This is a genomic window from Bordetella genomosp. 1, from assembly GCF_002261335.1.
Lineage (GTDB): Bacteria > Pseudomonadota > Gammaproteobacteria > Burkholderiales > Burkholderiaceae_B > Bordetella.
Genome location: NZ_NEVL01000003.1, coordinates 894,604 through 1,801,772 on the forward strand (window position 1 = coordinate 894,604; position 907,169 = coordinate 1,801,772).

Annotated in this window: 820 protein-coding genes, 9 tRNA genes and 5 pseudogenes (2 of these 834 only partly in view); 340 read left to right on the forward strand and 494 right to left on the reverse strand. The window is 68.6% G+C overall.

All coding sequences use genetic code 11. The annotated features are described in order from the left end of the window. On the forward strand, positions 1-725 hold the 3' portion of the coding sequence (locus CEG14_RS12465; RefSeq protein WP_094826667.1) for a DMT family transporter. Its footprint begins 226 nt before the window's first position; only the last 725 of its 951 coding nucleotides appear in the window; its start codon lies beyond the left edge, outside the window; the stop codon is at positions 723-725. A gap of 6 nt (positions 726-731) precedes the next feature. On the opposite strand, the gene CEG14_RS12470 is transcribed toward CEG14_RS12465, so the two are convergent. Next, positions 732-1,403 (reverse strand): ABC transporter ATP-binding protein, encoded by a 672-nt coding sequence (locus CEG14_RS12470; protein ID WP_176461484.1) that lies wholly within the window; start codon positions 1,401-1,403, stop codon positions 732-734. On the opposite strand from CEG14_RS12470, the gene CEG14_RS12475 reads away from it, so the two are divergent. Continuing rightward, on the forward strand, positions 1,402-2,058 hold the full coding sequence (locus tag CEG14_RS12475; protein ID WP_176461485.1) for an arylesterase: 657 nt from the start codon (positions 1,402-1,404) through the stop codon (positions 2,056-2,058). The two genes, CEG14_RS12470 and CEG14_RS12475, sit on opposite strands and share 2 nt — an antisense overlap. An 80-nt stretch (positions 2,059-2,138) precedes the next feature. On the opposite strand, the gene CEG14_RS12480 is transcribed toward CEG14_RS12475, so the two are convergent. Beyond that, complete coding sequence (locus CEG14_RS12480; RefSeq protein WP_094826669.1) at positions 2,139-4,100, reverse strand: SurA N-terminal domain-containing protein; 1,962 nt, start codon at positions 4,098-4,100, stop codon at positions 2,139-2,141. A 454-nt stretch (positions 4,101-4,554) separates the two neighbouring features. Between CEG14_RS12480 and ugpQ the strand changes: the two genes are divergently transcribed. Then, entirely contained in the window at positions 4,555-5,313 is a 759-nt protein-coding gene (ugpQ, locus tag CEG14_RS12485; protein WP_094826670.1) for a glycerophosphodiester phosphodiesterase, read from the forward strand. A gap of 9 nt (positions 5,314-5,322) precedes the next feature. Next, entirely contained in the window at positions 5,323-6,183 is an 861-nt protein-coding gene (locus tag CEG14_RS12490) for a 23S rRNA (adenine(2030)-N(6))-methyltransferase RlmJ (protein WP_094826671.1), read from the forward strand. Positions 6,184-6,245: 62 nt separating this feature from the next. On the opposite strand, the gene CEG14_RS12495 is transcribed toward CEG14_RS12490, so the two are convergent. The 3 genes from CEG14_RS12495 to CEG14_RS12505 all read right to left on the reverse strand — a co-directional run bounded on the left by CEG14_RS12495 (position 6,246) and on the right by CEG14_RS12505 (position 8,850). Next, entirely contained in the window at positions 6,246-7,667 is a 1,422-nt protein-coding gene (locus CEG14_RS12495; protein WP_094826672.1) for a dihydrolipoyl dehydrogenase, read from the reverse strand. 126 nt (positions 7,668-7,793) lie between these two features. Next, entirely contained in the window at positions 7,794-8,522 is a 729-nt protein-coding gene (locus tag CEG14_RS12500) for a glutathione peroxidase (protein WP_094826673.1), read from the reverse strand. A 130-nt stretch (positions 8,523-8,652) separates the two neighbouring features. After that, on the reverse strand, positions 8,653-8,850 hold the full coding sequence (locus CEG14_RS12505; protein WP_094826674.1) for a heavy-metal-associated domain-containing protein: 198 nt from the start codon (positions 8,848-8,850) through the stop codon (positions 8,653-8,655). 322 nt (positions 8,851-9,172) lie between these two features. Between CEG14_RS12505 and cueR the strand changes: the two genes are divergently transcribed. From cueR to CEG14_RS12535, 6 genes are all read left to right on the forward strand, one after another. After that, positions 9,173-9,568, forward strand: a complete 396-nt coding sequence (gene cueR / locus CEG14_RS12510) for a Cu(I)-responsive transcriptional regulator (RefSeq protein ID WP_094826675.1) — start codon at positions 9,173-9,175, stop codon at positions 9,566-9,568. Positions 9,569-9,666: 98 nt separating this feature from the next. Continuing rightward, the gene (locus CEG14_RS12515; protein WP_094826676.1) at positions 9,667-10,599 is read left to right on the forward strand and encodes a LysR family transcriptional regulator; all 933 of its coding nucleotides are present in this window, start codon (positions 9,667-9,669) and stop codon (positions 10,597-10,599) included. A gap of 177 nt (positions 10,600-10,776) precedes the next feature. Then, on the forward strand, positions 10,777-12,855 hold the full coding sequence (locus CEG14_RS12520) for an FUSC family protein (protein WP_256985672.1): 2,079 nt from the start codon (positions 10,777-10,779) through the stop codon (positions 12,853-12,855). Then, complete coding sequence (locus tag CEG14_RS12525) at positions 12,845-13,039, forward strand: DUF1656 domain-containing protein (RefSeq protein WP_094826677.1); 195 nt, start codon at positions 12,845-12,847, stop codon at positions 13,037-13,039. Before CEG14_RS12520 ends, CEG14_RS12525 begins: the two co-directional genes overlap by 11 nt. Beyond that, positions 13,032-13,961, forward strand: coding sequence for an efflux RND transporter periplasmic adaptor subunit (locus tag CEG14_RS12530; protein WP_094826678.1), 930 nt, complete (start codon positions 13,032-13,034; stop codon positions 13,959-13,961). Before CEG14_RS12525 ends, CEG14_RS12530 begins: the two co-directional genes overlap by 8 nt. Before the next feature lie 10 nt (positions 13,962-13,971). Continuing rightward, complete coding sequence (locus tag CEG14_RS12535; RefSeq protein ID WP_094826679.1) at positions 13,972-15,471, forward strand: efflux transporter outer membrane subunit; 1,500 nt, start codon at positions 13,972-13,974, stop codon at positions 15,469-15,471. Between the two features lie 67 nt (positions 15,472-15,538). Here the strand turns inward: CEG14_RS12535 and rlmD are convergent, their stop codons facing one another. The 7 genes from rlmD to surE form a co-directional block, all read right to left on the reverse strand. After that, positions 15,539-16,948, reverse strand: a complete 1,410-nt coding sequence (gene rlmD / locus CEG14_RS12540) for a 23S rRNA (uracil(1939)-C(5))-methyltransferase RlmD (RefSeq protein ID WP_094827522.1) — start codon at positions 16,946-16,948, stop codon at positions 15,539-15,541. 128 nt (positions 16,949-17,076) lie between these two features. Next, on the reverse strand, positions 17,077-17,826 hold the full coding sequence (locus CEG14_RS12545; protein ID WP_094826680.1) for a TorF family putative porin: 750 nt from the start codon (positions 17,824-17,826) through the stop codon (positions 17,077-17,079). 426 nt (positions 17,827-18,252) lie between these two features. Further along, on the reverse strand, positions 18,253-18,837 hold the full coding sequence (locus tag CEG14_RS12550) for a hypothetical protein (RefSeq protein ID WP_094826681.1): 585 nt from the start codon (positions 18,835-18,837) through the stop codon (positions 18,253-18,255). A 162-nt stretch (positions 18,838-18,999) separates the two neighbouring features. Continuing rightward, positions 19,000-19,779, reverse strand: a complete 780-nt coding sequence (locus tag CEG14_RS12555) for a 3'-5' exonuclease (RefSeq protein WP_094826682.1) — start codon at positions 19,777-19,779, stop codon at positions 19,000-19,002. Continuing rightward, a complete protein-coding gene (locus CEG14_RS12560) occupies positions 19,776-20,663 on the reverse strand; it encodes a peptidoglycan DD-metalloendopeptidase family protein (protein ID WP_094826683.1) in 888 nt (295 codons plus the stop codon). The genes CEG14_RS12555 and CEG14_RS12560 overlap by 4 nt, the downstream gene beginning before the upstream one ends. Before the next feature lie 17 nt (positions 20,664-20,680). Further along, positions 20,681-21,505, reverse strand: coding sequence for a protein-L-isoaspartate(D-aspartate) O-methyltransferase (locus tag CEG14_RS12565; RefSeq protein WP_176461486.1), 825 nt, complete (start codon positions 21,503-21,505; stop codon positions 20,681-20,683). Continuing rightward, complete coding sequence (gene surE / locus CEG14_RS12570) at positions 21,490-22,248, reverse strand: 5'/3'-nucleotidase SurE (protein WP_094826684.1); 759 nt, start codon at positions 22,246-22,248, stop codon at positions 21,490-21,492. The genes CEG14_RS12565 and surE overlap by 16 nt, the downstream gene beginning before the upstream one ends. Before the next feature lie 215 nt (positions 22,249-22,463). Between surE and plsY the strand changes: the two genes are divergently transcribed. Further along, on the forward strand, positions 22,464-23,102 hold the full coding sequence (gene plsY / locus CEG14_RS12575; protein WP_094826685.1) for a glycerol-3-phosphate 1-O-acyltransferase PlsY: 639 nt from the start codon (positions 22,464-22,466) through the stop codon (positions 23,100-23,102). Between the two features lie 93 nt (positions 23,103-23,195). Here the strand turns inward: plsY and CEG14_RS12580 are convergent, their stop codons facing one another. From CEG14_RS12580 to CEG14_RS12595, 4 genes are read right to left on the reverse strand one after another with little or no spacing between them, the layout of a single operon-like run. Beyond that, positions 23,196-23,780, reverse strand: a complete 585-nt coding sequence (locus tag CEG14_RS12580) for a DUF4286 family protein (protein ID WP_094826686.1) — start codon at positions 23,778-23,780, stop codon at positions 23,196-23,198. A 22-nt stretch (positions 23,781-23,802) separates the two neighbouring features. Then, positions 23,803-24,336 carry a carboxymuconolactone decarboxylase family protein gene (locus tag CEG14_RS12585; protein ID WP_094826687.1) on the reverse strand — a complete coding sequence of 178 codons (534 nt, stop codon included), beginning with the start codon at positions 24,334-24,336 and terminating at the stop codon, positions 23,803-23,805. 3 nt (positions 24,337-24,339) lie between these two features. Beyond that, positions 24,340-25,308: a Bug family tripartite tricarboxylate transporter substrate binding protein gene (locus CEG14_RS12590; RefSeq protein WP_094826688.1), complete on the reverse strand. Its 969-nt coding sequence runs from the start codon at positions 25,306-25,308 to the stop codon at positions 24,340-24,342. Positions 25,309-25,361: 53 nt separating this feature from the next. After that, positions 25,362-26,240, reverse strand: a complete 879-nt coding sequence (locus CEG14_RS12595; RefSeq protein WP_094826689.1) for an amidohydrolase family protein — start codon at positions 26,238-26,240, stop codon at positions 25,362-25,364. A 100-nt stretch (positions 26,241-26,340) separates the two neighbouring features. Between CEG14_RS12595 and CEG14_RS12600 the strand changes: the two genes are divergently transcribed. Continuing rightward, positions 26,341-27,267 carry a LysR family transcriptional regulator gene (locus CEG14_RS12600; protein WP_094826690.1) on the forward strand — a complete coding sequence of 309 codons (927 nt, stop codon included), beginning with the start codon at positions 26,341-26,343 and terminating at the stop codon, positions 27,265-27,267. Positions 27,268-27,279: 12 nt separating this feature from the next. On the opposite strand, the gene tsaD is transcribed toward CEG14_RS12600, so the two are convergent. Beyond that, the gene (gene tsaD, locus CEG14_RS12605; RefSeq protein WP_094826691.1) at positions 27,280-28,317 is read right to left on the reverse strand and encodes a tRNA (adenosine(37)-N6)-threonylcarbamoyltransferase complex transferase subunit TsaD; all 1,038 of its coding nucleotides are present in this window, start codon (positions 28,315-28,317) and stop codon (positions 27,280-27,282) included. Positions 28,318-28,435: 118 nt separating this feature from the next. Between tsaD and CEG14_RS12610 the strand changes: the two genes are divergently transcribed. The 3 genes from CEG14_RS12610 to CEG14_RS12620 all read left to right on the forward strand — a co-directional run bounded on the left by CEG14_RS12610 (position 28,436) and on the right by CEG14_RS12620 (position 31,535). Then, positions 28,436-29,728: an NCS2 family permease gene (locus tag CEG14_RS12610; RefSeq protein WP_094826692.1), complete on the forward strand. Its 1,293-nt coding sequence runs from the start codon at positions 28,436-28,438 to the stop codon at positions 29,726-29,728. Positions 29,729-30,018: 290 nt separating this feature from the next. Next, positions 30,019-31,035 (forward strand): LLM class flavin-dependent oxidoreductase, encoded by a 1,017-nt coding sequence (locus tag CEG14_RS12615; RefSeq protein WP_094826693.1) that lies wholly within the window; start codon positions 30,019-30,021, stop codon positions 31,033-31,035. 119 nt (positions 31,036-31,154) lie between these two features. Continuing rightward, a complete protein-coding gene (locus tag CEG14_RS12620; protein ID WP_094826694.1) occupies positions 31,155-31,535 on the forward strand; it encodes a thioredoxin family protein in 381 nt (126 codons plus the stop codon). Positions 31,536-31,544: 9 nt separating this feature from the next. Here CEG14_RS12620 and CEG14_RS12625 read toward each other — a convergent pair whose 3' ends face one another. The 11 genes from CEG14_RS12625 to ggt form a co-directional block, all read right to left on the reverse strand. Next, positions 31,545-32,147 (reverse strand): IMPACT family protein, encoded by a 603-nt coding sequence (locus tag CEG14_RS12625; RefSeq protein WP_094826695.1) that lies wholly within the window; start codon positions 32,145-32,147, stop codon positions 31,545-31,547. A 34-nt stretch (positions 32,148-32,181) separates the two neighbouring features. Continuing rightward, complete coding sequence (locus tag CEG14_RS12630; RefSeq protein ID WP_094826696.1) at positions 32,182-33,021, reverse strand: transporter substrate-binding domain-containing protein; 840 nt, start codon at positions 33,019-33,021, stop codon at positions 32,182-32,184. Positions 33,022-33,028: 7 nt separating this feature from the next. Then, positions 33,029-33,802, reverse strand: coding sequence for an ABC transporter permease (locus CEG14_RS12635; protein WP_094826697.1), 774 nt, complete (start codon positions 33,800-33,802; stop codon positions 33,029-33,031). Next, positions 33,799-34,797 (reverse strand): ABC transporter substrate-binding protein, encoded by a 999-nt coding sequence (locus CEG14_RS12640; RefSeq protein WP_094826698.1) that lies wholly within the window; start codon positions 34,795-34,797, stop codon positions 33,799-33,801. The genes CEG14_RS12635 and CEG14_RS12640 overlap by 4 nt, the downstream gene beginning before the upstream one ends. 83 nt (positions 34,798-34,880) lie before the next feature. After that, positions 34,881-35,639 carry an ABC transporter ATP-binding protein gene (locus tag CEG14_RS12645; RefSeq protein WP_094826699.1) on the reverse strand — a complete coding sequence of 253 codons (759 nt, stop codon included), beginning with the start codon at positions 35,637-35,639 and terminating at the stop codon, positions 34,881-34,883. A gap of 168 nt (positions 35,640-35,807) precedes the next feature. Further along, positions 35,808-37,412 carry an ABC-F family ATPase gene (locus tag CEG14_RS12650; RefSeq protein ID WP_094826700.1) on the reverse strand — a complete coding sequence of 535 codons (1,605 nt, stop codon included), beginning with the start codon at positions 37,410-37,412 and terminating at the stop codon, positions 35,808-35,810. Positions 37,413-37,855: 443 nt separating this feature from the next. Further along, a complete protein-coding gene (locus tag CEG14_RS12655) occupies positions 37,856-39,709 on the reverse strand; it encodes a dipeptide ABC transporter ATP-binding protein (protein ID WP_094826701.1) in 1,854 nt (617 codons plus the stop codon). 14 nt (positions 39,710-39,723) lie between these two features. Further along, complete coding sequence (locus tag CEG14_RS12660) at positions 39,724-40,599, reverse strand: ABC transporter permease (RefSeq protein WP_094826702.1); 876 nt, start codon at positions 40,597-40,599, stop codon at positions 39,724-39,726. After that, positions 40,596-41,540 carry an ABC transporter permease gene (locus CEG14_RS12665; protein ID WP_094826703.1) on the reverse strand — a complete coding sequence of 315 codons (945 nt, stop codon included), beginning with the start codon at positions 41,538-41,540 and terminating at the stop codon, positions 40,596-40,598. Before CEG14_RS12665 ends, CEG14_RS12660 begins: the two co-directional genes overlap by 4 nt. Before the next feature lie 77 nt (positions 41,541-41,617). After that, positions 41,618-43,135, reverse strand: a complete 1,518-nt coding sequence (locus CEG14_RS12670) for an ABC transporter substrate-binding protein (RefSeq protein ID WP_094826704.1) — start codon at positions 43,133-43,135, stop codon at positions 41,618-41,620. 76 nt (positions 43,136-43,211) lie between these two features. Beyond that, positions 43,212-44,840: a gamma-glutamyltransferase gene (gene ggt, locus CEG14_RS12675; RefSeq protein ID WP_094826705.1), complete on the reverse strand. Its 1,629-nt coding sequence runs from the start codon at positions 44,838-44,840 to the stop codon at positions 43,212-43,214. A gap of 131 nt (positions 44,841-44,971) precedes the next feature. Here ggt and CEG14_RS12680 point away from each other — a divergent pair, with 131 nt between their 5' ends. Then, entirely contained in the window at positions 44,972-45,868 is an 897-nt protein-coding gene (locus CEG14_RS12680) for a LysR family transcriptional regulator (protein WP_094826706.1), read from the forward strand. Positions 45,869-45,973: 105 nt separating this feature from the next. Here the strand turns inward: CEG14_RS12680 and CEG14_RS12685 are convergent, their stop codons facing one another. The 3 genes from CEG14_RS12685 to CEG14_RS12695 form a co-directional block, all read right to left on the reverse strand. Further along, the gene (locus tag CEG14_RS12685; protein WP_094799283.1) at positions 45,974-46,312 is read right to left on the reverse strand and encodes a P-II family nitrogen regulator; all 339 of its coding nucleotides are present in this window, start codon (positions 46,310-46,312) and stop codon (positions 45,974-45,976) included. 34 nt (positions 46,313-46,346) lie between these two features. Further along, entirely contained in the window at positions 46,347-47,981 is a 1,635-nt protein-coding gene (locus CEG14_RS12690) for an NAD+ synthase (RefSeq protein ID WP_094826707.1), read from the reverse strand. Between the two features lie 214 nt (positions 47,982-48,195). Then, positions 48,196-49,491, reverse strand: a complete 1,296-nt coding sequence (locus CEG14_RS12695) for a mechanosensitive ion channel family protein (RefSeq protein ID WP_373454204.1) — start codon at positions 49,489-49,491, stop codon at positions 48,196-48,198. A 125-nt stretch (positions 49,492-49,616) separates the two neighbouring features. Here CEG14_RS12695 and argH point away from each other — a divergent pair, with 125 nt between their 5' ends. Beyond that, the gene (gene argH, locus CEG14_RS12700) at positions 49,617-51,038 is read left to right on the forward strand and encodes an argininosuccinate lyase (RefSeq protein ID WP_094826709.1); all 1,422 of its coding nucleotides are present in this window, start codon (positions 49,617-49,619) and stop codon (positions 51,036-51,038) included. Between the two features lie 119 nt (positions 51,039-51,157). Here argH and CEG14_RS12705 read toward each other — a convergent pair whose 3' ends face one another. After that, complete coding sequence (locus CEG14_RS12705) at positions 51,158-51,745, reverse strand: nitroreductase family protein (RefSeq protein WP_094826710.1); 588 nt, start codon at positions 51,743-51,745, stop codon at positions 51,158-51,160. Positions 51,746-51,843: 98 nt separating this feature from the next. Next, complete coding sequence (cadR, locus tag CEG14_RS12710) at positions 51,844-52,278, reverse strand: Cd(II)/Pb(II)-responsive transcriptional regulator (protein WP_094826711.1); 435 nt, start codon at positions 52,276-52,278, stop codon at positions 51,844-51,846. Between the two features lie 182 nt (positions 52,279-52,460). Between cadR and CEG14_RS12715 the strand changes: the two genes are divergently transcribed. The 8 genes from CEG14_RS12715 (at position 52,461) to CEG14_RS12750 (ending at position 62,744) form a co-directional block, all read left to right on the forward strand. Beyond that, positions 52,461-54,872, forward strand: a complete 2,412-nt coding sequence (locus tag CEG14_RS12715; RefSeq protein ID WP_094827524.1) for a heavy metal translocating P-type ATPase — start codon at positions 52,461-52,463, stop codon at positions 54,870-54,872. A 348-nt stretch (positions 54,873-55,220) separates the two neighbouring features. Further along, on the forward strand, positions 55,221-56,135 hold the full coding sequence (locus tag CEG14_RS12720; protein ID WP_094826712.1) for a LysR family transcriptional regulator: 915 nt from the start codon (positions 55,221-55,223) through the stop codon (positions 56,133-56,135). A 304-nt stretch (positions 56,136-56,439) separates the two neighbouring features. Beyond that, entirely contained in the window at positions 56,440-56,895 is a 456-nt protein-coding gene (locus CEG14_RS12725; protein ID WP_094826713.1) for a GNAT family N-acetyltransferase, read from the forward strand. A gap of 190 nt (positions 56,896-57,085) precedes the next feature. Beyond that, complete coding sequence (gene xth, locus CEG14_RS12730) at positions 57,086-57,865, forward strand: exodeoxyribonuclease III (RefSeq protein ID WP_094826714.1); 780 nt, start codon at positions 57,086-57,088, stop codon at positions 57,863-57,865. 64 nt (positions 57,866-57,929) lie between these two features. Next, positions 57,930-58,005 (forward strand) — tRNA-Ala (locus CEG14_RS12735). A gap of 147 nt (positions 58,006-58,152) precedes the next feature. Then, the gene (locus CEG14_RS25730) at positions 58,153-58,560 is read left to right on the forward strand and encodes a FitA-like ribbon-helix-helix domain-containing protein (protein ID WP_143277207.1); all 408 of its coding nucleotides are present in this window, start codon (positions 58,153-58,155) and stop codon (positions 58,558-58,560) included. After that, a complete protein-coding gene (locus CEG14_RS12745; RefSeq protein WP_094826716.1) occupies positions 58,557-58,979 on the forward strand; it encodes a type II toxin-antitoxin system VapC family toxin in 423 nt (140 codons plus the stop codon). Before CEG14_RS25730 ends, CEG14_RS12745 begins: the two co-directional genes overlap by 4 nt. Before the next feature lie 192 nt (positions 58,980-59,171). Beyond that, positions 59,172-62,744, forward strand: coding sequence for an autotransporter domain-containing protein (locus CEG14_RS12750; protein WP_094826717.1), 3,573 nt, complete (start codon positions 59,172-59,174; stop codon positions 62,742-62,744). 90 nt (positions 62,745-62,834) lie between these two features. On the opposite strand, the gene CEG14_RS12755 is transcribed toward CEG14_RS12750, so the two are convergent. After that, complete coding sequence (locus CEG14_RS12755; RefSeq protein ID WP_094826718.1) at positions 62,835-63,800, reverse strand: helix-turn-helix domain-containing protein; 966 nt, start codon at positions 63,798-63,800, stop codon at positions 62,835-62,837. A gap of 324 nt (positions 63,801-64,124) precedes the next feature. Here CEG14_RS12755 and CEG14_RS26365 point away from each other — a divergent pair, with 324 nt between their 5' ends. Continuing rightward, a complete protein-coding gene (locus tag CEG14_RS26365) occupies positions 64,125-64,274 on the forward strand; it encodes a hypothetical protein (RefSeq protein ID WP_179280590.1) in 150 nt (49 codons plus the stop codon). Further along, on the forward strand, positions 64,264-65,307 hold the full coding sequence (locus CEG14_RS12760; protein ID WP_179280591.1) for a class I SAM-dependent methyltransferase: 1,044 nt from the start codon (positions 64,264-64,266) through the stop codon (positions 65,305-65,307). The genes CEG14_RS26365 and CEG14_RS12760 overlap by 11 nt, the downstream gene beginning before the upstream one ends. 274 nt (positions 65,308-65,581) lie before the next feature. On the opposite strand, the gene CEG14_RS12765 is transcribed toward CEG14_RS12760, so the two are convergent. Further along, positions 65,582-65,923 carry a carboxymuconolactone decarboxylase family protein gene (locus CEG14_RS12765; protein WP_094826720.1) on the reverse strand — a complete coding sequence of 114 codons (342 nt, stop codon included), beginning with the start codon at positions 65,921-65,923 and terminating at the stop codon, positions 65,582-65,584. Between the two features lie 163 nt (positions 65,924-66,086). Between CEG14_RS12765 and CEG14_RS12770 the strand changes: the two genes are divergently transcribed. Together CEG14_RS12770 and CEG14_RS12775 are read left to right on the forward strand one after the other, a co-directional pair. Beyond that, on the forward strand, positions 66,087-67,031 hold the full coding sequence (locus CEG14_RS12770; protein WP_094826721.1) for an AraC family transcriptional regulator: 945 nt from the start codon (positions 66,087-66,089) through the stop codon (positions 67,029-67,031). Between the two features lie 321 nt (positions 67,032-67,352). Then, complete coding sequence (locus CEG14_RS12775; protein ID WP_094826722.1) at positions 67,353-68,927, forward strand: bifunctional aminoglycoside phosphotransferase/ATP-binding protein; 1,575 nt, start codon at positions 67,353-67,355, stop codon at positions 68,925-68,927. Between the two features lie 10 nt (positions 68,928-68,937). Here CEG14_RS12775 and CEG14_RS12780 read toward each other — a convergent pair whose 3' ends face one another. Next, positions 68,938-69,660 carry a hypothetical protein gene (locus CEG14_RS12780; RefSeq protein WP_141243336.1) on the reverse strand — a complete coding sequence of 241 codons (723 nt, stop codon included), beginning with the start codon at positions 69,658-69,660 and terminating at the stop codon, positions 68,938-68,940. Positions 69,661-70,001: 341 nt separating this feature from the next. Between CEG14_RS12780 and CEG14_RS12785 the strand changes: the two genes are divergently transcribed. Together CEG14_RS12785 and CEG14_RS12790 are read left to right on the forward strand one after the other, a co-directional pair. Then, the gene (locus CEG14_RS12785) at positions 70,002-70,772 is read left to right on the forward strand and encodes a M48 family metallopeptidase (RefSeq protein ID WP_094826724.1); all 771 of its coding nucleotides are present in this window, start codon (positions 70,002-70,004) and stop codon (positions 70,770-70,772) included. Between the two features lie 333 nt (positions 70,773-71,105). Beyond that, positions 71,106-71,438, forward strand: a complete 333-nt coding sequence (locus CEG14_RS12790; protein WP_094826725.1) for a YegP family protein — start codon at positions 71,106-71,108, stop codon at positions 71,436-71,438. Between the two features lie 71 nt (positions 71,439-71,509). On the opposite strand, the gene CEG14_RS12795 is transcribed toward CEG14_RS12790, so the two are convergent. Further along, positions 71,510-72,538 (reverse strand): Bug family tripartite tricarboxylate transporter substrate binding protein, encoded by a 1,029-nt coding sequence (locus CEG14_RS12795; RefSeq protein WP_094826726.1) that lies wholly within the window; start codon positions 72,536-72,538, stop codon positions 71,510-71,512. Between the two features lie 215 nt (positions 72,539-72,753). On the opposite strand from CEG14_RS12795, the gene CEG14_RS12800 reads away from it, so the two are divergent. Both CEG14_RS12800 and CEG14_RS12805 read left to right on the forward strand, forming a co-directional pair. Beyond that, positions 72,754-74,511, forward strand: a complete 1,758-nt coding sequence (locus tag CEG14_RS12800; RefSeq protein WP_094826727.1) for an IlvD/Edd family dehydratase — start codon at positions 72,754-72,756, stop codon at positions 74,509-74,511. A 10-nt stretch (positions 74,512-74,521) separates the two neighbouring features. Beyond that, positions 74,522-75,196, forward strand: a complete 675-nt coding sequence (locus tag CEG14_RS12805) for a GntR family transcriptional regulator (RefSeq protein ID WP_094826728.1) — start codon at positions 74,522-74,524, stop codon at positions 75,194-75,196. Here the strand turns inward: CEG14_RS12805 and CEG14_RS12810 are convergent. Beyond that, complete coding sequence (locus CEG14_RS12810) at positions 75,154-76,131, reverse strand: LysR family transcriptional regulator (protein WP_255032297.1); 978 nt, start codon at positions 76,129-76,131, stop codon at positions 75,154-75,156. The genes CEG14_RS12805 and CEG14_RS12810 overlap by 43 nt on opposite strands. A 112-nt stretch (positions 76,132-76,243) precedes the next feature. On the opposite strand from CEG14_RS12810, the gene CEG14_RS12815 reads away from it, so the two are divergent. Continuing rightward, positions 76,244-77,209 (forward strand): 3-hydroxyacyl-CoA dehydrogenase family protein, encoded by a 966-nt coding sequence (locus tag CEG14_RS12815; RefSeq protein WP_094826729.1) that lies wholly within the window; start codon positions 76,244-76,246, stop codon positions 77,207-77,209. Next, positions 77,206-78,057 carry a 3-keto-5-aminohexanoate cleavage protein gene (locus CEG14_RS12820; RefSeq protein ID WP_094826730.1) on the forward strand — a complete coding sequence of 284 codons (852 nt, stop codon included), beginning with the start codon at positions 77,206-77,208 and terminating at the stop codon, positions 78,055-78,057. The genes CEG14_RS12815 and CEG14_RS12820 overlap by 4 nt, the downstream gene beginning before the upstream one ends. Positions 78,058-78,073: 16 nt before the next feature. Here CEG14_RS12820 and CEG14_RS12825 read toward each other — a convergent pair whose 3' ends face one another. The 3 genes from CEG14_RS12825 to CEG14_RS12835 all read right to left on the reverse strand — a co-directional run bounded on the left by CEG14_RS12825 (position 78,074) and on the right by CEG14_RS12835 (position 81,166). Then, on the reverse strand, positions 78,074-78,622 hold the full coding sequence (locus CEG14_RS12825) for a DNA-deoxyinosine glycosylase (protein ID WP_373454194.1): 549 nt from the start codon (positions 78,620-78,622) through the stop codon (positions 78,074-78,076). Continuing rightward, a complete protein-coding gene (locus CEG14_RS12830) occupies positions 78,619-79,245 on the reverse strand; it encodes a class I SAM-dependent DNA methyltransferase (protein ID WP_094826732.1) in 627 nt (208 codons plus the stop codon). The genes CEG14_RS12825 and CEG14_RS12830 overlap by 4 nt, the downstream gene beginning before the upstream one ends. Positions 79,246-79,309: 64 nt before the next feature. After that, positions 79,310-81,166: a phosphoenolpyruvate carboxykinase (GTP) gene (locus tag CEG14_RS12835; protein WP_094826733.1), complete on the reverse strand. Its 1,857-nt coding sequence runs from the start codon at positions 81,164-81,166 to the stop codon at positions 79,310-79,312. Between the two features lie 338 nt (positions 81,167-81,504). Between CEG14_RS12835 and CEG14_RS12840 the strand changes: the two genes are divergently transcribed. From CEG14_RS12840 to CEG14_RS12850, 3 genes are all read left to right on the forward strand, one after another. Beyond that, positions 81,505-82,767, forward strand: coding sequence for a Zn-dependent hydrolase (locus tag CEG14_RS12840; protein ID WP_094826734.1), 1,263 nt, complete (start codon positions 81,505-81,507; stop codon positions 82,765-82,767). A gap of 76 nt (positions 82,768-82,843) precedes the next feature. Continuing rightward, entirely contained in the window at positions 82,844-83,179 is a 336-nt protein-coding gene (locus tag CEG14_RS12845) for a thioredoxin family protein (RefSeq protein ID WP_094826735.1), read from the forward strand. Positions 83,180-83,238: 59 nt separating this feature from the next. After that, positions 83,239-84,138 (forward strand): DMT family transporter, encoded by a 900-nt coding sequence (locus tag CEG14_RS12850; RefSeq protein WP_094827525.1) that lies wholly within the window; start codon positions 83,239-83,241, stop codon positions 84,136-84,138. A gap of 22 nt (positions 84,139-84,160) precedes the next feature. Here the strand turns inward: CEG14_RS12850 and CEG14_RS12855 are convergent, their stop codons facing one another. After that, positions 84,161-84,886, reverse strand: a complete 726-nt coding sequence (locus tag CEG14_RS12855; RefSeq protein WP_094826736.1) for a GNAT family N-acetyltransferase — start codon at positions 84,884-84,886, stop codon at positions 84,161-84,163. 183 nt (positions 84,887-85,069) lie between these two features. Between CEG14_RS12855 and pdxR (CEG14_RS12860) the strand changes: the two genes are divergently transcribed. Continuing rightward, on the forward strand, positions 85,070-86,521 hold the full coding sequence (gene pdxR / locus CEG14_RS12860) for a MocR-like pyridoxine biosynthesis transcription factor PdxR (RefSeq protein ID WP_256985791.1): 1,452 nt from the start codon (positions 85,070-85,072) through the stop codon (positions 86,519-86,521). Between the two features lie 25 nt (positions 86,522-86,546). Here pdxR (CEG14_RS12860) and CEG14_RS12865 read toward each other — a convergent pair whose 3' ends face one another. Both CEG14_RS12865 and CEG14_RS12870 read right to left on the reverse strand, forming a co-directional pair. Further along, complete coding sequence (locus CEG14_RS12865; RefSeq protein WP_094826738.1) at positions 86,547-86,936, reverse strand: DUF2784 domain-containing protein; 390 nt, start codon at positions 86,934-86,936, stop codon at positions 86,547-86,549. Positions 86,937-86,938: 2 nt separating this feature from the next. Further along, positions 86,939-87,235 (reverse strand): hypothetical protein, encoded by a 297-nt coding sequence (locus CEG14_RS12870; RefSeq protein ID WP_094826739.1) that lies wholly within the window; start codon positions 87,233-87,235, stop codon positions 86,939-86,941. A gap of 188 nt (positions 87,236-87,423) precedes the next feature. Here CEG14_RS12870 and gorA point away from each other — a divergent pair, with 188 nt between their 5' ends. Continuing rightward, positions 87,424-88,794, forward strand: a complete 1,371-nt coding sequence (gene gorA / locus CEG14_RS12875; RefSeq protein ID WP_094826740.1) for a glutathione-disulfide reductase — start codon at positions 87,424-87,426, stop codon at positions 88,792-88,794. 68 nt (positions 88,795-88,862) lie between these two features. Here gorA and CEG14_RS12880 read toward each other — a convergent pair whose 3' ends face one another. Continuing rightward, positions 88,863-89,690 carry a DUF72 domain-containing protein gene (locus tag CEG14_RS12880; protein ID WP_094826741.1) on the reverse strand — a complete coding sequence of 276 codons (828 nt, stop codon included), beginning with the start codon at positions 89,688-89,690 and terminating at the stop codon, positions 88,863-88,865. A gap of 172 nt (positions 89,691-89,862) precedes the next feature. Between CEG14_RS12880 and CEG14_RS12885 the strand changes: the two genes are divergently transcribed. The 6 genes from CEG14_RS12885 to CEG14_RS12910 all read left to right on the forward strand — a co-directional run bounded on the left by CEG14_RS12885 (position 89,863) and on the right by CEG14_RS12910 (position 94,949). After that, the gene (locus CEG14_RS12885; protein ID WP_094826742.1) at positions 89,863-90,495 is read left to right on the forward strand and encodes a LysE family translocator; all 633 of its coding nucleotides are present in this window, start codon (positions 89,863-89,865) and stop codon (positions 90,493-90,495) included. A 119-nt stretch (positions 90,496-90,614) separates the two neighbouring features. Next, the gene (locus tag CEG14_RS12890; protein ID WP_094826743.1) at positions 90,615-91,238 is read left to right on the forward strand and encodes a LysE family translocator; all 624 of its coding nucleotides are present in this window, start codon (positions 90,615-90,617) and stop codon (positions 91,236-91,238) included. A gap of 208 nt (positions 91,239-91,446) precedes the next feature. Beyond that, the gene (locus CEG14_RS12895; protein ID WP_094826744.1) at positions 91,447-92,571 is read left to right on the forward strand and encodes a 3-deoxy-7-phosphoheptulonate synthase; all 1,125 of its coding nucleotides are present in this window, start codon (positions 91,447-91,449) and stop codon (positions 92,569-92,571) included. Positions 92,572-93,190: 619 nt separating this feature from the next. Beyond that, on the forward strand, positions 93,191-93,544 hold the full coding sequence (locus tag CEG14_RS12900; RefSeq protein ID WP_094826745.1) for a VOC family protein: 354 nt from the start codon (positions 93,191-93,193) through the stop codon (positions 93,542-93,544). A 47-nt stretch (positions 93,545-93,591) separates the two neighbouring features. Further along, entirely contained in the window at positions 93,592-94,422 is an 831-nt protein-coding gene (locus tag CEG14_RS12905) for an NYN domain-containing protein (protein WP_094826746.1), read from the forward strand. 161 nt (positions 94,423-94,583) lie between these two features. After that, positions 94,584-94,949 carry an I78 family peptidase inhibitor gene (locus CEG14_RS12910; RefSeq protein ID WP_094826747.1) on the forward strand — a complete coding sequence of 122 codons (366 nt, stop codon included), beginning with the start codon at positions 94,584-94,586 and terminating at the stop codon, positions 94,947-94,949. 87 nt (positions 94,950-95,036) lie between these two features. Here CEG14_RS12910 and CEG14_RS12915 read toward each other — a convergent pair whose 3' ends face one another. Together CEG14_RS12915 and CEG14_RS12920 are read right to left on the reverse strand one after the other, a co-directional pair. Continuing rightward, positions 95,037-95,918 (reverse strand): hypothetical protein, encoded by an 882-nt coding sequence (locus tag CEG14_RS12915; RefSeq protein ID WP_094826748.1) that lies wholly within the window; start codon positions 95,916-95,918, stop codon positions 95,037-95,039. A 48-nt stretch (positions 95,919-95,966) separates the two neighbouring features. Continuing rightward, positions 95,967-96,572 carry an LON peptidase substrate-binding domain-containing protein gene (locus tag CEG14_RS12920; protein ID WP_094826749.1) on the reverse strand — a complete coding sequence of 202 codons (606 nt, stop codon included), beginning with the start codon at positions 96,570-96,572 and terminating at the stop codon, positions 95,967-95,969. A 206-nt stretch (positions 96,573-96,778) separates the two neighbouring features. On the opposite strand from CEG14_RS12920, the gene CEG14_RS12925 reads away from it, so the two are divergent. From CEG14_RS12925 to CEG14_RS12935, 3 genes are read left to right on the forward strand one after another with little or no spacing between them, the layout of a single operon-like run. Further along, positions 96,779-97,210 (forward strand): VOC family protein, encoded by a 432-nt coding sequence (locus CEG14_RS12925; RefSeq protein WP_094826750.1) that lies wholly within the window; start codon positions 96,779-96,781, stop codon positions 97,208-97,210. A gap of 4 nt (positions 97,211-97,214) precedes the next feature. Continuing rightward, a complete protein-coding gene (locus tag CEG14_RS12930; protein ID WP_373454195.1) occupies positions 97,215-98,654 on the forward strand; it encodes a DHA2 family efflux MFS transporter permease subunit in 1,440 nt (479 codons plus the stop codon). A 21-nt stretch (positions 98,655-98,675) separates the two neighbouring features. Beyond that, entirely contained in the window at positions 98,676-99,023 is a 348-nt protein-coding gene (locus tag CEG14_RS12935; RefSeq protein ID WP_094826751.1) for a GFA family protein, read from the forward strand. On the opposite strand, the gene CEG14_RS12940 is transcribed toward CEG14_RS12935, so the two are convergent. Continuing rightward, positions 99,020-99,928: a LysR family transcriptional regulator gene (locus tag CEG14_RS12940; protein ID WP_094826752.1), complete on the reverse strand. Its 909-nt coding sequence runs from the start codon at positions 99,926-99,928 to the stop codon at positions 99,020-99,022. The genes CEG14_RS12935 and CEG14_RS12940 overlap by 4 nt on opposite strands. A 137-nt stretch (positions 99,929-100,065) precedes the next feature. Here CEG14_RS12940 and CEG14_RS12945 point away from each other — a divergent pair, with 137 nt between their 5' ends. Both CEG14_RS12945 and CEG14_RS12950 read left to right on the forward strand, forming a co-directional pair. After that, positions 100,066-101,040 (forward strand): alpha/beta fold hydrolase, encoded by a 975-nt coding sequence (locus tag CEG14_RS12945; RefSeq protein WP_094826753.1) that lies wholly within the window; start codon positions 100,066-100,068, stop codon positions 101,038-101,040. Positions 101,041-101,068: 28 nt separating this feature from the next. After that, a complete protein-coding gene (locus CEG14_RS12950; RefSeq protein ID WP_094826754.1) occupies positions 101,069-102,055 on the forward strand; it encodes a Bug family tripartite tricarboxylate transporter substrate binding protein in 987 nt (328 codons plus the stop codon). Between the two features lie 296 nt (positions 102,056-102,351). Here CEG14_RS12950 and CEG14_RS12955 read toward each other — a convergent pair whose 3' ends face one another. Next, entirely contained in the window at positions 102,352-103,314 is a 963-nt protein-coding gene (locus tag CEG14_RS12955; protein WP_094826755.1) for a GlxA family transcriptional regulator, read from the reverse strand. Between the two features lie 135 nt (positions 103,315-103,449). Between CEG14_RS12955 and CEG14_RS12960 the strand changes: the two genes are divergently transcribed. Further along, positions 103,450-103,818, forward strand: coding sequence for a DUF1428 domain-containing protein (locus CEG14_RS12960; protein ID WP_094826756.1), 369 nt, complete (start codon positions 103,450-103,452; stop codon positions 103,816-103,818). A 10-nt stretch (positions 103,819-103,828) separates the two neighbouring features. Here CEG14_RS12960 and CEG14_RS12965 read toward each other — a convergent pair whose 3' ends face one another. From CEG14_RS12965 to CEG14_RS12980, 4 genes are all read right to left on the reverse strand, one after another. Beyond that, positions 103,829-104,263 carry an SRPBCC family protein gene (locus CEG14_RS12965; protein ID WP_094826757.1) on the reverse strand — a complete coding sequence of 145 codons (435 nt, stop codon included), beginning with the start codon at positions 104,261-104,263 and terminating at the stop codon, positions 103,829-103,831. Positions 104,264-104,365: 102 nt separating this feature from the next. Next, positions 104,366-105,484: a siderophore-interacting protein gene (locus tag CEG14_RS12970; protein ID WP_094826758.1), complete on the reverse strand. Its 1,119-nt coding sequence runs from the start codon at positions 105,482-105,484 to the stop codon at positions 104,366-104,368. A gap of 2 nt (positions 105,485-105,486) precedes the next feature. Beyond that, on the reverse strand, positions 105,487-106,620 hold the full coding sequence (locus tag CEG14_RS12975; RefSeq protein WP_094826759.1) for an ABC transporter substrate-binding protein: 1,134 nt from the start codon (positions 106,618-106,620) through the stop codon (positions 105,487-105,489). A 7-nt stretch (positions 106,621-106,627) separates the two neighbouring features. Then, positions 106,628-108,784, reverse strand: a complete 2,157-nt coding sequence (locus CEG14_RS12980) for a TonB-dependent siderophore receptor (protein ID WP_094826760.1) — start codon at positions 108,782-108,784, stop codon at positions 106,628-106,630. A gap of 208 nt (positions 108,785-108,992) precedes the next feature. Here CEG14_RS12980 and CEG14_RS12985 point away from each other — a divergent pair, with 208 nt between their 5' ends. Continuing rightward, positions 108,993-109,688 carry a TetR/AcrR family transcriptional regulator gene (locus tag CEG14_RS12985; protein ID WP_094826761.1) on the forward strand — a complete coding sequence of 232 codons (696 nt, stop codon included), beginning with the start codon at positions 108,993-108,995 and terminating at the stop codon, positions 109,686-109,688. 135 nt (positions 109,689-109,823) lie between these two features. On the opposite strand, the gene CEG14_RS12990 is transcribed toward CEG14_RS12985, so the two are convergent. After that, positions 109,824-110,795: a tripartite tricarboxylate transporter substrate-binding protein gene (locus CEG14_RS12990; RefSeq protein WP_094826762.1), complete on the reverse strand. Its 972-nt coding sequence runs from the start codon at positions 110,793-110,795 to the stop codon at positions 109,824-109,826. Between the two features lie 297 nt (positions 110,796-111,092). After that, the gene (locus CEG14_RS12995; RefSeq protein ID WP_094826763.1) at positions 111,093-111,578 is read right to left on the reverse strand and encodes a GNAT family N-acetyltransferase; all 486 of its coding nucleotides are present in this window, start codon (positions 111,576-111,578) and stop codon (positions 111,093-111,095) included. Positions 111,579-111,749: 171 nt separating this feature from the next. Between CEG14_RS12995 and CEG14_RS13000 the strand changes: the two genes are divergently transcribed. Beyond that, entirely contained in the window at positions 111,750-112,961 is a 1,212-nt protein-coding gene (locus CEG14_RS13000; RefSeq protein WP_094826764.1) for an MFS transporter, read from the forward strand. Positions 112,962-113,063: 102 nt separating this feature from the next. Further along, positions 113,064-113,726: a hypothetical protein gene (locus CEG14_RS13005; RefSeq protein ID WP_094826765.1), complete on the forward strand. Its 663-nt coding sequence runs from the start codon at positions 113,064-113,066 to the stop codon at positions 113,724-113,726. Positions 113,727-113,777: 51 nt separating this feature from the next. Here the strand turns inward: CEG14_RS13005 and CEG14_RS13010 are convergent, their stop codons facing one another. From CEG14_RS13010 to CEG14_RS13020, 3 genes are all read right to left on the reverse strand, one after another. After that, positions 113,778-114,707 carry a ZIP family metal transporter gene (locus CEG14_RS13010; RefSeq protein ID WP_094826766.1) on the reverse strand — a complete coding sequence of 310 codons (930 nt, stop codon included), beginning with the start codon at positions 114,705-114,707 and terminating at the stop codon, positions 113,778-113,780. A gap of 80 nt (positions 114,708-114,787) precedes the next feature. Further along, positions 114,788-115,090: a hypothetical protein gene (locus CEG14_RS13015; RefSeq protein WP_094826767.1), complete on the reverse strand. Its 303-nt coding sequence runs from the start codon at positions 115,088-115,090 to the stop codon at positions 114,788-114,790. Next, a complete protein-coding gene (locus tag CEG14_RS13020) occupies positions 115,087-115,782 on the reverse strand; it encodes a DJ-1/PfpI family protein (protein ID WP_256985679.1) in 696 nt (231 codons plus the stop codon). The genes CEG14_RS13015 and CEG14_RS13020 overlap by 4 nt, the downstream gene beginning before the upstream one ends. A 207-nt stretch (positions 115,783-115,989) precedes the next feature. Here CEG14_RS13020 and CEG14_RS13025 point away from each other — a divergent pair, with 207 nt between their 5' ends. From CEG14_RS13025 to CEG14_RS13035, 3 genes are all read left to right on the forward strand, one after another. Continuing rightward, positions 115,990-116,670, forward strand: coding sequence for a GntR family transcriptional regulator (locus tag CEG14_RS13025; protein ID WP_094826769.1), 681 nt, complete (start codon positions 115,990-115,992; stop codon positions 116,668-116,670). Positions 116,671-116,672: 2 nt separating this feature from the next. Further along, on the forward strand, positions 116,673-117,125 hold the full coding sequence (locus tag CEG14_RS13030; protein ID WP_094826770.1) for a GNAT family N-acetyltransferase: 453 nt from the start codon (positions 116,673-116,675) through the stop codon (positions 117,123-117,125). Positions 117,126-117,278: 153 nt separating this feature from the next. After that, entirely contained in the window at positions 117,279-117,473 is a 195-nt protein-coding gene (locus CEG14_RS13035; RefSeq protein WP_094826771.1) for a DUF3008 family protein, read from the forward strand. On the opposite strand, the gene CEG14_RS13040 is transcribed toward CEG14_RS13035, so the two are convergent. Next, positions 117,470-118,441, reverse strand: coding sequence for a LysR substrate-binding domain-containing protein (locus tag CEG14_RS13040; protein ID WP_094826772.1), 972 nt, complete (start codon positions 118,439-118,441; stop codon positions 117,470-117,472). The genes CEG14_RS13035 and CEG14_RS13040 overlap by 4 nt on opposite strands. 91 nt (positions 118,442-118,532) lie before the next feature. On the opposite strand from CEG14_RS13040, the gene CEG14_RS13045 reads away from it, so the two are divergent. Beyond that, positions 118,533-119,738 (forward strand): MFS transporter, encoded by a 1,206-nt coding sequence (locus CEG14_RS13045; RefSeq protein WP_094827527.1) that lies wholly within the window; start codon positions 118,533-118,535, stop codon positions 119,736-119,738. After that, positions 119,735-120,634 (forward strand): alpha/beta hydrolase family protein, encoded by a 900-nt coding sequence (locus CEG14_RS13050; protein ID WP_094826773.1) that lies wholly within the window; start codon positions 119,735-119,737, stop codon positions 120,632-120,634. The genes CEG14_RS13045 and CEG14_RS13050 overlap by 4 nt, the downstream gene beginning before the upstream one ends. Here the strand turns inward: CEG14_RS13050 and CEG14_RS13055 are convergent, their stop codons facing one another. Beyond that, positions 120,635-121,690: a LacI family DNA-binding transcriptional regulator gene (locus CEG14_RS13055; RefSeq protein WP_094826774.1), complete on the reverse strand. Its 1,056-nt coding sequence runs from the start codon at positions 121,688-121,690 to the stop codon at positions 120,635-120,637. A gap of 115 nt (positions 121,691-121,805) precedes the next feature. On the opposite strand from CEG14_RS13055, the gene CEG14_RS13060 reads away from it, so the two are divergent. The 6 genes from CEG14_RS13060 to CEG14_RS13085 are packed head-to-tail and all read left to right on the forward strand — an operon-like array spanning position 121,806 to position 128,542. After that, positions 121,806-122,825 carry a TRAP transporter substrate-binding protein gene (locus tag CEG14_RS13060; protein WP_094826775.1) on the forward strand — a complete coding sequence of 340 codons (1,020 nt, stop codon included), beginning with the start codon at positions 121,806-121,808 and terminating at the stop codon, positions 122,823-122,825. Positions 122,826-122,840: 15 nt separating this feature from the next. After that, the gene (locus CEG14_RS13065) at positions 122,841-124,742 is read left to right on the forward strand and encodes a TRAP transporter large permease (protein WP_094827528.1); all 1,902 of its coding nucleotides are present in this window, start codon (positions 122,841-122,843) and stop codon (positions 124,740-124,742) included. Positions 124,743-124,784: 42 nt separating this feature from the next. Continuing rightward, positions 124,785-125,324: a VOC family protein gene (locus CEG14_RS13070; protein WP_094826776.1), complete on the forward strand. Its 540-nt coding sequence runs from the start codon at positions 124,785-124,787 to the stop codon at positions 125,322-125,324. A gap of 10 nt (positions 125,325-125,334) precedes the next feature. Continuing rightward, entirely contained in the window at positions 125,335-126,612 is a 1,278-nt protein-coding gene (locus tag CEG14_RS13075) for a ribulose-bisphosphate carboxylase large subunit family protein (RefSeq protein ID WP_094826777.1), read from the forward strand. Then, complete coding sequence (locus CEG14_RS13080; RefSeq protein WP_094826778.1) at positions 126,609-127,967, forward strand: four-carbon acid sugar kinase family protein; 1,359 nt, start codon at positions 126,609-126,611, stop codon at positions 127,965-127,967. The genes CEG14_RS13075 and CEG14_RS13080 overlap by 4 nt, the downstream gene beginning before the upstream one ends. Before the next feature lie 38 nt (positions 127,968-128,005). After that, positions 128,006-128,542, forward strand: a complete 537-nt coding sequence (locus CEG14_RS13085; RefSeq protein WP_094826779.1) for a GNAT family N-acetyltransferase — start codon at positions 128,006-128,008, stop codon at positions 128,540-128,542. A gap of 24 nt (positions 128,543-128,566) precedes the next feature. On the opposite strand, the gene CEG14_RS26495 is transcribed toward CEG14_RS13085, so the two are convergent. Beyond that, entirely contained in the window at positions 128,567-128,851 is a 285-nt protein-coding gene (locus CEG14_RS26495) for a hypothetical protein (RefSeq protein ID WP_218831326.1), read from the reverse strand. Positions 128,852-128,906: 55 nt separating this feature from the next. On the opposite strand from CEG14_RS26495, the gene CEG14_RS13095 reads away from it, so the two are divergent. From CEG14_RS13095 to CEG14_RS13120, 6 genes are all read left to right on the forward strand, one after another. Further along, complete coding sequence (locus CEG14_RS13095; protein WP_094826780.1) at positions 128,907-130,127, forward strand: CaiB/BaiF CoA transferase family protein; 1,221 nt, start codon at positions 128,907-128,909, stop codon at positions 130,125-130,127. Positions 130,128-130,140: 13 nt separating this feature from the next. Continuing rightward, positions 130,141-130,938: an enoyl-CoA hydratase/isomerase family protein gene (locus tag CEG14_RS13100; protein ID WP_094826781.1), complete on the forward strand. Its 798-nt coding sequence runs from the start codon at positions 130,141-130,143 to the stop codon at positions 130,936-130,938. A 54-nt stretch (positions 130,939-130,992) separates the two neighbouring features. Then, complete coding sequence (locus tag CEG14_RS13105) at positions 130,993-132,216, forward strand: CaiB/BaiF CoA transferase family protein (protein ID WP_094826782.1); 1,224 nt, start codon at positions 130,993-130,995, stop codon at positions 132,214-132,216. A gap of 11 nt (positions 132,217-132,227) precedes the next feature. After that, positions 132,228-134,540 carry an acyl-CoA dehydrogenase gene (locus CEG14_RS13110; protein ID WP_094827529.1) on the forward strand — a complete coding sequence of 771 codons (2,313 nt, stop codon included), beginning with the start codon at positions 132,228-132,230 and terminating at the stop codon, positions 134,538-134,540. Between the two features lie 30 nt (positions 134,541-134,570). Continuing rightward, positions 134,571-135,533 (forward strand): Bug family tripartite tricarboxylate transporter substrate binding protein, encoded by a 963-nt coding sequence (locus CEG14_RS13115; protein ID WP_094826783.1) that lies wholly within the window; start codon positions 134,571-134,573, stop codon positions 135,531-135,533. A 68-nt stretch (positions 135,534-135,601) separates the two neighbouring features. After that, positions 135,602-136,564 carry a LysR family transcriptional regulator gene (locus tag CEG14_RS13120; RefSeq protein ID WP_094826784.1) on the forward strand — a complete coding sequence of 321 codons (963 nt, stop codon included), beginning with the start codon at positions 135,602-135,604 and terminating at the stop codon, positions 136,562-136,564. 19 nt (positions 136,565-136,583) lie between these two features. Here the strand turns inward: CEG14_RS13120 and CEG14_RS13125 are convergent, their stop codons facing one another. The 8 genes from CEG14_RS13125 to CEG14_RS13160 form a co-directional block, all read right to left on the reverse strand. Then, complete coding sequence (locus CEG14_RS13125; protein WP_094826785.1) at positions 136,584-137,471, reverse strand: amidohydrolase family protein; 888 nt, start codon at positions 137,469-137,471, stop codon at positions 136,584-136,586. Further along, positions 137,468-138,073, reverse strand: coding sequence for a carboxymuconolactone decarboxylase family protein (locus CEG14_RS13130; protein WP_094826786.1), 606 nt, complete (start codon positions 138,071-138,073; stop codon positions 137,468-137,470). The genes CEG14_RS13125 and CEG14_RS13130 overlap by 4 nt, the downstream gene beginning before the upstream one ends. 28 nt (positions 138,074-138,101) lie before the next feature. Beyond that, positions 138,102-138,719 carry a glutathione S-transferase family protein gene (locus CEG14_RS13135; RefSeq protein ID WP_094826787.1) on the reverse strand — a complete coding sequence of 206 codons (618 nt, stop codon included), beginning with the start codon at positions 138,717-138,719 and terminating at the stop codon, positions 138,102-138,104. A 19-nt stretch (positions 138,720-138,738) separates the two neighbouring features. Further along, a complete protein-coding gene (locus tag CEG14_RS13140) occupies positions 138,739-139,383 on the reverse strand; it encodes a flavin reductase family protein (RefSeq protein WP_094826788.1) in 645 nt (214 codons plus the stop codon). 16 nt (positions 139,384-139,399) lie between these two features. Then, on the reverse strand, positions 139,400-140,380 hold the full coding sequence (locus tag CEG14_RS13145; RefSeq protein WP_094827530.1) for a tripartite tricarboxylate transporter substrate binding protein: 981 nt from the start codon (positions 140,378-140,380) through the stop codon (positions 139,400-139,402). Positions 140,381-140,397: 17 nt separating this feature from the next. After that, on the reverse strand, positions 140,398-141,369 hold the full coding sequence (locus CEG14_RS13150) for a Bug family tripartite tricarboxylate transporter substrate binding protein (RefSeq protein ID WP_094826789.1): 972 nt from the start codon (positions 141,367-141,369) through the stop codon (positions 140,398-140,400). A gap of 128 nt (positions 141,370-141,497) precedes the next feature. Next, entirely contained in the window at positions 141,498-142,517 is a 1,020-nt protein-coding gene (locus CEG14_RS13155) for an aldo/keto reductase (protein ID WP_094826790.1), read from the reverse strand. Positions 142,518-142,532: 15 nt separating this feature from the next. Next, complete coding sequence (locus CEG14_RS13160; RefSeq protein WP_094826791.1) at positions 142,533-143,912, reverse strand: MFS transporter; 1,380 nt, start codon at positions 143,910-143,912, stop codon at positions 142,533-142,535. Positions 143,913-144,145: 233 nt separating this feature from the next. Between CEG14_RS13160 and CEG14_RS13165 the strand changes: the two genes are divergently transcribed. The 8 genes from CEG14_RS13165 (at position 144,146) to CEG14_RS13200 (ending at position 152,610) form a co-directional block, all read left to right on the forward strand. Then, the gene (locus CEG14_RS13165; protein ID WP_094826792.1) at positions 144,146-144,733 is read left to right on the forward strand and encodes a TetR/AcrR family transcriptional regulator; all 588 of its coding nucleotides are present in this window, start codon (positions 144,146-144,148) and stop codon (positions 144,731-144,733) included. Positions 144,734-144,804: 71 nt separating this feature from the next. Next, complete coding sequence (locus CEG14_RS13170) at positions 144,805-145,458, forward strand: DsbA family oxidoreductase (protein WP_179280593.1); 654 nt, start codon at positions 144,805-144,807, stop codon at positions 145,456-145,458. A gap of 532 nt (positions 145,459-145,990) precedes the next feature. Continuing rightward, the gene (locus tag CEG14_RS13175) at positions 145,991-146,998 is read left to right on the forward strand and encodes a methionine ABC transporter ATP-binding protein (protein WP_094826793.1); all 1,008 of its coding nucleotides are present in this window, start codon (positions 145,991-145,993) and stop codon (positions 146,996-146,998) included. Beyond that, positions 146,998-147,663 (forward strand): methionine ABC transporter permease, encoded by a 666-nt coding sequence (locus tag CEG14_RS13180; protein ID WP_094826794.1) that lies wholly within the window; start codon positions 146,998-147,000, stop codon positions 147,661-147,663. The genes CEG14_RS13175 and CEG14_RS13180 overlap by 1 nt, the downstream gene beginning before the upstream one ends. 32 nt (positions 147,664-147,695) lie before the next feature. Continuing rightward, positions 147,696-148,580, forward strand: coding sequence for a MetQ/NlpA family ABC transporter substrate-binding protein (locus CEG14_RS13185; RefSeq protein ID WP_094826795.1), 885 nt, complete (start codon positions 147,696-147,698; stop codon positions 148,578-148,580). Between the two features lie 32 nt (positions 148,581-148,612). Beyond that, on the forward strand, positions 148,613-149,935 hold the full coding sequence (locus tag CEG14_RS13190; protein ID WP_094826796.1) for an LLM class flavin-dependent oxidoreductase: 1,323 nt from the start codon (positions 148,613-148,615) through the stop codon (positions 149,933-149,935). A gap of 22 nt (positions 149,936-149,957) precedes the next feature. Then, complete coding sequence (locus tag CEG14_RS13195) at positions 149,958-151,277, forward strand: LLM class flavin-dependent oxidoreductase (protein ID WP_094826797.1); 1,320 nt, start codon at positions 149,958-149,960, stop codon at positions 151,275-151,277. 73 nt (positions 151,278-151,350) lie between these two features. Then, positions 151,351-152,610 (forward strand): acyl-CoA dehydrogenase family protein, encoded by a 1,260-nt coding sequence (locus tag CEG14_RS13200; protein ID WP_094826798.1) that lies wholly within the window; start codon positions 151,351-151,353, stop codon positions 152,608-152,610. A gap of 66 nt (positions 152,611-152,676) precedes the next feature. Here CEG14_RS13200 and CEG14_RS13205 read toward each other — a convergent pair whose 3' ends face one another. The 5 genes from CEG14_RS13205 to CEG14_RS13225 all read right to left on the reverse strand — a co-directional run bounded on the left by CEG14_RS13205 (position 152,677) and on the right by CEG14_RS13225 (position 158,209). Continuing rightward, entirely contained in the window at positions 152,677-153,645 is a 969-nt protein-coding gene (locus CEG14_RS13205) for a Bug family tripartite tricarboxylate transporter substrate binding protein (RefSeq protein ID WP_094826799.1), read from the reverse strand. Positions 153,646-153,710: 65 nt separating this feature from the next. Then, a complete protein-coding gene (locus CEG14_RS13210; RefSeq protein ID WP_094826800.1) occupies positions 153,711-155,057 on the reverse strand; it encodes an NAD(P)H-dependent oxidoreductase in 1,347 nt (448 codons plus the stop codon). 94 nt (positions 155,058-155,151) lie between these two features. After that, positions 155,152-156,063, reverse strand: coding sequence for an NAD(P)-dependent oxidoreductase (locus CEG14_RS13215; RefSeq protein ID WP_094826801.1), 912 nt, complete (start codon positions 156,061-156,063; stop codon positions 155,152-155,154). Then, positions 156,060-156,443: a VOC family protein gene (locus tag CEG14_RS13220; protein ID WP_094826802.1), complete on the reverse strand. Its 384-nt coding sequence runs from the start codon at positions 156,441-156,443 to the stop codon at positions 156,060-156,062. Before CEG14_RS13220 ends, CEG14_RS13215 begins: the two co-directional genes overlap by 4 nt. 209 nt (positions 156,444-156,652) lie before the next feature. Continuing rightward, positions 156,653-158,209 carry a carboxylesterase/lipase family protein gene (locus tag CEG14_RS13225; RefSeq protein ID WP_179280594.1) on the reverse strand — a complete coding sequence of 519 codons (1,557 nt, stop codon included), beginning with the start codon at positions 158,207-158,209 and terminating at the stop codon, positions 156,653-156,655. 210 nt (positions 158,210-158,419) lie between these two features. Between CEG14_RS13225 and CEG14_RS13230 the strand changes: the two genes are divergently transcribed. From CEG14_RS13230 to CEG14_RS13245, 4 genes are all read left to right on the forward strand, one after another. Beyond that, a complete protein-coding gene (locus CEG14_RS13230) occupies positions 158,420-159,325 on the forward strand; it encodes a LysR family transcriptional regulator (RefSeq protein ID WP_094826804.1) in 906 nt (301 codons plus the stop codon). 128 nt (positions 159,326-159,453) lie between these two features. Then, positions 159,454-160,197 carry an SDR family oxidoreductase gene (locus CEG14_RS13235; RefSeq protein WP_094826805.1) on the forward strand — a complete coding sequence of 248 codons (744 nt, stop codon included), beginning with the start codon at positions 159,454-159,456 and terminating at the stop codon, positions 160,195-160,197. 15 nt (positions 160,198-160,212) lie between these two features. Further along, positions 160,213-160,707: a DUF1097 domain-containing protein gene (locus CEG14_RS13240; RefSeq protein WP_094826806.1), complete on the forward strand. Its 495-nt coding sequence runs from the start codon at positions 160,213-160,215 to the stop codon at positions 160,705-160,707. A gap of 23 nt (positions 160,708-160,730) precedes the next feature. After that, positions 160,731-161,654 carry an SDR family oxidoreductase gene (locus CEG14_RS13245; protein ID WP_094826807.1) on the forward strand — a complete coding sequence of 308 codons (924 nt, stop codon included), beginning with the start codon at positions 160,731-160,733 and terminating at the stop codon, positions 161,652-161,654. A gap of 35 nt (positions 161,655-161,689) precedes the next feature. Here CEG14_RS13245 and CEG14_RS13250 read toward each other — a convergent pair whose 3' ends face one another. The 7 genes from CEG14_RS13250 to CEG14_RS13280 form a co-directional block, all read right to left on the reverse strand. Beyond that, positions 161,690-162,109, reverse strand: a complete 420-nt coding sequence (locus CEG14_RS13250) for a hypothetical protein (protein WP_094826808.1) — start codon at positions 162,107-162,109, stop codon at positions 161,690-161,692. A 105-nt stretch (positions 162,110-162,214) separates the two neighbouring features. Then, complete coding sequence (locus CEG14_RS13255; protein WP_094826809.1) at positions 162,215-162,709, reverse strand: hypothetical protein; 495 nt, start codon at positions 162,707-162,709, stop codon at positions 162,215-162,217. Next, the gene (gene pgaC, locus CEG14_RS13260) at positions 162,702-163,961 is read right to left on the reverse strand and encodes a poly-beta-1,6-N-acetyl-D-glucosamine synthase (protein WP_094826810.1); all 1,260 of its coding nucleotides are present in this window, start codon (positions 163,959-163,961) and stop codon (positions 162,702-162,704) included. The genes CEG14_RS13255 and pgaC (CEG14_RS13260) overlap by 8 nt, the downstream gene beginning before the upstream one ends. Next, positions 163,958-166,108, reverse strand: coding sequence for a poly-beta-1,6-N-acetyl-D-glucosamine N-deacetylase PgaB (gene pgaB / locus CEG14_RS13265; protein WP_094826811.1), 2,151 nt, complete (start codon positions 166,106-166,108; stop codon positions 163,958-163,960). Before pgaB (CEG14_RS13265) ends, pgaC (CEG14_RS13260) begins: the two co-directional genes overlap by 4 nt. Positions 166,109-166,120: 12 nt before the next feature. Then, positions 166,121-168,604, reverse strand: coding sequence for a poly-beta-1,6 N-acetyl-D-glucosamine export porin PgaA (gene pgaA / locus CEG14_RS13270; RefSeq protein WP_179280595.1), 2,484 nt, complete (start codon positions 168,602-168,604; stop codon positions 166,121-166,123). 492 nt (positions 168,605-169,096) lie between these two features. Then, positions 169,097-169,684, reverse strand: a complete 588-nt coding sequence (locus tag CEG14_RS13275) for a hypothetical protein (protein ID WP_143277208.1) — start codon at positions 169,682-169,684, stop codon at positions 169,097-169,099. 14 nt (positions 169,685-169,698) lie between these two features. Further along, a complete protein-coding gene (locus CEG14_RS13280; RefSeq protein ID WP_094826814.1) occupies positions 169,699-170,400 on the reverse strand; it encodes a hypothetical protein in 702 nt (233 codons plus the stop codon). Between the two features lie 91 nt (positions 170,401-170,491). Here CEG14_RS13280 and CEG14_RS13285 point away from each other — a divergent pair, with 91 nt between their 5' ends. Further along, positions 170,492-171,676 carry an HNH endonuclease gene (locus tag CEG14_RS13285; protein WP_094826815.1) on the forward strand — a complete coding sequence of 395 codons (1,185 nt, stop codon included), beginning with the start codon at positions 170,492-170,494 and terminating at the stop codon, positions 171,674-171,676. A 26-nt stretch (positions 171,677-171,702) separates the two neighbouring features. Here CEG14_RS13285 and CEG14_RS13290 read toward each other — a convergent pair whose 3' ends face one another. The 4 genes from CEG14_RS13290 to CEG14_RS13305 all read right to left on the reverse strand — a co-directional run bounded on the left by CEG14_RS13290 (position 171,703) and on the right by CEG14_RS13305 (position 175,640). Next, positions 171,703-172,389: an imm11 family protein gene (locus tag CEG14_RS13290; RefSeq protein ID WP_094826816.1), complete on the reverse strand. Its 687-nt coding sequence runs from the start codon at positions 172,387-172,389 to the stop codon at positions 171,703-171,705. Further along, the gene (locus CEG14_RS13295) at positions 172,389-173,579 is read right to left on the reverse strand and encodes a hypothetical protein (RefSeq protein WP_256985681.1); all 1,191 of its coding nucleotides are present in this window, start codon (positions 173,577-173,579) and stop codon (positions 172,389-172,391) included. The genes CEG14_RS13290 and CEG14_RS13295 overlap by 1 nt, the downstream gene beginning before the upstream one ends. A 215-nt stretch (positions 173,580-173,794) precedes the next feature. Next, entirely contained in the window at positions 173,795-174,562 is a 768-nt protein-coding gene (locus CEG14_RS13300) for an SDR family NAD(P)-dependent oxidoreductase (RefSeq protein ID WP_094826818.1), read from the reverse strand. A gap of 280 nt (positions 174,563-174,842) precedes the next feature. After that, positions 174,843-175,640, reverse strand: a complete 798-nt coding sequence (locus CEG14_RS13305; protein WP_094826819.1) for an NADPH-dependent F420 reductase — start codon at positions 175,638-175,640, stop codon at positions 174,843-174,845. Positions 175,641-175,805: 165 nt separating this feature from the next. On the opposite strand from CEG14_RS13305, the gene CEG14_RS13310 reads away from it, so the two are divergent. Next, a complete protein-coding gene (locus CEG14_RS13310) occupies positions 175,806-176,717 on the forward strand; it encodes a LysR family transcriptional regulator (protein WP_256985682.1) in 912 nt (303 codons plus the stop codon). A gap of 111 nt (positions 176,718-176,828) precedes the next feature. Here CEG14_RS13310 and CEG14_RS13315 read toward each other — a convergent pair whose 3' ends face one another. Further along, positions 176,829-177,479, reverse strand: coding sequence for a hydrolase (locus CEG14_RS13315; protein ID WP_094826820.1), 651 nt, complete (start codon positions 177,477-177,479; stop codon positions 176,829-176,831). A gap of 215 nt (positions 177,480-177,694) precedes the next feature. Between CEG14_RS13315 and CEG14_RS13320 the strand changes: the two genes are divergently transcribed. The 3 genes from CEG14_RS13320 to CEG14_RS13325 all read left to right on the forward strand — a co-directional run bounded on the left by CEG14_RS13320 (position 177,695) and on the right by CEG14_RS13325 (position 181,487). Beyond that, positions 177,695-178,600 carry a LysR family transcriptional regulator gene (locus tag CEG14_RS13320; protein WP_094826821.1) on the forward strand — a complete coding sequence of 302 codons (906 nt, stop codon included), beginning with the start codon at positions 177,695-177,697 and terminating at the stop codon, positions 178,598-178,600. Positions 178,601-178,989: 389 nt separating this feature from the next. Beyond that, positions 178,990-179,193, forward strand: coding sequence for a hypothetical protein (locus CEG14_RS25735; RefSeq protein WP_143277209.1), 204 nt, complete (start codon positions 178,990-178,992; stop codon positions 179,191-179,193). Between the two features lie 14 nt (positions 179,194-179,207). Then, entirely contained in the window at positions 179,208-181,487 is a 2,280-nt protein-coding gene (locus tag CEG14_RS13325; RefSeq protein WP_094826822.1) for a nitric-oxide reductase large subunit, read from the forward strand. Between the two features lie 147 nt (positions 181,488-181,634). On the opposite strand, the gene CEG14_RS13330 is transcribed toward CEG14_RS13325, so the two are convergent. Beyond that, entirely contained in the window at positions 181,635-181,853 is a 219-nt protein-coding gene (locus CEG14_RS13330) for a hypothetical protein (protein WP_094826823.1), read from the reverse strand. A 312-nt stretch (positions 181,854-182,165) separates the two neighbouring features. Here CEG14_RS13330 and CEG14_RS13335 point away from each other — a divergent pair, with 312 nt between their 5' ends. From CEG14_RS13335 to CEG14_RS13370, 7 genes are all read left to right on the forward strand, one after another. Further along, entirely contained in the window at positions 182,166-182,939 is a 774-nt protein-coding gene (locus CEG14_RS13335) for an ABC transporter substrate-binding protein (RefSeq protein ID WP_094826824.1), read from the forward strand. A gap of 53 nt (positions 182,940-182,992) precedes the next feature. After that, entirely contained in the window at positions 182,993-183,682 is a 690-nt protein-coding gene (locus CEG14_RS13340; RefSeq protein ID WP_094826825.1) for an ABC transporter permease, read from the forward strand. Next, positions 183,679-184,392 (forward strand): ABC transporter permease, encoded by a 714-nt coding sequence (locus CEG14_RS13345; protein ID WP_094826826.1) that lies wholly within the window; start codon positions 183,679-183,681, stop codon positions 184,390-184,392. Before CEG14_RS13340 ends, CEG14_RS13345 begins: the two co-directional genes overlap by 4 nt. Before the next feature lie 36 nt (positions 184,393-184,428). Beyond that, positions 184,429-185,196: an ABC transporter ATP-binding protein gene (locus tag CEG14_RS13350; protein WP_094826827.1), complete on the forward strand. Its 768-nt coding sequence runs from the start codon at positions 184,429-184,431 to the stop codon at positions 185,194-185,196. 429 nt (positions 185,197-185,625) lie between these two features. Next, the gene (gene copM, locus CEG14_RS13360) at positions 185,626-185,958 is read left to right on the forward strand and encodes a CopM family metallochaperone (RefSeq protein ID WP_094826829.1); all 333 of its coding nucleotides are present in this window, start codon (positions 185,626-185,628) and stop codon (positions 185,956-185,958) included. A 933-nt stretch (positions 185,959-186,891) separates the two neighbouring features. Next, positions 186,892-187,242, forward strand: coding sequence for a nucleotide pyrophosphohydrolase (locus CEG14_RS13365; RefSeq protein WP_094826830.1), 351 nt, complete (start codon positions 186,892-186,894; stop codon positions 187,240-187,242). A gap of 22 nt (positions 187,243-187,264) precedes the next feature. Next, entirely contained in the window at positions 187,265-189,667 is a 2,403-nt protein-coding gene (locus CEG14_RS13370) for a DNA/RNA helicase domain-containing protein (RefSeq protein WP_094826831.1), read from the forward strand. A 395-nt stretch (positions 189,668-190,062) separates the two neighbouring features. Here CEG14_RS13370 and guaA read toward each other — a convergent pair whose 3' ends face one another. Continuing rightward, complete coding sequence (guaA, locus tag CEG14_RS13375) at positions 190,063-191,655, reverse strand: glutamine-hydrolyzing GMP synthase (protein WP_094826832.1); 1,593 nt, start codon at positions 191,653-191,655, stop codon at positions 190,063-190,065. Between the two features lie 95 nt (positions 191,656-191,750). Then, positions 191,751-193,211: an IMP dehydrogenase gene (guaB, locus tag CEG14_RS13380; RefSeq protein WP_094826833.1), complete on the reverse strand. Its 1,461-nt coding sequence runs from the start codon at positions 193,209-193,211 to the stop codon at positions 191,751-191,753. Between the two features lie 249 nt (positions 193,212-193,460). On the opposite strand from guaB, the gene CEG14_RS13385 reads away from it, so the two are divergent. Next, on the forward strand, positions 193,461-194,069 hold the full coding sequence (locus CEG14_RS13385) for a DUF2239 family protein (RefSeq protein ID WP_094826834.1): 609 nt from the start codon (positions 193,461-193,463) through the stop codon (positions 194,067-194,069). Positions 194,070-194,137: 68 nt separating this feature from the next. On the opposite strand, the gene CEG14_RS13390 is transcribed toward CEG14_RS13385, so the two are convergent. The 5 genes from CEG14_RS13390 to CEG14_RS13410 form a co-directional block, all read right to left on the reverse strand. After that, positions 194,138-195,427, reverse strand: a complete 1,290-nt coding sequence (locus CEG14_RS13390) for a TRAP transporter large permease (protein WP_094826835.1) — start codon at positions 195,425-195,427, stop codon at positions 194,138-194,140. A 3-nt stretch (positions 195,428-195,430) separates the two neighbouring features. Then, entirely contained in the window at positions 195,431-196,039 is a 609-nt protein-coding gene (locus tag CEG14_RS13395) for a TRAP transporter small permease subunit (RefSeq protein ID WP_094826836.1), read from the reverse strand. Between the two features lie 22 nt (positions 196,040-196,061). Next, entirely contained in the window at positions 196,062-197,120 is a 1,059-nt protein-coding gene (locus CEG14_RS13400) for a TRAP transporter substrate-binding protein (protein ID WP_094826837.1), read from the reverse strand. 63 nt (positions 197,121-197,183) lie between these two features. Beyond that, the gene (locus CEG14_RS13405) at positions 197,184-198,566 is read right to left on the reverse strand and encodes an amidase (RefSeq protein WP_094826838.1); all 1,383 of its coding nucleotides are present in this window, start codon (positions 198,564-198,566) and stop codon (positions 197,184-197,186) included. Beyond that, entirely contained in the window at positions 198,563-199,246 is a 684-nt protein-coding gene (locus tag CEG14_RS13410) for an RraA family protein (RefSeq protein WP_094826839.1), read from the reverse strand. The genes CEG14_RS13405 and CEG14_RS13410 overlap by 4 nt, the downstream gene beginning before the upstream one ends. 114 nt (positions 199,247-199,360) lie before the next feature. Here CEG14_RS13410 and CEG14_RS13415 point away from each other — a divergent pair, with 114 nt between their 5' ends. Next, positions 199,361-200,293 (forward strand): LysR family transcriptional regulator, encoded by a 933-nt coding sequence (locus CEG14_RS13415; RefSeq protein WP_094826840.1) that lies wholly within the window; start codon positions 199,361-199,363, stop codon positions 200,291-200,293. 69 nt (positions 200,294-200,362) lie between these two features. Here CEG14_RS13415 and CEG14_RS13420 read toward each other — a convergent pair whose 3' ends face one another. The 3 genes from CEG14_RS13420 to CEG14_RS13430 all read right to left on the reverse strand — a co-directional run bounded on the left by CEG14_RS13420 (position 200,363) and on the right by CEG14_RS13430 (position 203,299). Further along, positions 200,363-201,352, reverse strand: a complete 990-nt coding sequence (locus CEG14_RS13420) for a Bug family tripartite tricarboxylate transporter substrate binding protein (protein ID WP_256985683.1) — start codon at positions 201,350-201,352, stop codon at positions 200,363-200,365. Positions 201,353-201,546: 194 nt separating this feature from the next. Next, entirely contained in the window at positions 201,547-202,584 is a 1,038-nt protein-coding gene (locus tag CEG14_RS13425) for an MBL fold metallo-hydrolase (protein WP_094827533.1), read from the reverse strand. A 145-nt stretch (positions 202,585-202,729) separates the two neighbouring features. Next, positions 202,730-203,299: a TetR/AcrR family transcriptional regulator gene (locus CEG14_RS13430; protein ID WP_094826842.1), complete on the reverse strand. Its 570-nt coding sequence runs from the start codon at positions 203,297-203,299 to the stop codon at positions 202,730-202,732. A gap of 238 nt (positions 203,300-203,537) precedes the next feature. Between CEG14_RS13430 and CEG14_RS13435 the strand changes: the two genes are divergently transcribed. The 11 genes from CEG14_RS13435 (at position 203,538) to CEG14_RS13490 (ending at position 215,112) form a co-directional block, all read left to right on the forward strand. Continuing rightward, a complete protein-coding gene (locus tag CEG14_RS13435; RefSeq protein ID WP_094826843.1) occupies positions 203,538-204,521 on the forward strand; it encodes a LysR family transcriptional regulator in 984 nt (327 codons plus the stop codon). Then, on the forward strand, positions 204,518-206,011 hold the full coding sequence (locus tag CEG14_RS13440) for a flavin-containing monooxygenase (RefSeq protein WP_094826844.1): 1,494 nt from the start codon (positions 204,518-204,520) through the stop codon (positions 206,009-206,011). The genes CEG14_RS13435 and CEG14_RS13440 overlap by 4 nt, the downstream gene beginning before the upstream one ends. Further along, a complete protein-coding gene (locus CEG14_RS13445) occupies positions 206,008-206,982 on the forward strand; it encodes an ABC transporter permease (protein WP_094826845.1) in 975 nt (324 codons plus the stop codon). The genes CEG14_RS13440 and CEG14_RS13445 overlap by 4 nt, the downstream gene beginning before the upstream one ends. Beyond that, complete coding sequence (locus CEG14_RS13450; protein ID WP_094826846.1) at positions 206,979-207,902, forward strand: ABC transporter permease; 924 nt, start codon at positions 206,979-206,981, stop codon at positions 207,900-207,902. Before CEG14_RS13445 ends, CEG14_RS13450 begins: the two co-directional genes overlap by 4 nt. Further along, positions 207,899-208,909 (forward strand): ABC transporter ATP-binding protein, encoded by a 1,011-nt coding sequence (locus tag CEG14_RS13455; RefSeq protein ID WP_094826847.1) that lies wholly within the window; start codon positions 207,899-207,901, stop codon positions 208,907-208,909. Before CEG14_RS13450 ends, CEG14_RS13455 begins: the two co-directional genes overlap by 4 nt. Continuing rightward, a complete protein-coding gene (locus CEG14_RS13460; protein ID WP_094826848.1) occupies positions 208,906-209,910 on the forward strand; it encodes an ABC transporter ATP-binding protein in 1,005 nt (334 codons plus the stop codon). Before CEG14_RS13455 ends, CEG14_RS13460 begins: the two co-directional genes overlap by 4 nt. 69 nt (positions 209,911-209,979) lie before the next feature. Then, positions 209,980-211,548 (forward strand): ABC transporter substrate-binding protein, encoded by a 1,569-nt coding sequence (locus CEG14_RS13465; protein ID WP_094826849.1) that lies wholly within the window; start codon positions 209,980-209,982, stop codon positions 211,546-211,548. Between the two features lie 3 nt (positions 211,549-211,551). Continuing rightward, on the forward strand, positions 211,552-212,859 hold the full coding sequence (locus CEG14_RS13470) for an acyl-CoA thioesterase/BAAT N-terminal domain-containing protein (protein WP_094826850.1): 1,308 nt from the start codon (positions 211,552-211,554) through the stop codon (positions 212,857-212,859). Further along, complete coding sequence (locus CEG14_RS13475) at positions 212,859-213,392, forward strand: CMD domain protein (RefSeq protein WP_094826851.1); 534 nt, start codon at positions 212,859-212,861, stop codon at positions 213,390-213,392. Before CEG14_RS13470 ends, CEG14_RS13475 begins: the two co-directional genes overlap by 1 nt. Next, positions 213,389-214,000, forward strand: a complete 612-nt coding sequence (locus CEG14_RS13480) for a peroxidase-related enzyme (RefSeq protein ID WP_256985686.1) — start codon at positions 213,389-213,391, stop codon at positions 213,998-214,000. The genes CEG14_RS13475 and CEG14_RS13480 overlap by 4 nt, the downstream gene beginning before the upstream one ends. A gap of 257 nt (positions 214,001-214,257) precedes the next feature. Continuing rightward, a complete protein-coding gene (locus tag CEG14_RS13490; protein WP_094826853.1) occupies positions 214,258-215,112 on the forward strand; it encodes a class I SAM-dependent methyltransferase in 855 nt (284 codons plus the stop codon). A gap of 7 nt (positions 215,113-215,119) precedes the next feature. On the opposite strand, the gene CEG14_RS13495 is transcribed toward CEG14_RS13490, so the two are convergent. From CEG14_RS13495 to CEG14_RS13505, 3 genes are all read right to left on the reverse strand, one after another. After that, positions 215,120-216,460 carry an acyl-CoA thioester hydrolase/BAAT C-terminal domain-containing protein gene (locus CEG14_RS13495; RefSeq protein ID WP_094826854.1) on the reverse strand — a complete coding sequence of 447 codons (1,341 nt, stop codon included), beginning with the start codon at positions 216,458-216,460 and terminating at the stop codon, positions 215,120-215,122. Positions 216,461-216,470: 10 nt separating this feature from the next. Then, complete coding sequence (locus CEG14_RS13500; protein WP_094826855.1) at positions 216,471-217,457, reverse strand: Bug family tripartite tricarboxylate transporter substrate binding protein; 987 nt, start codon at positions 217,455-217,457, stop codon at positions 216,471-216,473. Positions 217,458-218,203: 746 nt separating this feature from the next. After that, positions 218,204-219,166: a LysR substrate-binding domain-containing protein gene (locus CEG14_RS13505; protein ID WP_094826856.1), complete on the reverse strand. Its 963-nt coding sequence runs from the start codon at positions 219,164-219,166 to the stop codon at positions 218,204-218,206. A 176-nt stretch (positions 219,167-219,342) separates the two neighbouring features. On the opposite strand from CEG14_RS13505, the gene CEG14_RS13510 reads away from it, so the two are divergent. From CEG14_RS13510 to CEG14_RS13530, 5 genes are all read left to right on the forward strand, one after another. Continuing rightward, a complete protein-coding gene (locus tag CEG14_RS13510) occupies positions 219,343-220,254 on the forward strand; it encodes an amino acid ABC transporter substrate-binding protein (RefSeq protein ID WP_094826857.1) in 912 nt (303 codons plus the stop codon). Positions 220,255-220,357: 103 nt separating this feature from the next. Further along, on the forward strand, positions 220,358-221,104 hold the full coding sequence (locus CEG14_RS13515; protein ID WP_094826858.1) for an amino acid ABC transporter permease: 747 nt from the start codon (positions 220,358-220,360) through the stop codon (positions 221,102-221,104). A gap of 9 nt (positions 221,105-221,113) precedes the next feature. Beyond that, the gene (locus CEG14_RS13520; protein ID WP_094826859.1) at positions 221,114-221,803 is read left to right on the forward strand and encodes an amino acid ABC transporter permease; all 690 of its coding nucleotides are present in this window, start codon (positions 221,114-221,116) and stop codon (positions 221,801-221,803) included. A gap of 37 nt (positions 221,804-221,840) precedes the next feature. Beyond that, positions 221,841-222,575: an amino acid ABC transporter ATP-binding protein gene (locus CEG14_RS13525; RefSeq protein ID WP_094826860.1), complete on the forward strand. Its 735-nt coding sequence runs from the start codon at positions 221,841-221,843 to the stop codon at positions 222,573-222,575. 5 nt (positions 222,576-222,580) lie between these two features. Further along, positions 222,581-223,636: a threonine aldolase family protein gene (locus CEG14_RS13530; RefSeq protein ID WP_094826861.1), complete on the forward strand. Its 1,056-nt coding sequence runs from the start codon at positions 222,581-222,583 to the stop codon at positions 223,634-223,636. A gap of 365 nt (positions 223,637-224,001) precedes the next feature. Here the strand turns inward: CEG14_RS13530 and CEG14_RS13535 are convergent, their stop codons facing one another. Together CEG14_RS13535 and CEG14_RS13540 are read right to left on the reverse strand one after the other, a co-directional pair. Next, the gene (locus CEG14_RS13535; RefSeq protein WP_094826862.1) at positions 224,002-224,565 is read right to left on the reverse strand and encodes a DUF1415 domain-containing protein; all 564 of its coding nucleotides are present in this window, start codon (positions 224,563-224,565) and stop codon (positions 224,002-224,004) included. A gap of 376 nt (positions 224,566-224,941) precedes the next feature. After that, positions 224,942-226,414 (reverse strand): M20 family metallopeptidase, encoded by a 1,473-nt coding sequence (locus CEG14_RS13540; protein WP_094826863.1) that lies wholly within the window; start codon positions 226,412-226,414, stop codon positions 224,942-224,944. Positions 226,415-226,573: 159 nt separating this feature from the next. Between CEG14_RS13540 and CEG14_RS13545 the strand changes: the two genes are divergently transcribed. The 5 genes from CEG14_RS13545 to CEG14_RS13565 are packed head-to-tail and all read left to right on the forward strand — an operon-like array spanning position 226,574 to position 231,167. Beyond that, the gene (locus CEG14_RS13545; protein ID WP_094826864.1) at positions 226,574-227,206 is read left to right on the forward strand and encodes a GntR family transcriptional regulator; all 633 of its coding nucleotides are present in this window, start codon (positions 226,574-226,576) and stop codon (positions 227,204-227,206) included. A 24-nt stretch (positions 227,207-227,230) separates the two neighbouring features. Then, positions 227,231-228,205: a tripartite tricarboxylate transporter substrate binding protein gene (locus CEG14_RS13550; RefSeq protein ID WP_094826865.1), complete on the forward strand. Its 975-nt coding sequence runs from the start codon at positions 227,231-227,233 to the stop codon at positions 228,203-228,205. Positions 228,206-228,236: 31 nt separating this feature from the next. Then, entirely contained in the window at positions 228,237-229,226 is a 990-nt protein-coding gene (locus tag CEG14_RS13555; RefSeq protein WP_094826866.1) for a Bug family tripartite tricarboxylate transporter substrate binding protein, read from the forward strand. A gap of 31 nt (positions 229,227-229,257) precedes the next feature. Further along, positions 229,258-230,319 (forward strand): isocitrate/isopropylmalate dehydrogenase family protein, encoded by a 1,062-nt coding sequence (locus CEG14_RS13560; RefSeq protein WP_094826867.1) that lies wholly within the window; start codon positions 229,258-229,260, stop codon positions 230,317-230,319. Then, complete coding sequence (locus tag CEG14_RS13565) at positions 230,316-231,167, forward strand: amidohydrolase family protein (RefSeq protein WP_256985691.1); 852 nt, start codon at positions 230,316-230,318, stop codon at positions 231,165-231,167. The genes CEG14_RS13560 and CEG14_RS13565 overlap by 4 nt, the downstream gene beginning before the upstream one ends. A 105-nt stretch (positions 231,168-231,272) precedes the next feature. On the opposite strand, the gene purL is transcribed toward CEG14_RS13565, so the two are convergent. Further along, entirely contained in the window at positions 231,273-235,322 is a 4,050-nt protein-coding gene (gene purL / locus CEG14_RS13570) for a phosphoribosylformylglycinamidine synthase (protein ID WP_094826868.1), read from the reverse strand. A gap of 396 nt (positions 235,323-235,718) precedes the next feature. Between purL and CEG14_RS13575 the strand changes: the two genes are divergently transcribed. From CEG14_RS13575 to CEG14_RS13585, 3 genes are read left to right on the forward strand one after another with little or no spacing between them, the layout of a single operon-like run. Next, the gene (locus CEG14_RS13575) at positions 235,719-236,249 is read left to right on the forward strand and encodes a TRAP transporter small permease (protein ID WP_176461496.1); all 531 of its coding nucleotides are present in this window, start codon (positions 235,719-235,721) and stop codon (positions 236,247-236,249) included. Beyond that, positions 236,246-237,544, forward strand: a complete 1,299-nt coding sequence (locus CEG14_RS13580; RefSeq protein ID WP_094826870.1) for a TRAP transporter large permease — start codon at positions 236,246-236,248, stop codon at positions 237,542-237,544. Before CEG14_RS13575 ends, CEG14_RS13580 begins: the two co-directional genes overlap by 4 nt. A gap of 53 nt (positions 237,545-237,597) precedes the next feature. After that, positions 237,598-238,623 carry a DctP family TRAP transporter solute-binding subunit gene (locus CEG14_RS13585; RefSeq protein ID WP_094826871.1) on the forward strand — a complete coding sequence of 342 codons (1,026 nt, stop codon included), beginning with the start codon at positions 237,598-237,600 and terminating at the stop codon, positions 238,621-238,623. Positions 238,624-238,818: 195 nt separating this feature from the next. Here the strand turns inward: CEG14_RS13585 and greB are convergent, their stop codons facing one another. From greB to CEG14_RS13610, 5 genes are all read right to left on the reverse strand, one after another. Beyond that, positions 238,819-239,376: a transcription elongation factor GreB gene (greB, locus tag CEG14_RS13590; protein WP_094826872.1), complete on the reverse strand. Its 558-nt coding sequence runs from the start codon at positions 239,374-239,376 to the stop codon at positions 238,819-238,821. 79 nt (positions 239,377-239,455) lie between these two features. Further along, positions 239,456-240,301: a 3',5'-nucleoside bisphosphate phosphatase gene (locus CEG14_RS13595; protein ID WP_094826873.1), complete on the reverse strand. Its 846-nt coding sequence runs from the start codon at positions 240,299-240,301 to the stop codon at positions 239,456-239,458. Between the two features lie 66 nt (positions 240,302-240,367). After that, positions 240,368-241,303, reverse strand: coding sequence for an alpha/beta fold hydrolase (locus CEG14_RS13600; protein WP_094826874.1), 936 nt, complete (start codon positions 241,301-241,303; stop codon positions 240,368-240,370). Positions 241,304-241,873: 570 nt separating this feature from the next. Beyond that, entirely contained in the window at positions 241,874-242,854 is a 981-nt protein-coding gene (locus CEG14_RS13605; RefSeq protein ID WP_094826875.1) for a Bug family tripartite tricarboxylate transporter substrate binding protein, read from the reverse strand. Positions 242,855-242,896: 42 nt separating this feature from the next. Beyond that, a complete protein-coding gene (locus CEG14_RS13610) occupies positions 242,897-244,039 on the reverse strand; it encodes an NAD(P)/FAD-dependent oxidoreductase (protein ID WP_094826876.1) in 1,143 nt (380 codons plus the stop codon). 152 nt (positions 244,040-244,191) lie between these two features. Between CEG14_RS13610 and CEG14_RS13615 the strand changes: the two genes are divergently transcribed. After that, complete coding sequence (locus CEG14_RS13615) at positions 244,192-244,893, forward strand: helix-turn-helix domain-containing protein (protein WP_094826877.1); 702 nt, start codon at positions 244,192-244,194, stop codon at positions 244,891-244,893. Between the two features lie 22 nt (positions 244,894-244,915). On the opposite strand, the gene CEG14_RS13620 is transcribed toward CEG14_RS13615, so the two are convergent. After that, on the reverse strand, positions 244,916-245,278 hold the full coding sequence (locus CEG14_RS13620) for a cupin domain-containing protein (protein ID WP_094826878.1): 363 nt from the start codon (positions 245,276-245,278) through the stop codon (positions 244,916-244,918). A gap of 223 nt (positions 245,279-245,501) precedes the next feature. On the opposite strand from CEG14_RS13620, the gene ykgO reads away from it, so the two are divergent. Next, entirely contained in the window at positions 245,502-245,648 is a 147-nt protein-coding gene (ykgO, locus tag CEG14_RS13625; protein WP_094826879.1) for a type B 50S ribosomal protein L36, read from the forward strand. 22 nt (positions 245,649-245,670) lie between these two features. Here ykgO and CEG14_RS13630 read toward each other — a convergent pair whose 3' ends face one another. Continuing rightward, entirely contained in the window at positions 245,671-246,555 is an 885-nt protein-coding gene (locus tag CEG14_RS13630) for a lytic transglycosylase domain-containing protein (protein ID WP_179280596.1), read from the reverse strand. Positions 246,556-246,813: 258 nt separating this feature from the next. On the opposite strand from CEG14_RS13630, the gene CEG14_RS13635 reads away from it, so the two are divergent. The 22 genes from CEG14_RS13635 (at position 246,814) to CEG14_RS13740 (ending at position 278,964) form a co-directional block, all read left to right on the forward strand. Further along, complete coding sequence (locus CEG14_RS13635; RefSeq protein WP_094826881.1) at positions 246,814-247,482, forward strand: response regulator transcription factor; 669 nt, start codon at positions 246,814-246,816, stop codon at positions 247,480-247,482. Positions 247,483-247,492: 10 nt separating this feature from the next. Next, positions 247,493-249,034 carry a sensor histidine kinase gene (locus CEG14_RS13640; protein ID WP_094826882.1) on the forward strand — a complete coding sequence of 514 codons (1,542 nt, stop codon included), beginning with the start codon at positions 247,493-247,495 and terminating at the stop codon, positions 249,032-249,034. Positions 249,035-249,074: 40 nt separating this feature from the next. Next, on the forward strand, positions 249,075-249,365 hold the full coding sequence (locus CEG14_RS13645) for a Flp family type IVb pilin (RefSeq protein ID WP_256985693.1): 291 nt from the start codon (positions 249,075-249,077) through the stop codon (positions 249,363-249,365). 11 nt (positions 249,366-249,376) lie between these two features. Continuing rightward, on the forward strand, positions 249,377-249,910 hold the full coding sequence (locus tag CEG14_RS13650; RefSeq protein ID WP_094826884.1) for an A24 family peptidase: 534 nt from the start codon (positions 249,377-249,379) through the stop codon (positions 249,908-249,910). A gap of 82 nt (positions 249,911-249,992) precedes the next feature. After that, the gene (cpaB, locus tag CEG14_RS13655; protein ID WP_094826885.1) at positions 249,993-250,958 is read left to right on the forward strand and encodes a Flp pilus assembly protein CpaB; all 966 of its coding nucleotides are present in this window, start codon (positions 249,993-249,995) and stop codon (positions 250,956-250,958) included. Between the two features lie 71 nt (positions 250,959-251,029). Continuing rightward, entirely contained in the window at positions 251,030-252,532 is a 1,503-nt protein-coding gene (locus tag CEG14_RS13660) for a type II and III secretion system protein family protein (protein WP_094826886.1), read from the forward strand. A gap of 20 nt (positions 252,533-252,552) precedes the next feature. Then, positions 252,553-253,245 carry a CpaD family pilus assembly lipoprotein gene (locus CEG14_RS13665; RefSeq protein WP_094826887.1) on the forward strand — a complete coding sequence of 231 codons (693 nt, stop codon included), beginning with the start codon at positions 252,553-252,555 and terminating at the stop codon, positions 253,243-253,245. 5 nt (positions 253,246-253,250) lie between these two features. Further along, positions 253,251-254,522 carry an AAA family ATPase gene (locus CEG14_RS13670; protein WP_094826888.1) on the forward strand — a complete coding sequence of 424 codons (1,272 nt, stop codon included), beginning with the start codon at positions 253,251-253,253 and terminating at the stop codon, positions 254,520-254,522. Between the two features lie 24 nt (positions 254,523-254,546). After that, on the forward strand, positions 254,547-255,998 hold the full coding sequence (locus CEG14_RS13675) for a CpaF family protein (RefSeq protein ID WP_094826889.1): 1,452 nt from the start codon (positions 254,547-254,549) through the stop codon (positions 255,996-255,998). Between the two features lie 19 nt (positions 255,999-256,017). Continuing rightward, positions 256,018-256,998: a type II secretion system F family protein gene (locus CEG14_RS13680; RefSeq protein WP_094826890.1), complete on the forward strand. Its 981-nt coding sequence runs from the start codon at positions 256,018-256,020 to the stop codon at positions 256,996-256,998. Between the two features lie 8 nt (positions 256,999-257,006). Next, positions 257,007-257,945 (forward strand): type II secretion system F family protein, encoded by a 939-nt coding sequence (locus tag CEG14_RS13685; protein WP_094826891.1) that lies wholly within the window; start codon positions 257,007-257,009, stop codon positions 257,943-257,945. After that, a complete protein-coding gene (locus CEG14_RS13690; protein WP_094826892.1) occupies positions 257,942-258,904 on the forward strand; it encodes a tetratricopeptide repeat protein in 963 nt (320 codons plus the stop codon). Before CEG14_RS13685 ends, CEG14_RS13690 begins: the two co-directional genes overlap by 4 nt. Next, positions 258,897-259,415: a hypothetical protein gene (locus CEG14_RS13695; RefSeq protein WP_256985695.1), complete on the forward strand. Its 519-nt coding sequence runs from the start codon at positions 258,897-258,899 to the stop codon at positions 259,413-259,415. Before CEG14_RS13690 ends, CEG14_RS13695 begins: the two co-directional genes overlap by 8 nt. Continuing rightward, positions 259,412-260,011, forward strand: coding sequence for a TadE/TadG family type IV pilus assembly protein (locus tag CEG14_RS13700; protein ID WP_094826893.1), 600 nt, complete (start codon positions 259,412-259,414; stop codon positions 260,009-260,011). Before CEG14_RS13695 ends, CEG14_RS13700 begins: the two co-directional genes overlap by 4 nt. Then, positions 260,008-261,561: a hypothetical protein gene (locus tag CEG14_RS13705; protein ID WP_094826894.1), complete on the forward strand. Its 1,554-nt coding sequence runs from the start codon at positions 260,008-260,010 to the stop codon at positions 261,559-261,561. Before CEG14_RS13700 ends, CEG14_RS13705 begins: the two co-directional genes overlap by 4 nt. A 27-nt stretch (positions 261,562-261,588) precedes the next feature. Then, the gene (locus CEG14_RS13710) at positions 261,589-271,677 is read left to right on the forward strand and encodes a putative Ig domain-containing protein (protein ID WP_094826895.1); all 10,089 of its coding nucleotides are present in this window, start codon (positions 261,589-261,591) and stop codon (positions 271,675-271,677) included. Positions 271,678-271,685: 8 nt separating this feature from the next. Next, entirely contained in the window at positions 271,686-273,425 is a 1,740-nt protein-coding gene (locus tag CEG14_RS13715; RefSeq protein WP_094827537.1) for a TolC family protein, read from the forward strand. 11 nt (positions 273,426-273,436) lie between these two features. Beyond that, positions 273,437-274,207, forward strand: coding sequence for an efflux RND transporter periplasmic adaptor subunit (locus CEG14_RS13720; protein WP_094826896.1), 771 nt, complete (start codon positions 273,437-273,439; stop codon positions 274,205-274,207). Between the two features lie 19 nt (positions 274,208-274,226). After that, positions 274,227-275,597 (forward strand): efflux RND transporter periplasmic adaptor subunit, encoded by a 1,371-nt coding sequence (locus CEG14_RS13725; RefSeq protein ID WP_094826897.1) that lies wholly within the window; start codon positions 274,227-274,229, stop codon positions 275,595-275,597. Then, positions 275,594-277,819: an HlyD family efflux transporter periplasmic adaptor subunit gene (locus CEG14_RS13730; RefSeq protein ID WP_094826898.1), complete on the forward strand. Its 2,226-nt coding sequence runs from the start codon at positions 275,594-275,596 to the stop codon at positions 277,817-277,819. Before CEG14_RS13725 ends, CEG14_RS13730 begins: the two co-directional genes overlap by 4 nt. 111 nt (positions 277,820-277,930) lie before the next feature. Further along, positions 277,931-278,524, forward strand: a complete 594-nt coding sequence (locus CEG14_RS13735) for a biliverdin-producing heme oxygenase (RefSeq protein WP_094826899.1) — start codon at positions 277,931-277,933, stop codon at positions 278,522-278,524. Further along, positions 278,521-278,964 (forward strand): YbaN family protein, encoded by a 444-nt coding sequence (locus tag CEG14_RS13740; protein ID WP_094826900.1) that lies wholly within the window; start codon positions 278,521-278,523, stop codon positions 278,962-278,964. Before CEG14_RS13735 ends, CEG14_RS13740 begins: the two co-directional genes overlap by 4 nt. A 4-nt stretch (positions 278,965-278,968) precedes the next feature. Here the strand turns inward: CEG14_RS13740 and CEG14_RS13745 are convergent, their stop codons facing one another. After that, complete coding sequence (locus CEG14_RS13745; protein ID WP_094826901.1) at positions 278,969-279,631, reverse strand: hypothetical protein; 663 nt, start codon at positions 279,629-279,631, stop codon at positions 278,969-278,971. A gap of 175 nt (positions 279,632-279,806) precedes the next feature. Between CEG14_RS13745 and CEG14_RS13750 the strand changes: the two genes are divergently transcribed. From CEG14_RS13750 to CEG14_RS13795, 10 genes are all read left to right on the forward strand, one after another. Then, entirely contained in the window at positions 279,807-280,394 is a 588-nt protein-coding gene (locus CEG14_RS13750) for a hypothetical protein (protein WP_094826902.1), read from the forward strand. A gap of 324 nt (positions 280,395-280,718) precedes the next feature. Next, a complete protein-coding gene (locus tag CEG14_RS13755) occupies positions 280,719-281,960 on the forward strand; it encodes an urea ABC transporter substrate-binding protein (RefSeq protein ID WP_094826903.1) in 1,242 nt (413 codons plus the stop codon). A gap of 7 nt (positions 281,961-281,967) precedes the next feature. After that, on the forward strand, positions 281,968-282,837 hold the full coding sequence (locus CEG14_RS13760) for a branched-chain amino acid ABC transporter permease (RefSeq protein WP_094826904.1): 870 nt from the start codon (positions 281,968-281,970) through the stop codon (positions 282,835-282,837). Then, positions 282,837-283,829, forward strand: coding sequence for an ABC transporter permease subunit (locus tag CEG14_RS13765; RefSeq protein ID WP_094826905.1), 993 nt, complete (start codon positions 282,837-282,839; stop codon positions 283,827-283,829). Before CEG14_RS13760 ends, CEG14_RS13765 begins: the two co-directional genes overlap by 1 nt. Then, positions 283,826-284,560 carry an ATP-binding cassette domain-containing protein gene (locus CEG14_RS13770; protein ID WP_094826906.1) on the forward strand — a complete coding sequence of 245 codons (735 nt, stop codon included), beginning with the start codon at positions 283,826-283,828 and terminating at the stop codon, positions 284,558-284,560. The genes CEG14_RS13765 and CEG14_RS13770 overlap by 4 nt, the downstream gene beginning before the upstream one ends. Continuing rightward, positions 284,544-285,248 (forward strand): ABC transporter ATP-binding protein, encoded by a 705-nt coding sequence (locus tag CEG14_RS13775; RefSeq protein ID WP_094826907.1) that lies wholly within the window; start codon positions 284,544-284,546, stop codon positions 285,246-285,248. The genes CEG14_RS13770 and CEG14_RS13775 overlap by 17 nt, the downstream gene beginning before the upstream one ends. Before the next feature lie 13 nt (positions 285,249-285,261). Continuing rightward, positions 285,262-286,773, forward strand: a complete 1,512-nt coding sequence (locus tag CEG14_RS13780; protein WP_094826908.1) for an amidase — start codon at positions 285,262-285,264, stop codon at positions 286,771-286,773. Continuing rightward, on the forward strand, positions 286,770-287,909 hold the full coding sequence (locus CEG14_RS13785; RefSeq protein ID WP_094826909.1) for a transporter substrate-binding domain-containing protein: 1,140 nt from the start codon (positions 286,770-286,772) through the stop codon (positions 287,907-287,909). Before CEG14_RS13780 ends, CEG14_RS13785 begins: the two co-directional genes overlap by 4 nt. Beyond that, positions 287,906-288,514, forward strand: a complete 609-nt coding sequence (locus CEG14_RS13790) for an ANTAR domain-containing response regulator (RefSeq protein WP_094826910.1) — start codon at positions 287,906-287,908, stop codon at positions 288,512-288,514. Before CEG14_RS13785 ends, CEG14_RS13790 begins: the two co-directional genes overlap by 4 nt. A 4-nt stretch (positions 288,515-288,518) precedes the next feature. Further along, a complete protein-coding gene (locus CEG14_RS13795) occupies positions 288,519-289,673 on the forward strand; it encodes an iron-containing alcohol dehydrogenase (RefSeq protein ID WP_094826911.1) in 1,155 nt (384 codons plus the stop codon). A 133-nt stretch (positions 289,674-289,806) separates the two neighbouring features. Here the strand turns inward: CEG14_RS13795 and CEG14_RS13800 are convergent, their stop codons facing one another. From CEG14_RS13800 to CEG14_RS13815, 4 genes are all read right to left on the reverse strand, one after another. Beyond that, the gene (locus tag CEG14_RS13800; RefSeq protein ID WP_094826912.1) at positions 289,807-292,275 is read right to left on the reverse strand and encodes a DNA internalization-related competence protein ComEC/Rec2; all 2,469 of its coding nucleotides are present in this window, start codon (positions 292,273-292,275) and stop codon (positions 289,807-289,809) included. A 458-nt stretch (positions 292,276-292,733) separates the two neighbouring features. Next, positions 292,734-293,228, reverse strand: coding sequence for a RidA family protein (locus CEG14_RS13805; protein WP_094826913.1), 495 nt, complete (start codon positions 293,226-293,228; stop codon positions 292,734-292,736). Next, on the reverse strand, positions 293,216-294,097 hold the full coding sequence (locus CEG14_RS13810) for a PhzF family phenazine biosynthesis protein (RefSeq protein ID WP_256985697.1): 882 nt from the start codon (positions 294,095-294,097) through the stop codon (positions 293,216-293,218). The genes CEG14_RS13805 and CEG14_RS13810 overlap by 13 nt, the downstream gene beginning before the upstream one ends. After that, the gene (locus CEG14_RS13815) at positions 294,090-295,019 is read right to left on the reverse strand and encodes a Bug family tripartite tricarboxylate transporter substrate binding protein (protein ID WP_179280597.1); all 930 of its coding nucleotides are present in this window, start codon (positions 295,017-295,019) and stop codon (positions 294,090-294,092) included. The genes CEG14_RS13810 and CEG14_RS13815 overlap by 8 nt, the downstream gene beginning before the upstream one ends. 239 nt (positions 295,020-295,258) lie before the next feature. Here CEG14_RS13815 and CEG14_RS13820 point away from each other — a divergent pair, with 239 nt between their 5' ends. Continuing rightward, positions 295,259-296,080, forward strand: coding sequence for an AraC family transcriptional regulator (locus CEG14_RS13820; protein ID WP_094826915.1), 822 nt, complete (start codon positions 295,259-295,261; stop codon positions 296,078-296,080). 504 nt (positions 296,081-296,584) lie between these two features. On the opposite strand, the gene CEG14_RS13825 is transcribed toward CEG14_RS13820, so the two are convergent. Then, positions 296,585-297,028, reverse strand: coding sequence for a DUF695 domain-containing protein (locus tag CEG14_RS13825; protein WP_094826916.1), 444 nt, complete (start codon positions 297,026-297,028; stop codon positions 296,585-296,587). 666 nt (positions 297,029-297,694) lie between these two features. Next, the gene (locus CEG14_RS26745) at positions 297,695-299,323 is read right to left on the reverse strand and encodes a methyl-accepting chemotaxis protein (protein WP_094826917.1); all 1,629 of its coding nucleotides are present in this window, start codon (positions 299,321-299,323) and stop codon (positions 297,695-297,697) included. 288 nt (positions 299,324-299,611) lie between these two features. Here CEG14_RS26745 and CEG14_RS13835 point away from each other — a divergent pair, with 288 nt between their 5' ends. Next, positions 299,612-301,240, forward strand: coding sequence for an SLC13 family permease (locus CEG14_RS13835; RefSeq protein ID WP_218831327.1), 1,629 nt, complete (start codon positions 299,612-299,614; stop codon positions 301,238-301,240). Between the two features lie 280 nt (positions 301,241-301,520). On the opposite strand, the gene CEG14_RS13840 is transcribed toward CEG14_RS13835, so the two are convergent. Continuing rightward, positions 301,521-302,429, reverse strand: coding sequence for a LysR family transcriptional regulator (locus CEG14_RS13840; protein WP_094826919.1), 909 nt, complete (start codon positions 302,427-302,429; stop codon positions 301,521-301,523). A gap of 394 nt (positions 302,430-302,823) precedes the next feature. Here CEG14_RS13840 and CEG14_RS13845 point away from each other — a divergent pair, with 394 nt between their 5' ends. The 5 genes from CEG14_RS13845 (at position 302,824) to CEG14_RS13865 (ending at position 306,666) form a co-directional block, all read left to right on the forward strand. Then, on the forward strand, positions 302,824-303,417 hold the full coding sequence (locus tag CEG14_RS13845) for an amino acid synthesis family protein (RefSeq protein WP_094826920.1): 594 nt from the start codon (positions 302,824-302,826) through the stop codon (positions 303,415-303,417). Beyond that, on the forward strand, positions 303,414-304,202 hold the full coding sequence (locus CEG14_RS13850; protein WP_094826921.1) for an alpha/beta fold hydrolase: 789 nt from the start codon (positions 303,414-303,416) through the stop codon (positions 304,200-304,202). The genes CEG14_RS13845 and CEG14_RS13850 overlap by 4 nt, the downstream gene beginning before the upstream one ends. Before the next feature lie 44 nt (positions 304,203-304,246). Next, positions 304,247-305,218 carry a Bug family tripartite tricarboxylate transporter substrate binding protein gene (locus tag CEG14_RS13855; RefSeq protein ID WP_094826922.1) on the forward strand — a complete coding sequence of 324 codons (972 nt, stop codon included), beginning with the start codon at positions 304,247-304,249 and terminating at the stop codon, positions 305,216-305,218. Between the two features lie 259 nt (positions 305,219-305,477). Beyond that, complete coding sequence (locus CEG14_RS13860) at positions 305,478-305,909, forward strand: hypothetical protein (protein ID WP_094826923.1); 432 nt, start codon at positions 305,478-305,480, stop codon at positions 305,907-305,909. A gap of 145 nt (positions 305,910-306,054) precedes the next feature. Further along, a complete protein-coding gene (locus tag CEG14_RS13865) occupies positions 306,055-306,666 on the forward strand; it encodes a nucleotidyltransferase family protein (RefSeq protein ID WP_094826924.1) in 612 nt (203 codons plus the stop codon). Positions 306,667-306,709: 43 nt separating this feature from the next. Here CEG14_RS13865 and CEG14_RS13870 read toward each other — a convergent pair whose 3' ends face one another. Both CEG14_RS13870 and CEG14_RS13875 read right to left on the reverse strand, forming a co-directional pair. Beyond that, a complete protein-coding gene (locus CEG14_RS13870) occupies positions 306,710-307,489 on the reverse strand; it encodes a dihydrofolate reductase family protein (protein ID WP_094826925.1) in 780 nt (259 codons plus the stop codon). Between the two features lie 25 nt (positions 307,490-307,514). Next, complete coding sequence (locus CEG14_RS13875) at positions 307,515-308,708, reverse strand: arabinose transporter (protein WP_094826926.1); 1,194 nt, start codon at positions 308,706-308,708, stop codon at positions 307,515-307,517. A 171-nt stretch (positions 308,709-308,879) separates the two neighbouring features. Between CEG14_RS13875 and CEG14_RS13880 the strand changes: the two genes are divergently transcribed. Further along, positions 308,880-309,779: a LysR family transcriptional regulator gene (locus CEG14_RS13880; RefSeq protein WP_094826927.1), complete on the forward strand. Its 900-nt coding sequence runs from the start codon at positions 308,880-308,882 to the stop codon at positions 309,777-309,779. Positions 309,780-309,947: 168 nt separating this feature from the next. On the opposite strand, the gene CEG14_RS13885 is transcribed toward CEG14_RS13880, so the two are convergent. Together CEG14_RS13885 and CEG14_RS13890 are read right to left on the reverse strand one after the other, a co-directional pair. After that, positions 309,948-310,757 carry a carboxymuconolactone decarboxylase family protein gene (locus CEG14_RS13885; RefSeq protein WP_179280598.1) on the reverse strand — a complete coding sequence of 270 codons (810 nt, stop codon included), beginning with the start codon at positions 310,755-310,757 and terminating at the stop codon, positions 309,948-309,950. Between the two features lie 14 nt (positions 310,758-310,771). Next, entirely contained in the window at positions 310,772-311,239 is a 468-nt protein-coding gene (locus CEG14_RS13890) for a (R)-mandelonitrile lyase (protein ID WP_094826929.1), read from the reverse strand. Positions 311,240-311,524: 285 nt separating this feature from the next. Between CEG14_RS13890 and CEG14_RS13895 the strand changes: the two genes are divergently transcribed. Continuing rightward, entirely contained in the window at positions 311,525-312,262 is a 738-nt protein-coding gene (locus CEG14_RS13895; RefSeq protein WP_094826930.1) for an SDR family oxidoreductase, read from the forward strand. On the opposite strand, the gene CEG14_RS13900 is transcribed toward CEG14_RS13895, so the two are convergent. From CEG14_RS13900 to CEG14_RS13935, 8 genes are all read right to left on the reverse strand, one after another. Beyond that, positions 312,248-313,279 carry an XdhC family protein gene (locus CEG14_RS13900; RefSeq protein WP_094826931.1) on the reverse strand — a complete coding sequence of 344 codons (1,032 nt, stop codon included), beginning with the start codon at positions 313,277-313,279 and terminating at the stop codon, positions 312,248-312,250. The two genes, CEG14_RS13895 and CEG14_RS13900, sit on opposite strands and share 15 nt — an antisense overlap. A 27-nt stretch (positions 313,280-313,306) precedes the next feature. Then, positions 313,307-315,493: a xanthine dehydrogenase family protein molybdopterin-binding subunit gene (locus tag CEG14_RS13905; RefSeq protein ID WP_094826932.1), complete on the reverse strand. Its 2,187-nt coding sequence runs from the start codon at positions 315,491-315,493 to the stop codon at positions 313,307-313,309. 17 nt (positions 315,494-315,510) lie between these two features. After that, positions 315,511-316,503 (reverse strand): FAD binding domain-containing protein, encoded by a 993-nt coding sequence (locus CEG14_RS13910; protein ID WP_094826933.1) that lies wholly within the window; start codon positions 316,501-316,503, stop codon positions 315,511-315,513. Continuing rightward, positions 316,490-317,311 carry a 2Fe-2S iron-sulfur cluster-binding protein gene (locus CEG14_RS13915; protein WP_094826934.1) on the reverse strand — a complete coding sequence of 274 codons (822 nt, stop codon included), beginning with the start codon at positions 317,309-317,311 and terminating at the stop codon, positions 316,490-316,492. The genes CEG14_RS13910 and CEG14_RS13915 overlap by 14 nt, the downstream gene beginning before the upstream one ends. A 293-nt stretch (positions 317,312-317,604) precedes the next feature. After that, positions 317,605-318,564: a Bug family tripartite tricarboxylate transporter substrate binding protein gene (locus CEG14_RS13920; RefSeq protein WP_094826935.1), complete on the reverse strand. Its 960-nt coding sequence runs from the start codon at positions 318,562-318,564 to the stop codon at positions 317,605-317,607. Positions 318,565-318,614: 50 nt separating this feature from the next. Further along, positions 318,615-319,817 carry a CaiB/BaiF CoA transferase family protein gene (locus CEG14_RS13925; protein ID WP_094826936.1) on the reverse strand — a complete coding sequence of 401 codons (1,203 nt, stop codon included), beginning with the start codon at positions 319,815-319,817 and terminating at the stop codon, positions 318,615-318,617. 57 nt (positions 319,818-319,874) lie between these two features. After that, complete coding sequence (locus tag CEG14_RS13930) at positions 319,875-321,020, reverse strand: FAS1-like dehydratase domain-containing protein (protein WP_094826937.1); 1,146 nt, start codon at positions 321,018-321,020, stop codon at positions 319,875-319,877. A 22-nt stretch (positions 321,021-321,042) separates the two neighbouring features. Next, the gene (locus CEG14_RS13935; RefSeq protein WP_094826938.1) at positions 321,043-322,617 is read right to left on the reverse strand and encodes an acyl-CoA synthetase; all 1,575 of its coding nucleotides are present in this window, start codon (positions 322,615-322,617) and stop codon (positions 321,043-321,045) included. Between the two features lie 164 nt (positions 322,618-322,781). Between CEG14_RS13935 and CEG14_RS13940 the strand changes: the two genes are divergently transcribed. Together CEG14_RS13940 and CEG14_RS13945 are read left to right on the forward strand one after the other, a co-directional pair. Continuing rightward, positions 322,782-323,576 (forward strand): IclR family transcriptional regulator, encoded by a 795-nt coding sequence (locus CEG14_RS13940; protein ID WP_094826939.1) that lies wholly within the window; start codon positions 322,782-322,784, stop codon positions 323,574-323,576. Between the two features lies 1 nt (position 323,577). Then, positions 323,578-324,003: a PaaI family thioesterase gene (locus CEG14_RS13945; RefSeq protein WP_094826940.1), complete on the forward strand. Its 426-nt coding sequence runs from the start codon at positions 323,578-323,580 to the stop codon at positions 324,001-324,003. Positions 324,004-324,017: 14 nt separating this feature from the next. Here the strand turns inward: CEG14_RS13945 and CEG14_RS13950 are convergent, their stop codons facing one another. Beyond that, the gene (locus tag CEG14_RS13950) at positions 324,018-324,941 is read right to left on the reverse strand and encodes a LysR family transcriptional regulator (RefSeq protein WP_094826941.1); all 924 of its coding nucleotides are present in this window, start codon (positions 324,939-324,941) and stop codon (positions 324,018-324,020) included. Positions 324,942-325,064: 123 nt separating this feature from the next. On the opposite strand from CEG14_RS13950, the gene CEG14_RS13955 reads away from it, so the two are divergent. The 3 genes from CEG14_RS13955 to CEG14_RS13965 are packed head-to-tail and all read left to right on the forward strand — an operon-like array spanning position 325,065 to position 328,946. Continuing rightward, on the forward strand, positions 325,065-326,081 hold the full coding sequence (locus CEG14_RS13955) for a Bug family tripartite tricarboxylate transporter substrate binding protein (protein WP_256985698.1): 1,017 nt from the start codon (positions 325,065-325,067) through the stop codon (positions 326,079-326,081). 44 nt (positions 326,082-326,125) lie between these two features. Continuing rightward, positions 326,126-327,319: a serine hydrolase domain-containing protein gene (locus CEG14_RS13960; protein WP_094826942.1), complete on the forward strand. Its 1,194-nt coding sequence runs from the start codon at positions 326,126-326,128 to the stop codon at positions 327,317-327,319. Continuing rightward, positions 327,312-328,946, forward strand: a complete 1,635-nt coding sequence (locus tag CEG14_RS13965; RefSeq protein ID WP_256985699.1) for a gamma-glutamyltransferase family protein — start codon at positions 327,312-327,314, stop codon at positions 328,944-328,946. Before CEG14_RS13960 ends, CEG14_RS13965 begins: the two co-directional genes overlap by 8 nt. A 54-nt stretch (positions 328,947-329,000) precedes the next feature. Here CEG14_RS13965 and CEG14_RS13970 read toward each other — a convergent pair whose 3' ends face one another. Continuing rightward, the gene (locus tag CEG14_RS13970; protein ID WP_094826943.1) at positions 329,001-329,465 is read right to left on the reverse strand and encodes a DUF2269 family protein; all 465 of its coding nucleotides are present in this window, start codon (positions 329,463-329,465) and stop codon (positions 329,001-329,003) included. Positions 329,466-329,467: 2 nt separating this feature from the next. Further along, the gene (locus CEG14_RS13975; RefSeq protein WP_094826944.1) at positions 329,468-330,760 is read right to left on the reverse strand and encodes an SDR family oxidoreductase; all 1,293 of its coding nucleotides are present in this window, start codon (positions 330,758-330,760) and stop codon (positions 329,468-329,470) included. Between the two features lie 110 nt (positions 330,761-330,870). Here CEG14_RS13975 and CEG14_RS13980 point away from each other — a divergent pair, with 110 nt between their 5' ends. Together CEG14_RS13980 and CEG14_RS13985 are read left to right on the forward strand one after the other, a co-directional pair. Next, on the forward strand, positions 330,871-331,386 hold the full coding sequence (locus CEG14_RS13980; RefSeq protein WP_094826945.1) for a hypothetical protein: 516 nt from the start codon (positions 330,871-330,873) through the stop codon (positions 331,384-331,386). After that, a complete protein-coding gene (locus CEG14_RS13985) occupies positions 331,383-332,171 on the forward strand; it encodes a DUF2243 domain-containing protein (protein WP_094826946.1) in 789 nt (262 codons plus the stop codon). The genes CEG14_RS13980 and CEG14_RS13985 overlap by 4 nt, the downstream gene beginning before the upstream one ends. 54 nt (positions 332,172-332,225) lie before the next feature. Here the strand turns inward: CEG14_RS13985 and CEG14_RS13990 are convergent, their stop codons facing one another. Beyond that, positions 332,226-332,732 (reverse strand): YciE/YciF ferroxidase family protein, encoded by a 507-nt coding sequence (locus tag CEG14_RS13990; RefSeq protein WP_094826947.1) that lies wholly within the window; start codon positions 332,730-332,732, stop codon positions 332,226-332,228. A gap of 157 nt (positions 332,733-332,889) precedes the next feature. On the opposite strand from CEG14_RS13990, the gene CEG14_RS13995 reads away from it, so the two are divergent. The 3 genes from CEG14_RS13995 to CEG14_RS14005 all read left to right on the forward strand — a co-directional run bounded on the left by CEG14_RS13995 (position 332,890) and on the right by CEG14_RS14005 (position 334,412). After that, complete coding sequence (locus CEG14_RS13995; protein WP_094826948.1) at positions 332,890-333,078, forward strand: hypothetical protein; 189 nt, start codon at positions 332,890-332,892, stop codon at positions 333,076-333,078. 50 nt (positions 333,079-333,128) lie between these two features. Next, positions 333,129-333,704 (forward strand): DUF4142 domain-containing protein, encoded by a 576-nt coding sequence (locus CEG14_RS14000; RefSeq protein ID WP_094826949.1) that lies wholly within the window; start codon positions 333,129-333,131, stop codon positions 333,702-333,704. Between the two features lie 465 nt (positions 333,705-334,169). Then, positions 334,170-334,412: a hypothetical protein gene (locus CEG14_RS14005; protein ID WP_141243344.1), complete on the forward strand. Its 243-nt coding sequence runs from the start codon at positions 334,170-334,172 to the stop codon at positions 334,410-334,412. Positions 334,413-334,429: 17 nt separating this feature from the next. On the opposite strand, the gene CEG14_RS14010 is transcribed toward CEG14_RS14005, so the two are convergent. The 4 genes from CEG14_RS14010 to CEG14_RS14025 form a co-directional block, all read right to left on the reverse strand. Continuing rightward, complete coding sequence (locus CEG14_RS14010) at positions 334,430-334,834, reverse strand: hypothetical protein (RefSeq protein WP_094826951.1); 405 nt, start codon at positions 334,832-334,834, stop codon at positions 334,430-334,432. 93 nt (positions 334,835-334,927) lie between these two features. Continuing rightward, positions 334,928-335,509 (reverse strand): restriction endonuclease, encoded by a 582-nt coding sequence (locus tag CEG14_RS14015; RefSeq protein ID WP_094826952.1) that lies wholly within the window; start codon positions 335,507-335,509, stop codon positions 334,928-334,930. A gap of 30 nt (positions 335,510-335,539) precedes the next feature. Next, the gene (locus CEG14_RS14020) at positions 335,540-335,782 is read right to left on the reverse strand and encodes an RNA-binding S4 domain-containing protein (protein WP_094826953.1); all 243 of its coding nucleotides are present in this window, start codon (positions 335,780-335,782) and stop codon (positions 335,540-335,542) included. A 285-nt stretch (positions 335,783-336,067) separates the two neighbouring features. Then, complete coding sequence (locus CEG14_RS14025) at positions 336,068-338,563, reverse strand: autotransporter family protein (protein ID WP_256985700.1); 2,496 nt, start codon at positions 338,561-338,563, stop codon at positions 336,068-336,070. Between the two features lie 292 nt (positions 338,564-338,855). Between CEG14_RS14025 and CEG14_RS14030 the strand changes: the two genes are divergently transcribed. Further along, a complete protein-coding gene (locus tag CEG14_RS14030; RefSeq protein ID WP_094826954.1) occupies positions 338,856-341,282 on the forward strand; it encodes a TonB-dependent receptor in 2,427 nt (808 codons plus the stop codon). Between the two features lie 116 nt (positions 341,283-341,398). Here the strand turns inward: CEG14_RS14030 and CEG14_RS14035 are convergent, their stop codons facing one another. Beyond that, positions 341,399-342,382 carry a hypothetical protein gene (locus tag CEG14_RS14035; RefSeq protein WP_143277211.1) on the reverse strand — a complete coding sequence of 328 codons (984 nt, stop codon included), beginning with the start codon at positions 342,380-342,382 and terminating at the stop codon, positions 341,399-341,401. A gap of 687 nt (positions 342,383-343,069) precedes the next feature. On the opposite strand from CEG14_RS14035, the gene CEG14_RS14040 reads away from it, so the two are divergent. From CEG14_RS14040 to CEG14_RS14055, 4 genes are all read left to right on the forward strand, one after another. Next, positions 343,070-343,885: a response regulator transcription factor gene (locus CEG14_RS14040; protein ID WP_094826956.1), complete on the forward strand. Its 816-nt coding sequence runs from the start codon at positions 343,070-343,072 to the stop codon at positions 343,883-343,885. 3 nt (positions 343,886-343,888) lie between these two features. Next, positions 343,889-345,694: a sensor histidine kinase gene (locus CEG14_RS14045; protein ID WP_094826957.1), complete on the forward strand. Its 1,806-nt coding sequence runs from the start codon at positions 343,889-343,891 to the stop codon at positions 345,692-345,694. Between the two features lie 199 nt (positions 345,695-345,893). After that, positions 345,894-346,670, forward strand: a complete 777-nt coding sequence (locus CEG14_RS14050; protein WP_094826958.1) for a GGDEF domain-containing protein — start codon at positions 345,894-345,896, stop codon at positions 346,668-346,670. Between the two features lie 68 nt (positions 346,671-346,738). Next, positions 346,739-347,881 carry an AMP-binding protein gene (locus CEG14_RS14055; protein WP_094826959.1) on the forward strand — a complete coding sequence of 381 codons (1,143 nt, stop codon included), beginning with the start codon at positions 346,739-346,741 and terminating at the stop codon, positions 347,879-347,881. A gap of 102 nt (positions 347,882-347,983) precedes the next feature. Here CEG14_RS14055 and pgaD read toward each other — a convergent pair whose 3' ends face one another. From pgaD to pgaA (CEG14_RS14075), 4 genes are read right to left on the reverse strand one after another with little or no spacing between them, the layout of a single operon-like run. Then, on the reverse strand, positions 347,984-348,427 hold the full coding sequence (gene pgaD / locus CEG14_RS14060) for a poly-beta-1,6-N-acetyl-D-glucosamine biosynthesis protein PgaD (protein ID WP_094826960.1): 444 nt from the start codon (positions 348,425-348,427) through the stop codon (positions 347,984-347,986). Further along, positions 348,424-349,758 carry a poly-beta-1,6-N-acetyl-D-glucosamine synthase gene (gene pgaC / locus CEG14_RS14065; RefSeq protein ID WP_094826961.1) on the reverse strand — a complete coding sequence of 445 codons (1,335 nt, stop codon included), beginning with the start codon at positions 349,756-349,758 and terminating at the stop codon, positions 348,424-348,426. The genes pgaD and pgaC (CEG14_RS14065) overlap by 4 nt, the downstream gene beginning before the upstream one ends. Next, positions 349,755-351,770: a poly-beta-1,6-N-acetyl-D-glucosamine N-deacetylase PgaB gene (pgaB, locus tag CEG14_RS14070; RefSeq protein ID WP_094826962.1), complete on the reverse strand. Its 2,016-nt coding sequence runs from the start codon at positions 351,768-351,770 to the stop codon at positions 349,755-349,757. Before pgaB (CEG14_RS14070) ends, pgaC (CEG14_RS14065) begins: the two co-directional genes overlap by 4 nt. Before the next feature lie 9 nt (positions 351,771-351,779). Further along, a complete protein-coding gene (pgaA, locus tag CEG14_RS14075; protein WP_256985703.1) occupies positions 351,780-354,236 on the reverse strand; it encodes a poly-beta-1,6 N-acetyl-D-glucosamine export porin PgaA in 2,457 nt (818 codons plus the stop codon). 501 nt (positions 354,237-354,737) lie between these two features. Here pgaA (CEG14_RS14075) and azu point away from each other — a divergent pair. Beyond that, complete coding sequence (gene azu, locus CEG14_RS14080; RefSeq protein WP_094826963.1) at positions 354,738-355,190, forward strand: azurin; 453 nt, start codon at positions 354,738-354,740, stop codon at positions 355,188-355,190. A 69-nt stretch (positions 355,191-355,259) separates the two neighbouring features. Here the strand turns inward: azu and CEG14_RS14085 are convergent, their stop codons facing one another. From CEG14_RS14085 to CEG14_RS14120, 8 genes are all read right to left on the reverse strand, one after another. Continuing rightward, positions 355,260-356,441 carry an MFS transporter gene (locus CEG14_RS14085; RefSeq protein WP_094826964.1) on the reverse strand — a complete coding sequence of 394 codons (1,182 nt, stop codon included), beginning with the start codon at positions 356,439-356,441 and terminating at the stop codon, positions 355,260-355,262. Positions 356,442-356,590: 149 nt separating this feature from the next. Then, positions 356,591-357,373, reverse strand: a complete 783-nt coding sequence (locus tag CEG14_RS14090; protein WP_256985704.1) for an enoyl-CoA hydratase/isomerase family protein — start codon at positions 357,371-357,373, stop codon at positions 356,591-356,593. 29 nt (positions 357,374-357,402) lie between these two features. Continuing rightward, on the reverse strand, positions 357,403-358,395 hold the full coding sequence (locus CEG14_RS14095; RefSeq protein ID WP_094826966.1) for a Bug family tripartite tricarboxylate transporter substrate binding protein: 993 nt from the start codon (positions 358,393-358,395) through the stop codon (positions 357,403-357,405). 93 nt (positions 358,396-358,488) lie between these two features. Beyond that, a complete protein-coding gene (locus CEG14_RS14100; RefSeq protein WP_094826967.1) occupies positions 358,489-360,069 on the reverse strand; it encodes an AMP-binding protein in 1,581 nt (526 codons plus the stop codon). A gap of 39 nt (positions 360,070-360,108) precedes the next feature. After that, the gene (locus tag CEG14_RS14105) at positions 360,109-360,885 is read right to left on the reverse strand and encodes an enoyl-CoA hydratase/isomerase family protein (RefSeq protein WP_094826968.1); all 777 of its coding nucleotides are present in this window, start codon (positions 360,883-360,885) and stop codon (positions 360,109-360,111) included. Between the two features lie 186 nt (positions 360,886-361,071). After that, positions 361,072-361,890: an IclR family transcriptional regulator gene (locus tag CEG14_RS14110; protein ID WP_143277212.1), complete on the reverse strand. Its 819-nt coding sequence runs from the start codon at positions 361,888-361,890 to the stop codon at positions 361,072-361,074. 84 nt (positions 361,891-361,974) lie between these two features. Further along, a complete protein-coding gene (locus tag CEG14_RS14115; protein WP_094827543.1) occupies positions 361,975-363,603 on the reverse strand; it encodes an indolepyruvate oxidoreductase subunit beta family protein in 1,629 nt (542 codons plus the stop codon). Then, the gene (locus CEG14_RS14120) at positions 363,600-365,735 is read right to left on the reverse strand and encodes a thiamine pyrophosphate-dependent enzyme (RefSeq protein ID WP_094826970.1); all 2,136 of its coding nucleotides are present in this window, start codon (positions 365,733-365,735) and stop codon (positions 363,600-363,602) included. Before CEG14_RS14120 ends, CEG14_RS14115 begins: the two co-directional genes overlap by 4 nt. 174 nt (positions 365,736-365,909) lie before the next feature. Here CEG14_RS14120 and CEG14_RS14125 point away from each other — a divergent pair, with 174 nt between their 5' ends. The 6 genes from CEG14_RS14125 to CEG14_RS14150 all read left to right on the forward strand — a co-directional run bounded on the left by CEG14_RS14125 (position 365,910) and on the right by CEG14_RS14150 (position 371,190). Then, positions 365,910-366,845: a LysR family transcriptional regulator gene (locus CEG14_RS14125; RefSeq protein ID WP_179280599.1), complete on the forward strand. Its 936-nt coding sequence runs from the start codon at positions 365,910-365,912 to the stop codon at positions 366,843-366,845. 1 nt (position 366,846) lies between these two features. After that, complete coding sequence (locus CEG14_RS14130; RefSeq protein WP_094826972.1) at positions 366,847-367,755, forward strand: LysR family transcriptional regulator; 909 nt, start codon at positions 366,847-366,849, stop codon at positions 367,753-367,755. Between the two features lie 112 nt (positions 367,756-367,867). Continuing rightward, complete coding sequence (locus CEG14_RS14135) at positions 367,868-369,052, forward strand: mandelate racemase/muconate lactonizing enzyme family protein (protein ID WP_094827544.1); 1,185 nt, start codon at positions 367,868-367,870, stop codon at positions 369,050-369,052. A 43-nt stretch (positions 369,053-369,095) separates the two neighbouring features. Beyond that, positions 369,096-370,103 carry a Bug family tripartite tricarboxylate transporter substrate binding protein gene (locus tag CEG14_RS14140; protein WP_094826973.1) on the forward strand — a complete coding sequence of 336 codons (1,008 nt, stop codon included), beginning with the start codon at positions 369,096-369,098 and terminating at the stop codon, positions 370,101-370,103. Positions 370,104-370,153: 50 nt separating this feature from the next. Continuing rightward, positions 370,154-370,951, forward strand: a complete 798-nt coding sequence (locus tag CEG14_RS14145; RefSeq protein ID WP_094826974.1) for a hypothetical protein — start codon at positions 370,154-370,156, stop codon at positions 370,949-370,951. A 62-nt stretch (positions 370,952-371,013) separates the two neighbouring features. Then, positions 371,014-371,190: a DUF3606 domain-containing protein gene (locus CEG14_RS14150; RefSeq protein WP_094826975.1), complete on the forward strand. Its 177-nt coding sequence runs from the start codon at positions 371,014-371,016 to the stop codon at positions 371,188-371,190. A 54-nt stretch (positions 371,191-371,244) separates the two neighbouring features. Here the strand turns inward: CEG14_RS14150 and CEG14_RS14155 are convergent, their stop codons facing one another. Continuing rightward, positions 371,245-372,273 (reverse strand): hypothetical protein, encoded by a 1,029-nt coding sequence (locus tag CEG14_RS14155; RefSeq protein WP_094826976.1) that lies wholly within the window; start codon positions 372,271-372,273, stop codon positions 371,245-371,247. A 214-nt stretch (positions 372,274-372,487) separates the two neighbouring features. On the opposite strand from CEG14_RS14155, the gene CEG14_RS14160 reads away from it, so the two are divergent. Further along, positions 372,488-373,597: a porin gene (locus CEG14_RS14160; protein WP_094826977.1), complete on the forward strand. Its 1,110-nt coding sequence runs from the start codon at positions 372,488-372,490 to the stop codon at positions 373,595-373,597. 70 nt (positions 373,598-373,667) lie between these two features. Here CEG14_RS14160 and CEG14_RS14165 read toward each other — a convergent pair whose 3' ends face one another. The 7 genes from CEG14_RS14165 to CEG14_RS14195 form a co-directional block, all read right to left on the reverse strand. After that, complete coding sequence (locus CEG14_RS14165) at positions 373,668-374,987, reverse strand: MFS transporter (RefSeq protein ID WP_094826978.1); 1,320 nt, start codon at positions 374,985-374,987, stop codon at positions 373,668-373,670. Positions 374,988-375,049: 62 nt separating this feature from the next. Further along, a complete protein-coding gene (locus CEG14_RS14170) occupies positions 375,050-375,700 on the reverse strand; it encodes a DUF4286 family protein (RefSeq protein ID WP_094826979.1) in 651 nt (216 codons plus the stop codon). A 124-nt stretch (positions 375,701-375,824) separates the two neighbouring features. Continuing rightward, positions 375,825-376,736 carry a LysR family transcriptional regulator gene (locus CEG14_RS14175; RefSeq protein ID WP_094826980.1) on the reverse strand — a complete coding sequence of 304 codons (912 nt, stop codon included), beginning with the start codon at positions 376,734-376,736 and terminating at the stop codon, positions 375,825-375,827. Positions 376,737-376,754: 18 nt separating this feature from the next. Continuing rightward, positions 376,755-377,102 (reverse strand): hypothetical protein, encoded by a 348-nt coding sequence (locus CEG14_RS14180; protein WP_094826981.1) that lies wholly within the window; start codon positions 377,100-377,102, stop codon positions 376,755-376,757. Between the two features lie 90 nt (positions 377,103-377,192). Continuing rightward, positions 377,193-378,044: a TatD family hydrolase gene (locus CEG14_RS14185; protein ID WP_094826982.1), complete on the reverse strand. Its 852-nt coding sequence runs from the start codon at positions 378,042-378,044 to the stop codon at positions 377,193-377,195. Between the two features lie 42 nt (positions 378,045-378,086). Continuing rightward, a complete protein-coding gene (locus CEG14_RS14190) occupies positions 378,087-378,791 on the reverse strand; it encodes an ABC transporter ATP-binding protein (RefSeq protein WP_094826983.1) in 705 nt (234 codons plus the stop codon). Continuing rightward, entirely contained in the window at positions 378,784-380,016 is a 1,233-nt protein-coding gene (locus tag CEG14_RS14195) for a lipoprotein-releasing ABC transporter permease subunit (protein ID WP_256985792.1), read from the reverse strand. The genes CEG14_RS14190 and CEG14_RS14195 overlap by 8 nt, the downstream gene beginning before the upstream one ends. Positions 380,017-380,191: 175 nt before the next feature. Between CEG14_RS14195 and CEG14_RS14200 the strand changes: the two genes are divergently transcribed. The 6 genes from CEG14_RS14200 to CEG14_RS14225 all read left to right on the forward strand — a co-directional run bounded on the left by CEG14_RS14200 (position 380,192) and on the right by CEG14_RS14225 (position 386,795). Next, positions 380,192-381,133, forward strand: a complete 942-nt coding sequence (locus tag CEG14_RS14200) for a hypothetical protein (RefSeq protein WP_094827545.1) — start codon at positions 380,192-380,194, stop codon at positions 381,131-381,133. Continuing rightward, positions 381,115-382,815, forward strand: coding sequence for a single-stranded-DNA-specific exonuclease RecJ (gene recJ / locus CEG14_RS14205; RefSeq protein WP_094826985.1), 1,701 nt, complete (start codon positions 381,115-381,117; stop codon positions 382,813-382,815). The genes CEG14_RS14200 and recJ overlap by 19 nt, the downstream gene beginning before the upstream one ends. Before the next feature lie 152 nt (positions 382,816-382,967). Beyond that, a protein-coding gene (prfB, locus tag CEG14_RS14210) for a peptide chain release factor 2 (RefSeq protein ID WP_141243347.1) occupies positions 382,968-384,072 on the forward strand; the annotation gives its coding sequence in 2 pieces (ribosomal slippage) (positions 382,968-383,048 and positions 383,050-384,072; 1,104 coding nt in all). A 21-nt stretch (positions 384,073-384,093) separates the two neighbouring features. Further along, positions 384,094-384,843: an SDR family oxidoreductase gene (locus tag CEG14_RS14215; protein ID WP_094826986.1), complete on the forward strand. Its 750-nt coding sequence runs from the start codon at positions 384,094-384,096 to the stop codon at positions 384,841-384,843. Between the two features lie 6 nt (positions 384,844-384,849). Beyond that, entirely contained in the window at positions 384,850-386,367 is a 1,518-nt protein-coding gene (lysS, locus tag CEG14_RS14220) for a lysine--tRNA ligase (RefSeq protein ID WP_094826987.1), read from the forward strand. A 125-nt stretch (positions 386,368-386,492) separates the two neighbouring features. Next, positions 386,493-386,795, forward strand: a complete 303-nt coding sequence (locus CEG14_RS14225) for a hypothetical protein (protein WP_094826988.1) — start codon at positions 386,493-386,495, stop codon at positions 386,793-386,795. A gap of 74 nt (positions 386,796-386,869) precedes the next feature. On the opposite strand, the gene CEG14_RS14230 is transcribed toward CEG14_RS14225, so the two are convergent. The 15 genes from CEG14_RS14230 to uvrB form a co-directional block, all read right to left on the reverse strand. Continuing rightward, a complete protein-coding gene (locus tag CEG14_RS14230; RefSeq protein WP_143277213.1) occupies positions 386,870-387,679 on the reverse strand; it encodes a penicillin-binding protein activator LpoB in 810 nt (269 codons plus the stop codon). Positions 387,680-387,701: 22 nt separating this feature from the next. After that, the gene (lpoB, locus tag CEG14_RS14235; RefSeq protein ID WP_094826990.1) at positions 387,702-388,316 is read right to left on the reverse strand and encodes a penicillin-binding protein activator LpoB; all 615 of its coding nucleotides are present in this window, start codon (positions 388,314-388,316) and stop codon (positions 387,702-387,704) included. 37 nt (positions 388,317-388,353) lie between these two features. Continuing rightward, positions 388,354-388,758, reverse strand: a complete 405-nt coding sequence (locus CEG14_RS14240; protein ID WP_094826991.1) for a YcfL family protein — start codon at positions 388,756-388,758, stop codon at positions 388,354-388,356. A 60-nt stretch (positions 388,759-388,818) separates the two neighbouring features. Next, positions 388,819-390,201: a COG3014 family protein gene (locus CEG14_RS14245; RefSeq protein ID WP_141243349.1), complete on the reverse strand. Its 1,383-nt coding sequence runs from the start codon at positions 390,199-390,201 to the stop codon at positions 388,819-388,821. Between the two features lie 562 nt (positions 390,202-390,763). Continuing rightward, complete coding sequence (locus CEG14_RS14250) at positions 390,764-391,651, reverse strand: methylglyoxal synthase (protein ID WP_094826993.1); 888 nt, start codon at positions 391,649-391,651, stop codon at positions 390,764-390,766. 249 nt (positions 391,652-391,900) lie between these two features. Further along, positions 391,901-392,095 carry a Fe-S cluster assembly protein IscX gene (gene iscX, locus CEG14_RS14255; RefSeq protein WP_094826994.1) on the reverse strand — a complete coding sequence of 65 codons (195 nt, stop codon included), beginning with the start codon at positions 392,093-392,095 and terminating at the stop codon, positions 391,901-391,903. A gap of 1 nt (position 392,096) precedes the next feature. Beyond that, on the reverse strand, positions 392,097-392,438 hold the full coding sequence (gene fdx, locus CEG14_RS14260; protein ID WP_094826995.1) for an ISC system 2Fe-2S type ferredoxin: 342 nt from the start codon (positions 392,436-392,438) through the stop codon (positions 392,097-392,099). A 7-nt stretch (positions 392,439-392,445) separates the two neighbouring features. After that, on the reverse strand, positions 392,446-394,308 hold the full coding sequence (gene hscA / locus CEG14_RS14265) for a Fe-S protein assembly chaperone HscA (protein WP_094826996.1): 1,863 nt from the start codon (positions 394,306-394,308) through the stop codon (positions 392,446-392,448). Positions 394,309-394,382: 74 nt separating this feature from the next. Continuing rightward, positions 394,383-394,895, reverse strand: a complete 513-nt coding sequence (gene hscB, locus CEG14_RS14270) for a Fe-S protein assembly co-chaperone HscB (protein WP_094826997.1) — start codon at positions 394,893-394,895, stop codon at positions 394,383-394,385. Next, positions 394,895-395,218, reverse strand: coding sequence for an iron-sulfur cluster assembly protein IscA (iscA, locus tag CEG14_RS14275; protein ID WP_094826998.1), 324 nt, complete (start codon positions 395,216-395,218; stop codon positions 394,895-394,897). The genes hscB and iscA overlap by 1 nt, the downstream gene beginning before the upstream one ends. Before the next feature lies 1 nt (position 395,219). Then, entirely contained in the window at positions 395,220-395,624 is a 405-nt protein-coding gene (iscU, locus tag CEG14_RS14280) for a Fe-S cluster assembly scaffold IscU (protein WP_094826999.1), read from the reverse strand. 51 nt (positions 395,625-395,675) lie between these two features. Beyond that, positions 395,676-396,887 carry an IscS subfamily cysteine desulfurase gene (locus tag CEG14_RS14285; RefSeq protein WP_094827000.1) on the reverse strand — a complete coding sequence of 404 codons (1,212 nt, stop codon included), beginning with the start codon at positions 396,885-396,887 and terminating at the stop codon, positions 395,676-395,678. Positions 396,888-396,903: 16 nt separating this feature from the next. After that, positions 396,904-397,446 carry a Fe-S cluster assembly transcriptional regulator IscR gene (iscR, locus tag CEG14_RS14290; RefSeq protein WP_094827001.1) on the reverse strand — a complete coding sequence of 181 codons (543 nt, stop codon included), beginning with the start codon at positions 397,444-397,446 and terminating at the stop codon, positions 396,904-396,906. A gap of 204 nt (positions 397,447-397,650) precedes the next feature. Further along, the gene (locus CEG14_RS14295) at positions 397,651-398,142 is read right to left on the reverse strand and encodes a low molecular weight protein-tyrosine-phosphatase (protein WP_094827002.1); all 492 of its coding nucleotides are present in this window, start codon (positions 398,140-398,142) and stop codon (positions 397,651-397,653) included. Positions 398,143-398,519: 377 nt separating this feature from the next. Beyond that, positions 398,520-400,544 (reverse strand): excinuclease ABC subunit UvrB, encoded by a 2,025-nt coding sequence (gene uvrB / locus CEG14_RS14300; RefSeq protein WP_094827003.1) that lies wholly within the window; start codon positions 400,542-400,544, stop codon positions 398,520-398,522. A 78-nt stretch (positions 400,545-400,622) separates the two neighbouring features. Here uvrB and CEG14_RS14305 point away from each other — a divergent pair, with 78 nt between their 5' ends. After that, the gene (locus CEG14_RS14305) at positions 400,623-401,825 is read left to right on the forward strand and encodes an amino acid aminotransferase (protein WP_094827004.1); all 1,203 of its coding nucleotides are present in this window, start codon (positions 400,623-400,625) and stop codon (positions 401,823-401,825) included. 208 nt (positions 401,826-402,033) lie between these two features. Beyond that, the gene (lexA, locus tag CEG14_RS14310; protein WP_094827005.1) at positions 402,034-402,690 is read left to right on the forward strand and encodes a transcriptional repressor LexA; all 657 of its coding nucleotides are present in this window, start codon (positions 402,034-402,036) and stop codon (positions 402,688-402,690) included. 223 nt (positions 402,691-402,913) lie between these two features. On the opposite strand, the gene CEG14_RS14315 is transcribed toward lexA, so the two are convergent. The 6 genes from CEG14_RS14315 to tig all read right to left on the reverse strand — a co-directional run bounded on the left by CEG14_RS14315 (position 402,914) and on the right by tig (position 411,238). Then, a complete protein-coding gene (locus tag CEG14_RS14315; RefSeq protein ID WP_179280600.1) occupies positions 402,914-403,936 on the reverse strand; it encodes an NAD(P)-dependent oxidoreductase in 1,023 nt (340 codons plus the stop codon). Between the two features lie 19 nt (positions 403,937-403,955). Next, on the reverse strand, positions 403,956-405,020 hold the full coding sequence (locus CEG14_RS14320; protein ID WP_256985706.1) for a Bug family tripartite tricarboxylate transporter substrate binding protein: 1,065 nt from the start codon (positions 405,018-405,020) through the stop codon (positions 403,956-403,958). A gap of 197 nt (positions 405,021-405,217) precedes the next feature. Further along, a complete protein-coding gene (gene lon, locus CEG14_RS14325) occupies positions 405,218-407,656 on the reverse strand; it encodes an endopeptidase La (protein WP_094827008.1) in 2,439 nt (812 codons plus the stop codon). A 202-nt stretch (positions 407,657-407,858) separates the two neighbouring features. Next, positions 407,859-409,157 (reverse strand): ATP-dependent Clp protease ATP-binding subunit ClpX, encoded by a 1,299-nt coding sequence (gene clpX, locus CEG14_RS14330; protein WP_094827009.1) that lies wholly within the window; start codon positions 409,155-409,157, stop codon positions 407,859-407,861. Positions 409,158-409,271: 114 nt separating this feature from the next. Continuing rightward, positions 409,272-409,925 carry an ATP-dependent Clp endopeptidase proteolytic subunit ClpP gene (gene clpP, locus CEG14_RS14335; protein ID WP_094827010.1) on the reverse strand — a complete coding sequence of 218 codons (654 nt, stop codon included), beginning with the start codon at positions 409,923-409,925 and terminating at the stop codon, positions 409,272-409,274. A gap of 2 nt (positions 409,926-409,927) precedes the next feature. Beyond that, positions 409,928-411,238 carry a trigger factor gene (tig, locus tag CEG14_RS14340; RefSeq protein WP_094827011.1) on the reverse strand — a complete coding sequence of 437 codons (1,311 nt, stop codon included), beginning with the start codon at positions 411,236-411,238 and terminating at the stop codon, positions 409,928-409,930. 252 nt (positions 411,239-411,490) lie between these two features. Between tig and CEG14_RS14345 the strand changes: the two genes are divergently transcribed. Further along, positions 411,491-412,045, forward strand: coding sequence for a TIGR00645 family protein (locus CEG14_RS14345; protein ID WP_094827012.1), 555 nt, complete (start codon positions 411,491-411,493; stop codon positions 412,043-412,045). A 103-nt stretch (positions 412,046-412,148) separates the two neighbouring features. Here CEG14_RS14345 and CEG14_RS14350 read toward each other — a convergent pair whose 3' ends face one another. The 7 genes and pseudogenes from CEG14_RS14350 to CEG14_RS26755 form a co-directional block, all read right to left on the reverse strand. Next, a complete protein-coding gene (locus CEG14_RS14350; RefSeq protein WP_094827546.1) occupies positions 412,149-412,355 on the reverse strand; it encodes a cold-shock protein in 207 nt (68 codons plus the stop codon). 332 nt (positions 412,356-412,687) lie between these two features. Further along, positions 412,688-413,239, reverse strand: a complete 552-nt coding sequence (locus CEG14_RS14355; RefSeq protein WP_094827013.1) for a DUF924 family protein — start codon at positions 413,237-413,239, stop codon at positions 412,688-412,690. A gap of 133 nt (positions 413,240-413,372) precedes the next feature. Continuing rightward, entirely contained in the window at positions 413,373-413,576 is a 204-nt protein-coding gene (locus CEG14_RS14360; RefSeq protein WP_094799039.1) for a cold-shock protein, read from the reverse strand. A gap of 318 nt (positions 413,577-413,894) precedes the next feature. Beyond that, positions 413,895-414,212 carry a hypothetical protein gene (locus CEG14_RS14365; RefSeq protein WP_094827014.1) on the reverse strand — a complete coding sequence of 106 codons (318 nt, stop codon included), beginning with the start codon at positions 414,210-414,212 and terminating at the stop codon, positions 413,895-413,897. 49 nt (positions 414,213-414,261) lie between these two features. After that, positions 414,262-414,546: a hypothetical protein gene (locus tag CEG14_RS14370; RefSeq protein WP_094827015.1), complete on the reverse strand. Its 285-nt coding sequence runs from the start codon at positions 414,544-414,546 to the stop codon at positions 414,262-414,264. Positions 414,547-414,889: 343 nt separating this feature from the next. Then, a complete protein-coding gene (locus CEG14_RS26750; RefSeq protein WP_094827016.1) occupies positions 414,890-415,318 on the reverse strand; it encodes an autotransporter outer membrane beta-barrel domain-containing protein in 429 nt (142 codons plus the stop codon). A 77-nt stretch (positions 415,319-415,395) separates the two neighbouring features. After that, positions 415,396-415,881 (reverse strand): annotated as a pseudogene (locus tag CEG14_RS26755) (autotransporter outer membrane beta-barrel domain-containing protein); the annotation flags it as partial. 442 nt (positions 415,882-416,323) lie between these two features. Between CEG14_RS26755 and CEG14_RS14385 the strand changes: the two are divergent. Next, a complete protein-coding gene (locus CEG14_RS14385) occupies positions 416,324-416,965 on the forward strand; it encodes a hypothetical protein (RefSeq protein ID WP_094827018.1) in 642 nt (213 codons plus the stop codon). A gap of 307 nt (positions 416,966-417,272) precedes the next feature. Next, positions 417,273-417,605, forward strand: coding sequence for a DUF4148 domain-containing protein (locus CEG14_RS14390; RefSeq protein ID WP_094827019.1), 333 nt, complete (start codon positions 417,273-417,275; stop codon positions 417,603-417,605). Between the two features lie 130 nt (positions 417,606-417,735). Here CEG14_RS14390 and CEG14_RS14395 read toward each other — a convergent pair whose 3' ends face one another. The 4 genes from CEG14_RS14395 to CEG14_RS14405 form a co-directional block, all read right to left on the reverse strand. Then, complete coding sequence (locus CEG14_RS14395; RefSeq protein WP_094827020.1) at positions 417,736-417,942, reverse strand: hypothetical protein; 207 nt, start codon at positions 417,940-417,942, stop codon at positions 417,736-417,738. Between the two features lie 48 nt (positions 417,943-417,990). Next, on the reverse strand, positions 417,991-418,158 hold the full coding sequence (locus CEG14_RS26370; RefSeq protein WP_176461501.1) for a hypothetical protein: 168 nt from the start codon (positions 418,156-418,158) through the stop codon (positions 417,991-417,993). Between the two features lie 407 nt (positions 418,159-418,565). Next, positions 418,566-418,976 carry a hypothetical protein gene (locus CEG14_RS14400; protein ID WP_094827021.1) on the reverse strand — a complete coding sequence of 137 codons (411 nt, stop codon included), beginning with the start codon at positions 418,974-418,976 and terminating at the stop codon, positions 418,566-418,568. Between the two features lie 424 nt (positions 418,977-419,400). Further along, a tRNA-Leu gene (locus CEG14_RS14405) sits at positions 419,401-419,487 on the reverse strand. A 46-nt stretch (positions 419,488-419,533) separates the two neighbouring features. Here CEG14_RS14405 and dapC point away from each other — a divergent pair. The 9 genes from dapC to CEG14_RS14450 all read left to right on the forward strand — a co-directional run bounded on the left by dapC (position 419,534) and on the right by CEG14_RS14450 (position 431,175). Next, positions 419,534-420,730 carry a succinyldiaminopimelate transaminase gene (gene dapC / locus CEG14_RS14410; RefSeq protein ID WP_179280601.1) on the forward strand — a complete coding sequence of 399 codons (1,197 nt, stop codon included), beginning with the start codon at positions 419,534-419,536 and terminating at the stop codon, positions 420,728-420,730. A 32-nt stretch (positions 420,731-420,762) separates the two neighbouring features. Continuing rightward, positions 420,763-421,584, forward strand: coding sequence for a 2,3,4,5-tetrahydropyridine-2,6-dicarboxylate N-succinyltransferase (gene dapD, locus CEG14_RS14415; protein WP_094827023.1), 822 nt, complete (start codon positions 420,763-420,765; stop codon positions 421,582-421,584). Then, positions 421,581-422,720 carry a succinyl-diaminopimelate desuccinylase gene (gene dapE / locus CEG14_RS14420; protein ID WP_094827024.1) on the forward strand — a complete coding sequence of 380 codons (1,140 nt, stop codon included), beginning with the start codon at positions 421,581-421,583 and terminating at the stop codon, positions 422,718-422,720. Before dapD ends, dapE begins: the two co-directional genes overlap by 4 nt. A 7-nt stretch (positions 422,721-422,727) precedes the next feature. Continuing rightward, positions 422,728-423,624: a 50S ribosomal protein L3 N(5)-glutamine methyltransferase gene (gene prmB, locus CEG14_RS14425; protein WP_094827025.1), complete on the forward strand. Its 897-nt coding sequence runs from the start codon at positions 422,728-422,730 to the stop codon at positions 423,622-423,624. Then, entirely contained in the window at positions 423,621-425,552 is a 1,932-nt protein-coding gene (locus CEG14_RS14430; protein ID WP_094827026.1) for an ATP-binding cassette domain-containing protein, read from the forward strand. Before prmB ends, CEG14_RS14430 begins: the two co-directional genes overlap by 4 nt. 241 nt (positions 425,553-425,793) lie before the next feature. Then, a complete protein-coding gene (locus CEG14_RS14435; protein ID WP_094827027.1) occupies positions 425,794-426,282 on the forward strand; it encodes an RNA polymerase sigma factor in 489 nt (162 codons plus the stop codon). Beyond that, positions 426,279-427,223 (forward strand): FecR family protein, encoded by a 945-nt coding sequence (locus tag CEG14_RS14440; RefSeq protein WP_094827028.1) that lies wholly within the window; start codon positions 426,279-426,281, stop codon positions 427,221-427,223. The genes CEG14_RS14435 and CEG14_RS14440 overlap by 4 nt, the downstream gene beginning before the upstream one ends. A gap of 129 nt (positions 427,224-427,352) precedes the next feature. Then, complete coding sequence (locus CEG14_RS14445; protein WP_094827029.1) at positions 427,353-429,980, forward strand: TonB-dependent receptor; 2,628 nt, start codon at positions 427,353-427,355, stop codon at positions 429,978-429,980. Positions 429,981-429,990: 10 nt separating this feature from the next. After that, positions 429,991-431,175, forward strand: a complete 1,185-nt coding sequence (locus CEG14_RS14450) for a cytochrome-c peroxidase (protein WP_094827030.1) — start codon at positions 429,991-429,993, stop codon at positions 431,173-431,175. Positions 431,176-431,189: 14 nt separating this feature from the next. Here CEG14_RS14450 and CEG14_RS14455 read toward each other — a convergent pair whose 3' ends face one another. Further along, a complete protein-coding gene (locus CEG14_RS14455) occupies positions 431,190-431,777 on the reverse strand; it encodes a TetR/AcrR family transcriptional regulator (RefSeq protein WP_094827031.1) in 588 nt (195 codons plus the stop codon). Positions 431,778-431,912: 135 nt separating this feature from the next. Between CEG14_RS14455 and CEG14_RS14460 the strand changes: the two genes are divergently transcribed. Both CEG14_RS14460 and CEG14_RS14465 read left to right on the forward strand, forming a co-directional pair. Beyond that, positions 431,913-433,118, forward strand: a complete 1,206-nt coding sequence (locus CEG14_RS14460; protein ID WP_094827032.1) for an MFS transporter — start codon at positions 431,913-431,915, stop codon at positions 433,116-433,118. A gap of 27 nt (positions 433,119-433,145) precedes the next feature. After that, on the forward strand, positions 433,146-434,354 hold the full coding sequence (locus CEG14_RS14465; protein WP_094827033.1) for an MFS transporter: 1,209 nt from the start codon (positions 433,146-433,148) through the stop codon (positions 434,352-434,354). 99 nt (positions 434,355-434,453) lie between these two features. Here CEG14_RS14465 and CEG14_RS14470 read toward each other — a convergent pair whose 3' ends face one another. Both CEG14_RS14470 and CEG14_RS14475 read right to left on the reverse strand, forming a co-directional pair. Next, on the reverse strand, positions 434,454-436,772 hold the full coding sequence (locus tag CEG14_RS14470) for a UvrD-helicase domain-containing protein (RefSeq protein WP_094827034.1): 2,319 nt from the start codon (positions 436,770-436,772) through the stop codon (positions 434,454-434,456). Further along, entirely contained in the window at positions 436,769-437,977 is a 1,209-nt protein-coding gene (locus CEG14_RS14475) for a DesA family fatty acid desaturase (protein WP_094827035.1), read from the reverse strand. Before CEG14_RS14475 ends, CEG14_RS14470 begins: the two co-directional genes overlap by 4 nt. A 274-nt stretch (positions 437,978-438,251) precedes the next feature. Here CEG14_RS14475 and CEG14_RS14480 point away from each other — a divergent pair, with 274 nt between their 5' ends. Then, positions 438,252-438,665 carry a hypothetical protein gene (locus CEG14_RS14480; protein ID WP_256985707.1) on the forward strand — a complete coding sequence of 138 codons (414 nt, stop codon included), beginning with the start codon at positions 438,252-438,254 and terminating at the stop codon, positions 438,663-438,665. A gap of 148 nt (positions 438,666-438,813) precedes the next feature. On the opposite strand, the gene CEG14_RS14485 is transcribed toward CEG14_RS14480, so the two are convergent. Together CEG14_RS14485 and purN are read right to left on the reverse strand one after the other, a co-directional pair. After that, entirely contained in the window at positions 438,814-440,259 is a 1,446-nt protein-coding gene (locus tag CEG14_RS14485) for an RsmB/NOP family class I SAM-dependent RNA methyltransferase (protein WP_094827548.1), read from the reverse strand. Between the two features lie 769 nt (positions 440,260-441,028). After that, complete coding sequence (purN, locus tag CEG14_RS14490; protein WP_256985794.1) at positions 441,029-441,628, reverse strand: phosphoribosylglycinamide formyltransferase; 600 nt, start codon at positions 441,626-441,628, stop codon at positions 441,029-441,031. Positions 441,629-441,766: 138 nt separating this feature from the next. Here purN and CEG14_RS14495 point away from each other — a divergent pair, with 138 nt between their 5' ends. The 4 genes from CEG14_RS14495 to coaBC all read left to right on the forward strand — a co-directional run bounded on the left by CEG14_RS14495 (position 441,767) and on the right by coaBC (position 447,417). After that, entirely contained in the window at positions 441,767-442,732 is a 966-nt protein-coding gene (locus tag CEG14_RS14495) for a bifunctional riboflavin kinase/FAD synthetase (protein ID WP_094827549.1), read from the forward strand. Continuing rightward, positions 442,722-445,583: an isoleucine--tRNA ligase gene (ileS, locus tag CEG14_RS14500; RefSeq protein ID WP_094827036.1), complete on the forward strand. Its 2,862-nt coding sequence runs from the start codon at positions 442,722-442,724 to the stop codon at positions 445,581-445,583. The genes CEG14_RS14495 and ileS overlap by 11 nt, the downstream gene beginning before the upstream one ends. Positions 445,584-445,585: 2 nt before the next feature. Continuing rightward, positions 445,586-446,125, forward strand: a complete 540-nt coding sequence (gene lspA, locus CEG14_RS14505) for a signal peptidase II (protein ID WP_094827037.1) — start codon at positions 445,586-445,588, stop codon at positions 446,123-446,125. An 83-nt stretch (positions 446,126-446,208) separates the two neighbouring features. Continuing rightward, complete coding sequence (gene coaBC / locus CEG14_RS14510) at positions 446,209-447,417, forward strand: bifunctional phosphopantothenoylcysteine decarboxylase/phosphopantothenate--cysteine ligase CoaBC (protein ID WP_094827038.1); 1,209 nt, start codon at positions 446,209-446,211, stop codon at positions 447,415-447,417. A 47-nt stretch (positions 447,418-447,464) separates the two neighbouring features. On the opposite strand, the gene CEG14_RS14515 is transcribed toward coaBC, so the two are convergent. Next, the gene (locus CEG14_RS14515; RefSeq protein WP_255032335.1) at positions 447,465-448,379 is read right to left on the reverse strand and encodes a hypothetical protein; all 915 of its coding nucleotides are present in this window, start codon (positions 448,377-448,379) and stop codon (positions 447,465-447,467) included. Between the two features lie 176 nt (positions 448,380-448,555). Between CEG14_RS14515 and CEG14_RS14520 the strand changes: the two genes are divergently transcribed. Next, on the forward strand, positions 448,556-449,026 hold the full coding sequence (locus CEG14_RS14520) for an Lrp/AsnC family transcriptional regulator (RefSeq protein WP_094827039.1): 471 nt from the start codon (positions 448,556-448,558) through the stop codon (positions 449,024-449,026). 16 nt (positions 449,027-449,042) lie between these two features. Here CEG14_RS14520 and CEG14_RS14525 read toward each other — a convergent pair whose 3' ends face one another. Beyond that, positions 449,043-450,080, reverse strand: a complete 1,038-nt coding sequence (locus tag CEG14_RS14525) for a metal-dependent hydrolase (protein ID WP_094827040.1) — start codon at positions 450,078-450,080, stop codon at positions 449,043-449,045. Positions 450,081-450,176: 96 nt separating this feature from the next. Between CEG14_RS14525 and CEG14_RS14530 the strand changes: the two genes are divergently transcribed. From CEG14_RS14530 to CEG14_RS14540, 3 genes are all read left to right on the forward strand, one after another. Beyond that, positions 450,177-450,821 (forward strand): DedA family protein, encoded by a 645-nt coding sequence (locus CEG14_RS14530; RefSeq protein ID WP_094827041.1) that lies wholly within the window; start codon positions 450,177-450,179, stop codon positions 450,819-450,821. Positions 450,822-450,849: 28 nt separating this feature from the next. Continuing rightward, the gene (locus CEG14_RS14535) at positions 450,850-451,359 is read left to right on the forward strand and encodes a hypothetical protein (RefSeq protein WP_094827042.1); all 510 of its coding nucleotides are present in this window, start codon (positions 450,850-450,852) and stop codon (positions 451,357-451,359) included. Positions 451,360-451,492: 133 nt separating this feature from the next. Then, positions 451,493-452,149: a dUTP diphosphatase gene (locus CEG14_RS14540; RefSeq protein ID WP_094827043.1), complete on the forward strand. Its 657-nt coding sequence runs from the start codon at positions 451,493-451,495 to the stop codon at positions 452,147-452,149. A 42-nt stretch (positions 452,150-452,191) separates the two neighbouring features. Here the strand turns inward: CEG14_RS14540 and CEG14_RS14545 are convergent, their stop codons facing one another. From CEG14_RS14545 to CEG14_RS14575, 7 genes are all read right to left on the reverse strand, one after another. After that, on the reverse strand, positions 452,192-453,301 hold the full coding sequence (locus CEG14_RS14545; RefSeq protein WP_094827044.1) for an NADH:flavin oxidoreductase/NADH oxidase: 1,110 nt from the start codon (positions 453,299-453,301) through the stop codon (positions 452,192-452,194). 87 nt (positions 453,302-453,388) lie between these two features. Beyond that, positions 453,389-454,159: an ectoine/hydroxyectoine ABC transporter ATP-binding protein EhuA gene (ehuA, locus tag CEG14_RS14550; RefSeq protein ID WP_094827045.1), complete on the reverse strand. Its 771-nt coding sequence runs from the start codon at positions 454,157-454,159 to the stop codon at positions 453,389-453,391. After that, entirely contained in the window at positions 454,156-454,830 is a 675-nt protein-coding gene (gene ehuD, locus CEG14_RS14555; RefSeq protein ID WP_094827046.1) for an ectoine/hydroxyectoine ABC transporter permease subunit EhuD, read from the reverse strand. The genes ehuA and ehuD overlap by 4 nt, the downstream gene beginning before the upstream one ends. Further along, positions 454,827-455,468 carry an ectoine/hydroxyectoine ABC transporter permease subunit EhuC gene (gene ehuC, locus CEG14_RS14560; RefSeq protein WP_094827047.1) on the reverse strand — a complete coding sequence of 214 codons (642 nt, stop codon included), beginning with the start codon at positions 455,466-455,468 and terminating at the stop codon, positions 454,827-454,829. The genes ehuD and ehuC overlap by 4 nt, the downstream gene beginning before the upstream one ends. A gap of 12 nt (positions 455,469-455,480) precedes the next feature. Next, complete coding sequence (ehuB, locus tag CEG14_RS14565; RefSeq protein ID WP_094827552.1) at positions 455,481-456,410, reverse strand: ectoine/hydroxyectoine ABC transporter substrate-binding protein EhuB; 930 nt, start codon at positions 456,408-456,410, stop codon at positions 455,481-455,483. Positions 456,411-456,565: 155 nt separating this feature from the next. Then, a complete protein-coding gene (locus tag CEG14_RS14570) occupies positions 456,566-457,726 on the reverse strand; it encodes an ABC transporter substrate-binding protein (RefSeq protein ID WP_094827048.1) in 1,161 nt (386 codons plus the stop codon). Between the two features lie 396 nt (positions 457,727-458,122). Then, positions 458,123-461,899: a hypothetical protein gene (locus CEG14_RS14575; protein ID WP_094827049.1), complete on the reverse strand. Its 3,777-nt coding sequence runs from the start codon at positions 461,897-461,899 to the stop codon at positions 458,123-458,125. 185 nt (positions 461,900-462,084) lie between these two features. On the opposite strand from CEG14_RS14575, the gene CEG14_RS25760 reads away from it, so the two are divergent. The 6 genes from CEG14_RS25760 to CEG14_RS14600 all read left to right on the forward strand — a co-directional run bounded on the left by CEG14_RS25760 (position 462,085) and on the right by CEG14_RS14600 (position 468,524). After that, positions 462,085-462,483 (forward strand): hypothetical protein, encoded by a 399-nt coding sequence (locus CEG14_RS25760; RefSeq protein ID WP_143277216.1) that lies wholly within the window; start codon positions 462,085-462,087, stop codon positions 462,481-462,483. Between the two features lie 121 nt (positions 462,484-462,604). Further along, positions 462,605-463,396, forward strand: a complete 792-nt coding sequence (locus CEG14_RS14580) for a lysozyme inhibitor LprI family protein (protein WP_256985708.1) — start codon at positions 462,605-462,607, stop codon at positions 463,394-463,396. A 508-nt stretch (positions 463,397-463,904) separates the two neighbouring features. After that, positions 463,905-464,405, forward strand: a complete 501-nt coding sequence (locus tag CEG14_RS14585) for a sigma-70 family RNA polymerase sigma factor (protein WP_256985709.1) — start codon at positions 463,905-463,907, stop codon at positions 464,403-464,405. Then, complete coding sequence (locus CEG14_RS14590; protein ID WP_094827052.1) at positions 464,402-465,346, forward strand: FecR family protein; 945 nt, start codon at positions 464,402-464,404, stop codon at positions 465,344-465,346. Before CEG14_RS14585 ends, CEG14_RS14590 begins: the two co-directional genes overlap by 4 nt. Positions 465,347-465,428: 82 nt before the next feature. Next, positions 465,429-467,792, forward strand: coding sequence for a TonB-dependent siderophore receptor (locus CEG14_RS14595; protein ID WP_094827053.1), 2,364 nt, complete (start codon positions 465,429-465,431; stop codon positions 467,790-467,792). Positions 467,793-468,086: 294 nt separating this feature from the next. Continuing rightward, positions 468,087-468,524: an acetyltransferase gene (locus CEG14_RS14600; RefSeq protein WP_094827054.1), complete on the forward strand. Its 438-nt coding sequence runs from the start codon at positions 468,087-468,089 to the stop codon at positions 468,522-468,524. 376 nt (positions 468,525-468,900) lie between these two features. Here CEG14_RS14600 and CEG14_RS14610 read toward each other — a convergent pair whose 3' ends face one another. Next, complete coding sequence (locus CEG14_RS14610) at positions 468,901-469,827, reverse strand: alpha/beta hydrolase (RefSeq protein ID WP_094827055.1); 927 nt, start codon at positions 469,825-469,827, stop codon at positions 468,901-468,903. 165 nt (positions 469,828-469,992) lie between these two features. Beyond that, positions 469,993-470,928, reverse strand: a complete 936-nt coding sequence (locus CEG14_RS14615; RefSeq protein WP_094827056.1) for an ornithine cyclodeaminase family protein — start codon at positions 470,926-470,928, stop codon at positions 469,993-469,995. 225 nt (positions 470,929-471,153) lie between these two features. Between CEG14_RS14615 and CEG14_RS14620 the strand changes: the two genes are divergently transcribed. Together CEG14_RS14620 and CEG14_RS14625 are read left to right on the forward strand one after the other, a co-directional pair. Then, positions 471,154-471,579 (forward strand): OsmC family protein, encoded by a 426-nt coding sequence (locus CEG14_RS14620; RefSeq protein WP_094827057.1) that lies wholly within the window; start codon positions 471,154-471,156, stop codon positions 471,577-471,579. Between the two features lie 140 nt (positions 471,580-471,719). Next, positions 471,720-473,009, forward strand: a complete 1,290-nt coding sequence (locus CEG14_RS14625) for an Nramp family divalent metal transporter (RefSeq protein WP_094827058.1) — start codon at positions 471,720-471,722, stop codon at positions 473,007-473,009. A 96-nt stretch (positions 473,010-473,105) separates the two neighbouring features. On the opposite strand, the gene CEG14_RS25765 is transcribed toward CEG14_RS14625, so the two are convergent. From CEG14_RS25765 to thrS, 7 genes are all read right to left on the reverse strand, one after another. Continuing rightward, the gene (locus CEG14_RS25765) at positions 473,106-473,282 is read right to left on the reverse strand and encodes an XRE family transcriptional regulator (protein WP_141243350.1); all 177 of its coding nucleotides are present in this window, start codon (positions 473,280-473,282) and stop codon (positions 473,106-473,108) included. A 342-nt stretch (positions 473,283-473,624) separates the two neighbouring features. Further along, complete coding sequence (gene ptsP, locus CEG14_RS14630) at positions 473,625-475,319, reverse strand: phosphoenolpyruvate--protein phosphotransferase (protein ID WP_094827553.1); 1,695 nt, start codon at positions 475,317-475,319, stop codon at positions 473,625-473,627. Positions 475,320-475,437: 118 nt separating this feature from the next. Beyond that, entirely contained in the window at positions 475,438-475,707 is a 270-nt protein-coding gene (locus CEG14_RS14635) for an HPr family phosphocarrier protein (RefSeq protein WP_094827059.1), read from the reverse strand. A 98-nt stretch (positions 475,708-475,805) separates the two neighbouring features. Beyond that, the gene (locus tag CEG14_RS14640) at positions 475,806-476,204 is read right to left on the reverse strand and encodes a PTS sugar transporter subunit IIA (protein WP_094827060.1); all 399 of its coding nucleotides are present in this window, start codon (positions 476,202-476,204) and stop codon (positions 475,806-475,808) included. A gap of 9 nt (positions 476,205-476,213) precedes the next feature. Continuing rightward, the gene (gshB, locus tag CEG14_RS14645) at positions 476,214-477,170 is read right to left on the reverse strand and encodes a glutathione synthase (protein ID WP_094827061.1); all 957 of its coding nucleotides are present in this window, start codon (positions 477,168-477,170) and stop codon (positions 476,214-476,216) included. Positions 477,171-477,399: 229 nt separating this feature from the next. After that, positions 477,400-477,981 (reverse strand): translation initiation factor IF-3, encoded by a 582-nt coding sequence (gene infC / locus CEG14_RS14650; protein WP_255032356.1) that lies wholly within the window; start codon positions 477,979-477,981, stop codon positions 477,400-477,402. Continuing rightward, the gene (gene thrS, locus CEG14_RS14655; protein WP_094827063.1) at positions 477,974-479,926 is read right to left on the reverse strand and encodes a threonine--tRNA ligase; all 1,953 of its coding nucleotides are present in this window, start codon (positions 479,924-479,926) and stop codon (positions 477,974-477,976) included. Before thrS ends, infC begins: the two co-directional genes overlap by 8 nt. A gap of 539 nt (positions 479,927-480,465) precedes the next feature. Here thrS and CEG14_RS14660 point away from each other — a divergent pair. Beyond that, positions 480,466-481,191, forward strand: a complete 726-nt coding sequence (locus CEG14_RS14660; protein WP_094827064.1) for a response regulator transcription factor — start codon at positions 480,466-480,468, stop codon at positions 481,189-481,191. Positions 481,192-481,206: 15 nt separating this feature from the next. Here the strand turns inward: CEG14_RS14660 and hemN are convergent, their stop codons facing one another. Continuing rightward, positions 481,207-482,652 carry an oxygen-independent coproporphyrinogen III oxidase gene (gene hemN, locus CEG14_RS14665; RefSeq protein ID WP_094827554.1) on the reverse strand — a complete coding sequence of 482 codons (1,446 nt, stop codon included), beginning with the start codon at positions 482,650-482,652 and terminating at the stop codon, positions 481,207-481,209. A 133-nt stretch (positions 482,653-482,785) separates the two neighbouring features. Between hemN and CEG14_RS14670 the strand changes: the two genes are divergently transcribed. Then, entirely contained in the window at positions 482,786-483,043 is a 258-nt protein-coding gene (locus CEG14_RS14670; protein WP_094827065.1) for a hypothetical protein, read from the forward strand. 29 nt (positions 483,044-483,072) lie between these two features. On the opposite strand, the gene pdxR (CEG14_RS14675) is transcribed toward CEG14_RS14670, so the two are convergent. After that, positions 483,073-484,554: a MocR-like pyridoxine biosynthesis transcription factor PdxR gene (gene pdxR / locus CEG14_RS14675; protein WP_094827066.1), complete on the reverse strand. Its 1,482-nt coding sequence runs from the start codon at positions 484,552-484,554 to the stop codon at positions 483,073-483,075. 94 nt (positions 484,555-484,648) lie between these two features. On the opposite strand from pdxR (CEG14_RS14675), the gene CEG14_RS14680 reads away from it, so the two are divergent. Further along, positions 484,649-485,278 (forward strand): FMN-binding negative transcriptional regulator, encoded by a 630-nt coding sequence (locus CEG14_RS14680; RefSeq protein ID WP_094827067.1) that lies wholly within the window; start codon positions 484,649-484,651, stop codon positions 485,276-485,278. A gap of 12 nt (positions 485,279-485,290) precedes the next feature. On the opposite strand, the gene CEG14_RS14685 is transcribed toward CEG14_RS14680, so the two are convergent. The 4 genes from CEG14_RS14685 to CEG14_RS26635 form a co-directional block, all read right to left on the reverse strand. Next, a complete protein-coding gene (locus tag CEG14_RS14685) occupies positions 485,291-485,854 on the reverse strand; it encodes a M23 family metallopeptidase (RefSeq protein ID WP_176461504.1) in 564 nt (187 codons plus the stop codon). Positions 485,855-485,900: 46 nt separating this feature from the next. Then, positions 485,901-486,146 carry a hypothetical protein gene (locus tag CEG14_RS14690; protein ID WP_143277217.1) on the reverse strand — a complete coding sequence of 82 codons (246 nt, stop codon included), beginning with the start codon at positions 486,144-486,146 and terminating at the stop codon, positions 485,901-485,903. Between the two features lie 120 nt (positions 486,147-486,266). After that, positions 486,267-487,058 carry a type I methionyl aminopeptidase gene (gene map / locus CEG14_RS14695; RefSeq protein ID WP_094827069.1) on the reverse strand — a complete coding sequence of 264 codons (792 nt, stop codon included), beginning with the start codon at positions 487,056-487,058 and terminating at the stop codon, positions 486,267-486,269. Beyond that, the gene (locus CEG14_RS26635; RefSeq protein ID WP_094827070.1) at positions 487,058-487,291 is read right to left on the reverse strand and encodes a ParD-like family protein; all 234 of its coding nucleotides are present in this window, start codon (positions 487,289-487,291) and stop codon (positions 487,058-487,060) included. Before CEG14_RS26635 ends, map begins: the two co-directional genes overlap by 1 nt. 331 nt (positions 487,292-487,622) lie before the next feature. Between CEG14_RS26635 and CEG14_RS14705 the strand changes: the two genes are divergently transcribed. Then, positions 487,623-489,095 (forward strand): SulP family inorganic anion transporter, encoded by a 1,473-nt coding sequence (locus tag CEG14_RS14705; protein WP_094827556.1) that lies wholly within the window; start codon positions 487,623-487,625, stop codon positions 489,093-489,095. Between the two features lie 106 nt (positions 489,096-489,201). Here the strand turns inward: CEG14_RS14705 and CEG14_RS14710 are convergent, their stop codons facing one another. The 3 genes from CEG14_RS14710 to CEG14_RS14720 all read right to left on the reverse strand — a co-directional run bounded on the left by CEG14_RS14710 (position 489,202) and on the right by CEG14_RS14720 (position 491,416). Beyond that, positions 489,202-489,825, reverse strand: coding sequence for a DapH/DapD/GlmU-related protein (locus tag CEG14_RS14710; protein ID WP_094827557.1), 624 nt, complete (start codon positions 489,823-489,825; stop codon positions 489,202-489,204). A 162-nt stretch (positions 489,826-489,987) separates the two neighbouring features. Next, complete coding sequence (locus CEG14_RS14715; RefSeq protein WP_094827071.1) at positions 489,988-490,356, reverse strand: YkvA family protein; 369 nt, start codon at positions 490,354-490,356, stop codon at positions 489,988-489,990. A 79-nt stretch (positions 490,357-490,435) separates the two neighbouring features. Further along, positions 490,436-491,416 carry a nickel/cobalt efflux transporter gene (locus CEG14_RS14720; protein WP_094827072.1) on the reverse strand — a complete coding sequence of 327 codons (981 nt, stop codon included), beginning with the start codon at positions 491,414-491,416 and terminating at the stop codon, positions 490,436-490,438. A gap of 118 nt (positions 491,417-491,534) precedes the next feature. Between CEG14_RS14720 and CEG14_RS14725 the strand changes: the two genes are divergently transcribed. From CEG14_RS14725 to CEG14_RS14735, 3 genes are all read left to right on the forward strand, one after another. Next, entirely contained in the window at positions 491,535-491,807 is a 273-nt protein-coding gene (locus CEG14_RS14725) for a metal/formaldehyde-sensitive transcriptional repressor (RefSeq protein WP_094827073.1), read from the forward strand. Positions 491,808-491,933: 126 nt separating this feature from the next. Continuing rightward, positions 491,934-492,257, forward strand: a complete 324-nt coding sequence (locus CEG14_RS14730) for a hypothetical protein (protein ID WP_094827074.1) — start codon at positions 491,934-491,936, stop codon at positions 492,255-492,257. A 241-nt stretch (positions 492,258-492,498) separates the two neighbouring features. Continuing rightward, positions 492,499-495,066, forward strand: a complete 2,568-nt coding sequence (locus CEG14_RS14735) for an autotransporter family protein (RefSeq protein WP_441299864.1) — start codon at positions 492,499-492,501, stop codon at positions 495,064-495,066. A 90-nt stretch (positions 495,067-495,156) separates the two neighbouring features. On the opposite strand, the gene CEG14_RS26375 is transcribed toward CEG14_RS14735, so the two are convergent. The 5 genes from CEG14_RS26375 to CEG14_RS14760 all read right to left on the reverse strand — a co-directional run bounded on the left by CEG14_RS26375 (position 495,157) and on the right by CEG14_RS14760 (position 500,757). Next, positions 495,157-495,312 (reverse strand): hypothetical protein, encoded by a 156-nt coding sequence (locus tag CEG14_RS26375; RefSeq protein WP_094827076.1) that lies wholly within the window; start codon positions 495,310-495,312, stop codon positions 495,157-495,159. A gap of 399 nt (positions 495,313-495,711) precedes the next feature. Continuing rightward, on the reverse strand, positions 495,712-496,278 hold the full coding sequence (locus tag CEG14_RS14745; RefSeq protein WP_094827077.1) for a class I SAM-dependent methyltransferase: 567 nt from the start codon (positions 496,276-496,278) through the stop codon (positions 495,712-495,714). Continuing rightward, complete coding sequence (locus tag CEG14_RS14750; RefSeq protein WP_094827078.1) at positions 496,268-497,563, reverse strand: MFS transporter; 1,296 nt, start codon at positions 497,561-497,563, stop codon at positions 496,268-496,270. The genes CEG14_RS14745 and CEG14_RS14750 overlap by 11 nt, the downstream gene beginning before the upstream one ends. Beyond that, positions 497,560-499,254, reverse strand: a complete 1,695-nt coding sequence (locus tag CEG14_RS14755; protein WP_094827558.1) for a radical SAM protein — start codon at positions 499,252-499,254, stop codon at positions 497,560-497,562. Before CEG14_RS14755 ends, CEG14_RS14750 begins: the two co-directional genes overlap by 4 nt. Before the next feature lie 1,149 nt (positions 499,255-500,403). Next, the gene (locus CEG14_RS14760) at positions 500,404-500,757 is read right to left on the reverse strand and encodes a GrlR family regulatory protein (protein WP_179280602.1); all 354 of its coding nucleotides are present in this window, start codon (positions 500,755-500,757) and stop codon (positions 500,404-500,406) included. A 999-nt stretch (positions 500,758-501,756) separates the two neighbouring features. Between CEG14_RS14760 and CEG14_RS25770 the strand changes: the two genes are divergently transcribed. Genes CEG14_RS25770 through CEG14_RS14770 form a run of 3 tightly spaced genes read left to right on the forward strand, consistent with a single transcriptional unit; the run spans position 501,757 to position 502,623 of the window. Beyond that, a complete protein-coding gene (locus CEG14_RS25770) occupies positions 501,757-502,065 on the forward strand; it encodes a DUF3486 family protein (protein ID WP_179280603.1) in 309 nt (102 codons plus the stop codon). Between the two features lie 22 nt (positions 502,066-502,087). Then, the gene (locus tag CEG14_RS26380) at positions 502,088-502,246 is read left to right on the forward strand and encodes a hypothetical protein (protein WP_179280604.1); all 159 of its coding nucleotides are present in this window, start codon (positions 502,088-502,090) and stop codon (positions 502,244-502,246) included. Positions 502,247-502,284: 38 nt separating this feature from the next. Next, on the forward strand, positions 502,285-502,623 hold the full coding sequence (locus CEG14_RS14770) for a hypothetical protein (protein WP_256985715.1): 339 nt from the start codon (positions 502,285-502,287) through the stop codon (positions 502,621-502,623). Positions 502,624-503,819: 1,196 nt separating this feature from the next. On the opposite strand, the gene CEG14_RS14780 is transcribed toward CEG14_RS14770, so the two are convergent. The 24 genes from CEG14_RS14780 to CEG14_RS14895 form a co-directional block, all read right to left on the reverse strand. Then, positions 503,820-504,023: a hypothetical protein gene (locus CEG14_RS14780; protein WP_094827082.1), complete on the reverse strand. Its 204-nt coding sequence runs from the start codon at positions 504,021-504,023 to the stop codon at positions 503,820-503,822. Between the two features lie 165 nt (positions 504,024-504,188). Further along, positions 504,189-504,692: a hypothetical protein gene (locus CEG14_RS14785; protein WP_094827083.1), complete on the reverse strand. Its 504-nt coding sequence runs from the start codon at positions 504,690-504,692 to the stop codon at positions 504,189-504,191. Further along, positions 504,689-505,243 carry a lysozyme gene (locus tag CEG14_RS14790; RefSeq protein ID WP_094827084.1) on the reverse strand — a complete coding sequence of 185 codons (555 nt, stop codon included), beginning with the start codon at positions 505,241-505,243 and terminating at the stop codon, positions 504,689-504,691. The genes CEG14_RS14785 and CEG14_RS14790 overlap by 4 nt, the downstream gene beginning before the upstream one ends. Further along, on the reverse strand, positions 505,240-505,566 hold the full coding sequence (locus tag CEG14_RS14795) for a hypothetical protein (RefSeq protein ID WP_094827085.1): 327 nt from the start codon (positions 505,564-505,566) through the stop codon (positions 505,240-505,242). The genes CEG14_RS14790 and CEG14_RS14795 overlap by 4 nt, the downstream gene beginning before the upstream one ends. A gap of 89 nt (positions 505,567-505,655) precedes the next feature. Beyond that, complete coding sequence (locus CEG14_RS14800) at positions 505,656-506,039, reverse strand: hypothetical protein (RefSeq protein ID WP_094827086.1); 384 nt, start codon at positions 506,037-506,039, stop codon at positions 505,656-505,658. Beyond that, on the reverse strand, positions 506,036-507,568 hold the full coding sequence (locus CEG14_RS14805; protein WP_094827087.1) for a septum site-determining protein MinC: 1,533 nt from the start codon (positions 507,566-507,568) through the stop codon (positions 506,036-506,038). Before CEG14_RS14805 ends, CEG14_RS14800 begins: the two co-directional genes overlap by 4 nt. Position 507,569: 1 nt before the next feature. Next, a complete protein-coding gene (locus CEG14_RS14810; RefSeq protein WP_094827088.1) occupies positions 507,570-508,460 on the reverse strand; it encodes a hypothetical protein in 891 nt (296 codons plus the stop codon). After that, positions 508,457-514,063 carry a phage tail tape measure protein gene (locus CEG14_RS14815; protein WP_094827089.1) on the reverse strand — a complete coding sequence of 1,869 codons (5,607 nt, stop codon included), beginning with the start codon at positions 514,061-514,063 and terminating at the stop codon, positions 508,457-508,459. Before CEG14_RS14815 ends, CEG14_RS14810 begins: the two co-directional genes overlap by 4 nt. Positions 514,064-514,091: 28 nt before the next feature. Further along, entirely contained in the window at positions 514,092-514,403 is a 312-nt protein-coding gene (locus CEG14_RS14820; RefSeq protein ID WP_306437035.1) for a DUF1799 domain-containing protein, read from the reverse strand. Further along, positions 514,400-514,723: a phage tail assembly chaperone gene (locus CEG14_RS14825; RefSeq protein WP_094827091.1), complete on the reverse strand. Its 324-nt coding sequence runs from the start codon at positions 514,721-514,723 to the stop codon at positions 514,400-514,402. The genes CEG14_RS14820 and CEG14_RS14825 overlap by 4 nt, the downstream gene beginning before the upstream one ends. Positions 514,724-514,802: 79 nt before the next feature. Next, entirely contained in the window at positions 514,803-515,450 is a 648-nt protein-coding gene (locus CEG14_RS14830) for a phage tail protein (protein ID WP_094827092.1), read from the reverse strand. A gap of 82 nt (positions 515,451-515,532) precedes the next feature. Continuing rightward, positions 515,533-515,973, reverse strand: coding sequence for a hypothetical protein (locus tag CEG14_RS14835; RefSeq protein ID WP_094827093.1), 441 nt, complete (start codon positions 515,971-515,973; stop codon positions 515,533-515,535). Beyond that, positions 515,970-516,323 carry a DUF3168 domain-containing protein gene (locus CEG14_RS14840; protein ID WP_094827094.1) on the reverse strand — a complete coding sequence of 118 codons (354 nt, stop codon included), beginning with the start codon at positions 516,321-516,323 and terminating at the stop codon, positions 515,970-515,972. The genes CEG14_RS14835 and CEG14_RS14840 overlap by 4 nt, the downstream gene beginning before the upstream one ends. Then, positions 516,316-516,825 carry an HK97 gp10 family phage protein gene (locus CEG14_RS14845; protein ID WP_094827095.1) on the reverse strand — a complete coding sequence of 170 codons (510 nt, stop codon included), beginning with the start codon at positions 516,823-516,825 and terminating at the stop codon, positions 516,316-516,318. Before CEG14_RS14845 ends, CEG14_RS14840 begins: the two co-directional genes overlap by 8 nt. After that, positions 516,822-517,160: a phage head closure protein gene (locus CEG14_RS14850; RefSeq protein WP_094827096.1), complete on the reverse strand. Its 339-nt coding sequence runs from the start codon at positions 517,158-517,160 to the stop codon at positions 516,822-516,824. The genes CEG14_RS14845 and CEG14_RS14850 overlap by 4 nt, the downstream gene beginning before the upstream one ends. 1 nt (position 517,161) lies before the next feature. Next, on the reverse strand, positions 517,162-517,698 hold the full coding sequence (locus tag CEG14_RS14855) for a head-tail connector protein (protein WP_094827097.1): 537 nt from the start codon (positions 517,696-517,698) through the stop codon (positions 517,162-517,164). Positions 517,699-517,700: 2 nt separating this feature from the next. Continuing rightward, positions 517,701-517,922, reverse strand: coding sequence for a hypothetical protein (locus CEG14_RS14860; RefSeq protein WP_094827098.1), 222 nt, complete (start codon positions 517,920-517,922; stop codon positions 517,701-517,703). 59 nt (positions 517,923-517,981) lie between these two features. After that, positions 517,982-519,301 carry a phage major capsid protein gene (locus CEG14_RS14865; protein WP_094827099.1) on the reverse strand — a complete coding sequence of 440 codons (1,320 nt, stop codon included), beginning with the start codon at positions 519,299-519,301 and terminating at the stop codon, positions 517,982-517,984. 63 nt (positions 519,302-519,364) lie between these two features. Then, positions 519,365-520,315, reverse strand: a complete 951-nt coding sequence (locus tag CEG14_RS14870; RefSeq protein ID WP_094827100.1) for a S49 family peptidase — start codon at positions 520,313-520,315, stop codon at positions 519,365-519,367. Then, a complete protein-coding gene (locus CEG14_RS14875) occupies positions 520,312-521,565 on the reverse strand; it encodes a phage portal protein (RefSeq protein ID WP_256985718.1) in 1,254 nt (417 codons plus the stop codon). Before CEG14_RS14875 ends, CEG14_RS14870 begins: the two co-directional genes overlap by 4 nt. Positions 521,566-521,567: 2 nt before the next feature. Next, positions 521,568-521,762 carry a hypothetical protein gene (locus CEG14_RS14880; protein ID WP_094827102.1) on the reverse strand — a complete coding sequence of 65 codons (195 nt, stop codon included), beginning with the start codon at positions 521,760-521,762 and terminating at the stop codon, positions 521,568-521,570. Then, positions 521,759-523,474, reverse strand: coding sequence for a terminase large subunit (locus tag CEG14_RS14885; RefSeq protein WP_094827103.1), 1,716 nt, complete (start codon positions 523,472-523,474; stop codon positions 521,759-521,761). Before CEG14_RS14885 ends, CEG14_RS14880 begins: the two co-directional genes overlap by 4 nt. Positions 523,475-523,477: 3 nt before the next feature. Further along, the gene (locus tag CEG14_RS14890) at positions 523,478-523,936 is read right to left on the reverse strand and encodes a terminase small subunit (protein ID WP_094827104.1); all 459 of its coding nucleotides are present in this window, start codon (positions 523,934-523,936) and stop codon (positions 523,478-523,480) included. Between the two features lie 105 nt (positions 523,937-524,041). Then, a complete protein-coding gene (locus CEG14_RS14895; protein WP_306437028.1) occupies positions 524,042-524,458 on the reverse strand; it encodes an HNH endonuclease in 417 nt (138 codons plus the stop codon). On the opposite strand from CEG14_RS14895, the gene CEG14_RS25775 reads away from it, so the two are divergent. Further along, a complete protein-coding gene (locus CEG14_RS25775; RefSeq protein ID WP_179280563.1) occupies positions 524,358-525,416 on the forward strand; it encodes a hypothetical protein in 1,059 nt (352 codons plus the stop codon). The genes CEG14_RS14895 and CEG14_RS25775 overlap by 101 nt on opposite strands. 93 nt (positions 525,417-525,509) lie before the next feature. Here the strand turns inward: CEG14_RS25775 and CEG14_RS14905 are convergent, their stop codons facing one another. The 7 genes from CEG14_RS14905 to CEG14_RS14935 form a co-directional block, all read right to left on the reverse strand. Beyond that, positions 525,510-526,154: a hypothetical protein gene (locus tag CEG14_RS14905; protein WP_094827107.1), complete on the reverse strand. Its 645-nt coding sequence runs from the start codon at positions 526,152-526,154 to the stop codon at positions 525,510-525,512. Further along, the gene (locus CEG14_RS14910; protein ID WP_094827560.1) at positions 526,154-526,561 is read right to left on the reverse strand and encodes a putative PDDEXK endonuclease; all 408 of its coding nucleotides are present in this window, start codon (positions 526,559-526,561) and stop codon (positions 526,154-526,156) included. Before CEG14_RS14910 ends, CEG14_RS14905 begins: the two co-directional genes overlap by 1 nt. An 8-nt stretch (positions 526,562-526,569) precedes the next feature. Next, positions 526,570-527,322 (reverse strand): hypothetical protein, encoded by a 753-nt coding sequence (locus tag CEG14_RS14915; RefSeq protein WP_143277220.1) that lies wholly within the window; start codon positions 527,320-527,322, stop codon positions 526,570-526,572. Beyond that, the gene (locus tag CEG14_RS14920; RefSeq protein WP_094827109.1) at positions 527,294-528,136 is read right to left on the reverse strand and encodes a helix-turn-helix domain-containing protein; all 843 of its coding nucleotides are present in this window, start codon (positions 528,134-528,136) and stop codon (positions 527,294-527,296) included. The genes CEG14_RS14915 and CEG14_RS14920 overlap by 29 nt, the downstream gene beginning before the upstream one ends. Further along, the gene (locus tag CEG14_RS14925) at positions 528,133-528,567 is read right to left on the reverse strand and encodes a DUF1364 domain-containing protein (RefSeq protein ID WP_256985721.1); all 435 of its coding nucleotides are present in this window, start codon (positions 528,565-528,567) and stop codon (positions 528,133-528,135) included. Before CEG14_RS14925 ends, CEG14_RS14920 begins: the two co-directional genes overlap by 4 nt. An 11-nt stretch (positions 528,568-528,578) precedes the next feature. Continuing rightward, entirely contained in the window at positions 528,579-528,965 is a 387-nt protein-coding gene (locus CEG14_RS14930) for a hypothetical protein (RefSeq protein ID WP_143277221.1), read from the reverse strand. 185 nt (positions 528,966-529,150) lie between these two features. Next, positions 529,151-529,597, reverse strand: a complete 447-nt coding sequence (locus tag CEG14_RS14935; protein ID WP_094827112.1) for a phage regulatory CII family protein — start codon at positions 529,595-529,597, stop codon at positions 529,151-529,153. Between the two features lie 149 nt (positions 529,598-529,746). Here CEG14_RS14935 and CEG14_RS14940 point away from each other — a divergent pair, with 149 nt between their 5' ends. After that, entirely contained in the window at positions 529,747-530,229 is a 483-nt protein-coding gene (locus tag CEG14_RS14940) for a hypothetical protein (RefSeq protein WP_094827113.1), read from the forward strand. A gap of 8 nt (positions 530,230-530,237) precedes the next feature. On the opposite strand, the gene CEG14_RS14945 is transcribed toward CEG14_RS14940, so the two are convergent. Continuing rightward, the gene (locus tag CEG14_RS14945) at positions 530,238-530,492 is read right to left on the reverse strand and encodes a transcriptional regulator (RefSeq protein WP_094827114.1); all 255 of its coding nucleotides are present in this window, start codon (positions 530,490-530,492) and stop codon (positions 530,238-530,240) included. A gap of 63 nt (positions 530,493-530,555) precedes the next feature. Here CEG14_RS14945 and CEG14_RS14950 point away from each other — a divergent pair, with 63 nt between their 5' ends. Further along, complete coding sequence (locus tag CEG14_RS14950) at positions 530,556-531,563, forward strand: XRE family transcriptional regulator (RefSeq protein ID WP_094827115.1); 1,008 nt, start codon at positions 530,556-530,558, stop codon at positions 531,561-531,563. A 351-nt stretch (positions 531,564-531,914) separates the two neighbouring features. Here the strand turns inward: CEG14_RS14950 and CEG14_RS14955 are convergent, their stop codons facing one another. The 3 genes from CEG14_RS14955 to CEG14_RS14965 all read right to left on the reverse strand — a co-directional run bounded on the left by CEG14_RS14955 (position 531,915) and on the right by CEG14_RS14965 (position 534,902). Then, positions 531,915-533,561, reverse strand: coding sequence for an ATP-binding protein (locus tag CEG14_RS14955; RefSeq protein ID WP_094827116.1), 1,647 nt, complete (start codon positions 533,559-533,561; stop codon positions 531,915-531,917). 12 nt (positions 533,562-533,573) lie between these two features. Next, positions 533,574-534,086: a HEPN domain-containing protein gene (locus tag CEG14_RS14960; RefSeq protein ID WP_306437029.1), complete on the reverse strand. Its 513-nt coding sequence runs from the start codon at positions 534,084-534,086 to the stop codon at positions 533,574-533,576. Positions 534,087-534,221: 135 nt separating this feature from the next. After that, positions 534,222-534,902 carry a hypothetical protein gene (locus tag CEG14_RS14965; protein ID WP_094827118.1) on the reverse strand — a complete coding sequence of 227 codons (681 nt, stop codon included), beginning with the start codon at positions 534,900-534,902 and terminating at the stop codon, positions 534,222-534,224. 156 nt (positions 534,903-535,058) lie between these two features. Between CEG14_RS14965 and CEG14_RS14970 the strand changes: the two genes are divergently transcribed. Beyond that, positions 535,059-535,132: transfer RNA gene (locus CEG14_RS14970), tRNA-Gly, on the forward strand. A 39-nt stretch (positions 535,133-535,171) separates the two neighbouring features. Beyond that, the gene (locus CEG14_RS14975; RefSeq protein ID WP_094827119.1) at positions 535,172-535,453 is read left to right on the forward strand and encodes a hypothetical protein; all 282 of its coding nucleotides are present in this window, start codon (positions 535,172-535,174) and stop codon (positions 535,451-535,453) included. Positions 535,454-535,473: 20 nt separating this feature from the next. On the opposite strand, the gene CEG14_RS14980 is transcribed toward CEG14_RS14975, so the two are convergent. Next, positions 535,474-535,719, reverse strand: a complete 246-nt coding sequence (locus CEG14_RS14980) for a hypothetical protein (protein ID WP_094827120.1) — start codon at positions 535,717-535,719, stop codon at positions 535,474-535,476. 59 nt (positions 535,720-535,778) lie between these two features. On the opposite strand from CEG14_RS14980, the gene CEG14_RS14985 reads away from it, so the two are divergent. From CEG14_RS14985 to CEG14_RS15000, 4 genes are all read left to right on the forward strand, one after another. Further along, entirely contained in the window at positions 535,779-536,735 is a 957-nt protein-coding gene (locus CEG14_RS14985) for a ParB/RepB/Spo0J family partition protein (RefSeq protein WP_094827121.1), read from the forward strand. Further along, entirely contained in the window at positions 536,732-536,995 is a 264-nt protein-coding gene (locus tag CEG14_RS14990) for a hypothetical protein (RefSeq protein WP_094827122.1), read from the forward strand. The genes CEG14_RS14985 and CEG14_RS14990 overlap by 4 nt, the downstream gene beginning before the upstream one ends. 61 nt (positions 536,996-537,056) lie before the next feature. Beyond that, positions 537,057-537,320 carry a helix-turn-helix transcriptional regulator gene (locus tag CEG14_RS14995; RefSeq protein WP_256985722.1) on the forward strand — a complete coding sequence of 88 codons (264 nt, stop codon included), beginning with the start codon at positions 537,057-537,059 and terminating at the stop codon, positions 537,318-537,320. A gap of 13 nt (positions 537,321-537,333) precedes the next feature. Continuing rightward, a complete protein-coding gene (locus CEG14_RS15000) occupies positions 537,334-538,575 on the forward strand; it encodes a tyrosine-type recombinase/integrase (RefSeq protein ID WP_179280605.1) in 1,242 nt (413 codons plus the stop codon). A 154-nt stretch (positions 538,576-538,729) separates the two neighbouring features. Here the strand turns inward: CEG14_RS15000 and CEG14_RS15005 are convergent. The 11 genes from CEG14_RS15005 to leuC form a co-directional block, all read right to left on the reverse strand. After that, positions 538,730-538,806 (reverse strand) — tRNA-Val (locus CEG14_RS15005). Between the two features lie 101 nt (positions 538,807-538,907). Then, complete coding sequence (locus tag CEG14_RS15010; protein WP_094827124.1) at positions 538,908-539,558, reverse strand: phosphoribosylanthranilate isomerase; 651 nt, start codon at positions 539,556-539,558, stop codon at positions 538,908-538,910. A 23-nt stretch (positions 539,559-539,581) separates the two neighbouring features. After that, entirely contained in the window at positions 539,582-541,252 is a 1,671-nt protein-coding gene (locus CEG14_RS15015; protein ID WP_094827125.1) for a TRAP transporter large permease, read from the reverse strand. Between the two features lie 2 nt (positions 541,253-541,254). Beyond that, on the reverse strand, positions 541,255-541,878 hold the full coding sequence (locus CEG14_RS15020) for a TRAP transporter small permease subunit (RefSeq protein WP_094827126.1): 624 nt from the start codon (positions 541,876-541,878) through the stop codon (positions 541,255-541,257). Positions 541,879-542,084: 206 nt separating this feature from the next. After that, positions 542,085-543,176 carry a TRAP transporter substrate-binding protein gene (locus CEG14_RS15025; RefSeq protein ID WP_094827127.1) on the reverse strand — a complete coding sequence of 364 codons (1,092 nt, stop codon included), beginning with the start codon at positions 543,174-543,176 and terminating at the stop codon, positions 542,085-542,087. A gap of 153 nt (positions 543,177-543,329) precedes the next feature. Beyond that, a complete protein-coding gene (gene truA / locus CEG14_RS15030) occupies positions 543,330-544,136 on the reverse strand; it encodes a tRNA pseudouridine(38-40) synthase TruA (protein WP_094827128.1) in 807 nt (268 codons plus the stop codon). A 3-nt stretch (positions 544,137-544,139) separates the two neighbouring features. Then, complete coding sequence (locus CEG14_RS15035; RefSeq protein WP_094827129.1) at positions 544,140-546,053, reverse strand: FimV/HubP family polar landmark protein; 1,914 nt, start codon at positions 546,051-546,053, stop codon at positions 544,140-544,142. A gap of 236 nt (positions 546,054-546,289) precedes the next feature. Further along, entirely contained in the window at positions 546,290-547,420 is a 1,131-nt protein-coding gene (gene asd, locus CEG14_RS15040) for an aspartate-semialdehyde dehydrogenase (protein ID WP_094827130.1), read from the reverse strand. Between the two features lie 175 nt (positions 547,421-547,595). After that, positions 547,596-548,672 (reverse strand): 3-isopropylmalate dehydrogenase, encoded by a 1,077-nt coding sequence (leuB, locus tag CEG14_RS15045; RefSeq protein ID WP_094827131.1) that lies wholly within the window; start codon positions 548,670-548,672, stop codon positions 547,596-547,598. A gap of 85 nt (positions 548,673-548,757) precedes the next feature. Beyond that, entirely contained in the window at positions 548,758-549,408 is a 651-nt protein-coding gene (gene leuD, locus CEG14_RS15050; RefSeq protein WP_094827132.1) for a 3-isopropylmalate dehydratase small subunit, read from the reverse strand. A 13-nt stretch (positions 549,409-549,421) separates the two neighbouring features. After that, a complete protein-coding gene (gene leuC / locus CEG14_RS15055; protein ID WP_094827133.1) occupies positions 549,422-550,825 on the reverse strand; it encodes a 3-isopropylmalate dehydratase large subunit in 1,404 nt (467 codons plus the stop codon). A 699-nt stretch (positions 550,826-551,524) separates the two neighbouring features. Between leuC and CEG14_RS15060 the strand changes: the two genes are divergently transcribed. The 9 genes from CEG14_RS15060 to CEG14_RS15100 all read left to right on the forward strand — a co-directional run bounded on the left by CEG14_RS15060 (position 551,525) and on the right by CEG14_RS15100 (position 594,745). Beyond that, positions 551,525-553,054 carry a TolC family outer membrane protein gene (locus tag CEG14_RS15060; protein WP_373454196.1) on the forward strand — a complete coding sequence of 510 codons (1,530 nt, stop codon included), beginning with the start codon at positions 551,525-551,527 and terminating at the stop codon, positions 553,052-553,054. A gap of 19 nt (positions 553,055-553,073) precedes the next feature. Beyond that, on the forward strand, positions 553,074-553,298 hold the full coding sequence (locus CEG14_RS15065; protein WP_094827134.1) for a hypothetical protein: 225 nt from the start codon (positions 553,074-553,076) through the stop codon (positions 553,296-553,298). After that, entirely contained in the window at positions 553,282-555,459 is a 2,178-nt protein-coding gene (locus tag CEG14_RS15070) for a type I secretion system permease/ATPase (RefSeq protein WP_094827135.1), read from the forward strand. Before CEG14_RS15065 ends, CEG14_RS15070 begins: the two co-directional genes overlap by 17 nt. A 7-nt stretch (positions 555,460-555,466) precedes the next feature. Continuing rightward, positions 555,467-556,888, forward strand: coding sequence for an HlyD family type I secretion periplasmic adaptor subunit (locus CEG14_RS15075; RefSeq protein ID WP_094827136.1), 1,422 nt, complete (start codon positions 555,467-555,469; stop codon positions 556,886-556,888). A gap of 22 nt (positions 556,889-556,910) precedes the next feature. Beyond that, complete coding sequence (locus tag CEG14_RS15080; protein WP_094827137.1) at positions 556,911-557,549, forward strand: response regulator transcription factor; 639 nt, start codon at positions 556,911-556,913, stop codon at positions 557,547-557,549. A 98-nt stretch (positions 557,550-557,647) separates the two neighbouring features. After that, positions 557,648-591,121, forward strand: coding sequence for a VCBS domain-containing protein (locus CEG14_RS26385; protein ID WP_094827138.1), 33,474 nt, complete (start codon positions 557,648-557,650; stop codon positions 591,119-591,121). 92 nt (positions 591,122-591,213) lie between these two features. Beyond that, a complete protein-coding gene (locus CEG14_RS15090) occupies positions 591,214-591,897 on the forward strand; it encodes a transglutaminase-like cysteine peptidase (protein WP_094827563.1) in 684 nt (227 codons plus the stop codon). 20 nt (positions 591,898-591,917) lie between these two features. Then, the gene (locus CEG14_RS15095; RefSeq protein ID WP_094827139.1) at positions 591,918-593,960 is read left to right on the forward strand and encodes a bifunctional diguanylate cyclase/phosphodiesterase; all 2,043 of its coding nucleotides are present in this window, start codon (positions 591,918-591,920) and stop codon (positions 593,958-593,960) included. Positions 593,961-594,319: 359 nt separating this feature from the next. After that, positions 594,320-594,745, forward strand: a complete 426-nt coding sequence (locus CEG14_RS15100) for a polyhydroxyalkanoate granule-associated phasin (RefSeq protein ID WP_094827140.1) — start codon at positions 594,320-594,322, stop codon at positions 594,743-594,745. Positions 594,746-594,815: 70 nt separating this feature from the next. Here CEG14_RS15100 and CEG14_RS15105 read toward each other — a convergent pair whose 3' ends face one another. The 3 genes from CEG14_RS15105 to CEG14_RS15115 form a co-directional block, all read right to left on the reverse strand. Further along, on the reverse strand, positions 594,816-595,658 hold the full coding sequence (locus CEG14_RS15105; protein WP_255032412.1) for a M48 family metallopeptidase: 843 nt from the start codon (positions 595,656-595,658) through the stop codon (positions 594,816-594,818). Between the two features lie 72 nt (positions 595,659-595,730). Then, positions 595,731-596,789 carry a chorismate synthase gene (gene aroC / locus CEG14_RS15110; RefSeq protein WP_094827141.1) on the reverse strand — a complete coding sequence of 353 codons (1,059 nt, stop codon included), beginning with the start codon at positions 596,787-596,789 and terminating at the stop codon, positions 595,731-595,733. A gap of 38 nt (positions 596,790-596,827) precedes the next feature. After that, positions 596,828-598,201, reverse strand: coding sequence for a putative bifunctional diguanylate cyclase/phosphodiesterase (locus tag CEG14_RS15115; RefSeq protein ID WP_094827142.1), 1,374 nt, complete (start codon positions 598,199-598,201; stop codon positions 596,828-596,830). 277 nt (positions 598,202-598,478) lie between these two features. Between CEG14_RS15115 and CEG14_RS15120 the strand changes: the two genes are divergently transcribed. Next, the gene (locus CEG14_RS15120; protein ID WP_256985726.1) at positions 598,479-601,220 is read left to right on the forward strand and encodes an EAL domain-containing protein; all 2,742 of its coding nucleotides are present in this window, start codon (positions 598,479-598,481) and stop codon (positions 601,218-601,220) included. A 67-nt stretch (positions 601,221-601,287) separates the two neighbouring features. On the opposite strand, the gene CEG14_RS15125 is transcribed toward CEG14_RS15120, so the two are convergent. The 3 genes from CEG14_RS15125 to CEG14_RS15135 all read right to left on the reverse strand — a co-directional run bounded on the left by CEG14_RS15125 (position 601,288) and on the right by CEG14_RS15135 (position 604,052). Next, entirely contained in the window at positions 601,288-602,025 is a 738-nt protein-coding gene (locus tag CEG14_RS15125) for a response regulator transcription factor (RefSeq protein ID WP_094827144.1), read from the reverse strand. A gap of 159 nt (positions 602,026-602,184) precedes the next feature. Then, on the reverse strand, positions 602,185-603,684 hold the full coding sequence (locus CEG14_RS15130; protein WP_094827145.1) for a protein adenylyltransferase SelO: 1,500 nt from the start codon (positions 603,682-603,684) through the stop codon (positions 602,185-602,187). Beyond that, a complete protein-coding gene (locus CEG14_RS15135; protein WP_094827146.1) occupies positions 603,681-604,052 on the reverse strand; it encodes a DUF2069 domain-containing protein in 372 nt (123 codons plus the stop codon). The genes CEG14_RS15130 and CEG14_RS15135 overlap by 4 nt, the downstream gene beginning before the upstream one ends. A 17-nt stretch (positions 604,053-604,069) precedes the next feature. Here CEG14_RS15135 and CEG14_RS15140 point away from each other — a divergent pair, with 17 nt between their 5' ends. Together CEG14_RS15140 and CEG14_RS15145 are read left to right on the forward strand one after the other, a co-directional pair. Further along, entirely contained in the window at positions 604,070-605,452 is a 1,383-nt protein-coding gene (locus CEG14_RS15140; RefSeq protein WP_094827147.1) for a YihY family inner membrane protein, read from the forward strand. A 44-nt stretch (positions 605,453-605,496) separates the two neighbouring features. Continuing rightward, positions 605,497-605,964, forward strand: a complete 468-nt coding sequence (locus CEG14_RS15145; RefSeq protein WP_094827148.1) for a CBS domain-containing protein — start codon at positions 605,497-605,499, stop codon at positions 605,962-605,964. A gap of 166 nt (positions 605,965-606,130) precedes the next feature. On the opposite strand, the gene ftrA is transcribed toward CEG14_RS15145, so the two are convergent. Beyond that, positions 606,131-607,126 carry a transcriptional regulator FtrA gene (gene ftrA, locus CEG14_RS15150; protein ID WP_094827149.1) on the reverse strand — a complete coding sequence of 332 codons (996 nt, stop codon included), beginning with the start codon at positions 607,124-607,126 and terminating at the stop codon, positions 606,131-606,133. Between the two features lie 126 nt (positions 607,127-607,252). Here ftrA and CEG14_RS15155 point away from each other — a divergent pair, with 126 nt between their 5' ends. Further along, positions 607,253-607,702: a rhodanese-like domain-containing protein gene (locus CEG14_RS15155; protein ID WP_094827150.1), complete on the forward strand. Its 450-nt coding sequence runs from the start codon at positions 607,253-607,255 to the stop codon at positions 607,700-607,702. 173 nt (positions 607,703-607,875) lie between these two features. On the opposite strand, the gene dusA is transcribed toward CEG14_RS15155, so the two are convergent. After that, on the reverse strand, positions 607,876-608,889 hold the full coding sequence (gene dusA, locus CEG14_RS15160; RefSeq protein ID WP_094827151.1) for a tRNA dihydrouridine(20/20a) synthase DusA: 1,014 nt from the start codon (positions 608,887-608,889) through the stop codon (positions 607,876-607,878). 251 nt (positions 608,890-609,140) lie between these two features. Here dusA and CEG14_RS15165 point away from each other — a divergent pair, with 251 nt between their 5' ends. Next, positions 609,141-610,109 carry a homoserine kinase gene (locus CEG14_RS15165; protein WP_094827152.1) on the forward strand — a complete coding sequence of 323 codons (969 nt, stop codon included), beginning with the start codon at positions 609,141-609,143 and terminating at the stop codon, positions 610,107-610,109. Positions 610,110-610,173: 64 nt separating this feature from the next. Then, positions 610,174-610,977 carry a BPSS1780 family membrane protein gene (locus tag CEG14_RS26640; RefSeq protein ID WP_255032361.1) on the forward strand — a complete coding sequence of 268 codons (804 nt, stop codon included), beginning with the start codon at positions 610,174-610,176 and terminating at the stop codon, positions 610,975-610,977. Between the two features lie 6 nt (positions 610,978-610,983). Here the strand turns inward: CEG14_RS26640 and CEG14_RS26645 are convergent. The 25 genes and pseudogenes from CEG14_RS26645 to metE all read right to left on the reverse strand — a co-directional run. Then, positions 610,984-611,229 (reverse strand): annotated as a pseudogene (locus tag CEG14_RS26645) (DUF192 domain-containing protein); the annotation flags it as partial. Next, complete coding sequence (locus tag CEG14_RS15175) at positions 611,226-612,278, reverse strand: type II secretion system F family protein (RefSeq protein WP_256985728.1); 1,053 nt, start codon at positions 612,276-612,278, stop codon at positions 611,226-611,228. The gene CEG14_RS15175 and the pseudogene CEG14_RS26645, both read right to left, overlap by 4 nt. Positions 612,279-612,330: 52 nt before the next feature. Further along, the gene (locus tag CEG14_RS15180; protein WP_094827153.1) at positions 612,331-613,179 is read right to left on the reverse strand and encodes a type II secretion system F family protein; all 849 of its coding nucleotides are present in this window, start codon (positions 613,177-613,179) and stop codon (positions 612,331-612,333) included. 291 nt (positions 613,180-613,470) lie between these two features. Then, positions 613,471-614,916: pseudogene (locus tag CEG14_RS26790) on the reverse strand (CpaF family protein); the annotation flags it as partial. 399 nt (positions 614,917-615,315) lie between these two features. Next, positions 615,316-615,582, reverse strand: a pseudogene (locus CEG14_RS26795) (FHA domain-containing protein); the annotation flags it as partial. Then, entirely contained in the window at positions 615,567-617,207 is a 1,641-nt protein-coding gene (locus CEG14_RS15190) for a type II and III secretion system protein family protein (protein ID WP_256985729.1), read from the reverse strand. The gene CEG14_RS15190 and the pseudogene CEG14_RS26795, both read right to left, overlap by 16 nt. Next, positions 617,207-618,136 carry a Flp pilus assembly protein CpaB gene (gene cpaB / locus CEG14_RS15195; protein WP_094827155.1) on the reverse strand — a complete coding sequence of 310 codons (930 nt, stop codon included), beginning with the start codon at positions 618,134-618,136 and terminating at the stop codon, positions 617,207-617,209. The genes CEG14_RS15190 and cpaB (CEG14_RS15195) overlap by 1 nt, the downstream gene beginning before the upstream one ends. After that, positions 618,133-619,071 (reverse strand): hypothetical protein, encoded by a 939-nt coding sequence (locus CEG14_RS15200; RefSeq protein ID WP_143277222.1) that lies wholly within the window; start codon positions 619,069-619,071, stop codon positions 618,133-618,135. The genes cpaB (CEG14_RS15195) and CEG14_RS15200 overlap by 4 nt, the downstream gene beginning before the upstream one ends. Then, a complete protein-coding gene (locus CEG14_RS15205) occupies positions 619,068-619,802 on the reverse strand; it encodes a hypothetical protein (protein ID WP_094827157.1) in 735 nt (244 codons plus the stop codon). Before CEG14_RS15205 ends, CEG14_RS15200 begins: the two co-directional genes overlap by 4 nt. Then, complete coding sequence (locus CEG14_RS15210; protein WP_143277223.1) at positions 619,799-621,316, reverse strand: hypothetical protein; 1,518 nt, start codon at positions 621,314-621,316, stop codon at positions 619,799-619,801. Before CEG14_RS15210 ends, CEG14_RS15205 begins: the two co-directional genes overlap by 4 nt. After that, the gene (locus tag CEG14_RS15215) at positions 621,313-621,543 is read right to left on the reverse strand and encodes a hypothetical protein (RefSeq protein WP_094827568.1); all 231 of its coding nucleotides are present in this window, start codon (positions 621,541-621,543) and stop codon (positions 621,313-621,315) included. The genes CEG14_RS15210 and CEG14_RS15215 overlap by 4 nt, the downstream gene beginning before the upstream one ends. A 436-nt stretch (positions 621,544-621,979) precedes the next feature. Then, on the reverse strand, positions 621,980-622,111 hold the full coding sequence (locus tag CEG14_RS15220) for an entericidin A/B family lipoprotein (RefSeq protein ID WP_094827159.1): 132 nt from the start codon (positions 622,109-622,111) through the stop codon (positions 621,980-621,982). 23 nt (positions 622,112-622,134) lie between these two features. After that, the gene (locus CEG14_RS15225; protein ID WP_094827160.1) at positions 622,135-622,830 is read right to left on the reverse strand and encodes a fumarylacetoacetate hydrolase family protein; all 696 of its coding nucleotides are present in this window, start codon (positions 622,828-622,830) and stop codon (positions 622,135-622,137) included. A gap of 164 nt (positions 622,831-622,994) precedes the next feature. Beyond that, positions 622,995-623,531, reverse strand: coding sequence for an inorganic diphosphatase (ppa, locus tag CEG14_RS15230; RefSeq protein WP_094827161.1), 537 nt, complete (start codon positions 623,529-623,531; stop codon positions 622,995-622,997). Between the two features lie 36 nt (positions 623,532-623,567). Continuing rightward, a complete protein-coding gene (locus tag CEG14_RS15235; protein WP_094827162.1) occupies positions 623,568-625,157 on the reverse strand; it encodes a heme biosynthesis HemY N-terminal domain-containing protein in 1,590 nt (529 codons plus the stop codon). A 3-nt stretch (positions 625,158-625,160) separates the two neighbouring features. Next, positions 625,161-626,357, reverse strand: a complete 1,197-nt coding sequence (locus CEG14_RS15240; RefSeq protein ID WP_094827569.1) for a uroporphyrinogen-III C-methyltransferase — start codon at positions 626,355-626,357, stop codon at positions 625,161-625,163. 37 nt (positions 626,358-626,394) lie between these two features. Beyond that, positions 626,395-627,168, reverse strand: coding sequence for a uroporphyrinogen-III synthase (locus tag CEG14_RS15245; protein ID WP_094827163.1), 774 nt, complete (start codon positions 627,166-627,168; stop codon positions 626,395-626,397). Between the two features lie 53 nt (positions 627,169-627,221). After that, positions 627,222-628,172: a hydroxymethylbilane synthase gene (gene hemC, locus CEG14_RS15250; RefSeq protein ID WP_094827164.1), complete on the reverse strand. Its 951-nt coding sequence runs from the start codon at positions 628,170-628,172 to the stop codon at positions 627,222-627,224. 6 nt (positions 628,173-628,178) lie between these two features. Then, positions 628,179-628,301: a hypothetical protein gene (locus CEG14_RS26650; protein WP_255032365.1), complete on the reverse strand. Its 123-nt coding sequence runs from the start codon at positions 628,299-628,301 to the stop codon at positions 628,179-628,181. Further along, on the reverse strand, positions 628,288-629,007 hold the full coding sequence (locus tag CEG14_RS15255; RefSeq protein WP_094827165.1) for a TerC family protein: 720 nt from the start codon (positions 629,005-629,007) through the stop codon (positions 628,288-628,290). The genes CEG14_RS26650 and CEG14_RS15255 overlap by 14 nt, the downstream gene beginning before the upstream one ends. 172 nt (positions 629,008-629,179) lie before the next feature. Beyond that, the gene (locus tag CEG14_RS15260) at positions 629,180-629,878 is read right to left on the reverse strand and encodes a TerC family protein (protein ID WP_094827166.1); all 699 of its coding nucleotides are present in this window, start codon (positions 629,876-629,878) and stop codon (positions 629,180-629,182) included. A gap of 313 nt (positions 629,879-630,191) precedes the next feature. Further along, complete coding sequence (gene sucD, locus CEG14_RS15265) at positions 630,192-631,073, reverse strand: succinate--CoA ligase subunit alpha (RefSeq protein WP_094827167.1); 882 nt, start codon at positions 631,071-631,073, stop codon at positions 630,192-630,194. A gap of 21 nt (positions 631,074-631,094) precedes the next feature. After that, a complete protein-coding gene (gene sucC, locus CEG14_RS15270; RefSeq protein ID WP_094827168.1) occupies positions 631,095-632,255 on the reverse strand; it encodes an ADP-forming succinate--CoA ligase subunit beta in 1,161 nt (386 codons plus the stop codon). A 10-nt stretch (positions 632,256-632,265) separates the two neighbouring features. Continuing rightward, positions 632,266-632,874: a DUF2889 domain-containing protein gene (locus tag CEG14_RS15275; RefSeq protein WP_094827169.1), complete on the reverse strand. Its 609-nt coding sequence runs from the start codon at positions 632,872-632,874 to the stop codon at positions 632,266-632,268. Between the two features lie 236 nt (positions 632,875-633,110). Further along, complete coding sequence (gene metE, locus CEG14_RS15280) at positions 633,111-635,405, reverse strand: 5-methyltetrahydropteroyltriglutamate--homocysteine S-methyltransferase (protein ID WP_094827170.1); 2,295 nt, start codon at positions 635,403-635,405, stop codon at positions 633,111-633,113. 190 nt (positions 635,406-635,595) lie between these two features. Between metE and CEG14_RS15285 the strand changes: the two genes are divergently transcribed. Further along, positions 635,596-636,516 (forward strand): LysR family transcriptional regulator, encoded by a 921-nt coding sequence (locus tag CEG14_RS15285; protein WP_094827171.1) that lies wholly within the window; start codon positions 635,596-635,598, stop codon positions 636,514-636,516. Between the two features lie 171 nt (positions 636,517-636,687). On the opposite strand, the gene recX is transcribed toward CEG14_RS15285, so the two are convergent. Together recX and recA are read right to left on the reverse strand one after the other, a co-directional pair. Further along, positions 636,688-637,452, reverse strand: coding sequence for a recombination regulator RecX (gene recX / locus CEG14_RS15290; protein ID WP_094827172.1), 765 nt, complete (start codon positions 637,450-637,452; stop codon positions 636,688-636,690). 313 nt (positions 637,453-637,765) lie between these two features. Continuing rightward, complete coding sequence (gene recA, locus CEG14_RS15295; RefSeq protein ID WP_094827173.1) at positions 637,766-638,827, reverse strand: recombinase RecA; 1,062 nt, start codon at positions 638,825-638,827, stop codon at positions 637,766-637,768. Positions 638,828-639,152: 325 nt separating this feature from the next. Between recA and CEG14_RS15300 the strand changes: the two genes are divergently transcribed. From CEG14_RS15300 to CEG14_RS15310, 3 genes are all read left to right on the forward strand, one after another. Next, entirely contained in the window at positions 639,153-639,842 is a 690-nt protein-coding gene (locus CEG14_RS15300) for a response regulator transcription factor (RefSeq protein ID WP_094827174.1), read from the forward strand. Between the two features lie 115 nt (positions 639,843-639,957). Then, positions 639,958-641,340, forward strand: a complete 1,383-nt coding sequence (locus CEG14_RS15305; RefSeq protein ID WP_094827570.1) for a sensor histidine kinase — start codon at positions 639,958-639,960, stop codon at positions 641,338-641,340. 191 nt (positions 641,341-641,531) lie between these two features. Continuing rightward, the gene (locus CEG14_RS15310; RefSeq protein ID WP_094827175.1) at positions 641,532-643,205 is read left to right on the forward strand and encodes an MFS transporter; all 1,674 of its coding nucleotides are present in this window, start codon (positions 641,532-641,534) and stop codon (positions 643,203-643,205) included. A gap of 405 nt (positions 643,206-643,610) precedes the next feature. On the opposite strand, the gene CEG14_RS15315 is transcribed toward CEG14_RS15310, so the two are convergent. Further along, a complete protein-coding gene (locus CEG14_RS15315; RefSeq protein ID WP_094827176.1) occupies positions 643,611-643,829 on the reverse strand; it encodes a hypothetical protein in 219 nt (72 codons plus the stop codon). A 150-nt stretch (positions 643,830-643,979) separates the two neighbouring features. Between CEG14_RS15315 and CEG14_RS15320 the strand changes: the two genes are divergently transcribed. Then, a complete protein-coding gene (locus tag CEG14_RS15320; protein ID WP_094827177.1) occupies positions 643,980-644,879 on the forward strand; it encodes a recombination-associated protein RdgC in 900 nt (299 codons plus the stop codon). A gap of 91 nt (positions 644,880-644,970) precedes the next feature. On the opposite strand, the gene CEG14_RS15325 is transcribed toward CEG14_RS15320, so the two are convergent. From CEG14_RS15325 to CEG14_RS15340, 4 genes are all read right to left on the reverse strand, one after another. Beyond that, on the reverse strand, positions 644,971-646,266 hold the full coding sequence (locus tag CEG14_RS15325) for an aspartate carbamoyltransferase (protein ID WP_094827571.1): 1,296 nt from the start codon (positions 646,264-646,266) through the stop codon (positions 644,971-644,973). Between the two features lie 105 nt (positions 646,267-646,371). After that, positions 646,372-646,782, reverse strand: a complete 411-nt coding sequence (locus CEG14_RS15330; RefSeq protein WP_094827178.1) for a hypothetical protein — start codon at positions 646,780-646,782, stop codon at positions 646,372-646,374. A gap of 8 nt (positions 646,783-646,790) precedes the next feature. After that, positions 646,791-647,219 (reverse strand): BPTD_2524 family lipoprotein, encoded by a 429-nt coding sequence (locus tag CEG14_RS15335; RefSeq protein ID WP_094827179.1) that lies wholly within the window; start codon positions 647,217-647,219, stop codon positions 646,791-646,793. A gap of 139 nt (positions 647,220-647,358) precedes the next feature. Beyond that, positions 647,359-647,463, reverse strand: a complete 105-nt coding sequence (locus CEG14_RS15340; RefSeq protein ID WP_373454205.1) for an entericidin A/B family lipoprotein — start codon at positions 647,461-647,463, stop codon at positions 647,359-647,361. Between the two features lie 167 nt (positions 647,464-647,630). On the opposite strand from CEG14_RS15340, the gene CEG14_RS15345 reads away from it, so the two are divergent. Continuing rightward, positions 647,631-648,374: an endonuclease gene (locus tag CEG14_RS15345; protein ID WP_094827181.1), complete on the forward strand. Its 744-nt coding sequence runs from the start codon at positions 647,631-647,633 to the stop codon at positions 648,372-648,374. Positions 648,375-648,516: 142 nt separating this feature from the next. Here CEG14_RS15345 and CEG14_RS15350 read toward each other — a convergent pair whose 3' ends face one another. From CEG14_RS15350 to CEG14_RS15360, 3 genes are all read right to left on the reverse strand, one after another. Then, the gene (locus CEG14_RS15350) at positions 648,517-648,852 is read right to left on the reverse strand and encodes a hypothetical protein (protein ID WP_094827182.1); all 336 of its coding nucleotides are present in this window, start codon (positions 648,850-648,852) and stop codon (positions 648,517-648,519) included. Between the two features lie 177 nt (positions 648,853-649,029). Beyond that, positions 649,030-650,991 (reverse strand): DUF4396 domain-containing protein, encoded by a 1,962-nt coding sequence (locus CEG14_RS15355; protein WP_094827183.1) that lies wholly within the window; start codon positions 650,989-650,991, stop codon positions 649,030-649,032. Between the two features lie 115 nt (positions 650,992-651,106). Beyond that, the gene (locus CEG14_RS15360) at positions 651,107-651,310 is read right to left on the reverse strand and encodes a heavy-metal-associated domain-containing protein (protein WP_094827184.1); all 204 of its coding nucleotides are present in this window, start codon (positions 651,308-651,310) and stop codon (positions 651,107-651,109) included. A 184-nt stretch (positions 651,311-651,494) separates the two neighbouring features. On the opposite strand from CEG14_RS15360, the gene CEG14_RS15365 reads away from it, so the two are divergent. Then, a complete protein-coding gene (locus tag CEG14_RS15365; RefSeq protein WP_094827185.1) occupies positions 651,495-654,032 on the forward strand; it encodes a heavy metal translocating P-type ATPase in 2,538 nt (845 codons plus the stop codon). Between the two features lie 55 nt (positions 654,033-654,087). Continuing rightward, complete coding sequence (locus CEG14_RS15370; protein WP_094827186.1) at positions 654,088-654,336, forward strand: glutaredoxin family protein; 249 nt, start codon at positions 654,088-654,090, stop codon at positions 654,334-654,336. Positions 654,337-654,381: 45 nt separating this feature from the next. On the opposite strand, the gene CEG14_RS15375 is transcribed toward CEG14_RS15370, so the two are convergent. From CEG14_RS15375 to CEG14_RS15405, 7 genes are all read right to left on the reverse strand, one after another. After that, the gene (locus tag CEG14_RS15375; RefSeq protein ID WP_094827187.1) at positions 654,382-655,248 is read right to left on the reverse strand and encodes an alpha/beta fold hydrolase; all 867 of its coding nucleotides are present in this window, start codon (positions 655,246-655,248) and stop codon (positions 654,382-654,384) included. Further along, positions 655,245-655,643 (reverse strand): hypothetical protein, encoded by a 399-nt coding sequence (locus CEG14_RS15380; RefSeq protein WP_094827188.1) that lies wholly within the window; start codon positions 655,641-655,643, stop codon positions 655,245-655,247. The genes CEG14_RS15375 and CEG14_RS15380 overlap by 4 nt, the downstream gene beginning before the upstream one ends. Positions 655,644-655,645: 2 nt before the next feature. Then, complete coding sequence (locus CEG14_RS15385; protein ID WP_094827189.1) at positions 655,646-656,179, reverse strand: type II 3-dehydroquinate dehydratase; 534 nt, start codon at positions 656,177-656,179, stop codon at positions 655,646-655,648. A 55-nt stretch (positions 656,180-656,234) separates the two neighbouring features. After that, positions 656,235-657,593 (reverse strand): MFS transporter, encoded by a 1,359-nt coding sequence (locus CEG14_RS15390; protein WP_179280607.1) that lies wholly within the window; start codon positions 657,591-657,593, stop codon positions 656,235-656,237. Between the two features lie 531 nt (positions 657,594-658,124). After that, the gene (gene iaaH, locus CEG14_RS15395) at positions 658,125-659,510 is read right to left on the reverse strand and encodes an indoleacetamide hydrolase (protein WP_179280608.1); all 1,386 of its coding nucleotides are present in this window, start codon (positions 659,508-659,510) and stop codon (positions 658,125-658,127) included. A 63-nt stretch (positions 659,511-659,573) separates the two neighbouring features. Then, complete coding sequence (locus tag CEG14_RS15400; protein ID WP_218831330.1) at positions 659,574-660,329, reverse strand: helix-turn-helix transcriptional regulator; 756 nt, start codon at positions 660,327-660,329, stop codon at positions 659,574-659,576. Positions 660,330-660,740: 411 nt separating this feature from the next. Beyond that, positions 660,741-660,817: transfer RNA gene (locus CEG14_RS15405), tRNA-Met, on the reverse strand. A 519-nt stretch (positions 660,818-661,336) separates the two neighbouring features. Between CEG14_RS15405 and CEG14_RS15410 the strand changes: the two genes are divergently transcribed. Further along, positions 661,337-662,773 (forward strand): aminotransferase-like domain-containing protein, encoded by a 1,437-nt coding sequence (locus CEG14_RS15410; RefSeq protein WP_094827192.1) that lies wholly within the window; start codon positions 661,337-661,339, stop codon positions 662,771-662,773. Between the two features lie 179 nt (positions 662,774-662,952). Here CEG14_RS15410 and CEG14_RS15415 read toward each other — a convergent pair whose 3' ends face one another. Beyond that, positions 662,953-663,198 carry a hypothetical protein gene (locus tag CEG14_RS15415; RefSeq protein WP_094827193.1) on the reverse strand — a complete coding sequence of 82 codons (246 nt, stop codon included), beginning with the start codon at positions 663,196-663,198 and terminating at the stop codon, positions 662,953-662,955. Positions 663,199-663,322: 124 nt separating this feature from the next. Between CEG14_RS15415 and CEG14_RS15420 the strand changes: the two genes are divergently transcribed. Both CEG14_RS15420 and CEG14_RS15425 read left to right on the forward strand, forming a co-directional pair. After that, entirely contained in the window at positions 663,323-663,778 is a 456-nt protein-coding gene (locus tag CEG14_RS15420; RefSeq protein WP_176461516.1) for an Lrp/AsnC family transcriptional regulator, read from the forward strand. 85 nt (positions 663,779-663,863) lie between these two features. Next, positions 663,864-664,172 (forward strand): hypothetical protein, encoded by a 309-nt coding sequence (locus tag CEG14_RS15425; RefSeq protein ID WP_094827195.1) that lies wholly within the window; start codon positions 663,864-663,866, stop codon positions 664,170-664,172. 19 nt (positions 664,173-664,191) lie between these two features. Here CEG14_RS15425 and bla read toward each other — a convergent pair whose 3' ends face one another. Together bla and CEG14_RS15435 are read right to left on the reverse strand one after the other, a co-directional pair. Then, positions 664,192-665,112 carry a class A beta-lactamase gene (bla, locus tag CEG14_RS15430; protein WP_094827196.1) on the reverse strand — a complete coding sequence of 307 codons (921 nt, stop codon included), beginning with the start codon at positions 665,110-665,112 and terminating at the stop codon, positions 664,192-664,194. A gap of 57 nt (positions 665,113-665,169) precedes the next feature. After that, positions 665,170-666,072, reverse strand: a complete 903-nt coding sequence (locus CEG14_RS15435; RefSeq protein WP_094827197.1) for an aldose epimerase family protein — start codon at positions 666,070-666,072, stop codon at positions 665,170-665,172. Between the two features lie 128 nt (positions 666,073-666,200). Here CEG14_RS15435 and CEG14_RS15440 point away from each other — a divergent pair, with 128 nt between their 5' ends. From CEG14_RS15440 to CEG14_RS15455, 4 genes are all read left to right on the forward strand, one after another. After that, positions 666,201-666,599 carry a DUF1090 domain-containing protein gene (locus CEG14_RS15440; protein ID WP_256985732.1) on the forward strand — a complete coding sequence of 133 codons (399 nt, stop codon included), beginning with the start codon at positions 666,201-666,203 and terminating at the stop codon, positions 666,597-666,599. 168 nt (positions 666,600-666,767) lie between these two features. Then, complete coding sequence (locus CEG14_RS15445) at positions 666,768-667,487, forward strand: phosphatase PAP2 family protein (RefSeq protein ID WP_094827199.1); 720 nt, start codon at positions 666,768-666,770, stop codon at positions 667,485-667,487. Positions 667,488-668,026: 539 nt separating this feature from the next. Next, positions 668,027-669,388, forward strand: coding sequence for an MFS transporter (locus CEG14_RS15450; protein WP_094827200.1), 1,362 nt, complete (start codon positions 668,027-668,029; stop codon positions 669,386-669,388). Between the two features lie 296 nt (positions 669,389-669,684). Then, a complete protein-coding gene (locus tag CEG14_RS15455; protein WP_094827201.1) occupies positions 669,685-670,797 on the forward strand; it encodes a porin in 1,113 nt (370 codons plus the stop codon). Positions 670,798-670,857: 60 nt separating this feature from the next. Here CEG14_RS15455 and CEG14_RS15460 read toward each other — a convergent pair whose 3' ends face one another. Further along, positions 670,858-671,247, reverse strand: a complete 390-nt coding sequence (locus CEG14_RS15460; protein ID WP_094827202.1) for a ribosomal maturation YjgA family protein — start codon at positions 671,245-671,247, stop codon at positions 670,858-670,860. 66 nt (positions 671,248-671,313) lie between these two features. Then, positions 671,314-672,537 (reverse strand): MFS transporter, encoded by a 1,224-nt coding sequence (locus CEG14_RS15465; protein WP_094827203.1) that lies wholly within the window; start codon positions 672,535-672,537, stop codon positions 671,314-671,316. Positions 672,538-672,680: 143 nt separating this feature from the next. Between CEG14_RS15465 and CEG14_RS26040 the strand changes: the two genes are divergently transcribed. Then, a complete protein-coding gene (locus CEG14_RS26040) occupies positions 672,681-672,905 on the forward strand; it encodes a hypothetical protein (RefSeq protein WP_143277224.1) in 225 nt (74 codons plus the stop codon). A 96-nt stretch (positions 672,906-673,001) separates the two neighbouring features. After that, the gene (locus CEG14_RS15470; RefSeq protein WP_255032413.1) at positions 673,002-673,817 is read left to right on the forward strand and encodes a prohibitin family protein; all 816 of its coding nucleotides are present in this window, start codon (positions 673,002-673,004) and stop codon (positions 673,815-673,817) included. A 23-nt stretch (positions 673,818-673,840) separates the two neighbouring features. Here the strand turns inward: CEG14_RS15470 and CEG14_RS15475 are convergent, their stop codons facing one another. The 28 genes from CEG14_RS15475 to CEG14_RS15605 all read right to left on the reverse strand — a co-directional run bounded on the left by CEG14_RS15475 (position 673,841) and on the right by CEG14_RS15605 (position 693,876). Then, positions 673,841-674,308: a hypothetical protein gene (locus CEG14_RS15475; RefSeq protein ID WP_094827205.1), complete on the reverse strand. Its 468-nt coding sequence runs from the start codon at positions 674,306-674,308 to the stop codon at positions 673,841-673,843. Beyond that, a complete protein-coding gene (locus tag CEG14_RS15480; protein WP_094827206.1) occupies positions 674,305-674,856 on the reverse strand; it encodes a lysozyme in 552 nt (183 codons plus the stop codon). Before CEG14_RS15480 ends, CEG14_RS15475 begins: the two co-directional genes overlap by 4 nt. Continuing rightward, complete coding sequence (locus CEG14_RS15485) at positions 674,853-675,137, reverse strand: hypothetical protein (RefSeq protein WP_141243359.1); 285 nt, start codon at positions 675,135-675,137, stop codon at positions 674,853-674,855. Before CEG14_RS15485 ends, CEG14_RS15480 begins: the two co-directional genes overlap by 4 nt. Before the next feature lie 250 nt (positions 675,138-675,387). Then, positions 675,388-675,777 (reverse strand): tail fiber assembly protein, encoded by a 390-nt coding sequence (locus CEG14_RS15490; protein ID WP_094827208.1) that lies wholly within the window; start codon positions 675,775-675,777, stop codon positions 675,388-675,390. Between the two features lie 10 nt (positions 675,778-675,787). Further along, positions 675,788-676,459, reverse strand: coding sequence for a gp53-like domain-containing protein (locus CEG14_RS15495; protein ID WP_143277225.1), 672 nt, complete (start codon positions 676,457-676,459; stop codon positions 675,788-675,790). Positions 676,460-676,691: 232 nt separating this feature from the next. Continuing rightward, a complete protein-coding gene (locus CEG14_RS15500; protein WP_094827210.1) occupies positions 676,692-677,474 on the reverse strand; it encodes a gp53-like domain-containing protein in 783 nt (260 codons plus the stop codon). Between the two features lie 61 nt (positions 677,475-677,535). Next, a complete protein-coding gene (locus CEG14_RS15505) occupies positions 677,536-678,009 on the reverse strand; it encodes a hypothetical protein (protein ID WP_094827211.1) in 474 nt (157 codons plus the stop codon). A 4-nt stretch (positions 678,010-678,013) separates the two neighbouring features. Continuing rightward, complete coding sequence (locus tag CEG14_RS15510) at positions 678,014-678,808, reverse strand: gp53-like domain-containing protein (protein WP_094827212.1); 795 nt, start codon at positions 678,806-678,808, stop codon at positions 678,014-678,016. Positions 678,809-679,053: 245 nt separating this feature from the next. After that, entirely contained in the window at positions 679,054-679,527 is a 474-nt protein-coding gene (locus CEG14_RS26045; RefSeq protein WP_143277226.1) for a hypothetical protein, read from the reverse strand. A gap of 4 nt (positions 679,528-679,531) precedes the next feature. Beyond that, complete coding sequence (locus tag CEG14_RS15515) at positions 679,532-680,317, reverse strand: hypothetical protein (protein ID WP_094827213.1); 786 nt, start codon at positions 680,315-680,317, stop codon at positions 679,532-679,534. A 483-nt stretch (positions 680,318-680,800) separates the two neighbouring features. Further along, on the reverse strand, positions 680,801-681,466 hold the full coding sequence (locus CEG14_RS15520; protein ID WP_094827214.1) for a DUF2612 domain-containing protein: 666 nt from the start codon (positions 681,464-681,466) through the stop codon (positions 680,801-680,803). 1 nt (position 681,467) lies between these two features. Beyond that, on the reverse strand, positions 681,468-682,649 hold the full coding sequence (locus tag CEG14_RS15525; RefSeq protein WP_094827215.1) for a baseplate J/gp47 family protein: 1,182 nt from the start codon (positions 682,647-682,649) through the stop codon (positions 681,468-681,470). Positions 682,650-682,651: 2 nt separating this feature from the next. Further along, the gene (locus tag CEG14_RS15530) at positions 682,652-683,005 is read right to left on the reverse strand and encodes a hypothetical protein (RefSeq protein WP_094827216.1); all 354 of its coding nucleotides are present in this window, start codon (positions 683,003-683,005) and stop codon (positions 682,652-682,654) included. Between the two features lie 16 nt (positions 683,006-683,021). Continuing rightward, the gene (locus tag CEG14_RS15535) at positions 683,022-683,765 is read right to left on the reverse strand and encodes a Gp138 family membrane-puncturing spike protein (protein ID WP_094827217.1); all 744 of its coding nucleotides are present in this window, start codon (positions 683,763-683,765) and stop codon (positions 683,022-683,024) included. A gap of 79 nt (positions 683,766-683,844) precedes the next feature. Further along, positions 683,845-684,831 carry a phage protein gene (locus CEG14_RS15540; protein ID WP_094827218.1) on the reverse strand — a complete coding sequence of 329 codons (987 nt, stop codon included), beginning with the start codon at positions 684,829-684,831 and terminating at the stop codon, positions 683,845-683,847. 1 nt (position 684,832) lies between these two features. Continuing rightward, positions 684,833-685,138, reverse strand: coding sequence for a phage baseplate plug family protein (locus CEG14_RS15545; protein ID WP_094827219.1), 306 nt, complete (start codon positions 685,136-685,138; stop codon positions 684,833-684,835). Positions 685,139-685,152: 14 nt separating this feature from the next. Further along, complete coding sequence (locus CEG14_RS15550) at positions 685,153-685,755, reverse strand: phage baseplate protein (protein WP_094827220.1); 603 nt, start codon at positions 685,753-685,755, stop codon at positions 685,153-685,155. Continuing rightward, positions 685,752-687,311 (reverse strand): hypothetical protein, encoded by a 1,560-nt coding sequence (locus CEG14_RS15555; RefSeq protein ID WP_094827221.1) that lies wholly within the window; start codon positions 687,309-687,311, stop codon positions 685,752-685,754. Before CEG14_RS15555 ends, CEG14_RS15550 begins: the two co-directional genes overlap by 4 nt. Beyond that, positions 687,301-687,495, reverse strand: coding sequence for a DUF6889 family protein (locus tag CEG14_RS15560; RefSeq protein ID WP_094827222.1), 195 nt, complete (start codon positions 687,493-687,495; stop codon positions 687,301-687,303). The genes CEG14_RS15555 and CEG14_RS15560 overlap by 11 nt, the downstream gene beginning before the upstream one ends. After that, the gene (locus tag CEG14_RS15565) at positions 687,492-687,956 is read right to left on the reverse strand and encodes a phage tail assembly chaperone (protein ID WP_306437030.1); all 465 of its coding nucleotides are present in this window, start codon (positions 687,954-687,956) and stop codon (positions 687,492-687,494) included. The genes CEG14_RS15560 and CEG14_RS15565 overlap by 4 nt, the downstream gene beginning before the upstream one ends. Continuing rightward, complete coding sequence (locus tag CEG14_RS15570) at positions 687,956-688,396, reverse strand: phage structural protein (protein WP_094827223.1); 441 nt, start codon at positions 688,394-688,396, stop codon at positions 687,956-687,958. Before CEG14_RS15570 ends, CEG14_RS15565 begins: the two co-directional genes overlap by 1 nt. 12 nt (positions 688,397-688,408) lie before the next feature. Beyond that, the gene (locus CEG14_RS15575) at positions 688,409-689,884 is read right to left on the reverse strand and encodes a DUF3383 domain-containing protein (RefSeq protein ID WP_094827224.1); all 1,476 of its coding nucleotides are present in this window, start codon (positions 689,882-689,884) and stop codon (positions 688,409-688,411) included. 70 nt (positions 689,885-689,954) lie between these two features. Beyond that, the gene (locus CEG14_RS15580) at positions 689,955-690,521 is read right to left on the reverse strand and encodes a phage neck terminator protein (protein WP_094827225.1); all 567 of its coding nucleotides are present in this window, start codon (positions 690,519-690,521) and stop codon (positions 689,955-689,957) included. Between the two features lie 905 nt (positions 690,522-691,426). Next, complete coding sequence (locus CEG14_RS15585) at positions 691,427-691,726, reverse strand: hypothetical protein (RefSeq protein ID WP_141243360.1); 300 nt, start codon at positions 691,724-691,726, stop codon at positions 691,427-691,429. Next, entirely contained in the window at positions 691,723-692,088 is a 366-nt protein-coding gene (locus CEG14_RS15590; RefSeq protein ID WP_094827227.1) for a hypothetical protein, read from the reverse strand. Before CEG14_RS15590 ends, CEG14_RS15585 begins: the two co-directional genes overlap by 4 nt. Then, on the reverse strand, positions 692,088-692,282 hold the full coding sequence (locus CEG14_RS15595; RefSeq protein WP_094827228.1) for a hypothetical protein: 195 nt from the start codon (positions 692,280-692,282) through the stop codon (positions 692,088-692,090). The genes CEG14_RS15590 and CEG14_RS15595 overlap by 1 nt, the downstream gene beginning before the upstream one ends. 75 nt (positions 692,283-692,357) lie before the next feature. Next, a complete protein-coding gene (locus CEG14_RS15600; RefSeq protein WP_094827229.1) occupies positions 692,358-693,080 on the reverse strand; it encodes a hypothetical protein in 723 nt (240 codons plus the stop codon). Beyond that, positions 693,055-693,876, reverse strand: a complete 822-nt coding sequence (locus tag CEG14_RS15605; RefSeq protein WP_094827230.1) for a YdaU family protein — start codon at positions 693,874-693,876, stop codon at positions 693,055-693,057. The genes CEG14_RS15600 and CEG14_RS15605 overlap by 26 nt, the downstream gene beginning before the upstream one ends. 411 nt (positions 693,877-694,287) lie before the next feature. Between CEG14_RS15605 and CEG14_RS15610 the strand changes: the two genes are divergently transcribed. Then, on the forward strand, positions 694,288-695,241 hold the full coding sequence (locus CEG14_RS15610) for a helix-turn-helix domain-containing protein (protein ID WP_094827231.1): 954 nt from the start codon (positions 694,288-694,290) through the stop codon (positions 695,239-695,241). Continuing rightward, positions 695,242-695,799, forward strand: a complete 558-nt coding sequence (locus CEG14_RS15615; RefSeq protein WP_094827232.1) for a hypothetical protein — start codon at positions 695,242-695,244, stop codon at positions 695,797-695,799. Positions 695,800-695,866: 67 nt separating this feature from the next. Here CEG14_RS15615 and nhaA read toward each other — a convergent pair whose 3' ends face one another. Then, the gene (gene nhaA / locus CEG14_RS15620; RefSeq protein WP_094827233.1) at positions 695,867-697,216 is read right to left on the reverse strand and encodes a Na+/H+ antiporter NhaA; all 1,350 of its coding nucleotides are present in this window, start codon (positions 697,214-697,216) and stop codon (positions 695,867-695,869) included. A gap of 195 nt (positions 697,217-697,411) precedes the next feature. Here nhaA and CEG14_RS15625 point away from each other — a divergent pair, with 195 nt between their 5' ends. Next, positions 697,412-697,741, forward strand: a complete 330-nt coding sequence (locus CEG14_RS15625; protein WP_255032372.1) for a hypothetical protein — start codon at positions 697,412-697,414, stop codon at positions 697,739-697,741. 143 nt (positions 697,742-697,884) lie between these two features. Here CEG14_RS15625 and CEG14_RS15630 read toward each other — a convergent pair whose 3' ends face one another. After that, a complete protein-coding gene (locus tag CEG14_RS15630) occupies positions 697,885-699,315 on the reverse strand; it encodes an FG-GAP repeat domain-containing protein (protein WP_179280609.1) in 1,431 nt (476 codons plus the stop codon). Positions 699,316-699,741: 426 nt separating this feature from the next. Beyond that, a complete protein-coding gene (locus tag CEG14_RS15635) occupies positions 699,742-701,835 on the reverse strand; it encodes an acyltransferase family protein (RefSeq protein WP_094827235.1) in 2,094 nt (697 codons plus the stop codon). 379 nt (positions 701,836-702,214) lie between these two features. Between CEG14_RS15635 and CEG14_RS15640 the strand changes: the two genes are divergently transcribed. Further along, entirely contained in the window at positions 702,215-702,421 is a 207-nt protein-coding gene (locus tag CEG14_RS15640) for a hypothetical protein (RefSeq protein WP_094827236.1), read from the forward strand. A gap of 189 nt (positions 702,422-702,610) precedes the next feature. Here CEG14_RS15640 and CEG14_RS15645 read toward each other — a convergent pair. The 20 genes from CEG14_RS15645 to ndk all read right to left on the reverse strand — a co-directional run bounded on the left by CEG14_RS15645 (position 702,611) and on the right by ndk (position 724,809). Further along, positions 702,611-702,689 (reverse strand) — tRNA-Ile (locus CEG14_RS15645). 7 nt (positions 702,690-702,696) lie between these two features. Continuing rightward, positions 702,697-704,970, reverse strand: coding sequence for an RNA polymerase sigma factor RpoD (gene rpoD / locus CEG14_RS15650; RefSeq protein ID WP_094827237.1), 2,274 nt, complete (start codon positions 704,968-704,970; stop codon positions 702,697-702,699). A gap of 830 nt (positions 704,971-705,800) precedes the next feature. After that, entirely contained in the window at positions 705,801-707,909 is a 2,109-nt protein-coding gene (gene dnaG / locus CEG14_RS15655; RefSeq protein ID WP_094827238.1) for a DNA primase, read from the reverse strand. A gap of 19 nt (positions 707,910-707,928) precedes the next feature. Further along, positions 707,929-708,141, reverse strand: a complete 213-nt coding sequence (gene rpsU, locus CEG14_RS15660; protein WP_006218592.1) for a 30S ribosomal protein S21 — start codon at positions 708,139-708,141, stop codon at positions 707,929-707,931. 474 nt (positions 708,142-708,615) lie between these two features. Further along, complete coding sequence (locus CEG14_RS15665) at positions 708,616-709,155, reverse strand: phosphoribosyltransferase (RefSeq protein WP_094827239.1); 540 nt, start codon at positions 709,153-709,155, stop codon at positions 708,616-708,618. A gap of 131 nt (positions 709,156-709,286) precedes the next feature. Beyond that, complete coding sequence (locus CEG14_RS15670; RefSeq protein WP_176461517.1) at positions 709,287-710,582, reverse strand: adenylosuccinate synthase; 1,296 nt, start codon at positions 710,580-710,582, stop codon at positions 709,287-709,289. A gap of 77 nt (positions 710,583-710,659) precedes the next feature. Continuing rightward, positions 710,660-711,817: an ATP phosphoribosyltransferase regulatory subunit gene (locus tag CEG14_RS15675; protein WP_094827576.1), complete on the reverse strand. Its 1,158-nt coding sequence runs from the start codon at positions 711,815-711,817 to the stop codon at positions 710,660-710,662. A gap of 224 nt (positions 711,818-712,041) precedes the next feature. Beyond that, positions 712,042-712,929, reverse strand: a complete 888-nt coding sequence (hflC, locus tag CEG14_RS15680) for a protease modulator HflC (RefSeq protein WP_094827240.1) — start codon at positions 712,927-712,929, stop codon at positions 712,042-712,044. Positions 712,930-712,947: 18 nt separating this feature from the next. Next, on the reverse strand, positions 712,948-714,258 hold the full coding sequence (gene hflK / locus CEG14_RS15685) for an FtsH protease activity modulator HflK (RefSeq protein ID WP_094827241.1): 1,311 nt from the start codon (positions 714,256-714,258) through the stop codon (positions 712,948-712,950). Further along, positions 714,224-715,330, reverse strand: a complete 1,107-nt coding sequence (gene hflX / locus CEG14_RS15690) for a GTPase HflX (protein ID WP_094827242.1) — start codon at positions 715,328-715,330, stop codon at positions 714,224-714,226. Before hflX ends, hflK begins: the two co-directional genes overlap by 35 nt. Positions 715,331-715,420: 90 nt before the next feature. Beyond that, positions 715,421-715,657, reverse strand: coding sequence for an RNA chaperone Hfq (hfq, locus tag CEG14_RS15695; RefSeq protein WP_003810707.1), 237 nt, complete (start codon positions 715,655-715,657; stop codon positions 715,421-715,423). Between the two features lie 133 nt (positions 715,658-715,790). After that, positions 715,791-716,873 carry a histidinol-phosphate transaminase gene (gene hisC, locus CEG14_RS15700; protein WP_094827243.1) on the reverse strand — a complete coding sequence of 361 codons (1,083 nt, stop codon included), beginning with the start codon at positions 716,871-716,873 and terminating at the stop codon, positions 715,791-715,793. Then, positions 716,874-718,226 (reverse strand): ribosome biogenesis GTPase Der, encoded by a 1,353-nt coding sequence (der, locus tag CEG14_RS15705; RefSeq protein ID WP_094827244.1) that lies wholly within the window; start codon positions 718,224-718,226, stop codon positions 716,874-716,876. Between the two features lie 20 nt (positions 718,227-718,246). Next, complete coding sequence (bamB, locus tag CEG14_RS15710) at positions 718,247-719,410, reverse strand: outer membrane protein assembly factor BamB (protein WP_094827245.1); 1,164 nt, start codon at positions 719,408-719,410, stop codon at positions 718,247-718,249. A gap of 3 nt (positions 719,411-719,413) precedes the next feature. Further along, the gene (locus tag CEG14_RS15715; RefSeq protein WP_094827246.1) at positions 719,414-720,052 is read right to left on the reverse strand and encodes a YfgM family protein; all 639 of its coding nucleotides are present in this window, start codon (positions 720,050-720,052) and stop codon (positions 719,414-719,416) included. Position 720,053: 1 nt separating this feature from the next. Further along, a complete protein-coding gene (gene hisS / locus CEG14_RS15720; RefSeq protein WP_094827247.1) occupies positions 720,054-721,340 on the reverse strand; it encodes a histidine--tRNA ligase in 1,287 nt (428 codons plus the stop codon). A 55-nt stretch (positions 721,341-721,395) separates the two neighbouring features. Continuing rightward, positions 721,396-722,682 (reverse strand): flavodoxin-dependent (E)-4-hydroxy-3-methylbut-2-enyl-diphosphate synthase, encoded by a 1,287-nt coding sequence (ispG, locus tag CEG14_RS15725; RefSeq protein WP_094827248.1) that lies wholly within the window; start codon positions 722,680-722,682, stop codon positions 721,396-721,398. A 17-nt stretch (positions 722,683-722,699) separates the two neighbouring features. Next, positions 722,700-723,200, reverse strand: a complete 501-nt coding sequence (locus tag CEG14_RS15730; RefSeq protein ID WP_094827249.1) for a helix-turn-helix domain-containing protein — start codon at positions 723,198-723,200, stop codon at positions 722,700-722,702. Further along, positions 723,197-724,348, reverse strand: coding sequence for a 23S rRNA (adenine(2503)-C(2))-methyltransferase RlmN (gene rlmN / locus CEG14_RS15735; protein WP_094827250.1), 1,152 nt, complete (start codon positions 724,346-724,348; stop codon positions 723,197-723,199). The genes CEG14_RS15730 and rlmN overlap by 4 nt, the downstream gene beginning before the upstream one ends. A gap of 35 nt (positions 724,349-724,383) precedes the next feature. Further along, the gene (gene ndk, locus CEG14_RS15740; protein WP_094827251.1) at positions 724,384-724,809 is read right to left on the reverse strand and encodes a nucleoside-diphosphate kinase; all 426 of its coding nucleotides are present in this window, start codon (positions 724,807-724,809) and stop codon (positions 724,384-724,386) included. Positions 724,810-725,382: 573 nt separating this feature from the next. Here ndk and CEG14_RS15745 point away from each other — a divergent pair. Further along, entirely contained in the window at positions 725,383-728,271 is a 2,889-nt protein-coding gene (locus CEG14_RS15745; RefSeq protein ID WP_094827252.1) for a valine--tRNA ligase, read from the forward strand. Positions 728,272-728,343: 72 nt separating this feature from the next. Here CEG14_RS15745 and CEG14_RS15750 read toward each other — a convergent pair whose 3' ends face one another. From CEG14_RS15750 to CEG14_RS15785, 8 genes are all read right to left on the reverse strand, one after another. Continuing rightward, on the reverse strand, positions 728,344-729,633 hold the full coding sequence (locus tag CEG14_RS15750) for an NAD(P)/FAD-dependent oxidoreductase (protein WP_094827253.1): 1,290 nt from the start codon (positions 729,631-729,633) through the stop codon (positions 728,344-728,346). 9 nt (positions 729,634-729,642) lie between these two features. Next, the gene (locus CEG14_RS15755; RefSeq protein ID WP_094827254.1) at positions 729,643-730,374 is read right to left on the reverse strand and encodes an amino acid ABC transporter ATP-binding protein; all 732 of its coding nucleotides are present in this window, start codon (positions 730,372-730,374) and stop codon (positions 729,643-729,645) included. Further along, on the reverse strand, positions 730,371-731,024 hold the full coding sequence (locus CEG14_RS15760; protein WP_094827255.1) for an amino acid ABC transporter permease: 654 nt from the start codon (positions 731,022-731,024) through the stop codon (positions 730,371-730,373). Before CEG14_RS15760 ends, CEG14_RS15755 begins: the two co-directional genes overlap by 4 nt. Positions 731,025-731,138: 114 nt before the next feature. After that, a complete protein-coding gene (locus CEG14_RS15765; protein WP_094827256.1) occupies positions 731,139-731,894 on the reverse strand; it encodes an ABC transporter substrate-binding protein in 756 nt (251 codons plus the stop codon). Positions 731,895-732,000: 106 nt separating this feature from the next. Then, the gene (locus tag CEG14_RS15770) at positions 732,001-732,627 is read right to left on the reverse strand and encodes a cupin domain-containing protein (protein WP_094827577.1); all 627 of its coding nucleotides are present in this window, start codon (positions 732,625-732,627) and stop codon (positions 732,001-732,003) included. A 380-nt stretch (positions 732,628-733,007) separates the two neighbouring features. Beyond that, positions 733,008-733,466 carry a carboxymuconolactone decarboxylase family protein gene (locus tag CEG14_RS15775; protein ID WP_094827257.1) on the reverse strand — a complete coding sequence of 153 codons (459 nt, stop codon included), beginning with the start codon at positions 733,464-733,466 and terminating at the stop codon, positions 733,008-733,010. Positions 733,467-733,886: 420 nt separating this feature from the next. Further along, positions 733,887-734,546, reverse strand: a complete 660-nt coding sequence (locus CEG14_RS15780) for a hypothetical protein (RefSeq protein ID WP_094827258.1) — start codon at positions 734,544-734,546, stop codon at positions 733,887-733,889. A 55-nt stretch (positions 734,547-734,601) separates the two neighbouring features. Continuing rightward, positions 734,602-734,886, reverse strand: a complete 285-nt coding sequence (locus CEG14_RS15785) for a hypothetical protein (RefSeq protein ID WP_094827578.1) — start codon at positions 734,884-734,886, stop codon at positions 734,602-734,604. A gap of 453 nt (positions 734,887-735,339) precedes the next feature. Here CEG14_RS15785 and CEG14_RS15790 point away from each other — a divergent pair, with 453 nt between their 5' ends. Then, positions 735,340-735,729, forward strand: a complete 390-nt coding sequence (locus CEG14_RS15790) for a hypothetical protein (protein WP_255032380.1) — start codon at positions 735,340-735,342, stop codon at positions 735,727-735,729. A 147-nt stretch (positions 735,730-735,876) separates the two neighbouring features. On the opposite strand, the gene CEG14_RS15795 is transcribed toward CEG14_RS15790, so the two are convergent. The 5 genes from CEG14_RS15795 to rpsP all read right to left on the reverse strand — a co-directional run bounded on the left by CEG14_RS15795 (position 735,877) and on the right by rpsP (position 740,403). Beyond that, complete coding sequence (locus tag CEG14_RS15795; RefSeq protein ID WP_179280611.1) at positions 735,877-736,833, reverse strand: c-type cytochrome; 957 nt, start codon at positions 736,831-736,833, stop codon at positions 735,877-735,879. Between the two features lies 1 nt (position 736,834). Next, positions 736,835-738,193, reverse strand: coding sequence for a c-type cytochrome (locus tag CEG14_RS15800; protein ID WP_094827259.1), 1,359 nt, complete (start codon positions 738,191-738,193; stop codon positions 736,835-736,837). A gap of 290 nt (positions 738,194-738,483) precedes the next feature. Continuing rightward, positions 738,484-739,308: a tRNA (guanosine(37)-N1)-methyltransferase TrmD gene (trmD, locus tag CEG14_RS15805; protein ID WP_094827260.1), complete on the reverse strand. Its 825-nt coding sequence runs from the start codon at positions 739,306-739,308 to the stop codon at positions 738,484-738,486. Continuing rightward, entirely contained in the window at positions 739,308-739,934 is a 627-nt protein-coding gene (gene rimM / locus CEG14_RS15810; protein ID WP_094827261.1) for a ribosome maturation factor RimM, read from the reverse strand. Before rimM ends, trmD begins: the two co-directional genes overlap by 1 nt. 208 nt (positions 739,935-740,142) lie before the next feature. Beyond that, positions 740,143-740,403 (reverse strand): 30S ribosomal protein S16, encoded by a 261-nt coding sequence (rpsP, locus tag CEG14_RS15815; protein WP_094827262.1) that lies wholly within the window; start codon positions 740,401-740,403, stop codon positions 740,143-740,145. A 550-nt stretch (positions 740,404-740,953) separates the two neighbouring features. Here rpsP and CEG14_RS15820 point away from each other — a divergent pair. After that, positions 740,954-741,520: a hypothetical protein gene (locus CEG14_RS15820; RefSeq protein WP_094827263.1), complete on the forward strand. Its 567-nt coding sequence runs from the start codon at positions 740,954-740,956 to the stop codon at positions 741,518-741,520. Positions 741,521-741,722: 202 nt separating this feature from the next. On the opposite strand, the gene CEG14_RS15825 is transcribed toward CEG14_RS15820, so the two are convergent. The 14 genes from CEG14_RS15825 to panD all read right to left on the reverse strand — a co-directional run bounded on the left by CEG14_RS15825 (position 741,723) and on the right by panD (position 758,703). Continuing rightward, the gene (locus CEG14_RS15825; protein WP_255032383.1) at positions 741,723-741,983 is read right to left on the reverse strand and encodes a sulfurtransferase TusA family protein; all 261 of its coding nucleotides are present in this window, start codon (positions 741,981-741,983) and stop codon (positions 741,723-741,725) included. After that, positions 741,983-744,604, reverse strand: coding sequence for an alanine--tRNA ligase (alaS, locus tag CEG14_RS15830; RefSeq protein ID WP_094827264.1), 2,622 nt, complete (start codon positions 744,602-744,604; stop codon positions 741,983-741,985). The genes CEG14_RS15825 and alaS overlap by 1 nt, the downstream gene beginning before the upstream one ends. 138 nt (positions 744,605-744,742) lie before the next feature. Beyond that, complete coding sequence (locus tag CEG14_RS15835; protein ID WP_143277227.1) at positions 744,743-745,810, reverse strand: hypothetical protein; 1,068 nt, start codon at positions 745,808-745,810, stop codon at positions 744,743-744,745. Further along, the gene (locus CEG14_RS15840; protein WP_255032384.1) at positions 745,807-746,466 is read right to left on the reverse strand and encodes a pilus assembly FimT family protein; all 660 of its coding nucleotides are present in this window, start codon (positions 746,464-746,466) and stop codon (positions 745,807-745,809) included. Before CEG14_RS15840 ends, CEG14_RS15835 begins: the two co-directional genes overlap by 4 nt. A gap of 37 nt (positions 746,467-746,503) precedes the next feature. Beyond that, positions 746,504-747,649 (reverse strand): hypothetical protein, encoded by a 1,146-nt coding sequence (locus CEG14_RS15845; RefSeq protein WP_094827266.1) that lies wholly within the window; start codon positions 747,647-747,649, stop codon positions 746,504-746,506. After that, positions 747,646-749,418, reverse strand: a complete 1,773-nt coding sequence (locus CEG14_RS15850) for an ATPase, T2SS/T4P/T4SS family (protein ID WP_256985740.1) — start codon at positions 749,416-749,418, stop codon at positions 747,646-747,648. Before CEG14_RS15850 ends, CEG14_RS15845 begins: the two co-directional genes overlap by 4 nt. A gap of 3 nt (positions 749,419-749,421) precedes the next feature. Next, positions 749,422-750,075: a hypothetical protein gene (locus tag CEG14_RS26390; protein ID WP_179280612.1), complete on the reverse strand. Its 654-nt coding sequence runs from the start codon at positions 750,073-750,075 to the stop codon at positions 749,422-749,424. Continuing rightward, positions 750,065-751,393 carry a type 4b pilus protein PilO2 gene (locus CEG14_RS15860; RefSeq protein WP_094827267.1) on the reverse strand — a complete coding sequence of 443 codons (1,329 nt, stop codon included), beginning with the start codon at positions 751,391-751,393 and terminating at the stop codon, positions 750,065-750,067. The genes CEG14_RS26390 and CEG14_RS15860 overlap by 11 nt, the downstream gene beginning before the upstream one ends. Next, positions 751,386-752,954 (reverse strand): hypothetical protein, encoded by a 1,569-nt coding sequence (locus tag CEG14_RS15865; RefSeq protein WP_094827268.1) that lies wholly within the window; start codon positions 752,952-752,954, stop codon positions 751,386-751,388. The genes CEG14_RS15860 and CEG14_RS15865 overlap by 8 nt, the downstream gene beginning before the upstream one ends. Before the next feature lie 137 nt (positions 752,955-753,091). Continuing rightward, positions 753,092-754,012, reverse strand: coding sequence for a TcpQ domain-containing protein (locus tag CEG14_RS15870; RefSeq protein WP_256985741.1), 921 nt, complete (start codon positions 754,010-754,012; stop codon positions 753,092-753,094). Positions 754,013-754,328: 316 nt separating this feature from the next. Next, positions 754,329-755,654: an extracellular solute-binding protein gene (locus CEG14_RS15875; RefSeq protein WP_094827270.1), complete on the reverse strand. Its 1,326-nt coding sequence runs from the start codon at positions 755,652-755,654 to the stop codon at positions 754,329-754,331. 4 nt (positions 755,655-755,658) lie between these two features. Next, positions 755,659-756,915: a D-amino acid dehydrogenase gene (locus tag CEG14_RS15880; RefSeq protein WP_094827271.1), complete on the reverse strand. Its 1,257-nt coding sequence runs from the start codon at positions 756,913-756,915 to the stop codon at positions 755,659-755,661. A gap of 326 nt (positions 756,916-757,241) precedes the next feature. Further along, positions 757,242-758,282 carry a CDP-6-deoxy-delta-3,4-glucoseen reductase gene (locus CEG14_RS15885; RefSeq protein WP_094827272.1) on the reverse strand — a complete coding sequence of 347 codons (1,041 nt, stop codon included), beginning with the start codon at positions 758,280-758,282 and terminating at the stop codon, positions 757,242-757,244. Between the two features lie 52 nt (positions 758,283-758,334). Then, a complete protein-coding gene (gene panD / locus CEG14_RS15890; protein ID WP_094827273.1) occupies positions 758,335-758,703 on the reverse strand; it encodes an aspartate 1-decarboxylase in 369 nt (122 codons plus the stop codon). 411 nt (positions 758,704-759,114) lie between these two features. On the opposite strand from panD, the gene sugE reads away from it, so the two are divergent. Then, positions 759,115-759,432, forward strand: a complete 318-nt coding sequence (gene sugE, locus CEG14_RS15895; protein WP_094827274.1) for a quaternary ammonium compound efflux SMR transporter SugE — start codon at positions 759,115-759,117, stop codon at positions 759,430-759,432. A 29-nt stretch (positions 759,433-759,461) separates the two neighbouring features. On the opposite strand, the gene CEG14_RS15900 is transcribed toward sugE, so the two are convergent. From CEG14_RS15900 to CEG14_RS15925, 6 genes are all read right to left on the reverse strand, one after another. Beyond that, positions 759,462-760,337, reverse strand: coding sequence for an MOSC domain-containing protein (locus CEG14_RS15900; protein ID WP_094827275.1), 876 nt, complete (start codon positions 760,335-760,337; stop codon positions 759,462-759,464). Positions 760,338-760,511: 174 nt separating this feature from the next. Further along, on the reverse strand, positions 760,512-761,435 hold the full coding sequence (gene thpD / locus CEG14_RS15905) for an ectoine hydroxylase (protein WP_094827276.1): 924 nt from the start codon (positions 761,433-761,435) through the stop codon (positions 760,512-760,514). Positions 761,436-761,459: 24 nt separating this feature from the next. After that, a complete protein-coding gene (locus CEG14_RS15910; RefSeq protein ID WP_094827277.1) occupies positions 761,460-761,864 on the reverse strand; it encodes an ectoine synthase in 405 nt (134 codons plus the stop codon). Further along, the gene (gene ectB, locus CEG14_RS15915) at positions 761,861-763,168 is read right to left on the reverse strand and encodes a diaminobutyrate--2-oxoglutarate transaminase (protein WP_094827278.1); all 1,308 of its coding nucleotides are present in this window, start codon (positions 763,166-763,168) and stop codon (positions 761,861-761,863) included. The genes CEG14_RS15910 and ectB overlap by 4 nt, the downstream gene beginning before the upstream one ends. Before the next feature lie 114 nt (positions 763,169-763,282). After that, a complete protein-coding gene (ectA, locus tag CEG14_RS15920) occupies positions 763,283-763,849 on the reverse strand; it encodes a diaminobutyrate acetyltransferase (RefSeq protein WP_094827279.1) in 567 nt (188 codons plus the stop codon). Continuing rightward, positions 763,846-764,388: a MarR family winged helix-turn-helix transcriptional regulator gene (locus CEG14_RS15925; protein ID WP_094827280.1), complete on the reverse strand. Its 543-nt coding sequence runs from the start codon at positions 764,386-764,388 to the stop codon at positions 763,846-763,848. The genes ectA and CEG14_RS15925 overlap by 4 nt, the downstream gene beginning before the upstream one ends. A gap of 249 nt (positions 764,389-764,637) precedes the next feature. Between CEG14_RS15925 and CEG14_RS15930 the strand changes: the two genes are divergently transcribed. The 4 genes from CEG14_RS15930 to CEG14_RS15945 all read left to right on the forward strand — a co-directional run bounded on the left by CEG14_RS15930 (position 764,638) and on the right by CEG14_RS15945 (position 770,811). Continuing rightward, a complete protein-coding gene (locus CEG14_RS15930) occupies positions 764,638-765,582 on the forward strand; it encodes a MurR/RpiR family transcriptional regulator (protein ID WP_094827281.1) in 945 nt (314 codons plus the stop codon). A 20-nt stretch (positions 765,583-765,602) separates the two neighbouring features. After that, positions 765,603-766,943 carry an aspartate aminotransferase family protein gene (locus CEG14_RS15935; RefSeq protein WP_094827282.1) on the forward strand — a complete coding sequence of 447 codons (1,341 nt, stop codon included), beginning with the start codon at positions 765,603-765,605 and terminating at the stop codon, positions 766,941-766,943. Positions 766,944-767,077: 134 nt separating this feature from the next. Next, the gene (locus CEG14_RS15940) at positions 767,078-768,082 is read left to right on the forward strand and encodes a TAXI family TRAP transporter solute-binding subunit (protein WP_094827283.1); all 1,005 of its coding nucleotides are present in this window, start codon (positions 767,078-767,080) and stop codon (positions 768,080-768,082) included. Positions 768,083-768,189: 107 nt separating this feature from the next. Then, positions 768,190-770,811, forward strand: coding sequence for a TRAP transporter permease (locus CEG14_RS15945; protein ID WP_094827284.1), 2,622 nt, complete (start codon positions 768,190-768,192; stop codon positions 770,809-770,811). 43 nt (positions 770,812-770,854) lie between these two features. On the opposite strand, the gene CEG14_RS15950 is transcribed toward CEG14_RS15945, so the two are convergent. The 6 genes from CEG14_RS15950 to parE form a co-directional block, all read right to left on the reverse strand. Continuing rightward, a complete protein-coding gene (locus CEG14_RS15950; RefSeq protein WP_094827285.1) occupies positions 770,855-771,775 on the reverse strand; it encodes a BMP family ABC transporter substrate-binding protein in 921 nt (306 codons plus the stop codon). Further along, a complete protein-coding gene (locus CEG14_RS15955) occupies positions 771,772-772,752 on the reverse strand; it encodes a Bug family tripartite tricarboxylate transporter substrate binding protein (protein ID WP_094827286.1) in 981 nt (326 codons plus the stop codon). Before CEG14_RS15955 ends, CEG14_RS15950 begins: the two co-directional genes overlap by 4 nt. Before the next feature lie 103 nt (positions 772,753-772,855). Beyond that, the gene (locus CEG14_RS15960; RefSeq protein WP_094827287.1) at positions 772,856-774,061 is read right to left on the reverse strand and encodes a DUF418 domain-containing protein; all 1,206 of its coding nucleotides are present in this window, start codon (positions 774,059-774,061) and stop codon (positions 772,856-772,858) included. Positions 774,062-774,171: 110 nt separating this feature from the next. After that, complete coding sequence (parC, locus tag CEG14_RS15965; protein ID WP_094827288.1) at positions 774,172-776,487, reverse strand: DNA topoisomerase IV subunit A; 2,316 nt, start codon at positions 776,485-776,487, stop codon at positions 774,172-774,174. Positions 776,488-776,519: 32 nt separating this feature from the next. Beyond that, positions 776,520-777,110 (reverse strand): YcxB family protein, encoded by a 591-nt coding sequence (locus tag CEG14_RS15970; protein ID WP_094827289.1) that lies wholly within the window; start codon positions 777,108-777,110, stop codon positions 776,520-776,522. After that, positions 777,110-779,071 carry a DNA topoisomerase IV subunit B gene (gene parE / locus CEG14_RS15975; RefSeq protein WP_094827290.1) on the reverse strand — a complete coding sequence of 654 codons (1,962 nt, stop codon included), beginning with the start codon at positions 779,069-779,071 and terminating at the stop codon, positions 777,110-777,112. The genes CEG14_RS15970 and parE overlap by 1 nt, the downstream gene beginning before the upstream one ends. A gap of 332 nt (positions 779,072-779,403) precedes the next feature. Here parE and trxA point away from each other — a divergent pair, with 332 nt between their 5' ends. Next, entirely contained in the window at positions 779,404-779,730 is a 327-nt protein-coding gene (gene trxA / locus CEG14_RS15980) for a thioredoxin TrxA (RefSeq protein WP_094827291.1), read from the forward strand. A 132-nt stretch (positions 779,731-779,862) separates the two neighbouring features. Further along, a complete protein-coding gene (gene rho, locus CEG14_RS15985) occupies positions 779,863-781,119 on the forward strand; it encodes a transcription termination factor Rho (RefSeq protein WP_094827292.1) in 1,257 nt (418 codons plus the stop codon). 94 nt (positions 781,120-781,213) lie between these two features. On the opposite strand, the gene CEG14_RS15990 is transcribed toward rho, so the two are convergent. Beyond that, on the reverse strand, positions 781,214-784,786 hold the full coding sequence (locus CEG14_RS15990; protein ID WP_256985745.1) for a YhdP family protein: 3,573 nt from the start codon (positions 784,784-784,786) through the stop codon (positions 781,214-781,216). Between the two features lie 180 nt (positions 784,787-784,966). On the opposite strand from CEG14_RS15990, the gene glnE reads away from it, so the two are divergent. Next, positions 784,967-787,768: a bifunctional [glutamate--ammonia ligase]-adenylyl-L-tyrosine phosphorylase/[glutamate--ammonia-ligase] adenylyltransferase gene (glnE, locus tag CEG14_RS15995; protein WP_094827293.1), complete on the forward strand. Its 2,802-nt coding sequence runs from the start codon at positions 784,967-784,969 to the stop codon at positions 787,766-787,768. A gap of 64 nt (positions 787,769-787,832) precedes the next feature. Further along, a complete protein-coding gene (locus CEG14_RS16000) occupies positions 787,833-788,507 on the forward strand; it encodes an epoxyqueuosine reductase QueH (RefSeq protein WP_094827294.1) in 675 nt (224 codons plus the stop codon). Positions 788,508-788,545: 38 nt separating this feature from the next. On the opposite strand, the gene CEG14_RS16005 is transcribed toward CEG14_RS16000, so the two are convergent. Next, a complete protein-coding gene (locus tag CEG14_RS16005; protein WP_094827295.1) occupies positions 788,546-789,937 on the reverse strand; it encodes an L-serine ammonia-lyase in 1,392 nt (463 codons plus the stop codon). 257 nt (positions 789,938-790,194) lie between these two features. On the opposite strand from CEG14_RS16005, the gene CEG14_RS16010 reads away from it, so the two are divergent. Continuing rightward, positions 790,195-791,856: a Na/Pi cotransporter family protein gene (locus CEG14_RS16010; RefSeq protein ID WP_094827296.1), complete on the forward strand. Its 1,662-nt coding sequence runs from the start codon at positions 790,195-790,197 to the stop codon at positions 791,854-791,856. Positions 791,857-791,932: 76 nt separating this feature from the next. Next, positions 791,933-792,637, forward strand: coding sequence for an HAD family hydrolase (locus CEG14_RS16015; RefSeq protein ID WP_094827297.1), 705 nt, complete (start codon positions 791,933-791,935; stop codon positions 792,635-792,637). On the opposite strand, the gene CEG14_RS16020 is transcribed toward CEG14_RS16015, so the two are convergent. The 3 genes from CEG14_RS16020 to polA all read right to left on the reverse strand — a co-directional run bounded on the left by CEG14_RS16020 (position 792,625) and on the right by polA (position 797,421). Continuing rightward, positions 792,625-793,416, reverse strand: coding sequence for a dienelactone hydrolase family protein (locus CEG14_RS16020; protein WP_094827298.1), 792 nt, complete (start codon positions 793,414-793,416; stop codon positions 792,625-792,627). The genes CEG14_RS16015 and CEG14_RS16020 overlap by 13 nt on opposite strands. Before the next feature lie 50 nt (positions 793,417-793,466). Beyond that, positions 793,467-794,306: a ZIP family metal transporter gene (locus tag CEG14_RS16025; RefSeq protein WP_094827299.1), complete on the reverse strand. Its 840-nt coding sequence runs from the start codon at positions 794,304-794,306 to the stop codon at positions 793,467-793,469. A 394-nt stretch (positions 794,307-794,700) separates the two neighbouring features. Further along, positions 794,701-797,421, reverse strand: a complete 2,721-nt coding sequence (gene polA, locus CEG14_RS16030) for a DNA polymerase I (RefSeq protein WP_094827300.1) — start codon at positions 797,419-797,421, stop codon at positions 794,701-794,703. A gap of 52 nt (positions 797,422-797,473) precedes the next feature. Between polA and CEG14_RS16035 the strand changes: the two genes are divergently transcribed. Next, positions 797,474-798,103, forward strand: coding sequence for a TIGR00730 family Rossman fold protein (locus CEG14_RS16035; protein WP_094827301.1), 630 nt, complete (start codon positions 797,474-797,476; stop codon positions 798,101-798,103). Between the two features lie 7 nt (positions 798,104-798,110). Here the strand turns inward: CEG14_RS16035 and CEG14_RS16040 are convergent, their stop codons facing one another. Next, positions 798,111-798,983 carry a LysR family transcriptional regulator gene (locus CEG14_RS16040; protein ID WP_094827302.1) on the reverse strand — a complete coding sequence of 291 codons (873 nt, stop codon included), beginning with the start codon at positions 798,981-798,983 and terminating at the stop codon, positions 798,111-798,113. A gap of 139 nt (positions 798,984-799,122) precedes the next feature. Between CEG14_RS16040 and CEG14_RS16045 the strand changes: the two genes are divergently transcribed. After that, positions 799,123-799,521, forward strand: a complete 399-nt coding sequence (locus CEG14_RS16045; RefSeq protein ID WP_094827303.1) for a tautomerase family protein — start codon at positions 799,123-799,125, stop codon at positions 799,519-799,521. A gap of 70 nt (positions 799,522-799,591) precedes the next feature. Here CEG14_RS16045 and typA read toward each other — a convergent pair whose 3' ends face one another. From typA to scpB, 8 genes and pseudogenes are all read right to left on the reverse strand, one after another. Next, positions 799,592-801,412 (reverse strand): translational GTPase TypA, encoded by a 1,821-nt coding sequence (gene typA, locus CEG14_RS16050; RefSeq protein ID WP_094827304.1) that lies wholly within the window; start codon positions 801,410-801,412, stop codon positions 799,592-799,594. An 11-nt stretch (positions 801,413-801,423) separates the two neighbouring features. Further along, positions 801,424-802,164, reverse strand: a complete 741-nt coding sequence (gene truB, locus CEG14_RS16055) for a tRNA pseudouridine(55) synthase TruB (RefSeq protein ID WP_094827305.1) — start codon at positions 802,162-802,164, stop codon at positions 801,424-801,426. A 45-nt stretch (positions 802,165-802,209) separates the two neighbouring features. Beyond that, positions 802,210-802,608, reverse strand: coding sequence for a 30S ribosome-binding factor RbfA (gene rbfA, locus CEG14_RS16060; RefSeq protein ID WP_094827306.1), 399 nt, complete (start codon positions 802,606-802,608; stop codon positions 802,210-802,212). Between the two features lie 30 nt (positions 802,609-802,638). Next, the gene (gene infB / locus CEG14_RS16065) at positions 802,639-805,740 is read right to left on the reverse strand and encodes a translation initiation factor IF-2 (protein ID WP_094827307.1); all 3,102 of its coding nucleotides are present in this window, start codon (positions 805,738-805,740) and stop codon (positions 802,639-802,641) included. A gap of 76 nt (positions 805,741-805,816) precedes the next feature. Further along, positions 805,817-807,295 carry a transcription termination factor NusA gene (gene nusA, locus CEG14_RS16070; RefSeq protein ID WP_094827308.1) on the reverse strand — a complete coding sequence of 493 codons (1,479 nt, stop codon included), beginning with the start codon at positions 807,293-807,295 and terminating at the stop codon, positions 805,817-805,819. Then, on the reverse strand, positions 807,292-807,789 hold the full coding sequence (gene rimP, locus CEG14_RS16075; protein ID WP_094827309.1) for a ribosome maturation factor RimP: 498 nt from the start codon (positions 807,787-807,789) through the stop codon (positions 807,292-807,294). The genes nusA and rimP overlap by 4 nt, the downstream gene beginning before the upstream one ends. A 554-nt stretch (positions 807,790-808,343) precedes the next feature. Further along, positions 808,344-810,209: a pseudouridine synthase gene (locus CEG14_RS16080; RefSeq protein WP_094827310.1), complete on the reverse strand. Its 1,866-nt coding sequence runs from the start codon at positions 810,207-810,209 to the stop codon at positions 808,344-808,346. A gap of 829 nt (positions 810,210-811,038) precedes the next feature. Continuing rightward, positions 811,039-811,606: pseudogene (gene scpB, locus CEG14_RS26800) on the reverse strand (SMC-Scp complex subunit ScpB); the annotation flags it as partial. A 67-nt stretch (positions 811,607-811,673) separates the two neighbouring features. On the opposite strand from scpB, the gene CEG14_RS16090 reads away from it, so the two are divergent. Next, a tRNA-Met gene (locus CEG14_RS16090) sits at positions 811,674-811,750 on the forward strand. Here the strand turns inward: CEG14_RS16090 and CEG14_RS26050 are convergent. From CEG14_RS26050 to CEG14_RS16100, 3 genes are all read right to left on the reverse strand, one after another. Then, positions 811,729-812,118 (reverse strand): hypothetical protein, encoded by a 390-nt coding sequence (locus CEG14_RS26050; RefSeq protein ID WP_143277228.1) that lies wholly within the window; start codon positions 812,116-812,118, stop codon positions 811,729-811,731. The two genes, CEG14_RS16090 and CEG14_RS26050, sit on opposite strands and share 22 nt — an antisense overlap. A 617-nt stretch (positions 812,119-812,735) precedes the next feature. Beyond that, positions 812,736-813,644, reverse strand: coding sequence for a LysR family transcriptional regulator (locus CEG14_RS16095; RefSeq protein ID WP_094827312.1), 909 nt, complete (start codon positions 813,642-813,644; stop codon positions 812,736-812,738). 137 nt (positions 813,645-813,781) lie between these two features. Then, positions 813,782-814,807, reverse strand: a complete 1,026-nt coding sequence (locus CEG14_RS16100; RefSeq protein ID WP_094827313.1) for a CobW family GTP-binding protein — start codon at positions 814,805-814,807, stop codon at positions 813,782-813,784. A gap of 173 nt (positions 814,808-814,980) precedes the next feature. Between CEG14_RS16100 and CEG14_RS16105 the strand changes: the two genes are divergently transcribed. Beyond that, positions 814,981-815,349 carry a cupin domain-containing protein gene (locus CEG14_RS16105; RefSeq protein WP_094827314.1) on the forward strand — a complete coding sequence of 123 codons (369 nt, stop codon included), beginning with the start codon at positions 814,981-814,983 and terminating at the stop codon, positions 815,347-815,349. A gap of 115 nt (positions 815,350-815,464) precedes the next feature. Here CEG14_RS16105 and CEG14_RS16110 read toward each other — a convergent pair. Next, positions 815,465-815,540 (reverse strand) — tRNA-Asn (locus tag CEG14_RS16110). Between the two features lie 224 nt (positions 815,541-815,764). On the opposite strand from CEG14_RS16110, the gene CEG14_RS16115 reads away from it, so the two are divergent. Beyond that, positions 815,765-815,840 (forward strand) — tRNA-Thr (locus tag CEG14_RS16115). A 155-nt stretch (positions 815,841-815,995) separates the two neighbouring features. Here CEG14_RS16115 and maiA read toward each other — a convergent pair. Genes maiA through CEG14_RS16130 form a run of 3 tightly spaced genes read right to left on the reverse strand, consistent with a single transcriptional unit; the run spans position 815,996 to position 818,131 of the window. After that, entirely contained in the window at positions 815,996-816,640 is a 645-nt protein-coding gene (maiA, locus tag CEG14_RS16120) for a maleylacetoacetate isomerase (protein ID WP_094827315.1), read from the reverse strand. 58 nt (positions 816,641-816,698) lie between these two features. Continuing rightward, the gene (gene ispH / locus CEG14_RS16125; protein ID WP_094827316.1) at positions 816,699-817,676 is read right to left on the reverse strand and encodes a 4-hydroxy-3-methylbut-2-enyl diphosphate reductase; all 978 of its coding nucleotides are present in this window, start codon (positions 817,674-817,676) and stop codon (positions 816,699-816,701) included. Further along, positions 817,676-818,131, reverse strand: a complete 456-nt coding sequence (locus tag CEG14_RS16130) for an FKBP-type peptidyl-prolyl cis-trans isomerase (RefSeq protein ID WP_094827317.1) — start codon at positions 818,129-818,131, stop codon at positions 817,676-817,678. The genes ispH and CEG14_RS16130 overlap by 1 nt, the downstream gene beginning before the upstream one ends. A 72-nt stretch (positions 818,132-818,203) precedes the next feature. On the opposite strand from CEG14_RS16130, the gene radC reads away from it, so the two are divergent. The 6 genes from radC to CEG14_RS16160 all read left to right on the forward strand — a co-directional run bounded on the left by radC (position 818,204) and on the right by CEG14_RS16160 (position 824,506). Next, positions 818,204-818,881: a RadC family protein gene (radC, locus tag CEG14_RS16135; RefSeq protein WP_094827318.1), complete on the forward strand. Its 678-nt coding sequence runs from the start codon at positions 818,204-818,206 to the stop codon at positions 818,879-818,881. Positions 818,882-818,973: 92 nt separating this feature from the next. After that, positions 818,974-819,603: an arylformamidase gene (gene kynB, locus CEG14_RS16140; RefSeq protein WP_094827319.1), complete on the forward strand. Its 630-nt coding sequence runs from the start codon at positions 818,974-818,976 to the stop codon at positions 819,601-819,603. Between the two features lie 169 nt (positions 819,604-819,772). Beyond that, entirely contained in the window at positions 819,773-820,663 is an 891-nt protein-coding gene (gene kynA / locus CEG14_RS16145; protein WP_373454197.1) for a tryptophan 2,3-dioxygenase, read from the forward strand. Between the two features lie 244 nt (positions 820,664-820,907). Further along, positions 820,908-821,174 (forward strand): type B 50S ribosomal protein L31, encoded by a 267-nt coding sequence (locus CEG14_RS16150; protein WP_094827320.1) that lies wholly within the window; start codon positions 820,908-820,910, stop codon positions 821,172-821,174. Positions 821,175-821,351: 177 nt separating this feature from the next. Beyond that, a complete protein-coding gene (locus CEG14_RS16155; RefSeq protein ID WP_094827321.1) occupies positions 821,352-823,091 on the forward strand; it encodes an ArnT family glycosyltransferase in 1,740 nt (579 codons plus the stop codon). Next, positions 823,088-824,506 (forward strand): MATE family efflux transporter, encoded by a 1,419-nt coding sequence (locus tag CEG14_RS16160; protein ID WP_094827322.1) that lies wholly within the window; start codon positions 823,088-823,090, stop codon positions 824,504-824,506. Before CEG14_RS16155 ends, CEG14_RS16160 begins: the two co-directional genes overlap by 4 nt. A 96-nt stretch (positions 824,507-824,602) precedes the next feature. Here CEG14_RS16160 and CEG14_RS16165 read toward each other — a convergent pair whose 3' ends face one another. The 3 genes from CEG14_RS16165 to radA all read right to left on the reverse strand — a co-directional run bounded on the left by CEG14_RS16165 (position 824,603) and on the right by radA (position 827,228). After that, positions 824,603-824,821: a hypothetical protein gene (locus tag CEG14_RS16165; protein ID WP_094827323.1), complete on the reverse strand. Its 219-nt coding sequence runs from the start codon at positions 824,819-824,821 to the stop codon at positions 824,603-824,605. A 204-nt stretch (positions 824,822-825,025) separates the two neighbouring features. Then, entirely contained in the window at positions 825,026-825,796 is a 771-nt protein-coding gene (locus CEG14_RS16170; protein ID WP_094827324.1) for a sulfite exporter TauE/SafE family protein, read from the reverse strand. A gap of 67 nt (positions 825,797-825,863) precedes the next feature. Then, positions 825,864-827,228, reverse strand: coding sequence for a DNA repair protein RadA (gene radA / locus CEG14_RS16175; protein WP_094827325.1), 1,365 nt, complete (start codon positions 827,226-827,228; stop codon positions 825,864-825,866). A gap of 172 nt (positions 827,229-827,400) precedes the next feature. Between radA and CEG14_RS16180 the strand changes: the two genes are divergently transcribed. From CEG14_RS16180 to hpaI, 4 genes are read left to right on the forward strand one after another with little or no spacing between them, the layout of a single operon-like run. Beyond that, entirely contained in the window at positions 827,401-829,131 is a 1,731-nt protein-coding gene (locus tag CEG14_RS16180) for a vWA domain-containing protein (protein ID WP_094827326.1), read from the forward strand. A 16-nt stretch (positions 829,132-829,147) separates the two neighbouring features. Beyond that, positions 829,148-829,810, forward strand: coding sequence for an RNA polymerase sigma factor (locus CEG14_RS16185; RefSeq protein WP_256985747.1), 663 nt, complete (start codon positions 829,148-829,150; stop codon positions 829,808-829,810). Further along, positions 829,807-830,976 carry a hypothetical protein gene (locus CEG14_RS16190; RefSeq protein ID WP_143277229.1) on the forward strand — a complete coding sequence of 390 codons (1,170 nt, stop codon included), beginning with the start codon at positions 829,807-829,809 and terminating at the stop codon, positions 830,974-830,976. The genes CEG14_RS16185 and CEG14_RS16190 overlap by 4 nt, the downstream gene beginning before the upstream one ends. Positions 830,977-830,982: 6 nt before the next feature. Beyond that, entirely contained in the window at positions 830,983-831,783 is an 801-nt protein-coding gene (gene hpaI, locus CEG14_RS16195) for a 4-hydroxy-2-oxoheptanedioate aldolase (RefSeq protein ID WP_094827328.1), read from the forward strand. 292 nt (positions 831,784-832,075) lie between these two features. Here hpaI and CEG14_RS16200 read toward each other — a convergent pair whose 3' ends face one another. Continuing rightward, positions 832,076-832,792: an SDR family oxidoreductase gene (locus tag CEG14_RS16200; RefSeq protein ID WP_094827329.1), complete on the reverse strand. Its 717-nt coding sequence runs from the start codon at positions 832,790-832,792 to the stop codon at positions 832,076-832,078. Positions 832,793-832,993: 201 nt separating this feature from the next. Continuing rightward, entirely contained in the window at positions 832,994-834,118 is a 1,125-nt protein-coding gene (gene alr, locus CEG14_RS16205) for an alanine racemase (RefSeq protein WP_094827330.1), read from the reverse strand. Positions 834,119-834,244: 126 nt separating this feature from the next. On the opposite strand from alr, the gene hpnC reads away from it, so the two are divergent. Genes hpnC through hpnE form a run of 3 tightly spaced genes read left to right on the forward strand, consistent with a single transcriptional unit; the run spans position 834,245 to position 837,265 of the window. After that, on the forward strand, positions 834,245-835,072 hold the full coding sequence (hpnC, locus tag CEG14_RS16210) for a squalene synthase HpnC (protein WP_094827331.1): 828 nt from the start codon (positions 834,245-834,247) through the stop codon (positions 835,070-835,072). Between the two features lies 1 nt (position 835,073). After that, positions 835,074-835,952, forward strand: coding sequence for a presqualene diphosphate synthase HpnD (gene hpnD, locus CEG14_RS16215; protein WP_094827332.1), 879 nt, complete (start codon positions 835,074-835,076; stop codon positions 835,950-835,952). Further along, positions 835,949-837,265, forward strand: a complete 1,317-nt coding sequence (hpnE, locus tag CEG14_RS16220) for a hydroxysqualene dehydroxylase HpnE (RefSeq protein WP_094827333.1) — start codon at positions 835,949-835,951, stop codon at positions 837,263-837,265. Before hpnD ends, hpnE begins: the two co-directional genes overlap by 4 nt. Position 837,266: 1 nt before the next feature. Here hpnE and crcB read toward each other — a convergent pair whose 3' ends face one another. The 3 genes from crcB to CEG14_RS16235 form a co-directional block, all read right to left on the reverse strand. Beyond that, positions 837,267-837,644 (reverse strand): fluoride efflux transporter CrcB, encoded by a 378-nt coding sequence (gene crcB, locus CEG14_RS16225; RefSeq protein ID WP_094827334.1) that lies wholly within the window; start codon positions 837,642-837,644, stop codon positions 837,267-837,269. Positions 837,645-837,810: 166 nt separating this feature from the next. Beyond that, positions 837,811-838,776: a tripartite tricarboxylate transporter substrate binding protein BugE gene (locus tag CEG14_RS16230; protein ID WP_094827335.1), complete on the reverse strand. Its 966-nt coding sequence runs from the start codon at positions 838,774-838,776 to the stop codon at positions 837,811-837,813. A gap of 23 nt (positions 838,777-838,799) precedes the next feature. After that, a complete protein-coding gene (locus CEG14_RS16235; protein ID WP_094827336.1) occupies positions 838,800-840,266 on the reverse strand; it encodes an N-acyl-D-amino-acid deacylase family protein in 1,467 nt (488 codons plus the stop codon). Between the two features lie 93 nt (positions 840,267-840,359). Between CEG14_RS16235 and CEG14_RS16240 the strand changes: the two genes are divergently transcribed. After that, positions 840,360-841,322 carry a LysR family transcriptional regulator gene (locus CEG14_RS16240; protein ID WP_094827337.1) on the forward strand — a complete coding sequence of 321 codons (963 nt, stop codon included), beginning with the start codon at positions 840,360-840,362 and terminating at the stop codon, positions 841,320-841,322. A 68-nt stretch (positions 841,323-841,390) separates the two neighbouring features. On the opposite strand, the gene CEG14_RS16245 is transcribed toward CEG14_RS16240, so the two are convergent. Genes CEG14_RS16245 through CEG14_RS16255 form a run of 3 tightly spaced genes read right to left on the reverse strand, consistent with a single transcriptional unit; the run spans position 841,391 to position 843,977 of the window. Then, the gene (locus CEG14_RS16245) at positions 841,391-841,870 is read right to left on the reverse strand and encodes an SRPBCC family protein (protein WP_256985748.1); all 480 of its coding nucleotides are present in this window, start codon (positions 841,868-841,870) and stop codon (positions 841,391-841,393) included. A 47-nt stretch (positions 841,871-841,917) separates the two neighbouring features. Then, the gene (locus tag CEG14_RS16250; protein ID WP_094827338.1) at positions 841,918-842,748 is read right to left on the reverse strand and encodes a phosphoenolpyruvate hydrolase family protein; all 831 of its coding nucleotides are present in this window, start codon (positions 842,746-842,748) and stop codon (positions 841,918-841,920) included. Positions 842,749-842,762: 14 nt separating this feature from the next. Continuing rightward, complete coding sequence (locus CEG14_RS16255; RefSeq protein ID WP_094827339.1) at positions 842,763-843,977, reverse strand: Tm-1-like ATP-binding domain-containing protein; 1,215 nt, start codon at positions 843,975-843,977, stop codon at positions 842,763-842,765. 183 nt (positions 843,978-844,160) lie between these two features. Here CEG14_RS16255 and CEG14_RS16260 point away from each other — a divergent pair, with 183 nt between their 5' ends. After that, positions 844,161-844,820, forward strand: coding sequence for a TetR/AcrR family transcriptional regulator (locus tag CEG14_RS16260; protein WP_255032398.1), 660 nt, complete (start codon positions 844,161-844,163; stop codon positions 844,818-844,820). Positions 844,821-844,887: 67 nt separating this feature from the next. Here CEG14_RS16260 and clpB read toward each other — a convergent pair whose 3' ends face one another. Continuing rightward, the gene (gene clpB, locus CEG14_RS16265; protein WP_094827340.1) at positions 844,888-847,491 is read right to left on the reverse strand and encodes an ATP-dependent chaperone ClpB; all 2,604 of its coding nucleotides are present in this window, start codon (positions 847,489-847,491) and stop codon (positions 844,888-844,890) included. Positions 847,492-847,692: 201 nt separating this feature from the next. Between clpB and CEG14_RS16270 the strand changes: the two genes are divergently transcribed. The 3 genes from CEG14_RS16270 to CEG14_RS16280 all read left to right on the forward strand — a co-directional run bounded on the left by CEG14_RS16270 (position 847,693) and on the right by CEG14_RS16280 (position 850,144). Beyond that, complete coding sequence (locus tag CEG14_RS16270) at positions 847,693-848,115, forward strand: gamma-glutamylcyclotransferase family protein (RefSeq protein WP_094827341.1); 423 nt, start codon at positions 847,693-847,695, stop codon at positions 848,113-848,115. A 164-nt stretch (positions 848,116-848,279) separates the two neighbouring features. After that, positions 848,280-849,008 carry a fumarate/nitrate reduction transcriptional regulator Fnr gene (gene fnr / locus CEG14_RS16275; RefSeq protein ID WP_094827342.1) on the forward strand — a complete coding sequence of 243 codons (729 nt, stop codon included), beginning with the start codon at positions 848,280-848,282 and terminating at the stop codon, positions 849,006-849,008. Positions 849,009-849,013: 5 nt separating this feature from the next. After that, complete coding sequence (locus CEG14_RS16280; protein ID WP_256985749.1) at positions 849,014-850,144, forward strand: hypothetical protein; 1,131 nt, start codon at positions 849,014-849,016, stop codon at positions 850,142-850,144. 81 nt (positions 850,145-850,225) lie between these two features. Here CEG14_RS16280 and CEG14_RS16285 read toward each other — a convergent pair whose 3' ends face one another. The 4 genes from CEG14_RS16285 to CEG14_RS16300 form a co-directional block, all read right to left on the reverse strand. Further along, positions 850,226-850,591, reverse strand: a complete 366-nt coding sequence (locus CEG14_RS16285) for a 2Fe-2S iron-sulfur cluster-binding protein (protein ID WP_256985750.1) — start codon at positions 850,589-850,591, stop codon at positions 850,226-850,228. Continuing rightward, a complete protein-coding gene (locus tag CEG14_RS16290) occupies positions 850,576-851,160 on the reverse strand; it encodes an NUDIX domain-containing protein (protein WP_094827343.1) in 585 nt (194 codons plus the stop codon). The genes CEG14_RS16285 and CEG14_RS16290 overlap by 16 nt, the downstream gene beginning before the upstream one ends. A gap of 88 nt (positions 851,161-851,248) precedes the next feature. Continuing rightward, entirely contained in the window at positions 851,249-852,619 is a 1,371-nt protein-coding gene (locus CEG14_RS16295; protein WP_094827344.1) for an esterase-like activity of phytase family protein, read from the reverse strand. A gap of 80 nt (positions 852,620-852,699) precedes the next feature. Further along, positions 852,700-853,464 carry a sulfite exporter TauE/SafE family protein gene (locus tag CEG14_RS16300; RefSeq protein WP_094827345.1) on the reverse strand — a complete coding sequence of 255 codons (765 nt, stop codon included), beginning with the start codon at positions 853,462-853,464 and terminating at the stop codon, positions 852,700-852,702. 99 nt (positions 853,465-853,563) lie between these two features. Here CEG14_RS16300 and CEG14_RS16305 point away from each other — a divergent pair, with 99 nt between their 5' ends. Continuing rightward, positions 853,564-854,451: a LysR family transcriptional regulator gene (locus CEG14_RS16305; RefSeq protein ID WP_094827346.1), complete on the forward strand. Its 888-nt coding sequence runs from the start codon at positions 853,564-853,566 to the stop codon at positions 854,449-854,451. Here CEG14_RS16305 and CEG14_RS16310 read toward each other — a convergent pair. Further along, positions 854,448-854,687 (reverse strand): DUF3820 family protein, encoded by a 240-nt coding sequence (locus CEG14_RS16310; RefSeq protein WP_094827347.1) that lies wholly within the window; start codon positions 854,685-854,687, stop codon positions 854,448-854,450. The two genes, CEG14_RS16305 and CEG14_RS16310, sit on opposite strands and share 4 nt — an antisense overlap. 28 nt (positions 854,688-854,715) lie before the next feature. Next, complete coding sequence (locus CEG14_RS16315) at positions 854,716-855,708, reverse strand: GlxA family transcriptional regulator (protein ID WP_094827348.1); 993 nt, start codon at positions 855,706-855,708, stop codon at positions 854,716-854,718. 181 nt (positions 855,709-855,889) lie between these two features. Here CEG14_RS16315 and CEG14_RS16320 point away from each other — a divergent pair, with 181 nt between their 5' ends. Beyond that, positions 855,890-857,119 (forward strand): MFS transporter, encoded by a 1,230-nt coding sequence (locus CEG14_RS16320; protein ID WP_094827349.1) that lies wholly within the window; start codon positions 855,890-855,892, stop codon positions 857,117-857,119. Positions 857,120-857,179: 60 nt separating this feature from the next. On the opposite strand, the gene CEG14_RS16325 is transcribed toward CEG14_RS16320, so the two are convergent. Beyond that, complete coding sequence (locus CEG14_RS16325; protein ID WP_094827350.1) at positions 857,180-857,500, reverse strand: hypothetical protein; 321 nt, start codon at positions 857,498-857,500, stop codon at positions 857,180-857,182. Positions 857,501-857,795: 295 nt separating this feature from the next. Here CEG14_RS16325 and CEG14_RS16330 point away from each other — a divergent pair, with 295 nt between their 5' ends. Continuing rightward, positions 857,796-859,547, forward strand: a complete 1,752-nt coding sequence (locus CEG14_RS16330; protein ID WP_094827351.1) for a peptidase M14 — start codon at positions 857,796-857,798, stop codon at positions 859,545-859,547. 58 nt (positions 859,548-859,605) lie between these two features. Here CEG14_RS16330 and CEG14_RS16335 read toward each other — a convergent pair whose 3' ends face one another. Genes CEG14_RS16335 through CEG14_RS16350 form a run of 4 tightly spaced genes read right to left on the reverse strand, consistent with a single transcriptional unit; the run spans position 859,606 to position 863,798 of the window. Then, on the reverse strand, positions 859,606-860,541 hold the full coding sequence (locus CEG14_RS16335; protein WP_094827352.1) for a dihydrodipicolinate synthase family protein: 936 nt from the start codon (positions 860,539-860,541) through the stop codon (positions 859,606-859,608). A 5-nt stretch (positions 860,542-860,546) separates the two neighbouring features. Beyond that, positions 860,547-861,719 (reverse strand): L-rhamnonate dehydratase, encoded by a 1,173-nt coding sequence (locus tag CEG14_RS16340; protein WP_094827353.1) that lies wholly within the window; start codon positions 861,717-861,719, stop codon positions 860,547-860,549. A gap of 39 nt (positions 861,720-861,758) precedes the next feature. Beyond that, positions 861,759-862,805: a 4-hydroxythreonine-4-phosphate dehydrogenase PdxA gene (locus CEG14_RS16345; RefSeq protein WP_094827354.1), complete on the reverse strand. Its 1,047-nt coding sequence runs from the start codon at positions 862,803-862,805 to the stop codon at positions 861,759-861,761. Positions 862,806-862,835: 30 nt separating this feature from the next. After that, a complete protein-coding gene (locus CEG14_RS16350) occupies positions 862,836-863,798 on the reverse strand; it encodes a Bug family tripartite tricarboxylate transporter substrate binding protein (protein WP_094827355.1) in 963 nt (320 codons plus the stop codon). 115 nt (positions 863,799-863,913) lie between these two features. Between CEG14_RS16350 and CEG14_RS16355 the strand changes: the two genes are divergently transcribed. Further along, positions 863,914-864,882, forward strand: a complete 969-nt coding sequence (locus CEG14_RS16355; RefSeq protein WP_094827356.1) for a LysR family transcriptional regulator — start codon at positions 863,914-863,916, stop codon at positions 864,880-864,882. 70 nt (positions 864,883-864,952) lie between these two features. Continuing rightward, positions 864,953-865,450 carry a copper resistance protein NlpE gene (locus CEG14_RS16360; RefSeq protein WP_094827357.1) on the forward strand — a complete coding sequence of 166 codons (498 nt, stop codon included), beginning with the start codon at positions 864,953-864,955 and terminating at the stop codon, positions 865,448-865,450. A gap of 32 nt (positions 865,451-865,482) precedes the next feature. On the opposite strand, the gene CEG14_RS16365 is transcribed toward CEG14_RS16360, so the two are convergent. Further along, a complete protein-coding gene (locus CEG14_RS16365; protein WP_094827358.1) occupies positions 865,483-865,683 on the reverse strand; it encodes an oxidoreductase-like domain-containing protein in 201 nt (66 codons plus the stop codon). 195 nt (positions 865,684-865,878) lie between these two features. Here CEG14_RS16365 and CEG14_RS16370 point away from each other — a divergent pair, with 195 nt between their 5' ends. The 6 genes from CEG14_RS16370 (at position 865,879) to CEG14_RS16395 (ending at position 871,263) form a co-directional block, all read left to right on the forward strand. Then, a complete protein-coding gene (locus CEG14_RS16370; RefSeq protein WP_094827359.1) occupies positions 865,879-868,116 on the forward strand; it encodes an ATP-binding protein in 2,238 nt (745 codons plus the stop codon). Beyond that, complete coding sequence (locus CEG14_RS16375) at positions 868,113-868,475, forward strand: response regulator (RefSeq protein WP_094827360.1); 363 nt, start codon at positions 868,113-868,115, stop codon at positions 868,473-868,475. The genes CEG14_RS16370 and CEG14_RS16375 overlap by 4 nt, the downstream gene beginning before the upstream one ends. Positions 868,476-868,484: 9 nt before the next feature. Continuing rightward, on the forward strand, positions 868,485-869,144 hold the full coding sequence (locus CEG14_RS16380; protein ID WP_094827361.1) for a hypothetical protein: 660 nt from the start codon (positions 868,485-868,487) through the stop codon (positions 869,142-869,144). Next, the gene (locus CEG14_RS16385) at positions 869,141-869,725 is read left to right on the forward strand and encodes a biliverdin-producing heme oxygenase (RefSeq protein WP_094827362.1); all 585 of its coding nucleotides are present in this window, start codon (positions 869,141-869,143) and stop codon (positions 869,723-869,725) included. Before CEG14_RS16380 ends, CEG14_RS16385 begins: the two co-directional genes overlap by 4 nt. 11 nt (positions 869,726-869,736) lie before the next feature. Continuing rightward, positions 869,737-870,546: an AraC family transcriptional regulator gene (locus CEG14_RS16390; RefSeq protein ID WP_094827363.1), complete on the forward strand. Its 810-nt coding sequence runs from the start codon at positions 869,737-869,739 to the stop codon at positions 870,544-870,546. A 72-nt stretch (positions 870,547-870,618) separates the two neighbouring features. Further along, positions 870,619-871,263 (forward strand): LysE family translocator, encoded by a 645-nt coding sequence (locus CEG14_RS16395; RefSeq protein ID WP_094827364.1) that lies wholly within the window; start codon positions 870,619-870,621, stop codon positions 871,261-871,263. 13 nt (positions 871,264-871,276) lie between these two features. Here CEG14_RS16395 and CEG14_RS16400 read toward each other — a convergent pair whose 3' ends face one another. The 4 genes from CEG14_RS16400 to CEG14_RS16415 form a co-directional block, all read right to left on the reverse strand. Continuing rightward, positions 871,277-872,134: a hypothetical protein gene (locus CEG14_RS16400; RefSeq protein ID WP_094827365.1), complete on the reverse strand. Its 858-nt coding sequence runs from the start codon at positions 872,132-872,134 to the stop codon at positions 871,277-871,279. Between the two features lie 136 nt (positions 872,135-872,270). Next, on the reverse strand, positions 872,271-872,471 hold the full coding sequence (locus tag CEG14_RS16405) for a hypothetical protein (protein WP_094827366.1): 201 nt from the start codon (positions 872,469-872,471) through the stop codon (positions 872,271-872,273). 116 nt (positions 872,472-872,587) lie between these two features. Further along, positions 872,588-872,896, reverse strand: a complete 309-nt coding sequence (locus tag CEG14_RS16410) for a putative quinol monooxygenase (RefSeq protein WP_094827367.1) — start codon at positions 872,894-872,896, stop codon at positions 872,588-872,590. A gap of 116 nt (positions 872,897-873,012) precedes the next feature. After that, positions 873,013-873,249 carry a hypothetical protein gene (locus CEG14_RS16415; protein ID WP_094827368.1) on the reverse strand — a complete coding sequence of 79 codons (237 nt, stop codon included), beginning with the start codon at positions 873,247-873,249 and terminating at the stop codon, positions 873,013-873,015. A gap of 357 nt (positions 873,250-873,606) precedes the next feature. Between CEG14_RS16415 and CEG14_RS16420 the strand changes: the two genes are divergently transcribed. The 3 genes from CEG14_RS16420 to CEG14_RS16430 all read left to right on the forward strand — a co-directional run bounded on the left by CEG14_RS16420 (position 873,607) and on the right by CEG14_RS16430 (position 875,227). Next, the gene (locus tag CEG14_RS16420; protein ID WP_094827369.1) at positions 873,607-873,882 is read left to right on the forward strand and encodes a hypothetical protein; all 276 of its coding nucleotides are present in this window, start codon (positions 873,607-873,609) and stop codon (positions 873,880-873,882) included. A 116-nt stretch (positions 873,883-873,998) separates the two neighbouring features. Then, complete coding sequence (locus CEG14_RS16425; RefSeq protein ID WP_094827590.1) at positions 873,999-874,853, forward strand: DMT family transporter; 855 nt, start codon at positions 873,999-874,001, stop codon at positions 874,851-874,853. Positions 874,854-875,014: 161 nt separating this feature from the next. Continuing rightward, a complete protein-coding gene (locus CEG14_RS16430; protein WP_094827370.1) occupies positions 875,015-875,227 on the forward strand; it encodes a YdcH family protein in 213 nt (70 codons plus the stop codon). A gap of 6 nt (positions 875,228-875,233) precedes the next feature. Here the strand turns inward: CEG14_RS16430 and CEG14_RS16435 are convergent, their stop codons facing one another. The 4 genes from CEG14_RS16435 to CEG14_RS16450 form a co-directional block, all read right to left on the reverse strand. Next, complete coding sequence (locus CEG14_RS16435; RefSeq protein ID WP_094827371.1) at positions 875,234-876,391, reverse strand: GGDEF domain-containing protein; 1,158 nt, start codon at positions 876,389-876,391, stop codon at positions 875,234-875,236. A 139-nt stretch (positions 876,392-876,530) separates the two neighbouring features. Then, complete coding sequence (locus tag CEG14_RS16440; RefSeq protein WP_094827591.1) at positions 876,531-877,829, reverse strand: chloride channel protein; 1,299 nt, start codon at positions 877,827-877,829, stop codon at positions 876,531-876,533. A 128-nt stretch (positions 877,830-877,957) separates the two neighbouring features. Next, positions 877,958-878,941, reverse strand: coding sequence for a hypothetical protein (locus CEG14_RS16445; protein ID WP_141243363.1), 984 nt, complete (start codon positions 878,939-878,941; stop codon positions 877,958-877,960). 159 nt (positions 878,942-879,100) lie between these two features. Continuing rightward, entirely contained in the window at positions 879,101-880,387 is a 1,287-nt protein-coding gene (locus CEG14_RS16450) for an MFS transporter (protein ID WP_094827592.1), read from the reverse strand. A gap of 103 nt (positions 880,388-880,490) precedes the next feature. Between CEG14_RS16450 and CEG14_RS16455 the strand changes: the two genes are divergently transcribed. Beyond that, positions 880,491-881,426: a LysR substrate-binding domain-containing protein gene (locus CEG14_RS16455; protein WP_094827373.1), complete on the forward strand. Its 936-nt coding sequence runs from the start codon at positions 880,491-880,493 to the stop codon at positions 881,424-881,426. Positions 881,427-881,550: 124 nt separating this feature from the next. On the opposite strand, the gene CEG14_RS16460 is transcribed toward CEG14_RS16455, so the two are convergent. Both CEG14_RS16460 and CEG14_RS16465 read right to left on the reverse strand, forming a co-directional pair. Beyond that, on the reverse strand, positions 881,551-881,826 hold the full coding sequence (locus CEG14_RS16460) for a DUF5615 family PIN-like protein (RefSeq protein ID WP_256985753.1): 276 nt from the start codon (positions 881,824-881,826) through the stop codon (positions 881,551-881,553). Beyond that, positions 881,823-882,488, reverse strand: coding sequence for a DUF433 domain-containing protein (locus tag CEG14_RS16465; RefSeq protein WP_179280613.1), 666 nt, complete (start codon positions 882,486-882,488; stop codon positions 881,823-881,825). Before CEG14_RS16465 ends, CEG14_RS16460 begins: the two co-directional genes overlap by 4 nt. 443 nt (positions 882,489-882,931) lie before the next feature. Here CEG14_RS16465 and CEG14_RS16470 point away from each other — a divergent pair, with 443 nt between their 5' ends. Next, complete coding sequence (locus CEG14_RS16470) at positions 882,932-885,010, forward strand: putative bifunctional diguanylate cyclase/phosphodiesterase (protein WP_094827375.1); 2,079 nt, start codon at positions 882,932-882,934, stop codon at positions 885,008-885,010. 45 nt (positions 885,011-885,055) lie between these two features. On the opposite strand, the gene CEG14_RS16475 is transcribed toward CEG14_RS16470, so the two are convergent. Together CEG14_RS16475 and CEG14_RS16480 are read right to left on the reverse strand one after the other, a co-directional pair. Continuing rightward, positions 885,056-885,817, reverse strand: coding sequence for an ABC transporter permease (locus CEG14_RS16475; protein WP_094827376.1), 762 nt, complete (start codon positions 885,815-885,817; stop codon positions 885,056-885,058). After that, a complete protein-coding gene (locus tag CEG14_RS16480) occupies positions 885,814-886,746 on the reverse strand; it encodes an ABC transporter ATP-binding protein (protein WP_094827377.1) in 933 nt (310 codons plus the stop codon). Before CEG14_RS16480 ends, CEG14_RS16475 begins: the two co-directional genes overlap by 4 nt. Positions 886,747-886,914: 168 nt before the next feature. Between CEG14_RS16480 and CEG14_RS16485 the strand changes: the two genes are divergently transcribed. Then, complete coding sequence (locus CEG14_RS16485; protein ID WP_094827378.1) at positions 886,915-887,802, forward strand: GNAT family N-acetyltransferase; 888 nt, start codon at positions 886,915-886,917, stop codon at positions 887,800-887,802. A 69-nt stretch (positions 887,803-887,871) separates the two neighbouring features. On the opposite strand, the gene CEG14_RS16490 is transcribed toward CEG14_RS16485, so the two are convergent. From CEG14_RS16490 to CEG14_RS16550, 13 genes are all read right to left on the reverse strand, one after another. Next, positions 887,872-888,297: an organic hydroperoxide resistance protein gene (locus CEG14_RS16490; protein ID WP_094827379.1), complete on the reverse strand. Its 426-nt coding sequence runs from the start codon at positions 888,295-888,297 to the stop codon at positions 887,872-887,874. Between the two features lie 128 nt (positions 888,298-888,425). Beyond that, entirely contained in the window at positions 888,426-888,935 is a 510-nt protein-coding gene (locus CEG14_RS16495) for a MarR family winged helix-turn-helix transcriptional regulator (protein ID WP_256985754.1), read from the reverse strand. Between the two features lie 62 nt (positions 888,936-888,997). After that, positions 888,998-889,240 carry a hypothetical protein gene (locus tag CEG14_RS16500; RefSeq protein ID WP_094827593.1) on the reverse strand — a complete coding sequence of 81 codons (243 nt, stop codon included), beginning with the start codon at positions 889,238-889,240 and terminating at the stop codon, positions 888,998-889,000. A 19-nt stretch (positions 889,241-889,259) separates the two neighbouring features. After that, entirely contained in the window at positions 889,260-889,490 is a 231-nt protein-coding gene (locus tag CEG14_RS16505) for a hypothetical protein (RefSeq protein ID WP_094827381.1), read from the reverse strand. A 20-nt stretch (positions 889,491-889,510) separates the two neighbouring features. Beyond that, complete coding sequence (gene ccoG, locus CEG14_RS16510) at positions 889,511-891,067, reverse strand: cytochrome c oxidase accessory protein CcoG (RefSeq protein ID WP_094827382.1); 1,557 nt, start codon at positions 891,065-891,067, stop codon at positions 889,511-889,513. Next, positions 891,064-891,267 (reverse strand): hypothetical protein, encoded by a 204-nt coding sequence (locus tag CEG14_RS16515; RefSeq protein ID WP_143277230.1) that lies wholly within the window; start codon positions 891,265-891,267, stop codon positions 891,064-891,066. Before CEG14_RS16515 ends, ccoG begins: the two co-directional genes overlap by 4 nt. Beyond that, positions 891,264-892,214, reverse strand: coding sequence for a cytochrome-c oxidase, cbb3-type subunit III (ccoP, locus tag CEG14_RS16520; RefSeq protein ID WP_094827384.1), 951 nt, complete (start codon positions 892,212-892,214; stop codon positions 891,264-891,266). Before ccoP ends, CEG14_RS16515 begins: the two co-directional genes overlap by 4 nt. Beyond that, positions 892,211-892,393 (reverse strand): cbb3-type cytochrome oxidase subunit 3, encoded by a 183-nt coding sequence (locus CEG14_RS16525; protein ID WP_094827385.1) that lies wholly within the window; start codon positions 892,391-892,393, stop codon positions 892,211-892,213. Before CEG14_RS16525 ends, ccoP begins: the two co-directional genes overlap by 4 nt. Positions 892,394-892,397: 4 nt before the next feature. Next, on the reverse strand, positions 892,398-893,135 hold the full coding sequence (gene ccoO / locus CEG14_RS16530) for a cytochrome-c oxidase, cbb3-type subunit II (protein ID WP_094827386.1): 738 nt from the start codon (positions 893,133-893,135) through the stop codon (positions 892,398-892,400). 13 nt (positions 893,136-893,148) lie between these two features. Continuing rightward, positions 893,149-894,642 carry a cytochrome-c oxidase, cbb3-type subunit I gene (gene ccoN / locus CEG14_RS16535; protein WP_094827387.1) on the reverse strand — a complete coding sequence of 498 codons (1,494 nt, stop codon included), beginning with the start codon at positions 894,640-894,642 and terminating at the stop codon, positions 893,149-893,151. Positions 894,643-894,760: 118 nt separating this feature from the next. After that, complete coding sequence (gene ccoS / locus CEG14_RS16540) at positions 894,761-894,904, reverse strand: cbb3-type cytochrome oxidase assembly protein CcoS (protein ID WP_094827388.1); 144 nt, start codon at positions 894,902-894,904, stop codon at positions 894,761-894,763. Between the two features lie 8 nt (positions 894,905-894,912). After that, positions 894,913-895,935: a P-type ATPase gene (locus CEG14_RS16545; RefSeq protein ID WP_094827594.1), complete on the reverse strand. Its 1,023-nt coding sequence runs from the start codon at positions 895,933-895,935 to the stop codon at positions 894,913-894,915. 89 nt (positions 895,936-896,024) lie between these two features. After that, positions 896,025-897,302 carry an adenosylmethionine--8-amino-7-oxononanoate transaminase gene (locus tag CEG14_RS16550; RefSeq protein ID WP_176461521.1) on the reverse strand — a complete coding sequence of 426 codons (1,278 nt, stop codon included), beginning with the start codon at positions 897,300-897,302 and terminating at the stop codon, positions 896,025-896,027. A gap of 122 nt (positions 897,303-897,424) precedes the next feature. On the opposite strand from CEG14_RS16550, the gene bioF reads away from it, so the two are divergent. Genes bioF through bioD form a run of 3 tightly spaced genes read left to right on the forward strand, consistent with a single transcriptional unit; the run spans position 897,425 to position 900,722 of the window. Then, positions 897,425-898,621 (forward strand): 8-amino-7-oxononanoate synthase, encoded by a 1,197-nt coding sequence (bioF, locus tag CEG14_RS16555; RefSeq protein ID WP_094827390.1) that lies wholly within the window; start codon positions 897,425-897,427, stop codon positions 898,619-898,621. Continuing rightward, positions 898,618-899,322: an alpha/beta fold hydrolase gene (locus tag CEG14_RS16560; protein WP_094827391.1), complete on the forward strand. Its 705-nt coding sequence runs from the start codon at positions 898,618-898,620 to the stop codon at positions 899,320-899,322. Before bioF ends, CEG14_RS16560 begins: the two co-directional genes overlap by 4 nt. After that, a complete protein-coding gene (gene bioD, locus CEG14_RS16565; RefSeq protein WP_094827392.1) occupies positions 899,322-900,722 on the forward strand; it encodes a dethiobiotin synthase in 1,401 nt (466 codons plus the stop codon). Before CEG14_RS16560 ends, bioD begins: the two co-directional genes overlap by 1 nt. Positions 900,723-900,843: 121 nt before the next feature. Here the strand turns inward: bioD and aceA are convergent, their stop codons facing one another. Beyond that, the gene (gene aceA / locus CEG14_RS16570; protein WP_094827393.1) at positions 900,844-902,172 is read right to left on the reverse strand and encodes an isocitrate lyase; all 1,329 of its coding nucleotides are present in this window, start codon (positions 902,170-902,172) and stop codon (positions 900,844-900,846) included. A gap of 371 nt (positions 902,173-902,543) precedes the next feature. Between aceA and queF the strand changes: the two genes are divergently transcribed. Next, positions 902,544-903,368: an NADPH-dependent 7-cyano-7-deazaguanine reductase QueF gene (queF, locus tag CEG14_RS16575; protein WP_094827394.1), complete on the forward strand. Its 825-nt coding sequence runs from the start codon at positions 902,544-902,546 to the stop codon at positions 903,366-903,368. Positions 903,369-903,434: 66 nt separating this feature from the next. Here the strand turns inward: queF and CEG14_RS16580 are convergent, their stop codons facing one another. The 3 genes from CEG14_RS16580 to uvrC form a co-directional block, all read right to left on the reverse strand. Beyond that, positions 903,435-904,700 carry an MFS transporter gene (locus CEG14_RS16580; RefSeq protein WP_094827395.1) on the reverse strand — a complete coding sequence of 422 codons (1,266 nt, stop codon included), beginning with the start codon at positions 904,698-904,700 and terminating at the stop codon, positions 903,435-903,437. 228 nt (positions 904,701-904,928) lie between these two features. Continuing rightward, entirely contained in the window at positions 904,929-905,501 is a 573-nt protein-coding gene (pgsA, locus tag CEG14_RS16585; RefSeq protein WP_094827396.1) for a CDP-diacylglycerol--glycerol-3-phosphate 3-phosphatidyltransferase, read from the reverse strand. Between the two features lie 42 nt (positions 905,502-905,543). Further along, positions 905,544-907,169: the 3' portion of an excinuclease ABC subunit UvrC gene (gene uvrC / locus CEG14_RS16590; protein WP_094827397.1), read on the reverse strand. 198 nt of this gene lie beyond the right edge of the window; only the last 1,626 of its 1,824 coding nucleotides appear in the window; the start codon falls outside the window, past its right edge; the stop codon is at positions 905,544-905,546.

Genomic DNA, 907,169 nt, shown 5'->3' on the forward strand with positions numbered 1-907,169 from the left:
CGCGCGGCTGGGGCATCCTGCGCTCGCGCCGGCCGCGCGACCAGATCGTGCGGGGCGGCGCGATGTTCTGCGCCACCCTGGTGTTCTTCACCACCCTCACCTATCTGCCGCAGGCCGAGGCGACGGCGATCAACTTCCTGGCCCCGCTGATCGTGCTGTCCGTCGCGCCCTGGGTGCTCAAGGAGCCGCCGCGCATCTCGCGCTGGATCGCCTGTGGCGTGGCGTTCGTGGGCGTGCTCATCATCATCCGTCCGGGTGGCGGCCTGCATCCGATGGGCGTGCTGTTCGGCCTGCTGACGGCCTGCTGCTTCGCGGCCCAGTTCATCGCGACGCGCCGCGTCGCCACCGACAACCCCTACACCTCGCTGATCTGGAGCGGCGCCGTCGGCACGCTGTGCCTGACGCTCGCCCTGCCCTTCACGCTGCCGGCCGCGCTGCCGGTGCTGCGCGAGCTGAGCCTGGGCAACTGGGCCCTGCTGATCTCCACCGGCCTGTCCGGCGCGCTCGGGCACCTGCTGCAGATCGGCGCCTACCGCAACGCCGCGGCCTCGACGCTGGCGCCGTTCGTGTACCTGCAGATCGTGAGCGCCACCGCGGTGGGCTGGCTGTTCTGGGATCACTTCCCCGACGGCCTCACCTGGCTGGGCATCGGCATCATCATCGCCAGCGGCGTGGTGATCGGCGTGCTCGAATGGCAGCGCGGCCGCCGCGCCCGCCTCGCCTGACGCGGCTCAGTTCGCCAGCCGCCCCGCCGCCAGCACCAGCTGGCTGCCGCAGCGCGCGGCCAGGTCCGGGTCGTGCGTGACCAGCACCAGCGTGGTGCCGTGCTCGCGGTGCAGATCGAACATCAGGTCGATCACCTTGGCGCCGGTGGCCGCATCCAGGCTGCCGGTGGGCTCGTCGGCAAACAGCAGATCGGGCTGGACCACGAAAGCGCGTGCCAGCGACACGCGCTGCTGCTCGCCGCCGGAGAGCGTGCGCGGATAGTGGTGCAGCCGCTCGCCCAGCCCGACGCGCTCCAGCATCGCCTGCGCGGCGGCGCGGGCCGGCTCGCCCGAGAGCTCGAGCGGCAGCATCACGTTTTCGAGCGCGGTGAGGTTGGGCAGCAGCTGGAACGACTGGAACACGAAGCCGACGTGGTTGGCGCGCAGGCGCGCGCGGCCGTCCTCGTCGAGCGCGAACAGGTCCTGGCCGGCCAGCGCCACGCTGCCGCTGCTGGGAACATCCAGGCCCGCCAGCAGTCCCAACAAGGTGGACTTGCCGGAGCCGGAGCTGCCGGTGATGGCCAGGGCCGCGCCGGCCTGCACCGTAAATTCGATACCATCGAGGATGGCCAGCTCGCCCCCCGCGTCGGCGACCACCTTGCCCAACCCCTTCACTTCGATCGAGTTCTTGCTATCCATGCGACTATTTTTCCGTGTGCTCGTTGCGACAGTCATGACGGCGGCGGCCGTGCCGGCCACTCAGGCTCAGACCCCGGCCCAGGCGGCCGGTTCCCCGCACACCATCGTGGTGGTGGGTGACAGTCTGTCTGCCGAATATGGCATCAAGCGGGGCAGCGGCTGGGTGCCGCTGCTCACCCAGCGTCTATCCGAACAATACCCCAACTACCGCGTGGTCAACGCCAGCATCAGCGGCGACACCACCAGCGGCGGCGTGGCGCGGCTGCCGGCGCTGCTGCGCGACCACCGCCCGGCCATCGTGGTGCTCGAGCTCGGCTCGAACGACGCCCTGCGCGGGCTGCAGCTCGACATGACCGAGAAAAACCTGCGCAGCATGGCCGCGGCCTCGCGCCAGGCGGGCGCCCAGGTGCTGATCCTCGGCATGCAGATCCCGCCCAACTACGGCCGCGACTATGCCCAGCGCTTCGCCCAGGTGTTCACGCGCGTGGCCGAACAGGAGCAGACCCGGCTGGTGCCGTTCCTGATGGACGGCATGGCCACCGACCGCGCGCTGTTCCAGGCCGACGGCATCCATCCCAACGAGCAGGCCCAGCCGGCCCTGCTCGAAAACGTCTGGCCCGAGCTCGAGCCGCTGCTGGCCGCGCCCAAGGGCTGAGCCCGGCAGCGCCGGCGCCCCATGCAAAAAGGCCGGTCCCACGCGCGTGGGACCGGCCTTTTTGCTGGCGCGGCGAAGGATCAGCCTTCGGCCGTGGCCTGGCCCTTGATCGCCTCTTCGGCGGCGGGCAGCACCTGCACCTTGTAGTTCTCGCGCAGCACCTTCAGCAGGGCCTCGTCTTCGGCGGCGCCCCAGGCGTTGTTGAGCTGGCCGGCCAGACCGGCACGGTTCTGCTCCTGCGTGGCGCCCGGTTCGACCTTCTCGACGCGCACGACGACGAAGTCGGGGCCGACGGCGGCGCCGGCATAGGCCGGCAGCGCGCCGGCCGGTTGGCGCATGACGGCCTCGAGCACGGGGGCCGGCAGGTTGAGCGGGGCCTGGCGCGACACGGTCATGGGCGAGCCGAAGCCCTCGGGCACGGTCTGCGGCACGGCCTGCGCGGCCTTCAGCGCCTCTTCGCCCGCGGCCTTGGCAGCGGCGGCGGCGCGCTCGTCGAGCAGACGCGCGCGAATCGTGTCGCTCACCTTCTCGAGCGGCGGGATCTGCGACGGCGTGGCCTCGGCCACGCGCACGGCCAGCATGGTGTCGGGCGAGAGCGTGATCACGCCGGAGTTCTGCTTGTCGCGCAGCACTTCGGGCGAGAACAGCACCTGGCGCACGCGCGGGCTGTCGAGCAGCTGGGCGTCGTTGCTGGTGGCGGCGGCGCCCGGGCCGGCCTGGTCCGCGGGCAGCAGGCCGGTGCGGGTGATGCCGGCGGCGCTGCGGATCTTCAGGCCGAGCGCGTCGGCGGTGGGTTGCAGGCTGTCGCGCTGGTCGTAGACCAGGGTGTTCATCTGCGTGGCCATCTCGGCGAAGCGATTGGCGGCGACCTGGCGGCGGATCTCGGTGGTGATCTGGTCACGCACCTCGGCCAGCGGCTTGGACTGGCCCGGCTTCAGGTCGGTCAGCTTGAGGATGTGATAGCCATACTGGCTGCGCACCACGCCCGAGACCTGGTCTTTCGACAGGCCCTGGATCGCCTTGAGCAGCTCGGCCGGCACGGCGTTGCCCGACACCCAGCCGAGGTCGCCCCCGGTGGCGGCCGAGCCGGCGTCCTGCGATTCCTTCTTGGCCAGCTCGGCGAACCCGGCGGGGTTGGCGGCGGCTTCGGTGGCGATGGCCTGGGCGCGCGCTTCGGCGGCCTTGCGGGTTTCGTCGTTGGCGCCCGACGGGACCTGGATCAGGATGTGGGCGGCACGGCGCTGTTCGGGCGTGCCGAAGCGGTTTTTGTTTTGCTCGTAGTACTTCTGGATGTCGTCGTCGCTGACCTGCACGCCCTGGGTCGCGGCGGCTTCGTCGAGCACCAGGTATTGCGCCTGGACCTGCTCGGGCACGCGCAGCGATTCCTTGTTGGCGTCGTACCAGGTCTGGATGTCTTGCGGGGTGACGGTGACCTTGGAGCGGAAATCCTCGGCCGTGAAGACGCGCAGCTGCAGGGTGCGCTGCTGCGTCAGGGCCTGCTCGATGCTGCTCACGACTTCGGCGGGCACGCGCGCGGTGGTGCCGACGGGCTCGAGCACGCGGGCCACGGCGAGGTCACGGCGCAGGCCGTTTTCGAACGAGGTGGGCGACATGCCCTGCGCGGCCAGCACCTGGCGGTAGCGCTCCGGCGAGAAGCGGCCGTCATCCTGGACTTCGGGGATCGCGGCGATCGTGTTGCGCAGCGTGGCGTCGGACACCGAGAAGCGGTTGTCGATCGCGACCTGGGCCAGCAGGCGCTGGTCGATCAGCTGCTGCAGCAGCTGACGGCGCATCTCGGGCGTGTCGATCAGCGCGGCGTCGAATTGCGAACCCATGCGTTGGCGGAACTGCTCGAGCTGATTGCGGTGGGCCGAATCGAACTCGGGACGCGTGATCGCCTGGCCCGCCACCGTGGCGAGTTCGGGATCGCGGTTGACGAAGCTGTCGTAGCCCTGCACGCCCACCAGCACGAACGAAGGCACGATCAGAATCAGCAGGATGAACTGCAGCCAACGCCGATGGTTGCGAATAGTCTCAAACATGGAACCCCTGTTGCCTAAGCTCTTGTGGCAGCCCCGCGACCAGCCCCAAGAAACGCATAAAAAAAGGCGAACGTTTTCGCCCGAATCTCTCGACCGGCAGCACGCAGGATTGCGCACCCGGTACAACCGCCGGAGTTTAACACCTAGGACACGCAGGAGGGAGTGCGCCCCACGGCCCGCGCCGACGGGCCGGCGGCCCTGCCGTGCCCCCTATCGCCGCCCACTGCGTCCACCACGGCGTCCCCCGTGGCGCTGCCCCGGTCTGCCCCGGCCGGCGCGCCCGCCCCGGCCCGGCGGGCGGGCGCCGGGCGCGGCCCGGGTCGCGGCTGCCGGCGGCGCCCGGGCCCTTCCGCCCCCCGATAAAATGGCGGTTCGCGGTATGCTTCATACCCTGCGCGCGCCCTTGCGGGCGCCCCCATCCCCTCCCCTGAATTCTTCTCCGAGGCAGTCGTCCATGACCTCCCCGCGCCCGTCCCTGCCGGCCTGGCCCTATTCCCCCTACATCGCGCACCGTGGCGGCGGCCGCCTGGCGCCCGAAAACACGCTGGCGGCCATGCGCGTGGGCGCCGCCCAGGGCTTCACGATGTTCGAGTTCGACGTGAAGCTCTCGGCCGACAACGTGGCCATCGTGATGCACGACGACACGGTCGACCGCACCAGCGACGGCCACGGCCCGGCCGCGGCGCAGACCTACACCCAGCTCTCGCTGCTCGACGCCGGCAGCTGGCACTCGCCCGCCTACGCCGGCGAGCCCATCCCCAGCTTTGCCGCCGTGGCGCGCTACACCCGCGCCAATGGCATCGCCTGCAACGTCGAGATCAAGCCCTGCCCGGGCCGCGAGGTCGAGACCGGCGCCATCGTGGCGCGCCTGTGCAGCCAGTACTGGGCCGGCGCCGACGTGCCGCCGCTGCTGTCCTCGTTTGCCGAGGCGTCGCTGGCGATCGCGCAACGGGTCGCGCCCAAGCTGCCGCGCGCGCTGCTGGTCGAGACCGTGCCGGCCGACTGGGAGGCGCGCCTGAACCAATACGACTGCGTGGCGCTCAACATCAACCACAAAGACGCCACGCCCGAGCTGATCGACGCCGTGCACGCGGCCGGCTATCGCATCGCCGCCTGGACGGTGAACGATCCCGAGCGCGCCCGCCTGCTGCTCGACTGGGGCATCGATGGCATCTTCACCGACGTGCTGGACCAGATCCGGCCCGCCGCCTGAGGCCCCGACGTGTTCAGCTACCGCCACGCCTTCCACGCCGGCAACCATGCCGACGTCCTCAAGCACGCCATCCTGGTGAGCGTGCTCGAGCACTTCAACCGCAAGGACGCGCCGTACTGGGTGATCGACACCCACGCCGGCGCCGGCCTGTATGCGCTCGACAGCGACTGGGCCAACAAGAACGCCGAGTTCGCCGACGGCGTGGGCCGGCTCTGGGACCGCAAGGACCTGCCGCCGCTGCTCGAAACCTATGTCGAACGCATCCGCGACTACAACCCCGACGGCCGCCTGCGCCACTATCCGGGCTCGCCCTGGATCACGATGGATGCCCTGCGCGACCGCGATCGCCTGCGCCTGTTCGAAATGCACCCCACCGAGTCCGGCGTGCTGGCCCGCAACCTGGACCAGCGCGACCGCCTGATCCAGCGCCAGACCACGATCTACGGCACCGACGGCTTCGAGGGCATGAAGGCGCTGCTGCCGCCGCCCACGCGCCGCGGCGCGGTGCTGATCGACCCTTCCTACGAAGACAAGCAGGACTACCGCCGCACGCTGACCGCGGTGAAGGAAGGCATCAAGCGCTTCGCCACCGGCACCTTCGCGGTCTGGTACCCGCTGGTGCAGCGGCGCGAAGTGGCCGAGATGGCGCGCCAGCTCGAGCGCCTGCCGGTCAAGAGCTGGCTGCACGCCACGCTGTCGGTCAAGCGCCCCGCCGGCGACGGCTTCGGCCTGCACGGCAGCGGCATGTTCCTGGTGAATCCGCCTTGGACGCTCGAGGCCGAGCTCAAGCCGGTCATGCCGTTCCTGGCCCGCGAGCTGGCCCAGGACGAGCGCGCCACCTACACGCTGCAGTATCGCGAGAATCCTTGAGCCTCACGAGCGAAAGCCCCCCGGCATCGTCGATGCCGGGGGCTTTCTTCATGCGCGCGGGATCAGGCCACCTTGCGCTGGCGCTCGGCCTGCGCCGTTGCCAGCCGCGCCGCGGCATCGCGCAGCGCGGTGCGCAGGCCCTCTTCCACCACCGGGTGGTAGAAGGGCATCTCCAGCATGCGGGCGATGGTCAGCTCCTGCTGCACGGCCCAGGCCAGCAGATGGCCGATGTGCTCGGCGCTCGGGCCCACCATTTCGGCGCCCAGGAAGCGGCCCGAATCGATCTCGGCATACACGCGCAGCATGCCGCGGTTCTTCAGCATCACCCGCGAGCGGCCCTGGTCGCCGAAGTCGACCTCGCCGGTCACGGTGGCGCCGGCCGGCAGGCGGGCGAAAGGCGTGCCGATGAGCGCGATCTGCGGATCGGAGAACACCACGCCGAGCGCCGCACGGCGCGGGCCGGGCTGCACCTCGGGAAAGCGCGCGGCATTCTCGCCCGCGATGCGGCCCTCGTCGGCGGCCTCGTGCAGCAGGGGCGCGTCGGCATTGGCGTCGCCCGCGATGAAGATCGCGCTGCTGCCGGCCTGCATCGTGTGGCGGTCATAGAGCGGCACCCCGCGCGCATCGAGCTTGAGCGAGGTCTGGTCCAGGCCGAGCCGGTCGACGTTGGCGCGGCGGCCGGTGGCCACCAGCGCGTAGTCGAAGCGCTCGGTGCGTTCGGTGTTGTCGAGCGCCACGTAGCGCACTTCCACCTCGTCACCCACGCGCTTGGTGTCGAGCACGCGCGCATCGGGATCCAGGTAGAACTCCTGCTGGAACACCTTGCGGGCGCTATCGCGCACCTTGGGGTCGGTGATGCCGCCCAGGCTGCCGCTCACGCCGAACACCCGCACGGTCACGCCGAGCCGGGCCAGCGCTTGGCCGAGCTCCAGGCCGATCACGCCGGGACCGAACACGGCCACGCGGCGCGGCAGCGTGTCCCATTCGAACACGTCGTCGTTCACCATCAGGCGGTCGCCCAGGGCCAGGAACGGCGGCGGCACCGAGGGGCGCGAGCCGGTCGCGATCACCACGCTGCCCGCGTGCACCTCGGTGTGCTCGTCCACCCGCAGCACCGTGTCGCTCAGGAACCGCGCATAGCCATGCAGCTTGTCCTCGGCCGGGATGTTCTCCACGCCCTGCAGCACGAAGCCCACGAAACGGTCGCGCTCTTGCTTGACGCGGTCCATCACCGCCGCACCGTCGACGCTGACCGGACCCGCGACCCGCACGCCGAAGGCGTCGGTGTGGGCGGCCGCATGCGCCGCCTCGGCGGCCGCGATCAGCAGCTTCGAGGGCATGCAGCCCACGCGGGCGCAGGTGGTGCCGTAGGGCCCGCCCTCGATCAGCACCGCACGCTTGCCGGCGTTGCGGGCGGCACGATAGGCGGCCAGGCCGGCGGTGCCGGCGCCGATCACGGCGATGTCGGTATGCAGCGTTTTCATGATTATTCCTGTGGGTGATGCGCGGGCGAGAGGCGGCACGAGGCCGCCGCGCCAGCAGCGCTGACGAGGCAGAAGCGAAATCTTCGGGAAGAACAGGCCCGGACGTCGTCCGGGCCCGTCGGGACATCAGGCGAAGTGTGCCTTCAGGTCATCCAGGCCGCCGATGTGGTTGCCGTTGATGAAGACCTGCGGAGCGGTCGCCTTGCCCGAGACCGCGCCGATCACACGGCCGCGGACCTTGTGCTCGAGCGGGATCTCGATCGCGTCGTAGCCCTTGGCGTCCAGCAGTGCCTTGGCTTGCACGCAGAACGGGCAGCCCGGCTTGGAGAACACCACGACCTGATCCGGCTTCTTCGCGTCGGGCGCGATGTGGGCCAGCATCGTGTCGGCGTCCGACACTTCGAACGGGTCGCCGTCTTTCTCGGGCTCGATGAACATCTTCTCGACCACGCCGTCCTTCACGAGCATCGAATAGCGCCAGCTGCGCTTGCCGAAGCCGAGGTCGCTCTTGTCGACCAGCATGCCCATGCCGGCAGTGAATTCGGTGTTGCCATCGGGCAGCAGCGTGATGTTTTCCGATTCCTGGTCCTTGGCCCATTCGTTCATGACGAAGGTGTCGTTCACCGACACGCACACGATGGTGTCCACGCCGGCGGCACGGAAGGCCGGGGCCAGCTCGTTGTAGCGCGGCAGGTGGGTCGAGGAGCAGGTCGGGGTGAACGCGCCGGGCAGCGAAAACACGACGACCGTCTTGTTCTTGAACAGGTCGTCGGAGCTGACCTTCTTCCACGTGTTGCCTTCGCGGATCGGGAAAACAACATTGGGGACGCGTTGGCCTTCACGGTTCTGCAGCATTCAAAATTCTCCTTGGGGTGTCTGTGGCGTCGCGCCACCATGACCAGAACTTTAAACAAACACTATCGTCATGGCTAATTCAATTATTTTAATCAATCATTAGCCACAGACTATCGCCCAAAGGATTCGATTAGATTTTCTTCGGTTGGTAGCCGGCGTCGTGGATCGCCGCCTCTGCCTGGGCGGCGGCGCTGTCGGGCGACACCTGCACCTGGTGCGTGGCCAGGTCGATCTGGACCTCGGCGCCGGGCACCACCTTCTGCACGGCCTGGGTGATGGTCTTGACGCAATGGCCGCAAGTCATGTCCGAAACAACAAAGGTGACCATGGTTGGCTCCTGTGAAAGGTACGTAGGAAAGTATCGGTCGGCTGCCCCGGGGCGGCCGACGTTTCAATGCAGAACAAAGCTTAGACCTTCCTATGATGGTAAGGTCAAACGCCGGATCGGCGGTCCGTTTTGGGCTTGCGCGCGCCCTTGCGCGCCCCCCCGGACTCGCCCCTGCCCCGGCCGAGCTTGCGCAGGCCCCGGCTTGACCTTCCAATAATTGGAAGGTACATCATGACGTCGATTGCGCATCCGCAGGGCCCGGCCCGACCCGGGTCTTGCCCCAGCCTCATGCGGCCTGAAGGAGCCCACCATGTCGAGTCCCATGAACATCGGACAGGCGGCCAGTGCCACCGGCATTTCGGCCAAGATGATCCGCTATTACGAAAGCATCGGCCTGATCGGCCCGGCCACGCGCACCGACGCGGGCTACCGCGTCTACACCGACGCCGACCTGCACATGCTGCGCTTCGTGCGCCGCGCCCGCGACCTGGGTTTCTCGGTCGAACAGATGCACGAGCTGCTGGCGCTGTGGCGCGACCGCAGCCGCGCGAGCGCCGACGTCAAGCGGCTGGCGCTCGACCACGTGGCCGAGCTCGAGCGCAAGGCCGCCGCTCTGCACGACATGGCCGACACGCTCAAGCACCTGGCGCAGCACTGCCACGGCGACGAGCGTCCCGACTGCCCGATCCTCAACGATCTGGGATTGGTGCAGCATTGAGCGCCCGGATATTTGCGCTGTGGTGCACCCGCTTGCATGCTTCTTTCGCCATGCCAAAGATCCTATGATTGCGTGCAGGTAAATCATAGGAGGTCGCCATGTCGCGCCCGGATCTCAATCTCCTGCTGGCGCTGGATGCGCTGCTCGATGAGGGCAGCGTGGTCGGCGCCGCGCGCCGCATGCATCTGAGCGCGCCGGCGATGAGCCGCACGTTGAGCCGCATCCGGGAGGCGCTGGGCGATCCGGTGTTCGTCCAGGTCGGCCGCAAGCTCCTGCCCACGCCCAGGGCGCTGGCGCTGCGGGAACAGGTGCGGGCCGCGGTGGAACAGGCCACGCAGGTATTCGCCGCCGACACCGAGATCGACCTGAAAGCGCTGGATCGGCGTTTCAACGTCCGCGCCACCGACGAGTTCGTGAGCATTCATCTGGGCCATCTCCTGGACGCGATGGCGCGCGAGATGCCGCGGGCGATGCTGCGCTTTTCGCCGGAGGAAGACGACGTGGATGAGGAGGCGCTGCGCAGCGGCCGCATCGACCTGTTCATCAGCGCCTCGCGCAAGCTGGGGCCGGAGATCCGCGTGCAGCCACTGTTCACCACGACGTTCGTGGGGGTCGCGCGCGCCAACCATCCGATCTTCGACGAAGACATCACGTCCGAGCGCCTCACGCGCTGGGAGCATATCCACGTGTCGCGGCGCGGCAAGGCCACCGGGCCGGTCGATGCCGCGCTGGAGGCGCAGGGGCTGCGCCGGCACGTCGCCCTGGTGCTGCCCAACCCGTACGCGGCCCTGTTCGCCTTGCAGGACTCGGATCTGCTGTTGCCGTTGCCCCGGCATCTGGCCAGTACTGCGCTGGCCGCAGGCCTGCGGATTCGTGTGTTCGACCTGCCGACACCGCTGGAAACGGTGCTGCTGACCCAGGCCTGGCACCCGCGCCTGGAGGGCGACCCGGCCCATCGATGGCTGCGGCAGACCATCCATACGCTCTGCAATGAGAGCCAGGCGCAAGCCGCCCTGCGCGCCAAGCCCTGACCGAACGACCGCCGCCATGCATGCGTCTCACGCAATCACGCCGATGCAATAAATTCACTTTTCGGAATGATTGGCTCTGCCTACAGTGACGCGTATTGATCATTGTGGAAGGGTTGCATCGTGCCTACGCCGAACCTGCCCGGCGCGGATTCGGGAGCGTCTTCGCGCCGCTCCCCGTTGTGGCAGCCGTTGGCGCGTGGCCTGCCCTATCTCGATCTGACCACGCCCCGCGCGACCTATGTGATGCGCTCGATCCTGGCCGCCTGCCTGGCGTTGACGGTGGCGTATCTGCTGGAACTGCACGGCCCCTACGCGGCGGCCTCCAGCGTGCTGCTGGTCATCAATCCCGTCCAGGGCGGCGTGATCGGCAAGGGGGTGTGGCGCGTGCTGGGCACGCTGGTCGGCATGCTGGCGGCCATTGTGCTGATGAGCGCCTTTGGCCAGATGCCCTGGCTGTTCCTGCTCGGTTTCGGCCTGTGGCTGGGATTGTGCGTGGTGGGCATGACCCTGCTGCGACATTTCCGCGCCTACGGCGCCACGCTGGCAGGCTATACGGTGGGCCTGGCGGCCTACGGCGCCATGCAGCATCCGGAACGCACCTTCGACCAGGTCATGGGGCGCGGCGCTTCCGTGGTGATCGGCGTGGTCTGCCTGGCGCTGGTGTCGGCGCTGTTCAGCAGCCGCGGCGTGCAGGGCCGCCTGGCCGCGCTGCTCGACCGCCTCGCGGCCGCGACGGCGGACGTGCTGGCAACGCCCGCCCAGGCCATTCACGGCGGCGCCGGCTCGGCCGCCCTGCCCCTGGATGCGGGACGGCGCGCGCTCATCACCGACGTGTATGGCGTCGATGACCTGCTGGCGCTGGGCAGAGCCGAAACCGCCGACCTGGCCCATCGCGCCGCCACGGTGCAGCACGCGATGGTGTCGCTGTTTTCCGCCCTGGTGGGCGGTGCGCCACCGCTGCGCCGACATAGCGCCAGCTTCGCCGCGCTGAGCGCGTTGCGGCCCGACTGGGAACAGGCATGGCGGGAGGTCGGCCGGGCCCTCGGGCAGGACCCCGGACCGGGCGGCAGGGCACGTGCCGTCCGGCTTCTGACCGACCTGCGCGCCCGGCTTCTGCGCGCGCTCGCCGCCGCCTCGCTCGACGACGCCGCCGAGCAGGCGGCACTGATGATCGCGGGCGATCGCTTGATCGAGCAGCTCGACGACTACCTGCAAGCCCTCGAAGCCATCGCGCGTTTCCACCAGCCCAGGCCGCCGGCGGCGCGCGTGTCCGTGCCGTTCCACCGCGATGCCGCGGCGGCCTTCCGGAACGGGGTGCGGGCCCTGACGACCGTGCTGATGGGCGGCGCCTTCTGGATCGCCACCGGCTGGACGGAAGGCAACATGATGCTGGCGGGTTTGGCCGCTGCATGCGCGCTGCTGTCCACCGCGTCCGATCCCGCGCTGGGCGCGATCCAGTTCATCAAGGGCACGGCGGCCGCCGTGGTGATGGCCTTTCTGTGCACCTTCATCGTGCTGCCGCACGTCTCGGGCCTGCCGCTGCTGCTGGTGATGCTGAGCCTGTTCTGGCTGCCCGGCGTGTACGCCACCACGATGCCGCGCCGGGCCTTGGCGGGCGTGGCTTATCTGGTGGCCTTCACGACCCTGGCGGCGCCGGACAACCCGATGCGCTATGACTTTGCGCAGTTCCTCAATGGCGCCGTGGCCTGGCTCCTGGCGACGTGTTTCACGCTGCTGGGCTTCAGGATCGTGCTGCCGCGCAACGGCGCACGCGAGGTCACGCGCTTGCGCCAGCGCATCCGCGCCGCGGCGCTGGGCACCCTGCGCGGCGAGCCGGCGGATGCGTCGACCTGGCAATGGCGCCAGCAGCATCGCATCGCGCAACTCGGTGCCTTGCTCAGAACGCAGCCGCAGGCAATGGATCGCGCCATCGCCGAGGCGCTGACCAGCCTGCATCTGGGCCGGGAAGTCCTGCGCCTGCGACGCTGGCTGGGCCGGGCCTCCGAGGACGCTGCGTGGGCGGGCCGGGTGGCGCGCACGCTGCGCCATATGCGCCAGCGGGCCGGTGACCCCGTGCGGGCCGCGCGCCATGCCCGCCACGCGGCCGCCTCCCTGACGCGTTTGCCGGCGCGGTCCGGCGCCGCGACGGATGACGTGCGGCGCGCGACAGCCGTGCTGCTCGACATCGCCGCGCTGCTGGAACGCCATGCAGACGACGTTCCGATCCTCTCCGGAAGCCAAAGCCATGCTCAGTGAATTCTCGTTGGCCGGCATCTACCTGCCGCCGTTCTTTGCCTACGCCTGCCTGGCGCTGCCGATCTATCTGGGCCTGCGCTACCTGCTCGCACGCAACGGCGTGCTGCGCTGGGTGTGGCATCCCGGCCTGTTCGAATTCGCCCTCTCCCTTTGCCTGATTTCCCTGTTGGTGCTTTATGTCTGAACGCTCATTTTCCGCCCCGCGCCTGCTGCGGGCCGGACTCACGCTCGCGGTAGTCGTGGCCGCCGGGTTTCTGGTCAGCGCGCTGTGGCGTGCCTACGTCGTCTCCCCCTGGACCCGCGATGGCCGTGTCAGCGCGCAGATCGTGCGCATCGCCCCCGAGGTGTCGGGCACCGTCGCCGAGGTCTCGGTCGCGGACGACCAATACGTCAAACGGGACGAGGTGCTTTATCGCATCGACAATGCCAGCTACGTGCTGGCATTGGCCCAGGCCGAGGCGCAGCTGACGACGGCCGAGGTGTCTTTGCGCCAGAAAACCGACGAGGCGCGGCGACGCCGGGGCATGGAGAGCCTGGTGCCCGCGGAGGACATCCAGCGGGCGAATCAGGCGGTGGCCATCGCCCAGGCCGAACTGCGCGGCGCACGGGTCGCCGTGGAGCGGGCGAAGCTGGATCTGGCGCGCACCGAACTGCGTGCGCCGACCGATGGCTACGTCACGCGCCTGCGCCTGAACAAGGGCGACTACGCCATCGCGGGCCAGCCGAATCTTGCCCTGATCGACGCCCACAGTTTCTGGATCACGGGGTATTTCGAGGAAACCAAGCTGCGCGGCATCCAGCCCGGTGCGGCGGCACGCATCCGCCTGATGGGCTTCGGCCAGGTGTTGTCAGGGCGGGTGGCCAGCATCGGGCGCGGCATCGCCGACAGCAACCAGCAGGCCGACGCGCAGGGCCTGCCGAGCGTGGAGCCCAGCTTCAGTTGGGTCCGACTAGCGCAGCGCATTCCCGTACGCGTCGAGTTCGAGCATGTCCCGCGCGAGGTCGTGCTGGCCGCCGGCATGACCGGCAGCATCGAGGTCACGCCGGCGGCAGGCACACCGGTGCCGCACGGCCGGCTGATTTCGCTGCTGCATCGCTGGATGTGAGGACAAGACCATGCTCGCACCCATCGCTCGCACGCCGCCGCGTCTGCGGCAGGCCATGCTGGCCGCGCTGCTGGCCGCCCTGACCGGCTGCACCGCCGTGGGCCCGGACTACCGCACGCCCGCGCTGGACGTACCCGCGCACTGGATCGAGGCCGGCGCCGCCGCGTCCGGGGAGAACCCCGATGGCCTGCGCACCTGGTGGCGCGCGTTCAACGATCCCTTGCTCGACCGCCTGGTCGAGCAGACCCTGGCACACAACCAGGAACTGGAGATCGCCTTGGCACGCCTGCGCCAGGCCCGCGCCGAGCGCGTGCAGATCGCCGCGGCCGCCCTGCCCGACGTCTCGGTCGGCGCCGTGGGCGAGGCCGTGCGCGGCAGCAAGGCGCTCAGCGCGCAGCCCGGCGGGCGCGCACGAACCTGGCAGCTGGGATTCGATGCCAGTTGGGAGCTGGATCTGTTCGGCGGCACGCGTCGCGCGGTCGAGGCCGCCGATGCTGGCATCCAGGCGCTGGCGGAGGACCATCGTGCGCTGCAAGTGAGCCTGGTGGCCGAACTGGTGTCCGACTACGCCGGGCTGCGCGCCGCGCAGCTGCGTCTGGCCATCGCGCTGGACAATATCCGCACCTTGGCCGAGGCCGAGCGCCTGGCCGAACGGGCGCACCGCAACGGCCTGGGTACGCTGGCCGACGTCACCCAGGCCCGTGCCGAGCGCGAGACGGCCGAGGCGCAGCCGCCCTTGCTGGAAGCGGACATCGCCCGTTTCAGCCATGCCATCGGTGCGCTGGCGGGCGGGTTTCCGGGCAACTGGCATGCCGCCCTCGCGACGCCCGCGCCCGCGTTGTCCCTGCCGGCCGACCTGCCGCTGTCACTGCCTTCGGAAGTGATTCGCCAACGCCCGGACCTGCGCGCGGACGAACGACGCCTGGCCGCCGCCACCGCGCGGATCGGCGTGGCCGAGGCCGAACGCTTCCCCACGTTTCGCATCCCCCTGGGGATCGGCACCACCGCCAGCGCCATCCACGACCTGTTCTCGGGCGCCAGCCTGGCGTGGTCTGCCGCGATGCAGGGCAGCCAGCCCCTTTACGACGCCGGCCGCGCGCGGGCCGGCGTGAGCGCGGCCCAGGCCAACGCAGACGCCGCGCGGCGCGTCTACGAGCGGGACGTGCGTTCGGCGCTGCGCGACGTGGAAGACGCCTTGACCGCATGGTCCAGCGAACGTCGACGGCAGGCCGCCTTGCAGCCGGCCGTGGCCGATGGCCAACGGGCCCTGCAACAGGCGACCCAACGCTATGCGCGTGGATTGAGTGCCTACCTGCCGGTGCTGGTGGCGCAACGCAGCCTGAACCAGGCGCGCGATGCGCTGGCCCTGAGCCAGCTGGCGCAGTTGCAGGGCGGCATTGCCTTGTACAAGGCGCTCGGGGCGGGATGGTCCGACACGACGCTCGTCCCGGCGCCCGGCCAACACGCCGCCGCGCCCGAGCCCTTGCCCGGCGCCGCGCCGGGACGATGATCCCGGCGACCTGATCGCGCGGCGTCTTTACGCCGGCGTTCGCCTGCCGCGGATGCGGCGAGCGCGCTCAGGCGGCGGCCTGCTCCGCCTGTTGCGCGGCCAGCAGCGCGGCCTCGGCGGCCTTCTCGCGCGCCTGGGCCTGTGCCTGCAGCACCAGCTCGGCCGGCTGCGATTCGAACACCGCGATCGACTCGACGTGGCCGGTGTGCGGGAACATGTTGATCACGCCGGAAGCCTTCATCACCCAGCCCCCTTCGTGCGTCATGATCGCCGCGTCGCGCGCCAGCGTGGCGGGCGCACAGGACACGTAGACGATGCGGCGCGGCCGCTCTTCGGGCGCGAGCAGCGAGAGCGCCTGCGCCACCGCGTGCGCGCCTTCGCGCGGCGGATCGATCAGCATGCGGTCGAAGTAACCCAGGCCGCGCAGCCATTCCACGTCGACCTCGAACAGGTTGAGCGTGGCGAAGCTGGTGCGATCCTGCAGGCCATGGCGCGCGGCCGCCTCGTAGGCGCGATCGGTGAGCGCCTTGCTGCCCTCGACCCCTACGGCCTCGCGGCCCTGCGTGGCCAGCGGCAGCGTGAAGTTGCCCAGGCCACAGAACAGGTCGGCGACGCGATCGGTCGGCTGCACGTCGAGCAGTTGCAGCGCGCGCGACACCATCGCGCGGTTGATGGCGTGGTTGACCTGCGTGAAGTCGGTGGGACGATACGGCATGCGCAGGCCGAACTCCGGCATCGTGTACGCGAGGCGCTCGGCATCGGCCGGCTCGAGCGGATGGACGGTGTCGGGGCCCTTGGCCTGCAGCCACCATTGCACGTCGTGCTCGGCCGCGAAGCGGCGCAGGATGGCGATGTCGTTGTCGGTCAGGGGCTCGAGATGGCGCAGCGTCAGCGCGGTGGACTGGTCGCCCAGCGCCACTTCGATCTGCGGCATGCGGTCCGGGCGCGACATCTGCGCGATCATCGCGCGCAGCGGCATCAGCAGCGCGCTCACATGCTTGGGCAGCACGTGGCATTCGCGCATGTCGGCCACGTAGCTGCTCTTGCGCTCATGAAAGCCCACCAGCACGCCGCCCTTCTTCGGCACCACGCGCACCGACAGGCGGGCGCGATAGCGGTAGCCCCAGGTCGGGCCCTGCAGCGGCGGCAGCATGCGCGCCGGCTTGATCTTGCCGACGTGCCAGAAGGTGTCTTCGAGCGCGCGCTGCTTGATCGCCACCTGTGCGGAGGGCTCCAGGTGCTGCATGGCACAGCCGCCACAGACGCCGAAGTGCGGGCAGCGCGGCACGACGCGTTGCGACGACGGGCGCAGCACCTCGTCGACCCGCGCGATTTCATAAGAAGGCTTCTTGCGCACCGTCGTGGCAGTGACGCGCTCGCCGGGCAATGCGCCCTCCACGAACACGACCTTGCCCTCGCGGCGCGCGATGCCCCGGGCTTCGAGGTCCAGGGATTCGATATTCAATACGTCGAGCATCTCGCACACATCCAGATTCAGCAGCAGCCGCGCATTGTAAGGCAGGTGCGGACAAAGCTCGGGCGGACTGCGTCCCCCAAAATCGGGGCACCCAGTCCGCCCGAGGCGGCACGCGGCCGGGAGGTGCGTCAGAAGGCCCGCGAGACCGAGAAGACCGCGCCCAGGCGGCCCGACGGATGGCCATTCTTGGTGGGCAGCCAGTTGTCCTTGTTGGCGCCCACGGCGGCCAGGCCCACGACCCAGCCCTTCAGGTCCTTGGTGACGCCCAGCTTGTAGTCGACGTAGTGGCCGATGTCGTCGCCATCCATGTTGACCTGGTTCTTGAGCTTCTGATAGCCGAGGTGGCCGACCAGGCCCCAGCCGTCGCCCAGGTCGAACGTGGCCGTGCCGTCGAGGTACCAGGTGCCCTTGGTGTCGGGCGCGGAGAAGAAGTCGCCGGGCGTGTACGAGTACTTGAGCGAGTAGTTGGCGTAGCTCAGGCCAAGGTAGAGATCGGTGTTGTTGTAGTTGCCGCCCTTGGGCGAGCTGGAGCCGGGGTAGTAGTAGTGCAGCACGCCCACGTCCAGGCCCAGGCCGCCGCCCACGTCGCCCTTCCAGCCGCCGTAGAAGTCCATCTCCAGATTGCCGTCGGTGAAGACGAAGTCGGAGACGTTCGAGTTCCAGTTGCCGAGGTAGAAGCCCGAGCTGTGCGCGAGGTCGAAGCCGACCTGCACGGCCGGGCGGAAGTTCGTTTGCGAGTAGCCCCGGAAGCGGTAGTCGCTGACGACGGCGGCATTGCCGCTGAGCGAGAAACCGGCGCCGAGATCGGTGGGTTCGGCGTGCACGGGGGCCACACATGCAGCAAAGGCAAACGGCAGGGCAAGCAAGGACTTTTTCATTTTGCACGGATCCTGATGGTAGGAGTCAACGGCGGATGTTTGCTGCCCATCGCGCCTGTCCGGCCGATCGCGTCGAATAGCTCCCCTCCCCGATCGGCCCATCTCCGCTCAAGCAATGTCCATGCCAACTTTCACGGCCCTGTCATGGGACGGTCATGCCCGCCCAGGACGCGCGCGTGCGCACCGCATTGGTGCGACACGCCCGCCGCGAGACACCCGGATTGCGCCATCCCGGCGCAGCGCGCGCCATCCATGGGCATGCCAGCCGGCGGTTCGATGCGCATGCAACGATTGCGGTGCGCGCGGATCTGCGAATACCACGGCCGCCGCATTCGGACCGCCGCAACCCGAGGCCCACGCCGCCGACCGCTCCGCGCCCAACGAAAAACGCCCCGGCCGGGGCCGGGGCGTCGTCGCGCTATACCATTACTGGGCGGGCGCGGGGGCCGGGGGCGGCGGCGGGGGCGCGTCACCACGGTGGCCCTTCTTGGCCATGCGCTCTTCCATCTTGGCCGAGCGCTCCTTGACCAGCTTGGTGACCTGGTCGCGCTGACCCGGGTTCAGGCTGTCCCAGACGGCCAGCCACTGGTCGCGAACCTTGTCGCCTTCCGCGCGGAACTGATCGCGGCTCTTCTCACCGGCGGCCGACAGGGCGCGCGGATCGAGCTTGTTGGCGGCAAGCTGTTCCTTGAGCAGCTGATGCTCGGCACGGCCGGCCTCGAAACGCTGCTTCATCAGCGCTTCCTGCGACGCGCGGGCGGTGTCGAACAGGCCTTGCTGCTTGGCATCGAGCTTGAGGGCGTCGATGTCGGCCTTGGACAGCGGGCCGATGCCGGGGATGAACGCGCCATCGCGCATTTCACCGCCGTGGCGCGGGCCCTTGTGGCGGGCCTCGGGCGCCGGCTTGCCGTCTTGCGGCGCAGCCATGGCCGGGGCGACGAAGGCGCCGGCGGAAATCACCATGGCCAGACCGGCCAGCGAGGAGCGCAGAGCGAAACGATTGCGGGACATGAGGTACCTCCTGAATGAGTAGAACGCGAGGCTATTGTTGGCCGGGGCCGATTTCAGGCAGGTTTCGTTTTCGGCAGGTGTGTTTCAGTCGATTGCGCGGGGGCGGAAAAAAGAAAACGGCTCCGCGCGGGAGCCGTTTGCCGGGTCCGAGCGACACGGGCCTCAGCTCGCGTCCCAGGCGGCCAGGTATTCGCGCCAGTGCGGCGCGTCGCTGGCCGACAGGGTGTCGCGCACCAGCGCGATTTCCTGCTCGTACGCGACCTGGTCGATCTCGCCGCGCATGAAGCGGAAACGGCAATACACCAGCCAGGTGTTGACCACGTCGGTTTCGCAATAGGCGCGCACCGCGTCGGCCTGGCCTTCGTTCCAGGCCTGCCACACCTTGCTGCCGTCCATCCCGAGCTTGCCGGGAAAGCCGCACAGCTTGGCCAGCTCGTCGAGCGGCGCATTGGCGCGGCCGTTGTACTTGGCCAGCAGGTCCATCAGGTCGATGTGGCGATTGTGATAGCGGCTGATGTAGTTGTTGAACTTGAAGTCGCGGTCTTCCTCGCCCTGGTCCCAGTAGCGCGGCGCCTGGATGCCGTGGATCAGGCTGCGGTAATGCAGCACGGGCAGGTCGAAGCCGGAGCCGTTCCAGCTCACGAGCCGGGGCGTGTAGCGCTCGATCGTCTTGAAGAACTGGTTGAGCAGCGCCGACTCGGGATCGTCGGGCTGGCCCAGCGTCTTGACGCGAAAGCCGTTGTCGTCGCGGAAGACGCAGCCCACGACCGCCACCTTCTGCAGGTGCAGCGGCAGGAAGTCGTGGCCGACGGCCTCGCGGCGGGCGGCGAAGGCGCGCTCGGCCACTTCCAGGTCGGAGACGTCGTCGCCCCAGCCGTGCAGCCGGCGCAGGCCGGCCACGTCGGGCAGGGTTTCCAGATCGAAAACGAGCGTGGGCGTCATCGCGGAGGCAGGTATTGCAGCGGGTCGACGGGCGTGCCCTGGCGACGGATCTCGAAGTGCAGCTTGGGCGACGTGGCGTCGGTCTGGCCGATCTCGGCGATCTTGGTGCCGCGCTTGACGTTCTGGCCGGTCTTCACGAGCAGCGCACGGTTGTGGGCGTAGGCCGTGATGAAGCCGTTGGTGTGATTGATGATGATCAGGTTGCCCAGGCCGCGCACACCGTTGCCGCTGTACATGACCTTGCCGTCGGCGGCCGCGATCACCGGGTCGCCGGGATTGCCGGCGAAATCGATGCCCTTGCTGTTGCTGTTGAAGGTCTGGCTGATCTGGCCGGTGGACGGCCAGCCCCAGCTGATCACGCCGGCATCGGCCGCGCGGGCCGGTTGCTTGGGCGGCGTCTCGGGGGGCGGCGTGCCGGAGGCGACCTGGGTGCTGGTGTCGGGCTCGGTGCCGGTGGGCGGCGTGGTGCCGGCCGGCTGGTCGAGCGGGCGCGGCTCGGTCTTGGTGGAACCGATCGGCGTGGTGCTGGTGCCGGCGCCGGCGGTGGCCGTGCCGGACACGCGCAGCACCTGGCCGACGTGGATCTGGTTGGGATCGGACAGGTTGTTCAGGCGCTTGACCGTCTCGAGATCGACGTTGTTTGCGCGCGCAATCTTGTAGAGCGTGTCGCCGGGCTTGACGACATAGGTGCCGCCGCTGGCCTGGGCGCTCGTGGAGGCGCCGCCGCCCGTCATGTCGACGACCGGGGCACGCTTGCCCGTGGAGGTGCAGCCGGCCAGCACGGCCAGGCACAGCAGGCCCGTCATCAAGGCGGGGCGACGCAGGCGCGCGGCGAGCGCGCCCTTCAGAAAGGGGTCGGTCAGTTGCAACTGCCCGTTGAGCATACGATTCTCCTGTTTGCTCAAGATTGTATTCCGGCCTTCAGAGGCACGAAACGCACCGCCTCGAGCTCGGTGCGTTTCCAGGTTGCCGTGCCGGTACGTTCGATCAGCACCAGCCGCTGGCTAGTGGTGCCCTCGGGGGCGATCAGGCGTCCGCCCGGCGCGAGCTGCGTGAGCAGCGCCTGCGGAATCGCCAGGCCGGCGGCAGCCACAACGATAGCATCGAACGGCGCCACGCCGGGCACCCCGAGCGTGCCATCACCATAAATGAGGCGCACCCGGGTGGTCAGGCGCAGCGCGCGCAGATTGGTGCGCGCCAGCTCGTACAGACCGCGGATGCGTTCGATCGCGTGCACCTCGCGGATGAATTGCGACAGGACGGCGGCCTGGTAGCCGCAGCCCGCCCCGACTTCGAGCACCCGGGTCGGGGTGCGGCCCTCGCAGACCGCGGCGATCATGCGCGCCACGACCCAGGGCTGGGAGATGGTTTGCGAGTGGCCGATGGGCAGCGCCGCGTCCTCGTAGGCGCGGCTGGCCAGCGCCTCGTCGACGAAGATGTGGCGCGGCACGGCGGCCATCGCGTTGAGCACCCGGTCGTCGGACACGCCCTGCGCGCGCAGGCGCTGCACCATGGCCTGGCGCAGGCGGTCGGAGTTCAGGCCCATGTTGCCGTTGGAGGCGGCCTGCACCACCGGCGCGGGGCGCTGCAGCGTGGCGGCCGAAATCCGGGTGTTGCTGTTGCTGGCGGTGTAGCCGGGCGCCAGGCTGCGGCCGTCGTAGCGCGGCGTGGCGGGCTTGAGCGTGCCCGGCGTGGGCGCCTCCTGCGGGCCTAGACGTTTGCGCATAGCGGAGCCGCCCAGGTGCGCACTTCGTCGAGCTGGCCGGTGTGGGTCAGGTCCAGACGCAGCGGGGTGACCGACACCGCGCCTTCGGTCACGGCATGGAAGTCCGTGCCGGGCGTTGCGTCGGCGGCCAGGCCCACGGGCCCGATCCAGTAGATCGGCTCGCCGTAGGGCGTGGTGCTGCGCACCACCGGCTCGGCCGGATGGCGCTTGCCCAGCCGCGTGACCTGCAGGCCGCGCAGGTCTTCGAAACGGCGGTTGGGGATGTTGACGTTGAGCAGCACCGGGGCGCCCAGCGGCTCGGCGATCTGCCGCTCGACCACCTGGCGCGCGGCCCGGGCGGCCGATTCGATGTGGTCCCAGCCCTTCTCGACCAGCGAGAACGCGATGGCGGGAATGCCGAACAGGTAGCCCTCGGTGGCCGCGGCGACCGTGCCGGAGTACAGCGTGTCGTCGCCCATGTTGGCGCCGTTGTTGATGCCGGACACGACCAGGTCGGGGCGATGGTCCATCAGGCCGGTGAGGGCCACGTGGACGCAGTCGGAGGGCGTGCCGTTGACGTAGATGAAGCCGTTGGACGCGGTGCGCACCGACAGCGGGCGGTTCAGGGTGAGCGAATTCGAGGCGCCGCTGTGATTGGTTTCGGGAGCCACGACGGTGAGTTCAGCCAGCCCGGACAAGGCCTGCACCAGCGCCTCAAGCCCCGGCGCGTTGTAGCCGTCGTCGTTCGAAACCAATATACGCATTACCCCTCCGCAACATCCGGCCGCGCTGACCGCGAACCGACAGGCGTGGATTGTACCGTCAGACTCGCCCCGCATGCCGGGCCGGACCCGCATCCGATCACGCCCGCGGGTTGCGCCGGATTTGGCGCGGCCCGCCGTCGCGGTAGAATCCCCTGCCTCCGGCGCCCGGCCATCGGCCACGCCACGCAAACAACAACAAGGACACCCCCGCCACCATGCTGACCACCCCTCCCTCCCTGGCGCTGACCGCCGGACTGGTGCTGCTCGCCTACCTGATCGGATCGATCCCGTTCGCGGTGGTCGTGAGCAAGCTCATGGGGCTGCAGGATCCGCGCAGCTACGGCTCGAAAAACCCCGGCGCCACCAATGTGCTGCGCACCGGCAACAAGAAGGCCGCCGCGCTGACGCTGCTGGGCGACGCCGCCAAGGGCTGGTTCGCCCTGTGGCTGGCCGGCACGCTGGTGCCCGGCATCAGCCCGGCCGTGTTCGCGCTGGTCGCCGTGGCCGTGTTCCTGGGCCACGTCTTCCCGATCTTCCTGGGCTTCAAGGGCGGCAAGGGCGTGGCGACGGCGCTGGGCGTGCTGGCCGCGATCAACCTCTGGCTGGCGCTGGCCGTCGTGGCCACCTGGCTGATCATGGCGGTGCTCACGCGCTACTCGTCGCTGTCGGCGCTGGTGGCGTCGTTCTGCGCCCCGATCTTCTACGTGCTGGGCAGCGGCACCGCCTGGTATGCCCACACCCAGATCACGCTGGCCATCGCGGTCATCGTGGCCATTCTGTTCTGGCGCCATGCCGCCAACATCTCCCGCCTCATCAAGGGCACCGAGAGCAAGATCGGCTCGAAAAAGAAGTAAGTCCGCCCGCGGCGGACCCCACGAGCAAAATCGCCGGCCGGGCATCAAGCCCGCCGGCGATTTTTCTTTGGTTGAGCGCGCACCGACCCGGGATCAGGCCAGGACCTTGCGGAACATCGTGCGCTTGGTGTTGCGAAACGACGGGCGCACCCGCGACGACCAGTCGGTGGCGCGCACGGCCAGCCAGGGCGGGCTGCCGAAGGTCTCCTGCGTGGCGAGGTCGTAGCAGGCGTGATAGCGCGGGCCGCCGTCGGGGCAGCGCAGGCGCCGCGCCCGCACCGAGCCCGGCACCGCGGCCAGGCCGGGCATGTGTTCCTGGTCGTACCAGGCGTTGAAATCCTCTTCGGCCTCGGGCAGCACGTCGGTCTCGACCACGTAGTGCCAGTGGCTCGCCTCGCCGGCGCTGGCGCCGTCGAGATCGGCCAGCGCGTCGAGGATGCGGGTGGTGGCGCCGGGATAGCGTTCGTCGGCCAGTGCCCGCACGGCGGCCAGGTCGTGGCCGGCCGTGTCGGCCGAGGCCGGCGTGCAATAGACGTAGGTCTCCGGCTGTGCCGGATCGGCGGCCGCATAGACTTCGACGCGCATGCCGGGGCTCGCGCTCAGGACGTGGGCGCGCAGCGCGCGCGCGGCATCGGCGTCGAGCAACTGGCCATCGATGCGCAAAAGCAGGGTCTGCATGGGATTCTCTGGATTCAAGGGGTCAATGGCCCACGCGCAATGCCACCAGCAGGCGCGACACCATGTTGTAGGCGGCGATGGTGGCGGTGAGGTCGAGCAGGCCCTGCGCCGGGAAATGCGCGCGCAGCGGCTCGAACACCGCATCGGGCACCTCGATGGCGCGGGTCATCGCGTCGGTGTAGGCCAGGGCCTCTGCCTCGCCGGCGGCCAGGTCGGGCACGTCCCGCGGCTCCGGGCCGCCTCGCAGCGACGCGATCGCGGCGTCGGAGACGCCGGCCTTCTGCGCGTGCGGCACGTGCGCCTCGAACTCGTAGGGTGCGCCGTTGAGCACCGCCACGCGCAGGATGACCAGCTCGCGCAGGCGGGCCGGCAGGGAGTTGTTGTTGCGCACGGCGGTCAGCATCGCTTCCCATCCCTCGCAAATTGGCGCGCTGTTGAGCAGCACCTGATAGAGCGGCGAGATGCGGCCACGCGAGGCCTGGATGCGGGCCTCGAGCGGCGCCAGTTCGGGACGGGTGCCGGGCGCCACCGGCGCCAGGCGGGAGGTTTCACTCATGCGTTACTCCGGACGGATCTGCTTGCGTTCGATCAGGCCCGACCACTTGCTGCGGTCCGACTGCATCAGGGCGGCCAGCTCGGCGGGCGTGGACGGCGCGGGCTCGGCGCCAAAGGCCTGCAGGCGCTTGCGGGTGGCCTCATCCGACAGCGCGGCGCGCACGGCCTGGTTCAGCTTCTCGATGGTGGCGGGCGGCGTGGCGGCGGGCGCCAGCAGACCATACCAGTTGTTCGACTCCACGCCGGCGATGCCCTGTTCGGCCAGCGTCGGCACGTCGGGCAGCAGCGGATGGCGCTTGGGCGCGGCCAGGCCGAGCGGCTTGAGCTTGCCGCCCTGGATGTGGCCGATCAGCCCGGGCACGTCGCCGAAGAAGCCGGCCACCTGGTTGCCCATCACGTCGTTGATGACCGGCGCGGCGCCCTTGTACGGCACGTGCATCACCTTGGCCTTGCTCGCGTCGGTGAACATCTCCAGCGTGAGGTGCGGAATGCTGCCCACGCCCGACGAACCGATGGCCACCGGCTGCGAATCGGCCTGCGAACGCTTCACGAAGTCGGCCGCGTCCTTGGCCGGATTCTTCGGATTCACCACGAACACGGTGGCGTTGTTGACCACCAGCGAAACCGGCGCGAAGTCCTGGTCCGGACGGTACGGCAGCTCTTTATAGAGCGCCGGGCTGATCGCGACCGCGCCCACGCTGGTGAGGAACAGCACCGAGCCGTCGGCCGGCGCCTTGGCCACGAAGGCCGCGCCGATGTTGCCGTTGGCGCCGGCCTTGTTCTCGACGATCACCTGGCGGTCGAGCTCCTTGCCGAGCCGCTCGGCCAGCACCCGGCCCACCATGTCGACCGGGCCGCCCGGCGGGAACGCCACGATCAGGCGCACGGGCGCCTCGGCCTGCGCGGCCGCGCTCAGGCCGCCGAATGCGGCCAGGGCAAGCGCCCCGGCCGACAGCATCTGTTTGATCTGCATGTTGTGTCTCCTCTGCGTAGGAATGTGTGTTTGTGTTGTGGGTGCGCCGCGGCTCAGCCCGGCGCGTCGTCGAAACCGTAGAGCCGTGCCGGGTTGTCCACCAGGATGCGGTGGCGCAGGCCGGCGTCGGGCACGGCGAGAAACAGCGCGTCGGCCACTTCGCCGTCATCCGGCATGTCGCCGCGCACATTGGGATGGGGCCAGTCGGTGCCCCAGAGGGTCCGGCCGGGCATGGCCTGCGCGATGGCGCGCATGAAGGGCAGGCCCTCGTGGAACGGGCGCGTGCCGCTGCCGATGCGGTCGATGCCCGAGATCTTGACCCAGGCGTTGGGCTGGTCGGCCAGGCCGAGCAGCGCCACGAACGCCGGATCGTCCAGGCCGCGCGCGGCCGAGATGCGGCCCATGTGGTCCACCACGAACGGCACCGGCAGGCGCCGCAGCAGCGGCAGCAGGCCGGGCAGCGCGGCGCCGTCCACGTGCAGGCACAGATGCCAGCCCAGCGGCGCGAGGCGGTCCGCCAGGCGCAGCACGTCGGCCTCGGCCGGCGGCGCGCCCAGGTGCGGCACATAGTTGAATCGGGCCCCGCGCACGCCGCCCGCATGCAGGCGCTGCAGCGTGTCGTCGCTCACGTCGGGACGCAGCACCGCCACGCCGCGGTAGCGGCCGCCCGCATGCGCCAGCGCGTCGAGCAGGGCCGAATGATCGGCGCCGTGGCAGGCCGCCTGCACCACCACCGCGCGGGTGATGCCCAGATGCCGGTGCAGCGCGGCGAGCGCCTCGCGCGAGGCGTCGGGCGGCGTGTAGCTGCGGCCCTCGGCGTACGGAAAGCGCTGCGCCGGCCCGAAGACGTGGCAATGCGTGTCGCAGGCGCCCGCGGGCAAGGCATGGCGCGGCGCGCTGGGATCGGACAGGGGCGGCAGGCAATCGGGCATGTGGCTTCCTGGAAAAACGCCATGGTGGCCGATTGCCGCATCGCCAACAATGCTATATCTTTTATTTCAGTTATTCGATTTCTCTATATCCAACACCGCCGTGGACCTCAAACAGATCGCGTATTTCGTGCAGGTGGCCGAGGGCCGCAGCTTTTCGCGCGCCGCCGAGGCGCTGGGCGTGGCCCAGCCGACCCTGAGCCGACAGGTGCGCCTGCTCGAACTCGAGCTCGGGCAGCATCTGCTCTATCGCAATGGCCGCGGCGTGGAGCCCACCGAGGCCGGCGTGCGGCTGCTCGGGCACGCGCGCGGCCTGCTGCACCTGGCCGAACGCGCGCGCGAAGACCTGCGCACGCTGGGCGACACGCCGGCCGGCAAGGTGGTGGTGGGGCTGCCGCCGCGCATCGCGCGGGTGCTCACGCCGCCGCTGGTGGCGCGTTTTCGCAGTGCCTTCCCGCAGGCCTCCATCGCCGTGGCCGAAGGCCTGTCGGCGCAGGTGCGCGAGTGGCTGCTGGCCGGACGGGTCGACCTGGCGGTGCTCTACGATCCCCCCGCCACGCCGCAGATCCTGACCGAATCGCTGCTGCGCGAAGATCTGGTGCTGGTGGCGGCGGCGGGCTCGCGGCCCGCCCTGCCCGCCCGCATCACCGTCTCGCAACTGCCGGCCTATCCGCTCATCCTGCCCAGCCTGCCCAACGCCATCCGCACGCTGGTCGAGGGCGTGTGCCGGCGCGTGGGCGTGCGCCTGAATGTGGTGACCGAGGTGGATGCGGTGCAGACGATCCTCGAGCTGGCGGCGCAGGGCCAGGCCTGCGCCATCCTGCCGCGTTCGGCGGCCCTGGGCGGGCCGGCGCTGGCGGTGTGCCGCATCGAGGCGCCCGTGATCCGCAACCGCCTCGTGCTGGCCACGCCGCGCCAGCGGCCGGCCACGCGGCTGGCCGATGCCACGGCCGAACTGCTGCGCGGGCTGGACCTGCATGCCCTGCTGTATGGCGAGGCGCGCGCCGACGGTCCGCCGGCCGCGCCCTGACGCCGCGCCGCCTCAGGCGACGCAGATGTCGGCGAGATCCCAGCGCGGCCGCACCGTGAAGGCATGGCTGCCCTCGGTGAGATCGACCAGGCCCGCCTTGACGCGCTCGGCCGCCGCGAAGGCGATCATGGCGCCGTTGTCGGTGCACAGCGCGAGCGGCGGGAAATAGGCCGTGGCCTTGAGCGGCTTGAGCGCGCGGGCCAGTTGCTCGCGCAACAACTTGTTGGCGCCCACGCCGCCCGCCACCACCAGCCGCGCAAGGCCGGTCTGCTTGAGCGCGCGCACGGCCTTGGCCGCCAGTACGTCCACGATGGCCGCCTGCGTGCTGGCCGAGAGATCGGCGCGGGTCTGCGCGTCGATGCCGCCGTCGGCCTGCGCCGCCTTCACGCGGGTCAGCACGGCGGTCTTCAGGCCGCTGAAGCTGAAGTCGAGGTCGCCGCTGTGCAGCATGGGGCGCGGCAGCTCGAAGCGGGTGGCGTCGCCCTGCTCGGCCATGCGCGACAGCGCGGGGCCGCCCGGATACCCGAGCCCGAGCAGCTTGGCGGATTTGTCGAAGGCCTCGCCGGCCGCATCGTCGAGCGTCTCGCCCAGCAGTTCGTAGCGGCCCACGCCGTCGACCCGCATGAGCTGCGTGTGGCCGCCCGACACCAGCAGCGCCACGAACGGAAAGTCGGGCCGCGGATCGGCCAGCATCGGCGAGAGCAGATGGCCCTCGAGATGGTGGATCGGGATGGCGGGCAGCTGCTGCGACCAGGCATAGGCCTGGGCCACGCTGGCGCCCACCAGCAGCGCGCCGGCCAGGCCGGGGCCGGCGGTGTAGGCCACCGCACCGATGTCGGCGCGCGCGATGCCCGCCTGGGCCAGCACCTCGCGGGTGAGCGGCACGACGCGTCGGATGTGGTCGCGCGAGGCGAGCTCGGGCACCACGCCGCCGTATTCCTCGTGCATGGCGATCTGGCTGTGGAGGGCGTGCGCCAGGAGTCCGCGCTCCGTACAGACGGCGGCCACGCCGGTCTCGTCGCAGGAGCTTTCAAAACCAAGAATAATCATGGGCAAGGATTTTACAACTGGTGCGAAAATACGCGCCGAATTACCTTTATAGACGGCAACAGGGACGCCCGCCGACCACGGCAGAGCGAGCCGACCTCTTCCATCCGGGGACCAAGCAATGCTGGAGAAGCTCTTTCAACTCAAGGCGCACGCCACCAGCGCGCGCACCGAAATCGTGGCGGGGATCACCACCTTCCTCACGATGTCGTACATCATTTTCGTCAATCCCGACATCCTGTCGTCGACCGGCATGGACCGCGACGCCGTGTTCGTGGCCACCTGCCTGGCGGCCGCGCTCGGGTCGATGATCATGGCGCTCGTGGCCAACTGGCCGATCGGCATGGCGCCCGGCATGGGCCTGAACGCGTTCTTCGCGTTCACGGTGGTCAAGACCATGGGCTACACCTGGGAGCAGGCGCTCGGGGCCGTGTTCATCTCCGGCATCATCTTCCTGCTGCTCACGGTCACCGGCATCCGCGCCTGGCTGATTAAGGGCATCCCGCACTCGCTGCGCAGCGCCATCGCGGCCGGCATCGGCCTGTTCCTGGCCATCATCGCGCTGTCGTCGGCCGGCATCGTGGTCGATCATCCGGCCACCAAGGTCACGCTCGGCGACCTGCGCCAGCCCGGCCCGCTGTTCGCCATCCTGGGCTTCTTCATCATCGCCGCCCTCGACGCGCTGCGCGTGCGCGGCGCCATCCTGATCGGCATCCTGGTGGTCACGGTGCTGTCGATGGTGCTGGGCTACAACGAGTTCAAGGGCGTGTTCGCCGCGCCGCCGAGCCTCGCGCCCACCTTCATGAAGCTCGACATCATGGGCGCGCTGCACACCGGCTTCGTGCACGTGATCCTGGTGTTCGTGCTGGTCGAGGTGTTCGACGCCACCGGCACGCTGATGGGCGTGGCCAAGCGCGCCAACCTGATCCCCGAAGGCCGCCCCAACCGCCTGGGCCGCGCGCTGTTCGCCGACAGCTCGGCCATCGTGGCCGGTTCGATGCTGGGCACCAGCAGCACCACCGCGTTCGTGGAAAGCGCCTCGGGCGTGCAGGCCGGCGGCCGCACCGGCCTGACCGCGCTGGTCGTCGCCCTGCTGTTCCTGGCCGCGCTGTTCATCTCGCCGCTCGCCGGCTCGGTGCCGGCCTACGCCACCGCGCCCGCCCTGCTCTACGTGGCCGGCCTGATGATGCGCGAGCTGATCGACATCGACTGGAACGAAGTCACCGAGGCCACCCCGGCCGCGCTGACCGCGCTCATCATGCCGTTCACCTACTCGATCGCCAACGGCCTGGCCTTCGGCTTCATCAGCTATGTCGCGCTCAAGGCCGCGACCGGCCGCTGGCGCCAGATCCACCCGGCCACCTGGCTGGTGGCCATCCTGTTCGTGATCCGTTACGCGTTCTTCCCGGAATAAGGCATCCGCCGCGCCCGCGTGCGACACGCGGCTGCACCACGCCCGCCCCTCACGGCCCGCCCCGCGCGGGCCGTGTTGCATTCGAGGCGGCCGCGGGTGGCCGCCAGGCACGGCACGTGCTCGCCCCATCGCACGGCGCATATCAGCGCGATACAGGCTGACTATCGACCCGGCGGGGCGTAAGGTTGATCCCAAGGCCGGTTGAATTCGTCGATACACTCCCCATATACATTCGACGAATCCCATAGCTTCACGCCCGGCGCGTGCAGCCCTACCCCGGAGCCCCCATCATGAGCGCATTGGCCAGCGTGCCCCTCTCGGTTTTGGATCTCGCCCCCATCGTGCAGGGCAAGACCGCGGCCGATGCGTTTCGCAACACGGTCGACCTCGCCTGTCATGTGGAGAAACTGGGCTACAACCGCTTCTGGCTGGCCGAACACCACAACATCACGGGCGTGGCGAGCAGCGCCACCGCCGTGCTGATCGGCCTGGTGGCCAGCCACACCCGGCGCATCCGCGTGGGATCGGGCGGCATCATGCTGCCGAACCACGCGCCGCTCATCATCGCCGAGCAGTTCGGCACGCTCGAAAGCCTGTATCCGGGCCGCATCGACCTGGGCCTGGGCCGCGCGCCCGGCAGCGACGGCGCCACGCAGCAGGCGTTGCGCCGCAGCCCGCGCAGCGGCCTGGAGTTTCCGCAGCTGGTCGAGGAATTGCGCGCCCTGCTCGCCCCGGAGCGTCCGGGCCAGGCCGTGCGCGCCATTCCCGGCGCCGGCCTCGACATCCCGATCTGGCTGCTGGGATCGAGCGACTTCTCGGCCCGCATGGCGGCCGAGCTGGGCCTGCCGTTCTCGTTCGCCGGCCACTTCTCGCCCGAGGGCATGGCGGCCATGCGCCTGTACCGCCACCTGTTCAAGCCCTCGGCCACGCTGGGCCGGCCGCACGCCATGATCGGCGTGCCGGTGATCGCGGCCCCGACCGACGAGGAGGCCCGTTTCCTTGCCACCACGCAGCAACTGAAGTTCCTGTCGCTGATCCGCGGCAATCGCCTGCCGCTGCAGCCGCCCGTCGAAAGCATGGACGGCCTGTGGAACGAATGGGAGCAGTCGGCGGTGCAACAGCGGCTCGGCGCCGCCATCGTGGGCGGGCCGGAAACGGTCAAGCGCAAGCTCGAGGCGCTGATCGCGCAGACCGAGGCCGACGAGGTGATGATCGTGTCGGACTTCCATGCGCACGCCGACCGCCTGCGCTCGTATGAAATCGTGGCCAACCTCAAGCAGCAAGCGCTGGCCGCCCGCGCGGCCTGAGCGCGCAGCGCATCGCGTTATCCGCGCAGCGAAAAAGCAGTATCGTGGCGTTCACCAGAGCGCCACGCAACCAGGGTGCAAACCCGAAAAGCCGTGCACGACGCGGCAAGGACGACACTATGAGTATCGTTGAACTCACCAAAGATTCCTTCCAGGAAGCCATTACCCCGGACGGCACTCTGATCGTCGACTTCTGGGCTCCCTGGTGTGGCCCCTGCCGCGGCTTCGCGCCGGTGTTCGAGCAGGCTGCCGAGAAGCATCCCGGCGTGACCTTCGCCAAGGTCAACACCGATGTCGAGCAGGAGCTCGCCGGCGCGCTGGGCATCCGTTCGATCCCCACGCTGATGGTCTTCCGCGAAAAGGTATTGTTGTTCTCGCAACCCGGCGCCCTGTCGGCCGGCCAGCTCGACGAGCTGCTCGCCAAGGTCAAGGAAGTCGACATGAGCGAGGTGCACCGCGACATCGAAGCGGCGCAGGAGAAGGAAGGCAAGGACGCCTGAGCGTCCTGCTCAAGCGGGGGCCGTGTCGTCCTCGACGTGCCAGCCCGACCTGCCGCGCGTGATGTTGGCCACGGTCTGCTCCAGACCGGCCAGCGCCGCGCGCGGCGCCTCCAGCACCAGCCGCGCCCCCTCGCCGTCGAATTCCTCGTCGGCGATGCGCGCGCCGGCCTCCGCGAGCCGCGCCTGCAACAGCGGCAACTCCGCGAATCCCACCCGCAGCCGCACCCGCGCCAGCGCCACGATCTCGCTGCGTTCGCCCGCGCGCAGGCAGTTCGATGCGCAGCCGCCGTAGGCCCGCACCAATCCCCCCGCCCCGAGCTTGATGCCGCCGAACCAGCGGATCACCAGCACCGCCACGCGGTCGAGTGCCTGGCCGTCGATCGCCTGGAGTATGGGCCGGCCGGCCGTGCCGCCGGGCTCGCCGTCGTCGTTGTAGCGGTAGTTCTGGCCGATGCGATAGGCCCAGCAGTTGTGGGTGGCATCGGGCACGCTGTGCGCGGCGAAGAACGCCATCGCCGCCTCCACGTCGGCCACCGGCGCGGCGTGCGCGACGAAGCGGCTCTTCTTGATGTCTTCCTGGTGGGAACAGGCGGCGGTCAGCGTGTACGTCATACGGCGCGATTGTAGCGGCAGGCGTGCCGCCGCCTCAGCCGTGGCAGTCGGGCACTTCCTGGTCGAGATAGACGTCGAAGGCCACGTCGCGGGCCCACTTGTCCGTCATCGCCTTCCAGGCGCCGTCGCGCGCCCAGCGCTGCATTTCGGCGCCGAGCCATTGCGCCTGCGCGGGCGCGGCATACCAGCCGAGCTCGCGGCGCTGGCCGGCGGCCGGCAGCGTGGACGAGAACTTGCGCCATTCCGGATACGCCATCAGCGGCGCCCAGACGGCGTCGTCGACCAGGCCGATGTCGCAGCTGCCCTCGCGCACGGCCACCAGCGCATCCGAGGGCGCCTTGTGGATCTGCACCTGCGCGCCGTACTGCTCGGCGAGCTGGCGCGCGGCCGTGGCGCTGCCCGCCATGCAGACGGACTTGCCGCGCACCTCTTCCCAGCGGCGCAGCGGCGTGTCGCTGCGGATCACGGCCTTGGGCCGGGCCTGGTAGCCCGTGCCGACCCATTGCAGCGCCGGGTCCGGCGGCGCGCCGGCGTCACGCCCGCCCGCGGGGCGGTCGGCCAGCACCAGGTCGGCGCGGCCCTCGGCCAGCGCCCGCGCCGCGTCGGCCGGCGCCACCTGCACCCACACCAGCGGCAAGCCCAGGCGTTCGGCCAGCCGCGTCGCGACCGGCGCGTCGAGGCGCTCGGCGGTGCGGATCTTGGCGCCCGCGGCCGGCGCGGCCGCGACCGTGGCCACCCCCACGCGCAGCTCGCCGCGCGCCCGCGCCGCCGCCCATGGATCGCCCTTGGGCGCGCCGTCGGCCGCGGCCAGCGTGGCGAGGGCCGCGCAGGACGCCACCAGGGCGGGGAGAAGAATGCGGGAGGCGCGCGTCATGCGGGGCTCAGACGTATTGGTAGCGCAGCAGGCGGTGCTTGAGTTTCTCGAGCACGAACTGATCGATCAGCGCGGCCAGCACGGCGATGACCAGGATGTTGGTCATCACGCCCGTCATGTCGGCGATCTCGCCCGAGTAGGCCAGCGAACGGCCCAGGCCCTTGCCGAAGCCGATCAGCATCTCGGCCGAGATCAGCGCGCGCCAGGCGTTGCCGAAGGCCAGCTGGGCACCCGTGATCAGCTCGGGCATCACGGCCGGCAGGTAGACGCGCTTGACCAGGCCCCACGGCGTGGCGCCCATCACGCGCGCCGCCGAGACGTGCACGCGCTGGACCGACTCGGTCGCGTTCATCACCGACAGCGCGGCCGGGAAGAACGCCGACAGCGCCACCACCACGATGATCGGCGTATTGCCGAAACCCATCACGATGAGAAACAGCGGCACCCAGGCGATCGACGGGATCGACTGCAGGATCACGATGGCGCTGCGCAGCACCTCGCGGAAGAAGAACAGCAGCGCGGCGATCAGGCCGAAACCCACCCCCGCCAGCAGCGCCAGGCCGTAGCCCGCGCCCAGGCGCGTGAGCGTGCCCACCAGCGCCTGATGGAAGTTGGGATTGCCAACTTCCTCGCCCAGGCGCGCCAGCACGGCCGGCACCCCGGGCATCAGGAAATCGGGCAACACCCAGGCGGCGGCCTGCCAGATGAGCAAAATGAAAAGCACGCCAAGTACCCCCGCGAGGTACTTGCGCGTGCCGGTGACACGGGTTGCGGAGGTCAAAGTTTGCGCGCCTCTTGCCAGGACAGGTCGACGATCGAGCTCACGTCGTACGGCTTGCCGTCACGCGTCTTGAGCGAACCCTGGGCCTGCAGGATGTCGGCGATTTCCTGCATGCGCTTGGTGTCTTTGTCGGTCAGCTTGGGCGTGAACACCTGGGTCGTGATCGCTTCGGTGATCACGGTGTCGCGCGGCAGTTCGCCGCGCTTGAGCGTCTTGAGCGTGGGCTCGGCGATGAAGTACGAGGAGATCAGCTTGGAGGCCTCGGCGGGCTTCTGCTGCAGCAGGTCGATGGCGGCCTTCTGCGCGTCCAGCGCCTTCCAGACGTCATCCTTGCGCTTGGCCAGCGTCTCGCCCGAGGTGATCACCACCATGCACGGGAACGGCCAGGCCTGGCCCACTTCATAGATCTGCTTGACCGGCGCCACCAGCTGGGCGATGCGGTCGTAGGGTTCGAACAGGAAGGCCGCGTCGACGCGCTTGCCCACCAGCGACTGCACGGCCACGGCCGGGCTCACGCCCATCACGTTGACGTCGTCGGCCTTGAGGTTGCCCTGTTGCAGCACCACGCCCTTGAGCACCACGTCGGCGGTGCTGCCCTCGGCCTGCGAGGCCAGCGTCTTGCCCTTCAGGCCGGCGATGTCCTGGATGCCCGAGTCGTCGCGCACCAGCAGCGAGTGATAGCCCTGCTGCGCGCCGCCCACCACCTTCAGGTCGGCGCCCTTCGAGGCCCAGGCCACGGCGTTGGTGAAGCCCAGCACGCCGATGTCGAGCTGGCCGCCGACGATGGCCTTGATCAGGTCGGTGCCCGACTTGAATTCGATCAGTTCCGAATCCAGGCCGGCCTTCTTGTAGAAGCCGCCTTCCTGCGCCACGATGGCCTGGGCGTCATCCATCACGCGCAGATACCCCACGCGGAACTTCTCGGCGGCCATCGCCGGGGCGGCGGCCAGCAGGGCCGCGGCGAGCGGCAGGGAAAGCCATTGCTTCAGTTTCATCTCGGAACTCCGGAAAGAATCGGGCTATCGGTATGGACGTCGCGGCGCGCTGCGCCGCGATCGAATCGGGGGGAATGTCGTGTTCAAGCGGCCAGCGCGTCGGCATGCTCGCCGACCGCGATGCCCAGCAGACGCAGGATCTCGCGCTTCTCGCCGGCGAGGTCGGCCAGGTCGTGAGTCTTGGCGCGATGGCGCAGGTTGAACTCCTGCAGCACCCGGGCCGGACGCGGGCTGAACACCACGATGCGGTCGGCCAGGAACAGCGCCTCATCGACATCGTGCGTGACCAGCAGCACGGTGGGTTTTTCCTGTTCGATCAGCTGGCGCAGCACGTCCTGCAGCGACAGGCGCGTGAGCGCGTCCAGCGCGCCGAAGGGCTCGTCCATCAGCAGGGTCTGCGGCTGGGCGATGAAGGCGCGGGCCAGCGCGCAGCGCTGCCGCATGCCGCCCGACACCTGGTGCGGGTAGTAGGCTTCGAAGCCGTCCAGGCCGACGCGCGCCAGCCAGCCGTCGGCGCGTTCGCGGGCCGCTTTCTTTGCCACGTTCTGGAACTCGAGCGCGAGCGCGACGTTGTCGCGCAGCGTCAGCCAGGGATAGAGCGCATGCTCCTGGAACACCAGCGTGCGGCTCGGATTCGGACCGGTGATGGCCTGACCGTCGGCCAGCACGCGGCCGTCGGTGGGTTTTTCCAGGCCGGCCGCCAGGTGCAGCAGCGTGGATTTGCCGCAGCCGGACGGGCCCACCAGCGCCACCAGCTCACCGGTCTTGAATTCGCTGGAAAAGCCGTCCACCACCTGGAGCGAGCCAAACTGCTTGTGGACGTGGTCGAAAGTCAGATTCATAGGGTGCGAGGCACGGGCGCACGGGGCGCCGAGGATCGGTCGAAGTCCTAATCTAACAATCTGTTATATGAAGCCAAACTATAAATATCTTCTTTTTTAAGAACTAAACGTAATAAAGCCCGTCGGGCATCGCTGCCGGGCGGGCGTCGGGCGGGCGGGCCGCGCGGATCAGGCGTCGAGGCCGCGCGAGGCCAGGTAGTCTTCGTAGCCGCCGCGGTAGTCGATCAGCTCGCCCGAGGGCAGGATCTCGATCACGCGCGTGGCCAGGCCCGACACGAATTCGCGGTCGTGCGAGACGAAGATCAGGGTGCCCTGGTACTTCTCCAGCGCGAACTGCAGCGACTCGATCGATTCCATGTCCAGGTGGTTGGTCGGTTCGTCGAGCAACAGCACGTTGTGGCGGCCCAGCATCAGGCGGCCGAAGGTCATGCGGTTTTTCTCGCCGCCCGACAGCACCTTGGGCGCCTTGGGCAGGTCATCGTTGCCGAACAGCAGACGGCCCAGGGCCGAGCGGATCGCCTGGTCGTCGTCGCCCGGCTGGCGGTGCTCCGACATCCAGTCGAACAGATTGATGTCGGTCTGCTTGAACTGATCGGACACGTCCTGGGCCATGTAGCCCATGTCGGCATTTTCCGACCACTTCACCGAGCCCGAATCCGGCGCCAGATCGGTGGCCAGCAGGCGCAGCAGCGTGGTCTTGCCCACGCCGTTGGCGCCGATGATGGCGATCTTCTCGCCGGCATCGATCATGGCCGAGAAATCGCGGATGACCGGCTGGTCGTACGACTTCGACAGCTTCTCGACCGTGACCGCCAGGCGGTGCATGACCTTGTTCTGCTCGAAGCGGATGTAGGGATTCTGGCGCGACGAGGGCTTGACCTCGACCTGGTCGGCCTTGATGCGGTCGATCTGCTTCAGGCGCGAGGTGGCCTGGCGCGACTTGGACTTGTTGGCGGCGAAACGGCGCACGAAGTCCTGCAGCTCGCTGATGCGTTCCTTGGCCTTGGCGTTGTCGGCCGACAGGCGCTCGCGGGCCTGCGTCGAGGCCAGCATGTAGTCGTCGTAGTTGCCCGGATAGATGCGCAGTTCGCGGTAATCCAGGTCGGCCATGTGGGTGCAGACCTGGTTCAGGAAGTGACGATCGTGGCTGATGATGATCATCGTGCTCTGGTAGCTGTTGAGCACGTTCTCGAGCCAGCGGATCGTGTTGATGTCCAGGTTGTTGGTCGGCTCGTCGAGCAGCAGCACGTCGGGATTCGAGAACAGCGCCTGCGCCAGCAGCACGCGCAGCTTCCAGCCGGGCGCGACTTCCTTCATCTGCAGGTTGTGCTGGTCGACCGCGATTTCCAGGCCCAGCAGCAGCTCGCCCGCGCGCGCCTCGGCGGTGTAGCCGTCGTACTCGGCGAACTTGGCTTCCAGCTCGGCGGCGCGCATGTAGTCGTCGTCGGTGGCTTCCGGGTTGGCGTAGATCGCATCGCGCTCGGACATCGCGCCCCACATCTCGGCGTGGCCCATCATGACCACGTCGAGCACGCGCATTTCTTCGAAGGCGAACTGATCCTGGCGCAGCTTGCCCAGGCGCACGCCCGGCTCGAGCGACACGTTGCCCGCGCTGGGCTCGAGGTCGCCGCCGATGATCTTCATGAACGTCGACTTGCCGGAGCCATTGGCGCCGATCAGACCGTACCGGTTACCTTCCCCGAACTTGACGCTGACGTTTTCGAACAGGGGTTTGGGACCGAACTGGATAGTGAGATTGGCTGTGGAGATCACGGTGTATGAGAAGGCTGCTGCACGGCGCCAGGCCCCGGAGAAAAGCCCCGGGAACGCGAGTGCGAAACCTGATAGTGTACCAAGCCTGGATCGCTTCCGTATTGCGGGCGGGGTCCGACACCCTTTTCCCGACGGCCCGCCCCGCCCTCGCGTTGCCCTCGCGTTGCCCTCGCGTTGCCCTCGCGTTGCCCTCGCGTTGCCCTCGCGTTGCCCTCGCGTTGCCCTCGCGTTGCCCTCGCGTTGCCCTCGCGTTGCCCTCGCGTTGCCCTCGCGCTGCCCTCGCGCTGCCCTCGCGCTGCCCTCGCGCTGCCCTCGCGCTGCCCTCGCGCTGCCCTCGCGCTGCCCTCGCGCTGCCCTCGCGCCGGCACGGGCGCCGCAAACGGCAACGGCGGCGTCTCGCGACGCCGCCGTTGCCATGATCGGGCCGGCCGTGCCGGCCGGGATCAGTAGACGCCGACCGAATGGCGCGCCACGTAATGGCCCTCGCCCACCTGCACCAGCGGCTCCACGCGCGGCTCGTCGCCGACCTTGCGCACCGGGCTCGGGATCTCGTCGACCAGGAGCGAGCGCTGGCGGTGGCGCCGCTGCGGGTCGGCGATCGGCACCGCGGCCATCAGCTTCTTGGTGTAGGGATGCTGCGGGTTCTCGAAGATCGCGCGGCGCGGCCCGATCTCCACGATCTGGCCCAGGTACATCACCGCCACCCGGTGGCTCACGCGCTCCACCACGGCCATGTCGTGCGAGATGAAGAGGAACGACACGCCCAGCTCGCGCTGCAGGTCGAGCAGCAGGTTCACGATCTGCGCCTGGATCGACACGTCGAGCGCCGACACCGACTCGTCGGCGATCACCACCTTGGGATTGAGCGCGAGCGCCCGCGCGATGCAGATGCGCTGGCGCTGCCCGCCCGAGAACTCGTGCGGATAGCGGTCGATCATCTCGGGCAGCAGGCCGCACTTGTCCATCAGCCAGCGCACCCGCTCCTGCGCCGCCTTGCCGCGCGCCGCGTTGTGGATCAGCAGCGGCTCCATGATGGAGTCGCCCACCGTCATGCGCGGGTCGAGCGAGGCGAAGGGATCCTGGAAGATGAACTGGATGTGGCGGCGCAGCGACTGCATGGCCGCGCCACGCAGCGCGCCGATGTTCTGGCCGTCGAACTCGATGCTGCCGCCCTGGCTCTTGACCAGTTGCAGCAGCGAGCGGCCGGTGGTGGTCTTGCCGCAGCCCGACTCGCCCACCAGCGACAGCGTCTCGCCCGGATAGAGATCGAAGCTGACCTTCTCGACCGCGTGCACGCGCTTCTGCACGCCGCCGAAGATGCCGCCGTGGATGTCGAAGCGCGTGATCAGGTCGCGCACCTTCAGCACCGGCCCCGCCTCGCGCCGCACCGTGTCGGCCGGCTCGGCCTCGGGCGCGGCCTTGCCCTGCGCGGCCTCGTCCACGCGCAGCAGGGGGAACGGCGCGGGCTGGCTGGTGCCGTGCATGGCGCCCAGGCGCGGCACGGCCGACAGCAGCGCGCGCGTGTAGGCGTGCTTGGGCGCGGCGAACACCTCGTCGCTGCCGCCCTCTTCCACCTTGTCGCCGCGATACATCACCAACACGCGGTCGGCCACCTCGGCCACCACGCCCATGTCATGGGTGATGAAGATCACGCCCATGTCCATTTCTTCCTGGAGCTGGCGGATCAGCTGCAGGATCTGGGCCTGGATGGTCACGTCGAGCGCGGTGGTCGGCTCGTCGGCGATCAGCAGCTGCGGCTTGCACGACAGCGCCATCGCGATCATCACGCGCTGGCGCATGCCGCCGGAGAGCTGGTGCGGATAGCGGTCGAGGATGGCGCGCGCCTCGGGGATCCGCACGCGTTCGAGCATGCGCAGCGTTTCCGCGCGCGCGGCCGCCGCGTCCAGCCCCTGGTGCAGCTGCAGGGCCTCGGCAATCTGGTTGCCCGCCGTGAAGCTGGGGTTGAGCGAGGTCATCGGCTCCTGGAAGATCATCGCCACGTCGGCGCCGCGCACCCGTTCGAGGGTGCGCTCCTCGGCGCGCGCGAGGTCCAGCACCTCGCCGCTGCGCCGGCGCAGCAGCATGTCGCCGGAGGCGATGCGGCCACCGCCGTATTCGACCAGGCGCATCAGCGCCAGCGAGGTCACCGATTTGCCGGAGCCCGATTCGCCCACGATGGCGAGGGTCTCGCCGCGGTCGACGTGGAACGACACATTGCGCACCGCCTCGACCGTGCGAGTGGGCGTCGAAAAGCGCACGGTCAGGTCCTGGACCTGCACCACGCGTTGAGTATCCATGCTTGCCATCGTATTCACTTCTCTTGACGCGGGTCGAGCGCGTCGCGCAGCCCGTCGCCGAGCAGGTTGAAGCCCAGGACCGCCAGGAAAATCGCCGCGCCCGGGAAGATCGACATCCAGGGTGCCTGGGTCATGAAGTTCTTTGCCGTGTTGAGCATCGAGCCCCACGACGGATTGGGCGGCTGCAGGCCCAGGCCCAGGAACGACAGGCTGGCCTCGGCGATGATGGCCGTGGCGATGGTGATGGTGGCCTGCACGATCAGCGGCGGCATCACGTTGGGGAAGATGTGGCGGCCGATGATGCGCAGGTCGGAGGCGCCGAGCGCGCGGGCGCTTTGCACGTAGTCCTCGTTGCGCACCGCGAGCACCTGGCCGCGCGTGATCCGGATGAACTTCGGCGCGGCCGACACCCCGATCGCGATCATGGCGTTGATGAGGCTGGGGCCCATGAAGGCGGCCAGCGCGATCGCCAGGATCAGGAACGGAATCGCCAGCAGCGCCTCGGTGGCGCGCGAGATGCAGCTGTCGGTCCAGCCGCCGAAGTAGCCGGCGGCGAGGCCGAACGGCACGCCCACCACCAGCGCGATCAGCACCGACACCATGCCGGCCATCAGCGAGGCGCGCGCGCCGTAGACCAGGCGGCTGTAGATGTCGCGGCCCAGCTCATCGGTGCCCATCCAGAACGCCGACGACGGCGCCTTGCGGATGGTCATGAAGCTGGTCTGGAACGGATCGTGGCTGGCCAGCAGCGGGGCGAAGATCGCCAGCACCACGAAGAACAGCACGATCACCAGGCCGATCAGCGCGACCTTGTTGCGTTTGAATTTGTTCCACGCGCGGTTGCCGGCGCGGGGCGGAACGGCTTGGGCCGTTGCAGTCGTGGCGCTCATGCGTGCCTCAGGCGGGGATTGACGAGAATGTAGAGAACGTCGGCCAGCAGGTTCATGATGATGAAGCCCACGGCCACGCACAGGACCACGCCCTGCACCACCGCGTAGTCGCGGTTGAACACGGCGTCGACAACCAGCTTGCCGAAGCCCGGGATCGTGAACACCTGCTCGGTGAGCACGGCGCCCGCCATCAGCTCGCCGAACAGCAGCGTGACCAGCGTGACGATCGGCATGAGCGCGTTGCGCAGCGCGTGCCGCATCACGACCTTGCGCGCGGACACGCCCTTGGCGCGCGCGGTGCGCACGTAGTCGGCCGAGAGCGCCTCGAGCATCGCCGAGCGCGTGTGCCGCATCAGATAGGCGGCGATCGCGGTCGACAGCACGAAGGCCGGCATCAGCATGGTCTTGATCGACAGCCACAGGTCCTCGGCGGGCGAGACATAGCCCGAGGCCGGCAGCAGCTTCCACTGCACCGATACCACCATGATGAGAATGATGCCGAGCCAGAAGTTGGGGATGGACATGCCCGACAAGGCGGTGACGTTGGCCCCCATCTCCACGGCCGTGCCCTTGCGCACGGCGGCGATGATGCCCATCGGGATGCCGATCAGGATGGCGAACAGCATCGCCATCGCCGCCAGTTGCAGCGTGACCGGCAGCTTCTGCGCGATCAGCGTGGTGACCGGCACGTCGGTGCGCACCGACCGGCCCAGGTCGCCCTGCAGCACGTTCTGCATCCATGCGACGTACTGCATCGGGATCGGATCGTTGAGGCGATATTTCTCGCGCAGGTAGTCGAGCACGGCCGGGTCGCGCTCTTCGCCGGCCATTGTGAGCACCGAGTCACCGGGCAGGATTTTTTGCAGGCCGAACACGATCATCGACACCAGGATCAGTGTCGGGATCGCGACCACCATGCGGCGCAGGATCAATTTCAACATGGGCGGAAAACCGTAAGACAACAAAACACGAACGCCCGGACCGCCGCAAACGGCGGGCCGAGCGTGCGATCAGACACTTACTTCTGGGCCAGCGTGACGCCCTTCAGGCGGATCATGCCGTCGGGGAACGGCGCGAAGCCGCGCACGTTCTTGGCCAGCACGAAGGGCCAGGGCTGGTAGTACAGATAGATGTTGTGGGCATCGTTGTGCAGGATGGTCTGCGCCTGGTCGTAGATGGCCTTGCGCTTGGCTTCATCGGGCACGGTGCGGGCGTCGGCCAGCAGCTTGTCGACTTCCGGATTGCTGTAGCGGCCGTCGTTGAGCGCGCCCTTGGCCGTGACGAACTGGTAGATGTTGCCGTCGGGATCGACCCGACCCGACCAGCCGCGCATCATCATTTCGAAGTTGCCGGCGGTGGCTTCGGTGAGCAGCGCCGCGTATTCGGTGGGACGCAGGCTGAGCTTGAAGCCGGCCTCCGCCGCCATGGCCTGGATCATCTCCGCGATGGCCGAGGTGGTGGTGTTGTTGCCGAAGGCGAACTCGGCGCGCACCTCGGTGAGGCCGGCCTCCTTGAGCAGCGCGCGCGCCTTGGCGACGTCGCGCTTGGGCACCGGGAACTTGTCGCTGTGGTAAGGGCTTGCGGGCGGGAACGGCTGGCTGGCGGACTGGAAGATGCCGCCGCCCACGACCTGGTTGATCACGTCGCGGTCGATCGCCAGCTCGAGCGCGCGGCGCACCCGCACGTCCTTGAAGGGGTTGTCGGCGCGCTTGCCGTTGTTCAGGTTGAAGAAGATCTCCTGGAAGCCCAGGCCCGCGACCTGCGCGAACTGCACGGACTTGTCGTCCTTGACCTGCGGCGCATCCGAGGGGTTGAGCCGCTCGAGGATGTCGATGCCGCCGGCGCGCAGGTTCTGCAGGCGCACGGTGGTGTCGGGGATCGGCAGGAACACGAGGCGCTTGAAGGCGTAGTCCTTCGCGTCGTAGTACTGGTCGAACTTCTCCAGCACGATGCGGTCGTTCTGCACGCGCTCGACGAATTTGTAGGGACCCGAGCAGATCGGCTTGCGGCCGACGGTGGCGGCATCGCCCTCGAAGGTCTTGGGCGACAGCATCATGCCGGCGCGATCCGACAGTTGCGCGAGCAACGTGGCGTCGGGACGCTTGAGCGTGAGCACCAGCGTGTCGGGCGCGGGCGCCTCGATCTTGTCCACCGAGGCCAGCTCGCCCTTACGCATGCTGTCCTGGAGCGTGAGCGCACGCTCGAGGTTGGCCTTGGCCGAGGCGGCGTCGAACTTGGTGCCGTCGTGATACGAGGCGTCGGTGCGCAGCTTGAAGGTCAGCACCTTGTTGTCGTCGGAGTACGACCACGAGGTGGCGAGCTGCGGCACGAAGTGCAGCTTCTGGTCGATGTCGACGAGCTTGTCGCACAGCGAGGTGAACACGATGCGGCCCACGTAGGTGCGGGCGCGATGCGGGTCCAGCACGTCGGGATCTTCCTGCAGGCCGATGCGCAGGTCTTGCGCCACGACGGCGCCGCTGGCCAGCGCCAGCAGCGCGCCGCCCAGCGCGAGGCCAAAACGTTGCTTCAGTTTCATTATCCGTTTCCCCTTGGATGTTGTTGACTGAAAAAGCGAAGAAACGCCCCGGCGGCCGCGGCCCCGGGGCGCGGGCTCAGAAGCCCACGGCCTGGCCGTCGCGGCGCGTATCGCTCGCCGCCACGTAGCCCAGTTCGTTGTCGTTTTCGTGCAGGCGCCAGATGAATTGGCCGGCGCCGAAATCCATGTAGGGATCGTCGACCGACTTGAGCGAATGGCCCATGCTCTTCAGACCTTGGACCACAGCCTGATTCATCGTCGATTCCACGTCAAGCGTGAAATCGCGGTTGACCTTCCAGCGCGGCGCGCAGCAGGCGGCCTGCGGCTGCTGGTGGTAATCCAGCATGCGGATCACGGTCTGCAGATGGCCCTGGGGCTGCATGTCGCCGCCCATCACGCCGAAGCTCATCACCGGCTTGCCGCCGCGCGTGAGGAAGCCCGGGATGATGGTGTGGAACGGGCGCTTGCCCGGCTCGACCACGTTGGCCGACTTGGGATCCATCGAGAAACCCACGCCGCGGTTCTGCATGCTGATGCCGGTGCCCGGCACCACCACGCCCGAGCCGAAGCCCATGTAGTTCGACTGGATGAAGGAGATCATCATGCCGTTCTCGTCGGCGGCGGTCAGGTAGACCGTGCCGCCGGCGTGCGGACGGCCCGCCTGGAAGTGCGTGGCGCGATCGAGGTCGATCAGCTTGGCGCGGCTGTCGAGGTAGGCATCCGACAGCATCTGCTCCGGCGTGACCTCCATGCTGCGCGGGTCGGCCACGTAGCGGTACAGGTCGGCGAAGGCCAGCTTCATGGCTTCGATCTGCACATGTTGCGACTGCAACGAATCGACCTTCATGTTGGCCAGGTCGAAACGCTCGCAGATGCCCAGCGCGATCAGTGCGGCGATGCCCTGCCCGTTCGGCGGGATCTCGTTGAGCTCGTAGCCGCGATACGACTTGCTGATGGGCTTGACCCACTCCGGCTTGTAGTTGCGCAGGTCTTCCAGCGTCATGGCGCCGCCGCATTCCTTGCTGAAGGCGGCGATGCGCTCGGCCAGCTCGCCTTCGTAGAAATCGCGGCCCTTGCTCTGGGCGATGCGGCGCAGCGTGTTGGCGGCGTCCGGGAAGCGGAAGTGCTCGCCCACGGCCGGCGCGCGGCCGTTCGGCATGAAGGCCGCGGCATAGCCGGGCTGGTCGCGCAGCTCGGACGCGGCGGCGGCCCACTTGTGCGCCACGACCGGCGGCACGCTGTAGCCGCGCTCGGCGATCTCGATGGCCGGGTCGAACAACTGGTCGAAGGGCAGTTTGCCCAGCTTCTCGTGCAGGGCCGCCCAGCCGGCGACCACGCCGGGCACGGTCACCGCGTCCCAGCCGCGCTTGGGCTGCTTGGCCAGGCCGTCGGCGCCGGTGCCGTACTTCTGCTTGAAGTAATCCACCGTCCAGGCGGCCGGCGCCACGCCGGAGGAGTTCAGGCCGTGCAGCTCCTTGCCGTCCCACACCAGGGCGAAGCAGTCACCGCCCAGGCCGCACGACACCGGCTCGGTCAGCACGATGGTGGCCGCCGCCGCGATGGCCGCGTCCACGGCATTGCCGCCCTTGAGCAGGATGCGCAGGCCGGCCTGCGCGGCCAGCGGGTGCGAGGTCGACACCACATTGCGCGCAAACAGCGGAATCCGGTGGGAGGGATAAGGATTGGTCCATTCGAAGGATTTCATGGCGTCGGCCCCACGGCTCAAAGCAAAGGAAGCTGGCGAAGGTACTCCCGTGCTTTAATTAAATCAATTTGATTTGTTGATCCGTCATTAAAAGTTTTTTTATATAAAGCCCCACTTACGGGTATACCCGGATGAGCTCCTTACGCTTCATGCGCACCTTCCTGGCCGTGGCCCATCACGGCACCTTCTCCGAGGCCGCCGAGCAGGTCGCCCTGACCCAGGCCGCGGTGAGCTTCCAGATGCGCTCGCTCGAGGCCGAACTCGGTCGCGAGCTGTTCGACCGCAGCGGCCGGCTCGCCATCCTGAACGCGGCCGGGCGCGAATTGCTCCCGGAAATCAAGCAGTTGGTGGATTTGTACGACCGTCTGAGGGTGCCGCGCAATCCCGCCGACGCGCTGGCGGGCTCCGTGTCGGTGGGCGCCATCGTGTCCTGCATGGGCACGCTGTCCAAGGTGGTGACGCGCATGAAGCGCGAGCATCCCGGCCTGGACGTGCGGGTGTTCTCGGGCAAGGCGAGCGAGCTGGCCGGCAAGGTCGAGGCGGGCGAGCTCGACGCGGCCTTTCTGGTGGAGGCCGGCCGCAAGATGGCCAGCACGCGCTGGACCGCGCTCTATGAAGAGCCGCTGGTGGTGCTGGCCCACCCGGGCGCGGCGGGCGAGGCCGTGCGCGAGCTGCTGATGCAGAACCCCTTCCTGCGCTTCGACCGCACCCAGCGCACCGGCCTGCAGATCGACCGCGTGCTGCGTCGGCTGGGCGTGGCCGTGGACGACTTCCTGGAGCTGAACGCCATCGAGACCCTGGTCGAACTGGTGCGGCAGGAGGCCGGCGTGACGCTGCTGCCGCTGCTCAACGGCAGCAACTGGCAGAACGACGCCGGTCTGCGCGTGTGGCGCCTGCCCGCGGACCTGGGCCCGGTGGCGCGCGGCATCGGCATGCTCGAGCGGCGCGACCACGCGCGCCAGCACATCACGGCGGCGATCTGCGAGGCCAGCCAGCAGGTGTTCGCGGCGCGCCAGGCCGCCGCCTGAGGCCCGCCGCGACGGCCGACCCTGCGCGGGCGCCCTGCCCGCCTCGAGACCCCACAAAGCAAAGGCGGCCCGCAGGCCGCCTCGTGATGCCGCAGGAACGGGCGCTCAGAGCGCCTGTTCGTCGGCCTCGCCGGTGCGGATGCGGATGGCCTGTTCGACCGGCGTGACGAAGATCTTGCCGTCACCGATCTTGCCGGTGCGCGCCGCCTTGAGCACCGCCTCGATGGCCTGGTCGACCAGCTCGTCGGCCAGCACGACCTCGACCCGGATCTTGGGCAGGAAATCCACCACGTATTCGGCGCCGCGATAGAGCTCGGTGTGGCCCTTCTGGCGGCCGAAGCCCTTGACCTCGGTCACGGTGAGGCCGCTCACGCCGACCTCGGCGAGCGCCTCACGGACTTCGTCGAGCTTGAACGGTTTGATGATGGCGGTGACTTGTTTCACGTTCTGCAATCCTGGAGATGTAGAAAGGGCTGGCTCAGAGGAGCTCCCGAAATCCGTTGGTGACAGGATACCGCCAATCGCGGCCGAACGCGCGTGGGGTGATCCGGGGGCCAGGGGGGGCCTGGCGCCGCTTGTATTCGTTGATGCGGATCAGCCGCACCACCTGCTCCACCGCCTCGCGCGGATACCCCTCGGCCACGATCTCGGCGGGCGAGGCGTTCTGCTCCATATAGCGCGCCATGATGGCGTCGAGGATGTCGTAGGGCGGCAGGCTGTCCTGGTCGGTCTGGTCGGGGCGCAGCTCGGCCGAGGGCGGACGCGTGATGATGCGCTCCGGGATCACCTCGCCGCGCGTGTTGCGCCAGACCGCGAGCCGGTAGACCAGCGTCTTGGGCACGTCCTTGATGACCGCGAAGCCGCCGGCCATGTCGCCGTACAGCGTGCAGTAGCCGGTGGTCATCTCGGATTTGTTGCCCGTGGTGAGCACCAGCCGGCCGGTCTTGTTGGACAGGCCCATCAGCAGGGTGCCGCGGGCACGCGCCTGGATGTTCTCTTCGGTGGCGTCGACCGGGCGGCCCGCGAAGTGCGGGGCCAGCGCCGATTCGAACGCGTCCACGATGGGGCCGATCACGATCTCGTCGTACTGCACGCCCAGGCGCTCGGCCATGTCGGCGGCGTCGGTGAGCGAGATGTCGGCGGTGTAGCGCGACGGCATCATCACCGCCCGCACGTTGTCGGCGCCGATGGCATCGACCGCCACCGCCAGCACCACGGCCGAATCGATGCCGCCCGACAGGCCCAGGATGGCGCCGGGAAAGCCGTTCTTGCCGAGATAGTCGCGCACGCCCAGCACCAGCGCGTTCCAGACCTGCTCTTCCAGGCTGAACGGCGCCATGTCGGCGCCCGCGCTGGCCGGGCTGACCGCGCCGTGCGCGTCCACCTCGACCAGGTTCACCCCTTCGGTGAAATCGGGCAGGCGCGCGGCGCAGCGGCCCTGCGCGTCGAGCGCGAAGGAGGCGCCGTCGAACACCAGCTCGTCCTGGCCACCCACCAGGTTGGCGTAGAGCAAGGCACAGCCGGTGGCCTCGACGCAGCGGCGCGCCACGTCCTGGCGCGCCTCCTGCTTGCCGGTGTTGTAGGGCGAGCCGTTGGGCACCAGCAGCACCTGCGCGCCGGCGCGGGCGCTCTGCGCCGGTGCGCGGTCGAACCAGATGTCTTCGCAGATCACCACGCCGAAGTTCACGCCCTTGACGCTGAACACCAGGGCGGCGTCGCCGGCCGCGAAATAGCGCTGCTCGTCGAACACGGCGTAGTTGGGCAGCTCCTGCTTGCGGTAGGTGCCGAGCAACCGGCCCTCGCACAGCACGGACGCGGCGTTGTAGAGCAGGCCGTCGTGCTCGAGCACGTGGCCCACCACCACGTGCAGCCCGGCCAGGCCGGCCATGTCGGCGCTCAGCTTGTCGAGCGCGTCCTGCTGGCGCTGCACGAAGGACGGGCGCAGCAGCAGGTCTTCGGGCGGATAGCCGACCAGCACCAGCTCGGGCGTGAGCAGCACGTCGGCCTGCTGGCGGTGCGCGCTGTGCGCCGCTTCGAGCACCTTGCCGGCATTGCGCGCAAGGTCTCCGACACAGGCATTGATTTGGGCGATGGCGACCCGGACTGCACTCATGAACGACGGTTCCGCTGACGATATGAAAGGCAGCGCGGATTATCGCACGGTGATGACAGTGGCGACGCGGCCGATGCGGGCGGCATGCACGGGGCGGCGCCCTCGCCCGCCGCGCCCGGGCGAGCGGTTGCAGGCGCAACGACCGGCGGCATTGGCGGGCCCCCTTGCAGACGCCCTCGCCGGCGCCCCATTGTGGTGCATCGCGCGGCTGGGCTCAGCCCGCGTTGCCGACCTGTTCGCGTTGCGCCTCGTGCAGCGCGGCGGCGCGCATGTCGCCGGCGAACCTGCCGAAGTCGGCGCCCGACGGCGCCTGGTACAGCCGCAGCCCGAGCTCGGGCAGCACGGCCAGCAGATGGTCGAACACGTCGCCCTGGATGCGCTCGTACTCGACCCAGGCCGTGATGGCCGTGAAGCAATAGACCTCGATCGGGATGCCCTCGGTCTGCGGCTCCATCATGCGCACCATCATCGCCATGTCCTGGCGCACCTCGGGATGCTGGCGCAGATAGGCCAGGGCATACATGCGGAAGGTGCCGATGTTGGTGAGGCGGCGGCGGTTGGCCGGCACCTCGGCCAGGTCGCCCAGCTTGGCGTTGGTCTCGGTGAGGGCGTCTTCCTTGGCCTGCAGGTAGTCGTGCAGCAGGGCCACGCCCTTGAGCCGCTGCGCGTCGCCGGCGTCGAGGAAACGCACGCTGGTGGCGTCGATGCGCAGCGTGCGCTTGATGCGGCGCCCGCCCGATTCGAACATCTGGCGGTAGTTGCGATAGCTCTCGGAAAACAGCTTGTAGGTGGGCACGGTGGTCACCGTGTTGTCCCAGTTCTGCACCTTCACGGTGTGCAGCGCGATGTCCTTGACGAAGCCGTCGGCATTGGCCTGCGGCATCTCGATCCAGTCGCCGATGCGCAGCATGTCGTTGGACGTGAGCTGCGTGCTGGCCACCAGCGACAGCAGCGTGTCCTTGAAGACCAGCAGCAGCACCGCCGACAGCGCGCCCAGGCCGGAGATCATCCAGAGCGGCGAGCGGTCGATCATGATGGAGAGCACCAGCACCACGCAGATCGCATACAGGATCAGCTTGCCGATCTGGATATAACCCTTGATCGAGCGGGTCTGGGCGCGGGTGGTGGCCGAATAGGTGTCCTGCCAGGCGCTCAGCAGCCCGCTCACCCCGATGAACACGCAGATCCAGGCCGCGGCATGGGCGAGCCGGCCCACCACGGTGACCACGCGCTCGGCGTGCGGCACCATGTCGATGCCCATCGAGACCACCGCGAACGGCACCGCGTACCAGAAGTTGTGATACGCCCGCCGTCGCGTCAGCGCCTTGTCCCAGTCTTCGCGGCCGGAGGCCACCAGCAATTTGTGGGCGAAGAACAGCACCAGCCGCGCCACCACCCATTGGGCGAACAGCGCGGCCAGCACCAGCACCCCCACGCCGAGCAGGGTCTGGGCCCAGGGCTGGGACGGCACGGAATGATCCAGCGCGTCTACCAGGTTTTCCCATTGCATGGTCAAGATCGGAACTCCGTCATTCGAGATGGGCCAGATTATCCGCCATCGCGGCCCCCGGATCGTTTCCGGGCGTGTCCGCCGCTCGCAAGCCGTTGCCCGGTGGCCCTATAATCCCCGCCATCATGGCAAATACTCCCGACTCCAATCAGAACCAGTTCGCCAACAAGGCGAACGCCTGGTCCGCCCGTTTCTCCGAACCGGTCTCCGACCTGGTCAAGCGCTACACCGCCTCGGTCGACTTCGACAAGCGTCTGGCCCGCCACGACATCCGTGGCTCGCTGGCGCACGCCGACATGCTGGCCGCGCAAGGCATCATCTCGGCCCAGGATCTGGCCGACATCCAGCGCGGCATGCAGCAGATCGGCAGCGAGATCGACGCCGGCTCGTTCCAGTGGCTGCTGGATCTCGAAGACGTGCACCTGAACATCGAGAAGCGCCTGGTCGAACTGGTCGGCGACGCCGGCAAGCGCCTGCACACCGGCCGTTCGCGCAACGACCAGGTGGCCACCGACATCCGCCTCTGGCTGCGCGACGAGATCGACAACCTGATCGACCTGCTGCGCCAGCTGCGTCACGCGCTCGCCACGGTCGCCCTGGAAAACGCCGGCACCATCATGCCCGGCTTCACCCACCTGCAGGTGGCCCAGCCCGTCACCTTCGGTCACCACCTGCTGGCCTACGCCGAAATGTTCGGCCGTGACGCCGAGCGCCTGGCCGACACCCGCAAGCGCGTGAACCGCCTGCCGCTGGGCGCCGCCGCCCTGGCCGGCACCAGCTTCCCGATCGACCGCGAGCGCGTCGCGCGCACGCTCGATTTCGACGGCGTGTGCCGCAACTCGCTGGATGCCGTGTCCGACCGCGACTTCGCGATCGAGTTCTGCGCCGCCGCCGCGCTCATCATGACGCACGTCTCGCGCCTGTCGGAAGAGCTGGTGCTGTGGATGAGCCCGCGCGTGGGCTTCATCGACCTGGCCGACCGCTTCTGCACCGGCAGCTCGATCATGCCGCAAAAGAAAAACCCCGACGTGCCCGAACTGGCGCGTGGCAAGACCGGCCGCGTCAATGGCCACCTGGTCGCCCTGCTCACCCTGATGAAGGGCCAGCCGCTGGCCTACAACAAGGACAACCAGGAAGACAAGGAAGGCCTGTTCGACACCGTCGACACGGTGCGCGACACGCTCACGCTGTTCGCCGACATGGCCGGCGGCATCAAGGTCAAGCCGCAGAACATGCGCGCCGCCGCGCTGCAGGGCTTCGCCACCGCCACCGACCTGGCCGACTACCTGGTCAAGCGCGGCCTGCCGTTCCGCGACGCCCACGAAGTGGTGGCCCACGCCGTGCGCGACTGCGAACAGCGCGGTTGCGACCTGGCCGACCTCACCACCGACGAGCTCAAGGCGTACAACCCGGCCATCGCCGACGACGTGCACCAGGTGCTCACGCTCGAAGGCTCGGTGGCCGCGCGCAATCACGTGGGCGGCACCGCCCCCGAGCGCGTGCGCGAGGAAGCCCAGCGCGTGCTGGCCGAAACCGCACAGGCCTGACCGGCGCGGGGTCCCGCCCCGCCGCCCGCAAGAAAAAAGCCCCGCCGATCACGATCGGCGGGGCTTTTTTTTGGTTGCGTGCGCAGACAGCCGGTCTGCGCGTCAGGCCAGCCAGCGCGTCAAGCGCCGGTCCACTCGCTGGTGAAGTCGCGGAAGTCGGGGCGCTCGATCTTCGGCACGGCGCAGGCCGGGGTGCCGATCGCCAGGAACCCCAGGAACCGGTGATCCAGCGAATCGAAGCCGAGCTTTTCCTGCACCTCTTCCACGTAGGTGCCCAGGCCGGTGCTCCAGAACGCGCCGTAGCCCAGCATGTGCACGGCGTTCAGCACGTTCATCACCGCGGTGCCCGCCGCGATCACCTGCTCCTGCTCCTGCACCTTGCTGTTGTGGTCGATCTTGGCGGCCAGCGCCAGGAACAGCGGCACGCCCGCCATCCATTCGCGCACCGACTTCTCTTTCTCGGGCGTCATGCGCGGATCGCCGCTGCGCTTGACCGCGTCCAGCGCCATGTCGGCCAGCTTGCCGATGGCCTCGCCGCGGATGATCTTGAATCGCCACGGGCGCAGCGCGCCGTGATCGGGCGCGCTCATCCCGGCCTGCAGGATCTGGTCCAGTTCCTCGGGCTTGGGCGCGGGCCCGCGCAGAAACTTCACGGAGCGGCGGGTGTAGAGCGCGTGCAGCGGGGAAACGGTTTCGGTCTGGGACATGGGTGACGGAGCCAAATGCAAAAAAGACAGATTCTCATATTACGCCAGGCGCGATGCCGACGCGGCCAAACCCCTGCCATCGGCCGGGGCTTCGCGCCTCAGCCCAGGTGGGTGTGGCGCTCGGGACGTTCTTCGACCTGCATTTCCGACAGGCCATGCAGGATGCCGCAATCCTCCGTGTCGGCATGGGCCGACAGGCAGCGCTGGCGCAGCTCGCCGAGTTGCGACTTCAGCTGGGTCAGCTCGGCGATGCGCTCGTCGACGTGGGCGATGTGCTCGTCGAACAGCTCATTGATGGGCCCGCAGCCGGTCTGGTGATTGTCCGCGAGGGTCAGGATCTGGCGGATCTCGTCCTGCGTCATGTCGAGCGCGCGGCAATTGCGGATCAGCCGCAGCCGGTCCTGGTGCACCTGGCCATAGCTGCGGTAGTTGTTCAGGCCGCGCTCGGGCGCGGGCAACAGCCCTTCCTTCTCGTAATACCGCACGGTCTCGACCGTGGTGCCGGCCGCCTTGGCCAGTTCGCCGATCTTCATCGTCTGCCCTCCTGAGCTTGCGCCGGCGCAAGCCACCGGTGACGGCGGCCCACGACCTGCTTGACCCTATAGTAACTCCAGGGTGTGAAATTCGGACAAATACCAGCGCTTTCATGTCGGGGACACATCTCCGGCCTTGCGGGAAGCGCGAGTCCGTCAGGAAGACTGCCTTGGAACACAAGATGTCGCGTACGCCGAACCCCCTCTCCGATGCCCGTCCCGATGCCTGCTGCGGCCATGATCATGGCCCGGCGGAAGGTGGCCGGGCGGCGGCCGGACACGATGCGCACGGCGCCGACGCCGCCCATCGTCATGAACACGCCCACGATCACGATCACGCCCATGAGCACGGCCAAGACCACGGTCATGCGCACGACCATGCCGCGCCCCGCGCCGCTGCGGCCGGGGGCTGCTGCGGCGGCCACGCGGCCGGCGTCGCCGCGTCCGGGGGTGCCGCCGCGGTGCTGCAGGCCGGCCCCGGCCAGTCGGTGGCGCGCGTGCGCATCGGGCAAATGGACTGCCCCACCGAGGAGACCCTGATCCGCAAGAAGCTGGGCAACATGGGCGAGGTCCATGCGCTCGACTTCAACCTGATGCAGCGCGTGCTCACCGTGGTGCATGCCGACGCGGCGCTCGAACGCGTGCTGGCCGCGATCCGGTCGCTGGGCATGACGCCCGAAGTCCTGGCCGACGACGCGCCCGCGCGCGCCGCCGCGCCCGCCGCGCACGGCGGCTGGCGTTGGCTGGCCGTGGGCGGCGTGTTCGCGGCGCTGGCCGAGGCGGCGCACTTCGCCAGCCTGCCGGCCTGGTCCACGGCGGTGCTGGCGCTGATCGCCATCGCCGCGAGCGGGCTGTCGACCTACCGCAAGGGCTGGATCGCGGTGCGCAACGGCAACCTCAACATCAACGCGCTGATGAGCATCGCCGTCACCGGCGCCGTGCTGATCGGCCAGTGGCCCGAGGCGGCCATGGTGATGGTGCTGTTCAACGTGGCCGAGCTGATCGAGGCGCGCGCGCTCGACCGCGCCCGCAATGCCGTGCGCGGCCTGATGGATCTCGCGCCGCAGACGGCCCATGTGCGCCAGGGCGACGGCCAATGGCGCGACGTGCCCGCGGCGCAGTTGCGGCTCGACGACGTGGTGCGGGTGCGGCCTGGCGAGCGGATCGCCGCCGACGGCGTGGTCAGCGACGGCCGCTCCGCCGTAGACCAGTCGCCCATCACCGGCGAGAGCCTGCCGGTCGAGAAATCGGTGGGCGACGAGGTGTACGCCGGCACGGTCAACGCCGCCGGCTCGTTCGACTACCGCGTGACCGCGGCCGCCGGCAACACCACGCTGGACCGCATCATCCACGCGGTCGAGCAGGCCCAGGGCGCGCGCGCCCCGACCCAGCGTTTCATCGACCGCTTCTCGCGCATCTACACCCCGGCCGTGGTGCTGCTGGCGGTGCTGGTCGCGCTGGTGCCGCCGCTGCTGCTGGACCACGCCTGGCTGGACTCCGTGTACCGCGCGCTGGCGCTGCTCATCATCGCCTGCCCGTGCGCGCTGGTGATCTCCACGCCGGTGAGCGTGGTGAGCGGCCTGACCGCCGCCGCGCGCCGCGGCATCCTGATCAAGGGCGGCATCTATCTCGAAGAGGGCCGCAAGCTCGACTGGCTCGCGCTGGACAAGACCGGCACGCTGACGCGCGGCAAGCCGGTGCAGCGCACGCTGCGCGCCTGGCTGCCCGCCAGCGCCGGCGGCCTCGACACCGAACAGGTCGCGGTCAGCCTGGCCGCGCGCTCCGACCACCCCGTGTCGCGCGCGCTGGCCCAAGCCGATTCGGCCGCCGCCGTCACGCGGCTGGACGTGAGCGACTTCGAGGCCCTCCCTGGCCAGGGCGTGGCCGGGACGATCGACGGCGAACGCTTCCATTTGGGCAACCGCCGCCTGATCGCCAGCCTGGGCCTGCTGACCCCCGAGGTCGCGGCCTATTTCGACGAGGCCGAACAGGCCGGCGACACCGCCATCGCGCTGGCCGACGCGCGCGCCGTGCTGCTGACCGCGGGCGTGACCGACACGCTCAAGCCCACCAGCGCCGAGGCGATTGCGGACCTGCACCGCCTGGGCGTGCGCACGCTGATGCTCACCGGCGACAACGCCCGCGTCGCGCAGCGCATCGCCGCCGACCTGGGCATCGACGCCGTGAATGCGGAGCTGCTGCCCGAACACAAGCTGCAGCAGATCGAGGCGCGCCTTGCCGACACGCGCGGCAAGGTCGGGATGGTGGGCGACGGCATCAACGACGCCCCCGCGCTGGCGCGCGCCGACATCGGCTTTGCCATGGGCGCGGCCGGCACCGGCACCGCCATCGAGACCGCCGACGTCGCCCTGATGGACGACGACCTGCGCAAGATCGGCACCTTCGTGCGCCTGTCGCGCGCGACCCACCGCGTGCTGATGCAGAACATCGGCCTCGCGCTCGGCATCAAGGCGATCTTCCTGGTGCTCGCCATGACCGGACACGCCACGCTCTGGATGGCCGTGTTCGCCGACGTGGGCGCCAGCCTGCTGGTGGTGGCCAACGGCCTGCGCCTGCTGCGCGCGGTGCGCTGAGCAGGCGGGCCACGGTCGCGCGCCCGGCTGCGGCCGCGCCTCGCCCACACGCGCCCGAAATTCACCGCGCGGGCCGGGCCCGACCGGCCCGTTGCGATGAGGGAGCGTGCTTCAAGGCGCTTGACCAGAGCCGCGCCGGCGCGACGCCCGCTGGCCGAGCTTGACCCGTCTTGCGACGGCATCACGCGATGCGCGGCGGCCGCCGCGGCCGTGCCCCGCCGTGGCGCCCGGCCCCGACGGGCCAAGCCCCTCCGCCCGCCCGATCCGCCGCAACGCGGGCGCACTGGGATATAGTGCGGGTCATTCCCGAATCCCCGCTCACGGCCGCACCCGCGCGCCGCCTCCCGGATGCAAGACCTCAACGACCTCTATTACTTCGTTCAAGTGGTGGACCACGCCGGCTTCGCGCCGGCCGGCCGCGCGCTCGGCATCCCGAAGTCCAAGCTGAGCCGCCGCATCGCGCTGCTCGAAGACCGGCTCGGCACCCGCCTGATCCAGCGCTCGACCCGCCGCTTCACGGTCACCGACATCGGCCACACCTATTACAACCACTGCCGCGCCATGCTGGTGGAGGCCGAGGCCGCCGAAGAGGCCATCGCCGTGAACCGCGCCGAGCCGCGCGGCGTGGTGCGCATGACCTGCCCGGTGGCCCTGCTGGAAGCGCAGGTCGGCGCCATGGTGGCGGACTTCATGGTGGCGTATCCGCAGGTGCACGTGCATCTCGAGGACACCAACCGCCAGGTCGACGTGGTGGGCGAAGGCATCGACGTAGCGATCCGCGTGCGGCCCGGCCCGCTGCAGGACAGCGACCTGGTGCTGCGCATCCTCTCCGAACGCGGCCAGTGCCTGGTCGCCAGCCCGGCCCTCGTCGAACAGGCGGGCGCGGAGCCGTTCACCTCGCCGCTCGACCTGACCCGCCTGCCCAGCCTGGCCCTCGGCCTCGGCGCCGCCCAGGCCGAGCAGGCCTGGCACCTGATCGGCCCCGATGGCCAGACCGCCACCGTCCCGCATCGCCCGCGCCTCATCACCCGCTCGATGCTCGCCCTGCGCGCCGCCGCCCTCGCTGGCGTGGGCGTGGTGCAGCTGCCCGGCATGATCGTCCACGAACAACTCGCCCGCGGCGACCTCGTGCACCTGCTGCCCGGCTGGGCCCCCCGCCGAGAAATCGTCCACGCCGTCTTCGCCTCCCGCCGCGGCCTGCTCCCCTCGGTCCGCACCCTGATCGACTTCATGGCCGAACGCTTCGAACAGATCGGCGACTGATCCGACCGCCGTTCAAGAAAGCGTTCCTGGCCTCCAAGCGCGTCGCCGCTCCCCAAAAAAGGAGTCAGACTGCATTTTCGTAAAGGTGTCAGACTGCATTTTTCGCCGTGCGGCGCCCGAGGCAAGAAAGCATAAAGGTGTCAGACTGCATTTTCCGGCCACCCCGTGCGCTCGAGCGAGGTCGGCCATCCGGGAAATGCAGTCTGACACCTTTATGCCGCCGCACACCGACGCTCCGCCACGCCGCGCGACGGTACCGAGAGCCGGTGCTACAGTGGCCGCATCCCTGCCCCACGAGACTCCCATGACCGCTGGCGCCCCGAAGATCCACATCGAAACCGTGCACGACATCACGCCGGAAATCGTCGCGGCCTTCGATCGATTGCTGCCGCAGTTGTCGGCCACGGCGCCGCGACCCTCGCCCGAGCAGCTCGCGCAGCTGGTCGCGGCGCCGGCCAACACCGTGTTCGTGGCGCGCTCGGCGGCGACCACCGAGATCGTCGGCACGCTCACGCTGATCGAAATGCGCATGCCCACCGGCGTGCGGGCCTGGGTCGAAGACGTGGTGGTCGACGCCGCCGCGCGTGGCCTGGGCGCGGGCGATGCCCTGGTCCAGGCCGCCCTGGCGCGCGCCCGCGCCCTCGGCGCCCGCTCGGTCGACCTCACATCCAGTCCGTCCCGCGTGGCGGCCCACCGCCTCTACGAACGCACCGGCTTCGCCACCCGCGACACCCACGTATTCCGGCATTCATTCGAGTAAGCGGGCCCACCCGCTCGGCGCCTGTACTGCGCGTCCCAGGCGGGGCCCGATGCCGGACCGCCGCGCGGTATCATTGGCCCCATCCCGCCGTCCCCATGCTTCCGGCCCATCGGTCGCCCGTCTGTTTCCGGACGCCCACCGACCGGCCGACCGCATCAGAACCCGCGCCCATCAACGACCCTCAGATTTCATGCAGCTCACTACCTGGAACGTCAACTCCCTCAACGTCCGCCTGCCGCAGGTGCTGGCCTGGCTCGAGGCCAACCCGGTCGACGCGCTGTGCATCCAGGAGCTCAAGCTCACCGACGACAAGTTTCCGCTGCAGGCCTTCACCGACCTCGGCTATCACGCCGCGTGGGCCGGCCAGAAGACCTACAACGGCGTCGCGATCCTGTCGCGCGAACCGGGCTTTGCGCTCACCCGCAACATCCCCGGCTACGACGATCCGCAGCAGCGCATCCTGGCGGTCACCCTGCCCTCGCCCGCCGGCGACGTGCGCGTGATCTGTGCCTACTGCCCCAACGGCCAGGCGGTCGGCAGCGACAAATATGCCTACAAGCTGGAATGGTTCGGCAAGCTGCGCCATTGGGTCGAGGAAGAGATGCGCACCTATCCGCGGCTCGCGCTGCTGGGTGACTACAACGTCGCACCCGCCGACGAGGACGTGCACAACCCGGAGAAGTGGGAAGGCCAGGTGCTGGTGTCCGAACCGGAGCGCGCCGCGTTCCGTGCCCTGCTCGACCTGGGCCTGAGCGACTCCTTCCGCCTGTTCGACCAGCCGGAGAAGTCGTTCACCTGGTGGGATTACCGCCAGTTCGCCTTCCGCCGCAACGCCGGCCTGCGGATCGACCATATCCTGCTGTCCGACGCCCTGCGCCAGCAGTGCAGCGCCGTCGTGATCGACCGCGCCACCCGGGCCAACGAACAGCCGTCGGACCACGCTCCGGTGACCGCCACGCTCAAATTCTGAAATCTCAGCAGGACCGCTACCCACCCAAAAAATTTTCGGGTATAGTTTTGGTCTTGCTTGATTTGGGGCGGTAGCTCAGCTGGGAGAGCGTCGCGTTCGCAATGCGAAGGTCGGGAGTTCGATCCTCCTCCGCTCCACCAAATTCCCGGAAACAGGGCCTGACATCGAAAGATGCCAGGCCCTGTTTGCATTGGCGCGCTGCGATCCGACCCGAACGCCGATGCCGGACCATCGCATCAACCCGGGCGCAACTGATCTCAGTCGCCGTGCAGGCGACCCGATCGCGTGTGACCGATTTCCCCCGCCCCCTCACCTTCAGCGCGCGTTCGCGGCAGAATGCCGGCTCAGCCCGCCGTCGCGTCACGCGCATCCTGGCCGTGGCTGCCGCGCGCAAGCAAACGCGTGGTCCTCGTCGCACCTCTTCTCCGAAGGAGCCGGCCATGCCCTGCATCACGCTGTCCGACGTACCCACCGAAATCATGGACAAGCTACGTCTGCGTGCGCGGCGCAATGGCTGCAGCGCCGAGGAGGAGCTGATGGCCATCCTGATCGCGATCATCCGCGCGGACGACAGGCTGCCCGCGGAATCGCCGCTGGTTCGGCTGTGCCGCAGCTTCCAACTCACCGATGAAGAGCACGCCCTGTTCGACCGGATCAGGCATCCCGCACCGTCGCAGCCCATTGAACCGAAATGATCCTGGTCGACACCAACGTCGTTTCGGAGACGATGCGCGATGCGCCGGACCAGCGGGTCACCGCCTGGCTGCACGCCAACGCCCCGGAATCGCTGTTTCTGTCTGCCGTCACCGCGGCGGAATTGCGTTCCGGCGTGGCACTCATGCCGCTCGGCAAGCGACAGCGCGTGATGGAAGTCAAACTGGAGCTCTGGATCATCCCGATGTTCCACGACCGCGTGCTCGCGTTCGATCTGTATTGCACCTCCGCCTATGCCGATTTGTTGGCTCGCCTCTCCCGCGCGGGGCGTCCGCCCAGCACGAACGATGCGTTGATCGCGGCAACCGCGCTGGCACATGGCCTGCGCGTCGCAACGCGTGACACGCGCCCGTTTCGCGCCGCCGGTATATCCGTCATCGACCCCTGGCTGGCTGACTGAACGCACGCGTTCGATCCCCGGGATCGAGCGCAGGTGAGACAAATCAGCACCACGCATCCGCGTGTCCACGCCGGTGTCGCAGGGGAGAAGAGACTGCCGGACCAATCTCCACACACTCTCGGACCTTCACAGGGACGCGCATCGAAAGCCCGTCGATAGACTGCCTCGAGTAGTCCACACAGGAGGGCGATCATGAGCCAACAACATCAGGCGCACACCGGTGCGACCGGCGCCGCACACCACCGCTGCTGTCAAGCCAGTCCCGCCACCCGCGCATCCGGGCGCCGACCACCCTACGCGCACGGCTTTGCGCTCGGGCTACTGCTCGCCACCTGCGGCACGGCGGCGAGCGCCCAGAGCGCCACACCGGCCGCCGCAGCGCCAAAGCCCTACGTCGAGCCCGGCAAGGCCGGCGATCCCGCCAGCTGGCGCACGCCCGACTTCGTCACCAACTGGGGGCTGGGCGTGATGAAGGCGGAGCATGCCTACGCCCGTGGCGCCATGGGCCAGGGGGTGAAGATAGGCCTGGTGGACTCGGGCGTGTTCAGCAGCCACGAAGCGTTCAGGGGCGGCCGTCTGCATCTGCTCAACGTGAAGGGCGTCTACGGCACCACGCACCAGGTCTACACCGTCGAACGCGGCGTGCCCTTCAACCCGCCCAAGTTCCACGTAGCGGGCACGCCGTTCAACGTGTCTTCTGAATTCGACCCGCGCTACAACGATTCGCATGGCACCGAGATGACGGCGCTTGCCGGCGGCGCGCGCCATGGCAAGACCATGCATGGCGTGGCGTTCAAGGCCGATCTGTACATGGCCACGACCTCCGGCAGCGACAACAACCAGCTGCTGGGCTCGAACGACCTCGACTACAACTACTTCAAGGCCGCCTACGATGCACTCGGCAATGCAGGCGCGCGGATCGTGAACAACAGCTATGGGCAGGCGCCCCGCGTCAAGCTCGAGGAAGAAACCGGCGACACGCGCCGGCCGGCTGCGGCGCTGTCCGATCTGCTGCGGGCCAATCGCAATTTCTGGTCCAACAGCGTGGGCGTCAACGATCTCGGCGTCCGCGACCGCAAGACATTCGTCGACGCGGCCGTCGACGCGCAACGCCAGTACGGCTACGTGCAGGTCTTCTCGGCCATCAACCAGGACTACGCCTACAACCCCGCCATCGAAGCCGCACAACCGTTCTTCCACCCCGATCTCGAGGGCGGCTGGCTGGTTGCGGCCGCCTACGACCAATCGGGCGCATCGGTCTACAACCAGTGCGGCTATGCAAAATGGTCGTGCATGATGGGGGTATCCGGCATGTTGTCGGCGTCGGTCAAAGGGCCCACGGTCTACGACAACGCCAACGGCACCTCGGCATCGGCGCCCAACCTGTCGGGGGCCCTGGCGGTCGTCATGTCACGCTTTCCTTACCTGACCAATGCCCAGGCCCTGCAGGTGATGCTCTCCACCGGGCGTATCCAGGAAGCGTCTGCCACCCAAACCGGCGGGACCGGGAAACTCACCTATCGCTTTCTCACCCAGGTCCAGCAAAGCGCTTCGGAGATTCCCAACGAAATCGGCGGGTGGGGCCTGCCCGACCTGCAGCGTGCCATGGACGGTCCCACGCAGCTGCTGGACCACATGGCCGTGCACCTCCCGAACGGCACCTCCGACACCTGGTCGAATCCGATCTCCGACGTGGCGCTGCAGGCACGCGAGGCCGACGACAAGAAGGTCGTCGCTGCGATGCGCGCCCTGCTCGCCGGCGGCCAATGGAACATCGACAATCTGCGCGACATCTATTCCCAAGGATGGGTGCCCGTCGCCGACGACGCGCCGACCCGGTTCGACCACGAACTGCTCATCGAGCTGATCCGGAATGGAGGCAGTTTCACGCAGGCCGACCGCACGATGATTGGCGACCTGATCCGCGACTGGGATGCCGCCATCGCAAAGCGGGGTCTCGATCCGCTCACGGGCAAGACCTACGTCGGCAGCCTCGAAAAGCGAGGCGGCGGCGAGCTCACCTTGGCGGGTGCCAACACCTACCACGGCACCACGTGGGTGCGCGAGGGCGGATTGGTCATCGCCAAGACCGGCACCCTGGCCGGCGCCTCGGTGGTGGAAGGCCAAGGCACGCTCACCGTGGCGGGCAAGGTCGCAGACGTCAAGGTGAACCACGGTGGCACGCTGCTCGCGTCAGGCACCACGGGCGCGGTTCAGGTGAGCGGGGGCCGCGCCGCGATCGATGGCGCCAGCGGGACCGTCGTGGTCGCCGCCGGCGGGCTGGTGCAAGGCACCGGCACATTGGCCGCGCTGAATGCCGCGGCAGGCGGTCGCGTCGCCCCCGGCCATTCGGTCGGCACGCTCAAGGTGGCCGGCGACGCCACGTTCGCGCGCGGCGCCACGTATGCCGTCGAGCTGGCCCGGGACGGGCGCGGCGCCGACCTGCTGCAGGTCGCGGGCCAGGCCACGCTGCAAGGCGGCGCCCTGTCGGTGGAGCTCGAGCACACCGGCAGGCCAGTGACGGCGGCGGATCTGCAGGCCACGCTCGGCAAGCGCCAGACCGTGCTCACCGCCGCCCGCGGCATCAGCGGAAAATTCGCCACGGTGACATCACCCTATCCGTTCCTCGGGGGCATTCCCACCTATGGCGCCACGTCGCTCGCCGTGGCGCTCGGGCGCAACGCCGTGCCGTTCGCCCAGGCGGCGGCCGACGGCAACGGCCGCGCGGTCGGCACGGCGATGGAATCGCTGCCGCAAGCCAATGGCGCATATGTCGCCCTGCTGACGTCGCGCAGCACGGCCGAGGCGCGCACGCTGCTGCGCCAGTTCGACGGCAGCGTCTACGCCAACACCTACGCGATGCTGGCGGAGCAAAGCCGGCACGTGCGAGGCGCCGCGTTCGATCAGCTCGACGATGCCCAGCGCACGCCCGGGCCCGACGGCCGCGTGCGCATCTGGACGCGCTTGCTGGGCGCATGGTCGCGCGACCGCGCCGCCTCGGGCTACACCACCGACACCAGCGGCTTCCTGGCAGGCGCCGACACCCGGGTGCGCGAGGGCCTCCGTGTCGGCGCGCTGGCGGGCTACGGCCATCAGTCGCTGCGCATGCAGGGCGCGCCCGCATCGGCCCGCGTCGATACGCTGCATCTGGGCGCCTATGCCGGCTGGCAAATCGGCGGGCTCGCCCTGCGAGGTGGCCTGGCGGGAAGCTGGAGCCAGGGCAAGGTCCGGCGCGAGCTCGGCTACGGCGGCGCGAACCACACGGCACGCAACACGCTGTCGGCACGCACCTCGCAGGTTTTCGGTGAAGCCGCCTATCGCGGAATGCCCGCGCACGCCATCCGGGTCGAGCCGTTCGGCCGGATCGCGTATGTCCGGGTCGACGGCGAGGGTCACACCGAATCGGGCGCCGACGCGGCGCTGCGGCTGGGTTCCAGCGGCAATCACACGGTGGTATCGACGCTGGGCCTGCGCCTGGGCCACGACGCCGTCGTGGGCGCCGCGCGGGTGCTGCGGCTCGACGCCCTGCTCGGCTGGCAGCACCGGCTCGCCGGCCGGGCAATGCGAACCCGCCTCTCGTTCGCGGCAGGCGGGCAGCCCTTCAACGCCGAGAGCGTGCCGTTGTCGGGCGATGCCGCCGTGCTGGGGCTGTCGGCGGCGGGCGGTTTGGGCAAGAACGGCATGCTCGCGGTGAGCTACAACGGCACGCTGGGCGGTCAGTATGCGGAGCACGCCGTAAGCGCCAACCTGCGCTGGGCGTTCTGACGCCACGTCGGCGCCGGGTCCGATGGCACCGGGCCCGATGGCGCCGCGCGCCAAACAGGCCGGCTACCCCTCGCGGGCGCGCCGGCCTGCTCAGGCCTGGCGCTTGCCCGCAACCGACTTCGGCGTGCGGCCGAAATGCCTGCTGAAGGCCGCGCTGAAACTCGCGAGATGCTGGTAGCCGACGCGGTAGGCGACGGTGGACACATGCAGCCCCGACTCCAGCAATTCCCACGCGCGACGCATCCGCACCTCCGTGAGCAAACGGTGCGGGCTCGTGCCGTGCAGTTGGCGGAACCCCTGCTTGAGCTTGCACTCGTTGATGCCGGCCTCGGCGCTCAGGTAGGCAATCGAGAGCGGCCGGTCGTAGTGCTGCAGGATCAGGTCGTGCGCGCGCTGCAGCCGGGCCCGGTCGTCCGGGCGCCAGCGCCCCGCCTGGGGCGAACGCAGGCGCATCTGCTTGCATTGCTCGGACAGCAGGCTCAGCGCCGCGATGTGCAGGTCCATGCGCTCCACGCGCTCGGCCTCGCCCTCTTCGCGCCGGCGCCGGTCGTGCCGCAGCATGAGCGCGCGCGCCAGGTCGGCAACGCATGCGCTGGTGGTGTCGAAGAAAAGCGGGTCGGCGATGGCGGGCGTGTCGGTGTGCAGCACGTCTTCGCAGCCATAACCAGCCAGCAACTCCTCGTCGGCGATCACGCGCAGCTGGCGCACGTCTTCGTCGGCCAGGAAGCGCCGCTGGGCGCGGGCGTCGCCGAACGCGGCCACGGTGGTGCGGCCGGCGAGAAACTCGAACCGCCCTCCCCGGCGTTCGACACACGAGGAACGCCCCTGCAGCGCCACCGTGATGGTCAGCGCCCTGCGGCCGCGCTCCACCACGCTCTCCTCGATCAGGTCGTGACGCGGGCGGTAGTGCGACACGGCGAGCGTCAGGCCGTCGGCGAGCGCGAGACTGTCGGTCGCGCCCTGGCCCAGCTCGGCCGGCAGGCGCGTCTGGCACCACCCGCCGGGATCCGGTGCGCGCGCAACGATCAGGTCGGCGGGACCAATGCGGTAGTTCATGTTCCTGGCCTCCTCATGGCGGGCGTGCGGATCAGGGGCGACGCCGCGCGCTTCTTTCCGGGCCTCGGGCTGCGGATCGCCGCGCCTGAGAACGGATCGTTGCCTGTGCAACCAACGGCCCGACTGCGGCTGGCGGCACGCGCGACGGTGAAGGCATGGTGATCCCGGGTACAGACTCGTTACCGCCATCGGCGGCCGCGCTCCCGATCGCCAAAGAATCGCTCCGGATCGCCTAAATATCAAATGAAAATCATGCGCATCTGAAAATTATAGTGACCTCCATGCGCCGGCGCCTATGCCGGGCGCCGCAACAGGAGGTATTTCATGTCCATGCCGATTCCGGGTCGCCGCCTTGCCACCGGGTGGCAGCCGCACGCCCCGCTCGCGCTGCGGTCCGGCCAGTCCGCCGACGCCGACCGCGCCGACCTCGCCTGCGGTCGTTCCCGCCTCGCCGGAGGTCGTCATGCGCTTTGAGTCGCGCCATCCATTGCAACCCTATTGGGACCTCGTCGGTGCGCCGCTGCAGGTGCAAGCCCTGGAACAGGCGCTGACGCTCGGCCTGTTCGACCTGCTGCAGGCGCCGACCGCGCCCGCCCAGGTTGCCGAACGGTTGCAACTCGACCGCAGCGCGAGCGCGACGTGGCTGGAGTTGCTGTGGAGCATGGGGCTGCTGACGCGCCACGCGCCCCCGCAGCCCAGCGCCGCGCCAGAGTATGGCGTGAGCGCGGTCGCCGCGCGTTTCTTTCGCGAGGCGTCGAGCGAGAATTGCACGCAGGCATGGCTGTACCGGGCCAGGCTGCTGGGCCGTTTCGCCAGCCAGATGGAGTCCCTGCTGCGTGATGGCCATGATCCCGCCGCCGACATGGCGCACACGTCGGCGCCCGCAGGGTCGTGGGCGCAGGCGGCGCGGATGCAGATCGGGCAGGAGCAGCGCCACATCAGCGTACCGGCCGTGCTCGAGCGGCTGGCGTGCCTGCATGCCCTGCCCGACACGGGCCGGCTGCTGGACCTCGGCGGCGGCCCCGGCCATGTGGCGATCGCGCTGGCGCAGCGCCTCGCCGGTTGGCGCGGCACCGTCTGCGACGGGCCGGAGACGGCGGCGGTCGCCCAGGAGAACATCCAGCGCGCGGGGCTGGATACCCGCCTGGACACGCTGGGTTGCGACCTCAACCAGGACGGCTTCGGCAGCGGCTACGACCTCGTCTGGTGCTCATCGGTGCTGCATTTCATGAAGGACCCGCACGCGCTGCTGCGCCGGATCTGCGAGTCGCTCGCGCCCGGCGGCGTCGCGCTGCTGGCGCACGCAGAGGTGCCCGACGATCCGGCCGTGGCCGCGGCGGTCATGCCCTTCTATACCTCTCTGAAGTTTCGCGGCAACTATCTGCCCGCCGCGGGCGAGGTGCCGGCGGCGATGACGCTGGCCGGCTTCGAGGGCGTACAGGCGCTGGGCCGGCTCGCCTTCCCGCTCGCACCGGTGTGGCTGTATTTGGGTCGCCGGCCGGCCTGACACCGGCGCGGACGAAGGCGCCGCGCGCCTCGGCGCCGGCGCCGCGATAGCACGTGCAGAGGTGGAAACGTTGGCGCGGGAAGGTGAAATCAAAGTCGGTGCCCACCCCCTCCGACCTCCGGCAAGTCTCGCGTGCAGCGATCGACCGGACAGAGCGGAGGACATTCCGCGCGACGAACCCAGGCTTCCAATCGATGACGATCATCATGGATGCAACGTCCGACGCGTGGTGAAACGGGGCGGCGCGGTGTGCCCGGGCCGGCCCGCCTCGTGCTCACTTGGGCGGCAGTTCGGCCATGGCGTCCATCACGCGGGCCGAGTACACCATCGCGGCGCCGGCGTTCAATGCCACCGCCACGCCCAGGGCTTCGGCCACCTCTTCGCGCGTCGCGCCGGCCTTGTCGGCGGCAGCGACGTGCACGGCGATGCAGCCGTCGCAGCGCGTGGTCACCGCCACCGCCAGCGCGATCAGTTCGCGCGTCTTGGCGTCGAGATGGCCGGTCTTGTTGCCGGCGTTGGCGATGGTCTGATAGCCCGCCAGCGTGTCGGGCGTGAGCTTGCCCAGTTCGCCGATGCGCGGGCCGAGTTGTTTGCGGTATTCGTTCCAGTCGAGCATGGGATTCTCCGTTTGGGGTGATGCGCGGCGGCGGGGGCCGCCTGACGACGTGGAGAGATTCTGCGATGTTTCGAGCCCATGCTTAAGACTTAGAATCCTCAAGTTCTAGCGAATTCGTCTCACGGCGGGCGAGCCCACATCACACTCAAAAGGACCCCTGGGGATGGACGCACTGAGTCAGTTATTGGCATTGGGCCGCTTCGAGGCGCACATGGACGTGCGCTGCCTGCTCGACGGTGCGTTCGTGCTGCCGCACGAACCGGCGCCACGCCATGAGGCCGCCTTTCATCTGCTGCTGGCCGGACGCTGCCTGCTGCGCACCACGTCCGGCGAGATCGCGATGCAGGCGGGCGACTTCGTGATGGTGAGCCACGGCCAGACCCACACGCTCGCGCATGCCGGCGCGCGCGGCAAGCCGCGCCGCGCCGTCGCGCCCGTCGCCACCCCGCAGCCCACGCCGCTGGCACGCGTCTCCAATGTCGACACGCCGGCACAGGCCGCCGTCGACCTGGTGTGCGGGCGGTATCGCTACGCGCCGGGCGCCGGCATTCTGCTCGCGCAGACGCTGCCGCCGGTGCTGCACGCCTCGCTCCCGCTCGATGCGGGCGCAACGGACGCCCAGCCGCTGGCGGCGCTGGTCGATCTGCTGCGCAGCGAATCGGCGGTGGCACGGCCCGGCGCGAACGCGCTGATCAATGCGCTGGGCCAGGCCCTGCTCGCCTTGGCACTGCGCGCGCACGGCCATGCGGCCGAGGCGCCGCCGGGCCTGCTGCCGCTGCTCGCCCATCCGCGCCTGGCGCCGTCGATCCAGGCGTTGCTGCGCGAGCCGGGCGCCGACTGGACACTCGACACGCTGGCCGCCCACGCCGCCATGTCGCGCGCCACCTACGCGCGCCAGGTCCAGAGCGTGGCCGGCACGGCGGCCGGCGCACTGGTGACCCGGCTGCGCATGATGCACGCCTGCGAACTGCTGCAGGACATGCGGCGCCCGGTGGCCGACGTGGCCGAGGCGGTGGGCTACCGCTCCGAAGCCGCGTTCGGCAAGGCCTTCCAGGCCATGATGGGCGAGCCCCCCGGCCGCTGGCGCCGCGCCCGCGCAGCATCCTGACACCGCGGCGCAGCGGCGCAGCGACATTGCGACGTCACGCCACTCAAACAAAGGTGTCAGACTGCATTTAAAACAAAGGTGTCAGACTGCATTTTTGACATAGCCCCCAGGGAGATCGCCTCACACCGGGCCAAGCGCCGCGATCCACGAGAAACAAAGGTGTCAGACTGCATTTTTCGCCGGTGCCGCCTCGCACCCCTCGCCGTCGTTGGCGCAGCCCGGCACCCGCGCCGCAAACCCGCCAGGCCCGCTGCCCGCCGCACAAGCGGTACCCCGCCGCCGCGATGCTAGGATGGGACATCCCATTCTGCGGCGCATGCGATGAACAGCCCGGCCTCATCCGATGATGCGCAGTGCCCCGAGGCGCTGGCCTTTCTCACCGACCCCGCCACGCACGGCCTGGACGCCGAGGCGATACGCGTCGTGCGGACCCACATCTCCGTCGTGGTCCTGGCGGGCGCCGCCGCCTACAAGCTCAAGCGGCCGGTGCGCCTGCCCTATCTGGATTTCTCCACGCTCGCGCTGCGGCGCGCGGCCTGCGATACGGAGCTCGCATTGAACCGCCGCACCGCGCCCGCGCTGTACCGCCGCGTGCGCACGATCACGCGCGGGCCCGACGGCCGGCTGGCCTTCGACGGCGCGGGCGAGCCGATCGAGGCGGTGCTCGAGATGGCGCGCTTCGACGAAAACACGCTGTTCGACCGCATGGCGGCCGCCCATCGGCTCACGCCGGACCTGATGGAGCGGCTGGCCGGCGTCATCGCGGCCTTTCATGCCGAGGCGGCGCCCGCGGCGCCGGCTGACGCGGTGTCGGACCTGCGGCGCGTGCTCGACGCCAATGCGCGCGCCTTCGCGCATGCGCCTTCGGTGGCGCCCGAGGCCGCCGCCGCGCTGGATCTGCAGTTGCGGCAATGCCTCGATCGCCTGGCGCCGCGGGTGCTCGCGCGCGCCCGCGCGGGCCAGGTGCGCCGTTGCCACGGCGATCTGCACCTGCGCAACATCTGCCTGGTCGATGGCGAGCCCACGCTGTTCGACTGCCTGGAGTTCGATGAGGCGCTCGCCACCATCGACGTGCTCTACGACCTGGCGTTCGTGCTGATGGACCTGCAGGCGCGCGGCGAGCCGGCGCTCGCAAACTTTCTCTACAACCGCTATCTCGACGCCGCCCCGCAGCGCGACGGGGTGGCGCTGCTGCCGTTCTTCATGGCGCTGCGAGCGCAGGTGCGCGCACATGTCGCCGCCCAGCAAAGCACGCGCGACGGCGATGCGGCCGCCGACGAGGCGCGCGCCTACGTGGCGCTGGCACGGAGTCTGTTGGCACCCCGGCCCGCCCGGCTCGTCGCCGTGGGCGGGCCGAGCGGCAGCGGCAAATCGACCGTGGCCGCGGCCATCGCGCACGCCATCGGCCCCGCGCCCGGTGCACGCGTGATTTCGAGCGATCGGGTGCGCAAGCGGCTGCACGGCGTGAGCGCGCTGACCCGGCTGCCGCCGCAGGCCTACGAAGCTGCCGTGTCGCAGCGGGTCTACGCCGCCGCGCTGGAGGAGGCGGCAGCCATGTTGGCGCAAGGCGGCGCGGTGGTGGCCGACGCGGTGTTCGACCGCGCCGACAGCCGCGCGGCACTGGTTCGTTGCGCACGCAACGCCGGGGTGCCGTTCGACGGCGTCTGGCTGTGGGCGCCGCGCACCGAACTCGAACGCCGCGTCGCGGCGCGCCGCAACGATCCATCGGACGCCACCCTTGCCGTGCTCGACCGCCAGTTGGCGGGCATCGACGCGCCCGATGATTGGCACGCCATCGCGCCCCGCACGGCAGAGGCCGAGCGGCCACCCGGCCTGGAGACGACCGTCGCCGAGGTGCAACGGCGGCTCGGCGACGCCGCGCCGGTGCGCGACTGACGCGGCCGCCTCAGAGTCGGCCGACGCCGACCCACAGCCGCGTCTGCACCACGCGGCTCACGAGATCATGGAAATGCGCGGGCGCATCGCGCAGCACCGCCACGCCCTGGATCAGCGTACGCAGATCGAAGGTCAGCGCGCGCCGCACGCGGGCCGCCGTCGGCTCGGTGGCGCCTTCGGTTGCGCCGGGCACGTCCGGCGCGGTGGTTTCCTGGATGGCCACGACGCGCGCCTCCCGGTCGCGCCGTCGCTGCGCCGGTCCGGTCAGCAGGTCGGGCAGCCGGCGCGCGCCGTTGCGCATCAGCGTGGGCGCCGCGTAACGCACGGGCGCGATCACCAGGCGCACCCCTTCGGCCCCCAGCGCGGCCTCGGTGATGGCCGACACGGTGGACTGCACGATCACGGTGCTCTCGGGCACCGCGTCGGCCGAGGTGGCCGCGGCGTTGGCCTCGCCCCCGAGGAACCAGCGCTGCATGCCGATCAGCGCCTGCGCGCCGTCGAGATCGGCCTGTCCGCGCGAGGGCAGCAGGCGTTCGCGCCACACTGCGGGCACCTGCACCGCCTGGCCACAGGCGAGGCCCGCCGACAGCGCCTGGCTCGCGGGCCAGACCGTGTTGCGCCCGTGAAAACGCACCTGCTCGAATTCGAGCAGTTCCATGAGTTCACGGAAATTCATGCGGCAATACAGGCGCGCGGAGGTATCGAGCCGCTTATCGATATAAACATTGCTCACGGCATGGCTCCCAGGCAGGTTTCAGCGTAGGGCGCAGCGCGCCCGCTCCGGCCGCGGCAATGGGACGTGCAGGAATGGTTGCACACGCAATCAGGCGCCCCGATGGGCAGCCCGCGACCCGCCGGCACGAGCGAGAAGATCGTGCGGCAAGGTATGCCGAATTCCTACATTTTGGGCGCTCGCTAATTATTTGTAGCGATTTGATAAGCACCCAAACCACGCCCCCGCGCGGCGCTCATTACAGTTTAGGCCGCGAAGCTTTCAATCGCCTGTGGCGGTCCATATACATACCGATACCGGGCCGCACCTTTTTAGTTACACCAAGAAAGAGGAAACCAGAAATGAAAAAGCAAAACGCCCTGCTCGGCTCGGCGCTGTTGGCCAGCGTCCTCCTCGCCGGTTGTGCGAACATGAGTGGCATCAATGCCGACGGCCTGATGTCGGCTGGTGGCGACATGGCCAAGGCCATGAGCCTGTCTGACGCGGACATCGTCCAGCTGTCGGATGCCGCTTGCAAGGAAAGCGACGCGCAGTCGAAGGTGGCTCCGGCCAACAGCAAGTACACCAAGCGCCTGAACACCGTGATGCGCGGCTTCGGCAACATGGACCTCAACGGCCAGAAGATCAACTACAAGGTCTACCTGACGCAGGACGTGAACGCCTGGGCCATGGGCAACGGTTGCGTGCGCGTGTACAGCGGCCTGATGGACATGATGAACGACGACGAACTGCGCGGCGTCATCGGCCACGAAATGGGCCACGTCGCCCTGGGCCACAGCAAGAAGGCCATGCAGACCGCCTACGCCGTGAGCGCCGCCCGTGGCGCCGCCACCTCGGCCGGCAACAGCGCCGTCTCGGCCCTGTCGTCGTCGCAACTGGGCGAGATGACCGAGAAGCTGATCAACGCGCAATTCTCGCAATCGCAGGAAACCGCCGCTGACGACTACTCCTTCGACCTGCTGACCGAGAAGAAGATGAACCGCAAGGGCCTCATCACCGCCTTCGAAAAGCTGGCCAAGCTGGACGGCGGCAACAGCAGCATGTTCGACTCGCACCCGTCCTCGCCGGACCGTGCCGCGCGCCTGCAAAAGCGCCTGCAGAACGGCAAGTGATGCTGGCGGGCGGGCCCTCGCGGCCCGCTCGTTTGCGCGTGAAACCCGGGCGCCCGCGAGGGCCCCGGGTTTTTGTTTGGCTGGGCGCGACGCCACCAGGCAGTCCGATCGTGCAGGGACCACCTCTGCCAGCGACGGGCGACGAGGCGGTGCGAAAGGACCGCTTCAGCCAGCTCCTGCAACACCTCGGCAGGCGGCCGCGCCCGCGGCGGGCGTCTGCAACAAGACCATACCGCGCCGGATCTGTGTCCACGTTTGCGCGTATGCTGGCCCTGCCGCGCCGTTGCCGCGCCGGCCCCTTCCCTCACCGCAAGACGATTCCAGGAGTGCTCCATGGCAGGCTGGTTCGAACTCAAGCAGGGCAGCACCGGGCAGTTCCACTTCACGCTCAAGGCGAGCAATGGCGAAGTGATCCTGTCGAGCGAAACCTACACCACCAAGGCCTCTGCGCAGAAAGGCATCGACTCGGTGCGCGAAAACTGCTTCGACGCGACGCGCTACAACCGCGCCCAGGCCAGCAACGGCCGCTACTTCTTCACGCTGCGCGCCGGCAACGGCCAGGTGATCGGCAACAGCCAGATGTACACCTCCGAAGCGGCACGTGACGGCGGCATCGATTCGGTGCGCAACAACGGCCTCACGCAGGCGCTGCGCCAGATCGCCTAACCGTTCAGGTCGAAAAAAAAGCGGCCCGTCCAGGACGGGCCGCTCGGCAGATCACGCAAGGCGCGTCATCATCATTCCGCCTTCACGTTGGCCTCGCGGATCACGGTGGCCCACTGCTTGCGCTCGGCGCTGATGCGGGCGGCCGCGTCGGCCGGGGTGGTCCAGGTGGCGATGGCGCCCTGGCGCTCCAGCGCGTCCTTCACTTCCTGCTTGGCCAGGATGGTCTTGAGCGTGGCGTTGAGCTTCTCGACCACGGGCGCGGGCGTGCCGGCCGGTGCGACGATGCCGAACATCGAGCTCACTTCGAAGTTGGCCAGGCCGGCCTCGGCGGCGGTCGGCACGTCGGGCAGGGCCGCGGCGCGATCCTTCGACGTGACGGCCAGCGCGCGCAGCTTGTCGGCCTTCACGTGCGCCTGCGCGGCAGGCACGGTTTCGATCATGGTCAGCACCTGGCCGCCCATCAGATCCGTCATGGCGGGGCCGCTGCCCTTGTAGGGCACGTGCAGCATGTCGACACCGGCGACGCGCTTGAACATCTCTGCGGCCAGATGCTGCGGCGAGCCGTTGCCGGCCGACGCGATGGTCAGACTGCCCGGCTTGGCCTTGGCTGCGGCGATCAGCTCGGTCAGGGTCTTGGCGGGCACCTTGGGATTGACCACGAACACCAGCGGCACGGTGCCCACGATCGAGATCGGCGCGAACGACTTTTCGATGTCGTAATTGACGCGGCCTTCGTACAGCACCGCGTTGATCGAGTGGCTGGTCAGGGCGCCCATCAGCAGCGTGTAGCCATCGGGCGTGGCCTTGGCCACGACGTCGGCGCCGATGTTGCCGGCGGCGCCGCCGCGGTTCTCAACCACCACGGTCTGGCCCAGTTCGCCGGTGAGCTGCTGCGCCAGCACGCGACCGATCACGTCGGTGGCGCCGCCGGGCGGGTAAGGCACGACCATGCGAATGGTGCGGTCGGGATAGGCATCCGCGGCATGGGCCGGCACGGCGGCTGCGCCGAGCATGGCACCGGCACAGAGCGCCACCAGGGAGTTCAGCACGGCACGGCGCGGCAAGCGCGCGGCACCGGCCGTCGAGCGACGGTCGGACATCATTGTCTCCTCTACTTGCCGGGTTGGATTGGGATGGGTGCCCGGCTCACTCTGGCGGAGTGTAGGCGTGCGATCTTGATAATTTAATCAGTATTTTTCGATGATTTGATCTACGAAACAGATCAATCTCAGTCGGACTAAATTCCGCTTGCGGCTCGTATCTCCCTGGATTTATGATCGCTGCGTCGATTATCAATAATATTATCGGGATGGTTATGGACAAGAAAAAAGACGCGAAGGCGCCCGCCGCGGCGCCCGCCACCGGCCTGAAGAAGGGCCTCACGAACTACGGCGACACCGGCTTTTCGCTGTTCCTGCGCAAGGCCTTCATCAAGGGCGCCGGCTACACCGACAGCGCGCTCGACCGCCCGGTGATCGGCATCGTTAACACCGGCAGCAGCTACAACCCCTGTCATGGCAATGCGCCGCAGCTGATCGAAGCGGTCAAGCGCGGCGTCATGCTGGCCGGCGGCCTGCCCGTCGACTTCCCCACCATCTCGGTGCACGAGAGCTTCTCGCAGCCCACCAGCATGTATCTGCGCAACCTCATGTCCATGGACACCGAGGAGATGATCCGCGCCCAGCCCATGGATGCCGTGGTGCTGATCGGCGGCTGCGACAAGACCGTGCCGGCGCAGTTGATGGGCGCCTCGTCGGCCGGCGTGCCGGCGATCCAGCTGGTCACCGGCTCCATGCTCACCGGCGCGCATCGCGGCGAGCGCGTGGGCGCCTGCACCGACTGCCGCCGCTACTGGGGCCGCTACCGCGCCGAGGAGATCGATGACGTCGAGATCGCCGACGTCAACAACCAGCTCGTCGCCAGCGTGGGCACCTGCTCGGTGATGGGCACCGCCTCCACCATGGCCTGCCTCACCGAGGCCATGGGCATGATGGTGGCCGGCGGCGCATCGGCCCCGGCCGTCACCGCCGACCGCACCCGCGTGGCCGAGCAGACCGGCACCACCGCGGTCGCGATGGCGCGCGCCCGCCTCACGCCCGACAAGATCCTCACCGGCAAGGCCATCGAGAACGCGCTGCGCGTGCTGCTCGCCATCGGCGGCTCCACCAACGGCATCGTCCACATGACCGCCATCGCCGGCCGCCTGGGCATCGACATCGACCTCGCCGGCCTCGACGCCATGAGCCGCGAGACCCCGGTGCTGGTCGACCTCAAGCCTTCCGGCCAGCACTATATGGAAGACTTCCACAAGGCCGGCGGCATGCTGGCCCTGCTGCGCGAGCTGCGCCCGCTGCTGCACCTCGACGTGATGACGGTCTCGGGCCGCACGCTGGGCGAGGAGCTGGACGCCGCCCCGCCGCCCTTCAAGCAGGACGTCATCCGTCCGTTCGATGCGCCGATCTATCCGGTGGGTGGCTTGGCCGTGCTGCGCGGCAACCTGGCGCCGGGCGGCGCCATCATCAAGCAGTCGGCCGCCAATCCCAAGCTGATGGAGCACGAGGGCCGCGCCGTGGTGTTCGAGAGCGCCGAAGACATGGCGCTGCGGATCGACGATCCCGACCTCGACGTGACCGCCGAAGACATCCTGGTGCTCAAGCGCATCGGCCCCACCGGCGCGCCCGGCATGCCGGAGGCCGGCTACATGCCCATCCCCAAGAAGCTGGCCGTGGCCGGCGTGAAGGACATGGTGCGCATCTCCGACGGGCGCATGAGCGGCACCGCGGCCGGCACCATCGTGCTGCACGTCACGCCCGAGTCGGCCATCGGCGGCCCGCTGGCCTATGTGCAGAACGGCGACCGCATCCGTCTCTCGGTGAAAAACCGCGAGATCGCCCTGCTGATCCCGGATGCCGAGCTGGCCAGCCGGGCGGCCGCCGCGCCGCAGGAGCGGCCGAGCGCCGAGCGCGGCTACCGCAAGCTTTTCCTGCAGACGGTGACGCAGGCCGACCAGGGGGTAGACTTCGACTTCCTGCGCGCCACCGAAACCAACGAAAAGGTGCCGCGCGCGCGCTGACCGATCCGCCATGACTGCCTCCGCCTCCCCTGCCGACTGGACGCTCGACGACGCCGTCGCCGCGCTCGAAGAAGACATCGTCTTCGGCCGTCTGCATCCGCGCCAGCGCCTCACCGAAGACGAGCTGATGGCCCGCTTCGGGCTCAAGCGCCACGCGGTGCGGCAGGCGCTGGGGCGGCTGGAGCTGATGGGCGCCATCGAGCGCCGCCCCAACGTGGGCGCCGAGGTGCGCGCCTTCAGCACCACCGAGGTCATGGAGCTCTACGCGCTGCGCGAGCTGCTGGAGGCACGCGCCGCCAGCCTGATCCCGCTGCCGGTTGCGCCGGCGCGGCTCGAGCCGCTGATCGCGATCCAGCGCGAACACGATGCGGCCGTGGCGGCCGGCGACGCCCGCCACGTGTTCCGCTGCAACCACCAGTTCCATCGCGAGCTGTTCGCGCTCACCGACAACCCGATCCTGCAGCAGGCCATCGAGGAATACGCGCGCCGCACCCACCCGATCCGCTTCGGCACCCTGGCCGCCGCCGGCTATCGCGAGCGCGCGCGCCAGGAGCACTGGAGCATGATCGAGGCGCTGCGCGCCGGCGACCGCGAGGCGCTCGTGGCGCTGTGCGGCCAGCACATCATTCCGTCGCGCGACGCCTACCTGGCCGCCGAGCGCCTGCGCTCGGGCCGCGCCGCCTGAGGCTTCTCACCCGCCTTCCCGCCCCGCTTCGCCGCGGGCGCCGGTAGTTGCCGGCGCAACTCATCCACCAGGGCCAGCGCCGCCGGCGACAGACTGCGGTTGCGCGAGGTGACCAGCCCGATCGAACGCTCGGCCACCGGCCCCACCAGCGGCCGCTCGACCACGCCGGTGTGCGCCACGGCGCGCGCCGCGATCTCCGGCAGCGCCGCCACGCCGAAACCGCACTCCACCATCGCCACGATGGTGGCCAGGTGCTCCGCCTCGAAGGCCGGCTGGAAGCGGATGCGATTCTGCAGGAAGGCCCATTCGGTGTACTGGCGCACGCTGCTGGGCTGCACCATCGAAACGTGCGGCACGTCCACCGTGTCGGCCCAGCGCAGCGGGCCGGTGCTGCGCGCCAGCGCGTGATCCTGCGGGATCAGCAGCAGAAAGCTGTCGGACATCATGGGCACGTAGTGCAGGTCGGCCTGCTGCGGATCGGCCGCCGTGAGCGCGAAGTCGACCGCGCCGTTGCGCACCAGGTCGAAGGCTGGCCCAGACAGGGTGTCGTGCACCTTGAGCGCCACGCCCGGGTGGGTCTGGCGGAACGCCATCAACACACGCGGCAGCAGGCGCGCCGCCAGCGACGGCAGCGCCGCCACGGCGACCTGGCCGCGATCGGCATTGGCGATGCCGCCGACCGCGTCGATCGCCTCGCGAAACGCCACCTGCAACGCGGCCGCCTGTTGCATGAACACCTCGCCCGGTGCGGTGAGCCGCACGCTGCGCGTGGTGCGGTCGAACAGCCGCACGCCGAGCGCCTCCTCGATCCGCAGGATCTGCGTGGAAAGCGCCGACTGGGACAGGTGCAGCTGCGCGGCCGCCTGGCGGAAATTGAGGGTGCGGCCCAGCACCAGCACGGTTTCGATGTCGCGCATCGACAGATTGACCTTCACGCGCGTCTCCGTTGATTGATCTTGTAATTCGATCATTCTATAAAAAAAATCTGATTCATCAATCAACGCCGCTTCCCTACACTGGCGCCGAACCCGATCGAAGGAGCGATCAATGCAGACGACGAACAATGCGCCCCTGGCGCGTCCCGCCACGGCGCACGTGGTGGTGGTAGGTGGCGGCACGATGGGCGCCGACGTGGCCGTGGTGCTGGCCCGCGCGCAATGCCGGACCACCGTGATCGAGCCGCACGCCGAGCGCGCGGCCGCCCTGCCGGCCCGCGTGGCCGCCAACCTGGAAGCCGCCGGCCGCGCCGACTGCGCCCGTTTCGTGGGCACCGCCGCCACGCTGGACGACGTCCAGTGGGACGACGTGGGCCTCGTGATCGAGTGCGTGCCCGAACGGCTCGACATCAAGCAGAAGCTGTTCGCCGAGCTGGTGCAGCGCGCCCCGCGCGACGCCATCCTGGCCAGCAACAGTTCGAGCTTCCCGATCAGTGCCATCGGCGTGGGCCTGGAAACGCGCGACCGCATGCTGGGCCTGCACTTCTTCATGCCGGCGCACCTGGTGCCGCTGGTCGAAGTGGTGCTGTGCGAGGCCAGCGCGCCGGCCAGCGCCGATGCGCTGATCGGCTTCATGCGCCGTTGCGGCATGGTGCCGGTGCGCGTGGCGCGCGACCTGCCGGGCTTTCTCGCCAACCGCCTGCAGCACGCGCTCTCGCGCGAGGCGTTCAAGCTGATCGACGAAGGCATCGCCACGCCCGAGGACGTGGACGCCGCGGTGCGCTTCGGCTTCGGCTTCCGCTTTCTCGCGGCCGGCCCGGTGCTGCAGCGCGACCACGCCGGCATCGAGGTGCACGCCGCCGCCGGCGCCACCATGTATCCCACCTTCTGCAACGACGACCATCCGGCGCGCTGCCTGACCGAACGCGCCGCCGACGGCCGCCACGGCATGAAGACCGGCCAGGGCTTCTACAGCTGGAACGCGGAGACCATCGCCGCCGAACGCGCCCGCTACGATCGCCTGCTGCGTGCCGGCCTCGACCTGCTGTCGGCCGAACTGCCGGAGATCCAGCCATGAGCGCGCGCCCGACGCCCGCCCTGCTCTCGGCCTCGCCGCTGATCGTGTGCGTGGCGCCCAACGGCGCCTACAAGACCGCGGAACAGCATCCCGCCGTGCCCATGACCCCGGCCGCGCTGGCGCGCGAGGCCCAGGCCTGCCTGGATGCCGGCGCCGCCATGATGCACATGCACGTGCGCACCCCGGAAGGCAAGCATTCGATCGACGTGCAGGCCTATCGCGACGCGCTCGCCGCGGTCGATGCTGCGGTCGGCGAGCGCCTGCTGGTGCAGGTCACGAGCGAGGCCGCCGGCGTATATCGCGCGCCGGCCCAGATGGCCATGGTGCGCGAACTGCGCCCGCGCGCGGTGTCGATCGGGCTGCGCGAGATCGCGGTGCCGGAGGTCGAGGAAAGCGAGCTGGCGGCCTTCTTCGCCTGGATCGCGGCCGAACGCATCATGACGCAGATCATCCTCTACGACGTGGCCGACGTGGAGAAGTGGCAGTCGCTGCGCGCGCGCGGGCTGGTGCCGGCGGGCGCGTGGTCGACGCTGTTCGTGCTGGGCCGCTACAGCGCGGGCCAGCAGTCGTCGCCGCACGATCTGCTGCCCTTTCTCAATGCCTATGACTACACCCTGCCGTGGGCGGTCTGCGCCTTCGGCCGCGAAGAGAACGCGTGCGTCACCAGCGCGGCCTCGTTCGGCGGCCACATGCGGGTAGGCTTCGAGAACAACCTGACGCTGCAGGACGGCAGCATCGCGCCGGGCAACGCGGCCCTGGTGGCCCAGGCCTTGACCGGCGGCCTCGCGCTCGGCCGCCCCATCGCCGACGCCGACCAGGCGCGCGCCATCTACGGCGCGATCGGCTGATGCGCTGGCGCGGGCCTCAGGCCTGCGCCAGCGCGCGCCACGCCGCCAGCTTGGCCGCGAGCGGCTGCGCCGCGTGCGCGGGGCTGGTGGACGGCAGACTCAGGTAGCAAAGCGGCCGCTCCAGGCCGGCCAGCTGCGGCAGCGCATGGCGCTTGAACAGCGCCGCGGCCTTGGCGCCGTTGAACGCGATGCGCTCGATGGCCGGATGCGCGGCCAGGAAGGCCGCGAAATCGTTGGCACGGGCGCTGCCCGCCACGATCGCGGCATCCAGGCTGCCCGGGCGCTCGCATTCGGCGAGCACGTCCCACAGCGCCACGCCCGCGTCGCGCAACTGCGCCAGCCGGATGCCGTAGTCGGCCTGCGGATCGATGCCGTACAGCGCGGCCATGATGGGCCAGAACGCGTTGCGCGGGTTGGCGTAGTAGCGGCCGGCGGCGAGCGAGACCACCCCGGGCATGGTGCCCAGCACCAGCACGCGGGCGCGGGCATCCGACACGGCGCCGAAGCCCTGCACCGCCGCCTGGGCCGGCGACAAGGCCTGCGCCTCGGCCTCGACCCGCTTCACGGGCGGCGCCACACGCTGGCGAGCCAGGGCTGCTGCTCGCGCGGCAGGCCCGCGGGCCGGTAGTAGTGTTCGAGCGCCTCGAAACCGGCCGCCTCCAGCAGCGCCTGCCATTGCGGCCAGTCGTGCCATACGCCATAGCGCCCGCGCGCCCAGCCCTCCTGGTTGGCGCCGCGCGGATTGGACGCGAACAGCGCGCCGCCGGGCCGCAGCGTGGCGTGCAGCTGCCCCAGCACGCGCGGCAGCACGGCGCCGGGCACGTGGAACAGGCTGGCGTTGGCGAACACGCCGTCGAACGCGGCCGGCGGCAGGTCCAGATGCAGGAAGTCCTGCTGCCAGACCTCGCCCGCGCCGCTGGCGCGCGCCATGGCCACGAACTCGGCCACGCCGTCCAGGCCCACGGGCCGGTGGCCGCGCGCGGCGAAGGTGCGCAGGTCGCGCCCCGGCCCGCAGCCGAAGTCGAGGATGTCCAGGGGCCGGTCGCCCGGCAGGTGGCGCAGCAGCGCGTCGACGTTCTGGCTCACGTCGTGGTCGCGCGTGCCGGCCTCGAAGGCGGCGGCGACCGCCGCGTAGTCGGCCAGGGTGCCGGCGCTCACGGCATCGAGATCGGGAGTGTGCTTGCTCATGGGCCCCAATGTACAACGGCCGCCCGGCAAGCCGGGCGGCCGTGGCCGCACTGCCCCGACGCGATCAGGCCGCGAGGCGGCGCTCGATCTCGCTCTTGGTGGTCGCCAGTTCTTCGGGCAGGCCCTGGGCGAGCTGGTCGAACAGCTCGGCGTGCAGGTTGAGCTCCTCGCGCCAGGCCGGGCCGTCGCTGGAGATCACCAGCTCGAACGCATCGGGGCTGAACTCGAGGCCGGTCCAGTCGATGTCGCGATAGGTGGGCGAGATGCCGAACGCCTGTTCGGCGCCGCCCGCCGTGCCCTCGAGACGGCCCAGGATCCACTTGAGCACGCGCATGTTTTCGCCGAAGCCGGGCCACACGAACTTGCCGTCCGGGCCCTTGCGGAACCAGTTGACGCAGTAGATGTGCGGCAGCTTGGCGCCCTTGGCCTGCAGGCGCTGACCGAGCTTGAGCCAGTGGGTGAAGTAGTCGCTCATGTTGTAGCCGCAGAACGGCAGCATGGCGAAAGGATCGCGGCGCACCACGCCCTGCTGGCCGGCGGCCGCGGCGGTGGTTTCGGAGCCCATCGTGGCGGCCATGTAGACGCCCTCGACCCAGTTGCGCGCCTCGGTCACCAGCGGCACCGTATTGGAGCGGCGGCCACCGAAGATGAAGGCGTCGATCGCCACGCCCTTGGGATTCTCCCATTCGGGATCGATCGAGGGGCATTGCGAGGCGGGCGCGGTGAAGCGCGCATTCGGGTGCGCGGCCTTGCGGCCGGTCTGGGCTGCGCTGGCAGGCGTCCAGTCCTGGCCCTGCCAGTCGATCAGGTGCGCGGGCGGCGTGTCGGTCATGCCTTCCCACCACACGTCGCCGTCATCGGTGAGCGCCACGTTGGTGAAGATCACGTTGGCCTTGAGCGTGGCCATGGCGTTGGGATTGGTCTTTTCGCTGGTGCCGGGGGCCACGCCGAAATAGCCGGCCTCGGGGTTGATCGCGTACAGGCGGCCGTCGGCGCCCGGCTTGATCCAGGCGATGTCGTCGCCGATGGTGCTGACCTTCCAGCCGTCCATGCCCTGCGGCGGGATCAGCATGGCGAAGTTGGTTTTGCCGCAGGCCGAGGGGAAGGCGGCCGCGATGTGGCGCTTCTCGCCCTTGGGCGAGGTCACGCCGAGGATCAGCATGTGTTCGGCCAGCCAGCCCTGGTCGCGGCCCATGGTGGACGCGATACGCAGCGCGAAGCACTTCTTGCCCAGCAGCGCATTGCCGCCGTAGCCCGAGCCGTAGCTCCAGATCTCGCGCGTCTCCGGGAAATGCACGATGTATTTGGTGGGGTTGCAGGGCCAGGCCACGTCGGCCTCGCCCGGCTCGAGCGGCGCGCCCACGCTGTGCACGCAGGGCACGAACTCGCCATCGGTGCCCAGCACGTCGTACACGGCACGGCCCATGCGCGTCATGATGCGCATGTTCACGGCCACGTAGGGGCTGTCGGACAGCTCGACGCCGATGTGCGCGATCGGCGAGCCGAGCGGGCCCATCGAGAACGGCACCACGTACAGCGTGCGGCCGCGCATGGCACCGGCGAACAGGCCGTCGAGCGTGGCGCGCATCTCGTCGGGCGCGGCCCAGTTGTTGGTGGGGCCGGCATCCTCTTCGCGGGCCGAGCAGATGAAGGTACGGTCTTCCACGCGCGCCACGTCCGACGGATCGGACCAGGCCAGATAGGAGTTGGGGCGCTTGGCGGGATTCAGGCGGCGCATCGTGCCGGCCTGCACCATCTGTTCGCACAGGCGGTCGTACTCTTCCTGTGAACCGTCGCACCACACCACGGCATCGGGCTGCGTGTGCGCGACCACGCCGCGCACCCATTCGATCAGCTTCGGGTGTTTGACATAGGCAGGCACATTCAACGCCACGGCATGAGCCTCGGAAGCGAGCGTCATCGGGGGTATCTCCTCAAAGAAGTTGCATGAGCACACCGGGCGGGTCGCGGCGGGCCGGGACACGCGCCGGTGGCGGGGCATTGCCAAAAAAGCCGGCCCGGCGGCCGAAGCCGCCGGGCGATCACGGTCGATATTACTTGCGGCCCCCAATGGGTCCAATCGTCTTTACGGCTGGTCACGTCTGTTTTGCTAGGGGTTAACCCGTGCGATGAACACATCGCAGTGCAGCATGCGCGCACGCCGGGACGCGGCCGGGCCTATGACATAATCGGGCGCATTCCACGCGGGCGCCGCACTCGCTGCGCCCATTGTCTCTCCCCGTTTTACGCCGTCGCCTCATGCCCTTGTCCCCGCCCCCGCTCAATGCCGAACGCCTGTGGTCGCGCGTCGAAGCCCTGTCGCGCTTCACGCTGGCCGATCAACCCTGGACGCGCCGCGCGTTCACGCCGCTGTGGGCGGAAAGCCGGGAATGGTTGCGCGCGCAATTCGAGGCGGCCGGCCTGCGCACCCACGTGGATGCGGGCGGCAACCTGGTGGGCCGGCGCGCAGGCCGCAACCCCGGCGCCCCGGTGCTGGCCACCGGATCGCACTGCGACACCGTGGTCGAGGGCGGCCGTTTCGACGGCATCATCGGCGTGCTGGCCGGCATCGAGATCGCCCACACGCTGCAGGAGCAAGGCATCGAGCTCCAGCACCCGCTGGAGGTGATCGATTTCCTGTCCGAAGAGCCGAGCGACTACGGCATCTCGTGTGTCGGCAGCCGTGCGCTGGCCGGCGTGCTGCACCCCGACATGCTGGCCGCGCGCAATCCCGCCGGCGAAACCCTGGCCGAGGGCCTGGCGCGCGCGGGCGGCGATCCCGCGCGGCTCGCCTCGGTGCAGCGCGCGCCCGGCAGCACGGCCGCGTTCGTCGAACTGCACATCGAGCAGGGCCCGGTCCTCGAAACCCGCGGCCTGCCGATCGGCGTGGTCACCAACATCGTGGGCATCCGCCGCGTGGCCATCACGGTCACGGGCCAGCCCGATCACGCCGGCACCACGCCGATGGACATCCGGCGCGACGCGCTGGTGGGCGCGGCGCGCGTGATCGAGGCTGCGCACCGGCGCGCCAGCGCGGCCAGCGGCAATCCGCATTACGTGGTCGCCACCGTCGGCCGCATCGCGATGACGCCCAACGTGCCCAACGCGGTGCCCGGCAAGGTCGAGCTCGTGCTCGAGGTGCGCAGCGACAGCGACGCCGTGCTCGAAGGCTTTCCCGAAGCGGTGCTCGACGAGGTCGCCAGCGGGCTGGCCGAGCTGCGCCTGCAGGCGACGATGAGCGGCCTGAGCCGCGCGCGCCCCACCGACTGCACGCCGCTGGTGATGGACGCGGTCGAGCAGGCGGCCACGCGCCTGGGCTATGCCAACATGCGCATGCCCAGCGGCGCCGGCCACGATGCCGTCTACATGGCGCCCAGCGGTCCGATCGGCATGGTGTTCATTCCGTGCAAGGGCGGGCGCAGCCATTGCCCCGAGGAGTGGATCGAGCCGTCGCAACTGCTGGACGGCACCCGCGTGCTTTACCAGACCCTGCTCGACCTCGACGCCCAGCTCGCGCGATAACCCTGCCGCCGGCCGGGCCGCCACCGCCGCCGGGCCGGCGCTTGGGTATGCTCACGCATCCGTCTCGAAAAACACCATGGAACAGATCGAACTCAACGACGGCACGGCCGACCGCTACCTGCTGGACGCGCCCGGCCTCTCGCTGCTGGTCTTCTACAGCCGCACCTGCGCCAACTGCCAGGTGGCGCGCCAGCGCCTGCCCGAATTCGACCTGCCGATCGAGCGGCTGTGCTGGATCGATGCCGGCCACAACGGCGGCCTGGTCCAGCGCTACGAGGTGTTCCACCTGCCCGCGCTCTACGTGGTGCGCGACGGCGCATTCTACGGGCCCGTGAGCGCGCAGCTGGCCGATTGGGATCTGCGCCAGCAGATCGGCCTCGCGCTCGACAGCTATCCGGCGGAACTGCCGTGAGCCGGACCGCCGCCGCGCCGGCCACCCGGCTGCCGCTGGACACCTTCGCCACCAGCGTGATGCTGCTGCTGTGCATCTGCTGGGGCTTCCAGCAGATCGCGATCAAGCTGGTCGCAGCCGACATCTCGCCCATGCTGCAGATCGGCCTGCGCTCGGCGTTCGCCGCCGTGGTGCTGGGCATCGTGGTGCTGCGCCGGCGCGGTCTGGCCGAGCTGCGCGACGGCACCCTGCCCGCCGGCCTGCTGGCGGGCGTGCTGTTCGCGGGCGAATTCCTGATGGTGGCGCTGGGGTTGAACTACACCACGGCCTCGCACATGTCGGTGTTTCTCTACACCGCGCCCATCTTCGCGGCGCTCGGGCTGCACCTGCTGGTGCCCGAGGAGCGCCTGCGTCCGCTGCAGTGGGCGGGCGTGGCGGTCGCGTTCGGCGGCATTGCACTGGCGTTCCTGGGCAAGGGCGTGGACGCGCAGGCGGCCGCCAGCGCGGCCGCGCCCAACATGCTGCTGGGCGATTTCCTGGGACTGCTGGCCGGCGCCGCCTGGGGCCTCACCACGGTGGTGATCCGGCGCTCGCGGCTGTCGGAGGCGCCCGCCGCCAAGACCTTGTTCTATCAGATGGTGGTGGCCGGCATCGCCCTGCCCGCCGTGTGGGCCGCCGGCCCGGCCGCCGCGCCGCACTGGTCGGGCCAGGCGGTGGTGTCGGTCCTGTTCCAGTGCGTGGTGGTGGCGCTGTCGAGCTACCTCACGTGGTTCTGGCTGCTGCGCCGCTACCTCGCCTCGCGCCTATCCATTCTCTCCTTCCTCACGCCGCTGTTCGGCGTGGGCTTCGGCGTGTGGATCCTCGACGAGCCCATCGACCCCACCTTCGCGCTCGGCGCCGTGCTGGTGCTGGCCGGCATCATGCTGGTGAGCGCGGCCGGCCTGATCCAGGAGCAATGGGCCCGCCTGCGCGGGCGCTGACGCGGGCCCTGCCGCGCCGCCGTCAGGCGGCGGCGCGCCGTTGCGTGCGCAACGAGGCGAGCGACTGGCGCTGGTTGCCCTGCGCGTCGAAGTTCGACGGCGCGAGCCAGGCCTCGAAGCCCGCCTTCACCGCCGGCCACTCCGAGTCGAGGATCGAGAACCACGCCGTGTCGCGCGAGCGACCCTTGTAGACGGTGGCCTGGCGGAACAGCCCCTCGTATTCGAATCCCAGCCGCTCGGCGGCGCGGCGCGACGGCGCATTCAGGCTGTCGCACTTCCATTCGTAGCGGCGATAGCCGAGCTCGTCGAAGGCGCGGCGCATCAGCAGGTACTGCGCCTCGGTCGAGGCGCGCGAGCGCTGCAATAGCGGCGAGTACGTCACGAAGCCCACCTCGATCACGCCGGCCGGCGGATCGATCCGCATGAGCGCCAGGGTGCCCACGGCCCGGCCGGTGGCCAGGTCGATCACGGCGTGGTGCAGCGGATCCTTGCTGGCGGCGGCACGCTCGGCAAAGTCGCGATAGCGCGCCGCATCCTCGAACGGGCCCACCGACAGGTAGGTCCAGTCGCGCGCGTCCGGCGCCTGCGAATAGGCGGCGTACAGCTCGGCCGCGTGACGCTCGGCGTCGAGCGGTTCGAGGCGGCAGTAGCGCCCCTCGATCGGCGTGCGGGGCGGCGGCTGGCGCGCCGTCCAGCCCGGCAGGGGCTCGCCGATGGGTTGACCGAAGGGATTGAGCAACGAAGCCATGGTGTTCCTCGCAACGGAAGCGTGATTTGTCTGCCGGAATGCCAGACGATGCGCTAAGGTAGCGCCTATCGTGGCATGATAAAAAGGCCACGACACGCCAACCTGATAGTGCCACGCGCTTTTGCCATGTCCGCCACCGCCGCGCCCTCGTTCGAACTCGACCTGCTCGATGCCCCGCTGGAAATGACCGCCGACAATGGCCGCGGCGCGCCGCCGCTGCAGCGCCAGCTGCAACACCGCCTGCGCCAGGCCATCCTGACCGGGCGGCTGGCGCCCGGCACGCGGCTGCCGGCCTCGCGCGCCCTGGCGGAGTCGCTCGGGATCTCGCGCAACACCGTCACCATCGCCTACGACCATCTGGCCGCCGAGGGCTATGTGCTGGCCGACCGCCAGGGCACCCGGGTGGCGCCGCTCGCGCGCCGCGTCCAGGCCGAGGCCGGCGCCGGCATCAAAGGCGAGGCGGCGCCCGCGGCCGCCCTGCCCGCCGTGTCGACCAGGCTCGCGGGCATCGTGCCCAGCGCACCACGCAACGACATCCACCTGGCGCTGCGGCCCGGCACGCCGGCGCTGAATCACTTTCCGCAGGCTGCCTGGCGCGGCGCGCTCGAGCGCGCGGTGCGCGGCAGCGGCGCCGCGGCGCTGGGCTACGGCGACCCGGCCGGCGAGCCGGCGCTGCGCACCGCCATCGCCCGCTACCTCGGCCTGGCGCGCGGCGTGCGCTGCGAGCCGGCCCGGATCGTGATCACCGAAGGGGCGCAGGAGGCGCTCACGCTGTGCGTGAAGCTGCTGTCGAACCCGGGCGAGACCGCCTGGGTCGAAGACCCCGGCTATCGCGGCGCCAAGACCGCGTTCGCGCTGGGCGACCTGCGCATGGTGCCGGTGCGGGTCGGGCCGGAGGGCCTGGCGGCCAGCGCCGAAGACTGGCGCACCCGTCCGCCGCGCCTCATCTACACCACCCCGTCGCACCAGTACCCCACCGGCGCCGTGCTGTCGGCCGCGCGGCGGCTGGAGCTGATCGCGCTGGCGCGCAGCCATGGCGCCTGGATCATCGAAGACGATTACGACAGCGAATTCCGCCATCACGGCGAGCCCATCGCCGCGATGCAGGGCCTGGTCGACGCCGCGCCCGTGCTGTACGTGGGCACGTTCTCGAAGACGATGTTTCCGTCGCTGCGCATCGGCTTTCTGGTGTTGCCGCAGGCGCTGGCGCCCGTCGTGGGCCCGGCCCTGGGCGAGCTGTTGCGCGGCGGGCACCGCCACGAGCAGCTGGCCCTGGCCGACTTCATCGAGAGCGGCCAGTTCACGCGCCACCTGAATCGCATGCGCAGGCTGTATCGCGAGCGTCAGAAGGCGTTGCGCGAGGCCCTGGCGCGGCACTTCGACATGCCGCACTCGCTCGAAGGCGGCCATTGCGGCCTGCACCTCACGCTGCGCCTGCCCGAGGCCTACCCCGACCGCGCGATCGTGGCGAGCGCCGCGCCGCACGGCATCGCGCCGGCCGCGCTGTCGAGCTTCGTGCTGTGTCCGCAGGCGCGCGACAACGGCCTGGTGCTGGGCTATGGCAACACCTCCGCCGAGCGTTTCGACGGCATCGCGGCGAAGCTGGCGCAGCTGACCCACGCGGCGCGCCGCTGAACGCGGGGCACGCCGGCACGCGGCGCTAGGGTTGCGCGCGCAACGGCCGCGCGGCGGCCCGGCGGCGGCGCCACCACAGCGTATAGACGATGATGTTGCCCGCCAGCGCGGCCAGCCCGAGCGTGGTCTGCACCGGCCGGGTCAGGCCCTGCGGATACAGCGCCGACCAGACATAGTGGGCGATGAAGCCGCCCTCGTAGCCTTCCTGGCCGGCGCGCCAGCGCAGGTCGTTTTCGAGCGGCGTGAGCGGGCAGATGCCGCCGGTGGTGGTGATCATCACCGCCCACGCCAGCGCGGCCAGATGGAGCCATGCCAGCCTGGGCCAGCGCCGCAGCAGCAGGCCGCCCGCGACCGCGAACAGCACGAACAGGCCGTGGAACAGCACCACGGCGTCGGCGAGCCAGCCATAGAGCACGGTCAGCCTCCGATCAGCGCGCCGAGCAGCAGCATGGCGAGCAGCAGCCAGAACAGGCCGCTGAAGATCGAGCGCCCCAGGAACGCCTTGATGGCGGCCCAGACGAACAACAGGCCGAGCAGCAGCAAGGCGAAGTTGAAGACGTTGGGGCTCATGCCGAGCGCGGACGCCAGGCCGTTGAAGAAATCCGACAGCGCGCGGCCCAGCCCGCCGAACAGCCAGCGCAGGCCGTCGACCACTGCGCGGATGATGCCGCCCAGAAAAGATCCTGCCGAAGAAAAGAAACCGTCTTCCTGCATTGCGTCGCCAATGGGGCCTGCGCCCCCCGATTTACCGTGTTCCGTCTTTATATCCCATCGGCGGCCAGGGACAAGCCGAGCGGGCGGGCCCAGTCTCGGGTTTAATAGAGCCCGAACTGTCCAACCCCGCGTCGCGGCCCTGGCAATCAGGCCTGTTGCGCCCGGCCGGCGAGCAAGGAAACGTATTCATGGCTTTTGATTTCGATCTGTATGTGATTGGTGCAGGCTCGGGCGGCGTGCGCGCGGCCCGTTTCGCGGCCGGCTACGGCGCCCGCGTCGCGGTGGCCGAGAGCCGCTACCTCGGCGGCACCTGCGTCAACGTCGGCTGCGTGCCGAAAAAGCTGCTGGTGTACGGCGCGCACTATCGCGAAGACTTCGAGCAGGCGGGCGGCTACGGCTGGACGCCGGGCCATCCGGGCTTCGACTGGCACACGCTGATCCAGAACAAAAACCGCGAGATCGAGCGCCTGAACGGCATCTATCGCAATCTGCTGGTCAACAGCGGCGTGACGCTGCACGAGGGCCATGCGCGCATCCTCGACGCCCACACCGTCGAGATCAACGGCCGGCAGGTCACGGCGCAGCACATCCTGATCGCCACGGGCTCCTGGCCCTTCGTGCCGGACATCCCGGGCAAGGAATTCGCGATCACCTCCAACGAGGCGTTCTTTCTAAAGCAGCTGCCGCGCCGCGTGCTGGTGGTGGGCGGCGGCTACATCGCCGTCGAATTCGCCTCGATCTTCAATGGCCTGGGCGCGCAGACCACGCTAATCTACCGCCGCGAGCTGTTCCTGCGCGGCTTCGACGACTCGGTGCGCGAACACCTGCGCGACGAGCTGCAGAAGAAAGGCATGGCGCTGCGCTTCTCCAGCGACATCTCGCGCATCGACAAGCTGCCCGACGGCACGCTGGCGGCCACGCTGTCGGATGGCTCGGTGATCGAGGCCGACTGCGTGTTCTACGCGACCGGCCGCCGCGCCATGACCGACAACCTCGGCCTGGAGAACACCGGCGTCGAACGCGACCACCACGGCTTCATCAAGGTCAACGACGAGTACGAGACCACCGAGCCGTCGATCCTGGCGATCGGCGACGTGATCGGCCGCGTGCCGCTCACGCCGGTGGCGCTGGCCGAAGGCATGGCGGTGGCGCGCCGCCTATTCCGCCCCGAGGAGTACCGCAAGGTCGATTACGACCTGATCCCGACCGCGGTGTTCAGCCTGCCCAACATCGGCACCGTGGGCCTGACCACCGCGCAGGCGCGCGAACAGGGCCACCGCGTCAAGCTGTTCGAGAGCCGCTTCCGCCCGATGAAGCTCACGCTCACCGAATCGACCGAGAAAACGCTGATGAAGCTGATCGTCGATGCGGACACCGACCGGGTGCTCGGCTGCCACATGGTGGGGCCGGACGCCGGCGAGATCGTGCAGGGCCTGGCGGTGGCGCTCAAGGCCGGCGCGACCAAGGCGGTGTTCGACGACACCATCGGCATCCACCCGACCGCCGCCGAAGAGTTCGTGACCATGCGCACGCCCGTGGCGACGCCCACGGCAGCCTGATCGCGCGCGGCCACCGGCCGCGGCATGCAAACACGCGGCGCCTGCGGGCGCCGCGCTGCGTTCGGGCGTCAGCCCTTCATGCGCGCCAGCAGGGCCTGGGCGGCGCGCGGGGCGCGGGTCTTGTCGCCGTTGATGAAGTACACGAACACCTGGCGGGTGCGCGAACGCGGCCCGGTGGGCACCACGCGCGGCAGGTCGGCCGGCGCCTCGCCACGCGCCCACGCCTGGGCCCGCTCGTGCCAGCGCGCCAGCGCACTGGGCGCATAGCCGTTGGCGTAGCGCTCGCTCGCGGCCATCAGCCGGGCGTAGACGGTGTCGGCGGTGCGGTCGGCGATGTTGGGATAGTCGGGGCTGTCGGTGTAGACGGTGGCGATGCCGTGCTTGCGTGCCAGGCGCACATAGGCGCCCGAGGCGAAGCTGGCGTGGCGCGCGTCGAGCACGTGAGTGAGGTCGCGGCCGTGCGCCCGCGCGGGCAGCAGGGCGAAGAAGGCCTCCAGGTCGGCCGCGTCGAATGCCTTGGTGGCGGGCAACTGCCAGAGGATGGGGCCGAGCTTGGGCCCGAGCTCGACGATGCCGCTGTCGAGAAAGCGTTGCACCGATTCGCCCGCCTCGCCCAGCACCCGGCGATGGGTGGCGAAACGCGGCGCCTTCAGGCTGAAGACGAAGCGCTCGGGCACCTGCTCGGCCCAGGCGGCGAAGGTGGCGGGCTTCTGGCTGCCGTAGAAGGTGCCGTTGACCTCGATGGCGGTGAGCACGCTGGCCGCGTATTCGAGCTCGCGCGACTGCGCCAGGCCCGGCGGATAGAACACGCCGTCGCGCCAGGGCGGAAACGTCCAGCCGCCGATGCCGACGCGGATCGGCGCAGCGGTCTTGCGGGTCTGACTGCTCGAAGCCATGGAACCTCCGTGTGTACGTGCCCGAACCATCGTAGCGCGGCGCCCACGCCACACCGGCATCGGAATCTTGCTGTTACGGAGCAGATGTGGATTACTCTGCCTGCGGGGCCCGCGGCGCGCCCCGCCGACTTTTCTTCCGCTCGCGCCGTTTTCCCGTCCTTCGCGTGCCCTCATGTTCGACCTCGGCAGTTTTTTCGGCTTTGTCCTGATCTGTATCGGCATGGTGCTCACGCCCGGCCCCAACATGGTCTACCTGATCTCGCGTTCGCTGTCGCAGGGCCGACGCGCGGGGCTGATCTCGCTGGGCGGCGTGGCGCTGGGCCTGATGTTCTTCGTGCTGTGCGCGTCGCTGGGCATCACGGCGCTGCTGATGGCGGTGCCCTATGCCTACGAGGCGCTGTGCATCGGCGGCGCCTTCTACCTGATGTACCTGGCCTGGCAGGCGCTGCGGCCGGGCGGCCGCTCGCCGTTCGAGGTGCGCCAGCTCGCGCCGAGCTCGCCGCGCCGCCTCTTCACCATGGGCCTGCTCACCAGCCTGCTCAATCCGAAGATCGCGGTGCTGTATCTGTCGCTGCTGCCGCAGTTCATCGACCCGGCGCGCGGCCACGTGCTGACCCAGGGCCTGATGCTGGGCTTCACCCAGGCCACCATCAGCGTCACGGTGAACGCCATGATCGTGCTGGCGGCCGGCGCGATTTCGCAGTTCTTCATGCGCAGCCCGGCCTGGATGGTGGCGCAACGCATGGTGATGGGCAGCCTGCTCGGCGCGCTGGCGGTGCGCATGGCGCTGGACTCGCGCCGCTGAGCGCTGCGGGCGCCCGCGGCCGCTGACCGTTGCGCGCAGCGGCGGGCCGGCGCTGCTTTCTTCCCGATACCCCACCCCGGATGCGGCGCGCGTCGCGCCGGGACGACAAGGAGACCCGCATGACCTTCGCCACCTGGCTCGCCTTCGTGGGCGCCTCGATCGTGCTGCTGATCATTCCCGGCCCGACCATCCTGGCGGTGATCAGCTATTCGATCTCGCACGGCCGCCGCGCCCGCCTGGCGCTGGTGGCGGCGGTGGCGCTCGGCGACAGCACCGCCATGCTGCTGTCGCTCGCCGGCCTCGGCGCCCTGCTCGCGGCCTCGGCTTTCTGGTTCACGGCGGTCAAGATCGTGGGCGGCCTGTATCTGCTGTACCTGGGCTGGCGCCTGCTGCGCGCGGGCGTGACGCTGCCCGCACCGGGCGCGGCGCCGGCGCCGGTGTCGCGCCTGCGGCTCTTCGCCAACACTTATCTGGTGACCGCGCTGAACCCCAAGGGCATCATGTTTTTCGTGGCGTTCCTGCCGCAATTCATCCAGCCGCAGGCCGACCTCGGGCCGCAGTACGCGGTCCTGGCGGCCACCTTCGTGGCGCTCGCCACGCTGAACGCCACGCTCTACGCCCTGTTCGCGAACCAGGCCCGGCGCCTGCTCGCCACGCCGCGCGCGCAGCGCCGCTTCAACCTGGCCGGCGGCTCGCTGCTGTCGGCGGCGGGCGTCTGGGCTCTGACCGCGCGCCACGGCTGAGGTCGGAAGACGAGGTGGGAGGCGGGTGCGCGTCACGGCCGCGGCCGGCGGCATTCCGCGGGCCGCGGCCCCGCTCCACGGGCGCCCCGGCTGCCGTGGTCAGGTCTGGCCCACACCCGCCGTTCGGGATACCGCCTCGATGAATCTGCCCCCTTTTTGACTAAGTGCGATAATCCCGGGGATGCGCGAGCTGCGCCCGGAGATTGCTTTGACCCGTATCGACGACCCCCAGCACGACCACGAGGTTGGCCAGGCTGATTCCACCCACGACACCACCCGCGTGGACGACACCCGCATCGGCGCGGTGCGCCCGCTGATTTCGCCCGCCCTGCTGCTCGACGAGCTGCCCACGCCGGCCGGCGTGCAGGATCTGGTCGAGACCAGCCGCGCCGCGATCGCCGACGTGCTGCATGGCCGCGACGACCGCCTGATCGTGGTGGTCGGCCCCTGCTCGATCCACGACCACGACCAGGCCATGGAGTACGCGCGGCAGCTCAAGACCAGCGCCGAGGCGCTGAGCCAGGACCTGCTGGTGGTGATGCGCGTGTATTTCGAGAAGCCGCGCACCACCGTGGGCTGGAAGGGCTACATCAACGATCCGCGCCTGGACGGCAGCTTCCGCATCAACGAAGGCCTGCGCCGCGCGCGCAAGCTGCTGCTCGAGATCTCGGGCCTGGGCCTGCCCATCGCCACCGAGTTCCTCGACCTGCTCAGCCCGCAGTTCATCGCCGACCTGGTGAGCTGGGGCGCGATCGGCGCCCGCACTACCGAAAGCCCCAGCCATCGTCAGCTGGCCTCCGGCCTGAGCTGCCCGCTGGGCTTCAAGAACGGCACCGACGGCGGCATCCAGATCGCGGCCGACGCGATGGTGGCGGCCGGCGCCAAGCACGCGTTCATGGGCATGACCAAGATGGGCATGGCCGCGATCTTCGAGACGCGCGGCAACGTCGACACGCACGTGATCCTGCGGGGCGGCAAGCAAGGCCCCAACTTCGACGCGGCCAGCGTCGACGCCTGTTGCGCCGCGCTCAAGCGCGCCGGCCAGCGCGAGCAGGTCATGGTGGACTGTTCGCACGCCAACTCGAACAAGTCGCACGAACGCCAGATCGACGTGGCGCGCGACCTCGGCGCCCAGATCGCGGGCGGCGACGCGCGCATCACCGGCGTGATGATCGAGAGCAACATCAACCCCGGCCGCCAGGACCTCAAGCCCGGCGTACCGCTGGCCCACGGCGTGTCGATCACCGACGCCTGCCTGGGCTGGACGCAGACCATCCCCGTACTCGAGGACCTCGCCGCCGCCGTCCGCGCCCGCCGCGAACGCAACACCTGAGCGCGCGCCCGACGCCCCGCCCCGGCCTGCCCGCCCCCAGCGCGCAGGCCTTTTTCTTGCCCCCCACATTCCCCCGACGCCCCAAAACAAAGGTGTCAGACTGCAATTTCAAACAAAGGTGTCAGACTGCATTTTCTGGCCCTGGCAGGCCCGCCCAGGCCCGCGGCCCGCGGCGTCCAAAACAATGGTGTCAGACTTCATTTTTGACATTGCGCCGCCGCATCGCGGCGCGGCGCGAGGGGCCGCGACCGGCCCGGAACAAAGGTGTCAGACTGCATTTTTGCGAATCGCGCCGGCGCTGCCATGCCCCTGCCTGGCAGGCTGCCGCAGCGGCCTCGCGATTCGAGTTGGCGGCCTGCGGTCGCGAAAAATGCAGTCTGACACCTTTGTTTTTTGAGCAGCCGGGAGTCGGCGCCGGGCCCATGGTCAATAAATGCAGTCTGACACCTTTGTTTGAAATTGCAGTCTGACACCTTTGTTTTTGGCGTGATTGTTGGAAATGCAGTCTGACACCTTTGTTTTTGGGAGGGGGTTGGTCGGGGGTGGTGCGCAGGCGGGTTTCGGTTTCTGGCTGGGGGACCTATCATCGGGTGGAAGCGTCCCACAGGAGAGTTTTCGAATGCGGATCAAGCGTATCGTTGCCAACCTCGCCGCGCGCGACCCGGCGCAGGCCGACCATTTCTATCGCGAGACCCTCGGCCTGGAGGTGTTGATGGACCACGGCTGGATCACGACCTATGGCGCCGACGAAGAGGCGGAGGTGCAACTGAGCATTGCGTCGCAGGGCGGCAATGACACGCCGGTGCCCGACCTGTCGATCGAGGTCGACGACCTCGACGAGGCCCTGGCCCGCGTGCAGGCGGGCGGCTACGCCGTGGAATACGGGCCGGCGCTCGAGCCCTGGGGCGTGCGGCGGTTCTTCGTGCGCGATCCGCTGGGCAAGCTGGTCAACCTGCTGCAGCACGTCGACTGAGCGGGGCGTATCATCTCGCCCCTTGCCGCGTTTCCCCCGGAGCCTCCATGCCGATGAATCCCGAACCCACCGAAAGCCGCGTCGCCGTCCTGGTCGACTGCGACAACACGACGCCCGAAATCCTCGAGTACGCGCTGCGCGTGGTGGCCCAGTTCGGCCGCGTGGTCCTGCGCCGCGGCTACGGCAACCACAGCACGCTGGCCAACAAATGGCAGGAGGCGCTGGTGCGGCTCGCCTTCACGCCCTGCCTGCAGTACCAGTATGCGGCGGGCAAGAACACCGCCGACATCGCCCTCGCGCTCGACGCCTTCGAGGCCATGTTCGACAGCCGCGCCGACACCTTCTGCCTGGTCACCAGCGATTCCGATTTCGCGTACCTGTGCCGCAAGCTGCGCGAACGCGGCGCGACCGTGTGCATCGTGGGCGAGGCCAAGACGCCGGACGCGCTGCGCAACGCCAGCGACCAGTTCTTCGAATGGACGCCGCCCGAGCCCGTCGAGCACGCCAGCGCCGGGCGCACCAGCACGCGGCGCGCGCCGCGCCCGGCCAAGGCCATGGTGTCGGCGGTGGCGCTGCTGGCCGGCGACACCTCCGAGGGCCGCGTGGGGGTGGGCGAGCTGGGGCAATATCTCAAGCGCACGGATCCCGCGTTCTCGCCCAAGGTGTTCGGCTATTCCGGGCTGGTCGACATGCTGCGCAACTTCCCCGAGCTGATGCTGCAGCAGGAAGGCAACACGTACTGGGTCAGCATCAAGCCGGTCGAGGTGATCGAGGCGCCGGCCAAGCCGGCGCGCAAGCGCGCGGCCAAGAGCGCGAACGGCGCCGCCAAGCCGCGCACGCCGCGCAAGCGGGCCAAGGGCAACGGCAGCGCCGAATGAGGCGGCTCGGCCGGGGCGGCCCAGCCGCCCTGCCGACGCCCGCTCCCCCCTGCCCGGTCCGCCGCTTCGAACCGCATCGATCTCCCCGCTGCCGGTGTGCCGCTGGCGCGCGGGCCGCGCTACTATAGGCCGTCTTCACCGGTTTGTTCGAAGGAGTCTGCATGATCTGGAAATTCATCCCCATCGCCCTGGTGGCGGCCCTCACCGCCTGCGCCTCGACGGGCGGATCGAGCTCGAGCTCGGGCAGTTCGTCGTCCGCCTCGTCGGGCGACGCCGCGCCGTCGGCCACGCAGAGCAGCACCGGCGTCATCCCCGGCAGCGGCCGCAGCTGCGACGCGCAACCGGCGCAGAACATGCTGGGCACGACCTTCAGCGACTCGGTCGCCAACCAGGTCCGCCAGCGCGCCTCGTCCGACACGATCCGCGTGCTCAAGCCCGGCCAGGTCATGACGCTGGAATACAACGCCACGCGCGTCAACATCATCGTCGACGCCCAGGGCAAGATCAGCGCCATCCGCTGCGGCTGACCCGCCCTATCATCCGCGCGCCCGCGGCAACGCCGCGGGCCGCCGTCGGTCGCCGGCCGCCCCCAGGGGCGGCCGTTTTCATGGCGCTCAGGGCTTGTTGCGGGCCTCGGCCAGCGCCACCGTCAGGTGCATCACGCGCTGCTTCAGGCCGTCGCGCTCTTCCGTGAGACGCTGGATCACCTTGTTCAGACGCGCCACCTCGGCCGGGTAATCCGTGATCACCGGCGTGGAGCCATCGGGGTCGAACGGCGGATCGCCGTCGGCCGGGGCGCCGGCCTCCTCGCCGCGCGCCTCGCGCCGCGCCCGGGTACGCTCGGCCTGCACCGTCTGGCGCACTTCGCGCGCCGTCATGCGCAGCTCCTTGCGCCCGCCGCGCACCGCTTCCTTTTGCCGTTCGGGCGGCAGGGTCGCAACCGCCGCGGCCGCATTGATCGAAATCTCGCCGGCGCGCACCGCCTCCACCAGCTCGGGCGCGGCCTGCTGCCGGATGCGATCGATCTGGGTCAGGGTATTGCTGCTCACCCGCGCCTCGCGCGCCAGCGCTTGCCGATTCGGCAGCACCGGCTCGGGCGCCGCCGCGGTCTCGGCCGTGGCCGCATCAGCACCGGCCTCGCCTGCCGGCGGCGCGGGCGCGCGGGCCTGCAGGATCTCTTTCTTGCGCAGCGCGAGCACGCCGCGCTGGTAATCCGACACGCTGCGCCGGCCCAGGTGGTTTTCGATCATCCAGAGCCGCACGTCGTCGAGATTCTGGAAGCGCGTGTTCTGGACCGTGTTGAACGGGATGCCGTGCTTCTGGCAGATGCCGTAGCGATTGTGGCCGTCGACCAGCAGGTCGCCCCACAACACCAGCGCGTCGCGGCAGCCTTCGGCCAGCAGACTGCGCTCGAGCGCCGCGTATTCGTCGGGCGTGAGGGGATCGATATAGAGCCGCAGCTCTTCATTGATGACGATATTCATGGGCCGCAGCATAACCCGAGGGCGGTCCCGGCCAGGCCACCGGGACAGCGCCTGGCCGGCTCAGGGCAGGCCGTTGTCGCGCAGCCAGGCGCGCAGTTCGCGCAGCCGCGCCAGTGCGTCGGTGCTCGCCAGCAGACGCGCCTTGACCGCGGGCGACAGCGGCAGCAGCTCGCACCAGCGGTCGGCCACCCAGCCGGCCTCGTCGAGCCGATACGGCGGGGCGATGGGCAGCTCCGGCGCGCCTTCCCGCTGGGCCTGGGCGATGGCGCGTCCGAGCAGGTCGGCCAGGTCCTGGTGCGCGGCCGGCAGCGGCACGATCGGATCGTCGGGGATGTCCTGGGCCTGGCCGCGCCACAGCCCGAACTTGCCGCGATGCGTGTCGCCCAGCTGGAAGCGGCCCAGGCCGGTGCAGGTCAGCGACCACAGCGTCGGCGTGAGCGCGTCGCAGCGGTCGATGCGCGCGTACGTGCCGACCGGCGCCAGCACCTCGATGCCTTCCGGCGTGCGCACCTCCTGCCCGGCCAGCAGGGCCACCACGCCGAAGGGCGTGCCGTCTGCCTGGCACTGGCGCACCAGGTCGAGATAGCGCACCTCGAACACGCGCAACTGCAGCAGGCCGGCGGGAAACAAGGCGTTGCTCAAAGGGAAGAGCGGAATGTCGGTCATGAACCTATGATGGCATGACAGGGTGGCCCCGCCCGCCTAAGCCCACGCCGGGCGGCGGGGCAAAGCATGAAGGCGCAGGGCAAGCGCGGGTCAGCGATGATTGTTTTTCAATACATCATAATATTAAATTAGGACTAACAACAATCCCGGGCCCAGGCTGCGGCACGCCCTTCCGGCGCGCCGGCCGGCATCGTGAGGAGACAGCCATGCCGCAGATTTCCCCCTACCTTTCGTTCGACGGCGACTGTGCCGAGGCCCTGCGCTTCTACGAGCGCGTGCTGGGCGGCAAGATCGAGGCGTTGATGACCTACGGCGACGGGCCACCCGACATGAAGGCCCACGTGCCGGCCGAGTACCACGGCCGCGTAATGCACGGCCGGCTCGATCTCGACGGCCAGCTCATCATGGCCTCCGACGCGGCGGGCGAGAGCTGTGGCGGCGCCTACGAAGGCCAGAAAGGCGTGTCGCTCGCCCTCACCTACCCCACCGTCTCGGATGCCGAGCGCGTGTTTGCGGCGCTGTCCGAAGGCGGACACGTCACCATGCCGCTGCAGCCCACCTTCTGGGCCGAGGCCTTCGGCATGACGGTGGATCGCCATGGCACCTCCTGGATGGTCAACGGCGCCATGAAGGCCTGAGCGCATGCAGCCCGCCATGACGGAGCGCCGCCGCTGGCTGGCGCTGATGGTGCTGTGCCTGGGCGTGCTGATGATCGTGCTCGACACCACCATCGTCAACGTCGCGCTGCCGTCGATCAAGGCCGACCTCGCGTTCGACGACGCCAACCTGGTGTGGGTGATCAACGCCTACATGCTGACGTTCGGCGGCTGCCTGCTGCTGGGCGGCCGGCTCGGTGACCTGTTCGGCCACCGCCGCATGTTCCTCGCCGGGCTGGTGCTGTTCACGCTGGCCTCGCTCGCCTGCGGCCTGGCGCAGGGGCGCGAGCTGCTGGTGGCGGCGCGTGCCCTGCAGGGCGTGGGCGGCGCGGTGGTGTCGGCGGTGTCGCTCTCGCTCATCATGACGCTCTTCACCACGCCGGCCGACCGCGCCCGCGCGATGGGCGTGTACGGCTTCGTCTGTGCCGGCGGCGGCAGCATCGGCGTGCTGCTGGGCGGCGTGCTCACCAGCGCGCTGAGCTGGCACTGGATCTTTCTGGTGAACCTGCCGATCGGTGTGCTGGTGTATGGCCTCTGCGTGGCGCTGCTGCCGGCGCGCGGCGGGCCCGCGGTACGGCCGCGTCTCGATCTGGCCGGCGCGCTCGCCATCACCAGCGCGCTGATGCTGGCGGTGTATGCGATCGTGAACGGCAACGAGGCCGGCTGGCACAGCGCGACCACCCTCGCGCAACTCGGCGCGGCCGCGGTGCTGCTGATTGCCTTCGTCGCCATCGAAGCGCGCGTGCGCGAGCCGCTCATGCCGCTCGGCCTGCTGCGGCTGCGCAACGTTGCCACCGCCAACGGCGTCGGCATTCTGTGGGCGGCCGCGATGTTCGCGTGGTTCTTCATCTCGGCGCTCTACATGCAGGTGGTGCTGGGCTACAGCCCGATGCAGGTCGGCCTGGCGTTCCTGCCGGCCAATCTGATCATGGCGCTGTTCTCGCTGGGCGGCTCGGCGCGCCTCGTCATGCGGTTCGGCATCCGCGCGCCGCTGGCCGCCGGCCTGGCCCTGGCGACGCTCGGCCTGGCCTGGTTCGCACGCGTGCCCGAGGCCGGCGGCTTCTGGCTCGACGTCATGCCGGGCATGACGCTGCTGGGCATCGGCGCCGGCATTGCGCTCAACCCGATCCTGCTGGCCGCGATGAGCGACGTGGACCCGGCCGACGCCGGCCTGGCCTCGGGCGTGGTCAATACGGCCTTCATGATGGGCGGCGCGCTCGGGCTGGCCCTGCTCGCCAGCCTGGCCAGCGCCCGCAGCGCCGCACTGGCCGCGGCGGGCGCCCTGCCCGCCGCCGCGCTCACCGGCGGCTACCGCATGGCCTTCGCGGTGGGCGCGTTCGCCGCGCTGGCCGCCGCGCTCGGCGCCGGCCTGCTGATGCGGGCACCGCGCAACCACGAGGCGGGGCAGCCCGCCCCGCACGCCTGAAGCCCTCACACGGAGCGACTCATGTCATACCAGGGAAGTTGTCATTGCGGCCGCATCGCGTTCAGCGTCAGCGGCAAGGTGGAGGGCGCGCTCTCGTGCAACTGCTCGATCTGCCGGCGCAAGGGCGCGCTGCTGTGGTTCGTGCCGCGCGAGCAACTGGTGCTCGACACGCCGGCCGCCGACATGGCCACCTATCAATTCAACCAGCACCTCATCAAGCATCACTTCTGCCCGGTCTGCGGCATCCATCCCTTCGGCGAGGCCCATGATCCGCAGGGCCGCGCGATGGCAGCGGTGAACCTGCGCTGCCTGGAAGACGTCGATCTCGACAGCGTGCCGGTGCAGCACTACGACGGCCGCGCACGCTAGCCCACGCCGCGCTCGAGCTCCGACCAGAGTTGGCGCACCAGCGCGCGCGGATTGTCGGCGGCCACGTAGAGCCGGATCTCCATCGCGATGTCGTTGACCGCGTTGTCGGCGCGTACCAGCGTGCCGGCGCGCAGATCCTGCTCGACCAGCGTGTGCGGCAGCCAGGCCAGCCCGGTGCCCTGGCGCGCGGTGGCGAGGATGGCGTCGGCCAGATCGGATTCATAGACGGTGTTGAGCTGCGCCGTGTTGCAGATGCCCTTGAGGCCGGCGCGCATGATCTTGCCCAGCGACATGCTGGCCGAGTAATCGAGAAACGGCACCGGCGCGTCGCTGCGCAGCCGCGGCACCACGTAGCGCGGATGGCCCGGCGCCACCGGCGCGCTCACCGCCACCAGCGTGTCGGCGCCGACGCGGCGGTACTTGAACGCGGGGTTGTCGATCTTTTCGTAGATCGGCTCGTGCGCGTGGCACAGCAGCATGTCGACCTCGCCATCGACCAGCATGTCGATGCCGTAGTTCAGCGTGGTGGTCACCACCTTCACCTGGAACGGCGGCACGCCGTGCTGCATGCGCTGCATCAGGTCGGGCAGCACCAGATGCGCCAGCGTGCGGCCCGAGGCGATCGACACGCGGCGCGCGCGCGCCTGTTCGGGCCTTTGCAGGGTCGCCCGGGTTTCGTTGAGGATGTCGAGCACCTCGATCGCGGCCGAAAGCAGCACCCGGCCCGAGGCATTGAGCTGGGTATGCTGCGGCCCGCGCTCGACCAGCGGCACGCCGGCCCATTCTTCGAGGGCGCGGATGCGGCGCCCGAAGGCCGGGTGGGTGACGTTGCGGCTCTCGGCAGCGCGGAACAGGCTCTGCGACTTGGACAGCGCGACGAAGTCTTCCAGCAGTTTGAGGTGCATGGCGATGACAGCGGGGTGGCGGCGGACCGGCCGCCGGGCTGTGCCGGTTCGGCACAGGGTATGCCCATTTTGCACAAGCGGCGGCGGTGCCACAACTACTATTTGATACATCCTGAATTCGCCCGAACCGCCCGGTCATGTCGCTCGCCTCCGTCCGTCTCAAATCGATCCGCAGCCGCTTCGTCGGCGGCCAGGATGCCGTCGTGCGCGGCATGCCGGTGCAGCAACGCCGGGTCGTCGAGAATGCCGAGCCGCGCGCGGTCGACATGAACGGCACGTACTCGGTGGGCCAGCTCTACGTGCAGGATTACCGGCTCGAGCATCCCGTCTATCCCTACCCTGTGCTGCTCTGGCACGGCGGCGGCATGACCGGCGCGCAATGGGAAACCACGCCCGACGGCCGCGACGGCTGGCTCTGGCGCCTCCTGCAGGCCGGTTTCGACGTGAGCGTGTGCGATGCGCCCGAACGCGGCCGCGCCTCCTGGGCGATGTTCCCGCAGGTGTACCCGGCCGAGCCGCAGTTCCGCACCAAGGAAGAGGCCTGGACGCTGTTTCGCATCGGCGCGGCGCGCGACTACGCCCCGCATCCGGCCCTGCGCCGGGCCTATCCGGGCCAGCAGTTTCCGGTGGCGGCCTTCGACGATTTCGCGCGCCAGTTCGTGCCGCGCTGGCTCGACCATGACGCCATGACCATGCGTGCCTACCGCCAGTTGCTCGAAGACACCGGCCCGTGCGCGCTGATCGCGCACAGCCAGGGCGGCGGCTATGCCACGCGGCTGGCGCGGCTGTGCCCGAGCCTGGTGCGCGCCGTGGTGGCCGTCGAGCCCACCGGCGTGCCCGACCAGCCTTCGGCCACCTGTGCGCCGCACCTGCTGCTGTGGGGCGACCATTTCGGCGGCAATGGCGAAGGCGCTCCGGGCGCCTGGACCGATTACCGCCAACGCACCGATCATTACTGGTCGGTGCTGCAACAACATGGCTGTAAGGCGGAGGTCTATGACCTCCCGGCCATGGGTATTACGGGAAATTCCCATTTCTGCATGCTCGACCTCAACAGCGACGAGATAGTGACCCGGGTGCAAGCCTGGCTGCTGGATCACGCTGGCCTATAACTTCAAGAATGCAAGACAGGAGAGAATGATGTTGTTGAACAAGCTCCGGCTCGCCTCGGTCACGGCGGTGACCCTGGCAGCGCTCGCGCCCGCGGCGTATGCCCAATCCAGCTACCCCGGCGACAAGCCGATCCGCATGATCGTCCCGTTCGCCCCCGGTGGCACGGCCGACATCATCGGCCGCGTGTTCGCCGCCCAACTGGGCAAGGAGCTCAAGGCCAACGTTATCGTCGAAAACCGCGCCGGCGCGGGCGGCTCGATCGGCACGCGCTTCGTGGCCGACTCGGCGCCCGATGGCTACGTCGTGCTGCTGGCCTCCTCCAGCACCCACGGCACCAACCCGGCCGTCTACAAGCACCTGAGCTACGACGCCGTCAACGACTTCACCCCGATCACCCAGCTGGTGACGGTGCCTGGCGTGCTGAGCGTCACCAAGGACTTCCCGGCCCAGGACCTGAACGGTCTGATCGAGGTCACCAAGGCCAGCCCGGACAAGTATTCCTACGCCTCGTCGGGCGCGGGCGGCCTGGGCAACCTGGCCATGGAACTGCTGAAGTCGACCACCGGCGCGCGCGTGCTGCACATTGCCTATCGCGGCGCGGGCCCGGCCTTCACCGACGTGATCAGCGGCCAGGTCAGCATGATCTGGGAACCCGTGCCGGCCTCGCTGCCCTACATCCAGAGCGGCCAGCTGCGCGCGATCGCGATCGCCGCCGACACGCGTTCGCCCGAACTGCCCAACGTCCCCACCTTCAAGGAAGCCGGCCTGGCCAACTACGAAGCCGTGGCCTGGAATGGTTTCCTGGCGCCCAAGGGCCTGCCGGCGGACATCCAGAAGACGCTGAACGAAGCCTCGGTGCGCGCGCTGAAGGATCCGGAACTGCAGAAGAAGCTCGCCTCTCTGGGCGGCACGGTCGTGGGAAACACCCCGGAAGAATTCCGCCAGGTGATCGCCAAGGACACGACCAAGTGGAAGCAAGTGGCCCAACAGGCCAACATCTCGCTGGACAACTGATCCGGGCCAGGCCGACGGTTCTCGCCGGTTCCGGCGGCCAGGCGCGGATGTTGTGATGATGGGTGCGGTGATTCAGAGGCCGGTCGCAGGGGGGAGCCTCCCAGAAGCGGCGCGCAGACAGTCTCGCGACGTCGAAGGCTGTGGCCGGCCAGCCGCGCAGCGAAACCCATCAAGCAGGAAACGGAACCGACCGCGGCCCTGACCACGTCCGCGCCGGTTTCCGGCTAGTGATGTTGTATTGTCGTTCGTGCCCGGGGGCCTCGTCCCCGGGCATTTTTTCGCCCGGGCAAAACAGGTCAGAGATAGCGCTCGCGGTAATCGACGGGCGACATGCCGCTGTATTTGTTGAAGGTGTCGCGAAACGCCTTGGTGTCGCTGTAGCCCACCTGGTACATCACCTCGGCCACGCTCTTGCGCGTGGTCTCGAGCTGCTTTTTCGCGACCTCGACCCGGACCCGTTGCAGGTACTCGACCACGCTGGCCCCGGTGGCCTGGCGGAAGCGCCGTTCGAGCGTGCGCCGGCCCAGCGCATGGCGGTCGGCCAGCGCCTCCACGGTGAGGCGCTCGGCGTAGCGCAGCTCGATGTCGTCCTGGACCGCCCGCACCACGGTGTCGGCGTGGCTCTTCTGGCCCGCGAACACGGCGAACGGCAGCTGGCTGCTGCGGTTCCAGTCGAGCTGGAAGAACTTGGCGCACCAGATCGCGGTGTCGCGGTCGGTGTACTTCTCGACCAGATGCAGCACCAGATGCGCGGCCGAGAAGGCCCCGCCGCTGGTGTAGAGGCCGCGCTCGGAGTGCAGGATGCGGTCGCTCACCCACGACACGCGCGGGAACAGCGCCTCGTACTGGTTGCGCGCGACCCAGTGCACCACGGCGCGCTGGCCGTCGAGCAGCCCGCCCGCGGCCGGCAGCGCCGCGCCCACGCACAGGCTCGCGACCTCGCCGCCCGCGCGATAGCGCTCCGAGAGCCAGCCGATCAGCGCGCCGTTGGCATCCACCGCGGCCGGCACCTCGCCCTGCAGCGGCGGCACCACGCAGACGTCGGCGGGCGGCGCATCGCGCAGCAGCGCGTCGGCGCGAACGGTGTAGCGGCCGCTGTCCATCACCACGTTGGGCGTGGCCGCGACCAGCTGCACGGCGAAGCCCGGCGGCCGGCCTTGCGCGGCCAGATACTCGTTGGCGGCCAGAAAGCCCTGACGGGCGATTTCCAGCGTGGCGATGTTGGCCCGCGCAGGCAACAGCATGGCGATATTTTTCATCGGCCCAGCATAGCGCCTAAGTCTGTCGCGATCCACCAGCAATATTGTCGCAATCGCCCATCGGCGTGGTCCACCTGCGCCGCTACAGTGGCGCAATGCGGCCGCCCTTTCCGCGCGCCGCGCCGGGAGAATGGCATGACGCAATCGAACGAGCAGTACGTGGACGGCTTCCTGCTGGTGGTGCCGAACGACAAGATCGAGGCCTACCGGGCCATGGCCACGCGCGCCGCCGAGGTGTGGAAGGAGCATGGCGCGCTGGATTACCGCGAATGCGTGGGCGACCAGCTCGACAATGAAGGCCACGTGAACTTCCGCGGCCTGAGCGGCGCGGGCGAGGGCGAAACCGTGGTCTTCGCCTGGATCGTGTACGCCAATCGCGCGGAGCGCGACCGCGTCAACACCGCCGTGATGGCCGACCCGCGCCTGAACTGCGAGGGCTACGAAAACGTGTTCGACCTCAAGCGCATGGCCTGGGGCGGCTTCAGGACCCTGGTGCAGCTCTGACGCCGGCGCCTCAGGTGGGCTCGAACAGCGCGCGCAGCCGTTGCAGGTCGCGCGCCACCCACTGGCGGTCGGCCTCGAAGGTCGCGTCGGTGTGACCGGCCTGCCGGAACAGCGTCAGCGTGACCAGGCTGCCCGCGCCCTGCGCCACCACGCGCAAGGGCACGGACACCTCTTCGCCGCTGTCGAGCCGCACCAGATGATCGGCCACGCCGTAGGCGTTGCGCGGCGTGAAGCGCACCCGCACCGGCCCGGCCGGCCCGTCGGCGGCCCACTCGTCGCCCGCCTGCGTGAGGCCGTCGGCCAGCCCGCTGGCCCAGCGCGGGAAGTTGCGCGGCTCGGCCAGGAAGGCATAGACCTCCTCGGCGGGACGCCGGATGCTGACGGCAAGCACGTGCACCCCGGGCGCGCCCTCGGCGGGCGCGGCGGCTTCGGCTGCGCGGGACATGACGGTCTCCTCGTGTCGGTATGAAACCCCATGGTGGCACAGGGCCGCGGCGCCTGCCTAGGCGCGTGCCGGTTGCGGTCGCAACAGAGGGTTTCCGCGGCGCTACTCGGGCAGATAGGCCGCGCCGCCGATCTCGATGATCTGCTCCTCGCTGAGCGTGCGATGCCAGTGCGAGTAGAGCACCTGGCGCGCGCGGTCGAGGCCGACCTCCTGCTTGAGAAAGCGATGGATGTCGCGGAAGGCCCGGTATTCGCAGCCGCCCCACACGAACACCTCGGCCAACGCGCGCGGCCACGCCACGCCGCGCACGGCCTGCTGCAGCAGCGTGGTGGTGCCGGCCGGCGCCGCGCCGCGCAGCAGCCACTGCAGCGCGATGCCGGGCGGCGCGCTCAGCGCCAGGATCTCGCCCTCGTCCTGCACCTCGATGAAGGCATGGCCGCGCGCGTCGGGCGCGAGCGATTCCAGCATGCGGGCGATGCCGGGCAGCCCCGTCTCGTCGCCGAACAACACGTGGAACGATGCCGCGATCGGGCCGCCCGCCGCCGGGCCCACCACGGCCACGGCGTCGCCCGGACAGGCCGCCTCGGCCCATGCCGTGGCCGGGCCGGCGGCCGCATGCAGGGCGAAGTCGATCGTCACCTGGCCGCGCGCCGGATCGACCGCGCGCAGCGTGTAGACCCGGGTCGGCATCTTGCCGCCCGGCCAGGCCACGCGGCCGTCGTCATCGAGCATGGGCCAGACGGGCGCGGCCTCGCCACGCGCCGCGAAGATGAGGCGGCAGTGCATCTGGTCGGGCCGGTCGAGATGGCCCAGATCCTCGCCCTGCAGCACGATGCGGCGCAGACGCGGCGTGAGCGCGCTGACCTGCACCACGCGCAGCACGCGCAGATCGTCGAGCGGGACCAGCCCGGCCGCGTCGCCGACCCAGCGGATCTCCAGTTTTTCGCTCGCCGCGATGAAGCCGATCGGCCCCGCCAGCGCGTGCTTCATGCGATTGAGCGAGACCGCATCGGCCGTCTCCACGCGCAGCGTCAACGCACCCGGTTGCGGCTGCAACCAGGCGCGTCCGAACACCGCCTCCACGCGCCACGAAGCGCCTTCCGGCGTGATGCGCATGTCGTGCGTGGCGATCGAGGCCAGGATCGGCTCGAGATAGTCGGCCACCCGCGCGAACGCGATGGTGGCAGTGGCCCGACAGGGCCCGGGGATGGGATCAGGCATGGTCAGTCCTTGAGCGACACCCATAGCGGACCGTCGATCGGCCGCGCCAGGAAACGCGCGTTGATCTCGGCCAGCGTCGCTGCGGGGTCCAGGTCGGGGAAACGTTCGGGGTGCAGCCACTTGGCCGCCACCTCGACGAACAGGATGTTGAGCGGCCGCATCGTGATGAGGCCGGTCCAGATGCCATGCACGCGCTGGTTGCGCGTGCTCGCCAATTCGGCAAAGCCGGGCCGGCCGAGCAGCCGCTGCAGGCCGGCGCGCGCCTGGACCGGGTCGAGGCCGGGGCCGATGGCCGGACGGCCGCCCGCGGCCCAGCCGCCGCCCGAGGCGATGTACACGTCGTGCGGCGTGGCCAGCAGGTATTCGAGCTGCAGTTTCTGGTACCAGGCCGCGCTCACGGCCGGCAGCGTCCGCCCGCCGGCCAGCGCCAGCAGCTCGCCCCAGACCTGCTGGCCCGCGGCCCAGCAGCAATCGTCGACCGTGGACTGCACCTCGAGATAAGTGGTCACGGGCGGCGTGCCCGACCCGAGGCCCTTGGCGATGCGCGCCAGATGGCGGTCGGCGAACGCCAGGTAGTCCTGCGCGCGCGCCTCGGCGTCGAGGATCTCGCCCCACATGCGCAAGTAGCGCCGCAGGTCGGCCACGGGGCCGGCCGAGGTCGCGGCGTCCGCGCCGTTGCTGGCGACGTCGCTGAACACCACCGGGATGTCCGCCAGGCGCATGCGCTCGAGAAAGCTGCCGCGCTCGTCCCGCTCGGGCGCCATGAACGAACTCGCCACCACCAGGTCGGGCGCGAGGCTGATGACGCCTTCCAGCGAGATCGAATCGGGCGTCTGGCGTCCCACCACCGGTATCCTGCGCCCGTCTTCCAGGCGCGCCTGCAGCGCGGCGCTGTCGATACGATCGGCCGCCGCCCAGCCCGCCACGCGCGCGGCCGGGTCCGGCACCAGCAGCGCCATGGTGAGCAGGTCGCGCGCCTCCAGCAGCAGGATGCGGCGCGGCACGCCCGCCAGCGTCACCTGCCGGCCGGCCATGTCGGTGACGCGGCGCGCGCCGGGCGCGGCCAGCGCCGGCACGGCGCCGCCGCCCAGGCCGCCGAGCAGCAGCCCGGCGCAGAATCGGCGTCGATCCATCATGGCGGGCTCACCAGCGATAGCGCAGACCCGCGACGATCTGCCGGCCATTGCCGTACTGGCAATAGAAGTTGGAGCTGCAGCTCGAGTAGTAGGTCTTGTCGAACAGGTTGTTCACGTTCAGCCGCCCTTCCAGGCCCTTCAGGCTCGCGCTGGCCGCCCCGAAGTCATAGCGCAGCGCGGCATCCACCAGGGTGTACCCGTCGGCCTCGATGTCGTTGGCGTTGTCGGCATAGCTGGCCCCCACCACGCGCACGCCCGCGCCCACCTTGAGCCCTTCCAGCAGGCCGCCGCCAAAGCGGTAGTTGGCCCACATCGACCCGAAGTAGCGCGGCACGGCCTGCGGGCGCTTGCCCTGGTTGGCGGGCACGGCGGCCTCGGTGACCTTGGTGTCGAGCAGGGTCAGCGCAGCGATCAGTTCGACGCTGGGCGTGACCTGCCCGCGCGCCTCGAATTCCAGTCCGCGCGAACGGATCCGGCCTTCCTGCGTGTTGAAGCCCACGACGTCGGGCACCAGCGCATCGCGCTGGCGGATGTCGAAGGCCGACACCGTGAACAGCGCGTCCATGCCGGTGGGCTGATACTTCACGCCCACCTCGTACTGGCTCGCCTTGCTCGGCACGAACGGCGCGCCGCTCGCGTCCACGCCCACGTTGGGCTCGAACGAGGTCGAATAGCTCAGGTACGGCGCCACGCCGTTGTCGAAGGCATACAACAGGCCGGCGCGATAGCTGGTGGCCTCGCTCGACTGGTCGCTGCGGCTCTGCGCCAGGCGGTTCTCGGTGTCCTGCGTGGTCCAGTCGTGACGCACGCCGAGCGTGGCGCGCCAGCCGCCGTAGCGCAGCTGGTCCTGCACGTAGGCGCCGGTCTGGCGCAGCGTCTGGCCGCTGTCGATGATGGTGGTCAGCGCGCCGATGGGCTGGCCATACTGCGGCCGCGTCACGTCGAATGCCGGCGCGGGCCCCCAGTCGTACTGCCAGTTGCTGCGCGTGTGCTGATAGTCGAGCCCGGTGAGCAGCGTGTGCTGGACCGCGCCGGTGGCGAAGTCGAACTGGGCCTGGTTGTCGAGCGCCACGCCCTGCACGTCCTCGATCGAGCGCAGGGCCTGGCGCGGGATGATGCCGGTGTCGGCCAGCGGCCCGGCCATCTGCAGCGAGCGGAAGTCCACGTCCACGTCGGAATAGCGCAGGCGCGAGCGCAGCGTCAGCGTCGCGTTCGCGCGGTGTTCGAACTGATAGCCGATGCCATGCTGCTCGCGCTTGAAGGCGTCGAAGTCCGGATCGCCGATGTTCACGCGCCGGCCGAGGTCGCCCTTGTAGGCGGCAGGCGCGAGAAACCTGGGATAGATCGAGTTGAAGTAGCCGCCGTCCGGATCCTTCTGGTAGTACGCGCTCAACGTGAAGCGGGTGTCGGCGCTGGGGCGCCAGGTCAGCGCGGGCGCCACCGCGTAGCGGTCTTCGCGCACGCCGTCGTAGCGCGAATCGGCGTGGCGCCCGATCGCGGCCAGGCTGTACAGCAGCGAGCCGTCGGCGTCGAGCGCGCCCTGCGAGCTGAAGCCGGCCTGCGCGCGGCCGTGCGTGCCGCCCTCCAGCAGGATCTCGTGCGCGGCGCGATCCGAGGCCAGCCGGCTCACCTGGTTCACCAGGCCGCCCGGGCTGATCTGGCCGTAGAGCAAGGCCGACGGCCCCTTGAGCACGTCGACGCGGTCGAGCAGATAGGGATCGATCGCGGCCTGCGCGAAGGCCTGCCCGCGCGGCAGCTTCAGGCCATCGAGAAAGTTGACGTACTGGGTGGCCGTGCCGAACGCGCCGAAGCCGCGCAGAAACACCGAATCGTAGCGGGCGTTGGAGTCGCGATCGGACAGCACGCCGGCGGTGTAGCGCAGCGCCTCGCCCACGGTCTGTGCGCCCTGCTCGTCGAGTTGCTGGCGCGTCACCGTCGAGACGGACTGGGCGGTTTCAAGCACGGGCGTGTCGCTCTTGGTCGCCGACGCGCTGGTGGAAAGAAACAGCCGGTCGCCCGTTTCCGTGGGCTCGGGCGCGTCGCCGCGCACCACCACCGGGCTGAGCTGCGTGGCGGCAGCCTCCTGCGCCTGCGCCGCGCCCCCGAGCGCCAGCCAGCCAGAAACCGTGCCGAGGACCACGGCTTCCCGCAAATCAATCGCCATTTCAGACACCCTATTGCAAATGAAAAGAACTCTCAATTGCGATGATGGCATAAACGGGACGGTATCGTCCAGTTATTTCACGCGCGTTGTTTTCCGGAGAACGGCGCCTTGGCGTGGCCACAACGGGATGGCAGCGTTTGGTTATTTGCCGGCCCGGGGCGAAGTGCGGGACAATGCCGCTTGTTTCCCCAGGCTTCCAGGACATCGCATGGCAACCACTCCCGGCTCGACGCAAGCGCGTGCGCGCGCCCCCCGGGCGGTCGCGGCACCGCCGGCCGCGCCCCGATCCCAGGGCGGGCGCCCAACCCGCGCGGCCGCGGCCGAACTGGAACGGCGCATACTCGACGAAGCCGCGGCGCTGTTCGCGGCGCAGGGCTATGCCGCCACCTCCATGGAGCAGGTGGCCGAAGTCTGCAAGGCCGGCAAGGACACCATCTATCGCCGCTACGCCTCCAAGGGCGCGCTGTTCACGGCCGTGATGGCGCGCTTTCGTGCCGCCGTGGTCGACGAACTCGGCGCCTGTCTGAGCGCGGGCGGCGCGCCCGCCGAGCGCTTGCGCCGCTACGCGCGCGCCCTGCTCGACGTCAATTTGCGGCCGCAACTATTGGCGCTGAACCGCGTCGCGCTGGCCGAGGCGATACCGTCCAAGGGCGTGCAACCCACGCCCAGCGCCGACGACCCCTTCATGCGCCAGCTCGCCGCGCTGGTGCGCGAGGCCCAGGATGCCGGCGCGCTGCGGCCGGGCGACGCCCTGTTCATCGCCGAACAACTGCTGTACGCCACCTCGATCCGGCCGCTGGTGACGACGATGCTGGGCGAGGCCGCCTTCTCGACCGCCGCCCGCCAGGACGCCTATTTCGAGCAGGCCTGGACGCTGTTCCTGCACGGCGCCGCGGCGGCCTGACGAGATGCGGCTGCGCGCCGAGGCCCTGCCGTAGCGGGCCCGGAAGGCGCGCCGCGACGGCGCGGCGAGTGCCTTGCCTCCAATGAAAAAGCCGCGCCCGAGGGCGCGGCTTCTTTCATCGTGCGGCCGGCGGGATCACTCCACGCGCGCGCCCGACTCCTTCACCAGCTTTTCCGAGGCCTTCCAGTCGGCGGCCAGGATCTGCTGGAACTCGTCGGTGGACTTGGCCGCGGCTTCGACGCCGAGCGAGGCCAGGCGTTCCTGCACCTTGGGATCGGCCAGCACCTTGTTGACCGCGGCGTTCAGCTCCGCCTTCTTGTCGGCCGGGATGGCGGCCGGCGCGAGCAGGCCCATCCACGAATCGAACGCGTAGCCGGGCACGCCGCTTTCCGCCACGGTCGGCAGGTCGGGCGCGAAACGCGAGCGCTGCTTGCCGGTGTAGGCGATCAGCGTGACGCGCGGATCGTTGCGGTACGGCATCACGCCGATGGTGGCCGAGGTCACGCCCTGCACGCGGCCGGCGAGCAGCTCGGTCACGGCGTCGCCGGTGGACTTCATCGGGATGTGCTGCATTTCCAGGCCGGCGGCGGCCAGGAAGGAGGCCATGCCGAGGTGCGAGGCGCTGCCGTTGCCGGCCGAGGCGTAGTCGTAGCCGCCCGGCTTGGCCTTCACGGCCTGGATGAACTCGGCGGTGTTCTTCGCGCCGAGGGCCTTCGAGGCCATGATGATGTAGCCGACGTTGCCCAGATAGCCCACGCCGGTGAAATCCTCGTAGGGGCGGTAGCTCAGGCTCTTGTACATATAGCCGGCGATGTGGTGGCTGGCCGCGGCCAGCACCAGCGTGTTGCCGTCGGGCTCGGCCTTGGCCACGGCGGCGGTGCCCACCGTGCCACCGGCGCCGGCGCGGTTCTCGACCACGACCGTGGCGTTGAGCGCGCGGCCCAGCTCTTCGCTGATGGCGCGTGCGATGGTGTCCTGCACCGCGCCGGTGCCATAGGGCACGATCACGCGCACGACGCGGTCGGCGGCGAGGGCGTCAACGCCCTGCGTCAGCGCAAACAGGGAGAACGAAGCGGCGGAAACTGCGTACGACAAGCGGAATTTCATGATTCTCGTCAGGTGAGCGGCCACAACCGGGCGGCACGCGAGTGAAACTGCGAAAGGGAGACAGCGATAGTGCGGGGAACTGCGGGCGCATGATCGGAAGCGCATCCGTGCACAGGTGCTGGCGGCATGGAACCTGGAGCAACGGAGACGCGCCCGGGACGGGGCGGCGCGGGCGCCGCGACGCCAGCGTAGACACGGCGCGGGGAACCCCGGCCGCGAACCGGCGACGGACTCTACGCATTAACGGCCTGCGCGGCCACGATTTAATGGCAGTTTGCTTATGCCATATAGCGGGGTTTACACCGATACCCGGCCCGGTCGGCGCATGTGGTATTCGTGCTCGCCTTCCCCCGCCACCACGAAGCCGCAGCGTTCGTACAGACGGCGCGCCGGGTTGACCTTCAGCACGTCGAGCACCACGGGCAGGCCCTCGGCATCGGCCTGGTCCAGCACCACGCGCAGCACGCGCTCGCCCCAGCCCTGGCCCTGAAAGCCGGGCGCGATCTGGATCTGCACCACGTACCAGCGCGTCTCGCTGCCGGTCGTGTCGCGATAGGCCTTGAGCAGGCCGCCGGGTTGCCCGTCGATCAGCAGCAGCCGCGCGTCTTCCCAGTGATAGAGGATGCGCGCCATGTGGGCCGCGTCGTCGTGCGGGATGCCCTGCGCCTCGAGATGCGCGTCCATGGTGCGGCGGCGCAGGTCCAGCAGATAAGGCAGGTCGGTCTGGGCCGGCACCTGGAAGCGGATGCGGGCGTCGGCGCTGGCCGTGAAGAGGGAGGGCATGGCTGGGTCCGGAACGGGAAGACGAAGGGCCCCGGCATCCGCGCGGATGCCGGCCGGCCGCCATCTTATCAAGGCCGGCGCGCGCAGCGGGCCCGGCACGACTGGAGTATGCTCTCGCCCCGCCGCGCCCTCTCCTTTCCTGCGGCGCACCGATCTGGCGGAGCATTTCCTGTGGGCAACAACATCCGTTGGCTGCGCGCGTTCTATTTCCTGTTCTACGGGCTGCAAGGCATCAGCATCCCGTTCCTGCCGCTGTGGTTCGCGAGCCGCGGGCTCGACAAGGACCTGATCGGCCTGATCGTCGCCACCGCCTTTCTGCCCAAGATCCTGTCGGCGCCGCTGCTGGCGCACGCGGCCGATCTCACCGGCCGGCTCAAGGCGCTGATCGCGGCGCCGCTGGTCGCCACCGCCCTGCTGTTCGCGCTCTATCCCTGGCTGCAGGCGCCCGCGTGGGTGTTCTGGACCACGCTGGGCATCAACATGCTGTTCCCGGCGGTGCAGCCGGTACTCGACCGCATCGCGCTGTCGCACAGCCACGGCGGGCGGCCGGTCTACACCACGGTGCGCGTGTGGGGCTCGATCGGCTTCGCCGCCACCACGCTGGCCGGCGGCTACGTGATCCGCGCGACCGATCCGCTGGCCATCGTCATCATGAGCGTGCTGCTGACCCTGACCTGCGTGGCCTGCCTGCGCAGGCTGCCGCTGGGCGCCACGCTGCCGAACCGGCCGGTGCCCGCGGCCAGCGCGACGCCGCCCGCCACGGCCCCTACCCCGTCCGCAACCGCGCCGCGCCCGCGCTGGCCCCTGCTGCAGGTCCTGCGCGACAACGCCGCCGTGCTGGTCATCCTGGGCGCGTCCCTGGTGCAGGCGAGCAACGGTTTTCTCTATTCCTATTCGACGCTGTACTGGACCGACGCCGGCCTGAGCACCTCCGACATCGGCCTGGCCTGGACCGTGGGCGTCAGCGCCGAGGTGCTGTTCTTCTACTTCGCGGCGCGCATCGTGCCGCGCATCGGTGCCGAGCGGCTGATCTGGATCTCGGCCCTGCTCACCGCCGTGCGCTGGATCGGGCTGGCATTCTGCACCTCGCTCGCGCCGCTGCTGGCCCTGCAGCTGCTGCAGGCCTTCACGCTGGGCGGCAACAACTCGGCCGTCATGACGTACATCTCGCGGCGGGTCGCGCCCGGTTGCCAGACCTCCGCCATCGCCCTCTACGCCATGATGTCCGGCGGGATCCTGATGTTCTTCTGCGTCAACGCCGCGCGCCTGGTGTATCCGCAGGTAAGCTGGGGCGGCTTCGGCATGATGGCCGTCTTCGCCCTCTGCGCCATCCCGCTCGTGCTCTGGTCGCGCCGCGTCGGCGCGGCGCCCCCGCCGCCTTGAAACGCAACGAAACCACCCCGTGCATCGCCGCGATTCCGGGGCCGGAACGACAGCAGTAAAGTAGTGGTGGGTACCGGGGTTTCCGGTTCCGGAGAACAGATCATGAAGTCGCAAGTCTTGCGGCGGGTGTCCGCGGCCGTGCTCCTGGCCGCCGTGTGCGCCCCCGCGTTCGCGGGCCCCGGCTGGGGCGGCGGTGGCTACTACGGTGGCCGCCACGGTTATTACGGCAGTGGCTACAACCACCATCACCATGGCGGCGGCGGTTCGTCGTCGGATGGCTGGTGGATCGGCGGCGCGATCGCGCTGGCCGCGGTGGGCGCACTGCTGCTCGCCAACAATGCCAACGAGCCGGCCTACAACTCGGTGGGCGGCCAGGTGAGCGCCGGCGGCGTCACCTACACCACGCCGCCGGGCGTGTACGACAGCGGCTACGGCAACGCGGGCTACGGGGGCACCTATGTCGCTCCCTACGAATCGCAGGGAAGCTATGCCCAGCCGCTGACGTCATCGCCCACCTACGCCGCGCCGCAATCCTACCCGGTGCCGCAATACGACGCGGGCGATCCTGCCGCGCGCAACACGGCGCCGTTGGCCGCGCAGCCGTCGACGTCGGTGGCGCGCAACACGCCGCCGGCCAGCGTCGACTGCCGCAGCTATGCCATCAACCAGAGCGGCTACGACCCGGCGATCCGCTCGTCCTGGACCACGCAGGTGATGGTGGACACCTACAACCGCTATCTGCAGAGCTGCATGGCGGGTTCCTGAGCGCAGCCCACGCGGGCAGGCAGGCGGCCGCCATGCGCGGCCGTCTGCGTTTCAGCCCAGCGCGGTATCGAGAAACATCATCACCGCGAAGCCGGCCATGAGGCCGACCGTGGCCGCCGTCTGGTGGCCATTGCGGTGGGTCTCGGGGATCACCTCGTGCGAGACCACGAAGATCATCGCGCCGGCGGCCAGGCCCATGCTGATCGGATAGGCCAGCGGGAAACCGGTGGACATGCCCACGCCCACCAGCGCGCCGATCGGCTCCATCAGGCCCGATGCGACCGCCACCAGCACCGCGCGCATGCGGCTCATGCCGATGGCGCGCAGCGCCACCGCCACCGCCAGCCCTTCCGGAATGTCCTGGATCGCGATCGCGGTCGTGAGCGGCAGGCCGACGCTGAGGTCGCCGTTGGACAGGCTCACGCCGATGGCCATGCCTTCCGGCAGGTTGTGCAGCACGATGGTGAGCACGAACAGCCAGACCCCGCCCACGCGGGCGCCCTCGGGCCCCTTGGCGCCGGTCTGTTCGTGCACGTGTGGCGTGAAGAAATCGAGGCCCAGCATCAGCAGCACGCCGAGCGCGAGCCCGACCACCACCACGCCGGCCGCCGCCGGGCCCTCGCCCACCAGGTCGGCGGCCGCGGCCAGGCCGGGCAGGATCAGCGAGAACGCGCTCGCGGCCAGCATCATGCCGGCCGCCAGGCCCAGCATCACGTCCTGCGTACGCTGGCGGATGTCGCCCAGCACGCCTGCCAGCACCGCGCCGAAGGCAGTGGCGGCGAAGCCGGCCATGCCGCCCAGCACCGCGTAGCCCACGTGCGCGCGCTTGTCGCCGGTGAGCGCGTCGTAGCCGCTCGACAGCAACAGCAGCAGCACCGCCGCGACGGCGGCGCCCAGGCTGAGCGCGACGTAGGGATGCCGTTGCGCCTGCAACTTCCAGGCGGTGAGCAGATCGGTGGCGGCGACGGAACCGGTATTCATGGACGAGGGACGCAGGATGGGATTCGTCCATCTTGCCAGAGGCCGGGCGCGCGCCCAAGCGGATTCGAGCAGGCCGTGGCTCAGGCCGGGCCCAGGCCGCGCAGCATCTCGCGGGCGCGCTCGAGTTCGTAGGCCACCACCTCCGCGCGCTCGCCCAGCTCCGCGGCCAGCGCCTGCGCCAGCAAGGCTCGGGCGGCGTCGCGCTCACCCGCTTCGAGCAGGCATTCGCCCAGGATCACCTGCGCCTGCACGCGGATGGCGGGCTGGCCGGCGGCCTCGGCCATGTCGATCGCGCGCCGCAGCGCGGCCTGCGCACAGGGCCCGGCGCCGCGATCGAGAAGCATCAGCGCCTTGTTGACCTGATGCATGGCGGGCGCGGTCATGGCGTGCGCGCCGGCGCGGCGTCGAGCGCCTCGCCCGCCGCCCGCGCCGCCACGACCCGGCGCGCCTGGAACTCGGCGCTGGCCTCGGTCACGGCCTGCACCAGCACCGCCGGGGCGGCGCGCGGCGAGCCGCTGTTCCAGGGCGGTTGCGGGTCGTATTCCATCGACAGCTGGATGCGCTCGGCGCGCTCCTGGCCGTAGAGGTGCGCAACCAGCGTGAGCGCGAAGTCGATGCCGGAGGTGACGCCGGCGCCGGTGACGCGGTCGCGGTCGATCACCACCCGCTCGCCGACCGGCTCGGCGCCCATCAGCGCCAGCTGCGACAGCGAGAGCCAGTGCGAGGTGGCGCGATAGCCGCGCAACAGGCCGGCGGCCGCGAGCACCAGCGAGCCCGTGCAGACCGAGGTGATGTAACGCGCCCCGACCGCCTGGCGGCGCAGGAAATCGAGGGTGGCCGCGTCCTGCATCAGGTCGAGCTGGCCCGGCCCGCCGGGCACGAACAACAGATCGGCCGCGGGACAGTCGTCGTAGCCGTGCTCGGCGAACAGGCGCAGGCCGCCGCCGTCGGTGACCAGCCCCGCCTCGCGCGACACCACGTGCAACCGCATTTCCTTGACCCGCGTGAAGACCTCGTAGGGCCCGGTGAAATCGAGCTGGGTCAGGCGCGGGTAGAGCAACATCACGACGTTCATGATCGCTTCCTGGGAGAGGCCGCAAAGCGCCATGGTAGCGGGTCATCGGCGGGAAATCGACGGCGCCGTGAGCGCGATCCGGCCCGCGCGCCGCCGCTCCAGCAAAAGTTGCATGCAATCTTTGCTCGCGCAAAGCTGTACCCAATCCTTGTCGCAGTTTGCTAGACTGGGCTGCCTCGCCCGCACGGGCCTTTTATCGCAGCATCCATGCCGTCCACTCCCGATCACAGCGCCGAAGACATCGCCCGCGCCCTGGCCGAAGCCGTCGTCTCGCACCGCCTGCCGCCCGGCACGCGGCTGCGGGAAGAGGCCCTGGCCCGGGTCTACGGCGTGAGCCGCACCAAGATCCGCGCGGCGCTGCTGATGCTCTCGAAAGACAAGCTGATCAACATCGTGCCCGACAAGGGCGCGTTCGTGAGCAAGCCCGACGCCAACGAGGCGCGCGAGGTCTACAGCGTGCGCGCGATCCTCGAAACCGCCGTGGCGCGCGAGTTCGTGGCGCGTGCCCGCCCGACCGACTACCGCCGCCTGCGCGAACACCTCAAGCGCGAGCGCGCGGCCATCGCGGCCGGCACCGTGCCGCTGCGCAACCAGCTGCTTTCGGATTTCCATCTGCTGCTGGCCGAGATCGTGGGCAATTCCGTGCTCACGGCAATGCTGCGCGAGCTGCTGGCGCGCAGCGCCGTGATCACCGCGCTGTACCAGACCGCCCACGACGCCAACTGTTCGTCGCAGGAGCACGAGGCCTTTCTCGAAGCGGCCCAGGCCGGCGACGTGGAACGCGCATGCGCGCTCATGCAGGAACACCTGCACCACACTCAGAGCGCGCTCGAATTCGCCGACCCGGAGGCGCGCGACGGCGACCTGGTGGCCGCGCTGCTGAGTTGAACATGATCGTCATCAGCCCCTGGAACGCCGGCCCCGACGCCGCGCCGCCCGCCGAATCGCTGACCCAGCTCTGGCTCTCCGCCACCCTGACCACGCACGATTTTCTCGATTCGGCCATGATTGCCGCGCTCTACCCCCAGGTGCGCGATCTGTACCTGCCGGCGGTCGAGGTCTGGCTCGCGCACGACGCACGCGGCCGGTTACTGGGCTTTTCCGGGCTGCGCGAGTCCAAGGTCGAAATGCTGTTCGTGGCGCCCGCCGCGCACGGCCAGGGCGTGGGCACGGCGCTGCTCGATCACGCGCGGGCGCGGCTGGGCAGCCTCACGCTCGACGTGAACGAGCAGAATCCCCGCGCGCACGGCTTCTATCTGCACTATGGCTTTGTCGAAACCGGCCGTTCGCCGCTCGACGCCGCCGGCCGGCCCTTCCCGCTCGTGCACCTGCGCCTGCCCTGAGCGCAGGCACGCGTCATTCTCGGTTTCATCCCGCTACGACGCTTTGCAGGCACGCCGCGCCCCGAGGCGTAGGGTGGAATCGTGGCTGCGCGCAACGCGCCGGCCCATTCCCACCCCGGCCGGGGCGACCCGGCCGCAACCAGGAGCAACGATATGCCAGCCAAATCGAAGGCACAGCAAATGGCCGCAGGCGCGGCGCTCTCGGCCAAGAAGGGCGAGCGTCCCAAGAAGGAGCTCAAGGGCGCCTCCAAGGACATGTACGAGTCCATGTCGAAGAAACAGCTCGAGGACTTCGCCTCGACCTCGCGCAAGGGCAAGCCCGAGCGCGTGCAACACAAGCATCACTAGGCGGTCCGCCCCGCCTCGCCCGCTTCCCGGCCCGCGGCGGCCTGCTCGCGTATCCATTGCGCGACGCGGGTCACGGCGGGCCGGGGCGCTTGCGCCGCGTGCAACAGCCAATAGGCATGCGCGAGCGGCGCGGGGCTGGCCTTGGCCGGGATGATCCGCAGCAGGCCCTGGTCTCGTTGCCTGCGCAACAATTCGAGCCGGCCCAGTGCCACGCCCTGCCCCGCCAGCGCCGCCTGGATCACCTGATCGTACTGATTGAAGTGCAGCACGCCTGCGGGCCTCGCGCCGGCCAGCCCGCGCTGCGCCAGCCAGTGCTGCCAGCCGAGTTGCGGATGCGCCGCGTCGTCGAGCTCGAGCAGATGCACGCCACGCAGGCTGCGGGCGGAATTCAGGGCGGCCAGGGCGAGGTCCGGGTGGGCAACCAGCGCGATGGTCTCGCCGAACAGCGGCTCTGCGTCCGCCGGCGCATCCGGCGCCGGGCAGTAACGGATCGCGAGGTCGATATCCTCGCGGCGCAGGTCGTTCAAGCGGTTGTCGGCCGACAGTCGCACCTCCACGTCGGGTAGGGCGGCCTGCAGCTGCGTGAGCCGTGGCAGCAGCCACAGGCCCGTGACGCCCACGCTGGCGCTGATCGTGACCGGCCGCTCGGCGCCGGCCTGGCGTACCTGCTGCACGCAATGCGCGATGGCGTTGAGCGCCGCGTCCGCCGTGTCGAACAGCTGGCGGCCGGCGGGCGTGAACGTGATCGCGCGATGATGGCGCTGCAACAGCGGCACGCCGATGGCCGCCTCGAGCGCGGCGACCTGCCGGCTCACGGCCGACTGGGTGAGAAACAGATCCTGGGCGGCCAGCGTCACGCTCATGCGCCGTCCTACCGCCACGAACCCGCGCAGCAGGTCCAGCGCCGGCAGCCGGGCAAGCGCCGGCGGCCGCGCCGAGGGCGCGCTCTTTGCATTCTTTGCACGCATCCGAGTGTTCCTATTTCTCAGTTGAGCTTGCCGTTTGCGCCCGATCTAATGCGAGTCTGCATACCCCACACGCATTCGTCGCGAGCCCATGATGACACACTCTTCCTCTTCCGCCGCGCCCCGCCTCGGCGTGCTGCTGCTGGCCGGCGGCGTGATCCTGGGCCTGGCCCTGGGCGCGCGCCATGTGCAGGGCCTGTTCCTGCTGCCGGTGTCGCAGGCACACGGCTGGCCGCGCGAAACCTACGGGCTCGCCATGGCGTTGCAGAATCTGGTGTGGGGCCTGGCGCAGCCGGTGGCGGGCTGGATCGCCGACCGCCAGGGTTCGGCGCGCGTGCTGGCGGGCGGGCTGCTGCTCTATGCCCTGGGGCTGGCCGGCATGGCGTTCGCGCACGGCGCCCTGCCCTTCATGCTCGCGGCCGGACTGTGCATCGGCCTGGCGCAGGCGGGCACCACGTTCGGCGTGATCTACGCCGCCATGACGCGGCTGGCGCCCCCGTCCCAGCGCGGCATGGCCCTGGGCGTGACCGGCGCCCTCGGCGGCCTCGGCCAGTTCCTGCTGGTGCCGGGCGCGCAGGTGGCGATCGACCTGCTCGACTGGCGCGGCGCGCTGTGGCTGATGGCCGCCCTGTTGCTGGGGGCCCTTGTGCTGGCTCCGATCCTGCGCGACCGGCCGTCCGCGTCCGCCGCGAACGAGGGCTCCGCCCCGATCGCCCTGGCCGTGCGCCAGCCCGGCTTCTGGCTACTGACCGCCGGTTTCCTGACCTGCGGCTTCCAGCTGGCCTTCATCGCCACGCACCTGCCCGCCTATCTCGCCGAGCTCGGGCTGGGCCACCAGGGCGTGGCCGCGCTGGCGATCGTGGCGCTGTTCAACATCGCGGGCACCTATGCCTGCGGCGTGCTGGGTGCGCGCTGGCCGCGCCAGCGCCTGCTTTCCGTGCTCTATCTGCTGCGCGCCGCCGCCATCGCCGCCTTCATCGCGGCGCCCGCCACCCCGCTCACCGTATACGTGTTCGCGGCCGTCATGGGCTTGCTGTGGCTGGGCACGGTGCCGCTCACCAATGGCCTGATCGCGCAGGTCTACGGCACGCGCAACCTGGGCACGCTGTTCGGGCTGGTCTTCGTAGGGCACCAGCTGGGCTCGTTCCTCGGCGTGTGGCTGGGCGCGCGCCTCTACGACCGCCTGCACGACTACACGCCGGTGTGGCTGCTCGCCATCGCGCTCGGGTTGCTGGCGGCCGCGCTGCACTGGCCGATCTCCACCCGTCCGCTCGCCGCGCCCCGCGCCGCCGCGGCATGAGCGACGCGCCGTCGCCGTACGCGGCCCGGGCCGCCGATGGCTACGCCGTGCACGGCCACGCCTGGGTCCACGCGACGGCGCAGCGCCGGCCGGTCACGCTGATCAACGCCGCCACCTCGGTGCACAGCCGCTACTACGCCCGCTACGCCGCCTGGCTGCATGCGCGCGGCCGAAACGTCTACACCTATGACTACCGCGGCATCGGCGGCTCCCGCCCGGACCACGGGCTGCGCGGCTTCAGCGCCAGCTGGACCGACTGGGGCGCGCTCGATTGCGAGGCCGTGCTCGGTCTCCTGCGGACACGCCATCCGGACGCGCCCATCGACGTGGTGGCGCACAGCTTCGGCGGCTGCGCGCTGGGCCTGGCGCGCAGCGCTGGCACGGTGCGCCACGTGGTGAGCGTGGGCGCGCAATACGCCTACTGGCGCGACTACGCCCGCGCGCAGCGCTCGCGCATGGCCGCACGCTGGCATCTCGTGATGCCGCTGCTGACGCGGCTGTTGGGCTACTTTCCCGGCAGACGCCTGGGCTGGCTGGAAGACACGCCGGCCGGCGTGGTGCGCGACTGGGCCAGCCCGCGCGCGAGCTACCTGGCGCGTCCGAGCATGCGGCACGCGCCACCCGCACCGGCCTTCACGCATCTGCGCGCACGCATGCTGGCGATCGGCCTGGACGACGATCCGTTCGGCACGCCGGCGGCCGTGGCCCGGCTGCTGGCGCACTACACCGGTTGCGCGCGCACCCATCTGCGCATGACGCCCGCCGATGCGGGCGCCACCGAGGTCGGCCACTTCGCCTTTTTCCACGCCCGCCACGCCGACACGCTGTGGCCGCTCACGCTGGCCTGGCTCGACGGCGGCCGGCTGCCGCCGGGGCACCCGGGCCGCGTGCTCTGATCAGGGCAGGTTCTCGCGGAAGATGACCTGGCTGCGCGCGAACTCCACCCCGGTCATGGGGCTGCGCCGGTGGCGCAGGTTGGCGAAGATGCGCACGCAGTTCATCAGGGCCTCGAGCGGGCTCTGCGTGATCACGGCGTCCATGGTGCCGTCGATCAGCAAAGCGCGCGTGTCCGGCGTGAGGCCGTGGCCGATGAACACCACGCGATGCTGCAGCCCCGCCTCGCGCAGCGCGCGCGCCACGCCGTCGGAGGCCCCGCCGATGTTGTAGATGCCGGCGAGCTGCGGATACTGGTCGATCAGCTGGCGCGCCTGCTCGTAGTTGCGCTGCTCGTCGTCATAGCCTTCGCGCAGCCCCACCACCTGCAAGGCCTGGAAGCGCTCGGCATACAGCTGCAGAAAGCCGCTCTCGCGTTCCTCGTGGGCGCGATAGTGGCGCGAGCCGGCGATCAGCGCGACCTGCGCCGCGCGCGGCCCGATGAAGCGCCCGATCAGGTAGCCGGCGGTACGGCCGGCCGCGCGGTTGTCCAGGCCCACGTAGGCGGCGCGCGCGCAGTTGGCGATGTCGGAGATCAGCGTGACCGTGGGCACGCCGCGCGTCGCCAGCGTGTCCACCGCCTCGCGCACGGCCGGATGCTCCAGCGCCATGAACGCAATGCCGTCGGCGCGCCGGCCGCGCTTGAGCAGCGCCTGTGCGAGCGCATCGGGATTGAAGCTCTCGACATATTCCACCTGGCAGCGCGCATCGAGCGGCGCGACGTGTTCGGCCGCGTAGCCCACCGTGTCGCCCAGCATGCGCAGAAAGCGGTTGCTGCCGCGCGGCAGCAGGAACACCAGGCGCATCGGCTCGCGCGCCGGCGTGGTGTCGACGGCGTCGGGCAGGTAGCCGAGGTCGGCGGCGGCCTGCCACACCTTCTGCGCGGTGATGGCCCGCACGCCGGGCCGGCGGTTGAGCACGCGATCGGCGGTGGCCGTGGAAACGCCGGCGCGCTGCGCCACGTCGGCGAGCCGGGCCAGGGTGCGGGCGGGCGCCTTTTTCACATCAGAATCCATCATTTTTTTGGTTTGACGTCGTTGCATGGGCTCCCCTATTGTGCACAACAGCCTGCGCTAAGCATCGGGCGATGGCTCATAGAAGCACATCAAATTACATCAAAAACCGGAGACAAACATGAAGCTGATCACCCGTCGCAGCGCACTGCGCCGCCTATGCGCCGTGCCCGCCGCCGCCCTGGCGGGCGGCTTTCCGCTGATCGCCCGGAGCGCCGAGTTCTCGCTGAAGTACGGCAACAACCTGCCGGTCACGCACCCGCTGAACATCCGCGCCCAGGAAGCCGCCGACCGCATCCTCAAGGAAAGCAACGGCCGCGTCGACATCAAGATCTTCCCGAACAACCAGCTCGGCGGCGACACCGACATGCTGGCCCAGGTGCGTTCGGGCGGCATCGACTTCTTCACGCCCTCCGCGCTGGTGATCGCCACGCTGGTGCCGGTCGCAGCGATCAACGCCGTCGGCTTCGCCTTCAAGGACTACAACCAGGTCTGGAGCGCGATGGACGGCGCGCTGGGCGCCCACGTCCGCGCGGCCATCGCGCAGCGCCGGCTCTATGCCTTCGAGAAGATGTGGGACAACGGCTTTCGCCAGACCACCAGCAGCAAGGCGCCGGTGCAGAACGCGGCCGACATGAGCGGCCTGAAGATCCGCGTGCCGGTCAGCCCGCTGCCGATCTCGATGTTCAAGGGCCTGGGCGCCGCGCCCGCCAGCCTGCAGTTCAGCGAAGTCTATTCCTCGCTGCAGACCCGCGTGGTGGACGCGCAGGAGAATCCGCTGCCCATCATCCAGGTGGCCAAGCTCTACGAAGTGCAGAAGTACTGCTCGCTCACCAACCACATCTGGGACGGCTACTGGTTCATCGCCAACGGCCGCATGTGGGAAGGCCTGCCGGCCGACCTCAAGACCGTCGTGGCGCGCGGCATCAACGAGGCCGGCCTGGCCCAGCGCGAAGACATCAAGAAGCTCAACGCCTCGGTGCAGTCCGACCTCGAGGCCAAGGGCCTGGCCTTCAACAAGCCGTCGGCCGACAGCTTCCGCGAACAGCTGCGCACGGCCGGCTTCTACAAGGAATGGCAGGAGCGTTTCGGCCAGGAAGCCTGGGGGCTGCTCGAGCAGGCCGTCGGCAAGCTGGCGTAAGGGCAGGCCATGAGCATGCCCTCCACCACCCTGCCGGGCGCGCACGCCGCCCACGGCGCGACGCCGCTGGCAGCGCCTTCCGGCCCGCTGGCGCGCGGCGCCGCCCGCATCGAAACGGCGCTCGGCGCCGTGGTCGAACACGTGGCGGCCGCCATCGTGCTGATCGAGATCATCGTGCTGTTCGCCGGCGTGGTGGCGCGGTATGCGCTGCACAGCCCGCTGGTCTGGTCCGACGAGCTGGCCTCGATCCTGTTCCTCTGGCTGTCCATGCTGGGCGCCGTGGTGGCCTTGCGGCGCGGCGAGCACATGCGCATGACGGCGCTCGTGAACAACGTGCGCCCGGCCGTGCGGGCGCGCCTGGAAGTGGCGGCGCTGGCGGCCTCGATGGCGTTCCTGGTGCTGATCCTCGGGCCGTCGATCGAATACGCCTACGAAGAGCACTTCATCATCACGCCCGCGCTCGAACTCAGCAACGCCTGGCGCGCCGCGGCGCTGCCGACCGGCATGGGGCTGATGGCGGTGGTGGCCCTGCTCAAACTGTTGCGCACGCAAACGGTGGCGCAGGTCGCCCTGGCGCTCGCGCTGGCGGCCGCGGTGGTGGCGCTGTTCTGGCTGGCCAAGCCGGTGTTCGCGCCGCTGGGCAAGCTGAACCTCGTGATCTTCTTCGTCGGCATCGTGGCGGCCACGGTGTTCACCGGCGTGCCGATCGCGTTTTCCTTTGCGCTGGCCACCTTCTCCTACCTAGCGCTCACCACCAACACCCCGATGCTGGTGATGGTGGGCCGGCTCGACGAGGGCATGTCGCACCTCATGCTGCTGGCCGTGCCGCTGTTCATCTTCCTCGGCTCGCTGATCGAGATGACCGGCATGGCGCGCGCCATGATCCAGTTTCTCGCCAGCCTGCTCGGCCACGTGCGCGGCGGCCTGTCATACGTGCTGATCGGCGCCATGTACCTGGTCTCGGGCATCTCCGGCTCGAAGATCGCCGACATGGCGGCCATCGCGCCGGTGCTGTTTCCCGAGATGCGCAAGCGCGGCGCCAAGCCGGGCGACCTGGTGGCGCTGCTGTCGGCCACGGGCGCGCAGACCGAGACCATCCCGCCGTCGATCGTGCTGATCACCATCGGTTCGGTCACCGGCGTGTCGATCGCGGCGCTGTTCACCGGCGGCCTGATGCCCGCCGTGGTGCTGGGCGTGGCGCTGTCGGCCGTGGTCTGGTGGCGCTACCGCAAGGAAGACCTGAGCCAGGTCAAGCGCTTCGCCGCGCGCGAGATCGGCAAGCTGTTCGTGATCGCACTGCCGGCCGTCGCCCTGCCCTTCGTGATCCGCGCCGCGGTGGTCGAGGGCGTGGCCACCGCCACCGAGGTGTCGACCATCGGCGTGGTGTATTCGATGGTGGTGGGGCTCCTGATCTACCGCCGCTTCGACTGGGCCCGCCTCAAGCCCATGCTGATCGAGACCGCCTCGCTGTCGGGCGCGATCATGCTGATCGTGGGCTGCGCGACCGCCATGGCCTGGGGCCTCACGCAATCGGGCTTCTCCGGCGACCTGGCGCGCCTGATGGCCGGCATGCCGGGCGGCGCCTACGGCTTCCTGGCGGTGTCGATCGTGGCCTTCATCATCCTGGGCAGCGTGCTGGAAGGCATTCCCGCCATCGTGCTGTTCGGCCCGCTGCTGTTCCCGATCGCGGTGCAGGCCGGCGTGCACGAGGTGCACTACGCCATGGTGGTGATCTTCGCCATGGGCATCGGCCTGTTCGCGCCGCCGTTCGGCGTGGGCTACTACGGCGCCTGCGCCATCAGCCGGGTCGATCCCAACGAAGGCATCCGGCCGATCTGGGGCTACATCGCCGCCCTGCTGGTGGGCCTGCTGATCGTGGCCGCCTTCCCGTGGTTCTCGATCGGCTTCCTCAAATAAATCCCGGGCGCCCCGGCGCCCTCTTCTTGCAGAACATACGTCATGAGCCGTTTCCTGGGTGAAATCCGTCAACTCGGTTATGTGGTGCCCGACATCGAGGCCGCCATGCGCTACTGGAGCGAGACGCTGGGCGTCGGGCCCTGGTACTACAACCCGCGCGTGCCGATCGAAAACTATCGCTACGACGGCGAGCGCCACGAGCCGCACAACTCGGTGGCGCTGGCCAACTCCGGCTTCGTGCAGGTCGAACTGATCCAGACCCGCAACGACGTCCCGTCGATGTACCGCGACTTCCTGCGCGCCGGCCGCACCGGCCTGCAGCACGTGGCCTACTGGACCGAAGACTACGACGCCGACCTGGAGCGCCTGCTCGCACAGGGCTTCAGGCCCAAGATGAGCGGCGAGGTCGGCGCCAACGGCCGCTTCATCTACTTCGACACCGAGTACCACCCGGGCACCGTCATCGAGCTGTCCGAAGTGGCGGGCCCCAAGGGCAAGCTGTTCGACCTGATCCGCGCCAGCAGCGAGGGCTGGGACGGCAGCGATCCGGTGCGCCCCTTCCCCGATCTCAAGACCCTCTGAGCCGCACCGCATGAACGCACAGCAGATCCGCGCCACCTATCTGATCGAAACCCCGCTGGACCCGGCCCGGGTGGCCGAGGTGATGGCGGGCGAACAGTCCTGCGGCACCTTCACCCGGGTGGCGGGCGAGACCGACGAATTGCGCGCCCGCGCCCGCGCCACGGTGGAAGCCGTGGAGCTGCTCGACGTGGCCGAGGCGCCGGCCCTGCCCAATGCCTGGCTCGAACGCCAGCCGGGTCAGGCGCAGCGACGCTACCAGCGCGCGCGCATCCGCATCGCCTTCCCCACCGCCAACATCGGCGCCAACCTGCCGACGCTGGCGGCCACGGTCAGCGGCAATCTCTACGACCTGGGCGAGGTCACCGGCCTGCGCCTGGAACGCCTGAGCCTGCCGTCGAACTATCGCGCGCAATTCGAGCTCCCGCGCCTGGGCATCGCCGGCACGCGGCGTGCCACGGGCGTGAGCCAGGGCCCGCTGGTGGGCACCATCATCAAGCCCAACGTGGGTCTCTCGCCGGAACAGACCGCCCACCTCGTGGCGCAGCTGTGCGCGGCCGGCGTGGACTTCATCAAGGACGACGAGGTCTGCGCCAATCCCGCCCATGCGCCGCTGGCCGCGCGCGTGGCCGCGGTGATGGCGGTGGTGCGGGCACACCGCGACCGCACCGGCCGCGACGTGATGGTGGCCTTCAACATCAGCGACGAGACCGAGGCCATGCTGCGCCACGCCGAGCTGATCGAGCGCGCCGGCGGCAGCTGCGTGATGGCCAGCCTGAACTGGTGCGGCTATTCCGCGATCCAGACGCTGCGCCGCCACACCCCGCTGGCGCTGCACGGCCATCGCAACGGCTACGGCGCGCTGGCGCGCCATCCCCTGCTCGGCATCGGCTTCCAGGCCTACCAGACGCTGTGGCGCCTGGCCGGCGTGGATCACATGCACGTGCATGGGCTGCAGGGCAAGTTTTCGCAGACCGACGAAGAAGTGGTCGAGTCGGCGCGCGACTGTCTGGCGCCGCTCGCGCCGGGCCTGGACGACGCCGTGATGCCGGCCTTCTCGTCGGGCCAGTGGGCCGGCACCGTGCCCGCCACCTGGAACGCGCTGCACACCGACGACCTGATGTTCATGTCGGGCGGCGGCATCCTGGCGCATCCCGACGGCCCGGCCGCCGGCGTGCAGAGCATTCGCGATGCGTGGCAGGCGGTGCGCGCCGGCCGCACGCTCGAACAGCACGCCGCCGACGCGCCCGCGCTCGCGCGCGCCCTGGCCCACTTCGGAGCCGCGGCATGAGCGTTGCGCCGCGGCTGGCGTGGTACGGCGATGACTTCACCGGCGCCACCGACACGCTGGCGGAAGTGGCGCGCGCCGGCTGGCGCAGCCTGCTGTTCCTGGCGGTGCCCACGCCGGCCCGCCTCGCGGCCGCCGGGCCGCTGGATGCCATCGGCATCGCGGGCGCGGCGCGCGGCATGGCGCCCGAGCGCATGGCGAAGGAGCTGCATGCGGCCGGCCACTTCCTGGCCGGGACGGGCGCCCGCATCCTGCACTACAAGTGCTGTTCCACCTTCGACAGCGCGCCGCACGTCGGCAGCATCGGCCAGGCGGTGCAGGTGTTGCGCCAGTATGCGCCGCACCCGCTCGTGCCCATCGTGGGCGGCCAGCCCAGCATCGGGCGCTATTGCAGCTTCGCGCAGCTGTTCGCGCGGGCCGGCGCCGCGCCCGAGATCCATCGCATCGACCGCCATCCGGTGATGAGCCGTCATCCGGTGACGCCCATGCACGAGGCCGACCTGCGCCGCCACCTGGCCGCGCAGGGCCTGGACGGGGTGCAGTCGCTGCCGCACGTGGCCTATCCCGCGCAGGACGACGCCGCCGCCCTCGACGCCTGGATCGCGCCCCTGCTGCGCGACACCCGCGGCCCGCTGCTGCTCGACGTGACGGAAGAGCGCCATCTCGCACCGCTGGGCCGGCTGATGTGGCGCGCGGCGGCGCAGGCGCCGCTGCTCGCCGTGGGCGCCAGCAGCGTGCAACAGGCCCTGGCGCGAGCGGTGGCCGCCGATGCGGCATTGATCGACGACGCGCCGCGGCCGCTCGCGCAACAGGCCCGGCTCGCGCCGGCCCGAGCGCCCGTGCTGCTGCTGGCGGGCAGCCTGTCGCCCGTCACCGCGCGCCAGATCGATGCGGCGCGCAACTATCAGCGGCTGGCTGTCGATACCGTGCGTCTGGATGGCGAGCCCGGCTATGCACGGAATCGTGCACGCGACGCGGTGGCGGCGCTTGCCGGCGGGCGGCACCTGCTGGTGCATACCCTGCCCCCCGCCGAGCCGCCCACGGCCGCGCAGACCGCGGCGGCCGCCGAGGCCACCGGCCGCCTGCTGGCGGCGATCGTGCGCGATTGCGCGGCGGCCGGGCATCGCCTGACCCGGATCGGCGTGGCCGGCGGCGACACCTCGAGCCAGGCCGTCCTGGCGCTGGGCCTGTGGGGCCTGTCATTCCATTCGGTGCTGGCGCCGGGCGTGGCGGTCAGCATCGGGCACAGCGACGACCCCGCCACCCACGGCATCGAGCTCATGCTCAAGGGCGGCCAGATGGGCGGCGAAGAATTGTTCGATCAATTGGTCGACGGCGACCGCCCGGTTTCCGTATGATGAAGTGGGACCGGCGCACATCGCCGGCCCACCCCATCATGACGCATACCATCCGCTTCGCCCAGCCTGCCGATATCGCCGCGCTGCAAGCCCGGGATTTCGCGTTCCAGATCGACGCCGTGCTGCCCGGGCCCTTCGATGTGCCCGTGCCCACGCTCGAAGGCGTGGCCGTGCCGCCGCGCCGCAAGGCCTACACCTTCGATGCCCATGCCCTCACCGACGCGCTGCACGATCCGGATGCCGACGTGCTCGTGATCGAACGGGCCGCGCGCCAGCCCTTCGGCTATGTGCTGCTGTCGTGTGCCTGGAACGGCTATGCCAGCATCGACGACCTCGCCGTCGACGCGACGCACCGGCGCCAGGGCGCCGCCGCCGCGCTGATGGACGTGGCCGCCGACTGGGCGCGCGGCCGCCAGCTCGCCGGCCTGCGGCTCGAGACCCAATCCAACAACGTCGCCGCCTGCCGCTTCTATGCGCGCCAGGGCTTCATGCTCGGCGGCAGCGACCGCTTCCTCTACAGCGCACTGCACCCCGACACGGACGAGGTGGCGCTGTATTGGTATCTGCGGTTCTGAGGTGCCGGGTGCACGGCCGCGCGCTCACGCGCAAGGCAACGGTTGCGCGCGCAGCGAGCCCCGCGCACGCCATGCGCGCGCCAGCACCACGGATATGCGTTCGTCGCCCCACGCGTCGCCATTGCGATCGTTCTCGATCAGATGGGCCTCGCGGCGCAGGCCGCGGCGCTCGACCACGCCGACCGACCCGGCGTTGAGCGGGTCGAAGATGTGGCCCAACTCCGCCTGCCGCGCCGCCCAAGCCGGCGCGCCGTTCCGGCAGCGTCCGCCGCGCCCGGCATAACAGCTATGCACGCGCAGCCGGTCCATCGGCCGCGCGGAATTCCTAGACTGACGCCATCCCTGCAATCACGAGGAGAAGGCGTTGCAGCCGCTGTTGTCAGATACCAAAGTGTTGGACCTGAGCCGGGTGCTCGCGGGCCCCTGGGCCACGCAGATCCTCGCCGACCTGGGCGCCGACGTCATCAAGGTGGAACGCCCGGGTCGCGGCGACGATACCCGCGCCTGGGGCCCGCCCTTCCTGAAGAACGCGGCCGGCGAGGACACCGAGGACGGCGCCTATTTCGTGGCCACCAACCGCGGCAAGCGCTCGATCACGCTGGACCTGCAGAGCCCCGAGGGCCAGGCCCTGGTCAAGTCGCTGTGCGCCGAGGTCGACGTGGTGGTCGAGAACTACAAGGTCGGCACCCTGGCGCGGCTCGGGCTGGACTACGCCACGCTGTCGCGCATCAACCCGCGCCTGGTGTATTGCTCGGTCACGGGCTTCGGCCAGACCGGTCCGCGCGCGGCCGAACCGGCCTATGACTTCCTGATCCAGGCCATGGGCGGCCTGATGAGCGTGACCGGCGAGCGCGACGACCGGCCCGGCGGCGGCCCGCAGAAGGTCGGCGTGCCCATCGTCGACCTCAGCACCGGCGTCTACGCCGCGCTGGGCATCGTGGCCGCGCTGCTGCGCCGCACGCAGACCGGGCGAGGCGAGTACGTGGACGTGGCCATGCTCGACGTGCAGGTCGGCCTGCTGGCGAACCAGGCGATGAACTTCCTGCTCGGCAAGCGCGTGCCGCGCCGCACCGGCACGGCCCACCCCAACATCCAGCCGCAGCGCACCTTCCACTGCGCCGACGGCGACATCGTGCTGGTGGTCGGCAACGACGGCCAGTTCGCCACGCTGTGCGAGGTGATCGGCCGCCCCGAGCTGGCCACCGACCCGGCCTACGCGACCAACGGCAAGCGCGTGCGCAACCAGGCCGAGCTCGACCCGATCCTGGACGCCGTCTTCGCGGCGCAGCCCCGGGCCCACTGGCTCGCCCGCCTGAAGGAGGCCGGCGTGCCGGCCGGCTCGATCAACGCGGTCGACGAGGTGTTCGAGGATCCGCAGGTGCGCCATCGCGGCATGCTGCGCCACCTGCCGCACCCGGTGGCCGGCGAGGTGCCGCAGGTCATGAATCCGCTGCGCTTCGGCGAGGCCACGCTGCGGGTCGACCGCGCGCCGCCCGTGCTGGGCCAGCACACCGAAGAAGTGCTCGCGAGCCTGGGCCTGTCGGCCGAGCAGATCGGCGACTACCGCCGCCGCAACATCATCTGATCCGGAGATCGCCATGACGTTTCCCGAAGCCCTCACCGGCCCCTACACCGCGCTCGACGTGCGCCTGGACCAGGGCGTGGCCGTGATCCTGCTCGCCAACCCGCCCGTCAATGCCCTCTCCACCGAGATGATGCTGGAGCTGAGCTGGGTGCTCGACCGCATCTCCGAAACGCCCGAGGTGCGCGCCGTGGTGCTGTCGGGCCAGGGGCGCAACTTCTGCGCCGGCGCCGACCTCAAGAGCCGCGCCACCACGATCAAGGGCCCCGGCGACCTGCCGCAGCACTCGCGCCGCACGCGCGAATGCTTCCACGCGATCCGCGAGTGCGCCAAGCCCGTGGTCGGCGCCATCAATGGCGCGGCGCTCGGCGCGGGCATGGCGCTGATGGCCTCCTGCGACATCCTGGTGGCCGCGCGCGACGCCTCGGTCGGCCTGCCCGAGATCAACGTGGGCCTGCTCGGCGGCGGCCGCCACGGCATGCGGCTGTTCGGCCATTCGCGGCTGCGCCGCATGATGCTCACCGGCCTGCGCGTCGATGGCGACGAGCTCTACCGGCTGGGCGTGGTGGAAGCCTCGGTCGAGCCGGAACGGCTCATGGACGCCGCGCTGACGCTGGCCCACGAGCTGGCGTCCAAGAGCCCGCTGGCCAGCGCGCTGGCCAAGCAGACCCTCAATGCCATCGAAGACATGAGCCTGCGCGACGGCTACCGCTACGAGCAGGACATGACCGCCGCCATCGCCAGGACCGAGGACGCGCAGGAGGCGCGCCAGGCCTTTCTCGACAAGCGCCCGCCCGTGTTCCGCGGCCGCTGATATCGCCCCAAGCCGCCGGCAGCGCGGCAGGGCTCACAACGATAAGGAGACATCATGACGGGAGCGCTCGAGGGCGTGAAGGTACTGGACCTGAGCCGCGTATTCTCGGGGCCATGGGCGGCGCAGATGCTGGCCGATTTCGGTGCCGACGTGATCAAGGTGGAGCGGCCGGGCCGGGGCGATGACGTGCGCCACCAGGGCTATCCCATGGCCGACGGCGCCGGCCGGCCGAGCGGCCAGACCTCGTCGTTCGTGGCGATGAATCGCGGCAAGCGCTCGCTGACGCTGGACATCGCGCGGCCCGAAGGCCAGGACCTGGTGCGCCGGCTCGCCGCGCGCGCCGACATCGTGATCGAGAACTTCAAGGCGGGCGACCTGCGCCGCTACGGCCTCGACTACGCCGCGCTCTCGGCCGTGAACCCGCGCCTGGTGTACTGCTCGATCACCGGCTTCGGCCAGGACGGCCCCTACAGCCACCTGCCCGGCTACGACCCGATCTTCCAGTCGATGAGCGGCCTGATGAGCGTGACCGGCCTGCCCGACGGCGAGCCCGGCGCCGGGCCGGTGAAGGCCGGCTATTCCGTGTCCGACCTGACCGCCGGGTTCTATGCCGTGTGCGCGATCCTGGCCGCGCTGCGCCATCGCGACCAGGTCAGCGGCCAGGGCCAGCACATCGACCTGGCGCTGCTCGATGCGCAGATCGCCGCCATGTCGCACATCGGCATGAACTATCTCGCCAGCAGCCAGCAGCCCGCGCGCACCGGCTCGGCCTCGCAGATCACCGCGCCGTTCCGCGCCTTTGCCTGCGCCGACGGCCACCTGATGGTGGCGGTGGGCAACGACGCGCAGTTCCGCGCCTTCTGCCAGGTGCTCGGCCTGCCGGCGCTGGCGGAGGATCCGCGCTACCTCACCAATCCGCTGCGCGCCGCGGCCCAGGCCGCGCTCGGCGCCGAGCTGGAGCCGGTGATGCGCAGCCGCAGCGTGGCGCAGTGGCATGCCGCGCTCGAAGCGGCCAAGGTGCCCTGCGGCCCGATCTACACGCTGCCGCAGGTCTTCGCCGATCCGCAGGTGCAGCACCGCGGCCTGCTCGCCAGCGTGACCCACCCGCAGCTCGGCGAGATGCCGGTGATCCGCAATCCCATCCACTTCTCCGCCACGCCCATCGGTGCGGGCCTGGCGCCGCCGCTGCTCGGCGAACACACCGCGGCCATCCTGGCCGACGAGCTCGGTTTGACGCCGCAGGACATCGAGCGGCTGCACGCGGAGGGCATCCTGTGAGCGATACCGACATGCTCGACGCGGTGCGCGACAGCGCGCGCGACTTCCTGCGCCGGCGCGACCACCGCCAGCGCAAGCGCACCGATGCCGCGCCCGACCGCGACGTGTGGCAGGAGATCGCCGAGATGGGCTGGCTCGCCATGGCCGTGCCCGAGACGCAGGGCGGCCTGGGCCTGGGCTGGCACGCGCTCGCCGCCGTGATGGAGGAAGCCGGCCGCGCGCAGCTGCCCGAACCCCTGCTCGCCGCCGGCGTGCTGCCCGCCGCCGTGCTGGCGCAGTTGCGCGACGACACCGGCGCCGCCGCGCGCCAAGCCTTGCTGGACGAGATCTGCGCGGGCAGCCGCATCGTGGGGCTGGCCTGGCAGGAAGCCGACGGCCAACTCGAGGCGGGCGAGGCCGCCGGCGCCTTCGGCGTGAGCGCCACGCCGCGCGACGCGGCCTGGCTGCTGAACGGCGAAAAGCGCCACGTCGTGCCCGGCGCGGGCGTGGACGGCTGGCTCGTCTCCGCCGACAGCGAGTACGGACCCGCGCTGTACTACGTCGATGCCGACGCCCCCGGCCTGCACCTGACCGCGCGCCCCCGGGCCGACGGCAGCGCCGCCTGCCATCTGCGGCTGGAACAAGTGGCGCCGCGCCAGCTGCTGGCGCGCCAGGGCGTGCTCGACGCGCTCGATGCCGCGCTCGATCTGGCGCGGCTGATGCAGGCCGCCGAGCTCGTGGGCGGCGCGCGCCAGGTGCTGGCCGACACGGTGCAATACCTGAACACGCGCCAGCAGTTCGGCCGCGCGCTCGCCTCCTTCCAGGCCCTGCAACACCGTCTGGTCGACGCGGTGATGCAGGTGGAGCTCGCCGCCAACGGCCTGCAGGGCGCCCTCAACGCGCTGCCCGACGCCCTGCCCTCGCCCGCCAGCCGGCTCGATGCCAGCCGGGTCAAGGCGCGCGCGGCCCAGGCCGCCGTGGGCGCGGCCCGCCTCGCCATCCAGCTGCACGGGGCGATCGGCTACACCGACGAGTGCGACGTCAGCCTCTACTTCCGCGCCGCGCTGCATCACGCGGCCTGGCTCGGCAACGCCACCGCGCACCGCCGCCGCTTTGCCGCGCTCGCGCCCGAACCGGCCAGCGCACACGATGCCGACGACGCGGCGCCGGACGCCGCCACCGCCGTCGCCTTTCCGCGCGACGCCGACTGGAACGCCATGCCGGAGCCCGCGTTCCGCGCCATGCTGCAACGTTTTTTCCGCGCCCACTATCCCGAAGCCCTGCGCCACGCGCACTGGCGCCTGCACTGGGACGAGATCAAGCCGTGGTACTTCACGCTGTCGCGCCAGGGCTGGATCGCGCCCTCCTGGCCGCGCGAGCACGGCGGCATGGGCTTGTCGCCGGCGCGCCTGATCGCCTACATCGAGGAGGCCGAGCGCTACGGCGTGGCGCGCGCGCCCGACCAGGGCCTGGTGATGCTGGGGCCCATCCTGCTGCGCTACGGCACCGAGGCGCAGCGCGCGCGCTTTTTGCCCGGCATCCTGTCGGGCGAGGATGTGTGGGCGCAAGGCTACTCCGAGCCCGACGCCGGCTCGGATCTCGCGGCGCTGCGTTGCGAGGCGGTGGCCGATGGCGACGCGCTGGTGGTGACCGGCCAGAAGACCTGGTCGACGCTGGCGCAGGACGCCACGCACATGTTCATGCTGGTGCGCACCGACAAGACGGTGAAGAAGCAGGCGGGCATCAGCTTCCTGCTGGTGGACCTGCGCAGCCCCGGCGTGAGCCGCCGGCCGATCCGCACGCTGTCCGGCCACGAGGAGTTCTGCGAAGTGTTCTTCGACCAGGTGCGCGTGCCGCGCGCCAATCTGGTGGGCGAACTCAACGCGGGCTGGACCATCGCCAAGGCCCTGCTGGGCTTCGAGCGGTTGTTCTCGGGCAGCCCCAAGCACGCCAACCACGCGCTCGGGCAGATCCATGCGGTGGCGCGCCAGCGCGGCCTGCTCGACGACGCCGCCTTCGTCGACCGGCTCACCGAGCTGCGCATGGACAGCGCCGACCTGGTGGCGATGTACGAGGTGTTCGCCGACATGGCGCGCTCGGGCCGCCTGCTGCCGCCGGAACTGTCGCTGCTCAAGATCTGGGCCAGCGAGACCCACGAGCGGCTCGGCGCGCTGCTGATCCAGGCCTGCGACGAGGACGGCGGCGGCGCGCTGTCGGCCGACCTGGGCCGCGTGCATCCGCAGGCGCCCTTCATCAATGCCCTGGCCGCCACCATCTTCAGCGGCACCAACGAAATCCAGCGCAACGTCTACGCCAAGCAGGTGCTCGGCCTGCAGGGCGCCTGACCGCGCGACACAACGAGGAGACATCCCACAATGAAAAAAACCACCTTCATCTGCGCAGCCCTGTTTGCCCTGGCCGGCGCCGCGCCGGCACAGGCGGCCGATTGGCCCAACCAGACCATCCGCATGATCGTGCCCTACCCGCCCGGCGGCTCGGTCGACAATCTGGCGCGCCTGCTCGCGCCCACGCTCGGCCGCGAGCTGGGCCAGACCATCGTGGTGGAAAACCGCGCCGGCGCCTCCGGCACCATCGGCGTGGACGCCACCGTGCGCGCCACGCCGGACGGGAGCACGTTCGGCTTCGGCGTGCCCGGCGCGATTTCCGGCCTGCCGCACGTGATGAAGACCCCGTACGAGGTGGACAAGATCCAGTACGTGTCGCTGGTGGCGAAGATTCCGATGGTGTTCATGGTGAATCCCGCCATGCCCGACCACACGCTCAAGGAATTCATCGAGAGCGCGCGCAAGAATCCCGGCAAGTACAACTTCGGTTCGGCCGGCAACGTCACCACGCCGCACCTGGCCGGCGAGCTGCTCAAGCAGGAGACCCGGATCGACATCATGCACGTGCCCTACAAGGGCGCGTCGCCGGCGCTGACCGCGCTCATGGCCAACGAGATCCAGATGTTCCCCGGCGATGCGTCGGCGGCGCTGGGCTTCATCAAGGCCGGCAAGCTGCGCCCGCTGGCGGTGGGCAGCGACAGCCGCTTCGAGGGCCTGCCCGACGTGCCCACCACGCGCGAGCTGGGTTTTCCGGCCGTGCAGGTGGAGTCGAACTACGGCGTGATCGCGCCCACCGGCACGCCGGCCGCGATCGTGGACAAGATGGCGCAGGCCATCGCCAAGTCGCTGCAGGATCCGGAACTGCGCCAGAAGATGATCGACCAGGGCGCCGTGCCGCAGGCGACCACGCCCGACGCCTACCGCAAGCTGATGGAGGCGGAGTCGAAGAAATGGGGCGAAGTGATCCGGCGCGGCAAGCTCGGGCTGCAGTGAAAACGGCAATGCCGGCTTCGGCCGGCTTGCCGTATAGTGACCCCGCCCTTCACCCGCCTGCACGCCTCATGCCTTCCGCCAAAGCCACGGGGCCCAGCCTCGACCTGACCGCCGACCTGCACAAGTGGCGCGCCTTCGTCGCCATTGCCGAGCTGGGCAGCATCACCCGCGCCGCCCTGCACCTGGACCAGGATCAGTCGGTGCTGAGCCGCCGCATCAACGCGCTCGAACGCGAATGCAACGCCCGGCTGTTCAACCGCACCGGCCGCGGCGTGCACCTCTCCGAGGTGGGCGCACGGCTGCTGCCGCTGGTGCAGACCCTGCTCGACAACGCCGAGCGCCTCGAGCTCGAGGTCAACGGGCAGGCGCGCGAGCCGGCCGGCGAGGTCACGCTCGGCCTGCTGCCCTCCACGGCGCATCCCATGATCCGCCGTCTCTTCTCGCGCCTGCGCAAGCAGTTTCCCAAGGTGCACCTCAAGATCCTCGAGGGCTCGAGCGGCCAGATCGAGGAATGGCTCACGGACAGCCGCGTCGACATCGCGATCCTGTACCGCTACGGCGAGAAGTGCCCGCCCGGCGAAACCTCGCTGGCCTACGTGGACTCGTATCTGGTAGGCCGCGCGGGCGATCCGCGCACGCAGGCCGGCGTGGTCGACTTCGAGGCGCTCGACGGCCTGCCCTTCATCCTGCCAGGCGCGCCCAACGGCCTGCGCAACGCGCTCGACGGCCTGGCGCGGGCGCGCAAGATCACCATCGCGCCGCTGATCGAGGCCGACTCGCTGCCGCTGATGAAGTCCATCGTGCAGCACGAAAGCATGTACACGGTGCTGCCGCTGCACGCGGTGTGGCAGGAGGTGGAGGAAGGCAAGCTCAGCGTGGCCGCGCTGCGAAACCCCGCGATGGGCCGCATCATTTCGATGGCGTTCGCGCGGGCCAAGGGCCCGGGCCGCACGGTGATGGAGGTGGCGGGCCAGATCGAGGCGCTGGCGCGCGAGATCGCCGGCGAAGGCGTCTGGCACGTCAGCCCCTGAGGCCGCTCGCCTGCCCGGCTCAGAAGCCGTAGAGGCGCGCCGGATTCTCCACCCAGACCTTGGCGCGCAGCGTGTCGTCGCCGAGCCAGTCCCAGGCCAGGTCGACCAGCGCGTCGGCCGCGGGCGCGCGTTCGCCCATGCGCACGAACGGCCAGTCGGAGCCCCACAACAGCTGGTCCGGATTGGCCGCCACGAACGCGTCGTGCAGAAAGCGCGCATCGGCGTAATCGGGCGCCTGGCCGACACGGCACACGGTCAGCTTCATCCAGATGCGGCCCTCGGCCAGCAACCCGTGCATGAGCTGGAAGATCTCGTCGCCCGGGCCACGCGCCGGCGCCAGGCTGCCGAGGTGGTCGATCACCAGCGGCAGGTCCAGTCTGGCCAGCGCCGGCAGATGGTCGCGATAGACATCGTACGGCGCCCATAGTTGCGCATGCAACCCGTGGGCCTTCAGGCGCGGCGCCAGCGCGGGCAGCTGGCCGAAGCCGACCGCGCCCGGAAACAGCCGGCCCGCGGGGTCGCGCGCCTCGACGAAACGCAGCGCGCGCACGCCGCCCTCGTAGAGCGCCGCCAGCGCCGCATCGCTGATGTCGGGCTCGGCCACCGCCACGCCGCGCAGCCTTCCCGCGCCCTGCGCCAGCGCATCGAGCAGCGCGGCGGCGTCGGTGCCGTACGGCGCGGGCTGGATCAGGACGCCGCGCTGCGCGCCCAGGGTGTCCAGCATCCGCAGATGGCGCGGCGCGGGTGCGTCGGGCGCGGCATAGGTCGAGGCATGCCGCAGCGGAAAGCGGTCGTAGGGGCCGAACACATGGCAATGGCCATCGCACGCCAGCGGCGGCAGCACGTGGCGCGGCGCCACCGGCATGCGCGGCTGCTCGATCTGGTCGGGCACATACGCGGCGCTCATGGCACCGCCTTCGGCGCCAGCCGGCTCAGGGCCGGCAGGCCGCCGGCCTCGGGCACGTCGAGCGGCGCGGCCGCGTCGTCGGGCATCGGAATCTCGTGCGCGTTCAGCGTCATCGACACCATGGTGTAGTAGCCGATCACGGCGATGAGTTCGACCACGCCGGCCACGCCCCAGGTCTGCACCGCCTGCGCATGCAGGGCCGCGGGCACCTGGCCGGTTTCCTGGAGCTGGCGCGCATACTCGTAGGCGAGCGCGTCGGCGGCGGTCTCGAACGGCGGCTCTGCGCGCGCCTTGATGGCGGCCAGCACCGCCTCGCCCACGCCGGCCGCGGCGGCGGCCTGCGCGTGGATGTGCCACTCGATCTGGCTGTTCCAGCGCCGCGCCGTCACCAGGATGGCGATCTCGCTGATGCGCGGCGCCAGGCTGGTGCCGAAGCGCAGCAGCGCGCCCAGCGCCTGCCAGCGTTCGGCCAGCTCGGGGTTGTGCAGGGCGGCGCGCAGCGGGCCGACCAGCCGGCCGCGCGGGCCCGAAACGATGTTGTCGTGGACACGCCGTTGCGCGTCGCTCATGGCGTCGGGCGTGGGCAGGGGAATACGGCTCATGCGGAATCCTTGAGGCTGCGGGAGAGGGTCAGGCGGCGGCGTCGTCGGGCAGACTGCGCGCCACGGAGGGCCGCGTGCCGAACGCGGCGTGCCAGGCCGCCAGGGCCGGGCGGCCCTCGCGCCACGGCAGGTCGGCGAAACGATAGTCCAGATACGACAGCGCGCAGCCGATGGCGATGAGGCCCAGGTCGAACGGTGTGTCGGCGAGCGCGCCCGCCTCGCGGTCGAGCACGTCCAGCGCGGCCTCCACCTTGAGCGCGAACGCGGCCAGCCACGCGGGCGTCTGGCGCTCGGCGGGCTTGTTGCGCTCCTGGCGGTACAGCAGCAACACGTCGAGCAGGCCGTCGCCCAGCGCCTCCCGCCGCTGCGCCAGCCAGTGCGCGCGCGGCTCGGCGGGCAGCAGCCCGGTGCCGGCCTGCGCATCGAGGTAGGCGCAGATCACGCGCGAGTCGTACAGCGCCGTGCCGTCGTCCAGCACCAGCGTCGGCAGCTTGATGAGGGGATTGTCGCGCACCAGATCGAGATTGGGCTTGTCCATCGCCACCGGCGTGCGCACCAGCGTCACCCGGTCTTCGAGACCGCCCTCGTGGATCACGATCATCACCTTGCGCACGAACGGCGAGCGCGGCGACCAATGCAACTTCATGTCTGTCTCCTTCCGGGAATCAGTGGCCCTGCGCGGGGCGCACGGCGGGATCATTGGCGGCGTCGGGCGCGCGCATCTGGAACAGGCCGCCGGTGTGCACGTACCAGCCGGCGCCATGCATGCGCCCGACCAGGCCCAGGGCCGGCGTGTCGACGTGATAGCGCTGCGCATCCAGCAGCGCGTCGTCGCGCAGGTACATGGCCACCACGCGCGCCAGCACGATGACCCGCTGCGGCGCGGCCTCCAGCACCTGCCACACGCGGCATTCGAGCGCGGCCGGGCTTTGCGCGATGCGCGGCGGCGCCACCCGCAGCGAGGCCGCCGTCTCCAGGCCGGCCATGGCGAGCTCGTCGACCTCGGCGAGGTAGTCCAGGCTGGTGCGGTTCATCGCCTGCGCCAGCGCATCGGTGACCACGTTGACCACGAACTCGCCGGTGTCGAGGATGTTGCGCGCGGAGTCCTTGAACTCGCCGCCGCGCGGCCCGATGCCCAGCGCGATGATGGGCGGGTCGCTGCTCACCACGTTGAAGAACGAGAACGGCGCGGCGTTGTTGCGGCCCGCGCGCGACTGGCTCACCACCCAGGCGATCGGCCGCGGCACCACCACGCTGGACAGCAGTTTGAAGGCGTCGGCCGAGGCCAGCTGGCTGAAATCGAAATTCATGCGTGGGGGAGTCCGTTCATTTGGCCAGCAGATCGAGCCGGCCCAGCAGCGCCCGCATTTCCACGCGGTCCTGCTCGACGTAAGCCTGCGCCTGCGCGGGCGTGAGCGCCATCAGGCTGATCCCTTGCTGCGTGAGCAGGTCGCGGTAGTCGGGCTCCTGGTTCAGCGCGCGCACGGCGTCGCTGAGCTGCTGCACGATGGGCGCCGGCGTGCCGGCCGGCGCAGCCAGGCTGTACCAGGTGGCGGCCTGCGCGCCCGGCACGCCGGCCTCGGCCAGCGTCGGCACGTCGGGCAGCAGCGGCGAGCGCTGCTCGGCGGCATAGCCGAGCGGCAGCAGCCGGCCTTGCTTGATGAAGGGCAGGATGGCGGAGAGGTTCAGCATCACCAGATCGACCTGGCCGCCCACCGCGTCGTTCACTGCCGGCGCCGCGCCGGCGTACGGAATGTGGTTGAGCGAGATGTGCGCGGCCTGCTGGAACTGCTCCGCGCCCAGGTGGGTCGCCCCGCCCACGCCGGCCGAGCCGTAGCTGAGTTTGCCCGGCTCGGCGCGCGCCCGGTCCAGCAGCTGCGCGACGGTCTTGATGCCGCGCTCGGGATTGACCGCCAGCATGATGGGCTGCACCGCGACGATCGCGGCGAAGGCAAAGCCGCCCACCCCGTCGTACGGCGTCTTCTGCATCAGCGGCGTCACCACGTGGCCGGCCGAGGTGCCCAGCAGCAGCGTGTAGCCGTCGGGCTTGGCGCGGGCCACGAAGCCGGTGCCGATGGAGGCGCCGCCGCCCGGCTTGTTTTCCACGATCACGGGCTGGCCGAGCCGCGCCTCCAGGCCGCGCGCCAGGCTGCGCGCCACCAGGTCGGCGGGGCCGCCCGCCGCGTAGGGATTGACCAGCGTCACCGGCCGTTCGGGATAGGCGCCCGCCAGCGCCGGGCCGGCCGGCACGGCGGCCGCGGCGGCCAGCGCGCCCACCCGCTTGAGCAACGATCTGCGTATCGACATGTGCATGGCTCCCGGGCTCAGTCGGCCTTCGCGCCGGAGGCACGCACCACCTGCGCCCACTTCTGCGTGTCCTGGCGGATGCGCTCGGCGAAGGCCTCGGGCGTGCTGTGGGTGGTTTCGATGCCGTAGCTCGCCATGCGCTGCACCATGGCCGGGGCCTTCATCACGGCCTCGAGATCGGCGTTGAGCTTGTCGATGATGGGTCGGGGCGTGTTGGCCGGCGCCAGCACGCCCGACCACAGGCTCACCTCGTAGTTCTCGAAGCCCGGCGCCTCCGAGATCGACGGCACCTGCGGCAGCGCCGCGAGCCGGCCGCGCTTGGTCACGCCCAGCGCCTTGATGCGGCCGGCCTGGACCGGCTCGATGAAGTTCGACGAGGTGTCGATCATCATCGAGATGCGCCCCGCCATGAAGTCGTTGATCGCGCCGGAAGTGCCCTTGTAGGGAATGTGGCGCAACTTCACGCCCGCGGTCGCGCCGAACAGCTCGCCCGCCAGATGGCTGGTGGTGCCGTTGCCCGACGAGCTGAAGGTGAGTTCGCCGGGATGCGCGCGGGCGTAGTCGGCCAGTTCGGCCACCGAGTTCACCGGCAGGTCCTTGGACACCACCAGCAGATTCGAGGTCAGGTTGGTGATGGACACCGGCGCGAAGCTCTTCTGCGGGTCGTAGCGCAGATTGGCGTAGAGCGACGGGTTGATCGTGAGGATGCCCATCGTCGAGTACAGCAGCGTGTAGCCGTCGGGCGCGGCGTTGGCCACGGCTTCCGCGCCGATCGCGCCGCCCGCGCCGCCGCGGTTCTCGACCACCACCGTCTGCCCCAGCCGCGCGCCCAGGTCCTGGGCCAGCGCACGGGCCATCAGATCGGTGGCGCCGCCGGCCGGGAACGGCACGATGAGCTTCACCGGCCGTTCCGGGTAGGCCCCCGCCCAGGCGCCCACGGGCAACCCGAGGCACAGGCCCGACAGGGCCAATGCTCGCAAGAATTTCATGCTGTCTCCGCACATTGTGTTTGTTATGTGCAGGCATGGTAGTGGGCATTGGCCGGGGGCCGCCATGCCCCGTGCGGCATAGCAGCTATGCAGCCCCGCCGCCGGCCCGCGGCAGAGCGGCGCGCGCTCTAGCGCACCGGGCCGGCGCCGGCCTGCTGGACCGGATGGCGCGCCGCGGCGCCCTGCGCGGGCGGTTCCGCCACGGCGGCCGGTGCGCTGGCCGCGTCGAGCCGTTCGCGCTGCGCGGCATCGAGCGTCAGCGCCGCCGCGCCCAGATTGCTTTGCAGCTGGGCCATTGAGCGCGGGCCGATCAGCGGGATCACGCCGCGCGCCAGCGTCCAGGCGAGCGCGACCTGATCGGCCGAGGCGCCGGTTTCCGCCGCCAGCGCCAGCACGGTGTCGACCACGGCGCTGCGCTGCGCCGAGTTCTCCGCCTGGAACACCTTGCCACCCAGCGCCTCGGCGCGGCCGGTCTCGCCGCGGCGGTACTTGCCGGTCAGCAGGCCGCCGCCGAGCGGCGACCAGGTCACCGGCGCCAGCCCGAAGGCGGCAGCGGCCGGCAGCAGGTCGGCCTCGGGCTCGCGCCGCACCAGGCTGTATTCGAACTGCAGCGCCGCCAGCACGCCACCGCCGCGCCACTGGTCCAGCGTGGCCGCATGCGCGGCGCGCCAGGCCGGGAAATTCGACAGCCCGGCGTAATGGATCTTGCCCGCGCGGCGCAGATCCTCCAGCCCGCGCAGGATCTCCTCGCTCGGGGTGACGCCGTCCGGGTGGTGCACCCAGTACAGGTCGATATGATCGGTGCCCAGCCGCTCGAGGCTGGCTTCGAGCGCGCTCACCATGGCCTTGCGGCTGTTGCCCAAGACGAGGCGGTCGGCGTCCGGCGCCGCGCCGTTGCTGAACTTGGTGGCCAGCACGACGCTGTCGCGGCGCCCCGCGAGCCAGCGGCCCACGATGGCCTCCGATTCGCCGAACTGATAGATGTCGGCCGTGTCGATGAAGTTGCCGCCCTGCGCGGCGTAGTGGTCGAGCATCGCCAGGCTGTCGGCCTCGCTGGCGCCATGGCCCCAGCCGGTGCCGAAGTTGGCGGCGCCCAGCGCGATCTGCGACACCTTCAGGCCGGTCTGGCCGAGCAAACGGTAGTTCATGAGAAATCCTTCGGATCAGCCGGCCAGCGGCTTGCGCACGCGCAGGCAGAGCGCGGCGGTGAGCAGCGCCAGCACCACGTGCAGGCCGTAGACGATGTTGAAATCGGCGCGCGCGAGCGCGCCATGGCCGAGCAACAGCACCGTGAGCGCCACCCCGATCACCGCGCCCATCTGGCGCGTGGCCTGGTTCACCGCGCTGCCCACGGCATAGCGCTCGGCCGGCAGCTGGCTGACCGCCGCGCCCGAGAGCGAGGGCATCACCAGCCCCACGCCCATGCCGCTGAGAAACAGCCCCGGCAGCCAGTGCGTGAGGTAAGCCGGCTCGGTGCCCGGCACGAGCAGGAACCACAGCCCGGACGCGGCATAGACCAGGGAACCGCCCACCAGGAAGCGCCGGTAGCCGAGCCGGCCGGCCAGCCGGCCCGTCACGATGGCGACCGGCACCACGGTGAGCGGCCCCGGCATGATGGCCAGGCCCGCGCTCACCCGGTCGAGGTGCCACACGTGCTCCATGAAAAAGAAGAACGTGAAGAACATCATCGCGAACGCCACGCCGAAGCTCAGCGTCGCGAGGTTGACGATGCTGTAGCCGGGAATGCGGAACAGGTTCAGGTCGACCAGCGGCGCGGGCGCCACGCGGGCCCACGCCACGAACGCCGCCAGCGCCGCCATGCTGACCGCCAGCGTGCCCACGAAACGGGCCACGCCGGCCTGCGGGCCTTCGAGGTCCACGATCGCCAGCGCCAGCGCGCCCAGGGCCACCATCAACAGCGCCATGCCGATCAGGTCGACCCGCGCCGGTCGGCCGCTGGCCTTGGCCGCGGGCAGCCGCCGCGCGCCGGCCAGCAGCGCCAGCGCAGCCACCGGCACATTGATAAGAAAGGCCCAGTGCCAGCCCATGCTCTGCTCGATGTAGGAGCCCAGGCTGGGCCCGATCGCGGCCGCGAAGCCGCCGACCGCGCCCCACGCGCTCACCGCCAGCGCACGCCGCTCGCGCGGGAAGACGTCGAGCACGATCGACAGCGAGGCCGGCGTGAGCAGCGCCGCGCCCAGGGCCTGCAGGGCGCGCGCGGCCACCAGCAGACTGACGCTGTCGGCCAGGCCGCACAGCGCCGAGGCCAGCGAGAACAGGATCACGCCGCCCACGAAGACGCGGCGCTTGCCGTACGCATCGGCCAGGCCGCCCGCCGGAATCAGCATGGCGGCGAACACGATGGTGTAGGCGTTCAACACCCACGACATCTCGGCGGCCGAGGCGCCGGCAAAGCCGGCCCACACCGCCTCGAAGATCGAGTACAGCATGGTGCCGTCGAGCGACACCAGGAACACCGCCACGCTGGTGACGGCAAACACCGGCCAGGGCGAGGCCGCGCGCGGTGCGGCGGCGGCCGGCATGCCCAGCGAGGCCCCGCTCACGCGGCCACCCCGAGGGCGAAACGACAGGCAGGTCCCGGCGCGGCACTGGGGCGGCGCGCGATGGCGGCAAAGGCATTCATCTGGAAATCCGTGAGTGACGCTCCGGGCGCCGGTAACGCCGCGTGGAGCACGATTTTTAAATGTCGATCGACATCTATTTATAAATGTCGTGCATCATGTAAAATGTGTCAACCCCTTTTTGGAGCAGCGACATGAAAGTGAGCCGAGCCCAGGCGGCCGCCAATCGCGAACGCGTGGTGGCGGAGTCCGCGCGCCTGTTCCGCGATCGCGGCTTCGCTGCCGTGGGCCTGAACGAGCTGATGCAATCGGCCGGCCTCACGCGCGGCGGCTTCTACGGCCAGTTCGAATCGAAGCAGGACCTGGTTCGCCTCGCGCTGTCCGAAGCCATGGCGCAGAACCTCGCCAACTGGGAAAAGCTGGCGGGCGCGGGCGAGGAGGCCTCGCTGCGGCGCTACATCGAAAACTACCTGTCCGACCGCCATCAGTCGGCGCGCGCCGCCGGCTGCACCATGGCCGCGCTGGCCGGCGACATCGGCCGCGAAGACGCCGCCACGCGGGCGCTGTTCGAGCGGGGGCTGTGCAATCTCGAGGCGCGCGTGCAGACGCTCATGCCCGGCGCCACCGACGCGCAGCGGCGCCAGCGCACCTGGGCGTGCCTGTCGGCGCTGGTGGGCGCCCTCACCCTGTCGCGCAGCGTGACCGACCCGGCGCTTGCCGCCGAGATCCGCCAGGCCACCATCGATACGCTGGTCGACAGCTTCGTGCCGGCCACCCGCTGAGCACGGCGGTCGCCAGGCGCCGCGCTTTGGCGCATCATGTCGGCATGTTCCCGCGCTTTCCGGAGCCCCGCATGATCATCGACATCGCCATCACCTCCGACTTCATCTGCCCCTGGTGCTTCATCGGCGAGCGCCGGCTGGCGCGCGCGCTGGCCTACCTGCCCGACGGTACCGAGGTCGCGCTGCAATGGAAGCCGTTCGAGCTGAATCCCGGCATGCCGGCCGAAGGCGTGGAGCGGCGCACCTACCGCACGCAGAAGTTCGGCAGCTGGGAGCGCAGCCGCCAGCTCGATGCGCAGGTCATGGCGGCCGCCAGCGACGACGGCATCGCATTCGACTACGACGCCATGACGCGCACGCCCAACACCTTTGCCGCGCATCGCCTGATGCAGCTGGCGCAGCGCGAGGGCGTGGCCACCGCGCTCGCGCAGGCGCTGTTCGCCGCCTACTTCGAGCAGGGACGTGACCTGGGCGACGCCGCCACGCTGGCCGACCTGGCCGCGCAGGCGGGGCTGGACCGCGCCGCCGCGCTTGCTTACCTGGCCGGCGACGATGGCAGCGACGCCGTGCGCGCCGCCGAGCGCGAAGGCATGGCGCGCGGCATCCGCGGCGTGCCGCTGTTCGACATCGGCGGCGAAGTCGTGAGCGGCGCGCAGCCGCTCGAGGTGTTCGTGCTGGCGCTGCAGCGCGCCTTCGACCGCGCCAGCCAGCCCGCCACGGCCTGATCCGGCCGGGCCCCTGCGGCGGCGCACGCCGCGGCAGGGGCTGCACGCCGAACCCATCCCGACCACGTCTCGGCCGCATCGCGGCCACATCGCGGCCCCGTCTCGGCCACCTCTCGGCCACCGCTCCACCACCGCTCCGCCACCTCGCGTCCGCCGTCCGCGTCCTGCCGCGCTCGCGCGTCCACCCGCGTCGCACGCCCTCGCCGCGGCCGCCCGCGCTGCACGGCGCGCGCCCCGCGCTCGCCATAAACAAACAACCCCACGCCGCATATCCATAAAACCGCCGCGCCGATATGGATATGCGCATTCCTTTGTTGGCGCCATGCGGCCGCCGGTCGAACAATGAAATCCCGATACACCGACCGGGCCCGGCCCGCCGACGCGACATGCACGAATCCCGGCGCACAGCGCCCCGCCAGAAGTCCGCAGGGCCCGCGCCCGCCGCCCTCCTCGCCGCCCTCCACGGTGCCCGCGCCGGTGCCCGAGCCGGTGCCCACGCCGGTGCCCACGCGCACGGCACCGGCCGCAGCCGATGAGCGCCGTGTTCCGACTGGAGCATGTCTCCAAGACCTACTCGCGCGGCGGCGACACCATCCACGCATTGAAGGATGTCTCGCTCACCATCCCGGCCCGCTCGTTCTTCGGCATCGTCGGCACCTCGGGCGCCGGCAAGAGCACGCTGCTGCGTCTGCTCAACCTGCTCGAGTCGCCCACGCAGGGCACGATCCACTTCCGCGATACGCCGCTCGCCGGGCTCAAGGGCGCGGCGCAGCGCGACTACCTCAGCAAGGTCGCCACAATCTTCCAGCACTTCAATCTGTTCCATGGCCAGACGGTGCTGGAGAACATCGCGTTTCCGCTGGCCGTGCGCGGGGTGCCGCGCGCCGCCCGCCTGAAGAAGGCGGCGGAGCTGGTCGAGCTGGTCGGCCTGCAGGGCAAGGAGCGCGCCTATCCCTCGCAGCTTTCGGGCGGCCAGAAGCAGCGCGTGGGCATCGCGCGGGCCCTGTCGGCCGACGCCGAAGTACTGCTGTGCGACGAGGCCACCAGCGCGCTCGACTCCGAGACCACGACCGTGATCCTCGACCTGCTGCTGCGCCTGAAGCAACAGCTCGATCTCACCATCGTGCTCATCACCCATTCGTGGGACGTGGTGCGCTATGCGGCCGACTCGGTCACGCTGATCCAGGACGGCCGCGCCCGCGAAACCGGCGACGTGCGCGACCTGCTGCATGACGCCGACTCGTACCTGGGCCGCCAGCTGCTGCCCGCGCCCGACCTCGGCTTCGCGCCGCAGCAGGGCTGGGTCCGTTACGACCTGATCCTGGCCGACGTGCGCGCCCAGAGCACCTTCTTCTCCGACGCGGCGCGCCGGCTCGACGTGACCGCCGCCGTGGTGTCGGGCGGCGTGGAGCGACTGGGCGGCATCGACGCGGCCCGTTTCAAGGTGGACTTCGACCTGCGCGACAAGGCGCCCTCGGTGCGCGAGGCGCTGTCGTCGATCCTGCGTGAAAAAAGCATCGTGCTAGGCAAGGTGGCCTGATGAACCGCGACTGGAAACAATACATTCCCGACTTCTGGGACGCCCTGGGCCAGACGCTCTACATGACCGCCCTGTCCGGCGTGCTCGTCATCACCCTGGGCATCACCATCGGGCTGGTGCTGTATCTCACCGCGCCGAACTCCTGGAAGCCCAACGCCGCGATCTATCACACGGTCAACACCATCGTGAACGTGGGCCGCTCGATCCCGTTCATCATCATGATCGTGATCCTGATCCCCGTGACCCGCATCGTCGTGGGCACGCCGCTCGGCCCGGCCGCCGCGCTGGTGCCGCTCACCATCGGCTTCACGCCTTTCTTCTCGCGCCTGATCGAGAGCAATCTGCGCGAGCTCGACCAGGGCCGCATCGAGGCGGCCAAGGTGATCGGAGTGACCACGCCGCAGTTCATCTTCCGCATCCTGCTGCCCGAATCGCTGTCCGGCATCATCGGCTCGGCCACCATCATCCTGGTGGGCCTGGTGGAAGGCACCGCGGTGGCCGGCGCGATCGGCGCGGGCGGCGTGGGCGACTTCGCCCTGAACTACGGCTACCAGCGCTGGTTTACCGAGCTCATCGTGATCGCGGTCGTCGCGATGGTGCTGATCGTGCAGACCATCCAGATCAGCGGCGACCTGTGGATCCGGCTGCGCCGGCACAAGCGCTGAACCTCCCCTCGTTCCTCCCAGAAGGCAGTCTCATGCAACACGCCCGTCCGCAACGCCCCGCACACCGCCTGCTCGCGGCCCTGTCCGTCTCGCTCGGCCTGATCGGCGCCCCCGCGCTGGCCGCGCAAGACACCACCACCAAGGTCCCAAGCGAACCGCTCAGGATCTACGTGACGCCCACGCCGCAGGGCGACGTGCTGCGCTACGTGCAGAAGCTCGCCGACCAAAACGGCAACGGCCTGAAGCTGCGCGTGATCGAAAGCAGCCAGGGCCTGGACTCGAACCAGCTCGTGCTCAAGGGCGACGTCGATGCCAACCTGATCCAGCACCGGCCCTTCTTCAACTCGTGGATCGCGGCGCATCCCGAGGGTCGCGACAAGCTGGTGAACGTGGCCACGCTGCTGGTGAATGTGTTCGGGCTGTACTCGTCGAAGTACAAGTCGCTCGAGGACATCCCGGAAGGGGCATCGTTTCTGGTGCCGAACGAGCAGACCAACCTGCCGCGCGCGCTCTTCATCCTGCAGAACGCGGGCCTGATCAAGCTCAACCACGGCAGCTCCGACGGCTCCGCGGCCGCGGTGGCCATCGACGAGAAAAGCATCGTCGAGAACCCGAAGAGGTTCAAGTTCATCCCCACCGAGACGCGCCTGCGCGCCAAGTCGCTGCCCGACGTCGAGGCCTCGTTCATCAACGGCGACATCGCCCTGACCCACGACATCGACCCCGCCTCGGCCCTCGCCCTCGAAGACAAGCAGGGCAACCCCTATGCCAACGTGCTGACCACGCGCCGCGAGCTGGTGGGCGACCCGCGCATCCAGCTGCTGGTCACCTACCTCACCGGCGACAAGGTGGCCGCCTACATCAACGAAAACTACAAGGGCTTCATCGTGCCGGTGCAGCAGCGCCTGGTGCCCTGAGCGCCTTCTTCTCACTCGCCCCAGGTGAACCGATGAGCGCACAGCCTCCCCGACAGCTGCATCTGAACGTCAACGCCTGGCTGCAGGGCTTCGTGCCCTCGGCCTGGCGCGTGCCCGAAAACGACCCGCGCGGCTTCGTCGACGTGCAGCACTACATCCGCGTGGCGCAGGCGGCCGAAGCCGGCAAGTTCGACGCCATCTTCCTGGCCGACTCGGTCTCGACCGACGGCCTGGCGACCGGCCCGGTCACGGCGCTCGAACCCACGGTCGTGCTGGCCGCCGTGGCGGGCGCCACCCGCAACCTGGGGCTCATCGCCACCGCCTCCACCAGCTACAACGAGCCCTACAACATCGCGCGCCGCTTCGCCTCGCTCGACCACGTGAGCGGCGGCCGCGCGGGCTGGAACGTGGTCACCACCGCCGACGGCCTGTCGGCCAAGGCCTATGGCCGCGACGCCGTGCCCGACCACGCGGAGCGCTACCGCCGCGCCGGCGAGTTCACCCAGATCGTGAAGGATCTCTGGAACAGCTGGGACGACGACGCCATCGTCGGCGACGCCGCCAGCGGCCAGTTCGTCGACACGGACAAGCTGCATCCGGTGCGCCACCAGGGCGAGTTCTATTCCGTGCAGGCCGTGCTGAACCAGCCGCGCTCGCCGCAGGGCCATCCGGTGCTGCTGCAGGCCGGCGGCTCGCAGGACGGCCGCGCGCTGGCCGCCCGCCACGCGGAGGCGGTGTTCTCGGCCTCGCAATCGTTCGACGAGGCCGTCGCCTATGCGCGCGAGCTCAAGGCGGGCGCCGAGGCCCTGGGCCGCGCCCCCGGCAGCCTGAAGGTGTTTCCCGGGCTGGGCGTCTTCCTGGGCGGCACCGAGGCCGAGGCGCGCCAGCGCCACCGCGAGCTGATCGAGCTGGTGCCGGTGGAACACAGCCTGCGGCGCCTGGCCGGCCGGCTGGGTGTGCCGCCCGAGCTGCTGCATCTCGACCGCCCGCTGCCACAGGACCTGCCGCTGCCCAACAACGGCAACGGCGGCCACACCTTCTTCCGAGCGATCCTGGCGCGCTCGCGCGAACACGGCTACACGCTGCGCCAGCTGCTGCAGAACATGGCCGGCGGCGGCGGCCACCGCGAGATCGTCGGCACGCCGGAACAGGTGGCCGACGATATCGAACACTGGTTCCGCGGCGGCGCCGCCGACGGCTTCAACCTCATGCCGGGCCTGCTGCCCAGCGGCCTCATCGAGTTCGTCGAACACGTGGTGCCGATCCTCCAGCGCCGCGGCCTGTTCCGGCGCGACTACGAGGGCAGCACGCTGCGCCAGCACCTCGGCCTGCCCGTGCCGATCCCGGCGCGCTGACCCCACCCCTTTCGGACTCCCCATGACGCAACCGCAACGCCAATTCAGCCTGGGCGCCTTCCTGATGCAGACCGGCCATCACATCGCCGGCTGGCGCCATCCGGAGGCCCAGGCCGACGCCGGCAGCAACTTCCGCCATTACGTCGACCTGGCCCGGCAGGCCGAGGCCGCCAAGTTCGACGCCATCTTTCTGTCGGACTCCTCGGGCATCCGCAGCACCCATCTGCCCTCGCTGGGCCGCACCGCGCGCAGCGACTTCTTCGAGCCGGTGACCCTGTTGTCGGCGCTGGCCGCCGTGACCGAGCGCATCGGCCTGATCGCCACCGTCTCGACCTCGTTCCACGAGCCCTACAACGTGGCGCGCAAGTTCGCCTCGCTCGACCAGATCTCGGGCGGGCGCGCCGGCTGGAACCTGGTCACCTCGAGCGGCTCGACCGAGGCCCAGAACTTCAACCACGACTCCCTGCCCGAGCACGCCGAGCGCTACGCGCGCGCCCGCGAGTTCCACGACGTGGTGCTGGGCCTGTGGGACAGCTGGCGGGAAGACAGCTTCCCGCGCGACAAGCGCAGCGGCATCTATCTCGACACCGACACGCTGCGCGTGTTGAATCACCGCGGCGAACACTTCCAGGTGCGCGGGCCGCTCAACGTGAATCGCTCGCCGCAGGGCCGGCCGGTGGTCGTGCAGGCCGGCGCCTCCGAGGCCGGCCGCGACCTGGCGGCGCGCACGGCCGAGGTCATCTTCGTCGCGCACCAGACCTTCGAGGAAGCGCGCGCGTTCTACGCCGACATCAAGGGCCGGCTGCCGGCCCACGGGCGCCGGCCCGAGGACGTGCGGATCATGCCGGGCATCTTCCCGGTGGTGGGCCGCACCCAGGCCGAGGCCGAAGAAAAGTTCGAGCAGCTGCAGTCGCTGGTCGATCCGGTGGTGGGCGTCGCCCTGCTCTCCACGGTGATCGGCGGCGTCGACCTCAGCGGCCTGGACGTGGACGGCCCGATCCCCGCGCTGCCCGAGACCAACGGCCCGAAGAGCCGCCAGCAGTTGCTGGTGGACCTGGCGCGGCGCGACCGGCTGAGCATCCGGCAGCTCTACCTGCGCATCGCCGGCGCGCGCGGCCACCAGCAGGTGATCGGCACGCCGCAGACCATCGCCGACCAGCTGCAGCAGTGGTTCGAGGAAGGCGGGGCCGACGGCTTCAACATCATGGCGCCGTGGTTTCCCGGCGGCCTGACCGACTTCATCGAGCTGGTGCTGCCCGAACTGCGCCGGCGCGGCCTGTTCCGCACCGAGTACCAGGGCCGCACGCTGCGCGAGCACCTGGGCCTGGCGCGTCCGTCCTGACCACCCGTTTCCACCGCCGTGCCGCCCGCGGGCAGGCCTGGCGCCCACCTCTTCCCTGACTGCGACATTCCTCATGGCCGACTCCACCCGCATCCCCACGCAAGCCGACACCACGCCCCACACGGCCCTCGGCACCCCGCCCAGCGAGCGCTACGAACGGCTGGCGCAGACCTGGCGGCCGATCTTCGCCCGCATCCGCGCCAGCGCGGTCGAGCGCGACCTGGCCCACCGCCTGCCGCATGAAGAGCTGGCTTGGCTGCGCGAGACCGGCTTCGCGCGCGTGCGCCTGCCGCACGTGCACGGCGGCGCCAGCGCCACGCTGCCCGAGTTCTTCGCGCTGCTGATCGAGCTGGGCGCGGCCGACACCAATGTGGTGAACGCGCTGCGCGCGCATTTCGGCTTCGTGGAAGACGTGCTCACCGCGCCCGACAGCGCCTGGCAGGCGCGGTGGCTGCGCCAGCTCGGCAGCGGCACGGTGTTCGGCGCCGGGCTGTCGGAGGCCGGTGGCGCCAAGGTCGGCAGCTTCGCCACCGCGCTCACGCGCGGCCCCGAGGGCCTGCGCCTGAACGGCACCAAGTTCTACACCACCGGTTCGCTGTTCGCCGACCAGATCACCGTGGCCGCACAGGATGGCGACGAGGTCGTCTATCTCCAGGTGCCGCGCACTGCGCCGGGCGTGGAGGTGGTGGATGACTGGGACGGCTTCGGCCAGGCGCTGACCGCCAGCGGCACCACGCACTTTCGCGACGTGAAGATCGAGCCCGACTGGCTGCGCCCCTCGGCGGTGCGCTTTCCGTATGCCGTGGCGTTCTACCAGCTGGTGCACCTGGCCTCGCTGGCCGGCATCGCGCGCGCGCTGGCCGACGACGTGGCGCTGCGCGTGCGCCAGCGCGACCGCGTCTACAGCCACGGCAACGCCGCGCGCGTGGCGGAAGACCCGCAGATCCTGCAGGTGGTGGGCCGCATCCAGAGCGCCGCCTACGCCGCGCGCGCCCTCACGCTGCAGGCGGCCGAGGCCATCCAGCGCAGCTACGATGCCCACACCGATCCGGCGGCCACCGAGGCGCAGCGCCTGGCGCCGACCACCGCGGCCCACGTCGAGGTCGACCAATCGGTGTCCGTCATCACGCGCCTGGTGCTGGAGGCGGCCACCGACCTGTTCGACGCGCTGGGCGCCTCGGCCACGCTGCGCACCGCCGGCCTGGACCGCTACTGGCGCAACGCCCGCACCATCGCCTCGCACAACCCGCGCGTCTATCGCGAGCGCCAGGTCGGCAGCTACGCGGTCAACGGCACCCCGCCGCCCACCTCGTACCGCGTCGGCCAGGGCTGAGCCGCGCCCGCGCCATGAAAAGAAAGGCGTGCGGGTCGCCCCGCACGCCTTGCGCTCACGCCCGCCTCACTGCGCGGTGATGTGGTTGTCCTGGATGAGCTTGGCCCAGGTCGCGAGCTCGCGATCGACGAACTTGCCCAGGTCCTGCGGCCCCATGTAGACCGCGAACCCGCCCTGCTCCTCGATCTTCTGCCGGTACGCATCGCTCGCGACCACGTGCTTGATCTCGGCGGCCAGCTTGTCGAGCACCGGCTTGGGCGTGCCGGCGGGCGCAAACAGCGCGAACCACGATTCGATCTCGTAGCCGGGTAGGCCCGCCTCCTTGGTGGTGGGGACGTCGGGCATCGACGGGTGGCGGCGCGGGCCCGCGTAGGCCAGCGCACGGATCTTGCCCGCCTTGACCTGCCCGATCATCGAGGGCGGCGTGGTGATGAACAGATCGACCTGCCCGCTGATGAGATCCTGCACCACCGGCCCCGCGCCCTTGTAGGGCACGTTGGTGAGCGGCACGCCCGTCTTGTTTCCGAACAGCACGCCGGCGATGTGCTGGATCGAGCCGATGCCCGAAGAGGCGTAGAACAGGCCCTTCTGGTGGTTCTTGCCATAGGCGATCAGCTCGGTCAGGCTGTGCACCGGCAGCTTGCCGCTGGCGGCAATCACGTGCGGGGCCCGCATCACCAGCGCCACCGGCGCGAAGTCGGCCGGCTTCCAGCGTATGTCGGGAAACAAGGCGGGGTTGCCGACGTGATAGCCGGAGTACTGCAGCAGCAGCGTGTAGCCGTCGGCCGGCGCGCGCGCCACCTCTTCGGTGCCGATGTTGCCGCTCGCGCCGGGCTTGTTTTCCACCACCACGGCCTGGCCGAGATCGCGCGTCATCTGGTCGGCGAGCAGCCGCGCCACGATATCGGTGGAGCCGGCCGGCGCGCTGGGCACCACCAGCTTGACCGGCCGTTCGGGATACGTGGCCGCCGCCAGCGCCGGGGCGCTCGCGGCCAGCCCGAGCGCCAACAGCGCCGTGATTCGCATGGTTCTCATGGGTTGTCTCCTGTGCTGGATTGAGGTCTTGTTGCCGCCGTGGGCGGTGACCCGCCCCGGATCCGTTACGCGCTGGCCGTGAAGGTTTGCTCCATTTCGCGGCGCAGCCGGTATGCAGTGAGGGTGTCGTCGACCAGCACGTCGTCCCAGGTGAGGGGCTGGTCCTTGGCGACGGGCCGCAGCAGGCGCATGCCATGCGCCAGGCCCAGCGGCAGATAGCGGCGCGCGAGCGAGGCGCTCGCGGGCGCCAGCTTGCCGTAGACGGCGTAGCCGCCCTCGCCGTCGAGCATCTCGCCTTCGCGCAGGGCCCGCTTGGTGGTGGCCACCACGTCGGCATGGAAGCCGCGCGCGACACCGGTGGGCTCGCCGCGCAGCCCCACGCTGGCCACCGAAATGCCCAGCTCCAGGCCGATCAGGTGCCACTTCTTGTACTGGACCATGTTGCGCCCGCCGGGATCGGTGAACACCTGGTATTCCTTGAAGCAGCGCTGGATGTAGTCGGTGGTGGCCTCGACGCAGACCCACACGCCCTTGCGGAGGTCGTATCCCACCGGCGTGCCGTCGGCGCGCAGCGACGACACCACTTCCACCATGCCCTTGCGCTCCAGCACCCCGCCCTCGCTGCGCAGCCGCATCACCGCGGGGATCTCCTCGACCGAGGCCGGCGGAAAGCGCAGGCCCTCCGAGGGCGCCGCCAGCCCGCAGGCGTTGGCGATCGCCGCGCTCTCGATCGCCGGCTTGCTGCCGTCGAGAAAGGCGTTGAACATCTTGGGATTCATGCCGCCCTCGCGGGCCTGCTCGGCCGACACGCCCCAGTGCTCCCACACGGTGTCGGGCGTGGACTCGCGGAACTGCGGCAGCCACTTGTGGCCACGGCCGGCCGCCATGATCGGAAAGCCGCAGGCGCGCGCCCAGTCGACCAGCTCGCAGGCCAGCGCCGGCTGGTCGCCGTAGGCCATCGAATACACGACGCCCGCCTCGCGCGCCCGCTGCGCCAGCGCGGGGCCGCAGAACGCGTCGGCCTCGACCGTCACGTTGATCACCGGCTTGCCCTCGCGAAACGCGGCCAGGCAGTGCTCGACGGCCGCGGCCGGGTTGCCGGTGCATTCGATCACGATGTCCACGGCCGGATGCGCCACCAGCGCGTGCCAGTCGTCGCCGACGTGGGTGGTGCCCATGCGCAGCGCCTCGTCGATCGAGCGGGCCTGCGCGCGGCCCGCGTCCCAGCCGATGCGCGCCAGGTTGGCATGCGCGTTGGCGGGCGAGAGGTCGGCGATGGCGACCACGTGCACGCCCGGCGTGCGCGGCGCCTGCGCCAGATACATGGAGCCGAACTTGCCCGCGCCGATCAGGCCCACGCGCAGCGGTTTGCCCTGGTCGGCCCGGGCGGCGAGCTGGAGATGAAAGTTCATGTTGAAGGTCGTCGTAGTGAGTCGGATGTGGGCCCGCGCCGCTGCGCGAGCCGGAGGAAAGCGCCTGGGTCGTGCAAGAATGGCCGCGGCGTCGTCAGCCCCCGCCGTCAGCAATGCGAAATCGGACGTCGAGCAAGGCCTCGAACACGCGGATCATGGCGCCCTTGTCTTCCTTGCCGTGCCCGGCGCGCAGCGCCATCTGGTAGGTGGCCGTCGCGGCGGCCAGCACCGGCATCGGCACGGTGCGCGCGGCGCCCAGCTCGGCCGCGCTCACCAGGTCCTTGTAGGCCGCCGCCAGCGGATAGCCGTCGCTGAAGTGGCCGCGCAGGATGCGCGGCAGGAAGAACTCGGAGGCGTAGCTGCGGCCGGTGCCGCCATTCACCACGGCCGCCGTGCTCGCGGGATCCAGCCCCAGGCTCGCCGCCATGGGCAGGATCTCGGCCAGGGCGGCGCAGTTGATGTCGAACAACAGCTGATTGACGAGCTTGGCGAGCTGGCCGCAGCCGGCCGGGCCCATGTGCAGGATCTGCTCGCCCATGCGCGCCAGCCAGGGCCGGGCCGCGTCGAAGGTGTCGGCCGCGCCGCCGCACATGATGGTGAGCGTGCCGGCCTCGGCGCGCGCCTGCATGCCCGACACCGGCGCGTCGAGAAAGCCGATGCCGGCCTGCGCCAGCCGCGCGTGGATCGCCAGCGTGGCGCCGTGCGCGATGGTGCTGGTGTCCACCACGATCGCGCCGGCCGTCAGCGCCTCGGCCAGACCGCCCGGGGCGAACAGCACCTGCTCGACCGCCGCCGTGTCGGGCAGGCACAGGAACACCAGCCGCGCGGCCGCCATGCCCGCGGGACCCTCGGCCACGCGGGCGCCCTGCGCGCGCAACGCGGCGCAGGCGTCGGGCCTGCGCGACCAGATCAGCAGCTCCGTGTCGTCGCCCAGCAGGTTGCGCGCCATGGGCCCGCCCATCTGGCCCAGGCCGATGAAGCCGAGCGTGGTGCGCGCCCCGCTCATGCGTCCGCCCGTTCGGAGATCTCGATCAGGTTCAGGTCGGGATCGCGCAGATAGATCGACCGGATCGGATAGCAGGCGCCGGTGCGCGCCACCGGCCCCTCGATGATGCGGGCGCCGCGCGCGGTGAGCGTGGCGATCACCGCGTCGAGCGGCTCGCTGGCGATGAAGCAGAGGTCGAGCGCGCCGGGCACGGGCAGATGCGCGTTGGGCTCGAACTCGGCGCCGCGCACGTGCAGGTTGATCTTCTGCTGGCCGAAGCGCAGGGCCTTGCGGCCCTGCCCGAAGGTCTCGAGCTGCATGCCCAGCAGGCCGACGTAGAAGGCCACGCAGGCGGCCTCGTCGGTGGTGGTGAGGACCAGGTGGTCCAGGTGATCGATCATCGAGGTCCCTTGCCGTTTCACGAATGGGAGCAATCTAGATCCGATCCGCTCCACCCTGGAATCCCTGATCCGGCATACGGTCTTCGCAAAATGCGAACGCGGCACGCGTCGCGCCTTCCGGCGCGTGCCGCGCGCGGCGGCCCCGGGCGCACAGCGACCGGCGGTGCGAGCCGCCCCTGGCCCCGCGGGTCCGCGCGCTCGCGCGCGCCTCAGTGCCGTTGTGCGGCGTAGAAGTCCTCGATCACGTCCCAGCGCGCCCGCGCCTGCGCGTCGAGGCGGTCGGGACCCTTGCCGAACACGTGCACCGGCGTCTGCCCCGGCGTCACCGGCCGCCATCCCTTCAGGCCGGCGCCGTTCGGATCGCCGCTGGCGGCAAAGCGCGTCCATGCGCCCCCCATCGCCGCCGAGACCTGCTCGTCGGCCGCGCCATAGGGCTTGTGCTGGCCGCGATGCGACGCCGCCAGCGTGCCGAACACGAATTGCAGCTCGGCCCCGTGCACGGGCAGCTTGCCGTCGCCGTTGCGGTCGTGGGCGTAGACGTAGCGCCATGCGGGTACGCCGTCGCGCGCCAGGATGCGCAGCAGCGCGCGGGTGCCGTAACGGAACTGCAGGTCGCCGTAGAGATCGGACAGCACGGGCTTGACCTCGGCGTCGGTCGCGGCGGCATAGGCTTGCGCCGCGCGCGCCTCGAATCCCGGGAAGGTGCGGGCCACGTAATCGGCCAGGCCTGCCGGCGTGGCGATGGCCATCTTGCGCGCCGCGCCCCCGCCCTCGTCGGCGTTGCTGCCCACCAGCACCGGCACGTGCACGTAGTCGCCGGCCGCGTAGGCCTCGTAGTCGGGCCGGGGAACCAACGCGCCATCCACGGTGAGCCCCGGCAGCGCGGGCTCCGTCAACACCGCCGCGCGCGGCAGGCTTTTCTGGCGCGCCACCAGCTCGGCCGCGGGCAGGCCGCGCAACGCGGCCACGTCCGGCCCCACCAGCTCGCCGAACCGTTCCGCCTGCGCCAGGCTCGCGACCGGCCGCATCACGCCGACGCTCTGCATGATGGCGCGCGCATAAAGGCCCCGGCTCGAAGGCGTGACCAGCATCGTGCTGATGGCGTGCGCGCCCGAGGACTGGCCGAACACCGTCACGCGCGCCGGATCGCCGCCGAACGCCGCGATATTGCGCTGGACCCAGCGCAGCGCCGCCAGCATGTCCATCAGGCCGTAGTTGCCGGAAGCGTGCGTGGGCGATTCGGCGCTCAGCCCGGGATGCGCCATGAAGCCGAGCAGGCCCAGGCGGTAGTTGACCGTGACCACCACCGCGCCGCGGCCGGCCAGCGCCGCGCCGTCATACGAGGGATGCGAACCGGAGCCGTAGCGGAACCCGCCCCCATGGAACCAGACCATGACGGGCAGCCGCGCCTGCGGCCGGTGCGCGGGCGTCCAGACGTTGAGGAACAGGCAGTCCTCGCTCATGCCGCCGCCGCGCAGCTCCGGATACTCGGCCGGCTGCACGCAATCGGCGCCGAAGCGCGTGCCGTCGCGCACGCCCTTCCAGTGCGGCGCGGGCCCGGGTGGGCGCCAGCGCAGGGCGCCCAGCGGCGGCGCGGCATAGGGAATGCCGCGGAACGCGACCACCCCGCCCGCGGTCCCGGCCAGGCCCGCGATGCGGCCGCCCTCGGTCTGCACCGCATCGGCGCTGCCTGCCCGCGCGGGTCCGAAAGTGAAGGGGGACAGCGAGACGAGCGTGGACAGCAACACTGCGGGGATGGTGCGCATGACAGACTCCTTTCCGAGAGAGCGGGCCAGGGGACCGGCGCGGCGGCGGCGCCCGTTGCCGCCCGCGAGCCGGCCATGCCTGAGGCCGCTTTCCGCGCCGTGTTCGGGTTTTGCGAACGCAGGCAATCTAATATCTGCATTTCCGCGCCAGAATCCCTGTTCCGGCATGCCCCTTTCGCACAATGCGAATGCCTCCGCCTCGAGACCGCCATGGCCCACGACCTCATCAATCCGGCCCGCATCGACTTCGTGACCCTGCGGCTCTTCTGCGCCGTGGCGCAGACGGGCAGCCTCACCAAGGGCGCGCAGCGCTGCCACCTGGCGCTGTCGGCGGCCAGCCGGCGGATTGCCGACTTCGAGCTGGCGTCGCGCGCCACCCTGCTGGAACGCAGCTCGCAGGGCGTGCGGCTCACCCCGGCCGGCCACGTGGCGCTGCAGCACGCGCTGCGGCTGTTCCAGGGATTCGAGCTGTTCAGCAACGAGCTGAGCGAGTATTCGAGCGGCTCGCGCGGCCATGTGCGGCTCTGGGCCAACATGTCCGCCCTGGTCGAGTTCCTGCCGGGCGCGCTGGCCGGCTTCATGGCCGACCATCCGGACACCCACGTCGAAGTGGAGGAACAGCTGTCGGGCGACATCGTGCGCGCCCTGATCGACGGCATCGCCGACGTCGGCATTTTCGTTGCGGACGCACCGACCGACGGGCTCGCCGTGCGCCCCTTCCGCCGCGACGAGCTGGTGGTGCTGACCGCCGCGCGCCATCCGCTGGCCAGACGCCGCCGCGTGTCGTTCTCCGAATGCCTGGCCTACGACTTCGTCGGCCTCAATCGCGGCAGCTCGCTGCTCAACCTCATCACGCGCAGCGCGCAGGAAGCCGGCGCCACGCTGCGGCTGCGCGTGCAGGTGCGCAGCTTCGACGCCATGTGCGAAATGATCGCCGCCGGCCTCGGCATCGGCGTGCTGCCGCTGGGCGCCTGCGCCCGCCGTCTCGAGGTGAGTGGCCTGAAGGCCTTGCGCCTGACCGACGCCTGGGCCTCGCGCGACCTGCTGCTGGCCACCCACGCCGCCCGCCCGCTGAGCGCGGCCACGGCGCAGCTGGTGCGGCATCTGGAAGCCTGAGCCTGGGGCGACGTCAGGCGGGCCAATTGTTAATGCAATTGGAATGATGTTCGCAATTTCCGCCCAATTATCTTTCCGGCGGAACAGCCCAGAATCCTTTTCACCCCCACCCGAAAAGGATTCCGACCATGAACCTCCCCACCGCCTCCCGCGTTGCCCTGGTCACCGGCGCCTCGCGCGGCATCGGCGCCGCCATCGCGCGCCGGCTCGCGGCCGACGGCTTTGCCGTCGCCATCAACTATGCGACCAACGCCGCCGAAGCCGAGGCATTGGCGGCCGCGCTCACGCGGGACGGCGCGCGCGCACTCGCCGTGCAGGCCGACGTGTCGCGCGCCGACCAGGTGGCCGCGCTGTTTGCCGCCGTGGCGGCGGGACTGGGCCCTGTCGACGTGCTCGTCAACAACGCCGGCATCCTCAAGGCCGCCCCGCTGGCGCAGACCAGCGACGCGCAGTACGCGCAGTATTTCGCCATCAATACACAGGGCGTGTTCAACACGCTGCGCGAGGCCGCGACCCGCTTGAACGACGGCGGCCGCGTCATCAATCTGTCGAGCACCACGCTGGCGCTGAACCTGCCGGGCTACGCGATCTACAACGGCACCAAGGCCGCGGTGGAAGCCTTCACCCGCGTGTTCGCCAAGGAGCTGCGCGGCCGCCGCATCACCGTGAACGCGGTGGCGCCGGGCCCGGTGGCCACCGCGCTCTTTCTCGACGGCAAGAGCGAAGAACAGGTGCGCGGCTTCGCGCAGATGTCGCCGCTCGAGCGTCTGGGCCAGCCGGAGGACATCGCGGGCGTGGTGGCGTTTCTCGCGGGCCCGGACAGCGGCTGGATCAACGGACAGGTCGTGCGCGCCAACGGCGGCGTGGCCTGAGCCCGGGAGATCCATATGAGCCACCGTTCCGTCTCCCCCCGCCGCTACGCCGTCGTGACCCTGGTCGCCGCCCTAACCGCCTCGCTCGCCGCGGCCAGCGCGCTGCTGGCGGGCCTGCCGGTGTGGGCCATGTTCATCGGCTGGATCGCCTTCTTCACGCGCGGCCTGACGCTGCGCGCCACGTTCGACAACCTGGCCTGCGTCTGGCTCGGTCTCGCGATCGGCGCCCTGGCGGCGGCCAGCGTGGCCGCGTTGACACCCGCGCTCGGCCTGGCTTTGGCGCTTCCGCTGGTGGTGTTCGTGGTCGCGCTCGGCGTGGTGGCGCTGCGCGGCCTGCCCGCGCTCAACAACCTGCTGGCCTACTTTCTCGGCCTCGTCGCCTGGTTTGCCGCCCATCTCGAACCGTCGCTCGAACAGATCGCCCACCTGGGCGGCGCGAGCGCCATCGGCTCCTTCGCCGGCTGGATTTCCCATCACGCGCCGCAGCGCCTGATGCCGGCCCGCGCCTGAACCTGAGTCCAAGGAGATCGCTCATGTCTCACGTCATCCTCGTCACCGGCGCGTCTTCCGGCTTTGGCCGCATGACCGCCCAGGCCCTGGCGCTGGCCGGCCACACCGTCTACGCCTCGATGCGCGACACCCAGGGCCGCAACGCGCCGCGCGTGGCCGAGCTGCGCCAATGGGCCGCCGATCACGAAGCCGATCTGCGCAGCCTCGAGCTCGACGTGCAGTCCGACGCGTCCTCGGCACACGCGGTGGCCCGGGTGCTGGCGCAATCGGGCCGGCTGGATGTGATCGTGCACAACGCCGGGCACATGGTGTTCGGCCCCGCGGAGGCCTTCACGCCGGCGCAGCTGGCGCAGCAATACGATGTGAACGTGCTTGGCACGCAGCGCGTGAACCGCGCGGCGCTGCCACAGCTGCGTCGCCAGGGCCACGGTTTGCTGCTGTGGGTCGGATCCTCGTCGACGCGTGGCGGCACGCCGCCCTTTCTCGCGCCGTACTTCGCCGCGAAGGCGGCCATGGACGCGCTCGCCGTGTCGTATGCGGCCGAGCTGGCGCGCTGGGGCATCGAGACCACCATCATGGTGCCGGGCGCCTTCACGCAAGGCACCAACCATTTCGCCCACGCCGGCAAGCCTGCCGACGCGGCGGTGGCGGCCGACTACGAGGCCGGCCCCTATGCCGGGGTGGCGGCGCAGGCGCTCGCCGGACTCGCCGGCCTGGAGCCGGACGACGCCGACCCGGCCCAGGTGGCGCGCGAAATCGTGCGCGTGGTGGACCTGCCCGCGGGCGCACGGCCATTCCGCGTGCACGTGGATCCGTCACAGGATGGCGCGGAGGTGGTCAACGCCGTGGCCGACCGGGTGCGGCGCGAGCTGCTGCGCGCCATCGGCTTGCAGGATCTGTTGCGCGCGACGCCGGGCGGAAGGGGCGCCGCGACGGCGCAGGCGTAGCGCGGGCGCAGCGCGGGCGCAGCGCCTGCGCGTGGTCAGGCCGCCTCGGCGCCCGACAGGTCGTCGAAGCCGACCAGATCGTCGCCGGTGAAGTTGGCCAGCACGCCGTAGGGCTGGCAGATCGGGAAGACGCCTTCGGCGAACAGGATCGACCAGGCGTCGCCGCCCCAGAAGGTGAGCTCCTCGCCCCAGACCAGCAGGCCGTTGGGGCCCACCTCTTCGGGCGCACCCAGCGTCTCCTGCAGGTGGCGCGCGGCCGCCAGCGAGAAGTCTTCGAGACGATCCAGGCGCTCGCGCACGAAGGCGGGATCCACGGTCAGCTGGCGCTGGGCATCGAGCAGAATGGTGAAGAACACCTCCTGTTCGCCCTTCTGCCAGGTGGCCTGGGCGTAGCCCTGCCCCTCGTCGTCGACGTTGATCGTCAGCGTGCCCAACGGCGTTTCGATATGTTCCATGACGTGCCCTGCCTCACAAATACGGTTCTGGTGCGGCCGGGGCGCATCGCCCGGCGCTCACCCAATAGTAGCGGCTTCCGGCGCCCCTTACCGCGCCGCGCGGGATCAGCGGCGCGGACGGCGGCGCACCGGCTCCGACAGCGGCTTGAGCACGGCGTCGCGGAACTGGCCGTCATCGTCGTGCATCGCCACGAGGCTGCGCGCGCGCTGCCACACCGACATCTGGCGCACCGGCACGCGCGCCACCGCGGCGAGCTCGTGCACGCGCACCGGCCGGGCCATCTCGGGCGTGTCGGCCTCCTTGTTCTCGTCGTCTTCGCGATGGCGCACCAGCCGCGCCACGATCAGCATCAGCGCCAGCAACGCCGCCACGCCGATGCCGCAATACAGCAGGAAGCGGCGGTCTGCGGTCGACTGGGCCGTGGTCATGAAGAAATCCCAGTACACGAAGAAGATGAAGCCGGCCCACACGGCCACCAGCAGCAGCGGCCGTGCGATGTTGAGCCAGAGCCAGCGGCAGGCGCCGGCCACCGGGCCCGCCACGCGCAGCCAGGTCGACAGCGGCAGGTCGGTGTTGTCGATGATGGGTTCTTTAGGCATCTCTCTCTCCTCTGTCCGGGCTGACCCAGACGGCTCTTTTGCCGCGCCGGCGCAACAGCACCGCCGGCACGGAGTACACGGTCGTCACCATCGTGATGAACCAGAAACCCAGCGGGTACCAGAAAGTCCAGAAGTAGTAGCGCAGCAGCGCCCGGTCGTACTTGCGGTCGACCAGCATACTGGTCAGGATCTGCAGCATGCAGGCCAGCGCCAGCAGCAGGCCATGCCACTGCGGCAGCAGGCCGACGCGCCAGGCGCCCGGCAGGCCCAGCAGGGTGCCCGCCACGCCGCCCAGCAGCACGCCGGCCATCAGGTAGGCCCACAGCACGCTCAGGCAGTACTCGGCGTAGATCGGCCACATGCGCCGCATCTCCCAGCGGAACACGCGCGGCGAATACTTGAACAGCGTCTGCACGCCGCCCATGGCCCAGCGCAGGCGCTGGCGCCACAGCCCGCGCAGCGTCTCCGGCGTCAGGATCCACGACAACGCGTGCGGCTCGTAGCCGATGCGCCAGCCGGCCAGCTGCAGCTTCCAGCTGATGTCGATGTCTTCGGTGAGCATCTCCGCGCTCCAGAAGTTCACGTCCACCAGCGCCTGGCGCCGGAACATCACGATCACGCCCGAGACGGTGAAGAGCCGGCCGTAGAGCTGCTGCGTGCGCTTGATCAGGCCGATGATGGACGAGAACTCGCCCACCTGCATGCGGCCCAGCAGCGTGGTGCGGCTGCGGATGCGCGGGTTGCCGGTCATCGCCGCGACCTTGCCGTCGCGCAGGAAGTGGCGCAGCAGCCAGGCGATGGCGTCCGGATCCAGCATCGAGTCGCCGTCGATGCCCAGCACATACTCACCCTGCGCCAGCAGCGTGGCCGTGGTCAGCGCCACCGCCTTGCCCTGGTTGTGGTTCTGGTGCACCACGCGCAGGCGCGGATAGCGCACGGCCAGCACGCTGAGCCTGTCGCCGGTGCCGTCGGTGCTGCCGTCGTTGACCGCGATCACCTCGTAGTTCGGGTAGTTCTGCGCCATCAGCGCGTCGATCACCTCGTCGACGTTGTCCTCCTCGTTGAAGCACGGCACCAGGATGCTGACTTTCGGCAGCGTGGGCAGCAGCGTCAGCGGATCGACGCCCTCGTTCTGGCCGCGCTCGAACTGGTAATAGTGCGCCAGGCCGCCCGTCATCCAGAGCCAGGCCATGCAGAACGGGTAGTAGAAAACATAGGCGAGCACGAAGCTCGTTGCGAGGTCCCAGTTCATCGTTGCGCGCCTCCCGGCGCGGCGGGAAGCGCATTGGGCTCGGCATGGGTCCAGCCGGGCGGCAGCATGTCGGCGGGCGGATCGATCAACGCCTCGGGTGCCGGCGCGCCGGGCGCGCGTGCGGGGTCGCGGAAGAAGTCGCGCCCGAGCGATTGCTGCACCGACAGATGCGGCTTCACCGCGGCCAGCGCCGGCTGGTCGTTGAGGAAGTCGTCGGGGTAGTAGCCGAGGTTGCGCACGCCGGCTTTGCGCAGCAGCGCAAAATGACGCGCCAGGACGGCATCGGGAATCGCCTTGCCGGTGCGCCAGTCGCGCGACTGCAGCTCGAACAGCGTGCGCGCGTTCGCGCCCGGCACCTGCGCCACCACGCGCGCCAGCTCGCGCAGCCAGACGTCGGGATCCGGCGCCTCCTCCATATAGGGCATGGCCTCCAGCGCCGTGTAGTCGTAGGCCTTCAGGAACGATTCGAAGTCCTGCGCGAAGCGCGCCTCCGAGCCGGGCTCCAGCATCGGCCGGGTGTACATGTTGCGCGCCGTGATCAGCACGGGATGCCAGCGGCGCAGCACCGTCGACAGCGCGTGGGTGAAGTCGATCAGCGCATCCGTCTTGGCGCGGGTCCAGCGCTGCATCGCCTCGGGCGAGGCACGGATGGCCGCCACGTCGGGCGGCAGGCCCCACGATGCGTAGGCCTGCAAGGCCGCCGGGCTGGCGTCCTCGTAGTCGTTGAACATGCCATCGTCGTGATACAGCACGCCCGCAAATGCGGCATGGCGGCCCAGGTCCTCGTAGATCTCCAGGATGGCCTGACGCGCCACCGGATCGAAGATCGACAGGCGACGATAGGTGTCGGCCGCGCCGGCGGGTGCGCCCGGCATCTGCCGCACCAGGCGGTCGGCCGCGGGATCCGAGGCCGGCAGCTTGAACGACGACACCGGCATCCAGGCGTAGACCCGCACCTGCGCCCGCGTGCTCAGCTGCCACGCGACCCGGTTGAACAGGTCGGCCCGCATCGGCATGCGGCGGCTCGGGAAATACAGCGCGTCGGCCACCCCGTCGCCGTCCGGGTCGGCGAAGGCCTGCAGGAATACGCTGCTGGGATTCATGCGCGCCACGCGGTCGAGCAGCAGCGACAGGTTGCGCTCCTGCTGCACCGGATCGGGGTCATACACATAGTCCAGGTCCACGTGCATGACGCGGTTGACCTCGATCTCGCCGGCGTGGCGCGGATCGGGCGAGCGCAGCTCGCGCAGCAGCTCGGGCCCCTCGTCCTGGTAGTTCATGAGGCCGCGCCGCATGTGCGAGAGCGGCACGTCGGGCGTGTTGGGGCCGTCGTCCAGCGTGAGCGTGATCGGCATGCCGGCCTCGCGCGCGGCGCCGACCGCCACCTCGTTGTACGAGCCGTAGGGCCAGACCAGCGCGCGCACGTGGGCGCCGGTCTGGCGTTCGATCTCCTGCTTGTTGCGCCGCAGGTCGGCAACGATGCGGGCACGATAGCCGGCCTCCGATTCGTAGCGGCCGGTCGCCGCGTTGTAGCGCTGCGCGGTGGCGGCCGGCAGCAGGTTGCCCTGCGGATTGGCCGGGATCCCGCGATGCAGCGCATGCGTGTGTCCGGCCAGCTCCACCCATCCCGACTGCGCCATCTCGCGCGCCTGCGCCCAGCTCAGGAAGCGCGCCCGCGGCAACGCGATGGCCTCCTCGCCGCCATAGAAGCGCGCGCCGGCCGGCGCGTCGATCCAGCCGCTCACGAGCGCCATCACCGCCGGGTATTGGAAGCGCTTGAGCAAGGGAAACACCACGGTATAGACGCTCTCGTAGCCATCGTCGAAGGTGAGCAGCACCGGCTTCGGCGGCAGGGCCGGCCCGCCTTCGCGCGCGGCGACGATCTGCGCCAGGCTCACGGGGTGGTAGCCCGCGCTGCGCAGCCAGGTGAACGCGGCCACCAGCGTGCTCTCGTCCACCGCGGTCGCGTCGGGCGAGGTCTCGAAGCTCGCGCGCACGTTCTTGCGCACGTCATGGAAAGTCAGCACGCGAAAGGTCTGGCCGTCGTCGGGATCGGCCGGGGGCAAGGGCTGGGCCGCCACGGTTGCGCTCGCAAGCATCAGGCATACGCACAGCAGCCGCACGAACGGGCGCATCAGATTCATCATTGATTGCTCCGTTCAGAGAAAAGGAATGGCGAGGTTCAGGTAGCCGGTGGTGCGGCGCTCGCGCTTGCCGTCGTACGGATGCCAGGCGGAGCCGATGCCGTAGGTGATGGTCCACCCCGGCCGGAAGCGCCATTCGTGCTCGTAGCGCAGGCCATACGTCGGCTCGGCGCCATAGCCAGACTGGCGGTAGCTGCCGGCGCTGGCATAGACCCGCTGCACCATCGTGCGGTCGTCGCGCTTCCAGGTGAGCAGCTGGTAGCGCGCCTCCAGCTCGACCGAGCCATCCGACTCGGGGCTGTAGTACGGCACATCCGACTCGCGATTGCGGCCGGCATCCGCGCGCAGCGTGGTCTGGAACTGCTGCGACGGCCCGCTGTACCAGCGCTCCGTCCACGCCGCCCCCACGGATTGGTTCTGGTTGCCGTCGGTGTAGCGCATGCGCTGGTAGCTCAGGTCGAAGCGGCGCGACTCGTTCACGATGTAGCCGAACGAGGCCTGCGCCTGGCTGCCGGCGATGCCCGCGTCGTAGGCGCGCCAGGGCACGTCCAGCGCATTGGTGTCGTACGACAGGCCGAGCTCGACGTGGTCGCCCCAGCGATATCCCGCCGTGGCCGCGACGCCGCCGTTGCGCGGGCCGCCGGTGTCGCGATGCGCCTCGCCCTCCAGCGTCCAGCCGCCCTGCTCCCAGCGCAGCCCGAGCCCGGTGCGCCCGCGCGTGGCCTTGCCGGCCGAGGTGTTGCCGTAGGCCCAGGCCTGGCGCGCGAAGATGCGCCACTGGTCGTCGATCAGGCCCGATTGCAGGCGGCTGTCGATCAGGAAGTCCTCGTCGGCGAGCGCGCTGGCATTGCTGCCCTTGCCATAGCTCGAGTCGATGGTGAGCGTGGGCGCGCGCATCGCGGCCTCGTCGCGCGCCGAATTGCGCACCTGCACCGAGTCCGGCTGCTCGGCCTGCAGGCGCGCCAGCGCCGCGCGGCCCACCGGGATCCGGCCGGTGGCCAGCAGCGTGTCGGCCTCGGCGCTGCGGATCGACACGGCGTCCGGGTGATCGGTGGCGGACGCCTGGACCAGCGCCAGCGCCGTGTGCGGCTGCTCGCGCGCCGCCGCCGTCCGGGCCTGCCCCTCGGCGAAGTCCACGTTGAACGGCGCCTCCTGCGTCAGCGCGGCATAGGTCTGTTCGGCCCGCGCAGGCTGGTCGGTGTAGAGGTAGTAGCGGCCGCGCAGGTCCTGCACCCGCGCGTAGTCGGGATTGGGGGTCTCCGGTTGCGGCGCCAGCCGGACCGTCGGCGGCGTGGCCGCCTCCATCTGCTGCAGCAGTTGATCGGCCTGGGTGAAACGCGCCGTGTCGATGTAGGCGTAGAACAGGCCTACGTGGGTGTCGCTCGGCATCGGCAAGCGGGTGCCGGCCAGGGCGATGGCGCGCTCGTACAGCGGCACGGCCAGATCGGAACGGCGCAGCCGCGCATACGAATCGGCCGCCGGCGCCAGGCCGTAGTACGGCACGTCCACGCCCTCGGCCGCGAGCGACGCGTACAGGTCCACACAGGCCTGGTCACGGCCGCGCGCGTTGAGCGCCACCAGCCGGTCGATGCGCACCCGCGCCTGCACGGCGCGCATGTCGGCGTCGGCGGGGTCGCCGATCTCGGCCAGCAGCGTGTCGGAGGCCGCGAGCGCTCCGTCGAGCGCCTCATGGCGGCCCGCGCCGCCCACGATGTCGCGTTGCTCGATGGCCCAGACGATCATCTGGCCCACCGCCTGCTGGCGGAATCCCATCACCTCCGCGGCGCTGAAAAGCGGCTGCTGGCCGGCCTGCGCGGCGCGCGCGTTGTCGGCACGCGCCTCGTCCATCGCCTCGCCGGCCGCGCCCCGGCGCGCGATCAGGAACACGTCCGCGCGCCGCGCGCTGCGGGAGTGCGGCTCGAGCGCCAGCGCACGGTCGTAGGCGTCGGAAGCCTCGCGCAGATTGCCGGCAAGCTCCTCGACCGCCCCGACCACCTCGGCCGCCGCGGCGCGCACGTCGCGCGGCGCAGCCACGTCGGCCTCGACGGCGGCAGCCAGGGCGCGCGCCACGTCGGGCGTCTGCGCGTCGAACGCATACTGCGCCCGGCGCAGCTGCGTCAGCGGACCCGGCGCGCGTTCGCGCAATGCGATGACCAGGCGCCGCTCGTCATCGAGCGCGCCCAGCCGTCGTGCGGCCAGGAACAGCGGGTCGAGCGCGTAGGCCGGCAGACTGGCGTAGCCGGTGCCCCGGGCCGCGTCCAGCGCCTCGCGGTCATGGCCGGCGCGGGTCTGCAGCGTGACATAGTCGGCCAGCACGCGTGCGCGTGCCTCCGCAGGCGGCGCCTCGCTGTCGGCGCGCGCCAGCCACTGTTCGAAGATCCGGGCGACGTCGTCAGGATGTTCGGCCGCGGTCTTGCGCACCAGGAAGTCGTGCAGCGCGCTGGAATACACCTGTTGCGCAGCAGCCGGCGCCGCGGCGCCTATCAATACCGAGGCCACGAGGCCGCTTACGGTGAGGGGAGAGAGTCGACAGCATTTTGGGAGTCCCAGCATCTTCTACCGCACGCATCGCACGATCCGCAGGACGCCAGCTCATCGATCGGGTAGAGCGGGAGCTGGCCGGCCTGCGCACACCCTGATGGCGTCGCACGACTGCGATGTTCGTTATTGGTTGTGCAGGAAAAGGTATCAGCGGGATTTCGCCAACATAGACAGCGAAGCCGACAAGGTGTGTAGCCGTGTTACGCCCGTGAGACGCTCGTCTATGGACGAACCTTCGGTTGCAACTGCCCCCTTCCCGACTGGGGCGTCGTTGCATTTCCTGCATTCTGCGCCGGGAGGTGCAAGGACTTGTTTCTTACATCTGGGAAGCGCTGCGGCGCGCGGGCCATCCACGCGAACGGCGCGCGGGTGAGCCGCCCACCCTGACCGCGGCCGCTCGGTTTCGTATCGTGCCAACAGGGGATATGCGGCGCATTCCGTGCGCCGGCTTCATCGGCGGGCGGCGAACAGCGCCTGCGGATGGTTGTTCAGATACGCGCCGTCCTGCCCGTCGTAGCGGGCCGCCGCATCGGCCCCGGCGATGAAGCCGGGCTCCGCGCGGCTGGCGAGCGCGCCGGTGGCGGCGTCCACGGCATACACCTTGGCGGCGCCCGCCTTCGCCGCCGCAAACACCGCCTTGGCAAAGGCGGCGGTGGCGGGATCTCCGGCAGGAATCGTGGCGCGGAGCTCGCCGTTGCGCAGGCCTTGCGGCATGTCGTCGTACGGTGCCGAACGCCACAGATTCACCAGGCCGGCGCCCACCATGGCATACGCCCAGCCTTGGCCGCCCGGATGAGGCGCCACGTACCGCGCATGAAACGCCGCCGCGTCGAAGCGGCTGCCGTCGACCAGCGTCACGCGCCGGCCGCGGCATGCCGCGGGCCAGCCCGTCACAAGCGGTGGCGCGGGCGTCTGCGGCTCCAGGCCCAGGTCCACGAAACGCGCGCTCGGCCAATGCGCCAGCACCGCAAGCGCGAAGGCCTGCTCGTCTGCCGGGGTCATGAAGACGCACAGTCGCTTGAGTGTCGAGGCTGCCATGATGGGATTGCGCCTCACGCCTGCAGAAAGCCCAGCGACCGCAACGCCGCGATCGCCGCCAGTTCCTCGTCGCGCCGCGCCTTCGGCGCACCGAGCGAGGCCGTGAGCAGCATCTGCTGCGCGTCGCGTTCATCGAAGCCCTGCAACACGCTGTGGGTCACCGGAAACGCCTTGGCGAACGCCGCGTCGAGGGCCGCGCTGCCGGGATAAGCGCCCTGCTTGTCCAGAATCACCTGCGACGCCGGGTCGCGCCGGATCAGGTGCAAGGGCACCCCTTCGCAGCGCAGCCCGAGCAGCCGCGCCTCGCTGATGTCGAGCGCCCAGTCGGTCTCGGCATAGAAGGCCGTCCGCGCCGCCTCGAACTGCGCGAGCAGCGTGGCGTCGGTGCAGAACGCCGTCGGCAGCAGATTGAGATTGAGCTTGCCGATCTTGCCCGCAAGCTTCACGCGCCGGAACATCGAGCCCCAGACCAGCAGGATCGGGTTGGTGGCAAGATCCTCGACCAGCACGTCCTCGAACACGCACGGCTTGATTTCCGAGTTCGCGACCCGGCATTTCGACACCGTCACCCCCTGCACCCGCGACATGCGTGCCGGAGACTTCACCATCGACAACCCGCAATTGTCGAACGTGCAATCGCGCAGGTGCAGATCGCGAAACCGCGAGCCGCCCTTGTCGAACGCCATTTTGAAGGTCGTGGTTTCGATTCTTTCCATGCTGCGCAATCCCGTCCATTCGTATAACGGGTGTTTTTGATCCGAGTAGACTTCGATATTATCTCGGACATTACATTGCCGGGAGACAGGCATGGCGGGAGACTGGACCGATGAGGAGCTTCGCGCTTCGGTCGAAGCCTACAAGTACATGCTGGATCGCGAACGCCAGGGTCTTGACACGAACAAGGCTGCCATCTATCGGAAGCTCGCGGGTAAGTATGGGCGCACCGCCAAAGCGTTCGAGTATCGAATGCAAAATATCTCCGCCGTGTACGCGGAAATGAGTCTAGCGTGGCTCACAGGCCTGAAACCGGCCCAGCATATCGGAGCTGAGGTGAAGCAACGAATCGGAGCAATGGTTCTAGACACCGAACCAAATCTGGAAGCGCTCATTCCCGCCGACCCAAATTCCAAATATAAGCATGGCGAGAAACCTACGTGGGAACTATGTCTTGACGCCGTCGTAGACTTGGGCGGCAGTGCGACGCGTAAGCAGGTCCGCGAGTGGATACTGGCGAGGCATCCGAACTACAACGAAAAGAATCTTGTCGCGCTCGAAATGCTCTCGGTTAATTCAAAGGCAAGAACCTCCTACACGACGAATGCGAAGCCGCGTCTGACGAACTCAGGCAATCGTTACGATCAGCTTTTCAAAATCAAAATTGCCGGGGTATCAACATTCGAGTTGTACGTGCCAGAGTTGCATGGCATCTGGGAGATCTTCCCGGATCCCACATCCGGCAACCGCCACCAACTCGGGATTCGACAGCGCTCTGATCCCATCAACACCACGGCGTCTTACCTCGGGACTTCCGATGACGCCACTGCATCATTCGATCCAAACAGCGTTGTAGACGCTAGACGAAAGGTAGTCGCGGAGATCTACCATCGGCGTGGCCAAAGCAAGTTCAGGAATACGCTACGCGGCGCATATCGCGACAAATGCGCCGTTACTGGTTGCGACGTGCTTGCCCTATTAGAGGCCGCTCATGTGCACCCCTACAAAGGTGCCCACACAAACGTTGCATCAAATGGATTACTTCTTCGCGCCGACATCCATACTCTGTTCGACCTCTATCTGCTAACGATAGACTCCTTCACGATGACTATCCTAGTAGCGCCAAGTTTGGCCGCGAGCGATTATGGAAATCTTGCAGGCATGCCCATCCGTCAACCTGCGGAAGCCGGGCTTCGCCTCAGCGTTGCTGCAATAGACTGGCACAGGGCACGTTGCGATTGGGCGGCACCGCCGATCGAGGAAGATCCAGGCAATTGAGTGAGCATGCACCTGCGGCCGTAAAACTAGAGCGCCGCCACGTCGCGCAGCTGCACCCCATCCAGCTTCGCCGCCGTCAGCGCATCGAACATCACGCGGTCGCAGATGGGGCCGGTGCCGAGCCGGTCCTGGATGAACACGTGCGCATCGCCGACGATCTCGGGCCGGAACACCAGGCTGCCGCCGCCGAGCACGCTGTATACCTTGTCCTCACGCTCGGCCACGAAATCCCATTCCGGCTTCACCTTGACGCGCGACGCCGGCACGTCGAGCGCATCGAGCATGCGCACCACCGCACACAGGTAACGCCTGGGCCCCGGCGAGCCATCGGGCAGGAGGTAATCGCAATCCGCGAAGGCAAAGCCCTGCGGATCGACGCGTTCGAATATCCGCTTCAACGGATCGGTGATGATCCAGATACCGGCCTTGATCTCGAAATCGCGCGGCGGCCCGCCCTCTTCCGGCACATGGCGCAGTTGCGGGCGCTCGGGATACGGGTCGGGCCTGCCGTCGGGCAGCTCCATGGTGTAGCGGCCGGGAAGAATCAGCCGCGCTTCGTTCGTGAACTCGAGCCCCGGCCCGATGCCGTCGCGCCAGAGGCTGGCGTCGAGCACGTAGTAGCGGCCCTCCTGCGCCTTCCCGCCTCCTGCCGCGGGCGCTGCGTCCGCCGGGATCTCCGCGCGGCCGAAACCCAGGCGCTGCCACCACCGCATCAATAGTCCCTCGATTCGTCGAACCATTGCAGGGCCTGCTCCTCGGTCACGCCCAGCCCGGCCACGTGCTCGAGCTGGCTGAACTGCCAGACCGCCTCGCCCACATCGTCGCGCTCGGCCGTCTCGATGCCCTTCATATCGTTGAAGTGGCGGGAAAACACCACGATGGCGGCGCGGACCTCGTCGGCCGAGCGCGCCTGCCGCAACGTCTCGAGCGCGCTATCGTAGGCTGCGTTTGCCGCCTTCGCGGCGCGGGCACTCCAGCCGCCGAACGGGCGGCCGTACTCGCTCTCCCACCACGCCGGCTTGCGCAGCTTCGAGACCGAAGCGTAATCCTGCCAGGCGCGCACCTTGGCGCGTGCCTTCAATTGCGCGCTCAGGCGTTTGCCGGCGGCCTCGTCGACATTGAACGCGATGAAGCGTTCGAGCAGCGGCCAGGTGTCGAGCGCCGGCAGGCCGTCGAGGTCGGGGCAGTAGCGAATTTCCAGCCCCTGGAGCTGCGACAGGCCGGCAATCGCATCCCAATCCGTGAAATTGCCAGACAGCGCAAGGCTTTGCAGCGACGAGAAGCGCGCGATCTCGCGCAATGACACGGGCTGCCCCAATGGACTTGCATACAGCCACAGCGAGCGCACGGCCTGCAGCGGGCCCAGGTCGGGCAAGGTATAGGCCGGCTGGCTGGCACGCCGGCCCAGCGACGGATGCAGCATGAGCGTGTCGGGCGTTGCGCCCGCAACCGCGATGCGCGAAAGATCGCCCGTCAGGCTCAGCGCGATGCCGGGCGGCAGCCGGAGCTCGAGCTCGCCCGCAAGCCCGTCGAGTTGCAGCGCCAGGGTGCGGATGCCTGCCCCACTGGCATCGACACGGCGGCGCTGCGCAAACGTCGGCACCCAGGTGAACTGCTCGATCTCGCGGCCCGCCGACCACGCGATGAAACCCTCGTCGTTGCCGTGATAGCGGAAGTGTCGCGGCCAGGGCGAACCCGCCGGCGTGGCGAACGGCTCGAACGCGCGCCAATCGAGACGGGCGTCATCCGCCACATGCAGGTCCGCCTTCTTGCCCAGGCTGGCCGGGCCGATCACCAGATCGCCGCGCCCCGCCTCCCGGGTCAGCAGGTGGCTCGCGGGCCCGGTCAGATCGAGCCGATAGCGGCCGGCGGCGGTATGCGAGCCGGCAGGCGCGCCGGTCACGGCGATGGGTTCGGACACAGACTCTCCCGTTGATGATGGCTGGGCGGCGCGGCCCGCAGGCCCGTGCGCCGGATTCCGCATCGCAGGATATCGCGAAAACCCCGGGCATGCCGAGCGCACCGCCCCGGTTGGCCCATCTCGTTGAGGGCGCAACCGAGGACGGCCCGCACAACACGGCCCGACGTCCACGGGTCCCCCGGGCGGCTGCAGGGTCTTCAGAGCTTGTAGCCGCCGCTCGCTTCGATCACCTGTGCCGTCACCCAGCGCGCCTCGGCCGTTGCCAGAAACGCCACGACGGCCGCAATGTCGGCGGTCTCGCCGAAGCGGCCCAGCGCCGTGTCGCCTTCGATTGCCGCCACCATGCCTGCGTCTTCACGCACGGCCGCGTTCATGTCGGTCCGCACCCAGCCTGGCGCCACCGCATTGACCGTGATACCGCGCGGCCCCAGCGCCATGGCGAGTGCGTGCGTCAGATTGTTGATCGCCGCCTTCGCCATCGAGTACACCGGCACGACCGGGAGCGGCCGCGTCGCGGCGGCCGACGACACATTGATGATGCGTCCGCCATCGGCCAGCCGGCTCAGCGCGGCCTGCACCATGAAGAACGGCGCCCGGGCGTGCACGGCGAAGAGCGCGTCCCACGCGGCGGGCGTGGCGTCCGCCAGGCTGCCCCAGCCCGCGTTGCCCGCGTTGTTGACCAGGATGTCGATGACGGGAGGTCTATGGCGGGCGGCGAGCTCCGCGTCAACGCGCTCGAGCAGCGCCGGAATCGCCGCCGCATCGGCAAGATCGGCCTGCAACGCGAACGCGCTGCCGCCGGCCGCCTCGATCGCGGCGACCGTCGCGTCGGCGCCGTCGCGACGCTGGTGATAGGTGATGGCCACCGTTGCGCCGTCGGCCGCCAGCCGCTCGGCAATCGCGCGGCCGATGCCGCGCGAGCCGCCGGTCACGAGCGCCGTCTTGTTGCGTAAGGATCGGGTCATGGATGTGTCCAGAAAAGCGAGGTTCGAATGGGAATCAGGGGCCGGGAGCCGTGTAGGGACAGGCCTTCAAGGCGCCCCCCGCCCCGGGGCGCGGGGTCGCACGGCGAAGCGCTGCTCCCGAGCCGTTGCGGCCAGCGCGCCACACTGCGCTCGTCACGCGGGGGAAGCAGCACAATGGCCGTTGCAGACGTTCGTCACGCGGCGAACGTTGCGCGGCACCCGTTGCATGGCGAACGTTGCATGGCGCCCGTTGCACGCGCCCGTTGCATGGCGCCCCCTCTCACACCGTGCCTGCGCTGGCGAGCTCGAGGAACAGCGCCACGTGGATCGGCGGCAGGCCTGCCAGCGTGCCGCCGATCGGCGCGGGCCGTTCGGTGCTGTTGATCAGCGCCAGCGCCGCTTGCGGCGAGATGGGGTCGCCGGGCTCGAGATAGGCGCGCTTGGCCGCGCGCTCGTCCAGCCCGGGAGCAATGGTGGGCGTATAGGGCCAGAAATAGATCGGCGTGTTGGGCTCGATGCGCCAGCTGTCGGCCAGCGCCCCCGCGTCGACCACGTCGTAGCCCACGGTTTCGAGGAAGCGCGTCACCGCGTCCATCGCCGCCGCATCGTCACCCGCGATCGGCAAGGTCGTGCGCCCCGCGTCGCCGCGCGGCCGGGCGTTGTGCTGCATGTGATGCCAGCCCAGGTTGTGCAGCCCCTTCACCACCCGCGCGCCACGCAGATGGCGCTGCACCAGCTCGCTGGAGGTCAACACCCCCTGGTCCAGGTCCGCGCGACGAAATTCGCCCAGGCCGGGGTAATAATTGGTCTGGTCGAGGACGACCTTGCCGGCGAAGCGGGCCGCCGGCAAGGTCTCGAACACGGCCAGCGGAATGGCGAGCGTCACAATTTCGCCAATTGCAATTGCCTCCTCCACCGTGCCCGCGCTTGCCAGGGGGCCGAGCTCCTCCACCAGCGCCGCCAGCGAGGCGGGCCCGCGCGAGTTGCTGATCACCACGCGATAGCCCGCCGCCACCGCCAGATGCGCCACCGCCTTGCCGACCAGGCCCGAGCCGATGATGCCGATTGTTTGTGCCATATCCCTTCCTTTTTCCAGGCGCGGCAGGCGGGCGTATCCCGCCCGCTTTTCGTCGCGCGATACCGCGCTGCGTTGGTTGACAGGCAAACCGCTGCCTGCATGCAGGGCACTGTAGATTTCGGCTCCGGATTGATAAATACGGCGCAAGGCCACACACTGTTGTCCATGAACGCATCAATCGACCTCGCCGAGATGCGAGCCTTCGTCGCCGTGGTGACGGACGGCTCCTTCACCACCGCCGCCGAGCGCCTCGGCACCGACAAGGCCCGCGTGAGCCGCGTCATATCGCGCATGGAGGCAAAGCTCGGCGCGCGCCTGCTCACCCGCTCCACCCGGCGGCTGAGCGTCACCGAGGTCGGCCGCGACTACTTCGAGCGCGCCGTCAGCATCCTCGCCGCGGCCGAAGCCGCCGAGGCGGCCGTGGCCCAGCAGACGCGCGAGCCCAAGGGGCTGTTGCGCATCACCGCGGGTTCGGAGTTCGGCCCGATGGTGGTCGACACCTGGATCGCCGCGTTCCTGAAACAGGCCGCCAAGGTCACGATCGAGGCGGAGTACACCAACCGCTTCGTCGACATCGTCCACGAAGGCGTGGACGTCGCGATCCGGGTGGGCACGCTCGCCGACTCGGGCCTGTCGGCCCGCAGACTGGGCGAGGTGCATTACGGTCTTTATGCCGCGCCCGCATACCTGCGGCGCAAGCCCGGGCTCGCCAGCGTCGGCACGCTGGACCAGCACGCCCTCATCATGAAGACGCGGCGCGGCCGGCCGGCATGGATGCTGCAGAACGGCCAAGAGCGCGCCGTCGTCACCGCGCCGCCGCGTGCCACGGTCAACAGCGTGATCGCCGCCAGGAACCTGGCCGCGGCAGGCCTGGGAATCGCGCAGTTGCCGCAGTTCATGGCTGCCGCCTGCGTCGCGGACGACACCCTGGCGGCGGTGCTGCCGGGCTGGGCGGAGGAGCCGGCCCCGGTGCACGCGGTGTTCGCGTCGAGCCGCTACATGGATCCCAAGGTGCGCGGCTTCGTGGATCTGTGCGTGGCCATGTTCGACCGTGAGGCCGCGCGGCGTCTCGCCTGAACGCCGCGTGGCACGTCGCGCGCCCGGCCCGCGGCCGGCACTGGCGTGTCTAGCCGTTGCCGTGTCCGCGCATCAGGAGGCGGCGCGACGACGCCGCGCCGCCACGTCGGGTCAGCTCTTGGCCGGCACCGGCGTGTTGAGCAGTTGCTGCTCCCACAGATAGGCGATGCCGCTGCCCGCGGCATGATGCTTGAGGATGTCGGTCAGCTCGCCCGCATGCTCGGTGCGCGCCCAGTCACGCTGCCACTCGGCGGCCACGGCCAGCCAGGTCATCATGTTGGCACCCGCCGCGATCATGCGCTGGATCGCGACCTCGTGCGCCTCCAACGACACGCCGCCGGATGCATCGGTCACCACCGTCACGTCCCAGCCCTCGCCCAGCGCCTGGATCACCGGCATCGCCACGCAGATCTCGGTCCAGAGGCCGGCGATGATCAACTGCTTGCGGCCGGTGGCCTTGACCGCGTCGACCACCTTCTTGTCTTCCCAGGTGTTGATGAAGGTCCGGTCGATCACCTCCTGGCCCGGAAACACCTCGGTGATCTGCGGAAAGATCAGGCCGCCGCGATCGGCGATCACGCTGGTCAGGATGGTCGGCACCCCGAAGGCCTTGGCGGCCTTGGCCAGCGCCGTCGAATTGTTGACGACGATCTGCGGGTCGTGACTGTTGAGATTGGTGAGCTGGTAAGGCTGGTGATCGATCAGCACGAGCACCGAATCCTCGGGGCGCAGCAGGGAATCAAGGCCATTGCGAAAAGTCATGCAGATTTCCTTTGTTGCCGTTGAAAGTCGGGGTTCGGGGCAGCGGCGCCGGGCGACGACTCCCCCGCCCCCCATTCTGGCCAGCGCGAGCGGGGCACGGTAGTCGCGTCCCGCGACGAGCTGTGTCGCACAATCCGCAACACCCGGCCCGGAGGCCTGGCGCGCCTGGCGGAGTACCATTCAGGCAGAGCCATCTTGCAAGAGAGGAACGCCGCGTGGATATCGAAGCGCTACAGACCTTCGTGGAGGTCGCGGATGCCGGCGGCATCTCCCCGGCCGCGACCCGGCTGGGCCTGTCGAAATCCATCGTCAGCCGGCGGCTGGCCCGGCTCGAGGCAGACCTCGGCGTGCAACTGCTGGCGCGCTCCACGCGCGGCGCCGCGCTCACCGAGGCCGGCGCCACCTTCCGCGACCACGCCGCGCGTGCGTGCGCGGAGATTGAGACCGCGCGCGAAACGCTCACGCCCACCGGGCCGCTGCGCGGTCGCCTGCGCGTCGCCGTCCCGCTCTCGTTCGGCCAGAACCACTTCGCCCCCGTGCTGGCCGACCTGGCGCGACGCCACCCGCAGCTGCACGTGCATGCCTCCTACAGCGACCGCTTCGTCGACCTCATCGGCGAGGGGTTCGACTGCGCCATCCGCGTGGGCATCCTGCCGGACTCGAACCTGATCGCGCGCCGCGTTGGCCCGCTCTACGGCCGCTTCGTGGCCAGTCCGGCCTATATCGCGGCGCACGGCTCACCCGAGACCCCGGAGGCGCTCCTGGCCCACGAAGCCCTGCTGCAGGGCACGGAAGCCTGGCAGTTGATGGATGGCGAGCGCGTCATCACGCTGCGCCCGCGGGGCCGCTTCAAGGCCGACAGCGGCGTCGCACTCGCCGTCGCGGCCGCCGCAGGCCTGGGCATCGCGGCGCTGCCCGATCACCTCACCGGGCCATACCTGGCCTCGGGCGCGCTGGTTCCCGTCATGACCCGCCACCCGCCGCCCACGGCGGGCATCTACCTCATCCGCCCGCCGGGCCAGCACCCCTCGCGCAAGGTGCGCGAGCTGACCGAGCTGCTGCTGGCGTGCTTCGCAAGGCAGTCGGCCGCCGAGCCGGCCGGCGCTCGCCCCCCTGCCTGAGCCCGAGCCGCCGCCCCCGGGCCTGCAACGGGCCGGCGCCATCGCAGCGCGACGCGACGTGGTCGCCGGTCGCCCGCGGCCGGTCGCCAAGCCTGTCGCACCCGCGCCGCCAGCGCGTGGGCCCTCCCTCCCGCCATATCCGCAAGCGCGCCGCCACACGGCGCCCGCGCCCGTGGGTCCGAGCGGCCCGCCGGCCGGGTCAGCGGGAATGGTCATCCGCACCCAAGCGGGTAGATAGAACCCGGGATTCTCGTGGTGATTTACACCCTCCTGCCCCTACGCCTTTGATTTGACGCGCCATTTTTTCTGGCACGGATTTCGCTTTGAAGAAGCGGTCGACCCGGCCAGCCGGCCGGCACTTTCGTCCTTCATCAGGCAAGGAGCATTCGTTGGACCTCACCGATCCACCCTCTGTGTTGCGAGCGCGGCGACGGCCGAGCGCGCACAACGCCGGCATCAGGCCTGCGCGCACCTTCTGCCCCGCCGGCGGCCGCCGCCGAGCGCGGTCCGCGATACCGGGCGCGTACGAGGCGGCCGGCTTTCATATCCGCGGCATCCCGCTCGAGCGCTCGACGCTCGCGGCGATGCGCTGAACAAGGAGAACACCATGGGCCCCTACAAGAGACTCTGGTTCACGCTGATCGGCGTGCTGATCGTCACGTTCTCGCTGCTGGGCTATTACGGCAGCGAGGTCTATCGGCAGGCGCCGCCGATTCCCGCCCAGGTCGTCGCGCACGACGGCAGGGTGCTGTTCGATCGCGAGGGCATTCTCGACGGCCAGACCGCGTGGCAGTCCATCGGCGGCATGCAGCTCGGTTCGATCTGGGGCCACGGCGCCTATCAGGCGCCCGACTGGACCGCCGACTGGCTGCACCGCGAGCTCAGCGCCTGGCTCGATCTGGCCGCCCAGGCCGCGCACGGCAGCCCCTACGCAGCGCTCGACGGCCCTGCGCAGGCGGCGTTGCGCGCGCAACTGACCGCCGAATACCGCGGCAACGGCGTCGACGACGCGCAGGTGCTGAGGCTCTCCGAGCGTCGTGCGCAAGCCATCGCGCAGACCGCCGAGTACTACGACCAGCTGTTTTCCGACGCGCCTGCCCTGCGGCAAAGCCGCGAGCACTTCGCCATGAAGGAAAACACGCTGCCCAGCGCCGAACGCCGCCGGCAGTTGACGCAGTTCTTCTTCTGGACCGCCTGGGCCGCCGCCACCGAGCGCCCCGGACAGCACGTCACCTACACCAACAACTGGCCGCACGAGCCCCTGATCGGCAACGCGCCGAGCAGCGAGAACATCGTCTGGTCCATCGCCAGCATCGTCGTGCTGCTGGCCGGCGTGGGCTTTCTGGTATGGGGCTGGGCCTTCCTGCGCAACCACGACGAGCCCCTGCCCCCGGCCGCCGCCAGCGATCCGCTGACCACGTTCGCGCTTACCCCCTCGCAGCGCGGCCTGGCGAAGTACCTGTTCCTGGTCGTCGCGCTGTTCGTGTTCCAGGTTTTCCTGGGCGGCTTCACGGCACACTACACGGTCGAAGGCACCTTCTACGGCATCGAGGTGTCGCGCTGGCTGCCGTACTCGCTCGCCCGCACCTGGCACATCCAGGCCGCGCTGTTCTGGATCGCCACCGGCTTTCTCGCGGCCGGCCTGTTTCTCGCGCCGCTGATCAACGGCGGCAAGGACCCGCGCTTCCAGAAGCTGGGCGTGGACGTGCTGTTCTGGGCCCTGATCGTGGTGGTGGTCGGGTCCTTCATCGGCAATTACCTGGCGATTGCGCAAATCATGCCGCCGAACCTGAACTTCTGGCTCGGCCACCAGGGCTACGAATACGTCGACCTCGGCAGGCTCTGGCAGATCGGCAAGTACGTCGGCATCCTGCTGTGGCTCGTGCTGATGCTGCGCGGCGTCGTGCCGGCGCTCATGCGCAAGGGCGAAGACCGCAACCTGCTCGCGCTGCTGACCGCCTCGGTCGGCGCCATCGGCCTGTTCTACGGCGCCGGGCTGTTCTACGGCGAGCGCACCCACCTGTCGGTGATGGAATACTGGCGCTGGTGGGTCGTGCACCTGTGGGTGGAAGGCTTCTTCGAGGTCTTCGCGACCACTGCCCTGGCCTTCATCTTCTCCACCCTCGGCCTGGTGTCGGTGCGCATGGCGGCCGCGGCGAGCCTGGCCTCGGCCTCGCTCTTCATGCTGGGCGGCATACCCGGCACCTTCCATCACCTGTACTTCGCCGGCACCACCACGCCGGTGATGGCGGTCGGCGCGAGCTTCAGTGCGCTGGAGGTGGTGCCCCTGATCGTGCTGGGCCACGAAGCCTGGGAAAACTGGCGCCTGAAACTGCGCGCGCCCTGGATGGAAAACCTGAAGTGGCCGCTCATGTGCTTTGTCGCCGTGGCGTTCTGGAACATGCTCGGCGCAGGCGTCTTCGGCTTCATGATCAATCCGCCGATGTCGCTGTACTACGTCCAGGGGCTCAACACCACGCCGGTGCACGCCCACGCCGCGCTTTTCGGCGTCTACGGATTCCTGGCGCTGGGCTTCACGCTGCTGGTGCTGCGCTACCTGCGCCCAGATTACGCGTTCAACCCCTCGCTGATGAAGACCGCCTTCTGGAGCCTGAATATCGGCCTGGTGCTGATGATCTTCACCAGCCTGCTGCCGGTCGGCATCATCCAGTTCCACGCGAGCGTGAGCGAAGGCCTCTGGTACGCGCGCAGCGAAGCCTTCATGCAGCAGCCGCTGCTCCAGACGCTGCGGTGGGTCCGCACCATCGGTGACGTGGTGTTCATCATTGGCGCGCTGGCCATGGCCCTGCAGGTGGTGCTCGGCCTGTTAGACACGAGACACCCGCGTTCCCGCGCGGGCCAGCGTCTGGGCACGGTGCAGGGCTGAAAGCCAGGCGCGGCGCGCGGCCCATGCGGGCAGTGTCGCGCGCCAGATCAGCCCGCGCCGCCCTGGCTCGCGATCCGCCGCACACCGCCTGGATCGCGGCCTCGCTCGAGGGCGCGCGAGCGCGATGCGCTCGGCGCTCTCAAACACTCAAGGCGCGGGGCCGTCGTCCTCGCGCCGCTCCGCTTCCTCCTGGGCCTGCACGTCCTCGAGCTTGACCCGGCTGGTGCTGCCATGCGTGGCCGCGCACTGCGCCGGATTGCCGCTGGACTTCACACACGCCGCAAACGCCAACGCCGCGTCCACCGTGGCGAAGTGATACGAGTTGCCATCGGCAAACGCCACTTTTCCTTCGACCGAACAATCCATGATGCCTCCCTTTCGCTGAAAACCCATCCTAACGCGCCCCGCGCCGGCCGTCACCCGCGCCGCCGCAAGAGCGATCGTTGCCCGCGCACCCAATCGCGAGCGTCGGCAAGCCATAGCAAGCGTCGGTCCCGGATGTCGTCCTCGACTCGGCCTCTGGTCGTAATAACGGCCCGCCGCCGCCGTGGCGGGCGTGCACTCAGATATAAACCCGCATCGCCCGGAGCCGCTCTGCCGTGCCCCCTGCGCTCCCGTCCGCGCGCTCCGCCGCTTCCCGACCCGTGGCGCCCGACACCCCTTCTGGACTGACCCATCATGAAAAAGATCGCGCTGTGTATCGCCCTCGCCTGCGTGGCGGCAACTTCCTACGCAAAAGACTGGACCACCGTGCGCTTCGGCGTCGATTCGAGCTATCCGCCCTTCGAGTCGAAGGGCCCGGATGGCAAGCTGGTCGGCTTCGACATCGATCTCGGCAACGAGATCTGCGCCCGCCTCAAGGCCAAGTGCGTCTGGGTCGAAAGCGACTTCGACGGCCTGATCCCGGCGCTCAAAGCCAAGCGCTTCGACGGCGTGCTGTCGTCGATGACCATCACCGAGCAACGCGCCCGGCAGATCGCCTTCTCGGCCAAGCTGTACAACACGCCAACCCGCCTCGTCACCAGGAAAGGCGCGGCGCTCACGCCCGCCGTCGATACCCTCAAGGGCAAGACGGTCGGCGTCGAGCAGGGCACGACCCAGGAAGCCTACGCCAAGAAGCATTGGGCGCCCAAGGGGGTGAAGGTGGTGCCCTATCAAAACCAGGATCTCGTCTACGCGGACCTGATCTCGGGCCGCCTCGATGCCGCCCTGCAAGATCGGCTGCAGGCGGAGATGGGCTTCCTGAACACGCCGCGCGGGGCCGACTATGCATTCGCCGGCGGCGACATCAAGGATGCGGAAACGCTCGGAGAGGGCGCCGCCATCGGGCTGCGCAAAGAAGACGCCGACCTCAAGGCGAAGATCGACCAGGCGATTGCCGACATCCTGAAAGACGGCACCTACCAGAAGATCGAACGGCACTACTTCGACTTCGACATCTACGGCGGGTGAGCCCCGCCGCTGCTGCCCCCGCCCGCCTCCGCCGTCAACCGGGTTCCGCACCGATGCTTTTCCATGGCTATGGCCCGCTGCTGTGGGCCGGCACACTCCAGACCCTGGCGCTCGCCATGCTCTCCCTGGCGGCCGCGCTGGTGCTGGGCCTGGCCGGCGCGGCGGCAAAGCTCTCGCACAACCGCGCGCTGGCCGGGCTCGGCGCCTGCTACACCACCCTGATCCGCGCGGTGCCAGACCTGGTGCTGATGCTGCTGCTGTTCTACGGCATGCAGATGGTGCTGAACGACGCCACCGAGCTGCTGGGCGTCGACCAGATCGAGATCGACCCCTTCTCCGCCGGTGTCGTCACGCTCGGCTTCATCTACGGCGCCTACTTCACCGAGACCTTCCGCGGCGCATTCCTCGCCGTGCCGCGCGGGCAGCTGCAGGCGGGCCAGGCCTTCGGCATGAGCGCATGGCGCGTGTTCCACCGCATCCTCTTCCCGCAGATGATGCGCTTCGCCCTTCCGGGCATCGGCAACAACTGGCAGGTGCTCGTCAAGGCCACCGCGCTGGTGTCCATCATCGGCCTGTCCGACGTCGTGAAGGCCTCGCAGGACGCGGGCCGCAGCTCGCTCGACTACTTCTTCTTCACGCTCGTGGCGGCGGCCATCTACCTCGCCATCACCACCCTCTCCCAAGTGCTGCTGCAGCGCCTCGAAAAGCGCTACTCGGCCGGCGTGCGGACGCTCGCATCGTGATCGAACTCATCGGCACGTACTGGCGCGCGTTCCTCTACAGCGACGGCTACGGCTCGAGCGGCCTCGTCATCACGCTGTGGCTGCTGGCCGTGTCGCTCGGCCTGGGCTTCGTGCTGGCCGTGCCGCTGGCCGTCGCCCGCGCGTCGCGCCGGCGCTGGCTGTCGGCGCCCGTCTCGCTCTACACCTACGTATTCCGCGGCACCCCGTTGTATGTGCAACTGCTGCTGTTCTACACCGGCATCTACAGCCTGCAGGCGGTACACGATCACGTCTGGCTCGACCGCTTCTTCCGCGACGCCATGAACTGCACGCTGCTCGCCTTCGTGCTCAACGAGTGCGCCTATGCCACCGAGATATTTGCGGGCGCAATCAAGGCCACGCCCGCGGGGGAGATCGAGGCCGCCCAGGCCTACGGCATGTCGCGCTACACGCTGTATGCGCGCATCATCCTGCCCTCCGCGCTGCGCCGCTCGCTGCCCGCCTACAGCAACGAGGTGATCCTGATGCTGCACGCCACCACGCTGGCCTTCACGGCCACCGTGCCCGACATCATGAAGGTCACGCGCGACGTCAACGCGGCCACCTACGCCTCGTTCCAGGCCTACGGCATCGCGGCCCTGCTCTACGCCGCCATCGCCTTCACGCTGATCTGGAGCTTCCGGCGGCTCGAAGCGCGCTGGCTCGCCCATCTCGCGCCGCGCGCGCACTGATCCGCCCCGCGCGTCCGGATCCGGAAGGAGACGATCCTGTACAAACTCACCGTAGAAGACATCCACAAGACTTTCGGCGACAACGAGGTGCTGCGCGGCGTCTCGCTGCAAGCCCGCGCCGGCGACGTCATCAGCATCATCGGCTCCAGCGGCTCCGGCAAAAGCACCTTCCTGCGCTGCATCAACTTCCTCGAGCGGCCGAGCGCCGGCCGGATCACGCTGGGCGACGAGCTCGTGCGCACCGCCCCCGATCGCAACGGCGACCTGTGCCCCACCGACCCGAAACAGCTCCAGCGCATCCGCTCCCGGCTCGCCATGGTGTTCCAGCACTTCAACCTGTGGTCGCACATGACCGTGATGGAAAACCTCATCGAAGCCCCCGTCAGCGTCCTGAAGCTGCACAAGAGCGAGGCCCGCACGCGCGCCCGCAGCTACCTCGAAAAGGTCGGCCTGCCCGCCCGCGTCGAAGACATGTACCCCGCCCACCTGTCCGGCGGCCAGCAACAACGCGTCGCCATCGCCCGCGCACTGGCAATGGAACCCGAGGTCATGCTCTTCGACGAGCCCACCTCCGCCCTGGACCCCGAACTGGTCGGCGAAGTCCTCAAGGTCATGCGCAAACTCGCCGAAGAAGGCCGCACCATGATCGTCGTCACCCACGAAATGGACTTCGCCCGCGACGTCTCCACCCACGTCATCTTCCTGCACAAAGGCCGGATAGAAGAACAAGGCGATCCGCGGCAGGTGCTGGTGGACCCGAAGAGCGAACGCCTGCGGCAGTTTTTGTCGGGGTGTCGGGGATGAGCCCCTTCCCGGGCCGACGTGCATCGCGGGTTCAGTACCGCCTGGCCCAGCGTGCGTTCTGCGAGGCAAGCGAACTCAGTCCTATAAATCGGGTTTCTTGAACTGGATCGAACGCTTAAGACGATTGACGCAACTTCCCCCTTACTTCACTTGACCTTCCCAGGGCCGGAAGGTCGATCTTGAAGACCGTGACATGACCACAAGGAGGTGCTCAATCGACCTGAAGATCAACGGAATGGCCTGCAGCGGCGACGCCAACGTCGTCCTGGCGGCGATCCACTCGATCGCCTCCGGCGCCAGGTTCAGCATTGACCCCGCTTCGCGCAGGGCCCTTGCCAAGACAGGGCCGACATGCGCGTCGATCTCCTTGTCTGGCCCAGACAGGCTATCCCGCAACAATGAACTGAGTTTCTCGAAGAAGGAAGAATCATGAAAACGTTCGTACGAATCTCTGCCGCAGCCGTATTGGCGCTCAGCAGTGTGGTCGCCACCGCGCAGTCGGAAAGCCCTTCGACCAAGGCCTACACGGCCGGAATGCAGACGATGATGAAAGGCATGATGGTCGAATACACGGGTGACCCCGATATCGACTTCATGCGCGGCATGGTGCCCCATCATCAAGGGGCGGTGGACATGGCGAAAGTTGTGCTCAAGTACGGCAAAGATCCCGAGGTCCGCAAACTCGCCGAAGGAGTGATCAAGGCGCAAGAGAGCGAGATCGCCATGATGAACAAATGGCTCGCCAAGCACGCCAAGCAGTGATCGGCATCAGTCTTTGAGGAGACCTTGGCTCCTCAGGCGCGAACGGCCCCGCAGCGAAGCTCTTCGCGGCGGGGCCGTTCCGCTGGAGCTCGTTGTTCTCGAGGCCTGACGTAAAGCCCCAGTGCATGAGCCAGAATTCCTTTTATTATGGCTCGGCGATCAAAGCACAGCCAACTTTCCGCGCGGTGCAACTACCTTCTCTGCGCTGGATGCCTGAGCAGCTCGTAGCACTGATTGTCGCAGATCACAGTCACCGCCCGCTCGACTTCATAAGGCGACCACGGGCAGGACTAGCACCCATCATCTGTTAGGCTGACATCGCGTCATAAATCAGGGCTAAGTGGAAGCGGCCGGGTGGCAGAATCTGGATACTCAAGTTCTTGGCTTGGTCGTCGAGAGTTTGCAGCAACCAGCACAGCACGTGCGCCGCCATCAACCTCTTCGTGTCGGGCGCTGCGTTTACCGATTGCCACCGCGTGCCGGACAAGGTTTGATAACTGGGCTTCCCCCGTTCTCGCGCTTGCTTAAGGGTGCACAGCGCTAACCTTGCAGCACTCCTCCTGAGGCAACCACATCGCGAGTCTGCCCATCGGCCAGACCCAGCGCTGCGACACCACCCAGCAGTTGTTCTACGCTCAGTTCTTCGGCCTTCAATTCCAAATGGAAATACGAGAATGGCTCAGGCCGAGACATACGGCGGAGTGATTAGGTCCGCCACCGGTTCTTGCGGGAAGACCAAATATAGAGCCAAGTTACGTAGCGGCGCCCAGCGGACGTGATGCCTGCGACATAGCGAGCATCCGAGCATCAGTCAAAAGAAGAACATCTAAACATCAGATATTTTTCGAACAGCTGAAAACCAACTATGCTTGCCGCACACGCAGCTCCCGCAGCTCCAACTATCCGCTAGCGCATTCCTTCGAGAATCGATCCATGACCGACACACTCAAGTCCCTCAGCCGCCAACAATGCGAATTTGCAAAGGAACGCGATTGGGAGCAATTTCACTCCCCCAAGAACTTGGCTTCTGCGCTTATCGTAGAAGCGGGTGAACTACTTGAGCACTTCCAATGGATGACGGACGAGCAAAGCCGGGGTCTCTCTCCTCAAAAGCTCGAGGCTGTTGGCAGTGAAATAGCGGATGTGCTCCTCTACCTCATCCAGCTGAGCAATGTGCTTGGGATCGACCCTGTGAAAGCCGCCCAGGCCAAGATCCAGGTCAACTCGCAGAAATACCCGGTCGACCTCGCTAAAGGCAGCAGCAAAAAATACGATCAGCTTTGAGTTTATTAGGACAGGTGCAGCGGTGATCGTTTACCAGGCTAGCAAGACAGAGTTCCTTCATCATGCGCTCCGTGAGGACATCGAAGACATCATGCTCCGCCATGTGCGACATGCTGGCGTCGCCGGCGGCAGCGAAAGCGAAATGCGATCTTGGAAAAACTCACTGCTTGAAATGGCCAAAGTACTGCAGGACGAGGAAATCCCAGACGACGCCGGCGTCGCCATCGAGTATCAGCTACCTCGCAGTTCACAGCGCATCGACTTCATGATCACGGGAGAAGACGAAACGGGATCCCCCAAGATCGTTATCGTCGAGTTGAAGCAGTGGTCGAGCTCTCGATATAGCAGCAAGGACGGGGTCATCTGGGCTCGACGCGGTGGCCGTATTGCCGAGATCGAAGGCCCTCATCCCTCGTATCAGGCTTGGTCATACGCAGCTCGGCTCGAGGATCTCAATGCTGCCGTACATGAACACGGCATTCGCCTTCAACCTTGCGCTTTCCTGCACAACCATCCCCGGGACGGGCAGATCGACCACCCGCATTACGATCCGCACATCCAGCGCGCCCCACTATTTCTCAAAAGCGAGAAGGTCAAGCTCAGCCGCTTCATCAGCAACCATGTGCGACGCGGCGATCGCTTGAGGTCTCTCTACGCTATCGAGCGCGGCCGCATCCAGCCATCCAAAAGCCTGATGGATTACGTGGCCAGCCTGATGCAGGGCAAGAGCGAATTTGTGCTGATTGATCAGCAGAAGGTAGTCTACGAATCTATTCTGCAGATCGAAGCGCAGTCGCGCGATACCAAACAAGTCGTCATTGTTCAGGGCGGGCCAGGCACCGGCAAGTCGGTGCTAGCCATAAACCTGCTTGCTGCACTTATAGGTCGACAACGCAATGCTAGATACGTGACAAAGAACCGCGCCCCTCGAGATGTCTTCCAAGCCAAGCTGACAGGCACTTTCACGAAGACCCGACTGGGCAATCTCTTTAGCGGATCGGGTTCCTTCACCGAGGACGAGGCGGATACCTATGACATCCTGTTGGTAGATGAGGCGCATCGACTCAATGAAAAGAGCGGCCTTTTTCGCAATAAAGGCGAGAACCAGGTCATGGAGATCATTCGGTCTTCGCGGTGTACCGTCTTCTTCACTGACGACGATCAACGAGTGACGGTCTTCGATATTGGCCACACCGAAGAACTGCGGCGGCATGCCAGAGCATTGGGGGCCGCAGTGACCGAACTGGAGCTGACATCACAGTTCCGGTGCAACGGTTCTGAAGGATATCTCGCCTGGCTGGAGAACACGCTCGAAATTCGGCCGACGGCCAATCAATTGCTTGATCCTGCCGAATACGACTTCCGGATATTCGATAATCCAGTCGAAATGCACGACCTCATCATCGCAAAGAATCGGGCAAACAATCGATCGCGCGTCGTCGCCGGCTATTGCTGGCCCTGGCCTAGCAGCAAAGACCCCGAAGCTTGGGACATTCAAATTCCCCAATTCGGGTATGAGAAGCGTTGGAATCTCAGCACAGACGGGAGCCTGTGGATCGTCAAGCCTGGATCGGTCCAGGAGGTGGGCTGCATTCATACCTGCCAGGGCCTGGAACTGGACTATGTTGGCGTAATTATCGGAGACGATCTGGTCTACCGTGATGGTCAGGTCGTCACCAACGCTACCCAACGAGCCTCTTCCGATCAGTCAGTCCGCGGACTCAAAAAGATGATGCGAGACGACCCCATGCGCGCTCGGGAACTGGCAGACCTCATCGTCAAGAACACCTACCGCACGCTGATGACTCGGGGCATGAAAGGTTGCTACGTATATTGCACCGATAAGTCGCTAGCCGAATATCTGCGTAGCAGGCTTGGCTCGTCGAAAGAATCAACGACGACAGCGAAGCATGATGATCAAACCAACGTTTTACCTTTGATGCGGGTCACGGAACCTGCACGTCAGAACAGCAGATCGTCCCTCCCACTTATCGACATCAAAATGGCAGCCGGCGCATTCTCGGACCTCCAAATGCTGGACGCCACCGCAATTGAATGGATTGAAGCCCCGGCATGGGTAACGCCCCAGCCCGGTCTGTTCGTGGCTCAAGTGGTTGGTGAATCCATGAGCCGACGTATCCCGAATGGATCATGGTGTTTGTTCCGCGCAAATCCTGGCGGTACGCGCCAAGGCAAAGTCGTGATTGCCCAGCACCGCAGCTTCGATGATCCTGAAACCGGCGGAAAATACACCGTAAAGACGTACTCCAGCGAGAAGACGACCGCACCCGACGGGAGCTGGCAGCATGAGCAGGTCACTTTACGTCCGGACTCATTGCAAGCGGGTTATGAGCCGATCGTGATCCGACGGGAAACAGCAGACGACGATTTCACGATCGTCGCGGAACTGCTGGCCATTCTCTAGAACGATGCATGACCGCTCATTGCGGATTTCGGCCGGCACATTAATGGAGAGGCGTGCACCTATGCTCTCCTGCGGCGCCTTTCCCGTGCCGAAGACTACCCGATCAACGAACAAACTGCTTTCACCGCACTATGCTGAAGACATAGTTCTGTATCTGCGCTCCAGCGACAGAACATAAGCAAAGCCCGTGGTGGCTTGCTATAGGTCGGCCAGAAGTGAGCGAGTCATTTGCAGCGTGCAACACCACCCGCGAATTGAAGCTCGGTCTGCAGGTGGGCCGCGCTCAGCGGGAGGTGTTACGACACATCAGCCTGCCGACTGCGGCAACCGACAGGCTGGCGGCAAGAATGACCAGCGTGCGCCGAAGAAGGGGCGCCGGACGGCGCCCCCACTCGTCACTCCCACTCAATCGTCGCCGGCGGCTTGCTCGAGACGTCGTAGACCACGCGGTTGATGCCGCGCACTTCGTTGATGATGCGCGACGAGACGCGGGCCAGCAGGGGGTGCGGCAGCGGGGCCCAGTCGGCCGTCATGAAGTCGAAGGTCTGGACGGCGCGCAGCGCCACGACGTATTCGTAGGTGCGGCCGTCGCCCATCACGCCCACGGACTTGACCGGCAGGAAGACGGCGAAGGCTTGGGAGGTGAGCTCGTACCAGCTCAGGCCGCTGGCGGCGTCCTTGGTGTTGCGCAGCTCTTCGATGAAGATCGCGTCGGCGCGGCGCAGCAATTCGGCGTATTCGTGCTTCACTTCGCCGAGGATGCGCACGCCCAGGCCGGGGCCGGGGAACGGGTGGCGGTAGACCATCGCCGGCGGCAGGCCGAGGGCGACGCCGAGTTCGCGGACTTCGTCCTTGAACAGTTCGCGCAGCGGCTCGAGCAGCTTCAGGTTCAGCGTGTCGGGCAGGCCGCCCACGTTGTGGTGCGACTTGATCGAGGTGGCCTTGCCGGTCTTGGCGCCGGCCGACTCGATCACGTCGGGGTAGATCGTGCCCTGGGCCAGCCACTTGGCGCCCTGCAGCTTGCCGGCCTCGGTCTGGAACACTTCCACGAATTCGCGGCCGATGATCTTGCGCTTGACTTCGGGGTCGGCTTGACCCGCGAGCTTGCCCATGAACTGGTCGGTGGCGTCGATGTGGATGATCTTCACGCCCATGTTCTCGGCGAAGGTCTCCATCACCTGGACGCCTTCGTTCAGGCGCAGCAGGCCGTGGTCGACGAACACGCAGGTGAGCTTGTCGCCGATGGCGCGGTGGATCAGTGCGGCCGCAACCGACGAGTCCACGCCGCCCGACAGGCCCAGGATGACTTCGTCGTCGCCCACCTGCTCGCGGATGCGCGCGACGGCTTCGGAGATGTAGTCGGGCATGTTCCAGTCGCCCTCGCAGCCGCAGATCTCGCGCACGAAGCGCGACAGCATGGCCTTGCCCTGCACGGTGTGCGTGACTTCGGGGTGGAACTGCACGGCGTAGAAGCCGCGCGCCTCGTCGGCCATGCCGGCGATGGGGCACGACGGGGTCGAGGCCATCAGCACGAAGCCCGGGGGCAGCTCGGTGACCTTGTCGCCGTGGCTCATCCAGACCTTCAACATGCCGTGGTTGTCTTCGGTGGTGAAGTCCGACAGGCCGTTGAGCAGCTTGGTGTGGCCGTGGGCGCGCACCTCGGCATAGCCGAACTCGCGGTGGTCGGAGAAGCTGACCACGCCGCCCAGCTGCTGGGCCATGGCCTGCATGCCGTAGCAGATGCCCAGCACCGGCAGACCGAGTTCGAACACGGCGTGCGGCACGCGCATCGAGCCCTCTTCGTAGGCCGAAGCGTGGCTGCCCGACAGGATGATGCCCTTCAGGCCCTGTGCGGCTTGCTCGCGGATGAAGGCGTCGTCGACGTCACCCGCGTGGATTTCGGAGTAGACGCCGGCTTCGCGAACGCGGCGGGCGATCAGTTGGGTGACTTGCGAACCGTAGTCGAGGATGAGGATGCGCTGGTGCATGGTGACTCTGCCGGTTGGAAATAAAAGCGCACCGGCCAGAACCTCACGGATTCTGCCGGTGCGCGATGCATTGCTGGTTTGACGTGATCCCGGGATCAGTCGGCGCGGTAGTTCGGCGCCTCCTTGGTGATCTGCACGTCATGCACGTGGGACTCGCGAACGCCCGCCGAGGTGATCTCGACGAATTCGGTCTTGGTGCGCATGTCGTCGATCGTGGCGCAACCGCAGTAGCCCATCGAGGCGCGGATGCCGCCCACCAGCTGATAGATGATGGCGAGGACGCTGCCCTTGTAGGGCACGCGGCCTTCGATGCCTTCGGGCACCAGCTTGTCGGCGTTGTTGGCCGGATCCTGGAAGTAGCGGTCGGCCGAACCATCGGCCATCGCGCCCAGGCTGCCCATGCCGCGATACGACTTGTACGAACGACCCTGGAACAGCACGACCTCGCCCGGCGCCTCTTCGGTGCCGGCGAACATGCCGCCCATCATGCAGGCGAAGGCGCCGGCCGACAGGGCCTTGGCGACGTCGCCCGAATAGCGGATGCCGCCGTCGGCGATCAGCGGGACGCCGGTGCCTTCGAGGGCCTCGGCCACGTCGGAGATCGCGGTGATCTGGGGCACGCCCACACCGGCCACGATACGCGTGGTGCAGATCGAGCCGGGGCCGATACCGACCTTGACGCCGTCGGCGCCGGCTTCGACCAGCGCGCGGGCGGCCGCAGCGGTGGCGATGTTGCCGCCGATCACTTCGACCTTGGGATAGTTTTGCTTGACCCAGCGCACGCGCTCGATCACGCCGGCCGAGTGGCCGTGGGCGGTGTCGACGATGATGACGTCGACGCCGGCAGCCACCAGCTTCTCGACACGCTCTTCGGTGCCGGCGCCCACGCCGACCGCCGCGCCAACGCGCAGCTGGCCGAAGGCATCCTTGCAGGCGAACGGGTGTTCAGTGTTTTTGACGATGTCCTTGACGGTGGCCAGGCCACGCAGCTCGAAGCCATCGTTGATGATCAGCACGCGCTCCAGGCGGTGCTTGTGCATCAGGGCCTGCGCTTCGTCTAGCGTGGCGCCTTCATGCATCGTGATCAGGCGTTCCTTCGGCGTCATGACGTTGCGCAGCGGCACGTCGAGACGGTCTTCGAAGCGCAGGTCGCGGTTGGTGACGATGCCGACCAGCTTGCCGCCTTCGACCACGGGCAGGCCCGAGATGCCGTGCTGGCGTTGCAGGGCGATCGCGTCGCGCACCTTCATGTCGGGCGTGACGGTGACCGGGTCGATCACGATACCGAATTCATGACGCTTGACGCGGGCCACTTCGCGGGCCTGTTCGTCAGCGGACAGATTCTTGTGGATGATGCCGATACCCCCTTCCTGGGCCATGGCGATGGCCAGGCGCGACTCCGTCACGGTGTCCATGGCGGCGGACACGAGCGGGATGTTCAGGGTGATATTGCGGGTGAGGCGGGTGGAAAGCGACGTGTCGCGCGGCAACACGTTGGAGAACGCAGGCACCAACAACACGTCGTCGAAGGTGAGTGCTTTTTTAACGAGACGCATGGGAAACTCCGGGCGCAAAGCAAGATTATACGCCGTGCGTGTGTTTTTACTAGGTGTTGACCCTTAGTTTTGCGAGGTTTGAGGGCGAAAAACACGCGCCGGATGCCCCGGGCGGAGGGCATCGACCCGCCCCCAATAAGCTTATGCGAGTCGGCGGCCGGCGCGGCGAAAAAAATTACCCGGGTGATATTGACACAAGAATTCAATCCGGGTATAAATTGAGTTGTCGATTTTTACCCGGACTCAATTATGCAAACCGCTTCCACCCCTGCCCCGCTCCGATATACCGCCTTCGTCGGCCCGCGCCGGCTCGCGCAAGGCCCGCTGGCCGAGGTAGCCCTGGCCGTCGCCGCCACCGACGCGACGCAGGCCACCGTTTTGGTGTTCTCCGATGCGACCGGCCGCCAGACCGACCTGGACCTGCGCGGCGGCGCGGCCGACGTTGCCGCCCGCTACGCCGAGGCGCCCGTCGAGCCCACCGCCGCGCCGGCGGACGGGGCCGAGGCGGTCCTGGGCGATGTGCCGCGTGGCCGCGGCCGGCCCAAGCTGGGCGTGGTGGCGCGCGAGATCACGCTGCTGCCCCGGCACTGGGACTGGCTGGCCACCCAGCCCGGCGGCGCGTCCGTCGCGCTGCGCAAGCTGGTCGAAGACGCGCGCAAGCGCCAGGTGCCGCTGGACGAACAGCGCCAGCGCCGCGATGCGGCCTACCACTTCATGTCGGTGATGGCGGGCGACCTGCCCGGCTTCGAGGAAGCCACGCGCGCGCTGTACGCCGGGGATGCCGAGTCGTTGCGTGCGCATGCATCCGCATGGCCGGCGGACATCCGCGATCACGCGCTCACGCTGGCTGGCGCCTGAGGCGGCGTTGCCGGGGCCGATGTCACCGCTCTATATAGGAGCAAGCGGCCCCGGCACGCGTGGCCGGCTCAGAGCGTGGCCATCTGGCCCGGCAGCCACAGCGCCAGCTGCGGCGCCGCCAGCAGCAGTGCGATCATGAGCAGCAGCATGAGCAGGAACGGCAACACGCCCACCACCACGTCCATGAACTTGCCCTCGCCGCGCACGCTGTGCACCACGAAGAGGTTCATGCCGAACGGCGGCGTCAGCTGTCCCATCTCGCACAGCACGATCAGCAGCACGCCGAACCACACCGGGTCGTAGCCCAGGGCCACCACGATCGGCACGGTAAGGGGCGCGGTGGTGACCAGCATGGCCAGCGTGTCCATGAAGCAGCCCAGCAGGATGTAGAACAGGATGATGGCCAGCATCATGCCCAGCGGCGGCAGATCCAGGCCGGACACCGTGTCGACCAGCATCGTGGTCAGCCCGATGGACGACAGCACGAAGTTCAGGAAGAACGCCGCCAGCGTGATGAGGATGATCATGCCGGTGGTGCGCAGCGTCGCCTCGAAGGCGCGGCCCAGCATCTCCCAGGTGAGCACGCGCTTGTAGGCGCACAGCAGCGTGGCCGCGACCACGCCGAGCGCGGCCGACTCGCTGGCCGTGGCGATGCCGCCGTAGATCACGCCGATCACCAGCGCGAAGATGGCCAGCGGCGGCAACAGGTGCGGCAGCGCCGCGATGCGCTCGGCCCATGTCACGCTCGGGCGCTTGCCGGCCAGCCCCGGGCGCCACAGGCACAGCCCCACGATCAGCGCGATGAACAGCGAGGTGAGCAGCACGCCGGGCAACGTCGCGGCGAGATAGAGCTTGGGCACCGACACGTTGGCGATCAGCGCGTAGACGATCATGTTGATCGACGGCGGGATCAGGATGCCCAGCGTGCCGCCGGCGGCGATCGAGCCGAGGAAGAGCGGCGCGTTGTAGCCCGACTTGCGCTGCTCGGGCAGCGCCAGCGTGGCAATCGTGGCGGCGGTGGCCACGCTGGAGCCGCTGGTCGCGGAGAACATGGCCGAGGCGCCGATGTTGGCGTTCATCAGGCCGCCCGGCAGCCACGACACCCACTTCGATACGGCGCCATACATGCGCCCGGCCACGCCGGAATGCACCAGCAGCTCGCCCATCAGCACATACAGCGGAATCGCCACCAGCAGGAACTCTGCGCTGGTGCCCCAGGCCAGCTCGCCGATGGCGTTGGTGAGCTTGAGCGGCGAGTACACGCCGGCCAGGCTCATGCCCAGCAGGCCCACCGTCGCGGCGGCCGTCACGCTCAGCGCCAGCAGGCCGAGCAGCATGGAAATCGTCATCATCAACATGGCTCACTCCTGAGGTTGCGGCCGCACGGGCACGGGGACATCGGCGGTCTCTTCTTCGATCCCCTCCTCCACCGAATGAATGCCGATCAACGCGTTGACCGCCTGCCAGCGCCCCTTCATCACGCGCGCCAGCGCGCAGGCGCCCAGCACCACGATGGTGAGCAGGAAGAAGGCATAGCCGGCGAACCACAGCGATTGCGGGATCCACTGCGGCACCTGCAGCGGCGTGTTCGACACCGACTGGAAGTGGATGGAATCGACCAGCACGAACCAGGCATGCCAGGTCAGCGTGCCGACGAAGACGCCCAGGCAGACGAGTGCAAACACGTCGAGCACGACGCGCGTCCTGGGCGACAGGTGGGTGTAGACCACGTCGACCCGGATGTGCGAGCGCCGCAGCAGCGTGATCGGGAAGGCCCAGGCGCTGGCGACGGCCAGGGTGTAGCCCGCGAGTTCGTCGGCGCCGCCGAGCGACACGCCGGCCAGCTTGCGCGCGGCCAGGTCGATCACGATGAGCCACGAGACGAGCAGCAGCCCGATCCCGCCGATCCAGGCGCCGATGCGGGCCACGCGTTCGAGCAGGCGCAGCGAACCATGCGTTTCTGTTGTCATGAGAGTTCCTTGATGTGTCGGATCAGCGCAGCTGCACGTCCAGCGCCTTGCCCACCGAATCGCTCCAGCGGGCCGCGCAGTCCTGCCCGCAGCGGCGCGCCCAGCGGCTCGCCATGTCGGTGGCCACCTCGCGCAGCGTGGCGCGCTCGGCTTCGGTCGGCGCGGTCGCCTTCATGTCGGCGGGAGTGTGGATGCGGCATTCGCCCACGCCCGTGTTGCAGGCCAGCGCGTAGTCCCCCTCGCGGCCGGTCTCTTCCCACAGGCGCGCTTCGAGCACCTCGGCCTCGGTGAGCATGAACTGCTGCACGGCCGGATCGAGCTTCTGCCAGCGGCGCTCGGCGATCGCATAGAAGCCGATCGACCAGTCGATGGGCAGCAGGTAGAGGTTCTTCGCCACGTCGTACCACTTGGCGGCGTTGCCCGAGCCGATGCCCGTCACCGCGCAGTCGACCACGCCGGTCTGCAGCGCGGGAATGACCTCGGCAAACGGAATCGTGACCGGCGAGGCGCCGAGCGCGCGCACGTACTCGGCCATGTTGCTGCCGCGGGTGCGCACCTTGCGGCCCTTCAGGTCGGTCAGCGACTTCACCGGCGCGCGGCAGAAGAACACCTGCGCCGTGTACGGCACGGTGGCGAGCAGGCGCACGCCGTGGCGCTCGAGCATGCGCTGCGCCAGCACCGGGCGATAGGCCGCCACCATCTTGCGCGCGGTGGCGAAGTCCGGCGCCATGCCCGGCAGGTCCACGCCCTCGAAGGTGGGATCGTCGCCGCTCACGAAGGCGAACACGCCCATGCCCACGTCGAGCGCGCCGGCGCGCATGAGGCGCACGATCTCGGGGCCCTTGAGGCCGCTCTCCGAAAGGCCGATCAGCTCCGCGGTCACCTTGCCGCCCGAGGCCGTTGGCAGGGTCTTTTCCCAGAACGGCTTCTCGACGGCCGAGAAGGTGTAGTTGTGGCTGCCGCCGCCCACGACCGCGAAGTGGGTCTCGGGCAGGGCCGCGCCCTCGGCGCGGGCCGGGCCGGTCGTGGCGAACGAGGTCGCGACGGCCGCCAGCAGCGCCGCCAGAATGCTGCGTTTCATGTTTCCCCCCTGTTGTCAGTAGCGGCACGCGCATCGCGCGCGTGCCCCGGATGCGGCGCCGGGTTACGCCGAGTCCGCCGGTGCGCGCACGTCGGCGCGCTCGCGATGCCAGTCGGTATGGCGCTGGAACACCTCCGCGAGATAGAGCGCGAGCCGGTCCTCGCCGCCCGGGCACAGGATTTGCAGCCCGGTCGGCAGGCCGGCGTCGTCGCGGCCGTTGGGCACCGACACGCCGCACATCTGCAGCAGATTGCCGATGCGCGTGTAGTGCACGGGCGCGTTGCCGTGGTCCACCTCGGTGAGCGGCAGCGCGGTGGTGAGCGTGGTCGGCGTGAGCAGGCCGGCCACGCCCTGCAGGCGTGCTTCCATCGCGGCCTGGAGGCGGTCGCGCTCGCGCAGCGCGGCCAGGTAGCGCACCGCCGGCACCTCGAGGCCGACCAGCATGCGCGGGCGCACCGAATCATCCACCGGCAGGTCGAGGTCGGTCATTTCGCGCTCGAACGAAGCCACGCCCTCGGTCATCATGATGTCGCCGGTCACCGCCTTGAACGCCGCGAGCGTCGCGGGCGGCGTGATCTCGACGATCTGCGCGCCCAGGCTGCGATAGAGCGCCACCGATTCCTCGTAGGCCGCGCGCACGGCCGGCGAGACGTCGGCGAGGAACGCGTCCGGCAGGCGGCCCAGCGTGGCGCCGGCGATGCCGAAGCGCGACGCATCGAGCGGCTCGCGCCACTCGCCGGGCTCGGCGGGCACCAGCGCGTCGAACACGAGGCGCGCATCGGCCGCGCTATGGGCGAAGATGCCGACGCTGTCGAGCGTCTGGCTCAGCGTGACCACGCCCTGCGACGAGATGCGACCCACGGTGGGCTTGAGGCCGGTGATGCCGCAGTAGCTTGCCGGCACGCGCACCGAGCCGCCAGTGTCGGTGCCGATGGCGGCGGGCGCGAGCCGCCCGGCCACGGCTACGGCCGAGCCGCTGCTCGAGCCGCCCGGGATGCGATGCACGGCGTCGTCCCAGGGATTGCGCGGCGTGCCCATGTGCTGGTTCGGGCCCCAGGCGCCCATGGCGAACTGCACCATGTGGGTCTTGCCCAGGATGATGGCGCCCACCTGCTGCAGCTGCTGCACGAGCTCGGCGGTGCGGGTGGCGATGGTGTCGGCGTGGATCGGCGAGCCGATCGTGGTGGGCCGCCCGGCGATGTCGATCAGGTCTTTCAGGGCGATCGGCACGCCGTGCAAGGGGCCGAGCCAGATGCCCTGGTCGAGTTGCAGGTCGGCCGCGCGCGCGGCGTCCAGCGCCTCCTCGGCATAGACCGCCACGTAGGCGTGCAGCCAGGTGTCGAGCGCGGCGATGCGCGCCAGGTAGTCGGCGACCAGCGTTTCGGCGCGCAACTCGCGGCGGCGCAGGCGTTCGCCGAGTTCGGTGATGTCCAGGTCGATGCTCATGCTCGGGCTCCTTGGGCGGCGGCGATGGCGCGTTCGATCAGCGCGCGCGAGCCCACGATGTCGGGGAATTTCTCGCCGGCGTGCAAGCGTGCCAGCGTGGTCTGCTCCTGGGTCTGGAACTCGATCGCCTGCTGCGCGGCGGCGCGCACCGCGCCGGGATCGAGCACCAGCACGCCGTTCTCGTCGGCCAGCACGGCGTCGCCAGCGCGCACCATCACGCCACCGCAATGGATCGTGCCGCAGAACTCGCCCTCGTGGCCCAGCAATCGGGTGGTGATCACCGACGGGCCGCGCGACCAGACCGGCATGCCATGCTGGCGCAGCTCGCCCAGGTCGGTCACCACGCCATCGACGATGATGCCGGCCACGCCGGCCTGCCTCGCGGCATACGCCATGGCGCCGCCGAACGCCGCCGTCACCGCTTCCCCGCAGCGGTCGATCACGAGCACGTCACCGGCCCGCACGCAGGCCATCGCATGGTGCAGAATGCCGCCATCGCTGCCGGGCATGCGCACGGTCACGGCGGGCCCGGCGATGCGCACGTCCTGCTGGTGTGCGCGGATGTCGTTGCGCATGAAACCATGCGTCTGGAAGTGGCCGATGGTGGCCGGCTCCGCCTTCTGCAACAGCGCCAGATCCTCGGGCGGCAGCGCAGCGGGCAAGGGATGAATCAGATACATCGTGTGTCTTCACTACAATGAGAAGGGCCGGAACCCGTTGGAAAAAAAGGTATCACGCAGGCTTTCCGGGCCAATAATCAAAGTTTCGGCGCTGTTTGAAAAAGACTTCTTATCATGCGGATAACCCTAAGCCAGCTCGAGGCCTTCTACTGGACCGCGAAGCTGGGCAGCATCCATGCCGCCGCGCGCCACCTGCACGTGACGCAGCCCGCCGTGTCGGCCCGCATCCGCGAGCTCGAAGGCGCGCTCGAGGTGCAGTTGTTCGATCGCTCGCGCCAGCGCGTGAGCCTCACCGACGTGGGCCAGTCGGCGTTGCGCCATGCCGAGAGCGCGCTGCACAGCACGCGCCAGCTCGAGCACTTCGGCAAGGACCGCAGCCTGGGCGGCAAGCTGCGCCTCGGCGCGGATGAGTGTTCGGCCAACGTGGGCCTGACCGCGGTGATCGCGCAGCTCAAGGAGCACTACCCGTCGCTCGCGCTCGAGATGACGGTGGACGTGGGCTCGGTGCTCAACAGCAAGCTCAATGCGGGCGAACTTGACATGGCGCTGCTCACCAACCCGGCCACCGGCGACGACATCACCGACGTGTTCATCGGCTGGATGACGTTTCACTGGGTCGCCTCGCCCGCGCTGCACATCACGGCCGACCCGTTTCGCGCCGAGCACGCACGCGGCCAGCACATCGCCACGCACTCGCCGCCCTCCACGCTCTACACGGTGGTGGAAAACTGGCTGGCCTCGGGCGGCGTCGACATGTCGGGGCCCAGCACCACCAACTCGCTGGCGCTGATCTCGCGCCTGATCGCGGCCGGCCATGCCATCGGCATCCTGCCCGTGCCGCTGCTGCAGGACATGCTCACGATGGGCGTGCTGCGCGCCCTGCCCGCCGACCCGCCGATTCCGCCGGCGCGCTTCTACATCTCGTACCTCACCGCCTCGCATGGCGCCCACATCGATTCCATCGTGGACATCACGCGCGACACGCTCACGCGCCTGAACTTCCTGGCGCCGATCGAGGCCGCGCCGGCACACGCCGAGCAGCCATGAACAAAGGCCGCGCATGGCGGCCCCGGGATTGCCTGCGCTGCGGCCCGCTGCGTGCGGGCCGCGTCGCGTTCAGTCGATGCGGGCGCCCGACACGCGCACCACTTCGCCCCACTTCTGCACCTCGCCGTCCACCAGCGTCACGAACTGCCTGCGGTCGGTGAGCGTGGGTATGACCAGGCCCACCGCGCCCAGCTTCTCCTGGATCGCGGGCGATTGCATGGCCGTGCGGGTGGCGTCGAAGAGCTGTTGGAACACGGGCTCCGGCAGGCCGGCCGGCGCGCTCAAGCCGAACCAGTATTCCGAGGAGAAGCCGGGATAGCCGCTCTCGGCCACGGTGGGCGTGTCGGGATAGGTCGGGTTGCGCTGCGCGCTGCCGATGGCGAGCGCGCGCAGCTTGCCAGCGCGCACGTGCGGCAGCGCCGTGTCCTGATTGACGAACAGCACGTCCACGCGGCCAGCCAGCACGTCGTTGATCGCGGCCGAGCCGCCGTTGTAGGGTACGTGCATCAGGTCGAGCTTGGCGCGCTGCTTGAGCATTTCCATGCCGAGGTGGCCGGTGGTGCCGTTGCCCGACGAGGCGTAGGAATACTTGCCCGGTTGCTTGTGCACCAGCGCCACGAACTCGGCCAGGGTCTTGGCGGGAAACGCGGGCGATGTCACCAGCACGTCGGAACCGAACGCCAGGATCGCGATCTGGTCGAGCTGATCGAGCTTGTAGGGCAGCTTGCTGTAGAGGCCCTGGTTGGTGGCGATGCCCACGCCCGAGACCAGCAGCGTGTGGCCGTCGGGCCGGGCCTGGGTCACGTAGGCGGTGCCGATGTTGCTGTTGGCGCCACCTTTGTTTTCGACCACGATCGTGGTCTTGAGCACCTTGCCCATCTCGGAGGCGAGGAGCCGGCCGATGAAGTCGGTGCCGCCGCCGGCCGGGAACGGCACGACGAGGCTGATGGGCTTGTCGCCCGGAAAATCCGCTGACTGCGCGGACGGCGCGAACGCCAGGCCGGCGCACAGCACCGGCGCCATCAACTGCAGAAGCTTGCTGCGAACGGACGAAGCCATCCCTGCCTTGCGGCATGCATTACCCACGGCGTGCATGGTGTGATTCCCTTGTGTGTTATGAGGCGATCTCTGGACTGCAGGGAAAAATTAGCACGCAGCTTTCGCGTGCCAGTAATCACAAATGGGCCGTGGTTTGAGAGATTTTGCTTATTACGGGTAATCCCGGCGTGGCCGGCGGCCCGCGCCGCCGCGCGTCAATGCTCGTCTTTTTCGGCGCGCCACCACGTGCTGCCCGCGTGGGGCGCCCGCAGGTCGAGCCGCTCGCCGAACTGCGGCGTGGTGAGTGCGACGCCCGCACGCTCGGCAAGTTGCGATACCTGCTCGAAGGGGTCGTCCCAGGTGTGCAGCGCGAGGTCGAAGGTGCCGTTGTGGATCGGCATCATCCAGCGGCCGCGCAGATCGAGATGCGCCTGGACCGACTGCTCGGGCTTCATGTGGACGTAGGCCCAGTCATCGTTGTAGGCGCCCGTTTCCACGAAGGTCACGTCGAACGGGCCATAGCGCTCGCCGATCTGGCGAAAGCCCGCGTGATAGCCGGTGTCGCCGCTGAAGAAAAGGCGCAGGCCCTCGTCGAGGATCACCCACGAGGCCCACAGCGTGCGGTTGCCGTCGCGCAGGCCGCGACCGGAGAAGTGCTGCGCGGGCGTGGCGACGAAGCGCGTCCCGTCGATCTCGGTGCCGTCCCACCAATCGAACTGGCGCACGCGCGCGGCGGGCACGCCCCAGTCGATGAGGCGGTCGCCCACGCCCAGCGGCGTGAGGAACCAGTCGACCCGCTCGGCCAGATACCGGATGGTGGCGTGATCGAGGTGATCGTAATGGTCGTGCGAGAGCAGCACGCCGCGGATGGGCGGCAGATCGGCCAGCGCGATCGGCGGCGCGTGAAAGCGCTTGGGGCCGGCCCATTGCACCGGCGAGGCGCGCTCGGAAAAGACGGGATCGGTGAGCCACCAGCCGCCCGCGAGCTTGATCAACATGGTGGAATGCCCGAGCCGATACAGGCTGCCCTGCGGCGCCGCGGCCAGCGCCGCCTGCGTCAGGGGCTGCACCGGCACCGCGCGATCGGGCCGCGTGCCGGCGGGTTTGTCGAACAGGAAGGTCCAGAAGATGCGCAGCGTCTTGCCCCACGAATCCCGGGGCTTGGCGACCGGATTGCCGAAGCCCGCGTCGGTGGCTTGCGGCGAGGCCGGGTAGCCGGTGACCGGCGTACGGGTGAACTGGCAGGCGGTCATGAAGAGCACTCCAAGAATGACGATGGCGAACAGGCCGGCACGGACGGGAAAGGACATGGTTGCGGCGGCAACGACTTCGACGAAGAAAACGGTTGCGGACAGATCAATGAGTGATTGTTCGCTCATTCAATAGTCCAAAAAAAATTCAACGCTGGATGCCGCGCCAGAACAGCTCGAAGGCCGCCTGGGCATAGGCCTCGCGCTGCGCCGGCTCGGCGGTGATCGCGTCCAGCGTGGTTTCGAGCAGGCTGATGAACACCTGCTCCAGATAAAACGGCATGCGCTCGGCCTGCACGTGCGGGGCCAGCCCCGCCTGCAGCCGCGCGAGCACGTCGGCAAACAAGGCGCTGCACCGCGCCCGCGTGTCGGTGCCGATGCGCTGCGAGACTTTCAACTGGCGCAGCGCGCGGCGGTCGATCGGGCGCGCCAGCCCCCAGGCGATCAGCGCATGCCACAGATGATGCAGTTGCGCATGCCCGTCGCCATCGGCCGGATAGGCCGCCTCGAGCGCCTGCGACAGGCGCGTCTCCAGTTGCTCGAACACGGCGTTGAGCAGCACGTCCTTGTTCTCGAAATAGATGAACAACGTGCCTTCGGCCACCCGGGCGGCGCGTGCGATCTGCGCGGTGGACGCACCCGTGCCCTGCTCCGCCACCAGGCGGGCGGCGGCATCGAGGATCGCTTCGCGCTTGAGGTCGCTCAACGGACGGGCCATGGATCGCGTAATCTGAAATGAGTGAGTGGTTTCTCATTTATAAATCAGACTGGCCTGATACGCAAGATTATTCATTTCGAGAGGGGCGTGTCGGAGTCGCCCCGCGCCGGCTGCCGCAGTCTGCCCCGCCTTCTCGCCGGCTGTGAGCGGCTCATAGGGTATTTGCTTATACGGTTTAATTATTTGTGAAGCGCATACTTGATCGGCAAGAATTCATTCTGAGCATAAAAAGTATCAGATGGAATTACGGCAACTCGAGGCCTTCGCGGCCGTCATGTCTACCGGCAGCGTCACCGCCGCCGGGCGACTGCTCGGCCGATCGCAACCCGCGATCAGCCGGCTCATCCAGGATCTGGAGGCCGAGCTGGGCTACGCGCTGTTCGCGCGCAGCGGACCGCGGGTGATGCCGAGCGAGCAGGGTTTCCTGCTCTATGAAGACGTGGAGCCCACGCTCGCCAATCTGCAGCAGTTGCAGGCGCGCGCCCGCCAGATCGGTGCCGGCACGCCCCGCCCGTTGCGGCTGGCCGCCACGCCCGCGCTCGCGGCCGGCCTGCTGCCGCACGCGATTGCCCGTGCCGAAGCCTGTTTCGGCGCACGCGCCGCGCAGGTGCGCAGCGCCTCGCCCGAACGCGTGATCCAGGCCGTGTTGAACGGCTCGGCGCAATTGGGCGTGACCAGCCTGCCGCTCGAACATCGCGGCCTCACCGTGCACTGGATCGGCGAAGCCCCCTGTGTGCTGGCCCTGCCCGACGACGATCCCCTCGCCACGCTGCCCGTGGTGCCGCTGGCCCGCCTGGCCGGGCGCCGCGTGATCACGATGGCCAATCCGTATCGGCTGCGCCATCGGCTCGACCAGGCGCTCGCCAGCGCCGGCGCCGGTTGCGGCGACACCTTGATCGAGACCAATGCCTCGGTCAACGCGCTGGCGTCGGTGCGCTGCGGCCTGGGCGTGGCCCTGCTCGAACCCGTGTCCGCCTACGGCACGCCGCTGGCCGGCGTGGCGATCCGTCCCATCGATACGCACATCCCGTTTTTCTTCGGTGTCATCACCCCGCAGGCCGCGCAACTCGGCGCCGACCTGCCGGTGCTGGCGCAGACGCTGGCCGACAGCGCCCGCGACCTGCTGCCGGATCTGAAGCTGCACGAGGCCAGCGCACACGCCAGCCTGCTGCACCAGATCCATGGCGATGACGCCCCCTCGTTGGAATCCGCAGCATCATGACTGACCACACCGCGCCCTTGCAGGCGCCCTTGCAGGCGGCCTCGCAGGCGCCCTCGCCCACCGGTCTGCCCGCGCTCGAGGCACGCCTGCGCCAGGATCTCGCCTGGCTCGAACTGCCCGCGAAAGCGTGGGTGCCCGCGCGCACCCTGGGCGAGCAGGACGTGCTCGACGTCGCCGTGATCGGCGGCGGCATGGCCGGCCTCGCGGCCGCGGCCTCGCTGCGCAATCTGGGCGTGCGCGCCGTGATCTTCGACCGTTCGCCGGAAGGCTTCGAGGGCCCCTGGGCCACGACCGCGCGCATGGAGACCCTGCGTTCGCCCAAGCAGCTCACCGGCCCCGCGCTCGGCCTGCCGGCGCTCACGTTCCGCGCCTGGTTCGAGGCCCAGTTCGGCGTCGAGGCGTGGGAAGCGCTGGACAAGATTCCGCGCCTGCAATGGATGGATTATCTGCGCTGGTACCGCAAAGTGCTGGCCATCGACGTGCGCAACGAGCACAGCGTGCGCGCCGTGCATCCGCGCGCCGATGGCGTGGTGCAGCTCGATCTCGACACGCCCGCCGGCGCGCTGACGGTGCTGGCGCGCCGCGTGGTGCTGGCCACCGGCCGCGACGGCCTGGGCGGCGCCTACGTGCCGCCGCTGGCCGACGCGCTGCCGCGCGACCGTTGGGCCCATTCCTCGGACGCCTACGATTACGCCGCGCTGGCCGGCAAGCGGGTGGGCGTGGTCGGCGCCGGCGCGTCGGCGATGGACAGCGCGGCCACCGCGCTCGAGGCCGGCGCCGCCAGCGTCGACCTGCTGATCCGCCGCGCCGACATTCCGCGCATCAACAAGGGCAAGGGCGCCGGCAGTCCCGGCCTGACCCACGGCCACCTGACACTGCCCGACGACTGGAAGTGGAAGATCCGCCACTACATCAACGTGCAGCAGGTGCCGCCGCCGCGCGGCAGCACGCTGCGCGTGTCGCGCCATCCGAATGCGCGCTTCAACCTCGGCGCCGCCGTGCTGGACGCCCGGATGGACGGCGACGAGATCAAGGCGACCACGCCCAAGGGCGTGTTCCGCGTCGACTTCCTGATCTTCTCGACCGGCTTTCGCATCGACTGGCAGGCGCGTCCGGAGTTTGCGGCCTTCGCCGATGCCGTGCGCATCTGGGGCGACCGCTACACGCCCGCCCCCGGCGATGAAGACCAGGAGCTGCACGACTCGCCCGACCTCGGCCCGGCGTTCGAATTCCAGGAAAAGACGCCCGGCGCCTGTCCGGGCCTGAACCGGGTGCACTGCTTCTGCTACCCGGCCGCGCTGTCGCACGGCACGGTCTCGGGCGACATCCCGGCGGTCAGCGAGGGCGCGCGCCGCCTGGCGCAGGGCATCGCCGGCTTGCTGTATCACGAAGACGCCGACGTGCACTTCGCCAACATGCAGACCTTCGGCGAGCCCGAGGTCTTCGGCGACGAATGGGTGCCGGCGCCCCCGCCCGAGGAGCGCGCATGACGCTCTGGCTCTTGCGCCGCCTGGCCCAGGCGGTCGTGGTCGTGCTGCTGATGACCCTGATCGTGTTTGTCGGCCTGCACGCCATCGGCAACCCGGTCGACATCCTGATCGGCCAGGACGTGGACCAGGTCGACCGCGCCCGCATCATCGCCGAGCTGGGCCTGGACCAGCCGCTCTGGCGCCAGTACATCGGCTTCCTGAACGGCGCGCTGCACGGCAACCTCGGCAATAGTTTCGTGTACAACATTCCCGCGGTGGAGCTGATCCTGCAGCGCCTGCCGGCCACGCTCGAGCTGGCGGTGACGGCGCTGGTGCTGGCGGTGCTGATCGGCCTGCCGCTCGGTCTGTTCGCCGGCCTCTACCCCGAGAATCCGGTGTCGCGCATCATCATGACCGGCAGCATCGTGGGCTTCTCGCTGCCCACGTTCTGGGTCGGGCTGATGCTCATCATGGCGTTCTCGGTGTCGCTCGGCTGGCTGCCCGCCAGCGGCCGCGGCGAGACCGTGAGGTGGCTCGGAGCGCAGTGGTCGTTCCTCACGCTGGATGGCTGGCGCCACATGCTGCTGCCCGCCATCAATCTGTCGCTGTTCAAAATCTCGCTGGTGATCCGCCTGACCCGCGCCGGCGTGCGCGAGGTGCTGCCGCTCGACTACGTGAAGTTCGCGCGCGCCAAGGGCCTGTCGCCGCTGCGCGTGATCGGCGTGCACGTGCTGCGCAACACGCTGATCCCGCTGGTCACGGTGCTCGGGCTGGAGCTGGGCTCGACCATCGCCTTCGCGGTCGTCACCGAAAGCATCTTCTCCTGGCCCGGCGCCGGCAAGCTGATCCTGGACAGCATCAATGCGCTGGATCGCCCGGTGATCGTGTCGTACCTCGTGGTGGTGGTGTGCCTGTTCGTGACGCTCAACCTGATCGTGGACATTCTGTATAAAGTGCTGGACCCGCGCGTCCGGCTGGAGGGCGCGCAATGAGCGGCTCCGTAACGACGCCGGCCGCCGCGCCGGTCGAGCTCAGGCGCGAATCGCCGTGGCGCCGCAACGTGGCCGAGTTCATGCGTTCGCGCACGGCCGTGGTCGGCCTGATCGTGGCGCTGCTGCTGATCCTGGCCGCGCTGCTCGCGCCCTGGATCACGCCGCAGAACCCCTATGACCTGAACCAGCTCGACGTGCTGGACGCGCGCCTGCCGCCCGGCACCGAGAACGGCCTGGCCACGTTCACCTACTGGCTGGGCACCGACGGCCAGGGCCGCGACCTCTATTCGAGCATCCTGTATGGACTGCGCATCAGCCTGATGGTGGGCGTGGGCTCGGCGCTGATCGCCGGCCTGGTCGGCACGCTGCTCGGCCTGCTGGCCGCGTATGCCGGCGGTCGCGTCGACGCGCTCATCATGCGCGTGGTCGACCTGATCCTGTCGTTCCCCTCGATCCTGGTGGCGATGATGATCCTCGCCTACCTCGGCAAGGGAGTGGGCAACGTGGTGCTGACGCTGGTGATGCTGGAGTGGGCGTACTACGCCCGCACCGCGCGCGGCCAGGCCCTGGTGGAACGCCGCCGCGAATACGTGGAGGCCGCGCGCTGCCTCGACATCCCGAACTGGCGCATCGTGCTGCGCCACATCCTGCCGAACTGCCTGCCGCCGCTGATCGTGATCGGCACGCTGCAGATCGCGCGCGCCATCACGCTGGAGGCCACGCTGAGCTTCCTGGGCCTGGGCGTGCCGGTCACCGAGCCCTCGCTCGGCCTGCTGATCTCGAACGGCTACCAGACCATGCTGTCGGGCCAGTACTGGATCAGCTTCTATCCCGGCATCGCCCTGCTCGTCACGCTGATCGCCATCAATCTGGTGGGCGACCGCCTGCGCGACGTGCTCAACCCGAGGACCCACAAATGAGCGCCGGCACGAGTTCCCCGGCGATCACGCTGGAGGTGCGCAACCTGCGCACCCACTTCCATACCCGCGCCGGCGTGCTGCCGGCCGTGGACGACGTGTCGTTCACGCTGGAGCGCGGCAAGATCCTCGGCCTGGTCGGCGAGTCCGGGTCGGGCAAGTCGGTGACCGGCTTCTCGATCATGGGGCTGGTCGACGCGCCGGGCCGCATCGAGCCCGGCAGCAGCATTTTGTTCCAGGGCCGCGACCTCACCCGACTGCCGCCGCGCGAGCTGCGCCAGTTGCAGGGCAACCGTATCGCGATGATCTTCCAGGATCCGATGATGACGCTCAACCCGGTGTTGCGCGTGGATGCCCAGATGATCGAGGCGGTGCGCGCCCACACCCGGGTGAGCCGCGCCGAGGCGCGCGAGCGCGCCCGCGACACGCTCGGCATGATGGGCATCCCGAGCCCCGAGGAACGGCTGCTGGCCTACCCGCACCAGCTCTCCGGCGGCATGCGCCAGCGCGTGGCGATCGCCATCGCGATGCTGCACCGGCCCGACCTCATCATCGCCGACGAGCCGACCACGGCGCTCGACGTGACGATCCAGGCGCAGATCCTGTCGGAAGTGCAGAACCTGGCGCGCCAGCACGGCACCAGCCTGATCTGGATCACGCACGACCTGTCGGTGGTGGCCGGCCTGGCCGACGACGTGGCGGTGATGTACGCCGGCCGCAGCGTGGAGTACGGCAAGGTCGACCCGGTGCTGGATGCGCCGCTGCACCCCTACACGGCGGGCCTGATCGGCAGCCTGCCCAGCAACAACCAGCGCGGCCAGCGGCTGCGCCAGATTCCCGGCATGACGCCCAATTTGCTATCCCTGCCCGCCGGCTGTGCCTTCTCGGCCCGCTGCGCGCGCGCCACGGCAGCCTGTGGCGAACGCCCGGCGCTGACCGAGCCCCTGCCCGAGCGCCTCGTGCGCTGCTTCCATCCGGCCATCACGCCGATCGTGGAGGTGACGGCATGAGCGAGATCACCCCGCTGATCGAACTGACCGGCGTCAGCAAGCGCTTCGGCGAGCGGCCCGTGGGCCGGGTCGAGCGCCTGCTCGGCCGTGCCGGCCTGGCCAAGCCGCCCGCCGTGACCCGCGCCGTGGATGGCGTGGACCTGATCGTGCGCCCCGGCGAAGTGGTGGGCCTGGTGGGCGAATCGGGTTGCGGCAAGTCGACCCTGGGCCGCATCGCGGCCGGCCTGCTCGCGCCCACCGACGGCGAGGTGCGCGTCAATGGCCGCACGCCCGAGGAAATGAGCCGCGAGGAAGCGCGCCGCGCGCGCCTGAAAGTGCAGATGATCTTCCAGGATCCGTACGCCAGCCTCAATCCGCGCCTGCGCGTGGACGAGATCGTGGGCGAGGCAGCGCGCATCCATGGCCTGACCGATCGCGCCGGCTTCGACGACTACGTGAGCGAGCAGTTGCGCCGCGCGGGCCTCGACCCGGCCCTGCGCCAGCGTTATCCGCACCAGTTCAGCGGCGGCCAGCGCCAGCGCATCGGCATCGCGCGCGCCCTCGCGGTGCAGCCCGACATGCTGGTGTGCGACGAGGCCGTGGCCGCGCTCGACGTATCGATCCAGGCGCAGATCCTGAACCTCTTCATGGACCTGCGCGAAGACCTCAACCTGACCTATCTGTTCATCAGCCACGACCTGGGCGTGGTGGAACACGTGTCGGACCGCGTGGTCATCATGTATCTCGGCCGCGTGGTGGAGTCCGCGCCGGTGGCCGAGGTGTTCAGCCACGCGAATCATCCCTATACCCAGGCGCTGCTGGCGGAAATCCCGCGCATGGATGCGCGCCACAAGACCTTCACCGCGATCAAGGGCGAGATTCCCAGCCCGCTCGCCCCGCCTTCGGGCTGCCATTTCCACCCCCGATGTCCGCACGCGATGCCGCGTTGCAAGACCGAAGTGCCCAGGCTCAAGGGCATCGCGATCAACCACCTGAGCGCCTGTCACCTCAACGACGCCTGACCGAAAGCCCGGCATCGCCGCCCCATCATCAACGCATACGAATCACTGTCCCTCTCGAGGATATCGACCATGAAGAAACGCATTCTGACCTCGCTGGCCGCCGCCCTGCTGGCCGCCTCGGCCGGCGTCCACGCCGAAAACCTGGCGATCGGCTTTGCCGACCCGCTCTCCTCGCTCGACCCCCAGCTCAACAACCACGCGGGCGACCGCTCGGTGGCCCTGCACTTCTGGGACCTGCTGATCGAGAACAAATGGAACAAGCTGCAGCCCGGCCTGGCCGTGTCGTGGAAGCCGCTGGACAACACCACCTGGGAGTTCAAGCTGCGCCCCAACGTGAAGTGGCAGGACGGCACGCCCTTCACCGCCGATGACCTGATCTACTCGTACACCCGCGCCAAGGCCGTGCCCGGCAGCGTGGCGACCTACGCCGGCTACCTGCGCACCATCGAATCGATGAGCGCCCCCGATCCCCTGACCTTCGTCGTGAAGACCAAGGCACCCAACCCCGACCTGCCGCTGAACCTGGCTTCCGTGCACGTGGTGAGCAAGCATGTGGGCGAGAAGTCGACCACCGAAGACTACAACTCGGGCAAGGCCATGATCGGCACCGGCCCGTACAAGTTCGTGTCGTACACGCCGGGCGACCGCGTCGTGATGGAACGCAACAACGAGTACTGGGGCGAGAAGCAGCTCTGGGAGAAGGTCAACTACCGCTACATCAACAACGCCGCCGCCCGCACCGCCGCGCTGCTGGCCGGCGACGTGGACGTGATCGACAAGGTGTCGGTGTCCGACCTCGAACGTCTGTCGAAGGCACCGAACATTTCGGTGTATCCGTATGCCGGCCTGCGCGTGATGCTGCTGCAGCCGAGCTTCAATCCGAAGCCCTCTCCCTACATCACCGACAAGAACGGCAAGCCGCTTGAGAAGAACCCGCTGCTGGACGTGCGCGTGCGCCAGGCGCTGAACCTGGCCATCAACCGCAAGGCCATCGTCGACCGCGTGCTGCAGGACGCCGCCACCGAGGCCAACCAATGGATGCCCGAAGGCACCATCGGCTACAACCCGGACATCAAGAACATCCCGTTCGACGCCGCCCAGGCCAAGAAACTGCTGGCCGAAGCCGGCTACCCGGATGGCTTCCAGCTGACCATGCACGTGCCGAACGACCGCTATCCGCAAGGCCCGGAGACCGCGCAGGCCGTGGCCCAGTTCTGGACCCGCATCGGCGTGAAGACCAACGTGGAAGTGGTGCCGTGGGCCGTGTACTCGGGCCGCGCCAACAAGAACGAGTTCGCCATGAGCATGCTGGCCTGGGGCAACGGCACCGGCGAAGCCAGCTACGCGCTGGTCAACATCCTGGCCACCGTCGACCCGGCCAAGGGCCTGGGCGCCTCCAACTGGGGCCATTACAGCAACCCGAAGGTCGACCAGGCGCTGGAGCAATCCACCTCGGAATTCGACGTGCCCAAGCGTGAGGCCATCCTGCGCGAGTCGGCCAAGATCGTGAGCGAGGACGCCGGCATCCTGCCGCTGTTCCACTACAAGAACATCTGGGCGACCAAGAAGGGCCTGAAGGTCACGCCGATGACCAGCGACCGCACCGCCGCGCAGATGGTCACCAAAGTGGCGAAGTAAGCCATGATCACGCTGACTCTCGAACCGGCCGACGCCCTCGTCGACGTGCCGCGCCAGATCCGCGTGACCGGCGCCGAGCCTGGCCAGGCCGTCACGCTGCGCACGCACACCGTGCGCGCCGGCGTTCCCTGGACCAGCGAGGCCACCTTCGTGGCCGACGCCGCGGGCACCGTGGACCTGGAGCGCGACGCACCCACCGCGGGCAGCTACGACGGCGTGGCGCCGATGGGCCTGATCTGGTCGCAGACGCCCACCGTGGCCGGCAAGCGCGAGCTGTTCAACTCGCCTGTGACCGAGCCGTTGGTGACGCTGCTCGCGGCGCACGCCGGCGAGCAGATCGCACGCGCCACGCTGGTGCAGCGGCTGGCCGCCGACGGCGTCACCCGCACCGAGGTGCGCGAAGACGGCCTGGTCGGCACGCTGTACCTGCCGCCCGGTCCCGGCCCGCATCCGGCCGTGCTGATCCTGAACGGCTCGGGCGGCGGCATCAACGAGCCGCGCGCCGCGCTGTGGGCCTCGCACGGCTATGCGGCCTTCGCGCAGGCCTACTTCAAGGCGCCGGGGCTGTCCGACTACATCTCGAACACGCCGCTGGAACTGTTCAAGCGCGGCATGGACTGGCTGCGCAAGACGGTGCGTCCGCTGCACGATTTCGTGGCGGTGGGCGGCCAGTCGCGCGGCGGCGAGCTCGTGCTGCTGCTGGGCGCCACCTATCCGGAAGACGTGTCGGCCGTGCTGGCCTACGTGCCCGGCGCGGTGGTGCACAGCGGCCAGAACGCCGCCGATCCGGCCGTGGGGCGCGAGGGCCCGACCTGGCTGCTCGACGGCAAGCCGATCCCGCACGTGTGGGAGAACAACCGCACCGCGACCTGGGCGCCGTTCGACGAAGGCCCCGCGCCGCATCGCCACGAACGCGCCATCCTGACCGCGTTGCAGGATCCCGACGCCGTGGCGCGGGCTCGCATCCCGGTGGAGAAGATCCAGGGTCCGGTGATTCTGCTGTCGGCCACCGATGACGGCTCGTGGCCCTCGAGCCTGTATTCGCAGATGGTGCGCGACCGGCTCGCCGAGACCGGCCACCCCTACCCGGTGCAGTGGCTCGACTTCCAGGACGGCGGCCACTCGATCCTGTTCCCGTATGTGCCGACCACGCAGCACGTCTATGCCCACCCCGTGTCGGGCAAGATCAGCACCAGTGGCGGCACCCCCAAAGACAACGCGCGCGCCGATGCCGAATCCTGGACCGGCGTGCTGCAGTTCGTGAACGACGCCGTGGCGGCCCGCGCCGCCCGGCAACAAGGAGAAGCCTGATGGCTGCGCAACCCGCTACTCCCTACGATCCGGCCAATGACCTGATCGATCTCCTGCTCGGTCTGAAGCAGGAAGACCCGCTCTACGCGGTGCGGCACCAGCGCGACAAGGTCGCGGCCGCCACGCAGGGCAGCTACGACGCGCTGTTCGACCCCGCCCTGCCGGGCCTGGCGCTCACCGACCGCCTGCTGGTGGCGCAGTACGCCTGCCGCATCAGCGGCGCGGCCGAGCTGGCGCGCCACTATCGCGCCCACCTGAAGCACGCCGGCGCCAGCGATGCGCTCGTGGCGCTGGCCGACTCCGGCTCGCCGGAAGACGCGGCGGACGCGCGCGTGCGCGCCATCCTCGTCTTCACCCGCACGCTGATCGAGGATCCCGTCAAGGGCGACGAGGCGGCGCTCAAGACGCTGCCGGCCGCGGGCATCTCGACGCCCGCGGTCGTGACGCTGTCGCAACTGATCGCCTTCCTCTCGTATCAGGTCCGCCTGCTGGCCGGCCTGAAGGCCATGAAAGCGTTGGAGCACGCCGCATGAGCACGCAAAATCCGAATGTCATCAGCACCCTGATCCAGGCCCACGGCTTTACCAACGAAACGCTGGGCTGGAAGGCCTGGCTCGACAAGGTCGAGCTGGACCAGGCCACGCCCGAGCAGATCGCGGTGCTGGAGGAAAGCCACCCCAAGGCCAAGGTCTCCGACTACTACCTGTTCCTGGTGCACCAGCCCGAGACCCTGCGGCAGCGCTCGACCGCCTTCAACGCCATCATGTACGCGCCGGGCGGCCTGTCGCGCGCCGAGCGCGAGCTGGGCGCCACGGTGGTGTCGCGCGTGAACGGCTGCGTCTATTGCGCATCGGTGCACGCGCAACGATTCGAGCAACTGGCCAAGCGCAACGACGTGATCGCCGAGGTGTTCGAGGATCCGGCCACCGCCGGCACCGACGCCCGCGAGAAGGCGATCTCGGCCTTCTCGATCAAGATCACCAATGCGCCCGCGGATATCGGCCCGGCCGACATCCAGGCGCTCAAGGACGTGGGCCTGTCGCAAGGCGAAATCCTCGACCTGCTGCACTCCGACGCGATCTTCGCCTGGGCCAACCGCCTGATGCTGAACCTGGGCGAGCCGGTGTTTCCGCAGGCCTGAGGCGGGTGCCGGCCTTGCCGCGGCCTGGCGGGCCGGCGCGACGGGCTTGGGCTTGGGCATGGGCTTGGGCTTGGGCTTGGGCTTGGGCTTGGGCTCGGGCTTGGGCTCGGTTCGGGCTTGGGCTTGGCGCAGACCGCTGCGCGGCTTTCCCCCGGCCTCGGTCCGCCCTTTCGGGCCGGATCGGCCGATTGGGTAAAATTGCCCTTTCGCCCCCGATCGCGGGCGCGGCGTCATGCGCCGCGCCCGCCGCATTTCCGATGTCCAAAACCCACGATATCCGCCCCGGCCAGTCGGTCGAACTGCTCAAGGCCCTGCACATCCTGACGCGCGACGGCAAGATGAACCAGGACAGCCGCCGCAAGCTCAAGCAGGTCTACCACCTGTTCCAGTTCATCGAACCGCTGATGCAGGAAGCCAAGACCGAACAGGGCCGCGTGACGCTGGTCGACCACGGCGCGGGCAAGTCGTATCTGGGCTTCATCCTCTACGACCTGTTCGTGAAGGACCTGAAGGACGCCTCGCACATCTACGGCATCGAGACCCGCCCGGAGCTGGTCCAGACCTCCGAGGCGCTGGCGCAGCGCCTGGGCTTTGGCGGCATGTCGTTCCTGAATCTGTCGGTGGCCGATTCGATCACCTCCGACAAGCTGCCGGCCACCGTGGACATCGTGACGGCGCTGCACGCCTGCAACACGGCCACCGACGACGCGATCCGCTTCGCACTCGAGAAGCAGGCGCGCTCGATCGTGGTGGTGCCCTGCTGCCAGGCCGAAGTGGCCGCCGTGCTGCGCAAGAACAAGGCGCGCGCGCTGGCCGACCCGCTGGCCGAGATCTGGCGCCATCCGCTGCACACGCGCGAGTTCGGCAGCCAGATCACCAACGTGCTGCGCTGCCTGCAACTCGAGGCGCACGGCTACCAGGTGAGCGTGACCGAGCTGGTGGGCTGGGAGCATTCGATGAAGAACGAGCTCATCATCGCGCAATACAAGAACACGCCGCGCCGCAAGCCGGCCGAGCGTCTCACCGAGATGCTCGACCGCATCGGCCTGCAGGAGCTGAAGGACCGCTTCTTCCTGCCGGCGGCGCCCGCGGCCACGCCCACCGCCGCCTGAGGCCGCGTCAGCGTTCGTCGTCGCTACGCGCCGGCGGGTAGGCCCCGCTCACCCGGCCCAGGAAATCCAGCACCGCCAGATAGGAACCCTCGTTGCCCGCCGCGTTGGCGGGCGGCGTGCCGCCGGCGTCGAGCAGCAGGCCCGACATCGCGTGCGGCTTGCTGATGAGCGTGCCCGGCAGATAGGGGTAATGCACGTGGTGCCCCGCCCCCATGCAGACATGATGGAAGGTCGGCAGGCCATGCGCCTGGCGCTGCCGCATCACGATCTCGGAATAGGCGGTGCTGGGCCAGAAGCCGTCATCCGACGCGCTCACCAGCATCACGGGCCCGGCAAAGCGCTCCACCGGAATGCGGGCGCGCTCGAAGGCATCGGGGTCACGCGACGCGCTGAGAAAGGCGTGGGTCTGGCGATACGGCGGCTCGGTGGCATAGGCCGCGTTCCAGTCTGCGTGCGCGTTGTTCTGCCAGAGGTGCGGCAGCGGCTCGCCGCGCAGGGTCCAGACCTGGGCGTCGCGGCCGGTGTCGGGCGCGCCCGCGCTCACCACGCCGTGCATCACCGGCGAGGGCACGTAGGCCACGACCGCGCTGACCAGGTCCGGATAGGTGGCGGCCACCAGCAGGGAGGTCTCGCCGCCGCGGCTGATGCCCGACAGCGCCACGAAGCCGTCGCGCGGCCGCAGTTCGGCGCGGGCCCAGCGCAGTGCGCGCTCGAAGTACTCGAGCGGCATGTCATTGAGGTACTTGGGCCGGCCCACGTAATTGAAGATGGCGAGCGCCAGGCATTGATAGCCGCGTGCGGCGAACAAGGCCGCGCGCGGCGCATTCACGCCGCCCGACGAGCCGTTCATGTAGATCACGAGCGGATGCGGACCGGGCCCCGCCGGCGTGTAGAGCTCGCCCGATATCGTCATGCCGTCGATGTTTTCGCGCACGGCGCGGTGGGTCACGTCTTCGGCCAGGAACTCCTGGATCAGCTGCGCGCGCGCCGTGCGGGTGCCGTCGCCGGCCTCGATATCGATCACCAGCGGCGCGGTGCGATCCGGCGGAAACACCACGCGGGCCATGTCCGTGCACTCCATCGACCAGACCAGGCCCATGGCCGAGGGCTCGGCGTAGCTGCCCGACACGGGGCAGTCGCGCGCCAGGTCGATGCCGCCGTCGTGGCCTGCCATGAACACGGCCTGCGAGCGCCAGGGCGCGCCGCACATCTGCATCGACGCGGTCACGGTGATGAAGGCATAGGCGGGGAAGCCGTCGATGCGGATCGTGCGCGCCACGTCGATCAGCGCCACCTCGGGCGTCACGGTGATGGCGGGGGCCTGGGCGGAACGCGGGGCGGAACTCATGGCGGCTACCTCAGCTCTTCAGGTCGGTCTTGGGCACATTGTTGGCCTGGATCACACTGGCCCACAACTTCGATTCATCTGCGATCACCCGGTCGAGATCGGCCGACGAGGTGAATTCCACTGTCACGCCCTGCTCGGCGAACTGCTTGATCAGGCCGGGATCGTTGGCGCCCTGCCGCACCGCATCCTCCAGCACCTTCACGACGGGCGCCGGCATGGCGGCCGGCCCGGAAATCATCATGCGCGTGTAGAGCTCGAAGTCGTCGACTCCGGCCTCCTTCATGGTGGGCACGTCGGGCAGGCTGCTGAGCCGCTTGTCGGCGGTCACGGCCAGCACCTTGAGCTTGCCGGTCTTGATGTGGCCCAGCGCCGAGGTCGGGAAGTCGAAGGTGCTCTGCACCGTGCCCGCCATCAGGTCCACCAGCGCGGGCGCGCTGCCCTTGTACGGCACGTCCTGGAACTGCGTGCCGGTCTTGGACTGGAAGTGCAGCAGGGCCAGGTGATTGATCACGCCACGGCCGGCGTGCGCGCAGGTGATCTCGCCGGGCTTCTTTTTGGCCAGGGCAATGAAATCCTGCACCGTGCTCACGCCCAGATCGCCGTGCACGATCAGCAGCATCGGCGACTTGCCCATCGAGCCGAGCTGTTTGAAATCCGAGATCTGGTACGGCAGGTTGTTGTAGAGCAGCGGGTTGAGGATCATGCCGTTGGTGCCGGCGAAGCCCAGGGTGTAGCCGTCGGGCTCGGCGCGCGCCACCGCCACGGTGGCGATGATGGCCTGGCCGCCGGGGCGGTTCTCCACCACCACGTTCTGCTTCATCACCTTGCTCATGCGGTCGGCCAGCGCGCGTGCCGCGATGTCGGTGAGCCCGCCCGGCGCAAATCCCACCAGCAGCCGCACCGGCCGCGATGGAAAATCACTCTGCGCCCACGCGGGACGCGCAACCAGCGGCAGCGCGGCCAACGCGCCCAGGGCCTGACGGCGGGTGTATCGCATACGAATCTCCGAGCAAAACAAGAGCCGGGCGCCACATCGAGGGCGTCATCAAACTCGCATTGAAGGGGAAAAGGCGGTACAGGCCGGCCGCGCGCGCGCCACGGGCGGTCACACGTTTGGTATGTTGTATGCAATCCGCCGCGCAGGCTACTAGGGAGTATCCCGGTGTCTCCCGGCGCCCCAAACAAAGGTGTCAGACTGCATTTAAAACAAAGGTGTCAGACTACATTTTTCGCGGCGCCGAAAATTGCAGTCTGACACCTTTGTTCATTTTTCGCGGCGCCTGAAAATGCAGTCTGACACCTTTGTTGTTGGAGCCGCGATCATGGAAATTGCAGTCTGACACCTTTGTCGTGGGAACCACGATCGTCAAAAATGCAGTCTGACACCTTTTCCCGGCGCGGCGGCTGACAAGCAGGACTGGGAGATGCGGAGGCCCAACTCGGAAGGCGGACCCGGCAAGTCGTCTCAATGACACCGCCCTCCTCCCCCAGCCATTGGCCCCGCCCCGAGCCCACTCAAACAAAGGTGTCAGACTACATTTTCTCTAACGCGGCACTGCCAAAACAAAGGTGTCAGACTGCATTTTTTCGCGGCGGACGCTGGCGAACAATGGTGTCAGACTGCATTTTCTCGAACGCGGCGGCGCCAGACAAAGGTGTCAGACTGCATTTTCGGCAGCACGGGAAAATGCAGTCTGACACCTTTGTTTTTGCCAACGCCGCAGGTGCCCGGCAGTAGTTCAACTACTTGGGCGTGCGCGGACTGGGGCGGCGGGCGGGGGTCGGGCGGGCGCGCAGGTCAGCCATTTCCTCCAGCATCAGCTCGCGCGCGTAGCGCGCGAACACGGTGACCAGGCGGGACCGCGTGTGCGCCGGCGGGAACAGTAGCGCCACCGTCACGGGCACCGCGGGGGTGAACGGCCGCAGCTCGACCCCGTGCGTCGCGTACTCCTCGCGCGCGGCCAGCGGATTGATCAGCGACACGCCCAGCCCCGCCCCCACCATCGCACTGATCGACGCCCCGAGTCCGGCCTCCGCCACCACCTGCCGCTCGACCTTGGCCTGCGTGAACACCCGGTCGATGCGGTCGCGCAGCGGTGTGGAGCTGGTGAACGCAACGAACGGCTCGCCGGCAAAGTCCGCGGGCTTGATGCGCTCCAGCCGCGCCAGGCGGTGGCCGCGCGGCATGATCGCAACGCAGTTCATCGCCATCACCGGCTCGACCTGGATGCCGGGCGCATCGCCCGACAGCATCGCCAGCCCCATGTCGCAGAATCCCGAGCTGATCCAGTTGTGCACCGTGCTGGCATTACCGGAATGGATCGACACCATCACGTCCGGATACTCGGTCTTGAACCGCGCGACGATGCGCGCGAGCAGGCCGCCGGCCAGCCGGGGCATGGCCGCGACGCTCAGCCGGCTGGCGCTGAACGAGCGGATGCCGGCCGCCGCGGATTCCAGGCCCGCCAGACCCACGAAGGTCTTTTCCACCTCCTGGTAGAAGCGCGCCCCATCGAGCGTGGGCGTGAGCCGGCTGCCGTTGCGGTCGAACAGCGCGAACTGCGTGATCGCCTCGAGCTGCGCGATCAGGCGGCTGATGTGCGGCTGCGAGGTGTGCACGCTGCGCGCCGCCGCGGTCATGGACCCGGTCATCATGACGGCCCGGAAGGCCTCGATGTGGCGCAATCCCATGCGCGAGCTTGCCATATCAAATCCGTATAGAAGAATATCGAATAGGAATTGGATAAAACCATAACGAAGGTTGATACTTTTTGCCAGTCGCGGGACACACCGCGCAGCGCGGCGTCCGCCGGCCGATCCGGCAGGCGCCGACCGTCTACATGCAGAAAACGCCGGGCCATCCGGCGCCAAGGGAAAAATCAATGAAAGCCATTGCCGCGCTTCTCGCCGCCGCCAGCCTGGCCGGTGCTGCCTCCGCCGTTCACGCCGAGGGAAACAGCCGCCTCGACAAGATCCGCGAAACGGGCGTGATCACGCTTGGTCACCCCGAAACCTCGGTGCCCTTCGCCTATCTCGACGGCAACCAGAAGCCGATCGGCTACACGGTCGAAATCTGCCAGGAAGTGGCCAAGTACGTGCAGGCGGCGCTCAAGCTGCCCAAGCTCGACGTGCACTACAACCCCACGACCTCGGCCACGCGGATCCCGCTGCTGGCCAACGGCACCATCGATCTGGAATGCGGCAACACCACCAACCTGGAAGAACGCCACAAGTTCGTGTCGTTCGCGCCCACCACCTTCGTGGCCCAGGTGGTGCTGGTCGCGCGCAAGGACGGCGGCGTAAACCCCGATGACCTGGCCTCGTTCCGCGGCAAGTCGATCGCGGCACAGGCCGGCGGCCAGACCTTCAAGCTCGTGTCGCAGCTCAACGCCCAGCACAAGTACGGCATCACCATGGCACCCGCCAAGGACACCGCCGAAACGCTGCTGATGGTGGAATCGGGCCGTGCGGCCGGCTCGGCCAACGACGACGGCATCGCCTACGGGTCGGTGGCGGCTTCCAAGAATCCCGAGGCATTCGTGATCGGCAAGAAGGGCCTGCAACTGGCCCCCTACGGCATCCTGCAGCCCAAGGACGACCCCGCGTTCAAGAAGGTCGTGGACGATGCGGTCAAGGATCTCATCAAAACCGGCGAGGTCAACGCAATTTACGACAAGTACTTCAACACGCCGATCCCGCCCAAGGGCATCAACCTGAAGTACCCGATGAGCGACGCGCTCAAGCGCGCGCTGGCCAACCCCACCGACTCGGGTGATCCCAAGGTCTACGAGTAACGCAGGCGGCGGACGCCGCCGCGTCCGCCCGCGTTGCACATGTCCGCCCGCTCCGGGCGGACCGCCAGGCGTGCCACCGCAGCGCGCCTTTTAGGGCTTCGACATGAATTACGACTGGAGTTGGAGCATCTTCCTGGAGCTGTCGCCCGACGGGGTGCACACGTTTCTGGAGACGCTCCTGATCGGCACCGGCTGGACGCTGGCGCTCGCCTTGACCGCCTGGGTCTTCTCGCTGCTGCTGGGCTCGGTGCTCGGCGTCATGCGCACCACCTCGTCGCGCACGCTCAACCTGCTGGGCGCCTGCTACGTGGAGCTGTTTCGCAACATCCCGCTGCTGGTGCAGATGTTCCTCTGGTATTTCGTGCTGCCGGAGCTGCTGCCGCACGCATGGGGCACGGCCATGAAACAGATGCAGCAGCCCTGGGGGCAGTTCGTGCCGGCGGTGCTGTGCCTGGGTTTCTATGGCTCCGCGCGCGTGGCCGAACAGCTGCGCGCAGGGATCCAGTCGCTGCCGCGTGGACAGTTCCAGGCCGGCACGGCGCTCGGCCTGACCGAGGCGCAGGTGTATCGCTACATCATCCTGCCCGAAGCGTATCGCATCGTGCTGCCGCCGCTCACCTCGGAATTCATGGGCACGATCAAGTATTCGTCGGTGGCGCTGACCATCGGCCTGCTCGAACTCACGGGTCAGGCGCGTTCGATGCAGGAATTCAGCTTCCACATCTTCGAGGCCTTCAGCGCCGCCACGGTGGTGTACCTCATTCTCAATGGCGTGGTGGTGCTGGGCATGCGCATGCTCGAGCGTCGCGTGGCGGTGCCGGGCCTGATCGGCGCGGCCGGCAAGAAGTAGGAGCGCGACGTGGGCAATTTCGATTTCAAGGTCATTCTCGACGCCGCGCCCTATCTGTTCACGCAGGGCATGAGCTTCACGCTCAGCCTGACCGCCGTGGCCGGCGTGCTGGGCCTGGCGCTGGGCACGCTGCTGGCGATGATGCGGCTGTCGCGCCACAAGTGGCTGTCGGTCCCGGCCGGCATCTACGTGAACGTGATGCGCTCGATCCCGCTCCTGCTGGTGATCTTCTGGTTCTATTTCCTGGTGCCGTACATCGCCGCGTGGATCGTGGGTTCGTCGACGCCGCTACGCGTGGGTGCGCTCAACTCGGCGGTGATCACGTTCACGCTGTTCGAGGCCGCGTACTTTTGCGAGATCATGCGCGCCGGCATCCAGTCGATTCCGCGCGGGCAGGTGTCGGCCAGCCTGGCGATCGGGCTCACGCCGTGGCAGGGCATGCGCTACATCGTGCTGCCGCAGGCCCTGCGCAACATGGTGCCGGCGCTGCTCACGCGGGTCATCATCCTGTTCCAGGACACCTCGCTGGTCTACGTGCTGTCGCTCACCGACTTCCTCGGTGCGGCCTCCAAGATCGGCCAGCGCGACGGCCGGCTGGTGGAACTCTATCTCTTCGTGGCGGTGGTGTATTTCGTGATCTGCTTCACGGCATCCCGTCTGGTGAAACGGCTGGAAAAGCGCACCCGCGTGCTGCGCTGAACGCCGACCAGGAATTCTCATGAATCAAACTTCCGCAATGATCGACATCCGCCAGGTCAGCAAGTGGTACGGCGACTTTCACGTGCTCGACGACTGCACCACCCAGGTGGCCCGCGGCGAGGTGGTGGTGGTGTGCGGCCCCTCGGGGTCGGGCAAGTCCACCCTGATCAAGACCGTGAATGCGCTCGAGCCCTTCCAGAAAGGCGACATCGTGGTGAACGGCACCTCGCTGGCCGACCCGCGCACCAATCTGCCCAAGCTGCGCGCCGAGGCTGGCATGGTGTTCCAGCATTTCGAGCTGTTCCCGCACCTCACCGTGACCGACAACCTGTGCCTGGGCCAGATGAAGGTGCTCAAGCGCGGCCGTGACGAGGCGCGCCAGCGCGCCCTCGCCCTGCTCGACCGCGTCGGCCTGGCGGCCCACACCAACAAGCATCCGGGCGAGCTGTCGGGCGGCCAGCAGCAGCGCGTGGCGATCGCCCGGGCGCTGTCAATGGATCCGGTCGTGATGCTGTTTGACGAACCGACGTCCGCGCTCGATCCCGAGATGGTCAACGAGGTGCTCGACGTGATGACCGACCTCGCAGCCGAAGGCATGACGATGATGGTGGTGACCCACGAAATGGGCTTTGCCCGGCGCGTGGCGAATCGCGTCATCTTCATGGATGGCGGCCGCATCGTCGAAGACTGCCCGAAAGACGCCTTTTTTGGCGACGTCGAGGCGCGCGCGCCCCGCACCCGCCAGTTCCTCTCCAAGATCCTGCAGCACTGAACACCATGTCGTCTCCCTCCGAACTGCCGCGCCACCCCGTCGACCTGCGCAGCGACACCGTCACCCGGCCGACGCCGGCCATGTACGAACGCATGATGCATGCGCCCATCGGCGACGACGGCCTGGACGGCGACCCGAGCGTGCACGCGCTCGAGGCCGAGGTTGCGACGCGGCTGGGCAAGGACGCCGGGTTGTTCGTGCCGAGCTGCACCATGGCCAACCTGCTCGCCGTGCTGGCCCAGACGCAGCGCAACGAACAGGTGGTGCTGGAAGGCACCGCGCACATGTACACCTCGGAGCGCGGCGCCGCCACGTTCACCAACCTCTTCTACCTGGGGGTGACGGGGGTCGACGGCGCCATGGACCTGGACCGGCTCGCGGACGCGCTGCAGGCGGGCGGCCACAAGCTGAAGACCTCCCTGGTCGCGATGGAGACGACCCACAACAATGCCGGCGGCACGGTGCTGCCGCTCGCGCACATGGCGGCGGTGCATGCGCTGGCGCGGGACCGCGGCGCGGCGGTCCACCTGGATGGCGCGAGGCTCTTCAACGCGGCGGTCGCGCTCGGCGTGGCGCCAGCCGAGATCACGCAGCACACCGATACGGTGTCGCTGTGTCTGTCCAAGGGCCTGAGCGCGCCGGTCGGCGCGGTGCTGGCCGGACCGCGGAAGCAGATCGACGTCGCGCGCACCCTGCGTCGCATGCTGGGCGGCACGCAACGCCAGTCCGGCATCATGGCCGCCGCGGCACTCGAAGGCGTGCAACACATGGGCGCACGCCTCGCCGAGGACCACACTCGCGCGCGCCGCCTGAGCGACGGCATCAATGCGCTGGGCGGCCCGATCACCGCCACCGTGCCGCAGACCAATATCGTGCAGGTCGAGGTGGGCGCTACGGCGATGAGCAACAAGGAATGGGTCGCCGCGCTCGAGGCCGCGGGCCTGAAGATCCGGCCCTGGGCCAATACCCGTCTGCGCTGCGTCACGCACCGCCACACCACCGACGCCGACATCACAGCCGCCCTCGCCGCCTTTTCCCAGGTCCTCGCAGCGCCCCGCTGAAGAACGGGAAAAGGAGTCAGACTGCAATTTCGTGCGCCGCCGCCCTCGAAACAATGGTGTCAGACTGCATTTTTCGTGTGGGACTCGGAAAAAACAAAGGTGTCAGACTGCATTTTCGCGAAAGCGAAATTGCAGTCTGACACCTTTTCCATTGCGGGCAGGATCGGCGCGCCTGCGGTGGCCGCGCTCGATAAATGCAGTCTGACACCTTATCCCGCGAAAGCCACCGCTGCAAAATTGCAGTCTGACACCTTTTCCGGTTTGTGCGCCGTCAGAGAAATTGCAGTCTGACACCTTTTCGGGGGTGGGTGGCGGCCGAGAAAAATGCAGTCTGACTCCTTTTTGACGCGCGCTCCTGCCGCGGGTCAGTTGGTCTTGCCGTCGATCACGCGCTGCCAGCCTTCGTGGCCGAGTTGTTGCAGGGTTTCGATGTTCTTTTCGTAGATCTCGGCGGCGTCGGGGAAGGCTTCGACGGCGCGGTCGATGCTGTCTTCGCGCAGCAGGTGCAGGATCGGATACGGCGAACGGTTGGTGTAGTTCTCGATGTCGTCCGGCTCGGTGTCGGCAAACTGGAACTGCGGATGGAAGGTCGCGACCTGCAGGTCACCGACCAGACGCATGCGCTTGAGCAGGCGCTCCGACAGATCCTCGAAATCGTTGAAGTCGTAGAAGTCGTGCAGCGCCTCGGGCAGGATCAGCAAGGTGGTGTCGATGGTCTGCGGATCCGCTTCGCTGATGAGCATCAGCTCGTCTTCGAGATCGGTGAGCACGCCCTCGGCGTCCTGGGCGTCGCTCACGGCGTAGCGCACCTGGCCCTTGATCTGCACCGCCTTGGCGAACGGACAGAGGTTCAGGCCGATCACGGCGCGGTCGACCCAGGTACGTACCTCGTCGGCGACGGCGGTGGCGGCGGGAGTGGTGATGATCATGTTGTTGCGGCCACAACGGCCGGAATGAAGAGAAACGAACCCCGCAGGATACGCCCACGGGTACTGGCCGACATGCACGGCGCATGCGGGCAAAAAAGCGCCGCAGCGGCGGAGCCTCGGCAACGCAGAGACGGCGCGAACATCGAGACGGAGGCACCGGCACCGCAGGCGGCGCGAACACCACAGCAGCGGATGTCCCGCCAACGCAGACAGCGCGAGCATCACGGCGGCGGATGCCCGGTAACACTGACGGCGCAAGCAACACAGCAGCGGCGCCCCCGCAACCCAGGCGGTGAGAGCGCCACAGCGGCAAGCGCTCCCCGCGACCAAGCCGGCGCGAAGGCCGACCTGCCCTCCGCGCCGCCACGCGCCCGACTTACTCTGCCGGCATCGCCGCCATGGTCTGCGCAACCGCGGCGGTGAGCTTCTTGCCATAGGGCACGTGCAGGAATTCGTTGGGGCCGTGCGCGTTCGACTTCGGGCCGAGCACGCCGCACACCATGAACTGGGCCTTGGGGAAGCCCTTCTGCAGCATGCTCATGAGCGGGATCGTGCCGCCCTGGCCGATGTAGCCGCAAGGCGCGCCGTAGTACTGCTGCGAGGCGGCGTCGAGCGCCTGCGACAGCCACGGCGCCGACGTCGGCGCGTTCCAGCCGGTGGCCGCGCCCTCGCGCGCATGGAACGTGACCTTGGCGTTGTAGGGCGCATCGGCCTCGAGCAACTCCTTGATCTCCTGCGACGCGGCACCCGCGTCGATCAGCGGCGGCAGGCGCAGCGACAGCTTGAACGCGGTGCGCGGACGCAGCACGTTGCCGGCGCTCGAGAGCGGCGGCAGGCCTTCGGCGCCCGTCACCGACAGCGTCGGGCGCCAGGTGCGGTTGAGCAGCGCCTCTTCGGGCGCGGTGGTCATCGGCAGCACGAAGCTGCCGTCGGCGCCGCAGCTCCAGGGGAACCGGCGCCAGACCTCGTCGCCCAGGATCTGGGCGGTGGCCTTGACCTGCTCGATGCGGTCGGCGGGGATTTCGCAATGCAGGCTTTGCGGCAGCAGGCGGCCGCTGCCGCTGTCTTCGAGGCGGTCGAGCAGATGGCGCAGGATGCGGAACGTCGAGGGCACCACGCCCGACGAGTCGCCCGAATGCACGCCTTCGTCGAGCACCTGCACCTCCAGCGTGCCCGACACCATGCCGCGCAGCGAGGTCGTCATCCAGAGCTGCTCGTAGTTGCCGGCCCCCGAATCCAGGCACACGACCAGGGCGACGTTGCCCATGCGCTCGCGCAGCGCATCGATGTAGGGCAGCAGGTCGTAGCTGCCCGACTCCTCACAGGTCTCGACGATGCCGACGCAGCGCGGCCGCGGAATGCCCTGCTTGTCGAGCGCCATGATGGCGGTGAGCGAGGCGTAGACGGCATAACCGTCGTCGGCGCCGCCCCGGCCGTAGAGCTTGCCGTTCTCGAGCTTCGGCGTCCAGGGGCCGAGGTCGGAACGCCAGCCGGAGAACTCGGGCTGCTTGTCGAGGTGACCATAGAGCAGCACGGTATCGCCGTTGTCGCTGCGCGTGGCCGGGGCCTCGAAGAAAATCACCGGCGTGCGGCCGGGCAGGCGCACCACTTCGAGCTTCAGGCCCGACACCTTCTGCGCCTCGACCCACTGGGCGGCGTCGCGCACCACGCGTTCGATGAACGCGTTCTTTTCCCAGTCGGCGTCGAAGGCCGGGCTCTTGGCGGGAATCGCGATGTAGTCGGTCAGCGCGGGGATGATTTCGTTGTCCCACTTCTCATCGACAAAGGCTTGCAGGGCCTTCGGATCGAGGGTGGGCGGCAGGGCGTCGTCGGGGATGCGCGCGTTCATGGTGGGCGTCTCGGCTAGGAAGCGAAGCCGCCATTTTATGCCTGTGCCACGCGCCGTGCCGAGCGGCGCCGTTGCTTGCGCAACAAACAAATAAACAGGTCCCTATTGGCAGCCCGAGTTTTTGTATGCAAAAATATACAAAACACGGACGAGACACGCATGCCCATCACCAAGGCCAATTCCCAGTCGTTTGCCGCCTACACCGAGATCAAGCGCCGCATCCTGGCCGGGCTGTTCACGCCCGAGGATCGCCTGCGCGAGGTGGAGGTGGCGAAGCTGCTCGAGATGGGCCGTACACCGGTGCGCGAGGCGCTCAAGCGGATTCAGGATGAAGGCCTGATCACGCACGAGCCCGGCCGCGGCCTGGTCGTCACCACGATGGACCAGCGGGAGGTGGGCGAGCTCTACGCGATGCGCCAGTTCCTCGAAGGCGCCGCCGCCGCGCTGGCCGCGCGCCACGCCTCCGAGGCCGAGATCCTGCACATGCAGACCATTCTCGACGACGGCGACGCGGGCGACCCGGTCGAGCAGAATCTCGCCTTCCACGAAGCGATCTACGCGGCCGCACACAACCGCTACCTGATCCGCTCGCTGCAATCCCTCACCGACACCACCTACCTGCTCGGCCGCAGCACGCTGAGCTCGCCCGAGCGCGTGGCGCAGTCGAACGAAGAGCACAACGCCATCGTGGCCGCGATCCGCGCCCGCGACCCCGTGCGCGCCGAAGCGGCCGCACAGCACCACATCAACCAGGCCCTGCTGGAAAGACTGAAGATGCTGCGCCAGGGATAAAGCCCGGCATCACGGAGACAAACCATGTGGAAGTACCTGCGAGCCCGCCTGGCGGCGGGCCTGGGCCTCGTTTTGCCCGCGATTTGCGTCACTGCCCAGGCCGCCGATGCCTTTCCGAGCCAGCCCATCACGCTGATCGTGCCGTTTGCCGCGGGCGGCGGCACCGACAGCATCGCGCGCGACATGGCGCGCACGCTCGGCGAACGGCTGGGCCAGCCGGTGGTCGTGGAGAACCGCGGCGGTGGCGGCGGTTCGATCGGCGCCACGGTGGTGGCCAACGCCAAGCCCGACGGCCACACGCTGCTGTTCGCAACCTCGACCTTCGTGACCAACGCAGCCGCGGGCATCGCCACCACCTATGACGTGCAGCGCTCGTTCGCACCGGTCGCCATGCTGGGCCGCGGCCCGCTGCTGGTCGTGAGCGCCAAGGACCTGGGCCTGAAGAACGTCGCGGACCTGCGCGCCCGCGCCGCGAAGGACAGCTTGAATTACTGCTCGGCCGGCAATGGCAGCATCAACCACCTCACCGGCGAACTGTTCAACCAGCGCGCCCAGGTCGAGATGACGCACGTGCCCTACAAGGGCAGCGGCCCGGCCACCGTCGACCTGCTGGCCGGCCGCGTCCAGGTGTTCTTCGCCACCGTGCCGACCATGCTGTCGCAGGTGCAGGACAAGCGGGTGGACCTGCTCGCCGTCACCGGCAAGACGCGTTCGCCGCTGTTCCCCGACACCCCCACGCTGGACGAGGCCGGCCTGAGCGGCTTCGACATCACCACCTGGTGGGGCGTGCTCGCGCCGGCCGGCACCCCTGCCGACGTGGTGACCAAGCTCAACGGCGCCGTCAACGAGGCCGCGGCCGACCCGCGCGTGAAGGACCGTCTCACGCACGAGGGTGCACAGCTCCTGCGCGGCAGCCCGCAGGACTTCGGCCAGGCGCTCGGCGCCGAGCTGGCGATGTGGCGCGAGGTGGTGCAGAAGGCCGGCGTGAAGCTGGACTGAGCCACCCCGCCACGACAACAAGGAGACAGACATGAATCGCCATTTCCTCACGCGCCGCGAGCTGCTGCGCGCCGGCGCAGCGGGCGCCCTGCTCTCGCTCGCGCCGCGCGTCTTCGCGGCCGCCTATCCCGACAAGCCCGTCACGATGATCGTGCCCTACGCCCCCGGCGGCCAGGGCGACGTGTTCGCGCGCATCCTGTCGGAACAGCTCGGCAAGCATTATTCGCAGACCTTCGTGGTGGAGAACCGGCCCGGCGCCTCCGGCGCGCTCGGCGCAAGGCTGGTGCTGCGCGCACCGGCCGACGGGCACACGCTGCTGCTCGGTCAGACCGGCGAGATCGCCGTCAATCCTTACGCAATGAAGGCACCCGGCTACGATCCGCTGCGCGAGTTCGCCCCGGTGATCCTGGTGGGCGACTCGCCGCTGGTGCTGGCCGTGCCGCAGCAGTCGCCGTATGCCGATCTGAATGCGCTGATCCAGGCGGCGCGCGCCAAGCCGGAAAGCGTGGCCTACGCTTCCTCCGGCACCGCGACGCCCGGCCATCTGGCGGCCGCGGCGCTGGCCCTCGGTACGAAGACCCAGCTGCTGCACGCGCCGTACAAGGGCGCGGGCCAGGCCATGTCCGACCTGCTCGGCGGCCACGTCGACTTCTTTTTCTCCAGCGCCTCGGCCGCCATGCCGCACGTACACGGCGGCCGCCTGCGCGTGCTGGCGGTCTCGTCGCAACAGCGACTGGCGATCCTGCCACAGGTGCCGACCGTGGCCGAGGCGGCGGTGCCCGGATTCCAGTTCAGCCTGTGGGGCGGCGTGTTTGCGCCGGCGGCCACGCCGGCCGCGGTGCTCGACGACCTCAATCGCAGCCTCAATGCCATACTGGCCGATCCGGCCATCAAGTCGCGCCTCGAGAACGACGGCGCCGCGGTGCGTCCCAACGACCGCGCCGACTTCACGCGCTTCGTGCAGAGCGAAGCGCAGAAATACCAGCGTCTGGTGCAGGCCGCCGGCGTCAAGATCGATTGACCCCTTCCACACTTTCACGGGAACCCTCAACATGAAAATCGTAGTTCTGCCCGGTGATGGCATTGGCCCCGAAACCATGGCGGTGGCCGTGGACGTGCTGCAGACTGCCTCCGAACGCTTCGGCCTGGGCCTGCAGCTGGACTTCGACGTGGCCGGCCACGACAGCCTGAAGCAGCACGGCGCCACGGTCACGCCGGCGCTGCTCGAAAAGGTGAAGGCCGCCGACGGCCTGATGCTGGGCCCGATGGCCACCTTCGAGTTCAAGGACGCCTCGCGCGGCGAGATCAACCCGTCGATGTTCTTTCGCAAGAGCCTCGACCTGCACGCCAACATCCGCCCCGCCCGCACCTACCCCGGCATGAACGCGCGCCTGGGCGAGTTCGACCTGGTGGTGGTACGCGAGAACACCGAAGGCTTCTATGCCGACCGCAACGTCGAATCCGGCGGCAGCGAGATGCTGATCACGCCCGACGTGGTGGTGTCGCTGCGCCGGATCACGCGCCAGTGCTGCGAGCGCATCGCGCGCTCCGCGTTCGAGCTGGCCATGACGCGCAACAAGCACGTCACCATCGTGCACAAGGCCAACGTGCTCAAGCTGGGCGACGGCATGTTCATCGACACCTGCCGCGAAGTCGGCCGCGAGTTCCCCGAGGTGGCGATCGACGACGTGATCGTGGACGCCATGATGGCCCACGTGGTGCGCGCGCCGCAGCGCTACGACGTGATCGTGACCACGAATATGTTCGGCGACATCCTGTCCGACCTCACCGCCGAACTTTCCGGCAGCCTCGGTCTGGGCGGCTCGCTCAACGCGGGCCGCGATTACGCCATGGGCCAGGCCGCGCACGGCTCGGCGCCCGACATCGCCGGGCAGAACATCGCCAACCCGATCTCGCTGATCCTGTCGGGCGCGATGCTGCTCAACTGGCACGGCAACAAGCATGGCGACGCGCGCTTCCACCAGGCCGCGGCCGCGATCGAGGCCACCATCGCCGACACCATCGCCGCGCACGAGTGCACGCGCGACGTGGGCGGCACGCTCGGCACCCGCGAGGCCGGCGCCGCGTTCGTCAAGCGGCTGGCCGCGCGATGAACCCGGCCGCGCGCCTGCCGGCCGGGGCCTGCGATTGCCATGTGCATGTCGTGGGGCCGCAGGACAGCCACCCCATGCTGGCCGACCGGCACTACACGCCGCCGCCGGCCAGCCTGGAACAGTTGCGCGCGCACCTGGCCGCCCTGGGCGCGGCGCGCGCCGTGATCGTGCAGCCCAGCTTCTACGGCACCGACAACGGCCTGCTGTGCGACAGCCTCGAGGCGCTGGCCGGCGCGGGCCGGGGCGTGGCGGTGCTCGACCCGGGCATCGACGACGCCGCGCTCGCGCGGCTGCACGCGCTGGGCGTGCGCGGGCTGCGCGTCAATCTGGAGAGCGTCGGCGCGAGCAGCGCGGCCGGTGTGACCGCGGCGCTGCAGGCCTGGGCCGGCCGCCTGCGCGGCGGCGGCTGGCATCTCCAGGTCTATGCGTCGCACGGCGCCATCGCGCAGGCGGCGCCCGACCTGCGGCGGCTCGGCCTGCCCGTGGTGCTGGATCATTTCGCCATGATGCCGCCTGACCTGAGCGCGGCGGAAGCGGCGCCCATCCTCGATCTGGTCGGATCCGGGGCGGCCTACGTGAAGCTCTCGGCGGCGTACCGCATCGGCGGCGACGCGGCGGCCGTCACCGCGCTGGCGCGCCGCCTCGTGGCGTTGCGGCCCGATCGCATGCTGTGGGCAAGCGACTGGCCGCACACCAACCGCACGCCCGGCGCCGCCCCCACCGACGTCAGCCCGTATCGGGAAATCGCAGCCGGCAGCCTGCTGGCCCAGGCAACCGACTGGCTGCCCGACCCGGCCACGCGCCGGCAGGTGCTGGTCGACAACCCGGCCGCGCTGTACGGCTTCTGACCCGCGATTCGTTGCGCCCGAAACCAACGGGCCCGGCGCCCCCTTGCGGGGAACGCCGGGCCCGTTGCCCTTGCGCGGTTCGCGATCAGCCTGGGCCGATCGGGATCAGCCCAGCCAGACGCGCGCGTTGCGGAAGAAGCGCATCCACGGCGTGTAGGCGCCGCCGGCGTCGCGCTCGCCCCATTGCTCGGGGGCCCACGACATCATCACGTTGCGCGTGACGCGCTCCGGATGCGGCATCAGCACGGTGAAGCGGCCGTCGGCGGTCGTCACCGAGGTCAGGCCCTGCGGGCTGCCGTTCGGGTTGAACGGATAGGCCTCGGTCACCTTGCCGTGGTTGTCGATGTAGCGCGCGGCGGCCAGCACCTTGGCCGCATCGCCCTGCTGCGAGAAGTCGGCGTAGCCCTCGCCGTGCGCCACGGCCACCGGGATGCGGGCGCCTTCCATGCCGGCGAAGAAGATCGACGGCGAGGATTGCACTTCCACCAGCGACAGGCGGGCTTCGTACTTCTCCGACTGGTTGCGCGTGAACCGCGGCCAGAACTCGGCGCCCGGGATCATCGGGGCGAGTGCGGCCATCATCTGGCAGCCGTTGCACACGCCGAGCGCGAACGTGTCGGGGCGGGCGAAGTAGGCGGCGAACTGATCCGACAGCTTGCTGTTGAAGCGGATGGTACGGGCCCAGCCCTCGCCGGCGCCCAGCACGTCGCCATAGGAGAAGCCGCCCACGGCCACCAGGCCCTGCATGCCGTTCAAGTCGATGCGGCCCGACAGCAGGTCGGTCATGTGCACGTCGACCGCCTCGAAGCCCGAGGTATCGAAGGCCCAGGCCATTTCGACCTGGCTGTTGCAGCCCTGCTCGCGCAGGATGGCCACGCGCGGACGCTTGCCGGTGGCGATGAACGGCGCCGCCACGTCTTCCTGCGGGTCGAACGCCACGCGCGGCGACAGGCCGGGATCGGTGGTGTCGTTCCAGGTGTCGAGCTCGGCCTGGGCGCAGGCCGGGTTGTCGCGGCGGGTCATGATCTGGTAGCTGACTTCGCTCCAGGCGCGGCCCAGATCGGCGCGCGGCTGGCCCCAGATCTTCTTGCCGTCGCGGAAGAATTCCACTTCGTCGGCCGCGTTCAGCCCGCCGATCACGTGCGAGTGGGCCGACAGGCCGGCACCGCGCAGCACCTGCATCACGGCATCGCGTTCGGCCGCGGGCACCTGGATCACGGCACCGGCCTCTTCGCTGAACAGCGCCTTGAGCGTGAGCTCGTCGCGCTGCACCGCCACCTGTTCGGGGCGGATCTTGTAGTCGCCCCAATCGGCCGACTGCGGGTCGAAGGTCAGCATGTCGAGGTTGATCGACACGCCGGTGTGGCCGGCCAGCGCCATCTCGACCACGGTGGCGAACAGGCCGCCATCGGAACGGTCGTGGTAGGCCAGGATGGTGCCGGCCTCGGCCAGGGTACGGATGGTCACGAAGAAGGTGCGCAGGTCCTGCGCTTCATCGATGTCCGGCACGGTCTCGCCGACCTGGTTGTAGGCCTGGGCCAGGATCGAACCGCCCATGCGGTGCTTGCCGCGGCCCAGGTCGATCACGATCAGCACGCTGTCGCCCGCGTCGGTGCGCAGCTGCGGCGTGAGGCTTGCGCGCACGTCGGCGACCGGCGCGAACGCGGTCACGATGAGCGACACCGGCGCGACCACGTCGCGCTTCTCGCCGTCTTCGGTCCAGGTGGTCTTCATCGAGAGCGAATCCTTGCCCACCGGGATCGACAGACCCACGGTCTTGCAAAGCTCGCTCACCGCGGAGACCGTGTCGTACAGCGCGGCGTCCTGGCCGGCAACGCCGCAGGCCGCCATCCAGTTGGCCGACAGCTTGATGTCTTCGAGGCGGGCCACGTCGGCCGACACGAGGTTGGTGAGGGCTTCGGCCACGGCCATGCGGCCCGAGGCGGGCGCGTCCAGCATGGCCAGCGGCGTGCGTTCGCCCATGGCCATGGCTTCGCCGCGCGTGCCTTCGTAGTCGGCCAGCGTGACGGCGGCATCGGCCACCGGCACCTGCCACGGACCGACCATCTGGTCGCGGCTCGACAGGCCGCCCACGGTGCGGTCGCCGATGGTGATCAGGAAGGTCTTGTTGGCGACGGTCGGGTGGCGCAGCACGCGGTAGGCGGCTTCGGTCAGGTCGATGCCGGCCAGGTCGAGCGGCGCGCTCACGCCGGGCAGGCGCGTGACGTCGCGCGTCATGCGCGGCGGCTTGCCCAGGATCACGTCGATCGGCACATCCACCGGACGCACTTCGTCGGCGCCCTGCGGACGGATGGTGTCGAGACCCGGCAGGCCCTCGCCATCGACCACGCGCAGCTGGCGCTCTTCGGTGGCCACACCGACCACGGCGAACGGGCAGCGTTCGCGAAGCGCGATCGCCTCGAAACGCGGCAGGTCTTGCGGCAGGATCGCGAGCACGTAGCGCTCTTGCGATTCATTGCTCCAGATCTCGGCGGGCGACATGCCCGACTCTTCGAGCGGCACGCGCTTGAGATCGAAGGTGGCGCCACGGCCGGCGTCGTTCACCAGCTCGGGAAAGGCGTTGGACAGGCCGCCCGCGCCCACGTCGTGGATCGCCAGGATGGGGTTCTGCTCGCCCTGCTGCCAGCAGCGGTCGATCACTTCCTGCACGCGACGCTCGAGCTCGGGGTTGCCGCGCTGCACCGAGTCGAAGTCCAGCTCGGCGGAGTTGCTGCCCACGCTCATGCTCGAGGCGGCGCTGCCGCCCATGCCGATGCGGAAACCCGGACCGCCCAGCTGCACCAGCAGCGCGCCCGGCGGCAGCGGATCCTTGTGCGTGAGGCCGGCGTCGATGCTGCCCAGGCCGCCCGCGATCATGATGGGCTTGTGGTAGCCCCAGCGCGTGCCGCCGGCGGTCTGTTCGAACGCGCGGAAGTAGCCCAGCAGGTTGGGCCGGCCGAATTCGTTGTTGAAGGCCGCGCCGCCGATGGGGCCGTCGATCATGATCGACAGCGGCGAGGCGATGCGGTCGGGCAGGCCGTGGTGGTCGGCTTCCCAGGGTTGGGTGGCGTCGTCGAAACGCAGGTGCGACACGGTGAAGCCCGTGAGGCCGGCCTTGGGCTTGGAGCCGCGGCCGGTCGCGCCTTCGTCGCGGATCTCGCCGCCCGCGCCGGTCGCGGCGCCGGGGTACGGGGCGATCGCGGTCGGGTGGTTGTGGGTCTCGACCTTCATCAGCGTGTGCATCACGGCGTCGCGGCGCGTGTAGCGCGCGCCCTCGGCGCCCTCGCCCGCCACGCCCGGCACGCCGGCCTGGAAGCGCTGCACGGCACCGCCTTCCATCACGGCGGCGTTGTCGGAGTAGGCCACCACGGTGCCGGCCGGCTGGGCCTTGTGCGTGGTGCGGATCATGCCGAACAGCGAGTTCGGCTGGGCCGCGCCGTCGATGATCCAGTCGGCGTTGAAGATCTTGTGGCGGCAGTGCTCGGAGTTGGCCTGCGCGAACATCATCAGCTCGACGTCGGTCGGGTCGCGGCCGAGGTCGGTGAAGGCGGTGGTGAGATAGTCGATCTCGTCGTCGGACAGGGCCAGGCCCAGGCTGACGTTGGCCTGCTCCAGCGCGGTGCGGCCCTCGGCCTTGACGCCGACGGTGCGCATGGGCTTGCTGGCCAGCGGCGTGAACAGCGACTGGCCGTCGAAGTCGCCCTGCACCACTGTTTCGGTCATGCGGTCGTGCAGGCAATCGGCTGCGCGCGCAAGCAATTCGGGATCGATGGTCTTGGCGCCGAGCAGGCCGCGCTCCGGCGTGATCACGTAGCGCACGCCGCGTTCGACGCGGCGCACCGAGGCCAGGCCACAGTTGTGGGCGATGTCGGTGGCCTTCGAGGCCCACGGCGAGATCGTGCCCAGGCGCGGGATCACCAGCAGCTCGAGCTGCTTGGACGCCGGTTCGGCGCTGTAGGGCGTGCCGTAGTCGAGCAGTTGCACCAGCTGTTGCTGGGCTTGTGCAGAGAGTTCGCTGTCGGTGTGGACGAAATGCTCGTAGCGGGCGGAAACGTCGGCTACCGGCAGACCGGCCTTCTTCAGTTGCGCGAGCAGGCGCTCGCGACGAAACGGGGAAAGAACCGAGGAACCGGGCAGATGCTGGACTAGGGACACGATGCGGGCGCCGTTGGGAGGTGAAAGATCAAAACGTGATTTTACCTTCTTATGGGGTAAACCCCGGTGGTGAACTGCCCATCGGATGCCCGGAGGCACGCCAACGTTACAAATTCGTGGCCGACGGGCCGGGACGGGTTGCTGCGACGCGACATCCGAGCCGGCACCCCACCCGCGCCGGGATGCACCCTTGCGGTGCAATGGAAGCGCCGCCCCGGGCCCTGTGCAGCACGGCCGCAGGCCGCCCCGATAGCGCCTTGCAGACGGTTTTGATGCTGCTTTGCAGCATGTTGCCAGGCGTCCGCATCCGCGGGAAAACACGAGCTATCGTCCGCTCGGGCCAGGGTTAGGATGCAGCGTCCCTTCTGTCCCCGGCCGTCCCACAAGCTGTTTGCCATGCAACGCCCCGACGCACCCGAAGAACCCGTCGAACCGATCATTGCCCCGGAACCCGACCCCACCGTCAAGGTGCCGCTCGCGCTGGAAGACTGGCTGGCCGTGATCCTGCTGGCGCTGCTGGCCCTGATCACGTTTGCCAACGTGCTGGTGCGCTACTTCACCGACCAGTCGTTCGCCTGGACCGAGGAAATCTCCATCTTCCTGCTGATCGTGCTGACCATGGCCGGCGGCAGCATGGCCTTCGTTCGCAATCACCACATCCGCATCGAGATCCTGGCCGACAACGGTTCGCCCCGGCGCCAGCGCATCCTGGCGCTGATCGCCAACGTCTGTGTGCTGCTGTTCTTCGTGATGCTGACCGTGCTGTCGGCGCGGCTGGTCTATGACGAGTTCCGCTACGAGGAAACCTCGCCCGCGATCGGCGTGCCGACCTGGTGGTATTCGGTATGGCTGCCGCTGATGGCGGCCCTCATCTCGGCGCGCGTGCTGGGCACGCTCATGCGCCTGGTGCGAGGGCAGGCCAAATGATCGTCACCCTGCTCTTCGCGATCTTCATCGTGCTGATGGTGATCGGCGTGCCCGTGGGCGTGGCGCTCGGCCTGGCCGGCACCGTCGCCATCGCGCTGGCCAACCAGGACGTGCCCTGGTTCGGGCTGCTGGCGGTGCCGCAGAATTTCTACGCCGGGCTGGCCAAGTATCCGCTGCTGGCGATCCCGATGTTCGTGCTGGTGGGCTCGATCTTCGACCGCTCGGGCGTGGCCAAGCGCCTGGTGAACTTCGCGATTTCCATCGTGGGCCGCGGCCCGGGCATGCTGCCGCTGGTGTCCATCATGGTGGCGATGTTCCTGGGCGGCATTTCCGGCTCGGGCCCGGCCTGCGCGGCCGCGGTCGGCGCGGTAATGATCGCGGCCATGTCGCGCGCCGGCTATCCCAAGCCTTATTCGGCATCGGTGGTGGCGGCCGGCGCGGCCACCGACATCCTGATCCCGCCGTCGGTCGCCTTCATCATCTATTCGGTGCTGGTGCCGGAGGCCTCGGTGCCGGCGCTGTTCGCGGCCGGCATGGTGCCGGGCATCCTGGCCGGCCTCGCCCTGATCGTGCCCGCCGTGTGGCTGGCGCGTCGCCACGGCATGGGCAAGCTCGAGGCGCACCTGCCGCGCCCGCCCTTCTGGGCCAGCCTGCGCGAGGCCTCGTGGGGCCTGGCCGCGCCGGTGCTGATCCTGGGCGGCATGCGCATGGGCTGGTTCACGCCCACCGAGGCGGCCGTGGTGGCGGTGTTCTACGGCCTGTTCGTGGGCATGTGCATCCATCGCACGATCGGCGTGCGCGACCTGTTTCCGATCCTGCGCGAGGCGGCCGAGCTGTCGGCCGTGATCATGCTGGTGGTGACGCTGGCCGGCATCTTCGCCTGGTCGCTCTCCACCCTCTCGGTGATCGACCCGATCACGCATGCCATCGTGAATTCCGGGCTGGGCGAATACGGCGTGCTGGCGCTGCTGATCGTGCTGCTCATGACCGTGGGCATGTTCCTCGACGGCATTTCGATTTTCCTGATTTTCGTGCCGTTGCTGCTGCCGATCGCCAATGCGTACGGCTGGGACCCGGTGTGGTTCGGCGTGGTGCTCACGCTCAAGGTCGCGCTGGGTCAGTTCACCCCGCCGCTGGCCGTGAACCTGATGGTGTCGTGCCGCATTGCGCAGGTGCCGATGGAATCGACCGTGCGATATGTGGTGTGGCTGCTGGCCGGCATGTTCGTGGTGCTGCTGGCGGTGCTGGCGTTTCCGCAGCTCGCGCTCTGGCTGCCGCACCGGCTCGGTTATTGATGGACCATAAAACAGGCGCCGACGCGCGCCGCCATAAACAGGAGACCTGAAGCATGAAGATCCGTCTGTTGCTCGCCGCCCTGACCTGCGGCGCCGCCGCGCTGGCCGCCCCGGCCCACGCGCAGAACTACAAGGCCGAGTACAAGCTGTCCATCGTGGTCGGCACCTCGTTCCCCTGGGGCCAGGGCGCCGAGATCTGGTCCAAGCTGGTGCGCGAGCGCACCGATGGCCGCATCAACATCAAGGTCTACCCGGGCACCTCGCTGGTGCAGGGCGACCAGACCCGCGAATTCACGGCGATCCGCCAGGGCGTGATCGACATGGCTGTGGGCTCGACCATCAACTGGTCGCCGCAGGTCAAGCAGCTCAACCTCTTCTCCATGCCCTTCCTGATGCCCGACTATGCCGCCATCGACGCGCTGGTGCAGGGCGAGGTGGGCAAGGAGATGTTCAAGTACATCGAGAAGGCGGGCGTGGTGCCGCTGGCCTGGGGCGAGAACGGCTACCGCCAGTTGAGCAATTCCAAGCACGAGATCAAGTCGCCGGCCGACCTCAAGGGCCTGAAGCTGCGCGTGGTCGGCTCGCCGCTCTACATCGACACCTTCACCGCGCTGGGCGCCAATCCCACGCAGATGAGCTGGGCCGACGCGCAGCCGGCGCTGGCGAGCGGCGCCGTCGACGGCCAGGAGAACCCGCTGTCGATCTACACCGGCTCCAAGCTCTACACGGTGGGCCAGAAGTACCTGACGCTGTGGAACTACGTCGCCGATCCGCTGATCTTCGTGGTCAACCGCGAGGTGTGGAATTCGTGGAGCGAGAAGGACCGCGAGATCGTGCGCCAGGCCGCGCTCGACGCGGGCAAGCAGGAGATCGTGATCGCACGCAAGGGCGTGACGCCGGAGGATCCGTCGCTGCTCAAGGAAATCGCCGGTCATGGCGTGACCGTGACTTCGCTGGACGCCGGTCAGCACGCCGCGTTCGTGGCGGCCACCAAGCCCGTCTACGACAAGTGGAAAAAGACCATAGGCGAAGACCTGGTCAACCTGGCCGAGAAGTCGATCGCCGCACGCAAGAAATAAGCAGCAGCCCAAGGGGAACGGCGGCCGGGGCGCATCGCGCGAGGACCGCCAACGCAAGGCAGGGGCGTCAATAATCCCTTCCAACGCCGCGGGCGCCAGTCTTTCGACTGGCGCCCGTTTTTTTTTGCATGGCGGCGGGCGGAGCGCGGCGATGCGCCCGTTCCCTTCAGCCGGCCCGGGCCGGCGTGGGCAGATTCAGGCCGGATCGGGGTAGCGGACCTCGAGAATGTCGAGTTCCTGCACGCCGCCGGGCGTGCGCAGCACGATGGTGTCGCCCTCGCGCGCCTTGATGAGTGCGCGCGCAACCGGTGAGATCCAGCTGATCTTGCCGGCGAGCGGCTCGGCCTCGTCGACGCCCACGATGGTGACGGTCTGTTCTTCGCCGGTCTGGTCGGCGTAGCGCACGGTGGCGCCGAAGAACACCTGGTCGCGATTGGGCTGGCTGGCCGCATCGACGACTTCGGCCACGTCGAGCCGCTTGGTGAGAAAGCGCATGCGCCGGTCGATCTCGCGCAGGCGCTTCTTGCCGTAGAGATAGTCGCCGTTTTCAGAGCGGTCTCCGTTGGAGGCCGCCCACGACACCACCTGCACCACGGCCGGACGCTCGACGTTCATCAGGTGCGCGAGCTCGTCGCGCAGCCGGTTGTAGCCCTCGGGCGTCATGTAGTTGCGCGTGCCCTTGGGCAGGGCCTGGGCCTCGGGCAGATCCTCGTCGTCGTCGTTGTCCGACTCTTTGACAAAAGCCTTGTTCATACGCGTTGCAAACCAAAGTAGCGGGTCGAAGGCGGCCCGCAAGCCGCGTGCCGTCGTGGGGCGCGGGACGCGCGCCGGCTCAGAGCCAGTCGTGCCAGACCGGTTTGAGGTCGGCGGGGAGGTCGGGCAGGCTGCCGAGATCGGCCTTGCTTTCGCCCAGGCGATGGAAATCGGAGCCGCGCGACGCGAGAAAGCCGTAGCGGCGGGCGACGTCGGCGTAGCGGCGCGCTTCGTCGGCCGTGTGGCTGCCGGTGACCACCTCGATGCCCTCGCCGCCCAGCTGCAGGAACTCGTCGAACAGGCCGGCGAACTGCACCGGCGTGTATTTGTAGCGGCCCGGGTGGGCGATCACCGCGCGTCCGCCCGCGCCGCGGATCCAGCCCACCGCCTCGCTCAGCGTGGACCAGTGCATCGGCACGTGGCCCGGGCAGTCGTCGCCGAGGTATTTGTTGAAGACGGTCTGGACGTCGGGGCAGAAGCCCGCGTCGACCAGGAAGCGCGCGAAGTGCGTGCGGCTGATGAGCTCGGGGTTGCCGGCGTACGGCAGCGCGCCCTCGTAGGCGCCGGGCATGCCCATGGCGGCCAGACGCTCGCCGATCTGGCGCGCGCGGCCTGCGCGGCCGGCGCGCGTCTTGCGCAGGCCTTCGACCAGCGCGGTGTTGGTCTCGTCGAAATTGAGGCCGACCACGTGCACCGTGACGTGGGCCCAGGTGACCGAAATCTCGGCGCCAGTGAAGTAGCGCAGGCCCAGGGCCTGTGCGGCTTCGCGCGCCTCGGCAATGCCGCCGACCTCGTCGTGGTCGGTCAGGGCCCAGACGTCCACGCCGTTGGCGTGCGCGCGCCGGGCCACCTCGGCCGGCGGCAGCGCGCCGTCGGAAACCGTGGAATGGCAATGCAAATCGATGTTGAGGCGGGCTTGAGTCATGCGCCTATTGTAGAAGCCCGCGGGGCGGCGCGCGAGGGGCGCGGCCCGCCCCGTCCCCCTGGACGCTCAGGCCAGCAGGAACTGGGCAACCGGGGCGATCTGCTCCGGCGTCATCAGGGTGGGCGCGTGGCCGGCGTCGGCAATTTCGTGCACGCTGGCGCGCGGGTTGCGGGCCAGCATGTCGGCGACGGTGGCCGGCAGTAGCAGATCCGAGTGCTCGCCGCGCAGGATCAGTATCGGGCAGTCGAGGGTGTCGTAGGCGTGCCAGAGCATGCGCTCGCCCTCTTCATAGACCTGCGGCGTGGAGGCCTGAACGCCCAGCGTGACGCCGATGTTGAGGTCGTAGTTCTTGACCCAGCGGCCTTCGGCATTGCGGACGTAGCCATGCTCGGCCAGTTCGCGCCAGTGCTCGTCGGAGTGCGGACCGTAGTTGGCGCAGGAGATGCGCGTGGCGGCGATGGCCTCGTCGAAGGTGGCATAGGCGCCGGAAGTGCCCACGCCGGCGATGATGCGGTCGAGCGCGGGGATGGCGAGATGCGGGCCGACGTCGTTGAGCACCATGCGGTCGATGCGCAGGTCGCGATCGGGCGGCAAGGCGCCGGCGTGCGGGTGCGCGCGATGCGCGGCACGCGCGTAGGCCAGTGCGCCCGACAGCCCGAGGCCGATCAGCCCGCCCATCGAGGTGCCGACCCAGGCCAGCCGCGCCGGGTTCAGGCGCGCGATGAGCGTCATCATGTCGGAGACGTACTGCGGCACGTTGTAGAGCGCCGGATTGGCCAGCCAATCCGACTGGCCGCGGCCGGCGACGTCCGGGCACACGACCCGATAGCGCGGCGCCAGCTCGCGCGCCAGCCGGTCGAAATCGCGACCGTTGCGCGTGAGGCCGTGCACGCACAGCAGCACCTCACGGTTGTCCGGATCGCCCCACTCCCAATAGGCCATACGATGAAAGCCCAGCGGGCTCACGCAGGTGACGAAATCGAGGCGGGGTTGCAGCGACATGACAGAGGGCTCCTGCGCCGCCCGCGCGGGGCGACATGTGCGTATGCGTCGGCGCCCATCTTACCGCCCCCGCCGCCAAGCCCTTCCCTGCCCGGCTGCCGGCCCGCTCCCGCCTGCCAAACGTTCGGCGACCCGTCCCGGGAGAAACAATGGAGTCAGACTGCATTTTCCATGGTGCGCCCCCACCCAAACAATGGTGTCAGACTGCATTTATCCGGCGCGGGAAAAGCCAAACAAAGGTGTCAGACTGCATTTTCCGCGGATCCCGCCGCACCGAGGGACGGTGTCAGACTGCATTTTTTCGCTTGGCGCCGATCCACGGCTGCGTGGAGCACCTCAAGGATTTCGCCAGCGTTCCCGGCAGTTGGGGAAGTCGTGATGCCCTGCCCCGCCGCGCGCGAAAAAATGCAGTCTGACTCCATTTCCGGGCGCGAGGCCATTTTCAAAAATGCAGTCTGACACCTTTGTTGGGACCTCTCAGGGGCAAGAAAAATGCAGTCTGACACCTTTGTTGGGGATCGCGGGTGCGGGAAAAATGCAGTCTGACACCTTTGTTTGGGGGTGCGGAGGTTATTGGGCCTTGATGCCTGCGCGTCTGGCGATCTGGGCGTAGCGAGGGGTTTCTTCGGCGATAACGTGGGCGACGGCGGCGCCGTCCAGGGGGGTGGCTTCGAAGCCTGTGGCTTGCATCTGGGTGCGGGTGTCGGGGTCGTTCAGCGCGGCGGTGAGGGCGCGGTTGAGTCGGGTGACGACGTCGGCGGGCGTCGCGCGCGGGGCGAAGATGCCGATCCAGGTGTCCATCGATACGTCGGGATAGTCAGCTTCGGCCATGGTCGGCACGTCGGGCAGGAAGGACGAACGCGTGGGCGTGGTCACGGCCAGCGGCTTGACCTTGCCCGACTTGATCTGCGGCAGGGCCGCGACCACGGTGTCGAACAGGATCGGAATCTGGCCGCCGATCAGGTCGGTCATGGCCGGCGAGCTGCCCTTGTACGGGATGTGCGTCATGCGGGTGCCGGCCGCCTGCTGGAACATCTCGCCGGCAAAGTGCGACACGGTGCCGATGCCGAACGAGCCGTACGAAAACTTGTCGCCGGTTTTGTTTGCGGCCGCAACCAGTCCCTGCACGTCCGAATACGGTTGGCTCGGGTTGGCCACCAGGATCAGCGCCGCGCGCCCCACCATGCCGACCGGCTGGAAATCCTTGGCCGGGTCGTAGGGCAACTTGTCGTACACGGCCGGATTCACCGTGAAGGTGGTGCCCGAGCTGATCAGCAGCGTGTAGCCATCGGCATGGGCCCGCGCCACGTACTGCGCGCCCAGGATGGTGCCCGCGCCCGCGCGATTCTCCACGATCACGGTCTGCCCCAACTCCTGGCCGAGGCGCTTGGCCAGGATGCGGCTCAACACGTCGCCCGCGCCGCCGGGCGGGTATGGCACCACCAGCTGGATCGGCCGGTCGGGATAGCCCGCCGCCTGCACGCCGGCGGCCGCCAGCGCCATGCCGAGCGCGGCGCCGGCCGCGAGAAACTTCCTGCGATGCTTGAACATGGTTGTCCCCTTGTCGTTCATGGATGCGGCAGAAAAACGCATTCAGTCGGCGCGCAGCCGCGCCGGCGCAAGCGCGCCCGGGTCCACGCCCTCGCGCGCCAGCGCCGGAGGCAACGCCTCGCCCAGCAGCAGCGACGCCGCCAGCGCCGACACGCCGGCGGCCGACTGGATGCCGTAGCCCCCCTGGGCCGCCAGCCAGAAGAATCCCGGCTGCGCGTCGTCGAAGCCGATCACCAGGTCGCCATCGGCCACGAACGAACGCAGCCCGGCCCAGACGTGCGAGGGACGCCGGATGGTGAGCGTGGTGGCCGTCTCGATGTGATAGATGCCGGTGGCCACGTCGAGCTCTTCGGCCACCACGTCGTGCGGCGCGACCGGGTCGGCGTTGGCCGGCGATCCGAGCAACTGGCCCGCGTCGGGCTTGAAATAGAAACTCTCGTCGATGCCGACCACCGCGGGCCAGGCCGCGATGTCGGCGCCGTCGGGGGCCGGGAAGGTGAACGCGCTGCGGCGGCACGGCTGCAGGCCCACCGGCCGCGCGCCGCACAGGGTCGCGACTTCGTCGGCCCAGGCGCCCGCCGCGTCGACCAGCACGGCAGCGCGCAGGAACGTGCCGTCCGCGAGCGTGATCGCCCACGCCTCGCCCCGCCAGGCGGCCGCGGCCAGCGCGGCATTGCAGCGCAGCTCGGCACCCGCGCGGCGCGCGCCGGCCAGGAAGCCCTGGTGCAAGGCATGCACGTCAAGGTCCTGCGCCTCGGCCTCGTACATGGCGCCGGCCGCCACGGCCTCGTCGCGCAGGCACGGCACCATGGCATGGGCCTCGGCGGGCGTCAGGCGTTGCACGTTGCCGGCCAGTCGGCTCGCCGCGGCGAAGGCGGCGTCGAGCTCGTCGCGCTGCGCCTCGCTGGCGATGTAGAGACAGCCGCGCGGATGCAGCAGCGCGGCATCGGTGAACCCCTGCGGCGGCTGCCGATAGAAGTCGCGGCTGGCCCGCGTGAGCGCCTGGATCTGCGGCGTGCCGTAGGTTTCCATGAACATCGCCGCGGAACGGCCCGTGGCGTGATAGCCCGGCTGGCTCTCGCGCTCCAGCATCAACACCCGCCGGCGGCCGGCGAGGCGGTAGGCCAGCGACGCCCCCGCAATGCCCGCGCCCACGATCACCACATCGAATTCCTGCGTATCCATAAGCCCGCATCCTGCCCTTAAAATTCTCGGATATGAGAATTCTCAAATATGACAAATCCGCCGTCAACGGTCACAATGGCCAAACCGGCCGGCCAACGCCGGTTTTAAGGGAAAATCCCGAGACTTTGTCCCCGCCAGGCACGCCCTCCCCCATGCCCGCCGCCCCCGCCGCCCCGCCCGCCGCCGATATCCTGGCCGACCGCAAGAGCCTGGGAATGCGACTGCGCGCGCTGCGCAAGGCCGGCGCGCTGACGTTGCGCGAGCTGTCCGACCGCACCGGCGTGGCGCTCTCGACCCTCTCCAAGATGGAGTTGGGCCAGGTGTCGATCAGCTACGAGAAGTTCGCCGCGGTGGCCCGCGCGCTCGAGGTGGACATCGGCCAATTGTTCGGCCCGGCGCCGCGCGGCGCCGGCACGCCCGGCCCGCTGCGCAGCACCCTGGCCGATGCACCCGGCTATCACACAGGCCCCTACGACTACAAACTGCTGGCCGCGCAATATCCGGCGCGCAGCATGACGCCGATGTATGGCCGCATCCTCGCGCGCGACGCCGCCGAGTTCGACGGCTTCGTGCGCCATGCGGGCCAGGAGTTCCTGATGGTGTTGGCGGGCGAGGTCGAGATCCGCTACGAGACCGGCGAATCGCTGATCCTGGCGCGCAACGAAACCGCTTACTTCGACAGCGGCGTGGGCCACCTGTATCTCTCGCGCAGCGCGGCGCCCGCCGAGGTGCTGGTGGTGATGAGCGATGCCGGCGCAGCCGAGCATCGACTCGGCGGCGACGGCGCCGGCCTGCAGGCCGCGCTGGACCGCGCCCAGCCTGCCCGACGGCCCGCCTCCCGGCGCGGCCGCTGACCAGAACACGCGCGGCGCGCGATCAGAAGCGCGTGATGAAGTAGACCTTCTTCACGCGCTCGTCCACTTCCCAGTGGCCGGTGTAACCCTCGGGCATGACGAACGAGGTGCCCGGCGTGAGCGCGTGCACGGTGCCGTCCGGATCGACCAGTCGCGCCGACCCTTCCAGGATGTGGCCGAACTCCACGTAGCCCGTGGTGTTGGACCGGAACGAGCCCGCAGAACTTTCCCAGATCCCCGATTCCACCTTGCCCTCACGCGCCGCGAACGCGGTCTGCGAAAGAAACGCGGCATCGCCCGTCAACGGACGGCGCGGCTTGCCCGCTTCGGGGTGGCTCATGGCCGGGTCGATGAGAACGGCTTTGATGGAATCGTCTGCGCTCATGGCGTGGCTGCGTGCAAGTGGCGGAAGGCGCAAGTGTAGCCATTGCATTGCCTGCCGACGCAGGCCTGGCTTTTCCGCTATTAATGCTATGTTATAACATTGCGATTATTCTGGCCGATTGCTGGCGCCGCAGAGGGCGTGGGGGCCCGCACCTGTCTGGCCCAACCCGTCGCGCCGAGCCCATGCCGCGAACCTGTTGATCCCACTGACTCAAGGAGTCCCCATGAAGGTCCTCTCTTCCCTGAAAGACGCCAAGACGCGCCACCGCGACTGCCAGGTCGTGCGCCGTCGCGGCCGCATCTACGTGATCTGCAAATCGAATCCGCGCTTCAAGGCGCGTCAGGGCAACGCCAGGAATCGCAACGCATGAGCCCGCACGCCACGGCCGCCGATCAGCGCGCCGTGGCGAAGCCGCCTTCGAAGCGCTGGATCTCCTGGCTTGCGCCCAGATAGACCTGCACCGCGGGCCGCCCGGCGCGCGGCACATGGCGGCCGGGCACGATCGTGAGCCGGCCGTCGCCGCCGGCCGGGGCCTGGCGTGCCGACGTCGATTGCGCCGACGTCGATTGCGCCGACGTTGATTGCGCCTGCGCTGACGGCGCGGGCGGTGCGGCGGCCGCGGCCAGCGGCTGGCCCAGCGTGCCCATCACCCGCGTCACGTAGGTCTGCGTCTCGTCGAACGGCGGGATACGGTTGCCGTAGCGCTTCACCGCGCCCTCCCCCGCGTTGTACGCCGCCACGGCCAGTGCCGTGTCGCCATCGAACAGATTGAGCAGGTCGCGCAGATAGCGCGTGCCGGCGTCGACGTTGACGTGCAACTGCTGCAGGTTGGCGCGCAGCGCCTCGCCATCGGCGCCCGGAACGCCATAACGCCGGCCGGTGTCCGGCATGATCTGCATCAGGCCGATCGCGCCCTTGGGCGAGATCGCTGCCGTGTTGAAACCCGACTCCGCCCCCGCCACCGCATAGAGCAAGGCGTAGTCCACGCCGTGGCGTGCCGCCGCGGCGCGCAGGGCCTGCTCGACCTCGACGGCGGGCTCGCGCAGGCGCCCCGCGGCTGCCACCGGCGAGCGCAGGTCCTTGAACAGCAGGCGATAGCTGGCGTCGACGGCGCGCGGGGCGAAGCGCGCCACGCCCTCGGCGTCGTATGACACATACACATCGGCCGCGCGGGCCATGCCGGCCGCGGCGCCCAGGCACAGCACGGATACGGCCAGCGCCGCGGCCTGGCCACGGCGGCCGCGCGCCCGTCCGAGGCGCAGTGACAACATCAACATGGAGCTTCCAAAGGGGCGGCGCACGGGTGAAACACGGGGTTTCGGGCCGCTCGGATACATGTTGCCATTGTATAGTAATGAAAACTATTTCTATTTAGAGTATCATTAAGTTTGCTTAAGTTTGCCGAACAACATGAAACCGCGGATTAGGATGATGCAGAAAGCGCTGGCCCCAATCCGATCGTCTGACGGCACGGGACGCAGTCCGGGTCTATGCCCGTCCTGTCAGGCAACGCTACAGTTCGGCGAGGAAATAGCATGCGAATTCTGCTGGTCGAAGACGACAGCAAGGTCAGTTACTGGCTGACCCACAAGTTCCAATCGAGCGGGCACCATTGCTCGCCGGTGGACTGCGGCGAGGATGCGCTGAGCCTGCTCAACAGCGAGGCCTTCGACATCATCGTGCTGGATCGCATGCTGCCCGGCATCGACGGCCTGGAGGTGCTGCGCCGGCTCAGCGGCCGCCCCCACCCGCCCATCATCATCCTGTCCGCGGTCGACCAGGCCTCGCAGCGCGTCGAAGGCCTGCGCGCCGGCGCCCAGGACTATCTCGGCAAGCCCTTCGACTTCCACGAGCTGCTGGTGCGCATGGAGCTGCTGATCCGCCGCAGCGACGACGCCCAGCATGGCGGCACCCAGCTCTGCGTGGATGACCTGCAGATCGACCTGGTGCGGCGCAAGGTCACGCGCTCGGGCCGGCCCATCACGCTCACCGACAAGGAATTCCTGCTGCTCAGCACGCTGGCCGAGCACGCCGGCCAGACGGTGCCGCGCGACATGCTGCTCGAAAAGGTGTGGGGCCTGCAGTTCGACCCGCGCACCAATCTGATCGACGTGCACGTCTCCAAGCTGCGTTCCAAGATCGACAAAGACTTCACCCGGCCGCTGTTGAAGACCGTACGGGCAGCGGGCTACGTATTGGGTTGAAGGCCGGATCATGAATTTGAGCATTGCCACCGCCGGCCTGCGCCGGCGCTTGCCGCGCGCCGCCAGCGCCTGGGCGTCGTTCTGGCGCGGCGAGCGCGCACACAGCGCGGCCGCGCAGGCCGACAGCCCCGCCGCGCTCTACAACAGCCATTTCCGCCAGGCCTCGTGCGTGGCGTTCATCTTCCTGCTGGTCACGCTCACCTCGATCGGCTGGGGCCAGAATCTGCTCGAGCAGGTGATGATCCGCCACGTGAAGGACATGATCACGGCCGAAATCCGCGCCCGCCAGGCGCCCGGCGGCCGCGACGCCGTGCAGCAGCTGGCCCTGCAACTGGGGCACCTCGAAGTGACGACGCCGCGCCGCGAGCGCGCCGTGGCGGTCGAGGCCCCCGACGGCGCGCTGGTCTATGGGCTGGACGAACTGCTGTCGCCCGACCTGTGCCCCGCGCCGGGGCGCGCCTGCAACGGCTGGCTGCGCAGCGCGCGCAACGGGGTTGACGGCATGCGCGAGTGGCTGGGCTACGCCTATCCGCTGCCGCAGGGCGGCCGCTACATCGTGGCCTACGACATCCTGCCCATGCTCAACCGCATCTACCCCGTGCCGCTGGTGGTGGGGCTGAGCGTGTTCACCGCCCTGCTGCTGAGTCTCGGCGTGGGCATGTATTCCAGCTTCGACGCGACCAAGCGCATCAATCGCATCCGCCAGGCCATGGCACGCTTCGCGCGTGGCGAGACCGAGACCCGCGTCACGCTGCTGGGCCGGCACGACGAATTCGACCAGCTCGGCAAGGACGTGAACGCCGCGCTCGAGCGCATCGACTTCCTGATGGAGGAGGTGCGCAACGCCGCCAACCACATCGCCCACGAGCTGCGCACGCCGCTCACGCGGCTGCAGCAGCGGCTCTCCAACGTGGCCGACATGGCGCTGGGCAACGCCGCGCTGAGCGAGGAAGTGGAGCGGGCCGAGGAAGAGATCCGGCACATCCAGTACCTGTTCCGCACGGTGATGCGGATCAGCGAGATCGAGACCGGGCGCTGCCATCACGAGTGCGACCTGATCGACGCCCGCCGGCTGTTCGACGACATGCAGGACTACTACAGCGTGCTGGCCGACGAACGGCAGCTGCGCATCGAGACCCTCGCCGATCCAGCGCTGCGCCTGTCGGGCGATCGCGCGCTGCTGTTCCAGGCGCTCATCAATCTGCTCGACAACGCCATCAAGTACGCGCCCGCCGGCAGCACCATCACGCTGCTCGCGCGCCCTCACGCCGCGGGCGTGGAACTGGGCGTGGCCGACGAGGGCCCGGGGATCGAGACCGACCAGCGCGGCCAGGCGGTGCAGCGCTTTCGCCGCCTCACGCGAGACCGCAGCATCACGGGCCATGGGTTGGGCCTGCCGCTGGTGCAGGCCGTGGCGGCGCTGCACGACGGCACGCTGGTGCTCACCGACAACGATCTCGCCGGCCCCGCGCAGCCGCGCGCACGCGGCCTGATGGCGGTGCTGCGCCTGCCGCAGCAAGCCGCGCACAGCACGCCGCCGACCTGTTCCTGAACAAACCTTAATGATCCAGCTGTTGCCCGAGTGTATGCAAATGAGTCCTAATACCGCCTGTGCGGATGCTGGCCCGTTTCGCTTGCGCCGCGCCATGCGCCGATCCTCCTTTTTTGCAGATAGCCACATGACTTCCCGAATCCGACAATTCCTTCGCGACGAAAGCGGCGTGACCGCCATTGAATACGGCATCCTCGCCGCCGCCATGGCTGCGGCCGTTGGCGTGATCTTCGGCTCCGACGGCGCCTTCATCACCGCCCTGCGCAACAAGTTCGACGCAATCGCTTCCGACATCACCGAAGCCGGCACCGACACCAAGACGGGCGGCTGAGCGAACGCGTCATGGGCCTGTCTTTGCCCGCACTCATCGTGCTGCCCGTCCTGGCCTGGCTGGCCGTCTCCGACCTGCTCTATCGCCGCATCAGCAATCGCTGGGTGCTGGCGCTGTTGCTGGCCTGGGCGGCCTACGCCGGCTGGACGCTGCTGCAGGGCGCTGACGCGGACGTGCGCGCCTCGATGCTGACCGGCGTGCTCGCCGCGGCGGGCGTGATGGTCATCGGCTTCTTCCTGTTCAGCATGGGCTGGATGGGCGCCGGCGACGTCAAGCTCATGGCGGTGCTCTCGCTCTGGCTGGGCGACCAGACCTTCGTGTTCCTGGTCGTGACCTCGCTGGCGGGCGGCGTGCTCGCCCTCGTGCTGCCCTGGCTGCGCATGGTGGAACGCGGTCTCGGCCTCGGGCTGCTGCAGCTCAACACGCTGCTGCCGGCCCCCCTCTTCCCTGTGCCGCATGCGCTCCAGGCGCAGCCGGTGCAAGGCATTCCCTACGGGCTCGCGATCGCCTGCGGCGGCGCCTTCGCCCTCTGGAGCCACATCTAAGGTCTGACCCGTCACGCAGGTGGCCCGCGCGGGCCGGTCTTGCTCCAGTCGTAAATAAAAGTGCAAATCAATCCTATTTGATATGAAAACGCGTTCCTTGATTCTGCTCGCCTCGGCGATCACGCTGGCCGCGGGCGCCGCGCTCGTCGGCCGCGCCCTGATGCGCCCGCCCCCTCCCGTGACGATCGTCAAGGAAGTGCCCGTCGAAGTCCCCGCGCAGAAGGCGCCGGTCCGCTATGTGCTGACGGCCCAGGCGCCGCTCGAGGCGGGCCAGTTCATCAAGAGCGAAACGTTCAAGGTCCTGACCTGGAAGGAAGTGCCGGGCGACGACGTGCGCGCCGATGACTACTCCGCGGCCAACGACGCGGGCCGCCGCGCCATCGAGCGCGACGTGTACGGCGCCGCCGTGCGCCAGCCGCTCGAGAACGGCCAGAACCTGACCCGCGCCGCGCTGGTGTACCCGGGCGAGCCCGGCTTCCTGGCCGCGGTGATCACGCCGGGCAAGCGCGCCGTGTCGATCCCGATCAACGTGGTGTCGAGCAACTCGGGCCTGGTCAATGCGGGCGACCGCGTCGACGTGATCCTGAGCCTGGACCGGATCGACCTGGATCCGCCGATGGAACGCGTACCCAACAGCGTGTACACCGCGCTCGCCTCGCAGACCATCGTGCGCGACGTGCGCGTGCTGGCCATGAACAACAACGCTTCGTCGGCGGCGCCGCTGACCGACATGGAAGCGCCCACCGACGCGGTGGCGCGGCGCAACCAGGCGTCGCGCGGCCAGCCCTCGCCCAAGACCCTGTACTACGGCAGCATCACGCTGGAGGTCAGCACCGAGGACGCCGAGCGCCTGGCGCTGGCGCGCCAGGTCGGCACGATGCAGGTGGCGCTGCTGAGCCTGCACGACGAAGACGCGCCCAAGACCGCGACGCGCGACGTGACCCGCCTGAAGGACGCCACCGCCGTGTTCGACAACACGGCGCCGCAGATCGTCAATGTGTTCCAGGGCACCAACCAGACGGTGCAGACGTACCGCAGCCGTCCGTGACCGCCATGCGCCTCTCTCGCTCCAGCGCGGCCCAGCCCGCGCCCATTCCGGCCCGCTCCTCCGATTTCTCCATGACCCACTCTCTGACCCGACCGGGCGCGGACGCGACGCTCGCCCGCCTGTGCCTCGCCACCGCCCTCTGCGTGGCCGGCGCGGCCCACGCCGCCCCGCCGGCGCCCGCGGCCAAGTCCGCGGCGCCCGCGCCCGCCGCCCTGCAACAGGTGCAGCCCACCGGCGTGATCACGCTGAACGTGCGCGAAGGCCATCTGCTCAAGCTCAAGCGCGACGCCGCCAAGGTGCTGGTGGCGGACCCGCGCATCGCCAGCTTCCAGGTGCCCTCGCCCAACAACATCTTCGTGTTCGCGCAGGCCGTGGGCACCACCACGCTCTATGCGCTGGACGCGCAGGACAATGTGATCGCCGCCATCAAGGTGGTGGCCGAGCATGACCTGAGCGCGCTGCGCGAACAGATCCTGCGCGCGGTGCCCGGCGCCGACATCACGCTCGAGCCGTCGATGAACAACCGCATCATCGTGCGCGGCAAGGTGCGCACGCCGATCGAGTCGCGCCAGGTGGTGGACCAGGTGCAGTCGTACCTCGACGGCCTGGCGGCCTCGCCGGCCGGCCAGGGCGGCGGCGGCGGCGGGGGTGGCGGCGGCGCCAACAATCGCGACGCCGTCATCAACCAGCTGAAGGTCGAACTCTCGTCGCAGATCAACATCCAGGTGCGCGTGGTGGAAGTTTCGCGCACCCTGTCGCACGAACTCGGCTTCGACTGGGCCGCCACGCTCAACTCGGGCAGCGGCGCGTTCGGCGTGGTGACCGGCGCGGCCGGCGGCGCCTTCGCCCCGGTGAGCGGCACGGTCAACGCCTCGCTGTTCGACTCGCTCACGGGCCGCAACTTCTCGCAGCTGATCCCCGGCCGCACCACCGCCCGCCTGGGCGTGGGCGGCATGGTCACGCGCGGGCGTTTCACCATGGGCGGCCTGATCTCGGCCCTGTCGTCGGAAGGCTTCGCCACCGTGCTGGCCGAGCCCAACCTCACGGCCATGTCGGGCGAAAGCGCGGCCTTCGCCGCGGGCGGCGAGGTGCCGATCGTCATCATCACCAACAACAACGTGCAGATCGACTTCAAGTCGTACGGCGTGATCCTGCGCATGACGCCGACCCTGCTGTCGGCCAACCGCATCAGCCTGCACATCGCCCCCGAAGTGAGCGAACTCACCGAGGACGGCGCCGTCACGCTGGAAGGCATCTCGATCCCCGCGCTGAAGGTGCGCCGCGCCGACACCACGGTCGAGCTGGCGAGCGGCCAGAGCTTCGCGCTGGCCGGCATGCTGCGCTCGACCCAGGCCCAGACCATGTCGGGCGTGCCGGGCCTGAGCAGCATTCCCCTGATCGGCCGCCTGTTCGAACACGAGGTGTCGGCCAAGGACGAGACCGAGCTGGTGATCCTGGTGTCGGCCAACGTGGTCGATCCCGTCTCGGCCGGCGAACTGCAGGTGCCCGGCCAGGACCTGCCCGGCATCAAGGAGCTGCTGCCCCAGCAGGCCTCCATCGGCTACCTGTACTGAACGCCGCCCAGGAAGAACTCATGCAACACGCAACGAACCGTATTCCGTTCCGCCCGGCGCTCAAGTGCCTGCTCCCCCTGGCCCTGATCGTGGTGCTGGCCGGCTGCGACACGCCCATCAACGCCGTGCGCGCCAAGCGCTTCGGCGACAACCGCATCCCGCAGGCCGCGCAGGCCCAGCCCAGCGCGGTCGCGCTGGCCATGCAGGTCACGCCCGACGGCCAGGGCCTCACGCCCGAATCGATGCGCCAGGCCAACGCGCTGCTGACGCGGCAGGGCCGCATCGAAGACCAGGTCATCACGCTCACGCCCTTCAACGCCGATGGCGCCGCCGTGGCGCAACGCGTGGCGCAGGCCCTGGGCCGCGCCGGCGCGCGCGAGCCGCGCGTGATGCCGCTGCCGCTGGACGCCGAACGCATGGCCGAGGCCGCCGACGCCGGCTGGGACCTGGAGCTGCAATCCGAATCGCTCGCGCTGGACCTGGCCCACTGCGGCCTGGCCCGGCCGCACCAGGTCACGGTGCATCCGTACTACGGCGTGGGCCAGTTGGGCTGCGCCAACCGCGCCAACCTGGCGCGCATGACCACCGACCCGCGCGACCTGTCGCGCCCGCGCACGCTGGAAGGCGCGGACGGCAAGGCCGCGGCCGGCGCCGTGGAACGCTATCAGACCGGCGAGATCCGCGATCTGATCGATATCGACTTCGACAATTGACGGCCATGAGCGACACGCAATCCTCCACCACCGACTTCTCGCTCGCGGGCCCGGCCGTGTTCGCCGCCCCCGCCGATCTCAAGATCATCGGCGAACAGCTCGAACGCCTGCGCCGCGCGCCTTCCGTGCTGCAGGCCGGCGGGCCCGCCGAGGCCATGCAATGGTGCGCCCGCAACACGCCGCCGTCGATTCTGCTGATCGACATCGGCGGCCATGCCCATCCGCTGTCGGCCCTGCTGGAGCTGGCCGCGCAGGCCGGCCCGGCCTGCCGCATCGTGGCGCTGGGCCAGGCGCAGGACGTGGACCTCTACCGCCAGTTGCTGCAGGCCGGCATCTTCGACTATCTCACCACGCCGCCGCGGCTCGACCTGCTGGCCGGCACGCTCGCGCGCGCCGATGATGACGCACCGCTGGGCCATGGCGGCGCGGCCCGCGCCGGCCGCACCGTGGCCTTCACCGGCTCGGCCGGCGGCGTCGGCGTGAGCACGCTGACCGCCGCGCTGGGCGGGTGGCTGGCGCAGTCGCGCCAGACCCCGACCGTGATGGTGGACTTCGATCGGCGCAAGGGCGACCTGCCGCTGCTGCTCGGCCTGCAGGCCGACGCCGGCCTGGCGAGCCTGCTGGCCGCGCCCGAGATCGATCCGCGTCTGCTGCAACGCACGCTGCTCGCGCTGAAGGTGGAAGACACCGACGTGCCCACCCGCCTGCATCTGCTGGCCCAGCAGCCCGGCGCCGAGACGCCCGTGGAGGCCGAACGCGTGCTGGAGCTGGGCGCCGTGCTGTGCCAGCTGTTCTCGCTGTCGCTGTGGGACCTGCCCTCGCACCGCCCCAACGGCGCGGACGAGGTGCTGGCCCATGCGGACATCCGCGTGGTGCTGACCGAGCTCACCGTGCAGGGCGCGCGCAACACGCATCGCCTGCTCAGGCAGCTGGGCGATGAGAGCGGCGGCCAGCGCCTGTTGCTGGTGGCGAGCGGGGCGCGCGACGCCGGCCGGCCGGACATGGAATTCGCCCAGTTCGAAGACTTCGTAGGCCGCGCCATCGACCTGCACCTGCCGTATGCCGGCAACGCGCTGTCGCAGAGCCTGCTGCAGGGCCCGCTCGCCGTGGCGCCGGGCTCGGCCTATGGCCAGGCCGTGGCGCGGCTCGGCGCGCGCGTGCTGGGCCTGCCGGAAAGCACGGGCGAGGCCGCGCCGGAAGGCGTGGCGCAACGCCTGCGCGCCTGGCTCTCGCGCCCCGCCCCTGCCGCCCGCCCGCGCGCCTCCGCGCGTGCCTGAGGCCTCCGATCCCCGAGCCCCGACATGATGCTGCCTCGCCGCAAACCCGCCCCCCCGCCTCCCGCCGCCCAGCCGGCGCCCGCTCCCGCCGCCGTGGCGCCCACGCCGGCGCCCGCCGCCCCGGCCGCGCCGGCACCGGCCAAGGCCTACGCCGCGGCCCCGCAGCCCGCGGCCAAGGCCGCGCCGGCCAGGACCGGCGTCACGCCGATCAAGCCGCAGGCGCCCTCGATGAACGCGGAGCAGTCCGCCCAGCGCCGCGTGATCCGCGACGAGCTGTTCACCCAGATCGATCCGCTCAAGGCCGCGGTGATGCCGCGCGACAAGCTGCAGGCGCAGATCGACACGCTGATCCGGCGCATCTGCGACGAGCAGCGGCTGCAACTGTCGGGCCCGGAAGAGGAACTGATCTCGCGCCAGATGCTGGACGAGATGGTGGGCGTGGGCCCGATCGAACCGCTGCTCGACGACGATACGGTCAACGACATCCTCGTGAACGGCGCGGGCCAGATCTTCGTCGAGCGCTTCGGCAAGCTCGAGCTCACGCCGATCACCTTCATCGATGAAGAGCACGTGTTCAACACCGCGCAGCGCATCGCCGCGCGCGTGGGGCGCCGCATCGACGAGGCCAATCCGATGGTGGACGCGCGCCTGCCCGATGGCAGCCGCGTGAACGTGATCACGCACCCGCTGGCGCTCGACGGCACCACGATCTCGATCCGCAAGTTCATGCGGCGCGACCTGTCGCTGGAGTCGCTGGCGCAGCGCGGCGCGATGTCGATGGACATGGCCCTGGTGCTCAAGCGCGCCATGGAAGCGCGGCTGAACATCATCGTCTCGGGCGGCACGGGCGCGGGCAAGACCACCCTGCTCAACGCCCTGTCGCAGAAGATCAGCCCGCTCGAACGCATCATCACGATCGAGGACGCGGCCGAGCTGCAGCTGCAGCAGGTGCATGTGATCCGGCTCGAGACCCGCCCGGAAAGCGCCGAGGGCACCGGCCGCATCGACCAGCGCGACCTGATGAAGAACGCGCTGCGGATGCGGCCCGACCGCATCATCCTCGGCGAAGTGCGGGGCGGCGAATGCTTCGACATGCTGCAGGCCATGAACACCGGCCACGACGGCTCGCTCTGCACGGTGCACGCCAACACCCCGCGCGACGCGCTGATGCGGCTGGAGAACATGGTGATGATGGCCAACATGCAGCTGCCGCTGCCGGCCATCCGGCGCCAGATCGCCAGCGCGGTGGACCTGATCGTGCAGATCGAGCGCATGCGCGACGGTGCGCGCCGCGTGGTGTCCATCGTCGAGATCTGCGGCATGGAGGAAGAAGTGATCCAGACCCAGGAGCTGCATGCGTTCCGCTCGCGCCCGGGCGGCAGCGCCACCCAGGTGCTGGGCGAGCACGCCGGCAGCGGCCTGCGGCCGAACTTCTACACCGACAAGGCGCACCTGTTCGACCAGGATCTCCTCTGATCCGCCGACCCGACCCGACATGCTCGATCTCTTCACCCTGATCATTTTCATGCTCGTGCTGGTGGTGTTCTACACCGCACGCGCCACCAGCCGCCGCCAGCGCCGCGCCGACGCCATGGCGCTGCGCCTGGCCGGCCTGCGCGAGCAGGTCGAGCGCGAGAGCGGCGTCGCCGCGGCCGCGTTGAACCCGGATTCGATCTCGCTGCCGGGCCAGGCCCCGATGTTCGCCCGCTGGCCCAGGCTGAGCGGCCACGCCGAACGCCTGCGCGACGGCGTGCGGGCCCTGGGCTGGACCAAGACCCTGCGCAAACGCCTGCTGGCGGCCGCCGCGATCGCGCTGGTCGGCGCCCTGGCGCTGGCACGCATGACCGGCACGCCGGCCTCGCTGATCCTGCTGTCGGCGCCGCTGCTGTGGGTGCTGCTGTGCACCCTGGCCTACCAGCGCGCCATGAGCGCCCACCTGGAACTGCTGACCCGCTCGCTGCCCGAGGCGATCGACGCCATCACCCGCATCTGCCGCTCCGGCGTGCCGCTGCAGAGCGCGTTCGGCATCGCCGCCGATCACCTGCACGGCCCGCTCGCGCCGGAACTGCGCGAGATCGAAAACTGGCTCAAGCTGGGCGTGCCGCTCAAGGCGGCGATGCAGAGCTCGGCGGCGCGCATTCCGCTGCAGGAATACCGCTTCTTCGCCGTGATCCTGATCATCAGCCAGGAATCGGGCGGCCGCCTGGGCGACACGCTGGAACGGCTGTCGGCCACGCTGCGCGCCCGCGCCGAACTTGGCATGAAGGTCAAGGCCAAGACCTCCGAGGCCCGCGCCTCGGCCAAGATCGTGGCCCTGCTGGTGCCGGGCGTGCTGCTCTACATGTATCTCAACTCGCCCGAGGATTTCCGCTTCATGTTCAACGACAGCGTCGGCATCAAGGTGATGCTGTACGCCGCCGCCAGCGTGGGGCTGGGCCTGCTGATCACCCACCTCATGGTCAAGCGCATCCGCTGAACGCCGCTATGTTTTCCGATCCCCTGGCTCCCCTGCTGTTCCTGATCTTCCTGGCCGGACTCGCGCTGCTGCTGTGGCTGCTGCGCGCCCAGGCCCGCCGCAATCCCCTGCACGAACGGCTCGACACCACCGAGGCCGCCGAGGCGCCCGAGGCCGCGGTGTCGATCGCGCTGGATGACCGCACGCCGCTGCCGGGCGTGTGGCAGGCCGTGGCCGAGTTCGGCGACAAGCTGGCCGGCACGGCGCAGGACCGCAGCGCCAACGAGCGGCTGCTCACCCGCGCCGGCTGGCGCCGGCGCGAGGCCCTGGGCCTGCTGATGGCGGCCAAGTACGCCAGCGGCGTGCTGTTCGTCGCGCTCGGCATCGCGCTGTTCACCAGCCCCCAGACCCGCTTCGGCATGACCGGCCTGGCCGTCGGGCTGGTCGCCCTGTTCGTGGGCACCACCTTCCCGGAGCTGCTGGTGAAGTCGCGCGCCGCTCGCCGTCTCGAAGCGCTGTCGCGCAGCATGCCCGACGCGCTCGACCTGATGGTGATCTGCGCCGAGGCCGGCCTGCCGTTCCCGCGCATCCTGAAGGTGGTGTCGCGCGAGCTGGCGTTCAGCGCGCCGGTGATGGCCGACGAGCTGGCCTACACCAGCGCCGAACTGCAGTTGCTGCCCGACCGCGCCGCCGCGCTGCGGCACCTGGCCGAGCGCACCCGCGTGCCCTCGATCGAAAGCATGGTGGGGTCGCTGGTGCAGGCCGAGCGCTACGGCACCCCGCTGGCCCAGGCCTTGCGCACCATCGCCGAAGAAAGCCGCAGCCGCCTCATCCTCGAGCTGGAAGAGAAGGCCGGCAAGCTGCCGGCCCAGCTCAGCGTGCCGCTCATGACCCTGATCCTGCCCCCCGTGGTCGCCATCGTCGCCACCCCCGCGCTGATGCGCGTCGTCCGGACCCTGATGCAATGACATTCGAAATCGCCCTCCCCGTCCACGCCCTGGCCCGGCGGCTGGCCGCGTGCCTGATGCTGACCACGCTGTCGGCCTGCGGCGGCATCACGATCAAGGCCGATTCGGGCCCCGGCACCGGCACCCGCAACCTGCCCGCCACGCCCACCGGCCAGGGCGCGCCAGCGCCCAAGCCGCCCGCCGACCAGGCCGAGGTGGCCGCCGAGGGCATGAAGCTGGCGCGCCTGTTGCGCGACCAGGGCCGCTTCGAAGGGGCGGCCGGCATCTACGCGCAGCTGGAACAGCGCGGCAGCCTCAAGCCGCTGGAGATGCTGGAGTACGCCAGCGTGGCCGCCCAGGTGCAGACGCCCGCCGACAGCCTGGCATTGTTCGGCCGCGCGCGCCGCGCCATCACGGAGAGTGGCACCTCGCTCAGCGCGCCCGCCACCGCCACGCTGTGCAACGGCCTGGGCCGGGCCCGCATGGCGCTGGCCCAGACCGACGCGGCGCTCGCCGACTTCGACTGCACGCTCCGCGCCGACCCGAACAACATCGCGGCGCTCAACGCCAAGGGCGTGCTGCTCGACGCGCGCGGCCAGCACGACGAGGCGCGCAAGCTGCTGTCGCAGGCGCTCGAGCTCGATCCCGCCAACAACCGCGTGCTCAACAACCTGGCGCTGTCGCACCTGGCCAGCGGCGACACCGCCCAGGCCGTGCGCCTGCTGTCGCAGACCGACGCGGCCCAGCTGCCCACGCTCAAGCTGAACCTCGCCTTCGCCCAGGCCATGCAGGGCGACGAGGCCGGCGCGCGCAAGACACTGGCCTCGTTCATGGGCGAGGAACAGACCGCGCAGGCGCTCGCCGCCTTCGGCCAGCATCGTCAACGCATCCGCGACGGCGCCTCGGTGGCCGAAGAACTGCTGGCCGCCAGCCGCCAGCTGCTGCCGCTGCGCGCCCAGGAGAAGGAACAACGTGGCTAAGCGTCTGCTCCCGTCCGCGCGGCGCCAGCGCGGCGTGCTGTCGGTGGAGGCGGCCTATGTGCTGCCGGTCATCATCGCGGCCGCCATGATGTTCATGGAACTCGCCAACATCGGCCTCACGATCAACGTGGGCGCCGGCGCGCTCGACCGCGCCATCCAGCAGTTCCGCCAGGACAGCATCAACGGCTCGCTGCAGGGCGACGCCATGGAAAGCCAGCTGCGCAAGCGCATGGTGGCCGCCTCGCACAACTACCTGGACGACACCGACATCGCCACCGTGGAGATCGAGCGTTTCACCTCGCTCGACGCGCTGGGCGGCGGCAACGCGGCCAATGAAGAGAACGCCCCGGCCGCGACCTCGACCCAGCCGGCCTGGCGCGTGTCGGTGGACATCCGCAAGAACTTCATCACGCCGCTGCCGCGCCTGCTCGGCGTGGACAGCAGCGCGTTCCGCTATCGCTACGAGCAGGTGCTGGCCTATCTGCCGCAGGCCACCGGAGCGCAGCAATGAAGCGCGCCACCGCGCGGGCAGGCCGGCAGGCGCGCCAACGCGGCGCCTTCGCCGTGGAGGCCGCGCTGGTGCTGCCGATCCTGCTGGGCGTGGGCCTGCTGGGCGCCGACATCCAGCGCATCCACACCGAACGCATCCGCCTCGAAAACACCGCGGGTACGCTGGCCGTGAACCTGGCAGCGCAGCGCGAGCTGACCGGCGCCGGGCTGGACGCGCTGGCCAAGGTCGCGATGCAGGGCCACGAGGCCGACCAGCAGATCTACGTGCTGAACGTGCAGGTCGACGGCAGCGTGAGCTGGGGCCTGATCCGCGGCGGCGCCGAGAACCTCTGCGAAGCGCCGGCCGTGGGCGGCATCTACGAGGGCACGCTGCCCGACGACAGCCGCCGCGACGACACGACCGCCGCGCCCGGCATGGTGATGGTGCGCTCATGCCGCCGCACCGACGAGGTCGCGCTGTTCTCCGGCCTGGGCATACCCGACGTGCTCAAGACCGACGCCATCTTCCCGTCCTCCCACCGCACCATCAAGCTGGACACCGAGCTGCAGGGCGAAAGCGACGCCAACGGCCTGGCCGCCGGCGCCTCCGACACATGAAACACCGATTCCCCGTATTCCGACCCGAGCGCCAGCGCGGCGCCGCCGCCGTGGTCCTGCTGCTCCTGATCGGCGGCGTCATGACGCTGGCCGCCCTGTCCTCGGACATCGTGCGCATGGTGGCCGACTCCGGGCAGCTCAAGCGCGCCACGGATGCCGCGGCGCTGGCCGCATCGATGGCGCGCGCCGGCAACCGCGAGGCCGACATCCAGGCGATCGCCGAGCGCTACGTGGCCAGCAACCTGGGCATGGACCACGAACAGCTGCGGCGCGAGCTCGAGATCACGACCGAGGCGATCCAGCGCGACTCGACCCCGGGCGCGCGCATCACCGCGCGCTACAAGGCCACGTCCATGCTCGGCAGCGTGCTGGCCCGCGCCGTGTCGGTGCGCTCGGCCGCCATCTCGCGCGACCTGACGCTGGAAGTGGCGCTCACGCTGCCCAACACGCTGAGCGAGGACGCCCGCAACCTGGCGGCCCTGCGCCGCCTCGGGAAGGCCTTCACCGCCGACCTGCTCAAGGACACCGAGACCACCTGGATCTCGCTGGTGCCGTACAGCCAGTCGGTCAATGTGTTCGACCCGGCGCAGCCGGGCCGGCTGCGCAACTGGGCCGCGGCCGGCGCGCTCAATCCGGTGGAGCTGACCTCGCTGTTCCGCTCGGGCTACGGCAGCCTGGCCGATCCGCGCATCCCCGACCGCCGCGCGCAGCTGCTGTGCATGTATCGCGGCCTGGCGCGCAACCAGAACTACTTCTGGGACCAGGCGCCCACCAGCCAGTTCAAGGTGTATTACCGCCATGACCTGCCCGACAACGGCAGCCCGGGCGCGCCGCCCATCAGCTGGGTCGGCCCCAACCCGGACTTCGGCCAGGCCACCGGCGTGAACGACACGCGCTGGATGACCGCCGACCGCGGCTGCCCGAGCGCGGCCCTGCTGCCGCTCACCAACGACCAGGCCAAGCTCGACCGCCGCCTCGACGAGATGTCGACGCGCTTCAACGTGAACTACGCCATCGCCATGGGCTGGAGCGCGATGTCGCTCGCCCCGGCGTTTCGGGGCGGCTCGGGCTGGGCCCTGCCCGACGAGCTGCCCAAGGACTTCGACGAAGGCGCGGGCGACCACATCAAGGCGATCGTGATGCTGGTCAATTCCACCGGCCAGCGCTGGTTCGACTCAGACGCCTACAACGGCGAGGTCGGCAGCCCCACCGATGGTTGCGACAGCAACGGCACGGCCTGCGACGACGCCCCGCTGATCACGCGCCGCTTCGCCAGCCTGTGCAACAGCTTCCGCGCCCGCGGCCTGCGCTTCTACCTGATCGTGACCGGCAGCGACGAGGACAGCGACGAGGACGGCCAGATCCGCAGCGCCTCGGAATTCCGCAAGATCGCCGGCCCCGGCCTGGCGATGTGCGCCGTCAACGGTTCGGACCTCACCTGGTTGCCGGGCCGCGATTTCGTGGCCAGCGAAGGCCGCATCCAGGACCGCCTCGACGAGATCGTCGAGGAACTGCGCCAGCTGGCCTCCATGACCACGCTGATCGAGTAAGCCCACTTTTCATTCTGCCCATCCGCCATGACTGCACGCCGCTCCCCCTCGCTACGCCGCCAGGCCCTGGCCCTGGAACCCCGCTTCCTGCTCGACGCCGCCATCGCCGCCACCGCGGCCACGGTGGTCGACGCCACCGACTCCAAGCCGGGTGCCAGCGCCGAAGGCGCCGCCGCCCACGTCGACATCAGCGAGTCCTCCACCACCCACCAGGTGGACCTGTTCAGCGGCGTCGCGGTCGCCACCGACAACGGCGGCGAGGCGCTCGACAAGCTGGTCGTGACCGTCGACCGCAGCGGCGCCAACCAGGCGCTCGTGATCGACGGCACCGAGATCAGCCTGACCGCCGGCAACGGCATCACGCAGGACAACAACTACGTCTACAGCGTGCAGGTCGGCGGCGACGGCACGACCACCATCACGCTCACCCTGGCCTCGTCGGACACGGCCAGCGGCCCGGCCGGCGCGGCCGCGCTGATCGACGGCATGGCCTACCGCAGCCTCGACAACAGCGTGGAAAGCGGCAAGGTCACGGTCACGCTCAAGAGCCTGAGCGACCTGGGCGGCGACACCACCGAGCTGGGCATCAGCGCCACGGTGGACGTGAACAACAGCATCAACGTGGCGCCGGTGCTGTCCGACGGCGGCCACCTCGATCCGCGCGAATCGCTGTCGCTGGGCGACCTGGGCAACGCCACCGAAGTCGTTTATTCCGCCGACGGCAAGTTTGCCTATGCGGCCGGCAATGACGGCATCCAGGTGTATTCGGTGGACAGCGCCGGGGCGCTGACCGCCGTGCAGACCTTCAAGCACGCCGACCTGAACACGGTCAGCCACATGCTGATCAGCGCCGACGGCAAGTCGATCTACACCGTCTCGAGCAACAACGACAGCTACGTGGTGCAGCTGAACGTGGCCGCCGACGGCACCCTCAGCTACGCCGCGTCGGTGACGTCCAGCAACGGCACGATCAACGGCGGCATGGCCCTGACCGACGACGGCAAATACCTCTATGTGGGCACGCAGTACAACGGCGTGGTCATCTACGAGCGCGATGCCGCCACGGGCGACCTCAACCTGATCGGCCGCCTCAATGGCTCCAGCGGCCGCAGCGGCATGATCGCCACCTCGGGCGACTACCTCTACATGCTCGAGATCGGCATGCCGCACACGCTGTTCGTGTACGAGCGCGGCGCCGACGGCCAGCTCAACCAGATCGACACGATCTCGGTGGCCGACGTGGGCAGCGGCTACAGCGCCGTCGACTACGCACTGACCACCTCGGCCGACGGCAAGACGCTCTACATCGGCAACCCGGTGAAGGGCGCGATCCACGTCTACCAGGTCGACGGCGGCGCGCTCAACCTGATCGGCAGCGAAACCCAGGCGGGCGTGCGCGGCATCGCGCTCAGCCCCGACGGCAACACCCTCTACGCAGCCTCGTCCGATGGGTCGGTGTCGGTCTACACCGTGGCGGCCAACGGCGCGCTCGCGCTGGCCGGCAAGATCGCGGGCAGCGGCAACGGCGCCGACATGGCCGTGTCGGCCGACGGCCACTCCATCCTGGTGGCGGGCGGCGGCGTGGTCCGCTACAGCGGCGTGCAGACGCTGGACCGCGCCGGCGAGCTGGCGTTCGCCGATGGCGTGAACTTCTCAGACAGCAACTTCGACGCGCTCAACGGCGGCGCGGGCAACTACAACGGCGCCAGCATCACGATCCAGGCCAGCGTGGCCGACGGCAGCTTCGGCTTTGCCGCCGGTGACGGCCTGAGCCTGTCGGGCAACGACATCGTTCTCGACGGCGCGGTGATCGGCAGCTTCGTGCGCGCGGGCGACACGCTCACCATCACGTTCAGCGCCGACACCAGCAAGGCCGTGGCGAACCAGGTGCTGCACCAGGTCACCTACCGCAATGCCAACGCCAGCCGCGACGCCCTCATTCTGCTCGCGATCCGGGGCGGCGACGGCGCGCTCGACAGCAACACGATCGAGGTCGCGCTGCAGGCCAACAGCGCGCCGCAGCTCGACGACACGGGCTACGGCCTGGACGGCGGCCAGACCGAGACGGACTACAGCGTGACGCTGCCGGCGGGCCTGTTCAAGGATGTCGATGGCGACGCGCTGACGTGGACCGTCTCCGGCCTGCCGGCCGGCCTGAGCTTCGACCCCGCCACGCGCACCATCTCGGGCACCGTGGATGCCACCGGCACCTACAGCGTCAAGGTCACGGTGACGGACATCCACGGCGGCACCGCGTCCACGACGCTGAGCCTGGTGATGGACCAGATCGACAACCGCGCGCCCACGGTCAACCCCGCCGCGCCCGCGGCCCTCGACGCGGCCACCGCCGGCCAGACCTACACGGTCAAGCTGGACCCCGCGCTCTTCAGCGACGCCGACAGCCGCTACGGCGACACGCTGACCTGGCGCGTGGACGACCTGCCGACCGGCCTGAGCTTCGACGCCGCGACGCTGACCATCACCGGCACCGCCTCCGCGCTCGGCAGCTTCCAGATCCGGATCACCGCCACCGACGCGAGCGGCGCCACGGCCACGCACACCGCCACGCTGCGCGTGATCTCGCAGGCCGAGGCCGGCAACACGGCGCCCACGGTGGGCGCCGACGCCGACAAGCTGGTGTACGGCAGCGACGGCACGCTTTCGGGCTACAACTACTACGTCAACAGCATCACCACCTCGGCCGACGGCAGCCTGGTGATCATCGCCGGCAGCACCGGCGTGAGCGCAGTGGGCGGCGCGAGCAGCCAGGGCGACAACTTCCTCAGCATCTACCAGCGCGACAGCAAGACCGGCGAGCTGAAGCTGCTGCAGACCTGGCGCCAGGGCACGGCCGACGACGGCAACGCGGCCAACGGCATCGAGGTCGACGGCCTCGGCGGCATCACCTCGGTGACGCTGTCCAAGGACGGCAAGTTCGTCTACGTGGCGGGCTACGGCGCCGAGGGCAGCGCCAGCAAATACGCGGTGTCGATCTTCTCGGTGAATGCCGACGGCACCCTGGCCAGCGTGGGCAAGACCGCCTACGTGGACCAGAAGATCGTCGAAATCGCGCTGTCGAGCGATGGCGAACAACTGATCGTGCTGTCGACCAACACGCTGTACTCCTACACGGTGGGCGACGACGGCACGCTGGTGCAGAAGCAGGCGCTGGTGCCGCTGTTCGACAAGGGCTTCAACTCGGTGACGCGCGACCTGGACATCGACGCGAACGGCACGGTGTACGCGATGAGCAATGGCCGCATGGCCATCTACACCTACGACAGCGCCACCAACATGCTGACCTTCCGCGGCCTGCTGCAGAACAGCGGCGGCGTGGTGTTCCATGAGTACGCGGCCGACGGCACGTTCGTGAAGTCCACCACCATCGCGAGCTCGGGCGCGTTCAGCACCGCCTACGCGCTGGCCGCCTCGGGCGACGGCAACTTCTACATCACCACCTACAGCAACTTCGCGGTGATGGCGTTCCACTATGACGCCGCCACCAACAGCGTGACGTTCACCCAGCAGCTGAGCTTCGCCAACCCGAACTACCCGACCAGCGTCGAGACCTCCGCCGATGGCAGCACGCTGTACGTGGGCTTCGGCTTCTCGGGCACGCTGAACGCCTACCGCATCGGCGACGACGGCCAGCTCACGCTGGTGCAGAACATCGCCACCGGTGTGAACCGGGTCTATCGCATCCTGGCGACCGAAACCGGCGAGCTCTACGTCGGCAACTTCGTCAACGGCGGCGGCACCGGGCTCGGCCTGGCCTCGCCCACCGGCGAAGTACGCGGCAGCTACCTCGAAGGCGCCACCATCCGCCCGGCCGACGGCTTCACGCTGGCCGATACCGAACTCGATGCGCGCAACGGCGGCAACGGCAACTACCAGGACGCCACGATCACCGTGGCGCGCGCCGGCGGCGCCAACGGCGACGACAGCTTCGGCTTCGCCGACGGCAACGGCGTCACGCTGGTCGACGGCAAGATCTACCTGAACGGCAGCGCCATCGCCAGCGTCGACGACAGCGGCAACGCGCTGTCCATCGTCTTCACCGGCGAGACCAGCAGCGCGGTCGCCACGGCCGTGCTGCGCCAGATCACCTACACCAACCGCAACGGCGCACCCGGCGACAGCATCAAGCTCTCGCTGGCGGTCAAGGACGAGTACACCGCCACCACGCTCACCCTGGCGCTGGCCGTGACCGAGGTCAACGACGCGCCCACTGCCATCGCCACGCCCAGGGACGGCGCGCATTCGCCGGGCGACGCGGCCACCGATCTGTTCGATGACGTGGAGATCTCCCCGGTCGAGGCCGGCCAGACCATCAGCGCCATCACCCTCACCGTCGGCGGTCTGCGCGACGGCGCGAGCGAATCGCTGCTGATCGACGGCGAACAGGTGGCGCTCGTGGCCGGCAGCGGCACCACGGCCGGCGGCTACGGCTATGTGATCACGGTGAGCGGCAGCACCGCCACCGTCACGCTCACCCACGGCACCGGCATGAACGGCGCGGCCGCGTCGGCGCTGGTCGATGGCCTCGGCTACGCCAACAGCAATCCCGATGCCACCGCCGGCGAACGCACCATCACGCTGAGCGCGATCAGGGACAGCGGCGGCACCGCCAATGGCGGCGACGACACGGCCACGCCGGACCTCACCGCCCGCATCACGGTGCAGGCCGAGGCGCCCACGCTGGGCGCCGACACCGGCTCGCTCACGTTCGAGGAAATCATCAACGCCATCGCCGACGACGGCTTCACCAATCTGTACGAAGGCATCCAGGGCGTGGCGGTGTCGGGCGACTACGTCTACGTGGTGCGCACCGCCAGCGTCTGGGACAGCTCGACCATCAGCGACGTGGAAGTGAGCAGCCTGTATGTGTTGCAACGCGGCGCCGACGGCAAGCTCACGCTGGTCGAGTCGTTCGAGAGCAAGAACGTGGCCGCGCTCGGCGGCGCCGCCGGCGTGCAGGTCTCAGCCGATGGCAACAGCGTGTTCGTGGTCGGCAACAACGGCGTGGTGGTGTTCGACCGCGAGGCGGGCGGCGCACTGGCGCTGGCCGGCACGCTCGGCGCCGAGCTGATCGCCGAACACGGCCTGATCCGCGACGTGCAATCCGGCCCGAACGGCACGCTGTACGTCACGGCGGGCGACAGCCTGCTGGTCTACAGCCGCGGCCAGGACGGCAGCCTGAGCGTGGCGCAGACGCTGACCGACGCCGGCACCACCGGCATGCAACTCGACGGCGCCGGCCCGATCTCGCTGTCGCCGGATGGCCGCTTTGTGTTCGTCGGCACCTCGGGCGGCGCCACGCTGGCCAGCGTGTTCCGCGTCGAGGCCGATGGCTCGCTGAGCTTCCTGATGGCCGCGCAGGGCGAGTCGCCCGCCGCCGATCCGATGTACTTCACCCAGTCGCTCACGCTCTCACCCGACGGCACCACGCTCTACGCCATCGACAACGACGGCAGCGACTACCGCCTCTACACCCTGACCATCGGCGCCGACGGCACCCTCACCGCACAGGCCGACACCGTGCTCGACGGCGAGGCGAATGCGCTGGTGGTGTCGCAGGACGGCGCGCTGCTGATCGTGGTGGGCCCCGACCAGATTTCGCTCTACACCCGTGGCGCGGACGGCGTGCCGACCGCGGCCGGCACGCTCACCAGCCTGGGCGGCAAGGACATCGGCGAACTGCGCGGCGCCACCCTGAGCGCGGACAGCAAGCAGCTGTACCTGTCGGGCACGGTCGACTGGAACGATGGCCTGCTGGTGCTCAACCTGAGCCCCGCGTCCTCGACCTACACCGAGGGCGGCGACGCCGTGGCCCTGCTGCCCGGCGGCAATCTGTCGGATCCGCAGCTCGACGCGCTCGACAACGGCTCGGGCGACTACCAGGGCGCCAGCATCGTGGTGGAGCGCGACGGCGGCGCCAATGCCGACGACACCTACACCCTGGTGGCCGGCGACGGCTACACGCTCGACACGGCCAACGGCCGGATCCTGCTCGATGGCACCGCCATCGCCAGCTTCACCCAGGCCGGTGGCAAGCTGACCGTGGTGTTCACCGCCACGGTGAGCCAGGCCGAGGCGCAGCAGGTGCTGCGCCGCATCGCCTACGAGAACGGCAGCAGCGACCCGACCCGCGACGGCAGCCGGGCCCGCTTCGCCGTCACGCTCAACGACGGCGACGGCCACAGCGCCACCATGAACGCCGACGTGGACCTGATCGGCGTGAACGACCCGCCCGTCATCGACACCACGCCGCTCGCGCCCACCTATCCGGCAGAGGGCGAGCCCGTGAAGCTGTTCGACGGCACCACGATCGACACGGTGGAGGCCGGCCAGAACGTGTGGCAGGTGATCGTCACGGTCACGCCCGCCGGCAGCCAGGACATCCTGGGCGCCGACGGCGGCCGGATCCCGCTCGGCAGCGCCACCAGCGGCGTGCAACGCACGGCGACCGGCCTGGAGTACAGCGTCCAGATCGCCAACGGCGTGACCACCGTGGTGCTGTACCTGAACAACTCGCCCGAACGCGCCGCGCAGGTGATCGACAGCCTGACCTACTCGCACACCGGAGACAGCGGCAGCGGCTCGGTCAGCATCGGCGTGAACGTGCGCGAGAACGCCGACAGCAACGCGCTGTCGGCCCACACCGGCACCGCGGTGGTGACCCTGGCCGGCGCCAGCGCCGCCAATACCGCGCCCGTGCTGGGCGGCGGCACGACGGCGGGCTACACCGAACAGGCCGATCCCACCGCCATCGCCCCCGGCGCCACCGTGGCCGACGCCCAGATGGACGGCTTCAACAACGGCCTGGGCAACTACAACGGCAGCACGCTGACCGTGGCGCTCGGCGCCGGCGCGAGCGCGGCCGACAGCCTGGGCTTTGCCGACGGCAACGGCCTCACCCGGGTCGGCGACCAGCTGCTGAAGGACGGCAAGCCGATCGGCCGTTTCAGCGTGGCCGACGGCACGCTCACGATCCAGTTCACCGACGAGGCCGGCGCGATCCCGACCCAGGCCGACGTGCAGAACGCGCTGCGCCAGGTGACCTATGCCAACGGCAGCGACGTGCCGGCCGAGCGCGTGGCGGTGCGCGTCACGCTGTCCGACCAGCGCGGCCTGGAATCCGCCGCGATGGCGTTCGACATCGACATCACCGCGGTCAATGACCTGCCGGTGGTCGAGGCCGACCCGGTGCTGTCGCTCGGCGAACTGGCCGCGGTGCAGCACCTGACCGACCTGGCCGGCATGTCGGCGCTGACCGCCTCCGCCGCCTCGGCCGACGGCCTCACCGTGTACGTGGCCGACGGCAACGGCGCGATCGCGCTGTTCTCGCGCGACGCCGGCAGCGGCGAACTGACGCTGGTGCGCGTGCTCTCGGGCACCAGCGGCCTGGACGGCGTCAAGGCCCTGCAGCTGTCGGCCGACGGCACCAGCCTGTATGCGCTGCACGAGAACGGCAACGCCATCGTGTGGTTCAGCGTGGACGGCGACGGCGGCCTGACCCGCGCCGGCGCGATCAGCAGCGACTACGCGGTGGACGGCGGCAATCTGTTCGACATGCGCGACATCGCCCTGTCGGCCGACGGCAAGAATCTCTACCTCACCAACGCCTACAACGTCGTCATCCTGGCGCGCGACGGCGGCTCCGGCGCGCTGAGCTACGTCGGCGCGATCGAGGGCGGCATGTGGAGCGCCCCGTATCTGTGGGCACCGACCGAGGTGGTGACGCGCGGCGACCTGGTGTTCGTCGTGACCAATACCTCGTCTGGCTCCTCGCTGATCGTGTATCAGCGCGATGCGGACGGCGCCCTGACCCTGCTCGGCAACGCCAGCAACAACGGCACCGACGCGGCGGGCCAGCCGGTGTCGCTCGACGGCCTGGAGCAACTGGCCGTGAGTGCCGACGGCCGCACGATCTTCGTGGCCAACGGCGCGCAGATCGACGCGTTCGCACTCGATCCCGCCACCGGCGCCCTCACCCACAAGGGGGTGTTCGCGAGCAACCTCGCCATCACCGACCTGGCGTTGACGGCCGACGGCCGCGCGCTGTTCGCCACGCTGGCCGACGGCAGCGTCAACTATTACGCCACCGCCAACGGCGCGCTGGTCGGCAGCCACGGCGGCATGCCGGGCGCCGGTCAGGTGGTGTTGCTGCCCGACGGTGGCCTCGTCGTGATCGGCGACGGCGTGGACGTGCTCACGGCACCGCCCGGGACGGCCCCGGTGGCGGTCATCGGCGGCGACCCCGTCGCGGTGGCCCCGGCCGTGAAGCTCAGCGACGCCGAACTCGACGCCGCCGCCGCTGGCGCCGGCAACTACCAAGGCGCGAGCGTTACATTCACCGGCAACGCGGGCGACAGCTTCTCGTTCCTGGTGGGCGACGGCTACACGCTGGGCAGCGACGGCATCACGATCCTGCTCGACGGCACGGCCATCGCCACGCTGGTTCAGACCGACGGTGCCGCCACCCTGGCGTTCACCGGCGCCGTCACCACGGCGCAGGCCAACGCGCTGGTGCACCGCGTGGGCTACTCGGCCGGCGGCGACACCGCGGGCACGCGCAGCGTCAGCGTGCGCATGAACGACGGCGCCGACGAGAGCGCGGCACACCTCATCGAGGTGATCGCGGCCGAGCCGAATCATGCGCCCGAGGTCGGCGCTGCCGACTACACGCCCGCGCCGGTCGCGCAAGGCCGGCCCTACGAGGTCGTGCTGCCCGACACGCTGTTCAGCGACCCGGACGGCGACACCCTGACCTGGCAGGTGAGCGGCCTGCCGCCGGGCCTGAGCTTCGACGCCGCCACCCGCACCATCTCCGGCACCACCACGGCCGCGCTGGCCGATTACCCGGTGCAGGTAAAGGTGAGCGACCCGAGCGGCGCCACGGCCACGCGGACGCTCACGCTGGAAGTGGCCGAGGCGCCCAACACCGAGCCGGTCGACAGCGGCATCAGCCTCGCGCCGGGCCAGCCCGAAGTGGGCGCGCCGTACCGCTACACGATCCCGGCCGGCCTCTTCACCGATGCCGACGGCGACACGTTGACGTGGACGGTGACCGGCCTGCCCGAGGGCCTGAGCTTCGACGCCGCCACCCGCACCATCTCCGGTGTCGCCACCGAGGCCGGCCAGTACGTGCTGACGATCGCCGCCAGCGACCCCGCCGGCGCGCAGGTTTCGCGCAGCCTGGGGCTCGACGTGGTGGTCGCGGCCAGCCCCCCCGCGCCGCAGCCGGCCGGCGATGCACCGCCGCCCCTGCCGCAGGTCCAGGCCTGGAACGTGCCGGACGACACCGCGCGCGACCCGGCCGAAGACCCTGCGCTCGCGGCCAGCGTGGCGCGCCCGATCGATGCGCCCGCAACAGATGCGGCCGGCATGGGCGGTGCCATCGCGCCGTTCGGCACGCCGGCAGGCGGCTCGGCCGTGCTGCTCGATGGCCTGCTGCGCAGTTCGCTGGAACGCGACGACCGCTGGACGCGTGGCCTGAACGGCGTGGAAACCGCCGACGGCAAGCCGACCCGTCTGGTGGCGCTCGCCAGCCCCGACGCGCCCGAACTGGCCGGCCCCGGCCGGCCGGTGACGGCGGCCTGGCACTACGACCGCGACAACAATCGCCAGGTCGTGACCCTGCCGGCGGGCCTGGTGCGCAGCAGCAGCGCGATCGCCGCGCTCGAGCTGCGCATGGCCGATGGCGGCGCCCTGCCGGCGGGCGTGCGGCTCGACGCCGCGCGCGGCCTGATCACTGCCCCCGGCCTGAACGGCGGCCAGCCGCTGTCGCTGCAGCTGCTGGTGCGCACCGTCGACGGCCAGCGCCTGGCGGTGCCCATCCTCATCACGGGCGAACGGCAGGCCGCGGCCGCGCCGGCCGCCCCCCACGCTGCGCACGCCGCTGCGCACGCCGCCGCGCACGAGGGCGACCTCGCGGCCGCCAGCAAGCTGGCGCTCAGCGTGCAGCTGCGCCAGAGCGCGGCGCAGGACATCCTGGCCCAGGCGCAGCAACTGCTGGCCGCCCTGGGCGAGGACCCGGCGCCCGCGCTGCCGGCCGCCGTCAACGAACCACACGCCGGCCACCGCCAGGCGTCTTCCCTCTCCGTACAAAGCTGATGTTCGACATGACCTCCTCCGATCTTTCCGTGAAGCCCTCGACGCGCCGTCCGCTGCGCCTGGCCCTGACCGTGGTCGCCGCCGCCGTGCTGGCGGGTTGCACGGTCGCGCCGCCGGAGCGGCTCAGCACGCAGGACCTGCTGCAACAGGACCTTGCCGACCGCGGCAGCATGTTTGCCGCCCAGGAGCCCGTGACCGGCCCCATCACGCTGGACGAAGCCATCGCCCGCGCCGTGAAGTACAACCTGCAGCAGCGTCTGGCCCTGATGGAACGCGCGCTCGAAGACAATCTGGTGGACGTGCAGAAGCAAGGCATGCTGCCCAAGCTCACGGCGCGCGCCGGCCTGCGCGGCCGCAACAACGACTACGGCTCGTCGAGCGAGTCGCTCGATACCGGCACCCAGTCGCTGGTGCCGTCGACCAGCCAGGAGCGCGACGGCAAGACCGCCGACCTGCAACTGAGCTGGAACGTGCTGGACTTCGGCCTGAGCTACTTCGGCGCCAAGGCCCAGGGCAACAAGGCGCTGGCCGCGGAAGAACGGCGCCGCCGCGTGGTGGCCGACATCATCCGCCAGACCCGCACCGCCTACTGGAACGCCGTGACGGCCGAGCGCCTGAAGGGCCAGGTGAGCAGCACGCTGGCCGAGGCGCGCCAGACGCTCGAATACGCCCGCCAGACCGAGCAGAAGCGCCTGGTCGCGCCGATCGTGGCGCTGCGCTACCAGCGCGACCTGCTCAACATGGTGCGCCAGACCGAGGCGCTGGACAACGAGCTGGCGCAGGCCAAAGCCAAGCTGGCCACCCTGATGAACCTGCCGCCCGCCACCGACTTCACGCTGGCCGCGCCCGACGCCGGCGGCATGGCCGCGCCCAACCTGGCCTACGAGCTGACCGACCTGGAAGCGCTGGCGATGGTGCACCGCCCCGAGCTGCGCGAAGAGACCTACCTCGCGCGCAACGCCGTGCTCGAGACCCGCATGTCGCTGCTGCGCCTGTTCCCGAACGCCTCGCTGTTCGGCGGCCTGAACTACGACAGCAACAAGTACCTGGTCAACAACGAATGGGCCGACGCCGGCGTGCAGGTCAGCTGGAATCTGCTGAGCGTGCTGTCGCTGCCGTCGATCAACCGCGCCGGCGAGGCGCGCAAGGAAGTGGCGCAGCTGCGCCGCCAGGCCCTGCGCATGAGCGTGCTGAGCCAGGTCCACATCGCCTGGCTCGAGCGCCAGCGTGCCGAGGCCGCGTTCCAGCGCGCCAGCGAGCTGTCGCGCCTGCAGGACGCGATCCAGGTGCAGACCGAGAACGCGGCCCGCAGCAACGCCGAAACGCACCTGGAGCTGGTGCGCGCCAAGGTCGAGACGCTGCTGGCCACCCGCGCGCGCGACCTGAGCTACGCGGAGCTGGTGAACGCGCAGAACACCGTGTACCAGGCGGCCGGCATCGACCCGCTGCCCGAGAAGATCACCGACGACACGCTCGCCAGCCTGGCGCGCGACATCGCCGAGACCAACCGCAAGATCGAGCAGGGCCACATGGAGGTGCCGCGCCTGCTCGCCGAGGCGGGCGCCGGCGCCGGGCTCGATCCGGCTGCGGCGACCGCGCCGGTGACCGTGGCGGTGGCCGAACCCGCGCCCGCCCCCAAGCCGGCGGCGCTACGCAAGGTGAGTGGCAGCCCCTGGAGCAGCCTGGGCTCCTTGTCGGGCACCGACACGCCGGCGCCGGCCATCCAATCCCTTCCGGTCACGCGTTGAGTCGCCGCATCATGTTCCAGCGCAAGACCCGTGGCGCCCTGCTGCTCGCCATCCTGGCGGGCACGCCCGCCGCCACCCAGGCCCAGGGCCTGCCGCCGTCCGCTCCCGAAGCGGGCGGGACCCGCGCCCAGCTCGTCGCGAGCCAGCGCGCCGTGATCTCGAGCGAACTGGCCGGCAAGATCGCCAGCGTGCCGTTTCGCGACGGCCAGTCGTTCAAGAAGGGCGACACGCTGATCGCGTACGACTGCGCGCTCAACCGCGCCCGCCTCGAACGCGCCGTCCAGGCCGAGGGCGCGGCCGTGAAGAAGCTGGCCGTGGCCGACCAGCTCGACAAGCTGTCGTCGATCAGCCGCTCGGACGTGGAGCAGGCGCGCGCCGCCGTTGCGGTGGCCCGCGCCGAATCCGGCGTGGAACGCGTGATGGTGAATCGCTGCACCGTCATCGCGCCCTATGCCGGCCGCGTCGGCGAGGCCTTCGTGCGACCGCTCGAGAGCGTGGGCGAAGGCAAGGAGCTGCTGAGCATCTACGACGACAGCGCCTTCGAGCTCGAGACCATCGTGCCCTCGCGCTGGCTGGCCTGGCTCAAGACCGGCTATCCGATGCACATCACCGTGGACGAGACCGGCCTGAGCTACGAGGCCGTGGTGGCCCGCATCGCGGGCGCCGTGGACCCGGTGAGCCAGTCGGTCAAGGTCATCGGCCGGCTCGACGGCAAGACCGGCGCGGGGCTGCTGCCCGGCATGAGCGGCAGCGTGCGCATCGACCCGCCCGCGCAGCCCTGAACCGCGGCGCCGCACCACGATGAGTACCGCAACCCGCGAGACCCTGCTCGCCACGCTGCTGCAACTGGAGCAGCGCGCCCGCGCCTGCACCTCGCCGCAGGATCTGGCCTTTCTGATGGTCAACGACAGCCACGCGCTGGCACCCTATCGCCAGGCCGCGCTCTGGCGCGCGGGCGACGGCGGCGACGGCACGATCGAGGCGCTATCCGGTCTGGCCGTGCCCGAGCGCAACGCGCCGTTCAACGTCTGGCTGTCCGCCCTGCTGGCGCGCCGGCTGCGCGATGGCGCGGGTCTTGCGGCCGGGCCGCTGCAACCGGCGGCCGAGGATGCGGCCATGTGGGTCGAGCACCTGCCGCCGCACGCATGGCTGCTGCCGCTGGCGCTGGGCGACGCGCAACGGCCGGACGCCGCGTTGCTGCTGGCGCGCGACACGCCCTGGGACAAGCGCGAAACCACGCTGCTCGGCCTGCTGGCCGACGCCTACGCCCATGCCTGGCGCGCGCTGCGACCCGCGACCCGGCAGCGGCGCGGGCCGGCGCAATGGTGGTCGGGCCTGCGCCATGGCGCGCACCGGCGCCGCTGGTGGCTGGGGCTCGCGCTGGCCGTCACGGCCCTGCTGTTCGTGCCGGTGCGGCAATCGGTGCTGGCGCCGGCCGAGATCGTGGCGCGCGCGCCGATGGCCGTGCGCGCGCCGCTGGCCGGCGTGGTCGACAGCATCGCCGTCACGCCCAACCAGGCGGTCCAGCAGGGCCGGTTGCTCGCGACCCTGGATGCGCGCGAGGTGAACGGCAAGCTCGAAAGCGCGCGCCAGGCGCTGGCCGTGGCCGACGCCGAGCTGCGCCAGACCCAGCAGCAGGCGCTCTACGACGAACGCAGCAAGGCCGCGCTGGCGCTGGCACGCGGCAAGCGCGCCCAGGCGCAGAACGACGTGGCGTACTACCAGGAGGCGCTTGCCCGCACGCAGCTGCGCGCCGAGCGCGACGGCATCGCGCTGTTCGATGACGTGTCCGACTGGATCGGCCGGCCGGTGGCGCTCGGCGAGCGCATCATGATGGTGGCCGATCCCAAGGACGCCGAGCTCGAGGTGCAGTTGCCGGTGGCCGACGCGATCAGGCTGCCCGAGGCCGCCGAATTACGGCTGTTCCTGAACGCCGCCCCCACCTCGCCGCTGCCCGCCTCGCTGCTGCGCGTGGGCTACCGCGCCGCCCCCACGCCCGACGGCACGCTGGCCTATCGGGTGCGCGCGCAACTGCATCCCGCCGATGGGCAGGAGACGCTGCCGCGCATCGGGCTCAAGGGCACCGCCAAGCTGTACGGCGAGCGCACGCCGCTGTTTGCCTACCTGCTGCGCCGGCCGCTGGCCAGCCTGCGCGTGTGGCTCGGGCTATGACGGCCACGTCCGCCACGCCCGGCGCGGCACTGCCGGCGCCCACCTCCCGCGCGCCGGACGCGCCCGCGCAGGCGCTCGCGCCTTTGCGCGAGGAGCTGCTGCTGCACGAAGCGCCGCGCAACCACGACGGCTCGCCCGCCTGGACACTGGAGGATCCCGGCCGCGCGCAGTTCTACCAGATCGGCTGGGCCGAGGCCGAGATGCTGGCGCGCTGGCACCTCGCCGACGCCGCGGCGATCGCCGCCGCGATCGGCGCCGACACGCCGCTGCACCTGCACGCGGACGACGTCACCGACTTCGCCCAGTTCCTGCAGCACAACAGCCTGCTGCAGGCGCGCGGCCCGCAGGCCATCGCGCGCTATCGCCGCGAGGCGCAGGCGCGGGCGCGCGGCCACTGGCTCAAGGGCCTGATCCATCACTATCTGTTTTTCCGCATCCCGCTCGTGCGCCCCGACGCGTTCCTGAGCCGCACCCTGCCCTGGGTGCGGCGCCATTTCTACGCGCGCGGCTTCCTGCTGCTGACGCTGGCCGCGGGCCTGCTGGGCCTGTTTCTCGCGGCCCGCCAATGGGATGAGTTCCTCCACACCTTCCTGCACTTCTTCACGCTGGAAGGCGCGCTGACGGCGGGGCTGGCGCTGGGCGTGACCAAGATCCTGCACGAGCTGGGCCACGCCTACACCGCCAAGTATCACGGCTGCCGCGTCGCCACCATGGGCGTGGCCTTCATGGTGATGTGGCCGGTGCTCTACACCGACACCTCGGGCGCCTGGCGCCTGAAGAGCCGGCGCCGCCGCATGTCGATCGGCGCCGCCGGCATGATGGCCGAGACCGTGCTCGCGGCCTGGGCCACGCTGGCCTGGAGCTTCCTGCCCGACGGCATGCTGCGCAGCGCCGCCTTCACGCTCGCCACCACCACCTGGCTGCTGACCCTGGCCGTCAACCTCAACCCGCTGATGCGCTTCGACGGCTACTTCCTGCTGTCGGATGCGCTCAACGTGCCGAACCTGCAGAACCGCGCCTTCGCGCTCGCGCGCTGGCGCCTGCGCGAGTGGCTGTTCGACCTGGGCGATGCGCGGCCGGAGGTGTTCGCGCCCTGGCGCGAACGGGCCCTGCTGGTCTACGCCTTCAGCGTCTGGGTCTATCGCTTCTTCCTGTTCCTGGGTATCGCCGTGCTGGTCTACCACATGGCCTTCAAGCTATTGGGCATTCTCTTGTTCGCCATCGAAATCGTGGCCTTCGTGCTGCGCCCCATCTATACCGAACTCGTGGCCTGGCGCGAACGCCTGTCGAGCCAGCGCAAGACCGGCTGGAACCGGCGCAGCCGCCTCACCTCCCTGATCGTCCTGCTGGGCCTGATCGCGGCGGTCGTGCCGTGGCGCAGCCGGGTCGAGGCGCCGGCGCTGCTGCGCGCGGCCGAGCAGGCCCGCCTGGTGGCCCCGGCCGGCGCGCGCATCGAACGCATCGGCGTGCGGGCAGGACAGCCGGTGGCCGCGGGCGAGGCGCTCTACGTGCTGCGCGCGCCCGATCTCGAATACGAGCGCGACGCGCTGGCCCAGCGCATCGGCGTGCTGCAATGGCAGCAGAGCTTTCACGCGATGCGCCAGGACAGCGGCGCCGCGGTGCCGGTGGCGCAGCGCGAGCTGCAGGCCGCGCGCGAACGCCTGGAGGTGCTCACGCGCCAGCTCGAGCAGCTCACGATCCGCGCGCCGTTCGCCGGCACGATGGCCGAGCTGGCCGAGCCGCTCGCGGCCGGCGAGTGGGTGGGCGAAGGCGAATGGCTGGGCACGCTGGTCGCGCCGCAACGGCTGGTGGTGGAGGGCTACGCCGCCGAGGAAGACGTGCGGCGGCTGCGCGCCGGCGACGCCGCGCGCTTCCTGCCCGAAGATCCGGGGCTGGCCGCCGTACCGCTCACCGTGACGGCCATCAACGCCACCGCCACGCGCCGCCTGAGCGCGGCGCCGGAGCTGGCCTCGGTGCATGGCGGCCATCTGGCCGCGGTGCGCGCGCCGGCCGCAAGCCATCGCGCCGACGCCGACGCGCAGGACCTGGCGCCCGAGCAGGCGGTGTATCGTGTGATGCTGGATCCCGCGCCCGAAGCGGCGGCGCTGCCACGCCTGCAGGTGCTGCGCGGCACGGCCGTGATCGAGGGCGCGAATGAAAGCCTGCTGATGCGCGCCTGGCGCCGCGCGGCCGCCGTGCTGCTGCGCGAATCGGGTTTCTGATTCACGTCGATCCTTAAGCAAGCTTAACGTGTCAATTGCGGGGGCCTGCGGAATAATGAAAACCATTCCGAATTTGGCGCTGCCGGCGCCGCCCTCACCGTACCCATCATCATGACCACTGAAATCCTCGAACGCCCGGCCCTGTCGCAACGCCTGAAGCACGAAACCGCCGCGCAGCACGAGCGCATGCACCAGCTGATGGAGCGCGGCGCGCCGTTCAGCAGCCGCGAGGCCTACGCCGCCTTCGTCACGGCGCAATACCTGTTCCAGCGCGACGTCGAACACCTGTTCAAGGACGCCGAGCTGCAGGCCGCGGTGCCCGACCTGGCCGTGCGCGGCCGCGAAGACGCGGCGCTCGACGACCTGCGCGACCTCGGCGCGCCGCTGCCCGCCGACGCGATCGCCAGCCGCGGCGTGACCATGCCCGAAGGCCTGGGCTGGCTCTACGTGTCCGAAGGCTCGACGCTGGGCGCCGCCTTTCTGTTCAAGGAAGTGCAGGCCAAGCTGGGCCTGACGGCCGAGTTCGGCGCGCGCAACCTGGCCGCCTATCCGGAAGGCCGCGCCATCGTGTGGCGCCGCTTCGTCGCCGCCCTCGACAGCGAGCAGATCGGTGAAGGCCAGCACGACGCCGTCATCGCCGGCGCCAACGCCGCCTACGACCGTTTCGGCGAGCTGCTGGTGCGCCACTTCAATCTGAGCCAATGAACCAGGCAACGTCCAACACCCCGGCGGCGCCCGCCGCCGCCGGGGCGCTGAACCAATGGAAGCGCGCGCTGCTGATGGGGCTGGCCGTGCTCAGCCTCGGCCTCGCCATCGTGGGCGTGTTCGTGCCGGGCCTGCCCAGCACCGAGTTCGTGTTGCTGGCGGCGTGGGCCTCGGCCCGCAGCTCGCCCCGGTTGCACGCCTGGCTGCACCGCCACAGGCTGTTCGGCCCGATGCTGCACAACTGGAAAAACGGCCGCTGCGTGGCGCGCGCCAACAAGATCGCCGCCACCATCTCCATGTCGCTGTGCGTGGTGCTGATGCACTACACCGTGCCGCATCCGTGGTTCGTGTGGTCGGCCGCCGCCTGTATGGCGCTGGTGCTGATGTGGATCTGGTCGCGCCCCGAGCGCGCGGCCACGCCCGCGCCCGAGGCCGCCTGAGGTTTCAGGCGCAGGCCGGCAGCGGCGTCCAGGTTTCGCTGAGGCTGTCCGCATCCACCGCACGCGCGTGCGGATCGCCCGCCTTGAACAGGCCGGTGTAGGCGAGATCGTTGATCGCGCCGGTGAATCCCCCGAACGCAGCGCGGCCCCACGGCCGCCGCTGATACACGGCGAGCGGGCTGCGCGATGCGCGCGCGATCCGCTGCATGGCCGCCCGCAAGGCGGCCCTGGTGTCTGCGGGCGCGTGCACCGTGAGCGCCACCAGCAACTTGCCGCCAAAACGCACCGGCTTGTCCGTCATGCCGGATGCCGGTGTCGACAGCGCCACGAAGCAGTCCGGCGCCGCGTTGTCCTTCTCGCACTGCGTCCAGGCGGGCGCCCAGGCTTCGGCGCCCAGGAATATCCACGGCGCGCCGTCCGCCTGCGCGCCGCCGTGCGTCCATTTGCGGTGCGAGGCCTCGTTCCAGGCGAGGCGGCCGAAGCTGGCCTTCTTGCGCGTGGCGCGGTCGAGCTGCGTGCAGCGCACCGCCGCCTTGCCGCGCGGCGACGCGACGAAGGGCGCGAGCATCTCGGCCAGCGGCAGCCAGGCCGCCGTGGTCCAGGGGCTGGGGGCATCGGCGCCGGTCAGCACCAGGTAGACATCGTACTCACCGGTATGAAACGCCACGCCTGCTCCCTGCCAGAATCGAAGAGGCGCCATCTTAACCTCGCCGCGGCTTGCGGGGATGCGGGCGTTTTGTGGACAATGCCCGGCGGCGTGCGTCGGCGCGCCCCGTCATCCAGGAGTTCATCACCATGCCGCAATGCGCCCATCAGCCCACCCACCGTCACGGGTTGCCCTCATGACGCCGTGGTCCACGCTGCGTGCGTCGTTCGCGCGCTTCGGCGAGTTGCGCGCGCAGGGCGCCGAGGCCTGGCAGGGCGAGATCGAACTGCCCGCCGCGCTGGCGGCGTTCTATCGAGAGATCGGCCCCTGGGGCAAGACGTATCACGAGAACGTCGGCCCGACCGGCATCACGCTCTCGGAAACCAACATCAACTTCCCGCCGCTGCATCGGCTGTGGTCGCTGCAGGCCGGCTATCGCTGGGATGCCTCCGACGACACGCGCGTCGAAGACTGGGCCGAGCACTGGCTCGTGATCGCCGACCAGAATGCCGACCCGATCATCTTCGACACGCACAGCGGCGAGATCCTGTTCGCCCGCCACGGCATGGGCCGCTGGGACGCCGACGTGCTGGTGCCCGACCTCGCCACCCTGCTGGCGGCACTGACCACGATCGCCGACATCTACGAAGACGCCGGCGACGACCTGCGCGACGACGACTGGGCACTGCGGCCCGAGCATCGCGAACACGCGATTGCGCGGCTGGTGCCGATCCTGGGCAACCGGATCGAGGCCGAAACCTTCTTCGAAGTTTTCGAAGGCTGAGTGGCGCACGGCGCGGGCCCCGTTGCGGGCCCGCGCAAGCGTCCTAGGGAAATCCCGGGGCTAGTCCACGCCCTGCCCTTCCCCTAGAATTTCACCTGTCCTCGGTCCATGAGGACCGGCCCGGCAAGTTCCAAAGGCGCAACTGCCAGCAAGGCCGCTCGGTTTTTTCTCGTCGACAACGGCGTCGACATCCAGCCGGTTTCTCGGCACATCCAAACACCTACTCACGTCTACGCGACTTTCGGCGTCGGCCCCTGCTCGTCCCTGCGTTTTGCGCCGGGCGCCAGGCCGTGCGCGCCGCAAGCGCTCAAGGGGCCTACCAACATGAGCATGAACCGCCGTCAGTTCCTGTCGTCCACCGCCGCCACCGCCGCCTCCGCCACCCTGATGGGCCTGGCCGGCACGCGTGCCTTCGCGGCCGGCGAAGAAAAAATCAACGTCGCCGCCATCTACGATCTGTCGGGCGGCCTGGACATCTACGGCAAGCCCGTGATGGACGCGCTGCGGTTCGCAGCCGAAGAGGTCAATGCCCGCGGCGGCCTGCTGGGCAAACAGCTCAACTTCATCGCCTACGACGCCCAGTCGAACATGCAGCTCTACGCGCAGTTTGCGCAGCAGGCCGCGCTGCGCGACAAGGCCGCCGTGGTGCACGCCGGCATCACCTCGGCCTCGCGCGAGGTCGTGCGCCCGGTGCTCAACCGCTATCGCACGCTCTACTTCTACGACAACCAGTACGAGGGCGGTGTGTGCGACCGCAACTACTTCGCCGCCGGCGTCACGCCCGCGCAGACCGTGCAGAAGCTTGCGCCCTATGCCGTGAAGAAGTGGGGCAAGAAGGTCTACATCGTGGCCGCCGACTACAACTACGGCCAGATCGTCTCGAACTGGGTGCGCAAGTATGCCGCCGACGCGGGCGGCACGACGGTGGCCACCGAGTTCTTCCCGCTGGACGTGACCGACTTCGGCGCCGCGATCTCCAAGATCCAGGCGGCGTCGCCGGACTTCATCTGGTCGGCGCTGGTGGGCGGCGCGCACATGTCGTTCTACCGCCAGTGGAAGGCCACCGGCATGACGGGCAAGATTCCGCTCGCCTCGACCACCTTCGCCGGCGGCAACGAGCACATCGTGCTGTCGCCCGAGGAGTGCAACGGCTTCCTGGTCTGCCAGAACTACCTGCAGGAGCTGCCGGGCGCGGCCAACGCCGACTTCGTCAAGCGCTTCCATGCCCGCTACGGCGCCAACTATCCCTACATCACCGAGCTGGCGATGGGCGCCTACCAGGGCTTCATGCTGTGGGCCGAGGGCGTGCGCAAGGCGGGCTCGGTCGACCGCATGAAGGTCATCGAGGCGCTGGAATCCGGCATCGCCATCGATGCGCCCAGCGGCCGCGTGACGCTGGATCCGGCCACCCACCACTGCACGCTGGACGTGCACATCGCCGAGGTGCGCGACCGCAAGCTCAACCTGGTCGAAAGCTATCCGCAGCAGCAGCCCGGCGACACCGCCGCGGTTTGCGACCTGATCAAGAACCCGGCGGACAACCGCCAGTACGCCATCAAGTTCTGAGCGGCCCATGGATCTCGTTGCCATTTATGCCATCGATATCCTGGGTGCGATCGCCATCCTGGCGCTGTTGAGCGTCGGGCTGGCGGTGGTATTCGGGATGATGAAGATCATCAACCTCGCCCACGGCGAGTTCATGATGCTGGGCGGCTACGTCGCCATCCTCGCCACCAACCAATGGGGCGTGCCGATCTGGATCTCCATGCTGGTGCTGGCGCCGCTGGCCGTGGGCGTCTTCGGCGTGCTGGTCGAACACCTGCTGGTGCGGCATCTCTACGGCCGCATGATCGACACCATGCTGGCCACCTGGGGCCTGTCGCTGGCCGTCATCGGCCTGGCCACCATGGTCTTCGGCAACACCACCGTCGGCATCTCCTCGCCGCTGGGCGGCATCACCATCGGCGCGCGCCAGGCCAGCGGCTACACGCTGTTCCTGATCGCGCTCGCGGCCGGCGTGATGCTGGCGCTGTGGTGCCTGCTGCGCTTCACCGACTTCGGCCTGCGGGCGCGCGCCTGCATGCAGAACGCCGCCATGGCCAGCGCGCTCGGCATGAATCCCAACGGCGTCTACAAGCTCACCTTCGGCCTGGGCGCGGCACTTTCCGGCCTGGCGGGCGCGGTGCTCGCGCCGCTGACCGGCGTGATTCCGACCATCGGCGCGGCCTACATCGCCAAGGCGTTCATCACCGTGATCAGCGGCGGCAGCGCCGTCATCGCCGGCACGGTCAGCGCCTCGGGCTTCTTCGGCGCCATCAGCCAGGGCGTGACCTTCATCGCCACGCCGGTCTACGGCCAGGTGGCCCTGCTGCTGGCCGCCATCGTGCTGATCCGACTGCTGCCGCAAGGCATCACCGGGCGATTCTTCAAGCGAGCGATCTGATGCGTGTACCTGCGATTTCCCTGACGCTGGGCGCCGTGGCCGTGGCGGCCGCGGTGTTCCTGCCCACCGTCGTCGACATGTTCAGCCTGCTGTCCATGACGGTCTATCTGGTCATGGCCCTGCTGGCCCTGAGCCTGGCCTTTGTCTGGGGCCACGGCGGCATCCTGTGCTTCGGCCAGGCCGCCTTCTTCGGCCTGGGCGCCTATGCCTGGGCGATCGGCGCCTTCAACTTCGGCCCCGGCCTGGGCGCGATGGCGCTGGCCATCGCCGTGCCCGCGGCCTTTGCCGCGCTGCTTGGCTACTTCATGTTCTACGGCAAGATCAGCGACGTGTATCTGGGCGTCATCACGCTGGCCGTGACCCTGATCCTGTTCAACCTGATGAACTCCACCTCGGGCGACAGCTATCGCATCGGCGAGGCGCTGCTGGGCGGCTTCAACGGCATTCCGTCGATCCCGCCGCTGACCTTGCCTGGCGCGGCCGAGCCGCTGTCGCCGGAGGGCACGTTCACGCTGGCCGCGCTGATCCTGATCGGCGCCTACTTCGGCCTGCGCGCCGTCATGGCCTCGCGCTTCGGCCGCGTGGTCGCGGCGGTGCGCGAGAACGAACAGCGCGCCCAGCTGCTGGGCTACAACGCCAGCCTGTACAAGCTGGCCGCGTTCACGCTGGGCGGCGCGCTGGCCGGCCTGGCCGGCATGCTCTACGCCAACTGGGGCGCCTTCGTCAGCCCCGGCGTCTTCGGCCTGTCGCAGTCGGCGCAGATCATCATCTGGGTGATCGTCGGCGGCCGCGGCACGCTGATCGGCCCCATCATCGCCTGCGTGGCGCTGCAGGCCATGGTCACGCAACTGGGCGCGCAGCACAGCGTCGACACCGGCCTCGTGCTGGGCGTCATCCTGATTCTCTTCGTGCTCCTGATCCCGCGCGGCCTGGCGCCGACGGTGGTCGATGCCGCACGCCGTCTGTTTCGTTCGTCCAAGGAGCCGGCATGAGCGAGCTGTTGTTGGAAACCCAGGGCCTGGGCGTGAGTTTCGGCGGCGTGCACGCCGTGCGGGCGGTCGATTTCCGGCTGGACCGCGGCGAGGTGCGCTGCCTGATCGGCCCCAACGGCGCCGGCAAGAGCACGTTCTTCAAGATGCTGTCGGGCCAGTTGCGGCCGACGCGCGGCGAGATCCGCTTCAAGGGCCAGCCGCTGCGGGGCCTGGCCACGCACGAGGTGGCGCGCCTGGGCATCGGCATCAAGACCCAGGTGCCCAGCGTCTTCGAAGGGCTGGACGTGCTCGAGAACCTGCGGCTGGCGGCGGCACGCCGCGCCGAGGGCGTCGCGAGCGAGATCGCCGCGCAGGTGCTGGCCGAGACCGGGCTGGAGGCGGTGGCCCGCACGCCCGTCAATGCGCTGGCCCACGGCCAGCGCCAGTGGGTGGAGCTCGGCATGATCCTGGCCTCGCGGCCCGAGCTGGTGCTGCTCGACGAGCCCGCCGCCGGCATGACGCACCAGGAGGTGCGCAAGACCGCCGAGCTGATCGCCGCCATCAATCGCCACAGCACCGTGGTGGTGGTCGAGCACGACATGGCGTTCATCCGCCTGATCGCCGGCCGCATCACCGTTTTCAACCAGGGCGAAGTGCTCGCCGAAGGCAGCTTCGACGACATCATGGCGCACGCCGACGTGCGCGCCGCCTATCTGGGCAAGCAAGGAGAGACACATGCTCCAGGCGCATGAGCTGAAGGCCGGCTACGGCCGCATTCCCGTGCTGCACGGCGTGAGCTTCAGCATGGCCGCCGGCGAGTTCACCGGCATCCTTGGCCGCAACGGCATGGGCAAGACCACGCTGCTGCGCGCGCTGATGGGCGAACTGCCGCTCACCGGCGGCGAGCTGACGCTGGCCGACCGCCGGATCGGCACGCTGGCCCCGCATGCACGCGCACGCCAGGGCATCGGCTTCGTGCCGCAGGGCCGCCAGATCTTCCCGGCGCTGAGCGTGGCCGAGAACCTGCGCATGGGCTGCGTGAAGAACCTGCGCGAGGCCGACGCGCGCATCGCGTCGGTGCTGCAGGTGTTTCCGCGCCTGCAGAAGCTGCTGGACCGGCCCGGCGGCAGCCTGTCGGGCGGCGAACAGCAGTTGCTGGCGCTGGCCCGCTGCCTGTGCGGCGAACCGCGGCTCATGCTGCTGGACGAACCCACCGAGGGCATCCAGCCCTCGATCTGCGACGAGATCGTCGAAGCGCTGCAGACCCTGCGCGCCTCGCACGGGATCGCCATCCTGCTGGTCGAACAGGACATCGACTTCCTGTGCGCGCTGTCCGACCGCATCCTGGTGCTGGAGAAAGGCGAACTGATCGCCGACGTCGCCACCGCCAGCACGACACCCCAAGAGATCGCCCGGCGTTACGGCGGTCTGCAATCCTGATACGGAATCCGAGATGTCCCTTCCCCGTCCCACTCTGGAAGCGCTGGACCAGGCCGCACGCCGCATCGGCCTGACCCTGGACGACGCCACGCTGCGCGCCTACGACAGCATTCTGGAGGCCACCTTTGCCGAGTACGACCAGGTCGACGCGCTGATCGACCAGCCGCCGGTGGTGCGCTATCCGCGCACGCCCGGCGTGCAGCCCGAAGACAATCCGCTCAACGCCTGGTATGTGCGCACCGAGATCGACGGCCGCCCGGGCGGCCCGCTGGCGGGCAAGCGCGTGGTGCTCAAGGACAACGTCTGCCTGGCCGGCGTGCCCATGATGAACGGCGCGGCCACCCTGCGCGGCTACGTGCCCGACCAGGACGCCACGGTCGCGACCCGCATCCTGGACGCCGGCGGCCGCATCGTCGGCAAGGCCCACTGCGAGTACTTCTGCGTGTCGGGCAGCAGTCACACCAATGCCACCGGCCCGGTGCGCAATCCGCGCAACCCCGCGCATTCGGCGGGCGGCTCGTCGTCGGGCGCGGCGGCGCTGGTGGGCGCCGGCGAGGCCGACATGGCCATCGGCACCGACCAGGGCGGCTCGGTGCGGATTCCGGCTGCCTATTCCGGCATCTACGGCATGAAGCCCACCCACGGGCTCATTCCCTACACCGGCATCATGCCGATCGAAATGACGCTGGACCACGCCGGCATCATGACCGCCAATGTGGCCGACAACGCCCTGCTGCTGGACGCCATCGCCGGCGCCGACGGCCTGGACCCGCGCCAGCAGGGCCTGCCGGCCGAGCGGCCTTCCTACTGCGAGGCGCTGGGCCTGCCGCTCAAGGGCCTGCGCATCGGCGTCGTGCCCGAGGGCTTCGGCTGGCACAACAGCGAGGCCGAGGTCGATGACGCGGTGCGCCAGGCCGCGGCCGAGCTGCGCGCGCTGGGCGCCGAGGTGATCGAGCTGTCGGTGCCGCTGCACCGCAAGGGCCACGCCATCTGGACGCCGATCGCGGTCGAGGGCACGACCCAGCAGATGAAGGGCTACAACTACGGCACCAACTGGAAGGGACTGTATGTCACCGGCCTGATGCAGGCGCAGCGCCACTGGCGCGACCATGCCGACGAGTTCCCGCACGACGTCAAGACCTGCCTGCTGGCCGGCGAATACTTCTACGCGCGCTACGGCGGCCAGTACTACGGCAAGGCACAAAACCTCGCGCGCCGCCTGCGCCAGGCCTATGATGATGCGTTGGCCCGTGTCGACATGCTGCTGATGCCCACGGTGCCCATGCGCGCGCCGCGCCTCATCGATGCCGACGCAGCGCCCGACCTCTTCGTGACCCGTGCCCTTGAGATGAACGCCAACACCGCGCCCTTCGACGTCACCGGCCACCCGGCCATGTCCGTGCCCTGCGGCCTGCGCGACGGCCTGCCCGTCGGCATGATGCTGGTGGGCCGCCATTTCGACGAGGCCACGCTGTATCGCGCCGCCCACGCCTTCGAGCGCTCGCTCGACTGGACCTCGCTGTGAACACCGCCACGGGCCATCGCGTCGGGCTGCTGTTCTCCCACGAGAGCCTGACGGCGGCCACCGAGATCACCCAGGAAAACGCCACGCTGCTGGCGATCGACGAGGTCAATGCCGTGGGCGGCATCGGCGGCGTGCCGCTGGTGCCGGTGAGCGCGCGCGTGGGTGCGCAGCCGCCGGACTATCGCCAGGCGGCCGAATGGCTGTGCGACCGCGAGCGCGTGCCGCTGATCTTCGGCACGCACATGTCCAGCACCCGCAAGGCCGTGCTGCCGGTGGTCGAAAGCCGCCGCGCGCTGCTGTTCTACGCCACGCTGTACGAGGGCTTCGAGTATTCGCCGTATTGCTTCTACGGCGGCTCGGTGCCCAACCAGAACTCGGTGCAACTGGCCAGCTACGTGATCCGCCACTTCGGCAACCGCGTGCTCTTCATCGGCGGCCAATACGTGTACCCGCGCGAGTCGAACCGCATCATGCGCGAGCTCTACGAGCAGGCCGGCGGCGAGGTGGTCGACGAGGTCTATCTGCCGCTGAACGCGCCCCAGGAAGACCTGGCGGAGGTACTCAAGCGGGCCGTGGCGCTGCGCCCGGACGCCATCTACTCGACCATGGTCGGCCGCGACATCGTCAAGCTGTACCGCGCCTACCGCGAGCTGGGCCTGGACCCGGCCCGCATGCCCATCGTCAGCCTCGCCACCAACGAGACCGACGTGGCCGCCCTCACCCCGGAGGAGGCCGAAGGCCACATCACCGCCGCGCCCTACTTCGCCTCGCTCGACACCGAACCGAGCCGCCGCTTTGCCCGGGCCTACCACGCCCGCTTCGGCGAGGACAGCCCGATCACGGCGGGCGCGGAAGCCGCCTATTCCCAGGTGCACCTCGTCGCCCAGGCGGCGCGGCGCGCCGGCGGCCTGGCCGTGCCCGACCTGGTGCAGGCGCTCGACGGCGCCCGGTTCGAGGCGCCGCAGGGCCTGGTCACGATCGACGGCGACACGCAGCATACCTCGCTGTGGCCGCGCATCGCGCGCATCGACGCGCAGCGCCGCTTCGAGATCATCTACGCCGCGCGTGCCGCGGTGCGGCCGGTGCCGTACCTCGTCGACCACGCGCTGGATCCTGAGGCCCTGGCGCTACCGTGACCGCCCCCCCGACCCGGCCCGGCCGCAGCACCACGGCGCTGCGCGAACTCAACGGCCTGCGCGTGCTGGTCCTGCACCCGCAGGACGCCGAGTCGCGCCTGTTGATGTCGCACCTCAAGCGCATCGGCTGCGTGCCGACCCAGCAATGGCCGCTGCCCGACACGCTCTGCACCGATGCCGACGTGGTCGTGCTGCCCATCGAGGAAGACCACCGCGACGCGATCCAGAAGCTGGCCGACGGCCTGAACGAGCTGAGCCCGCCGCTGGTCGGCATCGTGGAGTACGAAAACCCGGCCACGCTGCAACTGGTGCTGCACAGCGGCTGCACCGGCGTCATCGAACGACCGATCCGCCCCTTCGGCCTGTTGACCCAGCTGTTGCTGGCGCGCACCGCCTGGCGCCAGCAGGCCGCCACGCTGGCCCACATGCGCAAGCTGGAAGGCCGCTATGCCGCGGTGAGCAAGGTCGCCACCGCCAAGACGCTCCTGATCGCGCGCGAGGGCATCACCGAGCACGAAGCGCATCGTCGCATCCAGGGCCGCGCCATGGCCACGCGGTCCTCGCTCGAGGACGTGGCGCAAACCATCATCAACGAACTTTCCTGATCCCATGTCCGCCTTTTCCTTCCAGACTGTCCCTCACATTCTCGTCGAACCGGGCCTGGCTCGCCGCCTGGGCGCCCTGCTGCGCGAGCGCCACGCCGGCGCGCGCGCGGTGCTCGTCACCGACGCCTTCCTCCACCGCAGCGGCGCCCTGCAACCGGCGCTCGACAGCCTGGCCGCGGCCGGCTGGCAGACGCTGGTGATCGACGATGTGGTCGCCGATCCGCCGGAGGCCGTGGTGCAGGCGGCGGCCGAGCGCGCCCGCGCGTTCGACGCCGACGTGGTCGTCGGCTTCGGCGGCGGCTCGTCGATGGACGTGGCCAAGCTGGTGGCCGTGCTGTGCAAGAGCGAACAGCCGCTGTCGGCCATGTATGGCATCAACCAGGTCAGCGGCCAGCGCCTGCCGCTGATCCAGGTACCGACCACGGCCGGCACCGGCTCGGAGGTCACGCCGATCTCGATCGTGACCACGGGCGCCACCACCAAGAGCGGCGTGGTGGCGCCGCAGCTCTACGCCGACGCGGCCTACCTCGACGCCGAACTGACGGTGGGCCTGCCGCCGGCCGCCACCGCGGCCACCGGCGTGGACGCCATGGTGCACGCCATCGAGGCCTACACCAGCAAGCGCCTGAAGAATCCGCTGTCGGATCACCTGGCGATCCTGGCCCTGAAGCTGCTGAGCGCCAACCTGCTGACCGTGTGCCGCGACGGCGCCAACCTGCAGGCGCGCTCCGACATGCTGCTGGGCGCCATGCTGGCCGGGCAGGCGTTCGCCAACGCGCCGGTAGGCGGCGTGCACGCGCTGGCCTATCCGGTGGGCGGCATCTTCCACGTGCCGCACGGGCTGTCGAACGCGCTGGTGCTGCCGGCCGTGCTGCATTTCAACGCGCAGGCCGCGGCGCCCCTCTACGCAGAATTGGGCCAGGCCGTCGGCCTGCCCCCGGCCGCCGACGCCGCCAGCGGCGCGGCCACCTTCATCGCCTTCCTCGAAGACCTGATCCGCCAGGCCGACCTGCCGCAAGGCCTGCGCGCGGTCGGCATCGGCGAGGCCGACCTGCCGACCCTGGCCAGCTCGGCCATGGTGCAGCAGCGCCTGCTGATGAACAACCCGCTGCCGATCGACGAGGCACAGGCGCTGGCGATCTATCGGGCGGCGTATTGAGGGAGACGGCGGGTTGCATGAGGGCCCGTGAGGGCGGCTCATGCGGTCAGCCGGGCGGGAGGTTGCGCACTGCCGGACGGCCCTCCCGCTTCCGGTTCATGCTTGGCGCCGCGCGCTCACTTCCGGTCCTGTGTCAATGCTGCCAATCCGGCGCCACGTCGTGCCAGTAGCGCCGCCCCGTCTCTCGTTGGGCGCGCACCGACAGCCCCTGTGCGTTGGACTCGACACGGATTGCGCCGTCGAGGTCGCTGCGCCACAGCTGCGCGCCCGCCTCGCGCCAGCGCGCCAGCACCGGCGCCGTCGGGTGGCGGTAGCGGTTGCGGTAGCCGGCCTGGAAGATCACGTGCGCCGCATGGGCCGCGGCGACCAGCTCCGGGCCCGAGGAGGTGCTGGAGCCATGGTGCGCGGCCACGACCACGTCGAGCGGCGCGAGCGCCTGGGCGAAGCGGGCCTCGTGCACGCGCGGCACGTCGCCCAGCAGCAGCACGGAATGATGCCGGCCGTCCACGCGCAACACGCAGCTGCGCGCATTGGTCGAGGTCGGGCCCAGCCCCGCGGGCGGGTGCAGAAAGGTGAAGCGCACGCCGTCGGTGGTCCAGGCCTGGCCGGCGACACACGGCGCGATCTCCGCGGGCATCGGCGTCTCGACGGTGCCCAGCCGCTCGCCGCGCAGATGTTGCTGGTGATCGACCCAGCGCCGCAGATCGAACGAGGCGTAGGCCTGCGCCACCGGTTGCGCGCGCAACACCGCAATCGCGCCGCCGACGTGATCCAGGTCCGCGTGCGACAGCACCAGCGTATCGACGCTCCGCACGCCCAGGGCACGCAGCGCCGGCACCACCATGCGCTCGCCCGCGTCCCAGCCGTCGAACGACATCGGCCCGGTGTCGTACAGCAGCACATGGCGCGCCGTGCGCAGGATCACCGAGGTGCCCTGCCCCACGTCCACCGCCCACATCGACCAGTCGCCGTCGGCCGGCGCGGGCGCGCGCCACAGCACCAGGGGCGCCAGCGCCGCCCAGCCCCAGTGCCGCCCCGGCCAGCCGGGCCGCTGCAATGCCCACACCACGCCCGCCAGCGCGGCCAGCACCAGCGGCCACGGCGCCGCCGCAATGTGCACGCTGGCGTGCGGCAGCGCGCTGAGCCACTGCATGACGGCCATGACCGCGCGCGCCAGTCCATCCGCGGCGAGGCCGACCCACCGGGCGGGCGCCATCAGCGACGGCAGCGCCGCGCTCAGCGCCGCGAGCATCGCCACCAACAGCGCCAGTGGCGTCACGAACAGGCTCACGAGCGGGATCGCCACGGCGTTGGCGAACGGGGAGACCAGCGACAACTGCTGCGTCCACCAGGCCAGCAGCGGCACCATGCCCAGCGTGATGAGCCCCTGCGCCACGGCGAATCCACGCAGCGCGCGCCACAACCGGCCCCAGCGCCCCTCTGCCGCCGGCCCGCCCGCGATCACGCCCATCAGGATCGCGATCGCGCCGAACGAGAGCCAGAACCCCGGCGCCAGCGGCGCCCAGGGGTCGAGCAGCACCACGACGCCCGCCGCCAGCGCCAGCGCGCGCCCGCGCGACAGCGGCAGGCGCAGGCACACCGCCACGCCGAGGGCCGCAAGTGTGAAGAAGGTGCGGCGCGTCGGCACGCTCCAGCCCGCCAGCAGCGCATAGGCGCCAGCGGCCAGCACGGCCGCCACCATCCCCGCGACGCTCGCCGGTATGCGTACGCACAGCGCGCGTCCGCGCCATCGCACCCGCCGCCACGCCTGGCTCACCGCCCAGCCGAACAGACCGGCGACCAGCCCCACGTGCAACCCGCTGATGCTGACGAGATGGGTGATGCCGGTGCGGTTGAACAGATCCCAGTCGGGGCGCCCGATCCCGGCGCCGTCGCCGAGCGCCAGCGCGATCAGCAGCGGCCCCTGGCGCATTCCCGCGAGCGCCTCCTGCATGCGCGTGCGCGCGAGGTGGCGCAGCCGCTCGACCGCGACGCCCGCGCTTGCATACGGCGCGTCGTCCACCCGCTGGGGATGGCCGCGCACCGACGCCAGCATGCGCACGCCCGCGGCGAACCAGCGGCCCTCTTGGTCTGCTGTCCAGGGATTGAGCGTGGCGCGCGGCCGCCGCACCACCAGCGTCATGCGCCAGCGCTCGCCCGGCGCCGGCACGGGCAGCTCACGCGGGTCGCCCGGCAAGGCGCGCCAGGTGATCAGCGCCCGCGGCGGCAGGCCGAGCGGCCGGGCCGGCTCGACCTCGCCCATGAATCGCCACGTGCGCGCATCGCCTTGCGCCAGCGTCAGCACGCGCACCGAAGCCACCACGATCTGCTGCTCCATCGCCGCCGGCACCCGCAGCGCCAGCCGCGGCGCCGCCTGCACCACCGCGTTGCTTGCGCCCGCAACCATGCCCCAGGCGCAGGCCAGCGCCAGCGCGAACGCCTCTCCGCGCGCGCCGCGCCAGCCCGACCAACGAGCGACCGATGCCAACCCCGAGAGCGCCGCCACGATGGCGGCGCCCACCGCCGCGTGCGTCAACGACGGCTGGAACTGCACCCACCCCGCCCCCGCCACCACCCCGCACATCAATCCCCTGCCGCGCATGAAAGCCTCCCGGATCGCTCGTGCGGATCAGCAGCAGACTAACGACATTCCACGCCACGACAAGCCACCCGGGACAACACCGACACCCTCACTTCGCCCCTTGGACAAAGGTGTCAGACTGCATTTTTCAAAGGCGTCAGACTACATTTTTCTGGTCCGACAACCCCGGAAACAAAGGTGTCAGACTACATTTTCAATGGCCAGGAAAAATGCAGTCTGACACCGTTTCCGGTAACGCCACCGCCTGTGTCGCCCAGCGGGGGACCGCGCTGGAGAAAAGGAGTCAGACTGCAATTTCACGGTGGACGAGGTGAAAAACAAAGGTGTCAGACTGCAATTTCCGGGTGGCCGAAAATGTAGTCTGACACCTTTGTTTGGGAGAGGACGGCCAAGAAAAATGCAGTCTGACACCTTTGTTTGAAAATGCAGTCTGACTCCTTTTACGGCGAGGTCGCCGCTCAAGCCGACACCAGCGCCGTGATCTCGATCTCGGCCCAGCAGCGTCCCGGCAGGCTGCTCACGCCGATGGCGCTGCGGGCGGGGCGTGGCATTGCCGGAAAGACGACCTCCAGCACGGCGGAGGCGCCGTCGAGCACGGCGCTGTGCGCGTCGAACTCGGGGTCGCTGCGCAGATAGCCGCGCAGTTGCGTGATGGCACGCACCCGGCCGAGGTCGCCGCCGCACGCCTGCGCCAGGGCGGCCAGTCCGGAGAGCGCGGCCTGGGCGCACGCGTCCCTGGCCGGCGCGAGATCGGCGCCGGGCTCGCAGCGCCCGATGAGGGGCACACCATCGCGGCGGCTGGCCTGACCGCTGATGCATACCAGGATCGCGCCAGCAAGCGCGGTTGCGCTATACGGCGCGTAGCTGCCGCGCGCCTGCGGCGCTGCGGGCAGCTCCAGCCCCGCGGCCGCGAGCCGCGCCGCGACCGCATCGTTGCGCATCAAACCATCCATCGGGTCTCCCCGCTGAGCCAGCAGCCCGGGCCGTCGCCGCGCGCGCGCAGCTGGATCGCCGAGGGCGAGCCCATCGCCACGCCCTGGCGCACGGTGCGGATGCCGCCCCCGGGCAAGGCACCCACGCTGTCGAGATAGCCCCACAAGGCGGCCGCCGCGATGCCGGTGGCCGCGTCTTCCGGGTAGCCCGAAGCTTTGGGGAACTGGCGCGCGGAGATCGCTTCGCCGTCCTGCGAATACGGGTAGAGCCCGGTCGAGTCGATCGCCTCGCAAAGCGACCGCATCGCCGAGAAATCGGGCGTCAGCGCGTCGAGCGCCACCGCATCCGGCATGCGCACGAGCGTCTTGACGCGGCTGGTGCTGGCATTGACGGCATGCAGGGGCCCTGTCGCCGCATCGATCCCCAGCACGTCACCGATCGCCCGGACCTGCTCGGGCGTGAGGGCGTCGACGCGCACCGCCGGCTGCGAGATCCAGGTCCAGCCTCGCGCCTCGTCCCATTCCACGTCGACGCTGCCGCTGAGCGTCTGCACGCGCGCCGTGGCCGTGGTCCACATCCCCCACTGCCGCAGCGCCCACAGCGTTCCGACCGTCGCGTGGCCGCACATCTCCATCTCGTGGCCGGGCACGAAGAAGCGCAGCCGGCACAGATGCCCCGGCGCATCCGCGGGCAAGACGAATGCGGATTCGTGGCCGTGATGCGCGGCCAGCGCCTGCATGTCGGCCGCCGTCATGCCCTGTGCATCGGCCACCAGCGGAACCGGGTTGCCGCCGAGCCGGTCGGCAGCGGGATCGACGAACACGCGCAGCAGCGCCGCCTCGCCCGCCGCGGGCAGCGGTCGGACGTGAAGGGAACGAGGGTCAGTCAAGCTGTACTCCAACTTTGGTGATGAGATCGCCCCAGAAGGCGAGATCGTGCGTGACGGCCTGGGTCAGGGCCGCGCTGGTGTCGGGACGCACGTCCACACCTTTGGCGGCGAGGTCGGCGGCAATGGCGGGCTCGCGCAGGGCCTTGTTCAACGCTTCATTCATGCGCGCCACGACCGCAGGCGGCGTGCCTTTGGGAAAGGCGAGCCCGTACCACAAGGTCTGCGTGTAGTCCGCCATGCCTTGCGATGCGAAGGTGGGCACGTTCGGCAGGATCGAGGTGGGCGCGGTCGTCGCCACGGCGCTCAGCTTGCCGCCTTGCACGAACGGCGCGAGGCCGACTGGGTTGTCGAACATGATGTCGACCTGGCCGCCGATCAGATCGGTGTAGGCCGGCGCCGCGCCGCGATACGGCACGTGCGTCAGGTCGAGCTGCTTGTCCTTGGCGAACATGGCGCCCAGCAGATGCGACACGGTGCCGGCGCCCACGGACGCGTAGGTGCCATTGCCGCGCGCCTTCATCGCCTGCACCAGCGCGGCCACGTCAGTGGCTTTCAACGACGGATGGACGGCCAGCACATACGGCGAGGTACCGATGAAGCCGACATAGTCGAAATCCTGGGCCGGCCGGAACGGCAGCTTCTTGTACAGGCTGGGGCTGAGCGCCATGGTGCTGGTGGTGACCGCCAGCGCCGTGTAGCCGTCCGGCTTGGCGCGGGCTGCCTGGCCCGAGCCCACGGTGCCACCGGCGCCGCCGGCGTTCTGGATCACCACCGTCTGGCCCAGTTCGCGGCTGAGCGTGGGCTGCAGCGCCCGCACCACCAGATCGGTGCCCCCGCCCGGCGGAAACGGCACGATGACGGTGACCGGCTTGTCCGGCCAGGACTGCGCCTGCGCCGCGACCGGCAGCAGTGCGAATGCCATGCACTTCAATAGTGCATGCGAGAACGTACGTCGCATGAAAATTCCCCTTGTGGTTGTCGAATGCCTGCATCGTAGGCACTCCAAGGGGCGTGGGCGAACCCGAACGCGACACACGGCCGTCCAAAACGCGACAGCGCGCGTCGGCCTTGCCAGAACGGCTGCGGCCGTCGATACTGATTTTTCCTGTGTGCCCGGGCAAGACGCCCTGCGCCGCCGAGTCCTCTCCGAGGCGCTGCATCATGACGCGTACCGTCCCACTGTCTTCCAAGCTCGACCTCATCGCCCGGACCGGCTTCGCCCTGTCGGCCAGCCGCCAGCCCCGCTACGCCTTCAATTGGCACAAGCATGACTGCGCGATGCTGCTCTGGCCGCGGGCGGGCGCGCTCGACACCGCGTGGCGCGACGATGACGGCGCGCGGCGCAGCAGCCGGCTGGTGCGGGGCCAGGCGTTGCTGTTGCCCTCGCATGTCGAGCACAGCACGCGCGCGCAGAGCGTTTCACAGCAACACGGCGAGCTTTATCTGTCGCCGGACCTGCTGCGGGCGTGCAGCGCCGAGGGCGTGCTGCAGCTCGACGGCGCGGCGCAGTCCATGCTGGACGCGCTTTGGAAGCCGGCCCTCTCGGCCCAGGCCCAGCCCGCGTTGATCGCGGCGCTGATCGCGCAGCTCGACAGCAGCCGTCCGGCGCCACTCGCCGCCACGCCGACGCATCTGGCGCGGCGTTGGGTCGACGCCTTGCGCCAGCAGCTCGACGACGGCCACCCCGCGCCCACGGTCGCCGAGTCCGCCATCGCGCTGGGCGTCTCCACCCGCACGCTGCAACGCGCCTGCCTCGACGCCTATGGCCTCGCCCCCGTCGCACTGCGCCGCATCCTCGTCGCCCAAATCGCACGCCACCGCATCGCATTGGGCGAGGCGCCGGCGCTGGTGAGCGCCGAACTCGGCTTTGCCAGCAGCGGCCATCTCGGCCGCCTGCTGCGCGCCATCGACACCCGCCACGCCCTGACCGACCTGGCGCAGGCAGCCACCCCATTCGACGAAGATCCCGCGCGGCTTACCTGACCTGTCGCACCACCGCTTTGATCGCCACTTGGTGCGCACCCGCCTCTCGACAAGGGAGAAGGGGAAAAGGTGTCAGACTGCATTTTCCCGTTCCAGCCTCAGCACCGAAAAGGAGTCAGACTGCAATTTCTCGGTCGGGCTTCAACACCGTAATGGTGTCAGACTGCATTTTTGCGGTGAGCCTTCCCCACCCGAAATGGAGTCAGACTGCATTTTTTTGGTGCGCCTTCAACACGGAAATGGAGTCAGACTGGCATTGCCGGCGCCAGAGTCGCCCTGCCCGCACAGCGTCGACGGCACGCTGATGGGCCTCGCGCGGGCCGACGACACCTGGCTGCACGCGCCTGACAGCTTTTCGGAAAATGCAGTCTGACACCTTTTCAATGAGGCGCTGCACGACACGTTCGCCCAAAAACAAAGGTGTCAGGCTGCATTTGGCTTGGCCGGAAAATGCAGTCTGACACCTTTGTCTGGAAGATTCCCGCGATGCCCGCGGGAGGTTCGTCAATGCAGCTGGTCGGAACCTTCCGGCTGCAATTCCGACAGCGCGCGCCAGTCGGGATCCTGGAACATGCGCAGCTGGATCGGGTAGACCGGATGGCCCGCCAAGCACAGATTGAATGCATCCAGGAACGCTTCGACGTTGGGCGTGTAGAAACGCCATTCCTTCATGTTGTTCCCGGTCATGCAGGCGACCTGCACGCCGACGTCGGAGTTCTCGAAGCCCTTTTCGATGGCGTCTTCGAAATTGTTGGTGCTCTGTTTGTCTTCCTCGTTGGGCATGCCGGATTCGATGCCGGAGTATGGCCAGGAAACGATGACCAGGTTCTCGTTGGCCTGACGATCGGCCTCCGGCGGCAGGCCGGTACGGAAGCGAACGATGACCGAGCGTCCGTCGACGTGTGCTTCACCCACCGCCCACAGATCGCCTGGAAAAATGCTGTTCATTGAATGAATCCTGTGAAGATGCCTCACCTGTCGGTTCGGCGCGCATTACGGAAAAACCTTTGACGCATGCCAGGATGAAGAAGCTGCGACGGGTGGAGCTCATATCCCGGCGTGGCGCGACGGCGGCTGCTGCGGGCGCATCGGAAGATGAAAACAACGTGTGCTCGCGACCGCGCCGATCACCTCCGGCATGCGGCAAAGGTTGCATTGGATCGAACGAGACGGGAGTCTAGCGCAACTCGTCGGCCAAAAAATCGACGAACCGTAACCCTTCGATTTTCGTGACGCTCTTCTGCGCGCGCCGTGATCAGCACTCCGCCGCTCGACCCACCGCGCGCCCGCTGGCGTGATTCCGCATGCGGCGTGTGAGCGTCGCCGCGCGCTCGAATGCGGCCGAGGTATCAGTATCGAGAAAAGCGAGGTGCCTGTGACAAATGGGAGCGCCCGCGAGGGCCTGCCCCTGGGCTTCACTTAAATAACAGCCACCCGCAGCAAAAAAAGGAGTCAGACTGCATTTTTGCCGAAGCACGAAAATGCAGTCTGACTCCTTTTTAGGAGGTTGCTCCGGCTGTCACTGTGGCAGCCGGAGCACGCCTTGCCGGCAAAGCAGCAGAACGACGAGCGGCAAGCGGCAAGCGGCAAGGCGCTCGGCTCAGCGCGCGAGGCTCATGCCCAGCCGAGCTTGCGCACGTCGCCCGCGTTCTCGAGCGCGCCGGACGACGCGTCGATGACCTGGCCGTTGCCGACCTTGAACGCAGAAACGGCACGCACCAGTTCGGCGGCCTGATCTTGCATCGAGCCCGCCGCGGCGGCCGATTGTTCGACCAGCGCGGCGTTCTGTTGCGTGACCTCGTCCATCTGCGCAATGGCCGTGTTGACCTGATCCACGCCGCGGGCCTGTTCGTCGGACGCGGTGGTGATTTCGCCCATGATGTCGGTCACGTGCTTCACGGAGGTGACGATTTCGTCCATCGTGGCGCCGGCACGCTCGACCTGGGCCGCGCCCACGCTGACCTTGCCGGCCGAGTCGACGATCAGCTCCTTGATCTCCTTGGCCGCATTGGCGCTGCGCTGCGCCAGCGAGCGCACCTCGCCCGCGACCACCGCGAAGCCCTTGCCCTGCTCGCCCGCACGCGCAGACTCCACCGCCGCGTTCAAGGCGAGGATGTTGGTCTGGAAGGCGATGCTGTCGATGACCGAAACGATCTCGGAGATCTTGTTCGAACTGGCCGAAATCGCACTCATGGTGTCGACCACCTCGGCCACCGCAGCGCCGCCCCGCTGGGCAACGGCGGACGCGCTGGCCGCCAGCTGATTCGCCTGGCGCGCGTTGTCGGCATTCTGCTTCACGGTCGACGCCATCTGCTCCATCGATGCCGCGGTTTCCTCGAGCGAGGCCGCCTGCTCTTCGGTGCGGGCAGAGAGGTCCGTGTTGCCGGCAGCGATCTCGGCGGAGGCCGTCGAGATGTTCTCCGCGCCCGCGCGGATGCCGGTCACCGTGCGTGCCAGGCCGTCCTGCATGCGCTTGAGCGCGTCGAACAACCGGCCGATTTCATTCTTCGAGCCGGCCGCGATGCGACAGGTGAGGTCGCCTGCCGCGATCCGGTCGAAAATCTGGGCGGCCTGGCCGAGCGGCAAGAAGACGCGCCGATTGAACATGAAGTACAGGCCCGCGATGAGCAACAGCACCACCAGGCCGGCGGCCTGCATCGCAACTACGGCCGTACGAATATCCGCCGACGCGGTGTCGGAGATCTTCTGCCCCATGCGGCTGGTGTAGTCCACGTAGGCCAGCAGCGCCTTGGTAAACACCGTGCCCATCGGCGTGACCTTCTTGTCGTTGAAGTCGACGGCCTGCTGCAGATTGCCCGCGAGTGCCGCGGCAATCATGGGATCGTAGGCTTCCTGGCGATAGGCCTCATAGGTCTTCAGCATCTCGCGGTACAGCGGACCGCCTTCCTCGGAGGTGTCGGGTGTGGACTTCAAACGCTTGATATAGGCATCGGCGCGCTCGTTGTAGGGCAGCGCGCGCTGCGCCACTTTCTTGGCGCCTTCGATATCGCCGTCCTTCATGGTCGCGATCGCGTTGACCGCGGCCAGGCGCGCGCGCAGCAGATCGCTCGCAAGCCGATGGGCCTGGTCGCCTCGCACGACGTTGTTGTCGAGCAGCTCCTGCACGTCGGTCTGATGGCCCTGCAGCATCTGATAGCCGGCGATGCCGGTGGCCAGGAACAGGAGGAAGAACACGCCCAACGCCGATGAAAGCAGGCTGCGTATGCTGAGGTTGGTGAACATGATGCCTCGATTTCTGAAAACGGATGGGGCGCCGGGTACCCGGGAAGACATGAAACGAGCGGCACGCTGATCGGCGCGCCCTCACTTCGCGGCCCATGCATTTTCGGCGCTTCGTGTGCGTTCCGATGGGAGCCGCAACGGGCTCAAGACCGCGCAATTCAACGCATTCTTCGCGCTCCGTTTTCAACGCGATGTCAGCGCAAGTGTGATCTCCCCCTTTCGCAACGCTCCCCTTTCAAAACGCTTTCACGGCCAAACGCACGCGCAGCCAGCCGCGCCTGCGGCGGCGTGGCACCTCGCCAAATACCGTTACACCCTGCCGCACCCGGCGCGCGGCGAAGCGATTACAACGCTTACACAAACCTGAAAATGTCTGATGGAGACCGCATGGCCGAATCAATTCCCGCCGATCACCCCGCATCGCAAACCACGCCGGGTGCGGCCGAGAAAACGCGCGTCAGGCCGATCCCGATCGTGGTCGGCCTGGCACTGTTTGGCGCGCTGCTGATATTTCCGGCGCCCGACGGCATGTCGCCGGAAGCGTGGCGATTGCTGGCGGTGGCGGTGCTGATGATTGCATGGTGGATCACGGAGGCGATTCCGGTCGCGGCCACGGCGCTGCTGCCCGTGGCGCTGTTTCCGCTGGTGGGCGCGACCGGCGCGCGCGAGGCGACCGCGCCGTACGGCGATCCCATCATCTTTCTCTTCATGGGTGGCTTTTTCCTCGCAATCGCGATGGAACGCTGGAATCTGCATCGACGCATCGCTCTCAATATCGTGTCGCGCACGGGCTCGCAGCAGCACCGGATCGTGGGCGGCTTCATGCTGGCGACCGCATTCTGCGGCCTGTGGGTGTCGAACACCGCGACCGCGGTGATGATGCTGCCGGTCGCGCTCTCCGTGGCGGGGCTCATCTGCCAGAAAGGCGGCTCGTCCAAATTCCCCTTGGCGTTGATGCTGTCGGTGGCGTATGCGGCGTCGATCGGTGGCATCGGCACGCTGATCGGCACGCCGCCCAATGCGCTGCTCGCGGGCGCATTGAGCCGCACCTACGGCTACGACATCGGGTTTGCCGAGTGGATGATCTTCGGCATGCCGATCATGCTGGTGATGCTGCTCGGCGCCTGGCTGCTGCTGACGCGCGTCTCGATCCGCCTGGATCGTACGCCGCTGGAAGGCGCCGATGAATTGTTTCGCTCGCAACTGGATGCCTTGGGCGCGTGGTCGACGGCGGAGCGCCGGGTGGCCGCGGTGTTCGTGATCACCGCGTCGGCATGGATCTGCCGCAGCCTGCTCGGCAATTTCATCCCCGGTATCTCCGACGCATCGATCGCCGTGATCGCGGCGATCGCGCTCTTCGTGATCCCCTCCGGCGAAAAAGATGGCGGCTCGCTCGTCACCTGGAGCATGACGAAGAACCTGCCGTGGGGAATCCTGGTGTTGTTCGGCGGCGGCCTGAGCCTGTCCGCGGCCGTGGTCGCGACCGGGCTGGACAGCTGGATCGGCGACCAGTTGGGGGGCTACGCGAGCGCGCTGCCGACCTTTGGCGTCGTGGTGTTGGTGGCGCTGGCCGTGCTCGTCATGACGGAGTTCATGTCGAACACCGCCACGGCGGCCACCTTCATCCCCATCGTGTCGGGCCTGGCGATGAACCTCGGCGAGAACCCGCTGCTGCTGATGGTGCCCGCCACGCTGGCCGCGTCGATGACCTTCATGCTGCCCGTCGCGACCCCGCCCAATGCGCTGGTGTTCAGCTCGGGCTACATCACCATTCCGCAGATGGCCAAGCACGGCTTCCTGATGAACGTACTGTCGCTGATCGTCATCACTGGGCTGGGCTATTGGCTGCTGCTGACCTTCTTCGGCGCCGTCGCGGGCGAGATGCCCGACTGGGCCAGCGGCGCACAGGCAGACTAGGAGCCGACGGACCCGGCCGGCTTCCCGCGCCCGGCCGCTCCAAACAAAGGTGTCAGACTGCATTTATCCAGGCAGCGCCGATTGGATAAATGCAGTCTGACACCTTTGTTTTGGGTGGCGCCGGCGGGGAAAAATGCAGTCTGACACCTTTGTTCACCTTTGTTTTGGGCCGCGCGGGTTGCATAAATGCAGTCTGACACCGTTGTTTTGAGCGGCGCTGCCCGGATAAATGCAGTCTGACTCCTTTTTTATATGCAGTCTGACTCCTTTTTTGGGGAGATCAGATCAGGGCGGCGCCTTTGCGGCGAGTGAATTGGGTGAGGGAGCGCAGGGCCAGGGCGTGCATGGCGGCGACGGCGGGGGGGAGGGTTTCTTCCTTGCGGGTCAGGACGCCGACGATGCGTTCGACCACGGGTTCGGCCAGCGGGACGAAGGCCAGGCCGCTGCCGGTGGCGGGGCGCGCGAGGACGGGCAGCACGGTGACGCCCAGGCCGCCGGCGACGCTGGCCAGCAGAGAGGCGCGGTTGGACACGACCATGGCGGGATCGTCGATGGCGCTGCCCAGGTCGCGGTTCTTCAGGGTTTCGAAGGTGGCGTTGCCGATCAGGCGCTCCTCGGCCAAGGCCGACCACGGCACCGCGCCGCGTCGGCGCGCGAGGGGATGGCCCTTGCGGCACACGATGCCGAAGGCGTCGCGCGCGACGGGCGTGAAGGCCACCTCGTCGGTGCGAGGCACCTGCCCCGCCACGCCCACCTGCACCTCCCCCGACAACACCAGTCGATGCACGTCGGGCGACGGTTCGTCGATGGCGCGGATGCGGACGTCGGGATGGCTGCGCGCGTAACGCTCGAGCAGACGAGGCAGCCACTCGTCGGCCAGCGACGGCATCACCGCCAGCGCGACGGGGCCTTCGTGCCCCTTGCCCAGACGCAGCGCCGCGTCCAGCACGCGATCGTGGGTGGCGAGCAGTTCACGGAACAACGGCGCCACGGCCAGGCCGAGCGGCGTGAGCTGGGCGCGCTTGCCCGGCTCGAACAGCGGCGCCCCCAGTTGCTGCTCCAGGTCCTGCATGGCCGCCGACACGGCGGCCTGCGATCGGAACGTGCCCTGCGCGGCAAGGCGGAAACTGCCATTGTCGGCCGCCAGCAGAAACTGGCGCAGGTGCTGGATCTTCAGCGGTGTCGGCATGGTTGCGGTCTCAACTGTTGAACTCGGACGACTCGGGCGATCTGGCTGCCCGCCTCGTGGGTGTGGACGGGACCTGCGGGCCTGTGCTGCGGTCCGCCGTCGCGCTACTGCCTCGCCACCGGCCACAAGGCCGCCGGCACGCCAGATTGCGGAAACACCGGGATTGCGCAAACAGCGCTCGGGCAGCGTCTAGCCGCCCGCCGTGTCTGGCGCGACGCCCCGAGCGGCCTCGCGCGCGGTCATTCCGCATCGCGATGCCCCCTCACTGGTGCACCGGGACCGCCACAAAATTCGGATTTCCTGAAGTTAGCTTACGTTAATTTGGATTGTCAAAATCCACGGCCTCCACCAACAATGAGCCATCTTTACAGCCTCAGTTCGATGGAGCGGCGAAATGTCCCTGCAAGTGCGCAAAGTGGTTACCTATGTCGAGAAGACCCTGATCGAAGGCGGTCGGGAGGCGGGCAAGCCGCTCGTGATGATCATCGCCGCGGCGGTGGTGCGCAATCCGTGGGCGGGCCTGCCGTTCCAGGAGGATCTGCGGCCCGGCATCCTGGAAGCGGCGCCGCCCCTGGGCGAGCTGCTGGTGGCGGAAATCCTGCGCGAGGCGGGCTCGGCCGAGAACGTCGAGGCGTATGGCAAGGCGGCGGTGGTCGGCACGGCCGGCGAGGTCGAGCACGCCTCCGCGCTGATCCACACCCTGCGCTTTGGCAACGCCTATCGCAATGCGGTGGGCGGCACCAGCTACCTGAGTTTCACCAACATGCGCGGCGGCCCGGGCTGCGTCATCTCCGTGCCGCTGATGCATAAGCTCGACGAAGGCCTGCGCTCGCATTACCTCACGGTGCAGACCACCATCAATGACGCGCCGGCGCCCGATGAAATCGAGGTCGCCCTGGGCGCCGCCACGTCGGGCCGGCCGCACCATCGCATCGGCAACCGCTACTCCGACCTGCAGGAGCTGGCGCAAGAGGCGGCGCAGAAATGAACACGCACTCGCGGCGTTCCGGCCAGGGCGAACCGCTGGTGCTGCTGCACGGCGTGGGGCTGGACCTCACGCTGTGGGACGACCTGGCGCCGTTGCTGGAGCCTGACTTCGACGTCCTGCGCTACGACCTGCTCGGACACGGCGCGTCGACGCCACTGCGCGGACCGGCGGCCATCGCCGATTTCATCGCCCAGCTCGACGCGGTGCTGGACCAGGCCGGCTGGCGCGACGCGAACGTGGTCGGCTATTCGATGGGCGGGCTGATCGCGGGCGCCTACGCCGCGGCGCGGCCGGACCGGGTGCGCCGCCTGGTCTTGCTCAACACCGTGTTCCGCCGCACCGCCGAAGAAAGCGCTGCCGTGCAGGCCCGGCTGGCCGCCGCGGCAACCCAGGACGTCTATGCCGCCGCCGAAGTGTCGCTGGCGCGCTGGTTCACGCCGGCGTTCCAGGTTCGCAGACCGGAACGCGCGGCGCAGGTGGGTCAGCGGCTGCTGGACAATGACCGTAGCAGCTTCCTGTCGGCATACGCCCTGTTCGCCAACGGCGACCCGATCCTGACGCAGGCCGCGGGCGAGGTGCGCTGCCCGGCGCTGGTCATCACCGGCGAGGACGACGTCGGCTCGAATCCGCGCATGACGCGCGAACTCGCGCAGGCCCTGCCCGACGCGAGCGCCGTGGTCGTGCCCGGCCAGCGGCATATGCTGCCGGTGGAGCAGCCCGAGGTGGTCGCCGCCGCATTGCAAGGCTTTTTCCTGGCGCACAAGGCCGAATCGTCCGCCGCATAGAGACGATCGGCGCAAGTCCACCGACGGTGGAGATGGAGACAAAGATGGACCGCAGAACCCTCATCAAGACCCTGGCGGCATTGAGCGCCGCCCCCCTCGGCGCGACCCTGACGCGCATGGCGGCTGCCAACGAAGCGCCGCTGCGCGTGATCGTGCCGTTTCCGCCGGGCGGCGGCACGGACGTGCTGGGCCGCGTGATCGCGGCCGCGCTGAGCGACACGCTGCAGCGTTCGGTGGTGGTCGAGAACAAGCCCGGCGCGAGCGGCATGCTCGGCGCCGACTACACCGCCAACGGCGCGAAGGATGGCAGCATCCTGCTGTTTGCGGGCCTGGTACCCTCGGTGCGCTACTACGCGCTGCCGCCCGAACAGGTGCTGCAGCGGCTCGCGCCCGTGTGCCACATCGCGCGCTCGCCCTACATGATCGCGGTCAACGGCGACCTGCCCATCAAGAATCTCGGCGAGCTGATCGCGCGGGCCAAAGGCGAGCCCAAGGGGCTGACCTTCGGCTCGCCCGGCAACGCCACGCCCCAGCACATCGCCACCGAGCTGCTGCAGGCCGCCTGCGGCATCGACATGCTGCACGTGCCCTACCGCGGCACCGGGCCGATGATGACCGACCTGCTCGGCGGCCAGATCCAGGTGGTGGTCGCGACGGTCGCCGCCGTCGAGCCCTACCTCAAGAGCGATCGGCTGCGCGTGCTGGCCGTCACGAGCGCGCAGCGCCTGGCCAAGTATCCCGACATCCCCACCGTGGCCGAAAGCGGCTATCCGGGCTTCTCGGCGCAGATCCAATTCGGCACCTACTGCGCGGCCGGCACGCCGGAAGCCACGGTCGCCGCGCTGAATCGCGGCGTCAACGCGGCGCTCAAGACCGAGGCGATCCACGCCAAGCTGGCCGAACAGGGCTTCCAGCCCACCGGCGGCACGCCGGCACAACTGCAGGACGCGCTGCTCGCGGAGATCCGCGACGTGGCCGGACTGGTCAAGGCCGGCAAGGTGCGGGTGGATCTGTAAGGACGGCCGGGCGGCAGGGCCGGACCGCTCGACAGGAGGTCGGCCGACTGGGCCGCAAGGCCGGACCGCTCGGCAGGATCGAACGGCCCGGTCGCTCGATTATGGCGGCGCGGACGGCGCAACGCCGCAGGCGCATTGAAGCATCCAGTCCGGCCTGCCGCCCCGCCCGTGAACTCGTATCCGTCCGCGCGGCAGCCGGCTTCCGCCCGGCCGCCAATCGTGGCATGCTGCGCGCCAGTCCACTCGTCCGCCCCGCCACATGCCGAACCTGTTGCCGCGTATCCTCGACTTCCTGCTGATGGCCGGCGCCGCCGCGCTCTACGGTGGCTGCCTCACCGCGTCGCTGACCACCGGCACGCTCGGCTGGGCGCTGCCCGTCGCCCCCTACGTTTATGGGACGCGCGACTTCTACCTCGACGCCGTCGTGGCGGGCCTGGCCGGACTGGCACTGCTCGTGCTGGTCGAGCGCATTGGGGCCGTGCGCGGGTCGGCGGTGCTGCGCGCGCTGGCCTTCTTCGCCGCCACGCTCGTCGCACTGTGTCTCGCCCCGCCCTCGCCCCAGGTGTTCGGCAACACCTGGGCGGCCGGCGAGGCCTTCAGTGAACTGTTCCTGGCGCAATGGCGCCTGGTGCTGCCCATCGCATTGGCCGCGCTGGTCTTGCGCACGCTATTGCGCCGCACGCGTCACTAGAGACGCGTGCCGAGCCAAGCCGCGTCGCTGGCGCCGAGCCGCATCGCGCGATGCGCGGCACAGCCTCACGATCGCCCCGCCGCCACGGCGCACCTGCATTTCGTGGCATGCTAGTCGGCATGCCGCTCACGACGTCCAGCCCGCCATGACCCATTCCGCGTCCGCCCCCGCGCCCTGCATCGGCGTACTGCTGGCCGCCGGCGCGGGCCTGCGCTATCGCCAGGCCGGCGGCAGCAGCCACAAGTTGCTCGCGCAACTGCCGGACGGCACGCCGGTCGCGCTGCGCAGCGCGCAGGCGCTGCACGCGGTCACGCCCGACCTGCTGGTCATGGTCGGGGCCAACGACACGGAGCTCGCGCCGTTGCTGCGGGCCATTCCCTGCCAGCAGGGCACCGCACCGGCGGGAGCCGAGGCGGGCATGGGCGCCACGCTCGCGGCCGCCGCCCGCTGGTTGCTGGCGCATGCGGCAGACCACACTCACGCGCTGGTCGCGCTCGCCGACATGCCCTGGATCGCACCCGCCACGCTGCGTGCGGTGGCCGCTGCCGATCCGGCGCTGGAGATCGTAGCCCCTGCGTACGCGGGTCGTCGGGGCCATCCGGTAAGGTTCGCACGCGCGCTGTGGCCCGCGTTGGCGGCGCTGTCGGGCGACCAGGGCGCGCGTGCGCTGCTGCAACGCCACGGCGTGCACGAGATCGCGGTGCACGACGCCGGCATCCTGCGCGACGTGGACCTGCCGCAGGATCTCACGCGCTAGCGCGCGAGACCGGCGCCGCCCGGCCGATCGACGTGCCGTCGCGTCAGCGCGCGCGGCCCGCGCCCGCGTCCGCACGCCGCTCCACCGCATACCGCAGCCACACCACGCCCGCGCGCCGTACCTCGCACGACAGCAGCCGCAGCTTGCGCCCGCGCGCCGGCAGGAAATCGGGCGCGGCGTCCTGGCATTCGAAGATGCTGGGAATGCCGGACAGCCCGTCGATGCCGGGGAACACCAGCAGGCTGATCTCGTCGATCAGGTCCGCGCGCAGGAATGCGCCGTTGATGATGCCGCCACCCTGCAGCATCAGGGACGACACCTGGAAATCCGCCTTCAACGCCGCCAGGGCCGCATGCAGGTCGGCGCCGTCCGCGCCGGCGAACACATACGAGACGCCGCGTTCGCGCAGTTGTGCCAGATACGCGTCCGACACCCGCTCTGCCAGGATCGCCACGGCGTGGTCGTCGCCGATGGCCGGGCCGGAGTACGCCAGCCGCCCCTTCGGATCGACGGCGATCGCCAGGCCCCTGCCCTCGCGCCGGCCGACGTGGCTGCGCCGCGAGCGCGCCGGCGGCGCATCGCCGGCTTCGCCGCGCGACGCGGCCCGCGCGTCGATCTGCGGCAACACGCTCTGCATGGTCTTGCGACCCACCAGCCAGCCCTCGCCGCCGATCTCGGCCGCGGCCTCGTCGTAGACCGACAGGATCAGATTCGCATCGTCGTCCTCGGCGGCCGGCGTCCAGCGATCGGTGATCAGTCGGCCATCGATGGCGCTCACCATGTGGCAGACGATCCTGGGGCGGCTTTCGTAACGGGTGCTCATTGCACGACTCCAAAGGAAAAGGCGATCAGGGGCGCGCGCGCAATGCCAGGCCGCTGATCGCCGCCGAAGCCAACGCGCTCACGGCGCTGATCAGAAACACCACGCGCAGCCCGCTCACGCCGGCCAGCAGGCCCAGCAGGGGCGTGGCCAGGCCCAGCGCGAGGTCGAGGAACGCCGTGTAGGCGCCCATCGCGAGCCCGCGGCTCTGGCGCGCGACCCGGCTCACCGCCACCACGCCCAGGCCGGGGTAGACCAGCGAATAGCCCAGTCCGGTGAGCGCGGCGCCGATCAGGGCCACCACCGGTCCGTCCGCGAGCCAGACGCAGGCCTGGCCGGCCGCCTCCACCAGCACGAACACCAGTGCCACGCGGGCGCCGCCGAGGCGGTCGGGCAGATGGCCCAGCACGATGCGCGCCAGGATGAACGTGGCCGCGAACAGACTGAACGCCAGCCACACCGGGGCCCAGCCGCGCTCGGAAAAATACAGCGCGATGAAGGCCGTCATGGCGCCAAAGCCGATGCTGCTGAACGCGAGGCCGACGCCCGGCAACCACACCGCGCGCAACACGGCCGCGGGCGCGGCCTGGGCGTCGCGCGGATGTGGCGCCACGCCGGGCCTGCGTGCCAGCAGCGCCATCGCCAGCAACGGCACGCCGACCGTGGCGAGGCCGATGGCGCCGAAGCCGAAGACGTCGAACAGGCCCGATCCCAGCGGCGCGCCCAACGCGAACGCGCCGTACATCGCCGTGCCGATCCAGGCGATCACCTTGCCGGCGTGCGCCCCGTCGACCGAAGCCAGGCCCCAGGCAAGCGCGCCGGTGATGATGAAGCTCTCGGCCGCGCCGAGCACCGCGCGTCCGCCGATCAGGATGGCGACGGACAGCCCGGGCCGGGTGGCCGCGGCGAGCGAGGCGAGATAGATCAGCCCCGACAGCGATGCGACCACGAACCCGATCATCATGGTGCGCTTCGCGCCGTGCGTGTCGGAGAACGTGCCCGACCCGATGCGCGAGACCAGCGAGGCCGCGAACTGGCTGCCGGTGACCAGCCCGACCTGCAGCGTGCCCATCCCGAGATCGTGATGCACGTGCAGCGGCAGCACGGGCAGTGCCAGCCCGATCACCAGAAAGGCGAGAAACACGGCGGACATCAGGGGCAGCAGCGTGCGGGCGAGGGGCAGGCCGGCATCGGGCGGCGCGGCGGCGATTGTGTTGTTCATGCTTGCAAGAGGCGAGCGGTGCGTCGGGCAGGCGTCACGGGCAAATTGCAGTCTGACACCTTTGTTTTGGGGAAATCGTTGCTTGCGCAGCGGCTTTTGCGTATTGTCCTCAGCACAAGACTGTTCGATAAGACGGCATATTCAGAAGGCACACATGAGGGAAATTCATTAATGGCTCGCGACAACAACTACACCGGCCTGCTGGCCTTCGTGGCCGTGGTGCGCGAGGGCAGCTTCACGCGCGCGGCGGCGCAGATCGGGGTGTCGCAGTCGGCGCTGAGCCACACGATCCGCACGCTCGAGGGCAAGCTCGGCGTGCGGCTGCTCACGCGCACCACGCGCAACGTCTCGCCCACCGAGGCGGGCGAGGCGCTCTACCAGAGCGTGGCGGGGCCGCTCGATCACATCGACGAGCAGGTCGAGACGCTGAGCCGCTTTCGCGACAAACCGGCCGGCACGATCCGGATCACCGCCACCGACTACGCGATCCGCTCCCTGCTCTGGCCGCGTCTCACGCCGTTCCTGGCGAAATACCCCGACATCAAGCTCGAACTGGTGTGCGACTACGGCCTGGCCGACATCGCGGCGCAGCGCTACGACGCCGGCGTGCGCTTCGGCGAACAGCTCGCGCAGGACATGATTGCCGTGCGCATCGGCCCGGACGAGCGCTTTGCGCTGGTGGGCACCAAGGGCTATTTCGCCAAGCATCCGCCGCCCAGAACACCGGACGACCTGGTCGAGCATCGCTGCATAAACCTGCGCCTGCCGACCCACGGCGGCCTCTATGCCTGGGAGTTCGCCAAGCGCGGCGGGCGCGAGGTCAACGTGCGGGTGGACGGCCAGCTCACCTTCAACGGCATCTATGAAGTCGTGGAGGCGGCGCTGGCGGGATTCGGCCTGTGCTACGTGCCCGAGACGCTGGTGGCGCCGCACCTGGCGAAAGGCAAGCTGGTGCGGGTGCTGGAAGACTGGTGTCCCTTGTGGTCCGGATACCACCTCTACTATCCCAGCCGCCGGCAGCCGTCGCACGCCATGACGCTGCTCATCGACGCGCTGCGCTACGAAGCCTGACGAGTACGGCCCGCAACACAGGCCCGCCCTGAGCCGCTGCTCCGCTCCATCAGGGAACGCCGGCTTCAGCGGCCGGGAACGCGACCCGGTCGTTGCCCTTGGCCAGCGCGTCAGCGCCGGCCAGTAGGGCCGCCGTCCACGCCTGTCCCGCCAGGTAGACGCCGCGCCTCATCGCTGTCCGGCCTCGCCGCGCGACCGCTTGGCGAACACGTCCTTGAACACCGGCAGGGCCGAAAAGACGTTCGGCCAGCCCGCGTAGAACGCCAGCTGGGTCAACATCTCGGAAGCTTCGGCTTGCGTGAGGCCATTGTTCATCCCCTTGTTCAGGTGCACCGGCACCTGCGCGATCTGGCCGGCGGCCACCAGGCTGCTCACCGTCACGAGGCTCTTGTCGCGCGGCGCCAGGCCGGGCCGCAGCCACGCATCGCGAAACAGCAGCCGGGTGGTGTTCTCGACCACGCCGGGGCTCACCTCGCCGAAGCTTGCCGACACGAACGCGGCGCGGTCGGCCTCCTCCTTTTCGTCGAGGGGCAGCAGCTCGCCCGCGGCGGCGGGCAGTTGTTCCGGCCGCACGCCGTGGCGCTCGAACACCCGGCGCGCCACCTCGGCCGCGCCGGTGGCGTTGCCCCAGCCCGCATAGAACGCGATGTGCGTGATGAGCTCCGAGAGCTCGGCGGGCGTGACGCCGTTGCCCAAGGCGCGCTCGAGCTGCGCCTCCAATGGCACGAGCTGGTTGCGCGAAATCAGCGCCGACACGGTGACGATGCTGCGGTCGCGCGGCGCCAGCCCGGGACGCTCCCACAGCGCCGTGTCCACGTACTCAGACGAGTAACGCGCCATGCCCGGCGCCACCTGCGCCACGGCCGCCGCGCCGTGGCCGCGAGCCTGTGCCCCACCGGGGTACGAGGTCGTATCGGTGGCGGCACAGCCGCCCAGGCTGCTGGCGGCCAGCGCGCCGGCAATCGCAAGTTTCTTCATGGGGGTCTCCCGCCTCATTGCCGGGCGTATTGCGCGTCCGACACCGGCTCGAGCCAGGTGACGTTTTGGCCGTCGTGCACGGGCGTGACCGCCACGTGGCTCATGGACGTGACGTCGGTCGCGCCGTGCCAGTGCTTGACGCCCGCCGGGATCCACACCGCGTCGCCCGCCTTGATCTCGCGCGCGGGCTGACCGTCTTCGCGCACCCAGCCCTTGCCACTGGTCACGAACAGCCACTGCCCTGCCGGATGCGAATGCCAGACGGTGCGGGCGCCGGGCGCAAAGGTGACCAGGCCCGTGCCGGCCTGCTTGGCGCTCTCGGGGGTGGTAAGGCCATCGATCAACACCTGGCCGGTGAACTGGCTGGCCGCGCCCGCGCGCGTCGGGGTGGCACCGTTGTGCGTGATCTGGATGTTCTCGGCTTCGGCGGCACCGGCTCCCGTCATCGAGAGCGCGAACGCCGCGGCGGCAATCTTCTTCATGGCGATTCCTTTGAGTCTGCGCGCCGCCCGGTACAGGCATGCGCTGCGATAGCGAATCGAGTCTGACAGAAAGCTGTTTATCGATTAATGGCCTGCGCCCGCACGCAGCCATGAATGCGATTCATGAATTGCGGTGCATGCGCAGCGCCCCTGCACGGGGCCGCGCTCATGAATTCGATTCATCGGTGCTAGCGGCGCCCGGCCGTATACGCGCGGCCGGTTCGGGATTCCAATCGTTGCTGAGCCGCGCCACGCGGCATCCCGCAGACACAGAGGTCGGACATCATGAAAGAGAACATCGAAGGCAAGGTCGTGGTCATCACGGGCGCCAGCAGCGGACTCGGCGAGGCGGCCGCACGCGCATTGGCACAGGCCGGGGCGAAGGTGGTGCTGGCGGCGCGCAGCGTCGACCGGCTGCGCGCGCTGGCGCGCGAGCTCGGCATCGCGGATGCCGCCGCGATCATCACCGACGTGACGCAACGCGCCCAGGTCGAGGCCCTGCTGCAAGGCGCGCGCGCGCTGCACGGCCGGGTCGACGTGCTGATCAACAATGCCGGCCTGATGCCCAGCTCGATGCTGGAGAACCTGCATGTGGACGAGTGGGACCGGATGATCGACGTGAACATCAAGGGCGTGCTGTACGGCATCGCGGCGGCGCTGCCCATCATGCAGGCGCAGCGCGCCGGCCACATCATCAACGTCTCGTCCGTCGCCGGCCACAAGGTGGGCTCCGGCGGCACGGTCTACGCCGCCACCAAGCACGCGGTGCGCGCGCTCTCGGAAGGCCTGCGCCAGGAGGTCAAGCCCTACAACATCCGCACCACCGTGATCTCGCCCGGCGCCGTGGACACCAACCTCATCAGCACCATCACGGATCCGGTGATCGCGCAGGCCATGAAGAAAACCTACGAGGGCGCGATCTCGCCCACCGCGTTCGCCCGCGCCGTGTGCTACGCGGTGTCGCAACCCGACGACGTGGACATCAACGAGATCCTGTTCCGCCCCACCTCACAGGTCTATTGAGGCGGCGAGCGCCGCGCGCTCGGCGTGGTTCTTGGCCGCCTCCACCCCCAGGCCCGGCGGCACGGCCACGCCGTTCTTCACCGCGATGACCTCCGCCATCAGGCTGACCGCGATCTCGGCCGGCGTCTTGCTGCCGATGTAGAGCCCGATCGGCCCGCGCAGACGCGCCAGCGACGCCGGCGACTCGCCGAAGTGCGTGATGAAGCGCTCGCGCCGCGCCCGGTTGTTGCGCCGCGAACCAATGGCGCCCACATAGAACGCCTCGCTGTGGATGGCCTCGAGCAGCGCCATGTCGTCGAGCTTGGGATCGTGACTGAGCGCCACGATGCAGGAGCGCGCATCGGGGCGGAATGCCAGCACCGCGTCGTCGGGCATCTCGGTGGTGATGCGCAGATTCAGGTCGCTCAGGGTGTGCAGCTGTTCGCGGCGCGGGTCGCACACGGTCACCTCGAAGCCGTTGAATCCGGCGATGGTGGCCACATAGGCGGCCAGATTGCCCGCGCCGATCAGCAGCATCCGATAGGCCGGCCCCAGCGTGACGGCGAGGGTACGCGCATCGCATTGCAGCGGTGCGGGCCGGTCGCTCGCCGACAGGGTCACCCGGCCCGTCTCCAGGCAGACCGTGCGCCGCACCAGTTGCCCCGCACGCAGCTGCGCCAGCAGGGCCGCGGTCGTGTCCGGGGCGGGCGCAAACTCCACCACCAGCTCGATGGTGCCGCCGCACGGCAGGCCGAAGCGATGCGCCTCGTCGGCCGAGACGCCGTAGCGCAGCGTGGCCACCGGCGCCCCGTCCCAGCCCTGCGCCTCGGGCCCGGCGTGGCGATCGATCAGGTCGTCTTCGATGCAGCCGCCCGAGACGCTGCCCACGGTGCGGCCGTCGCGGTTGAGCGCCATCATCGCGCCCACCGGCCGGGGTGACGAGCCCCAGGTCCGCACCACGGTGACCAGCGCCACCGCATCGCCGCGCGCGGCCCAGTCGCGCGCGGTCTGCAACACCTGCATATCGAGGCTATCCATGTCTGCTCTCCGCAATCGGTGGCGCCATCACAGCAGCTTGTCCGGCGTGATCGGCAGGTCGCGCACGCGCCGGCCGGTGGCGTGGAAGACCGCGTTGGCGATGGCGGCCGGGATGCCCACCATGCCGAGCTCGCCCATGCCCTTCACGCCGAGCGGATTGACGATCGTGTCGTCTTCTTCGACGAAGATGGTCTCGATGGCCTGCACGTCCGCGTTGACCGGCACGTGGTAGTGCTGCAGGTTGGCGTTCATGATGCGGCCGAGCCGGTGGTCCACCTCGGTCGCCTCGAGCAGCGCCATGCCGATGCCCCACACCACGCCGCCGATCTCCTGGCTGTGCGAGGCGAGCGGATTGATGATCTTGCCGCAGGCCGTCACCTCGATGGCACGCGTCACCCGCACGGTGCCGAGGTCGGGATCCACCTTGACCTCGACGAACTGCGCGCCGTGCGCGAGCGAGGCGTAGTTGGCGCGTTCCGGCGAGGGCTTGGACTCGTAGGTCTCGTCCAGCGTATCGAGGCGATGACGGCGCATGAGATCCGCCACGGCCACCGCGCGGGCCGGGTCGCCGCGATGGCGCAGCATGCCATCGGCCATCTCGACCTGGCCGGCGTCCAGGCCCGACAAGGGCGACGCGGACTCGGCCACCGCCAGCGCCGCCAGCCGGGCCACGACCGCGAGCGCGGCGCCGCGCACCGCCGAGCCCACGCTGGAGGTGGTCCAGGAGCCGCCCTGCGAGGGCGCGGCCGGCTGGTTCGAGTCGCCCAGCTCGAACTTGACGCGCTCGAGCGGCATGCCCAGGAACTCGGCGGCGATCATCGTCATCACGGTATAGGTGCCCGGCCCGATGTCGCTGGTGGCGCTGGACACGCGGGCGCTGCCGTCGGCGCGATAGACCACGCGGGCGCTCGCGGGCATCTGCATCGCGCCCCACACGCCGGTGGCCATGCCCCAGCCCACCAGCAGGTGGCCGTCGCGCATCGAGCGCGGCGCATGCGAGCGCGCCTTCCAGCCGAACTTCTCCGCGCCCAGCCGGTAGCACTCGCGCAGCGCCTTGCTGGAGAACGGCTTGCCGCTCTCCGGATCGACCTCGGCGTAGTTGACCAGGCGCAGCTGCAGCGGATCCATGTCAAGCGCATACGCGAGCTCGTCCATCGCGCTTTCCAGCGCGAACATGCCGCTCACGGCGCCCGGCGCCCGCATCCAGGTCGGGCTGGCCATGTCGGTCGGCACGATCTTCAGCGGCGCATCGAGATTGGGACAGGCGTAGACCTGCTTGATGAAGCGGGTGGTGGCATCGGAGAATTCCTCGAACGACGAGGTGTTGTGGAACGCCTCGTGGATCATCACCGACAGCTTGCCGTCGCGGTCCGCGCCCAGCCGCACGTTCTGCAGGGTGTGCGGCCGGTAGCCATGGCCCGTGTACATCTGGCTGCGCGTGTACACCACCTTGACCGGACGGCGCACGATGCGCGCGGCCATGGCGGTGAGCGAGGGGTAGTAGTTGGGCTTGAGCGACGAACCGAATGCGCCGCCCACGAACGGAGACACCACGCGCACCTGGTCCGGGCGGATGCCGAAGGCGGTGGCGAGGTGCTTCTGCACGCCGCCCACGCCCTGCGTCTTGTCGAAGATCGTGAGTTCGTCGCGATCCCAGAACGCGATGGCGGCGTGCGGCTCGATGGGGTTGTGATGCTCGATCGGAATCCGGTATTGCGCCTCCACCTTGACCGTGGCGTCGCGCCAGGCGCCGGCAGGGTCGCCGCGCGGCTTGGCCTTGGCCGAATCGTCGTCCAGCGCGGCACGTGCCAGCGCGGCCTCGGTATCGGTGTTGTGCGGCTCGGCCTGATACGAGGCCTGCACCAGCCGGGCGGCGTGGCGCGCCTGTTCATAGGTCTGCGCCACCACCAGTGCGATGGGCTGCCCGTTGAAGTAGATGCGATCCGACTGCAACGGCCATTGCCACGCGTCGCCCGCCGCGCCGGCGCCGCCCAGCTTGCGCGCGTTGCGGTGCGTGATCACCGCCAGCACGCCCGGCGCCTTCTCCGCCTCGGTGGTCTCGATGCGTTCGATCCTGCCCTTGGCGATCGTGCCCAGCACGATGAAGCCGTAGCAGAGATGCGGCACCTGGAACTCGGCCGCGTACTTGGCCTTGCCGGTGACCTTGGCCACGCCGTCCACGCGCGGCGTCTCTTTACCCAGATATCGGGCCATGATGTTCTCCTCTGCCGCTAGGCCAGGCGCGCGGCTTGCGCCAGCGCGCGCGCCACGGCGCGTTTGCCGAGCGGAATCTTGTATTCGTTGTGTGCCAGCGGCCGCGCGTGGCGGAACGCCACCTCGGCGGCCTGCTCGAAGCGGGCCGCCGTGGGCGCCTCGCCCACCAGCAGCGTCTCCGCCGCGGTGCTGCGCCAGGGCATGTGGGACACGCCGCCCATCACGATGCGGGCCCGCCGCACCACCCCGCCGTCGATCTCGAGCGCGGCGGCCACCGACACCATCGCGAACGCATACGAGGCGCGGTCGCGCACCTTCAGGTAGTGCGAGTGCGACGCAAACGTCGCCGCGTCGTCGGGCAGCTCGATGCCGACGATGAGCGCACCATGCGGCAGCGTGGTGTCGAGGTGCGGCGTGTCGTCGGGCAGGCGGTACAGCTCGGCCAGGGGCATGGCGCGGCGTGCGCCGTCGGCGTCGAGCAGCGTGATGCGGGCGTCCAGCGCGACCAGCGCATTGGCCATGTCGCCCGGATAGGTGGCGACGCAGGCATCGCTCCAGCCGAACAGCGCATGGATGCGGTTGAGGCCCTGCCGCGCGGCGCAGCCGCTGCCGGGCTGGCGCTTGTTGCACGGCGTGGCGATGTCATAGAAGTACGGGCAGCGGGTACGCTGCAGCAGGTTGCCGCCGTTGGTGGCCATGTTGCGGATCTGCCCGGACGCGCCCGCCACGATGGCCTCGGTCAGGAGCGGATAGCGCTCGCGCACCAGCGGATGATTGGCGGTGTCGGCATTGCGCGCCAGCGCGCCGATCGCGAGGCCGGCGTCGCCGCGCTCGATCGCGGTGAGCGGCAGGTGGGAGATGTCGACCAGCCGCACCGGCCGCTCTATGTCTTCCTTCATCAGGTCGATCAGGTTCGAGCCACCGGCCAGGAAGCGCGCGCCGGGCTGCTGCGTGACCGCCGCCACGCCATGGGCCGCGTCGGCGGCGCGGACGTACTCAAACGGTCTCATTGGCGTCTCCGTCGGCGCTGCGCGCCTGCGCGATCTGGATCGGCGTGGCATAGGCCCAGGCCTGCTGCGCCTGCCTGCCCGAGTGCACCTCGTGCACCGCGGCCACGATGCCGGGATAGGCGCCGCAGCGGCACAGGTTGCCGCTCATGCGCTCGCGGATCTCCTGGTCGGTGAGCGCCGGCGCGCCGGCGCGCACGTCGGCCGTCACGTGGCTCACGTCGCCGTTGCGCACCTCGGCGAGCATGCCGACAGCCGAACACAGCTGGCCCGGCGTGCAGTAGCCGCACTGGAACGCATCGTTGGCAATGAAAGCCGACTGGATCGGATGCAGCCGCTCTTCGGTGCCCAGGCCCTCCACGGTCGTGACCTTGCGGCCCTGGACCGACGCGGTGAGGGTGAGACAGGACAGCACGCGGCGTCCGTCGACGAGCACCGTACAGGCGCCGCACTGGCCCTGGTCGCAGCCCTTCTTCGAGCCCGTGAGCGCCAGGTGCTCACGCAAGGCATCGAGCAGCACCGTGCGCGAATCCAGCGAGAGCACGCGCGGCGTGCCGTTGATCTCGAGCGTCACCTCGACCGGGTTGAGGACCGCGGCGGGCGCGCCTTCCGCAGGCACAGGCACGCGCTGCGCCAGCGCGCTCTCCTGGGCCAGCAGGCTGGCGGCGAAGCCGCCGATGCCGCCGGCCACCGAGCCCAGCATGAACTGGCGGCGCGTCGGGCCGCCTGCGCGGTCCTGGGCGGTGTCGTCCCGCGCCGCGGCATCTGGCGATGGCGAGCGCGGCGGATCGTCGTGGGGTAGGTTGGGCATGTGAGCGGTCCCTGAACGGAGTTGAAAGCGCGCGCCGCGCACGCCTGGCGGCGGCCGTGCGCGCGGCGGCGGACATCGAAAAACTGTAGCGGCTCGAGGGTCGGTTTTCTCATGAATTCCGCTCAGGACACTGATGAGCCAGATCACTGAATGCCGCACTCCCCCAGCAATATCAACGGCTTGCAGCGTCGCCCGGTGGACTCGGCCACCGGCGGCGGACTGTGTTCCAACGAAAATAGGGGATCGCAAACCTGCGATCCCCTTGGATCAACGGCGGCGCCGCCGGGCCCGCGTCAATCCGCCTTCAGCCCCGCCTCCGCGATCAGCGGCCCCCACTTCTTGCGTTCGCTGGCGGCGAACTGGCGCAGCTCGTCGGCGCTGCCGCCCGCCGGCTCGTGGCCGAGTTCGAGCAGGCGCTTGCGCACCTCGGGCTGCTTCAGGATGGTGGCGAGCGTGTCGTTCAGGGTCTTCACCACGGCCCCCGGCGTGCCGCGCGGCACATAGACGCCGTTCCACGCGATCACCTGGAAGCCGTTCACGCCCGCGTCGGCCACCGAAGGCACGCCGGGCAGCAGCGCCGAGGGCTTGAGCGAGGTCACGCCCAGCGGCACCAGCTTGCCGCTGTCGATGAAGGCACGCGACGCGCTCACCGTGTCCACGCCGACCGCCACCCGGCCGCCGATCAGGTCGGTCATGGCCGTGCTCGAGCCCTTGTACGGAATGCCGGCGATGCGGGTCGAGGTCTGCTTCTCGAGCAGCTCCAGCACCAGCCGCGCGGTGGTGCTGGGCAGGCCCACGTCCACGCCATCGGGCTTGGCGCGCGCGGCCTTGAGCAGATCCTGCAGGCTCTTGAGGGGCGAACCGGCAGGCGTCAGCAGCACCATGGGAAACGAGCTGACCAGCATCACGGGCTCGAAGTCCTTCTCCGGATCGAAGGGCAGCGAGCTGTAGAGATACTGGTTGAGCACGTGGGTGCCGTTGGTGCCCATGAGGACGGTGTAGCCGTCGGCGGCCGCGCGGCCGACTTCGGCGGTGCCGATGTTGCCGCCGGCGCCCGGCCGGTTCTCGACCACGAAGGTCTGGCCCAGCGCCTTGGTCAGGTGTTCGGCGAGATAGCGCGTGGCCACGTCGGTGCCCTGCCCCGCCTGGTAGGGAACGATCACGCGCACCGGCTTGGCGGGATAGGTTTCGGCCCAGGCCGGCCGCAGGCATGCCAGCGCCGCAAGCAGCGCTGTGCTCAACAGTCTTTTCATCGATGTCTCCTGGTGGAAGGAATGGCTTTGTTATGTTCCGTGCCGCCCGTCTATGGGGCGGCAGGCAATGCGCCGCTCTCGCGCAACTGCGCGATGCGGTCCGGGTCGAACCCGGCCTCCTGCAGAATCTGCTCGGTGTGTTCGGCGAACCGGGGCGGCGCGCGCCCCGGCGCCCCGGGCGTGCGGCTCAGGTGGTTGGGCAGGCCCACGCCCCGATAGCCGCCCTCGCCCACGCGCATGGCCGCCGCGTGCGGCTGCGCAAACGCCTCGGGCACGCTGTTGACCGGACCGGCCGGCACGCCCAGCCCCATCAGCGCCTGGCACAGGGGCTGGCGTTCGTGGCCGGCCAGGGCTTTCTCGATGATGGCGCGCAGCGCGTCGCGATGGCGCAGCCGGCCCGCGTTGTGCGCGTAGCGTTCGTCGGCCAGCGCCTCGGCCAGGCCGAGATAATCGCAGAAGCGGCGGAACTGCCGGTCGTTCAGGATGCCGAGGAACACGGGCCCGTCACGGCACTGGAACTTGTCGTAGGGCGCGATGTTGGGATGGGCGCTGCCGAGCAGCCCCGGCGCCGCGCCCGACTCCATCCAGTTGGCCGCGTGCGGCACCAGCAGGCTGAGCGCGGTGTTGAACAGCGTGGCCTCCACGCGCTGGCCCCGGCCGCTCCTGGCGCGCTCGACCAGCGCCATCAGGATGCCGGTCATGGCCGTGTAGCCGGTGAGGTGGTCGACGATGGGGATGCCGATGCGGGTGGGGCCGCAGGCCGGCTCGCCGTTCACGCTCATCAGGCCGCACATGGCCTGCAGGATCGCGTCGTAGCCGGGCAGCCCGCCCAGCGGGCCGTCGGCGCCGAAGCCGGAGATCGCGCAATACACCAGGCGCGGAAAGCGCGCGGCCAGCGTCTGTTCGTAGTCCAGGCCCCAGCGCGCCATCGTGCCGGGGACGAAATTCTCGACCAGCACGTCGGCCTCTTCGAGCAGCGCCAGCAGCACCGCCCTGCCCTCGGGCCGCGACAGGTCGAGGGCCAGCGCGCGCTTGCCGCGATTGACGGCACTGAAATACGCCGCGTCGCCCGAGGCCGCGAACGGCGGCCCGAGCGTGCGGGTCTCGTCGCCCGAGGGCGGCTCGATCTTGATGACGTCGGCGCCGTTGTCGGCCAGCATCTGCGTGCAGAGCGGGCCGGCCAGCACGCGCGACAGGTCGACGATCTTCAGGCCGGCGAGCGCGCCGCCCTGCGGTACGGAAGCTTCGGACATGGTCGCCTCCAAGCGATGGGGCCCCGGCGCGAACCGGGGTGTCCGGAAGGGCGCCGGTCAGGCGCGCGACGGCAGCTCCACCACGCCGGTGCCGAGCACGGAGAGCTCGTCGTCCTGGTTGCGGGCCTCCTGCTCGATCTCCACGAGGTGCCGGCCGTCTTCCACGTACTTCCGTTTGACGCGGCCCTTGAAGAACAGCATATCGCCTTCGGGGTTGTGGCGGCGGATCTTGCAGTGCGACTTGCGCAGGAAGCCGTCGTCGCCCATCCAGTTGGTGAGATGGTGCGTGAGCCAGGAGTTGCGCTCCGGACCGTAGTCGTAGGCGCCCGGCGCGCCCACCTCCAGCGCGAAGTCCTCTTCCCAGTGCACGCGCTCGGGCACGTCGGGAATGCCGAAGCGGTTGGTGATGCCCACGCCCGGATGGGCGTCGATCAGTTGCCAGGCGATCTTGTTGGCGCGGATGTAGAGGCCGCCCCAGCCCTGCGCGAAGGCGATGAAGCCGGTCACGGTCATGGGGCCCTTGAACAGCACGGGCAGCGCCTCGCCCTCGGTCACGTCTTCCCAGTAGCGCGTGTTGGCGCCGCGCACCTCCTCCTGGGCATAGAGCTTGTAGGCCTCGCGGATCTCCGCCTCGGAATAGCGGCGCGGTTCGCGCGCGCGCACTTCCTTGTATTTGCTGCCCTGTTCACGGGCGTGGTCGCGCTCGGTGCGGAAGCACCAACTGTCGGCCTCGGCCACCTTGTCGCCTTCCTGGTTGAAGAAGTCGACGTGATAGATCTGCTGGACGGCGCGGCCGGCGAAGCGGGTTTCGTGCTCGACCAGGTCTTTCAGGTAGGCCTCGGTGGAGATGGTGTCGTTGCGGCGCACCGGCTTGTGCCAGCTCCAGTCGGCGCCCGACCACATGGCGTGCACGCCCGGCAGGCCGCCCACGTAGCCCGACACGATGCGGCTGGTGGAGAACAGAAAGCTGGGCAGCGCCACGATGCCGCCGAAGCGCGAGCGTGCCGCGTACTCCGGGTCGCACCACAGCGGATTGTCATCGCCGATGCCGTGGGCGTAGTGGCGGATGTTGTCGCGGGTGGCTTCGTAGCACCAGGGTTCGGCGGTGGCGCCGATCTTCACGCCGATGCGGTCGCGCAGTTCCTCGAGGCCGCGTTCGGTGATCTTGGGAAAGCTGCGGGGCGTTTGCGTCTGGGTCAACATGGTGTCTCCGTGGAATGTAGGGTCACTGCACGGCCGCGGCCGTGGCGGGGGGAGCAACTGCAACTTCCTGCTCACGCAATTTCTTGCGATGGATCTTGCCGGCGGGCGTCTTGGGCAACTCGGCCACGAACACGACCTGCCGGGGATACTCGTGCTGACTCAGTTGCGTGCGCACCGCATCCTGAATCTCCTGGATGAACGCCTCGTCGCCCGCGCGGCGCGCCACCACGAAGGCCTTCACCACCTGGCCGCGCAGCGCGTCCGGCACGCCGATGGCGGCCGCCTCGGTCACGTCGGGGTGCTTGAGGATGGCGTCTTCGATCTCGACCGCGCTCATGGTCCAGCCGGCCGAGATGATCACGTCGTCGGCCCGCCCGCCGTGCCAGAAGTAGCCATCGGCATCGACACGGCCCAGGTCCTTGGTGGGCACCCAGGCGCCGCGCCGCCAGAGCTTGATCTCGCCGGTGACGCCGGGCGGGCACGGCGCGCCGCTGGCGTCCTGCACCTGCACCGTGAGCCCGGGCACCGCCTTGCCCAGCGAGCCCGGCTTGACCGGAAAGTCGGGCGCGCCCGGGTAATTGACCAGGCAGACCCCGATCTCGGTGGTGCCGTACATGCTGCAGGCCGGGCGGCCGAAGGTCTGCGCCACGAACTCGGCGGTCTCGCTGTCGATCGGCTCGCCGGTGAACGACAGCTTGTCGAGGTGGTAGCGGTAGCGCGCCGCCGCGCCGGAATTGCGCATCATGCGGTAGTGCGTGGCGGCCGCCGACAGGTTGGTGAAGCGGTGCTCCTGCAGCGCGCGCAGCAGCCACTCGGCGTTGTACTTGCCGGCATAGGCGCCGATGGTGACGCCGAGTGCCAGCGGCGCCAGCGTGCCGTGCCACAGGCCGTGTCCCCAGGCCGGCGACGAGGGGCACATGAAGCGGTCACCCGGCCGCACGCCCGTGCCGTAGAGCGTTGCCAGCATGAGCGTGACCAGCGCGCGATGGCTGTGTCTGACCGCGTCGGGCAGCTCGCGGGTGGTGCCCGAGGTGTACTGGAAGATGGCCAGGTCGTCGGCCCTGCTCTCTGGCGCATAGCGATCCGGATACGACGCGAGGCCGGGCAGGAAGTCGGCGTCCGCCACGATGATCTCCAGGCCCGGCAAGGCCGGCACCTGCGGCGCCTTCTCCGCGTTGGTCACCAGCAGCCGGGGCCGGCAATCCTCCACGCGCAGCCGGATGCCATCGGGCCCGAACAAGGTGAACAGCGGCACGGCGATGGCGCCGCGCTTGATCGCACCGAACAGCGCCACGTAGAACTCGCGCGACGGCTCCAGCATCACGGCCACCCGGTCGCCCGGCACGATGCCCCGGGCCGCCAGCGCGTGGGCGAAACGCGACGCGTCGCGCGCCAGTTCGTCGAAGCCCAGCGTCTCATCCTCGCCGTTGGCCTTGACCAGGATGATGGCGGGCCGGCCGCTGCCGGCATGGCGGTCGATGCATTCGTGCGCGATGTTCATGTGGCCGCGGTCGCCGTCGAACAGCTCCCACAGGCGCTCGGGCGTGCAGTGCGCCTGGGCCTCGGCGTAACTGAGGTAATCCGTCAATCGGGTCATGACGCCATGTCTCCTCGTTCTGGTGAGGCTCACTTTGCGCGCCGCCGATTAAATTGTCAATGACGTTTATTGATTGTATTAGTACAATCATTGTGAAGAGAAAGCGCGGCGCGATGGCGTCGATCCGGCGTATCCTGTGCCCTCACGAATGGAGAATCCTGCGCATGAATGAAGCGATCGAAGCCGACCGGAAAGCGGGCCCGCGCATACGCGAAGTGCCCGCCGTCACGCGTGCCATCGCGATCCTGCGTCTGCTGGGCCGCGGCGGCGAAGCGCTCACGCTCAAGACGATCTCGGACGAGCTGGGCATGGTCACCAGCACCTGCCTGCACATCCTGCGCGTGCTGGTCGACGAAGGCCTGGTCAAGGTCGATGCCGGCAGCAAGCGCTACAGCCTCGGCGTGGGCATGCTCACGCTGGCGCGCAGCGTGATCGAGAGCAGCCCCTTTCCCGCGCTCGTGCAGCCGGCGCTCGATCGCGTGTCGCAGGAAGCCAACGTCACGGCCATCGGCGTGGAGATCGCCGGCCAGGATCACATGGTGGTGCTGGCGCTCTCGCGTTCGCATGCGCCGTTCCGGCTGCACGTGGACGTGGGCAGCCGTTTTCCGGCGCTGATCAGCGCCACGGGCCGGCTGGTGGCGGCCTTCGGCGGCATCGGCGATGCCGAGGTCGAGCGGCGCTTCAAGGCCTTGCGCTGGGACCAGGCGCCCGATATCGAGAGCTGGCGCAAGGACGTGGACCAGGCGCGCGCCAAGGGCTACAGCATCGACCGCGGCAACTACATCGACGGCGTCACGGTCGTGGCCGTGCCCGTGCTCGACGCTGCCGGCCGGCTGACCCACTCGCTGGTCGGTGCCGGCCTGTCCACCCACCTGGGCGCGGCAAAGGCACAGGCCCTCGCCCGCGATCTGCAGGCCGAGGCGCAACGGCTGTCGCAACTGCTGGCCGCACGGAGCTGAGATGACACGCGCAACGATCACCGCGCAGGCGCTGCGCGACGCGGGCTGGACCGAGCGTGCCGGCCAGGGTTTCTCGGCCCACGTGGGGCCGATCTGGACCCGTCGCGAAGACGGGCACTGGGCCTATGGTCTCCTGACCGGCCCGCAGCATGCGAACATCGCCGGGCTGGTGCACGGCGGCCTCATCGCGACGCTGATGGACCAGGGCCTGAGCGCGATCGCCTGGGAACACGTCTCGCGCCAGCCCTGCGTGACCGTGCAACTCGATACCCAATACCTCACCGCCGCGCGGCCGGGCCAGTTTCTGGAGGCGCGCGGCCGCGTGTCGCGCGCCACGTCGTCGCTGGTGTTCGTGCAGGGCGAGATCACGGCCGGCGACGACACCATCGCCGCGGGCATGGCGATACTCAAGCGCATGCGCGCCTGAGCCGCGCGCACGCCTCAACCCGACTGCGGATCGACGGCGCCCGACATGTGGTGCCGGCACAGTTCGCCGAGCCGCACCAGCGCGGGCGGCAGGGTCTTGCCTTCGAGCGTCACGAACACGAACTGCGACGACAGCTCGAGCGCCGGCCGCACGTCGATGTGCACCAGCTCGCCGCGCTCGATGGCGGGCTGCGCCACCTGCAGCACGCCGAAGAACACCGTGTCGGTGGTGCGCACCAGATCGACGAGCGCGGTGATGTCGTTCGACTGGTACTGGATCGCATCGATGAAGTGCACGGGCGGCCCGAAGTAGGCATTGAGCCGGTGCATCACCTCGTCGCTCATGGCGCGGCCGCTGGCCGCCACCGCGTAGCGCCGCAACGCATCGAAGTCGAGCGAGCGCGCCCGCGCCAGCGGATGGCCGGTGCGCACCACGAAGCCCAGCGGCGTGCGCGGAAAGAAGCGCAGGTGCAGGTCGGCGTCGGCGGGAATGTGATTGCGGTGCACCACCAGCGCATCGACGGCGCCCTCGCGCAGCTCCTGCACCTGCATGTCGGGCGTGCCGCCGCTCAGGAGCAGCTTGATCGCGGGATAGCGCGCCTTCATCTCGCGCAGCAGCGGCAACGACAGGATGGCGGTGGGCGTGGGCCCCAACCCGAGCCGCAGGGTGCCGCCCGCATAATCGTCGAGCAGGCTGGCGCTGCGGCGCAGCTCGGCCAGCTCCACCCGGATCCGGCGCGCACGCACGATGGCCAGCTCGCCCAACGCCGTCAGTGTTTTCCCTTTGTCGCGCTCCAGCAGGCGCCCGCCCAGCGTCTCTTCGAGCGCGTGGATGCTGCGGCTCAGCGCCGGCTGCGTCATGTGCAATTTGGCCGCCGCACGGCTGAAAGACTGGGTTTCAACGAGCACGAGGAAGTGTTCCAGCTGCTGCAGGTTCATGTCCGCCCCTCCGAACTATGACGTTCTGATTATGGTTCGATGACGAATTATGCATTGGACGTCATGGAAAAGCGCCACCAGAATGCGGACCTTCACTTCCGATTTCCTCTGGAGCATCCGGCCATGGCCCTCGGTTCCCCGCTTCCGCAGTTGGCATCTCCCCTTCTTCAACGCCTGCTCGGCCTGGCTGCCGCAGGCACGCTGGCGCTTGCCTGCGCCGCGCCCGCGGCCGCGGCGGACTGGCCGGCCCGCCCGGTCTCGGTCTATGTGCCGGTGGCCGCCGGTGGCGCGGCCGACGCGCTGGCGCGTGGCTGGGCCGCCTATGCGGGCAAGGCCATCGGCGGCACGGTGGTGGTGGAGAACAAGCCGGGCGCCAACGGCAGCATCGCGGCCGCCTACGTCGCCAAGCAGCCCGCCGACGGCTACGCGCTGCTGTTCGGCAGCACCTCCAACATGTCGGTGAACCCCTTCACCTACGCGCAGCTGGCCTACGACCCCACCCGCGATTTCGATCCGGTCACCAAGATCGCCGGCACCTCGCAGGTGCTGGTCGCCAATCCGGGCACCGGCATCCGTTCGGTGGACGACCTCGTGAAGCAGGCGCGCGCCAACCCGGGCCGCCTGAACTACGGCTCGGCCGGCATCGGCAACTCGACCCACCTGAACGTGGCGTTTCTCGCCGAACACTTCAAGCTGGAGATGTCGCACGTGCCGTACAAGGGCGCGGCGCCGGCCATGATGGACCTGATCGGCGGCCAGATCGACCTCACCTCCGATGCCCTCACCGGGGCCGTGCCACAGGTCAAGACCGGCAAGGCGGTGCCGCTGGTGATCTTCGGCACCGACCGCGTCGCGCAGTTTCCCGACGTGCCCACCATCGCCGAGGTCGGCGTGCAGGGCTTTCCCGGCGACGCCTGGTATGGCCTGATGGCGCCCAAGGGCACCCCGCCGGAAATCGTGCAGCGCCTGACGGAGGCCACGCGCAAGTTCTGGGCCGACGAGGCGGTGCGCAAGCAGATGGACGAGATCTACATGACCGCGCCCAAGGCCCTGGGCCCCGAGTCCGTGGCGCAATCGATGAAGACCGAGGCCGAGGTGTGGGGCCCCATCGTCAAGCGTCTCGGCATCCGCAACGACTGATCCAGGCCGGGCGGCAGGCCCGGCCTTCGCTTTCTGGAACTCCCATGACCGACATACACTCCCCGCCGCTGGCCGAGCCGGTCGAGCACCTGCCGCGCGGCGAAGACTTCCTGCTGTGGCCGCCCTGCCTGCAGTCATATGGCTATCGCATCGTCGACCGCCTGTTCGCCACCCGCACGATCCGCCGTGGCGAATCGCCGAGGCCGCTGCCGCGCGCGCCCGGGATCGACGTGCGCTACACGTTCGCCGGCGAGAGCCGCGACGTCGGCGAGCTGATGGACCGCAACAATGTGGCGGGCCTGATCGCGATCCACCGCGGCCATATCGTGCTCGAACGCTATGGCCTGGGCTTCCAGCCGCACGAGCGCTGGTCGACCATGTCGACCGTGAAGTCCATGACCGCCATGCTCACGGGCGCCGCGCTGCACGACGGCGCCATCGCGAGCCTCGACGATCCGGTCACGAAGTACGTGCCCGCGCTGGCCGGCTGCGCCTACGACGCCGTCACCATCCGGCACCTGCTCACCATGTCGTCGGGCATCGCGTGGGAGGAGAACTACACCGACAAGCGTTCGCACGTGAACCGCTACAGCAAGTCGCTGGCCGACAAGGTGCCGGGCGGCGTGCTCACGCTGCTGCGCGCCTGCCATCGCGCGCACGCGGCCGGCCAGGTCTGGCACTACAACACCGGCGACACCTACCTGCTGGGCGCCGTGCTGAGCGCGGCCACCGGCGGCACGCTGGCCGACTACATGTCGCAGCGGATCTGGCAGCCCTGCGGCATGGAGTTCGACGCGTTCTACACGCTCGAGAGCGACGCGGGCCAGGAGATCGGCGGCAGCCGCGCCGGCATGACGCTGCGCGACATCGGCCGCTTCGCGCAGTTCGTGCTCGACGACGGCGTGGTCGCGGGCCGCCGCATCCTGCCGCAAGGCTGGGTGGCGCAGTCCGGCACGGCCGCGTTCGAGATTCCGGCCGACCTGCACACGGCGCACCGCCAGGCGCTGGGCCTGACGGCCTATGGCTACTCCTGGTGGCTGCGCGACGACGGCGCGATGATGGCGATGGGCCACTCCGGCCAGCGCATCTTCATCGACACTGCCGCACAGCTGGCCGTGGTGCAGCTGGCCGCCTATCCCGAGCCGCGCTACGTGAGCGCCAACGAGCCCGATCGCGACGCCGAGCTCAACGCCTTCATCCTGGCGCTGCGCGAGGCCAGCGGAGCGCGGCATGGCTGAGCGCGAGGCGATGATCTGCGCCGCGCAGCCCGAGGCCGCCGAGGCGGGCGCGCGCGTGCTGCGCGATGGCGGCAACGCGGTGGACGCGGCCGTCGCGGCCGCCTTCACTCAATGCGTGGTGGACCCGCTCATGGCCGGCATCGCCGGCTACGGCACGCTGCAGATCGCCCTGCCCGGCCGCGGCGTGCACACCTGCATCGACTTCTGCGCACGCGCGCCGGCCGCCGCGCACCCCGGCATCTGGGCCGGCCTGCCGCTGAACGAAACCCCGGACGGCTACGCCTTCGTGGTCGAGGGCAACGTCAACGAGGCCGGCTACCAGTCGATCGGCACGCCGGGCACGCTCGCCGGCCTGGACCATGCCCTGGCGCGCTACGGCACCTGGTCGTTTGCCGACGCGCTGGCGCCCGCGCTCGCCCATGCGCGCGAGGGGGTGGTGGTGCGTCCGCACATGTACCAGTACGGCGCGCTCGACCGCGCCCGCGGCGGCATGCTCGAAACGAACGCGCGCCTCGCGCTCAGCGCCACCGGCCGCAAGGTCTACCTGGGCGCCGACGGCCAGTTCAAGCGGCCCGGCGAGCGGCTGCACAACCCCGACCTCACCGCCACGCTCGGACACCTGGCGCGGGCCGGCGCCGCCGACTTCTATCACGGCGAAATCGCCGCCCGCATCGCCGAAGACATGCAGGCCCACGGCGGCCTGCTGTGCGCCGCCGACCTGCGCGACTATCGGGTGTCGGAGATGGCGCCGATCTGGGGCGAATACCGCGGCTGGCGCGTGGCCGGCTTTCCGCCCCCCGCCGGCGGGCTGACCCTGATCCAGGCGCTGCACGTGCTCGGCCGCTTCGACGTGGCCGCGCTCGGGCACAACAGCGCGGCCTACCTGGCGCTGCTGGCCCAGACCCTGAAGTGGATCACGATCGACAAAGACACGCTCATCGGCGACCCCGAGTTCGTGGACGTCCCGGTCGAGCACCTGCTGTCGCGGGCGCATGCCGAGGACATCGCCGGGCGGATCCGCGCGCAGACCGCGGCCGACGTGGCGCGGCTGGCGCCGGGCATCGGCGCGGAGCCGCGCGACACCACCCAGGTGTGCGTGATCGACGCCGACGGCAATGCCGCCACGCTCACGCACAGCCTGGGCACCAGCTCGGGCGTCATCACCGATGGCCTGGGCTTTCTCTACAACGGGCTGCTCAGCGGCTTCGATCCGCGCCCCGGCCGCGCCGCCTCGATCGGGCCGGGCAAGCGCCGCACCAGCTCGCAGTGCCCGCTGCTGCTGTGGCGCGACGGCGAGGTGCAGGCCGCGCTCGGCGCACCCGGCGGCACGGCGATTCCGTCGGCGCTCACGCAGACGGTGGTGAACCTGGTGGACTTCGGCATGAGCCCGTTCGAGGCCGTGGCCGCACCGCGCATCTCGGTCACCGGCAACGCCATCGACGTGTCCAACCGCATTCCGCGCTACGTCACCGACGCGCTCGCGGCGCAGGGACAGTCGATCCAGCGCTCGTACCAGAGCTACGCCTTCGCGGCGCCTCACCTCGTCTCGCGCATGCACGGCGTCCTGCAGGGCGGCGCCGATCCGCAGCGCGACGGCGTGGCACTGCGCGTGGGCCAGCCCGGCTGAAGGCGTGTTGCGACGGTTGCGCCCGCAGACGTTGCGCGGACAACGGTCGCGCCGTCAGGACGGCTTGAACACCATCAGCCAGAAGATCGCCAGGAAGGCGCCCAGCGCGGGGAAACCCAGGACGAACCAGGCGCGGAAGTGACGCCGGAAACCGGCCGAGAGCGGCTGGCCCGCGGCCACGCTGGCCTGCGCGCTGTCACGCATCAGGATCTGCAGGCGCACCACCGGCAGCCAGCAGGCGATGGCCACCGCATACAGGCCCAGCGACCACGCAATCCAGGGCGTGGACAGCGGCAGCTGCATCCGGTGCACGAGATAGAAGCCGGTGAGCGGCTGCAGCAGCGCGGTGGTGGCCGTGAAGAGCCAGTCGGCGACCACCACGAAGCGCGCCACGCTCGCGACCACCCGGGCCTCGCCCTGCATCGCCACGCACAGCAGGTAGAAGGCCGAGCCCACGCCGGTGCCGAACAGCAGCGTGGACGACAGGATATGCAGCAACTTCACCCAGACATAATCCATACTCATCTCCCGCGCCGCTGCGCGTCGTGCAGCCAAAGCAGCCACAGCCCGGCCAGCATGGGCAGATTCTTCGAGATCGGCCCGAAGGGATGCAGCCATTGCTCGGGCAGGCGCAGGCTGATGATGACGGTGTAGCCCACGATCAGCAGCGCCTGCGCGAGCCAGAGCCAGCGTCGCCCGCGCCCGCGCCACGCCAGCGTCAGGATGCCGAACACGAGATCCAGCGCCGCCGCGCCGTACAGCGCGTAGGGCGCAAGCGCCGCGCCCACGCCCACGTCGCGCAGCATCGCCACGCTCTGTGCAGGCGGATACAGGCCGAACGACACGGCGGCCGTCCAGAGCCACACCAGCGCGATGCACCAACGCAGCACCGGCAACGCGACGCCGAGCACCGCCTGTGCATGCCGCGCCGTGCGCTCGGCCGGGTCGACGAAGCGCTGCGGCGCGCGCGGCGGCCGGCCCAGCAGCGCGGCGAATGGCGCGGGGTCGGCCACGCTGCCGCGCGCCAGCATGAGCAGGCTGGCGCGGCTCAACAGCCCGCCCGTGAGCCGCGAGGCCAGCGGCGCCGCCGCCAGGCACAGCGCCATCGGCACGCCGACCACGCGCGGCCGGCCCACGCCGCCGAGCGCCGTTCGCAACGCGCCGAGATAGGCGCGCAGGCTGAGCGGGGCGGGCCCGCAGAAGGCCAGCGTGGCGACGCCCCGGGCGGGCGCATCGAGCAGCGCCAGAATGCCGGCCACCACGTCGTCGACATGCACGGGCTGCACCCGCTGTCGGCCGCCCCCGGGCAGCGCGAGGCATGGCAGGAGCGCGAGCCGTTCGAACCAGGCCGCGCTGGTGCCGCCCGGCCCATACACCAGCGACGGCTGCACGATGAAGGCGGGCGCCCCGGCCGCACGCAGGGCGTCGTCGGCGCGCCGCTTGGTGCGCAGGAACGCGGTCGACGCCCGCGCATCGGCGCCCAGTGCGGAGATCTGGATCACGCGCGCGCCGCACTGACGCGCGGCGTCGAACAAGGCCAGCGGCGCGCGCACGTGGACGGCGGCGAATTCCTTGGCGCTGGCGTCGAACACCCCGGCCGCGTTGATGACGCAGTCGACGCCGCGCAAGAGTGCGCGCCAATCCTGCGCCCGTGTCATGCGCGAGAACTGCGCGGGAATGAAGCTTGCTCGCTCGCCGGCGGCGCCGTCGGGCACGCGCCGCACCGGGCAGACTACCGCGTGGCCCGCGTCGGTCAGCGCGCCGAGCAGATGACGGCCGATGAAGCCGGTCGCCCCGGTCAGCAGAATCTTCATGCGTTCCTCGCTCGATGTCGGGGCGTGCCCGTCACGCGCCGGCCCCTGTCGCGTCGCGCCCCGGCGTTGGCAGCAACCCCTGTGCCCGCCCCATTCCTTCAGGAGACATCATGTCGAATTGGCCATCCGCCCTCGCCGAGGGCCTGCGCAGCGGCACGGCCGCCAGCCTGCTGTCGACGGCGGTACTCATGGCGAGCGGGCGGCACCATGCCGGCCATACGGTCGCCGCCACCAATGCCACCAGCCAATGGCTCTGGGGTCGGCCCGCGCTGCACGCCAACGCGCCCACGCTGCGCCACACGGCGGTGGGCTATGCGGTGCACCATGGCGCCTCGATCTTCTGGGCCACGCTGCACGCGCGCGCCACGCAGGACCTGCCCGGCGCGCGCACGCTGGGCGGGGCGCTGGCGGGCGGACTGGTCACGGCCGCGGTCGCCTGCGTCGTGGACTTCTGCTTCACGCCGCAACGCCTCACCCCGGGCTTCGAACATCGCCTGCCGCGCTCGGCGATCGGGGTGGCCTACCTCGCGTTCGGCATGGCCATCGGGGCGGCGGCGCTGTGCTGGCGGCGCCGGCGCGGCGCGCATGACGATGCCGCGCGTGCGGTTCGTGGGGAGGAGGCATGATGCGCGCCGACACCGGTCTGACGCGCGCCGGCCTGCTGCTCGGATTCGCCATGGGCGGCTTCTTCGACGGCATTCTGTTGCACCAGATCCTGCAATGGCACCATCTGCTGTCGGCCATCCAGTCCGGCCCCTACGCCAGCCTGCGCATGCAGGTCACGGTGGACGGGCTGTTCCACGCGCTCATGTATGTCGTCGCCGCGCTGGGCCTGTGGCAACTGCACCGCGCGCGCGCCGCGATGAACGGACAGCGGCGACGGCTGTGGGGTGCTTTCTGGATGGGCTTCGGCGGCTGGCACGCGATCGACGCGGTAGTGTCGCACTGGCTGCTCGGCATCCACCGGATCCGCATGGACACGGAGGTGCCGCTGCTGTGGGACCTCGGCTGGCTGGTCGTGTTCGGCCTGCTGCCCTTGCTGGTTGGCTGGCGCATGCAGCGTGGCGACGGCGCGGGCCCGCCCGCGCGTTCGCGCCGCGGCGCGGCTGCGCTCGGCCTGCTGATTGCGGGCGCGGCCGCCCTCAATCTGTTTCCGCCGCGCGAAGACCTGGGCACGACGGTCGTGACCCTGCGGCCCGGCGCCTCGCCCGCCGCCTTGATCCAGTCGCTCGCCGAGCGCGACGCCCGCGTCGTATGGTCGAGCGCGGACGGGGGAGTCTGGGTGCTGCACGGGCTTGCCCTGCGCGACCGCATCGCGCTGTATGGCGCCGGCGCGCTCTATGTCAGCGGCGCGGCCACACCGTCGGGCTGCAGCGCGTGGGTGTCGCCCTCCGCGCGCGTGTCGCTCTGACCCCACGACCGCGGACGGCCGGCGCCGGCCCCGGCGCCAGCCCTCGCGGCGCGCTCAGCGCGCCTTACCGACTGCGGCCGCCTCGGCGTTCGCCTGGGTCAGCGCGAGCTTGCTGAGCTTCTCGTCGGTCGACTTCTCTTCCGCGAGCGTTTCCTTCAACAGCGTCAGCGCGTTGGTCTCGCCCAATTGCTTGGCAAAAGTGCACAACGTACCGTAGCTGGCAATTTCGTAATGCTCGACCTTCTGCGCCGCAGCGATCAGCGCGGCGTCCAGCACGGGCCCTTTCTCGATCTCGTCGATGATGTCCTTGCTCTCTTCCACCAGCCCCTCCATCGCGGCGCACTTGATGCGCTTGAGACGGAAATCGCTGCCCTCCACGATCTGGTCGATGCGCTCGACCTGGCCGCGCGTCTCCTCCAGGTGCGCGGTGAAGGCTTCGGCAAGTTTGGGGTCGGTGGCCGCGCGCGCCATCTTGGGCAGGGCGCGGGTGAGTTGCTTCTCGGCGCTATAGACATCCGAAAGCTCGTGGACGAACAGGTCTTTGAGGGTCTTTCCGGCCATGGTCTTACTCCTATGAAGGTTCCGGCGCCGCCACCGGCGCGCGTCGCGTGTTCACGCAACCGCCATTCCTGCCGCTCGCCCCGCATCGCAACGGCCCGATCCGGCCTCGGGAGCGCAAATTGCTGAACAGCCCGGACATTCACCGCAGGAGACTCTCATGCCGCATCAACCCGAAGGACAGACCGAACATCTGCCCGCGAAGGTCAAGGACATCGATCCCGCGACGCAGCACAACCCCGACCCCGACTCGAACTCCGGTTACCCGGCGGGCGGCAACAAGACCGCGCCCGATCGCGACGCCTACGGTCGCCCCGTGTCGCCCGACAAGGCGCCGGACCTGGCCTGATCGCGCCACCCTGTTTTCCCCTGATGCCTCATGCCTACCAAGGAGCACTCATGAAATCGACCTTCACCCGTCTCGCGCTCGGCGCCGCCCTCGCCCTTTCGCTGCCGCTCGCCGCGCAGGCACAGACCGGTTCGGCCAGCCCGAACGCGCCCGCCGCGGCCACGCCCAAGGCGGCCGATGCCAAGCTCGACAGCGCCGATCGCGACTTTCTCGAGAACGCGGCCCAGTCCGGCCACCTGGAGATCGAGGGCAGCAAGCTGGCGCTCGAAAAGGCGCATAGCCAGGACGTGAAGACCTTCGCGCAGAAGATGATCGACGACCACGGCAAGGTCGGCCAGCAGCTCGCCACGCTCGCCAAGAGCAAGGGCTACGAGCCGCCCACCGGCCCCTCGATGATGCAGCAGGCCCGCCTGAAGACGCTGGGCATGCGCGACGACGGCTTCGACAAGGCCTATGCCGAAGAGATCGGCGTGTCGGCGCACGAAGATGCCGTCAAGCTGTTCGAGAAGGCCAGCAAGGAGGCCAAGGACGCGGACGTGAAGAAGTTCGCTGCCGACACCCTGCCGGCGCTGAAGCAGCATCTGGACATGGCCAAGACCCTGCACCAGGCGGTCGACAAGAAGTAAGGCGCCCGCCCCGATGCCCGCAGGGCCGCGCGCAAGCGCGGCCCTCGTCGTTTGTGCGCGGCCGCCACGGAGAGGCAGAGTACGGAGGCCGGCGCGATCCGGCGGGTGCGCCTGGCCCGGGTTCGGCGTCGCACAGGCCTGAGGACAACGCCGCACCCAGCGTAGTTGTATCCGGGAGCGCCGGTTGCGGACGCAACGGTCTCGCGCCTTGCGCGCAGCATCCGGAGGGCAGCATTTTGCGGAATCGCAACTTCTTGTTGTACGTCGTCGCCACGATCGTCGCGATCGGGGCCATCCTCATGCTGGCGCCGTGGTGACGCACGCGAATGGCCCGGGGCAGGACGCTGCCGGCCAGGCGGCCCGGACCGCGCGGCGACGGTGCCACGGGGGCAGCGACGCGGGCACCGTCCGCCCGGTTCCCGCCGTGCGACCCGGTGGCGTCCGTGCGTTGGGTGGGAGACGGACGTGAAGGACGGAGATCGCTTGATCGTGACGCTGGGCCAGGCCCGCGGCATGGGCGGCGCCTGGGCCGAGAACCTGTGCCTGCCCGCGGAGATGGGCGAGGCGGTCGCGCGCCGCTGGTATGCGCGCACGCAGGGCAGCAACGCAAAGACCTGGAGCAGCCTGGCCGCCAGCCTCAAGGCGGAACTGGGCATGCCGCCCGCCGCGGTGGCGCCGCCGCCGGACGCCGGGAAACCGCGCGCGTGAGCCGCGGCCGTCGGCGCCTATTGATTCGCCGCGCGCTCGATGAGATCGACGATCTCGGCGACGGACAGCGTGAAGACCCCCGCCTCCTGCTTGTCGAACGCCTCGCGCCAGACCCGATAGCCCTCGCGATGATCCGCCAGCGGCTCGCGCGTGCCGTCGAGCTGCGTCAGGCTCTTCTGCAGGGTTTCTTCGGACACCGGAAAATGCGGCAGCTCGTCGGTGAGGCCGCTGGCGCTGCGCGGGTTCCGGACGGCCACGTCGAGCACGCTGATGTGGAAGATGTGGCCCAGGAGGGGCGCGGTCTCGATCAGGTTGATCAGCACCCGCGACGCCGATTCGCCGGGCCGGGCATGGTATTGCCACAGCTGGCCCACCGCGTAAGGCTGGGTCTGGGCGGGGCTGGGTATCGATAGCAGCGACATGGCGGGAGGATCCGTAGGGAGGGCGGCGCGGCCACCGCCGTGCGCCGCGTCTCGCCGCCGGATGGGCGGGAAGACGAGACCATAGCAGAACGCTTACTGCGCGAACCGTTGATCGCGCAACAATTTGGCCAGCTCGGGCGCGGCCATCAGCGCCACGTCCTGCGCGCGGGCATACTGCCACGCGTTGTCGGAGACATCCCCGAGCGCGATGAAGATGGCCTCGTGCGCGCCGCGCTTCTCGCGCACCGCCTGCAGTTCGCGCAGCGGTTCGACGCCCACGCGTGCGGCCTTCCAGCGCTTGGCGCTGACGATGGCCACGTTGCCGTCCTTGGTCAGGGCCAGATCGGCGCCGGGCAGGTTGAGCCGTTCGACCTGACAGCCGTCGCGCTGGAAGCCCGCCTCGATGATCTTCACGAACTCGTTCCACGGCATATTGGCCGTGGCTTCGGCCACCGCCAGCACGCGCGCATCCGACGGCCGCTTGAACTGGCGGTAGAGCGCGATCAGCGAGATCACCGCGAAAGGCACCGCCGCGAACACCCCCATCGGCGCCAGGTCCTTGGGCAGGGCGGCAAAGCCGCCCGCGCTCAGCAGCACGGCCACCCCGGCGCTCATCCACCACGGCGAACGCAGCAGCACGGCGAAGATGGAATTCTTGGACATCTTGAGTTTCATGGCGGCTCGCAGCGTGAGGCGTGAGGGAGATCAGTCGTCGGCGACGTCGGCAGCGGCGCGCACCACGATGCGCACGTCACCGCAATCGACGATCTGGCCGGCACGGATCTTGGCGGTCTTGCGCGTTTCGACCGCGCCGCCCACGCTGACGTGCCCTTCGGCGACCAGCGCCTTGCCCGCCCCGCCGCTGTCGCAGACGCCGGTGGCCTTCAGGAGCTGATTGACTTCGATATAGGGGCTGCCTTCGGCGAGCGTGAATTCAATGAGGGGCATGCGAGGTGGGTATCGGAGGAAACGGGGCGGCGCCCAGACCTGCCGGTGGCGGGCCGGACGGCATGGCGGCAGGACGCGAAACGGCAGGCGATGCGCGCAGGCGCCCGACGCCGTGCCGGTGTTTTTTGCTGGCGCAATGATACCCGATGGGTCCGCGCGGCCCGGCGCACGGGCGCCGCCGGGCGGCAGCCGACCCGGACGCGGGTGGCGCGTGCACGACCGGCGCCGGAAAGCACGAAAACGCGACTGAACGCGCCGCTGTCCCGAGCCGCCCGCGACGCCGCCTCAGAAGCGCCAGCGCACCGTGGCCGAGGCCGTCTGGTCGCGGTTGCCGCCGCCGAACTGGCCGGCGTACGACAGCCCCAGCGAGGCGCCGCGCGACACCTGCGCCTCGACGCCCAGCTCCACCAACGCCGCGTTGCGCGCGATCGGCGCGCCAGTGACGGTGAAGGACTCGCCGGCATCGAAGGCCAGCCGGCTCTCGGGCCGGATGTCGCCGAACGCGTGGCGCCAGCCCAGCCCCGCGCTCAGGGCCGCGGCGGTGCCGCCCCAGTTCACTTCCTGGCGGGCGCGCAGGCCCAGCGTGGCCTTGCGCGTGTTGTTGTGCACCGCCTCGCCCGACAGCGCCGCGCTGCCGCCCGATTCGGCGAAGCCGCGCGTGCGCTGCATCGCCCAGCCCAGGCCGAGATAGGGTTCGAGCGTCAGGCCGCGCGCCGCGCCGAAGGCATAGCCCGCCTCGCCGAACAGCTGGGTGGTGCTGGCGCCGTAGTCGGCGTCGAGCTGCTGGTTCAGGCCGCCGGCATCGACGCGGCGCTCGGTGCCGATGTCGTGCCAGGTGTAGGAGGCGCCCGCCATCAGCTTGAGCGTGCCGGCGCCGAGCGCGACCGCCTTGCCGCCGTACGCGATCGCGCTGTAGCTGGAGACGTCGGCGCGGCTCGCGAGGCTGTCGACCGTCAGCTTCGAATCGGTGTAGCCCAGGGCCCCGCCCAGGCGCCAGCCGTCGCCCAGGGCGTGGTCGGCGCCGACGAAGACGCCGCCCGTGTGCTGGCGCATGGCCTGCGTGTCGCCGGTGGCGCCGAAGCGCTGCCAGTTGCCCACCACCTGGGCCCAGGCGGGCCGGGCCAGGGACGACGGCAGGCTGGCCGCCGACGGCGCCGCGTCGCTCGTGCCCGCCGCGGCGGTCGGCGCGCCGGCCGCCATGCCGGCGCCGAGATTGCCGCGCAGGTGATCGAGCGGCACCGCGCTCACCGTGCCGGCCAGGTTGGCCAGGCCGGCGCTCACGCCGGCGTGGGCTTCGCCGGACAGCGCGGAAAAGAAGCCCTGCGGCGCGCCGGTGGGCAGGTTGATGGCCGCGTCGTAGACCGCGTTGCCCGCGCCCAGCGTCTCGGCGGCGTCGGCCACGGCCTGCGCGTTGCGGCCGGCGACCAGGTCGGCGAAGCGCACGGCCCTGCCTTCCTCGGGGATGACGGTGCGGCCGAGGTTGAGCAACAGCTCCCGGTCGTCGCCCGAATACACCAGGTCGAAGCTGAGGTAGGCCAGATTGGTCGAGGCGCTGGCGAAGCGCGTCTGGTTGAAGGTGCCGTCGGCGCGCAGCACGACCTGGCTGTAGCGCTCGGTGTAGGCCCCGGGTGCGGCCTCGAGGTAGAAAGCGGCGCCGGCGAGGTTGGCGCCGCCCGTCACGACCAGCCGATCGGCCGCATTGGGCGCGGCGCGCACGCTGTAGGTGTTGCCGGCGCCCAGCGCCAGATTGCCGTTGAGCACCACGGCGGCGGTGCTGCCGCCGCCGATGCGCAGCCAGTTGTTCGTGCCGGTGTAGCGCACATTGCCGATGGTGATCGAGTTCTCGACCAGGGTCAGCGTGTTGTCGTTGCCCGCGATCACGACGGCGTCCTGGTAGTTGCCGTAGGCGTCGCGGCCCGCTTCCATGCGGCCCGCCTGCACGATCTCGGATTGGCTGCCATCGAGCTGCACCGCACGGCCCGCGACGCCGCTCGTGAAGCCGGCCCCGGCATTGCCGCCATAGACCGCGCCCTGGTTGATGAAGCGCTGCTGGGTGCCGGACATCACCAGCCCGGACCCGCCATTGCCGCCGTCGCCGACGAAGCCCCAGTTGACGTCGTAGCGTTCGCCCACCGCGCCGCCGCCGCCGCCCGCCCCGCCCCAGAGCGCGCCGGTGTTGAGGAAGGAGGCCTGCCCGTTGAGCCATTGCACCGCCGCGGCGCCGTCGCCGCCTCGGGCGCGCCAGGTGTCCGGCCGGCCGGCCGTCATGATCTCGTCCTGGACGACGCTGCCCCCGCCACCGCCACCGCCGCCGATCAGGGTGGCGGCGTTGATCGAGGTCCTGCCCTCCCCGCCCGCGCCCGTGAGCACCAGCGACACGGCGCCATTGCCGCCGATGGCGGTGCCCTTGGCGCCGCCGGTCAGGACGATGCTGCCGCCGCCGCCGCCCCCGCCGCCGCTCTCGATCGTGCCGCTGCCGATGGTGGTGTAGGGCCCGAGCCGGTACAGCAGGCCGGCGCCGCCGTCGCCGTTCGTGTGGGTGCCCGATACGCCGGCCGAGCCATTGCCGCCGTTGCCACCGGTCGCGAACCAGCCGGTGCCCGCCTGCCCGGCGTTGCCGCCGTCACCGTAGCCCGCGCCGGGCGAAGCGTTCGCGCCGCCGACGCCCTGGAACAGCGGATCGCCGTTGCCTCCCGCGCCGCCCGCATGGGCCTGCAACGGCGCGGCCAGCCCGTAGGCGGCGGCGAGGCTGAGGCAGAGCGTGGTGCGGCGCAGAGACATGGCGAAATCCGGATGAAGACCTTCCATAGGTGGCAAACGGGCCGGGATCGTTCCATTTGCCCCGCCAGCGCGGGTCGGCGAACCCGGCACCGGCATGCCGCCCCGCCCGCGCGGATGCGCTACGCTCGCGCCTCGTGAGGGCGGATCGGGGCGCCGCGGCAGGAAAGTTGTAACGGTGGTTCCGGCTTTGGCGGCCTCGTTCGATCAGGCAGGCAGAGCGTCCCGTCGCACCGGCCCACCGCCGTCCGCGAGCGGGACTCGCCACCTCATCCCTCGCACGCACAGGTTCGTCATGTCCGCTCATTCTTCGTCCGGCGCCACGCCGTCCGTCCCCGCGCAGCACCGTCTGCGCCACCTGGCCCTGCCGCTGGCCGTGTCCGCGGCGCTGCTTGCCGCCTGGGGCCCCGCCGCCCGGGCACAGGGCGCGGGCGCCAGCAGCGCCACGCAGGTGCAGCAGTTCGACATCCCGGCCGGCCCGCTCAACCAGGTGCTGGCCCAGCTGGCGAGCCAGACCGGGCTGTTGCTGGCGGCCACGCCGGAGCTGGTCGCGGGACGCCAGAGCGGCGGCGTGCGCGGCAGCCACACGCGCCACGATGCGCTGGCGGCGGCCCTGGCCGGCACCGGTCTGCGCGCGACAGCGGAGCGTGCCAATCAATACCGCCTGAGCCCGCTGCCGCAGGGCGGCGCGACCGAGCTGGAGACGGTCACGGTGAGCGCCAACGCGTTCGCCGACGCGCTGCCGCCTGTCTACGCCGGCGGCCAGACCGCGACCGGCGGGCGGATCGGCCTGCTCGGCGAGCGCAGCAACCTGGACACGCCGTTCAGCGTGACGCAATACACGTCCAAGCTGATCGAAGACCAGCAGGCGCAGAACATCGGCGACGTGCTGGTCAATGATCCGTCGGTGCGCAACACGTATTCGCGCGGCGCGGGCCGCGACGAGTTCAACATCCGCGGCTTCACGCTCTTCAACTATGACGTGGCCTACAACGGCCTGTATGGCGTCTCGCCGCGCAACGCCACCTCGCTCGTCGGCATCGAACGCGTGGAAGTGCTGCGCGGCCCGAACGCGCTGCTCAACGGCATGGCGCCCTATGGGTCGGTGGGCGGCTCGATCAACCTTGTGCCCAAGCGCGCAGGCGACGAGCCGCTCAACCGGATGACGCTCTCGTACATCGGCGACAGCCAGTTCGGCGCGCATGCCGACCTGGCGCGCCGCTACGGCGACGCCAACGAGTTCGGCGTGCGTCTGAACGTGGCGGGCAGCGATGGCAAGCTCGGCATCAGCGGCGCCAGGGAAGAACTGGGCGCCGTATCGCTGGGCCTGGACTACCGCGCCGATCGCTTTCGCATCGAGGGCGACGTCAACTATCAGTATCGCGACACCAGCGCGCGCAGCGGCCTGCTGTTCCCGCCGGGCACCGGCATCGACATCCCGCGCGCACCGGACGCGCGCAAGAACTTCTTCCCCTCATGGACGTACTGGCGCACCAAGGAGTGGTCGGGCGACGTGCGGGCGGAGTACGACGTGAGCGCCGACTGGACGGTGTACGGCGCGCTCGGCGCGCGCAAGCATGACTTCGCCAGCCTGCAGACCAGCTGGCTGATGCTCGACGGCGACGGCAACATCGGCGCGGTGCCGGCGCGCCTGAACGAGGCCCTGCTCAGCAAGACCGGCGAGGTCGGCGTGCGCGGCCGCTTCGACACGGGACCGCTGCGCCACGAGCCCACGCTCAGCGCCAGCTTCCTCGATGTGCAGTATTCGTCCAAGCGCATCCGTTCGACCACCGTCTTCAGCAATCTGTACGAGCCGGCCGACCTGGCCCGCCCCACCGACCTGCCGCGCACCAGCGGCACGCGCCTCTACAGCGTGGCGCTGGCGGACACGGTGTCGATGCTCGACGATCGCGTGCAGCTGATCGCCGGCCTGCGCAACCAGCGCGTGCAGTCGATCAACTACAACGCGGCGGACGGCACCCGCGCCTCCGACTATGGCAAGTCCAAGCTCACGCCCGCCTTCGCGCTGACGCTGCGCCCCACGCAGCAGCTGTCGCTCTACGGCAACTACATCGAAGGCCTGAGCCAGGGCGCCACGGCGCCGGCCGGCACGCTCAACGAAGGCGAGACCTTCGCGCCGGACGTGTCGCGCCAGATGGAGGTCGGCGCCAAGTACGACTTCGGCCGCTATGCGGTGACGCTGAGCGCCTTCCAGATCGACCAGCCCAGCGCCTTCCTCGATCCGGACAGCCTGCGCTACGTGGCCGACGGTCGCCAGCGCAATCGCGGCCTGGAGCTGCTCGGCCAGGGCGAGCTCGCGCGCGGCGTGCGGCTATTGGGCGGCGTGGCGTACACCAACGGGCGGCTCACCCGCACCGAAGGCGGCGTGAACGACGGCAATCATGCGCCGGCCGTGCCGCGCTATCAGTTCAACGCGGCGGCGGAGTGGGACACGCCGTTCGTCGACGGGCTGACCCTGTCGGTGCGCATGCTGCGCACCACGCAGCAGTACGTGGATGCGGCCAACACCCAGACCATCCCGGGCTGGACGCGCTGGGACCTGGGCGCGCGCTACGCCTTCAAGGCCAACGGCACGCCGATGGTGCTGCGCGCCACGGTGGAAAACGTGTTCAACAAGAACTACTGGCAATCGGCCGCGCGCGAAGGCCTGTCGATGGGCGCGCCGCTCACGGTGCTGCTCTCGCTCAGCGCCGACTTCTGAGCGGGCCGCGGCGCCGCCTACGCCTGCGCTGGCGAGCATGAAAAGGGCCGGTCTGCACCGGCCCTTTTCATTGCATGCGCGCCGCGCTCATGCCCGGCGGCTGCGCCAGGCGAGCCTCACGCGGCGGACACGGACGGCGCCGCGGCCGGCACGTCGACGGTCGGCGCCGTGACCAGCGACAAGGCGGCGCCCCCTTCGGTTGCGCGCGCAGCCTGTTGCAGCAGTGCATGCGCGTCGTCGGCATCGCGACGCGATTGGGCATCGGCGTCGCGCAGCTTGGCCTGCACCATCGCCAACAGCGCCTTGAGCGCGCGGACCGCCTCGCGCAGGGCCTTCGCGTCGTCGTCGCGCTGCCGCGCCTCGTCCTGGCGCTGCGTCGTGGCCGCCTGCGCGGCCGCGTCGTCGGCCTGCGCGTCGGTTGCGCCCGCATCCGGTTCCTCGGCCGCGCTGGCGTCCGCGCCTGCCTCACCGGCGTGACCCGCGGCATGCTGCGCGGCATAGGCCGCGGCGGCCGAGGCGGCGGCGACCGGTGCGGCGGCGGCCGGTGCCGCGGCGGCCGCCGCCGGCTCGCTCGCCGACGCCTCCGCCGACGCATCGACCGACGCGTTGCCCGCCGTGGCCGCGCCACCCGCCGTCGCCGCATCGGCGGCGCCTTCGGCGGACACCGCCACGTTGATCGGGATCACCGTGCCGCCCGCCTGGGCCGATCCGCCGCCGCCCGCCTTGAGCGTGGCGGCCGCATCGGCCAACTGGCCCGCGAGCTGGCGGATCTCGTTCATCACGCCCTTGGCCGCGGACGGGCTCATGAACATGACGAGCTTCTTCAGGCTCTCGATGCGCTTCTTGATCTCTTCGACGCGGGCCCGCGCCAGATCCTTGTCGGTCTGCTGCGGCGCGCTCGCCAGGCGGTCGAGCGCCTGCTTGCGCTCGTACAGCCGGTCCCAGGCGTCGTCGCTCAACGTCACGCGGAACGAGGCGGCGGGCGCCTCCCCGGATGCCGCCGTCACCGCCGGGGCCGCGTCGCCCTCGCGGCCCGCGCGCATGTCGGTCGAGGGGCCATTGCGCCAGAAACCGCTGGATCCCGCTACGCCAGACGTCATCGCTCACTCCCTTTGCGCCCGGGCCCATGCCTGCGCGTCGTCCCTCAATACGGCACGCGCAGCGCAAAACTTAAGCCCGGCTGGCCCGCTCACGGGAGTCCTTGCCGCACTTGCACCACGCTTCAGCCTTGAAATGTTTGCAACGGATATCCGCAAATATTGCAGCATCTGCCCGCCCGCGCTGCCAGGATCCACAGCCCCGGCACCCCCTGCCGTTCCGTCTCTCGAAACGCCGGCAACGCGCTCGCCAGGTCGCCCCCGGTGACCCGCCGGCGTCCTTTGCGCGCGCCCCTGTCTGGCGGGCCAGCGTCGATACGCGCGCGGGCCGCGCCGGGCCACGCGCTGGCATGCGCGCGCCCGGGTGGCGCTGCCCGCCGCGCGCGTCACGCCCTGGCGGCCACGCGGCCATGCGCGTTTCGTGCTGCGAAACGGGGCCGGCGGACATATGCGGCAACACGGCAAATGGCGCGCGCAATATTACTTTCACGCGGCGCCGGCACGATCCGCCAGCATGCTGCACCTGCACGCAGATCACGCTGGCAATCATGCGTTTGGACCATTGTTGTGATTTGGATGCAGTCCAGATGGACTAGCCGCTATTGGCGCACACGCGCTGCGCGGCAGGCCTATGATGTGACTGACTGAAAATCAGGCGTTCAAAAATGTGAAGATCAAGGATTCCGAACGATGTTACGTGCAAGTGCTCATCGCAACCACGTACTGTTGGTCGATGACAATCCCGACGAACTGCGACTCCTGATCGAACTGCTCCGTGGCGCGAACTTCCGCATCGCGCTGGCTTTCGACGGCACCCAGGGCTACAAGCGGGCCGCCGCCATCTCGCCCGATCTCATCCTCATGGATCTGCGCATGCCGCACACCGACGGCTTTGCCGCGTGCCGCCTGCTGCAGCACGATCCGGTGACGGCGCACATCCCGATCATTTTCCTGTCGGCCAGCCGCAGCCTCGAAGAACGGCTCAGCGGCCTGCAGAACGGCGGCGTGGACTTCATCCTCAAGCCTTTCGCGCCGGCCGAAGTGCTGGCGCGCATCCAGATCCACCTCAAGCGCGCGGCCCAGCGGCGCGACACCGCCATACCCGCCACGCGGCCGCGGCTCACCGCCGAACAGGTCATCGTCAACGCCGCCACGCACTATCTGTCGCAGTGCCTGGCCTCGCCGCCGACGCTGCCGGAGCTCGCGCGCAAGGTCGGCACCTACGAAAAAAAGCTCTCGCTCGCGTTCCGCCGGCAGCTCGGCAAGACGGTGTTCGAACACCTGCGCGACGCGCGCCTGGACCGCGCCCAGCAACTGTTGACCGACACGCGGCTGAGCATCACGGACATCGCGGCAGAGACCGGCTTTTCCACCGCCGCGAACTTCGCCACCGCCTTTCGCAAGAAGGTCGGGCAGACCCCATCGGAATTCCGCGCGACGCTGAGCGACCCCGCCGGCGCGGACGATGCCGAGCCCTGCACGTCCGATGCCTCGCAGCCGGGGTGACGCATGCCGCCCGACGCCATGGCCGCCGAGGGCGGGATGAACGCCGCCTCCGCCTTCACGGCGCTGCACATGGTCGACTATGTGGCGGCGCCCGCGCTCAACGAGATCGACATCCTGCCGCTGATGCTGCAGGGCGCGCTGAGCGGCGCGTTCGCGGCGCTGGCGTGCGGCGCCTGCGTGACCTTCGTCCAGCTGCGCAACGGCCCCTTCGCGTGGCTGGCGCTGGCCGCGCTCGCGGCCGCGCTGTTCCAGTTCACGATGGGCCAGGAGAGCGTGGCCGACCTGCTGCCGGCCCTGGATCCGCGCTATGCCTATGCGGAGCCCGCGGCCGGCGCGCTGCTCGTGCTCAGCCTCGCGGGCCTGGTCCGCAGCCTGGCGCGGCGCGAGCCGCACAGCGTCCCGAACGTGCCACAGCTCACGCTCGCCACCGTGGCGCTGGTGGCGATGAATGTCACCGCCTGGTGGCTGCCCGACAGGTTCGGCCAATGCGGCCTGCTCGCCACCATCCTGGCGTGCGGCTGTTTCTTCGTGGTGTATCTGCGGCTGCGCCATTCGAGTCCGCTGGCCGGGCTCCTGAGCGCGACCGCCTTCGCGGCGCTGTTCAACCTGTTGCAACGCCTGGACGCGAGCGTGCTGGCCGGGGTCGGCGCGGGCCAGGGCTGGACGTTCGGCGACACGCTGGCGGCACGGCTGCTGAGCGCGGTCGTCAATCTCACCCTGCTCACGCTGTGGTTCCGCCGCATCCGCCAGGACGCGGGTGAGCGGCCCGCGCCGGTGCCCGCGCCGGTGCCCGCGCCGGTGCCCACGCCGGTGCCCACCCCTGCGCCGGACGAGAGCCGCAACCGGCAGAAGATCGAGACCCTGAGCTATGTGGGCCACGACCTGCGCGCGCCGCTCGCGACCATCCAGGGCTACGTGCGGCTGTTGCGCGCAAGCCCGCAGGCGCCCAAGCCCGAGCACCTGGACGCGATCGAACGCTCGGTCGCGTTCCAGCTGGCGCTGGTCGAGGAGGTGCTGGACTATGCCAAGGCCGAACTGCAGCCGCTGCACGTGGCGCCGGGGCCGACCTCGCTGCGCGAGCTGCTCGAGGAGCTGATGCCCTATGCCAGCGTGCTGGCGAGCACCACCGGCAACCGGTTCTCGTACCTGCCGCCCGCGGCGCTCCCCGCCAGCGTGCGGCTCGACGGCCATCGCCTGCAGCAGGTGCTGCTGAACCTGTTGTCGAACGCGGCCAAGTTCACCTCGCAGGGCACGATCGTGCTGCGCGTCAGCGCCAGGCGCGACGCGCAGCACGCCCTCTGGCACCTGGGTTTCAGCGTGGAAGACAGCGGCATGGGCATGACCCTGACGCAGCAGGAGTGCATCTTCGATGCGTTCGTGCAGCTCGAACGCCGCGGCTGCGGCGTGGGGCTCGGCCTGTTCATCGCCCAGCGCATCGTCGAACAGATGGGCGGCGGACTCCGGGTGCGCAGCGCGCCCGACGCGGGCAGCACCTTCTCGTTCGAGATCGAGGCCGCCGAGCTCGACGGGGCGCGCCTGACGATGCCCACGCTGGCCCCGCGCGAGACGGCGGTCTCGGCCCTGTTCCCGACCGGCCAGTGGCTCGACGTGCCACCCGCGCCGGCCCGGCTCGAGCTCGCGATGCTGGCGCGCGATGGCCTGTTCAGCGAGATCGAGGACTGGCTGCCCCGCACCGTGGCGCTGCACCCCGGCTTCGAGGACTTCTATGCCGAGGTGCGCAAGGCCGTGTTCTCGCTCGACCTGCACCGGCTCGAAACGCTGGCCCTGCACGGCCTGCAGCCGGCCTGATCGCGCCGTGGCGCGGCAGGCTCGCAGTTTCAGGACAAAAACTTCGCCCACGCAAAGCGTTTTTCCCTTCACGAAAAGGGGGGCATGGCACCCGGACGCAACACTCGCATCGTGGCGCGCTGTCATGCCATGACGCTGGCGTTGCACGGCGGAAGGTTCGCAACGTCTTGAGTTCTTTTATCAGGCCCGTAGGGAAACCATGAAAGACATTCACCCGCGACACGAACCCTTCTTTTCGCTGACCAACCAGGATGTGCTGCTCACCCCGGGCGGCCTGCGCGCCCTGATGCACGGCATTCCCGAGGCCGACCCGGCGGCGCGGCCGGGCGGCGACGCGGCGGCCTCCGACATGATGGCGCGCATCCGCCAGCTCGAGTTCCAGAACCGGCGGCTGCGCCACCTGAGCATCACCGACGAGCTGACCTGCGCCTTCAACCGGCGCCACTACTCCACCAGCTACGCCCAGCTCGTGCACCTGAGCGGCACGCCCCACGCCCGCACCGGCGCGATCGCGCTGTGCCTGTTCGACATCGACCACTTCAAGGCCTACAACGATGCCTACGGCCATCCGCGCGGCGACATGGCGCTGCAGGCGGTGAGCTGCGCGGTGTCGAACATGCTGCGCTGCGGCTCCGACCGGCTGTTCCGCTTCGGCGGCGACGAGTTCGGCGTGCTGTTCCGCGCCGCCACGCCGGAGGAGGCCCTCGGCCGCACCCAGACCTTCCAGCAGGCCATCGACACGCTGCGCATCGCGCATCCCGGCACCCGCAACAAGCTGCTCTCCGCCAGCTTCGGCATCGCCTGGCACCCCGCCCCGGCCGCCCACGGGCTGGACGCCAAACAGATCTACGCCGCGGCCGATGCCATCCTCTACTCCGCCAAGCAGGAAGGCCGCAACTGCGCGCTGCTGCAGGTCATGGCGGACCCGGCGCCCGAGACGCCGCGCTGGGACCGGGGCACGCAGGCCATGGGCTGACACCGCCCGCCTGGCCGGTGGCGGCCGGTACGCGTCATCGGAACGCTGACAACCCTGGACGACGGCCCATGCACTTCGACTTCGAGAACGGCACGTTCGGCCATCTGCGCCACGCCCCGCAGGCCGCCGCCATCGTTCACGCCGGCGGCGCGTTGAGCTGGCAGACGCTGCACGCGCAGACCCGCAGCTGGATCCAGCGGGCGCTGGGCGCCGGCGCGCGCACCGAACACGCGCTGGTGATCCTCGGCCACAACGAGCCGGCCATCGTCACCGCCATGCTGGGTTGCCTGGTGCTGGGCGTGCCGTATGTGCCGGCCGACAGCCGCGACAACGTCGACCGGATCCGCCGCATCGTCGACCACGCCTGCGCCTCGCTGATCTACGACACGGCGACCGACCGCTTCATCGTGGGTCCGGCGGGCGCGCGCACGCTCACGGAGCGGCGGCTCGCCTGCATCATGTTCTCGGCCGCGGGCGGCCACGAGCCGCTGGGTGCGCAGATCGGGCGCGAGAGCATCTCGGCGCAGGCCAAATGGCTGCGGCGCCAGGCCGGGCTGGGTGCGGCGCCGGTGTTCATGGGGCCGGCCTCCTTCATGTGCGGCCGCGCGATCCTGGACCTGCTCGGGCCCATGGCGACCGGCGGCACGCTGGTGCTGCGCCCGGCCGCCGACGAGCCGCAATCGGGTTCCTATGCCGAGCACCTGGCGCGCCACGGCGTGAGCGTGCTGGTGGCCAAGCCCGCGTTTCTGCGCCAGCAACTGCTGGATCCGGATTTCGACGGCCGGCGCCTGCCGGCCCTGCACACGCTGATCCTGGGCGCCGAGCCCATCACGCCGCCGCATTTCCTCGCGCTGCGCCAGCGCTTTCCGGCGGCGCGCATCATCCGCAACTACGACCGCGTCGAGGTCACGGGCGCGGCCACGTGGAGCGAGATCGACGCCTCGATGCACGATCCGCTCGCCAACACCTACACGCTGGGCCACGCGCGCTCCTGCGGCGAAGTGTTCCTGCGCAATGGCGAGATCTGCGTGGCCGGCCCCACCGTGATGCGCGGCTACATCAACGCGCCCGAGATCAACCGCATGCGGCTGTTCCAGCACCGCGGCCGGCCGGCCTATCGCACCGGCCATTGGGGCATGATCGACGAACGCGGCCTGGTCTACTGGCAATCCCAGGCCGGCCCGGAAGACGCCGCCGCGGCGCCGGCGTGAAGCTCCGGCGGCCGGCGCATCCCGTTCGGGGTCATCGCAGGGAGATGCCGCACGGCGCGGCACCTGGCCGGCGGCGCCGGCACGCCTGCGCCCGCGATGCGCTCAGGCCGCGTCGGCCACCACGGTGAGCCGCGGCACCGGATGCTCCACGTCCACGATCAGTCCATGCGCATCGAAGTGGACGGTCGCGCTGCGTGACTCCTGCAGCCGCACCAGGCTCTTGGGCGAGTCGCAGAACGACAGGATGCGGCGCAGGTCCAGGTGCGCGCCGCGATGGCGGCGCCGGTCCAGGCCGCTGAAGCGCGCGCGGTTGTAGCGGGCCCAGCACACCAGGATCGAGGCCATCAGCATGGCGGCGGCCGCGTAGGCCGCCAGCGTGTCGAGCGAGGGCAGCAACCGCAGCCACGGCGAGATGCCCAGCCTGCCGGCATGCAGCACCGCCAGGATGCCGGCGCCGATCAGGTAGAAGAAGCCGGCCCAGGCGAGCGCGGTGAGGATCATGTCGACGGATTGGCCGAGACGGGAACGCTGGGTACGCAGAATCATGGTGTGGGCGCCTTGATGCCGCGGTCCGGGCTCACCCAGCGCGCACGGCGCCGCCGGACCATCAGCATGACTTTGGGGAAACTGACCAGGGTGGTGAACAGACTGATCATCCAATAGGCGAACGGATACCAGATGACCCAGAACATCGCGCGCGCCAGCCCCGGCTCGTAACGCCGGTCGACCAGCACGCTGATGCCGAACTGCATCAGACACACGATCGCGAGCACCATGCCGGTGAAGGCCGGCGGCACGAAGTTCGCCACGTGCAGGGCGGGCGGCAGCGGCAGCACAAGCCCGATCAGGCCGAGCAGCGCGAAGATGGCGAAGGCGAAGGCCCACACCGTCGACAGGCAGAACTCCGCCATCATCGGCCACATGCGCCGGTACTCCCAGCGCCAGATGCCCGTCATGTTCTTCAGGAACACCTCCGCCCCGCCCTGCGCCCAGCGCAGGCGCTGCCGCCACAGCCCGGCCAGGGTCTCGGGCATCAGGATCCAGCACAGGCCGCGCGGCTCGTAGAACACCGACCAGTGATCGCGCTGCAGCTTCCAGCTGATGTCGATGTCTTCGGTGATCATGTCCAGGCTCCAGTAGCCCACCCGGTCGAGCGCGGTCCGGCGAAACGCCGCCACTACGCCCGACACCGTAAACACCTGGCCATACACGCGCTGCGTGCGCTTGATCAGGCCGATGATGGACGAGAACTCGCCGACCTGGATGCGGCCCACCAGCGTGGAGCGCGTGCGCACGCGCGGATTGCCGGTCACCGCGCCCACGCGCGGATGCAGCACCAGCGGGCGCACCAGGTGCACCACCGCGTCCGGGTCGAGCAAGGCGTCGCCGTCGATGCAGACCAGGTACTCGCTGTGCGCGGCCAGCGCACCCACCCGCAGCGCCATCGCCTTGCCCTGGTTCGTGGCCAGGTGGATGACGCGCAGGCGCTCGTCCTCCAGCACCATCTCGTCGAGCATCTGCGCGGTGCCGTCGGTGGAGCCGTCGTTGATCGCGATCACCTCGATGTGCGGATAGCGCTGCGCCAGCGCCGCGCGCAGCGTGTCGCGGCCGTGGGCCGCCTCGTTGAAGCACGGGACCAGGATAGTGACCAGCGGCTCGCCCGGCAGGCGCGGCGGCGGCACGCCCGGCCCTACCGGCCAATGGCGCTCCCATTGCAGCCAGAAATAGAGGCCGCCGGTCATCCAGATCACCGACATCAGCATGGGATAGAAGAACACGAAGTCCAGCAGCACCTCGCTGGTGAGCACCAGCATGAGCCCGAGCGGCAGGCCGGTCACGAGGCACAGGATGGCGAAGGCGATCAGGCGTTGGGTCATCGCACGGGATACCAGGAGTCGGAGATGGCCGGCCGGATCGTCTCCAGTGCCGGATGGTCCTGCAGGAAGTCGTCGGGGTAGTAGCCGAAGTTGCGCGCGCCGCGCAGTTGCAGGCGCTGCATCCAGCCCGCGATCACGGCCGCGTCGATCTCGCTGTCGGCGGCCGCCTCGTCGCGCCAGTCGCGCGTCTGCAGCTCGAACACCGTGCGGTCCAGGCCGCCCGGGCGGCGCGCGACCTCGTCGACCATGCGATCGAGCCAGGCGTCCTCCTGGCCGGCCGGCACGTCCTCCATGTAGGGCATGGCCATCGGCGCGGTCCAGTCGTAGGCGGCGAGGAAGTCGTCGAGGTTCTGCGCGAACCAGGCCTCGCTCGCGGGCTCGAGGATGGGCGGCGCATAGATGTTGCGCGCGGTCTTGATGCGCGGCCCGCGCACCTCCCTGACCGTGTCGGCCAGCGCCAGCGTGAAGTCCACCAGGTGGCGGCTCTTGAAGCGGGTCCAGCGCGCCATCGCGTCGGGATCGGCGCGGATCGCGCCCACGCTCGCCGGCAGCCCGGCCGCCGCGTAGGCCGCCAGCGCCGGCGCGCTGGCATCCTCGAAATCGCCCAGCAGCGCATCGTCGTGGAACAGGATGCCGTCGAAGATCGCCTGGCGCGACAGGTCCTGGTAGATCTCGGTGATGCGCCGCCGCGCCTCGGCATCGAAGGGCGAGAGGCGCCGGTACTGCGCCGGGTCGATCTCGGCGGCGCCGGTCGCCGGATTCCAGCGCTGCACGCGCGGCAAGGCGGGGTCCAGGTCGAAACTCAGCACCGGCAGCCAGGCGTAGATCTGCACGTTGGCGCGGTTGCGCAGCTGCCAGGCCACGCGGCTGAACAGGTCGGCGCGCACCGGCAGCCAGCGATTCGGAAAATACAGCTCGCGCGCGAGACCGTCGGCCTGCGGATCCGCGAAGGCCTGCAGGAACACCGTGTTGATCTGCATGTCCACGATCCGCTGCACCAGCGCGCCCAGGTTGCGGTCGGTCTGCGCCGGGTCGGGATCGTAGACGTAATCGATGTCCACGTGCGCCACCCGCATCAGCGGGCGCGCCTCGGTGCCCACCACCGAGTTGGCGAAGATGCGCGTGGTGGGATCGCTGGAAACCAGCAGGCGCGGCGTCGACATCAGGCTCTGCGCGCGCGCCGTGCCGTCTTCGAGCGTCATGCCCATCACGTAACCCTGCTGGCCCGCGATGCCCAGCGCGGTGCCGCTCTCCGCACCGTACGGCCAGACCCAGGCGCGCGGCGCACGGCCCGTGGCGCGCTCGATCTTGCGTGTGATCGCGCTCACGTCGCGCGTCACGCGGGCGCGGTGGGCCGCCTCGGTTTCGTAGGTGCCGGTGGTCTGGTCGTAGATGCGCACCGCGGCCGCCGGCTGGCTGTTGCCCTGCGGGTTCGCAAGCACGCCGTAATGCAGGCTGTCGGTGTGCGCCGCGATCTCCACCAGGCCCGAGCGCGACAGCTCGCCCACCGCCGCCCAGTCGAGAAAGCGCGCCCGCTCGACCTGCGCGCCGCCGAAGTCCACCGGCTGGTCGGCCGGCGTGTCCATCCACTTGCCCACCGGCGCCACCACCGCGGGCCAGTCGAACGCGCGCAGGATCGGCAGCACGCGCGTGAGCGAGCTGCGGTAGCCGTCGTCGAAAGTCAGCAGCACGGCCTTCGGCGGCAGGTCGGGCCCGCCGCGCTGGGCCGCCAGTATCTGCTCGATCGTGACCGGCTGGTAGCCATTCTCGCGCAGCCAGGTGAACTGCTGCACCAGGTGATCCGTGCGCACGCTCAGGAAGCGCTGGTCGGGATCCTCGTCCTCCACGTCGTGGTAGCCCAGCACCACGAACTGGTTGCGCGGCCACGGCGCGTCGGCGTGGCCGCGCTGGCGCTCGGCCGGCGGCACGAATACCGGCACATCCCTGGCGCAGGCGCTGAGCACGAGCGCCGCGATACACAAGGCCATTGCACGCAGGAAGGAGAGGCGCATGGTCGGGCTCTAGAAGCGGAAGGTGAGGTCGAGGACGAGGCGGACCTCGCGTTCGCGGTCGCCGTCGTAGGGGCGGCTGATCGCGGTGGCCGTGGCGCCGATGGCGAACACGTCGCTGGCCTGCCAGCGCTGGCCGTAGCTCAGGGTCAGGATCCCGCCCGAGCCGTAGTCGCGCTGCGTATAGAGGCCGGCGCCGAGCGCCGCCGTCTGGGTCCAGACCGACTCGTAGCGGCGGCTCAGCAGGTGCGTGAGCTGCACGCTCGGCAGGATGGTGAGGTCGGCGCGCGGGTTGAAGTACGGCGTGTCGCGCAGCGTGTTGCGCGAGGCGGACACGTCCAGGTTCAGGTCGGCGGTCAGCCTGGGATCGGTGTAGAGCCGTTCGCGGCCCTGCACGCCCAGCGTGTAGCGGTGGTTGCCATCGGAGAAACGCGCGGGCGACGCCACCAGCATCCATTCGCGCCGCTCGTCGGCACGCCAGCGCAGAAAGGCCGCAAGGCTGTTGGACGACACGTCGTTGGTCAGCGCGCGCAGGGGCGTGGCACGCGAGCGCCAGTCCGCGCTCGCCCCGACCTGCCACGTGTCGTCCAGGTCCAGCGCGCCCGCCAGCCGCAGGCCCGGCCGGGTGCCGAAGCCGTAGTTGTTGGCCGACACCTCGCCTTCGAGCGTGACGTCGCGCACCCGCCATTGCAGGCCGGTGCGGGCCCAGCGGTAGCGGCCCTTGCCTTCCTCGAACTTGCCGGTGGCGTAGCCGGCGCCGGCGAACACGCGCCAGTCGTCGGCAAACGGCGCGGAATACAGCACCGTCTCGACCGCGGTCTCGCCATCGCCCGCCACGGCGCTGTCGTTGGCCAGGCCGCGCGTGGCCGTCACCTGCAGCTCGGCCTTGTGATGCACGGCCACGGCGCGCGCCAGCTGGCGCGCCGACAGGTCGTCGGGAAAGCGCGTGATCACGTCGTCGGCAAGCAGATCGGCCTGACGCCATTCCTGCAACGCCAGGGCCGTGTGGCCCTGGCCGGTCTCCACCGCCAGGCTGCGCGGCGACAGCGTCTCGGCCATTTTCAGCTCGCGCTCGGCCTCGCGCGGGCGCTCGCGCGCCAGCAGCACGTCGGCCCGCCCCGCGCGCAGGCCCGAGTTGTAGGGCGCCTCGCGCACGAAGGCGTCGAAGCGCGTCTGCGCCGCCTCCGTGTCGCCCGCCAGCAACCGGGCCTGCGCGGCGGCACGGCTCGCCTCCAGGTGGAGATCGTTCGGCATCCGCATCTCCTGGCCCTTGAAGTAGAGCCAGGGCCCAAAGTCGTCCTGCACCGCGTCGATCGACACGATGGCCTGGGTCGCGCGTTGGTCCTCCGACAGCGCGTAGAACAGGCCCGTGTGCGTGATGAGGCGGTCGCCCGCGTCGTCGCTGCCGGCGGCCGGGTCGGCGGCGGTCTCGGCGAACAACGCGGCCGCGCGCTCCGGCTGGCGCAGGTAGAGATAGGCGTTGGCCACGTCGTTGTTGACGTAGCGCGGCACGTTCACGCCCTGCGCCTGCAGCCGCTCGTACTCCGTCACCACGTCCTGCATGCGGCCGCGCACGTACAGGGCGTGCAGGCGGTCCATGCGCGCGCGCAGCACGTCGCCGGCCGCCTCCGTGCCGAGCGGCGTCCAGGCCGCGATCTGCGCGTCGAGCAGCGCGATGGCGCGATCCGCCACCACGTTGCGCTCCTGTTCGTTGCGCGCCGGCAGCCCCGCGATGCGCACCAGCTCGGCCGCCTCGTCGCCCTCGAGCCGGCGCATCTGCGCCGCCGTGAGCAGCTCCGGGTCGGCGCGCGCCACGCGCAGCGCCGCGTCGGCCAGGCGGGCACGCTGCAACGCGAACACATAGGCCCGCTTGACGTCGGCGCGCCCCGGCGTGAGCTGGTAGGCCCGGTCGGCCTCCTCCAGCGCGGCGTAGGGCTGTTGGGCGCGCGCATAGGCATAGCTGAGCGCCAGGCGGCGATCCGGATTGCGCGGCGCCGCGGCCACCAGCCGCTGACCCAGCGCGATGGCCTCGGCATCCTGGCCCGCGTCGGCCAGCACCATGGTCTCGCCCAGCACGAAGGTATCGTCGTGCGGAAAGGGCTTGGCGCCCTTGCGGTACAGCGCCAGCGCCTGGTTCCAGCGTTTCTCGTCGCGGTACGCGCGGGCGACCACGGCCAGCGCCTCGGCCGGCAGCGGCATGGCCACCGCCATCGATTCATAGACCTCGATCACCTCGGCGCTGCGCCCGGCCCGCCCCGCGATCACGATCAGGTCGATGATGGCGCGCACGTCGTGCGGATCGAAGCTCACGCGCTGGCGCAACATCACCAGCGCGGGGCCGTAGCTGCCCTCGCGGGCTTCGCGGATGAGCGCGTCGTACTCCGCATCGACGCGGGCCGCCGCCGCCGGCGCACATGCCAGCATGCCTGCGAGGGCGCCGGCGAGGGCGGTGGCCAGCGCGGCGGCCATCGCCCTCGCGCGGGCCCATGGCAACGCGGCCGCGCCGGAGCGCCGGGGGCAATGCGTGGGACCTGCCGATCGTCGAGCCATACCGGTTCTGTGCGCCGTCTGCGTTAGAGGGGAGGTGTCGAGCGTCGGGCAAGTATGGGGAGGCGGCCGGCGGCCAACCTTTTCGTGGCCGCCAAAAGCGTTTTCCGCGCGGGAAAATCTGCGCCGATCCGCGGGGCGGCCGCGTTGCAGTGCAAAAGGCGGATTCGGCGCCGTGCACCGCGCGGGTGCGGGCACCGTTGCGCGCCGTGCCACCCGCGGCGCTCGCAAGCGCCTCTGACCAGCATGAGGCGTCCGATATCCGGCGCGACCCGCGCCGCGTTTGCCAAATATCAAGATGCGGTGCGGCCGCAACTTCTACAGTGGTGTCCGGTCAGACGGCCGCCGGCGCTGCCGCGCAGCGCGCGCGGCCACGCGGGCGGCCCTCGCCCACATCACGTTCCAGACATCAGGAGAACAACCATGGCCCTTGGAAAAACCCTCGCCTGCGTGGCACTCACGCTGGCATCGTCGTCGGCCTTCGCGGCCGATTGCGCCGTGGAGATCACTGGCAACGACCAGATGCAATACAACACCAAGGCCATCTCGGTGCCGAAGGAATGCAAGCAGTTCACCGTCACGCTGTCGCACGCGGGCAAGCTGCCCAACAACGTGATGGGCCACAACTGGGTGCTGTCCAAGGCCGAAGACATGCAGGGCGTCGTGTCCGACGCCATGGCGGCCGGCGCCGCCAAGCACTACATGAAGGAAAACGACGCCCGCGTGATCGCGGCCACCAGGATGCTGGGCGGCGGCGAGAAAGACAGCGTCACGCTCGACACCGCCAAGCTCGCCGCGGGCGCCAAGTACAAGTTCTATTGCACCTTCCCGGGCCATTCGGCCATGATGAACGGCGAACTGACGCTGGCCCAGTAAGCGGCTGCGCGCCAAAGCAAAGGCCGCGCTCCCGCAAGGGGCGCGGCCTGCTTCATGGGCGGCAGGCGTTCAGGCCTGCGCGCGGCGCGGCAGCCAGCGCCAGAACACGCCGGCCGCGACCAGTCCCAGCGTGCCCACGCCAAACGAGGCGCCGCCCAGCGACACCAGCGCGGTCAGCACCGACAGCGCCACCGGCCCGCCGCTCGATCCGATGTCGGCCATGAAGCGCCAGATCCCCAGAAACTGCGTGCGCGCGCCGGCCGGCGCCGCGTCGGCGCCCAGCGTCATCACGATCCCCGAGCCGATGCCGTTGCCGAAGCCCAGCAGCAGCGACACCAGCACGAAGCTCGTCACCCCACCGGTCAGCGGGATCGCCATCAGGCTCAAGCCCATCAACACCGTGCACGGCAGCGCCACCCACAGGCGGCCGCGCTGGTCCATCACCTTGCCCGCCGGATAGAACACCGACATGTCGACCGCGGCGACCAGGCCGTAGATGAGCGAGGTGGTGGTGGCGTCGAGGCCGAGATGGTCGGCCCACAGCGGGATCACCACCTGGCGCGACGCGCGCAGCGCGCTGATCAGCATCACGCCCACGCCCAGCGTGGCGTACACGCCGCGATGGTCGCGCGCGACCGCGCCCATGCGCACGCGCGGCGCGCCGGACGCCGCGCCGCCCGACGGCGCGATGTCCGGCGCCTTGATGGCGATCAGCCCCGCGCCCAGCATGGCGCACAACGCCACCCAATAGGCGCCGTCGAGCCCCACGAAATGGATCAGCGCCGCGCCCGCGAACGGGCCGATGAAGGTGCCGATCCGCGTGGTGCCGCCGAGCGTGGACAGGGCGCGCGCGCGAAACGCGAGCGGCACCACCTCGATCATGTAGCTCTGGCGCGCCAGCTGGAACACCGACTGCGCGCAGCCCTGCATCAGCATCGCCAGCGCCAGCACCCAGAGCTGCGGCACGCCGATCACGAGCAGCAGGCCGATCACGCTCAGCAGCGCGGCGCCGGCCATGGCGCGCTTCTCGCCGACGCGGTCGGTGATCAGCGCGGACGGAATGTTGGAGAGCAGCGAGCCGACCCCGATCAGGGCCGCGATCAGGCCGGCGGTCGCCACCGACGCCCCCTCGTCGCGCGCGGTAAGGGCGATCACGGGAAGGATGGCGCCGTTGCTGATGCCATACAGCAGCGACGGGCCGAACGCCGGCACGGCGATCTGCTTCAGATTGAACGAATCGGGTTGCAACATGACGGGAGCAGGGAAGGCCAGGCCGCCTGCCGGCCGCCGCGGCGGGCGGGGCCGGCCCGGCGGCCGGCAGGCGCGGGATCCCGAAAGTGTAGCTCGCGCCCCGCGCCACCGGCTGTCAGCCGGCTGACAGCACCGCCCTGCCCCGGCCCTCAGCGCCCGACGAAGACCGGCTTGCGCTTTTCGGCGAAGGCGGCCGCGGCGTTGCGATAGTCTTCGCTCTGGTTGGCCTGGTCGGACAGCGCCTGGATGCGCGCGGCCTCCTGCGCCAGCGTGCCGGCCGAGATTGCGTTGAGCTGGGCCTTGCTGCCGGCGATCGAGAGCGGCGCGTTGTCCATCATGCCGGTGCCGAACGCCAGCGCGCCCGCCACCACGTCATCGTGGATCGCGTCGATGAAGCCCGCCAGGCGCGCCGCACCGGCATCCACGAACTCGCCGGTGTAGAGCCAGCGCCGGGTCTGGCTCACGCCGATGAGCTGCGACAGACGCTGCAACTGCACGGTCGGGTACACCAGACCGAGGCGCGCCACCGGCACGCTGACACGCGCGGTGGGATCGCCCACGCGGAAGTCGCAGCACAGCGCCAGGCTCGCGCCCCCGCCCACGCACACCCCGCTGAGCGCGGCAATCACCGGCACCGGCGCGGCCTGCACCGCCGCGAAGCATTCCTGGATCACCGCGCGGTAGGCGTCGGCGCGCTGCGGATCCGACAGCGCCTCGCGGAACGCGAGGATGTCGTCGCCCGCGCAGAAGTGGCCCCCTGCCCCGGTCAGCACGGCCAGCCGCAGCGCGGGGTCTTCGGCAAAGCCGCGAAACACGTCCCGCAGGTCGCGCCAGGCCGCCAGGTCGCAGGCGTTGCGCCGATGCGGCCGATCGATCGTGACGACGGCCACCCGGCCCCCGTCACGGCGTTCCACCCGGATTTCAGATGCCAAAGCAGTCTCCTTGCCGCACACGCGGCGGATCAATTGAGCGTGATGCGCGTGGCGTCCACCACGCCGTTCCATTTCTCGACCTCGGCGCGCAGCGCCGCGTCGGCCTGCACGGTGTCGGTGTAGACCGGCACCACGCCCTGCAGCCGCAGCTTGTCGGCGAGCGCCGGCCCCTCGTTGAGCCGCTTGAGGGCGGCATTGAGCGCCTGCACCACCGGCTCCGGCGTGTCGCGCGAAACCAGGATGGCGTATACCGACGACGCCGTGAAATCCGGCAGCCCCTGCTCGATCAGCGTGGGCGTGTCGGGCAGTGAGGCCAGGCGTTCGCGCGCAGCCACCCCCACCGGCACGATACGGCCGCCCGGCAGGTTGGCCAGCGCGGTCGGGGCCGTGGCGAACATCATCTGCACCTGGCCGGCCAGCAGGTCGACCATGGCGGGCGCGGCGCCGCGATACGGCACGTGCAGCAGCTCCAGCTTTTCGCGCAGCCGGAACATCTCGGCGATGGCGTGTTCGAGCGTGCCCGGCCCCGACGAGCCATAGGCGAACTCGCCCGGCGCCGCCCGCACCTTGCGCACCAGCTCGGCCAGGGTCTTCACGCCCAGGCCCTGGTTCGCCACCAGCACGATGGGCAGCTCGCCCACCACGCCGACCGAGCGGAAGTCCCTGAGCAGATCGAAGCCGACGACCTCCTTGCCCATCAGCCGGCTGTTCAGCACGTACGAGGTCGTGGGTGCCATGAGCAGCGTGTAGCCGTCGGCCTTGGCGCGCCGCACCTGCTGCGCGCCGATGTTGCCGCTGGCCCCGGCCTTGTTCTCGACCACGACGGTCTGGCCGAGCTGTTCGCCCAGCGCCGTGCCGAGGATGCGGCCGACCACGTCGACCGCGCCGCCGGCGGCGAACGGCACGATCAGCGTGATCGGCCGCTCCGGATACTGCGCCTGCGCCGGCACCGCGGCCAGGCCCAACGCGCCGGCCGCGAACCAGGCGGCGCAACGCGACTTCCAATTGAAGATGGTGTTCATAGACTTCCCCTTGATGCGGTGCGCCACGGCGCCCGCGGATTCTGATGCGTCCGTTGAACTGCGGGTGTTGTACTGCGGATGAAACCGGTGCTGCTACTTGCCGACCCGGTAGCCCGAGGCCTGCAGGTCCCACACGCCGGCGGTCTGGCGCGACAGTTCCTTCTTCTGGATGCGCTGCGTCGGCGTCTTGGGAAACTCGTCGATGAAAGCCACGAAACGCGGGATCTGGTAGTACGGCAGGCGCGGCTCGCTCCAGCGGATCAGGTCGAGCGGGGCCAGCGCGCGGCCGTCGCGCAGGCGCACGAAGAGCTTGAGCTCGTCTTCGCCCAGGTCGCTCGGCACGCCCACCAGCGCGGTCTCTTCCACATCGGGATGCTCGGCGATCACGCGTTCCACCTCCCACGCCGAGATGTTGATGCCGCGCCGTCGCAACATGTCCTTCTTGCGGCCCGCGTAGTGGAGAAAGCCCTGCTCGTCCTGGCGCGCCAGGTCGCCGGTGCAGAACCACTCGCCGCGGCGCGCCTCGCGCTCGGCCTCGGGATTGCGGACGTAGCCCAGGAAACCGAGGCCGGGCACGCGCGCGCGCACCGTGATCTCGCCGCTTTCACCCACCGGCACGGGCGCGCCGTCGTCGTCGGTGAGCTGCACGTCGTAGTAATCGAGCGGCTTGCCCACCGAGCCCGCGGGCCCGGCCGGGTTCACGGTCACGAAGGTGATCAGTTCCGACAGGCCGTAGCCCTCGCGCATCTCCACGCCGAAACGCTGCGAGAAGGCCTGCCACAGCTCCGGCGGGCAGCCGCCGCCCCAGGCGATGCGCACGCCGTGGTCGCGGTCGTCCGCGCGCGGCGGCTGCTTGAGCAGCATCGGGATCACCGTGCCCAGGTAATGGATGTGCGTCACGCCGTAGCGCCGCGCGTCGTCCCAGAAGCGCGACGCGCTGAAGCGCTCCACCATCGCGAGCCGGGTGCCGCCGAGCAGGGCCGAGATGACCACCGCGACGCCGGCGCCGTGATGCAGCGATTCCCACAGCAGGAACACGCTGCCGGGCGCCGCGCCGGTCAGGCGCAGGATCGCGAGCGGACCCGCCCGCAACGTGCGGTCGGACTTCAACACCCCCTTGGGTGCGCCCGTGGTGCCCGAGCTCGGCGTGAGCGCCAGGATGTCGTCGGGGCCGGGCGACACGGGCAGCGGCTCGGCCGGGGTGTCGAGATAGCGCTCGAAGGCGCTGCCGGCCACGCCTTCCGGAGCGGGCCCGCCGCGCCACAGCACCGCCTCGAGGCGGTGCAGCTCGGGCGCCAGCGCCGCCGCGTGCTCCGCGTCGGCGATGAGGGCGCGCGGCGCCAGGTGTTCGAACAGATGCGTGAGCGACGCGCCCTTCAGGTGCACGTTCACCGGCACCCGCACCAGGCCCAGCACGGCCAGCGCAAAGATGGCCACGATGTGATCGGGGTGGCTGGGCAGCATCAGCGCCACCCGGTCGCCCGGCCGCAGGCCGTCGCGCCACAACAGGTTGGCCAGGCGCAGCACGCGCTCGTGCAGCATCGCCAGCGTGAGCGGCGCGTCGTTGAACAGGCAATACACCTCGTCCGGCGCCTCGGCGGCGCGGCGGGCGATGAGCTGGGCCAGGGTCTCGTCGGAGGCCGGCGGGATGTCGATATGGGTTTCTGCGGTCATGATGCCAATGCGGTCGGAACGTCGGATGAAACGGCCCGCTCAGCGGGCGGCGTGACGGCGCTGTTCGCGCTCGGCGAAGAAGGCCTGCATCATGCGCGCGGGCTCGCCGCTCTCGTACGATTCGTGGTGCAGGCGCGCGGCCGCCTTCATCGCGTCGCGAAAGCCCGCCTCGGTCATTTCCTGGAAGCGCTGCTTGTCCAGGCGCAGCGCCACCGGCGGCTTGGCCGCGAGCTCGGCGGCGATCGCAAGCGCGCGGGCGCGCACCTCTTCGGGCGCAACGAGGTGATGGATCAGGCCGAGCTGGTGGCACTCGCGCGCCGTCATCATGCGGCCGGTCAGCGTGAGCTCGATGGTGCGCGACAGGCCCAGCATCTCGCGCATGATCCACGGCCCCGTCACGCTGGCGATGCCGGCGTTGATCTCCGGCTGGCCCATCTTCACGCCCTCGTGGGCGACCCGGATGTCGCCCAGCAGCGCCACCTGGAAGGCCGAGCCCGCGGCCGTGCCGTTGAGCGCCATGACCAGGGGCTTGGGGAAGCTGCGCAGCAGGTGGTAGTAGGTCTCCCACTCGCCGATCCAGGTTTCGGCGCGCGCACCGTCGAAGTCGCGCGCCTCGTTCAGGTCCTGGCCCGCGCAGAACGCGCGATCGCCGGCGCCGGTCATCACCAGCGCGCCGACGGCCGGATCGGTCGCCGCCTCGCGCAGCACCTGCATGATCTCGGCCCGCATCGCCGTGTGCCAGGCGTTGAGGCAGTCGGGTCGGTTCAGGGTCAGCACGGTCACATTGCCCACGCGTTCCAACTTGATGAAGTCCATGGTGTTCGTCCTTTGCATCGCGCCGGGCGCCCCGGCAAATTTAATTACATAGCAATTTCTATAATTACTATTTAATTTTTAACAATGCTACGCCGGATTGGCGCACGAACAAAGCAAGGGGTTTCCCGCAGGCGCAAGAATGCCCCGGCAAGAAAATTGCCTTTCAATTTTCAGAAGGGAACGGGTTCAGGCGGCGACGAGGTCGCGTGCGGCCTGGATGACGAGCGGCAGCAGGCGCGAGCGCACGGCATCGGCGTCGTGGCGCGCGGACAGCGTGGACAGGTTGAGGGCGGCGATGGTGTGGCCCCGGCCGTCGATCACCGGCACCGAGATGGAGACGCTGCCCTGGCCGAGATTCTTTTCGGTCAGCGAATGGCCCTGGGCGCGGGCCCGGGTGAAGAAACCCAGGATCTCGTCGTCGTCGCGATCGCCGAAGCGCGCCCGCACGCCGGCCGGCATGGCGGCGATGCGCGCGCGCAGCGCCGCGTCGGGCAGATGCGCCAGCAACACCTGCCCCGAGGAGGCGGGCATGGCGGCATAGCGGCTGCCCACCGGCAGGTTGACCGCCACCGGATGCACGCTGGGAATGTTGCCCAGCACGATGATCTCGTCGCCGTCGAGCTCGACCCAGGAAACCGATTCGCCGGTTTCGCGCGCGAGCTCGACCAGATGCGGCCAGGCATGCTGCAGGGGGGCATTGCCGCCCAGCATGGCGCCGGCCAGCCCGACCAGCCGGGCCGACAAGCGGTAGGTCTTGGCGCCCGCGAGCCGTTGCAGATAGCCGAGCCGATGCAGCGTGTAGACGAAGCGCTGGGTGGCGCTGCGGCCCAGCCCGGTGCGCTCGTTGAGCTCGAGGATCGACAGCGCCTGGTTGTCGCGATCGAAGCTCTCGAGCACGCGCATCGCCTTTTCCACCGAGGCCACGAACAGCCGTTCGTCCACCTCGCCGTCGCGAGCGGGGTCGGAGGCGGGTGCGGCAGCGGGCATGAACGGGGCGGTGGACACGGTCGGACGGGTAACGCTGTGGGCCAGTGAGCGCACAGTGTACCGCCCCGTCCGCGCGCGGCGATCGGCGCCGTCGCGCCGATGTCAGCCTGGCGCCGGCCTGCGCACGAAGCGCAGCGGCTGCTCGACCAGCGCGGGCGGCGGCAGGTCGAGCGCGCGCGCCAGCGTCTGCCCCTGCGGATCGGCCAGCGCCGCGTCGCGCGCGCGGGCGATGCGCGCCGCGAGCGGCTCGCTGCCCTCGGCGCGCGCGGCCACGTCGTCGAGGATGGCCGTGAGATTGCGGTGTCCGCGCTCGCTCGTCTCGCCATAGCCCTTCACCAGGTTGCCGCAACGCGCCAGCTCCAGTGCGGCCGCCGCATCGCGCGCAAGCAGCCCGCGCACGGCATCGAGCCAGCGCGTCATGAGCGCGTGTTCGCGCGCGTAGCGCTCGGTGCGCGGGCGCCAGCGCCGCAGGCCGCGCAGCACACAGAGCAGGGCAAAGCCGCTCACCGTGCTGGTGCGCAGGTGCAGCGGCACTCCGCCCTGGCCGCCGCGCGCGCCCCAGCGTCTGCGCACCCGCCGGGCCAGTGCGCCGGGCAGCACCGAACACAGCTCGTCGAGGCCGGGCTTCAGGAACTCGGTCAGATGCATGGGCTCGTCGTCGGCGGCGCCCGCCTCGCGGCGCACACGCGCGAGCCGGTCGCGGCGGGTCTTCAGATCGGCCACGCGGATCACGTCCTCGTAGCTCATCCACAGCGCGAGCCAGCGCGCCACCGCCAGCGTCACCGGCAGGTCCGGCTCGCCGTGTGCCTGTTCGGTGCCGAGCACAGACTCGACCCGGTCCAGGTAGCGGTCGGCGTAGTCGAGGTCCTGGTAGTCGAGCACCTGCGCCACGCCCTGCGCCGCGATCGCGCGCAAGGCCGGCGGCAGGCCCGCCACGCGCGCGCCGCGCGGGCCCGGCGGCGGTTCATCGGCGGCAGGCTCGGCGGATGGACCGGCGAGCGCGTCGGCGGCCATCGGCACCGCGGTGTGAGGCAGGCGCGCGCCGGGTTGCGGCGGCGGCTCGATCGGGGATTCGGCCGCGACGTCGTTCCGCGCACGGGCCGCGCTCACCGCGTCGAAGCCCGCCGCAAACCCGGCCAGGCTCGCGGCCACCGCCTTGCCCGTGGCGCGGATCGCGTCTTCACAGACCGCGCGCGAGAACGGCAGGCCGCCGCTGCCCGCCATCGCGCCGAACAGCACCGTGTTGATCACCGTGCGATGCCGCGCCGCCAGCACCGCCATGTCGAACAGGATGGCCTCGCGCGCCAGCGCGCGCGCGCTGGCCACGATGCGCTCCGTGCGGTAGCGGCCGTCGGCCATCGCGGCCTTCTCCGACACGGCGTACTCGCGGTGCGCGGAGCCGACCAGCAAGGTGCGCTCGGGGCTCACATAGCCCGCCTGCAGCATGCGGCCCGCCTCCACCAGTTCGGTGGCGGCAACGAGCGTCACGTCGCCGGGAAACGGCACCAGCGACAGCACCGGCTCGCGCCCGCCGAGCGCGGCGCGCGCGACCGGCAGCACCTCGAGGTAGTAGTTGGTGGCGCCCGTGCGCTGCGCCACGCCCGGCACCGAGGCGCTCTGCACCGGGAAGCCCTGCGCGGTGGCGGCCGCGATGATCCAGTCGGCCAGCACGCCGCCGCCCTCGCCGCCCAGCGCGGCGATCAGGATCGAAACCGGTCGGATCCCGTTCATGCCGACGCTCCCCGCGCCAGCGCCGCGCGCCCCGCCAGGGCCCCGATCACGCGCGCGCGCCAGCGCGCCAGCCGGCGCTCCCACGCACTGGCGTGATGCACGATCTCCGCCTTGTAGAAAGACGGGCACAGCTGGGCCGCGTGCGCCACCTCGCCGCACAGGCCGCAGCCCACGCAGCCCGCGTTCACCGTGGCCACCGGATCGGTGCGCAGCACGCTGGGATTGGGCTTGAGCGACAGCGACGGGCAGCCCGACAGCCGGATACAGGAATGGTCGCCGGTGCAGACTTCGTCGTCGATGCCGAAGCGCGTGCGCACCACGCGCTGGCCGCGCCGCATGCGCTCGGCGTTGCGCGGCTTGATGCGGCGCTGACGCTCGAGCTGGCACTCGCCGTCCGCGATGATGACCTTCAGCCCGCCCTCGGGCGTGCTCATGGCCTCGTCGAGCGTGCGCCGCATGTTCGCCACCTGGTAGCTCGGCACGGTGCGCAGCCAGCGCACGCCCACGCCGCGCAGCGCGGCCTCGATGTCCAGGCTGAGCGGGCGCGAGGCGGGCTGGCTCGGCGACGAAGGGATCGCCTGCGTGCCGGTCGCCGAGGTGTAGCCGTTCTTCAGGATCACCAGCACCGAATCCTGGTTGTTGTACATCGCGTTGACCACGCCGCTGGTGAAGCCGTTGTGCCAGAACCCGCCGTCGCCCATGATGCTGATGACGCGCTGCTGCATCAGCGGCGCGATGCCCGAGGCGCTCGCGAGGCCCAGCCCATAACCCAGCACCGTGCTGCCGATGTTGAAGGGCGGCAGCGTGCCGAAGGTGTGGCAGCCGATGTCGGCGCTCACGTGCAGCGGCCCGAGCCGTTGCTGCGCCAGCTTGATGGCGGCAAACACCGGCCGCTCCGGGCAGCCCACGCAGAAGCCCGGCGGCCGGTTCGGCACGGGCGTCTGCAGCGACTCGACCGCCTGCTGGCGCCAGCCGGTCAGCGCGTCGGCCCGCTGCGTCGGCGCCGTGTCGCCCTGCAGTGCCAGATAGCGGCCGATGCCGCGCAGCATCACCTCGCCGCCGTACTCGCCGGCCATCGGAAACACATTCTTGCCATGCACGGTTGCGCGCGCACCCGCCCGGCGCAGCATGGCCTGCAGCGCCTGTTCGAGATACTCGGGCTGCCCTTCCTCCACGACCAGCACCGACGCCTTGCCCTCGCAGAACGCGAGCAGCGTCTCCGGCACCAGCGGGTACACCACGTTGAGCACATGGATCGGGATCTCGCTCGCGCCGAAGGCATCGGCCAGCCCCAGCTGCTGCAAGGCGCGGATCACCCCGTTGTAGAGGCCACCCGGCACGATCAGGCCGACGTCGTCGCGCGTGCCCGGGAACGTCTCGTTCAGGCCCGCCGCCACGATATGGCGCAGCGCCGCCGGCGCGCGTTGCGCCACTTTCTGGCGCTCGTGTTCGTAGGTGGACGGCGGCAGGTTGACGCGGCCGTAATCGAAGCGGCCCTCGGCCAGCCCCGCGCGCGTGGAGATTGCGGGCGCAACGTTGTCCTTGCAGACGAAGCTGCCGTGCACGTGGCAGGCGCGGATGCGCAGCTGCAGCATCACCGGCGTCTGGCTCGCCTCCGACAAGCGGAAACCCTGCTCCACCGCGGCCACGATGGACGGCAGGTTGGGCCGCGGATCCATCAGCCAGATCTGCGACTTCATCGCGAAGGCATGGGTGCGCTCCTGGATGATCGACGAACCGTCGCCGTAGTCCTCGCCCAGGATGATGAGCGCGCCGCCGGTCACGCCGGCCGAGGCGAGGTTGGACAGCGCGTCGGAGGCCACGTTGGTGCCGACCGTGGACTTCCAGGTCACGGCGCCGCGCACCGGGTAGTGGATCGAGGCGCCCAGCATGGCCGCGGCGCCGGCCTCGGACGCGCTGTTCTCGAAGTACACCCCGAGCTCGTCGAGCAGGCCGCGCGCATCGCCCAGCACGTCGATCAGGTGCGACACGGGCGCGCCCTGATAGCCGCCGATGTAGCTCACGCCCGACTGCAACAGCGCCTTGGTCACGGCCAGGATGCCCTCGCCGTGGAAGACCTCGCCGGCCCCGAGCGCCAGGCTGCCCACCTCTTTCGCGAACGAACGTTCCATCCTCGTCTCCCTTGCGATGGCGGCCCGGCGCGATGCGCCGGCCCCCCGTGTCGTCATTGCTGCGATGGTAGGGTTTGCGTCCTTATCCATTCAATCGATGAGTGGTATGTTGCATATAGAAGGCATCGATAACAGCACACACACTGGCGCATGCACGCCGGCGGAGACAACCCCATGGCGACAGCCGCTTCCCTGGAGGCCGGCCACGCGCATCGGCTCGACCTGAATCTCCTGCGCGTCATGGTGGCCGTCTTCGAGACCGGCAGCGTGAGCCAGGCCGCCGACCGGCTCGAACTCACCCAGCCCACCGTGAGCTACGGTCTCGCCAAGCTGCGCCAGACCTATGGCGATGCGCTGTTCGTGCGCGATGGCCGCGGCATGGCGCCCACCCCGCGCGCCGAGCAGATCTACCGCGCCTTCCAGGAGGCCCTCGCCTGTATCGACCGCACCCAGGAGCTCGCCGGCGCGTTCCAGCCGGCGCGCTCGCGCCGGCGCTTCCGGGTCGCCATGTCGGATATCGGCGGGCTCTGTTTCCTGCCGCCGCTGGTGGCGCAGCTGCGCCGCGCCGCGCCGCTGGCCGAGCTCGACGTGCTGCAGGTGCCGATGGATGCGCTCACCGAGCAGCTCGCCTCCGGCAAGGTCGATGCCGCCATCGGCAATCTGCCGCTCGGCGCGGAGAAGCTCTCGAGCCGCCTGCTGTTTCGCGAACACTACGTCTGCCTGGCGGCGCGCCATCATCCGGCCGCCCGCGCGCGCCGGCTCACGCTGGCGCAGTTCCTCGCGGCGCGCCATGTGCTGGTGACCTCCCCCTTCTTCGCGCACCAGCACGTGGAAGACTCGCTGCGTGCGCAGGGCGTGCAGCGCAGCATCGCGCTGCGCATCCCGCACTTCACGGTGCTGCCCGAGCTGATCGCGCACAGCGACCTCATGGCCACGCTGCCGCTGCGCGTGGCGCGCGTATTCGAATCCTATGGCGGACTGCGGGCGATGCCGCTGCCGGTGAGCGTGCCCGAGTTCGAGGTGCGGGTGTACGTCCATGCCTACCAGGCCGCGCAGCCGGCGGTGCAATGGTTCGCCGGACAGATCGAATCCGCACTGCGGGGGCTGTGAGATGAGCGCCCTGTCCCAACTCGATATGACCGCGCTGCGGCTGCTCATCGCCGTGGCCGACTGCGGCAGCATCAGCGCCGGCGCGAGCCGCTGCCATCTGTCGGTCGCGGCGGCGAGCAAGCGCATCAGCGACCTGGAGGCGCGTGTCGGCACCGCCCTGCTGCTGCGTCACCGGCGCGGCGTCGAGCCCTCGCCGGCCGGCGACATCTTCATCGCGCACGCGCGCCGCATGGCCGCGCTCGCGGGCGTGATGGAGGAAGACCTGCGCGACTGCGCCCACGGCGTGCAGGACCGCGTGCGCATCGTGGCCAACTCGGCAGCCATCCTGCAGTTCCTGCCCGAAGACCTGCACGGCTTCATGCAGGGCAACCCGCGCGTGCGCATCGAGCTCGAGGAGCACACCAGCCGCTCCGCGGTGGAGATGCTGCAGACCGATCGCGCCGACATCGGCGTGTTCGACGATGGCTACACGCCGGGTAACCTGCACGCGCACGCCTATCGCGAGGACACGCTGGTCTGCGTCATGCATCCGCGCCACAGCCTGGCGCGGCGCAAGGGCGCGCTGCCGTTCGCGCAGACGCTGGCGCACGACCACGTCGGGCTGTATCGCGGCACGGCGATCCTGACGCAGATGGAGCGCGCGGCCGCGCAGGCCGGCCGCGCGCTGCGGCTGCGCATCCAGGTCACCAGCTTCGACGCGGTCTGTCGCATGGCCGAGAGCGGCATCGGCGTGGGCATCGTGCCGCAACGGGTCGCCCAGCCCTACGCGGCGCTGGGCCGGCTGCACCTGGCGCCGCTGCGCGATGCCTGGTCCAAGCGCCGACTCGTGCTGGGCTGGCCGCAACAGCGCGAGCCGTCGCCGGGCGCGCAAGGCCTGATCGGCCATCTGCTGCGCGCGGCCGGGCATTGATGCTTTCGTGTTTCTCGAAAGCAGCTTGAAAAAATGCCGATTGTCCGCGCTCGGGCGACAGGCCTATAACGCAGAAAACGCGCTTTATGCCGACAACGAGACGGAGACCACCATGCAGCATGCCGGCGACCTGGCCCAGGACCTCGCGATCGAGCGGGTCCAGGCCATTCCCCTCAACATCGAAGTGGCGATGCCCGTGCCGGGCGGCGAGAAGCGCAGCTCGCTGTCGTGCGTGCTGGTGCGCATCGACACCGCCTGCGGCCTGACCGGCTGCGGCTTCACGGCCATCACCGAAGAGGAAGCGGTCGGCGCCACCATCAACGAGATCGCGGCGGCCGCGCTGATCGGCGAGTCGGCGCTCGACACCGAGAAGCTGTGGGAGCGGCTCTACTGGCTGTTGACCCCGCGCGGCCAGAGCGGCTATGCCGCCCACGCCATGGCCGCCATCGACATCGCGCTGTGGGATCTGAAGGCGCAGCGCCTGGGTCTGCCGCTGTGGCGCCTGCTGGGCGGCGCGCGCCCCCGCGTGCCGGTCTACGCCACCTTCGGCTTCAACTTCCTCGACCGCGAACAGCTGGCCGAGGCCGCCTCGCAATGGGCGGCGCGCGGCTTTCGCCGGCTCAAGATGACGGTGGGCAACCACGGCCTGCAGCGCCGCGACGAGCCGCGCCCGCTGTCGGAACTGATCCGCGAGGACGAGGCACGGGTGCGCGCCGTGCGGGCCAGCGTGGGCGCCGACGTGGAGCTGTGCATCGATGCGAACTGCAGCCTCGATCCCTATCACGCGCGCCTGCTCGCCGCACGGCTGGCCGACTGCGACATCGCCTTTTTCGAAGAGCCCCTCACGCAGAACGACGCCCGCGCGCTGGCCGACCTGCGCCGGCGCGCGCCGATGCCGCTGGCCGCGGGCCAGAACGAAGGCCTGGCCGCGCGCTTCGCCGACTTCTTCCAGCACGACGCGCTGGACATCGCCCAGCCCAACGTCGCCATCACCGGCGGCTACACCCAGTGTCTGCGCATCGCCGGCATGGCGCAGGCCAACAACGTCGCGATTGCCAACGGCGGTGCCTGGCCGTTCCACAACATGCATCTGCACGCGGGCCTCGCGCACGGCGGCTTCATCGAGTATCACACCGTGGCGGTGCGGGTCTGCGAACAGATCTTCGACGGTCTGCCCGAGCCCGAGGCCGGCTGGCTGGCCCTGCCCGAGCGCCCCGGCCTGGGCTTCACGCCCGACTGGGCGCGCGTGCGCGAGCTGGCGCGGCGCCCGCTGTCGCGCGGCCACGGCAAGCATTGACACCATAACCACCGCCGCGCAACGACGCGGGAGGAGACAGACGATGAACCAAGTCCGCCCCAACGCGGGCCGCCGGCGGCTGGCCGCCGCCAGCCTGCTCGCCTGTACCAGCTTGCTGGCCGCCCTGGCACCGCTGGCCGCCCAGGCCTCGGACTGGCCGGCGAAGCAGCCCATCAGGCTCGTCGTGCCGGCGCCGCCGGGCGGCTCGCTCGACATCCTCTCGCGCCCGCTCGCCACCAAGCTGAGCGGCATCCTGGGCCAGACCGTGATCGTGGAAAACCGCGGCGGCGCGGGCGGCATGGTGGGCGCCGACTTCGTCGCCAAGGCCACGCCCGATGGCTACACCTTCCTGATGGGCGCGGTACACCACGCGATCGGCGCCACGGTGAACCACAACCTGGTGTTCGATCCCGCCAAGGATCTGGTCGGCGTCGCCAGCATCGGCACCACGCCCAACGTGGTGATCGTCAACAACGCGCTGCCGGTGCGCACGCCGGCCGAGCTGGTGGCCTGGATGAAGCAGAAAGGCGACCGCGCCAACTACGCCACCGGCGGCCCCGGCACCCTGCAGCACCTGAGCATGGAGTGGTTCAAGTCGGCGGCCGGCGTGGGCGCGATGGCGGTGCACTATCGCGGCAGCGCACCGGCCATGAGCGACCTGCTCGGCGGCCAGGTGGACCTGATGTTCGAGACCATGCCGCTCGCGCTGGCGCAGACGCGCGCCAACAGCGTGCGCGCCATCGCGGTCACGAGCGCGCGCCGCACCGCCGCGCTGCCGGACCTGCCGACCCTGGGCGAGACGGTGGCGCCCGGCTTCGCGGTGTCGAGCTGGTACGGCGTGATGGCGCCGCAAGGCACGCCGCAGCCCGTCCTCGACCGCATGCACGACGCGATCGCGCAGGCGCTCGCGCTGCAGGACATGGAACAGACCTGGCAGGCCGCGGGCGTGGAGCAACAGCCGATGTCGCGCCCCCAGTTCCAGGCCTTCTGGCTGGGCGAGATCCAGCGCTGGGGCAAGGTCGCCACCGAACACGGCATCCGCATCGAGTAGCGCGGCGCCGCGCTATCATGGTCCGCGTCCCGACCCGGAGCCTGCCCCTCATGTCAGCGCATCACCAGTTCGTCTTTCCGCGCGACCTGCACCTGCCCCCGCCCGACTGGCCCGCCCTGGAGGCGCGCCTCCTGCGGGACGGCTTCATACTGCCGGCGCAGGGCGACGGCGTGCCCACCGCGGCGCTGATGCGCCTCATCCTGGGCCTGACGCAGGGGCTCGAGGGCGGCCAGTTCCGCCATGCCGACGGCCTGCGCAACACCGGCGACGTGCTCGCGCTCTATGCCGACCTGCTGCCCGCCGGCCTGCCGGTGCGCCATGACCTGTCCATGCAGCAGACCCTGGCCCTGCTGGCCGAGCATGGCGTGACGCCCGGCCCGTTGGCCCACGACACCGAGGGCAGCGACTGGCGCAGCCCGCTCTACACCCTGGGCCCGGCCGCACGCGACCCGCTCACGCCCGATACCCGCGCCGGCTACGACGCCGATCCGGCGGCCTTCGGCCTGCTGCTGCTGGCCTATCACGGCCCGAATCCCGCGGTGCACGCGGGCGAGAATTTCATGCCGCCCGCGCTTCCCGGCGCCAATGCGCCGCTCGAGGCGATGCCGCCCTTCGACAGCCCCATGGACTTCATCGGCGCCGCCTGGGAAGACCCGGCCACGCAATGGCACTGCGCCGCCCACGGCCGCGACTATCGCATCCTGGAGCTCGACTGGCACTACAGCTTCGCGATCGGCTTTCGCATGATCCGCCTGACCGGCCTGGACCAGGACAGCACGGAAGCGATCGCCGCCGCCGTCGGCGCGATGCTCGACGCCCCCATGGGCTGCAGCCACCGGCATCTGTAGCCGCGCCCCGGGCAGGCACGCCACGTGCTCCCTGGTGGGCTCACTCACGCAAGGAGCCCACCATGAGCGACAACCTCGAGAATCGCGGCGCCCAGGATCGCGCCCGGATCAACGTGAACGAGCCGCACGAGCTGCGCTATTGGACGCAGGCGCTGCAGGTCAGCGAGCAGCAGCTGCGCGACGCCGTGGCGCGCGTCGGCGTATCGGCCGATGCGGTGCGCGCGCACCTGAAGAAGTAGTACCCGGCGCCGGCCTGCGCCGTATCGGGCCAGGCCCGCCGCCGCCGGCCCGGGCTAGGCTTCGAGGCGCGGCCCGCCGTCGAAACGCACGAACAGCGGCTTGATGCCGCCCGCCCCGAGGTCGAGGTACTCCAGCGTCATGCGCTGCCCCGGCCGGCCGGGCGCGCCCAGGTGTGCCACGCGATACAGCTCGCCGCCCACGCGGTAGTTGTATTCCATCGAAGCGCCCACCATGTCGTTGCCGCGCAGATGCAAGGTGCGGTAGCCAATGGTCTCGTCCACCTCGCCCGTCAGCACCCGCTTGTGGGTTGCGCGCGCAACCAGACCGTCGCCCGGCAGCGGCAGGAACGCCACGGCGGCGAAGACGGCCGCCAACAGGAACGCCGGCGCCATGACGAAGCCCGCCGCCGCGGCCACGAGCGCCGCGCCCAGCAGAATCTTGCGCACGACGCCCCCGGCCTGGCGGGTGGGCGCGCGATCGGCCGCTTCCATGGGCGCGTCGGTCGTCACGGCCGCGGGGGTGCCGGGGTACTCGGCGCGCAGCAACAGCGGCTGGCTGTCGGGCAACACGTGCAGCAGGTGCAGCCGCACCGGCACGTCGGCCCGCGACACCAGCAGGGAGGGCCGCATCCCCAGGTCGGGGTTTTGCGTGATGTCGTTCCAGTAAGGCAGCGCCACGTCCACGCGCTCGCCGTCCAGCGTGTAGCGCAGACCCGGAGCCGCCGCCGGGCCGAAGTCGTCGACCGTGCCGCTCACGACCGACTTGCGCAGCTCACCGCGCAGCGCCGCATCGAGCGCGCGCCGGCTCGCCGGGCCGCGCCGCAGGCCGCGCCAGACATAGAGGCTCAGGCCGGCCAGGCACAGCACCAGCAAGGCGATCGGCCAACCCGCGTCGCGGCGCACGCCGGCATCCAGCAGCAGTGCGGCCAGCACCAGCGCGAACAGCGTGAAGAGGCCGAACAACGCGTAGCCGAGCGCGGCTCGGATGCGGCGGCCGTAGCGGCACCGGTGCAACAGCGCGAGGTCGGCCGCGTCGAGCGGCTCGGCCGCAGTGGAAGGCGGATCGATGGGGAGGGTCGACATGGATCAGCGCATGACGCTCGCAAGGCCGGGCCCGGCTCGGGACAGCAAGCATACCCCAGTGCCCGCGCGCGGCGCGGCGGTCAATGCCACCATGGACCGAGCCACTCATACGATGGTCCGATGGCGCCGCGCCACGCCCTTGCGTATCGTCCGCAGGCTCTCATCACACCGCCGGCCGGCCCGCTCACGCGGCCCCGGCGCGCCCTGGAGCCTCATGCAAGTCTCGTCACACCCTCCCCTCTCGTCATGCCTGCGCGCCACGCTTGCCGCCGCCGCGCTCACCGCCAGCGTCGCCGCACACGCCCAGCCGGGTGTCACGCTCTACGGCCGGCTCAACACCGCACTCGAGTACGCCTGGATCCACGGCGGCGACGACGCTCACGGCGGCGCGCGCATGACCAACAACCGCTCGGTGTTCGGCCTGCGCGGCGTGGAAGACCTGGGCGACGGTCTTTCCGCGATCTTCCAGATCGAGAGCGGCATCGCGCTCAACGACGGCCGCGGCCAGATCGCCAGCCGCAATACCCGCGTCGGGCTGGACTCGCCCTACGGCACGCTGTTTCTCGGCCACTGGCACACGGCCTACACCGAGGCCACCATGAAGCTCGACCCGTTCTATCCCACCACGGCCGGCTACATGGCGCTGATCGGCAACGGCTCGGCGGCCAGCACCAGCAACGTCTCCAACACCAGCTCCTTCGACCGGCGCCAGCAGAACTCGCTGCAATACCGCTCGGCCCAATGGCGCGGCCTGAGCGCGGGCCTGTCGTGGGGCCTGCCGCAGGAACACATGGACACCCCGCGCAATCCGCAACTCTTCTCCGGCGCCGCGAGCTACCGCGAAGGGCCCGTCGCGCTGGCGCTTGCGTACGAACAGCACCGCAACTACCAGGCGGCGCGCACGCACGACGAGGCGTACAAGATCGGCCTGTCGTATGCCTTCCCCACCACCCAGGTGAACCTGGTCTACGAGCAGCTGCGCTACCGCACCGGCAGCGGTGATCTGGCCCGCAAGGGCTACTACCTGTCGGTGGTGCAGCAGGTCGGCAGCGGCAGCCTCACGGCCGCGGTGGGCGTGGCCGCCAACGGCACCGGCTCCGTCGACGCGCCCATCGGCATGATCGCGAGCGGTGCGAAGACGGGCGCGGTGCAATACACGCTGGGCTACGAACAGCCCCTGTCCAAGCGCACCTCGGTCTACGGCTACTACTCGCGCATCCGCAATCGCGCCAACGCCGCCTACGACTTCGCCATCAACGATCTGGGCGTGACGGCCGGCGCGAGTCCGCAGACCCTCGCGCTGGGCCTGCGCCACAACTTCTGAACGCGCGCAACAACGACAACGCCCGCCGGGATGCGGGATCCCGGCGGGCGTTTCGACGCCTTGCGCGGCCTTACTGCTGCAGCGGCGCCTTGGCGGTTTCCTTCGCGGCGAACACCGAGACGGCGGTCAGCACCAGGGCGAACACCACGTAGAGCGACACCGCCACCGTGCTGCCATACGACTTGAACAGGCTGGTGATGATGAGCGGCGCGAAGCCGCCGCCCACGATGCCGGCCAGCGTGTAGGCCAGCGAGGATCCGGCGTAGCGCACCCGGCCCGGGAACTGTTCCGTCACGAAGGCGGCTTGCGGGCCGTACATCATGGCGTGGATCAGCAGGCCGCCGACCACCGCGACGCAGATCGCGAACGGGCTGGCCTGGTCCATCAGGAAGAAGAACACGAAGGCCCAGAGCATGCCCAGCACCGCGCCGAGCAGGTAGACCGGGCGGCGGCCGATCCTGTCGGACAGCGCGCCGAACATCGGCACGGTCACCGCGTTGAGCGCGGCGCCGATCATGGTGGCGGTCAGCGCGAGCGGTCGCGACAGGTTCAGCACCGTGGTCACGTAGGTCAGCGTGAACACCACCACCAGCGCGTACAGCACGTCGCTGCCGATGCGCGAGCCGCCGGCGATCAGCAGCTGGCGCCAGTAGGTCACCAGCACGTCCTTGATCGGGGCCTTGGCGGTTTCGCGCTTCTCTTCCATTTCACGGAACACCGGCGTCTCTTCCACGCCGCGACGCAGCCACAGGCCGAACAGCACCAGCGCCACGCTGGAGATGAACGGAATGCGCCAGCCCCAGGCCTGGAAGTCCTCGGCCGACAGCGACGCCGAGATCACCGCGATGAAGCCGGTGCCGATCAGCGTGCCGCACGACGGGCCGACCTGCGTGAACGAGGCGTTGCGGCCTCGCTGGTTCGGCTTGCCGTGTTCCATCGACAGCAGCACCGCGCCGGCCCACTCGCCGCCGAGCGCCACGCCCTGCACGAATCGCAGCGCCACCAGCGCCACCGGCGCCCACACACCCCAGGTGTTGTAGGTGGGCAGCAGGCCCATCATGCCGGTCGACACGCCCATGATGACGAGTGTCGCCACCAGCACGAACTTGCGGCCCAGGCGATCGCCGAGATGGCCGAACACGAAACCGCCCAGCGGGCGCGAAATGTACCCCACGGCGTAGGTCGAGAACGCCAGGATGGTGCCGGTCAGCGGATCGAACGACGGAAAGAAGATCGCGTTGAAAACCAGCGCGGCCATGAGGTTGTAGACCGTGAAGTCGTACCACTCCAGCGTGGTGCCCACCGAGCTGGCCATCGCCAGCCGGCGCATCTTCTTGTTGTGCCCGTCCGGGCTCGCCGATGCGGGTGCGTCGAGCGTGTGTTCTGCCATCGTATTCCCCTTCTATGGTGCGGGGCGCCCGCCTTCGGGCGCCCGGTCAGTCTCGTCGGCCCTCAGGCCAGGTCGGCGGCGGTGAGCTTCCAGCCCAGCGCCATCAGCCAGCCCGCTTCGACGGGCACGCCGAACGCGGCCGCGGCCTGCGCGCGCAGTGCCCGCGCGGCGTCGGCGGTGCTGGCCTCGATCACGTAGATCGGCAGCAACTGGCGGTTTTCGGTGCTTTCGCGCGGCAGCGGCGAGCTCAGCGTGGCGTCGGGCGTGAGCAGGTAGCCGTGGATGAACCCGTCCCGGGCGGCCAGTTCGGCGCCCAGCTTGAGCGCGGCCGCGCTGTCGGCGGCAGTGCCGAGCGGCAGCACGACCAGGTGGGCGCCGCTGCCGAAGCCGGTGGTGGCCTCGACCGCGCACACGCGGCGCATCGGGTTGCGCATGCGGTCCAGGTTGGTCACGGACCAGGCGGTCTGCTGGCCGAACGCGGCGCGATAGTCATCGGACGTGAAGGCGCCGAGGTCGCGGGTGCGGTACAGGCCGAGATACTTGCGGCCGCCCTCGACGCTGGAATAGCGCGCGCCCGACAGAAAGCCCGGGATGCGCACGCGCTCTTCCACGTGCTCGCGGTCGTACCAGCGGTTGAAATCGAGTTCTTCGGCAGGATCGACGTCGGTCGCGACGAACAGCATGCCGTTCAGGGAATCTTGGTGGGAAGTCATGGCTGAGATGCGCCTTTCCTAAATAACGGAAGGCACTATCTTCATGCCCGGCCGCCTCGGCCGACAAACGAGTAATTTTGTGGACCGCGCAATAAAATTTATACGGCGCGTCTCAGGGTAAATCCTATTGCGCGCTGCCCAGAGGCGGCGGTTGCACCGAGGTCGTGAACTGGTCGGAAGCGCGACAGGCGAGCTCGGCCACCAGGCGGATCGCGTCGCTCGACGCGCCTTCGAGATAGCTCACCACCAGCCGCTGCGGCGGCACCACGGCGTCGGTGCGCAGGATCTGCAGCTCGCCGCGTGCCACGTATTCGTAGATCGGCGGCAGCGGCACCAGCGCGCGGCCGAAGTTGCTGCGCACCAGGCGCGCCAGCGCGGAGATCGAGCTCACGCAATGCACCTTGCCCAGCGGCATGCCGGCATCGCGGTAGAGATTCTTGAGCGCCTCGTGCGGCTGCGAGCCGGGGCTCATCGTGAGCACGGGCACCCGCAGCAGCTCTTCCACGGTTGCGCTCTCCTCGCCGCCGGCCGGCCCGACCCAGCCCATCTCCATCGGCAGGCACGGCAGGTTCACGGCGCCGGCCTCGGTCACCGCATCGGTCTGCAACGCGATGTCGAGCGAGCCTTCGCGCAGGCCGCGGTGCAGCGCGCGCGTGGTCTCGGAGGTGAGCTGCACCTCGATGCCGGGATAGGTGGAACGCAGATTGGTGAGAAAGCCGATGAGCCAGGTGTGCACCACGGTCTCGATCGCGCCGATGCGCACCAGGCCGAACACCTCGTCGCCGCTGCGGCCCAGCGACAGGATCTGCTGGCGCAGCTCGAGCAGGCGTTCGCCATAGTCGAGCAGGCGTGTGCCGACAGCGGTCAGGCGCAACTCCTTGGAGTCGCGCTCGAACAGGCGCGCGCCGATGTCTTCTTCGAGCGAGGCGATGCGGTTGGCCACCGCCGCCTGCGTGATGTGCAGGCGATCGCTGGCCGCGCGGAAGCTGCCCAGCCGGGCGGACCATAGAAAGGCTTCGACGAAACGCGTGTTCATGCAGGCGGGCGCCGCGCGTCAGGCGCGGCGGGCGCGTTCGTGCGGATCGTCGATCTCGCGCTGGAGCTCGGCGATCAGCCACTCGAACCACTGATGCTCGGCGCGCGCATACACGGCGGCGGCCGGGGTCTTGCCCTGGCGCCAGCCGGCCTGATGCACGTCGAGCCACAGCGCGAGGCTCTTCTGCGGCGCCAGCAGGCCCGAGAGCCAGGTCCAGAGATAGGTCGCGAGCGAACGCTTGTAGCCCTTGGCGCATTGATACAGCGTGGGCTCGAGCGGCAGCTCGCCGGCGCGCGCCAGGCGGGCCTGCACCCGGCGCAGGATCTCCACGGCGGCCTGCAGGTCTTGCGTGCTGAGTTTTTTCATGTGAGCTTCTCCAGGAGATCGGCGGTGCGGCACGCGCACGGCACAGCGCGGATTATCGCCGCCCGCGCGCGCCGGGGGAAGCCGTCGCGATCACGCGCGCTCCAGCCAGCGGTCCAGGCGGGGCAGCACGCGGCGCGCGGCGGCGGTGGTGCCGGCCTCGATCTCGGCCAGCGGCAGCCCGCGCAGCTCGGCCAGCACGGCGCCGATGCGCGGCAGCCAGGCCGGCGAGTTGCGCCGGTCGGGTTCGTGCAGCCAGGCCGGCGGGATGCGCCGGTCGGGTTCGTGCAGCCAGGCCGGCGGGATGTCGGGCGCATCGGTTTCGAGCACCAGGTGCGACAGGTCGATATCGGTGGCGTGGCGGCGGATCTGCAGCGCGCGCTCGAAGGTCATGGCGCCGCCCAGCCCCAGCGCGAAGCCCTGCGCCACGAAGGCCTGGGCCTGCTGCGCGCTGCCGTTGAAGGCGTGCGCGATGCCGCCGGCGAGATTGCGTTGCCGCCGCAGATACTTGAGCAGGATGTCCTGCGAGCGGCGCACGTGCAGCAGCACCGGCAGGCCGTACTCGGCCGCCAGGCCGAGCTGGGCCGCGTAAAAGCGTTCCTGCCGTTCGCGCGGTTCGCCGCTGGCGATCTCCGGCACGAAGAAGTCCAGGCCGATCTCGCCGATCGCCACGAAACGCGGATCGGGCAAGGCCGCCTCGATGGCCGCCCGCAGCACGTCCAGATCGCCGTCGCGTGCGCGGCCGACGTACAGGGGATGGATGCCGAGCGCGTAGGTGCCGCCCTCGAACTGCCGGGCCAGCGTCGCGACCGTCTCGAAATTGGCGGCCTCGATGGCCGGAATGACGATCGCGCCGACCCCGGCGGCCTGCGCCGCGCGCGCCACCTCGAGCCGGTCCGGATCGAACTCGGCGGCGTCGAGATGGCAGTGGGTGTCGATGAACACAGGCGGCTCCGCAAGCGCGGGCGTGGCGCGGCCGGCTGGCGATCAGCCGGGCAGCAGCCGCCCGCCTTCCATATGCAGCTGGCGATCGGCACGCGCCGCCAGCTCGGGATCATGGGTCACGATAGCAAACGCCGTGCCGGATTCCTGGTTCACCTGCGTGAGCAGCTCGAACATGATCTGCGCGGTGTGGCGGTCGAGGTTGCCCGTGGGCTCGTCGGCCAGCACGCAGGCCGGCCGCGTGACCAGGGCGCGGGCCAGCGCCACGCGCTGGCGTTCGCCGCCCGACAGCTGGCCCGGGTAGTGGCCTTCGCGCGCCGCCAGGCCCACCAGGCGCAACACCTCGCGCGCCTCGGTGCGGGCGGTGTCGCGATCCACGCGCCGCACGATCAGCGGCATGGCCACGTTGTCGAGCGCGGTGAATTCCGGCAGCAGGTGGTGGAACTGGTAGACGAAGCCCAGGCTGCGGTTGCGCAGCGCGCTCTTGCGCCGCTCCGACAGGCCGGCCGAGTCGATGCCGTCCACGATCACGGTGCCCTCGGACGGCACGTCGAGCAGGCCGAGGATGTGCAGCAGCGTGCTCTTGCCCGAGCCCGACGCGCCCACGATGGCGACCATCTCGCCGCGCTCCACGGCCAGCGACACGTCGTCGAGCACCAGGATGCGCTCGGGACCTTCGTCGTAGACCTTGGTCAGGTGCTGGGCCAGCAGTGCCGGCGGCGGATTCAGATCCGGGGTGGTATCAGTCATGGCGCAGCACCTGGGCCGGTTGCAGGCGCGAGGCGCGCCAGCTGGGGTAGAGGGTGGCCAGCAGCGACAGCACCAGCGAGGTCACGCCGATGATCGCGATGTCCTGAACCTGCGGGTCGGACGGCAAGGCACTGATGAAATAGATTTCGCGCGGCAGGAAATGCACGCCCAGCAACCCTTCGATGAAGGGCACGATCACGTCCACGTTGTACGCGATCAGCATGCCGCCGGCGACGCCGGCGATGGTGCCGATCACGCCGATCAGCGCGCCCTGCACCAGGAAGATGCGCGCCACTTCGCCCGGCCCCGCGCCCAGCGTGCGCAGGATGGCGATGTCGGACTGCTTGTCTTTCACGGCCATCACCAGCGACGACAGCAGGTTGAACGCCGCCACGGCCACGATCAGGGCCAGGATCAGGAACATCATGCGCTTTTCGGTCTGCACCGCGGCGAACCAGGTGCGGTTGTTGCGCGACCAGTCGGAGGCCATCACATAGGGCGGCAGCACCTTGGTCAGCTCGGCCGCCACCTGCGGCGCGCGCTGCATGTCGGCGATGCGCAGCCGCACGCCGGCCGTGCCGCTGTCGCGGAACACCCGCGCCGCGTCGTCGTCGTCGACGAACACGAGCGAGGAGTCGTATTCATAGTGGCCCGAGGAGAAGGTGCCCACGATCGTGAACTGGCGCATGCGCGGCGCGAAGCCGGCCGGGCTGATCGAGCCCTGCGGCGCCAGCATCAGCACGGTGTCGCCCACCTTCACGCCCATGTCGTCGGCCAGATCGCTGCCGAGCACGGCGCCGAAGCTGCCGGGCACGAGGTCGGCCAGCTTGCCGCTCACCATCTGCTTGGGCAGGTCGGAGACCTTGCCTTCGAGCGCCGGGTCGATGCCGCGCACCTGCACGCCGCGCAGCGCCTGGCCGCGCACCAGCATGCCCTGCGCCGCCACGAAGGGTGCCTCGCCGCGCACCTCGGGATTCTGTTTGGCGGCATTGCCGAACTGATCCCATTGGGCCAGCACCCGGTCGGGCAGCGCCCCCGGGATATAGAGTTCGATGTGGGGCAGCACCGACAGCATGCGGTCGCGCACTTCCTTCTGGAAGCCGTTCATCACCGACAGCACCACGATCAGGGCGGCAACGCCCAGGCCGATCCCGGCCATCGATGTGGCGGCGATGAAGGAAATGAAGCGGTCGCGTCGACCGCTGCGCCGACCGAGGCGCGCCATGCCCGCGTAGCGGGCGCCAATCCAGAGTTCGTAGGGTATTTTCAGCACGAGCGCATTATGGCATTAACGGGGACCGGCCGGCGCGCCCCGTGGCACGCCGCACCGCCTCTGGATCAGAGCCCGGCGCGGCCGGATGGTTCCGCGTGCGGCGCGAGGCCGCACTACAATGCCGCTCATGCTGATCGTGATTCCGGGCGCCCTGCCCGACCTCCCCGTGGCCGGCGAACTGGCCCGCCACCTGCCGCAACGCGCGCCGGTGCTGCACGCCTGGCTGCAGGCGGCGCGCGCCGAGACCACCGGCTTCGACCTGCGCGCCAAAGGCTGCACGCCGTTCGAAGCGTGGCAGCTCCAACGCGCCGGCTTCACGCCCGCCCCCGGCCAATCCACCGGCGCCGGCCTCGGCCCCCTGCGCGACCCGGGCGCGCCGGCCGGTGAGCCGGTCTGGCTGGCCGAGCTGGTGCACCTGGCGCTGGGCACCGACCAGGCCACCCTGCTGCCCCCCGACCAGCTCGACCTGCGGCCCGAAGAGGGCCAGGCGCTGTACCAGCTGGCGGCCCCGCTGATCGCCGAACACGGCTTCGGCGTCGAGGTGGTCGACCCGGCGCGCTGGCGCCTGCGCCTGCCCGACGGTCTCGCGCCGCGCAGCGCCAGCCCGGCCGCGGTGGCCGGCCAGCGCCTCGACGCCTGGTGGCAACACGACGCCGCCACCCGCCCGTGGCGCCGCCTGCTCAATGAAATACAGATGGCCTGGCACGAACAACCGGTCAACGAGGCGCGCGCCGCGCGCGGCGTAGCCCCGGTCAACGGCCTCTGGCTGTATGGCGGCGCCCTGCCCTGGTCACCTGCCGCCGCCTCGCCGGCGCACGTGCTGGATGGCCTGCACACGCCGCAACGCGAGGGCGACTGGGGCTGCTGGCTCGACGCCCTGGCCCGGCTCGACGCCGAACACCTGGCGCCGCTGGCCGATGCCCGCCACGCACCGCGCCAGCCCGTCGAGCTGCTGCTGCTGGGCGCCGACCGGCGCGCCCGCCTCACCCTGAAACCGCGCACGGGCCTGGCCAAGTGGCTGCCCGCGCCCAAGCACAACTGGAACGCCTGGTGGTCACACCCCGTCTAACCGTCCGCCCCGCCGACTTCGCCGCCTGCCAGACCCTCGAGGCGGCCGGCATCCATCCGCTGCTGGCCCGCCTGTGGGCCGCGCGCGGCGTGGATCACCCCGACCAGACCAAGCTCGGCTGGCCGCTGCTGCTGCCGCCCGCGCACCTGACCCATTCCGAACACGCGGCCGCCGTGCTGGCCGACGCGATCCAGGCCAACAAGCGCCTGCTGATCGTGGCCGACTACGACTGCGACGGCGCCACCGCCTGCGCGGTCGGCCTGCGCGGCCTCTCGGCGATGGGCGCCGACGTCGACTTCCTGGTGCCCAACCGCTTCGAAACCGGCTATGGCCTGTCGCCCGCCGTGATCGAGCTGGCCTGCCGCCACCGCAACGGCAAGCCCGACATCATCATCACCGTCGACAACGGCATCGCCAGCGTCGAGGGCGTGGATGCGGCCAACGCCGCCGGCATCGGCGTGGTCGTCACCGACCACCACCTGCCCGGCGACACGCTGCCGGCCGCCCTGGCCATCGTCAATCCCAATCAGCCGGGCTGCGGCTTCCCGTCGAAAAACCTGGCCGGCGTCGGTGTCATCTTCTACATGATGCTGGCGCTGCGCGCCGAGCTGCGCCGCCGCGGCGTGTATGCGCCCGACGGCGGTCCGCGCCTGGACGCGCTGGCCGACCTGGTGGCGCTGGGCACCGTCGCCGACGTGGTCCGCCTCGACGCCAACAACCGCCTGCTGGTCACCCAGGGCCTGGCGCGCATGCGCGCCGGCCGCATGCAGCCGGGCCTGCGCGCGCTGTTCGCGGTGGCCGGCCGCGAGCCGCGCAACGCCAACAGCTTCGACCTGGGCTTCGCGCTCGGCCCGCGCATCAACGCGGCCGGCCGCCTGGCCGACATGAGCCTGGGCATCGCCTGCCTCACCACCGACGACGAGGCGCAGGCGCTCAACATGGCGCGCGAGCTCGACAACATCAACCGCGAGCGCCGCTCGATCGAAGCCGAGATGCGCGAGCAGGCCATGGCGGCCATGGAGGCGCCCGACGCCGGCAGCGGCGCCACGGTCTGCGTCTACGACCCGGGCTGGCACCAGGGCGTGGTGGGGCTGGTGGCCTCGCGCCTCAAAGAGAAATTCTGGCGTCCGACGCTGGCCTTCGCGCCGGCCGGCGACGACGAGATCCGCGGCTCGGGCCGCTCGATTCCCGACGTGCACCTGCGCGACGTGCTCGACCTGGTGTCCAAGCGCCACCCGGGCCTGATCCGCAAGTTCGGCGGCCACGCCATGGCGGCCGGCCTCACGCTCGGGCGCGACGGCTTCGCGGCCTTCCAGCCCGCCTTCGAGGCAGCGGTGCGCGAGCTCACCGGTCGCGACCACTTCGAGCCGCTGATCGAGACCGACGGTTCGCTCGAATCGGGCTACGCCAACGCCGAAGTGGCGGGGATCCTGCAGCAGCAGGTCTGGGGCGCGGGCTTTTCCGCGCCGCTGTTCCTCGACGAATTCACCGTGCGCAGCCAGCGCCTGGTCGGCGAGAAGCACCTGAAGCTCTCGCTCGAGCGCGGCCAGCAGCGTTTCGACGCCATCTGGTTCGGCCACGACCAGAACCTGCCCGAGCGGATCCAGTGCGCCTACCGCCTGGAGCAGAACGTCTGGAACGGCATGGTGTCGGCCCAGCTCGTGATCGAATACGCGGCCTGATCCGGGCCCCGGGGCGGCCGCGGCCCAGGCCGTCCGCCCCCATTTCGCCCGCCACGGGGTGCCGGGGCGCGCCCCGCGCCACGCCCGGGCAGCAGGAAGCCGTCAGGCACGCTAAAATGCCAGGTTTCGCATAAAAGTCACCAGGATCAATCATGGAAGCCGAACGTCAGAACCAGATCGCCGCCCGCCTTGCCGACTACGCGGAGCGCGAACAGGCTCTACGGAGGTATCTTTGACTACGATGCCAAAGCTGAACGCCTGCACGTCGTAAACGCCGAACTCGAAGATCCCTCGGTCTGGAACGACCCCAAGCACGCCCAGGACCTGGGCCGTGAGAAGAAGTCCCTCGAAGATGTCGTGGGCACGCTGTCCGCGCTCGGCGCCGGCGTGGCCGACGCGCTCGAGCTGTTCGAGCTCGCCGCCGCCGATGACGACGACGCCACGCTCGAAGCGATCGAGGTCGACGCCAACGGCTTCCAGGAAAAGCTCGAGACCCTGGAATTCCGCCGCATGTTCTCGAACGCGGCCGACCCGCTGAACTGCTTCGTCGACATCCAGGCCGGCGCCGGCGGCACCGAAGCCCAGGACTGGGCCTCGATGCTGTTGCGCCAATACCTGAAGTACGCCGAACGCAAGGGCTTCAAGGTCGAGGTGCTCGAAGAATCCGAAGGCGAAGTCGCCGGCATCAAGTCCGCCACCATCAAGATGGAAGGCGAGTACGCGTTCGGCTACCTGCGCACCGAAACCGGCGTGCACCGCCTGGTGCGCAAGAGCCCGTTCGACTCGTCGGGCGGCCGCCACACGTCGTTTGCCAGCGTGTTCGTCTACCCCGAGGTCGACGAGTCGTTCGAGGTCGAGGTCAATCCCGCCGACCTGCGCGTGGACACCTACCGTGCCAGCGGCGCGGGCGGCCAGCACATCAACAAGACCGACTCGGCCGTGCGTATCACGCACATGCCGACGGGCATCGTCGTGCAGTGCCAGAACGACCGTTCGCAGCACCGCAACCGCGCCGAAGCCATGCAGATGCTGAAGTCCAAGCTCTATGAGCTGGAGATGCGCAAGCGCATGGCCGAGCAGCAGAAGCTCGAAGACTCCAAGACCGACGTGGGCTGGGGCCACCAGATCCGTTCCTACGTGCTCGACCAGAGCCGCATCAAGGATCTGCGCACCAACGTCGAAATCTCCAACACCCAGAAAGTGCTGGACGGCGACCTGGATCCCTTCATCCAGGCCAGTCTCAAGCAAGGCGTCTAACCCCTTTCGGAGCCCTCCGACATGATCGATACGCTTGCCATCCTGACCGGCGCTTCGCGCGGCCTGGGCGCCGCCCTGGCGCGCGGGCTGCTCAAACCCGGTACCCGCCTGGTGACCCTGGCCCGGCGCACGGACCCCGACCTTGCCGCCCAGGCCCAGGCCGCCGGCGTCGAGCTCGAGCAGTGGCCCGTCGATCTGTCGGACCTCGCGGCTGCCCACGCCGCGTCCGAACGGCTGGCGGCCCTGCCGCAGGCGCGCCGCTACGTGCTGATCAACAACGCCGGCACGGTCAACCCGGTGGCCAACACCGCCGAGCTCACCGACGGCCGCACCATCGCCGACGCCTTCAACCTCAACGTGACCGCGGTCATGCTGCTGACGGCGCGCTTCCTGACCGCGCTGCGCGAGCAGCAGGCCGACGTGCGCATCGTCAACATTTCGTCGGGCGCGGGCCGCAATCCCAACGCCGGCTGGGGCGTGTACTGCGCCACCAAGGCCGCCCTCGACATGTACACGCGCGTGCTCAATGCCGAGCATGGCGCGCGCGGCGTGCGCGCCGTCGCGCTGGCCCCCGGCATCGTCGACACCGACATGCAGGCCACCATCCGGTCGAGCGACGAGGCCAGCTTCCCGGCCCTGGCGCGCTTCCAGGAATTCAAGGCCACCGGCAAGCTTTCGGCCCCCGCCGACGTGGCCGCCCGCATTCTTGCCTATCTGGACCGCGACGACTTCGGCAAGACCGAAATCGACGACATCCGCAATTACAACTGACCCATCATGACTGATCACTCGCCCGCGCCCACCCAGGATGAAAACCGCTTGATCGCCGAACGGCGCGCCAAGCTGTCCAAACTGCGCGAAACCGGCGTTGCGTTCCCCAACGATTTCGTGCCCGATGCGCAGGCCGCGCAACTGCACGCCAAATACGACGACCAGGACCCGCAGGCCCTGGTCGACGCCGCCGTCAGCGTGAAGGTGGCCGGGCGCATGATGCTCAAGCGCGTGATGGGCAAGGCGAGCTTCGCCACGCTGCAGGACGGCAGCGGCCGCATCCAGCTCTATCTCGAGCGCGGCACGCTGGGCGAGGAGGCGTACGCCGCCTTCAAGCAATGGGACATCGGCGATATCGTGGCCATCGAGGGCACGATGTTCAAGACGCAGAAGGGCGAGCTCTCGGTGCACGCTACCCGCGCGCGCCTGCTGTCGAAGTCGCTGCGCCCGCTGCCCGACAAGTTCCACGGCGTGGCCGACCAGGAGCTGCGCTACCGCCAGCGCTACGTCGACCTCATCATGACCGACGCCACGCGCAAGACCTTCGAGGCGCGCAGCAAGGCCGTGGGCAGCATCCGCCGCCTGATGCAGGACGCCGGCTTTCTCGAAGTCGAAACCCCGATGCTGCACCCGATTCCGGGCGGCGCCGCGGCCAAGCCCTTCGTCACGCACCACAACGCGCTCGACATGGAGATGTACCTGCGCATCGCGCCGGAGCTCTATCTCAAGCGCCTGGTCGTGGGCGGCTTCGATCGCGTGTTCGAGATCAACCGCAACTTCCGCAACGAAGGGGTGAGCCCGCGCCACAACCCCGAGTTCACGATGATGGAGTTCTACGCGGCCTATGCGGACTACCGCTGGCTGATGGACTACACCGAGAACCTCATCCGCCAGGCCGCGATCGACGCCACCGGCAGCGCCGTGCTGACCTACGGCGAGCGCGAGCTCGACCTGTCCAAGCCCTTCGACCGCCTGACCATCTGCGAGGCGATCCTCAAGTACACGGACGGCTACACCCAGGCCCAGCTCGACGACGCCGAGTTCGTGCGCGGCGAGCTCAAGAAGTTCGGCGCCGACGTGAACGGCCCGGTGCTCAAGCGCGCCGGCCTGGGCGCGCTGCAGCTGGCGCTGTTTGAAGAGACCGCCGAATCGCAGCTCTGGAACCCGACCTACATCATCGACTACCCGGTCGAGGTGTCGCCGCTGGCCCGTGCCTCCGACGACCGCGAAGGCATCACCGAGCGCTTCGAGCTCTTCATCACGGGCCGCGAGATCGCCAACGGCTTCTCCGAGCTCAACGACCCCGAAGACCAGGCCGAACGCTTCCGCTCGCAGGTCGAGGCCAAGGACGCCGGCGACGAAGAAGCCATGTATTTCGACGCCGACTACATCCGCGCGCTCGAATACGGCATGCCCCCGACTGGCGGCTGCGGCATCGGCATCGACCGTCTCGTCATGCTGCTGACCAACAGCCCCAGCATCCGCGACGTCATCCTGTTCCCGCACCTGCGCCGTGAGGACTGACGCGCAAGCGGGCGGTCAGCGGCCCCGGCTCGGGGCGAGATGCCAGCGATCGTGTGGCGGCACGGCCGCGACCCCGGTCGCAAGCGGGCCACAGCCGTGCTGGCGCGTAGCGTGAGGAAAAAGAGATGATTGCAAAGTTTTTGATGATCATCGCGTTCCTCGTGCTGTTCATGTATGTCGTGCTGCCGCGCCGCGGCGTCGCCAACCAGGCGGCCTCGCGCGCCCGGCGCCTCTTCATCGCGCTGTGCGCGGCCAGCGTCGGCGCGCTGTCGGGCTCGCTGATCGCGCTGGTGGTCTGGCTGGGCGCCAATGCCAACGCGGCACCGGGCCAGCGCAGCGGCGGCGACGCCCTGCTGGGCCTGTCGGCCCTGCTGCTGGTCATCAGCCTCGGCTGCGCCGTCGGCGCCATGATGAAGCGCGTCAGGTAAGCCCTGCCAAACCACGGCCTGCAAACAAAAAGCCACCCCGAGGGGTGGCTTTTTGGTTTGAGGCGGGCACAGGATCAGTAGCTGACCACCGGTTCGTTGCGCGAGGCCCGCGCCGGCGGCGCGCCCCCGTCGCCCTGCCCCTGCAGGTGCCGGCCCGGCAGGCCGAACTGCTGCATGAGCTCGCCATAGGCGGCTTCGGCCAGGCTCTTGGACGCCTCGGAGACGGCCTTCGGCCGGCTGAACAGCGCGCTGTCACCCGCACGCGACACGGCCTTCACGTCCTGCCCCGACCCCAGCGCCGAGAACGCGGCCTTCACCTCGTAGGTCCGGGTGTCGATCAGGCTGAAGTCCACGGTGATGTCCAGGCCCAGCGTGCCGGTGCGCGCGGCGCCGCCGAACGACATCTGGTTCTGCGTGAACTGGATGTCGCTGACGGTGCCGAACAGCACGTAGTCGGCGCCCGGGAAGTAGCCCTGCTTGATGCGCGACACGATGTCGAACACCTTGTCCGAGGCCTTGCCGGTATAGGCCTTGGCCTGCACCAGCCGCACCCCGCCGCCCTTGAGCATCGCGCCCTTCAGGTCTGCCGTGTACTTGCGCAGCTCGCCGTACTCGATGTAGGAGTAGGTGCCCTCGGCCGAGTGATAGCTGCTGCTCGCGCTGCCGCTGTAGCGGCTGTTACCCGAATAGGCGTAGCCGCTGTCGCGCTCGCTGCTGCTGCGGTTCACGCGGCTCTGGCTCGAGGCCGACACCACGCGGAAATAGCCGCTCACCCGCTCTTCGTAGGCCAGGTCGGTCACCGCGATCTTCGGCTCGGCGGCCTGGGCCAGGCCCCACGCCAGGCTCAGCAACAGGCCACAGATCAAGCGCTTGGAGTTCGTCATCTTCATGCTCCCTGGCAGGCCATCAACGGCGCGAGGTCTTGCGGATTTCCTTCTCGTCCTGCCACTCGATGGTGCCCTCGGCCACGTCGTACAGCTTCAGGGTGATCTTGTAGTAGACGTCCTTGACGTCGCGGCCACGCTTGACGATGGAGGTGATCTCGCCCTCGAGCATGAAGCGGGCGCCGCTCATGTTGCCCATCTTGGCGCGGCCCTGGTTCTTGTAGAGGCCGCTCTGGTTCTGCCGCTGCAGTTCCTCCACGCCGCTCTGCATCTCGTCCATGCTGCGGGTGAAGCGCACCTTGCCGCTCTTGACCAGGCGGGTCTGGATCGTGTTCATGATCGACTTGGTGTCGATGTATTCGCTGGTCTTGTTCAGCACCGGCGCCAGCGTCAGCGTCGGGCGGCCGTCCAGCACGGGGCTCTCGAGCAGCGAGCCCGTCATCGACTCGGCGATCATCTGCAGGTCGGTCGAACCGAACTCATTGGTGACCGTTTCGACGGCCTTGGTGTCGCCGTAACTCACGTCCGACGAGCCCACGGTGGGCTGGGTGGTCTGGCAGCCGGCCAGCGCCAGCATCGCGCCCAGGACCAGGGCGATGCGGGCCGACGACACGCCGCTGCGGAAAGACGACTTCATGATGACTCCTGATAAAAACATGACAGGCGGGCGGCGCTCAGGGCCGGCCCGCGCTCATTTCGATGCGGAAATCGCTGGCCTGCGGGCCGAACGCCGTGCCCTTGATCGGCAGCGTCTGGTGACCCAGGAAATCCAGTGGCTTCCAGCCTTCCTCGTCGCCCACCCGCATGCCGCCCTCGTCGAGCCAGATGAAGCGGTAGTACAGACGCGAGCGCAGGCCGCTGGTGTTGGCGATCTCGGCCTGCACCACCATCACGTCGTTGCGGCGTTGCGAGCGCAACGCCTCCACCCGCAGGTCGCGCACCGAGTCGCGCACGGCAAGCTTGGCGGCAATGCCGGTCGAAGCGGCGTAGGAAGGCGCGGGATTGGCCTGCGCCAGGGCCTGGCCCTGGCAGGCCAGCGCCAGGCACACGGCGCCGGCGCATCGGATCAAAGTCTTCATGGTGATGCCTGGATGCTTGCCCCGCAGGGCAGTAAAAAAAGGTTGAAACCCGCCCGCCGCTTACTGCAGCAGTGCCGATTTTTCCGGCGCCTTCGGCGGCGCGGCGCGCTTGGCGCCGCGTTTCTTCGGCGCCGGCTCGTCGACCACCGCCTGTTTGGCGAGCTCGCCGAAGCGGCCCGCCTCGCCCAGATAGGTCACGGCGGGATACATGCGCAGCGGCACGATCATGTGGCGTCCGCTCACGCTGATCTTCTGCGGCGCCTGCGCCACGCCCGGCAAGGTCAGCGCGTAGTCGCCGGCGGGCATGAAGCCGCGCGCCACGTATACGCGGCCCGGCAGCGTGCGCCACAGGCGGTCGTCGGCGGGCGGCTCGGCCACCACGGCGGCGACGTTGGCGATCAGGCCGGCGATCAGGCCGCCCTCCTTCTGCGCCACGACCTGGGCCGCCGCCTTGGCCACCATGCGCACCGCGGCGCGCGTCTGCATGCCGGGCAGGTCATCCTTCAAGGCGCGTCGCGCCATCACGTTGAAATCGGCCACGAGGCTCACCGGCAGCGTGGTTTCGCCCACCGAGATCTTGCTCATGGACTCGACTTCGGCGATGGGGCTGATCACGGGATACGACATGCCGACCATCGCAATGCCCGAGCCCGTCGGCACCGGGAACATGAACTTGCGCGATTCGCGGGCGGGCGCATTGCCGGCCTCGATCACGAACAGCACGTCGGTCTGACCATTGCCGCGCTGCTGCGCGCCGCGCTCCGACAGGCCGCTCAGGCCCTGCTCGAGCACCGGGCTGTCGGGCCGCAGCTCGATCGCCTGGCGATAGCCGGGCGCCGCGAGGCTGGGTTCGTTCAGCACTTCATAGACGAAACCGGAGAGGTAGTGGCTCAGCGCATTCTGGTAGCCATTCTTGAGCGCCAGCACCTCGGGATCGTTCAGGGTCTCGATCGGATAGCCCTTGAGGTCCTGCTGCTTGGTCTGCGCGCCCTCTTCCTTGGCCTTCTCTTCCGCGGCCTCGGTCTGACGGGCGCGATACTCGGCGATCAACGCCTCGCGTTCGTGCGTGCGCTTGATGTCGACGCGGGCATTCTCAAGATCGCCCTGCGACAGCCGATTGAGCGCCATCACGGTGGTCAGCATGACCTTCTCGTAATCCTGCGCCTCGTACGTGCGGTTGCCGTCGCCGAGAATGGTTGCGCCCACCTGCGACGCCACTTCGCTCAGCGTGCCCCGCGCGGTCTCTTCCCATTGCTTGACGCTGGTGTCCGCGGTCTCGAAGGCGCTCATGCTGTCGCCATACTGGCCGGCGATGCGCAGCAGTTCGCCCTTCTCCAGGTTGAGCAACAGGTCGCCGGGGTTACCGGTGCGCAGTTGATTGTCGACCTTCACGATGGCGTCCTGCAGCCGACCATGGCCCAGATCCACCGTACTCTCGCCCACCTTGCTCTGGTGCGTTGCCGCACAGCCGGCCAAGCCCAATACCAGTCCCGCCCCCAACAATACCCGCAGCATGTCGTCCTCCCCGTTTACCGGGATTTGTGTCCAGGAGAAACAGAGTTTTAACATTAATACGGCACATATTTCAATTTGATATTTAAACGTAACAAATACGCCCAATGTTCCGATGAATTTACAAACAGTCATCGAAATGGGTAACCAAGCGTCGCATCCTCCTGAAAACGGCACGTCGCCGGGGCTCGGAGATACACCCTCCGGGATGCTTGCCGCTCGGCACGACTACCGAAACTCGGACAGCTGCAACGCGCCGGCCCGAAGCAATCCGCTGACGAGCGCGCGCCCTTCCCGCCCGCGTCGCGCCGGCGAGCGACATATGGGAGAAGGCGGAGGGAGGTCGAGATCGAGCGAGCGGAGGACGCGCTTCAAAGACCGGCGCCGCGCGCGATAGCCTGCTCGGCACGTCTCAGTCGCTCGACGCCACGCGCCTCAGCGGCCTGCAAACAAAAAGCCACCCCGAGGGGTGGCTTTTTGGCATTCGGCGCGCTCAGGCGGCGGCGCGCTTGCGCACCGCGTCGGCCCAGCGTCGCGCCACGGTGGGCGACGTGGCGCACGCGGCCGATTGCGTGACCACGCGCACGGCACGCTCGAGCAGCTGGATGTCGGCCTCGTGCTGGCGTGCCACGTGCGGGTCTTCGAAGAAGATCACGCGCTGGCACTGATGCTCGAGCACCAGCTCGGCGATCTGGGCGTCGCCGCCGAGCGGGCCGCTGAGATAGCGATGCACCCAGGGCTTGTCCTTGGGCCAGCCGCGCGACCAGGCCAGCTCGTTCAGGCGGCCGCCGGTGGTGCCGGTGGCGACACGACGGGAAAACTGCGACAGCACGTCGAAGTACGCGTCGGCGAAGGCCACCATCTCATCCTTCAGCGCATCGTGCGAGATCAGCGCGAGCGTCTGCCCGTCGAAATGGAAATAACGCGACAGCGCGGGATCCGGGGCGAGTCCGGCGTGCACGCGCTCGATCTCGATCCACTCGATGGCGCCGGCCAGCGTGGAGATGAAGGGCCGGCCATGCGTGATGCACTGGCGCTTGAGCGCGAGCGCCTCGGGAAAGATCGACGACGGGTCGACCGGGTCGATCAGGTAGATCGCGCCGTCGAACGGCGCCTCGCCGTCACGGCCCTCGGTGACGCGCGCCACCAGCTTCATCAGCCCGCCCTCGCGCCCATACGGGTAGCGGATCAGGCCGTTGTAGCCCTGCAGCATGCCCTCGCGCACGATGGCGTCGTGGGTGCGGCCCACCGTGTGCAGCTGGACGCCCATCTCGCGGATGGTGGCCGAACAGGCGCGCAGCCAGGTGAACAGGGCCGCGTCGGGCGTTTCGTGATGGAGTCGGTTGGCGGCGAGGCCAAAGCGCAGGCGGGGAGCGGTCATGGACGGAACACGAGGAATGAGGGCGGCGCGGAGCCGGCGGCGCAGGCGCGCGGGCGAGCCTGCCTGCCGATGATACCGCCAGGACGATGACAGCGCGCAACCGCGCGCGCCAGGTCCCGCATTGCGGGAAGGTGCGACCGCAGGTGCGGCCGCCGGTGCGGCTGCAGGTGCCCCCGCAGGCGCGGCGGCGGACCCGCAAAGCACAAGGCCCCGCGCGGCGGGGCCCTGCTGTCCTGCGGCCTGCGAGGCTCAGTCGGCCTCGTCGATCCAGGCCTGCTGGATGGCCTCGAGGATCTTCTCGCCGCTGTGCGCGGGATCATCGTTGAAGCCGGGCAGCGCCAGCACCCAGGCGCGCAGCTGCGTGAAGCGCACCGTGGCGGGATCCACGTCGGGGTGCGTGTCGACCAGGGCGGCCGCAATCTCGTAGGTGTCGACCCACTTCATGTCAGTGATCTTCCTTGGCGTGATTGATGGTGTACTTCGGAATCTCGACGGTCAGGTCCGCATCTTCGATGATGGCCTGGCACGACAGGCGCGAGCTGGAGGTCAGGCCCCAGGCCTTGTCGAGCAGATCCTCTTCGGCGTCGGTGGCGTCTTCGAGCGAGGACAGCCCCTGGCGCACGATCACGTGGCAGGTCGTACACGCACAGGAGAGCTCGCACGCGTGGTCGATGTCGACGTCGTTGTCGAGCATCACGCGGCAGATCGACACGCCCTTGGGCGCGTTCTCGATCACCTTGCCTTCGGGGCAGATCTCGGGATGGGGCAGTATGGTCAGTTTGGGCATAACGGTATCAGGCGAGTTCGTCGAGGTTGCGGCCAGCCAGCGCGGCGCGGATGCTGCGGTCCATGCGGCGTGCGGCGAAGTCTTCGGTCGCATCCGACAGCGCCTGCACGGCGGCACGCACCGCGTCGACGTCGTCGGCATTGCGCGCGGCGGATGCGCCGGCCAGCGCCGCGTCCACCCGTTCGCGCTCGGCCGCATCGAGCAGATCGCCGTCGACGGCCAGCGCGGCCGTGACCGACTCCACCAGCTGCGCCGCCTCGACTTGTTGCTCGCGCAACATCCGGGCGCGAGCATCGGCATCCGCCTGCGACACGCCTTCGGACAGCATGCGCGTGATTTCGTCGTCGGACAGGCCATAGGAGGGTTTGACGGTGACCGCGGCTTCGACACCGGTGCTCTGCTCGCGCGCCGTCACGCTCAATAGTCCGTCCGCATCGACCTGGAAGGTCACACGGATACGCGCGGCGCCCGCCACCATGGGCGGAATGCCGCGCAGCTCGAAGCGCGCCAGCGAACGGCAATCCGACACCAGGTCGCGCTCGCCCTGCACCACGTGCACGCTCATGGCGCTCTGGCCGTCCTTGAACGTGGTGAATTCCTGCGCGCGCGCCACGGGAATGGTGCTGTTGCGCGGGATGACGCGCTCGACCAGCCCGCCCATGGTCTCGAGACCGAGCGACAGCGGCGTGACGTCGAGCAGCAGCCAGTCTTCGCCCGGCGCGCGATTGCCCGCCAGCAGATTGGCCTGCAGGGCGGCGCCCAGCGCCACCACCTGGTCGGGATCCTGGTCCACCAGCGGCTCGGTGCCGAACAGGCCGCCGACGGCCTGGCGCACCACGGGCATGCGCGTCGCGCCGCCCACCATCACCACGCCCTTGACCTCGTTCACGGCCAGGCCGGCGTCGCGCAAGGCGCGGCGCGCCGCGTCCAGCGTGCGCGCGACCAGCGGCTGCGACCATTGTTCGAACTCGGCGCGCGAGACCGGCTGCGCCACGGCGCGGCCATCGGCCAGCGTCAGGCCGAGCGTGACGGTGTCGGCGTCGGTGAGCGCCTCGCGCGCCTGCCTTGCGGCCACCAGCAACGCGCGGCGCTCGCCCAGCGACAGCTCGCCGAGCTGCTGCGCGTCCTGCACCCTGGCCGAGATCAGCGCATCGAAATCGTCGCCGCCCAGCGCGGTGTCGCCGCCGGTGGCGATCACCTCGAACACGCCCTTGGTCAGGCGCAGGACCGAGATGTCGAAGGTGCCGCCACCCAGGTCATAGACCGCGTACACGCCCTCGGCGGCCTGGTCCAGCCCGTAGGCGATGGCGGCCGCGGTCGGTTCGTTGAGCAGGCGCAGCACATTGAGGCCGGCCAGCTTCGCGGCGTCGCGCGTCGCCTGGCGCTGCGCGTCGTCGAAATAGGCCGGTACCGTGATGACGGCGCCCACGAGGTCGTCGCCCAGCACGTCTTCGGCGCGCTGGCGCAGCACCGCCAGGATCTGCGCCGACACCTCGACCGGGCTGAGATCGCCCTGGCGGGTGCGCAGGCGCACCATGCCGGGCGCGTCGACGAATTCGTAAGGAGCGCCGCTGGCGCGCGCATCATCGGCCGAGCGGCCCATGAAGCGCTTGACCGACACGATGGTGTTCTGCGGGTCCTGCGTCTGCTGGGCCAACGCGGCGCGGCCGGTGGTCGCGCCGCCGTCGGCGCGATAGTGCACCGCCGAGGGCAGCAGCACATGGCCATCGGCATCGGGCAGCACTTCGGCGACGCTGCTGCGCACGGAGGCGACCAGCGAATTGGTCGTGCCGAGGTCGATGCCCACCGCGAGCTTGCGCTGGTGCGGCGCGGGCGAATCACCCGGTTCGGAAATCTGCAATAAAGCCATGTTTCTGTGGAAAGTTTTTTAGGCCTGGCACCGGGCCGCCCGCCACTGCGGCGACGCGCCCGGCGCGGCGCGCCTCAGGCAAGCGGACGCGCGGCGGCCAGTTCCTGGGCAATTTTCTCGATGAACATCCACTCGCGCACGCGCGCACCGGCAGCCGTGTAATCCTGGCGGACGTCGAGCAGCTCGGTGAGCGTGGCGCGCATCTCGGCGCGCGCTGCGCCCAGCTCGCGCTCGAGCGTGGCGGCCGCCTCGGGATCCTGGCGCGCGTCGTCGAGCATCTCGCGCCACGTCATCTGCTGCATCAGGAACGCTGGCGCCATGGCCGTGTTGCTCTCGGTCTGCAGGTCGATGCCGGCCTGCTCGACCAGATAACGCGCCCGCAACAGCGGATCGCGCAGCTGGCGGTAGGCTTCGTTGGCGCGCGCGGCCCACTGCATCGCCACGCGGCGCTCGGCGGCGCTCGCGGTGGCGTAGCGGTCGGGGTGCACGCGCGCGGCGACCGTGCGCCAGGCCTGCTCCAGGCCGGCCTCGTCCAGCGCGAAGCGCTGCGGCAGCCCGAACAGGCTGAAGTGGTCGTCGCCGGCCATTACACCGTGAACGACTCGCCGCAACCGCAGCTCGCCTTCTCGTTCGGGTTCTGGAACTTGAAGCCTTCGTTCAGCCCTTCGCGCGCGTAGTCGAGCTCGGTGCCGTCGATGTAGGGCATGCTCTTGGGATCGACGAACACCTTCACGCCGAAACTCTCGAAGACCTGGTCTTCGGCCTGCACTTCATCCACATACTCGAGCTTGTACGCCATGCCGGAGCAACCCGTCGTGCGCACGCCCAGCCGCAGCCCGATACCCTTGCCGCGCTTCTGGAGATAGCGGCCGATATGGTTGGCCGCCTGTTGGGTCAGCGTGATGGCCATGTCAGTCTGCCGTCACGGCCTCGGTGGCGCCGTGCTTGGTCTTGTAGTCCTGGACGGCCGCCTTGATGGCGTCTTCGGCCAGGATCGAGCAGTGGATCTTCACGGGCGGCAGGGCCAGTTCTTCGGCGATCTGCGTGTTGCGGATGTTGAGCGCTTCGTCGAGCGTCTTGCCCTTGACCCACTCGGTGACCAGCGAGCTCGAGGCGATCGCCGAGCCGCAGCCGTAGGTCTTGAAACGCGCGTCTTCGATCACGCCGGTGGGGCTGACCTTGATCTGCAGCTTCATGACGTCGCCACAGGCGGGCGCGCCGACCATGCCGGTGCCGATCGAGTCGTCGCCCTTTTCGAACGAACCCACGTTGCGCGGGTTTTCATAGTGGTCCAGGACCTTGGTGCTGTATGCCATGATGTTTCTCCGTATTCTCTTCTGCTGTTTCCGCGGGTGAGCGCCGGGCGCTCAGTGCGCCGCCCACTGCACGCTGTTGAGGTCGATGCCGTCTTGCGCCATCTCCCACAGCGGCGACATGTCGCGCAGCTTGCCGACGCGGCTCTTGAGCAGCTCGATCGTGAAGTCGACTTCTTCCTGGGTCGTGAAGCGGCCCAGCGTGAAGCGGATCGAGCTGTGCGCGAGCTCGTCGTTGCGGCCCAGGGCGCGCAGGACGTACGAGGGCTCCAGGCTGGCCGAGGTGCAGGCCGAACCGCTGGAGACGGCCAGTTCCTTGATCGCCATGATCAGGGACTCGCCTTCGACGTAGTTGAAGCTGATGTTCAGGTTATGCGGCACGCGGCGTTCCATGTCGCCGTTGACGTAGGTCTCTTCGATCTGCGACAGGCCGGCCAGCAGGCGATCGCGCAGCATGCGAACGCGTTCGTTCTCGGTGCCCATCTCTTCGCGAGCGATGCGGAACGCCTCGCCCATGCCGACGATCTGGTGCGTGGCCAGCGTGCCCGAGCGGAAACCGCGCTCGTGACCGCCGCCGTGGATCTGCGCTTCGATGCGCACGCGCGGCTTGCGGCGCACGTACAGGGCGCCGATGCCCTTGGGGCCGTAGGTCTTGTGGGCCGAGAACGCCATCAGGTCGACCTTGAGCTTCTGCAGGTCGATCTCGACCTTGCCGGTGGCCTGCGCCGCGTCGACGTGGAAGATGATGCCCTTCTCGCGGCAGATCTCGCCGATGGTTTCGATGTCCTGGATGACGCCGATTTCGTTGTTCACCATCATCACCGACACCAGGATCGTGTCGGGGCGCAGCGCCTGCTTGAAGACGTCCAGGTCGAGCAGACCGTCTTCCTTGACGTCGAGGTAGGTCACCTCGAAGCCCTGGCGCTCGAGTTCGCGACAGGTGTCCAGCACGGCCTTGTGCTCGGTCTTGACGGTGATGATGTGCTTGCCGCGTTCGGCGTAGAAATTGGCCGCACCCTTGATCGCCAGGTTGTCGGATTCGGTGGCGCCGGAGGTCCAGATGATCTCGCGCGGATCGGCGTTGACCAGCTTCGCCACTTCTTCACGCGCCTTCTCGACGGCCTCTTCCGCATCCCAGCCGAACGCATGGCTGCGCGAGGCGGGATTGCCGAAGTTGTCGTACAGCCAGGGAATCATTTTTTCGACCACGCGCGGGTCGACCGGCGTCGTTGCCGAATAGTCGAGGTAGATGGGACGATTGCTCATGGGGTACTACTCCTGCTTAGACGGTGGCGTTGGCGGCGACGGTGGTACTGGGCGCATTGGCGGCACTCGCGCCGGCCCCCACACGGTTGACCCGCACCGAACAGCCTTGTGCTTGATTGTTGGCTTCCTGCAGCTGGCGCACGCGTTGCTGGTCGACCAGGTCCTGGAGCGACACGGAGTCCAGGTAGTCGACCATCTTGCGATTCAGCGTGGCCCACAGCTCGTGCGTCATGCACTTGCCGGGCTTGCCGTCGTTGCCGCTGGTGCAGTCGCGCTTGCCACCACAGCTGGTGGCGTCGAGCGGCTCGTCGACGGCGAAGATGATGTCGGCGACCGTGACGTTGCGCGCCAGGCGGGCAAGCGAGTAACCGCCGCCCGGGCCGCGCACGCTGTCCACGAGCTCGTGGCGGCGCAGCTTGCCGAACAGCTGTTCCAGGTAGGAGAGGGAAATATTCTGGCGCTGGCTGATCGCCGCGAGAGTGACCGGGCCGCTATGTTGCCGCATAGCCAGATCGATCATGGCAGTCACGGCGAAACGCCCTTTGGTAGTTAGCCGCATGGTAGGTTTCCTGAATCCGTTTGAGCACCCTGCCCGCCCGGGCCACTGGGGCGGGGACGGCGGGAAAGCCAATACTTGAGTAATTGCCTCAAGTATACCAAATTCCCGAGTAAATTGCTAAGTATCTCGGCCGGAAAAAACCGCGCTCAAGGCGCGGTCGGGAATGCGTGAGAGGCACCCAAGGGCGCCCCTGGGCAAACCGGATCAGGCGGCCTGGTATTGCGTGGCGCGCTTGCGCACCAGCTCCAGCACACCCTGACAGGCATCTTCGAGATAATCGAGCACCTTGCCGAAACCTTCCGGACCACCGTAATAGGGGTCGGGCACGGTGGCCTCTTCGAATTCGTTGGCGAAGCGCATCAGCAGCATGAGCTTGTGCTGATAGGCCTTCGGGCACTGCTGCTGCAGCGCCGACAGATTGTCCCAGTCCATGGCGAGGATCAGGTCGTAGTCGCGGAAGTCTTCCGCGGTCACCTGACGCGCTTCGCACTGGCTGATGTCGTAGCCGCGCTTGCGGGCAGCGGCCTGGGCCCGGGCATCCGGGGCTTCGCCGATGTGGAAGGCATGCGTGGCAGCGGAATCAACCCGCACGACGTCGGCAAGCCCGGCGTCGGCCACCAGATGGCGGAACACACCTTCTGCGCTCGGCGAGCGACAGATATTGCCCATGCAAACGAAAAGTACCTTGGTCATCATGGTGTCAAGTGTGCGGGAAAACCCGGAATTTAGCAAGCTTTTTTTGCGGTTTGATGGCGATTGTACGGGCCCGCCGACTAGCCATTTTTTTATTGAGAAACAATGGCTTATGCGCATTACCTGAATTGAATTCAGGATTGAAACCGGCCCCGTTTTACCCGTATGTTGTGACATCCATACAAAGCGCTGCAAACCACCCTACAAGCACCGAAATTCAGCAACTTGTCAGCTGAAGATGCGGGCGACGGTCGGGTTTTCAAGGCCGGGAGTGCCTCTCGCCCTGCCCGCCGCCGCGATCCCGTTCGGCCTCGCGCTCAAGTACGACCGCGGCGGCGCGCCGGAGTTCAGCCGCGCCGCCGCCGTCGCGATCGGCGCGATCAGGCGCCGTCCAGCAGCACGCGGTTCTTCAGGGCGGTGAGCGCGTCGCGCGCGGCCGCGGCCTGCTCGAACTCCAGGTTGCGCGCATGGTCCATCATGAGCTTCTCGAGTCGCTTGATTTCGCGCGCCAGGGCCTTCTCGTCGGTCAGCAGCGCGGCGGGCACGGCATCCTCGAGCATGTCGTGGCTCGCCGGCGCCACCACCCCGTCGATCAGCTCGCGCACCGCCTTGTTCACGCCGCGCGCCGTGATGCCGTGGTCGGTGTTGTGCTGGATCTGCTTGGCGCGGCGCCGCTCGGTCTCGTCGATCGCGCGCCGCATCGAGTCGGTGATCCGATCGGCATACAGGATCGCGCGGCCGTTCAGGTTGCGCGCCGCCCGCCCGATGGTCTGGATCAGGCTGCGCTCCGACCGCAGGAAACCTTCCTTGTCGGCGTCCAGGATCGCCACCAGCGAGACCTCGGGAATGTCGAGGCCTTCGCGCAGCAGGTTGATCCCGACCAGCACGTCGAAGGTGCCGAGCCGCAGGTCGCGCAGGATCTCGACGCGCTCGACCGTGTCGATGTCGGAGTGCAGGTAGCGCACCTTCACGCCATGCTCGCTCAGGTAATCGGTGAGGTCTTCCGCCATGCGCTTGGTGAGCGTGGTGACCAGCACCCGCTCCTGCGCCTCCACGCGGATGCGGATCTCGCCCAGCAGGTCGTCGACCTGCGAATGGGCCGGCCGCACCTCCACGATCGGATCGACCAGGCCGGTGGGACGCACCACCTGCTCGACCACGTTGTCGGCATGGGCCTGCTCGTAGGCCGCCGGGGTGGCGGACACGAACACGCACTGGCGCATGCGCGCCTCGAATTCCTCGAGCTGCAGCGGCCGGTTGTCGAGCGCCGAAGGCAGCCGGAAGCCGTATTGCACGAGGGTGTCCTTGCGCGCGCGGTCGCCGCGGAACATGCCGCCCAGCTGGCCGATCGTGACGTGGCTCTCGTCGATGAACATCAGCGCATCGGCCGGCAGGTAGTCGATCAGCGTGGGCGGCGGTTCGCCGGGCGCCGCGCCCGACAGATGGCGCGAGTAGTTTTCGATGCCCTTGCAGAAGCCCAGCTCCTGCAGCATCTCCAGGTCGAAGCGCGTGCGCTGCTCGAGCCGCTGCGCCTCCACCAGCTTGCCCTCGCGCGTGTAGAACGACAGCCGCTCGCGCAGCTCTTCCTTGATGGTTTCGATCGCACGCAGCACGGTCTCGCGCGGCGTCACATAGTGCGAGCCGGGATACACCGTGAAGCGCGGCACCTTCTGCCGCACCTTGCCGGTGAGCGGATCGAACAGTTCCAGCGTTTCGATCTCGTCGTCGAACAGCGTCACGCGCAGCGCAAGCTCGGGGCTTTCGGCCGGGAACACATCGATGGTCTCGCCGCGCACGCGGAACGCGCCGCGGGTGAAGTCGGCGTCGTTGCGCGTGTATTGCATCGCCACCAGGCGCGCGAGCACCTCGCGGCGCGAGACGCGGTCGCCGGCACGCAGGATCAGCACCATGGCGTGATAGTCGCCGGGATTGCCGATACCGTAGATGCACGAGACCGTGCCCACGATCACCGTGTCGCGCCGCTCGAGCAGGCTCTTGGTGGCCGACAGGCGCATCTGCTCGATGTGCTCGTTGATCGACGAGTCCTTCTCGATGAAGAGATCGCGCGTCGGCACGTAGGCTTCGGGCTGATAGTAGTCGTAGTAGGAAACGAAATACTCGACGGCGTTCTTCGGAAAGAACTCGCGCATTTCGGCATAGAGCTGCGCGGCCAGGGTCTTGTTGGGCGCGAGCACGAGCGCCGGCCGACCCAGCCGGGCAATCACGTTGGCCATGGTGTAGGTCTTGCCAGAGCCCGTGACGCCCAGCAGCGTCTGATACATGAGCCCGTCTTCGATTCCCTGCGCCAGCCCCGCGATCGCCGTGGGCTGGTCGCCCGCCGGCGGATACGGCTGATAGAGCTGGAAGGGACTGTTGGGGAATTCGACGTATCCAGGAGCGGTCATGCTAGACTGTCCTACAGGGTAAACCCCCCATTATCCATAGCACCTCGGTGTGCGTCCATCTCACTCTTCCCCTGTCCCATGAGCACCCTTTTCGATTCCGTCGAACTCGCGCCGCGCGACCCCATTCTTGGCCTGAACGAGCAGTACAACGCTGACACTCGCCCCGGTAAAGTCAACCTCGGCGTGGGCGTGTACTACGACGACGAGGGACGCATCCCGCTGCTCGGCGCCGTCCGCAAGGCCGAAATGGCCCGCATCGAAGCCGCCGCCGCCCGCGGTTACCTGCCGATCGAAGGGATCGCCGGTTACAACAAGGGTGCGCAGGCGCTGCTGCTGGGCAACGACTCCAAGCTGGCCGCCGAAGGCCGCGTCCTGACCACCCAGGCCCTGGGCGGCACCGGCGCGCTGAAGATCGGCGCCGACTTCCTGCGCCAGCTGCTGCCGCAGTCGAAGGTCCTGATCAGCGATCCCAGCTGGGAAAACCACCGCGCCCTGTTCGAGCGCGCCGGTTTCACCGTGGGCACCTACCCCTACTACGACGCCGCCACCCGCGGCCTGAACTTCGACGCGATGCTCGCCGGCCTGCAGGCTGCGCCCGAGCAGACCATCGTCGTGCTGCACGCGTGCTGCCACAACCCGACCGGCGTGGATCCCACGGCCGAGCAATGGAAGCAGATCGCCGACGTCGTCAAGGCGCGCAATCTGGTGCCGTTCCTCGACATCGCCTACCAGGGCTTCGGCGAAGACCTGGAGCAGGACGCGTCGGTCGTGCGCATGTTCGCCGACCTCGGCCTGACCATGTTCGTGAGCTCGTCGTTCTCGAAGTCGTTCTCGCTGTATGGCGAGCGCGTCGGCGCCCTCACCGTGATCGCCGGCAACAAGGACGAAGCCACCCGCGTGCTGAGCCAGCTCAAGCGCGTGATCCGCACCAACTACTCCAACCCGCCGACCCACGGCGGCACGGTGGTCTCGACCGTGCTGAACACGCCCGAGCTGCTCGAAGAGTGGAAGCAGGAGCTGGCCGGCATGCGCGACCGCATCCGTTCGATGCGCAAGCAACTGGTCGAGAAGATCAAGGAAGCCGGCGCGACCCAGGACTTCAGCTTCGTGCTGCAGCAGCGCGGCATGTTCTCGTACTCGGGCCTGACCTCGGCCCAGGTCGACCGTCTGCGCGAAGAACACGGCGTGTACGCCGTGTCCAGCGGCCGCATCTGCGTGGCTGCCCTTAACAGCCGCAACATCGACGTCGTGGCCCGCGCCATCGCCGCCGTGCTGAAGTGATCCGGCGCGGGCGCCCTGCCCGCACCGCTCCCCGGCAAGCCAGAAAGCCCACCGCCCGCGGTGGGCTTTTTGCTGGGGTCGATCCGGACCCTCCCGGGCCCGGTCCTCCCTATTTCACGCTACGGTCACGATCAGAGTTGCATTTTTCGGCTTCGTCCCCCACAATCGCCTGTATATACATACAGTCCGCATTCGGCGGATCATTGCCATGGCCACGAAACTCACGGAACGCCAGCAGGAAATCCTCAACCTCATCCGGCAAACCGTCGCGCGCACCGGATTCCCGCCCACGCGGGCCGAGATCGCCCAGGCGCTCGGCTTCCGCTCGCCCAATGCCGCCGAGGATCACCTGAAGGCACTGGCGCGCAAGGGCGCGATCGAGCTCACGGCCGGCGCCTCGCGCGGCATCCGCCTGAAGGATGCCGAGCCCGATGGCGCCGCCAGCCAGTCGCTGCTGCCGATCCCCGCCCTGGCGCAGCTGCTGCTGCCGCTGGTGGGCCGCGTGGCCGCCGGCAGCCCCATCCTGGCCGCCGAACACGTCGAACGCGAAGTGGGCGTGGATCCCGGTCTGTTTGCACAGCAGCCCGACTACCTGCTCAAGGTGCGCGGCATGTCGATGCGCGATGTCGGCATCCTCGAAGGCGACCTGCTCGCCGTAAAGCGCGCCGCCGAGGCCCGCAACGGCCAGATCGTGGTCGCCCGCATCGGCGACGAGGTCACCGTCAAGCGCCTGCAGCGCCAGAATGGCCGCATCGAGCTGCTGCCCGAAAATCCCGATTTCAGCCCCATCGTGGTCGGCCGCGACGAGGATTTCGCGCTGGAGGGCATCGCGGTGGGCCTGATCCGCACGCAGGCCCTGCACTGAGGTCCTGCATTGAGGGTCGTGCACTGAGGCCCCTCTACCGAGCCTCGCAGCCCGCATCGAAAGAGCCCGCGCAAGCGGGCTTTTCTTCGCCCCCTCGTCGCTCGCCCATCGGCATGCCGCGCTCCACAGGTTGCGGTCGCAACGGATTCGTTTTTGAACGAACCAGCTTTCGTGGCCTGGGCGGGCGCGGTGCCGCAACGCCGCCCGGACCGCGCGCCGGGCCTCAGGCGGCCCGCCCTCCCGCCGCCAGCAGCGCATCACGCCGGGCCCGCACGCCCGGCCAGGCGGCCTCGGCGTTCACCGCCAGCGCGGGCAATTCGCCGCGCAGCAGCAGGGCCTCGAGGCTGTCGAGGGCGCTCAGGCCGTTGCGCAGATTGGCGTCGGCGGTGTGGCCCGCCAGATGCGGCGATACCAGTACGTTCGGCAGCGCGAGCAACGGATGCCCGGGCGGCAGGCGCCGCTCCTGCACCACGTCCAGCGCGGCGCCGGCGATGGCGCCCGCGCGCAGGCGCGCGATCAGCGCCTCCTGGTCCACCACCTCGCCGCGCGATATGTTCACCAGCCAGGCGTCCGGCCGCATGGCGTCCAGGAAGCCCGCATCGACCAGGCCGCGCGTCTGCGGCGTGAGCGCCACGCAGGGCAGCACGAAATGGCACCCGCGGGCGATCTCGTCGCGCGAGGCCGGCCGCGCCCAGTCGGGCAGCCGCGCCGGATCGCGCGTGTGCACCCACACCTCCATGCCGAAGCCGTGGTGCAGGATGGCCGCCAACGCCGCCGCGATGGCGCCATAGCCCAGGATGCCGGCGCGCCGTCCGCCCAACTCGACGGGCAGGCCGGAGTGCCGCCGCCGCGTGGCGTCCCAGCCCTCGCTGCGCAGATCCGCATCCACGCGGTGCTGCGCGCGCGCCAGCATCAGCATGCGCGTGATCGCGAACTCGGCCACGCTGCGGGCATTGCCGCCCGGCACGTTGGTGACCAGCACCTGATGCTGCGCGCACGCCTGCATCGGCACCACGTCCAGCCCCACGCCGTGGCGCGCCACCATGAGCAGCCCGGGCGCGTGCTCGCACAGGTCGTGCGGCAGGTCGTCGCGCGCGATCACGGCATGCGCGTCGCGCAGCAGCCCCCGCAAGGTGTCCGCGTCCGGCTCGGGCGCCACGCGGAAGTCGAAGCGCGACGCCGCGCGCGCCATCGCCTCGGGCGACAGCGCGCGCGTGCTCACCACCACAAAACGTCCTTCTTTCACTGCGTGCTCCTGCGCCGGTTCAATCGAGCGCCACGCCCAGCTGCTGCACGACCTTGCCCCACTTGTCGGTCTCGGTGCGCACATACTCGGCGAACTGCTGCGGCGTGCCGCCCATGGCCTCGGCGCCTTCGTTCTGCAGCTTCTGCTTGATCTCGGGCCGCGCCAGCACCTCGTTCACGTCGGCGTTGATGCGCGCGATCACCTCATCCGGCGTGCCCTTGGGCGCGAAGTAGCCGAACCACGAACCCAGCGCGAACTCCGGATAGCCGCTCTCGGCCACGGTGGGCACGTTGGGCAGGCTGGGCGAGCGCCGCTGCGTCGAGACCGCGATCGGCACCAGCGCGCCGGAACGGATGTGCCCCATGACCGAGGGAATCGTGGCGAACATGAACTGCACGCGCCCGCCCAGCAGGTCATTGAGCGCATCGGCGCCCTTGTAGGGGATGTGCGTGACCTGCACGCCGGCCTGCTGCGCGAAGGTGGCACACGACAGGTGGGCCGCGGTGCCCACGCCGGTCGAGGCGCAGTTGAAGCTGTTGGGCTTGTCCTTCATGAGCTTCACCAGCTCGGGCAGCGTCTTGACCTTGCTCGACGGATGCACCACCAGCACATTGGGCACGTCGGCCACCAGCACCACGGGCTTGAGGTCTTTCTGCGGATCGAACGGCAGCTTGCGGTAGAGCGACGGATTCACCGCGATGGGGCCGATCGAGTTGATCAGCAGCGTGTAGCCGTCGGGCGCTGAGTTGACCACGGCCTGCGTGCCGATGTTGCCGCTCGCGCCGGGCTTGTTCTCCACCACCACCGACTGCTTCCAGCGCTGCGTCAGCGAGGCGCCGATCTCGCGCGCCAGGATGTCCGTCGTGCCGCCGGCCGAGAAGGCCACCACCACCGACACCGGCTTCTGCGGCCAGTCCGGCGACGCCGCGCCGGCCGCTCCGCCGGCCATCAGGCACACGGCGCCGGCGGCCACCGCCGCCCTGCCCCGTGCCGCCCATCCGCGACGCGCCAGCGCGCCCCCGCTCGAGAAATGCCCGGCCTCGTCCGGGCGGCCCATGCGGGCAGCCTGCCATACCGAATCCATTGCCTGTCTCCCTTTTTGGTCTATGGTCGTCCGTCTGCGCGTCGACCTGAAGCCATACTAGAGAGCCGGGCGCCACCCCTGCTTGAATTAATGGAAACGCCGCTATTCCATTTGGACGAGGGAGCCGGCGCCGCGCGTCCAAAAAAAACCGCCCGAACGCGTCGGGCGGTCTTGTCGTGCGGCGCGGGCCGCCGGTGTCAGTGCTTGATCACCGGGTCGGTCGAACCGGACTCGACGGGCTTGGCCACCAGCGGTTCCTTGGCGGCTTCTTCCTCGGCGAGCGGCTCGGGCTGGCGCTCGAGCGCCAGTTCCAGCACCTTGTCGATCCAGCGGACCGGCACGATTTCCAGGAAGTTTTTCACGTTGTCCGGAATCTCGGCGAGATCCTTCACGTTTTCTTCCGGGATCAGCACGGTCTTGATACCGCCACGATGCGCGGCCAGCAGCTTTTCCTTCAGGCCGCCGATCGGCAGCACTTCACCACGCAGCGTGATCTCGCCGGTCATGGCGACATCGGCGCGCACCGGAATGCGCGACAGTGCCGAGACCATGGCGGTCGTGATCGCGATACCGGCAGACGGGCCATCCTTGGGGGTGGCGCCTTCCGGCACGTGCACGTGCATGTCGTGCTTCTCGAACACGCTGTCGGCAAAGCCGAGGCGGCGAGCGCGCGAACGCACCACGGTACGCGCGGCCTCGACCGATTCCTTCATGACGTCGCCGAGCGAACCGGTGCGCTGGATGACGCCCTTGCCGGGCATGTCCGCCACTTCGATGGTCAGCAGATCGCCGCCCACCTCGGTCCAGGCCAGACCGGTCACCTGACCGACCTGGTTTTCCTTTTCGGCCATGCCGAAGGTGTAGCGACGCACGCCGAGGTAGTCGTTGAGGTTGTCGGCATTGACGGTCACGGGACCATCGCCACGCACCTCGCCCTTGTCCTTTTCGGTCAGGAGCTTCTTGACCACCTTGCGGCAGATCTTGCCGACTTCGCGCTCGAGCGCACGCACACCCGCTTCGCGGGTGTAGTAGCGCACGATGTCCTGCAGCGCGCTTTCCTCGACGGTGAGCTCATCCTCGCGCAAGCCGTTGTTCTTCATCAGCTTGGGCAGCAGGTGATCGCGGCCGATGTGGATCTTTTCCTCTTCGGTGTAACCCGACAGGCGGATCACTTCCATGCGGTCGAGCAGCGCCGGCGGAATGTTCAGCGTGTTGCTGGTCGCCACGAACATCACATCCGACAGGTCGAAGTCGACCTCGATGTAGTGATCCTGGAAGGTGTGGTTCTGTTCGGGGTCGAGCACCTCGAGCAGCGCCGACGAAGGATCGCCACGGAAGTCCTGGCCCAGCTTGTCGATCTCGTCGAGCAGGAACAGCGGGTTGCGCACGGCGACCTTGGTCATGTTCTGCACGATCTTGCCCGGCATGGAGCCGATGTAGGTGCGACGGTGGCCACGGATCTCGGCCTCGTCACGCACGCCACCCAGCGCCATGCGCACGAACTTGCGGTTCGTGGCCTTGGCGATCGACTGGCCGAGCGAGGTCTTGCCCACGCCCGGAGGGCCGACCAGGCACAGGATCGGCGCCTTGACCTTGTCGACGCGCTGCTGCACCGCGAGATACTCGAGGATGCGTTCCTTGACCTTCTCGAGACCGTAGTGGTCGTCGTCCAGCACCTTCTCGGCGTTGGCCAGCGAGTTGTTGATCTTGCTCTTCTTCTTCCAGGGAAGATTGATGAGCGTGTCGATGTAGTTGCGCACGACCGTGGCTTCGGCCGACATGGGCGACATCAGCTTGAGCTTCTTGAGCTCGGCGTCGGCCTTCTTGCGCGCTTCCTTGGGCATGTGCGCGGCGACGATCTTTTTCTCGAGTTCCTCGATGTCGGCGCCTTCTTCGCCCTCGCCCAGTTCCTTCTGGATGGCCTTGACCTGTTCGTTCAGGTAGTAGTCGCGCTGGCTCTTCTCCATCTGCTTCTTGACGCGGCCGCGGATGCGCTTCTCGACCTGGAGAATGTCGATCTCGGTTTCGAGCTGCGTGAGCAGGCCTTCGAGACGCTCGGAGGTCGGGATGATCTCGAGCATCTTCTGCTTCTGCTCGAGCTTGAGCGGCAGATGCGCGGCGATGGTGTCGGCCAGGCGGCCGGCGTCGTCGATACCGGCCAGCGAGGTCAGGATCTCGGGCGGGATCTTCTTGTTGAGCTTCACGTACTGCTCGAACTGGGCCACGATGGCACGGCGCAGGGCCTCCGTCTCGGAACCCTGGGTCGTGTCGGGCTCGATCGGGGTGACCTGGCAGGTGAAGTGCGAATCGACGTCTTCGATGCTGTCGATGCGGGCGCGCTGGGTGCCCTCGACCAGCACCTTGACGGTACCGTCGGGCAGCTTGAGCATCTGGAGGATGCCGGCCACGCAGCCGATTTCATAGACGTCTTCGGGGGTCGGGTCATCCTTGCCGGCGGATTTCTGCGCCACCAGCATGATGCTCTTGCCCGCTTCCATGGCCACCTCGAGCGCTCGGATCGAGCGGGGACGGCCCACGAACAGCGGGATGACCATATGGGGGAACACCACCACGTCTCGCAAAGGAAGCAGCGGGAGGTCGATCGGGTCGGAAGGCAGGGTCTGGCTAGCAGACATAGGTAGGTTCCTCGTGTGACTCGACGTTTTAGGGACAGGAACACCCGCGGCTAGGCCAGCGGCTTTTCACGTCGGTTACGTCCGATATGGGAACAATAGCCCAAAATTCAAGTGTGGGGCATCAAAGCCCTTTCTGAATGCAAAAAAACCCGTCAAAGACGGGTTTTTTTGTCTTTCATTGCGCGTCACGCGGCTTCGACGCTCAGGCTGCGGCGTCGCGAACCTCGGACTCGCCCGATTTACCGGGCGCAGCGCCTTCCTCGTTGTAGATCAGGAGGGGCTTGCCGGCGCCTTCGATGACGGTGTCTTCGACGACCACGCGGCTGACGTTGCCCTGGGAGGGCAGGTCATACATGGTGTCGAGGAGCGCGCCCTCGAGGATCGACCGCAGGCCACGGGCCCCGGTCTTGCGCTTGAGCGCCTTGCGGGCGATCGCCTTGAGCGCGTCGGGCCGGATGTCCAGCTCGGCGCCTTCCATGGCGAACAGCTTCTGGAACTGCTTGATCAGCGCGTTCTTCGGCTCGGTGAGGATCTGCACCAGGGCGGCCTCGTCGAGCTCGTCGAGCGTGGCGACCACCGGCAGGCGGCCGACCAGCTCGGGAATCAGACCGAACTTGATCAGGTCTTCGGGTTCGACTTCGCTGAACAGCTCGCCCACGCCGCGCTCCGACTTCGCGCGCACCGAGGCGGAGAAGCCGATGCCCGATTTCTCGGTGCGATCGCGGATGACCTTCTCGAGCCCGTCGAAGGCGCCGCCGACGATGAACAGGATGTTGGTCGTGTCGACCTGGACGAAGTCCTGGTTGGGGTGCTTGCGGCCGCCTTGGGGCGGCACGGACGCCACCGTACCTTCGATCAGCTTGAGCAGCGCCTGCTGCACGCCTTCGCCGGAGACGTCGCGCGTGATCGACGGGTTGTCGGACTTGCGCGAGATCTTGTCGATTTCGTCGATGTAGATGATGGCGCGTTGCGCCTTCTCGACATCGTAATTGCAGTTCTGCAGCAGCTTCTGGATGATGTTTTCGACGTCTTCACCCACGTAACCGGCTTCGGTCAGGGTGGTGGCGTCGGCCATCACGAACGGCACGTTCAGCATGCGCGCCAGGGTCTGGGCGAGCAGCGTCTTGCCCGAGCCGGTGGGGCCGATGAGCATGATGTTGCTCTTCGAGAGCTCCACCTCGTCGCCCTTGATCTCGCCATGCCGGATACGCTTGTAGTGGTTGTACACCGCTACCGCCAGCATGCGCTTGGGCGCGGTCTGGCCGATCACGTATTGATCCAGGAAGGTCTTGATCTCAGCCGGGGTGGGCAGCTCGGAACGAATCGCAGCGCGCGCGGTGGCTTGCGCCTCCTCGCGGATGATGTCGTTGCACAGGTCGATGCATTCATCGCAGATGAATACGGACGGACCCGCGATCAGCTTGCGGACTTCGTGCTGGCTCTTGTTGCAGAAAGAGCAATGCAGCACTTTTGCGTCTGCCGATCCCTTTTTTTCAGGCATAAGTGTTTCGTATCTCTGGTGAGGATGCCCGCCGCGCGAGCGGCGGGCACACATTCAACGCTTATCGAATCTGGCGGCAGTACAGGGGGCCTGACGGCCCTGGGAGACGTGTGTTTACACGTCGGCCCGGGAGGCCAGAACCTTGTCTACCAGACCATACGATACCGCATCTGCGGCCGACATGAAGTTGTCACGCTCGGTGTCTACGGCGATGCGTTCCACGGGCTGGCCGGTGTTGTCGGCCAGGATCCGATTCAGCCGCTCGCGCAGGTCCAGGATTTCGCGGGCCTGGATCTGGATGTCCGTGGCCTGCCCCTGGGCGCCGCCCGAAGGCTGGTGAATCATGATGCGGGAGTTGGGCAGCGAGAAACGCTTGCCCTTCTTTCCGGCCGCCAGCAGGAACGCCCCCATGCTTGCCGCCAGGCCCGTGCACAACGTGGACACATCGGGCTTGATGAACTGCATGGTGTCGTAGATGGCCATCCCGGCATACACCGACCCGCCGGGCGAGTTGATGTAGAACGAGATGTCCTTGTCAGGATTCTCCGATTCCAGGAACAGCAGCTGGGCGACGACCAGGTTGGCCGTCGCGTCATTGACCGGACCCACCAGGAAGATCAAACGCTCGCGCAGCAGGCGCGAGTAGATGTCGTAGGCACGCTCGCCGCGCCCCGACTGTTCGATCACCATCGGGATATAGCCCAGGCCGGTCGGCGTCACGGAGGCGCCGCCATTCATTGCTGCATAGAAATCGGTGAAACGCTGCATATTTATGCCATCCCCATCAACTGGTCGAAGGCCACCTTCTCATCGGTAACCTTGGCCTTTTCCAGCACGTAGGCCACCACGTTGTCCTCCAGCACGATCGCTTCGATTTCAGCGCGGCGCTGGCGGTCGGACAGATAGTAGCTGACAACCTGGGCGGGCTGCTCGTAGTTCTGGGCGAACTCTTCGATGCGGGCGCGCACTTGCTCGGGCTTGGCTTGCAGCTGGTTCTGCTTGACCAGCTCGGAGACCAGCAGGCCCAGGCGCACGCGGCGCTCGGATTCGGCCGAGAAGATCTCTTCCGGCATCGGCACGTTTTCGGCGTTCGGCACGCCACGCTGCTTCAGCTCTTCGCGGGCTTCGGCGATGCGGCCTTGCACGTCGTTGCTGATCAGCGCCTTGGGCACGTCGAACTTGGCGGCTTCGACCAGGGCGTCCATGACGCTGGTCTTGGTGCGGCCTTGCGAACGGACCTTCACTTCGCGCTCGATGTTGGTGCGGATGTCGGCCTTGAGCTTCTCGACGTCGGCGTCGGCCTGGCCCAGCGACTTGGCGAACTCGGCGTTGACTTCGGGCAGCACGCCTTCAGCCACTTCTTTGATCGTGATCGTGAACTCGGCGGTCTTGCCGGCCACTTCCTTGCCCTGGTAGTCGTCGGGGAACTTGAGCGGGAAGACCTTGGTGTCGCCAGCCTTCAGGCCGCGCGCGGCGTCTTCGAACTCGGGCAGCATGCGGCCCTGGCCCAGCACGAACGGGAAGTTTTCGGCGGTGCCGCCTTCGAAGGCGACGTCATCGATCTTGCCGACGAAGTCCAGCACGACACGGTCGCCATCCTGGGCGGCACGGCCTTCGCGGGTTTCGAAGGTGGCGCGTTGCTTGCGCAGCACGTCGAGGGTCTTGTCGACTTCGGCGTCGGACACTTCGGTGTCGTAGCGGGTCACGGCCAGGCCGGCCAGATCGGGCACCACGACTTCCGGATACACCTCGAAGGTGGCGCTGAAAGCCAGCGTGCCTTCGTCGACGCCTTCGGTCTTGGGTTCGAGGGTGGGCATGCCGGCAACGCGCAGCTTGGCGCCGTCGACGGCCTGTTCGAAGGCACGGCCGACCTGGCTGTTGATCACGTCGTAGCGGATGCTGGGGCCCTGGGTGCGCTCGATCATGGCCATCGGCGCCTTGCCCGGACGGAAACCGGGAACCTTGGCGGTGCGGGCCACGCGCTTGAGTTGCGCCTGGACTTCCTTTTCGACGTCTGCGACCGAGACGGCCAGATCAATACGGCGCTCGAGGCCGGAGAGGGTTTCAACCACAGGCTGCATTAAAAGACCTATTTTCCGAAGGAGTAACGAGGAAGATGTAGAACGAAACGCGCTAGACAGACGTAGAACGAAACGAGCTAAACGGGCCATTTTACCGGAAAGTTGCACAACCCCCGCAAGCCCCCTTCCCTGTCCCCGTCACGGGCCGGGGAACACCACACCGACAGACACAGTCTGACAGCCCCACGGTAGCGCGGCATTGATAGAATTCCGCCCGCTCGCACCGGCATCCACAGCTCGCATACATAACAGATGACTATTCCCCGTGAACCCCGCCTGGGCATGCTGCCCGCCCTGATCTTCAGCTCGCGCTGGCTTCAACTGCCTCTCTACCTGGGCCTGATCGTCGCCCAGGGCGTCTATGTGTTCCTGTTCCTCAAGGAGCTCTGGCACCTCGTGACGCACACCAACTCGTTCGGCGAGATGGAAATCATGCTGATCGTGCTGGGCCTGATCGACGTCGTGATGATCTCGAACCTGCTCGTGATGGTGATCGTGGGCGGCTACGAGACCTTTGTTTCGCGCCTGCGGCTGGAAGGCCACCCCGACCAGCCCGAGTGGCTGAGCCACGTGAACGCCAGCGTGCTGAAGGTCAAGCTGGCCATGGCCATCATCGGCATTTCGTCGATCCACCTGCTGCGCACCTTCATCGAGGCCGGCAACCTCGGCAGCGCCAACGCCCGCTTCACCGAGACCGGCGTGATGTGGCAGACCATCATCCACGTGGTGTTCATCCTGTCGGCCATCGGCATCGCCTACGTCGACCGGCTCACCAACAGCGGGCACCACCACGCACCGCGGCACTGAGCCCGCCCCGCAGGGCCGCGCCCATGCGCCGGCCCAGAACGAAAAAAAGCCCCGTCTCCGGGGCTTTTTTGCATGGCGGCCAGGGCCGCCGGGTCAGCGGCACTCAGGCCGCGACCTTGATGTTCTTTGCGCTCGGGCCTTTGGGACCTTCGCCGACCTCGAAGGTCACGCGTTGGTTTTCCTGCAGCGACTTGTAGCCCTCGCTGCGGATCTCGGAGTAGTGAGCGAACAGGTCCTTGCTGCCATCATCGGGCATGATGAAACCGTAGCCCTTTTCTGCGTTGAACCACTTGACGATGCCGGTTGCCATGGTGACTTCCTTCAAATAGCGACGAATCGCGGAACGCCAGATGATCAAGAAAACACGTTGACTGAACTGCTCGCCGGGTGCCTGCCAGCGCGGGGGCCCACACTGCTTGAAGATCTCGCAAGCCCAGTGTAGGTGTGTGCAGGAACAACGGTCAAACGTTCCGCAACGTTCTCGTAATTCACTACATTAGAAATATTTTGTTGCAAGGTCGTGAGACCCCTGTCTTGTTGCGGCGCAATAGAGCGTCGCGTGCATCCAACACTTTGGCGGGGTAGTGGCGTCGGCCCTGGCGGACCTGCGACCGGCCCGCCCCCGCGCCCGGACGACGGCAGTCAGCCGGCGAATCCGCCATCGTCCAGGAAGCGTTGCTCCGTTTCCGTCGTGGTGCGCCCGAGACTGGCATTGCGATGCGGAAAGCGGCCGAAGCGAACAATAATATCCCGGTGAATAATCGCCCAACGCAATGTATCGGCGTCGAGCCCGGACATTAATGAAACGCCCTCATTTTGGGCGTCGATATCTTCTGCATGTTCAAACGGCAAATAAATAAAGTGCCGCAGTAATGGCTCGACCTGGACGTCCAGTCCGGCCGCAACGGCACGGCGCGCGATGGCCAGTGCGAGCCCGTCGGTCGCGAACATGTGGGCGGTGCCGCGGAAGGCGTTGCGGGGGAACTGGTCGAGCAGGATCAGCAGCGCCAGCACGCCTTCGGCGGAGCCCTCCCAGTCGGAGCGCTCGCCACGGGCGGCGGCGAAGTGCGTGTCGAGGAAGCGTGCACGGAAGGCGGCGTCGAAGGCGTCGTCGCGGGCGAACCACTTCGCGGGGCCTGCGTCGCGCCAGAATGAGACCACGGCGTGCGCCGGGGCGGGGGTGTCATGGGTCATGCCAGGGGCTCCTGCCAGGCCGCCAGCGGCGCGCAGCGCGCGTGGGCGGCGCCTTGCGGGGCGGCGGGCACGCTCGCCGCCGACACCCATAAAAAAAGCCCCTTTCGGGGCTTTTTCGCGTTCAGTACCTGGTTTACAGGACCTGAATCTTCGTGGCTTGGGGACCCTTGGGACCCATGGCCGTCACGAAGCTGACGCGCTGGTTTTCTTCCAGGGACTTGAAGCCGTTGGCTTGAATTTCCGAGAAGTGCGCGAACAGATCCTTACCACCCGCTTCCGGGGTGATGAAGCCATAGCCTTTTTCTGCGTTGAACCACTTAACGACGCCGGTTTCCATACTGTATTTCCTAGAGATTTTATGGGCCTAAGCCCGGGACCACGATTCAATCAAGGAGAGGACAGCAGAACAATAACGGTCGCCGGAAAAGGCACGGCACTGAACAAACTTCGCAACACTTGACCTCGTGTGCCGCCACTATCGCTAGGATCCCCTCCTAAGTCAACATAATCCTCAAAATTACGTACCAATAGTGCAACAAATAGAAACGCGGGTAACCGCCTGCTTAATCGTTGCGCAAATATTTGCAGCGCCGCATTTACTAATAATCAAACGGCGCGTTTTTAAACCATGGTATGTACTGAGAAAAATATCGGATCAATCCACCGGCAAGCCCAGCAGATCGAGCGCCGCGCCAAAGCAATCGGCGTCGGCACAGAAGAATACCGCGAGATCGCCGGGGTTGATGTTCTCGAGCACCTCGTCGATCTGCTCCTGGGCCTGGTCGACGCTGTCGACCGATGCCGCGTGGATCGCGGCGCCCTCGCCCACGCGCTCGGGCGGCACGAAGTCGGCGATGGCGTCCAGATCGGGCGCGCCCAGCACGACGTAGGTCGCGATCACGGCGTCGTCGATCGACGTGTCCAGGCTCAATCCGCCTTCGAATTCGCCGACCTGGCGGCTGCTGATTTCCATTGTGAATTCCTTCAAGTGCCGGCGCGCTCGCGCCCGGCGTAACGATGCATCAACGCGGCGGTGTGCGGCTGGCGCGGATGCGGCGCGTGAGCAGCGCCGCGGCGGCGCCGATCACCAGCGTGAACATGCCGCCCGCGACCGCCAGCAGCGGCGCCTGTGCGGCCAGATTGCCATCGCGGCTCAACACCCACACGACCACCGCCACCAGCAGCGCCCAGCCGAGCACGCTGGCCAGCGTCGTCCGCAAGGCACGCGCCCGTCCGCTGAGCCAGCCGCCCAACAACGCAAGCGCAACGATCGAGGCCATGGCCCAGTAGAGCAGCTCGTAGTTCACGACTCGGTGGAGAGACAGCGGGAGGACGGCGCGGCGCCCGGGCCGGACCATGTTCGGGCCGACATTATAGGCGGTTGCGGAAAGCCGCGTGGCGCGGACCGAGATGCGGACGCAGCCGTGCCGTGTGTGCGCGCCGCACGGCGCGAGGGCGGAACCGAGGGGTGGCGCCCCGGCGCGAGCCGCCGAGCGGGCGCATGGCGCCGACGGTAGGCCTCATCGCAGCGAGAGGCGGCGGCACCTGAGGCACCAGCCGCGGCAGCAAAGGCACCCGCCCGCTCGCGCCGCCTCGATGGCTGCGCGAGCGGGTGGACGCGACCCGGCGGGCGCGCCGCCTGCGATGCGATCAGAAGCGGAAGGCGTAGCCCACGTTCAGCGTGAGCTCGCGCTTGACGATGTCGCCACGGCCGTAGCGCAGATCGGCGAAGCCGCGATGCGGGCCGGAGTCGACCTGCACGCCGCCACCGAGCTGCCAGCGGTCGCCGGGCAGTTCGACGTCATAGGTGGTGTTGCCGAACTTGATCTTGTCGTCGTTGGAGAACTGGTGCAGATACGACGCGGTCATGTAGGGGCGCACGGTGGTGCCCGACGAGAGCGAGAAGTCGCGGCCCGCGCGCAGGCCGGCGCGGCCCTGCACCGAGGTCTGGCTGCTGCGCGTGTAGATGGCCTGCAATTGCGGCTCGACGAACCATTGGTTCTCGAGCTTGTAGTGATAGCCCAGCTCCACGCTGCCGGTGTAGGTGGTGTGCTTGTTGCTGTCGCTGTAGGTGCCCAGGTTGCCGGCAGGTCGAACTTCACCTCGTCCTTGATGCGACCGACCTTGCTGACGGCATCCACGTAGAAGCCGCTGGTGTCGACATAGGTCAGGTAGGTGCCGAGATACTTGGTGCGGCTCTTGCCCTTCATGATGTCGTTGTCGTCCTGGTCGGCCGAGCCGAGGCCGACGAAGGCGCCGAGGTAGAGCTTGCCGGTGGACAGGTCCCAGCCGTAGTCGCCGCCGATGGCGCCGTAGCCCACGTCGTTGTCGAACTGGCCGGCGTCATCGCCATCGACCTTGAAGCGGCTGCCGCCCGCACGCGCCCACAGCCCGCCGCGGCCGCCGTTGCGCAGCTCGCCCTGGCGCTGCGAGGCGGCGCCCAGCTCCGATTCCAGCAGCAACAGCGAACCGGTCTGCCCCATCGCGACGCCTTCGGCGGCGCGCCGGTTGACCTCCGCGCGGATGAGCTGCGCCGCCGACTGAGCCTGTGCCGCCGGTGCGACCCACGCGGTAGCGGCCGCGGTCGCAAGCGTGAGAGTCAAAGTCTGGGGAAGCCGCAGATACGCTTTTGCCAATGCCATCGATCCGTCCTCGAGTGAATGAACTGTCGGAGCAACACTATTGCACCGATTATTTTCTATACAAAATACAGATTTATTCTAGCGAGTGACTCTGGCCCCGAATGTGTCAGACAAACCTGTTTTCCGGGTTCATTTCAAAGGTGACGCAACAGTGTTGCGAAAAAACACCTATGTAACGGGGCGTTTGCGCAGATTGCGGTTCGGGCTCGGGTTCCTGGGATGCGGACCTTCCCGATGCCCGCCCGCGCCGGGTGGGCCAAGGGCAAGTTTCGTACCCGACCCCTATTGCGGCGACCTTCGACCAGGACGCAGAATGCTAGGCGGAATGGTCCCATTCACCAGGCGAGACAACCGGCGCACCCCACCACGCATGCCCAAACGGCCCAAGCACGTTTCTTTGCCCCTCTCCCCTGACCGCACGGCCCGATCGTGGCCCCGCCGGATGGCGCAAGGTGCCAGCGCCGCGGCGCTGCTGACGCTGGCGGGATGCGCGTCGGTCTCGCCCATGTCCTGGTTCGACGACCCGGGCCCGAGTCTCGCCCCGGCGCCCGGCGCCACCACCTTCGTGTTCATCAGGCATGCGGAAAAACCGATCAGCGGGCTGGGGCAGCTCAATTGCCGCGGACTGAATCGCGCCATCGCGCTGGCCGACAGGCTGCCACTGCGCGTGGGCCCGCCGCAGGCCGTGTTCGCGCCCTCGCCCGCCTCGCAGAACGAGGACAGTGGCAAGTCTTATAGTTACGTGCGGGCGCTCGCCACTGTGGAGCCGCTGGCCGTGCGCTACACCCTGCCGGTGAACGCGCAGATCGGCTACAACGATCCCGCCGCCCTGGTGGCCGCGCTCGATGCGCCCGCCTTGCGCGGACAGACCGTGGTGATCGCCTGGCAGCACGACGCGCTGGTGACCGCCGTCCGGGATCTGCTCGGGCGCCACGGCGGGCCGGCGTCGGCGGTGCCCCGCTGGCGCGGCAGTGACTTCGATTCGATCTACATCGTGCGCGTGCCCGCGGACGGCAGCGGCGCCGACTTCATCCAGATGTCGCAGGGCCTGGACCGCCTGTCGCAAAGCTGCCCGACCGGCTGACGCCCCCCCCTGCCTCCGCACCCCGCTTCGTCCCGTCATTGGTGTCATCGGACGCCTGCCATCGGCGCCGGCCGCACCTCGCGCGGCCAGCGCGGGTCTGCTCGCGGCCCGCAAATCCCATGACGCGCATCAATAGTGAACCAGTCCTGTTATTGCATTCTTAAATGGGATAATCCTTTCCAATAATCCGGGTTTATCCCTAGTCTTCCGAAGCGCACAATGCAGTCATTGGGAAGCAAACAACGAACTGCGACGGGATTCCCCGCCAAGTCCGGATCCCAGATCCAAGCGAATCGGAGGAAATACGATGAAGACCCTTACCAGTGCCCTGTTCCTGTCCATGGCCGTGCTGAGCGCCGGCGCCTACGCGTCGGACAACATCGAGCCGAACAACGTCCCGTTCCAGGGCGTCTACGGTCATGTGGATCAGAATGCGCCCACTCGCGCCCAGATCGCGGCAGAGCTGGCCCAGGCCAAGGCCAACGGCACCTACACCTTCGGCGAGAACGATTACCCGCCCGTGCAGGCGTCGAACGGCGCCGGCAAGACGCGCGCCGAGGTGAAGGCCGAGCTGGCCCAAGCCAAGGCGAACGGCACCTATACGTTCGGCGACCTCGACTACCCGCCCCAGGCGAATTGAACGATCCGTTCTCTGGACCGGTAGTACGCAGTACGGTCCAGCGCAGTAACCGGGGGAGTGGTTGACCCCGGGGCAGTAAAAACGCCGGCGCAAGCCGGCGTTTTCTTGGGCGTTTGGACAGCGCGGTGCGCTACCAGCCCAGCTTTTCGAAGGCCTTCTGCGTGTCGGCCACCAGCGCCTCTGCATCGGCGCGGGCCTGGGCAGCGCTGCGCACGGGCTCCGTGGCGTGCGAGTACCACGCCTGCCGCCCCTCTCCCAGATCGAAGGGAATATTGACACGTCCGATGAATTTTCCGGACACCAGCGTGGACACCTCGATCTCGAACGGAACAGACACGGTTACTCCTGGAACGCGAGGTTCAGCCCTCGGCATGCGTCCGGAATATTACGCCTTCGGCTCGATCACCGCGACCGGATGATGAATCTGCAGGCACGCGTCGACGGATTGACTCGACTTCAGGCACAGGGCAAACGCCTGCGCCTCCCCGACGGTGGCAAAAACGTACTGCACACGATTCACGATGACCGACGCGTCGATGATCACCAGGTGCATGCCTTGTCTCCCGAATGCTAGTCCCAGGAGTCGCAGCAACCGCCATGCCTGTAGGGGCGCCCCCGCCCACACCCCCGCCCACACCCCCGCCCCCCTTCCCGCCCCCGCTTGCTTCCCCCACCTCCCGCAAAAAACAAAGGTGTCAGACTGCAATTTTCCGCCCCAAAACAAAGGTGTCAGACTGCATTTTTCGACCGAGCCGGCCCTGGAAAAATGCAGTCTGACACCTTTATGGGGCCGCCTGCCGGCAGCAAAAAATGTAGTCTGACACCTTATTGGCGGGGCTACAGGGGCCGGGAAAATGCAGTCTGACACCTTTGTTTGGTGTGCCCTGGACGGGCGGTTCACGCAGAGGCGGCGAGGATTGCTGGAGCGGGTTGCGTGGTTGGTCGCGCCGCGGGGATTCGCTACGGCAGCTTGCCGAGGGCGTCACGCGAGGCGTTCGACAGGAGCGATGCGTCTGCCTTCAGCGCCTCCAGCGCGAGCGTCAGGTGTTGCGTCATGTCTTCGAGGCGGGACGCCTCCCTGGACTGCTGGCCGGCGACGCGGGCGATTTCCTTGTCTATCGCCTCCCTCTGAGCGGTCGCCGGTTGGCCGGCCACCCCGGCCTCGAGCAGCAGGGATTTCTCCTGGCCCAGCGTGCGCAGCTGCGTGTTGAGCGCCTGCACCTTCTCGGCCTGCTGCATCACCTCGTCGTGCAGCATCTGGTAGCGCTCCAACAAGACCGCCAGCTTGAAAGCGGGCGTCGCCAGATCGATCGCGCCGCGGTCGAGGGCCTGGGCGGGGAGCGGCGTGTTGAGCGCGAGGGGAGTCGTCATCGATAGTCCTTGTTCCTGACGCCCGATGAGTGACGCCCGCCGCGGGAAAGTTCCGGGCGCCAAAACAAAGGTGTCAGACTACATTTTCGGCGGACACGCCTTCAGGAAAAATGCAGTCTGACACCTTTATTTGGCCGTCGCCGCGGCTGGAAATTGCAGTCTGACACCTTTGTTTGGGGCAGCGGACAGGTGCGAGCGGCCGTGGGTTTGGCGGCCAAGCGCTGCGGGCGTGGGTGTCCTGACCGGCGTCCTGATGGGTGTCGCCACTGCGTGTCGCCAGTGGGTGTCGTTAGTGCGTGTCGCTACAAGGCGTGGCTGCGCAGCGGGCTGCGGGCATGGCAGGGCTGGCGCGCCTTGGGGGGCCGCCGCGCTACGGGGGTGTGGGACATTGCCGGCGTCAGGCCGGCAAAGAGAAGAATGAGGTTGGTGCGAAGGGCGGGACTCGAACCCGCACACCTGTTACGGCGTCAGGACCTAAACCTGGTGCGTCTACCAATTTCGCCACCTTCGCAAAGGCCAAGCCCTCTATTGTAGCTTGCTTGTTAAAATCGTGCGCTATGAATCCGCGTCTCGATGCCCTGCATCCCTATCCCTTTGAAAAACTTCGTGGTTTGCTGGCGTCGGCCGGCACGCCGCCGGCCGGGCTCGCGCCCATCAATCTGTCGATCGGCGAGCCCAAGCACGCCACGCCGGCGCTGGTCGGCGCGGCCATCGCCGCCGAGCTGAACGGGCTGTCGGTCTATCCGGCCACCAAGGGCACGCCGGCGCTGCGCGAGGCGATCTCGCACTGGCTGGCGCGGCGCTACAGCATCCCCGCGCCCGACGCCGACACGCAGGTGCTGCCCGTGCTCGGCTCGCGCGAGGCGCTGTTCGCCTTCACGCAGGCCGTGATCGATCCGAGCGCCGATTCGCTGGTGGTGTGCCCGAATCCGTTCTACCAGATCTACGAAGGCGCCACGGTCCTGGCCGGCGCCCGCCCGTACTTCCTCAATGCCGATCCGGCGCGCGACTTCAATCCCGACTGGAACGACGTGCCCGACGAGGTCTGGCGCCAGACGCGGCTGGCGTTCGTGTGCACCCCCGGCAATCCCGCCGGCAACGTCATGCCGCTCGAAGACTGGCGCCGCCTGTTCGAGCTGTCCGACCGCCACGGCTTCGTGATCGCCTCCGACGAGTGCTACTCCGAGATCTATTTCGACGAGGGCGACGCGCCGCTGGGCGGGCTGCAGGCGGCCCGCCGCCTGGGCCGCGACGACTACAAGAATCTCGTGGTCTTCTCGAGCCTGTCCAAGCGCTCGAACGTGCCGGGCATGCGCTCGGGCTTCGTCGCCGGCGACGCCGCGCTGATGGCGCGCTTCCTGCTCTATCGCACCTACCATGGCAGCGCCATGAGCCCCGTGTTCGCCGCGGCCAGCGTGGCCGCCTGGAACGACGAGGCCCACGTGCAGGAAAACCGCCGGCTGTACCGCGCCAAGTTCGAAGCGGTCACGCCGATCCTGTCGCGCGTGCTCGACGTGCGCATGCCGCAGGCCTCGTTCTACCTCTGGGCACGCACGCCGGGCTGCGACCAGGCCTTCGCCCGCGATCTCTATGGCCGCACCGGTGTTACCGTGCTGCCTGGCAGTTTTCTGGCGCGCGATGCCCATAACGTCAATCCGGGCGCGGGCCGCATCCGGATCGCGCTGGTGGCGCCGCTGGACCAATGCGTCCAGGCCGCCGAACGCATCGTGCACTTCGTTCAGACCCACGTCTGATTTCATTTCCTCCCACCCCTAACCGAGCCGTCATGACTCTCGACCTCCAGACCACCATCGAAAAAGCCTGGGACGACCGGGCCAACCTGTCTCCCTCCGACGCCAGCGCCGCCGTGCGCGAAGCCGTGGAACACACCATCGACGCCCTCGACCAGGGCCGTCTCCGCGTGGCCGAGAAGATCGACGACCAGTGGACCGTGCACCAATGGATCAAGAAAGCCGTGCTGCTGTCGTTCCGCCTGAGCGACAACGAAGTGATGGGCACCGATCCCCTGACCTTCTATGACAAGGTCCCCACCAAGTTCGCCGGTTACGGCGACGCCGCCTTCAAGGCGGGCGGCTACCGCGTGGTGCCGCCGGCCGTGGCGCGCCGCGGTTCGTTCATCGCCCGCAACGTCGTGCTGATGCCCTCCTACGTGAACATCGGCGCCTACGTCGATGAAGGCACCATGGTCGACACCTGGGCCACCGTCGGTTCGTGCGCCCAGATCGGCAAGAACGTCCACCTCTCGGGTGGCGTGGGCATCGGCGGCGTGCTCGAGCCGCTGCAGGCCAACCCCACCATCATCGAAGACAACTGCTTCATCGGCGCCCGCTCGGAAGTCGTCGAAGGCGTCGTGGTCGAAGAAAACTCGGTGCTGGCCATGGGCGTGTTCCTGTCGCAAAGCACCAAGATCTATGACCGCGCCACCGGCAAGATCACCTACGGCCGCGTGCCGTCGGGTTCGGTCGTGGTGCCCGGCTCGCTGCCCTCGGAAGACGGTTCGCACAGCCTGGCCTGCGCCGTGATCGTCAAGCGTGTCGACGCGCAGACCCGCGCCAAGACCAGCATCAATGAGCTGCTGAGGGCCTGATGAGCAACGCCGTACTGGAACTGGTCAAAGACCTGATCGCCCGCCCGTCCGTCACGCCGGCCGACGTGGATTGCCAGAAGCTGCTGGCCGACCGCCTCACGCGCATCGGCTTCACGTGCGAGACCATCGCGCGCGGCGGCGTCACCAACCTCTGGGCCAAGCGCGGCACGCGCGGCCCCGTGACGGTGTTCGCAGGCCACACCGACGTGGTGCCGCCGGGCCCGCGTGAAAAATGGGAAAGCGATCCGTTCGTGCCGACCGAGCGCGACGGGTTCCTGTACGGCCGCGGGGCGGCCGACATGAAGAGCTCGATCGCCGCCTTCGTGGTGGCGGCCGAGGAATTCGTGGCGGCCCACCCCGATCACGAGGGCTCCATCGCCCTCCTGATCACCTCCGATGAAGAAGGCCCCGCCATCGACGGCACCGTGATCGTGTGCGATGCGCTGCGCGAACGCGGCGAGAAGCTCGATTACTGCATCGTGGGCGAGCCCACGTCGGGCGCCGTGCTGGGCGACATCTGCAAGAATGGCCGCCGCGGCTCGCTCTCGGGCGAGCTCACCATCAAGGGCATCCAGGGCCACGTGGCCTACCCGCACCTGGCGCGCAATCCGGTCCATCAGTTCGCCCCCGCCCTCACCGAGCTGGTCGCCATCGAATGGGACCAGGGCAACGAGTACTTCCCGCCCACCACGTTCCAGGTGTCGAACCTGAACGCGGGCACCGGCGCCACCAACGTGGTGCCGGGCGAAGCCGTCGCGCAGTTCAACTTCCGCTTCTCCACCGCCAGCACCCCCGAATCGCTCAAAGCGCGCGTGCATGCGGTGCTCGACAAGCATGGCCTGGAATACGACCTGGCCTGGGAGCTGGGCGGCGAACCCTTCCTGACGCCGCGCGGCTCGCTGACCGATGCGCTGGTGCAGGCCATCGCGGCCGAAACCGGCGTGACCGCCGAGCTCTCGACCACGGGCGGCACCTCCGATGGCCGATTCATCGCGAAGATCTGCCCGCAGGTCATCGAGTTCGGCCCCGGCAACGCCACCATCCACAAGGTCAACGAGCGCGTCGAGCTGGCCAGCCTGGAACCCCTCAAGAACATCTATCGCCGCACGCTGGAAAACCTCCTGCTGGCGCGCTGAATCCGACATGGCCACTACTGACCGCCAAGAACTCCAGACCCTGCGCGATCTCATCCGCTACGGCGTGACGCGCCTGAACGGCGCGCAGGTCGCGCTGGGTCATGGCTCCGACAACGCCTGGGACGAGGTCGTCTACCTGGTGCTGCATGCCCTGCACCTGCCGCTGGACACGCTCGACCCCTTCCTGGACGCACGCGTGCTGGCCAAGGAACGCGACCGCGTGCTCGACCTGATCGACCGCCGCGTCTCCGAACGCCAGCCCGCCGCCTACCTCACCAACGAGGCCTGGCTGCGCGGCCATCGCTTCTACGTCGACGCGCGCGTGATCGTGCCGCGTTCGCCCATCGCCGAGCTGCTCGACGAAGGCCTGTCGCCCTGGGTCCAGGACCCGGGCGCGGTCGAGTCGGCGCTCGACATGTGCACCGGCTCGGGCTGCCTTGCCATCCTCACCGCCCTGGCCTTCCCCTACGCGCAGGTCGATGCCGTGGATCTCTCGCCCGATGCGCTGGCCGTCGCGCGGCGCAACGTCGACGACTACGGTCTGCAGGACGTCGTGACGCTGCACCAGAGCAATCTGTTCGACAGCCTGCCCGAGCGCGCCTACGACGTGATCGTGTGCAACCCGCCCTACGTGAACAGCGGCTCGATGGATGCGCTCCCGCCCGAGTATCGCCACGAGCCCACGCTCGCGCTGGCCGGCGGCACCGACGGCATGGATCTCGTGCGCCGCATTCTCGAGGCCGCGCCGCGCTATCTCAGCGAACAGGGCGTGCTGGTGCTCGAGATCGGCCATGAGCGCGACCACTTCGAGGCCGCCTTCCCCGATCTGCATCCGGTCTGGCTCGACACGGCGCAAGCCAGCGACCAGATCCTGCTGCTTACCCGCGAGCAACTGACGCTGTGATACGTGCTTCAGGATTGACCCTGCGCCGCGGCACCAAGGTGCTGTTGGACGGCGCGGAATTTGTGGTGCATCCCGGCGAACGCGTCGGCTTCGTCGGCAAGAATGGCGCCGGCAAGTCGTCGCTGTTCGCGCTGCTCACCGGCGCGCTCGACCCCGACGCCGGCAATCTCGACCTGCCGTCGGGCTGGCGCATCGCCAGCGTGCAGCAGGAGATTGCCGCCGACGACCGGCCGGCGCGCGAGTTCGTCATCGACGGCGACGTGCACCTGCGCGAGCTGCAGGCGTTGCGCGCCACCCTGCGCGACGACCAGGGGACGCAGATCGCGGAGACCGAGGCGGCGCTGGCCGAAGCGGGCGTCTGGAGCGCGGCGTCGCGCGCCGAGCAGCTGCTGGCCGGCCTGGGCTTCAAGCCGAACGAATGGATGAACCCGGTGGCGAGCTTTTCCGGCGGCTGGCGCATGCGCATCGCGCTGGCGCGGGCGCTGATGGCGCCCTCGGAACTGCTGCTGCTCGACGAACCGACCAACCACCTGGACCTCGACGCCATGCTGTGGCTCGAGAAATGGCTGGCGGCCTACCAGGGCACCGTGCTGCTGATCTCGCACGATACCGAGTTCCTCGACGCGGTCGCGCGCGCGATCCTGCACTTCGATCACGGCAAGCTGATCCGCTACAAGGGCGGCTACGAAGACTTCCTGACCCAGCGCGCCGAGCGCCTGCGGCAGGCGTCGATCGCGATCGAACGCCAGAGCCGCGAGGCAGCGCGCCTGCAGGGCTTCATCGACCGCTTCAAGGCCAAGGCCTCCAAGGCCAAGCAGGCGCAGAGCCGCGTCAAGGCGCTCGCGCGCATGGAAACGCTGGCGCCGCTGCACGCCGAGGCCGGCATCGACATCCGCATCCCCTCGCCCGACCACACGCCCGATCCGCTGCTCACGCTCGAGCACGTGTCGGCCGGCTACGGCGGGCCCGATGGCGCGGCGCCGATCCTGAAAGACGTCACGCTGATGGTGCGCGCCGGCGCGCGCGTCGGCGTGCTGGGCGCCAACGGCGCCGGCAAGAGCACGCTGATCAAGACCCTGGCCGAGGAGATTCCGGTGCAGGCCGGCGAACGCCGCGCCTCGCGCGGCCTCGCCATCGGCTACTTCCACCAGCACCAGCTCGACATGCTGGACCTGGACGGCACGCCCCTGCAGCATCTGGCGCGCCTCGCGCCCGAGGTGCGCGAGCAGGAGCTGCGCAACTACCTGGGCGGCTTCGGCTTCTCGGGCGAAACCGTGACCAGCAAGGTCGGCCCGATGTCGGGGGGCGAGAAGGCGCGCCTCGCGCTCTCGCTGATCGTGTGGCAGCGCCCCAACCTGCTGCTGCTCGACGAACCGAGCAACCACCTGGACGTCGAAACCCGCGAGGCCCTGGCGGCCGCGCTGGCCGAGTTCTCGGGCAGCATGCTGCTGGTCTCGCACGACCGGCACCTGCTGCGCACCACCGTCGACAGCTTCTGGATCGTGGCCGACGGCGTCGTGCGCGAGTTCGATGGCGACCTGGAGGATTACCGCGACTGGCTGGCCACGCGCAACGCGCAGGAACGTGCCGCAGCATCCCCTGCGGCGCGCGGCGAGGCCGGTGACTCGGTCGACCGCAAGGCGCAACGCCGCCAGGAGGCCGAGGAGCGCCAGCGCCTGTCGACGCTGCGCAAGCCCCTGCAGAGCAAGCTGACCAAGGTCGAGACGCAGATGGAGACGGCGCGGGTACGCCTGGCCGAGCTGGATGCACTGATCGCCGACGCCGACCTCTACACCGACGCGCGCCGCGCCGAGCGCCAGGCCATCATGGCCGAGCACGGCGAAGTGGGCAAACGCATGGGCGAGCTCGAGGAACAGTGGCTGGAGCTGCAGCAGTCGCTCGAAGAGATCGACCAGGGCATGGCCTGATCCGCCGCGACCGCCTGTAAAACCGCCGCCTCCGGGCGGCGTTTTTACGTCCGGCGGCCCAGCGCCGCTGCGCCGGCACCGGCCCGCCCGCCGTTGGACGAGGACGCGCCGAATGCGCCGGTGTGCGCCCGCCTCGTTGCATACACAACAATTCCGGCATACATGGGAATAATTATCATTTATACTTGGCGGCTTCCGTTAGTCCTACGTTCGCCCCACCGGCCCATTGCGCCCCACCGCCATGTCCGTGCTCACCAACGTCTTCCTGCATCACTACCGCGAGCTGCTCAGTTTCCTGTCGCTGCGCACGGGCTCCCGGGACACGGCACAGGACTGCGCACAGGACACCTGGGTGAAGCTGGCGGAGTTCGGCGACCGCACCCGCCCCGACAATGAGCGCGCCTACGTGTTCCGCGTGGCGGCCAACATCGCCACCGACTGGCACCGGCGCCTGGCGCGCGAGCGCAGCGCGACCGAGCTCTATGCGCAGGGCATCACCGGCCAGATGGAGGCGGACACGCTCGACGTGGCCGCGATGCGCCAGACGCTGCGGCGGCTCGAGGCGGTGTTGCTCGCGCAACCGACACGCAGCCTCGACGTGTTCATCCTGCACCGCCACGAGGGCCTGACCTATCGCGCCATCGCCGAACGCTACGCCATCTCGGTGAGCGCGATCGAAAAGCACATGATGCGCGTCCTGCTGGCCTGCGACGCGGTGCTGCAGGCATGATTCCGCTGCCCGCCGCGCCCGCCCCCGGTGGCGCCGACCCGCTGCGCGACATCCGCGAAGACGCCTCGCGCTGGGTGGTGCGCCTGAGCGACACCGAATGCGACAGCGCGACCCATGCCGCCTTCGAGGCCTGGTATGCCGCAAGTCCGCAGCACGCCGCGGCCTTCGATCGCCTGAGCCGCATCTGGGGCACGCTGGGCCGGGTGCAGCCCGACGCCCTGCGGCCGCGCCGCCGGCTCGGGCGCGCCATCGCCAATGGCCTGCTCGCGCTGGTCGTGCTGGGCGGCGCGCTCGGCGGCGCCGCCTACGATGCGCCCGACTACCGTGCGCAGGCGCGCATCGAACGCGTGGTACTGCCCGACGGATCGCTCGCCGTGCTCGACGCCGGCAGCGCGATCCGGCTCGACTTCGCGCAGGGCCGGCGCACCGTGACGCTGCTGCGCGGGCGCGCGTTCTTCGAGGTGCGGCCGCGCGGTGCCGGCATGGCCGCCTTCGCCGTGCGCACCGGCCAGGGCACGGCCACCGCGCTCGGCACGCGCTTCGACGTGGCCCTGCCGCCCGAAGGCATGCGCGTGACGGTGTACGAACACGAGGTGGCGGTGCTGTGCACGGTGTGCGAGCCGGCCCAGGCCCTCACGCTCGCGCCGGGTGAGCGCGCGCAACTGCGCCAGGGCAAGTGGCAGCGCGAGGCCGGCACGCCCGGCGCGGCGCCGTCATGGATCCAGGGTCTGCTGCGCTTCGACGACATCACGCTGGCCGAGGCGGTGGCGCGGCTGCAGTCGTACAGCGCGCGCCACATCCTGCTCACCAACGATGCGCTCGCCGGCATCCGTGTCTCGGGCACGGTCAACACCGCCGATCCGCGGCGCGCGCTGGCCTTCCTGCTGGGCCCGCAGCCGGTGGCGTTCCATGAGCTGCCGGGCCTGCTCTGGCTGCGTTGAGGGCCGTCGCGCCGGTCACGCGTCAATCGGTAAATGAGAATCGATATAAATTATTCATGAGGTCGGCACTGAGGTGCCGCGGCCCCCGGGCGTCATACCCGCGATGACATTGAACCCGAGGGACCATCCATGAAGACCGCACGCCCGGCGCGCCATGCCGCACGCGCCGCCCTGCTGCTGAGCGTGGCGCTCGCCGCCCTGCCCGCCGCACAGGCCCAGACCCATGCCGTCGCCGTCGCGATCGATCTTCCCGCCCAGGCGCTGGGCCCGGCGCTGCTGACGCTGGGCGAACAGGCAGGCGTCGAACTGGCGTTCGCGCCGCAGGCGGTCGAGGGCAAGATGGCGCCGCCGGTGCGGGGCACGCTCACGCCGCTGGACGCATTGAACCAGCTGCTGCGGGGCTCGGGACTGCAGTTGCGGCCCGACGGGCCCAACCGCTATCAGATCTACGCCGACCGAACCAACGCGTTTTCGGTGGCGCGGCTGGAAACCGTCGAGGTGCTGGGGCAGTCGCCCGAGGAGCGCGTCTACACGCGCGCCGAGATCGCGGCCACGCCCACGGCAAACCGCGACCTGAGCTCGCTGATCGCGACCGCGCCGGCCGTGCGCCTGGGAAGCGACACCGACGCCTCGAACAATCGCGGCTCGATGAACGTGCAGGACATCTCGATTCACGGTGCGAGCCCATACCAGAACCTGTTCCAGATCGACGGCGTGTCGGCCAGCAGCAATCTCGATCCGGCCAGCAAGAACCTGAACCTGCAGGTCGGCAACATCCCGAGCAACGCGCAGGCCTACTTCGTCGACACCGCCCTGCTCGACTCGGTGCGCGTGCTCGACAACACCATTCCGGTGGAGTACGGCCACTTCACCGGCGGCGTGGTCGACGCCCGGCTGCGCCGGCCCAGCGGCGAAAACCACCTGTCGGTGGATTACCGCTGGAACACCTCCAAGATGACCAAGCAGAACATCGCCGAGGGCGAGGCGGAGGATTGGAACCAGGGCGAGCCGGGCTACGCGCCCGAGTGGAAGAAGCGCTTCTACACCGCCGTGGGCGACGTGTCCTTCACCGAGAACAGCGGCGCGGTGCTGTCGATGTCGCGGCGCGAATCCACCATTCAGCGCTATCGGATGGGCGAGCAGAACGGCGCCGCGCAGGTCTTCCAGGAAGGCTTCAACGATCGCGTCGACAACTTCCTCGGCAAGTTCTCCACCCGCTTCTCGGGCGACACGGTGAGCGACCTGGTGGTGAAGTACAGCGACCGGCGCGAGGAGCTGGTCAGCAACTTCTTCCGCGACACGGGCTGGGAGAACCGGCATGCGGCGCGCGGGCTGGGCTGGAATCTCGATCACCGGTTCAAGGGCGGCCGCGTGTCGGTGCAGGCCGGCTGGGACAAGTTCGTGAGCAACCGGTCCTCGGAGGCCACCGAGTTCGTCACGCAGCAGTTCTGGGATCGCCGGCCGCAGTATGTGTGGGGCGGATTCGGCAAGGAAGAGAAGGCGCAGCAGAACCTCACCTTCGCCACCCGCGTGGACCTCGATCCGATCGACACCGGCTTCCTGCGCCACAACCTCTACGCGGGCGTGCAGGCCGAGCAGGTCGACTTCAACTTCGAGCGCTACGCCGATGCGTATTCGTATCGTTCGGTGCGCCAGGCCGACGGCAGCTCGCGCGAGTACAGCAAGCAGCACTTCCTCAAGGGCACCGTCGAAAAGCAATATCACACGCTCGGCCTGTATGCGTCGGACCGCGTCGAATGGGGCCGCGTGGCGCTGACCGCGAGCGCCCGCATGGATCGCGACACGCTGCTGGGCAACACCAACCTCTCGCCGCGCACGCGGCTGGACTGGGACGCGCTGGGCACCGGCGACACCGTGCTGTCGGCGGGCTGGGCGCGCTATTACGGCTCGTACGTGCTGAACATCATGATGCAGGAGGAGATCAGCAAGCTGCGGCGCCAGGTGCTGGATTCGCGCGGCAACCCGGTGGCGGCCAGCGACCGGACCGAGTTCACCCGCTACGACGGCCTGCGCACGCCGTACGACGACGAATGGGCCTTCTCGCTGCGCCAGCGCGCGCTCGGCATGGAAGGCACGCTGAGCTACGTGCACCGCAGCGGCCGCGACCAGCTGACCAAGACGGGCGACAGCCGCAATGGCTACGAGTACGTCAACGAGGGCTGGTCGAAGACCGATTCGTGGATGCTGAACATCGTGAATCAGGAACCCTGGCGCGTGGGGCCGACGTATTGGACGGCGCGCGCGAGCTGGAGCTATCAGCGCAGCAAGCGCAACACCGACATCGTCACGGGCTATGAAGACGGCGCCTACGCGCCCGACGACTACGTGATCTACAACGGCCAGCGCATCACGGCCGCGAACCTGCCGCCCAACAACTTCAACCAGCCCCAGCAGGTGGTGTTGAGCCTCACGGGTCGCTGGCCCGCCATCGGGCTGACCTGGAACAACGACGCGCGCTGGCGCAGCGGGCGCAACGCGATCGCGTACCTCGGCCTGGGCCCGCGCCCCGACTATCTGGCGCGCTACGAATCGGTGCGGCCGCCTTCGTACTGGACCTGGGACACCCGCCTGATCTGGGAGCCCACCTTCGCGCGCGGCCTGGAACTCTCCGTCGACGTGCTCAACGTGCTCAATCAGCAGCCCAAGCTCACGGTCACCGCGCCGAATCGCAACGACGACCTGAGCCTGTATCGCACCGGCCGCGAGATCTGGCTGCAGGTCGGCTACCGCTTCTGAGGAGAGTCCCATGCTGGCGTTCACTGCGATCCGGTGGCGTGCCTGCGCGCTCGTGGCCATCGCCCTCGTCGCCAGCGCGGCGACGCCATCGCTGCGCGCGCAACCGGATGCACAGGCGCCCTCCGCGCCCCCGTGCCGCGCCGACGACGGCGGCTGGGACGCGGGCTGCCTGCGCGGGCTGTATGCCGACGTGCCGCGACACTGGCCCGCGCCGCGCATCGACGCCGGCGTGACGGCGCGCGAGTGGGGCGCGGTGCCGGCGGCCAGCGCGCCGCCCGAAACCTGGACGGCCGACAATGCGGGCCAGGCGCAGCTCAATGCCGACCTGCGCAACCCTGCCGTGATCACGCTCGGCGCGGTGCTGTTTGCGGATCCGCGCCTGTCGCGCAACCAGTCGGTGTCCTGTGCCAGCTGTCATCGGCCGGAGCATTCGTTCGGCGATGGCCGCGCGCTCGCGGTGGGCGCGGATGGCCTGATGGGGCGGCGCCGTTCGATGCCGCTGTTCGCAGCACCTTTCGCGCCGCAGCTGTTCTGGGATGGCCGCGCCGGTTCGTTGCAGGAGCAGGTGCTGGGGCCGATCGCGGATCCGCGCGAGATGGACCATGCGCTGCCGCAGGCACGGGCGCGCGTGGCGGCGCTGCCGGAATACGGCCCGTTGTTCGAAGCCGCCTACGGCGCCGGCGCGATCGATGTGGAGCGCATGGCGCGCGCGCTCGCCGCCTTCGTGGCCACGCTGCGCCCGCCCGCCACGCGCTTCGACCGGTTCCTGGCCGGCGACACCGCGGCCCTGGACGACCGCGAGATGATCGGCCTGCACCTGTTTCGCACCGAGGCCCGCTGCATGAACTGCCACAGCGGCCCGCTGCTCACCGACCACCGCCTGCACAACATCGGCCTGTCGTTCGCGGGCCGCCGCAACCAGGATCTGGGCCGCTACGAATTCACCCGCGCGCCGGCCGACGCCGGGGCGTTCCGCACGCCCAGCCTGCGCGGCGTGGCGCAGGCCGCCCCCTACATGCACAACGGCATCTTTCCGTCGCTGATCGGGGTGGTGCGCATGTACAACGCCGGCATGCCCTCGGGCCGCGTGCCCGCCGATGCGCCGGTCGCCGCGCCGCAGACGCCGCTGATCCAGCCGCTGCGGCTCTCGCCCGCCGAACTGGAGGCGCTGGTCGCCTTTCTCGGCACCTTGTAGGCAGGGGTCGCGCGCTAGGGCGCGACCCGCGTGCCGCGCAACAGCAGGTCGAGCGCGGCCACGCTTTGGACGAGCCGCGCGCCGCCGTCCTCGCCCTCGGCGATCCAGAACGCCGCTTCGGCCACGCTGCCGTAGATCAGCGAGGCGAGTGCCTGGGGATCGGCGTGCGCCATGATGCCCTCGGCCATCAGGTTGGCGATGAGGCTCGCCATGGAGGCCAGGCAGTGCCGATGCGCGTCGGGCGAGGCGCCGCCCAGCACCGCCTTGGCGTCGCGCAGCACGATGCGCTGCATCTCCGGCTCGAGCGCCATCTCCAGATACGCGCGGCAGCGCCGCCGGAAACCTTCCCAGGGGTCGGGTGCCGACGCGTACGCGGCCAGCAGCCGCGCGTCGGTCTCGGCATCGATCTCGGCGACGACGGCGGCCAGCAGCCCCTGCTTGTCGCCGAAGTGGTGATACAGCGCGCCGCGCGTGAGGCCGGCGTGCGCCGTGAGCTCGTCCATCGAGGTATCCGCGTAGCCGCGCTCGGCGAAAAAGCGCCGGGCGGTGGCGAGCAGGGTGGCGCGGGTGGCCTCCATCTCGGCGCGGGTGCGTCGAACCATGAAATTCCTTTACATACGTACCGTATGATTATTTACATGCAGCGCGTATGTATATATGATCGCTATTCATACGCCTCGTATGTATTTTCGCTTGCCGCGCCACCGCATGGCAAGCGAGCTACACCGGAGTTCCCGATGCTCGACGCCTACCGCGCGCTGTTTGCCCTGCCCGGCAGCCGCGCCTTTGCCCTCGCCGGCCTGGTCGCCAGGCTGCCGCTGCCCATGACCGGCATCGGCATCATCACCCTGCTGGCGCAGCGGTACGGCAGCTATGCGCTGGCCGGCGCAGTGTCGGCCACCTTCGTGCTGAGCTACGCACTGCTCTCGCCCCAGGTATCGCGCCGGGTCGACCGCCACGGACAGCGCCGCGTCCTGCCGCTGGCAAGCGCCGCGTGCATCGCGGGGCTGCTGCTCGTGCTCGTCTGCGCGTGGCGCGACGCGCCCGTCTGGACGCTGTTCATCGGCGCGGGCCTCGCGGGCTGCATGCCCAGCATGTCGGCCATGGTGCGTGCGCGCTGGACCGCGCACTACCGCGGCCAGCCGCAGCTGCAGACCGCCTATTCGCTGGAAACCGTGGTGGACGAGCTCACCTTCATCGCCGGGCCGCCCCTGTCGATCGGGCTCGCCGTGGCGCTGTTTCCGCAGGCCGGCCTGCTGGCGGCGGCGCTGCTGCTGGCCCTCGGCGTGACCGCGCTGGTCGGGCAGCGCGCCACCGAACCCGCCCCGGTGGCGCCGGATCCGCAGGCCGGTGGCGCGCGCCCGGTGCTGGCCGCGCCCGGCATGCGGTGGCTGGCGCTGCTGATGGCGGCGATGGGCGTGATCGTGGGCACGGTCGACATCGTGAGTGTGGCATTCGCCGGCGCGCAGGGCCGCCCGGGCGCCGCCAGCCTGGTGCTGGCGGCCTACGCGCTCGGATCCTGCGTGGCGGGCCTGGTTTTCGGGGCGCTGCGGCTGCAGACGCCGCTGCATCGCCTGCTGTGGTGGGGCGCCATCGCGACCGCCGCCAGCACCGTGCCGCTGACGCAGGCTGCTACCATCGCGCCCCTGGCCGGCGCCGTCCTCTTGGCCGGCCTGGCGTTTGCCCCCACGCTGATCGTGGCGATGTCGCTGGTCGAGCGCCTGGTGCCGGACCGCAACCTGACCGAAGGCATGAGCTGGCTGCTGGCCGGCCTGAACGTGGGCGTGGCCGCGGGCGCTGCGCTGGCCGGCCAGGTGGTCGACCTGTACGGCGCGCGCGCCGGCTTCGCGGTGGCGCTGGGCGGCGCGGCCGCCGTGATCGCGCTGGCCTGGCTGGCGCAGCACCGGTTGCGCGCGCAACCGGCCGGCATGGCACAGGCCTGAACCGTTTCATCGACTGTCTCTCTGCACATGAATACCTCGTCTTCCCCTGCCGTCAAACACCCCTGGGCCGCCGTCGGCGCGGTCAGCCTCGCCACCTTTTCCGTGGTGACGACGGAGATGCTGCCGGTCGGCCTGCTCACGCCCGTGGCCGCGTCGCTCGACACCAGCACCGGCACCGCCGGCCTGCTGCTCTCGCTGCCCGCCCTGCTGGCCGCGCTGTTCGCGCCACTGGTGGTGCTGGCGGCGGGCGGCACCGACCGGCGCACCCTGCTGTGCGGGCTGCTCGGCCTGATGGTGCTCGCCAACGCCTCCTGCGCGCTCGCGCCCGACATGGGCTGGATGCTGGCCGCGCGCGTGCTGGTGGGCTTTTGCATCGGCGGCATCTGGGCCATCGCCGGCGGGCTGGCGGCCCGGCTGGTGCCCGCGCACCACATCGGGCTGGCCACCGCCATCATCTTCGGCGGCGTGGCGGCCGCCTCCGTGATGGGCGTGCCGCTGGGCGCGGCGATCGGCGGCTGGGCCGGCTGGCGCTGGGCCTTCGGCGCGATGGCGCTCTTTTCCGCACTGGTGCTGGCGCTGCATCTCGCCGTCACGCCGCGGCTGCCTGCGGGCCGCCCGGCGAGCCTGTCGCAGTTTCGCGAGCAGTTGGGCAACCGCGCCCTGCTGGCCGGGCTGCTGCTCACGCTGTTGCTGGTGGCCGCGCATTTCATGGCCTTCACCTTCGTGCGCCCCCTGCTGACCGGCCATGCCGGGTTCGACGCGCACTGGCTCGGCGCGCTGTTGTTCGGCTACGGCGTGGCCGGCATCGGCGGCAATTTCGTGGCGGGGCTGGCCGCCGCGCGCCACATCCGGCCGACGCTGATCGCCATCGCGGCCGGCCTCACGCTCACGCCGCTGCTGTTCCTGGCGGTGGGCGACAGCGCGCCGGGCGGCGGCGCGGCCCTGCTGTTCTGGGGGCTGGCGTATGGCGGCGTGTCGGTGGCGGTGATGAACTGGATGATGCAGGCCGCGCCGCGCGCCATCGAGATCGCCTCGGCCATGTGCGTGACCGTGTTCAACAGCGGCATCGCGCTGGGCGCCTGGGCCGGCGGCCGGGTGGTCGATCATCTGGGCATCGTGGCCAACCTCTGGGCGGCGGCCGGCATCGCCGGCGCGGCCCTCGCGGTGGCGCTCGCGCTGACGCGCACGCGCACCGGCCAGGGCGATGCGGCGCGCGCCGCGCCCGCCTCCCGCTAGCCGGGGCGAGCGAGCACGATAAAAAAAGGCCGATGCGCTCGCATCGGCCTTTTTCCTGGCCCGGCGCCTCGCGGCGCACCGGCCTGACGCACGACGGGCTCAGCCCTGGATGATCTCCAGCTTGGCGATGCCCAGCGCGAGGGTCTTGGCGCCCACGTCGCGGAACTGGATCTGCGCCTGGGCATCCTGCCCCGCGCCGCTCAGCCCGATGATGGTGCCGTCGCCGAAGCGCGCATGCCGCACGCCCTGACCCACGCGGTATTGCACCTCGCCAACGGTGACGCCGGTAGCCACGCTGCGCGCCACGCGCGGCGTGATCGTGCCGGTGTGCTTGCGGCCGTAGGCGTCGCCATGCCCGCGATTCCAGGAGTCACCCTGGCCGCTGGCGAAGCCGGCGTCGGCGGCCTGGCGGTATTGCGTGCCGGCACGCGGCGAGAGCCACTTGAGATGCGCTTCGGGGATCTCGTCGAGAAAGCGCGAACGCATGGCGTAGCGCGTCTGCCCGTGCAGCATGCGGCTCTGCGCCAGGCTGATGTAGAGCCGTTCGCGCGCGCGCGTGATCGCCACATACATCAGGCGGCGCTCTTCTTCGAGCCCGGACTGTTCGAGGATGCTGTTCTCGTGCGGGAACAGCCCCTCTTCGAGCCCGGTGATGAACACCGCGTCGAACTCCAGGCCCTTGGCCGCGTGCACCGTCATGAGCTGCACCGCTTCCTGGCCGACCTGGGCCTGGTTGTCGCCGGCCTCGAGCGCCGCATGCGACAGGAATGCCGCCAGCGGCGACAGGCCGGTGGTCACGGGCTCGACCGGCGCGTCGACCACGCCCGGCATCAGCGTGCTGCCCACATCGACGTCGGGCACGACGCCGGCCGCCATGCCGTCGAAGTTTTCTTCGGCGGCGAACACGGCCGCGGCGGTGACGAGTTCGTTCAGGTTTTCGAGGCGCTCGGCGCCTTCGCGCTCGCCCTGGTAGTGCTGCTTCAGGCCGCTTTCTTCGATGACGTGCTCGACCATCTCGGGCAGGGGCAGGTCACGCGTCTCGTTGGCCAGGCGCGTGATGAGCTGCGCGAACTGCGCGAGGTTGACGCCGCCCTTGCCGGGCACGCGCGCCACCGATTCGTAGAGGCTGGTGTTGCCGGCGCGAGCCGCGTCGGCGAGCGTTTCGAGCGTGCGCGCGCCGATGCCGCGCGCGGGGAAATTCACCACCCGCATCCACGACGTGTCGTCGTTCGGATTCGAGATCAGGCGCAGGTAGGCCAGCGCATGCTTGATTTCCTGGCGCTCGAAGAAGCGCAGGCCGCCATAGACCTTGTAAGGCACGCCGGCCGAGAACAGCGCATGCTCGAGCACGCGCGACTGCGCGTTGCTGCGATAGAGCACCGCGATCTCGCTGCGCGAGCGGCCCTCGTTGACCAGCGCGCGGATCTCGTCGACGATCCACTGCGCCTCCATGGCGTCGGAGGGCTGCTCGATCACGCGCACGAGCTCGCCCTCGCCCTGGTCGGTCCAGAGGTTCTTGCCGAGGCGGCCGGTGTTGTGGCCGATCAGCGCGTTGGCCGAATCCAGGATGTGGCCGAACGAGCGGTAATTCTGTTCGAGGCGGATGACGCGGCCGTGCGCGTAGTCGCGCTCGAAGTCGGCCATATTGCCCACGTTGGCGCCGCGGAAGGCATAGATCGACTGATCGTCGTCGCCCACGGCGAAGATCGCCGCGCCGCCGCCGGCCAACAGGCGCAGCCACTTGTACTGCAGCGTGTTGGTGTCCTGGAACTCGTCGACCAGGATGTGGCGGAAGCGCCGCTGGTAGTGCTCGCGCACCGGCGCGTTGCGCGACAGCAGCTCGTAGGCGCGCAGCAGCAGCTCGGCGAAATCGACCACGCCCTCACGCTGGCACTGGGCCTCGTAGAGCTCGTAGATCTCGATCATGCGGCGGCGATACGAATCCCAGGCCTCCACGTCGCCGGGCCGCTGCCCGTCTTCCTTGGCGCCATTGATGAATCGCTGCACGTCGCGCGGCGGGTACTTCTCGTCGTCGACGCCGTTGGCCTTGAGCAGCCGCTTGATGGCGGCGAGCTGATCGGCGGTATCGAGGATCTGGAAGGTCTGCGGCAGGCCGGCATCGCGGTGATGCGCGCGCAGCATGCGATTGCACAGCCCGTGGAACGTGCCGATCCACAGACCCCGGGTGTCGATAGGCAATATGGCCGCCATGCGAGTCAGCATCTCGCGGGCGGCCTTATTGGTGAACGTGACTGCGAGCAGCGCAAATGGACTGGCCTGGCTGGTTTGAATCAGCCAGGCCATGCGGGTCGTGAGGACCCGGGTCTTGCCGCTACCCGCCCCGGCGAGTACCAGGGCGTGTTGCGGTTCGAGAGTTACTGCGGCGCGTTGCTCGGGATTGAGTTTATCCAGCATCATGCCGCGTAGCGGCGCAGACGCAGTGCAAACTGCTCGAGCCCGGCGATGCCGCTTTGCTGGGCACGTTGGCACCAGGCCTGCAGGTCATGCAGGAGCTGCTCGCTGCTGGCGCTGGAGCTTTCCCACAGACGGCCCAGCTCGCGGCGCATCTGCACCAGCGTGGAGAGCGACTGGTTGCGGGCGATGGCCTGGTCGACTTCGGCGATCTGCTCGGGCTGGAGCACGTCTTCGTTGCGCGTCAGCACGCGGCGGGCACGCTTGAGCACGGTCCAGTTGCAATCCTCGCCATTGCCGCGCGCCGGCTTGAGCTTGGCCAGCTCTTCCGAGGCAGCCTGCTTGATCACGTCGGCGTAGCGCGCCATCACTTCGTAGCGGTGCGTGATCACGCCCTGCAGCGTGCGCAGGTCGATGCCTTCCTTGGCGTCGGGATCGAGCTTGAGCTTGGGCGCAACCTTCTTCACCTTGGCCAGGCCGAACAGCTGCAGGGTGCGGATGTAGCCCCAGCCGATGTCGAACTCATACCACTTGGCCGAGAACTTGGCCGACGTGCCATGGGCGTGGTGGTTGTTGTGCAGCTCTTCGCCACCGATGATGATGCCCCACGGGAACACGTTGGTGCTGGTGTCCGGCGAGTTGTAGTTGCGGTAGCCCCAGTAGTGGCCGATACCGTTGACCACGCCAGCGGCCCAGAACGGGATCCACGCCATCTGGACGGCCCAGACGGTGAGGCCGACGGCGCCGAACAGCGCGACGTCGATGGCGAGCATGGTCAGCACGCCGGCGAGGCTGTGCTTGGAGTAGACGTTGCGTTCCATCCAGTCGTCGGGCGTACCGTGGCCGAACTTGGCGATGGTTTCCTTGTTGACCGATTCTTCGCGATACAGCTCGGCGCCGCGGAACAGCACCTTCCAGATGCCGAACAGCATGGGCGAGTGGGGATCACCCTCCTTCTCGCACTTGGCGTGGTGCTTGCGGTGAATGGCGACCCATTCCTTCGTGACCATGCCGGTGGTCATCCACAGCCAGAAGCGGAAGAAGTGCATGACGGCAGGGTGCAGATCGAGCCCGCGGTGCGCCTGGCTGCGATGCAGAAACACGGTGACCGACACGATGGTGATGTGCGTGACCACCAGGGTGAACAGGAGAATCTGCCACCAGCTGGCTTGGGTCAGACCACCGGAAATGAACGAAAGGATGTAATCCATAAATCTGTTTCTACGCCTCGCTAAAGAGTGGGCAAATTTTAGCCCACATGTTTTTTCCGTGACAGCGCAGTTTCAAAATAGTTTTTGAGCCAAATCAAGGACTAAGCCGCGCTTGATGCGCCCCGGAAGGGGCTTGGGGACGGGTGCTCAACGGGACACCCGCCGCGATTCTTTCAAATGGCGCCGGATTGGTCCGACACCAGAGTTTTTCTACATTTTGCTACAACCCCGATCCACAATATATTGTGTCTTACCCGTACCACAGGCTGCACCCATGAAATTACGCCTCTTTCCCACGCTCGCCGCCCTCGGCGCCCTGATGCTGGGCGCCCTGCCCGCCCGGGCCGACACGACACTGCAGGTCGGCCAGACGGTGATGGTGGCCAGCTACTACGAACTGCGCGGGCCGAACTGCCAGGTCATGAATCCGCCGCACGTGCGCATCGTGACCCGTCCGAGCCACGGCGCGCTCACGGTGGTGCGCGCGCAGGGCAACACGGGCGGCGCGGGCCGCTGCGCCTACACGGCGGTGCCGGTGGCGCAGCTGCTGTACCGGGGCGACCGGCCGGGCACCGATGCCATCAGCTGGGAGGTGCGCTACCAGAGCCGCGACCGCAAGGTGGAACGCATGAGCGCCCACATCACCGTCGGGCCGGCAGGCACGGCTCCCGCGCCGGCGGCGCGCTAGCGGACCGATCCGCCCCCGTATACGCGGGAGCGCGGCGCCGGCGGCCCATGAGGGCCACCGAAATCGGACTGAATGGAGCTTGATTTTGTCCAAGGTCCGAGTTTGACAGCGTACTGAACGCACAGTTCCCCTGTACGTCCCCGAAAGCTCAATCGCCCTCGCTGCCCCCGCCGCTGTCACCGCCCCCGGCATCTCCGGAGGCGTTTGCGGCTGCTCCCTCGGCGCCGGCCGGCGGCGCCGATTCGGCAGCCGCCGGGGCGGCCTCGTCTGCGCCACGCGACTTGCGTGCGGGTGCGTCTTCGTTGCTTGCAGACAACGATGATCCGCCCCCAACAGCCTCGCCGGTGTTTGCATCCGGATTCGCGCGCGCAGGCTTTTTGCGCTCGAACACGGCCGCGAAGAAGCCGTCGGTGCCGTGCTGGTCGGGCCGCAGTTGCACGTACGGACCGGTGAGGTTCAGCGTCGGGCAACGGTCGTTCAGAATGCGCGCGGCGTCGAGCTGCTCGAATTCGGGATTCTCGGCGAGGAAGCGCGCAGCCTGGGCCGCGTTTTCTTCCTCGAGCAGGCTGCAGGTGGCGTAGACCAGGCGGCCGCCCGGGGCCACGCAGCGCGAGGCGCTCTTCAGGATGCGGGCCTGCAGCTCGACCATTTCGGCGAGCGCCTGCGGCTGCTGGCGCCACTTCAGGTCGGGATTGCGGCGCAGGGTGCCGATGCCGCTGCACGGCGCATCGACGAAGACGCGCTGGGCCTTGCCGGCCAGGCGCTTCACGCGGGCGTCGTTTTCGCTTTCGATCGCGACCGGCACCACGTTGGACAGACCGCTGCGGGCGAAGCGCGGCTTGGCGCGCGCCAGGCGGGCGGCCGACACGTCGAACGCGTAGAGGCGGCCGGTCGAGCGCATCAGCGCGCCGATCAGCAGCGACTTGCCGCCGGCGCCGGCGCAGAAGTCGATGATCATCTCGCCGCGGCGCGGGCCGACCAGCAGCGCCAGCAACTGGCTGCCTTCGTCCTGCACCTCGAGCGTGCCGTCTTCGAACTGCGGATAGCGGTTGACCGGCGGGTGGCCCTTGAAGCGGATGCCCCAGGGCGAGTGCGGCATCGGCACCGGCGAGAACCGCGCGCCGGGGCCTTCGTTGAGGGCGGCCAGCAAGGCGTCGCGCTCGCCCTTGAGCGGGTTGACGCGGATGTCCAGGTGGGCGGTCTGGTTTAGCGAGGCCATCAGGGCGTCGCTGTCTTCCAAGGTCGAGAGGCGCTCGAACAGCCAGTCGGGCATGCTCAGGCGCACGGCGCGCGGCATCGTGGCCGGGTCGATCTTGTCGACGCGGTCGAGCCAGCCGGCCTCGCCGCTGTCGAGCGCTTCCTTGAGCCAGTCGGTGCCGCGCGTGGCGGCAAGGCCCAGGATGGCGAGGCGGCGCACCGCATTGCCCACGCCGCTTTCGCTCAGCTGGCGGTAGCGGCGCAGATTGCGCAGCACGTCGTAGACGCCTTCGGCGACTTCGGCACGATCCCGGCCGCCCAGGCCGGGGTTGGCGCGGAACCAGTGCGACAGCACGGCGTCGGCGGGATAGGTCCATTGCAGCACCTCGCCCAGCACGCGCGTCACCTGCTCCAGGCGCACCGCCGAGAACGGCTGGCGCGGCCGGTTGTAGGACTGCTGGGGACGGTCGTAGCCGCCCGGACGATTGCCGTCCTGGCCGCGCTCGTAGCCGCCGCGGCCGCGATCCTGCGAGCGGTCCTGTGCATAGCCGCCGCGGTCGCCGCCCTGCGGACGATCGTACGAACCGCCCGAACGGCCGCGGTCCTGCGAGTAACCGCCACGGTCGCCGCCCTGCGGACGGTCGTACGAGCCGCCGGAGCGGCCGCGATCCTGCGCGTAGCCACCACGGTCGCCGCCCTGCGGACGATCATACGAACCGCCGGAACGGCCGCGATCCTGCGAATAGCCGCCACGGTCGCCGCCCTGCGGGCGATCGTACGAACCGCCGGAACGGCCGCGATCCTGCGAGTAGCCACCACGGTCGCCACCCTGCGGACGATCATACGAACCGCCGGAGCGGCCGCGATCCTGCGCATAGCCGCCACGGTCGCCGCCCTGCGGGCGGTCGTACGAACCGCCGGAGCGGCCGCGATCCTGCGAATAGCCGCCGCGGTCGCCGCCCTGCGGGCGGTCGGAGGACGAGCCCGCGCGATTGCCGTCGGGTCGGCCGAAGGACGATCCGGAGCGGCTGCGCTCCTGCGACCGGCCGCGGCCAGCGCCGGAGCCCGACGGGCCCGTGCCGAAGCCCCATCCCGAGCGGGAACCGGAGCCGGAGCGATTGTTGGAGTCTTTGCTCATGTGTATGTGATTCCAGAAGGGCCGGCGCTCAGGCGCCGGTCCAGATAAATAGCCGTTCGGGGTCGCCCTGCACCTCGACCCGATGATCCAGAGTAAGGCTCACGCGCCCTTCCGCCAACCAGCGCGCGGCTGCCGGGAAGGCCCGGTGCTCGACGTCGAGCACGCGTTCGGCCAGCCGCTCGGGCGTATCGCCCGGCAGGACCGGCACCATGCCCTGCGCGATGATGGGGCCGTGGTCCAGCACCGGCGTCACGAAATGCACCGTGCAGCCGTGTGCCCGCACGCCGGTCGCCAGCGCCTGGGCATGCGTGTGCAGCCCCGGAAACGCGGGCAGCAGCGAGGGGTGGATGTTCACCAGGCGGCCGCTGTAATGACCGACGAAGCCCGGGGTGAGCACCCGCATGAAACCGGCCAGCAGCACGTAATCGGGCTCGAACTGGTCGATGCGCGCCATCAGCGCGGCGTCGAAGGCCTCGCGGGTGGCGAAATCCTTGTGATACAGCGCGTCGGTCGGGATGCCGCGTTCGGCCGCCCAGGCCAGGCCGCCCGCGTCGGGGCGGCTGGCGATGACGGCGGCGATCCGGGCGGGCCAGGCTTCGCGTTGACAGGCCTCGACCAAAGCCTGCATATTGCTGCCCCGTCCGGAGATCAGGATGACAATGCGGCGCTCGCGCGAACCCGTCGCGGCGGTCGAGGAAGGGGAAGACGATTGAGGCAAGATAGGTAATTCCAAGGCGAGCCAACCCAAAATTGTAAACTCTTGCCCGTGAAACCTCCGCTGCGCATTTACCGACACCTGCCGCCCCCCTCGCGCCGCACGCCCTGCGCGCTGACGATCGGCAATTTCGACGGTGTCCATCTCGGCCACCAGGCCATCCTCGACCGGGTCCGCCAGGTCGCCCAGGGGCGCGACCTCGTGCCCACGGTCATGACCTTCGAGCCGCACCCGCGCGAATACTTCGCGACGCTGAACCGGCGTCCGGAGCTTGCGCCCACGCGCATCTCGGGCCTGCGCGACAAGCTCGCCGCGCTCGCCTGCGCCGGCATCGAACAGGTGGTGGTCGAGCACTTCAACGCCCGCCTGGCCGAAATGTCGGCCAACGCCTTCATCGAAGACCTGCTGGTGCACGGCCTGCAGACGCGCTGGCTGCTGGTGGGCGAGGACTTCCGCTTCGGCCACAAGCGCAGCGGCGACATCGAGCTGCTGCGCGAGGCCGGCATGGTGCATGGCTTCGAGGTGCACACCCTGGCCGACGTCACCGACCGCCAGGGCCACCGCATCTCCAGCTCCGAGGTTCGCACGGCCCTGGCCGTGGGCGACCTGGATCGCGCCCGCCACCTGCTGGGCCAGCCGTTCCACATCAGCGGCCACGTCGTGCACGGCGCCAAGCTCGGCCGCCAGCTCGGCTATCCCACCATGAACCTGCGGGTCGCGGCGCGTTGCGCGGCGCGCTCCGGCATTTACGTGGTGCGCGTGCTCGGCCTGGGCGACAAGCCGCTGGCCGCCGTGGCCAGCCTGGGCGTGCGCCCGACGGTCGAAGACCAGGGCCGCGTTCTGCTCGAGTCGCATCTGCTCGACGAGACCGTGGACGCATACGGTAAACTCGTGCGAGTCGAATTCCTGCACAAGCTGCGGGACGAAGAAAAATTTCCTGATCTCCCTTCCCTGACTGCCGCCATCGCCGACGACGCGCGACAAGCGCGCGCCTATTTTGCCGTTCATGGACTATAAAAAGACCCTCAACCTGCCCGACACCCCCTTTCCCATGCGGGGCGACCTTGCTCGACGTGAGCCGGGCTGGACCGCCCAATGGGAAGAAAACCGCGTCTACCAGGCGATTCGCGCGGCCAGTGCCGGCCGCCCGCGCTTTGTTCTGCACGACGGCCCGCCTTACGCCAACGGTGACATCCACATCGGGCACGCGGTCAACAAGATCCTGAAGGACATCATCGTCAAGAGCCGCAACATGGCCGGCTACGATGCGCCTTACGTGCCGGGCTGGGATTGCCACGGCATGCCGATCGAGATCCAGATCGAAAAGAAGTACGGCAAGAACCTGCCGGTGACCGAGGTGCAGTCCAAGGCCCGCGCCTACGCGCTCGAGCAGATCGACCGCCAGCGCGCCGACTTCAAGCGCCTGGGCGTCCTGGGCGACTGGGAGAATCCGTATCTCACGATGAACTTCAGCAATGAAGCCGATGAGATCCGCGCGCTCGGCCGCATCCTCGAACAGGGTTACGTGTTTCGTGGCCTCAAGCCCGTGAACTGGTGTTTCGACTGTGGTTCGGCGCTGGCCGAGGCCGAGGTCGAATACGCCGACCGCACCGATCCCGCGATCGACGTGGCCTTCCCGTTCGCCGACAAGCCGGGCCTGGCCCGCGCCTTCGGCCTGGATGCCATCGATGACGGCGCCGTCGTGATCTGGACCACCACGCCCTGGACGATTCCGTCGAACCAGGCGCTCAACGTCCACCCCGAAATCGAATACGCGCTGGTGCGGGTCTCGCCCGCGCCGGTGCATGGCCCGCTGCTGCTGCTGGCCACCGAACGCGTCGAAGCCTGCCTCAAGACCTGGGGCCTCGAGGGCGAAGTGATCGCCACCGCGCCGGGCGCCGCGCTGTCGGAGCTGCGTTTCAAGCATCCGCTGGCCCAGGCCGCCGAAGGCTATGACCGCACCGCCCCGATCTACCTGGGCGACTACGTCACGCTCGACGCCGGTACCGGCGTGGTGCACTCGGCCCCGGCCTACGGTATCGAAGACTTCGTGTCGTGCAAGGCGCACGGCATGAGCGACGCCGACATCATCAGCCCGGTGATGGGCGACGGCAAGTATGTGCCGAGCCTGCCGCTGTTCGGCGGCCAGATGATCTGGGATGCGAATCCCAAGATCGTCGAGGCGCTCAAGCTGGCCGGCTCGCTGATGCACGTGCAGAAGCTGCCGCACAGCTACATGCACTGCTGGCGCCACAAGACGCCGATCATCTACCGCGCCACCAGCCAATGGTTCGCCGGGATGGACGTCAAGCCGCGCGACGGCGGCCCGACGCTGCGCGAAAGCGCGCTGGCCGGCATCGACGCCACCACCTTCTACCCCGCCTGGGGCCGCGCGCGCCTGCACGCGATGATCGCCAACCGTCCCGACTGGACGCTGTCGCGCCAACGCCAGTGGGGCGTGCCGATGGCCTTCTTCGTGCACAAGGAAACCGGCGAGCTGCACCCGCGCACGGCCGAGCTGCTCGAGCTGGTCGCGCAGCGCGTCGAAAAGGGCGGCATCGAGGCCTGGCAGTCGCTCGAGCCGCGCGAGCTGCTTGGCGACGAGGCCGACCAATACGAGAAAAACCGCGACACGCTCGACGTGTGGTTCGACTCGGGCACGACCCACGCCACGGTGCTGGGCGGCAAGGATCACGCGCTGGCCGGTTCGCACGGCGCGCAGCTTGCCTGGCCCGCCGACCTCTACCTGGAAGGCTCCGACCAGCATCGCGGCTGGTTCCACTCGTCGCTGCTCACCGGCTGCATGCTGTATGGCCAGCCACCCTACAAGAGCCTGCTGACCCACGGTTTCGTGGTCGACGGTCAGGGCCGCAAGATGAGCAAGTCGGTCGGCAACGTGCTCGCGCCGCAGAAGATCTCCGACTCGCTGGGCGCCGAGATCCTGCGTCTGTGGGTCGCTTCCACCGACTACTCGGGCGAGCTGTCGATCTCCGACGAGATCCTCAAGCGCGTGGTCGAAAGCTACCGCCGCATCCGCAACACGCTGCGCTTCCTGCTGGCCAACGTGGCCGACTTCGACGCCGTCAGCCAGGCCGTGCCGGCCGGCGAGCTGCTCGAGATCGATCGCTACGCGCTCGCCATGACCGCGCAGATGCAGGCCGAGGTGCTCGCCAGCTACGAGCGCTACGACTTCCATCCGGCCGTGTCGCGCCTGCAGACGTTCTGCTCCGAAGACCTCGGCGCGTTTTACGTCGACATCCTGAAGGATCGCCTCTACACCAGCGCCCCCGACAGCCACGCCCGCCGCTCGGCCCAGACCGCGCTGCTGGAGATCACCCAGACGCTGCTCAAGCTGATGGCGCCGATCCTGTCGTTCACGGCCGAGGAAGCCTGGAAGATCCTGACCGACTCGGCGCTGGCCAAGCAGGCCGACGCGGCCCGCCTGACCATCTTCACCGAGGTCTATCACCAGCTCCCGCCGTTTGCCGACGCCGAGGCGCTGGTGGCGGGCTGGGGCCGCGTGCGCGCGATCCGCGCCGACGTGCTGCGCAAGCTCGAGGAAGTGCGTTCGGCCGGCGGCATCGGTTCGTCGCTGCAGGCCGAGGTCGACATCCATGCCGACGGCGAAGACTACGCGCTGCTGTCGGCCCTGGGCGATGACCTGCGCTTCGTGCTGATCGTGTCGCGCGCCAGCGTGCACCAGCGCGCCGGCGAGCTGGCCATCGAGATCACGCCGTCGGGCAACAAGAAGTGCGAGCGCTGCTGGCACTATCGCGCCGACGTCGGCCAGGACGCCGATCATCCCGAGATCTGCGGTCGTTGCGTGAGCAACCTCTTCGGCTCGGGCGAGTCGCGCGAAAAGGCCTGACGATGGCAGACGCTTCGATCGGTGTACCGGACGCCGCGGTCGGACGCGGCAAGCGCCTGGGCCTGAGCCTGGGCGCCGCCGCCCTGATCATCGTGATCGACCAGCTCACGAAGATCTACTTCAACAGCCAGTTCCAGTACGGCGAGCGCCTCAACGTGCTGCCGTTCTTCGACTTCACGCTGCTGTTCAACCGGGGCGCGGCCTTCAGCTTCCTGGCCTCCGAGGAGGGCTGGCAGCGCTGGCTCTTCACGATCCTGGGCGTGGGCGCCGCGCTGGTCATCACCTGGCTGATCGCGCGCACGCCCGGCCAGCCGCGCTTTCGCGCCGCCCTCACGCTCATCATGGGCGGCGCGCTGGGCAACGTGATCGACCGGCTGATCCACGGCCACGTGATCGACTTCCTGCTGTTCTACTGGAAAGACTGGGCCTACCCGGCCTTCAACATCGCCGACATCACCATCGTCTGCGGTGCCATCCTGCTGGTGCTGGACGAAATCCTGCGCAGCCGCGAGAAAGCCCGCGCCGCCCGCTCACCGGACTGAGCGCTCGCGGCCGCGGGCGTTGCCGCATAAAATCCCCTGACCCCCCACCCACACGCGGCGCCTCGCGGCGCCGCTCGCACACCATGCTCGATCTGGCCCGCAAACGCATCGTCCTGGGAATGACCGGCGGCATCGCCTGCTACAAAATCGCCGAGCTGGTGCGCCGCATGACCGAGCAGGGCGCGGTGGTCGACGTGGTCATGACCGAGGCGGCCACGCACTTCATCACGCCGGTCACGATGCAGGCCCTCTCAGGCCGCCCCGTGTTCGTCGACGCCTGGGACGCGCGCGTGCCCAACAACATGGCGCACATCGACCTCACGCGCGGCGCCGACGCCGTGCTGATCGCGCCGGCCAGCACCGATTTCATGGCCAAGCTCGCGCATGGCCTGGCCGACGACCTGCTGTCCACGCTATGCGTGGCGCGCGCCTGCCCGCTGCTGATCGCGCCCGCGATGAATCGCGAGATGTGGGCCAACCCGGCCACGCAGCGCAACGCGGCGCAGCTCACGGCCGACGGCATCACCATCCTCGGGCCCGCCTCCGGCGAACAGGCCTGTGGCGAAACGGGCAGCGGCCGCATGCTGGAGCCGCATGAGCTGCTGGCCGACCTGATCGCCTTCTTCCAGCCCAAGATCCTGGCCGGCCGCCACGTGCTGCTGACCGCCGGCCCCACCTCGGAGCCGGTCGACCCGGTGCGCGTGCTGACCAACCGCTCGTCGGGCAAGACCGGCTACGCAATCGCGCGCGCCGCGCGCGAGGCCGGCGCCCGCGTCACCATGGTGACCGGCGCCACCGCGCTGCAGGTGCCGCGCGGCGTCACCGCCCTGCCCGTCATGACGGCGCGCCAGATGCACGACGCCGTGATGGCCAACGCGATGGACGCCGATGTGTTCATCGGCGTGGCCGCGGTGGCCGACTGGCGCGTGAAGAACGTGAGCGACCAGAAGATCAAGAAGAACAACGAGGGCGGCGGCCAGCCGCAGATGGAGTTCGAGCCGAATCCCGACATCCTGGCCGAAGTGGCCCGGCTGCCGCAGGGCCCGTGGTGCGTGGGGTTCGCCGCCGAAACCGAAAAACTGGCCGAGCATGCCGAAGCCAAGCGCCTGCGCAAGAAGATCCCGCTGCTGGTGGGCAATCTGGCGCACAAGGTGATGGACGCGGACACCACCGAGCTGGTGTTGTTCGACGAACAGGGCGTGCACCCGCTGCCGGCCGCGCCCAAGCTGGACGCGGCCCGGCGCCTGATGGCCGAGATCGCGGCGCGCCTGCCGCGCAAGCCGCAGCCCTGATGCAAAAAAAGCCCGCGTTCGACGCGGGCTTGTTCCTGGCGGCGGCCTCAGGCCGGACGCGGTTGCGGCATGCCGGTATCGGCGCGCCACAGGCGTGCCAGCGCCCCCACCACCAGCAGCGTCAACACCACCCGCCCGCCCAGCACGACCCAGCCGTCGGCGCCCAGCGCCATCACCAGCGCCGTGTCCTCGATCAGCGAGTGCGACAGCGACAGCCACGACAGCGCCAGAAAGCGCGTGCGGGCCGACAGTTGCAGGCGCTCGGCCTCTTCGATGATGAGCGCGCCGCCATACGAGAGGCCCAGCAGCGTGCCCACCATGGTGACCGGCGCCACGCTCGCGTCCAGCCCCACCCAGCGCAGCACGGGCGTGAGCGCGCGCGTGATGAGCGCGGTCAGGCCGATGCGCTTCATCACGTCGAGCAGCACCAGCAGCGCCAGGATCACGGCATAGGTGAGCAGCAAAGAGAACGCGGTCGCGTGCAGCCATTGCCACAGCGTGTAGTCGGCCGGATCGATCACGTCCTGCGAACCCTGCAGCCACTGGAACGACATCGGCTCGGTCAACCAACCGCTCCAGTGACTCAGCCACGACACGGCCCCGCCGTAGATCACGGCCGCCCCGAGCCGCAGCCCCGTGGTGGCCCAGAAGCTCGCGCCGGCACGGCGCACGATGGCCTGCTCCACGGGCAGGCTGTGCGCAAACAGAATCATCGACGCCAGGGCGCTGAACTGCCCGGTCGTCATGTCGAGCGTGGCCGACAGGCCGATGAGCGCGGCGATGGCGCCGTACAGGCCCACCAGCACGCTGGCGATCCACACGATGCCCGCCCCTGCCGGCAGATTGAGCAGGCCCATCACCGGCCCGAAGGCCTGGCCCAGCGCCTCGATCCAGCCCAGCCACTGCGCCACCTGGACCAGCGCCATGATGGGCACCATGATCTTGGCCAGGGCGTAAAACATGCGCCCGCTACGGCGAATCAACTGGCAAAAGTAGGTCCACACGATGCACAATGTTTCCGAGGCAGAATAGAGGGACACAGCATAGTCCCAAACGGGAACAATTGGACGGCAATTTATTGCCTGTAGGAACCTTTTCACGCGTGCAGAGCGCGCGCGCGAACAATATCATTGCGTAAATGACCCTTGACCCCATCGATCACCGCATTCTCACGGTGCTCCAGCAAAACGCCGACCTGCCCAACATCACGCTGGCGGAACGCGTCGGCCTGTCGGCATCGGCCTGCCTGCGGCGAGTGGCTCGGCTGAAAGAGGCCGGCGTGATCCGCCGCGTGGTGGCCCTGCTCGATCCGGCGCAGACCGGCCGCCCCCTGACGGCCATCGTCACGCTGGAATTCGCGCGGCACGGATCGGAGTTCCGGCGCGCCTTCATGGAAAAGATCAAGACCGAGCCCGCCGTGACCCAGTGCTATCTGGTGACGGGCGCGGTGTCGTGTGTGCTGATCGTGCACATGCGCGACATGGACGAGTACCTGGCGTTTGCCGACAGGCTGTTCGACCAGGACGAGAACGTCGAGGCGTTCTATACCCACATCGTGCTGCAGACCATCAAGAACGAGCCCGGCGTGCCGCTGCCCGCGGCCGGCTGAGGCCGGCCGCGGGGCTTCAGGGCGCGTTGCGGCGCGCCCACTCGGCCAGCGGCAGGGCGGCGGCGCTGTCGGCGATGCGCGCCAGCATCAGCTTGAGTTCGGCACTGCCGCCACGATCGCTGGCCCAGCGCGACGGCACCACGGCGTGCCACTGGCCGTCGCGGCGCTCGCCCATCACGAAGCGGAAGGTGTAGTAGCCCGGCATGCCCATGCGCAGGTCGGTCACCACCAGCTTGTCGCCGATGGCATCGAAGCGCAGCCAGCCGTTGGTGAACCACGACAGGCGCTGCAGCAGCGGCGCATCGCCGATGGCCCGGCCCAACGCCGTGCCGAGCGGCTGCTCGAGCAGCTCCGGCGGATTGCGGTCGAACCAGCCGCTCACCCCTTCGTAGTACGTGTCGGGCCCGGTCTGCGCCACCACGCGCCACAGCAGCGTGTTGAACGGCATGGGCGTGGCCAGCACGCGGGTGGGCGCGAGGCCGCGATCGCGCAGGGCCTGCGCCACCACGCGCTCGGCGTGCCAGCGGCCCGCTAGCCCCGAGCCCAGGTAGACCGCGCCCCAGATCACCGTGATCGCGAGCACCCGGCACATGCGGGGCGTGGCGCCGAACAGCGCCGTGGCCAGCACGGCGAACAGCATCGGCAGCGTGTAGAGCGGGTCGATGATGAAGACGGCCGACCAGCTTTCGGGCGTCCAGGTGAGCGGCCAGAAAAGCTGTGTGCCATAGACGGTGAACGAATCCAGCACCGGATGGGTGATCAGCACCAGCCACAAGGTGAGAAACAGCCTGCCCGGGCCGTAGGGCGCCTTGGGCCAGCGCCATCGGATCAGCGCCGTCATGAGCAGCGCCAGCGCGCTGAGCACGAACACCGAGTGCGAGAAGCCCCGGTGGAAGGTCATGGTGGAGACGGGATCGGGATAGCGCATCAGCACGTCGAGATCCGGCAAGGTGCCGAGCAGCGCCCCGTAGATCAACGCCTTGCGGCCCTGGCGCCGCCCCAGCAACGCGCCCTGTATGCCCGCGCCCAGCACGGCCTGTGTTACGGAATCCATCGATGGTCACACTCTGTACTGTTGTGTCGGCCGCCGCGGGCAGCCAGCTTCTTGTCAGGCGTTAAGATACAGGATTGATTCTCGCGGGTTCATTGCATGGATGCATATATCGAACGCATCGGGCTGTTCATCGAGGCCAACCAGGCCTGGGCCGGCCCGATCACCTTCCTGCTCACGATGGGCGAGTCGATGCTGGTGCTGGGCCTGTTCATTCCGGCCACCGCCCTGCTGCTGCTCACCGGCGGCCTGGTCGGCGCGGGCACGCTGCCCGTGGCCAGCATCCTGGCCTGGGGCGTGGCGGGCGCCGTCGTGGGCGACGCGCTTTCGTATTACCTGGGCCGCTGGCTCGGCCCGGGCTTCCTGCGCCGCTGGCCGCTCTCCACCCAGCGCAGCGCCGTCGCGCGCGCACGCCTGTTTTTCTACCGCTACGGCTTCGCCTCGGTGTTCCTGGGCCGCTTCCTCGGCCCGATCCGCTCGACCATTCCGACCGTGGCAGGCATCATGGGCATGAGCCACTGGCGCTTTCAGGTGGCCAACGTGCTGTCGGCGCTGGTGTGGATGCCCGTCATGCTGGCGCCCGGCTACCTCACCGCGCGCGGCCTGAGCGCCGCCGGCAATGCCCAGGAGATCGGCCTGGTGGCCGGCTCGCTCGCCTCCGTGGCGGTGGGCGCCTGGCTGCTTGTGAGCATGATGCGCAAGCGCCGCGCGGCCGCCGAGCGCCCCGGCCCGCGCCGCCGCTGACCCGCGCCCCCTCGCGACAGGAGTCCGGATGGAACCGAAAAACGGCGACTTCGCCAAGTACGTGGAAGAACTCTCGCGCAAGGGCGCGCGCGACGCCCTGGCCGGCAGGCCGGCGTCGGCGTCGCCCTCGCCCGGCGCCGTGGACACCACGCCCGCCCTGCCGCCGGATCCCGCCGACGCCCCCGGCGTGGTGCTGAACCAGAGCAAGCTGCGGCGCGTGCCGGCGCTGCCCGCCGGCCGCCCCACGGCGGCCGCCGATGCCGACGCCGCCAACACCCAGACCCTGGCCCAGCGCGCGGACAACGTCCTCAAGCAGCGCAGCAGCACGGTCATCGGCATCATCGCCGCGATCGTCGGCGTGTTCTTCCTGTCGCGCACGCTCGACAGCGGCTCGCACGATTTCGGGCCGGCCGTGATCGTGTTCATCGTGTCGGCGCTGGCGTTTCGCAGCGCGGCCCGGGCCCGCGCGCTGGCCGCCAGGCCGCTGCGCGAACAGAGCGACTTCGCCCCCAAGCCCAAACCCCAGGCGCGCGCCTGAGGCCGGCGCCGGTGCTACTATTGCGGCCGCAGCCCCGCCCCCGGCGGGGCTTGCTGTTTTGATCCCCGCCGCATGGCGGGGCTTTCTGTTCCAAGCCTAGCCGGAGTGCCCCGTGAACCAGCCCCAAGCCGGATTGACGCCCCCCCAAGCAGCCACGATGCTCAAGCTGCAGAACCAACTTAACGCCAAGATCAATCCCGACTGGGTGCATGGCGGCTCGCGCTTTCTGCGCGCGGCCTTCGTTGAATCGGCGGAGGCGCTCGAACACTACGGCTGGAAGTGGTGGAAGAAGCAGACCCTCGACCTGCCGCAAGTGCAGATGGAGCTGGTCGACATCCTGCACTTCTATCTCTCGCACACCATCGTGGCCGCGCAGGGCTCCAACGACGCCGCCGCGCAGGCGCTGGTGGCCGACCTCGCCGGCCCGGCCCGCGTCTCGCTCGACGGCCGCGACTACGATCTGGCCGCCCTGCCCGTGCCGGAACTGCTCGAGCTGATCGGCGGCCTGGCCGTGTGCCAGCGCGCCAGCTACAAGGTGCTCGAGGCCACCATGACCGCCTGCGAGATGCGCTGGGCCGACGCCTTCAACCAATACGTGTCGAAGAACGTGCTCAACATCTTCCGCCAGGATCACGGCTACAAGGAAGGCACCTACGTGAAGGTGTGGCAGGGCGAGGAAGACAACGTGGTGCTGGCCCGCCTGCTGGGCGAGCTCGACAGCAACCGTGCCGATTTCGCCGATGCGCTGTACGCCGCGCTCGAGTCGGCGTACGCGCGCGCCGCGGCCTGAGGCCGCGGCACCCGGGCCGGCGCGCTGCCGGCCCTGCCCCGCTCAACGCTGGGCGTGGCTGGTCTCACCGAACAGCGCCGAGAGCCCGCGCGGCTGGGAGCGCCAGTATTGCGGCGGCGCGCTCACCTGCCCGCCCAGCTCGGCGGCCGCATGCCAGGGCCAGCGCGGGTCGTAGAGCATCCCGCGCGCCAGCGCCACCATGTCGGCCTGGCCTTCGGCCACGATGGCCTCCGCCTGCGCGGCCTCGGTGATGAGGCCCACGGCCATGGTGGGCAGGCCGGTCTCGGCCTTGATCTGGCTCGCAAACGGCACCTGGTAGCCCGGCCCCAACGGAATCTTCTGCAGCGGCGACACGCCGCCGGTGGAGACGTCGGCGAAGGCGCAGCCCATCGGCTTGAGCGCGTTCAGGAACTGCACGGTCTGGGCCGGATCCCAGCCGCCGTCGACCCAGTCGGTGGCCGACACGCGCACGCCCAGCACCGCGTTGGGCAGCGCCTTGCGCACCGCCTCGAACACTTCCAGCGGGAAACGCATGCGGTTGGCGAGCGAGCCGCCATAGGCATCGTCGCGCTGGTTGGCCAGCGGCGACAGGAACTGATGCAGCAGATAGCCGTGCGCCGCGTGGATCTCGATCACGTCGAAACCCAGCCGATCTGCGCGCAGCGCGGCCGCCACGAAGGCGTCGCGCACGCGCGCCAGGCCGGCCGCGTCGAGCGCATTGGGCGGCAGTTCGGTGTCGTTGTGCGGCAGCGCCGACGGCGCATCGGCGACCCAACCGCCCTCTTCGAGCTTGAGCTGACGCCCGCCCTGCCAGGGCCGCGTGCTCGAGGCCTTGCGCCCGGCGTGGCCGAGCTGGATGCCGAGCCGGATCGGCGAATAGCGGCGGATGGCCGCCACGACGCGGCCGAGGGCGGCTTCGCTGGCGTCGTCGTAGAGGCCCAGGTCGCCCAGCGAGATGCGGCCGCCCGGCTCGACGGCGGTGGCCTCGGTGAGCAACAGCCCGGCGCCCGACAGCGCGAGATGGCCGAGATGGATCATGTGCCAGTCGGTGGCACAGCCCTCTTCGGCCGAGTATTCGCACATGGGTGCGATCACGATGCGGTTCGACAGCTGGAGCGGGCCCAGCGCCTGCGGCGAGAACAATTGGCTCATCGGAGGTCCTTCAAATGGGGAACCCGACGAGCATACCGCGTGGCGGCCGGGCGGCCCATGACCACCCTGCCGCCAGCGGGGTCGGCTTCACTCGGCCTCGATCACGCTCTGCAGGAACTGCTGCGTGCGGGCCTCGCGCGGACTCGAGAACAGCACCGAAGATTCGGCATCCTCGACGATATTGCCCTGATCGAAGAACAGCGTGCGGTCGGAGCTGCGCTCGGCGAACTTCATCTGGTGCGTGACGATGATCATCGTCATCGTCCGCTTCGCGGACAGGTCGCGCAGGATCTGCAGGATCCCGCCCACCAGTTCGGGGTCGAGCGCCGAGGTCACCTCGTCGAACAGCATGATGTCCGGCCGCATCGCCAGGGCGCGGGCAATGCCGACGCGCTGCTTCTGCCCGCCCGACAGTTGCGCCGGGTGCGCGTCGAGCTTGTCGCCCAGCCCCACCATCTCGAGATACTCGGTGGCGCGTTGCACGGCCTCCTGGCGCGCCAGGCCCTGCACGTGGATGGGCGCCTCGATCACGTTGCCCAGCACGGTCATGTGCGGGAACAGGTTGAAGTGCTGGAACACCATGCCGATCTTGCCGCGCACCGCGCGCACGTGCGCGGTGTTGGGACCGAGCTCGCGGCCCTGCGCGTCGTGCCACATCGGCTCGCCGTCGATCTCGATGGAGCCGGCCGTGGGGCGGTCCAGCGTCATCAGCATGCGCAGCAGGGTCGACTTGCCCGAGCCCGAGGGCCCGATCACCGAGACGGTCTGGCCGGCCGGGATTTCCAGGTCGATACCGCGCAGCACCTCGAGCTCGCCATAGTTCTTGCGCAGGTTCTTCAAGCGGATGCTCGCGCTCATCGCGTTCCTCCAAATACGATTCTCAAACGGGATTCGAGCCGGCGCACGCCCCACGCGGCCACCAGACTGAGCAGCAGGAACAGCACGCCCACCAGCGTCAGCGGCTCGACATAGCGGAAGGTGGTGGAGCCGATGATCTTGCTCTGCTGCAACAGCTCGACCACGGTGATGGCCGACAGCAGCGGCGTGTCCTTGAACATCGCCACCAGGTAGTTGCCCAGCGCCGGCACCACCGGCGGAATCGCCTGCGGCAGCACCACGTCGCGCAGCGTGCGCCACGGCGTGAGGTTGAGCGCGGTGGCCGCCTCGAGCTGGCCGCGCGGCACGCCCTCGAGCCCGGCGCGATACACCTCCGAGCAGTAGGCCGCGTAGTGCAGGCCCAGCGCCAGTACGCCGGTGGCGAGTGGCGACAGGCCCAGGCCGAGCGAGGGCATCACGTAGAACAGGAAGTACATCTGCACCAGCAGCGGCGTGCTGCGCACGAACTCCACGACGAAGCCCACCGGCCACGACACGATGCGCAGCGGCGACCGCCGCAGCATCGCCAGCACCAGGCCCAGCGTCACCGCCACCAGCATGCCCAGCACCGTGGCCTGGATCGTGACGATCAGCGCCTCGCCCAGCGTGGGCAGGATCTCGACGGCAAAGTTCCAATCGAATATCGGGTTCATCGGACGCGGAACCTCCGTTCAAGCAGGCGGATGCCGCCCGTGATCACCAGCGCGACCGCGAAGTACAGCAGCAGCATCAGGCCGAAGATCTCGGTGGTGCGCAGGGTTTCGCTGCGCAGCAGCTGACCGCGGAAGGTCAGGTCGGTGATGGTGATGAGCGAGACGAGCGCCGTGTTCTTGAGCAGCTCGATCAGCAGGTTGCCGGCCGGCGGCAGCATGGCCGGTATGGCCTGCGGCAGGATCACGCGGCGCATGGCGAGCGCGGGCGTCATGTTGAGCGCCAGCGCGGCCTCGCGCTGACCCTTGGCCACCGCCTGGATGGCGCCGCGCACCACCTCGGCGCCATAGGCACCCGAGTTGGCGGCCAGCACCACGATGCCCACCAGGATCGCGGGCAGCTTGAGGCCGAACATCGGCAGCACGTAGTAGAACCAGAACAGCTGCACCAGTGCCGAGGTGCCGCGGAACAGCTCTACATACGCGGTGGCGATGCCGCGCACCCACACGTGCGGCGACAGCCGCCCGAGCCCGGCGAGCACCGCCACCGGGATGGACAGCAACGCCGCGCCCGCCATGATGCGCAAGGTGACCTCGAGCCCCTCGAGCAAGGGGACGACAAGGCTCTGGATATCCTCCATGGACGCCCCCGTTTACTTGCTGCCGCAGAGCTTGGCGGCGGTCACGTCGCCGGGCAGCTCGTCCTTGGTGAAGCCGAAGGGCTCGACCATCTTGGCGTGTTCCGGCGTGCCGATCACCTTGGCCAGCTCGGCATTGAAGGCATCGGCGAAGGCCTGGTCTTCCTTGCGGAAGGCATAGGCGCCGTAGCCGCGCACGTCCTGGCCGTCGATCACGGGATTGGTGAAGGGCTCGGCCTTGGCCACGCCGCCGCCGCCGTCCGCCTTGCGCAGCAGGTCATTCACGGTGAGCGAGGTCGCGGCATAGGCGTCGGCGCGGCCGGCCTGCACGCCGGCATAGGCGCTCACGGCATCCGGGAACACCACCAGCTGGCCGGGCTTCACGCCCGACTTGGTGGCGTACTCACCTTCGATCGCGCCCACCACCACGCCCAGCTTCACGTCCTCGTTCTTGGCCGCGTCGGCGTAGCTGTGCAGGTTTTTCGGATTGCCTTCCTTCACCAGGAAGGAGGCGTCCACGCCGTAGGTCGGGTTCGAGAAGGCCACCTGGCCGCAGCGCTCCGGCGTGACATACATGCCGGCGGCGATGATGTCGAAGCGCTTGGCCTGCAGGCCGGGAATCAGCGAACCGAACTCGGTGAGCACGCCCTCGACCTCGGGCACGCCCATGCGCTTGAGCACCTCGCGCGCGACCTCGACCGACTCTCCGGTGACGGCGGCCTTCTGGCTGTCCATGTAGGCGTACGGCGCCTCGTTGGCGTAGCCGATGCGGATCTTGCCCGCGGCCTTGGCGGCGGCCAGGGTGTCCTGCGGACCCGTGGCGGTCTTCTCGGACTGGGCCGGCGGCGTCGTGCCGTTGCCCTTGTCGGCATCGGAACATCCGGCCAGCAGGCCGGCCCCCAGCAACGTGCATCCCAGCGTGGCGGTCTTGAGCAGGCGCAGCATCATCGTTTTCTCCCCAAATCATATGTTGCAGAAAGGATTCGATCAAAATCTTACGCGAATAAATCATTCGTATACGAATCAAAATCCAACAAAAAGGGGCAGGATCGCTCCTGCCCCCTGGGGAAACCGCCGAATTCAGCCTAAAACGTAAGCAATCATTTCGGCCCGGCGTAGCCGAACTTGCCGTCCTTGATGATGCCCATCACGCGCGCGCGCTCGTCGAAGCCCTGGTGATTCTGGGCGCTGATGTTGAGCACGCCGTTGGGCACGACCAGGTCGCGCGTGGTTTCGAGGGCGTCGCGCAGCGCCTTGCGGAATTCCGGCGTGCCGGGCTTGGCGCCGGTCTTGAGCGCGCGGCCGGCGGCCGAGTCGAGCAGCATCCAGGCGCCATAGGCGTCGCCCGCGAACTGGGTGAGCGTGTTGCGGCCGTACTGCGCCTCGTACTTGTCGGCGAACGACAGCGCCACCGGCTTGACCGGGTTGCCATCGGGCAGCTCGCGCGCCACCACGCCCGGCCCGGTCGGGAACAGCGTCCCCTCCACGTCCTTGCCGCCCACCTGCAGGAACTCCAGCGTGCCGATGCCATGGGTCTGGTAGATCGCGCCCTTGTAGCCGCGCTCGTGCAGGGTCTTCTGCGGCAGCGCGGCCGGCGTGCCCGAGCCCGCGATGAGCACCGCGTCGGGCTTGGCGGCCATCACCTTGAGCACCTGGCCCATCACCGAGGCATCGGTGCGCTGGAAGCGCTCCTGCGCCACCACCTTGAGGTCGGCACCGGCCGCCGCCTCGAACTCCTTCCACCACGAGTCGCCGTACGAGTCGGCGAAGCCGATGAAGGCGACGTTGCGGTAGCCCTTCTTCTTCATGTCGTCGACGATGGCCGAGGCCATCAGCGAGTCGTTCTGGGGCATCTTGAAGGCCCAGGTGCGCTTCGGATCCGAGGCCGGCTCCACGATCACGGCCGACGCCGCGAGCGCCACCATCGGCGTGCCCGTCTCGGCCAGCACGTCGAGCGAGGCCAGCGCGGCCGCCGTGATGTTCGGGCCCACGATGGCGTCGACCTTGTCTTCGGAGGTCAGCTTGCGCATGTTCTTGACCGCGCGGCTCACGTCGGTGCCGTCGTCCAGCACCACATAGCGCGCCGGCTCGCCGCCGAGCGTGGCCGGCCACAACCGGATCGCATTGTTGGTCTGGATGCCGATCGCGGCCGCCGGCCCGGTGGTGGACACATCGACGCCAATGACGATCTCGGCGCTCGCCGTGCCGCTCACGGCCAGGGCCAGCGCCACGCCGACGGCGCGCAGGGAAAGGGATTTCATAGAAAGCCTGCAGGAAAAGAGAGAAATCGTGCGACGCCCAAAGGGCGCCGGATCGCCGTATTTTGCCTGATGTGGATGGGCGGCGGGATTGGGGTTCTGCTGATGCGGGGGTGGCGAGGGGGGATGCAAGGACTGGCGGGGCGGCATCCGAGCGGACGGGCTCGCGGCCGATGCAAAACGCCTGGCCGCTAAAGACCCTTTGAATTCTTCTGCATCACAGTTCTGACTGGGCTGCTTTCGACCCTAAGCAGCCGTTCGGCAGCGGTGTGCCCAAACCGGCATTCGCCTAGCGCGAGGCCGTCAGGAAGAAATGCAAAGGGCGGCGGGCCTGGCCTAAGCCTCCCGCGAAAGCCGCGATCGGCGTCAGAGCCTCGCTGGGGACGCACGGATCAGCAGCTATTCGAAACTCTGCTCGCCTTCCCGATCGCGCTTGCTCTCATTTTCGATCCAGCGTTCGAGTCCGGGCAGCATGTCAGTGACCCATTGCCGAACCTCGCCTCCAACATCGTCACCCAGCGTTGTGATAGCCGCGCGACGCCGAACCAGGATATCGGCGAGCGAGCCGCTCCAGCTGCGCGGATGCAGCCGCGACCAGATATCACCGAGGAACGCCCGCTTGTCTGGCGCGTGGCCCAATATTTCCAGGAAGAGCGTGGAGACACCATTCTCCTCTTCGCCCTGCTGCCGCTTGAACATGGGGATGCTTTCCCCGAGCAGCGGATAGCGCCGATCCGGATCGATATTCGCCCACTGAACAAGGGTCTCGGCGCCGACATCCTCCACCGGCGTGCCAGACCCGAAGCCCCCCTCAAACAGCCTCCGATTTCTCGGCATGAGTTCGGGGAGCAGGAGTTCGTCGAGTGCGAGCAGGGGATGGGTCTCGAAGATCGCCTTGAGGACATAACCGAGATCGTAGGACGAGAGATAGACGGTCTCCAGTCCGGCCCGGACACGACCGCAGATTTCCCGCAATGTCGCCTCTCCATCGGGTCCGGCGCAACAGACCCGAATAACGGTATGCAGCCCAAAATCGTGCAACGACTGCTTCTTTCCGAAGTCAGCTCGCAGTAGCAGCTCACGGCCAACAGCGATCAAGGATGGCGCACGTTGGCGGCCTTCTTCCCGATCGCGGTAGAAGTGCATGTGCAATATATCGAGCGCGATCTCGACGCCGTCGGCCAGATTGCCGATGTCGGTGAGCAGCGGGCCAAGCGCGTCGGCTGGAGACTCCCCGACACTGCCATTGGCGATGCTTTGAAAATTCCGCGCCGAAAGGACGCCACGTTCAATCGCACGCCGAAGCCGCGCTATGCCTTGGACATCGATAGCAACACGCGCCTGAAGATACGGCAGACTCGCGGCGAGATCGGGATTCTGGATCACATCCTCTAGCGTAGCGTTGGCAAAGGCCGAATCCTTGGCGTGCGCGCCATGGATAAACCCGCCCAGTACCGTCGCATTCCGGCTGTCCGCCTCGGCGGCGGAGAAGAGGTCCAGCAGTTCCCTCCACATCTCATCAAGATCGGCGGCACCATCCGACAGGCCAATGCCGCATTCATAGGCGCGCTGCGGATTTTGTTCGACTAGCAGTTCGGCGATGAAGGCAGCGCGCGTCTCCGGGTCGTGCGCGAGTGCGGTGCCGATCTCTTTCGCCAACTGGGAGGCGCGCTCATAGGGTTTCATGATGTCGCCGTCATCCGCATCGCCATCAGCCACATCCCAACCTAAACTGCTGCGCCCAAGTACGACCGCACGGGCCTGATGGAGAAGATCGGTGGGTTTCAGGCGTTCGATGAGCGTTACGAGACGGGTGCGCACCTCATCCGGCATCTCGTTGCCCTCGAAGCGCAGCGCTGTGCGGAAGCCGATCCACCCCTCGATCCAAGGTCGCTCGGAAGAAAAGTGGGTCGCTGCCCGTTCGAGCGCATCGTGGCAGGCGCCGAAGTGCCACAGCGCTCTTACGCTGTGGGCAAGGTGCTCCCTTGCGTTTTCGATCATTGGCGAGAGCTCGACCGCCAGGTCGACCGCGCCGTTGTACCAGGCCCAGATGTCACCATAGGTCGGCGGGTGCCAGCCATAGTCCCGTGACCGAGCGCCGAAGTCGAAGTCGCTGGATGAACTGAAATGGTGCGCCTTCAGCAGCGCATCGAGGGCGACGCCGGCGCAGCGCACCAAAGCCGGTTCACCCGATTGCGCGAACCGGCGAACGAGCGCTCGCCGCTGATCTGGCAAAGCTTTGGTGCCGGACAGGTGCAGGTGAAACAGCTCGGCGAACATGTCCGATGCCGAGTTGTTGTGGTGGTCGGACGATTCAGCGGAAAGGAACCACGCAAGCAAAGTTGCCGCGCGGTCAAACAGCGGCGGATCGTAAGCGAGGAGCTTGATCAACCGTATCCATTGCCACCGGTTGCTCGACTGCGGATCAAGTATCTCGCCGCCATTTGGGCCGGCAATATCTCGCTCGATCCTCGCGAGTACGGCATCGGGCGCGACCGGGGCGATGTTGGTGATGATCTGAAGGCCGTCTTCTCCCAACGCCGCAAGATCGCCGAGTGGCCCGTCGGCACGGAGCCAGCGCTCGACCGCGGCCCGCGCCTCGGCGCTGTCATGCAGATAGCCGAGGCGGCGCGAAAGGGACTTCTGCATCCGCGTTGTAAGCGACGCGCAGAAGCGATCGAAATCGGCTGGCGATATGCGTTCAAGGGCGAACCCTGCGAGAGGGTTGGCGATCGCATGCGGCAGGATGGCGCGCCACCGTCCCCGCAGCTGCGCGATCCCCCGCTGTCGAAGAGCGTTCAGCGCCGCATATATCGCCGCCACTGGAACACCGCGAATAGCGGCGACTCGCGCAAGTTCGCCGCCTTCCGAAGTGTCCTCGCCATCGATCGAATAGAGCAGGGCAAGGTCTTCGGCAGCGGAAAACAGATCCCGGTCAGGCTCGTTGCGCTGATGAAAAATCCGCTCGAAGAGGTCGCGGCTCTTGAGCTTTCCCAGGGTTTCGCCTTTTCCGAGCGTGTCGGCGAGAGCGCGCGCCACGCGGAAGTTGCCGTCGCTGAACTCCGATATGGTTCGCCGGTCGACCTGAGTCACATTGGGGAAGGTCTTTTCCAGCCACCGCTCCACCATTTCGGGCGATGCTGATTGCAGGCGAAAGACCTCGGTACGCTCGGGCTCGTCGTCGCGAACATCATATTCGACAGTTAAGAGACTGACTTGGCTCCCCGCTTCCGAACAGATGCGGGCCAGTTCGCTGTGCGTCGCCGGGTTGCAGTTGTCGACGATCAGGATCGCGCGTTGCCGTGCGAGCACCAACTGGCGCGCCATGTCCCGTGCGGTCGGGTCAGTCTCCGCCGAATAGTCGGTATAGACGGCGAGCCCCGGATCGAGCGGCACCTCGCCTACACCATCCTCGAACAGTGCCTGCACGAGACGAGTCTTTCCGAGACCGGACAAGCCGATCAACCGGATACATTGGCGAGCTTTGGTCAGAGAGACGCGAAGCCGGGCGATACCCTCGCCGATGGTGAGTTGCTCGCGGTCGCTCGTTCTCTCATCGGTTAGGCAGGCCTTGTCGTTGAAGAGATAGGGCGTCTCCTCGCTCACGCCGACGCCGCACCAATCGCCGATGCTGCTCCAGCCCGACATACCGATGCCGAGCCGCGTGCGGACCCAGGCGGCAATTCCAGGATAGTGATTGACCCATGTCGCCAGCCGGTCGCGATCGTAGAAGTCGCTATGCAACTGCCTGGCCTCAGGCAGATAGTCGAGCTGCGCCCGGATCGCATCGCGACGATCGCTCAGCGGCTTGTCTGCGACCGATCCTTGCGCGCTGACGATGATGTAAGCGCCCGAGCGAGCGGCGAGTTCGGCGATGACCGGCCGTAGTACGCCGCCAGGACGCATCTCATCGCGGATTGCGCTCGCCGGCATGTCGGGCTTTTTCACCTGAAACCCTGTGTGCTGGCGCGGCACGAAATCCGGCCTCGGCAGTGCGGACGGGCACTCGACCCGGACATCAAGCCCGCCATCGGGCGCATCCTGATTGCCGCCAGAGGTTACCGACGAACTGGGGCAACCCTGCGCCCGCAATTCTGCCAAGGCGAGACGTGCGACGAGTGTCCGCAGATCGGCGTCATTGAGGTCGGCGACTTGTGCGCCAGTAATTTCGAACATCGTTCTTCAACCCCCTTTCATCAAGTATAGGAGAGCATGCGGGAGAACAAAGAGCGGTCAAGCGATAGTTAGTCCGCCACGGCCGCGACCGAACTGCCAGCTGATCCGTCGCCACGGCACGAGCGCGATCCGGCGGAGAGGCTGTTGGGTCGCCATCCGCGCGCTTTCTGCTAGGTGCCGAGCGCTTGAATCGTCTCGAGATGCTTGAGCGCCGCGCTATCCAGGCCGTTCGTGAAGAAAAAGCGTTTGCCTTTCACGTCACCGAAGAGCTTCTTGAACCGATTGACGGTGGCGCCGTCATCGGCGCCGCCGGTGGTGCTGCCTATGCTATTTCCTCGAGAATGATCGGCGGCCTCGAAAGGGCCAGCCTGAACGAATGTCCGTTCAACACGATTTGCGGCTCAGAAGCTGCCAATGTGGTTCCGGCCCAGTTTTTGCTTTTTCCCGTAGGCCGCCTTGGTGATCGCCAAATGTCAGCTCTTGGCCGAAAGCGGCCGTTCTTCCTGGCCCCGGGACGAGGGACTAGCAGCCCACTTCATGATCAGACGCAGATAAACCTGCCGCGTACGGCTCGCCGCACATAAGGATCCAAGGGCGGAATGCTCACCCAAAGCTTGGCAAGGCATCACTGCTGATTCCGCACTGAGCGGGCCCCACCATGGCACCTCAAAACGTGCCTCGCCAAATTTTCATGACGCCTCCACCTTGCACCTCATCGCCCTCGACCAGTGCCCCGCCGGCCGGAATAGTGGGCGCAGAATTTGTTGCCCCTGCATTGCGCGAATTCTGGCTATCATCCGCAACACCATGCTGACCAAAAACTTAATCCCTGCAGCCTGCGCGGCCGCGCTGTGCGCACTTTCCCTGACCGCCACGGCGGCGCCCGAGGCGATGCCGTCGTTCGATTGCGCCAAGGCGCGCACGGGAGCGGAAAAGGCCATCTGCGCGAACCCGCCGCTCGCCGCGCTCGATGCGAGCATCGCCAAGCGCTTCGAAGAAGCGCGCAAATCCCTGGACGCGGCCACGGCCGACGCGCTGGTGCGCGACCAGCGCTATTTCATTGAGGTGCGCGACGCCGCCTTCGACAAGCCGTTCGACAAGAACAAGCCGGTCGAGGAACTCGCGAGCCGCCTGAAGTACCGCGACGCGTTTCTCGCCTCGCTGGACCTGGCCGAGCGCAAGGGCTTCAGCGGCAGATGGCGCAACCTCTCCGGCGAGATCACGCTCTGGAAGAAGCCCGACGGCGACATCCTGTACGAAGGCTCGAGCACCCAGCCGCACGACGGACGCTGGTCATGCAATGTCGAGGCGTCGGGCAAGGCGAAGGGCGACCGCCTGCAGGTCAAGAGCGTCGACACCAAGGGCTGGATGCTGAACCTGCAACGCAAAGGCGACGGCCTGGTCGTCGAGGAACAACGGCCCGGCGCGGGCTCGTCGAGCCCGCCCTATTGCGACCAGAACGGCACCTTGGCCGGCACGTTCTTCCCGATCCGCTGAGGGATAGGCGGCGTGACTGCGGGGCAGCGATGGATTTGCCGCCCCTGCCCCGCCCAACATCAACGCCAGCACACACCTTTAGGCCGGATCGGCCGATTCCGGCCATCCGGCGGATAGCGGGAATTACATAAGGTCCGGCGGGATACGCCATCGAGTAAGCCGTGCCGATGTCTTCCGGACCGGCCGGTGACTGACGGCCTGGGACACGGCCCCCTAAGACCGAGGCGGCGCCATCGTCCGACCGCATTCGACTCGAAGCGGACATAGGCCCAAGGACGAAAACCCGGTTGATGCTCGCGCACGCGCTATAGCTTCCCGCGGCGTATCCATACCAGGGCTATCCCGCCCCTCGACCTCTGCCATCACAGCTTACGCGCCGCGCAAACCGGTGTTCAGCGCGTTGAAGAGGGCCTGCGACGACGGCGGATCGCACGCCAGAGCGGCATGGCCTACGGCGAGCCACTATGCGATAATTGATAACGATTCCCATTTATTGATAGCGCACGCCGTGGACTCTACACGCGATAGCCGGTTTTCCACCATTTATAAGAACGACCACCCGTGGCTGGAGCGGCGGCTGCGCAATGGGTTGCGCAACCGCGAGGACGCGGAGGATGTGGCGGGCGAGACGTTTACGCAGTTGCTTTGCCTACCGGCGCTGGAGCAGCTGAACGAGCCGCGGGCCATGCTGGTCACGATCGCCCGGCGCATTACGTGGCGGCTGTGGCGGCGGCGCGAGCTGGAGCAGGCTTGGCTGGAGACGTTGCGCTCGCAACCGGAGCCGCTGGAGCCGTCGGCCGAGGAGCGGGTGCAGACTTTGCAAGCCTTGCAGGCGCTCGATACGGCGCTGGACGGGCTGTCTGCAAAGGCCAGGATGACGTTTCTTTTTAGCCAGCTCGATGGGATGACGCACGTGGAAATCGCGACGCGGCTGAAGGTGTCGCCGACCATGGTGCGCAAGTACATCGTGCAGGCCCTGCGCCGTTGCTGCGAGGTGTTTGGAGTATGACGGCCTTGGATGCGCGCACCCGCGAGGCGGCGATTGAATGGCAAGTCTATTTATCCAGCGGGCAGGCCAGCGATGCGGACCGCGCGGCGTTTGACCGGTGGCTGGCGGAGAGCCCGAGCCACGGCGCGGCGTGGCAACGACTGAATGCGGCGCTGAACGGCACATTGCATGCGCTGCGGCCGGGGTTGCTGGCCGATGGCGATGCGCTGCGGCGCTCGCTGGTGGGGCCGCAGTTGGCCCAGCGCCGGCGGCTGGGCAAGCTGGCGTTGGCAGGTGGAGCGCTGCTGCTGGGCGCGGGCGTGGCGGACCGCTATGTGCCCGTGCAATCCCTGACGGCGGGCTATGTGACCCGCACGAGTGAGCGCCGGCGGGTGGCCTTGCCTGACGGCAATACGATGGAGCTGGATGCGCGCAGCGCGGCGTCGTGGGAGGGGCCGCACGCGGTGCGGGTGTCGGCGGGCGCGGCGATTTTTGAGGTGGGGAGCGGCCAGGGGCTGCAAGTACGCGTGCCGCAAGGCGAGGTCAGGCTCGGCCACGGCCGCGCCATGGTGCGCTGCGCGGCCGGACGCAGTTTCTGCCTGGCCTTGAGTGGGGCCGCGGAGGTGACCACGCTGGCAGGCGTGCGCCAGCCCCTGGCGCCAGGGCAGAGCGTGTGGTTCGATGCGCGGCAGGTGGGTGCGGTGCAGAACGACCAGGAACACGCCGCCGCCTGGCAGAACGGCGAACTGGAAGTCCATGACGAGCCGCTGCAAACCGTGGTGGATGCGCTGGCCCGGTACCGGCCGGGCTGGCTGCGGATGTCGCCGCAGGCGGCGCGGCTGCGCGTGACGGGGCTGTTTCCGCTGGACGATGGCGACCGGGCGCTGGAGGCGCTCAGGAATACGCTGCCGATCCGGTTGCAGCAGTTGGGCCGTTGGTACGTGATGATCGATCTGGCCTGATTTTTTTTACGCGCCGGGTGTTTTTTCGATGGCGCCGATGCACATACAGGGAACGCGTGCTCACGCATCCACGGAGTGTTCCATGCTTTCCCTGAGGTTTTCGGCTGCCTGCGTCATCGCGGCCGCCGCCTGCACCGCCCATGCCCAGGCGCTGCACCAATACGATTTGCCCGCGGGCCGGCTGGATGTGGCGCTGACCCAGATCGCGCGCATCGCGGGCGCGGTGATCTCGTTTCGGGCGGATATGGTGGCGGGCAAGTCCGCGCCAGCCGTCTCCGGCCAGTTTTCCTTGGAAGAAGCCACCGCGCGCGCCCTGGCCGGAAGCGGGCTGGAACTGCGGCGCACGCCGGACGGCAGCCTGACGGTGGCGCCGGCCAGCACGACGACGCTGGCGCCGGTGACGGTGGAAGCGGCCACGCCGGGCGTGACGGAAGGCACCCATTCCTACACCACGCCGGTCATGTCCACGGCCACCAAGTTCGGGCTGTCTCCGCGCGAGACGCCGCAGTCGGTCAGCGTGGTGACGCGCCAGCAGATCGAGGACCGGGGGTTTCAGTCGCTGGACGATGTGGCGCGCGACACGACCGGGCTGACCACGCGCCAAATCGGCGGCGGGGAGCGCACGCAGTTCTTCTCTCGCGGATTCGAGATCAGTTCGTTCCTGGCTGACGGGGTGCCGCTGGGCTACGACTACGACACGCAGGGCGTGGCGACGCTGGCGATGTACGATCACGTCGAGGTGCTGCGCGGTGCGGCCGGGATGATGACGGGGGCCGGCAATCCCTCGGGCACCATCAACCTCGTGCGCAAGCGCGCCACGGCGGTGCCGCAATTCTCGGTAACGGCCAGCGCCGGCAGTTGGGACAATTACCGGGGTGAGGTCGACGGCTCGGGCCCGCTCAACGAGGCTGGCACCTTGCGCGCCCGGGGTGTGGTGGCCTATCAGGATTCGAATACCTTCAAGAAGGCCTACGAGCACCAGCGCCAGCTTTTCTACGGCACCATCGAAGCCGATCTCACGGCCAACACGACGTTGAGCATCGGCGGCTACTACAACCGGGAAGACAGCCCGGGCGCGGATTGGAATGGGCTGCCTACGCGCCGGGACGGCAGCTTCTACGACTTCAATCGGTCGATCCGCTTGTCTCCGGACTGGTCCTATTGGAATAAGGAAAACACCAGTTTCTTCGCCGAGCTCGATCACCGTTTCGGGAACGGCTGGTCCGGCAAGCTCACCGCCCGCACGCTGCGCGCCAGGATGAACATGCTGGGCAGTTATCTGTATCCGCTGGAAGACTCGACGTTCTTCGGGCAGGGCCTGGGCCAGTATGCCTATGACAAGACCCAGTACAGTGTGGACGGTTATCTGAGCGGCCCCTTTACGCTGCTGGGGCGCACGCATGAACTGGTGCTGGGCGGCAGCTTCCTGAAGAACAAGGACGACGACGGCCCCGGCGGCTGGCCGTTGGACTACAACATTACGGTCGATCCGGAACACTGGAACTCCAGCGCCGTGGAGAAGCCCGCGTTCGTCTACCCCTGGTCGCGCAAGGGGTACCAGCGCCAGATGAGCGGCTACGCCACCACCCGCCTGAGCCTCGCGGACCCACTGACGCTGATGCTGGGCGCTCGGCTGGACTGGTATGAGTACGACATGACGCTGAAGTCCGGCGACTACGTCAGCCCCCCCGCGGACTACAAGGTCAAGCACGAGCTGACGCCCTACGCGGGCCTGATCTACGACCTGGACCGCCAGCATTCCGTCTACACCAGCTGGACCAGCGTGTTCCAGCCGCAGAGCAACCAGTCCACCAGCGGCGCGCCGCTGGACCCAGTGATCGGCACCAATCTGGAAGCAGGGATCAAGGGGGAGTATTACGACGGGCGGCTCAATGCCAGCGCGGCGGTGTTCCAGATTCGACAACGCAACCGCCCGGTTGCGCTGGCCACGTCCGAGTGCGGGCCGGGGGTAATCGAATGCTATGCGCCGTCAGGCAAGGTGCAAAGCCGGGGGGTGGAGTTCGAAGTGGCGGGCGCGATCACGCCGGGCTGGCAGGTGTCGGCCGGCTATACGTACAACCAGTCCAAGTACCTTGAGGATTCGGGCAGCCTCCGGGCGGGTGCGGCCTACGACACGCAGACTCCGCGCCATCTGTTCAAGCTCTCGACCATGTACACCTTGCCGGGCTCGCTGAATGCGTGGCGGGTGGGTGGGGCGGTGCGCGTGCAAAGCGCGATCAGCTTGCCGGCGTACAACGTGCGGCAGCCGGGGTATAGCGTGTGGGATGCGGTGGTGGCGTATCGGGCTACGCCGAATCTGGATCTGCGGTTGAACGTGTACAACCTGTTTGACAAGTATTACTACCAGGCGATAGGCAGCAACCAGGACAATAATCACTTCGGCGCGCCGCGGTCGTTCTTGCTGACGGCGAAGTACACGTTTTAAGTGTGGCGCTACGTGCGCCTGCACATCGCCAACACTCGACAGCTATCAACTGGACGGACAGAGGTACAGAGGCCAGACGTCACGGGCTGGCGTTGAATCCGCTCGGATTCAAACCAGTGCAGGCGTCTATGGTGTCAGGCCGCAATTTCGCTGCGAAATCGTAGTCTGACACCATTGTTTCCAGTGTCCGCTCTCGATCCAGCGCCGACGCTCCGCCTCTTACGCAACGTGCTGGGAACCTTAACGGGGGGTGAACACGGCCACGTCTACACTGTCGTTTTCTTTAAGGTTGCCATGTACACGCTGCGCAGTTCACGTCCTGAAGACGGCCCCGCTCTCGTTGATCTTTGGCGGCGCTCCGTGGACGCCACTCATCACTTTCTCAGTGCCGAAGACCGACAGGCCATTGATGCCGAGGTGTCTGGGTTTCTGCCCCATGCACCAATGATTGTTGCGGTCGATGAGAAGGACTATCCCTATGGCTTCATGCTGATCGATGGGACCCATATGGAGGCGCTCTTCATCGATCCCGATGTCCGTGGGAAAGGTATCGGTCGTCAACTGTTGCAGCATGGCGTGTCGCTACATCGGACACTGACCACGGACGTCAACATGCAGAATTCTCAAGCGGTTGGCTTTTATCAGCGGATGGGGTTCGTCGAGACTGGGCGCTCGGAGACGGATTCACAGGGGCGCCCCTATCCCCTGATCCATCTGCGTTACCCGGGCTAGCAGGAAAGCCGGCCGCCGCGGCTACTGGCGGCCACAGCGGCGATACGTCGATTGCTGGCCGTTATAGGTTTCTGGCCGGCAGATCGGCAGCGTGCCGCGAAGCACGCAACGGGAACCGGCGGACCCGGTTTCGGCGTGCAGCGTTGGGCTCAACGCTTTGCGGCTCTGGTCGCGATAAAGGCTGGCATCACGTTCTCCACCACGAAACGTGGCTGAGGTTGCCAGTCCTTGTGCAAACCCGTCAGCACCAGACCGGCGTCGAGTTGCTCGCCAATCTGGTCTGCGAGGTATGCCCGAACACCAGTGCCTCATCACGTTCCTGTGTTGCCGGGCGTCGGCCGCGCACTGCCGCGGATTATCCGTGCCGTGCGATGCTTCACCGCGCCGGCAGCAGGTACGTCAACGCCTGCGTGAAGCCCCGGGGTGCGACGGTGAGATGATCCTCGTCGTTCAACACCACGGACTTCAGTTTCAAGCCGGGGTATTTTCTGCTTTGCAGCGCCGCCTCCAGCGCGCGGTTGTCGGCAACCATGTCCACCGTCTGGTTAAAGCGCCGATCCCCTTTGCGCAAGGCCTCAAAGGCGCCGACGTAGAGATAGACATTTGCCTTCAGGTCCTGGTTCTGCCGGGCGTAGGTCGCTTCGAGCTTCAGCGCGTGGCGCTTGTCGTACCAGAGAGACGGGCTGCCGAGGATATAGCTGCTGAACAGGCCGGGTTCGGTGAAGAGAATCTGCGTTCCGAGCAGGGCGCCGTAGGAATGGCCCAGGAAGATCGCCCTGGACGGGTCCGCGCGGTAGCGCGTGGCTATGAACGGCTTGACCTGGTCGCGCAGATACTTTTGATAGGCCTGCGCCTGGCCGTGGATGGCGTCGGGCGGCGCGGTGCTCGGGCCGTTCGGCGTCGGCGTGTAGTCGCGCTGCCGGCTGACACCGCCCTCCTCGCTCTTGCCATAGGACAGGCCGACCAGAATGAACTCTTCGACCCGAGGCCCTTCGACATTCAGGCGACGCCCCAGCTGGCGGATGATCGGGAAGGCGTAGTCCGCGTCGGTCACGTACAGCACGGGGTAGCGCCGCTGCGGCTGCTTCGCATAGGACGGCGGCAGCGCAACAAAGACCTGGTAGCCGCGTCCGGAAACGGGATCGGGCACGTCCCACACTTCGCTGTCGGCGATTTCGTAGGGGTGTCCGGCGCCACGCTGAACCATCGGCGTCGATGGGGCCTGCGCGTGCGCCGGCGCGATGAAGGCGCCAAAGCTGATCGCCAGCGCGATCACCAGGGCAAACGGAAAACGTCGATGCATGTGCCTGTCTCGTTGACGAACGCCGCACGGGGTATGCGAGAACCCGTGGGGTCGATGTTGTTCGGAATGCTGGCGCGACGACCGGGTTGAATGCCGCACCGGGTTCGGCCGCAAACCGACGCCCGCCACCGCTCGCAAAACCGCTGAGCGAAGCCCCCCCTGCCCTCAGCCGCGCACCTGCTCATACACCAGCGCCGCCAGCGCGAGATCCTCCAGCGCGCTGCCCACGGCCTTGAACACGGTGATCTGCCCGGCATCGGTGCGGCCTTTTACGCGGCCGGTGGCGAGGTCGAACAGCGTGCCGCGGATCTCATCGCGCGCCAGCGTGCCGGCCTCGAAGGCGGCGAGCAGGTCGCCCGACTTGGTGGGTGCCTCGTCGGTGTCCACATACACGGCATGGCCGGCGAAGCAGGCCGGATCGGTTTCCTTCATCTCGGGCTTGAAGCTGCCGATCAGGTCGAGATGGGTGCCCGGACGCAGCCAGGCGCCCTGCACCAGCGGTTCGGTCGACAGCGTGGCGCAGCTCACGATGTCGGCCTGGCGCACGCCCGCCTCCAGATCGGTGATGGCCTCGGCGGCAAAGCCATGCGCTTGCAGGGCGTCGGCGAGCCGGCGCGCGCCGGCTTCGCGCACGTTCCACACCAGCACGCGGTCGATCGGGCGCACCGCGCGCATCGCCTGCGCCACCAGCCCGGCGATCCGGCCCGAGCCCAGGATCAGCAGCACCCGCGCGTCGGCGCGCGCCAGGTAGTCCGCGCCCAGCGCCGCGGCACCGGCCGTGCGATAGGCGGTGACCACGTCGCCATCGACGCTGGCCAGCGGCACGCCGGTGCGGGCGCTGTACAGCGTGTAGGTGGCGTGCAGGCCCGGCAGGCCGTCGTGGGTGTTGTCGGGAAAGATGTTGATGACCTTGACGCCGAAGTAACCCGCCTCGCTCCAGGCCGGCATGATGAGCGAGGTGCCCTTGCGGCCGTCGGCCTCGATCGCATGCACGTGCCGCGGCGGCACCGTGTAGCCGCCCTGGAATCCGGCGCGCAGCGCGGGAATCACGGTCTCGAAGGACAAGGCGGCCCGGGTGGCGGCGGTATCGATCACTTGCATGCGTAGCACTCCCTGATGACTTGCGTGATTGGACGCCCGCGCGCCGGCGGCGGGCATGGCACATGCGGCATTATCGCCCGCCCTCGTCCGGGCCCGCAGCCGGCGCCACTCACGCCTGGACACACGCCGATGCGCCGGCTGCGGATATGATCGATCGACAGGCCGGACCCGCGCGTCCGGTCCCGTCCTCCCGCGCCCCGCGCGCGCCATCCTCAGGAGTTACGCATGAAGAAATCCGCATCGGCCGTCTGGAAAGGCGACCTCAAGTCCGGCAAGGGCACGATCTCGACCCAGAGCGGCGCACTGAAGGATCAGCCGTATGGCTTCAACACGCGCTTCGAAGACGCGCCCGGCACCAATCCCGAAGAGCTGATCGGCGCCGCCCACGCCGGCTGCTTCTCGATGGCGCTGTCCAACATCCTGGGCGAAGCCGGCCTGAAGGCCGACAGCATCTCGACCTCGGCCGTGGTCACGCTCGACAAGTCGGATGATGGTTTCTCGATCACCGCCGTGCACCTCACCGTGGAAGCCGTGATCCCGAACACCGACGACAAGGCCTTCCAGGAAGCCGCGGCCAAGGCCAAGGCGGGCTGCCCCGTGTCGAAGGTGCTCAACGCCAAGATCACGATGGACGCCACGCTCAAGCAGTAAGCGGGCCCCGTCCGCGCCGGCCCCCGCGGCCGGCGCGGCGCCCCGATTGACGCGCCCTATGACGCGCGTGCACAAATCCAACTTGACGGGTGGGCCTGCGTCCCTACAATTGAGAAACGTTCTCAAATAGCAGATCCCGCATGACCCGCCTCATCTTTGCCCTCTCCGGCAATCCCCAACGCACCATCGCCGACACCGTCCTGCGCGGCCAGATGCGCCGCATGGCGGGCTCGGGCATTCTCGTGGCCGTCGGGTACATCGATCCGGGCAACTGGGCCACCGACATCGCGGGCGGCAGCGGCTTCGGCTACGGGCTGCTGTCGATCGTGCTGCTCTCGGCGATTCTTGCGATGGGGTTTCAGGTGCTTGCCGCGCGCGTGGCCGTGGCCACCGGCCGCGATCTGGCCCAGCTCACCGCCGCCGAACTCTCGCGTCCGTTTGCGCGGCTGGCCTGGCTCGCGGGCGAAGCGGCGATCCTCGCCACGGCGCTGGCCGAGCTGATCGGCGGCGCCATCGCGCTGCGCCTGCTGTTCGGCCTGCCGCTGATGGCCGGCGTGGCGATCACCGGCGTCGGCACGTTCCTGGTGTTCTATCTCACGCGCGGCCAGACCGAGCGGCACGAACGCGTGATCGCGGTGCTGCTGGCCATCGTCGCGCTGTCGTTCGTGTTCCTGCTGCTGGAAGCGCGGCCCTCCTGGCTTGCCATGGGCACGGGCATCACGCAGACCGGCCGTGCGCTGTCGCACACCGAGGGCTTCATGATCGCGCTCGGCATCCTGGGCGCGACGCTGATGCCGCACAACCTGTATCTGCATTCGGGCACGCTGGCCGAGCGCGCGCGGCAGTTGCCGCCGCACGCCCGTCCGCTCGCCTATACCGTGGCGCGCAACGACACCATCGTGTCGCTGGGCATCGCGATGCTCATCAATGCCGCCATCATGATCGTTGCGGCCGCATCGATGTCGGGCAGCGGCCCGGCCATCGCCAGCCTCGACGGCGCGCATGCCGCGATCGGCCAGTCCCTGGGCGCGGCGGCCGCCATCGTGTTCGCCGTGGCGCTCTACGCCGCGGGCCAGAGCTCCACCATCACGGGCGTCATGGCGGGCCGCATGCTGTCGGCCGGCTTCAACCCGGGCCGGGGCCTGAGCGACCCGGGCCGCGCGGCCGTCACGCGCGTGGTGGCCGCCGTGGCCGCGATGCTTTTGCTGGGCTTGTCGTCGGGCCAGGATCCCGATCAGTGGCTGGTGCTGTCGCAGGTGGTGCTGAGCCTCGCCCTGCCCTTCGCGCTCGTGCCGCTGGTGCTGCTGGCCTGCCGCCGCAGCGTGATGGGAGAGCGCGTGCTGCACCCCGCCTGGGCCACGGCCGCCGTGGCCGCCACCGCCGGCATCATCGTGCTCGATCTGTACCTGGTGGCTGACGCGCTGATCTGAGGCGCGCGGCGGGCGCCGGAATGCATCAGGCCAGCCCGCGGGCTGGCCTGAGTCAAATCGCCCGGCGCGCCACGACTGCGGGCGCGCACGGAACGATCAACGCCGATACGCCGAAATCACCGGGTGCTGGCGGCGGCCGGCATCCATGGCGTGCAGCACATCACCGACGAAACCCAGCGCGCCATTGGCACCGGCGCGCACGCGCTGCCAGCCAAAAGCTTGGGTGAGTCGGGTACGGCCGGTGGCCGGTTTGCTGCGAATGGCATCGCCCATGATGCTCTCCTCTGAGAAAGGCGCTTTGGACACTGCAAGGCTTTCAACTGCCTGCAAGCTCATCCTATGCCTGTCGATGTTGCGACGCAATAGGAAACCCGCCTTGCTCGAAGCAGACGTTGTAAATCAGGGAAAACGTTGTGTTTTACGCACACACTGCGCAGAAATCGCAATCAGGGACATATAACAGCTCACATTCTGGAACCGCGGATGCCGAAGCCACGAATACGTCGACTTGCGATGCTGCGCCGCAACATGAACGCCGGCAGCCCTGCCGGGGCTTTCGGGCAATGGACGGGAAGACGGTGGAGCTACCGAAGGCGCCGCGCGGGCGCCTTCGGTTCAGGCCTGGTCGAGCGTGTCGAGATCGACCGGCAGCGCGCGGTTCAGGGCCGTGGCCACCTTTACGCGCAGCGCATTGGAATGGGCCCGCCGGATCTCGCGTTTCACATCCAGCAGTTGCTGCGGATGCATCGAGAATTCGGTGAGGCCCAGGCCCAGCAGCAGCCGGGTCAGGCGCGCGTCGCCCGCCATTTCGCCGCAGACCGCCACCGGGATGCCGGCGCGTTCGCCCGCATTGATGGTGTTGGCGACCAGCCGCAGCACGGCCGGATGGAGCGGATCGTAGAGCTCCGACACGTCGTGGTCGCCGCGGTCGATCGCCAGCGTGTACTGGATCAGGTCGTTGGTGCCGATCGAGAGAAAGTCCAGCGCCTGGGCGAACGGCTCGATGGCGATCGCGATCGCCGGCACCTCGACCATGGCGCCCACCTCGATGTGCGCCGCATAGGCCTGGCCGCGGGCATCGAGCTCGCGCCGCGCGGCCTCGATGGCGGCGAACGCGGCCTTGACCTCGTGCATGTGCGCGATCATGGGCACCAGCAGCCGCACGGTGCCGTGCGCCGAGGCGCGCAGGATCGCGCGCAGCTGGGTGGCAAACATCTCCGGCCGCGCCAGGCAGTAGCGGATCGCCCGCTGGCCCAGCGCCGGATTGGTGGCCACCGTGGCCTCGCCATCGAGCGTCTTGTCGGAGCCGATGTCGAGGGTGCGGATCGTGACCGGCCGGCCGGCCATCACCTTGACCACCGAGGCGTAGGCCTCGTATTGCTCTTCTTCGCCCGGCAGGTCGGCGCGGCCCATGAACAGGAACTCGCTGCGGAACAGGCCGATGCCCTGCGCGCCCTGGGCCAGCGCCAGGCTGGCCTCCTCGGGCAGCTCGATGTTGGCGTGCAGCACCACGTCGATGCCGTCGAGCGTGACGGAAGGCTCGTCGCGCAGCAGCGCGAGCGTGGCGCGCTCTTCCGCGTAGGTGCGCTGGCGAGCGCGGTATTCCTGGAGGATGCGGCGCGAGGGGTTGACCACCACCACGCCGGCCGCGCCGTCGACGATCAGCATGTCGCCGTCGCGCACCAGCTCGCGCACGTTGCCCATGGCCACCACGGCCGGCACGCCCATGCTGCGCGCCACGATCGCGGTATGCGAGGTCGGGCCGCCCAGGTCTGTGACGAACGCGGCGAAGCGGCCGCCGCGCAGGCGCAGCATGTCGGCCGGCGAGATGTCGTGCGCCACCACCACCAGCGGGTCGTCGCCGTCGACGTCGGCGCCGTCGGGCAGGATGGCGGAGGTGCCTGCGAGCACGTGCAGCACGCGCTCGATGACCTGCCGCACGTCGCCGCCGCGCTCGCGCAGGTATTCGTCGTCCATCGCCTCGAACTGCTCGCCCAGCAACTGCCCCTGGGCCGTCAGGGCCCATTCGGCGTTGTAGAAGCGTTCGGCGATCAGCGCCTGCGCCTGCTCGGCCAGCAGGGGATCGCCGAGCAGCAGCCGGTGCACGTTGAGCATGGCGCCGAGTTCGCGCGGCGCGTCGTCGGGCAGGTTTTCGGCCAGCTCGAGCAGGTCGGCCTGGGCCTTGAGCAGCGCCTGCGACAGGCGTTGCGTTTCACTGGCGACGTCTTCGGCGGCAATGCGGTAGTGCGCCACCTCGAGCGCCGCGGCGCCCATGACGACGGCACGGCCGATGGCGAAGCCCCGGGCCACGCCCTTGCCGAACAAAGAAACAACGGGGCTGGCGCAGCCAGCCCCGTCGGGGGATATGGTCGAGTCGGACGCGGCGGCCGGGAGCTGTCCCGCGGCAGCCGTGTCGGAGGGGTTTGGCCTATTCCTGCTCACCGAATTTGCTGTCGAACAAGGATTCAATCTCCGCCAGGGCCTGATCGGCATCGGCGCCCGACGCATCGATCTTGACCGTGACCCCCAGGCCCGCGGCCAGCATCATCACGCCCATGATGCTCTTGGCGTTGACGCGCTGCGCGTTGCGGGAAATGAAAATTTCGCTGCTGAACTTGCTGGCCAGCTGCGTGAGCTTGGCCGCAGCCCGGGCATGCAGGCCGAGCTTATTGCTGATGACGATGTCTTTTGTAGGCATAGTACTTGTGACCACAGCGAACCGCGGCGTTTCTTATGATCGGCACCGGCGCCCCCGGATGGATGGCGCCTGCGCAGGATGGAGCAAACGTCTGCCCGTCAGTCTACACGCAAGCAGCCCTGAACGCCGCCCGCCAGCGCCTTCTCCCGCGTTTCGGCGAGCGTGAGGTTGCGATAGGTCAGGGCCCGCAGCAGCATCGGCGTGTTGAGACCGGCCAGCACGCAGCACTGGATCCCCAGGGCCTGCGCCTCGGCCACCGCCCGCTTGGAGATGTTGGCCGGGGTCGCCCCGATCAGGTCGGTCAGCACCAGCACGCCCTGCCCGCGATCCTCTTCGAGGATGTCCTTCAGGACCTCGGGCACCTGGTCGTCGGGCATGTCCTTGGGCGCGATGTCGTGCACGGCCAGCGTGTCGGTGGCGTCGCCCAGCACATGCCGCACGCTTTCGCGCATGGCATTGCCCAGCGGGGCGTGCACGACAATCACGATTCCAGTCATGGCAGTCCGTCAGCCGGCGGCGCGCTCGAGCGCCTGGGCGAACATGTCGGCGACATTGAAGCCGGTCTGCTCGGTGATCTCGACGAAGCACGTCGGGCTCGTGACGTTGACCTCGGTGATGAAGTCGCCGATCACGTCGAGGCCGATCAGCAGCAGGCCGCGGCCGGCCGTCTTGGCCGCCACCGCGCGTGCAAGCTCCAGGTCGCGCTCGGACAGCGGCTGGGCCACGCCGCGGCCGCCCGCGGCGAGGTTGCCGCGCGTTTCGCCGGCCAGCGGGATGCGCGCCAGCGAGAACGGCACCGGCTCGCCGCCGATGATCAGCACGCGCTTGTCGCCCTTGACGATCTCGGGGATGTAGCGCTGCGCCATGATGGTGCGCGCGCCGTTGTCGGTGAGCGTTTCCAGGATGGCGTTGGTGTTGGGATCGTTGGCCTGCAGGCGGAAGATGCCCGTGCCGCCCATGCCGTCGAGCGGCTTGACGATCACGTCGTGGTGGCGTGCATGGAAGGCCTTGATGCGCGCCATGTCGCGCGTGACCAGCGTGGGCGCGGTGAACTCGGCCAGCTCGGTGATGGCGAGCTTCTCGGGATGGTTGCGGATCGCCGCGCCGCCGTTGAAGACCTTGGCGCCCTGGGCCTGCGCGTATTCGAGCAGGTGGGTGGAATACACGTATTCCATGTCGAAGGGCGGATCCTTGCGCATCACGACCGCGCCGAACGACTTGAGCGGCACGTCGGCCGCGTCGGCCGTGTCGCGCCACCAGGCGTGTTCGTGCAGGTCGGCGCCGGCCACGAGTTCGATGGGCGTGGCGCGCGCGCGCACGACACCCTCGTCGATGAAGAGATCGCCCTGCAGGGCCACGCTCAGCGTATGACCGCGCGCGACGAGCGCCTGCATCATGGCTACGGAACTATCCTTGTACGCCTTGAGCAGCGGCAAGGGATCGATCACAAACAATACGTGCATCGCGACACCTGGTACGGCCCGCCGGGTCTCAGTCGCCCACGGGCATTCGATTCATCGTAGCGCGGCAGCGGTCGCCGCGCCATCGCACGGCCACGCCGTGCACATCCACCGGACGCCGGCCCACAGCGCACGACGGCCCAACCGGCGTGAGCCGGCGGGCCGTGCGAGGAGGCAGATGCCAGACGCAAACCGGCCCGGACGCCGCGAGGCGCCCGGGCCGGTCCGGGGATCAGTTGGCTGCGTCGGCCTTGCCTGCGGGCGCCGCCTTCTTCTTCGGCGCCAGCACCATGACCATCTGACGGCCTTCCAGCTTGGGCATCGCTTCGACCTGAGCCAATTCGATCAGATCGTCGCGAACCCGCTCCAGCACTCGCATACCCAGTTCCTGGTGAGCCATTTCACGGCCGCGGAATCGCAGCGTGACCTTGGCCTTGTCGCCCTCTTCGAGGAAGCGGCGCAGGTTGCGCAGCTTGACCTGGTAGTCGCCCTCGTCGGTCGCAGGACGGAATTTGACTTCCTTGACCTGGATGACCTTCTGCTTCGAGCGCGCTTCGGCCTGGCGTTTTTGTTCCTGGTACTTGAACTTACCGTAATCCATCAAACGGCAGACTGGCGGTTCGGCGTTCGGCGCGATCTCGACCAAGTCCACGTCAGCTTGTTCGGAAAGACGGAAGGCATCGGCGATCTTGACGATGCCGAGCTGTTCCCCGTCCAGACCTATCAGGCGCACCTCAGGGACGCGGATTTCACCGTTGATGCGATTGGGTTTTTCAGTAGCGATGTTGAAGACTCCTAGTAGTTGATTAAGCAGCGCTGGTTTCAGGCTGGACGACGGCGCGCCGGGTAGCGACGTCTTCGGTCAGTCGGCTGACGAAGTCGTCGTAGGCGATGGCGCCGAGGTCCAGGCCGCCCAGGCCTCGTACCGCAACCGTTCCGTTTTGCTTCTCCTTGTCGCCCACGACGAGGATGTACGGAATCTTTTGCAGGCTATGCTCCCTGATTTTACGAGTGATTTTTTCACCGCGCAAATCGGCTTGAGCCCTAAAGCCTTGTTTTTTCAGGCTTTGTGTTATTTGTGCCGCATAGTCGGCGGAATGCTCGGAAATGCAGCACACCGCGACCTGCACGGGCGCGAGCCACGGGGGCATCGCACCGGCGTGGTTTTCGATCAGCATACCGATGAAACGCTCGAGCGAACCGAGGATCGCACGGTGCAGCATCACGGGCGCGCGGCGCTGGTCGTTCTGGTCGACATACTCGGCGCCGAGGCGCACGGGCATGGAGAAATCGACCTGGATCGTGCCGCACTGCCAGTGACGGCCGATGGCGTCTTTCAGCGTGTACTCGACCTTCGGGCCATAGAAAGCGCCGTCGCCCGGGGAGATCTCGAACTCGCAGCCGGTGCGGCGCAGGCTCTCCATCAGGGCCTCTTCGGCCTTGTCCCAGATCTCGTCGCTGCCGATGCGCTTTTCGGGGCGCGTGGCCACCTTGTACAGCACTTCGGTGAAGCCGAAGTCGCGATAGACCTTCTGCAGCAGCGCCGTGAAGTCGGCGCACTCGTCCTGGAGCTGGTCTTCGGTACAGAAGATGTGGCCGTCGTCCTGCGTGAAGCCGCGCACGCGCATCATGCCGTGCAGCGAGCCCGAGGGTTCGTTGCGGTGGCATTGGCCGAATTCGCCGTAGCGCAGCGGCAGCTCGCGATAGGAGTGCAGGCCCGAATTGAAGATCTGCACGTGGCCCGGGCAGTTCATCGGCTTGAGACCGTAGACGCGGTTCTCGGATTCCGTCGTGAACATGTTTTCACGATAGTTGTCCCAGTGGCCCGTCTTCTTCCAGAGCGACAGGTCGAGGATCTGCGGCGCCTTCACTTCCTGGTAGCCGTTGTCGATGTAGACCGAGCGCATGTACTGCTCGACCTGCTGCCACAGCGTCCAGCCCTTGGGGTGCCAGAAGATCAGGCCGGGGCCCTCATCCTGGAAATGGAACAGGTCGAGGTCGCGCCCGAGCTTGCGGTGGTCGCGGCGCTCGGCCTCTTCGAGCATGTGCAGATAGGCGTCCTGCTCGTCCTTGGTGGCCCAGGCCGTGCCGTAGATCCGCTGCAGCATCTCGTTGTTGCTGTCGCCGCGCCAGTAGGCGCCGGCCACCTTCATCAGCTTGAAGACCTTCAGCTTGCCCGTGGACGGCACGTGGGGGCCGCGGCACAGGTCGATGAAGTCGCCTTCGCGATACAGGCTCAGCGTTTCGTTGGACGGGATCGAGGCAATGATCTCGGCCTTGTAGTCTTCGCCGATGCCCTTGAAGAACTTGACGGCGTCGTCGCGCGTCCATTCTTCGCGGGTGACCTTCTCGTCCTTGCGCGCGAGCTCGGCCATCTTCTTTTCGATGGCTTCGAGGTCTTCGGGCGTGAACGGGCGCTTGTACGAGAAGTCGTAGTAGAAGCCGTTGTCGATCACGGGGCCGATGGTGACCTGGGCGTCGGGGAACAGCTCCTTGACGGCATAGGCCAGCAAGTGGGCGGTCGAGTGGCGGATCAGATCCAGGCCGTCGGCGTCCTTCGCGGTAACGATGGCCAGATTGGCGTCGGTGGTGATCGAGAAACTCGTATCGACCAGCTTGGGCTCGACGCCCTCGAACGCCACCCGCCCGCCAAGCGCTGCCTTGGCCAGGCCGGTGCCGATGGACTGCGCGACCTCGGCGACCGTGACCGGCCCCGGGTATTGGCGTTGCGAGCCATCCGGCAATGTGATTTGTACCATCGAAGATTTTCCTGGGTTGAAAACGACGAACGCGGCCTCTTGGAGCCGCGTTCTCACCTGCTTGCATGAAGAGTCTGTTGTCTGTCCGACACCAAAACCCTACGCTCGAATCACTGACGCGACTTGGGGCGAAGGTTTCCGGTCGTAGTTCGTGTCGGAAGGACAAACATGGCGTGTGCCTGGATCTACCTGTGAGGCCGCCGCGCAAGGCGCGCCGGCCGGAAAACGGGAAAAACTCGGGGCGGACACCCGCGCCAGGGGCGCCGATGGAAACACCGGAGAGGACTCGTGGCGCCTGCGACGGCACCATTCCTGACCGGATTACCCGATAGAACACCAATTGTAGCACTCTTTGCGCGCGAATCCGGGATAACCCGGCCGGCCGCCGCCGAGCCTGAAAGACATTTCCTACAAGGTCGTAGGACGTTTCTGCAAATGCCCGGACCAAGCCCCAGAAGCCGGGGCGCCCCGGTAACGTACCGGTCTGGGACCTTCAGGCCCCGAATTGCCTGAAAGCAGCAACGTTACCGGGAATCGCCATGTCCGTGACCACCGTTCCAGACGTCTTTTCAGACCCCAATATCGGCAACGCCCCCTACTCCGTGCGCCGCCACACGTTGAGCCCGCGCCCGAAGATCCGGGTGGTCATCCTCGACGACCACCCCGCCACCGTGCTGGGGCTGGCCTCCTACCTGCGCACCCTCACCGACCTGGACGTGCGCTGGGCCGAGACGCGCGCCGACCAGCTCAACAACTTCCTGCGCCAGCACCCCTGCGACGTGGCCGTGGTCGACTTCTACCTGCCCGGCCAGCAGAGCGACGGGCCCAACCTGATCCGGCGCCTCAAGCGCCTCTACCCGGGCATGGCCGTGATCGTGTGCTCGGCCGGCCGCCAGGACGAAACCGAGTTCGCCGCGTTCCAGGCCGGCGCCAACGCCTATCTGCCCAAGCTGGCCCCCGTGGAATTCCTGCCGGAGCTGATCCGCCGCACCTCGGCCGACAAACACACCTTCGTGGGCTGGAAAAACGGCCGCTCGCTGGCGGCCAATCCGGTGCATCCCGAAGACCGGCTCACCCGCGCCGAGCTGGAGATCCTGCGCCAGATCTCGCAGTCGCAGTCGGTCACGCAGGTGGCCAAGCGGCTGTCGCGCAGCAAGAAGACCGTGAGCACGCACAAGCGCCGCGCGATGAAGAAGCTCGGCCTGCCGGACGACCTCGCGCTGGCGCTCTACCTGAAGGAGAAGTTCCAGCGCGACGTCTATTGAGGCGGGCGCCGGCGCTCAGGCGATGCGGGAGTAACGGCCGGCGACCGCATCGTCGCGCAGGCGCCGGTCGAACACCATCGCGATGGCGCGCACGAAGTACCAGCCGGTCGGCGTCACGCGGAGCCGCGAGCCGGCCAACGTGCACAGCCCCATCTCCTGCAACTCCTCGAGGCGTGCCCATTCGGGGGCATACTGCTCGGCCACCCGCGCGGCGTCGGTCTTGCGACAGGCGCTGCCACACGTGCCGCCGCAATGCGACACGAAAGCGGCGAGATCCACCTCGCCGCGGCACATGATGGCCATGATGATGTCGCGCCGCACCAGATCGTCGGCGGTGCACTGCAGGCCGCGTTCGGTGGCGAAGCGCCCCGACTCGATGCGCGCGTAGTAATCCTCGAGGGTCTTGGCGTTTTGTGCGTAGACATCGCCGATGCGGCCGATCGACGACACGCCGAGCGCGACCAGGTCGCAATCGGGCTGCGTGCTGTAGCCCTGGAAGTTGCGCTGCAACTGGCCGGCGGCGCGCGCCTGCGCCAGGCTGTCGCCGGGCAGTGCGAAGTGATCCATGCCGATATAGACATAGCCGAGCGCCAGGAAGCCCGCGATGGCGCTGCCCAGCAGCGCCACCTTGGCCGCCGCGTCGGGCAGGTCGGCATCGAGGATGCGGCGCTGCGGCTTGAAACGCTCCGGCAGGTGGGCATAGGCGTACAGCGCCACGCGATCCGGGCGCAGGACGCCGACCTGCTCGATCGTGCGGGCAAAGGACGCGGCAGTCTGCCTGGGCAGGCCGTAGATCAGGTCCATGTTGATCGAGGCAAAGCCCTGCGCGCGGGCATCGTGCATCAAGGCCTCGACCTGCGCATAGGGCTGCACCCGATGGATCGCGTGCTGCACGGCGGCGTCGAAATCCTGCACGCCCAGGCTCAGGCGATTGAAGCCCAGGCGGGCAAGGTGGGCGAGCCGCTCGCGGCCCACGGTGCGGGGATCGACCTCGATCGATATCTCGGCGTCGGGCTGGAAGGCGAAGCGCGTGCGCAGCACGGCCATCAGGCGCTCGAGCTCCTCATCCGACAGAAAGGTGGGCGTGCCGCCGCCGAAATGCAGTTGCGACACGGGCTCGCCCTCGCCCAGCACCTCGGTATGCAGCGCGATCTCGCGCTCCAGCGCCGCGAGATAACGCGTGGCGCGATCGTGGTGGCGCGTCACGATCTTGTTGCAGGCGCAGTAGTAGCACACCGATTCGCAGAACGGGATGTGGATGTAGAGCGACAACGGCTCGCCAGCGCGCCGGGCGCGGGCCTCCAGCGCGACGCGGTAGTGGCGCTCGCCAAACGTCGGGCTGTAGCGGTCGGCCGTGGGATAGGAGGTGTAGCGCGGGCCGTTTTTTGCCATGCGCGCCAGCAGCGCGGGGGAGAACTCGGGCGCACAGGCGGCCTGGGCCGCGGGCGTGGGGGTATGCATCGTGATCGGGATCGGGGTCGCCATGGCAAGCATTATGGGTGGCGACCGACGGGCCGGTATTGATCTGGCGCAATGCCCGCGCGGCTGTGCCGGGCCGCCACGTAGAATGTGGTTTTTGCCCGGAATCGCCCCCATGAACGACGAACTCGACGGCCGCCTGCTGGCCCTGCGCCAGACCCTTGCCGTGGCCATCGCCCTGGCGACCCGCGGCCACGAACAGGCCACCACCATGGCGCTGGAACTGATCGAAGACCTGCGCACCCATGTCGACGACACCCCGCCCGACGGGCCCTTCGAGATTCCGGAGTGGGCCAACGCCGCGCGCGAGGAGTTCGATCACATCGCGCGCATGGTGCGCGCCTTCACGCAGCAGTCGTCCGGCGAGGCCTGAAGACGGCCGGCCGCGGGCGCGATGCCGGCTCAGGCCGCCCGCGCCGCGACCGCCGCGCAGACCCGGCCCAGCTCGGCGGCCGCGGTCTCGATCTGCGCCCGCGTATAGGCGCCAAACCCCATCATCAGGCCGCTTTCGCGCACCGGCCCGCCATACATCGGCGACAGCGCCCGCAAGGCCAGGCCGCGCTCGGCCGCGAGCCGCACCACCGCCACGTCGTCGATGCCGGGTGCCAGCCACAGCACCCGGTGCATGCCCTGGTCGCCCGGCTCGAGCCGCCCCCACGGCGCCAGGTGGCGCGCCATCGCCTCTTCCAGCCAGCGCAAGCGCTCGCCGTACACGCCGCGGATGCGCCGGATATGGGCCTCGAACAGGCCCTCGCGCATGTAGGCCGCCAGCACGTGCTGCTCGGTGGTGGGCGCGTGCCGGTCCATCAGCGTGCGCGCGCCGACGAAGGCATCGACCAGGTGCGACGGGGCCACCAGATAACCCAGCCGCAGCGAGGGAAACATCACCTTGCTCAGCGTGCCCAGGTAGACCACGCGCGAGGGATCGAGCCCCTGCATCGACGGAAAGGGATGGCCGGCGTAGCGCAGCTCGCTGTCGTAGTCGTCTTCGACCACATAGGCGCCGGCCTCGCGTGCCCAGGCGATCAACGCCATGCGGCGCGCCATGCTCATCGGCATGCCGAGCGGAAACTGGTGCGACGGCGACACAAAGGCGGCGCGCGCCCGGGGCCATTGCGCCACGCCGTCTTCGACCCGCATGCCTTCGTGATCCACGGGCAGGCGCCGCACCGCGAGACCGCGATCTTCGAGCACGGCGATCAGGCCCAGGTAGGCGGGGTCCTCGGCCCAGGCGGTATCGCCCGGTTGCGCCAGCACCTTGGCCGCGAGATACAGGCCCTGTTGCGTGCCTGCCGTGATCAGGATCTGCGCCGGATCGCAGGTGACCGCGCGGGCACGCCGCAGATAGTCGGCGATCGCCTCGCGCAAGGCGGGCACGCCCTGCGGATCGGCGTAGGTGGCGGGCGCCGCCGCCCGGCTTGCCCGCACGCGATTGCCCAGCTTGCGCCATTGGTCGTCGGGCGCGGCCTCGCCGGCGGGCACCGCCACCGCGAACGGCACCGGCGGCAGCGGCGCCATGCCGTGCGCCAGCGCGGCGTAATGTTGCGCGCGCAACGACAGCGGCGGCGCGCCGCCGCCCTGCGCCGCCGAGGGCGCCTGCTGCGCGCCCAGCTCGATCACCGCGGCGACCCGGGTGCCCGCGCCGACCCGCGCGTCGAGATAGCCTTCCGCGGCCAGCTGGTCGTACACCTCGGTGACCGTGCCGCGCGCCAGCCCGATGGAGAGCGCCAGCGCGCGGGTGGACGGCAGGCGTTCGCCCGCCGCCAGCTCGCCGCGTGTGATGGCATCGCGCAGCAGGCGCAGCAGCTGGCGCCCCACCCCGCCCGCCTCGCGGTCGAGGCGGGCGAGCAGAGGCAAGGCGGGAGGATCGGCGCGACGCGGCATAAGTGGACCAGTGAAACTGCCTATAAATGGACCTGAAAAATGTACCACTATCGGCCCACAATGAGCGCTTCTCAGCCGTCACCCGCCCCGCACCATGTATCTGCCCGCCCACTTCGCCGAACAACGCAGCGACGAACTGCTCCGCATCATCACCGGGCATCCGCTCGGCATGCTGGTCACCCACGACGCCGATGGCCTGGACGCCAATCACCTGCCCTTCGAGTTCGACCCGGCGGCCGCTGGCCACGGCGTGCTGCGCGCCCACGTGGCGCGCGCCAACACGGTCTGGCAGACGCAGCGCGACGGCAACGCGGTGATGGTGGTGTTCAGCGCCCAGGAGGGCTACATCTCGCCCAACTGGTATCCGAGCAAGCATGAGCATCACCGCCAGGTGCCGACCTGGAACTACCAGGTCGTGCACGTGCATGGCCGCCTGCGCATCGTGGACGACGAGCGTTTCGTGCGCGGCCTGGTGGCGCGCCTGACGCGCACCCACGAGGCGGACCAGCCGCGGCCCTGGAAGATGACCGATGCCCCGGCCGATTTCATCGACCAGATGCTGCAGGCCATCGTGGGCATCGAGATCGAGATCGACCGGATCGAGGGCAAGTCCAAGCTGGGCCAGCACAAGGATGCGCGCGACCGCGCCGGCACCGTCACCGGCCTGCGCGAACGCGGCAAGGCCGAACTGGCGCAGGCGACCGAGGACGCGCGCAAGGACTGAGCGCGCCGCGCCTCAGCGCGGGCCCGCCTTGAGCAGCGGGTAGGGATTGAGGGCGCCGCCGGCGCCGTAGATGCCGTAGTGCAGATGCGGCGGCGTGGTGCGCGCATTGCCGGTGTTGCCGACGAAACCGAGCACGTCGCCGGGCTGCACGAGCTGCCCGCGCGCGATGTCGGCATAGCCGTCGAGGTGGGCGTAGTAGTGCATCTGGCGGCCCGGCCCCATCACCCAGACCACCTGCCCGCCGAGATTGTTGGTGCCGATGCGCGTGACCACGCCTTCGGTGGCGGCCAGCACGGGGGTGCCGCGCCGCGCAAAGATATCGATGCCCTCGTGCCGGCGCCCGTTGCTGCGCGCCGCGCCCCACGTGTCCGCGAGCCGCGCCGCGGCCACGCCCTGCACCGGCACGGCGACCGAGGTGGGCGCGTCCTGCCAGGCAAGCCGCGCCATGTGCCAGGGCGCACGCACGCCGTCGGGCAGCCGCGGCCAGGCCCACACGGCGCCCGCGACGATCAGCGCCCAGACGCCCAGGCGCAGGACGGCGCGACGCAACGGACCCGCGAGTGTGATCTCTTCCATCAGGGTTGGAGGGGCGAGGGCCGCGAGGGTTCCGCGCCGGCCGGCATCAGCGTCGGCCCGTGTGCGCATCGGCGTCGGCGGCGGGCGGCGCGGCGGGATCGTCATCGTCCCAGGGGTCGTCGTACATGCCGCGGTAGGCCCATTGCACCAGGGCCGTGAACAGCGCGGCCACGACCAGCAGCGCCGCGACCCAGCCCCAGCCGAGCCCGGCGGCGCGCAGCACGGACACATAGAGCGCCACCATCGCGATGATGGCGATCACGGGCCGTGGGCGAAACGCGGGGAGTGTCATGGGTGACAGCATACGCGAGGCCGATGGGCGCGGCGCGCCCGGCCGCCCCGGATGCAACGGTTGCGGCCGCGACGATTGCGGCCGCAACCCGAGCCGGCGCCCCCGCCGCGCCTGCCGCCCTCAGACGGGCTTGTAGTCGCCGAAGCCGTCGGGCCAGCCGGTCAGGACCTCGTAGCCCTCGGGCGTGACGAGCACCATGTGCTCCCACTGGGCCGACAGGGAGTGGTCCTTGGTGATGACGGTCCAGCCATCCGCCAGCTGGCGCGTGTCGCGGCGGCCGGCGTTGATCATGGGCTCGATCGTGAACAGCATGCCGGCCTCGAGCCGCAGGCCCGCGCCGGGACGACCGTAATGCAGCACCTGCGGCTCGCCATGATAGATCTGGCCGATGCCGTGGCCGCAGTATTCGCGCACCACGCTATAGCCGGCGTTTTCGGCGACGCTCTGGATCGCGCTGCCGACGTCGCCCAGCGTGGCGCCCGGCTTGACCGCGCGGATGCCGGCGCACATGGCGTCGTAGGTCGTGCGCACCAGCCTGCGCGCCTGCGCGCTGGGCTCGCCCACGAAATACATGCGGCTGCAGTCGCCATACCAGCCGTCCTTGATGACGGCCACGTCGATGTTGAGGATGTCGCCCTGCGCCAGCGGCTTGCCGGAAGGGATGCCGTGGCACACCACGTGATTGACCGACGCGCACACCGTCTTGGGAAAGCCGTGATAGCCCACGTTGGCGGGAACGGCCTTCTGGTGCTGCACGATGTATTCGTTGCAGAGGCGGTCGAGCTCGTCGGTGGTGACGCCGGGCTTGACGTGCTCGGCAATCATGGCGAGCACGTCGGCGGCGAGCGCACCGGCGATGCGCGCCTGCGCCGCCTCAGCGGCCGTGAGGAGGGGGATACGCTTGGGCGCCATCACGACACCTTGGCGAGCGCGGGCTGGACGGAATCCCTCATGATGGCGTCCTGCGGCTGGCGGCCCTTGAGCAGCAGCTTGCAGATCTCGCCATAGGTGAGGTCGGGATTGAGCTCGGCCAGCATGCCGACGCGCAGCCAGTGCTCGGCCTGGCCGTTGACCGAGCGCGACAGTGCGTCGCTCGCGTCGCGCAGCGCCGTATGCATTTCTTCGGAAACTTTGACGATACCCATGATGCAATATACGTTTTATAACGAAACGTATATTAGCACGCACCGCGGGAGACCGACAGCGGCGTGTCATGCGGCTCGCGTACAATCGCCCCGCTTCGTCAGACCCACCCTCTTCCACCCATGTAAGCGCGCCCCCGACCTCACTCGCCTCGATCCCATCGAGACTCCGTTCACACGAGGTCGGCCCGCGCGCGGCCGTCGCGGCGCATGCCCGCGACAGCCCGGGAAACACGCCATTCACGCTCGACGCCGGCGCCCGCCGGTGGCCCGCAACGCGCGCGCCCGCGCCTCACCATGCCGACGCGGCCCTCGCCGCGCCATTCATTCCATGATGCACACCTCCTTGCGCCAGCAATGGTTCTCCAACCCGCGCGGCGACATCCTCGCCGGGCTGGTCGTCGCGCTCGCCCTGATCCCGGAAGCGCTCGCCTTCTCCATCATCGCCGGGGTCGACCCGCAGGTCGGCCTGTACGCCGCCTTCAGCATCGCGGTGGTCACCGCGATCGCGGGCGGCCGGCCCGGCATGATCTCGGCCGCCACCGGCGCCGTGGCGCTGCTGATCACCACGCTGGTGAAGGACCACGGCGTGGCCTATGTGTTCGCCGCGGCCGTGCTGGCCGGCCTGCTGCAGATCGGCGCGGGCCTGTTGCGGCTGGGCAGCCTGATGCGCTTCGTGTCGCGCTCGGTGATCACCGGCTTCATCAATGCGCTCGCCATCCTGATCTTCATGGCGCAGCTGCCCGAGCTGATCGGCGCGCCGCCGGCGGTGTACGCGATGGTGGCGGGCGGCCTGGCGATCATCTATCTGTTTCCGCGCCTGACACGCGCCATTCCGTCGCCGCTGGTGTGCATCGTGGTGCTGACGGCGATCTCGATGGCGCTGGGCCTGTCGGTGCGCACCGTGGGCGACATGGGCACCTTCCCGGACAGCCTGCCGACCCTTGCCCTGCCGCAGGTGCCGTTGTCGTGGGAGACCCTGCGCATCATCCTGCCCTATTCCGTCGCCATCGCCGTGGTCGGCTTGCTGGAATCGCTGATGACGGCGTCGATCATCGACGACTTCACCGACACCTCCAGCGACAAGAATCGCGAGTGCCGTGGCCAGGGCCTGGCGAACATGGTGGCCGGCTTCCTCGGCGGCATGCCCGGCTGCGCGATGATCGGGCAATCCGTGATCAACGTGAAATCGGGCGGCCGCGGGCGCCTCTCGAGCATGGTGGCGGGCGTCCTGCTAATCGTGTTCGTGGTGTTTCTCGGGCCGTGGGTCAAGCAGATCCCGATGGCCGCGCTGGTGGCGGTGATGATCATGGTCTCGATCAGCACGTTCAACTGGCGCTCCGTGCGCCAGTTGGTCACGCATCCGCGCAGCTCCTCGCTCGTGATGCTCACGACGGTGGCGGTGGTGGTGTTCACGCACAACCTCGCGTGGGGCGTGCTGGCCGGCGTGGTGCTGAGCGCGGTGTTCTTCGCGGGCAAGGTGCAGCGCGTGCTGCAGGTGGACTCGGCGCTGCAAGACGATGGCGCCCTGCGCCGCTACCGCGTGCGCGGCCAGGTGTTTTTCGCCTCGTCGGAGGCGCTGCTGAGCGAGTTCGATTTCAAGGAGAGCGTGGCACGCGTGGAGCTCGACCTGTCGCATGCCCACTTCTGGGACATCACGGCAGTGGAGGCGCTCGACCGCATCGTGCACAAGTTCCGCCGCAACGGCATCGCGGTGGCGGTGATCGGGCTGAACCGCGCCAGCGCCACGATGGTGGAGAAATACGGGCGCCTGGACCCGGCCGCGCCCGCGCCGGGCGGGCACTGACGGCGAGCGAGCGGCGGCGCGCGGTTGCGGGTCGTTCGCCGGGCGCGGCTTGCCGTGCGCCACTGGCCATGCGCCAATCGCCGTGCGCCAATCGCCGTGCGCCCAATCAGGCGCGGGTCGCGGCGCTCCAGCGGTCGCAGAAGGCCTGCACGTCGCCGTCCTGGAAGTCGGGCAGGCGCTCTCGCAACAAGGCATCGGGCCAGTCCCACCAGGCGATGGCCTGGAGGCGCTGCGCGGTGGCGCGATCGAAGCGCTCGCGGATCTGCCGCGCGGGCACGCCGCCCACCACCGTGTAGGGCGCGACGTCGCGGCTGACGACCGCGCCGGCCGCCAGCACGGCGCCGTCTCCGACCGTGACGCCCGGCAGCACGATCACGCCATGCCCGATCCAGACGTCATTGCCGATCAGCACCTGATCGGCGCGGCGCTCGCCGAAGAACGCGCGATCGCGCTCGGCCTCGTCGAAATAGTACTCAGGACAGTAGGTAAAGCGGTGTTGCGAGGCGCGCCCCATCGGATGGTTGGGCGCGCCGATGCGCACCTGCGCCGCGATCGCGCAGAAGCGGCCGATGCGCGCATCCGCCACCATGCAGCGCTCGCCGATGTAGGAGTAGTCGCCCAGCTCGGTGTACTCGACCGCGCTGTCGTGCAGGATCTCGCAGCGGCGTCCGATCCGGCATTCGCGCAGGCGCGCATCGGGACTGATGAAGGTTTCGGCAATCTTGGGCATGCGGCTCACCACGGGCCACCGGGCGACACGGCGCGCGCGGCGCGGCGCCGTACGGGCGCGCCGGCGCGCAACCCATGGCCACACCTTAGCCAAGGATGATGACCGCATCATTGCCAGATATATATGTCTAGATGAATGCGCGGCATCGCGGCCGGCATCGACTCAGCCGAGCAGCCACCACGCCAGCGCCGCGGCGCCGGCCAGCCACGCCAGCACGATCACAACCGCGGCCACCCGGCTGACGGGCCGCTGCGCCCGTTCGGCCGCGACCGCCCTCAGTTCGCGCACCAGCGCCGCGGGCAGCAGCCGCAGCGTCAGCCAGATGCCGAGCGGCACCAGGATCACGTCGTCGAGATAGCCCAGGACCGGAATGAAATCAGGGATGAGGTCGATGGGCGAGAGCGCGTAGCCCGCGACCAGCAGGGCGAGCGCCTTGGCATACCAGGGCGTGCGCGGATCGCGCGCAGCCAGCCACAGCACCAGCACTTCCCGCTTCAGCCCGCGCGCCCACGCGCGCACCCGTTCCCACATGCCCTTCCCCCGTCATGCGCCGCCGCCTTGCCTGCGCGCCTGAGCGCATGATACCGGCCGACCGCCAGCGCACGCACGCTCAACGCGCGGCGGATATCCCCATCAGCCCGTGCACGAGCACATAGATGCCGACCGCAACGATCAGCAGGCTCGACAGGTAAGGCGCGCGGGCGGCGACGGCAGAGAGCCACCCGCCGCGGCGGGACACGTGCCGCACGCTGAGCGCCGCCACCACGCCCACCGCCACCAGCGTGAGCGCCAGCCCGACCGAGAAGCTCAGCACCAGCGCCGCCCCCAATGCGAACGCCTTCAGTTGCAGGCACAACAACAGCACCGTGATGGCGGCCGGGCACGGGATCAGGCCGCCGGTGAGCCCGAACAGCGCGATCTGCCCGTTGGTGACCTTGCGGTTGGCGAAGCGGCGGCGGATGTCGGCGGCATGGGCACGCGCATGCGCGTCGTCCGCGTCGGCGGCCGCGAAGGCCGGAAGCGTGTCGGCCTTGTGGCCTCGCGCGCCCTGCGTTGCCGAGGGCGGGAAGGCGTGATCGTGGGCATGGGCCTGCGCATGACCATGGGCGTGTGCGTGGGCGTATGCGTGTGCGTGGGCGTGTGCGTGGGTGCGGCCATGATCGTCATGCGAGTGACCGTGCGAGTGGCCGTGATGGTCGTGGTGGTCGTGGTGGTGGTGACCGCGCGAATGCGGGTCGAGCACGTGCGGGTGCTGGTCGCGCCAGGTGCGCCACGCCATCCAGAGCGCCACCGCGATGATGATCGCCCCCGATACGGCCTGGAAGTAGGGTTCGAGGCCTTCGGCGTCGACCCCGCGCCACAGATACATGCCGCCCAGCCCGATGCCCCAGACGATGAGTGTGTGCGACAGCGTGGCCGTGAGGCCGAGCAGGACGGCCTGGCCGACCGAGCCGCGGATCGCCGCGATGAACGCGGCCATCATGGTCTTGGAATGTCCCGGCTCCAGGCCGTGGAGCGCACCCAGGAAGATCGCGCTGGGGATGAACAGCCAGGCATTGCCTTGCTGCAGGAGAGACGAGAAATCCGCCATGGAGTACCGCCGTCCAACGAAAACGTGAGCGGCCAATATACTCCCCCCAGTATATTTCCGCTATCCTGGGCCCTCTCATCCGGGCGCCTCGAAGCCGCCCCCGCACGGAATTCTCACCATGGCACACACGATCCGCGACAAGGCCAAACTCCTCGCCCGCGTCCGCCGCATCCAGGGGCAGACCGCCGCCCTGGAGCGGCAACTGGAGAACGAATTCGACTGTACGGAGGTGCTGCAGCAGATCGCCGCCATCCGCGGCGCCGTCGGCGGCCTGATGGCGGCGGTGCTCGAGGGCCACCTCACCGATCATGTCGTGAAGGCACCCGACGAAGCCGAGCGGCAGCAGGAGCTCGAGGGCATCATGCAGGTGATCAAGACCTACCTGAAATAACCGTTGCGGACACAACGGGCGCGCGCCGCCCGCGGTCCGCTCTCGCCCTGCCCCACGCACCCGGCGCGGGCACGCCACGCGGGCCCGCCCTTGCGCCGGGCGCACGGCCCGCACCAAGGAACCTCCATGCAGCAATCCGACTTCGATCCCGAACTCGCGGCCAACCTCGTCGGCAAGACCGTGCTGGTCGGCCTGAGCTACCGGCGCGGCGACGCGCAGGCCCCCGCGCGCGTGTTGCAACGGCACGGCAGGATCGTGCATGTCAGCCGGGAGATGGGCATCGTCGTGGAGTCGCCCGACGGCATGCCCTTCGCCCTGCCGCCCGACCTGTCCCGGCTCACCCCGGCCGCGGCGGGAGACTATCGCCTGCAGGCCACGGGCGAGGTGGTGCAGAACCCGGACTACCTGTGCTCGTACGAGATCCAGGAACGGGAGGATGCGGGCGCGTGAGATGCGCGGGGCGGCAGCCCATGGCCTGAACGACGGACAACCATTAAGATCAGGCGCGCCATGCCGTTGTAATCGGCATCATGTACCGCGCTCAACCTTCGGAAGGCATGTCATGACCCACAAGCGTCGCCGTATCGTCCGCTCGTCAACGACTGCCTTTGCGCTGCTCTTCGCCGTGGATGGCGCGGGCCCGGTCCTCGCCCAATCGGTGATCGTAACGGGCGAGGTCCTGCCGGGCACCGTGCAGACACCTCATTGGACGGTCGGCAGCGAGCTGACCGTCGGCGACACCGTGAGCGGCACGCTCACGATCGACGGCGGCGGCACGGTAAGCAATACGGATGCCTATGTCGGCTACAGCAATGGGGCGCAGGGCACGATCACGGTTTCCGGGACCGATGCCGGCGGCGGCGCGTCGACCTGGACGAGCACCGGCCAGGTGATCCTCGGCGTCGAGTCCGGCGCGAAAGGATTTCTCGACATTCTCGATGGCGGCCTGGCGCGCAGCGACACAGGCATCATCGGGGCGCAAGACGGGAGCGAAGGCCAGGCCACCGTTTCCGGGCGCGGCTCGGATTGGACGATCTCCAAGTCCACCGGCTTCGCGATCGGCAGCGACGGCAAGGGCACGCTGACGATCAGCGATCGCGCCTCCGTGCACAGCGGGCAGGGGATCATCGGCTGGGAAGCCACCAGCGAGGGCCAGGTCAACGTCTCCGGTCCTGGCACGCTCTGGGACACCACCTCCAACATCTACGTGGGCCTCCGTGGCCGCGGAGAGCTCAATGTCGAGGACGGCGCCGAGGTGAGCACCGTGGGGCCGAGCAGCAGCAGCTGGGCCGCCTCCATCTACATCGGAGCGGAAGCCGGCAGCACCGGCTCGGTACTCGTGTCGAGCACCACGGGCACCGTCTCGAAACTCAGCGCCACCGACAACATCGAAGTCGGTCGAGGCGGCGCAGGCACGATGATCGTCGGCCCGGGAGGCTGGGCCTCGGCCGGCACGAGCACCTGGATTGCGCGAGACGGCACATCGACCGGCACCCTGGAAGTGGTCGGCGACATCAGCGGGCGGGGCATCCTCGAAACCGGGTCGGTGGTTCATGGCGCGGGCACCGTCGCCTTCAATTTCAATGGCGGCATCCTGCGGGCGAATCAGGATCAGGCCGACTTCCTCAGGGGATTCGTGACGCAGGCCGTGGGCGTCGAGGGCGCCTGGTTCGACACGAATTCGTTCGAGGTCGGTATCGGCACCGCGCTGTCCGGGACCTCCAGCTTTCACAAGGTGGGCACGGGCAGGCTGACCCTCACGGGCAACAGCTCGACCTTCACCGGCAATACCCTGGTCGAGGCCGGCACGCTGCAGGTCGACGGGGTGCTGGGCGGACCCACCGAAGTCCTGGCGGGCGCGCGCCTGAGCGGGACGGGACAGGTGGGCACGGCGACCAACCGGGGCACGATCGCGCCCGGGCCGCGCACGGGTTTCGGCACGCTGACGATCGCCGGCGATTACGCGGCACTCGGCGGCGGCCTCAGCATCCGGACGCAACTCGGCGACGACAGCTCGCCGACCGACAGGCTGGTCGTCACGGGCGCCACGTCAGGCACCACGCCCGTGACGGTGACCAACATGGGCGGCACGGGCGCGCAGACGCAGACCGGCATCCAGGTGGTGCGCGTGGACGGCGCCTCGGCCGGCCAGTTCGTCCTCGCCAACGGCGATTACGTCATCGACGGCCAACCCGCGCTGGTGGCTGGCGCCTACGGCTACGTCCTCGAGCAGGACAGCGCCAACGGCAGTTGGTACCTGCGCTCGTCGCTGACGGGCCTGGGCGCCTCGTCGGGCAACGGCGACGATCTGCTCTACCAGCCGGGTGCGCCGGTGTACGAGGCCTATGCCAACACGCTGCTGTCGCTGAGCCGGCTCGGCACGCTGCGTCAGCGGGTCGGCAATCGCCTTTACGATCCGGCCGACAGCAGCCGCGACGGCGTGTGGGGCCGCGTGGAAAGCACCACCGGCCGCTACCACCCCGTCGCGTCGACCACGGGCGAGCGTCACGACATGGACAGCTGGAAGGCGCAGTTCGGCATCGACCACGCGCTGTTCAGCCGGCAGGACGGCTCGCGCCTGGTGGGCGGTTTCAACTTCAATTACGGCACGGCCAACACCCGCGTGTCCTCGCCGCATGGCGGTGGCCGCGTCGACACGGCGGCCTATGGCCTGGGCCCCACCCTCACCTGGTACGGCAGCGACGGCACCTACGTCGACGCGCAAGCCCAGGCCACGTGGTTCGACAGCGATCTTCGCTCCAGCCTCGCGGGCACGCTGAAGAACAGCCGCAACGCGCGCAGCTACGCCGTGGGCATCGAGGCGGGCAAGGCGTTCGCGCTGAACGAGCGTTTCGCGCTCATCCCGCAGGCCCAGCTCAGCTATGTCTCGACCCATTTCGGCGCGTTCAACGACCGGTTCGGCGCACGCATCGACAACGACAAGGGCGACAGCCTGCAGGGCCGCCTGGGCGTGGCGCTGGACTACAGGCAAAGCTGGGTGGATGCCGGCGGGCGCACGCGCGAAGCCAGCGTCTACGGCATCGTGAACCTGAAGCACGAGTTCCTCGACGGTACGCGCGTGCAGGTGTCCGACGTGGCCATCGGCAGCCGCTCGGGCCGCAACTGGGCCGGCATCGGCCTCGGCGGCAACTACAACTGGCACGAACGCTACGCCGTCTACGCGGAGGTCGGTGCAGACGCCGATTTCTCGGGCAGCTACCTCCTGACCGCGACCGCCGGATTCAGGATGGCGTTCTGAAGCGCCGCGGATCGCCTGGCGCGATCCGCGCTCGGCATGATGCGACAAGGTCGGGGCCGGACACGGTCGGCCCCGATACTCCGCCCGCGCTCAGCAGTTGCCTTTCTTGGCCTGCCCCGGCGGACAGAACCCGCCGCCCCCACCATGACCGCCATGGGGATCGACGATCACGGCGCCGTCGGGGGTATAGACGGCACAGCCGGCCAAAAGCGTGGCCACGATGGCCAGGCTACAGAGAATTTTCATGGGAAGAACTCCGCGTTGAAGACGCGCGCAGTTTATTGCCCTTCCCAGAAACCAGGTCATAGCGGCGGTTACCGGCTGTACGGCGGCATATTCTGGGCTTAGTTCAATGCCTTCCAAACGCCCTTCAGAGCAAACGGGCCATGGTCTTGAAACGATAAAACCGAAGAGTGCGCCCCCCCAGACCCGCAGTGTGCTTTCTAAATTGCTATGGGACCGTTGCTACTCATTCCTCTAGTGGCCGAAAGTTCCAGGCGCACAGCTTGTGCCTTCCGCTTACGATCAATGTTCCCCTCCGCGCGTCAAGCAATCGATTGCCCTAAAGCAGCCTGTATCGATGCGCACGACGAGTACCAACTACATGATAAGTAGGACGTTAACTTGACGCAAAACTGCCTGAATTCACTGCAAGCCGTGGTACTTCGCTGTAACAGTGTAGAAATGCCACCGCCGCGAAGGGTCTCTCCCACCCGGCCCCTCGAACTCATTCCAATACTCGATTTTCCAGCCCACAAACAACTCGTGAAGCAACGCATCGTCAAAAATCGAAAAATCTTCGCACCTCGCGAACAAATCGTTTTTACCAAAAAAATTTCCACAAAAATATCCACCGGGAACCATCGCCCTCCGCACCCGATGCCAAAATGCATGAAAATTGTCCGGCCGGACATATTGGAGAGAATACCCGGCATAGATAAAGAATGCCGCGGGCAATGCAATGATTTCAAAGTCAGTACAGACCACGGTCAATCGATCGAGCATATGAGTCGTGACTTCTCGTTTAAGCCGGGCTACAGCTTTCGGATCAATATCCACTGCGAGGACTGGCCAGCCTTGAGCCCAAAGATAAAGCGGGGTCGATGTTGACCCAAACCCAAGATCAATGGCGATAGCCGCCGAATCCAAGGGTCCCACCCGACCGACCGCACTTTGAAGATACGGGGGAATCTCAATGTCACTATCGGCCATCCATCTCACCCAAATGAGCAAAAAATAAATTAATCCCCTTACTCTTAAGGAGAGAAAGAGAATACCCTGTCATTATTACAGCGCAAAATGTAAACAGCCAGCGAGTGTCATTTTTCAAAAAATCAAAGAGCATTCCTCCCAATAAGCCCGCAATCGGAATCAATCCACCACAAACTAACCCGTACCATGCATAGACCCGCCCAAGGGATCGTCGAGGAACGGTAGATTGAAGTGCAGTTTCGAAGAGTATGCTCCATATCCCGTTTGCCACGCCCGCAGAAAACAAGTACACACACGCCCACTTGAAGTCGGAAGCTTGCGCCAAAAGCAAAAACATAAAGCACATTAACAATACCAATCGAATCAAAGTGGTTTTCTTCAATAAACCAAAAAATGGAATCTTTGCGACCAGGACGTAGCCGGCAAGAACCCCCGCAGCGAACAGAGCCATAATTATTCCGTAAGAAACCTCATCACCCAGGAGCGCGTTGGATACATGAAATGGCATAAGTACAAAAATTGGCGTAGCAAAAAAATTTATTATCAAACCCATCCCAAAAAAATTCCGTGCACCCGGAATTCCTAGAACCTCGACCCATCCTCGTCTGAAGTCGGAAAAAAAAGAAACATTTTCCTTATCAACGATACTGTCGCTTGGAACGAATAATTTCGACGGACGGGCTTTTCCAACTAAAATTGCCGACACCAAAAATGAACCGGCATTGATAAAAAAAAGGGATGCCGGGCCAAAAGACCGGTAAACAGCCCCTCCAAACACATTTCCGATCGCCTCGCCGAGCCGAAAACCAGACTTGTACATCGCATTCGCGGGCGCACGAACCTGTCGAGGCACCAAGTCAGGAAACATACCTCCAAACGCTGGACGAAAAAAAGAACCGACGATTGACATTAAAAGGTTCGCTATAACGACGAACAAGATTAGCCAATCGCCTCCTTTCCGCGACGAAAATGCCAGCGCCAGCGCAAACGCAACTAAAGCGCTGAGCAAATCGCAAAGAATCACAATAGTCTTGCGATTGACTTTGTCTGCCAAGACTCCTGCAAATGGCAGGCATAATAACGCCCCAATTCCGCTGATGAATATCACCTCACCAAGCAAAGTTCCAGAGTGAGTGGAATTCTTTATGAAAAAAACTGTGCTGATGGAATGAGCGGCGCTGCCAATTTGACTAATAAACTGGCCTGCCCATACATACCTGAAATTGGGATATGTTAAAGGTGAGCCAAATCGGAGGCCAATTTTTCTGCTAGTTCGTTCAGTCATGACCCTTTACCATTACTTAATGGCCTCTCGGCGTTGATAGAGAACACCGGCATGCGAGATTTTCGGCCGGGCAGACTCGTTAGCTGCCCAGGCCGAAGCCCCGATCGAAGTGACGCAAAGAACTCTTTCCGAAGGCTGTCCGGCAATAGCGGAACTATTTCATCTTCCACGAATGGAGAAAGGCTGCAGCAGATTGGATCGGCATCCCAAATACTTCCCGCGTAGGCCAAGCTGTTTGCTCGACACCCTCCGTGGAAGAGAGCTCCATATCGGCAGTCCTTGCAGGGAAGATTCAAGATTGACTTGGACAGAAAATCCTTGAATTTCGGCGTTTCGTAAACGGCCTCAACAGAGCCAGATTGCGAAATAGAACCAATCGCCTCGTCGCGAAGCGACGGGCAAAACCGTATCCAGTCCCCCTGCTCAACTATCATTGATCCGAAGTGATAGGAGCAAGGATGCTCAGTCAGGCTCCGAGCTGGAGAGAAGCCATAAAACAAATTGTCGTACCGAAATACTTGGACAATTTCCAAACGCCAGGGCGGTATTTTTGGATAATTCTTAAGATAGTTTTCAACAATATACTTGTAGCTTGGCTTAGCTTCTTCCAGCCAACTCAATGGAACACGGCTGAGCGGGCTTTTGGAGAGCCGCCCTGCCAAATAGGCCTGATCTATTTGCCATCGATCGATGCCGAGACCGGCGATTATTTTGTACATTTCCGGCAATTCTCGGGCCGACAACGCATTTGTAATGGTCGTATTCACCGTAACGTGAAGACCATACCTCACCGCCAAGGAGATCCTTTCAATGATCTTTGACGCTGGAATACCTCCGCCTACACTACTTTTCCGTACAAGTTCGTTTCCGGCCAGTCCGTCCAAACTAATTGCCACGCCAATTTCAACAGGCTGATTATTTAATAATGACCGGCGCCAATTTCTCAACGAACGCAAAGCCTTTTGTCTTGTTAACCACTCCAATTTCTTCTTAGTTAAAAGCAGTCCATTTGTAATAAAATATACGTTATCGCATACATCGAGAGCGTTCGAGAATATTTCTTTCCAATCGGGACGCGTCAGAATTTCGCCCCCCGTCAACGTGATTTTATTCACGTCCATTTTTTTAGCTTCAGCTATTGCCCTATCGATTAGCTGCCTAGGATGATGAGGATTTTCAATCGAGGATTCCGGGTAGCAATGTTCGCATCGTAGGTTGCAGTGATTGGTCGTTTCTATATGCACCCTGAATGGCCTCCTGTATCGCTCGACTCGTGACTCCAATCTACTTTCATCGGTAGGCCAGCACTCAATGTCGGGGGCCCCCTCGAACTCTCGCTTGTATAACTCGATCGTTTTATAATACGAGGCCTGATGAAATTCGAATGCCGCTGATGCGGCAGTTGGAACGTCAGTGACATGATCGACAAAGAGTCCGAAGCAATTTTGACAGAATCTACTATATACTTCGGTATTTAGAATCAGCTCATGCCAGTATGCATCCACAGCCTCCGAAGGGGCCAATTTTTCATTCTTGAATTTCGCACTTAAATAAAGAAACCGGCGCGTCTCTAACTCAAGCTTATCCGCTTGCGATCCATATGCGTTTTTTAGGCGAAATCTTTCAGTAATCCGCGAAAGATCGAAGGTTTTCCAGTCGAAATTTTCTGAGTCTTGTTCAGAGAGTTCCATTTTTGGCTCCTCCGCTCACAAAATTCGGCGACGCGCCGGCAGTTCGTCCAGCTACTTCCGATGGGGTTCGGCAACACTGAAGCAGGAATCGACGAGGTGGCCACCGTGCACTGAGTGGTAGCCGAAATGTCTACGCGATCCAGCGCGCCATTTAAAGAATTTTGATATCAAATTCGCTAGTAAGGTCATTTCATTCTCCAATAGAGGTCAAGCCATCATTGACGCGAAAAAAAGCACTTTCCTATCGCCCATGAAGGAAACACCACGCAGCCGTCGATTTGGCATCAAATCGCCCCTGTGAATGAACAGGTTCCGCGGGTCGCTGTACAGCCCTTGTCGGCCGCACCTTTAACCTAGCCCAAAAAAAATGCGTGCCCAAGCATCGAGATGAAACAACAACCGCCTTCCTCTATGAAACTCGGTGGAATGGAATACCAAGAATCGGACTCTACCCATATTCGTGCGTTCGCTCGCAATGTGAATGACGCGTGGCGATAAGTCGCATTGGAGGAGTGAGCGCGGTGATGCAGACACTGCACCTTCATCAGCCGAGGTGAGCAACTAAGCCGAGCCTATCTCGCTCGAGTTCAATGCTCACGCTCGACTTAGGGTCGAAGAAGTCCTCGGTAACGTACTATTTTCGACTGACGAACACGCACTCTTGTCCCTCGATTCATTGATTTCGCCACGAAGTGCGATTGCGTGGAACTTCGTAATGGGAAGAGCTCGCACACGTTCTGGTGCCACAACTAGGCGTTCGAAGAGCCGGCCGAGGAGCTCGAGAATAATGATCCGACTAAGTGGCTTGGAAGAGATGCTCAGAGCCAGAAAGGCAAAACTTGGTGCATACATTATGTGCACGCCTTACCGAGGGCTTCACCGCATACGTCATTTGACGACTATCCTGCCCTCCCCCATCACCGTGCAGAGGAAGCTTGGCGACGCCACAGCCACCTCGCACGGCGATGATTTCGCTATAAACCATTCCAAGCGTACGCGCGGAGCGGCCTAAGCAGGGTCTTAGAGGCCAGAGACAAGAGCATCAAATCCGTAGAAAAAAATTCCTTGAGGCGGAGACCTACGTTTCGCCCGGTCGAGAGCGCACAAAAAAAAACCCCGCAATTCGCGGGGCTGTGTAAGTAGCGTTGCCTAAAACTGTAAGGGAGCGACGAAATTTCCCTGTATGACGATGGCCGGACCTCGATTTGGCGCCGGCCCAGCCAAGTTGAACGTTCCTGCTGTCGCCGTTCCAGCGAGATCCAAAGTGAAGAATTCGACTCCGGGTCCGAAAACGCTCTGAGCGTTCTTCGTATAAGGCCGAACAGACAAAGTCGCCGTAATCGCGATTTTCTCAGCACTTGCGGGATCAGACTGACGGTAACTACCACTGTAGATCATTTGGTCATCTCCACCCCGGATCACGCCTTTATCCAGCACAACCACTCCGCCTGCGCCAGGGAGCGCTGCAGAAAAGGCAACTTTGTAGAAACCATCTTTCAACATAGATTTCTCCTTGGTGCATTGGACTGCCATATGACAGCCCCAGCGGAGTATTGCTCACCTGCTTCCTAGCGTCTAATAGGAAAAACACCTGTCGCTAGAATCGGAATCGCAGCCTATTCTCAAATGCTGCACGCTCGCAGCGCCCACAGTTTCGCTCCGCCCGCCTTGCCACCCAAAAACTCGCGGACATTCGCATTGGTACACTAGACGTGTCATTGCCGCGGGAATCAGTACGCCCCCCCGCCCCACCACCTAGAGGGTCCTCGAGAAGCGACGAGAATGCGCCGCTTAACGATCAGATCCGCAGCAACGGAAATAATCGACCCTGGCCGGGACCACCGTCGTGAAGAACATCGATAGGCAGCTATGTACTTGTGTACGGAAGTTTTGTATTGGTTTCGGCGGCCGTAGCTCGTATGACCTTCACTCGCTCGGAGCCGGCCGGCCGCACGCACCCACGTTCGCACGCAAAGAGCTGTTGCAACTGCTGAGTCGGGAAGGCATCGTCGCCCCGGAGCGCGCTTGTCGGCCGGAAGTTGCGGAGCGGCAAATGACCCCATCGAAATTGATGGCGATAAGCTAAACACACCGACGTACCATCGTACGCCGCGCCTATCCGTTAACCTGCCAAATCGCCCAAAGCAAAAAGCCCCTGAGTCATGGACTTAGGGGCTTTCTGGTTGCCGTGCTTGGCAGCACTTGCAAGGTATTTGGTAGGCGGTATTGGAAGCGGAAGCGCAGCGTAAGCCCCTGTTTTATAAAGCGTCTTGCTTGGCGAGGTACGATACCTACCCTTATTCCTACCCTTATTCATCTATGCGAGTGCATCAACCGACTGCCTGACGTCCATTTTATGTGCACTCGCTATCAGGCCGTCAAGCAGGCCGCGTTCCTGCGCAGGCAGTGCAACGCGCGCCAATCCGAGGCCGGCCGACACGCGGGCAGATGCACGGCGGCCCCTGCCATGCGTACACTGAGGGGCAGACACACGGAGTTAGAATGCCCCGACTCAACAAGATTGCGGCGCTGTCCCCTGCTGAACGGCAGCGTGTAGACGATGTGGTGCGAGCCTCGAACTACTACAACCTAGACGGAATGAAGGCGCAGTTGTCCGATATGGGCATCGAGGTGTCCCGCTCGGCTCTTTTCCGCTACGTCGGAGAGTTGAAGAAGAAGGACGCCGGCATACCTGTGGGCCTGAACGAGCGACTCATTGTGATCATGGACCGGAGCACAGGCCTCGTCACCACGATCACGAAAGAGTCGACGGTCGACCAGATCGTTGGTCTGCTGTCACCCATCCCTTGAATGAACCAACTGGCTCGCCACGATGAAACTCCGCGAAATCGCAGCTCTCGTTGGCGCGGCCGCTGCAACATCAGCCGTCGCCAACCTTGTGTTCCAAGGTCCCGGCGAAACTGCCGCGCTGGTCATCGGCGGTGTGGGGAGCGTGATGCTGGTTGCGTTGCTGCTGTTTGACTGGCACTGATACACTGTACATTCATACAGCACTTTCAGTGGGTCGCCATGGGCGCCACCTGCACCGTCACCCTTACCCACCACCTCGGAAAAAAGCTCGAACGCGCCGACTGGCCGGAGCCCATCCCGGCCGAGGTGCGCCTGATCGCCATGAACAACCAGAGCCTGGCGAGGATGGAAAACCGGCTCACCCTCGACAGGCTGCAGAAGTTTGGCGCGGTGGAGAAGTCGGCCGTGCCCGACTTGCTGGAGCCCCGGTTGCTTTTCATGGGTGGGCACCACCAGGCGATGATGTTCATCGGCTTCGAAGAAATCATGAATCAGCGGTATTACCAGGGCTGGTGGCTGCAGTGGTGCCACGACGGCGACTGCAACAATACGAAATAGTCCTACACTTCGTTCGCAGAACCGCGAATACTGGGCTACCGGTTGTCCGGCCATAGGGACACAATGGAACCGCCCCATACTGCCATAGTCGTATCTGGTAGCCACGCGTCCGCCATCGGGTACGCGTGGGCGCGTCGGCACGCGGTCCACCCTCAAAAGGTTGAGCGAATAGCGCTTGAGTGGTTTAACGATACACATGCTCCGCACCAACGCACTTGGACGTCATTGCTCGAGTACCTTTGCTCAAAGCTGCCGCACGCCGCGCAATACCCCGTTGCAGAAGCTGCGCTTAACGCGCCTGCCCCTCACTCTCTAAATGCAAAAAGTCCTCGGTTGAACGAACAATTTCGTCCCAAGTCATAGACTCCATTGTTGCCTCCCAGGGCGCGGGGGCCATGTATCGGAACCCAGTTTCAAACTGCCACACCGGGACGACTATTCCTGGAAGCCCTGCGATCTGAGCTGCGGCCTGCAACTGCGGATAAGACCCAGATCGAATTAATTCTTCCGCCTGCTCACGCTCCAGGACGACCAACAACATGTCCTGGCCAGCCACCCTATGTTTCGCATACGCATACTTTTCCATGTTCCCCCCATTGACTGAGGTCTCCTTTCCGCATCTCGCGTGCCACTCGCGACGATCGGAGGTGACTGGTATGCAACCATTCGCAAAAAACATAGCAGTGACGTATTGAACTCCGTAGGGTGGGCTATCCACCAACTCCGGACGGACGTGAACATGAACGTGGGAACGCAGCGCTTAGTTATTACGGTCGGGCAGGCCTGCGGTATCGGACAGGCTTGGGCCGAAAACCATTGCATTTCGTCTGAAGACGGGGAGTACTACGCACGACGGTGGTATAGACGGACCCAGGGCCACAATGCGAAAACGTGGGATAGCCTGATCAACTACCTTGACGCGAACCTCATCCGCTTTCCGGCGAGCGGAACGTCACGAGCGGGAAATGCAGCCTAGGCTTATCGGGTCGGTCGTGATCTCGGAATATCAGGCGATGGCGATAGGCGACACCTGGGCGGATGCCCATGCGGTGGAAAGACATCTCGTCGAACGAACGGCCCAACAATGGTTCGCCGAGACGTGTTCGCGCTACCGATACCGTGATGACCTTGAGGCCCTGTTGGCAAGCCGATTTGCTGATTGAATGGCGCGGCGACCAGAAAGGTCGCCTTAGTCGCTAGGCGAAGTGCAAGCCATCAAGCGCCGCCTCTCCCGCGCTCTCGGCTTCCTTATGAGTGCGATGGCGCTCTCGGCCCTCAGTGACAGAATGGATCCGCCCCTTTTTCTCGTCGACCGTCATGATTCTCCAGAAAAAGCTCACCGTGTTCGGTTGGAGAATTTCGAGGGTGCTGACTAGCGAAGTGCCGACGTGCTCTTTCATTGCTGTATTCCTTCTGGGTGCTCCCAGAATGTGAAGCCCAGCATACAGGCAATGTGCTCGGCTCGGTGGTAATGACAGCAATATTTGTGCCTTATTTTGAGGCGACGGGACGCTGCCCCCCCGCTACGACCGCCGTTTGGTCAGCGATGTCGCGCCACGACTCCCTCAGCCGGGCTCTACTATCGGTGTGTTGCTTGGAGGGCCGGACGGAGACAGCGAGCGCACGTAGCCCTGCAGGCCGTTCACCTGGTCGGCCCATGCTGCAGCATCTCGGCCCAGTCGCTCATATTCCGCGACACACGCCCCAACAACTCCGATCCAGTCGGCGCCGGCGCCATCAGATCCACCGCTGGCGCTGGCAAGCGGGGCACGCCGGCCGGCAAGCTGCCGCTGCAGCCCGTCAATCCGAGAGCGGTGAGCAGCGACAGTTTTTTCAGCATTCTGGCGGGCCAGGACGGCGCCGCGATAGTTGGCATCAGCACGATCTCGCTCCTCCTGCATTGCGCGCTCTACACGCGCCTGGCGCTCGAGCGTGGCGGCGCGCTCAGTGGCGACGCCGGCGTCATACTGCCGCGCGCCGTACAGCTGCCGGTCGATGCGCCAGCCGGCCAGCGCCAGCGCCAGCACGGCGGCACCGATCAGGTACGGCCAGGCCGCGCGCGGAATCATTGCAGCCCCGAGAGACAGAGGCGGCGTTCGTCCAGCCTGCGGTTGCGCAGGCCCTGCACGAAAACCTTCTGCCCACCCGGCCCGGTGACATAGGACCAGACGGGCGAGCCGTCCGGAGCGTTCGCCAGGGCATTGCAGCCCTCGGCCAGGCGGCCGGCGTTGATGAGGCCTACGGCGCGGCTTGCGCAGGTGCTGGGCACCCCGAAGTTGTGGGCGTGACTGCTGAGCGCGTCGAAGATCGGCTGATTGATTGCGACGTTGATGCACTGGGCCAGCTTCAGCTGAACCTTGCCCACCACCATGCGCTCGACCTCACCGCAGCGCTCGGGCGACCAGTAGTCGCCCACGAAGACCGGGTCAGGGCTGGTATGTCGCGTGATGCCCTTGCACACGGTGGGCAGCCCGCCAGCGAGCTTGTCGGCATAGACGATGTTCTGCCCGTCGCCCTCCCACTTGCCGAGGAAGCTCTGGAGAGGCCCCGAGAAGATCGCGAGGACCCCGGAGGCGACAAGGGCGGCCGCGCCGCCCTTGATTTTGGTGCCGAGCTTCATTTGAACCCCCGCCACGTTGAGTAGGCCGTGTAGACCGCAGTGAGAAAAACCACGATGTAAGTCAGGGGCTTGGCCAGATTGCCAAGCCCCTGCAGCACCTTGAAGCCGCCGGTAAGCGCCTGGAACGTGTCGATGATGTCCTGCGTGTTCTGCCGGATCTGCTCGACGGCGTCAGCATTTCGCTTCGTCGCATCTGTGTTGGTTGCCATGTTCTGCTCCATCTGAGCAAGGCGTGTGTCGATGTCTTCAATGCGCAGCTCCAGTGAAGATTGCTTCGCATGCATCGACTTAAGAACTGCGTCGGTGAGGTGTTCGTCTGCCACCTATATCTCCGGAGAGTCGGATGTTCCCGACGTAGGGACGAGAAAAAGCCCGCCGAAGCGGGCTGAAATGGGCTGAAATGGGCTGCGCCCTATTTGCTGCTAGCGAGGATGAAAAGCTCATCGAGACCCTCTGCCGTGCCACCGTGTTCGAGCCACAGCCGCAACAAAAAGGCATTGTCACGCTCCCAGGTGTCCGCCTCATACTCTATCTGCGCCGCACGACGTTCCCCCGGATCCACGATAGAACCGATGGCCTCTTCGAACATATCCAACTTGCCGACCTCCAGCAGTGCAAGCCTGCCTTGCCGGCGCCGGACGGACACAGGCACGGCCGCCGCTCGCTCCACGCGCGCCACGTCCTGAGCCGACGCCACACGCCAGCCGGGCAGTAAATCGCCCGCCTCATTGGCCGGAACTGGATAGGTCTGGAGATAGACCGAGTCGATGTTGAAATACACATGCTGTTCGATCATTGAGCCTTGCTCCCATAGCGCACCGCGCGGATTGCGCGGATCGGGTATCCGTTCGTGAAGTTCTCGCCCCAGACTCGATCCGGCGTGCTGGGCAGCACGGAGATTGCCGTCGTAATGCCGCCCCCGCAGTAAGCGCTGTGGTAGTGCTGTTGACCTGTAGACAGGGGCCAAAGCCGCGTGTCGTACAGAAACGGAGCGCTCTGATACAACACGGAATTTTGCCCCTGCGACGTATGGCCCAACACGAGGTGATCAACGCCAGAAACCAGCGCGCGCGACAACGTCACAGGCGCAACCGCACCCAGAGATCCTTCCCAAAGCGTCTCAACGCTCATCGCAACGGAAGGCGCAGCGAGCCGGTACTCCAGCGCCGAAATCCGTGCAGCCATCGCGGCATAGTCGCTCGCAAGTTGCGCGGCATCGGCCGCCCCCGTGTTCAACACGGTGCCAAACAGCTTGCACACCCAGACGACAGTCACGTTCTTGCCCCGCGTCTCCACGTCGATACGGGGCTCGCCGTAATTGGGCCGTCCACTGATCGAGGGCTTGTACTCGCCAATCACCAAAGTGTTGTAGGCACCGTCCCCTGCATTGTCAGACGTGTCACTGTTCACCAGACCGAGGGCGCTGAAGTTGGGCGACGTCTGGGGGCCATACCTGCCGTTGTTCCCCACCATTCGCTCAGCGGGCGTGCCGGACGGCCAACTATTCCGCGGCTTGAACCACCACGGCTGCACAGCATCACGCTGAATGGCTCCGGCGACACCAGCCGAAAGCGCGCCGTCACCACGCATGAAGAGCGCGCCCAGGCTATTCGGGCTCTTGCCGTTGTAGTCCGGCATGCGGAACGTCGTAGATCCATTGCCCCGTGTGAAGCAGCCTCGCTGGCCTGGGTTATCCCACCATTCGGCCTCATCGATCAACGGCACCCGCCCCGCGTTGATCTGCTCCCAGGCGTCGGGAAAGGTCTGCCGATCGAGTTCCTGTCCATCGTAGGCAACGAAACCGGCACTGATGAACGACCGGCTCGGCGCCGCAATCGGGTACAGGAGCGGAAAGCCGCCCGCCAGTTGCGCCGCCTCAGCCGCCTGTTTTGCCAGACCGGCGCTGGCCGCCGCGGCAGTAGCTTGCTCCATCGCTGCTTCGCGTTGCTCACCCGCAACGCCAGCATGGTGCTTTGCGGAGAAATCAGCACCCACCACGGGCGCGCCGGTCTTGCTCGCCCACGCATGGGCTTCAGCCGCGCTGGCGCTGGCGTCGGAGGCATGCTGGACAGCGATGCGACGCGCGGCGTCGGCCTCCCCGGCAGCGCCACCAGCAGCGCTGGCATATGCCTGGGAAGAAGACGCCTGCTGTTGCGCGTCAAGCGCCGCCCCCAGGGCCACCTCTCGGTGTTGGTCAGCCTCCAGCAGCAGAGCGTCGGCTTCCTGGGCGAATCGAGGCAGTGCGGCCATGAAGCCGTCCGCACGCTCAGCAAAGTTTGCCGGATCGCTCCGGCTCGGAGCCGGCGGCAAAGGAGTGATTCCCATGTCAGGTAAGTCCTTCGATTTCAAGATTGCAGAAATTCATCAGCGGATAGGCGACGTCGATGCTGAAGTCCTTGTAGAAGCCATAGATCGTCAAGGGGCCGTACTCAGGCCGATCCGAACCGATCCACACACAAGGCGTAGCTCGCAGTCCTGACAGCAGGCGATAAACGGCGTCAAAGCGCGCTGTCTCGACCCATAGCCGCTGAGACATACGGCGGGAGTACCTCCGCTTGCGGAACGTCGTACGGCCCGATTCAGAGGTTTCCTTTCTGCTGTAGTCGATGATTCCCACCGAGCCGCCGTGCTCGGAATCGCCCAGGTCATAGGCCGTCCCGCACACCATCTCGCCGCAAGCAGGATTGCCGAATGCGGCGCGAATGCGAACGTCCAAATGGAGCGATCCATAAGGCGGAAGGTCCACGAGCACCAGTTCCGATAGCTGGGAGAACGGCTCGAAGAAATACTCGTACCAGTTCGTGACCACCGAGCCTTCCAGCACGCGGCTAGCTCGGTAAATCTCTTCACCACCCTCGCCGTTGGTACCTACCACCTCGACCGTTCGCGCGTCCAATTCCAGCAGCGCCAGGCTATTCACATAGCCAGGTTTGACCACCACACGGATTTCGTCCACGCCGACGGTCTGGGTGCTCACCTCGCCGTCGAACATGGCCCATCGGTTGGTCGGACCGGACACCGCCCAGTAAAGCGGCGCCAGGCCCGGCTGATTGCCCTTGTTAGGAGACTGAACCGACTCATAGATGGCATCATCGAAAACGACTTTCGCCCCCACCGGGTAATCTGTGCCCCCGTCGTAGGCCGGAACATCCTCGTCATGCACGTTGGAGCTGACAAGTTGCGCCGGCCCAATCACCACCGGCTTGATCACCTTCATCCTGTTTGCTCCTCGGTCTGCACCGCATCGGCCCCGTCACCATGCACGACAACCAAAAGCGGCTCGTCGGCATCCGGACGCACCACCAATCCGTCCGCCTCAATGCGATCAAGATGGCGCACGGCTTTGGCCGTGTTGCTCGCCGTAGCGCGCGCCTCAATACGCAGGCTTTCCATCTCTTGCCGAAGCGCCTGGTTCTCCTGAATTAGGGCTCGCAGCATTTCAACCACGCGCGCCTGATCTTCCGACCCAGCCAAAAGGCTGCGGGTCTGCGAAGCGCTGAAAATGCGCGACGGGCCGGTTACCTCCAGCTCCGGTCCCTGCTCGCCGACCAGGCGCAGCCCCCCCGAATGCATCCCGCCCGACGCGAATGCGGCTACGCTGTTGCCCGCCAAGGCGTTCACTACCTGGCGCAAGCCGTTGACAGTGGCATCCCGGCTTGCGTTGATGGCGCTGGTAATCACCTGATCGCCGGTGAGCGCCGACTTCTCCAGCTCTGCAAGGGTGGCATCGATCTGCCCAAGCAAATCCAAGCTTTCCTTCTGGTAGTCCTTCGGCGCCACGTCCCCCATCCGACCAGCTACCGCCTCAGCTCGCGCCAGCGCGGTAGCGACGAAAGCCTGGTACTGCGCCTCCGAGGAGAACGCACCGCCAGCCGCCTCGAGCATCGGCCCCAGAAGCGCGTTCAGGTCGCCGGCGTAGCCGGCAAGCGACTCGCCGTCCGCTCCCATCGCCTTCGCATATGCTTGGGCGAACTCACCCTGCATTTGCGCGAACTTCTCGTCCGAATCCAACAGGCCATATCGATAGTCCTTAATGGACTTTCGCAGGCCTGTCGCGCCTTCCGCGAGCAACTCTGCCAGCGCCTTCTGTGCTTCGTAATAGCGCACGGTCTCGGCACGAAGTTCACCCAGCTTTCCAACCGACTTCGTCGCATCAAGAGCAAAGTCTTGCAAGGCGTCGGCGTAGGAAGTCTGCTCTTCACGCGCTTTGTTTGCAGCCTCGGTTGCCGCGGCCTGCGCGCTAGCGGCAGCCGTCACCGCCGCTGCATACTGCTCCTGCAGCCTCGTTACCTCGCTGGCGGTCGGCCCAATCGCGGCAGCGGCTTGTGCAGCCGCGAGCGCGGCCTGAGCTTGAGCGTATGCCTGCTGGGCGGCAGGCAACTGGGCCTGGGCAATCGAGCGCTTTTCGTCCAGCTCGGCCCAGTTCTTCTTCTTATAGGGCACCGTTTTGGGTGCGTAGATGTCCCATTGCAGCTTATCGAGCCACGCGGTAGCCTCGTCCGCTCGACGCTGCGCGTCGGTCACTGCGCCCTGCTTGGCGTCATACGAGTCTTTGACGCTCGTGTATGCCTTCTCAGCGGCGTTGCGCTCCGAAAGCTTCTTGGCGGCCTCCACGTCCGCCGCCGTCAGCGCACCCGCCGCGGAGACCAGAGCGGTGTTACTCGGCAGTGCCGTATCGATGCCCTCGATCTCACGCTTGATCGCGGCAGGAGACATTGCAGCAGGATCCAAGATATCCTGGGCCGCCTGACGGACTGCAATACGCTCGTTCGCGATGCTATCCAGCAGACCGTGCAGGCGGTCCGCCAATCGCTCAAAAACCGCCCCCATTGCGGCTACGAACACATCTGCGTCAACATCCTTCAAGGCTGCCGCAAGGCCACCAAAATCGATGATGGTTGCGCCGATGCCGAGACGCAGCGCTTCGATCTCGTCAACGAGCCCCAGACTAGCCTCCTGCGCGCCAGAGAGCGTGCCTTCCAGCGCACCGCCGGAGGACGCGAAATCAAGAAGTCCCGACGCCGCGTCGAGGAAGATGCGAGAAATCTGGCCTAGCGACACCCCGGCGCCGGAAGCACTCTCCTTAAGCAAAAGCGCTTGAAGTGCAACCGTATTGAGCGCCGTTGCCACGCCCCCGCGGCCAGTGAAAGCCTCCAAAAGCTTAGCGGCGGTCTCTTGGCCGCGCCGCGCCGTGGCTTCGATAATTTCGGCGAACTCCGGCGCGATTGCCAACAACGCGACGTATGCATCTCGACCTGCCTGCGTCGTCAGATCGAGTGCAGAAACCATTGATCGCAACTCATCCATCGTGTTGGGTACGGTGACGTTGACCTTCTTCAGAACGTCGGCCATGTCCGCCAGGCTCAGCTTCGCTCGCTCGCTCTCGGTGTAATAGAGCTGGTAGTACTGCGCCGTCGCCTGGCTCATCGCGTCTATGCTGCCGAACGCGTCAACGAGCGCGGCCGCGGCTCCTGCACCCTCGACAGAAACGTCAAAGAGTTTTAGGTCCAGCAGTTTGAGAGCGCGATTGGCAGACCCAAGACTTGCCGACAGTCGCGACAAGGTAGCCGATGCCGCCTCACCCTCTTTCGAGAAGTCTCCGATATTCGGAATGAGGTAACGCACCATGTTCTCGCCAACGTTGGCGATTGCCTCTTGGATTAGACGCTCGTTCTCCGCCTGATCCTTGGTCAGCGTCACGCGGATCGTCTCGCTGTACCCGTCAAGCTTGCCTCCGGAGACGCCAATCGACTCGGCCAGCGAAGAGGCGTTCGCCTTCATCTCTTCGAAGGCCTGCGCAACGTCGCTCAAGAACGAGTCTCCAAGTGCGCCTACCTGCGTACCGCTCTTGTTGCTGCGGAACCAACCTCCTTTCTGCTTCCACGGCGTGCTGGTGTAGCCATTGAAGCCCAGGGAATTGAAGTCACCGACGAGTGTCGTGTCCTTGTATTCCTTGGGGCCGCGGCCGAACGCACGAGCGATGAGCGACGAACCCGACAGCATCGAAGCCCACTCGCCGCTCACGCCGATAGACCGCAGTGCTTTGTCGGTCCACAAGGACGGACCCGTGAGCATGTTGTATTTCGCTATGGGCGCCATCGTGCCGTTACCGGCGTCCCATCCTTGCTTATAGAGGGACCGGTTGACCATGGCGCCCGCGGCGATCCACCCAGCCACCGGGATCGCACTCGCGAACATCGATCCGGCACCAGCTGCTACGCTATTTGCCGTGGTCGGGCCAGCGAGCCCCGAGGCAAGCGTGGCGCCCTGGCCCGTCATGCCAAGGGCGAACTGCTGTGCAGCCGACGAGCCAATGGCACTGCCGATGGACGAGATACTTGACGCGAGTGTCGAGGTGATTCCCCCGGTCAGCGCGCTGTAGGCGGTACGGGCCAGGGTGATGTAGTTCATCAATCCAAGCCCGCCGCTGAGCGCGCTATTGCTGGTAGAGCCACCTAGGGCGCCCGCCGCGCCCCCTCCGCCGAACACCCCAGCCACGTTTGCCATGATCGTCGCTACGAACGGCTGCGCAAACATGCGGTAGATTTGGTCGGCAACCATCGTTTTAAATGTGGTGACCAGTGACTTTGTGAACGACTTCCAGCCGTTCTTGCCGTCGTTGAGCATGTCCGCGAAGCCCTGCCGGAAGACGTCGCCCACCTTGTCCACCGAACGCGCCCAGTCTTGCGCTGCCTCTTGTGCAACCTTCTTTTGAGCGTCCTTCACGTCCTTCGCCTGAATCGCCTGGCTCAAGCGCGTGCGCGCATCGATCTCCTGTTCTATCAGTTCGATCTCGCGGGAGGCACCGTCGAACCCTTCAAGCGCTGCACGCCGCTCCCGGAGGCGGGCGATCTCCAGGGCCTCAAGGGCACTTTTACTCATGCCATACGTGGATACTTGATCCTCGATGGCTTCGGCCTCCTGGCTGATCTTCGCAATCCCTTCCTGCAGTCCGGAAAGGTACTTCTCCCTGGCCTGTTGAAACTCCTGCATTTCTGCGTTCGCCCGCACCAACGCACCGGCCTCATCGAGTAGCGCCTTAGTACGTTCATAGTTCGCCCGAACTTGAGCCTTGAGCTTGCCAGAGAGCAGTTCTCCAATCTCCGCCGAGCGGCGTTCGAACTCATTGAGCTTACTGGTCTGCAAACCTCGCTGCGCCAGCTCGACCGAAAGCGCCTTTTCTTCTGCGATGCGTGCGCGAAGGCGGGCCACCTCCGATTCCACACCGGAAGGCCCCTTGTTGCCGTCCTTGTCCTCGAACTTTTTGTCGATAGCTGCAAGCGCCGTCTGATGGGCGGCATACACCCGCCGGTATTCCTCCGTCCCCTCCTTCAGCCCTTCGACCGCCTTCCGGAAGGCCTGCGTCTCCTTCTCGACCTCCAGCGTGCGTTGTTGCGGCTTCGTGTTGCGGTCGGCGTTGGAGAGATACTCGTCCCGAAACTGGGCGCGATTCGTCTGCGTCATGCGGTCGGCTTCCGCTTGCGCCGCGGCACTTTGCCACTTGATCAGATCGCGCAAGCCGACCTCCTGCGCGCGCAACCTTGCTGCTCTCGTGCTGTGGAAGAACGACGTGCCGATCTCCCCCAGTTCCTTTTGCACAGCCGCAAGACGGTCCTCCGGCGTGGTCTCGCGACCCACGTCCAGCATTGCGTCCCACGCCGAGCTGGCGGCGCCTTTCACGCCATTCCAAGCCTTCTCCCACAGGCTCAGATTCTGCATAATCTGTGGGCCGCGGCTCAGGAGCGCTTCGGCGTATGCATTTTGGGCCACCGTGGCCGCTTCGGATGCCTTGCCCTGTTGCACCAGCGCACGGATCTGCTCGTAGAGGCTCGCGGTGACGTAGTTTGCCCCTTCGTTCAGCTTCATGGTGGCCGCAAGCGGCGCCTTGGCCAACTCGGAGAACGCCTTTGCCGTGTCTTCCACTGCCGTGCCCGTGGCCCTCTCCCACACGACGGCGGCGGAACTGAATCGTTCGAGGTTCTCCGCCCCCGTCCGCGCGCCGGCTGCAAACACGGTAAGCGTAGCGGCCGCCTTTGCCTGCGAGCCTGCCACCTCAGCGACACGGCGAGACGCTTCCTGAAGGCGGCCGCTAGTCACTCCTGCCTGGTTGCCAGTTTCGATCAACGAGCGATTGAACGCCTGAGCTTCTCCCGCTCCCTTCGACCACGCAGCACCGACGAGTGCGACTCCGCCGGCAACCAGCGTGATGGGGTTGAGAAGGCCAAGGACATACTGGCCCATGGCTCGCGCGGCAGGCCCGATGCCGCCAAACATGTCCTTCAACTGGCCGCCCTGCTGGAGCAACACCGTCATCGGCCGTTGCCCACCTTGAAGCGAGACAACGATATCCGTGAACTGTGCGGGCAAGCCCCGCGTGGCGGCGTTCAGCGCCTTGGCGGACATGCCGAGATTCTCCATCACCGGCTGAGTGCTTTCCAGGGCTGCGCGGGCGACCTTCTGCCGCTCGGTCACCGTATTCAGCTGGTCCAAGTACGGCTTGAGCAGATTCGCGTCAACGCCGCGCTGGCTCGCCAGAGCCTGGTAGTACTCGGCAGTCCCCTTAGCGCCGGATTGCGCCACCGCAATCTGCCGCTCGATCTGCTGGACGAGGCTTTGCGCAGCGCGCTCAACCTTCTTACCGGCCTGTGCGGTCTGGTCGGCCGATTTGTTCAGGTTCTGCGATGCCCCGCGGCCTAGGTTTTCCAGAGACTTCTTCGCCTTGTTCGTCTCCTGCGTCACCTCGGCCATGGCCGCAGTCAACCCGGAGGCGTCGCCGGAAACCGCAACTACGCCTTCGGCAATGACGGTCTTGTTCGACATCGTGATACTCCCGTTCCCGCGCTGCGGGCTACTTCTTCGCCATCTCTTCCAACGCCGCTCCTTCGAGCACGCGCATCTGGCTTTCCAGCTCGTCGTACTCTTCCAGCGTCAAACCCATTCGGTCCATCTTGTGGAACATCACGCCATAATCGAGGCCGACAGCTCCGCCCATGCCCACACGCCACTGAGTGCGCAACTCCACGAACAGCACGAATGCGCGCTCGTTCTCAGGCCAGATCTCGACGGGATCGCCGGCCACGTCTTCCTCAGTTAGACCGAAGGCCGCTAGCTCCTCGACACTCGGCGCCTTGGCGTAGAGGGCCGAGGCGAGGGCTATCAGTTTCCCGTGCGGGCCTTAGCCAGCTCTTCGATGTACGCGGTGAAGACCGCGCGAGCCGAGCCCACGTAATTGTTCACCAGCGTGGTGATGTGCTCTTCGTCGAACGGTTCCTCCAACTCCCAGCCGGAGGCGACTGCGAGCACCATTTCCGTGTCTTCCATGTCCGTCATCTGGTTCTCGATGAAGTCCTTGAACTCATCCTTCGTCCGGTGTTTGAAGGTGAACTGGACCGCCGAATAACCACCGCCGGGCACCGGAAGAGGCACCGCCAGCTTGAAGGTGGGATTCGGTTTGAGGCTGAATTTGGTCTTGCCGGCCATGTTGTGGCTCCTGTATATGGTGTATCGATGTGAAGTCTTCCGGCCCCGTTTCAGGACCGGCTAATACCGAGCGGCTCGATTAGGCGGCGTAGCGCACCGGCCGCGACAGCAGCGAGAAAGTGGCTTGCACGCCCATCACTTCGCCCTTGGTCATCGAGGGCGTTTCGTTGAACGACACATAGCCGTTGTAGAGAAGCACCGATCCATTCGGGAAAGCGATGCGAAGGGCGCGCACGTCGCGCGCCTCGGCGGCGGCCTGGAGCGCCTTGTAGCCCGGCAGCGACGGATCGTCGGCGATGGTGAACGTCAGGGACTGAGCGCTCGCCTGCGTCGGGATCTGCGCCTCGAAGTCGTTTTCGAGGAAGCTGTACGTCGCGAACTGCATTTCGCCGCCGGAGGTGGACGTCTCCAGGACCTGCGTGATCTGCGTGAACGCGGTGATCTCGCGCAGGCTGCCATTGCCGGTGCCAGCCGGGAACTGGACGGCGCTCTGCGTATCCGCGCCGGCGAGGGCGAACGAGCCCGCAGCCGGGTCCGCGACACGGAAGATGCGCTCGTTGAGTTTCTGCCACCCGGACTTCAGCTCGATCAGCGCATTCGCAGCGAGGCCATGCGCCGCACTGGTCAGCACCGCGGGAGTGGCGTTGGTGATGCCGGTGACCGGCTTCACGGCACCGTAGCCGGTGGCGAGCGACAGAATGACACCATTGGGAAGGGAAACAGCCATGTTGGCTCCTTATCGATAGACGAAAAAAACCCGCCAGGCGGCGGGCTGTGTTGTGGGTGCCCCTCGCAGGGCGTGGTGTTGCTCAGGATTGCGCCAGAATCTCCGAACGTAGCTCGAGCGACAGACTGATTTCAGCGAGTGCCGCGGCACCGCCTAGGGCAAGGCCGAGGCCAGACACCTCGGCCGAAAAGTAATGAACGCCGAACCCCGGCACCGTCAACTGAAAGCTGTGGGCCTGGCCGGAGGCAACTGCCGCCGCAAGCATCTCCTGACCCGCATCACTGATGCGATACAGGTCCAGGCTCCACGATGCCGGCGCGCGTCCTACGCGTCGCTGATACGGTGTCTCGCCCCCGATGGGCATATAGGGTGCGGTCTGGTACTGAGTCACCAACGTGCCGAAGACTTTGCAGCCGCGTACCTGGGTGAATGGTAGGGCCGCGAACCCTGCAGCTGACTTCTGAGCCGGCAGGGCTGCCGAGATCCACAGGCGCGCATTGAGAAGGAGACTCGGGGTAGTCATGATCTTTCGTACCAAATGCTGAAGTCCTGTTGGGCGCCTTTGAAGCCGGTCAGCTCGTCGCTACGATCGATCGGACCGCCCAACGGTAAGCCGAACGCCGGCGCAGAGCACAAGGCCTCCTCTACCGCAGCCATGACGCGAGACACCTCCGCCCGCCCCTTGCCCCACACATTGATCTGCATCCTGGCGTTGGCCTTGTCGGGGAGCGTGCCATCGACATAAACCAACGGGGCACCGCCTGCTCGCTGAAAAGTAATGAAAGGCAGCGGCGTATCTGCTGTGGCCGTATCCGGATAGACGCGGTCGTTTACCAGAGGCCCCAAGGCGGCGATGATCTTCGCCTCAACCATTCCGCACCTCCATAATTTTCTCTGCAAGTCGGTTCATCCCTGCCTTCACCGCCTCTGGCATTTTGGCGTCGACGGATACGCGTAGATAGGGCTGCGCCGGCACGAACACGGGCGTCTTTAGCGGCTGGTCCTTGATCGTGACCCATTCTCCGCCGGGCAACCGCTTGATCTTGTGCTTGCGCCAATGCCCGTGCTCGACCAGCCACCAATGGGGAGCCTTTCTCTTGTTCACACCGACGAGGTAGGTCTTTCGGTCTGGGCCAGACGCCGCATCATCGAACCATCGATAGATGGCCGATTGCAGTGTCCCAAGCCGTAGAGGCACACGCTCGCGCATCTCGTCATACAGCACGACTGCCATCGCATGGACTGCGGGGCGCACTGCCTTTTCTTTGATCTCATCAAAAAATGACGCAACCTGCTTGGCAATATCCCCCTCGAAGGAGAAACCGACCTCATTTCGTTTGTGCGTCTTAGTGGCTCGATACTGCCGCCTGGTCATGCTTCCGCCTCGGCAGGCGTGAGCAGTCGGCAAACCAAATCGGTATGCTCCCGCTCCTCTTCGTCTCTGAGCGCCGCCTCCACCTCGTAGACGTCCTGACCGTGTTGCAGCCGCATTCCGCTCGCCAGGTCACGACGGTATGCAACCCGCACGCTAGCCTTGACCACAGCGCGCTCTGCCCCAGCCTTGACCAGCTGGAGCCCGGAGGAATGGCGGATATTCGCCCACATCCTGTTTCCGAAGGGCTGCCAGGAGTAGACGAGATCGTTGGCGTCGTCGCGCGCCTCCACCCGCGAGAGGATTTGCACGCGCTGGTTTCGATTGCCGACGTCCATGTCAGAACCTCCGGGGCTGCGTGACGGGCAGCAGCAGCGAATCGGTGAAGCTTCGCGGCATTTCTTGCACTGCCTCGCCCTTCGCCAACAGCGCCCGGTGCTTGTACATCCAGCCGCAAGCCAACAGCATCCACGACACCACCGATGGAATCCGGCCGAAGTCCTCTACTCCCGCGCGATATGTCACAACGCCCGAAAGCCCGCCATACCCTGGCGCATCAATACGCGCCTCCGTACCCAAGTCGGCGAGCGTGTAAGCAGCGGCTGGCACCAACTTGCCCCCCACGTTCAGCTCGCAAATTTCGACTACCTGCCCGAGCGACAACGGGTAGTTCGTCAAACTGGGCAGTTGCTCACGATACCGCGCCATTCGAAGCGCAGCACCGGTCCGAGCCTCGGCCAGTTGGCGCGCAGCAGGAATGACGATGCTGGACAACATGAGGTCTTCGTCGTCGTGATCGATCTTGCAATGCAGCTTCACTTGATCGACGCTGAGCGGTTCTTCGGCGGCGAGAAACTCCAGCAGAACCGCCGCCATCGTTAAACTCCCGCCGCCGGCTTACCGGCGCCAGCACCGCCTGCTTTGCCGGCCGGCTTGCCTTGGCTTTCGTCGCCGCCGTCTTCCTTGCCGGGGATGTAGGTTTCAGCCACCTTGGCCTTCACGTAGCGGGCGGCCTGCTCTTCGCTGTCGAAGCCAGCGATGTCGCCGGGCGTATACGGTCCGGCCGCTTTGATGAACTTGATAACGTGCTTCTTTGCCATGAACTCACCTGTTAGTTGCGATAGTGAAGCGCACCGGGTTGAGGCCGGCGCGCCTAGGTTTAGGCGCCCCAGGCAACCTTATCGAGCACAGCGATCGACTCGACGTGGCGCGGCCCGAAGTCGTGCTTGCAGATCACGCGCACCAGGGTCTGGTCACGCTGGAACGCGGAGACGATCTCGCCTTCGGCGTCCTTGTAGGTCGCCTCGCTGCTGTACGCCAGAGCGAACTGCTCATCTTCCCCGATGAACATATCGTTGAAGTCGGCGAAGTAGACCTCGGACTCGTTACCGTTGGCGCCGAGGTTCACCGGCACCTGCGTGGTCTTGCCCACCGGGTAGCCTTTGAGCTGGCCGTTGTCGATTTCAGGATAGGCCTTGTTGCCATTGCCATCGCGCAGGCTGCCCAGGAAGCGCAGCGTGCGCGGCGACATGACCCAGCCAGGCTGGATCAGGTTCGCGTCCGCCATTTCCAGCAGCAGAATCATGCTGTTGAGTGCCGTGTCGACGATACGAAGCCGCTCCACCGCATCGGACACCGAAGCGAGGCTGGGCGCCGGGATCACGTTGGTGGGCAATGCCCAGAAGCGCATCCCCTTCGGCAGGTCGCCGGCCCCGTTGTCACGGATGAACGCCTTGTCCTCGCGCGCGGCCACCGCGTTGGTGAGGTCATTCACGATCAGACGGTCCACATTCGGATTGCTGCCGGAATAGGCCAGCAAGTCATTGCTGATGGGGACGATAGCGGCCATCTTCTTCGACTTCAGCTTCAGGTCATCGAAGCTGGCGCCGGTCGTCGGGATATCGGTGTCGCTACCGATGTAACCCACCTGGGCGCCGCCACGCAGGCGCGGAATGGTCAGGTTGCCGTTGACGAGCGGCATGGGCTGCGCGCCCAGCTTGCGCACCACCGCCTTCGGCCGCAGAAGCTCGATCACCTCGGACGAAAGATTGGTCGGGACGAGCACACCGCCCGCCGCGGGGTCCAGGGTATTGAGGGAGGCGGCGACATGCTCGCCGTAGCCGCGATCCAACGCGAGCTGGGCCGCGGCGCGATTGTCGCCACGGGACGCAGCCAGCACGCGAACCATCTGCGCGACCTGGGCGCCGGGCACGTCGGGCGTGCGCGGTTGAACGGGCACGGTGCGGCTGGCGCCGAGCGCCTCCAGGCCTTGTGCCGGCTGCGCGGTCGAGGCGGCCGCGCGGTCGGCGGCCTCTGCCCGTTCGATCTGCTTGGTGAACGCCTCGAACTGCGTCTGCAGTGCATCGAACTGCGCGAGCTGCTCGACGCTCAGCTGGCCGCCCTCGGCCTCCACCTTTGCCAGCGCCTGAATCTGGTCGTTGACCTTGGCGCGTTCGCTGCGGATTTCATGGATCTTCATGTAATGCGACTCCAAATAAAAAGCCGCCCTTAGGCGGCTGGTTTGTTTCTCCCGCGAACGCGGTCAAAGTTTGTTTTGAGTGTCCGCGGCGACTGCTCGCGCCGAGACGCTTCGATGCGATACGGAACGGCGCGTGGCGTGGGCATCGGCGGCTATCCGATCTACCGCCACCTGGGGCGTCTCGACCTGATCGGCCAGTCCATGGGCGACGGCTTTCTTGCCGAAAAACACGCCCGCCTCGGTTTCTCGGATGGTCGCTACAGATTGCCCTCGGTTGCGTGCCACAGCCTCGGTGAACTGCTCGTACATGTCCTGCACCATCCCGTGCAGGAAGCCCAGGGCCTCCACGCTGGCCGGCTCAGCGGAGTTCAGATCATTCTTGCGCGCGCCAGCGAACACGGGGGTAATCTTGACGCCTTCCGCCTGGAGCTTTGCGCTCAGGTCGAGGTGGCGCGCGATCACTCCGATAGAACCGACCCCGGACGTCTGGCTCACGATCAGCGTCGAAGCTGCGCTTGCGATCCAGTAGGCGGCAGAGTAAGCGCTGAAATTGGCAATCGCGGTAATGGGCTTGATCGACCGAGCTGCGTAGATTTCTTCTGCCAGCTCCCCGCAGCCCAGCGCGCTGCCTCCGGGACTGTCCACGTCCATCACGATATGGCTCACTGCAGGATCGGCGATAGCCGCGCGGAACGATGTGCGGATATCCTCGTAGCTGGTCATCGTTTCGCACATCTGCAAGTGCGCTTCCCGCGAAACCAACAGCCCGTGAACCGGCAACACATACACTCCCGTCTCGCTCGCGGCACGGCGGCGACGCTCGCCAGGCGTTTCCGCCCGGGGCTCGGAATCGTCGTAGTAGCTCTGCGGCTCTGCCAGCCGCGCGGAGGGCAGATTGATGATGTTTAGGTTCATGGCCCGGTTTGCCCAGGCCACGCCCAGATCCAGCATTTGATCGGTCACAGCCATCGGCTGATTAAAGATCATGCTTGCCAAGCGGTGATAGTTCTTCACGAAAGTACCTTTGCGATCTCTTCGACCGCTTTCGGATCAGCCCCTCCCTGCGCTGGGATCGGCTTCGTCGCGTCCACCATGTTGAGCGGATGCAGATATACGTCCCCACCAGGAACCGGTGGAAGGTTCTCCAGGCGTCGAATGTCGTTGATCGAAAGCCAGCCCCACTGACGCCCCACCGCGTAAGCCGCATATCGCGCGGCGGTGTTGCCGCGGAGTAAGCCGGCGACGTTGAACTCGATGTAGTACTCGCGCCGCTCTGCGCCAGAGAGCAAGTCGCGCATCATGGCCTGCTCGTGGCGGCGGACCCATGGCATGAGGCAGTAGATAACGTACTGAATCTGGAGGTTCTCGACGTTGTTGTAAGTTGCCCCTTCCATGCTGCCAGTCATCGGCAAAGGCACCTTGTAGATTCGAGCCATGCTCAGGTCTGTCAGGTTCAACGCCGCGACAAGGTCGGCGTCGACGTTGTTCGGCACGAGCGGCTTGAATGTCATGCCTTCTTGCAGCAACGCCACCTTGCCCGCGTTCGCGGCGCCCCCGAACTTTGACATCCAGTCTTCTGTGATGCGGTCAACGCCTGCCTGGCTTTCGATGGCGGGCGCCTCCTTTGGCCGCTCCAGCACACCCGAAAGCGCAGTCCCATGCCGGAACGACTTGCTGGCATACTCGCTCAGCGCCTGGGTGTGGCCGATGCTGTCGGCATGCAGCATTACCGGGGAGAGTCCGGTGTAGCCGTCCACGGAAAACCACCGGACGTGGTGGATATGCTCTTGGCTCAGGGCCGCTTGGGATCCCACTTTGTAAAACGGCCGTCTGTCAGCGCCGATCAACACAGAAACGTTGTCGCTGCTCAGCGGGTAGAGATTCTGAATGCGGCCACGCCCGTCGCGGTCGATGTAGGTGAAGGCGTTGCCACGCAGCCCTGCATGTCCTTGGGCAAGCTCCATCCGATCAAACGGGGTCTGCCACGGGTTCGGCCTGTACTTCAGAACGTCGTAGAGAGGATGATCCCGGGCAGCCTTTCGGCTGTCCTCGCCAACGCGGCGGAACATTTCCAGCGGCAGCTGCGCCATGCTTTCGGCCAGCAGCGTGACGCAGGTTTGCATCATCGGCAGCGCCAGAGCGGTACGTTCGTTCACGCGTTCGCCCGACGCCGACCGCCGCCCACCGATGAATCCGGGCGACCACCCGACGCCACTGCCAAGGGTCTGCTTTGCTGCAGCCTCTTTGTAGAAGAACAATCCCACGTCTACCCTCCTTCCGCTGGCCTGTGGGCCTGCTCGATGCGCACCTGCGCGGCCCATTCCGCCCGCCACGCCCAGGCCATCAATCCGACGCCACCAACGATGTACGCCGCCGGGATGTAAATCATCGCCACGCCGACCAGCAACGCAGCGAAGCCCAGTACGCCCACCACGCCGGCCAGCAGCTCCAAACGGCTCATAACCCTACCCCCTCGTCATAAATGCTCTTGCGCCGAGCCGCCACCGGATTGAGGTTGAGCAGAGAAACCATGTTGAAGAATGCCATCAAGGGGTCGATCTTCGCGGTGCCGCTCACCGCCTTAGAGACGTAAACGGCGTTTCCTGCCTGGGCGGTCATCGCGTTAGATACACACCACGCCATCAGGGCTTGGCCGCAGTGCAGCAAATCGCCGCCCGCGAGTTTGCGCTCCGCCGTCTTGATGGCGCCATTGAGGCGCCACCCCTGCGAGATGGCAATAATCTCGTCCGGGAGGAACCCGCGGTCGGGCGACGTCAGCTCCGTCACGATGTCGCCAATTCCGGAGGCGTCCACTCCGACTGCCATCTTCTCTGGCATAAGGCCCGACCTGCGTACCTGGCAGAGGATCTCGGCCACCTCCCACACGTCCTCGCCTGGCTGTTGCACGATCACAAGGTCCCCATCGCGCTCGAAGTCGCGCAGTCGAGGCGCAATCTCCTTGCGCCGCTCCAGAGCAATGGAGTGTGCCCACGCCCGCCCCCAGTGCAGCCAGCGTCTTGTTCTGCGCTCGCGCCCGCCAACGGCAAGCCCGAGCAAGTCATCCAGACCGCCGCCGTCGATGCCGGAGACTGCCACCTCGCATCGATCTAGCAGCTCCTCTAATGTCGTTGGCTCTCCCAATGCGGCGCCAATCCAGAATTCGGATCCGACCCAACGGCCGGCGCGCAGATTCAACCCAATCTCGACGTTCAGATGCTTTGCCAAGAACTGCTGGAACGCTCCATCCGTGCGCGCACGCATCAGCTTGAGCTGGTCCGAGAGCCATTCAGCGTTTACGGATTTACCCAGGTTGGGGTTCGTGATGTAGAAGTTGGCAGGATCGAGATACTGCTTCTCCTCGAGCATTGCCCGCGGGAACTCGAATAGGATCGGAAGCGTCTTGGAGTCATCCACCTTGCCGTCGCGCACATCGCGCCAGTAGGTGAGCTTTTCCTTGAACACGCCAGCCGGCGGTTCGTCACTCTGAGTAGTGAGGTAGATCACCCAGCCTTCGTCGCGCGAGGGCTGCCCGCCCAAGGCTTCGAGGAACATTGCCGCTGCATTCGGGCGTTTTCCGAATACCCACAGCTCGTCCACAAGGACACGTCCCGCCTTTTTTCCGGACACCGTATCGGTGTCCGCCGCCACCACCTTCAGGCAGTTCCGGTTACCCCGATGAGTGATAGTGCGTACGTGCTCCTGAATGTGAAACATATCCGACAGTTCCTCGTCGGCGCGCACCATCGCTGCCGCAGGCTTGAAGCTGTTGTCGGCAACTTCCTTCGTCGGCGCCAGGATCAGATGCTCCTCCTCCTCGCGCCAACACATGATGAGAGCCGTGAGCATGGTGCCCGCGGCAATCGTGGATTTCGTGTTCTTCTTGCTGATCAGCAGCCCGTACTCTCGGATCAACTGCCGCCCCGTCTCCGCGTCATAAGCCCCAAAGATGGCTCGCACAAAGTCGAACACCCATTCTTCCGAACACTCACCGAACGTCGGCGGACGCCACTCGTCAATAGCCTCGTCATAGACTTTCGGCAGATCTACGACTTTCAGCTGCTTGAATATCCCCAGGGCGTACTCCGCCTGGTCGGCGTAGATGGGCGGCGGAATGATCGACTTCCGCGCAACCAGTCGATCCGCCCAATCAACACATGCCGTCGTTGCCGTCATCGCTTACCCTTTTCCGACAACGCGCAAATGTGTCGGCGGCGACGACGGCGCAAATCGCCCACCTGTTGCGGCCTTCGCAGCCTGCTTTTTCGCGTCTTTCTTTCCTTGCTCGCCAATCTTTCCGTGCACATAGGGCACCCAGGCTTTCGCGGCATCAACCCGCAGCTTCATATCCTGCTCAGGGTCGTTCGCAACCGCCTTCAAGAACTCCAGCGGATCGGAGTACAGCTTGCCCAAATCGGGCAGTTCAACAGAGCGCCCTTCGGCCGCAGCCTGCTCCTTCAGTTTGTTAACCTCGTTAACACGCCCGAGGGCTGCAACTACATCCTTGTCCTTCATCAGGCGGGACGCTGCAACGGCCGCCCCTTTTTCGCTGTAACCCGCGTGGATAGCGGCTTTCGCACCGGACAGGCCCGACTGCAACGCCTGCACGAAGCGGCGTTTTTTGTCGGTTAATGCCATTAACAACCTCGGTTAACAAATCCCGAAAGCGGGAAATTTTCTGCGCGTGAGGGAACGGTCGGTCTAGACCCCCTGGGGGGTGGGGGTTCCCTACCCCCCCACCCCCTAGCCGACCCTGCCGGCGGCCTCCTGCGCCTCCTGGCGGGCCTTCAGGCCGTCGTGGCAGGTCTTGCAGAGGGGCTGCCAATTCGCGCGATCCCAGAACAGCTGCGCGTCGCCTTCGTGCCTTTCTATATGGTCCACGACCGAAGCCGGCGTGGTCCGCCCCGCTCGGATGCAGTACCGGCAAAGAGGGTTCGCCAAAAGGAACGCGGCGCGGGCCTTCTGCCATCGGTAGCCGTAGCCTCGTTGAGCAGCAGTGTGGCGATGCGCTCGCCAAGAGGCTGTCTGCAGTTCGCGTAGTTGCGGACGCAAAGTAGGGATGACGGACTTGAGCGTGGCGATTTTGGGCATGGAGAAACGAGCGAGGGAATCACATCTGCTATCGTTACAAATTCCTACCGTTCTGACCGAGGTACCCATGGCAGGTGCATTTCAGCGCGACTTCGATGGAAACGTCCTTACTGCTCGCACGGACTATCTGTGGTTCCAAACTGTGAAGGAGATCGAGGATCGGCCACGCTTCTGTGCCGCTCTTCAGATAGCTGACGGAGAGCTCTCTAATATCATCGGCGCGTACCGAGTCCCTGCGAATCCGCCATTTCATTGCGGACTTAATGGCTGCAATCAACCCCATCAAAAGGGTTTTTTGATAGCCGACAAGTCGGGAAGGGAAACCGTCTGTGGCAACGTCTGCGGACGTCGCAAACTCGGAGCGGAGTTCGTGGAGCTTGCTAAGCGGTTTGATGCAACCCTCGCGCAAGCTCAAAAACAACAAACCCTGGCGGACCTTCAATCGAAAGCCGCTGAATCTCTCGACATCATTTACAAACTCGAGAGCGAGCTGAAGCTTGTCTACTCGCCTATCAAAGCTATCCGTCAAGAGTTCCGACAGGAAGCGAGTGCAGAGCCTTTGATCAGGAATCTCATCCGGGAAGGAGGCACCATTAAGCGCCCACGGCAGTTGTCTGAACGCGAAAGGGAGATAAGCGGCAACCCTAAAGTTAGGTTTGTGAACGAGGTAGTCGGGCAGGTCCGCGGCGTCCAAGCGCTAGAGACGTTTGCCCGAATAGCAAACATCGTAGATGCAGACCTCCGGGGCAAGGTGAATGCCGTGGCGAGGATCAAGAACGTGGAAGACGTAAAAGGACGGGAGCTAACTGAGTTATCGTCCGCGGTTCAGCGAATGCCTGCGAAGTTTGCGGAAGTGCGGGAATTTCTTTCGATCGCTGAAGACTTTCTTGCGCCGGTCAATTTCCAAGAACTGACGAAGATCACCATGATGGAACGCGCGAATGAACGGAAATTGCTGCCGATTTTCGATACCATTCGCCCGTACTTCGGACGACGCCCGACCGGGTCCCAAGTTGGTCGAGCATAAAAAAACCCGCCTGCGTTTGCCAGGCGGGTTTGCTGGACACAATAATGCACCGTATCCGTTAAGGCAGGATTCTCGCCATGTTTTGGCGTATGGTCAACAACTTTCTTTGTCGCCGACTACGCCTGATGCAAGCAGCCTGCGCTCCAGTTCGTTGATTGCCTGGTTGAACACGCCCATGCCATCGCCGAAGAGCCACCGCTTGATCCTGCCGTTGTGAGTGCCCGCCGTATGTCGGTCCACCTGGCACAGCTCCGCCAGCTCGATCAAAGACACCTTCGCCCCGAAGTGCTTCTGTACCAAGCCGGCGCAGAGCCTACGGTTGACGATGCAGCCCGACAGAGCTCCAGCGATCGCCGCGGTGGTCACAACGGAGATAGCGTCGAGCCATTCGCCATTGGTCTTGTGACCCGAGCAGCAAGCCACACCGCAACCGCAAGGCTCGGACTGAGGCGCTTTGCCTGCAATGAGCAATGCCTGATCGAGGGGTGAAAGACGCCCCAGCTCGGCCAACGTCATCGCCGCCTGCCCCGCGCCGTCCAACCCCGAGAGGCCCAGGCCACTAGACGACTGCGGCCCTGCGGCCACACGGTTCATCAACGGCCGATCGTACTGCTGCCGCGAGAAGTTGAAGGCAAACACGAGCGCGTCGTGTGCGCTTCGAAACAGAGGTTCGGGCGCCGGCCGCAGCACCGCCCGCGCTGCGCGGCGCGGCATGTCAATAGAAAGAGTGGCGTTCATCAGATAATCCCCGGGCAATTGCTGGTCGTGGGCAGCTTTTCGCGCAGCCATTGCATGGCGGGCTCCCATTCGAGCGTGATCGTGTGTCGGCCCAGAACGGGCCAGTGGCTGCTGTTGATGTGGTGTGCGTCGACCATCACGCGGATCGGGCCCCCAGTCTTGCGAAAGATGAGCACGGGCAGGCCGTGCGCCCCCGCCTGCGCTTGCGCTTGACGCCACCACGCGGGCAGCGCCAGAGTGTTGGCATGCTTGCACTCGATGCTGATTCGAGCGTACGCAGGGTTGTCGGCGATCACGTCGCTATCGTTCGCTTGGTTGCGGACACGCCGACGCCAGGTAGTGCCGGTCGCCTCCGTGAGCATGTTGGATACAGTGCGCTCGAAAGCAGCGCCCTTTTGTCGTTGCATCAGGCCCACTACGCCCCCGGGTTCGATTGTTCGATGGCGCGACGCGCCATTGCCACCACGGTAGGCGAGTAGCGCCGACCGCCCTTCCTGCCCATCTCCGCCAGGATGCGCTTTGCTCCCCGCTTCGGATCTCGTCCCTGGTCGCCAATGACTGCGCCAGCAGCGCTGGTGAGCTTCTTCAAAGCCCGCTCGGCCTGCTCCGCCGTCACAGCCGTCTTGTCAGGCGCAGGCAGCGCCGCCACAGGCGCCGGCACGGGCTCCCAGGTGCCGCGAGACAGCTCCTCCGAAAGTGCCGACTCCCAACGCGTCCTGAGCACCGCATAGCCGCAGTTCTCCATGTCGTGACGGCCAATGCGCACCGTTGCCCAGTAGATCGCGGGATGAGCCCAATGCCCGGTCTCTCCCCGCTTCCGCGCGGCGAGTCCGCGCACTGCGTCATGAAAGGCGTTCTCCGGAATCAGGAAAGGCCGGCACAGCTTCATGAACTCGGAAAGCGAGGGCGGCCAGTCGTAAACGCGACGGCATGCCCTCAGCCCCGTCGCTACGTCGTTGGGCGTGAGTCCATCTTCGACAAACGCTTCTGCCCAGCCTTCCAGCCACCCCGTGATGCTCTTCTCCTCCGTGAACTCCTTCGTCCACTTCCCCGGATACATCGCGTTGAAGCGATTCCAGAGGTGCACGATGAGCGAGACGTTGTCGAGCTTCGGTACGGGCGCAAACCATGCGGCCATGTCATACGTCGATCGTGCGAGATTCGTCATAGCTCCCTCCTCGGCTGTTTCCGTTGATGAACGCGGAAGGGTTGAAGCGCTTGGCGCCCCCGCCCGTGGCCTGCATGCCGTTCGGAGCGAACAGGCCTTGCCATCCGGCTGCGATGCTGTGGCGGATCACCTCACGCGGTCCGTGCCCAGCCTGGCGCAGCTCGGCCAGCCTCCGCAGCTGCTCACGGGCAGCCAGCTCGGTGATCGGCTTGCGAAGCTCGACGCGGTGTTTCACCCAATCGGCCCAGTCGTCGGCATCCAGCCAGCCCGGCAACTCGATCGACAGCGGATCGAATCCCGGCGAGCGCTTGCGCGCGCTCTTTTGTTCTTTAACGGTTCCTTTATGGTTCATTGACGGATCGGGTGCAGCTGCTGCACCCCGTTCGGTCGTCATTTGCACCCCGTCGTGTCGTAGATTGCACCCCGTGGCGTCGTCATTTGCACCCCGTTCGACACGGGGTGCAGCCATCGCACCCCGTTCAACGCCCCCGGAATGTTCCACGCGGGGTGCAGCCATTGCACCCCGTGACAGATCGATGTCGTAGCAGACCGGACGCTGATCGGCACGACGAATGTAGGCGCTGACCAGCTGCTGGTTCCCGCGGCTGATGATCCCCTGCTTCTCCAGCTCTCGAAGCTTGCTCTGCACCGTGCGCGCCGAAAGGCCCGTGTCAGTGCACAGGGTCGCGACAGAGGGAAAGGCCCCCTTCCCGTCCGGCCCTGCATAGTTGGCGAGGCACAGAAGCACATGGCGTGCGGAAGCTTCCGTCACTACCTGCTGCCCCAATGCCCATGTCATCGCCTGTACGCTCATGGCGACTCTCCGTACATCTGTTGATAGGCCGTCTCGGCTTCGGCGGGCCAGGCGCCCAGCTCGATCAACCGCAGACGGGTTCGTGAAAGGCCCAGGTCGAACGCGGCCGCCTTGTCTTCGGCGGGCGCTGTCGATTGGTCCAGATAGGTGTGGCAGCCGTAGCAACCGAAGGCGATGGCCCAGTCGTGCGCCTTCAGCCAGCCGCCCTTGCCATGGCGCGCCTGGTTGGAATGGCACGCCACGGTGGTCTCCGTCCCGCCCTGGCACCAGCTGGGAACGCGCAAGAGGCACTTCTCGCCTTCTGCCATGCCCAGCAGCGAGTGGTTGCGGTAAACGGTCTTGGTCTTGCGCTTGCCTGAGCGGCGCGCCTTCATCGCGGCCCGCGGCGGCGCCATCGGGGTCTTGCGCTCGAGCGGCTTGCCGCGCTTCATCGGGCTCCGCTTCATTTCACGCGCTTCCACACCTGCGCGCCGGTCATGCCGCGATGGCTCTTGCGCAATACGCCAGCCTGCTCAGCACGCCACAACGCATCCTCGGCGGCGGCGCGAGCGGCCTGCTCTGCCTTGACGCCCTTCCAGGGTTCAACCGGCACCATGTAGGCCTCCAAGGTCTTGCCCAGCTCATGAAGACCGATCCCATGGCGCGCGTTCAGGATCAAGCCGCGCGCGGCCTGGTTGCCATCCGCATTCAGCTCGAACCCGCAATACAGGACACGCGCACGCGGAGCGCGGTCCGTAGCCCAGGCGGTTTGCTTCGCATCCACATGTGCGAGGAACGGCCGGCGAACCTTCTCGTGGAAAGCTGCAGCTGCAGCCGGGCGGTGGTCCAACTCAGCTCGGCTGGAGACGCCGCAGACGCGGCGCACGTAATCCGCCGCATTGCCCGCGCCAGACACGCCGCAAGGCGTGCCGCCCGCGACGGACTCAACCCATCGCTGAAAGTCGGTCCGCGTGCAGAGCTGCCCAGCCAAACGAGCGAGCGCCCCACCCTTCCGGTCAAATAGTCCAGCGCGCGTCATTGTTCGGCCATCCCTTCGAGCCGCGTGTTGATCTGGCCCACGGCCGTCATGACGCCTGCACCGGCCTCACGGATGCGTGCCAGCTCAGCGCTGTCCACGCCCCCATCCGAGAGCGCCTTGTGGATCTCCTGGCCGTAGGCGCCGCTGGCAACCATGAAGCCAACAACTTGCTCCAGGACCGACATGTCGGTTTCCCCGCGGCAGGTCGTAGGCGCCTTCACCAGCAAGAATCCGTGCGAGTGCGCAAGGGCCGCGAGGATGCGGTGATCGTCGGTCATGCGCATGAGCCGGTCCGCTTCGGACAGGCTCAGGTGGTGAGTGGTGTTGTTCGGGTTGACCTTGTTGCGCAGGACGGCAGCCGAGATTCCGACCAGCGGCCCCAGCGACTCGCTGCCGCCCTTGTACTCATGCACGGTCAAGTCCGCCGCGGTGATGATGTTCATTTGCTTTGTCCCTGAACGTATTTATTTCTGAAGCCCAGTCCTAGCATTCGGCTATGGACTCAACTCACATCAATCGGACCAATCTGCACCTTGGTAGCCGTAGAATCAGTGGCGTTTTCGTCACCTACTCCCAATTCCAAGGAAGACGCATGGACCTGTCGCTCGTCGGCACTGCTCTCACTTCGATCAACGCCGCCATCTCTCTCGGCAGGGGCGCGGTTGCCCTCCGGGACGATGCCAAGGCGCAGGAAATAGTTGGGGCCATGAACGAACAGCTTCTCGACGCTCAGCAGCGTCTGTTCGAACTCAGCGCTGCCCTTCTCGCGCTGCAACAGGAGCACTTCGAGACCGCACAAGAATTGCGAGAATTGCGAGAAGCCCTCGCAGAGCGCGACCGCTACTCGCTTTTCAGACTGCCCAACGGCCAGTTTGCATATCGGGTGAATGGCACCCCAGCACTGGGCGGGGCCGCTGATCCAACTCTCCCGGAGCCGGATCACTACATCTGCCAGCAGTGCTTCGATGGCGGGGGAAAGCACAAGGTCGTGCTGCAACGTAGGTTCCGCGTCGGCGCGGGGTCCTATCACCTCGAATGCCCCGCCTGCAAGATCAGTTTGGCCGCGCCGGATTGAAGGTTTCATCATGCGTTTGCCTGGTCGTCGGCCGACGCGTTGACCGTGGCCAGCTCGGGCCAGATGCGCTGCCAGTCGTCGGGGCGGAGGTCGCGGCGCGATACCGCGCCTTCGGTTGCGCGCTCAATCTCCAGGCAACGCCCGATCGGCACCTGCCTTACCCCGTTGGCCCATTGGTATATCTGCACCGAGTGACATCGAATGGCCACCGCCAGCCGAGATTGGCGCCCGCGCTGCGCGCCAAGATATTCAGATAGGTTCATAGCGCCTCATAAAGATGAAGCGAACTTTAGCGAATCGCTTAATAACAGTCAAGCGAATCGCTCATGCCTCTGTTTAGCGATTTGCTATCAAATGCCCTCATGAAAGCCGTTGCAGAAATTCGCCTTGAGAATCTAGAGCACCTGGTCTCGGAGGCCGGTACCGCTGAGCGTTTGGCCGAGCGCGCCGGCCTGTCGCCCGTATATTTGAGTCAGATCCGGAGCCGCGCTGTAGATAGAAAAACCGGGAAGGCTCGCAACTTGGGGACAGCAGCCGCACGCAAGCTGGAGGCCGGCATGGCGAAGCCAGCGGGCTGGATGGACACCGAACACGCGCGCCAAGCGGAAGCTGCCTTGGGAGAGGGGCATGCCGGTCGGATTGGCTTTGTGATCCAGACCCTGCGCATGCTTCGGGGAATGACTGTCGAGAATCTCGGCGATGCCGCAAACTTATCTGCGCGCGAGATTGAGGCGATCGAGAAGGACGAGAGCGTGCCGGGTGGATCTTTGAAGTTGATCGCCGCAGCTCTTCGGCTGCCCGAAGGGGCGCTCACAGATTTGGTAGGAAAAGGCTTCGGCGAAATCGCGGCGACCCTCATGAAGGGAGGAGGGCTCGCGGTTGGGACAGAGAGCGATGGCGTGGCGTACATCGGCCCTTACCAAGCAGACCGCATGATTCCCGTCATAGGGACCGCCCAACTGGGCGAAAACGGCTTTTACGAGATGCTGGAGTACCCTGCCGGCCACGGCGATGGCTACATCCGCTACAAATCCAAGGATCCGAATGCCTACGTGCTGAAGGTTCGCGGAGATAGCATGAAGCCAGCGATTCGGAATGGCTGGTACATCGTTGTGGAGCCGAGCGGCACTCCCACGCCTGGCGAGTACGTGGTGCTTCAGCTAGAAGACGGAAGGAAGATGGCGAAAGAATTGCTGTTTCATCATCCCCGAACTCGAGACATTGAAGTCATGTCGGTGAACGGCGAGGTCCGAATGAGCATCCCTGGATCGGCCCTTGTCAGCGTGCATCCGATATGCGCCGTGGTGCCGCCGAGCCAGCTCATAGAGCCGTAGGCTGCACATCCCCCAGCCCTAGACCGCCGCCCCATGCCGGGCGGCTTTTTTTTGCCCTAACTCGTACAACAAGCGTTTCGCTTTATAAATTTAAGCGAAACGCTTGCTTTTCATAAGCGATATGCTTAATATTCACCCCATCAACTGCTCTTTAACAACTGAGACCGCCCGCCCCCGAGAAGGAGGAAGGGCGAAACAGGACAACCTGGCGCAAGCGCGTCCAAGGACCCTGCGTGCCCGCGCCCACAGCGCAGGCAACGCCCAGCCGGGCGTGGCGACGATAACCCCGGCACGCCCAAGCTCTTCGTGCTGCCACTCGTGCTGAGCCACACGCAGGTTTAGATCAACCAGTCAGTGCTCCATCTCATCAATGGACTCGGTCAGTTTGGCAAGGCTGAAAAGCGGAGCTCGACGCAAGAGCGATACCAGCTTTAGGACCGAATCGCCAACTCGTGAAGGCTCGGAACTTCTCGTTCTTTTCAGCACGATATGCCCCTTTTCGAAGTCAAGCACCGAAAGATTTTGCTTCAGTCGAGAACCCGAGTACTGACTTAAATCTAGGAGATAGACCTCCGACCGCTGGCCAGCTTGATGGTTATCCGACAGGCTAGCGTTAATCAAGTGAATCATCCGCAGGTCCGCTAAAGCCTGCAATGCCCGGTACTCCGGTTGATGTGTCTCCTTGTCCCGAAACTCAATGCGGAAGAAGGTGATCTGTTCCTCAGTAAGCAAGAATTCGCGCACCACATTCAAAGACGCGACAAGAACCGCAGATCGCCCGGAAGTCGCTGCGGCATCATCCTCGAGTTCTTGTTGTTTTGTCTGGCTAACGAGCCCAGCGGCATTGTTCACATCTTGCACGCCAACAGTCTTCGCGTTGACCCGCTGACGTGCTGTCTGCAAGGATGCTGCGCAAAGCGTTAAGAAGTCACGAGGCACCCCTCCCGATGCCAGCACCAAACGATCCAGTGCCGCAGCACTTACGACGTTACTTAGAGGCGTCGCGCCCGTTTCCTCAATATATCCTCTCAGAACCTGTTCTAGAAAAATCTTTGCCTTTTCGGGCTCTTCTAGGGTGACATCCAAATTGATGATCGTTGCATCGTGCCCAGTTTGCAGGCCGGTGGGAGGATCAGGAATAAACCACCGCGTCTGATGCTGGATCCCCGCCACCTTGAGCCACACGGGGTTGTCACGCGTGACGCCATGAAGCAGGTCTAAAAACTTCGGCACATCTCCGCTTTGCAGGTAATGGATATCGTCTAAGAATATGTAGAGTGGACTCGACCGCACGCAAAATCTCGCGCACGCTTGCTGGAGCTGAGGCACCAGTATGGCTACATCGCCGGGGGAAGCGCTAGATGGCTGAAACCATTGTTCAATCTGCCCGCGAAGCTGTTTGACCGATTCAATTGCAGGGGAGACTTCAGAACGTGCTCCATACCCGCCGAGAAGCACGTCACATACCCGTAGCGCCACCGTTAGAAACGCATGGGTTGCCCCTAGCGCACGCAATGATTGCATATTCACCCACAAAACATGCGCTCCCTCAACTTCGAGCACGCGTTTTGCCTCCAGGAGCAGCGCGGTTTTCCCCACCCCCCGCCGTCCGAAAATGAGGTGATGGCGCGGTGACCTGGCCAGACTCAAGCGCTCAGCAGCGTCCACGATATACCGCAAGCTAGGCTGAGTTTCGGAGGTGCGGGATCGAGCATTCAGGAGCCGAATCAGGTCAGGGATGCGACCATCATGAACTCCAGATACTTTCGTCGCGGCGCGAGGAGCAGACTGTTTGGTCTGCCGTACCGTCACGAAACCGTTCTCTAGCTTCTCATCTATTTGTCCGGCTACAGCTAACGCGACCTCGTAGTCCTTGTCGACTTCGATTATCGCGATCACCTCTCCAGGAAACGTGCGGATCTGTACTGACACCGGCCGAACGCCGGCGCGTTGCAGCTCTTCGTCAATCAGCCTTCTCGTGCTGTCTTCTGCTGTCATAGCTCACAAATCCTAAATCTTTGAACCTAAGTAAGCCCTGGTCTTCTTCACAAGAACGCGGGCGTCCTGGAGCCACTCCTTCGCAGAGTGCTTGAAGCTAAGGTCGCCGTTAGGATATGGGTCGTAGTCCGCACGGTTTCGATCCAGTCTCGCTAGCTTCAACCGATTTCTCCAAAACTCACTGTCAGGAAAATCGGCTGGGAACTTTACAGGAAGGTCCGAATGCTTCTCATGGTCGTCGCCGCCATAGGACAAGTAAGTTGCCGCGCGCGCTGCATGGTACATCGCATAGTACGCACGACTTACTGTGGCTCGATACTGAGGTTGCGTCGCCCTTGCCGCAACGGCCGCCTGCTTTAGATGAAGGCTTGCTAACCGCAGCCGATCTTCCGCAACTTTCATCTGTAGCGCCGCAATCGACTTTCCAGATCGCGCGGATAGTTCTACTCCGCGGGCGAACGCTTTCAGAACATCCTGAGTGGATTTTGATACCAACAGGAGCTCGCTATCCGTAATTCGAGGCATAGGCAGTGGAGACGAGAAGAGGACAAGGTCGTTCTGAAACTTTTTGTAATCCTATGCGCGAGTTTATACGTAGTCAATCCTGGACTATCTCTTCAACACGGCCGAGCGATCGAAATCCTCTCCGCACACCGCACCCTAAAGGCCCACGTGACGCTGCTCCCACCCTTCGATCGCGTCAATGGCTTCACGCAGGCCCTCTTCAGCGTGCGTTTGATACTTCCTGAGTACATCACTGTAGCGATACAGAATTCGGTAGTGAGACGTTTTCCGCTTCGCAGAGTCTACGCTGCGCATCGTCCGGTCATCCTCATCGAGCTCTTCATAGCGACGGGACAACTCATTGTGCATGTTCCACGTCTCCAACAGACCGCTAGAGAGACTGTACGCGGTAATCACGCGTCGGCGGACGTCATCATCATTCAGCGTCCCAAGAAGGTGCGCTGTCGACTCATAGACGCGAAAGGGCTTTTCTGGTGTCGGCCATTGAATCGCTATCACGCCAGTCGGCTGACTCTCGACAGTTCGCCCGACCAAGGACATGTACTGCTGTAGGTTTACCGATAACTCAGCTTTAACTCCCAGCAAAAAGTTTCGCTGTTGGGCGATTTCAGCGAGGGCCGCTTTCTTCGTATCTGCATCGCGCTGGCGTTCAAACACCCAAATGGCGACGCGCAGTGCGCCAATTGAGCCGAACGCCTGAACCCACCCCGCCCAGTCGCCCGGCTGGGTCGGGTAATTCCGTACGAAGATTCCGACAACTAATGCGACGCCAAAGATTTCTGCAATCGCGCGGCAAGACAACCGCTCGCTCTCCATCGTCCTTCCCTCCTCACTAGACCGATGTGCATGGTAGCTGGGATCGAAGATCAGCGCTAAAGCCTTAAGGAGTAACGATGGCCCAATGGATCGCCAGGCTCTTCGAAGAACTGATCGACCTCTTCAACTTTTGGGACGCGCTCTAGCGCCCACGCTGCGGGCTTGGCCGAGTGGTCAGGCTGCGGCCTTCCAAGCCGCCCACACGGGTTCGATTCCCGTAGCCCGCTCCACTCCCCTCCCCTCGCCAATCGGCGAAAAGGAAAACCATCATGCACAGATTCAACGCGCTTGCCGGCGCGGCGACCCTGCTCGTCTGTACCGCTGCCGCCTTCGCAGCGGGAAACGTTGTCGGCGTGAAGGATCGGCAGCTTTTCGCAAAAGACGATGAACGGCGCGTAGCCCTCATCGCCAGGGCCTGCGGGAAGTCCGGCCGCCTGCTGTACGACCACCATGCCCAGGCCTATCTCTGCCTCTGGCAGAACCGCGATGGCCCCACCGTTACCGCTGAGGTTTCGGCCTACCCCTATCTCGACCAACTGGCCCAGCGGTAGCTCGCAAGCGTATTGACCCGTCAGCTTCGCGCCTGCGGCCAGCAACCGACTTTGAACGGGGGGTCGGTGGCGAAATCCTTCTCCAGCGCGCCAACGATCCGCTCGGCGACCTCAAGATCCTCGGCTTCCACGAAGAAAAAGGGCGCCAGCCGGTCGTCAACCGGCACCCACAGCAATTTCGGTTCACCCGCCCACTCCATCCCTTGGTGAACGTGCTCATTCCGCAGCATGCGCTCGAAGTCCTCAGGCGAAACGATTTTCTTCATTGCCGACACCTCCAGTAGTCGGCCCCATCGTACCCCTTCCCACTCAAACAGGTGTCAGCATGACCCAACCGACCGTTGCGTCGTTTAAGACGATGACTCGAGACGGCACGATCAAACGCGCCGACGCGATGAAAGTGCTTTACCGCGATATCCACGTCGTGCCCGAATTCAACCTCCGCGATCACGACGACGAGTATCACGCCGGGATCGCCCAGTTGGCCGACTACATCATGGCAGGTGGCATGCTCCCACCCCTGGAAGTCGTGGCGAAGCAGGACGGGTCCGGCGTCGAGCTCGTCGACGGCCATCGCCGCCACGCGGCCTACGGCATTGCCATCCAGCGCGGCGCGCCGATCGAATGGGTCTCGATCGTGGCTTTCTCCGGCAATCAGATCGACCGATATGCCCGGATCTACACGAGCAACGAGAGCGCAAAGCTCCGGCCGCTGGAAGCAGCACGCGGCTACCTGAGGTTCCTACGAATGGGCCTGGACGTCGCCGAGATTGCGCGCCACACGCACAAGAGTCGCACTCTCATCGAGTCGTACCTCATTCTCGCGTGCGCCCCTCCGGCCGTTCAGGACATGGTGCGCGCCGGCACAGTCTCGGCCGAGGTAGCGATCGATGGTGTGCGCCAGCACGGCGACGGCGCCGCCGAATACCTCGCCGGCAAGGCGGTGGAAGCGAAGGCGCGCGGCAAGGCCCGGGTCACCGCCGGCACGATACGCGGCCGAGCCCTGCCGAAAAAGGTGGTGGCACCGCTCATCACTGGAGTGGACGCGTTTATGGCCGGGCTCACCAATCATCATCGTGCCGCGGTGATCGACGCGCGGGAGGGCCGCGTAGCCCCCGAGACAATCGACGTTCCGGTCAGCGCACTGGCCGACCTGCTCAGCGCCCATGACGCTGTCCAGGCCGCTCGGCTGCGGCAGGAAGAGCGTGATCGCTCCCGTGTGGTCAGTCCGCCGCCCCAACAAGAAATGGATCACGGAAGCGAGGAGCACGCGCCCACATGACGATTACTTACCGTGATAGCAGCCGAACTGTCCGCGCAGCTTTGGCCGGGCACATCGATGAACAGCTCGAGGGCTACGTCATCGCTGACGCCGGGTTCGTCCTGGTTTCGGCCACCGGGTGCGAGCTGCGCATGACCTTTGTTCACTCCGGCCTCATTCACACGCGTATCGCCAAGAAGCGCGGAAGCTGGTGGACGGCGCGCGATATTGTCGCGCCCGCCCGCGCCTTCGCGGGTCAAGTTTCCGCCATGCGCGGGTAGCGACTCACCCAGCGGCAGCCCCCCCCCTCTTCCCATTCCCCTCACCTGACAGCCCCCCCCCATGAACACTACCAATGCAGCGGCAGAAGGCCGCATTCGCACCGGCCGCGCTCCGGCAGACGCGATCCGCCCCGAAGGCTTGTATCGCTGGAATGACTTTGCGGACCGCATCCCCTATTCCCGCGAGACTTGGCGCCAGCGCGTCCACGCCGGCACCGCCCCCCAGCCAGTGCAGCGCACGGGCGCATGCACGGCCTGGCGTGGTCAGGATGTGCTCGACTGGCTGGCCGATCCCCTCGGCTACAAAGCCCCGACCATCAAATAAGGGAACCCGACAGATGCCCAAATACGTTGTGCCGCTAACCGATGTGCGTTGTCGGCGCGCCACGTTCAACGCTGACGGCAAGAACAAGCTGTCCGATGGCGGAGGCTTGTACTTGCTGCTGAAGCCCAACGGCTCTAAAACCTGGCGCATGCGGTATATGCGCCCTTCGACCGGCAAGGAGTCCACGCTGACGTTTGGCAGCTACCCTGCGGTGACGCTGGCCGCCGCACGCGGAATGCGCGCCGAAGCTGCGGCAAAAATCGCCGCGGGCGACGACCCCGCCGATAGGCCCAACGTGAAACCGCGCGAGGATGGACTCGCCGCGGATGCGTTTCAGGCCTTGGCAGAGGAATGGCTTGCGCTGCGTCGTAGGGGCTGGAGCGAAGGGTACTACGAGCGGATGGAGAACTCCCTCAAGGCGAATGCCTACCCGCGGTTTGGCCGCACCCGTATCGGAAACATCAGCGGCAAAGCGGTGCTCGATGCGGTGCTCGCTGTCCAGGCTCGCGGTGCGCGAGACATGGCTGAGCGCGTGCTGAGCTCAATTGGCTCCGTTTTCCGTTACGCGGTCGGCACCGGCCGCGTGCATGCTGACGTCACGCCTGGCCTGATCGACTTCCTGGACGAAAAGCCGCCGGTCGAACATTTCCCGCACGTAGACGTTGCGACGTTGCCGGAGCTGTTGGAGAGGGTGAGGAATTACCATGGGCGGCCAGAGACTCGACTCGCGATCCAGATCATGATGCGCACCTTCCCTCGGACCAACGAACTCCGATGGGGCGAATGGAGCGAGTTGAACCGCGCCGAGCGGGTCTGGCTGATTCCGCCTCACCGCATGAAAGGCACTGTCATGACGAAGCTCAAGGGCGATCCGCACATCATCCCCCTTTCCAGTCAGGTACTGGACCTGTTCGATGAACTAGCCCAATACACAGGCCGACATCGCTTCATGTTCCCCGGAATGCGAAGACCAGCGACCACGCCCATGAGCTCAGAGACGATCAACAAGGCGCTCAAGATCATGGGATATGAGGACAAGCAGACCGGCCACGGATTTCGCGGTCTGGCGTCGACAATCCTCAATGAGCGGAACGTTGCGCGCGAGGATGCTATTGAAAGACAGCTGGCCCACAAGGAGCGCAACCAGGTCCGCCGCGCATACAACCACGCGGCGTACCTAGACGAGCGCGCGCAGATGATGCAATGGTGGTCTGATTTCCTCGATGAGTGTGCCGCCAAAGGCCGTACCCAATAAAACTTTGGCTGTACCCATTCTGTACCCGAAAACGTCCGGTGGTCCGGATTGTTCCCGCTTGGCACGCCGAGGCATCGAAAATGCAAAAAAGCCCGCTACGTCATAGACTTAGCGGGCTTTTTTTGTGCTGCCGGGCAGCACCTGCAGGAATTCTTGGTAGGCGGTATTGGAATCGAACCAACGACCTCTACGATGTCAACGTAGCGCTCTAACCATCTGAGCTAACCGCCTGCAATCCGTTGCTGTCGCGTTGTTTTTGCGTGTCAGCAGCGAAGAAAAAGATTATAGAGAAAATTTTTGGCGTGTGCAAGCTGGTCGCCAAAAAACTTCAATTATTTTGCGTCGGCCTCGCGGACGGCGCGCATGAAGGCGTCGATCTTGTCGGCGGACTTCTGGCCGGGTGCGGACTCGACACCGCTGCTGACGTCGACGGCCCAGGGGCGCACGGCGGCGATGGCGGCGCCGACGTTGTCGGCGTTGAGGCCACCGGCCAGCACCACGGGACGCGCGGCGGGGTCGGCTTGCACGGATGCCAGCAGGCTGTAGTCGAAGCCGTGGCCGCTGCCGCCAAAGCCGGCGCTGTAGCTGTCGTAGAGCCACGCCGCGGCGGCGCTGAAGGGTTGGCTCGCGGCCGAGACCTCGGCGGGCGTTTCGAGGCCGGGGGCACCGGCGCGGAACGCGCGCATGTAGCGGTGAGCGAAGCTCGCGCACTGTTCGGGCGTTTCGTCGCCATGGAACTGGATCAGGTCGGGGCCGACCTGGTCGAGCACGGCACGCACCTCGTCGGGCTGCGGGTTCACGAACAGCGCGACCACGTCGACGAAGGCCGGCACTTCACGGCGCAGCTGCGCCGCGAGTGCCGGGGTGACGTGGCGCTTGCTGCCCGGAAAGAACACGAAGCCGATCGCGTCCGCGCCCGCCCCCGCCGCATGAACGATGTCGGCGGCGCGGGTCAGGCCACAAATCTTGACGCGGGTACGCATGTTTCGGCTCTACAAATACGGGATTACTTGAACGCGGCGCCGGGATCGGCTTCGCTGTCGGTTCCGTATATGTTAGTCCCATAGCCGCCTTCGACCTCGATCTTCACGCTGGAAGGATCGATTTTCGACTGCTCGCCCTTGTAGTGCATCACCATGCCCGGGAAGATCATGACCGCGGCGACCATGATCAGCTGGATCACGATGAACGGCACCGAGCCCCAGTAGATCTGGCCGGTGGTGACCGGCTGGATGATCTTGCCGGTGACCTTGTCCTTGTACGGATCCTTGGGCGCGACCGAGCGCAGGTAGAACAGCGCGAAGCCGAACGGCGGGTGCATGAACGAGGTCTGCATGTTCACGGCCAGGATGATGCCGAACCAGATCAGGTCGATGCCCATCTTGTCGGCCACCGGACCGAGCAGCGGCACGATGATGAACGCGAGCTCGAAGAAGTCCAGGAAGAACGCGAGCACGAAGGTCATCACGCTGACGACGATCAGGAAGCCCCACTCGCCGCCGGGCAGGCCGATCAGCAGGTGCTCGACCCACAGGTCGCCGTTCACGCCGCGGAAGGTCAGGCCGAAGACGGTCGAACCCACCAGGATGAACACCACGAAGCACGACAGCTTGGTCGTCGTGTCCATGGCCTGCTTCATCAGGTCCAGCGTCAGGCGGCGACGGATCAACGCCATGATGATGGCACCCACCGCGCCCATGGCGCCGCCTTCGGTCGGCGTGGCCACGCCGATGAAGATCGTGCCTAGCACCAGGAAGATCAGGAACAGCGGCGGGATCATCACGAACACCACGCGCTGCGCCAGCTGCGACAGCATGTTGAGCTTGAAGACCTTGTCCACCGAGGCCACGATGAAGGCGACCACGCCCCACAGCAGCAGGCTGACGACGACCTTCTCGTCGACCGGCGCCGTGTCGTTCTCGATCCACTGGCCCAGGAAATAGGCCGCGGCCGTCGCGCCGAGCATCAGCACCAGCAGCGAGCGGCCGCCGCGCGAGCCGTTGGGCTCGCGGTAGATGCGCGCCTCCTCAGGCAGCGCGGGCGCGGCCGAGGGCTTGATGAGCGAGACGATGACGATGTAGAGGATGTAGGAGCCCGCGAGCAGGAAGCCCGGGATCATGGCGGCGCGGTACATGTCGCCGATCGAGCGGCCGAGCTGGTCGGCCAGGATGATCAGCACCAGCGACGGCGGAATGATCTGCGACAGCGTGCCGGAGGCCGCGATCACCCCGCTGGCTAGCCGGCGGTCATAACCGTAGCGCAGCATGATGGGCAGCGAGATCAGGCCCATCGAGATGACCGACGCCGACACCACGCCGGTGGTGGCGGCCAGCATGGCACCCACGAACACCACGGCGATGGCGAGGCCGCCGCGCAGCGGACCGAACACCTGGCCGATGGTCTCGAGCAGGTCTTCGGCCATGCCGGAACGTTCGAGCACCAGCCCCATCAATGTGAAGAATGGCACCGCGAGCAGGGTGTCGTTCGAGATGATGCCGAACACGCGCTGCGGCAGCGCCTGGAACAGCGAGGGGCTCAGCAGGTCGAGCTCGATGCCGACGAGCGCGTAGAGAATGCCGTTGGCGGCCAGTGCGAATGCGACCGGGAAACCCAGCAGCAGGAAGACCACCAGCGTCGCGAACATGATCGGCGCCAGGTTGGCGATGAGAAACTCCATGATCAGCGCCCTTGTTGGTTTTGTTGTGTCTGGGCCGCTTCGCGCGCGAGCGCTTCACGGGCAATCTCTTCGGCCAGCAGTTGCTCTGCGGTCTTGGCGCCCTCGCGCGCGATCGGATCCGGGCACAGGCCGCGCAGGAAACCGATGCACTTGATCAGGTGCGAGATGCCGGCCAGCACCAGCAGGCCGAAGCCCACGGGGATCAGCAGCTTGACGGGCCAGCGGATCAGGCCGCCGGTGTTCGACGACTGTTCGTTGCTGACATAGGAATCGACAAAGACGGGCCACGACAGGTACATGATCAGGATGCATGCCGGGAGCAGGAAGAACAGCACCCCGAAGATCTCGATCCAGATCTGTTTGTTGCGCGGCAGGCGCGACGACAGGATGTCGACGCGCACATGTTCGTTTTTAAGCAGGGTATAGCCGGCGGTGAGCAGGAACATCGCGCCGAACATGTACCACTGGAGTTCGAGCCAGGCGTTGGAGCTCGTGTGGAAGACCTTGCGCACGATTGCGTTACCGGCACTGACCAGCACCACCAGCAAGGTCACCCAGGTCACGGCGCGTCCAACCCGCTGGTTCAGCGCGTCGATGGCGCGCGACAAGGCGAGTAAGGCTTTCATGATGGGAGATAGGCTTTGTTAGGTGTTGCGCACAGGTAAGCGCACACCGATTCGACACGCGACCGCTTTGGGGTGGCCAGATTGCTGCCCGCGTGCTGGAGGAGGCCCCCCACAGCACCGCTTTTGGCAGTGTCCGCGCCGGGCAAAGCCCAGGATTTTAGCCTGTAAGCCCGCCCGGCGCCGGAATCATGCCCGGCTCGCCCGCTTTACTTGCGGCCGATGGTTCCCATGAAACCGTCGTAGCTGCCTTCAGCGACGCGGAACCACGGGATTTCGTTGTCGCGGAAGGCGACCATGCTCTCGTACAGCTTCTTGAACATGGCGTCTTTTGCGGCGTACTCCTGGTAGAGCTTCAGCGACTCGGCGTAGCACGCGTCCATCACCGACTTCGGGAAGGCCTTGAGCACGGCGCCGTCGGCGACCAGGCGGCGCAGCGCAGCCGGGTTTTCCGCGTCGTACTTGGCGATCATGTCGTTGGTGGCGGCGGCCGAGGCCTGGGCCAGAATCGCCTGATAGTGCTTGGGCAGCTTCTCGTAGGCGTCTTCGTTGACGTAGGCCGAGACCTGCAGCGTGCCTTCCCACCAGCCCGGGAAGTAGTAGTTGCGCGCCACCTTGTGGAAGCCGAGCTTCTCGTCGTCGTAGGGGCCGATCCATTCGGCGCCGTCGATCGTGCCCTTCTCGAGCGCCGGGTAGATGTCGCCGCCGGCGATCTGCTGCGGCACCACGCCCAGGCGCGACAGCACCGCCCCGGCGAAGGCCGAGCAGCGGAACTTCAGGCCCTTCAGGTCATCCACGGACTTGATCTCGTTGCGGAACCAGCCGCCCATCTGGGTGCCGGTGTAGCCGCAGGGGAAATTCACGACCTTGTATTTCTTGAACAGCTCACGCGTGAGCTTGAGGCCGTCGCCGTGGCGCATCCAGGCGTTCATCTGGCGCGTGTTCAGGCCGAACGGGACCGCGGCGTCGAAGCACAGCGCCGGATCCTTGCCGAAATAGTAGTAGGAGGCGGTGTGGCCGCACTCGATGGTGCCGTTCTGCACCGCGTCGAGCACCTGCAGGGCCGGGACGATTTCGCCGGCCGGGAAGGCGCGGATCTGGAATTTGCCGCCGGTGGCTTCGCTCACGTACTTGGCGAAGTTTTCGCCGCCGGTGTAGATGGCGTCGGCGCTGCGGGGAAAGCTGGAGGCGAGGCGCCAGTTGATGGCGGGGGCATCCTGGGCGATTGCGGGAGCCGCGAGGGTCGCGCCCCCCGCGGCGGCGCCAAGCGCGGCCTTCTTGAGGAAGGAACGGCGTTGCATTGCTAGTCTCCTGGGTATGGGAAGGGCCTTGCACACGGGGCGCCCCGTGTGAGGACGCTTGATCTGGTGGGCGTTGTTGCGCCGCCAGATATTTTTATGCGTTCGCAATGATATCGGCGCCGTAACCGCTTGCTACCTGCTGATTACCCTAGCTTACCGAAAGCTGAACGAACCCAGGATGGCGTCGCTGCCGTCGAGTTGGGGCAAACCGAACTCGGCGGGATAGTCGACGGCGCTCAGATACAGCCCGTCCGCCATGAAGGTGGGCGCCCCCTGGCGCCGGTCGCGGGCGGCCAGCAGGGAGGCGATCCAGTCGGCCGGCTCGCGCCCCTGCCCGACCTGCAGCAGGGCGCCGAGCAGGTTGCGCACCATGTGGTGCAGGAACGCGTTGGCATGCAGCGTAAACACCACAAACTGGCCGTGTTCGGCGATGTCGAGGCGGCTCAGGGTGCGCACCGGGTGTTTGGCCTGGCACTGCGAGGAACGGAAGCTGGAGAAGTCGTGCTCGCCCAGCAGATGGCGCGCGCCCGCGCGCATCGCGTCGAGGTCGAGCGGCTGGAAGCACCAGCCTGCGCGCCCCGCCCACAGGGCCGGGCGGACGCGGCCGCGCCACAGCAGATAGTGGTAGGTGCGGGCACGGGCCGAAAAGCGCGCATGGAAATCGTCGGAGACGGTCTGGGCCCACTGCACCGCCACCGAGGGCGGCAGGAAGGCGTTGACGCCGCGCACCCAGGACTCGTCGCGGCGATTCAGACTCGTGTCCAGGTGCACCACCTGCATCGCGGCGTGCACGCCGGTGTCGGTGCGGCCGGCGCAGACGGTGGGAATGGGGATGCCGGTGCCGGCGAACTGGCCGAGGGCGGCTTCGAGGCAGTCCTGCACGGTGATGCCGTGCGGCTGCGTCTGCCAGCCCTGCCAGGCGGAGCCGTCATAGGACAGCCCCAATGCAATACGGGTCATGAATCAGGTCCGGGTGCTGCGCGGCCGCGTCTCATCCGTGGGGGGCTGGTCGAGATCAAGGTTGATCTCGTTGAGTCGGCGGTTGAGCGCGGCTTCGTTCAGCGGCGTCGGTTCGGCAAAAGGCGTTTCTTCGTCGTCATCGCCGCGGCGCGTGCCGGCCCGGCGCAGGGCCCAGGCGATGATGAACACGATCAGGGCCAACACGGCCGTCACGATCGCAAGCAGATTATCCGCCAACCAGGCCGGCATGCCGCTGGCCGACGCGTTCTTGGCATCGGCGCCCGCCACGACGGGCGCGCCGCCGCTGGCCGAACCGGTGGCTGCCGCGCCCGCGGCGCCGGGTTGACCTGCTGCGCCCGGCTGGCCTGCGGCACCGGGTTGACCTGCTGCGCCGGGTTGGCCCGATGCGCCGGCTGGACCAGCTTGACCTGTTGCGCCGGGTTGACCTGCTGCACCGGCTTGACCTGCGGCACCGGGTTGGCCGGCTGCACCGGCCTGACCTGCGGCGCTGGGTTGACCGGCAGCACCGGCTTGACCTGCGGCACCGGGTTGGCCGGCTGCACCGGCCTGGCCTGCGGCGCCGGGTTGACCGGCAGCACCGGCCTGACCTGCGGCGCCAGGCTGACCCGCTGCGCCGGCTTGGCCTGCGGCGCCAGGCTGGCCTGCTGCACCAGCCTGAGCTGCTGCACCGGGCTGACCCGCTGCACCGGCTTGACCTGCGGCGCCAGACTGACCCGCTGCACCGGGCTGACCTGCTGCACCGCTTTGACCTGCTGCGCCGGGCTGACCTGCTGCACCCGCTTGGCCTGCTGCGCCGGGCTGGCCCGCCGCACCCGCTTGGCCGGCTGCACCGGCTTGACCCGCGGCACCCGGCTGGCCGGCGGCGCCCTGCCCGCCCTGGGCATTGGCTTCGTTGAGGGCCTGCACGTTGGATTCGAGCGTGCCGACGCGTTGCTGCGCGTCGGCCGCGGCGCGGGCGTCGGAGGCGCGCTTGTCGCCGGCGGCGTCGGCCGCGGCATCGTTGGCGGCGCCGCCGGACAGGCGCAGGCGGTCCTGGTCGGCGCCGGCCTGCGCCGTGCCGCCGGTGTCGGCGCTGCTGACGCGGCCCGCGGCGCCCGATCCGCCGCTCACGGCGGCATCGGCCGCCGTGCCGCCCAGGCGGGCGCGCCAGCGGGCGTAGGCCTCGACCTGCTCGACATAGATGCGGCGCGCTTCGGCCGGATCGATGGCGCGCACGGTGGCCGCGTCGGGCACGGTGAGCGTCTGGCCCGCGCGCACGCGGTTCATGTTGTTGTCGATGAAGGCCTGCGGATTGGCGCGCCACAGCGCGACCAGCATCTGGTAGATGGTGGCGTCGGGCACGGCGTTGCGCTGGGCCACGCCGTAGAGCGTATCGCCCTTGCGCACCCGCACCTCGCTGGCCGAGGCCGCGGCCGTGCCGGCGGCGGCGGGGCCGGTGCTGGCACGCTGGATCTCGGGCGTGGTGCGCGCGGGCACGAGGATCGTGACCTGCAGCTGCCGCTCGCCGGAGGCCGAACGCAGGTTCAGCAACAGGTCGACCGTGGTGCGCGACAGCGGCTGGTCGGAATTGATGACGATGGTGCGCGAGGCCGTGTCACGGCCCGCGTCCACCCGCAGGTAGGTGCGGGCCAGCGGCACCGGCGGCGTCAGGCCGGCCGCGTCCCAGGCGGCCTGCGGCGCCAGCGAGACCTGCAGATTGTTGGCTTCGTCGGGCGTGAGCTCGAGCAGCGGCACGGAGATCTGCGCCGGCGCACCGGGCGCCGACAGCACGCGCGCGTGGCCGAGGCGGGCCGCCTGCGCCTGCGTTGCCGCGGTGGCTCCTATTGCCAGCGCGACCGCCCAGGAGAGGACGCGAAGACGGGAGACCTGATGCAACTGACGCGCAGACGAACTCATATCGTTTTATTCCGTGTTCTGGACCCAGGTGGGCCGGCCCGCGGGAGGGGCGACTAAGCGTGCGAAAAGTGTAATGGATCGGCCCCGATTGATAAACAACTCATATCGGTTTCGGTCCGATGCCAACAGCGCGTGCGCGAGCCGCGCTGCCATCGCGATGGCAGGCGCCCCGCGCGCGGCGCGGATGCAAAGAAGGCACCCGCAGGTGCCTTCTCTGGTTCAGGACACGAGACGGATCAGGCCTCGGCCAGCGCGATGCGCAGCATGCGGCGCAGCGGCTCGGCAGCGCCCCACAGCAGCTGGTCGCCCACGGTGAAGGCGCTCAGGTACTCGGGACCCATGCTCATCTTGCGCAGACGGCCGACCGGGATGTCGAGCGTGCCGGTGACGGCGACGGGCGTGAGGCCCTTGAGCGTGGCTTCCTTGTTGTTCGGAATGACCTTGGCCCATTGGGTGCCCGAGGCGATGATGTCTTCGATCTCGTCGAGCGGCACGTCGCGCTTGAGCTTGATCGTGAGCGCCTGGCTGTGGCAGCGCATGGCGCCGATGCGCACGCACAGGCCGTCGATCGGCGTGGCGGCGGTGCCGAAGGCTTCGCCGCGGCCCAGGATCTTGTTGGTTTCGACGCCGGCCTTCCACTCTTCGCGGGTGACGCCGTTGCCGAGATCCTTGTCGATCCAGGGAATCAGGTTGCCGCCCAGCGGCACGCCGAAGTGCTCCTGCGGCAGGCTCGGATCCTGCTGGCGCGCCAGCACGCCACGGTCGATCTCGAGAATGGCCGAGGCCGGATCGTCGAGCAGACCGCGCACGGAGGCGTTGAGCTCGCCGAACTGGGTCAGCAGCTCGCGCATGTGCTGCGCGCCGCCGCCCGAAGCGGCCTGGTACGTCATGGAGGTCATCCAGTCGACCAGGTCGTTGTTGAACAGGCCGGCCAGGCCCATCAGCATGCAGCTGACGGTGCAGTTGCCGCCGATGAAGTTGCGCACGCCACGCTTGAGCGCGGCGTCGATGACCGGACGATTGACCGGGTCGAGCACGATGATGGCGTCGTCGGCCATGCGCAGCGTGCTCGCGGCGTCGATCCAGATGCCCTTCCAGCCCGCGGCGCGCAGCTTGGGATACACCTCGGTGGTGTAGTCGCCGCCTTGCGCAGTCAGAATGATCGGCAGTTTTTTGAGGGCTTCGATGTCGTATGCATCTTGCAGCGCACCAGCGCCTTCGGCCCATTTGGGCGCGGCGCCACCGGCGTTGCTGGTGGAGAAGAATACGGGTTCGATAAGTGCGAAGTCATTCTCGTCACGCATGCGTTGCATGAGTACCGAGCCGACCATACCGCGCCAACCGACGAGGCCAACTGCTTGCGTCATTTCAGGCTCTTTAGTTAGTAAGGGGCTAATAGTGAAGTGGTGATCCCGAACAATTTATCAGAATGCGCGGGCCCTTGCTGCGGCGCACCGTGAAAAAAGAGGGACAAGACCAAACGAAACGGCCGCCCGTCGTGCACATACGACAGGCGGCCGGCGCCGGAACGGCGTGGCGCGATCAGGCGAGCGCCTTGAGCACCGCGTCGCCCATCTGCGCGGTCGAGACCTTGGTGGTGCCGGTTTCGTGGATGTCGGCGGTGCGCAGGCCCTCGGCCAGCACCTTGCGCACGGCGGCTTCGATGCGGTCGGCCTGGGGCGCCAGGTTCAGCGAGTAGCGCAGCAGCATCGCGGCCGACAGGATCGTGGCCAGCGGGTTGGCGATGCCCTTGCCCGCGATGTCGGGGGCCGAGCCGTGGCTGGGTTCGTAGAGGCCCTGGCCCGAGGCGTTGAGCGAGGCCGAGGGCAGCATGCCGATCGAGCCGGTGAGCATGGCCGCCTCGTCCGACAGGATGTCGCCGAACAGGTTGCCGGTGACGATCACGTCGAACTGGCGCGGGTTGCGCACCAGCTGCATGGCGGCATTGTCGACGTACATGTGCGAGAGCTCGACGTCCGGGTAGTCCTTGCTGACCTCGATGACCAGGTCGCGCCAGAACTGCGAGGTCTCGAGCACGTTGGCCTTGTCGACGCTGCACAGCTTCTTGTTGCGCTTGCGGGCCGATTCGAAGCCGATGCGCGCGATGCGGCGCACTTCGGTTTCGGCGTAGCGCATCGTGTCGTAGCCTTCGCGCTCGCCGGCGAAGCTGCCGTCGGCGGCGGTGCGCACGCCGCGCGGGGTGCCGAAATAGATGTCGCCGGTGAGCTCGCGGATGATCAGCAGGTCCAGGCCCGACACCACCTCGGGCTTGAGCGTGGAGGCGCTGGCGAGCTCGGGATAGAGAATGGCCGGGCGCAGGTTGGCGAACAGGCCGAGCGCCTTGCGCAGGCCCAGGATGGCCTGCTCGGGACGGAACTCGCGCGGCAGCGCGTCGTACTTCCAGTCGCCCACGGCGCCGAACAGCACGGCGGCCGAGCCCTTGGCGAGCTCGAGCGTGGCGGGCGGCAGCGGGTGCTCGAACTGGTCGAACGCGGCGCCGCCGACGGGCGCTTCGCGCAGCTCGAGCGACACGTCGAGCGCCTTGAGCACGCGCACGGCCTGTTCAACGATTTCGGGGCCGATCCCGTCGCCGGGGAGCACTGCGATCTGGTGAGTCATGGAAACATTCCTGGAAGGCTGAAAGAGTGCGCCGGGCCTGTGTGCCAGGGCCCGGCGGGATGTGGGTTGCGACGACGCGCGGGCCTCAGGCCACCGGGCGGCTTTCGAGCCAGGGGTGACGGGCCAGGCGCTCGGCTTCGAAGGCGCGGATCTTGTCGGACTGGCGCAGGGTCAGGCCGATGTCGTCGAAGCCGTTGAGCAGACAGTACTTGCGGAACGGCTCGATGTCGAAGCCCATGCTCACGCCGCTGGGCGTCAGGATGACCTGGCGATCCAGGTCGATCTTGAGCTTGTAGTCGGGGAACGCGCGCACCTCGTCGAACAGGCGCGCGACTTCGAGCTCGGTCAGCACGATGGGCAGCAGGCCGTTCTTGAAGCTGTTGTTGAAGAAGATGTCGGCGTACGACGGCGCGATGATGGCGCGAAAGCCGTACTGCGTGAGCGCCCAGGGCGCGTGTTCGCGGCTCGAGCCGCAGCCGAAGTTTTTCCGGGCCAGCAGCACCGAGGCGCCCTGGTAGCGCGGCTGGTTCAGCACGAAATCCGGATTGAGCGGACGCTTGCTGTTGTCCATGCCCGGCTCGCCGTGATCCAGGTAGCGCAGCTCGTCGAACAGGTTGGGGCCGAAGCCGGTGCGCTTGATCGACTTGAGGAACTGCTTCGGGATGATGAGGTCGGTGTCGACGTTTTCGCGGTCGAGCGGCGCCACCAGGCCTTCGTGAGTGGTAAATGCTTGCATGTGAGGCTCTCGCTTAACGATAGGTGCGGACGTCGACGAAGTGGCCGGCGCAGGCGGCGGCCGCGGCCATCGCCGGGCTCACCAGGTGGGTGCGGCCACCCTGGCCCTGACGGCCTTCGAAGTTGCGGTTCGAGGTGGAGGCGCAACGCTCGCCCGGCTCGAGGCGGTCGGCGTTCATGGCCAGGCACATCGAGCAGCCCGGTTCGCGCCATTCGAAGCCGGCTTCGATGAAGATCTTGTCGAGGCCTTCGCGCTCGGCCTGTTGCTTGACCAGGCCCGAGCCCGGCACCACCATCGCCTGGCGCACGTTGGCGGCCACGCGCTTGCCGCGCGCCACCGCGGCGGCGGCCCGCAGGTCTTCGATGCGGGAATTGGTACAGGATCCGATGAACACCCGGTCGACGCGGATGTCGACCAGCGGCGTGTTGGGCTCCAGGCCCATGTACTGCAGCGCGCGCTCCATGCCGCTGCGGCGCACGTCGTCTTTCTCGCGATCGGGGTCCGGCACGCGGCCGTCGACCGGCAGCACCATCTCGGGCGAGGTGCCCCAGGTGACCTGCGGCTTGATGTCGCGCGCTTCGATCTCGATGACGCGGTCGAACTTGGCGCCCGGCTCGGAATGCAGCGTGCGCCAGTAGGTGACGGCCTGGTCCCAGAGCACGCCCACCGGCGAGAACGGCCGGCCGCGGAAGTACTCGATGGTCTTGTCGTCGACCGCCACCATGCCCGAACGCGCACCGGCCTCGATGGCCATGTTGCAGACGGTCATGCGGCCTTCCATCGACAGCCCGCGGATGGCGCTGCCGGCGAATTCGATCGCGTGGCCGGTGCCGCCGGCGGTGCCGATGATGCCGATGATGTGCAGCACGACGTCCTTGGCGGTGCAGCCGAAGGGCAGCTCGCCGTTGACGTTGATCAGCATGCTCTTGGCTTTCTTCATCAGCAGCGTCTGCGTGGCGAGCACGTGCTCGACCTCGGAGGTGCCGATGCCGAAGGCCAGCGCGCCCATCGCACCGTGGGTGCTGGTGTGCGAGTCGCCGCAGACGACGGTCATGCCGGGCAGCGTGGCGCCCTGCTCCGGGCCGATGACGTGCACGATGCCCTGGCGCAGGTCATTCATGCGGAATTCGGTGATGCCGTACTTGTCGCAGTTGGCGTCGAGCGTGTCGACCTGCAGCTTCGAGATGGGATCGTCGATGCCGCGTGCGCGGTTCAGCGTGGGCACGTTGTGGTCGGCCACCGCCAGGTTGGCGCTGGTGCGCCACGGCTTGCGGCCGGCGATCGCCAGGCCCTCGAAGGCCTGCGGGCTCGTGACCTCGTGCAGCAGGTGCCGGTCGATATAGAGCAGACAGGTGCCGTCGGATTCCTGGTGGACGACGTGGGCGTCCCAGAGTTTGTCGTAGAGAGATTGGGCCATGGAAGCGCTCGGAGGATGAACAGATCCGACTCGTGTCCGCAGGGCCGCCACTGGGAGCGACCACCGCGTGCAGCTACGGTATGGCTGCATTATGCCCACGCCCTCAACCTAGTACAATCCAACCGCTTATACTAGTACTTCAAGTACCTGCATGGGGATTCCGCGCCGTACATGTCGCAATATCCGTCATGAAAAGATATTCGTAAAAGTAACTCCATCTCTATTATTTCGAAACATTGCCCGAAACTGGAAACAATGCGGGCAAATCTATATAGTTTTGTTTCGGAATATGCGCTCAGAATGAAAAATAATGCGATGTAACACGCATTAATTCGGCGTCGTCGGGCACACTCAAAGCAGATCGCACGACTTAGGAGACGTATTACGATGTTGCGCGAATGTGTATATGTATTGCGGGAAGGTTGTAGCGTCCCGCATTCCGGCGGGAATACACAGCGGCTCGCGGCGCGCGATGTGCGCGCACCGTCGCGGCCTGCCGTCTCCCGCGTATGCGAGCCGTTTGCGCGAGTCGCACCGGGCCCGCGCAGCGCCCACAAGGCATTATCTTTTTCGCTCTCCGGTTGTGCCGCGCTCCTGGCCCTCGCATTATCCGGGCCGGCACACGCACAGTCTCCCATCCTGCCGCCCGCCACCCTCGATCCGGCGGGACCGGCGCTGAGCCAGTTTCCCGAAGGCGCCGTGCGGCGCGGCGCCGCCCCCGGCGCCGCCCTGCCCGCGCCGGTGCCCACGCTGGCGCCCGTGGCGGTCCCGGGCCAGGCGCCGGTCGCCGCGATGGGCGACGGCAGCATCACGCTCACGCAGGTGGTGGAACACACCCTGCTCACCAATCCCGAGATCCAGGCCCGGTACCACGACTTCCAGGCCTCGCTCGAGGGCCAGACGGTGGCGCGCGGCGCCTATTTTCCGCAACTGAACGCACAGGGCTACTACGGCCGCGAATATCGCCGCAACGTGCCGGATTCGGGCAACGAGAGCTGGAGCCGGCCCGGCTACAACTTCGAGCTGCGCCAGCTGATCTTCGACGGCTTTCGCACGCGCAACGACGTGAAGCAGGCCGGTTTCGACAAGCTGGCCCGCTTCTACGACCTGCTGGCGGTGAGCGACACCACCGCGATGGACGCGATCCAGGCCTATATCGATCTGCAGCGCTACCGCGACATGGAGTCGCTGGCGCGGCAAAACTACGGCCTGCACGAAAGCACCCTCAAGCAGATCGACGAGCGCACCGAGTCTGGCGTGGGCCGGCGCGTGGACCAGGAGCAGGCGGTGGGCCGCCTCGCGCTGGCGCAGAGCAACGTGATGACCGAGACGGCCAACCTGCTCGACGTGACGCAGCGTTTCCAGCGCATCACGGGCATGACGCCGCCCGAATCGCTGCAGGCGGTGCCCGACATGAGTGGCAGACTGCCGCGCAACCCCACCGATTTCAACACCTCGCTGCGGCGCAATCCCAGCTTCCTGTCCAAGCAGGCCAGCCTGCAGGCGGCCCAGGCCGGCGTGGATGCCTCGCGCGGCGCGTTTTCGCCCAAGTTCGAGTTCGTGGCCTCGCATGGCCAGGACCAGAGCACGTCCGACCCCGCCTACAAGGACGTCAGGAGCTCGAGCCTGCAGGTGATGATGACGTACAACCTGTATCGCGGCGGCGCCGACTCCGCGCGGCTGCGCCAGACCGCCGCGCAGTCGTATGCTTCGCGCGACCTGCGCGACTACACCTGCCGCAACGTGCAGCAGGACCTCGCCGTGGCCTGGAACAACATCAACCGGGTGCGCGCGCAACTGCCCTACCTGCGCGACCACGAGATCGCCACGGCCAAGGTGCGCAACGCCTACCGCGAGCAATTCCAGATCGGCCAGCGCACGCTGCTCGATCTGCTGAACACCGAGAACGAGCTGTTCGAGTCGCGCCGCGCGCTGGTCAACGCCGAATACGACCTGCAGATCGCCCAGTACCGCTGGCTGGCGCTGTCGCACGCGCTGCTGCCGGCGCTGTCGCTGCGCCCGGCGCGCGACGAGATGCCCGAGGAAAACGGCAGGCTCGAGGTCTCCGACGAGGTCATCAAGCTGTGCAACTCCATGATCCCCGACACGGCGCGGCTGCAGCCCGTGCGGGTGAAATACAACGACGGCGCGCTTCCGCCCACGCTTTCTCCGCTGACGACCCAGCCCGCGGAGACTGCGCCCCGGGACGCCACGATGTCGCGCCCGTGAGGCGCGCAAGGGACCCGACATGGCCACCAATCCGCCCCCATCGAACGAAGGTTTTTCGCAGCTGGACGCCGATTTCGTGCGGGTGCTGGAAGACCTGATCGATGCCCTGATCGCCAATGGCACGCTGCGCCTGACCGATCTGCCGCCGCGCGCGCAGATGAAGCTCACCGAACGCAAGCAGCAACGCAAGCGCTTGCACGAGCATCTCGACCTGCTGGACGACGACGATGGACACCTTATCTGAAAGCCTGCCGCAGGAACCCTCGCGCGAGTGGCGCGGCGATGCCAAGGCGGCGCACGACGACCCGTTGCTGGACTGCCTGGTCGAGCTGACGCGCCTGCACGGCGTCACCGCCACGCCGCAGGCGCTCACGGCGGGCCTGCCGCTGGAGGGCCACAAGCTCACGCCGGCCCTGCTGCCGCGCGCCGCCGCGCGCGCCCAGCTGGCCGCGCGCGTGGTCAAGCGCACGCTCGACAGCATCTCGCCCGACCTGCTGCCGGCCATCCTGCTGCTGCGCGGCGAGAAGGCCTGCCTGCTGCTGCGCCGCGACGGCGACGTGTATGTGGTGAGCCACCCGGAACTGGGCGGCAGCTCGGTGGAGATGGACGCCACGACGCTGGCGCAGCAGTACACCGGGCTGGTGGCGTTCGTGCGGCCGCAGTTCCGTTTCGATGCGCGCGCACCGGAGGTCTCCAAGGTGCGCGAGCGGCATTGGTTCTGGGCCGCCATCATGGAGAACCGGCGTCTCTACCGCGATGCGCTGATCGCCGCGCTGCTGATCAACGTCTTCGCGATGGCGATGCCGCTGTTCACGATGAACGTCTACGACCGGGTGGTGCCCAACAACGCGGTCGAGACCCTGTGGGTGCTGGCGATCGGCATCTCGCTGGTGGTGATCTTCAATCTGTTGCTGAGCACGGCGCGCTCGCACGTGGTGGACAGCGCCAGCAAGCGCGTGGACGTGCGGCTGTCGGCGCAGATCATGGAGCGCGTGCTCGATTTGCGCATGGAGGGGCGGCCGGTGTCGGTGGGCTCGTTCGCGGCCAACCTGCGCTCGTTCGAGTCGATCCGCGACTTCATCGCTTCGGCCAGCATCACGACGCTGGTCGACCTGCCCTTCATCATCCTGTTCCTGGCCGCGCTGGCCTGGATCTCGCCGTGGATGCTGCTGCCGCCGCTGGTGGCGATCGTGCTGATCGTGCTGGTGTCGCTCGCCGCGCAGGCGCGCATGGAGGCGCTCACCATGTCGACCTTCCAGGCGACCGCGCAGCGCAACGCGACGCTGGTGGAGGCGCTGACCGGCATGGAGGCGGTCAAGACGCTGAACGCGCAGGGCTCGATCCAGCGCAACTGGGAGCGCGCCACCGAGTTCATCGCCCAGACCGGCGGCAAGCTCAAGCTGATCTCGTCGTCGACGGTGGGCTTCGTGTCGGCCATCCAGCAGCTGGTGTCGATCGCCGTGGTGGTGATCGGGGTGTACCAGGCGCGCGAATCGGCGGTGTCGATGGGCGGCATCATCGCCGCCTCGATGATCGCCGGCCGCTGTCTCGCCCCGCTGGGGCAGATCGCCGGCCTGCTGATGCAGTTCCAGAATGCCCGCACCTCGCTGGGCTCGATCGACAACTACATGAAGCTGCCGATCGAGCGTCCGGCCGAAGCGGAATTCCTGCATCGCCCGGTGTTCCATGGCGCCATCGAGTTCCGCAACGTGACGTTCGCCTACCCGGGCAGCGACCAGCCGGTGCTCAAGGGCGTGTCGTTCAAGCTCAAGCCCGGCGAGAAGGTCGGCATCATCGGCCGCATCGGTTCGGGCAAGACCACGCTGGAAAAGCTGGCGCTCTCGCTCTACCAGCCGACCGAGGGCGCGGTGCTGCTGGACGGCGTGGACGTGCGCCAGATCGACCCGGCCGACCTGCGCCGCGCCATCGGCTACGTGCCGCAGGATCCGCTGCTGTTCTACGGCAGCCTCAAGCACAACCTGTCGATGGGCGCGCCCTACGCCGACGACGCCAGCATCCTGGCGGCGGCCGACCTGGCTGGCGTGACCGCGTTCGCCAACCTGCATCCCAAGGGCTTCGACATGGTGATCGGCGAACGCGGCGAGTCGCTCTCGGGCGGCCAGCGCCAGTCGGTGGCGGTGGCGCGCGCGCTGATCAACGACCCGCCGATCCTGCTGCTCGACGAGCCCAGCAGCAACATGGACCACCAGAGCGAGGCGCAGCTGCGCACGCGCCTGGCGAAGGTGAGCGCCAACAAGACCATCATCCTCGTGACGCACCGCACCGCCCTGCTCGAGCTGGTCGATCGCCTGATCGTGATCGACAACGGCCACATCGTGGCCGACGGCCCGAAGGAGCAGGTGGTGGACGCGCTGCGCACGGGGCGCGTCGGACGCGGAAGCTGAGGCAGCCATGCAGAACACTCCCGGCGAGAACAAACCCTCCCTGCTCGGCCGCCTGTGGCGCGGCCCGCGCAATCTCTTCGTGCGCCTGTTCGACCGCATCCTCGACGGCGCGGACAAGGGCAAGCCCGAGCATCGCCACGACTACGTCGGCAACGCCGAATGGGTGATCCACCAATCGCAGGCGCGCGGGTCGCGCATCCTGCTGTGGGTCAGCCTGGTGGCGATCGCGCTGCTGCTGGCCTGGGCGGCCATCGGCCACATCGACGAGGTGGTGCGCGGCGACGGCAAGGTGGTGCCCTCGCGCCAGGTGCAGGTGATCCAGAGCCTGGACGGCGGCATCGTGCAGGAGATCCTGGTGCGCCCCGGCCAGGAGGTGCAGGCCGGGCAGGTGCTGCTCAAGATCGACCCGACCCGCTTCTCCTCGTCGCTGGGCGAGAACAACGCCGAGTACCTGGCGCTGCTGGCCAAGGCCGCGCGGCTGCAGGCGCTGGCCACCGGCGACGCCTTCGTGGTGCCCGAGCGCGTGCTCAAGGAGGCGCCGGCGCTGGGCGAACAGGAGCGCACCGCCTGGCAGACGCGCACCTCGGAGCTCAACGCCACGATCAACGTGGCGCGCGAGCAGCTCAAGCAGCGCCAGGAAGAGCTGCGCGAGAACGTCGCCAAGCGCGACCAGGCGGCGTCGAGCTGCTCGCTCACGTCGCGCGAGCTCCAGGTGACGCGCCCCCTGCTCAAGAGCGGCGCAGTGTCGGAAGTGGAACTGTTGCGCCTGCAACGGGACGTGGCGCGCTTCTGCGGCGACCAGAAGGCCGCCGAGGCGCAGATGGACCGGATCCAGTCGTCGATCAGCGAAGCCCAGAGCAAGGTGCAGGAATCCGAGCTGAACATCCGCAACCAGGCGCGCAGCGAGCTGTCGGAGACCAACACCAAGCTGGCCACGCTGCGCGAGAGCCAGCTGGCGCTGGCCGACCGGGTACGCCTGGCCGAGGTGCGGGCGCCGGTGAACGGCACGGTCAAGACGCTGTTCAACAACACGGTCGGCGGGGTGGTGCAGCCGGGCAAGGACATCATCGAGATCGTGCCCAAGGACGACACGCTGCTGCTCGAGGTGAAGGTGCAGCCGCGCGACATCGGCTTCCTGCATCCGGAGCAACAGGCCGAAGTGAAATTCACCGCGTACGACTTCTCGATCTATGGCGGCCTCGAGGGCAAGGTGGAGCAGATCGGCGCCGACACCATCACCGACGAGAAAGGCAACGCGTTCTACATCGTCCGCGTCCGGACCGACCGCAGCACCGTGGGCGACATGGACCTGCCCATCATCCCGGGGATGGTGGCCGAGGTGCATGTGCTGACCGGCAAGCGCACCGTGCTGCAGTACCTGTTGAAGCCCATCCTGCGTGCGCGGGAGAACGCTTTCACCGAACGCTGACCGGCGGGCTGAAGGAGTAAAAATGCCTACCCCTGTGCTGTTGATCACGCACGACGACCTGCTCTGGCAGCATTGGCGCGAGCTGGATGCCACGCGCTGGCTGCCGGCGCGCGGGCGCGGCCTGGCGGACCTGGAGCGCTGGCGCGACCAGGGCAGGACATTGGTGGTGCTCGACACCGACCTGCCGCGGCTGCCGGCGTGGCAGGCGCCCACCTGGGCGGGGGCCCTGGCCGGGCTGCAGGTCATCGTGGCGAGCCCGTACCCGAACGACGAACAGGGTACCCAGGCGCTCGGCGCCGGCGCCATGGGCTACTGCCACGGCTACGCGCCCACGCAATCGCTGGCGCAGGTCCTCGAGGTGGTGTCGGCCGGCGGCACCTGGATGGGCCGCTCGCTGGTGCGGCGCCTGCTGCAACTGGTGAGCGAGCGGGGCCAGCGCAACGGTGGCTGGACCCAGGGCCTGCTCACCGAGCGCGAGATCGCGGTGGCGCACCGCGCCGCCTACGGGCAGGCCAACGCCCAGATTGCCGCCGCGCTCGGCATCACGGAACGCACCGTCAAGGCCCACCTGTCGGCCGTGTTCGACAAGCTCGGCGTGAGCGATCGGCTGCAGCTCGCGCTGCTCGTGCACGGCGTTTCGACGGCTCACGCCCAGACGTGAAGTAACAGGGTTTCGACCTGTCCTTGAGGCCAATATCGTCCATCAGGATGAGGCCTCTAGGATGAAGCCATACGGACTAATCCTTTCCTGGATACCTTATGGCCACCTCTGCTCCCGCTATCGTCGTCGCCCTCACGGGCCGTGCCTGGATCCGTCACAGCGACGGTTCGCTGACCGAACTGCACCAGGGGAGCAAGGTACCGCCGGACAGCGAGCTGGTGACCGCATCGGGCGCCACGCTGACGCTGCAGGTGGAGAACGGCATGCCGGTGGTGATCGGCGCCGAACGCCAGGTGGCGCTCACCGACGACATGACCGGCGAGCTGGATCCGGGCGAGGCGGCGATCAATCCGCCCAGCGGCCCGGACTCGGCGCGGCTGCTCGCGATCCTGGAGGCCGGCGGCGACCCGTTCGACGTGCTCGACCCGACCGCGGCGGTGATCACGGGCGGCGGCGGCGAAGGCGGCAGCACCATCGTGCGCCTCGTCCATATCCTGGAAGTGACCACGCCGCTGGATCTCGCCTACCCGAATCCGGTCCGCTTCGACGACTATGTGCCGCGCGCCGACAGCAGCGGCGCCACCGGCGGCGGCGACGGCACGGACACGGCCGGCCTGCCGACCACCCTGCCGACCGGCGCCGCCGGCCTGGCGCCGATCGCGGTGGACGACCGCGTGAGCGCCACCGAGCGCGCGATCGTCCGCGGCAACGTGCTCGGCAACGACAGCGATCCGGACGGCGACCGCCTCGCCGTGGCCGGCGTGAACGGCCGCGCCATGACCAGCGCCGGCCTCACCCTGCCCGGCTCCAACGGCGGCAGTTTCACGCTGCTCCCCGATGGCACCTACACCTTCAATCCGGGCAGCGCGTTCCAGCATCTGGCGCAGGGCCAGACCGCGACGACCACGGTGTCGTACACCATCACGGATCCGAGCGGCAAGACCGCCACCGCCACCCTTCAGGTGACGGTGGTCGGCGTGAACGACCCGGCCAGCATCTCGGGCGACGGCGCCGGCAGCGTGCAGGAAGACGGTCGGCAGACGGTGCAGGGCAAGCTCAACGTGAGCGACGCCGACGACAACCAGTCGGTGTTCGTGGCGCAGACCCAGAAGGCCGGCCAATACGGCACCTTCTCCCTCGACACCAACGGCAACTGGACCTACAGCCTGAACAACGGCCATCCCGCCGTGCAGGCGCTGGGCGTGGGCGCCACGCTCACCGAGCAGTTCACCGTGACCTCGGCGGACGGCACGGCGAGCAAGGTGACGATCACCATCGACGGCACCAACGACGCGCCGCGGCTCTCGGGCGATCTGACGGGCGCGGTGAGCGAGGACGGCGTGCAGCGCGCCACCGGCCAGCTCACGACGGCCGACGTCGACAGCGGCGACACGCAGACCTACAGCGTGGTGGGCAGCACGGCGGGCACCTACGGCGCCTTCGCCGTCGATGCCACTGGCCGCTGGACCTACACGCTGGACAACGCCGCGGCACAGGTGCTCAAGAGCGGCCAGAGCGTGCAGGAAAGCTATACCGTGCGCGTGTCGGACGGCCAGGGCGGCAGCGACACCAAGACCGTGGTGGTCACGATCCACGGCACCGACGACGGCGCCGTGATCTCGCCGCGCGTGCCGGGTGCGGACGCCGGCAGCGTGCGCGAGGACGGCACGCTGTCGACCGGCGGCAAGCTCGACGTGACGGACCCGGATGCGGGCCAGGCCGCGTTCCAGGCCCAGACCGCGACCAAAGGCGGCTACGGCACCTTTGCCATCGATGCAAACGGCAACTGGACCTACGACCTCGACAATGCCAATGCCTCGGTGCAGGCGCTCGGCGTGGGCAAGACGCTGACCGAAACCTTTGCCGTGAAGTCGGCCGATGGCACCACCAGCCAGGTCACCGTCACGATCCAGGGCAGCAACGACGCGCCCCGCCTCTCCGGCGAACAGACCGGGTCGGTGACCGAGGACGGCACGCAGATCGCCACCGGCAAGCTCACGGGCAGCGATATCGACACGGGCGACGTGTTGACCTACGCGGTCACGGGCGCCACCAAGGGCATGTATGGCAACTTTGCCGTCGACGCCGAGACCGGGCGCTGGACCTATACGCTGGACAATGGCGCGGCCCAGGTGCTCAAGACCGGCCAGGCCGTGACCGAGACCTACACCGTTCAGGTCAGCGACGGCCAGGGCGGCACGGCCAGCCAGGTCGTGACCATCACCATCAACGGCACCGACGACGGCGCCGTGATCTCGCCGCGCGTGCCGGGTGCGGACGCCGGCAGCGTGCGCGAGGACGCCACGCTCACGACCGGCGGCAAGCTCGACGTGACGGACCCGGATGCGGGGCAAGCCGCGTTCCAGGCCCAGACCGCGACCAAAGGCGGCTACGGCACCTTTGCCATCGATGCAAACGGCAACTGGACCTACGACCTCGACAACGCCAATGCCTCGGTGCAGGCGCTCGGCGTGGGCAAGACGCTGACCGAAACCTTCGCCGTGAAGTCGGCCGATGGCACCACCAGCCAGGTCACCGTCACGATTCAGGGCAGCAACGACCTGCCCAGGCTCGCGGGCGACCAGAGCGGCGTCGTCACGGAAGACGGCACCCAGATCGCGACGGGCAAGCTGACCGGCACCGACATCGACACGGGCGACACGCTCTCGTATGCCGTGGTCGGCAACGCCACGGGCAGCTACGGCGTCTTCGCGGTCGACGCCAGCACCGGCAAGTGGACCTACACGCTCGACAACGGCGCCGCGCAGGTGCTCACCAGCGGCCAGGCCGTGACCGAGACCTACACCGTGCAGGTCAGCGATGGCCAGGGCGGCACGGCCAGCAAGCTCGTATCGATCACGATCAACGGCACCGACGACGCCGCCATCATCGCGCCGCGGGTGCCGGGCGCGAACGCCGGCACGGTACGCGAGGACGGCACGCTCACGACGGGCGGCAAGCTCGACGTGACCGACCCCGATGCGGGCCAGGCCGTGTTCCAGGCCCAGCCCGGCACGGCCGGTGCCTATGGCACCTTCACGCTCGACGCCGACGGCACCTGGCGCTACACGCTCGACAATGCGAGCAACGCGGTGCAGGCGCTCGGTGCGGACAAGTCGCTCAGCGAGACCTTCTCGGTGAAGTCGGCCGACGGCACCACCAGCCAGGTCACCGTCACGATCCAGGGCAGCAACGACGCGCCGCGCCTGGACGGCGACCTCAGCGGTTCGGTCACCGAAGACGGTGTGAAGACGGCCACGGGCCAGCTGACCGGCACCGACGTGGACGCCGGCGACCGGCTCAGCTACGCCATCGCCGGTCCGTCCACCGGCACCTACGGCAGCATCGCCGTCGACGCCAACGGCAGGTGGACCTACACGCTGGACAGCGCGGCGGCGCAGGTGCTCAAGAGCGGCCAGACCGTGCTCGAAAGCTACACCGTGCAGGTCAGCGACGGCCAGGGCGGCACCGCCAGCCAGGTCGTGAGCATCACGATCCATGGCACCGACGACGCCGCGATCATCGCGCCGGGCAAGCCGGGCGACGACGCCGGCACGCTGCGCGAAGACAGCGTGCCGAGCGCGGGCGGCAAGCTCGTGGTGACCGATCCGGACGCGGGCCAGGCGGTCTTCCAGGTGCAGGGCGCGACCCAGGGCAACTACGGCACGTTCGCCATCGACAAAGAGGGCAACTGGACCTACCACCTCGACAACAGCAACGCCAGCGTGCAGGCGCTCGGCGTGGGCAAGTCGCTGGCCGAGACCTTCACGGTCAGGTCCGCTGACGGCACGGCCAGCCAGGTCACGGTGACCATCCAGGGCACCAACGATGCGCCCAGGCTTGCCGGCGACCAGGCCGGCGCGGTGACCGAGGACGGCACGCAGATCGCCACCGGCAAACTCACCGGCAGCGATATCGACACGGGCGACGTGTTGACCTACGCGGTGAGCGGCGCCGCCAAGGGCATGTATGGCAACTTTGCCGTCGACGCCGACACCGGTCGCTGGACCTATACGCTGGACAATGGCGCGGCCCAGGTGCTCAAGACCGGCCAGGCCGTGACCGAGACCTACACCGTGCAGGTCAGCGATGGCCAGGGCGGCACGGCCAGCCAGGTCGTGACCATCACGATCAACGGCACCGACGACGGCGCCGTCATTACGCCGCACACACCGGGCGCAGATGCCGGTGTTGTTCGCGAGGACGCCACGCTCACGACGGGCGGCAAGCTCGACGTGACCGATCCCGACGCCGGCCAGGCCGTGTTCCAGGCCCAGGCCGCCACGCGCGGGGCGTACGGCACCTTCGCCATCGATGCAGGCGGCAACTGGACCTACGCCCTCGACAATGCCGATGCCGCCGTGCAGGCGCTGGGCAACGGCAAGTCGCTCACAGAAACGTTTGCCGTGACATCGGCGGACGGCACCATCAGCCAGGTGACGGTGACCGTCCAGGGCACCAACGATGCGCCGCGCCTGAGCGGCGAGGCAAGCGGCGCCGTGACCGAGGACGGCACCCAGACGGCCACCGGCCAGCTCACGGGCACCGACATCGACACCGGCGACCGGCTCACGTATGCCGTGAGCGGTGCGGCCAAGGGCAGCTACGGCAGCTTTGCCGTGGATGCCAATACGGGCAAGTGGACCTACACGCTCGACAACGGCGCCGCGCAGGCACTGACGTCGGGTCAGGCGGTCACCGAAACGTATACCGTACAGGTCAGCGATGGCCAGGGCGGGACCGACAGCAAGGTCGTGACCATCACGATCCATGGCACCGACGACGCCGCCATCATCACGCCGCACACGCCGGGCGCTGACGCCGGCACGGTGCGCGAAGACGGCGCGCTCACGACGGGCGGCAAGCTCGACGTGACCGATCCCGATGCCGGCCAGGCCGTGTTCCAGGCCCAGCCCGGCACGCCGGGCGCCTACGGCACGTTTGCCGTCGGCACGGATGGCGCGTGGACCTACAGCCTCGACAACACTAGCCTCGCCGTGCAGGCGCTGGGCGCCGGCAAGTCGCTCACCGAAACCTTCACGGTCAAGGCGGCCGACGGCACCAGCAGCCAGGTCACCGTCACGGTCCAGGGCACCAACGACGCGCCGACGCTCTCCGGCGACCAGACCGGTTCGGTCACCGAGGATGGCACGCAGACCGCCACCGGCACGCTCACGGGTGCGGACATCGACACGGGCGACGTGCTGACCTACGCGGTGACCGGTGCGGCCAAGGGCGCGTACGGCGCGTTCGCCGTCGATCCCGACACCGGACGCTGGACCTACACGCTCGACAACGCCGCTGCGCAGGCACTGAAGAGCGGCCAGAGTGTCGTCGAGAGCTACACCGTACAAGTCAGCGATGGCCAGGGCGGCACGGCCAGCAAGGTCGTGTCGGTCACGATCCACGGCACCGATGATGCCGCCATCATCACGCCGCACACGCCCGGCGCCGACGCCGGCACGGTGCGCGAAGACGCCCTGCTGTCGGCGGGCGGCAAGCTCGACATCGCCGACCCCGATGCGGGCCAGGCCGTGTTCCAGGCCCAGGCCGCCACCCAGGGCAGCTACGGCACCTTTGCCGTCGATGCCAGCGGCAACTGGAGCTACAACCTCGACAACACCCACGCCAGCGTGCAGGCGCTGGGCGTGGGCAGGACGCTTGCCGAGACCTTCGTGGTGCGCGCGGCCGACGGCACCGCGAGCCAGATCACCGTCACCATCCAGGGCACGAACGACGCGCCGCGCCTCTCCGGTGACCAGACCGGCTCGGTCACGGAAGACGGCACGCAGACCGCGACCGGCACGCTCACGGGCAGCGATATCGACACGGGCGACGTGTTGACCTACGCGGTGACGGGCGCCGCCAAGGGCGCGTACGGTTCGTTCGCCGTCGATGCCAACACCGGGCGCTGGACCTATACGCTGGACAACGGCGCCGCGCAGGCGCTCAGGAGCGGCCAGGCCATCACCGAGACCTACACCGTCCAGGTCAGCGACGGCCAGGGCGGCACCGACAGCAAGATCGTGTCGGTCACGATCAACGGCACCGATGACGGCGCGGTGATCACGCCGCACACGCCGGGCGCGGACGCCGGCCTCGTGCGCGAGGACGGCACGCTCACGACCGGCGGCAAGCTCGACATTGCCGACCCGGATGCCGGCCAGGCCGTCTTCCAGGTTCAACCCGGCACGCCGGGCGCGTACGGCACCTTTGCCATCGGCAGCGATGGGGCGTGGACCTACACGCTCGACAACGCCAACGCCTCGGTGCAGGCGCTCGGCGCGGGCAAGTCCCTGACCGAGACCTTCACGGTGAGCTCGGTCGATGGCAGCACGCATGACGTGAAGGTCACCATCCAGGGCACGAACGACGCACCGACGTTGAGCGGTGACCAGAGCGGATCCGTCACCGAGGACGTCACCCAGACCGCCACCGGCACACTTACCGGCGCCGACATCGACACGGGCGACGTGTTGACCTACGCCGTGACGGGAGCCGCCAAGGGCGCCTACGGCAGCTTTGCCGTCGACGCCAGCACCGGGCGTTGGACCTATACGCTGGACAACGGCGCCGCCCAGGCGCTGAAGTCGGGTCAGGCGGTGACCGAGACCTACACCGTGCAGGTGAGCGACGGCCAGGGCGGGACCGACAGCAAGGTCGTGACCGTCACGATCCATGGCACCGACGACGCCGCCATCATCACGCCGCACACGCCGGGCGCGGATGCCGGCATCGTGCGCGAGGACGCCACGCTTTCAACCGGCGGCAAACTGGATATCGTGGACCCGGATGCCGGCCAAGCTGTCTTCCAGGCCCAGCCCGGCACGCCGGGCGCCTACGGCACGTTTGCCATCGGCACCGATGGTGCGTGGACCTACAGCCTCGACAACACCAGCCTCGCCGTACAGGCACTCGGCGCCGGCAGGTCGCTCACCGAGACCTTCACGGTCAAGGCGGCTGACGGCAGCACGCACGACGTCACGATCACGATTCAAGGCACCAACGACGTGCCGACGCTCTCCGGCGACCAGACCGGCTCGGTCACGGAAGACGGCATGCAGACTGCCACCGGCACGCTCACGGGTGCCGATATCGACACGGGCGACGTGTTGACCTACGCGGTGAGCGGCGCGGCCAAGGATACGTACGGCAGCTTTGCGGTCGACGCCAATACGGGACGCTGGACCTACACGCTCGACAACACCGCTGCGCAGTCGCTCAAGAGCGGCCAGAGTGTCGTCGAAAGCTACACCGTACAAGTCAGCGATGGCCAGGGTGGCACCGCCAGCAAGGTCGTGTCGGTCACCATCAACGGCACCGATGATGCCGCCATCATCACGCCGCACGCGCCCGGCGCCGATCTGGGCACGGTGCGAGAGGATGCCCTGCTCTCCACCGGCGGCATGCTCGACGTCACCGATCCGGACGCCGGTCAGGCGGTGTTTCAGGCCCAGGCCGCGACGCAGGGGGCGTACGGCACGTTCGCGGTCGACACGAACGGCAACTGGACCTATCAGCTCGACAACACCCACGCGGGCGTGCAGGCACTCGGCGTGGGCAAGACGCTCGCCGAGACCTTCACGGTGCGCGCGGCCGACGGCAGCACGCACGACGTGACCGTCACGATCCAGGGCAGCAATGACGCGCCGCGCCTGTCCGGCGACCAGACCGGCTCGGTCACCGAGGACGGCGTGAAGACGGCGACCGGCCAGCTGACCGGCACCGACATCGACGTGGGCGATACGCTGTCGTACGCAGTCGTGGGCAACGCCAGCGGCAGCTACGGCTCGTTCGCCGTCGATGCCAATACCGGGCGCTGGACCTACACGCTCGACAACGGCGCGGCACAGTCGCTCAAAAGCGGCCAGGCCTTCACCGAGACCTATACGGTGCAGGTGAGCGATGGCCAGGGCGGCACCGACACCAAGGTCGTGTCGATCACGATCAATGGCACGGACGATGCCGCCGTCATCACGCCGCACACGGCCGGCGCGGACCAGGGCCGGGTGCAGGAAGACGGCCAGCTCACGACCGGCGGCAAGCTGGATGTGGCCGACCCCGATGCGGGTCAGGCCGTGTTCCAGCCCCAGCCCGCCACGCAGGGCGCGTATGGCGCGTTCGTCATCGACGCCAGCGGAAACTGGACCTACACGCTCGACAATGCGCACCCGGTGGTGCAGGCCCTGGGCGCCAACGAGTCGCTCACGGAAACCTTCACGGTCCGTTCGGCCGACGGCAGCTCGCACGACGTCACCGTGACGATCCAGGGCACCAATGACGTGCCCGCGCTGTCCGGCGCGCTGACCGGCTCGGTCACCGAAGATGGTGTCACGACCGCCACCGGCCAGCTCGTCGCGAGCGACGCCGACACGAGCGACACACTGCGTTATTCGGTGGTGGGCAGCGCGTCCGGCGCCTTCGGGTCGTTCGCGGTCGATGCGAGTGGCAAATGGACCTACACGCTCGACAATGGCGCGGCCCAGACGCTCAAGGGCGGCCAGTCGGTGACCGAGTCGTACACCGTGCAGGTCAGCGACGGACACGGCGGCACGGACACGCAGACGATCTCGGTGACCATCAACGGCACCGACGACGCCGCCATCATCACGCCGCACGCGCCGGGCGCGGACGCCGACCTGGTGCGCGAGGACGGCACGCTCACGACCGGCGGCAAGCTCGACGTGCTCGACCCCGACGCGGGCCAAGCCGTTTTCCAGGCTCAACCCGGCACGCCGGGCGCGTACGGCACCTTTGCCATTGGCAGCGATGGGGCGTGGACCTACACGCTCGACAACGCCAACGCCTCGGTCCAGGCGCTCGGCGCGGGCAAGTCCCTGACCGAGACCTTCACGGTGCGCTCGGCCGACGGCAGCACGCATGACGTGAAGGTCACCATCCAGGGCACGAACGACGCACCGACGTTGAGCGGTGACCAGAGCGGATCCGTCACCGAGGACGGCACCCAGACCGCCACCGGCACACTTACCGGCGCCGACATCGACACGGGCGACGTGTTGACCTACGCCGTGACGGGAGCCGCCAAGGGCGCGTACGGCAGCTTTGCCGTCGACGCCAACACCGGGCGCTGGACCTATACGCTGGACAACGGCGCCGCCCAGGCGCTGAAGTCGGGTCAGGCGGTGACCGAGACCTACACCGTGCAGGTGAGCGACGGCCAGGGCGGGACCGACAGCAAGGTCGTGACCGTCACGATCCATGGCACCGACGACGCCGCCGTCATTACGCCGCGTACGCCGGACGCGGATGCCGGCACGGTGCGCGAAGACAGCACGCTCACGACCGGCGGCAAGCTCGACATTGCCGACCCGGATGCCGGCCAGGCCGTGTTCCAGGCTCAACCCGGCACGCCGGGCGCGTACGGCACCTTTGCCATCGGCAGCGATGGGGCGTGGACCTACAGCCTCGACAACGCCAACGCCTCGGTCCAGGCGCTCGGCGCGGGCAAGTCCCTGACCGAGACCTTCACGGTGCGCTCAGCCGATGGCAGCACGCATGACGTGAAGGTCACCATCCAGGGCACCAACGACGCGCCGACGTTGAGCGGTGACCAGAGCGGATCGGTCACCGAGGATGGCATCCAGACCGCGACCGGCACACTTACCGGCGCCGACATCGACACGGGCGACGTGTTGACCTATGCCGTGACCGGCGCCGCCAAGGGCGCGTACGGCAGCTTTGCCGTCGATGCCAACACCGGCCGCTGGACCTATACGTTGGACAACGGCGCCGCGCAAGCGCTCAAGAGCGGCCAGGCCATCACCGAGACCTACACCGTGCAGGTCAGCGACGGCCAGGGCGGCACCGACAGCAAGGTCGTGACCATCACGATCAATGGCACCGACGACGCCGCCATCATCACGCCGCACACGCCTGGCGCTGATCTGGGCACGGTGCGAGAGGATGCCCTGCTCTCCACCGACGGCAAACTGGACATCGTGGATCCCGATGCCGGCCAGGCCGTCTTCCAGGCCCAGCCCGGCACGCCGGGCGCGTACGGCACGTTCGTGATCGACGCCAATGGTGCGTGGACCTACAGCCTCGACAACAACAGCCTCGCCGTGCAGGCGCTTGGGGCCGGCAAGTCGCTCGCCGAGACCTTCACGGTCAAGGCGGCCGACGGCAGCACGCACGACGTCACCGTCACCATTCAGGGCAGCAACGACGCGCCCACGCTGTCGGGCGAAGTGTCCGGATCGGTGACCGAAGACGGCACGCAGACCGCCACCGGCACGCTCACGGGTGCCGACATCGACACGGGCGACGTGTTGACCTACGCCGTGACCGGCGCGGCCCAGGGCACCTATGGCAGCTTTGCGGTCGACGCCAATACGGGACGCTGGACCTACACGCTCGACAACGCCGCCGCGCAGGCACTGAAGAGCGGCCAGAGTGTGGTCGAGAGCTACACCGTACAAGTCAGCGATGGCCAGGGTGGCACGGCCAGCAAGGTCGTGTCGGTCACCATCAACGGCACCGACGACGCGGCCGTCATCACGCCCCACACCCCGGGCGCCGATCTCGGCAGCGTGCGCGAGGACGGCACGCTGCTGGCCACCGGCAAGCTCGACGTGGTCGACCCCGATGCGGGCCAGGCCGTGTTCGAGGCGCAGCCTTCGACCCCGGGTAGCTATGGCAGCTTCGCCGTCGACGCCGCAGGCAACTGGACCTACACCCTCGACAACGGCAACGCTGCCGTGCAGGCGCTGGGTGCCGACAAATCATTGAGCGAGACCTTCACGGTGCGCTCGGCCGACGGCTCGACGCATGACGTCACGGTGACGATCCAGGGCACCAACGATGCGCCGGTGCTCTCCGGGGACGTGACCGGTTCGGTCACCGAGGATGGCGTCAAGACCGCCAGCGGCCAGCTGACGGCCACCGACGTCGACACGACCGATACGCTGACGTACTCGGTGGTGGGCAACGGCAGCGGCACCTACGGTAGCTTCGCGGTCGACAGCAACGGCAAGTGGACGTACACGCTCAACAATGGCGCCGCGCAGACGCTCGTCGCGGGCCAAGCAGTGACCGAGACCTACACGGTGCAGGTCAGCGATGGACACGGCGGCACCGATACGCAAACCATCTCGGTCACGATCAACGGCACCGACGACGCCGCCATCATCACGCCGCACACCGCCGGCGCGGACCTGGGTACCGTCCGCGAGGACGGCCAGCTTTCCACGGGCGGCAAGCTCGACGTAGTCGATCCCGACGCGGGCCAGGCCGTGTTCCAGGCGCAACCTGCGACGCAAGGCGCCTACGGCACCTTTACGCTCGATGCCGCCGGCAACTGGACCTACCAACTCAACAACGCCAGCGCTGCCGTGCAGGCACTCGGCGCAGACAAGTCGCTGACCGAGACCTTCACGGTGCGCTCGGCCGACGGCTCGACGCACGACGCGACGGTGACGATCCAGGGCACCAACGATGCGCCGATGCTCTCCGGGGACGTGACCGGTTCGGTCACCGAGGATGGCGTCAAGACCGCCACCGGCCAGCTCACGGCCACCGACGTCGACACGACCGATACGCTGACGTACTCGGTGGTGGGCAATGGCAGCGGCACCTACGGCAGCTTCGCCGTGGACAGCAACGGCAAGTGGACCTACACGCTCAACAATGGCGCCGCACAGACGCTGATCGCGGGCCAGGCAGTGACCGAGACCTACACGGTGCAGGTGAGCGACGGCCATGGCGGCACCGACATGAAGACCATCTCGGTGACCATCAACGGCACCGACGACGCCGCCATCATCACGCCGCACAGCCCCGGCGCGGACCTCGGCGCCGTGCGCGAGGACGGCCAGCTTTCCACGGGCGGCAAGCTCGACATTGTCGACCCGGATGCCGGCCAAGCGGTGTTCCAGGCCCAACCTGCGACGCAAGGCGCCTACGGTACCTTTACGCTCGATGCCGCCGGCAACTGGACCTACACCCTCGACAACGGCAACGCTGCCGTGCAGGCGCTCGGCGCCGACAAGTCGCTGACCGAGACTTTCACGGTGCGCTCGGCCGACGGCTCGACGCACGACGTCACGGTGACGATCCAGGGCACCAACGATGCTCCCACGCTGTCGGGCCAGCTCAGCGGCTCGGTCACCGAAGACGGTGTGCAGACTGCCACCGGGCAGCTGGTCGTGACCGACACCGATGCGACCGACAGCCACAGCTATGCCGTGATCGGCAACGGCAGCGGCACCTACGGTAGCTTCGCGGTCGACAGCAACGGCAAGTGGACCTACACGCTCAACAACGGCGCCGCACAGACGCTGATCGCGGGCCAGGCAGTGACCGAGACCTACACGGTGCAGGTGAGCGACGGCCATGGCGGCACGGACACGCAAACCATCTCGGTGACCATCAACGGCACCGACGACGCCGCCATCATCACGCCGCACACCGCCGGCGCGGACCTGGGTACCGTCCGCGAGGACGGCCAGCTTTCCACGGGCGGCAAGCTCGACGTAGTCGATCCCGACGCGGGCCAGGCCGTGTTCCAGGCCCAGCCTGGCACGCAAGGCGCCTATGGCACCTTTACGCTCGATGCGGCCGGCAACTGGACCTACAACCTGAACAACGCCAGCTCGGCCGTGCAGGCGCTCGGCGCCGACAAGTCGCTGACCGAGACCTTCACGGTGCGCTCGGCCGACGGCTCGACGCACGACGTCACGGTGACGATCCAGGGCACCAACGATGCCCCGGTTCTCTCCGGTGACGTGACCGGTTCGGTCACTGAGGATGGCGTCAAAACCGCCAGCGGCCAGCTCACGGCCACCGACGTCGACACCACCGATACGCTGACGTACTCGGTGGTGGGCAATGGCAGCGGCACCTACGGCAGCTTCGCGGTCGACGGCAACGGCAAGTGGACGTACGCGCTCAACAATGGCGCCGCGCAGACGCTCGTCGCGGGCCAAGCAGTGACCGAGACCTACACGGTGCAGGTCAGCGATGGACACGGCGGCACCGATACGAAGACCATCTCGGTGACCATCAACGGCACCGACGACGCGGCCATCATCACGCCGCACACCGCCGGCGCGGACCTGGGTACTGTACGCGAGGACGGTCAGCTCACGACCGGCGGCAAGCTCGACGTGGTCGATCCCGACGCGGGCCAAGCCGTGTTCCAGGCCCAGCCTGGCACGCAAGGCGCCTACGGCACCTTTACGCTCGATGCGGCCGGCAACTGGACCTACAACCTGAACAACGCCAGCGCAGCCGTGCAGGCACTCGGCGCCGACAAGTCGCTCACCGAGACCTTCACGGTCAGGTCCGCCGATGGCAGCACGCACGACGTCACGGTGACGATCCAGGGCAGCAACGACGCGCCCGTGCTCGCCGGCGACCTGAGCGGCTCGGTCACGGAAGACGGCGTGAAAACCGCCACCGGTCAGCTGACGGCCACCGACGTGGACGTGACGGACACGCACAGCTATGCCGTGATCGGCAACGCCAACGGCGCCTATGGCAGCTTCGCCGTCGACACCAACGGCAAGTGGACCTATACGCTGGACAACGCAGCGGCGCAGTCGCTGACCTCGGGCCAATCCATCACCGAAACCTATACGGTGCAGGTGAGCGACGGACAGGGCGGCACCGACACGAAGACGATCTCCGTCACGATCAACGGCACCGACGACAGCGCGGTGATCACGCCCCATGCGCCAGGCGCGGATGCCGGGACCGTCCAGGAAGACGGCCCGCTCGCCACCGGCGGCAAGCTCGACGTGGTCGACCCCGACGCCGGCCAGGCGGTGTTCGAGCCGCAACCGGCCACGCTGGGCCAGTATGGCACCTTCGCCATCGACGCCAGCGGCAACTGGACCTATGTGCTCGACAACGGCAACATCGCCGTCCAGGCCCTCGGCGCCGATCGCTCGCTCGCCGAAACCTTCACGGTGCGCTCGGCCGATGGCACGACCCACAGCGTGACCGTCACGGTGCTCGGCAGCAACGACGCGCCGCAGCTGAGCGGCGCCCTCACCGGCGCCGTCACGGAAGACGGCGTGAAGACCGCCACGGGCCAGCTCGTAACGGCCGACGTGGACGCCACCGACACGCACAGCTATGCCGTGATCGGCAACGCCAACGGCACCTACGGCAGCTTCGCCGTCGACGACAACGGCAAGTGGACCTACACGCTCGACAACGGCGCCGCCCAGGCGCTCAAGAGCGGCCAGGCGGTCACCGAGACCTACACGGTGCAGGTCAGCGACGGCCAGGGCGGTACCGACACGAAGACCGTGTCGGTCACCATCAACGGCACGGATGATGCGGCCGTGATCCTGCCGCATACGGCGGGCGCCGACGCCGGCAGCGTCCGCGAAGACGGCGGGCTCGTGACCGGCGGCAAGCTCGACGTGGTCGACCCCGATGCCGGCCAGGCCGTGTTCCAGTCCCAACCCGCCACGGTGGGTGCCTACGGCACCTTTGCCATCGACGCCAACGGCAACTGGACCTACCAGCTCGACAACGCCAATCCCGCCGTGCAGGCGCTCGGTGCCGACAAGGCGCTCAACGAAACCTTCACGGTGCGTTCGGCCGATGGCGCCAGTCACGACGTGACGGTGACCATCCAGGGCACGAATGACGTGCCCGTGCTCGCCGGCGACCTGACCGGCTCGGTCACGGAAGACGGCGTGAGGACCGCAACCGGCCAGCTCACGACCACCGATATCGACATCACCGACACGCACAGCTATGCCGTGATCGGCAATGCGAACGGCACCTACGGCAGCTTCGCCGTCGACACCAATGGCAAGTGGACCTACACGCTGGACAACGGCGCCGCCCAGGGCCTTGCGAGCGGGCAGGCGGTCACGGAGACCTACACGGTGCAGGTCAGCGACGGCCAGGGCGGTACCGACACGAAGACCGTGTCGGTCACCATCAACGGCACGGATGATGCGGCCGTCATCCTGCCGCATACGGCGGGCGCCGACGCCGGCACCGTCCGCGAAGACGGCGGGCTCGTGACCGGCGGCAAGCTCGACGTGATCGACCCCGATGCCGGCCAGGCCGTGTTCCAGTCCCAACCCGCCACGGTGGGTGCCTACGGCACCTTTGCCATCGACGCCAACGGCAACTGGACCTACCAGCTCGACAACGCCAATCCCGCCGTGCAGGCGCTCGGCGCCGACAAGTCGCTGACAGAGACCTTCACAGTCCGTTCGGCCGATGGCAGCACGCATGACGTCACCGTCACCATCCAGGGCACCAACGATGCGCCGGTGCTCTCCGGGGACGTGACCGGTTCGGTCACCGAGGATGGCGTCAAGACCGCCACCGGCCAGCTGACGGCCACCGACGTCGACACCACCGATACGCTGACGTATTCGGTGGTGGGCAACGGCAGCGGCACTTACGGCAGCTTCGCGGTCGACGCCAGCGGCAAGTGGACCTACACGCTCAACAATGGCGCCGCGCAGACGCTCGTCGCGGGCCAGGCGGTCACCGAGACTTACACCGTCCAGGTCAGTGATGGCCACGGCGGCACCGCCACGCAAACGATCTCGGTCACGATCAACGGCACGGACGACACGGCCATCATCACGCCGCACACCCCGGGCGCGGATCGCGGCACGGTCACGGAGGATGGCGGCCTCGCCACGGGTGGCAAGCTCGACATCGCCGACCCGGACGCCGGCCAGGCGGTGTTCCAGGCGCAACCCGCCACGGCGGGTGCCTATGGCACCTTTGCCATAGACGCCAATGGCAACTGGACCTACCAGCTCGACAACGCCAATCCCGCCGTGCAGGCGCTCGGCGCCGACAAGTCGCTCACCGAAACCTTCACGGTGCGTTCGGCCGATGGTTCCAGCCATGACGTGACGGTGACCATCCAGGGCAGCAACGACGCGCCGGTGCTCTCGGGCGACGTGACCGGCTCGGTCACCGAGGACGGCGTGAAGACGGCCACCGGCCAGCTCAGCGCCACCGACGTGGACGCGACGGACACGCTCAGCTATACCGTGGTCGGCAACGCCCATGGCAGCTACGGCAGCTTTACCGTGGATGCCAGCGGCAAGTGGACGTTCACGCTCGACAACGCCGCAGCACAAGGGCTGAAGGGCGGCCAGGCGGTCACCGAGACCTACACGGTGCAGGTGAGCGACGGCCACGGCGGCACGGACACGCAAACGATCTCGGTCACGATCAACGGCACGGACGACGCGGCCATCATCACGCCGCACACCCCGGGCGCGGATCGCGGCACGGTCACGGAGGATGGCGGTCTCACCACCGGCGGCAAGCTCGACATCGCCGACCCGGACGCCGGCCAGGCCGTGTTCCAGGCCCAGCCCGCCACGGCGGGTGCCTACGGCACCTTTGCCATCGACGCCAATGGCAACTGGACCTACGCGCTCAACAACGCCAGCCTCGCGGTGCAGGCGCTCGGCGCCGACAAGTCCCTCACCGAGACCTTCACGGTGACGTCGGCAGACGGGTCGACGCATGACGTGACCGTCACGATCCAGGGCACGAACGACGCGCCCAGCCTGTCGGGCGCGCTGAGCGGCTCGGTCACCGAGGACGGCGTGACGACGGCCACCGGCCAGCTCACGACCTCCGACACGGACGTGACCGACACGCACACCTATGCCGTGGTGGGCAATGCCAGCGGCGCCTACGGCAGCTTTGCCGTGGACGGCAATGGCAAGTGGACGTACACGCTGGACAACGACGCCGCGCAGAAGCTGGTGGCCGGCCAGGTGGTCACCGAGGCCTACACGGTGCAGGTCAGCGACGGCCACGGCGGCACCGATACCAAGACCATCTCGGTCACGATCAACGGCACCGACGATGCGGCCATCATCACGCCGCACGCGCCGGGCGCGGATCGCGGCGCTGTCACGGAGGACGGCACGCTCGTTACCGGAGGCAAGCTCGACATCGCCGACCCGGACGCCGGCCAGGCCGTGTTCCAGGCCCAGCCCGCCACGCCGGGCAGCTACGGCACCTTCGCGGTGGACGCCAACGGCAACTGGAACTACCGGCTCGACAACGCCAACCCTGCTGTCCAGGCCCTGGGCGTGGGCAAGTCGCTGACCGAGACCTTCACCATCATCTCGGCCGACGGCGCCACGCATGACGTGACCGTCACCATCCAGGGCAGCAACGATGTTCCCACGCTGTCGGGCGACGTGAGCGGCAGCGTCACGGAGGACGGCACCCAGATTGCCAGCGGCAAACTCACCGGCGCCGACATCGACGTGGGCGACGCCCTCGCCTACGCCGTGGTCGGCAGCGGCCAGGGCACCTTCGGCAGCTTCACGGTGGATGGCACCGGCAAGTGGGCCTATACGCTGGACAACGCGGCTGCGCAGACCTTGCGCAGCGGCCAGGCCATCACCGAAACCTACACGGTGCAGGTGAGCGACGGCCAGGGCGGCACCGCCACGCAGGTGGTGAGCATCACCATCAACGGCACCGATGACGGCGCCGTCATCACGCCGCACACGCCGGGCGCCGACGCGGGCGTCGTGCGCGAAGATGGCCAGCTTTCCACGGGCGGCAAGCTCGACATTGCCGACCCCGATGCCGGTCAGGCGGTGTTCCAGCCGCAGCCCGGCACGGCGGGCGCCTACGGCACGTTTGCGGTGGACGGCGCCGGCAACTGGACCTACACCCTCGACAACGGCAACACCGCCGTGCAGGCGCTGGGCGCCGGCAAGTCGCTCTCCGAGACCTTCACGGTGCGCTCGGCCGACGGCAGCACGCACGATGTCACGGTCAGCATCCAGGGCACGAACGATGCGCCGACGCTCTCCGGTGACCCGACCGGCTCCGTGACGGAGGACGGCACCCAGACCGCGACCGGCACACTCACCGGTGCCGACATCGACACGGGCGACGTGTTGACCTATGCCGTGACCGGCGCCGCCAATGGCGCGTACGGCAGCTTTGCGGTCGACGCCAACACCGGGCGCTGGACTTATACGCTCGACAACGGCGCCGCGCAGGCGCTGAAATCGGGCCAGGCGGTGACCGAGACCTACACGGTCCAGGTCAGCGACGGCCAGGGCGGCACCGACACGCGTGTCGTCTCGGTCACCATCAACGGCACGGACGACGCGGCCATCATCACGCCGCACACCCCGGGCGCCGACACGGGCACGGTGCGAGAGGACGCCGCCCTGTCGACGGCCGGCAAGCTGGACATCGTGGATCCCGATGCCGGCCAGGCCGTCTTCCAGGCCCAGCCCGGCACGCCGGGCGCGTACGGCACGTTCGTGATCGACGCCAATGGTGCGTGGACCTACAGCCTCGACAACACTAGCCTCGCCGTGCAGGCGCTTGGGGCCGGCAAGTCGCTCGCCGAGACCTTCACGGTCAAGGCGGCCGACGGCAGCACGCACGACGTCACGATCACGATTCAAGGCACAAACGACGCGCCCACGCTGTCGGGCGAAGTGTCCGGATCGGTGACCGAAGACGGCACGCAGACCGCCACCGGCACGCTCACGGGTGCCGACATCGACACGGGCGACGTGTTGACCTACGCCGTGACCGGCGCGGCCCAGGGCACCTATGGCAGCTTTGCGGTCGACGCCAATACAGGACGCTGGACCTACACGCTCGACAACGCCGCCGCGCAGGCACTGAAGAGCGGCCAGAGTGTCGTCGAGAGCTACACCGTACAAGTCAGCGATGGCCAGGGCGGCACGGCCAGCAAGGTCGTGTCGGTCACCATCAACGGCACCGACGACGCGGCCGTCATCACGCCCCATACCCCGGGCGCCGACGCCGGCATCGTTCGGGAAGACGGCACGCTGCTCGCCACCGGCAAGCTAGACGTGGTCGACCCCGATGCGGGCCAGGCCGTGTTCCAGGCGCAGGCCGGCACCGCGGGCAAATACGGCAGCTTTGCCGTCGATTCCTCCGGTAACTGGACCTACAACCTCGACAACGCCAACGCCAATGTGCAGGCGCTGGGCAACGGCCGCTCGCTCACCGAGACCTTCACGGTCAAGTCGGCTGACGGCAGCACGCATGACGTGACGGTCACCATCCAGGGCACCAACGACGCGCCGAAGCTGTCCGGCGACGTGACCGGCTCGGTCACGGAAGATGGCGTGAAGACCGCCACCGGTCAGTTGACCGGCACCGACATCGACGTGGGCGACACGCTCAGCTACAGCGTTGCCGGCAGTGCGAGCGGCACCTACGGCAGCTTCGCCGTCGATGCCAACGGCAAGTGGACCTACACGCTGAATAACGCCGCGGCCCAGACGTTGGTGTCCGGCCAAGCGGTGACCGAGACCTACACGGCCCAGGTCAGCGACGGCCAGGGCGGCACCGACACCAAGGTCGTATCCATCACGATCAACGGCACCGACGATGCCGCCGTCATCACGCCGCACACCCCCGGGGCCGATCTGGGCACCGTGCGCGAAGACGCCACGCTCACCGCGGGCGGCAAGCTCGACATCGTGGACCCGGATGCCGGCCAGGCCGTGTTCCAGGCCCAGGCCGCCACCCAGAGCGCTTACGGCACCTTCGCCGTGGATTCGAGCGGTAACTGGACCTACAACCTCGACAACAGCAACCCGGCCGTGCAGGCGCTGGGCGCGGGCAAGTCGCTGACCGAGACCTTCACGGTCAAGGCCGCAGACGGTTCGAGCCATGACGTGACCATCACGATCCAGGGCACCAACGACGCGCCGACCTTGAGCGGCGATCAGACCGGTTCCGTGACGGAAGACGGCACGCAGACGGCCACCGGCCGGCTCACGGGCACGGATATCGACGTGGGCGACACCCTCACCTACGCCGTGACCGGTGCGGCCAAGGGCACCTATGGCGCCTTCGCGGTCGACGCCAACACCGGCCGCTGGACTTACACGCTCGACAACGGCGCCGCCCAGTCGCTGAAGTCCGGCCAGGCCATCACCGAAACCTACACCGTCCAGGTCAGCGACGGCCACGGCGGCACGGATACCCAGGTCGTGTCCATCACGATCAACGGCACCGACGATGCGGCCATCATCACACCGCGCCTGCCGGGTTCCGACACCGGCATCGTCCGTGAAGATGCCCTGCTTGCCACCGGCGGCAAGCTGGACGTCTTCGACGCCGACGCGGGCCAGTCCAGCTTCCAGGTGCAGGCCGCGACCAAGGGCGCCTATGGCACCTTCGCCGTCGATGCGAGCGGTAATTGGACCTATAACCTCGACAACGCCAGCCTCGCCGTCCAGGCGCTGGGCGCGGGCAAGTCGCTCACCGAGACCTTCACGGTCAAGTCGGCCGACGGCACCACGCACGACGTGACCGTCACGGTGCAAGGCACCAACGACGCGCCGACGTTGAGGGGCGACGTGACCGGCGCGGTCACCGAGGATGGCGTGAAGACCGCGACCGGCCAGCTCACCGGCACCGACGTGGACGCGGGCGACAAGCTCAGCTACGCGGTGATCGGCAGCAGTGCCGGCGCCTTCGGCAGCTTCGCCGTCGACGCCAATGGCAAGTGGACCTACACGCTCGACAACACGGCCGCGCAGGCCCTCAAGAGCGGCCAGTCCGTCACCGAGACCTACACCGTGCAGGTGAGCGACGGCCAGGGCGGCACGGACACGAAGACGGTCTCCATCGTCATCAACGGCACCGACGATGCCGCCATCATCACGCCGCACACGCCGGGCGCCGATCTCGGTACGGTCCGCGAAGACGGTCTGCTGGTCACTGGGGGCAAGCTGGATGTGAGCGACGCCGACGCCGGCCAGTCGACCTTCCAGGCGCAACTGGCCACCAAGGGCAGCTACGGCAGCTTTGCCATCGACGCCGCGGGCAACTGGAACTACCTGCTCGACAACGCCAATCCCGCCGTCCAGGCCCTCGGCGTGGGCAAGACCCTGACCGAGACCTTCACGGTCAAGTCGGCCGACGGCACCACGCACGACGTCACCGTCACGATCCAGGGCAGCAACGATGCCCCGATCCTGCGCGGTGACCAGACCGGCTCGGTCACGGAAGATGGCGTCAAGACGGCCACCGGCCAGCTCACCGGCTCGGACATCGACGTGGGCGACACGCTGACCTACTCGGTCACCAGCCCGGCCAATGGCGCCTTCGGCACGTTCAGCGTGGACGCCAACACCGGCAAGTGGACCTACACGCTCGACAATGCGGCGGCGCAGTCGCTCGCGTCCGGCCAGGCCGTCAACGAGGCCTACACGGTGCAAGTGAGCGATGGCCAGGGCGGTTTCGACACCAGGGTGGTGGTCATCACCATCAACGGCACCGACGACGCGGCCATCATCACCCCGCACACGCCGGGCGCCGACACCGGCATCGTCAAGGAAGACAGCCTGCTGCAGCTCACCACGGGCGGCAACCTGGATGTTTCCGACCCGGATGCCGGCCAGGGATACTTCCAGATCCAGGTGGCCACCAAGGGCGCCTATGGCAGCTTCGGCGTCGACGCGGCCGGTCACTGGACCTACGCGCTGGACAACGCCAACTTCAACGTCCAGGCACTGGGCGTGGGCAAAACGCTCACCGAGACCTTCACGGTGAAGTCGGCAGACGGCACCACGCACGACGTGACCGTCACGATCCAGGGCACCAACGACGCGCCCATCCTGCGCGGCGACCAGACGGGTAGCGTGACCGAAGACGGCACCAAGACGGCGACGGGCCAGCTCACCGGCATCGACATCGACGTGGGCGACCGGCTCAGCTACGCGGTCACGAGCCCGCCCAAGGGCACGTTCGGCACGTTCTCGGTCGATGCCAACACCGGCAAGTGGACCTACACGCTGGACAACGCCGCGGCGCAGACCCTGGTCGCGGGCCAGGCCGTGACCGAGGCGTACACCGTGCAGGTCAGTGACGGCCAGGGCGGTACCGACACCCGCGTCGTCGTCATCACGATCAACGGCGCCGACGACAGCGCGATCATCACGCCGCACACGCCCGGCGCCGATCTCGGCGCGGTAAAGGAAGACGGCACCCTCAGCACCGGCGGCAAACTCGACGTGTCCGACGCCGACGCGGGCCAATCGTTCTTCCAGACCCAGCTCGCCACGCCGGGCGCCTACGGCGTCTTCGGCGTCGATGCCAGCGGTAACTGGACCTATGTGCTGAACAACGCGAACCTCAACGTGCAGGCGCTCGGCGCGGGCAAATCGCTGACCGAGACGTTCACCGTCAAGTCGGCCGACGGCACAGCGAGCCAGGTCACGGTCACCATCCAGGGCACCAACGACGCCCCGAAGTTGACCGGCGATCAGACCGGTTCCGTGACCGAAGACGGCACGCAAACCGCCACCGGCAAGCTCACCGGCGTCGATATCGACGTGGGCGACACCCTCACCTACTCGGTGACGGGTGCGGCCAAGGGCACCTACGGCAGCTTCACCGTCGACGCCAATACCGGCCGCTGGACCTACACGCTCGACAACAGCGCCGCGCAGGTGCTGAAGTCCGGCCAGGCCGTGACCGAGACCTATACGGTCCAGGTCAGCGATGGCCAGGGTGGCACCGACACCAAGGTGGTAAACATCACTATCAACGGCACGGATGACGCGGCCATCATCAGGCCGCATGCGCCCGGCGCCGACGCGGGCGCGGTGCGCGAAGACACCACGCTCTCGACCGCCGGCAAGCTGGACGTCGTCGACCCCGACGCCGGCCAGGCCGTGTTCCAGGCCCAGACCGCGACCAAGGGCGCCTACGGCACCTTCGCCGTGGATTCGAGCGGTAACTGGACCTACAACCTCGACAACAGCAGCGTCGCGGTGCAGGCGCTCGGCGCCGGCAAGTCCGTCACCGAGACCTTCACGGTGAAGTCGGCCGACGGCACCGCCAGCCAGGTCACCGTGACGGTGCAGGGCACCAATGACGCGCCCAAGCTCTCGGGCGAGGTCACCGGCGCGGTGACCGAGGACGGCACGCAGACGGCCACGGGCAAACTCACCGGCGCGGACGTGGACGTGGGCGACACCCTGACCTACTCGGTCACGGGTGCCGCCAAGGGCACCTACGGCAGCTTTGCGGTCGACGCCAACACGGGCCGGTGGACCTACACGCTCGACAACGCTGCGGCGCAGTCGCTCAAGAGCGGCCAGGCCGTCGTCGAGACCTATACGGTGCAGGTGAGCGATGGCCAAGGCGGCACCGACACCAAGGTGGTGTCGGTCACCATCAATGGCACCCACGACGCCGCGATCATCACGCCCCATACCCCGGGCGCCGACGCCGGCACCGTTCGGGAAGACGGCACGCTGCTCGCCTCGGGCAAGCTCGACGTGGTGGACGTGGACGCGGGCCAGGCGACCTTCCAGGCGCAGGCCGGCACCGCGGGCAAATACGGCACCTTTGCCGTCGATGCCTCCGGTAACTGGACCTACAACCTCGACAACGCCAACGCCAATGTGCAGGCGCTGGGCAACGGCCGCTCGCTCACCGAGACCTTCACGGTCAAGTCGGCCGACGGCAGCACGCACGACGTGACAGTCACCATCCAGGGCACCAACGACGCGCCGAAGCTGTCCGGCGACGTGAGTGGTTCCGTGACGGAAGACGGCGTGAAGACCGCCACCGGCCAGCTCACCGGCGCGGATATCGATGTCGGCGACAAGATGAGCTATTCGGTCGTCGGCAACGCCACCAACACCTACGGCAGCTTCGCCGTCGATGCCAACGGCAAGTGGACCTACACGCTGAACAACACCGCGGCCCAGACGCTGGTGTCCGGCCAAGCGGTGACCGAGACCTACACGGTCCAGGTCAGCGACGGCCAGGGCGGCAACGACACCAAGGTCGTGTCCATCACGATCAACGGCACCGACGATGCCGCCGTCATCACGCCGCACACACCCGGCGCCGATCTCGGCACCGTGCGTGAGGATGGCACGCTGAGCACGGGTGGCAAGCTCGACATCGTGGATCCGGATGCCGGCCAGGCCGTGTTCCAGGCCCAGGCCGCCACCCAGAGCGCTTACGGCACCTTCGCCGTGGATTCGAGCGGTAACTGGACCTACAACCTCGACAACAACAACCCCGCCGTGCAGGCGCTGGGTGCCAACAAGACGCTGACCGAGACCTTCACGGTCAAGTCGGCCGACGGCACCGCCAGCCAGGTCACCGTGACCATCCAGGGCACCAACGACGCGCCGAAGTTGAGCGGCGATCAGACCGGTTCCGTGACGGAAGACGGCACGCAGACGGCCACCGGCAAGCTCACCGGCACCGACATAGACACCGGCGACACGCTCACCTACGCCGTCACCGGCGCGGCCAAGGGCGCCTACGGTCTGTTCGCGGTGGATCCCTCCACGGGCAAGTGGACCTATCTGCTGGACAACGGCGCGGCCCAGGCGCTCAAGAGCGGCCAGGCCGTGACCGAGACGTACACCGTCCAGGTCAGCGACGGCCAGGGCGGCACCGCCAGCCAGGTCGTATCCATCACGATCAACGGCACCGACGACGCCGCCATCATCACCCCCCGCCTGCCGGGTTCTGATACCGGCATCGTCCGCGAGGACGCCCTGCTCGCCACCGGTGGCAAGCTGGACGTGTTCGACCCGGACGCGGGCCAGGCCGTGTTCCAGGCCCAGGCCGCGACCAAGGGCGCCTATGGCACCTTCGCCGTCGATGCCTCCGGTAACTGGACCTACAACCTCGACAACGGCAGCCTCGCCGTACAGGCGCTGGGCGCCAACAAATCGCTGACCGAGACCTTCACGGTGAAGTCGGCCGACGGATCCACGCACGACGTCACCGTCACGGTGCAAGGCACCAACGACGCGCCGAAGCTCTCCGGCGACGTGACCGGCGCGGTCACCGAGGATGGCGTGAAGACCGCGACCGGCCAGCTCACCGGCACCGACATCGACGCGGGCGACACGCTGACCTACTCGGTCACCAGCCCGGCCAAGGGCGCCTTCGGCAGCTTCGCCGTCGACGCCAATGGCAAGTGGACCTACACGCTCGACAACACGGCCGCGCAGTCGCTGGCGGGTGGACAGTCGGTCACCGAAACCTATGTGGTACAGGTCAGCGACGGTCAGGGCGGCACCGACACGAAGGTGGTGAGCATCACCATCAACGGCACCGACGACGCGGCCATCATCACGCCGCACACGCCGGGCGCCGACACCGGCATCGTCAAGGAAGACAGCCTGCTGCAGCTCACCACGGGCGGCAACCTCGACGTGTCCGACCCGGATGCCGGCCAGGGCTATTTCCAGATCCAGGTCGCGACCAAGGGTGCGTACGGCAGCTTCGGCGTGGACGCGGCCGGCCACTGGACCTACGCGCTGGACAACGCCAACCTCAACGTCCAGGCACTGGGCGTGGGCAAGACCCTCACCGAGACCTTTACGGTGAAGTCGGCAGACGGCACCACGCACGACGTGACGGTGACCATCCAGGGCACCAACGACGCGCCCATCCTGCGCGGCGACCAGACGGGTAGCGTGACCGAAGATGGCGTCAAGACCGCGACGGGCCAGCTCACCGGCATCGACATCGACGTGGGCGACCGGCTGAGCTACGCGGTCACGAGCTCGCCCAAGGGCACGTTCGGCTCTTTCTCGGTCGATGCCAACACCGGCACGTGGACCTACACGTTGGACAACGCCGCGGCGCAGACCCTGGTCGCGGGCCAGGCCGTGACCGAGGCGTACACCGTGCAGGTCAGTGACGGCCAGGGCGGTACCGACACCCGCGTCGTCGTCATCACGATCAACGGCGCCGACGACAGCGCGATCATCACGCCGCACACGCCCGGCGCCGATCTCGGCGCGGTAAAGGAAGACGGCACCCTCAGCACCGGCGGCAAACTCGACGTGTCCGACGCCGACGCGGGCCAGTCGTTCTTCCAGGCCCAGCTCGCCACACCGGGTGCTTATGGCGTCTTCGGCGTCGATGCCAGCGGTAACTGGACCTATGTGCTGAACAACGCAAACCTCAACGTGCAGGCGCTCGGCGCCGGCAAGTCGTTGACCGAGACCTTCACGGTCAAGTCGGCCGACGGTACGGCGAGCCAGGTCACGGTCACCATCCAGGGCACCAACGACGCGCCGAAGTTGACCGGCGATCAGACCGGTTCCGTGACCGAAGACGGCACCCAGACCGCCACCGGCAAACTCACCGGCGTCGATATCGACGTGGGCGACACCCTCACCTACTCGGTGACGGGCGCAGCCAAGGGCACCTACGGCAGCTTCACCGTCGACACCAATACCGGCCGCTGGACCTACACGCTGGACAACAGCGCCGCCCAGGTGCTGAAGTCCGGCCAGGCCGTGACGGAAACGTACACGGTCCAGGTCAGCGACGGCCAGGGCGGCACCGACACGAAGGTGGTAAACATCACCATCAACGGCACGGATGACGCGGCCATCATCAGGCCGCATGCGCCCGGCGCCGACGCGGGCGCGGTGCGCGAAGACACCACGCTCTCGACCGCCGGCAAGCTGGACGTCGTCGACCCCGACGCCGGCCAGGCAGTCTTCCAGGTGCAGACCGCGACCAAGGGCGCCTACGGCACCTTCGCCGTGGATGCCTCCGGTAACTGGACCTACAACCTCGACAACAGCAGCGTCGCGGTGCAGGCGCTCGGCGCCGGCAAATCCGTTACCGAGACCTTCACGGTGAAATCGGCCGACGGCACCGCCAGCCAGGTCACGGTCACGGTGCAGGGCACCAACGACGCGCCCAGGTTGAGCGGCGACGTGACCGGATCGGTCACCGAAGACGGCGTGAAGACGGCGACCGGCCAGCTGACCGGCACCGACGTGGACGCGGGCGACAAGCTCGGCTACGCGATCGTGGGCAACGCCAGCAACGCCTACGGCAGCTTTGCCGTCGACGCCAACACGGGCCGGTGGACCTACACGCTCGACAACGCCGCGGCGCAGTCGCTCAAGAGCGGCCAGGCCGTCGTCGAGACCTACACCGTGCAGGTGAGCGACGGCCAGGGCGGCACCGACACCAAGGTGGTGAGCATCACCATCAACGGCACCGACGATGCGGCCATCATCACGCCGCGCACGCCGGGTGCGGACGCGGGCACGGTCAAGGAAGACGGCACGCTCACGGCGGGCGGCAAGCTCGACATCGTGGATCCGGACGCCGGCCAGGCCGTGTTCCAGGTCCAGGCCGCCACCAAAGGCAGCTACGGCACCTTCGCCATCGATGCCTCCGGTAACTGGACCTACAACCTCGACAACGCCAACACCAGCGTGCAGGCGCTGGGCAACGGCCGCTCGCTCACCGAGACCTTCACGGTCAAGGCGGCCGACGGCACCGCCAGCCAGGTCACGGTCACGATCCAGGGCACCAACGACGCGCCGAAGCTCTCCGGCGAACAGACCGGCTCGGTGACCGAGGACGGCACCCAGATCGCCACCGGCAAGCTCACCGGCACCGACGTGGACACGGGCGACCTGCTGACCTACTCGGTGACGGGCGCGGCCAAGGGCGCCTACGGGGCCTTCGCGGTGGATCCGCTCACCGGCCGCTGGACCTATGTGCTCGACAACGTGGCGGCCCAGGCGCTCAAGAGCGGCCAGGCCATCACCGAGACGTACACGGTGCAGGTCAGCGACAACCAGGGCGGCACCGACACCAAGGTGGTGTCGGTCACCATCAACGGCACCGACGACGGCGCCATCATCACGCCGCGCACGCTGGGTGCGGACACTGGCCTGGTCAAGGAAGACGGCACGCTCACGGCGGGCGGCAAGCTCGACGTACTCGATCCCGACGCCGGCCAGGCGGTGTTCCAGGTCCAGGTGGCCACCCGCGGCGCCTACGGCACCTTCGCGCTCGACGCGAGCGGCAATTGGAGCTACACGCTGGACAACGCCAGCGCATCGGTGCAGGCGCTGGGGGCCGGCAAGTTCCTCACCGAGACCTTCACGGTGAAGTCCGCCGACGGCACCAGCAGCCAGGTCACGGTCACGGTGCAAGGCACCAACGACGCGCCCAAGCTCTCCGGCGACGTGACCGGCACGGTCACCGAAGACGGCACGCAGACCGCCAGCGGCCAGCTGTCGGCCACCGACGTGGACACGGGCGACAAGCTCACGTACGCCGTGTCGGGCGCGGCCCGCGGCACCTACGGCAGCTTCGCGATCGACGCCAATACTGGCAAGTGGACCTACACGCTCGACAACAGCGCCGCGCAGGTGCTCAAGAGCGGCCAGGCCGTGACCGAGAGCTATACGGTGCAGGTGAGCGACGGCCAGGGCGGCGTGGACACCAAGGTGGTGAACGTCACCATCAACGGCACCGACGACGCGGCCATCATCACCCCGCGCCTGCCGGGCGGCGACACCGGCATCGTCAAGGAAGACAGCCTGCTGCAGCTCGCCACCGGCGGCAAGCTCGACGTGACCGACCCGGACGCCGGCCAGGCCAGCTTCCAGGCGCAGGCCGGCACCCGGGGCGCCTACGGCACCTTCGCCATCGACGCCTCCGGCAACTGGAGCTACAACCTCGACAACAGCAGCCTCGCCGTGCAGGCGCTCGGTGCCGGCAAGACGGTCACCGAGACCTTCACGGTGAAATCCGCCGACGGCACCGCGAGCCAGGTCACGGTCACGGCGCAAGGCACCAATGACCTGCCCAAGCTCTCCGGTGACGTGAGTGGCGCCGTCACGGAAGACGGCGTGAAGACGGCCACCGGCCAGCTCGCCGGCACCGACGTGGACGCAAGCGACACGCTCAGCTACGCGGTGATCGGCAACGCGGCCGGCACCTACGGCAGCTTCGCGGTCGACGGCACCGGCAAGTGGACCTACACGCTGGACAACGCGGCGGCGCAGGCGCTCAAGAGCGGCCAGAGCGTCACCGAGGTGTACACGGTGCAGGTCAGCGACGGCCAGGGCGGCACCGACAGCAAGCTCGTGACCATCACGATCAACGGCACCGACGACGCGGCCATCATCACGCCGCGCACGCCAGGCGCCGACGCCGGCATCCTGAAGGAAGACACCACACTCAGCGCCAGCGGCAAGCTCGACGTGGTCGATCCCGACGCGGGCCAGTCGTCGTTCCAGATCCAGCTCGCCAACAAGGGCAGCTATGGCACCTTCGCCATCGATGCCAACGGCAACTGGAGCTACAGCCTGGACAACGGCAACAGCGCGGTGCAGGCGCTCGGCGCGGGCAGGACGCTGAGCGACGTCTTCACGGTCAGGTCGGCCGACGGCACGACCAGCCAGGTCACGATGACGATCCAGGGCACCAACGACGCCCCCAAGCTCTCCGGCGCGCTTACCGGCAGCGTCACCGAAGACGGCACGCAGACGGCGAGCGGCCAGATGACGGCCACCGACATCGACGTCGGCGACGCCCTCACCTATGCGGTGAGCGGTGCGGCCAAGGGCACGTATGGCAGCTTCGCGATCGATGCCAACACCGGCCGCTGGACCTACACGCTGGACAACAGCGCGGCCCAGGTGCTCAAGAGCGGCCAGGCCGTGACCGAGACCTATACGGTGCAGGTCAGCGACGGCCAGGGCGGCACCGACACCAAGGTGGTGTCGATCACGATCAACGGCACCGACGACGTGGCGGTCATCACGCCGAGCAAGCCGGGCGACAACGCCGGCACGCTCAAGGAAGACACCACCCTTGCCGCCGGCGGCAAGCTCAACGTGGTCGACCCGGATGCGGGCCAGGCGGTGTTCCAGGCGCAGAGCGCGACCAAGGGCGCCTACGGCACCTTCGCCATCGATGCCAACGGCAACTGGAGCTACAACCTCGACAACGCCAATGCCGCGGTCCAGGCGCTGGGCGCCGGCAAGCTCCTGACCGAGACCTTCACGGTCAAGTCGGCCGACGGCACCGCGAGCCAGATCACCGTCACGATCAACGGCACCAACGACGCGCCGGTGCTGTCGGGCGCGGTCACCGGCACCGTCACGGAGGACGGCACGCAGACCGCCAGCGGCCAGCTGTCGGCCACCGACGTGGACACCGGCGACAAGCTCACCTACGCCGTGTCGGGCGCGGCCCGCGGCACCTACGGCAGCTTCGCCGTCGACGCCAGCACCGGCCGCTGGACCTACACGCTCGACAACGCGGCGGCCCAGGTGCTCAAGAGCGGCCAGGCCGTGACCGAGACCTATACCGTGCAGGTGAGCGACGGCCAGGGCGGCACCGACGCCAAGGTGGTGAGCATCACCATCAACGGCACCGACGACGCCGCCATCATCACGCCCAACACCGTGGGCGCAGACCTGGGCACCGTCAAGGAAGACACCACGCTCAGCGCGGGCGGCAAGCTCAACGTGACCGATCCGGATGCCGGCCAGGCCGTGTTCCAGGTGCAGACGGCCACCAAGGGCGCCTACGGCACCTTCGCCATCGATGCCAACGGCAACTGGACCTACAACCTCGACAACAGCAGCAGCGCCGTCCAGGCGCTCGGCGCCGGCAAGTCGCTCACCGAGTCGTTCGCGGTGAAGTCGGCCGACGGCACCACCAGCCAGGTGACGCTCACGATCCAGGGCACCAACGACGCCCCCACGCTCTCGGGCACGCTGACCGGCACGGTGGCGGAGGACGGCACGCAGACGGCCAGCGGCCAGATGACGGCCACCGACGTCGACACCGGCGACAAGCTCAGCTACGCCGTGTCGGGCGCCACCCGCGGCACCTACGGCAGCTTCGCCATCGACGCGAGCACCGGCAAGTGGACCTACACGCTCGACAACACCGCCGCGCAGCCGCTGAAGGCCGGGCAGTCGGTGACCGAGAGCTACACGGTCCAGGTCAGCGACGGCCAGGGCGGCACGGACACGAAGACGGTCACGGTCACCATCAACGGCACCGACGACGCCCCGGTCATCACCGGCCAGACCTCGGGTTCCGTGACGGAGGACGCGGTGCTGACGGCCACGGGCAAGCTCACCGTGACCGATGCCGACGCGGGCGAAAGCGGCGTCGTGGCACAGACCAACGTGGCGGGCAAGTACGGCACGTTCACGATCGATGCCGGCGGCAACTGGACCTACGTGCTCAACAACACCCTCGCGGCGGTGCAGAATCTCGCGGCCGGCGCGGTGCTGTCGGAGGCCTTCAACGTCACCGCGGGCGACGGCCGCACGATCCAGCCGATCACCGTGTCGGTGGTGGGCACCAACGACGCGCCGGTGTCGGCAGACAACGCGACCCGCATGAGCGCGGGCGGCAGCTACGCCTTCAAGACCGGCGACTTCGCCTTCAGCGACGGCGCGGAGGGCAACGCGCTCAAGAGCGTCACCATCACGCGCCTGCCCACCGACGGCACCCTCACCCTGAACGGCCAGGCCGTCACGGCCAACACCGCCGTGTCGGCGGCCGACATCCAGGCGGGCAAGCTGGTCTACACCTCGTCGTCCGCGGGCCTGGACACCTCGTTCGGCTTCAAGGTCACCGACACCGGCGGCACCGCCAACGGCGGCAAGGACACCTCGGGCGACTACAACTACGCCATCACCACCAACAACATCATCACCGGCGAGAACTCGAGCAGCAGCGGCATCCCGCTGGTCGGCGGCTCCGGCGACGACATCCTGCTCGGCGACAAGGGCGGCACGGTGGTCACGGTGGAGGCCGGCAAGAACTACAACATCGCGCTGGTGGTCGACACCTCGGGCAGCATGGCCTGGGGCCTGGACGGCACCAGCGGCGTGGCCTACGCCAACTCGCGCATCAAGCTGGTGAAGGATGCGCTGACCAACCTGGCCAACCAGCTGAGCACGCATGACGGCACGGTCAACGTGTCGCTGATCGGGTTCTCCACCGGCAGCAACCAGGTGCTGACGCTGCAGGGCCTGAGCAAGTCCAACCTGCAGAGCCTGCTGACCGCGATCAACGGCCTCACCGCCGATGGCGGCACCAACTACGAGGCGGCATTCAACACCGCGGTCTCGTGGTTCAACAGCCAGACGGCGGCCGGCAAGACGGCGGCGGCGGGCTATGAAAACCTGACCTTCTTCCTCACCGACGGCGACCCGACCTACTACATCAAGTCGACCGGCGCCCTGGGCGGCACGGGCAATTCGACCGACGCCACCACGCTGCAGGAATCGGTGAATGCCTACGCGCCGCTCAGCGGCCTGAGCAACGTGCACGCCATCGGCATCGGCAACGGCGTCAACGGCGACTACCTCAAGCTGTTCGACAACACCGGTGGCGGCGGCACCAGCTACGTGCCGGTGGGCAGCTCCACCGACACCACGATGGCGAACTTCAACACGACCGGCTCCGGCATCAACAACGTCAGCAACTGGTCCACCACCGGCACCGGCCTGCTGTCGGGCTCGGTCTCGCGCAGCAACAACGCGATGGCGATCACCGACTGGAACGGCGGCGCCTCCACCACCGCCACCAGCCCGTCGTTCTCGATCGCGTCCAACACCTACGCCAAGCTGAGCTTCAGCGCCAGTTCGAGCAACTTCGTGGCCGGCGACCAGTTCAACTGGACGGTGCAGCGCTACGACAGCGCGACCGGCAAGTGGGTCACCGTGGACAGCGGCAGCAACAGCTCGGGCTACAGCAGCACCACCACGATCGAGTCCAGGCTGCTCGCCTCGGGCACCTACCGCTTCGTGTTCGAGGTGGTCGACAACACCAACAACCTGCGCATGTCGACGATCTCGATCGACGACATCACCCTGGCCAGCTACGCGGCCAGCCAGGTCGTGATCGCGCCTACGGGCCAGGTCGACATCGTGCTCAAGGGCGAAGACCTGGCGGCGGCGCTGGAGCATGGCAGCTCGAGCACCGACCCCGCGCCGGTGGGCTCGGACACCATCAGCGGCGGGGCCGGCGACGACATCATCTTCGGCGACACCATCAACACCGACAGCCTCTCGTGGGGCACGGTGGCGGCGGGCTCGCACGACGGCCAGGGCATGAAGGCGTTGACCGACTACCTGGCCTACACCAGCGGCCACACGCCCACCAGCCAGGAGGTGTACGACTACCTCAAGGCCAACCACGCCTCGTTCAACGTGGCCGACGACACGCGCGGCGGCAACGACACGATCCGCGGCGGCACCGGCAACGACATCCTCTACGGCCAGGGCGGCGACGACACGCTCTATGGGGAAGACGGCAACGACACGCTGTATGGCGGTACCGGCAACGACTACCTCCATGGCGGTGCCGGCAACGACACCCTGGACGGCGGCAGCGGCAGCGACACCCTGATCGGCGGCAAGGGCAACGACACGCTCTATGGCGGCACCGGCAGCGACACCTTCCGCTGGGAGCTGAACGACCAGGGCAGCGTGGGCACGCCGTCGGTCGACGTCATCAAGGACTTCTCCACCGCCAAGCCGGCCGATGGCGGCGACGTGCTCGACCTGAAGGACCTGCTGATCGGCGAGAAGGACGGCACGCTGACGCAATACCTGAACTTCCAGAAGGACGGCAACAACACCGTCATCAACATCAACACCCAGGGCCAGATCGGCCAGGGCGCCGACCAGAAGATCGTGCTCGAGGGCGTCGACCTCACGCAGAACGGCACGCTCGACAACCAGGCGATCATCAACGACCTGCTGCAGAAGGGGAAACTCGACGTCAATCACTGATCCCCGCCCTCCGGGCGCCGCCCGGCGGCGCCCGCCGGCCTTTTTTGCGCAAGCCCGACAGGGCGACCCGGAAAGATGTGAAAATCAAGGCCATGCCATCGCCCCGCCGCTCTCGCCGGCTGCCTCCGTTGTGCCGTTGGGTCCTGCTCTGCCTGGCACTGGCCTGGAGCGGCAGCTTTGCCCTCGAGATCGACGCGCAACGGCTGCAGTCGCTGGCGGCGAGCCGCTACGGCGCGCGCGGCGAGCAGGCGATGGCGAGCTGGCTGGCGCTGTTGCGCACGCCCCCGCCGGCGGCCGACCGGGAGCGGCTGCGCATGGCCAATGCGTTCTGGAACACCCATCTGCGTTCGGGCGAAGATCCCGCGATCTGGGGCCAGCCCGACTACTGGGCCACGCCGCTGGAGTCGCTCGGCAAGGGCGCGGGCGATTGCGAAGACTTCGTGATCGGCAAGTACTTCACCCTGGTCGCGCTCGGCGTGGCGCCGCAGAAACTGCGCTTCATCTACGTGCGCGCGCGGCTCGGCGGCCCCGGCAGCAGCGACCAGGTCGCGCACATGGTGCTGGGCTACTACGAGACGCCCAATGCCGTGCCGCTCGTGCTCGACAGCCTCATCTCCCCCATCCTCCCCGCCACCGAACGGCGCGACCTGACGCCGGTCTTCAGTTTCAATGCCGAAGGCGTCTATGTCGACGGCCGCGCCGCCGCTCCGGTCGACCGACTGGGCCGCTGGCGCGATCTCCTTCAACGCATGGAACGGGAAGGCATACGCCCCTGACGCCAGGAAGATAAACAACCATGTCCATACTTCGACAGCTCTTGCTCAGCGTCACCCTGGCCATCGCCGTCATCCTGCTCGGCGCGCTGGCGCTCACCGTCAACGCGGCGCGCGAATACCTGTCGGGCCAGTTGCGGGTGCAGAGCAGCGACGCGGCCGTCTCGCTCGCCCTCTCGCTGTCGCAACCGGCCAACAACGATCCGGTGGTGCAGGAGCTGCTGGTGTCGGCGCTCTACGACGGCGGGCATTTCTCGCTGGTGCGACTGGCCGACCCGAACGGCAAGGTGCTGATCGAACGCCAGTCGCCGGCCGGCGCGCCCGAGGTGCCGGCCTGGTTCCGCTCGATCGCACCGCTCGACGCGGCGCCTGCCACCCACGCGGTGAGCGACGGCTGGACCCAGATCGGCACGGTCACGCTGCAGGCCAACGACGCCTATGCCTGGCAGTCGCTGTGGCAGGGCAGCCTGCGCATCGCCGCGCTGATTCTGGGCGCGGGGCTGCTGTGGGCGCTGTTCGCCTTCGCCCTGGTGCGCTGGATCAAGAACCGCCTGCTGCGCGAGATCAGCGAACACGTGCGCGGCATCGGCCAGGGTGCGCCTGCCGGCCAGGTCGCGGTGCGCGTGCCGGAGCTGTCGGACGTGGTGGACGCGCTCAACCAGACGCGCGAACGCATCCACGCCAGCGTCGAAGAACAGAACGCCAAGATCGAGTCGCTCGAGCTGGAGGTGAATCTCGATCCGGTCACCGGCCTCACCAACCGCAAATACTTCCTCAACGAGATGCGGCGCCTGCTCGAGACCGGCGCGAGCGGCGCGTCCGGCGGCCACATTCTCATCTTCCGCCAGCGCGACCTGGCCGATCTCAATCGCCACCTGCCGCGCGAGTTCATCGACCAATGGCTGCGCAGCACCTGCGACCGCGTGCTCGCCACGTTGCAACGCATGCAGGCCGCGCCCTCGCTGGTGGGCCGCCTGAACGGCTCCGACTTCGGCGTGCTGCTGCCCGGCCGCGCCGCGCCGCAGGCCCTGGCCATCGCGGAGGCGGTGCGCGCCGACCTGCACGCCTCGCGCATCCCGGTGGGCGAAGGCCACCTGTGCCGCTGGGCCCTCGCCCTCGCGGATTATGTGGGTGCGGTGCAGACGGGCGCGGTGCAGACCGGCGCCGTGCAGACGGGCGCGGTGCAGACGGGCGCGGTGCAGACCGGCGCAACGCACGCCGGCCCCGCACAGGCCAGCACGGTGCTGGGCCGCCTCGATTTCGGCCTGATGCGGGCCGAGAGCGCGGGCGACGACCACGTGGTGCTGGTCGACGAGACCGATGCGCAGGGGCCGTCCGAGGCCGGCAAGCTGGCCTGGCAAGGCACGCTCTCGGCCGCGCTGGCCGACCATCGCTTCGGCCTGGCCACCGATCCGCTGGTCACCGCGCAGGGGGTGCCGGTGCGCACCGAGGCGACCCTGATGCTGCACGACGTCGACGGCCGCCCGCCCCTGCACGCCACGCTGTTCATCCCGCCGGCGGTGCGACTCGGCCTCGTGGCCGAGTGCGACCTCGAGGCCGTGGCGCTGGGCCTGGCGTGGCTGGATGAACATCCGGGCGAGCTGGCGGTGCGCATCGCCCTGCCCTCGCTGCGCAGCCCCGCCTTCCTGACCCACCTGGCCGACCGGCTCGAGGCGCAGCCGGCGCTGGCCGCGCGACTGTTCGTCGAGGTAGACGCGCACGGCCTGGTCGAGGCGCCGCAGGACGTCGCCGCCCTGGGCCGGGTGCTCAACCATGCCGGCGCGCGGCTGGGCTTGCGCCGCCTGGCCCAGCAGTTCGCCGCCGTGGCGCAGCTGCACACCGTGCCGCTCGCCTATGTAAAGCTGGGCGGCGGCTTCGTGGGCGGCATGTCGCAAAGCCCCGGCAGCCAACAGCTCACGGCCTCCGTGCTGCAGACGGCGCGCAGCCTGGGCATCGAGGTCTACGCGGAGGATGTGCCCGACGCGGCGACGCGCCGCATCCTGTCGGGCCTGGGCATCGACGTCATGCGCGGGCCCGGCGTCATGCCGCAGAACCAGGGCGACTGAGCCGTCCCTGCACGATCACCCGTGCCGGCGCGCCGCGCCGGTGCCTCGTGCCGGTCCCTTGTGCCGGTGCCTTGTGCCGGCGCGCCTGCGGCCACCCTGCGGACGGCCCCCGCTCGCCCCCCGCTCGCCCCCCGCTCGCCCCCCGCTCGCCCCCCGCTCGCGCCCCGATTGCCGCCCCCTGCGCGCGCCACCCTGCGGGTGCCCCCGCGGGCGCCCTCTGCAGGCCCCCTGCAGTCGCCCCCTGCGCGCGCCCCGTCCGGCACGGCGCTTGCGTGGCGAGCCTGCCCCGCCCGCTCGCGGCGGCGCCGGCGCAATCGTGCCCCCGGCGCAGGCCCGGGCGGCTCACCGAGGAGCTCCCCATGGCATCCCGACGCCGCGGCAACGCCGCCACGCTCTCCCGCAACGCCGCCGAGCTCGCGCTCGCCACGCCCCAGGTCATGGCGCACCGCCTGGCGCGGCTGGCCCTCGCCGGCCCCACCTGGTCGCCGCGCGACCGCAAGGAATTCACGTTGATGGGCATGGAAAAGGTCGGCGCCTTCGCGCAGGCCTGGAACGCCATGTTCTGGTCCGGCGTGGTCAGCAGCCAGACCATCGCGATGCAGTACTGGTCGGCCTGCTTCATGCCCTGGCTGGGCACGCGCCGCACCGAAGACGTGATGCGGCAATGGCAGCGCGCCGGCCTCACCGCGATGGGCCGTGGCCTGGCGCCGATTCACGCCAAGGCCACGGCCAACGCCCGCCGCCTGGCCACGACGCCGTTGCTGCCGATCGGCGGCAAGCGCTGAAAAGCAACACGGCCGGAAGACCCGGCCGTGTTGAGACATTAGCCCGCGCCCGCGCGGGGCCGCGGCGCGCTCAGCGCTTGCCGCGCGCCTGCTCGTAGAGCGGCAACACCTGCTGCGAGGTGGCCTGCAACTCGCTGATGCGGGTCGAGGCCGAGGGGTGGGTGGAGAGGAATTCGGGCGGCGAATCGCCGCCGGCCGCCGCGCCCATTTTCTGCCACAGCGTCACCGCGGCGCGCGGATCGAAGCCCGCGCGCGCGGCGAGCTCCACGCCCATGCGGTCGGCCTCGGTCTCGTGGGTGCGGCTGTTGGGCAGCGTGAACATCACCTCGCTGAGCTTGCCGCCCAGGTCGGAGGCGGCCGACGAGCCGGTGGCCATCGACAGCACCTGCAGGCCGATGCTGGTGGCCATCTGCTGCGACACCCGCTCGCGCGCATGTTCGCGCAGCGCATGCGCGATCTCATGGCCGAGCACCGCCGCGAGCTCGTCGTCGGTGGGCTTGACCTTGCTCAGCAGGCCCGTGTAGACCGCGATCTTGCCGCTCGGCATGCACCAGGCGTTGACCTCATCGACCGACAGCACGTGCACTTCCCAGGGCCAGCCGGCGGCGTCGGCACGAAACACGCCGACCTGCGCGATCAGCCGCTGCGAGATCGCCTTCACGCGATTGACCTGGGTCGCATCGCGGTCGAGCAGGTTCTTGCTGCGGGCTTCCTGGATGATCTCGGAATACTGCTGCGCGGCTTCCTGGTTGAGCTGCTGCTCGGGCACCAGGCTCGACATGTATTGCTTGCGGTCGACCCCGACCGAACCCGACTGGGTGGTATTGACGCTGGCGCAACCGGTGAGGATGGCCAGCGCGGTGGCCGCGGCGGCCAGGGCGGCGCGGCGCAGCCAGGGCGAGGGATTCATCATAGGCGTCATGAGGGTCTCCGGCGGGGGTCAGGGGCAGTCAGGGCGCGTGGCGCGCGGGCAAAGCCCGGGGCTTCAACCGCACTGGCCGCGATGGATCAGCGCGTGGTCGATCAGCACCAGCGCCAGCAGCGCCTCGGCGATCGGCGTGGCGCGGATGCCCACGCAGGGATCGTGCCGGCCGAGCGTCTGCACCACGGTGGGCTCGCCCGCGCGGTTCACGGAACGGCGCTCCACGCGGATGCTGGAGGTGGGCTTGATCGCCAGCGACACGGTGATGGGCTGGCCGGTGGAAATGCCACCCAGCACGCCGCCGGCGTGATTGGACAGGAAGCCGTCGGGGGTGATCTCGTCGCCGTGCTCCGAGCCGCGCTGCGCGATGCTGGCGAAGCCCGCGCCGATCGACACGCCCTTGACGGCGTTCAGGCCCATCATGGCGTGGGCGATGTCGGCGTCGAGGCGGTCGTAGATCGGCGTGCCCCAGCCGGCCGGCAGGCCTTCGGCCACGACTTCGATGCGCGCGCCGATGGAGTCGCCATCGCGGCGCAGTTCGTCCATGTAGTTTTCGAGCTGTTCGACCACGCCGGCATTGGGCGCGTAGAACGCGTTGTTGGGCACTTCATCCCAGGATTCGAACGGGATCTCGATCGGGCCGAGCTGGCTCATGTAGCCGCGCACCCGCACGCCGAATTCGCTCGCCAGCCATTTCTTGGCCACGGCGCCGGCCGCCACGGTGGGCGCCGTCAGGCGGGCCGACGAGCGGCCGCCGCCGCGCGGATCGCGCACGCCGAACTTGCTCCAGTAGGTGTAGTCGGCGTGGCCCGGACGGAAGGTGTCGGCGATGTTCGAGTAATCCTTGCTGCGCGCGTCGGTGTTGCGGATCAGCAGCCCGATCGGCGTGCCGGTCGTGACGCCCTCGTACACGCCGGACAGGATCTCGACCTGGTCGGCCTCCTGGCGCTGCGTGACGTGGCGCGACGTGCCGGGACGGCGGCGGTCGAGCTCGCGCTGGATGTCGGCCGCTTCCAGCGGCAGTCCGGGCGGGCATCCGTCGATCACACAGCCAATCGCGGGGCCGTGCGACTCGCCGAAGTTGGTAACGGTAAAGAGAGTGCCTAAGGTATTGCCGGACATGGGATTTTTCTGGGAAGCGGGGTTGATGCCAGCCCAGATTATGACACCGACGCCGCCAGAATCCGTATCTGGTGGGCCGGCACGGGCCGGCCGAGCAGGAATCCCTGCATGTAACGGCAGCCCATGCGGCTCAGGATGTCGCGCTGGGCCTCGGTCTCGACGCCCTCGGCCACCACCATCAGGCCCAGGGCCCGGCACATGCCCATCAGGGCCGACACCAGCTCCTGGCTGACCACGTCCGACTCGATCTCCGCCACGAAGCCGCGGTCGAGCTTGACCCAGTCGATCGGCAGGCGGCGCAGGTGCGTGAGGCTGGAGTAGCCGGCGCCGAAGTCGTCGAGCGCCACCTGCACGCCGCGGGCGCGCAGCGCATTGAGGGTGGCGACGTGGCGTTCGTATTGCAGGATGAAGACCGACTCGGTGATCTCGAGCACGAGGCGATGCGGCGACAGCCGGCTGTTGGCCAGCACGTGCGCCACCTGCAGCGGCAGCTCGTCGGCATACATCTGGCGCACCGACACGTTCACGTGCAGGATCCACGACGCCGGCCAGGTGACGGCGCGGGCGCAGGCCGTCTCGAGCACCCACGCGCCCAGCGCCACGATCAGCCCGGTGCGTTCGGCCAGCTCGATCACCACCAGTGGCGACACGTCGCCATGCACCGGATGGTGCCAGCGCAGTAGCGCCTCGCATCCCTGTATCACACCGGAGTCGGTGTCGCAGACGGGCTGGTAGTGCACCTCGAACTGATCCATCGACGACGAGGCCAGCGCCACGCGCAGGTCGTGTTCGAGGCCCTGGAAATGACGCTGGCGCTCCAGCATGGCCGGCTCGAACAGGTTCCATGCCGGGCCGCCTTCGTCGAGCTGCAGCATGGCGATGTGCAGGCTGCGCTCGAGTTCGTCGAAGTCGGCGCCGTGCTCGGGATAGAGCGCGGCCGACAGCCGGAAGCCCACGATCAGGGGTTGCCCGCGCAACTCGTAGGGCCAGGACAGCTGTTCGAGGATGTGCGGCGCGAGCTCGGCGATCTGCCAGGCCTCGACGTCGGGCGCCCACACCATGAAGGAATCGGTGGAGTAGCGCGCCACCAGAAAGTCGTCGGAGAGCTCGTGCAGGCGCTGCGCGACCATGGCGAGCAGGGTCTTGTTGTCGGCCATGTTGAGCATGGCCGACAATGACGGGTGCTGGATCAGCTTGACCAGCAACACGGTATCTTGCGTGGCGATGGCGCCGCTGCGGCGCATGCTGCGCTCGACTTTCTGGCGCAGTGAGTCGGGCGTGAGCGCGCCCGTAAGCGAATCGCGCGCCAGGCGGCGACGCAATCGATACTCTCTACATACAAAGAAAATCAGTGTGGCGGCAAAAGCCACTCCCGGCAGCAGACTCTGTCCCACCAGGTCATCCAATCCCACGGAGCCCCCTTCTCGCGAGTACAGCGCCGGTGTCAGACACCGTCACGGGTATCAGCGGGATTATGCATGATTTGATACGAATTCAACCGGATATTTAGCGCCGGTTTCTGCATAAAGGCGCTCGAATCCGGGAAAGCGATTAGGCCGTCCGTCCCGCCGGCAATGTTTTGATTCGTATGTTGAGAAAAATCACTACACTGGGAAACATCTTCGAAGCCGGGCGCGCGCCCTTCTTTCTCCCCCCTCGATGCCTTTGCTCCCACGTCTCGCCCGGGCGGTGCTGCCTCCGCTGCTCGCCCTCTGGATCGGCGCACAAGCGCTCGGCGCCTGGTCCGGCTGGCGCATCGCGCTCGATGGCCAGCGCGAGCATGCCGACCTGATCGCACGCGCTTACGCCACGGTGCTCGATCAGGGCGCCGCGCCCGCCGCTGCCGCGCCGCGTCTCGCCCTGCCGCAGGGCATGAGCGTGGCCATCTTCGAGAACGAGCGCCTCGCGCTCACGCTGCCCGACACGGCGGCCTCGGCCACCCGCACCCTTGCCCGCGCGCCCTGGCGCAGCGCGGACGGCGCGCGCCAGGGCGAGGTGGTGGTGGGCGCCCTGCCCCTGGCGCCGCCGCCGGCGCTCTGGCACGCGGCGGGCCTGCTGCTGTTGCTGGGCGTGGCGGCCGCCGCGTGGCTGCTGTGGAATCTGCGCGCCGGCCGCCGGCGCTGGCAAGCGGGCCCGGTGGCCCGGCTGGCCGAACACGTGCGCCAGGCCGGCAGCCAGGCCGCCGCAGGCGATGAGCGCGGCGACTTCGGCGCCGTCCACAGCGCGCTCGACGAGCGCGACGCCCAGCATCAACGCCAGCTCGCGGAGCGCGACGAGCGCATCGCGGCCCTCGAAAACGAAGCCCGCTACGACGCCGTCACGCGCCTGATGAACCGGCGCGTGTTCTTCGACGTGTTCCGCAATGCGCTGCGCGCGCCGGGCCAGGGCAATCCGGCCGGCCACGTGCTGATCTTCCGCCAGCGCGACATGGCAGAGATCAACCGCCACATGCATCACGAGGCCACCGATCAATGGCTGCGCCTGACCGCCACGCACCTGAGCCAGACGCTCAGCAGCAACGGCGGCGTCGGCAGCATGCTGGCGCGCATCAACGGCTCGGACTTCGCCGCCCTGCTGCCCGACGGCAGCGGCCGGGCCGCGCGCGAGCTGGCCGAACACATCCGGCGCGAGCTGCGGCTGCGCCGCCTGCCGCTCAAGACCGGCCAGTGGTGCCGCTGGGCGCTCGCGCTCACCGCCTATCGCGCCAACGAGCAGGTCGGTACCGTGCTCGCCCGCCTGGATCACGCGCTGATGCGCGCCGAGATCTCCAACAGCGACGAGCTGCAGCTCGCCGACGACAGCAGCGCCACGCGCGTCGACGGCGAATACAGCTGGCAGGACATCCTGGTGCGCGCGCTCGAAGAGCATCGCTTCTTCCTGCGCCGCGAGACCCGCCGCGACACGCTCGGCAACGTGATGCACTACAAGGCCACCCTGTGGCTGCGCGATCCCGGCGCGACCGAGCCGATCCATTCGTCGCAGTTCATGCCGCCGGCCAGCCGCCTGGGCCTGGCCGCCGACTGCGACATCCAGTCGGTGCGGCTGGCGCTCGACCAGCAGGTCGGCGCGCCGGGCGAGCTCGCGGTGCAGCTGGCCCCCGCCTCGCTCGATCAGCCCTCGTTCCGCCAGCGCCTGCGGCGCCTGCTCGAAGACCGGCCGGCGCTGGCGCGCCGCCTGGTGCTCGAGATCGATGCGCACGGCCTGGTCGATTACTTCGAGGGCGTGCAGGCGCTGTGCGAGATCGCCGCGTCGGCGGGTGCGCGCGTGGGCGTGCGCCGTCTGTCCGAACAGTTCGCCGCGCTCGAGCGCCTGCACCAGTTGCCGCTGGCCTATCTGAAGATCGGCGGCAGCTTCGTGCACAGCCTCGCCGCCAGCCCCGGCAACCGCCATCTCGCCGCCACGGTCGCGCAGACCGCGCGCACGCTGGGCGTGCCCGCGTACGCGCAGCACGCCCCCGACCAGGCCATCCGCGAGTTGCTCGGCTCGCTCGGCTTCGTCGTGCTCGAGGCCGAGGAGATCAACGAATCCACGCTGCACGCGCTCGACGATGAAGACGAGATCGAGGCCGCGCCGCCCGCCGCCGACACGCTGGCCGTGCACGCACCGGCGGCCGACGGCGCCGGGGCCGGCAGCGGCGAGGCCGCGTTGCCCGCCTGGCCGCTGAGCGGCAGCGGCGTGTCGCGCAAGCGCCAGGAGCAGGCCGACCAGCGCCTGTCGGAGCTGGCGGGCGCGCTGCAGGCGCAGCGCCAGATGCACTCGCTGCTGTCGCACGAGCTGCGCACGCCGGCCGCCACCATCAGCGCCGCCGCGCAATCGCTCGAGACCATCCTGGCCGGCAGCGGCCAGGAGGTCGACAGCCGGCTCGCCCGCATCCGCCGCGCGGTAACTCGCATGATCGACATGCTGGACACGGTGCTCAGCCCGCAGCGCCAGCACGACCAGGCGCTCACGCCGCGCCCCGAATCCTGCGACCTGGGCGAGCTGGTGCGCGAGACGGCCGCCAGCATCCAGCCCGACACCGCGCACCTGCTGGTGGTCAACACCGAGCCGCACGTGCCGGTGCTGTGCGACCCGCTGCTGACCGGGCTGGTGCTGCGCAACCTGATCCAGAACGCGATCAAGTATTCGCCGGCCGACAAGTCGATCCAGATCGACGCGGGGCTGTCGAGCGGCGCGCATGGCGCGCTGGCCTGGCTGGCCGTGACCGACCAGGGCAGCGGCATCGACGAGGCCGACGCCGAGCAGATCTTCGAGCCGCACTTCCGCCGCGCGGCCCATCGCGAGACGCCGGGCAGCGGCCTGGGCCTGCACCTGGCGCGCCAGATCTGCATCAGCCAGGGCGGCTCGCTGACCGTGCAGACCCAGCCCGGCCAGGGCGCCCGCTTCGTGATCGCCCTGCCCACGCCGGCGGCGGCCGGCCGGCGCGGCTGACCCGCCCGGGACCGGGCAAGAAAAAGCGGCGCCCGCGGGCGCCGCTTTTTTTTGAGCTTGCCGCCGCTCAGGCCGCGAACACGTAGCCCTGGCCGCGCACCGACAACACCGGCAGCTTGAAGCCCGCCGATTGCGCCTTGGCGCGCAGCCGGCTGACCATCACGTCGACCCGGCGCGGTTCGAAATCGTCGGGATTCTCGGGCTGGATGATCTCGGCCAGCACCTGGCGCGTGACCGCCTTGCCGGCGCTGTCGATCAGGGTCATGAGAAAGATGCGTTCCTGCGCGTTGAGGTGCAGCGACACCCCTTCCGGGCCCACCAGCACCCAGCCGCCTTCCTGCAGCGACCACTGTGCCGAGGGCCGGCCGGCCTCGGCCACCGCCTGGCTGGAGGCCGCCGCGGCCGCCGCGCCGCCGCGCGCCAGGCGCATGCGGCGCGCGAGGCTGCGGATCACCGAGCTGAGCTCGAGCAGATCGACCGGCTTGGTGAGATAGACGTCGGCGCCGCCTTCCAGGCCGCGCACGCGGTCTTCGAGCGCGCCCCGGCCGGTCAGCATCACGATGCCCATGGGGCTGAGCGCCCGCAGGCGGGTCGCGACGGAGAAGCCGTCTTCGCCCGGCACGTTGGCGTCGAGGATGACGATATCGCAGGGTTGGGACTGGAGATTGCGGTAGAACGACGCCGCGTCCGCGCAATCGAAAACCACATTGAACCCATAGCCACCCAGACCCAGGGCCAACTCTTCGCGAAAGTCTTCATCGTCTTCGAGCAGACCAATACGCAACAATCCGTCGGCAGCCAGCATGGCTTCCCCTTACTTCGATATGGCCCCTTGATGAAATAACACATCACAGGCCGTTGATGATGTGACAAATTTTACCCGTGATGCAACGATTTGCGCGCGAACGGACACGGGACACGCGCGAAGTGTGTCCAATCGTGGCGCCCTAGCGTCAGCGTGCGGTCAGGAAGAGCAGCTCACCTCGATGCCGGCGGCCCAGTCGGGCGGCAGCCCGGCATAGGCCTCGAAGCCCGGGCGCGCCTCGAATGGCGCGCGCAACAGCGTGAAGAGCCGGTCGATCTCGCTGGCGTCGCCCCGCGCCGCGGCGCGGATGGCCTGCTCGGCCAGGTGATTGCGCAGCACATAGAGCGGATTGACGCGGTCCATCGCGGCGGCCCGCTCGGCGGGCTCGCGCGCCTCCTGCGCGTGCCGCGCCGCCAGCCGCGCGTACCAGGCCTGCGCCGCCGCGCGGTCGATGAACAGGTCAGCGAAGCCTTGCGGCTCGCCCCGCACCGCGTCGGACAGGCGGCGAAAGCTCAGGGTGAAGTCGGCGTGATGGGTGTCCATCAGCCGCAGCAGGTCATCGAGCAGCGCCGCGTCGTCGGGCTGCCATTGCGCCAGCCCGAGCTTGGCCGCGATGCGGTCGTGAAAGGCGCTGGTGAAGATGGCCTCGTAGCCGTCGAGCACGCCGCGCAGCGCATCGGCGTCGGGCACCAGCGTGTGCAGGCTGCTCGCCAGGCGATAGAGATTCCACAGCGCCACCGAGGGCTGGTGGTCCCAGGCATAGCGGCCCTGGGTGTCGGTGTGGTTGCAGATGTGGTTGAGCGCGAAACCATCCATGAAGCCATATGGGCCGTAATCCAGCGTCAGGCCCAGGATCGACATGTTGTCGGTATTCATCACGCCGTGGCAGAAGCCGACCGACTGCCAGCCCGCCATCAGCAGCGCGGTGCGATGCGTGACCGCCTCGAGCAGGGCCAGCAGCGGGCCATGCTCGCCCGGCGCCTCGCGGCAGGCGGGGTAGAACCGGTCGATCACGTAGTCGGCCAGGATCCGGAGCTGTTCGGGCTGGCGCCGCGACGACCAGTGCTCGAACGAACCGAAGCGCACGAAGCTGGGCGCCATGCGGGTCACCACCGAGGCGGTCTCGATGGTCTCGCGCACCACCGGATCGTCGGACACGGTGATGGCCAGCGCCCGGGTGGTGGGGATGCCGAGGCCCTGCATGGCCTCGCTGGCGAGATACTCGCGCACCGACGAGCGCAGCACCGCGCGGCCGTCGCCCATGCGCGAATACGGCGTCATGCCGGCGCCCTTGAGCTGCAGTTCCCAGTTACCCTGCGGACCGCGGACCTCGCCCAGCAGGTGCGCCCGGCCGTCGCCCAGCTGGCCGGCCCACACGCCGAACTGATGGCCGCTGTAGACCGCGGCCAGCGTGTCGCCACCGGGCAGCGGCGCATGGCCGGACACCACGTCGAGAAAGCGCTGCGTGCCGAGCTCCGCCGGGTCGAGCCCGATCAGGGCGGCCGCCTCGGTGTTGACGTGCAGCAGGCGCGGCGCCGACGGCGGCCGCGGCTGCAGGCGGGTATAGAAGTCGGGCGGCAGCGCCGCGAAGCTGTTGTCGGTGCTGAGCTGGTCGAGCCGCAGGCCGGCGGCGGTGGGGGATGTGGATGGCTGGGTCATGCGCGGCGCTCCCGGGCCGCGCGCTTGGCCGGCCTCACGTAGAAAATGGCGCTCAGGAAGAACACCGTGGCCAGAATGGCCTCGACCGCTCCCAGCAAGGCAGCTGCCGCGCCGGGATCCGAGGTGGCGCGCACCACGCCCTCCATGACGTAGAGCAGCATCATCATGCTGGCCCACTGATAGGTATAGAGCCGGCCCCGGGCGATGCCGCGCAACGGCGCCACCAGCGGCAGGGCCTTGAGCACCAGCCAGGAACCGCCCGGACGCAGCGGCGCCAGCCACAGCTCCCAGGCAACGCACAGCACGATCAAAGCCAGCAACGACGCGGTCGCGAGGCGGCGCAGGTTCGGATTGAGTTCGGCGGTCATGCTGCTATTATCGCCTGATGGAGCACCCCGCCGAGACCCATCAGCCAGGGGCGGTTCCGCCCGCCACTCCCCGCCCCGTCCGGTCGTCCTGGCCGGCACGCGTGCTCAAGATCGTCCGTTTCGCGGCCCATCGCGCCGACGAAGAACGCCTGCTCCAGGTTTCCTCCAGCCTCACCTTCACCACCGTGCTCGCCATCGTGCCGATGCTGGCCGTGGTGCTGTCGCTGTTCACCGCCTTTCCGGTGTTCCAGGAATTCCGCGTGGCGCTCGAGGATTTCCTCACCAACAGCCTGATGCCGCCGTCCGTCTCGGACAACATCATGGACTACCTGAACCAGTTCGCGCGCCAGGCCTCGCGCCTGACGGCGATCGGCGGCGCCTTCCTGATCGTGACCTCGCTGTTGTTGATCATGACGATCGACAAGACCTTCAACGACATCTGGCACGTCACCCGCCAGCGCCCCCTGCCGCAGCGCGCCCTGGTCTACTGGGCCGTGATCACGCTGGGCCCGGTGGTGGCTGGCGCGAGCCTGTGGGCCACCTCGTTCGTGGCGCGCGAGTCGCTCGGCCTGGTGAAAGACGTGCCCGAGCTCGTGTCGCTGGCGATCTCGTTCATCCCGCTGCTGCTCACGGGCCTGGCCTTCGCGGCGCTGTTCGTGGTGGTGCCCAACCGCCACGTCTACTGGAAAGACGCGCTGACCGGCGGCTTCGGCGCGGCCATCCTGCTCGAAATCATGAAGTCGGCGTTCGCGTACTACCTGACGCGATTTCCCGCCTACACCATCATCTATGGCGCCTTCGCCACGCTGCCGGTGTTCCTGCTGTGGATCTATCTCTCGTGGCTCTCCATCCTGTTCGGCGCCACGGTCGCGGCCACGGCGCCGATGATCCGCATGGGCCGCTGGGACATCAACCGCGCGGCGGGTGCCGCGTTCATCGACGCGCTGGGCGTACTCGAAACGCTGGTGCGCGCGCAGGGCACCCTGCCCGCCGGCCGCAGCTCGAACCATCTCTCGCGCCTGCTGCGCCTGCACCAGGACGAGCTCAACGACGTGCTGGAAGCGCTCAACAGCCTCGGCATGGTGGCGCGCACCGCCGAGCAGCGCTGGGTGCTGGCCTGCGATCCGCGCGACACCTCGCTGGCCCCGCTGGCCGACCGCTTCCTGCTCGACCGCAACCAGCGGCGCGTGCGCGAAGACCCGCGCATCGAGACCCTCGCGCAGCGTTTGCTGCAGCGCGACAATGCGCCCACGCTGGCAGATCTGATCGAGCTGTCGCACAATAACGGCATAGACTCGGCGCAACCCGCCACGCCCACGGCCGATCCCGGCACCGTGGCCATTCTGCCGCTCGACACCGCAAAACGGTTACCCGACCCGGGCAGGGCCAACAAGGGCTGATCCGAGACAGGCATAGGCGGGCCGTGCGCCCCAGGAGAATCACCATGTTGAAAGTCAGCGAAATTCTGCGCGTCAAGGGCGACACCTTGTACACCGCATCGCCCGACACCCCGGTGTCGGTGGCGGTGCGCACCATGAGCGAGCAAGACATCGGCTCGCTGGTCATCATGGAATCCGGCATGCTCACCGGCATGCTCACGTTCCGCGAGATCATCCGCTGCATCCACGCCGCCGACGGCAAGCTCGGCGACACCACCATCCGCGCCATCATGGACGACGCCCCCGTGAGCGTCTCGCCCAACACCAGCGCCGACGAGGTCCAGCGCCTGATGCTGGAGAAGCACGCGCGCTACATCCCGGTCATGGACGGCCCGACCCTGATGGGCGTGATCTCGTTCTACGACATGGCGCAGGCGATCGTGGCCGCCCAGCAGTTCGAAAACAACATGCTGAAGGCCTACATCCGCGACTGGCCCATGGAAAGCGCGGGCGCCGAAGACAAGCAGCCCTGACGGCCTGCCTTCGCTGCGAATTCCGAATGGGGCGCCCTGGCGGCGCCCCATTGTTTTTCAGGCCAACACGCGCAGCCAGCGGGGCGGCCGGGCGGGACGCGGATGGCGCGCATCGCGATCTCCCTCCGCACCCGCCACGATGGCGAGCGCCGGCCCGACGCCCGCCTCACGAGGCCGCGCTGCGCGCGGCGTGTCGTTGCGCGACCGCGGCGTGGCCGAACTGCTCGCGATACGCGCTGGGGCTGGTCAGCACGATGCGGCGGAAGTGCCGCCGCAGCGACTCCTCGGAGCCGAACCCCGCCAGCTCGGCGATGCGGCCGATCGGCAAGGGGGTCGGCACCTCGAGCATCTCGCGCGCCGCCGCCACGCGTTCGCGCACGAGCCATTCATAGGGCGCCATGCCGGTGGCGTCGTGAAACTGCCGTTGCAGCGTGCGCGGGCTCATCGCCGCGCGGTCGGCCAGCGAGCGCAGGGTGTGCGCCTCGGCGCAATGCTGGCGCATCCAGTCCATCAGCCGGGTCAGGCGTCCGCTTTCGTCCTGCGGCATGGGGCGCGGCACGAATTGCGCCTGCCCGCCCTCCCGATGCGGCGCCACCACCAGCCGCTGCGCCACGCGATTCGCCACCGCGCCGCCGTGATCGCCCCGCACCAGATGCAGCAACATGTCCAGCCCCGCCGCCGAGCCCGCCGAGGTGATGACCTGCCCCGCGTCGACATACAGCGCGTCCGGCTCGACGCGCACCAGCGGATAGCGCTGCTGCAGCGTCGCCGCATAGCGCCAGTGGGTCGTCACGGTCTTCCCGTCGAGCACGCCGGCCGCTGCCAGCACGAACACACCGGAGCAGATCGAGCACAGCCGCGCGCCGCGCCGGTACGCGCGGCGCAGCGCCTTCAGGAGGGGCTCGGGCGGCGGTTCGTCTGCATCGCGCCAGCCCGGGATCACGATCGTGTCCGCACGATCGAGCAGCTTGAGGTCGTAGGGCGCGGCGACCGTGATGCCGCCCGCGGCGCGCAGCGGCCCGGGCTCGATCGCGCAGACCGCGAAGCGATACCAGTCGACCCCGAGCTCGGGACGCTCGAGCGCGAAGAGTTCGGTCACGCAGCCGAATTCGAAGGTGCACAGCCGGTCGTAGGCCAACGCGACGACGAGATGCTTTTTCATGGCGTAATGTTACCGGACATTGGCATTCACGCCACTTATCCGCGGCCGGGTCCGGCGCCAGAATGGGCACCTGGACGGCGCATCGGGCCCGTCCACTTTCCAGCCCCCTTGAAACAGAGTTCGCCCATGTCGACCACCAATGCCGTCACCGCCCTCCCTGCCGCCGACGCCGCGGCCGCCCTCGCCCACTTTCGCGCCTCGCTGCAGTTCGAAACCGATTGCTCCGATGTGGCCAGCGCGCTGGCCAGCGGCACGCCCGGGTTCGTGCTGCTGGATGTGCGCAGCCCGGCGCTGTATGCGCAGGGCCATGTGCCCGGGGCGGTGAATCTGCCGCACGGCAAGATCGTCGAATCGAAGCTCGTCGACTATCCGGCCGACACCCTGTTCGTCACCTACTGCGCGGGCCCGCACTGCAACGGCGCCACGCGCGGCGCGCTGCGCCTGGCGCAACTGGGGCGTCCGGTGAAGCTCATGATCGGCGGGGTGACGGGCTGGCTCGACGAGGGCTTCGACCTCGCCACGAGCGCGGACGCGGCCGAAGGCCGCAATGCGGACCGCGCGGTGGCGCCGTCCTGAGGCCGCCGCCGGGACGGCGCGCGAGGCTGGCATGCTCGAGCCGGCGGGGCAGGCGCCGCGGGCGCCCGAAAGAAAGGCGCTGCCCGAAACGAACGGGGCGCCCGACATGAAGGGGCGCCCCGGGGGGATGCGGGCTCAGGCCGAGGCCGCGCCGGCGTTCTGCCCGGCAGGCCTCAGGCGGCCGCGAGTGGATCGTCGAGCAGTTGGGGCTCGCGCGGGCCGTTGCGCAGGCTGCGCCAGGCCTCGTAGATCAGGGCGGGATCGTTTGCCGCCAGGCGCGTCGGATCCGACAGCAGGCGGCGCCAGCGCCGTGCACCGGACTGGCTGTTGACCAGGCCCAGCATGGGCCGCGTGATCACGCGCAGCGGCACGCCGCGCGCCACCTGGTCGGCGGCGTAGGCCGTCATGGCATCGACCACCTGCGCATCCGAAGGCAGGCGGACCGACGGCCACAACTGCATCGACACCTCGGACAGCACGCGCGGATTGTGCCAGGCCGCGCGGCCCAGCATCACGCCGTCGAACTGCCCGGCAGCGTGCACGGATTGCGCCGCATCAGCCAGACCGCCGTTGAGCACGATGGTGCAATCCGGAAAGTCGCGCTTGAGCTGCGCCACCACGTCGTAGCGCAGCGGCGGGATCTCGCGGTTGTCCTTGGGCGAGAGGCCCTTGAGCACCGCGTTGCGCGCGTGCGCGACGAACACGCGGCAGCCGGTGTCGTAGATCTTGCCCACGAAGTCGCGCACGAAGGCGTACGACTCGTCGTAGTCGAGACCGAGCCGGTGCTTGACCGTGACCGGCACGCTGACGGCGTCCTGCATCGCCTTCATGCAGTCGGCCACCAGGTCGGGCTCGGCCATCAGGCAGGCGCCGAACGAGCCCCGCTGCACGCGCTCCGACGGACAGCCGCAGTTGAGGTTGATCTCGTCGTAGCCCCACTGCTCGCCCATCCGGGCCGCCTGCGCCAGCGCATCGGGCTCGCTGCCACCGAGCTGCAGCGCCACGGGATGCTCGGCCGCGTCGAAATCGAGGTGCCGCGCCACGTTGCCATGCAGCAGCGCACCGGTGGTGATCATCTCGGTGTACAGACGCGCGCGCGGCGCCAGCAGCCGGTGGAAGTAGCGGCAGTGGCGGTCGGTCACGTCGATCATCGGGGCGACGCACAGCCGCCAATCGGGAGAGGTCAAGAATCGCTCATGAAAAAACAAGGACTTGCGTTATTTTACCGGGCTGTGACCGTCCGCGGGAATGGCCCCGGCCGGCGCCGCCTGCGGCCCGCGCGTGCGGGTGGATCTCTGGGTGGATCTCTGTTCGGTGGCCCGCTGATCCGGGCCGGGCCTCGCGTGGTCTAAAATTGCGGCGCTGCGGAGCCGCGCGATGCGCCGGCCCGCCCCCGCCAGGCCCGCCTGTACGTCAACTTCAGCCCCGTCACCGATCAATGGCCGTTTTCACCCTCGTATCCGAGCAAGACGCGCGCGCCCTGCTGGCGCACTATGACTTGGGAGAGCTGATCTCCCTGCGGGGTATCACCGCCGGTATTGAAAACACCAATTTCTTCCTGCACACGACGCGGGGAGAGTACGTGCTGACGCTGTTCGAGGTGCTGACCCAGGAGCAACTGCCGTTCTATATCGAGCTGATGCACCACCTGGCGAGCCGCGGCATTCCGGTGCCCCAGCCCCAGACCCTGAAAGACGGCACCCGCCTGACCACCCTGCACGGCAAACCGACGGCCATCGTGTCGCGCCTGCCGGGCGGCTATGAGCCGGCCCCGGGCCCGCGCCACTGCGCGCTGGCGGGCGCCACCCTGGCCCGCACCCACCTCGCCGGCCAGGACTATCCCCTGCAACAGCCGAACCTGCGCGGCCTGCCCTGGTGGGAACAGACCGCGCCCAAGGTGCTGCCGTTCCTCACGCCCGAGCAGGCCACGCTGCTGCAAAGCGAGCTGCAAGCGCAACAGACCGCCGCCGCCAGCTCGCTGTGGCCGCAACTGCCCAGCGGCCCGGCCCACTGCGATTTGTTCCGCGACAACGTGCTGTTTGCCGGCACTTTCGACGACCCGCTCATGGGCGGCTTCATCGATTTCTACTTCGCCGGCTGCGACTCCTGGCTGTTCGACGTGGCGGTGAGCGTGAACGACTGGTGCATCGTGCGCGAGACCGGCGAGTTCGTGCCCGAGCTGGTCGAGGCCTGGCTGGCCGCCTATGCCGCCGAGCGCCCCTTCACGGACGCCGAGCGCGAGGCCTGGCCGACCATGCTGCGCGCGGCCGCCCTGCGCTTCTGGCTGTCGCGCCTGTTCGACTTCTTTTTGCCGCGCCCGGCGCAGACGCTCAAGCCGCACGACCCACGTCATTTCGAGCGAGTGTTGCAAGCACGCCACCGAAGTGCACTTCCCGTCTTGCCCTGAAAGCTCAGGTCAGCATAATGATGAGTAAGCGTTCCGTCCCCGGCTCCTCCCCCTGACGAGACCTATGCAAGCAGCATCCCTCCCCGCATCCTACGGCTGGCAATGGGTACGCGACGGCCTCAGGCTGTTCGCCAAGCAGCCCCTGGCCATCTTCTTCTGGGCGATGTTCATCAGCTTGCTGGTGGTGTTCGCCACCGTGACGCCGCCCGTCGGCCCGCTGCTGTTCGTGGCGCTGATGCCCGCGATCACTGTGATGACGCTGGCCGCCTGCAAGCACATCGAGGCCGACCGCGTCATGCTGCCCTCCATGTGGCCCAAGGCGCTGCAGCTCCCGGGCGTGTTCCGCAAGCTGCTGGTCATGGGCGTGGCCTATGCCGTGGTGAGCCTGCTGGCCGGCCTGGTCAGCTTCCTGCCTTTCTCCGATGCCCTCACGGCCGGCCTGCGCGCCGCGTCGGTGGAAAACGACCTCACGCCGTTCGTGTTGGCCATGCGCGTGCCGCTCTTCATCTTCGCGGTGCTCTACGTGATCATCGCCGCGCTGTTCTGGCACGCGCCGGTGCTGGTCGCCTGGCACGGCCTGCGCCTGCGCCAGGCCCTGTTTTTCTCGGGCATCGCCTGCTGGCGCAACAAGTGGCCCTTCATGGTCTACGGCGCCGCCTGGATCCTGATCTTCTTGTTCATCGACCTGTGCGCCGGCATCCTGGTGTGGATGGGCATTCCGGCCAACCTGGCCAACACGCTGCAGATCCCGTTCAACATCGCGGCGGGCGGCATCCTGTATTGCAGCTTCTATCCTGCCTATACCTCCGTGTTCGGCATCGATAACCCCCACGCGCATCTCGACCACCGCCACAGCGCGCACGCATGACGCCATGCGCCAGGGGCGCAGCACCGGCACCCACCGGAGCACGCGCCCCGCGTCGCTGATGAAGGCGACGCTGATCGGATAGCGCATGCCGATCGTGTGCACCGCCCGGCAGGGCGCCAGCCACAACCCGGTGCGACGGCCCAACGGCCGACGCCGCCCCAGCAGGCCACGCAGCCGGCCCCGCCACCCTCGCGCACGCACCAGCCGCAAGCGGTCGGCCCCGGGCGCGGCCGCAGCGCCCGGCCCCGTCATCGAAAGAGCGGCGCCAACTGCCGCAGGATCGGGAAGGCGAGCACGATGAAGGTGCACGGAAAAATGCACAGCACCAGCGGCAGCAGCATCTTCACCGGCGCCTGCATCGCAGCCTCCTCCGCCCGCTGAAAGACATCGGCGCGCTGCTGCGCGGCCAGCCCGCGCAACACCGGGCCCAGGCTCGCGCCGCTCTGCTCCGCCTGGATCAGCGTGGCCACCCAGGCGCCCACGCCGGGCGCGGCCAGGCGCGCCGCGAGATGGGTCAGCGCCTGCTGGCGCGGCATCCCCGCCCGCATGTCGGCCAGCGCCGCGGCCAGGGCATGGCGCAAGACCCCGGGCGGCGCGTGCTCGTGCATCAGGCTCAAGGCCCCATTCACGCTCTGCCCGGCCTCCACGCACAACACCATCAGGTCGAGCAGGAACGGCAGGTCCTGGTCGGCATGGCGGCGCAACGTGGCCGCCCGTCGCCGCAGCCACAGCAGCGGCCAGCTGCCCGCCGCAAGCATGGCCACTGCCGTCAGGGCGAACACCCGCCCGGGTCCGACGCCGTTCGCCGAGGCTGCGGGGCCTGCCTCCGGGACGCCCGCCGGCGCGGCGGCGTCGGCGCCGTCCGCCCGCGCGGTCGAAACACTGCCGCCCGCCCGCTCGGCCGCGGGGTCGTCGCCCTGCCCGCCCGCCGCGCGGGGGTCGACCGTGCCGGCCGGCAAAACCAGCAGCGTGAGCGCCAGCGCCCCGGCGCCGACCGACATCACCACCATGAACGCGACCGGCAAGGCATGCGGCACGGCGGCCGACATGCCCGCGCGCAGCAGACCGATGCGCAGCCGATGACGGCTCTGCCAGGTCAGCCTGCGATCGCAGCGCTCGCACAGCGCGCGCCACAACGGCCAGCTGGCGCGGCACCAGCGCGGCAATTCGGCGGGCGCGGGGTCGGGCCGGCGCGGCCGGCCGGCCAGGCGCCGCAACAGGCGCCACGCCATCGCGCCCAGCAGCGCGGCGACGCCCCCGGCGAGCACGCTGGCGAGCCAGGCCAGCGGCACGAAGCTCATGACGCGCCCCGCATCACGAGGGGCGAACGGGACAGGCCCGCGCGCTGGCCCCTCACGCCCGGATCTGCAGGATCCGGCGTATCAGGTGCAGGCCGACGGCCTCGAGCACCAGCATCACGCCCAACACGGCCCAGCCGCCGGGCGTCTGCCACAGCGGTGCGATCTCCTCCGGCTGGAGCTGGTAGAGCGCAAAGCCCACCAGCACCGGCATGCCGGCCAACAGCCCGGCCTGCATCCGGCCCTGCGCGGTGAGCGCGCGCAACTTGCCCTGCAACTGCTGGCGCAGCCGCAGCGTCTGCGCGATGTTGTCGAGCGTCTCGGCCAGATTGCCGCCGCTGGCCGACGCCACCCGCAACGCGGCCGTCACGAGCAGCACCGCGTCGGTGGGCATGCGATGGCGCAAGCGCTGCAGCGCCTCGTCGAATGTCACCCCGAGTCGTTGCTCGCGCAACATCAGGCCGAACTCCTGCGACACCGGGCGCTCGCTCAGCTCGGCGAGATGACGCAGGCCCTGGCTCAGGCTCGCGCCCGCACGCAAGGCGCCGGCCAGGGACAACAGCGCGCCCGGCAGTTGATGCTCGAAGCGCTGCACGCGCCGCGCCCGCAGGCGCCGCAACAGGCGGTGCGGCACATGCACGGCGATCGCCCCGCCCGCCACTGCCATCATGGCATCGCCGGTGAGGATGAGCACCAGCAACGCCGAGAGCGCTGCGAACAACAGCGCCACGCCGAAGAGCCGGGCCGGGTCGATGAACAGAAACAGCTCCGCCAGCCCCAACCCGGCGGACCGGGTGTAGGTTGCGCGGTATTGCTGCGCCGCGGGCCCCACCCAGACGCTGGCCTGCCAGGCCAGCCCACCCGCCGCCAGCAAGGCCCCCACGACGGCTAGCCACGACCACATCGCCGCTCACCATGCCGCTGCGGCGCGAGCCGTCGTGGCGGCGCCAGCACTCGCCGCGAGCGGCTGCGCAGCGGCCGACGTCGCGGCGCCCTTTGTCGCGGCGCGTGTCGTATCCGAAGCCATGTCCGAAGCCATGTTTGAAGTCGCGTACGAAGCCGCGTCCGAAGTCGCGTTGGCCGCAGCCATGGCGGCGGTGATGGTGGCAACCGGATCGCCTGCGACAGGCATGCCGAACGCCCGACCGGCAGCCGTCGCATCGACCGCGTCAAGCAGGGTATCGGCCTGCACGCGCCAGGGCGCGGGCGACATCGCGAGCGCATCGGTTGCGACAAAGCCGCGGCGCGCGTCGTGGACAAACAGCGCCTGCGTCTGGATGCAGCCGCTCTCGATGCCAGTGATTTCGACGATATCCGTGATGACGCGCAGCCCGGAGGCGAGCCGGCTCTGCTGCACCACCAGGTCGACGCTGGAGGCGACATAATCGCGCACCACCGGCAGCGGCAGGTCGAGGCCCGCCATCAACACCATCGACTCCAGGCGGCCGAGCGCATCGCGCGGCGAATTGGCGTGCAAAGTGGTGAGCGAGCCCTCGTGGCCTGTGTTCATGGCGGTCAGCATGTCGAACGCCTCCGCGCCCCGGCACTCACCCACCACGATGCGGTCCGGGCGCATGCGCAACGCATTGCGCACCAGATCCCGGATCTCGATACGACCGCGCCCTTCGGCATTCGCCGGTCGGGCCTCCAGGGCAATCCGGTGCGCATGCGCCAACCGCAGCTCGGCGGCGTCTTCGATCGTGATCAGTCGCTCGCCCTCGGGAATCGCATCCGAGAGCACGTTGAGCAAGGTGGTCTTGCCAGCCCCCGTGCCCCCGGACACGACGATGCTGCGGCGCGTGCGCACCGCATGCTGCAGAAACGCCGCCATGGCCGCGTCGAGCGCACCCGCCGCGACCAGGTCGGCCATGCGCCAGCGCCGCTGCGGAAACTTGCGGATCGTGATCACCGCGCCGCCCAGGGCAATGGGCGGGATCACGGCATTGACACGAGACCCATCGGCCAGCCGGGCATCGACCATCGGCGCCGATTCATCGACGCGCCGCCCCAATGGCGCCACGATGCGCTCCAGCACGCCGCGCACGGCGGCCTCGCCGCTGAACTCGGCGGCGTGATGCTCGATGCGGCCGGCGCGCTCGACGTAGATGCGATCGAAACGATTCACCATGATCTCGGTCACGGTGGGATCCGCCAGCAGCGCCTCGAGCGGGCCCAGCCCCAACGCCTCGTCGAGCACGTCGGCCGAGAGCCGCGCGAGATCGAGCGCCTCTGGCAGCCCGGACCCACGCACGGGTGCCGCACCGCGGGAGTGCGGGCCATCGCCGGCCTGCGCAGCCGCATCGGTGCCGCCTCCGGAAGGCGCGGCGCCGCCCGGAGCGGCGCGCGCTGCAGCTTGCCGCTCTGCCTCGAGCTCGACCACGAGCGACCGCATGTGCGCGGCCGCCTGTTCGCGCAACACCGCGTCGCTCATGCCCGCCACATCACGCCGCCGCAGCTCCAGCCGCTCGAGCAGCTCGGCGTGCAGACGCACGCGCAACGCGCGAATCTCCGGCGTGATCGGGGCGGGTCCGCCGCAAGTGCCCTTGCCTCGGCCGCCGCATCCTCCGTCAGTGCGGCCGAGGCAAGGGTGGGCGACGCCGAGCGAGGGGCAGGCTTCGCTCTCGAGGGCCGCGGCGCCGAGGGAGCCACCGCGCGGCAGGCCGTCGCGCAGGCCGGCCGCCCGTGCAATGGCAACGCCTGCCGCCGCGTGGCCTGCCGGCCCGTCGGATGACGCGGGTGAGCGCTGCGCTAGAGCGTCGTCTTGGGGCGTCTGCGCGCTGCGGTTTTGGCCGAGGGGTGCGGACTCGCTGGCTTGCGGTGGGTCTGCGGGCACACGGCTGGACGCCCCCGAGACGGGCGCCGCCGCGCCTGGCGCATCCGGAATGGCCGCCCCAGGGATGGGCGCGGCCGGCGGAGGCGCGGCCGGCAGAGGCGCGGCCGGCAGAGGCGCGGCCGGCAGGGGCACGGACGGGACAGTCGCCTCGGCATCCGGCCCGGCCCCCAGCGCGAGCACGCGCAACCGACACGCGCCGATCACGATGCCGTCGGCGGCGTTCAGGGGCCCGTAGGTCGCGACGCGCACGCCGTTGACGTAGGTGCCGCTCAGGGTCCCGAAGTCTTCGATGAAGAGCGCATCGCCCTGCATCAGCAGTCGCGCATGTCTTCGGCCGACACGCCAACCGGGCAAACGCAGCGCGCAATCGGCGCCACGACCGATCTGCAGCGGCAAGGCGTGACGGCATTGCTCGCGTCGGCCAGACTCGAAGTGCAGCTCCAATGAAACGCTCGGGCTCATCGCGCCTCCCATTGAGATCGCCCGCCATCCGCCCGCGGATCGGCGGCGGTGCGCGGGTCGGCATCGGCCGCTGCGTGGGACGCCCCATCGAGCCCCACGCCGGCTGCCTTGCCGGCGGATGTGTCGGTGGATGTATCGGCTCGTGTTCCGGCTCGTGTGCCGGGGCCCGCTGTCGCCTGCGACCCGCCATCGAACTCCGGCTCGGGTGCCCATTGCGAACCGCGATGCCAGGTCGTGGGTGCAGGCCGCGCACCGCCGACCGGCATGTCGAGGCCCAGCGGCGTGTGTTCGGGGAAGGCGGCGCGCAACTGCCGATCGGCACGCTCGAGGCGCCGGGCATGGACGGGATGCTCGGCGCCCATGATGGTGGGCGTGACGAAAATGGCGAGCTCGGTGTCGCGCCGGGATTCGCGTTGCACGGAAAACAGCGCGCCGATGCCGGGGATGTCGCCGAGCAACGGCAGGCCGCTGCGCTGCACGGAAGTCTCGCGCGACAGGAAACCGCCGAGCACCAGGGTGCGGCCCGACGGCACGTTGAACTCGGTGCTGGCGCGACGCGTGCGCAAGGCGGGCCCCGCCGGCAAGGACAGCGATCCATCGATCGCGCTCGCCTCGACCTCGATGCGGCAGCGCACGCCGCCCGTGGCGTCGATATGCGGCGTGATCGTCAGGCGCACGCCATAGGGTTTGAAACGGGTTTCGCTGCGCTCATCGCGCTGGACGCTGGTGTAGGGCACCTCCCCACCCGCCAGGAAGCTGGCGGTGCTGCCGCTGCGTGCGATCAGTTGCGGCCGGGCCAGCATCATCGCATCGCCGCGTTCGGCCAGCGCATTGAGCCGCGCCGACACGCCGGCCTGCAACAGCCACTGACGCGGCGCCGGCGCCGCCACGGCCGGAAACTGCCACTGCACGCCGGAACGCGGCGGCGCGGCCGATTGCAGGTCCCAGCCCAGGCCGAACTCGCGCAGGCGCGAACGCGGCAGTTCCACGACCTGCACGTCGAGCATCACCATGTTGTCCCAGCCCACCTGGCCGGTGAAGTCGACGATGCGCGGATAACGCTCGGCGAGCGCAGCGATGCGCGTGCGGTCGTCGTCGGACAGCCCATCACCCTCGATGACGATGCTGTCGCCCGCCACGCTGGAGCGGGCATTGGGCACGTGCTGCAACAGCGCCTGCACCTCTGCCCGCATCGCGGTGAAGCCCGCGGGCCTGACGTGCACGGTGTAGGTCAGCGTGCGCTGCCCCCGCCGCCAGATCTGCACCGACGAAGTGCCCTCGCCACGGCCAAAGAGCACGACCTCGCGCCCCTCCACCGCCGCGGCCTGTACCACCTGTCCGCTACCCACCGCCACACGCGCCACCCCGGGCGTCGCGAGGTTGAAGGTCTGGCCCACATCGAGGGTGATCTGCGGCAACGATTCATGCGCGCTCCGTGTGGAAGAATCCTTGAACGCCGCCGCTTCGGACGCGCGCGGCGGGGCCGAGACGAAGCCAGCGGCATCCGCCGCCGCCTGCGCCGGGCGGGCCGCGGCGGCCGGTGCCGGCGCGGCGCCGATGCTGAGCATCGCCAGCACGCCCGCGCGAATGACCCGCTGCCGCCGCGCAGCGATCGGGCCTGGCAAGACCTTGGACATCAGTGCTCCCTCCCGAAATCGCCGAGCCCTTGCCGCACACCGACAACGCCGTCGTCGGCCGATGCGGCCGGCTCCAATGCCATGCCGCCCGCCGCTTCGCGGGCCTGCGCCGGCGCGCCGTCCTGGCCCGCTGCCTCGGCGTCGCCATACAGCACCTGCACTTCGGCCGGCGGCGCCGCGGCTTCGTGCAGGCCGAGCAGATGCTCGAGAGCCTGCGGCTGGGCGGAAGTCTGCGTGGTGTCGCCGGCGGTGCGCAGCACCGCGGTGAGCGCGCCGGCCTGGCGCGCCGCGATCACGCGCACGGCCTCCTCGGGCGTGGCCTCCAGCGTGAGGGCATCGATCTCGCCGGCCTCCGGCGCCGTCACCGACAACACGCGACCCGCCGCCAACAGCGGCAACGTGAGCGCTCGCGCCTCATGGGTGATCGACACATAGATGTCGAGCCGGTCGCCGGCCTGCAAGGGGCGCGGCAAGGCCAGGAAATCGTGCGCGGCGAGCGTGAGGGCGCGGCGCCCGGGCGCGATCCGCGACGCCAGCGATGCCGGCGCCGGCGCGGTCGCCATGCCTTGCAGAATCATCTGGCCCGCCTGCACCGGCAGGCCGAGGTGGCGCGACAGCAGCAGCTCGGCCTCTTCCGCAGCGAGCGCGCCGTCTGGCACGAAGCGCGCCGGCACCTCGCGCAGCGCCAGCATGTCGGCATCGAGGCGCGTGCCGGCGGGGAGGTCGCGGCTCGCCACGATGCGGCTCACCGTAGGCACCCGCGACTGGCGCAGGAGCTCGTCTTCACGGCGGGCCAGATGCGCATGCACGGCCCAGGCGGCCGCACCACCCGCGGCCAGCGTGACGATCCACACGCCATAGGCGCGGACCAGCCGGGCCATGCGCTCGCGCACGGCGAGACGGCCGGAGCGGGTCGGATCGCCGCTCATCGGAACAGCTCCTCGGCGGGCACCTCGGCCGCGGTGCCTGTGGCGCGCGCCCGGGTGGTGACCACCTGGGAAGCCATCGCCGGGGCCACGCCGGGCGCGCCTGAGCCATCGACGCGCGGAGCCGCCCGTGCCGATGCCTCGCGCCGCCGGAACCACACGCCGCTCCCCTCGGGCAACGCAGCGACGACATACGCAAGGGTGTCACCGCCTCGATGGCGCTGCACGAGCGCGCCGACGGCCGACGCGGCCAAGGTATTGGCCACGCCGTCGCGCTGCCAATGCTGCGCATCCAGGTGCGCGTGCAACCAACGCGCCAGTGCGGCCGGCGACATCGCCACTGCCCAGACCTGCTGCGAGACACGGCCGGCCGCCTCCGCGAACGACAGGTCGAGCATCAGGCGCGCGCCCGGCGCATCGCGCAGCGCCAGCGTCTCGGGATCGCGAGCGGGCTGCGCCAGCGCATCGGCCCGCGGCGCAGCGGGCGCGGCAGCGGCCTCTGCCGCCGGGGCGCAGACGCTCGCCAGCACACCCGCACTGCCCCCGCCCGCGAGCGGGGTGACGCTGACGCTCTGGCCGCACGGCGCCGCCTCGGCAATCAGGGTGAGCCGGTCGGGCTCGACCAGCAGCTGATGGAAGCGCGGATTGCGCTGCGCAAGGAAGTCGAGCAGATCGGCCGCGGCCTGCGGCGCGCGAAACACCGCGATCCGGGCCGCGTTGCCGGCGAGGCGGATGGACTCCGCCAGCGGCATGATCTGCGCCCCGGCCGGCAGCGTGGGCAAGGCCGCCGGTGCAGGGAGTGCGCCCCCCGCTGCAGCAGCGGCCTGCACGATGGCATCGGCGGCTGCGGCAGGCAAGCAGGCGAAAGCCGAGAGCACCCCCACGGCCAGCCACACGCCAGCCCGCCACACACCCGCGCGCGCATGCCCGGCGCTCATGGCGCGGCTCCGGCATCGGCGATGTCGGCCCAGGGCCGCAGCCAATCGGGCGTGAGGTGGCGGGCGCGCCACGGCCGGTCGATCGGCTCGCCAGCGCGAGCCACACGGCGTGCCAGGGCCAGGCTGGGCTCGGCCGCATTGCGCCAACCGGTGCGCGAATGCGCCAGACGCTGCTGCATGTCGGCCGTGGACGCGGCGCTGCCCGATTGCGTGGCCAGCAGCAGGCGGCGCGCGGGCAGACGCGCCGCCTGCGCTGCGCTCTCCGGCTCGGGCACGCCCCACAACGACGGCATGGCGGTGTCGGCGCGGCGAGATGGCAACGCGGCCGCAGCGGATGCCTGCGCCCGGGCCGGCGCAGCGGGCGCAACACTGGCGGCGACCACGCCGTCGAGCCGGTTGGTGAGACGCAGCCAATCGGCGGCAAGCAGGCGGGCCGGCCGCGCGGCACTGGCCGGCGCCGACACACCCACGGCGCTCAGCGCCATGGGCGCCCCACCCAACGCATCGGCCTGCTGCTCGGCGGCAAGCGGCGCACCCGCTGCACGCGAGAATGCCCACAGGCGCGCGCTCTCGCTGGCATGCAGCGCCATGCCGCGCACCCGATAGAACTGGCCGAACGCATGCCAGCAGACGATCAACAGCGCGCCGAGCAGGACCATCTCGGCGAGCGCCTGGCCGCGATCGTGTGGGCGCGCCGTGCCCGGCCACGGCATGCGATGGCGCGCGCTCATCGCCGCACCTCGCCCGGGCCGAGCGAGGCCGAGTGCGCCGACCCGCCGCCGGAGAACGCGGCCTCATCGATGCGGCGCGCCTGCCAGTAAGGCCGCAGCAACAGGGTGAAGGGCTCGGGCTCCTGGCTGGCCCGCTCGCCGCGCCCCGATGGCGGCGCCGCACCGAGCCCGGGCGGCGCAACGAAATAGGCCTCGGCCGCCGCCTCGCGCGCGACGAACGCCGTGTCGAGGCCTGGCCATACCAGGCGCCACGCAAGCGCTTCGGTCGCGGTGCCGGCGCGCGCGCTGTCGGCCTGCCCGATCGCGGACCGCAGCCGGATCGCGATGGCGGGCCAGGGATGCGCACCCGAAGCATGGACGGCGGGCAGCCCCTGCCCGGGCAGATGCCAGGCCTGCGCCAACGCACGCCAGCTGGCCTGGGGATTGGCGCCGTCGAAGCCGCCCCCATGGCGGCCGATCTCGTAGAGCCGCCACGCGTGTTCGGCGAGGGCGGGCGGCATCACGCGATCACCGGTGGCGAGCAGACCACCCGCATGGACGCGCGCCCATCCCATCGGATACTCGCGGTGATAGCAGCCACGCCAGCGACTGAAGCGCAGCGAATGGAACGACAAGGTATCGGCGGCCTGCCAGCGGCCGTCTGCGCCCAGGCGGGTGGCGCCGCGCCGGCGCAGCTCGTGCCGCAGCCAGGGGCACCATGCATACACGAGCCAGTCGCTGGGGCGCGTGTGATCGCGCGGGTAGAGCAAGGAGTAGTGCCCGGCGGCGGCGAGCGCCCACGGCCGCAGGCCGTCTGGCGCCGTGGCGCCGCGCTCGACGACGGCCTGCGGCCAGCCGTCGAAGATCAGGTGCAACGCGGGCGGCACCGTGCCATCGCTGTTGGCGCGCAGCACGGCCTGCATCAGCTGGGCGCGCAACTCCGGCGTGGCCTGCCACTGCGCCCGCGCGGCCTGCTGCAGCACCTGATGCACGGCCTGGTCGTGCCAGTGCACGGCGGCGCGCAGGCTCGCGAGCGATACCGGCCCGGGACGCGCGCGGCCGAAGGCCCATCCCACGCTCAAGCCGAACAGCCCCCCGATCAGCGAGGGCGGCGGATTGCGCATGCCGGCCTGCCGCGCCTGCGCGGTGGCGAACTGATTCCAGGCGCCAACCGTGGCGAGGTGCGCGAGCGCGACCTGATGCGCGATCTGGGCGCGATTGATGTAGGACAGCAGGTTGAGCGAGCGTGCATGGGCCAGCGCGCCGCTGTAGGCGGTGGCGTCGGCCACATGGGCGAGACGCGTGCGCGCGCCGGCCACGCGCCCGACCGCCGCGGAGCCCGCCCACGCCAGCGTGACGACCGCCATCAGCAACATGCCGAGCGCAAGGGCCTGGCCTTGCTCATGAGCCGGCATGGCGAGCGGCGACGCGGCGCCACGGTACGGGATGCGGGCGCGCACGGCATCCGATGAATCGGCACGGCCAGCGGCGCGCGCCGCAACGCGCGCTGGCACCAGGGTAGCGGGCGCGCTCATTTGCCGGCGGCCGCGTTGCCGGTGTAGGCCTTGAGCGAGCGCGACTTAGCCTGGTCGACGGCCTTGGCCGCCGCGCCCTGGGCCTTGCGTGCCTGGGCCGTGCCATCCTCGCCGGCGAGCTCGCGGGCCATGGCCGCCGTTTGCGCGCGCACCACCTGCCCGAACAACTGATAGACCGCGATGGCCGCCACGGCGATCAGCGCGACGATCACGATGTATTCGGTCATGGCCTGCCCGCGCTGCCTGCGCGGCGCAGGGAGGCCACTGCTGCGGCCGGCACGGGCCTCGCCAAACACGGAGGCGATCGCGGCCGTGGGCAAGCCGGCGTGCCGGCGGGGCGACGGCGCGCACGGCCACGGCGACGGTAGCGGCGATGCGCCGGCGCGACGCACAGGCCTGCTCACGCAGGGCCGCGGCAAGAATGCGCGCAGCGCGGGCGGCGCGCCGGGAAAGGAACGGACAGAGAGGGCGGAGAGCGGTGACATGGCACACCTCGCTAAACGGAACGAAGTGCCAGGATGCGTCGGCGCATGAGTCCCCGACTATGCGTAGATGCCGATGCCCCCACGCGGCATGTCCGCACGCCGCCAAAGAAAAACCCCTTGCCCGCAAGGGCAAGGGGTCAGGCCATCGAGAGGCGAGATCGCGCGCGCGGCGCGCGCTTCACTTCTCGGCGGCGTTGCTGATGGCGTTACCGGCGCGGGACATATCCTTGCCCATGCCAGCCACCGTGTTGCAGCCCTGCAGTACGAATCCGAACACCACAAAAGCCGTCAGCACGATCTTGCTGCGCATAATCACTCCTTGCTTACACACACTCAGGCGATGCGCACGCGCAGCTCGCCGAGACCCTCGACGCCGCCAGTGATGACGTCGCCCTTGACCACCGCGCCCACCCCTTCGGGCGTGCCGGTGAAAATGATGTCGCCCGGCTGCAGCTCGAACAGGCCGGACAGGTACGAGATGCTTTCGGGGATGTTCCAGATCATCTGCGACAGATCGCTCACCTGCTTGCGCTCTCCGTTGACGTCGAGCCAGATGGCGCCGCTGTCGATGGTGCCGGTGACGCTGCGCGGATGGATCGGGCCGATGGGCGCCGAGAAGTCGAAGGCCTTGCCCACTTCCCACGGGCGGCCCTGCTTCTTGGCCTCGCCCTGCAGGTCGCGGCGGGTCATGTCCAGACCCAGCGCATAGCCCCACACGCATTCGTTGGCCTGGTCGACCGGGATGTCCTTGCCGCCCTTGCCCAGCACCACCACCAGCTCCATTTCGTAATGCAGGTTGCTGGTCTTGGAGGGATAGGGCATGGAACCGGTTTCACCGTCGGCGATCGTCAGCAGCGCATCGGCGGGCTTGCTGAAGAAGAACGGATCTTCGCGGCCGGTGAAGCCCATTTCCTTGGCGTGTTCGGCGTAGTTGCGACCGACGCAATAGACGCGGCGGACCGGGAAACGCGCATTGCTGCCGGCCACGGGCACGGCCGCGACGGGCGCGGGCTGGATGACGTATTCCATGTTCGAAAACCTCGGTGAAAGCGCGGCCGGCGGCGCCGGCGAATGGCGTTTGAATAATGCGCGAGTTTATCCCGATTCGACGCGTGCGGCGGACAGGCCGCCACGTCGCGCGCGGTCGCAAAAAAGGCGGCGATCGCTCGCCGCCTTTTCAGCGGACCCAGGAATCAGGCCTGGCCCTTGGTGTAGCGCTCGGCGCTCTTGACGATCTCTTCGTGAGCGGCGTCGACACCCTTCCAGCCCTTGACCTTGACCCACTTGCCCTTCTCGAGGTCTTTGTAGTGCTCGAAGAAGTGCTGGATGCGGGCCACGTCTTCGGTGGGCAGGTCTTCGTACGACTTGATGTTGCGGTACGGGGGGTAGAGCTTTTCGATCGGCACGGCCAGCAGCTTGGCGTCACCGCCCGACTCGTCGTCCATCTCGAGCACGCCGATGGCGCGGCAGCGCACGACGGCGCCGATCTGGATCGGGAACGGCGTGAGGACCAGCACGTCAGCGGGGTCACCATCTTCCGACAGGGTCTGCGGGATGTAGCCGTAGTTGCACGGGTAGTGCATGGCGGTCAGCATGAAACGGTCCACGAAAATGGCGCCGCTGTCCTTGTCGACTTCATACTTGACGGGGTCGGCGTTCATCGGGATTTCGATGATGACGTTGAAATCTTCCGGCAGCTTCTTGCCGGGCGCGACGCGATCGAGACTCATAGTGGAACCTTGCTGTGCAAATAATGGGTCGGAAAATCAGGCTTTGTTTTTGTTGCGGGCGGCCTCGCCCGCTGCCGGCGGCGTGACGCGATCGACGGGATCGGTGTCGCCAGGCAGGCTGTGCAGCGGCGCCTCGAGGGCGGACCGCGGAATCGGCGCGCTGTCGAAGTAGTCTTCGATGTCGACCGCCGAACGCACCGGCACCGCGACGGTCTCGGGCTGCGGCGTGGCGCGGCCCGCCGTGCGTGCGTCGGGATCGAGCACGTAGTCGACCGCCGATGCGGCCACGGGCGGCTCGTCGTCGGGCAGGCCATCGACCAGCGGCGGCGTGTACGGCTCGGCCTCGACCGTGAGATAACCGGCCTCCGCATCGAAGTGAGCCGGATCGGCGCCGGTGTCGGCGGCCGGCAGCGCGGCGTCGGTGGCGAGCACCGGCAGCGCCATGCGCGCGGCCGTGGCGAGGCGCCAGTGGCGCACCGCATCGGCCGGACGGTTCAGGCGGTCGTAGAGACTGCCGAGCAGCGCATGAGTCTGGGCTTCGTTGCTGCGCGACAGGCTGCGCTGCAGATAGCGTTCGGCCTGGCCCCACAGCTGGCCGTTGAGGCAGAGCTGGCCCAGCGCGCTGAGCAGGTCGGTGTCGGCCGGGCGCTTCTGCAGCCAGGTCTCGGCCTTGGCCAGGCGGCGCGGCACCTGCTCCGACTCGCAGCGGGCATAGGCCGCCACCAGGGTGGGATTGAACTTGACCTCGATGGCCGATTCGAGAATGCGCGCGGCCTCGTTGTATTCGCCGGCGGCCTCGAAGGCCTGCGCGCCGACCAACGCGATGTTGGGCAACAGGCGCTCTTCGGACTTCAGGTCTTTCCAGATGGCACGCCATTCGTCGGTGGCCAGGCCGGCGCGCAGGCGCGCGGCGCCGGAGGCATCGATCAGCGCGTCGGCCTCGGGCTTGGCCAGCGCGTTGCGGCGCGCCAGGCCGCGGGCCAGCACGAACACGCGCTCCTGGTGACCCAGGGCGGTTTCGGCACGCAGCAGCAGGCGCATCGTGTGCAGGTGACGCGCGCCGCCATCCTGCAGCGGCGCCAGCACGGCCAGCGCACGCGCGGCCTCGCCCTGGTCGAGCAGCATGTCGGCCGACACCGTGGCCACCGCTTCCTGCAGGCCGGCATCGTCGCCGGCGTGCTCGCGCGCGGCGTCGAGCATGCGGTCGCGGCGTTCGAATTCGCCCAGGCCGTGCGCGGCGCGGGCGGCCGACAGCGCGGCCAGCACGCGGCGGCTGCGTTCGCGGGTCTGTTCGAGCAGTTTGGTGAGGTCTTTCTCAGCGTGGGCGAAGCGGCCCTCGAGCAGCTCGATCCAGCCGCGTTCGAGCAGCTCGTGATCGCGCGCCTGGGCACGGCGGCCGCGCCAGGCGCGCAGGCGGTCGGGGATCGCCACGAGCCAGGCCAGCACCCGCAGGCCCACATACAGCAGCACGAAGGCGGCCACGAGCAGCAGCACCGCGAGCGTGAGCGACAGCTCGATGCGCCACGGCGAGATGAGGATCAGCACATTGCCGGGGTGGGCGCGCAGCATCACGGCGAGCGCCACGGCCACGACGGCCAGCAGCAGGGTCCAGAACCAGGTACGCATGCGTCAGTCCTGCCCGTCTTCAGGCTTGAACCCCGCCGCGCGCAGCGCCGCGATGTTGTTCAGGCTGTCGGCCACGTCGGGCACGCGCACCGCGATGTCGGTCTGGGCCAGGTCGCGCGCGAGATGCAGCGCGGCCTGGGTGTCGGCGGAACGGCCGTCGAAGTAGCGGGAGAGCGTGTCGGACACGGTGTCGAGCTCGCTCTTCCAGACGGACGACTGGCGCATCAGCATCGAGAGCTGGACGGTCATGAGGCGCTGGCGCAGGGTCGAGCGGACCTGTTCGGCCTGTTCGGGCGACAGCAGCAAGGCGGCCGGGGCATCGGCGCGCTGCACCGAGATCATGTCGCCCAGCTCATGGGCCAGCGCGGAGCCGGCACGGCCGGGCCAGGAGGTGACTTCGGCGCGCCAGCGCTGCCACCACGGCGCATCGGCGGCGACGGCGGGCTCGGCGGCAGCGGGTGCCGGGGCCGGCGCGGCGGCCGACGGCGCGACCACGCCCGCGGGCGCGGCGGTGTCGGGCACCAGCAGCGGCGCGCGGCCGACCAGCGCCACCAGGCGATCGATGCGGGCCGACTGCGCCGGGATGTCGACGGTGGGCACGGCGCGCAGGCGATCGATGTCGCCATTGATGCTCTGCTGCAGGCTGGCGAAACGCGGACGGTCGGCGCGGGCGAGACGGCCCTGGGCGGTTTCGAGGGCGACGATGGCGTTGCCGACGTTGCCGGCCAGGCGCAACTGCTGGCTGGCGATGGTGACCAGACGCTCGATGTCGTTGGCCAGCATTTCGTCGCTGGTGCCGTCGTTGAGATTCTGCAGGGCCTGCTGCAGCGTGTTGTATTGGCTCTGGGCCTCGCGCACGCGGGTTTCGAGCTCGCTCACCTTGCCGGCCTGCGCCTGCGCGAGCGACAGCGCTTCGCGCGTGTCGTTGCGGGATTGGTTCAGGTCGCGGGTGAGCTGGTCGAGACGGGCGGCGACTTCGCGGCCCGAGTTCATGAACTGCTTGCGCTGCGCCCACAGGCCGGCGCCGAGGGCGCCCGCCAGGATGACCACGATGACGAGCGCCGTGATCAGGGTACTGCCGGACCGCTTGCCGCGCACCGCTTCAGGCTTGCGGGACGTCGATACGTCTGGCGCCGCGGCGCTGTCGCCAGAACGAGCCGGCGGCTGCACCGGCGGCGTGGATTGGGTGTTGTCTGTCATGACGCGATTGTATTCGGTGATGGCATAAAACGACGATTCAACCAGCAACAAAAGCCGCGAATATCGCCTCATCGGCAGGGATGCACTCTTTTACCATCGCCACGCCGGGGCCGCCAACGCGCAGGGCCTCGGCCAGCGCGGGATGCGTGATGATGGCGCGGCCGCGCGACCACCACTGCCCCGCATGGGCACGCGCGATGTTGGCCCGGACCGCGGCGATGCTTTCCGCGCTGGTCAGCAACCAGTGGGCCCGCACGTCGCGCGCGGCCCAATCCCGGATCTGTGCGAGCCGGGCGTCGTCCCAGAGACAGGGCACGCGACGGTAGACCGCCAGCGGCGTCACCGCCGCCCCCACGTCGCGCAGCCGCTCGGCCAGCCATTCGCGGCCGCGCGTGCCGCGCACGATCAGCACCCGGCGCGGCAGCGGACGCTGCGACAGGATGGCCCAGAGCGCCTCGGAATCATGGGTGGGCGCCTCGGCGCCCGGATGCAGGACTGTTGTATTCGCGCCAAACGCGCCGGATTCGTAGAGCGCGGCCGCGCTGGCCGGGCCCACCGTGGCCGCGGCCGTGGCGGCGGGCCAGGCGACCCCGCCGCGCGCGCGCCAGCGCTCGAGGAACAGGCGCGCCGCATTGCCGCTCACGAACACGACCAGATCGAAGCCGGCCGGATCGGGCAGGTCTGCGGCCGCCAGCACGGGCTCGAGCGCGAGCGCCGGCCAGCCGTGCGCCTCCCAGCCGGCGCCGCGCAGGCGGTCGGCAAGCGCTTCGTTGCGGCCGTCGGGCCGCGTCAGGATCGCGAGAGGCACCATCGGAACTCCAGCTCAGGCAGGTCGCGGCCGCCCCGGCGGGACGGCCGCAGGCCTCATTGCGGGTCTTGCGCGCCGGGCTGCAGCAGTTCTGCGAGGATGCCCGCGGCGCCCGCCGACAGCAAGTCGCGGGCCACGCCCACGCCCAGCGCGTCGGCCTGCGCGGGCAGGCCACGGCCTTCGGCGCGCACGATGCGCTGCCCGTCGGGCGAGGCCACCAGCGCGCGCAGGTGCAGCTCCTGGCCGTGCAGCTCCGCATACGCGGCGAGCGGCACCTGACAGGAGCCGCCGAGCTCGCGCGACACGGCGCGCTCGGCCGTCACGCACGCGGTGGTTTCTGCACAGGCGAGCGGGGCGAGCCAGGCGATCATGTCGGCACGATCGGCACGGATCTCGATGCCGAGCGCGCCCTGCCCTGCGGCAGGCAGGCTGTCGACCGGCGCCAGGCGTGCGCGGATGCGCGCCTCGAGGCCGAGCCGTTCCAGGCCCGCGGCGGCCAGCACGATCGCGGCGTAATCGCCGTTGTCGAGCTTGCCCAGACGCGTGTCGAGGTTGCCGCGCAGCGGCTTGACCTGCAGGTGCGGGTAGCGGGCGCGCACCTGCGACTCGCGCCGCAGGCTGGAGGTGCCCACGACCGCGCCCGGCGGCAGCGCCGCGAGATCGGGGTAGTCGTTGGAGACAAAGGCGTCGCGCGGATCGGCGCGGTCCAGCACGGCCGACAGCGCGAACGGCGCATGCAGGTCGACGGGAACGTCTTTCAGCGAATGGACGGCCAGATCGGCGCGCCCATCGAGCAGCGCCGTTTCCAGCTCTTTGACGAACAGCCCTTTGCCACCGACCTTGGAAAGCGTGCGATCCAGGATCTGGTCGCCGCGGGTGGTGAGGGTGAGAAGCTCGACTTCGCACGCCGGGTAAAGCGTGCGAAGCCGGTCACGTACGTGCTCGGCTTGCCACAGGGCAAGCCGGCTCGCACGGGTCGCGATGACCAGGCGTTGCGGAGCGGGCACGACGCGTCAGAGGAACGACGAGACGATGACCGAGGCGACGACGCCGATGATGGCCAGTACGAACAGGCCTTGCAGCAGGCTCAGGCCCGATTCGGTTTGCTGAGCGTTGTGGGTCTTACGCAGACTCATGTGCGGATTCCTTGGAGGCGGTTTTGCGGCTTGCGAGCCACCGTCCCAGGACAATGACCAGCAGCGCGCCAATAACTTCAGCGGCGATTTTAACCGCCTGCGGCTGCTCGCCGAATTGACGTACGACAACCACGTCCGTAACAAGCATGCCACCGGCGATCCAGCCCAGCAGGCCGGCACCGAACGTGACGACCAGCGGGTAGCGGTCGATAAGCTTCAGGACCAGGGTGCTGCCCCAGATGATGATGGGCACGCTGACGACCAGGCCGAAGACGACCAGGCCGATCTGGTGGTCGGCATGGGCGTTCTGGGCGGCGCCGGCGATGGCGATCACGTTGTCCAGGCTCATGACGAAGTCGGCCACGATGATGGTCTTGACGGCGGCCATGATGGAGGTGCCGCCCTTGATGCCGTCATGTCCCTCGTCTTCGGGGATCAGCAGCTTGACGCCGATCCACAGCAGCAGCGCACCGCCGACGACCTTCAGGAACGGGATGTTGAGCAGCGTGAGGGCGAAGGCGATCAGGACGACGCGCAGGATGATGGCGCCGGCCGTCCCCCAAAGAATGCCCTGCATGCGCTGTTTGGGGGCCAGATTGCGGCACGCCAGAGCGATGACCACGGCATTGTCGCCGCCGAGCAGGATGTCGATCATGATGATCTGGAAGACAGCCGCCCAGCTCAGCGTTTGGAAAAACTCGAGCACTTTAAAAACCCCCAACGGTGTTATGTAGGAAACCTCTCCGACACCGGACCACCTCGGGGAACAACCCGGGCGCCCGCCCGATTTCACGGGGGAAATCGGGATCGGTACAGCCCGGTATTGTAGTTCAGCTTTGCGTCATTAAGTTAACGATCAGCTTTCATTAAGCCATCACTCAGCTTCGTTGCTGGCGCAACAAGAAGAACTTGCCCAGTGCCAGCACCAGCAGCGCACCGATGACGCCGGTCAGCATCGCGAAGTGGTGCTGCGTCATGCCCAGGGCGGCGTCGATGCGGGCCACGGGCTCCTGCAGCGCGGGGTCGCCCACCAGCAGCTCGCCGGCGATGAAGCCCAGCAGCGCGGCACCCACCCAGACGATGACCGGGAAGCGCTCGATGACCTTGAGCAGCAGCGTGCTGCCGAAAATGACCAGCGGGATGCTGATGGCCAGGCCCAGCACCAGCAGCGTGGTGTCGCCCATGGCAGCGGCGGCCACGGCCACGACGTTGTCCAGGCTCATCACCAGGTCGGCGATCATGATGGTGCGGATGGCGGTCATGAGGTTGCCGTGCTCTTTGCCACCGCCGTCTTCCTCGCCCTCGGGCAGCAGCAGCGTGACGCCGATGTAGACCAGCAGCAGCGCGCCGATCAGCTTGAGATACGGCAGCATCAGCAGCTTGGCGGCGACCAGGGTCAGCACGATACGCATGATGATCGCGGCGGCGGAACCGACCACGATGGCTTTCTTTTGCTGTTGCGGGGGCAACGATCTGGCGGCCAGTGCGATGACGACGGCGTTGTCGCCCGACAGCAGAATGTTGACCCAAATGATCTGGAGCAACGCGATCCAGAATGCTGCAGAACTGAGTTCCATGCCTCTCTTTCCTAGTTGATCCCCTAGGTTTTATTGATGGATGTATGACCCGCAATGCACGGCCGCCGTCCTGTCCTGCGAGCCGGACGGCTATTGTTGTGTGAGTGCACTGGAGGCATAGGGAGAACGCCCTACCCTTTCATTATAGTTTCGTATCACTGTCCGACGTCTTTCAATTTCGGCTGGCGTGGCGCAACCCGGGAAATCCCCGAGAAAATGCGTCCATGGCATGGGCACGCCGCCCGCGCCGGCAAAGAAAAAGCCCGCCTTTGCAGGCGGGCTTTCACGGTCATGGGAGACCCGAAGACGGCGATTACAGAACCGACTTCAGCAGCTTGCCCATTTCCGACGGGTTGCGCGTGGTACGGATACCGCACGCTTCCATCACTTCCAGCTTGGCGTCGGCCGTGTCGGCACCGCCCGAGATCAGCGCGCCGGCGTGGCCCATGCGCTTGCCCGGAGGGGCGGTGACACCCGCGATGAAGCCGACGACCGGCTTCTTCATGTTGTCCTTGGCCCACTCGGCGGCGTTCACTTCGTCCGGACCGCCGATTTCGCCGATCATGATGACGGCGTCGGTGTCGGGATCGTCGTTGAACAGCTTCAGGACGTCGACGTGCTTCAGGCCGTTGATGGGATCGCCACCGATGCCGACGGCGCTCGATTGGCCCAGACCCAGCTCGGTGACCTGCGCCACGGCTTCATACGTCAGGGTGCCCGAACGGCTGACGATGCCGATGCGGCCCTTGCGGTGGATGTGACCCGGCATGATGCCGATCTTGATTTCGTCGGGGGTGATCAGACCCGGGCAGTTCGGGCCCAGCAGCAGCGTCTTGCTGCCCTTGGCCTTCATGCGGTTCTTCACTTCCAGCATGTCACGCACCGGGATGCCTTCGGTGATGCAGACCACCAGATCCAGCTCGGCCTCGACGGCTTCCCAGATGGCGGCGGCAGCGCCCGCGGGCGGCACGTAGATCACCGAAACGGTGGCGCCGGTGTCCTGCTTGGCGTCCTTGACCGAGGCGTAGATGGGGATGCCTTCGAAGTCTTCACCCGCCTTTTTGGGGTTCACGCCGGCCACGAAGGCGGCTTTGCCATTGGCGTAGTCACGGCACATACGGGTGTGGAACTGGCCCGTCTTGCCCGTGATGCCCTGGGTGATGACTTTGGTGTCCTTGTTGATCAGAATCGACATTTGTGAATCCTTGGCAATTTTTTACTTGGCAGCGGCGACGACCTGGGTCGCGGCTTCGGCCATGGTGTCAGCGCTGATGATGGGCAGGCCCGAGTCGGCCAGCATCTTCTTGCCGAGTTCTTCGTTGGTGCCCTTCATGCGCACGACCAGCGGCACGCTCAGGTTGACGGCCTTGCAAGCCGCGATCACGCCTTCGGCGATGACGTCGCAGCGCATGATGCCGCCGAAGATGTTGACCAGAATGGCCTTCACGCTCTTGTTCTTGAGCATGATCTTGAAGGCTTCCGTGACCTTCTCGGCCGTGGCGCCGCCGCCGACGTCCAGGAAGTTGGCCGGCTCGCCGCCGAACAGCTTGATGGTGTCCATGGTGGCCATGGCCAGACCGGCGCCGTTCACCAGGCAGCCGATGTTGCCGTCGAGCTGGATGTAGGCCAGGTCGAACTTCGAGGCTTCGATTTCAGCGGGATCTTCTTCGTCCAGGTCGCGGTAGGCGACGATTTCCGGATGACGGAACAGGGCGTTGGGATCGAAGTTGAACTTGGCGTCCAGGGCGATGATGTTGCCCTTGGAGTCGCGGTTCAGCGGGTTGATTTCGACCAGCGAGGCGTCGGTGTCCATGTAGCACTTGTAGAGCTTCTGGAACACGTCCACGGCCTGGGCGGTCGAGTCGGCGGGCAGGCCGATCGCGTCGGCGACCTTCTTGGCTTGTTCGCTGGTCAGACCGGTTTGCGGGTCGATGTATTCGGTGATGATCTTTTCGGGCGTCGAGTGGGCCACTTCCTCGATGTCCATGCCGCCTTCGCTCGAGGCGATCAGGGCGATCTTCTGCGTCGCGCGGTCGGTGACCAGCGAAACGTAGTATTCCTTCTGGATGTCGGCGCCGTCTTCGATGTACAGGCGCTTGACCTTCTGGCCTTGCGGGCCGGTCTGGTGCGTGACCAGTTGCATGCCCAGGATTTCGCCTGCCAGCTTGCGCACGTCATCCAGCGAGCGCGCCAGCTTCACGCCGCCGCCCTTGCCGCGGCCACCCGCGTGGATCTGTGCCTTGACGACCCAAACCGGTCCACCCAGCTTTTCAGCCGCTGCCACGGCTTCGTCTACGGAAAAGGCGGGAATCCCGCGCGGCACGGGGACGCCAAATTGCTTCAGCAATTCCTTGCCTTGATACTCGTGGATTTTCATGTGTTACCTGTCAGGACGTATGAGAAAAAGAGGGTGAATCGGAATCCGCAACGACCGCCTCCCCTTGCGCCTCGCCCGTATACCACTGAGGGTAGTACTCGAGCACGACGGGGCCGTCGGTACGCAATGCATGGCAGCCGTCCAACTGAAACGGACGCCGCTCCGGATTACTGGCACTGTTCTGGCGCCGCTCGCCGGCCATCATCTGGACGGCAGACGTGGGCAGCACCTGCGAAAGCTCAGTCATGTGCGTACAGCCCGCGACATGGCCGAAGCGCTCTTTGACCTGGCGGCGGAACCCCTTGAGCAGGTTCATGCCGACCAGATCCGCATAAGCGCCGTCGATCGCCATACAGGACTCACCATAAGGCGCGGCATCGTACGCGGCGACTGCCGCGACGATGGTGTAGCCGTCGTCGATGGTGATGCGCAAATGCATGTGATGAATGGGATCGCCCGCCTTGAAGGTTTCGCCGTTGCGCTTGGGAAAGTCGTAGCCCTTGACATCGATCAGCTCGGCTTCCAGGTCCCAGAGCCCGTCTTCGCGCCCATAGCACTGCACGCGTATCGAACGCGTGTGTAGGGGTTGGCGCGAAATTTCAGACGGAGGCAAGGGCATAAACGACCTGCTGGCACGACTTTGACGCAAGGCAGCAAAACCAACAAAGTATAACGCAGCACTCAGACATAAGGCCGTCCCGTCTTCCGGCCCTTGATCCGCGGCAAGTGTCCATTGCACCTGCACAAAAAAACCGCCGGCACCCGGATTTCGGACGCCAGCGGTCGTGAGGAAACGCTGCGGCGGGATCGCCACGGCCCTGCCGGCCGTGCCAATTCCCTACCGATATCAATCGCTTAGGCGGATTCCCGCAGCGCGCGGGCGGCCTGCACCATGCTGATGAGCGCGGCTTCGGTTTCCGGCCAGGCGCGGGTCTTGAGCCCGCAATCCGGGTTCACCCACAGCCGCTCCCTGGGCAGCCGGCTGGCGGCCTTCTGCATCAGGCCGACCATCCAGTCCACCTCGGGCACGTTGGGCGAGTGGATGTCGTAGACGCCCGGGCCGATGTCGTTGGGGTAGCGGAAGTCCTCGAACGCCTTGAGCAGCTCCATGTTGGAGCGCGAGGTCTCGATGGTGATCACGTCGGCGTCCATGGCGGCGATCGACTCGATGATGTCGTTGAACTCCGAATAGCACATGTGGGTGTGGATCTGGGTCTCGCTGCCGACGCCGGCCGTGCTCAGGCGGAAGCAGTCGACGGCCCAGTCCAGGTAGGCGGCCCAGTCGGCGCGCCGCAGCGGCAGGCCCTCGCGGATGGCGGGCTCGTCGATCTGGATGACCTTGATGCCGGCCCGCTCCAGGTCCACCACCTCGTCGCGCAGCGCCAGGGCCAGCTGGCGGCAGGTGGCCTCGCGCGGCTGGTCGTCGCGCACGAACGACCACTGCAGGATCGTGACCGGCCCTGTCAGCATGCCCTTGACCGGCTTGTCGGTCAGGGACTGGGCGTAGGAAGACCAGCCCACGGTCATGGGCGCGGGGCGCGCCACGTCGCCGAAGATCACCGGCGGCTTGACGCAGCGCGAGCCATAGCTCTGCACCCAGCCGTTTTTCGTGAAGGCGAAGCCGGCCAGCAGCTCGCCGAAGTACTCCACCATGTCGTTGCGCTCGGGCTCGCCATGCACCAGCACGTCCAGGCCCACTTTCTCCTGGAAGCGGATGACTTCCTCGATTTCCTTGCGGATGGCGGCCTCGTATGCCGAGTCCGTCAGCGCACCCGCCTTCCAGTCGCGCCGCAGCGCGCGGATCTCGGCGGTCTGCGGGAACGAACCGATGGTGGTGGTCGGGAAGGCGGGCAGCTTGAGGTCGGCCTGCTGGCGCGCGATGCGCTCGGCGAACGGCGCGCGCTCGCGGCTGACCTGGGCGGCGCTTTCCATGCGCCGGGCGACGGCGGGATTGTGGATGCGCGGCGAGGCGGCACGGGCGGCCAGCGCGGCGCGCTGCGCCGCCAGGCCGTCCTGCACCGCTGCGTCGGAGCCGCCCGCGAGCGCGCGGCCCAGCAGCCTGAGCTCCTCGAGCTTCTGCACGGCGAACGACAGCCAGCTCTTGAGCTCGGCGTCGAGCTCGGTTTCATAGGCCAGATCGACCGGCACGTGCAGCAGCGAGCACGACGGCGCCAGCCAGAGGCGCTCGCCCAGCTGCCGGGCCACGGGCCCGAGCACCGCCAGCGCGGCGTCGAGGTCGGTGCGCCAGATGTTGCGGCCGTTGATCACGCCGGCGGACAGGATCTGATCGTCGCGCAGCCCGGCCGCCACCTCGGCCAGTTGGCCGGGCGCACGCACCAGGTCCACGTGCAGACCGGCCACCGGCAGGGCCAGCGCGGTGTCGAGATTGTCTTTCAGCCCGTCGAAATAACTGGCGACCAACAGCTTGACGGGCGCCGACGCGAGCGTGGCGTAGGCCGACGCAAAGGCCTCGCGCCAGGCCTGCGGCAGGTCGAGCGACAGGATGGGCTCGTCGATCTGCACCCATTCCACGCCCTGGGCGGCGAAACGCCGCAGCACCTCGCCATAGACCGGCAACAGCGCCTCGAGCAGGCCCAGCTTGGCGACGTTGTCCGCGCCCTCGAACGCGTCGCCCTTGCCCAGCCAGAGCCAGGTGAGCGGGCCGGGGATGACCGGCTTGACCGCATGGCCCAGCGCCTGCGCTTCGCTGACCTGGGCGAACAGGTCTTCGCGCGCGATACGGAAGGTCTGGCCCGGCGCGAGCTCCGGCACGATGTAGTGGTAGTTGGTGTCGAACCACTTGGTCATTTCGCAGGCGGCGGCAGGCGTGCCGCTGGGTGCGCGGCCACGCCCCATGCGAAACAGCGTGTCGAGCGACACGGGCTCGCCGGCCGGCTGGCCGAAGCGGGCGGGCACGGCGCCCAGCAGCGTGGTCCATTCCAGGATGTGGTCGTACCAGGCGAAATCGCCGACCGGCACGAACTTCAGGCCGTTGGACGCCTGCAGGCGCCAGTGTTCGGCGCGCAGCGCCCGGCCGGTTTCCTGCAGCGCCTGCGCATCCTGCTTGCCGGCCCAATAGGCCTCGACCGCACGCTTGAGTTCGCGCTGGGCACCGATGCGGGGGAAACCAAGATTATGAATGATCGTCATGAGAAATCCGGCCTCACACAAAGTTTGTTCAAGTAGACCGGTATTCTGCGCGTAGAATAGCGTGAGTCAAAATCAATCTGGACAAGTTTTTATTGAGTTTGACTCATGCAATAGACGCACGGCCGTGAGGCGACTCCGCTCGGCCCGCGCCTTTGCACTCATCGTCACCTCTACGAAGTCAGGGCATCGAATGCTTGAGATCCGCCATCTGGAAACCCTCGCCGCCATCCGCGACGGGGGCAGCCTGCAGGAAGCCGCCGAGCGGCTGCACCTCACCCAATCCGCGCTGTCGCACCAGTTGCGCGATCTGGAGACCCGGCTGGGCACGCCGCTGCTCAACCGCCGCACCCGCCCCGCCCGCCTCACCACCGCCGGGCTGCGCGTGCTGGCCCTGGCCGACGAGGTGCTGCCCAAGATGCGCAGCACCGAACGCGAGCTGCAGCGTCTGGCGGCGGGCCGCACGGGACGGCTGCACCTGGCCATCGACTGCCACTCCTGCTTCCAATGGCTGATGCCCGCGCTCGACGAGTTTCGCGGCCAATGGCCCGACGTGGCGCTCGATCTGTCGGCGGCGTTTTCGTTCGCCCCCCTGCCCGCGCTGGTGCGCGGCGATCTCGACCTGGTGATCACCTCCGACCCGCAGCCGCTCGAGTCGGTGACCTACCTGCCCTTGTTCAAGTATGAATTGGTGCTGGCGGTGTCCGAGGCCAATCCGCTCGCGGCGAGCCGCAACATCATGCCGGAGCAGCTGGTGGACCAGACGCTCATCACCTACCCGGTCGACCGCCAGCGTCTGGACATCTTCACGGCGTTCCTGGATCCGGCCGACGTGGAGCCCGCCGGCGTGCGCCGCGCGGAACTCACGCCGATGATCGCCCAGCTGGTGGCGAGCAATCGCGGCGTGGCGGCGCTGCCGCACTGGACCCTCACGGAATATTTGGACCAGGGCTGGCTGCGGGTCTGCCATCTCGGCCCGCAGGGGGTGTGGCGCACGCTGTACGCCGCGGTCCGTGCCGAGGACAGCGACACCTCGTACATCCGCGAATTCCTGACGATCGGCCGCGACGTCTGCTTCAAGACGCTGACCCACATCAAGTCGGCGAAAAGCTGAGGCGGCAGCTGGCGACGCGGGTCTTGCGGCCCGCGTCCGGCCGCGCCTCGCTGGCAGCGCCTCGCCGGCAGCGCCTGGCCGGTCGCGCCTTGCCGAGCGCACCTGGCCGGCCGCACCTCGCCGGCCGCACCTGGCCGGTCGCACCTCGCCGGCCGCACCTGGCCGGCCGCCTCAGAACTCGTCTTCGGCGCCGGCGCTGCCGATCACGCGGCGGATCGCATCGTGCGCAAAGCCCCGGCTGGCGAGAAAGCGCACCTGCTTGGCGTAGGCGGCGCGATCGGCCGGCGCCTCGCCGAAGCGCTTGCGCCAGACCTCCAGCGCACGCTCGTACTCGGTGGCACGCAGCGTGTCGCGCACCTCGGCGATCTGGACGTCGTCGATGCCGCTGTGCTTGAGCTCCTGCACGATGCGCGCGGTGCCCTGGCGCGGCGCGCGGCGGTGGGCGAGCGATTGCGCGTAGCGTTCGTTGGACTGCCAGCCCTCGCGCGTGAGCGCCTCCAGCACCTGCGCAACCTCTTCCTCGCTCTCGGCATGCGGCGCGAGCTTGCGTGCGAGGTCCTGGCGCGAGTACTCGCGACGCGACAGATACCCCACCGCGCGCATCTTGAGGCTCGGGCCGCGCCGCGCCGTGCGTGCGGACGCGGCGGCGTCCGGACCAGCACCGCCGGGGGCCGCAGCCTCGGCTGCCGCAGCATCAACTGCCCCACCGTCCTGCCGTGCCTCGCGGTCGGCGCGGCGCCGCGCGGTACGCTCGGCCTTCGCCGCACGCAGCTCCGAACTGCGCGTGTAGACCGGCGCCTCGGGCGCGTCGTCCGGCTGGCGTTCGGATGCGGCGGGCGTGCGCGCCCCGCCCCCGCTGCGCGGCGCAACGGTTTCGAACTCGTCGTCGAGGCGCTCCAGCGTGCGTTCGGAAGGGGTGCGGAATCGGGAGGTCATGGTGCGGTCAGGGTGGGCCCGGGACGCGCCGGCGCGCAGGCCGAAAAATCGCAGGGACAGGCACTAGGGTAACGCGGCCGGCGCTGGCCGCGGCGACCGGGCGGCGACGCCAGGCGCGGACGGCGATCGAGGGCGAAAGCAAAACGGGCGAAGCCTCCTGCGAGGCCTCGCCCGTGAACCGGCAGTCGCGACCATCACGACCCTCGCTGCAATTGCGACGACCGCGACGATCGCGCCAGTCGCGCCAATCGGCTGAACCCGTGGCCGGCGGCCTGCATGGACCCATGCGTGACCGCCATGCCGCGCCCGGGACTCAGTCTTCGGCGCTTTCCTCGGCCGTGGGCACGAACTCGGCCACGCGGCTGACGATGCCCTGGTTTTCGCGGACCTTGTTTTCGATCTCGATCGCGATCTGCTTGTTTTCCTTCAGGTATTCGCGCACGTTGTCCTTGCCCTGGCCGATGCGGTTGCCCGCGTAGCTGTACCAGGCGCCGGACTTGTCGACCACGTTGGCGGCCACGCCGAGGTCGATGATTTCGCCCTCGCGCGAGATGCCCTGGCCGTACATGATGTCGAATTCGGCCTGCTTGAACGGCGGCGCGACCTTGTTTTTCACGACCTTGACGCGGGTTTCGTTGCCCACGACCTCGTCGCCCTTCTTGATCGAGCCGATACGGCGGATGTCGAGGCGGACCGACGAATAGAACTTCAGCGCGTTGCCGCCGGTGGTGGTTTCGGGGTTGCCGAACATCACGCCGATCTTCATGCGGATCTGGTTGATGAAGATCACCATGCAGTTGGTGCGCTTGATCGTGGCGGTGAGCTTGCGCAGCGCCTGGCTCATCAGGCGGGCCTGCAGGCCGGGCAGCGAATCGCCCATCTCGCCTTCGATTTCGGCCTTGGGCACCAGGGCCGCGACCGAGTCGATGACGATCAGGTCGACCGAACCCGAGCGCACCAGCGCGTCGGTGATCTCGAGGGCCTGTTCGCCGGTGTCGGGCTGCGAGATCAGCAGGTCGGTGAGGTTGACGCCGAGCTTGGACGCGTATTGCACGTCGAGCGCGTGTTCGGCGTCGACGAAGGCGCAGGTGCCGCCGATCTTCTGCATCTCGGCGATGACCTGCAGCGTGAGCGTGGTCTTGCCGGACGATTCGGGACCGTAGATCTCGACCACACGGCCGCGCGGCAGGCCGCCGACGCCCAGCGCGATATCCAGGCCCAACGAACCGGTCGAGACGACCTGGATGTTGTGCTCGACCTCGTTATCGCCGTAGCGCATGATCGAGCCCTTGCCGAACTGCTTTTCGATCTGCGAGAGGGCCGCGGCGAGCGCCTTGGCTTTTTCCGACGAGGCCTTGCTGGTTTTGTCGTCCATGAGGTGTCCTATCTGTATGAGTGAGCGGGGTGCGGGACGGTTTCGAGTGGCGGGCGTATCGGATCGGGCAGGCATCACGCGCTGCCCCTGGGCCGAAAAAGCTTGCCGACAAAGTGGGGACAAATAACCCCGACGCTGTCGCGCCGACGGGCCTGCCGCCCCCGCTCCCGGAATTTCGATGGCGATTATGGCATTGAATTGTACTGGATAAAAATCCAGTAAGACAAGTTTTCCACGTATTCCCTGAGTGGGCAAGCCTCGCCCCCTATGACAGAATCGTCGGCACCCCGGCGCCCCGCGCCGCCCCGCCCTCTTCCATAGCCCGATGCGCATTCTCATAGCCGAAGACGACAGCATTCTCGCCGACGGATTGTCCCGCTCCCTGCGACACAACGGCTATGCGGTCGACGCGGTGCGCGACGGCCTGGCCGCGGATTCGGCCCTGGCGGCTCAGCCCTTCGACCTACTGATCCTCGACCTCGGGCTGCCCCAGCTCACCGGCCTCGAGGTGCTGCGGCGCCTGCGCGCGCGCAACTCCGTGCTGCCGGTGCTGATCCTCACCGCGGCCGACAGCGTGGAGCAGCGCGTCAAGGGCCTGGACCTGGGCGCCGACGATTACATGGCCAAGCCCTTCGCGCTGTCCGAACTCGAGGCGCGCGTGCGCGCCCTCACGCGCCGCGGCGCCGGCGGCGGCGCCACCATGATCCGCCACGGCCGCCTCACGTTCGACCAGACCGGCCGCGTGGCCATGGTCGACGACCAGACCCTCGATCTCTCCGCCCGCGAGGTCAGCCTGCTCGAGATCCTGCTGGCACGCAGCGGCCGCATGGTGAGCAAGACGCAGCTCGTGGACCATCTGTGCGAATGGGGCGAGGAGGTCAGCACCAACGCGATCGAGGTCTATGTCCACCGCCTGCGCAAGAAGCTCGAGCCCAGCGGCGTGAAGATCATCACCGTGCGCGGCCTCGGCTACTGTCTGGAGCGAGACCACGGTGCCAACTTCCTCGCCAGCTGAACCGGCGCGCACCGAATCCCTGAACCAGGAGGCCCTCGAGGCGCTGCGCGGCGGCGTCAAAGGGCCGAGCTTCGCGCCGCCGCAGCGCTCGCTGCTGGGCGAAATCCTCGACTGGATGCTGGCGCCGCTGTTCCTCTTGTGGCCCATGAGCGTGGCCATCACCTACGTGGTCGCGCAGAACATCGCCAATGCGCCCTACGACCGCGCGCTGGCCAACAACCTGAACGTACTCGCGCACCAGGTGCAGGCCGACCAGGGCCGCGCGGTGCTGCGCATGAGCGATCCGGCGCGCGAGGTGCTGCGCGCCGACGAGACCGACAGCGTGTTCTGGCTCGCGCTCGGCAGCCGCGGCGAGTACCTGGGCGGCGACCGCGCCCTGCCGCTGCCGCCGCTGGCCGGCCAGCCGCAGCCCGGCCGGGTGCTCTACGCCGACGACACGTTGCGCGGCTTCGGCGTGCGCCTGGCCTACACCTGGGTCGACCTGAAGATTCCCGATACCCAGCCCGCGCTGGTCATCGTGGCCGAAACGGTCGAGAAGCGCGCGCAGCTCGCCAACGACATCATCAAGGGCGTCATCATTCCGCAGTTCGTGGTGCTGCCCATCGCGGTGCTGCTGGTGTGGTTCGGGCTGTCGCGCGGGGTGGCGCCGCTCAACGCGCTGCAACAGCGCCTGCGCGCGCGCAAGCCCGACGATCTGTCGCCCATCGACGAACGCGCCGCGCCTTCAGAGATCGCGCCGCTGGTGGGCGCCATGAACGAGCTGCTCGAGCGGCTGTCGGCCAACGTCGAAGCGCAACGCCGCTTCGTCGCCGACGCGGCGCACCAGCTCAAGACGCCGCTGGCCGGGCTGCGCACGCAGGCCGAACTGGCCTTGCGCGACGCGAGCCCCGAGGAGATGCAGTCGAGCCTGCGCCAGCTCGTCACGGGCTCCGAACGCGCCACCCGGCTGGTGAACCAGCTGCTGCTGCTGGCACGCGCCGAAACGCCCGACGCCACCGGCCTCACCCGCGTCGACCTCAACACCATCGCGTCCGAACAGACCATGCACTGGGTGCCGCACGCGCTCAACCTCGGCACCGACCTGGGCTTCGAGGGCAATCCCACGCCGCTGTACGTCAACGGCAACCCGATCCTGCTGGCCGAGCTGCTCAACAATCTGATCGACAACGCGCTGCGCTACACGCCGCGCGGCGGCCACATCACCGTGCGCGTGCGCGCCCCCAATCCGCTGGCCATCGTCGAGGTCGAGGATTCGGGCCCCGGCATCCCGGTGCATGAGCGCGAACGCGTGTTCGACCGCTTCTACCGCGTGCTGGGCACGCTGTCCGATGGCAGCGGCCTGGGCCTGGCCATCGTGCGCGAGATCGCGCAGAAGCACCGCGCCAGCGTCCGAATCGACGATCATCCGAGCCCGCACTCCACCCTGCCGGGCACGCGCATCCAGGTCGTGTTCGCGCAATACCAGCCCGACCCGGCTCCGCCGCAGTCCTCTACCTGACCTAGGGGATCCCCGGATGCTCCTGGGAGGGGGTTACATAATGTTTCACTATTAAGATTCAGGTAAGGGTCACGTCAGAACCTCGTCAGCCTCGGGACCTACCTTGTCAGCAGCTCGAGGCCACCCCCAATAAAACGGCTGCGGGTAGAACGCACGGCGGATGCACCGCCGGCACGATCCGAGGAGACATCATGAGCACCAGCACCTTGCAGGGTGGGCCCACGGCAGCGCCGCGTCCCATGACCCGGGACGAGCGTCGCGTGATTTTCGCGTCGTCGCTTGGTACCGTTTTCGAGTGGTACGACTTTTATCTGTATGGCTCGCTCGCGGCCATCATCGCAGCGCACTTCTTTTCGGGCGTGAACCCCACCGCGGGCTTCATCTTCGCCCTGCTCGCCTTCGCCGCCGGCTTCGCCGTGCGCCCGTTCGGCGCCCTGGTGTTCGGCCGTCTCGGCGACCTGGTGGGCCGCAAGTACACCTTCCTCGTCACCATCGTGCTGATGGGCGTGTCGACCTTCCTGGTCGGGATCCTGCCCAGCTACGCCAGCATCGGCATCGCCGCGCCCGCCATCCTGATCGTGCTGCGCCTGCTGCAGGGCCTGGCGCTCGGCGGTGAATACGGCGGCGCGGCCACCTACGTGGCGGAACACGCGCCGCAAGGCCGCCGCGGCTTCTACACCAGCTGGATCCAGACCACGGCAACGCTGGGCCTGTTCCTGTCGCTGCTGGTGATCCTGGGCGTGCGCACCGCCATGGGCGAAGAGGCGTTCAAGGAGTGGGGCTGGCGCATTCCGTTCCTGATCTCGGTGATCCTGCTGGGCATCTCGGTCTGGATCCGCCTGCAGCTCAACGAATCGCCGACCTTCAAGCGCATGAAGGAAGAAGGCAAGGGTTCGAAGGCGCCGATCGCCGAATCGTTCGGTCAGTGGCGCAACCTGAAGGTCGTGATCCTGGCGCTGCTGGGCCTGACCGCCGGCCAGGCCGTGGTCTGGTACACGGGCCAGTTCTACGCGCTGTTCTTCCTGACGCAGACGCTGAAGGTCGACGCGAACACCGCCAACATCATGATCGCGATCGCGCTGCTGATCGGCACGCCGTTCTTCGTGATCTTCGGCGCACTGTCCGACAAGATCGGCCGCAAGCCCATCATCATGGCGGGCTGCCTGATCGCGGCACTGACCTACTTCCCGATCTTCAAGGCCATCACGCACTACGCCAACCCGGCGCTGGAGCGTGCCCAGGCCACCGCCCCCGTGACGGTGATCGCCGACCCGGCCACGTGCTCGTTCCAGTTCAACCCGGTGGGCACCGCCTCCTTCACCAGCTCGTGCGACGTGGTCAAGTCGTTCATGGCACGCAACGCCGTGAACTACGACAACCAGGCTGCACCGGCCGGCACGATGGCCTCGGTGAAGATCGGCAACGACGTGTTCCCCTCGTTCGACGGCGCCAGCATGGCACCGGCCGAATTCAAGGCGAAGGCCGCCGAGCTCGACAAGGCCCTCACCGCCGCGATCCGCGCCCACGGCTATCCGGCCAAGGCCGACCCGGCCCAGACCAACAACGTGATGGTCGTGGTCATGCTGACGATCCTGGTCATCTACGTGACCATGGTCTACGGCCCGATCGCGGCGATGCTGGTGGAAATGTTCCCGACCCGCATCCGCTACACCTCGATGAGCCTGCCGTACCACATCGGCAACGGCTGGTTCGGCGGCTTCCTGCCCCCGGTCGCCTTCGCGGTCGTGGCCGCCACCGGCAACATCTACGATGGCCTGTGGTACCCGATCATCATCGCGGTCATGACGCTGGTCATCGGCACCCTGTTCGTACGTGAAACCAAGAACAACGACATCAACGCGTAAGCCAGGACACTTCCCCCGCCGGGTTGGACCGCTGCGCCAACCCGGCCCTTCAAAGCTCCTTATGGAGCTTTTTTTTTGCCTGTCGCGCGCTTGCCCGGCCGCGCCGCGCTTGATTCAGGACCCTGTCAGACCCCCACGCGTAGACTGGCCGCTCAGATCACGGTCTTGCGTTTTTCTCCGGACAAACGATCCCCTGTACGGAGTTTGCAGGGCCAGTACTCTGACACCGATATCGCGTTCCCCGCGAGCCTTTTTTGACGCGATATCGTGTGCCCCGTATCGGCCCGGCCCTAGCCGGGCCGTCTTTTTTTGTGCCGCGCGCGGCGCGCCCTCCCCCGACCTCACCCGCAAAAAAAAGACCGCCCGAGGGCGGTCAGAAGCCTTTGAATCCAGGGGTGATGCGGATCAGCGGCGCATGCCTGCGCCCACCGCCAGCACGCCGACGACGATCGCGGCGATGCCTGCCCACGTGGGGATCGGCACCGACTTCTCGGTCTCGGCCGTGGCCTTGACCGAGCCGACCTGCAGCACGGTTTCCTCGGATTTGTAGTTAAAGCCCTTGTACACGAGCGCCGCAGCGCCGAGCACGATCAGAACAGCACCAATTAGGGTTGCGGGTTTCATGGCACTCCTCTTTCAGCCGTGGATGATGGTGGGGACATTACCGGAAGGCCCACAGGGTGTCAGTGACAGAGCGTGTCGCCGTTGACACGCAAGATACAAACGCCGCGCGGCCACCGCGTCGTATAGAATCGATGCTTTTGCGCTGAAGCCATGTGGTTCAAGAATCTCAAGATCTACCGACTGTCCTCGCCCTGGACGTTGACCGGCGAGCAGCTTGAAGAAAGCCTTGCCCGGCACGCCTACCAGTCCGGCAACAACCTCGAAATGCAGAGTCTGGGCTGGATCCCGCCGCGTGAAAATGGCGGCCTGGCCCATATGGTGAACGGGCAGATCCTGCTCACGCTGCGCGCCGAGAAAAAGCTGCTGCCCGGCACCGTGGTCAACCAGGTCACGAAGGCCCGCGCCCAGGAAATCGAAGAGCAGCAGGGCTACAAGCCCGGCCGCAAGCAGATGAAGGAGCTCAAGGAGCGCGTCACCGACGAACTCCTGCCGCGCGCCTTCAGCGTGTACCGCGACACCCGCGTCTGGATCGACACCGTCAATCACTGGCTGGTGATCGACGCCGCCGCCTCGGCCAAGGCCGATGAGGTGATCGGCCTGCTCGTGAAGTCCGTCGACCCGCTGCCGCTCGAAAACCTCTACGTGGCCGAATCGCCCGCCTCCGCCATGACCGGCTGGCTGGCCGAAGACGAGGCGCCGGCCAACTTCTCGATCGACCAGGACACCGAGCTGCGTGCCTCCGGCGAGAGCCGCGCGGCGATCCGCTACGTGAAGCATTCGATCGACGCCGACGACGTGCGCCGCCATATCCAGTCGGGCAAGCAGTGCACCCGCCTGGCCATGACCTGGGCCGATCGCGTCTCCTTCGTGCTGACCGAGGCGATGGACGTCAAGCGCGTCGCGCCGCTCGACGTGCTGAAGGAAAATCCCGACGCGATCTCGCAGAACGACGACGAGAAGTTCGAGTCCGACATGGTGCTCATGACCGGCGAACTCTCCAAGCTGATCGCCGAGCTGGTCGAGGCCCTGGGCGGCGAAAAGAAGATCTGACGCGCCCTGCCCGGCGGCAAAAAAAAACCGCGCATCCCTTTTCGGGGCTGCGCGGTTTTTTCTTGTGGCCCGATGCGGGCCACGCCGGGTCTCAATCCAGGCCGTGGAACACCGAGTCGTCCGGACCGATGTGCGACGGATGCTTCCACGTCACGTCGCGCATGGAGTGCTGCACCAGGCCCTCGACACCGAGCAGCACGGCGAAGATGGCCATGCGGATGGGGATGCCGTTGTCGGTCTGGCGGAAGATCGCCAGGCGCGGATCGTGGTTGAGATCGTTGCTCAGGTCGTTGGCGCCGGGGCGGCTGTCGCGCGGCAGCGGGTGCATCACGATGGTGTCCGGGCCGCAGTACGTATCGATGATGGCGCGGCTCACCTGGAAGTCCGCCGTGTAGCCCTCGGCGCTTTCCTCGTTGGCGAAGCGCTCCTTCTGCACGCGGGTGGCGTAGATCACGTCGGCGCCCGGCAGGCCTTCGGCCAGCGAACCCTTCTGCTCGATCACGTTGCCGTTGCGCGCGGCCTGCTCGACGATGTATTGCGGCATCTCCAGGCCCGGCGGCGAGATGAGCGTGAACTTCACGCCCTTGTAGAGCGCCAGCAGCTTGATCAGCGAGTGCACGGTGCGGCCGTACTTCAGGTCGCCCACCATCGCGATGTGCGCGCCGTCCAGCAGCTTGCCCAGGCGCGAGAACTCGGTGAGGATGGTGTAGAGATCCAGCAGGGCCTGGCTCGGGTGCTCGCCCGGGCCGTCGCCGCCGTTGACCACGGGGATGTTGGTGGCGGCCGCGAACTCGGCCACCGAGCCCTGGTCCGGATGGCGGATCACCATCGCATCCACGTAACCCGACATCACGCGGCTGGTGTCATAGATCGACTCGCCCTTGGCCATCGACGAGAACGTAAAGCCCGTGGTGTCGCACACCGAACCGCCAAGCCGGCAGAACGCCGAGCCGAAGCTCACGCGCGTGCGGGTGCTGGCCTCGAAAAACAGATTGCCCAGCACCGCGCCCTCGAGCACGCGCGAGACCTTCTGGCGCCGCGCGATGGGCTGCATCATGTCGGCCACGCGGAACAGGTCTTCGACCGACTCGCGCGTGAACTGATCGACCGACAGCAGTTGCGGCTTGCCGTCCACGGCGATGCGATCCCGCAGCGGGCCCACCTGTGCGCTTTGCGTATATTTCTCGAGCAGATCGCGGTTTTGCACGATCTCGCTCACGAAGCGCTCCACCACTTCCGGCATCGCGCGGAACTCCTGCGAGCCCTCCGGCAGCAGCCAGGTATCCAGGGCGCGCCGCTTCACACCGATGCGGGCGGCGAAAACGTCACGAGTGAGGTTCAGGCGGCGCATGGCGTCGCGCAGGAAGGCTTGCTGGGAGATGGACATGAAGGCCTCGGCGGTGGGTAGCGAAATATACGCAATGCGCATATTAATCACCGAGCCTCGGCAAGTCCAGCGGAAATCGGGGGTTTACCCAGGGGACGGAACGCCTCAGGCCCGGCTTGCGTATACGGTGTCGGTGGCGTCCGAATCGTCCACGGGCGCCCCCGTTGCCGTCCAGCAACCCGCGCCGAAGGCGAGCAGCGCGGCAATGTAGCAGAAAAGCATCAGGATCAGGGCCGGCCAGAACAGCCGGCCGCGGCGCAGCGCCGGTCCGCGTCGCGTGACCTGACGGGCCGCGAGCGCCGCGAACAGGGCCGTGAGGCCGCTGGCGGCAAAGCCCAGCAGGAAAGCAGACAGCGGCAGACTCAGGTCGGGCGGCGCGTAATCGCCCCCCACGATGCCGAGCGAGAACGCGGCCAGCAGCAGCGCCGCCCCGCCATTGAGCCAGGTCAGCGTGCGGGCCGCGCCCGCCACCAGCAGAAAGCCGCGGCCCTGGCCGCGATCGTCGGCATCCGCCATGGTTCGTATCAGTTGAGCGGGCGGCACACGGGCGTGGCCGTCTCGATCGATTTGCGTGCGGCCGCGATCTCGGCGCTGTCCCAGATGCCTTCATTGAGCACCGACACCGTCACGCGCGACCAGCCCGGCTTTTCGCTCGGCAGCGTCTGGATGATCTCCAGGATCTTGGCGCGCTCGGTGCTGCGATAGACGATGACCTCGTTCGGATCGCCCTTCTCGCCTTCGGCCCGGCCGTAGTTGTAGGTCGCGCCATAGGGATGCGCGCGTTGCTCGTGGCAGACACGGGCGTATTCCGTGGCTCGGCGATAGGAGGCCTGGAAGTCGGCATTGACCTCGAAGGTTTCCTTGATGCCGGGATTCTCGCGCAGGCCCGTGCTCGCGCATCCCGCCAAGGCGGTCAGTGCCACCGCCGCCAACAACACCACCTGCTTGCGCATACCCGCTCCTGCAATCCGAACTCAACGCCGCGATTATGCATCAAGCAGGACGCGTCGCGGCGAGCCAGCAAAAAGGCCGATGGCCTCGCGCGTGTGCACGCGCGGTCCATCGGCCTGTACCAAAGCTCCGCTGGGCGGATTATCGGTTCGCGGCTCCCTGGATCTTCTCTCCACCACGCTCGATGTCCTTGCCCGCACCGGAGACGGTGTTGCAACCTGCGGTGACAGCGGCCACGGCCAGCATCAAAACCAGAAAGACTCGATTCTTCATGAAGCATCTCCTATCAGGGAAACGTCTAAACGTCTGCGGAAGTCTCCGGGGCGCCCGATCGGGCATCCGGACAAACCCAGAATACATGAGTCCGCCAACTGTGGCACATGCCCGCAACAAAAAACATAAAATGCTGCGCCATGAAACTATATGCTGTTGCATTACTGGCCGGCCTGATCCTGGCGGCCCCGGCTGACGCCGAACTGGTCACTCGTCCCGATGCGGTAGGCCCGCGGGATTTTCGCAATGCCAAGAAGGTGCTGCCGCGTGTCTATCGCGGCCTCGAAGAAGACTTCTATTGCGGCTGCCCGTACACGGGCAAGGAAATGGACCTGAAGCGCTGCGGCTACCAGCCGCGCAAACAGCTCGCGCGCGCCGAGCGGCTCGAATGGGAACACGTGGTGCCCGCCTGGGTGCTGGGGCACCAGCGCATGTGCTGGCAGGAAAAGGTGAAGGGCAAATCGGGCGGCCGCAAGAATTGCACCGACAACGATCCGGTGTTCGCGCGCGCCGAGGGCGACCTCATCAATCTCGTGCCCTCGGTCGGCGAGGTCAACGGCGACCGCCAGAATTTCCGTTTTTCGATCTGGACCGACAAGCCCACGCCGATGTATGGCCAGTGCCAGACGGTGGTGGATTTCAAGGAACGCCGGGTGCAGCCGCGCCAGGAAGTGCGCGGCCGGATCGCGCGCATCCAGTTCTACATGGCGACGCGCTACGACCTGAGTCTGTCGCGCGAGGACAAGCGCATTTTCTGTGCGTGGGCCCGCGCCTATCCGGTCGATGCCTGGGAACGGCAACGCGACCAGCGCATCGCGCAGATCCAGGGCAATGGCAATCCGTATGTCAGCGACGCCCAGGCCGTCAGCAAGGTGTGCGGCTGAGGCCGGCTCGGCGCTGCGCGCCGCTCATGTTTTGAGCAGCGGAGGCAAGCCCTTGAGTTGCAAGGTGAATTCGAGAGTATTCCAGTGATGTTGCGGCGGTTTTCCACAAGAGTTGTGGGTAACCGTCGCAACATCCGGAAGGTCAGGCGGCGACCATGGCGCGCATCGGGCCCGCCCAGGGCACCGCGTCGAGCTGCAGCCGGGTTTCCTGGAAACCGGTGGCGCCGTTGAGCAGATGTTCGCGCACCGCCTGCCCCATGGCACGCCGGCACAGGGTCTCGACGTCATCGGGCATCGACTGGAACACGCTGTCGGGGATCCGCAAGCGCAGTTGCGCTTCGGACTTGCCGTTGTCTTCGAGACGGCCGATGTGGATGTGCGCCGGATAACCATGGGGGCACCAGATGCCGATCAGGTACTGACCGTCGGTGCCGGTGTCCGCGACAAATCCCGGGTGATCGTATTTCGCTGTGCCCATGCATGACTCCTGTGTTGCCGAGCGATATCGGGGTTTGCTTCCTGGACGATGGTAGCCCAAGCCGGACGCGACGGGAAACCGGATAAACCTGCAGTTTTTTGCGCTGCCGCATGGCGCGGCCGCATGGCGCGGCCGATCAGGCCGGGTGCCAGGCGGCAGCGCCGGCGCTCGCGCGCCTCAGGAACTCGCCACCTCGACACGCAGCACCACGCCGGACGGACCGTCGAGCACCCAGATGCCGGGCGCGGGCGGCGTCCAGGTCACTACAGAGCGTTGGCCCGGCGCCACACGCACCGTGTCGACGGCATGCCGCGCCGCGGCCGGGATCGCGCCGCCGTCGCGCTCGCTTTCCTCGAGCAGCCCGTCGGAGAGATGGAACGCCAACGTGCCCACCGTCTGCGTGCCGAGCAAGCGCAACCGCAGCGTCTCGCCGACGTGCATGTGCAGGGTGTCGGCGGCCTGCCGCCCATTGACGACGATCAGGTTGGGCGCGATCCCTGCCATGCCCCCGGCAGGGAAACTCAGGCCGCCGCTGCGCACCCAGGCATCGGGCTGGATCAGGTAATCCTGCTGTGCCGGCGCGTCGGCCGTTGCGGGGTCGACGATCAGCGCGCCGTGCAGGCCCAGCGCCTGGCCCCGGCTCACCCCCACGGCGGGCCGATAGAAACCCGTGCCGGGCCGGCTCGCGGTGAACTCGTAGGAGCGCGAGCCGCCGGGCGCAATCGTGGCCGGCGCGCGGCCGGCGTCGAGCATGCCGGGCGCATACAGGCCGGTGCGCTCGGGCAGGCCGTTGAACACGTCGATGCGCACGTGATCGCCCTGCCGCACGTGGATGCGCGGACCCGGCACCCGGCCGTTGTAGGCGTAGGCCTCGACGGCGACGCCGGGGCGCACCGTCCAGCGCACCACCGAGGCCGTGAGCTCGAAGACCTTCACGCCGTTTTCGATGCGGAACGGCAGCGCATGGTCGCCCCGCCCTTCCGCCTCCGGGTCTTGCGTGGCGAGCCGGGGGTCGATGGCGGCCATCGCCCGCATCGCCGCCGCGCTGGTGTCGCGACTGCCCGCCATGCCCGCCGGCATGATGAGGCCGCCCACGTCGTCGGCCGACAGCGAAAGATTCAACCAGTTGGCCGGCACGATCAGGCCGAGCAACAACGCGACGATTGAGAAGGCGCTCACCGCACCGACCTGAGCGCGCGTGGCGTCGGAGGCCATGCCATGTCCGGCGTGCCCGCCGTGGCCGGCGCCATGGGCACGAGGCGGCGTGCCGGGCGTCGATGCGCCGGGCGTCGATGCGCCGGGCGCCGTCGCGCCAGGTGCCGCATCGTTGGCCGCCTCCGCGTGCGCGTGCGCCTCGGTGCCCTCGTGCGCTTCGTGGACCTCGTGGACGCCGTGGCCGGTGGCGTGCGCAGCGGCGTGTGCAGTGGCGACAGCGGCGCCCGCGGCGACCCGCTCGTGTGCGGCCGCGGCGGGCGGGCGGACCGTCATGAGCCCGTGCTTGAGCCCGCGTGCCACCAGCCAGACGTTGCACGGATAGGTGAGCACGAACCCCGCGGTCACGCCGATCGACATCACGCCCCAGAACAGCAGCTCGGTCGGCACCATTGCCCGCATGTCGCCGCCCATCATCAGAAACACCATCACCGGCGCCATCCCGGCCAGCATGAAGTTCATCGAGATGAACTCCGGCAGGAAGCTCTTGCGCACGTTCTCCCAATAGGTGCCGCCCATCAGGGACTTCATGAAGAGCGACTGGAAAATGAACCAGCCGAAGGCAAAGCCCACCAGGTACTCGAGGATCAGGTCCAGCCACATCGGCAGGCCGAGCAGCGCGGTGATCACTGCCACCAGGATGATGCCGGTGGCGTCGCCCGCGACGCAGTGGATGGTGGATCCGATGCCCTGTTTCCAGAGCGGCCGGATGAAGGCCTCGTGCTCGCCCGGCCGCGGTTCCTTGTCGGCCAGCACATAGAGCAGCAGACCGAGCGGCCCCATGTAGAGCGTGACGAGGATGAAGCCCCACTTCATCACGACCGGCTCGGGGTTGTTGCGATACTGGTCGATCCCGACGTAGAGGGTGGACAGGCCGGCCAGCACGAACCAGACGGCAAGGAAGTAATCGACGGGCTGCACGAACATGATGGAATCCTCGGCGGGGAGCCGTCGGAGCCAAACGGGGCCGGCCGTGGCGCAGGGCCCGGCGCGAGGCGGCAACCTCGCGCGCCGCCTGCGCGATCCCGCGGCCCGCGCGGGCTCAGTCGGGCAGTTTGGTGTTGGTGTAGCCGGCGGCGCTGATGGCGGCGCGTATCATTTCTTCGTCGGCGTCGGTATCCACGATGACCGTGCGCGCCGGCACGTCGACATGCACGTTGGCGTCGGGGTCGACCGCCAGCACGGCGCGGTCGATGGTGCCGGCGCAATGGCCGCAGGTGATCTGGGGAACACTGAGTTTGAGCATGGCTCGCCTCCGGAAGGGTTGGGAAGCCTGTATGGTGCAGGCCCTCCCGCATGGCAACGCCAGCCGTCGCGAGACAATCAGACCCGTCCTAAATCCACGCGCGCCTCACCCGGGCGACGCCGCTTGACCTTCCAGTGATGGGAAGGTCTATCTTGGCCTCATTCCCTCAGAAAGGAGCCGCATCATGGGCCGCTCATCCCCGCCGCAAGCCCCCTCCGCCGCCGCATCCCTGCCCGTCGCCCATCAGCTCGCCGTCGAAGGCATGACGTGCGCCTCCTGCGTGCGCCGCGTCGAGAAGGCCGTGGCCGCCGTCCCCGGCGTGGCGCGCGCCAGCGTCAACCTCGCCACCGAACGCGTCGACGTGGAATTCGCGGGCACGCCCGACTTCGGCCCGGTGCAGGCCGCGATCGCCGACGCGGGCTATGCCGTGCGCGAAGACACGGTGGAGCTGGCCATCGAGGGCATGACCTGCGCGTCCTGCGTTGCCCGCATCGAACGCGCCCTGCGCGCCGTGCCCGGCGTGCTCGAGGCCACGGTCAACCTCGCCACCGAACGCGCGACGGTGCGCCGGATGAGCGGCGCGGCCGATGACGCCGCGTTGCGCCAGGCCGTGGCCGACGCGGGCTACGAGGCACGCATCGCCACCGAGGGCGACACGCCGGACCAGGCCAGCGCGGCGCGCGACGCCGAGATCCGCAAGCTCGGCCGCTCGTTGTCGATCGCGGCGGTGCTGACGCTGCCGGTCTTCATCGTGGAGATGGGCTCGCACCTGATCCCGGCCTTCCACCGCTGGGTCATGGCGACCATGAGCGGCTGGAACTGGCAGGCGCAATTCGTCCTGACCACGCTGGTGCTGTTCGGCCCGGGCTGGCGCTTCTTCCGCCGCGGCATCCCCGCGCTGCTCAAGGGCGCGCCCGACATGAACGCGCTGGTCGCGCTCGGCTCCGGCGCGGCGTGGACCTACTCCCTCGTCGCCACCTTCCTGCCCGGCCTGCTGCCCGCCGGCACGGCCAACGTCTACTACGAGGCCGCCGCGGTGATCGTGACCCTGATCCTGCTCGGCCGCTACCTCGAGGCGCGCGCCAAAGGCCGCACCGGCGAGGCGATCAAGAAGCTGATGGGCCTGCAGGCCAAGACGGCGCGCGTGCTGCGCGACGGCGTCGCCCACGAGGTGCCGCTCGGCGAGGTGCGCGCGGGCGACCTGGTGCAGGTGCGTCCCGGCGAGCGCATCGCCGTCGACGGCGAAGTGACCGAAGGCGGGTCGTACGTCGACGAGGCCATGATCACCGGCGAGCCGATCCCCGTGGAGAAACGCGCGGGCGACGACGTGGTGGGCGGCACGCTCAACAAGACCGGCAGCTTCACGTTCCGCGCCACCAAGGTCGGCTCGGCCACGCTGCTGGCGCAGATCATCCGCATGGTCGAACAGGCCCAAGGCGCCAAGCTGCCGATCCAGGCCATGGTCGACAAGGTCACCGCCTGGTTCGTGCCGGCCGTCATCGCGGCGGCCGTCCTCACCTTCCTGGTCTGGCTGTTCGTGGGTCCGGACCCCGCGCTGGTGTTCGCGCTGGTCAATGGCGTCGCGGTGCTCATCATCGCCTGCCCGTGCGCGATGGGCCTGGCCACGCCGACCTCGATCATGGTCGGCACCGGCCGCGCGGCCGAGCTGGGCGTGCTGTTCCGCAAGGGCGACGCGCTGCAGACCCTGCGCGACGCCTCGGTGATCGCCATCGACAAGACCGGCACCCTGACCGAGGGCCGGCCCGAGCTGACCGATTTCCTGGTGCTCGAAGGCTTCGACGAGCGCACGGTGCTGCAACAGGTGGCCGCCGTCGAGGCGCGCTCGGAACACCCGGTGGCCGAGGCCATCGCCCGCGCCGCCGAGCAGCGCGGCCTTGCCCTGCTGGCCGCCGCCGACTTCGAGGCGATTCCCGGATTCGGTGTGCGCGCAACGGTATCGGAGCAGCGCGTGGACGTGGGCGCCGACCGCTACATGCGCCAGCTGGGCCTGGACATCGGCGTGTTCGGCGCGACCGCCGCGCGTCTGGCGGACCAGGGCCGCACGCCGCTCTACGCGGCGGTGGGCGGCCGGCTCGCCGCCATCATCGCGGTGGCCGATCCGATCAAGGCCAGCACGCCGGCGGCGATCGCCGCGTTCCATGCGCTGGGGCTGAAGGTGGCGATGGTCACGGGCGACAACACCCGTACGGCCCAGGCCATCGCGCGCGAGCTCGGCATCGACCTGGTGATGGCCGAGGTGCTGCCCGACGGCAAGGTCGAAGCGGTCAGGCAACTGGCGATGGGTGGCGCCCGCGTGGCCTTCGTCGGCGACGGCATCAACGACGCGCCGGCACTGGCCGCCGCGGACGTGGGCATCGCGATCGGCACGGGCACCGACATCGCCATCGAGAGTGCCGACGTGGTGTTGATGTCGGGCGAACTCACCGGCGTGGCCAACGCCATCGCGCTGTCGCGCGCCACGCTGCGCAACATCCGCCAGAACCTGTTCTGGGCGTTTGCCTACAACGTCGCGCTGATACCGGTGGCCGCCGGCGTGCTGTATCCGGTCAACGGCACCCTCCTCTCGCCGATGCTGGCCGCGGGCGCCATGGCGTTCTCGAGCGTGTTCGTGCTGAGCAATGCCTTGCGCCTGAAGCGCTTCAGCGCACCGATCCAGCCCGGACAGCCCGCCGTGCCCGCCCGGCTGGCCACCGCCCGCTGATCCCGACGGTGCCGGCGAGCAGAGCCGCCGGCACCGCGCCGGCCGGAGACCCACCATGACCGCGCACACCATCGAGATCTACACCACGCCCGACTGCCCCGATTGCCATGCGCTCAAGGCCTGGCTGACGGCGCAGGGCGTGCCGTTCATCGAACACGACCTGACCCAGCCGGCAGTGGCCGACGAGGCGCGCCGGCGCACCGGCATGCGCGTGGCGCCGCTCACCTTGATCGACGGTCAGGTCTTCTACGGCGTGTTTTCCGAGCAGCAGCCGCGCATCGCGGCGCTGCTGGGGCTCACGTAGCGCTGCGGCGCACGGCCGGCAGGGCCGCGGCCGGCGGCCCTGCCCTCAACGCGCCAGCCGTTGCGCGCGCAACCGCGCCATGCGGCGCAAGGCCGGCTCGAAGTAGGTCTTGCACAGCGGGTAGTTTTCGGAGATCGGGAAGTGGCCGATGCCGGCCATCCGGCCGCCCTCGGCGCCCGGAATCCGGGCCAGCGTGGCCTCGGTTTCTTCCGGCGAGCAGGCGAAGTCGTATTCGCCCGTGAGCAGCGTCACGGGGCAGGCCCGGGTATCGATCTCGTGTTCGTGCCCGCGCAGGTCGAAGCTGTCGCTGTAGAAGTATGTGTCGCCGCGATAGATGCCGGGACCGCCCTGGCTGTAGATCCACCAGACCTCCCTGCGCGCCGCCTCCGGCCCCTGCGGCGCCATCAACGCCGCGGTCCAGCTCGGCACCACCTGGTTGGCATTGACGTCGGGGGCCAGCGGCCAATCCTGGAAGCGGCCCTCGACCTTGGCCGCCCCCGAGAAGCCGATCACGCCGCCCAGCCGGTCGGCGTGGCTGCGCGCGAGCTCCAGCACGACCGACCCGCCCATCGAGCAGCCCATCACGATGGGCCGCTCGAGCGCGAGCGCCTCGATCACCGCCATGATGGTGGCGGTGTAACGCTCGACCGTGAGCAGGTATTCCTCCTGCCACCAGCCTGCGGGCGGCAACGACTTGCCATGCCAGGGCAGGTCGAACGCCACGATGCGAAAGTCGGCCAGCAGCTCGGGATCGTTCTGCAGATGGCGGTATTGCCGCGCATCCGCGCCCGCAGTGTGCAGGCACACCACCGGGGCGCCGTCGCCGGAGGTTTCGACATAGATCCGCTGCGCCCTGCCCTGCACTTCGAGCGGGTAGTAGCGGCCAACGATGGGTTCGGGCGCGATGGTCATGCAACCTCCGGGGCCAGGGCGGCCGGATAGGCGCAGGCCCGGGCCAGCTCGAAAACCCGGGTCAGCACGCGCAGATGGCGGATGTAGGCGGGCCGACCGTGGGCGATGCTGAAATCGCTGCGGCGACGCTCCATGCCGAGGAAATGCTGATTCGGCGGGAACGGCACCGGCGCGAGAAATGCCGCCCACGCCACCGCCGGCGCCGAGAACACCATGGCCGCGCGCGCCTTGCCGTAGAGCGGACTGAGCACGCCCGCCTCCAGGCGATAGGCCGCGGCCAGCTTGCCCGACACGATCTCGAACGAGGTCTCGGTGTAGCGCCCGATCAGGCGCGCCTCGGGATCGGCGTTCACCTGGTGCAGCCAGGCGGCTTCATCCACCATGCCTTGCCACATGGTCAGCTCCCGAGCGTCTGGCCGAGAAAGGCCTCGTCGTCGAGCGCGGCCACCAGCGACACCAGCGCGCCCAGATAACTGTAGTGGCGCATGCCCATGCACATGCCCGTGGCCGAACGGGTGAAGTTCGACTCCCAGGGGCCGCCCGGCAGGCCGCGGCCGGACCAGGGCGGCGCCGAGATGTTGGAGAAATGCACCTCGACCCAGGGCTTGCCGGTTTCCTCGAGCGCGTGGCGCGTGGCCTCGCCCGTGCGGGTCAGGCCCGCGGGGTTGACGATGTAGCCGTCGACCTGCGCGGCGCTCTCGTGCAGCGCGTCGAGAATGCTGCCCTCGTGGTTGTCTGCGATGGCCGTGAACGACACGCCCAGGCCCTCGCACATTTCTCCCATCCACTGATGCAGGGCGTCGATGGAGGCGATCGGCCCATAGACGCGCTTGTTGCGGGCGCCGAGATTCGGCATGTTGGGCCCGTCGATCAACATGATCCGGTGCGTGCGGTCGCCCTGGCGCAGCCAATGCAGGTGCTGATTGCTCATGATGTGGTTCCTCGTGGAAAGCGCGGGGCGCCGCGCGTCGGCGCCCCGTCGTGGGTCAGGCCGGCGTGATGCCGGCGGCGTGATGCGCGCGCTCCAGGCGCAGCAGCGAAACGGCGATCAGGGCCGCGATGAAGAAGCTCAGGCTCAGCACCAGCAGCCCTTGCGCGTCGCCGCCCGTGCTCTGGCGGATGAGGCCGAGCACGTAGGGGCCGATGAAGCCGCCGATGCCGCCGACGGAATTCACGAAGGCCAGCGCGATGGCGTTGCGCGTGCCGTTGAACTCGTGCGACACCACGGCGTAGAGCAGCGGCACGGCGGACTGGATCACGGCGCCCATGCTCAGCCCCACCAGCGCGACGAACGCGCTCTCGGCCTGGCTGGAGATCAGCATGCCCACGCCGCAGAAAGCCAGCACGAAGATCAGCGCGGGCACGCGGCGCCCGGACCACGACACATAGCGGGAGGACACGAACAGCGCGATCGCCGACACGACCCACGGGATCGCCGACATCATGCCCGCGTCGATGTTGCTCAGCCCCATGCGGTGCTTGATGATCTGCGGCAGCCAGTAGATGACCGAGTAGAAGCCCAGCATCATGAAGATGAAGATGATGGAGAACAGCCATGCGCGCGGGCTCTTGAGCACTTCCATGAAGGCCGCGATGCCATGCTCGTCGGTCTGCTCGCCGTCGCGCCGCAGCATCTGGATCAGCGCGGTCTTCTCGGAGGGCTCGAGAAACTTCGCATCGGCCGGGCCCCGGCTGGTGACGACATACCAGATCACGCCCACGATCATGGTGATGGCGCCTTCGATGATGAAGACCCATTGCCAGCCGGACACGCCGAGCATGCCGTGCATGTAGAGGATGGTGGAGGTGAAGATGCTGCCGATCGCGAGCGACACCGGAATGCCGAGCTGGAACATCGAGAAGGCGCGCGCGAGGTGTTTGCGCGGCAGAAACAGGCTGATGTAGAACAGCACGCCCGGATAGAAGCCCGCCTCGGCGACGCCGAGCAGGAAGCGCATGACATACAGCGAGGTGGGCCCGCCCACCCAGGCCGTGGCCAGGCAGACCAGGCCCCACGTGACCATGATGCGGGCCAGCCAGATTCGCGCGCCGACGCGCCTGAGCGCGAAGTTGGACGGCACCTCGAACAGCACATAGCCGATGAAGAACAGGCCGGCCGACAGCCCGAACAGGGCGGGCGTGAGGCCGAGCGGCCCGGCCATCTCGGGCCCGGCGATCGCCAGGCTGGCGCGGTCGATGTATGAAACGAACAGCCCGATGATTGCGAGCGGCACGATGGCCCGGATGATCTTGTCGACGATGCGCGCTTCCTGCGCCATGGCGTAGGCGCTCTCGCCGCCGGTGTTGCCGGCGCTATTGCCGGACGCTGCGTTGGGTTGGGACACGTCTTCCTCCTTCAGGGGATCCTGCTGAGCCGTTGCCGCCGTGCGGAACGGCTTGTGGATGACTCGCCGGCCACGGAGAAAGCCGCGCGCCGCTCCGGCCATCCGGCTAGGGCTGGCCGCCGCGTGGCTGTGGACCACGGCGAACGAGGGGCGCGCACCGTGGTGCGGCGAGGCGCTGTCGGAGCGCGGCTTAAGAGGAACGACCTGGGAATGGCGGCGGCGGACGCGGCCGGGGTTGTGCCCCGGACGCGGCACCGCGCCGGGAATCCGCCGGATCGGGCGGGTTCGGAGAGGCAGGAGAGGTGCAGCGCTTCAACAGTGCCGGCACTGTAATGCCGCGATAGCGCGCGTCCGACGCGCAACGCGTGCTATCGGACCGATCTGCATCATGAAGGCAGGGAACGCGGCGATGCCCCGCAGACGGCGGCCGCGGATTTCAGCGATCGCGGGCGCGGTGCGGGGCGAAAAATGCGCTGCGGGCGCAGCGCGGTTGCGCCGGCGCGGCCGGTTGAGCGTGCGTGCGGGCGCGGCTCAATCGCCGCGCGTCACGCGCTCGACGGCAATCGCCAGGGCCAGCAGGCGCAGGTCCTGGCCCGGCAATCCGTCGAACTCGATGCCGACCGGCAGCTCGCCCGCGCCGACCGGGCATGGCAGGCTGATGCCCGGTGCGCCGAGGTTCGATGCCAGGTCGGTATTGCGGATGTAGGTGGGAAAGGTGGGCTGCGCGCCGCCGTTGACGAGCACCGTCTCGTCTTCTCCGATCGGCCGGGCAGTGATGGGCGTGGTCGGGAACACCAGCGCGTCGAGCCGGTGCGTCTCGAAGGCACGGGCGTAGAGACGGCGCATCGCCGGGCGGTGGACCTCGATGGCGGCCCGATAGACCTCGTCGCTGGTGGCATCGGGGCCGAGCTGGCTGCGCAGCGCACCCGCCACATCCGGCGAGCCGACGCCGGCGATCAGCGCGTCGAAGGTGACGCCGGGCGCGTGCTGCGCCAGATAGGCGGGCAGGTCGCGCATCACTTCGTGGAACACCACGGGAAAGCTGAAGGCATCGTCGTGGGTCCAGATCTCGCCCAGGTCGACCTCGACGATGCGCACGCCGGCTCGCGCCAGCGCGTCGATCCGCCCCTGCACCGCGTTCGCGACGGCCGGATCCAGATCGTCGAAGAACCGTGTGCGCGCCACGCCGAGCCTGATCCCTGGCAGGTCGAGCGCGGGCGCCGTCGCGCCCTCGCCGCTCAGGACGCGGTCGAGCAGGCAGATGTCGCGCACCGAGCGCGCGAACGGGCCCACCGTGTCGCGCGTATGGCTGATCGGGACCACGCCGCTTCCGTCATAGCGCCCCGTGGTGGGACGGTAGCCCACGATGCCGCACAGGGCCGCGGGAATCCGCGCCGAGCCGCCCGTGTCGGTGCCCAGGCCGGCCGGGAAAAGGCCGGCCGCGATGGCAGCCGCCGTGCCGCCCGAGGAACCGCCGGGAATCCGGCCGGGGTCGTGGGGATTGCGGATCGCGCCGGTGACGGCATTGTTGGAGGTCACGCCGAAGGCCAGCTCGTGCATGCCGGCCTTCGCGCCGACGACGGCGCCAGCGGCGCTGAGCGCCGCCACGGCAGCGGCGTCCGTCGCGGGCCGGTGCGCCAGCAGCGCTCGCGTGCCGGCGCTGGTGGGATAGCCGGTGGTGTTGATGTTGTCTTTCACGACCAGCGGCACGGCCGCCAGTGCGCCGGCGTAGCCCTGCCGCGCGGCGCTTTCCATGTCGAGACGCAGCCGCTCGGGCTCGAAATGCTGCAGGGCGTTCAGGTGGCGCTCGCGCGCGGCCGCGTCGATGACGTATTCGGCGTAGGCCGCGGGCGTCAGCGCCCCCGTGCGATAGGCATCGAGCAGCGCGGTGGCGTCGAGTTTGCCGGGATCCTGCATGGTGGAGCTCCCCTCCGATGGACATGCCAGCATGCTAGAAGCGCGCAGGCACCCGCGCCATCATCAAAAATGAGGAGGACGCGCACCGGCCAGCACGCCGGCGAGCTGCGCGCGCCGACGCACGCCGCACTTCTCGAATATCGCGCCGACGTGGGTGCGCAGCGTGGGCTTGGACATCACCAGCCGATCACAGATCTCCTGATCGGACAGGCCGAGCACGAGCAGATCCGCCACCTCGGCCTCGCGTCGCGTGAGGCCGTAGGCCGAAGGCCGCAGCGCGGACCGCGCCTGCGCGCGGCCCGGGGCGCGGGCACGGGCGAGCGCGTTCACGAGGCTGGGGCCGATGGCATCCACCAGCTGCACGTCGCGCGCACTGAAGTCGGGCCGGCCCGCGGCGCGCCAGATCCGCACGTCGCCGATATTCTCGCCCTGGTCATAGGCGAAGAAATTCAGGCCGTGCCAGAGGCCGTCGCGCTTGAGGAAATCGTTGAAGAACTCGGTGCGTTCGAGCTGCTTGTGCGCCATGATGGCGCTGACCGGCGTCGCGCGCCGGCGCCGTTGCAGGGCCGGCGTGATGGGATCGTGGAACTGGAAATAGGATTCGTAGCGGCGCAAATTGCTGTCGCTCATGTTGATCTGCACGCACGACACGAACCGGCGGGTCGGTGCATCCCACACATACGAGGCGAAGAAATCGGCCTCGAGCAACGTGAGCAGGGCGCGGCCGGCGCGCTCGCGCACCTCGGCGTCGCCGAGGCCGTCGCTGAGATCCCGCATCATCGAAAAGATCGCGCCGGTCTGGCTGCGGCTCAATTGCATGCCCTTCCCCTGGTGCTGCGAATGCGCGCGCCGCGCCTCGGCATCGTCCGGGCGCAGCGGGTGCGCGACGGCGATGGCTGGGAAAATTATGCCGCGCGGCGCCAGCGTTGCGCAGGGGCGATTTCCCGGAGGCGATCTGTACCGGAATGGGAAGGATCGAGAGCTTGCGAGCGAAACAGATGAACAGGCCTTGCGCGACGCCGCGCACAGCGGTGGCGCTCGCCTCATCGGGCAGGTGGCCTGCGGAAAGGATGCCGGGAAAAAAACAAGGCCCGGTAATTACCGGGCCCCGTCTGGCGCAAGTGATGCGCGTTTTCCTGATGCGCCGAAGTGCGTGGCACTTTGGCTTGATCGCCCTGCAGCTCGGCGGGCGATGGTGATGCAAAAACAGACTGCAAGCACACTTGAAACTGGTTGCGGGGGCAGGATTTGAACCTACGACCTTCGGGTTATGAGCCCGACGAGCTGCCAGACTGCTCCACCCCGCGTCTGATGAGATGAATCATAACCCATTTTTTGATTGCGTGCACGCAGAACCCGTAAAACCGTAATAAAACTGGTTGCGCATGCAAATAAACAAAGCGGGCCGGACCCTGCGCGATGACGGTGACGGGCCCCGACATCTCGACCAGGAAGTGCTCGCCTTCGGCCAGACGTTCAGGTGGCACCGACCACCCACCGCCGTACTCGCCCCGGTCCACGTGGGGCCGGATGATCTCGATGGCGCCGGCCAGGCAGATCACCCTGCTGCCCGCGCGCAGATAGTGACGATCGGCGGCGCCCGCGGCGAGCTGTTGCGGCCTTTCAATGGCTTCGAACAAGGGGGATGGCATGGCGTTTTCCGGCAGGTTTCGATACCTGTCAGCTTACGGAGACGCCCGCCTGCAAAACAGGCACACCGACGGACTATCTGTTGCGCAACACCGGCCATTCTCATGCTCTGTTATGGTGGTGTTTCCCGGAATCTGTGTCTGTCCGCCGTCCCGTTACCCCGGCATGATCGCCTCATGGATACGCAGCCGCTCTATCAACGCCTGGCCGATTACTACCGCCGTGCCATCCAGTCCGGCGCACTGGCGCCCGCCCAGCGCATGCCCTCGGTGCGCACGATGGTGCGCACCCACCACGTCAGCCTGACCACCGCGCTGCAGGTATGCCGCCGGCTGGAAGACGACGGGCTGGTGGAGGCACGGCCCCGCTCGGGTTACTTCGTGCGGCCGCCCGCCGGGCCGCGGCTCGCGCCGGTGCCCGACCCCGACATCGCGCGGCCCATCGACACCGCGCAATACGAAGGCATCCACGATCGCGTGTCGCGCTTCGTCACGCTGTGCGAGAGCGAGCCCTGCAGCGCGAACTTCGCGCTGGCCGCGGCGCCGCCGGCATCGTACCCGCATGCCGCGTTGCGCCAGAGCATGATGCGTGCGTTGCGCATGCATTCCGAGCAGATGGTGGGGCGCGCGCCGCCGCAGGGGCATCCGCAGTTCCGCGCGCTGCTGGCACGGCGCGCGCTGGATTGCGGCATCAATGCCGGAGCCGACGAGCTGCTCGTCACGCACGGCTGCATCGAGGCGCTCAACCTCGCGCTGCGCGCCGTGGCGCGGCCGGGCGACACGATCGCGGTCGAATCGCCGACCTACTTCGGCCTGCTGCAGATCATCGAGAGCCTGGGCATGCGCGCACTCGAGATCCCGACCAGCCCGCAGCGCGGCATATCGATCGAGGCGCTGGAGCTGGCGTTGCGCACGCAACCCGGCATCCGCGCCGTGGTGGTGGTGCCCAATCTGCAGAATCCGCTCGGCTGCATCATGGCCGACGAGGACAAGCAGCGGCTGCTCCGGCTCTGCCATGCGCAGCAGATCGCGCTCATCGAAGACGACACCTATGGCGCGCTGGCCGATGACGGCCCGGGCCTGGCGATCAAGCATTGGGACCGGCACGGCGACGTGATCTATTGCGCGTCGCTGCACAAGACGCTCGCGCCGGCCATGCGCCTGGGCTGGACGCTCGGCGGCCGCTGGCACGATCGGATGGCGATGTTCAAGTTCGCGCAGTCGCGGCCCAACGAGCCGATGGCGCAGATCGCGGTCGCCGATTACATGGCGACCAAGGCCTACGACCGTCACCTGGCGCGCCTGCGTCATCAGTTGCGCCAGCAACGGCTTTACGTGGCCGACGCCGTGGCGCGCCATTTCCCGGCGGGCACGCGCCTGGCGCAGCCGCCCGGCGGCATGCTGCTCTGGCTCGAGCTGCCCGAAGGCACGCCCGGCATGACGGTGTTCGAAGAGGCCCTGCGCGCGGGCATCCGCGTGGCCCCCGGCGCGATGTTCAGCAACTCCGCGCGCTACGACCATTTTCTGCGGCTGAGCTGCACCGAACCGGTGGGCGCGGCGACCGACGCGGCGGTGCGCCGGCTGGGCGAAATCGTGTCGGCGTGCGGCAAGTGAAAGGGCTGCGCATTGCTTGCGCAGCCCCCGGAAAAACCCTCATCCAGCTCAAATTAAAGCAAGCCCTTGATGAGGCTGGTTTTTTTGCGCCCGACCCGGCAAATATCCCAAGGGTTACCCACAAGTTCTGTGGATAACTTTAGCGCAGCCCGGCGGTCGGGCCGCCGCGGTCCGGCGCCTTACTTTAGCGCGGCCAGCACCGCGTCGCGCACGCTTTCGAAGCCCGCCACGTACTGCGGGTTTTCCGAGCGGGCCAACAGGCTGGAGTAGTTTTGCTCGAGCTGGGCCTCGATCGCTTCGCGCAGGCCCGGCGACGACTTCACCAGGTGCAGGGTGGACGCCAGCGTGGCGTTGAGCGCATCGATACGGCCGCCCTGATGCGAGACGGTGTGCACGATGACGGCGATCTGTTCTTGAATATCCATGGTGAACCTCGATAGCCCCGACGGGGCGTCAAACCTAGTCTGGCGCATCCTAGCATGTGGCGTTGACCCGGCCGCGGCGGCGGGCTACCGTGCGCCAGAGACTTCGACCACGCCCCCCGTCCTCATGCCCGCTCCCCTCGACGACATCGACCGCCGTCTGCTCAGCCTGCTGCAAACCAATGCGCGCGAAGCCACCGCCATCCTGGCGCGCAAGCTCGGCCTGGCGCGCAGCACCGTGGTCGCGCGCATCGCGCGGCTCGAACGCGACGGCGTGGTGGCGGGCTATGGGGTGCGGCTGGGCCGCCGGCTCGACGAGGCGGCGGTGCGCGCGTACTGCTTCATCAGCGTGCTGCCCAAGACGCCCGCGGCGGTGATCCGCGAGCTCGCCCGGCTGCCGGAGGTCGAAGAGGTGTCATCGGTCAGCGGCCCCTACGACTATCTCGTGTTCCTGCGTTGCGAAACGCACGAGCAGCTCGACGACCTGCTCGACCACATCGGCCTGCTCGACGGCGTCAAGCAGACCCAGACCTCCATCGTGCTGAGCCGCAAGCTCGACCGGCGCAATGCGCTGGGCGACTGAACCGCGGCACTTGTGCCGAAAGCCCGAATTGCTTTGTAATGGCGGTCTGGATCAACCGGCCGCCGCGCCGCCCCTCGGAATCGACATGCCCGCTCGCCTTGCCCTTCTCCTGCTGCCCCTCGCCCTGCTGACCGCCTGCGCCAGTTCGGGCGCCGTGAAGCAGCTCGACAAGGATCGCTACCAGGTCAGCTACAACGCCGGCATGAAGCCCATGACCTGGGTCGAGATCAAGAACGTCGCGCGCCAGCAGGCCGAGAACCACTGCGCCAGCATGGGGCTGCAGTATGCCCGCCCCGAGGTCACATCGAACAAGGCGACCGGCCTGCTGCCCAAGGAAGCCATCATCACGTTCAGCTGCGACGAGCCCAAGGCCGTCCCGCCCAAGAAGGGCTGAACGGCCCTGCCGCACGCGTTCAGCCGGCGCGCAGGCGCGCCTGCGTAACGCCGTGCGCGATGAGCCGCGCGGCCTCGGCCAGCAAGGCATTCTGCGCCTCGCGCGACGCCGGCGAACCGGTGAGATAGGCGGCCACCACCACCGGTGCGCCGCGCTGCGGCCACAGCACGCCGACGTCGTTGTTGGTGCCGTTGCCACCGGCGCCGGTCTTGTTGGCCACGACCCAATCTCCAGGCACCCCCGCCCGCAGCCGCGTGTCGCCGGTGCGGCAGCCACGCATCCAGGCCTGCACGCGCTCGCGCTGCGCGGGCGCCAGGCCATCGCCCAGCACGACCTTCTGCAGCAGCCGCTGCATGGCCAGCGGCGTGGTCGTGTCGCGTTCGTCGCCGGGCCGCGCCTCGTTCAGCGCCGGCTCGATGCGATCGAGCCGGGTGAGGTCATCCCCCATGGCGCGCGCAAACGCGGTGATGCCGGGCGGCCCGCCTATCGTCGACAGCAACAGGTTGCCCGCCGTGTTGTCGCTCCAGACCACGGCGGCTTCGCACAGCGCATCGAGCGTCATGCCGTCGGTGAGGTGCTGTTGCGTGACGGGTGAGTACGCAACCATATCGGGCGCGCCGTAGCGGATGCGGCGCTCCGGCAGGTCCTGCCCCTGCTGCACGCGGGCCTGCACGGCGGCGGCGGCCAGCCACTTGAAGGTGCTGCAAAGCGGGAATCGTTCGTCGGCGCGATAGGCCAGCGTGAACGGGCTGCCGGTGTCGAGCACCGCGATGCCCAGGCGGCCGCCATCGCGGGCTTCGAGGCGCGCCAGCTGGCGCGGTAGATCGGTGTCGGCGTCCGGGCTGTCGCGCATGCCCGCGCGCGCCGCGGGCAGGACGCCGCTTGCGAGCGCAGCGCCGACCAGTGCGGCCAGGCGCGCTCCAAAATTGCGGCGATTCATCGTCTCGTCCTTCGCGGGCGGTTGCGCCCGCAAACATCATGTCGGTGTCCGCCGGCCTCAGGGCGACAGCAGGACAAAATGCATGGTACTGCTAAAGCGCGCGCCCGGCGCCAGCACGCGCATGCCGGTATCGGCGACACCCGCGGCCGCCAGATTGAAGGCGTCGGCGACGTTGGTGACGGGCTCGACGCAGAGGAAAGACGCCCCCGGCGCGGAGTACACCACCAGGTGTTCGAAGGCCGGCTCGGCCTCGAGCGACAACCGATGCCCATCCGGCCATTCGAGCAGGGCGCGCCCGCCCCATTGCGACAGATAGGTGTCGCAGCCTTCCCTGGAGCAGGAGATGGCGTCGACGCGCGTGGCCACGCCCGCCTGCGGCAGGCCGTCGGCGCCGGCGGGCCAGTAGCGCCGCGCCTGCAGCTGCACCCGGCGCGCCGTGAAATAGGGGTGTACGCCGAAGCCGAACGGCATGTCGTGTTCGCCCTGGTTGTGCAGGGACAGCGTGAGCGCGAGGCCGCGCGCGCTCAGCCGGTAGTGCTGCACGCATTCGAACGCCGACGGCCAGCCCAGCACGCCTTGCGGCTGCGCCAGCACCAGCTCGACGCTATCGGCTTGCACATTGCGCGCCGTCCAGGCCGAATGCAGGCCGCTGCCATGCAGCGCGTGCGGGCGCCCCGGCAGCGATTCGAGCTGGTGACTGCGGCCCTCGAAGGTATAGCGGCCGTCGCGGATGCGATTGGAATAGGGCGCGAGCGGATAGGAGCCGGCGCGCGGCCAGCGCGTGGTCGGCCAGCCCGGCTCGGTGATGGGCACGACCCAGTCGTGCGTGCCCGTGCGCAGCGCGGTGAGGCGGCCGCCGCCGCCAGGCGAGAACTCGGCCTGGTGCGCCCCGGAGGCAATCGAAACCCGTTGCGTGGCATCGAGCCAGGGCACATTGGAGGGCGTGGCGGGCGTGGACATCGAACAGGGCTCCAGAAGACGGCCGCGGCCAGGTCGACCGGCAACCCGTCGATTGTGCCCTCCCCTCTGCTTGGTGACAACAGGACCGCCCGGCTATGCTTGGACGACTCAACCCTCAGGACGCGGCAATGAACCTTCGTTTGCGACATCTCGCCCTCGTTTTGTTGATGCTGGCGGCATCGGCCGTCACGGCCCCGGCTTCCGCCCAGGACACTCCCCTGCGCGGCTGCGCGGCCAAGAAGCAATCCATCGAACGCGAGCTGGCCTACGCGCGCGAGCACAACAACAGCAGCCGCGTGCGCGGCCTCGAACGCGCGCTGGCCGCCGCGAGCGATTGCGACGACGCCAAGCTCCAGCGCGAACGCGAAGACAAGATCCGCGATGCCGAGAAGAAAGTGAAGGAGCGCGAAGAGGAGCTCGCCGAAGAGAAGGCGGAGGGCAAGCGCAAAGATATCCAGAAGGCCGAGCGCAAGCTCAAGGAAGCCCAGGACGACCTGGCTGCGGCACGCGCCGAAATCTACCGCTGAGCGGCCCGGACCGCGCGCGCGGAATCGCGCGATAGCGTCGTGCGCGCCGGCGCTGACGCCTGGCGACTCAGGGGCCGGGTCGCCCCCCGGCGCCCGCCCCGCGGAAATTTGACGTTTATTCGATTCCCGGGCCACTAGCATGGCGGCGTTTCGTTCGATGCGCTCGTCATGTCCGCCACCCCGCTTCCCCGCCCCCTCCCCGCCTCCCGGTCCCTGGGATCGGGCTACGCACCCACCCATCTGGTCCTGATACCGGCGCTGCTCGCCCTGCTCGCGTTCGCCGTGCAGTTCAGCAGCGTCGATCTCGCGGTGACGCGGCACTTCTTCGACGCGGACGCGAACCGCTTTCCGCTGCAGGCGGTGGCGCTGATCGAAAACCTCGGTCATCAGGTGCTGCCCGTGCTGCCGGGTCTGGTCGCGGCCGTGGCCGTGGGCCTGCTGATCGCCAGTTACCGGGTCGAGTGGTTCCGTCCCTGGCGGGCCGCAGCCGCGTCCCTGCTGCTGGCCATGCTGCTTGCGCCGCTGACGATCGCGGTGCTCAAGCAGTTCACCGCCTTGCCGCGTCCCTACGCGCTGGCGATGTTTGGCGGCGGCCTGCCCTGGCCGACTACGTTCTGGGCCGGGGCGGGACAGCCGGCGGGCCATGCGCTGCCCAGCCACCACGCCGGATCCGGCTTTGCGGTGGGGCTGCTGTACTTCCTGGGATTGGCGATGCAGCGGCCGCGGCTGCGCTGGTGCGGCCTGGCCGCCGGCATGCTGTGCGGCGCCGCGTTTGCATGGGTCCGCATCGCGCAGGGCGCGCATTTCCTGAGCCAGACCTGTTGGTCGGCGCTGATCGTGTGGACGGTGGGCGCGCTCTGCTTCTGGCCCGTGATGCGCCGCCGTTGAGCCGGCCTGCTCGTAGCGGAATCGATGCGCGCGCAACCGCATGCGTCCGGTGAGGGTAAGCCTGGCTCCGGGATGGGCGAGTGAAGGGCCTGGATCACGTGAAGGCCTGGAAGCGAAAGCCCCGATTTATCGGTGCCCGGAAAAAGCGAAAGCCCCGATCTATCGGGGCCCGGAAAAAGCGAAAGCCCCGATTTATCGGGGCTTTGTGCTCTGCGGATCGCGCGTCGACCAGCGTGGCTGTTGCGGACCTGCGCCGCCATGAGAGCCGCGCCTGAGACAGGCGTTGCCAGCCCCCGCTTTCACGGCCGCCCGCATCGGTTGCGAGTGCAATGAGCATGAGTTCATGCTGCGCCCGCCGCGCACCCAAGTCAAGCGCATTTACAGATTGCCGCCACGCCCCCCCTGCCTCCGGCCACGGCAGGGTTGCCATTGATTGACAGCTATATAGTTCAAACCTAAATTAAACGCGCATCGAACCGGCGGCGGTTGGCGTGGCGCCGGGCGCGACACGACACTGACAATCATCCATCGGGAAAATCATGCAACACGAAGGCCCTGCCGTACCCTGGACCACCCCGGCCCGCACCACCTACATCGTGCTGGCCATCTGCGGGCTTGCCATTCTGTTCGAAGGCTACGACGTCGGCGTCATGGGCGCGGTGATGCCGGCATTGCTGGCGGACAAGGGCTGGAATCTCGGCGCGCTGCAGGCGGGCGTGCTCAGCAGCTATGCGCTGGCCGGGATGTTCGTGGGCTCGTTCGTGGTGGGCATGGCGAGCGATCTGCTCGGGCGCCGCCGCATGCTGCTGGGCTGCGTGACGCTGTTCTCGCTCACGATGCTGGGCGCCGGCTGGGCGCCGACGCCGGAGTGGTTCGCGGCCTTCCGCTTCGTGGGCGGGCTCGGGCTGGGCGGGGTGATCCCGGTGGCCGCTGCGCTCACCATCGAGTATTCGCCGCCCGCGCGGCGCGGCTTCAACTACGGCATCATGTATTCGGGCTACTCGCTGGGTATTCTGTGCTCGGCCGCGGTGGCCATGCAACTGCTGCCGCGGATCGGCTGGCGTGGCGTGATCGCGGTGGGCGCCCTGCCCTTGATCGCCGTGCCCTTCATGGCGCGCTTCCTGCCGGAATCGATCGAATACCTGCTCGCCAAGGGCCGCACCGCCGAGGCCGAGGCCCAGGCGCGCAAGCTCGGCATCGCTTCGCTGGCGGCGTTCGCGCCGCGCCAACGCGACGCCACCGCTGCATCCGCCACCTGGCGTGACATCATGCGCGCGATCTTCGCGCCCCGGCACCTGCGCGCCACGCTGTGCTTCTGGGGCGCGCTGTTTCTCGGCATGATGCTGGTCTATGGCCTGAACACCTGGCTGCCGCAGATCATGCGCAAGAACGGCTACGACCTCGGGTCCAGCATCTCGTTCCTGCTGGTTTTCAGCCTGGCCTCGGCCATCGGCGGCATCGTGCTCGGCCAGATCGCCGACAAGTCCGAGCCGCGCCGGATCGTGGCGCTGTTCTATCTGGTGGGCGGCGCGGGCATCTATTGCCTGACCTTCAACAACGGGCTGGCGCTCAACTACATGTTGGTGGCGCTCGCCGGCGTGGGCAGCATCTCCTCGTCGCTCATCCTCACGGGCTACCTCACCAACTACTACCCTTCGCACGCGCGCAGCGCCGCCACGGGCTGGGCCCTGAGCTTCGCCCGCGTGGGCGCGATGAGCGGCCCGGTGCTCGGCGGCTATCTCGCCAGCCTGCAGCTGCCGCTGGCCTGGAACTTCTTCACGTTCTCCGGCGCCGCAGTGCTCGCCGGCCTGTTCGTGCTGCTGATTCCGAAGCACTACCAGGGCGCGGCGCAGCCGGCGCCTTCGGCTACAAACGCCGCCCGGGCCGCAGCCCCGCGCTGAGCGCCTGCGCGCGCACGTGGGGCGGCTCGTCCGGGCCGTCCCGCCTGCCCTCGCACCGGCAAAACCGTTGCGCGCGCAATCATCGCCGCGGGCCGGCGATGCAACAAAATACGACATCAAAATGCCGCGACCGGTTGCGTATACACAACAAAAGCGGCGATTTATGGCGCATTTCGCGGCCTTTGGGGTGGGCCATCGGGGCCGTGTCTGTTGCAATAAGGCCTGCCCGCCGCCGGAGTCAGGCAACTTTGCGCCGCGGGCTCGATGTCCTCAATTCAAAAAACGGAGAATTACCTATGACCAAGACGCTGCTTGTTGCCGCCCTGATGGCAGGTTTCGCGGGTGTGGCTAACGCAGAATCGTCAGTCACTCTCTATGGTGTCATCGACACCGGTATTGGCTACAACAAGATCAAGGGCGGCGGCTTCGATGGCAGCCGCATCGGCACCATCAACGGCATCCAGGAAGGTTCGCGCTGGGGCGTGCGCGGCAGCGACGAGCTGGGCGACGGCCTGCGTGCACAGTTCGTGCTCGAAAGCGGCTTCGACTCCAGCAATGGCGGCCGCGGCCAGAATGGCCGTCTGTTCGGCCGTCAGGCCACGCTGGGCCTGGCCAACGACGCCTGGGGCGTGCTCGAGTTCGGCCGCCAGACCAACATGTCGTCGAAGTGGCTTGCCGACATCGATCCGTTCTACACCAGCTACACCCAGTCGAACATCGGCACCGGCTTCTCCTCGGCGAACACCGTGCGCTGGGACAACATGGTCATGTACCGCACCCCGACCGTGAACGGCTTCCAGCTGGGCGTGGGCTACGCGTTCAACGTGGACGACACGAACGGCGACCAGACCGGTTTCGGCACCGCCGACAACACCCGCGGCATCACCGCCGGCCTGCGCTACCTGAGCGGTCCGCTGAACGTGACGCTGACCTATGAGCAGCTCAACGGCAGCAACGCCAGCGCCCAGCCGGACGCCGACAGCGCCACGCCGCGCCAGTACGCGATCGGCGCGAGCTACGACTTCGAAGTGGTCAAGCTGGCGGCTGCCTACGCCCGCACGACCGACGGCTGGTTCGGTGGCCAGGACCTGCCCGCCGGCACGCCGCTGAGCGACCTGTTCGGCAACAACCGATTCGTGGACGGCTTCAAGGCCAACGCCTACATGGTCGGCGCGACCGTGCCGGTCGGCGGCGCCAGCAGCCTGTTCGGTTCGTGGCAGTTGATCGACCCGTCGAACGACCAGCTCACCGGCGGCGACGAGAAGATGAACGTCTGGAGCCTGGGCTACACCTACAACCTGTCCAAGCGCACCAACGTGTACACCTACGCCTCGTACGCCAAGGACTACGCCTTCATCGACGGCGTGAAGAGCACCGCGGTCGGCGCCGGCCTGGTGCATCGCTTCTGATCGGATTCGCACCCCGATGCGCGGACGGCCCGGCCGTTCGCGCAAACAAAAACGGCATCCTCAGGATGCCGTTTTTGTTTGCCGCCATGCGGGCAACTCGATGAGCAGCACCAGCGCCCAGCCGAGCGCATAGGCCAGCATGTCCCACCAGTCGGCGGTGCTGCCCAGCACGATGCGCAGCACCGGATTGGGTATGCGCCAGCCCAGTTCGCCGGCCAGGTACTGCCCCAGCTCGACGAAGGCGCCCATGCCGAACGCCAGCCCGGCGAGCGTGAGCACGTGCGCCCGCAACACGGTCTTGAGCAGGAAGTACACCCAGACCACGGCCAGGGTGTCGCCGAGGAAACTGCGGACCCAGCCCAGGCCGGCGCCCACCGTGGCCAGGAGGACCAGGGCAACGAACAGGATCAGGGCGATCAGCAGGGATCGAAAATCGAAGCGCAGCGTCATGCGCGAGATCGTAACCCGCCGCCCGCGTGTCCGCCCGGCAATTCCGACCGGTGTCCACCCGCCGGATCAATGGGCCGGCAGCGCCGCCAGCCGGCGCACGGGCGAGCGCCAGAGAATGCCCAGCTGGATCGCAAAGCCGGCCGCGCTCACGCACAGCGCGGCATCGATGCCGGCCCGCGCGGCCACCAGCGCGCCGATGGCGGCGCCCAGCGGCCGCGCACCATACGTGGCGGTCAGGATCAGCGCCGACACGCGGCCCAGCATGCCCGGCGGCGTCACGACCTGGCGCAGCGAGGTGGTCGTGATGGTCCACAGGATCGGCCCGGCGCCAAACAGCACGAAGGCCGGCGCCACCAGCCAGAGCGTCGGCCATGCCCAGGACGCGAGCAGCAACAGCGCGGCGCCGAAGGCGCAGGCCGGGCCCGCGGCCACCAGCGTGCCGAACGCAAAGCGCCGCGCCAACGCGGGTGCGAGCCAGGCGCCGCCCACCATCCCCGCGCCGTAGAGGCCGAGCGTGAGGCCGATCTGCGCGGCCGACAGCGCCAGGTGGCGGGCGGCGTAGACCACGTAGATCCCCTGCAACACGAACCACGCGGTATTGAAGAACACGGCCGTCAGGACGATCGGCCTCAGCCAGACATGGCCTGCCACGAACTGCAGCCCCTCGCCCAGCATGCGCCAGGGCGACGGCGCCCTGCCGGCCGCGCGCGGTGCGTCGGGCAGGCGCCCCATGCGGGCGGCCGCATAGGCGGACATGGCGCAGGCCAGGCCCAGCACCAGGCCTGCGCCGGCGCGGTCGTACAGCAGCCCCGCCAGCATCGGCCCGAGCGCCAGGGCCAGGCTGCGCGACAGCTCGAGCTGCCGATTGGCATGGGTGAGCCCGCCCGGAGGCACCAGCGCCGGGACGAGCGCGGGCGCGGCCACGCTGTACGCGACCGTGCCGCAGGCGCCGAGCGCCCCGAGCAGGGCCAGCCAGCCGAGACTCAGTTGTGCGTGCAACCAGAGTCCGGCCAGCGCAGCGAGGGTGGCGGCGCGCAGCCATTCCGCCCATCCCATCAGTCGCGGCCGCGAGACGCGGTCGGCCAGCAGCCCCGCCGGCAGCGCCAGCAGCAGGAACGGGAGGGTCTGCGCCGCCTGCAGCCAGGCGGTCTGCGCGGCGCTGGCCTGCAGATGCAGGGCGGCAATGAGCGGCGCCACGGCCAGCGCGAGCTGCTCGGCGCTTTGCGCCGCCAGATTGGCGCGCACCAGCGTGGTGAGCGCGGGCGCGCTTGCGGCATTGAAAGCGGACATGGACGGATCCCGGAAGACGACCGGGTCGTTGCGGCCGCATCCATACGGCCTCGCACGACAACGCCCCGGTGCGGCCGCAGCGTAGCGCCGCCGACCCGCGGCCGCGTCCCGCTTCTTGCGCCACGAATTCGCAGCCGGCGGCCGTGCGTGCGCGCGGCGACAAACATCCCGTTTCATGTGGCCACATTCTGCGCAACAACCGCGATCTGCGTGGTGAGGCTTGCGTCTACTATTGCGCCCGGCACGAACTATGGGAGGACAAGTCCATGCGAACCGCTTTGATCTTCATCGGCGCGGCCGTCGTCGCCTTTTTCCTCGTCAAGGGCATCAAAGCCTATTTCGCCGAACGCAACGGCAAAGGGAGATAACAAAAAATGGCAAGCAAAGAACTGTCGCGCATCGGCGCCGTGCAGGGATCGATCAAGTGGGGGGTGGCCGGCGCCGTCGTGTTCGTGGCGATCCTGATGCTGGCGTTCGGGTCGTGGTTCCAGGTGGACCAGGGCGAGCGCGGCGTGGTGTTGCGCAATGGCAAGATCGTCAGCGTGGCCGAGCCCGGCCTGGGCTTCAAGGTGCCGGCGATCGACACCGTGAGCACGATCTCCGTGCGCGACCACACCATCACGTTCGGCGGGCGCGGCTCGTCGCCGCTCGAGGCCTACAGCTATGACCAGCAGCCGGCCAGCCTGCGCGTGTCGATCACCTACCAGGTGCCGCCTGAGAAGGTCGCCGACCTGTATTCGGAGTACCAGACCCTCGCGAACCTCGAGCAGCGCGTGATCGAGCGCCGCACGTATGACGTGGTCAAGAACGTGTTCGGCAAGTACACCGCCGTGAGCGCGATCCAGAAGCGCGAACAGATGGGCATGGATGCGAACGCCGCCATGCGCGCCGCGCTGCAGGACGTGCCGGTGACGGTGGTGAGCGTGCAGATCGAGGAAGTGGGCTTCTCGAAAGCCTATGAGGACAGCATCGAGAAGCGCATGCTGGCCCAGGTGCAGATCGAGACCACGCGCCAACAGAAGCAGACCGCCGAGATCCAGGCAGAGATCCAGGTCGTGCAGGCCGAGGCGTCCGCGAAAGCGCGCGTGGCCGCGTACAAGGCGGAAGCCGACGGCATCAAGCTGCGCGGCGATGCCGAGGCCGCGGCGATCGAAGCCAAGGCCCGCGCGCTGGCGACCAACACCAATCTCGTGAACCTGAACGCCGTCGAGAAGTGGGACGGCAAGCTGCCGGAAACGCAGGTGCCGGGCTCCGCCCTGCCCTTCATCGGCATCAAGTAAGTCGCGCGCGCCGCAGCCGCCGCCTAGGGCGCGGCCGGCTGCAGCGCCCGCACGTAGTCCTGCAGGCCGTTCACCTGGTCGGCCCATCCTGCAGCATCGCGGCCCAATCGTTCATATCCTGCGACACACGCCGCAATAACGCCGATCCAGTCGGGACCGGTGTCATCAGGTCGGCCGCCGGCGCCGGCAGCCGCGGCGCGGCGCTCGGCGCGCTCGCGCAACAGCCCGTCAATGCGGCGGCGCTGATCAGCCACGTCAGCCTGTGCAGCCTCGCGCGCCGCCACCGCCTCGCGATAGCGCTCATCGGCACGATCCCTCTCCTCTTGCATGGCACGCTCCACGCGCACCTGTTGTTGCCAGGACGCCAGGCGCTGCGCCGCTTCGCCCGCCCGATACTGCGCGGCGCCGTAGGCGCGCACGAACAGCACCGCCACGAGCGCCAGCGCCAGCGCCAGCACCACCGGCCACAGCCCGCGCAGCAGCGCGCTCATGGCTGCCCCGAGAGGCAGAGCGCGCGTTCGGCCAGCCGGCGCTGGTAGAGGCCGCGCACGAAGGTCTTGCGGCCGGCCTGCGTGACGTACGACCAGACCGGCGTGCCATCCGGCGCGTGCGCCAGCGCGTCGCAGCCGGCCGCGAGCTCGCCGGCGTTGATCAACGCCACCGCGCGGCTCGCGCAGGTGCTGGGAACGCCGAAGTTGTGGGCATGGCTGCTCAGCGCGTCGAACACCGCCTGGCTGACGGGCACGCGGATGCATGCGGCCAGCGCACGCTGATCGCGCGACACCACCCAGCGCTCGGCGTCGAGGCACTGTTGCGCGGTCCAGGTATCGCCGATGCGCAGCGGCACGGGGCTGGTGTGCGGCGTGATGCCCTTGCACACCGTGGGCAGGCCGTTCGCCAGGCGATCGGCGTAGACCACGTGGATGCCGCTGCCCTCCCAGCGCCCGAGGTGGTCCTGCAGACCGGGCGAGAACAGCATCAGCGATCCGCTGGTGAGCAGCGCGGCGGCGCCGCCGGCGAGCTTGAGCGCGGGCCTCATTTGAAACCTCGCCAGGCCGATCCTGCCGTCAGGACCGCAGCCACGAGCCCGACGATACAGGCGAGCGGCCGCGCGATCCTGCCCAGGCCCTGCAGCACGCGAAAGCCGCCGGAAAGGGCCTGGAAGGTATCCACGATGTCCTGGGTGTTGCGGTCGATCTGCTGAATGAGATCGGTGTTGCGCGCGGTGATTTCTGCATTGGCCGCCATGTCTCTTTCAATCTGGGCAACACGCGCGTTCAGATTTTCAATGGCGGCATCGATTCGGGGATCGTCTGCCACGGGGGCTCCTTGCCGGCGCTGCGCCGGCGATGACGAAGGCCGTGCCAGACGGCCGTTCTAATGAAAAAAGCCACCGGGGCGGTGGCGGAGAAAGTTGTGCATCGATGCTCCGGTCTGTGCGGCCAAGGTCGGGCGGCGCGGCGGGCCTACCCCAGCGCGCCCGGCGAACTTCGGTTTGGAGTTCACCATGTCCAAGTTCCGATCATTGGTTCGACCGGCCGGCACCGCGGCACCTGCCGGAGATCGCGGGTCAGTCGCTGTCATGAGGCATCGAGGGAAAGACTGCCGTCGCGGGAAACCCCGGCTGTGCAGGAAGATCGCGCAACGCCTGCCGATACGGCCGCCACCTGCGCTGGATCTCTTGGGGAACGTCGCATAGCTGCGTCCAGTCGGAGTCGCGCAGCAACGCATCCCGCCGCGACCGTAGGTGGCGAGTCCACTGCGGCACGTCAGGCGCGGGAGGATCCACCGCAACCGGTTGTCCTCCCGCGCCGGCAACGATGCGTTGCCCCGTACCCTGCGCGCTCAATAGCGCAGCATGCTTGGCGCGCGCCACCGGAACGACGTCCCGCGGCACCGTATCGCCATGAATCTGCGAGTCGAAGAATCCGCCTTCAGAGGGGCTGTACATGATGGCCATGAGGCCTCCATCAAGCGCCAATGGCAAACCAGCGGATGCTCCCCGCCGACTGGCTGTTGTTACTCAGGTGCACGAACTGAAAGCTGGTCCGGGAATGGCTGATCACGTTGGCGCCCTCACCCGTCGTGTCCGAGTTGAAGGCGGAAACAATGACGGAGAACGCAGTGCTCGGAAATGCGACCGGATAAGTCACTGTGCCGATGCCCGCCACTGCCACGCTCGCCCGCCCCCACTGAATGATGACGCCGCCGGGAAACTTCTGGTACCCATTGTCTGCCTTGAGCTGGTTGTTCCCCATGAACGCGTCGGCCAGCTTGGCCGGCGTCAGGGCGCTGCTGTCGTCCTCCCACGCCTGCGCCATGGCGCGGGTCGCGATGGGCAGAACGCCCGCGTTGCTCTCGGAGGCGGACGCGATCGACGCGATCACCGCCCGCGTCAGACGCGCAACGAACGCAGCCGTGTCGCCATCGTCGAGCACGTCTTCGCCGGACCGATCGGCCACGAATTGAGCCAGGCTGGACGTGACGAACGAAGCCTGTCGCAGCGTGGTGTTGACCTCTTGGGAACGCGCCACGCCGGCCTGAAAGCCTGCCAGTCGCGCTTCGAGCGCGGCGTACTCCTGCGGAGAAAGTACGTTGGCGCTTGGCATGACGCCGAAGGGAAGAATTTGATTGATTGCCAAAATAACCTCGTCGAGTGAATGAATTGAGTGAGACGGTTCAGCCGCGTGCTGTGTTCTTTCTGAAAGCGGACATCCCCCCCCGCACGGATAAGCACAGATGCGGAGGCGCTCGGTCGAATGACACAGCTCTCAACGCCCAGCCGCCCCGAATCCGCTCTCTCCGGCATCCGGCAGCAGGCGGTCGCCCGCGCATTCCGCCAAATAACGGCGGGATGGCGCAGGTCTTGCCTCATCACCAACCCAGCGCCGTCCAGTGGATGCCACGGGTGCCGAGGCGACCGTCGTACTGGATGACCTTGGCCCACATCTGGCCGGCATTGCGCACCGCCAGCTCGACGAAGCACGAGGACGTCGTCGTGCTGTCGATCGCAGACATCGCCGTGGCGCTGACATTCAGCACGCCGTTCGGAAAGGCGCTCGGGAAGGTGATGTTGCCCGTGTTGGTGATCGTGAGTTCGCCCCACTGCAGGATCAGGCCGCCGGGCAGCTTCTGGAAGCCCTGGCCCGAGAGCTGCTGATTGGCGCCCTTGAAGCTGTCGGCCAGCTTCCTGGGCGTGAGTGCCGTGCCGTCGTCGACCATGGCCTGGGCCAGGGCCGTCGTCGCGAGACGGATCAGGCCCGCGCGGGACTCGGTGGACAGTTCGCTGAACGACGCCAGCGCGGACTCCACGAAAGCAGTGGTCGCGACGCGGCTCGAGTTGTCCTGCGGCGCCGGCGTGGGCGCCGTGGGCGCGCCGGTGAAGGCCGGCGACGCCGCCAACGCGGCGATCAGCTTGCCGACCAGCCCGGCCACGTCGCCGTCGTCGAGCACGTCCAGGCCGGAGCGCTCGACGATGTATTGCGCGAGCGCGCTGGCCACGAACGAGGTCTGCCGCAGCGGCGTGTTGACTTCGGATGACCGGGCCACGCCCGACTGAAAGCCGCCGGCGCGCGCGCCGAGGTCTGCATACTCTTCCGGCGAGAGCACGTTGGCGCTCGGCACCAGGCCAAACGGAAGGATCTGGTTGATTGCCACAATTACCTCATCGAATCATTGAGTCTTATCGCGTCGCAGTGCGCCGCAGCCTGCCAGCAGGCTATGCCTGCGGCAGCTGCAAAGCAGGGAGCGACGAGATCAAAGTCGCAACCGACGGCATCGTGATCGTTCCAGCATTCACCCGGTCGAACACATCGTGGCAATGTGCCCACACGCGCGAGCGCCAAGCGCGGAATGCAAGGCCTTCCGCCTGATAGCGGGGCACCGACGATTCATCTGCATATGAAATAGCGTCCGCCAGGCTGGCATAGCGTTGATTGCGTGCCGCCGTATCCAGCACCTGCTGAACGGCGACGATGCGGAGCTGCTCCTGCTGCGCCAGGCTGAGCGGCGGAGGGTCGCCCAGCACCGGAAAACCACGTTCGTCCAGAACGATGAGCCTGCCGCTGGCCTGGCCCGCGATCAACGTGGCGTGCTGCTCTGCAGAAATCTCGACTTCGTCGCCGACTTTGCCGTACGGTGCGCCGGGATAAAAGCCCCCGGTGGTAGCGCTGAAGAAAACTGTGGTGTTCATAAGTTCATCGTCCCAAAGCAAAATAGTTGATCTGCACAGTGTGGCCAGTCGCCATGCCACCGGCGTTGACCCAAGAGAAATCGGTCAGGCTCTTTCGGCTCACGAAAACGGTGCCGAGGTCGTTCGCGTTGGTTCCATCCTTGTATTCTTCGGCGATGAGGAGACAAACAAGGCTACTGGCATAGGCCCGAGGAAACGTGACCGTCGTCGAGGAGATCGCGGGATGTGACTCTAGCGAGGTTCCCCATTGCAGAACCAGACCGTTCGGCAGTCTTAGATAACCTTGAGCAGCTTCGCCCAGGTTCGGGCCGCCGAATGCATCGGCGAGTTTCCTGGGGGTCAGGGCAGTCCTATCGTCATTGAGCGCCTGGGCCAGCACGCCGGTCGCAAGGCGCACGATGCCGAGATGATCCTCGTCGGCTTCGTTCCCAAGCGGCGCGAGCGCCGAGCTCACAAAGGACGTCGTCGCCAGGCGCTCAGAGCTGTCTTCTACGGCCGGTGTCGGCGCAGTCGGCGTCCCGGTGAAGGCGGGCGAAGCCGCCAATGCAGCGGTCAGCTTTTCCACCAGCCCGGTCACGTCGCCATCGTCCAGTACATCTTGGCCGGAGCGGTCACTGATGTATTGGCCCAGTGCAGATGCCACGAAGGAAGCCTGGCGCACGGGAGTGTTGACGTCCTTGGATCGGGCCACGCCCGACCCAAAGCCCGCTGTTCGCGAAGCGAGCGCCGAGTATTCTTCGGGCGTCAGGACGTTCGCGCCCTGCGCCAGTGCAAAGGGGAGAATTTGATTGATCGCCATGCATACCTCATCGAATCATTGAGTACAGAACTGCTGCAGCATGAGCGCAGTTCATCCATAGAAAGAATTGCCGAACACCAGCGTGCTCCGCGCTGTCGCCGATAGCTCGCGCGACGTTTTCGCCAGACGATTCCAGCGAGTGATCAGACCGCCACTCCCGATTGACCTCAAAAGAGGGCGTTTTTGAAGATAGGGAATATTGCCGCTCCCCGATTTACATGCGAGTGGTCTTGCGACGATCCTTGTCATTCGACCGATAGGTTCATCATCGGCAAAGACGCGAGCAGGCTCTCTTCTGTCGGCATGTCCTCGACTCCCGACCTGACGCGTGCGAACAGGGGGTGGCAATAGGCCCAAACCAAAGAACGCCAGGCTCTGAATGCTCTTCCTTCAACCTGGAAACGTGGGACAGCGGGTTCTTCTGCATAGGAAATCGCATCAGCAAGGCTTGCGTACTTATGTGAACGCGCTACCTCGTCCATCATTCGTTGCACGGCGGTAATACGAGCCGTCTCAATCTGATCGGCAGAAGGTGATTCAGATTCGGCCAAAGCCGGATACCCATGCGGATCGGCTTTGATAATTTTCCCGGCGGCTTGTCCCGCGATCAGCGCGCGATGCAACTGCGCAGATATTTCGACTTCATCCCCCACTTCTCCATATGGGGCATCCGGATAGAACCCTCCGGTTGTCGGGCTGTAGAAAACGGGCATACTCATCAGTTCATCGTCCCAAAGCGAGGTAATTGATCTGCACCGTCTGGTTTGCAGCGCCGTCTCCTGAGTTGACCCAAGAAAATCCCGCAAGGGATTTGGAGGATACGAAGACTGTCCCAACGTTGTTCGCCGTCGTTCCGTTCGGATAATGTATGGAAATCAACAGGACCAGCAGACTGCTTCTGTACGCCTTGGAGAACACAACCGGATTGATTGCCTGGACCTCTTGCGCGGCGCCCCACACCAGCGTGAGTCCATTCGGGAGCGTGAGATAGCCGGGAACGGCTTCCATCAGGTTCGTTCCGCTGAAGGCATCGGCGAGCTTCTTCGGCGTCAGCACGGTCTCGTCATCGTTCAGCCCTTGAGCCAACTCGCTGCTCGCCAGTCGCACAATGCCGGCACGGGTCTCGGTGGCCCTGTCCCCCAATGGCAAGAGTGCCGTCTTCACAAAAGCCGTCGTCGCAAGGCGATCCGAGCTGTCTTGTTGCGCGGGCGTAGGCGCGGTCGGCGTGCCCGTGAACGCCGGCGACGCCGCCAGCGCCGCGGTCAGCTTGTCCACCAGACCCGGCACGTCGCCGTCGTCCAGGACGTCCTGGCCGGACCGCTCGCTGATGTACTGCCCCAGTGCCGAGGCCACGAAGGACGCCTGGCGCATGGGGGTGTTGACGTCCTTGGAGCGGGCCACGCCCGACCCGAAGCCGGCGGCGCGCGATGCGAGCGCCGAGTATTCCTCCGGCGTGAGCACGTTCGCGCCCGGCGCCAGGCCAAAGGGAAGAAGTTGATTGATTGCCACAATTACCTCGTCGAATCATGAAGTTGCGCTTCTGGGTTTCCGGCTGGAATCCCGTTGGATCTGATCGTGCGATTGAGGTCTGTTGCGCGGTTGGCGCGCTGTCTGAAAGCCGCTTACGGTGCAGCCATCGAGGCGCTCCCGTGAACGAGAGGGTGATGGAGGGGACGCGCGCCACACGCGTCGCCAGACTTCGGTGTCAAAGGTGTTTCGGCTCCTCCTTCGAGACGACCCGACGCCATGAAGCCACCTGGATAACGGGTGGCTTCATGGCATCGGGAAAATCGAGAGACGCGTCGAGCGACGCGCCGGATCAGAACTTGATGCAGGCGAGCAACGCGACGTTGCGCTGGCCGAAAGCCTTTGGCGGTGCGTCGCGAACATGTTGGTCTGCGTACTGACGAAGCTTCGGGTCAGGTCCACGCTGCGGCGGTTTTCCCAACGCCGTCAGTGCGGACCAGGGAACATCCGTTTGCCATCGGGAGTTCAGTTTCCGAAAAGCAGTCCCCAGGCCCCTTCATCGAAGCCGGCGACGTATTGGTTGTCCATGTCGAAGCCGAATAGCGGCCCGTCATAGGTGGGCAGGATGTAGTAGTTCACCCGCACGCCCGCCGGTTTGATCGGCAGGTAGCCGCGCGTGAGCAGCGCCTTGAACAGCGCCGACGGCCGCTTGCCGGCCAGCGCGATGTCCATGGACATGTCCTGGTTGTCCTGGATGAACGCGTAGGTCTCGCCGTCGAAGATCGCGTTGAAGACCGGCGTGGCGCTCTCCACCGTGCCGTCCCAGTGGTTCGCGCCGATCTTGGCGCGGATCAGCTGGCGGAAGGTGTCGTCGTCGAGACGGCTCACGCCCGCGTCGGGATCGAAGGGGCCCTTCCAGACGCCTTCGTCGAAGCCCACGTCGTCGGTGTCGAAGGCGAAGTACACGCCCTCGATCGGCGTGTCGACGCCGCGCGAGGCGCCGACCCACTCGCCGACCACGTCGAGCTGCGCGCCGATCGCCACGTCGAGATCGAACTGGCGCGGCAGGTCCAGCAGCGCGTTCTGCAACGCCACCGGCCCTTGCAGCAGGGTCTGCGCCACGGCCATGTAGCGCGGCTTGTCCCGATGCTGCGCCGTGAAAAGGCTCAGGTATGCGTCGAGGTCCGCCATATCAGGCCACCGTGAGCGTGACGGCGTCGACGTTGCACGAGGCCGCCTCGTTGAACAGCAGCGCCACGTCCGGCGTGCCGGCGCCGCGCGGACCGCTCAGCGTGAAGGACGAGATGCGGAACGGACGCGAGCCGTCGACCGCGTTGGCCGCGGACAGCGCTTCGCCCCACTCCACCGCCTCGCCCAGGCCGCCGCCGATCGGCACCGCGTTGACGTAGTCGACCACCGCCTGGCGGATCGCGTCGCCCACCAGCGTGGAATAGCCGGGCAGCGCCTTGATCGTGATCTGGCAGCTCACCGGGGCATCCGTCGGCCTGAAGAAGCGCACGTCCATGACGCGGCCGTACGGGTCGGCGACCTGTTCGGTGGTGGTGCCGTAGGTGCCGGTGCCCGGCGTCTTCTTGCGCGCGATCGCCTGGGCGATGGCGCTTGCGTCGCCGCCCTCGACCACCACGGCGATCGTGTGCGGCGGCAGGCCGTGCGCATCGGGACTGGACGTGTCGTTCTCGAGCGCCACATGGCGCAGCACGCCGGGCACGGCGGCCACGGCGCCCGCGATGCCGTCCAGCACCGTCAGCGACGGCAGCGCCACCGAGCGGGCCTGGCGCACACGCAGCGCGGCATCGGTCTCGACCGGCGCGCCCGGCACCGCCGGCGCCGGATTGGTGACCGACTGCCAGCCGCGCGTGGGCGTGGCGATCTGGTTGATGGTGTTGGCCGCGGCACGAAGCGCGCCGACGCTCAGGCAGGTGGCGGTGACCGTGATCTCGCCCGCGGGCGGGATCACGACCTCGCCCGGCAAGGCCCAGAGCGCCTGGCCGGCGTCGCGCACCCGGCCGGCGACGATGCGCGTGCCGACCTGGCCGACGAGCCGGAGGTCGGCCGTCGAGCTGCTGGCGGTCGCCCGCGCGATGCCGTTGATGCGCACGTTGCTCGAGAGCGCCTCGCCCACGGCCGTGGCGGGCGAGAAGGAGTTGTAGACCTGAATCGCCGCCGCGTTGGAATCCGAGATGGATTTCGCGAAGACCGCCAGCAGCTGGCCGTCCTGGCTGTCAGGATCGAGGTAGGCGTCTTCCCCGTAGATGGCGCGAAACTGCGTCTGCAGGAATTCGAACACATCGGCGTAGGTTGGCGCGTGGATGCCGGTCGCATCGATGACCGGTGCGGTGGAAGTGATGGCCATGGTTATAAGATCGCCTCGAGTTGAGCCGAGCCATAAAGGGTGTTGAGGGTGGCGCGCACGCTCAGGCGCCGCGATTCCGGATCGAGCCGGCTTTCGTAGCCGGCGATCTCGGTCACGCCCGGCGTCGCGAGGATGCGCTGACGGATGGCCGCGTCATGGGTCGGGGTGCGGCGTTCGCCCAGCACCTCCTCGCGCCACGGCATGCCCTCGCGCACGTCGAGAAACCACTCGCCGCGCCACAGCGCGAGCCGGGTCTTCACGGCCTGGCCCACGGCCAGCGGCGTGTCGCGCAGAAAATCATTCTGCTGGCCGCCGAAGACGTAATCGCCCTGGGCGTCCAGTTTTCGGTATCGCATTCGATGCCTCCCGGAATCAGTTGGGTGGGGTGGTCACGGCGTTGCTGCCCTGCGCCGTGTGGGTGTGCGTGTCGTCCACGCGCTTGCCGTTGACGCTGAGCTGGCCCGACAGTTCGAAGGCGCCCGCGATCTTCGCCGCGGCGCCCGACAGCGCGGAGCCCACCAGGCCGCCCAGGAACGTGAACAGGCCGGACACGGTGACCTTGCCGCTGAAGGTGGACTCGGGCGCGTCGACCTCCAGGCCGCCCGGCGCCACGATGCGCAGCTTGTGGCTGGCTGGGTCGAGCTCGAAGAAGGCCTGGCCGTCGTCGCTGCGCAGCTGCACGGCGGAGGTGCTCACCCCGCCCAGCGCACGCGGCTGCGACCGGAAGCCCACCAGGGCAAAGCCGTCCGACAGGTCGTGCATGCGGCGGTCGGGCTGCGCCTGCACGCCGCCGGATTGCCACCAGCCATCGATGCAGCGCGAGCCGAACACCACCAGGCATTCGTCGCCCGGCGTCACCGGGAAGGTCAGCGTGCAGTTGCCGCCAGCCGGGAAATGCACCGGGCAGTCGTGCAGCACGTCGATCTGGGTCGGCACGCTCGAGCCATCCGGCTCGCGCACGGGGATCAGCACCGCCAGCTGCACCGACACGGTCTGCGCGGCGGCATCGAAAGCCTGCACGATGCCCGGCATCGCGGTCCACATGCCGGCCTGGTGCGCGCGCAGGGCCTGCCGCTGCGTCCCTTCCGGGTCGTTGATTCGTTCGTATCTGTTCATGGTGTGTCGCCGGGTCGGCGGGTCGCGGGGCGAATCGCGCCACGCAGCGCCGGCGGCGTTCGCCGGCGCATGCACGCGCTCACGCCGCCGGGTTGTCGGGCTTCGTGATGTCGTAGGAGGCGCAGATCAGCCTGGATTCCCACGCAGTGCCACGCGTATCGCCCTTGTGCAGGACGGAGATCACCGTGTAGAAGCCCTGCGGCTGGATCGCGGTGTGCGTGATCTGCTTGCGTTGCTCGGCGGCGTTCTTGCCGCCATCCTGGCCGCTTGCCGGCCAGTGGTCGCGCATCTGGATCGACGAGGCCGGCAACTGGATCAGGCGGCCGGCAACGATCGACGGGTTGAGCAGCACCCGCACCTCCAGCCCTTTCTCGGTCTGGGTGGGCGAGCCCAGCATGCCCGTCTTCGCATCGATCAGGATCGTGCGGCCCGGCACATAGGCCGACTCCTCGCACAGATTGATCTTGCCGTTGTGGATGTTCCACTTCGAGCCCGTGCTGCGCGCGGCCGCGGCCATCACGTCGCGTGCCAGCGAGAACATCACCTTGGCGCGCGGCAGGTTCGGATCCTGCCTGGGCACGATGTAGCCGCGCACGGCCCCGCGCGCCGACATGGCATAGCAGGCCTCGTCGATCACATTGCTCATCGTCGCGCCCGCCGGCAGCGTCTTGTTGACGAACGCGAAGTTGTAGGCCTGGTCGCCGTCGAGCGCGCGGATCTCCAGCACGCTGTTGGTCTGCTCGTCGAGCATGCGCACCTGCACGATGCTGCCCTGGAAGATCACGCCGTAGTTGCCCTGGTATCCGGCATTCAGCGTGACCTGGCGGAATTCCTGCATCGCCCGCAAGGCGAGCTCGGGGTTGACGTTGTAGACCTTGATCAGCTCATTGTTGGGCGTCTGGTTGTCGGTCTGCGTGATGTCGAAGGTGAAATGCAGCTCGGAGAGCTCGACGGCCTCATCGCCCGCCAGCACCAGCGAGACCTTGCGCAGCCACTGCCTGACCGATACGGTTTCGCGCGTGCTGGCGCCGGCGCCGCTCGTGGCGGCATTTTGCGGATCGGTCACGTCAGTTCTCCTCGCTTACCCAGTACAGCCGCGATCCATAGCCGAGGTCTTCGAAGGTCGGCAGGTCGTCGGGATGATCGGCGCCCACCACGTACAGCCGGCCCGGTATGCCCAGATGGCGGTGCTGCGACAGCAGCTCCACGCCGGGCACGAGCGGCAGCCCGCCGACCAGCGGCACCTCCTGGGCGTCGGCGATGTCGAGCACCCACTGGCCGCGGAACTGCACGGTGAAGTAGTACTCCGTGCCGCCGAGCGAGATGGCGAAGGACTGCGGCGTGGGCGTGAGGGGAATTTCGTAGGTAGCCATGGCGGTGTCTCCCCTCAAGCGATCTGTGTTGCGGGCCAGGGCGTCGGGCCGTACGACGGCGCCGGCGCGGGCACCGGCGACTTGGTGCTCTTGCGTTGCGTCTGCGCCGTGGATTTCTGGTCGGCCTGCGACGCGGGCGGCGGCAGGACCGATTCGCTCGTGTCGACGATGATGACTTCGCGCAACCCGGCCGTCACGCGCAGCGCGCCGCTGGTCGTGGCGTCGTGCGTGACGGAGAGCGACTCGATCAGCATGTTTTCGTAGCGCCGCCGGCTCGTGACCAGCTCGAAAGGCTGGGCGGAGCGCTGCAGATTCAGCAGCTGGTTGTAGACCCCGTCGACGTACTGCGCCGAGGTCGGCAGGCCATTGCCCGAACCCGACACCGGCGCGCCCAAGAGCGCGGCGTAGTCGGCATTGCTCCAGCCGCATTGCAGGGTCACCTTGCGCGGCATCATGTACGCGTGATCGGAGATCGACGCGCCGCGATGCACCGGATGGTCCGTGATCGTCAGCTTGTCGTCGTGATTCTCCGAAATGAGGACGCTGATCACGAGCTCACCGATGCGCTTGTTCGACAGCAACACCATGTCGTTGCCGGAAGATTCCAGGTCATTCATGCTACTTGCCCTCCGGTGTTGGAACGCATCAGGTTGTTGTTGACCTCGATCTGGACCGCCGCGATATGCTGCGCGACCGCCAGCGGATCGAGCACGCCCGATACGGTGATGTTGTTCGTCGAGTTGATCGAGATCGGATCACGGATGAGCATCATCCGGTTGGGATCCGCCGTCAGGTCGGAGCCCAGACTGCGCGCGGCGGCCTGCCCCCAAAGAGAAGGATCTGCTGTCAGCCCGTCGGCGCTGCGCTGGTCCATGTCAAGTCCGAGGCCTCCGATGACCGATCGGTGCATGGAACCCTTGAGCAATAAAGCGTCGACGGGCAGCCAGTCTTTCTCCCGAACGGCCGCGAGCTCTTTCTCTAACTCGCTCCGCTTTGTGACAAACGGCTCGATTTCGCTCTGATACCTCGCGACTGCGGCATCGCTATCGCTTTCTCGCGAGATGTATATTTTCCGTTCCTGGATCCGCTCATTGATAGAGGCGATGGTGCTTTGCAGCCCTTCCTCCGAGTTCTGATATTCACGACCGGCCGCCGCGGCGGTCGCAACCCCAATCAATGCACCGATACCCGGAACCGCTATCGCTGCACGACCCAGCGACCAGCCTGAGGCGGCTGCCCTGCCGATCACCGCTCGGCCGGTCTTCGTGGTCGCGGCCAGGCCCAGGTAAGTCGACGCACCATTCGTCGCCTCATTGGCCCTGCCGACCACCTCCAACAGCCCGTTGCCGACGTCGACCACGGCGCCGGAGACCAAGCCCACCGCGCGCGGAACCAGGGACAGCGTGTCCGCGAGCTCTGGCAGACGGCGGTCGGCGGTCTCGCGGAAGCGCTTCAAAGCACCCGCGAACGGCTCCATGAAACCCGCGCCCAAAATTGAGCCCGCCCGATCCGCAGCGTCGCCTATATCACCGATCGAGTTTCTTGCGCTCAACGAATGTTCCGCGAACGAGTCGTGGTCGGCATTCTTGATCATGAGATCGTGGAGCTGCGCCCGGGTCCCGTCATCCCGCAGAAGACGCACAACATCTGGATCGATGCCCAGATTTTCCGCGTACGCTTTGGCTTGTGCCGGAGACACACTTGCCATCGCCTTGCCGAGATCCGCCAGGATTCTGACCGTATCCCGCAAACCGCTCTTGTTGTCGACCTCGATGCCGAGATCCTTCAACGCGGCGACCGCGGCGGGCCGGGTTTCAAGCGTTTCGCGAACACCGGACAGTCGCGCTTGCAGGTCTGCGGCGGAGATACCGGCGTCGCCCGCTATTTTTGCGATCGACTTCAGGTTTCCGGTGGCGGTGCCCATGGCCTTGGCCATCACCTGCACGTCCGCCATCGCCACGGTGAAGCCGATGGCGCTGTTGAGGATGCCGCCACCGCCGCCCGCCTGCGACGGCGGGCCTCCCGCCTGAGCGGCTGGCCCGACACGCCGCATGGCATTCTCGATATGCCGCGCAGCCACCTCGAGCGATCCCGTCAGAGTTCGCAGTGCGCGACTGAAGTTGGCACTCGCCTCATCCAGGGTTTCAAAATTGATAGTGACGCTAGCGGCCATTTTTTTCTTCCCATGCCCGCCGGGCCAGCATTTGATTGTCGGCCTGGACCCACAACGCATCGTTCATCAATGCGATGTCGACCAGGCCGATCGACCCGTCGAGCAATTTGTCGTAGGACACGAGGCCCCGGATGACCGGAGCCATCAGCCAGTCCTCCCCGCCGGGGAGGCTGGCCCAGTTCACGCCCCCGTCGTCTCCGGCCCGCTCCCTTGGCTGGTAAGCAGGCCGGCCATAAAAGGGCCGAGATTGTGCGTGATGACGCGCAGTACGAGCGGCAGCACGACGCCCAGGTCCATGTCCTGGAACAGGCAGACGCCATGCTGGGGATTCCAGACATTGGCCCACCCGCTTTCCTGACGACGCTGTACCACCGACAGGCACAGATCGATGATCTGGTCCCCGTCTGCGTCCGATATGGCGGCGATTCCGTCCATGAAGGGTTGCAGCACCTCGCTCAGGGCCGAACCGTCGTCGCTCAGCGCCTGGCCATCTTCCGCCAGCGATGCACCAGACCGAGCCAACCGCTGATACACCGGGATCAGCGGCGGGATGATGGGCGCGATGCGGCGCGACAGATGGAACTGCTGCTTCGCGCTCAACTTGCCGATGGAATACCGATTGCCGGAAAGCTCGATCTCGTTCATCAGTAGGTCCCCAGTACCGTGTCGATCTTCAGCGCGGCGAACACCCACTCGACCGTGCCGCCTTCCTTGGCGTAGGTCAGGTCGGGCCGCTTCTGGAACGCGCACGAGCGGCACGTGGTCACGTCGCCGCTGGCGCTGTTGGTGATGGTGATCAGGTTCTTGCCGTGCAGGCGGCTGTCGAGCGTCTGCGCGTCGTAGAGCGCGGCGAGCAGCGCGTTGGCGGGCGAGGTCTGCATGTAGCGCAGCGTCACCGTGCCCGACTTGTCGGCGCTCAGCGTGTGCATGCCTTCGCCGTCGGCGCCGACCACCACGGTGTTCTTGTTGTTGGTCTGGGCGACGGTGACGCCGCCTTCGGCCGCGCCTTCGCCGGCGCCGAGTTGGAAGGCGCCGCCGGGCCCGATCAGGGAGACGGTGACGTCATTGAAGCTGTAGGTTGCCATGTCTGGTTTGCCTTATCGGTTGATGTTGACGAGGATGTCCACGGTGTGGATGGCGCCGGCTTCCTTGGCCGCGATCTGGAACGGCACGGACTTGCGGGCTTCGCGATCGGCCTGCGATTGCGAGGCGATCGGCGGCGCGTACACGTAATAGCCCTTGGCCAGCGTGTCGCCCTGCTTGATGACGCCGAAGCCGGCCGAGTTCCACACGCCCGGTGCGAGGTAGCCGTTGTTGACGGCGGCATCGCACGCGGCCTCGATGGTGGCGGCGATCAGCGCGTTGCCGGCATCGGTCTGCGGGATCTTGCTCGGGCTCTGGTACAGCAGGTTGTAGACGTCGGTCTGGATGCGATTGCGGAACCAGATCGCGTTGTAGATCGAGTCGATGAAGATGCCGCTCGACGTGACGCCGTACTGGATGATGGCGGTGTCGTTGTCGTAGGCGACGAACACGTTGCAGCGCTTGTCCTGCAGCGTGTTGGCCTGGCTGCTGGTGAGCGTCTCCGCCACGATGCCCGGCTCCTGCTTGTACATGAGCGTGATCGTGGTGTTGTTGGCGTTGAAGTTCACCGTGAGCAGGCGGCCCAGCAGCGACGCGGCCGCGTAGGCGTTGGCGCTGGAGAACTGCACCATGCTGTAGCGGTAGTTCAATGCCTTGAGCTGGCTGGCGATGTCGGCGGTCGACACCGGGTCCAGCACCTGCGGCGCCTGGGTCGTGACGGCGTACAGATGGCGCTGGTCGGCTTCGATGAGCGCGGCCACGGCCAGGTGATCGGCGTTCGATACGCCGGCGTCGGCGAAGGTCAGGCCCAGGAAGCTGTTGGCGTGACGGTCCAGGAACAGCGCCACGGCGGCTTCGGCCGACTCGGCGGCCAGGCCGGCCACCGGCACGGAGGCCTGCGCGGCGTTCAGGCCCAGCAGCGCGGCGACGTCGGTACCGGTTTCCGGTGCGACGGCGTAGCCCAGCGCGGCGGACACGCCGGTCGAGCCGGAGGTCACGACGAACTGCGCACCGTTCCACGCCACCGAGGCGTCGGCCAGCGCGGCATCGACGATGGCGGCCACGGCGTTCAGGTTGGTGGCGCCGGAGAAGTCCAGGCCGCTGACCGTCTTGGTCGCGCCGTCCACGTCGATCGCGAAGGCGCCCGTGGTGACGGCGTTCCAGACAGCGATGTCTTTCTGGGCGGCCGACAGCACGGCGCCGCGCAGGACGGCGGCGCTGTCGGTCTTGACCCAGCGGCCGATCTGCAGCTGGGCCGGTTGCGGCGACTGCTGGAAGTACAGCAGCGCGGCGAGATACTCGGGCGCGGTGGTGCCGAAGTCGCCAGCCACGGCGTCGATGTCGCCATAGGCGCGCATGCGCTCGCCCGGATCGATCACGGAAGACGCGCCCAGGATGAGCGCGGTGTTCAGGTTCGCACCCTGGGCGGCCAGGGGCGACATGTTGATCGATACGTTGATCAGACGGGATACGGGCAGTCCGTTAGCCATTGTTGGTCCTCTACTGTCCAGAAAAGAAAAAAGGCCGCGCGATGGCGGCCTCGTTGCTGCGTTCGGGGCGTCAGTTCGACGTCGCCCCCACGATGTCGGTGTGCGTCATGGAGACGGCGCTCACCAGGTTGCGGACCAGGTAGGTCCGGGTGATGCTGCGGAGCAGGACGAGCGTCAGCGCGTAGCGCCGCTCCCACGTCTGTTCCGTTTGCAGCGGTTCGGCGCGGATGGCGCTGGCGCTGCGGCAGGCCAGGCCGAGCCGGCCCATGACCTCGCGGTTCTGCGGCACCCACACGCCATCGGCCAGCACCTGCGCATACTGCTTGGCGGCCGGCCCATGAAACAGGCAGCTCACCGTGCAGTGCTGGTCGCGTCGGTAGCGGTCGCTGCCCTCGCCCGTGCTGTCGTGCGTGATGGCCGGGTTGACGTCGGCGTCCTGCGCCGTCACGCCCACCTCGCACCAGGTCTGGCCGGGATCCGCGGCGGGCGCGGATTGCCAGAGCGGCTGCACCCATTGCGGATCGAGGCCGCTGATGCCGGCCACCACGCCTGCCAGGAGCAGGTCCAGCGATCGGTCTTCTTCGGCAGGAGTCGTCTGCGCGGGGATCAGATACCCGCCGCTGGCGCTGTCGTTCATCGGTACACCTCAATGTGGCGCATGGCCATGCCGGAAATGAAAAGACCGCCTTGCGGCGGTCGGGTCGATCGGGGCACTGCAGCGGCGGCCGCGCAGTGATCGCGCTGGCGCCGGACGCAATGGCCCGGGGAAATTGTCGCACTGTCTGTCGCGCTTTTGCTCGCAGGATGTCCTGCAAGCGCGACATGGCGGGGTGTGCTGACAGGCTCCGCGGCGTGTGGCGCGACGTGTGATTCGATCACCTCGCATCCGCTGCCGCGGCCTGGCAACGAAAAAGCCGCCGCACTTCGGAGAGTGACGGCGGCGCTTCGACGGCAGGCACGGGTCCGGTCGGCGGCTGCCGATTCCAAGGGCCTTCGGCCCGGCGCAACATCGGCTGCCGCGCACGAATCCGGATCCTCGGACCTGCCTCGGGCCACCGGCCCGCCGCCTCGTGTGGCGTCGGCGCCGGACGCAATGGCCCGGGGAAATTGTCGCACTGTTTGTCTTGCCTGATGCCGCGCGATGTCCTGCAAGCGCGACACGCACCGGGGCCGCGACAGCCACGCGCGGCGCGCGCTGGCGTGCCGGTCATGCCTGTCGCGGCCTGGCGGGGAAGGCCTGCCGCACTGTGCGGCATGCGTGCCGGCGGCCTTCGGTTTGCGAGCGGTCCTGCACCGGGTCCAGGGACTGGCATCGCGCGACTGCGGTGCGGCGTCGGCCCGGCTCGCAAAAAAGGCCACTGGATCCTGCGCATGCACAGGACGCAATGGCCCGGGGAAATTGTCGCACTCCGGGTCCCGCAAAAGTGCGCCCGGCGTCCCGCTTGCGCGACATGCAGTCCGGCCGCACCCGCATGCGCGAGGCGGCCGCGCCAAACAAAAAGGCCACCCCGATGGTGGCCTCGCTGGATACGCCTTGCCGCATCAGGCGGCGGCGTGAAAGGCGGACTCGCGCCTGGCGGGCCGCGCCGCGGGCGCCTCGCTCCAATCCTGCGCCATGCCGTACTCGGCGTAGGTGCCCGGTGTGGTTGCGCGCACAACCACCACGACCAGCCCGGTGTCGATGAACGCATCCAGCACGCGTTGCACCGCCTTGCGCGCCGCCGCACGTTCACGGGCCTCGAGCGCGCGGCCGCGCGTGGCATGGCGCACCAGCTCGACCACCCGGAACGAGCGCAGCGGATAGGCCTCGAGCAACTCCATCACTTCCATAGCGAACTTCACGCGATCCTCCTTGCGACTGCTTCGCGAAACATGCCTACATAGATTTGATATTGCGCCTGCGTCAGCACGACACCGGTGGTGTCGGCGATCCAGGCGCAGGCGGCCGCGGCGCGGGCACGCGCATCCAGGGCGCCGAAGCGCGCGTGCTTCTGCGGATACTCGGCGATCACCGCCATGCGCTCGTGCCAGGGCAACGCGTCGTGCATCGCCTGCACGCGCTGCGCGTGGTAGTCATTGATCGGCCGGGCCTCGTCGTCGTCTTCGATCAGGTGCGGCGCCATGTTGCCGACCACCGCGCCGGACCAGGTCCAACGCGCCCAGTTCCAGAGCAGGTCGTCTCCCGTCAGGGCTCGGCCGTTCATCACAGCACCTCGTATCGGCCGCATTTCTTGCCATAGGGGCGCCCCTTCAGGCAGCGCACCACCGTGTCGCCGAACGGCGAGACCACGGTGCGCACGTGCGAGCAGCCCTCGCAGGTGCGACGCGCACTGGCCGTCTCGCGGCTCATCAATACCTTGATCGGGTCCTGCCATTCCCAGCGGCGTAGTTCATGCATGGATTTCTCCTTGAGTGTGGCGGCGCGGGCCCTGCGCTTGCTGGCAGGCGGCGCACCGCATGACGGCGTGATTCATCACGACCGCCGGTTGTCCTGGTAGCGCGCGCTCGCGGCGCGCGCTCCGGTTTCGATGTCGAGCGCCCGGCCGGCCATCTCCAGCACGGTGCTGCTGTAGCGCTTGCCGCCGCGGCGTGCCTGTTCGCTCAGGACCTGGCGGGCCCAGGCGCGGCCGTCGCGCGTGCCGCGCTGCGATTGCGTGGCGAGAATGCGCTGCAGCGCGGCCTCGGCGCGGGCGCGGCTGGCGCGGTCGTGGGCGGGCGCCGGCAGCTCGGTGAGCGCCGGCGGCACCGGCTCCCAGCTGCCCTGCCCCAGCACCTCCGCAAACGACCGCTCCCAGCGCGCCTTCATGGCGCCGTACGTGCTGTGCAGCATGTCGTGGGTGCTGGTGGCGACGGCGGCCCAGTACACGGCCGGGTGCGACCAGCGGCCCGCCTCGCCCCGGCGCCGCGCGGCCAGGCCCGCCACGGCCTCGTGATAGGCGGCCTCGGGGTTGAGCCAGGGCCGGCACAGCCGCAGGAATTCCGGCAGCGTCGGCGGCCAGTCGCGCGCCAGGCAGGCCAGCAGGCCGGCATGGACCTCGCGCTCGCTCAGGCCGCTGAGGTGGGTTTCCCAGGCGGACTTGAGCTCGCGTGGCGTGAGGCCCTGCCACTGCTGCATGAAGCGCGCGCCGTACAACGCGCGCATCTCGTTGATCACCAGGTTGGCCATGGCGTCAGGCACGCAATGCGGGTGTGGCATCGATCACTCCCATGTCGATTTCGGTGGGTGCGGCGCGCACCAGGTCGCGCAGCTCGGATTGCCATGCCGCGCCCGGACTGCGACCCTGCTGCGCGCGGGCATCGCCGGGCGGCGCGGGACGCAGCAGGCGCTGCAGGAAGGCCACCGGCTCGATGGCCTGCGCGTCGGCACAGCGCTGGATCGCCCGCAGCACCTCGGCGTCGGGGTGATGCTTGCGGAACAGGCCCAACATCGCGCGCGCCTGCCGCTCGGGCACGGCCGCGCTCATCAGCAGGGGCAGCCCCAGCGCGAAGATCCGTTCGGCCGGGGTGTCGGACGGCGCTTCCGCGCGCGGCGCCGCCGCCGTTCCGCCAGGAACGGTGTCTGTTTGGGATTTGGGATTGGGGTTGGGATTGGGAGCCATGCCCTGGGCAGGCGGATCGAGCGCATCCCACAACCCCGGCGTAACCGGATCGGTTGGCGTGGGGCTGGTCTTGCGCGGACGGCCGCCCTTGCGGCCGTTGATGCGGGCCCGTTCGGCGGCGGCGCGGGCGCGTTCGATCTCGCCGTCGCAGCGGCTGTGCGTCCAGCCCTCGGCGCCCAGGTCGAAGAATTCGTGCAGCACGGTCGCGACCGCGGCGCGCTCGTCGTCGCCCTGCGCACGCACGAGCCGGCAAGCCTGGGCGATGTCTTCGGGCAGGGCCTGTTCGCGGCTGTAGTACAGATCCAGCAGACGTCGGTAGGCGGCATCCTCGAGCCACGACAGGTGTGCCGTGGCGGTCAGGTAGTCGCCGATGTGATGCGGGTAGTAGTTCATGCGGCCTCCTTGGGCGAGGCGTGCAGGCGCGGCCACACGGGGGCAGCGCCGGTGTTCGGATTCAGGGTGTGGGGCATGGGCAACAGAAAAGAGAGGCGCCCGCGCGCGCCGGTGGGCGCGTCCGCGGGCAGGTGCCGGCCGTGCCGCCCTGTGGGGCGCGGGGAAAGCGCGTGGCGCCGTGGCGCGGCCGCGACGCTGCCAATGACCAATAAGGTCATAGGAAACGCCATGGCCGAACCGGCCGCAAAGCCTTTGCTGGCTTGGGTTTCAGCGCACTCGGAAGATTCGCAGGGCAGGTACGTCCGTTTCATGCGAATCAGTCTATTACCATTTTGGTAATCCGCACAAGCGATTTTCTATTACCATATCGGTTCATTTACCAATCTGGTCAAGGCAGGTTCAATTCCGCCTATGAAGTCCATCAAAGAAATCCGCCGCGACAACCTCGCGCGCGCCATCGACACCCGCTGCGATGGCAGCCAGACCCGCGCCGCCACGCTGCTGGGCTATTCCACGCCATCGTTGGTGAGCCGCTACACCACCGGCGCCAAAGACATCGGCGACCGGGCGGCCCGCAAGATGGAAGAGGTGTTCGGCCTGCCGCCCAACTGGATGGACTCGCCGCAGGAAGGCGGCGGCGCGCCCGCGGATGCCGCGCCGGTGGGCCGGGCCATTCGTCACGTGCGCATGGCGCGCGGGCTCGCGGCCGAGCGCCTGGCCGAAGCGGCGGGGCTCGACGCCCCCACCCTGGCCCGCATCGAATCGGGCGCCGAGCCGGCGCCCGCCGAGCTCACGCGGCTGGCCGCGGCGCTCGAGGTCGACTCGGTCACGCTGGCCCGGCTCGCGCCGCTGTCCTTCGGCGAAATCACCAAGGCCCTGCTGCGGCAGTTGCCCCCGCACGATTTCGCCTCGTCCCTGTCCGACGACGAGGTCACCTATGTCGGCACCTATCACCCAACGCGGAGGATTCCGGTGGTCGGCATGGCGCAGCTTGGCGAAAACGGCTTCTACGACGAACTCGAATACCCCGCCGGCCACGGCGACGGCTATCTGCTGTTCAACTCCAAGGATCCCGACGCGTATGTGCTCAAGGTCCGTGGCGACAGCATGAAGCCGGCCATCCGCAACGGCTGGTACATCGTGGTCGAGCCGAGCGGCCGCCCCACGGCCGGCGAGTACGTGGTGCTGCAGCTCGAAGACGGCCGCAAGATGGCCAAGGAGCTGCTGTTCCAGCACGCGCGCACGGGCGACATCGAGGTGATGTCGGTCAATGGCGAGATCCGCATGAGCATTCCCGGCACCTCGGTGCGCCACGTGCATCCCATCGCGGCCGTGGTGCCGCCGAGCCAGATCCTCTACACCTGAATGTCCGACCCGCTTTCCGCCATCGGGCACGCCACCACGGACCCGGCGCCCTCGCCGGGCCCGTTTCGCATCGTCAAGGCGCAATTCCCCGTGGCGATGCTGTTCGGCCACGACCTGATCGCCCTGCTCGATGCCGACGGCAGGCTGCTGCGCGAGGCCAACGGGCTCGCGACCAGCCGCCAAGGCCGCATCAAGCCGATCGGCTACCTGCCCTCCGACCGGCTCAAGGTGTATGAATTCTCGGCGCCCGCGCTCTATCGCGCGCAGCAGCGCCAGCTCACGCTCTGCACGGGCTCATGGGAAGAGGTGTCGCGGCACTGGCGCGTGTTGCGCGCCGCCGCGAGCGCGCTCAATGCGCGGCATCTGCGCTACCCCATGCTCGGGTTCGGCCCCAACAGCAACTCGGTCGCCACGACACTGATCGCCGCGATGGGCCTCGCGGACCCGGACCTGGCAGGCCGCTGTGCGCCGGGCCGACGCACCCTGCTGCTCGACGCCGGCACGCTGGCGGCGCTGCGCGAGCGGCACGGCATGGGCGGCGCGCGGGTGCAGGCCTGATCCGCCTGCGCCGGGCCGCGCCGCGCGTCAGCGCTCGCCGCGCGAGCCTGCGCGAGTCCTGCCCGCGCTAGCCGGCCGAGCCTGCGCGGCGCACGCGCCACGCCAGCAGCGCACCCCAGCCCAGCCCCAGCAGCGCCGCGCACAGCGAGCCGAGCAACACGCCCAGCTTGGCCGCGCCCAACAGACTCGCATCGTCGAAGGCGAGCATGGCGATGAAGATCGACATGGTGAAGCCCACGCCGGCCAGCAGCCCCACCAGCAGCAGTCCGCGCCAGTCCATGCCGGCCGGCAGGCGCCCCGCGCCCAGCCGCAGCGCGATGGCGCTGGCGGCCAACACGCCGACAGGCTTGCCCAGCACCAGCGCCAGGCCGACGCCCAGCACCACCCAGGAGGTATCGCCGCCGGCGAGATCGATGTCGCCGAAGCTCACGCCCGCGTTGGCCAGCGCAAATATCGGCATCACGCCGAAGGCGACCCACGGATGCAGGGATTGTTGTACGCGCAACGCAGGCGCCGCGAGCTCGCGCTTCGCGACATGCAGGGCTCGGCGATGCTCGCCATCGCTGATCGCGTCGGGCCGCTCGGCGAGCTCGGCGCCGATCCGCTGCAGCATGCGGGCGGCCGGCTCGTACAGCGGTTTGGCAAACACCGGCGTCATCAGGCCGAGCACCACGCCGGCCAGCGTCGGATGCGCGCCCGTCAACAACAGCCCGGTCCAGGTGATCGCGCCGGGCACCACATAGGCCCACGCCGATCCCACGCCGATGCGTTGCAGCGCGATCACCAGCGCCAGCCCCACGCCGGCCACGGCAAAGCCTTCCCAGGCCAGGCCGCCGGAATAAAACAACGCGATGATGAGGACGGCGATGATGTCGTCGATGATGGCGAGCGCCAGCAGGAAGACGCGGATCGTGCCCGGCAGCGAACGGCCCAGCAGCGCCAGCACGCCCACGGCGAAAGCGATGTCGGTGGCGGTCGGCACGGCCCAGCCATTGAGGCGCGGCGCGACCGGATTGAACGCGACGTAGATCAGGGCGGGCACGATCACGCCGCCCAGGGCGGCGGCGATCGGCAAGGCGGCCTGGCGCATGTTGCTCAGCGCGCCATCGTGGATCTCGCGCCGGATCTCCATGCCCACGACCAGGAAGAACAAGGTCATCAGGCCGTCGTTGATCCAGAAGTGCAGCGATTGGGAGCTGATCAGGTCGCCCACGCCGAAGGTCACCGGCGCGTGCCACAGGGCATGGTAGGAGGGAGCGTAGGCGGAGTTCGCCCAGATGAGCGCCACGGCGGCCGCGAGCAGCAGCACGATGCCGCTGACGGCTTCGATATGGAGAAAGTGCTGGAGGCGGTCGTAGGCGCGATCGGCCCAGACATGGGCGCGCGGCAGCGCAGCCCGGGAGGGGTGTCGGTTCATCAATGCAGGCTCCGCGATGGCGGCCCGACCAATCGCATGAACCTGTCTCACCGCGGCATGCGGCTGACACCCGAGGCGACATTGTAACCCACACGCGGGCCGAGGCTTTTATTTAGGTGCCAGATTAGACGGCGTGGCGGACCAATCCGAAATCTATATACTGTGTTTTTATACAGTATATGCACTTCGGACATCATGTCCTCGATCTGTTCCGTCACCCGCACGCATCATCTGGGCGAACGCCGCCGCGACCAGGATCCCGCCGCGCCCGTCCTCGGGCAGGTCCGCATGTATTCGATCCTGCACAAGCCGCTGAACCGCTACATCGAGATCATGACCATCGAGAGCCTCGACAAGTTCGGCGCGATCTGCGTCTCGCCCATCCCCGACCTGCTCGAGCCGCAGCTCCTCACCTTCAGCTCGACGCGCGGCATGATGGTGTCCGGTTTCGAAGAGATCATGGGCCAGCGCTACTACCAGGGCTGGTGGCTGCAATGGCTGGAGGAACATCGGCGCGAATCCTGAGCGGCGTGGTACCCGTGCCCGTGCCCGCCGTCGGCGCGCGGGGCGTCGGCCCGTGACGCGTCCTGGCTCTCCCCCCCGCCCTCGACGCCCGCAGGATCGACCGCCGCTCTGCCCCGCTCCATGTGCTGCCCGCGCGAGCGGACTCAGCGCATGTTCTTCCAAATGATGATCGAGTTGGTCTTGCCTTCGGCATTGCCCACCACGTCGAGCCTGCCATCGCCGTCGTAATCGACCACCTCGATATTGGCGAGCCGCTGTTCGTCGGCGCTGATCACGTGCACGGTCCATTCATCCGGCTGGCCTTCCTTGGCGTAGTAAAGTCCCGCCGACACCCCGCCGGCCAGCTGACCCATCGAAAATACGATTTCGTCCTTGCCGTCGTGATCGATGTCGCCAGCCATTGCCGAGAGGACGAACATGTCCTGCCAGAGCGGGCCGTCATCGGGTTTCGTGAAGACCCGGTGCACGATCCAGCGCTTGCCATGGTCCACATTCTCGAGCCAGGCCAGGCCGTCGATCATCGGCGCAATAATGTCTGGCGCCCCATCTCCATTCAGATCCTTCACGTGTCCGAAGTGCGCGTTGGACACGTCCACGTCCGGGATTTCGTGGCGCTCCCATGAACCCTCTTCCCGCTGCGAATACCAGGCCAGCACGCCACTGCGAGCATCGGAAACCAGTATCTCGTCCTTGCCGTCGCCATTGAAATCCGCCGCCTGCAGGGTGCGCAGATCCGCGACCTGATCGGCCGGAAAGATGTCGATGGGATGCTTGACCCATTCGCCCGTCGTGCCCGGGCCGGGATTCTCCAGCCACACGATACCGGGGCTGGGCTGCGGATAGGCGTCGATCTGATAGCGCATGGTGACCACCAGATCGAGCCGCCCGTCGCCATTCATGTCGTGGGCAATCAGGTTTACCGGGCCCGGGGTCTGCGACGAGATGACGCGTGGCGTCCAGTCGCGGCCGCGTTCGCCGGGATTCAGATAGGCGAGCACCGCGTCATGGGAATTCACGACGCCGACAATATCCTTGTAGCCGTCGCCATTCAGATCGATGGCGACCTGCCGCTCGAACAGATAAATGCGATCGACACCGGACTTCGCAAAAGGAAAAACATCGCCCTTGACCACTCGTTGGGGCTGGCGTTCGCCGTTCCAGAGTATGTAGAGATCCGATCCCTTGGAATGATCGAGGCGCAGTTGGTCCTTCGTCCACGAGTCGGCAAAGCTGATATCGAGTTTGCCGTCGTTGTCGAAATCGTCCACCGCAAAGCCATAAACGTAGCTGTAGCCATTGGTGAACTCGTTGCGGCGCAGCAGCACGTCGGAATAGCGGGCGGCATAAGGCTCCGCGTCACTCAGCTTCCAGCCGCTCAACATGTCGATTTCGGGAGCCGCATCGGGCTCGCCCTGGGACAGGGCCGCGATCAGCGTTTCGCCCCATCGCTGTACGCGAGAAGGGCCCACCAAAAACAGAATCACAGTACAGCAAACTGCCCCCGCGACCATGCCGACTGAAAGGGGCCAGACGCGCTTTCGATTCAAATTGTCCATATCGTTCCAGGCGATCACGCTGCACCGGGAAAAAAAGACAAGCCGCCCCGGCCAACTGAGGAAAACCGAGATTACGAATACCGACTGACTGTGAATTGAAAATACCATTCATTGCCGCGGAAAGGTGTTTCATTCGACTGCATGCAAACAAAATGCATGCGCCGATCCGGCAATCAGGTTCCGGGGAGGAATACGGCGCTCGGGCAATAATTCTCAAGGCACTGGAAAACGCGTTTGAGCCGGGCGAAACCTACTACGACGTACAGATGCAGGTCGAAGAACGAGCAGAGAAACGAAAGAGATGGCTCAGCACGAGAAGGTGCAACCCGCACGAGATCTCATCGAAAATCGCCTGTGCCGATCATCAAGGAATGCTGCCCACGCACTCGGCAACTGTCGGAGGCCACGTTGCCGCAGCCCCAATGAAGCGCTGGATAATCAGCGTCAGGGATTCGTGGCGCGTGCCATGCCGGGCACATTACTCCGGGCCCAGCGGGCAAACGCATCGGCCACGCGCTTGCTGCCTGCCATCGACAGGTGGCCCACATCGCGCAACAGCAGCCCATCCTGCTGGTCTTGCAGGTGGCAGGTGTCGGCATCGCAGAGCGCAGGCAGCGGATCGAACACCTTGAGCTCAGGCACCCGGCGTCGAATATCTTCCACGCCGCGCCGGAACGCCTGCTGTTGGGTCTGCACGTCGCTCATCGGCACGGTGCAACTGAACGCCGACTGCGGTGCAAACGGCCGGGACGCCAGGCAATTCAGCGGGCTGTATTCGAGTTGCGGCGTGCCCAGCATCAGGATCGGCACGATGCCGCGTCCGACCAGCCATTTCACGCGGCGCTCGATGCCCGCCAGCAATGCCGCCTCGGAGGTCTCCTGCGACACCGGCACGACCGACGAATACTGCCCGGGCTCGCGTTTGCCGTCATGCAGACCCACCGCAAACCCCGCCTCGTCGAAACGTGGCCAGGGAGCGGCGAGCACCGCATACTTGACCGTTCCCTCGCGCTCGATGATGCCGTTGATGAAGCGCTCCTGACGATCCCGGCCTTCGGCAAAACAACCATGGCCGCGCGGATAACCGTCATAACGCACACCCATGGCGGGATCGCACGTGCCAAACTGCAGGATCGTGTGACGACCGAGTTCGCTGTTGGCCGCGAAGCCCGCATACAGATGATTGGCAAAGCTGTTGCCAAGCAGCACGATCTCCGGCGCGGCGTCGCGGTTCATCACGCAGAACCACCACCCTTCGGTGCGCAGGTCGCTCGGATAGCGCTTGAGACAGACGTCATTCTCGGCGTACGGCCACGCGATCTGCGCTTTGCCGCGCTGATCGACCGACACATAGGGTGTCACCGTGGGCCGTGAAGCCCAACCCCCGCTGCGGTAGATCATGAAGGAAGCCAGCGCCGTGAGCGCCATCAGGCCGGCAAGCGCCGCGACCGCGACGCGCGCCGTCACCCTGCCCCTGCGCAGCGGCTTTTCCACGCCGGCAAACGTGGCCCAGGCGAGCGCCACCGAGACCAGCACCGTCACGGGCGTGATCCACGGCGCCGCCTGCTCCCACCCCATCAGGCGCGGAAAAGTGAGCAGCGGCCAGTGCCACAGGTACAGCGGGTAGCTGATGAGGCCGATCCAGACCATTCCGCGCTGCGACAGCCAAAGACGATTCAGCAACGCGGCAGGGCCTGCCGCAATCACCAGAACCGAGCCCAACACCGGCAGGATCGCAGCGGCACCCGGAAAGGGCGTTTTCTGCTGGTAATGAAACACGGCGAACCCGATCAGGCAGACGCCCAGAACGGAGGCGACATGGCGGCGCACCGGTGCGTCGATCAGGTGGCTGATCCGCTTGTGCCAGACGCCGTGGCGCATGCCGACCGTGAGGTAGGCCAGCGCCGCGCCCGCCAGCAATTCCCACGCGCGCGAAATGGGCGAAAAGAAGCCGGCGACAGGATCGTGGCGAACGCTCCAGATGCTCCAGGCCAACGAGACCAGCGCGCAGGCCAGCAGCACCGCGCCCGCCCGCCGCCAAAGTCGCCATGCCGCCGCCAGGACCAGGGGCCAGAAAATGTAGAACTGCTCCTCGATGGCCAGAGACCAGAGATGCAGCAGGGGCTTGGTTTCGGCCGCGCTGTCGAAATATCCCGACTCGCGCCACAGCACGAAATTGGAAAGAAACGACGCGCCCGCAACGGAATGAAGCCCCAATCGAGCGTACTCGTCCGGCATCATTACCCACCATCCGGCGGCCAGCGTTGCCACCAGCACCAACAGCAGCGCCGGAAAGATGCGGCGAATTCGTCGCGAGTAGAAATCCGCCAGCGAAAACCGATCGGCCTGCAGACTCTTGATCAGGATCGAGGAAATCAGATAGCCCGAGATCACGAAGAACACATCGACGCCGACATACCCGCCCGGCAGCCATTGGGGAAAGGCATGGAAGATGACGACGGCCGCCACGGCGACGGCACGCAGGCCGTCGATGTCCGGGCGGTACTTCGGATGCAGATCGGGACTGGCTGACGTCATGGATCGGGCGGAAGGCGATGGACAACGCGAGATGATAAAGCACGCGCGCCAACCCTGGCCGGGACGTCGGCCCCTGCCTGCTGGATGGGCGACGAAGGTGCCGCGACGGAGGCCCTTCCCACCCGGCGCAGACCTGCGCCACGGAAGCCCTCATTCTCGACCGGAACATTCCCACCCGTTCAGCGCCAGCCCCGTGCATTGCCCGTCGAAAACGGGAATTCGAGTCAGATCCTCGGAGTCGAGACGTCGCGCGGACCGGAGCGAGCCACCGCCTTCACGAAGAAGTGCGCGCCTTCGTCCTATCTCAGCAGGCCCGCACGCCAAACGAACGCGGCTGCGCCTACGCTCCCTGGGCATCTATCTGCCGACGGAGGAAGCAATGCGCAACGACGCCACATGGCACTGGGTAGTCCTGTTGATCTACTGCTTGGTCTTCGTCCTTCCCATCGCATTGATCGTCAGGAAATCGGGACGTTCGGCCTGGTGGGTGCTGACCCTCTTCATACCGCTGGCGAACATCCTGTTCCTCTGGCTCTTCGCCCTGACCTCATGGCCAGCATTGGAAAAGGACGAGGCCGGTCACTGAGGTGAGAGTCGACGGTTCGGATGCCATGCGCCATGCAACGAAGGTGCGGCTCTCGAATGATGGACTCCACACGCTGCCGGGCCTTGCACCGGCACGCCAAGACCAACACGATGGCGGGATTTGCAGAACACCCGGCGTATTGCGCAAAAAAAACGGGTCTCGGATTGCTCCGAGACCCGCATCTTTCTTTGGTAGGCCCCCCGAGAGTCGAACTCGGCACCAACGGATTATGAGTCCGCTGCTCTAACCAGGCATGAGCTAGAGGCCCGAAAGCGTTATTGCCCTTCGAGGAAGCTCTTCAGCTTGTCGGCCCGGCTCGGGTGACGCAGCTTGCGCAACGCCTTCGCCTCTATTTGACGGATCCGTTCCCGGGTCACGTCGAACTGCTTGCCGACTTCCTCGAGCGTCTGGTCGGTGCTCATCTCGATACCGAAACGCATGCGCAAAACCTTGGCTTCGCGCGGGGTCAGGGAGTCTAGCACTTCCTTGACCACGTCGCGCATGGAACCGTGCAGCGCGGCGTCGGACGGCGCCAGGGTGGACGTGTCTTCGATGAAGTCACCGAGGTGCGAGTCGTCGTCGTCACCGATCGGGGTTTCCATCGAGATCGGTTCCTTGGCGATCTTCAGGATCTTGCGGATCTTGTCTTCCGGCATGTCCATCTTCTGCGCCAGGGTCGCGGGATCGGGCTCGGCGCCGGTTTCCTGCAGGATCTGACGGCTGATCCGGTTCATCTTGTTGATCGTTTCGATCATGTGAACCGGAATGCGGATGGTGCGTGCCTGGTCAGCGATCGAGCGCGTGATGGCCTGGCGGATCCACCACGTGGCGTACGTGGAGAACTTGTAGCCACGACGGTATTCGAACTTGTCCACCGCCTTCATCAGGCCGATGTTGCCTTCCTGGATCAGGTCGAGGAACTGCAGACCGCGGTTCGTGTACTTCTTGGCGATCGAGATCACCAGGCGCAGGTTGGCCTCGGTCATTTCGCGCTTGGCCTTGCGGGCCTTCGCTTCGCCGGTGGCCATGCGCTTGTTGACGTCTTTCAGGTCCTTGAGCGGCAGCACCACGCGGGTCTGCAGGTCGATCAGCTTCTGCTGCAGTTCCTGGACGGCCGGGATCTGGCGCTCCAGCGTCTCGGCGTAGGGATGACCCGCGGCGACTTCCTCGACCACCCATTGCAGGTTGGTTTCGTTGCCCGGGAACACCTTCAGGAAGTGCGAACGCGGCATGCCGGCGCGATCCACGCAGGTGTGCAGGACGGCGCGCTCGAGCTGGCGCACTTCTTCGACCTGGGCGCGCAGCGTGTCGGCCAGCTTCTCGACCATCTTGGCCGTGAAGCGGATGCCCATCAGTTCGGTCTGGATGATTTCCTGGGCCTTGATGTAGGCGTCGGACTTGTAGCCTTCCTTCTCGTAGGAAAGGCGCATCTTGTCGAACTGCTTCGAGACTTCGTCGAACTTGGCCAGGCCCTTGACGCGCAGGTCTTCGAGCTGCTTGCTCGACATGCCGCCGGCGGGACCGTCATCGCCTTCGTCTTCATCGGCGCTCACGCCGGCGCCCGCGTATTCCTCACCATCTTCCGGATCGACCAGGCCGTCGACCACTTCGTCGATCTGCGCCTGGCCTTCGCGCACGCGGGTGGCGTGGGCGAGGATCTCGTTGATGGTGGTCGGACACGCCGAGATGGCCATGACCATGTGCTTGAGGCCGTCCTCGATGCGCTTGGCGATCTCGATTTCGCCTTCGCGGGTCAGCAGCTCGACCGAACCCATTTCGCGCATGTACATGCGGACCGGGTCGGTGGTGCGGCCGAAATCCGAATCCACGGTGGTGAGCGCGGCTTCGGCTTCGTCCTCGACGTCGTCGTCGTTGGACGCAACCGGCGCGTTCTCGCTCATCAGCAGCGTTTCGGCGTCGGGGGCCTGGTCGTAGACCGAGATGCCCATGTCGCTGAAGGTGCTGATGATGCCGTCGATGGCTTCGGCGTCGACCAGGTCGTCAGGCAGATGGTCGTTGATTTCGCCGTAGGTCAGGTAGCCGCGATCCTTGCCCAGCTTGATCAGCTGCTTGAGGCGGTTGCGGCGCGCTTCGTATTCTTCGGGCGTGACGGGGCCGCGAGCGATCAGATCCTTCGGATCGCCCTTGCCGCGCTTGCCGCCGCGCTTGGCGGGCTTGAAATCAGGCACGACTTCGCCTTCGCCGTCCATCGGATCGTCGAAGGAATCGCTGTCGTTGTTGGCGTTCTTGGCCGGACGACCGGGGCGGCGGCCGCTCGGCACGGCCGCACGGGCGCCGCCGCCGACCAGATCGGCCAGCTTGTCTTCGGCCTTCTTGGCGCGGGCCTTGGTGACCTTCTCACCGGCCGCAGCAGCCGTCTTGGCGGGCGCCTTCTTGGCGGCCGTCTTGGTTGCAGTCTTGGCCACCTTGACTGCCGTCTTGGCAGGGGCTTTTTCCGCCGCCATGCTCACGACGCGCTTCTTGGCCGTCTGGGATTGGGCGTCAGCCGCATCGATTGCAGTGGTGGATTTGCCTGTGGTTTTGGTCATAGTCGCTTCCGTGGTCGTCGCAACCCTGTTTGGGGTTATTGCACCGGGCGCGCGCCTGCCGGCACATGCTCGGGTAAAACGGGTGGGCCTTGCTGAAACCGCGCATTCGCGTTGGCCGCGAAACTGGCTTCGAACCCCGCGGCGCCCCTGATCTGGCAATATGCCCAGTTGCGCGCGCGTGTCGCGATTTCATCGACGACCGTCGCCCCGGATATCCGGAGGTGCTGTCATGCCTGGTTCAGGCCGGGCTAGCATGTGGGGATTCCCCTCGCTGCCTACAGACACAACACCTGCCGAGATGCCCAGCGGCGCGGTCGCCGACTGCGCGACCCACCACCTGCTTGCTACATACGTTCCGACCGGCGTGAGCCGGCCCGGCAAGACGACTTCCCAACGCAAACCGCAAAAGGCCATGACCATGACCGCCGCGCAATTTGCGGCACGCCGTCATGCTCATGACCGATCGTTAAAACAGGTTCGCATCACCGAGTATCGCACCTCGGCAGTGGAAAATCGCCCAACCTTATAAAAATATTGGCATTTGTTACCTGCCGCCCCGCTTGCGCCGGCGGCCGGTCATGAATGCGCGGCCCACGCCGCCCTTGGCAACGGGACACCGGAACCGGCCCGGCGGAGCGACTGTTGCCGTGGGGCAAGCGCTGCGACGCCGGGATTGTTCCGATTACCGCATTGCAGCCGGCCATTGTTGGATGGACGGCGCCAAAACTGGGGGTCGTGCCCCGAATTCCGCGATGGATTCGCCCTGGTCGCCCGCGCTGGCACAAGCCGACACAAACCCAAAAGACGAAACCCTCGATGTTACCGCAATTTCAACGTAACCCAGCAGCTTTTAAGACAGTCAAACGGGCCGACAGTTCCAGGTAACGCTGCCGCGACACGTCGTCGCTGACCCCGCTCTGGGCCAGTTTCGCCATCTCCACCCGCACCGCGTCGAACTCGATGCGCCGCAGCGCGTCGTCCCACTCGGTCTGCGGATCGGGCAGATCCTCCTGGGCCAGCACGTCGGCCCGCAGGCCCTTGAGCGCAACATACAGGTCCGAATCGCTGTCGGCCGCCTCCATCAGCGCGCCCACGTGGCGCGCCCCGCTGGATTTGGCCAGCATGATCAGGTCTCGTACCAGTCCTAGGTGGGGGCCGTGGTCGATGACTTCAAGCTGCTGGTCGCCCATCGAGTCGACCAGCTCGGGATGCGCGAGCAGCAGGCACAACAGGCGCCGTGCCAGCGATGGCATCACCCGCTTGCCCTCGTAGCCGCCCGGGCCATCGTCGCGACGCCCCTTCCAGTCGCCCTTGCCCTTGCCCTTCCACTCCCCCTTGGGTTTCCATTCGCCCTTGGGCTTCCAGTCGCCTTTGGACTTCCAGCCGCCGCCCTCCTCGCCGCCCCAGGGCGGCGCGACGGACTCGCCAGCGGGCTCGATGCCCATGGCGTAGAGATCGGGCTCGTCATCGCCCATGGGCTCGTAGCCCCAGTCGGGCGGCGCGCCGTCGTCGCCGCCGGCGGCCTCGCCCGCGGGCGCGGCCCCCGCCGCCGCGGCCGGCCGTGCGCCGCTCGCAGCAGCAGGCGCGGGCGCCGCACCGGCAGCCACCGCCTGGCGCGCCGCGGCCTGGGCCTGCATCTGGGCCGTGAACGTGGCCATCGCGGCAGCCATTTCCTCGGGCGTGAGCTGCACCAGGCGGGCCATCTCGCGCTCGATCTGGGTGCGCAGGCCGCACTCGGGGATCTGGTAGAGCAGCGGCTTGGCCTCGTGCAGGCAGCTCGCCCGCCCTTCGGCCTCGTCGAGGTTGTGGTGCGACGAGAGTTCGTCGAGCAGGAAGCGCGACAGCGCGGCCGCCTGGCCGAGCTGCTCGCGGAATGCCTCGCCACCGAACTCGCGCACGTAGGAATCGGGATCGTGCTCGGCGGGCAGGAACAGGAAGCGGATCGCGATGTCGTCGCGCAGCGCCGGCAGGCAGGCCTGCAGCGCGCGCCACGCGGCACGCCGCCCGGCCTTGTCGCCGTCGAAGCTGAAGATGACCTTGTCGCTCGCCCGCAGCAGCTTCTTGACGTGGTCCGGCGTGGTCGAGGTGCCGAGCGTGGCGACGGCATTGCCGATGCCCAGCTGCGCCAGGCCGACCACGTCCATGTAGCCTTCGACCACGATCACCATGCCTTCCTGACGGATGGCCTGGCGGCCTTCCCACAGGCCGTAGAGCTCTTGCCCCTTCGAGAAGACCGGGGTTTCGGGGGAGTTCAGATACTTCGGCTCGCCCTTGCCGATGATGCGCCCGCCGAACCCGATCAACGCGCCACGCGTGTTGCGGATCGGGAACATGATGCGTTCGCGGAAGCGATCGTAGCGGCGGCCGTCTTCGGATTCGATCACCAGCCCGGACTCGACCAGGATGGGATCGTCGTAGTTCTCGAAGACCTGCGACAGGCCATGGCGATCGGTGCCAGACCAGCCCAGGCCGAAGTTGCGTGCCACCTCACCCGTGAGGCCACGCTGCTTCAGATAGGCGATCGCTTGCGGCGAGCCGCGCAACAGCCGCAGATACTGCGCCTGTGCGGCATCCAGCACCTGTGTATGGCGCGAAACCTCGGCCTGACGGCGAGCGGATTCTGCGCGCTGGCGCGGACTGCGTGTTGTTTCTTCGGGGACCGTCATTCCCGCGGAGCCGGCGAGGGTACGCACGGCTTCGGGGAAACTTGCGCCCGTGTGCTCCATCAGGAAAGTGATGGCGCTGCCATGGGCTCCGCAGCCGAAGCAGTGATAGAACTGCTTCGTCGGGCTGACGGTGAAGGAAGGGCTTTTCTCGTTATGAAACGGACAGAGGCCAAGAAGATTGGCCCCACCCTTGCGCAACTGCACATATCGCCCGACGACGTCTACAACGTCGACCCGGGCGAGCAAATCCTGAATGAATGATTCTGGAATCAATAGATTCGGGAATCAGATATCAATACAGGCGCGGGGGCAGTTGCTGGCTACGAATCCGCTTGTAGTGGCGCTTCACCGCGGCGGCGTGCTTGCGCTTGCGCTCAGCCGTGGGCTTCTCGTAGAACTCGCGCGAACGCAGTTCGGTGAGCAAGCCGGTTTTTTCGATGGTGCGCTTGAAGCGGCGCAGGGCGGCTTCAAACGGTTCGTTTTCCTTCAGTCGAACGATAGGCATAAATTCAGTGGTCTTGAGTAACTACGTTGATGACAAACCTGGCCCTGGCTGGTCGATCGCGCCGCCGTTGGCAGCGCATCCCGACCGGGTGGCCCGGCGCACAAGAGACTTGCAAGCGCCAGACTTTTTCCCGATTCAGACCAGCCGCAACAAGCGTCTGGACCCATCGCCCATCCGTAAGGGGTTACTCAAATAAACCCTCGGCAAGGCAAAAACACAGGTTCGGTTTAGCGATAACCAGCGATTCTAGCATGGCGGCGCCGAAAATGACCAGCGCCGCACCCTGGGGCCCGCAGGGGCGTCAGGCCGGCGCGACACTCGCGCGCACCGGGCCAGGGGCTCGCTCCGGCACGCCGACCGCTACCGGCCGGCCATCCCCGCAAGCCGGAGATGGAGGGCAAGAACGCAGGCCAGAAAACGGGCGGCTGAAAACAGGGCCGGAATCCCGGCCCCGCTGCCCGCCACCCTGCCCGCTCAGCGCGAACCCTTGCGGATCCAGGCTTCGAGCTGGTGCGGCCGCAGGCTGTCGTAATCCTCGAAAGGCTGGTGAATCCAGGGATTCATCGGCAGCTTGTCGACGTAATAATCGGGCGTGGCCTGCGAATGCCCCTTCCACCACAGCACTGCGCTGCGCAGTTCGGTGATCGCGGGGAACTGGTTCTTCAGATGGTCGTGGACCTTCATGAAGGTCTTGCCGGTGTCGACCATGTCGTCAACCAGCAACACCCGGCCCTGCAGGGAGCCGCGCGTGATGGTGATGAACTGGGCGATATCGAGATCACCTTGCTTGGTGCCGGCCGCTTCGCGGTAGCTGCTCGTGGCGAGAATGCCGAGCGGCACGTCGAAGATCCGGGACATCACGTCGCCGACCCGCACACCGCCGCGGGCCAGGCACAGAATCTGGTCGAACTGCCAGCCGGACTCGAACACCTGCAGGGACAGGCGCTCGATCAGGCGGTGATATTCATCCCAGTTCACCCACAGATGGCTGTCGTCGCTGTTTGGCGAGCTCATGGGGGATCATCTCCTGCAAATAAATACGAAAAGGCCGCCGGCAGGTGACCCTGCGGCGGCCTGGCGAATCATAACCCGGGCCGGGGCGGTTGAAAAACCGGGCGCGCTGGCGCCCGGCCCGGGGTGCTGGCTCAGCCCTTGAAGGGGTGGCGCAGCACGATGGTTTCGTTGCGGTCGGGACCGGTCGAGACCAGGTCGATCGGCACGCCGCAGACTTCGGCCACACGCTCCAGGTAGCGGCGCGCGTTGGCGGGCAGCTTGGCGTATTCGGTGATGCCGACGGTGGACTCGGACCAGCCGGGCAGCTCTTCGAGCACGGGCTGGGCCTGGGCCACGGCGTGGGCGCCGTAGGGCAGCACGTCGCGGAACTCGCCGTTGACGCGATAGCCGACGCCGAGCTGGATGGTTTCGAGGCCGTCGAGCACGTCGAGCTTGGTGATGCACAGGCCCGAGATGCCGTTCAGGCGCACCGAGCGCTTGAGCGCGGCGCCGTCGAACCAGCCGCAGCGGCGCGGACGGCCGGTGACCGAACCGAATTCCTTGCCGATGGTGGCCAGGCGGGTGCCGATTTCGTCGACCAGCTCGGTCGGGAACGGGCCCGAGCCGACGCGGGTGGTGTAGGCCTTGGTGATGCCGAGCACATAGTTCAGCGACTGCGGACCGACGCCGGCGCCGGCCGAGGCCGCGCCCGCCACGCAGTTGCTGCTGGTGACGAACGGGTAGGTGCCGTGGTCGACGTCGAGCAGCGCGCCCTGGGCGCCTTCGAACAGCAGGCTGGCGCCTTGCTGCTGGGCCAGGAACAGGTTGCTGGAGACGTCGCGCACCATCGGGGCGATGGCCGGGGCGAGCGCCATGGCCTGGTCGCGCACTTCGTTGGCCGACACGGCTTCGGCGCCCAGGTACTGGGTCAGCACGAAGTTGTGATAGTCGAGCAGCTCTTCGAGCTTTTCGTCGAACAGGCTGGGATTGAAGAGATCCTGGACGCGCAGCGCACGGCGCGCGACCTTGTCTTCGTAGGCGGGACCGATGCCGCGGCCGGTCGTGCCGATCTTGCCCTCGCCCTTGCGGGCCTCGCGCGCCTTGTCGACGGCGACGTGGTACGGCAGGATCAGCGGGCAGATCTCGGAGACCTGCAGACGCGAGCGCACATCGAGACCGGCGGCCTCGAGCTCTTCGATTTCCTTGAGCAGGGCCTCGGGCGACAGCACCACACCGTTGCCGATGTAGCACGTCACGCCGGGATGCATGATGCCCGAAGGGATCAGACGCAGGATGGTCTTCTGGCCGTTGATCCACAGCGTATGGCCGGCGTTGTGACCGCCCTGGAAGCGGACCACGCCCTGGACGGACTCTGCCAGCCAGTCGACGATCTTGCCCTTGCCCTCGTCACCCCATTGGGTGCCGATAACCACTACGTTCTTGCTCATTGTACGAATCAGATATCGAGTTTCTCGGGAAATCCGGAAATCTCCCCGCGGCCCTCCCACGAACGGGAGGGAGTTAGTCACAGCGTCTTGACCGTCCAGGTGCCGTCTTTCAGCACCAGCTCGCGATCGCAAACGTATTCGTCCTGGTCTTGCTCGTGGCCGGGCAACACCTGGACGACGATTTCGCCCGACCGGCGCAGTGCGCGCACCGCATCGATCAGGGCGGGGTCCTGCCCCCACGGCGCGCGCACGGCGCGCCCGGGTTCCGCCGGCGCCAGCCCGGCTGCGAGCTTGCGCAGATCCAGGCTGAAGCCCGTGGCCGGGCGAGCCCGGCCGAATGCGCGGCTGACGTCGTCGTAGCGACCGCCGCGCACCAATGCATCGTGCCAGCCCTCGGCATAGAGCGCGAAGGTGACGCCGGAGTGATAGCCGTAGCCACCCACGTCGGCCAGGTCGATGCCGAGCGCGACGTTCGGCAGCGCATCGACCACGGCCTGCAGATCGTCGAGCGCGGCGGCCAGCACCGGCGAGGCCGGCAGCAGGCGACGCGCCTCTTCGATCACCTCGGCGCCGCCGTACAGCTCGGCCAGCGCCCGCAGGGCCTGCTGCGTTTCGGGACGCAATGCCGGCTCGGCCTGGTTCAGCGCCTTGAGCCCGGCGACGTCTTTTTCGCGCAGCAGCAGAATGATTTCGTCGGCCCGCGTGACGGCGGCCGGGTCGGTGTCGAACAGCGCCTTGACCACGCCGGAGTGGCTGAGTTCGAGGCGCGGCGCGCGCACACCGGCGATGCCTACCGTTTCGAGCACCAAGTTGATGATTTCGAGGTCGGCTTCGAAGCCCGCGTGACCGTAGATCTCGGCGCCGATCTGCAGCAGCTCGCGGCTCGACAGCAGGTCGGCCGGGCGGGCATGCAGCACGGTGCCGCAGTAACAGAGCCGCGTGACGCCGGCACGGTTGAGCAAATGCGCATCGATGCGGGTGACCTGGGTGGTCATGTCGGCGCGTACGCCCAGCGTGCGCCCCGACAGCTGATCCACCAGCTTGCAGGTATACAACCCCAGATCGCTGCCGGTACCCGACAGCAGGGAATCGATGTATTCAACCAGCGGCGGCGCCACCAACTCGAAACCGTAAGTACGGTATAGGTCGAGCAGTTCGCGTCGCAACTCTTCGATGCGCCGGGCCTCGGCCGGCAAGACATCTGCCAGCCCCTCGGGCAGCAACCAGTTACCCATGAAATTCTTTACCTGATTGACGCCTTCGGAAATCGCGAAAGCGTCGCCCAAACGAAAAACGGCTGAGGGGGCGTAAGCCCGCTCAGCCGTTGCGGAATTATTTCTAGCTTACGGGGTATTGTACATGGATCGGCCCGAACCTCCTAGCCTGAATCCCACCCGCGTGCGGATGCGGATCGGGCGCCCGCAGGCGCCCGATCCGCATATTCCGGCCCTGCCGGTTCTTACTTGGCCCCGGCCGCGGCGGGCGTGGGATTCTTGAAGAACTGGAAGAAGTCGGAGCTCGGGTCGACCACGAGCACGTCCCCGGTTTTGGAGAACGCGGCGCGGTAGCCCTCGAGGCTCTTGTAGAACGTGTAGAACTCGGGGTTCTTGCCGAAGGCCTGGGCGTAGATGCCACCCGCCTCGGCATCGCCCTGACCCATCACGCTCTGGGCGCGCGCATAGGCCTGCGCCACGATCACTTCACGCTGGCGATCGGCTTCGGCGCGGATCTTCTCGCTTTCGGCGGCACCGATCGAGCGCAGCTCGTTGGCGACGCGCGTACGCTCGGCTTCCATGCGGCGATAGACCGACTCGGAAATCTCGGGCGCAAACTCGATGCGGCGCAGGCGCACATCCACCACCTGCACGCCGAGCGGCTCGGCACGCTTGGCGACGTTGGTCAGGATTTCGGCCATGACCTTGTCGCGCTCGGCAGAGACGACGTCCTTCACGGTACGCACGTTGACCGAGGCGTTCAGCGCGTCGCGGATCTGGGCCTGCAGACGCTCCTGGGCGGCGCGCTCGTTGCCGCCGAAGGTGACGTAGTACAGACGCGGATCGGCGATGCGCCACTTCACGTACGAATCGATCAGCAGGTTCTTCTTTTCGGAAGTCTGGATGCGCTCGGCATCGGTCGATTCGATGGTGAGGATGCGCTTGTCGAGCGTGACGACGTTCTGGAACGGCGGCGGCGCCTTGAAGTACAGACCCGGCTCGTTGATGACGGTACGGACTTCACCGAGCGAGAACACCAGCGCGTAGTCGCGCTCGCGCACGACGAACACGCAGGAAGACAGGACGGCCAGGATGATGAGAAGGCCGACCAGGTAAGGCATGAGACGTTGCATAGTCAGGGCTCCTCGGGATTAGCGGGACAGCACGCGATCGCGCGTCAGCGTGTTGCCGGTGTTGCTGCTGTTGCCGGCATTGTTTGCCGACCCCGGGGTGCGCGACGGCGCGGGCGGAATGGCGGGCTGGTTCGCGCCCGGCAGGCTCAGATTGCTGCCTTGGGGACGACCCGCATCCTGCGCGGTCTGCTGCATGATCTTGTCGAGCGGCAGATACATCAGCTGGTTGCCGTTCTGCGTGTCGACCATGACCTTGCTGGCGCGCGTGAAGATCTCCTGCATGGTTTCGAGGTAGAGACGCTCGCGCATGACCTGCGGCGCCTTTTCGTACTCGCCGAGGATCGACGTGAAGCGCGCGGCATTACCCTGCGCATCGCCGATGACCTTGGCCTTGTAGCCCTCGGCCTGCTCGAGCATGCGCGACGCCTGGCCGCTGGCGAGCGGCACGACCTGATTGGCGTAGGCCTGGCCTTCGTTGATCTGGCGCTCGCGATCCTGGCCTGCCTTGACGGCGTCGTCGAACGCGGCCTGGACCTGCTCGGGCGGCTGCACGTTCTGGATCGCCACGGTGCTGATCTGGATGCCAGCCTGGTAGCGGTCGAGAATCTGCTGCATCAGCGCCTGCACTTCGCCGGCCACTTCGGTACGGCCTTCGTACAGCACGAAGTCCATCGGCTTCTTGCCGACGATTTCGCGCATGGCGGTTTCGGCGGCCTGACGCACGGCGTCGTCCGGGTCGCGCATCTTGAAGAGGTAGTCGGGCGCGCCATCGGCACGCAGGCGGTACTGCACCACGAACTGCATGTCGACGATGTTTTCGTCGGTGGTGAGCATCAGCGCTTCGGGCAGGACCTTGTTGCGCGAACCGCCCCGGAAGCCCACTTCGAACGTGCGCAGCTGCGACACGTTGACCATTTCATGGGCCTGGATGGGATACGGCATGCGCCACTGGAAACCCGCCGGCGCCGTGCTCTTGTATTTGCCGAACTGGGTGACCACGGCCACCTGGCCTTCCTGGACGATGAAGAAGCCGCTGGCGAGCCACAGGCCCACGCCGACCAGGGCGATCACTCCCAGTCCGATGCGGGCACCTCGCGGCGACGGCGGCGTCATGCCGCCGCGCGGCGCATTGGGGCGGTTGTTGCCACCGCCGCCTTTGCGTCCGAACAGCGAGCCGAGACGATTATTGAAATCGCGCCAGACCTCGTCGAGGTCGGGCGGACCGTCTCCATTGCCCTGGGGCCGCTGCTTGGGCGGCTCGGAGCCATTGTTGTTACCACGACCCCAGCCGGGATCATTCAGATTGAAGAGTTTGTTGATTCGAGGCATTGTTTCCCGCAATCTGTCCGGTCTCTGCAATTGCCCCGCGCAACGCATCCAGACCGGCGCGCTCGGTAGCGCTTACGAATACTCGCGCAATCGTACCATGGGCATCGCGCTCTACCCGCGCAGGCAGGTCGAGGCGGTCGATCTTGTTATATACCAGAATGGTGGGAATCGCGGCAGCGCCGATTTCCTCGAGCACCTTCTGCACTTCCAATACCTGCTCATCGCGCTGCGGGCTCGATGCATCCACCACATGCAGCAGCAGGTCGGCATGCACGGTTTCTTCGAGCGTGGCGCGGAAGGCCGCGATCAGGTTGGGCGGCAGATCGCGGATGAATCCCACCGTATCCGAGATCGCCACCGAGCCCGCCCCTTCGATCCAGAGCCGGCGCGTGGTCGTGTCGAGCGTGGCGAAGAGCTGGTCGGCCGCATAGGCGCCGGCCCGCGTGAGCGAGTTGAACAGCGTGGACTTGCCGGCGTTGGTGTAGCCCACCAGCGACACCGACAGCGCACCGCCGCGCGCACGCGCACGGCGCTGGGTGACGCGCTGGCGCTCGACACGGTCGAGACGTTCGCGCAGCACCTTCACCTTGGCGCCGATCATGCGGCGGTCCATTTCGAGCTGCGATTCGCCCGGCCCGCGCATGCCGATACCGCCGCGCTGACGCTCCAGGTGAGACCACAGACGCGTCAGGCGCGTCGACAGATGCTGCAGCTGTGCGAGCTCGACCTGCAGCTTGCCCTCGTGGCTCTTGGCGCGCAGCGCGAAGATGTCGAGGATCAGCGCAACGCGGTCGACCACGCGCAGATTGAATTCGCGTTCGAGGTTGCGCTGCTGCGCCGGCGACAGCGGCTGGTCGAACAGCACGATGTCGGCCAACAGGGCACCCGCCATCGCGACGCCCTCCTCCACCTTGCCGGAGCCGATGAAGAATTTTGCGTCGGGGCGGTCACGCCGCGCGTTGAGCGTGCCGACGATTTCCGCGCCGGCGCCATCGGCCAGCATCTGGAATTCTTCGGCATGGGCAAGATGATCGGGACTGCCCAGATCCACACTGATAATCAGGGCACGCATACATGCACCATATCGAGGCCAAAGCGAAAATGCCCGCCGGCACGTGAAGTGCGGCGGGCAACAGGAGGTACTGCCGGAGCAATAAGCGGTTTATTCAGCGGGAACTTCCACCTGGAAATTGACGGCGCGAGCCGGAACGACGGTCGAAATCGCATGCTTGTAGACCATCTGGGTGACGGTGTTACGCAGCAGCACCACGTATTGGTCGAAGGATTCGATCTGCCCCTGAAGCTTGATCCCGTTGACCAGATAGATCGACACGGGCACGTGTTCCTTGCGCAGCGTGTTCAGAAACGGGTCTTGCAAAGTTTGCCCTTTATTGCTCATTGGCCAGGCTCCATTTGTTATTGAGTGGTGGTGGCGGACGCCGAAATCTGTACTCTACAGGGTTTTCCCGGGCGGTGCTACTTGGCTGCCCGGGCAAGATGCCACCAGAGTTTTCAGATTTTCCCCGAGGGCGTCACGATGAAAAAATCGCCTTCAGGCCCGTGATGAGACGGGCACATTGATCATTGGTTCCCACCGTGATGCGCAGGAATTGATCGATGCGCGCATGGCGGAAATGACGAACGATAATAGCGCGTTCGCGCAGCGCTGCCGCGAGCTTTGCGCCATCGTGCGAAGGATGTCGCGCAAACACGAAATTGGCGGCCGACGGCAGCACCTCGAAGCCGAGCGCCTGCAGGTCCGCGGTGAGCTGGTCGCGCGTGGCGATGATGGCGCGGCAGGTCTGCTCGAAGTACGGCTGGTCCAGCATCGCAGCCTCGGCACCGGCGGCCGCGAGGCGGTCGATCGGATAGGAGTTGAAGCTGTCCTTCACGCGGTTCAGGCCGTCGATCAGATCGGGATGGCCGATCGCGAAACCGACGCGCAGGCCGGCCAGCGAACGCGACTTCGACAGCGTCTGGATCACCAGCAGGTTGGCGTGACGCGCGACCAGCGCGACGGCGCTCTCGGCGCCGAAGTCGACGTAGGCCTCGTCGATCACGACCACGCACTGCGGGTTGCCCGCGACGACGCGTTCGACGTCGGCCAGCGGCAGCGCGCGGCCGGTGGGCGCGTTGGGATTCGGGAAGATGATGCCGCCCGCGGCCGCGTCGCCCGTGCGCAGGTAATCCTCGGGGGCGATGCGGAAGTCGTCGGTGAGCGCGACGGTTTCGTGCTCGACGCCATACAGGCCGCAGTAGACCGGATAGAAGCTGTAGCTGATGTCCGGAAACAGCAGCTTGCGGCCGTCGTGCTTGAGCAGCGCCTGGAACACGTGCGCCAGCACTTCGTCGGAGCCGTTGCCCACGAACACATGGCCGGCGGTGATGCCGTGGCCTGCCTGCGTGGCGATGGCCTCGCGCAGACGGTCGGAGGCCGGATCGGGATAGAGGCGCAGCGTGTCGCCCGTGGCGGCGCGGATGGCCTCGATCGCCTTGGGCGACGGGCCATACGGATTTTCGTTGGTGTTGAGCTTGACGAGGTCGAGCAGCTTGGGCTGCTCGCCCGGCACATACGGACTGAGCGCCCCGACGATGGGGCTCCAGTAGCGGGACATTTACTTATCCTCGGCGTAGGGGTTGCGCGAAGACTTGAATTCGATGCGCAGCGGCGTGCCGGCCAGGTCGAAGGCGTTGCGGAAACGCGTTTCGAGGTAGCGGCGATAGGAATCGGGAATGGCGTCGAGCGCGTTGCCGTGGATGACCACGAGCGGCGGGTTCTGGCCGCCCTGGTGCGCATAGCGCATCTTGGGACGGAAGATGCCCTTGCGCGGGGGCTGCTGCTGCTCGACGGCGGCCTGCAGCTCGCGCGTGAGCTTGGGCGTGGAGAGATCGGCAAAGGCCGCGGCATGGGCGGCATTGACCGACTTCAGCAGCGGGCGGATGCCCTGGCCCTTGAGCGCCGAGATGGTGTGCACGCGTGCAAACGACAGGAAGCGCAGCTTGCGCTGGAACTCGCGCTCGATGCGCTCGCGCTGGTCGTCGTCGAGGCCATCCCATTTGTTGATGGCCACCACCACCGCACGGCCGGTTTCGAGCACGAAGCCGGCGATGTGCGCGTCCTGTTCGGAGACCTCGGTCTGCGCGTCGATCATCAGCAGCACCACGTTGCAGGCCTCGATGGCCTGCAGGGTCTTGATGACCGAGAACTTCTCGATGGCCTCGAACACCTTGCCGCGCTTGCGCAGGCCGGCGGTGTCGATCAGCGTGTACTTGCGGCCATCGCGATCGAAGTCGATCTCGATGGCATCACGCGTGGTGCCGGGCATGTCGAAGGCGATCACGCGCTCTTCGCCCATCAGCGTGTTGATCAGCGTGGACTTGCCGACGTTGGGGCGGCCCACGATGGCCAGCTTGATGCGGTGGTCGTGCGCGGCCTCCTGCTCGGCCTCGTCTTCGGGCGCGGGGTCGACCAGGTCGGCCAGCGCCGTTTCGATCAGGTCGACGATGCCGTCGCCATGCGCGGCCGAGATCGGATGCGGCTCGCCCAGGCCGAGCTCGTGGAACTCGGTCGTGGCCTTGCCCTCGCTCATGCCTTCCGCCTTGTTCACGGCGAGCAGCACGCGCTGCTGGCCGGACTTGCGCAGCAGCCGGGCGATCTCGTGGTCGTGGGCGTTGACGCCGGCACGGGCATCGACCAGGAACACCACCACGTCGGCTTCGGCGATGGCCTGGCGCGTCTGGCGCGCCATCTCGGCCAGGATGCCATCCTTGGCGACCGGTTCGAAACCGCCGGTGTCGACCACGATGAAAGGCGTGTCGCCAACCCTGCCCTCGCCGTAGTGCCGGTCGCGGGTCAGGCCGGAATAGTCGGCCACCAACGCCGCGCGGGAGCGCGTGAGGCGGTTGAAGAGGGTCGACTTGCCCACATTGGGGCGGCCGACCAGGGCAACGACAGGTTTGAAAGCCACGGTGTAAGACTGATTAGAAATTAGTTGGTGCCGATGAGGACCAGATTGCCGTTACCGGTCTGGACCACCACGCCTTGTTGCGTGGACTGGGGCGGCGATACCACTGCGCCGCCGCCCACCGACAGGCGCGCCATCAGGCGGCCGTCGCTGCGCGACAGGAAGTGGACGTAGCCGTCGTAGTCGCCGACGGCGACCGCGCTGCCCAGGATGGCCGGCGAGGTCAGTTTACGGTTCTTCAGGCCCGCCTGCTTCCAGACGTTGTTGCCATTGTCGAGCGCGAAGGCGCTGACGATGCCACTCTGGTCGGGGGCGTAGGCGTTACGGTCGTCGACCATCATGCCGCTCGAGCTGGAGAAATCCTTGGCCCACAGCGGGCGGCCGCCCTGGGTCACGTCGAAGCACACGATGCGGCCCTGGTAGGCCACCGCGCACAGCAGCGGGCCCGCGAGGCGCGGCGCGCCGACCACGTCGGTCAGGCGTTCGAGGTCGCTGGCGCCCTTGGGCGTGGCGACGGTGCCTTCCCACTGGACGTTGCCCGAGGCGACGTTGATGGCCAGCATCTTGCCGCCGGGCAGGCCGGTGATGGCGAGGCCTTCGGCCATGACCATCTGGGCAGCGCTGCGCAGGGCCAGCGCCGGACCCGGACGCTGCAGGCTCCAGAGCCGGTTGCCGCTCTGGGCGTCGAAGGCCTGGATGCGGTAGTCGCCGCTGCGCACCACGACGACGCCGTAGCCCACCGCAGGCGGGATCTCGACGTCGCTGGTGGCCTTGGCGCGCCACTTGATCTTGCCGGTGTCGTCGAACGCGATGACCTCGCCCGAGGGCGTGGCCACGGCGGTGGTGGTGCCGTCGGAGCCGACGCCGGCCGACAGCTTGGACTCGGCCTTGCTCTTCCAGATCACGCGGCCGCTCTGCAGGTCGAACTTGCCGACCGAGCCATCCGGGGTGGCGGCGTAGATCGCATCGCCGATGACCGTGGGCGCGAAGCCCAGGCCGGAACCGCTGCCGATCGATTGGGACCACACGGCGCGCACGGACATCGCCGGCGCGTAGTCGGTGAGGGGCGCGGGCGCATAGCGGTCGTCGTCTTTCGAGAACCACGAGCACGCGCTCAGGGCCAGCACACTGCTCAACACGACGGCGCCGCGCCACAGCTGGCGGCCAGGACGGGAATTACGCATCACTTGTCAGGCTCCGGTCAAAGCATCGAGCTTCAGTTGTACGGCTTGCGTGAGGGGATTGGCGGTGCCGAGGCCGTCGACGGCCTGCTGCCACGCGGTACGGGCCTCGTCGCGCTTGCCCTGCGCGGCCAGGATGTCGCCGCGGCGGTCGGCGTAGAGCGCGGCGAACGATGCCGGCGGGTTGTTGAGCTGGGCCAGCGCGGCGTCGTACTGCTTCTGATCGAGCAGCAGGCCGGCCAGGCGCAGGCGCGCCACGGGCTGCAGGCCGGGCTGCTTATCTTGGGCGGCCAGCCATTCGAGCTGTTCGCGTGCGCCGTCGGTGTCTTTCTGGGCGGCGAGCGCGGTGGCGGCGACGAGCGCGCCGCGGCCGGCGTAGCCGGTGGCCGGGTAATCTTTGCGCAGCGTGTCGGCGGCGGCCTTGATGCGGCCGGCCGAGTCGGCGCCGCCCAGGCGGGCCGCGTCTTCGAGCGCTTCGAAGTAACCCATCGCCTTGTTGGCTTCATAGCCCTGGTAGGCCTTCCAGCCGGAATGGCCGCCCCAGGCCAGCACGATCACGGTGGCGACGCCGAGCAGCAAGGTGCCCCAGCGAGCCCACCATGCCTTGATTGCGTCGAGTTTTTCCTGTTCTTCGAGATCGTATGCCATGCTAACCCTTGGATTTCAAAACTTCAGCCAACTGTGCGAGCGCCACCTGTTGCTGGGCGGCATCGCCCTCGGCGACACCGCGCAGGTATTTGACGCTGGCGCTCTGGTTGGCCACTTCGTCGTCGCCAAGAATAACCGCAACGCGCGCGCCGCTGGCATCGGCCCGCTTGAATTGCGCCTTGAAACTGCTTGCGCCGGCATGCACGACCACGTCGAAGCCGGCGTCGCGCAGGTCTTCGCCCACGCGCGCGGCCAGGCGCTGAGCGGCCTCGCCCTGGTGCACCACGTACACCTCGCACTCCGGCACGGCCTGGGCCGGCACGGTCTGTTCCCAGAGGTCGAGCAGGCGCTCGACGCCGATGGCGAAGCCCACCGCGGGCGCGGCCTTGCCGCCCAGCAGCTCGACCAGGCCGTCGTAGCGACCACCGCCGCAGACGGTGCCCTGGGAGCCGAGCCGGTCGGTGACCCACTCGAACACGGTGAGGTTGTAGTAATCCAGGCCGCGCACCAGGCGCGGATTGAGGCGGTATTCGATGCCCGCGTCGGTCAGGCGCTGGCACAGGCCGTCGAAGTGCGCACGCGACTCGTCGCCCAGGAAGTCGAACAGGCGCGGCGCGCTGTCCGCCATTTCCTGCATGGCCGGATTCTTGGTGTCGAGCACGCGCAGCGGGTTGGTGTAGAGCCGGCGCTTGCCGTCTTCATCGAGGATGTCGACGTGCTTTTCGAGGTGGGCGATCAGCGCGGCGCGGTGCGCGGCGCGTTCGGCCGGCTGACCCAGCGAATTGAGCTCGAGGCGGATGTCGGTCAGGCCCAGCATCTTCCAGAGGCGGGCCAGCATGACGATCAGCTCGGCATCCACGTCGGGGCCGGCAAAGCCCAGCGCCTCGACGTCGATCTGGTGGAACTGGCGATAGCGGCCGCGCTGCGGGCGCTCGTGGCGGAACACCGGACCGATCGAGTAGACGCGGTGCGGCCGATCGTAGAGCAGGTTGTGCTCGATCGAGGCGCGCACGATGCCGGCCGTCATTTCGGGGCGCATCGTGAGCTGGTCGCCGTTCAACGCATCGTTGAAGGTGTACATCTCTTTCTCGACGATGTCGGTCACCTCGCCGATGCCGCGGGCGAACAGGCGGGTGTGCTCCAGCACCGGCGTGCGGACGTTGCGGTAGCCGTAGCTGCGCAGCCAGCCGCGCACGATTTCCTCGAAACGTTCCCACTGGGCGCTCTGGCCGGGCAACAGGTCGTTCATCCCGCGGATCGCGGAGACTTTCTGGAAAGCTTGCGTCATCTTTGTCGTGCCGCCATCGCCCGTTGCCACGGGCACGGCAGCCTGGTCCTTGTACTTAATGGGAGGCGTCGGCGCCGTAGCGGCGGGCGACGTAGTCTTCGACGATGGCCTGGAACTCTTCGGCGATGTGGTCGCCCTTGAGCGTGACGGTGCGTTCACCGTCGACGAACACCGGGGCGGCCGGCACTTCACCGGTTCCGGGGAGGCTGATGCCGATGTCGGCATGGCGGCTCTCTCCGGGCCCGTTGACCACACAGCCCATGACCGCGACGTTCATGCTTTCGACGCCGGGGTAGCGGCTGCGCCACAGCGGCATCTGGCGGCGCAGATACGTCTGGATGCTGTCGGCCAGCTCCTGGAAGAAGGTGCTGCTGGTGCGGCCGCAACCGGGGCAGGCCACGACCATGGGCGTGAAGGCACGCAGGCCCATGGTCTGGAGGATTTCCTGCGCGACCACGGCCTCGCGGCTGCGGTCGCCGCCGGGCTCGGGCGTGAGCGAGATGCGGATCGTGTCGCCGATGCCCTGCTGCATCAGCACGGCCAGCGCGGCGGTGGACGCCACGATGCCCTTGCTGCCCATGCCGGCCTCGGTGAGGCCCAGGTGCAGCGGGTAGTCGCAGCGCGCGGACAGGTCGCGATAGACCGCGATCAGGTCCTGGACATGGCTGACCTTGCACGACAGCACGATCTTGTCGCCGCCCAGGCCCAGCTCTTCGGCGCGCAGCGCATTGCTGATGGCCGACTCGACCAGCGCGTCGCGCATCACGGCCTGGGCTTCCCAGGGCGTGCTGCGGGCGTTGTTCTGGTCCATCTTGCGCGCCATCAATTCGTGATCGAGGCTGCCCCAGTTGACGCCGATGCGCACCGGCTTGTCGTGGCGGCAGGCCACTTCGATCATCTGGGCGAAGTTGTCGTCGCGGCGCTTGCCGCCGCCCATGTTGCCCGGATTGATGCGGTACTTCGACAGCGCCTGGGCGCAGTCGGGATATTGCGTGAGCAGCTTGTGGCCGTTGTAGTGGAAGTCGCCGACCAGCGGCGCCGACACGCCCATGCGGTCGAGCTGCTCGCGGATCGCGATCACTTCGCGCGCGGCTTCCGGCGTGTTGACGGTGATGCGCACCATCTCCGAACCGGCCTGCACCAGATCCTTGACCTGGATCGCGGTGGCGATCGGATCGGCGGTGTCGGTGTTGGTCATGGACTGCACCACGACCGGGTGATCGCCACCGATGGTGACGACGCGCTCGCCCCACTTGACCTGGACGGCGCGCGTAGTGCGACGCGGCGCGGCGCCCACCTCGGGCGGCGGCGTGTCCTGGCAGGGCTTGGACTGATCTTGCATGAATCGGGCCGCTGTTGTTACTTGGTCAACTGGGAAACCCACTGGAACGACAGCCATTCGCGCGGAAGCCAGCCTTGCCAGAAGGCATAGCCCACGCCGGCGGCGATCAACAGCAGGATGACGACCCACCAGCCCCACGAGCCGCCGGAGCGGTCTTCTTCGCCGGGCAGGCCATCGCCACCGCGCAGGCCGCGCGTCTGCGACAGCTTGGCGGGCGCGGGCGCCGGCGCCTGGACGTCGAGCGAGCCGGCAATCGCCTGGCCGTCGGCGCCCAGCAGGCGGGCGTAGTTGCGGATCAGGCCGCGCAGCGACACGCCGGTGGGCAGCGCGTCCCAGCGCTCTTCTTCGAGCGCCTCGATCTGGCGCGCCGAAAACTTGATGCGGCCGGACACTTCTTCGAGCGACCAGCCCTTGGACAGGCGCAACGCGCGCAGGGCTGCGCCAACAGTCGCCGCCTGCGATCCGGATCCCGGAGCGGGAGCGGCTTGCGATACTGCTGGAGCAATTTCCTGCGTCATGCGGGCACCTGTCGAATGGGAATGGACCGAGCCGCGGCGTTGCGCTCGGTGATACGCGTGCGGTCCTTGACCTCGCCGGCCAGCTGGCCACAGGCCGCGTCGATGTCGTCGCCACGGGTCTTGCGCACCGTGGTGATGATGCCGGCGTCCATCAGGCGTTGGGCAAAGACCTTCACCCGGGCGGCGGCGGAGCGCTTCAGGCCCGAGGCGGGGAACGGATTGAACGGAATCAGATTGAGCTTGCAGCGCACCTGGCGCGCAATCTGGATCAGTTCCTTGGCGTGCTGGTCGGTGTCGTTGACGCCATCCAGCATGCAGTATTCGAACGTGATGAAGTCGCGCGGCGCGTGCTCGAGATAGCGATTGCACGCGGCCAGCAGTTCCTTCAGCGGGTACTTCTTGTTGAGCGGCACGAGCTCGTCGCGCAGCGCATCGTTGGGCGCGTGCAGCGAGACGGCCAGCGCCACAGGGCAATCGAGCGCGAGACGGTCCATCTGCGGCACGACACCGGAGGTGGACACGGTGACGCGGCGGCGCGACAGGCCATAGGCATTGTCGTCGAGCATCAGGCGCAGCGCGGGCAGCACCTGGTCGTAGTTCAGGAGGGGCTCGCCCATGCCCATCATCACGACGTTGCTGATCACGCGGGTGTCTTCGGCGGTCTTGGCGTTGGCCAGGCGCGCGGAGCCTTGATCGGCCTCGACGGCACGCTTGGCGAACCAGAGCTGGCCGATGATCTCGTCGGTGCGCAGGTTGCGGTTGAAACCCTGGTGGCCGGTCGAACAGAAGCGGCAGTTCACCACGCAGCCGGCCTGGCTGGAGATGCACAAGGTGCCGCGGTCGTCTTCGGGAATGAAGACGGTTTCGATGGCGTTGCCCTGCCCCACGTCGAACAGCCACTTGCGTGTACCGTCGACGGAGCGCTGCTCGGTGTTCACCGGCAGCGCTTCGATCAGGCAGTTTTCGGCCAGCTGCCCGCGGAAATCACGGGCAAGGTCGGTCATGGCGTCGAACGAATCGGCGCCGCGCTGATGGATCCAGCGTTGCAGCTGACGGGCGCGAAACGGCTTGCCGCCCCACTTCCCGACCAGGTCGGCAAGGGCGCCGGCATCCATGCCCAGCAGGTTGATTCGTTCGATGGTGCTCATGACTCAGGGACTGACAGAAAAGCTGAATCCGACAATCAACGGCTGTGGATGTTGATTTCGGGGAAGAAGAAAGCCACTTCAACGGCGGCGGTTTCGGCAGCGTCCGAACCGTGCACGGCGTTGGCGTCGATGCTTTCGGCGAAGTCGGCGCGGATCGTGCCGGGAGCGGCCTTCTTGGGGTCGGTGGCGCCCATCAGGTCACGGTTCTTGGCAATCGCGCCTTCGCCTTCCAGCACTTGCACGAACACCGGGCCCGAGATCATGAAGTCGACCAGGTCCTTGAAGAAGGGGCGCTCGCTGTGCACGGCGTAGAAACGCTCGGCGTCGGCGCGCGACAGTTGTTGCAGGCGGGCAGCGATGACCTTCAGGCCGGCTTGCTCGAAACGGGCAACGATCTGACCGATGACGTTCTTGGCGACGGCGTCGGGCTTGATGATCGAGAGGGTGCGTTCAATGGACATGAGAACTCCAAAAGACTGACTTGCGACAGATTTCAATTTATAAGGGTTTGACGCCCGGCCACGCCGAGAGTTTCTGCGCGGCGGCGACCGACGTGACGGCCTGGCTCTCGCCTGCGTCCGGCGCGCGCGTGGCGCGGCGCGAAGGCTCCGCGAATCGCGCAGCGTTCGCGGTGTCGGCAACGGCGCGCGGCGGCACGGCCCGAGGCCCTGCGACACGCACCCTGCCACACTGCGCCGCCTGCCCGAACCGGCCTTGGCGGCCGGGGCTCGAGCTGCTGCCTGGCGGCGGCGAGGTCAGCGCTGTTGCCAGGAAGCTGAGGCCTGCCACGCTTGCCAGTATCCATTGCGGCACCGGAAAACACAGAAAAAACCAGAGGTCACGACCCGGCCCGAACGTCTGAACCAGGATTCGACACTGGCAACCGATCAGATTTTCTCAATAAAAACAGAGACTTCTAAAAGGTTTACAGTAACCCGGCATTCTAACACGCCGACACGACCGCATTACATCTTAAAATTGATGGTTTGCTCGACCGCCCAGATGGTCGGGCCCCTGTTTGCTGGAACTGAGTAATGACCCAAGCTGCCGACCCCAATTCCTCCCCGAACGACACCCCGGAACTGTCCAAGAGCTTCGAGCCCGCCGAGATCGAATCGCGCTGGTACGACGTATGGGCCAAGCGGGGCTACTTCGACGGTGGCCGCCACGTAGAAACGGGGTCGGATAGCCAACCCTACTGCATCCAGTTCCCGCCGCCGAACGTGACGGGCACGCTGCACATGGGCCACGCGTTCAACCAGACCATCATGGATGGCCTGATCCGCTACCACCGCATGGGCGGCGACGACACCGTCTTCATCCCCGGCACCGACCACGCCGGCATCGCCACCCAGATCGTGGTCGAGCGCCAGCTCGACGCGCAGGGCGTGTCGCGCCACGACCTCGGCCGCGAAGCCTTCGTGGAAAAGGTCTGGGAATGGAAGGAGCAGTCGGGCAACACCATTACCAGCCAGGTGCGCCGTCTCGGCGCCTCGGCCGACTGGCCGCGCGAATACTTCACCATGGACGAGCGCATGTCGCGCGGCGTGGTGGAGACCTTCGTGCAGATGTATCGCCAGGGCCTGATCTATCGCGGCAAGCGCCTGGTCAACTGGGATCCGAAGCTGCTGACGGCGGTGTCGGACCTGGAAGTGCAGTCGGAGGAAACCGACGGCTTCATGTGGCACATCGAATACCCCTTCGTCGACGGTCCGCAGACTATCACCGACAAGGAAGGCAACACGGTCACGCTGCGCGGCCTGACGATCGCCACCACCCGCCCCGAGACCATGCTGGCCGACGGCGCGCTGTGCGTGCATCCCGAGGATGCCCGCTACAAGCACCTGGTGGGCAAGCTGGTCGAGCTGCCGCTGTGCGATCGCAACATTCCCATCATCGCCGACGACTTCGTCGATCCTGAATTCGGCACGGGCTGCGTGAAGATCACCGGCGCGCACGACTTCAACGACTACGCCTGCGCCCTGCGCCACGACCTGCCGCTGATCGTGATCTTCACGCTCGACGCGCACATCAACGAAAACGGCCCGAAGCAGTTCCAGGGCCTGGAGCGCTACGAGGCGCGCAAGGCGGTGGTGGCCCAGCTCGAGGCCGACGGCTACCTGGTCCGTGTCGAACCGCACAAGATGATGCAGCCGCGCGGCGACCGCACCGGCGTCGTGCTCGAGCCCATGCTCACCGACCAGTGGTTCGTGGCTATGAGCAAGCCCGCGCCCGAAGGCACCATCAATCCGGGCAAGAGCATCACGGAAGTGGCGCTCGAGGCCGTGGCCGACGGCCGCATCACGTTCTACCCCGAGAACTGGACCACGATCTACAACCAGTGGCTCAACAACATCCAGGACTGGTGCATCTCGCGCCAGCTCTGGTGGGGCCACCAGATTCCGGCCTGGTTCTCCGAAGACGGCCAGGTGTTCGTGGCCCACTCCGAGGCCGATGCGGTCGAACAGGCCCGCGCCGCCGGCGTAAGCGGCCCGCTCACGCGCGACCCCGACGTGCTCGACACGTGGTTCTCCTCGGCGCTGGTGCCCTTCACCACGCTGGGCTGGCCCGAAAAGACGCCCGATCTGGCGCGCTACCTGCCGTCGAGCGCGCTGGTCACCGGCTTCGACATCATCTTCTTCTGGGTCGCGCGCATGGTCATGATGACGATGCACATGACCGGCAGCATCCCGTTCAAGCATGTCTACGTGCACGGCCTGATCCGCGACGCCGACGGCCAGAAGATGAGCAAGTCCAAGGGCAACACGCTCGATCCGGTCGACCTGATCGACGGCATCGACCTGGACTCGCTGGTGAAGAAGCGCACCTTCGGCCTGATGAACCCGAAGCTGGCGGGCAAGATCGAGAAGGACACGCGGCGCCAGTATCCGGACGGCATTCCGGCGTTCGGCACCGATGCGCTGCGCTTCACGATGGCCGCCTATGCCACGCTGGGCCGCAACATCAACTTCGACCTCAAGCGCTGCGAGGGTTATCGCAACTTCTGCAACAAGCTCTGGAACGCCACGCGCTTCGTGCTGATGAACACCGAGGGCCACGACCTGCACGGCAGCGATGCCGGCGAGCTGTCGTTTGCCGACAAGTGGATCGTGAGCCAGCTGCAGGCGCTCGAGGCCGACGTGGCGCGCGGCTTCGCCGACTACCGCTTCGACAACATCGCCAACGCGCTATACCGCTACGTCTGGGATGAGTACTGCGACTGGTACGTGGAACTGGCCAAGGTCCAGATCCAGACCGGCACGCCGGCCCAGCAGCTCGGCACCCGCCGCACGCTGATCCGCGTGCTCGAAGCGGTGCTGCGCCTGGCCCACCCGATCATCCCGTTCATCACCGAAGAGCTGTGGCAGAAGGTGTCGGTGGTGGCCGGCAAGCGCAAGGACGGCGAGACCGGCAGCGTCAGCGTGCAACCCTACCCGCGCGTCAATCCCGCCGCGATCGACACCGCGGCCGAAGCCGAAGTGGCCACCCTCAAGGCGCAGATCGAGGCCGTGCGTGCCCTGCGCGGCGAGATGAACCTCTCGCCGGCGCAGCGCGTGCCGCTGATCGCCCAGGGCGACGCCGAGGTGCTCAAGCGCAACGCGCCCTATCTCGCCGCGCTCGCCAAGCTGAGCCAGGTCGACGTGGTCGACGCCCTGCCCGACGCCGGCGCGCCGGTGCAGGTGGTGGGCGGTGCGCACCTGATGCTGCACGTGGAGATCGACGTGGTCGCCGAGCGTGCCCGCCTCGACAAGGAAATTGCCCGTCTCGAGGGCGAGATCGCCAAGGCCAACGGCAAGCTCGGCAACGCCAGCTTCGTCGAACGCGCGCCCGCCGCGGTGGTCGAGCAGGAAAAGGCTCGTCTCGTGCAGTTCGACGAGACGCTCGGCAAGGTGCGCGAGCAGCGCGCCAAGCTGGGCAACTGATCCCCGCCGCCTGATAGCGCGACACAACCCCGGGCCTGGTCCCGGGGTTTTTGTTTGCGCACGCAACCGGCCTCAGACGCCGCCGTCGGTCATGCGATACCAGGTCACGACGGCGTTGACGTAGATGCGGCGCAGGCCGTAGAGCGGAAACGCGCGAATCGGCGTGACCGGCAACGGCAGAGCCTCGGCGTCGCCCGTGGCCACATACTCGGCCATGGCCTGGCCCATGCGGGTCTGCAGGCCCACGCCGCGCCCCTGGCAGCCGATGTCGACCAGCAGCCCGGGCGCAGGTTCGTGCAGGTGCGGCAGGTAGTCGCGCGTGACCGCCACCCGGCCGCACCAGCGGTACTGGAACGGCGCGCCCGCGACCTGCGGGAACAGCTTGAACATGACGCGTTCGAGATGGGCCCAGTCCTGCTGGCCGCGCGGCTCGCGGAACGGGCCGCGCCCGCCCATCAGCAGCCTGCCCTCGTGATCGAGGCGGAAGTACAGCAGCAGATTGCGCGTGTCGGAACACACTTGGCCCTGCGGAAGAATGGTTTCGCGGATCGCGTCGGGCAAGGGCGCGGTGGCCACCTGGAACGTGTTGGCGTCGATGATGGAGCGCTTGAGCCCCGGCCACAGATCGCCGCCGTAGGCGTTGGTGCACATCACCACCCGATCGGCCGAGACGGTGGCGCCGCCCGCGGTGCGCGCCTGCCAGCGGCCGCCGTTGCGCTCCAGTGCGGTCACCGGGGTGTCGGTATGCAGCTGCGCGCCGGCGGCCTGCGCGGCGCGCGCCAGGCCGCGCACATAGCTCAGCGGCTGCACGGCGCCGGCGCGGCCGTCGAGCCAGCCGCCCAGATAGCGCTCGGTGCCGAGCAGCGCGCCGACCTCGGCGCGATCCAGCGGCCGCGCATCGACGCCGTGGCGCTGCCATTGCGCGGCGCGGCCCTGCGCGATCCGCAGCGCCGCGGGGGTGTGCGCGCCCTGGATCCACCCGGCGCGCCGGTGCGGCACGTCCATGCGGTGACGTGCGATCAGGTCGAACACGGCGTCGGCCGTGCCGCCGGCGAAGCGCACCAACCGCGCGCCACGCTCGGGGCCGTACATCGCGACCAGATCATCGGGGTCGTACTTGAGGCCCGGAATCACCTGTCCGCCGTTGCGGCCCGAGCCGCCGAACCCGATCTCGCGCGCCTCCAGCAACCGTACCGACACGCCGCGCTCGGCCAGGTGCAGGGCCGTGCTGAGCCCGGCATAGCCGCCCCCGATCACAAGCACGTCGGCCTGGGCCGATTCGGTCAGCGGCGCCGTGTCGGGCGCGGGCGCCGCGGTGGCGGCCCACAGCGAGGGAGACAGCGGAAAGGGCGCTTGCGACATGAACACACCTCACATGGGATGCAGCACGCGGTGCAGGAAGTCCTGCGTGCGCGGATGTTGCGGCTGGTTCAGCAGGTCGCGCGCGGCGCCCTGCTCCACCACCACGCCGCCGTCGAAGAACAGCACGCGGTCGGCGACCTCGCGCGCAAAGCTCATTTCGTGCGTCACGACCACCATCGTCATGCCGGCTTCGGCCAGCTTGCGCATGACGCCGAGCACGTCGCCCACGAGCTCGGGATCGAGGGCCGAGGTCGGCTCGTCGAACAGGATCGCCTTGGGCTGCATCGCGAGCGCGCGCGCGATCGCCACGCGCTGCTGCTGGCCGCCCGAGAGCTGCGGCGGATGGGCATCGGCCTTGTCGGCCAGGCCCACGCTGGCGAGCAACTCGCGGCCGCGCTCGAGCGCCTGGGCGCGCGGTTCTTTCTTGACGTAGATCGGCCCCTCGATCACGTTTTCGAGCGCGGTGCGATGCGGGAACAGGTTGAAGCGCTGGAACACCATCGCGACCTGCGTGCGTATCGACACGATGGACGGCGCATCGCAATCGACGCGTTCGCCGTCGATCGAGATCTCGCCCGCGTTGTAGCGCTCCAGGCCGTTGATGCAGCGCAGGATGGTGGACTTGCCCGACCCCGACGGACCGATCACGCACACCACCTCGCCCTTGGCCACCTCCGCGTCGATGCCCTTGAGCACCTCCAGCGGACCGAAGCTCTTGCGTACCCCCTGAAGTCTGATCATCGCGCCGTGCTCCGCTTTTCGAGATGACGCACGAAGAGGATCAACGGCACGCACATCACGAGGTACATCAGCGCCACCAGGCTGAACACGGTGGCGTTCTTGAACGTGGACACCGCGATCAGCTTGCCCTGCAGCGCCAGCTCCGCGACGGTGATGGTGGAGGCCTGCGACGAGTCCTTGAGCATCATGATCATGATGTTGCCGTAGGGCGGCAGCACGATCTTCACCGCCTGCGGCAGCACCACGCGCCGCATGGTCATGCTCCAGCTCATGCCCATCGCCATCGCGGCCTCGATCTGGCCGCGGTCGATGGCCTCGATGCCGGCGCGGAAGTTCTCCGCCTGATAGGCCGAGTAGGCAATCCCCAGGCCGATGATGGCCGCCTGCACGGCGGTGAGCGCGATGCCCATGTCGGGCATCACGAAGTAGATGTAGAACAGCAGCACGATGATGGGGATGCCGCGCAGCAGGTTGATGAGGCCGGCGCTGAACTTGGCCAGCAGCGGAATGCCGGAGACGCGCATCAGCGCCCAGATCAGGCCCAACACGGTGGACAGCGCGAGCGAGCCCAGCGTGACCAGCACCGTGAGCTTGGCGCCCTCGAGCAGGATCGGCAGGTATTCCGCCGCATCGGTGAAGAATTCAGACATGGATCAACCATCCCAGGAAAGCCGGATGCCGCCGCAGCGCATGGCCGCGCGCGTGCCGCCGTCGGCAACGGCGCGCGGGGCCGGCACTGCGCATGAAACGCGAGAGCGGCGGGCTCAGCCCGCCAGGCCCCACTTCTTGAGGATGGTGTCGATGGTGCCGTCGCCCTTGAGCTTGTCGAGCGCCTTGTTGATGCGGTCGAGCAGGGCCGTGTCTTCCTTGCGCGTGGCCAGGCCGAGACTGCCGATCACGGTGGGCTCATACGACTTGGCCATCTTGAGGTTGGGATGGTTGCCCTGGTTGATGATGTAGGCGGCGATCGGGTAGTCCATGAAGCCGCCCTGGATCCGGCCCGCGTTGGCGTCGCGCATCATGTCGGGCGGGTTGTCGTAGAGCTTCACTTCCTTGAAGACGCCACTCTTCTGGATCGGCTCCACGAACGCGGTGCCGACCTGCACGCCGACCGTCATGCCCTTCATGTCGGCAAACGACTTGTAGGCCTTGTCATCCGACTTCAGCACCATCAGCCCCTCGCCGTAGCGATAGACCGGCTGCGAGAAGCTCACCACTTTTTCGCGCGTGGGCGTGATGAACATGGCGGCGGAGATCACGTCGATGCGCTTGGACGTGAGCGAGCCGATCAGCGCGGAGAACGCCATGGGCTCGATCTGCACCTCGAAGCCGGCCTCCTTGCCGACGGCCTTCACGATATCGACCATCACCCCTTCGATGGAGTTGGTTTTGGTGTCCAGGAAGGTGAAGGGGCTGCCGGTGGGCGTGGAGCCGACCTTCACCACCTGCTGGGCCTGGGCCCCCGCCGCCAGGGACAATGCTGCAAACACAGAGACAGCCAGAGTCTTCTTGAATTTCATGACATTTCCTCGTCTTGGCAATGATGCCGGCGGAAAGAAACCTGCCGGCGGCGCGCCGGCTCCCCTTGAGACCGCGCGCCCGATATCGTGTGCTGCACAACTGCCGTCAGTCCGCGTCCCCCGCTGGTGAATGAATGTTGGAAATGGCCCAGATCACCTCGGTGGTCTGGGCGCCGGGATTGCGCCAGCGGCGCGGCGTGCTGCTGGCATAGCAGAAGCTGTCGCCCTCGTTGAGCAGCATCACGCGATCGCCGACCCAGAGCTCGAGCGAACCCTTGACCACCACCCCGATCTGCTCGCCCTGCCCCGTGACGAACAGCTCGTCGCCGGTGGAACCGCCCGGCGCGATGGTGGCACGGCACAGGTCCATCGCACGGCAGGCCGGCGGGGTGTACATCTCTTTGCTGATGCCTTTTTCGCGCAGGTCGATGAAGCGATGCGTGCCGGCCCGCGCGACGCGGCCGTCGTTTTCGGCGGGCGCGTGCTCGGCGTTACGCAGCAAGGTGTTGAGCGACACGTCGAACTCGCGCGCGAGCCCGTGCAGGGCCTTGACCGAGGCCGAGCTCAGGCCGCGCTCGATCTGGCTCAACAGCCCGACCGACATGCCGCACGCGCGCGCCACCTCGGCCAGCGAGCGCTGCTGTTGCTTGCGCAACTGCCGCAACTGCTGCCCCAGCCACAGGTCCACGGCCGACTCGGGCCGGGTGGGAGCGGAAGGCGAGAGGGAATTCACGTTGGCGTTCACGGAATGCCGCGCATCGGCTGGCAGCGATTGAAAATTTCACGGTCCTGGAATTTTCAATACTACGGAGGGAGCGCAAGGCTCAACAACCTAGGACGTTCCCTTCTCGGGCTAACCCGTAGGGGACATATGCAGCCATCGACGCCGCCGTCGTACCGCACCCCTCGTAGCGCTTAGCGATACGACCAAACAAAGGTGTCAGACTGCATTTATCGGATGTGCTGTTTGCAGGGCTTTTCGTACTGCCTGGCGATACGCCTGAACAAAGGTGTCAGACTGCAATTTCCTCCCGTGCCGATCGGCGCGCCAAGCGTAGCGCATATCGATACGCGCAAACAAAGGTGTCAGACTCCAATTTCTGGCGCGCGAATCTATTCCCGCGCCGGCTGGGCGCGCGGCTTCATTCGAAAGCTGATGCCCATGCGGTTGATTGCATTCATGGCCGCAATGGTGAGCGTGAGATCCACCAGTTCCTTCTCGGAAAATGCCTCGGCGGCGGCTGCGTATGCGGCATCGGACGCGTGGGTTTCCGACACCCGCGTGACCTCTTCCGCCCAGGCGAGCGCCGAACGCTCCTGCGCTGAAAACAGATACGAGGCCTCGTGCCAGACCGGGACCAGCACAAGGGTGTCGACGCTCATTCCCGCTTTGATGAGGTCGCGAGTGTGGATGTCGATGCAATGCGCACATCCGTTGATTTGCGACACGCGCAGGAAAACGAGATGAACCAGGCGATCCGGCAGGCCCGTGTTGGTGGTGACGTAATGATGAAGGGCCGTTACGGCTTTCGCTCCCTCGGGCGATATCGCGAACCAGTTTGCGCGTTGCATGACTCAAAGATCCTTTTGACGGTGTGGCGGTCGCCGCGCCTCGGCCTGCGGAACACACTGCACGAAGCAGGTCCCCGCCAAGGGCATCCGGCACCACCCGCATTCTGGAATCCGAGCGCCGCACATGCCAGGGCCAAGAGCTGCAAACACGGCTGGGACATGTTTGCCTCGACGCGCGCAGCGCCCCCCTCCCTCGCACCGCCCTCCCGGAAATGGAGTCAGACTGCAATTTTCGCCCGAGCCCATAAGCGCGCCAGCCGTAGCGCACGCCGATACGCGCAAACAAAGGTGTCAGACTCCAATTTCTGGCGCGCGGTCCGGGGAAGTCTTTCGTACCGCCTGGCGATACGGCTGAACAAAGGTGTCAGACTGCAATTTCGAGCGTGCCTGCGGCGGTTGGAATGCGGTGGCGGTGACGTCTCAACGGCCCAGTGCGGCGATGCGTGCGACCGCTTGCTTGCCGGGCGCTGACACCTGCGGATGCGGATGTTGCGCGCACAACCGGGCGAGGTCTGCGAGCTCGGGGGCTGGGCGTGCGCGGAGCTGCAGGGCCAGCGCTTCGCCGAGATAAAAGTCTTCGTGCAGGGCGATCGCGCGCAGCAGCGGGGTGTCGTGCAAGGCCAGCGACGGCAGCAAGGCGGGGATCGTAGCGTCCACGTTGTCATCGGCGTCTAGCAGCGTCTGCAGCCACGCGGCCAGGCCAGCCTGGTCGGCTGCGAGGGGCGTGAGGGGCGGATGCCGGTCTTCCAGCAATGCGCCCACCGCGCGCGGTTGCAGCGCCTCGTGTTCGAAGGCCGCGAGCGAGTCGTACACCACCCGGCTCGCGCCATCGTGCGCCAGGAAGAATACCGCGCCGGCAAGCGGGCCGGCCGCGACGAACAGGTGATGGTTGCTCGTGTCCATGTCGTCGAGGACCCAGGCTTCCAACACATTCACGAGCGGGTGATAGTCGAACGATTTCGAGCAGGCAACGCTCGCCTCCGCACTGAGCATGCGCTGGCCGGGTACGCCGGCGTCGCACAGGCCCGTGGCGCGTGCGCGGTTGAAGAAGTCGGCGAGCGGGGGCGGCAAGGCGGGCATGGGCGGGAGGCGGCAAAATTCGGCGCCGGGCGCCGGGACACGATGGTGATTGGGTCTACATCTCGGCGTCGCGGATCTCGCGCCCGAGCGCGAGGCTCAGCCGCGCGCAGAGCACCGAGACCCAGCCCGTCCAGAGACCGGGCTCGAGCCGGCCCTGCAGGACCAGCCCGCCCGGCTCCATCGAGGCCGCGACGTGGCGCGGCTCGCCCGGCGAGCCATACCAGGTCGGCTCGTCGGTGGCGGGCAGCCAGCCGTCGAGGCTGCTGAATACGTCGATGACCTTGTCCCACTCGTCGTCGGTGAGGTCGTAGGGCAGGTTCAAGGTAATTGTTTGTTCCATGGGCGACAGCGGCGGCAAGGCGCGAAAAATGGTTGCGCGGCGCATGTATTTTCGTGCATCCGGGCAAGTTCGTCCAAGGCCGGCCCGCCCCCGCGGCGGCGTGGTTGCTGGCGCAACCATCCGCGCCCGGGTGCATCGAGTGATCCCGGGGCCCCCTTTTACGGGAGTCGATCAGACGCGCTCGAATTCGCCCGCTCGACGATACGTTCTGTTGCACCGATCCATAAGCTTATAACGCGCGGCAAGGCATATTGCTTCCCGCTGCGAGCGCAGCATCCTCGCCGCGTGCGTTACGGCGGGGTCGGAGAGGGGTGCGGCGGGCGGCAGTGATGGCTCAGGCATTCTGCGCGGCCGGCCAATCGCCCTCGCATCCCTCTCCGCGGTCCATGCATCAAGCGCGGCCAGCCGTCCGGCCGGCCCGCACCCGATCCCTCATCGCGTTGGAGACCCGACATGCCGATTTTCAAGCACGCTTGCACCGTTGTTTCGCGCAGCCCCAAGGCCGCCCTGCTGGCCGCCGTCCTGACCCTCTGCAGCGGCGCCGCCGTCGCCCAGGCCCCGGGCCAGATGCCTCCCGGCCAGATGCCCAACATCGCCGCGGCCAGCGGCCAGATGCACGCGGCGGCCGAGGCGTGCAATGCCTATACCAAGGCGCAGCTCGATCAGATGAAGCAGCAACAGAAGACCGCGGCCGCGTCGCAGGGCCTGTCGGCGGCCGACTTCGACAAGACCTTCACGCAGTCGTTCGACGCCACCAAGACCCAGCTCGGCGCGCTGAGCTCGGCCGACAAGGAAAAGATGTGCACGCAACTGAAGGCCATGGCGGCCTCCTATCCGAAGTAAGGATTGCGCCCGGCGCGCATGCGCGCCGCACAGCTTCATGCGCCGGCCACGCCGGCGCATTTTTTTTGCCTGGCCGCCGCGGCGCACGCACCCGCGTGACGCCGCCGCGGACGCTTCGGCCGACACTGAGTAACGCGCAGCCGCCGCTCAGTAACGCGCGTCTGCCGGCTTGTTGCCCTTGGGCCAGTCGCGCTCCTTGCCGGGGAAGTCCGGACGCGGCATGTGGGTGAAGTACTCCGCGATGTCGACCGCGTCCTGGTCGGACAGCACGCCGCCCTCGCCCCAATGCCCGCCGGTGTTCACGGCCATCGGCATGTTATTGCGGATGAAGGCCGCGGCCTTGAAGGTGCGCGCCAGGCCTGCGCCGATGTTGAACGATTCGTCGCCCCACAGCGGCGGGAAGACGACGTTGCCGGCGCCGTCGCGCTTGCCCTCGCCGCCGGCGCCGTGACAGGCGGCGCACTGCTTCGCATACAAGGTGGCGCCGCGCGTGCTGTCGGGCTTGAGCTTCGTATCGATCGGCCAGGCATTCTTGATCTGCACCTGCGCGCCCGGCGGCACGTCCTGCGCCAGCCATTTCATGTAGGCGATCATGGCCTGCATCTCGATGCCGTCGCGCGGCAGCGGCTTGCCGTTCATCGAGCGCTGGAAACAGCCGTTGATGCGGTCGGCCAGCGTGACGACGCGGTCGGCGCGCGGGTTGTATTGCGGAAAGGCATTGAAGCTGTTGATGTAGGGCGCGCCCAGCGGCTTCTTGCCCTGCTGGATGTGGCAACTATTGCAGTTCATCGCCGCGCCAGTGTGACCCGGCAGCAGCCGCCGCGTGTCGTTGAGCAGGCGCTGGCCCAGGCGGATCTGCTCCGCGTTGGGCGCCGCGTCGATCAAGGCATCGTCGGGCACCACGTAGTCGGGCAACCGCTTGCCGTCCTTGTCGAGCACCGGATAGCGCAGCACCACGCCCGGGGCGCGCTCGGCGGGCGCCGCCTCGGCCGGTTGCCGGCCCTGCGGCTCGGACGCGGACGGCGGCAGCGCTCCGCTGGCCCATGCACCGAGCGGCAACGCCAGCAGCAACCCGGCCACGCGATATCGCACGCGCTTGTTCATGTCAGTCTCCTTTTTTGTCTTCGGGCCGATTCACGACGACGTGCGGGGCCTTGCCTGCCAGGAACTTGCGCATATGGCCGACTTCCTGCGGCACGATCGGCTCGGCCTGGTTGGTCCAGGCGCCACGGATGAAGCTCACGACGGCGGCGATGTCATCGTCGCTCAAGGTGCGGAACGCGGGCATCGCGAAGGCCATCTCGCCGCGATCGTTGGCGGGCATCGTGCCGCCCTCCAACGTGATCTGGATCAGCGACTGCGGCGACTCGGCGAACACGGCGGAGTTGCCGTCCAGCGCGGGGAACACGCGCGGCATGCCCTTGCCGTCGGCCCGGTGGCAGGCCGCACAGAATTCCATGTAGAGCACGGCGCCGCGGGTCTCGTAGCGCCCGGCCTGCAGGGCTGCGGTGGTGGCGTCGGTCTTGGGCGGGAAGGCGTTGATCCGGCCCGCGGCCGGCGGCAGCTGCTTGAGATAGGCCGCCACGGCGTCGAGATCGGCCTGCGCAAAGTAGCGCGTGCTGTGCGCTACCACGTCGGCCATCGCGCCGAACGCGGCCACCTTGTCGGTACGGCCGGTCTGCAGGAACGCGACGATCTCGGCCTCGCTCCAGGACTGCAGGCCCTGCGCCTCGCCGCGCAGGCTCTTGGCGCGCCAGCCATCGATCACCGCGCCCGACAGGAATGCGTCGCCATCGGCCAGCGACAGCGCCTTTTCCTGGTAGGCCAGCCCGCGCGGCGTGTGACAGGCGCCGCAATGGCCCGGCCCTTCGACCAGGTACGCACCGCGCGCGATGCGCGCATCGGCGCCCTCGGGCGCCACGAATTCGCGCGCCGGCGCGAACAGCCACTGCCACCAGGCCATGGGCCAGCGCATGTTCAGCGGCCAGGGGATGGTGGCCGCCGCGTTGGCCTGCGCCACCGGCGCCACGCCGCCCTTGAAGTAGGCGTACAAGGCCTGCATGTCGGCCTCGGGCATGATGGCGTAGGAGGTGTAGGGCATGGCCGGATAGAGCGGCGTGCCGTCCCGCCGCACGCCGGCCTGCACCGCGTTGCGGAAGTCGGCGTAGCGATAGGTGCCGATGCCGGTCGCGGGGTCGGGCGTGATGTTGGTGGAATAGATCGCGCCCACGGGCGTTTCCATCGCCAGCCCGCCGGCGAACGGCCGGCCGCCTGGCGCGGTGTGACAGGCGATGCAATCGGCGGTGCGCGCGATATAGGCGCCCCGGGCGATCATGGCCTCGTCATCGATCTGCGGCTCGACGGCGGCAACGCGGCGCGTCTCGCTGAGCCAATGCGCGCCGCCCACGGCGCCGGTGAATGCCAGCGCAAGGCCGGCGGCAACAACCCACAGTCTCTTTCCCATACCCCTGACTCCGAGGCACTGGATCCTTCCACCGCAGGGATTGCGGCGTTTCCAGCTTATGGGTGCAACACTAAATGCTTTCAGGTTATGAGTTCATTGCCGGCAGCAATATATCCGGCAGCCGCTTGACCTGAATCAACCGGCGCGGCGCGGCGAGACGGCGCGTGTCGCGCCGCCGGCACAAAGTTGCGTCCGCAACGATGTGCGGGCGCGTCGGTCGAACCGCGTGCGCACGCCCGAAAACACGGGCGCGCACCGGATGCAGGATGGGAGAGCGGCGCGCTGCCGGCTCAGGACGCGTCGGGCGGCGTGGGCTTGCCGCGGCGGCGCTTGCGCGGTGCGGGGGGCGGCGGCAGGCCCTGCAGTTCGGCCAGCCGCACTTCGTCGGCATGGTCGAGCCATCCCTGGGCCCGCGCGCGCTCGATCAGCTCGGGACGGCGCGCGAGCGTGAGGCGCAAGGACTGGTCGCGGCGCCAGCGCGCGATGAGCGCGTGGTTGCCGGTCTTGAGCTCGGCCGGCACGGCCACGCCCTCATAGACCTCGGGGCGCGTGTAGTGCGGGCTGTCGAGCAGGCCCGACAAGGTGTCGTTGAACGAATCCTGCAGGGCGGAATCGCCGTCGTTGAGCACGCCGGGCAAGAGACGCACCGCGGCGTCGATCACGGCCAGGGCCGCGATCTCGCCGCCCGACAACACGAAGTCGCCCAGCGAAATTTCGCAGGTCACGCAGCGGTCGATGAAGCGCTGGTCCAGGCCTTCGTAGCGGCCGCAGATGAGGATGAGGCCGGTGCCGGCAGCCACCTGTTCGGCGGCCGCCTGATCGTAGCGACGGCCCACCGGCGCGAGCAGCGCCACCGGCGCGCGTGGCAGGCCGGCAGCCGCGCGCGCGGCCTGGGCCGCCTCGACGGCGGCCTCGAGCGGCGCGGCCATCATCACCATGCCGGGCCCGCCCCCGTAGGGTCGGTCGTCGACGGTGCGATGGACATCGGAGGTGAAATCGCGCGGATTCCAGGTGTGCAGCGACCAGATCTTCTGGCCATGGGCACGCCCGGTGACGCCCTGGTCCCGCACGACGGCGAAGGTCTCGGGGAACAGGGTGATGACGTCGAAACGCATCAATCGTCTTCCAGCGGCCAGTCGCTGTCGATGCGGCGCGCAGCCAGATCGACGTGCTGGATATGGGCGCGCACGAACGGCACCAGGACTTCGGCCGGGCGACCCTTGGCATCGAGCACGGGCTCGATGGGGGCGTCGGGCGAGGCCTGGCGCTGGCGATGCACCTGGAGAATGGCGTGGGCGCCGTTATCGAAGACCTCGTCGACCACGCCGATGAGCGTGGCGGTGCCGGGCGCGTCGGTATAGAGCGCGCAGCCGATCAGGTCGACCCAGTAGTATTCGTCGTCGCCGGCCGCAGGAAATGCGCTGCGCGGGACCGAGACCACGTAGCCACGCATGGCTTCGGCCTGATCACGATCAGCCACCCCGTCGAGCTGGGCCACGACGGTGCCACCATGGGCACGCGACTGCAGCACCTTGCTTGCGACAGGTACGGACGCGACAGCGCCCCGGGCCGCTTGCGGCGCGGGGCGAGTCAACCACCACTGAGACGCGGCGCGCAACACATCGGCCTGTGCCGAGTGCGGCTGCACCTTTACCCAACCTTTGACACCGTAGGCCGCAGTGATGCGACCCAGTTCGACCAGATCTTCGGGCGCCGCATTGGAGCGGGCGGCATCAGACATGGGTCGTGTGCAAAATATGTGGTCGGTAGGGTTCGCAGGGACTGCGAACCAGGCTCACGGCGGAGAGGTTGGCGCCAGACCGGGTTGCGGGGCATGCAAGCATGCCCGCGTCAGGTCGGGGGCGGGAGTTCGGTTGAGCACCCGGAGTGATCCGGGAACGCACCTGCCCGCACCTCATCCGCCCGCGAGGGGCCGGAAAAGGCCTGCCTCAGGCAGCGGCCGAAACCTTGGCCGAGTAGTCCTTGACCAGGCGCTCGACGGCGGGCGACAGTTGCGCGCCGTTGTCGGTCCAGTACTTGACGCGGTCCAGCGCGATGCGCAGGTTTTCCGTGCCTTCGGAGCCGACCGGGTTGTAGAAACCCACGCGCTCGACGAAACGGCCGTCGCGACGGTTACGCGAATCGGTCGCAACCAGGTTGTAGAACGGACGCTTCTTGGAGCCGCCACGGGCCAGACGAATCACCACCATAGGTAATCCCTTGAATTAGTTGTGAAAAACGGGAAATTCTAGCACCCAATCCAGCACCATGGCAAATGGCTTGCCACTTTTCCACCGAGAAATGCCTACAGTGTTGTGCCGTTGCCCGGTTGTGGCGTTGCCGCCGCCCAAATAACGATGGGCACTGCCGGTTTCGCGCCGTATGCTCTGACACGGTGGCGGCCGGGCAATCGGGGCCGGAGCTGACCGGCCGACAGAATCGGACCGGTTACCTGACGACGATGCCGACACTGCAGGATTCCGGGGGTTTCCCGTGTAGATCCGGCTGATCTTGCACATGCTTTCGCAAAATCAGGCAACGCCGCCGCCATCGGCAAGACGTAAGCATACACCGTCACGGCCTCGCGCCGCATCCAGAAAGGAGTGTGTCATGTCACTGCACGTCGATTCTCACGTCGCGCGCGCCCGCGCCGCGACTTCCCGCCCGCCCCGGCACGCCCGTATCGGCACGGCTGCGCCGCCCCCGTCATCCCCGCAATCCCGTGCCCTGCCCCGCGGCCTGCGCCGCACGCTGGCCGCGATGAGCCTGGCCGCGCTGCTGGCCGCGCCGCTCCTGTCGTACACGGCCCCGGCCGAGGCGCGGGTGGTGCAGGCGGCGCTGGTGGAGGCGCAGGGCGAAGTCACCGCGGTGGACGCGGCTTCCCGCACCCTGAGCGTGCGGCGCGCCGATGGCCAGGTGGTGCCGCTGCAGGTGGGGCCGAAGGTGCGCAACTTCGATCGCATCAAGGCGGGCGACGTGGTGCGGCTGCAGTACTACGAATCGGTCGATATCGCGGTGCGGCCGAAGGGGTCGGGCGCGCCCGAGGTGGTGTCGGCCACGGCCTCGCAACAGGCGCCCGCCGGGCAGATGCCGGCCGGCGCCGAGGGCCGCGCGACGACGCTGACCGCCGTGGTGTGGCACATCAGCCAGAAGACGGATTCGGTGATCCTGCAGGGGCCGGACGGGGCGCGCCAGACGTTCGTGCTGCGCGATCCGGCCGCCCGCGAGCGGCTGCGCACGCTCAAGGAAGGCGACCTGGTGGACTTCACGGTGACGCGCGCGGTGGCGGGCTCCGTCATCGCGCCGGCCAAGACGGGCCGGCGCTGAAACGACCCATGAAAGACGGGCCGCAGGCGCGGCCCGAAGGGCCGGCGCCTGGATGAAGGACGCGGCGTGCATCGCCATGTAAAAAAACCCCCGGAGGTCGGATCGGTGTCCAACTTCCGGGGGCCTGTACCGATTGAGGATGCGCTGCGCGGGCGACGAGCCGGATGCGGCGCTCCGATATCCGGCGCGCCGCGCGGCAGGCTCAACGCCGGCGCAGATAGTGATGCGCGCGATCGGCCTCGGCGGTCTGCGCCACCAGCACGTTGCCGGTCTGGTTGGCGAAGGCCTGGAAATCCTTGCCGGCCTTGGGATCGGTCGTGATGACGTGCAGCACCTGGCCGCTCTCCATCTGCGCCAGGGCCTTCTTGGCACGCAGGATGGGTAGCGGGCAGCTCAGGCCGCTCGCGTCCACTTCCTGCGCGAAGGCAGGCGCCTCGCCCGCCATGTCGAGAGGCTCGCTCATCAGAGGCGCTCTTCGACCCACTTCTGCACGCCGGCAACCGCGCCGGGCAAGGCGCCCACGTCGGTGCCGCCGCCCATGGCCATGTCGGGACGGCCGCCGCCCTTGCCGCCCACCTGCGCGGCGACGAAGCCGACCAGGTCGCCGGCCTTGACGCGACCGGTCAGGTCGGCGGTGACGCCGCCCACGACGCTGATCTTGCCTTCGGCGCCGGTGGCCAGCAGGACGATGCCCGACTTGAGCTTGTCCTTCAGGTTGTCGACCATGCCGCGCAGCGCCTTGGGATCGACGTCATTGATGGTGGCGGCCAGGACCTTGACGCCCTTGATCTCGACGGTGGCGCGATCGGCCAGGTCGTTGCCGGCGCTGGCGGCGAGCTTGCTGCGCGCCTGCTCCAGGTCTTTCTCGAGGGCCTTGATCTGGTCCTGCACCTGCACGATGCGCTCGGGCAGGTCATTGACCGTGCTGCGCAGCGCGCCGGCGGCGCGGGTGAGCAGCGCGTTCTGCTCGCGCACCCAACGCACGGCGTTGTCGCCGGTGATGGCCTCGACGCGACGCACGCCGGCAGCGACGCCGCCTTCGGAGACGATCTTGAACAGGCCGATGTCGCCGGTGCGGCTCACGTGCGTGCCGCCGCACAGTTCGCGCGAGAAGCCGATGTCGAGCACGCGCACGGTGTCGCCGTATTTCTCGCCGAACAGCGCCATGGCGCCGCCCTTGACCGCGTCGTCGTAGGCCATGACCTGCGCGTTGGTCGCGTGGTTGGACAGCACTTCGGCGTTGACGATGTCTTCGACGCGCGCGATCTGGTCGGCGGTCATGGGGGCATCGTGGGCGAAGTCGAAACGGGTCTTGTCGGGATCGACCAGCGAGCCGCGCTGCTGCACATGCGAGCCAAGCACGTCGCGCAGGGCCTTGTGCATCAGGTGGGTGGCCGAGTGGTTGCGCACGGTGCGCGCACGGCGCACCCCATCGACGCGCGCCAGCAGCTTGTCGCCCACCTTCAGCACGCCGGATTCGAGCTTGCCGTGGTGGCCGAACACGCCGGCCTGGATCTTGAGCGTATCGCCCACCGCGAAGCGCACGCCATCGGCCTCGAGCAGACCGGTGTCGCCCACCTGGCCGCCGGATTCGGCGTAGAACGGCGTGGCGTCGAGCACGACGACGGCCTGCTGGCCGGCGGCGACCTGTTGCACCTGGGTGCCGTCGACGTAGATGGCGGTGACTTCGACGCCGCTCAGCTCGAGCTGCTCATAGCCTTCGAAACGGGTCTGCGCGCCTTCGTAGCTCAGGCCTTCGGCCATCTTGAACTTGCCGGCCGCGCGGGCCTGGTCACGCTGGCGGTCCATGGCAGACTCGAAGCCGGCCATGTCGACTTCGACTTCGCGTTCGCGGCAGATGTCGGCAGTCAGGTCGACCGGGAAACCGTAGGTGTCGTAGAGCGTGAACAGCGTGTTGCCGTCGAGCACGCCGCCGGCCGGCACGTTGGCCAGCGCGACGTCGAGAATCTTCATGCCGTGCTCGAGCGTTTCGCCGAAGCGCTCTTCTTCCTGCTTGAGCACCTGGGCCACGCGCTCGGCGATGTTCGCCAGCTCGGGATAGGCTTCGCCCATCTCGGCGACGAGATCGGGCACCAGGCGGTGGAAGAAGGGTTTGGTCTGACCCAGCTTGTAGCCGTGACGCAGCGCGCGGCGCACGATGCGGCGCAGCACGTAGCCGCGGCCTTCGTTGCTCGGGATCACGCCGTCGACGATCAGGAACGAGCAGGCGCGGATGTGATCGGCGATGACCTTGAGCGAGTTGTCGTTCAGGTCCTGCGTGCCGGTCTCGCGGCCCGCGGCGGCGATCAGCTTCTGGAACAGGTCGATTTCGTAGTTGGAGTGCACGTGCTGCAGCACGGCGGCGATGCGCTCCAGGCCCATGCCGGTGTCGACGCAGGGCTTGGGCAGGCGCGTCATGTTGCCGGCCGCATCGCGCTCGAACTGCATGAACACGAGGTTCCAGATTTCGATGTAGCGGTCGCCGTCTTCTTCGGGCGATCCCGGGGGGCCGCCCCAGATGTCGGGACCGTGGTCGAAGAAGATCTCGGTACACGGGCCACACGGACCGGTGTCGCCCATCTGCCAGAAGTTGTCGGAAGCGTAGCGGCTGCCCTTGTTGTCGCCGATGCGGATGATGCGCTCGGTAGGCACGCCGACTTCCTTGGCCCAGATGTCGTAGGCCTCGTCGTCTTCCTGGTAGACCGTGACCCAGAGCTTCTCGGCCGGCAGCTTGTAGACCGTGGTCAGGAGCTCCCAGGCGTAGAAGATGGCCTCACGCTTGAAGTAGTCGCCGAAGCTGAAGTTGCCCAGCATCTCGAAGAACGTGTGGTGACGCGCGGTGTAGCCGACGTTTTCGAGGTCGTTGTGCTTGCCACCGGCGCGCACGCTGCGCTGCGACGACGTGGCACGGTTGTACGAACGCGATTCCTTGCCGGTGAACACGTCCTTGAACTGCACCATCCCGGAGTTGGTGAACAGCAGCGTGGGGTCGTTGCCCGGCACCAGCGAGGACGACGGAACGATCGTGTGGCCCTTGGACTGGAAGAATTGCAGGAACTTCTGGCGAATCTCGGAGGATTTCATCGTGGATGAATCGGGATTTAGGCGAATTTTTGATTATAGAGGCAAGGCGCAGGGAAGCCAGCCGGGCTGCCGGGGGGACGTCCCCGGCATTCGGGCGCCCGCCCTCCTCTGTAGGACGTTTACCCAGCGCCGCGCCCTTCAGGGGGCGTAACAGATGTAGCCCCAGCCGCCGCCCGCCGAATTGGCCACCATCAGCGGCCGGTAGCCCGACGGGCAGGAGCATTGACTGGTGTAAGGATTGCGGGTCTGGGCGCCCTGGCTGCGCGAGCAGCCGTGGTCGACGCTGACGAAGTAGGCGCCGCCGAAACGCGACCGACCCTCCGCGGCGTGCCAGACGGCGCCCCGGCACACCAGCACCTCGCCCTGCGCGCCGCTCGCCAGCGCGCCCAGCGGTGCCCGGCAGGTGCTGCCTTCGCGGGCAAAACGCGCCGGGCTGAGGTAGGTGCCGGCGCTCACCGGGCCGCCCGCCTGCAGCGGGCCCGCCACGCTGAGCGCGCCGCGCAACTGCGGGTCGCGGCTGTCGTGGACCCAGACGTAACGGGGGTCGGGCGCGCCGGCCGCACCCGGCGCGTGGCCGGTCCAGGCCAGCACGGTGCCGGGCGCCTCGCGCGCGGCAGCCACGGCGGCCAGCGCAGCCACGCCCGCCGCACGGCCCAGCAGGCGGCCGCTGCCGGGCTCGACCCAGGCGCCGTGCCCCTCGAGCTGCGCCAGCAAGGGCGCCACGGCCACGAGGTCGAGCGGACGCGCGCGCCCACCGGAGACGGGGCGGTCGGAGGTCGCCACGCCGTCGAGCCGGCAACCGGTGCCCGGGCAGCCCGTGCCCGCGACGCGCAGGCGCACGCCAAAGCCCAGCGGGGCCCGCTCCGGAAAGCCCTGGGGCAACAGGCCCGCGCGCCGCAGCTCCGCCAGGGAGGGCCGTTGCGGGTCTGTGTAACGCGGCGCGCCCTGCCCGTCGCGCGGCGGGTCGCCGCCCGCCCAGGCGGCCTGATCCTGCGCCAGCGCCGCGCCCAGGGCGTCGAGCACCTCGTGCAGCCACACCCCGCTCGCCCGCGCCGACGCGTCGAGCGCCTCGCGCGCCAGACGGTCGGCCACCCCGAGCGCGACCAGCACGGCGAGCAACGCGGCGATCGAGAATTCCAGCAGCGCGAAGCCGACCATGCGCGGCCCGCCGGGAAGGCGCCGGACGACGCGCGGGCGGGCGCTCATCGGAAGGTGAACACGAAGCGGTTGTGGTCGCCCGGCGCGCACGATTCCATGGCCTTGAGGCCATCGAAGGCGACGGCCGGCGTCTTGGTGTCGTCTTTGAGGGTAACGGCGGCGCCCTTGCCCTGCAGCGTGACCTGGGCGGCGAGCGACTGCAGCACGGTCGCCAGCCCCGGGCAGGCGGCATCGTGGACGTCGGAGAAGCTGAGCTGGTAGCCACTGCCAGCCTCGCCGCCGGGCAACGCCACCGGCACTGCCGTGATGCGACCGCTCTGGCCGAGCCCATGCTGCAGGATCGGCGCATCGGTATCGCCGTCCTGCACCGACACCAGCGTGGAGCCCTGCAGCGCGCGGGCGAGCGCGACGTTGCTCATCGATGCGTAGGGCGCGGGCCCCATGGTCCAGCCCTGCCCCTGCGTGCGCGCCACGAAGCGCTGGATTTCCTCGGCCAGGCGCGGCACCCGATGCTCGATGACGTAGCCGCGGATGGAGGGGATGCCGAACACGGCGACCAGCATCAGGATGGCAGCGACGATGGACACTTCGACCAGCGACAGCCCGGCCTGGCGTGCCAGCGTCAGGCGACGCGCGGCTCGGGTGCGGCGCCGCGGCGGGCGGACGGTGGACGGGCGGGATGTGGAGGCGAGGCAGGTAGTCATGGAGGGTCTCCGGGATAACGCCGCGGCTGGCGCGGCCTCAATAACTGGCATAGACCTGCACCAACGCGCGGCGTAGCTCGTCGATGACCTGGTAATGCCACAGCACCAGCGCGACCATCATCCCGGCCACGCTCAGCAACACGCCCCATCGCAACGCGCCGGCCTGGCGCGCTACGCTGGGCAGCAGATGGGATTCGACACGGGCCCGGGCCTGGCGCAGCGCCGGCTCCAGGCCGTGCGCCAGCGCCATGTCGCTCAGGAACCATCCCATGCGGCGATCGAACAGGCCGGTGTCGAAGGTGCTTGCACCGACCTCGCCGCGCTCGATGCGCGCGAGCATGGCGTCGATGTGCCAGCCCAGCCAAGGCCGCGCATAGGGACGCTGCGCCAACAGCGCCGTGCGCAGCCGCGTATCGAGATGACCGCGCTGCTGCAGCAGCACCTCGAGCAGGGTCAGGAAGCGCGTGGCCTGCAGATCGCGGTAGAGCCGCCATGGCCCTATGCCATCGAGCCCGCGGCGCCAGCGATGCGTGAGGTTCGGAAAGGCGGCAAGCCAGGCCCAGAGCGCGGCCAGCAGCAGGCCGAGCAGCAAGGGCCCGTAGCGCACCACCACGTCGGCCAACCCGAACAGCAGCCGCGAGGAGGCGCCGAAGTAGGTGGGCGGAATGGCGGAGAAGGTGCGCAACAGCTGCGGCGCGGTGTAGTGCCCGACGGCGGCGAGCGTGCAGAGCAGAACGAGCAGTGCGATGGCGGCCGCCGCCAGCGTGGCGCCGGCCTCGTGCCGTGCCCGCTGCATCAGCGCACACACGCGCGCCAGATTGGACAGCGCCTGTGTCAGCGCGAACGCACCGGCCGGCTGGGCGGCCCCAACCACCATGCATTCTTCGACGGGCAGCGTGCCGCCCCAGACCGCGGCCAGGTCGCCCGCGTGTGCGTCGCATGCCGCCGCCCAGTGTGCCGACAGCCGGCCCCGCACGGTGGCGGCGCCGTGCCGCAACGCATCGCGCACGAAGACGTCGCGCAGCGTGTGCCTGCCCTCGGCCGCCTCGAGCAAGGCGGCGAGATAGGCGTAGTAGTCGGCGCGCAGGGCACGAAATCGCCAGGCGTCGGTGCGCAGGCGCAGCCAGGCGAGGCGGTCAGCCAGCCACAGGCGCCAACGGGAGAGATGCAGGGCCTGGCTCATGGGCTTGCCTGCCCGAGCGCGGCGCCGGGCCGGCGCCGGGCGGCCGCCGGGAGGTCGCGAAGCCGGGCGAGGCGCCATGAGCGCCACAGCGCATCGATGCCGCCCGCCTGGTCAGCGAACCAGGCCGGATCGATGTCGCCGCGCGCGATGCGCGCCAGCGCCGCCCCCGCGAGTGGAAGCGGATGGACGCCGCCGCTGCCGTGCGCCAGGCCCTCGCCGCCGCACACATCGGCCACGACGATACGACCGCGGTAGCCCCACAGCGCGGCCGGGCGCCCCGGGGCGCAGCGATCGCAGCCTTGCGGATTGCGCCGGCGCACCCGCCGCACGCGCGAGGGATGATGCCGTCGGCACCAACGCCACAGCGTCAGCCAGGCGCGCCCCGCGTGCGTGGGATGCCACGGCAGGGCGCACGCCCGGCACAGTCGCGGCGCCAGCGCCTGACACACCAGCAGCTTGAGCACGCCCGGCGCGGCCAACAGATCGGCCGACACGCCGATGAAATCGCTCGACAGCCGATCGGCGATCGCGTGCAGCGCGCCGGCGTGCGTGCTGGTGTAGACATTGATGCCGGCGCTGGCCATGTCGGCAAAGGCGCGGCCCGTTTCGTGGTCGCGCACCTCGCCCAGATAGAAGTCGTGCAGCGCGCAGCGCTTGAGGGTCTTCAGCTTGGTGTCGAAGGGGTGGCGCGCCGCGTCATCGCGCGGCGCGGGCGCGAGCTCGCGCACCACGGTGTTCTGAAGCGCGCCCGGAATCGGCGTTTCGACGGGATCTTCGAGGGTGATGAGCTTGCGGGTGTCGGGCAACGCGGCCAGCATGGCGGCGAGCGTGGTGGACTTTCCGGCGCCGACCTGCCCCGCCACCACGACGGCGCCGCCATCGATGCGGCAGGCCTGGCGGATCTGCCGATACTGCGCGGGCAGAAAGCCCAGCCGGCGCAGCCGGGGCAGACGGTCCGGCGCCTGCCGGATCACGCGCAGGCACACGGCCGGACCGGCATCGGTGGCGAGCGATGCCCAGCGCAGCAACACCGACTCTCCGGCCACGTCGCAGCGCAGCTGGCCCTGCTGCTCGCTGGCGGGATCGAACACCGCGCCGTTGCCGCCGCGCACGTCCATCCAGACCACCGCCAACATGTCGTGCAGCATCCGTGCCGGCAATTGCGGCAGCGTGGGCACCGTCACGTACAGGCCGTCGATGGTGCAGCGGATCTCGCCCGCATCGGCACCGTGGCGGACGCGCAGATGGATGTCGCTGGCATTCAGGCGCAGCGCCTGCGCGACGATGTCGCGAAACAGCATGAGCAAGGAGGAGCTGCCGGCCTGGGCCGGCGCGTCGGCCTCGTGGCCAGCAGGGGCGCGCGGGTCGCGTGCCACGGCATCCTGCCCGGCGGCGCCACGCGCGAGGGTCAGCAGCAGCGCCGCCGTGGCCGGCGTGCGTGCGGGCCGGGCCAGCGTGTAGCCGCGTGCGGCGAGCAGGCGCTCCACTTCATCGGCGGCGTCGCTGCAGGCGTATTCGGGCAGCACGAGCAAGGCGGCCAGGCCATCGTCGAGCAGGATCGGGCACAGCGTGGCCTGCAGGCCGGCCAGGTCGAACTCCACGTGAAGGCTGCGCAGGAAGGTCGGGCGGGCGAGCCGCAGGTCGGCAAGGCTGCGGCAAGGCACGGTGTCGAGCGCGGACGCCGCCCCGGGCGCGGCCGGTACGGGTCGGCCCGGCGCGCTGCGGGCACCGGCCTGCGAGCCCGCGAAGGCGATCGGCATCGAGGCCATGAGCTACTCCCCTTGCGGCCCGTCGGGGGCGCCCAGCATGCAGGCACGCACCGGCGCATTTTCGTGCTGCAAGACCACGCACGGCGGCTCGATACGGAGCAGCGCGTAGGGCGCGACCGCGCGCGCCTCGCGCCGCCGCGGCAGGCGTTGCCCGCTGCGAAAACGCAGCAGCTCGCCATCCACCCAGACGTCGGCCATCAGGTGGCGGCCCACCCCGTAAATGGCCCGCACGCGCACGCCCTTCGTGAGGGCCGCAGGCTTTGCGCCGGCCTCGGGATGGCGGGCGCCCTGCTCGGCCTTGAGCAGGTCGTCGATCGTCGGGCTTTGCGGCCAGGGTTCGGGGAGCGCGACACCATCGGGCGCTTTTGCAGATGGCGCCGAAGGGGGTGCCGCTGCGGGGGCAGGCGCGGCAGCGGGCGGGACTACGGCAGGCGCGGTGGCGTCGGGCGGGGCTGCGGCGGACGTGGCGGCCGCGGCCGACATCGCCTCGCCGCCGCGCTCGGCCGGGCCTGGATCCTCCGCCGCCGGCGCGACCTGCAGCGCCATGCAGCCGAGCGAACAGAGCAGCAGGCACGCGCGTGCGACAGCGGCCCGGCGCCCGCTCGTGCGCCCGCCGGCCGGGGCCTTGCAGCCCGATGTGCGCCCTTCAGCGTTCATAGAGATCTCCTTCGACGTCGATCAGCATCGGGCTCTGCGCCCCCCGGCTGGCACTGCCGAGATCGAGCCGCAGCCCGACGGCGCGCCATTGCGCATGCAAGGCCGGCCAGGGCATGCCGGCCACGACGCGCAGCGGCCCCTGCAAGGACACGCTGCGGCGGCGCGCCTGGCTGGCGCCGCCGGACATGTCGGCACCGGCAGGCCTGGGCGGCGCCACGTGCAGGCTGGCCAGCGAGGGTCGGTGGGTCTGCAGCACGCCCAGGCCGCCCAGGCCCGCGCCGGCGGCCGGATCGAACGCAAGCATGGGCCGGCCGGCGACGTGCCAGCGCAGGTCCGCATCGTCGAGCGAGGGGAAGCCCAGGGCCCAGCCCTTGGGGCGCACGCGGTCGAGACGGGCACTGGTGGCTTCGGCCGCGACCCGGCGATAGCGCGCGCGGCACGCCCATCCGGCGGGCATGGCCTGCCAGGTGCAACGAGCGTGTTCGAGCCGCCAGCCCTGCACGCCCAAGGGCAGGCGGCCGAATCCCCGCAGCGCGTCGGGGAGGGTCTGGCCATGCTGGATGCGTGGCGGCGGAGCCACGGCCATCACGGCGGGCGGCCGCCCCGCGCTGCGGGCCGCGTGGGCGGTGGCGGCGTCTGCGCGCCAGGCGGGGCTGGCGACCGCCCAGGCCCCGCCCAGCAAGGCGAAGGCGGCGCAGGCAAGCGGCACGGGATGCCAGCGCCGCACGACCTGCATGCGGGCGGCCGGCACGAGGCAACGGCTGAACTGCTGGCTCAGCGCCTCGGCGTCGCAGGCGCGCAGGGCGGGATGCTGCTCCAGCAAGGCTTGCAGGGCATCGGCGGCCTCGCTGCGGGTGTCGAAGATCCGGTCGGCGCGCGACAGCACCGCGCCGTCTTGTGCGGCCACCAGCCACCAGCGCCCGTCGGGCAACGCCGCGAGGCCGGCGCGCGGCTGCCCTTGGGCCAGGCAGGCGAAGGCCTGCGCCGCCGACATCAGGATCCGCGCACGCCCCGCGCTGCCGGCGCCGGCGCCGCCCGGACGCGCGGCGAGCTGGAGGTCGGCGCGCGTGAGGCGCAGGCAACCGCAGCTGAGAACGCGTGCGCCGCCGGTGATGAAGTGGGTGGCGCCGCTCTGGCGCGCGCGCAGCCGCGCCAGCGCCGGCGCATGGGAGCCGAGCACCGCGCACCAGTGCAGGCCATAGACCAGCCAGGCATCCGGCTGCGCATGCGCAAACAGCGCCGCACGGCCTGCCGCGGCCGGCGCAGCGTAGGCCGGGCCCGCGGCCTCGGGATCCGTTGAGTCGGGTGCGTCAGACATCGCCGTCCTCCAGTTGTGCCGTGATGAGCAGCACCGTGCGCTGCTGGATATCGCTGAGCGAGTCGCGCCCGCCGGCGAGCAGCGGCGCGCCGCGGGTCAGCCGGCGCGTGTCGCTGTCGAGTTCGCGGGCGTCGAAGCCCGCCAGCAGCACCGGCTGCCCCGGGCGCAGCGCCACCTGCTGCACGGTGCCGTGGCCGTCGAGATTGAGCTGTTGCACGCGCAACTGGCTGTCGGCGGGGCCGAACGACAGGGTGCGCAGCGGCTGGGCATAGGAGTTGTCGTAGCCGATGGAGAGCAGGATGCTGCCGTCGTCGCGCGCGTCGGGCAGGATGGTGACGAAGGTGCCGACCGTTTCGCGCTTCTGGCTGACGCTGATGGAGGGCACGACGGCCGGCTGCGCCGTGGTGCCGCCGATCACGCCGCCCTGCACATGATCGACGTAGGAGAAGGTGCTGTGCACCGCATGGGTGACGGGCTGGCGATTGAGCGTAAGCAGCGGGATGCTGCGGCGATGCACCGACACGCCCGCCTCGGCGAGCACATCGAGCATGGCCTGGCTGCCGCGCCATTGCCCGCGCGAGACTCCGGCGCCGAGCAGGGCGGCACCTTGGCCGGCGGCGGCGGCAGGCCCGGCGGCGTTGAGCGCCGCACTGGCGCGCGAGAAGATGAGGGCCCAATCGATGCCACGCTCGTCGCGATCGCGGCGGGACAGCGTGAGCTCTTCGAGCAGGATGCGCACGCGCCGCGTGGCCGCGCGGTTTTCGCGGGCGACATAGGCCTCGATGCGGTCGAGGATCTCGGGCAGGTCGGTGACGACCAGTGCGCCGCCATTGGCGGTGACTTCGGACACCACGCCCGCCTTGGACAGAAAGGGCAGCACGCGCGCCCGCAACGCGGCCAGGCCGTTGCCATCGCCGGAGGACATCGCGGTCTGCATGCCGTGATCGAAGCCCTCGGCCTTGCCGCTGGCGCTGCGCCCGAGCTGGCTGCGCGTGTGTGCCGCGACGGCCAGCATGCGCACGTCGAACACGCGCGTGTCGGTGCGGTAGAACTCGATGGCGCCGGCCTGGTATCGCCAGTGCACATAGAGCCGTGCGGCCAGGCCGTCGAGCAGGTCTGCCAGGGGCTGGGGCCCGCTTTCGAGCTCGGCGCGGCGCAGCAGCGTGCCGGCGTGCGTGTCGAGGGCGTCGACTCCGTTGAGGCGCGGCAGGAAGCGCTCGGGCGGCAGCAGCGCATCGGGCAGGATGCGCACGGGAATGGCGGTGGCGCGGCGGATGCGCTGCGCGAGCTGCGGCAGGTCGGGCCGGTCTGTGTAGAGCAGCGTGGCGTCGATGCGGCGGCGCAGGGGCTCGGGCAGCCGCAGCTCGCGCGCCAGCGGTCGCGCCCGCCCCGCGAGCCAGGCATGCGGCACGTCTTGGGCGGCGCGCCGTTGCGCGGCATCGTTGAGCTGGCGGGCGTGGTCGCGCTCGAGTGTGTCGATGCGATGCGCGGCGGCGCGCGTGCGGTCTTGCGCCTGCACCGCCCTGCCCTGCCATCCGCACGCCGGCAGGACCAGCACCATCACGGACACCAGCGCGGGACGAAGGGATCGCAGCGAAGCCCGCCAACCCGGCCGTCGCGCGACATCGACCGAACGGAGGGTGCGGAGGCAGGCGCGGCCGCCGCCGTGACGACGCATGATGGCGTTGGCGCCCGGCCTCATGCGCCCGCCTGCGTGAACGGACGGCTGCGATCGCAGGCGGCCGCGAGGGGCACGACGCGCAGCACCTGGTTGGCATAGAAGCACGGCTGCACCGGCCGGTCGGACAGCTCGGTGCTGGCCAGCAGATCGCGGACCGCTTGCTTGAAGTCGCTGCCGAACACCGCGGCCCCGTCCAGGGGAATGTCGGCGTCGACGGCCCAGTGCGCGGGGTGGAAGGTCCAGCCCGCGCGCTCGGCCCAGCGCGCCAGCACGGCGCGCAGCGTGGCGTCGGGGGCGGCCGCGCGATACGGCACGATCGCGGGCACGCGTGCCGATGGCTGCGCCACCGCGGCGGCCATCGGGCCGGAAACGGCCGCGCGGGAGTGCGATGCGGCGGGCGGCGATGCCGGCAACGCGGCACGTGCGGATGGCGGCGCCGGAGGCGGCGCAGGAATGGGAATCGGCGCGGCCGCGACATGGGTGGCTTGCGCGGGCCGGGTCTCGGCGGTGGGCATGGGCGCATGCCGTGCGCGCGCCTCGAGATGCCCCGCGCGCAGCACCAGCTCGCGGGCATCGCTGCGCACCACGACGTAGGGCGGATACTGCTGGTAAGGCAGCGGCGAGAGCCCCGCCGCGGTGCGCGCGAAGAGCGCCGGCACCGGCTGGCCGGGCGCGAACTGCAGCCAGATCTCGGCGCCGTCGCCGAACATCTGCACCGGCCCGGCGTCGGCGTCGCCGGAGAGTCGCCAGTCGAAATCATAGGCCGCGGGCGGCGCCTGCCAGGCGTTGCGCGCGGCATCGCCGGCAACGGCCCAGCCGTGTTCGCGCAGGGTGAGGCCGCAACCGGGCAAGAGCACGCACGACGCCATCGATGCGAGGAATGCGAGCTGCCGGCCCGGCCTGCTGCGCTGCCTTGGGGGTGCTGCGACTGCGCTCATGGCGCCTCCGTGGAGGATGGGATTCGGCACGCCAGGGCCTCCGTGGCCGCGGCGCCGTCATGCCTGATGCATGACACGAGCCCTCATCCTGCGCCGATCGGCGGGCCGCCAAAACCTCGTCATGTACGGTGCGGCGCGAAGATCGCAGCCGCTCGGATCGCGGCCGCGCCGCCATGCCTCGAAGACGAGCGAGCTGGTGCCCCATCGGGCCGGCGGGCTGCCCCGGAGCGGAAGCGCGCACGGCGCCGCCCGTGAAAAACGCAGCGGCAATGAAAAAGGCCACCCCGAAGGGTGGCCTCGATCGCAGGAATCCCGATCAGCGTTGCGTCGAGATGCTGCGGGCCTGCGCGGCGGCGTTGTTGAGCGCGGCCACCGGCGGCGTCTTGCCGTCGAAGGCATCCTGCAGCTGCGCATTGAACACGGGCTCGATGCGCTCGTAGTTGGCAATGCGGAAGCCGCGGCCGTTGGGCGCCGGCTGGCCGCGCATCGACGCGATCAGCTGGTGCGCGCCGGGCACCTTGTCGTAGAACGAGACGTCGGACGCGCGGAACGCGGCTTCGGTCAGCGGCAGGAAACCGGTCTGCTGGTGCCACTCGGTGGCCACCACCGGCTTGGACAGCCAGGCCAGGAAGTTGGCGGTGGCCTTTTCCTGGGCCTGCGGATGGCCTTCGACCGCCCACAGGGCCGCACCGCTCACGAACGGACGGCCGGCGGTCTTGGTGACCTGGTCGTAGTAGGGCAGCGGCGCCACGCCGAACGACAGCGAGCGGGTGTTGAGGAACTGGCCGAACGAACCCGAGGTGGAGGTGAGCACGCCGCACTCGCCCTTGGCGAAGAGCTGGTCGCTCTTCTTGTCGCCCGAGTAGGCCGTGAACAGCAGCGAACGCTTCCAGCTCACCATCAGTGAGATGTGACGCATGTAGAGCGTGTCGAACTGCATCGTGGGCGTGCCCTTGGCCTTGCCCAGACCGTTTTCGTTGGTCGCGTACAGCTGGTTGTTGATCGGGGCCAGGTTTTCGAGGTGGACGGAGACCTGTTCGCTCGAGGCGTAGGGGCAGTCGATGTCGGCCACGTCACGCAGCTTGAGCAGCTCGGCCTGGAGGTCGGTCCAGGTGCGGGCGGGCTGGCTGGGGTTCAGGCCGGCCTTCTTGTAGAGCGTGGTGTTGTAGAACATCACCGGCACTTCGGCCATCCAGGGGAACGCCAGCAGGCGGCCCTTGTTGTCGCGCACGAAGTCGCTGGTGGCCGGCAGGAACCAGTTCAGGTCTTTGATCGGGTATTTGGCGAGCAGCTGATACAGCGGCAGGATGGCCTTGTGCTCGGCCACCACTTCGGGCGAGTGGTTGTCGCTCAGCTGGATCAGGTTGGGGGCCTTCTTTGCCTTGACGGCGGAGGCCGCCTCTTGCTGCAGGGCCGCTTCGTTGGGGAAGTCGCGAAGCTTGACCTCCACGTCTTTCTGTTCTTTGTTGTACTGCTTGATGAGTTTGTCGAACTCGGCCTTGTTGGCGCCGTTGAGCACGTGCCAGACCTGGATCTCGACCGCGTCGGCATGCGCGACGCCAGAGGCGAGCGCCAGACCGAACAGCGCGTACCGGCTGGCACGCAAGGCTTGGGCAAGGCCCTTCAGTTGCAGTTTCTTCATAGGTTCACAGACCAAGAAAAGGAAATTCCGGTTCAGGCCGCCGCCCGCTGAGCAGGTCGGCCAAAGCCCGGCCCGAACCCACTCCCATCGTCCAGCCCAGCGTACCATGACCCGTATTGAGATACAGGTTGGCGACGCGGGTGCGGCCGATCAGGGGCACGTTCGAAGGGGTGGACGGGCGCAACCCCGACCAATAGCTGACGCCCTCGTAGTCGAGGGCATCGGAAAACAGTTCGCGCGCCAGGCGCGTGAGGGCCTCGCAGCGGCCGGTGTTCAGGCTGCGCGAATATCCCGAGAGCTCCGCGGTGCCCGCCATGCGCAGGCGATTGCCCAGCCGCGAAAACACCACCTTGTGGCTCGAATCGGTGAGGCTCACCGACGGCGCGCGCGCGCCGTCCAGGATCGGGAACGTGGCCGAGTACCCCTTGGCGGGATAGACGTTGCACGCGACGCCGAGGGGGCGCACCAGCTCGGGCGTGTAGCTGCCCATGGCCGCCACGTAGGCGTCGGCCTCGATGCGCCCGTAGCGGCCGTCGGGCTCGATCAGCTCCACGCCGCGCACCTGGCCGCCCTCGGAAAGCAGGCGCGTGATGCGGGTACTGAAACGGAACTCGACGCCCGCCTGCTCGCAACGCGCGGCCAGCGCGGTGGCAAACAGGTGCACGTCGCCGCTTTCGTCTTCGGGGGTGTAGTCGCCGCCCACGATAGTGCCGCGATGCGGCGCCAGGGCGGGTTCGATCGCGATCACTTCGTCGGTGTTGATCACGCGACGCTCCACGCCGAAGTCGCGCATCAGCCCGGCGGCGCGCTGCGAGTTCTCGAATTCGTGGGGGTCGCGGTAGAAATTGAGGATGCCGCGCTCGAGGTGGTCGTACTGGATGCCGAGCTCGGCGCGCATGCCCTGCAGCGTGGCGCGGCTGTATTCGGCCATGCGCACCATGGCGCGGATGTTGGGCGCGAGGCGCGAGGGCAGGCACTCGCGCAGAAAGGCCAGGCCCCACATCCATTGACGCCAGTCGAGCTGCGGCCGGAACAGCAGCGGCGCGTCGTCCTGGAACATCCATCTGAGCAGCTTGAACGGCGCCTGCGGATTGGCCCAGGGCTCGGCATACGACACGGAGATCTGCGAGCCGTTGGCCAGGCTGGTTTCCTGGGCGGCGCCCGTGCAGCGATCAACGACGACGACGTCATGGCCGGCCTGCTTGAGCCACCAGGCGGTGGAGACCCCGATGATGCCGCTGCCCAAAACCGCTACTTTCATGCGCTCAATACTCCCTGCCCGAGGCGCCGGGCCAACTGGTAGGACGCGCGTGCCGGATTGCCCGCCCCGAACTTGGTGCGGCAGTGTACTCCGGGCGCGACGCGAAGATCGCTAAAAAAAAGGGGAGACATCCTCGCCGTGCCGATGCCCGGCGGGACGTCTTTGATTGTCGCATGACCCGCCCCCCGCCCCCAAACCGGGCGCCCACGAAAACGCCCGCCGAAAGGCGGGCGTCGAGGACGGCACCGGTGCCCTGCGCGGCGCATGCCCCGCAGCGGGGGCACGCCACCGGAGAACGGCGGCAGGCGGGGCGAGGCGCGCCCAGCTCAGCCCTTGGCCAGGTCGGCCTCGGAGGTGAACGCGTCGGCGTAGAACTCCTCGGCCGGCAGGCCGCACTGGGCGCTGAACTGGCGGCGCGCGGCGTCGACCATCGGGGGCGCGCCACAGGCATAGACCTGATAGGCGGCCATGTCGGGCAGGTCGGCCATCACGGCCTCGTGGACGAAGCCGGTACGGCCGGTCCAGCCATCCTCTTCGAGGGCGTTGGAGATCACGGGCACGAAGCGGAAATCCGGCAGCGTGTCGGCCCACGATTGCGCCAGCGCGCTCATGTAGAGATCGGCCGGGCGGCGACCGCCCCAGTACAGCGTGACCGGGCGGCGGATTTCCTTGTGGATCATGTGCTCGACGATGGCTTTGACCGGTGCGAAACCGGTGCCGCTGGCGAGCAGGATGATGGGCTTGTCGGAGTCTTCGCGCAGGAAGAACGAACCGAACGGGCCTTCGAGGCGCAGGATCTCGCGCTCTTTCATCTGGGTGGCGCCGGCGCCGAACACGTGGTCGGTGAACAGGCCGCCGGGCATGTGGCGGATGTGCAGCTCGAGCGGGCTGCCCGTGTGCGGCGCGCCGGCCATGGAATAGCTGCGGCGCTTGTTGTCCTTGAGGATGATCTCGACGTACTGGCCGGCGTAGTAGCGGAACTGCTCCGAGGCGGGCAGCTGCAGCTTGAGCACGGTGACGTCGTTGCCGATGCGCTCGAGCGTCTGCACACGCGAGGGCATCTTGCGGATCTGGATGTCGGAGGCCAGGCGCACCTCGGTGGACTCGACCACCAGGTCGGTCTGGGGCTTGGCCTGACAGAACAGCGTGTAGCCGGCGGCGAGCTCCTCGGGCGACAGGATCTGCGCCGGGTAGGTGCCGGCGTCGACCTCGCCGGACACCACCTTGCCCTTGCAGGTGGAGCAGGCGCCGGTGCGGCAGCTGTACGGCAGCACGATGCCGGCGGCGAGCGCCGCGTCGAGGACGGTCTGGCCGGACTCGACCTTGAACTGGTGCTGGCTGGGTTGGATGGTGACCGAGAAGCTCATGATGTTACGGATAGGGAGGCGCGGGGCGCGCGCTGCGCCCCGCCGGCCCGGATCACTCCGGGAACTTGCGGATTTCCTTGACGCGATTGTCGTCGGTGACCAGCACGACCTGCGGCTTGTGACGCGCCGAATCCTCTTCGGACATCGGGCCGTAGGTGCAGATGATCAGCAGGTCGCCGACCTGCGCCTTGCGTGCGGCCGCGCCGTTGAGCGAGATCGCGCCGCTGCCGCGAGCGGCCTTGATGATGTAGGTGTCGAAGCGCTCGCCATTGGTGACGTTGTAGAGTTCGATGCGTTCGAACTCGCGCATGCCGGCGGCGTCGAGCAGGTCTTCGTCGATACCGCACGAACCTTCGTAGTGCAGATCAGCTTCGGTGACCGTGACGCGGTGCAGCTTCGCCCGCAGCATAATGCGTTGCATATGAATCAAATTCCTGGGTTTGCGGGCCGGAACCGCAAGATGGCCCGGGCGGCGGACGCGGAACGCGCCGCCACGCGCGCCCATGAGGCAGGGGGACACCCGGCTTTGTCCCCGGCAGACCGATATTCTATAATCTTTGGCTCCGGGACGACCCGGTAGTGACTTTGACGCCGGGCCAGGCATCGGGTGGCAAGCACGGAGTGGCAGGCACCGAGTGGCAGGCACTGCGTGGCAACCACGGAGTGGCAACCACGGAGTGCCAACCACGGAGTGGGAACCACTGAGTGCCAACTAAGACGTGCCAACCACCAAGGCCCGCCCCCAGCGTCATCGCGCCCATCATCCCGGGGACGGCCCCTCTCTCAGGCAGTTCGCATCGGAGCGGCTGCCGCGTCTACAGGAGCTGTTTCCATGACCTGGGTCATCCTCGTTCTCGCCGGCCTCTTCGAAGTCGTCTGGGCCATCGGCCTCAAATACACCCACGGCTTCACCCGCCTCATGCCCTCGGTCGTCACCGTTGCCGGCATGATCGTGAGCTTCTGGCTGCTCGCCACCGCCATGAAAACCCTGCCGCTCGGCACCGCCTACGCCGTGTGGGTGGGCATCGGCACGCTCGGGGCCTTCATCGCCGGCATCGTCTTGTTTGGCGAGTCGGCCAGCCCGATGCGCATCGCCAGCGTGATGCTGATCGTGGCCGGCCTGGTCGGCCTGAAGCTCGCCACCCCCTGAGGCCGTCGGCGCTCAGGCGCCGGCCTGCTTCAGAAATCCAGTTCGATCTCGGCCGGGTCGCCCACGCGCAGCGTGGCGCCGGCCGGCGCCGCCACGATGGCGTTCTGGCCGAACACGACCCCGATCTCGAGATTGCGATAGCCGGCCAGCGTGCGACCGGGTTCGGCATGCATTTCGGCCGTGCGCTGGTCGATGTCGGGGATCGAGCAGCGCGTGCAGGGCTTGACGAAGGCCAGCGTCACCTCGCCCAGCCGCAGCACGGCGGTCTGGTCTTCCTCGAAGGCGGGCCAGTCGTCGCTCTCGACCACGATGTTGGGCCGGAAACGGTCCATCGGCACCGGTGCCACGCCACGCGCGGCCAGTCGCTGGTTCAAGTCGTCGAGCGAGGCCTGGTTGGCCACCAGCAGCGGAAAGCCATCGGCGAATCCGAAGAAATGGTCGCCATCGAAGGCGTCGGCCAGGTCGGGATGGCGCTCGCGCCAGCCGTCGACCCACTCGGGCTTGGCCGGACGGCGCGCGTCGGCGTCGACCTTGAGCAGCCGGCACGGCGTGCCCAGGAAGGTGCTGAGCCAGTCGGCCGCCGCCGGGGTGTCCTGGCGGGCGGCGACGGTGTCGCGCCAGACGCCCACCTGCTCCACCGTGTCCGACAGGCCGCTCTCGTCGAGCGCCACCCGCAGCGGCGCCTGGCCCGGCGCGCTCAGCGTGAGCGCGGACGCGTCGAGCGCGGTGCCGATCAGGGCCATGCGCGGCCATTGGCGCTGCGTCATGAACTGCCCCTCGGCCGACACGATCATCCAGCGCCGATCATGGCGCAGCCCGGCGCGATCGACCGGCGCGGCGGCCAGGTCGATACCGGCACAGGATTTGACGGGGTAGATGTGCAGACTGCGGATCCGGGCGGACATGGCGGCAGGAAAGGGTCACATGGAAGCGCGTCAGCATAGCAGCCTCGAGACCGCCGTCTTAGAGCCAGCCCTGCCCCTCCTCACGGAGCCACGCCGGGACCGGACGAAAAAAACCCCGGAGGATCACCCCGGGGAATGGGTCTGCCACGGCGGATCGCCGCGAGCATTGGGAGGTCAGCCGACCAGCTTGAGCGTGTCCAGCGGGGTCACCGCCTTGAACGCCTTGCGCGTGGCGATGTGCTCGGGACGCGGATCCAGGCCGTACTTCGGCGGATTCAGCGTGTTCTCCATGCTGTTGTAGACCATGAAGACGTTCGAGCGCGGCCACGGCGAGATGTTGCTGTTCGAGCCGTGCATGGTGTTGCAATCGAAGAAGATCACGGACCCGGCCTTGGCCATCATGGTCTTGATCCCGCCCTGCTCGGCGAGCAGCTGCAGGCTGACCTGGTCGGGCACGCCGTATTCCTGCTTCTTCAGCGACTGCTTGTAGTGGTCGCGCGGGGTTTCGCCCACGCACGAGATGAACTGGCGGTGCGAACCGGGCACCAGCATGAGCGGGCCGTTGGTCTCGTTGTTGTCCGAGAGCAGCACCGAGCAACTGAGCGCGCGCATCGACGGCATGCCGTCTTCCACGTGCCAGGTTTCAAAGTCGGAGTGCCAATAGAACTCCTTGCCGTGAAAGCCGGGCTTCATGTTGGCGCGCGACTGGTGCAGGTAGACCTCGGAACCCAGGATCTGGCGGGCCACGTTGGCCACGCGCGGATCGCGCGACAGACGCGCCAGGATCGGGCTGAGCACGTGCACCATGAAGATCGACCGCACCACATTGGTGTTGCGCTCGGTGATGGCCTCTTCGCGGCGGATGATCGCCGGGTCGCGCGTCATGCGCTCGACTTCGCCGAGCAGGTGCGCGACTTCGTCGGCGGAAAACACGTCTTCGAGCAGCAGGAAACCATCGCGCTCATACGACTGGACCTGGTCGGTGCTCAGCGCGTCGGCATACATTCCGTCGCCGTAGACCACCGGGTCCTGGCGCGCAATGATGGCGGAACCGCGATCCGTACGCGAGGCGTACGGATCCTTCGCAGGTGAAATCATAAGACTCTCCTATTCGTGAGTACCTCAGGCGGCGACCTTGGCGTCGGCGGGCAGCGCGTACACGCCGTCGGCGTCGTGCACTTCCTGGCCGGTCAGGGGCGGATTGAAGACGCAGATCACCCGCAGCGGCTCCTTGCCGCCACACAGCCAGTGCTCGTCGTTTTCGTTCAGGGCGTAGACCACGCCCGGGCCCAGGTCGTACTTCTTGCCATCGGCAATGGTTTCGATCGAACCGTCGCCCTCGATGCACCAGACGGCCTCGAGGTGGTTCTTGTAGTGGATGTGCGTGCGCGTGCCGGGGAAGATCGTGGTTTCATGGAACGAGAAACCCATGTTGTCCTTCTTCAGCAGCACGCGGCGGCTGACCCAGGTATCGGTACGCACCTCGTCCTTGGTGCCAATCACATCTTTCACATTACGCACGATCATCGACGCTTACCTCCAAATTTGAGTACACGGGCGGACTTCTCGTCTTCGCCCAGGGCATCGGCCACGCTGGCCTCGATCACGTCCAGGCCACGGGTCAACAGTTCATCCTCGATCGTCAGCGCGGGCAGCAGCTTGAGCACTTCGTCGTGCGCGCCCGAGGTTTCGATCACCACGCCACGCTCGAACGCCTTGTGCGCGATGCGGTTGGCCAGGCCATGGTCCGTCGTCGCCACCAGGCCCTGGATCAGGCCGCGGCCGCGCACGGCCAGCCCGGCATTCGGGTAGCTGTGGGCGAGGTTTTCGAGCCAGTCGCGCACCAGGCGCTCCTTGCGCTGCACCTCGGTCGAGAACGCGTCGCTGGCCCAGTAGGTGTCCAGCGCCTGCGCCGCCGTGACGAACGCGAGGTTGTTGCCGCGGAAAGTGCCGCTGTGGGCGCCCGGCTTCCAGATGTCGAGTTCGGGCTTCATCAGCACGAGCGACATGGGCAGGCCGAAGCCCGAGAGCGACTTCGACAGCGTGATGATGTCGGGGCGGATGCCGGCCGACTCGAAGCTGAAGAAGCTGCCGGTGCGTCCGCAGCCCACTTGGATGTCGTCCACGATCAGCAGCATGTCGTGGCGACGGCAGAGCTTCTCGAGCTCCTTGAGCCAGCGCAGGGTGGCCACGTTCACGCCGCCCTCGCCCTGCACGGTCTCGACGATCACGCCGGCCGGCTTGTCCAGGCCGCTGCTCGGGTCATCGAGCATGCGCTCCAGGAAGGCGATGGTGTCGACGTCGGGGCCGAAGTAACCGTCGTACGGCATGAAGGTCGTGTTGCCCAGCGCGTAGCCGGCGGCATCGCGGAACTTCATGTTCGCGGTGGCGGACAGCGAGCCGCCGCTCACGCCGTGGAAGCCGTGGGTGAACGAGATGATGTTGGAGCGGCCCTTGACCTGACGGGCGATCTTGAGTGCGGCTTCGACCGCGTTGGTTCCGGTGGGACCGGTGAACTGCAGGGTGTATTGCCAGTTGCGCGGCTTGAGCAGCACGCGGTCGACCGTCTCGAGGAAGCGCTTCTTGGCGCTGGTGGCCATGTCCAGGCCGTGCACCACGCCGTCGGACTCGAGGTATTCGAGCAGCTTTTCCTTGAAGACCGGGTTGTTGTGGCCGTAGTTCAAGGTACCGGCGCCGCTGAAGAAATCGATGTACTCGGTGCCTTCCTCGTCGATCAGCAGAGACCCGCGGGCCTGGCTGAATATCACTGGAAACGACCGAATGTAGCCCCTGACTTCCGACTCCATCCGGTCAAAAATTTTCAAATCCATGTGATCCTCCCATTATCAAATTTACGGACGACAAAGCCCCGCCGGGTGCGTTGAGCGCGCCCGGAAACTGGACTGCAGTCGGCGGTACTGAAAAGGCCGCTTACGGCCGCCGCATCAATACGGCGGGTCGAACGGGCCTATCTTCAACAACATCTCGTCATCGTGATCCGCGCCGCCGAAATGCTGCCGATCGAAATACGGCTGCTCGGAGACGTGGGCGCCGAGTTCGCCGGCCAGGCCGGTGAAGGTGCGGCGCGAAGCCTGGTTGTCAGGCCCCACCGTGGTTTCAAGATGGCGAACCCGCTGCAACGCGTCGCGCGACAGCAGTTCGTTGAGCATGGCGCGGGCCAGACGCTGGCCCCGCGCACGGGAATGCACGGCCACCTGCCAGACGAAGAGCGTGTCGGGCTGGTTCGGCGGAATGTAGGCGGAGATGAACCCGTCGATATCGCCACCCAGGCTTTCGGCGACCACGCAGGTCTCGCTGTGGTGTTCGCACAGCAGCAGGTAGGCATAGAGGGAATTGACATCCAGCGGCGGGCATTCGGACACCAGCCGGTGGATCGCGGCGCCGTCGGCCAGGCGGGCTGGCCGGAAGATGTGCCGCGGAAGGCGGGCCGGCGCGGGGCGCGCGGCCGAATTCGGTAGGGAAGAAGTGTTGTTCAGTTCAATGTTTCTCATACGACCAATCCCGATTCTGGCGGTGCGCCACCCGTGGGCACGTCGAGAATGGGCGAAGAGGGGTCATGCACTTCAGCGGCATGTCCTTCCTGTTCCATCAGGTCGACGATCCGCTCGAGCGAGAGCGTGATCGTGGCCTGCTCGAGCTCGGGCAGCGCGTTGAGCGCGTCAGCCAGATGCTTCTGCAACGGCGACGGCGCGTCGGATGCCAGCGCGCGGCCGGCATCGGTGGCGGTAACGAACACGATCCGGCGGTCTTCGCGGCCGCGTTCGCGGCGGATCAAACCCTTGTCTTCCAGGCGGTCGAGAATGCCCACGACCGTGCTGGGGCTGACATGGATCTCGCGGCTGATCGCCGTGGCCGTGAGCGGGCCCAGCGCGATCACCGTGCGCAGGCACATCAGCTGGGGCGCGGTGATGTGACTCACCGCAGCCAGCTGGCGCGAGTGCAATGCGATCGATCGCGTGATGCGGCGCAGGGCCCGAAGGATGCGCAGATCGTATTGCTGCGAAGGTTCCGTCGTTTTGACGTTGTTCATGAGTGAAAAGAGTTCAACAAAATTGATTTCTACACAAATGATATGCGGACCAACCGAATGAGTCAAACCTAAATTGCAAGCACGATGTAATTAAATGAAGGTGAATTTGCAGAAGATGAATTCACTTGCCATTTCTCCTCTAGGGCGCCCGATTAAATAGGGACGGCTTATTGGGGCATACCCTGGCATAAAAACAGATGTTTTATTTGCTACTGCAGACATATCATTTGTTTTTTATCGGACACCTTCATGCCGGATACGCCCCTCCCCGCCGACCTGGTGCGCACGCTCCAGGCCCGTCTCGAAAGCCTGCCGCCCGAGCTGCAGCGGGCCGCCCATTGGGTGGTGGCCCACCCCGCCGAAGTGGGGTTGTGGTCGATGCGGCGCCAGGCGCAGGCGGTGGGCGTGGCGCCGGCCACGATGCTGCGGCTGGCGCGCGCCACCGGCCACGACAGCTACGAGGACTTCCGCCGGCCGTTCCAGCTGGCCCTGGCCGCCCCGCGCGAGGCGGGGCTGCGCGAGCGCGCAGCCGCCTTGCAGGCCGCCGACGGCGCGGCCGATCCGCAGGGGCAGCGCGGGCACGACGTGCTGACCCAGACCCAGACGCAGGCGCTCAATTCGGTGTGCGCGCTGAACACGCCCGCCGAGTTCGATGCCGCCGCCGGCACCCTGCTGGCCGCGCGCCAGGTCGGGTTCCTGGGCACGCGCTCGGCCTTCGGCATTGCCTTTCAGATGCGCTACGCCTACCAGCTGGTGCGCCGTAACAGCGTGCTCATCGACGGCCTGGGCGGCGCGCCGGCCGAGCAGACCGACAATCTCCAGCGCGGCGACGCGCTGGTGGTGATCTCGCAGGCCCCCTACCCCACCGTCACCGTGGAACTGGCGCGCCAGGCGGCGCAGCGTGGCGTCGACATCGTCGCCCTCACCGACGATCCGCTGTCGCCGCTGGCCGTCGACGCGCGCCACACCCTGCGCTTCGCCCCGCCCGATCGTGACGGCGTGCGCGAGCGCCCGGTGGTGGCGGGTCCCGGCTCCTTTTTCCACACCACGGCGGGCCTGCTGGCCCTGGCCGAACACCTGGTGGCGCGCGTCACCGCACGCGGCGGCGACGCCGTGCTGACCCGCCTGACCGAAGTCGAAAACCGCCTGCGCGCCGATGGCGTGTACTGGACCGGCCCGCGCCGCGCCCCCTGACCTCTTACCTCGACACCGCCATGACCTCGACCCACGTACTGCATCGCTCCCTGCGCCAGACTCCGCCCGTCGCCGTCCGCGGCGAAGGCGTCTGGCTCTACGACAGCGCCGGCCGCGCCTATCTCGACGGGTCGGGCGGCGCGGCGGTGTCCTGCCTCGGCCACAACCATCCGGACGTGCGGGCGGCGATGCACGCGCAGATCGACGCGCTGGCCTACGCCCACACCGGCTTCTTCACCACCGACGTGGCCGAACGCCTGGCCGAGCGGCTGGTGGCCGACGCGCCGGCCGGCACCTCGCACGCCTACTTCGTGTCGGGCGGCTCCGAGGCAATCGAGGCGGCGCTCAAGATGGCGCGCCAGTACTTCGTCGAGCTCGGGCAGCCGCAGCGCAGCAAGGTGGTGGCGCGGCGGCAGAGCTATCACGGCAACACGCTCGGCGCGCTGGCGGTCGGCGGCAACGCATGGCGGCGCGCGCAGTTCGCGCCGCTGCTCATCGACGTGACGCACGTGTCGCCCTGCTATGCCTATCGCGACCAGCGCCCCGGCGAGTCGGAAGCGCAATATGCCGCGCGGCTGGTGCGCGAGCTCGAGGACACTTTTCTGCAGCTCGGACCCGACCAGGTGATGGCCTTCGTGGCCGAGCCGGTGGTGGGCGCCACCACCGGCGCCACCCCGCCGGTGGCCGGGTATTTCAAGGGCGTGCGCGAGGTCTGCGACAAGTACGGCGTGCTGTTCATCGCCGACGAGGTCATGTGCGGCATGGGCCGCACCGGCACGCTGTACGCGGTGGAGCAGGACGGCGTCGTGCCCGACCTCATCACCATCGCCAAGGGCCTGGGCGGCGGCTACCAGCCGATCGGCGCCGTCATGGCGCAAGCGCGCATCGTCGATGCGATGCAGCGCGGCAGCGGCTTCTTCCAGCACGGCCACACCTATCTCGGCCATGCCACGGCCTGCGCGGCCTCGCTCGCGGTGCAGGAGGTGATCCACCGCGACGGCCTGCTGGAACGGGTGCGCACGCAGGGAGCGGGGCTGCGCGAGCGGCTCGCCGCGCGCCTGGGCGAACACGCGCACGTCGGCGACATCCGCGGGCGCGGCCTGTTCCTGGGCGTGGAGCTGGTGGCGGACCGCGCCTCCCGGGCGGTGTTCGATCCGGCGCTCACGCTGCATGCGCGCATCAAGCGCGAGGCGATGGCGCGCGGCCTGATGGTGTATCCGATGGGCGGCACGATCGACGGCCGCCAGGGCGACCACGTGCTGATCGCGCCGCCCTTCATCATCTCCGACGACGAACTCGACCAGTTGACCGATCGGCTCGCCGGCGCCATCGACGCGGCCATCGCGTCCACGCGCGGCTAGTCCGGATCGAACGGGTGCGCGCCCGCGCGCCCCCGCAGTGGTTTTCACAAAAGCGCGTCTCGGCTCGCACCCGACGCGCCATCCGCCGGCGCCAGACCGGCACACCACGGGGAAACACCCCAGAAGGAGTTTGCATGCGCACGTCTGTCAAACACCCCTCGGGCCTGGGCCATGCCGGACCGCTCGCCGCGGCCGGCCTCGCCTTCGCACTTGCCTTCGGCGTTGCCGCGCCGGCCCAGGCGCAATCGAAGTTCGTCAGCATCGGCACCGGCGGCGTCACCGGCGTGTACTACGCCGCGGGCGGCGCCATCTGCCGGCTGGTCAACAAGGACCGCGCCACGCACGGCATCCGCTGCTCGGTGGAATCCACCGGCGGCTCGGTCTTCAACGTGAACACCATCAAGGCCGGCGAGCTCGACCTCGGCGTGGTGCAGTCGGACGTGGGCTTCAACGCATTCAAGGGCGAGGGCCAGTTCAAGCAGGCCGGCGCCTATCCCAAGCTGCGCTCGGTGTTCTCGATCCATCCCGAGCCCTTCACCGTGGTGGCCCGCAAGGACGCCAACATCAAGTCGTTCGAGGACTTCAAGGGCAAGCGCTTCAACGTGGGCAACCCGGGCTCCGGCACGCGCGCCTCGATGGAAGAGCTGCTGGGCACGATGGGCTGGACCATGAAGGACTTCGCGCTGGCCTCGGAGCTGCGGCCCGATGAGCACGGCTCCGCGGTGTGCGACGGCAAGATCGACGGCTTCTTCTACGGCGTGGGCCATCCCTCGGCCAACATCCAGGACCCCACCACCAGTTGCGGCGCGCAACTGGTCTCGATCACCGGCCCCGCCGTGGACAAGCTGGTCGACAAGTATCCCTATTACGCCCACGCCACGATTCCCGCCGGGCTCTATCCCAACAACCCGAAGGAGACCCGCACCTACGGCGTGACGGCCACCTTCGTCACCTCGGCCGACGTGCCCGAGGCCACCGTCTACACCGTGGTCAAGGCGGTGTTCGACAACTTCGACGACTTCAAGAAGCTGCACCCGGCCTTCGCCAACCTCAAGCGCGAGGAGATGGTCAAGAACGGCCTCTCGGCCCCGCTGCATCCGGGCGCCGAGAAGTACTTCAAGGAAAAGGGCCTGCTCTGAAGGCCCGGCCGGCGCGGCGCGCCGGCCATCGCAGATCCGGATCGCCGCGCCACGTCGCGGCGGTCCTGGCGCGCGCATGCGCGCCGCGACACAGCAGGGGAAAAACAATGAATACTGCGCCGCACACGCCGAGCGCCGAACTCGAACAACTCGTGGCCGAGGCCGACCGCGGCGGCCGCCATGCCGGCGGCGTCGCCGGCGCCGTGCTGGCGGCGGGCGCGCTGTTCTGGTCGCTGTTCCAGCTCTGGTATGCCTCGCCGCTGCCCTTCACGCTGTCGTGGGGCATCTTCAACGACACCGAGGCGCGCGCGCTGCACCTGGGCATCGCGATGTTCCTGGGCTATCTCGCCTACCCCGCCACGCGCCGCAGCGCGCGCGACCGCATGCCCTGGTACGACTGGATCATGGCGCTCGCGGCGGGCTTCTGCGGCGCATACCTCTTTCTCTTCTACAACGCGCTGGCCGGCCGGCCCGGCCAGCCCACCGCGATGGACGTGGCCTCGGCCCTGCTGGGCCTGGGCCTGCTGCTCGAGGTGACGCGCCGCGCGCTCGGGCTGCCGATGACGGTGCTGGGCATCGTGTTCGTGCTGTACGCGCTGGCCGGGCCCTGGCTGCCCGACGTGCTGGCCCATCGCGGCGCCTCGATCGAACGGCTGATGTCGCACATGTGGCTCACGACCGAGGGCGTGTTCGGCGTGGCGCTGGGCGTGTCGGTGTCGTACATCTTCATCTTCGTGCTGCTGGGCTCGCTGCTCGACAAGTGCGGCGCCGGCAACTACATGATGCAGGTCTCCTTTGCGCTGCTCGGCCACCTGCGTGGCGGGCCGGCCAAGGTGGCGGTGGTGTCGTCGGCCGTCAATGGCCTGGTGTCGGCCTCGTCGGTGGCCAACGTGGTGACGGGCGGCATCTTCACGATTCCGCTGATGAAGAAAGCGGGCTACGGCGGCGTGCGCGCCGGCGCGATCGAGACGGCCTCGTCGGTGAACGGCCAGATCATGCCGCCGGTGATGGGCGCGGCCGCGTTCCTGATGATCGAGTACGTGGGCATCCCCTACACCGACATCATCCGCCACGCGCTGCTGCCGGCCGCGATTTCCTACGTGGCGCTGTTCTACATCGTGCATCTCGAGGCACTCAAGCTCGGCATCCAGCCCATGATGGCATCCGGCCCGCGCCGCACGCCGCTGCAGAAGCTGGCGGGCTGGGGCATGGGCGTGAGCGGCACGCTCGGCGTGATGGGCGCGGCCTACTGGATCGGCACCGGCGTGCAGGCACTGGCCGGTCGGGCCGCCATCTGGATCCTGCTGGCGCTGCTGGTGCTGCTGTACGTCTGGCTGCTGCGCGTGGCGGCACGGCACCCGGACCTGCCGCAGGACATCGACGTCAATCATCCGTTGCGGCCGCAACCGTGGCCGACGGTGCGCGCGGGGCTGTACTTCCTGATCCCGATCGGCATCCTGGTCTGGTGCCTGAGCATCGAGGAACTGTCGGCCGGCCTGTCGGCCTTCTGGGCCGCGATGGCCATGTTGGCGCAGATGGTCACGCAGCGTCCGCTGATCGCGTGGTTCCGCGGCCAGGCTGCCCGCCCGGCGTGGGCGCAGGGCTGGCGCGAGGCCGTCGGCGGCCTGCAGGACGGCGCGCGCAACATGATCGGCATCGCGATCGCCTGCGGCACGGCGGGCCTGATCGTGGGCGCCATCACCCTCACCGGCCTGGGCCTGCGCATGACCGCGTTCGTGGAGCTGGTGTCGATGGGCAACGTGCTGCTCATGCTGATCTTCACCGCGGCGGTGTGCCTGGTGCTGGGACTGGGCATGCCGACCACGGCCAACTACATCCTGATGGCCACGCTGATGGCCCCGGTGGTGGTGGAGCTCGGGGCGCAGAGCGGACTGGTGATCCCGCTGATCGCGGTGCACATGTTCGTGTTCTATTACGGCATCATGGCCGACATCACGCCGCCGGTGGGCCTGGCCACGTTCGCGGCCGCGGCCATCTCCGGCGAGGACCCGATCAAGACCGGCATCCAGGGCGTCACCTACGCGCTGCGCACCGCGATCCTGCCGTTCATGTTCGTCTTCAACCCCATGCTGCTGCTGATCGACGTGAGTTCGATGAGCGAGCTGGTGCTGGTGGTCGCGAGCGCCACGCTGGCCTCGCTCACCTTCGCCGCCGCCACGATGGCATGGCTGCGCGTGCGCTGCACCGCCGTCGAAGTGCTGGCGCTGCTGCTGGTCACGTTCATGCTGTTCCGGCCCGACTGGTTCATGAATCACCTGGGCGATCCGCTGCGCAGCCTGCCCGGCTCGGCGCTGGCCCGCACCGCGGCCGAGCTGCCCGACGGCGCGCGCCTGGTGGCGGTGCTGCGCGGCATGAACATCGAGGGCGACGAGCTCACCAAGACCGTCGCCGTGGCCCTGCCCGCCCTCGAGGCGGCGCCGGCCGATCCCTTGGCGGCGGGGCGCCAGCGCCTGGCCGAGGCCGGCCTGACCGTGATGGCGCTGGGCGACCAGGTGCAGATCGGCGGCGTGCGCTTCGGCAGCCGCGCGCAGCGCGCCGGTTGGGAACAGGGTTGGGACGTGCTGGAGGTGAAGGTGCCGGACGAGGCGCGCTGGTCGGCGTTCTGGGTCTTCGTGCCGGCCCTCGCGATCCTCGCGCTGGTCTGGTGGCGCCAGGGGCGGCGCGCCGGCGCGAACGGCACGGCGCGCGCGGCACCGGCGTCGGCCTGAGCGCCGAGCGCCGAGCACCGACCGCGCAGTCCCGCCGCGCGCGTCAGTGCAGCGCGAACTCCGCGCCGTGATAGTCGCTCGCGACCCGCACCTGCCCGGTGTGGAGCGCGTGCGACCAGTCGTCGAGCGCGGCGCGCTCGGCCGCGCTCACGTCGGCGCCCAGCACCAGGCGCAAGGCCTCTGGCGACTCCAGGCCGATGTGCACGCGCCGGCCGACCGCCAGGCGTTGGGCCGCGTGGTCCGCGGCCGCGCGCGCCACGCACAGGCCGGAATCGGCCAGCGCAGAGGCCAGGTAGACGGCGGGGTCGCGCGCCACCCAGTCGAGCACGTTGCCGATCTGCCAGACGCGCGCCGCGCGGCAGGCGGCGCTGATGCCGTCGCGGCCGCCGTCCATCATGGCGAAGATCACGCGCGCATCGCGCGCGATCACCGCCTCCGCCCAAGCCTGCGCCAGCGCGGGGTCGTGCTGGTTGCCGCAGAATCCGGTCAGGGGATCGCGCCCGCCGGTCACGCGCCGCACGCCGTCGGCATAGGCGGCGCGCCCCTTCAGGCCCGGCCGGACGCGCTCGCCGGACAGATGCGCGGCCGTGCCGGTGGCGCCGGCACGCAGCCCCGCCAGCACGCCGGCCAGGAAGGCGGAGCGTTCCTGCAGGATCTCGTAGCTCGCCACGTTGTCCGCGGTGTGGCTGCCCTGTGTGATGGCGTACTGCACGTGCGGAAACGCATGCGCCACGGCCGCCACCGGCGCATCGCCCTGGCCGCCGTGCACGATGATCAGGTCGGCGCCCTGCGCCGACAGGGCGTGCAGGTGCGCGGCGCGCGCCTGCGGCGCCTGCTCGGCCACCCAGTGCAGCGCCAGCGGCTGGCCCGCGGCCTCGGCGCGTCGTGCGCCGTCGACCGCGGCCTCGTTGAAGCCGCCCCGGCCCGGATGGCCGTAGAGCACGAGATGACGGCGTGCGCTCACAGCGATGCGCCGGTTGCGCGCACAACCGGACCCCATGCCTGCGCCTGCTGGCGCACGAAATCGGTGAATTCCGCTTCGGACTTGTCGGCCAGCACGAAGCCCTGGCCCTCGAGCTTGCCGCGCAGCTCGGGCGTGCATAGCACGGCCGCCACTTCCTGGTGCAGCCGCGCGGCCACCGCGTCGTCCAGCCCCGCGGGCGCCGACAGGCCGATGAAGTTTTCCGCGATCAGGCCCGGCAGGCCGAGCTCGCCCACCGCCGGAATCTCCGGCGCCTGCGGCACGCGCGCGGCCGTGGTCACGGCGAGCAGGCGCAACTGACCGCTCTTCAGGAAAGGCAGATTCTGCGGCAGGGCGTCGACCGCCACGCGGATCTGGCCGCCCAGCAGATCGTTGCGCATGGCGCCCGATCCCTTGTAGGGGATGTGCTGCAACGGCGCGCCGGTCTGGCGCGCGTAGAGCTCGCCCACGATCTGCCCCACCGAGCCCAGCCCGCCGCTGCCGTACTGCACCGGCTCCTTCTGTGCCTTGATCCAGGCGGTCAGCTCGGCCAGGGAATGCACCGGCACCGAGGGGTGCACGACGAAGGCCGTGGGCACGGCGCCGATGTAGGCCACGTGGCGGAAGCTCTTGAGCGCGTCGTAGCGATCGTTGCCCATCAGCGCGGGCGAGATCGACAGCGGCGCCGAATTCGACATCAGCAGCGTGTAGCCGTCGGCCGGCGCCTGCGCGACCTGGGCCGCGCCCAGCGTCGAGCCCGCACCGGGCCGGTTTTCGATCACCACCGACTGGCCCAGCCGCTCGGCCAGCAACGGCGCCATCAGGCGCGCCGCGATGTCGCTGGCGCCGCCGGGCGGGAAGGTCACCACCAGCCGCAGCGGCCGGTCCGGCCAGGCCGCGGCGGCACGGGCGATGAAGGGATGGGCCAGCGGCAGCGCGGCCAGGCCGGCCTGCAGGATTCGGCGTCGGGAAAGAAGCATGGGCGTACGGCCGCAACACGAGGGAGGGGCCGTACTATAGGAAGCGCCGGCGCGCGGCACAAAGACATTGTGGCGGTTTGCTTATGCGCCGCCGCCCGCGCCGTCAGCCCTCGCGCACGCGGCGCCAGGCCGGCCGGCGCGCGTAGGTGGCGGCGCGCAGCAGCCATTCCACCGGACCGTAGGCATGGCGCCGCATCCACCATGCCGACACGGGCACCTGCAGCGCGAAGATCGCGCTCGCGATCAACACCGTCTGCAGCGGCGACACCGAGCCCACCAGCCGCAGGCCCCAGGCCGTGAAGATCAGCGCGCACAGCACCGACTGCATCAGGTAATTGGTGAGCGCCATGCGGCCCACCGGCGCGAGCCAGCCCAGGATCCGACGGCCCGGCGTCGTGCGCCACGCCAGCAAAAAGCTCACGGCGTACGACAGGCTGAGCAGGGGGGCGGTGAAGAGCCCCGCCGCCAGGCCGAACAGCGCGATCGTCTCAGGCGTCTGCGGCGCGCCCGACCAGGCATACACGGCCGCGCCCGCCAGCCCCGCGGGCAAGGCCAGCGCGACCAGGATCAGCAGGGGCCGCCGGGGCAGGTCGAGCGTCGTGAGCGCGCCGCGCCGGCCCAGCGCCAGGCCGGCGAAGAACATCGCGAGCACATAGGGCCCCTGCACCAGCATCACCATGAACCAGACGGTCTCGACCAGCTCGTGCGCATGCTGCGCGACGGTGCTGGCGATCGTGCCGCGATAGGCCTCGAGCGCGGCGCGCGGGCCGTCGTAGTCGATCGCGGGCGGCTGCATGGCGAGCGGATCTGTCAGGGTCAGGGTGGCCAGCAGCAGCCACAGCAGCGACGCCACCGAGATCAGCCACAGCGACACCCGCAGCGCGCGCGCTGGCGCGATGTTGCGGCAGGCCAGCAGGACCAGCCCCAGCAGCCCGTAGGCGAGCAGGATGTCGCCCTGATAGAACAGGAAGGCGTGCGCCAGCCCCAGCAGCATCAGCACGACGAAGCGGCGCAACAGGCGCGGCACGGCCGCGGCCCCCGCGCGCGCGGCCGAGTCGAGCTGCAGCGCAAAGCTGTAGCCGAACAGGAACGAGAACAGCAGGTAGAACTTGGTCTCGAACAGCCAGCCCACGATGAACGTGGTGACATGATCCACGGGCCGCTCGAACTGCGGATCGGGCACGCCATGGCCGTAGTAGGTGGAGGCGAACACACCGATGTTGACCAGCAGGATGCCGAACAGCGCGAAGCCGCGCAGCGCATCGAGATGGTCAAGTCGGGACACGGAAGAATCGCTAGCGTGGGTCATGGGTCGGCGCGGCGGGAAGGCGCGCGTAGGCAATGAAAAACGCCGGCGCCCGCAACGGGACGCCGGCGATGCTGCGCCAGGGGCGGCGTGGCGCCACGCCGCCCGCCGGATCAGAACACCGGCGAGAGCAGCGGCTGCTTGGGCCGCACGTCGAGCTGGCGTCCCTTGCGGGCGCGCTTGCCGACGTAGGGCGCGAGCGCCGCGCCGGCCAGGATGTCCTCGGTCGGCTTGTTGCGATAGATGCCGGTGGCCCGCACGCCGGCCGCGCCGATCGGCACCGCCTGCTCGAGCTTGTCGTTGGCATCCAGGCCCATCAGGATGGTGCCGCGGCCGCCGCCCGACAGGGCCTTGACCTCGTCGAGCCCGAACACCAGGAATTTGCCCTTGACCGACAACAGCGCGAGCTGCGCGGCGCCCGCAAACAGCGGCACCGGACGCAGCAGCGCGTCGCCGGCTTCGAGCGTGACGAACTGCTTGCCCGCGCGCTGGCGGCTGGTCATGTCGGACAGGCGGGTGGCAAAGCCATAGCCGCCCTGCGTGGCGAGCAGCCAGCGGGTGTCGGGTGCGGCCGCGATCGTGTGCACGATGCGGGTGCCCGATTCCAGGTCGATCATGGTGGTGACCGGCTGGCCGTCGCCGCGCGCCGACGGCAGGCCCGACACGGCCACCGAATACACCCGGCCGTTGTCGCCCACCGCGATCAGCGTGTCGGTGGTGCGGCACTCGAAGGCGCCGTAGAGGTCATCGCCCTGCTTGAAGGTGAATTGCGAGGCGTCGTGGCCGTGGCCCTGGCGCGCGCGCAGCCAGCCCTTCTGCGACACGATCACGGTGACCGGCTCGTCCACCACCTTGGTTTCGAGGACGGCGCGTTCGGCGGTCTCGATCAGGGTGCGGCGCTCGTCGCCGAACTGCTTGGTGTCGGCCTCGATTTCCTTGATGAGCAGACGCTTGAGCGAGCTCGGATTGTCGAGCAGGTCCTGCAGCTTGAGCTGCTCTTCCTTCTTGTCGGCCAGCTCCTGCTCGATCTTGAAGCCTTCGAGGCGGGCGAGCTGGCGCAGGCGCATTTCGAGGATGTCCTCGGCCTGGCGCTCCGACAGCGCGAAGCGCGCCATCAGCGCCTGCTTGGGCTCGTCCGATTCGCGGATGGTCTGGATCACCTCGTCGACGTTGAGGTAGACCACCATGCGGCCTTCCAGCACGTGGATGCGGTCGATCACCTTGTCGAGGCGATGGCGCGTGCGGCGCAGCACGGTCGTGGTGCGGAACCCCACCCACTCTTCCAGCACTTCGCGCAGGCCCTTCTGGCGCGGCCGGCCATCGACGCCGATGCACACCAGGTTGATCGGCACGTTGCTTTCCATGCTGGTCTGGGCCAGCAGGGTGTTGACGAAATCGTCGCGATCGACCTTGGAGGTCTTGGGTTCGAACACCAGGCGCACCGCGGCGTCCTTGCCGGACTCGTCGCGCACCGTGTCGAGCAGGCTCAGCATCACCGCCTTGGCGGCCTGCTGTTCGGGCGTGAGCGCCTTCTTGCCGGCCTTGACCTTGGGGTTGGTGATCTCCTCGATTTCCTCGAGCACTTTCTGGCCCGACGTGCCGGGCGGCAGCTCGGTCACGACCAGCTGCCACTGGCCGCGCGCCATCTCTTCGAACTGCCAGCGCGCGCGCGCCTTGAGCGAACCGCGGCCGGTGCTGTAGATCTGGGCGATGTCGGCGGGCGGCGTGATGATCTGGCCGCCGCCGGCGAAGTCGGGGCCCGGGATGAAGGCCTGCAGCTCCTCATCGGGCAGCTTGGGATTGCGGATCAGCGCCACGCAGGCGGCCGCCACCTCGCGCAGGTTGTGCGCGGGGATTTCGGTGGCCATGCCGACCGCGATGCCCGACGCGCCGTTGAGCAGCATCACCGGCAGGCGCGCCGGCAGCATCTGCGGCTCCTGCTGGCTGCCGTCGTAGTTGGGCACGAAGTCCACCGTGCCTTCGTCGAGCTCGTCGAGCAGCAGGCGCGCGAACGGCGTGAGGCGGGCCTCGGTGTATCGCATCGCGGCGGCGTTGTCGCCGTCGCGCGAACCGAAGTTGCCCTGGCCGTCGATGAGCGGGTAGCGCAGCGAGAATTCCTGCGCCATGCGCACCATCGCGTCATAGGCCGCCTGGTCGCCGTGGGGGTGGTACTTGCCCAGCACGTCGCCGACCACGCGCGCCGACTTCACGTGCTTGGCGTTGCCGCCCAGGCCCATGGCCTGCATGGCGTAGAGGATGCGGCGCTGCACCGGCTTCTGGCCGTCGCCCACGTCGGGCAGCGCGCGGCCGCGCACCACGGAGACGGCGTAGTCCAGGTAGGCCTGCTCGGCGTAGCGGCCCAGCGTGATGGCCTCGTCGTCGCCACCGGACGGGGCATCGAACAGGCCGGCTTGATTGGTATCGGTCATGGTCGTTCTTTATGCAGTGTGTTCGTTGTCGCTCAGGCCTGCAGCAGCGCGGGGTTCACGTGCGCGCGCAAGTGGGCGCGCACGGCCGCCAGCGACGCGGCGTCCTGGCCGCGCTTGGGCAGGATCACGCCCTGCAGCGGCGCGATGAACAGGAACAGATAGTCATCGGTTTCCTCGGCGCTCTGGATCAGGTCCCAGGGCACGCTGCCCGAGGCATGCTCGGTCGCGTCGCCCACGCCGGCCTCCTCGAACAGGAAGTGATGGCGGCCCAGGAAGGGATTCGCCGGATCGCGCTTGAAGGCGCGCCGCACGTTGGCGCGCGCCATCGCCGGCACGGCGTACTCGAAGCCCACGGCCATCAGCGCCAGCGCGCCCAGGCCGACCGCGGCGGCCTGCAGGAACGACGGCAGGATCACGGCCCAGTCGGTGCCCAGGCCGGCGCTCGAACTGCGCGCGGCCGTGTACAGCAACAGGCCCACGGCCAGGATCACCGCGAACCGGATGTGGCTGCGCAGACGGCGTTTGCGCAGCTCCGGCCGGCGGTGGGCGTGGGTGATGAAGGCCTGGTAGTCGTCCACGGTGAGATCGACCGTGAGCGCCGCGGTAGGCAGTTCCTGGGTCATCAGATGTCCAGCTCCGCGAGATTGCCCTTCTCTTCGATCCAGGCGCGGCGCTGCGACGACTCCCCCTTGCCCATCAGCATGTCGAACATGCGGGTGGTGTCTTCGGGGGTGAGATCGCCGTAGACCACCGGCAGCAGGCGGCGGGTGTCCGGATTCATCGTGGTTTCCCACAGCTGCTCCGGATTCATTTCACCCAGGCCCTTGAAGCGGCTCACGCTCCAGCCGCCCTCGCGCGATCCTTCCTTGCGCAGCTTGTCCTGCGCGGCCTCGAGCTCGCCCTGGTCCAGGCAATAGATCTTGCGCGCAGGGCGCTTGCCCTGGGCCGGCACGTCCAGGCGGAACAGCGGGGGACGCGCCACGTACACGTTGCCCGCCTCGACCAGCTTGGGGAAATGGCGGAAAAACAGCGTGAGCAGCAGCACCTGGATGTGCGAGCCGTCCACGTCTGCATCGGAGAGGATGCAGATGCGGCCGTAGCGCAGGCCCGACAGATCGGGCGTGTCGTTGGGGCCGTGCGGATCCACCCCGATCGCCACCGCGATGTCATGGATTTCGTTGTTGGCGAACAGGCGGTCGCGGTCGACCTCCCAGGAGTTCAGCACCTTGCCGCGCAGCGGCAGGATGGCCTGGAATTCCTTGTCGCGGCCCATCTTGGCGGAGCCGCCGGCCGAGTCTCCCTCGACCAGGAAGACCTCGGTGCGGCTGGCGTCGCTCGACTCGCAATCGGTCAGCTTGCCGGGCAGCACGGCCACGCCGGAGCTCTTGCGCTTCTCGACCTTCTGGGCCGAACGCGCGCGGGCCTGGGCCTGGCGGATGGCCAGCTCGGCCAGCTTCTTGCCGAACTCCACATTGCTGTGCAGCCAGAGGTCGAGCGCGCTCTTGGAAAAGCCGCCGACCAGGCGCACCGCGTCGCGGCTGTTCAGGCGCTCCTTGATCTGGCCCTGGAACTGCGGATCCAGCACCTTGGCCGAGAGCACGAAGCTGGCGCGCGCGAACACGTCTTCAGGCAGCAGCTTCACGCCCTTGGGCAGCAGGCTGTGCAGCTCCGCGAAGCTCTTGACCGCGCCGAACAGGCCCTCGCGCAGCCCCGATTCGTGGGTGCCGCCGGCCGGGGTCGGGATCAGGTTCACGTACGACTCGCGCACCACGTTGCTGTCTTCGGTCCAGGCCACGACCCATTGGGCGCCCTCGCCTTCGGCGAAGCTTTCGTGGTCGGCGCCGGCGTATTGCTCGCCCTCGAAGAACGGCACCATCAGCTCGGCGCCCGACAGGGCCTCGGCCAGGTAGCCGCGCAGGCCTTCCTGGTATTGCCAGGTCTTGGTGTCGTTGGTCTTTTCGTTGACCAGCACCACCTTGACGCCCGACAGCAGCACGGCCTTGCTGCGCAGCAGGTGCGTGAGCTCGCCCAGCGGAATATTGGGGCTGTCGAAGTATTTGGTGTCGGGCCAGACGCGCACCCGGGTGCCGGACTTCTTGCGTCCGGCCTCGGGATAAGGCGCCAGGGCCTCGGTCACGTCGCCGCCTTCGAACACCAGACGGTGCACGCCGCCGTCGCGCCAGACCACCACCTCGAGGCGCTTGGCCAGGGCGTTGGTGACCGACACGCCGACGCCGTGCAGGCCGCCGGAGAAGGCATAGGCGCCGCCGCCGGCCTTGTCGAATTTGCCGCCGGCATGCAGCCGGGTGAAGACCAGCTCGACGACGGGCGCATTCTCTTCGGGGTGCAGGCCGACAGGAATGCCGCGGCCGTCATCCTCGACGGAGATGCTGCCATCCGCGTGCAAAGTGACTTGAATCTGCTTGCCATGGCCGGCCAGGGCTTCGTCGGCCGCGTTGTCGATCACCTCCTGCACGATGTGCAGCGGGTTTTCGGTACGGGTGTACATGCCCGGGCGCTGGCGCACGGGCTCCAGTCCCTTCAGGACGCGGATCGACGATTCGGTGTAACGTGGTGTCGCCAAGTTATCCCCAACATCTGTGGAAAAAAACCGACATTCTACGGACAAGCCCTTATTCGGCGCGCCTTTGAGTGGAATGCGCACGAGCTGAGCAACCCGTAGTTCGGTAGGATGGACAGGATGCGAACGGCCGGGGAGCCGTTTCGCGCCGCATCATGCTACACAAAATGGGCAAACCCTGTTGTTATCGACAGTGGTATGCTTTAATCCTTACCCTAACAAGTAACAGAGGGCGGGCTGCCGCCGGTTGCGCCATCGCGGCGCGCCACTGACCCGGGCCTTCCGGGTTTCCCCCTTCCGCGGTCGACCCCTCTCCCGTCGAGAATCACACCATCATGAGCGAGCAAATCAAGAACGTCAGCGACGCCAGCTTCGAAGGCGACGTGCTCCAATCGAGCCAGCCGGTGCTGGTCGACTACTGGGCCGCCTGGTGTGGCCCGTGCAAGATGATTGCCCCGATCCTCGAGGAAGTCGCCACCGAGTACGCCGGCCGCCTGACGGTCGCCAAGCTCAACGTCGATGAAAACCAGGAAACCGCCGGCAAGTACGGCGTGCGTGGCATCCCGACCCTGATGCTCTTCAAGAATGGCCAGGCCGCCGCGACCAAGGTCGGCGCCCTGTCGAAGTCCCAATTGACCGCCTTTCTGGACAGCGCGTTGTAATCAACGCACTGCGGATCGCGCCGCCCGCCGCAGCCACGCTGCGGCTTCCCGGCGGCGCGTTACTCCCGCGCGGGCCCGTCCGTGGCCCGCCGCCCAGATCCCTCCTCCCTCTTTTCCCCCTATTTCACCGCGATGCACCTCAATGAACTGAAGGCGCTGCACGTGTCGCAGTTGCTGGAAATGGCCGCTGGCCTGGAAATCGAGAACGCCAACCGCCTGCGCAAGCAGGAGTTGATGTTCGCCATCATGAAGCGCCGCGCCAAGCAGGGCGAGCAGATCTTCGGCGATGGCGTGCTCGAAGTCCTGCCCGACGGCTTCGGCTTCCTGCGCTCGCCCGAGACCTCGTATCTGGCCAGCACCGACGACATCTACATCTCGCCGTCGCAGATCCGCCGTTTCAACCTGCACACCGGTGACTCGATCGAAGGCGAAGTGCGCACGCCCAAGGATGGCGAGCGCTACTTTGCCCTGGTGAAGGTCGACAAGGTCAACGGCGTCACGCCCGAGAACATCAAGCACCGCATCATGTTCGAGAACCTGACGCCGCTGCACCCTAACCAGGTGATGCGTCTGGAACGCGACATCAAGAGCGAAGAAAACCTCACCGGCCGGATCCTCGACATCTTCGCCCCGATCGGCAAGGGCCAGCGCGGCCTGATCGTGGCACCGCCGAAGTCGGGCAAGACCGTGATGATGCAGCACATCGCGCATGCCATCACGACCAACTACCCCGACGCCGTGATGATCGTCCTGCTGGTCGACGAACGTCCGGAAGAAGTGACCGAAATGCAGCGCACGGTGCGCGGCGAAGTGGTCGCCTCCACCTTCGACGAGCCCGCCACGCGTCACGTGCAGGTCGCCGAAATGGTCATCGAAAAGGCCAAGCGCCTGGTCGAGATGAAGAAAGACGTGGTGATCCTGCTCGACTCGATCACCCGCCTGGCCCGCGCCTACAACACCGTCGTGCCGGCCTCAGGCAAGGTGCTGACCGGCGGTGTCGACGCCAACGCCCTGCAGCGTCCCAAGCGCTTCTTCGGCGCCGCGCGCAATCTCGAGGAAGGCGGTTCGCTCACGATCCTGGGCACCGCGCTGATCGAGACCGGCAGCCGCATGGACGAAGTGATCTACGAAGAGTTCAAGGGCACCGGCAACTCCGAAGTCCACCTCGAACGCCGCCTCGCCGAGAAGCGCGTCTACCCGGCCATCAACCTGAACAAGTCGGGTACCCGCCGCGAAGAGCTGCTGATCAAGGCCGAGCTGCTGCAGAAGGTGTGGGTGCTGCGCAAGTTCATCCACGACATGGACGAGATCCAGTCGATGGAGTTCATCGTCGACAAGATGCGCGCCACCAAGACCAACGCCGAATTCTTCGACATGATGAAGAAGTAAGCCGACGTCCCGGAAAGAAAAAGAGCCTTCGATCGAAGGCTCTTTTTTTGCCCGCACCGCGTGCGCCGGGCCGGGAATGGCGCGGGCGCGGCGCTCAGCGGCCGCCGGAGAAGTCCGAGTCGGCGTCGTTCTTTTCGCGCACCGGCGCGCGCGACTCGACCGGCGCGACCTTGGGGTCGTCCCAGGAGCCCGTGACGGCGTACTCGGCCGACATGGCGCGCGCCAAGGGTTGCTTGAGCAACCATTGCGTCACGAAGGCGCCCAGCCCGATGATCGGGTTGACGATGGCGGTGGCCACCGCGGCGCCGCTGGCGTCCAGGTTCGGGATCACCAGCGCCTTGAGATCCCAGCGTTCGTCGATGATGTTGGTGTTGCCGGCCAGCACGATGGCGGCCACCGGCCCGTTGATCTTGAAGCCCTCGGTGCGGATCAGGCCGCTGGCCAGCGTCATTTCGCCGCGCACGGTGTCGAACGGAAAGCCCTCGCGCAGCACGCCGGTGGGATTGAGGTCGAGGCGGCTCAGGCGCTGCAGCGACTGCAGCGACAGCAGCTCCAGCAGGCGCGCCGTGCGCGAGTTCACGTTCTGGAAGCGGCCCTTGTCCAGGCTCACCAGCATCCTGCCGTCGACGTTGGCGAGGTTGTGGGTCCAGGGCAGGTCGCGCCAGACGAGGTGGCCGTCGATCGTGCCCGAACCGCCATTGACCACGTCCTTCACGCCGATGCGCTCCATGAACTTGCCGATGTCGGCGAAGCGCGACTTCAGGTCGACCGTGAGTCCGCGCTGCGCGCCGTCGAGCTGCCAGGCGCCGGTGGCATCGAGCGCGGCGGCGTCGTTGCTGATCCGCAGCGTGTCCAGGCGCCAGCGCTTGCCGCGTTCCAGATTGGTGCCGATCAGCTGCAGCTTGCCGAGCGGCTTGTCGTACAGCCTGAAGTCGTCGGCCACGAGATCCACGGCTGGGATGTCCGACAGGTCGGTGCCCGAGTCCAGCGTGTCCTTGGCCGCGTTGGTGTCGTCGGAACCGCCCAGCGACAGGTGCTTGAAGCGCGCCGTGATGCGCCCGGCGATGGCCTTCGAGGCCTCGGTCCATTCGAGCGCGCCCTTGGCCTGGCGCGAATCCAGGTCGACGCGCCATTGATCCGGGGCGGGCCGCTGGGCATAGAGCTTCAGGTCATTGAGCACGTAACCGCCCGCGCGCAGCCGTTCGGTGGCGAGGTTGACCTGCGAGGCCGGCGGCAGCGTGGGCCGGCCGGCGGCGACCGGCTTGGCGCCGCGCGTCGCCGGCACGTCGAACTCGTCGATCACCGTGTTCCAGCCGTCGAGATCGAGCTCGGGCAGCGTGGCGGCCAGGCTCAGGCCCGCGGGCGGCAGCACGGCGGCGCGGTTCACGCCGACCGAGCCGCGCGTGAAGTAGCTGGCGCGCTGGGCCGGGTCGCGCTCGAGCAGCAGGTTGACGTTCTCGCCCAGGCTGCCCGAGAACCAGCGCCGGTTGCGCGGGCCGGGATCGGTGGCCGCGCTCCATTGCAGCGCCAGCGGCAGCGCGCCGCGCGCGGGCTTGCCCACCGGCGCCGGCATGTCGATGGCGAGCCCGTCGAGGTCCGACTTCACGCTGATGTCGACCGTGCCGCCGCGCAGGTAATTCAGCTGCCCGGTGTAGCGCGCCTTGCCCGACAGCCGCTTCATGGCCTTGGCGTTGATCAGCTCCACGAGCGATTCGCCGGCCAGCGTGCCCTCGATGCGCAGCGGCTCCGCGCCGTGCTCCATCTTGCCCCAGACGCGCGCCGGCCCGCCCAGGAACTGGCCGTTGATGTCCTTGACCTCGATGCCGCGCTCCGTGAACCCCAGTTCGCCCTGGATCTGGCTGAAGTTGGGAATCTCGGGCATGAAGCGGAAACTGCCGCCGTTGAACACGATCCTGCCCGCCACGCGCGTGGCATCGGTGTCGAGCAGCGGCACCTCCAGCTTGAGCGGCACGCGCCAGTCGCCCTGCCCCTGCGCCTCGTCGAGCGCGCCGTCGAGCAGCCCGCCCAGCGGCGATTGCGCCGCGAGCGCGAGATAGGCGGCCACCGGCGCATGCGTGTCGCCCTCCACCGTGAGCATGGCGTTGTGTTCCATGTCGGGGATCGTCGCGTGGACCTTGCCCAGCGTGATCGCCTCCTGGTCGCCGATGCGCATGCGGCCATTGCCGGGCGAGTCGAGCGTCAGGCTGGCGCGGTCGATCGCGAAGCTGCCGGCCAGGTTCTCGACGCGGGGCCAGGCCTTGCGGCCGGATCGGGCCGGCGCGTAATCGACCGTGGCGTCCTCATAGCCGCCCGCGATGCGGAACTCGCCGGTGTCGCCCGGCGCGGAGAACGGAAAGCCGTCGAGGTCGCCGCGCAGGGTGACGGCGGCGTTGCGGATCTCGCCAGTGGCCAGGCCATAGGCCAGCCACTCGCGCGCATCGTGGTTGACCTCGAGCGGCAGGTAGCGATGGATGGCGGGCATGGCCGCGCGTGTCAGGCTGCCGCGCAGGTCCGCGGTGCCCGCCGAGGAGCGGCCCTCGGCGCGCCACGCGCCCTGCAGGCGCGCCTGCAGATCGTCATTGACCAGGCTCAGCTCGCGCAGGTCCAGCCGCAGGGGCTGGCCGGCCGGCCGCACCAGCGACCCGTCGAACACCGTCTGGCGCGACACCAGCTCGGGCGTCTCGAACAGCTCCGGCAGGCGCAGCGCGAGCCGGTCGACACGCACGCGCAGCGCCACGCCGCGCCCGTCGGCGCTCGGCGCCAGCGGCACGTCGGTGAACTGCAGCAGGTCGCCCGGCGCGCCCTCGGCGTGCACCTGCGCCGTCAGCGCGCTGGCCGCGGTCTTGCCGTCCTCGGCGCGCCAGTCCAGGCCGCGCAGCAGCGCATCGGCGCTGAAACCCGTGATCTTGCCGGCCGCGCTGTCGACCCAGAGCCGGGCGGCGAAGCGCCCCTGCACCTTCACCGGCAGGTCGACCCAGCGTTTCCAGGCCAGGGGCTCGGCATCGCCGAGCTCGGCGTAGAGTTGGCCGCTCCAGTTGCTCGCATCGGAGGCGCGGCCCTTGGTGAAGAGCGCGCGGTTGTATTCGCCCTGCACTTCCAGGTGCGAGCCCAGCTCGGAGGGCGGGCTGGCGCGCAGCGCGAAGCGATGCGACAGCGCGCCGTTGCGCACCAGCAGATCGAGGTCGGTGAGCGCGATCTCGGGCACCTGGCGCAGCTCGTCCTGCCAGCGCAGGGTCGCGCCATGCAGCGACACCTCGCGCTGGCGCAGCAGCCAGCGCACCAGCGGCGACTGCCCCTCGCCCTGGTCGGCCAGGTCGAACGACTGTCCGGCGACCCAGAGATGGTTGTCGGCGGCGCGGCGCAGCGTGACGTCGGCGCCCTCGATGCGCAGGTTCAGCAGCCGCGGCGAGAGCAGCACCACGCTGCGCCAGCCCAGCGTGGCCGCCACCGACGGCACTTCGAGGACGGGCTGCTCGCCCTGCGGTTCGTTGATGCGCACGCCCGTGAGGCGCAGCCGCGGATTCAGGCCGCGCCAGTCGGCGCTCAGGTGATCGATGGCGACTTTGGCGCCGAGCATCTCGCTGGCGTATCGTTCGATGTCCGGGCGCCAGCGGTCGACCTGCGGCAGCACCCAATAGCGCAGCCCGATGAAAGCGACGGCCGCCACGCAATAGAGGGCGAACAGCCCCCAAAAAAGGCGACGGATTACTTTCGCGGAAACGGACACGGATATTCAGGCGAGGGCTTCTCAGGTATCGTCCCCTTATACATTAAAGACGTGCTGCCGTCTGCCCATCCGCCGTTCCCGAGCGCCGCTCTCACTGCCTCTTTTGTTGCGAATTCCATCATGACCCGTTCCGATCTGCTGGCCCCCGCTCTTGCCTGGTCCGGGCACCTGCGCCGGCGCCTCGACGCGCACCCCGACCTCGCGGCCTGGCTCAACAGCGCGGTACAGCAGGCGGTCACGCCCAACGTGCTGGCCGCGTGGCAGGCGGAGCTCGCCGGCGCCGACGCGCCCGAGGTGCTGCCCGTCGAAAAATGCCGCGAGGTGCTGCGGCGCCTGCGCGAGCGCGTGTTTCTCGCGCTGATCGTGCGCGACGTGGCGGGCCTGGCCAATCTCGAAGAGGTGGTCGGCGCCATGACCACGCTGGCCGACACCGCGGTCGCCACCGCCTATCGCAGCGTGTCCGCCGAGCTGGCCGCCACGCACGGCCTGCCGCGCGAACACGCCACCGGCGATCCGCAGGAGATGCTGATCGTGGGCATGGGCAAGCTGGGCGGCTGCGAGCTGAACGTGTCGTCCGACATCGATCTGGTGATGCTGTACGGCGACGAGGGCGATACCGACGGGCCGCGCCGCATCAGCAACCACGAGTTCTACGGGCGCCTGACCCGCCGCATGATGCCGGTGCTGTCCGAGGTCGACGCCAACGGCCAGGTGTTCCGCACCGACCTGCGGCTGCGTCCCGACGGCGACGCCGGCCCGCTGGCCTGGAGCCTGGACGCCTTCGAGCACTACCTGATCGGCCAGGGCCGCGAATGGGAACGCTATGCCTGGCTGAAGGCGCGCCTGATCCCGTGCCAGGCCTTCGCCGGCAGCGACAGCAAGCCGCAGGCGCGCCAGCTCGAAAGCCTGCGCGTGCCCTTCGTCTATCGCAAGTACTTCGACTTCGACGCCCTCGCCGCGCTGCGCGCGCTGCGCGAACGCATCCGCCAGGACTGGCAGCGCCGCGCGCTGGCCCGCAACGGCGTGGACAGCGCCAACAACATCAAGCTGGGCGATGGCGGCATCCGCGAGATCGAATTCGTGGTGCAGCTCTCGCAGCTCATCCGCGGCGGCCGCATGCCGGCGCTGCAGCGCCGCGGCCTGCTGGAGGCCCTGCACGCCGAGGCGCAGGCCGGCCTGCTCGGCGCCGAGGACGCCAGCCGGCTCGAGGCGGCCTATCGCTTCCTGCGCCGCACCGAACACATGCTGCAGTATCGCGAGGACGAGCAGACGCACCTGCTGCCCGGCGACGCGGACCAGCGCGCCGCGCTGGCGCGCGCCATGGGCCTGGACCACGACGAATTCGAGCGCACGCTCGCCGCGCACCGGGCCTTCGTGTCGCAGACCTTCCGCGACGCCTTCCGCCTCGCCGGCATGGGCGACGAGGAACCGGCCGAGCGCGACGACGGGCAGCAGAATGACGCGGCCGCCGGCAACGGCGACGCCCAGGGCGACGCCGAGGACCGGCTGGCGGCGCAGATCCATGCCGCCTTCGGCGAGCAGGCCGACGACCTCGTGCGCCGCACCGAATCGCTCCTGACCAGCCACCGCATCCGCAGCCTGCCCGAGAGCAGCCGCCGCCGTCTCGAAACCCTGCTGCCCGCGGCCCTGGCCGCCGCGCAGCAGACGCCGGCGCCGGCCGAGGCGGCCACGCGCCTGCTCGACCTGATCGAGGCGATCGCGCAGCGCAGCGCCTACCTGGCGCTGCTGGCCGAGTATCCCGACACGCTGGCGCGCGTGGCGCGCATGGTCGCGGCCAGCCCCTGGGCGGCGCAGTACCTCACGCAGCATCCGCTGTTGCTCGACAGCCTGATCGACTGGCGCACCCTGTTCGAGCCGCTGGATTTCGCCCAGCTCGCGCGCGGCCTGACCGCCGACCTCGATGCCTGCGTGCTGCCCGATGGCGAGCCCGACATCGAGCGCCAGATGAACCTGATGCGCGACATGCAGCGCCAGGCCAGCTTCCAGCTGCTGGCGCAGGATCTGGAGGGCGAGCTCACCGTCGAGAAACTGGCCGACCAGCTGTCGGCGCTGGCCGACCTGCTGCTGGCCGAGGCCATCCGGCGCGTCTGGCCGCTGGTCAACCGCCAGGCCGGGGCCGAGCCGCACTTCGCGGTGATCGCCTACGGCAAGCTGGGCGGCAAGGAGCTGGGCTATGCCTCCGATCTCGACCTCGTGTTCGTGTTCGACGACCCGCGCGAGGACGCCGCCGAGATCTACGCCAAGCTCGGCCGCCGCATGACCTCCTGGCTCTCCACCATGACCTCGTCGGGGCGGCTCTACGAGGTCGACCTGCGCCTGCGTCCCGACGGCGACGCCGGCCTGCTGGCCGTCTCGCTGGAGGCCTTCGAGCAATACCAGCGCAAGCACGCCTGGCCCTGGGAACACCAGGCGCTCACGCGGGCGCGCTATGCGGCCGGCGACACCCAGGTCGGGGCGAGCTTCGAGCGCATCCGCGGCGAGATCCTCGTGATGCCGCGCGACCCGGCCAAGTTGCGCGAGGAGGTGCTGGCCATGCGCGACAAGATCAACGCCGGCCACCCCAACACCAGCGGCCTGTTCGACCTCAAGCACGACCGCGGCGGCATGGTCGACGTGGAGTTCGTGACGCAGTACCTGGTGCTGGTGCACGCCGGCCAGCAACGCATGCTGGTCAACAACCTCGGCAACATCACGCTGCTGCGGCTGGCCGCCGAGGCGGGCCTGCTCGCGCCGGAGCTGGCGCGCGGGGCGGGCGACGCCTACCGCACCCTGCGGCGCGCCCAGCACCAGCTGCGGCTCAAGGGCATCGACAAGGCCCGCGTGCCCGCGGACCAGCTGGCGGACGAGCGCGCCGCCGTGATCGCGCTCTGGGACGCCGTATTGGGCCAGCCGGGCGCCTGAGGCCCGGAGGCGGCGCAAGTCGTCGTAAAATAACGGCTTTCCGCCTCTTTACCCGCTTTTTGCCATGTCCGAACTCGTGCGCCCCAAACTCGAACTGCCCAAGGGCCGCAGCAAGGTGCTGATGCACTCCTGCTGTGCGCCGTGCTCCGGCGAGGTCATGGAAGCCATGACCGCCTCGGGCATCGACTACGCGATCTATTTCTACAACCCGAACATCCATCCGGTGAAGGAATACGAGATCCGCAAGCAGGAGAACATCCGCTTCGCCGAGCAGCACGGCATCGAGTTCATCGACGCCGACTATGACATGGACAACTGGTTCGACCGCGTCAAGGGCCTCGAAGACTCGCCCGAGCGCGGCGAGCGCTGCACGGTGTGCTTCGACATGCGCTTCGAGCGCACCGCGCTCTACGCGCACGAGCACGGCTTCGACACCATCACCAGCTCGCTCGGCATCTCGCGCTGGAAAGACATGAACCAGATCAACGGCTGCGGCGAACGCGCGGCCGGCCGCTACGACGACCTGGTCTACTGGACCTACAACTGGCGCAAGGGCGGCGGTTCGCAGCGCATGATCGAGATCAGCAAGCGCGAAAACTTCTACCAGCAGGAGTATTGCGGCTGCGTGTATTCGCTGCGCGACACCAACCGCCATCGCCGCGAGCAGGGCCGCGAACGCATCCACATCGGGGTGAAGTTCTACGGCAAGGAAGACCTGATCAACGAAGAGCAGCTCTGAGCGCGTGCGGCGCGCGGCTCTCGCCGCCGCGCCGCCGCTCAGCACTCGACGATGTTCACCGCGAGACCGCCCCGGGCGGTCTCTTTGTATTTGGTCTTCATGTCGGCGCCGGTCTCGCGCATGGTCTTGATGACCGAGTCGAGCGACACGTAATGCTTGCCGTCGCCGCGCAGCGCCATGCGCGCCGCGTTGACCGCCTTGACCGAGGCCATGGCGTTGCGCTCGATGCAGGGTATCTGCACCAGGCCGCCCACCGGATCGCAGGTGAGGCCGAGGTTGTGTTCCATGCCGATCTCCGCGGCATTCTCGACCTGCTCGACATTGCCGCCCAGCACGGCGGCCAGCGCGCCGGCCGCCATCGAACAGGCCACGCCCACCTCGCCCTGGCAGCCGACCTCGGCGCCCGAGAGCGAGGCATTGTATTTGTAGAGCAGGCCGATCGCCGCGGCGGTGAGCAGGAACGCGCGGATGCCGGCGCGCGAGGCGCCCGGCACGAAGCGGTCGTAGTAATGCATCACGGCGGGGATGATGCCGGCCGCGCCGTTGGTGGGCGCGGTGACCACGCGGCCGCCGGCCGCGTTTTCCTCGTTGACCGCCATGGCGTAGAGGTTGACCCAGTCGAGCGCCGACAGCGGATCCGACAGCGCGCGCTCGGCGCGCTGCGTGAGGCTGCGGTAGAGCTCGGGCGCGCGGCGGCGCACGTTGAGCGGGCCCGGCAGGTCGCCGTCGGCTTCGGGATGGCCGATGCCGCAGCCGCGCGAGACACAGGCCTGCATCACTTCCCAGATGCGGTCGAGCCCGGCCTCGATCTCGCCCTGCTCGCGCCAGGTCAGCTCGTTCTGCATCATCAGCCCCGCCACCGACAGGCCGCTGGTGCGGCACATGTGCAGCAGCTCGCGGCCGGTGCGAAACGGATGCGGCATCTGGTCGTGCGCGGCGATCACCTGGGCATTGGAGGCGCCCGCGGTCACGACGAAGCCGCCGCCCACCGACAGATAGCGCGCCTCGCGCAGGCTGTTGCCCTCGGCGTCGAGGGCGTGGAATTTCATGCCGTTGGGGTGCTCGGCCATGGCCTCGCGGCGATAGAACAGCACGTGTTCCTTCTCGACGAAGGGCACGCGGTGGTGGCCCAGCAGCAGCATCGACTTGCCGGCCCGCACCGCCTGCAGCATGCCGGCCACGGCGGCCGGATCGACGGTGTCGGGCGCCTCGCCCATCAGGCCCAGCATCACGCCCTTGTCGGTGCCGTGGCCCTTGCCGGTGGCGCCCAGCGAGCCATAGAGCTCGGCGCGCACCTGCGCCACCTGCGGCAGCAGGCCGTCGCGCTCCAGGCCCTGCACGAACAGCAGCGCCGCGCGCATCGGCCCGACGGTGTGCGAACTGGACGGCCCGATGCCGATTTTGAATAGGTCGAAAACGGAAACCGCCACTGCCGCTCCTGCGTGTCGAATCGGAAACATGAATCGCGCCCATGATACGCGGGCGCCTCGCTTGCGCAAGGTTGGGCGCACAATGGGGACGGCACACCATGCGAGCATGCGTCCGACGTGGACGCCGGCCGCGCGCGGGCAGCCTGACGGGGGGCGGAACCCCCGCTGGGCGCCCGGGCGTGCGATCATTACAGAATTATTTCATGTCATATTCCGGCGGGCTCGACACCGCCCGGATTCCAGGCCTGAGGAGTGTCATGTCGGGACTGTTGCCGTTGCTGGATTTTGCGGGTTACGTCGCCCTGCTGTTGTGGGGCGTTCACATGGTGCAGACGGGTGTGCAGCGCGCCTTCGGCGCGGCCCTGAGCGCCGCGCTGGGCAAGGCGCTGGGCACCCGCCTGCGCGCCTTCCTCGCCGGGCTGGGCATCACCGCGGTGCTGCAGAGCAGTACCGCGACCGGGCTGATGATCACCGGCTTTGCCGCCGGCGGCGTGGTGAGCCTCGTGCCCGCGCTGGCCGCCATGCTGGGCGCGAACGTGGGCACGACGCTGATCGTGCAGCTGCTGTCGTTCGACCTCACCGCCGCCGCGCCGATCCTCATCCTGCTCGGGGTGTGGATGTTCCGCCGCTACCAGCCGGGCCGCACGCGCGACCTGGGCCGGGTCTTCATCGGCCTGGGCCTGCTGCTGATGGCGCTGCACCTGCTGGTCGAGCTGTTCGCCCCCTTCGAAAGCGCGCCGATGCTGGCCATGATCCTGGGCGCGCTCGACAGCCAGCCGGTCGCGGCGGTGCTGATCGCCGCCGCCTTCACCTGGGCCGCGCACTCCAGCGTGGCGGTCGTGGTGCTGATCATGTCGCTCGTGAGCCACGGCATCGTGCAGCCGCACATGGCCTTCGCGCTGGTGCTGGGCGCCAACCTCGGCACCGCGGTCAACCCCATGCTCGAGGGCGTGACCGGCGACGATCCGGCGGCGCGCCGCCTGCCGCTGGGCAATCTGCTCACGCGCGTGGCCGGCGTGCTGCTGGGCGTGATCCTGCTGCCCTGGCTGGCGCCGTGGATGAACGGCATGTCGGCCGATCCGGCCCGCGCCGTGGCCAACTTCCACACCCTGTTCAACATCGTGGTGGCGCTGTTCTTCCTGCCGCTGCTCACGCCCTACGCGGCCCTGCTGACCCGCTGGCTGCCCAAGCGGGCCGACCCCAACGACCCCTCGCGCCCGCAGTATCTCGACGAATGGGCGCACGACGTGCCGGCGGTGGCGCTGGGCAACGCGGCGCGCGAGTCGCTGCGCCTGACCGACATGCTGCAGACCCTGCTGCTGTACGCGCGCGCCGGCTTCAAGCGCGACAACCGCCATCGCATGGTGCAGGCGCGCCAGCTCGACGCGGCCGTGGACAAGCTTGAGACCGCCATCACCACCTACGTCGCAACGCTGGACCAGGAAAACATGACGCAGGAAGACCGCCAGCGGGTCGACAGCATCGTGGCCTTCGCCAGCAACGTGGGGCACGCGGCCGACATCACCTATCACGGCCTGCTCGGCCACATCGGCCGGCTGCGCAAGCAGGGCCTGGTGCTCACCGCGGAGCAGCGCGCCCGGGTCGACGAGACGCTGAGCGCGCTGCTGGCGAACCAGCGCCAGGCCGCGGCCCTGTTCGTCAATGACGACCTGCGCCAGGCGCGCGCGCTGGCCGGCGAGAAGGCGCGTTTCCGCACGCTGGAGGCCGAGGCCGCCGAGGCCCACCTGGCGCAGATCAAGTCGGGCAAGGTGGATTCGGCCGAGGCCGGCGCGCTCTATCTCGACATCCTGCGCGACATGAAGGGCATCAACTCGCACCTGATCGGCGCGTCCGCCTATCCGCTGCTGGCGCGCCACGGCGAGCTGCTGCCCAGTCGTCTGCGCGACGCGGGCAACTGATATCGTTGCAGGCGGTGCGCATCCGCACCGCCCGTGGCGCGGGCCCGCGCCGCCGTCCTGCCCCGGAGCATCCGCGATGTCCCAGCCTGACCTGCCCGTGCAACTCGTGATCTTCGACTGCGACGGCGTGCTGATCGACAGCGAAATCATCGCGGCCCACGCCCAGTCGCGCGCGCTCGCGCCCTACGGCATCGCGCTCACGCCGCGCGAGCTGGCGCTGCGCTTTGCCGGCATCCCCGACCGCGACCAGTGGCAGACGCTGCAGCAGGAACATGGCGTCACCCTGCCGGACCACTTCGAGGCCGACTACGCCGACAGCCTGGAGGCGATCTTCCGCAACGAGCTGCGCGCCCTGCCCCACGCACGCGAACTCACCGACCTGCTGCGCGCGCGCGGCATTCCGTATTGCGTGGCCTCCAGCAGCGAACGCGACCGGCTGCGCGTCAACCTCGGCATCGCCGGCCTGGCGGACCGGTTCGAGCCGCATCTCTTCAGCGTGACGCAGGTGGCGCGCGGCAAGCCCTGGCCCGACCTGTTCCTGCATGCGGCGGCCACGATGGGCGTGGCGCCCGGGCATTGCCTGGTGGTGGAGGACAGCGTACCGGGCGTGCGCGCGGCACGCGCGGCCGGGATGCGGGTGGTAGGCGACGTGGCCGCCGGCCATATCGGCCCGGGCCACGACGCCAGGCTGCGCGAGGCCGGCGCCTTCGCGATCGTCGACGACCTCATCGAGGTCGCCCCCCTCCTGCCCGCGCCGGCGAGCGCGGCTCAGCCCAGGTAGCGCTGGAACCAGGTCAGCATGCGGGCCCAGCCGTCGCGCGCGTCCTCGGCGCGATAGCTGGGGCGGTAGTCGGCCAGGAAGGCGTGGCCGGCCTCGGGATAGACCACGAAGCTCGAGGCCTGGCTGGCCTCGCCGCCCGCCGACAGGCGCTGCTTCATGGCGTCGATGTCTTCGAGCGGGATACTGTGATCCTGTGCGCCATAGAGGCCCAGCACCGGGCCGTTGAGCTTGCCGGCCACGTCGAGCGCCACCTGCTTGATGAGCGGGCCGTGCCCGGCGGCGAGCTTGCCGTACCAGGCCACGCCGGCGCGCACCTTGGGGTTGTAGGCGCTGTACATCCAGGTGATGCGGCCGCCCCAGCAGAAGCCGGTGATGCCCAGGCGCGAGGTGTCGCCGCCGTTCTGCTTGGCCCAGGCCACGGCGGCGTCGAGGTCGGCGAACACCTGCTCGTCGGGCACCTTGGACACCAGCTCGGCCACCAGCTTGGAGATGTCGGTGTATTGCGAGGCGTCGCCCTGGCGCTCGTAGAGATTGCTGGCGATCGCGAGATAGCCCGCATGCGCCAGGCGGCGGCAGATGTCCTTGATGTGTTCGTGCACGCCGAAGATCTCCTGGACCACCAGGATGATCGGCAGGTCTTTCTTGCCGGCGGGGGCGGCGTAGTAGGCCTGTTGCGTGCCGTCGGCCACGGGCAGGGCGAAGTCGCCGTGCACCAGCCCGGCGGCGTCGGTGTGGATCGTGGTGTCGGCGGGCTGACCGGCGGCGGCGGCGAAATTCATGGGGCGGACTCCTGGGAAGGGACAGAGGATCCCGGTGCCCGCCCGCGGCGCTAGTGCGAGTGCGGCGCCTCGATCCGCGCGGCGTCGTGCGCGTGATCGTGGCCGTGGTCGTGGCCGTGATGCATGAACGAGGTGACGCCGTAGATGATGGCGACCCCGATACCGACCAGCACGAGCTGCGGCACCGCATCGGCCAGCGTGACGCGCTCGTGCATTTGCGGCATCAGGTCGGCAACCGAGATGTACAGGAAGCTGCTGGCCGCGACGACCAGCACATAGGGCACGAGCCCTTGCGCTTCCTGCAACACGAAATATCCTACACCGCCCCCGATGGCGGTGCACAGGCTGGTGAAGAGGATCAAACCGAACGCGCGCTTGCGCTGCAGCCCGGCGTTGATCAACACCACGAAATCGCCGAGCTTGTGCGGCACCTCGTGCACGATGATGGACGCGGCGGTGAGCACGCCCAGGATGGGATCCGTGAGGAACGCGGCCGCCACCAGCACCCCGTCGCACAGATTGTGCAGGGAACTGCCGATCAGGATCAGGAGGCCGCCGCGGCCGGCTTCGTGCCGGTCGTGACCCTTGTGATGATGATGGCCGTCGCCTTCGTGGTGATGGCTGTGGCGCAGCAGCGCGATCTTCTCCAGCACGAAGAAGCCGATCAGGCTGGCCAGCATCAGGGCGAACAGCGTGTGGACGTCGGCGGTGGCGCCTTCGAACGCTTCGGGCAGCAGATGCAGCAGGGCCACCGACAACAGCACGCCGACCGACAGGCTCACCATGTGGTGCAGATAGCGCGCGAACACGCGATAGGCCAGCCAGCTCGCGATCGAAATGGCGATCAGACCGCCAGCAACCGTGGCCAGGACGATCCAGAGTAGCAACATGGGAATGGAAACCGGGAGGGGCGAAAGCGCAACATTATATTGTTTCATCCCGGCGCTGGGAAATCGTCCGAGCTCGCCCGCCGGGCCGGCGGGCGGCGCGCCGCGGCGAGGGGGTGTCGGGCGGCGGCGGGAGGGGCCGGCCGGCGCGTCCAGCGGGCCGTGGCGACCCGTCCCCGGGGTGGGCACCCAACGGCACCGCCGTGCCCCTGCGGGGGCGTGCAGCCCCCTGAGAACGTCTCGGTGAGGCTGGCCGCGGGGAAGAATCGATGGGCACCGCCAAAGGAGGCCGGCAGCGCAGGCCAGCGACGAGGCCCGGTAACGGGCCCCTTCGATGGGGCCGGCGCATCGCGCCCGATCGACGGGCCCCCGGCCCACCCGGCCAGGTCATATGGCCTCAGTGGGCCTGCTCCCAGTTGCGCCCCTCGCCCACCTCGGCCACCAGCGGCACGCGCAGCTCGGCCACCTCGCTCATCAGGCGCGGCAGTTGCGCGCGCACCTGGTCGAGTTCGGCCTCGGGCACCTCCAGCACCAGTTCATCGTGCACCTGCATGATGACCAGGCTCTTGAGCCCCTGCGCGTCCAGCCAGTCCTGCACCGCCACCATGGCGAGCTTGATCAGGTCGGCCGCGGTGCCCTGCATCGGCGCGTTGATCGCGGCGCGCTCCGCGCCCTGGCGGCGCGGACCGGAGCCGGCGTTGATGTCGGGCAGCTGCAGGCGGCGGCCGAACACGGTTTCGACGTAGCCCTGGTCGTGCGCCAGGCGGCGCGTGTCGTCCATGTAGCGCGCCACGCCCGGATAGCGGGTGAAGTAGCGGTCGATGTACTGCTGGGCCGCGTCGCGCGTGATGCCCAGGTTGGACGCCAGGCCGAACACGCCCATGCCGTAGATCAGGCCGAAGTTGATCGCCTTGGCCGCGCGGCGCTGGTCGGCGCTGACCTGGTCGAGCGGCACGTTGAACACCTCGGCCGCGGTGGCGCGGTGGATGTCTTCGCCGGCGGCGAAGGCACGCTGCAGATTGGCGTCGTCGGAGACGTGCGCCATGATGCGCAGCTCGATCTGCGAATAGTCGGCCGACAGCAGCACGCGGCCCTCGGGTGCCACGAACGCCTCGCGCACGCGGCGGCCGGCCTCGGTGCGCACCGGAATGTTCTGCAGGTTGGGATCGGACGAGGCCAGCCGGCCCGTGATCACCGCGGCCTGCGAATAGTGCGTGTGCACGCGCCGGGTGGCCGGGTTGATCATGCGCGGCAGCTTGTCGGTGTAGGTCGACTTGAGCTTGGACAGCCCGCGGTATTCGAGCAGCACCTGCGGCAGCGGGTAATCCTGCGCCAGCTTCGACAGCACTTCCTCGTCGGTCGAGGGCGCGCCGCTGGCGGTCTTGCGCACCACCGGCAGGCCCATGCGGCCAAACAGGATCTCGCCCAGCTGCTTGGGCGAGTTCAGGTTGAACGGCTGGCCGGCGAGCTCGTAGGCACGCTGCTCCAGCGTCAACATCTCGCGGCCCAGCACATTGCTCTGGCGGCCCAGCTCGTTGGCGTCGACCAGCACGCCGTTGCGCTCGATCACGTTGAGCACGCGCGAGACCTCCAGCTCGAGCTGGTAGGTGCGCTCCAGGCCGGCATCGGCGGCCACGCGCGGACGCAGGGCCTGATGCAGCTGCAGGGTGAAGTCGGCATCCTCGGCGGCATAGAAGCCGGCCTTGTCGATCGCGACCTCGTCGAAGCCGATCTGCTTGGCGCCCTTGCCGCACAGATCTTCGTAGTTGACGCCGCTGCGGCCCAGGAAGCGCTGGGCCAGGTCGTTGAGACCGACGCCGCGATGCGATTCCAGCACATAGGCCTGCAGCATCGTGTCTTCGGCGACGCCCTTGAGCGCCACGCCCTCGTTGGCGAACACGTGCGTGTCGTACTTGGCGTGATGCAGCAGCTTGGGACGCAGCGGATCCTCGAGCCAGCCGCGCAGGCGCTCGATCACCTCGTGCTTGGGCAGCTGCGCGGTGACGTCGGGGCCGCGGTGCGCCAGCGGCACGTAGCAAGCCACGCCGGGCGCCACCGCCATCGACACGCCGACCAGGCGCGCCTGCATCTCGTCGAGCGAGGTGGTTTCGGTGTCGAGCGCCACCAAGGCGGCCTCGTCGACCTGCTTCATCCAGACTTCGAGATCGGACCACTCGGTGATGATCTGATAATGCGCCTCGACCGGCGCCGCGTGCGCGGCCTCGACCGCGCGGGCGTCGCCGGTGGGCACGCGCTGCGTCTCGCCGCTCAGCTCGCGCAGCCAGGTGCGGAAGCCATAGCGGTCGAACACGCGCATGAGGGTCTCGTTGTCCTGCGGACGCGGCTCGAGATCCTGGATGCCGGTGATGTGGCCGGTCAGGTCGCAGTCGCACTTCACGGTGAGCAATTCGCGCGTGAGCGGGAAATTCGGAATCGCCTCGCGCAGGTTGTTGCCCGCCACGCCCTTGATGTCGGCGGCGTGCGCCACGAGGTTGTCGATCGACTCGTATTCGCCCAGCCATTTCACGGCCGTCTTGGGCCCGACCTTGGTCACGCCCGGCACGTTGTCGACGGCATCGCCGACCAGCATCAGGTAATCGACGATGCGCTCCGGCGGCACGCCGAACTTGGCGACCACGCCGGCCGGATCCAGCGTTTCACCGCTCATCGTGTTGACCAGCGTAATATGGGGATCGACCAACTGCGCCAGATCCTTGTCGCCGGTGGACACGATGGCGTGGATACCCTGCGCGGCCGCCTGGCGAGCCAGCGTGCCGATGATGTCATCGGCCTCCACGCCTTCGATGGCCAGCAGCGGCCAGCCCATGGCGCGGATGGTCTCGTGGATCGGCTCGATCTGCGCCGCCAGGTCTGGCGGCATGGGCGGCCGGTGCGATTTATAGTCAGGATAGAGGTCGTCGCGAAACGTCTTGCCGCGCGCATCGAAAATGCATGCGGCATACTCTGCCTTATGATCGTGAACCAGCTTCTTGAGCATGTTCACGACGCCATAGATAGCCCCGGTCGGTTCGCCCTGGGCATTGCGCAGATCAGGCATGGCGTGAAAGGCGCGGTACAAGTAGCTCGAACCGTCTACCAGCAACAAGGTTTTTTTCATGGTTACAAAGGCAGAGAAAGAGACTCCCGCCGGCATGCAAATACCGGTGATTATGTCAGAGATAAAGACGGCGGCCGAAAAGCTGACGCATATCGGGCCGGCCGTGAGCGTGTTCGGGAGCGCCCGGATCAGCCGCAACTCGCCGTACTACGAAACCGCCGCGCAGATCGCGGCGGGCCTCGCCGATGCGGGCTTCGCCGTGATCGCGGGCGGCGGCCCCGGCATCATGGAGGCCGCCAACAAGGGCGCCTTCGAGGCCGGCGGCACCAGCATCGGGCTCAACATCAACCTGCCGCACGAGGCCCACAATAACGAATACCAGACCATCAGTCTGCAGTTCGATTATTTCTACTCGCGCAAGGCCACGTTCTTCATGCACAGCGCGGCCTATGTCTCGATGCCGGGCGGCTTCGGCACGATGGACGAGCTGTTCGAGGCCCTCACCCTGATCCAGACCGGCAAGGTGCCGCCGGCCCCGATCATCCTGGTGGGCAGCGAATTCTGGCATGGCCTGGTCGACTGGCTCGGCGATCAATTGCTGGGCAACGGCATGATCGGCGCGCACGACCTCAACCTCTTCATCATCGAAGACGATCCGAAGAAGGTGGTGCGCCGCGTGGTCGAATTCTTCGAGCAGGCCAACGTGCCGGCCGAAGGCTACGCGCCGTCGCTGCCGGCCTGAGCGGCCCTCAGCGGAAATGCGCGACCACCGCGTCGCGCACCTGCCCCGCGCGCGCGTCTTCGCCCGCGCGCGGCGGCAGCGCCTCGAACACGGCCTCGCCCAGGGGCGGCAGCCGGTCGGCGCCGCGCCACGCCACGATGCCGTCGATCATGGCGCCCTGGTTCAGGCACGCCACACCCAGCCCCGCGGCCAGCGCCATCTGCAGGCCGGCCACGCCGGTCGTCACGTGCGACACGCCGTAAGGCACGTCGGCACGGCGCAGCACCGCTTCGGTGTATTGGCGCAATGAGCAGGATTCGGTGAGACACAGCAACGACAGCGACGCGTCCTGCGGCTGGCCGTCGAAGGCCTCGCCCGCCAGCCAGGCCAGCGGCTCGCGCCGCAGCACCCAGGCCGGGTCCGGCTCGCTCTCGCCCGAGGCCGCCTCGCGCACCCGCATGGCCACGCCCACGTCCAGCTCGCCGCGCGCATAGGCCGCGCGCACCAGGTCGCTCTTGGCGATCTCCACCCGCAGCCGCAGGCCCGGATAGGTGTGCTTGAGCCGCGCCAGCAGCGGGCTGATCTCGTTGGGCCGGAAGTAGTCGGTGATGGCCAGGCGCAGGTCCCCTTCGAGCGCCAGGCCGCGCATGTCGCGCTGCGCCTGCTCGGCCAGCGCCAGGATGCGGCGCGCGTAGTCGAGCAGCCGCACGCCCGCCGGCGTGAGTACGGCGCCGCTCTTGCTGCGCTTGAACAGCACCTGCCCCGCCCGCTCCTCGAGCTTGCGCACCTGTTCGCTCACGGACGACTGCGACAGGAACACGCGCGGCGCCGCCGCCGTCAGGCTGCCCGCGTCGGCCACGGCGACGAAGGTGCGCAATTGATCGAGGTCGAAGGAAGCCATGGCAGCGGAGGGCGCACCGGGCCCACATCCATCAGTAATTTCGATGGATTCCATCATATCTTCCCGCTTTTCCGGAAACAAGGCCGTCCCTAGACTGCAGTCATCCGGCCACACCGGCCGTCCCGCCCAGGAGCGTCTCATGCCCCACATCGTCATCCATCTGTCCGGCCAGCCCGACCCCGCCCGCGACCGCCGCATCGTGCAAGCCACCATGGACCTCACGCACGAGGTCCTGGGCAAGGACCGCGCGGTGATCGCCATTACGCTGCTGCACGTGGCGCCCGAGCAGTGGTACATCGCGGGCCGCAGCCTGGCCGAGCTGGGCCGCAATGCCTTCCATCTCGACATCAGCGTCACCGACGAGACCAACACCAAGGCGGAAAAGGCGCGCTTCCTGGCCGCGGTGCATGCGGCCTTCGCCGAGATCCTGGCGCCGCTCTCGGAGGTGTCGTACGTGCACGTGATCGACGCGCGCGCGGCCGCCTACGGTTACGGCGGGCGCACCCAGGAATACCGGCATCAGCACCGCGCCGCCTGAACCGCGCGGCCATGAAAAAGGGCGCATCGTTGCCGATGCGCCCTCTTCACAGGCTCGAGGCTGCCAGCGCTTATGCGCCTTCGCGCGAGGCGCGGCGGCGCTCGTGTTCCTGCAGGTAGCGCTTGCGCAGGCGGATCGACTTCGGCGTGATCTCGACCAGTTCGTCGTCATCGATGAACTCGACCGCGTATTCCAGCGTCAGCTGGATCGGCGGCACCAGGCGCACGGCTTCGTCGGTGCCCGAGGCACGGACGTTGGTCAGCTGCTTGCCCTTGATCGGGTTCACGACCAGGTCGTTGTCACGGCTGTGGATGCCGATGATCATGCCTTCGTACAGCGGCTCGCCCGGGCTCACGAACATGCGGCCGCGATCCTGCAGCTTCCACAGCGCGTAGGCCACGGCGTCGCCGTTGTCCTGGCTGATCAGCACGCCGTTGCGACGCTCGCCGATCGAACCGTCCTTGACCGGGGCGTACTCGTGGAACGTGTGGCTCATCAGGCCGGTGCCGCGGGTCAGCGTCAGGAATTCGTTCTGGAAGCCGATCAGGCCACGGGCCGGGATCAGGTATTCCAGGCGCGTACGGCCACGGCCGTCCGGCTGCATGTCCTGCAGGTCGCCCTTGCGGCGGCCCAGCTCTTCCATCACGCCACCCTGGTGACCGTCTTCGACGTCGACCGTGAGGGCTTCGACCGGCTCGCACTTCACGCCGTCGATTTCCTTGAACACCACGCGCGGGCGCGACACGGCCAGCTCGTAGCCTTCGCGACGCATCGTTTCGAGCAGGATGGTCAGGTGCAGTTCGCCGCGGCCCGACACTTCGAACACGGTGTCGTCGCCGGTGTCGCGCACGCGCAGCGCCACGTTGGACTTCAGTTCGCGGTCGAGGCGGTCGCGCAGCTGGCGGCTGGTCACGAACTTGCCTTCACGGCCGGCCAGCGGCGAGGTGTTGACCATGAAGTTCATGGTCAGCGTCGGCTCGTCGATGCGCAGCACGGGCAGCGCTTCCGGATTCGCCGGATCGGTCACGGTGGTGCCGATGTTCAGGTCTTCGATGCCGTTGATCAGCACGATGTCGCCGGCTTCGGCTTCTTCCACCACGACGCGCTCCAGGCCGCTGAACTTCAGCACCTGGTTGATGCGGCCGCGTTGCGGCTGGCCTTCCGGACCGAAGCGGAACGCGACGTCCATGCCGGGGCGCATGCGGCCACGGTTGATGCGGCCTACGCCGATCTTGCCGACGTAGCTGTTGTAGTCGAGCGAGATGATCTGCATCTGCAGCGAGCCGTTGGGATCGTCATCGCGCTGCGGCACGTGTTGCAGGATGGCTTCGAACAGCGGACGCATGTCGCCGTCGCGCACGTCGGCGGTGAGGCCGGCGTAACCCGACAGGCCCGAGGCGAAGATCACCGGGAAGTCGAGCTGCTCTTCGGTGGCGCCCAGCTTGTCGAACAGTTCGAACGTGGCGTTGATGACGAAGTCGGGGCGGGCGCCCGGACGGTCGATCTTGTTGACCACCACGATGGGCTTGAGGCCCAGCGCCAGTGCCTTGCGGGTCACGAAGATGGTCTGGGGCATCGGGCCCTCGACCGCGTCGACCAGCAGCAGCACGCCGTCGACCATCGACAGCACGCGCTCGACTTCACCGCCGAAGTCGGCGTGTCCCGGGGTGTCGACGATGTTGATGTGCGTGCCCTGGTACTCGACCGCGCAGTTCTTGGCCAGAATGGTGATCCCGCGTTCTTTTTCGAGATCGTTCGAGTCCATGACCCGCTCGGCCACCGCCTGGTTTTCGCGGAAGGTGCCGGATTGGCGCAGGAGTTGGTCAACCAGCGTGGTCTTGCCGTGGTCCACGTGGGCGATGATGGCGACGTTGCGCAAGGCGCGGGTCATAGCAGGGTCCTTTAAGTTCGGTTGGCGGGCAGCAGGCCCGCCGGCAATTCGTTCAGTGCAAGCAGCGCCGTCTTGGGATCGGGCATCGCCTGCAAGGCTTCGAGGGTTACGGCGCGATCGAGCGTGAATGGCCCGACTTGCGTACGCCGCAACGCCGCCAGGTGGCCGTAGCATCCCAACGCCCGCCCGATGTCCTGGGCCAGGGTACGGATGTACGTCCCTTTACTGCACGCCACATCGATCTCTGCCTGCATGCCATCACAGGACAGCAGCTCGATGCGGTGGATGGTCACCCGCCGCGGCGGGCGCTCCAATTCAATGCCGGCACGCGCATACTCATAGAGCGGCTTGCCGTCGCGCTTGAGCGCGGAATACATGGGCGGAATCTGCTCGATGCTGCCCTGGAAACGTGACAGCACGTCGAGGACCTGCTCGCGCGTCACGCCGGCAAAGCCTGCGTCGGCGCGCGCCACGATGTTGCCGGTGAGGTCGCCGCTGTCGGTTTCTTCACCGAACTGGATGAGCGCACGGTAGGTCTTGTCGGCATCGAGCATCGCGCCGGAAATCTTGGTCGCGCGGCCCATACAGCAGAGCAGCAGACCCGTCGCGAACGGGTCCAGCGTGCCGGTATGGCCGGCCTTGGCCGCGTCCATGGCACGCCGCGCACGCTGCAAAGCGTGATTGCTCGACAAGCCCACGGGTTTGTCGAGCAGCAGCACACCATCGAGCGCGAGCCCGCGTCGTTTGGCCATCGTCTAGATCCGGAAAAAAGCGAAAAAACAGCGACGACAGCCCGATCAGGACTGGTCTTCGGGTTCGTCGGGCACGCCGGAATGGGGCCCACGATTGGCGCGGTCGATCAGCATCGACATTTCGATGCCACGCGTGATCTGCGGATCGTGATAGAAGCGCAGGGTCGGTACGGTGTGGATATGCAGCAGCTTGTAGAGCTGCGAATGCAGCCAGCCGGCCTTCTCGTTCAGCAAGGCAGCAGCGGTCTCGGGCTCGGCGCCCAAGACCGTGAAGTGGACCTTGGCATGTGCGTAGTCGGCCGACAGCTCCACGCCCGAGAGCGTGATCAAGCCAGCGCGGGACATGTCGATCTCGCGCTGGATGATCCCGGCCAGATCCTTCTGGATCTGGTCGGCCAGCCGCAGGTTGCGGCCGGGGATGGATTTGGACTTGTGACGGCTCATGTGGAAAACAACTTGAATCGCACGTTTGCTTTACAGCGTACGCGCAATTTCCTTGATTTCAAAGACTTCCAGCTGGTCGCCCACCTGGAGATCGTTGTTGCCGCGCAGCGTCAGGCCGCAATCGAAGCCCGATTTGACTTCCTTGACGTCGTCCTTGAAGCGGCGCAGCGAATCGAGCTGGCCGGTCCATTGGACCACGTTGTTGCGCAGCAGGCGGACCTGCGAATCGCGACGCACCAGACCGTCGAGAACCATACAACCGGCGACGGTGCCGATGCGCGAGATCGTGTAGACCTCGCGGATCTCGACCAGGCCGATGACTTCTTCGCGCTTTTCCGGGGCCAGCATGCCCGACATGGCCGCCTTCACCTCATCCACGGCGTCGTAGATGATGTTGTAGTAGCGCAGGTCGATGCCGTTGTTCTCGGCCAGCTTCTTGGCGCTCTGTTCGGCGCGCACGTTGAAGCCGATCACGACGGCATTGGAGGCGATCGCCAGGTTGACGTCGCTTTCGGAGATACCACCCACGGCGGCGTGAACCACCTGGACGCGCACTTCGTCGGTCGAGAGCTTGGTGAGCGCAGCCACCAGCGCTTCCTGCGAACCCTGCACGTCGGTCTTGACGATGAGGGGCAGGGTCTGGGTGCCTTCGCCCATGTTGTCGAACATCGACTCGAGCTTGGCGGCCTGCTGGCGGGCCAGCTTGACGTCGCGGAACTTGCCCTGGCGGAACAGCGCGATTTCGCGCGCCTTGCGCTCGTCGGACAGGACGATCAGCTCGTCGCCGGCGGCGGGCACGTCGGTCAGGCCCTGGATTTCGCAGGGGATCGACGGACCGGCGGTCTGGATCTGCTTGCCGTTTTCGTCGAGCATGGCACGCACGCGGCCGAAGCTCGCGCCGGCCAGGATCACGTCGCCGCGCTTGAGCGTGCCGCTCTGGACCAGGATGGTGGCCACGGGGCCACGGCCCTTGTCGAGGCGCGCTTCGATCACCAGGCCCTTGGCCGGGGCGTCGACCTGCGCCTTGAGTTCGAGGATTTCGGCCTGCAGCAGCACGTTTTCGAGCAGATCGTCGATGCCGGCGCCGGTCTTGGCCGACACGGCCACGAACGGCACGTCGCCGCCGTACTCTTCGGGCACGACCTCTTCGGCCACCAGTTCCTGCTTGACGCGGTCCGGGTTGGCATCGGGCTTGTCGATCTTGTTCACGGCCACGACCAGCGGCACGCCGGCAGCCTTGGCATGGTGAATGGCTTCACGCGTCTGGGGCATCACGCCGTCGTCGGCGGCAACCACCAGGATCACGATGTCGGTGGCCTTGGCGCCACGGGCACGCATGGCCGTGAAGGCCTCGTGGCCCGGGGTGTCGAGGAACGTCACGACGCCGCGGCCGGTTTCGACGTGGTAGGCGCCGATGTGCTGCGTGATGCCGCCGGCTTCACCCGCGGCGACCTTGGCGCGGCGGATGTAGTCGAGCAGCGAGGTCTTGCCGTGGTCGACGTGGCCCATGACCGTGACGACCGGCGCACGCGGCAGCGATTCGGCTTCGGACGTGGCGGGCGTGAGGTCGAGGAAGGCTTCCGGATCGTCGAGCTTGGCGGCGATCGCGACGTGGCCGAGTTCTTCGACCACGATCATCGCGGTTTCCTGGTCCAGGACCTGGTTGATCGTGACCATCTGGCCCAGCTTCATCAGCTGCTTGATCACCTCGGCGGCCTTGACCGACATCTTGTGGGCCAGGTCGGCCACGCTGATGGTCTCGGGGACGTGGATCTCACGCGCGATGAATTCCTGCGCCACCGGCTCGTTGCGGCGATCGTTGTGCTGGTTGCGCTGGTTGCGGCCACCCTTGCCGCCGCCCTTGCCACCGGCACGCCAGCCATCGCGCGAGGCGGGGGCGGCGGGCTTGTCGGCAGGCTTCTTGCGCGACGCGTCGTCATTCCAGGTCGACGAGACTTCGGCCGTCTTGATGACCTTCTTGGCGCCGGGCGCGGCGGGCTTGGCGTCTTTCTTGGCGCCAGGCGCGGCCGGCTTGCCGGCGGGCTTGTGCAGCGTGCCGGAGATGGCGGTGGGCGCGGGCTCCGGCTCGGGAGCGCGCAGCACCTTGCGCGGACGGTTCAGCATCTCGCGCAGCGCGGCGGCTTCGGCCTCGGCGGCGGCGCGGCGCGCCTCTTCACGCGGACGGTCGGAGCCCGACGCGGCAGCGGCGGCGAGCGGCGGCGCGGCGCGGCGCGCGTCGGGACGCGCGGCAGCCTTGGGCGCTTCCTGGCGCGCAGCAGCCTTGGGGGCTTCGGGTTGGTTCTTCGCAGCGGGTGCGGCGGCCGGGGTCTTGGGGTTCAGATCAGTTTGAGCGTGCACAACAGGTTCAGGCCGAGCGCCATCGGATTTTTGCTCGGCGGCGGTTTCATTCTTGGCTTCGGGCTCGGCGGGCTGTGCCGGAGATTGATTGCGGGAAGCTTCGGGTTGGGAGTCGGATTGCGGCTCAGGTTGGGCCTGGGCAGCAGGTTCGGCGGGCGTTTCGGCGACCGGGGCCGGCGCGTCCTGGGGGGCCGCGGCGGCCGGCTCGGGAGCCGGTGCGGGCGCGGGTTCGGCCACGGGGGCCTCAGGCGCGGGGGCCACTTCGGCCTTCGGCGCTTCCTGCACGGCTTCAGCCTGGGGCGCTTGCGCAACCGCTTCGGCTTCAGGCGCCTGGGGAGCCGTCTCGTGCTGCACCTGCGGCTTTTCAGCCTCGGGGGCGGCAGCGGGCTGCTCGACAACGGGATCGGCCGCAGCGGCGGCGGCGCCGGCTTCGAGGGCCTCGGCGTTTTCCGCGGCCTGCTCGGCGGCCAGCTCGGCCGGATCGCGCTTCACGAAGACGCGCTTCTTGCGCACCTCGACCTGGATCGTGCGCGACCGACCCGTGGCGTCGGCCTGCCGGATCTCGGAAGTCTGGCGTCGCGTCAGCGTGATCTTCTTGCCTTCAGAGCCACCGTGCGCGCGCCGCAGCGAGTCGAGCAACTTCGCCTTGTCGCTGTCGGTGACGGAATCGTCGACCGATTTGAGGTCAACGCCGGCCGCACGCAACTGCTCCAGCAGCACGTTGGCAGGCATTTTCAGCTCGGTAGCGAACTGGGCGACAGTATTACTCGACATTAGGCTCTCTTCCCTATATGCAACTAATTACAAACTTCAACTCGCGGCGGACCGCCGGCCGGATGGGCGGGGCGGGTCATTCCTCGTCGAACCAGTGAGCGCGCGCACGCATGATCAGATCGCTTGCCTGGGCTTCGTCCAGGCCGGCGATTTCCGCCAGCTCGTCGGTCGAGAGCTCGGCCAGATCGTCACGGGTGTGCACCTGACGCTCGGCCAGCTTGCCAGCCAGCTCGGGCGTCACGCCTTCGAGTTCGAGGAGGTCCTGGGCCGTTTCGAGCCGCTCTTCCTGGGCAATCGCCTCGGTCAGCAGCGCGTTGCGGGCACGGGCACGCAGCTCGTTGATGGTGTCTTCGTCGAACGCCTCGATTTCCAGCAGTTCCTGCATGGGCACGTAGGCGATTTCTTCGATGCCGGTGAAACCTTCGTCGATCAGGATGTCGGCGACTTCCTCGTCCACGTCCAGCTTCTGCATGAAGGTGGCGCGCAGCGAGGTCCGCTCGGTTTCCTGACGGTTCAGGCTTTCTTCGGGCGTCATGATGTTGATCTGCCAGCCGGTCAGCTCGGAGGCCAGACGCACGTTCTGGCCCTTGGCGCCGATCGCCTTGGGCAGGTTTTCTTCGTCGACCACGACGTCCATCGCGTGCTTGTCTTCGTCGACCACGATCGACTCGACGTTGGCCGGGGCCAGCGCGCCGATGACGAACTGGGCCGGATCTTCCGACCACAGCACGATGTCGACCTGTTCGCCGCCGAGCTCGTTGCGCACGGCGGTGACACGCGAACCGCGCATGCCGACGCAGGTACCGATCGGATCGATACGCTTGTCGTAGGCGATGACGGCGATCTTGGCGCGCACGCCGGCGTCGCGGGCGGCGGCCTTGATCTCGAGCAGGCCCTGTTCGATCTCGGGCACTTCGTTTTCGAAGAGCTGGCGGATGAACTCGGGCGAGGTGCGCGACAGGATCACCTGCTGGCCACGGGCGGCGTGGTCGACACGCAGCACGAAGGCGCGGACGCGATCGCCGATGCGCAGGTTTTCCTTGGGGATCATTTCCGAGCGCGGCAGACGGGCTTCGATCTTGCCGGTCTCGATGATGGCATCGCCCTTGTCCATGCGCTTGATCGTGCCGGAGATGATGGTCTCGCCACGGTCGAGGAAGTCGTTGAGCACCTGCTCGCGCTCGGCGTCACGGATCTTCTGCAGGATCGCCTGCTTGGCGGCCTGCGCGCCGATACGGCCGAATTCGACCGGCTCGAGCGGCTCTTCGATGTAATCGCCCTCGGCGATGCCCGGCACGATTTCCTGGGCGTCCGACAGCATTTCCTGCTTGTCGGGCTCTTGCAGGCCGGCCTCGTCAGGCACGACGAGCCACCGGCGGAAGCCCTCGTGGCTGCCGGTTTCGCGATCGATCGAGACGCGGATATCGGCGTCTTCCTTGAAACGCTTTTTCATGGCCGAAGCCAGTGCGCCTTCCAGCGCCCCGAACACGACATCCCGCGCGACGTTTTTCTCACGCGCCAGCGCATCGACCAACAGAAGAATTTCGCGACTCATCGCTTTTTGCCCTTGAAATCCAGAACGGGATCCAGCTTGGCGCGCTCGATGTCAGCGAGCGTGAAGCTCAACACTTGGATATCGTCCTTCTTTGCCTCAAATTCGAGACCGAACACGGTCTTGTCCTGAGCCGCGCCTTCTTCGGAAGACGCCGGCTCGGCCAGACGCAGGATGCCGGTAAACACTTTGCGACTCTCGATCGCCTCGCGCAGCTTGATCTCCACGCGTTCGCCGACGAAGCGGCGGAACTCCGCTTCGTTGCGCAACGGGCGATCGATGCCCGGCGAGCCGACCTCGAGCCGCTTGTAGTCGATGTTTTCGACCTCAAACACACGCGACAGCTGACGCGAGACCTGTTCGCAGTCTTCGATGCGCACGCCGCCCTCACGGTCGATCGTCACGCGCAGCAATCCCAGGGCGGCACGTTCGACATCGACGAGTTCGATGTCCATGCCAGCCAGCGCTTCTTCGGTCAGTGTGAATAAATCAGCCATACGCTCAAAAAAAATGGGCTGTACGCCCAGCCCACCCTATCGCCCACCCGGCGCATGCCGGTTGGCAGCTCCTGGGCAGACCCAATGTTGCGACCTGCGTCGCCGGGGAATTTCGCCGCTGCGGCCGAGGCGGATGGGTGCGGCCAGGCTATCGGCCGGCCCTGCGCGAAGCGACTTCCTTCGCCTGCATCCCTCACAACCACGCACTGCCACCGGACCCAGCCGGCGCAGTCAGCTCAAAAACAGCGGTTCAAAAACAGCAGCTCAAAAACACGCAAGCGTGAAAACAAGCAACGCTGGCGCAGGTCTCCCCCGCCACCCACCGCAACTGCAGCAAGGGCAAAAGATACGCGCGCCATGAAAACGAATGATTCTACCAGAAAATGGGAGAAATTACCTGATTCGTCGCGGGTTTACGCGTATTCGGGACGCATAAAAGGGATATCCCGAACCCGCGCGGCGCGCGCAGCGCACCGCCCCGCCTGGCTTGCCGGCCGACTGACGCGCGGGCGCCACATCGGCGCCCTGCCCGCCAGCCGGATCCGGCCGCTCGATCAGCGGTCGCGTCCGCGACCGCCCATGAAGCCGAGACGGGACTCGTGCGCAGAGGCGCCCTTGGGCTGCCAATCGTCGCCGCGGCCGCCGCCGTTGCCACCATTACCACCGCCGCCGCCACCGCGACGGCCGCGCGTCTTGTTGCCCGCGCCGCCGGCCTTGTTGCCGTTGGGGGCCTTGCCGGCGCCGGACGCCTTGTTGCCACCGGCGGCCTTGTTGGCACCGCCGCCCGCCTGCTTGGCCGCGCGCGGCGGCTTGCCGCCCGCGCCACGCGGCTTCTGGACCGCGCCTTCCGCGCCACCGCCCGCCGCACCCGCACCCGCCGCATTGCGACCGGCGCCACGCGGCTTCTTGGGCCGGGCGTTGGCCGGCTTGTCGCCCTCGACCGCGACGGCGCGCGCCGGCGCGCGGCCGCCACCCGCCGCAGCGCCCTTGCGGGCACCGCCACGACCGGACTTGCCACCGCCTTCACCGCCGCGATTGCCATCGCCACCGCGATTGCCGCCCGCGGCGCCGGGACGGCCCTTGCCGCCGCGCGCGCCCCGGTTGCCCGAGGGCTCATTGCCGAGCGGATGGCCATTGGCATAGCCGCCGGTGATCATCAGGCCCGTGCCAAACGGATCGGAGGGACACGCGGCCGCCTGGCCGGCGCTGCCGACGCGGCCGCCCTGCAGCTTGCCGCGGCGGCCGATGCGCGCGCCATTCATGCCGTTGCGATCCATGGTGCCGAAGCCGGGGGGCAGCGCGCTGTCGTGCGACTGCGGCTGGCGCGACTTGCGGCGGCCGGAGCCCGATTCGCCGTCGTCGTCGCGCAGCAGGCCGAGCTGCACCATCAGCGCGGTGACCAGCGAGGGATCGAGCTCGTCCCAGCGGCCGCGCCGCAGGTTGCTCGGCAGCACCACATCGCCGAAGCGGGTGCGGATCAGGCGGCTGACGGTCACGCCGACCGCTTCGAACATGCGGCGCACTTCGCGGTTGCGGCCTTCCTGCAGCGTGACGCGGTACCAGCGGTTGCTGCCGTCGCCACCGATGTATTCGAACGAACCGAACGCGGCCAGGCCGTCTTCGAGCTCGATGCCCTCGGTGAGGGACTTGCGTTGCGCCTCGTCCATCTCGCCCAGCACGCGGACCGCGTACTCGCGCTCGGCGCCGTAGCGCGGATGCATGATGCGGTTGACCATGTCGCCCGAGGTCGTGAAGATCAGCAGGCCTTCGGTGTTCAGGTCGAGGCGGCCGACCGACAGCCATTTGCCGGTGCGCAGCTTGGGCAGGCGCGCGAACACGCTGGCGCGGCCGCCGGGGTCGTCGTGGCTCACGATCTCGCCGGCCGGCTTGTGATACAGGATCACGCGCGGCGGCTTCTTGGTGTTGGTGCGGGTGATCTGCTTGCCGTTGACGCGCACCTGATCGTTGGGCGCCACGCGCTGGCCGATGTGGGCCGGCTCGCCGTTGACCGACACGCGGCCCGCCACGATCAGCTCTTCCATCTCGCGCCGCGAGCCGATGCCGGCGTCGGCCAGCACCTTGTGCAGCTTCGGCATCACCACGTCGGAGTTCAGGTACTTGCCCAGGCGCTGCTCGATGCGGGCGGTCTTGTCGAGATACGACAGGGCCTGCTCGGCATCGCGCTCGCCGTATTGCGCGTCTTCGGCGCTCTCGGCGGGTGCAGCGCCGACATTTTCCCCGGTGGCGGCTTCGGCATCGCCGCGGCGGCGGCGGAACGGCGTACGCAGCTTGCGGCCGCGACCGCGGCCACCGCCCTCGCCTTCGCCCGCGCCGGCCGAGGGGCCGTCGGCGGCGTCTGCGCCGTTCGCACCGATCACGTGATCGGCACCGTCATCGACAGGGAAATTGTCGTCCTGCATCGGTGTATTGGTTGTCACTGGGACAGCTCCAGATATCAAACTTGGGAAGGCTTGCCGCCGGCAAGCGCATCATCATCTTCGTCGTTGGACGGACTCGGCACTCCGGGTACGCCGGGCTGGGCCGCGGGCGCAGGAGGCACGATCTCGGGTTCTTGCAGGCCCGGCTGGAATTCCGGCACGGACGCGGGGGGCGTGGTTTCACCGGCCACGGAGGGCGGATCGATACGATCCGCCTGCGGCACCGGGACCTCCGGCACGATGGTGTCGCCCGGATGCACGCCCTGGAATGCTTTTTCGGTGGTGTGCTGAGCGCCGACAGCCGGCGCTTGCGCCGCGGCGTCTTCGGCCCCGGCAGGCTCGGCGACCTGTGCGAGCGGGTCGACATCAGGGCGATCCACACCGCCCGCGCCAACCGCCTGCTCGCCGTCGCCTTCACCGGCACCCTCATCGACGGGCGCAGGCTGCGCCGGGTCGCCAATCAGGGCGTCGACATCGCGGCCGGCCTCCGAAAGCGGGGCTTCACCCGACGCCGGGTTTTCACCCGACGCTGCGGCCTCGCTGCGATCGACTTCGACCGCATTGTCGCCATCACCCTGGGGCGTGGCGCCGGTGCTCTCGGCCTGCGAAACCGAAGATTCTACGCCATCCGCCGCCTCGGTGTCAGGCAATGCTTCAGGCGTGTGTGACGCCGTGGCCACGCCGACGTCGGAATCGGTGCTGTCGGCCGGCTCGCCATCGACGCCCGCCAGCTCGCCCTGCACGCCGGCCGGCGGCTCGCCCTCCTCCTGCGGCTCGGGCGCGAGGCCCTGGGCCTGGGCGATCTCTTCGGGCTGGATTTCCGCGCCGCCGAGGTCCAGCCCGGCCAGTGCCGCGGCGGCCTGCGCCGATTCGAGCGGCGGCAGCTCGTCGAGCGCCCGCATGCCCAGGTCATCGAGAAACTGGCGCGTGGTGCCGAACAGCGCGGGCCGGCCCGGCGCATCGCGATGCCCGATCACCTCGATCCAGCCGCGATCCTCGAGCGCCTTCACGATCTGCGACGACACGGTCACGCCGCGGATGTCCTCGATATCCCCGCGCGTGACCGGCTGGCGCCAGGCCACGATGGCCAGGGTCTCGAGCACGGCGCGCGAATACTTGGGCGGCCGCTCGGGATTGAGGCGCTCGAGATAACGCTGCATGGCCGGACGGCTCTGAAACCGCCATCCCGAGGCCAGCTGCACCAGCTCCAGGCCGCGCTCATTCCATTGCGCCTGCAGCGTTTCGAGCCAGCCGCGCACGACGGCGTTGTCGTAGTCGGGATGCTCGCCGAAGAGCTTGCGCATCTCCGCGATCTGCATCGGCTGGCTCGCGCACAAAAGCGCGGTTTCCAGCACGAGGGTGGCTTCGTTATCGTTCATCGATACTCATTCATAAAACGGCAAACTTGCACCAGGTTGGAATTCGGGTTATAGTTTCTTTCTCAGACGCGGGGTGGAGCAGTCTGGCAGCTCGTCGGGCTCATAACCCGAAGGTCGTAGGTTCAAATCCTGCCCCCGCAACCAAATTCGATAGAGGCCTGGCACATCGCCAGGCCTTTTTCATTTCCGTCGCCGGATTCGGTCTCCGCGAGTGCGCCGAAGTCGCCTGCACGATCGGCAGCAGCAGCAGCGACGGAAGACAGCGACGCGCGGGCCACGGAAATGCGCGCGATCCGCGCCAGCGTCCCCGCCGAAGTCGAAGCCAAAGCCGAAGCCAGCCCACGCAGGGCTGCCGCCAGGCCGCCCGGCACACCGCACGCCCCCACGAACCACACCCGCACAGCACGCACCGACACGCCCCGGACGCGGGCCGCGGGCGCGCAGCCGCGCGCCGGCGACAATGCGGCTGCGAGGCCGTGCCGGACGTGGAAGATCGGGAACCGGAAAAACACGTGTGTCTTCAAATGCGTACAGTTAATCTGCCGGACCGGGGTCCGGCTGCCCGCAAGCACAATGCCTGCGCCTGGCACCGCGCGCCAGTCGGACTGGAGGCGAGCCGCGCGCGCCATGCGCGATGCGGCGTAACGGTGCAGAGCAAAAAGCACAGAACGGAATCGCAGAACACGGCGCAACTCGCGCCGCCATGTTCAACTCGCGCCGCCATGTTCGACAGGGCTGCATCGGGAACCGCGCGCGGACGACGCCCGCGCCAGGTCTCGATGACGATCGCAAGTGAACCTGAACCGTCGAAGTGAACTGAATCATCCTGGCCGGAACGGGAAAGGGGCCGATCGGCCACACCTTTGCCCGCCGGAGCGACCCGCCGCCAGCCTGATCCAGGCCGGGTGCCGCAGACGATCCCTAGACGTCAATCCGCGCAACATGCACCGCGGACGCCAATGGCTGCTGAACGAACTGTCGACCGCCGCTGCTTGGGCAGGCGGCTCGACGCGTCAGCCTATGAGAGGAATTATACCGCCTGCGGCCGGCAGCCGGCCAGCGCGGCGGCCAGCGCGGCGGCCAGCGCGCCGGGCCCCGGCCCGCGGCCGGCAGCGTGGCCCGGCGCCGCTCAGCGCCGCAGGTCCCGATCCCAGGGCGCCGAGCCCAGCCGCTCGACCAGGAAATCCAGCATGGTGCGCAGAATCAGCGGCATCTGGCGGCGCGAGGCGTAGACCCCGTGGATGCCCAGCACCTGCGGCTCGGAGTCCGGCAGGATGGCGCGCAGGCGCCCCGCCGCCACCTCGGGCGCGGCCAGGTAGGTGGGCAACAGCGCGATGCCGGCACCGCCCAGCGCGGCACGCATCAGCACCACGGCCTCGTTGGCGGTGATGTTGCCGCTCACCGGCACGTCCACGGTTTCGCCGTCACGCACGAAGCGCCACAGACTGCGGCCAAAGTAGGAATGCGTGAGGCAGTTGTGCAGCGACAGGTCTTCGGCGCGCGCCGGCAGGCCCGCTCTCTCGATATAGGACGGCGCGGCACACACCAGGGAGCGGCAATCGGCGAGATGGCGCGCGATCAGGTTGGGATCGACGTCGTTGGTGATGCGCACGGCCAGGTCCACGCGCTCTTCCACCAGATTGACCGCGCGATCGACCAGCATCAGGTCCACCGAGGCGCCGGGGTAGCGCGTGACGAAGTCGCTCACCACGCCGACCAGCTGGCTGGTGCCGAACGACATGGGCGCCGTCACGCGCAACAGGCCGCGGGGCGCGGCCTCCGGCGTGGCGACCGCGTCGCGCATGTCGCCCACCAGATCCAGCATGCGGCGACAGCGCGGCAGGGTTTCGGCCCCGGCCGGGGTAAGACTGAGACGCCGCGTCGTGCGGTGCAGCAGCCGTATCCCCACCCACTCCTCGAGCTCGGCGAGATAGCGCGACACCATGGCGCGGGACATGTCCAGATGGGTGGCGGCCGCCGACAGACTGCCGCGGTCGGCCACTTCCACAAAGACCTGCATGGCTTTCAGACGATCCATGATTGTCTCGTTTGACGCATCAGATTGACATTGTTTATACCGTATTTTGATCGGATGGAGCCCACCCCGAGCCGCCGGGCGCGCAAAAAAATCGCTCCCGGGTGGAGCGATGCGCAGGTGGCCGGGCAGGCAGGCGCTTAGCGGGGTGGCTGGTGCAGCGCGCGTCGCACCAGCGTCTGGACCGTGTCGGCGGACAGGCCGCGCAGGATGAAGACCAGCCGCGAATCGCGGCCGTCGCCCGGCCATTGCGGCAGGGTCTCGAGCGGATAGAGCTGCCGGTGCACCCCGTGCACCGCGCAGGGCAGCGCGTCGCCGGTGAAGCAGATCATGCCCTTGATGCGCAGCAGCCCCTTGTCGTAGCGCGCCTGCACGTCGTGCATGCCCGCGAGAAACTGGCCGCGCGTAAGCGGCGCCGCCAGCGTCATGGAGAAGTGCTCGACCTGCGCGTGACCGCCGAGCCGGCCGGGCATGCCCGCCGGACTGCGGTAGGCCGAGAGCCAGCCGTCGAGACTGTGCGCGGAACTGCGTTCGCGCACCAGCGCCGCCTCGCCCAGCATCGCATCGAGCGGCAGATCCGGCCGCACCACGGTACAGGGCACGCCGGGATTGATGCGCATGACCTCGGCGCGCGCGCTTTCGAGCCGCGCCGGGTTGACGAGGTCGGCCTTGCTGAACGCCACGACGTCGGCGAGCGCCAGCTGCTGCGTGGCTTCCGGTTGCGTGCGCAAATGATTGTGCAGGTGCTGCGCATCGGCCACGGCGATCGCGCCGCGATAGACGTAGCGCTCGGCCAGGAACGGGTCGGTGCGCAGCGTGAAGAGGATGGGCGCGGGGCTGGCCAGGCCGGTGGTCTCGATGAGCACGCGCTTGAATGGGCGGATGCGCCGCTGCAGCGCCAGCATGAAGAGCGATTTGAGCGTGTCGACCAGGCCGCCGCTGACGGTGCAGCAGATGCACCCGCCCTCCAGCAGCACGATGCGATCGTCGACGACGCGCACCAATTGGTGATCGATGCCGATGTCGCCAAGCTCGTTGACGATGACCGCGGCGTCCGCGTACGCGGGATCGCGCACCAGGCGATTCAACAGCGTGGTTTTGCCGCTACCCAGAAATCCGGTCAGGACGGTCAGGCCGATCCGACGCTCTTGCAACGCCCCACTCATCACGCTTTACGACACGCCACGCGCGCCCCTCCTACTGGCGATACCGCCTTGTTTTGCGGGATCTTAGTACAAGCCAGGACAGGCGGCTATGCGCCCCGCAACAACGCCCGGGGCCGACCTGTTACGCTGGGAGCAGACCGTTGCGCGCACACCACCCCACCAGGAGCCCGCCCATGTCATTGCATCACGCCCGCCCCGGCGAACCCATCGACATCCGTCCGTTGGGGCCGAGCCTGCGCGACACGCCGTCCAAGGCGTTGGTGCGTTCCGATCAGATCGAGGTGTTGCGGCTCACGATGATGGCCGGCGAAACGCGGCCGCCGCACGAGATCGCGGCAAGCGCGATCACGCTGCAGTGTCTGGAGGGCGTGGTGGAAGTCACGGCCTATGGCGTGACGCAGTCGCTCGGCGAAGGCACGCTGATGTTTCTGGCGGCGGGCGTGCCGCACAGCCTGCGCGCGATCACCGATACCTCGGTGCTGGTCACGCTGTTTCTGAATCGCGCCCCGCTGCCCGAGGCCACGCTCGCGCCGGGCGCCTGAGACACTCGGCGCACCACACACGGGGTGCCCCGCAAATCACGCACGGCAAGACGCAAACGCGGCGCGCAGAAAGCCAAAAGGGCCATTCACTTGCGTGAATGGCCCCGTAATTCTTTGGCTCCCCGAGCTGGGCTCGAACCAGCGACCTGCGGATTAACAGTCCGTCGCTCTACCGACTGAGCTATCGGGGAACTGCTAAGAAACGAGATTATGAAGGAATTTTTCGAAGTGTGCAAGCGAAGGGCCGCGCGAAAATTTTTTGCGGCGCAGCTTCACAGCCCTCGAAAACTTCTGATATGATCTCGGTCTTTCCTGATTTGCATACGCAGCAAGACATGTCTTGCCTCCAGATCATCGGAGTGGGCAACAAACCCGGCGCGGCGAATCGAGAAAACAAAACAAAGCACAGGTTTTAGCCGGCATAGCTCAGTTGGTAGAGCAGCGCATTCGTAATGCGAAGGTCGGGGGTTCGACTCCTCTTGCCGGCACCAGGTTGTACACAAAGGGCCACCCAATCGGGTGGCCCTTTGCTTTGTGCCGCCCGCCACCTCGCGCGCCGCACGAGCCCGACATCGTTGAAGCAAAACGCCGCCCCGACGGGCGGCGTGCGGACGTCATTCAAGCCGGACGGCGCGGGCCTGCCGCCCTACTCCGCGTCGGGCTGGTTCTGCGGCTGGGCGTCGATGAAGGCCTTCACGGCGTTGCAGGCCGCGTCGATGCGCACGATCGTGGGATAGGCGCTCAGGTCGCAATCGAAACGGCGCGCGTTGTAGACCTGCGGCACCAGGCACAGGTCGGCCAGCGTGGGCGTGTCGCCATGGCAGAACCTGCCGGTGGCCTCGGAGGCGGCCAGCATGCGCTCCACCGCCTCGAGCCCCACGGCCACCCAGTGGCGATACCAGCCGTTCTTCGCGTCTTCGGAAACCTTGAGCTCGTGCTTCAGGTACTTCAGCACGCGCAGGTTGTTGAGCGGGTGGGTGTCGCAGGCGATGGCCTGCGCGATGCCACGCACGCGGGCACGGCCGAGCGGATCCGACGGCAGCAGCGGCACCTCGGGACGGGTCTCGTCGAGGTATTCGATGATCGCCATCGACTGGCCCAGCGCGGCGCCCTCGTCGACCAGCGTGGGCACCAGGGCGGCCGGGTTGAGCGCGCGGTAGGTCTCGCTCAGTTGCTGCCCGCCGTCCTTGACCAGATGCACCGGCACGGACTCGTAGGCGAGGCCCTTCAGGTTGAGCGCGATGCGCACCCGGTAGGCGGCCGAACTGCGGAAATAGCCGTACAACTGCATGGATCCTGTCTCCTGTTGGTGTTATCGGCCGCGCCTGCCGGCGCGGCGCGTGTCGCGATCAATCCAGCGTTTCGATCTGCGCGCTCTTGCGCGACAGGCCCTTGGGCAGCGGAAACGCCACGTTTTCCTCGAGGCCCGGCATGGTGCGCACGGACACCGCGCCCAGCTCGCGCACGCGCTCGATCACCTGCTGCACCAGCACCTCGGGCGCCGACGCGCCGGCGGTGATGCCGATACGCTGCTTGCCCTGCAGCCACGCCGGGTCGATCGCGGCCGCGCCGTCCACGAGGTGCGCGGGCACGCCGATGCGCTCGGCCACTTCGCGCAGGCGATTCGAATTGGAGCTGTTGGGGCTGCCCACCACGAGCACCAGGTCCGATTGCGGCGCCAGCACCTTGACCGCGTCCTGGCGATTCTGGGTGGCATAGCAGATGTCGCTCTTCTTGGGCTCGACGATGGAGGGGAAGCGCGCCTTGAGCGCGGCCGAGACCGTGGCGGCGTCGTCGACCGACAGCGTGGTCTGGGTGACGTAGGCGAGATTGTCGGGATTGTCGACCTCGAGCGCGGCCACGTCTTCCGCCGTCTCGACCAGGTACATGCCGCCCTGCGCCTGGCCCAGCGTGCCCTCGACCTCGGGGTGGCCCTTGTGGCCGATCATCACGATCTCGCGGCCGGCGGCGCGCATGCGCGCCACTTCGACGTGCACCTTGGTGACCAGCGGGCAGGTGGCATCGAACACGCGCAGGCCGCGCGCGTCGGCCTCGGCCCGCACCGCCTTGGAGACGCCGTGCGCCGAGAACACCACGATGGCGCCGGCCGGGGCCTGCTCGAGCTCGTCGATGAAGATGGCGCCCTTGGCGCGCAGGTCTTCGACCACGTAGCGGTTGTGCACGATCTCGTGGCGCACATAGATGGGCGCGCCGTGGAGCTCGAGCGCGCGCTCGACGATCTCGATGGCGCGGTCGACGCCGGCACAGAAGCCGCGCGGCTGGGCCAGCAGGACTTCGGCCTGATCGCCGGTGACGTGCTCGGACATTACAGGACCCCCAGGATGGACACGTCGACGCGCAGGCGCGTGCCGGCCATCGGATGGTTGAAATCGAACAGCGCCCAGTCGTCGTTGAGCTCCTTGAGCACGCCCGAGTAGCGGCCGCCGTTGGGGGCGGCGAACTCGACCAGGTCGCCCGGGGCGAAGGTGGCGTCGGCGCCGGCGTGTTCGGCCAGCATCTTGCGCGTGACCTTCTGGATCAGATCGGGATTGCGGTCGCCGTAGGCGTCGGCGGGCTCGAGCGTGTAGCTGAACTGCTCGCCTTCGCCGTGGCCGACCAGCGGCGCCTCCATGCCGGGCGCCCACTGGCCGCCGCCCATCTGCAGGGTGGCGGGGCGGCCGTCGAAGGTGTCGGTGAACACCGAGCCCTCGGCCGGGCCCGAGGCCAGGACGATGCGGTAGTGCAGGGTGAGGTAGGAATCCGGCTGGATGGAAACAGTCATTTTGCGTGGCGCGGCGCCAGGGCTCTGGCACCGTAGAAGGACGTCGATAAACCTGATTTTAGAGCCTAGACGATGAACCTGCCCGCCCGCATCCCCGAAACCGAACGTCCGCGCGAGCGGCTGGCCTCCCAGGGGGCCTGCGCCCTGCACGATTCCGAGCTGCTCGCGCTCATCCTGCGCACCGGCGTCCCGGGCGCCAATGCCCTGGAACTGGCGCGCGCGCTGATGCTGCGCTATGGCGGCCTGCGCGGCGCCCTGGCCGCGCCCCTGCCCGAGCTGCGCCAGGTCCATGGCATGGGCACGGCCAAGGCGTGCAGCCTGGCGGCGGTGCTGGAGCTGGCGCGCCGCGCCCACATCGAGCCGCTGCGCTCGCGCGACCTGATGTCGCACCCCGACGCGGTGCGCAGCTACTGCATCGCGGCGCTGGGCCACCTGGAGATCGAGCTGTGCATGGCGCTGTTCCTCGACCAGCGCCTGCACCTGATCGAATGCTGCGAGCTGGCGCGCGGCACGCTGAACCAGGCGGCGATCTACCCGCGCGAGGTGGTGCGGGAGGCGTTGCGGCACCATGCCGCCGCGCTGATCCTGGCGCACAACCACCCCTCGGGGGCGGCGCAGCCCAGCGCCGCAGACCTGGCCCTGACGCGCCAGCTCAAGCAGGCGCTGGCGCTGGTCGACGTGCGTTTGGTGGACCATCTCATCGTGGCGCGCGACCAGGCGGTGTCGCTGGCCGAGCGCGGCCAGCTCTGAGGGCGCGCCCGGCCGCCAGCGGAGCCACTTCCCTCTCGTCGGCGGGGCCGAATTTCTATAGACTAGGCGGCAGGATAAAAATTGCTTTAACCATGAAACGTTTGTGGGACATTTCGCCGCCGGTTTCGGCCCGCTCTCCGGTCTTCCCCGGAGACACGCCGTATACCCAGCAATGGAAATGGTCGCTGACCCCTGACTGTCCGGTCAACGTCAGCGAGATCCGCATGTCGCCGCACGTCGGCGCGCATGCCGACGCCCCGCTGCACTATCAAAACGAGGCCGCCGCGATCGGCGCCGTCTCGCTCGAGCCGTTCCTGGGCCCGTGCCGCGTGATCCACGCGATCGACTGCGGTCCGCTGATCCTGCCCGAACACCTCGAACCCTGGTCGGCCGGCCTGCCGCCGCGCGTGCTCGTGCGCACCGCCAAGCACGCCAGCCTCGACTGGTGGACCGACGACTTCTCCGCCTACGCGCCGCAAACCATCGAATGGCTGCACGAGCGCGGGGTGACGCTGATCGGCCTCGACACGCCGAGCATCGACCCCGCGTCCAGCAAGACCCTGGACAGCCATCACGTCATCCTGCGGCGCGACATCCGCGTGCTCGAGAATCTGCTGCTCGATGACGTGCCCGCGGGCGATTACGAGTTGATCGCCCTGCCGCTCAAGCTGGTCCAGGCCGACGCCAGCCCGGTGCGCGCCGTCTTGCGCGCACTCGACTGATTCGAGTGCCCGCCGCCCCTTGCACGGGGCGGCACCGACCGTCCGCCGCGCCCACCGGCGCCGGACACGGGATCCGACATGAACCTCCTGCCTCGACCCGCCTGCCACGCGCCGTTGCGCTGGCGCTTTGCGCCCACCCTGCCCGCCCCTTGTGCCGCCGAGGTGCGCCATGACTGACAAGACCACGCCGCCCACGCCCGCCTCGGGCTGCCCCATGCACGGCAACCGCCCCGAAGACATCGTGCACACCGAACGCGCGCAGCTGGATTTCTCGCGCGACATGACCTACGGTGACTATCTCGACCTCGACCGCATCCTGGGCGCGCAGCACCCGATGTCGCCCGAGCACAACGAGATGCTCTTCATCGTGCAGCACCAGACCAGCGAGCTCTGGATGAAGCTGATGTTGCACGAGCTGCGAGCCGCGATCGCCAGCATCAGCCAGGACCGCCTGCCGCCCGCCTTCAAGATGCTGGCGCGCGTGAGCAAGATCATGGAGCAGTTGGTGCACGCCTGGGACGTGCTCGCCACCATGACGCCGCCCGAGTACTCGGCACTGCGCCCGTACCTCGCCAAATCGAGCGGCTTCCAGAGCTATCAGTATCGCCAGATCGAGTTTCTGCTGGGCAACAAGAACGCCGCCATGCTGCGTCCGCACGCCCACCGGGCCGACCTGCTGGCGCAGGTGCAGGCGGCCTACGAGGCGCCGTCGCTGTATGACGAGTCGCTGCGCCTGCTGGCGCGCAACGGCATCGCGGTGCCGGCCGACCATCTCGAGCGCGACTGGACCCAGCCCTACGCGGCCAGCGACGCGGTCGAACAGGCCTGGCTCACGGTCTACCGCGACACCGATCGCTATTGGGACCTGTACCAGCTGGGCGAAAAGCTCACCGACCTCGAGGACGCCTTCCGCCTGTGGCGTTTCCGCCACGTGACGACGGTCGAGCGGGTGATCGGATTCAAGCGCGGCACCGGCGGCACCTCGGGCGTGGATTACCTGCGCAAGATGCTCGACGTGGTGCTGTTCCCGGAGATCTGGCGCCTGCGCACCGAGCTGTAGCGCGGCGCGGCCCGGGGCAGCCCCGGGCCCGCCGGGCCGCCCCCGCCGCCCCGCCGTTGCCGTGCCGCCAAACGTCCCCGGTTTTGTGGGGCTGCCGGGGGTGGCGCGCAGGGCACGCGTGTGGCCAAACATGCCGCAAAGCGCCCGCACATGCTAGAATTGATGGTTACTTTCTGGATACGTGGTTGAGCGCGCGTTTTTGCCGCGCTTCGCTGGCGACCCGACCAACCCCCAAGGATTCGAAATGAAAGACGGCATTCACCCCGACTACCGCGAAGTGGTCTTCCTCGATCTGCAGACCGGCAACAAGTTCGTCACGCGCTCGACCATCCAGACGCGCGAGTCCATCGACATCGATGGCAAGACCTACCCGCTGTTCAAGTGCGACGTGACCTCCGAATCGCACCCGTTCTACACCGGCGCCCAGACCCGTATCGTCGAAACCGGCCGCGTGGAAAAGTTCCGCGCCCGCTTCGCCCGCACGGCTGGCACCGTCAAGTCGGCTTCGTAATCCACGAGCCGCTGCGCCCCGCCCCATTGCGAGCAGGCCTTTCGGCCCGGCCCTTTCGGGGCGCGCAGGAAAAAAGCAGCCTCCGGGCTGCTTTTTTTTCCCCAACGGCCGGCAACGGCCGCCCCTCCCTGCAAATTTTGACTGCCGATCGGCACGCCGGTCGGTTAAATTAGGTCAGTGTCCCCACTTACGCGCTCCACTCCTGCCAGACTGACTGCCCTGGCTACCGCCAAGCTGCCCCGGCTGGTACTGATCAGTCTGTCGCTCGCCTATATCGTGGCGGGCCTGTTCATGCGCGACCCCTGGAAGACCGACGACGCGGTCGGGCTGGCCACGATGGTCACCGCGCTGCGCGAGGGCGGCCTGACCTGGCTGCTGCCGCAGGTGGGCCACCTGGCCCATGCCGAGGAGGGGCCGCTGATCACCTGGGTCGGCGCGATCTCGATGTGGCTGTTCGGGCCCTGGCTCGGCGACATCACCGCCGGCCGCCTGCCCAATCTGCTGTGGTTCGGCATGACCGTGTTCTCGGTCTGGTACGGCACCTATCTGCTGGGCCGCCGCAACGAGGCGCAGCCGCTGGCGCTGCCCTTCGGCGGCGAACCCTCGGTGCGCGACTACGGCCGGATGCTGGCCGATGCCGCGCTGCTGCTGCTGCTCGCCACCGTCGGCATCCTGCAGCGCGTGCACGAGACCTCCGTGGTGCCGGCCATCCTGGCCTGGCAGGCGCTCACCTTCTACGCCATGGCGCGCACGCTGGACCGGCCCTTCCTCGGCGCGACCACGCTGGGCGTGGCCGTGGCCGGCGCGTTTCTCACGCGCGGCTGGATCGGCGCCGCGCCCATCATGATCGCCGCGGTGCTGGCCTTCTATCCGCGCAGCGTGCTGTGGAAGCAGGTGCGCTGGCTGCCCTGGGCCGCGCTGCTCGCGGCGGTGCTGATTCTGGCCTGGTGGCTGCCCGCGTCGGGCGCGCAAAGCACGGGCTACTGGGTGCGCAACTGGGAAACCTGGAACCTGCGTTCGTTCGACTGGCCCGAGCTCGGCACGACCGGCCGCGCGCTGCGCGACCTGCCGTGGTATCTGTGGCCGACCTGGCCGCTCGCCCTGGTGGCGATCTGGCGCTGGCGCGCCTGGCTGTTTGCCCCGCACATCTGGCTGCCGCTGATGCTGCTGCTGCCGTCGGCGGCGATCCTGCTGATCCTGGAAGAGCCGAACGACGCCGAATACATTCTGCTGGTGGTGCCGAGCGCGGCGCTCGCCGCGTTCTCGCTGCCGACGCTGCGGCGCGGCGTGGTGAACACGCTGGACTGGTTCGCCGTGATGTGTTTTTCGCTCACCGTGGCCACGGCCTGGCTGGGCTGGGTGGCGCTGCACTTCGGCTGGCCGGCACAGATCTCGCGCAACATCGCGCGCCAGACCACCGGCTACGAGGCGCAGATTTCGTGGCTGGCGTTCTTCCTGGCCCTGGTCGTGACCGGCGCGTGGATCGCCCTGGTCGCATGGCGGCTGCGCGTCAAGCCGCTCGCGCTCTGGCGCGGCACGGTGCTGTCGGCCGGCGGCCTGACCGCCACCTGGATCCTGCTGGTGCTGCTGTGGCAGCCCGCGGTCGACTACGCGCGCTCCTACCGCACCGTGTCGGCCGAGCTCGCCGCCGCGCTGCGCGCCAATCTGCAGCCCGGCGAATGCGTGCGCGGGTTGAGCCTGGGCAGCGGCCAGCGCGCCTCGTTCCTGATCTTCGAGAATCTCAGCTTCACCTACGACTCGCGCTGCACGCTGGTGCTGCAACAGACCAACAACAGCAGCCTGCGCGATGGCACTGCCGCCTATAGCGGCGAGGGTGCCACCGAGCTGTGGCGCGGCGGTCGCCGCGCCGATCGTCACGAAGTCTTCCGCCTGCTGCGCGTCAACGCCCCGCGATGAACGCCACGATTGCGCCTCCCATCGGCTTCGGCGCGATGATGCTGGGCATCGTGCGTCAGGCCTGGCCCGTGCTGGTGAGCCAGTGGGCCGGCATCGCGTTCGGCGTGCTCGACACGGCCATGACCGGCCACGCGCGGCCGCAGGACCTGGCCGCCATGTCGCTGTCGGCCTCGATCTACATCACCGTGTTCGTGGGCCTGATGGGCGTGATCCACGCCCTCATCCCGATCCTGGCCCAGCACTTCGGCGCGGGCCGCATCGACGAGGTGGGCCGCACCTGGGGCCAGGGCGTGTGGCTGGCGCTCGGCCTGTCGGTGGCGGGCGGCATCCTGATGCTGTTCCCCGACATGTGGCTGGCGTTTTCCGGCGACGTGGAGCCCGAGGTGCGCGACCGCATCACCTGGTATCTGCGCGCCCTGATCCTGGCCCTGCCCTCCGCGCTGATCTTCCGCACCATCTATTGCCTGGGCACCGCGGTGTCGCGGCCCAAGGTGGTGATGTCGATCAACCTCGGCGCCATCGGCCTGAAGGCGCTGTTCAACTGGCTGCTGATCTACGGCAAGTTCGGCCTGCCGGCGCTGGGCGCCGCGGGCGCGGGCCTGGCGACGGCGCTGGTGTCGTGGATCAGCCTGGCGGCCGGCATGTGGTTCGTGAGCCGCAATCCCTACTTCCGCCAGTTCAACCTGCGCATCACGCGGCCCGACTGGAAGGCGCTGCGCGAGCTGCTGCGCCTGGGCCTGCCGATGGGGGGTTCGTATCTGGTCGAGGTGTCGGCGTTCACGTTCATGGCGCTGCTGGTGGCGCGTGAAGGCACCTTCGTGTCGGGCGGGCACCAGATCATGTCGAACCTCGCCGCGCTGTGCTACATGATGCCGATGGCGCTGGGCGTGGCGACCGCCGCGATGGTGGCGCAGTCGATCGGCGCGGGCCGCCTCGAGCATGCGCATCGCTGCGGCCTCGCGGGCCTGGCGCTGGGTATACTGGGCGCCCTGCTGACGTCGGCGATCCTGCTGGTGGGCCGTCCGGCCATCCTCGCGCTCTACACCGACGATGCCGCGGTGGCGGCGGTGGCGGCGTCGCTGCTCGCCATGATTCCGCTGTTCCACATCTGCGACTCCATGCAGTGCATCAACTCCTATCTGCTGCGGGCGTACAAGGTCGCGGTCATGCCGCTGATCCTGCAGACGGTGGCCCTCGCCGGCGTCGGGCTGGCGGGCGGCTGGTGGCTGGGCTTCGGCCCGGGCCGCGGCACGCTCGATGCCGTGCGCGCGTTCATCATTCCCGGTTCGCCCGAGGGCGCGGGCACGATGTGGATGATGGCCATGGTCGGCCTGGGCCTGTCGGCCCTGCTGCTGCATGCCTGGTACTGGCGCATCGTGCGGCAGACGCGCCTGCGCGGCGCGGTCGCCGCCTGAGGCCTGCGCGCTCGCGCACGTCTCAAGACACGAAGCCCCGGCCGCACGCGCAACAGGCGCGCCCGGCCGGGGCTTCGGCATTTCAGGAACGCGCGCTTACTTGGCCTGGGTGCCTTCGGCGGTCTTGCCCGACTTGGCGTGCGCGTGGTGCGTGCCGGTCTTCTTGGCGTGATGCTTGGTGGCGTGGGTCTTGCTCTGCGCAGACGTGCCTTGCGCGGCATCGGCCGAGGCAGCGAACGCCGACGGCGCCGCGGCCAGGCCCAGGCACAGCGCCGAGGTCGACAGGAAAGCTGCAATGCGGGACTGAGTCGTCATCTGGTGTACTCCTTGCGGGCATGCGCCCGGTAGTCGGGCCAGCCGCGAACACGTCTGCACCCATACTGCGTTGGAGCGGTATCAAGGCGCCCGGGTTCTGCCCGGCAGGAGTTTTTTTCGCAAGTAACGACTCGTCATGCCGGCGACATCCGACTGACAGACTGCGTTCAACGGCCGTTCAGCAAGACCGGCGCGGCGCCGCGCTCAGCCCTCGAACACCAGCAGCGCCACCGTCGCCATCAGCATGGCGGCGAAATACAGGCGCAGGCGGCGTTCGGGCAGGCGATACGCCAGGCGCACGCCGACCGGCACGAAGAACAGGCTGCCGATGGCCAGGGGCAGGCCCACGCGCCAGTCGGCCTGGCCGGCCCAGGAATAGGTGATGAGCGCGATGGTGGAGCCCGGGATCACCATCGTGAGCGCGAGCGCCTGCGCAGTGGTCTGCGGCAGGCGGAAGACGCTCGTCATGAGGGGCACGGCCAGCACCGCGCCGCCCACGCCGAAAAAGCCCCCCAGCGTGCCGCACACCATGCCGAGCACGCTGGCGCGGCGCGGCGTGAAGGCCGGCGCGGCCGGCGCGGACTGCGGCGGCGCGGCCTTGCGGGCGCGCAGCGTCTGCCGCAGATAGTGCAGCGCGATGAAGAACAGGAACACGGCGAAGCTCAGCCGCAGCGTGCTCGAAGGAATGCCGAGCGCGAGGCGCGCGCCGATCCACGTGAACACCATGGCGCCCGCGGCGCCGGCGGCCGCGATGCGCATGTCGATGCGCGCCTGCTGGTGATACTTGCGCACCGCCATCATGATGGTGGGCAGCACCATGATGAGCGCGGTGCCCTGCGCCAGCTGCTGCGACATGCCCAACGTGAGCACCAGCGCCGGGATCGCGATCAGTCCGCCGCCGATGCCCAGCACGCCTCCCATGAATCCGATCATGGCGCCGCTCACCAGGCTCGCGGCCATCACCAACGCACTCAACTGCCACTCCTAGACGCATGCAAAGCGGGCCGGCCGGCCCGCTTGGAAAAAAGAAAGAAAGCGCCGCTCAGCGCAGCTTTTCGAGGGCGTCCTCGAGGCGGTCCACGGCCCAGATCTCGAGGCCCTCGATCGGCTGGCGCGGCGCGTTGGCCTTGGGAATCAGCGCCACGCTGAAACCCAGCTTGGCTGCCTCGCGCAGGCGCTCCTGGCCGCGCGGCGCGGGCCGGATCTCGCCGGCCAGGCCGATTTCGCCGAACGCGATCAGGCCCTTGGGCAGGGCCCGGTCGCGCAGCGACGACATGATGGCGAGCAGCACCGGCAGGTCGGCCGCGGGCTCGGTGATGCGCACCCCGCCCACCGCATTGACGAAGACGTCCTGGTCGAAGGTGGACACGCCCGCATGGCGATGCAGCACCGCCAGCAGCATGGCGAGCCGGTTGCTCTCCAGGCCCACGGTGAGGCGTTTGGGATTGGGCGAATGGGAGGCGTCGACCAGCGCCTGGATCTCGACCAGCAACGGCCGCGTGCCTTCCTGCGTGGCCATCACGCAGGAGCCCGCGACCTGGTTCTGGTGTTGCGACAGGAAGAGCGCCGAGGGGTTGGCCACGCCGCGCAGGCCGCGGTCGGTCATGGCGAACACGCCGAGTTCGTTGACCGCGCCGAAGCGGTTTTTGAAGGCGCGCACCAGCCGGAACGACGAGTGCGTGTCGCCTTCGAAATAGAGCACGGTGTCGACGATGTGTTCGAGCACGCGCGGGCCGGCCAGCGCGCCGTCTTTCGTGACGTGGCCGATCATGACCACCGCGATGCCGGTCTGCTTGGCCAGCCGCGTGAGCTGGGCCGCGCACTCGCGCACCTGCGACACCGAGCCGGGCGCGGCGGTGAGCTCGCCGCTGTAGAGCGTCTGGATCGAGTCGATCACGGCCACGGCCGGCTTCTGCTCGGACACGGCGGCCTGGATCGCCTCCAGCCGGATCTCGGCCAGCAGATTGACCTGGCCGGTCTGCAGGCCCAGCCGGCGCGCGCGCAGCGCCACCTGCTCGGCCGATTCTTCGCCGGTGACGTACAGCACCGAGGTGGTGGCCGACAGCGAGGCCAGCGCCTGCAACAGCAACGTGGACTTGCCGATGCCGGGGTCGCCGCCGATCAGCACCACCGCGCCGGCCACCAGGCCGCCGCCCAGCACCCGGTCGAACTCTTCCAGGCCGGTGGGCTGGCGCGGCGTTTCGCGCGCCTCGATCTCGGCCAGGCTGCGCACCGGGCTCGAGCTGGCCAGCGGCGCATAGCGATGCGTCGCGGCCGCCTGGCTGGCGGGCGTTTCGACGGTTTCTTCGAGGGTGTTCCAGGCCGCGCAGTGCGGGCATTTGCCCTGCCACTTCGGGCTGGTGCCGCCGCATTCGGAGCAGACGTAGACGGTTCGGGTTTTGGCCATGGCGAGAGTTTACCGGGAACGCCCCGCGCGCCGGCGCCGCGCCGTGCTCTGCGCTGCACGCGAGGTCGCGCCCGGCGCGGAAACAATTGATTGCACTAAAGATGACGGGCTTTTAACCCCGTTTCCGCCCGCGTGGCGTTTCACCGCATACACCCTCCGAAAAGGACTTGCCATGAACGCTACGACCCGCCGCGCCGCCCCCCGCTTCGCGCCGCGCCTGATCTGCACCCTGACCGCCGTGGCGTTGCTGGCGGCGTGCTCGCCCCCGCGCGATTCGGCGCCGCAGCAGGCGCTGGTGGAGCCCGCCGCCCCGCAGGGCGCGGTGCAGCCGCCCTCGCTCCCGCCGCCGCCCAATCCCGTCCTGACGCCGGCGCCGCTGGCCTATGAGGCGCAGGCCGACGCGGCGCGCACGACCAAGCGCATGATCATGCCGAGCCCGGCCAGCCAGCCCATGGCCGAACCGAACCGCGAGCGCTACAGCAAGTACGCCGAGAATCCGGTCAAGCGCACGGCGCAGGAGCCGCTCGCCACCTTCGGCGTGGACGTGGACACGGGCTCGTACACCAACGTGCGCCGCATGCTGTCGATGGGCAAGCTGCCGCCGGCCGACGCCGTGCGCGCCGAGGAATTCATCAACTACTTCAATTACGGCTACACGCCGCCCGCGGCGCGCGACACGCCGTTCTCCATCACCACCGAGCTCGCGCCCGCGCCGTGGAATCCCAAGCGCCAGTTGCTGCTGGTCGGGATCCAGGGCTGGAAGCCGGACGTGTCGGCCATGCCGCCCGCGAACCTGGTGCTGCTGGTCGACACCTCGGGCTCGATGGCCTCGGCCGACAAGCTGCCGCTGGTGAAGGCCGGCATGCGCCAGCTGGTGGCGCAACTGCGGCCGCAGGATCGCGTGGCCATCGTGACCTACGCCGGCTCGGCCGGCGTGGCGCTCAAATCGACCGCGGGCGACAAGAAGGCCGAGATCCTGGCCGCCATCGACCAGCTGCGCGCGGCCGGCTCGACCAACGGCGACGCCGGCCTGGAGATGGCCTACAACGAAGCCGCACGCAGCCTGATCCCCAACGGCGTCAACCGCATCCTGCTGGCCAGCGACGGCGACTTCAACGTCGACACTACCGACATCGACAAGCTGAAGGAACGCATCGCGACGCAGCGCAAGCGCGGCATCGGCCTGACGACGCTGGGCGTGGGTAGCGGCAACTACAACGAGGCCCTGGCGCAGCAGCTGGCCAACGCCGGCAACGGCAGCTATCACTACCTCGACAATCTGCAGGAGGCGCGCCGCGTGCTGGTGCACCAGATGGGCGCCACGCTCTACACGATCGCCAAGGATGCGAAGGTGCAGGTCGAGTTCAATCCCGCGCTGGTGTCGGAGTACCGCTTGATCGGCTATGAGAAGCGCGCGCTGGCCAACGAGGATTTCAACAACGACCAGGTGGACTCGGGCGAGATCGGCGCGGGCGCCAGCGTGACGGCGCTGTTCGAGATCACGCCCACCGGGTCGGGCGCCGAACGCGTCGACCCGCTGCGCTACGGCCAGCCGGCCGCGGGCACGGCGCCGGCCAAGACGGACGAGCTGGCGCTGGTCAAGGTGCGCTACCAGGCGCCCGAGGGCGGCGCGAGCAAGCTGGTCGAGCGCCCGGTGCCGGCGCGCGCCAGCGAGGCGAGCTCCGACCGCATGGCCCAGGCCGCGGCCGCCGGCGCGTTCGCCCAATGGCTGCGCGGCGGCAAGTATCTGGATGGCTACCAGCCGGCCGACATGTCGGCGCTGATCCGCAAGCACCAGCCGGGCAGCGAGATGACGGCACTGGCCGAGCTGATCGACACGGCCGCCAGCCTCGGCACGCCCGCCCAGGCGCAGGCCAGCGTGCCCACCACCAACCCGCAGTGAGCCGGATCGCCCCGACATGAGCCTGCTCGGCATCACGGCGCCCCTGGTCACTCCCGCCGCGCGGCCGCGCGCGGCGGGATGCGCGACGGGCGCAGGGGCGATACACTGCGGCGCCATGGACTATGCACGCGCGGACGACGAAGCGTTGATGAAGGCCTACGGCACCGACGGCGACATGGCGGCCTTCGACGCCCTGTACGCGCGCCATCGCAACGGTCTGTACCGCTATCTGGCACGCAGCGCGGGCAGCCGCGAACAGGCCGACGACCTGTTCCAGGAAACCTGGAGCCGGGTCGTGGATGCCCGGGCCCGCTACCGGCCCAGCGAGCATGCGCGATTTTCCACCTGGCTTTTGCAGATCGCGCATAATCTATTGATCGACAGTTATCGCCGCCACGCCCGCACGGGCACGACGGTGAGCGACGACGACACGCTGCACCAACTCAGGGCATCCGAGCACGAGCAGCCCGACCAGCAGTTGTCGCAGTTTCAATTGCGCCGCCGCCTGCAGCTCGCCATCGAGGCGTTGCCGCCCGATCAACGTCTTACCCTGCTATTGAAACTGGAGCATGATTCGAGTGTGGACGAGATCGCCGTCATCACCGGCGCGCCGCGCGAAACCGTCAGGTCGCGGCTGCGTTACGCCACACGGCGAATCCGCGAGGAGCTAGGCGCATGAGCCCCCATATGTCGCCCGACGACGACACCGAAGACCGCGACCTGCGTGGCCTGTACCGCCACCTGCCGGCGGTCGAGCCGTCGAGCCAGCTCGATGCCGCCATCCGCGGCCGGGCCGCCAGCGCGGCGGCCTCCGACCGGCGCGCGCGCCGCCCGCATGGCACCTGGCATCCCGGCTGGGGCGTGGCCGCCTCGGTCGTGGCCGTATGCGCGCTGCTGTTCCTGACCGATTACAGCAATCTCGACAATCCGCCGACGCTCGACAGCGAGTCCGACGAGACCGCCGCGGTCGACGAAGAGGCGCCGCAACCCGATTTCGACCCGCGGCTGGCCGCCCCGCCGCCGCTGGGCACCTATCCGGCCGCACCGGCGCCGGCCCTGCCCCCGTCGCTGGCCGCCGTGCCGGCCCCGGCCCCGGCGCAGAGCGCGCCGCCCGCGGCCGAGCCTGCGCCCGCCGAACGCGATCGGCCCGCCGCCCGCATGGCGCCCAAGCGTGCCGCCGCCCCGGCCGCCGACAGCAGCGCGTCGCAGGCGCAGACGGCCGAGGCTGATTCGGCGGTCGTTCCCGACCGGCAGCGCCGGGCCGAGGTGATGCAGGCCGTGCCGGCCGCCGCGCCGCCGCCCCCGCCCGCCGCCGCGCAGAAACCGCTCGACGCCGCCGCGCAGGGCGCCCTCGCCGGCCAGGCCGGCGCCAGCGCATCGGTGGGCGTCGACGCGAGTGCGAAGCAGGCCGCCAGCAACGCGCTGTCGGGTCCGGCGGAGCGTCGCATCCAGGCGGAAGCCTCCGACCCGGCGGCGCCACCGGCCCCCGGCCAGGCGCCGGACCAGGCCGCGGCGCCGGCGCAATCCGCCGCGCCGCAGCCCGAGCCGGCGCCCGTGGAGCGGGCCGCCGCCGAGGGCGCGCTGCCGCAGGCCGGCGCGTTCCCGCACCACTCCGTGCGCCCGCCCGCCGGCCCCGACGCCACCTCGCGCATCGAGTACATCCGCGCGCTGCTGCGCAATGGCCAGCGTGAGGCCGCGCTGGCCGAGCTGCATTCGCTCTACGACGACGATCCGCAGATGGAGCTGCCGCCCGACCTGGCCGCCTGGCTGCCGGCGGCGCAGGCCGTTCCCGCGGCGCCGTCGCCGCTCAAACCCGCCAACCCGGCCCCCGCGGCCGCGCCCTGACCCGACATGGATCTGCTCACCAATCGCTTCAAGCGCGCGCTGGCCGCCGGCCAGCCGCAGATCGGCCTGTGGGCCGGCCTGGCCCATCCCTATACCGCCGAGATCTGCGCCGGGGCGGGCTTCGACTGGCTGGTGATCGACGGCGAGCACTCGCCCAACACGCTGCAGACGATGCTGGCGCAATTGCAGGCGGTCGCGCCCTATCCGGTGATGCCGGTGGTGCGGCCGGGCAGCAACGACGTGGTCGAACTCAAGCGCATCCTGGACATCGGCGCGCAGACCGTGCTGATCCCGATGGTGCAGTCGGCCGAGGAAGCCGCGCGCGCGGTCGCGGCGGTGCGCTATCCGCCGCAGGGCATTCGCGGCGTGGGCAGCGCGCTGGCCCGCGCGGCCCGCTGGAACCGCGTGCCCGATTATCTTGCGCGCGCCAACGACGAGCTCTGCGTGCTGGTGCAGATCGAGACGCCGCAGGGCCTGGAGGCGCTGGAATCGATCGCCGCGGTCGAAGGCGTGGACGGCATCTTCATCGGTCCGGCCGACCTGTCGGCGAGCATGGGTTATCTCACCGAGCCCGACCACCCCGACATGCTCGCCACGCTGGATCGCACGATCCAGCGCATCGTGGCCACCGGCCGCGCGGCCGGCATCCTGCACGGCGACCCGGCCCGCGCCCGACACTTCCTGGACCAGGGCGCCACCTTCGTCGCCGTGGGCGCCGACGCCTCCCTGCTCGCCCGCGCGAGCGAACAACTGGTGCAGCGCTTCAAGGGCGACACCCCCGCGGTGAAACGCAGCGGCCCTTATTGAAAGAGCGGTTGCCAGCCCACACGCGGCGCGCCGCACGCATGCAGCCCCCGCCCAAACAAAGGTGTCAGACTGCATTTTCAAACAAAGGTGTCAGACTACATTTTTGACGATTCCGCGCCGTGGGAAAAATGCAGTCTGACACCTTTGTTTTGATGGGTGCCGCCCGAAAAAAAATGCAGTCTGACACCTTTGTTTTGTGCCGCTCGGAAAATGTAGTCTGACACCTTTGTTTGGGTGGAAAGAAGAAAGGCCACCGTGAAGGTGGCCTTTGCTTTTTTGGGAGGGTGTGGTGTCAGCGGCCGCCGAGGCTGCCGCCGCCGTCGACACCGATGACCTGGCCGGTGATGTAGCCGGCGTCGTCGGAGAGGAGGAAGGCGATGGCGGCGGCGACGTCGGCGGGGGTGCCGAGGCGCTTCATCGGGATCGAGCCCAGCGCGCGCTTCTCGGCGTCGCTGCCGGCCGGATGGTTGACGCGGAACAGTTCGGTCTCGATGGGGCCGGGCGCCACGGCGTTGGCCGTGATGCCGTACTCGGCGAGCTCCAGCGCCCAGGTGCGGGTGCAGCCGACCAGCGCGCTCTTGGCGGCCGAATAGGCGGTGCGATGCAGCGAACCCTGCACCGCACGGCTGCAGACGTTGACGATGCGGCCGGTGCGGCGCGCCTTCATCGATTCGATGAAGGCCTGGGTCACCTGCACCGCCACCCGCACGTTCAGGTCGAGCACGGTATAGAGCGTGGCCAGGTCGATCTCGCCCAGCGGCTGCGGCGACACCACGCCCACGTTGTTGACCACCGCGTCGACGGGGAATTTCTCGCGGATCTCGCGCAGCACTTCTTCCGTGCGGCCCGCGTCGGACAGGTCACAAGCGTAGAGGTAGCCGGGAAAGTCCACATCGGTGGTGTTGCGAGCGATCCCGACCACGTGACAGCCCAGATCGGTCAGCCGCTGCGACAGCGCCCAGCCGATGCCCTTGGTCGCGCCCGTCACGAGCACACATTTATCCTTCATGGATCGAAACCTCGCTAATTGATTGCCACGGCCGCCCGCGCGGCCGCATCGCCTGCCGGCGCCCGGCGCCGGACCGGGAGGGTCGCGCCGCCGCCGGCGGATTCGCGTAGTAGACACCATCCACCCGGCGGTGTCTTGTAACTTGCGTAGCCAATCGCTGCCACTGCGGTGTCCATGCCTGGGACACCCCGGCAAGCGCCCTCAGACGACCTGACGGCGCACCCGGGGCGCGACGGCGCACAGCAGCTCGTAGCCGATCGTGCCCGCGTGGGTGGCGACGGCGTCGACGCTGGGGCCGCCCTCGCCCCACAGCACCACCGGCGCGCCCGGCGCCGCGCCCGGCACCGGATCGAGGTCGACCATCAGCATGTCCATCGACACGCGGCCGACCAGGCGGGTGGCGACGCCGCCCACCGTGACCGGCGTGCCCGTGCCGGCGTGGCGCGGATAGCCGTCCGCGTAGCCGCAGGCGACCACGCCGATGCGCATCGGCGCCGTGGCGGTGAAGGTGGCGCCATAGCCCACCGCGTCGCCGGCCGCGATGTCCTGGACGGCGAGCAGCTCGGAACGCAGGGTCATGGCGGGCCGCAGGCCGAAGCTGGCGGCGTCGGCGTCGGCGAAGGGCGATGCGCCGTAGAGGCAGATGCCGGGGCGCACCCAGTGCGTGGTGTCGGCCGTGCCGACCGCGATCTCCGCGTAGCGCAGCGTGGCGGCCGAGTTGCACACGCTGACCGGGCCCGCGAGGCCCTGCGTGACCGCGTCGAACACCGCGAGCTGGCCGGACACGCCCTGCGGGCCGTCGGCGCAGGCGAAGTGCGTCATCTTGCCGATGCTGCCGAGCGCGCCGCGCTCCTGCAGCTGCTGGGCGCGGGCGTAGGCCGGGCCGAACGAATCGGCGGTGAAGCCGAGCCGGTTCATCCCGGAATTGAGCTTGAGCATGATGTCGACGCGCCGCGACAGTCGGGCATGCGCGAGCATGTCGAGCTGCTCGCGCGTGTGCACGGTGGTGGTCAGGTGATAGCGGTCGACGATGTCGAGGTCGTCGGACTCGAAAAAGCCCTCGAGCAGCAGAATCGGCCCGCCCCAACCGGCCTCGCGGCAGCGCACCGCCTCGTTGAGGTCGAGCATGGCGAGGCCCTGCGCGTCGGAAAATCCGGCCACCGCCTGCTCGATGCCGTGCCCGTAGGCATTGGCCTTGATGACGGCCCAGATCGACGGCGCCACCCCGCCCGAACCGGCGGCCGTCTGGTCGAGATGCCGACGCACGACGGACAGGTTGTGCCGCAGCGCGGCGGGGTCGATCGAAGCAGAAATGGGACGCGGCATGAGGATTTTCCTTCAGGCCGACTAGTCTAACTGATCGCTGACATCCCGACACCCGCCGCCCGCGCGGCATTCACTAAAATGGGGCATGGCGCGGGATCGGCCCGCGCCTCGCCGAACCACAGGTATATGGCCGTCGACCACTACGAGAACTTTCCCGTGGCCTCGCTGCTGCTGCCGCGCCATCTGCGCCAGGCCGTGCGCGACATCTACCGCTACGCCCGCAGCGCCGATGACATCGCCGACGAGGGCAACGCGAGCCCGGACGAACGCCTGCGCGCGCTCCACGCCTATCGCGCCGAGCTGCACCGCATCGGCGCCGAGCCCGCGATCCGCGCGCCCGGCGAGCCGGCGCTGGCGCCGGTGTTCGATCCGCTGGCGCGCACCCTCGTGCGCCACCAGTTGCCGATCACGCCCTTCTTCGACCTGCTCTCCGCCTTCGAGCAGGACGTGACCACCACGCGCTACCCCGACTACCCGACCCTGCTCGACTACTGCAGCCGCTCGGCCAACCCGGTCGGCCGGCTCATGCTGCACCTCTACGGCGCGGCCGACGACACGAATGTGCGCGACGCCGACGCCATCTGCACCGGCCTGCAGCTGGTCAACTTCTGGCAGGACGTGCGGGTCGACTGGCGCAAGGCGCGCGTCTACATCCCCCAGGACGACCTGGCCCGCTTCGGCGTGAGCGAGGAAGACCTCGCGGCCTGCCGCCTCACGCCGGCCTGGCGCGCGCTGATGGCCTTCCAGGTCGAGCGCACGCGCGCACTGCTAAACTCTGGCGCTGCGTTGCCGCGCCGGCTGCCGGGGCGCATCGGGCTCGAACTGCGCCTGGTGGTCCAGGGCGGCCTGCGCATCCTGCAGCGCATCGAACACGCCAATTACGACGTCTTCATGAATCGCCCCGAACTGGGCGCCAAAGATTGGGCCCTCATGCTGTGGCGCTCCCTGACCTGATATGACCCCTGACGAATACTGCCAGGACAAGGCCGCCAAGAGCGGCTCCAGTTTCTACTACGCGTTCCTGTTCCTGCCGGTGCCGCGCCGGCGCGCGATCACGGCGCTCTATGCGTTCTGCCGCGAAGTCGACGACGTGGTCGACGAGGCGACCGACGCCTCCCTGGCCCGCGTCAAGCTGGCCTGGTGGCGCACGCAGGTCGACGCGATGTTCGACGGCAAGCCCGAGCATCCGGTGACGCGCGCGCTGGCGCCGCACCTGAACGACTACAACATCACGCGCGAACGCCTGCAGGCCGTCATCACCGGCATGGAGATGGATCTCGACCAGACCCGCTATCTCGACTGGGCCGGCCTGCGCAAATACTGTTGGCACGTGGCCGGGGTCGTCGGCGAGATGTCGGCCGGCATCTTCGGCTACACCGACGAGCGCACCATCGACTACGCCGCCAAGCTGGGCCTCGCGTTCCAGATGACCAACATCGTGCGCGACGTCGGCGACGACGCGCGCCGCGGCCGGATCTACCTGCCGGTCAACGAGCTGCAGCAGTTCGAGGTCAAGGCCAGCGACATCCTCAACGGCGTCTACTCCGACCGCTTCAACGCCCTGATGGCGTTCCAGGCCGCGCGCACGCGCGAGCTCTACCGCGAGGCGATGGAGGCGCTGCCCGAGGCCGACATCCGGGCCCAGCGTCCCGGCCTGATGATGGCGGCCATCTATCACGCGCTGCTCGACGAGATCGAGCGCGACAACTGGCAGGTGCTGCATCAGCGCATCTCGCTCACGCCGCTGCGCAAGCTCTGGCTGGCCTGGAAGACCTGGGTGAGTGGCGGACGGGGCCTGGTGCGCCGCCTGAGCCAGCGCGGTCCGCAACGATGAAGGTCGCCGTCATCGGCGCTGGCTGGGCCGGCCTCGCGGCGTGCGCCACGCTGCGCGCCGCCGATGCCAACGTCACCGTCTTCGAAGCCGGCCGCACGCCCGGCGGGCGCGCCCGCCGCGTGGTGCATCCCGAGTTCGCCGCCGACCTCGACAACGGCCAGCACATCCTGCTGGGCGCCTATCGCGAGACGCTCGCCCTGATGCGCCGGCTGGGCCGCAATCCCGACGCGCTGCTGATGCGCCGCCCGCTGCGGCTGGCGAGCCTCGACGGGCGCTTCCGCCTGTCGGCCCCGCCGCTGCCCGCGCCGCTGCATGCCGCGGCCGCGCTGCTGACCGCGCGCGGGCTGTCGTGGCGCGACCGGCTCGCGGCCGTGCGCCTGATGCGCGGTCTCGAACAATGCGGCTGGCAGCCGCCGCGCGACTGGACCGTGACGCAGCTGCTGGCGCAGCACGCGCAACCCGACACGCTGGTGCGCCGCCTCTGGGAGCCGCTCTGCCTGGCCGCGCTCAACACGCCGCTGGCCGTGGCCAGCGCCAGCCTCTACGCCCACGTGCTGCGCGACGCGCTCACCGGCCATCGCCGCAACAGCGACATGCTGCTGCCCTGCGTCGATCTGTCGGCGCTGTGGCCCGACGTGGTGGCCCTGCGCGCCACCATGCGCTACGGCACCACCGTGCGCCAGATGACCCCGAGCGACACCGGCGTCGACATCCACGGCGAGCAGTTCGACTGCGCCGTGCTGGCCGTGCCGCCCGCGGTGGCGGCGCGCCTGCTCGGCCCGGCGCTGCGCGGCGCCGCCTCGCAAGGCCTGCTGCGCGCGCTGCAGGCGTTCCAGTACGAGCCCATCGCCACGCTCAACCTGCGGCTCGCGGCGCCCTGGGCGCTGCCCGAGCCGATGATGCTGCTGCGCGAGGATGCCGCACGCGGCCATCACGGCCAGTGGCTGTTCGACCGCGCCCGCCTCACCGGCCATCACCAGCGCGGCGAGCTCGCCATCGTGGCCAGCGCGGCCCACGCGCTGGTCGATGCCGAACGCGACACGGCCATCGCCGGCCTCACCGAGCAGGTCGCCGAACAGGCCGCGCGCCACCCCGCCCGGCTGGCGCCGATGCCCGCGATCGAGCGGGCCGAGCTGTTCGTGGAGAAGCGCGCCACCTTCGCGGCGGTGCCGGGCCTGGCGCGGCCGCTGAACACCACGCCGTGGCGCACGCTCGCGCTGGCGGGCGACTGGACCGACACCGGCTATCCCGGCGTGCTCGAAGGCGCGGTGCGCAGCGGCCTGGCGGCCGCGCGGGTCTTGCTCGGGCGCTGACTCAGCGCAGCGCGTGCGCCGTGGCCAGCCCGGCCGCGGTGAGCAGCAAGGAGCCGAACAGGCTCAGCCCGGCATAGCCCAGCGCGGTGGCATAGACGCCGCGTTCGACCATGTCGACGGTTTCGGCCGAGAAGGTGGAAAAGGTGGTGAGCCCGCCCAGAAAGCCCGTGACCGCCGCCAGCCGGACCCAGGCGGGCCATTCGGGATGGGCCGCGATCACGCCCAGCGCGAGACCGATCAGATAGCCGCCGCCGAGGTTGGCGGCCAGCGTGCCCCAGGGCCAGCCCGCGGCGTTCAGCCGCAGGCCGAGCAGCCAGCGCAGCCAGGCGCCGAGCGAGGCGCCCAGGCCCACCGCGAGAAAATTGAGCGTGGTCAGCATGGATGAGGATCCGGACGGGATGCGCCGGATCGGGCTGACCCGGCGCGAACCCGCGTATCTTAATCCCGAGCGTCCGTCCCCAGCGTCCGTCCTCAGCGCCAGTCCCCTGCGTCAGCCTCATGCGTCAGCCTCCTGCGCCGCGCGCCGCCGCCGGCCGCGCGCTGCCTCATTGCAGCTTGATCTGGGCCTTGTCGATCACGCCCTTCCAGCGCTCGCGCTCGGCCTGGATCTGCCGGCCGAACGCCTCGGGCGTGTTGCCCAGCGGAAAGGCGCCGGTCTCCTCCATCTTGGCCGCGGTGGCGGGATCGCGCACGGCCTTGGCGAACGCGGCGGACAGCTTGTCGCGCACGTCCGCCGGCACGCCGGCCGGCGCCACCACGCCGTACCAGGCGGTCACGTCGTAATCCTTGTAGCCCTGCTCCGCGAAGGTGGGCAGGTCGGGCAGGCGGGCGTTGCGCGCCGTGCCGGTGATGGCGAGCGCGCGCAGATGGCCGCTCTTGACGTACGGCAGCGTCGAGGGGAAGTTGTCGAAGATCACGGGCACCACGCCGGCCACTGTGTCGGTGAGCGCGGGCGCCGAGCCACGATAAGAGATGCTGTTCATCTTGCCGTCGATAAGCTGCAGGAACCAGATCATGCCGAGATCGTTGACGCCGCCCGCGCCGGCGTTGGCGTAGCCGTCCTTGCCCGGATTGGCGCGCACGTGCGCCACGAATTCCGTCAGGTCTTTCGCGGCAAAGGCCGGATTGACGGCCAGGATGTTGGGGCTGGTCACCAGATTGCTGATCGGCGTGAAGTCGCTGACCGGGTCGTACGCGAGCTTGGGAAACAGGTGCGGCGCGGTGCCGTGCGTGCTGACGGTGGCCAGGCCCAGGGTGTAGCCATCGGGCTTGGCGCGCGCCGTGGCGGCCATGCCGATGGTGCCGGACGCGCCGGTGCGGTTTTCCACCACGATCTGCTGGCCCAGGATCTCGCCGGCCTTGGCCGCCGCGACGCGGCCCACGATGTCGGTGGGGCCGCCGGCCGGGAACGGCACGATCAGCGTGATGGGCCGCTCGGGGAACTCGGCGCGCGCGCCGGCCCACGGCAGACAGAGGGCCAGGCCCAGCGCGATCAGGGTGGGTTTATGCATCAGTCTCTCTCCTGGAAGGCCGGTCAGTGAGCGCCGGCTTGAAGGTCTCGCCGCAGGACGCGGCCGGGCCGCGCGGCGGGCGCGGCGGGAAATACCTGGGTGCCATTGACCAGCACGGCGTCGATCCCGACCGAGGCCAGCGTCGGGTCGTCCCAGGTGGCACGGTCGTTGACCGTGGCCGGGTCGAACACCACCACGTCGGCCAGCGCACCCACCCGCAGCACCCCGCGGTCACGCAGGCCGAACACCCGGGCCGGCAGCGCCGTCATCTTGGCCACCGCGGCCTCGAGCGACATCAGCGCGGCCTCGCGCACGTAGCGGCCCAGCACACGCGTGAACGAGCCCCACAGCCGCGGGTGCGGCCGCGCGTCGTTGGGCAGGCCGTCGGAGCCCACCATGCAGCAGGGATGCTGGAAGATGCGCTGCACCTCGTTCTCGTCCATCGCGAAATAGATGGCGCCGGCCGGCGCCAGCCGGCGCGCGGCGGTGCCGCGGTCGCAGCCCCAGCCGCGCGCGATGTCGGCCAGATAGCGGCCGCTGCATTCGGGATGCGGCGTCGACCACGTGATGCGGATGTCGTCGATGGTCTCGGCGCGCTCGGGAATCAGGATGGTGGAGCTGCCGGGATAGGGATAGATGTCGAGCGCGACCTCGACGCCGGCGGCGCGCGCGCGGTCGATGTTGGCCAGCGTGTTGGCGCTCTTGCCCCAGTTGGCCGGCATCATGCATTTGTGGTGCGACACCACCGTGGCGCAGCCGGTGGCGCGGCCGATGGCCAGCACTTCCTCCACCGCCGCCTCGACCTGGTCGGCCTCGTTGCGGATGTGGCTGGTATGCAGGCGCCCGCGCGCCGCCGCGATCTCGGCCAGGCCGCGCAATTCGGCCTCGCCCGCCTGCCCGCCCGGATCGTAGGCCAGGCCGGTGCTGAAGCCCACCGCGCCGGCGTCGAGCGCCTCGCGCAGCAGTTCCTCCATGCGCGCCTGCTCGGCGGCGCTGGGCTGGGCGCGCGGGTCGGCCATCGCGGCCAGGCGCAGGTTGGCGTGGCCCACCAGCGCGGCCACGTTGATCATGGGCCGGCGCTCGGCCAGCTCCGCCAGATAGGCGGCCATGTCGGCGAACAGCGGCGTCTCGCCCAGCAGCGCCAGCGCGGCGGCGGTGTTGCCGGGCCGCGGCGCGGGCGCGCCGCTCACGCCGCAATTGCCCACCACCACCGTGGTGATGCCCTGGCTGGTCTTCCATTCGAGGCCGGGCTTTTCCACGAACATCAGGTCGTCGTGGCCGTGCACGTCGATGAAGCCGGGCGCGACCACGCGGCCCGCCGCGTCGATCTCGCGCGCGGCCGCATGGCCCGACAGATCGCCCAGCGCCACCACGCGATCGGCGACGATGCCGACGTCGGCGCGCACGCGCGGCGCGCCGCTGCCATCGATGACCCAGCCGCCCCGGATCTTGAGGTCGAGCGGCGTAGCGGGGGCGGCGGTGTCAGGCATGGCGGAACTCGGCAAGTCGGTGAGATGCCTAGTATCCGCCGCGCGATCCATCTGGAAAAATTGTTTTAGTTAATCCATCTATCTCGATTTGAAATGGTTCGCCTGCCCAAGCACATCACCCTCAAGCACCTCAACGCCTTCGTGGCGGTGGCCCAGGAAAACAGCTTCACCCATGCGGCCGGGCGCCTGTTCCAGACCCAGTCCTCGGTGACCACGCTGATCCGCCAGCTCGAGACCGCGCTCGGCGCCGAGCTCTTCACGCGCACCAGCCGGCGCGTGCTGCTCACGCCGCTCGGCCAGGAGTTCCTGCCGCGCGTCATGCGCCTGCTGGCCGACTTCGACGGCGCCATCGACGACGCCGTGCGCTACGGCGCGCTGCAGCGCGGCCGGGTCGGGGTGGCCGCCGCACCCTCGGCCATCACGGAGCTGATCGCGCCGGCCGCGGCCGATTTCTGCGCGCGCCATCCGGCCATCCGGCTCTATCTGCGCGACGACAACTCCGGCCGCATCCAGCGCCTGGTGGCCGCGGGCGAGGTGGACTTCGGCCTGACCAGCCGCTGGGCCGACGCGCCGGGCCTGGTGTTCGACGCGTTGCTCGAAGACCGTTTCGGCGTGCTGTATCGCAGCGACGACGCGGGCCTGGCGCCCGGCCGCGACGGCATGCTGCGCTGGTCGGCGCTCGCCGGCCGCAAACTGGTGGGGGTGGTGGACGAAACCGGCATCGCCGCGCTACTGCGGGCGCGCGCCGACCTGCCGATCGAGGCGGCCTCGCCGTTCTATGAGGCGTCGAGCACCACCTCGCAGGCGGCGCTGGTGCTGGCGGGGCTGGGCGTGGCATTGCTGCCGGCGCTGGCGGCGCAGCGCGTGCTGCAGCCGGGCCTGTCGTATGCCTTGCTGGCGCGGCCCACGGTGGTGCGCACGCTGTGCCTGATCCGGCCCGAGGAGCGCGCGCTCAGCCCGGCCGCGCAGGCCTTCATGGCCGCGTTGCGGGCGCATGCCCGCGATCACGACTGGCCGGCGGGCTGCCGGCCGGTGGCGCGCGCGCGGGCCGGCTAGGCGGCCCGGCACGGCGCCTGGACATCAGGGCACGCGCGGCGCGTGCGCCCCGGCGCGCCTCGGCGCGCTCAGCCCAGGCGCTGCGCCAGCGCGCGGATGCCGACGCCGAACACGTTTTCGCCCACGGCCTGCGCCACCGCCGCGAGATCGGCGCCGTCGATCACGCCGAAGTCGGCCCACCACGTCACCAGCGTCCCGCCCGTCAGCGTGACGGGGGCGAGATGGATGCCGGCCACGTAGTCGCGCATCGGCAGGCTGGTCTCGATGATGCTGTAGCGCAGCGCATGGCCCGGATCGTCGAGCATCAGCAGGCGCTCGCGCACGAATCCGTCGGGCCTGAGGTCGAGGCGGCGCACGCTGCCCAGCGCATCGGCGCGGCCGCCCTCCTCCACGCGCGATGCGGCGACGGCCGGATGCCACAGCGCCAGCGCGTTGAAGTCGCGCAGCAAAGGCCAGACCTGTTCGATGGGGGCGGGCACCAGCCCGCTCACGAAAACCGTATGCTCCTGCATGTCGTTCTCCTGGTCCTGCTCGGTGGGATCCGTCATTGTGCCGCCTTCGCGCGGCGGGCGGGCGCAGCGCGCCCGCGCCGGCATCAGAAGGTCAGCGCCTTGAACTCGCGCGTGGCCGCCGTGAGCGCGGTCTCCGTGGGCAGACGCTCCATCGAGCTGGCGCCGTAGAAGCCATGGCAGTGGCGGCATTCGCGCAGCACGCGCGCGGCGTCGTCGGGCGAGGCGATCGGGCCGCCGTGGCACAGCACGATCACGTCGTCGCGCACGGCCTGGGCTGCGGCGGCGATGCGATCGATGCGCGCGATGCAATCGTCGAGCGTGAGCGCCGTGGCCGCGCCGATGTTGCCGCCCGTGGTCAGTCCCATGTGCGCCACGATGATGTCGGCGCCGGCCTCGGTCATGGCGCGCGCGTCGTCTTCGTTGAACACGTAGGGCGTCGTCAAGAGGCCCTTCTGGTGCGCCAGCCGGATCATGTCGACCTCGAGCGCGTAGCCCATGCCGGTTTCCTCGAGATTGGCGCGGAAATTGCCGTCGATCAGGCCCACGGTGGGAAAGTTCTGCACGCCGGAGAAGCCGGTGCGGATCAGATCGTCGAGAAACAGGTCGAAGTTGCAGAACGGATCGGTGCCGTTCACGCCCGCCAGCACCGGCGTGCGGCGCACCACGGGCAGCACCTCGCGCGCCATGTCCATCACGATCTCGTTGGCGTTGCCGTAGGCCAGCAGCCCGGCCAGCGAGCCGCGGCCCGCCATGCGATAGCGGCCGGAGTTGTAGATCACGATCAGGTCGATGCCCCCGGCCTCTTCGCACTTGGCCGACAGGCCGGTGCCCGCGCCGCCGCCGACGATGGGCCGGCGCTCGCGCACCATGGTCTGGAACTGCTGCAGCAGCGCGCTGCGCTCGAAACAGGGCATGACGTGAAGACTCCTCAGGCAGGCGCGATGGCCTGGAATTGCGCGACCGCGATTCGGGCGAACTGCGGATCGTTGATATGGTGGGGCACGCGGATCAGGCGGCGCTTGGCGGTTTGCACCAGGTGCGACTCGATGGCCTCGAACAGCGCGGCATCGGCGGCGGGATCCCAGAAGGCCTGGCCCGGCGCATCGAGCGCCGAGACGCCGCCTTCGGGCAGCAGGAACCGCACCTCGCCCTCGCAGCGATTGAGCCGCTCGGCGATCCACGCGCCCTGGCGCGCGTTCTCCTCGGGCGTGGTGCGCATCAGCGTGACCTGCGGGTTGTGCGGGTAGAACAGGCGCTCGCGATAGCGCTCGGGGACGCTGGCCGGCTCGCCGAAATTCACCATGTCGAGCGCGCCGCACGAGCCCACGTAGGGCGCGCCGGTGCGCGCGACCGCGCCGAACCGGTCGGGCGTGCAGGCCAGCACGCCGCCGAACAGCAGGTCGCACACCTCGGTGGTGGTGAGGTCGAGCACGCCGCCCAGCAGATGGCTGTCGAGCAGCTTCTCCATCGATTGCCCGCCGGTGCCGGTGGCATGGAAGACCAGCGTGTCGTAGCGCTCGTGCAGCAGGGCCGCCACCTCGCGCACGCACGGCGTGGTGACGCCGAACATCGTGATGCCGACCGCGTCGCGCTGGTCGCTCTCCTGCGGCTGGCGCGCCGCCTGCCAGGCGCCCGCGATGGCGCCGGCGGCGTTGGCCAGCACGCGGCGCGAGATGCGGTTCAGCCCGGCCACGTCGGTGACCGGATACAGCATGGCGATGTCGGCGGGGCCGACGTAAGGCGCGACGTTGCCCGAGGCCATGGTCGAGACCATCAGCTTGGGCACGCCGACCGGCTGCGCCCGCATCGCGGGCGTGATCAGCGCGGTGCCGCCCGATCCGCCCAGGCCGAGCACGGCGCCCACGTCGCCGCGCGCGGCGAGAAAGCGCTCGAAGGCCAGGGCCATGGCCGGGATGGCAGTGCCGCGGTCGCCGGTGAACACGGCGGCGGCGCCCTCCGGATGGTGGCGCGCGACCTCGGCGGCCGACACGTCGGCGCCGCCCGCGCCGTCGGCGCCGGTGGACACGTCCACCGAGACGACCGGCACGCCGGCGGCCACGAGCCGCGCGGCCAGGAAAGCCGCTTCGTCGGCCTTGGTGTCGAAAGTGGCGGCCACGTAGACGGGCCGTTGATCAAAACTCATGACTCCTCCGCGAGCGCGCTACACTGCTCCGTGCGCGCGCCTCTGTGTATATCCTGGGTCGCGACCGCCCGCAACATCACCGCCGCCGACGGCCAAGCGACCGCAAGAATGAGACGAACGAATCATAATGAGACACCTGTCTCTGGTCAACAGCAAGGCCCCCGCCCTGCTGCCGACGCTCCCATGAAAGCCCACCAGATCGGCCCCGCGAGCCGTCAGGCCGTGCAAAGCGGCGAGCCGCCGCATGGCCCGCGCGCGCGCATGCGCCGCACCCTGCTCGACACGGCGCAGCGCATGATGGCCGCCGGCCTCACGCCCTCGGTCGCCGAGCTGGCCGAAGCGGCCGAAGTGTCGCGCGCCACCGCCTATCGTTATTTCCCGAGCCAGAGCGCGCTGATCGCCGCCGTGGTCGACCAGAGCCTCGGCCCCATTCTCGAATGGCAGGCCGGCGCCGGCAGCGCGAGCGAGCGCGTCGACGAGCTGTTCTCGTTCGCCTACCCGCGCCTCGAGGAACACGAGGCGTCGCTGCGGGCCGCGATCATGGTGTCGCTGCAGCAGCAGGCGGCCGCGCGTGCCGGCGACGACGCCACGCCGCGCCTGGTGCGCGGCCATCGCGTCGACACGCTGCGCCACGTGCTGGCGCCGCTGGCCGACCGGCTCGAGCCAGCCGCGCTGCAGCGCGTGGCGCAGGCGCTGTCGCTGCTGTACGGCACCGAGGTGTTCCTGGTGCTCAAGGACATCTGGCACCTGGAGATCGACGAGATCACCGACGTGGTGCGCTGGACCGCGCGCGCCATCATTGCGCAGGCCGAACGCGACGCGCAGGACGCCGGGAAGGCCTGAACCTTCCCGCGACAGCAAAAAAAATGGCGTCCCGAGGGACGCCATTTTCATGCCCGGATCGGCGGGCTCATTGCAGCGTGCGCGTGAAGACGAACTTGCCGTCCTGCCAATCCACCGGCACCACGTCGCGCGGCCCGAACTTGCCTTCGAGGATGAGCCGGGCGACCGGGTTCTCGACCTGCTGCTGGATGGCCCGCTTGAGCGGACGCGCCCCGAACACCGGGTCGAAGCCGGCCCGCGCGATCTCGGCGAGCGCCGCGTCGCTGACCTCCAGCCGCATCTCCTGCTTCTCGAGCCGGTCGGCCAGGCGCTTGAGCTGGATGCGCGCGATCGATTCGATGTGCTGCGCGTCGAGCCCGTGGAACACCACGACTTCGTCGATCCGGTTGAGGAACTCGGGGCGGAACGACTGCTTGAGCTCGTCCCACACCACTTCCTTGATGACTTCGTAGGGCTGGCCCGCCATGGTCTGGATGTGCTGCGAGCCGAGGTTGGAGGTCATCACGATCACGGTGTTGCGGAAATCGACCGTGCGGCCCTGGCCATCGGTGAGGCGGCCATCGTCGAGCACCTGCAGCAGCACGTTGAACACGTCGGGGTGGGCCTTCTCGACCTCGTCGAGCAGCACCACGCTGTAGGGCTTGCGCCGCACCGCCTCGGTGAGATAGCCGCCCTCTTCGTAGCCCACGTATCCCGGCGGCGCGCCGATCAGGCGGGCCACCGAGTGCTTCTCCATGAACTCGCTCATGTCGATGCGGATCAGATGCTCCTCGGAGTCGAACAGGAACTCGGCCAGCGCGCGGGTCAGCTCGGTCTTGCCCACGCCGGTCGGGCCCAGGAACAGGAACGAACCATACGGACGCGAGGGGTCGGCCAGCCCGGCGCGCGAGCGGCGGATGGCATCGGACACCAGGCGCACGGCCTCGTCCTGGCCCACCACGCGGCGGTGCAGGAACTCCTCCATCTTGAGCAGCTTGTCGCGCTCGCCCTGCATCATCTTCGACACCGGGATACCGGTTGCGCGCGAAACCACTTCGGCGATCTCTTCGGCGCCCACCTCGGTGCGCAGCAGACGCGGCCTGCCCGAGTCGACGTCGGCCTTCTCGGCGGCCTGCTCGGCGCTGTCGGCGGCCTTCAGGCGCGCCTCGAGCTCGGGCAGCTTGCCGTATTGCAGCTCGGCCAGCTTGTCGAACTGGCCCTTGCGCTGCAGCTCGGCCATCTCGGCGCGCACCTTGTCGATCTCTTCCTTGATGGCCTGGGTGCCGTGCACCGCGGCCTTCTCGGCCTTCCAGATCTCTTCGTAGTCGTTGTACTCGCGCTGGAGCTTCTCGAGCTCTTCCTCGATCACGGCCAGGCGGCGCTTGGACGCGTCGTCGGATTCCTTCTTGACGGCCTCGCGCTCGATCTTGAGCTGGATGATGCGGCGGTCGAGCCGGTCCATCACCTCGGGCTTGGAATCGATTTCCATGCGGATGCGCGCGGCCGCCTCGTCGATCAGGTCGATGGCCTTGTCGGGCAGGAAGCGGTCGGTGATGTAGCGGTTGGACAGCTCGGCCGCGGCCACGATGGCCGGGTCGGTGATGTCCACGCCGTGGTGCAGCTCATAGCGCTCCTGGAGGCCGCGCAGGATGGCGATGGTGGACTCCACGTCGGGCTCGCCCACCAGCACCTTCTGGAAGCGGCGCTCGAGCGCGGCGTCTTTCTCGATGTATTTGCGGTATTCGTCGAGCGTGGTCGCGCCGATGCAATGCAGCTCGCCGCGCGCCAGCGCGGGCTTGAGCATGTTGCCGGCGTCCATCGCGCCCTCGGCCTTGCCGGCGCCCACCATGGTGTGCAGCTCGTCGATGAACACGATGTTCTGGCCGTCGTCCTGGGCCAGTTCCTTGAGCACGGCCTTCAGGCGCTCCTCGAACTCGCCGCGGAACTTGGCGCCGGCCAGCAGCGCGGCCAGGTCGAGCGACAGCACGCGCTTGCCGCGCAGGGATTCCGGCACCTCGTCGTTGACGATGCGCTGCGCCAGGCCTTCGACGATGGCGGTCTTGCCCACGCCGGGTTCGCCGATCAGGACCGGATTGTTCTTCGTGCGGCGTTGCAGGATCTGGATGGTGCGGCGGATTTCGTCGTCGCGGCCGATCACGGGATCGAGCTTGCCTTCGCGGGCGCGCTCGGTGAGGTCGAGCGTGTACTTGGACAGCGCCTCGCGGTTGGACTCGCCCTCGGCGCCGTCGACGTTCTGGCCGCCGCGCACCGCGTCGATCGCGGCCTCGAGGGCCTTCTTCTGCAGGCCCGCCTCGCGCAGGATGCGGCCGGCATCGCCCTTGTCGTCGGCCAGGGCGAGCAGGAACAGCTCGCTGGCGATGTAGGTGTCGCCGCGGCGCGCGGCTTCCTTGTCGGTGCGGGTTAGCACGCCCTGGAGGTCGCGGCCGACCTGGACGTTGTCGCTGCCCTGCACCTGCGGCAGGGCCTTCAGGGCCTGGTCGAGCGCCGGCTGCAGGCGGTTGACCGCCACGCCGGCACGCGCCAGCAGGCTGGCCGCGCCGCTGTCGGGATCGCCCAGCAGGGCGGCCAGCACGTGGGCCGGCTCGATGTAGGGATGGTCGTTGCGGGCGGCCAGGCTTTGCGCGTCGGCCAGGGCTTGCTGGAACTTGGTGGTGAGTTTGTCGAATCGCATAATGGTCGTAGGCTGTTGGGGAGCCACGCGAGACATTGCGTCAGCCGGCTCGATGACCTGAATATGCGGACGCCGGCGGGGTTTTCAAGCCCCGCGCGCAGGCCTTGCGGCCCTGGGCGCCCGAGTCCGTAAAGCGACAAGCACCCGCATACACTACACGGCAACGCCAATTCCGCACAACCATCGCGCCGCGCGCCCGCCATGCCCCTGCTCGTCTTCGTCTACGGTACCCTGCGCCAGGGGGAAAGCAATGACATCGCGCAAGCGGCGGCGCGCCATGGCCTGCCCGCGCCCGTGCGGGTCGGGCTGGCGCGCGCGCCCGGCGTGCTGGTCGACTACGGCGACTGGCCCGGCCTGCTGCCCGACGCGGGCCCGCCGCGCGTGCTGGGCGAGGTCTACCGCATCGACGCGGCGCTCGCGCCGGTGCTCGACGCGATCGAGGAAATCGACGACCCCACGACCTCCCCCTTCGTCCGAGACGAGGTCGACGTGCGGCTCGAGGACGGCGGCGCCACCCTGCGCTGTCTGTACTATCCGATCCGCCCCGACGGCCCCGGCGCGCCCGTGGCCACGGGGGCGGACGACTGGTGCGCCTACCGACTCTCCCGTCGCAAAAGGCCCTGAAACGTGGCGATCACGGCCCCGATATCGCGCCTCGGTATGTTTGCGCCGACGCGACTACAATGTAACCAGCTGATATACACATCCGGCCGGTCGCTCGCGTGCCGCCGGACGTAACACCAACCGGCGGCGCAAGCCCAAGCCGGTGACTAAGCCTCGAGGTCTATATGCAAAAACGGGTTCCTATTTCGCCGGATGCCGCGCACTGTTCGAGCTGCATGCTCGGGCATGTCTGCATCCCGGTCGGCATGGCCGCGGCGGAAGTGGAGAAGCTCGACGACCTGGTCAAGGAGCGCGTGCGCGTCGAAAAGGGCAAGCCGCTCTACGAGCTCGACGCGCCGCTCGACGCGGTCTATGGCGTGCGTTTCGGCTCGCTCAAGACCCAGCTCGAAGACGCCTCCGGCCAGCTGCAGATCACCGGCTTCCATCTGCCGGGTGAGATCGTCGGGTTCGACGGCATGATCGAAGGCCGCCACGTCTCCAACGCGGTTGCGCTCGAAGACTCGGAGGTGTGCGTCATCCGCCTGCCCGAGATCGACCGCGTCGCCGCCCATCTGCCCACGCTGCAGCAGCAGTTCCGCCGCCTGATGAGCCGCGAGATCACGCGCTCGCACCAGATGCTGGCCACGCTGGGCTCGATGCGTTCGGAGCAGCGCGTCGCCGCGTTCCTGCTGAACCTGTCGCAGCGCTATGCGGCGCTGGGCTATTCGTCGAGCGAGTTCGTGCTGCGCATGAGCCGCGAGGAGATCGGCAACTTCCTCGGCCTGACGCTGGAGACGGTATCGCGCCTGCTCTCGCGCTTCGCGCGCGACGGCCTGATCCGGATCAACCAGCGCGAAGTGCGCATCCTGGACCATGCGGCGCTGATGCAGCTGCTCGGTTCGGAACATTGCTGATCCGCATGCGCGCAGGACTGCTCGCAGTATTCGCCTGCGCGCTGGCCCTGCCCGCGCAGGCCCAGCTCGCGGGCCAGCCGCCCGCGGGTCACGACCCCTACACCGACCCCGTGGTGACGCCGCCCGTGACCACGCCGCCGTGGCGCCCCATCGAACTGGGCAAGCCCGGCCACCGCTACCCCTTCCCCGTCTACGCCAGCAAGCACTTGCAGGAAGACGATCTGCGCGGCATCCGCCGCGTGGTGATCGTGATCCACGGCGTCACGCGCGATGCCAACCGTGCCTATGAGGCCGTGGCCCAGCTCTATCACGCCAACGGCGAGCGCGCCGGCGACACGCTGATCGTGGCGCCGAAGTTCGCCAGCGCGATCGACGCGGGCTTCGGCAAGATGCCGGCCTGGCGCCGCGCCAGCTGGGAAGACGGCGAGGCCAGCATGGCGGCCAAGGGCCGGCCGGCGCCGGTGACCTCGTTCCAGGTGCTCGACGACCTGGTGCGCGAGCTGAGCGCCTCCGACCGCCTGCCGGCGCTGCGCGAGCTCGTGATCGCGGGCCACTCGGCCGGCGGCCAGCTGGTGCACCGCTATGCCGTGCTCAACGACATCGACGAGCCGCTGCGCCGCGCCGGACTGAACCTGAGCTACGTGGTGGCCAATCCGTCTTCGTATCTGTATCTGTCGCCGCAGCGCCCGCGCGCCACCGGCGGCGGCTATGCCAACTACGAACGCGGCATCTGCCCCACCTACAACCAGTACAAGTACGGGCCCGACCAGATGCCGCGGATCTCGAGCGAGACCGACCCGCTCAAGCTCTCGGCCCGCTATCTGCAGCGCAACGTCACGTATCTGCTGGGCGGCGCCGACAACAATCCCGAGCACCACTACCTCGACAAGACCTGCGGCGCCGAGGCCCAGGGCGCGACCCGCTGGGCGCGCGGCGTCGGCTACTGGCGCTACGAGGCCTGGATGGCGCAGCGCCATCCGGCCTGGCCCGCCTCGCGCCACCAGGCGCAGCAGGTGGTGGGCGTGGGCCACAGCTCGACCGCGATGTTTGCCTCGACCTGCGGCGCGCGTGCGCTGCTGGGCGCGACCAGCGTGCCGCTGCCCAAGGGCGCGGCCTGCCTGCCCATCGAGCCCTGAGCGTCAAACGCCGAACTTCAAACGCGGATCTTCGAAGGCCGGGCGTCGAACGCGCAGCGGCGCGCCCGGATCGCGCGCGGCTCAGCGCTGCGCGCCGGTCAGCATCGTGCGCGGCGCGGCCGGGGTATCGTCGCGCCGCTCGGCATCGGGCACCTCGAGCACCACATCGCTCTCGGCATGCGCCACGCAGGGCAGCACCCAGCCTTCTTCGCGCTCCTCGCGCGTCACGCCGGGCCATTGCACCGCGTAGCGCACCTCGCCGCTCACCAGCATGCACATGCAGGCGCGGCAGGTGCCGTTGCGACAGGAGCTGGGCAGCCGGATGCCGGCCTCGCGCGCCGCCCGCAGCAGGGGCGTGTCGGCGCGCGCCTCGAAGCGCCAGCCCGAAGGTCGCAGCTCCACCGCATGCACGGCCGGGCCGGCGGCGTCGTTCAGGCCGGCTGCCACGGCAGCGTCCACGCGCCGCTGACGACGTTCTGCAGCCACAGGGTGCAGGTCAGCGTCTTGGCATCGGTGACCTCGCCGCGCTGGCAGGCCGCCAGCAGCTCGTCGACCGTGGCCGTGCGCACGTCGAGGAACTCGTCTTCGTCGAGCTTGCGGTCGCCGGCGCGCAGGCCGCGCGCGAAGTAGATGTGGATGATCTCGGTGGAATAGGCGATGGCCAGGTGCAGCGCGCCGGCCTTGGCCCATTCGGCGGCGCTGTAGCCGGTTTCCTCGAACAGCTCGCGCTTGGCGCAGGCCAGCGGATCCTCGCCCGGGTCCAGCTTGCCGGCCGGGAACTCGGTCATGACCTGGCCGATGGGATAGCGGAACTGGCGTTCGAGCAGGATGCGGCCGTCGTCGAGCAGCGGAATGATCACCACCGCGCCGGGATGCACCACGTATTCGCGCGAGACCACCTTGCCGTTGGGCAGGCGCACCATGTCGTTCTTGACGTGCAGGAAGCGGCCGCGAAAAACGGATTCGCTCGACTCGAGCGTTTCGGTGAGATGCGATTCGGGAGCGTGATCGGACATGGCGGAAGCGGTTCGGGGAAGGTTTCAACGATGCGGGGCCGGGTGACCGGCCCCGCGTTCGGGCTAGCTTACCACCGGCCGTCCGCGCTCATCGCGCCGACAGCAGGCCGCCCGCTTCGAGCAGGATCAGCTCGTTGTCGTCGGCCTGGTTGGGATCGCGGCTGCTGGAGAACGGCAGGTTGTTGTCGTTGCCCACCACGATGTGGGTGGCGTCGACCACGTCCACGTTCTCGATGGTGAAGAACGGAAACTGGAACACGCCGTTGCTGGCCGGCTTGCGCGCCAGCCTGGCGGGATCCTGGATGTCGAGCAGGTCGACGTAGCCGATCTTGCGCACCGCCCCGCCGGCGCCCGCGTCGTCGAGCGCGATCTTGTAGACGCGCTTGAACCTGGGCAGCTTGGCGAAGCACTGCTCGCCCGGCTGTCCCGGCGGGCAGGCGCGCTCTGGCACGCCTTCGCCGTTGTCGCGCTCGATGACGAGGCCGGTGGCCGCATCGATCATGTTGAAGTCGCCGATCGCGTGGTCGGCGCCCTCCAGCACGTACTTCCAGTGGCGGCCGGTCCAGCGCTGGCCGGCCACGTCGAACTCCAGCACGCGCAGATAGGGCTTGCCATCGACGGTCTCGAATGCGCCGGCGGCCTCGTCCCACAGCGGCCCCTCGAGCAGCGGATAGAGCTTCGCGCCGTCGGGCGAGCTCGCCATGCCCTCGAAGCCCTTCGAGCGCCGCACCTGGAACTTGACGCGATCGGCGGGCGCGGCCGGCGTGGCCACGGCGGGATGGTCGGGCGAGCGCACCACCTTGCCATCGACCTCGGTCTCGAACACGGCCTGCACGCGACCCTGCAGGTCGGCCTTGATCAGGTAGGGGCCGAATTCCTCGCCGATCCACAGCGCGCCGCCGGCGAACTGGAAGCTCTCGGGATCGAAGTCCGAGCCGGTGAGATAGCGCGGGCCGGTGCTCTCGTGGACGATGCGGAACGGCACCTTGCGGTCGGGGTCGTGCAGGAACACGGTCTCGAGCCGCTCGAAGCCGCCCTGCGCGAAGTCGACCCGGTAGCGGCTCAGGTGCAGCATCGCGTCGGGCGAGTTGGCCTTGGCGCCGAAGCCATTGTCGGTGAGGATCCAGAAGCTGCCGTCCGGCATGCGCTTGATGCCGGAGTGGCCCTGCACGGGCTGGCCGGCGAACGGCAGCGCCACGCCGGTCGGGCGGCCATCGGAGCGGCCCATCACGCTGCCGGGCGCGTCCACGCGCTTGCCGGTGGTGTACTTGCCGCTGGTGCGCAGATCCTCGGGGGCGTCGCCCGGCGCGGTCAGGAAGGTCTGTGCCGGCAGGATCGCGTGGCCGGCGAGCGTGGCCGGGAAGGCGACGGGTGCGGCGGCCTGGGCCAGCACGGTCGCCGGCAAGGCGGTGGCAGCCAGCACGGACATCAACCGGGACAGACAAAAAAAGCGGGGCATCGCGGTCTCCTGTAAGAAGATCCGGACGATGCCCCATTGCCGTTGCACCTCAATGACAGCTCGCAGTCAGCCGGGAACCGTCAGCCGGCGAGCAGCAGGTGCCCCCCCAGCAAAAACAGCGCGATGAAGAATCCGCGTTTGAACACTTTCTCGCTGACGCGCTGGCGCAGCCAGCCGCCCAGCGCCATGCCCACCAGCGCCGGCGCGACCGCCAGCACCGAGGCGCTCGCCTCGGCGCCGCCGAGCGCGCCGCTGTAGATCAGCCCGCCCGCCATCGCCAGCGTCGACACCATGAAGGCGATGCCCATGGCCTGCACCAGCGTGTTGCGCTCCAGCCCGAGCGCCTGCAGATAGGGCACCGAGGGGATCACGAACACGCCGGTCGCGGCGGTGATGAGGCCGGTGGCCGCGCCGGTGAGCGGCCCCAGCCACCATTCGGCCTGCGGCGGCACCTGCATGCGCACCGCGGCCAGACCCAGCACCGCGTACAGCAGCAGCGCACAGCCCAGAAGGCTGCCCGCGCCCGCGACCGCCGTGCCGGCCAGCCAGAGCACGCCCACCGCGTTGCCCACGCAGATCGCCACCAGCATGGGCGCGAGCCGGCGCAGCAGCGCGGCGAAATGCCCGCCCACCACGCATTGCCACACATTGGTGACGATGGACGGCACCACCAGCAGCGCGGCAGCCTGCGGCGCAGGCATAGTCAGGCTGAGCAGCCCCACGGCCACGGTGGGCAGGCCCAGGCCGATGCAGCCCTTGACGGTGCCGGCCAGCAGAAAGGTGCCGAACACCATGGCGGAGAGGGCCAGGCCGGCGTCGAGATAGAAGTCGAGGTAAGCATGCATGGACGCATCATCCGCCCCCGCGCGCCAAATGAAAATGCGCAATAAACTGAGCCTGCCTTCGGCTGTGCCGTAGGCTGACCGCCTCCGCCGGATGACGCCATGCACTTCGACCTGACCGACCTGCGCCTGTTCCTGCACATCGTCGACGCCGGCAGCATCACTGCCGGTGCCGCGCTGTCCCACCTCGCACTGCCCTCGGCGAGCGCGCGGCTGCGCGCGCTCGAGGCCTCGGTGGGCACGGCGCTGGTCACGCGCGAGCGCCGCGGCGTCACGCCCACGCCCGCCGGCATCGCCCTGGCCCACCATGCCCGCGGCCTGCTGCAGCACGTGCTGCGCATGGAGGAAGACCTGGGCGAGTACGCGCTCGGCTTCAAGGGCCAGGTGCGGCTGTGGTGCAACACGGCGGTGATGTCGGAGTTCCTGCCCGACCCGCTGGCCGGCTTTCTGCGCGCCCATCCCAACGTGGACGTGGAGCTGCAGGAGCAGCCCAGCTACCGCATCGTGCCCGCCGTGGCCCAGGGCGTGGCCGACGTCGGCATCCTGTCGAACGCGGTCGACCTGGGCGACCTGGACGTGCTGCCGTTTCGCGACGACCGGCTGGTGCTGCTGGTGCCGCCTGACCATGCGCTCGCGGCGCGCGAGGGTCCGGTGCGCTTCGTCGAGACGCTGCGCCATGACTACGTCGGGCTGGAGACGGCCAGCGCGCTGTCGGCCCACCTCGACGACCAGGCCGCGCGCGCGGGCCAGCGGCTGCGCGCGCGGGTGCGGCTGCGCACGTTCTCGGCGGTGCTGCGGATGGTGGCGCGCGGCGTCGGCGTCGCGGTGCTGCCGCACTCCTCGGCGCAGCGGCTGCGGCGCACGGCGCAGGTCAAGCGGCTGGAGCTGGCCGACGGCTGGGCCAACCGCAAGCTGGTGCTGTGCGTGCGCGGCCTGGCCCAGTCGCCTGCCTATGTGCAGGCCCTGGTGCAGGCGCTGCGCCAGCCTTAATCGGCGGGCGGACCGGCCGGCTTGCCGCCCTCGCGCAAGGGGTCGAGCAGCGCGCGCAGGTCGTTGTGGTCGAGCTCGTACATCAGCGCCAGCAGGCGGCCGATCTCGCCCTTGGGAAAGCCGTTGCGCGCGAACCAGCCCAGGTAGTGGCCGGGCAGGTCGGCGATGAGGCGGCCTTCGTATTTGCCATAGGGCATCTGGCGGCGCACCAGCAGGTTGAGCAGTTCGGGATCCATGGGGCCTGGCCGGTGGGGAAGAACGCGATTATGCCGCGAGCGCGGCGTCGGCGGGCTCGGCCGGCGCCGCTCGGGCCGCGCGGCGCAGGGCCTGCGGCGGCTGGCCATAGACGCGCACGAAGGCGCGGCGCATGCGCTCCGCGTCGACAAAGCCCACCCGGCGCGCGATGGCCTCGATCGGCGCGTCGCCGTCCTCGACCTGCGCGCGCGCCGCCTGGGCGCGGATGCGCTCGACCGCCTTGGCCGGGGTCTGGCCGGTCTCGGCCTTGAACGCGCGGCAGAACTGGCGCGGGCTGATGCAGGCCACCTCGGCCAATTGTTCGATGCTCAACGATTGGGTCAGGTGTTCGCCGATGTAGTGCAGCACCTCGCGCATGCGGCCCGCGCCGGGCGTGAGGTCCTGCAGGGCCGAGAACTGCGACTGCCCGCCGCTGCGCCGGTGATACACCACCATGTCGCGCGCGGCCTGGCGCGCCACGGCCTCGCCGAGGTCGGCCTCGACCATGGCGAGCGCGAGATCGATGCCGGCCGTGATGCCGGCCGAGGTCCAGACGCCGCGATCGTGCAGGTGGATGCGATCGGCCTCGACGTCGAGCTGCGGATAGCGGCGCTGCAGCGCCGCCGCATGGCGCCAGTGCGTGGTGACGCGGCGGCCGTCCAGCACGCCGGCGGCCGCCAGCACATAGGCACCGGTGCAGACGCTGGCCAGCCGAGCCCCGCGCGCCTGGGCCCGCTGCAGCAGCGCGCACAGCGCGGGCGAGGCGGGCGCCGTGCGGGCGCCGGTGCCGCCCGGCACCAGCAGCGTGGCCGGCCGCAGCTCGCGCCAGGGCCGCGTCAGCACGGTGACGCCGCCCGAGCTGCGCACCGGCCCCCCCGCCTCCGACACCAGCTCGACCCGGTAGCCCGGCCCCGCGCCCCGCTCCGCCGCGATCTCGGCGGCGGTCTCGAACACCGACGCCGGCCCGGCCATGTCGAGCAACTGGAAATCGGGCACCAGGACCAGGGCAATGAGGTGTTTCATGGAAGACCGCCGCGCAATGAGGACAAAGACAAAGACCGGGCAAGGGCGAAAACAGCAGGCCGGCGGCGCGCCGGCACCCGATGACCAGAAACGAGGGAATTTGGTCATTCAAGCCATAGTGTCGCGGACTAGATTGGAGCCTGTCAACGGCGCGCCGCGCCGCCACCCACCGAGCCTTCCCATGTCCGCCTCACACCCGCCCTCCGGGCAGCGCAATGCCCGCGTCCTGGCCGTCTGCCAGGGGCTGTTCATCGCCGCCATCTCCATCGACCTGACGCTGACCGCGCTGACCGGCCACATGCTGGCGCCCGACAAGGCGCTCGCCACCCTGCCCTTCGCGCTCATCACGGTGGCGGGCGCGGTCGTGACCTGGTTCGCCGCGCAACTGATGCAGCGCATCGGCCGGCGCGCCGGCTTCGCGCTCGGCGCCCTGGTCGGCGCGGCCGGCGGGCTGGTCTCGGTGTGGGCCGTCTTCATCTCGCACTTCTGGCTGTTCTGCGCCGGCACCGCCTGCGTCGGCGTGTTCCAGGCCTTCGCGCAGTACTACCGGCTGGCCGCCGCCGACGCGGTGCCGGCCGAGGCCAAGAGCCGCGCCATCTCGGTGGTGCTGACGGGCGGCGTGATCGCGGCGCTGGCCGGCCCGGCGCTGGCGGCCTGGGCCAAGGATCTGTTTCCGCTCGCGTTGTTCGCCGGCGCCTATCTGATGGTGGCGCTGCTGGCCGCGCTCAGCGTGGTGCTGCTGCTGGCGCTGTATCGCGACCAGGAGGCGCCGCTCGACAGCCCCGCGGCGGCCGAGGCGGCCGCGCTGCCGGCCCGGCCACTGGCCGAGATCGCGCGCCAGCCGATCTTCGTGGCGGCGCTGGCCAACAACGTGGTGGGTTCGGTCTCGATGATGTTCATCATGACGGCCGCGCCGCTCGCCGCCGTGGCCTGCAGCCACAGCATCGCCGACGGCGCCGGCATCATGCAGTGGCATCTGATCGGCATGTATGCGCCGGCCTTCTTCGCGGGCGCGCTGATCCGCCGCATCGGGCTGCCCAAGGTGCTGGGGCTGGGCATGCTGATGAACGTGGCCTGCAGCCTGGTCGCGATGCAGTCGCCCGCGCTGTGGGCGTTTCACGTGGCGCTGTTCTGCCTCGGCGTGGGCTGGAACTTCATGTTCGTGGGCGGCACCACGCTGCTGGCGCAATCGTACCGGCCGGCGGAGCGGGCCCGCGCGCAGGGCGCGGCCGAGATGCTGCGCTATGTGGCCACCGCGCTGGCCACGCTCGCGGCCGGCCCGATGCTGGACCGTTTCGGCTGGGAGGCGCTGAACGCGGCCATGCTGCCGGTGGTGCTGGCCGCGGCGCTGATGACGGGCTGGTGGGTGCGGGCGGCGCGCACCGATGCGCGCGCGCCGCAGCCCGCCTGAGCCGGGCCGGTGGGCGGCCCGGCGCGTCCGGAGGCGGCCCGCGCCGGCAGCGGCGCCGGCTTACTGGCCCTGCTGGCGCCGCTCCTGCAGCTCGCGCAGGCAGGCCGCCACGCCGCCCTGGCGCTGGGCATTGGTGACCGCGGCGCGATCCGACACCGTACGGCAGCGCTGGTATTCGCGCACGCTTTCCGGCGTGTCGCGGATGGGCGGCGGGGGCGCGGCCACGCTGCCGCCGCTTTCCGTGATGCGCAGCGTCGACGGCGGCGAGAGGTTGCCCTGCTGCGTGTTGGGAAAGCTGAACTCCTGCACGCCCTGCGCGTGGGCGAGCGAGGTGGCGGCCAGCGCGGCCAGGGTGCAAAGCGTGAGCAACGGTCGTTTCATCGAATTCTCCTGATCGGCGCACGGCCGGGACGCGGCGTGCGCTCGGGTTTATCGTAGACCGGCGGCCGCGGCCGCCGCAGGGCCGCGTGGCCTTAATTGGTGCCAATCCGCTACATCGATGACATCGCGTGACGCGGACGCTGTCCCGGGCGTCGAGGCGCCGCGGCGGGCGCCTGCGGGGCGGGTGCGGCCGTGCCGGCCCCGCCCGCGCCGGCACGATCCGGCCGCGCACGCCCCCGCCGCACGCGACCCGGTGCAAAATACCGCGTCATCGCCGCCGCCTCCCAGGACCGTCATGGAATTGCTCGACACCTCGTTCCCCCGCACCTTGACCGATTGGCTCGACACCTATGCCGCGCCGGCCTGGCGCGGCGCCACGCTGGAAGGCTGGCTGTTCGAGGGTCCCGAGGCGCGCCGCGCCGCAGAGACCCGCCTGGCCCGGGCCGGCGTCACGGCGCGCCTGCGCAGCGCCTACAAGCCGCTCCTGCACTTCTTTCTCGAAGAGGCCGAGCGCGAGGGCCTCGTCGCCGTCCACGTGACCTACCCCATCCATCCCGACGCGCAGCAGAAGCGCTTCACGCTCGAAGCCTATCCGCTCACCGCGCTGCTGGCGCCGGCCACGGTGCGCTTCGCGCCCGCCGCGCGGAGCGCCGGCGCGGTGCCCGAATACGAGCTGGTGCTGAGCTACGCCGACGGCGCGCAGCGGCGCGCCACCGTGGCCGCGCCGCAGTCGCTGTCGCAGGCCGTCGACGGCCTGCCGCAGCGCTCGCCCACCGGCTGGCTGCGGGTACGGGACGGCGCCGGCGCGGTGCGCGTCGACGGCCCGGTCTGCACCGAGTACGAAGCGCTGTTCCGCACCGCGATGGACACGCTGACGCGCCATCCGTGGGGCCACGACGAGCCCTATTTCGAGCGCCTCTCGATCCGCGCCGACATTCCCGGCATCGAGTACGCGCTGCCGCACGACGAGGACATCGTCAGCACCTGCGAGGGGCTGCACGAGGATTTTTATTTTTCGCTGCTGGAATTCTTCCAGCGCCATTCGGGCAGGCCGATGGGCGACCGCGGCCTGCAGCCCGGCCAGATCGCGCCCGACGTGCGCCTGGTCGACGGCCCGGCGCGCCTGCGCATCGCCACCGAGGCGGTGGCGCCGGCCACGCCGCTGACGCCGCGCCTGCCGGCGGGCGCGCTCGCCGAACGCACCGAGCCCCTGCTGGCCGACGAGATCGCCGGGCTGGTGGCCGCGCTGGGCGGCACGCCGTTCAGCGCCCCGACGCGCCAGCGGCGCGCCGTGCTGGGCACCTATGTGCGCGGCAGCGGCCCGGCGGTGCTGATCTCCGGCGCCCAGCACGCCAACGAGACCTCGGGCGTGGTGGGTGCGCTGCGCGCCGCGCGGGCACTGGTGGACCGGGGCGACGCGCACTTCGCGCTGATCGCCTGCGAGAACCCCGACGGCTACGCGATGTACGCGCAGTTGCGCGCGGTGCATCCGCGCCACATGCATCACGCCTCGCGCTACAGCGCGATGGGCGACGACATCGCCTACCGCGAACGCGAGCCGCTGCTCGAGCTGGCCGCGCGGCGCGAGGCGGTGGCGCTGAGCGGGGCGCGGCTGCACATCAATCTGCACGGCTACCCCGCGCACGAATGGACGCGCCCGCTGTCCGGCTATCTGCCGCGCAACTTCGAAAGCTGGACCCTGCCCAAGGGCTTTTTCCTGCTGCTGCGCCACCACCCCGGCCTGGAGGCCGAGGCCGAGCACCTGATCGAAGGCGTGACCGCGCAGCTCGCGCGCGCCGTGCCGGGCCTGGCCGAATTCAACGCGCGCCAGATCGCCTTGTTCGAGGCCCATGCGCTGGAACGCGGATTCGCGCTGCGGCATGGCATCCCGGTGCAAGTGACGGCCACCGAGCGCGAGGCCACGCCCCTGGCGCTCACCACCGAGTTTCCGGACGAGACCGTCTATGGCGAGCGCTACCGGTTCGCCCACACGGTGCAGATGGAGACGGTGCTCGCGGCCGTCGCGCGCTATCGCGCGGGACCCTAGGCACCCGGGCTGCGCGCACTGCGTCGGGCAGCCCGGGCGCGGCAGGCCGCGCGCCGCCTCAGCGCCCCCAGCGCAACACCATCGGATCGAGGCGGCGCGCCGTGTCGAGCAGGCCGGCGCGCACCTCGGGCGTCATGGGCGGCCAGGGGTGACGGCCGGCGTCGCAGGCGATCACGCCGCCGGCCAGCATCAGCGCCTTGCACGCCAGGATGCCCGCCTGGCGATTCTCGTAGTTGATGAGCGGCAGCCAGTCGCGATAGCGCGCGTAGGCCTCGTCGTGGCGTCCGGCGCGGTGCGCCTCGATGATGGGGCGGATGCCGTCGGGATAGCCGCCGCCCGTCATGGCGCCGGTCGCGCCCGCATCCAGATCCGGCAGCAGCGTGATGGCCTCCTCGCCGTCCCAGGGGCCCTCGATCGCCTCGCCGCCCAGGCGGATCAGCTCGCGCAGCTTGCCGGCCGCGCCGGCGGTCTCGATCTTGAAATACGCAACCTGTTCGATCTCGCGCGCCAGCGTCGCCAGGAAGGCGGCCGACAGCGGCGTGCCGGCCACCGGCGCGTCCTGGATCATGATCGGGATCGCGAGCGCATCGGAGAGCCGGGCATAGAACTCGCGGATCGCGCCCTCGCCCACGCGGAACGTGGCGCCGTGATAGGGCGGCATCACCATCACCATGGCCGCGCCCTGCGCCTGCGCACGCCGGCTACGCGCGATGCACACGTCGGTGCTGAAGTGCGAGGTGGTCACGATCACCGGCACCCGCCCCGCCACGTGCGCGAGGATCAGGGCGGTGAGCTGTTCGCGCTCGTCGTCGGAAAGCAGGAACTGCTCGGAGAAGTTCGCCAGGATGCACAGCCCGTCCGAGCCGGCATCGATCATGAAATCGACGGCGCGCTTCTGGCTGTCGAGGTCGAGCCGGCCCTGGTCGTCGAACGTGGTGGGCACCACCGGGAAGATGCCGCGGTAGCGCGGCGCGCTGCGGGAAGGGTTGGCCATGGCGCTCATTCGATGATGTTGAACTGGTCGAGGAACTCGGTCTTGAGCGTGAGGCCCAGGCCCGGCGTGTCGTCGTCGAGTTGCAGGAAGCCGCGTTCGGCCACGGGCTCGCCGTCGAAGATGTAGTAGAACAGCTCGTTGCCGACCTCCACGTCGAACATCGGGAAGTACTCGCTCATGGGCGAGGCCAGCGTGCTCATGGTGAGATGGTAGTTGTGCATCTGGCCCGCGTGCGGAATCACCGGCACGCTGTAGGCCTCGCACAGCGCGTTGATCTTGTGCGCGGCGGTGATGCCGCCCACGCGATTGGTGTCGTACTGCACCACCGACACCGCGCGGCGGTCGAGCAGCTGCTTGAAGCCATAGAGCGAAAACTCGTGCTCGCCGCCCGAGATCGGAATGGGGCCGAGCCGGTTCAGCTCGGCATAGCCGTCGATGTCGTCGGCGATCACGGGCTCCTCCAGCCAGCGCGGCTGGAACCGCTCGAGCTTGGGCAGGATGCGGCGCGCGTACTCCACGTTCCAGCCCATGTAGCACTCCAGCATCAGGTCGTTTTCATAGCCGATCACCTCGCGCACGGCCTCCACCGATTTCAGGTTTTCGGTCACGCCTTGCTGGCCGTGCGCCGGGCCGTAGCCGAAGCGCATCTTGAAGGCGGTGAAGCCCTGCTCCAGATAGGTGCGGGCCTCTTCCTGCATGGCGCGCAGATCGGTGCGATAGAGCTTGGAGTAGTAGCACGGGATCTTCTCCTTGGTGCGTCCGCCGAGCAGCTTGAACACCGGCTTGCCCACCGACTTTCCGAGAATGTCCCAGATCGCGATGTCGACCGCCGAGATCGCCGCCATGCCCACCCCCTTGCGCCCCCAGGCCTGGGTGGCGCGGTACATGCGCTGCCACAGGTATTCATAGTCCCAGGGGTCGTGGCCCACGACCAGCGGCGCCAGGTACTGGTCGATGATGGCCTTGGCGATGCGCGGCGCGAGCGCCACGTTGCCCAGCCCCACGATGCCGTCGTCGGTTTCGATCTCGACCACGGTCCAGCCATGGAAGCGGAACGTGCTCATGGTCTCGGTCGGGGAGTACAGCAGGTCCATTGCGTTGGAGCAGAAGTTGCCCTGCGGCGGCACGGTCTTGCCGGTCCACTCGAACACGCGGGCGCGCACGGATTTGATTTTCATGTAGCGGGTTTCCTGTCGTAGGGATGAGGGGGCGTGGGCTCAGGCGGCGGAGGCGGCCGCGCGGCGCTGGGCCGCGCCCATGCGGGCGGCGATGCGCAGGGCCTGCCAGGTGGCCTCGGGGTTGGCGCGGCCCTGGCCCGCGATGTCGTAGGCGGTGCCGTGCGCGGGCGTGGTGATCGGGATCGGCAGGCCGCCCTGCACGGTCACGCCGCGCGAGAAGCCCAGCAGCTTGATCGCGATCTGCCCCTGGTCGTGATACATGGTGACCACCGCGTCGAACTCGCCGGCTTGCGCCTTGAGGAACACGGTGTCGGCCGGAAACGGGCCGGCGAACGGTGCGGCGCTGTCCCAGGCGCGGGCCTGCAGCGCCGCCACCGCCGGACCGATGATCTCGATCTCCTCGCGGCCGCAGGTGCCGCCGTCGCCGCCGTGCGGATTGAGCGCGGCGATGGCGATCCGCGGCGCGGCCACGCCATTGGCGCGCAGCGCGCGATAGATCAGCGTGGCGGCCTGCTCGATGCGCGGCTGCGTGAGGTGGCGCGTCACGTCGGCGAGCGGCACGTGCGAGGAGATGCGCGAGGTCCACAGATCGCCCAGCGTGTTGAACTCGCAGAAGTAGCCGGTCACGCCCAGGTATTCGGCGAAGTGGTGCAGCTCGTCCTCGAAGCGCAGCCCGCCCTGCTTCATGGCGAACTTGTTCAGCGGGGCGAAGCAGATGGCGTCGATGCTGCCGGCCAGCGCCGCGTCCATGCACAGGTCCAGCACCTGCAGCACGGAGCGCCCGCCCGCGGCCTCGGCGCGGCCTACGTGCACGTCGGCCTGCGCCACGGTGTCGAGCGCCACGAACGCGGGCCGGCCGGTGTCGCGCCGGCCGCGCGCCTGCGCCAGGTCGGCGATGGCCTCGGTGGCCACCGTCACGCCGGCGGAGCGCTGGCCGGCCTGCCAGAGCCAGGGGTCGCCCACCAGCACCAGGTTGGCCTGCGCGCAGGCGTCGGGCCGCGCCAGCACGCGGGCGATGAGCTCGGGGCCGATGCCGGCGGGGTCGCCGAGCGTGAGGGCCACGACGGGCAGGGATGCGTCAGTCATGAGAGTCCTGGGATAACGGAGGCGGTCGGGTCATTCGACCGAGATGTGGTTCTTGCGGATGATGGCGGCGTAGCGCGCGTTCTCGGCGCGATGGAAATCGGCAAACGCCTGGCGCGACATCGGCGTGACGTCGGCGCCGATGGCGGCCAGCCGGGCACGCGTGTCGGGCTGCTCGAGAATGCGGTTGACCTCGTCGTGCACACGCTGCTGCACCGCCGGCGGGGTGCTGGACGGCATGTAGATGCCATACCAGGCGCCCATCTCGACGCCCGCCACACCGGCCTCGGCCATGGTGGGCACGTCCGGCAGTTGCGCGTTGCGCGCCGGGCTGAGCACGGCGAGCGCGCGCAGCTTGCCGCTCTTGACGTGGCCGATGGCCGACGAGGCGGTCTCGAACGCGAACTGCACCTGGCCGCTGATCAGGTCGACCATGGCCGGGCCGCTGCCGCGATAGGGCACGTGGGTGGCCTGCACGCCGGCCACGTCCATGAAGATCTCGGCCGCGATGTGCTGCGTGCTGCCGGCGCCGCTGCTGGCGAAGTTGAGCTGGCCGGGCTTCGCGCGCAGCAGCGCCACCAGCTCGGCCACCGATTTCGCCGGCAGCGCGGGGTTCACCACCAGCACGTTCGGCACGGATCCCACGTAGACCACCGGCACCAGGTCGCGGTCGTTGTCGTAGTTGAGCTTGAGCAGGTGCGGCGCGATGGCATGCGCGGTCGACACGCCCATCACCATCGTGTGGCCGTCGCCCGACTTGGCGGTCTGGTCGGCGGCGAGCGTGTTGGAGGCGCCGGGCTTGTTCTCGACCACCACGGTCTGGCCCAGCGCCGGGCCCAGCTTGTCGGCCACGGCGCGCGCCATGGCGTCGGTGCCGCCGCCCGGGGCCGAGCCGACCAGCATGCGCACCGGCCGGTTCGGCCAGTCGGCGGCGTGGACCGCCGTGTGGATGCCGCAGGCCAGCGCGAGCGCGGCCCCGAATGTCCAGACTTTCATGGTTTGTCTCCGGTATTGGAATCGTTGTGGAGACGATCTTAGAGAGGTCGATTCTTTCCGTAAAATGAAAGCTTCGCATCAATCGATATCCTGGGATTATCAATCGAGGCGCACCATGACCACCCGCTCTCCGGCTTCCTCGCTGCTCAATCGTTTGCGCATGCGCCAGGTCGCCCTGCTGCTCGCGATCGAGGAGCACACCACGATGCGCAGCGCCGCCGAGGCGCTGGGCATGACCCAGCCCGCGGCCAGCAAGATGCTGCAGGAGCTCGAGAGCGCGCTCGGCCAGCGCCTGTTCGACCGGGTCGGCCGCGGGCTGGCGCTGACGCCGGCCGGTGCCTGCGTGCTCAACTATTTCCGCGGCCTGCGCGGCACCATGAATTCGCTGGCGCGCGAGCTCGACGACATCCGCCTGGGCGGCGCCGGCAAGCTGTCGATCGGCAGCATCATGGCCGCGTCGCCGGGCCCGCTCACCGATGCGCTGGTGCAGCTCAAGGCGGAGTTCCCGCTGCTGGCGGTGGAGATCCTCACCGGCACCAGCGACATGCTGATCGCGCGCCTGCACGAGGGCGAGCTCGACGTGGTGCTGGGCCGCATGCTGAGCCTGCCGGCGCGCGACTACGCGTTTCGCCCCATCGAGGACGAGGCGCTGTCGGTGATCGCCGCGGTCGATCATCCGCTGGCGGCACTCTCCGACGTGAGCTTCGACGCCATGCAGGACTATCGCTGGATCCTGCAGCCGCATGGCAGCCCGATGCGCGACGTGGTGGAGCAGGAGTTTCGCGCCAACCACAAGCCGGTGCCGCGCGGCCTGATCGAGACCGTCTCGATCCTGACCACCACCAATCTGGTGGCCAAGACCGACATGATCGGCGTGATCCCCGAATCGGTGGCGGGACGTTACGAACGCCACGGCCTGCTGCGCATCCTGCCCTATCGCATCCGCCATTCGCTGTCGGCGTACGGCACCATCGTGCGGCGTGACCGGCCGCGCAGCGACGAGGCCGCCCGCTTCCTCGACCTGTTGCATGGGGCGGCACGCGACTTCGCCAGCACGGGCCTGTCCACGGCAAACATCCCGTAACAGCGTCGCCGTGCAAATCTCCGCCGTTCGGGTAGCTTGGAATCTCCCTTACGCGATCAAGGAGACTGTGATGAAACCCGTGATTCCCGCGCTCGCTGTCGCATTGGTACTGGCCGGTTGCGGCGGCCCCGAAGAGATCCGGCGCAACCCGCCGCCCCCGCCGCCCGCCGCCGCGCCCGCGCCGCCTGCCGCACCGGGCGCAGCCGCCCCGGGCGCCGCCGTGGCGCCGCTGGGCTCGACCACCCGCACCGCCCTGAACTGGTGGGGCATGTACGAAGGGACGCTGCCCTGCGCCGATTGCCCGGGCATCCGCACCCGCCTGACGCTGATGCAGGACAACACCTATCAGCTGCAGACCCAGTACCTGGACCGCCAGGCCGCGCCGCAGACGGTGCAGGGCCGCTTCATCTGGATGCAGGACGGCGTCACCATCCAGCTCGACGCGGCCGGTTCCAACCAGCGTTATCTGGTGGGCGAACAGCGCCTCACCCTGCTCTACCAGGACGGCTCGCTGCCCACCGGCACGATGGCCCAGCACTACGTCCTGACGCGCACCTCGCCGCGCTGAGGGCCGCCAGCGGGCGGCGGCGCGGCGCGCCGTCAGCCCTGGCGCGCGCGCTGGCGCGCCTCCCAGGCGGCCAGCGCCTCGCGATACTGCTCGCGCGCCTCGTCGTACATGTCATACACACACGGAATGCAGCCGCTCTGGCAGCACTCGCTGGGCGCGGGCGGCTCGGGCGGCAGCGGCCGGGGGTCGTCGGCCGGCCCGGCGTCGTCGGCATGCGGGGTAGCGATCATCATGAAAACCTGTCTGCAGGGGTGGCACCGCTGACGCAAACACCCCGTCAAATGCGGCCCTTTTACTTTTCCGGAAGAAATATTCCGATACTTTGCACTCGTAGGCTGCAAGTTTATTTGACATAATGCACCTAGCTTGAGCCCGCCGCACGGACGGGCCCGTCCCCAGCCGCCCGATCGCGCGGCATCACGAATTAGATGAATCCGAATCCGCCCAACGCGCCAGCCGTCACGCTGGCCAATTGCGATAGCGAGCCTATCCATATCCCCGGGGCCATCCAGCCCCAGGGAGCGCTCATCGCGATCGACCGGGGCGGTGTGCTGCGGCATGTCAGCACCAACGCATCGGCCGCGCTCGGCCAGACTCTGGTGCTCGGCCAGGCCCTGATGCTGAATGCGCTGCCGCGGCCGCTCGACCGCCATGTGGCCGACTGGCTGCGCACGCCGGCGGACGAAGAGCCCACGTTCGATCCCTTCGACATGGTCGCCGGCGCCGAGCGCTACGACGTCGTCGCGCACCAGAACGTCGACGGGCTGATCGTGATCGAGTTCGAGCGCTGCGCCCTCGAACAGAGCTTCCTCACCCAGTCGCTGCACCGCTCGTATCGCAGCATCGAGCAGCTGCGCCGCCAGCGTTCGGTCGAAGGCCTGCTCACGCTGGCCGTGCGCGAAGTGCGCCGCGTCACCGGCTTCGACCGCGTGATGGCCTATCGCTTCCATCCCGACGACAGCGGCGAGATCGTGCGCGAAGAGCGCCGCGCCGACCTCGACGACTGGGAAGGCCGGCGCTATCCGGCCGCCGACATCCCGGCGCAGGCGCGCCGGCTGTACACGGTCAACACGCTGCGGCTGATCGCCGACGCACACTACCAGCCCGTGCGCATCCTGGCCGACCGCGCCGACGCCACGCCGCTGGACCTGAGCCACAGCGTGCTGCGCAGCGTGTCGCCGATCCACATCGAATACATGAACAACATGGGCGTGCGCGCCTCCATGAGCATCTCGCTGGTGATCGGCGGCAAGCTCTGGGGCATGATCGCCTGCCATCATCTGTCGCCGCGCCACGTGCCCTACAGCGTGCGCATGGCCTGCGAGGTGCTGGCGCAGGTGCTGTCGGCCTCGATCTCGACCTTCGAAAGCGCCGCGCGCGCCGAGCGCCGCCGCATCGACTCCGCGCTGATCAGCCGCCTCACCGAACGCGCCTCCGACCAGGACGACATGCACCTGGCGCTCACGCGCGGCGACGAGACGCCGGCCCACCTGCTGCCCTGCGACGCGGCCCTGTGCCTGTGGGGCAATTCGGTCACCGTGTTCAGCGGCATCGCGCCGCGCGGCGAGCTCACCGGCATCCTGGCCGCGCTCGACAAGAGCGGCCAGCGCATGGTGATCTCCACCAGCATCCAGCGCGACTTCCCCGAACTCCAGACCGAGCTCGTGCCCTACGCCGGCCTGATGGCCTGCAAGTTCGACACGCTGGCCAACGGCTGGCTGGTGTGGCTGCGCAAGGAGCAGGTCGAGACGCTGGTGTGGGGCGGCAAGCCCGAGAAACAATACGCCTACGGCACCCAGGGCCCGCGCCTCACGCCGCGGGGCTCGTTCGAGGCCTGGCGCGAAACCGTGCGCCACACCAGCCTGCCGTGGCTGGCCCACGAGGTCGAGGCGGCCGACGATCTGCGCGACGAGCTCTCGCACATCTCCGCCTCGCGCGTGGCCGACATCGACCGCGCCCGCACCGCGCTGCTGGCCATGCTGGGCCACGACCTGCGCGACCCGCTGCAATCGATCTCGATGGCCGCCACGCTGCTGTCGCGCACCGACGCCGGCGCCAAGATGGGCGAGCGCATCCGCTACTCGAGCGGCCGCATGCAGCGCCTGATCTCGCAGGTGCTCGACCTGTCGCGCCTGCAGGGCGGCGTGGGCCTGGGCCTGCAACACGGGCTGTGCGACCTGAGCCAGCTGATCGCCAACCTGATCGACGAGAAGCGCCACGCCTTTCCCGGCGTGATGATCCTGCCCGAGGTCGAGCCCGAACTGATCCTGTGGGCCGATGCCGACCGCATCGTGCAGGTGCTCGCCAACCTGCTGAGCAACGCCCGCCAGCACGGCACGCAGCGCCAGCCGATCCGGGTGCACGCGCAGCGCGCGGGCGATGAGGTGGTGCTGCGCGTGACCAATCACGGCGCGCCCATTCCCGATGACGTGCGTTCCCATCTCTTTTCGGCATTCAAGCCCGAATCGGCGGGCCAGAGCCGCAACCGAAGTGGGTTAGGATTGGGCCTGTACATCGCCGACCAGATCGTGCGCGCCCACGAGGGCACGCTGGTCCTGAGCTGCGGCGATGGCCTGGTGACCTTCACCGTCACCCTCCCGGCCGCCCAGGGCATGGACGCCGGCGACACCCCCGACCCGTCCCACACTCCCGGAGGAACATCTTGAGCAACACGGCCGCCCCGCGCATCGTGCTGGTGGACGACAACGAGATGGCGGCGGAGCTGCTATCCGAATTTCTGACGCTGTCCGGACTGGACGTACGCGTGGCTTATGACGGCGCCCAGGCGCTGGCCGCGTGCGCCGAGTTCCAACCCCATACCGTCGTCCTCGATATCCTCTTGCCCGATATCGATGGATATGAACTGGCGCGGCGCCTGCGCGAGCAGCACCGGCCTGCCCCCCGCCTCATCGCATTGAGCGGGCTCGCCCGCACGCGCGGCGACGGTCGCGGCGATCTTTTCGACGACTGGATCGAAAAGCCCGCCGACCCCGACGCCCTGCTGGCGCTGCTCAAGCAACCCTAAGGTACTTCCATGGTCACGCTCGATTGGCAGAACGATTTGCAGGCCCAGGGGGTCAGGTTCAAGGTCCTGGCCCACGTGTTTCCCGTTCTGCGCCACGACGTCATCGGGCCCATCTCCAACGCGGCGCTGGCCGCGGCGATGCTGCACCAGGTGCCCGACGACACGCCCACGCTGGCCGCGCAGGCGCGCCACGAGCGGCTGGTGGGTGACATGGAAAGCCTGCTCGACGAAGGCGTCGCCTCGCTGCGCGGCCTCGACGACTGGCTGATCGACCGCCATCGCAGCGTCGCCAGCGCGACCCTGCTCAACGAATGCCGCCGGCTGGTGTTCACCCGCCTGATGGCCACCGGCAAGCAGATCCACCTGCCCGAGACGCTCGACGGCCCCGATCTCTCCGAATACAGCGCGCGCTACATCATGATCGCGTGGCTGCTGTGCCTGGTCGACACGCTGGCCGAAGGCCAGGCGGTCACGATCGAATCGGTGGCGCCCGGCTTCTGGACCGCCCAGCCCGGCGGCGCACGCGCGCCGCAGAGCGACGACGGCCAGGCCGCGCCGGTGCGCGCCGTCGAAATGCAGTGGCTCGCCAATGCCGGCGGCTGGATCGCCGAATGCGGCGACTCGCTCTGGACACTGCGCTGCCCGCCCCGCCCCACCACTTCCGCATGATCACGCCCACTCACGAAATACTGCGCAACGGCACGCGCGAACGCCACGAACGCCTCGACCAGGGCCTGGCGCTGGCGCGCCCCGATGCCGACGGCCCCGTCTACGTCGCCTATCTGCAGGCCCTGCGCGGCTGGCTCGCGCCCCTCGAAGCCAATCTATGGCGCCTGGGCTGGCCCGACGAGCTCGCCGCCGCGCGCCGCGCCGGCAAGGTGCGCTGGCTCGACCAGGATCTCGCCGCCGCCGGCGCCACGCCCACCGATGCGCTGTGCGCCACGCTGCCCGCGCTCGACGCGCCCGACGCCTACGCGCTCGGCGTGGCCTACGTCATCGAGGGCTCGCAGCTGGGCGGCCGCTTTCTCGCGCGCCAGCTCGCCGAGCGCATGCCCGGCCACCCGCTGCACTACCTGAACGGCTACGGCGCCGACCTCGGCCCGCTGTGGAAGGGCTTCCTGCAGTACCTCGACACGCAGGTGCAGAGCCCGACCGAGCGCGAGCAGGCCGTGGCCGGCGCGCGCGACGCGTTCGACACCCTCACCGACTGGATGCGGCGCAACGGCGCCCTGCAGGCCGACGCCGCCTGAGGCCGCGCGCCATGAGCCCGTCCCGCTTCTGGCGCGACCCCGCCCTGCCCTACGCCGAGTGCCGGCGCGCCGACGACAGCCGCGCCTGTTATGTGGCGCATGCGCACGACACGCTGTCGGTGGGCATGGTCGAGCGCGGCGCCAGCCGCTACCGCTGCCCGACGGGCGAACAGGCGTTGCAAGCCGGCAGCGTCGTCATGGTGCCGGCGGGCGTGGTGCACGCCTGCAATCCCCTGCCCGGCCGCGCATGGAGCTATCGCATGCTCCACCTCGACGCGGCCTGGTGCGACGCGCTGTGGCGCGAAACCGGCCTGGACGCGCCGCTCGCGCCGGTGGTGTCGCACACCGGCGGCGCGGCACTCGCCGCGCTCACCGACCTGTTGTTCTCCCCGGCCGCCGCGGCCGACAAGGAAGCGGCGCTGGTCGATTACGTCGGCGGCCAGGGCTGGCATGACGCGCCCGCCGCGCCGGCGCACGCCGACACGGCCGGGGCGGCGCCGCATCCCGGCATCGCGCGCGTGGTCGCGCTGCTGCGCGCCGACTGCGCCTGCGTCCACACCCTCGCGGCGCTGGCCGCGCACGCGGGCCTGAGCCGCTATCACTTCATCCGCGCCTTCCACGCGCGCACCGGCATGACGCCGCATGCCTACCAGACCGACCAGCGCATCCAGCAGGCGCGCCGCCTGCTGCGCGCCGGCGCGGCGCCGGCCCGCGTCGCCCACGACCTCGGCTTCGCCGACCAGAGCCACTTCCAGCGCGTGTTCAAGGCGCGCGTGGCCGTCACGCCCGGCCAATATCGCGCGCCCGCATCCGGTCGCTGAGGCGCGCCGCACTTTCGTTCTATCCCGCACCGCGCGCGCCGGCCACACTGCCGGCTTTGTGCAGAGGGTGGCATGGACGTTTCCTGGCAGCAGTTCGGCGTGGTCGCGGGCGCACATTTCCTGGCCATGCTGAGCCCGGGCCCCGACTTCGTGCTGATCGCGCGCAGCAGCATGCTGCGCGGCTGGCGCCGCACCCTGCCGCTGTGCGCCGGCATCGCGGCGGCCAACGGCCTGTTCGTGGCGCTGGCCATCGGCGGCCTGGCGGTGCTGCGCGAAGGCACGTGGGCGTTCCAGGCGCTGCAATGGACGGGCTGCGCCTATCTGGTCTATCTGGGCCAGCTGTTTCTGCGCCACGCCGGCCCGCTGCGGCTGGCCCCCGAGCACACGGCGCCGGCGGGCGCCGCGCCGCCCGTGCGCGATGCGGCGCGGGCCTTCGGCACCGGCCTGGCCAGCGGGCTGGTGAACCCGAAGAATGCGCTGTTCTATGCCAGCCTGTTTGCGCTGCTGGCCGAACGCACGCCCGCCGGCGTGCAGGCGCTGTACGGGGTCTGGATGACGGCGCTGGTGTTCGTGTGGGACGCGCTGGTCGCGGCCGCGCTGCGTCATCCCGCGATGGTGCGCCGCTACGCCGCCCGCAACGCCGCCATCGAACGCGTCACCGGCGTGGTGCTGCTGCTGATCGGCGCGGCCGCGGCCTGGCTCCTGCTGCGCGGCTGACGCGCGCCCACGCTCAGGCCACCCAGCAGCCGCTGATCAGCGGGGCGCCGCAGCGGCGCGCACTCACGCGGGCCGCCACGGCCCAGGCATCCATGCGCACCCGCAGGCCGGCATACACGCCATGGCCATCGCCCGCCGCGATGTCGCCGCCCGCCTCGATGCCCTCGCCGGCGCGGATCGCCATCCCCGCGCGCACGTCGCCCGCGGCGCGCATGCCCCACCCGGTCTCGAGGTGATCGCCCGCGACGATGTCGCCCTCGGCCTCGATGCCACGTCCCGCCCACAGCTCGCGCCCCGCCTGCACGTCGCCGCCCGACTTGATGCCGTGGCTCACGCGCAGACACCCTTCGGCATGCACGCCATCGCCGGCGCGCAGCATGCCGCCCACGCCGAGGTCCGCGCCCGCGCGCACCTCCCATTGCGCGCGCAGGTCGCCGGCGCAGGTGATCGCGCCGGCCGCCTCCACGCCCCACGCCGCCTTCAGGTCGGCGCCGCACTGGATGCCCGCCGCGCTGACGATGCTGGCGCCGGCCTCGATCCGGCCGCCCGCGACGAGATTGCCCGCGCGCAGGCCGCCCGCCGTGATGATGGCGCCGCCGGCGCGCAGCACGCCGTCGACGGTGGCGCCGCGCCGCAGCCGCAAGGTGCCCGCATAGACCAGCGCGTGCGCATCGAGCTCGTCGAGCTCGAGCACGGTCTCGGTGGGACCGAACTGGTCGAGCAGCCAGCAGGCGTCGTCCATGCGCTGGTCGGCGACCAGCGCATCGAGCACGGCCTGGTAGTCGCCGCTGCCGTGTTGATCGCGCAGGAACCAGCGATAGCCGGACGCGCAGGGATTCTTTGCCTTGACGAAATTCTTGGTGAGTTGCATGACGAACGTGAACGCAGGCCGCCGCCGGCCGCGTTCACGAAGAATGGCGGGCACGGCGATCGGCGGAATCAGGACGACGACCGTCCGCGGCGACGGGCCGCGGACGGTCGGGATCGGAAGAGGAATACGGCGGCGTTCAGCCGGGTTTGGCGCGCGCGTAGGCGCGGCGGGCCGCGATGTCCTGCGCGCCGAGCAACACCGGCGCGGCGACCGGACGGCAGGCGCCGCGGCCGCTGATCCGCACCGGGCCCGCGTAGGGGCGCGCGCCATGATCGGCGCGCGCGTCGGCACGCGGCTGGCGCCGTGCGGGCAGACTGGGAAATGCGGCGGGATGCATGGTCGGTTCGGGTTTGGCGCGGGCGCCTGGCGGGCGCCCGGGAGGGGTATCAGGCCGCGATACTAGCAAATGGCGCATGCGCGTCAAGCGCGCCGGCCGCGCGGAGGCGGCCTGCCTCAGCCGCGCAGCGGCCTGGGCGTCCAGTGCACGGCGTGTTGCTCGACCTTCGCGCCCAGGCGCCCGATCGCGGCCACGCCCTCGACGAAGTGCGGCGTGCGCTGGTGTTCCTGCAGCGCCTGCGCCGAGGTCCACATCTCGACCAGGAAGAACACATCGGGATTGCCGTCCGAGCGTGCCAGGTCATAGGTCAGGCAGCCAGGCTCCTGCACGCTGCCGGCCTGCAGGGCCTGCAACACGGCAAACAGCGCATCGCCCTGGCCGGCGGCGGCTTCGAAGGACACGACCAGATCGACAGGTTCCTGCATGGTTGCAACTCCGGATTGACTCGGCGCAAGTGTACGAGAGCGCTGCCACGCCGGCCCGCACGGCCCTGCTTGCAGCAGGGGTTCCGGCGCGGCGCGGGGGGCGGGATGGCGCGGAATCAGCGGGCCGGGTCGGCCGCGGCGGTCCGCTTGCGGGCGTGGTGGCGCTGCACCAGCATCAGCGTGGGCAGCAGCACGGGCGGCACCGCCAGCCCCCACAGGCCCACCGCCTTGAGCAGCTCCATGCTCTGCGCCTCGGGCAGCTGCGCGACGGACACATAGATGCCGAAACCGGTGAACAGCAGCGCGACGGCGCCGATGGACAGCAGGATGGGCATCATCTTGTTTTCAAGCATTTCGAACTCCGAGAGTGCATTGGCCGCCGGGATGACCCGGGGTCCGTTGCCATTGTAGCCATCCCGGCGGGACCGGCCGCGCCGGGGAGTGGAGGATCCGGGTCGTGGATCCGGGTTGCGAGCGCGCGTTGCAAGCGTGGGTTGCAGCAGCGGGTTGCAGCAGCGGGTTGCGGCAGCCGGTTGCAGGCGCAACGGTTCCGCCGCGTCCGGCGCGGGACGGCGCGGGGCGCGCCTCGATCTGGCTTGACCGGCCCGCGGCCGGACGGTATCTTGGTTGCGGACTCAACGGTTTGTGCCGTTGTCCCCTGTCGGCGCCGCACCCGCGGCTCCGGATCACCCCAGGATCGACCCGCCGCCATGCACGCCCGATTCACGCTCAGCCCGCCCGCCGCGCCCTCGCGCGGCGTGCCCGCACGCGTGGCCTCGCGCGTTGCCGTCGCAGGTCCGCCCGCCCGCGCCGGCACCCCGCCGCCCGCGCCGCGGCGCCAGGTCGGCGTCGTCTCGCCGCCGGTGGTCGTGTCGTGCGTCGTGTCGCCGCCCGCCGTGGTGCATGGCGTCGTCGCCCCGCCCGCCGTGGTGCGCGGTGTTTCGCCGCCCGCCGTGATGGCGGCCGTCGCGCCGCCGCGGCACTGATCCCCGGGGCTCCGCCCCACCCAAGCCCTTTCCGTCGTTGCCGCCGCTTGTGGCGGGCCTGCGCGTGCGCGCGCCGGTCGCGGAAAGCCGTCTTGTCCCGACAGGATATGTACAAGATGAATCGTCATCAGGCCTGGACCGCCTATGGGTCCACTTCATTGTTCGTGCTCGCCTGGAGCAGCGGCGCCATCGTCGCCAAGCTCAGCCTGGCCTATGCCAGCCCGTTTGCCTTTCTGCTGCTGCGTTTCGTGGTGGCGCTGGCCGCGCTCGTGCTCATCGCGTGGCGGCGCAAGCGCTGGCTGCCGCCGCGCGGCGCGCGCCTGGCCGTGGCGCGCGCCGGGCTCTTCATGCTGGGCGGCTACACCGTCTGCTATCTGCTCGCGCTGGCGCACGGGCTCACGCCCGGCGTGCTGGCGACCGTGCTCGGCGTGCAGCCGCTCGTGACCCTGCTGGTCACGGAGCGCCGCATCGCGCCGCTGCGCGCGCTCGGCCTGGCGCTGGCGCTCGCCGGCCTGGTGCTGGTGGTGTGGCAAGGCATGCGTCTGGACGGCCTGGGCGTGGCCGGCATGCTGTACGCCCTGGGCGCGCTGTTCTGCATCAGCGCCGGTGCGATCCTGCAGAAGCGCAGCGGCCAGGATCCCCTCACCGGCCTGCCGCTGCAATACGCGCTCAGCCTGGGGCTGTGCCTGGCGCTCGCGCCGACGGAGCCGCTCTGGCTCGTGCCCGGCTTCGGGCTGGCGTGGACGCTGGCGTGGCTGGGGCTGGTCATCTCGGTCGGCGCCACCCTGCTGTTCTACCGCCTCATCGCGGCGGGCAATCTGGTGAACGTGACCAGCCTGTTCTACCTGGTGCCGCTGGGCACCGCGGCGCTGGACTGGCTGCTGCTCGGCAACGTGCCGGCGCCGCAGTCGGTGGCGGGCATGGCGGCCATCCTGGCCGGCCTCGCCCTCGCCCTGCGCGCCGCCCGCTAGCGCGCTGCGGCGGCCCCGCTCCCGGGCGGGGCCGCCGTATCGCCGCGTCCCTTTTATTGTGCGAACGACCTTGGCCTATACTGGTCTGATTCAGAACACGGTCTCTATCCGGTCCGCGCGCTCGTCGCCGGGGCGCGGACGTTTCACCCCAGGAGGTCCTTATGTTCCCTGAGTATCAAGACTTGATATCGAAGCTCAACGGCGCCAATCCGCATTTCTCGCGGATGTACAGCCGGCACGGCGAACTCGACGAGCAGATCCAGAAAATGGAACGCGGACGCGAGCAGGCAACGCCGCTGGATATCGAGAAGCTCAAGAAGGAAAAGCTGCATCTCAAGGACCAGCTTTACGCCATGCTCAAGGACGCCGGCTGAGGCGCCTCAGGCGAGCGCTTCAGCGAGTTCCGGCGAGCCTTCGGCGAAGGCGCAGCGCATCCCGCCCTGCGCCTTGGCCCGGTAAAGCGCGGTATCGGCGGCCACCAGCACGCCTTGCGCGTCCGCATGGCTGGCGTCGATCATCGCGACGCCCACCGACACCCCCACCTCGACCCGTGTGCCGTCATCCAGCGTGATCGGCTGCGCGAGGTCGTGCATCAGGTGGTCGGCCAGGCGCTGCGCGGCATCGGGCATCACGCCCGTCGCCAGCAGCACGAACTCGTCGCCGCCCATCCGGGCAGCCACATCTCCCACCCGCAACATGGATCGCATGCGGGCAGCCAGCGTGCGCAGCACCTGGTCGCCCGCGGCATGACCGTGGCTGTCGTTGATGATCTTGAAGTCGTCGAGGTCGAGATACAGCAGCGCGCCGCACTGCTCGCGCTTGCGCGCCCCGGCGCAGACGCGGTCGAGGGCGGTCAGCAGACCGGTGCGATTGGCCAGGCCGGTGAGCGGATCCTCGCTCGCGCGCCGGTCGTTCTCGCGTTCGGCCAGCATCGTGGCCACGAGGATGCGATTGAGCCGATGCGACGCGATGGTCATGCTGATCAGATAGAACGGCACCTGGATGAACACGATCACCATCACCCACTCGCCCGTGAACAGCGCCCCCAGGCACATGGGCCCGAGGCTCAGCAGGATCATCGCGCCGACCAGGCGCGGCGCGCCATAGTTGCGAAAGCAGATACCGCCCGCCATCGCGCCGCAAGACACGCCGGCCAGCGTTGCCGCGAGCCAGTCGCCGTTCAGGAAGGTGATGAGCACGCCGTAGCCCACGCTGAAGGCCCACAGCAATGCGAGGGTGAGGTAGAGGTCGGTCTGGGTGGGCTCGCCGCGGCGCGCGGCGCGCAAGGAGTTGCGCAACACCGCCACGCGCACCACGGCCAGCAGGATCTCGAGCACCAGCCACGAGACGTAGAGGGGCACGGGATTGCGCCACACCACCACCGCCGAGATCATCACGGTGTTGATGACGCCGCCGGCAAAGATCGGCAATGTACCGAAAAGACTTGCGATCAGGGCGACACGGATCTCAGCCGGGGTATCGGCACCCCCATCGGTCAGCCATCGGGTCAATCGCCACGACGGCAGGCTGAAAATCATTCCCTTGTCCACGCCCTTGCTTCCATGCCAATGAATTGGCTCCATCAAGCCGCGTTTTATAACAGGTCTGTTCGCACATTCGATGAAGTTCCTGCTTTTCCAAGGGAAATTCGCCGCATATGAATCGTTTGCTGCCTGCTCACGCAACATTGCGCCGCAGCGCAACCCGCGCACGCCGGCGCGTGTCCCAGCGGGCCGCCATCACCGCGCCCGCCACGGCGACGCCGAGCGGCGCCAGCATCGTGTGCGGTGCGCCGGTGAACTCCAGCATCAGCACCAGCGCCGTGAGCGGCATGTCCATCGAGACCGCCAGGAATGCGGTGGCGCCGATCAGCGCGAAGGCGGACGGGCTGAGCGACCACGCGCCGCCCGCCGCGAGATTGACGGCCTGCGCCAGCACCAGTGCCAGCAGGGCGCCGACCGCGAGCCCCGGTGTGAGCAGCCCACCCTCGGCGCCCGCGCGCAGCGTGCTCACGGTGATCAGCACGCGCAGCACCAGCAACAGCAGCGCGCCCGCCAGCGGCAGGCCGGCATCGAGGCTGAGCTGCACCGGGCCCTTGCCATTGCCCAGCAGCGCCGGCAACACCACGGCGAGACAGGCGATGCCCGCGAAATTCAGCAGCACCAGCGCGGGCAGCCGCGCGTCGCGCGGGGCCGCGCGCCGCGCCGCACTGGTTGCGCGCGCAAATGCCTGGCCGGCCAGGCCGAACAGCGGGCCGCCGATCAATGCCGCGATGGCGATCGGCCAGTCCAGCGCGAGCGGCGGCAGCGCATATTGAATCTGATTGCCCAGGCCGATCCACGCCACGGCGGCCGCGATGGCCGAGGTCGCCAGCGCCATCAGCGCCGCACCGCGATCGAAGGTGCCGAGCAGGACTTCGAGCACGAACAGGGCGCCGGCCAGCGGCACGTTGTAGACCGCGGCCAGGCCCGCGCCCGCGCCGCACGCCACCAGGATACGCCGCTGCGCCTGCGGCAGCGCCAGGCGGCGCGCCACCCGCCCGGCCCACAGCGCGCCGGCCTCGCGCGGCGCCACCTCGCGTCCCAGGGGCGAGCCCAGGCCGACGGTCACGATCTGCAGCAGCACGTGCGCGAGGGTACTGCGCACCGGCATGTCGGGCGCGTCGGCGCCGGCCGCGGCCCGCACGCTCACCAGCTGGCGGCCATAGCGGTAGAGCGCCCACCAGCCGAGCCCGGCGACGAGGCCCGCGGCCATCAGCGCGGCCACGCGGCGCCACGGCGGCGCGGCGCTGGCGCCCTGCAGAAAGGTCTCGTGGCCCAGCGCGCCGTAGCCGTAGGCCAGGTGCTGCACGGCGTGCAGCAGCATGCCCAGCGCCATCCCGGCCAGGCCCGCGCCCACGCCGGTGGCCAGCACGGCCAGGCACAGCGCCCAGGGACGCGGGGAAATCTCGACAGAAAGCGTGGCGTCGCGCGACATGAGCAAGGCACCCGGACAGGTGCGCCGGACCTGCATGGCCGGCGCGAACATGGCCGCCCTTGCGGACGGCCAGGTCATTATGCGGGCGCGGCCGTCAAGCGAGCGTTAACGCGGCATTCAGGCCGGGTTCAGGGCTGCGGCAACGTACCGCGCCACAGCGCCAGCGTGATCAGCACGCCGGCCACGCCCTCGTCCTCGAGCTTCAGCATGTAGCTGTAGCCGTCGCGCTCGCCGCTCATCACGGCGGCGTGAAAACCGCGCTGCAGCCGCGCGCCGCCGGCCCGGCTCAGGCTTTGTGCATAGACCGCGGCATACGGGGTGTAGCTGCGCCAGCTCAACTCGAACTCGCGCATGGGCCGCCCCTCCTGCTCGTCCCAGTCGTTGACGAGGGGCAGCCCCGCCAGCGCCGGCGGAAAGGTGTAGGCGCCCCTGCCCGCCGCGGTCTCGAGCGCCACGTGGCCGGGCGCCAGCGCCACGAACGCCAGCGGAAAGCCGGGCGGCAGCTGGGCCGTGCCCCAGGTCTGGGCCGCACCGTCCACCGGCACCACCTCGACGTTCGAGATGCGTTGCGCGGCCGGCGCCTCGCCGGTGCGCGCGCTGGTCGGCGCCTGCGCGGCCCAGCGGCCGAGCGCCGCCACGATGCCGGCGTCGCGGTCGCGCGGGGCGCGCGCCGGCACGAACACCGACAGCCAGGCATGATCCTCGGCGCGGCAGTCGAGCAGGCCTTCCTCGCCGAGGTGGCACTGGCCGTTGACCAGGCCCACGCCCTGCAGCCGGTCCTGCGCGTCGAACAGCAGGGCCGCGCGGTCGCGGCCCAGGGTGGTCTCGTCGAGCGAGGCGAGCAGATAGGCGCCGCCCTCGAGCGCGATGCGCTTGCGGTCGGCCTCGGAATGCACCGCCTGCAGCACCTGGGTCAGCACGAGTGCCTGCGGCATGGTGTAGCTGCCGCGCGCATAGCCGAGCAGGTCGAGCAGGCCGGCGCGCACCTGCGGCTCCTCGCCCAGCCCGCGCGGCTGCGGCTGCGCGCCCGCCGGGCCGGTCATGCCCCAAAGCAGCGCCGTCATCAGCAGCGCGGCGCGCAGGCGCCGGCCCACGCGCATACAGGTCTCCACCCTCAACACCTACAACCTCGCTTCTCTCGTCCATCCGGATGCCGGGCGGCCCGAAGGGCGCGCGGCGGGCCGCACTCTACCACGAGTCATTCGGCGCGGCGGGACGCAAAAAAAGGGCTGCCCATGGGGCAGCCCTGCAGCATCGGCCAGCGCCGGACCTCAGGAGCCAACCCGGTCCATGGCGACGGCCTCATTGATGCGTGCCTGGCGCACGCTGCGCCAGCACAGGGTGGCGGCCACGGCCAGCGCCACCACCAGGAAGGCGCCCGTGAGCTCGGCCACGCCGGTCCAGCCCGCATGGGCCCAGCTCTTGCCCCCCACCGCGCCGAGCACGCTGGAGCCGAGGTAATACACCAGCAGGTAAAGCGAGGCGGCCTGGGCCTTGTAGCCGCGCGCCATCTGCCCGACCCAGCCGCTGGCCACGGCATGCGAGGCGAAGAAACCGAAGGTGAAGACGATGATGCCGGCGACCAGCACCGCCAGATTGTTCGACAGCGTGAGCAGCAGGCCCGCCATGGTCAGCGTGGCGCCCGCCACCAGCATGGGCCCGCGGCCGTGGCGGTCGGCCAGGCGGCCGAAGCAGGTCGAGGCGAAGATGCCGACCAGATAGACCACGAAGATCGCGCCGATGAAGGACTGCGACAGCGAGAACGGCGGCGCCAGCAGGCGGAAGCCCACGTAGTTGTAGACCGTGACGAAGGCGCCCATCAGCAGCCCGCCCAGCAGGAACAGGCACACCAGCGGGCCGTTCTTCAGATGCGCCATCAGCCCCGTGCGCGCCTCCTGCCAGCCATTGCCCCGGCGCGGCACGAAGCGGCGCGACGCGGGCAGCAGCCACAGGAACAGCGCGGCCGCCACCAGGCCGAGCACGCCCAGCGTGCCGAGCGCCATGCGCCAGCCCAGGTGATCGGACACCACGCCCGTCACGATGCGGCCCGTCAGGCCGCCGAACGCGCTGCCGCTGATATAGAGGCCCATGGCGAAACCGAGCGTCTCGGGTTCCACTTCCTCGGCCAGGTAGGCCATGGCCACGGCCGGCACGCCGCCCATCGCGATGCCCTGCAGCGCGCGCAACACCAGCAGCGAATGCCAGTCGGGCGCGAAGGCCGCCAGCGTCGACAGCAGCGCCGAGGCGAACAGCGACACCGCCATCACGCCCTTGCGCGGCAAGGCCTGCGACCAGAGGCCCACCACGAAGATGGCGAACGCGAGCAGGCCCGTGGCGAGCGACAGCGACAGGCTGCTCTGCGCCGGCGACACGTTGAAGGCATGCGTGAACAGCGGCATCAGCGGCTGCACGCAGTACAGCAGGGAAAAGGTGGCAAAGCCGGCGGCGAACAATGCCCATTGGGCCCGATGCAGCTCGGGCGTGCCGCGGCGCAGATAACCCTGGCCGGCCTCGGTGCCCGGGGCGGACTGGCTGGCAGGGGAAGACTGGGGTGACATGACGATCTCGACGTGCGCGGGCCACATGCCCGCCCCGTCAAAGTAGACTTCTCCCCTGCATTTGTCCAATATATAGAACTGGACCTATTCATTCATTTAAAAAATGGAACTGCGTCACCTGCGCTATTTCGTGGCGGTCGCGGAGGAGCTGCACTTCACCCGCGCCGCGGCGCGGCTCGGCATCGGCCAGCCGCCGCTGTCGCTGCAGATCCAGCAGCTCGAACGCGAGCTCGGCACGCCGCTGCTGCTGCGCCTGCCGCGCGGCGTCGCCCTGACCGAGGCCGGCGGCCAATTCCTGGAAGATGCGCGCGCGATCCTGTCGGCCGCCGACCGCGCCGTCGACACCGCGCGCCGCCTGGGCCAGGGCGAGCGCGGTTCGGTGGCGGTCGGCTTCACCGCCTCCGCCGTGTTCCATCCGTATCTGCCGCAGGGCATCCGCGCCTATCGCGATCGCTACCCCGGCGTGCACATCTCGCTGTCGGAGAGCAACACGCAGGCCCTGCTGCAGAACCTGCGCAAGGGCGAGGTCGACGTGGCCTTCGTGCGCCCGCCCTATCAGCTCGAGCCGGACTACGCCAGCGAACGGGTGCTGGACGAACCGATGCTGGTGGCGCTGCCGCCCGGCCACGCCCTGTGCCGCCGCCGCGCGGTGCCGATGCAGGCGCTGGCCGAAGAAGCCTTCGTGCTCTATCCGCGCCCGATCGGCGCGGGCCTGTACGACGCGATCCTGGGCGCCTGCCAGCGCGCGGGATTCACCCCGCGCGTGATCCAGGAGGCGCCGCAGATGGCGTCCATCATCAGCCTGGTGGCAGCCGGCGTCGGCATCTCGGTGGTGCCCTCGGCGATGCGGCACATGGGCGCCGAGGGGATCGAGTACCGCCCGATCCGCGGCGACGCGCCGCGCGCGCTGCTCGACATGGCCTACCGCCGCCACGAACGCTCGACCGCGGCGCGCAACGCGGTGCGGCTGCTGCGCGAGCTGGCGCAACGCGCGCCGGCCGGCACCGGCCCTGCCGATCAGGCCGGCGGGAGCGCGTAGACCTCGACAGCGATGGAGCCATCGCGCCGCTGGTGCACCTCGAGTGCGCGATTGATCCAGTCCGTGCCGGCCGCAGCCAGGTAATCCAGGGCATGCGAAAACAGCGCCGTCTGCCGATCGAGGTTCAGGCCGTCGGACGCGCTGAGGCAGACGAGGCCGGCATGGAGCGGCTGTGCGCCATGCAGCCCCCCGGCCGCCGAGCGCCGTGGCCCCGGAAGTCGAAGGCATTGAGCGTGACGAGCGTGAAATCATGCGCGACGATCAGCCGCATCAACTGGGCATCGGTCTTGCCCGTCCAGCCTCGGTCGCGCACGCAGGTCGAATCGTAGTGACCTGCCCGAATCGCCTGATGCACCAGCGAGGGCGACAAGCACTCGTCGATCAGGAAGCGCAGGATCACGGCGCGTCGGCGGTCTCGATGCGAGGGGCGACCGGCTCGGTCGCGAAGTGATCTTTCAGGCGGCGGGGCCGGCCCCGTGCCGGTGCGATCCGGCCCAGCAGCCGTGCCGCCTCGAGATGCGCGGGCGTGAGCGCGGGATAGGCCGCCAGCAGACGCTCGCTGGAGATGGCCTGCGCCAGCGAATCCTGGACCACCTGCAGGGGGATCCGCGTTCCGGCAAAACACGGCGCGCCGCCCAGCGTGTCGGGCCGGGCCACGATCAGGGCGCGGGCCCGGTCCACCTGCCCGGCGCGCGCCACCGCCCGGGCCACGACAAGCGACAGATCGACGACGATCTGAGCGGCGCCGGGCAGCGCCACGCGCCAGTCGATCGTCTGTGTGTCGCAGAGCGCCAGCACGGCCTCCGGCCGCGGCGCGGCGGCGATACGCCGCATCAGCGTGGCGAGGACCTGGGTGCGCGCGGCCTGCGTGAGCACGGCTTCGGATTCGAAGAAGAAGCCCGCCAGCGCGGCCAGCAAGCGGGCATGGCGGCGCCTGCCTTGCTCCCGGAGCAACAACGGCTCGGGCACCAGGTTTTCGTCGACCAGCCGGTTGAGCTGGGACGCGGTCACGTTGCCGATGAAGGCGGCTTCGGCGACAGGAACAAAGGCGGACAGGATCATAAATACTTCCGACAAGTTTGAATAATTATATTCCGGGCTTATCAGGAGGAAACACGCCTTTGTTCCGAGTCTTGCGCCGCCGCGATACCGGGGCGCCGGCGGGCGTTCGCCGTACCTCGTCATCGTCTCAGGCCGGCCGCCCTCCTGTCCTGCCGACTGCACGCTTTTGCCCTACGGGGATCGCCGCAACAGCCGCGCGCCGACGCTGCGGCCATCGCGCCATCCGGCAGGGTTTCACGCATCGCGGAATATTTTGAAATAGGCTACCCTTGCCGTCCTGTCCGGCGCCCTGGCGACTCGTGAGTCAGCAGGCTCGTGCGTCAGCAGGCGCGTGAGTCGATAGGCCCGTTAGCCAATGGGCTCGCAAGCCTGCCCCGGACACCCCGACTCTTCCCTCCCCCCTTGTGCCCGGCCCGTTGCGCCGCACACCGCTGAGGCTTTCAATGCTTGTTGGTAACTACGACGCCACGTTGGTGCTGGTGTCGCTGATGGTGGCAATCCTGGCGTCCTACACCGCCCTGGGCATGGCAAGCCGCGTGGCGGCCGCCCAGGGATGGGCATCGCGCTGCTGGCTGGTGGGCGGCGCCTGCGCCATGGGCCTGGGGGTGTGGTCGATGCACTTCGTCGGCATGCTCGCGTTCAGCCTGCCGGTGCCGCTGGGCTACGACCTCGACCTCACCCTGCTCTCGCTCGGCATCGCGATCGTCTGCTCGATCTTCGCGCTGTGGGTCGTGACCCAGCCCGAGCTTCCCACCGGCCGCCTGATGGGCGCCGCGCTGCTGATGGGCGCGGGCATCGCCGCCATGCACTACGTCGGCATGGCCGCCATGCGCATGTATCCGGCCATCGAGTACTCGCCGCTGCTGTTCGCGCTGTCGGTGGTGGTGGCCGTGCTGGCCTCGGGCGCCGCCCTCTGGATCACGCACGTGCTGCGCCACAACCGTCCGGGCGCCCCCGCCTACCGGCTCTGCGCCGCGGTCGTGATGGGCGTGGCCATCGTCGGCATGCACTACACCGGCATGGCGGCCGCGCGCTTCGCGCCCGACAGCATCTGCCTGGCCGCCAACAGCGGAATAAGCGCCGGCTGGCTGGCCGTGTCGGTCACGGCGGTCACGCTCAGCGTGCTGGCGATCGCGCTGGTCGTGGCCGTGCTCGACACCCGCCTCGAAGCCCGCACCTCGGCGCTGGCCTCCTCGCTGGCAGAGGCCAACCAGGAGCTGGTGCACATGGCGCTGCACGACGCGCTCACCCAGCTGCCCAACCGGGCCCTGCTCGAAGAACGCCTCAAGCAGGCGATCGGACGCGCGCGCGACAACCGCGGCCATTTCGCCGTGCTGTTTCTCGACCTCGACGGCTTCAAGGCCGTGAACGACGCCTACGGCCACCAGGCCGGCGACCTGCTGCTGCAGGTCCTGGCCGAGCGCATCAAGGAGGGTCTGCGGGCGCAGGACTGCGTGGCGCGCCTGGGCGGCGACGAATTCGTGGTGGTGGCCGACGTGGTCGAACCCACCGACGCGGCCAACCTCGCCGAACGCCTGATCGACCTGCTGGGCCGGCCCGCCGAAGTGCTGGGCCAGGAGGTCACGGTGGCGGCCAGCGTGGGCATCGCGATCTATCCCAACGACGCCAGCGAGCACCACACCCTGCTCACGCAGGCCGACGCGGCGATGTACCACGCCAAGCGCCTGGGCAGCGGCCGCCGCTACAGCTTCTTCGAGCCCTCGATGAACGAAGACGCGCGCGAGCAGCTGCAACTGCTGCAGGACCTGCGGCAGGCGCGCGCGCGTGGCGAGTTCGAGCTCTATTACCAGCCCAAGTTCGTGGCGCCGGCAGGCCCCATCGTGGGCGCCGAAGCCCTGCTGCGCTGGAACCACCCTCAGCGCGGCCTGATCGCGCCGGGCGTGTTCATTCCCATCGCCGAGCGCACCGGCCTGATCTTCTCGATCGGCGAATGGGTGCTGGACGAAGCCTGCCGCCAGATGCGCGAATGGCGCACCGCGGGCCACACCGACTGGACCGTGGCGGTCAATCTGTCGGCGCTGCAGTTCTCGCAGGTCGACCTGGTGGACAGCATCCGCGGCACGCTCGAGCGCTACGACCTGCCGCCGGCCTGCCTGGCCATCGAAATCACCGAGACCACGGCCATGCGCGATGCCGAGGCCAGCCTGGCGGTGCTGCGCGAGCTCTCCGACCTGGGCGTGTCGATTTCCATCGACGACTTCGGCACCGGCTATTCGAGCCTGCTCTACCTCAAGCGCCTGCCCGCCTCCGAGCTCAAGATCGATCGCGGCTTCATCAGCCAGCTCGAACACGACCAGGAAGACGCGGCCATCGTCTCGGCCATCATCGCGCTGGGCCAGAAACTCAATCTGAAGATCGTGGCCGAAGGCGTGGAGACGGCGGCCCAGCAGCACTTCCTGACCGAACTCGGCTGCGACTCGCTGCAGGGCTTTCTGCTCGGCAAGCCGATGCCGGCGCGGCAGTTCCACGACGCCGCCCTCCAGATCCCGGCCACCGCCTGAGCCGGTGCCCGATCGCGGCGGGGCCGGCCGGCCCCGCCCGCGCGCTCAGCTCTTGAGCCGGTAGCCCGTCTTGAAGATCCAGCGCACCGTGAGCACGCAGACGGTCAGGAACAGCAGCGTCATGCCGATGCTCACGCCCACGTTCACATCCGACACGCCGTAGAAGCTCCAGCGGAAGCCGCTCACCAGGTAGACCACCGGGTTGGCCAGCGTGACCTTCTGCCAGAACGGCGGCAGCATCTGGATCGAGTAGAAGGTGCCGCCCAGGAAGGTCAGCGGCGTGATGATCATCAGCGGAATGATCTGCAGCTTCTCGAAGTTGTCGGCCCAGACGCCGATGATGAAGCCGAACAGGCTGAACGTGATCGCGGTCAGCACCAGGAACGCCAGCATGAAGATCGGGTGCGCGATGCTGAAGTCGACGAACAGCCGCGCGGTGGCCAGCATGATGAGGCCCAGCATGATGCTCTTGGTCGCGGCCGCCCCCACGTAGCCGGCCACCACCTCCACGTAGGAGATCGGCGCCGAGTGGATCTCGTAGATGGTGCCCGAGAAGCGTGGCATGTAGATGCCGAACGAGGCGTTCGCCACGCTCTGCGTCAGCAGCGACAGCATGATCATGCCGGGCACGATGAAGGCGCCGTAGCTCACGCCCCCGATCTGCACCATGTGCGAACCGATGGCCGAACCGAACACCACGAAATAGAGCGAGGTGGAGATCACCGGCGAGGCGACGCTCTGCATGAGCGTGCGCCAGGCGCGGGCCATTTCAAAGCTGTAGATGGCGCGGATGCCGTACCAGTTCATGATTGTTCGTGTACCAGGCTGACGAAGATGTCCTCGAGCGAGCTCTCGGACGACGACAAATCGGAGTAGGCGATGCCCTGCTGGTCGATCTCGCGCAGCAGCCGCATCAGCGCGCCCGCGTCGCGCTGCGTATCGTAGGTGTAGACCAGCTCGCGGCCGTCGGCCGACAGCTCCAGGGCGAAATCGGCGAGCGCGGCGGGCACGGCCGCCAGCGGCGCGGCGAGCGCCAGGCGCAGCTGCTTCTTGCCCAGCTTCTGCATCAGCTTGCGCGTCTCTTCCACCAGGATGATCTCGCCCTTGCGGATCACGCCCACCCGGTCGGCCATTTCCTGCGCCTCCTCGATGTAGTGCGTGGTGAGGATGATGGTCACGCCCTGCTCGCGCAGGCGCCGCACCATGTCCCACATGCCGCGGCGCAGCTCCACGTCGACGCCGGCGGTGGGCTCGTCGAGGAACAGGATGCGCGGCTCGTGCGAGAGCGCCTTGGCGATCATCACGCGCCGCTTCATGCCACCCGACAGGGCCATGATGCGGCTGTCCTTCTTGTCCCACAGCGACAGGTCGCGCAGCACGCGCTCGATGTGGGCCGGATTGGCACGCTTGCCGAACAGGCCGCGCGAGAAGGACACCGTGTTCCAGACCGTCTCGAACACGTCGGTGGTGATTTCCTGCGGCACCAGGCCGATCGCATCGCGCGCGGCGCGGTAGTCGGTGACGTTGTCGTGGCCGTCGGCCAGCACGCGGCCCCCGCTCGCGTTCACGATGCCGCAGATGATGCTGATCAGGGTGGTCTTGCCGGCGCCGTTGGGCCCCAGCAGGGCGAAGATCTCGCCGCGGCGGATTTCCAGGTCGATCTGCTTGAGCGCCTGGTGGCCGGAGGCATAGGTCTTGGACAGACCCTGCACGGAAATAACGGAATCAGTCTGCACGCAGACCCCTTTTGGAGAGTTCAACCAGGGATTCTAACGAAACGTCGCAGCGCAATTGTTCACTCACGTCGAACTATCCGTTGCAATTAGCCCGGCCAATCCGCGCGTCACACGGACCCGTTAGAATGCCGGGGCGGCCGACTCTGGCGCCGCCCCCTCTTCTATCCCATGACACAATTTCGCTTCGAGGAACTGAGCGCGGCCGACACCGACGCGCTGGTGGCATTGAGCCGCGCGGTCGACTGGCGCTTCTCCGCCGCCGACTTCGCCAGCCAGCTTGCCGCCGGCAGACTGTTCGGCGTGCGCGGCCAATCCGGCGAGCCGGCCCTGATCGCCGCCGGCGGCGCCTTCGATTTCGGCAGCTATGCCGCCATCGGCGCCATCATGATCCTGCCCGACTGGCAGCGTCGCGGCATCGGCCGCGCGCTGATGGAGATGCTGCACCAGACGCTGCCCGAGGGCCGCCCGGTCAGCCTGATCGCCACCGAGGCCGGCGAACCGCTCTATGCCGCGCTGGGCTACCAGGCCACCGGCCGCATCGAGAAAATGAGTGCCCCGCTCGACGGCCTCGACTGGTATGCCGGCGCGCCGGCCGCACCGGCCGACCGCATCCTGCCCGCCCGCCCCGACGACAACGCCACGCTCGAGGCGCTCGACGCGGCCGCCACCGGCGCGCGCCGTGCCGCGCTGGTGCTGGCGCGCCGCGCCCAGGCCCACAGCGCCTTCCTGGCGCTCGACTCCGGCGGCGCGCCCAGCGGCTACGCGCTCGGCGTGCCGCAGGGCCCGCTCACCGTCATCGGCCCGGTGATCGCCCGCAACGACGAAGACGCGCTGGCGCTGATCGAGTCGGTCGCGCGCTCCGCGGCCCGTCAGCCGGGCTGCACCGCGCTGCGCATCGACCTGGCGCCGGCCCAGACCACGCTGGCCGACGCGCTGCGCGCGCGCGGCTTCGCCACCGACGAGACGCCCGTCATCATGACGCGCGGCGCCGCGCCGGACACCCAGCCGGGCTATGGCCCGTTCGTGCGCGCGGTGCCGGCCCAGACCTACGGCTGAGCCCCACCGCCTGCCGCAATGACAACGGGCCGCTTGCGCGGCCCGTTGTCATTCATGCGCGCGGCGCGATTACACCAGCGTCAGCGTGACGTCGATGTTGCCACGGGTGGCGTTCGAGTACGGGCACACGATGTGGGCCTTCTCGACCAGCGACTCGGCCACGGCGCGATCCAGGCCCGGCAGCGAGATCTTCAGTTCGACTTCGATGCCGAAGCCGGTGGGGATGGCGCCGATGCCGACCGCGCCTTCGATCGACACGTCATTGCCCAGCGCGATCTTTTCCTTGCCGGCCACGAACTTCAGCGCGCCCAGGAAGCAGGCCGAGTAGCCGGCCGCGAACAGCTGCTCGGGGTTGGTGCCATCGCCGCCGGCGCCACCCAGTTCGCGCGGGGTGGTCAGGCGCACGTCCAGCACGTTGTCGGAGGACACGGCGCGGCCGTCACGGCCACCGGTGGCTTTGGCGTGGGCGGTGTAGAGGACTTTTTCGATCGACATGGTGAAACTCCTGAAAGATTGGGTACGACGCTATGAAGGTTGAGTAACGCGGAACGGCTGTGGAACAAATACTATCGCAAACGATTAAATAGCGCACTATATATTTGGGCCACGAAAAAACACGAACATCACTCCACATACCCGGCCATCCGGTCGCGCAGGGACTCGAGCTGCTGCTTGAGCTGCGCGAGTTCCTCCACGGGGCAGGCCAGCGCGCAGCCCACCTCGGTCGGAACCTGGGTGGCCTTGGCGCGCAATGCCCTGCCCGCCGGCGTGAGCGTGATGACGATGTGGCGCTCGTCGTCTTCGGCCCGCACCCGCTTGAGCAGCCCGGCGGATTCCATCCGCTTGAGCAGGGGCGTGAGCGTGGCCGAATCCAGGAACAGGCGCTTGCCGATATCGGAAAGGCTCACGCCATCGCGCTCCCAGAGCACCATCATCACCAGGTATTGCGGATAGGTCAGCTCCAGACGGGCCAGCAGCTTGCGATACAGCTTGTTCATCGCCAGCACGGTGGAGTGCAGGGCAAAGCACAGCTGGTCGTCGAGCAACAGCGTATCGGGCCCGCTCTGGGCCTGGCTGCCGCGCGTACGGCTGGCGGGTTTGGGATCGACCTTGGTGTTCATGATGGAAGCCATTTTATATAGCGCGCTATTTAATCGCAAGTGATTTTTGTGGCGCGAGCGCCACGCGCGCCGCCCTAGTCTTCGTACTCCTCGTCGGGCTCGCGCGCCGGCAGCAACCAGGCCGTGAGCGCGCACGCGCCCGTCGTGATCGCCCACGACACCAGGAAGAACACCGAGTAAAAGCCCATGCGGCCGGTGACGGCCCGGCCCAGCACGGCGACGTCGAGCGGGTCCACCAGCGCGAAGACCAGCGCGCTGCCCGCCGCCGCGGCCATGAAGGCCGGCCACAGAATCCACATCAGGGTACGTGCCCGCAGGCGCATGCGCGTCTCTCCTTCAGGGCCGGCGCGGCGCCGGCACGGCCGCGGCCGGATGCGCCGCGTCGGGCGCCTTCTCCACCACCAGCCCGCGCCGCACGGCGCCTTCGGTGATGGGCGTGTCGGGGTGCCAGGTGTAGGCCAGGACGATGGTGACGATGCAGCCCACCAGCGCGGCCGCGGGGCCCGCCATCAGGATCCAGGGCCAGGGTTCGCGCCACCAGGGGCGCACGTCTTGAGGCGTCGTCATGGAGGGGTTCTCCTCGGGGTTCATTGCGGCAGGTAGAAGCTGGCCGCTTCGTTCAGGTCGAGCTGCGGTCCCGCGCTGCCCTCGACGCTGCGCATCTCGAAGCGGATGGGATGCGAGCCGGGCGCGGCGGCGTCCAGCGGCGCCCGCACCACGACCGGCACCAGCAGATTGCTCGCGGCAGGCACCCGCACGTCGGCGCTCTCGGACGGCATGGTGCGCACGCTCAGGCCCGGCAGGCCGCTGGCAGACAGTTGCAGGCGCAACGCTTCGTCGGAAGTGTTGATGAACTGCAGCCGGTAGATGTTTTCGATCTGGCCGCCGGGCACCTCGCGCGCCAGCACGCCGCGGTCGCGGATGACGTCTACCCGCAAGGGGCTGCGCACGGCCAGGCTGCTCAGCAGGCCGAACACCAACAGCAGCACCAGGCCGCCATAGATCAGGATGCGCGGACGCCACAGGCGCCGCCGCGCGGCGCGCGCGTCGAGCCCGTCGTCGATGGCACGCTCGGAGGTGTAGCGAATCAGGCCGGCGGGATACTGCATCTTGGCCATGACCTGGTTGCACGCGTCGATGCACGCGCCGCAACCGATGCACATGTATTGCAGGCCGTCGCGGATGTCGATGCCGGTCGGGCAGACCTGCACGCAGAGGCTGCAATCCACGCAGTCGCCCATGCCGGCGCCGCGATGGTCGATCTTGCGCGAGCGGCCGCCGCGCGGCTCGCCCCGCACGCGGTCGTACGTGACCACGAAGGTGTCGCGGTCGACCATCACGCTCTGGAAGCGGGCGTAGGGGCACATGTACTTGCACACCTGCTCGCGCATGAAGCCCGCGTTGCCCCAGGTGGCAAAGCCGTAGAACAGCATCCAGAACCACTGCCATGCGCCGAGCTGCAGCGTGAACAGCTGGTGGCCCAGGTCGCGGATCGGCGCGAAGTAGCCGATGAAGGTCGAGCCGGTCCACCAGGCGAGCAGGATCCAGAGCGCGTGCTTGCCGACCTTGAGCCGGATCTTGCGCGCCGTCCAGGGCGATTCGTCGAGCCGGATGCGGGCGATGCGATCGCCCTCGATGCGGCGCTCGATCCACATGAAGATCTCGGTATAGACCGTCTGCGGACAGGCATAGCCGCAGAACAGCCGGCCGGCCACCGCCGTGAACAGAAACAGCGCCAGCGCGCTGATCACCAGCAGCACCGCCAGGTACACCACGTCCTGCGGCCACAGCACCAGGCCGAACAGATAGAACTTGCGCGCGCCGAGGTCGAACAGCACGGCCTGGCGCCCCTCCCACTGCACCCACGGCAGGCCGTAGAAGATCAGCTGGGTCAGGACCACGAACACGATGCGCCAGTGCGCGAACGTGCCGCTCACCGAGCGGGGGTAGACCTTGATGCGCACCTCCGCCAGCCGGCTCTCGACCGAGTTGGCGGGTGGCGGCGCCGGACGCCACAGCCCGGGGGGCGGCTCGGCCGGGGCACCGGCGGGCGGCAGCCCCGGTGCGGCCGCACTTGCCGCCGCACTTGCCGCCGCACTTGCCGTGGCGGCGTCGGGCGGGGGGGAAACGGCGCGCTGCGTCATGACAGCGCCAGGGCCACGGCGGACGCGGCCGGCATCAGACCCCACGCGCACGCGGTGCGTGCCAGCAGCAGCCGGCACACCGGCCCCTCGGCCACGACGGCGTCGGCCGCGGCATCGCCGCGCGGGCGCAGGCCCGTGCGGACGGCGTCGCCCGCGATTGCAGCCACGTCGGCAGGCATCATCAGAGGAGAGTCGCTCATTGGCGAGCCTCCGCGGAAGCGACGCCGGCCTGGGCGCCGGGCTGGTTCGACAGCCCCCACACCCAGGCGGTCAGCAGCCGGATCTGCTCGGGCGTGAGCACGTCCTTGTGGGCCGGCATCTGGTTGTTGCGGCCTTCGCGGATGGTGCGCACGATGGCGGCCTCCGAGCTGCCGTACAGCCACACCGCGTCGGTCAGGTTGGGCGCGCCCAGCGCCTGGTTGCCCTTGCCATCCACGCCATGACAGGCGACGCAGTAGTTGCCGAACTCGCGCTTGCCGCGGAACACCCTCACCGGGTCGGACGCCAGGCCCGACAGCGAGCGCACGTAATGCGCGATGTCGGTAGCCATGCGCACGTCGACCACGCTGCCCCAGGGCGGCATGATGCCGTGACGGCCGTCGCGGATGGTGGTCTCGATCGCCTCGGGCGTGCCGCCATGCAGCCAGTCGCCGTCGGTGAGATTGGGGAAGCCGGGCGCGCCGCGCGCATCCGAGCCGTGGCACTGCGAGCAGGTGCTGAGGAAGAGCCGCTGGCCCACCTCGCGCGCCGGGATGTCGCCGGCCAGCTCGGGCACGCTCATGCCTTCGAAGCGCGCATACAGCGGCCGCACCGCCTCGCGCTGCGCCTCCTGCTGCTGCGCCACCTCGCCGGCGGTGGTGTAGCCCAGCACGCCCTTGTACTCGCCCAGGCCCGGAAACAGCACCAGGTAGGCGAGCGCGAAGACACAGAGCAGCAGGTACATCCAGGTCCACCAGCGCGGCACCGGATTGTTGAGCTCGGTCAGGTCGCCGTCCCACACATGGCCGGTGTCCTCGACCTGGCCCGCGGCCGGGCGTTCGCCCAGCCAGCGGCGCTGCGTGTACAGCAGCCACAGGCACCACACGATGCCACCCACGGCGATGATGCCGATGAAGTAGCTCCAGAAACCGTTGACGAAATCGCTCATGGCGTCCCCGACACATTGGGTTGGGCCGGCGCGGCTTCAGCGCCCTCGTCCGGCAAGGCAAACGGCAGCAGGGCCGACGCGGCGTTGGCGGGCTGGCGGTGACGCGACCACGCCCACCACACGATGCCCAGGAACGTCGCCATCGACAGGGCCGTGATCACACTCGAAAGCATCAGCATCGCGTCACTCCTTGGCAGCAGTACCGGCAGCGGGCGTACCGGCAGCGGGCGTACCGGCTGCGGGCGTACCGGCTGCGGGCGTGGCCGCTGCGGCCGCCGCCGCGGCCGCCTGCCGGCGCGCGGCCACGCCGAGCCCCTGCAGGTATGCGATCAGCGCGTCTTCCTCGGTCTTGCCGGCCAGCGCCGCGGGCGCGGCCTCGATGGTGGCGTCGTCGTAGGGCACGCCCAGACGGCGCAGCGCACGCATGCGGTCCTGCACGTCGGCCTGCGCCACGCTCGCATGCTGCAGCCAGGGATAGGCGGGCATGTTGGACTCGGGCACCGCGGCGCGCGGATCGCGCAGATGGATGCGGTGCCATTCGTCCGTGTAGCGCTCGCCCACGCGTGCGAGATCGGGGCCGGTGCGCTTGGAGCCCCACAGGAACGGATGGTCGAACACCGACTCCGACGACAGCGAGTAGGCGCCGTAGCGCTGCACCTCCGATTGCAGCATGCGCACCTGCTGCGAGTGACAGCCCACACAGCCTTCGCGGATGTAGATGTCGCGGCCGATCAGGGTCAGCGCCTCGTACGGCTTCACGCCGGGCGCCGCATTGGTGGTCGAGTGCTGGAAGAACAGCGGCACGATCTGCACCAGGCCGGCGAACGACACCACCAGGATGCTGGCGATGATCATCAGGCCGATGTTGCGTTCGAGGGTCTGGTGCGAGAAGAAACGCGGCTTGGATTGTGGTTGGCTCATGTCGGCGTCTCCTTCAGGCCGTCGCGGGCGCGGGGGCCGCCACCGGGCTCGGCGCGGTGAGCGGAACGGGCGGCACCACCGGATTGACCGGGCGCTCGCCGCGCACGGTGCGCCAGACGTTCCAGGCCATCACCCACATGCCGGCGAGATACAGCGCGCCGCCCATGACACGGATCAGGTAATACGGCACGCGCGTCTTGAGCTCCTCGACGAAGCTGTAGACCGGCAGGCCGTCGGCCCCCATGTCGCGCCACATCAGGCCCTGCTGCACGCCGGCCGTCCACATCGCGGCGATGTAGAGCACCACGCCGACGGTGGCGAGCCAGAAGTGCAGCTCGATGGCGCGCACGCTGTACATGCGCTCGCGGCCGTAGAGACGCGGGATCAGGTAATAGAGCGAACCGAAGGTGATCATCGCGACCCAGCCGAGCGAGCCCGAATGCACGTGGCCGATGGTCCAGTCGGTGTAGTGCGACAGCGAGTTGACGGTGCGGATCGACATCATCGAACCCTCGAAGGTCGACATGCCGTAGAACGACAGCGCGGTGACCAGGAACTTCAGGATCGGGTCGGTGCGCAGCTTGTGCCAGGCGCCCTGCAGCGTCATGATGCCGTTGATCATGCCGCCCCACGACGGCGCCAGCAGGATCAGCGAGAAGGTCATGCCGAGCGACTGGGTCCAGTCGGGCAGCGAGGTGTAGAGCAGGTGATGCGGGCCGGCCCACATGTAGGTGAACGCCAGCGCCCAGAAGTGCACGATCGACAGGCGGTACGAGTAGATCGGGCGGCCGGCCTGCTTGGGCACGAAGTAATACATCATGCCCAGGAAGCTCGTGGTCAGGAAGAAGCCCACGGCGTTGTGGCCATACCACCACTGCACCATTGCGTCCTGCACGCCCGCGTAGGCCGAATACGACTTCCACAGCGACACCGGCATTTCGATGTTGTTGAAGATGTGCAGGACGGCGATCGTCAGGATGTAGGAGCCGAAGAACCAGTTGGCCACGTAGATGTGGCGCACCCGGCGCTTGACGATGGTGCCGAAGAACACCACCGCGTAGGCCACCCACACCGCGGTGATCAGGATGTCGATGGGCCACTCGAGCTCGGCGTATTCCTTGCTGCTCGTGATGCCCAGCGGCAGCGTGATGGCCGCGGCCACGATCACGAGTTGCCAGCCCCAGAAGGTGAAGGCGGCCAGCGGCGCACAGAACAGGCGCACCTGACAGGTCCGCTGCACCACGTAGTACGAGGTGGCGAACAGGGCGCTGCCGCCGAACGCGAAGATCACCGCGTTGGTATGCAGCGGGCGCAGGCGGCCGTAGCTCAGCCATGCGGTGTCGAAATTCAATTGCGGCCAGATCAGTTGCGCCGCGATCAATACACCGACGGACATGCCGACGATGCCCCACACGATGGTCATCAGCGCGAACTGGCGCACCACCGTGTAGTTGAATTGTTCATGCGGCGCCGCTTCGTCCTGCGCGCGGACAGTGCCATCGCTCATCAGACTTCCCCTCAAGAAACCGGAACATCGAAACGTTCATTTACGAATCGGATGATGCGCGCGGGCCGGTCGAGGGGGCTTGATGCAAATCAAGCGGCACGGAAGCGATGCGGAACTTTCAGACGTCCTTGTCGCGCAGGATCGACAAGCCTTCGTTTTCGCTGTCGTCGAACTGCCCGTTGAACACCGCCCACCACAGCGCGACGCCGATCGCCAGCACGAAGATCAGCGACACCGGCAGGAGCAGATAGAGAATGTCCATGGCGCGCCTCAGGAGGCCTGCGCCAAAGGGGCCGCCGCCCGCGGCGCGCGGCGGCGCGCCAGGCGCCAGGCGTTGAGCGCCACCGCGACGGTGGACAGCAGCATGGCGAGCGCCGCCAGCCAGGGCGTGACCCAGCCCACCAGCGCGGGCGGCACCATCAGGAGGTGCCAGATCAACGAGCCATACAGATTCTGCAGGGCGATGCGCCGCGCCCGCAGGGGAATGGCGTGCAGCGCGGCGGCATCGCCGTCGCGTTCGGCCTGCAACAGCGCGGCCCGTGCCGCGGCCAGCGTGGCCGGCACCGCCATGGCCATGGCACACGGACAGCTCATCACCAGCAAAGCCACCATCACGGGCACCGCGTGCGCGGGTTCGACCCAGGCCCAGCCCGCGCCGGCCAGCAACGCCAGCAGCACCTGCAGGGTGACGAAGCGCGCGGCCACGCGGTCGGCCCGTTGCGCCAGGGCGGCGCTGTCCAGCGCGGCGCTGTCCAGCGCGGCGCTATCCAGCGCGGCACCATCCCGCGCGGCGCCGAGGGCCGCGGCATCCGCGCCCCCCACGCGCTGGCGCGCGCACAGCTCCAGGTAGCGCGCCGCCAGCAGAAAGGCGACGAACATGGTGACCGAATCGAAATAGACCTCGCCGGCCTGGCGCCACGTGGCCCAGGCGCTCGGCAGGAAGGCGCCGACGATGCCGAGCGCCACCGGCACGTCCATGCCGGCGCGCGCCTGCCGCAGGCTGGCCCACGCGCCGCGCCACAGGGGCCAGGCGCAATACAGCACCACCGGCACGGTCAGCACCAGGCTGGCCCAGTTCATCAGCACGATGGCGCGATCGAGCGTGAAGGCGGCGTCGTCGGGCATGGCCTGGCCGCGCAGGTAGCCGGGCCAGGCCAGCATCATCACCTGCATCATCACCAGCCAGGACACGCCCAGGCGCGCCAGCGCGTGACGCCGCACCTGACGCTCGGCGGGCGCGAGCGCAGCCGGCTGCGCGAAGATGGAGGCGGCGGGCCGGCGCGCGGCCGCCATGCCGTCGGCGGACGGAGTCGTGGTCATGGGGGCGAGCGTAGCGCCCCCGCCCGCCGCCCGGCTTGATCTGCGTCAAGCCCGCCGGCCGCTCAGGGCCGCTGCGCGCCCAGCACCTCGCCCACCGCCGCCAGCAGCGTCTGCAGGGCCTGCGGCGCGATGGTGAAGGCGGGCGTCAGGTAGACGATGTTGCCGAATGGCCGCACCCACACGCCGGCCTCGACCAGGCGGCGCCGCAGGCCGTCCCGGTCGGCGATGCCATCGAGCTCGACCGCGCCGATGGCGCCCAGCACCCGCACCGCGCGCACCCACGGCAGCGCGGCGAGCGGCGCCAGGCCCGCGCGCAGCGCCGCTTCGATGGCGGCCACCTGGGCCAGCCGCGGCTCCTGCTCGAACAAATCGAGCGAGGCATTCGCGGCCGCGCACGCCAGCGCGTTGCCCATGAAGGTCGGCCCATGCATCAGCGCATGCGTCGGGTCGTCGGACCAGAAGGCGTCGAACACCCGCGCGCTCGCCACGGTGGCGGCGAGCGGCAGCGTGCCGCCGGTCAGGGCCTTCGAAAGGGTGATGATGTCGGGCTTCACGCCCGCCTGCTCGAACGCGAACATCGTGCCGGTGCGGCCGAAGCCGGTGAAGATCTCGTCGAAGATCAGCAGCAGCCCATGCCGGTCGGCCAGCTCGCGCAGGCGGGCCAGCACGCGCGGCGGATGCAGCAGCATGCCGCCCGCGCCCTGCACCAGCGGCTCCACGATGATGCCGGCCAGCGCATGCGCGTGCGTGCGCAGGTGCGCCTCGAGCGCGGCGTCGTCGGCCTCGTCCAGCGGCAGCGCCAGGATGTCGTGCTGCGCCAGCATGCCGCCGAACATGCGATGCATGCCCTCGTCCGGATCGCAGACCGCCATCGTGCCGAACGTGTCGCCGTGATAGCCGCCGCGAAACGCGACGAAGCGGCTGCGCTGGCGCTCGCCCTGGTTGAGCCAGTATTGCAGCGCCATCTTCATCGCCACCTCGACCGCCACGGAGCCCGAATCGGTGTAGAACACCCGGTCCAGCCCCGGGCCGAGCCGCTCGCACAGGCGGCGCGCCAGGCGCAGCGCGGGCTCGTGCGTCAGGCCGCCGAACATCACGTGCGGCATGGCCTCGAGCTGCGCGTGCACCGCTGCCGCGATGTGCGGATGGTTATAGCCATGGCAGGCGGTCCACCACGACGACACGCCGTCGATCAGGGTGCGGCCATCGGCCAGGGTCAGCGTGCTGCCCGCGCTGCCGACCACCGGCAGCGGCTCGGCCGCCGTCTTCATCTGGGCATAGGGCAGCCAGATGTGGGGCATGCCCGATTTCATCCACTCCGGTCGCTCGTCGGTCGACATGGACCCTCCTTTCTCGCAGTTCGGACGGGACCCACGACGCGTCATGGACGACGCGCCGGGCTCCTCTACAATGGCCCGCATTCTAGCGGTCCGCACGACGGGCCGCCCCGCTGCGTCTGTTCATGTCCAAGCTCGACTCCGTCTTCCAGGATCATCTGGCCCGCGCCGACGCGCGCCAGATGCGCCGCGTACTGCGGCCTGCCGCCCCCGCTGCCGCGGGCCGGGCCCGCTACGGCTCGGCCACGCTGCTGAATTTCTCCAGCAACGACTATCTCGGGCTGGCACACCATCCGCTGCTGATCGAGCGCGCGCGCGAATTCACGTCGCGCTGGGGCACCGGCGCGCGCGCCTCGCGCCTGGTGTGCGGCTCGCTCGAGGCGCACCACCGGATCGAGGCCAGACTGGCCGCGCTCAAGGGCACCGAGGCCGCGCTGTTGTTCGCCTCGGGCTGGCAGGCCAACGCCGCCGTGCTGCCCGCGTTGATGCAGGCCGTGGCGGGCCAGGGCGCGCCGCAGGTGCACACCGACCGCCTCAATCATGCCAGCCTGCATCACGGCTGCCAGGCGGCCGGCGTGCGCCAGCTGCGCTACCGCCACAACGACCTGGCGCATCTCGAGGCGCAGCTGGCGGCGCGCGCGGGCGAACCCGGTGCCCGCTTCATCGTGACCGAAAGCGTGTTCAGCATGGACGGCGACCAGGCCGACGTGCCGCGCCTGGCCGCGCTGGCGCGCGAGCACGACGCCTTCCTGATGCTCGACGAGGCGCACGCCACCGGCGTGCTGGGACCGCGCGGCATGGGCCTGGCCGGCACGGCGTCCGGCGGCGTGGATCTCATCATGGGCACCTTCAGCAAGGCGCTCGGCGGCTTCGGCGCCTACGTCGCGGGATCGCGCGCGCTGTGCGACTACCTGGTGAACACGTGCTCGGGCCTGATCTACACCACCGCGTTGCCGCCCGCCGTGCTCGGGGCGATCGATGCGGCGCTGGACCTGGTGCCCGGGATGGACGCCGAGCGTGCCCACCTGCAGGCCAGCGCGCGGCGCGTGCGCGACGCATTGGCGCGCATGGGCATCGATTGCGCGGGTTCGACCACGCAGATCGTGCCCGCGTTGCTGGGCGACGCCGAGGCCGCGCTGCGCGCCAGCCGCGCGCTGCAGGAACACGGCTGCCTGGCGATCGCGATCCGCCCGCCCACGGTGCCGGCCGGCACCAGCCGGCTGCGGCTGGCGCTCTCGGCCGCGCACACGTCCGCCGACATCGACACGCTGATCGCGGCGCTCGAGCAGGTGCTGCCCGCGCTGCGCGGAGCCCGCGCATGAAGGCCACGCTGATCCTGGCGCATGGCTGGGGCTTCGATGCCAGCGTGTGGGACGCGCTCTGCGCCCGCCTGCCCGGCGCGCGCGCGCATCGCGGCGAGGCCGGCTACTTCGGCGCGCCGGTCGGCGCCCTGCCCGCCCTCGCGCCGCCCGGCGCCGCGCGGGCAGACCCGGCCGGCCCGGTCCGCGCTCCGGCACCCGAAGAACCGGCCGGCGCTGCCGTCATCGCCATCGGCCATTCGCAGGGCGGGCTGGATCTGCTGACCGCCCTGCCCGCCGGCTGCACTCACCTCGTGCTGATCAATGGCTTCGGCCGCTTTTGCGCCGCCCCCGACCACCCCGACGGCGTGCCGGCGCGCATGCTCGAGCGCATGCTGAGCCGGCTGGCGCGCGAGCCGCAGGCCGTGGTCGACGACTTCCGCGCGCGCTGCGGCGCGGCCCCGGCCGCCGGCCCGCCCGAGCCGCAGCGGCTGGCACACGGGCTGCAACGCCTGCGCGACGCCGACCTGCGCGCCACGCTGGCGGCGCTGCCGCTGCCCACGCTGCTGCTCGCGGGCGAAACCGATCCGATCGCGCCGCCGGCCCTGTCGCGCGCGACGGCCGTGCGCGACACGCGCTGGCATCCGGGCGGCCACCTGCTGCCGCTGGCCGACCCGGCGTGGTGCGCGCAACAGATCCGCGACTTCGTCGCCGCAACGCCCTGATGGCGCGGCCGCAAGACGTCGCGGGCCGCTTCGGCGCCGCCGCCCCCGACTACGAAAGCCACGCCCTGGCGCAGCGCCACGCGGCCGCCGCGCTGGCGCAGCGCATCGCGGCGCGGCCCCTGCCCGCGCGGCCGCGCATCCTGGAGATCGGCTGCGGCACCGGCCTGTTCACGCGCGCCCTCGCCGCGCGGATCGGCCCCGCCGACTGGACCCTGACCGACATCGCGCCGGCCATGCTGGCGCAGGCGCGCCGCGCGCCCCCGCCCGGCACGGTGCGCTACGCGCAACTCGACGGCGAGCACCCCAACGCGCTGCGCGACGCGCGCGGCTACGACCTGGTGTGCAGCAGCCTGGCGGTGCAATGGTTCGAGGATCTCGACGCCGGGCTGGCGCGATTGAGCCGACTGCTCGCGCCCGGCGGCTGGCTGGCGATCGCCACGCTGGCGCAGGACACGTTTCTCGAATGGCGCGCCGCGCACCAGGCGCTGGGCCTGCGCGCCGCGACGCCCGCCTACCCTCGCGCCGAACACATCGGCACCGCGCTGCGCCATCTGCGCGGCGGCGTGCAACGCGCGCTCCACCGCCAGCACCACCCCGACGCGCTGGCGTTCGTGCGCGGTCTGAAGGGGATCGGCGCCTGCCTGCCGGCCGCCGGCCGCGCGCCGCTGTCGACCGCGCAGATGCGCGCCGTGCTGGCGCGCTTCAACCAACAAGGAAATCACGTGAGCTATGACCTCGCCTACGGCCTGTGGCAGAACCGCCCGGCCGGTGTGTTCGTGACCGGCACCGACACCGGCGTGGGCAAGACCCTGGTGTCGGCCGTGCTGACCCGCGCCTGGGAGGCCAGCTACTGGAAGCCGCTGCAGACCGGGCTGGCCGACGAGCCCGGCGACACGGCCACGGTGCGTGCGCTGGCCTGCCTCGACGACAGCCGCGTGCTCGCGCCGGCGTACGCGCTGCAGGCGCCACTGGCGCCCTGGGCGGCCGCGCCGCTGGAGGGCGTGACGATCGACATGGCGCGCCTGACGCTGCCGCAGACCGGGCGGGCGCTGGTGGTCGAAGGCGCGGGCGGGCTATTGGTGCCGATCGACGACACGAGCACCATGCTGGACCTGATCGCGCGGCTGGGCCTGCCGGTGGTGCTGGCCGCGCGCAGCGGCCTGGGCACCATCAACCACACGCTGCTGAGCCTGGCGGCGCTGCGCGCGCGCGGCATCCCGGTGGCCGGCGTGGTGATGAGCGGTCCGCGCAACGCGTCCAATCGCGAGGCCATCGAGCGCTTCGGCAAGGTGCGCGTGCTGGCCGAGATCGATCAGCTGGACCCCGTCACGCCCGAGGCCGTGGCGCAGGCGGCGCAGACGATCCCGCCGCTGGCCGAGTGCCTGGACGCGGCGGTCTAGAAAAAAGCGGGGTGCCCCTCCGACAAGGCACCCCCAACCCACCCTACTACTCGGAAAAACGCTCGTATTGCTGCGCGGCGCCGGGCGCCCGCATGGGCGTCCGGCGCCGCGCCTGCCCTGCTCAGGCGGCGCGCACCTGCGGCTGGCCGTGGCCGTGGTCGAACTGCGCCTCTTCGGTGGATCCGGTGAGCGCGGTGGTCGACGAGCGGCCGCCTTCGATGGTCTGGGTCACGGCATCGAAGTAGCCCGTGCCCACTTCGCGCTGGTGCTTGACCGCGGTGAAGCCCAGGTCGGCCGCGGCGAACTCCTTCTGTTGCAGTTCGACGAAGGCGCTCATCTGGCGGCGGGCGTAGCCGTGGGCCAGCTCGAACATGCCGTAGTTCAGCGAGTGGAAGCCGGCCAGCGTGATGAACTGGAACTTGTAGCCCATCGCGCCCAGCTCGCGCTGGAACTTGGCGATCGTGGCGTCGTCGATGTTCTTCTTCCAGTTGAACGACGGCGAGCAGTTGTAGGCCAGCATCTTGCCCGGGAACTGACGGTGCACGGCCTCGGCGAACTGGCGCGCGTAGTCCAGGTTCGGCGTGGAGGTCTCGCACCAGATCAGGTCGGCATAGGGCGCGTAGGCCAGGCCCCGCGAGATCGCCTGGTCGATGCCGTTGCGGGTGCGGAAGAAGCCCTCGACGGTGCGCTCGCCGGTGATGAACGGACGGTCGTTCTCGTCCACGTCGCTCGTCACCAGGTCGGCCGCGTCGGCATCGGTGCGCGCCAGCAACAGCGTGGGCGTGCCGCACACGTCGGCCGCCAGGCGCGCCGACACCAGCTTGGCCACGGCCTCGCGGGTGGGCACCAGCACCTTGCCGCCCATGTGGCCGCACTTCTTCACGGAGGCGAGCTGGTCTTCGAAGTGCACGCCGGCGGCGCCCGCCTCGATCATGCCCTTCATCAGCTCGAAGGCGTTGAGCACGCCGCCGAAGCCGGCTTCCGCGTCGGCCACGATGGGCGCGAAGTAGTCGATGTAGCCCTCGTCGCCCGGATTCTTGCCTTCCATCCACTGGATCTGGTCGCAGCGGGTGAGCGAGTTGTTGATCCGGCGCACCACCTGCGGCACCGAGTTGGCGGGATAGAGCGACTGGTCGGGGTACATCTCGCCGGCCAGGTTGGCATCGCCCGCCACCTGCCAGCCCGACAGGTAGATCGCCTTCAGGCCGGCCTTCACCTGCTGCATGGCCTGGTTGCCCGTGAGGGCGCCGAGCGAATTGACGAAGGGCTCGGCATGCAGCGAGGCCCACAGGCGCTCGGCGCCGCGGCGGGCCAACGTGTGCTCGACCGCCACGGAGCCGCGCAGGCGGACCACGTCTTCGGCGGTGTAGCCGCGCTTGATGCCTTGCCAGCGGGCGTCCTCGGCCCACGCTTTCTGCAGATTGCGGATTTCGGTTTCGCGCTTGCTCATGATGTGCTCCAGAAGGAAAAAAGACTGCAAGAACAGGAAACTTGGTGGGCTGCCCTGTGTGGTGCCGGGCGGCCTGCCCGATCACCGGATCGCGGCTGCGGGGTGTTGCTCGTTGGAAAACAGTCTATGCCTATGCTGCAGAGCAAGGTGATGCCGGGTCTTGTACAAGATGAATTTTTTATTCGTTTAAAATCATCAGCTTGCACAACCCATTTCGCATTGCAAAAGCAAATTATCTGCCGTGAAATGCGTGATCGCTGCCGCGCAACATGCGTTTTCGCATGCCGCCACGAGCGTTTCATGATGCGGAAAATGGGCCCCGCTGGCAGGCCCTACAATGCCGTCTGACTCACCCTGACGTACGCCGATTCATGTCGCTTTCGAACGCCCCGCTGGGCCACTCGGTGGCCTACCCCACCGCCTACGATCCCTCGCTGCTGTTCCCGATCCCGCGCGCGGGCAACCGCGCCACGCTCGCGCTGGGCGTGGCGCTGCCGTTTCGCGGCGCGGACATCTGGAATGCCTATGAGCTGTCGTGGCTGGATGCCAAGGGCAAGCCGCGCGTGGCCATGGCCACCTTCGTGATTCCGGCCGACAGCCCCAACATCATCGAATCGAAGTCGTTCAAGCTCTACCTGAACTCCTTCAACCAGGCCCGGCTGCCCAACGCGCAGGCCCTGCGCGACCACCTGGAGCGCGACCTGAGCCAGGCGGCCGGCGCGCCGGTCGCGCTCGACTTCATCCTGCCGCAGCGCTTCGGCGAGCTCGCCATCGGCGAACTCGAGGGCGACTACCTCGACAAGCTCGACGTGGAGATCGACACCTACGAGCCGGCGCCGCAGCTGCTGGCCGTGGCGGGCGACACGGTGGTCGAGGAAACGCTGGCCTCGCGCCTGCTGAAGTCCAATTGCCCGGTCACCGGCCAGCCCGACTGGGCCAGCGTGCAGATCCGCTACCGCGGCCGGCCGCTGGACCGTGCCGCGCTGCTCAAGTACATCGTGTCGTTCCGCCAGCACGCCGAGTTCCACGAGCATTGCGTGGAACGCATCTTCACCGACATCCAGCGCGCCTGCGCGCCCGAATGGCTGACCGTGTATGCGCGCTACACGCGCCGCGGCGGCCTGGACATCAACCCCTGGCGCAGCAACGCGCCGGGCGCGAGCCTGCCGGCGGATCTGCGCATCGCCCGCCAATAAAGACAAACGGCCCCGAAGCGATTCGGGGCCGTTGCACATGCGGGCCGGCCCGCGGCCGGTGCGGCGTCAGGGCGCCGCGCGACGCGCCTGAATGGCGATCCACTGGGCCAGGATGGCGGCCAGCGCGAAGGCGATGCCCGCGCCCACCCACGGGCCGTGGGCCAGGCCGGCGTCGAGCAGCAGGCCGAAGCCCAGCGGGCCCAGGGCCGAGCCCACGTCCATGCCCGAATACACCAGGCCGTAGACCGAGCCGGTGGCGCCCTTGGGCGTCACGCGGCGGATCAGCATGTCACGCGAGGGCGCGGCCACGCCGGAGCAGAACCCCGCCAGCGCCACCACCGCCGGCGCGAACGTGGACGGCACCCAGCCCAGCGCCAGCACCACCAGCGTGAGGCCCGCGAGGATCAGCGCCGCGGTCACGGTGCGCTCGGTGCGCGGCGTGGCCGACACCAGGAAACCGCCCGCGGCCATGCCGACCGCCGAGGCCACCATGTAGCCGGACAGCGCGGAGCTCGCCACCACCTTGGACACGTCGTAGAGCTGCTGCAGCAGCGGGATGGTGTAGTTCTGCACCGAGGACAGCGCCACCGAGGTGCAGGCGAAGAACAGGAACGCGCCCCACAGCGCCGGGCGCGCCAGCAGGTCGCGCAGCGTCTGCAGCGCCGAGCCCGAGGGCGCCGCGGGCCGGGCCTGCGGCGCATCCGCGCGCGCGCCGGCCGGGGCCTCGTCGCCGCCGAGCAGATGCCGGCCCAGCACGGTCAGGAGCAGCACCAGCGCCACCAGCGCGGCCGCGGAGAAGGCCGCCACGCGCCAGTTCGACAGCAGCGTGATGCTGGTGATGAACACTGGCGTGAGCGCCCAGCCCAGGTTGCCGGTCAGGCCATGCAGCGAAAACGCGTGGCCCAGCCGCGCGGGCGAGACGCGATGATTGATGAGCGAATAGTCGGCCGGATGGAAAATCGAGTTGCCCACGCCGCCGATCACGGCGGCCAGCATCAGCATCGCGTAGCCGTTGGCCGAGCCGATCAGGCAGGCCGACAGCACGAAGCAGGCCAGCCCGAACCACAGCACCGGACGCGCGCCGATGCGGTCGACCACGAAGCCCGACGAGGCCTGGCCCACGCCCGACACGACGTAGAACATCGACACGAGCAGGCCCAGGCGGGCGAAGTCCAGGCCGAACTCCTGGCCCAGCGACACGTAGAGGGAAGGCAGCAGCAGCTGGAAGAAATGCGAGCTGGCGTGCGCCACGCCGATGAGCAGGATGGTCTGCCAATCGCGCCGGCGCAGGTCCGGCGAGTCCAGGGGGGCGGTATCGACTGCGGTGTTCATGAAACGGCCTTGCCCCGATGGCCGGGGCGTCTTGGGTGCGGCGCCGTGGGCGCGCGCGGGTTGTCTCCGGAAACCGGCCTGGATGCGGGCGCCGCCCGGGCCGGCCCGCCGGCACGCGCCGGCGGAGGGTGGAGCCGGGTCGGGCCGCGGGCCCGCCTGCTCTCGTATCGGAATGGCTAAAGCGAAGGGGCTGCCCCACGCAGCCCCCGGTTCATGCAATGCGCCGCGTCAGCCCGCTTTTTCGCGGATCGCCGGCCAGGCGCGTTGCAGGTAATACAGCATGGACCAGACGGTGAGCACCGCCGCCACGAGGATCAACCAGTTGCCCACCAGGCGCAGGTCCACCCCGAGCAGCTGCTTGTCGTACAGCAGGCACGGGATCGCGACCATCTGCGCGGCGGTCTTGAACTTGCCGAGGCGGTGCACGGCCACGCTGGCGCTCGCGCCGATCTTGGCCATCCACTCGCGCAGCGCCGAGATGGTGATTTCGCGGCCGATGATGATGAGCGAGATGAACGCATCGACGCGGCTCAGGTCGAGCAGCACGATGAGCGCGGCGCACACCATGAGCTTGTCGGCCACCGGGTCCAGGAAGGCGCCGAACGCCGAGGTCTGGTTCCAGCGGCGGGCCAGCCAGCCGTCGAACCAGTCGGTGAGCGCGGCCACGATGAAGGCCAGCGCCGCCAGGGTGTCGCGCACGGGCGTCGACATCCAGCTTTCCGGCACATAGAACAACCCGACCACCAGCGGAATCATGGCGATCCGCAGCCAGGTCAGGAAAATGGGTACGTTGAATGGCATAGTGCTCGTATGCTACATCAGACCGGCGTCAGCCGGCTGTCATCAGTGCAGGGCGTCGTAGATCCGCCCGGCCAGTTCATCGGAAATGCCGTCCACCGAGGCCAGGTCCTCGATGCTGGCCGCCGTCACCCCGGACAGGCCGCCAAAACGCGCCAGCAGGCGCTGGCGCCGGCGCGCGCCCACGCCCTCGATCTCCTCGAGACGCGACACGGTGCGGGCCTTGGCACGCTTGGCGCGCATGCCGGTGATGGCGAAGCGGTGGGCCTCGTCGCGCACCTGGGCGATCAGCATCAGCGCGGCCGACTCCTTGCCCAGCGCCACCGGCGCCCGGCCGTCGGCGAACACCAGGGTCTCGAGGCCGACCTTGCGCCCCTCCCCCTTGGCCACGCCGACCAGCGCGGAGATGTCCAGGCCCAGCTCGACGAACACCTGGCGCGCCACCTCGACCTGGCCCTTGCCGCCGTCGATCAGCACCAGCCCGGGCATCTCGGCCTCGCCGTCGGCCACCTTGCCGAAGCGGCGCGTCAGCACCTGGCGCATGGCGGCGTAGTCGTCGCCCGGCGTGATGCCGACGATGTTGTAACGGCGGTAGAGCGAGGGCTGCATGTCGTGGTGCACGAACACCACACAGGACGCCTGGGTCGCCTCGCCGGCGGTGTGGCTGATGTCGAAGCACTCGATGCGCAGCGCGTCGAGCGCGTCCTCGTCGGTGTCGAGCTCGAGCGTCTCGGCCAGCGTGCGCGTGCGCGCGGCCTTGGCGCCGGACTCGGTGAGAGCGCGTGCCAGCGCCATCTCGGCATTCTTCTCGGCCTGCTCCAGCCACGAGCGCCGCACGCCCTGCGGCCGCGTCAGCACGCGGGCGCGCACGCCGGTCTGCTCGGCCAGCAGCGTCAAGAGCTCCGGATCGGGCAAGGCATGGGTGCAGACCAGGATCGGCGGCAGCGGGCTCTCGGTGTAGTGCTGGGCCACGAAGGCCTCCAGCACGTTGGCCGGCTCCTCGCCCTCCGCGTGGGCCGGGAAGAACGGCTTGTCGCCCAGGTGCCGCCCGCCGCGCACCATGGCGAGGTTGAGGCAGACCTTGCCGCCCGCGCTCGCCACCGCGATCACGTCGGTATCGTCGCCGCCCGCGTTCTCCATGGTCTGCTGGTGCAGCACGCGCGAGAGCGAGCCCATCTGGTCGCGCAGCGCGGCCGCCTCCTCGAAGCGCAGCTCCTGCGAGGCCAGCAGCATGCGGTTCTCGATCTCGCCCATCACGTCCTGCGCCTCGCCATTGAGAAAGCGCATGGCGCGATTGACGTCGCGTGCGTATTCGTCGGCGGGGATGGCCTCGACACAGGGCGCGGAGCAGCGCCCGATCTGATGCAGCAGACAGGGGCGCGAGCGGTTCGAGAAGACCGTGTCTTCGCAGGTCCGCAGGCGGAACACCTTCTGCAGGATCTGGATGGTTTCGCGCACCGCCCAGGCGTTCGGATAGGGGCCGAAGAACTGGCCGCGCTTGTTGGTGGCGCCGCGGTAATAGGCGATGCGCGGCCAGGCGTGGCCGGTGATCCAGAGATAGGGATACGACTTGTCGTCGCGGAACAGGATGTTGTAGCGCGGGCGCAGGCTCTTGATGAGGTTGTTTTCGAGCAGCAGCGCCTCGGCCTCCGAGCGCGTGATCGTGACCTC

What these genes read in the sequence shown, in the direction of transcription:
- CEG14_RS16525 (WP_094827385.1), bottom strand. Translation starts at nt 892,393, where the DNA reads ATGCTGATGCTTTCGAGTGTGATCACGGCCCTGTCGATGGCGACGTTC.
- CEG14_RS26495 (WP_218831326.1), bottom strand. Translation starts at nt 128,851, where the DNA reads ATGGACCGGCTGCGCGTGCATAGCTGTTATGCCGGGCGCGGCGGACGC.
- CEG14_RS13405 (WP_094826838.1), bottom strand. Translation starts at nt 198,566, where the DNA reads ATGAGCATCGACCTGGACATCACCGAACTCGGCGAACGCCTGCGCCGC.
- recX (WP_094827172.1), bottom strand. Translation starts at nt 637,452, where the DNA reads ATGACCTCCCGATTCCGCACCCCTTCCGAACGCACGCTGGAGCGCCTC.
- ndk (WP_094827251.1), bottom strand. Translation starts at nt 724,809, where the DNA reads ATGTCCATTGAACGCACCCTCTCGATCATCAAGCCCGACGCCGTCGCC.
- CEG14_RS16190 (WP_143277229.1), top strand. Translation starts at nt 829,807, where the DNA reads ATGAGCCCCCATATGTCGCCCGACGACGACACCGAAGACCGCGACCTG.
- CEG14_RS12885 (WP_094826742.1), top strand. Translation starts at nt 89,863, where the DNA reads ATGTTCGACCTCGGCAGTTTTTTCGGCTTTGTCCTGATCTGTATCGGC.
- CEG14_RS13275 (WP_143277208.1), bottom strand. Translation starts at nt 169,684, where the DNA reads ATGGCAGCCTCGACACTCAAGCGACTGTGCGTCTTCATGACCCCGGCA.
- CEG14_RS15165 (WP_094827152.1), top strand. Translation starts at nt 609,141, where the DNA reads ATGGCCGTTTTCACCCTCGTATCCGAGCAAGACGCGCGCGCCCTGCTG.
- CEG14_RS14805 (WP_094827087.1), bottom strand. Translation starts at nt 507,568, where the DNA reads ATGGGAATCACTCCTTTGCCGCCGGCTCCGAGCCGGAGCGATCCGGCA.
- CEG14_RS13550 (WP_094826865.1), top strand. Translation starts at nt 227,231, where the DNA reads ATGTGGAAGTACCTGCGAGCCCGCCTGGCGGCGGGCCTGGGCCTCGTT.
- CEG14_RS15445 (WP_094827199.1), top strand. Translation starts at nt 666,768, where the DNA reads ATGTCCGCCACCCCGCTTCCCCGCCCCCTCCCCGCCTCCCGGTCCCTG.
- hpnC (WP_094827331.1), top strand. Translation starts at nt 834,245, where the DNA reads ATGGCCGTCGACCACTACGAGAACTTTCCCGTGGCCTCGCTGCTGCTG.
- CEG14_RS13815 (WP_179280597.1), bottom strand. Translation starts at nt 295,019, where the DNA reads ATGGCATTCGCACTGCTGCCGGTCGCGGCGCAGGCGCAGTCCTGGCCG.
- CEG14_RS15320 (WP_094827177.1), top strand. Translation starts at nt 643,980, where the DNA reads ATGTGGTTCAAGAATCTCAAGATCTACCGACTGTCCTCGCCCTGGACG.
- CEG14_RS13050 (WP_094826773.1), top strand. Translation starts at nt 119,735, where the DNA reads ATGAGCGACGCGCCGTCGCCGTACGCGGCCCGGGCCGCCGATGGCTAC.
- CEG14_RS14095 (WP_094826966.1), bottom strand. Translation starts at nt 358,395, where the DNA reads ATGAACACCATCTTCAATTGGAAGTCGCGTTGCGCCGCCTGGTTCGCG.
- hemN (WP_094827554.1), bottom strand. Translation starts at nt 482,652, where the DNA reads ATGCATACCCCCACGCCCGCGGCCCAGGCCGCCTGTGCGCCCGAGTTC.
- CEG14_RS16345 (WP_094827354.1), bottom strand. Translation starts at nt 862,805, where the DNA reads ATGACTGACGCATCCCTGCCCGTCGTGGCCCTCACGCTCGGCGACCCC.
- CEG14_RS15075 (WP_094827136.1), top strand. Translation starts at nt 555,467, where the DNA reads ATGCAGAACACTCCCGGCGAGAACAAACCCTCCCTGCTCGGCCGCCTG.
- CEG14_RS14570 (WP_094827048.1), bottom strand. Translation starts at nt 457,726, where the DNA reads ATGAAATCCCTTTCCCTGCGCGCCGTCGGCGTGGCGCTGGCCCTGGCC.
- ehuA (WP_094827045.1), bottom strand. Translation starts at nt 454,159, where the DNA reads ATGAGCGCGAGCATCCGCTTGAAGAACCTGCGCAAGAACTATGGCGAG.
- CEG14_RS15210 (WP_143277223.1), bottom strand. Translation starts at nt 621,316, where the DNA reads ATGAGCGCGCCCGCTACCCTGGTGCCAGCGCGCGTTGCGGCGCGCGCC.
- CEG14_RS15455 (WP_094827201.1), top strand. Translation starts at nt 669,685, where the DNA reads ATGACCAAGACGCTGCTTGTTGCCGCCCTGATGGCAGGTTTCGCGGGT.
- CEG14_RS14880 (WP_094827102.1), bottom strand. Translation starts at nt 521,762, where the DNA reads ATGAGCCGTTTGGAGCTGCTGGCCGGCGTGGTGGGCGTACTGGGCTTC.
- hpnE (WP_094827333.1), top strand. Translation starts at nt 835,949, where the DNA reads ATGAAGGTCGCCGTCATCGGCGCTGGCTGGGCCGGCCTCGCGGCGTGC.
- CEG14_RS15525 (WP_094827215.1), bottom strand. Translation starts at nt 682,649, where the DNA reads ATGGCCATCACTTCCACCGCACCGGTCATCGATGCGACCGGCATCCAC.
- CEG14_RS13235 (WP_094826805.1), top strand. Translation starts at nt 159,454, where the DNA reads ATGAACCTCCCCACCGCCTCCCGCGTTGCCCTGGTCACCGGCGCCTCG.
- CEG14_RS13230 (WP_094826804.1), top strand. Translation starts at nt 158,420, where the DNA reads ATGGCCCACGACCTCATCAATCCGGCCCGCATCGACTTCGTGACCCTG.
- CEG14_RS15795 (WP_179280611.1), bottom strand. Translation starts at nt 736,833, where the DNA reads ATGAACAAGCGCGTGCGATATCGCGTGGCCGGGTTGCTGCTGGCGTTG.
- ppa (WP_094827161.1), bottom strand. Translation starts at nt 623,531, where the DNA reads ATGAGTCTCGATCGCGTCGCGCCCGGCAAGAAGCTGCCGGAAGATTTC.
- CEG14_RS13225 (WP_179280594.1), bottom strand. Translation starts at nt 158,209, where the DNA reads ATGCGCACCATCCCCGCAGTGTTGCTGTCCACGCTCGTCTCGCTGTCC.
- lexA (WP_094827005.1), top strand. Translation starts at nt 402,034, where the DNA reads ATGGCCACGAAACTCACGGAACGCCAGCAGGAAATCCTCAACCTCATC.
- CEG14_RS14800 (WP_094827086.1), bottom strand. Translation starts at nt 506,039, where the DNA reads ATGATCGAACAGCATGTGTATTTCAACATCGACTCGGTCTATCTCCAG.
- CEG14_RS13930 (WP_094826937.1), bottom strand. Translation starts at nt 321,020, where the DNA reads ATGTTGACCCAGACGCAAACGCCCCGCAGCTTTCCCAAGATCACCGAA.
- CEG14_RS15670 (WP_176461517.1), bottom strand. Translation starts at nt 710,582, where the DNA reads ATGAGCAAGAACGTAGTGGTTATCGGCACCCAATGGGGTGACGAGGGC.
- CEG14_RS16330 (WP_094827351.1), top strand. Translation starts at nt 857,796, where the DNA reads ATGGAATTGCTCGACACCTCGTTCCCCCGCACCTTGACCGATTGGCTC.
- CEG14_RS14480 (WP_256985707.1), top strand. Translation starts at nt 438,252, where the DNA reads ATGAAATTACGCCTCTTTCCCACGCTCGCCGCCCTCGGCGCCCTGATG.
- CEG14_RS13840 (WP_094826919.1), bottom strand. Translation starts at nt 302,429, where the DNA reads ATGCCGACACCGCTGAAGATCCAGCACCTGCGCCAGTTTCTGCTGGCG.
- CEG14_RS13415 (WP_094826840.1), top strand. Translation starts at nt 199,361, where the DNA reads ATGCGGATAACCCTAAGCCAGCTCGAGGCCTTCTACTGGACCGCGAAG.
- CEG14_RS15135 (WP_094827146.1), bottom strand. Translation starts at nt 604,052, where the DNA reads ATGACCGCCGAACTCAATCCGAACCTGCGCCGCCTCGCGACCGCGTCG.
- CEG14_RS13515 (WP_094826858.1), top strand. Translation starts at nt 220,358, where the DNA reads ATGAATTACGACTGGAGTTGGAGCATCTTCCTGGAGCTGTCGCCCGAC.
- pgsA (WP_094827396.1), bottom strand. Translation starts at nt 905,501, where the DNA reads ATGCCATTCAACGTACCCATTTTCCTGACCTGGCTGCGGATCGCCATG.
- CEG14_RS13900 (WP_094826931.1), bottom strand. Translation starts at nt 313,279, where the DNA reads ATGGATAGCCTCGATATGCAGGTGTTGCAGACCGCGCGCGACTGGGCC.
- CEG14_RS14815 (WP_094827089.1), bottom strand. Translation starts at nt 514,063, where the DNA reads ATGTCGAACAAGACCGTCATTGCCGAAGGCGTAGTTGCGGTTTCCGGC.
- CEG14_RS15145 (WP_094827148.1), top strand. Translation starts at nt 605,497, where the DNA reads ATGTTGAAAGTCAGCGAAATTCTGCGCGTCAAGGGCGACACCTTGTAC.
- CEG14_RS14925 (WP_256985721.1), bottom strand. Translation starts at nt 528,567, where the DNA reads ATGAAGCGCGGCAAGCCGCTCGAGCGCAAGACCCCGATGGCGCCGCCG.
- copM (WP_094826829.1), top strand. Translation starts at nt 185,626, where the DNA reads ATGAAAACGTTCGTACGAATCTCTGCCGCAGCCGTATTGGCGCTCAGC.
- CEG14_RS13970 (WP_094826943.1), bottom strand. Translation starts at nt 329,465, where the DNA reads ATGGATTATGTCTGGGTGAAGTTGCTGCATATCCTGTCGTCCACGCTG.
- CEG14_RS12805 (WP_094826728.1), top strand. Translation starts at nt 74,522, where the DNA reads ATGACTGCCTCCGCCTCCCCTGCCGACTGGACGCTCGACGACGCCGTC.
- CEG14_RS15435 (WP_094827197.1), bottom strand. Translation starts at nt 666,072, where the DNA reads ATGTCCACGCCCGCCACGCCCTCCAATGTGCCCTGGCTCGATGCCACG.
- CEG14_RS12705 (WP_094826710.1), bottom strand. Translation starts at nt 51,745, where the DNA reads ATGTCCCAGACCGAAACCGTTTCCCCGCTGCACGCGCTCTACACCCGC.
- purN (WP_256985794.1), bottom strand. Translation starts at nt 441,628, where the DNA reads ATGCAGGCTTTGGTCGAGGCCTGTCAACGCGAAGCCTGGCCCGCCCGG.
- CEG14_RS12610 (WP_094826692.1), top strand. Translation starts at nt 28,436, where the DNA reads ATGCTGGAGAAGCTCTTTCAACTCAAGGCGCACGCCACCAGCGCGCGC.
- CEG14_RS13195 (WP_094826797.1), top strand. Translation starts at nt 149,958, where the DNA reads ATGACGCAACCGCAACGCCAATTCAGCCTGGGCGCCTTCCTGATGCAG.
- CEG14_RS14360 (WP_094799039.1), bottom strand. Translation starts at nt 413,576, where the DNA reads ATGGAAACCGGCGTCGTTAAGTGGTTCAACGCAGAAAAAGGCTATGGC.
- CEG14_RS13925 (WP_094826936.1), bottom strand. Translation starts at nt 319,817, where the DNA reads ATGTCCGAAGCTTCCGTACCGCAGGGCGGCGCGCTCGCCGGCCTGAAG.
- bioD (WP_094827392.1), top strand. Translation starts at nt 899,322, where the DNA reads ATGGCGCGGCCGCAAGACGTCGCGGGCCGCTTCGGCGCCGCCGCCCCC.
- CEG14_RS13315 (WP_094826820.1), bottom strand. Translation starts at nt 177,479, where the DNA reads ATGACTTTTCGCAATGGCCTTGATTCCCTGCTGCGCCCCGAGGATTCG.
- CEG14_RS15425 (WP_094827195.1), top strand. Translation starts at nt 663,864, where the DNA reads ATGCCCGCTCGCCTTGCCCTTCTCCTGCTGCCCCTCGCCCTGCTGACC.
- CEG14_RS13940 (WP_094826939.1), top strand. Translation starts at nt 322,782, where the DNA reads ATGAATGAAGCGATCGAAGCCGACCGGAAAGCGGGCCCGCGCATACGC.
- CEG14_RS12500 (WP_094826673.1), bottom strand. Translation starts at nt 8,522, where the DNA reads ATGCTGCAGAACCGTGAAGGCCAACGCGTCCCCAATGTTGTTTTCCCG.
- CEG14_RS16395 (WP_094827364.1), top strand. Translation starts at nt 870,619, where the DNA reads ATGGACGTTTCCTGGCAGCAGTTCGGCGTGGTCGCGGGCGCACATTTC.
- CEG14_RS15750 (WP_094827253.1), bottom strand. Translation starts at nt 729,633, where the DNA reads ATGTCGCAAGCGCCCTTTCCGCTGTCTCCCTCGCTGTGGGCCGCCACC.
- CEG14_RS14470 (WP_094827034.1), bottom strand. Translation starts at nt 436,772, where the DNA reads ATGATGCTGGATAAACTCAATCCCGAGCAACGCGCCGCAGTAACTCTC.
- CEG14_RS13015 (WP_094826767.1), bottom strand. Translation starts at nt 115,090, where the DNA reads ATGACCGCGCCCGCCATGCATCAGGTCAACAAGGCGCTGATGCTTCTC.
- CEG14_RS12985 (WP_094826761.1), top strand. Translation starts at nt 108,993, where the DNA reads ATGGCAACCACTCCCGGCTCGACGCAAGCGCGTGCGCGCGCCCCCCGG.
- CEG14_RS26390 (WP_179280612.1), bottom strand. Translation starts at nt 750,075, where the DNA reads ATGAACGCTGAAGGGCGCACATCGGGCTGCAAGGCCCCGGCCGGCGGG.
- CEG14_RS13735 (WP_094826899.1), top strand. Translation starts at nt 277,931, where the DNA reads ATGACCACTGAAATCCTCGAACGCCCGGCCCTGTCGCAACGCCTGAAG.
- CEG14_RS13880 (WP_094826927.1), top strand. Translation starts at nt 308,880, where the DNA reads ATGGCTCGCGACAACAACTACACCGGCCTGCTGGCCTTCGTGGCCGTG.
- CEG14_RS12760 (WP_179280591.1), top strand. Translation starts at nt 64,264, where the DNA reads ATGCGCTTTGAGTCGCGCCATCCATTGCAACCCTATTGGGACCTCGTC.
- CEG14_RS15350 (WP_094827182.1), bottom strand. Translation starts at nt 648,852, where the DNA reads ATGGGCACAGCGAAATACGATCACCCGGGATTTGTCGCGGACACCGGC.
- CEG14_RS16325 (WP_094827350.1), bottom strand. Translation starts at nt 857,500, where the DNA reads ATGAAACGACCGTTGCTCACGCTTTGCACCCTGGCCGCGCTGGCCGCC.
- iscU (WP_094826999.1), bottom strand. Translation starts at nt 395,624, where the DNA reads ATGGCATACAGCACCAAGGTCCTGGACCACTATGAAAACCCGCGCAAC.
- ileS (WP_094827036.1), top strand. Translation starts at nt 442,722, where the DNA reads ATGGACTATAAAAAGACCCTCAACCTGCCCGACACCCCCTTTCCCATG.
- CEG14_RS15420 (WP_176461516.1), top strand. Translation starts at nt 663,323, where the DNA reads ATGCCCGCTCCCCTCGACGACATCGACCGCCGTCTGCTCAGCCTGCTG.
- CEG14_RS13535 (WP_094826862.1), bottom strand. Translation starts at nt 224,565, where the DNA reads ATGATCATCACCACTCCCGCCGCCACCGCCGTCGCCGACGAGGTACGT.
- CEG14_RS13280 (WP_094826814.1), bottom strand. Translation starts at nt 170,400, where the DNA reads ATGGAAAGAATCGAAACCACGACCTTCAAAATGGCGTTCGACAAGGGC.
- hflX (WP_094827242.1), bottom strand. Translation starts at nt 715,330, where the DNA reads ATGCGTGCCCTGATTATCAGTGTGGATCTGGGCAGTCCCGATCATCTT.
- CEG14_RS13870 (WP_094826925.1), bottom strand. Translation starts at nt 307,489, where the DNA reads ATGAGCACCCGTTACGAAAGCCGCCCCAGGATCGTCTGCCACATGGTG.
- CEG14_RS16295 (WP_094827344.1), bottom strand. Translation starts at nt 852,619, where the DNA reads ATGCCCCGCTTTTTTTGTCTGTCCCGGTTGATGTCCGTGCTGGCTGCC.
- CEG14_RS14215 (WP_094826986.1), top strand. Translation starts at nt 384,094, where the DNA reads ATGATCGATACGCTTGCCATCCTGACCGGCGCTTCGCGCGGCCTGGGC.
- lysS (WP_094826987.1), top strand. Translation starts at nt 384,850, where the DNA reads ATGACTGATCACTCGCCCGCGCCCACCCAGGATGAAAACCGCTTGATC.
- kynA (WP_373454197.1), top strand. Translation starts at nt 819,773, where the DNA reads ATGACTGACAAGACCACGCCGCCCACGCCCGCCTCGGGCTGCCCCATG.
- CEG14_RS12965 (WP_094826757.1), bottom strand. Translation starts at nt 104,263, where the DNA reads ATGTCCCGCGCAGCCGAAGCCGCCGCGCCCGCCGAGGGCGCGCCCGGG.
- CEG14_RS16515 (WP_143277230.1), bottom strand. Translation starts at nt 891,267, where the DNA reads ATGAGCGACTCTCCTCTGATGATGCCTGCCGACGTGGCTGCAATCGCG.
- CEG14_RS15780 (WP_094827258.1), bottom strand. Translation starts at nt 734,546, where the DNA reads ATGCCCGCCTTGCCGCCCCCGCTCGCCGACTTCTTCAACCGCGCACGC.
- CEG14_RS12550 (WP_094826681.1), bottom strand. Translation starts at nt 18,837, where the DNA reads ATGTCCCGCAATCGTTTCGCTCTGCGCTCCTCGCTGGCCGGTCTGGCC.
- ectB (WP_094827278.1), bottom strand. Translation starts at nt 763,168, where the DNA reads ATGGATTTGAAAATTTTTGACCGGATGGAGTCGGAAGTCAGGGGCTAC.
- CEG14_RS15875 (WP_094827270.1), bottom strand. Translation starts at nt 755,654, where the DNA reads ATGAAGAAACTGCAACTGAAGGGCCTTGCCCAAGCCTTGCGTGCCAGC.
- CEG14_RS14620 (WP_094827057.1), top strand. Translation starts at nt 471,154, where the DNA reads ATGAAGAAATCCGCATCGGCCGTCTGGAAAGGCGACCTCAAGTCCGGC.
- CEG14_RS15940 (WP_094827283.1), top strand. Translation starts at nt 767,078, where the DNA reads ATGCGCACGTCTGTCAAACACCCCTCGGGCCTGGGCCATGCCGGACCG.
- CEG14_RS12880 (WP_094826741.1), bottom strand. Translation starts at nt 89,690, where the DNA reads ATGGCTTCGAGCAGTCAGACCCGCAAGACCGCTGCGCCGATCCGCGTC.
- aceA (WP_094827393.1), bottom strand. Translation starts at nt 902,172, where the DNA reads ATGAGCAAGCGCGAAACCGAAATCCGCAATCTGCAGAAAGCGTGGGCC.
- CEG14_RS16240 (WP_094827337.1), top strand. Translation starts at nt 840,360, where the DNA reads ATGGTTCGCCTGCCCAAGCACATCACCCTCAAGCACCTCAACGCCTTC.
- CEG14_RS13410 (WP_094826839.1), bottom strand. Translation starts at nt 199,246, where the DNA reads ATGTATCTGATTCATCCCTTGCCCGCTGCGCTGCCGCCCGAGGATCTG.
- maiA (WP_094827315.1), bottom strand. Translation starts at nt 816,640, where the DNA reads ATGCAGTTGTACGGCTATTTCCGCAGTTCGGCCGCCTACCGGGTGCGC.
- CEG14_RS15345 (WP_094827181.1), top strand. Translation starts at nt 647,631, where the DNA reads ATGAAACTATATGCTGTTGCATTACTGGCCGGCCTGATCCTGGCGGCC.
- CEG14_RS15090 (WP_094827563.1), top strand. Translation starts at nt 591,214, where the DNA reads ATGCCATCGCCCCGCCGCTCTCGCCGGCTGCCTCCGTTGTGCCGTTGG.
- ehuB (WP_094827552.1), bottom strand. Translation starts at nt 456,410, where the DNA reads ATGCTGCGCCTGCTCAAGACCGCCACGCTGGGATGCACGTTGCTGGGG.
- CEG14_RS16000 (WP_094827294.1), top strand. Translation starts at nt 787,833, where the DNA reads ATGTCCGAACTCGTGCGCCCCAAACTCGAACTGCCCAAGGGCCGCAGC.
- CEG14_RS15880 (WP_094827271.1), bottom strand. Translation starts at nt 756,915, where the DNA reads ATGAAAGTAGCGGTTTTGGGCAGCGGCATCATCGGGGTCTCCACCGCC.
- CEG14_RS15635 (WP_094827235.1), bottom strand. Translation starts at nt 701,835, where the DNA reads ATGACGTCAGCCAGTCCCGATCTGCATCCGAAGTACCGCCCGGACATC.
- CEG14_RS14045 (WP_094826957.1), top strand. Translation starts at nt 343,889, where the DNA reads ATGCCGCCCGACGCCATGGCCGCCGAGGGCGGGATGAACGCCGCCTCC.
- CEG14_RS13125 (WP_094826785.1), bottom strand. Translation starts at nt 137,471, where the DNA reads ATGAGCGCCGCGTATGTGCCCGACCAGATCGAGCAGCCGCGCATGCCG.
- CEG14_RS16315 (WP_094827348.1), bottom strand. Translation starts at nt 855,708, where the DNA reads ATGAAACACCTCATTGCCCTGGTCCTGGTGCCCGATTTCCAGTTGCTC.
- CEG14_RS15010 (WP_094827124.1), bottom strand. Translation starts at nt 539,558, where the DNA reads ATGCGTACCCGCGTCAAGATTTGTGGCCTGACCCGCGCCGCCGACATC.
- CEG14_RS13075 (WP_094826777.1), top strand. Translation starts at nt 125,335, where the DNA reads ATGAACGCACAGCAGATCCGCGCCACCTATCTGATCGAAACCCCGCTG.
- CEG14_RS25770 (WP_179280603.1), top strand. Translation starts at nt 501,757, where the DNA reads ATGCCCCGACTCAACAAGATTGCGGCGCTGTCCCCTGCTGAACGGCAG.
- CEG14_RS12850 (WP_094827525.1), top strand. Translation starts at nt 83,239, where the DNA reads ATGCTGCTGCTGTGCATCTGCTGGGGCTTCCAGCAGATCGCGATCAAG.
- CEG14_RS16260 (WP_255032398.1), top strand. Translation starts at nt 844,161, where the DNA reads ATGAAAGCCCACCAGATCGGCCCCGCGAGCCGTCAGGCCGTGCAAAGC.
- alaS (WP_094827264.1), bottom strand. Translation starts at nt 744,604, where the DNA reads ATGAAATCCTCCGAGATTCGCCAGAAGTTCCTGCAATTCTTCCAGTCC.
- CEG14_RS16300 (WP_094827345.1), bottom strand. Translation starts at nt 853,464, where the DNA reads ATGCATGCTTACCTCGACTTCTATCTCGACGCCGGCCTGGCCCTCTCC.
- CEG14_RS15870 (WP_256985741.1), bottom strand. Translation starts at nt 754,012, where the DNA reads ATGAGCGCAGTCGCAGCACCCCCAAGGCAGCGCAGCAGGCCGGGCCGG.
- CEG14_RS13135 (WP_094826787.1), bottom strand. Translation starts at nt 138,719, where the DNA reads ATGAAGTTGCATTGGTCGCCGCGCTCGCCGTTCGTGCGCAAGGTGATG.
- CEG14_RS15775 (WP_094827257.1), bottom strand. Translation starts at nt 733,466, where the DNA reads ATGCAACGCGCAAACTGGTTCGCGATATCGCCCGAGGGAGCGAAAGCC.
- fnr (WP_094827342.1), top strand. Translation starts at nt 848,280, where the DNA reads ATGCAAAAACGGGTTCCTATTTCGCCGGATGCCGCGCACTGTTCGAGC.
- CEG14_RS13140 (WP_094826788.1), bottom strand. Translation starts at nt 139,383, where the DNA reads ATGAATTTCGATTTCAGCCAGCTGGCCTCGGCCGACGCCTTCAAACTG.
- CEG14_RS13645 (WP_256985693.1), top strand. Translation starts at nt 249,075, where the DNA reads ATGAGTCCTAATACCGCCTGTGCGGATGCTGGCCCGTTTCGCTTGCGC.
- CEG14_RS13995 (WP_094826948.1), top strand. Translation starts at nt 332,890, where the DNA reads ATGCCGCATCAACCCGAAGGACAGACCGAACATCTGCCCGCGAAGGTC.
- hscA (WP_094826996.1), bottom strand. Translation starts at nt 394,308, where the DNA reads ATGGCTTTATTGCAGATTTCCGAACCGGGTGATTCGCCCGCGCCGCAC.
- trxA (WP_094827291.1), top strand. Translation starts at nt 779,404, where the DNA reads ATGAGCGAGCAAATCAAGAACGTCAGCGACGCCAGCTTCGAAGGCGAC.
- surE (WP_094826684.1), bottom strand. Translation starts at nt 22,248, where the DNA reads ATGCGTATATTGGTTTCGAACGACGACGGCTACAACGCGCCGGGGCTT.
- CEG14_RS15465 (WP_094827203.1), bottom strand. Translation starts at nt 672,537, where the DNA reads ATGTCCGCTTTCAATGCCGCAAGCGCGCCCGCGCTCACCACGCTGGTG.
- CEG14_RS13335 (WP_094826824.1), top strand. Translation starts at nt 182,166, where the DNA reads ATGAAAAAGATCGCGCTGTGTATCGCCCTCGCCTGCGTGGCGGCAACT.
- tsaD (WP_094826691.1), bottom strand. Translation starts at nt 28,317, where the DNA reads ATGATTATTCTTGGTTTTGAAAGCTCCTGCGACGAGACCGGCGTGGCC.
- CEG14_RS12535 (WP_094826679.1), top strand. Translation starts at nt 13,972, where the DNA reads ATGCTCGCACCCATCGCTCGCACGCCGCCGCGTCTGCGGCAGGCCATG.
- CEG14_RS15955 (WP_094827286.1), bottom strand. Translation starts at nt 772,752, where the DNA reads ATGCTTCTTTCCCGACGCCGAATCCTGCAGGCCGGCCTGGCCGCGCTG.
- CEG14_RS13205 (WP_094826799.1), bottom strand. Translation starts at nt 153,645, where the DNA reads ATGAGAACCATGCGAATCACGGCGCTGTTGGCGCTCGGGCTGGCCGCG.
- pgaB (WP_094826811.1), bottom strand. Translation starts at nt 166,108, where the DNA reads ATGATGAATCTGATGCGCCCGTTCGTGCGGCTGCTGTGCGTATGCCTG.
- plsY (WP_094826685.1), top strand. Translation starts at nt 22,464, where the DNA reads ATGCTGACCACCCCTCCCTCCCTGGCGCTGACCGCCGGACTGGTGCTG.
- hscB (WP_094826997.1), bottom strand. Translation starts at nt 394,895, where the DNA reads ATGGCCGGCGACGACCACTTCAGCCTGTTCGGGCTGCCGCAGCGCTTC.
- uvrB (WP_094827003.1), bottom strand. Translation starts at nt 400,544, where the DNA reads ATGACCGCTCCTGGATACGTCGAATTCCCCAACAGTCCCTTCCAGCTC.
- CEG14_RS12690 (WP_094826707.1), bottom strand. Translation starts at nt 47,981, where the DNA reads ATGAGTGCAGTCCGGGTCGCCATCGCCCAAATCAATGCCTGTGTCGGA.
- rlmN (WP_094827250.1), bottom strand. Translation starts at nt 724,348, where the DNA reads ATGAGCACCATCGAACGAATCAACCTGCTGGGCATGGATGCCGGCGCC.
- CEG14_RS15450 (WP_094827200.1), top strand. Translation starts at nt 668,027, where the DNA reads ATGCAACACGAAGGCCCTGCCGTACCCTGGACCACCCCGGCCCGCACC.
- CEG14_RS13500 (WP_094826855.1), bottom strand. Translation starts at nt 217,457, where the DNA reads ATGCGATACACCCGCCGTCAGGCCCTGGGCGCGTTGGCCGCGCTGCCG.
- CEG14_RS13630 (WP_179280596.1), bottom strand. Translation starts at nt 246,555, where the DNA reads ATGTTGATGTTGTCACTGCGCCTCGGACGGGCGCGCGGCCGCCGTGGC.
- CEG14_RS12745 (WP_094826716.1), top strand. Translation starts at nt 58,557, where the DNA reads ATGATCCTGGTCGACACCAACGTCGTTTCGGAGACGATGCGCGATGCG.
- CEG14_RS14790 (WP_094827084.1), bottom strand. Translation starts at nt 505,243, where the DNA reads ATGAAGCTCGGCACCAAAATCAAGGGCGGCGCGGCCGCCCTTGTCGCC.
- CEG14_RS15935 (WP_094827282.1), top strand. Translation starts at nt 765,603, where the DNA reads ATGACCTCGACCCACGTACTGCATCGCTCCCTGCGCCAGACTCCGCCC.
- CEG14_RS14320 (WP_256985706.1), bottom strand. Translation starts at nt 405,020, where the DNA reads ATGGATTCGGTATGGCAGGCTGCCCGCATGGGCCGCCCGGACGAGGCC.
- CEG14_RS12750 (WP_094826717.1), top strand. Translation starts at nt 59,172, where the DNA reads ATGAGCCAACAACATCAGGCGCACACCGGTGCGACCGGCGCCGCACAC.
- CEG14_RS12720 (WP_094826712.1), top strand. Translation starts at nt 55,221, where the DNA reads ATGCAAGACCTCAACGACCTCTATTACTTCGTTCAAGTGGTGGACCAC.
- gorA (WP_094826740.1), top strand. Translation starts at nt 87,424, where the DNA reads ATGGCTTTTGATTTCGATCTGTATGTGATTGGTGCAGGCTCGGGCGGC.
- CEG14_RS14725 (WP_094827073.1), top strand. Translation starts at nt 491,535, where the DNA reads ATGGCACACACGATCCGCGACAAGGCCAAACTCCTCGCCCGCGTCCGC.
- CEG14_RS12980 (WP_094826760.1), bottom strand. Translation starts at nt 108,784, where the DNA reads ATGGCGATTGATTTGCGGGAAGCCGTGGTCCTCGGCACGGTTTCTGGC.
- CEG14_RS13255 (WP_094826809.1), bottom strand. Translation starts at nt 162,709, where the DNA reads ATGCCTAAAGAACCCATCATCGACAACACCGACCTGCCGCTGTCGACC.
- CEG14_RS14535 (WP_094827042.1), top strand. Translation starts at nt 450,850, where the DNA reads ATGGAACCGAAAAACGGCGACTTCGCCAAGTACGTGGAAGAACTCTCG.
- CEG14_RS14105 (WP_094826968.1), bottom strand. Translation starts at nt 360,885, where the DNA reads ATGGACTTCATCAAGTTGGAACGCGTGGGCAATGTGACCGTGCTGACC.
- CEG14_RS14355 (WP_094827013.1), bottom strand. Translation starts at nt 413,239, where the DNA reads ATGACCCATGACACCCCCGCCCCGGCGCACGCCGTGGTCTCATTCTGG.
- CEG14_RS14445 (WP_094827029.1), top strand. Translation starts at nt 427,353, where the DNA reads ATGAAGACCGCACGCCCGGCGCGCCATGCCGCACGCGCCGCCCTGCTG.
- CEG14_RS14465 (WP_094827033.1), top strand. Translation starts at nt 433,146, where the DNA reads ATGAATACCTCGTCTTCCCCTGCCGTCAAACACCCCTGGGCCGCCGTC.
- CEG14_RS15490 (WP_094827208.1), bottom strand. Translation starts at nt 675,777, where the DNA reads ATGGCCATCATGTACAGCCCCTCTGAAGGCGGATTCTTCGACTCGCAG.
- CEG14_RS15555 (WP_094827221.1), bottom strand. Translation starts at nt 687,311, where the DNA reads ATGGCCGCTAGCGTCACTATCAATTTTGAAACCCTGGATGAGGCGAGT.
- CEG14_RS13455 (WP_094826847.1), top strand. Translation starts at nt 207,899, where the DNA reads ATGAGCGCCGGCACGAGTTCCCCGGCGATCACGCTGGAGGTGCGCAAC.
- rpsP (WP_094827262.1), bottom strand. Translation starts at nt 740,403, where the DNA reads ATGGTGGTGATTCGTCTGGCCCGTGGCGGCTCCAAGAAGCGTCCGTTC.
- CEG14_RS16495 (WP_256985754.1), bottom strand. Translation starts at nt 888,935, where the DNA reads ATGGCTTCCATCATGAACACCAAGGTCGATCCCAAACCCGCCAGCCGT.
- CEG14_RS14190 (WP_094826983.1), bottom strand. Translation starts at nt 378,791, where the DNA reads ATGACTGATACCACCCCGGATCTGAATCCGCCGCCGGCACTGCTGGCC.
- thrS (WP_094827063.1), bottom strand. Translation starts at nt 479,926, where the DNA reads ATGGTACAAATCACATTGCCGGATGGCTCGCAACGCCAATACCCGGGG.
- CEG14_RS15260 (WP_094827166.1), bottom strand. Translation starts at nt 629,878, where the DNA reads ATGGAACTCAGTTCTGCAGCATTCTGGATCGCGTTGCTCCAGATCATT.
- CEG14_RS14865 (WP_094827099.1), bottom strand. Translation starts at nt 519,301, where the DNA reads ATGAAGATCCATGAAATCCGCAGCGAACGCGCCAAGGTCAACGACCAG.
- sugE (WP_094827274.1), top strand. Translation starts at nt 759,115, where the DNA reads ATGACCTGGGTCATCCTCGTTCTCGCCGGCCTCTTCGAAGTCGTCTGG.
- CEG14_RS15945 (WP_094827284.1), top strand. Translation starts at nt 768,190, where the DNA reads ATGAATACTGCGCCGCACACGCCGAGCGCCGAACTCGAACAACTCGTG.
- CEG14_RS12900 (WP_094826745.1), top strand. Translation starts at nt 93,191, where the DNA reads ATGCGGATCAAGCGTATCGTTGCCAACCTCGCCGCGCGCGACCCGGCG.
- ccoO (WP_094827386.1), bottom strand. Translation starts at nt 893,135, where the DNA reads ATGAGCCAACCACAATCCAAGCCGCGTTTCTTCTCGCACCAGACCCTC.
- CEG14_RS15885 (WP_094827272.1), bottom strand. Translation starts at nt 758,282, where the DNA reads ATGAGCTTCTCGGTCACCATCCAACCCAGCCAGCACCAGTTCAAGGTC.
- CEG14_RS14135 (WP_094827544.1), top strand. Translation starts at nt 367,868, where the DNA reads ATGCAGCATGCCGGCGACCTGGCCCAGGACCTCGCGATCGAGCGGGTC.
- CEG14_RS15105 (WP_255032412.1), bottom strand. Translation starts at nt 595,658, where the DNA reads ATGATGAATCCCTCGCCCTGGCTGCGCCGCGCCGCCCTGGCCGCCGCG.
- CEG14_RS26365 (WP_179280590.1), top strand. Translation starts at nt 64,125, where the DNA reads ATGTCCATGCCGATTCCGGGTCGCCGCCTTGCCACCGGGTGGCAGCCG.
- CEG14_RS16025 (WP_094827299.1), bottom strand. Translation starts at nt 794,306, where the DNA reads ATGTTGCTACTCTGGATCGTCCTGGCCACGGTTGCTGGCGGTCTGATC.
- CEG14_RS12935 (WP_094826751.1), top strand. Translation starts at nt 98,676, where the DNA reads ATGTCATACCAGGGAAGTTGTCATTGCGGCCGCATCGCGTTCAGCGTC.
- CEG14_RS14085 (WP_094826964.1), bottom strand. Translation starts at nt 356,441, where the DNA reads ATGTTGCAACCCGATTCGTTCAATCTGAAGCAGATCGCCGTGCCGGCG.
- CEG14_RS14835 (WP_094827093.1), bottom strand. Translation starts at nt 515,973, where the DNA reads ATGACTACCCCGAGTCTCCTTCTCAATGCGCGCCTGTGGATCTCGGCA.
- CEG14_RS15190 (WP_256985729.1), bottom strand. Translation starts at nt 617,207, where the DNA reads ATGTCCAAGGTCTTGCCAGGCCCGATCGCTGCGCGGCGGCAGCGGGTC.
- CEG14_RS13165 (WP_094826792.1), top strand. Translation starts at nt 144,146, where the DNA reads ATGAAAGTGAGCCGAGCCCAGGCGGCCGCCAATCGCGAACGCGTGGTG.
- CEG14_RS13855 (WP_094826922.1), top strand. Translation starts at nt 304,247, where the DNA reads ATGGACCGCAGAACCCTCATCAAGACCCTGGCGGCATTGAGCGCCGCC.
- CEG14_RS15380 (WP_094827188.1), bottom strand. Translation starts at nt 655,643, where the DNA reads ATGTGGCAAGGCATGGTGGATGAAGCCGCCTGGCTGCACCAGGTGAAC.
- CEG14_RS13425 (WP_094827533.1), bottom strand. Translation starts at nt 202,584, where the DNA reads ATGACCGCCTGCCAGTTCACCCGTACGCCGGTCACCGGCTACCCGGCC.
- CEG14_RS13875 (WP_094826926.1), bottom strand. Translation starts at nt 308,708, where the DNA reads ATGAACAACACAATCGCCGCCGCGCCGCCCGATGCCGGCCTGCCCCTC.
- CEG14_RS16010 (WP_094827296.1), top strand. Translation starts at nt 790,195, where the DNA reads ATGTCGGGACTGTTGCCGTTGCTGGATTTTGCGGGTTACGTCGCCCTG.
- CEG14_RS14750 (WP_094827078.1), bottom strand. Translation starts at nt 497,563, where the DNA reads ATGACTGAACGAACTAGCAGAAAAATTGGCCTCCGATTTGGCTCACCT.
- CEG14_RS12925 (WP_094826750.1), top strand. Translation starts at nt 96,779, where the DNA reads ATGCCGCAGATTTCCCCCTACCTTTCGTTCGACGGCGACTGTGCCGAG.
- CEG14_RS13915 (WP_094826934.1), bottom strand. Translation starts at nt 317,311, where the DNA reads ATGCCCAACCTACCCCACGACGATCCGCCGCGCTCGCCATCGCCAGAT.
- CEG14_RS13480 (WP_256985686.1), top strand. Translation starts at nt 213,389, where the DNA reads ATGAGCACGCAAAATCCGAATGTCATCAGCACCCTGATCCAGGCCCAC.
- CEG14_RS14965 (WP_094827118.1), bottom strand. Translation starts at nt 534,902, where the DNA reads ATGGAGAGCGAGCGGTTGTCTTGCCGCGCGATTGCAGAAATCTTTGGC.
- clpB (WP_094827340.1), bottom strand. Translation starts at nt 847,491, where the DNA reads ATGCGATTCGACAAACTCACCACCAAGTTCCAGCAAGCCCTGGCCGAC.
- dapC (WP_179280601.1), top strand. Translation starts at nt 419,534, where the DNA reads ATGAATCCGCGTCTCGATGCCCTGCATCCCTATCCCTTTGAAAAACTT.
- CEG14_RS16435 (WP_094827371.1), bottom strand. Translation starts at nt 876,391, where the DNA reads ATGATTTTCAGCCTGCCGTCGTGGCGATTGACCCGATGGCTGACCGAT.
- CEG14_RS15865 (WP_094827268.1), bottom strand. Translation starts at nt 752,954, where the DNA reads ATGGTGCTGGTCCTGCCGGCGTGCGGATGGCAGGGCAGGGCGGTGCAG.
- CEG14_RS15000 (WP_179280605.1), top strand. Translation starts at nt 537,334, where the DNA reads ATGCCCAAATACGTTGTGCCGCTAACCGATGTGCGTTGTCGGCGCGCC.
- CEG14_RS13210 (WP_094826800.1), bottom strand. Translation starts at nt 155,057, where the DNA reads ATGAACTTTCATCTCCAGCTCGCCGCCCGGGCCGACCAGGGCAAACCG.
- CEG14_RS13990 (WP_094826947.1), bottom strand. Translation starts at nt 332,732, where the DNA reads ATGGCCGGAAAGACCCTCAAAGACCTGTTCGTCCACGAGCTTTCGGAT.
- CEG14_RS15505 (WP_094827211.1), bottom strand. Translation starts at nt 678,009, where the DNA reads ATGAACACCACAGTTTTCTTCAGCGCTACCACCGGGGGCTTTTATCCC.
- CEG14_RS13755 (WP_094826903.1), top strand. Translation starts at nt 280,719, where the DNA reads ATGAGCATGAACCGCCGTCAGTTCCTGTCGTCCACCGCCGCCACCGCC.
- CEG14_RS13580 (WP_094826870.1), top strand. Translation starts at nt 236,246, where the DNA reads ATGATCGTCACCCTGCTCTTCGCGATCTTCATCGTGCTGATGGTGATC.
- CEG14_RS14130 (WP_094826972.1), top strand. Translation starts at nt 366,847, where the DNA reads ATGAGCGCCCTGTCCCAACTCGATATGACCGCGCTGCGGCTGCTCATC.
- CEG14_RS14715 (WP_094827071.1), bottom strand. Translation starts at nt 490,356, where the DNA reads ATGTGGGAACGGGTGCGCGCGTGGGCGCGCGGGCTGAAGCGGGAAGTG.
- CEG14_RS16470 (WP_094827375.1), top strand. Translation starts at nt 882,932, where the DNA reads ATGCTTGTTGGTAACTACGACGCCACGTTGGTGCTGGTGTCGCTGATG.
- CEG14_RS13030 (WP_094826770.1), top strand. Translation starts at nt 116,673, where the DNA reads ATGATCGTCATCAGCCCCTGGAACGCCGGCCCCGACGCCGCGCCGCCC.
- CEG14_RS15225 (WP_094827160.1), bottom strand. Translation starts at nt 622,830, where the DNA reads ATGGAATACGTCATCCAGCCCGCGCCCGTCGCGGCCGTGCCCGTGGCC.
- CEG14_RS14940 (WP_094827113.1), top strand. Translation starts at nt 529,747, where the DNA reads ATGGACCTGTCGCTCGTCGGCACTGCTCTCACTTCGATCAACGCCGCC.
- ggt (WP_094826705.1), bottom strand. Translation starts at nt 44,840, where the DNA reads ATGAAATCCTTCGAATGGACCAATCCTTATCCCTCCCACCGGATTCCG.
- CEG14_RS12660 (WP_094826702.1), bottom strand. Translation starts at nt 40,599, where the DNA reads ATGAGCGCCACGACTGCAACGGCCCAAGCCGTTCCGCCCCGCGCCGGC.
- CEG14_RS26380 (WP_179280604.1), top strand. Translation starts at nt 502,088, where the DNA reads ATGAAACTCCGCGAAATCGCAGCTCTCGTTGGCGCGGCCGCTGCAACA.
- typA (WP_094827304.1), bottom strand. Translation starts at nt 801,412, where the DNA reads ATGACCCGCGCCTTGCGCAACGTCGCCATCATCGCCCACGTGGACCAC.
- CEG14_RS14830 (WP_094827092.1), bottom strand. Translation starts at nt 515,450, where the DNA reads ATGGCTGTTTCCCTTCCCAATGGTGTCATTCTGTCGCTCGCCACCGGC.
- CEG14_RS12655 (WP_094826701.1), bottom strand. Translation starts at nt 39,709, where the DNA reads ATGGATACTCAACGCGTGGTGCAGGTCCAGGACCTGACCGTGCGCTTT.
- CEG14_RS16410 (WP_094827367.1), bottom strand. Translation starts at nt 872,896, where the DNA reads ATGCAGGAACCTGTCGATCTGGTCGTGTCCTTCGAAGCCGCCGCCGGC.
- CEG14_RS16235 (WP_094827336.1), bottom strand. Translation starts at nt 840,266, where the DNA reads ATGCCTGACACCGCCGCCCCCGCTACGCCGCTCGACCTCAAGATCCGG.
- CEG14_RS14530 (WP_094827041.1), top strand. Translation starts at nt 450,177, where the DNA reads ATGGATGCATATATCGAACGCATCGGGCTGTTCATCGAGGCCAACCAG.
- CEG14_RS13300 (WP_094826818.1), bottom strand. Translation starts at nt 174,562, where the DNA reads ATGACCCGATCCTTACGCAACAAGACGGCGCTCGTGACCGGCGGCTCG.
- CEG14_RS13010 (WP_094826766.1), bottom strand. Translation starts at nt 114,707, where the DNA reads ATGAATACCGGTTCCGTCGCCGCCACCGATCTGCTCACCGCCTGGAAG.
- CEG14_RS12820 (WP_094826730.1), top strand. Translation starts at nt 77,206, where the DNA reads ATGAGCGCGCGCCCGACGCCCGCCCTGCTCTCGGCCTCGCCGCTGATC.
- CEG14_RS13820 (WP_094826915.1), top strand. Translation starts at nt 295,259, where the DNA reads ATGACGCGTACCGTCCCACTGTCTTCCAAGCTCGACCTCATCGCCCGG.
- CEG14_RS12790 (WP_094826725.1), top strand. Translation starts at nt 71,106, where the DNA reads ATGGCAGGCTGGTTCGAACTCAAGCAGGGCAGCACCGGGCAGTTCCAC.
- CEG14_RS16370 (WP_094827359.1), top strand. Translation starts at nt 865,879, where the DNA reads ATGAATCCGAATCCGCCCAACGCGCCAGCCGTCACGCTGGCCAATTGC.
- CEG14_RS14980 (WP_094827120.1), bottom strand. Translation starts at nt 535,719, where the DNA reads ATGAAGAAAATCGTTTCGCCTGAGGACTTCGAGCGCATGCTGCGGAAT.
- CEG14_RS15385 (WP_094827189.1), bottom strand. Translation starts at nt 656,179, where the DNA reads ATGAGCAATCAGCACCTGCATTGGCTGCGCCAGGGCGACCGCACGCAC.
- ispH (WP_094827316.1), bottom strand. Translation starts at nt 817,676, where the DNA reads ATGTCCGAGCACGTCACCGGCGATCAGGCCGAAGTCCTGCTGGCCCAG.
- CEG14_RS14155 (WP_094826976.1), bottom strand. Translation starts at nt 372,273, where the DNA reads ATGTCGACCCTCCCCATCGATCCGCCTTCCACTGCGGCCGAGCCGCTC.
- CEG14_RS13045 (WP_094827527.1), top strand. Translation starts at nt 118,533, where the DNA reads ATGACACACTCTTCCTCTTCCGCCGCGCCCCGCCTCGGCGTGCTGCTG.
- CEG14_RS26045 (WP_143277226.1), bottom strand. Translation starts at nt 679,527, where the DNA reads ATGAGTATGCCCGTTTTCTACAGCCCGACAACCGGAGGGTTCTATCCG.
- CEG14_RS15675 (WP_094827576.1), bottom strand. Translation starts at nt 711,817, where the DNA reads ATGGGTAACTGGTTGCTGCCCGAGGGGCTGGCAGATGTCTTGCCGGCC.
- CEG14_RS14615 (WP_094827056.1), bottom strand. Translation starts at nt 470,928, where the DNA reads ATGCAAGTGATCGATACCGCCGCCACCCGGGCCGCCTTGTCCTTCGAG.
- CEG14_RS14920 (WP_094827109.1), bottom strand. Translation starts at nt 528,136, where the DNA reads ATGAGCGTACAGGCGATGACATGGGCATTGGGGCAGCAGGTAGTGACG.
- iscX (WP_094826994.1), bottom strand. Translation starts at nt 392,095, where the DNA reads ATGAAGTGGGTCGACACCTACGAGATTGCGGCCGCCCTGGTCGACACG.
- lspA (WP_094827037.1), top strand. Translation starts at nt 445,586, where the DNA reads ATGGCAGACGCTTCGATCGGTGTACCGGACGCCGCGGTCGGACGCGGC.
- pgaD (WP_094826960.1), bottom strand. Translation starts at nt 348,427, where the DNA reads ATGATTCTGCGTACCCAGCGTTCCCGTCTCGGCCAATCCGTCGACATG.
- CEG14_RS15460 (WP_094827202.1), bottom strand. Translation starts at nt 671,247, where the DNA reads ATGACGCTGCGCTTCGATTTTCGATCCCTGCTGATCGCCCTGATCCTG.
- CEG14_RS12560 (WP_094826683.1), bottom strand. Translation starts at nt 20,663, where the DNA reads ATGCTCAACGGGCAGTTGCAACTGACCGACCCCTTTCTGAAGGGCGCG.
- CEG14_RS16450 (WP_094827592.1), bottom strand. Translation starts at nt 880,387, where the DNA reads ATGTCACCCCAGTCTTCCCCTGCCAGCCAGTCCGCCCCGGGCACCGAG.
- CEG14_RS14850 (WP_094827096.1), bottom strand. Translation starts at nt 517,160, where the DNA reads ATGGACGTCGGCAATCGAAACCAGCGCGTGCAAATCCTCTCGCGGGTG.
- CEG14_RS12970 (WP_094826758.1), bottom strand. Translation starts at nt 105,484, where the DNA reads ATGCCTGATCCCATCCCCGGGCCCTGTCGGGCCACTGCCACCATCGCG.
- CEG14_RS14855 (WP_094827097.1), bottom strand. Translation starts at nt 517,698, where the DNA reads ATGGCGGCGGTTCTGCTGGAGTTTCTCGCCGCCGAAGAACCGCTCAGC.
- pgaB (WP_094826962.1), bottom strand. Translation starts at nt 351,770, where the DNA reads ATGCGCCTCTCCTTCCTGCGTGCAATGGCCTTGTGTATCGCGGCGCTC.
- CEG14_RS13420 (WP_256985683.1), bottom strand. Translation starts at nt 201,352, where the DNA reads ATGGCTTCGTCCGTTCGCAGCAAGCTTCTGCAGTTGATGGCGCCGGTG.
- CEG14_RS16390 (WP_094827363.1), top strand. Translation starts at nt 869,737, where the DNA reads ATGAGCCCGTCCCGCTTCTGGCGCGACCCCGCCCTGCCCTACGCCGAG.
- CEG14_RS15545 (WP_094827219.1), bottom strand. Translation starts at nt 685,138, where the DNA reads ATGGCTACCTACGAAATTCCCCTCACGCCCACGCCGCAGTCCTTCGCC.
- CEG14_RS15550 (WP_094827220.1), bottom strand. Translation starts at nt 685,755, where the DNA reads ATGAATGACCTGGAATCTTCCGGCAACGACATGGTGTTGCTGTCGAAC.
- ccoS (WP_094827388.1), bottom strand. Translation starts at nt 894,904, where the DNA reads ATGGACATTCTCTATCTGCTCCTGCCGGTGTCGCTGATCTTCGTGCTG.
- CEG14_RS16490 (WP_094827379.1), bottom strand. Translation starts at nt 888,297, where the DNA reads ATGTCGATCGAAAAAGTCCTCTACACCGCCCACGCCAAAGCCACCGGT.
- CEG14_RS14120 (WP_094826970.1), bottom strand. Translation starts at nt 365,735, where the DNA reads ATGGAACGTTCGTTCGCGAAAGAGGTGGGCAGCCTGGCGCTCGGGGCC.
- CEG14_RS13510 (WP_094826857.1), top strand. Translation starts at nt 219,343, where the DNA reads ATGAAAGCCATTGCCGCGCTTCTCGCCGCCGCCAGCCTGGCCGGTGCT.
- CEG14_RS14100 (WP_094826967.1), bottom strand. Translation starts at nt 360,069, where the DNA reads ATGACCGCAGAAACCCATATCGACATCCCGCCGGCCTCCGACGAGACC.
- CEG14_RS16290 (WP_094827343.1), bottom strand. Translation starts at nt 851,160, where the DNA reads ATGTCCGATCACGCTCCCGAATCGCATCTCACCGAAACGCTCGAGTCG.
- CEG14_RS13310 (WP_256985682.1), top strand. Translation starts at nt 175,806, where the DNA reads ATGAACGCATCAATCGACCTCGCCGAGATGCGAGCCTTCGTCGCCGTG.
- CEG14_RS12830 (WP_094826732.1), bottom strand. Translation starts at nt 79,245, where the DNA reads ATGAGCAAGCACACTCCCGATCTCGATGCCGTGAGCGCCGGCACCCTG.
- CEG14_RS13555 (WP_094826866.1), top strand. Translation starts at nt 228,237, where the DNA reads ATGAATCGCCATTTCCTCACGCGCCGCGAGCTGCTGCGCGCCGGCGCA.
- CEG14_RS13460 (WP_094826848.1), top strand. Translation starts at nt 208,906, where the DNA reads ATGAGCGAGATCACCCCGCTGATCGAACTGACCGGCGTCAGCAAGCGC.
- CEG14_RS16105 (WP_094827314.1), top strand. Translation starts at nt 814,981, where the DNA reads ATGTCATTGCATCACGCCCGCCCCGGCGAACCCATCGACATCCGTCCG.
- CEG14_RS16340 (WP_094827353.1), bottom strand. Translation starts at nt 861,719, where the DNA reads ATGAAAATCAAATCCGTGCGCGCCCGCGTGTTCGAGTGGACCGGCAAG.
- CEG14_RS14305 (WP_094827004.1), top strand. Translation starts at nt 400,623, where the DNA reads ATGAGCACCCTTTTCGATTCCGTCGAACTCGCGCCGCGCGACCCCATT.
- CEG14_RS13705 (WP_094826894.1), top strand. Translation starts at nt 260,008, where the DNA reads ATGAAACACCGATTCCCCGTATTCCGACCCGAGCGCCAGCGCGGCGCC.
- CEG14_RS14350 (WP_094827546.1), bottom strand. Translation starts at nt 412,355, where the DNA reads ATGGCAACCGGCATCGTCAAGTGGTTCAACGCAGAAAAGGGCTACGGT.
- CEG14_RS13530 (WP_094826861.1), top strand. Translation starts at nt 222,581, where the DNA reads ATGTCGTCTCCCTCCGAACTGCCGCGCCACCCCGTCGACCTGCGCAGC.
- iaaH (WP_179280608.1), bottom strand. Translation starts at nt 659,510, where the DNA reads ATGCAGGATCCCGGCAAACTCGACGCCACCGCGCTGCTCGATGCCTAT.
- CEG14_RS14575 (WP_094827049.1), bottom strand. Translation starts at nt 461,899, where the DNA reads ATGTTCGAAATTACTGGCGCACAAGTCGCCGACCTCAATGACGCCGAT.
- CEG14_RS13170 (WP_179280593.1), top strand. Translation starts at nt 144,805, where the DNA reads ATGATCATCGACATCGCCATCACCTCCGACTTCATCTGCCCCTGGTGC.
- CEG14_RS13950 (WP_094826941.1), bottom strand. Translation starts at nt 324,941, where the DNA reads ATGAACCTGCAGCAGCTGGAACACTTCCTCGTGCTCGTTGAAACCCAG.
- CEG14_RS13540 (WP_094826863.1), bottom strand. Translation starts at nt 226,414, where the DNA reads ATGAACGCGCGCATCCCCGACGACGCCCTGCCGCCCACCCTCGATCCG.
- CEG14_RS15035 (WP_094827129.1), bottom strand. Translation starts at nt 546,053, where the DNA reads ATGAGTTCGTCTGCGCGTCAGTTGCATCAGGTCTCCCGTCTTCGCGTC.
- CEG14_RS12590 (WP_094826688.1), bottom strand. Translation starts at nt 25,308, where the DNA reads ATGCAGATCAAACAGATGCTGTCGGCCGGGGCGCTTGCCCTGGCCGCA.
- CEG14_RS15365 (WP_094827185.1), top strand. Translation starts at nt 651,495, where the DNA reads ATGGGCCGCTCATCCCCGCCGCAAGCCCCCTCCGCCGCCGCATCCCTG.
- CEG14_RS14995 (WP_256985722.1), top strand. Translation starts at nt 537,057, where the DNA reads ATGAACACTACCAATGCAGCGGCAGAAGGCCGCATTCGCACCGGCCGC.
- rpsU (WP_006218592.1), bottom strand. Translation starts at nt 708,141, where the DNA reads ATGCCTATCGTTCGACTGAAGGAAAACGAACCGTTTGAAGCCGCCCTG.
- CEG14_RS16250 (WP_094827338.1), bottom strand. Translation starts at nt 842,748, where the DNA reads ATGCCCTGTTTCGAGCGCAGCGCGCTGCTGCAGCAGTTCCAGACCATG.
- ftrA (WP_094827149.1), bottom strand. Translation starts at nt 607,126, where the DNA reads ATGAAAAAGCATCTCGTCGTCGCGTTGGCCTACGACCGGCTGTGCACC.
- CEG14_RS25765 (WP_141243350.1), bottom strand. Translation starts at nt 473,282, where the DNA reads ATGGGCGATGCCATTCGCAGCAAACCGGCCACCGGCCGTACCCGACTC.
- CEG14_RS16165 (WP_094827323.1), bottom strand. Translation starts at nt 824,821, where the DNA reads ATGACGACTCAGTCCCGCATTGCAGCTTTCCTGTCGACCTCGGCGCTG.
- rimP (WP_094827309.1), bottom strand. Translation starts at nt 807,789, where the DNA reads ATGGCTGATTTATTCACACTGACCGAAGAAGCGCTGGCTGGCATGGAC.
- CEG14_RS14960 (WP_306437029.1), bottom strand. Translation starts at nt 534,086, where the DNA reads ATGCCTCGAATTACGGATAGCGAGCTCCTGTTGGTATCAAAATCCACT.
- CEG14_RS13055 (WP_094826774.1), bottom strand. Translation starts at nt 121,690, where the DNA reads ATGATGGATTCTGATGTGAAAAAGGCGCCCGCCCGCACCCTGGCCCGG.
- CEG14_RS16545 (WP_094827594.1), bottom strand. Translation starts at nt 895,935, where the DNA reads ATGGCGGCCGCGCGCCGGCCCGCCGCCTCCATCTTCGCGCAGCCGGCT.
- guaA (WP_094826832.1), bottom strand. Translation starts at nt 191,655, where the DNA reads ATGCACCAGCGCATCCTCATCCTCGACTACGGTTCGCAAGTCACCCAA.
- CEG14_RS12695 (WP_373454204.1), bottom strand. Translation starts at nt 49,491, where the DNA reads ATGCAATGGGAAAACCTGGTAGACGCGCTGGATCATTCCGTGCCGTCC.
- CEG14_RS26640 (WP_255032361.1), top strand. Translation starts at nt 610,174, where the DNA reads ATGCAAGCAGCATCCCTCCCCGCATCCTACGGCTGGCAATGGGTACGC.
- radC (WP_094827318.1), top strand. Translation starts at nt 818,204, where the DNA reads ATGAACCTGCCCGCCCGCATCCCCGAAACCGAACGTCCGCGCGAGCGG.
- hisC (WP_094827243.1), bottom strand. Translation starts at nt 716,873, where the DNA reads ATGTCCCGCTACTGGAGCCCCATCGTCGGGGCGCTCAGTCCGTATGTG.
- CEG14_RS14840 (WP_094827094.1), bottom strand. Translation starts at nt 516,323, where the DNA reads ATGGTTGAGGCGAAGATCATCGCCGCCTTGGGGCCTCTGGTAAACGAC.
- CEG14_RS12565 (WP_176461486.1), bottom strand. Translation starts at nt 21,505, where the DNA reads ATGCGCAAACGTCTAGGCCCGCAGGAGGCGCCCACGCCGGGCACGCTC.
- CEG14_RS13505 (WP_094826856.1), bottom strand. Translation starts at nt 219,166, where the DNA reads ATGGCAAGCTCGCGCATGGGATTGCGCCACATCGAGGCCTTCCGGGCC.
- CEG14_RS13465 (WP_094826849.1), top strand. Translation starts at nt 209,980, where the DNA reads ATGAAGAAACGCATTCTGACCTCGCTGGCCGCCGCCCTGCTGGCCGCC.
- CEG14_RS26635 (WP_094827070.1), bottom strand. Translation starts at nt 487,291, where the DNA reads ATGGGTATCGTCAAAGTTTCCGAAGAAATGCATACGGCGCTGCGCGAC.
- CEG14_RS14590 (WP_094827052.1), top strand. Translation starts at nt 464,402, where the DNA reads ATGACGGCCTTGGATGCGCGCACCCGCGAGGCGGCGATTGAATGGCAA.
- CEG14_RS16160 (WP_094827322.1), top strand. Translation starts at nt 823,088, where the DNA reads ATGAACGCCACGATTGCGCCTCCCATCGGCTTCGGCGCGATGATGCTG.
- CEG14_RS16405 (WP_094827366.1), bottom strand. Translation starts at nt 872,471, where the DNA reads ATGCATCCCGCCGCATTTCCCAGTCTGCCCGCACGGCGCCAGCCGCGT.
- CEG14_RS13780 (WP_094826908.1), top strand. Translation starts at nt 285,262, where the DNA reads ATGTCCCTTCCCCGTCCCACTCTGGAAGCGCTGGACCAGGCCGCACGC.
- pdxR (WP_094827066.1), bottom strand. Translation starts at nt 484,554, where the DNA reads ATGCCGCGTCGCGCCGATCCTCCCGCCTTGCCTCTGCTCGCCCGCCTC.
- queF (WP_094827394.1), top strand. Translation starts at nt 902,544, where the DNA reads ATGTCGCTTTCGAACGCCCCGCTGGGCCACTCGGTGGCCTACCCCACC.
- CEG14_RS16015 (WP_094827297.1), top strand. Translation starts at nt 791,933, where the DNA reads ATGTCCCAGCCTGACCTGCCCGTGCAACTCGTGATCTTCGACTGCGAC.
- ectA (WP_094827279.1), bottom strand. Translation starts at nt 763,849, where the DNA reads ATGAGAAACATTGAACTGAACAACACTTCTTCCCTACCGAATTCGGCC.
- CEG14_RS12630 (WP_094826696.1), bottom strand. Translation starts at nt 33,021, where the DNA reads ATGACGCGCGCCTCCCGCATTCTTCTCCCCGCCCTGGTGGCGTCCTGC.
- CEG14_RS13910 (WP_094826933.1), bottom strand. Translation starts at nt 316,503, where the DNA reads ATGAGACCGTTTGAGTACGTCCGCGCCGCCGACGCGGCCCATGGCGTG.
- CEG14_RS16360 (WP_094827357.1), top strand. Translation starts at nt 864,953, where the DNA reads ATGAAACCCGTGATTCCCGCGCTCGCTGTCGCATTGGTACTGGCCGGT.
- bioF (WP_094827390.1), top strand. Translation starts at nt 897,425, where the DNA reads ATGTCCAAGCTCGACTCCGTCTTCCAGGATCATCTGGCCCGCGCCGAC.
- CEG14_RS13245 (WP_094826807.1), top strand. Translation starts at nt 160,731, where the DNA reads ATGTCTCACGTCATCCTCGTCACCGGCGCGTCTTCCGGCTTTGGCCGC.
- CEG14_RS15530 (WP_094827216.1), bottom strand. Translation starts at nt 683,005, where the DNA reads ATGCGATACCGAAAACTGGACGCCCAGGGCGATTACGTCTTCGGCGGC.
- CEG14_RS13765 (WP_094826905.1), top strand. Translation starts at nt 282,837, where the DNA reads ATGCGTGTACCTGCGATTTCCCTGACGCTGGGCGCCGTGGCCGTGGCG.
- CEG14_RS13980 (WP_094826945.1), top strand. Translation starts at nt 330,871, where the DNA reads ATGTCGAATTGGCCATCCGCCCTCGCCGAGGGCCTGCGCAGCGGCACG.
- argH (WP_094826709.1), top strand. Translation starts at nt 49,617, where the DNA reads ATGGCAAATACTCCCGACTCCAATCAGAACCAGTTCGCCAACAAGGCG.
- CEG14_RS13290 (WP_094826816.1), bottom strand. Translation starts at nt 172,389, where the DNA reads ATGCGGTGGTGGCAGCGCCTGGGTTTCGGCCGCGCGGAGATCCCGGCG.
- CEG14_RS13160 (WP_094826791.1), bottom strand. Translation starts at nt 143,912, where the DNA reads ATGCCGGCCGCCGCCGCACCGCGCGCGGCCTCGCCCTGGCCGGTGTTT.
- CEG14_RS15595 (WP_094827228.1), bottom strand. Translation starts at nt 692,282, where the DNA reads ATGCATGAACTACGCCGCTGGGAATGGCAGGACCCGATCAAGGTATTG.
- CEG14_RS13805 (WP_094826913.1), bottom strand. Translation starts at nt 293,228, where the DNA reads ATGGATGGTTTGATGCGCAACGATGCGGTCGCGGCGCGGCTCGCGGCC.
- CEG14_RS15015 (WP_094827125.1), bottom strand. Translation starts at nt 541,252, where the DNA reads ATGGAGTTTCTCATCGCCAACCTGGCGCCGATCATGTTCGCGACGCTG.
- CEG14_RS14010 (WP_094826951.1), bottom strand. Translation starts at nt 334,834, where the DNA reads ATGTCGCTGCTATCGATACCCAGCCCCGCCCAGACCCAGCCTTACGCG.
- rbfA (WP_094827306.1), bottom strand. Translation starts at nt 802,608, where the DNA reads ATGAGCCGTCACAAGTCCAAATCCATCCCCGGCCGCAACCTGCGGCTG.
- CEG14_RS13895 (WP_094826930.1), top strand. Translation starts at nt 311,525, where the DNA reads ATGAAAGAGAACATCGAAGGCAAGGTCGTGGTCATCACGGGCGCCAGC.
- CEG14_RS16335 (WP_094827352.1), bottom strand. Translation starts at nt 860,541, where the DNA reads ATGGCCAACCCTTCCCGCAGCGCGCCGCGCTACCGCGGCATCTTCCCG.
- CEG14_RS13665 (WP_094826887.1), top strand. Translation starts at nt 252,553, where the DNA reads ATGCAACACGCAACGAACCGTATTCCGTTCCGCCCGGCGCTCAAGTGC.
- CEG14_RS13250 (WP_094826808.1), bottom strand. Translation starts at nt 162,109, where the DNA reads ATGGAACATATCGAAACGCCGTTGGGCACGCTGACGATCAACGTCGAC.
- dapD (WP_094827023.1), top strand. Translation starts at nt 420,763, where the DNA reads ATGACTCTCGACCTCCAGACCACCATCGAAAAAGCCTGGGACGACCGG.
- CEG14_RS13495 (WP_094826854.1), bottom strand. Translation starts at nt 216,460, where the DNA reads ATGAGTTCCGCCCCGCGTTCCGCCCAGGCCCCCGCCATCACCGTGACG.
- CEG14_RS13750 (WP_094826902.1), top strand. Translation starts at nt 279,807, where the DNA reads ATGACGCCGTGGTCCACGCTGCGTGCGTCGTTCGCGCGCTTCGGCGAG.
- CEG14_RS13330 (WP_094826823.1), bottom strand. Translation starts at nt 181,853, where the DNA reads ATGGATTGTTCGGTCGAAGGAAAAGTGGCGTTTGCCGATGGCAACTCG.
- CEG14_RS12530 (WP_094826678.1), top strand. Translation starts at nt 13,032, where the DNA reads ATGTCTGAACGCTCATTTTCCGCCCCGCGCCTGCTGCGGGCCGGACTC.
- recA (WP_094827173.1), bottom strand. Translation starts at nt 638,827, where the DNA reads ATGGACGACAAAACCAGCAAGGCCTCGTCGGAAAAAGCCAAGGCGCTC.
- CEG14_RS13060 (WP_094826775.1), top strand. Translation starts at nt 121,806, where the DNA reads ATGAAGCTGATCACCCGTCGCAGCGCACTGCGCCGCCTATGCGCCGTG.
- CEG14_RS15960 (WP_094827287.1), bottom strand. Translation starts at nt 774,061, where the DNA reads ATGACCCACGCTAGCGATTCTTCCGTGTCCCGACTTGACCATCTCGAT.
- CEG14_RS13850 (WP_094826921.1), top strand. Translation starts at nt 303,414, where the DNA reads ATGAACACGCACTCGCGGCGTTCCGGCCAGGGCGAACCGCTGGTGCTG.
- CEG14_RS12890 (WP_094826743.1), top strand. Translation starts at nt 90,615, where the DNA reads ATGACCTTCGCCACCTGGCTCGCCTTCGTGGGCGCCTCGATCGTGCTG.
- CEG14_RS13490 (WP_094826853.1), top strand. Translation starts at nt 214,258, where the DNA reads ATGTCCAAAACCCACGATATCCGCCCCGGCCAGTCGGTCGAACTGCTC.
- CEG14_RS16280 (WP_256985749.1), top strand. Translation starts at nt 849,014, where the DNA reads ATGCGCGCAGGACTGCTCGCAGTATTCGCCTGCGCGCTGGCCCTGCCC.
- CEG14_RS14115 (WP_094827543.1), bottom strand. Translation starts at nt 363,603, where the DNA reads ATGAACGGGATCCGACCGGTTTCGATCCTGATCGCCGCGCTGGGCGGC.
- CEG14_RS13660 (WP_094826886.1), top strand. Translation starts at nt 251,030, where the DNA reads ATGACCCACTCTCTGACCCGACCGGGCGCGGACGCGACGCTCGCCCGC.
- CEG14_RS13890 (WP_094826929.1), bottom strand. Translation starts at nt 311,239, where the DNA reads ATGAAGAAGATTGCCGCCGCGGCGTTCGCGCTCTCGATGACGGGAGCC.
- CEG14_RS14025 (WP_256985700.1), bottom strand. Translation starts at nt 338,563, where the DNA reads ATGTCTCTGCGCCGCACCACGCTCTGCCTCAGCCTCGCCGCCGCCTAC.
- CEG14_RS13545 (WP_094826864.1), top strand. Translation starts at nt 226,574, where the DNA reads ATGCCCATCACCAAGGCCAATTCCCAGTCGTTTGCCGCCTACACCGAG.
- CEG14_RS12800 (WP_094826727.1), top strand. Translation starts at nt 72,754, where the DNA reads ATGGACAAGAAAAAAGACGCGAAGGCGCCCGCCGCGGCGCCCGCCACC.
- CEG14_RS16420 (WP_094827369.1), top strand. Translation starts at nt 873,607, where the DNA reads ATGCACGCCCGATTCACGCTCAGCCCGCCCGCCGCGCCCTCGCGCGGC.
- rho (WP_094827292.1), top strand. Translation starts at nt 779,863, where the DNA reads ATGCACCTCAATGAACTGAAGGCGCTGCACGTGTCGCAGTTGCTGGAA.
- parC (WP_094827288.1), bottom strand. Translation starts at nt 776,487, where the DNA reads ATGACCGATACCAATCAAGCCGGCCTGTTCGATGCCCCGTCCGGTGGC.
- CEG14_RS12680 (WP_094826706.1), top strand. Translation starts at nt 44,972, where the DNA reads ATGAGCTCCTTACGCTTCATGCGCACCTTCCTGGCCGTGGCCCATCAC.
- CEG14_RS14030 (WP_094826954.1), top strand. Translation starts at nt 338,856, where the DNA reads ATGTCCGCTCATTCTTCGTCCGGCGCCACGCCGTCCGTCCCCGCGCAG.
- CEG14_RS15315 (WP_094827176.1), bottom strand. Translation starts at nt 643,829, where the DNA reads ATGAAACCCGCAACCCTAATTGGTGCTGTTCTGATCGTGCTCGGCGCT.
- glnE (WP_094827293.1), top strand. Translation starts at nt 784,967, where the DNA reads ATGACCCGTTCCGATCTGCTGGCCCCCGCTCTTGCCTGGTCCGGGCAC.
- CEG14_RS16365 (WP_094827358.1), bottom strand. Translation starts at nt 865,683, where the DNA reads ATGATGATCGCTACCCCGCATGCCGACGACGCCGGGCCGGCCGACGAC.
- CEG14_RS13430 (WP_094826842.1), bottom strand. Translation starts at nt 203,299, where the DNA reads ATGGCCCGTCCGTTGAGCGACCTCAAGCGCGAAGCGATCCTCGATGCC.
- CEG14_RS13715 (WP_094827537.1), top strand. Translation starts at nt 271,686, where the DNA reads ATGACCTCCTCCGATCTTTCCGTGAAGCCCTCGACGCGCCGTCCGCTG.
- CEG14_RS12495 (WP_094826672.1), bottom strand. Translation starts at nt 7,667, where the DNA reads ATGAAAACGCTGCATACCGACATCGCCGTGATCGGCGCCGGCACCGCC.
- CEG14_RS13675 (WP_094826889.1), top strand. Translation starts at nt 254,547, where the DNA reads ATGATGCTGCCTCGCCGCAAACCCGCCCCCCCGCCTCCCGCCGCCCAG.
- CEG14_RS13905 (WP_094826932.1), bottom strand. Translation starts at nt 315,493, where the DNA reads ATGGCCCGATATCTGGGTAAAGAGACGCCGCGCGTGGACGGCGTGGCC.
- CEG14_RS12615 (WP_094826693.1), top strand. Translation starts at nt 30,019, where the DNA reads ATGAGCGCATTGGCCAGCGTGCCCCTCTCGGTTTTGGATCTCGCCCCC.
- CEG14_RS13710 (WP_094826895.1), top strand. Translation starts at nt 261,589, where the DNA reads ATGACTGCACGCCGCTCCCCCTCGCTACGCCGCCAGGCCCTGGCCCTG.
- CEG14_RS13115 (WP_094826783.1), top strand. Translation starts at nt 134,571, where the DNA reads ATGAAAAAAACCACCTTCATCTGCGCAGCCCTGTTTGCCCTGGCCGGC.
- alr (WP_094827330.1), bottom strand. Translation starts at nt 834,118, where the DNA reads ATGCCGCGTCCCATTTCTGCTTCGATCGACCCCGCCGCGCTGCGGCAC.
- CEG14_RS14915 (WP_143277220.1), bottom strand. Translation starts at nt 527,322, where the DNA reads ATGACGAATCTCGCACGATCGACGTATGACATGGCCGCATGGTTTGCG.
- CEG14_RS14440 (WP_094827028.1), top strand. Translation starts at nt 426,279, where the DNA reads ATGATTCCGCTGCCCGCCGCGCCCGCCCCCGGTGGCGCCGACCCGCTG.
- CEG14_RS14770 (WP_256985715.1), top strand. Translation starts at nt 502,285, where the DNA reads ATGGGCGCCACCTGCACCGTCACCCTTACCCACCACCTCGGAAAAAAG.
- CEG14_RS16455 (WP_094827373.1), top strand. Translation starts at nt 880,491, where the DNA reads ATGGAACTGCGTCACCTGCGCTATTTCGTGGCGGTCGCGGAGGAGCTG.
- CEG14_RS14020 (WP_094826953.1), bottom strand. Translation starts at nt 335,782, where the DNA reads ATGCCCCTCATTGAATTCACGCTCGCCGAAGGCAGCCCCTATATCGAA.
- CEG14_RS15240 (WP_094827569.1), bottom strand. Translation starts at nt 626,357, where the DNA reads ATGACAGACAACACCCAATCCACGCCGCCGGTGCAGCCGCCGGCTCGT.
- CEG14_RS16560 (WP_094827391.1), top strand. Translation starts at nt 898,618, where the DNA reads ATGAAGGCCACGCTGATCCTGGCGCATGGCTGGGGCTTCGATGCCAGC.
- CEG14_RS14390 (WP_094827019.1), top strand. Translation starts at nt 417,273, where the DNA reads ATGAAGACCCTTACCAGTGCCCTGTTCCTGTCCATGGCCGTGCTGAGC.
- CEG14_RS14160 (WP_094826977.1), top strand. Translation starts at nt 372,488, where the DNA reads ATGCAAGTCTCGTCACACCCTCCCCTCTCGTCATGCCTGCGCGCCACG.
- CEG14_RS15125 (WP_094827144.1), bottom strand. Translation starts at nt 602,025, where the DNA reads ATGCTGGCTGCCGACGGATTGTTGCGTATTGGTCTGCTCGAAGACGAT.
- CEG14_RS26370 (WP_176461501.1), bottom strand. Translation starts at nt 418,158, where the DNA reads ATGCACCTGGTGATCATCGACGCGTCGGTCATCGTGAATCGTGTGCAG.
- CEG14_RS14240 (WP_094826991.1), bottom strand. Translation starts at nt 388,758, where the DNA reads ATGAAGACTTTGATCCGATGCGCCGGCGCCGTGTGCCTGGCGCTGGCC.
- CEG14_RS12960 (WP_094826756.1), top strand. Translation starts at nt 103,450, where the DNA reads ATGACGCAATCGAACGAGCAGTACGTGGACGGCTTCCTGCTGGTGGTG.
- CEG14_RS15095 (WP_094827139.1), top strand. Translation starts at nt 591,918, where the DNA reads ATGTCCATACTTCGACAGCTCTTGCTCAGCGTCACCCTGGCCATCGCC.
- CEG14_RS16080 (WP_094827310.1), bottom strand. Translation starts at nt 810,209, where the DNA reads ATGCAGGACGACAATTTCCCTGTCGATGACGGTGCCGATCACGTGATC.
- CEG14_RS13285 (WP_094826815.1), top strand. Translation starts at nt 170,492, where the DNA reads ATGGCGGGAGACTGGACCGATGAGGAGCTTCGCGCTTCGGTCGAAGCC.
- CEG14_RS13110 (WP_094827529.1), top strand. Translation starts at nt 132,228, where the DNA reads ATGCTCGACGCGGTGCGCGACAGCGCGCGCGACTTCCTGCGCCGGCGC.
- nhaA (WP_094827233.1), bottom strand. Translation starts at nt 697,216, where the DNA reads ATGAACCGACACCCCTCCCGGGCTGCGCTGCCGCGCGCCCATGTCTGG.
- CEG14_RS14475 (WP_094827035.1), bottom strand. Translation starts at nt 437,977, where the DNA reads ATGGATTACATCCTTTCGTTCATTTCCGGTGGTCTGACCCAAGCCAGC.
- CEG14_RS13640 (WP_094826882.1), top strand. Translation starts at nt 247,493, where the DNA reads ATGAATTTGAGCATTGCCACCGCCGGCCTGCGCCGGCGCTTGCCGCGC.
- CEG14_RS12845 (WP_094826735.1), top strand. Translation starts at nt 82,844, where the DNA reads ATGGAACAGATCGAACTCAACGACGGCACGGCCGACCGCTACCTGCTG.
- CEG14_RS15175 (WP_256985728.1), bottom strand. Translation starts at nt 612,278, where the DNA reads ATGAGCTTCGTGCCGCTGGCCTGGCTCGCCAGCGTGCTCGCCGGGGGC.
- CEG14_RS15790 (WP_255032380.1), top strand. Translation starts at nt 735,340, where the DNA reads ATGCCGATTTTCAAGCACGCTTGCACCGTTGTTTCGCGCAGCCCCAAG.
- pgaA (WP_256985703.1), bottom strand. Translation starts at nt 354,236, where the DNA reads ATGGCCGCCGCGCTGGCCACCGCCCTCGCCGGCGCCCTCGCAGGCATG.
- CEG14_RS12765 (WP_094826720.1), bottom strand. Translation starts at nt 65,923, where the DNA reads ATGCTCGACTGGAACGAATACCGCAAACAACTCGGCCCGCGCATCGGC.
- CEG14_RS13635 (WP_094826881.1), top strand. Translation starts at nt 246,814, where the DNA reads ATGCGAATTCTGCTGGTCGAAGACGACAGCAAGGTCAGTTACTGGCTG.
- CEG14_RS13690 (WP_094826892.1), top strand. Translation starts at nt 257,942, where the DNA reads ATGACATTCGAAATCGCCCTCCCCGTCCACGCCCTGGCCCGGCGGCTG.
- CEG14_RS15640 (WP_094827236.1), top strand. Translation starts at nt 702,215, where the DNA reads ATGCGCAACGACGCCACATGGCACTGGGTAGTCCTGTTGATCTACTGC.
- coaBC (WP_094827038.1), top strand. Translation starts at nt 446,209, where the DNA reads ATGCTCGATCTGGCCCGCAAACGCATCGTCCTGGGAATGACCGGCGGC.
- CEG14_RS13920 (WP_094826935.1), bottom strand. Translation starts at nt 318,564, where the DNA reads ATGAAAAGACTGTTGAGCACAGCGCTGCTTGCGGCGCTGGCATGCCTG.
- CEG14_RS14285 (WP_094827000.1), bottom strand. Translation starts at nt 396,887, where the DNA reads ATGAGCAATCGTCCCATCTACCTCGACTATTCGGCAACGACGCCGGTC.
- CEG14_RS12940 (WP_094826752.1), bottom strand. Translation starts at nt 99,928, where the DNA reads ATGCACCTCAAACTGCTGGAAGACTTCGTCGCGCTGTCCAAGTCGCAG.
- CEG14_RS15025 (WP_094827127.1), bottom strand. Translation starts at nt 543,176, where the DNA reads ATGCAACGCCGTTCCTTCCTCAAGAAGGCCGCGCTTGGCGCCGCCGCG.
- CEG14_RS14400 (WP_094827021.1), bottom strand. Translation starts at nt 418,976, where the DNA reads ATGACGACTCCCCTCGCGCTCAACACGCCGCTCCCCGCCCAGGCCCTC.
- CEG14_RS13975 (WP_094826944.1), bottom strand. Translation starts at nt 330,760, where the DNA reads ATGAAGATTCTGCTGACCGGGGCGACCGGCTTCATCGGCCGTCATCTG.
- CEG14_RS16095 (WP_094827312.1), bottom strand. Translation starts at nt 813,644, where the DNA reads ATGGATCGTCTGAAAGCCATGCAGGTCTTTGTGGAAGTGGCCGACCGC.
- CEG14_RS12625 (WP_094826695.1), bottom strand. Translation starts at nt 32,147, where the DNA reads ATGACGTACACGCTGACCGCCGCCTGTTCCCACCAGGAAGACATCAAG.
- CEG14_RS14000 (WP_094826949.1), top strand. Translation starts at nt 333,129, where the DNA reads ATGAAATCGACCTTCACCCGTCTCGCGCTCGGCGCCGCCCTCGCCCTT.
- CEG14_RS13340 (WP_094826825.1), top strand. Translation starts at nt 182,993, where the DNA reads ATGCTTTTCCATGGCTATGGCCCGCTGCTGTGGGCCGGCACACTCCAG.
- CEG14_RS13800 (WP_094826912.1), bottom strand. Translation starts at nt 292,275, where the DNA reads ATGCGCGGCAGGGGATTGATGTGCGGGGTGGTGGCGGGGGCGGGGTGG.
- tig (WP_094827011.1), bottom strand. Translation starts at nt 411,238, where the DNA reads ATGCAGCCTGTGGTTGAAACCCTCTCCGGCCTCGAGCGCCGTATTGAT.
- CEG14_RS15285 (WP_094827171.1), top strand. Translation starts at nt 635,596, where the DNA reads ATGCTTGAGATCCGCCATCTGGAAACCCTCGCCGCCATCCGCGACGGG.
- thpD (WP_094827276.1), bottom strand. Translation starts at nt 761,435, where the DNA reads ATGATTTCACCTGCGAAGGATCCGTACGCCTCGCGTACGGATCGCGGT.
- CEG14_RS15335 (WP_094827179.1), bottom strand. Translation starts at nt 647,219, where the DNA reads ATGCGCAAGCAGGTGGTGTTGTTGGCGGCGGTGGCACTGACCGCCTTG.
- CEG14_RS14935 (WP_094827112.1), bottom strand. Translation starts at nt 529,597, where the DNA reads ATGAACATCATCACCGCGGCGGACTTGACCGTGCATGAGTACAAGGGC.
- CEG14_RS13945 (WP_094826940.1), top strand. Translation starts at nt 323,578, where the DNA reads ATGACACGCGCAACGATCACCGCGCAGGCGCTGCGCGACGCGGGCTGG.
- CEG14_RS15580 (WP_094827225.1), bottom strand. Translation starts at nt 690,521, where the DNA reads ATGAACGACAGCGCCAGCGGCGGGTATCTGATCCCCGCGCAGACGACT.
- CEG14_RS12545 (WP_094826680.1), bottom strand. Translation starts at nt 17,826, where the DNA reads ATGAAAAAGTCCTTGCTTGCCCTGCCGTTTGCCTTTGCTGCATGTGTG.
- CEG14_RS14710 (WP_094827557.1), bottom strand. Translation starts at nt 489,825, where the DNA reads ATGCCCAAGATTGCCGAAACCTTCATCAGTCCCGATGCGCGCCTGCGC.
- leuC (WP_094827133.1), bottom strand. Translation starts at nt 550,825, where the DNA reads ATGGCCCAATCTCTCTACGACAAACTCTGGGACGCCCACGTCGTCCAC.
- CEG14_RS14745 (WP_094827077.1), bottom strand. Translation starts at nt 496,278, where the DNA reads ATGGCCGATAGTGACATTGAGATTCCCCCGTATCTTCAAAGTGCGGTC.
- CEG14_RS14690 (WP_143277217.1), bottom strand. Translation starts at nt 486,146, where the DNA reads ATGACACTCCCCGCGTTTCGCCCACGGCCCGTGATCGCCATCATCGCG.
- hpnD (WP_094827332.1), top strand. Translation starts at nt 835,074, where the DNA reads ATGACCCCTGACGAATACTGCCAGGACAAGGCCGCCAAGAGCGGCTCC.
- CEG14_RS15590 (WP_094827227.1), bottom strand. Translation starts at nt 692,088, where the DNA reads ATGAACGGCCGAGCCCTGACGGGAGACGACCTGCTCTGGAACTGGGCG.
- CEG14_RS13100 (WP_094826781.1), top strand. Translation starts at nt 130,141, where the DNA reads ATGACGTTTCCCGAAGCCCTCACCGGCCCCTACACCGCGCTCGACGTG.
- CEG14_RS15785 (WP_094827578.1), bottom strand. Translation starts at nt 734,886, where the DNA reads ATGGAACAAACAATTACCTTGAACCTGCCCTACGACCTCACCGACGAC.
- CEG14_RS13700 (WP_094826893.1), top strand. Translation starts at nt 259,412, where the DNA reads ATGAAGCGCGCCACCGCGCGGGCAGGCCGGCAGGCGCGCCAACGCGGC.
- CEG14_RS12835 (WP_094826733.1), bottom strand. Translation starts at nt 81,166, where the DNA reads ATGACGCTCGCTTCCGAGGCTCATGCCGTGGCGTTGAATGTGCCTGCC.
- CEG14_RS13070 (WP_094826776.1), top strand. Translation starts at nt 124,785, where the DNA reads ATGAGCCGTTTCCTGGGTGAAATCCGTCAACTCGGTTATGTGGTGCCC.
- CEG14_RS13080 (WP_094826778.1), top strand. Translation starts at nt 126,609, where the DNA reads ATGAGCGTTGCGCCGCGGCTGGCGTGGTACGGCGATGACTTCACCGGC.
- polA (WP_094827300.1), bottom strand. Translation starts at nt 797,421, where the DNA reads ATGAAAAAAACCTTGTTGCTGGTAGACGGTTCGAGCTACTTGTACCGC.
- CEG14_RS12595 (WP_094826689.1), bottom strand. Translation starts at nt 26,240, where the DNA reads ATGCCCGATTGCCTGCCGCCCCTGTCCGATCCCAGCGCGCCGCGCCAT.
- CEG14_RS16475 (WP_094827376.1), bottom strand. Translation starts at nt 885,817, where the DNA reads ATGAACTGGTACGGCATCCGCGCCATCTACAGCTTTGAAATGGCCCGC.
- CEG14_RS12470 (WP_176461484.1), bottom strand. Translation starts at nt 1,403, where the DNA reads ATGGATAGCAAGAACTCGATCGAAGTGAAGGGGTTGGGCAAGGTGGTC.
- CEG14_RS15370 (WP_094827186.1), top strand. Translation starts at nt 654,088, where the DNA reads ATGACCGCGCACACCATCGAGATCTACACCACGCCCGACTGCCCCGAT.
- leuD (WP_094827132.1), bottom strand. Translation starts at nt 549,408, where the DNA reads ATGCAAGCATTTACCACTCACGAAGGCCTGGTGGCGCCGCTCGACCGC.
- CEG14_RS16380 (WP_094827361.1), top strand. Translation starts at nt 868,485, where the DNA reads ATGGTCACGCTCGATTGGCAGAACGATTTGCAGGCCCAGGGGGTCAGG.
- CEG14_RS14785 (WP_094827083.1), bottom strand. Translation starts at nt 504,692, where the DNA reads ATGATTCCGCGCGCGGCCTGGCCGTACCTGATCGGTGCCGCCGTGCTG.
- CEG14_RS15065 (WP_094827134.1), top strand. Translation starts at nt 553,074, where the DNA reads ATGGCCACCAATCCGCCCCCATCGAACGAAGGTTTTTCGCAGCTGGAC.
- CEG14_RS12585 (WP_094826687.1), bottom strand. Translation starts at nt 24,336, where the DNA reads ATGAGTGAAACCTCCCGCCTGGCGCCGGTGGCGCCCGGCACCCGTCCC.
- CEG14_RS15020 (WP_094827126.1), bottom strand. Translation starts at nt 541,878, where the DNA reads ATGAAAGCCTTACTCGCCTTGTCGCGCGCCATCGACGCGCTGAACCAG.
- CEG14_RS12620 (WP_094826694.1), top strand. Translation starts at nt 31,155, where the DNA reads ATGAGTATCGTTGAACTCACCAAAGATTCCTTCCAGGAAGCCATTACC.
- CEG14_RS13565 (WP_256985691.1), top strand. Translation starts at nt 230,316, where the DNA reads ATGAACCCGGCCGCGCGCCTGCCGGCCGGGGCCTGCGATTGCCATGTG.
- CEG14_RS13445 (WP_094826845.1), top strand. Translation starts at nt 206,008, where the DNA reads ATGACGCTCTGGCTCTTGCGCCGCCTGGCCCAGGCGGTCGTGGTCGTG.
- CEG14_RS16305 (WP_094827346.1), top strand. Translation starts at nt 853,564, where the DNA reads ATGCACTTCGACCTGACCGACCTGCGCCTGTTCCTGCACATCGTCGAC.
- CEG14_RS12665 (WP_094826703.1), bottom strand. Translation starts at nt 41,540, where the DNA reads ATGTTGAAATTGATCCTGCGCCGCATGGTGGTCGCGATCCCGACACTG.
- CEG14_RS15665 (WP_094827239.1), bottom strand. Translation starts at nt 709,155, where the DNA reads ATGAGCTCGCCAAACAGCGACGACAGCCATCTGTGGGTGAACTGGGAT.
- CEG14_RS15565 (WP_306437030.1), bottom strand. Translation starts at nt 687,956, where the DNA reads ATGAACGAGATCGAGCTTTCCGGCAATCGGTATTCCATCGGCAAGTTG.
- CEG14_RS12670 (WP_094826704.1), bottom strand. Translation starts at nt 43,135, where the DNA reads ATGAAACTGAAGCAACGTTTTGGCCTCGCGCTGGGCGGCGCGCTGCTG.
- CEG14_RS15825 (WP_255032383.1), bottom strand. Translation starts at nt 741,983, where the DNA reads ATGAGCGAGCCTCTCGACATGGCGGGCGAGGCGCCTGCCTTCGCGCAG.
- CEG14_RS12715 (WP_094827524.1), top strand. Translation starts at nt 52,461, where the DNA reads ATGTCGCGTACGCCGAACCCCCTCTCCGATGCCCGTCCCGATGCCTGC.
- CEG14_RS13615 (WP_094826877.1), top strand. Translation starts at nt 244,192, where the DNA reads ATGCCCGCCGCCCCCGCCGCCCCGCCCGCCGCCGATATCCTGGCCGAC.
- xth (WP_094826714.1), top strand. Translation starts at nt 57,086, where the DNA reads ATGCAGCTCACTACCTGGAACGTCAACTCCCTCAACGTCCGCCTGCCG.
- CEG14_RS14150 (WP_094826975.1), top strand. Translation starts at nt 371,014, where the DNA reads ATGAGCGACAACCTCGAGAATCGCGGCGCCCAGGATCGCGCCCGGATC.
- CEG14_RS14825 (WP_094827091.1), bottom strand. Translation starts at nt 514,723, where the DNA reads ATGGCCGGCAAGACCAAATTCAGCCTCAAACCGAATCCCACCTTCAAG.
- CEG14_RS14015 (WP_094826952.1), bottom strand. Translation starts at nt 335,509, where the DNA reads ATGAAACTCAAGATGTCCAAGAATTCCATCTTCGCCGTGCTGCTGCGT.
- CEG14_RS13020 (WP_256985679.1), bottom strand. Translation starts at nt 115,782, where the DNA reads ATGAACGTCGTGATGTTGCTCTACCCGCGCCTGACCCAGCTCGATTTC.
- CEG14_RS13385 (WP_094826834.1), top strand. Translation starts at nt 193,461, where the DNA reads ATGCAAACCGCTTCCACCCCTGCCCCGCTCCGATATACCGCCTTCGTC.
- CEG14_RS14040 (WP_094826956.1), top strand. Translation starts at nt 343,070, where the DNA reads ATGTTACGTGCAAGTGCTCATCGCAACCACGTACTGTTGGTCGATGAC.
- CEG14_RS12945 (WP_094826753.1), top strand. Translation starts at nt 100,066, where the DNA reads ATGTCGCTCGCCTCCGTCCGTCTCAAATCGATCCGCAGCCGCTTCGTC.
- CEG14_RS13305 (WP_094826819.1), bottom strand. Translation starts at nt 175,640, where the DNA reads ATGGCACAAACAATCGGCATCATCGGCTCGGGCCTGGTCGGCAAGGCG.
- CEG14_RS15245 (WP_094827163.1), bottom strand. Translation starts at nt 627,168, where the DNA reads ATGGTGCCTCTCGCGATCCTGACGCGGCCCGACGGCCGCAACGAAGCG.
- CEG14_RS15140 (WP_094827147.1), top strand. Translation starts at nt 604,070, where the DNA reads ATGGAGCACCCCGCCGAGACCCATCAGCCAGGGGCGGTTCCGCCCGCC.
- CEG14_RS12795 (WP_094826726.1), bottom strand. Translation starts at nt 72,538, where the DNA reads ATGTCCGACCGTCGCTCGACGGCCGGTGCCGCGCGCTTGCCGCGCCGT.
- CEG14_RS13730 (WP_094826898.1), top strand. Translation starts at nt 275,594, where the DNA reads ATGACGGCCACGTCCGCCACGCCCGGCGCGGCACTGCCGGCGCCCACC.
- CEG14_RS13440 (WP_094826844.1), top strand. Translation starts at nt 204,518, where the DNA reads ATGACTGACCACACCGCGCCCTTGCAGGCGCCCTTGCAGGCGGCCTCG.
- CEG14_RS15850 (WP_256985740.1), bottom strand. Translation starts at nt 749,418, where the DNA reads ATGGCCTCGATGCCGATCGCCTTCGCGGGCTCGCAGGCCGGTGCCCGC.
- CEG14_RS16355 (WP_094827356.1), top strand. Translation starts at nt 863,914, where the DNA reads ATGACCACCCGCTCTCCGGCTTCCTCGCTGCTCAATCGTTTGCGCATG.
- ykgO (WP_094826879.1), top strand. Translation starts at nt 245,502, where the DNA reads ATGAAGGTCCTCTCTTCCCTGAAAGACGCCAAGACGCGCCACCGCGAC.
- CEG14_RS14295 (WP_094827002.1), bottom strand. Translation starts at nt 398,142, where the DNA reads ATGATGACCAAGGTACTTTTCGTTTGCATGGGCAATATCTGTCGCTCG.
- CEG14_RS13065 (WP_094827528.1), top strand. Translation starts at nt 122,841, where the DNA reads ATGCCCTCCACCACCCTGCCGGGCGCGCACGCCGCCCACGGCGCGACG.
- CEG14_RS13605 (WP_094826875.1), bottom strand. Translation starts at nt 242,854, where the DNA reads ATGTTCAAGCATCGCAGGAAGTTTCTCGCGGCCGGCGCCGCGCTCGGC.
- CEG14_RS15840 (WP_255032384.1), bottom strand. Translation starts at nt 746,466, where the DNA reads ATGACTACCTGCCTCGCCTCCACATCCCGCCCGTCCACCGTCCGCCCG.
- CEG14_RS13760 (WP_094826904.1), top strand. Translation starts at nt 281,968, where the DNA reads ATGGATCTCGTTGCCATTTATGCCATCGATATCCTGGGTGCGATCGCC.
- CEG14_RS13865 (WP_094826924.1), top strand. Translation starts at nt 306,055, where the DNA reads ATGACCCATTCCGCGTCCGCCCCCGCGCCCTGCATCGGCGTACTGCTG.
- clpX (WP_094827009.1), bottom strand. Translation starts at nt 409,157, where the DNA reads ATGCCTGAAAAAAAGGGATCGGCAGACGCAAAAGTGCTGCATTGCTCT.
- azu (WP_094826963.1), top strand. Translation starts at nt 354,738, where the DNA reads ATGGCCCTTGGAAAAACCCTCGCCTGCGTGGCACTCACGCTGGCATCG.
- clpP (WP_094827010.1), bottom strand. Translation starts at nt 409,925, where the DNA reads ATGCAGCGTTTCACCGATTTCTATGCAGCAATGAATGGCGGCGCCTCC.
- CEG14_RS12640 (WP_094826698.1), bottom strand. Translation starts at nt 34,797, where the DNA reads ATGAAACTGAAGCAATGGCTTTCCCTGCCGCTCGCCGCGGCCCTGCTG.
- prmB (WP_094827025.1), top strand. Translation starts at nt 422,728, where the DNA reads ATGGCCACTACTGACCGCCAAGAACTCCAGACCCTGCGCGATCTCATC.
- CEG14_RS13960 (WP_094826942.1), top strand. Translation starts at nt 326,126, where the DNA reads ATGACCGACATACACTCCCCGCCGCTGGCCGAGCCGGTCGAGCACCTG.
- CEG14_RS13620 (WP_094826878.1), bottom strand. Translation starts at nt 245,278, where the DNA reads ATGAGCGCAGACGATTCCATCAAAGCCGTTCTCATCGACCCGGCCATG.
- hpaI (WP_094827328.1), top strand. Translation starts at nt 830,983, where the DNA reads ATGGATCTGCTCACCAATCGCTTCAAGCGCGCGCTGGCCGCCGGCCAG.
- gshB (WP_094827061.1), bottom strand. Translation starts at nt 477,170, where the DNA reads ATGCACGTATTGTTTGTGATCGATCCCTTGCCGCTGCTCAAGGCGTAC.
- CEG14_RS14385 (WP_094827018.1), top strand. Translation starts at nt 416,324, where the DNA reads ATGGCGCAAGGTGCCAGCGCCGCGGCGCTGCTGACGCTGGCGGGATGC.
- CEG14_RS16100 (WP_094827313.1), bottom strand. Translation starts at nt 814,807, where the DNA reads ATGAGTGGGGCGTTGCAAGAGCGTCGGATCGGCCTGACCGTCCTGACC.
- CEG14_RS12975 (WP_094826759.1), bottom strand. Translation starts at nt 106,620, where the DNA reads ATGATGGATCGACGCCGATTCTGCGCCGGGCTGCTGCTCGGCGGCCTG.
- CEG14_RS14515 (WP_255032335.1), bottom strand. Translation starts at nt 448,379, where the DNA reads ATGTTTTACGCCCTGGCCAAGATCATGGTGCCCATCATGGCGCTGGTC.
- CEG14_RS12870 (WP_094826739.1), bottom strand. Translation starts at nt 87,235, where the DNA reads ATGCAGGAAGACGGTTTCTTTTCTTCGGCAGGATCTTTTCTGGGCGGC.
- CEG14_RS14810 (WP_094827088.1), bottom strand. Translation starts at nt 508,460, where the DNA reads ATGAAGGTGATCAAGCCGGTGGTGATTGGGCCGGCGCAACTTGTCAGC.
- CEG14_RS13400 (WP_094826837.1), bottom strand. Translation starts at nt 197,120, where the DNA reads ATGAAACGCAGCATTCTGGCGGCGCTGCTGGCGGCCGTCGCGACCTCG.
- CEG14_RS12920 (WP_094826749.1), bottom strand. Translation starts at nt 96,572, where the DNA reads ATGACCGACATTCCGCTCTTCCCTTTGAGCAACGCCTTGTTTCCCGCC.
- CEG14_RS12855 (WP_094826736.1), bottom strand. Translation starts at nt 84,886, where the DNA reads ATGGCTTCGTTGCTCAATCCCTTCGGTCAACCCATCGGCGAGCCCCTG.
- CEG14_RS16580 (WP_094827395.1), bottom strand. Translation starts at nt 904,700, where the DNA reads ATGAACACCGCAGTCGATACCGCCCCCCTGGACTCGCCGGACCTGCGC.
- CEG14_RS16270 (WP_094827341.1), top strand. Translation starts at nt 847,693, where the DNA reads ATGCCCCTGCTCGTCTTCGTCTACGGTACCCTGCGCCAGGGGGAAAGC.
- CEG14_RS12555 (WP_094826682.1), bottom strand. Translation starts at nt 19,779, where the DNA reads ATGACGCCCACGCTCGTTTTCGATCTGGAAACCCTGCCCGACGTGGCC.
- CEG14_RS12480 (WP_094826669.1), bottom strand. Translation starts at nt 4,100, where the DNA reads ATGTTTGAGACTATTCGCAACCATCGGCGTTGGCTGCAGTTCATCCTG.
- CEG14_RS13575 (WP_176461496.1), top strand. Translation starts at nt 235,719, where the DNA reads ATGCAACGCCCCGACGCACCCGAAGAACCCGTCGAACCGATCATTGCC.
- CEG14_RS13775 (WP_094826907.1), top strand. Translation starts at nt 284,544, where the DNA reads ATGCTCCAGGCGCATGAGCTGAAGGCCGGCTACGGCCGCATTCCCGTG.
- CEG14_RS13610 (WP_094826876.1), bottom strand. Translation starts at nt 244,039, where the DNA reads ATGGATACGCAGGAATTCGATGTGGTGATCGTGGGCGCGGGCATTGCG.
- CEG14_RS13435 (WP_094826843.1), top strand. Translation starts at nt 203,538, where the DNA reads ATGGAATTACGGCAACTCGAGGCCTTCGCGGCCGTCATGTCTACCGGC.
- CEG14_RS14990 (WP_094827122.1), top strand. Translation starts at nt 536,732, where the DNA reads ATGACGATTACTTACCGTGATAGCAGCCGAACTGTCCGCGCAGCTTTG.
- CEG14_RS14125 (WP_179280599.1), top strand. Translation starts at nt 365,910, where the DNA reads ATGGCGACAGCCGCTTCCCTGGAGGCCGGCCACGCGCATCGGCTCGAC.
- CEG14_RS15600 (WP_094827229.1), bottom strand. Translation starts at nt 693,080, where the DNA reads ATGCCACACCCGCATTGCGTGCCTGACGCCATGGCCAACCTGGTGATC.
- CEG14_RS15835 (WP_143277227.1), bottom strand. Translation starts at nt 745,810, where the DNA reads ATGAGCGCCCGCCCGCGCGTCGTCCGGCGCCTTCCCGGCGGGCCGCGC.
- CEG14_RS14890 (WP_094827104.1), bottom strand. Translation starts at nt 523,936, where the DNA reads ATGGCATTAACCGACAAAAAACGCCGCTTCGTGCAGGCGTTGCAGTCG.
- lon (WP_094827008.1), bottom strand. Translation starts at nt 407,656, where the DNA reads ATGTCTGCTAGCCAGACCCTGCCTTCCGACCCGATCGACCTCCCGCTG.
- CEG14_RS16465 (WP_179280613.1), bottom strand. Translation starts at nt 882,488, where the DNA reads ATGATCCTGTCCGCCTTTGTTCCTGTCGCCGAAGCCGCCTTCATCGGC.
- CEG14_RS16045 (WP_094827303.1), top strand. Translation starts at nt 799,123, where the DNA reads ATGCCCCACATCGTCATCCATCTGTCCGGCCAGCCCGACCCCGCCCGC.
- CEG14_RS12815 (WP_094826729.1), top strand. Translation starts at nt 76,244, where the DNA reads ATGCAGACGACGAACAATGCGCCCCTGGCGCGTCCCGCCACGGCGCAC.
- CEG14_RS15535 (WP_094827217.1), bottom strand. Translation starts at nt 683,765, where the DNA reads ATGAACAGATACGAACGAATCAACGACCCGGAAGGGACGCAGCGGCAG.
- CEG14_RS13035 (WP_094826771.1), top strand. Translation starts at nt 117,279, where the DNA reads ATGCCAGCCAAATCGAAGGCACAGCAAATGGCCGCAGGCGCGGCGCTC.
- CEG14_RS15930 (WP_094827281.1), top strand. Translation starts at nt 764,638, where the DNA reads ATGCCGGATACGCCCCTCCCCGCCGACCTGGTGCGCACGCTCCAGGCC.
- CEG14_RS13240 (WP_094826806.1), top strand. Translation starts at nt 160,213, where the DNA reads ATGAGCCACCGTTCCGTCTCCCCCCGCCGCTACGCCGTCGTGACCCTG.
- CEG14_RS14680 (WP_094827067.1), top strand. Translation starts at nt 484,649, where the DNA reads ATGTATCTGCCCGCCCACTTCGCCGAACAACGCAGCGACGAACTGCTC.
- CEG14_RS13670 (WP_094826888.1), top strand. Translation starts at nt 253,251, where the DNA reads ATGAGCGACACGCAATCCTCCACCACCGACTTCTCGCTCGCGGGCCCG.
- CEG14_RS16310 (WP_094827347.1), bottom strand. Translation starts at nt 854,687, where the DNA reads ATGGATCCCGAACTGCTCAACCTGCTGGTGCGCCGCCAGATGCCCTAT.
- CEG14_RS14985 (WP_094827121.1), top strand. Translation starts at nt 535,779, where the DNA reads ATGACCCAACCGACCGTTGCGTCGTTTAAGACGATGACTCGAGACGGC.
- metE (WP_094827170.1), bottom strand. Translation starts at nt 635,405, where the DNA reads ATGACGATCATTCATAATCTTGGTTTCCCCCGCATCGGTGCCCAGCGC.
- CEG14_RS13740 (WP_094826900.1), top strand. Translation starts at nt 278,521, where the DNA reads ATGAACCAGGCAACGTCCAACACCCCGGCGGCGCCCGCCGCCGCCGGG.
- CEG14_RS13725 (WP_094826897.1), top strand. Translation starts at nt 274,227, where the DNA reads ATGAGTACCGCAACCCGCGAGACCCTGCTCGCCACGCTGCTGCAACTG.
- ugpQ (WP_094826670.1), top strand. Translation starts at nt 4,555, where the DNA reads ATGACCTCCCCGCGCCCGTCCCTGCCGGCCTGGCCCTATTCCCCCTAC.
- CEG14_RS16485 (WP_094827378.1), top strand. Translation starts at nt 886,915, where the DNA reads ATGACACAATTTCGCTTCGAGGAACTGAGCGCGGCCGACACCGACGCG.
- truB (WP_094827305.1), bottom strand. Translation starts at nt 802,164, where the DNA reads ATGGCCAAACGACGCGGGCTCGCGCTCGATGGTGTGCTGCTGCTCGAC.
- CEG14_RS16130 (WP_094827317.1), bottom strand. Translation starts at nt 818,131, where the DNA reads ATGACTGTTTCCATCCAGCCGGATTCCTACCTCACCCTGCACTACCGC.
- CEG14_RS13860 (WP_094826923.1), top strand. Translation starts at nt 305,478, where the DNA reads ATGCCGAACCTGTTGCCGCGTATCCTCGACTTCCTGCTGATGGCCGGC.
- CEG14_RS12775 (WP_094826722.1), top strand. Translation starts at nt 67,353, where the DNA reads ATGAACAGCCCGGCCTCATCCGATGATGCGCAGTGCCCCGAGGCGCTG.
- iscR (WP_094827001.1), bottom strand. Translation starts at nt 397,446, where the DNA reads ATGCGGCTAACTACCAAAGGGCGTTTCGCCGTGACTGCCATGATCGAT.
- hflC (WP_094827240.1), bottom strand. Translation starts at nt 712,929, where the DNA reads ATGCAACGTCTCATGCCTTACCTGGTCGGCCTTCTCATCATCCTGGCC.
- CEG14_RS15300 (WP_094827174.1), top strand. Translation starts at nt 639,153, where the DNA reads ATGCGCATTCTCATAGCCGAAGACGACAGCATTCTCGCCGACGGATTG.
- CEG14_RS13965 (WP_256985699.1), top strand. Translation starts at nt 327,312, where the DNA reads ATGGCTGAGCGCGAGGCGATGATCTGCGCCGCGCAGCCCGAGGCCGCC.
- CEG14_RS14455 (WP_094827031.1), bottom strand. Translation starts at nt 431,777, where the DNA reads ATGGTTCGACGCACCCGCGCCGAGATGGAGGCCACCCGCGCCACCCTG.
- CEG14_RS14955 (WP_094827116.1), bottom strand. Translation starts at nt 533,561, where the DNA reads ATGACAGCAGAAGACAGCACGAGAAGGCTGATTGACGAAGAGCTGCAA.
- CEG14_RS14860 (WP_094827098.1), bottom strand. Translation starts at nt 517,922, where the DNA reads ATGGCAAAGAAGCACGTTATCAAGTTCATCAAAGCGGCCGGACCGTAT.
- CEG14_RS15155 (WP_094827150.1), top strand. Translation starts at nt 607,253, where the DNA reads ATGTCGACCACCAATGCCGTCACCGCCCTCCCTGCCGCCGACGCCGCG.
- CEG14_RS13105 (WP_094826782.1), top strand. Translation starts at nt 130,993, where the DNA reads ATGACGGGAGCGCTCGAGGGCGTGAAGGTACTGGACCTGAGCCGCGTA.
- CEG14_RS13145 (WP_094827530.1), bottom strand. Translation starts at nt 140,380, where the DNA reads ATGTCGATACGCAGATCGTTGCTCAAGCGGGTGGGCGCGCTGGCCGCC.
- CEG14_RS15610 (WP_094827231.1), top strand. Translation starts at nt 694,288, where the DNA reads ATGAAGTCCATCAAAGAAATCCGCCGCGACAACCTCGCGCGCGCCATC.
- sucC (WP_094827168.1), bottom strand. Translation starts at nt 632,255, where the DNA reads ATGAAAATCCACGAGTATCAAGGCAAGGAATTGCTGAAGCAATTTGGC.
- panD (WP_094827273.1), bottom strand. Translation starts at nt 758,703, where the DNA reads ATGCAACGCATTATGCTGCGGGCGAAGCTGCACCGCGTCACGGTCACC.
- CEG14_RS16505 (WP_094827381.1), bottom strand. Translation starts at nt 889,490, where the DNA reads ATGACGACGCCTCAAGACGTGCGCCCCTGGTGGCGCGAACCCTGGCCC.
- CEG14_RS12515 (WP_094826676.1), top strand. Translation starts at nt 9,667, where the DNA reads ATGTCGCGCCCGGATCTCAATCTCCTGCTGGCGCTGGATGCGCTGCTC.
- CEG14_RS12580 (WP_094826686.1), bottom strand. Translation starts at nt 23,780, where the DNA reads ATGCAGACCCTGCTTTTGCGCATCGATGGCCAGTTGCTCGACGCCGAT.
- CEG14_RS15215 (WP_094827568.1), bottom strand. Translation starts at nt 621,543, where the DNA reads ATGACCGAATACATCGTGATCGTCGCGCTGATCGCCGTGGCGGCCATC.
- CEG14_RS13150 (WP_094826789.1), bottom strand. Translation starts at nt 141,369, where the DNA reads ATGAAATTCTTGCGAGCATTGGCCCTGTCGGGCCTGTGCCTCGGGTTG.
- CEG14_RS13985 (WP_094826946.1), top strand. Translation starts at nt 331,383, where the DNA reads ATGATGCGCGCCGACACCGGTCTGACGCGCGCCGGCCTGCTGCTCGGA.
- CEG14_RS16320 (WP_094827349.1), top strand. Translation starts at nt 855,890, where the DNA reads ATGTCCGCCTCACACCCGCCCTCCGGGCAGCGCAATGCCCGCGTCCTG.
- CEG14_RS14050 (WP_094826958.1), top strand. Translation starts at nt 345,894, where the DNA reads ATGAAAGACATTCACCCGCGACACGAACCCTTCTTTTCGCTGACCAAC.
- truA (WP_094827128.1), bottom strand. Translation starts at nt 544,136, where the DNA reads ATGACCCGTATTGCATTGGGGCTGTCCTATGACGGCTCCGCCTGGCAG.
- CEG14_RS15130 (WP_094827145.1), bottom strand. Translation starts at nt 603,684, where the DNA reads ATGACCCAGCCATCCACATCCCCCACCGCCGCCGGCCTGCGGCTCGAC.
- CEG14_RS15330 (WP_094827178.1), bottom strand. Translation starts at nt 646,782, where the DNA reads ATGGCGGATGCCGACGATCGCGGCCAGGGCCGCGGCTTTCTGCTGGTG.
- CEG14_RS14525 (WP_094827040.1), bottom strand. Translation starts at nt 450,080, where the DNA reads ATGGATTCCGTAACACAGGCCGTGCTGGGCGCGGGCATACAGGGCGCG.
- CEG14_RS14195 (WP_256985792.1), bottom strand. Translation starts at nt 380,016, where the DNA reads ATGGCGCGCCTCGGTCGGCGCAGCGGTCGACGCGACCGCTTCATTTCC.
- CEG14_RS12645 (WP_094826699.1), bottom strand. Translation starts at nt 35,639, where the DNA reads ATGAATCTGACTTTCGACCACGTCCACAAGCAGTTTGGCTCGCTCCAG.
- CEG14_RS14145 (WP_094826974.1), top strand. Translation starts at nt 370,154, where the DNA reads ATGTCAGCGCATCACCAGTTCGTCTTTCCGCGCGACCTGCACCTGCCC.
- CEG14_RS13180 (WP_094826794.1), top strand. Translation starts at nt 146,998, where the DNA reads ATGAACCGCGACTGGAAACAATACATTCCCGACTTCTGGGACGCCCTG.
- CEG14_RS12755 (WP_094826718.1), bottom strand. Translation starts at nt 63,800, where the DNA reads ATGAACTACCGCATTGGTCCCGCCGACCTGATCGTTGCGCGCGCACCG.
- CEG14_RS16415 (WP_094827368.1), bottom strand. Translation starts at nt 873,249, where the DNA reads ATGCTTGAAAACAAGATGATGCCCATCCTGCTGTCCATCGGCGCCGTC.
- CEG14_RS14755 (WP_094827558.1), bottom strand. Translation starts at nt 499,254, where the DNA reads ATGGAACTCTCTGAACAAGACTCAGAAAATTTCGACTGGAAAACCTTC.
- map (WP_094827069.1), bottom strand. Translation starts at nt 487,058, where the DNA reads ATGGCGCCCAAGCGTATCCCCCTCCTCACGGCCGCTGAGGCGGCGCAG.
- greB (WP_094826872.1), bottom strand. Translation starts at nt 239,376, where the DNA reads ATGAACAAGGCTTTTGTCAAAGAGTCGGACAACGACGACGACGAGGAT.
- CEG14_RS14345 (WP_094827012.1), top strand. Translation starts at nt 411,491, where the DNA reads ATGACTATTCCCCGTGAACCCCGCCTGGGCATGCTGCCCGCCCTGATC.
- pgaC (WP_094826961.1), bottom strand. Translation starts at nt 349,758, where the DNA reads ATGACCCAACGCCTGATCGCCTTCGCCATCCTGTGCCTCGTGACCGGC.
- CEG14_RS13525 (WP_094826860.1), top strand. Translation starts at nt 221,841, where the DNA reads ATGATCGACATCCGCCAGGTCAGCAAGTGGTACGGCGACTTTCACGTG.
- CEG14_RS15625 (WP_255032372.1), top strand. Translation starts at nt 697,412, where the DNA reads ATGTCCTCGATCTGTTCCGTCACCCGCACGCATCATCTGGGCGAACGC.
- CEG14_RS14165 (WP_094826978.1), bottom strand. Translation starts at nt 374,987, where the DNA reads ATGGCAGAACACACGCTCGACGCACCCGCATCGGCGAGCCCGGACGGG.
- CEG14_RS14250 (WP_094826993.1), bottom strand. Translation starts at nt 391,651, where the DNA reads ATGACCGCTCCCCGCCTGCGCTTTGGCCTCGCCGCCAACCGACTCCAT.
- CEG14_RS14885 (WP_094827103.1), bottom strand. Translation starts at nt 523,474, where the DNA reads ATGACGGCAACGACGGCATGTGTTGATTGGGCGGATCGACTGGTTGCG.
- CEG14_RS14895 (WP_306437028.1), bottom strand. Translation starts at nt 524,458, where the DNA reads ATGGGTACCTCGGTCAGAACGGTAGGAATTTGTAACGATAGCAGATGT.
- CEG14_RS14975 (WP_094827119.1), top strand. Translation starts at nt 535,172, where the DNA reads ATGCACAGATTCAACGCGCTTGCCGGCGCGGCGACCCTGCTCGTCTGT.
- CEG14_RS13085 (WP_094826779.1), top strand. Translation starts at nt 128,006, where the DNA reads ATGACGCATACCATCCGCTTCGCCCAGCCTGCCGATATCGCCGCGCTG.
- CEG14_RS16035 (WP_094827301.1), top strand. Translation starts at nt 797,474, where the DNA reads ATGTCAGAGATAAAGACGGCGGCCGAAAAGCTGACGCATATCGGGCCG.
- CEG14_RS15205 (WP_094827157.1), bottom strand. Translation starts at nt 619,802, where the DNA reads ATGAGCGCGCGCCATCGCATGCCGTGGCCGGGCACGGCGCGCCCACAC.
- hflK (WP_094827241.1), bottom strand. Translation starts at nt 714,258, where the DNA reads ATGCCTCGAATCAACAAACTCTTCAATCTGAATGATCCCGGCTGGGGT.
- CEG14_RS15715 (WP_094827246.1), bottom strand. Translation starts at nt 720,052, where the DNA reads ATGGCATACGATCTCGAAGAACAGGAAAAACTCGACGCAATCAAGGCA.
- CEG14_RS14720 (WP_094827072.1), bottom strand. Translation starts at nt 491,416, where the DNA reads ATGGCGGATTTCTCGTCTCTCCTGCAGCAAGGCAATGCCTGGCTGTTC.
- CEG14_RS13190 (WP_094826796.1), top strand. Translation starts at nt 148,613, where the DNA reads ATGAGCGCACAGCCTCCCCGACAGCTGCATCTGAACGTCAACGCCTGG.
- CEG14_RS15220 (WP_094827159.1), bottom strand. Translation starts at nt 622,111, where the DNA reads ATGCGCAGCAAGATCGTGCTGACGGCTTTTGTGGTGTTCGGATTCGTA.
- CEG14_RS15400 (WP_218831330.1), bottom strand. Translation starts at nt 660,329, where the DNA reads ATGCAATTGAGCCGCAGCCAGACCGGCGCGATCTTTTCGATGATGCGG.
- CEG14_RS15900 (WP_094827275.1), bottom strand. Translation starts at nt 760,337, where the DNA reads ATGTCCGCCCGGATCCGCAGTCTGCACATCTACCCCGTCAAATCCTGT.
- CEG14_RS15475 (WP_094827205.1), bottom strand. Translation starts at nt 674,308, where the DNA reads ATGAGCGCGCTGCTGCGCGGGCTGTGGCCGGTGGTGCTGGCGCTGGCG.
- CEG14_RS14660 (WP_094827064.1), top strand. Translation starts at nt 480,466, where the DNA reads ATGTCCGTGACCACCGTTCCAGACGTCTTTTCAGACCCCAATATCGGC.
- CEG14_RS14435 (WP_094827027.1), top strand. Translation starts at nt 425,794, where the DNA reads ATGTCCGTGCTCACCAACGTCTTCCTGCATCACTACCGCGAGCTGCTC.
- CEG14_RS14225 (WP_094826988.1), top strand. Translation starts at nt 386,493, where the DNA reads ATGATTGCAAAGTTTTTGATGATCATCGCGTTCCTCGTGCTGTTCATG.
- CEG14_RS13185 (WP_094826795.1), top strand. Translation starts at nt 147,696, where the DNA reads ATGCAACACGCCCGTCCGCAACGCCCCGCACACCGCCTGCTCGCGGCC.
- CEG14_RS16185 (WP_256985747.1), top strand. Translation starts at nt 829,148, where the DNA reads ATGAGCCTGCTCGGCATCACGGCGCCCCTGGTCACTCCCGCCGCGCGG.
- CEG14_RS12505 (WP_094826674.1), bottom strand. Translation starts at nt 8,850, where the DNA reads ATGGTCACCTTTGTTGTTTCGGACATGACTTGCGGCCATTGCGTCAAG.
- CEG14_RS16440 (WP_094827591.1), bottom strand. Translation starts at nt 877,829, where the DNA reads ATGTCGCGCGACGCCACGCTTTCTGTCGAGATTTCCCCGCGTCCCTGG.
- CEG14_RS16040 (WP_094827302.1), bottom strand. Translation starts at nt 798,983, where the DNA reads ATGGCTTCCTTCGACCTCGATCAATTGCGCACCTTCGTCGCCGTGGCC.
- CEG14_RS14910 (WP_094827560.1), bottom strand. Translation starts at nt 526,561, where the DNA reads ATGCAACGACAAAAGGGCGCTGCTTTCGAGCGCACTGTATCCAACATG.
- CEG14_RS15200 (WP_143277222.1), bottom strand. Translation starts at nt 619,071, where the DNA reads ATGAGCGCCGGGCATGCGCGCGCGGGTGTGTGGCGGGCTGGCGTGTGG.
- CEG14_RS15745 (WP_094827252.1), top strand. Translation starts at nt 725,383, where the DNA reads ATGACCCAAGCTGCCGACCCCAATTCCTCCCCGAACGACACCCCGGAA.
- CEG14_RS14600 (WP_094827054.1), top strand. Translation starts at nt 468,087, where the DNA reads ATGTACACGCTGCGCAGTTCACGTCCTGAAGACGGCCCCGCTCTCGTT.
- CEG14_RS13770 (WP_094826906.1), top strand. Translation starts at nt 283,826, where the DNA reads ATGAGCGAGCTGTTGTTGGAAACCCAGGGCCTGGGCGTGAGTTTCGGC.
- CEG14_RS16020 (WP_094827298.1), bottom strand. Translation starts at nt 793,416, where the DNA reads ATGAATTTCGCCGCCGCCGCCGGTCAGCCCGCCGACACCACGATCCAC.
- CEG14_RS12840 (WP_094826734.1), top strand. Translation starts at nt 81,505, where the DNA reads ATGCCCTTGTCCCCGCCCCCGCTCAATGCCGAACGCCTGTGGTCGCGC.
- CEG14_RS14730 (WP_094827074.1), top strand. Translation starts at nt 491,934, where the DNA reads ATGCAGCAATCCGACTTCGATCCCGAACTCGCGGCCAACCTCGTCGGC.
- CEG14_RS13390 (WP_094826835.1), bottom strand. Translation starts at nt 195,427, where the DNA reads ATGTTGATGATGACGATTTCCATGCTGCTCGGCCTGCTGGCGCTGAGC.
- CEG14_RS15375 (WP_094827187.1), bottom strand. Translation starts at nt 655,248, where the DNA reads ATGACCATCGCGCCCGAACCCATCGTTGGCCGCTACTACCCGCTCGAA.
- CEG14_RS12905 (WP_094826746.1), top strand. Translation starts at nt 93,592, where the DNA reads ATGCCGATGAATCCCGAACCCACCGAAAGCCGCGTCGCCGTCCTGGTC.
- CEG14_RS15845 (WP_094827266.1), bottom strand. Translation starts at nt 747,649, where the DNA reads ATGAGCCAGGCCCTGCATCTCTCCCGTTGGCGCCTGTGGCTGGCTGAC.
- CEG14_RS13600 (WP_094826874.1), bottom strand. Translation starts at nt 241,303, where the DNA reads ATGTCGCTGCAACCCCGCCTCGATTTCGTCACCTGCGTGAGCCCGCTG.
- rpoD (WP_094827237.1), bottom strand. Translation starts at nt 704,970, where the DNA reads ATGACCAAAACCACAGGCAAATCCACCACTGCAATCGATGCGGCTGAC.
- CEG14_RS13885 (WP_179280598.1), bottom strand. Translation starts at nt 310,757, where the DNA reads ATGAAGAAACTTGCGATTGCCGGCGCGCTGGCCGCCAGCAGCCTGGGC.
- CEG14_RS16230 (WP_094827335.1), bottom strand. Translation starts at nt 838,776, where the DNA reads ATGCATAAACCCACCCTGATCGCGCTGGGCCTGGCCCTCTGTCTGCCG.
- CEG14_RS13560 (WP_094826867.1), top strand. Translation starts at nt 229,258, where the DNA reads ATGAAAATCGTAGTTCTGCCCGGTGATGGCATTGGCCCCGAAACCATG.
- CEG14_RS16245 (WP_256985748.1), bottom strand. Translation starts at nt 841,870, where the DNA reads ATGACGGATCCCACCGAGCAGGACCAGGAGAACGACATGCAGGAGCAT.
- CEG14_RS15410 (WP_094827192.1), top strand. Translation starts at nt 661,337, where the DNA reads ATGGATACGCAGCCGCTCTATCAACGCCTGGCCGATTACTACCGCCGT.
- CEG14_RS15765 (WP_094827256.1), bottom strand. Translation starts at nt 731,894, where the DNA reads ATGAAATTCAAGAAGACTCTGGCTGTCTCTGTGTTTGCAGCATTGTCC.
- CEG14_RS13175 (WP_094826793.1), top strand. Translation starts at nt 145,991, where the DNA reads ATGAGCGCCGTGTTCCGACTGGAGCATGTCTCCAAGACCTACTCGCGC.
- CEG14_RS13935 (WP_094826938.1), bottom strand. Translation starts at nt 322,617, where the DNA reads ATGACCCGATTGACGGATTACCTCAGTTACGCCGAGGCCCAGGCGCAC.
- CEG14_RS15605 (WP_094827230.1), bottom strand. Translation starts at nt 693,876, where the DNA reads ATGAACTACTACCCGCATCACATCGGCGACTACCTGACCGCCACGGCA.
- CEG14_RS16200 (WP_094827329.1), bottom strand. Translation starts at nt 832,792, where the DNA reads ATGAAGGATAAATGTGTGCTCGTGACGGGCGCGACCAAGGGCATCGGC.
- trmD (WP_094827260.1), bottom strand. Translation starts at nt 739,308, where the DNA reads ATGCGTTTCGACGTCATCACCCTGTTCCCCGAGACCTTCGCCGTCGTG.
- CEG14_RS13120 (WP_094826784.1), top strand. Translation starts at nt 135,602, where the DNA reads ATGCCTTCCGCCAAAGCCACGGGGCCCAGCCTCGACCTGACCGCCGAC.
- CEG14_RS13825 (WP_094826916.1), bottom strand. Translation starts at nt 297,028, where the DNA reads ATGAACAGCATTTTTCCAGGCGATCTGTGGGCGGTGGGTGAAGCACAC.
- infB (WP_094827307.1), bottom strand. Translation starts at nt 805,740, where the DNA reads ATGTCGAGTAATACTGTCGCCCAGTTCGCTACCGAGCTGAAAATGCCT.
- CEG14_RS15925 (WP_094827280.1), bottom strand. Translation starts at nt 764,388, where the DNA reads ATGAACAACGTCAAAACGACGGAACCTTCGCAGCAATACGATCTGCGC.
- CEG14_RS14035 (WP_143277211.1), bottom strand. Translation starts at nt 342,382, where the DNA reads ATGACGTCTGGCGTAGCGGGATCCAGCGGTTTCTGGCGCAATGGCCCC.
- cpaB (WP_094826885.1), top strand. Translation starts at nt 249,993, where the DNA reads ATGAAAACGCGTTCCTTGATTCTGCTCGCCTCGGCGATCACGCTGGCC.
- CEG14_RS14625 (WP_094827058.1), top strand. Translation starts at nt 471,720, where the DNA reads ATGACCCGCCTCATCTTTGCCCTCTCCGGCAATCCCCAACGCACCATC.
- CEG14_RS15325 (WP_094827571.1), bottom strand. Translation starts at nt 646,266, where the DNA reads ATGTCCATCTCCCAGCAAGCCTTCCTGCGCGACGCCATGCGCCGCCTG.
- CEG14_RS13795 (WP_094826911.1), top strand. Translation starts at nt 288,519, where the DNA reads ATGTCCGCCTTTTCCTTCCAGACTGTCCCTCACATTCTCGTCGAACCG.
- leuB (WP_094827131.1), bottom strand. Translation starts at nt 548,672, where the DNA reads ATGACTCACCAGATCGCAGTGCTCCCCGGCGACGGGATCGGCCCCGAA.
- CEG14_RS15615 (WP_094827232.1), top strand. Translation starts at nt 695,242, where the DNA reads ATGTCCGACCCGCTTTCCGCCATCGGGCACGCCACCACGGACCCGGCG.
- CEG14_RS13130 (WP_094826786.1), bottom strand. Translation starts at nt 138,073, where the DNA reads ATGAGCCGTATTCCCCTGCCCACGCCCGACGCCATGAGCGACGCGCAA.
- CEG14_RS14905 (WP_094827107.1), bottom strand. Translation starts at nt 526,154, where the DNA reads ATGAACGCCACTCTTTCTATTGACATGCCGCGCCGCGCAGCGCGGGCG.
- CEG14_RS16150 (WP_094827320.1), top strand. Translation starts at nt 820,908, where the DNA reads ATGAAAGACGGCATTCACCCCGACTACCGCGAAGTGGTCTTCCTCGAT.
- CEG14_RS16255 (WP_094827339.1), bottom strand. Translation starts at nt 843,977, where the DNA reads ATGAGTTTTGATCAACGGCCCGTCTACGTGGCCGCCACTTTCGACACC.
- CEG14_RS13365 (WP_094826830.1), top strand. Translation starts at nt 186,892, where the DNA reads ATGACCGACACACTCAAGTCCCTCAGCCGCCAACAATGCGAATTTGCA.
- CEG14_RS15760 (WP_094827255.1), bottom strand. Translation starts at nt 731,024, where the DNA reads ATGTCTGAATTCTTCACCGATGCGGCGGAATACCTGCCGATCCTGCTC.
- CEG14_RS12955 (WP_094826755.1), bottom strand. Translation starts at nt 103,314, where the DNA reads ATGAAAAATATCGCCATGCTGTTGCCTGCGCGGGCCAACATCGCCACG.
- radA (WP_094827325.1), bottom strand. Translation starts at nt 827,228, where the DNA reads ATGGCCAAAACCCGAACCGTCTACGTCTGCTCCGAATGCGGCGGCACC.
- guaB (WP_094826833.1), bottom strand. Translation starts at nt 193,211, where the DNA reads ATGCGTCTCGTTAAAAAAGCACTCACCTTCGACGACGTGTTGTTGGTG.
- CEG14_RS16430 (WP_094827370.1), top strand. Translation starts at nt 875,015, where the DNA reads ATGTTCCCTGAGTATCAAGACTTGATATCGAAGCTCAACGGCGCCAAT.
- CEG14_RS13650 (WP_094826884.1), top strand. Translation starts at nt 249,377, where the DNA reads ATGGGCCTGTCTTTGCCCGCACTCATCGTGCTGCCCGTCCTGGCCTGG.
- CEG14_RS14520 (WP_094827039.1), top strand. Translation starts at nt 448,556, where the DNA reads ATGACCCTTGACCCCATCGATCACCGCATTCTCACGGTGCTCCAGCAA.
- CEG14_RS15800 (WP_094827259.1), bottom strand. Translation starts at nt 738,193, where the DNA reads ATGGGAAAGAGACTGTGGGTTGTTGCCGCCGGCCTTGCGCTGGCATTC.
- kynB (WP_094827319.1), top strand. Translation starts at nt 818,974, where the DNA reads ATGAAACGTTTGTGGGACATTTCGCCGCCGGTTTCGGCCCGCTCTCCG.
- CEG14_RS12785 (WP_094826724.1), top strand. Translation starts at nt 70,002, where the DNA reads ATGAAAAAGCAAAACGCCCTGCTCGGCTCGGCGCTGTTGGCCAGCGTC.
- CEG14_RS15860 (WP_094827267.1), bottom strand. Translation starts at nt 751,393, where the DNA reads ATGTCTGACGCACCCGACTCAACGGATCCCGAGGCCGCGGGCCCGGCC.
- CEG14_RS12475 (WP_176461485.1), top strand. Translation starts at nt 1,402, where the DNA reads ATGCGACTATTTTTCCGTGTGCTCGTTGCGACAGTCATGACGGCGGCG.
- CEG14_RS15355 (WP_094827183.1), bottom strand. Translation starts at nt 650,991, where the DNA reads ATGTTCGTGCAGCCCGTCGATTACTTCCTTGCCGTCTGGTTCGTGCTG.
- CEG14_RS14845 (WP_094827095.1), bottom strand. Translation starts at nt 516,825, where the DNA reads ATGACCAGGCGGCAGTATCGAGCCACTAAGACGCACAAACGAAATGAG.
- CEG14_RS14230 (WP_143277213.1), bottom strand. Translation starts at nt 387,679, where the DNA reads ATGACGAACTCCAAGCGCTTGATCTGTGGCCTGTTGCTGAGCCTGGCG.
- CEG14_RS14950 (WP_094827115.1), top strand. Translation starts at nt 530,556, where the DNA reads ATGCCTCTGTTTAGCGATTTGCTATCAAATGCCCTCATGAAAGCCGTT.
- CEG14_RS15340 (WP_373454205.1), bottom strand. Translation starts at nt 647,463, where the DNA reads ATGCTGGCCGTGGCCGCTGTCACCGCAGGTTGCAACACCGTCTCCGGT.
- CEG14_RS13475 (WP_094826851.1), top strand. Translation starts at nt 212,859, where the DNA reads ATGGCTGCGCAACCCGCTACTCCCTACGATCCGGCCAATGACCTGATC.
- CEG14_RS13450 (WP_094826846.1), top strand. Translation starts at nt 206,979, where the DNA reads ATGAGCGGCTCCGTAACGACGCCGGCCGCCGCGCCGGTCGAGCTCAGG.
- CEG14_RS14635 (WP_094827059.1), bottom strand. Translation starts at nt 475,707, where the DNA reads ATGCCTACAAAAGACATCGTCATCAGCAATAAGCTCGGCCTGCATGCC.
- CEG14_RS15235 (WP_094827162.1), bottom strand. Translation starts at nt 625,157, where the DNA reads ATGCGTACCTGGTTCTGGACCCTGCTGCTGGCCGTCGTGGCCGTGGCG.
- pgaC (WP_094826810.1), bottom strand. Translation starts at nt 163,961, where the DNA reads ATGAACTGGGACCTCGCAACGAGCTTCGTGCTCGCCTATGTTTTCTAC.
- CEG14_RS12990 (WP_094826762.1), bottom strand. Translation starts at nt 110,795, where the DNA reads ATGAAATTCCGCTTGTCGTACGCAGTTTCCGCCGCTTCGTTCTCCCTG.
- CEG14_RS13720 (WP_094826896.1), top strand. Translation starts at nt 273,437, where the DNA reads ATGTTCCAGCGCAAGACCCGTGGCGCCCTGCTGCTCGCCATCCTGGCG.
- ccoP (WP_094827384.1), bottom strand. Translation starts at nt 892,214, where the DNA reads ATGAGCGATTTCGTCAACGGTTTCTGGAGCTACTTCATCGGCATCATC.
- CEG14_RS13470 (WP_094826850.1), top strand. Translation starts at nt 211,552, where the DNA reads ATGATCACGCTGACTCTCGAACCGGCCGACGCCCTCGTCGACGTGCCG.
- CEG14_RS14055 (WP_094826959.1), top strand. Translation starts at nt 346,739, where the DNA reads ATGCACTTCGACTTCGAGAACGGCACGTTCGGCCATCTGCGCCACGCC.
- CEG14_RS13680 (WP_094826890.1), top strand. Translation starts at nt 256,018, where the DNA reads ATGCTCGATCTCTTCACCCTGATCATTTTCATGCTCGTGCTGGTGGTG.
- CEG14_RS14760 (WP_179280602.1), bottom strand. Translation starts at nt 500,757, where the DNA reads ATGTTGAAAGATGGTTTCTACAAAGTTGCCTTTTCTGCAGCGCTCCCT.
- CEG14_RS16350 (WP_094827355.1), bottom strand. Translation starts at nt 863,798, where the DNA reads ATGAAAGTCTGGACATTCGGGGCCGCGCTCGCGCTGGCCTGCGGCATC.
- CEG14_RS12910 (WP_094826747.1), top strand. Translation starts at nt 94,584, where the DNA reads ATGATCTGGAAATTCATCCCCATCGCCCTGGTGGCGGCCCTCACCGCC.
- CEG14_RS13395 (WP_094826836.1), bottom strand. Translation starts at nt 196,039, where the DNA reads ATGACAACAGAAACGCATGGTTCGCTGCGCCTGCTCGAACGCGTGGCC.
- CEG14_RS13595 (WP_094826873.1), bottom strand. Translation starts at nt 240,301, where the DNA reads ATGACTCAAGCCCGCCTCAACATCGATTTGCATTGCCATTCCACGGTT.
- CEG14_RS15575 (WP_094827224.1), bottom strand. Translation starts at nt 689,884, where the DNA reads ATGGCTAACGGACTGCCCGTATCCCGTCTGATCAACGTATCGATCAAC.
- CEG14_RS13685 (WP_094826891.1), top strand. Translation starts at nt 257,007, where the DNA reads ATGTTTTCCGATCCCCTGGCTCCCCTGCTGTTCCTGATCTTCCTGGCC.
- CEG14_RS16400 (WP_094827365.1), bottom strand. Translation starts at nt 872,134, where the DNA reads ATGCAACTCACCAAGAATTTCGTCAAGGCAAAGAATCCCTGCGCGTCC.
- CEG14_RS15470 (WP_255032413.1), top strand. Translation starts at nt 673,002, where the DNA reads ATGCTGGCGTTCGGGTCGTGGTTCCAGGTGGACCAGGGCGAGCGCGGC.
- CEG14_RS14175 (WP_094826980.1), bottom strand. Translation starts at nt 376,736, where the DNA reads ATGAACACGCGTTTCGTCGAAGCCTTTCTATGGTCCGCCCGGCTGGGC.
- CEG14_RS15080 (WP_094827137.1), top strand. Translation starts at nt 556,911, where the DNA reads ATGCCTACCCCTGTGCTGTTGATCACGCACGACGACCTGCTCTGGCAG.
- cadR (WP_094826711.1), bottom strand. Translation starts at nt 52,278, where the DNA reads ATGAAGATCGGCGAACTGGCCAAGGCGGCCGGCACCACGGTCGAGACC.
- rimM (WP_094827261.1), bottom strand. Translation starts at nt 739,934, where the DNA reads ATGTCTGATGCCGCCCGCTCCAATGCGGCGCCCGAAGATCTGGTCGAA.
- CEG14_RS12770 (WP_094826721.1), top strand. Translation starts at nt 66,087, where the DNA reads ATGGACGCACTGAGTCAGTTATTGGCATTGGGCCGCTTCGAGGCGCAC.
- CEG14_RS15820 (WP_094827263.1), top strand. Translation starts at nt 740,954, where the DNA reads ATGAGCCTGGCCGCGCTGCTGGCCGCGCCGCTCCTGTCGTACACGGCC.
- CEG14_RS26375 (WP_094827076.1), bottom strand. Translation starts at nt 495,312, where the DNA reads ATGAAAATTCTCTGTAGCCTGGCCATCGTGGCCACGCTTTTGGCCGGC.
- hfq (WP_003810707.1), bottom strand. Translation starts at nt 715,657, where the DNA reads ATGAGCAATAAAGGGCAAACTTTGCAAGACCCGTTTCTGAACACGCTG.
- CEG14_RS15520 (WP_094827214.1), bottom strand. Translation starts at nt 681,466, where the DNA reads ATGGCGGACCTCGACGCATACCTGAGCCTTTTCACGGCGCAGCATCGG.
- CEG14_RS26650 (WP_255032365.1), bottom strand. Translation starts at nt 628,301, where the DNA reads ATGAGTCTGCGTAAGACCCACAACGCTCAGCAAACCGAATCGGGCCTG.
- CEG14_RS16550 (WP_176461521.1), bottom strand. Translation starts at nt 897,302, where the DNA reads ATGTCGACCGACGAGCGACCGGAGTGGATGAAATCGGGCATGCCCCAC.
- CEG14_RS15510 (WP_094827212.1), bottom strand. Translation starts at nt 678,808, where the DNA reads ATGGCGATCAATCAAATTCTCCCCTTTGCACTGGCGCAGGGCGCGAAC.
- CEG14_RS15970 (WP_094827289.1), bottom strand. Translation starts at nt 777,110, where the DNA reads ATGACCCAGGAACTGCCTACCGCGGCGCTCACGGTCGATCTCACCGTG.
- CEG14_RS13325 (WP_094826822.1), top strand. Translation starts at nt 179,208, where the DNA reads ATGGGCCCCTACAAGAGACTCTGGTTCACGCTGATCGGCGTGCTGATC.
- CEG14_RS12930 (WP_373454195.1), top strand. Translation starts at nt 97,215, where the DNA reads ATGCAGCCCGCCATGACGGAGCGCCGCCGCTGGCTGGCGCTGATGGTG.
- nusA (WP_094827308.1), bottom strand. Translation starts at nt 807,295, where the DNA reads ATGAGTCGCGAAATTCTTCTGTTGGTCGATGCGCTGGCGCGTGAGAAA.
- CEG14_RS14670 (WP_094827065.1), top strand. Translation starts at nt 482,786, where the DNA reads ATGAACGACGAACTCGACGGCCGCCTGCTGGCCCTGCGCCAGACCCTT.
- CEG14_RS25775 (WP_179280563.1), top strand. Translation starts at nt 524,358, where the DNA reads ATGACGGACTTGAGCGTGGCGATTTTGGGCATGGAGAAACGAGCGAGG.
- ehuD (WP_094827046.1), bottom strand. Translation starts at nt 454,830, where the DNA reads ATGAACCCGATATTCGATTGGAACTTTGCCGTCGAGATCCTGCCCACG.
- CEG14_RS15180 (WP_094827153.1), bottom strand. Translation starts at nt 613,179, where the DNA reads ATGTGGTCGTGGCTAGCCGTCGTGGGGGCCTTGCTGGCGGCGGGTGGG.
- crcB (WP_094827334.1), bottom strand. Translation starts at nt 837,644, where the DNA reads ATGCTGACCACGCTCAATTTTCTCGCGGTGGGCCTGGGCGCCTCGCTC.
- bla (WP_094827196.1), bottom strand. Translation starts at nt 665,112, where the DNA reads ATGAATCGCCGCAATTTTGGAGCGCGCCTGGCCGCACTGGTCGGCGCT.
- CEG14_RS15440 (WP_256985732.1), top strand. Translation starts at nt 666,201, where the DNA reads ATGAACCTTCGTTTGCGACATCTCGCCCTCGTTTTGTTGATGCTGGCG.
- ccoG (WP_094827382.1), bottom strand. Translation starts at nt 891,067, where the DNA reads ATGACGCAGCGCGCCGTTTCCCCCCCGCCCGACGCCGCCACGGCAAGT.
- CEG14_RS15730 (WP_094827249.1), bottom strand. Translation starts at nt 723,200, where the DNA reads ATGACGCAGGAAATTGCTCCAGCAGTATCGCAAGCCGCTCCCGCTCCG.
- CEG14_RS13215 (WP_094826801.1), bottom strand. Translation starts at nt 156,063, where the DNA reads ATGAGCGGGGCGCGCACCACGCTCGGCTTCATCGGCCTGGGCCAGATG.
- pdxR (WP_256985791.1), top strand. Translation starts at nt 85,070, where the DNA reads ATGACCGCCGACAATGGCCGCGGCGCGCCGCCGCTGCAGCGCCAGCTG.
- CEG14_RS13155 (WP_094826790.1), bottom strand. Translation starts at nt 142,517, where the DNA reads ATGAACTACCGTTTGCTCGGCCAGACCGGCCTGAAGGTGTCGCAGATC.
- CEG14_RS14170 (WP_094826979.1), bottom strand. Translation starts at nt 375,700, where the DNA reads ATGACTTCCCACCAAGATTCCCTGAACGGCATGCTGTTCGTCGCGACC.
- CEG14_RS14780 (WP_094827082.1), bottom strand. Translation starts at nt 504,023, where the DNA reads ATGAAAGAGCACGTCGGCACTTCGCTAGTCAGCACCCTCGAAATTCTC.
- fdx (WP_094826995.1), bottom strand. Translation starts at nt 392,438, where the DNA reads ATGCCCAAACTGACCATACTGCCCCATCCCGAGATCTGCCCCGAAGGC.
- CEG14_RS13005 (WP_094826765.1), top strand. Translation starts at nt 113,064, where the DNA reads ATGAAGTCGCAAGTCTTGCGGCGGGTGTCCGCGGCCGTGCTCCTGGCC.
- CEG14_RS26745 (WP_094826917.1), bottom strand. Translation starts at nt 299,323, where the DNA reads ATGTTCACCAACCTCAGCATACGCAGCCTGCTTTCATCGGCGTTGGGC.
- CEG14_RS15070 (WP_094827135.1), top strand. Translation starts at nt 553,282, where the DNA reads ATGGACACCTTATCTGAAAGCCTGCCGCAGGAACCCTCGCGCGAGTGG.
- CEG14_RS13025 (WP_094826769.1), top strand. Translation starts at nt 115,990, where the DNA reads ATGCCGTCCACTCCCGATCACAGCGCCGAAGACATCGCCCGCGCCCTG.
- iscA (WP_094826998.1), bottom strand. Translation starts at nt 395,218, where the DNA reads ATGGCCATCACGCTGACCCAACAGGCGGCCAACCATATCGGCCGCTAT.
- CEG14_RS15910 (WP_094827277.1), bottom strand. Translation starts at nt 761,864, where the DNA reads ATGATCGTGCGTAATGTGAAAGATGTGATTGGCACCAAGGACGAGGTG.
- ehuC (WP_094827047.1), bottom strand. Translation starts at nt 455,468, where the DNA reads ATGGAGGATATCCAGAGCCTTGTCGTCCCCTTGCTCGAGGGGCTCGAG.
- lpoB (WP_094826990.1), bottom strand. Translation starts at nt 388,316, where the DNA reads ATGAAGTCGTCTTTCCGCAGCGGCGTGTCGTCGGCCCGCATCGCCCTG.
- rlmD (WP_094827522.1), bottom strand. Translation starts at nt 16,948, where the DNA reads ATGCTCGACGTATTGAATATCGAATCCCTGGACCTCGAAGCCCGGGGC.
- CEG14_RS14200 (WP_094827545.1), top strand. Translation starts at nt 380,192, where the DNA reads ATGCTGATCGTGATTCCGGGCGCCCTGCCCGACCTCCCCGTGGCCGGC.
- CEG14_RS15570 (WP_094827223.1), bottom strand. Translation starts at nt 688,396, where the DNA reads ATGGCAACCTACAGCTTCAATGACGTCACCGTCTCCCTGATCGGGCCC.
- CEG14_RS12950 (WP_094826754.1), top strand. Translation starts at nt 101,069, where the DNA reads ATGTTGTTGAACAAGCTCCGGCTCGCCTCGGTCACGGCGGTGACCCTG.
- CEG14_RS14685 (WP_176461504.1), bottom strand. Translation starts at nt 485,854, where the DNA reads ATGGAAGAGATCACACTCGCGGGTCCGTTGCGTCGCGCCGTCCTGCGC.
- CEG14_RS14705 (WP_094827556.1), top strand. Translation starts at nt 487,623, where the DNA reads ATGCACACCTCCTTGCGCCAGCAATGGTTCTCCAACCCGCGCGGCGAC.
- CEG14_RS15275 (WP_094827169.1), bottom strand. Translation starts at nt 632,874, where the DNA reads ATGCCCTTGCCTCCGTCTGAAATTTCGCGCCAACCCCTACACACGCGT.
- CEG14_RS15480 (WP_094827206.1), bottom strand. Translation starts at nt 674,856, where the DNA reads ATGAGGCCCGCGCTCAAGCTCGCCGGCGGCGCCGCCGCGCTGCTCACC.
- CEG14_RS13200 (WP_094826798.1), top strand. Translation starts at nt 151,351, where the DNA reads ATGGCCGACTCCACCCGCATCCCCACGCAAGCCGACACCACGCCCCAC.
- CEG14_RS15310 (WP_094827175.1), top strand. Translation starts at nt 641,532, where the DNA reads ATGAGCACCAGCACCTTGCAGGGTGGGCCCACGGCAGCGCCGCGTCCC.
- CEG14_RS14545 (WP_094827044.1), bottom strand. Translation starts at nt 453,301, where the DNA reads ATGAGCCAATTGTTCTCGCCGCAGGCGCTGGGCCCGCTCCAGCTGTCG.
- CEG14_RS16425 (WP_094827590.1), top strand. Translation starts at nt 873,999, where the DNA reads ATGAATCGTCATCAGGCCTGGACCGCCTATGGGTCCACTTCATTGTTC.
- CEG14_RS14140 (WP_094826973.1), top strand. Translation starts at nt 369,096, where the DNA reads ATGAACCAAGTCCGCCCCAACGCGGGCCGCCGGCGGCTGGCCGCCGCC.
- CEG14_RS16180 (WP_094827326.1), top strand. Translation starts at nt 827,401, where the DNA reads ATGAACGCTACGACCCGCCGCGCCGCCCCCCGCTTCGCGCCGCGCCTG.
- CEG14_RS12995 (WP_094826763.1), bottom strand. Translation starts at nt 111,578, where the DNA reads ATGCCCTCCCTCTTCACGGCCAGCGCCGACGCCCGCATCCGCTTCCAG.
- CEG14_RS13845 (WP_094826920.1), top strand. Translation starts at nt 302,824, where the DNA reads ATGTCCCTGCAAGTGCGCAAAGTGGTTACCTATGTCGAGAAGACCCTG.
- CEG14_RS15360 (WP_094827184.1), bottom strand. Translation starts at nt 651,310, where the DNA reads ATGCTCAAACTCAGTGTTCCCCAGATCACCTGCGGCCATTGCGCCGGC.
- CEG14_RS15415 (WP_094827193.1), bottom strand. Translation starts at nt 663,198, where the DNA reads ATGGATATTCAAGAACAGATCGCCGTCATCGTGCACACCGTCTCGCAT.
- hisS (WP_094827247.1), bottom strand. Translation starts at nt 721,340, where the DNA reads ATGACGCAAGCTTTCCAGAAAGTCTCCGCGATCCGCGGGATGAACGAC.
- CEG14_RS14595 (WP_094827053.1), top strand. Translation starts at nt 465,429, where the DNA reads ATGCTTTCCCTGAGGTTTTCGGCTGCCTGCGTCATCGCGGCCGCCGCC.
- CEG14_RS14945 (WP_094827114.1), bottom strand. Translation starts at nt 530,492, where the DNA reads ATGAACCTATCTGAATATCTTGGCGCGCAGCGCGGGCGCCAATCTCGG.
- CEG14_RS16385 (WP_094827362.1), top strand. Translation starts at nt 869,141, where the DNA reads ATGATCACGCCCACTCACGAAATACTGCGCAACGGCACGCGCGAACGC.
- CEG14_RS15100 (WP_094827140.1), top strand. Translation starts at nt 594,320, where the DNA reads ATGGCATCCCGACGCCGCGGCAACGCCGCCACGCTCTCCCGCAACGCC.
- CEG14_RS12725 (WP_094826713.1), top strand. Translation starts at nt 56,440, where the DNA reads ATGACCGCTGGCGCCCCGAAGATCCACATCGAAACCGTGCACGACATC.
- CEG14_RS12525 (WP_094826677.1), top strand. Translation starts at nt 12,845, where the DNA reads ATGCTCAGTGAATTCTCGTTGGCCGGCATCTACCTGCCGCCGTTCTTT.
- asd (WP_094827130.1), bottom strand. Translation starts at nt 547,420, where the DNA reads ATGACGCAAGCAGTTGGCCTCGTCGGTTGGCGCGGTATGGTCGGCTCG.
- CEG14_RS15305 (WP_094827570.1), top strand. Translation starts at nt 639,958, where the DNA reads ATGCTGGCGCCGCTGTTCCTCTTGTGGCCCATGAGCGTGGCCATCACC.
- aroC (WP_094827141.1), bottom strand. Translation starts at nt 596,789, where the DNA reads ATGTCCGGCAATACCTTAGGCACTCTCTTTACCGTTACCAACTTCGGC.
- CEG14_RS13220 (WP_094826802.1), bottom strand. Translation starts at nt 156,443, where the DNA reads ATGATCGATCACCTGGACCACCTGGTCCTCACCACCACCGACGAGGCC.
- sucD (WP_094827167.1), bottom strand. Translation starts at nt 631,073, where the DNA reads ATGTCGATTCTGATCAACAAGGACACCAAAGTCATCACCCAGGGCATC.
- CEG14_RS12915 (WP_094826748.1), bottom strand. Translation starts at nt 95,918, where the DNA reads ATGCTGCGGCCCATGAATATCGTCATCAATGAAGAGCTGCGGCTCTAT.
- CEG14_RS14365 (WP_094827014.1), bottom strand. Translation starts at nt 414,212, where the DNA reads ATGGAAATCAGCAGCCGCCAGGTCGGCGAATTCGAAGGCGGATTGAGC.
- cueR (WP_094826675.1), top strand. Translation starts at nt 9,173, where the DNA reads ATGAACATCGGACAGGCGGCCAGTGCCACCGGCATTTCGGCCAAGATG.
- ispG (WP_094827248.1), bottom strand. Translation starts at nt 722,682, where the DNA reads ATGCAAGATCAGTCCAAGCCCTGCCAGGACACGCCGCCGCCCGAGGTG.
- CEG14_RS15755 (WP_094827254.1), bottom strand. Translation starts at nt 730,374, where the DNA reads ATGATCAGACTTCAGGGGGTACGCAAGAGCTTCGGTCCGCTGGAGGTG.
- CEG14_RS14450 (WP_094827030.1), top strand. Translation starts at nt 429,991, where the DNA reads ATGCTGGCGTTCACTGCGATCCGGTGGCGTGCCTGCGCGCTCGTGGCC.
- CEG14_RS13955 (WP_256985698.1), top strand. Translation starts at nt 325,065, where the DNA reads ATGGCCCTCGGTTCCCCGCTTCCGCAGTTGGCATCTCCCCTTCTTCAA.
- CEG14_RS14610 (WP_094827055.1), bottom strand. Translation starts at nt 469,827, where the DNA reads ATGCATCGACGTTTTCCGTTTGCCCTGGTGATCGCGCTGGCGATCAGC.
- cpaB (WP_094827155.1), bottom strand. Translation starts at nt 618,136, where the DNA reads ATGAGCGGCGATCCGACCCGCTCCGGCCGTCTCGCCGTGCGCGAGCGC.
- CEG14_RS26385 (WP_094827138.1), top strand. Translation starts at nt 557,648, where the DNA reads ATGGCCACCTCTGCTCCCGCTATCGTCGTCGCCCTCACGGGCCGTGCC.
- CEG14_RS13585 (WP_094826871.1), top strand. Translation starts at nt 237,598, where the DNA reads ATGAAGATCCGTCTGTTGCTCGCCGCCCTGACCTGCGGCGCCGCCGCG.
- CEG14_RS14460 (WP_094827032.1), top strand. Translation starts at nt 431,913, where the DNA reads ATGCTCGACGCCTACCGCGCGCTGTTTGCCCTGCCCGGCAGCCGCGCC.
- CEG14_RS14640 (WP_094827060.1), bottom strand. Translation starts at nt 476,204, where the DNA reads ATGACTGGAATCGTGATTGTCGTGCACGCCCCGCTGGGCAATGCCATG.
- CEG14_RS14180 (WP_094826981.1), bottom strand. Translation starts at nt 377,102, where the DNA reads ATGAAAAAACTCAGCACGCAAGACCTGCAGGCCGCCGTGGAGATCCTG.
- CEG14_RS13040 (WP_094826772.1), bottom strand. Translation starts at nt 118,441, where the DNA reads ATGCGTGCAAAGAATGCAAAGAGCGCGCCCTCGGCGCGGCCGCCGGCG.
- ccoN (WP_094827387.1), bottom strand. Translation starts at nt 894,642, where the DNA reads ATGAGCGATGGCACTGTCCGCGCGCAGGACGAAGCGGCGCCGCATGAA.